Here is a 922,746-nt window from a genome sequence, read left to right as displayed (position 1 = left end):
CGGCGTGCAGCCGGCCAGACGCTCTCCAATCTCGTAATAGAGCCAGTAACACGGCAGTATCGCAGCGACAATGTCGCCGAGATGTCCCGTGTAAGCCGCCCGGATCAAATGCGACGTATAGGCATACGCCGTGGGTGCAGGCTGGAAACGGCTGCGCTCCTCGTCGGTAATGCCGAGCAGCTTGGAAAACTTCTCGTGCAGCGACAGCTCGGCCCCGTAGGTGCCCTGCGCATGCACCGCCATCCGGTTCGTCGTGAACAGGTCGTCAGCCTTTGCAGCTCCAAGCGCCTGGACTCTGGCGAAATGAGACAAATAATAGGCATCATTCAGCACGTAGTGACGAAACGCCGCAAGCGGCAGGCTTCCGTCCCCGATTCCGCGCACGAACGGATGCTCGAAGCTGGCGTTCCAGCTTGCATCCGCCGCGGCTCTTAGTTGGTCCGAGAATTTCATAGGTTTATCCACGCCTCCCGTATTAAGAGTTGATTTCATACCGCACATCCCCCACGCTAAAGAAAGGCAGATTCCAGCCCAGCCAGACGGCGGCCGCCCATAAGACGGCCAGCAGCACCGGCCAAAGCAGATCTACGCGGGACCAGCCGATCGCGTAGTAGAAGGTTCGCTGCTTCACCGCCATGAAACGCTTCGCTTCCATTGCCACGGCGATCCGCTGGGCCCTACGGATGCTCTGAGCCAGCAATGGGATCGCATAGCGGCGCAGCTTCCCGTACCAGCCTGCCGGTCCATGCTTCTCCTTGATCCCCCGGACCTTAAGCGCCATGCGAAGCGTCCAGAATTCGTCAAGGATCATCGGCATCAGCCGGAAGGCCGCCATGAAGCTGTAGGCATACTTCGGAGGAATTTTCAGCTGCTGCATGAGCGAATAGAATAACATTACCGGCCTCGTCGTCAAGGCGAACAGCAAGCCTGCCAGCGCCATATTGACGGTCTTCAACCCGATATGTACCCCTCGATAGAAGCTTTCCTCGGTCACATGAATCAACCCGAAGCGAAACCAGGTCGTCTCTCCCTTGCCGAAAAACACCATCGACGTCATCGAGCACACGAAAAGTATGGTGAAAGGAAGCAGCAGCAGCAGCACACGCGACCTCGGATGCCCCGAACAGGCAAGCAGCAGAAGTACGAACATCCACGTCGTATTCGCCAGCACATTGATGTTATGCGTTAGCAAGATAAGCAAAAACAGAACAACCGATAGCAACAGCTTGTAGCTCGGGTTCACCCGATGAAGCCACGTCTCCTTGATATCCCAGGCCTGCTGCATCTTTTCTTCACTTCCCTTCTGCCCTAATTCACCGGTTCGCAAATTGTTTGCTCCTCGAACCGCCGTACATACTGCTCGGGTGACAGCACCGCTGTCAGCCTTCCGTTCTCCACTTCCCATACCGTTGTTGCAAAATAACGGACGAGCTCCGGATCGTGTGTTACCATAATGATCAGCGTACCTTGTCTGCGCCAGCCCTCCAGCAGCTCGAGCAGGGCGAACGTGTTCTCCGCATCTTGCCCGAAGGTAGGCTCATCTAGAAGAAGAACCCTCTGCTGCTTCACCGTTGCAGCAGCTACGCTTAGCCTTCGCTTTTGCCCGAGAGACAGCTGATAAGGATGCAGCTCCCTGTGTCCCGCCAAGCCGAATTGCTTCAGCAGCTGCTCCGTCTTCTCCTGAACGAGAGACTCCGGGTCTCCGTCCCTGCGGAAATTGAAGGCCAGCTCCTCCTTGACGGAATCGGTCACAAATTGCATCTCGGGATTTTGAAACACATATCCGGTGGAATCTCCAATATCCTCGAAGCCGCGGACGAGATTTCCCCTTACCTTGTATTCGCCCTTGGTCGGAATGAGCTGCATCAGTCCTTGAAGGAGTGTGCTCTTGCCGGCGCCGTTCTCTCCGACAACGGCAATCCAGTCCGCACCTGCCGCTTCTGCGGCATCCACCTGAATCCTCGGTGCCTTGCCGCGATAGCCGCTCCACTGTCTCAGCTTCAGCAATGGCTCAACGGCTCCATCGCTAGGGAGGGCTCCGCCACGTTTTGTCGTATCCCAATACCGTGGGCTTGCCGTATAATCCGACCACACGCCGGGATACCAAATGCCATACTCCTGAAGCTCCCGCTTATGATCGCGAAACACGCTGGCAGGCTCTCCGTCGGCGAGAATCGAGCCCTCGTAATCGAACAAGACGACCCGGTCCACGAAATCCACGATCTCGTCGATCTTATGCTCTACGATGATGACCGTCTGATCCCTTGTCACCTCTTTCACCGTCGTCCAAACCTGCTTGGTCCCCTCTGGGTCCAGCAAAGAGGTCGGTTCATCCAAGAACCAAACCTCCGGCTGCAGGGCGAGCAGTGAAGCAAGAGCCAGCCGCTGCTTCATGCCTTGAGAGAGCGAGGCAATCGGCACATGCGGGTCGGGCAGCTGCAGTCCAACCTGCTCCAGATACCGGCGGATCAAACCCGCCATATCCGGCCTAGGCACCTGCATATTTTCAAGTACAAAGGCGATCTCCTCATCCACAAACGGCATGCAGAACTGCGATTCGGGATCTTGAAACAAGTAGCCTGAAGCCGCCGGCACCACGCTGCTGTCACAAAGCATCGGCACTTCAATCGCTTGCGGGATCAGCCCGCTTAGCACCTGCAGCAAGGTCGACTTTCCGCAGCCGCTCGGACCGAGCAGCAGCACCTTCTCTCCTTGTCTGACGGAGAGGGACAGCTCCTCGAAGAGAAGTCCGTCGCTCCCCGGAAATTTAAGCCGCAGCCCTTCCACGGCAGCCGCCAGTTCCTTCATCACAATCGTACTCATTACATCTTCGTCGTCTTGCGGTTCAGCGCATCATAGTCGGCGCGGCTGGCAGGCCGTACGAGCTGAGCCACACCGGTAGCCTCCAGCGCCTTCACCAAGCCGGCAGCCACGAAGCCGCAGATCACGAACGCCCCCACGAATCGGAGAACGATATACAGCACCAAGCTCCAGGTTTGCAATTCCGTCATGTACCCCTTGAAGAAATCGAACACCAGTGCGCCTGCGCCTGCGGCCATTCCGGCCAGTCCCGCCGTTACGGCCGAGTAACGGTTATACCCTGTTGCAGCGAACATCAGCTCGGCGCAAATCCCTTGCACCAGACCGTACGTTAACGCCTCGACGCCGAACGGGGAACCGAGCAGCAGCTCTCCGCTTGCCGCCGCCGCTTCAGCCAGAAAGGCAACCCCGGGCTTGCGAATGAGCAGGAACGCTACCGTCGATGCAATAAACCACATCCCGTACATCAGCTGCTCGAGCTGAAGTCCGGGTGCTTTAGCCACCTCATACACGGCAGCCCAAAAATGATAAATGGCGGCAAGGACAACGGAAATAACGACTGTGACCAAAATATCGGTCAGCTTCAAACCTTTGGACATAAACCTCACAACTCCTTTTTTTCCTTTTGTTTTGTCAACCGGGTTCCGAGACATGTATGCCAAAAAGGGCCGCCTCCGCAAAACTACGGAAGTGGCCCAGATGAGCTTATCATGATCGCGCGCATACGCTCTCCACTTCCCTACGCTGGCATAATCCAGATCAGGTTCAGAGGGTCTAGGATCTATTGATCCAGTCTCAGCCCTACGGCTCCCCTAGTGACATAACTCATATTAAGCACGTTTGCCTCGATTGTCAACGAATAAATTCCGTAGGAAGATAGAACATTTTAGGTAATTTTTATAAAAATTGTGTCACATTACGCAAGTAAATCGTTGGTAACCATGCTAAGATATAGGTAATTGGTACCTCTATTTCGCTAAGGGAGACATTCTTATTAATGAATCAAATCGATGAATTGAAGCAGCAGCTGCTTTGGGTCACCACGGAGCTCGTTTCGGAATGTCCTTACTGCATATGTATTTCAGATGATCCCCAGCTGCGGGCCCCTATCTCCTGCACCAAATATTCCGGCTCCAAGAACCCGATTCTTGTGAATGTCTCGGCCTGCTTAGCCTGTCAGGAGTACAAAAAGCAATAATTACGTGAAGAGAAAGGCCCCTCCGGGTCTTTTCTTGCTGTTTAGGCGACTTTTTCTTGGTTGCGCTTGCTCCCGGAATGTGTCACTATAGTCGGTAGGACTTTACAATTATGAAGAAATAGGTGAACCTAACCAGCATGAAACGTTCGTTATTCCGGCTTCTAACCGAGCTATCCTCCCGCAAAACCATTTCCCGAATGACAGGAGCCTTTGCCAAATCCAAGCTCAGCCGCGGGTTCATCCCGCAATTCGCTAAGACCTACGGCATTCCCGTCGAGGATGCGGAGAAGAGCCTTCATGAATATGCATCGCTGAACGACTTTTTTACCAGACGGCTGAAAACGGGGCTCCGTCCCATCCATACGGCTCCAGGCGCCATGGTCAGCCCTGTCGACGCCCTGATCACCGGCATGGGACCGATTCAAGAGGGATTGATCCTGAATGTCAAAGGTCAGGATTACACCATTGACGAGCTGCTCAATCATTCGCCGCGGATGGTGAATTATAAGAACGGTTTTTTCTATGTACTGTACTTGAGTCCAACGGACTATCACCGCATTCATACTCCGGTCAGCGGCATCATCGTAGAGAAGGAGCACATCCCCGGTAAGGTTTATCCGGTCAACGACTTCGGACTGCGCTTCATGCGACGGGTGCTCAGCCGCAATGAACGATTGGTCACGTACATGCAGCATGAAGGCGGCGAGGTTGCCGTCGTCAAGGTCGGAGCGTTGAATGTAGCCAGCATCCGGTATGTCGATCCGCTTCCGGATCGGCTGGAGCGCGGCGATGAGCTCGCTTACTTCGAATTTGGTTCCACCATCGTACTACTCACCGAGACCGCCACGTTCGAGAGCCGGGCCGATCTGAAGGTAGGAAGCAAAGTAAAAATGGGCGAGGCTCTCGGTACCTTTATGCAAAAATAAGGAGATGAGCTTTCCCATGCAAGTGCAGCCAAGTGCTGCGGCCGTTTCTTCCATAGGAAGGAAGCAGGCTGCGGCACCGCAGTCAGACATCAAGCCAACCGTGTTTCGTATTTTGTTCGCCATCAGCTTGGTCCATCTGTTAAATGACACGATTCAGTCCGTCATCCCGGCCATTCTTCCGATTCTGAAGGATTCCATGGGGTTAAACTATATGCAGTCCGGCATCATCGTCTTTGCCTTGAACATGACGTCCTCCGTTATGCAGCCGATGATCGGCCTCTACGCCGACAAGAAGCCGACTCCTATGATGCTGCCGCTCGGCATGGGACTTACCTGCATCGGGGTGCTCGGCTTAGCGCTGGCACCGAATTATGCGCTTATCCTGCTGTCCGTGCTGTTCGTCGGGCTAGGCTCCGCCATTTTCCATCCGGAGTCCTCCCGCGTTGCCTACATGGCGGCGGGCTCCCGCCGGGGCTTGGCACAATCGATCTTCCAGGTCGGCGGCAATTCCGGACAAGCGCTCGCGTCCGTCATGACGGCGCTCGTCTTCGCGCCGCTTGGCCAGTTCGGTGCCATCTGGTTCACGCTGGTCGCCGGACTCGGCATCGTCGTCCAGCTGACCGTTGCCCGGTGGTACGGCGGCTACATGGCGGCGAACCCTCCGGTCAAACGGTCGGGAGCTGTCCGTACCATGAGCCCCGCCCGCAAAAAGCAAATTACCTTTGCGGTCAGCATGCTGTTGTTCCTGATCTTTGCCCGTTCGTGGTACAGCATGGGGATCTCTACCTATTATCCGTTCTACTTGATGGAGAAGTTCGGCATCAAGCTGGAGCAAGCACAGATCTATATCTTCCTGTTCTCCGCTGCGGGAGTGTTCGGTACTTTCCTCGGCGGTCCGCTCTCCGACAAATTCGGGCGGCGCAACCTGATTTTCTTCTCGATGCTGGGGACCGCGCCTTTGGCGCTGCTGCTTCCTTATGCAGATCCCTTCTGGACTCATGTGATCCTGCTCGTGAACGGATTTATACTGCTATCCAGCTTCTCGGTTACTGTGGTGTATGCTCAGGAGCTCCTGCCCGGCAAGGTGGGCATGGTATCCGGCCTAACGATCGGCCTTGCCTTCGGTCTCGGTGCATTGGGCGCCGTAGCGCTTGGCGGTATGATCGACCGGCTGCAGCTGACCCCGGTCATGCAGATGATCAGCTTCCTGCCGCTGCTCGGGCTGTTTACCTTCTTCCTGCCTAGCGACAAGACGATCCGGCAGTGGACGGAGGAAGCTTCAAACTAATGAAAAAAGGTCAGCAAGCGGTGCATTTCACACCGCTGTTGACCTTTTTTGCGTCCTACCAAGTCTTAGCCCATGTCTGTCCTTGACTGCTCCTTCGCGCTGCGGCGGCGGGCAACGCCGGACTCATAGGCAGCCGTTATGACAGCCTCCTTGACCTTCTCCACCACGCTCTGATTGAAAACACTCGGGATGATATACTGCTCATTCAGCTCGTCGTCACCGACGACGGAGGCGATGGCCTTGGCCGCTGCGAGCTTCATCTCCTCCGTGATACGGGAAGCCCGGCAATCCAGCACGCCGCGGAATATTCCCGGGAAGCACAGCACGTTGTTGATCTGGTTCGGGTAATCCGACCGTCCCGTCGCCATGACGCGGACATAAGGCTCCGCCTCCTCCGGAGGAATCTCCGGGGTAGGATTGGCCATCGCGAAGACGATCGGATCCTTCGCCATCTTCTTCACGTCGTCGACGCTGAGCACACGCGGGCCCGATAGGCCGATGAACACATCCGCACCCTCGATCACATCCGACAGACGGCCGCTCTCCCCATTCGGGTTGGTATGCTCCGCGTACCAGCTCCACGCGGAATTATCGTAGGAGTTACCCCGTACAATGGCTCCCTGCCTGTCCACTCCGATGACGTTGCGGACGCCGGCGGCAATCAGCATTTTGGTGCAAGCGATACCCGCAGCGCCGATGCCGCATACTACGACCTTGCAATCCTCGAGCGGCTTCCCGACGATTTTCACGGCGTTGTACAATCCAGCCAGAATAACCACAGCCGTGCCGTGCTGGTCGTCATGAAACACCGGAATGTCCAGCTCCTGAATGAGTCTCTCCTCAATTTCGAAGCATCGCGGCGACGAAATATCCTCAAGGTTAATACCTCCGAAGGTAGGGGCTACCGCCTTCACGATCCGAATGATCTCCTCCGTATCCTGCGTATTCAAGCACAGCGGGAAAGCATCCACCCCGGCCATCTGCTTGAACAGCATGGCCTTCCCTTCCATTACCGGCATTGCGGCCTCAGGTCCGATATTACCGAGTCCGAGTACCGCCGAGCCGTCGGAAACGACCGCAATCGTGTTGCGCTTAATCGTCAGCGAATGCGCCTTGAGGGGATCCTCGTGAATCGCCATACAAATGCGCGCTACGCCAGGTGTATAGACACGTGACAGGTCGTCACGGTTTTTGATGGGCAGCTTGGGAACCGTCTCGATCTTCCCCCCAAGATGCACGAGAAAGGTCTGGTCGGAGACATTGATCACCTTGACGCCGTTGAGGGAGCCTACTTTCTCCACCAAGGCATCCGTTTGATTCTGGTCGACGATATTCACCGTAATATCCCGAATCGTCGTGTTCTTACTCACCTGGTTCACGTCGATTGCAACAATATCACCGCTTACTTCATTGATCGCTACAGCGATCTGTCCGAAGGATACCGTATCCTTCTCAATCTCCAGCCGTAAAATCAATCGTGTGCTTCCTACAGGCGAACCCATGTTTGCCATCTAAGTATCGTTCCTTCCCGGTGAAGTTTGACCATAATAATCATAGCATAAGTCGGCCGAAGAAGGAAAAATCACTTGTTCTGTCAGGCGGGAGGAAATATTTGGGCAAAATCATAAGATCATCCCGCTGAAAGCCATTAGCAGGTTAATAACCATATGCCATAATATGGAAGGCAGTATGCTCTTTGACCGGACCGTAACTCCTCCGAAGAACAAACCTCCCAGTGCAAAGGCTATACACACAACCCAGGAAAAGCCCAAGGAATAATGCTGCAAACCAAACCCCAGGCTCGCGATCATCACCGCCCACCGCTCCCCCACCTGCCCGGCTAACCTGCTCAGCAGCGCGCCTCTCCACACAGTTTCCTCCAGCACTGCATTGACGACGGCGAAGAGCAGCGCGAACAGCCATACCTCTTGAATGGAGGTCCAGCCGTTGCGAATCAGGAAAGGGGCAAAGACGACTATATTCGTTGCGATGGCAATGATCAAAAACAGCTTAACGGTAGAATCGTGAAAGCCGGCCCAAATCAGCGGGACGCGGACGGACGCATTCCATTCGGGCCTCCTCGCATATCCCAGGAACGGCGACCCTTCGGCAAGAGACAGCGCCAGCATGGGAATCAGAATCACCGTCAGCGTTAAACGGTTAAGCAGGACACGGGTTTCCTTGGGATGCATGTCGGCTCCCCAATGGGAGGTTACATACAGATAACCCCAAAATCCGATACCAAAGCAAACGGCGGTTCCCAGAAAAGGCCTTAACGGCTTATGAACGCTAAGCAGCAAGGCAGCGGCCCCCCATACGCTCAACCACACATATTGTTCGATTAACAGCAGTACTATCATTGAACCGAATAAAAATAAACATGCTGTGTTACGCAGCAGCGACTGACTCATTCCTTTCTATCCTCACCCTTTCCGTAATACGCAGCCCCTTCATTTGCCGCTCGAACCGCGTCCCGGCTGAAGCTCTCCGGATGCTCTTTTCATCCGTTGGATGCCTTCTGCGATCTCTTCCTCCGAAGCATGAGGGAAATTCAAATACATTCCGTAACGCATCCCTACTGCCAAGTCCAACGTTGTCTCCGACCATCTGACTCCCTGAGCCCTTGCCAGCTCCCGAAACTTGAAGTACTCGGACTCGGTGCCTTTCCACCAGCCAAAGACATGCAAGCCGGCATCGCTCTCGACCCAATCGATCCAGTGCTCCAGCGAACGCAGCTCTTGGGTCAGCAGCGCAAATTTGCGGCTGTATACCCGCTTCATCCGCCTCAGATGCCGCTCATAATGACCCGCAGCCATGAAGGCTGCCAGCGTTCGCTGCTCCGCCAGGTTTACCGGCACCGGCTCATACAACGCCATCGCCCGGCGGAACGGCTCCACCAGCGCCGGCGGCAGCACGGCATAGCCGATGCGCAGCGACGGCAGCAGCGTCTTGGTGAAGCTGCCGACGTACACCACGCGCTCGCCCCGGTCGAGCGCCTTCAGCGGCTCAAGGCTGCGCCCCCGGTGACGGAACTCGCTGTCGTAATCGTCTTCGACGATGACGGATTCCCGCTCGCTCGCCCACCGCAGCAGCGCCTGCCGCCGCTCTAAGGACAGCACCGTCCCCGTCGGGAACTGCCGTGTCGGTGTAACAAACACGGCCTTCGCGTCCCAGTCCGCGGGCACAAGCCCGTCGCCGTCGACCTCGGCGTCGATGCAGCGGCCTCCCGCGGCGCGAATCGCCCGGCGGATGCCGCCGTACGCCGGCGTCTCCGCTGCGGCGGCCTCGCCCGGCCCCACGAGCAGCTGCGCGAGCAGCGCGATGGCCTGCATGGAGCCGCCGACTATCGCGACGTGCTCCCCCTGCACGGCCATACCCCTCGCCCGCCGCAGGTACTGGGCAATGCTCTCCCGCAGCCGCTCATCGCCGAGCGGGTCGCGCCCTTGCGCCGGACCGCCGGCGTGAAGCCCAAGGCTGCCCAGCTCCCGGACCTGGGCATAGTAGCAGCGGTTCCACTCCTCCTGAGGGAACAGCGACAGGTCCGGGGCAAACGTATGGAAGTCGATGCCCTCGAAGCGTCCGGCCCCGCGTTCATCCCCCGCAGCCTGTTCCAGCCGTTCCGCCCAAGCAGACAGCCGGTATGACGGCGCGGACATGCCTCCGCGCCCCCCAGTCATTCCCGCTGTAGCGGAAGCCTCGTATGCCACATACGTACCTCTCCCGGTTTCCGATTGAAGGTATCCCTCCGACACCAACGTCTCGTACACCTGGTTAACGGTCCCGCGGGACAAACCGTAGAGGACCGCCAGCTCACGCGTGGAGGGGAGGCGCGTCCCTTTGGACCACAGCCCCTGCAGCATCCCATCCCGCAGCGCATGATACAGCGCCAGCGATTTCGTCGGATAGTTCGCGCAATAAGTGGCAAACGCAATTTGAAAATGCATAACGTACTCCTCCGAACACTTATATCATCCTGATATTCTCAACCGGTCTACTCATTTCAATCTAAATTGGCCCTTTTCATTTGTCAACCGAGATTGTACACTGCATGTACAAACCATACACCTAGAACCAGGAGGCCAATTCATCACATGACCCAACCGACTCATCCGACCAACCAGGCGCCCGGCACGATTCGAATCCGGACCGCACAGTCGCAAGATGCATCATCCATTGCACCTTTATTCGATCAATACCGCCAATTCTACGGGAAAGCCTCCGATCTGAACGGAGCCATCACCTTCCTGGAACACAATTTGACACAGCAAAGCTCCGCCCTGTTCTACGCCGTCAATGAAACGAATAAGGCACTCGGCTTTACCCAGCTTTACCCCACCCTTTCCTCTCTGTCCATGCGCAAAGCCTGGATTCTGAACGATCTGTTCGTGATCCCGAAGGCACGCAGCCAAGGCGTCGCACGCCTCCTGATGGAGGCCGCCCGGCAGCATGCTGCCGCAACCGGAGCAAAGGGACTTGAGCTTGCCACCGGCGCCGACAACCAAAAAGCCCAGAGACTCTACGAGTCCCTAGGCTATCAGCGTGACGATGAATTTTATCACTATTACTTAAATCTCTAGCCGATCTTCGACTTCGACCCCGCATTCGACTGCTGCTCTTGATCCTCCGGAACGACGGCGTGCTCCAGATGCATTTCGAGCTCCTCGGTGTACGCCTGCTTCTCTTCCTCCGTCCAATCCAAGTAGGTTGCCATGCACTGAATGACCTGCTCCTTGTGATGATGCACCCAAGCGATGTCGAAGAACAAAGCTCCCGTACGGCGAATGAAGAAATCCACCGGCTTCACGGTCATCTCCGCTTCCATAGCGTACATTACCATCGCCATCACCGGCAGCGGCAAGCCGAACTTAGGCGCCGTATCCTTGTATTGAGCCGCCAATCCGTAGAGACGGTCAATATTGGAGCCATAGCGGCGTACCAGCTTCTCCGCCTCCTGAACCGTCAAACCGTACTTCGGACCTAAGGCCGCCTTCTCCTTCACAAAGCCCGCGAAGCCTTCCCCGCCCCCGACGTCCCCGCCGGAAATCGGCATATGCTTCGTGATGCAAGGCGTCAAACCGCCCAAGCCTTCCTTTTGGTACAGCTCTACCAGCATGTCGACAACCATTTGCGCCATTTTCCGGTAACCGGTCAGTTTGCCTCCCGCAATGGTGATGAGTCCGGAATCCGATGTCCAAATCTCATCCTTACGGGAAATTTCCGAGGCGCTCTTGCCTTCCTCGAAAATAAGCGGACGCAGCCCCGTCCAGCTGGACTCGATGTCCTTCGCCGTAATTTTCACGGACGGGAACATATAGTTGATGGAATCGATCACGTATTGGCGGTCAGCCGTCGTCATACGAGGATGCGCGACGTCTCCCTTGTACACTGTATCCGTCGTACCTACATACGTCTTGCCGTCGCGCGGAATCGCGAACACCATGCGGCCGTCCGGGGTATCGAAATAGATCGCCTGCTTCAACGGGAACCGCTTCTGATCAATGACCAAGTGAATTCCTTTGGTTAACTGCAAATGCTTCTTCGTCTTCGACTTATCCAGCTCGCGAAGCGTGTCTACCCATGGGCCCGCCGCATTCACGATCTTCTTCGCATATACCTTATAGGTTTGATTATGGATGCGGTCCAGCACCTGTACCCCGACGACTTTGCCGTTCTCGTACAGGAACTCGACGACCTTCGCATAGTTGACCAGCGTTGCGCCGCGATGAGCCGCTTCCTTCATGACTTCAATCGTCAGGCGGGCGTCGTCCGTACGGTACTCCACATAACGTCCGCTACCCTTCAAGCCGTCCTGCTTCACCAGCGGCTCGCGCTTGATCGTTTCCTCCACGCTCAGCATCTTCCGGCGTTCGCTCGGCTTCACTGCAGCCAGGAAGTCATATACCTTCAGACCGATCGAGGTGCTGAAGCTGCCGAAGGTGCCTCCCTTATGAAAAGGCAGCAGCATCCATTCCGGCGTCGTTACATGAGGCCCGTTCTCATAAACAATGGCGCGCTCCTTGCCAACGTCCGCCACCATTTTGACCTCGAAGTTTTTCAAATAGCGCAGGCCGCCGTGCACCAGCTTGGTAGAACGGCTCGAAGTACCTGCCGCAAAGTCCTGCATCTCCACAAGCGCCGTCTTGATCCCGCGAGTCGTCGCGTCAAGCGCGATCCCCGCACCGGTAATGCCACCGCCGATCACCAGCAGATCGAAATGCTTTCCATTCATTTTCTCTAACAGCTCAGTACGTTGGATGCTCGAAAAAGCTACTGCCATCGTTCTCTCCTCCATCTTTTAGCCGGTTTATGAGAACACAAAAAAGGAGAGCCCACCCCAAACATTGCAGCTCAGGACTGCAATGCAAGTGTGGTCTCTCCGTCTCTCCAACCGTTCTATTAACTTGTTGTTATTATACCACAAACCGCGTACAGTTTACACCATTTGTTTCACGCAAGCCGCCCATTTTTCAAGCTCATTCGTGCAAACGAGCACGTTCGGGAACCGGCTTCGGATCTCCTGCATGGCCTGCTCATCATCGATCGTCCAGGCAATCAGCTGGATGCCCTTCTCCTCACACAAACGTACATACTCCGGCGTTAAGTAAATGGATTTAACCGATAAATACTTGGCCTTCAGCTGCTCCATCAAAGGAAACACCGATGGCGTCGCTCCGTAAATAACAAGCCCTAGCTCCAGCTCCGGATCCAGCTCCCTCATGCGAAGGATTGAATAGTGGTCGAACGAAGCTACGAATACTTCCTTCTCCACTTCGCATTGCCGGATGACGTCAAGCACGGCTTGCTCCATGCCGGGATACAGATCTCCGCTCTGCTTCAGCTCGATATCCACCCGCACCTTACCCTTGGCCAGCATCAGGATTTCCTCGAGCGTCGGGATGGCTTGGCCGCCTCCGGCATCGAACTGCCGCAGCTCGTCCAAGGTGTAATCCTTCACCCAGCCCTTGCCGTTCGTCGTCCGATTGATCGTCGGGTCGTGAATGACCACCGGAATGCCGTCCTTGGTCAGGTTAACATCAAGCTCCAGGATGCTGTAGGATAACTCGATTGCCGCCTGAAACGATGAAACCGTATTTTCCGGGTATTTCTTCGGATAACCGCGATGAGCCAAGCCTTGAATGAGCATCTGCATAACCTCCGTCTTCCGTTTCCTCCATTATACCTTGAAGGCTCGGGACTTGCCACTCGGATCTCCAGCCATAGAGCGTCTTACGGCAGCTTGATCAATTGGATCCGGTCTAACGGATAGGTGCTTGAGCTCATATATTTCTTCGCGCCGGATTCGAACAGGACATGGGTCGTTCCCTTGATGGTGACCACGCCCTCGGACATCGGCGGCGCCTTCTGCTCCTGCTGCTTCGTCTTGCTGTCGAGGAACCATAAGGGCACCTTGACCGAGCCGATCTCTACCGTCTGATGCGGCGGTTCTACGATCGGCAGCTTGTGTACAATCAGAGCGCTCGCATTGTTGCGGCCATAGGATTCGCTGAGGATGATACGGTCGTGACCGACCTCCATGCCTTGAATCATATCCGGAATGGAAAGAATGTAGTCCGGTACGGCCGGATCCTTGCCCGTCGCCGGCTTCGGAAGATCCGTAGCCGGATCCAGCTTATAGCCGACGGTCCAAGCCTTATGCTCCTTGTTGTCCCGGTTATTCATGTAGTGCGTCTTGCTGGTCGGGTAGCTGGAGCCCTGCGCGTACTCCCCTACCCACAGCACACCTTCGCTGTAGGTAGTGAAGGAAGCACGAGTATCGGTCAGCACCGAGCCGCCGAAGGTCAGCTTCGATTCGTTATCCGCCTTGATCAGGTCTTCCTTCTTCAGCCAAAAAGCATTGCCGTCCGAGGATACCCACACGTGCTGTTTGCTGACGGTTACTCCTCCTGCGTGTCCGGTGTATGGGAGATTCGCCCCCTTGTACAGCTCATGCGCCTTTACCAGCTTGCCTGTCTCCGCATCAATCACGCTAAGCAGACTGGACTTGCCGTTCTCACGGTAGGATGTCACCAGCAGCCAATTTTTCTCCTCAAGGTAGGCAAGTCCCTGCGGAATCGCTTCCTGCTTCAGTGCCGGTACGATCGGCCCTTGTTTGGCATTGTCCAGAAACCATTTGATTTCCGGCATATCCACGCGAATTTTGATCCCCGCTTCCTCCTGGGTAACCAATCCGGCCGGAGCTTTCGCTTCCGGAGCCGCGGCTGCCGGCGGAGCTGTCTTCTCGGGCGCTTGGTTCTGCGCCGCCTGACAGCCGATCGCCGTCACTGCCAGCATGCCGGCAACCACCGCTGCAAATGCCTTCCGTTTCATCTGTGCTGCCCCTTCCTTCCGTGGATTCAGTACACCGTTTCACCCGTTAAGCAGTGCTTTGAGTTTGCCCGGATAATCCGTAATGATACCGGAAACACCGTATTCTATTGCCAGAAGCATATGCTCTTCTTCATTAATCGTGTACGGGAATACCTTCAAGCCCTGATTCACCGCATCGGCTACCTCCGCCTTGTCGATCCGCCGCATATGCGGGTGAAGGGAATACACCGGCGTGCTCATCAGACGGGCCAGATCCGAGTGACGCATCGCGTTCACATCGTACAGCAGGCCGATTTTCGCTTCGGGCTCGTGCAGCTTCAGATGCTGCAGGCTTTTGAAATCGAAGGACGAGACGACTACATTATGCACCCGATTCTTCTTCTGCATCAGCTTCACTAAAGCGGGTTCCAGCCTGCGGCCGTAGGAGCCTTTAATCTCTACGTTAATCATGATGTTCGCAGGGACCAAATCGAACACTTCCTCAAGCAGGGGAACACGTTCGCCTTCGTATTTCTCGTGGAACCATCTTCCGGCGTCCGCACGCTGGATTTCGGCCACTGTCATCTCGTTGACAGTGCCCTCCTTGTCCGTCGTGCGGTCCATCGTAGCGTCATGAATGACGATCAGCTCGCCGTCTTTGGACAAGTGGACGTCCAGTTCGATGGCGTCGCAGCCCTGATCAAGTCCAAGCTTGAAAGCGCCTAACGTATTTTCGGGAGCTTCTCCCTTCGCCCCTCGATGGGCAATGACCAAAGGTTTGTTCTGACTCATGATAGTCTCCTTTTATTTGAACGTGGAGTTGGACATGGCAGCGATGATATATTTTTGGGCGAATACGAAAATAATAACAATAGGCAGAATGACGACCACACTGGCTGCCATGATCAGATGGAAGGTCAACGCCTCGTCACCGGCCATGGAGTCCTTCATCATCGCGATCCCAACGGTAAGTACGCGCATGTTGTTCGAGTTGGTCATGACGAGCGGCCAGAAGTAAGAGTTCCAGCTGGAAATGAAGCTGAGAACGGTCAAGGTAGCAATGGTTGGCAGCGCCATAGGCGTCAAAATCCGGTATAGTACCTGGAATCGGCTCGCCCCGTCCACCCTTGCCGCTTCAATTACATCGTTGTTGATGGATTTGAAGGTTTGGCGAAGCAGGAAGATTCCGTAAGCCGAGGCGGCATGAGGTACGATGAGCGCCCAGAAGGTATTGATCCAGCCCAGCTTCGACATCATCACATAGACCGGAACGAAGGTAACCTGATCCGGGACGATCAGCGCCGCAAGCACCAGCAGGAACCATTGCTCGCGGAACGCGAAATTCCCTTTAGCGAAGGCATAAGCAGCCATGATAGCGATATTGATTTGCAGGAACACGATCCCCACAGTTTGAATAAACGTATTCAGCGCAAAGCGCGCAAACGGAAACGACGTAAATACTTCAGCATAGTTGGACCATTTCATCGACTCCGGCCAGAAGGTCGGAACGGCCAGACGAAGCTCGGCCGGTGTTTTCAATGAGGTCACCAGCATCCAATAAACCGGGAAGAACATCACCAACGTTACACAGATAGCCAGCAGCAGTCGTGAGGTTTTCCAAAGCGTGCTCGATTGCGTCATGTCCCCTCACCTACCCTTCGTAATGAACTTTCTTGCGGGATACGAACATTTGAAGCAGTGTCAGCAAAATGATAATGAAGAAGAAGATAATGACGAGTGCAGAAGCACGTCCTGTTCTGAACTCGGCGAAGGCCATATCGTAAATCCAGTACACCATCGCCTTCGTCGCTTCCAGAGGACCGCCGTTGGTCATAATATCTACCGATTGGAATACCTGCATGGAAGAAATAAAGTTCGTTACGACCAGGAACAGCGTAATCGGCGACAGAAGCGGAAGCGTAATTTTCCAGAATTGCCACCACTTGTTGGCACCGTCGATACTCGAAGCCTCGTAGTACTCAAGAGGAATACTGCGAAGTCCGGCGATAAAGATGATCATCGCGAAGCCTACGCCCTTCCAGACGGATACGATAATCAGAACCCACAAGGCCGTGGTCGGATTGGTCAACCATTTGACCGGCTCCAGACCGAGCAATCCGATCACTTCGTTCGCCAACCCGTATTGGGGATTGAAGATCCAAAGGAAAATCATCGAGACAATAACCATCGAGATGTAATAAGGCATAAACAGTACGGCACGCATGAAGTCGAAGAATTTGGAAGCTACGTTGAACAGCAGCGCCAGGAGCAGTCCGATCCCCAGCGTAAGCAGCACGTCCAAGATCGTATAAGTGAATGTGACTTTCAAAACCTTATAGAACGTTTCGCTACTGAGCAAATAAGTATAATTGTCAATACCGACGAACTTCTTGGTCGGCTTGGTCATATTCCAATTCGTGAAGCTAAGATAAAAGGAATTAGCAAGCGGATAGTAAATAAAGATGATCATAAAGGCAAGCGCCGGCAGCGCAAACGAAAAATCCTTAAAGCTTTCGACAAAGCGAGAAGTTCTTTTCACGGGGTTACCCCTTTTCTTTGTGGCATTTAGAAAGGAGATGCAGACGAACGGATCGCCTACATCTCATGGAATGACAGACAGATTTGCTTATTTATAATCAGCAAGCACTTCGTTGATTTTCTTCACGGAATCCTTCAGCAGCGGTGTAGGGTCAGCGTTCTCAAGAATCATTTTACCTACGACTTCCATGTAAATCTTGCTGAACTCAGGGTAGCCCGGATGCTGCAGACGCGGAGCTACGTTGTCAAAGTTATCGAATACCGCTTTGTATTGCGGCAGCTTCGTGAAATACGCCTTGCCTTGCTCGGAGGAAACAACGGATTTGTGCGTCGGCAGGTAGCCTGTGCCTTCCGCCCACTTGATGTTGTGCTCAGCGGAGGTCATGAACTTCACGAACTTCCAAGCCGCTTCCTTCTGGTTCTCCGGAGCCTTATCCATCATAACAATGCCCGCGCCGCCAATGTGAGATTCTCTCTTCTTATCGCCTGGGATGAAGGAGACGCCCACTTCAAACTTTGCGTTTTCCAGATACGTCTTCAATACAGCGGACGTATGCTGTACCATCGCAACCTTCTCTTGAAGGAACATCTGTCTCATGTTGTCGGAAGCGCCCTTGCCGTAGCCCATATGCATGGAGCCTTCGTCCATCCACTTCTTGAAGTTTTGCGCCCAGCGCAGGCTTTCCGGCTTATCGAATGCCGCCGCCTTTTTATCCTCGGTCAGGATGGAGCCGCCGCCGTTGGAAATCCACGGATCATAGTACCAAGTATCCCAGCCCGGAACGGAGAAGGCATAACGGGAAGTTTGTCCGCCTTCCTTCACAGTGACCTTCTTGTTAAATTCATCGATTTCCGCCCACGTTTGCGGAGGTTTCACGCCCAGCTTATCGAGCATGGTCTTGTTATACACGAAAACGCTTGTACTTACGATCAGAGGGAAGCCGTATTGCTTGTTGTTAAATGCATAAGCTGCGAGCATCCCCTTGGAGAAATCGTTCATGTCGATATTGTCGCGCTTGATGAAAGGACCCAAGTCGGCAAACACGCCGCTGTCAGCAAAGTTAGGCAAGGCAGAAACCTCTACATTGGTTACGGCAGGAACATCGTTCGCCGCAACGGCCGCCTGAAGCTTCTTATGGAGATCCGTATAGGCGCCTTGGAAGACAGGCTCCACTTTAATGTAAGGATACTTCTTCGCGAATTCCTCAAGCATGTAGTTCAGACCAGGCATTTGCGCTTCCGCATGGGAGTGCCAGTATTGGATCGTAACCGGAGTCGTGTCCTCTGCAGCCGCTTTCGCGTCCTTCAGCGGGGTTCCGCCGGAGGATTCCTCCGTGCCTGCTCCGCAGCCTGTGATCGATGCTGCCGCTACTGCTGTCAATACGACGGGTGCCAACCATTTTTTCATCTTCATGTTCCTTTTGTCCCCTTTCTGGAATGAAAAGAATGTGATAAGCCGAAAGATGAAGAGACCACCGGCATACCAAAGACAACGAATACGGTACGCACGACATGGCGCACCGGATCGTTGTCCTTGGGTTATCTCAGTGGTCTCCAAACCCGACGACATATTATCCAGTAATTCATATGATTAAAGCGCTTTCTCTGTGACTATTATCACACAAATCTTGTCGATTGTCAATGATCAAATATATTAATATATCATTAATATTGTAAGATTACAACGTAAAATGTGATTTTTTGTCATTCCTTAACATATTATCTTAACATTTGAAATTACATGGCTGCCCCTTGTCCCGAGGTCGCCCTTCCCGCCTGCAACGATCCTGAATCGAGGGAGATGATCTCACCCGATAACGAAATGTTCTCGATCGCCTTCATCATGTTGCCGTTCTTGGTGGATTTGACGCTGAATCGCAGCTCCATGATCGGGTTGACGTCTTTTTCATGAGTCTCATCGAGCTTCATTTTTACATTGACGATTTGAATGCCCTGCTCACCGAACATCGTCGCGATTTTGCCCAGTACACCCGGCCTATCATAGATATGAATGACAATCTCCTGGTTCCTGCGATTGCGCATCAGGTACCTTTCCCATTTGTTAAGCACGAATAAGCTCAACAGTACGAGAACGGTTACAAGCCCGGCTCCGTAGAAGAAGCCTGCGCCTACGCACAATCCGATGGCGGCGACGACCCAGATGGAAGCGGCCGTCGTAAGCCCGGACACCGTTGAGCCTGTTCGCATAATCGCGCCGGCGCCGAGGAAACCGATCCCGCTGATGACCTGCGCCGCGAGACGTGCCGGGTCCATCCGTACATTGTATTCATTCGCAAATTCTCCGAAACCGTATATGGACAGCAGCATAATTGCAGCCGAGCCGATACATACGAGTATGTGAGTTCGGAAGCCCGCCGCATGATTGCTCCATTCCCGCTCAAGTCCGATGAGACCGCCGAGACCTGCAGCCAAAAGCATGCGGATGGTGAGATCGAAGTGGTTAATATGCCACACGCTGTCTTCCAAAACCTCACCTCCTTATTAAGTTACCATAATGTCGAGGTACCTGCGGACACCGCAAGCGCACCCGCTTTAAGTGCTTCATCGATTTCTTCCTGATTCCCTACCAGCCCTCCGGCAATGATCGGAAGCGGCGTCATATGCGTCATCTCCCGAATGATCCGCGGCATGATGCCAGGCATGACCTCAATCGCATCGGGCATGCTCTGCTCCACTGATTTGATCCCGCGCGTTACCGCATTACGGTCAATCAGGAAGATCCGCTGGATCGCCATCAGTCCTTGCTCCTTCGCAACGCGGACCAAATTGCTCTTGGTCGAAATAATTCCGGTCGGCTGCACGTGCTTCGCAACATAAGCTACGCCGCTCCGGTCGGCTGCGATCCCTTCAATAAATTCCATATGAATGAAGACATGCTTGCCTGACGCCTTTACCCGGCTAACCAAATCAGTAATGTTGAAGATTGAGCCGGTCAGAAGAAAAATCACATTCACCGGGCTCTGGAGCGCCAGCTCCATTTCGTCTTCCTTTTGTAAAGCGGCTATCGTTTGGTGATCTACCATGTCAACGATCGGATACATTATGGTCCCCCCTGGTCATTGCAGTTGCAGTTGAGATCCATTATACCACGTCGTCTTCACAAGGCTACAACCTCTTTGATACTGGAAATAATATGCCTCGGTCGATACGGAACCCGCTCCGCCATTTCCTTCGTGCCTACTCCTGTGAGTACCAGCACCGAGGACATTCCCGCGTCATTGCCCATCTTAATATCGGTTTCCAGCCGGTCGCCGATCATGTAACAATGCTCCGCCTGAAGGCCGAGATGCTCAACCGCAGCTTCAGCAGCAATGAGAGACGGCTTGCCTACCACAAGATCGATCGGCTTGCCTGTCGCCGCTTCGAGCGCCGCGATGAAGGTTCCTGTATCGGGCAGCTGACCATCCTCCAGCGGACAAGTCGAGTCCGGGTTGGAAGCGATGATCTTGGCTCCTCGGAGTGCCGCCTGGAACACTAGGTTCAAGGTATCGTAATGGAACTGCCGGTCCCACGAGAGAACAACGTAATCCGGGTTCGTTCCATCGGTTGTTAACGGAATTCCGTGAGCCTGCAGCTCATCGATGATCGGCTGCTCCCCTACCACGTACACCTGCTGCCCCGGCTGGACGTGCTTTTGCAGGTATCTCGCAACGATCAGCGACGAGTTAAGAACATCATCAATGGAAGTGGGGATCCCCATCTTGGTCAGCTTCTCCGCATAAGAGCTTCTCGGAGCAATTGGCTTATTGGACAGAAACACCACCTTGTCGCCTCGGTCTCTTAAGCTGCGGATCGCTTCGGCGGCGCCCTCAATCATGCGCTCACCCAAGTATACGGTGCCATCCAAGTCAAAAATGTAACCCTTCATGCTCTTTGCCTCGTTTCTTCTGTAAAATGCGAAAAACCCTCATCCATAGTAAACACACCTCCCCCGGGGAAGGATATGATTACGGATAAGGGTTTCTCCTGTGTACTCAACCTAATACCGTTTTCGTATTGGTTTGAATTATAGGATGGGGACAAGCCATTTGTCAACGGTTTATTTAGATTGTGTAAATATTCATGAAAACCCTTGCAAAAAATGCTGAAACAAGGTAAAGTGATATAAATCACTATCTACAGGCAGAGACACGGAGAAGCCTACAACTAGCGTCTATTCAAGATGCAGTTGGGGCTTTTTTGCTGTTTACGGCCTGTTTAGGAAAGAAAAGGAGATTCACGCGATGGAAATCATCTTCATGGGGACGGCCAGCGCAGCCGGCAGTATCGAGCGGGACAACACCTATCTGCTCCTTCGGAGCGGTGAAGCCGGCTGGCTCATCGACGTGGGCGGCAATCCGCTGGGCAAATTGAAGCAAAGCCGCACGCCTTTGGATCATATTCAAGGCGTCATCCTTACCCATATGCATACGGATCATATGTACGGGCTGGCATCGCTGCTGTGGGGCATGTGGGTCGGCGGCCGAAGAGCAGCGCTTACGATTCATTGCTCATCGGCAGGCGAGGAGCAGCTGAGAGCGATTTTGAAGGCATATCAGGTAGAATCGTGGCCTATCGGCTTCGAGCTTCGCATAGAGACCTTCGATTGGGAGAAGGAGAACGTGCTCCTGCACGAGAGCGGCTTGGAGCTTTCCACCTTCCCCAGCCTCCATGCCATTCCGACAGTAGGTATAAAGGCGGTCACGGCCGAAGGAAAGGTTATGATATATTCCGCCGACACACGACCGAACGAGCGCATCGTTCAGGAGCCCCGCATCGACCTGCTGATCCACGAGGCCACGAAGGCGCGGGGCGTTATGACCAGTCATACCAGCCTGGAGGATGTCATACGGTACTGTCCGGTGGAGCGTATCGGTCAGGTCTACTGCGTTCACTTGACGGACGATGAGCCTTATCTAGAGGTGCTGGAGCAATACCGGAATCAAGTGCAAGGCGCGGAGAAGGTACGGCTGGCGGAGGATATGCTGTTAATTTCGTTGTAACCTAACGTTACTGATTGGTCTAATCAAAACGGCCCAAAATGGACCTTTTCTCACACCACCCTTCCTCGTAATATGGAAAGAAAAACGAGGAGGTATCCGGTCTATGAGAAGAAAAGAGTTTTCGATCCAGGAACAGCAGGAGATTGACGAATTTCTTAATGAAATGTCCTTCGGCTATCTGGCATCCTCCGGCGCAGACGGCTGGCCGCACGTGACACCGCTTAACTTTGTTTACCACAAGGGAAACATCTATTTTCACGGCTCGAAGCGCGGGGCCAAGATGGACGAGATTGCCGCTTCCGGGAAGGTTAGCTTCGCCGTGGCCAAGGAGTTCGCCATCATTCCCTCCTACTTCACGGACTCTTACAATGCTTGTCCCGCAACCGCCTTTTTCAAGTCGGTGCACATACGGGGCGAAGCGGCGCCGGTTGAGGATCTGCAGGAAAAGGCCGAAGTCCTGACGGCGCTCATGCATAAGCTTCAGCCGGAAGGCGGGCACGCTCCGATCACTCCGGAGGATCCGAAATATACGGGCGAGCTGAAGGCGGTTTCCGTGGTGAAGATCGAGGTTCAGGAGCTGACCGCCAAATTTAAGTTCGGACAAAATCTGAACAAAGCCCGGCGGGATCAAGTGCTGAACGGCTTAGCCGAAAGAGGAGCGCCTCAGGACGAGGAAACGGCGGAGCTGATGCGCAAGTATTGCCCTTTTCACAAGTAAAGGTTGAACTATATCCTTTTCCGTATTTCCACCCAGCTAATCGGTGATAGGATTTAATTCTTTGCAAAGACTTGCTTTTGAAGGACTGACTCCAAATAGCGCTTATTGTGTAACATTCTTTCATCGTCCGGGCGATACTCGCGGGCTAACTCACTATGTCTGTAAGCTCTGTCGTATTCGCCCAACCTATCGTAACAAACACATAATTGTAAATGGGGCAGCCAAGTATGGCACGCAGGGTTCGATAACCCCCAGGTATTTGGCTTTAACTCAGGTTGAAGGGCTATTTCGTACCAAAAGGATGCCCGCGACGGTTGATTCCGCTTCAAAAAATAAAAGCCGATTTGGCAGCAAATCTCCGGGCGCGGTCTGTCATAGTGCATACTATGCAACAGTGCGCCCAATTCCTCTTCTTCCATGTTCAGCCCCCGGTAACACTCGGCCAAGTGACTACAGGCCCAGATCACATCCTCGAGCCACCCCTCCTTGGTTTGAAGGAAGCGTTGGTAGTAGTCAATTGCATCCCCAAATTTACCATGCTCGCGGAGCTCATTCGCATAGTAGTATAAATCTCTCGCTGTAAATGAGGCTCCTCGAAGCTTCTGCTGCTCATAGATCCTCAAATTTCTGGTAGATTTATGGGTTTTAGTGCTCTTATGCATTACAGCAACGTCACTTTGCATGATATTTCCATGTACCTCCAAATACTCGTGAACGGCCCCCCTCCAAATAAAGCCTTTTGCCCGTTTAACAATACGGTTGCGTTTTAATTTTGTAGTCACTTGCCCGTATTCGTCATGAGCTAGTTCGTAGTCCATCAGTATGGAGTCAACATCGGCTGATAGCTGATGTTTAAGATCCAACAACTTCGAATGATTGGGAGCCGCGATTATATCATCAGCATCAAGCCACAAAATATAATCCATAGTGGCAAGACCGAAGGAAAAATTTCGGGCTGCTGAGAAATCATCGATCCAATCGAAATGATACACTTGCTTTGTGTATTTTTGCGCAAGATCGACTGTCCCGTCTGTTGATCCCGTATCTACGATAATGATTTCATCCACGATTCCCTCGACAGAGCTAAGGCATCTGTCGAGGATCGCTTCTTCATTTTTTACAATCATGCATAGGCTGATTGTCGCCATTCCATATACCACCCCAGCTACACTGTTGGAAATGCAATGATATTTAAAGCCCTGCTTTCGACTTCGTTGGCGGTTACACTAGTTCTTGATAATACTATTACGGAGAGCTGGTAAGTGTTCGTGCCCGCCGGTGGCAAATCCGTATAGGTGAAGTTTGGAAAATAGCGCAGCGTAACACCTTGCCCTGATTCCGCTCTGGTCAACGTTAATTCGACTAAAAGTGCTCCATTTCTTCTTAGTCTCACTCTAATATCAAAAGTAGAGGTGCCCGAAGCCGTCGCAGCCGTAACTTGCAGAACATAATCAATTTTTAATCTTTCGTTTAAAGCTGATGTAAATGGAAGAGTCAGTACTGTCGTCTCCAGATTCAACGGTAAGGTAACAGGCGTGAAATCTTGTGTAAAAGCGTATCGCCCAGCGGCACCTGTGGCTCCTGTCGCTCCTGTTGCTCCCGTTGCACCTGTGGCTCCCGTTGCTCCCGTTGCTCCCGTTGCACCTGTCGCTCCTGTCGTTCCCGTGGCTCCCGTGGCTCCCGTTGCTCCCGTTGCTCCCGTTGCTCCCGTTGCACCTGTCGCTCCTGTCGTTCCCGTGGCTCCCGTTGCTCCGGTTATTCCTGTGGCTCCTGTGGCTCCCGTCGCCCCTGTTGCACCTGTCGCTCCTGTCGCTCCTGTTGCACCTGTTGCACCTGTCGCCCCTGTTGCACCTGTTGCACCTGTTGCACCTGTTGCACCTGTTGCACCTGTTGCACCGGTTTCCCCCGTAGCTCCTGTGGCCCCTGTGGCTCCGGTTTCTCCCGTTGCCCCTGTTGCTCCCGTGGCTCCTGTGGCTCCCGTTGCTCCGGTTGCTCCTGTGGCTCCCGTTGCTCCGGTTGCTCCGGTTGCTCCTGTTGCTCCTGTTGCTCCTGTTGCTCCCGTTGCTCCCGTTGCTCCCGTTGCTCCCGTCTCTCCAGTTGCTCCGGTCTCTCCTGTCGCCCCAGTCGCACCGGTCTCTCCTGTCGCCCCTGTTACTCCCGTCGCTCCAGTCGCTCCAGTTGCCCCGTTTGCTCCTGTTGCTCCCGTCGCCCCAGTCGCTCCTGTTGCCCCCGTCTCCCCGGTTGCTCCTGTTGCTCCTGTTGCTCCTGTGGCTCCGGTCTCACCAGTTGCTCCCGTCGCTCCTGTCGCCCCCGTCTCCCCGGTCTCCCCAGTCGCTCCTGTCACTCCCGTTGCTCCTGTGGCTCCCGTTGCCCCCGTCGCCCCCGTCTCCCCGGTCTCCCCAGTCGCTCCTGTCGCTCCCGTTGCCCCTGTTGCCCCGGTTGCCCCCATTTCGCCTGTGGGTCCCGTTGCTCCCGTGGCTCCTGTGGCTCCGGTCTCACCAGTTGCTCCCGTCGCTCCTGTCGCCCCCGTCTCCCCGGTTGCTCCTGTGGCTCCTGTTGCTCCGGTTGCTCCTGTCGCTCCCGTTGCCCCTGTTGCCCCCATTTCGCCTGTGGGTCCCGTTGCTCCGGTCTCCCCAGTCGCTCCTGTCACTCCCGTTGCTCCTGTGGCTCCCGTTGCCCCCGTCGCCCCCGTCTCCCCGGTCTCCCCAGTCGCTCCTGTCGCTCCTGTCGCTCCTGTCGCTCCTGTCGCTCCCGTCTCCCCGGTTGCTCCTGTCGCTCCTGTTGCTCCTGTTGCTCCCGTGGCTCCCGTCGCTCCGGTCTCTCCGGTGGGTCCCGTTGCTCCTGTGGCTCCTGTGGCTCCGGTCTCACCAGTTGCTCCCTTTGCTCCTGTTGCTCCCGTCGCCCCAGTCGCTCCTGTTGCCCCTGTTGCCCCTGTTGCCCCCGTCTCCCCGGTTGCTCCTGTTGCTCCTGTGGCTCCGGTGGCTCCCGTTGCTCCCGTTGCCCCTGTCGCTCCGGTTGCTCCCGTTGCTCCTGTGGCTCCCGTTGCCCCCGTTGCTCCCGTGGCTCCCGTCTCCCCGGTTGCTCCCGTAGCTCCCGTGGCTCCTGTGGCTCCCGTTGCTCCTGTGGCTCCCGTCTCCCCAGTTACTCCGGTTGCTCCTGTCTCCCCGGTTGCCCCTGTCGCTCCCGTTGCTCCTGTGGCTCCCGTTGCTCCTGTGGCTCCCGTTGCCCCCGTTGCCCCCGTTGCTCCTGTTGCTCCCGTCTCCCCAATCGCTCCTGTTGCCCCCGTTGCTCCCGTCTCCCCGGTTGCTCCCGTGGCTCCCGTGGCTCCGGTCTCTCCGGTGGGTCCCGTTGCTCCTATTGCCCCTGTTTCTCCTGTTGCCCCTGTGGCTCCCGTTGCTCCTGTGGCTCCGGTCTCACCAGTTGCTCCCGTCGCCCCCGTCGCTCCCGTGGCTCCAGTTGCACCCGTTGCCCCTGTGGCTCCCGCCGCCCCTGTCGCTCCGGTCTCCCCAGTTGCTCCTGTTGCCCCTGTGGCTCCCATTGCTCCTGTGGCTCCGGTCTCACCAGTTGCTCCCGTCGCTCCTGTAGCTCCTGTTGCTCCTGTGGTTCCCGTCGCCCCAGTCACTCCTGTTGCCCCCGTTGCTCCCGTCTCCCCGGTTGCTCCCGTGGCTCCCGTGGCTCCGGTCTCTCCGGTTGCTCCTGTTGTTCCCGTCGCCCCAGTCGCTCCTGTTGCCCCCGTTGCTCCCGTCTCCCCGGTTGCTCCCGTGGCTCCCGTGGCTCCGGTCTCTCCGGTTGCTCCCGTTGCCCCTGTCGCTCCTGTCGCTCCCGTTGCCCCTGTTGCCCCCGTTTCGCCTGTGGCTCCTGTTGCCCCCGTCTCCCCGGTCTCTCCTGTCGCACCGATCTCTCCTGTCGCCCCTGTTACTCCCGTTGCTCCCGTCGCTCCAGTCGCTCCAGTTGCCCCGTTTTCTCCTGTTGCTCCCGTCGCCCCCGTCGCTCCTGTTGCCCCCGTCTCCCCGGTCTCCCCAGTCGCTCCTGTCGCTCCTGTCGCTCCCGTTGCTCCTGTGGCTCCCGTTGCTCCCGTCTCCCCGGTTGCTCCCGTGGCTCCTATTGCCCCTGTTTCTCCTGTTGCCCCTGTGGCTCCCGTTGCTCCTGTGGCTCCCGTCTCCCCAGTTGCTCCGGTTGCTCCCGTTGCTCCCGTTGCCCCGGTGGCTCCCGTTGCTCCTGTCTCCCCGGTTGCTCCTGTCTCCCCGGTTGCTCCCGTCTCCCCGGTTGCTCCGGTTGCCCCTGTTACTCCCGTTGCCCCCGTCGCCCCGGTTGCTCCCGTGGCTCCGGTTGCTCCTGTCGCTCCTGTGGCTCCCGTCGCCCCTGTTGCTCCCGTCGCTCCCGTCTCTCCAGTTGCTCCGATCTCCCCTGTCGCCCCAGTCGTACCTGTCGTACCTGTCGCACCGGTCTCTCCTGTCGTTCCTGTCGCTCCCGTTGCTCCCGTCTCTCCAGTTGCTCCGGTCTCTCCTGTCGCCCCTGTTATTCCCGTTGCCCCTGTGGCTCCCGTTGCTCCTGTGGCTCCCGTTGCTCCTGTGGCTCCCGTCTCCCCAGTTGCTCCAGTTGCTCCTGTCTCCCCGGTTGCTCCTGTTGTTCCCGTCGCCCCAGTCGCTCCTGTTGCTCCCGTTGCTCCCTTCTCCCCGGTTGCTCCCGTTGCCCCTGTGGCTCCCGTTGCTCCTGTGGCTCCCGTTGCCCCCGTTGCTCCCGTCTCCCCGGTTGCCCCTGTCGCTCCCGTTGCTCCTGTTGCTCCCGTCGCTCCCGTCTCCCCGGTTGCTCCCGTCGCTCCCGTCTCCCCGGTTGCTCCCGTGGCTCCCGTGGCTCCTATGGCTCCCGTCTCCCCAGTTACTCCGGTTGCTCCGGTTGCCCCGTTTGCTCCTGTTGCTCCGGTCTCTCCTGTCGCCCCGGTTACTCCCGTTGCGCCCGTCTCCCCAGTCGCTCCTGTTGCCCCGTTTGCTCCTGTTGCTCCCGTCGCCCCAGTCGCTCCTGTTGCCCCCGTTGCTCCTGTGGCTCCCGTTGCCCCCGTCGCCCCCGTCTCCCCGGTTGCGCCTGTTGCCCCCGTCGCTCCCGTGGCTCCGGTCCCTCCGGTGGGTCCCGTTGCTCCTATTGCCCCTGTTTCTCCTGTTGCCCCTGTGGCTCCCGTTGCCCCTGTGGCTCCCGTCTCCCCAGTTGCTCCGGTTGCTCCTGTCTCCCCGGTTGCTCCGGTTGCCCCTGTTTCTCCTGTTGCCCCTGTGGCTCCCGTTGCTCCTGTGGCTCCTGTGGCTCCGGTCTCACCAGTTGCTCCCGTCTCCCCCGTTGCCCCCGTTGCCCCCGTTGCTCCTGTTGCCCCCGTCGCTCCCGTCTCCCCCGTTGCCCCCGTTGCCCCCGTTGCTCCTGTTGCCCCCGTCGCTCCCGTCTCCCCGGTTGCCCCTGTCGCTCCCGTTGCTCCTGTTGCTCCCGTCGCCCCAGTCGCTCCTGTTGCCCCGGTTGCCCCCGTCTCCCCGGTTGCTCCCGTTGCTCCAGTTGCCCCCGTTGCCCCCGTTGCTCCTGTTGCCCCCGTCGCTCCCGTCTCCCCGGTTGCTCCCGTCGCCCCGGTGGCTCCATCGGCACCCGCGGCCCAAGTCTCTCCCGTTGCACCTGTCGCTCCATCGGCACCCGCGGCTCCGGTCTCTCCCATTGCACCCGCGGCTCCCCGAGGCCCCTCCGGCCCACGCTTTCCTCTGCGTCCTCTCTTACCTCGTGGACCGCGCTTTCCTTTCGGCCCTGCCTTCCCTTTGAGACCCCGCAGACCTCTTTTACCTCTAGGACCCGGCTCCCCTCTCGGTCCCCTCTTACCTCTTGGTCCCCTTTTGACCCTCTTTATGAGTTTCTCACAATTTTTCTTTGCAACCTTTTTTCGTTTTTTTACATTTTTTATAGATACCTTATTCCTGTACCTTTTTCTTAAATTTTTTTTATTCAATGCTTCACCTCCTGTCAGCTTTCAACAGGATATTCAGATTTTTTCTTGGTTGAGATTCCTTTTTACTCATTTGGGTAACTGACTATCGACATGTTCATCCTATATCTTTGAAAAACATTCGCCTAAAACTTCCATCATTGACAGACCATTCCCCGCTTGGTAATGTAGTTCTGATAATGATTCTCATTGAAGGAGATCATCCATGACTCACATCCTTGAAATGAACGACCTGGCAAAGAATCACCCCGATCAAACCGGCTCCCTCTTATTTTCACATGTCACTAGCAGCATAGATAGGCCGGAAATCATTGCCCTATTAGGTGCATCCGGCCAAGGGAAGAGCACCCTTCTTCGCATTCTCAGCTCGCTGGACAGACCTGATCAAGGGACAATGACCTTCCAGGGAAAAACGGTCGAAGCGTGGGAACCCCGCATTTGGCGTACAAGGGTTTGTTATGTAGGACAACAAGCCTTCATGCTGCCGGGGAGCATAGAAGATAATGTAAGGATAGTCAGCAAGCTGCGACAATCGGCTTTCGATCGTTCGCTTGCCGAGGAATTAATAAACCGTGTGGGACTGGGTCAACTCGAATGGTCGAAGAACGCCGAGCATTTATCCGGAGGGGAGAAACAAAGGTTAGCACTCGTTCGCAGCATGCTAGTGCAACCTGAGGTTCTTCTTCTGGATGAAGTCACCTCCGCCTTGGATGCCGCCAGCAAGCAGCTTGTCGAAGATTTGCTGTTGGATTGGCATCGGCGGCTCGGCACCACGATCATCTGGGTTACTCATGAGCTGGAACAGGCTAAGCGCGTTAGCAGCCGGGTTTGGTTTATGGGGGAAGGCACGCTGTTGGAGGATCGGGACAGCTCCGCCTTCTTTACGGCACCCATCACGGAAACGGGAAAGAGGTTTCTGCATATGTCTACAGACCACGGAGGCGCATCATGAGCGCACTAGCCTTACTAAGCACGCTTGCTTTTATCGGCATAGCCATTCTGCTCTCGAAATGGCAGAAGCTAGGACTGGAGAGGGATTTATTCATCGGAACCGTCCGTTCCACCCTTCAGCTTCTCTTTGTCGGTTATGTGCTGCAGTATGTATTTAACACCAACCATCCGGCATTGATTCTCACAATGGTGGTCCTTATGATCGGCATCGCCTCCGTGAATGCCGCCGGACGTGCCAAATCGCATCGAGGGGTATTTTGGCGCATAGCCGTTACCTTGCTTTTTACAGAGACCATTACCATGGCGTTATTGCTTGGGTTCCATATTATCCCTCCCGAGCCGCAGTACATTATTCCTGTAAGCGGGATTACGATAGGCAGCTCCATGGTCGTATGCGGACTGCTGATCAACCAGATGAAGCGTGAAACTATCGCCTCACGCGGGGAAATCGAAGCTTTGCTAGCACTAGGAGCCAATGCAAGGCAAGCGATTCAGGAGGTATTGAAGCGCTCCGTTACGTTTAGTATGATTCCAACCGTAGATACGATGAAAACGATCGGGCTTGTACAGCTCCCCGGTATGATGACAGGCATGATCATCGCCGGTAGCAGCCCCGTCGAGGCCGTTAAGTATCAGCTGCTCATTATGTTCATATTGACTTCTTCCTCTGCCATAAGCAGCATTATGCTAGGCATGATCAGCTACGGTATATGGTTTACCGACGACCTGAGACTTCGCAATATTCCATAAAACGAAAGGCCGAGCACCCTTACGAGAAGGGTTCTTCGGCCTTTTTCATTTTTACAACAACTCTGTTTTTCCCGCTTCACTTCACCCGGTACATCGCCTCATCCTCCCACTTTAAGAGTGTTGTTCCGTCGGATGCATCTTCAGGGAATACGCCGACCCTTACATCCAAACGGCTTTTCCTCGGAGTATTCAGCCCAACCTCCCATTGTTCCAACAAAGTACACTCTGCATTTGATATTGGGTTAACAAGGAAGTTTATATATATCTGGTTTACAGGCAAGAATCTGGATTTATTCTCCATTTTAATCAAATGAACAGTATCGAATTTTGTCGAAATAAGGTATAATAAGTCTCGCGTATGCACAAGATTCAGGAAAGAGGTTTCACCATGGAAAAATACGCCGAGCTGTTTTACCGTGCCAGTGATGCCATCCTTTTAACGGAAATCACAGAATCCGGACAGATGAAACAAATTGTTGAGGCTAACGATGCCGCCTGCCTGCTCTTCGGTTATACACGCTCCGAACTTCTTACGATGACAAGCCTGGATTTCTCCGTTCCCGACCATGCGAGGATCATTCAAGAGATGCACGATTCGTTCTGCCAAACCGGCCGGATGCGATTCGAATCCACCCTTATTTCCAAAGACGGTCGATACATACTTGCTGATATTCATTCCATCCTGGTAGAGCTAGGCGCTAAGCGGTATATCTACTCGATCATCCGCGATATATCCGAACAGAAACGGCTGGCTCAAGAATATGGCTCCTTGTTCGTACATAATCCGGACGCGATTGTTTCCATTTCCTTAGACGGCAGGTTTACGTCGGTGAATGACATGGCTACCCGTTTGTCCGGTTATGCAGCTGAGGAGCTTATTGGTATGCATTTTGAGCGGCTGCTGACGGCCGACACGCGCGATGAAACGCTGCAGCATTTCCATAACCTGCTGCAGGGCTCCAAGCAGTCTTATCACTGCGCCATTTATCATAAGACCGGGCATCGCATCGACCTTCATGTAACAAATGTCCCTATCTTTGTTAATCGCGAGATCGTCGGAATCTATGGGATTATTAAAGATGTTTCCGAAATGAACCGCATAACCCACCGGCTGGAACAATTCAAGCGCAACTACGAATCTTTGTACCAATACAGCCTGGATGCCGTGTTTGCTTTGAACCTGCATGGCGAATTTACGGATATGAACCCGGCAGGAGAACAAATAACCGGGTATTCCAGAGATGAATTGGCTGCGTTAACGTATTGGGACCTTATCAGCATAGAGTATAAGGATTTTGTGAAGGACCGCTTCTCTAAGGTCATTATGGAGCAAACTCCTCATAAGATCGAGGTAGATATCCGGCGTAAAGACGGATCTCTTGTTCACCTTGAAGTGACGGCTGTCCCTAAAATTTCAGGCCGGGAAATCCAGGGTGTGATCGGGATTGCCAAGGATGTCACGGCGGAAAAACGCGCCATTCTGATGATGGACGGGCAGAACCAAGTACTTGAGATGATAGCCAAATCTGCTCCTTTACAGCAGACGCTGGATACTTTGGTTCTTGTGACGGAATCCGTGCAGCTTGAGGCTAAATGCTCCATTTTTCTGCTGAACAAAGAAAAAAACAAGCTGGTTCTCGTGTCTTCCCCAAGCCTGCCCACGGATTACGAGCTTAATCACAAAGGTGTTCCTATCGGACCCGACCAAGGCTCTTGCGGGAGTGCCGTTTATTATAAACAACCGGTCATCCATTCGAATATCATGTCAGACTCCCAAGCGGAACCGCTTCGCGATTTTTACCTGCAATGCGGCTTTCGATCCTGCTGGAGCATGCCTATCTTACAAGGCGATGAGGTGTTAGGCACGTTCACAACGTATTTCGAAGGCGAGCATACGCCCGGCAAGGATGATATGAAGCTCGTCAAACGCGCCTGCCATTTGGCCAAGCTGGCCGTTCAGCGGAATAACCACGAGGAGACGATCCGGCACTTGGCTTACCACGACCCGTTAACCGGACTTGCCAATCGGCGTCTTTTGGAAGAAATTTTGTCGTTCAATCTGAAGCTGCAACAAAGAACATCCCTTATGTTTTTGGACCTTGACCGGTTTAAATATGTGAATGACTCTTTGGGACATCGTATCGGAGACTTGCTCCTTCAGGAGGTGTCCTTACGGTTAAAAGCCTGCTCTTTGGAGGCAGACACGATTGCGAGGCAGGGGGGCGACGAGTTTGTGCTTCTTTTCCAAAACGCTTCGCGGGAGAACGTGATTATGGCTGCAGAGGATATTATTGAATCTCTATCCACCCCTTTTGTTATTGAGAACCATGAAATTTTTATCACGCCAAGTATTGGGATCAGCTATTATCCCGAGCACGGAGAAGATGCTCAAGCCCTTATGCGATGTGCGGATGCCGCCATGTATCAGGCGAAAAAGAGAGGAAAAAACACCTACCGGGTCTACGAGAGCAATACAGACGGCTTAGCGGGAAGCAAGCTCTATTTTGAAAATCAGTTGAGAAAAGCGCTGAAGTATGATGAGTTTGCCCTTCACTATCAGCCGCAAATTGATGTTGTCTCCCGTCAATTCATCGGTGTGGAGGCGCTCATTCGCTGGCAGCACCCGCAGCTCGGTTTGGTGCCGCCCAATGAGTTTATTCCAGTCGCGGAAGAAACGGGACTAATCCTTCCGATGGGGGATTGGGTCCTCCGCAACGCATGCTTACAGGGAAAAAGGTGGATCGACGCAGGATTCCCGCCGATGATCATCAGTGTCAATCTTTCCCCGAAACAGTTCAACAATGCCAATATGATCGAGAATATTTCCGCTATTTTAAAGGAAACCGTGTTTCCGGCAGAGCTCCTGGAACTGGAAATTACGGAGAGCATGACCATGGATATGGAGGTCTCATCGAAAATTATCGAGGGCATGCGCGCACTTGGCGTACGGATCTCGATCGACGATTTCGGCACCGGGTACAGCTCGCTGCATTATCTGAAACGACTGCCCATTCACCGGTTAAAAATTGACCGGTCGTTTGTCCGTGATATTTTTATGGATCAGAACGACAAGGATATTGTCAGGGCTATCATTACCATGGCGCATAGTTTAGGAATCCTGGTCATCGCTGAAGGCGTGGAGAACGAGCAGCAGCTGAAGTTTCTTGAGGAAAACGGCTGCGATCAGGCCCAGGGCTACTATTTTAACAAGCCCTTGCCCGCCGAGGCATTGGAAGCAAACATTTTTGGTAAAGCTTAAAATCCTGCCGGGCCTTAGCCTTACTTTGCCTTCTTTCGTTGCAGAAAAAAACGGTTGAGCGTATATTTCCTTTTATTCGAGGTCGTAATTGGAGCCGGGTCGGCATGCTGCTGCGGATGATTCTCAAAGTACTTAAATAGATTCGTAATCCATTTAGATATGAAGGAAACCCCTACGAATACAAGAAAAATGTAAAAATAATTCATGCTGTTGGATATCTGAAACAGCCCGAAAGCCACCAAGGCGGGCTTAAATAGAAAGGCTAAAAATAAGGAATATGCCAGAGCATAAAGGTAGAAATTTTTATTGTATTTTCGTGTCCATTGATAAATAAGCATAAAGGTTACTGGGATGAATGATGAGTCCAACGATAAGTTTACAGGAATGAGCGGGATTACCTTAAAGGGGAAGCCGGTCATGCCCCGGGTCGTCGTAATCAAGTCGGCATAATGGAACCAGACATGAACATTGAACCCGTAGAAACCGATAAGCAAGGCACGCTTTCTGTCAATCATAAAAAATATGGCGACCAACGGTCCGACTAAAAAAAGGAGCATTACCCAAAACTGCCATGTGCTCATACTGGAGTACCTTAGCCAGTAATTCGGCAGCTCAGCGGTATATTGCTCTAAAAAATTGTTGATCCTGTCCAGCTCCTGCAATTGCTCCATATCCATCCGTTCCACCGACCTTATTATGGTTTCTTGCTCGGACGACGTCGCATTTCATCAACCATATATTTTACATTTTTAGTAAAACTATACCTGTACTGCAGCCTTCGGTGTACAAAAATAACCCGTCTCGCTTATTGAGACGGGCTTGTAATACTGATCTGATAGCTTATGAAGACGACAGCTACTCCTCTTCCACCTCAAAGATCGAATCGACGATGATCGGCAGGTTATCACGGACGGAAGCGGCGCCGAGAACGGAGCGTGCATGAATGCCCTTGTCCCCGAACACATCCAGCATCAAATCGGAGCAGCCGTTCAGCACCTTATGGTGCTCCTCAAATTCCGGATCCGCATTCACGAAGCCTTGAATCTTTACCACACGCTTTACCTTCTCGAGCGAGCCTAGGGCCGCTTGAACGACTGCCAATACCTCGATACCGGCCTGTCTGGCATACTGATAGCCTTCTTCCGTTGTGAAGTCGCTGCCGAGCTTGCCCTTAGGCTTTCCCGCCGGTCCCTTCCCAGAAACAAACATCAGTCCGTTCACGGTAACCGTATTCGCATACCTGGCCGCAGGCTCACTTGCCTCGGGCAGCACAAGGCCAAGCGCTTGCAACCGCCCTGCTATCGATTGATCCTTCATACGATTGCCTCCTTAGATTTCCATTCGTTATAAACCTGTAGAATGGTTAGCTCGCGCAGCAGCATAAACTTCAGGGAATAATCGTCACAGTTCTTCAGCGCTTCGTTCATTAGGGCCAGTGCTTCCTCAAGGGGCATCCACACCGGTGTCATGCCGAGCTTGATTTCGTTATCGCTTAGCTGAACCTGCTCTCTCCCTTCATGTGACTTAGCCACATAGCAATAGGAGTAGTGCAGGAAGCCGTTCTGCCCCTTGTGCTCTTCTATGTATCCCAGCTCATGAACAATCTCCGCTTCATAGCCGGTTTCTTCCCGTATTTCACGTACGAATGCAGCTCTTTTTTCCTCGCCTTCTTCGATCCCTCCGCCTGGCAGCTTGTACAAATCCAGCTTCGATAAGTACATCATTGCCACACGGGAGGATCGGTCAACCAGCACGCCTCTAGCGCCATAGCGGGAGACGGCTTCCAGCAGTGTAGCTGGACCACCTTGAACATCGCTGTCGGTTATCGTTCGAATCCTTCTCAACCTATTCACTCCTGACGTGTACGCTTCTTTAACTGAAGCAATCGCAAATCATCAAGACATTCCCGTCCGGATCCTTAAAGGTAAAATAGGAAAGATCGGGGAAGGTTTCGATCTCCTCTACGATTTCAGCTCCCATGCCCACCACATGCTCATAGGCAGCATGAATGTCCTCCGTAGACAAATTAAACAGAGGCTGATTGGATGGAAGAAGTTCATAGCCGTCATCCATACTGTGATTATCAAGTGTAAGTCCCGGGCGACCTGGGCCCATAGCAAATGTATAGATAGGACCCTTTCGATCCCCTTCCTTTACCTCCACTCCCATCAGCTTTCCATACCACTTGATAGATGCCTCCAAATCCGTTACATGAACAAAGATCGTGTCTATACGATGATGAATCGGACTTTTCAAATGACCCACCCTCTCCGAAACAAGATTTACCAAATAATAGCATATCTCACACAAGCCCGCATGTAAACTGAAATTGACACTTCCATATCCTACCGAGTACAATAGCCGTAACATACATGAACGAAAGAGGTGAAGGAAATGCAGAAGAAGATCCGCTTTTTGATCTGCTTTGTTCGTACGATCAAATTTGCAATGGCGCCTAACGGGATCAGTCCGTCTATTTGCGGTCATACGGATCAGCATTTCCTTGCGCCGGTCGGACGAAGAAGCTAGGAGCCCTTCCTATGCTCTTACTCATCCTGAAGCCATGGAGTGCTGCTCCATGGTTTTTTACTATGTCTTGGAAAAGGATGAGCCGACATGTCATTCAATCGACTTCAAACAAACGTTCCGTTGTTTTATGCATATACGTTCCTCAATTCGTTTATTTTGGACCGCGGGATTTGGATGCTGTTCCTGCTGGCCAAAGGCTTCAGTCTGGCCGAGATCGGCCTGCTGGAAACGCTGTATCACTGTATGAAAGTAGTTTTCGAGGTGCCTACCGGCTATATCGCGGACCGGTACGGCAAACGAGTCAGCTTGCTGGCAGCGGAGGCGGGGGGTATAGCAGCGGCTATCGTGATGCTATGGGGAGAGAAGCCTGAGGCCATTGTAGCCGGGTTTATTCTCGGTGGACTGATGGGGACACTGCAGTCAGGCGCCAATAGCGCCCTTATCTACGACACCCTGAAGTCGCTCGGCAAGGAGGCAGGCTTCAAGCGCTTTAATTCACAGCTGTATGCGGTCATGCTGGTTACGATGGGCATCAGCGGGACCGCGGGCGGTATCCTGTCCGATATCGATTGGGCGTGGGTTTATGCCGGTAAGACGATCCTGCATTCCCTCACCCTCCTCTCCGTCTATTTCATGACGGAACCGGCTGGCAGCGATGCAGAGAACTTGGGATACGGTACATCAAGCTTCACCTTTTACCGGCAAATGAAGATCAGCTGGCAATTCATGCGCAGCAACCTTCCCTTCCTCTCCCTCTGTCTATATGGGGCCGTCCTGTATTCGATGTCATGGTCGATCACGTTCTACAGTCAGGTTGTGTTTCAGACCATCGGTTTGACGAATACCGTCATCGGGACGCTGAACGGACTCGAAACCTGGCTGTCGGCCGGGGTAGCCGCCGCAGCCTTCGTACTTGAGCGGAAGATAAAGAAGTCCGGATCGCTCGTCGCGGCAGGCCTCGGATTTACGGCGAGCTTCATGCTGTTCACGATGAGCTCTAATCCGGTTCAGGTGATCGCAGCCTTCTATCTGATGGCTGTCTTTATCAGCTATCTGGAGCCGCTGCTGGATGCCTATTTGAACGAGCAAGTCCCCTCCCCGATCCGGGCGACGATGTTGTCCATCTTCAGTATGATGGTATCCGGCGGCATGATGCTTACCTTCTCGGCGATCGGCTTTCTTGCCGAGGCGTTCACCCTGTCGTCTGCCCTTCATTACGCCCTATGGGCCTGGATTCCCCTTTGTCTGGGAGCGCTTGTGTGGGCTTTGAAGAAAATTTAAATTATCAATAAAACTGGGCTGGTGGTGTAAAGTAATGGATGAGCAACTAATAAATCATTATGGGAAGCTGTCTCCTAGCTTAAAAGAAGAAGCAATTGTTAAATCAATTACCTGTATTGAACTACCAGTTTCAAATATGCAGCGTGCAGTTGATTTCTATGTGTTTCAATTGGGCTTCTATATGAACACCACTAAAAATCGCCTTCCTATAGAACCCGATAACACAGAGGTATTTATTTATCCTGCTTCAGGTGGAGAAATTATGCTTGTGCAAACGGATGGGGAAGAACGCTTGGCCTTTACCCATAAAGGGAGACCGAATCATGTTCTTATATTGGAAATGAGCGAGGACATTGAAACATGCCATAGAAGATTAAGTAGTGCCGGAATAAAAACCAGCCCAATCAAAGACAGTGGCGGATGCGGTAAATCTTTCGATGTTTTCGATCCTGACGGGAATTTCATTAAATTATGGTTTGGTTTCCCAAGGTAAGCATGATTCGCAAGCAACTTCTTGTATGGAACAACTTTCGGCTTTTAAACAACTGCTCCCGGCTCAATATGTGGCACGGGGGCAGTCCATGTTTACAGGGATTTAGGCAATCCGAATCCTACGGCGCGGGAAGGGCCAGCTTCAGCTCCGAAGCATATTCCCACGTTTTCCACTGGCCGTCGACAGAAACTAGCATAAGCCGGTCCGTTCCGGTATGAAGCTTGCCATCCGAGAAACTGACGACCCTAATCTCCGCCTCCACACGCTCCCCTTCTCGGGTCGATTTCGTACGAAGATCGAGCAGCTCGTAGCTCTGAATTTCGCCGTAGCTGCTGCGGATATGCTGCATGTGATTCGGACTGCCCGAAGCCGAGAGCTCCGCCAGCCTGGCATAATTTTTAGCTATAAAGGCAGTGTACACTTGATCGACGGTTTCCGTGATGCTTTGGCGATGCTCGGCTAAATAACGGTCCCGAGCGGTTATCCATACGGCGGACGCGGCCATGAATAATACGAGCACCATAGCTGCTTTTTTTCGCATGGGAATCTTCCTCTCCATTTCCATTTTCCATATATTGGACGATGGTTATGGAAAAAAGTTGCAATCGCCATGAAAAAAATATGTGTTTCAGAGATAGCATGCCGGCGCCGCCCTACTTCTCCCTGGCGAAAAGAATATAGTCCACGCTGACCGGGCTTTGGTCATGACGCTTTAACAGCGCATTGATTTGTCCGCGGTGATATTGTCCATGCAGCGCTACGTGGGTCAGAATATCCCTGATGGAGGTCGAAAAAGGAACGCCCGATAGATTATGGTAGTGACAAATGGCATCCGGATCGGTGCAAGCGTTCAAAAACTGCAGGTAGCCCTCCCGGTTTCGTTCAGCCAGCTCTTGGCACTCTTCCAGCGTGGAGTCAGCCCAGATGGAAATGGCTGAGCTGTCCCGCTGCTGCAGGCGGGTGAGCCACACCTTCTCCGCGAACAGGCAATGCGCCATCAGACGAATGACCTCCGGGCCTTCATACCCCGTTTCGGCCAATTGCTGCAGCAGACGTGTGTCCGCCCAGTGAAGATGGTCAAACATGTTGCGAATCGTTTGCATGATAAAACCCTCCTACCTATCGAAGATTTGCCGGAAGCGTCGTTTCCGTTTCCAATATTTCCTTATTATACTCCGATACTCCTCGTACGAAAAGAAGCCCCCCGCGTAAAAATACGCAGAAGGCTTCCTTAGAGAGGAACTTATTTCAGATCCTGCATTCTCACAGCATCCATGTCGGTGAACTCTTGGTTCTCGCCGGCCATCGCCCAGATGAAGGTATAGTTGCTTGTACCTACACCGCTGTGGATCGACCAGCTTGGCGAGATAATCGCCTGCTCGTTGCGAACAACCAGATGGCGGGTTTCTTGCGGCTCGCCCATCAGATGGAACACAACGCCGTCTTCCGGCATATCGAAGTAGAAGTATACCTCGGAACGACGGTTATGCGTATGACAAGGCATCGTATTCCACATGTTGCCCGGCTTCAGCAGCGTCATACCCATCACGAGCTGACAGCTTTGTACGCCGTTCAAGTGGATGTATTTATAAATCGTGCGCTCATTGGAGTTCGTGATGGAACCCAGATGAGCCGGCTCCGCTTCGCTGATCGCTACCTTAACTGTCGGGTAGTTTTTGTGCGCCGGAGTGGAGTTGAAGTAGAAGCGGGCAGGGTTCGCCGAATCTACACTCTTGAATACAACCTCTTTATTGCCAAGTCCGACATAGATGCAGTCCTTGTTCTCCAGAACGTACTCAGTGCCGTCAACGGTTACGGTTCCCGTAGGACCTACGTTGATGATCCCGATCTCGCGGCGCTCCAAGAAATACTCGGCGCCCATTTCATGCTTGTCCGCTTCCAGCGTGATTGGTGCGGTTGTTGGAATCACGCCTCCCGTAATGAAACGGTCCACGTGGCTGTATACCATCTTGAGCTCGCCTGGCACGAACAGCGATTCGATCAAATATTCATTTCTTAAACGTTCGGTATCATACGTCTTTGTTTCCGTCGGGTTAGTAGCGTAACGAATTTCCATGATTTCATTCCTCCCGGGTTCATTTGTCCTTATTCATTATAATACGATTGTTCATTTAAGTTCAATTAAAATCTGTTTCGAACCCAAATGAACCTGACTACTCATGCGAAGGCCATACCACATGCAGATCCGGATACTTGCTAAGCACCTCTTCCTGCGGAGGCGAATCGACAATGACCGTGCCCACCTCTTCGAGCTTGGCGAACGTAAACAGTGCGCATGTGTCAAACTTGCTCCGATCGGCAACACAGTATACCTGCTGAGCCGTCTCGATCATGGCCCGCTTCTGCTCCACATGCGTTTGGGTGAAAATCGTCAGTCCGAACTCCGGGTGTATCCCTGTCGTCGACAGGAATGCCTTCTGAACATTCAGCTTCCGCAAAAAGGCTCCCGCGTCTTCATTTACCAGCAGATTCTGATTGCGCACCCCGCCGGGTACCACGAGCCGGATTCGTTCCTTCTTAATGAGTTCCCCAATAATGTAAAGATCATTCGTGATCACGGTAAGCGGAACGTTATCCAGCCGCTTCGCGATCTCCAGTGTCGTGCTTCCGCTGTCGAGCGCGATAATGTCTCCCGGCTCGATGTATTCGGCAGCACAAGCGGCCGTTCTTCGCTTCTCTTCCAACCGCTTGCCGCGCTGCTCCTGCAGCAGGCCGGTGTATCCCTCTTCCGCCAGAATGGCGCCGCCATGGGTTCGAAGCAGCAGCCCCTTCTGCTCCATTCGCTCGAGGTCCTGACGTATGGTTTTCCCCGTCACCTTGAGCTCAGCTGCCAGATCGGATACACTAACCTCGCCGGATACCAGCAGCAGCTCCATAATTTTCTCATAACGCTTTATCGCTGACATGTCTTACCTCCGCTTACATTTGGGCGGTTTTCACCCTATGGTAACACAGCTTTTGCGCCAATTCCACGATTTTTCGAGCCATGGAAAAAGCACCGTGACGCTCCCGCGCTAAAGTGTTATAATATTGGCTAATGTTGTTAGAAGATTAAGGAAGGATGAAATTCATGAATCCTCTTGCGTCCAAATTGAATGAGACGATCGCCAAGGAAAATCAGCACGTGTACGACATGCTCTCCGATCTCGGCAAGCTAATTTACTTCCCGAAGGAAGGTATCCTGAGCCAATCGGCTGAGGCGAAGCAAAAGGCGAACAAATTTAACGCTACGATCGGCATCGCGATCGAAAATGGCGAGCCTATGCACCTTAAGGTCATTCAAGACACGCTGTCTGCCTATAAACCGAAGGACATTTATGAATACGCGCCGCCGGCAGGGAAGCCGGAGCTGCGCTCCGCATGGCGCGCCAAGATGCTTGAAGAGAATCCTTCCCTCGAAGGCAAGGGCCTCGGTAATCCGATCGCGACGAACGCCCTGACCCACGGCCTGAGCATTGTGGCCGACCTCTATGCGGATCAAGGCGACGCCGTCATTATCCCGGACAAAAACTGGGAAAACTACGAGCTGACCTTCGGCATCCGCCGCGGCGCCGAGCTGGTTTATTATCCGCTGTATAATGAACAACGCAAATTTAATGCAGCCGGCTTGCGGGATGCAATTATGGCGCAGAAGGACAAAGGCAAAGCCATTGTCGTGCTGAACTTCCCGAACAACCCTACCGGCTACACCCCGGGCCATGAAGAGGGACTAGAGATCGTAGCGGCGGTGAAGGAAGCGGCGGAAGCCGGCATCAATGTCGTAGCGGTGACGGACGACGCCTACTTCGGCCTGTTCTTCGAAGGCTCGATGCAGGAGTCGTTAGCCGGCCAGCTTGCCGGAATTCATCCCCGCGTGCTGTCCGTGAAGGTAGACGGAGCAACGAAGGAAGAGTACGTGTGGGGCTTCCGCGTCGGCTTCATCACTTACGCAGGACTTAGCGACGCTATGCTGGCCGCATTGGAGCAGAAGACGATGGGCATCATTCGTGCCACCATCTCGAGCGGACCTCATCCGTCGCAGACCTTCGTGCTGCACGCACTGCAGTCTCCGGACTTCAAGGCGCAGAAGCAAGAGAAGTTCGACATTATGAAAGCCCGGGCCAACCGGACCAAGTCGCTGCTTGACGGCGGCAAGTTCGACAGCGCATGGGAATATTACCCGTTCAACTCCGGATACTTCATGTGCTTGAAGCTGAAGACGGTAGGTGCGGAAGCGCTGCGTGTGCACCTGCTCGACAAGTACGGCATCGGTACGATCGCCCTGGGCGAAGCCGATCTGCGCGTTGCTTTCTCTTGTATTGAAGAAGGCAATATCGAAGAGCTGTTCGAAACGATCTATCAAGGCGTCCTTGACCTGGAGAAGGTTGGAGCGGCGAAGTAACACAAATAAGCCGTACCCTTTACGGATTGCTTTCCGTTGAGGGTACGGCTTTTTTATTGATGATTGCGGGATCAACCTAATCTGCCGCAGCGAAGCTATTCCTTCCCGGCGATCGTCCGTTCCAATCTCCGTACCCGGTCAAAGGCGGAGCGCAGCATGCCGATCCCGATCCCCGGGTAGAGCCTTGTGAGCTTGCCGAGTTCCTCTCCCCGAATGGCTAGAATATGCAGCTCGCCGTCAACGGCTGTTCCGCTAGCCGTGGTAAGCGTTCCGTACAAGGAAGAGGATTCCCCGTACACGAACGTCCGCCGCAGCATGGCAACCTCTTTTTCTTCTCCGTCGTCCAGATGCGTCGTAATCCGAAGGTGCCCCTCGACGATAACGCCGAACGTAGGATTCGGTTCACCCTGCCGGAACATCCGGGTTCCTTCGGGATGAAACTGCTCTTCCGCGATAGCGGCAATCCGGCCCAGCTCCTCTAAGCTAAGCCCGGAGAAGTAGGGAACCTCCTTGAGAAACACTACCTTATCCAGCAATCCGAACAAATGCCTGTCTCCGTTTGCCATAGCTACCTCCTTCTGCTGCAGGGACGCTTCGGCGATCTCGCTCAGCCAACGATCCCGAAGCAGACGAATATGCCTCAGCATGATGCCTGCCTCTGCATCCAAGCCGTCACCGGCAAGTGCATCGGCCGCTTCCCGCCCGCTCGGCGTCCCCTCCGCGTCCTCGGCCAGCTGCCGCAGAATGGCCGCACTCAGACGCTTCTCGCCCATCCCTTCAGCCAGCATCTCTAGTCCGCTCTCGCGAATTTCTTCATCCTCATCCTCCGAGGCCAATCGGATGGACTGTACGACGGCGGGCTCGGTCATGACCTCCATAACGGCCCAGGCTCCGTCCATCACGAAGCCTCGCAGTTCGGTAAGCCGAAGCTCGGCAAGTCCGGCCAGCCCTTCGTAACCCGCCCGGCGGATCAGCTTAGGCGCCTGCCGGCAATTCCAGAGCTCCAGCAGCATTTCCAGTACTTCCGGAACGAGCCGCTGTCGGCTCTGCTCCTCTCCGAGCAAGGAGGACAACGCCCGGATGACCGTGCTCCACACCTTCGGCTCTATCCTTGGCAAAGCGGCGAGCAGCGGCTCCACCGCTTCCGAGCCCATTCGTACAAACGCTTCCGCGACTGCCTCCCGAAGAATCGGCTCGGAATCGGCTAATTGCTCCAGCAGCATAGGGATAGCTTCCACATAGCCCAAACGCCCTAAGCTCTCAATCGACGCTTGCCGCACGGCCGGGCTAGGATCACCCAAGAGACCGGCAACATCCGGCGCATACTCCGTCAGCCCGAGACTTGCAATCAGCTCGCAGATGGCAACCACTGGCTCTCCACCCGTCTGCAGGAAATGGCTGATCACCCAGCGGCATGCCTCCTTGCTGTCTTCATCCTGCAAAGCATACAGAACCTTTACCGCCGCCACAACCACCTGCGGATGGGCATCCTCCAGCATAGGATACAAATATTCCTTCAGCCGTTCCCTTGTAGCGGGAGCACGGCCAACAACCCGAATCGCCTCCGACCGGACATCGAAGTCCTTGTCTGCAAGCGCGGCCGCCACCTGACTCGATGCCTCCGTCCCCAAGGAGGCCGGGTCCAGCGCACGCAGCGCTGCGCTGCGGATCCGAGCGCCCGGGTCGCGCAGCAGCTCCACCAGCCTAGGCTGCAGCGAAACATCTCTCGTCTGCGCTGCCAGCTCCAGCGCCACTTCACGCGCATAATCGTTCCGATGGTTCATCAGCTCCCTCAGCACGGAAGTCAACCTCCCGTGACGCAGCAGCTCCTGAAGGGAGTCGGTGGAAACAGCACCCGACGTCGTCATGGTTTGTACCGAGCCGACCAGCTCCTCCATATACAGCCTCCGGCCGATACGTGTAACCCAGATGAGCAGTATCGAGCCGGCGGCTCCAATCACGGCAAGCAAGGTCAGGCCAAGTCCCAGCCCGGCGTGCAGCCACTGCAGCCCGGCCCCGAGCATAATGCCGAGCGAGACCGATACGCCCTGCACCACGTAGCGGTAGCCGTCCCGTTCCGACAGCGGAAGCAGCTTGAAGAACATTTGGTTGGCAGGCTCGGCGAAATAATACAGCAGCACATAGAAGAACATATAGGCCAGCGAGATCGTGAGCAGAATCGCCGTACTGCCCAAGGTCAAAGAAACGGTGAGAAAGCCGCCCAAGAATACGGCCGCAATCACGGCAAGCATATTCGAGGGGCCCAGCCAGGCGGAAAGTCTTCCCGAGACAAGCTGAAGCACAAGCGCGAGCGTAAACAGCAGCGATGTCACTTTGCCTAGAAAGGCAGCGAATTCCGATTCCGTCGTATACACTGTTCGGATGACATTTAGAAACTCATATTCGAGCAAAAAGTATAACGCCGGCATAAGCGTCATAATGGCAGCCGCCGAAATCATGTAGGGCCACGTGAACGCCTTTTTAAAATAATACGTGCTTGAAGCCGCAGCTTCTGCTGAGTGATCACCGGAGGCGTGGATTTCCTTCAAGGTGAGAGGCACTAAGTAACGGGCGATCGATCGCCAATAATTGAAGCCGCCCGCCAGCAGGAACAAAGGCGCCATCATGTATACCGCATCCGCACCTAGGAAGCTGCTGATCCCCTGCGCCAGCAAGCCGGAGGCGATGCCCCCCATAGCAGCGGAAGATACGAAGAGCGGCATGAGGCGCTTCGCCTGCTGCGTAGGACAAAGATCGATCGCAAGACTCCAGAGAAGAATCGTCTGCTGCCGAACGACAAAGCTCGAGGATAGGAATAAGAACGGATAGTACGCCCTTACGTCCGCCCCCGAAACGCGAACCGTAAGAAGAATGACCGTATTCAGGGTAATGATCGCCCCCATGAGCAGGAAGAGAGCCCTCATCAGCTGAGGCTTGCGCAGCTTTCCCGTCAGCCAGGACATGAACCATGCCTCCAGAGGCAGCAGAATCGCCTCCGCCGCATACACGTAAGGCAAATACTCGCTGCCGAACCGTTCATTGAAAAGCGTCATGTAGCCGTTGTAGCCGAGCATTTCCGAAATGCCGCACAGGAAAAAGACAGGCAGCAGCATAAGCAGCTTCCGCTTGTCTTCCGTCTTCACCCCGATCCAGCTCATGATCCGGCTTGTCATGGTAGGCACCTAATCTCTTGCGAAGCAATGCATGGAACAAACAACACCATCATCCACATCCTAACATGAATCGACACCCGTAGTTACTTAATTCATAACACGATCCTTGCCCTTGCACAACCCTTATTTGCGAAAGCCTTATACCAACAAGTTAAACAAACCGACGTTTTTGTTGAGCTCTTCGTAACGAAAGCCCTTCGCTTCCATCCGCTCAATGAGCGGGCCGTAGTCTTCCTTGCTCTTCAGCTCGATCCCTACAAGCGCCGGCCCGTTTTCCTTGCTTGTCTTTTTCGTATATTCGAATCGCGTGATGTCGTCGTTCGGACCGAGCACGCCGTCCAGAAATTCCCGCAATGCCCCTGCCCGCTGCGGAAAGTTGACGATAAAGTAATGCTTCAAGCCTTCGTAGATCAGCGACCGCTCCTTGATTTCCTGCATCCGGTCGATATCGTTATTGCCTCCGCTGATGACGCAGACGACGTTCTTTCCTTTAATATGCTCCCGGTAAAAATCAAGCGCCGCCACCGTCAGCGCGCCTGCCGGCTCCGCCACGATCGCATTCTCGTTGTACAGCTCGAGGATCGTCGTACATACCTTGCCTTCAGGCACGACCAGGAAATCGTCGATCACCTCGCGGCATAGATCATAAGTAAGCTCACCTACTCGTTTCACGGCGGTGCCGTCCACGAACTTATCGATTTCTCCCAGCGTGACAATCTCGCCGAGCTCCATCGATTGCTGCATGGAAGGCGCTCCCGTTGCCTCAACCCCGATTACCTTCGTATCCGGGCTAATGCTCTTGATATACGTCCCAAGCCCTGCGGCCAACCCGCCTCCTCCGATCCCCGTGAAGACGTAGTCGACAGGCTCCTTCATGTCATGCAGCAGCTCCATGCCTACGGTCCCTTGGCCTGCAATGACGTGGGGATCGTCGAACGGATGAATGAACGCCATCCCTTCCCGCTCTCCGTAGGCCAGCGCTTCCCGCAGGGAATCGTCGAACGTATCCCCCGTCAGAATCACCTCGACGAAGGAACCGCCGAACAGCTTCACTTGAGAGATCTTTTGCCTTGGCGTCGTTGCCGGCATGAAGATTTTGCCCGGAATCTGCATCGCCTTGCAGGAATAAGCTACCCCCTGCGCATGATTGCCCGCACTGGCGCAGACAACGCCCTTCGCCAGCTTGTCCTCCGACAGGCTGCGGATGCGGTTATAGGCTCCACGGATTTTGAAAGAGCGCACGACCTGCAGGTCCTCGCGCTTTAAATAGACGTTACAGCCGTATTTTTCCGAAAGAATAAAATTTCTCTGAAGCGGCGTATGGTGCACGACATCCTTCAGCACATGCCCCGCTACAATGATGTCCTCCAGCTTGATACTGCGTTCATGGGTTCCCATGGTTATCCCCTCTCTTATCGGTACAGCTCCGTGAGCCCCCCGTTAAACTGCACGACGGTAAATCCGCCCTTGCTGCCGGCATCTATAATGGTAATGCCCGTGTTATTCAGGTTTAATCGGCGAAAATGATGCAGCGGCATCCCCAAAATCGACGCCACCGTCAAACGAATGGCGGTCGAGTGGCTGACTACAACGATCCGCTCCTCTGCATATTCTACTGCCGCTTCTTGCAGGAACCGAGTCATCCGGTCTGCAATCTCGGCCCTGGTCTCGCCTGTGCCCCCCGCACGTACATCGGACGGATCGGCAACCCACGCCTGCCACTGGTCGGCATACTCCTTATGAATGACATGGGCGTACAAGCCCTCCCATTGTCCGAAATCCGCTTCGACGAGCCGCTCGTCCGTCTGCATTTTCAATCCGTGAATGGCGGCAATGGGCTCAGCGGTCTGCTTGGCTCTTGTCAAGGTAGAGGCAATAACGCGGTTGTAACGCGCCTCCTTCAGCAGCTCCGCCGCCTGAATTGCCTGCTGCCTTCCATGCTCCGAAAGCTCAATGTCGGTCCGCCCGCTGTAACGCTGCTGTCCCGCGTTCCATTCGGTTTCTCCGTGTCTGATCAAATAAAAACGTGTCATCTTCCTGTTCCCCCCGGGCGCTAATTTTTTCATTTTACCACAAAACGTGAAAACAGTCCCCACTTAGCCGGACGGCTAATATGAGGACTGCTCTCTTGGGAAACTCTAACCTTTTTCTCTATGGTTTCTTATCGGATGATAATGGTGTGTACAAGACCGTTCTGACCTTTGATTTCTACAGGCTGGTTCAGCACCAGCAGCTGCGCTGTGTTCCCTTCCACCTTCAGGTTAGGAGACACGTTGTAGGTTTGCGTCGACGTACCGCCGCCGGACAAGTCCTGTGTGACCGTTACCTGTGCAATCTCGCCCTGGGCATTCAGCAGCGGAAGCGCGGAGAATCGTCCTGTTACCGCGAAATCGACACGCGTCTGCTCCGTAGCCAGCTTCGTCACCTCGACGTAGATGGCTTTGCTGTTATAGGTGCGGATCAGCACTTCATCCCCAGGCTGAAGAGCGGAAGCGTCCACTTTGGCACCGCTGCGGAAAATGAAAGCGTTCGGATCCAGCTCAACATTCAGGCTATCCTGCTTCTGTGTGCGGATCGTTAAGAGGTTGTTATTGTATACGGTAGCCGTAACCGTTCCGCGAAGGGAAGCGTTGTCCGGCAATTGCGTTCCTGTACGATCGAGCAAGGCAGCAAGCTCTGCGCGTGTTACCGGCTGGTTCGGGCGGAACGTGTTGTCCTCGTAGCCGTCGATCAGCTTGCGCTCCAGCGCTACGGCGACATAACCTACGGAGCCTGCCGGAATTTTGCCGGCGTCCTTGAAGTTCAGCTTCGTATTCATCTTAGCTTTCGCCTCGGCTTCCAGCTTCATCGCTTTGACGAGCAGCGTAGTTGCCCATAAGCGATCCGCTTCCTTCTCAGGCTGAACAGCCGCATCGGTTTCGTTGAACAAGTCGTTCTGCACCGCAACGGCAACATAACCGACAGCCCATGGATACTTCGATCTCAGCTTATCCTCGTCGGAGAAGTTCAGATCCGTCGCTTTGGCCGCTTCGGATTCCGCTTGCTCGCGCAATCCCATCAGACGAACCGCTGCCGTAATCGCCTCAATACGGGAGATCGTTTTACGCGGCTGGAACGTTCCATCCTCGTAGCCCTCGAACACCTGCTTGGAGGCCAAGCTGGCTATGTATCTTGCAGCCCACTCTACGTCACCGCCGCGGATGTCGTCGAACGAAAGCTTAAAGTTAACGTGAAGATCCTTCCCCTTGCTTTCCCACTTCGCTTCCGATTTGCCGCGGTCTTTGTTGTTGTCCTTCCCTTTGCCGTCAGCGAAAGCGGCTGCGCCTCCACCAAGCACCATGGCGAGTGTCAATCCGGATACGATGGTTTTTTTGAAAATGCTGTTCATTAGTCATTCTCCTTTGTTCCGTGTATTAGGGTTAGTTGTGTAGAGGATGATGTCGAACCTTCGCGAAGGGTTCTTGCTTGCTACAGCATTCGCCTGCTGGAAAATGTTTGTGGGGGTCTGGCAAACATGGTAGACTAGCAGAAGAAAAAAATGTTTACGCTAAAGGAGAACAGGTATGACAGGTAATCGGAAAAAGCTGACGATCGGTCTGGCCGTGCTGGCTTTGGTCGCACTGGCGGCAGTATATTCCTCCATGCAGCTAGGGTCCGGCGGGTCCCCTTCTCAGACCGCTTCTCCCTCCTCAAGCCCGGAGCCGATCAAACCGGCGGATTCGAAGCCCCAGGAGCCGAAGCCTGCAGAGCCGGTAATTCCGGCGGAGAAGGTAGACGTGGTCGTCTTCGGCAGCGAGCTGGAGGGACTGTACCTTGCTCGGGCGGCTGCGGATGAAGGCTTGAAGGTGAAGGTGCTGGACACGCGTGAAGCCTTCGGCGGCCAAGTGCTGCAAGGCGAGATGCTCTTCCTCGACGAAACAAGGGATGCCCAGGGACGTCTGCTCGTCCAAGGACGGGCGAAGGAGCTGTTCGACGGCTTCCGTAACGGCAAGATTCGCAAGCTTCCGGAGTTCGTGTCCTATTTTGACAAGCTGAAAAAAGACATTCCGGTGGAATTGGGCATCAAGATTGACGAAGTGAAGCAGATTGCCGGGAAGTTCGGAACGGATGCGGTGGAAAGCGTAACCTACACCGGCAAGGACGGTCAGAAGAAACGGATTACCGCCTCCTATTGGGTCGAAAATACCGACTATGCCGCCTTCGCGAGCAAGCTCAAGGTGAAACGGCTCCCGGGACTGGAGCAGTTCTACGGGCAGCAGCAGATTGAATACATGAGCGCAGGCATGATGCTGAAGTTCAAGAATGTGGACTGGAGCAAGTTCCTGCAGAGCTGGAACGCCATGACGCCGGAGGAGCGCCGAACCAAATACGGCGGCGGCACCGTCAACGAAAGCTTCATTATCGGGCTGACGGGCGTGACTAACAAGTATAAACCGACCAATGAGCGGGTATTCCTGCGGGGCTTGAATGCCGTTCACCAGCGGGATGGCGAGGTGTTGATCAATGCTTTTCTGATCTATACCGTCGATCCGGCCAATGAGCAGTCGGTGAAGGAAGCGATAGAGCTCAGCAAGAAGGAAATTCCGCTGATTCTCGAACACTTCAAGAAAAATATCGTCGGCTGGGAGCGCGCGGAGATGAACGGCATCCCGAATCATCTGTACATCCGCGAGTACAACCACTATGAGACGGATTACGTGCTGAAGCCGTCGGACATGCTGGGAGCGAAGATGTTCTGGGATAACGTGAGCATCGGCGGTTATCCGCTCGACCTGCAGGGCATCAGCAGCAACAAGTGGGGCATCGAGATGGGCCGGCCGGACAAATACGGCATGCCGCTGCGCAGCTTCCTGCTGAAGAACTACGATAACGTTCTGATGGCCGGCAAGAACGTCGGCTCCTCCGCGATCGCTTTCGGCAGTGCCCGGATTCAGCCGAATACCAGCCTTGCGGCGGAATCGATCGGCATCATTCTCGGGCAAATTCAAGGCAAGAAGCATCTGCGCGAGCTTGCTGAAGGAGATATGCCTGCGCTGCACAGCTATCTGGCGACGAAATACAACATCAAGCTGACCGGCGTTACCGGCCAGAACAAGATCGCCGGCTGGACGGCGGATGAAATCGCCAAGCTGGACACCGGCGAGATCGTTTATCCGCAGTATGTGAACAAGCGAAAATAAGCAGAAAGCCCACCTGACTTGTGTGACGAAGTCAAGGTGGGCTTTTCACTTATCTCAGCCGAAAGCTGATGTTTACCTGCTTCTCTTGGAACTGTACGTTCCGTACGGCAATCAGCTTCGGAAGCTTCTCGTTCACGGCCAGCTTCAAGGGCTTGACCTCATACCAGCTAAGCGGTATGTTCAACGCCTTGATATGCGTATCCGTATGGGTTGCAACCAGGTACGGATCCTGCCACTCCAGGCGGAACTGAAGCTTAGCCCCTACCTTCCACTGCTCCCGCACCAGCACATTTACATCGGCAATAAGCTTATTCCCTTGCAATGAGAAGCTTGCCCCTGTGATCCGGCCCTTAGGCGGAGGACCTGCGGACGAGAGCTGCTTCTGGGCAAGCTGCTCCTTCAGGAGGTCGTTGATCTCCGCTTCGGACAGAACAACCTCCAGCTTGCGAGTACGCAGCATTTCCGCGGCCTGATCCTCCAGCTTTAGCTGTGCGAACGCCAGATCCAGCTCCTGTTCCGGTCTTACATACCATAGTACCACTGCCGTGAGCATGACGCACATGACAACAACTGCAATAAGCCCTTTCCCCAGCGTCTTCAGCGGAATCCCTCCCCCGAGCTTCCGTTCCCTTATTGCTGCTTGTTCTGCTTCTCCTTCAGCCAGCGCGGTGCTCCTTTGTTCTTGCGGTCGCGCTCTCGCTCGTGCTTCCTTGCTGCCGGGGGAGCGGCTTTCGGGGCGACAGGCGATTTGCCTGCGGCCTTAGCTGCCGGCGCTTGTTTACCTCCCGCCGGCTGCGTCCGCCCGTGAACTGCCGCCTTCTCCGCGCCGCTGCGGGCAGCAGCAGGACGCTCCGGCCGGGTGACGCCTGCTTCCCTTGCCTCTCCGGGCACACGCCGTTCCGCCAGCTTTTTCACGCCTCGCCCGTCCGAACGCAGCTGACCAGGCTCCAGTACCTTCCCTTGGTACATCGTCTTCTCTTCGATCTTGATCCCGAGCTTTTTCTCGAACTTCGTTATGATGAAGCGCTCCCGCGGCGTAACGATCGTAACGGCCGTACCCTGCTTCCCCATGCGACCCGTGCGCCCTACGCGGTGAACATAATGATCCTCATCGATCGGCGGATCGAAGTTAATGACGTGCGTTACCTGCGGCAGATCCAGACCGCGCGCAGCGACATCGGTAGCCAGCAGCAGCTGGAACCGGCCCGCCCGGAACGCTTGCATCGCCTTGGCGCGATCCTGCTTGAACGAATCGCCGTACAACGCTTCGATCGATAGTCCCGCATACTGCAGCTTCGCCAGCACCTCGCCCACGTCTTCCGTGTCGTTCACGAATACGATCGCAGCCTTCGGATTATACAGGCGAACCAGACGACGAAGCGTATCGACCTTATTCCGCTCCTCGCTCACGAAGTACAGATGCTCCAGCGTCTCCGAGGTGCGCTGTGCCGGATTCACCTGCACATGGGCCGGCTCTCGCATCCAGCGGTCGATGACCGCCCGGATCGGGTCCGGGAACGTGGCCGAGAAGAACAGCATCTGCTTATCGCGAAGCATGCTGCGGAATACGCTCTCTACCTCCTGCATCGAACCGAGGTCGAACACCTGGTCGACCTCGTCCACCACAACCATCCGTGCCGCGTGCAGCTTCAGCTTCCTCAGCTTGAGCAGCTCCTGCACGCGTCCCGGTGTTCCGACCACGATCTGCGGCTTCAACCGGAGCTTGTCAATCTGGCGATCGATCGAGGCTCCGCCAATCAGCTGCTGCACTCTGATATTCGTCCCCTGCGTCAGCTTATCGAGAGTGTCAACAATCTGCATGCCGAGCTCCCGCGTGGGAACAAGGATGATAGCTTGGACATCGCGCAGCTCCGGATTTATTTTATGCAGCACCGGAAGGGCGTAGGCCAGCGTTTTCCCCGAGCCTGTTTGCGATTGACCTACGACGTCCCGCCCCTCAAGGATGATAGGAATCGCGTCCGCCTGAATCGGCGAAGGCTCTGTAATCCCCATCTCCTGCAGCTTCTTTATATAATGCGTATCAATTTGTAACGCAGCAAATCCTGTATTCATCAAACCTGCTTGCCCCCTTCATATGGCCTTCCCATAGTATACCAAAAGCAAGGCGGAGCCGCCATCGACCCCGCCTATGCCTTCATTTCCTCCAGCTTCCTTGTGATCCATGCGAACACCGCATCGAGCGCACGCTCATCCTCCTCCTTGGGAAAACGGTGCGGCAGCCCGTCATACAGCTCCATCGTGTAATCCTTGCCCGCTTCCTCCAGCTTGAGCGCCAGCCTGCGCGACTGCTCCACGCTTACCTGATCGTCGCTAGTTCCGTGAACGATCATAATCGGCACCTGAATCCGGTCGATCCAGTACACCGGTGATCGCTGCTCGTAAGCCTCGGCCTCCTTCCGAGGATGACCGACGACCCGCTTCAGCATCCGCCTTAAGTCCACCCGTTCCTCGTAGGTATCGAAAAGATTGCTTACCCCTCCCCAGACCACTACCGGTCCGGCTTCCGGGCACTCCTTCGCAGCCAGCATCGCCATCAAGGCGCCTCGGGAAAAACCGATGAGAGGTACCTTCCCCGGTAAGACCTCAGGAAGCTGCTGGACTAAGGAGACGGCATGACATACATCGAAGCGGTCCTCTCCGCCGAAGTCCTCCCGCCCCTCCCCGCCTTCATTCCCGCGGTAAAAGGGTGCAAACACAACAAACCCCCGCTTCGCCATGGACATGATGCGGCGCTTGCGCACCATCCCCACCTTGCGAATTCCGCCGCGGCAGTAGATCAAGCCCGGGGCCGGAACCGCCAGATCGGGGACGGCCAAATACCCCTTCACCCGCAAGCCCTGACTAATATAAGTAAGCAAATATAGCGAAATGTTCTTCGTTAAGCTGCGCAGCGGCTCTCTCTCGACGAGAGCGCCGTTCGGTAAAGTGCAAGTGCTTGCATTTGTATCTACAGCCAAAAGGTATCCCCCCTGATGCGAGATGGTTTTGACACACGATCCGTTTCCACGTTACACTGTTCTGGTATATTATGACCGGAAAGGTGGATTTTCTATGAACGTTCTGTTCGACGACGAGTTTGAGGGGCTGGTAGCCAAGTTCTCCGAGCTGCTGACCGGTGACGACTCCAAAGAAATGGTGGAGAAGATCAAGATATGGGCTATCTACAACCACATTCACAAAACGATGCCGGCTCTTGCCAGCCATTGGAACCAGTCCCATCCTGAAGCGAAGGTGACGATCCGCAAGCTCTACGAAGAGGTGCGCGACCTGAACCTGAAGCTGAAGGAAAAGAACCAGGAGCAGCAGGAAACGTAAGGTGAACCCTTACCGTACTTAAGCTTACTGCACTGCACATGCAATTGCAAAATAAAGCCTGAACGCCGGCCAAAGTATCGCGCCGGTCGTCCAGGCTTTCATTTATTCTTTGCGGACACTGCTTGTGTATTCCGTCCAAGCTCCTTGGATATGAACGATAACCGCGGCGGTCTCGATGTGCCCGTTAGGGAAGCGCGCAGTAAACATAAATGTATACGGACCGTCTGGGAGCAGCTCGAAATCATCCCGGTACAGGGAGCTGCTCCAACCGGTCTTACCTCCATCCCCTGCAAGCGTTGAGAGTAGCTCCAGGTGCGACATCCGTGCTTCCACTCCGGATGCCGGCTGATTTGTCGCCGCCTGCAGCACAAAGGACTCTCCTGCCCAGAACTTGTCTGCTGTCCGCGGCAGCTCCGCATCTCCTGTCTGACGCAAATTGTACTTCCGCCGGTTCTCTTCCCAGCGCTCCGTATGTTTAACGAAGCCCTGCAGCGTCAAATCGCCAATAGAGACAATCTGCGTCACGGTTCCGGTTAAGCCGTGAACATCCGTTACGGTTAATGTTACTACCCAGTCCCCCGGACGTCCATCGGTTCGTACCGCCGGAATAACGGCATTCCATCCGGCACCGGTCTCATCATATGCGGGGCCGACGATTCGCCATACCGCTTGCAACGCATCTCCGTCCGGATCCGTAGACCGGTTCGCGAGCTGCACCTCATCCCCCTCGTAAGCCGGCTTGGGCACCCAGTCGAAGGCCGCAACAGGTGCCCGGTTCACGTACAACCAGGTGGATTCGGACCACCCTGACCCAGCCCCGTACTGATCCCATACTTGAACTCTTACGGCAAGCGGCTTTCCTAACGGAAGGTCACGGGGTACCGTCCAGCTGGCCTCATTCATCGAGGTACTCATCTGCAGCACTTCCGTATCAAGCACAACGGCTCCTCCCTGCTCCGTAATCTGGAGCTGGAACCACTCGAATACCGCCCCCGGATCAGGATCATTCTGCACCCAGCTTAGCGTAGGGCGCTGCTCATTCGTTACATTAGGACTTGCGGCCGAGGTGCTCCACGGCCAGGACATCGCCACTGTCGGCGCTTGGTTCGTACTATAGAAATAGGTAAGGATCCGCCTCGACTTCACGTTAGGGTTTCCTTTTCCCCTTCTTCACACCGTACGTGCGACTTTTCATCGCATACGGCGTTCCATCTAAGCAAGATGAACGCTTAGACTTTGCCCCTTCGCCATGTGAATGGCTTTCCCATTCCCGGACTACTACGGGCTGCTGCCCCACAGCTTCAGCAGGCATTTCCTCCTTGCTTAGGAATATCGGGTACACCCGCCCTTTCCACTTCCCGCTGTGGTTCTGCTGTTCCCTATACGTTAGCTTTCCATGTGACCTTAGCTGCCTTCTATGACCCGGTTACCATTCTTTCGTCCGCAACTGGAGGACTCGGAACTTAACATCCTTAATAGGATGCGTGAAGGTATTCCATGGATGAACAGTTTACCCTCGGTAACACTCCCTTAACGGGAGCGGCATTCTTCTTGATTCGATTGCCTCTTGGTTACGAGCCTTCCCTTCGAAGGTTCGTCAGACTATCTTGGACAGTCATTCTCAGCATAGTCACTTTATAGCCCCCCGACTACTTCCTTAACCGCTTCTCAGGTCACGTTTTCGCCGACTTTACCGAGCTTTATACATAAACGGAGGTGTCCGGTTATGCATATCGGAGATTAGGGAGTGTTAGCCAGTTTTCTAACACATCGGGAGTTTCACCCAATTATTCCGTATAGAGTTAGGTTCAGGAGAACCCCCTGCTTTTGCTGCGTATTTCTACGCAGATTGTACAGGAACAACACGCACCATCCAACCAATATTGGACCATTCCGACCATACGGAGCTTTCATTCATTACCCTGAGCTGAACCTTCAACTTCGAAGCACGCGGGGCATCCACATTCATCGTCCAACTGCCGCTCAACTTCGTTCTATCGGCAACCGGGACGCTGATGTCCGCACTTGCCACCACGGTACCGTCCTCGGTCCAAACCCGAATTTGCTGATATGATATGCGTCCGGTATCTTCATCCTTTTGATTCCATGTGATGGTAGGACGCAAATCCGCTACCGGCGTCGGATTCTCGTAGGTTCCGCTTGGGAAAGTCAGTTGAACGACAGGAGGTCTGCGGCTGCCTAAATATCCGCTATTCGACCAGGAAGACCACATGGTTTCATCCTTGACCCTGACTTTAATGTGATATTTCAAGGTCGCGTTTCCGGTAAAGGTTGCCAGATAACTATAGGTCTCCGCCTTGGTGCTGAAGGTCTTCACACCTGGGCCAATCGGGCTTTCGTACTCCTTTCCCCACCAATCCCTTCCGATTTGGCCGACATACACCTCGTAAGCCGTAAACGTCGTATCCGGGTCAATATCCGTCTGATTCCACGTGATAGTCGGAGAGGTACCAACAGGCAAAAAGTCCGGCGTATCCTTCGATCCTGTAGGGAACATCAGAACGACCCTAGGAGGATGATTCGGCTTGAGACCTACATCGATGGTCGCCGTCTCCGGCCAAGACCAGGCTCCGAATTCATCTCTCACCTGCAGCCCGATCGTGTACGTTCCGGAATCCACGACCCTATCCAGCTTCGTATCGGATATCGTTCCGTCCGGCGCAATGTACCAATATCTTCTTTCTACAATCCCTCGGCTCAGTTCATAACCCGGCTCAATTTGACCCGTGGGAACATGATAACGATCTGGGTCGTAAGAGGTATCGGTCCAGCTTACCGTGCCATCCGTGTTCATAACGGCGCTGAATACAGCTACAGGCCTTCGGTGTACAATAATGCTTTTTTTAAATGTGTTCGAATTTTTCCTGTAAGCGTCGAAGGCCATATTCGGATACTTATACTCCGGAGAAGGATACGGATCATCCTTTGCTTTTAAAGCGACATCCCATTGTCCCACCCTGTCGAAGGTCGGCATCCCTGATGCGTAGCTCCGGCCGCTTAATGGAGATACGCCTCCATTGTTAAGAAACATCGGTGTGTGCACATAGCTCCACGTAAACGAACCGGCCATCGGATCCGACTCGGGATCATCGAATGTAACATTATCGTATTTCAGCTCTGCCAGTCCTGTTTGCTCGTCCAGAATAGCGTAGTCGGCATTCCATAGATCGGTCTCCGCATAAGGCTTCATACTCATAGCACTGAACGTCACGAACGATTTATCCGTGAACGGTCCGAACCTGCCGTTGAAAGGAAATTGTTCATCCACCACATCAGCAAAGTAGTTTACCTTATTAAGCCAAACATTTATCGTGCTGCCTACGGTCCTGATTTTTACATTGTAGCTCTTGCCGTCCTGAATGTTATAAGATGATGAAGCGATCACCGTCCTGGCTTTGTTTATATATTTGGAAAGAAACACGTTGGCCCCGTCAAATTCTATAGCATAACGGTTCATGCCATCCTGGGCACGGAACGAATAGCCGAATAACTCGGTATCGATTTTGTTCTGCTCGGCTTTAAAGGTAAACATCAGTTCCGCATCTGCGGCCGCTTCCCCGGACAAGAATTGCCCGTATTGATATCTAGGCGTAACTGCCGCCGCCTCCGCAACAGGTCCCTTATCAATCCAGTATACCGTCGGGCCATATGGCGGACTTGCATAACCGGTTACCCAGCTATAATGCATCCAGGCGCTCACGAGCAGCCCATCGCCCATATACTCGGCTAACCCTTTGGTATTGACGGTTTCCACCGCACTGGACGCAAACCCGACCGCTCCGGAAAGAATCCTGCCTCCGCCTCTGCTGTGATCGGCACACTGGTTATAGATATTGGATGGACACGTCCCGGAAACATAATTACCGGCACCGTCCACGTGCATGGTAGTAGACATCCCGGAAACTACCGGTCCCCCCCAGCCCCCAACTGCTCCCGTTGTCATATCAATCGTGTTGTTGACGATCGTTCTGCTGTCACCCCAATAGCCGCCGACGGTATAGAGCGTTTTACTGACGATCGTATTGTTTAACGGATTCACAATCATCGTATTGATGTTTTCCTGCCAGTCGTACGTATAAGCAGCGCTGAAAGATAAGGAATTGCCGCCGGTCCTGGCTCTCCACACTAATTTGTAATCCTTATCGTACTTGGCTACGTAAATCCCCAGCGCCAGCTCCGGATAAGCCCTCATGTTGAATTCCGTATAACCCTTCATCGTACTGCCTTCGGGTGTAAGGCACTGCTTCTCCTCGTAAAAGTACGAATTGCCGTCCCGGTCCTTATATCGCGTTGGCGTTTGGTAGAATCTGCACTGCGTGTCCACATACTTCGGAGGGTTGTAGCCTAACGGTCTATCGGTATAAGGCCATTGTACATACTTGGCCTCATAGGTGACGGGCACCCACGGATTATTTCCGGAGATGTCCCCTGTTTTTACCACGTTACCGTACTGATCAATTTCGTAGAAATGATTCCCAAAGTACCCATTGTTCGAATAATACCCATCACTATCGTAAAAGAAGACGACATGGTCTTCTTTGGCTACAATGTCTTTTGCGACGATATTGTAACTCGTTGTACCCGGGGCTTCAAAGCAGCCAATCAAAGACCCATCCAATGCCTTATAAGTGCAAGCCATGAGACTATCTTGGTATGTTCTGTATACTTCACCATCTTCACTTACTTCTTCCGAAATCAACTTCTTTTTCTTAAAAATCAAATACACCGTCTTTTCAGCAAAAACAAATCTCAATGAATTATTGTCGATAGACTCGCCCGTAGTAAAAATCGTCAAAGGAATGTTTTGGTAAGACAAAATGTAATCGTAGGGACTTCCATCCAGCCACTTGTGAACATACTGTCCGTTAGGGAAACATCCGCTGCAGGTTTCGGACCAAACAAGCTCCAGCTTGTAACGGCCTATTTTGTTTTTGTTTAGGGCATAGAACCGTCCTTGTATTTGAAAATAGAGGTGGGTTTTATCCGTTTCTATTTTGGTATCGCCCGAAACAAGCCCTATAGGCTGACCGCTCGAATCCGGGACCAGCAAGGGCTGAGAGTAATCCGGATTCGGGGCCGTCATGGCTTTATACACGGAAACCCCGTTCTTGCCAAAGCCGTTATCGTTAAACGGCGAACTATACGGAGTCGCTCCAGCAAACCCGGCAGGGGTTGAGATCATGTTCCAATAGTGGTATTGAATCTCCTTCCCTTTGCCGGCTCCGGACTGTAATGCCTCGCTCTCATTTTGCCAATTGTAGGTCGGCGTTCTGCTTAACGCTTGATTCGTATTGGATGCAAAGAGCTGCCATGTCCGCATAATATCGGAGGCTCGGTACGCCCGCGGCGGGTTAGGGTCTGGATTCGGACTATTGCCCGACAAATCGAAGGATACCTCAGGAGGCTGGTTAATGACGTCCATGATGCCGGATTCCGCTTCGGCATAGGCACCGTAATCTTCAATGGCGCGAAGCTTAAATTTGTATTTTCCTACTTTTGTCGGCTTGAATACATACCTGGACAGAGTACCCATTACTTCCGTCCATGGCTCCGTCACATCGGAGAAGGTCCCGTCGTTGTTGGCATCGTATCTCATATACCAGATCGTCTGCGTCAAAATATCGCCATCCGGGCTGTAGGACTGATTTAATATGTCATATTCCTCGCCGCGAATACCGAGCGACGGTGCGTTAATACTCGCAATCGGCGGAACGTCCGGGTGAACGATGATGCTGCAGCTGCTCGAGTTTTCCGACGCTAAACCGGCAGAGTCATAGACCTTGTTCAGCGTGACGGTAACTGTAATATCGCTGCCCGTATTGTTCACGTAGGTCGGTTGTTTATTGATCCACTCGTCTATCGAATGATCGATGGCCCGTCCCATCGGGCTTCGGCTCTTGTCTGCGTTGATGGCAGCGGGTGCAAGCGGTCGGTTGGACTTCATTTCCGCCGGTGCATCACAAACGGCAATCGGGTTCGGCTTGACTACATTGATCGTTGCCGATCTCCAGCTGCTTTGTGCCCCGCGCGTATCCGTCAGTTTCATTTTAACTGTATGGGGTCCTAAGACGTCGGCCTTAATGCTGCTAAATCTTTCGTCTCGCTCATCAAAGCCATAGCCGACATGTTTATCCGCCAGATTTCGAATCCATGGATCATCGCTTCCCGCAAAATCCCACGTAGGGAAAAACCCATCTCCTTCCGGGTCATACGGCTCCAGTGGCGTCTTCATTCGATCCTTAATGATGCCAAGATCGATGAAATTTCCAACAACGACTTCTTCAATAGCCGGAAAGTTATTCGTATTCCCTCTGGCAAACCATCCGGGATAACCGAATGGCGGGTTGTTGTTTGGGGCAATGGTGATGGTGAAGCTCTTCGGTCCGACCACTTTGGTTGTTCCGCATGTCGTGATAATTTTCATCGTGACATTGACGGAGCCCTCCCCCATCCCGCCAGGGTAAGGAGGTCCTGCGAAGCCTTGCGTGTTTGCCGAAGACCTCGCTCCTACATAGTCTCGAACCACGCCGTTCTGTTCGAAGATGAACCCAAACTGGCTGATCGCACACGTTGTACTGCCACTGGTTCCTGTGACGGATACGCCGACTGGAAACATTGTATTAGTCTGCCCATAAGGCATCGTTACTTTTTCTATCGTGAAGTCGCCTGTTATTGTTTCCGGAACCGGAGGACCTCCTCCGCCACCGCAGGAGGCCTTCGGTTGAAGTGAGATGCCTTTGCTGTTATCTGAGTTGCTCGATTCACCGGATATGGAATCTACTACTATAGTGATTTGGTAATACGTTGTGCTGCCGAATGTTTTGGAGAAGGTTTCCGTTCTACTATCTCCGGACGTTAACCCCGTGTAGTTGTACGTTCTGTAAGTTGACCCGTCAATGACCACCTTGGCTTGAAACGGTGATGTAATGTCGCTTCCACCGGTGTTGGCGAAGCTGAAGGTGAAATTAGCAGGGGTGTCCACTCCCACGCAGGCAGGTGCAATTAAGTCATTGACTGTAAGGTTGGCTCCGGCTGGAGGGGTTTCAAATTCGACTCGAACCTCGTTGTCGTATTCGTAGGTTTTCCCGGCGAGGTTAATGACAAAGGCTGCGTAGTACACGATGACTTTAGCACCGTTTGGTGGGTTGTTGAGTTCTTTGGATGATTCGTAATTGGGATTAAAGCTATCAAATCTCTGCTGGAAGTAAACTCGGAATTGGCTGGAATTGCTAGGATCAGGTTTGACTTCAATGTCACTAAACAGCTCAGGTCTAGGGTAACCAAAGTGAGATCCATCGGGACCTGTGATGGGCTCTGGCAAAGATGTATTGACACTAGCCGAAGTAGCTTTAACATTCGTTACTGCAGAGTCGGGTATATCAACTCCGTTGAGGCGATAAGGGAACTCTTTCCACCCAGCTAAACTAAGGGCTTTTAGCTCCGGAAAATCCGTGGATGAACATCCTGGAAGGATCGGCATCGTATAACCATTGATGGATTCGGTAGAAGTTGTAGACCCTCTTCTATAAACGGCCGGACCAAATGGATCCGGCCCGCAGCTAATTCTAACAATATTCCCGTCCTTATTTTCCACATCAGCATACCAATTTCGCCCCTGGGATCCCCCCGGAATGTAGCGATACCATGCATAATACAATTGGGTTCCCTTCGTATTATTTGCTGAAATTACGGATCGAATAGTTCCGTTAATATCGTTGACTAGACCGGAATAGTTGTTTCTTCCTATTGCAGCCGGAGGTGTAATATCCAGAGCCCCATGAAATATTTTGCTGATCACTTTGCCTGTAGGTGCTGATACACTAATCGTTCCCCCGGACAAATAGCTGCTGGCAGAGTAATACTTATCCCCGACCATGATGGCTCCTCCATAACTTAAACCTAGTGGAGTGATTATCGAGTCTGGTGTTGCTGCAAATGCTTTTCGTAACGCCTCACCAAATAACTGAGTTAGAGGGGAATTGGAAATAATTATTACAAGCAGTATGATGCTTATATTTCTCCTATGGGATCTACGCGAGTAGATCAATTATATTTCACCTCTTTAATCTCTAAGGGTCTAATTTATTCGAATGTTCTTATCCCTACTTCGAGTTATTACTTGCTGAGGGTACCCATATTGCGGTAATTGTCCGTGTAGATGTGTCCACTGGGGGCCTCGATGGAGCGCTCAATTGAATAGCTATATCTTCCCGTGTATTAAATCCAGTTTTAGGTAAGATGAATGCTTGCATATCTCCACGCCTTGTTTTAAAGACCTGCGCTAACGTATTTAAAGCTCCATTGGAAAAAGCCTCATAATCCGGGCTCTCAAAACCATAAATTGCAAAACCCACGCGACCATTTTCACTATAAGCTTGAGTATCTTTAACATAATCTACATGGCTTTTCACCAGTATTACATAGCTATCTGGAAAATCTTTAACATACGGATGGTTATCAATAATTGCAGGTGCAAACCACCGCAGCTCACTAATATCCCCCAGCATATGCCGATTCGGATCATCAGGATCCGCCATGTCAATGGCCACCACCTGGTCAATCTCACCTCGGAACAACCCATCCTCCGTCTCCAACACCAGTTTGTCCGGAGTCCACGTAGTTGTCTGGCCTTGCTTCCCACCAAACACCGGAATCATCGAGAACAGATTCGTCCGCTTAAAAGCCAGCTCCGCATTAGCGACAGCCTTCTTGTCCGTCTCCAGCTTCTCCCCGCTATTCACGCTCAGGATGCGCTCGATGATCGTTACGGATTGCGCTCGGGTCGTACTGCCATTCGGGGCCAAATCCCCGTTATGCAAGCCCTGAATCAACCCTTTGGTCGCCGCCGTGAACATAGCCCCTTCATCGTTAAGGTTCACCTGCGGCTGCTGAAGGCTAGGATCTGTTGCCCTTACAGCAATCTTCGCCATATCAAGTCTCGAGATGGGCTTATTGATCGTATCCCCATGGATTGAATCCTCTCGCACAATGCCCTTCTCTATCGCCGCTTTTACATACGGAACATACCAATCTCTGCCCTCTACCGTGCCGTTCACGGGAAGCTTGGTCGCTGCAGCCACCATTTTAATGAACTCAGCCGTGCTTACGTAATCCTCCGGCCGAAACGAACCGTCGCTGTATCCGTCGACGTATTTTTTGGAGATGGCCTTCGCCACCGTATCCTTAGCCCAATGGTCCCGCAGGTCGGCAAATCCGGTGGGATTCTCATCCGCCATAGAGGGCACAGCATGAATCAGTGGTACAAGCACCAACGAAGCCGTCAAGGCAAGCATGGTTTTCATAGATGGCTTTCTCATTCTCATTATCATCTCTCCTAGTGAAATAGTCCCGCCGCAGGTCAATACCCGCCTTATTACAGGCACAATCCGCCCGTACGCTGCAGTCCTCCTCCTCCCAAATCTCTCAAAACGCCAGCATTCACTCCGGCAGCCAACCTCCGAAACGCTTTCATCATCATCGCAATCCATTTTTTTCTCTTTTTCTTAACCATCATCACGACTCTCCCCTTTTTCATAACAAAAGCACCGCAACCAAAACAAAGGGGGATCCCCTCGGTTTCATGGCGGTGCTTCCGTCATCAATAATGATTCAGTTTCGACATCAAACGACTTAATTCCATATATTACCTAATGTCCTAGATTATAACTTAGGACCTTTGGTTTGACAATCCTTTTTTGTGAGTTTTTTCTCATATTTTTTATTTTTTATTTAACAGCTTATAGCTGATCCTGTCGAACAACCGTGGAAACAACTGATACAGCTTCACACCGGCAGCCGCAGTCAAAGGCAGATTCACCTCAGGTGTCCGCCGCTCAATGGACTCCAGTACCTTCGCAGCGACCTTCTCCGGCTTCAGCATGAACCATTTTACATTTTTTACATAGTTGCCCGAAGGGTCGGCAATGTCGAAGAACGGCGTGTCGATCGGTCCCGGGTTGATGGCCGTTAGTCCTACCCCCGTTCCCACTAGCTCTTGCCGGAGACAGTTGGTAAATCCGAGCACCGCATGCTTCGTAGCGGAATAACCCGTCGATTTGGCAGATCCGATTTTCCCAGCCATGGATGCAATGTTAACGATATGGCCGGATCGACGCTGCAGCATCCGCCCCAGAACCGCCTTGGTGCAGCGCACCGTACCCATGTAGTTCACATCCATCATTTGTTCGATCTCGTCCAGCGATGCATCGATGAACTTGTCAAAAACCCCGTACCCCGCATTATTGATCAAAATATCGATTCGGCCATAACGCTCCAGCACCTTATCCATCACAGCCATTACTTGGTCCGTATCCGTTACGTCCAGCCGATAAACCGCATGCTCCCCGCGAAGCCCTGCCGATACCTCTTCCAGCTTCGATTCGGAACGTGCCATCAGAACCGGAATCGCGCCGCGTTCGGCTAGCATTTGAGCCATGATCGCCCCGATCCCGCTCGAGGCGCCTGTAATGACGGCGATTTTATTATGAAAATAACTCATGTAAGCTCATCCTCCCTGAGTAAGGCAAACAAAAAAAGTGGAGCCCTTCCTCAGCCGCAACCGCCGAGGAATGACTTCCACTTAGCATAAACGATATTCTCTTAAGCAATCAACACTTGAATATCCAGTTCGCCGATTCCTTCCATAAAGAGCGGAATCGTGAGCGCCTTCTTCGCGTTGACGCCGCCCGAATCGGAGGAGTGCAGCAGCTTTGGAGGCGTAATATCTACATGCACACCCTGGTTGAACAGCATCGTGCTTGCATTGCCGCTAATCATATTCCCAAGCTCCGAAATCGCGCTCTTGGACATATCGTCGATCTCGGTAACCGGATAACCGCCCATCATAGCGGACACCATCTTAATGGCCGCTTCCTCATGAAGGCCGAATACGATATCTCCTTGCATTTGACCGGTCATGCCGATCTGAATCCATATGTATTTTTCAATAAAAATAACATCTTTAACACCCAGTTGACCCGTAGTAGGCCGAACATTAGCGACTTGCTCGATGACGATTCTAGCAGATTCAAGAAACGGATTAATATACTCTGCCTTCATAGCTGATGTATCTCCTTTTCGACAAGATGCCCGCACCCTTAGGACTATATCGTTCCTTCATTATACCCAATAATGTCGAACAAGTATATAACTTTACTCCCGCCGCCTTCATAAAATTGTTGGAAATTGGAGGTAGAGGTGTGATTATCCTTGCGGCAAACAGGGCTCATACATCATGATGGCATGATTTTCCGCTACAAATTCCTCCTCCTGATATCGTCCTTCTGCATCATAACGCCGCCGGGAAAGGGTATTATGACGCACATAACCGCCCCAAAGCTCCTGGGTAATCCAGTGCTTCGTTTCTACAACCTCATAACGGTACCTAGCCGGACGGACAGCTCGCCATTCCCCGATCAGGTCCGTCTCACTCGTATACACCCGAAGCTGGTAGTCCTCTTCGGTATCGTTGCGAATTTGCAGATCCAGATAGTTATAAAAGCACGTCGCCCCCGAGCCGAACGGCTGCGTCCGGCCAGCATCCGGAAACACATCATAGCCGTGCCGGTACCGCTCGGTCACTGTTAGCGGCGTATGCAGCGTCAGCCAGTAGATCAAATTGGACAGCTGGCACAGTCCGCCCCCCACACCCGTACGAACGGTCCCTTTGTGTAAAATCATCCCGTCCACATAACCATCCCTGCGCGTTGGCTTGCCGATCAGCTTCCAATAAGAGAACGTCTCTCCCGGCTTCAAAATCACTCCGTCCACCCGTGCCGAAGCAATCCTCAGGTTCGTTACTTTATTATGCTGCAGCCACATATCCACGTCCTTCAGCTGCCGAAGCAGCGGTGTCCGATGAGATGCAATCCGGTAAGGCAACGGCTCGGCTTGCCGCTTCACGGCGAAACGCTGTCCTCCCGTCATCCACTGCAGACGCCTGCGCAAACGAAAATAAGTCACCCCTAACGCAGTTCTCAGAGGTGACCTATCGATCGGCTTCGGTATGAAATTCGGCTTAATCACTTGGTTCCATCCCACCCATATCCATCGTAAAATATGCCGTTCCTGTAATTATACACCGCCTTGCGCACGTGAGCGATGGTGTCCTCAGGCAGGTCATCGAGCGGATGCCAGGCAAGCTCGGAGCATTTATGCGGCTCCTTGTTGGAGAACTCCCCTTCCCAGCGGTTCGCTTTCAGGAAAAAATCCATCCACTCCCCTGAATCCGACGCCCGGTGCATAACACCGACCACGTCGAGATCCGCGGGATCCACCTTCACACCGCTCTCCTCCCAGGCTTCCCGGGCGGCGGCGGCCTTGACCTCCTCTCCGCCGTCCAGCTTGCCTGCGACAAGGCTCATTTTCCCATCCTCATAATTCGTGTTCGTGCGTCGAAGCATCAGGAGCTTGCCGTCCTGAATGAATAAAATATACACAGCGCCATGCAGTGCAAACCAATGTTTCTGCATCCCGTTTCCTCTTCTCGATTGAAATGTACGCCCTTATGCCGGAGAACGGTTGCCGTTCCTTCCTACGATTAGACGTCATCTGATTCCAGTTTGTTACATCCGCATGCTTATCATGTTGCCGGAGCTGTATCTTTTTAACCCCAAATGAAAAAGCCCGAAACCGAACAAGCTCAATAGCGCCGTGACGCCAAGCGCCTGCCCCAGAAAGAGCGGCTCCACCGACCTCAACAGGCCGATCGGCATGTAGCTGATGAAGCCTGCCGGAATGACCGTGAAGAGCATCAGCTTCCCCCACCCTCTGAAAATGCCTGTCGGATACGTGGAGAACGCCAGAATGGCATTGAACAATTGATGTGCCAGCCCCTCCGCATTGCCGATGAAGAAAGCGAGCGAGTGCACCCCTACCATGAAGAAAATGAAGATCATCATGGCAATCAGCATGGCGAGCACAAACTTAAGTACGCCGAGCCACGAGGTATCGCCGAACATGACGAATAGCGTCACCGCAAACAATATGTCGCCGATCGCGGACACCGACATCCTGCTGATCAGCACATGCAGGAGCACCGGCTTCGGCTGAGCCAAATAAATATCGAGCTGGCCCCCGGCCACCAGCGTCGCTATACGAAAAGTATTGCCGAATAATGTAGCGGCTAGACCGAAGCCTCCGCTGCTGACCGCCCACATCATCATCACATCCTGGAATTCCCAACCGTTCACCACCTTGAACCGCGAGAAATAAATGCCCCAGAAGACGATCCAAACCGTATTATTGACCACCATCATGCCCGCCGTCATCAGAAAGCTCAGCCGGAATTCCATCGCACCGGCCAAATTGAGCTTCCAACAGGTGAAAACAAAGCGGGCAAGCGCAAGCCATCGTTGTACCATTATATGCAACCTCCTGCCATTTTTCTATCCCCCGTTAACGTTGAGTTTTCTAACGCCGAGCCGGTAAACGCTTAGAACGACTATGCCTAGTATCACAATCCAGGCCGCCTGCGTGAGCAGCATGGGAAGAAGATTTACATCCTCGTAGCGAACCGCCGTTTTGGACGGAAAGTACATGATGGTTTGAAAAGGGAGCCATCGGCAGATCGTCTGCAGCGTCTCCGGAAACAGCTCCAAGGGCATCAGCATGCCCCCGATCGTGAAGAGCAGCTTATGATATACGAACTCGAGTCCTCTCGTTTCCTCCACCCAGAAGGCACAGAGCGCAAGCGTCATGCTCAGTGTAAAATGCACCGTAACCGCCCCGAAGCTCATGAGCAGAAAGCCCGCCCAGCCCAACCCGAAGGACGGGAAACCGACAAGAGCCGTACCGATCAGACACCCCATCAGAAGGTTCACGCCCAGCCTGATGTACACTTCCGCTAAATAGGCGGCATAGTGATAGCCAATGTAGTGAAGCGGCCGTGTCAGCTTGTAACCGACGTCACCGCTTTTGACCTCCTCTTCGATTCGGGTGGACAGGCTGGGGAAGGCCATCGTCAACGCCTCGGCGAACAGAATGTACCAGATGATCTGCTGAATGGTGTACCCGGCGATCGTAGGAGTGCCTTCTCCTTGATAGGTCGTGGTCCATAGCTGCATAAAGATGTACATGATGACGGTCAGGAAGATGGATCTAACAAAAAAGTCCGCTACATACGCCAGCTGATTGCTCAGAGAAATCCGGCCGACGGCCTGATATTTGAGCCATTTGGGCAGAAGCGCCCTGCGGATCGAGCTGTATGCGGCTGCCCTCGGATTCGTGTTCATGCTCATGGCTGCCGCGCCTCCTTACCGGCGTATACTTGTGCGATGACTTCCTCCAGCGGAGGGTCTTGAATCGTAATATCCGAGATCCGGTGCCTTTGAACGATATAGCCGAGCACATTCTCAATGGAAATCACCTGCGTGTTGATTCGAAGCTCCGTCTGCGTCCCTTTGGAAAGGACGGCTACTCCCGGCAGATCGAACAGGTCGGCGGAGCTCCCTTTATCCTGAAACGTAAGCCGGATCGTTTTGTGCTGCAAATATCGCTTGAGGCTCGATACCTTCTCGTCGAGAACGATGCTGCCGTGATTGATGATCATCGCCCGGTCGCACAGCTGCTCGATGTCCCCCATATCGTGTGAGGTAAGAAAAACAATCGTGCCCTCCTGCTCGTTCAACTCAAGAATAAGCTCGCGGATCATCTGCTTAGCATTGACGTCGAGTCCGATCGTCGGTTCATCGAGGAAAAGCACCTTCGGGCGGTGAAGCATTGCGGCCGCAATCTCGCAGCGCATGCGTTCCCCGAGCGAGAGCTTTCGGACAGGCGTCTGCAGATACGGCTGCAGCTCGAACCGCTCGATCAGCTGGTCGCGGCGGGTGCGGAAATCGGCCCGGTCGATTTCGTAGATTCGGCTCATGAGCTCGAAGGTATCGATGGCGGGCAGGTGGTACCAGAGCTGCGATTTTTGCCCGAACACCGTACCGATGTGATAGGCCAGCTTGTGCCGATCCTTCCAGGGACAGTAGCCGAGCACATGGCCTTGGCCGTTTGAAGGGTGCAGGATACCGCTAAGGATTTTGATCGTAGTGGATTTGCCGGCCCCGTTCGGTCCGATGAAGGCAACCCGCTCCTTCGGCTTGACCTGGAAGCTGATGGATTCTAGAGCGACCTTCTCGTACTCCTCCGGTCGAACGAGCGAGGTCAGGCTTCCGAGGAAGCCCTGCTTTTTCTTTTTGACGCGATAAGCTTTGGTTAATTGGTCTACTTCAATGACCGCTGCCAAGTCAATCCCCTCCATTTTTGTTTGATTTTACCAAGGTAAAGCAAAAAAGACCTTCGAGCGTCCACCGGTGACGGCGGAACTTGCCCGAGGTCTTTTATACCTACGGTGTAGCACGGTATTGCCCGCGCTTGACTTCGCTTGGTTCGGCCGAGCCCGGATCCCTAGAAGTCCTTCCACATTATTCTTGCTACTATAGCATGAGGCAAACTCACATGACAAGTGAGAATTTTATTGAGCTTGTATTAGGGGTTGCCGCGGCCTTCAGGGCTTATCCCCTTCGTTCAGGAAAGCAAGTTTGCGCATGTACTAGCGGTTGTATGACAGGTACGATCGGGAATATTTGTGTAGTGAATCGTTAGCGCCATGAAAAGTTAAGGTCATGAAGCGGCTGCAGCTGTAATCGCGAATTTGCCATTAGCTCGGTGCATTTCGCCAATTGTTCCGCCTGTAATGTGAAATTTGCCATTACAGGCCTCCAATGCTGATGTATGGGTGGTATTCTCGCGCTGTAATCGCGAATTTGCCATTAACCCGGTACATCCCGCCGATTGTTCCGCCTTTAATGTGAAATTTGCCATTACAGGCCTCCAATGCTGATGTATGGGTGGTATTCTCACGCTGTAATCGCGAATCTGCCGTTGCCCTCAAAAAAAGGAACCGCAGCACGATCAACGTGCCCACGGTTCCCAGCCCTTCTAACGCATCCGATAATACAAATCGTTCCAGCGAAGCTCATTGCGGAACGTGTCCAACGAAGTGTTCTTGTTAATCACCAAACACTCGATGCCCGTCAGCTCAGCCCAGTCGCGAAGCTGCTCCGTCGTGACCTTGTAGGAGAACACGGTGTGGTGCGCCCCGCCTGCATGGATCCACGCCTCAGCCGACTCCTGCAGCGAGGGCTGCGGCTTCCAGAGCACGCGGGCTACCGGAAGCTTCGGCATGTCGCGCTCCGGCTTCACCGCATCCACCTCATTGATCAGCAACCGGAAACGGCTGCCCATGTCAATGAGAGAAGCATTCAGCGCAGCGCCGTCGCGGCCGTTGAAGATCAAGCGGGCCGGATCCGATTTGCCGCCGATGCCCAGCGGATGCACCTCAATGCGCGGCTGATCCGCCGCAATGGTCGGGCAAATCTCCAGCATATGGGCGCCAAGCACGAGCTCATTGCCCGGCTCAAAATGATAAGTATAGTCCTCCATAAAGGACGTACCTTCGTTGCCGGCGATGATTTTCATCAGGCGGGTAAGCGCCGACGTTTTCCAGTCGCCCTCGCCCCCGAAGCCGTAGCCGTCCGCCATCAGGCGCTGAACCGCTAGACCCGGCAGCTGCTTCATGCCGTGCAGGTCCTCGAACGTCGTCGTGAAGGCGCCGAAGCCGCCTTCCTCAAGGAACGATCGCAGTCCGAGCTCAATGCGCGCCTGCTCCAGAATGGCAGCCTTCACCGCGCCTTCCGCACGCGCTTCCGGCGACAGAACATACAGCTCCTCGTATTCCTTGAACAGCTGCGTTACCTCGGCATCGCTCACATCCCGCATCCGCGCAACCAAGTCGCCGATCCCGTAGCCGTTTACAGACCAGCCGAACTTGATTTGCGCTTCGACCTTATCCCCTTCGGTTACCGCTACTTGACGCATATTGTCTCCGAATCGCGCCACCTTCAAGACCCTGCTCTCATTCAGCGCCACGGCCGTCCGAATCCAGCCGCCGATCCGCACACGCACGACCGGATCCTCCCAATAACCGACGACCACCTTGCGGGCAATGCCCATGCGAGCGCCGATGTGACCATACTCGCGATCCCCGTGAGCCGCTTGATTCGTGTTCATGAAATCCATGTCGATGCTGTCCCATGGAATATCGCGATTGCACTGCGTGTGGAGGTGCAGCAGCGGCTTGCGCAGCTCGGACAGGCCGGCGATCCACATTTTGGCGGGAGAAAAGGTGTGCATCCACGTGATGATTCCGGCACATTCGGCATCCGCATTCGCTTCGATGCACAGGCGGCGAATGTCCTCGGGCGTCGTCAGTACTTCCTTGAACACAATAGGATGGGAAATCGCCGAATCACGATCCAGTCCTTCAGTGATGACACGAGAGTTCGCTTCTACTTCCTTCAGCGTTTCCGGTCCGTACAAGTGCTGGCTGCCGGTGACAAACCAGAATACATAAGGCTTGCTAGTCAACATTTCCATAACCTCCCTGGAATATATGATCCTATAATGCCGCTTCTTTAATCGACTTGAGCCGCTTCATCACATCGTTCCCGCCGCGGCCGAAATAATCATGCAGCCGGTTGTATTCTTGGTACAGCTTCTCGTATACTTCCACGTTTTCCGGAATCGGCTTGAACGTTTCGTCCTTTACGCGAGCCATCTTCCTCGCCGCTTCCACGATCGAATCGTAGCCGCCCTTCTCCGCTCCCGCCGCTACAGCACCGAACATCGCCGCGCCAAGCGCAGGCGTCTGCTTGGAAGCGGCTACCTTGATCTCCCGGTTCGTCACGTCGGCGTAGATCTGCATCAGCAGCTTGTTCTTCTGCGGAAGTCCTCCGCAAGCGTACAGCTCGTGCACCTCGACGCCGTTCTCGTGGAAGGCGTCTACGATTTTGCGCGTACCGAAGGCCGTGGCCTCCAGCAAAGCGCGGTAAATCTCCTCCGGCTTCGTAAGCAGCGTACAGCCGATCAAAAGGCCCGTCAGGTCGGCGTCCACTAACACGGAACGGTTCCCGTTCCACCAGTCCAGTGCCAGCAGGCCCGACTGGCCCGGTTTATACGCCGCCGCTCGCTGCTCCAGCCATTCATGGACGTTCAAGCCTTCGCGCTCCGCCGCTTCCTTCACGTAGGCAGGCACCGCTTCATCCACATACCATGCAAAAATATCGCCGACCGCCGACTGCCCCGCCTCATAGCCGAGGTAGCCCGGGATGATGCCGTCCTCAACAACGCCGCACATTCCTTCAACCCGCTTTTCCTCGGGGCCGAGCAGCATATGGCAGATCGACGTGCCCATGGCCATAACCAGCTTCCCCGGCTCGACCACACCAACGGCTGGAACCGCCGCATGGGCATCCACGTTGCCGACCGCCACTGCCGTGCCCGGCTTCAGCCCCATGATTGCAGCCATCTCTTCCGTCAGCTCGCCCGCCTTGGAGCCAAGCGGCAGCACTTCGCCCCGGAGCTTCGTCTCCGTCAAATTCTCCAGCCGGGGATCGAGCGCACGGAAGAAATCCTTGCCCGGGTAGCCGTTCTGCTTATGCCAGATCGCCTTATACCCGGCCGTACAGCTGTTGCGGACAATGTTCCCCGTCATCCGTGAAACGACCCAATCCGTCGCCTCGAGGAACTGATCCGCACGGGCATATACCTCAGGAGCCTCATTCAGAATTTGCCATGCCTTCGCCATCATCCACTCGGACGAAATTTTTCCGCCGTATCGAGGCAGGAACTCTTCCCCGCGAGCCTCGGCAATATCGTTGATCAGGTTCGCTTCATCCTGAGCCGCATGATGCTTCCACAGCTTCACCCAGCTGTGAGGATTGTCCTTCCACTCCGCCTGCAGGCAAAGCGGCTCCCCGTTCTCATCGATCGGAAGCATTGTACACGCCGTAAAATCAATTCCCAACCCGATCACGTCGTCCGGGTTCACGCCTGAAGCTTCCAGCACGGCCGGCACCGATCGTCTCAGCACCTCGATATAATCCGCAGGATGCTGCAGCGCCCAATCATGCTCCAGCTTCATGCCCGATTCCGGCAGCCGCTCGTCGATCACCCCGTGTGGATATGGCGTCACATGATCGGCTACCTCCGTGCCGTCGGTCAAATCCACCAGCACCGCACGCCCCGATTCCGTACCGTAGTCCACACCGATTGCATACTTCTTCCCCATGAGCCTTTAACCTCCCCAATAAGATTACTTCTGGCCGTAATACGCGTTCGCCCCATGCTTCCTCAGAAAATGACGGTCCAGCAGCGTCTGGTCCATCGCTCCGATCGAAGGATTGAGCTGCAGCGTGTGAAGTCCGATCTTCGCCACTTCCTCGAGCACCACGGCGTTATGGACGGCATCGTGAGCGTTCTTACCCCAGCTGAACGGCGCATGGCAGTTCACCAGCACGCCTGGAACCTGCACCGGATTCAGTCCTCGCTTCTCGAACGTCTCAATAATGACATGGCCGGTTTCGAGCTCGTAGGCTCCGCGAATTTCCTCCTCCGTCATCAGGCGGGTACATGGGATTTCTCCGTAAAAATAATCCGCATGCGTCGTCCCTAACGCCGGAATGCCGCGACCTGCCTGTGCCCAGCTCGTCGCCCACGGCGAATGGGTATGAACAATGCCGCCGATCCCGGGGAAGGCCCGGTAAAGTGCTAAATGCGTCGGCGTGTCGGAGGAAGGTCTCAGCTTCCCTTCCACGACCTCGCCTTGAAGATTCAGCACCACCAGGTCCTCTTGCTTCAGCTCTTCATAAGGAACCCCGCTCGGCTTAATCACGACAAGGCCGCTGTCTATGTCGATACCGCTGACATTCCCCCATGTAAACGTAACCAATCCGTACCTTGGCAAATCCAGGTTTGCTTCCAGTACTTCCTGCTTCAGTTGTTCTAACAACTTGACTTCATCCTTTCCGCAAACGTCTCGCTTTCTATCCCTTATTATACATTTGTACGTACAAATTAGCTATACATTTTTTCCCTTCTAGCGAGATTCACAGCTCCCGGGTCGATTCGCGTACAATAAGCTCCGGTTTAAATACCTTATTGTCCGAGCGGCTCACCTGCCGCTTCTCAATCATGGCTATAATCCACTCCGCCGACGCCGTGCCGAGCTCCTCCTTCGGATGCGTCAGCGTCGTCAGCTTCACCTCCGTCGCCGTCGCCAGCGGGGAATCGTCGAAGCCAACCACCGATACGTCCTGCGGGACGCTGAGTCCGGCCTGCCGGATCGCCTCCAGCAGCAGTACGGCAAGCTCATCGTTGTAGCAGACGAAGGCCGTCGGCCGTTCCGAAGCCGCACCCAGCATCCCCAAAGCAGCTTCATACGGCTTGGTGCCCTTTTCCTCCGTCTTGTAATGAACCACAAGCTCCGGAGACAGGGGTACCTGCAGCTCCCGGTGCGCCCGGATGAAGCCCTTCAGCCGCCCTACTCCCTGAAGGTCGTCCGACTTGAAGAACCCGGCGATTCTTCGGTGGCCGAGCCGCAGAAGATGCTCCGCCGCCAAGTATCCGCCCCATTCGTCATCAACCTTTACGCAGGGACAGTCCATCTCTGCATAGCGCTCGTTGATCATCAGATACGGGATGCCGTGATAATCCAGCGACAAATAATGGGCCAGGTTCGGGTTCCCTTCCGCACTGCGCGTCGGCTCGATAATCAGGCCGCTCAGCGGCTGGCTCATCATCATTTGCAGGCTGTCGAGCTCCTTGGCCTTATCGTTATCCGTACTGGAGAGCAGCATTCGGTAACCGCGTGCCCGCAGCGCCGCCTCCGCTCCCCGAACGATATGGGGAAAGATGTAATCCGAAATATAAGTCGTAATGATCCCGACGGTTTGTACCTCCTGCGTCTGGCGGTTCAACGGTACCGACACGAAGGTGCCCTTCCCCTGAACGCGCTGCAGCCAGCCCTCGCGCTCCAATTCGCCGAACGTTTGACGTACGGTTTGCCGGCTTACGCCGAATCGTTCCGCAATCTCGAGCTCGGTAGGCATCTGATCGCCGGTCTTCAGCTGACCCGTATGAAACCAGCTCATAATTTCTTGCTTTAATTGCATGTATTTAGGAAGTTGTCTTTGATCGGACACCCGCTCACCTCATAGCCTCTCTTGAACTTACGCGAATTTGTATTGTCATTATTATACCACCCTTCCAAGTTGTATGTACATATTTCTGCACAGCCTTTCATCTAACGCAAAAAAAGCCCAGAACCCTCATTCCAGGATCATTGGGGTTGACAATATCTTGAAACTGATGTAAAACTGATGATAATTAAATACCCTGTATTTAAATTCATTGACGAGAAAGAGTACGCTGAACCCCTTGTCCCCCAGAGAGTTGGCCATGTGCTGAAAGCCAACGTTCAAGACTTAGCGGAAAATCCTCTCCGAGAAGGAAGGCTGAAGCGTTCGAAGTAAGCCGACCCGGGATCCTGCCGTTACAATGGACGCGTATGTTGGTACGTAGCAGAGTGTCGTAAGCTCATGTTTTCATGATTCCTTACGGAACAAGGGTGGTATCGCGAGAAGTAAATCTCGTCCCTTACGGGGCGGGATTTTTTTGTTTTTCCGCAAATCATGCTTCTAAAAGAGAGGGATGGGACACATGAGGAAGGTGGATTCGAAGGAAAAAGCAAGAACACGCGAGCTGCGCGTTCTCGAGCAGTGGAAGCGGCAGGATACGTTCCGCAGATCGATTGATAACCGGGAGGGGAAGCCGAACTTCGTTTTCTATGAGGGGCCTCCGACGGCCAACGGAAAGCCGCATATCGGGCATGTGCTCGGACGGGTGATTAAAGATTTCATCTGCCGGTATAAAACGATGTCCGGTTACCGCGTCGTTCGCAAGGCGGGATGGGACACCCACGGCCTTCCTGTCGAGCTCGGCGTCGAGAAGCAGCTTGGCATCTCCGGGAAGCAGGAGATCGAGGCGTACGGGATTGCGGAATTCGTTGAGAAATGCAAACACAGCGTGTTCGAATATGAAAAACAATGGCGCGAGCTGACGGAGGCGATCGCCTACTGGACGGACATGGACCACCCTTACATCACGCTGACGAACGAGTACATCGAGAGCGTGTGGCACGTTTTGTCCGTGATCCATAGCAAGGGCTTGCTGTACCGGGGGCATCGGGTCAGTCCGTATTGTCCGGATTGCCAGACCACTCTCAGCTCGCACGAGGTAGCGCAGGGCTATGAAGACGTCAAGGATTTGAGCGCCACCGTTAAGTTTCGCAGCAAGCGCGGCCGCGAAACCTTCCTTGCCTGGACGACAACCCCTTGGACGCTTCCCGCCAATATCGCCTTGGCCGTCCATAAGGACATCGACTACGTGAAGGTTAAACAGCAGGGTGAAGTATACATTGTCGCGGAAAAGCTGGCTGAGAAGGTCATGAAGAATGACTACGAAATTTTGTCCCGGCACAAGGGCTCCGAATTCGTGGGCGCTTCCTACGAGCCGCCCTTCGGTTATATTCAGGCGAACAAGGGGCATATCGTTGTGGATGCCGGCTATGTCAGCGATACGAGCGGCACCGGGATCGTTCATATTGCGCCCGCTCATGGCGAGGATGATTACCGCACCGCCCGGCAGCACGAGCTAGATTTTGTGAATGTCGTTACTCCGGCCGGACGTTACACCGAACAGATTGCCGATTACGCCGGACGGTTCGTTAAGGAGTGCGACCTCGATATCGTCAAACGCTTATCCGAACGCGGTCTGCTGTACTCCAAGGAACGATATGAGCACAGCTATCCGTTCTGCTGGCGCTGCAAATCTCCGCTGCTCTATTATGCAATGGAGAGCTGGTTTATCAAAACCACTGCGGTGAAGGAGCAGCTGCTCGAGAATAACAGAAGCATTGATTGGTATCCGGGCCATCTTCAGGAAGGACGCTTCGGTAAATTTCTGGAGGAGCTGGTTGACTGGAATATCAGTCGAAACCGATATTGGGGTACGCCGCTTAACGTGTGGGTATGCGGCGATTGCGGATCCGAGTATGCGCCGGGCAGCGTGAAGGAGCTGTCGGAAAAGGCAGTGAAGCCACTGCCAGCTGACCTGGAGCTGCATAAGCCTTACGTAGATGAAATTCATCTGCACTGTTCCTGTGGAGGCACCATGCAAAGAACCTCGGAAGTGATCGATGTCTGGTTTGACAGCGGCTCGATGCCATTTGCTCAATACCATTATCCGTTCGGGGATAAGCAGCAGTTTCAAGAGCAGTACCCCGCCGACATGATTTGCGAAGGCATTGACCAGACAAGAGGCTGGTTCTTCAGCCTCCTGGCCGTTTCCACGCTGTACAACGGCAAGCCGCCGTACAAAGCCGTCCTTTCCACCGGACATGTGCTGGATGAGAGCGGACAGAAAATGTCCAAGAGCAAAGGCAACGTCATCGACCCTTGGGAAATCATCGAGGAGTACGGTACGGATGCCTTCCGGTGGGCACTGCTGTCCGACAGCGCACCTTGGAACAGCAAGCGGTTCTCGAAGCAAATCGTCGCTGAAGCCAAGTCGAAGGTGATCGACACCCTGGTGAATGTCCATTCGTTTTATACGCTGTACGCGACCATCGATCAATATGATAAGGATAAGTATCCAAAGCGGGCGGCTTCGAACGAATTGGACCGCTGGATCCTGTCGCGGCTGAACCGCACCCTGCAGTTGGTTACGAAAGGTCTTGAGGGGTACGACTTCCTGAATCCCGCGAAGCAGCTGGAGACACTGATCGATGAGCTGAGCAACTGGTACATCCGCCGATCGCGCGACCGATTCTGGGGCAGTGAAATGACCGAGGATAAACTCTCCGCCTATCAAACTCTGGAGGAGGTGCTGCTGACGATTTCCCGCATGATGGCGCCCTATACCCCGTTCCTAGCAGAGGATCTGTACGGCAACCTGGGTGGAACCGGCAGCGTTCATTTGACGGACTTCCCTCAAGTGGACGAAGCTGCGATAGATCCGCGGCTTGAGGCTGAGATGGAAACCGTGAGGCAAATCGTGGAGCTCGCACGAAGCATCCGTAACGAAGCCGGAATCAAGACGCGTCAGCCGTTATCCGAGCTCATTATGATGCTGCCGCATGAATTCGATGCGGGCGGGTTCGAGGACATCATAAAGGACGAGATCAATGTGAAGGCCATTCGAATCGAATCAAACGACAGCGAATTCGTCGACTTCAAGGTCAAGTTAAATTTGAAGGTGGCCGGCAAAAAGTACGGCAAGCTCGTCGGAGCCATTCAGAACCGGCTAAAGGAGCTGACGTCCCAGGAAACGAAGCAAGCCGTCGAGCGCGGTTCTGTCCAAATCTCTCTTGACGGGGAAAACCTAACGATTCCGCTGGAGGAGCTCCTCGTAGAGAAGCACGCCAAAGCAGGCTTCGCTTCGGCAGCCGGCTACCAAATGACCGTTGCTCTGAACACCGTCATCACGGAGGAGCTGGAGCAAGAGGGGTTGGTCCGCGAAATCATCCGCGCCGTACAAGATTACCGCAAGAAGCTGGACCTGCCGATCGAGAAACGGGTTGACCTTGCGCTTGCCGTCGACCCGCAGTTGCGGAAAGCCATAGATCGGTTTGAACACGTGTTACGTGAGAACGTGCTTCTATCCGGCCTCACCTATACAACGGAGCCGGATATGGAATTCGTTTCGATCGAGGATCAGCGAGTAGGCATTAGCATAAAGTAACGATTTCCGCAAGAAAAGCAGCGAGGCTGCTGTACTTAGGTACGGCAGCCTCATGTTGCGGGTTGTCTCCTGTCGAAGGAATATTTGTTCTTGTGCTTCCGTTCATAACGTTCCCACTGCTCAAGAAAGAGATAGAACATCTCTCCGAAGTTGAGTCCTTCCGGGTACTGCTCAACCAGCTTCATCTCTTCGATTTCAAAGTCGGGCAGTCGTTCCAACCCGAAAATCTCAGCAAAATAAACCATTCCATAGCTGCCATTCCACTTGTAAATGCCAAACGGCTCCAGCTCAAAATGAACGGCACCTGTTTCTTCGTAGAGCTCCCTTGCAGCCGCCGCTAGGCAAGCTTCCCCTTTCTCCTTGTTCCCTCCGGGAATCTCCCAGCCGCCTCGTTTTTTATTCTTGATGATGACCCATTTCCCTTGATATGCCGTCACCAGCACAACAAATTGAATGAATTCATCCTGAATCTCATGAGTCTCGTACCATGGAAGCATACTTCCCCCCCTCCCGACTACATCACCGAAAGCAAGTCACCTAAGGACTTGATGATCATATACGGCTGAGCGGAGGCGTGGGCAGGGATTCCGGCGCCTTTGTGATCAACCCATATCCCTTTGATACCCAAACGCTGAGGTGCTGCAATCTCCCATTCAAAGTTATCCCCGATCATCCAGGCTTCGTCGGCCGTAACGCCTAACCGCTCCAGCGCATGTAAATATATGCGTTCCTCCGGCTTCCCGATGCCGAACTCGCCTTCAACCAAAATACAGTCAAACAGCGGAGCGAGCTCGAAACGACGGATTTTGTTCCACTGCGGCACCGCGTTTCCATTGGTAAGTAACGCCAGCTTGATTCCTTTTCTTCGAAAGTGGGTAATGACTTCAATGGAATCAGGAAATAGGGTAACGGCCCGATCCCTCTCTTCACCATATGCAATCGCAATATGGCCCGCTAAGGAGCTATCTTCGATGTTATATTGCTGTAGAGCTTGAGCAATAATGCTTTGTCTTGCTTTATAAAGGTCAAGCCTTCCTATTCTGTGTCTTTCGGGATCGCTCCAGAACTGACTTGCCGTTTGTTTTATCTTCAAGACCAGCTCGTCCGTATGGAATGCTTCTTTAATTGACAGATGCTTATCGATGGAAGCTCTCCAGCACATGTCGGTATCGACACCTTGATCGTAAGCTATGATGGTATCGTCCATGTCAAGCAGGATTGCTTTGGGCAAAGGCGCCTTCATTGAAACACTCCCTGTTTATAATAATGAATTCAGTATACATCAAGTAAAAAGGGGCGGTTACCGTCATGTTTCTTTCAGGCTCGCTTTTTTGGGACTTACTCTCTATCGGGATCAACGTATCCCTGTTTATGATCGTGTGGGGAAGCAAGCTCATTCGCTTTGGGCGTTGAACTAATTTTGACTCGTTTGTTTGCTATACCCCCAATGCTTGTCTCAATACTGCCGCAGCATTCAGATTGCCTCTCTCCTCTGCCAGAGCTAATGCTGTGACACCGTCTTCTTGCCTAGCATGAACATCCGCTCCATGATCAAGCAGCAGACGGATCATCTCGACGTTATCGTCATGAAATGCAGCAGAATGCAAACAGGTATGCCCGTTGCTATCAAATACCGTGGTCGAAGCGTTGTGTGCCAGAAGCAGCTTCAGCAGCACCATGTTTCTTTCTCCCGCAATGGCTGCGTGTAACGCGGTGTTGGACGGGATATAGCTTAACTTCGACTGGGACAAAGCATTCACATCGGCTCCATATTGCAGCAGCAGTCTGGCGGCATCGGTTTGACCGAAATGGGCGGCAAACCCCAGCGGTGCTAACCCATCCGGATTGACAGTGTTGGCAAGAGCAGGATTCTGGTCCAGATGAGCTTTCATGACTTCCGTTTCACCGTTGCGAACGGCTGTGAAAAACTCGACGATCATTCGGTAACCTCCATCGGTTCATTTTTGTAGCCTTAGATAGGAAGTGCTGAATTGAAGCTATTCCAAGCAAGATAAATGCAAAGTAACGCAGCGCCGAAAAAGATACCGGAAATTTTCAGATTTCTTCGCAGCTTCCACCCGTAGGAGCAAAAAAAGACAGCGGCAGCTAATTTAGCATAGCCCTGATAATGAGGGTCATAGTGAAAGAAGGAACTGCTGAAAATAACGGAAGAGAGCAAAGAGGCCGCGATAACCGTTTGAAACCACCAAGGCTCTTTCAAAAACTGTCTATACATGAGCTTTATCCTTTGCATGACCTCAGCAGCCCTTTCTCCACCGATTTCTTACCCCTTTTCGATTCTCGATATTTTCCACTCGTTCTTTTTCTTCACCAGTGTTAGAATGACGACCTCTTTGGAGACGCGGTTGCCATGATCCAGCGAGCGAAAGCCATCGTTAAATTGAATGTTCACTTCTACTTCAGCATAGTTATGACGAATTTGCAGAAACTCCGTTGACTGTTGAATCAACTTGCCGATATAGAGGGATTCCTTAGCAAGAAGAGCCTCAGCGGTGCTTCCCCGCTCTGTTAAGCCGGTAGCTTCCTCCTTATGGTTCTCTTGCTGCAGCGCGGAAAAAAACAAGTCCACAACGGTTTTGATTCGAGCTTGCTCTTCCTTTTGGGAAGAGCACCCTGCTGTTGCTCCCAGGAGCAAAAGTAAGATGACAGCGAAGCATATAAAGTATTGGCAGGCTGCCGGATGGAACATGCGCTTACGTGCCATTCCCATTCCTCCGTTGCACCCGCTCCATACTCGCAAGCTGCTTCGGCAGCAAGCCATAATACCTTTTGAAGCTTTTAATAAAATGGGATTGATCATAGTAGCCGTAATTCACAGCAGCCTCCGTCAAGCTGGAATAGTTGCCGCTATGTAGCTCCTGCAGCATACATTGAAAACGGACAATCCCGAGCATCTCCTTCGGGCTCACACCCAGCTCCTGCGCAAAAACTCTTCTAACATGCCGTTCGCTATAACCCAGCTTCTCCGCCAGTAGCGAGCCAGTCATGTTCCCTTTACAAAAATACATCGATTTCATGCCCGCTTGAATCAACGAACCGGTTGAAAGGTCGGCAAGGGACAACAACTGCTTCAGTTGGGATTCCATTATCGTAATCATATCGGAAACAGCCTTCGCCGTGACCAATGCTTCCGCCATACGTAGTCCAGCGGCTCCCCAGATCTCTTCCAAATATACATGATGGCTCAAGAACGCCGATACCGGGCATTTCAAAATGCGATCGGCCGTTTCCGTATAAAGCCGGACCCCGAACAAGGACTCCGCGCGGGAAAGACTCATCACCTCGTACCGGGTCATCAGTCCCGTGATAAAGGCTGCCTTGGACGAGGAAAATGAACGGCGGTTAACGATAATATCCACGCAACCATCGGGAATGATTCGGTGCAGCATATGTCCATGGCCTGAATGAACATCCAAACTCCAGTAACAGGCGACAAAGGGAGCCAGCTTCCCGCTTGGCGCATATTCGCGGTAGCTGTAGCCCGGCTGCTGCAGCTCCTTCTGCAACCCGGGGGGCTGTATAGGACGATAACCGTGTAAAAGGTTCACCGAATGACCACCTTGCCAGCAGTGCGCTGTATAGTTATGTATTACACTACCACAGCTCTTCGACAGCCACAATATGGAAAACGAAAAGGAACCGCCTCCCTTAATGGAAGCGGCTCCCGACTTGGTTTCTACGCAAATTCATTCAGCTTCTCGGGAATCCAGTCTCTTACACCGTTATCTTCAATAATGCCTAAGACCACATCGGTAATATCCGGATCCGCCATTAATCTATCTTGAACGCGGAATTTGATATCGTCGGCATCGGCTAAAGACAAGCCTTTGCGTAATTCGATCATCGCATCCACGTGATAGTAACGTCCTTCTTGCGTGATTCGAATGCTGTTAATGTCGGTTACGTCTTTATCCGACAGGATGATCCTTGTCACCTTGTCGGCAATATCACGGGGAGCAGCTACCCCAATGAGGCCGACCATATTGTCGTATCCCACCCGGAAGGCGACACCCACCATCAGAAAGCCGATCAGCATCGTAACGACACCGTCAACAGCGTACACAGCGGTTAGTGATGTAATCAATACCGCAGCCATCGCCAGTAATGCTCCCGTTACGGCTACGAGATCCTCGTAGAAAACCAGTCGGGTCGGAGGCGCAGCTCGTCCCACATGCTTGAAGGAAGCTGCCATATAACCCCATCCCTGAGTCTCTACCCGGGCTTCCTTAACAATTTCCTTCATCGCCTTCAGCAGAATGGCACCGTCAATCAGAAGATTCAGCAGCAGGATGAATACGTTCAGCCAAAAAGCTCCGCCTCCGCCTGCCGGATGCTGCAGTAAATGCCAGCCTTCGCGAATCGTCTCGTATGCCATAATGGTAACAACAATGACGGCAATCATACAGAAGATGTTAATCACACGACCGAAGCCCGTCGGGAATTTGCGGGTCGGCTTTTTCTCGGCAAGCACGCTTCCTACGAATACAAAGCCTTGGTTGATGCTATCCGCCAGCGAATGCATGGCCGACGCAAACATGGCGCCGCTTCCGCTAAAAGCAGCTCCGATGCCTTTCGCAACAGCGATAACGGCATTTCCTACCATGGCCACCGCGGAAGATTTGTTACCTTTCTTGATCAATTGCAGTACATTTTCTCGTTCGGGTTCCGGGTCCATTGTTCCTCCTGAATTTTGTGTAAAATAACTCGCTCAGCATTCATGTATTATGCCTTGCATTTAAACTCAATATGAAAATTATACGTGTGAAGGAGGCAAGAAGTTTCATCGTTATTTTTGATACCTATCCGAGCTCTTGGTATAATCAAGAATCATCTTACATAAGAGGTGGAACATCTTTTGCCAAAAAAAGCAAAGTATATTATTGGTACAGCATTGGTTATTTGGCTGCTATTTTTTATTACGGACTTTTCCCTTGCAAAAGTAAATAAATCCCCTATCTTCTCAGTTCCCGTAGTCATGTACAAAGACGGCGGTTCCGCAGAATACTATGGCCTGGGATATAAAGTTATTAAATACGTTAATCTAGATGCCGAGAAAGGATCGGAGGTAGTAAGAGTCGATATGGGTACTTGGTTTATAAGATTTAAGCCTTCCGAGAAGTAAAAGGAAGCCGCCCGCAATATACATTGGGCGGCGTACACTTTATCTATATATGCTCGATCTTGATCAAATTCGTGCTGCCCGACTCTCCTACCGGCACGCCTGCGGAGATCACCACGAGATCGCCCTCGCTCACCAGCCCGGTGCCCCGTCCCTTGACAAGAGCGGCTTGAATCATCTCATCCGTCGACTTCACACGCTCACCCAGTACCGGCGTCACGCCCCACACCAGACTTAGGCGCCGAACCACCCGCTCATCCGGTGTCACCGCAATAATCGGAGCCGAAGGACGATACTTGGACACCATCCGGGCCGAGAATCCGCTCTCGGTCGGCGTTATAATCGCCTTGGCTTGCAGTCCCAAGGAGGCGCCTACGGCCGCCTGGCTTACTACCTCCGTCACGTTCGTCTTCTGCACGGCGCTCTTCGTGCGAAGAAGCTCCTCGTAGGGCAGCATCGACTCCGCCTTTTCCGCGATGGATGCCATCGTTTGCACCGACTCTACAGGATATTTCCCCGCAGCCGTTTCACCGGACAGCATCAGCACGTCGGTTCCATCCAGCACCGCATTCGCTACGTCGCTCGCCTCCGCACGTGTCGGACGCGGGTTGGACTGCATCGAATCCAGCATGTGCGTAGCCGTAATGACCGGCTTGCCGGCCAGATTGCTCTTGTGAATCATTTGCTTCTGCACAAGCGGGACATCCTCAACCGGAATCTCTACGCCGAGATCGCCCCGTGCCACCATCAAGCCGTCCGATGCCTCCAGGATGCGGTCCAGCTCGTCTACTCCTTCTTCGTTCTCAATCTTGGAAATGATCTGCACATGGCCGGCTCCGAGCTCCTCCAGCATACGCCGAACCTCAAGCACGTCCTCGGCTTTCCGTACGAAGGACATCGCAATAATGTCGACCTGCTGCTCGACTCCGAATCGGATGTGCATCACATCCCGCTCCGTTACCCCCGGAAGCGACGTCTTTACACCCGGCAGATTCACGCCCTTGCGCGCTTTGATCTTGCCTCCGTTCAGGATGCGGCAGTGAATCTCCGTTCCCTCTATCGACTCCACGCGAAGCTCGATCAAGCCGTCATCGATCAAAATCCGCGAGCCCTCACGCACGTCCTTCGTCAGCCCGTCATAAGAAACCGATATCCGCCCCGCATCTCCCGTTATTTGCTCTGTCGTCAGCGTCAGCGATGCGCCGGTCTGCAATTCGTAGGCCGGCTCCTGCAGCAGTCCCGTACGAATCTCCGGGCCTTTAATGTCCAGCAGAATCGCCACGGGAGCACCAAGCTCCGCTGCGGCCTGCCGAACCCGCTCGATTCGGCCCTTATGCTCATCAAGGTCTCCATGTGCCAAATTCAACCGGGCTACGCTCATTCCCGCGCGAATCATATCCTTCAATACAGGCACGGAATCGCAAGCCGGTCCCATCGTACAAATGATTTTCGTTTTACGCATCGTCATCACAGCCTCCACGGAATACTTATTTGCGCTTATTGTACTCCGACATAAATCGACTGACTATGAATAATAGCACACTAATTGTATAATAGTACGATAATTATAAGAACGAAGAAGGGACTCCCTCCGATGCTTCAAATGAATTCGGTTCACTATCACAAGGGAAGCAGCTGGTATGAAGAAGCCGACAGCGGGGCTGAGACCTGGCAGCTCGTGCTGATGTGTTACGGGAAATGCGTCTATTGGTTCGGCCAGCAGAAGCTCGTGCTGGGGAAGGGCGACCTTCTCCTCATTCCGCCCCATACGGTCTTCTACGGCAAAAGCATTCCTACCGTATCGCACGAAAAATATGCCGCAGCCTTCCTTCCGCAGGAATCGGCAATAGCACTGCCGATGCTTCTTGGAACGGACCCGCTGCACTTTCGGACCGGCATGTTCGAGCTGCTGCATGAACGGTTTCGCTCCCTGCATGCGGAAGCGCAGCACGCCAACGTTTACAGCGGGACCATGTGTGTGGCGATCCTGCTGGAGCTTCTTGCACATGCCAACCGGGAAGCGGATCGTTCTCTTGCGCAATCCAATTCGGTTAAACACCGACATGTGGAGCAAATGAAGGGGTACATTCAGAACCATTACCGCGAGAAAATCACCAAGGACAACCTGGGCGCCGTCATCGAGAAGAGCCCGAATCATGCCGCGGCCGTGTTCAGCGAGGTCACCGGGCAAACCATCGGCGAGTTCACTTATGCCCTCCGGGTGAAAACCGCCGTCTACCTGCTGCAGCACTCGCAGATGACCGTTCAAGATATCGCGGATTATTTGGGCTTCTGCGATTCCTCCTATTTTCACCGGGTGTTCAAGCGCCATACCGGCCGGACGCCGTCGTATTATCTGAAGGACCGGGAACCGCCGGTTTACTAAGTTGGCGGGTTTACCCCCTGTGTATCAGCTGCTCCCGCTTCGGTCCGACGGAAATCATCCGGATCGGTACGCCGATCCGTCTTTCGATGTGCAGAACATACTCTTGTGCCTCCGTCGGAAGCTCTTCGAAGCGCCGAGCCCCGGAGATGTCGCAGCCCCAGCCGGGCAGCGTTTCCCAGACAGGCTCAGCCCTTTCCAGCACTGCGGTTACCGGGAATTCGCGAACCGTTACTCCGTCTACCTTGTAGGCCGTACAAATCGGAATCTCCTTCCGGTATCCCAGCACGTCCAGATTCGTCAGCGCAACCTCCGTTGCTCCTTGAAGCCTGCAGCCGTACCTTGTGGCGACCGCATCGAACCATCCCATGCGGCGAGGCCGACCTGTGGTGACGCCATACTCCCCGGCATCGCCGCCTCTTTCTCGCAGCTCTGCAGCTTCCTCCCCGTGCAGCTCCGTTACGAACAGCCCCTCCCCTGCACAGCTGGAGTAAGCCTTGGTCACGGCTATCACCCGATTGATTGCATAAGGAGGCAGACCCGCCCCAACCGACGCATACCCTGCCAAGGTAGAGGAGGAGGTGGAATGCGGATAAATCCCATGATCCGGATCCCGCAGCGCCCCCAGCTGTCCCTCGACGACAAGGTGCTGCCCGCGATCGATAGCGTCATGCAAGAGGACCGTCGTATCGCAGACATGAGGCTTGATTTGCTCCACAGCCTGTTGAAGCGCCGCCACGACTTCATCTGCCGCGATCGGCGGCCTGCCGTAGAGATGCTGCAAAAGCACGTTTTTGGCCGTAAGTGCAGCTTCGACTCGCTGTGCCAGCCGTTTCTCCGCATAAAGATCCGCAACCTGGATACCCAGCTTCAAAAATTTATCCGCATAGAAAGGAGCGATCCCCTTCTTGGTCGAACCGAACCGGCGGTCGCCCAGCCTCTCCTCCTCCAAAGCATCGAAGAGCAGATGGTACGGCATAACCACCTGAGCCCGGTCGGAGATTTTTAAGTTCGGATCCGGCACTCCCCGCAAATGCAGCTCCTCCCGCTCCTGTAAGAAATCGTTCAGATTCAGTGCCGTTCCCGGTCCGATGACATTCGTGACTCCGGAATAGAACACCCCGGATGGGATCATGTGCAGGGCAAACTTGCCATACTCGTTGATAATGGTATGCCCCGCATTGCTTCCCCCTTGGTACCTCACCACATAGTCTGCTTCTGCGGCTAAGACATCCGTGATTTTCCCCTTCCCTTCATCTCCCCAATTCGCCCCTACAACCGCTGTTACTCCCATATGTCGGCGCCCTCCTTAGGCTTGTGATCTGATGCTACACCACTTATTATAATAAGCGATATGATATTATAATAATGAATAATGGTTATATCAGATATAAAGTGAGTTGATATCATAATGATTGAGCATATGGACTGGTATCGTGTCTTCTACCATACCGCCAAGGCGGGAAGCCTGTCGAAAGCGGCGGAGGAGCTGTATATCACACAGCCTGCCGTAACCCATACTATCAAGCAGCTGGAGGCGAAGCTCGGAGGGCAGCTCTTTTTCCGTACGCCCCGAGGGGTCAGGCTGACCGCCGAAGGTGAGGTGCTGCTCACCTACATTGAGCAGGCGTATCATCTGATCGCGAACGGGGAGAAGAAGCTGGCCGAGCTGCACCAGCTGACCAGCGGGGAAATCACCATCGGAGCAGGCGACACCCTCTGCCGTCATGTTTTGCTGCCCCACCTGGAGCGGTTTCACGATTTGTACCCGGATGTGAAAATTCGCGTTACGAACCGTACTTCCTTGGAAACGGTAGAGCTGCTGAAGCAGGGACGGATCGATCTTGGGATCGTCAATCTCCCGCTCCATGACAAGGGCATCAAGCTGAGGGAATGCGGAACCGTTCAAGATTGCTTCGTCGTGGGGGACAAGTACAGGCATCTTGCGGATTCTCCATGGAGCTGGGAAAGCTTCCTGAGCTGTCCCTTGATTTTGCTGGAGGAAGGCAGCAGCAGCCGCGCCTATATCGACCGATATCTCCAGGCTCAAGGCGTCTATATGAAGCCGGAGCTTGAACTCGGCAGCATCGAGCTGCTGATGGAGTATGCCCGGGCAGGGTTCGGCGCCGCCTGTGTGGTGAAGGATTTTATTCGGCAGGAGCTGACGGACGGATCGTTGGTGGAGCTCCCGCTCGAGCCGCCGATTCCCCCGCGAAGCATCGGCATCGCCACGCTAAGCGATGTGCCGCTCTCCGCCGCAGCAAAGAAGTTTATTGAAATGATCGGGTAATATCACAGCCCAAAAAGCCTGCCGCTCCAAGGAGCGACAGGCTCTTCCATTCCTCGCTTACATATACACCGGCTTCACGCAGACCGGCTTCGACACTTCCACGGAACGACCCGTTGCCGTCAATCGGCCCTCGTCCCCGATCCGGAAGATCACCAGATTGTTCGAATCGCGATTCGCCGCAAACAGGTGACGGCCGCCCGGTGTCAGGGCGAAATGCCGAGGATGTCCGCCGCCGCTCGATACATGCTGAAGCAACGTCAGGCGGCCGCTGGCGGCATCGATAGCAAAGACCGCGATGCTGTCATGCCCCCGATTCGAGCCGTAAAGGTACTTGCCGTCCGCCGAAACAGCCACTTCCGCCGTTGTATTCTCGCCCTGGAAATCCGAAGGCAGCGTGGAAACCGCCTCGATCGTCTCCAGTGTGCCGCTCGCGCTGTCGTAACGGAACGCAGTCACGGTCGAATCCACCTCGTTGATCACATAGACGAACTCCCCGCTTGGATGAAACGCCATATGCCGGGGACCGGCGCCAGGGTGCAGCGCAGTGTCCCGCTCGAATACAAGCTCCCCGCGCTCCGGATTCACGGAATACGCGCGAATCCGATCGATCCCCAGATCCGCGATCAGCACATAGCGATTATCCGGCGTGAAGGTGGCGGAATGAGGGTGCGGCTGCTTCTGGCGGCTTGGATTCGCGCCTTGCCCTTCATGCCGCTTCACATCCAGCGGCTCTCCGATACGGCCGTCCTCCGTCAGACTCATCAGTCCTACCTTCGCCCCGTGATAGCTGGACAGCACGATATAACGGTCCGAGGCGTCCCGCTGAATATGACACAGGGGCGTGTCCACTCCGGTGACGCGGTTCAGCTCTTGAAGCTTTCCTTCCTCCGACAGCTCAAGGGCAACCGCCACTCCGGTTTTGCCGCCCTCGGCGCTAACCCCCTCCGCGATGGAGTACACTCTCCGGCGGGGCACATCCACATTCAGGAAGGTCGGGTTCTGCAGACCGGCTGTTCGGTCCAGCAGGGTCAGCTCTTCCCGCTCCTCATCGAATGAATAAACATACACGCCGCTGTCGGAAGCCTCCGCGTATGAGCCTACCAACACAAGCATCCTTTGCTTACTGCCGCTCATGTTCATCCTCCTTGTCGCAACACAGCTTTTCCCCTAACTGTACACTGTTGTTTTTTGGAAATCAACCCGATTATGCTATAATCACGGACAAAACCTAATTCGAATCGGAGGCTTACATTATGCTTAGCTTTGAAGAGAAACTTAACGTCATTTCCGCCTTCCCCGAACTGGAAAGAAGAAACGTATCGCTGGGACGCGTGAACTTCCACTACGAAGACAGCGTCTACGAGAAGAAAACCGTTGTTTATCATCTGCATCCGAACGGCAACGGCTTCGTCTATGTGGGACAGCTGCCGGGTTTTGCGGAGGAAGCGGACGACAAAGGCTTTGTGAACATCCGCGACTACGACGCCGAGCAACTTCGTACCCTTGTCGCGCGGTCGATCCGTTCGCTCTCCCCCGGAATCACGGAGGAAGCGGATGCGGAGGAGGGCCCTACCGAGCATCAGCTCTGGAAAGGGCCGGACGAGCAGACGCTGACCGTATACTACGAGGACGAGCTCTGGTATGTTTTCTCCGGAGAAATTCTTGAATCCGCCTTCGAAACCTATGAGGAAGTGGAGGAGTATATGGCGGAGGAAGGCTTCACCTTAGCCTAAGCAGGAAAAAGGCCGACCCCTTTAATAGGACAGGTCGGCCATCTCCTCCAGCCTCTCGATCTGACGGCATATCTCATGCTGCCATTCCGTATCTCTCGTCATGGAAGCGGCTAAAGACAAATTATAAAGTCCGGCGAGCTTTCTCGCATATACCGCGTTGTAATGCAAACAAGCCGAGAGCTCGGCCTCTTCCGAATCCGTCAAACCCCTTTGACGCTCCAGCGTCCATAGCTCCGCCATTCTCCAGTGAACCGAAAGCATCCGCAGACCCCCCTACCAGCTGTTCTAGTTTCCTAGTATAGGCAACCGGCAGCCGGCTTAGACAGACAACTCCGAAGTTTAGTACTCATACTCCCGGTTCATCATTTCCTCTTCCACAATCGCCTGCAAATCGTGCATCGTAATAAACAGCAGCTGGTAGCCTCCGCCTTGGAGCATCCTTGCTTCGCCGAGCTGCTTCATAAAGCGGGGAGAGCTTTCCGGATGGGCCTCCGCATCGTACAGGAGCAGCAGCGCATCGGAGTTTCGGATGAGGAATTTGTTCGCTTGGGAGAACTGCCAAGGCCCCTTGTACTCCTCCTTCGAAACCGAATCCACGAAGTCGGCGCTTCTCACAATCGTATTGTAGTATTCCTTCTTGTCCTCATTCCATTTCTCCGTCATCGACAGAAACGGAGTGATCACGGCCAGCTTCAGCTGGCCATACTCCCGCTTCAAATCATGCACCACCTCTCCAGCCCACAATTCCGTTCCCCATTGGCCTGTGATAATGACCCATTCCAGGCCGTCTTCGATGTGAGCGAGAAGCGTGTTGCGGATCGCTTTTTTGATATAAGGTATGGCTGCATGCTTATTATTAAAAATACCGAGCTCATTCGCCTTGTAGCCCGAAATGATTAGCCGTTTCATCCTGCATGACCTTCTTCTGAAAGAATGGCGGAAGACGCCGCTCCGCACTCCCCTCAATATACCCAACCTCCGATGAAAAAGCCACCTGCCGTTCGGGCCATTTGCGGCCGGCCTCTCTCCGCTTTCTTGACAGCCGTAAGCTGCCATGCCATATTGAACTCATTACATAGCCTGATCAGGTAAACGGAGGAGCACGGTAGCGATGAGAACGGAAGAACAGATCAAGCGGAAGCTGAACGAGCTAGTTATGCAAAAGAAGGCGCTGGAAGCCGTAATGGATGCAGACGGGCAAAAGGAAGGACTTCAGAGCCAAATCGACCGGCTGGAGCAGTCCATTCTCCTGCTGGAATGGGTGCTGAACGCACCGATGGGCAGCTACCACGTTTAGGTTCAACACCCAGCTTAAGCAACCCGCCCGCCGAACAAGACGAAAGGACCTGTCGAGTGCAGCTTTGCCTCGTACAGGTCCTTTTCGTTTATTGCTCTTTGGTGATGTGATAGGTAGCCCGCTCGGTAGTAATCTGTAAGGCTTCTCCCTGCAAAGACCCTTCCCAATCGCCGAGCAGCGGAATCTCATAGGCCTCGTCGGGAAGCGGAGGCTGCTCCGCACCGTTCAGCACGGTTCCGCTGCCGAGCAGAATCAATTTTTCCTTCGCCAGGTACTCATCGGTTTGGTTCTGAAAATGATCCGTATAAGACACGTCCTTCAGTTCTACCCGTGTCAGATCCGTGTCATCGGTTTCCCGCTTCTCGATCAGCAGTGTCTCCCCTTTGCAGGATAAGAGCCAATCGGTAATTTCATTACGATCCGTCATATTGTTACCTCCTCCAAGTTCGTTCATTGCTCGGGATTGTCATGCGGCAGCTCGAATTCGGGGGGAAGCGCTTGCTCCTCAGCCCTTACGTCTGCAATGACATTCGACCTATGCGCGGTTACGTGCAGCACTTCAGCCGCTGCGTTTGTCCCGTTGCTTTGTTGCGATGACTCGTCCGCCAACTGAATTCACGCCCTTCTCTGATCTCGCGTTAGTTATCCCACAAACTCCGCCGTTTTAGCCGGCTCGTCCTTCCAGTAGCTTCCGTCCCCGAACTGCTCACGGCAAACTTCGTGAAGAGATTGCAGCATCTCCGTGAAGTCTCGCAGGTCACAGGTATGGAACGTATCGGAGATGCTTCGATTTTCTTCTGTCACTTGATAGGAATGAAGCTCAAGGCATCCATCCCAACGGACATTCACATCGAAGCGCCGGTCCATGGTTTCCAGCTCCATAGCAGCGGTTCCTCCGTCGTCCCGTTTATGTATCGTTTTGATATTCCACATCGCAAAGACTCCCTCCGTTAGGTAAACTCTTCCGGTTAGTATGAACCAATCAGCTCCTTCCTATGAATGGCGCCAGGGAACGGGGACAGCCGGCGGGCGCTTGCCGTGGCCACAGCAAGCGCCTTTCCTTCATTAAATGACGAAATCCAAAACCTGTTCGTAGGGCAAATACGCCCGGTTCCCTCTCATCGACGGCGCGTATACATGGACGGACAGCGACCTGACGGCGTGCGGATTTTGCAGCTGATGGATTTGCCACTTGGGTGCATAAAGGAAGTGCTCACGGACTACCGGGTGTTCAGCTTGCAGATGGGGATATCCATAGCTATCCAGCTTGTAAATACAGTTCATGACCGCGCCCTCCACCACCATCGCACAGCCGCTCGATTCGCCATGGTCGTGAATTCTCGTCTCACCGCCGGGCGGCAGATGAATAAGGATAACATCCACCTCTTCGTTCTGGTAAAGCACAGTACGTCCGTAGCTGAGCTCACCGGGGTCGGATACATGTTCCTCCAGCTCTTCTGCGGTCAATTTCAGACTTTGAATCAGCGCCCGAATCTCATGAGGGGTAGGCTTTGTTACACCGGCGAACGTCGCTTCTATTCTTTTGATCAGCTCCACGGCTGCATCCTCTCCAATCATTCATAATATTTGCTTTCGATTTACATAAGAATTACTTATAAATGGATCGCGCTTCTGCCCTCCTGTTGGTTGCTTGCCTCTTGTCATCTTATAAATACTATGTATTCCTGGAAGCCTCCGGTGGTGCTTGTCCTCAGCATCTAAGTTGCAGCAGGGGAATGTGGAAATTGGTAAGGTGTATTGGTCCGCGGGGAAGCAAGAGGATTGAACCTCTTGAGAAGATCCGTGCTGAAGTAATATTCAAACGTCCGGTATCAGCTCCCTGCCTGAGCCTTCGTTCAGGACGAAGAAGGCACGCAGGCAGTACAGATGAACACCGGACGATAGGTAGCATGTCTTTATTTGATTTTGAAAATGGAGACGGAGTCGTTCAATTCTTCAGCCAGTTGGGCTAGCGATTGCGAAGTTGCTGCCGTTTCCTCTGATGCAGCCGCCGCCTCTTGGCTGGCAGACGAGATACTTTCTATAGAATGCATCACTTTGTTCGTTTGTCCGGCTTGCTCCTCGCAAGCGGCGGCGATTTCGCCTACCCTTTGTTCCGACTCGTTAATCATACCGATAATTTTCTTGAATGCCTCCCCTGTTTCCTGGGATTGTCTGACCCCTTCGAACACAGCTTTAGCGCTCTTATGCGTATTCTCTTGCATGACTTTGATGATAGCCGTAATTTGCTTCGTTGCTGCACTGCTGCGTTCGGCCAGCTTTCTAACTTCATCGGCCACGACCGCGAATCCTCTGCCCTGCTCACCCGCACGCGCCGCTTCTATTGCGGCGTTCAAAGCAAGCAAGTTCGTTTGCTCCGCAATTTCGTCGATGACCTCAATAATTTCACCGATTTTGACCGAGTCCTCCTCGAGAATCGACATCTGCGAGCTGACCTGATTCATGCTCTCTACCGAATTTTGAACGATAGTCCCGCCGTCATGCGCGATCGAGGTTGTCTTGGCAGCTAGCGCAGCCGCTTCTTCCGCATTCTCGGCAACGGAATTCATCGCAATCGACAATTCGGTAAACAACTCCTGCATATTCTGGGCAGCATGTGCCTGCGCAGAGCTTCCGCCCGCGATTTCCTCCGTCGTGGCGGAAATTTGCTGCGATGCAGCAGCGACACTTTGCGACGAATGAATCACGCCTCCGATCAACTCACGCAGCCGGTGAACCATCTGATTGACGGATGCAGACAGCTGTCCGAGTTCATCCTTAGAGCGAACCGGAACTTCCTGCATCAGATCGCCGTCTGCAATCCTTTCCGTAGTACTCGTAAGTACTCTCAATGGGCTTGTAATCGAACGAACCATCAGCAGTGCAACCAGGATGCCGATCACAATGGAGAAGACGATCACGATCAAGGTTGTAATTAGAATACCTTGGGTAGCTTGCGAGATTTCCGCCATTTCAATCGTCCCCACGATTTTCCAACCGGTTAACTTATTCGTGGTATACACAGCTCGTTTGCTTTGCCCTTGAAACACATAGTCAACCGTTCCTGAGTCCGCCCCGTAGAACTTTGATGATACGGCTTCATCGACGGCGGCACCTGCTGCTATAGTCGGGTGACTAATATATTTTTTATCTTTGTCCATAATGGTTACGTAACCGCGTTCGCCGATCGTATAGCCGTTGACGGTTTTCGCCAGCTCACTCAGATCCAGTGCGCCCCCAACTACACCAAAGCCATCATCGCTTGTTTTCGATACTTGAATGACGATATGCCCGGTGCTCGCCGAAACGGCGGGGTCGTCCACAATTGCGGTACCTTTGCTATCTCCAGCCTTGATAAACCACGACCGCTTGGTCGGGTCGTATCCGTCGTCATACTTCCGCTCGGGAGAAGTCAGCATGAGTTTCGTGTTCGTCGCGAAATAAACGGTTTCGAATTGGCTGTGTAAAGCTTTATATTGATCAAGCACTGCTTTTACTTTTACGCTTCCTGCTTGATCGACCATGGTTCCGTTGAGGTTCTTCCCGAGATAGTCCATGTCGGCTTTTCCCGTAGCAATCAGATTGTTAATTTGATTGTCCACATATTCAACATTTTCCGAAGCTTGGTGCATGATCTGCTCCGTCACGGCAGAGGCTGCCTTTTGATAGGAAAACCAGCCAATAGCTGCGGAAGGCAAAATCAGAACCACCATAAAAGCCGTAATCAATCGATTCTTTACTGACATTTTGAACATGTTTGTAGGCCTCTTTTCTTAGATGTTGTTATGTAAAATTGAACAGGGGAGCGTATCCCGAATCCTATTTTAGGCATAAAAAAACTGCTACCCCATTCGGAAAGGTGCAGTGGCTGGCTTCCTAAAATGGTAACTCGGCTGTCATGGCTAATAGCTTTAGACCCGTGGCTTTGCGTCGTTATCTTTCGATAAGTTTGCCCTTTTCAATTTTTATTAACTTATCCGTAAAAAAAACGAAAACGATCTTACGATGCTGCTAAATCCTTCATACACGTTACATCATTCGACATGTTTTCGACATTTTTTATCACTAACAGAGGTAATTCTACATGACGCTCTGTCAGTTTACAAGCTTTTTTAGGTAAATTACTATTCACCTTACTTCTTTGGACCTAAGTCCAAAGGATTACAGATGCAAAAAAAAGCCTTGAACCTCTTGGCGGTTCAAGGCTTTCTTCACTTATGCTGCGGCCAGCCTGCCGTAGTAAGGCCGAACACCGTGCCGACAGCAAGGAGAACGGTCCAAACCGCCAGACTGATCGTCATCCAGATCATAACGTATCGCGGCGACGAGCCGAAGCTAAGAGCGAGCAAAGCGGCGAGGTCCGTACCGATGATCGCTGGAGCGAGCAGCGCCAAGCCCGGGACGCCGTAGCGCTCCCAAATGCCCTTGGCCCGCTTCTCCTTTTTTGCCGACCGGGCAGCAATCTCCTCTTCCGTCACCCCCTGCTTCTGTGCCTTGCGCTGCCTTCTTCGTTGAAGCCAAGCCGAGATTTGGGTAAAGAAAAATCCGATCAGCAGCAGCGGAATGAAATTCCCCAGAAAGCCGGTAACGGAAACCGCTACCGGGTTCAGCCCCCACGCAATGCCAAGCGGCACCACCAGAAACACCTCAAGCCACGGCGCAGCCGCCATGAGAAACAAAACGACATACTGCCAGGCGGTTCCCCACCCTTGCATTTCTTCCAGCATCGATTCCTCAGCTCCTCTACTTAAGTTAAGAATGTTTTAAGATTTGACCTGAAGGTTTGTTAAGATTTCTCCCCTACACTAGGCTATACAAGAAACCGGATGGAGGGAAATCCAATGACATCGCAAAGTGCTGCCATCGAAAACCCGCAGCGCCAAAGCTTCCTAAGAGATCTCAGCCTGCTGCTGCTGATTCCGGCCGTAAGCACCTTTTATAATCAATTGAATCACGCGGGCCGGGGCACCCACAGTCTGATGACCGACCTGGACCGGGCGATTCCTGTCATAGAGGCGTTTGTCTTGCCCTATTTGGCATGGTATGGTTTTATTTTAATAGCGTTCGTATATCTATGCCGCAAAGACCGCACCTCCTATTATCAAACGCTGGTCAGTACAATCATCGGCCTCCTGGCCAGCTATACAATCTACTTCTTTTATCAGACGACGGTGCCGAGGCCGGTGCTGACGGGCCATGATTTTTTTACTGTGCTATTGCAATATGTGTATTCTACGGATCAACCGTATAATTGTTTCCCCAGCATTCATGTGCTGACCTCCTATTTAATTCTTAGAGGCTTTAAGGGAAGGCGCCAGCTTCCGCGGTTCGTTCGTGGGGCCGTATGGTTGATGTCCGTTATGATCATTGTTTCTACGCTTTTTGTGAAACAGCATGTGCTCATGGATGTGCTGGGAGCTATCGTGCTTAGCGAGATGATACGATCCGTTGTGAAATTTTTCATACCCGATGTGACAAAGGAGGCCGACCCGACATGGCAGCCCAAACCATACTTTTGGTCGACGACGAGAAGGAAATTATAGATTTGCTGGAAATTTATTTAAAAAATGAAGGCTATCGCCTGCTGCGGGCAAGCAACGGGTGGGAGGCTTTGAGCGTTCTTCAGAAGGAGGAGGTCGATCTCATCGTGCTCGACATCATGATGCCGAAGATGGACGGAATCGAGGCCTGCCTGAAGATTCGCGAGCAAAAGCACATGCCGATCATCATGCTGTCGGCCAAAAGCCAGGATATGGACAAGATTCTCGGCTTAAGCACCGGCGCCGACGATTATGTCACGAAGCCGTTCAATCCGCTGGAGCTGATCGCCCGGATCAAGTCGCAGCTGCGCCGGTATACCCGGCTGAATGTTGCCTCTGTGCGTAAGGAGAACGAAATCGAGGTGGATGAGCTGACGATCAATACCGCCACTCATGAGGTGCGCATCGACGGCCGGGAAGTAAAGCTGACCCCCCGCGAATTCGCCATTCTGGAGCTGCTGGCCCGCAACCGGGGGACGGTGTTCAGTATCGAGAAAATTTACGAGACGGTATGGCAGGAATCGTATTTCGATTCGGACAACACCGTGATGGTGCATATCCGTAAAATCCGCGAGAAGATCGAGGACAATCCGCGCAAGCCGAAGTTTATCAAAACCGTCTGGGGAGTGGGGTATAAAGTTGAATAAGCCGGCCAAAGTCAAAAAGCCTTGGGGGGAACGATTTCCGTTTAACCGGTTTCCGTTTACGCTCATCAAGGGCATGCTTAGTTTTGTCAAGGATATGTATGTGCTGGGAAAAACGCATGTGGAGCGCAGCCTGCGGCTCCAGCTCATGATCACGTTCGGCATCTGCCTGCTCGGGTCCATGCTGTTCTACGGGATTAGCAAGGAAATTTTCGGCATGATGAAGAAGGAGCCGGTGATCGACTATTCCATGAGCATCAGCCGCATCGAGAATGAGGCGCGGAGTCTCGTAAGGCAGCTGGATCCGGTGACCTGGGAGGATATCGAGCCGGAGATGGAGGATGAGGCAGGGTCGAACGGCAGCGTGCCGGCTCAGCCGGTGCAGCCGGGTGTGCCGGTGCCGGGAGCGGAGACAGCTCCGGCGCAGGGCGCGGTGCCGCCTCCTGCACAGGGTACCGCGGCGCCTCAGGCGCAGAGTGCGGCAGCGCCTACAGCGCAAGGCGTGACGACGTCCCAGGCGCAGAGTACGGCGACGACGTCCCGCAGCCGGGCGGCTCAGCAGGTAGCGGCGGGCACGAATCCGCAGCGGACTCTCACCCCTGCTGAGGAGCAGCGCCGCAAGGAAATCCAGGAGTCGCGATTGCGGGACTTTTACAGCCGCGTGAAGCGTCTCGCTGCCAACGAAAAATACAAGGTGGTCATCACCGACCTTGAGGGCAGAACCGTCTACCGCAGCGAGAATGCTACGGAAACGACGGTCGACCTCCACGGCGTCATCCGCAACGCCATGGAATCCAGAACGGACCGGGATCAATGGCGTCAGGAGTTTTCCAGCTTTTACCCGGTCAACTATAACGGCCAAAAATCGTATCTGATCGTCTCCGGCATACCGGAGCCGCATATCAGCTACGAGCGAGGACAGAGTCCGCTGGCTTTTTTGAGCGCGTTGGCGGTGTTTATCTTCATGTTCTATTACTTAACGCAGAGAAAAATGAGGTATGTGGAGGAGCTGGCGGCAGGTCTGCGCATGATTGCAACGGGCAATCTGGAGTATCGCGTGGAAGAACGCACGAAGGATGAGCTTGGCTCCTTGGCCCGGGGCATGAATGTGATGGTTGAGGATTTGCAGAACAAGATTGAGGAGGAACGCCGGGCGGAACGTATCAAAAATGAACTGATCACTAATGTCTCGCATGACCTTCGTACTCCGCTCACCTTAATCATGGGCTACCTTCGGCTGCTTCACGACAAAAATTACGAAACGCCCGAGCAGGCTGCAGGCTATGTCGGTATTGCCTATTCCAAGTCCGAGAAGCTGAAATCGCTGATCGACGATCTGTTCGAATACAGCAAGCTGGCGCACGAAGACGTTCCTCTTTATAAAAAGGGGGTCGTGATCAACGAGCTGCTGGAGCAATTGCTGGAGGAATACGTGTCCTTGAGCGAGGAGCAGCAGTTCACCATTGTGCGAAGCATTCCATCGGAGAAGCTGACCGTTCTGATCGATACGGATAAAATGATCCGCGTCTTCGAGAATCTCATCAGCAACGCGATCAAGTACAGTCCGAAGCCTGGAACGATTTCCATCGGCATGGCCAGAGAGCGCAGTCACGTGATTGTCCGCATTAGCAACAAAGCGGATGAGCTGAGCGCAGAGGAGCTGGAGAGGCTGTTCGACCGCTTCTACCGTGTAGATGCCGCACGCACCTCGGAAACCGGAGGCTCGGGGCTGGGACTTGCGATTGCCAAGAGTATCGTGGAATCGCATGAAGGCAGTATTTGGGCGGAGACGTCGAACGGAGAAATTCATTTCTATGTGAAGCTGAAGCTGGTATCTTAGGATACCGGCTTTTTTTTTGTAAGTACGGCGCAGGAGCGTTCGAAGGGCAATACAGGAGGGTTCACGCTCGCTTATTGCCCTTCTCGTCCGCAGGTCAGGTCAAGCCCCTTCCCCGCCGCTCAACCAATCGAGCAGATGCGGCAAGGCTTCCGCCGCGTCCTTCAGCCCAAGGTCATATAGTGCCTGCAGCGCCCCCACATCGCGCCCCATGCGGCCCACAGGGATGGATCGGCTCGGACGAAGAACGAAGGCTTCTCCTTCGGAAGCCATCCGGTTTACTTGGTCCATTGTCGCATTGTAACGGACGGGCCGCTCCTTGAGCGCACGAACCAATCCGGCGTACCTCGGATAGGCGGCCCGGGCGGCGATTCCTCCGCGAAACGGCTTCTTGCGATGATCCGCATCCTTCGTCAGCACCACCACATGCCGCCGATTGCCGTCGGCGATGGACCGCTCAATCGGAATCGGGTCGGCCACACCGCCGTCAAACAGCACGCGGCCTTCGATGTTCACCGGCGGTGATACGAAAGGCAGGCTGCTCGAAGCACGTATCACCTCGAGAAAGGGAATGCCCTTGGCCAAAGTATCCGCCTTCGCATAGTATACCGCCTCCCCCGTGACGGCATCGGTCGCACCGACGACAAACTGCTGCGGCGAAGCGTTAAACGTCTGGAAGTCAAACGGAACGAGCCGGTTCGGCAGTTGGTTGAAAAGAAAGTCCATGCCGAACAGGCTGCGCTCCCGAAGCCAATTGCCGAAGCTCAAATAGCGGGGGTCCGCGACGTAACCGATGGTTACTTTATGATTCCTGCCCTGCTGGGCGGATATATAGGAGGCGGCATTGCATGCGCCGGCGGATACGCCGACAATATAGGGAAACTGTACTTGCTGCTGCAAGAAGTATTCCAATACCCCCGCCGTATAAACGCCGCGCATCCCTCCACCTTCAAGCACTAATCCTATGGAGTGAAAATTCATGTTGTCATCCCTCATTTTTTCTCGTAAAGCGAGGCGCTGAAATAGGGCTTATCCACTCTACCCAAGTATTCGAAGCCCTGGTGCCTGTAATACGCATTCAATCGAACGTTGTCCGCCATACAATCGAGCCTGACCCGATCCTTGCCCTGACTCCGGATGTACACAGCAGCTTGCTCTAGCAGCAGCCTTCCTACACCCTCGCCGCGATAGGACCGGCTCACGACAAGCCGATGAATGTAGCCGGACTGCTCGTCATCCCTATCACCCCAGATAAAAGGGTCGTTCCACTGCACGGAGTAGGTTCCCATAACCCGCTCCCCGTCTACCGAGACAAACAGCTCCGTCTTTCGGAAATGCTCGGTAACCGATTCGATCGTAAAAGAACTCGGCTTCCACTGGTGAATGCCAAGCTCGCGATAGATCCAATCCGCCGCCTCCAGCCAAAGCTCCAGCACCGCGGGCAAATCCCTGCTCTCGGCTCTCCTAATCGACAGGTTGGATAACACGCCCAATTTCATTCCTCCTCCCGGGAACAGATATGCTACAATGTATAACATCATATATCCGGGGGATGAAATTGACAATGCCAGGCTTCTTATTGGATTTGGACGGTACATTATATAACGGGGATCAACCGATTCCCCATGCGGCGGAATTTATAGCCATGCTGAGAAAACGGGGACTTCCCTTCGTATTCCTCACGAACAATTCCTCCCGTACGCCGGATCAGGTAGCCGCTCATCTCGTGCGAACCGGCATTGAGGCGCATGCGGAAGAGGTCCTGACGCCCTCGCAGGCGGCCGCCCTCTATTTGCAAGATGCGGGCGGCGTTCGGCGGATCATGGCCATCGGGGAAGACGGCCTGTACCAGGCTCTGCGCGAGGCCGGTTTCGAGGTGACGTCGCCCGAGGAGGCAACGGCGGACGGCACGGCGGTCGACGCCGTCGTGCAGGGCATTGACCGCAGCTTCACCTATGCGAAGCTGCACGCTGCCGTGCGCGAGATCCGCCGCGGCGCACGGTCGGTGCTGACGAACCCGGACCATCTGCTGCCGTGGAACGGCGAGCTGACGCCCGGCGCGGGTTCGATTGGGGCGGCCATCGAGCGCTCCAGCGAGGTGGCGCCTGTCGTGATCGGCAAGCCTTCGCCGATCATTATGCGTTATGCGGTCGCCAAGCTCGGGCTGGCGCCGCAGGAGATTTGGGCTGTCGGTGACAACCTCGGCACCGACATTCGCGGCGGCAGGGACGCCGGCTGCCGCACCGCGCTGGTGCTGACCGGCCTCGTGAACGAAGAGAACGCCGAGGCCTGGCTGCAGCGCAGCAGGGTGACGCCGGAGCTGATCTGCCGCGACCTGAAGGAGCTTGCCGCCCGGCTCGAGCTCCCGTTCTAGCCTCAGCGCAGCTAGGCTAGGCTCCTTCTTGCGCCCGCAGGCGCTCGCGTACCGCCTTCGGCAGCTTGGCGACCACCAGACGGTAGGACTCCTCGAGCATGTCCAGCAGCTCTTCCTTCGGCACGGATCCATCCAGCACGACGCTGTTCCAATGCCTTTTGTTCAGATGATAGCCCGGGAAGACGGCGTCCGGATATTTGTCCCGCACGATCCATGCGGTGTCCGGGTCCGTCTTCAGACTGACGCTGGGTTTTCCCTGGTAGCCGCCGAGCAGGGCGAACATTTTGCCCTCAACGAACAGCACCGCAGGCTCCGGTCCGAACGGATACCCGAGCGCCGCCCCTGTTTTGCCAAGACCGGCCTGCTTCACTTGTTCTTGATTCATACGCTCAACTCCCTTTATCCAATACGTACCTAATTAGACAAACCGGCGGCGTATTCCTTTTTTTATGGAACCGCCGATTTTATGAGAGCAGTTCATTAACGAGGAAATTGACGCTGAGCCGCTTTTGAGATGAACTTAGATCCGGTGGTGTAACATCCCCCACTAAAGGAAGTGACGTCAATGGAATGCCGAATCGGCTGTGCCGCTTGCTGTATCGCCGTATCGATTTCATCCCCCATTCCCGGTATGCCGGAAGGCAAACCTGCCGGTGTCCGCTGCACACAGCTGACGCAAGACAATAAATGTAAGCTCTTCGGCAAGCCGGAGCGTCCTGCGGTTTGCAGCGGGCTGCAGGCCTCGGAGGAAATGTGCGGCGTTTCAAACGAAGACGCCTACGCTTACCTCGAGAGGCTTGAGCGCCTCACTTCTCCGGTGCAACCTTAGCAACACCGAGCTTGAAAAAAGGAGAACCTCCCCACATTAAGTTTGCCGAATTGTTTAAGCAGCGAACGGCTATTGAACGTGTCTTTGCTTATCTGAAGTTATACTTTGGCATGGGCACTACACGAAGGCTCAAAAAACGGGCGTTTGTCGATCGCGAACTATGTTACCTAACGTACAACGTGTCTAAATATGCGCTGAATCATTTAAGCATGAACATCCGTTTGACCAAACAAGCCGCGTAACTTTTTTGAAAATGTACACAACGAAATTGGTTACCTGCGGCATATAGATCGCGTTACAGAGCGTCTGGCTTATCACGGCCCGGTAATGCTCCTTGTAACGTTATGAAATCACCTTACTGTACCAAATATATGTTCATCTGCCACTGTAAGATGAAAAAATCGCGTTACAATGCGTCTGATGCTTAACACGGCCCGGTAACGCTCCTTGTAACGTTATAAATTCACCTTACTGTACCAAATATGTGTTCATCTGCGACCGTAAGATGAAAAAATCGCGTTACAGGGTGCCTGGCGCTTATCACGGCCCGGTAACGCTCCTTATATCATTATGAAATCACCTTCTATAGCAGCATTGCGTCCCTTGCCCAACCGTGTCGGACTGCTCACAGACGATACATGACCTATCTTGAGCAAGGGCAGGAGAAGGTATCGCAGAACCATATACTAGCTGGCGATGCTGCTACAAACCATCAAAAAAAGCAGGCAACCCCCAGCTGCCCGCTCCCTTATTCCATTATCCCACCGGCACTCATCCGGCGCGGCATTACTCCTGCTCCTTCACCCGCAGCCTCCCGTCCCGCTCCTCCACCTCGAGGAACAGCGGACGTTCATTCGGCGTCTTGTTCGGCGTGTGGATCGCGAGCATGAGCCGACCGTCGAAGGCGCGGAACAGCATCGCATGGCCGCCGTCGCTCTCGAAGAGCGCCTTCTCGTCCTGCATCCACGGACCGACCACGGCGCCGGACTCGGAGCGTGCCACACCGAGCGCATAGGTGTTGTTAATGAAGCTTGCCCACAGCATCAACAGCTCTCCGTTCTCCGCACGGTACATATAGGTTCCGTCGGTCACATAATTGTTCTGCCCCGGGAAGCGCGGGTGCTGGAACGAGGTCGTCCACGGCGCCTCTGAAGCGGTGAACAGCACGTGGGGTTCTCCGCTCGCCGCCTTCAGATCCTCCGTCAACCGGACAGCGCATACCTGCCCGTCGCCAACCTGCTGCCACTCGCGGCAGAAGACCATCCACGGCTGCCCCTCATCGTCGACGAAAAGCGTTCCGTCCAGCGAGCACCAGTCCTTGGGCGTTACCGGACCGTCGCTATACGACACGAACGGCCCCTTCAGCGAATCGCTTACTAGCACGGCGGTGCCCAGCAAGTCATTATCTTTCCTCCGGAACGTCGCGAACATATAGTAGCGCCCTTCATACAAGTGAACCTCCGGTGCCCAAAAGTTATTTTCCGCATAGAAGCCTTCTTCCGGCCGGAACGCCGTATAAGGCCCATCCCACTCCTGCAAATCCTCGCCCACATAGTAATCGAAACCGATCCCCTTGCCCCAAATATTCGGGTCCGTGCTTCCGAACAGGTAGTATACACCCTCCTCCCGAACCGGAACCACGAACGGATCCCGAATCTGCAAATCTCCATTGCTCACTTTCCCCATAGCTCCTAACCTCCTTTGCTTAGCTATACGTCGGATAAATCACACCGATATCCCGCACACTCACCAATCGTTCTCCTTGCAGGTCCACCTGCTCATTCCCCTTCACCGTCACCGGTAGCTGCTGCCCCTCATACGCGACACTGCCTTCCACTGTCCGCACCGTCATCCCTATCAACGATTGCAAGCGTCCGCTGCGATCGCACACCGCCCGCGTACCGAAGGGAATGCGCAGGTGCTCCGCTCCGTCCCGATAGACGATGCCTCCGGCTTCGCGTGTCACCACGAATTCATAAGTTACCCCATCGAGCGCGCGGCTGTAGCCGATCTCCGGAGCCATATTCTCGCCGTGATCCTGAGGATATGGAAGCAGCGCCGTGAACCACAGCTCGCCGTTCGGCCTAGGTAAAATCCCTGACAGCCGCTCCACGAAATCGAGCAGACATAACACGGCAGGCGAATACGTCTCGGTAAAGCCTTCCTTCCCGGTCCAAGGGCTGAGCGTCTGCGCGAACCGCTCCATTTGGGCCATGGCCGTAATAATGGGGTTCAGCACCCACGTCAGCTCCACATACCGGTGATGATGCTCGAAGGCGTGCGGCGTCCGAATCATCGTCAGGAAGTTCGAGGTTCCTGCCCAGGTATTGTAGCTGGAGAACGGATCGAAGCGAGGATCATCCATCGCGATGGACGTAAACGGATATTTCGCGAAAAACTTCCGCGTATTCAGCAAATAGCGGCGCAGCGCCTGATCGAAAAATTCTCGGTCCCCCACCTCGCAGGCAAGCACCCGGAGCAGCACGTCGGACTGGACCCTCACGAACTCCCCGTTGCGGTCCACATCGTAAAAGAATGCATCCGGCTCGTCGTAGCAGTACTTAAACAAGCTATCCAAGCTTCTCTGCGCTTTCGCCTCCCACTCCGCAGCGGCATCCGGATCCCCCAGCTCCCGCGCCATCCGGGCCAAATACCCGCGCTGGCAGTACACATTCGCCGTCAAATCCGGCGCCAGGAAAGGCAATATCGGCGAGTCCGGATTATACTGCCGGGCATCGTCCTGATGCCCCGTGTCCGGCACATGCCAGAAGCGCGGCGACAGATCATGCCCCGTATCGAACGTACAGAACGCCTCTACGCAGCCGGTTCCCCTTGTATCCCGATAACGGACCAGCCATTCATCATAGCGTGCCATCGACTCATACATGGTTCTAAGGAAGTCCTTGCTTCTTCCGTTCAACTCATAATGATTCCAGACACATCGCGCCAGCGGAGTCACCGTCTGGATCTGCCGGTAGGCCGGCCCTTGCTGCGTCAGCTTGTAGGGCAGCTGGCCGTCGTCCTTCTGATGATCCGCGAACAGCCGGTACGTATCCTCCGACACCGCAGGCAGAAAGCGCGACATCAGCTCGTTGTTGATCGTCCCGGTGCTCTCCATCCAGCAGCCGTAGTAAATGCCGCCCTCATGCAGCGCCGGAGCATCGCCCAGTGTCGGCTTGATGCAGTCCAGAAGCTTGCTGAGCGCAGCATAGTAGGTATCCTCCAACCGGCCGCCTTCCGATACGAATTTCACTCCCGACCGAAGCCATTCCTGCAGTACAGGTGCATCCGAGGCTTTCTTCAATTCGCCCAGACGCTCCTCGACCGATAGTCCCCTTAACCGTTCCAGTACCTTTCCGCTCATCCGCTTCTCCTCCTGTGAACAGAAACGGACTGCCACAGGCAGCCCATTCCTTCTACATAAATTATTTATTGTTGTTAAAGATCTTCACCGTGCCGTTATAGAAATCCTCTACGCCCTTCTTGATGTCCTTCTTGCCGAAGCCGATTTCCTGCACCGTGGTTTCCGCCAGCTTGTTGAACTCATTTTGCCCCGGAGGGTTGTAGCTGATCTTGAACGGCTCCTTTTTCGTCGCTTCGGATACGCGGCTGGTGTAGTCGTAGATGATTTGCTCGACCTCGTTGGCATCCTTCTTTAGCAGCTCCCGCATCTTGGAAGTTACAGGAACACCGCGGTCATTACCCAGAATCTTGGCTGCATCCGGATCGTTGATCCAGAAGTTCATCAGCATCGCCACTTCCTTTGGATGCTTCGTCTTCGCATAGCCCGACATCCCTTGGCTCGACTCGAAGACTACGCCCGTTCCCTTAGGACCGCGCGGTACTTGAACCAGCGTCAGCTTATCCTTCGTCAGGTTCTGGTGAGCGACCAGCTGGTTGGAGGCTGTCAGGCCCATTGCCACCTTCCCGGTTACGATGAGTGACTTGCTCGTATCCGCAGGCGGGTTCGATACCTGCAGCTCCGGCGTCACCAAGCCGCCGGCCTTGGCCGTTTCGCCCCAATAGTTGAACCACGGCTCAACATCCTTCTGCTCGAAGCCGAGCTTTCCATTATCCATATCGTACAGCTGCTTGCCGTTTTGCTTCAGGAAAATATCCATGCCATCGACAGTGTAGTTATACGTGCCAAAAACATCCTTGCCGAGCTTGGCGGATATTTCTTTGGCTGTGCGGGCGTAATCCTCCCAGCTCCATCCGTCCTTCGGCACCTCCATGCCGGCCTTCTTGAAGAGCTCCGTATTGACAATGATCCCCCGTGCGTTCGCTCCTACCGAGACATGCACCAGCTTGCCTTTATAAGTACCGTAATCGATCATCGTCTTATCCATGTCGGCCAAATTCAGATCCTTGCCGACGTAAGGGTCCAGCTCCAGCAGCACACCCTTATTCGCATAGTCCACCATGTTGCCGCCGAGGAAAAATACGTCCGGAGCCGTCCCGGAGGCCAGCTGCGTATTCAGCTTGTCGAAGTAGCCGGAGCTTGGCGCGAATTCGCCGATTACCTTGATGTTCGGGTTCTTCTCTTCGAACTTGCGAAGCGCCTGGTTCGTCATATCCGCCCGCTTCTGGTCTCCCCACCACATGACTCGCAGCTCGACCTTCTCCCCGCCCGCTGCATTCCCCCCGTTATTCGCTTGAGGAGCCGCCTGCTGCGGGCCGCCCCCCGTACCTCCTGCGCAAGCGGTTGTTACCGCTACCATAGCCGCCAAAGTTGAAGCCAGCATTTTTTTCTTCATAAAGCTCATCCCCCTGGTCATTGGATTCAGTACCTTGATACTTGTATCGTAAAACAAACGGATCAACCGGTGAATTGGATTTCTTCGGCACTTCGCTATCAATAATTTCGGGTGCCCCGTTATTTGATACCTGTGGTAGCGATCCCGTCGACGAAGTAGCGCTGGAAGCTTAAGAAGATGGTCATGATCGGCACAAGCGACAGGACGGACATGGCCAGCAGAGCGCCCCAGTCGGATTCGCCCGAAGGATCGAACAAGGAGCGGATGCCGAGCTGTACGGTGAACAGCTTGATGTTGTTTAAATAAATCATCTGGCTGAAGAAATCGTCCCACGTCCAAATAAAAGTGAAGATCGCAGTCGTGATCAGTGCCGGCACCAGCAAAGGAAGAATGATGCGCCAGTAAATTTGACCGTAGCCGCAGCCGTCGATCGTAGCGCTCTCATCCAATTCTCTCGGAAGTCCCCGGATAAATTGCACCATGAGCAGCACGAAGAACGAGTCGTGGGCGAGCCATTTCGGAATAATCAATGGGTAATACGTGTTAATCCATTGAAAATAGTTGTACATCGTATACTGCGGCACCAGCGTGACATGATACGGAATCATGATCGTGACCAGCATCAGGCTGAACCACAGCTTCTTAAACCGGAACTCCAGCCGAGCGAAGGCAAAGGCCGCCAGCGAGCAAGTAACGACGTTGCCGAGCACCGACAGGATAGAGATTTGGGCCGAATTTGCAAAGAACCTCCCGAAGGAAATGCCCTGAAGCCCCTTCCAGCCGTTGATATAATTTTGCAGCGTCCAAACCTTCGGCCATAGGCTCGTATCGGAGAAAATCAGCTGGTTCGGCTTAAACGAGCTGAAGAGCAGCCAGAGTACGGGATACATCATGAGCAGTCCAAGCGCAATAATTACAGCGTGCTTGCTTCCTCGGGCCCATATCGCTTTAGTCAACATTGTATCATCACCCCTTTCCGGCTTTCTCGTCCCCGTAGAACACCCAGTACTTGGAGGTCACGAAGACGATAGCTGTGAACACGCCGATGATCAATACCATAATCCACGCTAATGCGGAGGCATAACCCATATCGAAGAACGAGAAGCCCTTCAGGTACAAATACAGCGTGTAAAATAAGGTCGAATCGATCGGACCGCCTCGCCCGTCTCCGATCACATATCCGGGAGTGAACACCTGGAAGGAATTGATGATGCTCATGATCAGGTTGAAAAAAATAACCGGCGAAAGCAGCGGCAGTGTGATGTTCCAGAAGCGTCTCGCCGGGCCGGCTCCGTCCACCTCGGCCGCCTCATACAAATCGGAAGGAATCTGCTTCAAGCCGGCGAGGAAGATGACCATGGCCGATCCGAACTGCCAAACCGCAAGCGTGACGATCGTCGAGAGCACGTAGTCCGGGTGGGAGATCCACGCAGGTCCTTTGATCCCGAACCATTCGAGGAAATGATTGACCAGCCCTTCGCCGTCGAACAGCTTGCGCCACACGATCGCAATCGCTACGCTGCCGCCCAGCAGAGACGGGATGTAATATACTGTCCGGTATAAGCCGAGAGCGCGGATTCCTTTGTTTAGCGCCATGGCCACCAGCAGGGCAAAGGCCAAGCGAAGCGGTACGGAGTAGAACACGTATTGGAACGTCAGTCCGAGGGAGCTTAAGAACGATTGGTCTTCGAGGAAAATGTGCTTGTAGTTATCCAGCCCCAGCCATGTAGGAGCCGTCAGCAGGTTGAACTTCGTAAACGATAAATATAAGGACCCCAGCATGGGACCGAGCGTCAATGCAAAGAAGCCGATCAGCCATGGGAGCAAAAACAAATAGGCGGTCCGATTTTGCCGTAAATAGTTTGCTTTGCGTGCCTTGGACATTCGCGTCCACCTCCCATTCGGTACTTGGTATACTCTTATCTTACCGATGGGAGGCTTCCGCTTGAATGCTATTTCTTCGGCACTTCGCTTATAATTTTTTCAGGTGGCTTTGGAGCGGAATTCGGAAGGGGTGACGCCGTGCATCTTCTTAAACTTGGAGCTGAAGTAGCTGGCGTTGGAGAAGCCGGTTAACTCGGCGATATCCCATAGGTTCAGAGAGGTGTCCTCCAGCAGCCGAACGGCCTTGGCCATGCGCACCTCGGTCAAATATTGGATGAACGTCTTGCCCACCTTGGCCTTGAACAGCTCGGAGAAGTAGGACGGGTTGTAGCGAAACCTCTCGGCCAGCAGCGTCAAATTCAAATCATACATGTAATTCTCATCGATAAATTGCCGGACGGATTGGATCAAGGAATGCTCCGCGTCCTCCGGATCGGTCAGCTTGATTCCTTGGGCCAGCCGCAACAGGTATTCCACGGCCTTCTCTACGGTATCCAGTCCCCAGACCAGATCGGGGCGAAGCCATAACGGCTCTCCCTTCGGAAGCGCAGCCCTTGCCGCATGGGCAGCGGCCTCCAGCAGCAGATACAGCTGGAAGATCAGCTTCACGAAGCGGACTCTCGATTCGGCGTAGGCTGCCTCCAGCTCTTGCCGCGCGGCTTTGCCGAACGCATCGAGCTCCCCGCGTGACAAATACCGCTCGATGACCTTGACCGTCTCTTCCGATAGCGCATCCCCGGTATCCTGGAGATGCTGCCCTTCCCCGCCTGCAGCCATGCTCCAGGCTAGCAAGGAAGAAGAATAGCCTTCCTTCCACTGCGGGAGACCTGTCACGGTTTGACCCGAGCCTACCGCCGGTTCGAAGCCGAGGAGCTTGGCAACGCAACCCCGAAGCTCGGTGCAGAAGGAATCGTCGGCATCAGCGACAACAAAATGGACGAGCCCCGGGTAGCTTGGGTCGCGGAATGCAACGGGGCGGAGCTCTGACGATGCATACGTCTCTGCGAACTCTTGCGCGAGCATCTCGAAGGGCACCCGCATGCTTTCGGGGGTTCGTTCCTTGCTCCCGCCGGTCCCTGTTCTAACGAGTCCGGCGGTTACGAAACGCACCGCGGTTTGCCCCAAGGCGTCCAGCTCGAACAGCTTAGCGCGCTCCCGCAGGGCACCGTCGCTAACTAACCCTTCTTTGACCAGGTGCACAAGGAAGTTCTCTTTGTTCTCCCGGTAGTATTGGGACAGCTTCCACTGCACCGTCGCCTGCTCATCCCGCTGATTCCGCTCCTTTTCCAGCTCCCGAACCACCTTGCCGAGGGATTCGTTCAATTCCTCTTGAGCGACCGGTTTGAGCAGGTAGTCTCTGGCTTGATGCTTGATCGCCGCTTTCGCATAATGGAAGTCTTCATAGCCCGTGATGACAAGCAAGCGCAAGGAAGGGTAGTGCTTCTGGCAAGCGTCCAGAAACGATACCCCGTCCATCACCGGCATGTTCATATCCGTAATGACGATATCGATCGGTTCGCCGCCAAGTCGCTCCAGCGCCTCCGCCCCGTTCGAAGCCTCTCCGACAACCGTCAGCTGCAGCCGTTCCCAATCCGCCTTCAGCCGCAGCCCCATCCGGATCTCCGGCTCGTCATCCACGATCAGTACCCGGTACATCATGCTTCCCCTCCTGTATAGGCAAGTGTAGTTCAATTCTTGTTCCGTTCCCCTGCTCCGATCGAATCGCATAGGTAAAGCCCCTGCCGTAATACAGCCGGCAGCGTGCCAGCACATTACGCAGGCCGATATGACGGGAGCCGCTGCTTAGTACCTGATCCAGCTGCAGCGCCGACGATTCCGCCGTCAGCTGCTCAATCGCCTCGGGAGTGATCCCCGGACCGTTATCCTCAACGGCCAGACGAACCCAATCTTTGCCGGTGTACACGGTGATGCGTACCTGAGCAACGCTTTCCTTACGGAAGCTGTATTTGACCGCGTTCTCAATAAGCGGCTGCAAAATAAACTTCACAATTTCCCTGGTATCGGTCGCTCCGCCGTCTTCCTCTATCGAGATGGTCAGCCGGTCACCGAAACGGATCTGCAGTATCGCCGCATAATGCCTTACATACTTGATTTCCTCCCGAAGCGGCACCAGATCGCTGGTGATGTGCAGGGAAAAGCGCAGCATTTTGCCTAACGATTCAATGACCTTGACCGTGTCCTCCGTTCGACGCTGCAGCGCCAGACTGCTCAGCAGCTCTAAAGTATTGAACAGAAAATGCGGATTGATCTGCATCAGCAGAGCCTTATATTCCGCCTGCTGCCGCAGCAGCTTCAGCTCGAATTCGGTTTTGATGTGATCCCTGAGCCGCGCCACCATGTTGCGGAAGGTCGCCGTAACATACTCCACCTCGCTGCGTATGGTGCCCGCTGCAGGAATATGACTCTCCGCCTTCTCGAAATCTCCCTTCTGTACATACTTCATTGCTGTGGTCAGCCTTGAAAGCGGTCTTGAAATGCCGTAGGACAGCCAAGTCGATACCATCACAACACAGATCAGCAGCAGACAGCTAAACGCAATAATCGTCGTCCGCAGCTTATATAGCTTCGCGTACAAATCGGTCTCGGGCACGATGCTCACGAGCGTCCAGCGGTTTCGTTTCAGCTTTTTGTAAACGAGAATTTCGGTGTCTCCCTTCTCGTTCTTCACATAAACCACGCCCTGCTCGGTCCGGTCGTTGCGCAGCTCTTCCACTTGCCGTACCGCCTCGGTATGGTCGCTGTAGCCCTCTTGGGGGAGAATCTGACTGCCGTTTTGATCCAGCAGAAAAATGGTACCGCTTTCGCCTAAATGAATCCGGTTGAGCGGCTCCAGGAAAAAGTCCGTGCTCATATTGACCTTGATGACGTTGCGCGATTGCAAAGGCTCGAAGGTACCGATCGGAAGCAGCAGGCTGACTACCTGATACGGTCGCAGCTGCGCGGTTTCTACCTGATCCCAGTGGGAGGATACCCACTGCTCGCCGCGGTTCACGAAATTGCGGTACCACGATTCGTTGATGATCGAGGCATCTGTAACCACCCCGTTATCCTGGCTTACACGAACACCTTCGCGACGGTATAAGGAAATCGAGGATATTCCCGAATAATTATTCGTCGCCGTCGTAAGAAATTTGCTCATGCTGATATTGGCCAGCATTTTCTCACCGGCCGGGAGGTCGGGGTCGGACAGCGCGTTATCCCAATTTTTCGTTTCGGTGCTGTTAAACACCAGCGAGGACGCATCGTACATCTGGAGCAGCGCCATATCGATGAACGAACCGTACTCATCCATTTTCTCGAGTGCCGAGGATTCGATATAGGAGCGGATAATCGAGCGGGACTCGTTGAACAGGAAATAGGACATCGTACCGAAGGAGAACACCAGCAGCACCACGAAAAAAGCGATTAACCGGTTCCTGAGCGAGTAAAACATGATTACAGCCCCCACCCTATGAGAATGGACTGGCCTCCAGTCCGTATGGTTCATTATATAGACTGTTCGCCCGATTCGGCAATCATCACGTGCTGAGAGGTATTACCAGCGACCGGGCCTGCTCCTCTTTGTTTGAAAATCATATTTCTGCAAAAGCGCAGCTTTCTTCCATGATTTGTATCAAAACCAAGAGGATTTCTGCGTAAATACAACTTTTAAAGGCCATATGCCTTGTTTCAGCCATTGTCCGCTCCGAAAGATGCCGATCCTCACAAATCTCGTTCTAAACCTTACTTGGGAACGTGGATTTCTGCCGTTTAGCACCTTTGCTCCCTCGAAGGGAGTTGAAGCTCCAATCATCAAAGGGCCTCCGGCCACGACCGGGATGTAAGCGAAAAACCGCCGGGATACAGCATCCCGACGGTCCTTCAACTCACTACAGCTCCAGCGGCACTCCCCGCTCCTTCAGCCTCCCGGCTTGCACATCCCGCAGCAGCCGCTCCATCCATCGAAGCTCCGTCTCCGCATGCTCGCAGAAGCCGATCATCACATGCATCGAGCCGCGCGGCACGAACGTCTTGCGCTCCTCGTAGACGCTGCGCATATGACGCACGTGCTCCCGCTGCTTCTCCACCTTTGCCTGCAGAATGTCCTGCACCCGCTCCGGGTCCGCATACCTGGCAAAGGCGAGCGCCGCATACATCGGATGGTACACCTTTTCCTCCGTGGCGAACTTCTCCAGCAGCAGCTCTTGAAAAATCGCTTTCCCCTTCTCGGTGATCGTGTAGATCGTCCGGTCCGGCCTGCCCCCGGTGCTGACCGTCTCCACTATGGCTACGCTCCCGTCCTTGTGCAGCTGCTCAATAGCATAATACAGCGAGCCTTCCTGCATTTTCACGTAATGGAGCATCGCCCGCTCCTTCATACGTTGGCGCATCTCATAGGGATGGCTGTTCCCTTCCATCAAAAGCCCCAAGATCACGAGCTTCATGGACATGGATCTTTCACCTCCTACAAGTGTCCCGGTGTCGGTGAAGCATCAGGCTCTTCTCGCGAGCCATCCTTCTGCGGCTTGCCGGCTCCCGCTCCCCTAGCACCTACCTCCAGCTTGGCATTCCCCATCATGAGCACAATGAGGAACGCGAGCACTGCCATGACGATGCTGCATTGAAAGACGAACGCAATTGAATCCGCGAGTCCGGCGATCATTTGATCCAGCACCGGCTTCGGCAAGGCGGCACGGAATTGGGGCTGGAGCAGCACCTGCGGATTCGGCGGCTCCTGCGCCGCGCCACTTGGAAGCAGCTCCGCCAAACTCTTCTTCATCGCATGGGCCTGAAGCGCTCCGAGTACGGTTACGCCAAGGGCCGTCCCGATCGTACGGAAGAACGATACCATCGAAGTGACCACGCCCCTCTGATGCATCGACACACCGTGCAGCGAAGAAATGGAGATCACGGGGAACGAGACTCCGATGCCAAGCCCCATCAAAATCATATAAACGGTAATCAACCAGCGTTCGGTACCCAGGGAAATGGTGCTCAGAAGCACTGTCGCGACGATCAGCAAGCTGCTGGATACGATCAGAATATTACGGTAAGACAGCTTGCCGATGAATCGTCCTCCCAGCACCGAGCTGGCCACAACCCCCAGCATCATCGGCGTCAGTACCTGCCCGGCGCTCGTAGCGGAGCCCTCGAACACCCCCTGGATAAAGAGCGGGATATACGAAGCGGCGGAGATCATCACGGCGCCGAAGAAGAAGCTCGCCCCCATGCTCGCCGAGAAGAGTCGATGCTTGAACAAGCCAAGCGGTACGACCGGGTCCGATACCCTCGTCTCGATGAACAGGAATAAGGCCGAAAGCAGAACAAAGCCGGCGAACAATCCGATAATCGGCAAGGAGCCCCAAGCATACCCTTCTTTGCCCCCCAGCTCCAAACCGAACATCAAACACAGCACCGCAGCGGCAAAAACAATCGTCCCCGCCCAATCGATCTTCTGATTCGGATTCGTCGGCAGCGAAGGGCGGTAGAACACCGAGATCAAAATCAGTGAAACCACGCCTAACGGCAAGTTGATGTAGAATATCCAGGTCCAGTCAATGTTATCGGTAAAATATGCCCCGGCCAGCGGGCCCAGCACACTGGAGATGCCGAATACGGCACCGAACAGGCCCTGCATTTTCCCCCGCTTCTCCGGCGGGAACAGGTCGAATACAATCGTGAAGGTAATCGGCATCAGCGCGCCGCCGCCGATCCCCTGTACCGCTCGGTAAATAATCAGTTCCAGCATCGTGGACGCTGTCCCGCAAAGCGCAGAACCGATCATGAACACGATGAGTCCAAGCAGGAAGAACAGCTTCCGGCCGTACATATCGCTTAATTTGCCGAAAATCGGCATCGACACTACGTTCGCAATCAAATAGGCTGAAAACACCCATACAAACTGTTCAAGTCCTCCCAGCTCTCCGACAATGGTCGGCATCGCCGTGGATACGATCGTTTGGTCAAGAGACGCCAGCAGCAATGCGAGCATCAATCCGACAATCGTCCAGCGGACGTTTGATTTTTTGGTCTCCGTCATGGTACCTCTCCTTCAATCGTACAAATGAAATAGGCTGAAAGCCTATCGTTATTATACTCAAATTTGAGTATGATTCAATGCAATTAGACATCTTTTTACATAAATTTAACAACAGACTGCCTGTAACATGGTAAAATAAGAAAAACTTTTATCGAAGCCCTCTCTTAAAAAACCTCTATAAAGGAGGACTGCCTATGGGAGTCTTACTGTCTCTCCTCTTCTTTGCCATCGTCGTGATTGTTATCATGCTGATTTTGCATTATGTCATCTACTCCGCAATTAACGACTCCAAGCTTACCCGTTCCGTTCAGGAAATGCAGGGGACGATCGAAAAAATGCAGCAGGCGCTCGAACGCCTAAGCCCGCCGCCTCAGGCCTCTCCTCAAACGAGAGACGATCCGCCTCAGCAATGGCCCGACCGGGAGACTTGTCCGGCATGCTTCGCGCCGATATCCGCTGAGGATAAAGAATGCCCGGATTGCGGATTAAGTCTACGGGAAAACACGGATTCTCCTTAGAAAGTTTGCCCAATGGAACCAAGTATCATATAATAGGTTTTGTTTATAACAAATTGTATTTATATTTATTGTACTGCTGATAAATTATTGTTATTTATCCAGCTATGGTAGACGAACGTTTCATCCCAATTCCGGGAGAGGAGGAACGACGTGAATCTTAACCAATTGGAAACCCTCATTACAATCTCCAAGACGATGAGCTTCCGTAAGGCCGGTGAACTTCTGAACCTGACCCAGCCTGCGGTATCCGCGCAAATTAAGAGCCTGGAAGATGAGTTCAAGACCACACTGATCGACCGCAACCAGCCTGTGACGCTGACGGACAGCGGCCGCGTCTTCCTGGAGCATGCCGAGATCATTCTGCAAACCGTCGAGGAGCTGAAGCAACGGTTATCCGACTTGAACCAGACTCCGCAGGGCCATATCCATTTGGGAACGACGACTTCGATCGCCATCCAAATCCTGCCGCGAGTGCTTTCTTATTTTCAAAATCAGTTCCCGTTGATCAAAACGACGATACACTCGATGACATCCTCTCAGATTATGGCCAGTGTCGAGAACGGCTCGATCGATATCGGGATTACTTATTTGTTCGACAAGCAGCCTACCCTAGAGAGCTCGGTGCTATACTACGATACTTTCGAACTGGTCGTCTCCCCTGAGCATCCGCTCAGCAAATACAGCCATGTGCCCATTGAGCGGCTTCATGAGCTTCCCCTCATCATGTTGTCTCCTGAAACCGCAGGACGCCGGTTTGTCGACCAAATATTCAAACAGCTGTACATTACACCGCAGGTCGTCATGGAGCTTCCCAGCAGTGAAGAGGTCAAACGTATGGTGGAGCTGAATCTCGGCGCAGCCATTATTTCGAAGCTGTCGATTGCGAGCGAACTTAAATTGGGTACACTGAAGATGATCCGGGTGAACGAGCTGGAAATCAGCCATCCGGTGGGCGTCGTTTATAAAACGGGCCGCTATTTGAGCTCCGCGCTGAATCAATTCCTTATTGATCTTAAAGGGATGCAGGAGATCCAATTCATCGGCTCAGAGTAAGATACGGAGAGGAGCAGTAGATCCCATGGTAAAATTCGATTTACATACGCACCATGAAAGGTGCGGACACGCTACTGGCACGATTCGCCTTTATATTGAGGCGGCAATCAAGAACGGGCTGCAGGTGATCGGTATCTCCGATCATTCCCCCTATTTTGCCCACGCGAAGGACCATCCGGAGCCCGGCATTGCGATGGCCAAGAGCGAATTTGCCACATATGTAGAAGAAGTGCTTAAGCTGAAGGCCGAATATGAGGGCCGTATCGAAGTTCTCCTGGGTGTGGAATCGGACTTTTACGCGGAGCATGCGGAGATTTACCGCTCCGTCTATGAGAAGTATCCGTTCGATTATATTATCGGCTCGATTCATCAGGTCGGCGGGGTTAGCATCTTTAACCGGAAACGCTGGAACGGATTGAACGAGAAGCAGAAGGTCGCTCAAAAGGAACAGTACTACGAGTTGATCGAGCATTCGGCGCGCAGCGGCATGTTCCAGATTCTCGGACATATCGACGCCATGCGCGGTTATTACCCGGAGTTCGCGAACATTAAGACCGATGCGGTAGACCGATGCTTGAAGGTGATCGCCGAGAGCGATGTCGCTATCGAGATCAACACCTCCGGTAAAACGAAGGATTGCGGCGGCTGGTATCCGACCGACGAAATTCTGGAGCGCGCTCACCATCACGGCGTCCGCGTCACGTTCGGCTCCGATGCCCATGTTCCGGAGCGGGTCGGCGACGAGTGGGATGCAGTTGCGAAGCGGCTGAAGGAAATCGGCTTCCGTGAATGGGTGTACTTCAAACAGAAGCAGCGCCAGGTCGTACCGCTTTAGCACATATAAAAGAAAAGCTGCCTCCCTCACAGGAGTGCAGCTTTTTTCAGTCACGGGATTATCTCGCCATCATCGAACGGATGCCATGATAGATGTAAGCCCCAGCAAAAACGATCATGGTTGCTACTCCAAGTAAATCAAGGACGGGGTCTAAACTGGATAATACGGTTCCGTCTACTGGTACTTTCACCAGCGCGTACCCACCAAGAAGTCCACCTAAGTTTGTCAGGAATTTATCCAACATGTCCACCTCCTATCATTGGATACTACACAATATGCAGCCTGAGCGCAGAGTGTTCCAATAATAGGATGGGTGAACAAGCATTTTTTCTATGTATGGCCAGACCAACATTTGGCGGTAGACCCTAAAGGCAATCTTCGTGTAGAGTAATACTTGCCATGAGATAGGTACCTTTCAGTATGATGATATTCATTCTGAGGAGCCTATCTTTTTTGTGTACAAAAAAATCTGCCCACCATTGGAGTAGGAAGGCAGATTTCTTATCCTCGCTTATACTAATTCGCAGCGCTGGCTTACTTGCTTAACTATCTCAGACTCGGACATCCCCTGAGCGTTAATAACGGATGCACGAGTGACCGTTTCCGTCATGCCCATGACATTCTTGTCTTGTCCGGAGATGACGCAGCAGTCGCAGTTCTGGATGCTGCTGTTATCTAGCGACACCACATCATAACCGTTTTGCTTCAACGCGTCCTTCACGTTATTCAAGCTGTCTTCTACAGCGATTTTGGCCATTTGTTTTCGCCTCCTTTACCCTCATGTAGTTTGAGCATCTCGCACGAAAATATTCTTATTGGTGCTGCATATAAGAACTATTCGGAACGAAGCCCTGTCCGCCTTGCGCCGGCTGGTAGCTATGAAGGAATGTCTTAGCGGTATGGTCGTTCATCGTAGGAACCTGATACTGTCCTTGCTGGTTCATCATCAGGAACACCTCATAGGCTTGCTCTGCGCACGTAATAGAGCCTTGAATAAGCATCTGGCGAACGTTCGGGTCGGCACATTCCAGAGCTGCCTGCATATGTACCTTCGCACTGCTCTTATGACAAATCAGCATGGCGCTGACAATTTGCTGATCGTTCAATGTGCCCTGCATTTGCGGAGCCATCGGCATAGGGTTGTGCAGGCCGTATTGGATTTGCTGAGGCTGAATGTTCATCGTCATCCCCTGATAAGTCGGAGGCTGCTGATTCGCCGCAGCATAATCATGAGTATACGTTACCAGCTGATCATAGGACATCATAGCCGATTGCATATGGCGAGTGAGCATGGAACGGATTTGCTCGTTTTGTGTCATTTGTGCATACAAGCCGAAATGGCTGATCAGATTCAGCTTTTCATTCAAAATTTCATGGACTTCCATTGTTTCGTGAGCGCCGAATGGCATAGCTTTCACATCTCCTTTGTGGTGGTCCTGTTTGGGCAGGATTTTTTTGCCAAGTTTAAGGTAACCATCCCGGAAAAAAATTATTCGTATAGCCGCCCCCGACTTCAGTGATAATAACATCTGTATTCACCACTTATCTTAGGGGGAAAGCCTACTATGTCTTACGAGCCTCTGGACGCCCGTCTTGAATACCGCATTTGGTACGATAACGGTGACGGAGATGCCGGTATAGCTGAATTTGAAAGCCTGGAGGAAGCGGAACAATTCAGCAGCAGCAACAAGACCCATCAGCGCGAGCATTTCGTATGGAATAGGGAATAGGAAGTATGAAAAACGACATGCTTTCCTTCTTAGGAGGCATGTCGTTCCTTTTCAACCTCTACATTGTGAAAAATCAGTCGATACAATACCAGGTGCAAGCTCTGCACAAAGAGATAGATCGGAATCGAATACAAGATGGTAAACCCATGCTTGTAATGAAATAGCCCCATCTTAACCCCAATCCATTCTACAGCGATAGCGAACACGGTCCATCCGATGATGTACAGCAGCACTCCTGTATGCTTTATCCGAAGCCATTGGCAGCCGTATATGAAAAAATAACCGAACGGCGCATACATAAAGTAGGAAAATAGATCGAAAAGCTGGTACTTGGCTTGATCTCCGACATCGTAAAGATCGAAGGGCTCTACAGCGATCGTATGATCGAACATGAGTCCCATAAAAACGCCGAACAGTAAATTGAATAAGGTTTCCATAGGTGTGAACCTTTTGGGGAGCAGTAGAACACCTGCCATTCCAACAACAATCAGACCGATGGCAAACCATTCATTTCCATTGAATCCATAGTCATAGATGAGGTTGCTTTTCTCTCCCATCGTCCGCCCTCCTTATCTGTTCAAGCTTAAGCAGCCATTTGGCGGTCAGTAAGGATAATCCCATAAGAATAAGGATTATAGCCATATTGCAAAAGATGATTCGCATTTCCGTTTCAATAATTCCTAGCGAACGCATCAATATCAAATCGGCAATGCAGAAAACGAATGTGTACAGGGTCATTCCCCACTTTATTTTGGCGGAACGGGCGGTCAATACGACATTGGCGTAGATCAGCAGCGAAAGGGAAAAAATGATATCCCGGTGCAGAATAACAGAGAGAAACTTCGGGAGCTCGTGACTGATTCTTACCAATTGCAACGTATGTGTGCAATAAGTAAACTTATTGATATCGACAATGGAAAGGATCATATAAGTCAGTACATTTACGGCAATCGGGAGCTTACGCGGCAGAGCCATCATTAGCTGTAATGTATACCACGAAAGAATCGTGTAAATGGTCAGCTCCATAGTCTCCCCTACCTTCGACAGCAATGGTTGCGGTTATTTTTCCATAGGGGAGGTCCAGTTATACCGGAATAGGCAAAAAACCTTCCCGACATGTCGGGAAGGTCTCTATAGCTACCGAGAGGCTTACAGCCAATTAGGATTTCAAATGCTTCTCTATCGCTTCCACTACCCGTTCCTTCTGCAGCGGCTTGACCATAAAGTCCAAAGCCCCGTTTCGGATGGCATCCACGACCATTGCCTTTTGTCCCATGGCTGAGCACATGATCACCTTCGCAGCGGAATCAAAGGCGCGAATTTCCTTCAATGCATAAATCCCGTCCGCATCAGGCATCGTGATATCCATCGTCACCAAGTCCGGCTTGCACTGCTTATATACGGCAACCGCCTCGATTCCCGTAGTGCCTTCCCCGGCTATCTCGTGTCCCATTCCTATCAAGATGTCCTTTAGCATGGCCCGCATAAATGCGGCATCGTCGACTACCATGATTCTCGCCATTCTCCCACCTCGTGCTTTCAATTGTATTGAGCTTCCACTTGGATACGCTGAATGCTTCGTCCGCATAGGAAATAGGAAGCTTGCATTCAGAGAATTGCCGGGGGGCGGAAGGTCGTCACGCCCAGGCTTATCGTCACTTGATGTTAAATGTCTATATGTTTATGAGTCCCACATTCGCTAAGAACGGGTTCATCGCATTGAAATTGTCGTACATAGACTCCATCCCCTAAATTATAGCAAAATATGTCGAATAAGAACTTTAAATATTTTTACATCAAATTTTTGAAAGCTTCCTGCGGAGCAGCTTCCTGCTATGCCGAATTCGGGACAAAAAAAAGAGACCCTCCCAACGGGGGAGAGTCTTTCAAGTAGTTTATATTAAAAAGGGGGTCTTGGTTAGTATAATACACGGAAAACATGTTAAACACATAACAGGAATATTTCAGTTGTGTAACAATTTTGAAAACGCATTTATGTAAATTCCCTCCATTTGCCAAAAAATGCTCTCATCGCTTATAATCCAAGGAATATACCGTGTAGTTAGAAAGGAGTTGATCGTCATGTATGATTACCATCACCTCCACCATGTGAAGGAGCAGTCACGCTCCAAACGAACATTGTGGTTCACGCTTATTTTAACGGCTTTCTTCACGGTAGTCGAAATTATCGGCGGCCTGCTGTCCAACTCGCTGGCGCTGCTGTCCGACTCCATGCACATGATATCGGACGTGATCGCGCTCGGTCTCAGCATGGTGGCGATCTATCTTGCGACGAAGCAGCCGAACGCACGCTTCACCTTCGGGTATTTGCGCTTTGAGATCATCGCCTCGTTCTTGAACGGCTTGGCGCTGGCCATCATCGCCGTCGGAATCTTCGTTGAAGGAATTCGCCGCTTCATTACACCGGAGCCCATCGATTTCAAGCTGATGCTGATCATCGCTTCCATTGGCCTTATCGTAAACCTTGTCTTGACGCTCGTTCTGAAGCACAGTATGGAGGAAGAGGAAAACTTGAATGTTCAGAGCGCCCTGTGGCACTTTATCGGGGACCTGCTCAGCTCGGTAGGGGTTATCATTTCGGCGATCATCATTTACTTCACAAGCATTGCTTGGGTAGACCCGCTTATTAGTATGGTGATTGGCGGTATTATCTTCGCAGGCGGGGGACGCATCATTAAGGAATCGTATCTTATCCTCATGGAATCCGTACCCGGCAAATTCAATCTTGATGAGATTCGGGGAGCTATAGCACAGGTGGAGGGCGTCGAGGACGTGCATGAAATGCATCTATGGGCTATCTCGTCGGATCATTACTCGCTGACGGCACATGTTTTCATTGATGAAAAAATCCAGCCGTTCTGCATCATTCTCGCCATCAACGAGACGCTCAAGGATAAATACGGCATCGAGCATTCTACGATTCAGATGGAGCATGCCAATATTCATCCACACGGAGAATACGGCAAGGAATTCCTTCGGACGCGCGAGGAAGAGCGAGAGCACGAATAATACGATGCTTCACTTACTAAAGAAGGCCTGCACCGCTGCTTGCTCGCAGCGGCCGCAGGCCTTTTACCTCAGCTTATCTTTCGTACCAGTAGCCCTTGATGTTCTTCTCCATCCGGACCAAAGCCTCCAGATAGTAATAATCTCCCCAGATCATAAAGTCATCCGGCGCCGCACCGCCGCGGACGCTGTAAGAGCCGTGCTCGATGAAGCCCTCGGCATCCGGCTTACCTATGGTTGCATAGCCCCTTACCAGTCCCTCCATCGAACGCTTCAGACCGTCCTCCAGGAAGGCTCGTTCCGGATGGTTCGCATCAAGGTGCGAGAGCAGCTCGAGAATACCGGCCGAAGTAATGGCCGAAGCGGAGCTATCCCGCTCGGTTGTCGCCGTGATCGGCACATTAAAGTCCCAATACACCACGTTATCCTCAGGCAGTCGCTCCAGGAAGTAGCGAGCCATGCGAAGGGAGGTCTCAAGATACAGCGGGTTTTTCGTATAATGATAAGAAAGCGCGAAGCCGTAAATTCCCCAAGCCTGTCCCCGAGTCCACGTCGAGCCGTCCATAAAGCCTTGATGTGTGCCGCCGCGAATGGATTCGCCCGTCTCCGGGTCGAAATAGAACGTGTGATAAGACGAATCGTCACCGCGAACGAGGAAGCGACGGGATTTGTCGGCATGGATGATGGCCACTTCCTTGTATTTTTCGTTGCCTGTTTGCTCATATGCCCAGTATAACAGCGGAAGGTTCATCATGCAGTCGATAATAATGCGCCCGCCATTGACGGGGTCGCCCTCTGGTCCCCAGGCTTGAATGTATTGGCCCTTCTCTCTCCAGCGCTTCATCAGCACGTCAGCCGCCTGAATCGTAAGCTGCTTCGAAGCTTCATCCTGCTCGATCATCCATTGTGCCTTGGAGGATAGCGAATAAAGGAAGCCGATATCATGATGGTCCAGATGGCTGTGCTGTTCCAGACGCTCCCGGAAGCTGTCCACCGTACGGCGGGCCGCTTGTGCAAATAACTCGTCTTTGGAGTACTCATAGCAGAGCCATAAAATCCCGGACCAGAAACCGTCCGTCCAGTCCGTATTCGGATTCAGCTTGTTCGAGTACTTCCCGCCTTCCCCTACGTGCGGGAACAAGTCGCCGTAACGCTCGATGTTCTTTCTTGTTTTCTCTACCGCATCCTCAATTGCCTGCTGCCAAAGACCCATAACTTCACACTCTCCCATACTATGTATAATGAATGAATAACCGCGGTTTAACTTGCATCAAATCTCCGAAGACAAGCGAGGTATCAGGTGCAGCGGAATTTTTACCTCATGCCCTTCCTCCGATACGTCCCCAGGCAGCTCGGCTAAGCTCCCCTGCTTCAGCCGCTCGGTTTCACCCAAATGATACAGCATTCTCCGGAGCACGATTCCCGCTTGAAGATGATAAGGGATATCAACCGAAGTAAGGGACGGATAGCTGTATCTGGCAATCGGTTCATTATTGATCCCAACCACCTTCCAATCGCGAGGAACATGGTAGCCCTTCTCCAGCAGCAGTGACATGAACCCTACCGATACCAAATCATCGAAGCCGACCACTCCTACCGCCCCATCCTGCCGGGGAACGGATAACGCTTCCTCGAGTAATGGCTCCATGCCACGGGATCCATCGATATTGATGATCGCGCTTGTGGCATCCGACAGTCGACTGAGTGCCCTCTCGAACCCGATGCGCCTCTGCTGATCGATCGCATGCGAGCCCGGTCTGGAGAGATACAGCATCGTTCGGCAGCCCTGCTCATATAAATGCGCAACCGCCTGCTCTGCTCCACCGGCAAAATCCAAGTTCACCGCGGCGAGCGCCAGGTCCTCGGGCCAGTCCCAACCGTTAAACAACACTAGAGGCGTACCGTCCCCGACCAGCGTCCGAGTTGCTTCCTTCGACATCGCCAAGCCGTGACTGACCAGACCGTCCACCCGGCGCTGCAGCAGCAAGTCCAAATGCCGCTTCTCAATATCGGGATTAAACCCTCCGGCTGAGAATACCGACAAATGATAGCCGTACTCATGGGCAACGCGCTGCATCTCCTCCGCAAATCGGCCGTAGTAACCGCCGAAACTAGGCACCAGCAGCCCCAGCTCATAGGAACGGCGCCGGCTGAGATTGGCGGCCATCACATTCCGCCGATACCCCAGCTCCTCGGCTGCCTTCTCTACCTTACGAATCGTCTCCTCCGACATCGGAACATTCCGCCGGTTCAACACGTTGGACACCGTGGCGATAGAAACTCCCGCGGCTTCTGCGATATCTACGATGGTGACCTGGCGGTTCTTGCTCATGCTGCCAACAGCTCCTACTCTTTTTGTTATTTAAACGTTTCAATTATATTGTAAACGCTGTTACCGTCTTCGTCAACTATCAGTTGATCGGCACCTTTCTTTAAAAAAAACCTCCAGCCGCCCATCCATCGGGCAGCCGGAGGCTTCCAAACCTTTATACGCTAAGCCATTTCTTAAACAGATGCTTCGTCGTTTCTTTGTTCATCTCCGCGATCGAGGTCGTCAGCGGAATGCCCTTCGGACAGGAACGCACACAGTTCTGCGAGTTTCCGCAGCCCTCGATGCCGCCATCCGTCATGAGAGCGTCGATCCGCTCGTGAGCGTTCATCTCGCCTGTCGGGTGAGCATTAAACAGACGCGCTTGAGAGATCGCCGCAGGACCGATGAAGTCCGTACGATCGTTCACGTTCGGGCAAGACTCTAGGCATACGCCGCAGGTCATGCACTTGGACAGCTCATAAGCCCATTGACGCTTAGCTTCCGCCATCCGAGGTCCAGGACCGAGATCGTACGTACCGTCGATCGGAATCCATGCCTTTACCTTCTTCAAAGCGGTGAACATCCGCTCACGGTTGATGACAAGGTCACGAACGACTGGGAATGTCGACATCGGAGCAAGTCGAATCGGTTGCTCCAGCTTATCAACCAGCGCCGTACAAGCTTGGCGCGGCTTGCCGTTAATCACCATCGAACAAGCGCCGCACACTTCCTCCAAGCAGTTCGACTCCCAGCACACAGGGGTCGTCTTCTTACCGTCGGCATTCAGCGGGTTCCGTTGAACCTCCATCAGCGCGCTGATGACGTTCATGTTTGGGCGGTACGGAATCTCGAACTCTTCCGTATAAGGCTTCGTTTCCGGAGAGTCCTGACGAGTGACGATAAACTTCACCTTTTTGTTCGAAGCAGTCGCTTCAGCCATGATTAAGCTCCTCCCTTCTTCTTATCTGTCGTATAGTCACGCTTCCGCGGCGCAATCAGCGATACGTCGATATCTTCCCATTCGATGGATGGGCCGTCCGGCGTCCATTTCGCCTTGGTCGTCTTCATGAATTCTTCGTCGTTACGTTCAGGGAATTCCGGCTTGTAATGCGCGCCGCGGCTCTCGTTACGCAGCAGGCCGCCCAGCGTCATGACATGAGCCAGCTCCAGCATGTTCCACAGCTGACGCGTGAACGCTACACCCGGGTTGTTGAAACGCGCCGAATCGTTGATGTTGATGTTGTGCCAACGCTGCTTCAGCTCTTGGATCTTCGCGATCGTCTCTTCCAGACGCTTGTTATAGCGAACGACCGTCATGTTGTCGAGCATCCACTCGCCAAGCTCCTTATGCAGCACGTAGGCGTTCTCCGTACCGTTCATCTTCAGGATGCTCTCGTACTTGTCCGTATGCTGCTTGACAGCGCGGTCGTATACCGTGGACGAGATGTCCTCCGCCGATTTGTCGAGACCCTTGATGTACTCGATGGCCTTCGGACCGGCAACCATACCGCCGAAGATGGCGGACAGCAAGGAATTCGCGCCGAGACGGTTTGCACCGTGGTATTGATACTCGCACTCGCCGGCTGCGAACAGACCGGGAATGTTCGTCATTTGGTTGTAATCGACCCACATACCGCCCATCGAATAGTGAACGGCAGGGAAAATCTTCATCGGAATCTTGCGCGGATCGTCGCCCATGAATTTCTCATAGATTTCGATAATACCGCCGAGCTTGACGTCAAGCTCCTTCGGATCCTTGTGGGACAAATCAAGGTAAACCATGTTCTCGCCGTTAATACCGAGCTTCTGGTCTACGCAGACCGAGAAGATTTCGCGTGTCGCGATATCGCGGGGAACGAGGTTGCCGTACGCAGGGTACTTTTCTTCAAGGAAGTACCAAGGCTTACCGTCCTTGTATGTCCAGATCCGGCCGCCCTCACCGCGTGCGGATTCGGACATGAGGCGAAGCTTGTCATCCCCTGGAATGGCCGTCGGGTGAATCTGAATGAATTCGCCGTTCGCATAGTAAACGCCCTGCTGATACACGGCACTTGCCGCCGTACCCGTATTGATAACCGAGTTCGTCGACTTACCGAAGATAATGCCAGGACCGCCTGTTGCCAAAATAACCGCATCGGCACGGAACGTTACAACGTCCATGCTGCGCAGATCCTGACCGGCAATACCTCGGCATACGCCGTCGTCATCCAGCACGGCGCCAAGGAACTCCCAGTGCTCGTACTTCTTCACAAGGCCGGCGGTTTCCCAGCGGCGTACTTGCTCATCCAGAGCGTACAGCAGCTGCTGTCCCGTTGTAGCGCCCGCGAACGCCGTACGGGAATGCTTCGTGCCGCCGAAGCGGCGGAAGTCAAGCAGACCTTCAGGCGTACGGTTAAACATAACGCCCATCCGGTCCATCAAGTGGATAATGCCAGGCGCCGCATCGCACATGGCCTTAACCGGCGGCTGGTTCGCCAAGAAGTCGCCGCCATAAACCGTGTCGTCGAAGTGCTCCCAAGGGGAGTCCCCTTCACCCTTCGTATTAACCGCTCCGTTGATGCCCCCTTGAGCACAAACGGAGTGAGAACGTTTCACCGGTACCAAAGAAAACAGGTCGACGTGAACGCCGGCTTCAGCAGCTTTGATGGTTGCCATGAGGCCAGCCAGACCGCCGCCGACTACGATGATTTTACTATTCGCCATTGTCGCTCACTCCCCCTTAATGTGTTCCTGTCGCTGCCGGCAGCTTACTGAATTCCGGATCTGTAAATGCCGTCAGAGACATAATAAACATAATGCTCATTACTACGAAAACGCCCATCCAAATATAAGTCGATACTTTCTGTGCGCGAGGACCGACAGTGATGCCCCAGCTGACCAGGAACGACCACATGCCGTTGCTGAAGTGGAATACGGCAGCTACGACACCGATGACATAGAATACAAAGTTGACCGGGTTTGTGGCGATTTCATGCATCCGTACGCCGATATCTCCCTGAGGAAGACCCAGCGTAATCGCAAACCGGGTTTGGAAAAAGTGCCATGCGACAAAAAGAAACGTAATGACGCCCGTCACACGCTGCCACAAGAACATTTGGTTGCGGAAATAGCCGTAGTTCGTTACATTATGGCGTGCCGTATAAGCAACGTACAAACCGTAGATCGCATGGTACGCCAAAGGTATCCAAATACCGAAGATCTCAAGGAACAGTACGAGCGGCAGCTCATGCAGCCAATTGACCTGATCCAAGAATGCCGCGTGTCCGCCGCTGTGCGCTTTGTAGTTGGTCAGCAAATGCTCGATCAAAAAGAAGCCGACCGGAATAACGCCCAGCAGGGAATGCAGCTTGCGAGAATAATACGAATTCTTAAACATTACCCTTCGTTCCCCCCTAGAAATGTGAAACTTGTCACTGCAAACATAAAAACCATTAAACATTGTACTCCTGCTTACCAAGGAGCGTCAACCAAATTCGATACGCCTATTTTCCATGAATCGACAATCTTTTATGCAAGCACCGCTGGAAAATGTGAACACTGCGTGACAACTACCATACTACTCCTTTATCGCTTATAATGGAAGTGCCGATTTTTTATAATCGCTTATTCGGATTATGCATATGCAAGGAGCTGCCCATGGAGAACCTTGATATTTTCGCCGTCGTTGTGGAACAGCAAAGCCTCAATCGTGCCTCTCAGCTGTTAAATATCTCACAGCCTGCACTTTCCCGCAAAATCATGCGTCTGGAAGAGGAGCTCGGCGTCGAGCTGTTTCTCCGAAAAGGCAAACGGCTGGAGCTTACAAGAGCCGGACAGATCTGCTATGAATATGCTCAGGAGCAGCAGCAGCGGGAGCGTAAGCTGCATAAAGAGCTGAAAGCCTTCCGGTCCGGTGAGAAGCCGCAATCCCTGACGATCGGCGCAAGTCTGACTACGCTTCAATCGACGCTGCCGGACCTAATTACTATTTATACCCGAGAATACCCGAATACAGACATTAAGGCCATTACCGGCAAAACCCACGAGATCGTTCCGCTGGTCAAGGAGCGCAAGGTAGACATCGGCCTGGTCGCCTCACGGATCGAGCATGCCGGCCTCACCTGTCTCCCCCTGTTCGACGATCATTTGTGCCTCGTGCTCCCGGAGGATCATCCGAGCAGCGATAAGCACGAATGGGAAGTGGGGGACCTCGATCGGCTGCCGATGATCTTGTTTTCCCGCGGCACCTGGTACCGGATCCTCATGGACGATCTGTTCCAACGATACGGCATCCATCCCGATGTAAAGATGGAGATCGACTCCTTCGAGGCGATCATCCGGCTTGTATCGACCTGCAAGACGGCTACTTTGCTGCCGGAATCGTATTTGCGGCGGAACCTCATTCAAGATAACGAGCTCATCATCCGGCATATTCCTGCGCTCGAGCAAACGAAAAGAACGACCTCCCTGCTGTTTACAGAAGAGGCCGCCTTAGAGCCGTCGATCAAACGCTTCATCGATCAGACTGTGCGTCATTTTCACGTATAAAACCGTCTATCTTTCCTCCAAGCGGAGCCACTTGGCAACCAGACCGGTGGTTCCCGCCTGCACGATAATCGTCAGCAGCACCGCCATGAAGGTGACAGAGGAGATGATGTCCGCGTATTTTACCCCCATGCCTGCCACCATCCCGCAAAGCGCAGCCGGAATGACTCCGGTTTCCCGGACCCAGAACATGAATGCAATTTCATTCGGTTTCCAGTCCGCCCTGGAATCGGGCAAGGTGCACGCGAGCACGGTCAGCGGACGCGCAACCAGCATGAAGATCGCAATAACAAGCAAGCTTGGCCCTAAATAAAGAAGAATGATTTCCAAATTCACCTGGCTTCCGAGCAAAATAAAGATCAACATCCGCATAAGCACGGTCATATTTTCCGTAAAATGCTCCATTTCCTTCAGCTTGTCGTTCAGATCAAGCCCGAAGGACGGGGCATTCCCCCAGATCAAGCCGGCTACGAAGGTAGCCATGAAGCCGCTGACCTGCAGCGATTCGCCCAGCCAATACGTGCCCAGCGCGGTGACCACCAAAGCAATCGTGGCATAATCACGCAGCCAGCCCAGCTTCATGTGCCCTGTAATAAAAGCAAGCGCCAGTCCCACCAAGATGCCTACGCCAATTCCGCCTAGCGCAGTCATGCCGAACCTCTCGACACTGGAGAGCAGCGACACCTCTTGCCCGCTGGTGATCATCGCCAGCACCGTGAACGTCAAGATCGAACCGGTCGCATCGTTGAAGGCGGATTCGCTTTCCACGGTTTCCCGTACCTTGGTTCGGATCTTCACCTGCTTAAAGACCGGGATGAGCGTTGCCGGGTCTGTCGAGGAGATAATCGCTCCTAAGAGCACTGCATAAGAAAAGGGCAAATCCAGCAAATAATGCGCGGCAAACGCTACCACCGCACAGGTGATTAATACGCCCGGAATACTGAGCAGCGTAATCGTTACCCACACCTTGCGCAATCCCTTAAAGCGGATGTTGCGCCCGCCGTCGAACAGAATCAAAGCCGAACCGACTGTCAAAATGAACTGGTTCGTAAACGAGCTGCTTGCTTCATGAATGAGATGCAATCCTTGTCCTACAATCATTCCCGCAATCAGGAATAGAGCTACATCCGGCAATCTCAGCAATGCGGCCAATCGACCGGAAACCATCCCTATACCCAATATGAAAATCAGCAGGAACAGCACATGATGGATCAGCAGTTGATTTTCCATTCCGCTACCCGATCACTTCCTCCTCGAACGTCTCGATTTGCTGATTCGTTCCGATAATGACCATAACGTCGTTTTCTTCTACCGTGTCCGTAGCGGCAGGCGCAATGATAACGCCCTGCTTCTTATTAATGGCAACAACACTGCAGCCGTACTTCGCTCGCGGATCCAAATCCTTCAGCGAGTAGCCGCACAGACGCTTCGGCACGGACAGCTCCACAATGGTGTAATCCTTCGACAGCTCAATGAAATCGAGCAGGTTCGGCGAAGACAGCTGGTGCGCAACGCGAATGCCCATATCCCGCTCGGGGAAAATCACTCTGTCCACACCGAGCTTCTCCAGCACCTTGCCGTGCAGGTCGGACAGCGCCTTGGCCACGACCTTCTTCACGCCGATATCCTTCAATAGAATGGCGGCGAGAATACTTGCCTGAATATCGTCCCCGATGGCCACGACCACACAATCAAAATTGCGGATGCCCAAAGAGCGCAGCACATCCTCATCCGTAGCGTCGGCGACGACGACGTGCGTCAGCACATCGCTCATTTCATCGACGGATTCCTCGTCCTTGTCGATCCCAAGCACCTCGAACCCAAGCTTCACCAATTCCTTGGCGATGCTGGAGCCGAAACGGCCCAGTCCGATGACAGCGTATTGACTTCTCTTCATTTGCGGTTGTTCCCCTATCCGATGGTAATTTTCCCTTCCGGGTATCTATATAGCTCTTTTTCCGTCTTCGGGCCAAGCGCATAAGCGAGCGTCAGCGGGCCGAGACGGCCGATAAACATCATGAGGCAAATCATCACCTTGCCGAAATCGGTCAAATCCGGTGTGAGGCCCATCGTCAAGCCTACGGTAGCGAAGGCGGACGTCACTTCAAATAAAATCATCAGGAAATGGTGATCCTCTGTGGTAGACAACAGCATCGACGCGAAAACGACCAGGAATAAGGCAAACAAGGTCAGCGTGATTGCCTTCAGGATCCGGTCCTTACCCAGACGGTGGCGAAACATCACGATGTCCTCTTTGCCTCGAATCATCGCAATCACGGCCCCAATCAGAATCGTAAAGGTCGTCGTTTTGATCCCGCCCCCCGTTGAGCCCGGGGAAGCACCGATGAACATCAGGATGATGATAAAAAATTGAGTGGCCTGCCGAAGCCCCGCAAGATCGACCGTGTTCGGTCCCGCCGTTCGAGGGGCCACCGACTGGAACAAGGAGCTAAGGATTTTACCGGATAAATCCAGGGACCCTAGCGTTTTCGTATTCGTGAACTCAAACAGGAAGATAACAACCGCTCCTAATCCTATGAGAAAAGCGGACATGCTTAGAACTACCTTTGAATGAAGTGACAGCTTTTTCAGCTTGCGGTAATCCAGCAGGTCCGATAAAACCACGAACCCGAGACCACCAAGCACGATCAGAGCGCAAGAGACAAGGTTGACCAACCAGTCGTCGACGTAGCTTGTAAAGCTCGAGAAAGGACCTGTGATCGGCCCGAAAATATCAAACCCCGCATTATTAAAGAAGGAAATCCCGTGAAAAATTCCAAACCAGATCGCTTGCCCCGGCTCCATATCCATAGAAAACCGGATGGCGAACAATACGGCTCCGATAAACTCAATCGTCAGAGAGTAATACAGCACCTTACGGATTAAACGGACGATTCCTTCCATACTGCCTTGATTCATCGCCTCCTGCAGAATCAACCGCTCCTTCAGCGAAATGCGTTTGCGAAGAGCGAAGGCAAACAAGGTAGACATCGTCATAAAGCCCAAGCCGCCTACTTGAATCAATGCAAGAATAACGATTTTGCCAAAGATGGTAAACGAAGTCCCGGTGTCCACCACCACAAGACCGGTTACACAGGTGGCCGAGGTGGCCGTGAACAACGCGTTCAGGAAAGACAGCGGCTTGCCCGTTGCCGAAGCAATAGGCAGAGTGAGCAGAATCGCCCCCGTCACAATAATCGCAGCAAAGCCCAGCACGAGAATTCGCGGCGGCGTCAGCTCCAATTTTTTCTTCAATCGTTCCAAATGCTGCACCTTCCGTCCGTTTTTTGAACAACAAAAAAGACACTGGAAGTCCAATGCCGTTTGTATTGGTTCCTGTAACACGCAAGCCTACGAGGTTAGCTGTCGGATTCGGATGTACAGGCACCCGTTCAGTATGCGGCCGCAGACTGAATTCACCCCTAATATCATGGTTCCCCCGTTTTCCCTAGGAAATTCGGCTCTATGCAATTGATTTGAATTATAATCCTCTGCCTGTCGGAATACAAACCCCATTTTGCAGCGATTATTCGGCATATTCGGGGAACTTGGCGCTTTGTGTCGACCCAGCAGGGGCATACGCCAGCTTTACACGCTTTTACCGCCCCTTTGCTCCGTCAATCATTGGATTTCCAAGATGAATGTATGCTACCTTAAGAGAATAAGATGTTTAGTAGCGCATGCAGGGGAATTCATTATAAATCATTCGATTTCAAGGAGAAGCCGATGCCCAAACGTTATCAAGATCCTTCGCTTTTGTGGTTAGCTGTGGTTGGTATGGTATTGTATCTAGGAGTCACGTTTCTTACGCCCTTCATGGAACAGGACAAGCAGATGGAGGAGCAGCCGCAGGCTCCCACCCTAAGCAAGCAGCAGGCGACGGAAGCAGCAGCTGCCTTCGCTAAGAAAATGCTGTCCTTGATGGAGCCATACGACACGTCTACTTATTATCAGTCTCACACGGTAAGAAGCGGTTATTTGCAGAGGGAAAAGCTGACGGAAGCGTATGAGAAGCAGTTCGGGGACCGCCTTCCGATTGATTATTACGAGGTGGAAATCGGGGAGCAGGCAACGGGCACTACCTACTTTGTGGATGTGGATTATCACAAGGGGAATGTACTGGCATGGCAAACCGTAAGGACCGCTTCTTCTAAAAGCAAAACGGTCAGCGCCGCTGCAGCCCCCTCCGACCAATTCATCGGTTCGACATTTGCGGAACAGGGGTATGTATTTAGTGATTTCACGCTGAAGGATGGCAAGCCCGCTGCCTCCGGGGAGCTGGTGTACGAGCACAAGCAATGGCGGATCGGAGAAGCACCGTTCCGTATTGCCGTGAAGGCCTCCGGAGAGCTCGTATCGCACTTTAAGCCGGGCTTTGCCGTACCGGATACGTTCATCTCCTGGCAGGAAGCGCAGGACCGGCAATCCGGATGGATGACCTGGATCAGCATGGGAGTATCCAGTCTGATGACGCTGGCTTCCTTGATTGTGATCATAAAATATCGGCGCGAAATCACTTTATCACGCGGACTGATCATGTCGATTGCTTTTGCAGCCATCTACATCATGAACAACTTCAACATGATCCCGGCCGTGCGCTCACAGCACGGAGCCGCCCCTTCGGGCGACGGAATCGGCTTTTATCTGTGGATTATCAATATTTTCGTTGTGCTTGTCGCGCTGTCGGCTTATTTCGCCTTCGTTGCCGGCCACCGCTTATGGGTTCGGAAGGGCTGGAACCCTTGGCCGACCTGGCGGGATGCGGAGTTTGGGGGCCATGTTCACACAGCCATGGTTCGCGGCTATCTGATTTGTCTTTTCATCTTGGGCGTACAGCAGGTGTTGTTCTTCGTGGCTATGGAGGGCTTCGATGTGTGGGCCGTCAGCGACCCTGCCGACTCCGTCTTTAACATGACATATCCGGCTTTGTTTCCGCTGATGGCATGGGCGGCGGCGATATCGGAGGAGGCAGTCTATCGTTTGTTCGGCATCGCTCTGTTCTGGAAGCTCACGCGAAGCAAATTCCTTGCCGTCTTGATCCCCAGCATGATTTGGGCGATGAGCCATACGCAGTATCCGATTTATCCGGTCTATACCCGTTTCGTTGAAGTGACGATTATCGGTCTTATTTTCGGTTATATGTTCCTGAAATACGGCTTCCTTACCGCCATGTTCGCGCATGCTGCGATGGACAGCATCCTGATGGGCTTATCGCTTATGTACATGGGCCAGCCGTCCCAAGTGCTGGCAGGCGCAGCCTACTTGCTTGTTCCTGCACTCGTAGGCTGGCTGCTCTCTTGGCTTCACCGGCGCTTTAAGCGTCGGCCCCCTGCTCCAGGGAACCCGGCTGCTCCTCTTCGGAACCCGGATCCGGATTCTGACCGTTTAGCGCCTGTATAATTTGCACTGCCAGCTTTTCTCCAATGCCTAGAGGCTTGAAGTCGCCGACTTCGGCCTCTTTGATTTTCTTCAGCGAGCCAAAATGCTTCAGCAGCGCCTTGCGCCGCTTCTCCCCGATGCCGGGAATCGCGTCCAGCTGGGACACGATCATCGACTTCGCCCGCGTCTCTCGGTGGAAGGTGATCGCGAAGCGGTGTACCTCCTCCTGGATCCGCTGAAGGAGGTAGAACTCCTGGCTGTCGCGTGGCAGCGGCACGACCTCCGCCGGATCGCCGATGAGCAGCTGCGCCGTCTTATGCTTCACGTCCTTGACCAGGCCGCAGACGGGGATATACAGCCCGAGCTCGTTCTCCAGCACGTCGATGGCGGCTGACATCTGCCCGCGCCCGCCGTCGATGACGATCAGATCGGGCATTTGCAGGTTATCCTTCAGCACGCGCTCGTATCGTCTGCGCACGACCTCCCGCATCGTCTCGTAATCGTCCGGCCCTTGGACCGTACGGATTTTGTACTTGCGGTATTCTTTGCGGTCCGGCTTGCCGTCCGTGAAGACGACCATGGCGGAAACCGGATCCGACCCTTGGATGTTGGAGTTGTCGAACGCCTCGATCCGATGCACCTTGCCGATGCCAAGCCACTCGCCCAAATTCTCAACGGCCTTCGTCGTCCGGGACTCATCCCGCTCCGCTAAGCGGAATTTTTCGTCGAGCGCAACCTTGGCGTTCTCGCAGGCCATGGCGACCATTTTGCGTTTCAGTCCGCGCTGGGGAACGTGCACCTTGACCTTCAGCCAGCTCTCCAGCGCCTCCTTCACATCCGTCTTCGGCTCTTGAGCCGGATCGGATGCTTCCTCTTCCGCCGCTGCAGCCGTATCGGGAGCAGCGCTGGCAGCGTCAGCATCACCTTCCTCCGCCTCTTCCGACGGGAGGAAGATTTCCCTTGGGAGGGCCGGATTCTCGCTGTAATACTGCGTTACGAACGACATGAAATCCTCGTACGCCTCGCCGTAATACGGAAAAAGCGTCGCACGCCGCTCGATCATTTTGCCTTGGCGCATGTACATGATCTGCACGCACATCCAGCCCTTGCTGACCGAGAAGCCGAAAATATCGCGGTCCACCGAATCGGTTGTCGTAATCTTCTGCTTCTCCATCACCGCGTCGATGTGGATAATGTGATCGCGCAGTTCTTTCGCCCGCTCGAAATTCAGCTCCTCCGCGGCCTCGTTCATTTTGCGCGTCAGATCCTGCTTAATCTCGTCATGACCCCCGTTTAAGAAACGCGCAATCTCCCCCACCATCTTGTCGTAGGTAGCTTGGTCGACCTCATACTCGCAAGGGGCGATGCATTGCCCGATATGATAGTAAAGGCACACCTTGTCCGGCAGCGTGTTGCATTTGCGAAGCGGATAGAGCCGGTCCAGCAGCTTTTTCGTTTGCTGGGCGGCGAAGGCATTCGGATACGGTCCGAAGTATTTCGCCTTGTCCTTCAGCACTCTCCGCGTCACCTCCAGTCTCGGGTGCGTTTCATGCGTGATTTTGATATAAGGGAACGACTTGTCGTCCTTCAGCAGGACATTATAACGCGGATGATACTTCTTGATCAGGTTGCACTCCAGAATGAGCGCCTCTATGTTGCTGCCTGTTACGATATATTCAAAGTCGACGATTTCGCCCACCAGCACCTGCGTCTTTGCGCTATGGCTTCCGGTAAAATACGACCGCACCCGGTTGCGCAGCACCTTCGCCTTGCCGACGTAGATGATCGTGCCCTCCCGGTTCTTCATCAGATAGCAGCCCGGCTTTTCCGGAAGCAGCGCCAGCTTGTGCCTAATGGCCTCCATCGTCTTCTGCCGGTCTTCCCCACCGTTCAGAGACATTCCTCCAGCACTCCTCTCCAACATCCCTGTAAAAATAAAAAGCTCTTTTTCCAGAATACCAGAAAAAGAGCTTTTTCTCATCCGTTTCGGCGGCTGCCAAATTATTGGTGACGGCTAATGACGTTCTTCAGTGCGTCCTTGGATTGGAAGCCTACTACCTTGTCAACCGGCTGGCCATCCTTGAACACGATCAGCGTAGGGATACTCATCACGCCGAAACGGGAAGCGGACTCCGGATTGTCATCCACGTTCACCTTGGCGATCTTTACGCTGTCGCCGATTTCTTTATCGAGCTCTTCGAGCACCGGAGCGATCATTTTGCAAGGTCCGCACCAAGGAGCCCAAAAATCAACAAGAACCGTACCGGAGCCTTCCACTTCGCCGGTGAACGATTGATCAGTAACATTTACAATTGCCATTGCATAAAACTCCCTTCAAGCGAAAATGTCAACATGTAAAGTATACCACATTAAGACCTATTTTCAACCGCGCCAGCCGGTGGCGGAATGCTGGTAATGCAGGAACACTCCCCCGTTTCCGCCAAAACGTTTGCATAATTGTCACTTTCGCATCCTTTACCTAATTTAAAAAGTTGGGTATACTAAGCATAAATATGCAGTTTCACGTACGATGCTTGCGCAGCCGTCCGGCAGCGCAATCCTATTGAAGGGGGACTTACCATGAACGATCCAAGACAGCATATCATTGAAGAGCCAAGCAACGACTTTATCGATACAGCCTTGGGCTTCGGCGTATTCTTCGGCGTTCTGCTGCTGATCGCTGTTGCGGCTACTGTGGTTCAGATCATGACCCGCTAATATCCTTCAGCTCTCTAAGAGCCTCTCTTGCGACTGACGCGAGGGGGGCTTTTTTAATGCTTCAAGAGACATCCTATGGTAAAATAAGTAGCAAGGTGGTGATACGATGTCCTTGTATCCGTTAGAATCGGATGACCGATATGAGATTTGGGGTGGAGAAAAATTGATGATGACACCCAGTAATACAGATCGTGGATATGTAAAAATTAATCTAAGTACGATTGTAAGAACTTTTGTAAAAAACAATAAACTTGGTAAAGTGTATGATGCAGAAGTCCCCATCTATCTTCACGGTGACGTTGCCCGTAAAGACTTCCGCCTAGCCGATTTAACTTTTGTCGCCGAAGACCGACTCGATATGGTACAGTTCAAAGGCATCTATGGTGCACCCGATTTGCTTGTCGAAATCCTATCCCCCGGCAAAATCAACGTTCACAGAAACCGTGTCGAGAAGTACCGGTTATACGAGCACTAAAAAGTGAGAGAATACTGGATTGTTTCTCCGTGGGATGAGACCATTGAAATTTATCACCATAATGGCTCACACTACGAAAAGGTAGAACAGTCCCGGCTGCTCCATGGAATCGAGCTGCTTCATGAGGATATATTCGAATAACATCTAAAAATAAGCCCAGACGCTGAGTTCCTGCTCAGTCAGTCTGGGCTTTCCTGTAGTTAGCCGCGGCTCCCCCGCTTGTTATAGCCTTTCACATGCACCGGCTCCACGAACGGCCGAATGCGGTCCATAATCCGGCGCCCCTTATACTCCTCGTCGCCGTCCTTGCTCGTAAAGCTGAAATGCTTCTCCAGCGCATCGAGATCGTGATTCGAGGTGAAGAACGTCGGCTTCCGGTTCATCCGATAATTCAGGATCGAGCCCATGACATGATCGCGCAGCCATGGGTTTAAATTCTCCGCCCCAATATCGTCGAAGACGAGCAGGTCCGTCTCCTTCAGCATCTCGATCGTTTCCTTGAGCCGCTGCGGATCGTCGAACATCGATTTCAGATCCTCGGCGAAATCGGGCATATACACAATCGCTCCCGTAAAGCCATCCTTCGCCAGCTCGTGCAGCATGTAACACATGAGGAACGTCTTGCCGGTACCGAAGTACCCCGCAAGGTACATCCCGTGCTTCTGCAAGCCTTGCTCCTTCGTATTCATAATATAGCGAAGCACCTGATGAACGGCGTCCTCCCGCTCCTCGTCCTTATCGACAATCTCCAGAGGGGAGTAGCCCTGCGAAAGAGCTCGCTCGTCCACATAAAAGCTGCGAATTCGGCTCCGTACCGCATCCTGCGACTGCTTGGCTGTAAACTTCTTGCAGGCTACCTTCTGATCGTAGACACGCGTACGGTCATCAGCCGTTTCTACGGTGATCATCGTGTAATGCCCTTCCATATCATTCGGGCACTGCTCTAGGCCCGGGCAATTCGAGCAGTTCTTGTATTCCACGGTATATTGGTGAAGCTTGTTTAAATTCAGCTTCATCGTGGCCGCATCCAGCTGCGGATACTTCGTGCGAAGCTTCACGATCAGCGGGTCCTCCGCAACGAGGCGAAGCTTCTCCTCCGCCTGCTTCAATAAGGCGCGGCCTTGGCCTCCTTTTAACAATTCCCCAAGCGACTCCATCATCCGTCCCTCGCTTTCCTACTTCCTCTCATCGAGCAGTCGCGCCATTCGGAGCAGCTCTTCCCGTTCCGCCTCCGACAGCTTCTTGCCGGGAGCGTCCTCCACTACCGGAAGCACCGGCTTCTGTCTCGTGCCGCGATTGCGGCTGCCGTATCCTGCTTTTCCTCCGGTGCCGGAGCCGGTACCGCCGCCCGACGCGGCTTTGCTGTTCTTCCGCTCCTGGTACTTCACCTGCTCACGTATATATTCGACCGCTTGCTCGAAGCTTCCTACCTGCTTGGCCAGCATATCCGTAACGCTGTACTCGATCGAGGATCTGGCCCATGACCTTTTGTTCACATAGAAGAAATGAATCAGCACATTCAGAACCGCATCCGGCAAGCCGTATTCCAGGTTCATCACATTCAATGTATCCAGCAGCCCCGACGGAATTGCTCCCTTGGAGAAAATCATCTCTAACAAGGTCCGGTAAGGCTCATTGCGCAAAATAAAATTGTACTGGTGCTGCGTACACTGTCCTTGGAAAATATCCGGCACCTCGAGATAAAATTCCATCTCCACCGGCTGTTCCTTGGCTTTGGCCGGAGCCTCCGCCGTCTCCGACAGCTTGCCGATCAGCTTCGTACGCTCTTCACTGCGCTTGCGGTCCTGACGGAAGATCATGCTCGCCTTATGCTGCAGCAGATCCATATCTACGCCGCCTTCGGGGCTGAACACCCCCTCTTCATCCAACAGCTTGCATACATCGGTCAAATACAAATTGAACTTTTTGGCGACAAAATTAATCTGTGCCATATGCTCAGGCTCATATTTCAGGTTCTCAACAAAATCCCGGTTCATCGAGCTTCTTGGAAAATGGGATATGATCTCCGCATACTGGTAGCCTTTATATGTAACCTCAGGCTTGCTTTCGGTCGGTACGGCGGCAGCGGACTCGAAGAAGGCTTGCTCCAGCTCGAAATCGACCACCTGGCTGTTCAGCGTGAACAGCTCATAGAACGGCACCGACAAATTCTCGCTGTTCGCTTCGGCCAGCTCCTCGGAGGCGCCAAGCACAAGCTCGTCCCGCAGGGCGAACACCATGTATTTGCCGACCTTGTCCCGCAGCAGCAGTGTCAGATGCTGGTTCTTAAAAAATTCTCCCGGCGTTTGCGGCTGCAGCAGCGTATATTCATATACGTAATCTTCCGACGCTTCGGCGAACCGGCGCGATGTTTTGAGCAGGCCGACAGCCTCCAGCTTGGAGGTCTGTTCAATAAAAAACTTCCGACCCCGCTCCCCGGATTCGAGCTCCAAGGCAAGGAACAGCTTGCGCTGCTGTTCGACCGGAGAGTACCCCGACTTATCAGCGGGAAGCTGATGAAATAACGTATGATAGATGCTGACGGCGTACGCGCCGATCATTGGCTGATACACACTGGACAGCATCTTGTAATCCAGGCTGCTCAGGGCAAAATCGCGAACCACATAAAAGCGATGATACTCTGAAAAGTGCAGCAAATTCGTAATTCGCATTCGCTCAAGCTCCATCCGTTGTTTCAAGTCTTACTCTCCATTTTACCACACATATCGACATCAGGGTCTATGAAATTAGAATGAAAAAATCCCCTTTTCCGTAGAAAAGAGGATTCCGCCGCATTGCTATATGGTATTTACTTCCATTCGGTCTGGGTCGTAAGGCTTTAACAGGTGCTGCAGATAATCCGGGTCTCTTCGGCTGTCATCAAGCCATTCGTCCATCTCATCTTGACCCAGAATGACCGGCATGTACTCCTCGTATTCGTGTACGAGACGGTTCGGCCTTGTGGTCATGACCGTGCAAGTCCGATATTCCCCGCCGCGGCTGTCCAGCCAAATCTCATATAGCCCCGCGATGCCGAAGGTACCCTGCTCCTTAAGGGTTACGCGCAGAGGGATTTGCTTCTTCCCTTCCCGCTTCACGACCTCATAACCGTTGCACGGAATGATACATCGCTGCTTGGCGAACATGCGGCGATAGGCGGGCTTCTCGTGGACGAGCCGGCTGTCGGCGTAGACCGCATCTTTAGCCCAGAAAGGCACCAAGCCCCAACGAAATTGTTCCAGACGCTGCTCTTGATGATGACGGACGACCACCGGAAGCTCCTGGGTGGGTTCAACGGTAGCACAGGGAGTGTAGGAAAATCCGACCTCCTGAATATGAAACTGGCTGGATAAGCTCGAAAGCTCCGTGGTGATGCTGATGCGTTTGCACATGGCAGCTTGACCCTCTCATGTTGTGTGTTTTTTACAGTATCTTTCAAAGCTGGACTTTTCATGTGCAGAAATATGTAAAATTATTTTCGCTACGGTAAACAAAGAACCCCCCGGTATCCGGGAGGCTCTTATTGTTGTTGCTAACGTTATTAAAACATCTTATATCCCTTTTCCCGGAGCGACTTGATCGTCTGCCCGCTCAGCGCTGCTCCGATTAAACCCCCAACGGCCGGAATGTAATCCACAATGGAATATTCTGCGAGGTTCGAGCCCAGCGAACCGCTGCCCCATCCCCAATAGATGACCATACCTATCACCAGGGCAATATAACCGTAGATCGGAAACCAGGTCGTTTTCATTAGCATGTTTAGTATAAAGCCGAGTCCGAAGAACAGCACGAACAGCAGCACCGTAACAATGACAAGTTGCAGCATTGCGAGCAGAAGCCTCCCTTTCACTATCTCTATCTTTCTATTTTAGACGAATTCGTGACGCGGGTAAAGCTGTTCACAAAATAGTACCGACTCCCTGCTTGCGGTGAATTTGCCCTTTCGTGTCGATTTCGATACAATTGAACAAGCTATGGACGATTATACTTACATAAGGAGTGTTATAGATGAGTGAAGCGGTACAAACGCTGGAGGGCTGGTATTGTCTCCATGATTTTCGCGCGATCGACTGGAATGCCTGGAAGAGCTTGACGAAGCAGGAGCAGCAGCGTGCGGAAGAGGAGCTTTACAGCTTGCTGAAGCAGTATCAAGCGACGGAGGACGAGAAGAAAGGCAGCACTGCTTTCTACTCCATCGTTGGGCAGAAGGCGGATTTCGTATTCATGCACCTGCGTGAAACACTGGAGGAGCTCAATGAGCTCGAGACCGAATTCAACAAGACGATTTTTGCCGGGGTAACCGTTCCTACCTACTCTTATGTATCCATCGTGGAGCTTAGCAGCTACATGGCCAAGCCTGGCGTTGACCCTATGGAGGACCCGGACATCCTTGCCCGTCTGAAGCCGGCACTGCCGAAAGCGAAGCATCTATGCTTCTACCCGATGAACAAGAAGCGCGAAGGAAACGACAACTGGTACATGCTGACGATGGAGGAGCGCCGCAATTTCATGCGCAGCCACGGCATGATCGGACGCAACTACGCGGGCAAGATCAAGCAGATCATTACCGGCTCCGTCGGTCTGGATGATTGGGAGTGGGGCGTGACGCTGTTCTCCGAGGATCCGCTGCAATTCAAGAAAATCGTATACGAAATGCGCTTCGATGAAGCGAGTGCGCGCTTCGGCGAATTCGGCGATTTCTACGTCGGCAACCTCCTGAATCAGGAGAAAATGGCCGCCATGCTGAAGCTGTAAGCAGGCATCAACGGACTGACATTACCGGCTGTAAAGTGATTTGATCACCTTACAGCCGCTTTTTTTCCTCAACAAGGTTCATTAACGTTATAAAATCACCCTACAACCAACCAAACCGCTCGCTTCGAGCCACAAGGTCACTTGTAACGTGATAAATTCATCTTACTGCTTCAGCTTCCGATAGCATTGTGACTTTAGCGTTAAGAAATCGCCTTAAATGGGCAAAAAACCTTACCCCGTGCTATACGCATCGGAGTAAGGTTTTTTATTTTAATCCTCATCGTCCTCGTCATCCAGACTGAAGCGAGGGTCCTCTTTGCCTTTCAAATACTCCTCGGTATCCCGGTCCCGTTGACGCGACTTCTCCTTCAGCCGCTCGATCGCGGGAAGAATCAGTGTGTCAATCTCCTTCTGGACCGTATACACAAGATCGTACCGGTTCTGCTCTTCCAGAAAGTGTCCTACGTCCATTAAGGCATTGTAGCGATCGAGCTCGTCCCTTGTCAGTAATCCGCGGACTTGAACGCTGCAGTGACGCACGGCTTAGAACTTTCCTTTCTTCAGAACGAGCGGAATCCCGCCGATGATGTAAAGGTAGCGCAGGTCGATGATTTTCTTCATGATCGCTGCCGTACCGCCCTTGATTTTCTTCGAGCCCACGATACCGATCGCTTCGCCGCGGCCAAGGGAAGCCACCGTACCCTTCGGCTTGTATTCGAATGCCTTCAATGTGGAATTGCGGATCTGCGCCACCAGGTTATGCGCACATACGTCGGCTTGCTGCATCGAGATCTGCGCTGTCGGAGGATACGGACGACCCTCAGGATTGAATACGAGCGAGCAATCGCCAAGCACGTAGACATTCTCGTGTCCAGGGATGCGGAGCGTTTCGTCTACCTTAATACGACCGCGCATCGTTTCGAAGCCGGCTTCCTCCAGCATGTGGTTACCGCGGATACCGCCGGTCCAGATCACGGTCGAGGACTTGATTTCTTCGCCTGTAGCGAGAATTACCCCCTCAGGAGTACACTCCTTGATCGCCGTAGCGATTTTGAAGGTAACGCCTTTATTCGCAAGCACGTTCATGGCATACTCAACCAGCTCCGGATCGAAGCCAGGCAGCGCCGTAGGAGCCGCTTCAATGTTGTAGATCTTAACGAGGGACGGATCCACGTCGAATTCCTTGCACAGCTCAGGGATGCGGTCAGCCAGCTCGCCGACAAATTCAATACCGGTGAAGCCCGCACCGCCAACCACGAAGGTCAGGTAATCCGTGCGGTTCGGCTCGCGCTTGAATTTGGCGAATTGATATTCTATATGCTCGCGAATGAAGCGAACGCTGTTAATGCTTCGAATATTCATGGCATATTCCTTCAGACCAGGGATGCCGAATGTTTCCGGCTCGCCACCGAGGCCGATGACGAGATAGTCGTACGACAAGGTCCCCTCTTCGAGAATAACCTTTTTCTCCTGCGGACGAATTTGAACAACCGTCGATTTCACGAAATCAATTTTAAACTCATCGATCAGCTTCAAAATGTTCACGCGTGCATTTTCAGGATTATCCGTTCCGGCTGCAGGCATATGCAAATGAGTCGTGATATAGTGGTAATCGTGCTTGTTCACCAGCGTTACATCAGCCTCATTATAATTTAATTCTTTCTGCAAACGAATAGCCGTAACGATCCCGCCATATCCTGCTCCCAAAATGACTATTCTAGGAATTCGACTCATGATTTAGATCCCTTCCATCCACGTTTTTTCTGTATTGTATGGTTCTCCAAAACCGATTGTGAAATTTTACACAAGCCACGCCGAAAAATAGTTTTTCCCTATTTTTCACGAAAAGCCCCGAAAATATTAGCAGCCTCATGCACAAATTCGACAAAACAGTTTTAACCAATTCAAAAGAATAATATAATGCCCGGGGACAAATAGCAAGCTTTATTTTGATTAAAAATCAAGGAAATCCCGCACAATAAATGTGGCTTTGCAAAATAAATCCGGTGATATCATTTGGGCCGGTTGCGTATACAATAAGGATAATCCTTCCTTTTTAACAAAAAAAAAGCCCGGTCTTAGCTGACCTGGGCTTCGCCATTATAATAATCCAAATTGATCTGTCTGCGTTTGATCTCCTCAAGTAAAAGATCTACAAATTCCTGCTCCAGCTTCAAATCAATCGCCTTAAAATAAGAATCAACCAAAATCTCATTACTGATCAGTTTCATAAGCGAAACCCCTTACTCCTTAATGTAAAATTATATTACCATGCCCGGAAAAATAGAACAATCGTTCTGTTATCCACACAAAAATGTGTATATCCTGTGTGTAGTGTGTTGATAAGTGTAGAAATATGCCTGTTTGTGCGGTGGGTAATGTGGACAAAGTTATACACACTTGTCCACAGGAAAATCCGATAAAAAACTTCGATCAGTCATAGGAGGATATCCCTACATATGAATCATTTTATTTTTCAGAGTTTGGCCTCTTTAGGCACAGGTCTCATCGTCGGCGTCATCTTCGCCATGCTTCGCCTTCCCATCCCCGCCCCGCCGGCGATACCCGCGGTCTGTGGCATTTTCGGCATTACGCTCGGGTATCTGCTCTGGCAATTTTGGACGGGGCGTTAGGCTCAGCTCAGAAGCTTCGATGCATTGAGGTAGCCTCGCCCCTGAACATTAGCTGGCACGCCCAGGTTGTCCGTGCTGTTCAGCAGCTGGGCAACAATGCCCGCGCAGATCGGCGTCGCCATGGAAGTGCCTGATTCCGTAAAGTAGCTGCTGCCGATGCGGTTGCTTTTATACACCATTCGATCCCGGCAATAATCGTCGATAGGGAACCGGAGCTCCCTCGGTCCAGCACCTTTACACCGACCACGTCGGCATCCTGGAAGGAAACTCGGCATTTTATTACGACAATGAAACTACGGAAGGAAAAATAAAAAGGCCAAGCCGGGGAGAGGTTCGGCTTGACCGTCTGAGCGCCACCGTGGGGAAGCGGTGACGACTCGCTACTAAGTAGTATGACCCGATGCGGAACTTCATAAACATGGAAGCGAAAAAATTAATCCTCGCAAGGCTGCGCCGCGATAAACCGGACAAAGGCGTCGTGTTAAAAATAACAAGTTTTTATTTTGGACAGCCGTTAATTTCCAAATCCTTAGTCTTTTGCTCAAACATTTGCTTTACATGACTCGCGTATAAATGGGGATTCGATATTAATAGTCCTCGGACATTCTCTAACGCAGACGCATAAGTACTATTTATTTCCAAGCAAATTTTACTGTTTGCAGGTACAGTGTTTCCAGTTGTTTCCTTATTGTTAGCTGGTTCATTATTCGTCGTACTATTAACCGGCTCAGTACCATTTGTACTATTAGCCGGTAGATTACCGGATTCCGTGGTGGTGTTTGCTGGCACGACAACGGGTGATGTACTCTTATTAGGTTCGCAAGCTAAGCCGTTCTTGTCTGAATCCAATCTATGCCGATCTATCGCAGGACCACCTGCTGCGATAAAAAATGCTTGCGCTTCTTCGTGTGTTGCGAAATCGCTGCAATCACGGTCTGGTCCGTTCGGATCGTATTTTAGCTTGGAGGGTGTTATAGGCGTCTCAAACGTAACACTTGCCCATACACCGCGGCCGTCCTCGCGAGCATCCGTCTGTAAGTGTGTGAACAAGTCGACCCAGCGTACATTCGGTGGGGTTGCCGCTGTCTTGGCGTAGCCCTCCGAAACTACCTTGGCGTTAAACATTGTGCCGTCCGATAAGTAAACGTAACCGAGCAACCGACCATAACTATCACGCTCTTCAACGTCAACCTCAACAAGAACTGTTACACCGGTCAGAGCTTGCTTCGTATACTCGGACGCGATCTTACCGGTCTCTACGTTCTTGGACGCACTTGGATGCATAGATTCCATTGTGTCGACGCCAATCAAACGAATGGTCTCCTCTTTACCGTTCCAATCGATTTGGACTGTGTCACCTTCAACAACCCTATTAACTTTTACCTCTTTTTTTATGGAGGAGCTGATTGTTATCGTACGAGATGGACTATCCCAACCAACTGTCGCACCTAGCGCCTCCCCAACGAAGCGGAGCGGAACCATCGTAGAGCCTTCTATAATTTGACCGGGTACGGGGAGATTGATGTCAACGGTATTTTTCTTTGAAACAGTATCACCGATAGTGTATGTGATACTTACGTCGCCCTTCTTAGCGGAGACAGTGCGAGTGTCGCCGTTCCACGCGATTTCCGCGCCGAGTGATTCAAAGATTTTACGGAGTGGAACGAGTGTGGTTCCGTTCACTACCGTCGGAGGCACGTCGAACGACGTTCTCTTGCCGTCGATGAATACAATAGGTGTTACGTCTGCCGGTGTTGCCGTTACGGTAGGTATGGCGGAGAATAATAACGAAATCGAGAGCGCGATTCTGACGAGTTGCTTATTAAACAAGAGTAACGACGTCCTTCCATATCTGGTATACAAATCCATAAGATAAATATACCTCAAAGCTTCATTGTCGTATAGGTCATAAGAAGGAATCCCCGTAAACTGTGATCGTAGACAAAATAATCGTGTCTCGCGCTTACTTGGCGTGGACAAAATAAAAACCTCCCAACGTTTGTTCCGAAGAACAACGTCAGGAGGCACATAATCCGCAACCCACAAGTCGGCGACCGTATAGGCCTAACGCTAGGTCACCATCAACATTAACAGAAGGTTAAACGCTGAGAAACCGCGTCACTAGGCGATTAATCCTCGCAAGGCTGCGCCAGCGCCGCGTCCTCTTCCTTCGTGCGGAAGCTGGAACCGCAGCCGCATGTAGCTACCGCGTTCGGGTTGTTAATGGTGAACCCGCCACCCATGCCCGTGTCCTTGAAGTCGATCTCGACGCCGTACAAGTATTTGGCGCTCTCCTCGTCTACAACCACCTTCAGACCATTCATTTCGAACGACTTGTCGTCCGCAGCCTGATTGTCGTCGAAGCCCATGCCGTAGGAGAAGCCGCTGCAGCCGCCGGACTTTACGCCTACGCGCAGGAACAGGTTCGGCGTCTCTTCGGCCGCCAGCATTTCTTTGATTTTATCAATAGCCGTATCGCTAATTTTAATCACTCGGATTCCCTCCTTATTGCTTCAGGCAAAATAAAAAAGCATACTGATTAGAGCTTACTCCTTCAGTATACTCCTTCTTGGCATGCTCCTCAAGGGTCGCTGAACCGCTTCGCCTCGAAGCTTACGAATTCTATGTATTTCATAATACCGCAGCAGCAGCTCATCCAATTGTTTACTGCATCTTTGAACATCGGGATGCATCAGCCCGAGCACACTGCCAAGCTCTACCATATGAGCCCGTAACGTCTCGATCTCACAGGACAGCTCCGCATCCTCGTCCATCCAATTCACTACCGGCAACATAAGACACCGCCTTGATTCCATTCTCACAAGAACACAGTATACTAGATTCTGGAATAAAAGAAAATATCATACTTAGACAAAATGTTACAAATTTTAAGCAAAATTCGCGCTTTCCTATTCCCTGCACCATGGAAATGAAGAACATATTGCCGCTCCATCAAAGGAGGTTTATAATAGAGGGTATTGTTCTTAACCTGTTACGCGGCTTAGATCATGATTTTGGGTCATGAAGGCCGATAGGATAACCGTCCGACTAACTGCCGGACAAGTAATGCAGGCTGTACAGCGGGACTCTTTACATAGCTAGGGCTCCCGCACCATTAACGGAGGTGGAGAGTGTGAACATCGCTATAAGCAATCCAGAGAAACGGATGACGGAAATAGCGGAGAAGGTAGAACACGGAGAAAGACTCAGTCTGGAGGACGGGGTCTTTTTGTACGAATCGGACGATTTACTCACGATCGGACAATTAGCGAATAAAGTGAACCTGCGTAAGAACGGGAAAAAGGTATATTTTATTGAAAATATGAGCCTTTATTTCACCAATGTATGCGAGGCGCACTGCGCGTTCTGTCATTTCCGGCGCGACGAGGGCGAGGAAGGCGCTTATACGCTCACACCGGAGCAGATGTTCGAGTATATCGATGAGCATTTCCATCCCGGCATGCGCGAGTTCCATATTACCGGGGGCCACAATCCGAATGTGCCTTTCGATTATTATGTGAATTATGTACGCGCCTTGAAGAAGCGTTACCCGGATGTAACGATAAAAGCACATACTGCGGCGGAGATTGAGTTTTTTTCGAGGATAAGCGGGTTAAGCTATAAAGAGGTACTGCAAACGTTAGTCGATGCGGGACTCAGCACGCTGACCGGCGGCGGAGCCGAGATCTTATCGGAGCGCTACCGCCAGAAGATGGGCGTCGGCAAAGCGACAACCGATCAATGGCTTGAAGTGCAGCGCGTAGCGCACAGCATTGGACTGAAGACGCATGCGACGATGCTGTACGGCTCCATTGAAACTTTGGAGGAGCGCATTCAGCACATGATCTATCTGCGGGAAATTCAGGATGATACGAACGGCTTCCTCGTGTTTATTCCGAATGCCGTGCAGCCGGCCAGCGTGAGTGCAGGCATTAAGCGCCGGGTTGCCGCGTTCGATGATCTGAAGACGATCGCGATCAGCCGTCTGATGCTGGATAACATTCCGCACATCAAGGCCTACTTCATCAACCTTGGAACGCAGCTGGCTCAGCTGGCCTTCACCTTCGGCGCATCCGACGCGCACGGCACGATCATTAAGGAACGTATCTCACATGCTGCGGGCGCATTGTCTCCGGAGGGACTGACCCGCGATGAGCTGGTGTGGCTGATCAAGGGAGCAGGTCGCATTCCTGTGGAACGCGATACCTTCTATAACGAGATTAAGGTTTACTAAAATACAGTCTGCAGGACCATAGAAAGGGTTTGTGTAAGGTATGAAGAAACTAGTGATACTTGGCGGAGGATATGGCGGTCTTACGATCGCCACAACGCTGCTGGGCATGGATCTGCCTTCGGATACGGTCATGATTATGGTGGATCGGATGCCCTTCCAGGGGTTGAAAACGGAATACTACGCACTAGCCGCGGGTACGGTGTCGGATAAGGAAATCCGCACGCCCTTCCCGATAGATCCGCGCCTGATTCTGAAGTACGGTGAGGTTACGGCTGTGGATTTGGAGCAGAAGCTCATTCGCTTCGAGAACGATGATCCGCTTTCGTATGATTGGCTCGTATTGGGGCTAGGCTGCGTGGACCGTTACCACAACATTCAGGGAGCTGAGGAATTTTCTCATAGCATCCAATCCCTCTCCTCTACGCGTAAAACCTACCAGGCCGTCAATGACTGCAAGCCGTTCGGTCAGATAACGATTGTCGGCGGAGGCTTAAGCGGTGTAGAGATGGCGGCGGAGCTTCGGGAAAGCCGGCCGGATCTGAACATCCGAATTCTTGACCGGGGCGCCAGCATCTTGTCTCCATTTCCGGATAGGCTGAAGGCATATGTCCGCGAATGGATGCTGGAGCACGATATCGAGCTAAGATCCCACATATCACTATCTCGCTTAGAAGGCGGGATGCTGTACAATCAGCAGGAGATCATTCATACCGATGTCACGGTTTGGACCGCCGGCATTCAGCCAAGCCCAATCGTGCAGAACTTGAACCTTTCGAAGGATAATCAGGGACGACTGACCATAGACCAATACCACCGTCTTCCGGACTATCCTGAAGTCTTCGTCGTTGGCGACTGCGCGGCGCTGCCGTTCTCTCCGAGCGGTCAGGCGGCCGAAGCCCAGGGTAAACAAATTGCCGAGGTGTTAAGAGCTACTTGGAAAAACGAAAACCCCCGGCTTGGAAGAATCAAGCTCAAAGGGGTTCTCGGATCGCTTGGCAAAAAGGCCGGCTTCGGCCTGATGGGCAAGCGGACGGTGATGCTGGGTATGGTGCCCCGCGCGATCAAGAGCGGCGTTCTTTGGATGTCCAAGCATCACCTGGGTTAATCGCTTAAGAGATCGAGCATGTCCTCGATCTCTTTTATTTTGTCCTCAATCGCTTGTTCCAGTTCTTCCGCCGTGGAGGCGGCAACGATCTCCCCGTTCACCAAGGCAAAGGGCAGGATGTAGCACTCCCCGCAATTGCCCAGACAGCCGTATTCGATCACATCCAGATCAGGCCGCTGCTCCAGCTGCTTCATGAGCTTCTCGGTCCCGTGATGCATATTGTTCGTACAAAATTCAATAATCGGTCTCATGAATGGACTCCCCTTTACCGGACCATTTTATTTTTCTCCACGTTGTAATATAATAAGCATATGAAGGGAGATGAATCAAATGAGCGACAACGTACAACAAAGCACCATGTATGATGAAGTGCTTGAGGTTCTAGATAAGCTTCGTCCTTTCCTGCAGCGTGACGGCGGTGACGTAGAGCTGGTGGACGTCGAGGATGGCATCGTGAAGCTTCGTCTGGTAGGCGCATGCGGAAGCTGCCCAAGCTCGACGATTACACTGAAGGCCGGTATCGAGCGTGCCTTGCTGGAGGAAGTTGAAGGCGTGCAAGAGGTTGTTCAAGTATTCTAATATACCTGCATGCGAAGAGAGACCCTGAAACTTGATTTCAGGGTCTTTTGGTCATTCCGTTCCCGGTGATCGAGCGAATGGGATCAAGGCCGCCCGATACATCCATAATGTTCCCCGTTATGAAATCCGAATGATTCTCGCACAGGAAGGCGATGACCCGAGCTACATCCTCTCCCGTCCCAGGCCGGCCGCGCGGCGCTTCATCATCGGGGACGTCCTCTACGTCACTAATGGCCATTTCCTTGTATGCCCCTCGGATATCCCCGGGGCAGATCATGTTGACCGTGATGCCGTTAGAAGCTTCCTCAACGGCCAGCGTCTTCGTAAAGGAGACGAGCCCGACCTTCGCCGCGGCATACACCGCTCGATGCGGCCACCCTCGGGCCTCCGCCGCATGACCGAAACCGAAGTGGATAATACGCCCCCATCGATTCTGTCTCATGTAAGGCAGAACGAGATGGTCAAGATGAATGACTCCGGTCAGGTTTCCATTCAGAAGGTAATTGATTTCTTCACGATCGTAGTCGCTGAAAAGCCGGCGCTCGCGAATAAAGGGGCCAGCGTTATTTACCAAAATATCAATGGCGCCGAATTCGCGGATGGCTTGCAGTACAAGCTCCTGCATCTCCTCCATCCGGCTTACATCCCCGCGGTAGACGCTGCAGCGAACGCCCTTCTGCCGAATTTGCTCCGCCAGCTCCAGCGCTTCCCGCTCACTGTGTACATAGTTCAAGATGATGTCGCAGCCTTGGTCTGCTAGCTGGAGGGCCGTTCGTTTCCCCAGCCCTTTGGCACTGCCCGTGATCAAGGCTACCTTCCGTTCCCGAGCCATGCTCCTACCTCCCGAAAATTCCCATATGAGTTCCTTCTCAAAGTATAGTGGAACGCCGGGAGCAGTTCAACCCTTCCGGTTGCTGGCATGGGAAGCGGCATACCTGAAAACGATTGCCGCAGCCCGAAAGGTCATATCGATGCCCTGCTCCAGATCACGGAGATTTTCGCGAATATCTTCAATCTGCAGTCTTGCCCTTTGTCCGTACTTAAGCTCCGCCACCTTCATCAGATCATCGTACAGATCCGCGTTAATCGAATGAATCTCCAGATTCCGCCGATTTCGTAAGCGCTCTACAGGAGTCTTGTATTGAACCTTGAGGTCGAAGAGCTTCTGCTCCAGGTCCGTGTATTTCTTGTTTTGATGCATATTGCGCAGCACCGTAAAGTACGAGAAACGCGCCTTGATTCGCTCCGTTTGCAATCCCCAGTGCTCATTGATGAAATTGCCGAGCTTATCGAGCAAGGCGAAGAGACGGATCAGTGCATTTTTATAAAAGTATAAATGGAGATGGTACGCATCCTTTTCCTCCAAAGTCATCTCATCCAAGTAGAGCTTCATAACCCTCTTGCCATATTGCTGCGCAGCATACTCGCTTTGCTCGAGCTCGTCCAGTGCACGAAGGAAGCCCTCCGACAAAATGACGAATCTCCGTTCGGCCATCGTTCGCTTCTCGGGAGGAATCAGCGTAAGCTTATGAATAAATGATCGGATGGCCTCATTGGCCTCCTTAAGGTAGCCTTCGTCCTGACGACGGGGCTCGCCGAAGATGGATCTTAGCATCCGGCCCGTTCCCCCTTTATTTATTGGGATACGTTTCTAGTCGTACCCGTTATACCCGCCGCTCCTGCTGCCGGTGACGGATCCGCCTTCTGCTTCATCAGCTGCATGCGGTCCTTCTGCACGAGATACATGGCTGCAAGCACGCCTGCTCCGCCGAGATATTGATTCAAGGATAAGCTTTCGTTCAAAATCACATACCCTGCCGCAGCGGCCGTTAGCGGGAGCAAATAGCCGTACACCGAGGACTTGAACGGCCCCAGCTTGGACAAGCTCCAATTGTGGACGGAGAAGCCAGCGATGGTTGCTAGCAGGGCCGTGTAGCCCAGAATAAGCCAGCCTTGCGAGCTGCGCTCAAGCAAATACGCCATATCGGCCCGCAGGAGCAGGAACGGCAGCAGGGCAAGCGCCCCTGCGGTCATTTCGAGCGAAACCAGCAGCGTAAGCGGGTATTTGCCTACGAGACGATTCATGCCGATCAGGTAAAATGCCCCCAGGAAGCTCCGCGCCAGCAGCAGCGCGTCCCCCTTCAGCGTCTCCGGTCCAAGATGAAAGCCGTGCGGCCCTCCGGCTACAATCACAATGACGCTGACGAACGCCAGCGGGATACCGACCAGGACACGCCAAGTCAGGCGGATATCCTTCAGGATCACGGCAATAACGGCCGTGATAATCGGCATGAAGCCGCGGCCGAGAACGGCGCCGTTAGCTGAATTGCTGAACTGCAGCGCGTATTGCAGCAGCGCTTCCATGCCAAGTGCGGACACGGAGCCAAGCACGGCGATCAGCGCAAGATCCTTGCGCGGCAAACGCCAGTTCAGCTCCTGCCGATGCTTTCGGTAGTAAACGTAAGTATACGCCCACAAAAAAGGAATAATACTCAAATACCGGAGCCCATTAAATACCAAAGGGTCCCATTCCTGACCGCCAAGCTTCATGGCGGAAATATTGATGCCCCATAGAATATAAACCAGCACGAACCCGGCATGCGGCATAACTTTGCGGCTCCACGATTCATTCATGGTTGGTTTCCCCGTTTCCCTATAGATGAACAGAAGGCTTACGACAGCTAGGGTGCTGCGTAAGCCTGATTGACGGACTCCGACGGCTGCAGAGTCAATATCGCTAGATAGCTTAAAATACCGTATAAGCAGGAAATCAACACCGTATGCATCAGGCTGGCGAGCAAGTACCAGTCATAGCCCATGGAAAGCGTAACGAAAGCTCCGCTGAAAATCTGCAGGATCACGAAAACAACCGCATACCTCGCTGCAGCAACCGCTGTGCTTCCGGCCGGGGCTTGTGCCTTTATCACGAAGTATAAACCGGCGATGAGCAGCCCAAGAACGGCAGCTGCAACCCTGTGAGTGAACATGATGCCGGTCGCCCCGGACAGGTCCGGTATGACTTCCCCATTGCACAGAGGCCAGCCGATACAGCCCCCGGAGGATTCGGTGTGATGAACATAAGCGCCCAAATATACGACGCCGTAGGTATAGATCATGATCACCCAAACCAAAAGCTTCGCTGCTGGGGAAAGCACGGTTCCTTCTCGATGCAGGAGAGCTTCTCCCCATTTCGTATAGACGAGATACAAAAGTAAGGTAAAGGCAAAGGCCAGCAGCGAGAAGCCAAAATGCAGGGCAAGCGCTGGAGCATTTTGCGGCCATACAACCGTCATCGCCCCAAGAATCGCTTGCAGCACGGTGAAGAACATGGCGCCTCCGACAAACCATTTGGCGTCTTTTCTTTGGCTGTAGATAAACACCAGTAGGGTCGTTGCAAGTAAAACCAAGCCTACAATCCCCACGACAAAGCGATGGCTGTACTCGATCAAAGATTCGATCGTATAGGCCGGTACGAATTTCCCGTTACACAGCGGCCAATCGTCACCGCAACCCCGGCCCGATTCCGTTTTGGTTACGAGGGCGCCCATGACCAGAATCAGGAACATGCCGAGCATGCTGGCAAGCGACAACCGACGAAGCCATGTTTCTATTTTCATTTGATTTGACTCACCCGTTCGTTTAAAAATCGTTTGCCGTAGACAAGACTACGATCCAATCTTCATTATATCGGTTCTGCCAAGGTAAATCCATGTCGAAATGTTACAAACCGATGAAACAGGAAAGCCGCCAAGTCCGGGCTTATCTTACGGGACTGGCGGCTTTCTTTCAGCCGGGGGTCAGGTTATTTATTCAGGCTGTCTGCAACCTCTACGGCCCGGTCCAGGAATTGCTCGATTTCTTCGCGGCTCTTGCGCAGCTTGCTGACGAAACGGATCAGTTCTTGACCATCCCGAAATGCAATAAAGCTTGGAATACCGAGAATGTTCAGCTCCGAGCAGAGGTCCGGCAGGTCGTCTCTGTCAATTTCGATGAAATTGAGCTTCTCTTGATACGATTGCTCCACCTCAGGCATGAACGGCTCAATGAAATGGCAATCCTTGCACCAGGTCGTTTTAAACACGGCAATCGTAGGCTTAGTACCTCCTACTGCTTCTCTAAAGCGCGCTTCCGTTGTTACCTTCTCCATGATGGCTGCACCGTCCTAACGAATAGTAAGTTCAAATCTATAACCAACTTATAGCATTTCCCTCATGTAGTGTCAATTCATGCGACGGGATACTGGGCATCGGTACCAGTTTACAATTTTTCCTAAAAGTGATATCATATAAATATCAAATGAATATTGAATTGAATTCAAATAAGGAGCTGATTCCATGAAAGAAAAAAAAGCCTGGGTCATCAACGGATTTTTGGGACTACTTCTCATTTTGCTGGTAGCGGCGTTCGGCTTATTCGCTATCGCGTCTTCCGATAGTAACGGCGGCCGCGCAGCAGGCGTTGTACTCATAGCGGCAGCTGCCCTGCTCTCCTCCTCCATCACGACGCTGCAGCCGAATCAAGCCGTCGTCGTGACCTTCTTCGGGAGCTATGTCGGTACCATTCGCGAGAGCGGCTTATGGCTCACGATTCCCCTCGCGGTTCGCAAGAAGATCTCTCTTCGCGTTCGAAATTTCAACAGCGTGAAGCTGAAGGTTAACGATGTGCTTGGCAACCCGATTGAAATTGCGGCAGTCGTCGTGTTTCGTGTCGTAGACTCGGCTAAGGCCACCTTCGACGTAGACAATTATGAGCAATTCGTGGAGATTCAAAGTGAAACCGCGCTTCGCCATGTAGCGAGCAAATATCCTTATGATGTTTTCGACGAGGACGGCAAGTCTTTGCGGGGCAATGCGGATGAGGTAGCGCTGGAGCTGGCCCGCGAGCTTCAAGATCGACTGTCGGTAGCCGGGGTGGAGGTTATGGAGGCGCGCCTGACGCATCTGGCCTATTCTACCGAGATTGCCAGCGCTATGCTGCAGCGCCAGCAGGCTACGGCGATTCTTGCCGCGCGGCAGAAGATCGTGGAAGGCGCTGTCGGTATGGTTCAGCTTGCCATCGAGCAGCTGCAGCGGGACGGCGTAGTCGAGCTGGATGAGGAACGGAAAGCGGCCATGATCAACAATCTGCTTGTCTCGATCGTCTCGGATCGATCCGCCAGCCCGGTCATCAATACAGGAAGCCTTTACTAGGGCCGAGAGCGAGCACTTGTTATGGCCAGTAAAAAGAGCTTTCCTCTCCGGCTTGATCCGAAGCTGTATGAGATACTCGAGCGGTGGGCTGCAGATGAATTCCGAAGCGTGAACGGGCACATCGAATACCTGCTTCGGGATGCGGCGGCCCGGGCGAATCGTCTTCCCGGGCCTCGCCCCTCCTCTAAGGAGGAGCCCTCTTCCGAATAAAAAAGCCTGACCCTTTTCGATCCGGCGGAATCGAGAAGGGTCAGGCTTTTTTTACCTGTTGCGGCACATACTAAGAGGCAATACTCCTCATCCTTGCATAAGGTAAAGATACAGTATCCATAGTCGATAGCCTAGCGGAAGGGGGTGCCTTGTGTATCGCTGGAACGGATGGGATCTCCTGCACAAGCTTGGAGATATGCCTAAAGAAGCAGTGGAGTGGCTGAAAGGCAAAAAAAATACGATCCTTCTGGAGAATCAACTGCTGAGTGCCGCACATCGGATTCGAATAAAACCGTCCGCGCTGGAAGCAGCCAGACGCCGGCTCGGGTGGAAGCATGGAGTCGGCGGCAATATTACGGGTAAACAATCGGCGGCTTCCCTTTCCTCCTCGGAGAAAGCTCTGGTGGAGCGAATTCGCCGGGATACGCATGCTAATAACCGGAATAACGTGACGCGTACCGCCTCCTATTTGCGTCTCTACAGAGAACAGCCCGAGCTTCATTGGGCGTTTTTGGCCCATATGGTTTCCCGCAACGGCGGCTGGTGCATGACCGATCTAAAGGGCGAGCTGCTGCCTTATTTATTGAATGCCGAGCAGCGTGAGCATGTATTTTTATTCCTGGAGCGTGCCAACGCGTTGATCTTCCAAGACGCTTACCCCCAGCTGCTGCTCTATCAAGCCAGCCGCCGGGCCGGGCGCCCTCTCTTCCATCTCCTCCCGAGCTTTCATGTCTCCGCCTTCATGCGGCCGATATGGGAAGTCTTCTGGGAGTATGGAGATTCCGCACTGGTAACCGTCGGACTGGTCATTAACGAGCAGCACTATATTGAAGAGCGTGTGATGCAGCATCCTTTTTTTCGTGAAAAGGTGCTTGATACCTTCTTCTTCACCACGCAATCGGTGCTGCAGCTAAACCAGGTCGTGTTCCCCTATGAAGAAACCGAGGGGCAAAGGCTTCGCGTTGCCGGACTCGTCCTTGAGGACTTCCATCTGCTGAAAGAGCGAATTGAAGTAGGCAAAAAGCTGTATGCCATCCTCTTTGGCATCCCCGTCGTATTCGAAGGGGCGCGACGATTCGCCTTCGGCAAGCGGCATAGCGGTTCTCGCGCTGATTATTGGCCTCATCTGTATGCGGCGGTGCGCCATCAAGCTCCGGTTCCGAGCGGTCAATTAAAGGAACGATTGGAGGGCGGAGAGCTGAAGCCGGGAGCCGAGCCATTATATAGTCCGTATCTGACCTCTGCCTGGAAGGATCGGGAGGTGGCTCCTATCGAGCGAGGCGACTGGTTCAAGAGCTTAGACGTATTGGACTATGTTACGGATATCGACGCCCCCTTCTCTTTCGAAATGACGCATGAGCACAGCTTCGGACTGAATAAGGTCGAGCTGGCCGTCCTTGCCGGGGATTTACTGACGAAGCCTTAGAACCTTAGGATTGATTCCTTGGCAAGGTTGATGTAAGATGAAGCTATCAGCATAAATACAACCCCTATGTGACTGGCGGAACGTGGATGACCACGAGGAAGCATAGGGGCAGCAGTAACGCCGTACGCCTGGGCAGAGGTAAGGAGACATGTTCTCCTTGCCTCTTTTTGTTTTTCAATAACAAGACGAAGGGTGTGTACCGGAAATGAAAGAACCGCTGATTTTGGATGGAGCCTGCGTGGCTCAGTCCGTTAAGGAGAAGCTGGCTCAGCGTATCCAGAGCTTAGCCTTGCAAGGCATTACCCCTTGTTTAGCCACGATTCTTGTTGGCGATGACCCTGCCTCCGAGACTTATGTCAAGATGAAGGGGAATGCGTGCCGTCGTCTGGGGATCCATTCGAAAAAAATACACCTCGATAGAAGCATCACAACAGATGAATTGATTACGGTAATTAACGAGCTTAATCATGACGATCAGGTGCATGGCATTCTTTTGCAGCATCCTGTGCCGCATCATATGGATGAGCGGGCGGCCTTTGAAGCGATTGCCATTGAAAAAGATGTGGATGGCGTTACGATGGCCGGGTTTGCCCGGAGCGCGTTTGGCTTGGCTGGCTTCCCCTGCTGTACGCCTGCGGCCATGATGGAGATCATGGACTACTATAGGCTGCCTATGGAAGGGAAGCATGCTGTTGTGATAGGCCGCAGTCCCATTCTAGGCAAGCCGGCTTCGTTGATGCTGCTTAACCGGAATGCAACGGTAACCGTCTGCCATTCCAAGACCAAGGACCTCGACCGGATCGTGCAGCTGGCGGATATTGTCGTTGCTGCGGTCGGCAAGCCTCGCTTTGTGCAAGGCTCTTGGATCAAGGAAGGTGCTGTCGTGCTGGATGCAGGCTATAATCAAGGGAATATCGGGGATGTCGATTACGAGGCTTGCTTGCCGAAAGCTAGTGCCATCACTCCCGTCCCGGCCGGTGTCGGTCCGGTAACCATTGCTATGCTGCTTAAGCACACCGTTGAAGCCGCGGAGAAGCGCTTGGAGCTTGCGAAATAATGCTGTTGAACAACAAACCAGGAACCTTGAGGATTTCTGGTTTTTTTCTTATTTAACAAATTTTTCTTCCCTGTTAGGCTGAAGACAAACTATGGCCTCATATACATAATCCTAATTCATCAGGTTGGAGGTGCACGCCCATAATGTCAACTGCGTTTGTTTCCCGATCATTGGACGAAACACGTTTTTGGTCTCGAATTATGAAAGAGCATTCCTTATTCCTTAGACTGGGGTTTAGGTGCGAGGACACGCAGCTCATTCATGAAGCCAATCATTTTTATACCTTATTTGAAAGTATCGAGAATCGCTCCCACTCTTACTCTCCGGCAACCGATCCTGATACCATCCGGCAATTCAATGTTGAAGTGTATAACGCCGCTTCTTATATCTGGGCGTTTAAGCGAAGGGTACTCGGGTTAATTTTGCAATGCAAATTACCCGGACAAAATAATTTCCCATTATTAGTTGATCACGTTAGCAGAGAAGCGAATTATTTCCGCACACGGTTAGCTGAATTAAATGCCGGCAGGCTTGATCCTCTACCTGATGCCATCATTAATGAAAATGTTTTCTTTCTGAGAATTATGGCAGACCACGCAAAATTCATCGGTCATTTGCTTGACCCTTCGGAACGCCGCTTAGTGGAACAAGCTCGAAATTTTAGTGATGAGTTTGACCAGCTATTGTTCCAAGCCAGGGACCTGGATTCCATGCGTCCTCAGTCGCAAACGGTTCCTTTACTGGATCAATTTTTGGATCAAAATCGCGTGTCCGTACAATCACTTCGTGATTTTAAGAAAACCGCACGCGAACTTATCGAAGCTTGTAGGATAAAAAGCATTATTCACCCTTTATTAGCAGACCATGTCTTTCGGGAAGCAGAGAGATTCTTGGTTATCATCGACATGTTTGAATGCTCCCTTAGCGGCGCTCCTATGCCTAGCATGCCAATTAGCGATTGAAGTGTAAATAAGAAAAAACAGCTTATGCACAAACGTACGTAAGCTGTTTTTGTCGTTTAACTCACTTCGTTTCCAGTATTCCCGCGATACATATGGGTGTGCGGATTCATTCCATTTACCGTCGTATATCCTTCAAAGTGATGATAATGCCCTCCGCCCGGGAGCGGGATCGATGGACCTGTCGTTCCGCGAATGATGTGGGTATGCCCTTGATCAATCGATGTCTCCGCATAATATCCATGGACATGCTGCACTCCGCTTGGAGCAGGCGCCGTCATTGCCGAATATTGATGGCTGTGTCCCGCATCGTATGAGGTAATTCCTGAAAAAGGGTGTACGTGAGCGACAGGTCTTCCATCCCAGGATGTGATGAACAGCTGGTGCGAATGATTTGGATCAGACTCTCCGGAATCAAAAATAAACCCCGTAATCGGTATGACCATACATTTCATCCTTTCACTGTAAAATAAACACTGATACAGTGTATGAGTATTGTGGAATCCTTGTATGGGCTTCTTTAAAAATCTAACATTTTCAGGTAACCATTTACAGTTTAGGCGAATATCCTGAAGGTGTAGAGGAGGGATAGGCAAGTGTATAATCCAATATACCTTGATCAAAGCCAGGGAATGCACCCTATGGCTAACGATGTAAAAACCGTTTGTCAAAAATACATGAAATATCATGTTATTGCCCACACCGCAAACGGATCACAGTTTGATGCAATTATCGACGACATCGATGCGGACGGAGTGACCATGTTAGTTCCTGAAGAGCTTAATGCACACCGTGAAGATGAGCAGGAGTACAGACAATTCGGCTTTGGTGGAAATACATTCCGCCGGTATCATCGACGTCGTTTTCCATTCCAAACGTTTGTGTTTCCATTCTTCGTACCTTACCCATATTATTCCCCGTACTATTTTTATCCACCGTACCCAACTTATCCAGCTTATCCTTGGTTTGGCTAGGGCCGTTACAAAGCCAAACAAAAACAAAATCCATCCCTTTCAAAAAAGGATGGATTTTGTCTTTCTATAACAATTACATGAATGTTCTAGACACGATGACCAGCAAAATGAAAAGTACAAGAATAACGCCCACGCCAGTTCCGAGGCCGCCGCCGGCTCCACCTGCATATCCCATATTTAGCACCCTCCTTTTGCTCTAGATACCGTATTATATTGTGTAAGCGGGTTGAATGCTTGGACGTTCATCCGGACGAGATAACGGTGGACAATTATAAATTTTACCCCTCTTGCTTCAGCTTGGTGCCACCGAGCCGGTTGAGGATCGGTCGGGCCAGCCTGCGAATCGGGCCCGGCATTTGCTGGATGTCATCGGCAGTAACGGTTTTGGTCAATAGCAGCAGTACCGGATACGCTGCGCTGGTGATGCCGACGATCAGAATCGCTTGCAGCATATCGTCCCAACGGGGACTTCCCAGAGGATGAACATACGCTCGAGCGAACAGATCGAGCCCAATTCCAAGGAGAATAACGACTGCCGTAGCCATTGTCAGCGTTGCCCAGCGGCGCTTGCCCAGCACACGGAATTTGATCTCTTGTCGAAGCACCAGCAAGTTCAGCACCGTCATCACGACAAAGCAAAGCATGGTCGCCCCGATAATTCCGTAGATGCCGAACCACGGTGCAAGCACATAGCTGAATGCCAGCTTCGCACCTATACCCGCAACAACTCCCAGAACAAGCGATCGCATGCGGCCAAGGCCCATGAGCACGGCACCGGAGGTTTGCATGATGATCTGGAACATCGCGCTGGCTGTCAATGCAATAATAATAGGTGCCGCATACTGTTCCACCCATACGGAGCCGGTCGGGTTGCCGAAGATGAAGCCGTTAATCGGACGTGCAGCCAAACAAATGACTAGCACGGCAGGAAGTCCAGTAAGGATGGATAGGCGGAGCACCTTGCCGGCTTGATCGGCTACCCCCTTCAGATCCTTCTGGGAGTAAGCCGAGGAGATAATCGGAACCACCGACTGGCTAAGCGCAACAGCAAGAATGATTGGAATCCCGGCTAACGATTGCGCACGGCCTCCCAGGATACCAAGGATCTCCCGCGCCCCATCTTCTCCTGCCGAGTCCTTCAACAACAAGGTTACAATCGAGGAGTCGATCGTATAAATGAGCGTTACCGTCATCGAGAAAATGACAATCGGTACCGAAAGCTTAAAAAGCTGCGCATAAATGGTTTTGTACGGAAGCTGAGCGTCCGCCCCAACCGTTGTTTGTGACCTAACCTCCGTCTCGGAGCGATCCTTCTTCCGCAGCCGCATCCCGTAATATAACATCACGGCAAAAGCTGCGATGCTGCCGATGACCCCTCCGAAGGAGGCTCCGGCTACCGCAAAATCCAAACCGACGCCAAGCAGCAGCAGCGCAAGTCCCACCGAAGTAACCACACGGAAAATTTGCTCGATAATCTGCGAGATGCCGTTCGGCATCATCATTTGCCTGCCTTGAAAGTAGCCGCGCATAATGGCAATCAGCGGAAATAGGAGCAGTGCCGGAGCAATGGCCCGAATCGGCAGAACTGCCTGCGGGTTCAGGATCATGTCGGCGTAATACGGCGCGGCTCCATATAGGATGACCGTCATGACAACCCCCGCACCCGCCGCGAACCATAATGCGGCCTTGTATATCCTATCTGCTTCTGCCGTTCGTCCGAGCGCTGTCCGTTCGGAGATCATTTTACTTAACGCGCTCGGAATCCCGGCCGTAGCGACAACGAGCAGCATCGAGTAGAGGTTAAAGGCGATGGCATACGAGGCCATCCCGATCTCGCCAAGCAAGTACACCAGCGGTATCCGCTGGACTACGCCAAGCGCCCTGGCTACAAGAGCAGCCAGGGTGAGGATTAACGTACCTTTTACTAACGAATCCTTGGACATTGTTAATAAACCACCTTAATAATTGATCACCCAAATGATGAACAGAAGGATCATTAGCAGCTGCAGAATCACTTTGACCACGAGGCCCGAGAAGAAACCGACCAGCGCTCCGACCCCCGCCCTCATCGCCTGGCGCAGCTCCGTGCCGACCAGAAGCTCGCCTATCACGGCCCCAAGGAAAGGACCGATCAGAAGCCCGGCCACAGGTATGACAAACGGACCGACCAGAAGACCGATCGTACTGCCGATCACGGAGGCCTTGGTGCCTCCGAATTTTTTGACACCAAGAGCACTGACCAAGTAATCGGCAATCATCAGCACGGCTACAATCGTCGTCTGAATCAGCCAAAACCACAGCCCGAACGGCTCAAAGCCAATCATAAAGCCATAGACGAAGAAAGCGGCATAAATCGCCAGCGCCCCGGGCAATACCGGATAGACGGCCCCGGCCATGCCGACAACAAACAATAAGATAATGATAACCCAAGCGGCAATGATCATTATGCGGAAGCCTCCTCGTCTAGATCAATGCATACTTTCGGATGATGTGGGCGACCCCATGCTCTTCGTTCGTCAATGTAACGACATCGGCGAGCGCCTTCACCTCATCCTGAGCATTGCCCATCGCCACACCAAGTCCCGCTTCGCGGATCATGGCAACATCGTTCAAGCTGTCGCCCATAGCGATGACCTCGGACATTTGCAGTCCAAGCAGCTCACACACCTTGCGGATCCCGCTCGCCTTGTGGATGCCCTTGGGGTTCAGCTCCAAATTGTTCGGATGGGAATTGCTAAGCTCCAGTGTGCCCCACGATAACAGCTCTTCACGAATCGCCGCCAAGCTGCTGTTATTGTCAGTATAATACCCGAACTTCAACCACTGTAATGCGTCGAGCTCCTGCGGCTCCGCCCACCGGTCTTTATTAAAGATGTCTCCGACGGAATAGGCCCAATACCAGGTATCGTGCTGGAGCGCCAGCTCGTGAAGCCGTGTTACTTGATCCGTAGTTAACGTGTGGCGCTCCACCAGCATTCCGGGCTTCCGGTATACCTCGCCCCCGTTGACGACCACCAGGGGAGATTCGGTCATGTGAAGCTCCTCGACATAAGGAAGCACGTTCTGCACTCCTCGTCCGGTCGAGAAAATAACCGTGATGCCTGCATCCCGCGCCGCTCTCAGCGCCGCTTTATTTTCCTCGGATACCTTCTTGTCCTCGGTCAGCAGCGTACCGTCCATATCGAGGGCAATCAGCTTATATCGGCTCATCGTCCGTCCACTCCCCTTCTACAATGCCTGCGCCATTGGGCGGTTCGGCACTTCCTCCAAATACGTTTGGTGCCAAAGCGCGAACATGTAGATCGTCCAGATGCGCCTAGCGTAGTCGCCTTCGCCTTTCTGATGCCTGGCTAGCATCCGCTGTACGGAATCCATCCGAATGTAATCCTCAATGCCGCTTCCTTCGATTTGCTCGAGAATCGACTTGCCCTGAGGCCCCTTGATCCAATCGCGCATCGGCACCGGGAAGCCCAGCTTCGGCCGGTTCAGGATGAAATCAGGAATGATCCCTTCCATCGCCTTACGGAAAATGTACTTCGTCGTCCCCTCCGCCAGCCTGTATTTTGCAGGAATGCGGCGAGTCAGCTCATACAGCTCCACATCCAGGAAAGGAACGCGCAGCTCCAGCGAGTGAGCCATCGTCATTTTGTCCGCCTTCATCAGAATATCTCCCGGGAGCCACAAGTTCATATCGATGTACTGCATCCGGGACACCGGATCGAGATGCTTCGACTTATCGTAGAAGGCTTTGGCCACTTGAACCGGATTCTTGTAGCTGCGAAGCATCTCCGCATCCATCCTCACCACTTCGGCCTTCATATCCTCCGTGAAGATCTTGGCATTGCCGAGGAAGCGTTCCTCGAGCGGCGTAGTGCCGCGAAGGACGTAATTGCGTCCGTACGTTCCTTCCGGGAGCACGCGGGCTAAGGCGTGAAGCAGTCTCTTGACCCCATACGGCAGCCTCTCAACGGATCGAAGCGACAACGGCTCGCGATAAATGCGATAACCGCCGAACAGCTCGTCGGCGCCCTCTCCCGATAATACGACCGTAACGTGCTCGCGTGCCAGCTGCGCCACATGATATAGCGCGATAGCAGACGGATCGGCCACCGGCTCATCCTGATGCCATACCGCCTTCGGCAGCGTATCGAAATAATCCTTTTGCGATATGATTTTGTCGTAATGCTCCGTGTCCAAGGCGGCGGCCGTTTGGCGGGCGATCACCGTCTCGTTATTGGCGCCCTCGAAGCCTACCGAGAACGTTCGGATCGGCTCAATGGAACGCATTTGTGCTGCAATTGCGGTGGAGTCGATCCCGCTGGACAGGAAGCAGCCCCGCTCCACATCGCTCTGCATGTGATGCACGACGGAGTCCTTAAGCGTCTCCCGAATTTGCTCCACATAGTATTCGAACGGACGCTCCTCCGGCTCGAGCATCGGATCCCAATAGCGGCGGATCTGCATGTCACCTTCGTAGCTAACGGTAATGGAATGCCCCGGCGGGAGCTTATGGATCCCCTGGAACATCGTCGTCGGCTCCGGCACGTACTGGAACGTCAAGTAATTGAGCAGGCTCTCCGTGTGAATGCTCCGTTCCACACCCTCTGCCGCCAGAATGCTCTTGATTTCCGATCCGAACAGGAACCGGCTGCGATCCTTAAAGTAATAGAACGGCTTAATGCCAAAATGGTCCCGTGCCCCGAACAAACGCTTCTTATTGCGGTCCCAGATCACAAACCCGAACATGCCGCGCAGCTGCTTTACGCACTCTTCCCCGTACTCCTCGTACAGGTGAACGATAACCTCGGTATCCGAGTGGGTTTTGAACTGATGGCCTTTGGCCTGAAGCTGGTTGCGCAAATATTTGTAATTGTAGATCTCTCCGTTAAAAGCGATCCACACCGTTTCATCCTCGTTGGCGAGCGGCTGATGCCCCTCCTTCAGGTCGATGATGGAGAGCCGGCGAAACCCGAGTCCGATGCGATTCTCGCTCCAAAACCCAAAGTCATCCGGTCCCCGGTGAACGATACAGTCCGTCATTCTCTTCAATAAGGACTGCTCAGGTTCTCTATCTTCAAAATACATGGCGCCGGTGATGCCGCACATAACAACGTCCTCCTTCATCTCTGACCAAAGCCATTCGTCCTTGGAACGCGATTCAATTCAACTAGTATACCATATTCGTGAGCTAGAATCATTTTAGGAAGCGAAAGTATCAGGACATGTCACATTTTCTGAGTAGACAGCCCTTGCGTGATCAGATTATGATTTGAGAAGCTGGATCTATCGGTTGTCACTCAAGAAGGGAGTGTTCCTTAATGAAAAAAGGCTTAACTCGTGCCGGACTCGGTCAGGTCGGCTCACTCGCAAACTTCGTTTCACTTGCTTCAAGCTACGGATTCGAGGCTGTCGATACCAGCGGCAAAGAGCTGGAGGACTGGATCGTTGAAGCAGGCAGGGAAGGCGTCCAATCCTTCCTTGCGGAGCAGAAGGTACAGATCGGGTCCATCGGCCTCTCGGTGGAATGGCGCCAGTCGGAGGAGCGGTTCCGCGAGGGTTTGCCTCGCCTTGCCAAGGATGCGGAAGCTGCGGCTCAGCTCGGAGTCACCCGCTGCTGCACCTACGTCCTACCCTCCACCGACTATCCCGCCGCCCACTTCATGGCGCTGGCTACCCGCCGCCTGCGTACCGTGGCGGAGGTCCTCGGAGCCTACGGCATCCGTTTCGGCCTGGAATTCGTCGGCCCTCATCATCTGCGTACACGCTGGGCCCATCCGTTTCTCTGGGACATTCCGAGTACACTCGATTGGATCGACGCGATCGGGCGGAGCAATGTCGGATTGTTATTCGACGCGTATCATTGGTATACGACGGAGGCCTGCTACGAGGATATCCTGAAGCTGCGCGCGGATCAAATCGTGCACGTTCACATTAACGACGCGAAGGAAGTTCCTGTCGCCGAGGCGCTGGACAATGACCGGGTCTACCCGGGAGAAGGCGTGATCGATCTGGCGGCCTTCCTGAAGGGGCTGCACGCGATCGGTTACCAAGGCGTTGTCTCCCAGGAAATTCTGACACCGCAGCCCCCGGCGGCTCCGGCAGAGGAGCTTCTCGCCCGTTCACAGCAAGGCTTCGCGAAAGTATTCCGCGCGGCGGGACTCGAATAAAGCATGCAGGGCTGGCCCCGTCTCAGCGGGCTCAGCCTTCTTTTTGCTGCAGCATTTCGATCAGCTTACGAGTGGCCAGAGACAACGGGCTCCCCTTAACCACGGCAATCCCAACCTTCCGTGAAGGAATGGTCTCCGCGGTCTTCACCTCGTACAGACTCCCCTCCTCCAACTGCACTTCAATAAACTCGCGCGAAAGAAACGAAACGCCTAGTCCTCTCCTGGCAAATTCGATCAGCAGTTCGACGCTTCCTACCTCAATCTCGGGCTCGAGCTGCAATCCGTGCTCTTTAGCTATCGATTCCACAAAATCCCTTGTACGGCTGTTGCCCGACAGTACGATTAACGGCTGCTCCAGAACCTCCCGAAGCGGAACAACGCCATCAGCAAGTCTCCGATAACGCTCGCCGACAACGAAGCAGTCGTGAATCTCCGCAAGCTCAATCACATCGAACCATTCCTCACTTACCGGAAAATGCACAATACCGCAATCAATTCGCCCCTCTCTCAGCCATCCGACGATGTCCGGCGTCTTCCCATGCGTAAGGTGGATGTTGACCTCCGGGTATGACTGATGAAAGCTTTCCAGGTAAGGCAGCAGAAAATATTTGCACAGCGTATCGCTTGAGCCGATCCGTACTTCTCCGCGGTGCAGCTGCTTGAACTGCTCGATCGCCTTTTCCCCCATCAGAATCGATTCCATACCTTCTGCAACGTATCGGTACAGCACACTTCCTTCGGCGGTCAAAGCTACTCCCTTCGCATTACGCGTAAACAGTGCCATCCCCAGCTGCTCCTCCAGCTGCTTTACGGCATAGCTGACGCTCGGCTGAGTAATGAATAACTGGTCTGCCGCTTTGGAAAGGCTTCCCGTCCGGGCAACGGTATAGAATGTTTTATACAACTCCAGATTCACCGAAAATATATAGATCACCTCTATATGTGATATCGATAATATTGATTTTATTTATAGGATAGTTCCCATTATATTGGAGTTGTCACGAAATGAACAGATGAGAGGAAGGATCAGTTATGCCAACGATAGGAGCTGCGCCCCGCAGCGTACTAACCCGTCTTCCCGTATACACGCCGGGGAAACCGATTTGGGAGGTTCAGCAGGAGCTGGGCTTGGACCGGATCATCAAGCTCGCCTCCAACGAAAATCCTCTCGGCGCTTCTCCCAAAGCTACGGAGGCCATGCAGGCTTGGCTGACAGAGCTGCACCGTTATCCGGATGCCTCCGCCGCCTCGCTAAGGGAAGCCGTTGCTTCTTCGTATGACGTTTCCAAGGAGGGTGTAATCGCCTCCAACGGGGCCGACGAGCTGATCAAGCTTCTTTCCGAGGCCTATCTCGAACCCGGCGATGAGATTGTCATCCCAGTCCCTACCTTCACCGAGTATGAGTTTGCCGCACGGCTGATGGGGGCTGAGGTTGTCCCTGTGCCCCTAGTCGCCCCGGATTACCGTTACGATGTGGAGGCGCTGCTGCGGGCCGTCACCCCTCGGACGAAGCTAATTTATCTTTGCTCCCCGAATAACCCTACCGGCACCTACCTGCGGCAAGCGGAGGCGGAGCGGCTGCTGCGAGCGCTGCCGCAAGGGGTTCTCGTTGTTCTGGATGCGGCCTACTCCCACTATGCCGAGGAGGAGGACTATACGAATGGGGTGGAATGGGTGAAGCAAGGGGCTCCCGTCCTTGTGATGCAAACCTTCTCCAAGGTATACGGGCTGGCGGGCCTCAGAGTAGGATTCGGCATTGCCTCCGAGGAGGTCATCGGGCACATCCAGAGGGTACGCGAGCCGTTCAATGTCAATGCCCTTGCCCAAGCGGCGGCCGCAGCAGCGCTGAAGGACGAAGAGCATGTTGAAATGTCCCGTCAATGCGTGGCTGAAGGTCGGAATCAGTTGTATCGCAAATTCGACGAGCTTGGACTGGCTTATACACGCAGCTCGAGCAATTTCATTCTTGTTCAGGTAGGGGCTTTGGCCGAAGACGTATACAAGAAGCTTCTTCAGAACGGCATCATTGTTCGTCACGGAGCGCAGTGGGGATTGCCTCAGCATGTGCGGATCACAGTGGGAACGGAGGAAGAGAACCTGGCACTAGGGGAAGCGTTGCAAAGGGTGCTGTGAACAAAGCGAAAAACCCGCCTGAGGGTCGAATCGTCAAGATCCGCTCGGCGGGTTTCCTTACTAGTTATACTGCTTCCTTAGCTGCCAATCGGCGCTGCTTCAGCTTACGGAATACAACCCCGTGCTTCGGTGAGAACAGGAACGCCGCTGCAAACAGAACACCCGCTACCGAGATCATACAGCCTGCGATCGAGGCATCCAGCAGTACGGAAGCGTAGTACCCGAGTGTTGAACTGGCAACGCCCACACCCATGCTTAGGAAGATCATGACGCTAAGACGCTCCGTCAGCAGGTAAGCAGTGGCTGCGGGAACTACCAGCATGCCGACGACGAGGATGGCCCCTACGCTCTCGAAGGAGGCAACGGTCGTCACGGACACCAGCCCCATCAGCAAGTAGTGGAAGAACGCTACCGGTATGCCTACGGCCGCCGCCAACGCCGGGTCGAAGGAACAAAGCTTGAACTGCTTATAGAACACCCCAATAACTACTGCACTTAAGGTCAGTACGATCCCGAGACCCCATACCGCCTTGGGACCGATTTCCCTTCCGGCGAATTCAATCACGTCCCAAGGGACACGGATGATCTCGCCGTACAGCACACAGTCGAGATCGAGATCCACCTGGCGCGTGTATAGACTTACCAGAACGACGCCTACGGAGAAAAGCGCGGTAAACACAACCCCGATCGAGGCGTCGGACTGCACGCCGCTCTGCTGAAACATCTGAATCAGGAACACCGTGATCAGTCCCAGTACGGAAGCGCCCAGCATCATGAAGAGCGAATCTCTCGTACCGCTGAGCAAAAAGGCGATGACAATCCCCGGCAGCACGGAATGGCTGATCGCATCCCCGACCATGGCCATGCGCCGAAGAATCAGGAAGCAGCCGAGCAGGCTGCAGGAGCAAGCGACAAGCGCCGCGGTTAACAAAATCCAGAAGTCATTCATGCCCTACACTCCTTCCCGCCGAGGATACGACGGCCTTCGCCTCCTGCAGCTCTTGCTCCTTCATGACGCTTCGCTTGACCGACAACCGCAGCAGCAGCTTGGATACAAGCCCGCGCCGGGGCGCAAACAGTACGGAAATCACGAACAGCAAGGTGGCGGCAAGCACACTCAGCGGTCCCGTCGGCAGGTTGTTGGCTGTGGTGCTGACGAACGTACCGATCAGTCCGCTGATCGCACCGAAAAAGCCCGACAGCACCACCATCACGCCAAGGCGCTCCGTCCAATAACGCGCCGATACGGCAGGCGTAATGAGAAGCGCGGACATCAGCACGACGCCGACAGCCTGGATGCCGACAACAACCGCAACTACGCTCAGAAACATCAGAAATTGGTCCAGGAAAGCCACCGGAAGCCCAATGCCCTTGGCAAAGCCGGCATCGAAGCTGAGCAGCTTAAATTCCTTAAATAACGCAAAGCATACAAGCACTAACGCAGAGGCGACGATCGCCATCGTGATCACATCGGACAGCACCATCGACGCCGCTTGCCCGAACAGGAATTTGTCCAGGCCGCTTTGGTTGCCGCTGTCGCTATGCTGAATTTGCGTCAGCAGCACGATCCCAAAGCCGAAGAACACCGACAGCACGATACCGAGCGCCGTATCCTGCTTGATCCGCGAGTTGCGCGTCACGTACCCGATACCGAAGGTGGCTATCAGCCCTGCGGCCACCGCGCCGATCAAGAAGTAGAAGATCGACTTCGATCCGGTCAGCATAAACGCGATGCAAACCCCAGGCAAGGCGGCGTGCGCCAGCGCATCTCCCATAAGGCTCTGCTTCCGCAAATAGGCGAAGCTGCCCAGCACCCCGCTGCTCAATCCGAGCAGAATGCTGCCAAGTAAAATCCACTGCGTGTTCGGATCGGACAGCAGCTCGATCAGTCCATCCCATATCCCGTTCATGCCGGTCACCTCGCTCCCACCAGAAGCATATCGTCGTTATCGCTGCCCAGCATCGCCAGTCGCCCGCCATAGGTGGTCTGCAGGTTCTCTTTGGTAAACACCTCATTCGTAGGGCCGATCGCCATGACCCCGACATTCAGCAGAATGACCCAGTCGAAATATTCCTTCACCGTAGCGAGATCGTGGTGGACGACAAGCACGGTCTTGCCCTGCTTTCTCAGCTCGCCCAGCAGCGTGATAATCGCCTTCTCCGTGGCCGCATCGACACCGACGAACGGTTCATCCATGAAATACAGCTTGGCGTCCTGTGCAAGTGCCCGTGCCAAGAAAATGCGCTGCTGCTGGCCGCCGGACAGCTGGCTGATTTGGCGGCCGGCATAGTCGGCCATGCCTACCTTCTCGAGGCAATCCATAGCGATCTGCCGCTCCTTGGCTCCCGGTCTGCGGAACCAGCCGAGCCGTCCGTAACGTCCCATCATGACCACATCCAATGCACTCGTGGGAAAATCCCAGTCGACCGACTCCCGCTGCGGAACGTAGCCCACAAGCTGACGCTGCTCCTTATAGGGGCGGCCATAGATGGCGACCTCTCCCGTTACCTTCGGGATCAAGCCGAGCGCCGCTTTAATGAGCGTGGATTTGCCCGCTCCGTTGGGGCCGACAATCCCGATGAGCTTCCCTTCCGGCACCTCAAGCGACACCTCGCGGAGCACCGGCTTCTTCTGATAGGCAACCGTCATGCCTTGAATCGATAATGGAGCTTGACGCTCTTTGTCCATAGTCCCTCTCCCCCTGTCGCTGGCTTTATTATTTCAACGCTTTGACAATCGTGTCGACGTTATGGCGAACCATACCGATGTAAGTCCCCTCCGTTGTTCCTTCCTTGCCCATCGCATCGGAGAAGAGCTCTCCGCCGATTTTCACCTCATGACCCTGCTGCTTCGCTCCCTGGATCACCGCTTCAATGGACTTCTTCGGTACGCTGGACTCTACGAAAACCGCCTTGATCCTGTTCTTCACCAGGTAATCGCGAAGATCGCTGACATCCTTGGAGCCGTACTCAGAGGCAGTGCTGATTCCTTGAAGCCCCATCACCTGGATGCCGTAAGCCTTGCCGAAATAACCGAAGGCATCGTGAGCGGTTACGAGCACCCGCTGCTGCTGAGGGATCGTGCCGATCTGCTCACGGACATAGCTGTCGAGCTGCTGGAGCTGTACGATATAGGCGGCCGCATTTTTCTTGTAATCCTCCGCATGAGCGCTATCCAGCTTGCTCAGCTCATCGCGGATCACCTCTGTGGCGCTGATCCAATGCTTTACATCGAACCAGACGTGCGGATCATGCGCCGATTGTCCGTCGTTTGCACTCAGCAGCTTCGCCTCATCGATGCCCTTAGTAACGGCAACCGTCGGCTTCTCCTTGCGCATCTGCTCGAAGATTTCCTCCATCTTCCCCTCCAGATGAAGCCCGTTGTAGAAAATGATCTGCGCCTGCTCCAGCTTCTTCACATCGCCCTGCGAGGCCTTGTAGAGATGCGGATCAACGCCGGATTTCATCAGTCCTGTAACGGCGACATGCTCTCCCCCGACATTCTTCACGACATCGCTGATCATTCCGATCGTGGTCGTCACCTTCAGCTTCCCGTCTCCTCCGGCTGCTTCATCTCCCCCGCAGGCGGTTAGCATTACCGTTAAGCCAAGGAACAGAATCGTCATAATAAACCGCTTAAAGGACGAGCTGATTGATTGCTTTTTCATTGTTTCTCGCGCTCCATTTCTCTTTGTGTAATAAGCATACTTTACCTATATGAGCCAAAAAAGTTGTCTTAGACCTTAAATGTTTCCCTGGAGTATATTTCTTTCCCCTGCGACTACATTTTTATTATATACAAATATGTTTCCCTAGTGCAACATTTAATTTAAAAAAATGCATCCTTTCAACGCAACAAAAAAAGCTGCTCCAGAAGGAACAGCCTCTTGCTTCGTTCTGCCTGTTATTCCGTCTTGCCCTTTCCGTTCTTCGGCACTCCGTCAAGGCCGTAGTACTGGTCGTAAGCATCGAAGATTTTGCGAGCGATCGGTGCGGCGCCCCAGGAGCCGAAGCCCCCCTCAGGCACGACCACCGCTACGGCAAGCTTCGGCTTATCGGCAGGGGCGAAGGCGATGAATACCGCATTATCGACATGCTGGCCGCCGACATTCTGCGTGGAGGTCCCCGTCTTTCTCGCCAGCTTGTAAGGGAAGTCGTCAAAGCCGGTAACGAAGCTCTCCATCCCGTTCAGCACTGTATCCCAGTGGAGCTTCGAGAACTGTGACTCATCGAGCACGACCGGTTCATCAAATTTCTTGACCAGCTCCCCGTCATAGGTCTCGATCTTGTCTACCAGAAGCGGCTGCAGCCGTTTGCCCCGGTTGGCCAGCGTCGTCGCATACTGGGCCAGCTGCAGCGTCGTATACTTCTCGTTCTGGCCCCACGAAGCAAATACCATCCGGGACTGCTCGGTCTCCTTCGTATTCGTCAGGAACTCGCTCAAGCCTTCATACTCCCGCGGAAGGCCGCTTCCCGTAGATACTCCCAGCCCGAACTTCGCCAGGTAGTCGGACCACAGCTGCGGCGCCTGCTTCCCATATTTCTCGTACAGCTTGTTGCCTATCATGGCCGACATGAACGTGTTCGACGAAACGCGAATCGCCGTAGTTGCAGTGATCGGTCCAAAGGACTTACCATCGGAATTCTGCAGCCTTGCGTTGCCGTTCCGGCCGTAGGTGAATACCCCGGTATCGTTATATACCGTACTCGGCGTAAACAAGCCCTCGTTCAAGCCGATCAATACCGATAACGGCTTGATTGTGGAGCCGACATACACAATGGAGCTAGGATGGTTCTTCCGCTCATTCTCCGGATAGTCCGGATAGGCCGTAGTGATCGTACCGTTGTTAATGTAAGGCTCGATCCGTTTGTACTCGGCCGGCGGAATGCCCCCGTTCCATACGTTCGGATCGTAATCCGGCATACTCGCCATCGCTACAACCTTGCCTGTATCTACTTCCATCGCTACCGCATAGCCCGCCACAGCATTCTTCCCAATGGCAGGAAACTTCAGCGCTCGCGCCTCCGCACTTTTCATATACGCCAGCTGATCCATAATCGCTTGCTCCGCCGTCAGCTGCACGTCCTTGTTGATGGTTAAGAACAGATTGTTTCCCTTCTGGGGAGGGGTAATGGTCATTTTGCCGATAATTTTCTGCGACGCATTGACCGGATACGTCTTCGAGCCGTTCTTGCCGCGCAGCTCCTCCTGGTATTGCCGCTCGATGCCGTCAAATCCGACATCCTCCGTATCCAGGTATTCCTTCGTCTTCTCCGGATCCCGGTAAAACGCATGCCCCTGGGAGCTTCGGGCCGTATTGAACGGGCGCATGTATCCTACCAGCTGCACCGCAATCGTGTTGATGCTGTCGTAGGACCGGATGCTTTCCTCGGTAATTTCAATCCATTTGAGCTCGTCGCGGCGCTCACTGATATAGGCTATCTCATCCTTGGTCAAATCCGACTTGATCCGCCGCGGTGTAAACGAATAGCTCGGATCATGCGTCTTCTTCTTCTCCAGATCGTAGCCCACATCCATCGCCTTAATGATATCCTCGGGCGACAGCTGCTTCTGCGTCGGCGATCCGTAAGTCGCAAATATGGTAGCCAGCTGCTTGGCAAGAGCCACCACATCGTCCTTCGCCTGCCCCGATTCCATTCGGAAATAGAGCGATTGCGTCGAGGTCGTGATGGCGATCGGCGCCCCGTTGCGGTCCAGGATGTTGCCCCGAATCGGAGGAATTTTCGTCTGCGCCTTGGTCTGATCGGCTTCCTGAGCCCGCAGCTCCTGCCCCTCCACGAACTGAAGCATCGCCAGGCGGACGATGAGCACGGAGAACAAAAAGAACGTAACAAAGAAAAAGACATTAATCCGAAGGGTATACTGCCGGCGTTTATTCGCCTCATGCTTTTGCGGATCGTCCAGACCCAGCGATGATTTCATTGTGCTTTCGACTCCTTTTGCTTCAAATGATTCATTAGGTTAATAAATCCCGCAAGGAAACGATGCCTTCCCCGGTTTGGTAGTCATATCGCTTGATGCGAACCGCATCGATGCCGAGCTGATTCGGCGCCCAGATATCGTTGCGTTCATGGTCACCGATGTACAGCACCTCGTGTGCTGCCAAGCCCGATTGTTCCAGTGCGAGCGCGAAGATCGCCGGGTCCGGCTTCTCAAGCCCCACCTCGGTCGATACGAGCACCGGCTCGAAGTAGCTGCGAATGCCCTTATACTCCAGGATCGATACTAGTGTAGGCGCGAAGTTGGAGATGACGCCCAGCTGAAACCCGCGCTGCGTCAGCTCCTCGAGCACTTCCTTAACGTCATCAAATAATGCATAATGCTCCGGCGAAGTGAACAGATCGTACAGCTCATGACAGCACTCGTGGATCTGCTCCTCGGTCCAATTCTCTTCATGGACCCCAAGCTTCTCAAGGATATATCGGTACAGGCTTACCCAGAACGCGCGGTCCGATTCCGGGGTGCAAGCCTCGAACGGCCCCGCCTGCTTATCATAATACATAAGACGAAACGACTCGGTAAAAAGTTCCCCGATTCGCTCCTGTTCCCGGTGCAAGGATCGCCCGGCCAAGTATTCATGCATGATGATCCTTGCCGCAGGGATCGTGAGCAGCGTATCTCCCACGTCAAAAAAAACGGCTTTATATTCATGAAGCGGTTTGCGTAACAGCATATTCGGTTTACTCCAATCCCTATGTAGCTTTTTCTCTCCGCGAAAGTCTCAACCTTAAGTGTACCACAAGTTTTCCGGATGAGAAACGGCATGTAGAAAAAGGAAAAAGCCGGTACGTCTGCTTGCCATAAGCAGTTGCACCGGCTTGAACCTACTACACTTCCTTGATATGCGTTTCGTGAAAATTCGGCGGGTTGAACCAGTTGCCTCCGCTGGCCACCCAGGTGGAATCCAGAGGCACCCATGCCTTCTTTTCCGACAAATACACTTCGTTCCAAGCATGCGGCCCGTAGCTGCCACGGCCGTCGTAACCGAGCCCTGTAACCACTTTGACCTCAAGCCCGATCGAACGGGCCATTACCGCATAAAGACGGGAGAAATCGATGCACACGCCTTGCTTCGTAAGGAAGGTTTCCTCCGGCGTCTGCTCCTTCCAGATCCGCTTCTCCTCATACAGCTTCACCTTGTCCCAGTCATACTTGACCCGGGTGCCGACGTAACGGTAGAGCAGCTTCGCCTTCTCCTCGTCGGTCGAGCCCTTAGCCGTAATCTGCTCCGCCGCTGCCTTAATATCCGCCGGGATCCTGGCATCCACCACTTCATACTTGCGCTGAAGAATATTGGCGAATTCCTCTTCCACCGCGCGGGTAAACACCGGCAGCTGGCTCGTCAGGAAATCCCCGGTCACCGGCTCAATGATCTCCTTGGCGCCTTTCTGGTAGAGGGACGAGGCCTGAATATACCCGGTAGCCTGCGTATACGGGAACAAGGTCGTCACCACAAACAGTATCGCGATAAATATGAGCGACCTAGCTGCGCCGGTAACGATACCGATAGCCCCTCCGGCAAGGCTGCTCAAGATCGTAGGCGTCTCTCCCTTGGCCTTCGCCTGAGCGGAGGCATGCTCCGTTCGCTCCATGACCGACTCTCCGATCAGCGGATCCATGACCCTGTACACCAGCTGTTTAATGATGCCGAAGGATAACACGAACAGCACGCTGAAGCGAAGCAGCGAGAAATCCCTCATGCCCGTCATTGCCGTATAATAAAGCTGCTGCCAGAAGCCCAGCTCCTCCGCAGGAATGGTAATCCCCAGTTCCGCAAGCCAGAGCTGAACCTTGGGAGAGAGCCATGAAGTCAGCTGCCAGCCGATAAAAAGACTGACGACCGTCGCCGCGCTTTCAAGCGCAAGCAGCAGCAGGCGTCTGGCGGACGATGAGGCGCCGCGGTACATCCCTTGAAGCACGGACAGCACGAAGATCATGAACAGCAGAACCGTAACGGCATTCCATTCCCTGATAAGATTCCACACCTCATTCAACGTTTCCTCATTCCTCCTCCCCCGGCTGCTTGCGTCCGGTTCTAGTTTTTCTTCGCCTGCTCAATGAGCGTGTTCAACGCCGCATCCAACGGCAGCGTGAACGTTTGATTCATAAAGGTGACTTTCACCTCGTTCGCGCCGGGCTTGCCCTCAAGCTTCACACTTTTGGTCGCTATCGTGAAGGTTCCGTCGGAATTCAGCTGATACTTGGCGTCCTTCACCTCATCGGTCATCGCTTTCATCGCCTGGGTCTTCGCCTCCGTCGCAACCTTCGCCCCCACCGTGCTTCCGAGCTCCAGCAGCTGATCCTTATAGCTCGCGCCATAGTAGAACAATCCGGCAAGCACAGCGAGCACGATCACCCATTTGATGACGGTTTTCACAATCTTGATCACCAAAAACAGTACAATCAGCGCCGCAGCAATGACATACCAGCGCTCCGCCAAGAAAGAACCGATAAATTCCAAGACCATCTCTCCCTTTTTATCACTGTTCACAAACACATACCAGCTTATACATCATACCTTATGAAGCGGCTCTTCTTCATCCCTTTTTTTCGAAAACCGCCTTAGCCGTAGCCTTTGTCAAAAATTGTGTACTAACGGGTCGTCCCAAGGCGTACAAGTAGTAGGGGAGGCTATGAGACAACCACTCCACTATAAGCGCGAGGTGATTTCAGTGAAAACGGCCATTTGGCTGTATTTATTTATTTTCGTGGCCTTCTTTGATCTACATGCCCAGTACCCGATTTTGTCTCCCTTCGCTATTTCGCTGGGAGCGGCGCCTTCCTTTATCGGACTGATTCTTGGAGTCTACTCGATCACACACCTGCCAGGTAATTTGATCGCAGGCTTCGGGGTTGACCGTTACGGCAGCAAGGGCTTCATTGTATTCAGCCTGATTGTAGCAGGAATCGTCCTCCTGTTTCAATCCCGCGTCGACGATCCTTGGGAGCTTTTAATCATACGCTCGATCAGCGGGTTTGTGCTCGCTTTCCTCTCTCCGGCTTGCTTATCCTTGCTCGCCAAAATTGCCAAGGATCGGGTCCAGCAAGGCAAGCTGATGGCCGGAAACGGCATGGTGCATACGATCGCCTCCGTGCTCAGCCCGGCAGCGGGCGCCTATTTGGTTGCTACCTTCGGCTTTGCCCAGTCGTTCGTAATCCTCGGGTGGATCCTAATCGTAACGGGCGTGCTCGCTTGGTTCGGGGTAAAGGAGAAGCAGTATCAACAATCGGCATCGGAATTGTTCGTCGATTCCCATGGAGCTGTGCTCCCCGATGGAGATTCGTCCAAGGCGGACGGGGCGGCAGGCTCCATCCCTTGGCTGTTCTATGGGGTACCGCTGGCCATTTCCTGCTCGCAGGGCATCCTGTTCTTCGAGCTTCCTCTAATGAAGGAAACTCACGGCTCCATCCTGACTTCAGGCGTTTTCTTCTCCCTGGTCAGCTTAGGAGCGCTGGTCACACTAAGCATGCTGTTCCTCAGCCGGGTGTCTCCTTTTTTACGCACGACGATGGGCGCGCTGGCTCTTGCCTTTATCTTCTTCGGCATGTCCGTCAACTGGCCGCTTCCGATGTATGCTTCGTTATTCCTGATCGGCATGACGAAGGGCATAATTTTTCCGGCGATCGCCTCGCTCTTGGCCAGCGTGACGAGCGCGACCCGTTATGGCCGGGTATTCTCGATTCTCTCCATCGCTTTCTCAATCGGAGCGTTTCTCGGTCCTATTCTCGCCGGACATTTCCGCGGGCATATATCGCCGTACTTCATCGCCTTTCTTTGCCTCATGCTTGCTCTATCCATTTTGCCGTTTCGCGCGTTTCACAAGCCCGTCGAAGCTTAACCACATAAACTAAGGGGTTGAGATGCTTATGTCATCCCAACCCCTCTTCTTATGCAGCAGCAGATTACAATTTAAAATGCCCCACCGATTGATTTAACCTCACAACGACTTCCTTCAATTGCTCCGACGAGCTGGCAATGGATTGCATCAAGGCCAGCTGTTCCTCTGTGGCGGAAGCGACATTCTGCGTTTTGATGAATATCTCGCGGGCGTTAGCCGAAGATTGCTCCATTCCCGCGGATATTTCCTGCGAAGAGGCCGCCAGCTCCTCCGTAATGGCCGAAGTCTCCAAAATTTCCGAGCTGCTTTCCTTGACTGACTCATAAATATGGAGGAAGCTTTGCTGAACCTCATCCATAATCTTCGTGCTTTTGCCCGCTTCCTCAATCGTATCTTTCATCAGCCGGGAGGCTGTGAAAATTTCCTGCTGCGTGCTCTCTATCATTCCGGTGATGCCTTCTGCTGATTGCATCGATTGTGCGGCCAGCTTGCGGATTTCACTCGCAACCACCGCAAACCCTCTGCCGTGCTCACCCGCTCGGGCGGATTCTATGGAAGCGTTCAGGGATAAAAGATTGGTTTGCGCAGCAAATTGAGTGATCTCCTCAGCGACAACTCCGATCTCCTCCGATTTGCGGTTCAACGCATCAATAACAGTAGATAGCGTGGCTGATGTACCGATCAACGATTGAATTTGGTTCTTCAGCGTCACCATGATCATTCGGCCGTCTTCCGTTTCCTGCGTCGTGCTGACAAAGTGCTCGGAAATATCTCCCGTACCTGCGGCAATGCGATTGACGCCGGCCGCCACTTCCCTGACCGCCTTATTGGTTTCTTCGGCAATCGCCGCCAGGCCCTCTACGCCGAGGGTGACCTCCTGAATGTTCTCCGCTACATGCTCTGACGCCCTCGCCGATTCCTGGGCACTGGACGCCAGCTGAAAGGCGGATTCCGCCACTTGCTTGGAGCCCGACATAATGTTCTCAATCAGGCCTTTCACATTGGCGGTCATGGTATCCAGGGATTCGGACAACAGCCCCATCTCATCTTTATTCCGCTTCGACGGTGCCGATATGCTCAAATCGCCCCGGGCCACCTTGCCCATTCGATCCAGCAATTCCTTCATCGTCCGCATCATTCGCCGGATCAGAATATATCCGGCAAAAGCAAGGACCGCTGCGATCACTAGAATCAGGGCGTACATCCATTTCTCATCTCGCTTATTCTCTCGGATAAGCTCCTCTACTTGGGATGCAGCATACGCATCGAGTATTTCACCAAATTCATTAAGACCCCCGCGAGTTTTTTCGAATAGCGGCTCTACTGAAGCGCTTTCAATTTTTTGACCGTTCATCTGGGCTCTTGCCGCTTCTGTTAATGGTTGAAAGCTTGTTCTAAAGTTATCGATAATTTCTTGAATCGATTGTCCCGTTTCCGGATGCTTCAGATGGGTTAACTGATCTTCCTTCAGCACCTGATATGCCTGCTCGATTCGATCCGTCGCCTGCTTAGCGTTCTCTTCGAAGCTCGCTTTGGCAGCCGGCTTATCCTTAGCATTGGCATAGCCTAGATAGGCCGTCAGCATTTGATACAGATCGCGGTCCGCATTAAGCACTAAGGACGTCGGACGGTTCGTAGTCTCCTGCAATAACCGCGTGATCCGGTTTACATCGGAGGACTTGTCCTGAATCAACATCATCGAGATGGCAATGATGCAAATAATGGGAACCACTAAAAGAGCAAATAACCGAAATTTGAAGCTTACCCAAAAATTCAAATGACTTCCCCCTGATCGTTTCATTTGGGTTGGACAACCCTTACTTAGTATATATACAACTATATCGGTCGAATTTCCTCTTTTTTCGACTTTTTTCTTCTGCCGTATTCATTTCTTATCTAGGTGACCGCACATAACGAATCGAGATATCTTACATAGGATATAGTGTCTTCCGACAAAGATTCTTTCTTCCGAAAGGAGGCACATACTATGGGAGCATGCGGTAACGTAGGCGTAGGCGGCCTCTGGACTTCCACTGGCGTCGTATTGGTTCTCTTCATCCTGCTGGTCATTGTCACTCGCACTTTCTATGTGTAATGTTCTGAATTGGCGCTGGGAGGCCGTCCGTCATCGGGCGGCTTTTTCTTTTGTCCGGGCCAGTCCTGCCAAACGGACAAGATGTGTCCAAATGATGTCTTATATTTTAACTTTATTATCAAATTATGGAAGTACGGTCATATTTTTATGGGCACCCATCGAATATTGTTGTGATGGATTGTAGGAAAAGGAGGTGAGATGGCATGAATCAACGAACCCTGCAATCACAATCTCAAGCAAGCGACAAAAAAGATGGGAGTGAAATGTTCGTGAAGCCCTTACTTAAGCAAAAAACGGCTCAAGTGACAGTGCTTATGCTGCTGTTGTCGGTCATGATGCCGGTTCTGGCTTATGCCGCTTCAGGGTTCAAGGACCTGAGCTATCGTAACGGCACGGTTACCGGAACGGTCTACTCCGACGTGTACAGCGTCAGCCGGGACGTGTATCTTTACGATCCTAACGGCACCCAGCTTCAAGTGACAACTGCTACGTACGCTACATACAACGTGACTGAGGGCGTATATCAATATAATTTGAATGTAAGCGGTCTTGGAAATTATTCCTACCTTCGTCTTCACAATGTATCCGACAGCGTGTACGAAACGGTATACCGCAGCGGCCTGAATGATCCCGGCTATGGCTGGGGCGGCGGCGGCGGTGGCGGCTCCAGTACTCCAGCCGGCACGGTCATTGTACCGATGGACGGCAGCGTAAGTGCGACCGAACTGGAGAAAGCTCTGAATGACGCCAATGAGGTCATTCTGAAGCTGTATGGTGAAACCGCTCTGCTGCCGGCGAAGGCACTGAAAGAATTTGTCGGGAACAAAGACAAGGTGCTGCGCATTACGAATGAATATGGAACCTATCTTCTTCCGGTTCATCTACTGAAGCTGGAGGAGCTGGCTAAGGCAACCGGCAGTGAGCTGGACACCCTGTTGATTAAAGTGACCGTTGCCAAAGCAACCCAAGCCACTGCGGATGCTGTGGCTGCCGCAGCTAGATCGCTAGGCGGGGCCAAGCTGTCCGGCGTGGTCGAATTCAACCTTCAAGCAGTCGGCGCCTCCACAATCACGATAGATTTGGGCAATGCCTACATCAGCCGCATTCTTCCTTTGGATAAAGCGGTGGATGCCGATAAGACCACAGGTGTTCTGTACAACCCGGATACCCAAAAGCTCAGCTTCGTTCCGACCCTCTTCACCTCCAAGGACGGAAAACACGAAGCCCTGCTGAAACGCAGCGGAAACAGCATTTATGCCGTGATCGAGCTGAATAAGAGCTTTGATGATATTAGCGGTCACTGGGCACAAGGGAACATCGAGCTTCTGGCAAGCAAGCTGGTCGTAGACGGTGTCACGGATTCGACCTTCGAGCCGGAACGTCATATAACCCGGGCCGAATTCGCCGCACTGGTTGTTCGCGCCCTGGGACTTCAGCCGGGCGGAAGCAGCAGCTTCAAGGACGTCTCCGCATCCGACTGGTATGCAGGCGTCGTAGCGGCGGCCGCGCAAGCCAAGCTGGTTGAAGGCTATGAGGACCAGACCTTCAGGCCGAACGCGCCGATTAATCGCGAAGAGCTTGCTGCCATGGTCGTTCGTGCCTTGGATTATGCAGGTGCGAAGCCGGAAGTAAACAGCTCAAGGCAAGCCGAGCTTCTTGCGAAGTTCGCCGATGCGAAGCAAATCGTCTGGGCGCAAGCCGAGCTCGCCACAGCTATTGAAGCGGGCATTGTCGACGGAATGACCGATACGACGATCGCTCCGCGGGAGCTGGCGACTCGCGCGCAATCGGCAACGATGCTGAAGCGCTTGTTGTCCGGCGCCGATTTCATCAATAACTAATAAGTAAAAGGCGGCTGTCCCCTTCTAAAGAGGACGGCCGCCTTTCTCTATTCACGGAGCAGCCGGATCGGCTGCCCCGACTTCGTATAGATATCCAAGATAAGCTCCGTAGCCTTTCTGGCGGACTCGCCGGTTATGAACGGCTCCCGCTCCTGCTCGATCGCCTCCGCGAAGTCTACGACCAATCGCTCGAATAATCGCGCATTACTCTCGTCGTGCGACGGCTCGGGAGGCTCCACGCCCGGCACTTGGAAGCTGATGATGCCTTCATAGTCCGCCTTAATCGAACCCTTCGTACCGGAGATTTCAATGTATTCCGTCTTCATACCGGTACTGGCCGTTGAAGCTTCGATCATGCCTACCGCGCCATTCTCATACCGGACGATCGCATAGCCGTGGTCCTCTGTCTCTATATCGTGGTAAACCTGGAACCTCCTTGCGTCCAGCACCTCGCGGTAGCCTCCGCAGAGCCACTGTGCAAGGTCAACGATGTGGCTTCCCTGCTGCAGGAACGGTCCTCCCCCGTCCAGCTCCATTGTACCGTGCCAGGAATCGTAATAGTCATGCGGCCGGAAATGCTTCATAACCACGTCCACAACCATGATCCTGCCGAGCTGCCCTGAATCCATCAGCTGCTTAATATCCTGCATATGCCTGATGAGCCTGCGCATGTAGGATACTCCAAGCTTCACGCCGTTCTCCCTGCAGCTTCGGATCATCTCCGTTTGCTTTTCCGCCGAGATATGCAGCGGCTTCTCGCACAAGCAATGCAAACCCAAGCGGGAAGCCTGCAGAACCCCCTCATGATGCAGGGCATTCGGCGTGCAGATGATAGCTGCTGTCGCTTCAGCATTCTCAGCTACTTCCCTCAGATCAGTACCGAAATAGGGAATACCATGTTCTTCTGCGAATGCTTCGACCTTTATGGAAGACCGTCCGATCACCCCGACTATTTCGGCAAAGGGAAGCTTGGAACGAATGGCCGATATATATTTCGTGCTAATATTGCCGTGTCCAATCAAAACAAATCGATGCTGCTTCATAGATGCCGCTCCTTTTTACAACAATCACTGCCTCTTCCTTTATTGTAATTCAACGGACATGCCGAATCTAAACCATCTATGCCTTTGTTAGAGAAAATAAACGATTCTTGCGATTAGACGTCGAGGATGGCAGCGGAACGCTCCCTGTTCGACATTTCCCGGGAAATGCATACAGAAACCTCTTGGATGGGACAGCAAAAGTGGATATACTACAAGGAAGATTATTAATCCGCTAGTATACGGGGGGATTCTATGTCCATCGTCATCATTGTGGAAGGAAAAAACGACAAAGCCCGGCTCCGCCGCCTGCTTACGGAGGATATCACCATTCTCTGCACGTTCGGCTCTTTAAATACGCTGAAGCTGGAGGATCTAAGGCAAAAGGCGGGCTCAAGCGAGGTGTTTCTTTTTACCGATAATGATTCCTCGGGGAAAAAAATTCGCGGCATTCTGCGCGACCTGTTCCCCGATGCCGAGCAAATCTACACGCGGCGGGGTTATGCTGGAGTTGAAGGTACGCCTGACGAGTATCTCATTCAGCAATTAGAAAAAGCCGGGCTCGAGGAATTTATCATTTATCCCCCCGTAGACCCGGCCTTGCAGCCTATGAAATAAATCTCATTAAATAAATGACAAGCGTGACGGTAAAAATACTGAAAATGGTAGACGAGAACACCACCTGCGAGGCAAACTCCGGCTCGTTGTCATATTCGACAGCGATCAGCACACTGCTAAGCGAGGTGGGTACCGAACAGGACAGCACCAGCACTTGAGCCATAATGCCCTCGATTCCCAGCAGCAGCACAATCCCGAACCCAACCGCCGGCCCCATGAGCAAACGAAGCACGTTGGACACCATAACGTCCGAGAAGCGAAACTGCCACTTCATGCTTCCCAGCTGTACGCCAAGCGTCAGCAAAGCCGTAGCAATGAACGCATTCGATACATAATTGATAGGCGCATAGATCGGGTCCGGTACCGGAATATGGAACCCGCGCATAACAAATGCAATCGGAATGACATAAAGCACGGGCAGCGATAGAATCGTCCGCATCGTTTGCTTAAGGTCGCTCTTCTTGGCTGCATTGACGCTGTAAATTCCGTAGGTGTTGGGCAGCAGATTCTGCATCATCATAATGATAATCTGAATCGACATCGTAAAAGCATCCCCGACGAAAACGAGCTGGTTGAGCGGGATTGCATAATTCGCACTGTTGTAGAAAATAACGCTGTTCCTCATGGCGGTAACCATTCCGCCCTTATAGCCCCGGAGACGGATTACGGCCTCGACCAGCAGGAACATCGCTGCAAAATACACGACAAAGAAAAGCAGCGTCTGCATCAAAATATTGAGGGAGATCGCCGATTCGTACAGCATCTTGAATACGATGGCCGGGGAAAACAAGTAAAAATTCAGCTTGGAAAGGGTTTTGATGTCCAATTGAAAGGCGCGGTACAAGACCACGCCTACAGCAATCATTATGGTTAGCGGTATCACATTGTTGAGTAAAATATGCAGGAAATAATTCATGTTGTCCGCCCTACTCTTTGCTGATCTTGATCAGATCGTTCACTACCTTATCCAGGTCGAGGTCTACATCGCTTCCGTTATAGTACGTACGGATATCCCCTTTGCCGTCCACAAGCAGAATATAGTTCGTATGGCTGAACGTATCCGCCCCTGCATCCTTCACGACCATAATCCCGTACTTCTGCGCAAGCTCCATCATAGCTGTCTCATCTTCTCCTCGGAGGAAAAACCAGCCCTTCGGATCATAATGAAACCGGTTCGCGAACTGCTGCAGCTGAGCCTGCGTATCCTTCTTCGGGTCGAAGCTGATGGAGAGGAAAGCCGTTTTGGTGCCGAAGACCCCTTTTTCCACCAGCTTATCTTGAATCTTGGAAATCGTATACGTCGTCGGCGAGCACACGTCAGGGCAGGTCGAGAAGTAAAAATACACTAGTCGCGCTTTGCCCGCCGTATCCGCGAGGCTCATCTTTTTCCCATCCACGTTCGTGAGTTCGAAATCCGGCGCTTTCTTGATGACCCCGATTTTCTCCTCCGGTCCTTTGATCAGCATGTATCCCAGGGAACCGATCAGACCTAATAAAAGTATAATGACTATTGCTTGGAAGCCTTTGTTTTTCATGTTTTCTCCTGTTCCTCTCCTAAAAAAAATAATCCCATGCGCCTGAAAAGGGTCATGGGAAGATCATTCAGCTTACCCCTGCGGCGTCGTATTGATTACCATAATGATAAACAGCAGGGTCAAATAGTTAATGGAGTAAATAAAGTTTTTCTTAGCCCACGCCACTTCATCCTCCGCCTTGAAGCCCTTAACCGTCAAATACGTCCAGTATAGCCCCATAACGACAGCGGCATAAAAATAAATGTTGCCGACATAGCCGTAAACGTACAGCAGCAGCGATACCGGAACCAGCAGAACCACATATCGGATCATGCTGATCTTGGTCACGAAGGTGCCTTTTACGACGGGAAGCAGCGGGAAGCCTGCTGCACGGTATTCCTCCATCCTGCGAATGCCCAGTGCCCAAAAATGCGGCGGCTGCCATAGAAACAGGATGCCGAACAAAATCCATGCCCCTGCGTCCAGCTCCGGCTGAACGGCACAGTACCCGATGACCGGAGGCACGGCCCCGGAGAAGCTGCCGACGAACGTGCTCCAAACGGATGTGCGTTTAAACCAGGCGGTGTAGATCCATACATACACGAAAAGTCCGATCAAACCGAGCAGCGCGGCAATCGGGTTCGCGAGAAACCAGAGCGTCGAAAGCCCCAGAATACCCAGAATAATGCCGTACGCCAAAACGGTCTGAGGCGAGATTCGGCCGGTAGCGAGCGCTCTGCCCTGCGTACGCGCCATCTTGATGTCCATATCCCGGTCCAAATAATTGTTCAGCACGCAGCCGGAGGCCATGACCAGCGCAGTTCCGATCAGAGTGTATACTAACAGAAGCCAATCCACATTCCACTGGGATGCTACCCAGAAGCCCCCGAAGGCTGTGATCGAGTTAGAGAATAGAATGCCCGGCTTGGCCAGCTGAATAAAATCCTTAATAGAAGCTTTCTGCTGCACGGCTTCCGACGCAGCGGCCACGGTATCCTCCGCGCCTAGCTCCAGACTAGCTTGTTCTCTCAATGCCAAATACCCCCTTGTGTCAACCCTTGTAGCCCATTCGAATCCGGCTCATGGATCCACATCCTCTTAATAATATCAACCTGCAGGACGTTTGACAACAAAGCGGGGAAGTGTTCAAAATATTGTCGATATGTGGGAGGGGGTTGTCCGATTTCGATGGTGGGGAAAGCGTAGAGGATTCGGGGGAGAGTTCATTGCGGGGAAGGGAGGGTACTCCACCGCTCCTTGAAATCAATTTGTTCTATTGAAAGTATGTATCGGTGACAACTTGATTTCAAAGGCGGCCGTTACCACTTTGCGTACCCTTCCCTCCCCCTCCATTCACTCCCGTGAATCATGAGCTTGAGACCCTCCATCGGACAGCCCCCTCGGAGGGGATTAAAAAGAGAAAAGCCTCTCACGGAACGCGAGAGGCTACTTGCGGAAAGGAAGCGGCTCGAGGCCGAACACCTCGGAACGGATGCGGGTTCGGATCGATTCCAGCAAGGCTTGAATCTCATACACCCGTTGTCCCAAGATCGAGATGGCCATTCCATGCTTATACGTATGGCTAACGCCGCAGGATAATGAGGGAGAAGCCGGCTGATCCGCGGGATTCAGCCACTCCCGGAAGCGGTCGGCGAGCTCCTGGTTCGCCTGCTCCGAGAAGAAGAGGAACGTACCCAGATGCGTATGGCGGTCCCAGCTTCCCAGCTGACGAGGGGTGTGTAATGCGGGGGCGATTCTCTGTCTGGCGCTATAGATTAGCTCCTCTTGGAGGAAGACGGATAACCTGGATTGATACAGCTCATAATCGAATTGCTCTCCGCGGTGGGTACGCCCGGGACACAGCACCTCGCTCCACAGCAAGTGGGAGCCCTGCTCCAGCTCGATGACCGTTTCGCTGTCGAACACCGCGTCCTTATACAGCATCAACGGTTCGGGCATGTACTCGACATAAGCTCCTGACCGTAAAGCGAACCGCTGGTGCTGCTCGCTGGGCCTTGCCTCCGCCCCGGGAGAAGTCCTGGCAGGATGAACCTTGGTGTAGGATTGGTTGGTCAGCAGCACCTGACTGTTCTCTCCGAACTCCCACTTGAGCTCATAACGGTCCCCTGCCAGGATACCCGGGGAGGCATCCATCAGGTATACGCCTAGCTGGCGCCCGAAGGCAAAGGTCTTCGCCAGCTTGAGCGGGTACGACTGCATGTGCCGATCCAGCTGCGTCGCGCCTCCCGAGCTGGCGAACGAGGCGGCTATCGAGCCGGTCACCCTAGACATGCTTGTATTCGTGCTGCACCCATTCGATAATGCTGTCGAGCCCCTGACCGTCGAACAGGTTGGAGAAAACGAACGGCTTGTCGCCGCGCATGCGCTTCGTGTCCTCCTCCATGACCTGAAGACTGGCGCCTACGTGGGGGGCCAGATCGATCTTGTTAATAATGAGCAGGTCGGAGCGCATGATACCCGGTCCGCCCTTGCGGGGGATCTTCTCCCCCTGCGCTACATCAATGATATAGATGAAGCGATCCACCAGCTCGGGGCTGAAGGCGGCCGCTAAGTTATCTCCGCCGCTCTCGATGAAGATCATATCGAGTCCCTCGAAGCGCTGCTCCAGCTCTTCAATCGCTTCAAAATTCATGGAGGCGTCTTCCCGAATGGCGGTATGAGGACAGCCCCCTGTCTCCACCCCGATAATTCTCTCGGCAGGAAGCGCCTCGGAGCGAATCAGGATATTGGCGTCTTCCTTGGTATAGATGTCATTCGTGATGACGGCGATGCTGTATTGGCCATTCAGCTTCCGGGCGAGACGCTCGACGAGCGCCGTCTTGCCGGAGCCTACCGGACCTCCGATACCGATTCTCATGGGACGCTGCAGAGAGGCTGATGCAGGTGTTTCCCAAACATGATGATGATGCGCTCCTCCTTGACACATGGCGTGTCCTCCTTCTCCATCTAAAAGTATTGTTTTAAGACATAAATAACCGGGAATATAAGCCGGCATGCTGCATCATGGCGATATCGGCGGCAGGTGAATTGCCATAGCCGTCCCTTAGCGGGTCCTGCTCCGCAGTACGGCTCCATGCCTCACTGATCGCCGGCAGCAGTGCCGCAATGAGCCGCTGTCCGTCTGTTTGGCCCAAGGACATCAGACGAAGTCCGCTGTTGATGCAGGTAACGGTACAAGCATACAAATACCCTTCGGCGGCCCTATCCAGCGGCACCTGCAGTTCGCGGCTGACCCAGCCGTGAATCAATGGGTGGGTGCCGATGCAGCGGCCTGCTTGGAGCGCCCCGGCAAGAGGCTCCCACTGCAGGCCCGGATACGTTGCGCGGGCAAGCTGGTACAGGCGGCGGCCCATTTTGGCGACACCGTCCCTCGTCTCTGCGGCGGCTCGCTGCACATGCTGCTGACGATCCACCAGCCAAAGGTCCTCATAACGCTCCTCCGGGCAGTACTCGTAGACCGCCTTAACCGCCAGAGCATCGACGGATGCCCAGCTCCCCGCCAGCATCGACAGCACATAGGCCTGCAGATCCGCAGCCGTCGTGATGCGTTCCTGCTGAACCAGTGTTTCCAAACCGAACGAGTGGGAGAAGCCGCCGATCGGCAGGGCCGAATCGAGGAATTGCACATAAGCGAGCCAGGAAATAGCGGGAACGCTCACGGTCCGGGGTCCTCTCCCTTCCTTAACCTGATTGAACATCAACCAGGCGAATGATTGCTATTGTTTAAAATAAGAAATACCGCTGCGCCATCGGCAGCACCTCGGCCGGTTCGCAAGTGATGGCTTCGCCGTCCACCTTCACTTCATACGTTTCCGGGTTCACCTCAAGCTTAGGGGTTTCTCCGTTATGGATCATATCCTTCTTGGTCACTTGGCGGCAGCCGCGAATCGGCTCGATGCGCTTCTGCAAGCCAAGCTTCTTATGGACGCCCAGGTCATACGCAGCCCGGGAGAGGAACGTTATGCTCGTGGTGCTCACCGCACGGCCGTAAGCGCCGAACATCAGTCGGCCGAACACCGGCTGAGGCGTCGGAATCGAGGCATTCGGGTCGCCCATCTGAGCGAAGGCGATCATTCCGCTTTTCAGCACCAGGTCAGGCTTTACCCCGAAGAACGCCGGCGTCCACACGACGAGATCCGCCAGCTTCCCCACCTCCACGGAGCCTACCAGATGCGAGATCCCGTGGGTAACGGCCGGATTGATCGTATACTTGGCGATGTATCGCTTGATGCGGAAATTATCCTGCTGCGGCGTTGCGCCGTCAGATAAGCTCTCTCCCGGAGCCGGCAGATAACCCCGCTGCTGTTTCATTTTATCTGCAGTTTGCCAAGTACGCAGAATGACCTCGCCTACCCGCCCCATCGCCTGGGAATCGGAACTCAGCATACTGAACACGCCAAGGTCATGGAGAATGTCCTCCGCCGCTATCGTTTCGGGCCGAATCCGGGAATCGGCGAACGCCACGTCCTCCGGGATCCGGCTGTCGAGATGATGGCATACCATCAGCATGTCAAGATGCTCTTCTACGGTATTGATCGTATAGGGGCGCGTCGGATTCGTGGAGGACGGAAGCACATTAAGCTCCGCGGCAATCCGGATAATATCCGGAGCATGCCCCCCTCCTGCCCCTTCCGTATGATACGTATGGATCGTCCGCCCGCCGATGGCGCGGATCGTATCCTCTACGAAGCCGGCCTCATTGAGCGTATCCGTATGAATCGCCACCTGCACGTCATAACGGTCCGCCACACTCAGACAGGCATCGATCGCCGCCGGCGTCGTCCCCCAGTCCTCGTGCAGCTTCAGGCCGATCGCACCGGCCTCCACCTGCTCGGCAAGCGGCTCGGGAAACGACGCATTGCCTTTCCCTGTGAATCCAAGATTCATGGGGAAGGCTTCCGCCGCCTCCAGCATCCGGTACATGTGCCATGCTCCCGGGGTGCAGGTGGTGGCGCTCGTTCCCGCGGCCGGCCCTGTACCTCCGCCGATCATCGTAGTCACGCCGGAGGACAGCGCCGTTTCGATCTGCTGCGGACATATATAATGAATGTGCGTGTCGATGCCGCCGGCCGTGATGATCTTGCCTTCGCCCGCAATGACCTCCGTCGAAGCGCCGACGATCATTCCCTCGGTGACGCCATCCATCAGATCGGGATTGCCGGCCTTGCCGATCCCGACGATCAAGCCGTCCTTCAGTCCAATGTCCGCCTTCACGATCCCCCAATGATCGATGATCAAGGCATTCGTAATGACGGTATCCAGCACCCCTTGGTCCCGGGTATGCCGGCTCGACTGCCCCATCCCGTCACGGATGACCTTACCGCCGCCGAATTTGCATTCTTCTCCATAAACTGTATAATCCCGCTCCACCTCGGCCCACAGATTCGTATCGGCTAGTCTGACGGCGTCTCCGACCGTGGGACCGAACATTTGAGCGTAAGCCTTGCGCTCCATATCGGCCACAGCTACATCCCCTCTTCCCATTCCGTAAGCCGAATCCGAATCGGTTCCGGCAGCTGCCCCCGCTGCACCTTGCCGCGGGACAGCCCGTTCAGGCCAAACGACAGCTTCTCGCCGCCCAGCTCCACAAGCCGGATCGGCTTCTCCTCACCGGGTTCGAACCTTACAGCGGTCCCGGCCGGGATATCGAGCCGCATCCCGTAAGCCTGTGACCTGTCGAAGCGCAGCTGCCGGTTGACCTCAAAAAAATGAAAATGAGACCCGACCTGGATCGGACGATCTCCCATATTAACCACTATGAGCTCAAGCTTCTCTTTGCCCGCGTTGAGTTCAATAGATCCTGCAGAAGTACGAATTTCACCCGGGATCATGCCGCAACCTCCTTTACCTTCGAATCGGCTGATGCACGGTAACCAGCTTCGTTCCGTCTGGGAACGTCGCCTCGACCTGCACCTCGTGAAGCATTTCAGGCACGCCTTCCATGACCTGTTCCGCCCTCAGGATCGTCGTCCCGAAGTGCATTAGCTCCGCAACCGTCCTGCCGTCACGCGCACCCTCCAATATTTCCGAGGTGATCAGCGCCACGCTTTCCGGATAATTCAGCTGAACTCCACGGAGCAAGCGACGCCGGGCCAGATCGGCAGCTACCGTAATCAGCAGCTTCTCCTTCTCTCTCTCCGTCAAGTGCATGATACCCCTCCTACAAAACACGAATGATTCTTTGAAGATAGGTCTATTATATTCGCGGTTACAGCTCCTGTCTATAGTTTATGTCATATTATATAACATGAATCAATTGATTTTTTTCTGAAATCGACTCATAACCAACGCGACATTTGCATAAATCTCTCCATAACTCACACAAAAACACGAACATTCCTAGCAAAACAAATTTTGTGTTATATATATTGACATGCAAATAACATTTGAATATGATAGGGCATGTAAGCCATACTGAAAACCAAATTTTGGGGAGTGGATGAGAATGGTACCGACAAAGAAAAAAGGCTTCACCGCGCTAATGGCCGCGTGCCTCACATTATCCGCCTTGCTAGCAGGGTGTGCAGGAGGAGAGAAGCCTGCAGCGACAAACGCCGCCGACACAAAAACAGAAGCAGCGAGCGGCGACAACACGGTACCGGTGGGGATTCTTCACTCGTTGACCGGTACGATGTCAATCAGCGAGGTATCCGTTCGGGACGCTTCCCTGATGGCGATCGAAGAGATCAACAAGGCCGGCGGGCTGCTCGGCAAGCAGCTGAAGCCTATCGTAGAAGACGGCGCTTCGGACTGGCCGACCTTCGCAGAAAAAACAAAGAAGCTGCTGCAGAAGGACAAAGCCGTAGTCATCTTCGGCGGATGGACCTCCGCCAGCCGCAAGGCCGTACTTCCGGTCGTCGAGCAGAACAAAGGACTTTTCGTTTATCCTGTCCAATATGAAGGCCTCGAGGCGTCTCCGAACATTTTCTACACCGGCGCCACCACCAACCAGCAGATCGTACCGGCCGTATCCTGGCTGCTCCAGAATAAGGGCAAGAAGTTTTTCCTCCTGGGCTCCGACTATGTCTTCCCAAGAACCGCCAACAAAATCATCAAGGAGCAGCTGAAAGCCGAAGGCGGCACGCTTATCGCAGAAGAATATACCCCTCTCGGACATACCGACTACAATACCATCATCAGCAAAATCAAGGCTCAGAAGCCGGATGTCGTGTTCAATACATTGAACGGCGACAGCAACGTGGCCTTCTTCAAGCAGCTGAAAGACGCTGGAATTACCGCGAAAGATCTTACCACTCTCTCGGTTAGTGTCGCGGAGGAAGAAATCCGCGGAATCGGCGCCGGTGTTCTCGAAGGCCACTATGCCGCTTGGAACTATTTCCAAACGACCGATACGCCGGAGAACAAAAAGTTCGTTGAAGCCTACAAAGCGAAATACGGCAAAGACCGCGTAACCGATGACCCGATTGAAGCCGGATATTTTGGCGTCTACGTATGGGCGGAAGCGGTCAAGAAGGCCGGCTCCTTCGATGTCGAGAAGGTCAAGGAAGCTGCCAAGGGCATCGAGATCAATGCGCCGGGAGGCAAGGTGAAGTTCGACGGCGAGAATCAGCACGTGTATAAGACCGTCCGGATCGGGGAAGTGATGGCCGACGGCCAGTTCAAGGAAGTATGGAACTCCGGTCAGCCCGTGAAGCCGGATCCATTCCTGAAGACCTATCCTTGGGGTGCTGAGGTTACGAAGAAGTAATAGGCTTAGCCTCTCCTGAGCAATGAATCCTTCGGCATTCCTTATCCGCTAGCACACACTCCAGAGGCTCGTTCCCTAAGCCGTTTCCGGCTTACGGGACAGCCTCTTGCATTTTCCCAAACGAAGCACATCACACGAAACGGAGGTACCCGCTATGAGCTTGCTCATTCTGCAGCTGTTCAACGGCGTCTCGCTCAGCTCCATCCTGCTGCTGATCGCGCTCGGACTCGCCATCACCTTCGGGCTGATGAACGTGATCAACATGGCGCACGGCGAATTCATTATGATCGGGGCCTATATGGCCTATACCATTCAGCTGCTTTTTCAAAAGCTGCTGCCTTCCGGCGTCTTCGGCCTCTATTTCGTCCTGTCGCTGGGCGTTGCCTTCGCCGTAGCCTTCCTTGTCGGCTGGCTCCTTGAGGTATCGCTGATCCGCTACCTTTACGGCCGTCCGATGGATAGTCTGCTCGCCACCTGGGGGGTCAGCCTCGTGCTTCAGCAGCTGGCGCGCACCATCTTCGGAGCGCCCAATGTAGCGGTCAAGGCGCCGGCCTGGCTCGAAGGGGGGCTGGCGATCACCGCGGATCTGACCTTGCCCTATAAGCGCTTGTTCATCATCGCTCTCGTTGCGGTCTGTATCACCGTGATTTACCTCTACCTGTATCACACGCGCGGCGGCCGTAATATGCGGGCGGTCATGCAAAACCGCTCAATGGCCTCCAGCCTCGGCATTTCCACCCGCCGCGTCGATGCCGTCGGCTTCGCCTTCGGCTCCGGGATGGCGGGCATTGCCGGCTGCGCACTGACGCTGCTCGGTCCGATCGGCCCTTCCATCGGTACCTACTACATCGTCGACGCCTTCATGGTCGTCGTCCTGGGCGGCATCGGCAAGCTGATCGGAACGGCCGCCGGCGCGCTCGGCATCGGTGTCCTCGGCACCGCCTTCGAATATACGACCAGCGCCACGCTGGGTAAGGTCATCGTGTTCACGCTGATCATCGCCTTCCTGCAATGGAAGCCGGCCGGCCTCGTCACGATGAAATCCAGAGCTCTAGACTAACAGGAGGTGATCTCCCCATGCTGACATCATTGCCGCTGCGCAATAACAAAATGAAAATCATAGCCAGCGTGATCCTGCTTGCCCTCATGCTGCTGGCACCGCTGGTGTTATCCGAATTTCGCCTCTCCCTGCTCGGCAAATTTCTGGCCTATGCCATTCTAGCCATGGGCCTTGACCTGATCTGGGGCTACACCGGCATCCTGAGCCTTGGCCATGGCGTATACTTCGGGCTAGGCGCCTACGCGATGGCGATGCACCTGAAGCTGACAGCCTCCGGCGGCGAGCTTCCCGACTTCATGTCATGGAGCGGTGTGGAGAAGCTGCCTTGGTTCTGGCAGCCGTTCCATTCGCCTGCCATGGCGCTGCTCCTCGCCCTGCTGATTCCTGTAGCGGTCGCCTTCCTGCTCGGTTACCTGACGTTCCGCAACCGGATCAAGGGCACCTTTTTCTCCATCCTGTCTCAAGCCCTTGTTATTATCACCGTAACCCTCTTCGTCGGACAGCAGGGCTTCACCGGAGGTACGAACGGACTGACCAACTTCGATACGTTCCTTGGATGGAAGCTGGGGGAGCCGTCCACCAAGCTTGGCTTGTATTACGCCACGGTGGCGATTGTAGGACTGACGCTGCTGCTGTGTCTTTGGCTTACCTCCAGCCGTCTCGGCAAAATTCTGGTCGCCGTGCGCGACGCCGAGAACCGTGTCCGCTTCATCGGCTACAATCCGGTCGCCTATAAGGTGTTCATCTACTGTGTATCGGCTGCACTCGCCGGACTCGCCGGGGTTATGTTCGTCCTTCAGGAGGGCATCATCTCCCCAGCTCAGATGGGGATCGTGCCCTCCATCGAGATGGTGCTCTGGGTAGCCATCGGCGGCCGCGCCACCATCTTCGGCGCTCTCATCGGCGCCGTGATCACGAATGCAGCCAAAACCACCTTCAGCGAGGCTTATCCTGACTGGTGGCCGATTATTTTAGGAGCGATGTTTATCGTCGCCGTTCTCTTTTTGCCTAAGGGTCTCGTCGGTACCTTCCAGGACTTTGCCGGCCGATGGACCCGGCGTTCCGAAGCGTCCGAACCGCAGGTACCTGTAACCGGCGCCGCTACCAAACCCATTCAAGGAGGCTGATTTGCCATGAGTATGACGGAGACATCACCCAGAAAATCAGAACCCGGCACCATCATTCGCGTAGAGCAGCTTGAAGTGGACTTTGACGGCTTTAAGGCGATTCGCGATCTTGCCTTCACCTTGAACTCAGGGGAGCTTCGCTTCCTGATCGGACCGAACGGAGCCGGCAAGACAACCTTACTCGATGTGCTGTGCGGCAAGGTGAAGCCTTCGAAGGGGCGCGTCTTGTATAAGGGACAAACGGATCTGGCCAAATACCAGGAGCATCAGATTGCACAGCTGGGCATCGGGCGCAAATTCCAGGCTCCCTCCATCTTCGTCACCCTTACGGTGCAGGAAAACCTGCTACTCTCCATGAGGCAAAAGCGAGGCCTGCTCAGCTCGCTGATCGCCAAGACGACCCATGAGCAGCGGGAAAAGGTGCAGCAATATCTCGAGCTGATCGGACTGGCGGACCGCTCCGGCGAGAAAGCCGGCTCCCTCTCTCACGGGGAGAAGCAGTGGCTTGAGATCGGCATGCTGCTCATTCAAGAGCCCGAGCTGCTCCTGCTTGACGAACCGGCTGCCGGGATGACGGACAGTGAAACGGAGAAAACGGGCGAGCTTCTCCATCGCATCAGCGACAGACAGACTGTCGTTGTGGTGGAGCACGATATGGAGTTTGTGAGGCAGTTCGCCAAGACGGTAACCGTCATGCATGAGGGCAGCGTACTGCGGGAGGGTACGATGGAGGAGATCCAAAGCGACGAACGAGTGGCAGAGGTGTATCTTGGAAGACGGGAGGAGCGAAGCCATGGCTAATTCCAGCTTGAACGCTCTGGAGCTGACGGACATCGAGGCAGGCTACGGGGAAAGCATGATTTTACGCGGCGTACAGCTGAAGGTAAGGCCCGGTCAGGTCGTCTGCCTGATGGGACGCAACGGCGTCGGCAAATCAACCTTAATGAAGACGATCATGGGACAAATCAAGCCAAGGCGCGGCACCATCCGTTATGCCGCTGAGGATATTACCTCAAGCCCCGCCGACCGGCGGGCCCGCGGAGGGATCGGCTACGTTCCCCAAGGCAGAGACATCTTCTCCCAGCTGACCGTGGAGGAGAATTTGCTGCTCGGCCTCGAGGCCGCCACCCCTGCCGTTCGGAGGCGAGGCATTCCGGAGCACATCTATGAGAAGTTTCCCGTGCTGAAGGAGATGCTGACTCGCAAGGGCGGCGACCTCAGCGGCGGACAGCAGCAGCAGCTCGCGATCGCCCGGGCGCTGGTGGCCGAGCCGAACGTATTGCTGCTTGACGAGCCGATGGAGGGCATTCAGCCGTCGGTCGTTCAGCAGATTGAGGAGGTCATCGCCTCTATTAAGAGTAGCAAGACGATGTCGGTGCTGCTTGTCGAGCAAAGCCTCACCTTCGCCACGACCATCGCAGACTATTATTATGTCATCGACAAGGGAACGGTCGTAGCCGAAGGAAGCTCGGAAGCCTTGAGTGCCGATGAGGTACGCCGGCATCTGGCGGTTTAGGTCACTTGCACGAATTTGGAGGCCCCCTAGCGTTGTGGTATCATGAGGAAGTGTGCCAATTCAATCCAGGAGGGACTGTTCTCATGACCACATTCCAGCATATCGCAGATAAGACTGTTCTGAATAACGGCATCGAAATGCCGTGGCTTGGCCTAGGCGTATGGAAAACGAAGGAAGGCGACGAGGTTGTCAATGCCGTGAAATACGCATTGCAGGCGGGCTACCGCAGCATCGATACGGCAGCGGTGTACGGCAACGAAGCCGGTGTCGGCCAGGCCCTTCGCGAGAGCGGCGTTCCGCGCGACGAGCTGTTTATTACGACGAAGGTGTGGAACGCAGATCAGGGCTACGACAGCACGCTGCGGGCCTTCGAGGAGAGCCGCAAGAAGCTTGGGCTCGATGTGATCGACCTTTATCTCATTCACTGGCCCGTGAAGGGCAAATATACGGAAACCTGGAAGGCGCTCGTGAAGCTCTATCAAGACGGGCTGGTGCGCGCGATCGGCGTCAGCAACTTCCAGGTGCATCATCTGCAGGATATTTTGGATTCCAGCGACATCGTTCCGGCCGTCAATCAAGTCGAGTGCCATCCGCTCCTTCAGCAGGAGGAGCTGCGCGCCTTCTGCAAGGACAAGGGCATCCAGCTTGAGGCCTGGAGTCCTCTTATGCAGGGGAATCTCGACCTTCCGCTGCTTACGGAGCTCGCGCAGAAATACGGCAAATCGCCGGCCCAGATCGTACTGCGCTGGGATCTGCAGAGCGGCATCGTAACAATCCCCAAATCTATCAGCGAGGGCCGTATTCGCGAGAATGCGAACGTCTTTGATTTCAGTCTCAGCCCGGAGGACATGCAGCGCCTGGATGAGCTGAATCAAAACAAGCGCTTCGGACCGGACCCGGACAATTTCGATTTTTAATGCTGCTTACAGCGATCGCAATTTTTGCGGTCGCTGTTTTTTTTTTGTACAGGTTTTCGATAAATTTCTCCCTTGTCCGATGACATGATTCTCCGTTTCGTCTCATATATTTTTCCCGTATTGCGTTTCCAGCTGTAACCAACCGCCGCCCATCCCCATAGAATGATGTGTGCTTCAGCCCATGGGCATCATTCATGGAGATGAGCCGTACTTATGGATCCGGCGGCACTTTTGCTGCCCCTATACTTACAGCGGATGCATCCGCAGTGTCACGCGGTATGCGGTCCGCCCAATTCCAAGGAGGTTTTTATGGAAATGATGAACAATCCTTACAAGGTAGGCAACCAAGGGCAAATGAATCCTTATCCCGGCGGTTATCCGATGGGGGGCATGGCTCCGGGCTTTACCGGCTTTCCCGGCTTTAACGGCGGAGCCCAGCCGTCCATGATGCCCGGTGGTGCACCTATGGCTCCGCCTATTAGCGGCACTAACACCCCGGGCTCGCTCGCGGCATCCCCTGCCGGCACCGCAGGGGTCAACGTTCCCGGCATGCTGCCGATCGAGCAGTCCTTCATCGAGAACATCCTCCGTCTGAATCTCGGCAAAATCGCCACTATCTACATGACTTTCGAGAACAACAGTGAGTGGAACGCCAAAATATTCAAGGGCCGCCTGGAAGCCGCCGGTCGTGACCACATTATCATCAGCGATCCGCAAACCGGTATGCGCTACCTGCTGCTCATGGTGAACCTGGATTACATCACCTTCGATGAGGAATTGAATTACTCCCCTCAATTCGGCGGTACGGCACGGCCGGGAGTCGGAAGGTAAACGAACGAAGGCGGGTCGCCACCTCATGTGACGCCCGCCTGTTTGCTACTTGCCGATGGTTATAGACTCCAATGCTTGCATAAGGCGCCCCCACCCCGACTCGGTGTTTACCGCATCGTTGATTTCAAGGCGCACGGTATAGGTCACCCCGTTCGCTTCCAATGCATACTCCTGCAAGGTATACGGATTGCTCTTCGTCGCATATTTCACTTCGTATTTCTTGGCTGAAACACCGGCCAAAGCGACATCCGATACGTTATATTTGTAGTTCGCATCCTTCTGCGCATTTTCCTTATGCTCCTGCTCCAGTCGGTTGGCCGTCTCGTCAAGGGCCGAACGGTCCTCCGCCTTTATCGTGAAGCTGCCCCCCTCGAAGCTAAACCGCTTCACCTGCGCTTCGCTCTCTTCGCCATAGCCGCTGTTCCATAGCTCGGGCACCCGAAGCGAGTAATGATACTTTTTATTGCTGTAGGCAATCGTTCTGGATTCATCCATCAGGTCTTCCTCATCCTGGATAAAACCTAAGGCTCGGTTCACGGCATCCTTCGGGAAGGAGACGGATTCCGTCATCTCGGCAATCAGCCGGTCGACTTCGCTGCCGCCCTTTGCCCTTGGGTAACTCCAACGCAGCTCGTACTTATATTTGTCCTTCAGTACATACAGTACATGCTCTTCCTTCCATTTATCCCCCATGGTAGTGGCAAAGTGGTTCTCCAATGCAGCGTTCCCGTCAACCGTTACCTCCCGCACCCCGCGGACATCACGAAAGCCCTCCGCATAGCCGGTCAACACCTTCTTTTCCTGCCGATCGGCCCATGCCTTCAAGGTATCGCCTGAGGCCGCGGAGCTTACCTTCACGGAAAGCGTCACTTCTTTATCCTTACTGTAAAATTCAAGCTCTCCGCCGTACTCCTCCCGATCCCATTCGGCCGGCAGCTCCAGTGCAAGTCCGTACTCAGTGCTAACCGTCTTGTTCGTTTGGTAGACCGAAATATCCTTCAGCATCGAATCGTCCGGGTCAAATGCCAGCGTAAACGAATCCAGAAGATCGTAGTAGCTGTTTCTTTTGGCCGGATTCAAGTAATGCTCTTCCTTCTCGATAGCCAAAATGACATAGTACAGCTTCTCCTCCTTCCAGAAGACCCGTACCTCGTAGTACCCTCCATCCTCGTATTTGCCTAACAGCTTCGCATAAGGCTGCGGCGCTTGGTCAACGTATTTACGCTCAAGCACAAGCGCACCCGGCTGCTGTCCCAGCTTACGAAGCAGCGACAGCGGCGAAGGCTCCGTGCTCTGATGCTCCTGGACCATGATATTCACGGCAAAGTCCCCCTTAGCATCGGCAAAGGTAGCCATATTCCCCTCATAGGACTGATCCGCTTGAATCAATCCGGCTGGATATTTCATCGACCAGCCGTAATAGCTGTCCCCGACCCTTGTTTTCCCTTGGTCGGAATCGATGTAAGTACCCTCCGCGTCCTGCACCAGAGCGGTTTCGGCCGTCCGATCCTCCTCCAGCACGAGCTCGACCTCACGGGTCTGCCCCTTGTTCTGAAGCTTGATTTTCACCTTCTGCCCCGGCAGGTAAGCCTTCAGCACCTCATGATATTCGGCCAAATTATTTACTTTAGAAGCATCGATCGACAGCAGCGCATCCCCCTGCTTTACCCCGGCCTTGGCCGCAGGCGTCTCCGGCTCCACATAAGTGACTTCAAGCCCTGCCGCCGTCGGAAGTCCAACCACGGCCTCCCAGCTTTCGCCAAGCTCCAGTCCCAACGACACCCGCTTTACCTTCCCGTATTTGAAAAAGTGATCCAGCACATGCTGAACCGTTCCCACCGGGATTGCAAAGCCCAGATTGTCAACTCCGAAGTCCGTAAACTTCATCGTATTGATGCCTACCACCTGGCCGTTCATGTTCACAAGCGGGCCTCCGCTGTTTCCGGGATTGATGGCGGCGTCCGTCTGAATAAGCTGATGCTGGGATTGCACCGACCGGTCCATTCCGCTAATAATTCCATAAGTAACCGAGTTACGCAGAGCGAAGAACAGCGGCGTGCCAATCGCCATGACCGACTCTCCTACCCTAAGATCCTTCGGCGATGCGAAGACGGCCGGGGTCAAGTTCGAGGCCTCGATCTTCACCAGCGCCAGATCGCTCTCCTCATCGTAATGCGTCGTCTTCCCGCTGTAGGATTTCCCGTCTGCCGTCACAACCGTAATGTTCCGCATATCCTTCACGACATGCGCATTCGTAAGAATGTAGCCTTCGCTGCGGATGATGATCCCTGTACCGTGAGACAGATTGTAGCGGTTCATCTCCCACGTTTTTTTCCCTTCCATCGGCCTGCCTATAATCGCTACCACTGACGAGGTCGTCTTGTCGATGACGGCGGAGAAGGCCTGGGATTCTTGCGCTGTCGCCGCTTGCACTACAGCCCCCGGAGCTGCCGCAAGCAGCATCGCCGCAGCGGTAGTACACAGAATCGTAAATTTCCATGGATGCATTCGCTTCATACATCTGGTGCCCCCTACCCATTGTTTTCCATAATCTATCAAATCTATCATATGTATCCGACACTAGCAATAGAAAGATGGGATAGAAGAGCACGTGATGAATGAAAATAAACAAGGAAAGGCGGAAGCCGCATATAGCGGCACTGCCTTTCCCTTTTACCCCTTATACCGCTGCTCCGCATGAAGCCCCAGCCGCTTCAACAGCTCCGCCGCTTCCTGCAGCTCCTCCTCGCTTAAGCCCTCCATCGCCTGCATCAAGGCCAGCTCGTGCCCGACAAAGGCTTCCGCGATGAGCTTTTCTCCTTGCTCGGTGACCTCCGCATAGATCACGCGGCGGTCCGTCGGGCAAGGCTTGCGCTGAAGCAGCCCCTTCTTCTCCAGCTTATCTACAACATACGTAATATTCCCGCTGGAGATGAGCACCTTCTGTCCGATCTGCTGCAGCGGCTGTCGGCCTTTATGATACAGCAGCTCCATGACCGCGAACTCCGTCTGCGTCAAGCCGGACTTCTGGATATCCTCCTCCGCATGCTTGTTCACCCAGTTAACCGCACGATTCATGACGATGAACAGCCTTAATGACAGCTCTTTTCTTCGCTGCATCCCATCCTCATGCTGCATGAGCCTTCACCTCTATTCCATGTGTTTATTACCGTTTCGGATAGAGCGCGTAATCCGGACTGGAAGGCACCTCAATCAGCAGGATTCGCACCGCTTCTTCTCCCGCTGCAATCGCAACCTCCGTCTCCTGATCGACCGGAATCACGCTGAAATCCTTAGGCTGGAAAACATATTCCTTCCCGCCGGCCTCCCATCTGCCGCCTCCTCGGATCGCCAAAGCCGACAAGGTATGTCCCTTTTGTATTCGATGAGTATAGCGACTTTCCTTCTGTAGGGTAACATCCCACATGTGTGCCGGTACCTGCAGCTTGATCGGCGACGGACCGCCAAGCACCGTTTTGACCGTAACCCCGTCCCTTTCCTCCTGCGGGAATTGTTCATGCTGATATTCATTGTAAGTCGGAGCCAGCTTCGTGCTTTTGCTCAAATCCGGCTCAAACCAAATTTGAAAGCCCTCGGCTTCCGGGCCGATGATCCTTTCACTGTGAGATACGCCGGAGCCGGTCTGCATGACCTGCGCTCCGCCGGGGCCTACAATGCTCTTCGTCCCAAGCGAGTCTTCATGCTCCGCCTTGCCTTGTGTCACGTAAGTCATAATTTCAAAGCCCGAGTGAGGATGCGGCGCTATATAGCCTTCCTTGGCTGATGCGAACCATGCCCAATAAAAGAGCGGGCCTACACGCTTAATCACCGAGCCCTCTCCCGGAAAACCAATCGGCTTCTGCTCCGTAATTTTACCTCCGTCAAAGTTTCCGCTTGCCTGCATCGCAGGAGTATAAATTCTAACCATAGTATGCACCCCTCCCTTATTAATAAGCGCCGTATTGCACAAACTCACCGACAGGACGGCGATACCCGCGAATTCTCGGATGGTTCGTCTTCTCTTTGCCGATGGTGATCATCATGACCGGGGCGAGATGGTCGGGAATGTGAAGCAGCTCCCGAACCGCCTGCTCGTCATACCCGATCATCGGACACGTATCCCAGCCGCGGCTCTTGGCTGCCAGCATCAACATCATCGCGGATAGGCTCGCACTGCGGATCGCCTCATCCCGCTGGAAACGCTCATTGCCTTCATAGGATGACTGAATGGTCTGAAGTGTTTGATCATACTGCTGCTGATCCATGATGCCCAAGTGAAGCTGTCCTTCATAAATTTGCTGCGCCTTCTCATAGCCTTTCACATCGCCTAGGACGATGATAGCCGCGGACGCGGTACCCACCTTATGCTGACCGTAAGCCGCCTTTTTCAGTTTCAGCTTCAGCTCCTCTTCATCAACGACCACATAACGGGTATGCTGAAGGTTATAGGCCGACGGGGCCAGCTTAGCAAGCTGGAAGATCTCATTCAGCTCTTCTCGCGTAATGCGCACCGTCTCATCAAAATTATTAGCTGATCTCCTTTGCTCCACTAAGAGCTTGAAGTCTTCGGCTGGTACGGTATTCGTTGTCATGGTTATATCCTCCCCGGAATCAATTGTCTTAATTTTAAGATAATAATTTTTTCTTAATCTCAGATTTGAATATCTTTATATTGAGATAATATCACGGATTGTACCTTCCGTCAACTCGGATAAAAAAAGAACGTGAGAGGTGCTTCCCACGTTCTCGCCATTACCAATCACGGCTTTACAGCCTGAACCATTCGAAGCTCGCCGACCTCCTCGATCAAACGAACCCCCTTCGGCAAAACCGCCTCTACCCTCGTTCGCACTTCAGGCTTCTTATGGAGTCCTTCGCTAAGCAAAGCAACGATCCCTTGGTCCTCCCGAGAGCGGATTAAGCGGCCGATTCCTTGCCGCAGCCTTAGAAGCATATAGGGCAAATCGACCTCCACGAAAGGCGACCTTGCATCCTTGCGCTTCGCAGTAAATACCGGATCCTCCGGCGGATAAGGCAGCGACCAGATGATGACATTCGACAGCGACGGACCCGGCACATCGAGCCCCTCCCATAAGCGCACCGCGCAAAGCACGCTTTGCTCATCCTCTTGGAAGCTTTCGATCAGATAGCTGATCTCCTGATCGCCCTCGAACAGGAAGCGAAACCTTCTGCCTTCCTCCCGCTGTCCGATCTCTTTTTTAAAATGCTCCAGCTCCTCCCGTGTCGGGAAGAGGATCAGCGCTCTTCCTTCGGTAAGCTGAAGGAGCTCAGTCGCTGCGATCATTTTATCCGCAAAGGCTCCTGTCGCGGCCACCTTCGGGGCAATAACCTGCATATGCCGCTCATAATCGTAAGGCGAATCGACGGTGAAGGAAAGATACGACTCAATACCGAGACTCTCCGCCGCATAGCGGAACGAGCCGTCCACCGACAAGGTCGCTGAGGAAAAAACAATCGGCATGCTTTTATCAAACACCCGCTCGCCCAGCACTTCCTTCACGGTTCTCGGCATGATCGCAAGCGTCAGCCCCGTGTCGGAATCCACCGCCCAGCAGACCAGCTTTTCCGGCTGATCGAACAGCACGAGCGCCTTCTGCATCATCTCCAGATGCTCTTCGACGATGCGCAGCTGGTACTCGTTCAGCGTGAACAGACCGCTTTCGAAGACCAGCTCCTCCTCCAGCTTAGTGAGCAGCCTGCGAAACTCGGTAATCTCCCGCAAAAGCTTATCGTCTACGTCGATTCGGCGGCGGTCCGAGCCGGGTACCGGCTTGCTCTGGCGATCCAGCTCACGGAACATGGCCTCGCTTTGGTCGATCATGTCGTCCACCAGCTGTGCCAGCGACTCCCGAACCTCACCCTGCAGCAGCCTGGTCATCAGCTCCTCGAACACCGCGTGCTTAATCCGGTACGTGAGAGCCTTCTGCGCGGCCGATTCCAGCAAATGCCCCTCATCGAATACAACGGCGCAATGCTCCGGCAGCAAAGGCAGCTGCCCCTCGCGTTTCCTGGCCTCATAAGTCCAGACATGCTCCATGTAAAAATCGTGCGAGCAGATGATCAAATCCGCCGAACGTCGGTAGTGCTCGCGGGATAACGTCTGTCCGCAGCGATGACGCTTATCGCACACGAGGCAATCCTGGAACGCATCCCAATTCATCCGGCTCCACTGCTCGTCGTTCATCTCCGGATACTGCTTCCGATCGCCGTAGGCATGGAATGCCTGCAATGCCTCGCGGGCATGGACGAAGGACGGAAGCTGCTCGTACAGCTCCTGGTACTGCTCCCCCTCGTCGTCTCCAAACCGTGCTTCATCCAGCTTCACCAAGCAAAGGTATTGATCGGGAGATTTGGCGAGACGGGCATCAATGTCGAGATCCAGGTGCTGCATTAGCTTGGCGATGTCCCCGGTAGGCTTCACCAGCTGCTCGATCAGTGTCTCGTCGGCACAGGCAATAATCGCCGGCTTGCGCGTATAACGCGCATAACAGACGGCGTAAAGCAAGTACACCAGCGTTTTTCCGGTGCCTACCCCCGCCTCTGCAAAAATGGTACGCTTCTCGGCAAAAGCCCGCTCCAGCTGATACGCCATGTAAATTTGCTCATCCCGAACCTCAAATCCGGCCTCCGGCAAAATATCGTAGAACACATCCCCTACCCATTCTCCTACCTGAGGAACGAAGGGCTGAGAGGGATCATAATCGAAAGGGTAACGCGGCACGGTCAGTAAGCCTCCAATGTCTTGCTAGTATAAGAATCATTGCTTCAGACATGGTTATTTCTACAAGCAAGGGGCAAGCTCCTTCTTATCATACCTGTCTTTCATCCAGAATTCCCCTTACCTAAGCTTCCCATGCACAATAAAACGGGTAAGAGAGGGCTTTTTCCAAAGAGAGCAGTCTGTGGATAACCAATTCTGTGGATATGTTGACGAAAAAGAACGATCTATACACAGGACTGGGCTTAAAGCCTGTTGATTCTGTGCATAACCCTGTGGATATCCGCTCGAATAGAGAGAGGAAAATATCATATCACATTTTCTAAATACACAGTTGTGAATCTTGTATGGCAAACATAGAGTAGTAGGGAAGCATCCTATTCGGCTCATGGAGAATTTGAGGGAGCAATCTTACGACTTAACACTTGGGGGTAGCGCCATATGGCCAACGTAATGATCATTGAGGATTCCAGCTTTATGAGGCTCATTCTGAAGGATATCATTGCTAAGGCAGGACATAGGCTTGTGGGCGAGGCGGAAAATGGGCTGACCGGTGTCCAAAAGTACCGGGAGTGTCAGCCAGATCTTGTTATCCTGAATATCATCATGCCGGAGATGAACGGCATAGAGGCGCTTCGTCACATACGGCAGATCAACCCGCGGGCCAGAGTGATTATCTGCTCGGCAATGGGTAATCAGTACAGCGTCATTGAAGCGATAAAAGCGGGGGCGATGGATTTTGTCGTAAAGCCGTTTGATGCCCCCCGCATGATTAGCGCCATGGATCGCGTTCTTCATAAGCTGTAGCCTTGCAATCGCTTCATTTCCATTGTCTAGCTCGTTCCACCTCTTCGTCCGTCACATCCTTAGCTGCATAACGAACCTGGTAATAGAGCTTCAACAGGAGGCCCGCCGTTTCTTCCTTCGGTCCGTACGTTCGCTTGCTGCGCTCGGCTGCTTCCTTACGCAGCAGCTCATCTCCCGTTTCCTTAGGTGTCAAATAAGGCTTCTTCTCATACCCGTGGGCTGCTCCCACCCGCAGCCATTCCCGGTACAGGTAACGGATTCGATCGCGATTCGTGGTTTGGTCTTCCCATCTGTCTCTTACGCCGCCTTTCACCCGGTCCAGCCACACTTCCCGCCAGCGGCGACGAGCGCTCTCCCAAGAAAACACACCGCTTTCAATATCCACATAGCCTTGCTGATACTCCTTTGGGACTTCGCGCCGAAGCATGGAGATGATCTTGGCTGCGAAGGCGCGGAGCTTCTCTCCGCTATTCCGGTAGAGCCAATACAGCGCATATCCCAGAAGAGCAGCCAGCACCAAGGCGCACACCGTATAAAAAAGCAGGTTCAGCAGGTAGCTCAGCAGTCCCGGCTCCTCTTGAGGCAAGCCCATCGGCGGACTTGGAGCCGCCGGCTGCTGTTCCACCCGCTGCATTTCCTTAGGAGTGCTTCTAAAGAGCCAGCCCAGAAGCAGCCGAAGGAAGGTCCACAGCTGCTGGCCCATGTAGCTGCCGGCCAAAGCTGCGAGCCCAATGGATACGGCAAGCACGCCTCCCACGTACCATCGGTTATGCGTTCGGATGGCGGCCGGAACTGCAGCGGCGGAGGCTTTGTTTTTGGACAGGCTGGCATACCTTAGGAAGCGGCTGTTCGTGGTAAACACGACAATGATCAGGCAGAACATGCCGGCCCAGGTAAGCAGGGACAGCTTCGTCTCCAGCTCAGGCCAGTAGCGGAAGAAGAACGCTGCAAGCAGGTAGCCTGTTATGCCAACCCAGTGCAGGGCCTCACTCCGGGAGCCGCTTGTCGCGCGTAAGCCTATCAGCACTGCTGCGATTCCCGGCGGCGCCAGAAGCAAGGAACGCCAGTCCGTCCCTGTAACGGCGAATGCGAACAAGCTGCCAAGAGCTACTGCGGTCAATCCTCTTGACCAATGGTATCTCAGCCTATTGCCGGTCATAACTCCTATTAAGGATAAAAACGCCATTCCTATCAGCCAATATAGGCTTTTCTCAGGGAGAATATATACATTGACCAGCAGCCAAAGGGGCAGCAGGAGCAACAGCTCGAACAACGCCCTGCTCCATGATCGGATTACGGGTTGGATGGTCATGCGATCTCTCCCTTCCGCTTATTCAGCTCCGGAATGTGCATCCACTCGACCCCATTACCCCTTCGCTGCAAAAGCTCGGCCGTGTCGCGCAGCTCCTCTCCTTGATGGCAGGAGAGGATAAGAATATCCATATCGGCTGTCCCCGCTTCCATTTCCCGCTCCAGAAGCCAGCTCATTTTGACCACCGCCTCCAGCTCCATTCGCGCCATCGTTTGAAGGATATCGAGCAGCTGCGAGCTCCCGCCTTGCGGTGTCAATCGGATCGGCACCTTGTCCCCGCCCTGCACCCAGCCGTTGCATACAAAGCCTGTCTCGATGCCGTGACGAATTGCATGTTCAGCCACCGTGGCGGCATAGCGCAGCCCCTGCTCGATCCGCTCCGGATCGGTTACGGCCGCCCACATCTTCTCATGCGTCTCCAGATTGAGACAGAGAAGCAGGCGGTGATCGGCCGTGTAATCCTTGCTGTGCACCTGCAGCTCGCCGGTCCGCGCCGTCGCCTTCCAATGGATCGACGAAAGCGGGTCGCCTGCACGGTATTCCCGAATCCCTGCCGTTAGGAACGGATCCTCCACGATCCAGCGGCGCACGGTAATCTCTCCGAGCCAGCTGTGGTTCGGCAGCGGAAGCTCCTGAAGCGGCTGCACCGCCGGATATACGAGCAGCTCCAGCGACAGCGGAAACCGCTTATTGATCTGTGCAATGCCTAGCGGATCTCCGGTTGTCATGGTAGCGGAATCAAGCTTATACCAGCCCCGCTTTGCACACAACACCTGATGCTTGCGGACAATCTGGCGGTACGGGCGCAGGCTGAACATGCTGATGTGATTCTGGAACAGCTCGCCGCTGCGTATGTCCAAATTCGCCTGTCCCCCGAACAGGAGGCCTCGGCCTAGCAGCGACTCCAGCCGCAGCCAAGGCAGCGGAAGCAGCTTACGGTTGACAATGCGCTCGACCATTTCCACCGTCTCGCCTTCAAATACGGCGGACCGGGTGAACTCGCGGTGATAATCCAGATGATGTAGAGCCCGATATCGATACAGCCAGGCAATGAGCGCAAAAATGACAACGACATCGATGATTAGCCAAGTCAGCAGCATCGATCGCTTACCTTCCCCGCGATAAGGCAGGGCCCTCTGAAGGCACTTCCACCTCGTTCAGCAGCCGCTTCAGGACGTCCTCGGAGCGGCCCTCCCTTACCCTCATGGCTCCTTGCAGCAGGATCCGGTGGGTGAGCACCGGCAGTGCCATTGCCTTGATATCATCCGGCTCGACATAATCTCTTCCCCGTACCAGGGCATAGGCCTGTACCGCCTTCAGCAGCGATTGCGTCCCCCGCGGGCTAATGCCGAGCACAACATCGGGGTGCTTCCGTGAAGTCTCCGCTAAGCGCACGATGTAGCCGAGCAGCTCCTCCGCAATATGGACTCGGGATGCTTGCGCTTGGGCAAGCCGTACTTCGTCCAAGGTGACGGCAGCCTGTAAGGTTTGCAGCGGGTTGGCCTCCTGGAAACGGCGCAAAATCCCCACTCCTTCCTCAAAGCTGGGATAGCCCATAGAGACGCGCATGAGGAAACGGTCGAGCTGGGCCTCCGGCAGCGGAAAGGTGCCTTGATTATCCACAGGATTTTGCGTGGCGATCACGAGGAAGGGCTTCTCCAGCTGATGCGTTTCCCCATCAATCGTAATTTGGCGCTCCTCCATGCACTCCAAAAGGCTAGACTGCGTGCGGGGTGTGGCCCGGTTTATTTCATCCGCGAGCAGGATGTTCGTGAACACAGGACCCGGCCGGAACTGAAACTCGCCCAGTTTTTGATTGTAATAGTGGATTCCGCTCACATCGGACGGAAGCAGATCGGGCGTGAACTGAATACGCTTGAAGGTGCCTCCGACAGCTTGGGCCAACGCCTTCGCCAGCAGCGTCTTGCCTGTGCCGGGCACATCCTCCAGCAGAACATGGCCGCCGGCCAGCAGAGCGGTCAGCAGGAGATCGACCGTATGCTCCTTTCCTACGATCACGCTGCCTACGCTTTGCCTTAGCCTCTCAATCATCGCTGTCAGGTTTTGCATTTCCATGGGACACCGCCTCACTTGTTCATTGAACCGTTTTTTTCCATCATACCAGAAAGCGCTCCCAGCGCCTACAGGCCAATTGATCCTAGAGTGCTTTCAGCGATTGGACGCCTTCAAGCGCTCGATTACTCCACCATCCACCCCCATTAATCGCACTTTTGCCACTGCTGACCACCGCACACCCCAGTTTCGCACCTGCAATTGCATTTCTGCGATTGGACGCCATCTGGCGCCCGATTTCTCCACCATCCACCCCCATTAATCGCACTTTTGCCACTGCTGACCACCGCACGCCCCAGTTTCGCTCCTGCAATCGCATTTCTGCAATTGGACGCCATCTAGCGCCCGATTACTCCACCATCCACCCCCATTAATCGCACTTTCGCCACTGCTGACCACCACCCACCCCAGTTTCGCCCCTGCAATCGCATTTCTGCGAATGGACGCTGCCAACGCCCCACAAACAGCGAAAAGACGGCCCCCAAAAGGGACCGCCTTGGCTTCTTACGGATAGAACGTGCTCTTCGGCGTGGTGATCGGGCACCAGCGCGAACGGAGCAGGAACGGCAGCAGCACATCCTTCGCGGCAGGCGTGCCGATGCACTTGAGCGCATCGACGGCATGACCACGCACGTAGCGGTTCTCGTCATTCAGCGCAACGGCAAGCTCCGGCACGGCGCCGTCAGCTGATGCGCCAAGGCGTGCCAGCGACAGCCCGGCGGTAAACCGTACCTGCACATCCTCATCTTGCAGGCAGCGGATGAGACCGCCCACCACACTATCCACAGGCGTACCGATCAGGCCGAGTGCTTCTACAACAATGCGTCTCACCGGCGCATCACCGCTGCTCAGCAGACCGTTCAAGCTTGGAACAGCCTCCGCTGCCATCTCTCTCAGCTCGCCCAGGGCGAAGGCAGCGTGCATAACCGTCTCCGGACGCTCGCTAGCCAGCGCCGCTGTCAAGCCGGATACTGCTCCCGCTCCCGCTGCGGATAGGCCGTAAGCTGCGCTGCGGGACTTCTTAAGATCGTCTCCATGCAGCACCTCCAGCAGCGCGGCAATGCCTGCTTCACCCCTGCGCGCAAGCTCATACGCTGCATTCAGGGCCTCCGGCTCATCCGCAGTCCGAAGCTGCGCCGCCAAAGCCTCCACTTGCCCTTCTTCCGCCGCGCAAGTATCCGCCAAGCTGCCGACCTGCCCGCTTAGCCAGTTCCATGTCTCCTCCCATAATGTGTCACGCTGCACAATCGGAGTGCTGAAAGCAGCCGGCTTTCTCCACTCCTTCTCCACCCGGTTCCAGGAAGGAGCGGTGGGCGCTTCCGTCCGCATGAACTCAAACTTCAGCATATACCGTTCTTTCCCCAGCAAATTCGGGGTGGAGCGGTGCCAAATATCGTAATGGATCAAGGCAAAGGTGCCCGCCTTGCCGGCTGCAACCGCTTCCCCTTCCGGTTCATCGGTCCCGAAGGTCTTGGTCTCATCATACTGCGTCCCCGGCATTACGCCAGTCGGTCCCAGCTCGATCGGCGTATCTTGGGGGAAGTACATGACCATGGCCCACCAAGGATGTAGATTGCGTATTTTGCTATAGCCCCAGTAGCTGTCTTTATGCCAGCCGCCGGCTTTCGGCGACGCATTGTAATGGCCGTGGCGATGGCAGTGCATCATATAGTTCGGTCCCAGCACGCTGGTCAGGGCACCGTTCACCACGGGGTGGTCGAAAACTTCCTGCAGCTCCGGGATCCGGGGGAGCAGGTTATTGCCCGGGTTGCCCTCCTGCTCGTATACATAGCTCAGCTGCTCCACCAAACGCTGATGATACTCCTCCGATAGATCGGTTTGCAGAATGAGGAAGCCTTCCGTAATGAATGTGCGCATTTGTTCGTCTGTCAAAAGCAATGGAGCGGATGTACCCATGATTTCTACCTCCCGGCAATTTGAACTTGTTTCGTATGATGACCTTATTATATAAACCGCTTGCCGGAGAGAACATGCACGAAGATAATCCAAGTTTGCACAAAAATAAGGTTTTATCAGACAAAAAGAAAATGAAACCAATCCTCCCGCCCAACGTATAAATTTCAGGAAAAACAAAATATGCATTGCCTGGAGGAGCCTGTCACTATGGGATAGCTATGTCTAATAGCGCCTATAGTTGTCGGGCTCCTTTTGCATGTTTTTCCCCATTATTCGCATGCTAAGAACGATATGGAAAGGATGAACTTGTGTCATGCTCATTTTTGAACTCGCAATTATTTTATTAGCTTCCAAAATCGCAGGGGATCTCAGCGTCAAGCTGGGCCAGCCTTCGGTACTCGGCAAGCTGCTTATTGGGATTGTGCTGGGTCCGAGCGTCCTTGGCCTCGTCACCAATACGGATATTTTGAAGGAGATTAGCCAAATCGGCGTCATTCTTCTGATGTTCATCGCCGGACTGGAAACGGATGTCGATGAATTCAAGCGCACTGGGAAAGCCTCCACATCCGTTGGGATAGCGGGCATTCTCGTTCCGTTCGCGCTTGGCTATTTATCCGGAACGGTCATCGGGCTCCCTCCGATTCAATCCGTATTCCTCGGCCTTCTGCTGTCCGCCACCAGCGTGAGCATTTCCGTGCAGGCACTTAAGGAAATGGGCAAGCTTCAGTCCCGGGAGGGGACTACCATCCTGGGGGCGGCCGTCATCGACGACGTTCTGGTTATTGTAGCCTTAGCCTTCGTGATGAGCTTTGCCGGTGGCGATGTAAACCTCGGCATGGTCGTGATCAAGAAAGTGATCTTTTTCGCAGCAGCTATCCTGTTCGGATGGAAGGTGGTCCCCTGGATTCTATCCAAGTTCGCTCCTCTCCGTGTGACCGAATCGGTTATCTCCGCTGGACTCATTATCTGTTTTGCTTATGCTTACTTAGCGGAGATGGCCGGCGTAGCCGCCATCATCGGGGCCTATATCGCCGGTGTCGCCATCAGTGTAACGAAATTCAAGCATGAAGTTTTCGAAAAGGTCGAAACCGTCAGTTACTCCATCTTCGTCCCTGTTTTCTTCACATCCATCGGGGTGACGGCAGAGTTTGTCGGCATTACCCAAAATATCGGACTCATTATACTTTTAAGCATCGTGGCCATCGCCAGCAAGCTGGTCGGTTCGGCTGTGGGAGCCAAATTGACCGGCTTCGGCTGGCGAAGCTCCTGGGGCATTGGGGCAGCCATGGTTTCCCGGGGAGAGGTCGCACTGATTATCGCGGCGATGGGCCTGGAGGCCAGCCTCCTCACCCAAGATATGTTCGCCGTCCTCGTGGTGGTCGTATTGATTACAACGCTCGTGACACCGCCGATGATGAAGCTGTTTCTTAAGGATAAAAGTCCAGCGGCAGGGTAAAAGTATAAGGGGTATCCCGAACGAAAGGAGCGATGCGACATGAAGGACGATATTCAAACGTATGCTACCGATCAATGGACGGAGCAGGACCAAAAAACGAACGGTCAGCCAAAGCCCCAGGCGAAGCGCAGCATACCGCAAGCGAATACCGACAAATCCGGCGGTACTAAAGCGTAAAACGCCATGAAGAAAGGCCTATGCGGTGCGCCCGCATAGGCCTCTTTTACATCGACACGGAAGCTCCTGCGCTCCTCCCTGCCCGCTTCAGCATGCTATATGCCAAAAGCGAGGTCACGCATCCCAAAATACCGACCATTAGGAAGCCTGCCTCTAAGGAAAGCCAATCCCCCGCCAGCCCCATAATAAGCGGTCCCCCGAACATCCCGAGACCATAGATCGCTTGATAGAAGCCCATAGCCGTCGCACGCTTGCCGGTATCCATATGCTTAATGCTCAGCGACATCAGCACCGGGGAAGTGAAGCCCCTGCCGAACCCGGCTAACGCCTGCGTTGCCATCAGCAGACCCAGCGAGGAAGTAAAAGGAATCATGACGGTGAAGAGGCCGCTCATAATAAAGCCAAGAACGATCGTACCCGTCTCACCCAGCCGGCCGGCCAAATGTCTTCCGCCGAACCAAGCGGCGAGCGCTGTAGGGAATGTCGAGAAAAACGTCAGCAGCCCCATATCGAGCTTGGTTGCGCCGAGCGACATAGCGTACACCGGCGTAAACCCGAACACGGTTGCGAAGGTAAGTACCTGAAACAAAATCGACAGGAACGACACGGTCAGCAAGGTGCGGTCCTTGGCAACCTCCAGCACGCCCTCGAACGTAATTTTTTGCGCTTGCCGATCGACCTTCTCAATAAGGAACAAAGCCCCTATTAATCCTGCTATCCCTACGGCCGCCCCGATGAGGAAGGAGGACTCCCAGCCGTAACGGTCCGCAAACCAGCCTCCAAGCAGTATCCCGAGCATTTGGCCGAGTGAGTTATAGAAGGACAAGGTGCCCATCGCTTTCGTCGTTTCCTGCTTCTTGAAGTAGCTGGCGAACAAGATCGTGAAATCGACCCACGTCGCTGCTGCAGCGCCTGCGAGTGCACGAAGGATGAGAATCCAGGTCACCTCCTGCGTGACCAAGATGCCCAGGCCGGCCAGCACCGAGAACAGCATACCGAAAATGATAAATATTTTCCGTTTATGAAACCGGTCGGAGATGACACCCACAGGGATACGCAGCAGCATCTGGCTAAGCCCGTACATGCCTACAATGAAGCCGGCCGTCTGGTGCGAGGCGCCAAGGTATTCCACGTAAGCCGCCAGGATCGGTACACAGGTATACATCGAAAACCAGAACAGCAGCGTGACGGTGCAAAATAACGGGATGCGATAATTCGTCTCCAATTTCTCCATGATCAGACCACTCCGTTCGTAAGGACGATATGTGTTCCTTTCATCATAGTGGATGCGGTCTGTTATGAGAAGATAGCTGCTAAAGATTTTGCAGTGCCCGTACGCATGGTATAATGATGAGGAGCATTTTACATAGAAAGGGTGGACTTATCTTGGATTTCATACTGGAAACCATCGAAACGAAAATAGAGTTCTTCGAGGCCTACGACCTAAAGACACTGGAGAGGAAAATCGAGGAGCAGATCAACAACAACAAAGCGCTGCTGCTGGATGTTCATGCCGTACAGCACCAGGTCACCTTCGACCCGAACGCCGGCAAAATGTTATATACGGCGTCGGTTCATTTTCGCGTAAAATAGCTTGCCTCGTTGTATACAAAAGTATACAATATAAATACATCTTATAAATGATGCATGCAGCGATCGCGATGTCATAAGCTTAAACATACAGAGGTGCACAGATGCCCGAAACCTATCGAAAATCCAAGGTGGAGCATTACGTAGCCCGGCTCGCCTTGCGGAAGAACGCTCTGCGGAGGCAGCTCGAGCAAGAGGAATTTTCGGAGATGAAGGATTTTCTGAAGGGCCAGCTCTCCGCAATTGACTTGATTATTGATGAATTGAATGCGGAGTTCGCCCTCTGTGAAGCAACGACTAAGGAAGAGGGGGAAAACTTGTGAGTATCGAACCTGTCTCGTTTCAACATCAAACGCAACCGCAGCATAGTCATTTAAAAACGGGAAAGCTGCTTCGACGGGGTGTCTTCATGACACTAGGCGCAGCGCTCGTATCCGTAGGCTTGGAAATTTTCCTTGTGCCGAACAACATTATTGACGGCGGCGTCGTAGGGATCTCGATTATTACCTCCGCCCTATCCTCAATGCCTCTGGGTCTCTTTCTATTCTTATTCAACCTTCCTTTCCTAATCCTCGGGTACAAGCAAATCGGCAAAACGTTCGCCTTATCTACGCTGTACTCGGTTCTGTTAATGTCCGTCGGAACCACCCTTCTGCACAGTGTGCCGCCTATAACTATAGATCCGCTGCTTGCCGCCGTGTTCGGAGGCATTATTCTCGGCATCGGAGTAGGCCTGGTCATCCGGTCCGGGGGCTCCTTGGACGGAACGGAGATCGTGGCCATCCTGTTCAGCAAGAAGAGCGCCTTCTCAGTGGGTGAGATCGTGATGTTCATTAACCTGTTCATCCTCGGCAGCGCAGGCTTCGTCTTCGGCTGGGACCGTGCAATGTACTCCTTGATCGCGTACTACATCGCCTTTAAGATGATCGATATCACGATCGAAGGCTTCGACGAGTCCAAGTCCGTATGGATTATCAGTGATTACAATAAGGAGATCGGCGACGCCATTCTCTCCCGTCTTGGCCGCGGCGTCACCTATCTGAACGGGGAAGGCGGCTTTACCGGCGGAGCCAAGCGCGTTATCTTCTGCGTCATCACCCGTCTGGAGGAAGCCAAGCTGAAGACCATCGTGGAGGAGCTGGATCCGTCGGCCTTCCTGGCCGTCGGTAATATCCACGATGTGAAGGGCGGCCGTTTCAAGAAGAAGGATATTCACTAGTCTTGGTAAACAAAGGACCCTATCAACCGCAGTTCGAGCGGCCGATAAGGTCCTTTGTTGTTGTCGATTAGATTTCAATATCCACGACGATGCTGTCTTCCCGGCCAACCTCACGGATGAAGGCCGCCACGGCTTGGTGATGAGGGTTCGGGCCGTACGCCTCGAGCGCGGCGCGATCCTCGAAGCGAACGGATAACACCACCTGATAGCCTTGGTTTTTCGTGGAAAAGTTAATTCCCGCCTGCAAATCAACGATACCTGTCAGATGCTGGCGAAGCGCCTTGAAGCGGTCCACAACCTCCTGCAGCTGCTCCTGTGTCGTCTGTTCGCCGAATTTCACTAGTACAATGTGATCAATCATGATTCCTGCTTCCTCTCTTCTGCTCCAAGATAAGTAACACTATACCACGGAAAGCAGTTGAGAGGAAATCCCTGGGGAAGGGACACCCCGGGGTTAGGGATTCCCTTCGCGATGGGTGGAGACGCGTTATTTTTTCCTTCCGCCCAGCGCCTTCTTCTTCACGGATCCCTTGCGCCGGCTGACCTGGGCTAACTCATCTTCTCTCTTGTTCCAGCCCTGATGGTAGTCGTGCTTATCATGATACTGGCCAAAATGTCCATGATGATGACCGTGATGATGTCCATGATAACCGTACCATCCTCCTCCCTGTCCCCAATAGGGAGGATAGTACATCGGCGGGTACGGAAGCGGATAGAGCGGCGGTTTGTTTCCGTATCCGTACATTCCAACATCATACACATTGCCATAAGGGTTAAAAGCCATTGTTTACATCTCTCCTTTGGATCATCCATTGCCATACCAATTTATGCATATAAAGGAAAGCTGGTGGCTTGCCTATGCCGAATTGGGCGCTTAGCTCTCGATTGGGTTTCCTTGCATAAGAGAAAATGATTCAACCCTTCCCTTAGGTCATCGTTTATACTGAACGGTAGAGGTGATTTTGACGTGAAAATCAATGAACTCGCAAACCGGCTCGGCCTTACGCCCCGGGCCATTCGCTTATATGAACAAAAAGGGCTGCTGAAGCCGCAGAGAAACGCTGATAACGGGTATCGCGACTATTCGGACCAGGACGCTTGGCGTCTGCAAACCGTCGCTTCTTTGCGGGAGCTGGGACTCGGCCTGCAGCAAATTATAAGGCTGCTTGAGAAGCTGGACCGGGATGACCGCGCCGAGGTGCATCACTATCTGGAGCTGCAGAGAATGGCGTTCACCGCCAAATGGGTGGAGCTGAAGTATGCCATCTCCTGCTTGGATTAGCTGATTACGCGAACGGAGAACAAAGGCAGCCTGGCTCTGGAGGACCTATTTCAGCTCTCCGGCGAGGTGAAGAGGCTTCAATCGGCTCACGCCTCCTGGAAGGACCGCTGGCATTTTGATCAGCTTGCCGTGCGCTTCGACGAGGCCGCCGCGCAGCTTGCTTCCGGCTCAGCCGCAACTTCGGAGGAATATGAATCGGCACTGGAGCTGATAGCGGAGTGGGTTTCTCCGCAGAGAGAGGAGCAGGGCCTCGATATCGGCACCGGGACGGGGAATTTGGCAGGGAAGCTGCTGCAGCGGGGAGCCGACATGGCAGCCGTCGATCAATCGAAGGAAATGCTCTCGCTTTGCCGCAGGAAGCATCCCCAGGTGGCTTGCAAGCTGGGCAACGCCCTCTCGCTTCCGTTTCTGGATCGGCAATTTCACTTCGCCGTCAGTGCATTCGCTCTACAGCATCTCGAGGAAGAACAGCAGCTGCTCGCTTTGGCCGAAATGGACCGCGTCCTGCGTTCAAACGGGCGAATCTGCCTTGCGGGACCGATGTACCTTACGGAAGCGGAGAAAGCAGCCTCCTCGCTGGACAAATACCCTTCCAGCCGCTCCCGGCTGACCGAGTGGCTTCAGCAGCATCATTATGTGACCATAGCCCACCAGATCAGCGAAGGGCTGCATGCCATCTACGGCGTACGCAAGCATTGATTTCGCTTGACCTTGACGCAGCGTTAAGCCTTATCCTACTGGAGAACGTCACTATGCAGAAGGAGGCTGTTATTGCTTGCCGAACCATGATCTTATTTACCTTACTGAAGCGGAACGCTATGATCGGCTGATTGCCAGAATGGATCCGGGAGGCAACATTCCACGTGTGCTGCATAAGCTTGTACCGCTGCCGGGGGAGCTGCAGATGCTCGATATGGGCGCGGGTACGGGAAGGCTCTCTTGCCTGTTGGCTCCGCTCGTGAAATCCATCCTGGCGACCGATGCTTCTCCACCGATGCTGGAAGTGGCCGCAGCGAGACTCACCGGCATGGGTTGGGCGAATTGGAAAACTCGATGCGGAAGTCATCTCTCCGTACCGGCGGAGGATCAATCCTTCGATCTGATTACGGCGGGATGGACCCTTTGTTACCTGACCTCCGCACGTGTTGAGGGCTGGGAAGCCCATCTGGAGCAAATCATGAGGGAAATTCACCGGCTTCTGCGCCCTGGCGGTACTGTCGTCATTTTTGAAAACTTCGGGACTGGTACCGAACTGCCCGACCCGCCTGACTTCCTGACACCTTACTACCGGCTGCTGGAAACGAAATATGGCTTCTCCCATGAGTGGATCCGAACCGATTATCAATTCGAATCTGAAGAGGAAGCGGAGGAGCTCACCCGTTTTTTCTTCGGTGGAGAGCTTGCGGAGAAGGTGCGGCAGAAGCGATGGCAGACGGTTCCGGAGTGTGCCGGGGTATGGTGGAAACGGCGAACGCTTGACTAACCGCGCAAAAGGACAAGTATGTATGGTATCCTTGATGCATAAACATGCAGTATACGACCAGATCATCCCCTTCCAAGGGAAAGGAGCATGCTGAGATGTCCCATCCGGACCAAGCCCAAGATATCGTACAATACTACATAGTCAACGAGGAGCTGCCGATGTCACCCGGTAAAATCGCCGCCCAAGCCGCACATGCCGCCGTAACGATGACTCTTCATTATCTCCTGGGGGATACGAAGCATCATGCCCTCTTTCAAGCGTGGCTGAATGCCGGGCAGAAGAAGATCGTGCTCAAATCAAACGAGCAGCAGCTCACAAAGCTGACCGAAGCAGGCTTCCTAGCCATACGCGATGCCGGGCATACGGAGATCCCGGCGGGCTCCATGACCGTTGTCGTGCTGCCTCCGATGGAGAAAAGCGACGCCCGCCCGCACGTTCAAGGGCTCAAGCTGCTGTAAGAAAAAAGACCCGGCGTCAAGACGCCGGGTCTTTTGCTTATGGATGCACGTGCGTGAGCGAGAAGAAGGTTGCCTTCACATGATCGGACTGATCGGAGGAGGTATCCGTATTGTTTTGATTGTACACACCTGCTTTGTAGTAGAGGTACTTGTCGTTGTAACCGGAAGGAAGCGTATAATTCAGAGTGGAGGTCGAACCGCCCTCCGGTGTCACCTTAACCGTCAGCTGCAGGCCTACCACCTTGATTTCGTAGCTCCATTTCTGTCCGAGCGCAATGCCGTTCGATGGATTCAGGCTGCTTGGGCCACCGATGATATTAACCCACGTGTTATTGCCGTTCAGATCCTCCGTACCGATATAAATAGCCCCTTTGCTGTCGGACGGGCGCTTATGGTAGTACAAGCGAACCGGCTCCGTACTCGGCCCATGGATTTGACCTACGATCACGCGTCCAACCTTACCGCTATCGCCCGTTGTCGATACGCGGTCCACCCGGAGTGTAGCGTTCATCGTCCCGTCCACCCCACCGGCTTGCGACTTGGTCGTAGACGAAGAAGTGGACGTCACCCAATTGTTGCCGAGCGATTGTGTGCCCGCGGACGGATTCAGCATCTCCCTAAGCTCCGAGCGAGTATAGCTGCTGTTAGTCGTCGTGCTGCCGAGGTTCGGCGAGACGAACACCATACCGCCCGTCGTCGGGTCGGTATAGAACCAGTTTGCGTTCGTGTAGCCATTGCTCAGCGCAGAGGGCTGTATTTCCGAAGCATCGGGGAGCGTAATTTTCCACTTCGTCAAATCAAAGTTGCCTGAAGGCGGCTTCGAGGGGTCCAGCGTGCCGGTCCCGGCGGACCCTCCACCCCAAGCCTCCACCTCCGTGAAGCTGTTCCAGCTGTTCGAGGTGTTGCCATGGCCGACGATTCTCACATACCTCGCACTGACATCGGCAAAGTCAAACGTCTGCAAATTGTTATTCAGCGCGTTGTTCGCTCCGCTCATACGGGTGGTCCAGGTGGAATTATCCGAGGAGGTCTGGACATCGAAGGTGAAGGTTCGGGAGGAGCCGTTGTAGAATGCGATCTTCACAAAAGAGACCGTCTTGCTTGAGCCCAGATCCAGCTTCAGCCATGCGCCGTCCCCGTCACCGGACCATCGGGTCGACAGACTGCCGTCGATGGCTTGCGATGCGTCGCAGGTGCAGCGGGTATCGTAGGTGCTGGCTGACGCCGTAGCCGCGAGCTTCACCTCTCCTGCCGCGAAGCTCACACTTCCGAATAACGAGCCGAATAACAGGAACATGCTTGTCAATGACATACCCAGCTTGCCGGCCAATCGTGCTTTCATCATAAATCCCTCCTAGATTTTGATAAAGCTTCCGTTTTGCTTTGAGAACGGTCCTCCTTCCCGATTAGCGTTCGCACCATAATGATAGCGCTTACTTATTAAGATAACAATTTCTTAGATTATCCGCTTGTGTAAATCGTATGCCTTATTGGGATTTTTTGGGGTTGATCTTCCAAATTATTCTTGAATCCTCCATAGGTAGGCATTACACTACTTGTAGTTCTTTATCATGTGAAGGAGTGACTTTTCATGCCTTTAGTAGATATGCCTTTAGAGAAGCTGTACCAATATGAAGGCAGAAATCCGCGTCCCGCCGATTTCGATGAATATTGGGACCGGGCCATCAGCGAAATGAAGGCAACAGACCCGCAGCTGGAGCTTGTGCCAAGCTCCTTTCAGGTTCCTTATGCGGAATGCTTCGACCTGTATTTTACCGGGGTTCGAGGAGCACGCATTCATGCCAAGTACGTTCGGCCTAAGCATGTTCAGGGACCGCACCCGGCGCTTGTCCGTTTCCACGGCTATACAGGACGCAGCGCCGACTGGACGGATCATTTAAGCTACGCCTCGCTCGGTTACTCGGTGCTGGCTATGGATTGCCGCGGACAAGCCGGACTGTCCGAGGATACCACTGCCGTGAAGGGCACAACGCATCACGGCCATATTATTCGAGGCTTGGACGCAGGACCGGACGATCTGCTGTTTCGCCAGATTTTCTTGGACACGGCCCAGCTCGCCGGCATCGCTATGGAGCTGCCCGAGGTCGACCCGAACCGGGTCGGGGCCATGGGGGGGTCTCAAGGCGGAGGGCTTGCGCTCGCTTGTGCGTCGCTTGAGCCGCGCATTAAGCGCGTTGCTCCGGTTTATCCGTTCCTCAGCGATTATAAGCGGGTATGGGAGATGGACCAGGCGAAGGATGCTTACCAGGAGCTGCGCACCTACTTCCGTAACTTTGACCCGCAGCATGAGCGTGAGGATGCCGTCTTCGAGCGTCTCGGGTACATCGATATCCAATACCTGGTGCCCCGGATTCGCGGAGAGGTAATGATGGCTGTCGGACTGATGGATACGGTCTGTCCGCCTTCCACGCAATTCGCTGCTTACAATAAGATTCAAGCTCCAAAGTCCTTGGAGATTTATCCCGACTTTGCTCACGAAAATCTGCCGAACTTTAACGACAAGACGATTCAGTTCATGTTGAAGCTGTAAGGCGGGCGCCGACTGCATGCTTTACCCAAAGGAAAAGACCTGGCCATCGGCCAGGTCTCTTCCTTTATTCGGGTGCCTGAGCTGAAGCGGCTACACCGCAACCGTCTTCCATGCACCCTTTTTGAACCGCGTATAAATGAAAATCGACCGCATAAACTGATCCGCCGCCGCCGCGAGCCATAATCCTGCTACATCCCAGCCAAACCCGTACACGAAGATCAAGCTGAACAATACCCGGAAGCCCCAGACGCCGATAAGAGTAGAGTACAAAGGGAACCTCGTATCCCCGGCCGCCCGGAGCGCCCCTCCCAGAATAAACTGCGTTGCCTGCGAGATTTGAATAAAGCCCATAATTCTAAGGGCAATGGCCCCTTTCTCGATGATGCCGGGGTCTGTCGTAAACGCCATCATGATATAAGGCGCAAACAGGATGAATCCTACGCCCAGTCCTCCCGCAACGTACATGCCGAACTTCCTCACCTGCCAGCCGTACCGTTCGGCCAGCTCGGGCTTCTCGGCTCCTAATGCCTGACCGACCAGCGTGGAGGCAGCGATGGAGAACGCCATGCCGGGCATGAAGGTCATGCCGAAGATGGTGAAGGAGATCTGCGTCGAAGCCAAAGCGACGGTCCCGAGGCTGGCGGCGATTTTGATAAACGTCAGCATCCCGAGACGCATGATCACCTGCTCCAGCGAGGTCGGCAGCCCGATTCGGACGATGCGGCCGATCACCTCCCGGTTCACCTGGAACACATTGGGCAGCGTGATACGTACCGCAGACTTGCCGCTAAACAGGACGATCATCACCCATACGAAGGAAACCGCCTGCGCGGTCAGCGACGCGACGGCCGCTCCGGTAACGCCCCATTGCGGGAAACCCGCCCAGCCGTAGATCAAAGGAAAGCCGAGCACCAGCACGATTAGATTGCCCGCTACGTTAATGCGCATCGGCGTCCGGGTATCCCCTGCCCCCCGGAGAATCGCCGACATCGTCGTCGTGATCATCGTAAAACCAGCCGAGAGAAACATCAGCCCGGCATAGTGGCGGCCCGCCTCCAACACGTTGGGGGTTGCGCCCATGAGGACCAGGAGCTGCTCGGCAAACATGAAGCTGGTAAAGGACACGACCACGGCGCATATCCCATTCAGCAGCAATGCCTGCCCTGCCGCTTTATTCGCGTCCGCCACCTTACCGGCGCCAACCGAGCGGGCAACGATGACGGTCGTTCCGATATTTAACGCCATAAACAAAGACAAGATGAGCAGAAACGGCTGTGTCGTCAGACCGACCGCAGCAATCGATTCCGCCCCCAATCTGCCGACCATGACCATGTTCAGCATCTGCATAATGTTGATGAGGACCATTTCCACAAGGGCCGGACCGGCTAATTGGAAGATAGCCTGCCGTACTGCTTTACTGTCATTCGGATCAATCAAGGTTAACGTGCCGGGTGCCGCTGACGCGCCTGCTTTCTCCATGCTGAAACCCTTCTTCCCTCGTAATCAACTTAACCGAGCACATTCACTTCATCGAAAATATGGACTATAATGCAGAAGAACGATTCGTCATCTCCGCCATACAGCTATAGTAACTTGAACCGAAATATCAAACCATGGATTTCCTTACTCGGAATCATGGACAATATCGCTATGGAAGAAACCGCAAAAAAAGATACCGCCTCATAAATAAGCGGTACCCAATGTGAATCCTAAAGGCAAGTTATCCTTTTTTCGGCTTGGCTCCAGCCACTTCGGAGTCCTGGTTGTTGCCGGGCTGCGACTTTTTCCCATTATTGTTAGCATTGTCTCGAGACATGGGGATGGTACCTCCTTACTCTATACTTGCGATTCGCCCCTATATTGTTTCTCCTGTTTCCGGCTGATATTCGGGGCCTGCGCTTTCTCAGGAATATACCCTATACGTTTGCCCCGTTTGTATGCCCTCAACACTTTTTCTATACGCCAATGCTACCCTGGAAACAGGGACGGGGTCGACTCCCGGAAAATAAGGAGCGTACTTATCCATGGATTCCAGCACCACGTTGGGGCTGACATTGTTGATTCGGATGCCCCGGGGCATTTCGAAGGCCGCCGATTCAACGAAAGCCCGGATGGCGCCTCCGGCCAGCGCAGAGGAAGCCCCTCCCGCTATCGGATCATCCATAATAACCCCCGTCGTCAGGGTAAAGCTGCCTCTCTCTTTCACATAGGGGAGTCCGAGCAGCACGAGATGGACCTGTCCCTTCAGCTTGCTTTCGATCGAAAGCTCATTTTTCTCCGGGGTAAGCTCAAGCAGCGGACCAAAATGAGTGGCTCCCGCCGTGCTGATCACCGCATCCACTTGACCTACCGCCTGGTACATTTGTCTGATGCTCTCCGGGGAGGTAATGTCAACCTACATATCAGCACTGCTGCGTCCTGCCGTAACGATCTCATGTCGCGAAGCCAGCTCACGTTGAACCGCACTCCCGATGGTTCCACTCGCTCCAATCAATAAAATTTTCACTTCTCAACCACTCCATTCCCTTGTATGTAGGCTTGACTCTTCATAGTAAAGCAATCAGTACTCCAATGATGGCGATGTCCCGAACTAATATACCCCATATGGGTATATTATAAACAAATATAATATACCCCATATGGGTATGTCAAGATTATTAGAACTCTCAGCCGACGCTCAGCCTGCTCTCATTTTCACTTCAGTTGCATCCTTCATAATGATCTTATCAGCTAGTTTCTTTGATAGCCCATAGGAGGAATACAAGATGGCAGATCATAAATGGATAAAATGGGTCGTCGGCGTATCCAGTGTCGCCGTGTTCACGGGCTTGGTGGGGCTGAACGCAGGCCATTCGTCGCCGTCCGGACAGACCGCTGCAGCCGCACCTGCCGGTTCCGCTTCAAGAAGCGGAACCGGCAGTACACTTGGCCCCTCTTCGGAACAGAGCAATCGGAGCAGCGGCAGCAGCAGCACAGCACCGGCAACTTCCGGCAATCGGCAGCTGGAACGCGGGAGCTCCCAGTTTCAACAGGATTCCTCCGCTGCAGCACAGCCAAAGACGCAGAATCGGATGAGAACCCATGCGTCATAAAAAGGAGGTCCAGCTTATGCATCAATTTCATGCAATGAACACATTGATTGTCACCTTAGGACTTCCTGAAAGCGCCGAGCTGGAAACGGAACACTGGTTTTCCCACGTTGAATGCAGCCTGAGCCGATTTCGAGAGGACAGTGAGCTGTCCAAGCTCAACCGCTCCGAAGGACGCCCGTTTCTGGCGACACCACTTCTCTATGAGGTGCTCTCCGCCGCTCATCAGTATTATGTTGAAACGAAAGGACTGTTCAACCCCTATATGGGCAATCAGCTGCTTGCGCTGGGCTACTCCGGTTCCTTTGAGCAAATAGTCGGCATCGCTCCCGCTGCTTGCGCAGTGGTCCCCCCCGCCCCGGATCCCGCCCGATTCGATGCCGGGATGCAAAGCATCGTGCTGGCCAAGCAAGCCTCCGTAGATCTCGGCGGGTTCGCCAAGGGGTGGTGTGCTCATCAGCAGTCCCTTAGACTCCAACGCGATGGGATTCCTTCCGGAGCAATCGGGGCAGGAGGCGATATCGCCTATTGGGGGCATCCGGAGGATGTATGGGAGCTAGGCATTGCCAGCCCCTGGGACAGCCGCGAGGACCTGCTCACTCTGCAGCTTCGGGGGACAATGGGGATTGCTACGAGCAGCACAGCCAAAAGACGCTGGAGCGATGCGGCGGGGCGGGTTCATCATCATATACTCGATCCCCGCAGCGGCGAATCGGTCAAGTCCGACCTGCTTCAGGCTACCGTGTTCGCACCGACCCTTGTCGAAGCGGAGATTTATGCTAAATGCGTGCTCATTCTAGGAGCCGATGCCGGTATCCGCTGGCTAACGGAACGGCATCCTTCTTGTGCAGTGGTTGCCGCGTCCCCGGGAGGCTCTCTCATCAGCGGGGGAAGCTTGTCTCACTATACCATGTAAGGAGAGATCCGACTTGAGCTCATATCTTAGCGCCTTCAGCGTATGGTCGACGACCCGCGCTGCAGGCATTACCTCTTATTTGTTTTTATTTTTGTCAACGGCCGCCGGGATCGTCATGAGTCTTCGGGCGCTTTCCGGTCGTGCCAAAGCAGCCTTGCTGGTTGTACACCAGTCATGCGGCTGGTTCGGCTTTCTCTTCGGGGGTCTTCATGGAGCCGTACTTCTGTTCGACCAATATGTCGGCTATTCGCCTTTGGAATTGCTGATCCCCTTCACCGCCTACTCTCACCCGGTTCTAAACGGACTGGGTACGATCGGCTTCTATATTTCCTTCGTACTGATTCTATCGTCAGACCTCATGAAGCAGCTGGGTCGGAACGTGTGGCGGACGATTCACTTTATGGCGTTTCCCGGGTTTATCGTAAGCCTGCTGCACGGCTTGCTCATCGGCACCGACTCCCATCAATCCTGGGCCCTATTTATGTACATCGCTACCGGGGCTATCATCGTGCTGCTTACCGTACTCCGTATCACCGGACTCAGGCAGGAGATAAGGAAACCGTATTCGGCCCTATAAATAGGAAATCCCCCGCCTGTGTGCTGCAAGAGCACGCAGGCGGGGGATGTTCCTGATCCCGTCCTTCGTCTATTTCCATATGACCTTCTCGCCATAGTCCTTGCCCCAGCTGTACATCAATTGCAGAATTGGCATTAAGCTCTCCCCGTAGGCTGTAAGCGAATATTCGACCTTTGGCGGCACCTCGGCATATACCTTGCGTTCGACCAGCAGGTCCTCCTCCAGCTCTCGCAGCTGATTAGTAAGCATTTTTTGCGTAATGGAGGGAATCAGCCTCTTCAGCTCACTGAACCGCTTGGTACCCTCAAGTCCCAAATGCCAAAGGATGATCAGCTTCCACTTTCCCCCGATCACCGCAAGCGTTAGTTCCTTCTCACAGTTAATTTCCTTAAGATTAATTCGTTCCTTCAGCTCACTTGCCATATATTCCGCCTCCCTAACCTCGCTTTATATCCAATAGTATCCCAGGAGTAACTACACCACTTTGAAGTGCGTACTTCCACAAATATTCGTTACGTTTTAGAATAAACCATGCTAAGCGTTATGACAATCTGAACTTGATAAGGAGCTGGGATCAATGAAGCTGCAATTGGCGTTGGATCTGGTAAATATACCTCAGGCGAAAGAGCTTGTGAAGGAAGTTGAGGCTTATGTGGACATCGTGGAGATCGGCACACCGGTTGTGATCAACGAGGGACTCCGGGCGGTCAAAGAAATCAAAGAAGCGTTCCCGAACCTGCAGGTGCTTGCAGACCTGAAGATTATGGATGCAGGCGGCTACGAGGTCATGAAGGCGTCCGAGGCAGGAGCAGATATCATTACCGTGCTTGGTGTATCGGATGATTCCACGATCCTGGGGGCGGTACAGGAAGCTCGAAAGCAGAACAAGAAAATTATGGTTGACATGATCAATGTGAAAAATATGGAGGAGCGCGCCCAAGAAATCGATGCGCTGGGCGTTGATTACATTTGTGTACACTCCGGCTACGATCATCAGGCAGCAGGCAAAAACTCCTTCGAGGAGCTGTCGGCCATCAAGCGCGTGGTGAAACAGGCGAAAACCGCCATTGCCGGCGGCATTAAGCTGGACACCTTACCGGAAGTCATTCAAGCGAAGCCGGATCTCGTCATCGTCGGCGGCGGCATCACGAGTCAGACAGACAAGCGGGCAGTTGCGGCTGAAATGCAGCGTTTGGTAAAGCAGGCCTAGGGATGGCGCAGCTGATGAAAGATACCTACATGGAGCAGATTGCCAGGGAGCTTCAGCGTACCCTGCAGCTTATTCCCGAGGATCAAGTGAAGCAGCTGTCGGAAAAGCTCCTGCAGGCCGAGCGGATTTTCGTAGCCGGCAGCGGACGGTCCGGTCTCATGATGCGGGCCTTTGCCATGAGGCTGATGCATTTGGGGTTAACCGTTTACGTTGTCGGCGAAACAGTCACTCCTGGGATTGCTGCCGAAGACTTGCTGGTGATCGGCTCCGGCTCGGGAGAGACCAAGAGCCTCGCGTCGATGGCCGGCAAAGCAAAAAATGTGGGAGCGGATATCGCCCTAGTCACCATCGTACCGGAATCAACCATTGGGCAGCTGGCTCATGTCGTCGTTCCGGTACCGGCCGCCACGAAGGATTCCAACGATGAACGGTCTTCCCTCCAACCGATGGGCTCGCTGTTCGAGCAAAGCCTACTGCTCATTCTGGATGCCATCATTCTTAGAATCATGGCTGCAACAAAACTGGATGGGCCTGCCATGTTCGGCAGACATGCCAATCTGGAATAAAAGCAATAAAGGAGCTGATCTCCCGGCCGAAGCATACGGCGGCGTGGAGACAGCTCCTTTTTTTTGCAATCTCATGACATGTTTACTTATTGTCTTATGATGAGGATGTCGCTAGGAGGTCTGCTCGTTCTTTGAATTTGGGAAATTTCAGAGTTGGTCAGGTTCCGTCCTACCAGAATCAACGAAGATGTGACATTGTTGAAGTTAAAGCTGCTTAAGTTCGCCACGCTTTGGCTGCCACGGTACACACGGAACGAGCCTTGAAAGTTAATTCGCGAGAACAATACAAGCGTTACTTCCGAGCGCTGCACAACATTTCTGAGCCGGAAGCTCGAGAGAACGTTGTCGAACCGAAATGCACCCAAATCACGAACAGCAACTCCTCCGCGTCTGAAGAGGATTCGGCGACCGGAAAAATTGTTGCCGGACCAAAGAGCAAGACGTATATCACTGTTTGCCATCTATATCACTCCTTTCTATCAGGATGATATAGAGTATTAAGGGCATCGAAGAACGGTAAATGACAAATAGAGCTGTTAAAAAGCTTGTTTTTCGGATTCCTTAGGTATGCATAAGATAAAATCATGAACTTCTGACCAAAATAGGTGTAAAGATATACGTAAAGGAGGATTTTCATGGAATACAGAATCGAAAAGGATACCTTCGGCGAGATCCAGGTGCCGGCGAACAAGCTGTGGGGCGCTCAGACACAGAGGAGCAGTCAAAATTTCAAGATCGGCACCGAAACGATGCCGCCGGAGCTGATTAAAGCTTTTGCCATGGTTAAAAAGAGTGCTGCGATGACGAATCAAAAGTTAGGCACATTGGAAGACGATAAAGCGGAGGCGATTATAAAAGCAGCGGAGGAAGTGATACAAGGCCGGCTTAACGAGCATTTCCCCCTGATTGTTTGGCAGACCGGCAGCGGTACTCAGACCAATATGAATGTGAATGAGGTCGTTGCGAATCGGGCCAATCAACTATTGGCACAATCCGGCATTCCAAAACGCGTCCATCCCAATGATGATGTCAATCAGTCGCAAAGCTCCAATGATACGTTTCCTACCGCAATGCATATTGCCGGAGTCACCGCCGTTGAGGATCAAGTATTACCCGCGTTGAATAAGTTAAAAGAAACACTTTCCAGGAAGGTACAAGAATATACGGATATTATAAAAATCGGCCGCACGCATCTTCAGGATGCCACCCCTTTAACATTGGGACAAGAAGTGAGCGGTTGGCATCGGATGCTGGAAAAAAGCGAAAGCATGCTGAAGGAAAGCATCGAGTCCATGAAAGAGCTTGCCATCGGCGGTACGGCTGTAGGCACCGGCATTAACGCCCATCCGAAGTTCGGACCGATGGCCGCTGAACAGATTAGTTACATTACCGGGAAGACATTCGTTTCCGCTTCGAATAAATTTCACGCGTTAACAAGTCATGACGAGATGGTTTATGTTCACGGTGCGTTAAAGGCTCTCGCCGCCGACCTGATGAAAATCGCCAACGATGTGCGTTGGCTCGCGAGCGGTCCCCGCTGCGGCATCGGTGAGATTCACATTCCGGAGAATGAACCGGGAAGCTCCATTATGCCGGGAAAGGTGAACCCTACCCAAAGCGAAGCGCTGACAATGGTCGCCTGCCAAGTGATGGGCAACGACGCCGCCATCGGGTTTGCCGCAAGCCAAGGTAACTTTGAGCTGAACGTGTTTAAACCCGTCATCATTTATAATTTTCTGCAATCCTCACGGCTGCTGGCCGACGCGATGCTTTCCTTCAACGATAAATGTGCCGTCGGAATCTCGCCGAACCTCCCTGTGATCAAGCGGAATGTAGAAAGATCCCTCATGTTAGTTACCGCTCTAAATCCTCATATCGGCTATGAGAAAGCGGCGTCGATTGCAAAACTAGCCCATAAGAATGATATGACCTTAAAAGAAGCGGCTTTACATTTAGGCTTGTTAACGGAGGAACAATTCGATGTCATCGTAAGGCCGGAGACCATGGTTCATCCGGAAGCATGACTTCACTTCGAGCTCCGAGGTATTGAAAAAGAAAGACCTTTAAATGGGTCTATTACAAAGATCAAGGTGCGGTATGCTTTCACAGTGAATGTAATGAGTAAGAGCAAATAAGAAAATACTTTCTTTAGTGTAATAACCCACTGGGAAGAAAACTCCTCATTTTCTGTTCGTTCCATCTCGATCAGAGTCTTGACAATGGAAGCTAGGATGTTGGGAGCTGCCCTGAAAAAAAATAAGTACACAAATGCTTGTAAGATTATGTCTTTCAACGGTTTCACCTCCTTTCAAGTAAAAAAAGCACGCTTAGAGCCCCATAAAGGCTTAAGCGTGCTTCGCTTTTTTCGTATTAGATTACATCCAATATATCATAGTACCCAGGCCAAAATCAAACAACTGGAGTTTGTTAGGCCAGCCTTTGCGCTTTGCTCATTTCCACACACATGAGAATAAAGGCACCTGCGCCGTGCAGATCATTCTCGCTGGTGGGACGGGCGATATAGTGGGCGTAGTCACCGATGCCAGTGCCGATGCAGATGTTGCCGATGACCACATGACCGTTCTCATCGAACTTTAATGTGTCAATGACGCCTTGATAGCCCTTCCAGGCATATTCCAGATACTTCGCATCCAGATAGCCGAAGCGCACGGCCTTCGCTATGGCGTGAACGTACAGGGACGTACAGGAATTTTCCAGCCAGTTGTCCGGCTGATCTCCTTTGTCGACCACCTGGTACCATAAGCCGGTATCGGTATCCTGGAATGTAGGCAGGGCGATCAGCAGGTCTTGAAGAATGCTTACCAGTTGAGGCTTATCCTTATGATCCTCAGGCAAGTACTCAAACATTTCCAGCAAGGCGACTGGGAACCAGCCGATCGCACGGCCCCAGAACTCCGGAGCGAGGCCCGTTACGGGGTCGGCCCATTTCGCCTGCTTGGTTTCATCCCAGCCGTGATACAGCAAGCCGGTCTTCGGATCCTTCGTATGCTTCTCCATCAGAATCGCCTGGTAAGCCATCATGTCGAAGTATTCGCTTTGACCGAAGGTCTTGCCATACATGACGGCGATCGGCCCGGCCATATACAACAAGTCCAGCCACATTTGATTCGGATAACGATCCTTATGCCAGAACCCGCCCGATGGGTTCGTTTTCCATGATTTAAACAGGGGAACAAGCGTGTGAAGGGCTTTGGTATACCTCTCGTCTCCCGTTTGCTCATACAAGTTAAACAGGAGCACCCCCGGCTGAATATCATCGAATTCACCGGGGTTATACTTCTTGATGCTGCCATCCTCGAGAACCTGGCTGTCCACCCAGCGCTTGATATAATCGTAATATTTATTGTTCTTGGTCTCACGCCAGGTTTTTTCCATACCGGACAAAAAGACCCCTTGATGATAATGGAACCTGTCCGGCGGAAGATTTTCCGGCTCGAACTTGTACATTAATGCTTCACATGCCTTCTCCGCCCACTGAAGGGGAGTTAGTTCTCCTTGCAATGTCTTCTGGGCATTTGTTTCTGAAGAATTCATCGTACTTATCCTCCTTAACGTTTTCTATACCTAATGCTATCACAACAATATGTACATTATTTGCAAAAAATCATGGTTTCTTCTTATTTCTTGCGCATGATGCCGGGTGTATAATGAGGTAAAACAAACGTGTAAAGGCGGTGTACAGGTTGGAAAATCTTTATTACGGGAACGACGAAGGGACCTTCTTGGTATCCTACCGGAAGGCGCTAAGTCACCATATGCCGACGAATCATTTTCACAGCACATACGAATGTTATTATCTGATGTCCGGCCAACGGGAATTTTTCATCAAAGACCGGACCATGGTGTTAAACGGGGGAGATATCATCATCATCTCTCCCAATATTCTGCATCGGACTACGAATGCGGAAATGCCCAAACATGAGCGGCTTATCGTTAATATTCATGAGAAATATATGATTTCGGTGAATGAATCCTCTAGGGAGATTCTCCAGCCTCTCTTTGAGAGGGATTACATCATCGTGAAAGGCTCCGAGCTTGACCGAACCGCTGTGGAGTCGCTTGCGAACGGCATCATGCAGGAGATGCAGGATCGGAAGCCGGGCTTTGAGATGTATGCGCACACGTTAGTACTGCAGCTTCTTATTACCTGCTGCCGGCATGTGAAACAAAAAAGCCCGGAGCCGTTGGAATTTCCCAGCCCCAAGCATGAAAGAATTTCAGAAATCGTTCGTTATATTAACAGCCATTATATGGAGAAGCTGTCGCTTGACCTGCTGGCGGAGAAATTTTACGTCAGTCCCTATCATGTAAGCCGATTTTTTAAAGAAGCGACAGGCTTTACCTTCGTGGAGTATTTGAACAGCGTTAGAATCAAGGAAGCGAAAAAGCTGCTGGTACGGTCCTCCATGAAGGTCAACCTGATTTCCAAAAAAGTAGGCTTCGGGAGTGTGACGCATTTCGGCAGAGTGTTCAAGCTGGTCACCGGACACCAGCCGTTATATTATCGAAAGGGCAAGTAGGTATGCAACTGCTAGCAGAGCTTTTTTAACAGTTTTAGGAAGTAGCAAAAGGACTGCCCGTCAATGAAATTGACGTCGACAGTCCTCCGGAAGAAAACATAGCTTATACCCGGGTTAGGAACCTATAAGCTCATTGCGCTCAGTAAACGGTACATTAGCATCGCCGTTTCGGCCCTTGTCGTGTGGCCCTTCGGATGGAGCAGCTGTCCGTCTCCCGTGATATAACCTGCTTTCAGGAGAGCCAAGACGGCATCCTTCGCATAAGAAGCCAGCATTGCTTGGTCTTGAAACGAAGCCAGCACATCGGCGGCATCCCTCTCATTCATCATGCTTGGGGTTGTAGCATTGCGCTCTGTGGCGGCCAATGCCCTTGCGGTGATGGTCATCATTTCTTCTCTCGTGATCCGGTCCTTCGGAGCAAATCGGCCATGCTCCCGTCCTTCGATAATCGATAGCGCTTTAGCCGTCCTCACCACTTCGTAATAATAATCATCAGGCTGGACATCCTCAAAGCTCCCTTCAAGCGAAGTCGTAAGACCTAGTGTTTGAACTAGCAGTAGAATAAAATCAGCTCTAGTTATAGACGCTTGCGGTGAGAATGAACGGTCTGAGACGCCATGGATGATTCCTCTAGCTGCTAAAGCCTCAATCGGCTTCCGCGCCCATTCAGCTTCATGCAAATCTTCAAAGGCAGAAGGAACATACACAACGGCATATTTACTGAAATGCGTCGTGGTAAATGTGACGAAGCCTGTTGTCGGATGATATCTGCTGTTTGGGAGCACCTCGGCTTTGTTGGCCTCGTTCAAGTACCACACCACGATCCGGTCCGTATGGTGCACTTCCTCTCCCGTCGGCCGGTAAGGAAGCGAAACCTTAACAGGCGCATTCGGATTATTGTACATAATGGAAACGCCATCCACTCTCATCTCCAAATCCACTGCCGGGCGATCTCCAATGAGGAATTGGATATGCTGCGGCATCGTGTCCTTGGTAACAGGCTTCATGATGAGTTCTACTTCCCCGCCGCTGCTAAGAGGAAGATTCGGTAGCATTTGATTCGATAGCTGCACTGTACCCAGCTCTGTAAGGACTTCGATGCTTCGCTCCTTCTGCCCGGTGAAGAAGGCTGTAGGCAGCCCGATGGCGTACGCTCGAGCTCCTTCGGTCTTCGGCACCTCCAGCTTTAACGGCTTCCCGGCCTGGGCTTCTGCTTCCAGCCTCAGCAGATCGACACGCAGCTTCGCTTGGCCGTTTGAATCAACCGCCGGCTTAGGCGATCCTGTCGGAGCAGCCGGTGGGACTGCAACCAACGGTGAAGATGTGTCAGCGGACGATTCGCCACCGCTTGGATCGTTGGGTACCTCCGGCCTCTCCGGCGTAGGATCAGTTGGCTCCTTGGGCCCTTCTGGAGTCGGATCCACTGGTGGATTAGGCTCCCTTGGAATATCAGGAAGCTTCGGAATATCCAGCTCGCCTCCCCCTACAGGGAAAGCCTGTATGTTTATTACTGCTTCCATCCCGAGACGATCCTGAAGCTGCTGCGTGTACAGGCTTGGAACGGCAACATGGCCCCCTTGCTTTTCCCAGTACCCTTGTTCGCGATAACGAGCAGGGTCATTCCCTGCGGGCTTACCATTGCCATAATACACATTGTCAACCACGGTTCCATCTGCGTTGACTAGCTGTCCTAACGCCTGGCCATAGTCTCCGGCATAGCGTTTCCCAACAAGCCCGATGGCATAGTTCTGCGCTGTCGGCGGCTTCTGTACCCCCAGCTCGCCTTCATGATTCCACACGACATAGCTCGCTCCTGCCCAGCCATGCCCCGTGCCATAGTTGGCTCGATCCATAATATTGGCATTGGCCTGGAGACGGTCGAACAGTCCCCCGACAGACCAACGGTGATGCGGCTCGCTTTCCGCGTATTCAATGCCCGCTGTGCTGTTAGTAAAGACGTTAGGTCCCGAAACCCGGCTGTTCACAATGAAGGCGTGTCTGGCCTTGTCAGCATGAACACGCTGAGTCAATGCCAACTGACCTGAATAGAAGAATGGGTATCGGCGGCTGCCCGTGATGATACTAACCATCTCAAGAGACTGCGAGTCTTGAATCGTAATCCACTTCGCGTTTCTTCCCACATGTACTAACGCATACTCTAGATGTTCAGCCTTTACATTACGCAGCCAGCCGTTCTTTGCGTTCTCGAATCGTGCGAAGCTTTCCGGTTTATTCTCGTCAGCGTAGTAGACTTCCCCGCTGCTGTGCTTCAGGGTCTTGCTGCTGTCGAATACCACATCCACCCGCAGCTTCTCTACGCCTACCCGCTCGATCCGACTGCTATCGTTATATTTGCGGATATCTCCTCCGCCCCAGATCAGCTCTATCGCATTGGCGATCGGCGCATCCACGGTAATCTCGTTTCCGTCGACCTTCGTGATGACGCGGTCAAAGTCAAGCGTGAACGGTGACCATTGAATCGTTGCTTCATCTGTACTCGGAAGGATCTGGTCCATGTGAATTTCATGAATCCAGCTGCTGTTACCGTAACGACGTACCATGATCTTATCCCCTGCCCGATAGCCCGAGCTATCCTGAACATGGAAGGTACGGCTTCCCGAGGGAACATACAGGTCCGTGATCTTCGTTACCGTATCTTCCTGCAAGACAGGAGAAAGGCGTGGGTCTCCTAAGGTAAGAATATAATCCCTCTTCGGTCCTCTTGCGAGCAGAACGGTTTCTTCTTCGTCCTCGCCTCTCAGGACAACGCCGCTATTCCGGATGAACAGCTCACCATCGAGCTCATAGGTTCCTTTCTTAAGAAGAACCGCTCCCCGGAATCCGTCAGGCTGAACAGGCAATTGGGAAACCGTATCGATCGCCGATTGTATTCTTGCCGTATCGTCGCCTTCACCCGGCTCCACCGCCACGCGGGCCTGAACATCCGGAAGCTTCACACCTCCGCCCATATAACCTACGTTAGAGAAGTCGAGGATACGGTTACCACGGTAGTCCGGGATGTACACCATTCGTCCGTCCGTTCCCAAATAAGCGATGCGGCTTTGATCACTTGGAATTTGACTTACATCCATCACGGTAAAATAAAGCTTGTCATAAACGGTTGTACCGTTCTCTACTGCAAATTGCAAGTCAACCTCGTACATGCCGTGCGCTGCGGCTCCGGGAATGGTCAGCTCGGTGCGTGCCCCGGCTGTCAGATTTGCCGGCTCAAAGGAATGAACAACCGTCTGTCCGTCCTTACGCACCTGCCCTGTAAGAAACGCGTTGGTGTAGCCATGAACGATAACGCTCGGATACGGCTCCCCCGGATGAACGAACGATGGCGTTCCGATGACCGACTTCATGGCCGGGTGGCTGAATCCCGTGTCGGCGATACGAGCAGCGTCATCGCGAACAACCAGGAATACCGAGCTGGATTTGGTCACAGCTCCATAAGTAACCGTTGCCGTCAAGGTAATGACTCCACCGGAATGTGCAACATAGCTTCCGTCCTGACCAATCGTTGCCACTACAGGAAAGCCTTCCACCGGCTGACTACCTGCAAAGCTGATCTGCGCCTCGCTTGGGTTCAGCTCCTGGCCCAGCACCATGGTGCCGCCTACCTCAAATCTCCCTGTACTTCCCTTCTCGACATAGATGACAGCATTCTCTTCATACTTGGCAACGCTGCTGTCCTTTAAGAATACGGAAGCCAGTGCATTACTGATGGGTGGAACAGGAGCTTCGTTCGTCCGATACACCTCTAGTTCATAGATGAGCGGCGTAGAGGCCCTGAGTGCCCAAATATTTACCTTCAAATATCTGGCGCGAACCGGTTCGAATATGGCCGTATCGGTATTGGCAAGCAGAAGCCTATTCGTATAAAAGCTGGTCCAGGTTTGCCCGTCATTGGAATAGGAAAGCTCATAATTCTTAATATCTTTATTGTTCAGTCTCATGAAGGCTTTGTTAAATTCCGTATTTCTCCCGAAATCAACAATGAGATGATGCTGTTTGTCATCATTGTAATCCCCGCTAAGCGCCCGCCAGTAGGTATTGGCCTTGCCATCCACCGCATAATAATCGTAGGTTCCCGTTGGGGCATTGCACGAATTTCCGCAAAAAGAGCTTGTCGTCACCGGCTTTTGCTGAGCCAGATTTACCTTCGTCCTATCCGTATCCTGCGGATACACATCTACCCAGATCCGCGCCGTTTTGGTGATGTCTCCTTTGGTAACGATAACCTGGATGTATCGAGTCCCTGTCCCTATAGCCGAAATTTGCGCACTAAGTCCATTCTGCGTTACTTGAATTACCTCGGGAGCACCCTTAGGAGGTCCTGTTGGGTCTGATTGAGGATCTCCGCTGTTGAAGGTGACCACAGCATTACTAAGATCAGCCTCAGCCATGTTCACCTGTATGCCTTTCACCGACAGCTGATGGGTCGCTCCTGGAGCTAATGTCAGGGTTCCGTTCTCCGGATACGAGGCTGCTATCGTATCGTAGAAGGCTACCGCGCTAAGAGCCGTTGGCGAGTTCACCTGCACCTGCAGGGTCACACTTTTCGTTACCCCTTGTAAAGTTGCGCTCCCTGTAATGGTTGCGGTCCCGACTTTGTTCGCGGCCGTAATGATTCCGCTAGCGTTTACTGTAACTACCGTTGAATCGGAGCTGCTATAGGTCATCGCGCCCGTTACATCTGCCGGCTGCCCGTTAAACAGCGTCCCTTTCAGCTGAAGGGACAAGGATTGTCCCATATCAAGAGTAATCTGCTGATTGGCGCTGTAATTGGCAAAATATACACTCGAGAGAACAGTACCGGAAGGCGGGTTTACCTGAACCTGTGCCGTTGCGCTCTTCGTAATATTGTTCATTACAGCCGTTCCCGTAATGGTTGCGTTGCCGGTTTTATTCGCCGCCGTCACTTGCCCGCTTTCATTTACCACAGCCACTGTAGGATCGGAGGTGCTGTACGTAACAACACCTGTAAGGTTAGCGGGTTGTCCGTCTGATAACACACCGAGCAAGGGAAGAGAGGCCGATTGCCCCCAATCCAGTGAAAGCGTCGTTTTGGCGAAATATACGTCGGAGAGAACGGCTGTGCTTGGCGGTGTTCCACTCCTGTTGTATACTTCTACCTCCGTTAAGATGGCCTTTCGGCTGCCGGAAACAAAAAGCACGACTTTGACATAACGCGCCTCAGTAGCCGCAAAGTCGATGGTTTCTTCCGTGTAGTTCAGATTACTTGTTCTACTTAAAACGAAGTCCTCCGTAGTACTGCCGTGCTTCTTGGTGTACACCTCGTATCCGGTAACAAAGCCTGAGCTCATCCCTTTCAAAACAATTCGGTCAAAACCGACATTGCCGGTGCCGCCTACATCAATCTGCAGCCATACGTTGCCATTGTCCGTGATATCAGCGTTGGTTGGCAGCCATGGTGTAGTTGCATTGCCATCTACCGCTTGATTAACAGGGCCGGTAGGGTTGCAGCCCGAGCAGTCCGAGCTTTTGGTCAAGCCCGCGATCTTCCCAAGTGCCAAGTTCACAGAAGCGTCAGCCGCATAAATCGGTGGAATCGACGTTAGCAGAGGCACCAGCATGGAAAATACCAGCAACATGGCTACTACTTGTGCAATCCTTTTTCTATTGGGCTTCATCATACTCTCTCCCTCGAAATCAAAACTAGCCTTTAATCGCTCCGACCAATGCGCCCTTCACAAAATACTTCTGCAGAAACGGATAAACAAACAGGATCGGAAGCGTTGCAATCATGATGGTCGCATATTTAAGCGTTTCAGCCAGCATGACCATATCGCCCGCTTCAGCGCCAGTTACCATCCCAGCGGTTTCGCCGGAAATGAGAATCTCGCGTAAAATTAATTGCAGTGGAAATAGCTCCCGGTCCCGCAAAAATATCATCGCACTAAACCACGAATTCCAGTGGCTGACTCCGTAATAAAGAATCATGACCGCGAGGATAGGCAGCGAAATGGGAATAATGATGCGAAAAAGGATTGTAAAATCATTCGCCCCGTCAATCCTCGCAGATTCCTCCAAGCTGTCGGGAATCGATTGAAAGGACGTTCTCATAATAATGAGATTAAACGTATTGATCGCCTGCGGGATAATCAGTGCCCAAATCGTGTTCGTCAGCCCTAGTCCCTTGACGGTGAGATAAAAAGGGATTAATCCCCCGCTGAAGAACATCGTGAAGACGATAAACAAGGTCAGCTGCTTGCGATAATACAGCCCCTTTCGGGATAAAGCATAAGCGCCGAAGGCGGTAAGTGTCAGGTTAAACACGAGCCCTACAACTACGATAAAGATGGTGTTGGCATAGCCCTTGAGGATCATCGGGTTGTCAAATACCATGGAATATGCTTGAAGCGAAAGCCCCTGCGGCAGCCAAATCATGCCCTTATGGGACATTAATTCCGTCGGATTGCTGATCGATGCGATAGCAACGTAATAGATGGGATAAAGTGTTACTAGAATCATCAGCGAAAGGACGATAAAATTGAACGCATCGAATATTCTTTCGCTGAAGGTCGGATACTCACGCATGCTGTCACTTCCTTACCATAAGCTGGTGTCGTTGACTTTACGGCTAATATAGTTTGATAGGATGACCAGAGCAAAATTAATGACCGAGTTAAAAAGCCCCACGGCCGCACTGAAGCTATAATTGAACTCCTGAAGACCGACACGATACACATAGGACGAGATGACATCCGCCGTTTCATAGGTTGACGGATTATAGAGCAGAATGACCTTCTCGAAGCCTACATTGAGCAATCGTCCCAAATCCAGAATGAGCATAATAATGATCGTAGGTACAATCCCGGGAAGCGTAATGTACTGCATCTGCTTCCATCGGTTGGCGCCGTCGATCTTCGCGGCTTCATATTGCTCGGTATCGATGGTTGTCAGCGCTGCCAAGTAAATAATGGTACCCCACCCGACATGCTGCCAAATCCCTGATGAAATAAAGATTGTTCGAAACCACTCAGGTAAAAGCAGCAAGCTTTCCTGAGGCCCGCCAAGCCAAGCGACGAAGGAGCCGATGAGACCTCCCGAGGAAGTAAAATCCTTGATCATGCCGCAAATGACAATGAGGGAAATAAAATGCGGCATATACGTAACCGTTTGCACGGTACGTTTGAACCAAGAATGCCGTACCTCGTTCAGCAGCAAGGCTAGCACGATTGGCGCCGGGAAGCCGAACAGTAAATCATAAAAGCTGATCAATAGAGTGTTCTTAAGCGTACGGAGGAAATAAGGGCCGTTAAAAAACTGGATAAAATGCTCGAGACCGGCCCAATCACTCCCCATAATCCCCAATCTTGGTGAGTAATCCTTAAACGCGATGATGGCTCCGTACATCGGTGCATATTGAAATAAAAGATAGTATAGCAAGACAGGTGACAGCATCATATATAAGTATTTATTTTTACGGATATCCCAAAGGATATTCATTTTTTTTTCGCTGGAAGCAAGAGCCAGAGGGGTCTCCACCTTTGCTGTTTGCACGATTGTCTCCCCTTTCGCACCGGGGGCATTCCCCGCGGAATACCCCCATGCCATTTCTCATAATTAACGTTTGTTATAACGATCGAGAGCCGCTTGATAAATTTCAATCACTTTAGGCAATCCCAACTGATTTAACTGCGCTACAAACTTATCGTAGTTTTCCATAGGCTCCTTGCCCATGATAAACTTCAGCTGCATTTCCTCTTTATAGCTCTTGATCGCTGTCGTAAGCTTGGCCAGCTCCTTGCTTTCGCTATCCGTTGGCGTAATGAAAGGCGGCAGGGTGTGCTTCTTCGCATCCGTAGCGGACCAGAGCTTCACCGCTTCCTCCTGGGAAGGATACTTCAAGATCAGCTTGCTGTACCGCTCGTCGATCATAAACGGCCCGTTCTGTCTTGTATACTGTGACAGCATTTGCACGGTCGTATATTTCGGGTCCTTATTCACCTTATCCGTGAAGCTGATTGTGCCATTGTTCGAAGCATAGCTTTCATTCGGGATGCCGAAGTTGAACAGCTCGTTCCCTTCTTTGCTATAAGCATAATCCAGCCATTGTGCGGCAATCTCCGGATTCTTCATATTAGCGGAAATGGCTACCCCCCGGCTTGGCTCCACCTTGAAGTCATATTGGCCGATAAAGGGCGTTTCACCTTTGTTCAAGGTCGGGTAAGGCGTACCTACCATGTTAAATTTCGGATCCTTCGGCTTCATAGCGTCCGTGTAAGACTGAATTCCCCCGCTCAAGAGATACACCGTAGAACCGGACTGGGCACTCAATATTTTGTTATTATTTGCTTTTACGTCCGTTACAGCAAAATCCTTATCGAGCAATCCTTCCGTATACCACTTTCTGAATAGCGTTATGGCATCCTTATACTGCTTATCAGCCGGCCCGTATTTTACTTTGCCGTCATCGCCCACATAAAAGCCGCCTGAAGTCTTATACGCTCCGATAAAAGCATCATTGATATCCATGCCGCCTGTATTGGAGTAAACAATGCTAAGCGGCGCGGTCGCCCCCTTTTTCTCCTTAAAGGCCTTCAGCACGGTTTCCCATTCCTGAATGGTCGTCGGGACCTGCAAGCCAAGCTCGTCCAACCAGTCCTTCCGAATCATGGGCCCCCTGTACACCTGACTAAAGCTGTTTCGAATCATAGGAAACACGAAGTATTTGCCGTCATCGGTTTGAAGCATTTTGGCTAAGTCCTTGTCCTCCGTGAGCAATTTGTTTAAATTGGGTGCATGCTTCTTAATGATATCGTTCAGCGGAAGGATGACTTTATCATTTAATGCTTTCTGGGAGCCGCCTGGGTAAACACCGTTATTAAACCAATTCGTTTCGATCAGATCGGGAAGCTCATTAGAGGCCACCATGAGGTTAAATTGCTCCCGGTCCTGTCCTTGCGGCGGATGCGTGAAGTTCACCTGAACTCCGGTTCTTTTCGCCAGCTCTTTACCAAAAGGCGACTCTCCCAAGCTTGCGTAGAAATTAGACATATTGGAGTTGCCCATTAATCCCCAATAAGTAAGCGTTTGTTTCGTATTCAGCGGATAAGTTACGGCAGCGGGCTTTTCATTTGTAGCAGCCTTGCTCTCTGCCGGACCTGCTTGATTGCTGCATGCGATGGTCAATGTAGAGATCAGCGAAACTGCGGTCATACTTTGAAGCAATCTTCTGCTTCGTTTGTTCATGTCGAATCCCCCTTGTATTAGGCTTACACTCCCTCAAGTGCTTGCCTTGATCATAGCCGAATGAAACCGGAGTCCATAGAGGTAAAATCTTAAATCGCATAGTAAAATACTGAAAACAGCATCAGTAAAATCTAAATGGCTTGGCAAAAAAGAAAACTGAGTTCTCTCTACTCAGTTCTTTGATAATTCTCTATATTTTCCTGGAGTAATTCCTTCGAATTTTTTAAAGATCCGATTGAATGTAGAAATTTCATTAAAGCCTACCTGCGTTCCAATCTCCAAAACACTGGAGGAGGTTTCCCGTAATAGGCGTTTGGCATGACGGATCCGTACCTTGTGAAGATACTCCAATAGCGATTCCCCGTGATGATTCTTAAACAGCCGTGCCAGATAAGGAGGCGTCATCTCAAACACATCTCCGATCACCGATACGTTCAAGCTAGGCTCATCGTAGTGCTCGTCAACATATGTTTGGACCTTCGCCATCAATTCCTGATTCACGTTGGTTTGCTTACCCGTACGGCACAGCAGCTTGATGATCTTGGCAAGCTCCACTTCGAGATCCTTGATGCTTCGACATTGCAGCAGCTGGTTGTGCACCTTCTCAAAGGAAAGGCTGTCCTGCTCGCTTCGGCCCGGCAGCTCTATCATGGCTTTCATAAAGGTACTTGCGAATTCGACGACGATACACCGGATGAGAGGTATGGAAACTTGACCTTTGGTTGTATTGCTTGTAATAATATCCTTCGTTACGAACAGTGCCTTCTCCGCATCGCCCGTCTTGATAAAATTAATGAGCTGCTGCTCCGCAACGATCGGATAATAGTATGCCGGTTTGCCGTCCTCGGAGGTCTCCCGAACCACTTCATCGTAAACGATGACCTCCCCGCCGCTCATCAGGAATTTGTATTCCATTGCCTCCATGGCTTCCTCGTACGCTTCCTGCAATTCAAACAAGGTATGATGAACCGAGCTGATCGAGACCGTCACGACGGCATGGACGTGGGTTAACAGGAATTCCTGACACTGCTTGGCAATCGCGCCCCACTCCTCAAGCAAGGACGTACTGTTGCGTCCGTTGAGAATACAGCATAAATAGTCGTCTATCTCGACCATATAAGCAACATGGGTCTTTCTCGCCAACTCCTCCATGACATTGACGATCATAAAATGCAACAGCTTCACCCTGTCATAATGAGACTCATCGTCGGTCGGTGTTTCCAATTTGCCATAGTCATCAATGTATAGCAGGAGAACGCCAAAGCGCTCATGCGGGAAGGACACATCGTAGGCAGCGAGAATATCATTGAGTGGAAGCGTTCGCTTCATCCTCCCTTTGAGCAGCTGAGCCAAGGCGTGGTTGCGTAAAGCAGGATTCTGCTCCTTGAGCTTATGTTGAAAATGATCCTTCTCCTCAATTAAGCTGTCTAACGCCTTCTGGATAAAGTGATATTCATTATAGGAGATATTCTCCGCCGCTGATTTAGAATCATGAAACTTATTCATCAGCAGCTTGACCGGACTGTAATTTCTCCGCAAGAAGAAGTAAGCGGCCACGCCGCCTAACAGAAAACAAAGAGCCACACACACATACATGATTTGCTTGATGTAAATTAACTTCTGATTGAATACCTCCTGGGGAGTAATGAAAATATATTGCCAGCCTGAACGGGGGGAGGTGACATAGGAGACCGCCAGCTCGCGCCCCCCGTCCCAAGCTTGGATGACCCCGCTCGAGCCTGCAAAATGAGGAAGCCACGCAGAATAATTCGGTACAATTGCGCTTGTACCTGCAATGACCTCACGCTTCCCGTTCAGAATCAAAATTTGTCCGTCGTTCATTAGAGGGATATGACTCGCCGTGCTTAGCAGCTTCGAAGCACTAAACATATACATAACGCTAACCCCAGGCCGGTCCGGATAATTTGGCAGCAGTGTTTTGGCATACATGACCGATTTACCGCGATTATCGAGCTTCTGCTCTAAGGCAAAGTGCGTATTCATGTATCTCTCATTTACCAACTCGTTCCAGTCCAAATTGTTGTCCGGCTTCAGCAGGTCAAAATAATGATGGCTCTGCTGGGCATTCGTATCGGATACGATCATACCGCTGCTGTTAAAATGCACGAAGACGTAATCAATAAAATCATTGCCGAATTTCGTTGCCTGCAAATCTCTCATGAGTTCAAACATCGTGTATCTCTCGTTATCCGTAAACGGCTGCTTTGCGCCGGCCAACGCCTCTAGCTTCTTGTTAATCGCCAAATCTACACTGAACTTATCCAGCTCGGCTAAACGACTGTCTATGCCGCTTTGAATTTCGGTCAGTAGAAATTGATTCGAGCGATTGATTTCATTACCCAACACATGGGTTGCTTCTAGATAAATAAGTGCTCCTACAACAATCGGGATCAAAAGAATCGTTACATAGGAGAGCAGCCAGCCCTTCATGATGGTTTTCTTTTTGATTGCCTTAACGAACATGAATAACTCTCCCCCCGGGGTTGCAGCTATGTTCAGCATTGCCTAAAGCGCTTCCACATCCATGCTCCACTTCGTACCATATTTTGTTAAATCCCGCAAGTTCATAATGGTGTTTTCACTATTTTGCTTGCCCATTCATCATAATGCGCATTCTGGGACAAGGAAAAAAAGAAGTACATTAGGAATGCTAGGAAAACGCTCTCAATCCAAAGGAGGAATCGTAATGCATTTGTATCGACGAATGTTGCTGTGCTTGGTCGTCCTGTTGTCCGTTGTCGGCAGCTTGCCTGTTCAAGCAGCCGTTTATGGCAATAGGACCGTCGACTTCAACCAGTGGTCACCATGGATTACCTATGGAAAGACACAAGTGGACACAGATTTCGGGAACGCCAAAACGCTCCAGGGGGGTGATCGAATTAAAATCAACGACGCCGGCCAGCTTCGCTTCTTTCTGCCTAAGGGGCAGGTTGGCAGTGCGAACGCCGGAGGGATTATTAAGTCTGCCATCACTGGGAAAACGGACTACTCCATCGAGTACAAAATCAAATTTGCCAATGCCTTCCCCTGGAGCAAAGGCGGCAAAATCCCCGGAATAAGCGGGGGTGCAGGCTATGCCGGCTGCGACCCGGCATGGGCTGGAGACGGCTTCAGTGTCCGAATGATGTGGAGGGAAAATGGCAGACTGATCCCTTACGTGTATCATATGGATCAACCAAGCGATTGCGGTGATACCTTTGGGGCCACCGTCGACACATTAACAGCAGGACAATGGTACACTGTGAAGTATTACGTCAAGCTGAATACCGGTAATAATAAAGACGGCGTGCTTAAAATTTACATTGACGGCGTGTTGAAATTCGAAAAAAACAACATTCGATTCCGGAATGACAGCTCCGTGATCGACACCCTCCATATTGCGAACTTCCCTGGAGGCAGTGATTCCACCTGGGCTATGACAGCGGACGGATACGTCTATTTTGACGATTTCACGTGGTATTGATCCAAGCCAAGGTCTGAAGCAAGATTAATATAATAGGAGCTGTCTTGAGGTGCACTCAGCAACAGCTCCTATTCACATGACTGTGCCTGCCGGGATTAGTTTATAACACGAGCCCGCTTACCTTTATGACACATCGGGCTATCACACCTTAATGTGTTCCCGATACATCCAGTACAATGTCGCTGGTTTTCTTTGTAAAGACAGAGCTGGAAATCTTCTCCTGCAGCTTCTCATAATATAAGTCTTCATCCAGCGGCAGCTCCACCCAATCGTCCAACCAGGTAGACAGGTGCATTGCATTTGAGATTGTAAGACCTTTAATACCTTCTTCTCCAGGGGCCAATAAACTTTCACCCTTGAGTAAAGCATTTGTAAAGTTCTTGAGAATGCCTTGATGCTGTTCTCCGCCTGCCTGTACGGGAATGTCAAACCTCCAATCCTCCGGCCTGCCGAAGCCTCCCTTCCATTGGCTGTTAAACTGCGGCTCCGGTACCCGCAGACGCCAGAAGGAGAGCTTATTATCCTCAATCACCACTTTACCGTTATCCCCGGTGATCTCGAATCGATTCGTGCCCGGCGCTTCGCCTACAGTGGTAACGAAAAGCCCTGTAGCGCCATTCTCATATTCTACGTAAGCCGTTACATCGTCTTCGACCTCAATATTCCGATACTTGCCAAAATGGCAAAAGGCGCGGACGCGTTTAGGCATTAACCCGGTCGTCCACTGCCACAGGTCCAGCTGATGGGGATCCTGATTCAGCAGCACACCGCCGCCTTCGCCTGCCCAGGTCGCGCGCCAGCCGCCTGAATCGTAATAGCTTTGAGAACGATACCAGCTTGTAATAATCCAGTTCGTACGGCGAATTTCGCCGAGCTCGCCGGAATCCACCAAATCCTTCAGCTTCTGATAGAGTGGATTGGTTCGTTGATTGTACATAATTCCGAACAATTTGCCTGATTGCTTTGCTGCTTCATTCATTTGACGAACGGCCTTGGTGTACACACCTGCCGGCTTTTCGACCAATACATGATAGCCCGCCTCGAATGCCTTGATGGATTGAACGGGATGATCATAATGCGGTGTCGCAATGATCACGGCATCCATCCCCCGGAAAGCAAAGAAGCTTTCTTCATCAGCGAATAGCTGAACCTCGTTCGGGAGATTCGCTTTTGCCCATTCCAAACGTTCGGACCTCACATCGCATACGGCGGTGAGCTCAGCGCCGGGAATCTCCCTGACTAGCCATTTGGCATGCTTGCTTCCCATGTTGCCTAACCCGATGATGCCATAACGTACCTTGTCCATACGTAAGCTCCTTTGTTGGTATTTAGGAAAGACCCAGCTGTCTCAAGTTTCGATAGCTTGTCGCCAAACACTCGAATGGATCCTTATCGTAGCAATTATCTTGTTCAACGGCAGCCCACTCCACGCCGGTGCTTCGGCAAGCCTCTACAATAGCTGCATAATTCATATTGCCTTCGCCCACCTCTGCGAAGCGTTGTTCCCGCTCAGGATAGATCATCATGTCCTTAAAGTGAGCCACCTTCATCCGGCCCTTCACCTTGCGAATCCATTCCGCCGGGTCCGCGCCCCCCGCTTGCACCCAGTACATGTCCAGTTCAAAGCCTACGAACCTCGGATCTGTTTCTTCTAATAAAATATCCATCCCCAATCGACCGTTAAGCTTGGTAAATTCAAAATTGTGATTATGATAAATGAAGCTCAGACCGGCATCGGCAAGTCTTTTCCCTATTTCATTAGCTTGTTGGGCAAACGTGAGGTAGCCTTCCAGGCTATCCCGATATTGCGGAGGAATGGAACCAAGGCCGACATAGGAGCAGTCCCATACTCGATGCTTCTCAATAACCGCCTCCAAGTTTTCGGTTAACTGTGTGTAGGGAATATGCGTCGCGCAAATGGTAAGCCCGTTTTGATCAGCAATCCCCTTCAAAGCTTGATCATCAATCGGCCCGACTGCGGATACCTGAACGGCGTTATAACCGATCTCCTTTACTCGTTTCAGGGATGCGGCAATATCCTCCGGAGTTTGGACGAACTTCTTCAATGTAAATAACTGCACAGCAATATTCATCGGTTTCACTCTCCTATTCATAGTAAGACTAGTTTATCCCTCATAGCGAATGGCAGCTATGGCTTCCCTTGTCGTGACCTGTGTTTTTTTACGATAATGGCTTGTGAAAGTCAAAAAAGGCAAATCCTAAGGGGCTATGGCCCGCTTATGATTTGCCAGCAATCATTTATTTTGTTACGTGGTTCTCGGCATGCGGAGCAGCATTTTCGTCCCAACGGAGGGCTCGCTTTCAATAGATAACCCATAGCTCTCTCCAAACACCAGCTGAATGCGCTTATGGACATTAACGACGCCGATTCCACCCTTGTGGCCTTGTTCAAGAGCAGGGAGCTTGTTGCGCTTAAGTTTCTCTGTCAGCTCAATCCATCTTTGACGGGTCATCCCCACACCGTTATCCTCGACCGTTACAATGAACTCGTCATCCTTCATGTAACCGCCAATCCGGATGTAATGATGACTCTCCAGCCCGTCGGGGAACGCATGCTGGAAAGCATTCTCAACAAGCGGCTGCAGGGTGAGACGCACCATATTTCGCAGCAGATACTCCGGAGGTATGGTGACATCAATTTCAAAATCTCCTCCCGTGCGATAATTTATGATCATCAAGTAATTGAGTACATGCTTCAATTCATTCGCGATCGTGACCTCTTCCAAGTCCGTCTTAACCGCATAGCGGAACATATCCGCCAAATATTTAACGATACCCGTAATTTCTTTTGAGTCCTGAATCATTGCATAGCAGGCTATCGTTTCTAATGTATTATATAGAAAATGAGGATTGACCTGGAGCTGCAGCGCATGCAGTTCCGCCTGCTGTCGCTCCACCTGCGTCCCCCGTTCCTTCAGCTCGGCCTTATACACCTTATCCACCAGCTCGGATAACCTGCCTACCATCTTATTATAGCTCTTGGTAAGGTCATCCATCTCGTCATTGCGGCCGGACAAGGGAAGCTGGATCCAGTTTCCCTTCTCGGTTTGCAGCATCCCTTTCTTTAACCTCTGAATCGGCACCACCAGAGAACGTCCGAATCGAGTGGCAATCCATAAGGCTATGATAAGGGTGACCGCACTCATCACGATCGTGTTGCTGCGAATATTGTTAATGGGCTTTCTTAATTCGTTCACCGACATGGAAACGACCAAGTTCCAATCGGCGTATTGGGAGGGGAGAGCGAACATGACTCTTTCATCACCTGCTTCTTCATAGTGAATCAAATGCCCCTCGCTCCCGTTCTGCAGCTTGGATTTTAGCGCTTCCTCCATTTGGCTGCCGATTTGCTGTGAATCGGGATGGTAAATAATTTTCCCCTGATCGTTCACAACATAGAAATACCCATTTTCCCCCAAATCGATCCCTTTCCACAGCTGCTCCAACTTATTCTTATGGATTTCGATGGCGAGGATTCCATTAAATTCATAGATGTTATCTCGCTTAGGCACCCTTCTCGACAAGGTCAGCAAGCTGCTCTCCTCAGGCGAAACGGCGCTTACGTCCAGTACTTCGAAGCCGCCTCTTTCATCCGAGTGCTGATCCAAAAGACGGAAGGCCGTCTTCGCATCGAATTTTTCATGATACCGCTGTAAGCCTTGAATGTTTCCATTTACATAGAGATAATGTCCATAATTGCTCAACAAATAAATCGAGGCGATCTCCGGGTTCCGGAACGTCGCTTGCTTAAATGTATTATCTCTTAGGCTTGATCCATAGAAATGGTGTTCATAATAGTCGTCTGGGGATAAAGAAACAAATTTTTTGACTTGTTGACTGTTTAATAAGGAGAGAATCGTTCGTTCATATTCCTCTAAATATAGATTGGTATGATGCACCGCGTTATTCGCCGTCTGTGACATCTGGTTGTACATATATCGATCAAATTCCTTAACGGACTGCCAGTAGGTAAATAACGCCGTCGCCACCAAGGAAATCAAGATTACGATAAGGAAATAAAAAAAGATCCTGCGGGATAATGTCAGCTTTATCATTATTCTATCCCCATCAGTCTACGGTACTCTGAAGGAGAATATCCGGTAAATTTCTTAAACGTTTTGGTGAAATGGGGATAATCCGTGTAACCCACGGCCTGACAAATATCAATGATACGGTAATGCGGTATGTCCATCAGCGCCTTCGCATGCTCCATTCGTTTGCGTATACGGTACTGCACAAAGGTCTCATTCGTTTCTTTCTTAAACAAATGGCTGAAATAAGTCGTTGACATCCCGACAAGCTGCGCCATTTCTTCCAGTGTTACTTCTTCCGAAAGGTGAGTATCGATATAAGCCTTGGCTTCTTCGAAGGGATCCCGGTATTTTGACCCTCTCATCCTTGCCAGCTGGTCTGCCATTTCCAACACTTGCTGATTAAAGCTGCTGAGCAAGGCTGCCGAGGACATGGCTTCCCATTCCTTGGGCAGATTGATTGGAGCTTGAAAAGAACGCTTCAGCAACCGTTTCTTAAGTCCTTCCAGGCAATCCTTGAGTAGCTGCGCCAATTGATCGGTACGGATGCTCCAGTTCTTGGTCTGCTCCTCCCCCTCCTCCAGCATCTCCTTGATGCGCGGGATATTCAGCCTCCAAATTACCTCTTCCAGCTCTTCCAACCAATTTTCATACATCGAAAAGGAAACAAGCTTCGTATCAAGATCCCATTCTGATATCAGCTTGTCGAATAAGGAGTATAGGTCCGGAGGATGGACCGGCTTCAATAAGTATTCACGAACGCCATATCGCATCGCTTGCTTCGCATAGCTAAAATCATCATAACCGGAGACGACGATCGTCTGGATATGGGGAAACTGCTTATTGATATGTTCGCATAGGGATATTCCGTCCATTTTGGGCATCCGGATATCCGTTACCACCATGTGTACCGGTTTTCCTGCAAGGATCTCAAGTGCCTCTACTCCGTTGCTGGCGCTATAAACCGCTAATGTTCTCCTGGGGTATTGCTCAACGATTTTCATTATGCCTTTACGTATGATCATCTCATCGTCAACAACTAATACTGCGTTCATCAGTACCTCCCCTTCTGACCAAGAAGAACAATTCAAGCCCCCTTCCATTATATCAAAAGGGAGCTTGAACTTTCAGGTCTTTTTCTTTGTCATTATGCTAGAATCCTATTTTACGTTCGCATCGGGTCCGACGCGGAAAATATTTTTCTTTTTGTTCCAAGATTCGGTAGCTTCTTTAATGACCTTGTCTCCGCCTTTTTTCTTCCATTCCTCCAGGACCTTCGGATAATCAGAAATCGGACGCTTGCCATAGATCATTTGAATCAACGCATCACCGATAACCTTCGGAGCTTTATCAAACCCTGGCGTGATGTCGGGATCGACGGAATACGCTTCAAGAGGTTTAATGAACGAGATGCCTTCACGACCCTCTTTATTCACAATGGCCATAGCATCCAACACCTTTTGACCGTTGGCTTTGGTCTTCAGAAGCGTTTCGTCATACGACATATCTCCTACGAGCTTCACCCAGCCGGAAAGGAACGACTGCTGATTGATTTCTTCCTCTGTTTTCGGCTCCTTGTACTCAATTTTGCCGCTTGCATCCTTCGTATACGTTTGACCCTCAATACCGAAGGTCAGGAACTCTTTTCCTTTTTCGGTAAGCATCCAATCAAAGAATTCAATGATTTTGCCGGCCTTTGCATCATCCAATTTTGCGCTAAGGTAACTTAAACGAAGGGTTTTGCTGTACAGCATATTGCCGCCCTTGCCATCTGGACCTACCGGCGAAGCAATCACGTCAAGCTTCGCTTCAGGGATGATTTTCTTCAGTCTTTCTTCATCACTCAGAACACTATTAGCGTTGATCTCCCAAACGGCTGTTTTTCCGGAGTCTATATTTTTGCCTCTCTCCGCTGCGCCATGGGAAGCCCAGTCGGGAGCAACAAGACCTTCATCCTGCATCGTCTTCCATACGGTCAATGCTTTGGTCATGTTCTCCACATCCATGAATTTCGGAACAATCTGGTCTCCTTGCTTCTCGAACATGTTGTTCCCGAACATAACATCGTAAGCACCGAAGATCGCTTGTGAATAAGCAAAATCCGTTCTAGCTCCAAACGGTACCGAGTGTCCTTTTGCTTTAAGCGTTCTCAGCATTTGCATAAAATCTTCTACTGTCTTTGGCTTGTTGATGTCGTATTTCTCTAACAAATCCGTACGAACGACCATAGCTCGTCTAGAGGGATTCGACAAGTACTGTGGTATTGCGTAAATTTTCCCGTCGATGCTGACTTCATCCCAGGCATCCTTCGGAATAAGCTTCATCAGGTTAGGACCGTGCTTCGCCAACAGATCATTCAGGGGCTTGAACACACCGGCTTCTACCGCGCCGCCCATAGAAGGATCAAGCGGAAGCATACCCTGCTGCACATGGATGACATCCGGAATATCGCCACTGGCAAACATCACGCCCATAGCTTCACGATAGCTTTCGTCTTGCAGCACCTTAAGCGTAAGTTTTGTGTTTGTAAGCTTTCCCAGCTCCAGAATATATTTCTCATTGTTGATGTCCCCGGAGTTCATGGCAACCTTGTTTTTATTCGCACCTAGTGCAATCGTAAAGGAAACCGGACCATCGGGCGCTTTGCTGCCTTCCGTTTTCGCTTTATTGTCGGTTGAGCATGCAGCAAGAAGTGTTGTGGAAGCAATCACCAAGCTTAACGCTGCCTTTATTTTCTTTCCCATTTTCTCATAACCCCCTCGTATTTATAAATCAAAGTAAAGCGTTTGCTTTGCACACAGCTACTTTACCATATCCGGAATCGCCTTCGATATTGGCGAACTTGCGACAGGTTGTGTTTTTTTGTTTGTTTTACCCCTTGACGGAACCGATCATAAGTCCTTTGACGAAGTGGCGCTGCAGGAACGGATACAGCAGAATAATCGGTATGGCCGCCACAACCACGACAGCCATTTTGATCCCCTCCTCCGAGGTATTGGTCAAATACTCATCGTTTGGAAGCAAGGAATCCGCCGAGCTTTTTACATATTGCGTCAGCTTGACTTGAATCGGCATCAGATTTGAATCCTGAATATAATATAATGCGCTAGTGTACGTATTCCAGTGACCCACTGCGTAGAACAGGCACATCGTAGCCATCACCGGCGTTGACAGCGGAAGCACGATGCTCCACAAGGTCCTCAGCTCACCGCTGCCGTCGATTCGAGCGGATTCGATCAGCTCCATCGGAATCGTCATAAAGAAAGATCTCATGACAAATAGATTAAAGGTTGCAATTGCATTGGGCAGCATCAATGCCCATAGGGAATTGATTAAACCAAGCTGCTTAATCAACATATAGTTGGGTATTAGGGGTGCCGAGAAAATCCAAACGAAGAGGATCATCAGCAGGATATATTTGCGCCCCATATACTCGCTTCTCGACAAGGAGTAGGCAAGACTTGCCGTCATGGCCAGGTTAATAAATGTACCGACTACCGTAATGATGACACTCACCTTTAGGGCTTGCCATATCGATGGATTCTTCAAGATTTCATTATAGTTCTCAAAGGTCAGCTCAACAGGCCAAAGAAATACCTTGCCCGAACCAATCGCGCCTGCACTGCTTAAGGATTGGGAAAACACGTGGAGCAGCGGGAATAAGGCCAAGCAACCGTAGAGGAATAAAAAAACGATGATGAATCCGCCGAATAACCTTTCCGCTTTTGTCTGTCGTCTCATGTACTTTGGCTCCTTTTAATAAAGACTCTCGCCTGTTGCTTTTTTGCTTAATGTGTTGGCACTCATGATGAGCACTAAACCTACCAAGGATTTGAATACGCCAATAGCCGTGGTGAAGCTGTATTGTCTTTGAACCAGTCCCGTTCGATAAATATACGTATCCAGTATGTCGGCGTTAGCCGTATTGAGAGAGTTCAAGAAAACATACACTCTTTCAAAACCGAAATCAAGGAAGTTGCCGATTTGAAGCAAAAAGAGGATCGTAATCGTCGGCAGAAGCGCCGGAAGTGTAATGGAAATCGTCTGGCGCCAACGGTTCGCCCCATCCATCTCGGCGGCCTCGTACAAATCCGGATTAATACCGGCGAGGGCGGCCAAATAAATGATCGTGCCGTAGCCCGCATCCCTCCAAATGCCCGAACCCACTAGAATGGTGCGAATGTAGCTGTTCTCCCCAAGAAAATACTGCGGCTCAAAACCGAACATCATGATAATCCGGTTCACTAAGCCGCCTGACGGTGATAGAATTTCAATCATAATCCCGGCAATTACAGCCCAAGACAGAAAATGGGGCATATAAACGACCGTTTGAATGGTTCGTTTAAAAATCACCTTTCTAACTTCATTCAACAGAAGCGCCAAAATGATCGGTGCCGGGAAAGCAAACAAAATATCGTAAAAGGCAATTAAGATGGTGTTCTTAAGAATGGTCAAAAACTCCATGTATTCGAACATGCGTTGAAAATGCTTAAAGCCTACCCAAGGGCTCGCAAACACTCCTTTAAAGATGTTGTAATCTTTAAAAGCTATGACGATTCCGAAGAGAGGTACGTACTTAAACAAAAGAAAGAAAAAAATGCCTGGTAAGGAAATAAAATACAATACTCTAAACTCCCATAGCTTACTCCAAAAGGTTCGCTTATAACGGGTATTGCTATGCGTTGCTGTATTTGCCGGGGCTGAGCTTTGCACCGGCCTCACCTCGTTTCTTAAAATTTATATACTTATCGTACACGGGCCCATCACCCTTAGATATAGAGCGCCTTTCAACAGGTTGTGTTTTTTTTCGATAGAACCAACTCTTGTAAAACAGCAAATTCAACTTTTTGCCATTCGATTCTATATTATTCTCATAGACACATTAATGTAATAATATGTATTATGTACTCGATGCGACCACAACATCCAATTCAAGGGAGGTTACAACTGTGCAGCAATATTATTGTCTGGACTGCCAACAACTTCACGAAAAAGGATCATTCGAAAAGGAAGTCGTTTTTAGTACAGGCTATTTCGTTGTAAAAGAAATCTCCTATCTTGCCGGCTACTGCAGTTGGGACAAAGAATCACCCACGAACTAAGTGCACAACAAAAAGAGCCTGCCGGAATCGACAGGCTCATTGGAATTTTTATTTTGACTTCACTCTGACCGGGGATCTGCTCTCGCCTCAAGCTACCTTGCCTTCGGCATCGCCTTCTGCTCCTTGTATTGGAGCTCATACAGCCTGTAGTAGTAGCCGCGCTGCGCAAGCAGCTGATAATGGTTCCCGATCTCGCGGACCTTGCCCTTGTGCATAACGATAATCTGATCCGCATGCTGGATCGTGGACAAACGGTGAGCGACGATAAGCGTTGTGCGTCCTGCTGAAATGTTGTGCAGCGCGTCCTGTACGACGAGCTCCGTCTCCGTATCGATGTTCGACGTCGCTTCATCCAGAATGAGGATTTGCGGATTGAAGGCGATCGCCCGGGCGAACGACAGCAGCTGCCGCTGACCGAGTGACAAGTTCACACCCCGCTCCCCGAGAGGGGTAGCATAGCCCTTCGGCTGGCTGCGGATGAATTCGTCCATATGCACCATACGTGCCGCCTCCACTACCTTCTCCTCAGGGATCTCGTGATCGTTCAACCGGATGTTCGAGCTGATATCCCCCGTGAACAGGAATACATCCTGCTGCACGATGCTGATGGTCCTTCTCAAATCGGCGACCGGAATGTCCCGTATGTCGATCCCGTCCAGCTTGATGCTGCCCCGCTGAATATCGTAGAACCGGTTCATCAGCTGAATGATTGAGCTCTTCCCTGCGCCGGTTGCGCCTACGAATGCAACGGTCTGCCCCGGCTGAATCGTGAAGCTGACATCCTTCAGCACCCAATCCTCGCCGTTGTAGGCGAACCATACATTCTCGAACGATATTTCCCCGCGCACCTGTTTGGGCAGGACGACCGTCTTCGGCGAGTCCACGATCGCGGGCTTTTCATCCAGCATGTCAAAGATACGCTCCGCCCCTACCATCGCCGTCTGGATCTGGTTGTACTTCTCCGCCAGGCTCATCAAAGGCTGGAAAAATTGTCTGACATAATGCGTAAAGGCATACACGATACCGAAGGTGATTTCGCCGTTAATTACGCTCTTTCCCCCGTACCAGAGCAGCAGTGCAATCGCTACGTTACCGAGGAAGCCGATCGCCGGCTGGAAGATCGAGTTAATGACCGTTCCCTTCATCCCTGCGCGGTAATATTCGGTGTTCTGGTGGTCAAACTGCTCCCGCTGCCGCTCCTCCCTGATAAATAATTGCGTGATGCGAATCCCGGACAGGTTCTCCGCGAGGAAGGAATTCAGACGGGACAGAATGACCCGGCTCATCCGCTGGGCTTCCCGGATCACGCTCCGGTACCAGAAGGTAAGGATCGCGAGAAACGGCAGCACGGCAAAGGACAGCAGCGCCAGCTCCAAATTCATATGCAGCATGACCGCAACGATACCTATGAGGATGATGACATCCTTCACCAGATTCACAACCACTTGGGAATAGAGCTGGTTCAGTGACTCCGTATCCTGTGTTACACGCACCACGAGTCGTCCTACGGGATTACGGTCGAAGTAGGACATCGACATGCGGCTAAGATGCGTAAACAACTGCTGACGTATGTTAAAAATAATCGTTTGTCCTGTGTACTGAAGCAAATTGCTCTGCACGTAGTTTAATATAGCCGCGCCGAGCACGGCTGCAAAGAACAGCGCGCCGAGCCATACGAAGCCCCAATAATCTTGCGTGCGGAAAGCTTCGATGTCCGCAGACGTCAACACAGCCGATTTGGGAAGCTGGTCCGGTGCTTCCAGCTCCTGGGGCGTAGGCCAGTCGGGGACGAGCACCTCCTGCCCTCCGACCTTTACGATCTGCGTCCTCTCTGTGCCCTCCGGGAGCTGCCCCTGGAGTTGAGCGACCTCCTCCTGATCGAGCCGCACGTAAGCCTTGCCGTTCCATTCCGTAACGTCGCCGTAAGGCTTCAGCTTCTCCGCCCGAGATGCTTCCGCAGCCAGCATCGGCTGGTTTAAACCGTTGATATGTCCGTCGATAACCACCTTAATAATGTAAGGCCGTGCCAGGTCGGAGACGACGATCAAAAAGGCCATCGTAATACACAGCAGGATCATCTTCCAATATGGCTTGGCATAAGCCAGCAGTCTCGATAACAGCTGTGTGTCTTTAAACTTCTTGACTTCATTCTCGATATGGATGTTGGTCATATTCCGGCACCTCCCTGCTGCAGGCGGGCAAGAATCGCAGCCCGGTCCGCACCGTCCTGACGCTCCGCTTCCTGATCCAGCAGCTGCTTATGATACATATCCGCATAAAGGCCGTTGCGCTTCAGCAGCTGGTCATGCGTCCCCCGTTCCACGATACGCCCTTCGTCCATCACGACGATCTGATCGGCAGCCTGAACGGATGAAATGCGGTGTCCTATAATAATCGTCGTACGCTGATTCATGACGGATTTCAATCCTTCGAGGATAAGGTCCTCCGTAATCGTATCCACGGCAGACAGGCTGTCGTCGAAGATCAGAATCGACGGCTTCTTGATAATCGCCCTCGCTATGCTGACCCGCTGCCGCTGCCCCCCGGACAAGGAAATCCCCCGTTCCCCCAGCGCCGTATCGAATTGGTTCGGGAATTCAATGATATTCTCGTACACCTGCGCTACCTTCGAAGCTTCGATTACTTGCTCATCCGTGTAGGGATGCGGATCGAAGCCGATGTTGTCCCGAATCGTGGAGGAGAACAGAAACTGATCCTGCGGTACGATGCCGACCTGCCCCCGTAAGGTGCGCAGCGGAATTTCGTGAATGTCGTGCCCGTCGATAAACATCGTCCCTTTCGGAGGATTGTACAGCCGCACCAGAAGATGGACGAGCGTGCTCTTCCCGCTGCCGACCCGCCCTACAATCGCCAGGCTCGAGCCTTTCGGCACCTTCAGGGAAATATCCCGCAGCGTAGGCCTCTTCGCCTCCGGGTACGAGAAGGTAAGGTTCTTAATCTCGATGTCTCCATCGATGAACTCAATCTCCTGATTCGCGATCACATCGTCCACGACGTCCGGCTGCGTATCAAAAATTTGCATCAATCGAACCTCTGACGCCCTGCCGCGCTGCATCAGATTGACTACCTTGCCAAGGTTCTCGATCGGACCCATAAGCAGAGATAGATACGTATTAAACGCAACAAATTCTCCCAGGGTAATCCATCCCTTCAGCACCATCGTTCCGCCAAGAACAACGGACACGAGGAAGCTGAATCCGACGATTCCCGTGCTGAGACTGCCGAAGAGCGAGTTCGAGCGAACGAAACGGCGGTTCATATCGACGGCTTTCTGATTATCCTTCGTGAACAGCTCCCGTTCCGCCTCTTCCTGATTAAAGGCCTTCACTACGCGAATGCCCGCGGTGAATTCCTGCACGCGGCTCGTTAAGTCGGAGATCGCCGCCTGCATGTCCGTCGATTGCTGCTGAATCCGTTTGTTGAATCTATACGCCAGCAAGCTTAGCAGCGGAAGCGGCAGCATGGTCAGGAGGGTAAGCCATGGGTTTACGGAGCTTACCATCGCAATTACAGAGATCGTGATGAGCAGCACGGATTCCATCACGTTGAAGTATCCCTGCATCGTCACCTCCCGGATGACCCCGACGTCGCTGATCGCGTGAGACATCAGATCCCCGATCCGCTGATTGTTAAAATACTGGGCAGACAACCGTTCCCAGTGTGCAAACAGCTCGCCGCGCACCTTCATCTCCAGCTGTCTGGCCAGCCGGAATAAATAAATACGGGAAACCGATCGAAAGAAAGCGATTCCGAACCCCGCCGCTACAAGCCATAATCCGTATTGGACCGCCTGGTCATACGTAAGGCTTCCTACCTGAAGCTGATCCGTAAATCTTCCCAGCAAGAGCGGAATGACCAGCTGAAGCAAAGAAGATATGGACAATAATGCAAATCCCATTACGTAAGGCAAGCGGTGCTGTTTGATGTGACTTAAGAAAATATTTTTCCTCTCCATCCAATATCCTCCCGTACCGGTAGTTTGCTATAGTTAGGGTAACCTGAACGGGAGGAAGAAGCCATGGATATCCTTACTGCGAATCATGGACTATTTTGCTTTATGGAAGTGCCACATATGAATACGCTCCTTGCCTTGGGCTAGCCACTGCTTCATTTCCAGCAGGTCGGCATCTCCTTCGCCGGTTTCCTCTAAGCGGTAGCTTTTGAGCGCTTGAAAGGCGGGATGCTCCATGCCCTCCCACACTTCGACAAACAAGCCCGGTTGATCCGTTCCTTCATAAATTTGGAGCGACGGATACCGCCCTGTCATTTTCTCCGCCCACGACATATACTTAGCACGATGAATCGAATCAATATGGTACTCAGAAAAGGCCAGCCACATTTTTTTCAACTCCTTTGCTTTATTTTGCGTAAGAAAATGATACACTAATACTACCTGCACAAAAAGACATACGAATTTTAACAGGAGGTATGCCCATGGATACCGGTACGCACCTAGTGATAGGACTTGGGCTCGCCGGGCTTGCACACATTGATCCTGTGATTGCCTCCGACCCGGTAGCATCCACCGCCGTTCTGATCGGAACCGTGGCCGGGCAGCAGGCGCCCGACGCCGATACGCTGCTGCGACTGCGAGGCAACGCCACTTACATTAAGCACCACCGCGGCATGTCGCATTCGCTCCCCGCTGTCGTGCTCTGGACAGGACTGATCTCCGGCGCACTCGGTTTGATGTTCAACAATCTTCCCATGTCGCATATCGTTTTCTGGGTTTTCATCGCTGTCGCTTCTCACGTCTTCTCCGACCTGTTCAATACATATGGAACCCAGGCGATGAGACCGATTACTGAGAAGTGGATTTCGTGGAACATCATTCACATTTTTGATCCGATTATTTTTCTGTCTCATATTCTCGCCTTGTTTCTTTGGTCGGTTCACTTGGTCGCTCCACAGGTGATTTTCCCCATACTTTACACGTTTCTAGGACTTTACTATGTGTATCGTACTTGGTACCATTGGAGATTGGAAGCCACCATGTACCGCAATGATACGACCTACGAGCCGGGAGATAAGTATACGTTGATTCCTACGATCCACCAGTATTTGTGGCAGGTTGTGAAGCGCCGGAGGGACGGTGCCTATCAGCTTGGTGAATATAAGAGCGGACAGATCAAATGGGTCGATCAGGTTGCTTGCGATGTGCACCCTGCCGTCGAAGCCTCCAAGAAGCATCCGAATATCGCCTGCTTCCTGTATTTCTCCTCTTTCGCCTGTGCCCACGTGAAGGAGCACCCCTGGGGCTACGAGGTGCAATGGGCTGACGTAAGGTACCGGCACCGCAAGCAGTATCCTTTCGTTGCCGTGCTGCTGATGGACCGTGAGTTTGAAGCGATCGATTCCTATGTCGGGTGGCTCAGCTCTTCCCGATTGGAGAAAAAGCTGCGGGTCGACTTGTACTAGGTACGGTCGCCCGCTTGTTTTTGTTTTTGAATGGTCCGCCAGCCTGCGTCATTTGTGATAAAATGCAACAATAATTACTGCCATTCATTCTTTTGGGCATGATTTGTGCCATTTTGCAGCTTTAATGGGAGAATCGTGCTTAAAGGCCCTTGGTTTGAAAAGATTGCTGTATTATCTCACAAATTTTATCCTTTTTCGGCTTTATGTCCCGAGAATCTTGCAGAAATGCAGAAATTTAAGAAAACCTCTATCGTTAGACATTCTTTAACGTTCAAAAAAGCCCAAGGAGAATTCTCCTTGAGCTTCTATTGATGAATCCCTTGCAATTAGCGAACTTGGCCTGCGAGTGCTTGCTCTGCGATTTGTACCAGACGACGAGTGATGTGACCACCGATTGCACCGGTATCACGAGTTGCCATGTAACCATAGTAGCCGTCTTGAGGGATTTGGATACCCAGTTCTTGAGCTACCTCATACTTCAATTGATCCAATGCTTGAGAAGCTTGTGGAACTACCAACACGTTGCTGCTGCGGGATTGACCTGCACCCATGTTCAGCACTCCTTTCAATTTTGGATGATGTCTTTGATGTATTTGCAAGCTTGCAAGCTTATTATGTGACGTATGCCGAAACTTATACGCAACTTTTTGAAAAAACTTTTTGAGTTTCAAATGTTACGCCACGCGGGCGTACGGAAAGGCGGTGGAACATATGAATAAAGGACTAGCACTCTTCTTTGCCTTCGTCGGAACGGCATTGCTCGCGGCCATCAGCTACTTTATGGCCGCAGGCCGCCCGTGGATGGCTCTCCTGTTCGGCGGCATTTCGCTGCTTTTCATCGGAGCCGGCTTCATTATTAAAGCCAAATCGAGAAAAAAAGAAAGCTAAGCGACCGCTCCCGCCAGGGAGCCCGCTTAGCTTTCTTTTTACTATCCCAGCCTACAGGGCTACGAAACCCATTTTCTCCTTCACTTGCTTCACCATCAGCTCCGCTTGCTCGTTGGCACGCTCTTTGCCGCTGCGCAGCACATCGTACAGTTCGCCTGAGGAACGAATTTGGCGATAACGCTCTTGCAGCGGCTCCAGCAGCCCCACGACAGCCTCGGCAAGATCCTTCTTAAACGGTCCGTAGCCCTGCCCTTCGTATTGCGCCTCAATTTCCGCCACGGACTTGTTCGCGCATTGCGAGTAGATGCTCATCAAATTGCTGACCTCAGGCTTATTCTGAGGATCATATTTCACTTCTCTTCCCGAATCCGTTACAGCCCGGCTCAGCTTCTTTCGAATGACATCCGGCGAATCGAGCAGTGCAATGAAGCTGCCAGGGTTAGGGCTGCTCTTGCTCATCTTCTTCGAAGCGTCGTCCAAGGACATGATCCTTGCTCCCACTTCCGGGGTGTAAGGCTGCGGAATCGTAAACGTCTCGCCGAAGCGAGTGTTGAACCGGTGTGCCAAGTCGCGCGTCAGCTCGAGATGCTGCTTCTGGTCGTCGCCTACAGGTACCAAATCCGCATTGTAGAGCAGAATGTCAGCTGCCATCAAGGATGGATAAGTGAATAACCCTGCGCCGACTGACTCCTTGCCCGCGGACTTATCCTTGAACTGCGTCATTCGTTCCAGCTCTCCCATGTAGGTGAGCGTCGTCAGCAGCCATCCGAGCTCCGCATGGGCCTTCACCGAGGACTGCAGGAAAACGCTGGCCACCTTCGGGTCAATCCCCGCCGCCAAATAAAGGGCTGCTACCGCCTCCGTTTGCTCCTTCAGCGCAGCGGGGTCCTGAGGAACCGTAATGGCGTGAAGATCCACGACCATGAAAAAGCAATCGTGGGTATGCTGCAGCTTTACGAAATTTTTCAAAGCGCCGATATAGTTCCCCAGTGTCAATTGCCCGCTGGGCTGCATACCGGACAAAACTCTCAGCTTCGTCATCGTATATCACTCCTGTGAATGGATTTATTTCCTGGAACGCAAAAAGGCCTCTCCTCCGCAAGGGACGAGAGACCGTGGTGCCACCCTAATTCGCCGCATGCTAAGCCTGATTGCTGCCGCATGAGCCTTCAATACTCCTGTAACGGGGAGTGTCCGGATCGGCATACTGCTGCGCGGCAAGCAATCGCTCTTCATCCGGGCCCGGATATGCGCAGGTTCAACCTTCAGCTCAAGGATCCATTCGATCGGCCGCCACCCGCCGGTTCACACCACCCACCGGCTCTCTGCAGAGCGTCGCTTCCGTCTACTTATTCCTGTCATCGCTTTGTTAGAGAACATCTTAACGATCTCATCGCCGTTTGTCAAGGAGCGCATCTTACTTTTTTTGTAAAGCTCATCCATAAAAACTCGTCCTATTCCTCTGTTTCCCTGCATACGTTATAATAATAATTATTACGAAAAACAAAAGGGAGACATGTCCATTGCAAACGATGATCCTTCGGTGGGGCACCAACCTTCTGACGGTGCTGTGCCTCGTAATGCTGTTTCTCATTTTTACGCAAAAGCAGCCTCCCGACCTGTCGTTCCTAAACGCAGACAACGTGCAGAGCTTCAAAACCTTGTTCCTCAGCATCATTCTTGAAGCCTTCCCGTTCGTCCTGCTCGGGGTGATCGTATCCGCGCTGCTCCAAATGTTCGTCTCCGAGCAAACGATTCGCCGGTTTACTCCGAAGAATCCGATCCTGGGCGTCTTGTTTGCCTGCGTAGTCGGAATTATTTTTCCTTTGTGCGAGTGCGGAATGATTCCGGTCATCCGGCGTCTCATGAAGAAAGGAATGCCCGTCTACGTCGCCGTCGTCTTTATCCTGGTCGGGCCCATCATCAATCCGGTAGTGTACGCCTCCACCTTCATGGCGTTCCGCAGCCGTCCCGAGATCGCTTATTCTCGTATGGCTCTGGCTTTTATCGTCGCCTTCGTCATCGGTCTCATCATTTACCGTTTTGTTAGAAACAACCCGCTCCGCGGATCCGCTGCAGAACCCGGCAACGCCGTACATAACCATGCTCATGACCATCATGAGCATCACCACCGCCATGAACACCACCATCATCATGAGCACCCTCCTGCCAAAACAAACCGTTTCCTGGCTACCTTCGGGCATGCTTCGGACGAATTTTTTGACATGGGCAAGTATTTAATCTTCGGTGCGCTGCTGACGGCATTGATTCAAACCCTGGTTTCCAGAGAGAGCCTTGTGTCGATCGGTCAAGGGGAGGTCGTCTCCCATTTATTCATGATGGGCTTTGCTTATGTGCTTTCTCTCTGCTCCACCTCGGATGCGTTTGTTGCCTCTTCCTTCGCAACCACGTTCTCGACAGGCTCCCTGCTAACCTTCCTGGTGTTCGGGCCTATGATCGATCTGAAAGGGACGCTTATGCTGTTATCGACCTTCAAGGTCCGGTTTGTCATTTTGTTGTCTTTGTTAACGGCAGTGACGGTGCTTGCCGCCTCATTGCTGTTCGAACGCTTCTTTTTCATGTAAAACCATTTCGTAAGGAGTGTGGGCCGTGAGTCCTCGCGTACTAAGCTTTCATCATTTGCTAAAAGCACTGATTCTATTCGGCTTCGCCATTTATATCGCCCAGCTGGTGCGAACTGACAAGATTCTGCTGTACATTGCCCCCCGTATGGTCGACTATGTCAAGTGGTCCGCCGTCGGCCTGTACGCCATCGCCGTGTACCAGCTGTACCAGACCGTCCGTACCCTTTTCGGCAAGCCTTCCGCGGTCTGCGACTGCGGACATGATCACGATCATGACCACATGCCCTCCCGCTCCTTGCTGAAGAATACCGCGGTCTACGGCATTTTCATTTTCCCTCTGCTGCTGGCCTTCCTCCTGCCGGATACGTCTATGGGCAGCAGTTTGGCTGCGAAGAAAGGGATGAATTTGAGCAGCTCTAGCTCGGTCAAAAAAGACACGCCGGCCGCACCGGCTGACCAGTCCGCGGAAGGCAAAGCCGTCGCGGACAGCAGCGGGCTGTTTCCGTCAGATAAATTCACGCAGCATTATGCCAAGCACGCTGCTGCATTGTATCAACAGGATGTGATCAAGGTTCCGGAGGACATTTATATCGAAACCTTGACCACCGTCGATCTTTACTTAGACCGTTTTGTAGGAAAAAAGCTGGAGCTGACCGGTTTCGTCTACCGTACGGAAGAGATGAAAAGCAATCAATTCGTCGTCGGCCGTTTCTCGATCCAATGCTGCTCAGCGGATGCCGCGCCGTTCGGCGTTCTGATCGAGTACGACCGGGCGCAAACCTACGCTGACGACAGCTGGGTCACCGTCACCGGAACCATTGGAAAAACAAAGTTCAACGATGTGGACATCATGGTGTTAAAGGTAGAGAAGGTAGCCAAAGCGGCCGTTCCGACCGTGCAGTATGTATACCCCAACTATGATTTCGGCACATAACAGGTAAAAAGCCCGGTGACACTGACCGGGCTGTTTTGGTACAATAAGACACAAAATGAAAATGTAGAGGAGCCACTTCCGTGATTCGTCAAATCGATTGGCAGGGAACGCCTGCCTATACGCTTGAAACCGATCAATTGATCGTCAGCATCTGTCCTGCGATCGGCAACAATGTTTACAGCATCTGGGACAAGCAGCTGAAGCGAGAAATGCTTCGAACTCCCGCTTCCCCTACAGAGATGAAGGAGCAGCCCGTTCAGTTCGGCACCCCTATTCTCATGCCGCCGAACCGTATCCGGGAGGGGAAATTCCGCTTCGACGGACGGGACTATCAATTTGACCGCAATAACCCGCTCACCGGCAACCATATTCACGGCGTGATCAAAAGCCAGCCGTGGACCGTGCGTTCCAGCGGAGAGCGGGATGGAAAGCTGTTCATCACATCGGTATTCCGTACGCAGGGAGACGAGTTCATTCAGCGGCAATATCCGCATGATTTGGAATTCGAGCTGACTTATGAGCTGCAAGGCAGCACGCTGCTGCACAAGCTGAAGGTAACCAATCTAGGTTCGGAATCGGCTCCGTTCGGGTACGGCTTGCACACTTGGTTTCTGCTGGACGGGGAGCCGGACAAATGGAAGCTGCAGCTTCCCGTCAGCGGCTTATGGGAGCTTGACGAAACGAACATTCCGCTTGGCCCCATCAGTCCTCTAGGTTCGTACGAGGCTCTGGTCAAGGGAGACGTCCTTCAAGGCTATAACATGGATACCGTCTTCCAAATCGGCGATTATCCGTGTCTTGCCGTGCTGTCGCGCAGCGATGTCGATATTCGATACAGCGGATCCGACCTGTTCAAGCAGTGGGTGATTTTCACCAAAGGAGTTGCCGATCAATTTATTTGTCTGGAGCCTTATACTTGGGTCACCAACGCACCGAACATCGACCAGCCGGCTGAAGTCACAGGGCTCCGGGGCGTCGAGCCCGGCAAACCGCTGGAGCTGGAAGTGAAGCTGGAGGTTGTATACAAGTAAGCTTAGGAATAAATCGTTCTCCCCGGATTCGAATATGAGGGAGAACGATTTTTTCGCTTCACAATTTAAACGTTTCAATGCTATAATTTTATCAGGAATGTTTAAACGTTTAAATTGTTTTAAAAAATAGGATAGGGAGGCTTACCAATGATGGATCAGCAGTATGTGGCGAATGTGGTTGAGCGGCTGCAGCCCAAGGTAGACCGCATGATCGCTCAAATCGGGGACAAATGCCCTCACGTGGCGAAGAAGGACGGCAGCTATGACGACACGGGAACGGATTGGTGGACATCCGGCTTTTGGGGCGGCTTGCTGTGGGTCATGTACGATCTGACGGGCAAAGAGCATTATAAAGAAGCTGCCTGGAGCTGGGATGAGAAGATCGCTCCGTGGCTGCTGAAGGAAACGAATGAATTGCACCACGACGTGGGCTTCCAATTCCTTCCTACCGCAGTCATTAAGCATAAGCTGACAGGAGATCGCGACGGATGGGTCCGCGGCCTGAGAGCAGCCAATTTCCTAGCCGGACGCTTCAATCTGGCAGGTCGATTCATCCGTGCCTGGGAGGGCGATCGAATCGGCTGGGCGATTATTGACTGCACGATGAATCTGTCCCTCCTTTTCTGGGCTTCCCAAACGACCGGAGACCCGAGGTTTCAGCATATTGCCATTGCCCATGCCGACACGGCCTTGGAATACTTCATCCGCCCGGACGGTTCCGTGAATCATATCGTCAGCTTCAATCCGGAAACCGGCGCTTTCATCGAAGCCCTGGGAGGCCAAGGCTACAGTCCGACATCGGCTTGGAGCCGCGGGCAGGCTTGGGCCATCTACGGCATGGCCAATACGTATAAGCACACGAAGGAGCAGCGCTTCCTTGAAGCGGCGAAGCGTGTTGCCCACTTCTTCCTGTCCTCCCTGCCGGAAGACCATGTGCCACATTGGGATTTCCGTGTGGAGCATCTGGAGGGCGAACCGCGCGACAGCTCTGCAGCGGCGATCGCAGCCTCCGGCCTGCTTGAGATTGCGAATCACGTATCCGCCGCAGAAGCCCGCTTCTACACCGATGCAGCCAAGCGTATCCTCCAATCGCTGACAGAGAACTACGCTACATGGGATCAGCCCGATCATGAGGCGATTCTTCTGCACGGAACAGGCCACAAACCGGCGAATTCCAACATCGACGTTTCGCTCATCTATGGCGATTACTACTATGTTGAAGCGATTGCGAAGCTGCACGGCTGGAAGAACAGCATCTTCTAAAAAGGCCAAACAGGCTCCTTCCCATGGACGTATAGCGCCACCGGGACGAAGCCTGTTTCTTTTTTACTTTGATTGCCCTGCGGATAATTGCTTTACCAGCCGTTTCACCTGCGCCAAAGTCTCGTGATGATGCGGATGGTAATCCAGCGGCTCGATAAACTGCAGAAACGCCTGACCGATGGACAGAACTCTTCTGCGGTACTCTTCACCGTCAATTGTATGGACAGCCAGCTGTCTGGGCTCTCTGCCCTGCCGCTCCTCCAGCTCCGTTAGCTCTATGTCCCCTTCGGAGGTATGACGAACACGGAACGAAAAAGCCCGGCATTCCGGGTCCCCGCAGCCGCAGCAGAAGAACGGCATCATACGCCATTCGCGGGGATCAGTGAAACGATCCGGCTCCACAGGCTCCAGTGCGCTGAGCAGCAGAGCCGGCAGCCCCACATCGACGCATAACGGCTCCTCGATAAGCGCCTCCCCTTCCACTACAAGCCTGACATCGGCGTGAACAATTTGTAAATCCTTATCCAGCGACCATCCGCTGCATGTAAGCTCAAAAGACATATCAACGGCCTCCCGGCATATAAAATGTGGCGATAATTTCCATTGTTTTGCATGAGTATATTGAACCGTTTGGTACATACTACCTTATGAACGGAGGTGATAACGATGGGCGCAGGACAATCCCGCAGCAGCAATGTACTGGTTGTTCCACAAGCTTCTCAAGCTTTGGATCAGCTGAAGTATGAGGTTGCACAAGAGCTGGGCATCCAAATTCCTCAGGACGGTTACTATGGTTACATGGCAACTCGTGATACCGGGGCAATCGGGGGCCACATCACACGTCGTCTGGTTCAAATCGCCGAGCAGCAATTGGCCGGCAAATTCACACGATAAGCAGTACGAAGCATACTTAGGAAGGTGACTCCTTGAGGGGTCGCCTTTTTCATTATACTACAATCAGCAGGAAAAGCCGCATCAGGACGTCTCGCGACGCTGCTGCGGCAGGAACAGATAAATAATAAGATGAGTGCACATGAATTATTAACGTATTAACGGCTCGACCGAGCCTCTCCAAACAAGCTTGCCATGTTATAATTTGACTCGAAAATAACACTGGTGCAGAGCGTATTCTGCCTCATAGCGAATTCGAATTGAATTTCGCCGTGGGACCAGCGTTTGAGCTTCAGTGACTCCAGTGCCGTTTCTCTAAACGAAACCTGGTGGTCCTCCGTCAATCCTTTCTCGAGCTTCTGAAGCTGCCTTCCTTTGCTTTCCAGAGGAAAATGGCGAATGCCGAACTTTCCAATGACGTTATTGCGAATTTGAACGAACACCGTACCTGATGTCAGATGTGCCAGCTCTTCCTTCAATTCCCGGAATACAAGGTCGATCTGTCTGGCCAATGGGAGTTGTTCAAGAATCATTAGACACCTCCTTTCCTATTCCATAAATGGTGTAATCTGTATATTACTAGGACTGCAGCCCTATTATAGGATAGCTTTCTCCTATGAATCAACATGAATTTTGCAACTTTCTTAAAACTTTAGCAAATCCTACAAAATGATACAAAAAAAGACAGGAGTCATCCCTCCTGTCGAATACCTATTCTTCATCCAGCGCTTCGGCATTGAATTCAATGATGTTATGATCGGGATCCAGTACATAGATCTGGGGGAAGCCCGCTTTGGCCCGAGGTCTCGCTTCATAAGCGACTCCTTGGCGATCAAGCCACGCCCTCGTTTCTTTATAGCTGCTCACCCGGATAGCCATGTGTCCATCTCGCGTATCGATGCCGCTTTGCCGTCTCGTCTCTCCCTCGTGCACGATCAGGTGCAGCTGCTGCCCTGCGGCGCCCACGGCAAACCACGCCCCGGGAAAATCAAACGGCGGCCGCGCAATCTCCTGCAGTCCTATGACCTCGCGGTAAAACGTTTTGGAGCGTTCCAAATCACTTACCGTTATGCTGACATGATGGAGCCCTTCCACAGGAATCATCGTCATCCTCCCTCCGGATCGTTCCGATTATCCTTTAACTATAAGAGACATAGCCGTCCTTTTGCAACCGAAGCACCTTCGAGAGCGGAATGCCGGTTTGCTGATGCACATCGTAGACCGTACTTCTCGGATTGTTTTTCACAAATTCCCGGAAGGTTCTATAGATTTGGTCTTGGTTGACCTTACATTCAGCACAATATTCGGTATATGCAGCTTGGATATGCAGCTTACCGCACTCCTTGCAGTTGGTCAGTGACATGATCGATTCCCTCGCTTTTTCCTGAATACGGTTCGACTCTTGTCCTGTTATTATAAAGGATTTATCCGATATTCGACACGGTTCCAAAGATATAGTTCAAAAGCTATAGACCGCTCTCTCTCAGAGATGTTATAATTCACCATAGAAGTCGAAATTAGGGGAAGAAAGCGTTATCTTTCTGCCCTGCCTATCAAAAGAAGGGATTGGTTGCATGAACTGGTTTCAAAGTTTGTCGATTAAGAAAAAGCTGCAGTTCGGATGTTACACGCTCGTTGCGTTGTACTCCCTTGCTCTGCTGTTTCTCATTTATCAAGCAGAGGGAAGCAAGACGCTTGGTTTCACGTTTCTTATCCTGATGATTGCACTGAGCTTCCCGATTATTCGTTTTCTTGAGAGAGCGCTTACAGATCCTATCTCCGACATTTCCCGGGTCGCTCTCAACATCGCCAAGGGCGATTTCTCCCAGAAGGTACCTGTGAACTCTAACGATGCGCTCGGCGAGCTGGCGGAATCGTTCAACCGGATGATGGACAAGCTTCGCGAGATCTTGAAGGATACCGGAAGCACCTCCAAGCACGTCTTTGAATCCAGCCGCGATATTTATTTCAAGAATGAAAGCTTACGGTCGGTTCTGGAGCAGGTGTCCGTTTCCTCCGGGGAGCTGGCTGCCGGCGCCAACCAGATCTCTGAGGAAATTGTGGGCGTTTCGATGGCCACCAAGGATATTGAACAGAAGGTATCCTCTTATACTAGCGCAACCCGCGAAATGAACTCCCGCTCCGGATATATGATCGAGCTTGTGGAGAAGGGGCTTCAGGCCGTTGAGATTCAAAGCGCCGGCATGAAGAAGAACGTCGAGGCAACCGCCAACGTATCGCATACGATCGACCTGCTGGCGAAGCAGACCAACGGCATCTCCCAGATTACCCGATCGATCTCGGATATCGCGGAGCAGACGAATCTTCTCTCCTTGAACGCTTCGATTGAGGCGGCCCGGGCCGGCGAGCACGGCAAAGGCTTTGCGGTCGTTGCGCAGCAGGTTCGAAAGCTGGCCGAGGAATCGACGACCTCCACCAAGGAGGTATTCAGCCTCGTCCGCAACATCGAGCAGGGCATTCAGCAGGCGCTTCACCATATCGCTCAGAACGAGCAGGTCGTACAAGAGCAAACGAAACTGATTAACGAGACGGAAGCGGTATTTGCCCAGATTGTGGACAGTGTGAAGTTCATCTCCGAGCAAATCTCCACCTTCGCCCAGGAGAGCGAGCATATGCTGGCTAGCGCTCAGCAAATTTCCGGTACCATGGAGAACATCTCCGCCATCACGGAGCAATCGGCTGCGGGCACTGAGGAGGTCTCCTCTTCTATGAAGGAGCAAATCAATGCCGTACAGGAGATCGTCAACCGCTCGGAGGAAATGACGAAGCTCGTCACCCAGCTGCAGCAGATGATGTCCGTCTTTAAATTGTAGGCAAGATGACCTTTAGGGTTCCAACCACACTCGAAGTCGTGTCCAAAACGGTAAGGACACGACTTCATAGGCGGTCGGTATGTTACAGGTTTTGAAGGCCCCCTTGTTCATCTTTGAATTGCACATTTGTGCTATCATGCAACTTTTTTCCATTTTTATATCGATTTCAAAAAGATTTCTGCATTTATACCACTTTCCAAGAGCATTCGCCCCGTTTTCAGCCATTGTGCCCTCTCAAAGATGCTCATTCTCACAAATCTCGTTCAAAATCCCGCTTGGGTCACGAATTCTGCCCATAAAGATGATTTTCATAACGTTACAAGGAGCATTACCTGCCCGATATAAACGTAAGACGCCCGTAACGCGATTTTTTCATCTTAAGGTGGAAGATGAACACATATTTGGTACAGTAAGGTGATTTCATAACGTTACAAGGAGCATTACCGGGCCGTGTTAAGCGCCAGACTCATTGTAACGCGATTTTTGCATCTTAAAGTGGAAGATACCCGCATTTTTGGTGCATTAAGGTGATTTCATAACGTTACAGGGAGCATTACCGGGCCGTGTTAAGCGCCATTTTTGCGCCTTCGTGTTGCCCATGCCATTTGGCAACCTTAACTTCGAGAATGTGGGGAGGTACTCCTGCTTTTGAATGCCGAATAACCTTATTCCACAAGGGCTTTCTAATTATGAAATTGACTTCATTTGCAGCATTGCATCCTTTATCGGATGCTTGACTGCCTTCATAAGCGGAAAACCAAAAGGGCTGTCCCCCAACAAGTAGAAATTCTACTTGTGAGGAGACCGCCCCTTTTTTATGTTCGACTGAATCCTACTCCGTCAGCCGCAAAAATTCCTCTACATCCTTTACCGTCACGTCCATCGCCTGCTGCCAGAAGTCGGGCTTCCGCAGATCGACGCCGAGATGCTTCTCCGCCAGCGCTTCTACGGTCATGCGGCCCGTATCCCGCAGCAGAGCAATATATTGCTCCTCGAATGCCGCGCCTCTCTGCAGCGCCTCCGCGTACAAGCCCGTGCTAAACAGGTAGCCGAAGGTGTACGGGAAATTATAGAAAGGCACCTCCGTGATATAGAAATGCAGCTTGGATGCCCAAAAATGCGGATGGTACTCATCCAGCGCATCCCGAAACGCCTGCCTTTGTGCCTTCACCATCAGCTCATTCAGACGTTCTATGCTGACAAGTCCAGCCCGGCGCTCCTCGTAAAATGCCGTTTCAAACAAAAACCGGGCATGAATATTCATGTAGAACGCAACCGAGCGCTGAATTTTATCCTCCAGCAGCGTAAGCCTCTCTTCTTCGGTGGCTGCCCCCTTCACCGCTGCGTCAGACACCACCATCTCTGCGAAGGTAGACGCCGTCTCCGCTACGTTCATAGCGTACTCCTGCGCCAGCGCAGGAAGGTCGTTCATGACGTGCTGATGGTACCCGTGACCCAGCTCATGCGCAAGCGTGGAAACATTGGACGCAGTACCTGCATAGGTCATGAAAATGCGGGTTTCCTCGGCAATCGGAAACGAAGTGCAGAATCCCCCCGGCCGCTTCCCCGGACGGTCCTCAGCCTCGATCCATTGGTTCTCGAAGGCCTTCACGGCAAAATCAGCCAGCTTCGGGCTAAACCGCCGGAACTGCTCTACGATAAGCTCGGCCCCCTCATCATAGCTGTAATGCTTGCTGCCGCGTCCTACCGGCGCCTCTACGTCAAACCAGCTGAGCTTCTCCACGCCGAGCAGCTTAGCTTTACGCTCCAGATACTGCACGAAAATATCCTTGCTTCGCTCGATGACGCCCCACATGGCGTCAAGCGTTTCCTTCGACATCCGGTTCACCGCAAGCGGCTCCTTATGGATCTCCTGCCAGCCTCGGCGCTCATAAAGCTTAAGACGGAAGCCCGCCAAATGGTTCAAGGCATCGGCGCAATACTCCGCATGCTCTCCCCACTTGCTTTCCCATCGGCGGAATAACGTCTCTCTAACGGTTCGGTCGGGGCTGTGCATCTTGTTCGCCGCTTGACCGGCCGTCAGCTCCATGACCGCTCCCTTCTCTTCGAACGGAACGCGAAACTTGCTCACCGTTGTATTGTAAAGCTCTCCCCAGCCATGGTACCCGTCAACGGCAAGCTCGTTGATTAACGCCTCCTGCTCCGGAGGAAGCTTCTCTGCGGCTAACGCCCTTCGCTCCTCGAGCGGATAGGCAATGGCCTGAATGGCCGGATAGGCAAGAAATGCATTCCAGATTCCATCCTCGATTCTCGTCAAGTAGTCGTCCAGGCGGGTCAGCGCAGAGGCATAACCAGCGCCCATCGATCTTACTTGTCCTGACAAAATGACCGCCTGTTTGTCCGCTTGATTCTCCGCCGACAGGCAAGCTGTGAAGGAATCGGCCTCCCGAAGCTTCTTCCCTGCGGATTGCAGCAGCTCAAGCACAGGCATCAGGCTGGCCTGGACAGCTTCTGCAGAATCCGGCACGGGCAGGTCTCCCAGCAGGTTCACTAGCATGGAAATATCAGAGTGAAGACCTTCCATGAAGCCTGCGAATTCCGCCGATCGGCTTCCTCCCGGGAAAAATCGTTCCAAATTCCAAGTTTGCGGCAATGGATGCTGCATCCGAGCACCGATCCTCTCTCGATTGAAGTATGACAATGCTATCTTTCATTAAAGCATATTTTGGAGAGAAACCCAAAATGCAGCCGCACCTTAAATTACGCTGTATTTTCGTTATCAAATATGGTTAAATGAAGTCTGTAGATCTATTGACAGGAGGGCCTTTCTTATGAAACCGCTGCAAATTTCACCCGAAACCGCACAGAAGCTGGCCAAAGAGCTGAACGTCCCTATAGAGCATCTCATGCACATGCCGCAGCACATTTTACTGCAAAAGCTCGCAGAGCTGGCCAAAAAGCCATGATTCCTTTCAGCCATACTTGGCCGTACGAAACCATCGGGGAAGATATCTACGTGCAGGCCTGCCCGTTTTGCGATAGCAGCAACGTGATGCTCCCCCTGCAAAAAAAGGATTTGGCTGACATCCAAAGCGGTGTAAAGCGTTTACTTGTATTTCCATGCTGCCGGAACCGGCTGCGCATCGTGGATGCCGACCGGGATTACCTGCTCGCCAGTAAGCCCCTTCGCCAAGGACAGTAACCAATTCCCCTTAAGCAAACAAAGGCTCTGTACTGAAAACAAAGCTGGATTGAGGGAACCATGTCCATGTATCAAATTCCGTTAACTAATGCATGTGCGTTAATTGCTTTAAGCTATATCGCCCTTAAGCTTCGCAACGTCGCGCTGTTCGATAAGGTATCGGGGCTGGCGGCTCCCTTTCTCACCGGAATCGCCAGCATTATCATGATGCTGCAGCCGTTCCCGAGCGAGCTGCTGAGCGATCTCAGCTTTGCCCCTATCGTCATGGCCGGGCTGCGATTCGGTTGGAAGACAGCCATTCTTTCATCCTTGCTGCCGGCAGCGTATGTTTACATGTTTCCGCAGGAGGATTGGCTGCATCTGGTGTTTCAGGAGCTGTTCATTCCGGCCATCGTCAGCTCGCTGTTTCACCGTACCGAATATGAGAACGGCTATTCCGTCATTCGGATGACGGACGGGCTCTATATTTGCCTGCTGCTGACCGTGGCGCGCATTCTTTTGCACGCAGGAGACCATCAACTGACAAACGGAGGCTTCTGGTTGACCCAGCTGTTTATGTTCGGTGTCTCGGGAGCAGCTATAGCCGTTCTCGTCTATATGTTCAATGAAGAGAATAGAACGTGGATGCTGCAGCGCAAGCTGGAGCTCGAAGCGAATCAGGACGGCCTGACCCGGCTGCCTAATCTTCGCGGCTTTCTGGATATCGCCGGACGTACCATCCGAAGTCGTAGGGTGGCCATCTTGATGATCGACATCGATAATTTCAAAATGTTCAACGACACGTTCGGTCATTTGCAAGGGGACCAGCTGCTTCGAGAAGTGGGCTCCATCCTCCGCGCAACCATTGATGTACAGGATTACGTGGCCCGTTACGGGGGCGAGGAATTCATCATCCTGAGCCATAGCACGGACCGGAGAGCCCTCGAGGCTTATGCCCAGCGGTTATGCGATGCGGTTGCCGAGAATCCTTTTGTCACACGGGATAAGGTACGTACTACCATTTCCATCGGGATTTCCCTTGCCCGCGCTGCCCAAGCGGATTTGACACAGCTCATTGCCGAGGCCGATGAAGCGTTGTACGAATCCAAATTTATGGGCAAAAATCGGTACACCATGTACCAGAAGCATATTTCCTTTCATGAATTTCCTCCGATTTCCAATGAAACCAAATAACGCTTAACCGATGAGCTGCAAGCCTCATCCGGTTAAGCGTTTATTGTTATCCCTAGGTCGATTCTTCCACTTCTTCTTCGAGCTCCACTTTCTCTGCGGCCATATCCTCGCGAGTCACGACCCACTGCTCGCGACAAGCCCGGATCATGGCGGCATCCACGATCTTTTTATCGTTAATGACGCGGCTAAACCACTTCACGGCTTGGTTGTAATGCTTCAAGCGCCGGCTCAGCTCTCCCATCAAGTACATCAGGCGTGCATTGTTAACCTCGCCTGCCTCCGTTTCGAACGTCCGGGTATACTCATCCAGCGCGTATTGCAAAAACCGGTTCTCTTGCTCGGCATCGCCCTTATACCGATACAGCCAGGCAATATGATGAAGCAGCCCTGCAATGACGCGACCCTTCTCATTCTTCAGCTGAGCCGTAACCAATGCCAGCTTATAGGAAAACATCGCATCGTCCCAGCTTCGCTCTCCGCTGAGATCTCTCATTTCCCAGCGGTCCGCGATCTTTTCCTTGAACGCCATACGCTGAGAAGCCGTCAGCTTGTCCGTGGAATTCTCCGAACTGGTATAGCCGCAATACGGGCAAACCCGGACAACATAATAGTCCGGATTGATTTCCTTGTAATGAATACAGAAATCGGTGTCCGTTTTCACCGACTTCTTGAAGCTCGGACGGACACGAGAGGATTGAAACGTTGCTTCGCAATAAATACAATTCACTTTGACTTGGAACAAAGGCTCAACCACGAAATTCCCCACTCCCATGCATGATATCGATCCCCGTGCTATGCATCAAGGAGTATTGACAAAGTGATATGCCGGCCCCTGGAGCCGCTCAAGTACCGCCTCCTTCAGCGCCTTCTCCATGCCTACCTCATCCAAGGCATTGGCCATACAGCTCAGCCATGCGGCCGCCCGCTCAGGCGTAATCTCAAAGGGCAGATGTCGGGCCCGCATCATGGGATGCCCATACTGCTCGGAGTATAACGGCGGCCCCCCGAAAAATTGGGTTAGAAACAGATATTGCTTCTCCATCACCGGCGTAATATCCTCAGGGAACAACGGACCCAGCTTCGGGTGCTGCTGCACCTTCGGGTAGAAGGCCTCCACAATCCTTCGGATTCCTTCCGGGCCGCCCATCATGTCGAATAGCGTCACATTGTGCTGTTCACGACTCAAGCTGCTCATCTCCTACATCATGCTTCTAAAATTGAAAAAAGATGCTAATGCACAAACCGCAATTAGCATCAGGAATGGTGGGACGATTACGTTGAATTTATGCCGAGAAATAAAGGACTAGCTCTCCAAATCCTCTTCCGCCGAGGTCATTAATGTTTCCCTTATGACATAAACAAATGCACAAACGAGAATACCGGCAATTACGCTCATCATAAGGATCACCCCTATCTCGTTCGTTAGAAGAAGACGAAATGTAAGCGGAATGTCTTCTCTAACGTTAGTACAATTGTACCATAAATCACTTCAAATTTCAGCACTTCGCTGGAAGTTAACAAATATTTATGAGCACGGCTTGTACAAGGAAGGGGCATGAGATGCGGGACTTGTACATATATCTGAATGAAGTCGCAATTGACGCGAAGGGGTAGATGGTTCCTATGCGAAAAAGCAACGCTCCGGCCTTAGCGGTAGCTGCACTTGCCGTTGCTTTGGCCGTTATGATGCTCATGTTCCCGGCCGAATCGTTCCATGCTTCAATCAAAGGTATCGTTATTTGGTGGGACGTGCTCTTTCCGGCATTGTTCCCATTCTTTGTTATATCGGAGATGATGCTCGGGGTCGGACTGGTGCACTTCTTCGGCACCCTCTTCGATCCTTTAATGCGGCCTCTGTTCCGCATCCCCGGCATCGGCGGCTTCGTGATGGCTATGGGCTTCGCCTCCGGCTATCCTGTCGGAGCAAAGCTTACCTCCCGTCTCTGGGAGAATCGCCTGGTCAACCGGGAAGAAGGCGAGCGGCTCGTCTCCTTCACGACATCCTCCGATCCGATCTTCCTGATCGGCGCCGTTTCGGTCGGCTTTTTTCACGATCAAGCCTTAGCGGTTGTACTCGGAGCGGCACATTACGGAGGAGCCCTGCTGGTAGGCTTCCTGATGAGGTTTCACGGAAAGGCATCTCCGGGTAATCATGTTCAGGAGGCGGTGGAGAAGCAGGCTCGCAAGCATTCCCTGCCGAAAAATATTTGGCTTCGCGCCTTCGAAGCGATGCATGAAGCACGGATGCAGGACGGCCGAACTCTCGGCAAAATGCTCCAGCAGGCGGTCGGCTCGGGTTTGCAGCTGATTTTTGTAGTCGGGGGCTTGGTCGTTTTTTTCTCCGTCGTTATGGAAGTCATGACCTCCGGGCATATCATGGGCTACTTATACATACTAATCAATTCGATCCTACATTTCATCGGAACGCCGCTCGGTCTGTCCCAGGCGGTGGCTAACGGCATCTTCGAGGTCACCTTGGGAGCGAAGGCTGCAGGCGGTGCCGAAGGCGTTCCTCTCGTCTATAAAGCTGCGATCGCGGCGTGGGTGCTGTCTTGGGCGGGTCTGTCCGTTCATGCACAGGTAGTCAGTATTTTGCATCATACCAACCTTCGCTATCTGCCTTTCTTCTTGGCACGCATCCTTCACAGTATCTTAGCCGGGCTGCTGGTCCTCTTGCTGTGGGGTCCGCTAACCCCTTATAGCGAGACCATTGCTACTCTTGTGCCGAAGCCGGATGTAACGACCCCTCTCGCCACTTTCTGGACCCATACGGTACCGATTGCCGGACTTGGCTTCCTAGCCGTACTTGGCTGCTTGCTATTGCTCTCCTTGCTTGTTACTCTTGGAAAGAGATGTATGAAGTGGAATTGAGTTTACGATACTATAGCAGGTGCAGCCTAGATGTACGCAACGTTATAAGCTGGTCTAAAATAACGCCGCCATGCCGCCTGCTTTTGCCAAGAGTGCGGTATGCCGGCCGGGTAGAGGTGAAACGGTTTGCCATCCATGTACAGGTACATTCCGAAGACGATGTCGCTTCCCCCCGCTCTGGAACGCCTTCCGGAGCTTGCCTACAATCTGTGGTACAGCTGGAATGAGAGCGCTAAAGCACTGTTCGCCCGAATAGATTCAGAGCGGTGGGATCATGTGCAGCATAATCCCGTCCGGCTGCTTCTAGAGACCGAGCCTGCAGCCTTCGAGGCGCTTGCCCGCGATGCGGCCTTCCTGCAAGATTATCAGGCTGTGCTGCAAGAGTTCGACGCGTATGCCGGTGCCGGCACATGGTTCGAGCAGCAGTACCCCCAGCATGTGCATCAGGCGATCGCTTATTTTTCCGCGGAATTCGGCTTCCACGAATCGCTGCCGATCTATTCCGGGGGGCTCGGCGTGCTTGCCGGGGATCACTGCAAATCGGCAAGCGATCTCGGTCTGCCGCTTGTAGGAATCGGGCTGATGTATAAGAAGGGCTATTTTGTCCAACGAATCGACGGCGAGGGCAATCAGCATGCCGAGTCGGTGACCTATGATTTCGGGAAGCTGCCGATTTTGCCCGCATATGCCAGAACAGGGAGCGGCGAGGCCTCCGAATATTCGGATGAGGAGCTGGTCATCCAGGTGCGGCTCGCTGATCGGATCGTGCATCTCAAGATATGGCAGGTGCAGGTTGGCCGAATCTCCGTTTTTCTTCTGGATGCGGACATCGACGGCAACAGTCCTTGGGATCGCGAGCTGACGGCCCAGCTGTACGGCGGAAATCAGGATGTACGGATCGCCCAGGAGGTGCTGCTTGGGATTGGAGGCGTAAAGGCGCTCCGGGCGCTTGGCATTCCCACAGGCACGTATCACATTAATGAGGGGCATGCGGCATTCCTGACCTTAGAAAGACTCCGGGAAGAGCTTCTTAAGGGGCTCCCCTTTCATGTAGCGGTTGAGGTCATTCGAGCCAGCACGATTTTTACGACTCATACACCGGTACCTGCCGGGCACGATGCGTTCCCCCTGCCGATGTTCGAATATTATTTCAGCTGGCTGTTCACAGAGTACGGCGAATACCGGGAAGCCTTCACCCGGCTCGGTCTGGACGAAGGCAAGCAGCTGTTCAACATGACGCATCTTGCACTCAATATGGCTTCTTTGCGCAACGGTGTGAGCAAGCTGCACGGTCATGTATCGCGGGATATGTTTAGAGCGTTCCATGGCAACATTGATGTACGTGAGGTGCCCATCGGTCACGTTACAAACGGAGTTCATATGAGCACTTGGCTGGCGCGGGAGCTTAAGGAGCTCTACGGGCAGTTCCTTCCTGGGGATTGGGTCGGTATGCAGGCAAGCGAGCACCTCTGGAAGTCGATAGATGTGGTGCCGACGGAAACGCTCTGGAAGGTTCATCTCGGGCTAAAGGAAAAGCTCGTGGATTACGCCCGGGCCAACATGCGGGAGCATCGCCGGCGCATCGGAATGTCACAGGACCGGATCGAGGAAGTCAACGGCTACCTGAATCCTCGGGCATTAACGATTGGGTTCGCCCGCCGGTTTGCGACCTATAAGCGCGCCAATCTGATATTTAACAATCTGGATCGACTGGATCGGCTGGTGAACGATCCGGAGCGTCCGGTTCAGTTTCTGTTTGCAGGCAAGGCGCATCCGGCTGACCATCCGGGTCAGCAGCTGATCCGGGAAATCTATCGCGTATCTCAAATGGACCGCTTCCGAGGGAAGGTCGTCCTGCTGGAAAATTACGATATGAACTTGGCACGTTATTTGGTTCAAGGGGTTGATGTGTGGCTTAACAATCCGCGCAGGCCTTATGAAGCGAGCGGCACAAGCGGCCAGAAGGCGGCTATGAACGGCGTCCTTAACTTCAGTGTGCTTGACGGCTGGTGGGAGGAGGGCTACGACGGAACGAACGGCTGGAGCGTCCACGGTACGAACGACGCCGACTGGGAGACCCAGGAGCGCGAGAATACGGAATCGATCTATACGGTTCTGGAGAATGAAATCATACCGCTTTATTACCGTGACGGCGAGCTGCCGTCCGGCTGGGTGGCGCGAATGAAGCGATCGATTCGAACGTTGACCCCGGCCTACAACACGAACCGGATGGTTATGGATTACACGAACGGCTCCTACGTGCCGTCGCTGCAGCGGACGAAGCACTTTATCTCCAATGCTTATGATGCGGCTACGAAGGTAGCCGATTACAAGCGGTTTATGACGCAGAACTGGAAGCAGGTTCGGATTAAAGAGGTTGCGGATGGCGGCAGCGGTGCTTTTGGGGGGAAGAAGGAAGTGTCGGCAACCGTGGCCTTCGGTCCGGTATGGCATCAGGATACAGCCGTGGAGCTGGTGTATTACGAAGAGCGCCCCGATGGGTGGCATCCCGTTGTGGTCACGATGACGCAAGCCAAGGAGCTTGCGGACAATACGTATTTATACCGCGCTGTGATCCCTGCACATTTGCGCCATGTCGCGCACTTCCATGTCCGTGTTCATCCGATCAGCGCCAACTTTGCAAGATCCTTCGAATTGCCTTTGGTCACACGCTGGTAAGCTGCTCGGGCCAAGTACTAAGTGCCGCTCCTTCGGGGGCGGTTCTTTGCGCTTATTCCGGGCATTGTAATCAGGGCAAATATTGATTATGATGAAATTACACGTTTGGTGTAGGAGGATACCCCCATTGAAATACAATGTTGTGCACCGTGGCGATGAAATATCGATTCAACTGATGCATACGTTTCATCAACTGATTCAAGAGTATGGCTTGGTCTTGGACGAATCGTCGCCGGACATTGTTCTCTCCATCGGAGGAGACGGCACGCTGCTGCATGCGTTTCACCGGTATAAGGACCAGCTCGATCATATTGCCTTTGTGGGCATTCATACGGGACGCCTCGGCTTCTTCGCCGATTGGAAGCCCGATGAAGTGGAGCACCTGGCCCGCTTGATGGGTGAAAGTGCGCAGCAGAACGATCTTCGCGTGGTGAAATATCCGCTGGTCGAAATTCAAATCACGACGATGCAGGGCATCGAAACGGAGCTCGCGTTAAACGAGTTCACGCTCAAGGGCGTCGACGCCACGCTGACCGCCCAATTACATATCAACGATGAGCTGCTCGAGACGTTCCGCGGCGACGGCATCTGCATCTCGACCCCGTCGGGAAGCACGGCATACAACAAGAGCCTTGGCGGCGCCATTGTGCATCCGTCGCTGGATGCAATTCAGATTGCGGAGATCGCCTCCATCAACAACCGCGTCTTCCGGACGCTCGGATCCCCGATCCTGCTGCCGAAGCATCATCACTGCGACATTTATCCGAAGGCGAATCAGAACATTTTGCTTTCGCTGGATCATGTGTATATGCAGCGCAACGACATCGTATCCATACGGAGCATGGTGGCGGCCGGCAAGAAGGTAAAGTTCGCCCGCTTCCGCCCCTTCCCTTTCTGGAGCCGCGTGCGCGAAGCGTTCATCGGGTATGAGATGAACTAGCAAAAAACCCGCCTTCAGCGGCCCGTCCGATCGATGGACAAGCCTGCTAAAGGCGGGTTTTTGCTGTGATGGTTCATCTTATCTGCCGCGCCACTTGCTAATGAGCTGCTCACGCTGCCGGGCAGCCAGATCGAAGCGGTAGGATTCGAGCAAGCGTCCTAGGTATGCAGGGGACAGCATCCGGTTCAAGGGAATATCGGGAAGCACGGGATACGAGAATGCCGTATTCATATAGTAGGTTTGCGCCTCGCTGGAAAGCACAAAATCGACCAGCATCTTGGCAGCCTTCGTATTGCTGCCGTTCTTTAAAATGGAGACGGCGCCGATCTCCCAGCCCGCTTGCGGGGGAACGATGGATAAAGTGGAATATCCCGAATTGGCAAAGCGCAATTGATCTCCAAGAAAGCTGATGACCGCAGCCACCTCCCCCACCGCCAGCCGCTGAGCGGAAGTAATCCCCGAAAATGACGTCGACACACTTTGCTGCTTAAGCTCCTTCATAAGCTCAAGCGCCCGTTCCTCCCCTCTCTCCTGCGTCAGGGAGGCCAGCAGCGTGTATCCGGTTCCTGACGTTTCCGGGTCGGGGATCTCGATTCTGCCCTTCAGTTCAGGCCGCAATAAGTCTTCATACGTCTCAGGTGGCTCCATCCTTGCCAATGCGGGATCCTGCTTCCAAACGTTCTGATTGATACCGATAGAAAGCGGCCCCAAATACATGCCTGTCCAGTGACCTTCGGTATCTTTATATCGATCGGGAATGCGCTCGGTTGCCGGGGAGGTGTGCCGTATCGATTTCTTATTGTTCTTCAGCTGCTCATGCAAATCCGCAGGTCCTCCCAACACAACGTCGATTCCGCTTTTTTTCAAGGTCAGGAGATGATAGGCTGCTTCCCCGCTGGACATACGGATGAGCTCATACGGCTGTCCTGTGGTCTCTTTAAATTTTTCTAATAAAATGCGCCCCTCGTCCTCCTGAAAAATGACGTAAATCTTCAGGGGCTGGCTGCCGGAAGGGTTTTGAAAGAAGCGGTAGCCTAACCATAAGCACACGAGTACAATGCTGATTATGAGCGCCATTTTTTTCACCTGCTTCACAACCTTTCATGATGCCTTATAAATAACGCTCCAAACAGAAAAAAGGAAAACCCGTAGTTTTCCTTTCCCCTAGTTTAGGCTATTACGTCAGCTTAATCAAATGAATTTTATCAGCCATGGCTCGAAGCTCGACTTGGCCTCGGTAGGAAATCTCGCCGATATCATAAGCATCGACAATCCATTCCTTGCCATCCTCCGCTTGGAGGAAATACCGCTCCTTCTCGCCTTGGAACATGGAGGAAACGACTTGGCCGTTCATAATAAATTGTCCGGCATCCGGCTGATTCATCCGCAAGGATTCGGGACGAATACAGAGCTTGACCTGCTCGCCATGCGCCAGCGTTTCCGTAGTCGGCAATGTCAGTGTCTGATCGCTATGGCCGAACGATACACAGGCCGTACCATTACCTGCGCTGAGCACGACAGCATCCAGAAAGTTCGTTGTCCCAATGAAATCGGCAACATAGGCGGTTCGAGGCTTGTAATAAATTTCATGAGGCGTGCCGCACTGATCGATGGCTCCTTTATTGAATACAACGATCTGATCGGACATCGACAGCGCCTCGAGCTGATCGTGAGTCACATAAATGACAGTTAAGCCCAGCTCCTTTTGGATATTTCTCAGCTCCACCCGAACCTCTTCACGGAGCTTGGCGTCCAAGTTACTAAGAGGCTCATCCAGAAGAATGATCGGGGAGTTCATCACGATCGCACGCGCCATCGCTACACGCTGCTGCTGCCCACCGGACATCTGGTGAGGATACCTTTCCTCCAGCCCCGTTAATTTCACCTTGTCGAGCGCCGCCTTCACCCGCTGCTGCACTTCAGCCTCGGGGCGCTTCTGAATATCGAGCCCGTAGGCCACATTATCGAACACGGTCATATGAGGGAACAATGCATACTCTTGAAACACCATAGGCGTCCCGCGTTTATATGGCGGCAAGTCGTTAACTACGCGTCCATCCATCCGTATTTCTCCTTCGTCGATCGTATAGAACCCTGCAATCGATCGGAGAAGCGTTGTTTTCCCGCAGCCGCTGGGCCCGAGAAAGGTAATAAACTTCCCTCTTTCAATGGTAAGATGAATATTTTTCAAGACATGATTCTCACCAAAGACCTTGTTTACATTTTTTAGCTCAAGCAATGTTTGCGTACTCACATCAGCCACTCCTTACCTTAAAAATCAAATATTTTTACCTTGTCGCGGAAAATCAGCTTCATCACGCCGAGCGTAGCCAAAGTGGCCGCCATTAGTCCCACGGCAACCGCCGCCGCCCAGTAATAGGTTCCCGTTTCGGCATAATTGAAGATCGATACGGCCGCAACAACCCATTTGGGTGTAATAAGAAACACAATCGTACTTAAGGTGTTCATATTTTTCATGAAGGCGTATACGAAGTTGGCTACGATCGTTTTCTGAAGCATCGGGAACACGATGGTAGTCAAGGTTTTGCGGCTATCGGCTCCTAGATTCGTAGCCGCTTCTTCAATCGATTTGTCCACCTGCTTGAAGGAGGCGATTAATCCGCGGTAACCGACAGGCATTTGCTTCAGCAGCATAGCGACGATAATTAGGACAGCCGAACCCTGGAGCATAATCGGACCGGAGCTGAAGGCGACGATCAGTGCCAAACCCACGAAGGTACCCGGCAGGGCAATCGGCAGGACCGCGGTGAAATCAAGCAGCCTTTTCCCCGGAAACACTTTACGCACGACAATGTAAGCCAGAACCAGGGCAAAAGCGACAGCCAGAATCGAGCTGATCAGCGACAATACCAAGCTGTTCAGAACGGCTGGACTTGATGCATTGAAAACCACCTTCATCATATGATCCATGGTAAAGGTATTGTCTCTGCCGAAGTTTTTAGTAAAGGCGAACAACAGCGTAATGGCGAACATGGCCATGATAAAAATGGAAATGACAGCATTCAGCGAGAAAAGTAATACGTCTACACCTTTGGAGGTGGTCACCCGCTTCAATCCCGACACAGGCTTTCCCGTAATGGTAGAAAACGAGCCTTTAGATAAAACCCTTTCCTGTATGATGAACACAATGAGTGCCGGAATCACCAAGATAATTCCCATCACGGAAGCCAGTCCCGGCTCATTATTAATGATTTCCCCGTAAATTTCTACCGCCAGCAGGGAGTAATTTCCCCCAATCAGCTTAGGGTTGCCGAAATCGGCAAAGCAGTTAATGGCAACAAGCAAGAAGGCATTGATAATTCCCGGAAGCGCAAGCTTCAGCGTAATGGTACGAAATAGATGAAAACCTCGGGCGCCCAGATTTTGCGCTGCAATCTCCAGGTTCGGCGAGATGGACCGAAGCACACCGGTCGTAGTCATATAAGCCAAAGGAAAATAGGATATCGTCTGCACAATCCATAAACCGGGTAACCCGTACAAGTCCAGCTCAATGGAAAACCAGGACTTCAACCACTGCGAAACAATGCCGCCCCGGCCGAACAACAGCAAAAAAGCAAGTCCGCTCATGACCGAAGGGGCTAGCAGAGGCAGAAACGCGATAAAGCGGAAGAATCGTTTCCCTCTAATGTTGCTGTAATGAATGGCATAGGCGTACAGGAAGCCGAGTACGGTTGCCGTTAACGCGGAAAGCGTGGAGCTCACTATGGTATTTAACAGTGCGGTTCCGTATCTGCCCTTTGTAAAGAAGGTCAGCCAATTTTCGCCGCTGGGAATGGTAATTACGAAGATCAAGGGATACAAGACAAACAATGCCAGCAAAACAAAGCTGATGAGAACCAAAAACATGGAAGACGGGTCTTTTACAAGTCTTACAATGGACTCGGTAAATCCTTTTTTCTCTTTAACCATAGGAGGTTATGGCCACCTTTCAAGCATTTTCAGAAAGGATTGTCTACCCGTTGGGTCGGCGTAGACAATCCGTCTGCCCTTACATCGTTATTTCAAATTTTTCAGCAGATCCTGCAGCATCTTCCTCTGCTCGGCTGCCTCCCATAGGCTGTAATTTTTGTTGTACTTCGTGGTCTTAATATCGATACCGCCGTTTGGAACAGGTACGGAGGGCTTCACGGATACCGCGAAGGCGGATTGTGTATAGAGCAGTCCCGGCTCCTTCGTGAGCATGAAATCCATCAGCTTCTTGGCAGCTTCCGTATTAGGTCCTCCCTTAATAATGGACAGTCCTCCAATTTCATACCCGGCCGCCTCCGGCACGATGCTGACGATCGGATTGCCCTGAGCCTTCATCTTCAGCTGATCTCCGAGGAAAGTAACACCGATTGTGTATTCACCCTTAGCCGCCTTTTGAATCGGTTCAATTCCGGATTTCGGGCGCTCCTTCAGATTCGGAAGCAGCTGCCCCATATACTTGAGCATTTCTTCGCGTCCCCATACTTGGGCAAGCGACGCTACCGCCGTATAAGCCGTTCCTGACGTCGCAGGATCGGACATGCCGATCTCGCCTTTGAATTTGGGGTCCAAAAGATCTTTAAAGGATTGAGGATACGGGGCCGTACCGTATTTCTCTTTCCAACGCTGCTCGTTAATGCCGATAGCAACAGGGTTCATGTAGAAGCCCGTCCAAAAGCCGGCGTTGTCCTTCATATTATCCGGAATATCCGCAGCGTTTGGTGATGTATACGCTTTCAAAGTTCCGGCTTGTTTTAACACCTCATGAGAATCAGCCGGTCCTCCCATCAGAAAGTCCGCTTGAGGCTTGCTCATTTCGTTTTGAACCCGGGCTACGGCTTCCCCGCTAGGCAATCGCAGAATATCGTAATCGATTCCCGTTTCCTTTTTGAATTGATCCAATATTTTTCTAGCCTCTTCCTCCTGGAATATGGAGTAAACGGTCACCTTTCCTGCATCCTTTTTGCCGAAGGTGCCGGATTTATACAGGAAAAACCCGGCAACCAGCACAATTACCAATACGGAAACGATCATCATGGAGCTGTTGTTCTTTCTTCTTGCCATTTGGCATGACCTGCCTTTCAGAATGTCGTCGGAGTCGAAATCAGCTGAAAATAAGCTCTTTGGTTCGTCTCATCGAGCAAGTCGAATACAACCATGTAACCGTTGTTGTAAAAGTCTAAATGAATCCAATGCGGACTTGGCGAGTCGGGGTCGCTTAGCTGAATGACATAGTTCATGTCGGGCTTTTGTGTAAATTCCCGGAAATGGCTGAAGTCGATCATTTTCACAGAAGCTTGGATCTGCAAGGCAAGTGCAGCTCTTTCCGCCTCAGATAGCGCTTCCATCTTTCCGCTGCGCAGCGCCATGATTGCATTTGACTCTCTTCCTACAGCCTCCGAAATCATGGACGGCGTCAGCATCTTATTGATAAATGCGCTTTGCAGCTTGCGGATATCAGCGCTTGCCGATAAGGAATTTACCATGCTTTGATTCACCCGCAAGATGTTGTTCCCCACCTCGAAGGTATTGTCCTCTTGATCCAAATAAACGATCAGCCCCTTCAGCTTGAACCGCTGCGATCTTTCGATGCTCTGCGTCCTTCCTTCCCTTAACAGCTCCGTGAAGGCGGACTTCATGTTAAGCAGCTCCTTCGGATCTTGGATGGAAAGCGTTCCTAAACCAGGGTACGTAACATCTACGCGCATGGGAACCCCAGACAAGGCATCGCTGGCACCGGACATGGGCGAGACCACCCGCACCTCATCCACAGGGACTCGAAACATGTACGCACATATGCCGATAATGACGATTCCTGCAGCGACTTGCATCATGATTAGACGGAGCCATGAGAGCTGTTTCTTCTCCACGGTCATTACATTACGCTCCTTTTATCTCAATAAAATCAACCAAATGTAACAATATTGTAACGCTGCTTATATCGGGAGCCGTTTGCTGAAGATCAGCTCCACTTCTGTTCCCTGCTCCACCTCACTTGTCAAACGAATGGAGCCGCCTTGCATTTCGATAAGCTGCTTGCAGATCGGTAGGCCGAGCCCATGGGACCTGCGGGTAATGGGACGGTTTGACTTTTGGTCAACCGGTAAAAATAGGGTGTTTTGTTCTTCCATCGGGATACCCTTTCCGTTATCACGGATCAACACCCGGCCGCTGCCGTTCCATTCCTCTACCGTCACATGAAGCTGTCGGCAGTCGCTGTGCTGGATAGCGTTGTCTATGATATTGAAGAGCACCTGCTGTGTCCTTACAGGATCCAGACAAACAAGACAGGGGGTCAGCTCCACCTTCATTTGCAATGCCGATTTACGAATGGTCGGTTCAAGGATACGAATGGTATCAGAGACAACCTCTGCGAGGTTTCCGAATTCCAGGTTGATTCTCCATGCTTCTTCCCCCTTCAGGGAAGTTTCCAGCAGCTCCTCTACCATCGTCAACAGCCGGGTTCCTTCCTTGCGGATGTACTGGCTGCAGGTCCTGGCATCCTCAAGCTTATTCATCTTTTCTATTAAGTCCGAGAAGCCGATGATGGAGGTCAACGGTGTTTTTAGCTCATGGGTCATATTGTCATAAAAAACCTTCTGCTTGTTTTGCTCATACTTAAGAAGCCGAATATGTTGATTCAAAGCGTCCGACATTTCATTGAAATCCGAGGCAAGCTCGGCAATTTCATCCTTGCTGTTCACTTTTATTTTTTTACTGAAGACTCCGATCGAAACCAGCTTCAAGGCTTGTTTTAGCTCATATACCGGCTTAAGCAGCAACGAGAAATAAGTAAAGCTTGATAAAAGCGACAGAACCAGGCACACGCCCGCTACTCCGGCAAACCAATACTTCATCTGCTGCTGCATGTGGACGTACTGCTGCATATCCAGAACGTACCGTATCCCTCCTACAATGGTTCCCTGATACCAAAAAGGAGCTGAATAAATAAAATACCGGGACGTTTCCGTTTCGGTAATCACGGTAGCCACCTGCCCCTGCAGTGCGGCTTCAATGTCCCCCCGTTTCAGCAGATCGAAGTTGTCGATGCTGCTGCCGACGATGGTTTGATCGTTCGAAAACAATTGAACCTGAAAATTGTTATTCGATGCCAAATGAGAGGCGATTAGAGGTGCATAGGAGCCGGAGAATAAATCCTTGATATTCATTTTCTTATCATTGACGATTTTCAGAGCTTCGATCTTATGAAGAGCATAGTATTGATTGAGCGTTTGAGTATCCCTTTCAATAATGCTTTTGGTTATCATATAATTCATAATAAAGTACATGGCTGTAAGCAGCATGCAGATGGTAAGCGTGTGCTGCAGGAACAGCTTGTTTCTCAATTTCATTGCTCACGCCTCCAGTTTGTATCCTGTTCCATGAACGGTCGCAATCAGCTCATCATGCGGTTTCAGCTTTTCCCGAAGGCGGTTCACGAGCATGTCCACCGAGCGGGTCTGCCCGAAATATTCATAGCCCCACACCTGATCCAGAAGCTGCTCTCTGGTAAAAACCATTTTCGGATGGCTGCACAGGAGCCACATTAAATCAAACTCCTTGCTCGTCGTTTTAATCGGGTTGCCCGCAACGGACAACGAGCGTGAGGGCTTGTTGATTTCAAGGACGCCAAGCTTAATCGTATGGGGCTCGGCTTCCGTTTTCATCCGGCGCATAACAGCACGTATTCGGAGGATGAGCTCTTGCGTCTCGAAGGGCTTCGTTAAATAGTCGTCAGCGCCCAGCTGAAAACCAAGAATTTTGTCATTCATTTCATTCTTGGCCGTCAAAATAATGACCGGGATGAAAGGATGCATGCTGCGCAGCTGCTGGAGGAATTCGAAGCCCGAACGGTCGGGAAGCGTCAGGTCCAGTATGATCAAATCTACAGGTGAACTGCTAATGAGCTGAATGCCTTCTACGCAGGTACTTGCGGCGATGGGGTGATAGCCCTCGACCTGCATGCTCAGTCTAAGCAGCATCTGAATGCTGGGATCATCCTCGACGATTAGTATGTTCATGCGGTCCTTCTCCCTCCTGATGGGAATCGTCTAGTGCACAAAGGAAAAGCACCGATCGCTCGGTGCTTCTTCTTCTTTATGGCTCGCGGGTTGGCGCGGGCGCCTGATTGCGATGGTTCGGCTTGGAGTGGCTGCGGGAGGAGCTGCGGTTCTGGCCCTGATACCCTCCAGGGCGTCCTCCCTGCGGGCGGTTCCCTTGGCCCTGACCTTGTTGCCCTTGGCGGTGCTCCTGCCCTTGCTCTTGCCGGCCTTGTCCATGGCTGCCTTGTCTGCCTTGATGCTCACTACGTCCTTGCCCCTGATGCTCACCGCGGACATGGCCTTGGTTCTCGCCGCGGCTCTGCTGTTCACCGCGTGCTTGATGCTCGCCTCGCCCTGGGTGTCTGGACTGGCCCTGCTGGTCCTTGTCCCGCCCACGGTCCTTATGATGCCTTGGCCCTTGGTGCTGCGGCCGTCCGCCGCCCTGCCCCTGCTGCTTCTGCCCTTGCTGGCGGGAGCCGTGCTGCTGAGGCTGCGAATGGGTCTTCACCGGCGGAGGCGGAAGCGGCTCATACTCCTCTTCTTCCGGCTCCTCGACGTACAACTCCGGTGTTCCGTCCGGATTCTTGCCGGGGATCCGCTCAATGATGAAGTACGCACAGCCGAAATTGCAATATTCGTTCAAATAATCCTGAAGCGTATCGATCGTGGTTTCACGAGTCGCCTTCGGATGGGTGTCCTTAAAGAATCCGCGAAGCCTTAGCTGGCTGTAGCCCCAGTCGCCGACGATATAGTCATAGCGGTCCAGCACCTCGCTGTACCGGTCACGGAAAGCCTCGGGACGCCAGCCGTTCTTGTGATCCACGATCACTTCATAGGTTCGATTGGCAATATGGAACAAGCTGCTTGCCTCCTTTATCCCCTTGTACGTCTACCCTTTCGCCGATTCCACCTGCTCATGGGCATGGTAGGAGCTTCGTACCAGCGGTCCGGATTCCACGTGGCTGAAGCCTCGTTTCATCCCCTCTTCCTTCAGCTCTGCGAATTGTTCGGGTGTGTAGAATTGTTTTACCGGCAAATGCTGCAGCGTCGGCTGCAAATATTGTCCGATCGTCATAATATTGCAGTCCACCGCGCGCAGATCGTCCATCGTCTGCAAAATTTCCGGCCATTCTTCCCCTACGCCCAGCATAATGCTGGATTTGGTAGGGATCGACGGCGCGATTTCCTTGGAACGCCGGAGCAGCTCCAGCGAGCGGCTGTACTTGGCCTTCGAGCGTACGCGGTCGGACATCCGTTCGACCGTTTCCACGTTGTGGTTCAAAATATCCGGCTTCGCCTCAAGAACCATACGCAAAGAAGCCTCATTCCCCATAAAGTCGGGAATCAATACCTCAACCCCCGAGAAGGGCAATCGCTTGCGAATGGCTCGAATCGTTTCGGCGAAAATGGACGCGCCTCCGTCCTGCAAGTCATCCCGGGCGACCGAGGTCACCACGACATGCCGAAGCCCCATCTGCTCCGCCGCTTCGGCTACGCGCTCCGGCTCCTGCAGATCAAGCTCCGTCGGGAGACCCGACTTTACGGCACAGAAACGGCAGGCCCGCGTGCAAATATCTCCAAGAATCATGAAGGTTGCTGTCCGGTTGGCCCAGCATTCGTGTATGTTAGGGCACTTGGCCTCTTCGCAAACGGTGTGCAGCGTCTTGGTACGCATCATTTGCTTAAGCTCTTTATAATTTTCACCCGTGGTTAATTTGATCTTGAGCCAGTCGGGTTTCCGTTCGATGGATCTCGTCGCCATCCTTATGCCCCCGCTTTCTAAGGTGATCTGATTGAAACAAGAAAAGCCTGCATCGGCATCGCAGCGCCCCTCCATGAAAGGCGCCCCCACAGGTTTTCATATATTTTACTTGCTATTATATCACGAATAGGTAAACAATCCACTTTCCTTTGTAAATGTGGTACACTGAAAAGGATGTTTTGGAAAAAGAAGCCTGCGTTGAAGCATAAAGATTCGGAGGAATCGTGACAATGATGAATATGGAGCGCATATTACAGCTGGTTCAATCCGGAGATATGGATACAGAAGATGCCAAAAAGCTGCTGGAGGAGCTGGCCGGAGCATCGTCCGCCGTGGGGCAGCGCATTGATGATTCTCTAGGCTATGCCCAGCTGGACGTAGACCGGGCAGCGAGAACCGGCTTTCCCGAGGTCATCTTCGGCGAAGGAAAGACCGCGGAGCAGATCGCTGCGATCTTCGCCAGGCTGATGGCGCAGACGGACCGGGTGCTGGCCACGCGGGTCAGCCGGGATAAGGCCGAGCATATCCTGCAGCAAATTCCCGAGGCAGCCTATCATGAGAGTGCACGGGCGTTGACGTGGCAATCCGCAAGCGGGAAGAGCGCTGCGGCCGCGAACGAGGGCTATATCGCCGTCGTATGCGCAGGCACGTCGGACGTGCCGGTCGCTGAGGAAGCCGCTATAACGGCAGAGATCATGGGCTGCCGTGTCGAACGGGTATTCGATGTCGGCGTAGCCGGGATTCACCGTCTGTTCCGGCGGCTGCCCTTAATCCGCGGAGCATCCGTAGTCGTGGTCGCTGCAGGAATGGAAGGCGCCCTTACCAGCGTGCTGGGCGGGCTGGTATCGAAGCCTGTCATCGCCGTGCCGACCAGTATAGGCTATGGAGCCAGCTTTAACGGCATTGCGGCCTTGCTGGCCATGCTGAATTCCTGCGCTCCCGGCGTTTCGGTGGTCAACATCGACAACGGCTTCGGGGCGGGCTATAATGCAGCGCTGATTTATAAAAACCAAAGAAGCGAGAGGTAGGCAAAATTGGTGAAAATTTTATACTTGGATTGCTTCTCCGGTATTAGCGGGGATATGACCCTTGGCGCGTTGGTCGATGCCGGTGCGGATCGCAGTTATATCGAAGAGGAATTGAAGAAAATCAAGATTGAACCATTCGCTCTTGAATGGAAGCGTGTGAACAAACGCGGCATCTCAGCCTTGAAGCTGGATGTATTGCTGGACCCGCACACGCCGCCGAAGCATCACCGGCATTATTCCGAGATCGTGGATATCATTACACGAGCCGGGTTTTCCGAGCGTACGGTAAAGCTGAGTCTTGCGATCTTCGAGAAGATCGCCATTTCCGAGGCAAAAATTCACGATATTCCGGTCGAGCGGGTTCATTTTCACGAAGTGGGGGCAATCGATTCCATCGTGGATGTCATTGGGGCAGCACTGGCTATTGATTCCTTAGGCATCGAGAAAATTTACTCCTCCCCTGTACCGCTCGGCTCGGGAACGGTCCATTGCGATCATGGCATTTATCCGGTGCCTGCCCCGGCAACGCTTGAGATGATGCGCGGACTGCCGATTGTGCCGACTTCTTATTCCCTGGAGATGACGACACCGACAGGCGCCGGAATCATATCCGGCCTGGTGGACGAGTTCGCACGCGGCCTGCCTCCGATGATCGTCGACTCGATCGGCTATGGCGCAGGTACCCGTGACTTGCCGAATCAGCCTAACGTGCTGAGGGTCGTAGTAGGAGAATCGGATCCGTATATGCACAAATGGCAGGTGCACCATGAGGAGCTGGCACACAGCCATAGCCACCATCATCATCACCATGAACACGATCACCATCATCATCACGGAGATCATGGACACAGTCACGGGCACGATCACAGCCATGATCACACTCATGACCACAAGCATCATGAACACGGTCACGACCATGAGCACCACCATGAGCACGATCACGCGGATCATAAGCATGAGCATAAGCACTCCCATAACCACCCCCCTGCCCACTCGAGTGAAGAGCCGCAGGATACCCTCTGCCGTTAGTAAAAGAACCGTTCGAGCCCCTTTATGGCCCGAACGGTTCTTTTGTCTGCTCACTGAGAAATCGCCTCCGCACCTCGTCATACACCAGCTTCAACGGAACACCATACTGCTTGGCTACCTGCTCGCACTCCTTGAACTCCGGCGCAAACTGCACCAGCTTCCCCCGGTGGTAGCCGGCCTTCACACTGACAGGCCCCCACTGCGTGTCCACCCGGTGGAAATCCCTTCCCAAACGATGGCACGAAGCCCGCAAATACCGCAAACCGATTGTGGTGGTCTCGCGAAAAATAATTTCCTCCATCCGTTCCAGCTCCGCCTCCGCTACCAGAACATTGAGCATTACGCCGGGACGCCCTTTTTTCATAATAATCGGAATCCAGAACACATCGTTGGCCCCCTGTTCAAAAAGAAGCTCTCCGATATAGGAGCAAAGCTCCGGATTCATGTCATCGATATTCGCCTGAATCATCAGCATGTGATCGTCAATATGCTCTTCCCTGTGCTGAAAGCTCACAAGCCATCCCTCCCCTCAGCCGCGCCTTGATTTCGTTCGATTATACCAAAAAGGCGGCGGGATAAAAAGGCAGCGCCTAGCGCAACCTATGATTACTATTTCGGCTAACGCAGATGTTTTCCAAAGGAGGAAACTATAGTGAAAGGACGCCGCGCTCAAGCGCTTACAGCTGCCCTGATCATCGCTATTGCGTCTGGTACGTCGGAAATTCAGGCAAGGGCAGAGCAGCCCGCTCCCTCTGTAGAGGTCAGTGCCAATGTCGCCGCACCGAAAGCCGTCAAGAATGACGGCGGCATGAAAACGATATTTACCGAGCGAAAGGATATGTTCGAGAAGGTGAGTGCCTTGACCGGCCTCCCTTGGTATTATTTAGCCGCTGTAGACCAGTACGAACGAACCATCAACATGACCAAGAAGCGATCGGCCGCTCCGGACGGACTTATTGCCATCCGCTTCACCGAGCTGCAATGGGTCGGTATGATGAACCCGGACTACAACGATCAGAATGAAAAGAGCATCGCCATGTTCGGCGGAATCGGTCTTGACGGTTCCGGGGATCATCTGGCTGACCGGAACAACGATCTGGACCGGCTGTACTCGATGGCGATGTTCCTGCTCAAACGCGGCAGCGTAGAGGATGATCTGCGAATCGGGCTGTGGGAGTACTACCAGAATACGAGAAGCGTGGAACGCATCCAGCAGTTTGCCAAAATTTACGCCAAGTTCGAAACCTTGGACCTGCACGAGCACTGCTTCGTCATGCCCCTTGGCGCCGACTATTCCTATCGCAGCACATGGGGAGCGAGCCGCGGCTGGGGCGGCTACCGGATCCATGAGGGCACCGACTTGTTCGCCGGCCATGGCGTTCCGGTACGCAGCGCTGCTTACGGCGTGGTGGAAATCAAAGGCTGGAACCCCTATGGGGGCTGGCGCATCGGAATTCGTGACCTTAACAATGTGTATCACTACTACGCTCATCTCTCCGGCTTTCAAAAGGGGCTTAAGGAAGGTGATATCGTAGCCCCGGGTCAGGTGGTCGGCTGGGTCGGCAGCTCCGGCTACGGCAAGCCAGGTACCTCCGGCAAATTCCCTCCGCATCTGCATTACGGATTGTACAGGGATAACGGTCTCACCGACTGGTCCTTCGACCCGTACCCGCATCTTCGCAAGTGGGAGCGCGAAGAGCGGATGCGCAAGTTGGAGCAAGAGGGGCGAATGCGCAGCAAAAAGCGTTGAAACGAATAACCCGAAGCCCCTCTGTGAAGGGACTCCGGGTTATTTGGCTTCCTTGCCCGTAGGAGCCGTGAGACTCAGATTCGGCAGCGATATGCCCGGGGGCAGCGGATTCGACTGGCCGACCGGATTGCCCTTGCCGTCGAAATAATAAGTCGGGACGTCCCCTACCACAAGCGAGTACGAAATCGGCAATTCGGTTTGTACTACCTCCGGAACGGTATCGAACGGAATGATGATCGTCAGCTCCACGGTAATCCGAATATAAACCTCCACGAGGATCATATTGATGCCGGCATTCTGATACCGTGTATTCAGCTCTACCTTCGCGGCGCCGGCAGGCGTCAGCTTAATCGGAATGTCCGGCCCGAAGGAAGCGAGGATCGGGCTGCTCATCGCTTGCCCTAGCGGGATGTGCTCCGGTACCGATTCTAGCGCCTTCAGCTTTTGCTCTACAGTCCGAACCGTTTCCGAAGTAATCTTCATATGCTCACCGTAATTCAGCGAGAAACCGGTGACCTTCCCATTCTTGTCCGACCGCCAGTCGATCAGCTTTTCGAAATTGGTCGTCTCCGACACCCGTTCGCTGATCGCGCTATTGATGGCCTCCGTCGCCATTTGCTTAATGCGTACCTTCGCCAAGCTCATCAGCGGCCCCTTCAGATGTGTATCCACATATACGTAGCCCTGAATGAGGAACAGCAGCAGGATTACGAGAATGATAAGCAGGTTTCGTTTCAGTCTGGCTTTGCCGGTGGGACGGCTTCTCCATCTTCGCCTGATCATCGACTCCCCCCTCGTCCGCAAGCAGCGGTCCTGATCCATACAAGCATATGCAGCTTGCTTCTAGAAAAGAAGGGCAGGCTCTTCTGCATGAGGTCGGCGGTACCGCGATTTAGGGAGACGGATCCGGCGGGTATTCATCTTTCCAGATCGGCACTTGAAATACAAAGACTAAGTTTCCGATGTCAAAGATGCTATTTTCGAGACCAGTAATTTACAAATGCTCTGGTGAAAGTACCGCTAACGATATAAAAAATAAAGGAATAGCAGTAGGTCCATTCAAAATAAGAAACCGCTCCGGCCCAAACGGAAAACGGCTCACCGATAAAAGCGAATATAGCAGCCTGCAGAACTAAAGCCAGAGAGAAGGATTTCCAGGTTGTGAAGTACTGATAAATCAACATTTGTGCAACCGGAATGATAGAAAAATCAAAAGGAAACGCAATTAATGAATAAGGCACGAGCTTAACAGGGTATGTCCAAATGCCGATTTCCGCGCCAAGGTCGTCCAAAAAGGAGGAGAGGATTAACACCATTAGACCAAAAATCAAATGGAGAGAGCCCTCTTGCGGTCAATGAGCTTGATAAGAATACTTTAGAAGCTCTTCATATGCCATATTTTGCTGCATTTCATGTAATTGCTCCATTGGTTACACCACACTATGGGAAGGTTAATTATGGTTCTAGCGTTTCCATAACTCGTTAAGTTAAACGATACGAACCTTTTACCCCATAAATGATATACCCCTTTAAACACACAAAAAAAGCTCAGCCTTCTCCTGCATACTGCACGAGATGCCAAGCCTTGCGTTTATACTAACGGAACGGTATATTTCGCCGATTCGATCCAGCTGCGGTCGGAGAATTCCCGGCCCCGTACGACCACCTCATTCTCATACACCTGCACGTACATGCCCTGCGCAACATCGGGGTTGTTTGAGCTGCGCGTTTTGCCGACAGAGGCGTTATTAAACCAATGGAACGTATTCTGCGTGTTGTAATGGCTCTCCGTGGCAAAATTGCGGTGCGTATGCCCCGACAGCACGAATACATTGCGGTACGGCTTCAGAATGGCGCGGAATTCCTTCGCCCGGATCATCTGATGCGTTCTGCCGTCCGTATCGGGAGCGGGCAGCGGCTGATGGATGAAGACAAACGCCGGTCGGCCGTCCTCGTGCACCTTCATGACCTCTTCGAACCATTTGAGCTGCTCATCCGAGTACCAGGCGCCCTCGCCAACCTCAGGCTTCTCCTCGGCATACGCTTCCTGCGACAGTAGAATCAGATGGACGTCGCCCACCCAAACATCCTTGTAGGGCTTATCCTTGTATCCGAAAAATTTCATAAAACGCTCTCGCGCCATGGCATCGGTTTTCCCGTTGGGCTTTGTCTCGGTGGACCATTCACCCTTCGTGTTAATCCAGATGTCGTAATAATCGTGATTGCCCATATTGCCGTAGATCGGCGGAAGCTTGTAGCCGTCCAAAATTTTACGCAGCAGCTTGTAGTCGGTTTCCCTGGCCATATCCGTCACATCGCCGCCAAAGATGATCGTATCCACGGGAGATTCGAATTTGGTGATATCCTTCAATGCCGAATGCAGCTTATCCGTCATGGTAGAAATGCCGTCGGATATATGCACGTCACTCAGTAGAAAAAAGGAAAGCAAAAGCCGATTATCCTTCTCGGCTGGCTGTGGTACCGATGCCGCTGCGGGGCCGGCAGGCTGTGTCTGCGTCTCTGCTGCCATCGGACCGCCGGATTCCTTCCCTTTCAGTGCCTGCATCAGAAGTGCGCCGCCGCCGGTAAGCGCTGCCGCAACGCCCAGCAGCCTCTTAATAAATTGTCGCCTGGAGAGCATGGGTGCTTTCCCCCACTTTCGAATAGTTACTAACTATTATCGCATAGAATTGTGAATTAATTGTAAACATCGGTTGAAAGTTTCCTGACAATAACCGAACGTTTGCCCATGGCATGCCGGAGCACGCCGACATACCCTGTAGTTATAGGCCTTTGAAGGAGGGTTATTGTCATGCTGAGATTAATGTGCAAAGGAAAAATACACCGCGCCGTCGTGACGGAGGCCGATCTGGACTACGTGGGGAGTATCACGATCGATCCTTTGCTTATGAAGGAAGCCGGCATCCTGCCATACGAAATGGTGCAGGTCACCAGCCTGCGCAATGCCACCCGCTGGAAAACCTACGCCATACCAGGTCCTGCCCAGTCAGGCAAAATCGGCCTCAACGGTCCCCCGGCCCACCTGTTCTCTCCAGGGGATCTGGTCATTATTCTAAGTCTGGCCCTGATGACTCCCGAGGAAATTGAAGCACTAAGGCCGCGTGTTGTTTTCGTCGACGAAAATAATCAGGTGGTTCGAGTCGAAGAGCACGACCTGATTATCAAGGAACAAGAGGAGAAGCGCCAATGACGAAAAATATCAGCACCTCCAAATGGACCAAATACAAGCTGCTGAATCGGTCTTCTACGCTGTCACGCCACCTGCCCAAAACGATGTGGCTGCGCGAGTCGTCCTTGTACAGCTTTCTCGACCGGTACGGAGAGGTGATCGTGAAGCCAACCGGCAAATGGGGCGGCAGCGGTGTCATGCGTGTGCGCAAGGTTGAAGGCTGGCAATATGAGCTCCAACGGGACACCAAGGTGCAGACATTCTCCAGCAAAGAATCGCTATATGCGTATCTCCGCAGCAAGATAACGAAAAACTACATCGTCCAGCAGCGCATCTCGCTGGCCACTGTACAGCATCGCCCCTTCGATCTTCGCGTCATGGTCCAGCGCAAACGCGGCAGCAGCACCTGGAAGCTGACCGGAAAGCTCGCTAAGGTCGCCGGCAAAGGATACATTATAACCAACGTCGCGCGCAGCGGCGGAAAAATCGTAACCGTGGAGCATGCACTCCAGAAAGCAGGGATCACGGACCGACGCCTGCAGGACATCCTAAGCGATATCGATCGCGTAGCCATGCTTTCAGCAAAGCAGCTGTATCCGAGGTATCGCTGGGTTCGGGCGATGGGTGTTGATATAGGAGTCGATAAGAGCGGCCACGTCTGGATTATTGAGGTCAACTACAAGCCGACGCTTTCCCTGTTCAACCGACTGAAGGACCGGACGATGTACCGAACAATTCTCGCTTATAGTAAATAATACGAAGATCAGCCTGATCGGTAGCGCAGCAGGTCAACTAACAATCACTTCTCGGATGAGGAGTGATTTTTTCTATGAATCACTCTCTTCTACCGTTTACCCTTTGATAGATTCGTCAACACTATTCCTAGAATCTTACACGGAGAGGTTGATAGATTCGCCTATGAACACACAAATGAACCAACAAAGCGAAATGGAAAAGCAGCAATTCGTCTACATGTCGGGAACGCAGCTAACGGAACAGGTACGCGAGGCTTATCAGCCGGTTTGGCTCGTGCTTATGTTTATTGTGTTGATCAGCGGAATGAGTCTATGGGGACTGGCCTTGAAAGGAAGTTAGGGAATACGGGACATTCGAACAATCCTCTGCGGCTGTTGTCTCATACAATAGACCATCAAAGCTAAGGAGATGATGAGAATGGCTTATCAGCACCAATGTCCAACGGCCAGCCCAATCTATACCGCACCTACACAGGTATACAACAACATGTATTACCCTCAGGTCGTACCGGTCGTTCATCCTGTAGAAATTATTAATCAGCATCACTGTGTGCCTGTACCTCAGCATTACGTCACCTACACCGTGAAGGATGAGGTATGCACAACCAGCAGCCGGAAGCCGCGTAAAAAAAGAAAATAAGCTTGCCATCCGGCCCGCCGAAATCGTAAAAGCTATTCCGCAGGTGCGGAATAGCTTTTCGGGCCACCTTACATATCCTGATGTCGTTTCCCGATTAACCACTGGATTCGGCTCTTGAGGCTCATTCGGGTTTGATCGCTTGTTAGGCGCGGAACCTGCTGCAGATCCAGGTAGCGATGCGCCTCCTCGAGGCTGTCGTCTTCATGATGGTTTAGATCGGGATCATAGTTGACGTAATGGGAATGCTCCTCTACTTCCTCGGTATGCTTATCGAAAATATCCGTCATTCTCGTACCTCCGAAAATACACTACACATCACAGCTTTTCCAATCCGTTTTGCCCCCGGTGTCGGGACAAGCTTGGAACAGCTCGCCCTTCTTGTATTGCATCTTGCGTCCGGTCACCGTTTCAAACACGCCGTTCTTCGGAGCTTCTTCACCGGTTTTGTAAGATTTCATCAGCTCATTCCTCCATCTTCAGGGTTGTTCTTCTACATTTAAGGCAGCTTCGAATGCGGAGTCCCCAGGCACGTTGGTGATCTCTTCCTTCTCATGAATCTGCTGCTCCAGCCGTTTGGAATGGCGAAGCATCCTCGGAGCCGCCGTCTGCTCAGGCTTAACGCTCTCTTTAGGGGTGAGACTATATGCTTCCAGCCCTTCCTTGCGCTCGTTCATACGGCCCTATGCCCCTCCACTGGAGCTTGGCGCGTGCGACCCGCTCTCCCGGCTGCCGCCGACTCCACCGCCTCCGTCACCGTTCCCCGGTGTGCTTTGAGGCTGTGCTCCTTGCCCTTGCCCTTGGCCGCCTTGCTGCTGCATTTGGGATTGCCCCTGTCCGCCTTGGCCCGTCCGATTGCCGCCTTTGTTTCCTCCGCATGCTGTCAGGCTCATCCCGACAACCAATGCTATCATAACAACTGCCATACGCTTCATCTCATATGCCCCTTTGCACATTATGGAAATGCCAAACAGACATAACGTTCCCTTCCGAACCGTGAAATATCCTTTAAGCACCCATCGCGGCGGCTGACTCGAACGTAACGAAAAAAGCCCAGCCATCTGCGCCGCGGCGCAACATGACTAGGCTTGAATCCTTTATTGCTTATTGCTTGTTGAAAATGTCTGTAAGAACCGGTACGATCTGCGACTTACGGGAAACGACGCCCTTTAGCACAGCCTTGTTGTTCTCCAGCTTCACATGGTAAGCCTGCTCTACGTTGCCGGCTGCGCGGCCAAGCGCAATACCGATGGAGTCATTGTTCAAAATATCGGTAACAACGAACAGGAACAGATCCAGGTTCTTATCGGCGATGATGCCGTTCAGCGCGTCTTCCAGCTCGGCTTGACGGGACAGCACATCGTTGACATCAACCGCGTTGACTTGGGCGATCTCCACCTTCGCACTGCCCATGGAGAATTCCTTGGAATCAAGGGAAATCAGCTGAGGAATCGTCTTGTCGCTCAGGTCAGCACCAGCCTTCAGCATGGACAAGCCGTACACTTCAAGCTCCACGCCGGCAATCGCTGCAAGCTCGCGGGCTGCGGCCACGTCCTGCTCCGTGCAGGTAGGCGATTTCAGCAGCAGCGTATCGGATATAATCGCAGACAGCATCAGACCGGCGATTTCCTTGGTCACCGCCACGCCGTTTTCCTTGTACAGCTTGTTCAGGATGGTAGTTGTGCAGCCAACCGGTTCCGCACGGTAATAGAGCGGACCGCTTGTTTCGAAGTTGGCAATCCGATGATGGTCGATGACTTCACGTACGGTTACTTGGTCGATATCGTTAGCGCTTTGCTGACGCTCGTTATGGTCAACGAGGATGACCTCCTTCACTTCGTTCGCAACCGTCTCCACTTGACGGGGAGCGCTTACCTTGAAGTAATCCAGAACGAATTGCGTTTCGCTGCTGACGGAACCGAGTCGAACCGCCTCCACCTCGAAGCCCAGTTTGGTTTTCAAATCAGCATATACGAGTGCAGAGCAAATGGAATCCGTATCGGGATTTTTGTGTCCGAAAATCAATGCTTTAGCCATGATCTTACTCCTTTATGATGAGATTGGATGTTAAACATTACCTCTTAGAAATGCCTAAGTTAGATTATATCGCTATACTCGCTGAAATCCAATTCCTTTACTTATCTTAATTACAATATATTCATGACAAAATAAAATCCGCCCTCACCCGAGGGGGTGATGAGCGGATTTACTTGTGCCGTTACTGCTTCAGCTCCGCGAGCAGGCGCTTCACCGTTCCGGTAGGCGTTGCGATCGCTTCGTACACGCGAACCCGCAGAGGGAAATTGTACTGCTCCGTCTTGAGGTTCGTGAAGCTGATCGTCTGCAAGCCGCTGATGAGCTTGTTCGTTCCCTGCAGCGTTTGAACGGAGCTGCCGAGCGTACGTCCGTTACGGTCAATGATCTCGAATTCCAAGGTCGAGAAGGCCGAATCGGTAATCACCTGTTCTTCCTTCTGAATATCAAGGCTTAGTCCGAGCTTGTAGCTGAAGTTCCCGCCGCTGTACAGAGCCGAGATGTCATAGCTCTCCACTCTGATCTTGTACGGATACATGGCCAGCGTCGGCGAAATGTCGTACGGAAGCTCTTCTCCGAGCTTATTCACTTGAACCGCATAGTCCGAAATCGAAACCTTGTATTTTGAAGTGGTCGACTGATCCAGGATCGACAGCTTATACGGGCCTTCGGACGCAGGCGGCAGCAGGTAAGAATAGCTGTATACATACGCCGAGTTCGGAATCAGCTGCTGCAGCTCCGTCGTCTGGCGCGTTCCCGGATAAGAAGTGCCGAAGGCATCCGTCAGCTCCGTTGCGAAGGTCGGAAGCGTCATGGTCTGACCGCTTTTGTTCAGAAACTTAAACTTGGCGACTACGGTTTGATAGCCGTTCTCGGCATTCGTATGGCCGCTGAGCTCTACGACGGATACCTCCAGCTTCGAATCGATCAGCTTACTGGTCGTATCGAAGACAAGCGGCTTGCCCAGCTCGTAAGAGGTCAGCTGCTCCAGTCCTGAGTCGACGGAGATCAGTCCTCCCTCCAGGCTAACCGTAGCAACCGGCACGGTCGATGCAGTGGAAGAACCGGAAGAGGCTTGATTCGCATTCGAGTTCGCTGATGTATTCGTTGTGCCCGTATTCGAGCTTGTATTTGCCGCAGCCGACGACGCGGAAACCTCCTCCCCGATGAGGAACTGAAGGGTAGTTTCGTCAACGCCCTCCGGGATTTCCGCTGCGAACTTATACGTTGCGTCCGCGCCGGTAGCTACATACGATTCCGGCTTCAAGACGGCATCCGTCTTCCATGTAAGCTCGCTGGAGGCGGATACCAGGCTTCCTGCAAGGCTCGGAGCCTTCAAGGTTTTGCCGCTGTTATTATGCAGCACGGCGGTAATCAGCGCTTGGCGCTTCCCGCCCTGCTGCAGTGCCTCCGCCTTGGCAACGGCCACGGTAACTCCCTGTTGTCCGGAGAGCTCGTAAGCTACTTCTTCTCCGGTTTTAGCCAGCGTGAATAACGCGGACAGCGACATTTTGCCTAGCGGCTTCGTAGACGAGACATCCTTGTTCAGCTCAAGTGAAAGACCTTCGAGCGAAGGCTTACGGTCCATGGAAGCCGTAAGCAGCACATGCGACGTTTGTCCGGCGCTTAGCGCAGCCCCTCCGTTCAGTAACTTGGCCGTCATCGGATGCGCGTAGCCGTTTGCATCGCGCAGGTAATATTTTAACGCGGCGGGTAAGGTTACGGTATCCGTTCCCTGAGGTGTTACGATAAGATCAAGCGTAATCAGCCATTTCCCGTCCTCCTGCGGATTAGCGAAGCCCTTCATGGCGCGGAACGACAGGATTTCACTGTTCGATGCGGCCGAATCCAGCTCGGAGAGGGCCAGCAGCACCTCCTGATGGCTTTGACGGAAATTTTCCAGCTTGGCCACAGTAAGCGAGCCCAAATCTTGGATACCGCTTCCGTTTCGTTCGAAAATGGTGACGAACATTTGGTCAGGTGTCACACCGGCCGGCAAGGTCGAGGTGAAGTAGTAGGAAGCCGCCGAATACGCGGCAACGATCCCCTCTCCTTTTTGCAAGAGACCGGCATAATAGCTGCCCCCGGCAGAGGTAGTCACCTTCACCCCGAACCGGTTATAGTCGACCGGGGTCCAGCCGTCATTATTCAGCTTCACTTGAAACCGAAGCGTCTGGTTATCGCTGCCTTGCGAGAGCGCCGCTTCCTCCAGCGTAAAATACACGGAGCTATCGATGAACACTCCCTCCTTGCCGGCATGGGAAATCCCCGGAGCCAGCAGTGCAAGAGCCAAGCAGACCGTGAGCAGTACCGCCGTCCACTTCGTAAGCCGGCGGCTGTTGTTATGTAGCAGCATTCCATTGTCCTCCTTCATCTTGTTAGTCGGTGCGAAGTGCGTCGATCGGGCGCAGCTTGGATGCCTTGTTCGCGGGATACAGTCCGAAGATGACCCCTACGGCCACGGAGAAGGCAAAAGCGTACAGGCTGATATCCATCGAGATGACCGTCAGCTGCTTCGGGTTGACATACGGCCAGAGGAGCGACAGCCCGATGCCGAGGCCAAGTCCGAGGATGCCGCCGAGACCGCTGATAACGACTGCTTCGACCAGAAACTGCATCAGAATGTCGCGGCGCTTCGCTCCGATGGATTTGCGGATGCCGATCTCCCGGGTCCGCTCGCTGACCGTCACCAGCATGATGTTCATGATCCCGATCCCGCCGACCAGCAGCGAGATGCAGGCCACGCTGACGAGCTGCCCCGTCAGGGTGCTGGTCGCCTCCGTCCTGGCCGACAGAAGCTGGTCCTGGTTCAGCAGGCGGAAGTTGTTCGAGCTTTTGAACGTATAAGTTAAATATTGCGTCATGGTCGTCTGGGCATTGTAAATATCATCCTTGGAAGCAGCCTCGATATAGGTCGTGCGGATCGTCCCCAAATTCAGCTGCCGCATGGCCGTAGGCAGCGGCACGATGACATTGTCGTCTACCGACGTTCCTCCGATGTTCGAGCCTTTGGGCTTCAGCGTACCGACGACGGTAAACTGGAGCCCGTTAATATTGATCTGCTTGCCCAGCGGATCGGCGCTACCGAACAGCGTCTTGGCTACATTGCTGCCGAGCACGGCTACATTCGTCCGAAAATCCAAATCGGATTCGGTAACGAACCGTCCTGTAGCGACATCCCCTTTCACAATCGAAAGGTAGCGGTCGTTGGTGCCGAGCAGGGAGAAGGTCTCCTGCGTGCGGTCATATTTCACATTGATGTTGTTGCCGGATACCGTCGGCGCAATCGCGCTGAACTCCGGAAATGCCTCGAACTTCATCAGCTCGTCGTAATTCAGCTGTGTCGCCCGGCCGTTCCCGTTGACCGTCACGACCAGCAGGTTCGAGCCCATGCTTTCGTACTGCTTCTCGATTTGCGCCGTCGTTCCCCGGCCGATCGAGACCAGCGTCACCACGGAGCCGACCCCGATGATGACCCCGAGCATCGTCAGCAAAGTGCGCATCCAGTTGCCGCCGACGGTCTTCATCGCCATGAGAACGAGCTCTTTGATATTCATGCGCCCACCTCCGCTTCCGCCTTCAAGGCAGGCGCTTCCCCGCTGCTGCGATCCCCGACGATCAGCCCGTCGCGGATCGTAATGACCCGCTTGGCATGCTCGGCGATGTGCAGATCGTGCGTGATCAGGACGATCGTATTGCCCTCCTCGTGCAGCTTCAGGATAAGCTCCAGCACCTCTTGCCCGGTCTTGGAGTCCAAGGCGCCGGTCGGCTCGTCAGCAAGCAGCAGGGACGGCCCTACGGCGAGCGCGCGGGCTATCGCCACCCGCTGCTGCTGCCCTCCTGACAGCTCGTTCGGGCGGTGGTTCGCTCTTGCATCCATCCCGAGCATCCCGAGCATATGCATCGCCTTCTCCCGGCGTACCTTCTTCGAGAGGCCGGAGTAGATCATCGGCAGCTCGACGTTCTCCAGCGCCGTCAATCTCGGCAGCAGATTGAACTGCTGGAAGATGAAGCCGATCTTCTGATTGCGCAGCTCGGCGAGCTGATTGTCCTTCAGCTTCTCGGTAGCTACCCCGTCTAGACGGTAGGAGCCCGAGGTCGGCACGTCGAGCAGGCCGATCGTATTCATCAGCGTCGATTTGCCCGAGCCGCTGGGACCGACGATCGCCACGAATTCCCCCTGCTCGACCGTCAAAGAAACATCCTTCAGGATCGGAAGCTCCTCGCCTCCGCGCTTGTAGGTCTTGCGGATCTGTTGAAGCTCTATCATGTTCATCGCCCGTCACCTTCCCTCTTCACGGCCGTCATTAGCGGTTGCCCCCCGCATTGCCCCCGCCGCCACCGCCGGCAGGGAAGCCTCCCGGAGCACCTCCGGCCGGGGCTCCGCCGCCGCCTTGGTTCCGCGCACCCTGCTGGAACTGCTGGCGCATCGCTTCGATCTCCTGCTGCGAGAGGTTCGTCCGGTTCCGGGTGTTCGAGCGGCTTACTACGACGTCGCCTTCCTTCAGCCCTTCGGTGATCTCCACCATCGTGCTGTTGTTGGAACCGATTTTCACCTCGTGGTTCGCGTCCACCGTACCGTCCGCTTTTTTGAGCGAAACGAACCGTTTGCCCTGACGCTGGGTCACTGCTTCCACCGGCAGCAGCAGCACATCCCGCTTATCCTCTATAATGATGTCCGCCGTTGCAGTCATGCCATATTTCAGCTCGAAGGCGTTCTTCAAGCTAAGCACCACGGTGTAGAACGAGACGCCGTTGGTCACAGTCCCTACCGTAGATACCTGCGTGACTTCCGCCGGGAAGGTTTTGCCGCTGACCGCGTCCACCCGGACCTCCGCCTTCTGGCCCACCTTGATCTTCGGCAGGTCCAGCTCGTCGACCTTAATCGGCAGCTGCAGCGTGTCCAAATTGGCCACAGCCCCTAGCTGCACGTTGCTCCCTATGGTCGTTCCGACCGGATAAGAGGTAAGTACGTTTTTCTTCTGATCGGCAAAATCCGTCGAGAACACGCCATCGAACGGCGCCAGAACCTTCAGCTTCTCCAGCTGATCCTCCAGGCTCTTGATATTGTTCAGCGACTGATCCACCTGAAGCTGCTTGTTCGTGATGTCTTTGTCCAGCGTATCGCTCTGGATGACACCGATCAGCTCTCCTGCACGCACATCCCGGTTCTCCTTGATCTCCAAACGGCTGATCGTTCCGGATACGCCGGCCATTACCGAAGTGGTCGTCTGATACTGAAGCGCCGCCTGCGCAGCGGATTCAATCTTTACGCCGCCGACATTCGCCTCGCCTTTCACATTTAACCCTGCATCCAAAGAGCCGTCGTTCACTACCGTGATCTTCACGTCAAGAAGCCGATTGCCCTTGGCGTCCCCCTTGACCGAATTGGCGACGGATTCGACCGTCCCCGTCTTGGTCAGCAGGAAGCCGTCTACCGTCAGCTCCACCAGATCCCCGGCGCGAAGCTGCGAGGCTTGCTCCTGCAGGAACGGCAGCGTCACCGTTAAGTGCTTGGCATCTGCAATCGTCGCTACCTTGGTCGTCTTATTGACAGAAGCACCCTCACTGATATTCGCGGACAAAATCAGCTTGCCGCCGGCCGGCGCCGCCATTCTAAGCGAAGCCGCTTGCGTCTTCAGATCGTTCAAGTCCGCTTGCTGCTGGCTAAGCGTCAGCTTCGCCGTCTCCAGACGCTCCTCCAGCGAGCTATCCGTAAGCTCGAGGAGCAGGTCCCCTTTTTTCACCGTCTGGTTGCGTGAAAGATTGATGACCTTGATCATTCCTTCTTTGGGAGGAACGATCATTTGCAGATCCTGCGCTTCAAGCTGCGCCGTCCCGGAAATGACCGACCTCAGGTTTCCCTTGCGCACCGGCGTTGTCGATTCTTGCACTGCGGACTGCTGCTGCTTCGGCGCTCCCCCATACTGGATATACGCGTAAGTGCCTCCCCCGCACAGAACCACAGCCACGGCGGCGAGTATCGCTGCTTTTTTCTTATTCAACTTGCCCGTACCTCCTTCAGCTTCCGTGATCTCTATGTATCGCTCTGCTTCTGTACCCTGCCTAGACCCATTATGAAGGACAATACTGAGGCAAAATTGAAGGGAAGCTGAAAATTTGCTGAATGTTCTTAAATTTCATCGGTTTTCCGCTATTTTCAGCTTCCTTTCAGCTTTCGCTCAGAATGGGTTCAGCATGACGGCGGATAATGAGGAAATAGTGTACAATGGACAAAAAAAGAGAGGGGCTGGTCCTTATGAATAAATTGAAAGGCGTCAAAATCCTGCTCGTCGACGACGAGCCCAACATACTGCAATTTCTCGAGCTCGGCCTGCTGAATGAAGGCTTCGAAGTGGCGACCGCCCCTGACGGCTTTACCGCCATTACCACGGCCCAGCAATTCCAGCCGCACATCGCCATTCTCGACGTCATGATGCCGGGCATGGACGGCTTCGAGGTATGCCGCATGCTGAAAAAAACGGAGAACATTGCCGTGATCATGCTCACGGCCAAGGACGAGGTCGAGGACCGGGTCAAAGGGCTTACGCTTGGCGCAGACGATTACATGATGAAGCCGTTCAGCTTCGAGGAGCTGCTTGCCCGCATTCATGCGCGGATCCGAAACCAATTTCCGAATCTGCTGGGAGAGGTATCCTACGGTCCCTTCCGCATCGATGACCGCCGCAAGGAAATCTGCTTGGATAACCGCGTGCTGGAGCTCTCCCCGACGGAGTACGAGCTGCTGAAGTTTCTTGTCATTAACCATGGCATCGTGATGAGCAAAAGCATGATTTTGGACAAGGTATGGGGCTACGATTTCGGGGGCGAGGAAAATATCGTCGAGGTGTACATCCGCTCCTTGAGGGAGAAGCTGCAGGACAAGGAGCATAAGCTCATTCGCACGCTGCGCGGAGCCGGATACCGGGTGGACCTGCCATGAGCCGCGGGGGATGGTTTGCCCCCGGTTCGCTCAGGTATCAGATCCTGTCCAGGTCGCTGCTGATTCTGGCTGTCATTCTCTTGCTGATCGGCGTTTTTCAATACGTAGTGATGCAGAATTTTCTGTATCGCAACCGCGCGGAAACGATTCAAAGCCAAACCCGCACGATTCCCTGGGAGGCGTGGGCGCGAAATGGGACCATGCCTCGAAGAGAAGGACCCGGTGGACCTCCGGTGCTTTCCGATTCCACCATCGCTTTTATTAACCTGGATGGGGAAATGACTGTGCTTCAGGGGGACGTGGAGAACCGGCCGGCGCCGGTGCTGGCGAAAGAGGAATACCTGAAGGAGCTGCAGATGAACGAGCATCGCAAGCAAGGCGGCTACCGGATCGGCAAGGACGAGCAGGGCACGGAGGTCATGATCGTCCTCCACCCCGTCGAATCGCGGGGACGCGGTGTGCAAGGGCTCATCCAGGTCAGTACCGCAACAGGTCCTATCAAGAACGTGCTGCTACGCCAGCTGCTGACCTTCATTGCCTTATCTGCGCTCGCGCTGATCATAGGCTTGCTTACGTTCCTTCCGGTACTGCGCCGCGTGCTTGTTCCGCTATCCCGATTTATCGATACCGTGGAACGCATGGGAGCCAGCCATTTGAAGGATCGTCTTCCGGTCGATCAGGGTCAGGTTGAAATCGATCGGTTGTCCAAAGCCTTCAACGGCATGCTCGAGAGGCTGGAGCATTCGTTCGAGGCGGAGAAGGAGGCCAAGGAGCATATGCGCCGCTTCGTCGCCGATGCCTCCCACGAGCTGAGGACGCCGCTGACGTCGATTCACGGCTTCCTTGAGGTGCTGCTGCGCGGTGCCGTGAACCATCCGGAGCAGCTGAACCGGGCGCTGAAGAGCATGTATGGCGAGTCGGAGCGCATCAACAAGCTCGTGCAGGACCTGCTTCAGCTGGCGAAGCTGGACCAGACGCCGCAATTTGAGATGACGGACGGCACTCTCGACACGGTTGTGCGCGAGATGGAGGCACAGCTGCATCTCCTGGGGGGAGAGCGGAAGATCGTTCTGCAGCTGGAGTCAGGGGTAAAGGCCCGCTTCGATAAGGATCGGATCAAGCAGGTGCTGCTCAACCTGTTCCATAACGCAGTGCAGCATACCAGCCCGGAGTCGGGCTCTATCGTAATTTCCGTGAAGGATCACGAGAATCTAGTGGAGCTGTCCGTGCAGGATAATGGGCCGGGTATTGCGGAGGATCATTTGCCGCATCTGTTCGACCGGTTCTACCGGATCGACACTTCCCGTGCCCGCCGGTCCGGCGGAGCCGGCTTGGGGCTCGCGATTACGAAGTCCATTGCCGAGCTTCACGGGGGGGAGATACAAGTCGAAAGCATCCCGGGAACGGGTACCGCGTTTCGTCTGTTGCTTCCCAAAACCGGTCTTGCCGCGGCTCACGCGGCTCAGAACCCTCCGCTCTGATAAGGGCGGCCGGGTTCTTTTTTTTCATCTAGTATCATGGCTCCAAATCCGGTATGATGGTAGGAAAGTCTTGGTTCTGGGGTGCTGCGCGTTACATGAAATTGGAACGATTAATATCAATGATTTATATGCTTCTCAATAACGAAGTCATCTCCGCTTCAGCCTTAGCCGATAAGTATCAAGTCTCGCAGCGGACGATCTATCGGGATATCGACGCGATCAGCGCAGCGGGAATTCCTGTCGTCTCTTACCAGGGCGTGCATGGCGGGTACGGGATTATGGAGTCGTACAAAATGGATCGCAGCCTGCTCGGCTCCCACGATGTCGAGTCGTTAATCACGCTGCTGAACGGCTTGTCCACCGTTTTCTCCGATGAACAGGCCTCCGAGACGGTCCGGAAGCTGCGCACAATTCAAAAGGAGGGCTCCTCCCCCAGCTTAACGCTGGATATCGGAAGCCGCCGCGGCCCGAACGAATCTCTACGGCTGCTTCGAGCCGCCATCAAAGCGCGGAAGGTCGTACGGTTCGAATATGTCAGCGCCAAAAACGAACGGCTGACACGCATCGTCGAGCCGGTCTGTCTGATGTATAAGAATCAAGTCTGGTATTTGCACGCGTTTTGCCGGGGGCGCAGCGATTATCGGGAGTTCAAGCTCACCCGGATGTCGGAGCTTGCCATGCTCCCGGAGCAATATCATAAAGTGCATCCTGTTCCCGCGGAAAGGCAGACCGGCTATCGCCGCTTCGAAAGTGCGAATCCGGTCACGCTAGTGCTGCATTTTTCCCCGCAGGCTCTTGCAAGGTCGCTCGACTTCTTCCATGAAGCGGAACGATGCTTCCAGGAGGACGGTTCTCTGCTGATTAAGCTCCGGCTCAGCGCTCCTGCGGAAATGAACTGGCTGCTCCCGCTTATTCTGAGCTTCGGCGACGATGTGGAGATCGTGGAGCCTATCGAATTTAGAGAGCAAATCAGGAGCAAGCTCGAGAGCATGCTCCTTCGGTACCGTTAATGGGTTGCCGCAGCGTGAGCGGCATGAGCTTCGAGCTCCGCTTGGGGATCATGCTTCTCCTTGCCCATCCAGCCCGCCGCCAACACTGCGAGAAGAGCGGGGACGAGACCCCACGCGAATATGCCGGCGATGGATGAGGATAGCCCCGATGTGATGATCTCCAGCGCTTTTTCGGGCACTAATGCACGGGTCGAGGCGCCCATCAGCACATACGGATCTTGAAAGTCGATGCCTGCCGGGATCGGCGTTCCTTTTGCCGCGAAGGTTTCGCTTATGGTTCGTGCCATAGAGCGGCTCTGCACAAGTCCGTAAATCGTAATGCCGATCGTCATCCCGAGCGACCGCAGGAAGTTGAGCGTTGCGTTAGCCGTGCCTCTTTCACTTGCGGGGAGCGAATGAATCGCCGCATTCGACAGAATGGAGAAGGAAGCTCCTACGCCGAGTCCCACCAAAATCATATACAGCGTGATGACAAGTCGTGAGGTTTCCACTGTAATTGTAGTGAGCAGAGAAAGTCCCGCCAGGAGGAGGATCAGCGTCGAAATGAGAATGGACCGGTACGACATTCGGTTCATGAGCAATCCTCCCCCTGTGGCCGTAACGACCGTGCCCAGCATCATCGGCAGCAGCACGAGCCCCGAGCTTGTGGCCGTCCCGCCGAGCACTCCTTGGATATAGATCGGGATGTAAACCGAGGCGACGATGAACGCGGCTCCGCTGAACATCGCTACCAGATTGCTTGTCGCATATAAGCGGACTCTAAACATGCTAAAACGGATGATCGGCTCCGCCGCGCGCAGCTCCGCCATCACGAAAATACCCGCGAGCACGATAAAGCTTAGGACTAGGCCAATGATGGCAGGAGAGCTCCATGCGTACATCTTGCCGCCAAGCTCCAGTACGAACATTAGGCAGGTTACGGCTCCGAGCAGCGTAACGGCCCCAAGCCAATCGACCCGCTGCTTCGCATATTCCTTAGATTCCTTATAGAAGCCGATAATCAAGCCTAGCGCAATAAGCCCCAGCGGCAAATTGATATAAAATATCCACTGCCACGCCACGTAATCCGTCAAATAAGCTCCAAGCAGCGGTCCGAAAATACTGGACATGCCGAAGACTGCCCCGAACAAGCCCATCAGCTTCCCTCTGTTTTCCGGAGAAACGGCGTCGAACATAATCGTAAAGCAAATGGGAATTAATGCCCCGCCTCCGATTCCTTGGATGGCACGGTACAGGCTTAATTCCACAATCGAGGACGCCGTACCGCACAGAATAGAGCCTAGCATGAAGACTACCATGCCGAAGAGAAAGAACCGCTTGCGACCGTACATATCCGAAAGCTTGCCGAAGATCGGCATGCCCGCCATCTCGGCTATCATGTAAGCCGAGGTGACCCAGACGAACTTGTCGAGTCCTCCCAGCTGTCCGACAATGCTGCCCATGGCTGTGGCCACAATCGTGTTGTCCATCGAGGACATAAGGATGGACAGCAGAAGCCCCGCAACAATCCACCCTGCTTTGTTTTGTTTCAAAGTCATATTTGTTCACTGCTTCCTTTCGCTTGAATTACCTTGAGTATAAGCAGTGAACCCTGTCATCCCTATGTCAGTGTTTGAAAAAAAAAAATTCCCGACGCGCAGCCGATTCGGTTTATGGCATTTTTGCCATTACCGGCGCAAGTGCAAGCGGATAGGGCGATTGTAATCGCATATGTGCGATTATTGCCTCGCATTCCCACTTCGCACGGCCCATCCGGCGCGGTTTATGGCACTTTTGCCACTGCCGGTGCTAGCTCACGCGGGTGGGGCGATTGTAATCGCAAATGTGCGATTATTGCCTCGCCTTCCCGCTTCGCACGGCTCATCCGGCGCGGTTTATGGCACTTTTGCCATTACCGGTGCAAGTGCCAGCGGGTGGGGCGATTGTAATCGCATATGTGCGATTATTGCCTCACTTTCCCGCTCCGCACGGCCCATCCGGCACGGTTTATGGCATTTTTGCCACTGCCGGTGCTAGCTCACGCGGGTGGGGCGATTGTTATCGCTTATGTGCGATTATTGCCTCGCATTCCCGCTTCGTACGGCCCTTCCGGCGCGGTTTATGGCATTTTTGCCACTGCCAACGCAAGTGCAAGCGGGTGGCGCGATTGTAATCGCATATGTGCGATTATTGCCTCGCATTCCCGCTTCGCACGGCCCATCCGGCGCGGTTTATGGCACTTTTGCCACTGCCGGCGCAAGTGCAAGCGGGTGGGGCGATTGTTATCGCATATGTGCGATTATTGCCTCGCTTTCCCGCTTCGCACGGCCCATCCGGCGCGGTTTATGGCACTTTTGCCACTGCCGGTGCTAGCTCACGCGGGTGGGGCGATTGTTATCGCTTATGTGCGATTATTGCCTCGCATTCCCGCTTCGTACGGCCCTTCCGGCGCGGTTTATGGCATCTTTGCCACTGCCAACGCAAGTGCAAGCGGGTGGCGCGATTGTAATCGCATATGTGCGATTATTGCCTCGCTTTCCCGCTTCGCACAACCCCTCCGGCGCGGTTTATGGCATTTTTGCCATTACCGGTGCAAGTGCAAGCGGGTGGAGTGATTGTAATCGCAAATGTGCGATTATTGCCTCGCCTTCCCGCTTCGCACGGCCCATCCGGCGCGGTTTATGGCATTTTTGCCACTGCCGGCGTGAGTGCCAGCATTTGCCTGGTCCGCACTGCGTCCCCGACACACAAAAAACCTCTTAAGCTGCGAGGGCTTAAGAGGTTGCCGTATCTTTACTGTGCAGGGGCTGTCTCAGGGGCAGGTGCTGTTTTGGCCGTACGCTTGCTATCCACGAACTCGTTGATGCGTTGCTCCGCCTTTTCCTTCAGCTTGCCGACCAGCGTATCACGGCTGATGCCTTTCTCCTGAGCAATCTCAGCCGGGGATTTCCCTGCGGTGAGTCCGTCACGGATTTCCTGCTGGGTCAAGCCCGTAACTTCGCTTAGGTCTTGGGAATGCCCCATCGGGCCGCCGCCGCGTCCGTTCATGCCGTGACCTTTCCCGCCAGGTCCTCTGCCGCCGTCACCCGCCGGCTTCGTCGAATCAACGGATTGCGTGATGCGTGTCGTCAGGTCCGTCTTCATCTTATCCGCTTGTTCGGCCGTCAGCTTGCCTGCGGCTACAGCATCATCGATGTTCTTCGTTTCCGCTTCGACCATCTTCTGAATCAGCGCTTCCTTGTTGAGTCCCGCTTTCTCCTGAGCTACCTGAGCGATCGTCTTGCCGCTCTGCAGTTCCTGCTTCAATACCTGCTGATCGATTCCGAGCAAAGTCGCCAGATCCGTGTGCTTCACGCTTCGGAAGCCTTCCATTCCTGCACCTTTGCCGAAGCGGCCGCCCTTCATAGCCCCGTCTGTTCCTTGCTGAGCGGACGCTGCAGGTGCAGCGGGTGTCGCTGCGTTTGCGAATACCTCTGTTGTCTGAAGCGCCCCTGTAAGTACGCCCCCTAACACCAAGCTGCCTGCGATCCCTGCGATAATCTTTTTATTCAATGCTTTCATCGAAATTCCACCTTTCCGGTTGTTGGATTTATTTCCTTACAAGACCAAGTATAGACGTGCTAGCTGAATTCCCTCTGAGCCCAGGCTGAACATTTGCTGAAAAGTAGAATCATTTCCCAGTTCTCAGGCAACCCTATGGGAAACACATCCCAAAAAGGAGGCCCCCTCATGACTGAGAAGCCACTGCAGGAAAAGAATAAACAGGAGCCCTCGGAAGCCCCTGTTCCCGGTGTATCAATGGAAGCCCAAGCCAGGACGGTAGAGCAGCTGCTCACTCAACCTATCCCGGAAGCGCATTATGAGGATATGAACAATAACTGACCGGTTGTCCGGCGAGCAAACGTAAAAAAAGCACCCCTCGCTAAAGCCGATCCATCCGGCTAAACCAAGGGGTTCTTCATTCCGTTGCTAAAATATGCTCCACGTCAAAGCGTCGGACAGCTTCTCAAGCAGCTTCACTCCGGCGATGCTATTGCCTTTCCGGTTCAGCGCCGGGCCGACCAGCCCGATCCCGTACCGGCCGGGGACGATGGTCAGGATGCCGCCGGACACGCCGCTCTTTGCCGGCAGTCCGACCTCGATGGCGAATTCGCCCGAGGCATTGTACATCCCGCAGGTGATCATGAATGTTTTGGCGATTTGCACATAACGTCTCGGAATCAGCTCCCGCCCGGTTTGCGGCTCCACGCCATCATGCGCGAGTACTAGCGCCATTCGGGCAAGATCGGCGCACGTTACCTCAATCGCACAATGCCGAAAGTAGACGTCCAGCACCTCTTCCACATCATCCGTGATGACCCCGTTATCCTTCAGGAAAAACGCCAAGGAACGGTTCCGGTGGCCCGTCGCCGACTCGGAGCGGTAGACCTCCTGGTTCATTCCCAAGGAAGGATTGCCTGCCAACTGACGGAAAAAATGCAGCACCCGGTCGGTCTTATCCTGGACCGAGCTGCCCGGCAGCAGCGATGAAACCGTAATCGCTCCGGCGTTGATCAAAGGATTGAAAGGAATACCCGGCTCGACGAGCTCCAGCTTCAGCATAGAATTAAAGTCATCCCCTGACGGCTCCTTCCCCACCTTGGCAAAAACCGCATCTTCGCCCCGGTCCATTAAGGCCAGAATCAGCGTAAATACCTTCGAGATGCTCTGCATCGTAAACCTGAGACCGGTATCTCCCGCGGCGATTTCCTGTCCGTCAGCAGTAACGATATAAATTCCTAATGCGTCCTTCGGCGCTTTCGACAGCTCCGGAATATAGGCAGCCACCTTTCCTTGCTCTGTATGTTTACGGCTTCCCTCCACCCATTCCGGCAATTTCGTTTGAATCAGCTCTAATTCTTCAGCAGGCGTCATACTCCATCCCTCCGTTTTCCTTATCCTACCCTATTTGCCCGGCCTTCCTCAAGAAGGTTTTCTTACACCTGCCCCGAATGAAAAGGAAACACGTAGCCAACAATAACGGAGGATTTGGATATCCAAAGCTTCTCCATATCTAAATTGAAGAAAGAAGGGACGAACCTCCATGGCAACAGTTCTTTATATTACGGCTCATCCGCATGACGACCAAGTATCCTATAGTATGGCGGTCGGTAAAGCCTTCATCGAGGCGTACCGCGAAGCTCATCCGCAAGACGAAGTCATCACACTGGATTTGTACAAAATGGACGTTCCTCACATCGACGTCGACGTTTTCAGCGGCTGGGGCAAGCTGCGCAGCGGCTCCTCGTTCGATCAGCTGTCCGGCGAAGAGCAGCGAAAGGTTTCCCGTTTAAACGAGCTGGTCGAGCAATATGTCGCGGCGGACAAATACGTATATGTGACGCCGATGTGGAACTTCTCGTTCCCTCCAGTGATGAAGGCCTACATTGACGCGATCTGTATTGCCGGCAAAACGTTTAAGTATACCGAGAACGGACCGGTCGGCCTCCTCGGCGATAAGAAAGCAATTCACATTCAAGCGAGCGGCGGTATTTATTCCGAAGGGCCTGCGGCGGCGTTCGAATCCGGACACAGCTACTTAGGCAAAATCATGCAGTTCCATGGCGTTCCATCGTTCGAAGGCATCTTCGTGGAGGGGATGGCGGCCATGCCGGACCAAGCCCAGTCCATCAAGGAAAAAGCGATTGAAAAAGCTCGCCAAGCAGCCAAGAGCTTCTAAAATGTGACACAAACAAAGACACCCTGCTCCGCAATCGAAGCAGGGTGTCTTTGTCATGTTTAAAATGGACTCGCAACCCCGTATTTTTTGCCTACCTCCTGCAGCTCCTTCACGAGTGCGGAACCGAGCGGAATGCCGTTTCGTTCCCGCTTCGCCGCCAGCTCCTGCTCGATCTCCCCCGGCAGATAGATCCGCTCGAAGCCTTCCGCCAGGGGAACCAGACGAACCTCGCGAATCATCCGGTCGACACGCCCCTTAAACACCGCCAAGTCCTCGAACAAATCTGCCCGCATCAACCAGAAAAATTGCCCTACCTCCTGATTCCTGTCCAGATCATCGTATAAGTGTCCGATGTACGGACCGAAGGCTGCACCCGTGAAGAGTCCCGACAAAATATCAACCAGCACGGCAAGTCCGTATCCTTTGGCTCCCCCAAGCGGCAGGACAAGCCCTCCGCTCAGTGCGGCCGCCGGATCCGTAGTAGGCTTGCCGTCCTTCGCTATGGCCCATCCCAGCGGGATCGATTGACCGTTCTGCTGAGCTACCACCAGCTTCCCGCGCGCAACCATGCTGGTCGCCATATCGAATACGATCGCGGGCTCCTCTCCTGCAGGTACGGCATAGCATAGGGGATTTGTCCCAAAATACGCCCGCTTACCACCCCAAGGCGCCATGTAGGCCGGCGCATTCGTTGTGGCGAAGGCGATGCAATCGTGCTCTGCGGCGTACCCCGCATAGTCGGCCAGCATCCCGCAATGGGCCGAATGCTTGATCCCTACAACTGCAATCCCTGTAGCCTTGGCTTTCGCTACCGCAAGCTCCATTCCCTTCGTCGCAAGCAGGATCCCCAGGCTATGGCCGCCATGAATCAGCAGGCTGGAGTCGGTCTCCTTCTCGATGCTCATCCGCAGCTTCTTCGACTCCAGCCCGGCCTCCAGTCTTCTCGTATAGATATCCACCCTGCTGACGCCGTGAGACTCGACTCCCCGCATATTCGCAAGGGTCAGATGCCTCGCGATAATTGCCGCGTCGGCATCCTCGAGGCCAGCGCCTGCAAATACCGCGCGTACATAAGCCTCAAGCACCGCACGCGGAACCAAAATCTGTGCGTTCCCCATGATGTTGTCCTTCATCCCTTCGCATCAGAATAACGGTAACGTTTGGTCACTCGTTATTTTATGCAAGGGACGTCCAAGGGGAGCGCCTTTTTTTATAGCCGATTACCGTGCTAACCAGCCGCCGTCCACCGCTACCGTATATCCATTCACATAATTGGACGCGGGGGAAGCCAAGAACACAACGGGGCCCGCCAAATCCTCAGGAGTTCCCCAGCGTCCGGCCGGGATCCGATCCAGTATCGATTTGCTGCGCTCTTCATCGGCACGAATCAGAGCTGTGTTATTCGTCGCCATGTAACCCGGCGCAATGGCATTAATCTGGATATCGAATTTGGCCCATTCGTTAGCCATGGCCCGGGTGATACCCATCACGCCGCTTTTGCTCGCTGTATAGGAAGGTACGCGAATGCCTCCTTGGAAAGAAAGCATGGACGCAACATTGATGATTTTGCCGCCGGTGCCTTGCTGCAGAAACTGCTTTACAGCCGCTTGGCTGAAGAAGAAGACGGTCTTCAGGTTGATGTTCAGCACGTCGTCCCAATCCTTCTCGGTAAAATCAATCGCATCCGCTCTGCGTATAATCCCTGCGTTATTCACTAAAATATCGATGTGACCGAAGGTTTCCAGCGCCTTTTCTATAATCCCTTCAATCGGCTCAAGGCTCATCAGATTGGCCTGGATCTCTAAGAAAGCCCTCCCTGTCGCTGTGATCTTCTCTCTTGTATCCGGCATCTCCACATAGTCCACACCGACGATGTCGGCTCCGGCTTCCGCCAACGCCAGAGCCATGCCTTGGCCAAGTCCCGTGCTGGCTCCCGTAACGATGGCAACCTTACCTGATACATCAAAGCCGCTTCGTCCCATAAAAAAACCTCCCAAGATATAATCACTTTCTACTGCGATTATACCTTCGGAGACGAAGGGAACATGTGAATCTTGTCACTTAGTGCAGGGTCAGGATGTGACAAAATGATATCCTCTTTATTTAATGACAAGCACAGGAATCTTAGATTGCTGTACGACGGAATGGCTCACGCTGCCCAGTACCAGCTCTTGCAGTCCTCCGAGGCCGCGGCTTCCCATAACGATCAAATCGCATTGCTTGTCATAAGCATAATCCAGCAGTGCCTTGGCCGGATGTCCGCTAAGCAAAGCTACGCTGGCTTTCGGAATCTTCTCCGCCTGCTCCTGAAGCTCTTGTTTTACCGACTTGAAGGCTCCCTCCGCATCGTCAAGATACGTAGACGGAAAAGTAGCCAGAGGATGGCTCACTAGGATGGCAGGAGGCTGATATACATGGACGATGTACAGATTCGCTCCGTTCTCCCCCGCCAGCTTTACCGCTTTATCGAGCGCTTTGTGGGAAAGCTCCGATTGATCATACGCTACCAATATGTTCTGAAATGCCATAGGAAATCACTCCTTATCAGCTTGATAGCTTCATCGTAGCAGAACCGTCCGAAAATGCTGTGACAAAAATCATACGCCGGTACTCCTACTGCAGCCGGCTTCGTTTGGCATGTCCTTCTCCGGATTGCACTTCCTCAAATAAATTGTTTCCCCTGCTTTTGTTTCAATCGTTGCCGTTTTGACGTCTTGAACGTCAGTAATCCCGGCGAGTCTCAGCTTCATTTCGAGCTGGTCGGTCGTAAACCTCAGCTTCCCTAGCTCTTCAGGAAAGAGTTTCCCGTCACGAATCACAGTAAACGTGGGTCCGCTTAGTAACCGCTCGAACCAATCATACCGCAGACAGAACTGCCTTCCAAAGCTGTGACCAATCCATTATGCATCCTCCAAGTTTCGGGATTTATGGACTTGCTCGTTCTCTTCTGTTATCATTATCCACTTTCCCTTGGAATATCAGGCGAAACTTCTACACGCATTCCGTTTGAGGTTCCATGCCATCCACATTCAATTCCTGCTTCAACGCCTCCCATAAAGCATCGCATAATTCGGAGGCCGTCCATTCATACCGTGAGGTTGCTGCCCTCCACTCCCCGTTGACGGCTTGGACCCGTATCGAAGGCTGACGTTCATGCAATAGCTCCAACAGCTGCCCAATGGAAAAAAGGGGAAGCGATTTCGTCTTCACGAAACCGTTCAGATAATAAACCATCTCCTCCTGTCCGCTGGTGTAAATATAATCCCCCTCCTGAGGAGTCCAAAGACTTCGCAGCTGTTCAACCTGTCCCTCGGAGAGCTGCTGAAGCTGGCTTGCCGTTAATCGCTGCTTCATGAACCGTCCCCCTTATAGGATAAAATAAGAAAACCTCTATCGAGGCCTTTCAAAGATGAACGACCGCGTTTCAGTGGTAGGTTTTCTTGGTAAAGAATGTTGCAGTGCTTTAAAGCTTTAGCCAACTTAAACATTCTTTAACGTTAAAAAAGACCCGTATCCGTGAAAGGTCCGCGATATGCAGCGGAAGACCTTACAAGATCATGGGTCTAGGGTGAATATAGACGCAAATAGACCCATTCGCGGGTCAACAAAGTGCACAAATATGCGCAATTTCCAAGGATTGTGACCCATCTACTGCTGACGAGGTTAGCTGCCGGGCTCGGGAAAGATGGTTCCCTACACGAGTGACGATGTGATTCGCCCCAAAAGATCTGGTTCCCCCGCTTTCCGAGCAGGCTCGGAAATTAAGCGTAACTCTATCATACACAACGTCTGAAAGCGTCGTCAACTTTTTTCAAGTAACTTATGATCTGAAATGGTTTGACAGCATGGCGATAATATGATAATGCTATATTTAAACACTATTCAATTAAAGGAGCGACAGGCATGACCCCTAGAAAGGCCGTCGATAAGGAGCTTAGTCGCGAACGGATCGTGGATGCGGCACGAGCCTTGTTTGCCCGCAAAGGCTATCATGCGATCTCCATGCGGGCGATTGCCGAAGAGCTTGGCTACACGCCGGGGGCTTTTTACTATCACTTCAAGGAAAAGGCCGAGCTGTTCAGTCTCATCGTAGCTGAAGACTTTGCGCGGCTTGACGCCCTGCTGGCCGGCACCCTCACCGGACCGCCCCACCCTTCACTTTCTCTGCTGGAGACCATTCTGATTGAATTTATTCGATTTGGCTTGGACAATCGTCACGCCTTCGAGATTATGTTTCTGATTGCCGATCCCGAGCTGATGAAGTATTCTCAGCACTACTCCGGACGCAGCTATGACCAATTCGTCGCCGCTGTGCTGAAGACGTCCGAGCTGCCCGGAACAGATCCCCAGCTTATGCAGAAAATTTGGGCGCTGTTCATCTCGATCCGCGGCTTCGTGCAGTTCTTTCTGCACTCGCAGCAATCGTTTGAGGATGTCCGTTCACTTGCCGAGGTTCAGGTACGTATGCTCTCCAGGGGGCTTGCGTAATTTTTTCGCCGCATTATTGAACAGTATTTAATTAAAGGAAAGAGGTGTACTCAGATGAAAAACCAACCCTTTGATTTGATCCTAGGAACCGGTCCTTTAGGCCGCTCTGTGATGGTAGAGCTGCTGAGCTACGGCCGTAAGGTGAGAATGGCAAATACCAGCAGTAAAGCGTCCGGCCTTCCCGGAGATGTGGAGGTTGTACGCTGCAATGCTTACGCCGTGGAGGAGGTGGAAGCCTGCTGCCGCGGAGCCCGTGTCGTATATGTTTGCGTGCAGCCTCCATACCATGAGTGGCCGCAGAAGTTTCCTTCGCTGATCCGCAGTATTGCTGAGGGTGTGAGGCGTGCTGGGGCGAGGCTGGTGTTCGGGGACAATCTTTACATGTACGGCCAAACCGCAGGCTCTATCCACGAGGAGCTCCCCTACGCTGCGACGACCCGGAAGGGAAAAGTACGAAGCGAGGTGGCCCGATACGTGCTAGGTCTGCACCAAAAAGGCGATCAGCAGACCGTTATCGGCCGGGGCTCCGATTTTTTCGGCCCTTATGTGCTTGACTCAACTCTCGGTTCCCGGGTGTTCCCCGCCCTATTGCAGGGAAAAGCGTGCTCCCTGATCGGCCATATTGAGCTTCCGCATACCTACACCTATATCGGCGACTTTGGGAAGGCGCTTGTGCTGCTGGGGGAAACCGAATCCGCCTATGGTCAGGCTTGGCATGTGCCGAATGCTCCTACGATGACCCCGCGGCAGGTGGCGGAGCTGGCGTTCCGTTTAGCCGGGAAGCAGCCTAAGATCCGCTCGATGGGTCGAGTCATGATGGCGATCGGGGGCCTGTTCATCAAGGAAGCCCGCGAATCGATGGAAATGATGTATGCCTTCGAGCAGCCTTATGTCGTCGACAGCTCCAAGTTTATCCAGGCGTTCGGCGACATCTCGACTCCTTGGGAGACTTCCCTGCAAGCGACGCTGGACTGGTATGCTCATGCATAAAGAAAGCCGGCCTATTCAACAGAGCTATCTGTTGAATAGGCCGGCCTCGTCTTCGCTTATTTCTTCTGCAAATCTTCAATCGAATCGATATTCATATAGGAAGGAACGACCAGGCCGATCTTGGTGCCGTTCAGATTCGGGCCGAGATCCTCGAATTTGCCCTTGTACTTATCATAGTAGTCCTGATGGGTTGTCGGCAGCCATGCGGCTACAATGGCATCTGCGTCTCCGCCGGCAATCCCGGCCCACATCGGTCCTGCCTCTACCTGCATCATATCAACCTTGTAGCCCAAACGCTCTTCCAGTACCAGCTTCACGACATTCGTGCTGGCGATTTCGGAGTCCCAAGCGACATAAGCCAGCTTCAGCTTCTTGCCGTCCGCCTTCTCGATTCCCTTGGCCCATTCATCCACCTTCGCCTTGTTGGCTTCGATCCATTCGGCAGCGGCCGCCTCCGGCTTCTTGCCCTCTTGGATCGCTACCATCACCTTCGCCATATCGTCCGGTGTCCATTCGAATTTATCGAGCAGCGCATAGGCAGACGGATGATCGGTTTTCAACCCGTTGCGGACGATCGTGTGGATCTGCTCATCGCCGCCGAACACGCCCTTCGGATCCTTCAAGTACTTCAGCTCGTACTTCGCGAATTTCCAGTGCGGCGTCCAGCCGGTGACAATAATCGGCTTCTTGTCCTTATACGCTTTATCCAACGCGGCGGCCATTGCCGCACCCGAGCCCTCAACCAGCTTCCAGTCGGTCAGTCCGTAGTCCTTGATCGCTTTTTCCGTGGACTTCATAATCCCTGCGCCAGGGTCAATTCCGATGATTTCATACTTCACTTGATCTCCTGTAAAACCCGCAGCTGCCGGAGCTGGTTCCGCCGACGGCGAATTGGCCGCTTCCTTGGCGCAGCCTGCCAACAGGATCGAGCTCGTAATGCCTAACACCGTAATTGCTTTCATCCATCTTTTCATCTTATGCACTCCTCTTTTGTTTGTTTTTCACAATATGCTGTGACAAGCGATCCAAAATAATTGCCAGAATCACGATAGCCAAGCCGGCCTCGAAGCCCTGCCCCGTCTTAATCTGGGTGACGGCCCGGTATACATCGGCGCCAATGCCCTGTGCACCGATCATAGAAGCTATCACCACCATGGATAACGCCAGCATAATCGTCTGGTTTATCCCCGCCATGATCGACGGAATCGCCAGCGGCAGCTGAATCTTGAGCAGCTTCTGCATCGGCGTGCTGCCGAAGGCGTCGCCTGCCTCCACCAAATCGTGAGGCACCTGCCGTATACCTAAATTCGTCATACGAATCGTCGGCGGCACCGCAAAGATGACGGAAGCGATTACACCCGGTACTACACCCAGACCGAAGAAGGTAACCGCAGGAATCAAATAAACGAAGGCAGGCATCGTCTGCATAAAGTCGAGCACGGGCGTTATCAAGTTCCTGGCTCGGTTGCTGCCTGCACAAGCAATGCCTAACGGAACCCCAATAAGGATGGACACGATCGAGGACGTCATAACGAGAGCCAGCGTATCCATCGTATGGTCCCAGTACCCCAAATTATCGATCAGTATAAGGCCCAGAAATGTGAAAACAGCGAGCGGTGCACGCGCAATCCAATAAGTTAAAGCGCTTAAAATAACGATCATCAGCAGGGAAGGCAGAAATTGAAACGCCGCGGAGAAGCCTTCGACCGTCCCCTCAATTGCATCGGAGATCACTGTAAAGATGGGCGACAGGTTCCCCTCTAGGCTGTCAACGAGAAGCTCGACCCATTCATCAAGCGGTAGCTTCGGTATCATCTTCGTTCACCTTCCTTGGCAAAGGGTGTCCCGCCAGTGCGCCAAGCACGGCACCTCGAACCACGACCCCGATAATTCTTCCTTGCTCATTCACTACCCCTACCGGATACTTTGAGGTACCGCAAATTTCGAACAATTCATGCAGCAGCACATCAGGAGCAACGGTCGGCGTATCCCGGATGACAATTTCCTCCAAGCTTTTGCCTTGGGAAGCGGCTTCCGAGGCATCGTCCGCGGTAATGACACCTAGCAGCCGTTTGGACCGATCCACAACGAACAGGTTCGAAATTCCGCCCTCCCGCATTAATTGGAGAGCTACACGCGGTCCCCTATCGAAGCTGATGGTCTCCGGTCTGCGCATGACATGCGATGCGGTCAGCACCTTGGATAAATCCACATCCTCCACGAACCGTTCTACATATTCGTTCGCCGGGTTCATCATGATTTCTTCCGGCGTGCCCACCTGGACCACCGAGCCATCCTTCATTAAGGCGATGCGATCGCCTATGCGTAATGCCTCATCAAGATCGTGGGTAATAAATACGATCGTCTTTTTCATCTTCTCTTGCAGATCAAGCAGCTCATCCTGCATATCCTTGCGGATCAGCGGATCAAGTGCGCTAAAGGCCTCATCCATAAGCAAAATATCGGGATCATTCGCAAGCGCTCTGGCAAGACCAACCCGCTGCTGCATGCCTCCGCTCAGCTGATCCGGGTAGCTTCCGGCCCAAGCCTCAAGCCCGACCAGCTGCAGTGCCTGCTCCGCTTTCCGCAGACGCTCCTTCTTCTCCATCCCCTGGATCTCCAGACCGAAGGCGGCATTCTCCAGAATCGTTCGGTGAGGAAGCAAGGCGAACTTCTGAAATACCATGCTGATCTTCTTGCGCCGGACCTCGCGCAGCTGCTCCTGACTCATCTGCATCAGATCCTGTCCGTGTACATAAATGCTGCCTCTTGTCGGTTCAATGAGCCTGTTGAACAGCCGGACCAGCGTCGATTTTCCGCTTCCCGACAAGCCCATAATGACGAAGATCTCACCAGGCTCGATCGACAGCTGAACCCGGTTCACCCCGACGGTTTGCTTTGTTTCCTTCAATATCTTCTCTTTGCTCCAGCCTTTCTCAAGATACGGAAACACCTTATCCGGCTCGTTCCCGAACACCTTGGAAAGCTCTTTAACCTCAATGACGGCCAAGGTAACACCCCATTCCAGTTCATTTCCAGTTCTGACCCTTAGTCTATCGCATAAGAAAACAAAGTGTCAACCGTTCATTTCGTTTGTATTGTTTGTACAGAAAATACTGTACAGTGTTATTCTTTGTTTTCTTCCCGTTTCCTCCGTAATGCTTACCTAGTTCTTTCTTTACTTTGTGTTTTCTGTTCCTTACAATAAGGCTAATATGTCAATACTCAGATTTAGATAAACACCGACAGGAGTGGATCAAGGTGTTCACCGAATTGACTGGTTTATCCGTAGAACATGAACAGTCGATTCAAAAGGCGCGCAAACGCATTATTGAATCAGTGGGCAAGAACATGGATCTATACGGCATCACGTTATCTACCGGCCTATTATATGGATTGATGTTTTTTCAAGATAAACCGATGACCCTCGATGCCATGGGCGAAGCCATGGAGATGAGCAAAACGAGCATGAGCACGGGGATCCGAACCCTTGTTGATTTGAAAATGGTCAATAAGGTTTGGGAGAAGGGGTCGCGGAAGGATCAGTACGAGGTGGAACGGGATTGGCATCAGACATTTGCCGATTTCTTCGTCATTAAGTGGCGCAAGTCGGTAGAAATGAACCTGGCCGCTCTGCGCAAATCGCTAAACGAGCTGACGGCGCTTGCCGGCAAGCACCCGGAGGACGAGACGCTGCAGTCTTATCTTCGCGGAGATATCGAGAAGATCAATCAAGCCATCGCCTACTATTTGTGGCTCGACCGGTTAATCGATACCTTGGAGTCGGGTGAAATTTACAAGCTTGTCCCTAAGGAGACCGAGTAAACTAACAAGAAGCAGGCTGTCCGCCTAACGTTAAGACGGTACAGCCTGCCTTGGTATGCTTAAATATTGCTTATTTTTCCCTATGCGCTTCTACAAGCTCGTTCAGCGCCTCTCGGAATCTCCTTTCCTTCCTCCTCTTGAGCCGCTCCTCCTCATGAAGAGAAGTGTACAGCGATACGCACATAAAGCCCATGATGACGGCAAAGGGCAGCGCCGTGACGATGGAGGCCGTCTGGAGCGCTTGAAGCCCCTGGCTCAGCAGCAATACAAGTGCAATCAGGGATTGGGCTACCCCCCAAGCCACTTTAATCTTGATAGCAGGGGTTAAGCTCCCTCCGGAGGTAAACATTCCAAGTACATAGGTAGCTGAATCTGCCGACGTAATGAAAAACGTAATAATCAGCAATGTGGCCAAAGCTCCCAGGATCTTGCCTAACGGCAAATGCCCCAAGGTTATGAACAAAGCGGAGGTCATATCCTTACTAACCGCTTGGGCAATAGGCAAGCCCTCCAGTACTTGCTGATGCAGCCCGACGCCCCCGAAGACGGAGAACCAGAGGAAGCTGAACAGACTGGGAATGAACAGCACACCCAGTACAAACTCCTTCACTGTCCGGCCGCGGGATACGCGGGCAATGAACATGCCGACAAACGGCGCCCACGCGATCCACCAAGCCCAATAGAACAGCGTCCAATTGCTGACCCAGGTTGCTTGGGTAAAGGGTGTTAACCGCAAACTCATCTGGATCAGGTTCTGCAGATAGCCCCCTAGCGTCACCGTGAAGGTATCGAGCAGAAACGAGGTGGGTCCGAGCACGAAGGTTGCGAGCAGCAAGCCTAAAGCCACCAGCAGGTTGGCATTGCTCAGCATTTTGATCCCTTTGTCCAGCCCCGTTGTTGCCGAGATCATATACAGCACTGTGAGCACTACAAGGATGCCGATTTGGACACCTACTCCGTTCGGTACACCCCATAGAAACTGAAGCCCTCCGTTAATCTGGAGCGTGCCAAGGCCAAGCGAGGTGGCTACCCCGAAGCACGTAGCGATGACGGCAAGGATGTCGATAAGCTTCCCCAGCACCCCGTCAACCCGGTCACCAAGCAGCGGATAAAAGGTATGGCTGATCAGACCCTTGCGTTTTTTACGGAATTGAAAATAAGCAAGCGCTACTCCGACGACGGAATAGATGGCCCATGGATGAAGTCCCCAATGAAAGAAAGCATATCGCATGGCAAGTCTGGCCGCCTCGGCGGACTGGCTTTCCGCTGCCTGAGGGGGGGATAGGTAGTGGGACAGCGGCTCGGCCACTCCCCAGAAGACAAGCCCGATTCCCATCCCCGCGCTGAACAGCATGGCAAACCAGCTTACGTTGGAATACTCCGGCTCATCCTCGTCCTCGCCAAGACGAATGCCTCCGTACTTGCTGAACGCTAAATAAACGACAAAGATAAGAAATCCGAAGGCGGCGAACAAGTAAAACCAGCCGAAATTCGTCGTCGTGTAAGCAAGAAATTCACTAGCCTGCTTCGCGAGACCGCTTGGATTCAAGCTGCCCCAGAGCACAAACAGGAGAATAATAACTGCCGCTATTGTAAAAACCATGAAAGCCTCCGTTGACCTTTTTACCATTTAAGGTATCCGCGGGCAATAGATGCTATTCGGTATGCCTCATTTCCCTATCGGAACATCGGGGAGTTCATTAACAGATACAATCCCGCTTGCTTTCTTGCCGGGCTTAGCCCAATGCTTCTCGCTTCCGGGAAGATCGTCGAACCAGGCCGCATCCTGAGGACAATCCAGCATCATGAATTTCCCATATTCCCCGTCGCGCGATTGATGGTACTTTAAATAGGCTTTGCCTGCTTCGATAGCTAATATTTCGATTTTACCGGAGGTATGGCTCATCGATAAGCGAACCCGCTTCCCGAGCCCCGATGTCCTGGCCTTCGCTTCCTCCACGATCCGGTACACCCGCTCCAAAGGCAGTACAAATTCCCGATTTCCCGCTACGGGACGATTGATAAAAAAGTAATATGGCGTTACACCGGCCCAGGACAGCTTGTCGAGCAGCTCTCCAAGGATCGCAGGGTCATCATTAATTCCTCTTAGTACCGGCGTCTGGTTTACAACGATGGCTCCGGCCTCTTGCAGAGCTTTAAAGCCTTTTACAGCCTCCTTCGTTATTTCGCGGGGATGATTGATGTGAGCCATAACGTAAATTCGCTTCTCCGGAGTGGAATACATGTGGATTGTATCTAATAATTCCTGGTCCTCATAAATGCGCATCGGATTAAATACAGGAATTTTGGAGCCTAGCCGTATAATCTTTACATGCTCAATCTGTCTGAGTCGTTCCAGGATCTTAGCCAACTTGGCCGTTGCAAGAATCAAGCTGTCTCCGCCGGTGAGAAGCACGTTGTTAATCTCAGGATGCTTTGCAATATAGTCGATGCCCGGGCTGACATCCGACATTGCCTCCTTCACATCATTGCGAAACAGCCGCTTCCTGAAGCAATACCTGCAATAGGAGCCGCACACCTCGGAGACGATGAGCAGTGCCGTCGTGCTGTACTTATGCTGACATCCGGGAACCACATAATTGGTATCCTCGTCCGAAGCATCCCAACGTCCATACTCCGACAACTCCCCTTGATTGGGGATAACAAGCTTTTTAATGGGATCCTGAGGGTCGTTCCAATCGATCAGCTTTAAATAATAATCGTTCACTCGAAACACAAATTTATCCGTGATGGGCTTCAGCATGCTTCTTTCCTGCTCCGGTATTTCTGCAATTTTATCAATGTCCGTGATATACTTCGGTTGTGCCATACTCGCTCCTCCTCATATAAACAGATGGATAAAAAAACAGCCCATGGTCTCACCTAATTGCAAATCTGCCATTACACGTTCGAAAGCATGGCCTCCGAGCGCCGATAATTGCACATCTGCGATTACACAGGTCATGAAACACGAAAAACCAACCTTCCTTCCCGCCCAATTGCAAATCTGCCGCTACACTCGCGAAATCATGCCCATCGAGCAACAGTAATCACACATCTGCGATTAAACAGGCTCTGAAACAAGAAAAACTCACAATGCTTGGTGGCCTATTGTCCTTCTTTTCCGCTTTTCAAAAGAGCAAAACAAAAAAAGACCCTCTGCTCATGAAAAAGGCTTCGCCTTACAGGACGAAAGTTCCCCTATTCTCATGGGCACGGGTCTCCCGGAAAACACAAAAAGACCCGATGCGCCGGGTCAATTCACACATTGAGTATGCATAGGCATGCAAACAATTCTTGACCCATCTACTGCTGACGAGGTTAGCTGCCGGGCTCGGGAAAGATGGTTCCCTACATCGATGACTTCATGATTCGCCCCAAAAACATTGGTTCCCCCGCTTTCCGACGATGTCGGAAATTAAGCGTACACTTATGTTACAAGATAAGGAAAACATTGTCAACCCTTAGACGTCTCCCTTCTCACAACAAGACTGCGACATCAATGCCGCAGTCTTGTTCCCTTTACACGCGTGTAATTCTCGTCCAAAAGCCGCCCTTAAAGTTCTTGGGCTCATGGGAAATGATGAACGCCTTAGGCGCAAGCTCCTCTATCGTGTGCATGAGCTTGCGGGCGTTGCGGCGCCGCACCAGGACCTGCATCACAAGGCGCTTGCCGTCCCGTCCGTCCGCCGGCCATGTCGTTACTCCGTAGCCATGATCCCTCAGCTCGTTAGGAAGCTTGGATTCTAGGGAGTCCACGATCACCTGCACCACCAGATAGCCTAATGCCAGCGCTTCTTCGATGCGGCTTCCGAGATACACACCAAGGCCAAAGCCGATGCAGTAAGCAGCCATATTCCATGGATTGTTCATGTTCTGAAGCACCAGATTCAAGCCCAGCAGGTAGATGAATACTTCAGCCATAGAAAGGAAGGAAGCCAGGAGGGTTCTGCCTTTGATGACCAAAATTAGCCGTAATGTGAAAGTAGAAACATATGCGATGTTAATGGCAATGATCGATCCGATTAAAGGCAGTGAGATCATAGGCGCTACCTTTCTGCGATATATCCGGGTCTTGGCGCTTGCCCGGAGTACGGGGCAACGAGACGATTCGCTTCGCTGTTGTACACTAGAAATACATTGCTCCGGGGCATCGGAGAGATGTTGCTGTTCGACCCGTGCATAATGTTGCAATCAAACAGTACGATCGACCCGGCCTTCCCGACAGGGGTATGGATGCCGTGCTCTCGCACCAGCTTCGTAAGGCTGTCCTGATCGGGAACGCCGTACTCCTGACGGCGGAGCGACTCCTTATAATGCTGATCCGGCGTTTGCCCCACGCACGAGATGAAGGTCCGGTGAGAACCCGGAACCACCATCAAGGGGCCGTTGTAGTCATAGTTATCCTCTAAGGCGATGGAGCAGCTGAGCGCCCTCATTCGGGGCATGCCATCCTCCACATGCCAGGTCTCGAAATCCGAATGCCAGTAGAACTCCTTGCCCGTAAACCCAGGCTTGAAGTTAATCCTGGACTGATGGACGTACGTGGGCCCGCCCAGCAAATAATCGACGATCCCCTTGACCCGCGGATGCTCGGCCAGCTGCCTGAAGAGCTCATTATGCTGATGCACGGCGAAGATCGATCGGACCTCTTCGCTGCCCGGCTCGCGAATCACTTCCTTCGCTTCGGAACGCCGGCCCTCCTTCCAAAGGCGCTTCAGCTCGTTTTTAAATTCGGCAATTTCCACTTCCGCAAAAAAGCTGTCGAGAAACAAATAGCCGTTCTGCTCATAAAATTCGGATTGGATACGGCTGATCGGCGCATCCGGCGACCAGGCAGAATATACAACGGGATCCTTACGTTCGATCCATTCGGGGTACTCCCGAACTCGGGATGGATATACATCGGCAATAGCGTCCGCTTGCGTCAAATGATTGGCTGAAGTCATGCTCGTATCCTCCTTAAAATTGGGTTCGAATGCAGTTAGCTGGTAAGCAGCGGATAGGTCCCCTGCTCGTCGTGCACCTCTCGTCCTACAAGAGGCGGATTGAACACACAGATCATGCGCAGCTGAGATTGTGCGCGCAAGTAGTGCTTCTCGTTTCCGTTCAGCGCATAGAACATTCCTGCCCGAATCGGGTACGTCTCCCCCCCGATCACCTCGATTTCGCCCTCTCCCTCGATGCAGTAGACGGCCTCCAGGTGATTCTGATACCAGATCAAGGTTTCCGTTCCCGCCTTAATCAGCGTGTCGTTCATGGAAAACCCCATGCCGTCCTTCTGCAGAAGCAATCTTCTTGAGTTCCACGTCTCGGTATCCACATCGTCCTTCGTTCCCAGCACCTGCTCCAAATGCTTTACGATCATGTCTTTTCCTCTCCCTTGTCCTCAGTTATCGTTCTTCTTTGCCTGCCGCCTCGCCAGCTCCTGGAACCCTTCCGCCAGAAGGCGAAGTCCTTGTTCCAGCACGTCAGCTTCAATCGTGAGCGGAGGCATCAGCTTCGCCACCTCGCCGCGGGGGCCGGAGGTTTCCATGATTAAGCCTTGTTCAAAAACGATTCCGCACAGCTCCTCCGCCAGCTCCGGCCTGCTGAAGGCGATGCCTTGAATGAATCCCTTGCCCCGGAGCTCCCCCTGCAATTCAGGATGCAGGCTGAGCATACGCTCTAACATCTTGCGGATCATCCTGCTTTTCACATCAATTTCCCGCTCCAGCTCGTTCGTCCGCCAATATTCGAGCGCCTTTGCCGCCGCGACGAAGCCCAGATTGTTGCCTCGGAACGTTCCGTTATGCTCACCCGGGTTCCATTGGTCAATTTCGGGCTTAAGCAGCGTTATCGCCATCGGCAGCCCGAAGCCCCCAATCGACTTGGACATGCACACGATGTCCGGTTCTATCTCCGTCCCATCGAAGCTGAAGAAGCTGCCGGTCCGCCCGCACCCCATCTGGACGTCATCGATGATCAACAGAATCCCCCGCTCCTTGCACAGTGCTGCGATCCCCTGCAGCCAATTCTTGCTGGCGGCGTTCAGACCGCCCTCCCCTTGCAGGGTTTCCAGAATGATCGCCGCCGGCAGCGGCACTCCGCTTCCCGGGTCATCCAGAAGCTTCTCAATATACCCTGTTGTATCCAAATCCTTCCCAAAGTATCCGTCGTACGGCATAAAGATCGAATTTCCCAGCTCCACTCCCGCGCCCTTGCGCTTGAAGCTGTTGCCGGTAACCGCCAGCGAGCCGAGCGTCATGCCGTGGAAGGCGTTGGTGAAGCACATCACCGCCGTTCTGCCGGTTACCTTGCGGGCAATCTTCAGGGCGCTTTCCACGGAGTTGGTCCCTGTAGGTCCGGGGAACATCACTTTGTAGTGAAGTCCACGCGGCTTCAGGATCGTTTGCTCGAATGTCGTAAGGAAGTGCTCCTTGGCCGAGGTGGCCATATCGAGGCTATGCGTGACCCCGTCTTGGACCAAATAGTCGATTAACGCTTCCTTGATCCGCTCATTGTTATGTCCATAATTCAAGGCTCCCGCCCCTGCGAAAAAATCAATGAATTCGTTCCCGTTCTTATCCCACAACTTGGCGTTCTTCGCTTTGGCAAACACGGTCGTAAAGCTTCGGCAGTAGCTACGCACCTCGGATTCCATTTGGTCAAATACGTGCATGGACGGCTTTTCCAGTAGGGTCGTGTTCATTCTGATCTTCCTCCCTTAATCGGATTCGGGTCTGACTTACATCACGGCTTTCCTAGGCAAAGGGCCTAGCTTGTACAAAATCTCTTCTTCGTGGGCTCGTTCGGAAGGAAACATGGATGCGGCATACCCTTCAAACAGATGGCACTCCAGGTTATGGGATTTGGCCAAATGCAGGAACAAGCCCCTTGAAGCCAGATTGGACGGACTTACCGTCGCCTTCAGGTAACGAATATCCGTGCTGCTCTCTCGGAGCAGCAGCTCATGCAGCATTTGCTTCCCAATGCCCCTGCGCTGGCGGCTCGGCTTCACAGCAATCTGCCAGATAAACAAGCAATCCTGCTGTTCCGGAGAACGAAATGCCGAAAGAAATCCGACAATGCCATCCTCATCCTCCGCTATAACGCATGTGCTGCGAAAATAATCGCACAGCATGATGTAGCAGTATACGGCATTCAAATCGAGCGTCTCCGTCTCCTTCACCAGTCTCCAAACGGCTGCGCCGTCCTCTTTGTCCGGATAACGAAATCGAATCGTTTTCTCGTTCAACATCCTTCACTCCCTTCCGCTTGAGGTACGGAACCGCCGTAAGAAGGACCGAAGCCGTTCGCTCTGCGGATGGTCGAAGATCGCGGAAGGCGGTCCCTCCTCCACAATGCGGCCGTCCGCCCCGAAGATGACACGGTCGGCAATCTCCCTGGCGAATTCCATTTCATGTGTAATAAGCATCATGGCCATGCTGCCCTCATCGGCCAGCTCGCGGATGACCTCCAGCACCTCCCCGACAAGCTCGGGGTCCAGTGCTGAGGTCACCTCATCGAATACCATCACCTTCGGCCTCATGACAAGGGCGCGGGCAATGGCGACACGCTGCTTCTGTCCGCCGGAGAGCTGTGAGGGATAAGCCTCCAGCTTATGCTCCAGCCCTACCTTGCGGAGCATCGATACGGCTTGCTCCTCGGCCTCTTCCTTGGGGAGGCCGAGAACCTTGCGAGGAGCCTCCGTCACATTGCGCAGTACGCTCATGTGCGGAAACAGGTTGAAATGCTGAAACACCATGCCGATCTTGCTTCGCATCCGATGCAGATGCTTCTCATTCGCCCGCATCAGACCGTTTGGCACCTTCCTGTGCCAGAGCAGCTCGCCGTCCACCTCGATCGTGCCCGAGGTCGGCTCCTCCAGGGTCATCAGCATGCGGCCGAGCGTCGTTTTGCCCGAGCCGCTGGGACCGATGATCGCGAGCTTCTCCCCCGGAGTCAGCTCAAGATCGATTTCCTTCAGCACCTCGGTATCACCGTAGCGCTTGCTAACTTTGTTGTACTTGACGACAGGAATCAAGCTCCCACCCCTCTTTCTGAAGTTGGTCTTTTGTCCTGTACGGCGGATGAGGCGGCTCCCTGTTTCACTTGCAGGCTCAGCCTCTTCTCCAGACGCTGCACGAGCAAGGATGCGGGGTAGCTGATCAAGAGAAACAATATACCCACCAGCGTATAGGGCTCGAACACCCGGTACGATTGCGAAACGATGTTTTTGGCGGTCAGCAGCATTTCAACGAGCGTAATGGCTGATAGAATGGGGGTTTCTTTAAACATGACAATCAGGTAGTTCCCCATAATGGGAATGACGGGCGGAATGGCTTGGGGCAGGATAATCGTCGTCCATGTTTTTACTTTCGGATAGTTCAAGGCCACTGCCGCTTCCCATTGTCCGCGAGGGACCGCTTGAATTCCCGAGCGGTATACCTCCGACAAATAAGTGCTGTAATGCAGTCCCAGTCCTATGATCCCTACGGCAAAAGCAGATAGAGAGATATTCATGAGTTTAGGAAGGGTATAATACAGAAAAAAGATTTGGACCAGCAACGGAGTGTTGCGGATAAACTCCAAGCAAAATCTCGAGCAGACGGAGATCACTTTCCACCGGGAGCTTACGGCCAAGGCCATGACCAGCCCCCCGATACAGGCGAAGGCGAAGCCCCCGAATGTCGCCAGCACGGTGATCTGTAAGCCCTGCAGCAGCTCCGGCAGGATTTCGACGGCGTAGCTCCAATCCCACATACGCTACACCCTCCCCACGGAAAGCGTGCGCTCCGCTCTTCGGATACCGAAGGAGATCAGCGAAGCGATCCCGAAATACATCACAAGCAGCAGCCCCAGAATTTCCGGCGTCCAGGAGATGTAATTGTTCCGAAGGACCATCGCCTGATAGGTCAAATCCGACAAGGTGATGAAATATACGAGCGAGGTGCTTTTGATCAGCTCGATCAGCAGATTGCCGAAGGGCGGCAGCATACGGATGACCGCCTGGGGCAGGATTACGTACCGCAGGTTCTGCCATGGCTTCATGTTCAGCGCGACGGTCGCCTCCCACTGTCCCTTGGGGATCGCGAGCACGGTGCTTCGAACGACCTCCGAGCCGTACGCCCCGAAATTCAAGCCGATGGCCAGCACCGCAGCACACAGCTTCGGAAGCTCGATTCCTACAAAGGGAAGTGCAAAGTACAGCCAGAACAGCTGGATCAGCAGCGAGCTTCCTCTGAAAAATTCCACGTACACTGTTGTTCCCGCTCTCAGCAGCCGGTACCGGGACATCCGGGCCAGCCCGGCGGCGAAGGAGACGAGAATCGCCACCACCGCCGAGAGCAGTCCGATGACTACCGTGAGCTTAGCGCCCTCCAACAGTAAAGGAACGAATTCCATCCATGAGGAGACCATGCAGCTCTACCCTTTGCACAGAGCTTCCGAGGTTACATCACCCGGCAGCTCCTGCTCCGTAAACCCGAATTTCTGAAGAATCTTCAGCAGCTCTCCCGATTCCTTCAGCTTCTTCAGTTCCGCATTGAACGCTTGCTGGAATTCCTTATCCTCCGGCCGGAATGCGGTAGCCCCGTATCCTCTCACGCTCTTCCCATCGATTTCGGGTTGGTTGAAATCGCTTACTCTTTCCAATCCGTCGTCCTTGGCCGAATCCAGCATCGCTTGAAGCGCAGGTCCGGTCATCGTAACGGTATGTGCCCGTCCGGCCTGCAAGGCATTGAGTGCAGAGGCTTGGTCCGGTACGAGCAGCATCTGATCCTTAGAGACGCCGGACTTCTCTAAATAACCGATTTCCACCGCACCGGTCATAACAGCCACCTTCACATCCTTGGATGCGATATCCTTATAGCTGTGTAATCCGTTCGGATTACCCTTTTTTACGGCAATAGCTTCCCCAATACTGTACTCCGGATCTGCGAACAGCACCGCTTTACAGCGGTCGGGGTTAATAAACATTCCTGCGGTAATCATGTCAAAGCGTTTGGCCTGAAGGCCGCCGATCAAGGAGCCGAATTCCGTAAGCTCCCCCTGCATGTCTTCAATGCCCATGTTCTTCAGTACGGCACGAGCAATTTCTACGGCTTCTCCCGTCAGCTGACCGTCGGACGTCTTATAGGCGTACGGCTTTTCGTTGGCAAAGCCGATGGTCACAACCCCTTTCTCCTTGACCTTGGCTAACGTGCCACTCTCCGATGACTTGGCCGGGGGCGGATTGTCCCCTCCCGCGCCGGCCTCCCGGACCTCTCCGCAACCGACGACTGATGTGAATAGCGATAGAAACAGCAGTAACGACAAACCCCTTCTCAAGCAGCACCACTTCCTCTCTTAAGAATTCGTTCGCGAACACTATTCATGCTAACACAGTTTTCCATAAGGTGTCATATGGACTCAGCCATGATATTTCCAGAGAATCCCTTCTCTCCTAGTCTGAGGGAGGATTACCCTGTACATCCTCCGAATTCCTCCCGTATGTTGCCATATCGTATCCGAAATGGCCCTTTCCCCCCCTCTGAATGTATGGTATTGCAATAGGAACAAATATTCCCATTTTGCAGCACTTTCTTTCAACATATAGATTTCCACTGAAACAAAAAACTATATCTAGATTTCCGTCCCGCAGTTCATGAGCTTAATCGTCTTCTGAACTCCTCCACCGCCTCCGGGTCACCGCTCACGAGCAGCCTGTCGCCACGGCGAATTTCCGTGTTTCCGTGCGGAATCAGAAACGATTCCCCACGATAAATGCGAAGAATCAGAAGCTGATCGAGAAGCGGCAGCTGGCGGAGCAGTACCATGTGCAGACGCAGGCTGGCCACCGTGACCTCGTGGATTGTTCCCTCCGATTCGGCGATAAGCTGCAATCCGCCTGGATTCTCGATCAATGCTCTCAGAACGGTGCGCGCCGCGAATAATGTCGAGAACACCTCGAAGCCCTCTCTGCTGAATTCCAGCTGAAGCTCCGGCTGCTCAATGCGGACCAGCACTCTTCCGTCCGTCAGCTCCTGAGCTCTGCGGGCAAGACGGGCATTGACCTCATCATCCATGTCCGCCAGCACTATAACATCCGCTTCGAAGGCCCCCAAGCTCTCCATCACCGTCTCGTCGAACGATGTCAGCTGATGAAGCGCTGCTTCCCCCTTGAAGGAATGACCACCTACGCCCATATTGGCGGATTGTGTCGTATAGACTCTAAGATCATAGATACTCTCATTCAGCAGCTCCATCACCACGGGAGCGGAAATATGGTTCATTCCCACGATCGAAATCATTTTCCGGGGAACCTCTCTCTTCGGGGCCAACTGATTGGATAACACCGGAAACAACACGCAGCTGATGATCGCTACGAGAATGAGTGCCCCATGAAGAGAGCTGTCAATGATCTTCAGCTCCAGAGCAAGCGTGGAGGCCGCAATCACCAGGCTAAGCGTGGACGACAGCAAAATGCCGGAGCTGATGACTTCGCGCCAGGAGAACCATTTCTTCAAAATCAGAGCCGGAATCATCTTAGACAAGAACAGCAATACGAGCAAGACGGGGATTAATACGAGCACGCGGAGATCCGTCAGCAACGGCTGCAGCTCCAGATTCACACCCACCATTACGAAAAAAATCGGAATGAGAAACCCGTAGCCGAACGATTCCAGCTGATGAATCCGGTGCTTCTCCGGCTGCATGAGGGACACGATGACACCAGCCAGAAACGCACCCAAAATGTTCTCAACCCCCAGGCTTTCCGACAAAAATACAATGACGAGCAGAAGAGCGAATACGGCCCTTGTGCTGAATTGTGCCGTACCCTCGCTCAGCGCGCGAAATACCTTGCCGGAAGCAAACATTTTGATGAGCCCGTACATCGAAATAATAATCACAAAGAATAACCCCAGCAGCAGCATCTGCACGATATTATTCGACAGCAGGCTGACATAAACCGCCAGCAGAATCATACTGACGAAATCGGCAAGCACCGTCACCAGAAGGATGGTTTGCCCTAGCGGGGTGACCATCAGCTGCCTTTCCTTCAGCACCGGCACCACCACACCAAGCGAAATGGTAGAGATAATCAGCGTCATGAGGAATACGCGATCCGCCAGCCCCGCCTTTAGCAATCCGAAGGAAAACAAGCCCGATATGACAAAAATCGACGCAAACAATATAACGGAAAGCAGCAGAGGCTGAAAGGGGCTTTTCTTGCCTCCCTGTCCCTTACTCCGCAGAATCGTAAAGTCAATCTCCAGTCCGCTGAGGAACATGAGATAAATAAATCCAAGCAGCGACAGCAGGTTGACCCAAGGATCATTCTGCACAAGATGAAAGCCGCTTTTTCCCAAGATCAGCCCTGCGATAATTTCTGCTACAACGACCGGCAGCAGCGTTAACCGGAGCTTGTACAGTACGATAGGAATAAGAAAAGCAACCGATACTACCCATATCAAGCTTTGCAGCGAACCGCTTCCATGATCCATACGCTTTCCCCCTTATTCCCCTTACTTTTTCCAACCCTTCCCATATGATATACAAAAAAGAGCAGAGGCATCGACCCCCGCTCTTCTGGCTGTTTATGATTAAGATACGGCAGGATGCTCTACCTTATCTTCCTTATCCTCATTATTATGGTTGTTTTTCTTCGACAAAATTTTCCCTGCACCGACAACTACAACAGCTAGTCCGATCGGAAGGATGTAATGTCCGCCCGGCACGTGCGTTTCGATGAAATGACCCACCGCCTTGTCCGCCAGCATCATCTCCCCTGCCGTATAACCGAGCAGCGCCGCGCCACCCCATACGATGATCGGGAACCGGGTCATCAGCTTCATCAGCAGCTGGCTTCCCCATATGATCAGCGGAATGCTGATGGCCAAACCGATTCCGATCAGCAGGTAATTGCCTCCCGCCGCACCGGCCACAGCCAGCACGTTATCAAGACTCATGACGAAGTCCGCAATAATGATGGTTTTGACCGCTTCGGCGATGCTTCCGCCCGCCTTGAGATGCTCCTCATCTCCGTCGCCCTTCAGCAGCTTCACCGCAATGAAGAGAAGGAGAAGGCCGCCCGCCAGCTGAACGAAAGGAACGGCAAGAAGCCACACAGCTACGAAGGTCAGCACCACACGCAGCGCTATCGCACCGAAGCTTCCCCAGATGACCGCACGCTTCTGCTGCTCTGCCGGAAGGTTGCGGCAGGCGAGGGCGATAACCACTGCATTATCGCCGCTAAGCACGATATTGATCAATATAATTTTTAACAGTCCTAGTAAAAACTCGCTTTCCACCGGGTACACTCCCTTATGCCTCAACGTAATAGTATGATTTTAATAGATTCAGGAGGAAAGAACAATTGTTTCTTGTGTATCATGTCCATTTATTCGGCAGAACATACCGTCTTTATCGAATCCTCTCACTTTCCTCAACAAAAGGCTCAATATGAATATGGACGTAAGAAATGCTGTGCTGCTCGGACATCCGTTTCTCGATATCCTCCGTAATTTCATGGCTTTCGATAACATTCAGCTGATGATCTACCGCGATCGTTACGTCGACCAGCCTGTTATTCCCGTGAATTCTTGCTTTAATGTCGATGATCTTCTCTACGCCCGGCGTTTCCGTAATCGTTTGTCTAATGGACTTCAACTCTTCGTAATCGAAGCCGTCCGTCAAGGCGTGGGAGGCGTCACGGAATATATCCCATGCCGTTTTGCAAATGATCCCCCCGACAATGACCGCCGTGAGCGGGTCAAGCCAAGGCAGGCCGAATTGCGACCCCATGATCCCGACAAACGCGCCGACGCTGACCAGAGCATCCGAGCGATTGTCCTGAGCTGCGGCGATCAACGCCTGACTATTGATTCTGCGGGCTAACCGAATGTTGTATAAGTAAACCAAATAAATGGCCCCTGCGCAAAGAAGGGCGGTCCAAGCAGCAGTAATATCCGGCGTTTCGATGGACGGACTGCGGAACGTAAGAATGGCCTGATACAGAACCTGCAGACCTACGGCGAACATGATGAACGATGCGACGAGGGCCGCCACCGTCTCCGCCCGAAAATGTCCGTACCGGTGGTTTTTATCGGGCGGTTTCCTTGATATTCGTAACCCGATTAAAACCGCCAGTGATGCGATAATATCCGTCGAGTTATTCAAGCCGTCCGCCGAAAGCGCTTCGGAGCCGGTTGCATAGCCTATGATCAGCTTGATTGCCGAAAGCGCAATGTAAGCAATGATGCTCAGCATGGCGCCCTTCTCACCCAGCTTAATATTGTCGTACGTTTCCTCCAACACCATTCACTCCTATTCCTTCCTCTTCCATGTTTATGTTACTTGATAGGAACCGTGTGGGTCTAGAGAAACAGTTTTGTCTTCGGCACGAAAAGTAAGGTAAGACTAACACTGTTGCGCAAGTCCAACTTTCCAAGTAGGATTTGAAAGACCAAAAAACCGGAGATTTCTCTCCGGCTCTGCAGTGCGATTTACATCGTTCCCCCGCCTTGGCGCACTTCGGGCGGAATTTTCTCGGGACCTTGATTGATATACTGGTAAATAAAGGTGCCCGCTTTGGATTCGTCATAGGCGGGAAGCTCCATGGTTTTCGTCCAAGCCGTCATGACGATTTGGTCCTGCTGGCTCAAGTCGCCGTTGGGCACGCCCAGGATGCCGGCGCCGGCTTTGCGGTACTTCGTAAGCTCCTCAATTCGTTTCACAATGTCAGGGTTAGCCTGGGGATGAAAATAAATAATAATATCTCCATGCTCCAGATTGTGAACCAGATTCTCGTAGGGCGGCCTTTCCTTGTACAATCCGAACTTCAGATCATGCGGACTATGAGTGCCCGAGGTCGGAATTTTCATTTCGTACCGAATCGGCGCCTCCGAATGGCCTCCGCCGTAATCTTTATCGTTCACTACTTGAATCTCCGCCTGGTAGTTCAGCTTTTCAATGCTGTATTTGCCGCTGGTGTACTGAATAAGGTTAATTCCAATGAGAACAACCGCAAGGCCAAGCATCGCATGCGAAGCCCTGAGCGCCAGTTTTCTTTTTTTCGTCAGCTCCGCCTTCTGTGCCTTCTTCAGCTGGCTTGTATTCCGGTGATGCAGCTTATTCGAGAACCAATAACCGGCTATGGCGGCTGCGAAGAAAACGAGCCCGATATACAGCAGTAAGAACGTTGTATCGAATCCTTGGTGCATACCCGCATGTGGGTCCATTCGTATCATCCCTTCGATTCGCAATTCGCGGTGTAACAACTCAAGTTACATGTAACTATAATAGTTACAACTAGTTCGGCTGTCAACCCTCAACACCCAAATGGTAAAAAACACCACACACTTATTACCGAAGATTTCGTGGGTATGTTAGGGGCCGCACAGGACTTCAAAGACGACCTGTCGGCTCCCCAAGATAACTACTCTTACTGCGTAGGAACTCGTTCCTTTTCTTTTGCTTTTCCCTCACCCAGCAGCTTGGCCGCGGCCGCACCTGCGACTAAAGACCATACCGCTGCCGAGACGCCAAGGAAGGAAACGTTGGATATCGCGACGATAAAAGAGAACAAGACGGAATACCGATAAGACGCGTCCGAGAAGGAGCTCTGCAAGCTCCCCAGCAGCACGCCTACGAGCGAGAAGCCTGTGATGATGCGAATAAACGACATCGGAAGCGCCTGAATGACGACGCCGAGCTTCCAAGCGAATAACCCGAACAATGCCACCAGCAGTCCGGATACCATCGCCGCCTTATACCGCTTCTCCTTAGGGCCAGCCTCCTCACTGCTGCACAAAGCGCTCATCATCCCCCCGATATTGGTGGCGTGTCCTCCAAAGAAGCCGGCGAACGCCGACGTCAGCCCAGTGATGAGAAGCGTCCGATTCACGGGAGCATCGAATCCGTTCTTCTTCAGCGCCGTTAGGGCAACGGCCACATCATTACTTAGGACAAGCACGGCACAAGGAATCGTGACCGATAAGAAGCCTCTCACCGTGAAGCTGGGCATAACAGGCTGCGGCATCACAAACTCCGCGGGGGGCAGCTGAGGCAGCTCGTTACTTACCACAAGCCCCAGCACAGCGAATACAACCACTCCGAAGATAGGCGGAATCGCTCTGGACACTCTGGGCGCCAGGAAAAAACCAAGAACAGCCATCCCCCCTACGATCGGCGCCTCCTTCATCGACGGAATAAGCGCTACCGCATAACTCAGGATGAGGCCCGCCAGCATCGCATCCATAAGCGGCTTAGGGATATATTCCAGCACTTTGCCGAACAGTCCCGTTACGCCAAGCAAGGCCAGAAGCACCCCTGCCATGATGAAGCTTCCTGCGAGCTCCGGCCACGGGAACTGAACGGCAGCCGTACTCAAGAAGGCCGCTACCGTAATGGAATGAGCGCCGCCGAACGGGATTCGGTACCGCAGGCTCAGCAGGAAATTCAGCAGGCCCCCTATCACATACACTGCGAACATCCAAGAGACCAGCTCCGTCCGGTCAAGCCCCAAATGATGCGAGCTTTGAACGATTAGGATGGCCCCGCCCGTACAGGCTAATAAGGCGGACATCATTCCGGTTACAACATTCTCTGTCTTCATGGCTTACATCCTCTTTCCTTCGAGCAAACTTCATCATCCCGACTTACTTGGGTCCTTACCTATGAATTGAATTGTAGGCTAACCTTCCTCAGGTGTAAACGTCCACTTCGCTTTCGGTTTTCCCGTCCACTTCTGGTATGATAAGAAAAGCTTTTACTTTCCGCTATGATAATCATAGATATCATGTCAAAACAGACAAACGATGGTGATAAACATGCGAAATCCCGATCGGACCAGTCCCAAGCCCCTGTATCAGCAAATATCGGACGACATTGAAAGAAGCATCATCTACGGCGAATATCCGCCCGGCAGCTTCCTCCCCTCCGAAAGAAAGCTTGCGGAGCAGCTCGGAGTAAACCGAAGCACCGTGGTGCGGGCTTACGAGGAGCTGCGGGCCAAGGGCATCGTGGAAAGCATCACCGGCAGCGGCACAATGGTCAGCAAGATGACGTGGGGCGCCGCACCGAGTCTGGCACCGAATTGGCGCCAATTTGTCGAGGGGGGAACCTTTGCGCCGAACCTCCCCTTTATCCGCAGGGTCCGCGAGGTATTGTACGAACGCAAATCCATCATTAACCTTGCCAGCGGCGAGCTGTCGTCCGATTTATTTCCGAATGAAACGATCCGCGAGCTGCTGAAGACTGTGCCGTTTCAGGCCCATCTCGGCTATGACGATCCTTATGGGTATATGCCTCTGCGCGAAACCCTGGTTTCCTTTTTGGAAAAGCATCTGCATATACGTACCACCGAATCTTCGATTCTCATTACGTCGGGCTCCCAGCAATCGCTTTACCTGATTACGCAGTGCTTGCTGTCTCCGGGGGATGCGGTAGCCGTCGAGGATCCTTCCTACTGTTATTCCTTGCCTATGTTCCAGTCGGCCGGTCTGCGATTATTCCGGCTTCCCGTAACGGAGGACGGTATAGAACCGGAAGACATCCGAAGCTTGTTCCGTCAGCACCGGATTCGTATGCTTTTCCTGAATCCGAATTATCAGAATCCGACGGGCAGCATTCTGCACCCATCCAAGAGACAAGCACTGCTGCAAATCGCCGCGGAGCTGGGCATCCCGATTGTAGAGGACGATCCGTTCAGCCTGACGTCCTTCGATCACGAGCCGCCCCCTGCGCTCAAGTCGGTGGACATTCACGGATCGGTGCTGTATGTCGGCTCCTTGTCCAAGGTTGCGGCCTCCGGCCTTCGCATCGGATGGCTGGTTGCTCCCCAGTCGGTGGTGAAACGGCTTGCCGATTCCAAACAGCAAATCGACTTCGGATTAAGTGTGGTTCCGCAATGGCTCGCCAATGAGTTTCTCCGCGCAGGTCATTTTAATGAGCATATCAGAAGCTTGCGCAGCGCTCTATCGCGGAAGCAGTCCGTGATGCTTGACGCTCTGCAGCAGGAGCTGTCCGGTCTTATTCGCTATCATCCCGTCCGGGGCGGTCTCAACCTGTGGTGTCAAATCCTGAGGGACATTGATGATTACAAGCTGCTGGAAGAATCGATAAAAAGAGGGGTCGTCTTTATGCCCGGGACGGTGTATGGCTCGGAGCCGGGACATGTCCGATTCAGCTTCGCACGTCCCTTCGAAGAGGAAATCGTTCCCGGCATTCGGAAATTCGCCGAGGCTCTGCATTCGATTTAAGTTTAAGCGAATTGGATGGGTCAAAAACAGCCAAAGTGGATGGCCATAGACAGGCCAACGTTTGATATAGTAAAGATGTGATTGAAGTTCAGCGGGTAAGGGGGCGACAAAGAGATGCCTTTGTTTGTTTACTACATTTTATTTGCAACTGTGATGCTGATTGCCGTGTTAGGCACCTTTTATGTAGGCTTTTCCAAAAAGAACAAAGAGGGCAATCCCACATACGATATGAAAACCAAAAGCAACTGGTCCAGACTCTCTTGGATCTACCTGATCATTATTGTTCTGAGCTATGTTGCGTTGGTCGTTTATATCGTCAAAATCAATACATGAAAAGCAAAAGGCAATCATCCCCTGCATCGCAAGGAGATGACTGCCTTTCCTTATTGACCGGACCAGACGTCCTTCGCATACGTTCCGTTCGACTGAAGCCGCTCCAGCCATTGCTCCGCTGCTTGCCTATCCGCTCCATGGACAAGCTGATAAGCCTTCAGCAGCTCCTCCTCTACCGACGGAGCCATCGTACTTCCGTCTCCGCAAACGTAAAGCCGCCCGCCGCCGTCAAGCATGCGGATAATCGCCTCAGCATGTTTCGCCATCAGATGCTGCACGTACGTTTTCGACTCGCCTTCCTTTCGGGAAAAGGCCGTATGAAGCGTAACGATGCCGTCTTTTTCATATTGCTCGAGCTCGTCACGGTACAAATAATCCGCATCGTTCCTGCATCCAAAATACAGATGAGCTTCGCCCAAGGAGGCTCCTTCCCGCTTCATGACGGCGCGAGCCTGCAGGAAGCCCCGGAAAGGCGCTACCCCCGTCCCCGGTCCTACCATAATGATTGGGGTCTGCGGGTCTTCCGGGAGCTGGAAGCCGGATTCCGGCGTACGGACGAAGACAACGAGATCGTCTCCGGCCTTACGCTCGGCCAAGTAATTGGAGGCTACTCCGTGGTATTCCCCTTGTCCGCTCCAAGCCTGACCGCGGACCACGCCAACCGTGACGCTGGCACGCGGTGCGTCGATCCGAGGAGAGCTGGAAATCGAATAGTATCTTGGCTTGAGCGGAGGCAGCATTTCCAGAAACTTCTCGAACGGCATCTCGCACGCTTCGTATTTCTCCACCAGGTCCAGCATCGTCACCCGTTTCTTCAGGATCTGTTCCTCGTATACCCCCTCGCCTAACAAAGCTTCCAATTCCCGCTTATGCGGAGGACACACCGTGAAAGCGGCCGCCTCGCGGATTTGGGCGCGTGTTGCTGGCTCTTGGAGCTCTATGCTATGGCTCAGCAGATCACGAAGCGAGACGGGGCGGTCTAGAGGCAGATGAGATGCGCTTACTCCGCTTGCCGTCAGGATCACTTGATCCTTTCCGTCCAAGCCGAAGCGCCGTAGGATACGATCGACGTTCTCCTGGCGATTGCTTGGAAAGACTCCAAGATGGTCACCTTCCTGGTACATTACGCCTTTCGGCAATTGGACCTCCAGATGCCGCGTACTCCGTTCGCTGCCGGGCTGCTGAAGCTCCTGGTTGTCCAATACCGCCGCGTGAACGGCTTCATAGGATTGAGCGAGCGGCGTCTCGGCCATGCCGCTGACAAACTGAAGGTTCAGCGTGCTCCGTTCCTTTTCCGCATTTTCGTTGAGCTTAAGATCAAACGTCTTCATCGCATCGGCCCACATTTGCGCTTTCCAGGCTTCAAACTGCTTTTCGAAGTCTCCGCTCGCATCGGCCTCGCCGCGAAGGGAGAACCGGGTCGCTCCCAGCTCAGCCAGCTTCTCGTCGATGTATCGGGGGACCTCTTGATACGTTGCGGCCCAATTGCGGTCCCCGCAGCCGAATACCGAATAGTGAACGCCTTGGAGATCCTTCGGCTCGGCCTGCTCCAGCCATTGCACGAACTGGCGCGCGTTGCTCGGCGGCTTCCCGTTATAGGATGAGGTAATGATCAGCAAAGCCCCTTCTTTAGGCAAATGTCCGAGCCGCTCATTCAATGCGGCCGCTTCGCTTCGGATCCCGTGCAGACGTGCTACATCCGCCAGCTCTTTGGCGATGCGCTCGGCTGTTCCCATATTGGAGCCGTAAAGAACAAGCAGCGGCCGGTTATCCACTCCAAGGAGGGATGCTCTCTGAGACGGCTGCTCGGTCTTGGACGATGGAGCCTCCGCCGTCGCTTCCGCTTCCGGCTTGACAGGATATGCCGGTGCTGCCTTCTTGTCCCGCAATTGCACGCGAATGCTAAAGTCATCCGGCTTCAGCGTCAGCGTTTGTTTGACCTTCAGCTGATAGTTCCTATGGTCAATCAACTGAAATTGCTGGAGGATCATTCCGAGCACAAGCGTAGCTTCGTGAAGCGCGAACTGCATGCCGATACATGCCCGCTGTCCGTTCCCGAAGGGCTTATACGCATGGTTCGGTATGCCTGCCGGGTCTTCGAACCTCTCCGGACGGAATTGCTCTGCATCCTCCCCCCATGCTCCCTTATCCCGATGAAGCTGGGGCAGAAGCACGGAGACGGCTTCTCCCTTGGCGACCGGGTACTTTCCCCCAATCACCGTGTCTTCCTGGGCAACCAGATTAAATTGAGGGGCCGTCGGCCATAGGCGTAACGATTCATTCAGAATCATGCGAATATACTTAAGCTGTAACACTTGCTCGTACGTAGGCAGCCCGTCGCCCAGCACTTCATCCACTTCGGCATAAGCCTTTTTCAATACTTCAGGGTGCTTGAGCAAGAAGTACGTCGTGAAGGACAACAGACCGCTCGTCGTTTCATGCCCGGCGATCAAGAAGGTGATCATTTGATAACGAATATTCTCGTCATCCAGCCGCTCTCCGGTTTCGGGGTCCTTCGCACTCAGCATCCGGGAGAGCAGGTCCGTTTCCCCTTGATCTCCGCTTGCTTTGCGGTCGGAGATAATTTTATCTACCAGCGCGAACATGGATTGAATATCGTTCTCGTATTGTCGCTTCGTCTTCACCATCAGCTTATTTTGAATCGGCAGCCGGTTATTATAATGCATCGCTTCGTCCAAAGCCCGAACCATGCTGACGATAAAAGGATTCGGCGTTTCCCGGTAATAGCTGTTGAACCGATAGTTAAATCCGCAAAGCCCGATCGTATCCAGCGTAAGGCGTGTCATATCCTCGGGCACATCGATGCTTTCGTCCGCGTTCAACCGGGCCCATTTTTGTACGAGCTGCACAGCGATATCAACCATCATGCCATGATACCCTTTCATAGCCTGCTGACTGAAGGCCGGCATCAAAATCTGATGCGCTTTTTTCCAATTGGGCTCTGTGGTCAGACTGGTAAACAATCCGTCCCCCGCAAAGTCGCGTACCTTTAGGAGGTGACCGATCCCTTTGTCAAACCGGGATTCATCGCACGCATCGGCCACCAAATCAGGACCGGAAATAATAATGACCGATCTTCCAAAAACCTCGAATCGAAAAATCGGACCGTACTCATCCGCAAGCTTACAGAAGGATAACGTGGGCGAGTCCTTATCAATTAACGGCAAATTTCCGAGTACACCGTACGTTTTGGGCTGGGGGATCGACGTAACATTTTCCATTAAGCTGGCTCCTCTTCCGCATGTAAATCAGCAATTGCTGTATAAATCCTCTATAGGATTTACTTTCCACCCAGGAAGAATACAAGCAACAGTGAATTCCATGGTAAAAGGATGCCTGCCCTGGAGCTTTTGCGATGGCGCTACAATAATGGCGACAACAGACGGGAGACGGCTTCTCTCAGCTTGATCTTGCGGCCGCGAGCCTCATACCGTTCCGTTGTGAGCTCCGAGCATACTTGCATATCTTGGACGAACAGATCATAAAGCCGCTTGGCAACGTTCGTGTCATAAACGATGGCGTTGATTTCGAAGTTTAATTTGAAGCTGCGATTATCGACATTGGTTGTCCCCACGGAAGCAACGGTTTGGTCGACAATGATGGTCTTGGCGTGCAGGAAGCCCTTCTCGTACAAAAAGATTTTGGCCCCGTAAGGCAGCAATTCGCCGACATTCGACCAGGTAGCCCAGTAGACGAACAGCTGATCGGGCTTATTAGGGATCATAATTTGAACATCGACACCCGATAACAACGCAATTTTGCATGCGTCCATAAAGCTTGAATCCGGTATGAAATAGGGAGTCTGGATATGTACGCTGCGCTTGGCCGTCGCGATCAGCTTGATATACAGATTCTTGAGATGCTCCGTTTGCGAGTTGGGGCCGCTTGCGATAATTTGTACCGGAGAATAACCGTGACAGCGCTCCGTACGATTCGCGAACAGCCGCGTTTCTTCCCCGGAGGCCTTCGAAGCCAACCGCCAATCCAACATAAAGCGCCCTTGAATATGATTCACGGCCTCTCCCTGCACGCGAAAGTGGGTATCCCGCCAATAGCCCATGCTTTGGTCCAATCCCAAATACTCTTCTCCGACATTAAAGCCCCCGATGTACCCGATCTCTCCGTCAATCACACACAATTTGCGATGGTTTCGGTTATTGATCCGAAAGTTAAACAGCCTCAGGAAGGAGGGAAAAAATATCTCCACTTGCCCCCCATGCGAAGTGAGCTCTTGGAAAAAGGAGCGCGGAAGTCGTTTGGAGCCGACCTCATCATACAGCAGCCGAACTTTGACGCCCTCTTTCGCCTTTTGTATCAATTCATCCCGCAGCTGCCTGCCGAGGGAATCGGGCTGAATGATGTAATATTGCACATGAATCTCCTTTTTCGCCTGCCTTATATCGCGAAACAAGGATTCAAATTTGTCTTTTCCATCGTGAAAAACTTGAATCTCATTGTCCGTCGTCAGCAATGCGCTCGAGGATCTCAAATTCATTTTGATTACATCGGAATATTGGCCGATCAAGCTTTGCTTATCGTATTTCAGCTCGTCAATGGCGGCCAGCTCTTCAGCAACCTTCGTTTCGAAATATATTTTCTCTTCTCTGGTCAAATCGTAAAAATGCTTATGCTTCAGCTGCCTTCCGATAAATATGTAAAATATAAAGCCAAGCAGCGGGATAAAAAATAAAACCATCAGCCATGCCCAAGTGGAGCCGACATCTCTTCTCTCCATGAACACGACGACTCCCGCCAAGACAATGTTGCTCACCATAATCATCGATATAATGACGGACATCACAGTGATTTCCACGGAACACAGCCCCTTCGATTGTTCACTTTCAGGAATCGCACGGCTGAGCCCGTGATTCGCGCTGCCTCAGCCTGAGCTGAATTGTATCATGGAACAGGCATGTCCTGCCATTCATACTATTGTTACCACCCGATTCGATTTCCATCTCTGAAAAATTCCCCGTTCGGTCCTTCCGGTCCAACTCCTCCTCCGCCAAATAAAGAGGCACACCGGTGTAGGTGCGCCCTAATTTTGTACTAAGATAAATGTTATTCATTCCCCATCGTACTGATGTCGATTACAAATCGATACCGGACATCGGAAGCCAGTACGCGCTCCCAAGCTTCATCAATCCGGTTGGCGGAAATAACCTCGATCTCCGGAGTAATGTGGTGCTCGGCGCAAAAGTCAAGCATTTCCTGCGTTTCGCGAATTCCACCGATCATCGACCCGGCAAAAGACCGGCGATGGCCGATAAGAGAAAATACGTTAAGTGACAGCGGCTCCGCCGGCGCACCGACATTGACTAACGTACCGTCCAGCGCCAGCAGTGAAAGGTAGGCACTAATATCGATCTTGGCGCTTACGGTATTCACGATAAGGTCAAACGAACCGGCAAGTTTTTTAAACGTCTCCGGATCGCTCGTGGCATAATAATGGTCCGCGCCCAGCCGCAAGCCGTCTTCTTTCTTCTTCATTGTTTGTGATAAAACAGTAACCTCCGCCCCCATGGCATGGGCGATCTTCACAGCCATATGTCCAAGCCCGCCAAATCCAACAACAGCCACCCTCTTGCCCGGTGCAGCTCCCCAATGACGTAGTGGGGAATACGTCGTGATGCCGGCACACAGCAATGGAGCGGCGGCGTCAAGCTCAATACCGTCAGGAATCCTTACCACGAAGTCTTCGGTTACTACAATGTGGGTGGAATAGCCACCCTGCGTATATCATTAAAGAATTAGAGGAGATGGGCGATTGGGCATGCAAGCTGAATTGGAGCAATGCTCTTTTGCCTTTTTTTGAATACTTTGAGAAAAATTATTTATTTTTTTCGACCATGTTAGCGAGTAGAGGAGCGCCATCGTTTAGAACTCGGCTTCTTGATTATATTATGGAAGGATTCAAAGGTGAAATTGACAATGAAGGCCAAAGAAATGCTGATTTAAGCGAAGATGTTACGCTGCAATATGCCGGGACTGCTTATGTAGGGGTAATTGAGTGGTGGATCAGGAATGGAATGCCCTATCCGCCTCAAGTAATGGCCAAACAAGTTGGAAGTTTGTTAGAGAGAACTTTATAATCCTGTGAATCGAACCAGAGCGTTTTGCTTACTTGTCAGGATGCTTTGGTCCATATTTACGGATTTCGCATGGGGTTCATTTGGGCCATTGGTTGTTTCAGCAGCATAGTCATCATTTAGATCTGTTTGATAACCTAATGTGCGACGTTATAGTCCAAGGCAGCTCCCTGACGGATGGAATGAAATGCAGTAACCAACTCGCGCATATCAGACGTACACGAAGTGATAGTCAAGGACGGCACTTGGCATGAAGACCACCCAATCGTAATCAACCAGTTCTTTCTGGTTGATCCTTCTATAGTTAGGATCGACGAGGTAGCCGGGTGGAATAGGCTTGTCCGCTTCATAAAGACGACAAATTTCGCTTAAAACCATAAATAAAACCTCCTATGAGAGCAATTAGTTCTAGTTTGCTTCTAGTAAGAGGTTTTTGGACTATGGATTCATCTCGTGTTCTTCGTTAGAGGTTAATACCCCATTTAAAAAACGTAGCTTCCTTCAGTGAACGCATGCTTTACCCCCGCCCCTTGGATAGATGTGACGAATTTCCTATCTGTTTTCTGCTAACGTTTTTCGACTTGTAGCTTGAGGAGGCTGCTCCATCCACCCGTTTTTTATCATAATGTTAGTAGCATCTTCCAAAAAATGGGCTGTTTCTGCCAATAAACGTGTAAAATGTAGCCCGACATCTCGTCTGCTACATAAACCTATTGCAGAGCCGTACTTGCTTATGAGCACAGAACCTAGTACCATAATGAAAAACATCATCATTTTATCGCTGAATGGGGGTATGGTTGAATTCGTTACTTCATCTTCGTAAGTGGTTGGGGAAGGCAAATCATCTTCTCTTAGCAAGGATGTAAATACGTCAATGTGTTTATCACAAATTTCCTTTCCTCTAACAAAAAATTCACGGATGTCTTTTGATTTTGCTATTTGACTGTACGACATGAGCTTTGCTCCTCCGAAAGCTACCCCTCTTATATTAAAAACTAATTGATTAATTTCAATCGCACTTAAAGGTCTTCTATCGCCAAACCAGCCTGTTAAAAATCCTTGTTGATGTACATAATCTGCTTTTTCGGGTAAAGGAATAGTTGGTGCGGAATTTTCTAATCCTTTTTTTACCAATAAATCTTTACTTTGATTATAAAGTTTTGTAGTTAAAGAAATACAATGAGTAAAAAAGTCGCGGACATCCAATCGAGTTGAATTCACTAACGAAAGAGCGTAAAACTCTAATCCATTCTGAGCTAAGGCATTATATTGAATAAGAGCAAATCGGTCGGAATATAACCGAGGGGCTTTTAAATCTACATCTTCTTCAGTAAATCCAAACGGCAATGGAAAGTTTTCTTGTTTCAAGATTTTCTCTGTAATATAAATAATCTCCTGAGAAATTTCTAATGTTAATTGTATAATGGAGCGAATTTCTCCATCCTCACATTTTTTCATGTAATAAGGTATTGAAAAAATATACACTGAATTATTCATATACGTTGTCCAGAGATTTGCAATTTCAGAAGCATTTAATTGTATTTTCACCATGAACCCTCCATCTGCATCATTGACTTAAGTTAATTTACCCATTTTTTTAAATAAAAAACGAAATTTAGAAATTGTGCATGGGGAAATCTGCAGTTAGCTTAACGGCACTTTCAAGACCGTGTTTGTATGACTATCCTTCTTAAGGAAACTGAAAATATACCCTACCTGTTACTGAATGCGCGTTAAAAAATAGCCCGATGAATCAAGGTTTTTTGATTCACCGGGCTATTTTCTTTTAGCAAATTAACGTTCCAATCCTACCGTGATTGCCGCTGCCGCATGGCCTCGAACAAAATCACCGTAGCCGCCATAGCCGCATTCAACGACTCCGCCCGGCCTTGCATCGGTATAAGCACATGCTGCCCGGTCAGCGCGCGCACTTCCTCAGATACGCCCTGCCCTTCGTTACCGATTACAATCCAAGTGGGACCGCGGAAGTCATAATCATAACAGCTCACAGCACCTTGCAGGCTGGTTGTTACGATGCCTACGCCCGTATCCGCCGCCTGGGGCAGCCATTCCGTCAACACTCCCTGGGCAATCGGAAGGTGAAACAAGGATCCCATCGTCGAGCGCACGGTCTTCGGATTGTACAGGTCCACTGTACCCTTTCCAAGCAGCACTCCAGAAGCGCCCACCGCATCGGCACTGCGAATGATCGTGCCCAGATTGCCCGGGTCCTGTACGCCGTCGATCACTACAACCAGCCCGCCGCTGGCAGAAGCCTTCAGCACGTGCTCCGGCTTCCATGGCAGCTTCGGCATGACGGCAAATACCGGCTGCGGAGTTTGGGTGTCCGTGCACTTGGCAAGCACTGCTTCACTGACGCCGACACACTCGATGCGCTGCTCGGCAGCCAGCATCAGCAATGCTCTCAGCTCTTCCGAAGGCCGCTCCCGTTCGGCTGAATACACGACGGTGTACGGCTGAATGTCCGACCGAAGCGCTTCCTGTACAAGATGAAGGCCTTCAATAAGAAAATGTCCTTCCTTATCGCGGCCCTTTTTATCTAACAAGCCCGTCCATTGCTTCACCCGCGGATTCTGCAGGGAGCTGATTTCCATAGTATAAGGTACCTTTATCGAATTCATTCGTCTACTCCGTAAATGCTTTTTCGAAACGCTGCAGATCCGTATTTTTCCCGACAACTACCAAAACGTCGCCTTGCTTAATCAGATCATCCGCATGAGGCGCAATATTCATCTTGCCGCTTGATTTGATCGCCATGACGTTACACCCGAACCGGGCACGAATGTGCAGATCGCGCAAGCTCTTGCCGTACAATCCTTCCGACGCTTGAATCTCCACGATGCTGTGATCGTCGGAAAGCTCAATATAATCAATGATATTGGGGGAAATGAGGTGATGCGCCACACGCTGGCCCATATCCCGTTCAGGGTAAACGACCTTGTCCGCACCGACTTTTGTCAGCACCTTGCCGTGCAGCTCATTCTGAGCCTTAACGATGACGGTAGGCACTCCGATTTCCTTCAGTATAATGGTGGTTAATATGCTTGCTTGAATATCTTGTCCGATCGCCACAACAACCACGTCAAAATTCCGAATGCCGAGCGCACGCATCGCATCTTCGTCGGTGGAATCCGCTTGCACGACATGCGTTACCAAATGGGCTGCCTCCTGCGTCCGCTGGTCCGAGCTGTCAATCGCCAGTACTTCGTATCCCATATCGGCGAGCGATTTGGCAACGCTATGCCCGAATCGTCCCATACCGATCACAGCAAACTGCTTCTTCATAAGCTTCGCCTCCCGATTTCATTATACCAAAGTGCTGGTCATCACGCCAAAATGACAATCATGTGGCAAGCATGAAGCTTGCGTAAGTTGCGCATATTACAAAGTAGAACGGTACAGAATGACGAAATCGGAGGAATCTTTCATGAACCTAAACCTAAGGCAAGCCATTGTTCAACGAGTGCAGGGAAAGAACGACGAAGAGCTGCGCGGCGTCATCGAGGACTCAATCGACGCGCAGGAGCAAGTACTGCCCGGTCTTGGTGTCCTTTTTGAAATTATATGGAAGAACTGCGGTGCAGATGTTCAGAATCAGCTGATTTCCACACTGAAGGACCATGTCAGTACAGCCAAAGTATAATCCATCCATATAAAAAGCCACGCCGCGCGTATGTAGTCTCTACGCGAAGCGTGGCTGTTTTATTCTCTTATTTAATCCAAAATACCCTTCACTAAGCCGGATGGCATGGCCTTCGGACGATCGCAGGTGCTTTGCATTTGATAATGCTTGCCTTGGTCGGAAGAATCGTGGAAGCCATGCATGGCCTCCAGAACATGATAAGCAAGTTCTCCATTAGCCCGATTCAGACGACCGCCGCGAATCGCATACGCCATATCGAGCACGCCTAGACCGCGTCCGTTCTCCGCATAACCGTGTGACAGAGGGATCTCCATCCATTCCTTTGCGTCATGACGCTTCAGCCGCACCGGACCGCCGAACGTATTCGGATCCGGCACACTGATCGTACCCAGGCTGCCGTATACCTCGATGCGTGGAAGCTGCGCGCCGCCGAACACATCGAAGGAAGTAATGATCGTTCCGATCGCACCGCTGTGAAAATCAAGCAAACCCGCCACATGAGTCGGCGTTTCGACCTGAATCGTCTGACCGTACTTCTTCTCGCTTGTAATCGTCCGCTCAGGGAAGCTCACCTTCGTCATCCCGCTCACTTGCCGGATCGGCCCGAGCATGGCGACCAGCGCCGTTAAATAATACGGTCCCATGTCAAACATCGGTCCGCCGCCCTTGGCGTAATAAAACTCCGGATCCGGATGCCAGTGCTCATGGCCGCGGCCCATCATGAACGCTGTGGCCGCCACCGGCGTACCGATCCAGCCGTCCTCTATCAGCTTGATCGAGGTTTGAATGCCGCCGCCCAGGAACGTATCCGGCGCACTGCCAACGAGCAGCTTCTTCTCAGCTGCCTTAGCCAAAATTTGCTGCCCTTCCTCACGGGTAACGGCCAGCGGCTTTTCTACATACACGTGCTTGCCCGCTTCCAGCGCTTTCAAGCATACCTCTGCGTGCGCCGCCGGAATCGTCAGGTTGATCACGATATCAATCTCCGGATCGGCGAGCAGCTCCTCTACGGAGCATGCCTTCGCTACGCCGTGCTCCTCTGCTGCGGCCTGAGCGCGCTCCAGACTCAAGTCCGCACAGGCGGCAACCTCCATATCGGGGTACGTGCTGCAGTTTTTGAAGTAGATGCCGCTTATTTTGCCGCAGCCGACAATTCCAACTCTGATCTTCTCCATGGTTCGCGTCTCCTCCTAGTTGCTGTCGCCCATACCGGTATATTGGGCCCCTGCGGCAACATTTGCTTCTTGAGCCAATCGCTTTCCTTCGGCTGCCCAGAGGAAGCCGCGGCGCATCATTTCCTTGACCTCTGGCATATCGACGATATTCGCCTGATGACCGAGCGAATTATAGTAAACGCGGCCTACACCCCATCGCTTCGTCCATACTACCGGCATATCTACGCTCTTGTTGAGCGAGTGCGGTCCCGGAACGACGGGGAACCGTGTCGTAGCCAATACCTCTACCGCCGGGTCGACGTGAAGGTAGTACTGCTCGGTTTTGACCGTAAAATCCTGCATTCCGTCTACAAGCGGACTGGAGCTGTGCTTGATGTTCACCACATACTCCACGCCGTCGTTACCGGGATGCGCCACCCATTGACCGCCGGTCATGAACTGCCAGTCAACATTATTGCGGAACGAATCGCACATGCCTCCGTGGCAGCCTGCGATACCAACACCGCTCTGTACCGCCTCCGATACATTGGCAACCAGCTGCTTGGTGATTTCACCCATAGTCCATGCCGGAACAATCAGATCGAGCCCCTTCAGCTTCTCCCGATCCGCGAAGGCCTCCAGCGTGTCGGATACCTCGACCTCGAAGCCTTCCTCCGTCAGCACGCTTCTGAAAATTTCCGCAACCTCCTGCGGCTGGTGGCCGAGCCATCCTCCCCATACGATCAAAGCTTTCTTAGCAGTCATGGTTTATTTCGCTCCTTCTCTCGGAATGTGATAGCCTTACAATTCTTCGACCTTAACCCAGCGGCGTTCGGCAATGGAAAGGTCTACCGCCTCCAGCACCTGCTGGCACTTCACGCCGTCGACGAAATTAGGCACCGGCTGGCGGTCTTCCGCCATCGCCTGCATCAGCTCAACCACCTCGTGAATGAACGTATGCTCATACCCGATCGTATGTCCTGCCGGCCACCAGGCATCTGCATAAGCATGGGGCGCATCCGTTGCCAGCACGCGCCGGAAGCCCTGAACATCCTCGGCATCGTCGGTGAAGTACACCTGGAGCTCGTTCATTCTTTCGAAGTCGAACTTCACGCTGCCCTTGGAGCCGTTAATTTCGAAGGAATTCGTGCAGCGGTGGCCCGGTGCAAAACGCGTCGCCTCAAAGCTGCCGAGCGCCCCGTTCGCAAACCGGGTCAGGAACAGCGTAGCATCATCAACGGTTACCGGCCCTTTCGGCGCATCGGCGCTTCCTTTGGCGCTGAGTCCCGTCATGGAGGTCGGCAGCGGACGCTCCTTGATGAAGGTCTCGCTCATGCCGATCACCTCATTCATATCGCCTACCAGGAAGTGCGCCAAGTCGATCAAATGAGCGCCCAAATCACCGTGGGAGCCGGAGCCCGCCACTTCCTTCTGAAGACGCCAGACAAGAGGAAAACTCGGATCTACGATCCAGTCCTGGAGAAACCACGCGCGGAAGTGATAGATTTGACCCAATCTTCCTTCCTCGATCAGCTTCTTCGCAAGCAGTACAGCCGGAGCGAAACGATAGTTGAATCCGACCATATGCTTCACACCGGCTTCCTCGGCAGCCTTCAGCATTTCCCGCGAATCGGCTAGAGTGAGTGCCAGCGGCTTCTCGCAGAACAAATGCTTCCCGGCCTTGGCGGCAGCCAGGGCAATTTCCTTATGGGCATCGCTCGGGGCGTTAATGTCGATCAGATCGATGTCCTCGCGCTGAACCAGCTCCCGCCAATCCGTCGTATAGCTTTCCCAGCCGAACTGCTCGGCCGCTTGGGCAACGCCCTTCTCATCCCGGCCGCAGATCGCCTTCATGACCGGCTTCGTCACCTTAGGAAAAAACATCGGCAAATCCCGGTAAGCATGGCTGTGCGCCTTGCCCATAAACTTGTAACCGACCATTCCCACGCGTACTTGCTTCATCCTTACTTCTCCTCCTTAAGGTTGGTTATGAGACCGGCAGGACGCGCGCACGACCAGCCGTGTATCCAGCTTGATTTGGATGGTGCCCTGCTCTTCCGCCCCGCTGGGATGGACACGCGAGAGCACCTCTTCCGCAGCGGCGCGACCCATCTCGTAGAAAGGCACGGCTACCGAGGTTAACGGAGGATCCGTTATGCGTGCCGTATCGGAATCGTCGTAGCCGACGATCGCAAGCTCCTTGCCCCCGGCTACACCGAATTCCCTTAAGCCCTGCATGAGCCCCACAGCCATGCGATCGTTCGAAACGAACACCGCATCGATCCGATCCAGCTGTTTGTAGATCTCTGAAGCTATTTTATAACCGCTGGTCCGGCTGTAATTTCCTTCGTAGTATAAGTGTTCCGGAATATCCGGTTCACCTTGACTGTTGTTTGAGAACCGGCCGGCCTCCTGCATTGCCTTCAGATAGCCTTTTCTCCGATCCCGGCTGTTGGAAAACTCGGGCGGACCGCTAATGAAAGCAATCTCCCGATGACCTTGGTCCAGCAAATGCCGAACGGCGTCGTAGCTGCCCTTCACATGATCGGCGTCCACCTCATGAAACCGTTCTCCTTCAAAGTGCTGGTTCACCAGGCAGAACGGATGTCCCGCTTCCTCCAGCTTGCGGAGCTCCTCTCTTTCGCCGGGCGTGTCGGTAGCGCCGAGAATGATGCAGGCGTCGACCTTCTGCGAACGGAAGAGCTGGATGTAATCGCTTTCCTCTCCCGGGGCACGGAACATCAGCAGCATATCGTAGCCCTTCTCTTTCACTTTCTCGCCAATACCGCTTAACACCTCGGAAAAATAATACGTAGAGAAAATATGTACCTTCGGCACGTATGGAAGCACAATGCCCAAATTTCCGCTTCTTCCCCGGGCGAAGTTCTGAGCGATCGCGTTCGGATGATAATTCAATCTCTTCGCTGCCTCGAGGACGCGCTGTTTCGTCTCCTCCTTCATCGGACCGACATTGTTAAAGACGCGCGACACAGTCGCCTCGGATACTCCCGCGGCATCAGCTACTTCTCTTCGGGTAACGATAGGTTCCACCTCCTCGGGTTAAATCTATGTGGTATTTCATGATGACCATCACCAATGTACGCGCGTTCATTATCTCATGAGGCACATGGTCTGTCAATCCGTTTCTTGGAAAATATATGCTTGCTGTCTTCGGCTGCTCCGCCAATTAGCGTCCCTCTGTGCCGCTATTCGCTCCCTCCCGCCAGCCGCTCCGCCGAATAACGTCCCCCAGGGACGTTATCGACCCGCATCCCCGGCACCGCCCCAAACTCGCTCCAAAAAAAAGAACGGCTCTACAGCCGTCCATACGCCTTTGCATACCGTACAATGCGCCGAAAGATGCTTTTATCCTTCAGCTTTTTGAAGATAAACGGGTCAGGGCAAGTGTTGACCTCAAGAATCCACGGGTGCAGCGTCTTATCCAGCGCCACATCCAGACCGATCTCGCGAATCCCGGGGTGCTTACGGTGCAGGCGCTTCGCTACGACCAGTCCCAGCTCTCCCAGCCTGCCCGCAAGCAGTCTTCGTCCGTCCAAGGACACATGCCCGCGCAGCAGCCGTCCGACCGCCGTCACCTTGCCCCCGTTATGAATGTTCGTCACGACCTTCTTCGGGGCGGCCAGACGTCCGACGATGCCCGTCGTCTCCCATTGACGCCTCGGATTTTGCTGCACCATGACCCGAATATCGAAACGTCTGCCGCGATATTTCAGCAGATGAATCCCCTTTTGCACCAAATACTGTCTTCTTCTTGTCAGTCGCCGTATCACAGAATACATCTTGTTATAGCTGCGGAAGCTGCGCACCTCCGTCCCGGTTTGAAAACGATATAGGAAGCCTTCCTCCGCCTCCTCACGTTCCACGCGCATGACACCGATGCCGAAGGTGCCTTTGTTTGGCTTAATATATACCATTTGATAGCTTTCCAGCATGGATAATAGGCTCCGACGCGTCATCCTCCGGGTATCCGGCACGAAGATCCGCGTCCGCGGCGAGGCCAGCAGCAGTTTGGTCTTGATCCACTTGCTGGTCACATGCCTCTTGCTCTTATGCTTTCTCAACTCATCCACCATCCTTCTGCCTTTAGCCACATTACCGGTTTCCCGTTATTTTATGTGGGCGGTAGGTGAATGGTTATAGGATATCCGCCCATTTCACGAGCTCATCCCATCCTGCATCCGATTAAACAAAAAAGCCAAGCCCACCGCCATGCCTAAGCATGCTGTGATGAGCTTGACCTCTTACTTCCGCCTTACGGGGCTGTTTCCAAAAACTTAGCGTCAGGACATTTTTCCATCGCCGTCCGCAGCGCATATTCGTTCTCGAAGAGCGCAACGAAGTTCCCCTTCTTATCCGTAACCAGCTGCGAATTGATGCGGAATTTCGAAGTATCCAGCTTTTCGTCGACAATCCAACGGGCGAACTGGTAGGTCATGCGCGACAGCTGCACCTCGACTCCATACTCCGCCTTCATCCGGTACTCGAATACCTCGAACTGGAGCTGACCGACGACACCGAGAATCAGATCCTCGAAGCCGATCGTCTTGAACACCTGAATCGTGCCCTCCTCCGTCAGCTGGTCCACACCCTTCTGGAACTGCTTATGCTTCAGCGCGTTCTTCACCGTGACCTTCGAGAACAGCTCCGGCGAGAACGTCGGCAACTCGTCAAATTCCATCGAAGCGCCTTGACAGAGCGTATCGCCAATGTTGAAAATTCCCGGATCGAACAATCCGATGATATCCCCCGGATACGCCTCGGCCACAATATCCCGATCCTGAGCCAAAAATTGCTGCGGCTGAGCAAGCTTAATATCCTTGCCCACTCGAACGTGCTTCACGGACATGCCGCGCTCGAACTTGCCCGAGCAGATGCGCAGGAAGGCGATGCGGTCGCGGTGAGCCGGGTTCATATTCGCTTGAATTTTGAAAATATACCCTGAGAACTTCTCATCTAACGGCTCTACCACGCCTGAGTTGGTCTTACGCGGCGTCGGTGCGGGCGCCAGCTGCAGGAAGTTCTCCAAGAACGTCTGCACGCCGAAGTTGTTGATGGCCGAGCCGAAGAATACCGGTGTCAGCTCTCCCCGAGCCACCTTCTCGTAGTCGAACTCATCGCCTGCTACATCGAGCAGCTCCAGATCCTGCTTCAGCTGGTCATAGAAAAATTCACCGGCTACCTCTTGCACAACCGGATCGTCATAACCGCTGACCTTCCTCACCTTGATCTCCCGGTGGTCTTCGCCCTGGAACAGCTCCAGCTGTGTTTTCTTGCGGTCATAGACTCCGCACAACTGCTTGCCCATGCCGATCGGCCAATTCATCGGGTACGAGCGAATGCCCAGCACGTTCTCCAGCTCCTCGAGCAGGTCGAACGGATTTTGCCCTTCCCGGTCGAGCTTGTTAATGAACGTAAAAATCGGAATGCCCCGCTTGCGGCACACCTGGAACAGCTTCTTCGTCTGGGCCTCGACCCCTTTGGCCGAGTCGATCAGCATTACGGCGCTGTCTGCCGCAGTGAGCGTCCGGTACGTATCCTCGGAGAAGTCCTGGTGACCGGGAGTATCCAGAATGTTGACCTTATGTCCTTCATAATCGAACTGCATAACGGAAGAAGTAACCGAGATCCCTCTTTGCTTCTCGATCTCCATCCAGTCGCTCGTCGCATGCTTATTGGCCTTGCGGCCCTTGACCGTACCCGCTTCGCGAATCGCGCCTCCGAACAGGAGCAGCTTCTCCGTCAGCGTCGTTTTCCCGGCGTCCGGGTGAGAAATGATCGCGAACGTGCGGCGTTTTAACACTTCATCCTTCAGTTGATCTGATAAGCCTGTACTCATGATTGTGGTTGATCCTTCCTTAAGTTAATTTCACGGTCCAATCCGCTTCCTTAAGCCATGTCCGGGTTGGGAAATCCCGCCCGCGAAGCGTCACTCGATCCTTATATACCTGTACGTAAAGCCCTTGTGATTTTTCCTTGGAGGCATTCTGGTAGCTGCGGTTCAGCACGCGCCCTACCGACGAATTATGGAAATAATGGAACGTTTCCTTCTCGTAATGCTCGACCCCGTTCTGGAAATCCTGATGGCGATGGCCGCAGAACACGAACACATTCGGGTACGGCTTCAAAATTTCGCGCAGCTTGATCGCAGGGAGGACCGAATGGCTCCCCCCGTCTTTGCCTTTTGGCGGCAGCGGCTGATGGGTCATGATAAACACCGGCTTGCGGTCCTTCTGCTGGGCCAGGCGACCCTTCAACCACTCCAGCTGGTCGTTCGAGTACCACGCGCCCTCGCCGACCTCCGGTTTTTCCTGAACGTACGCCTCCTGGGACAGCAGGATCAGCTGATAACCATTGACCGTTGCGTCATGGTACACATTCTTCAGCCCGAAAAATTTCATGAACCGCTCGCGCGACTGCCAGTCGGTCTTGCTGTTCGGCATCGTATCCTTGTTGAACCCGCCGTTCTTATCGATCCAGATATCGTAATAATCGTGGTTCCCCATATTGGCATAGAGCGGCGGCAGCTTATAGCCCTCGAGCAGCTTTTGCAGCTCCTTGTAGTCGGACTCCCGGCCGTATTCCGTCAGATCCCCCGTCATGACAACCGCTTCTACCGGTCCGTCGAACTTTGTAATGTCCTCCAGCGTTTCTTTCATATGCGTAATCGTATTCGGGTCATCTCTCGAAATATGAAGATCGCTTAAGATAAAATAAGAGAACAGCGGCGCATTCGGATCCGCAGCAGCGGGTGCGGCGGGGGCAGGCGTCGGCTCCGTCTTCGGGGCCACAGGGGCAGTCCCTCCGGCCTGCTGCGTCTCGATAGACTTCTGCAGCAGCCGATACAATCCGGTACCCGAGGCACCGATCAATACCAGCAAACCTAGTAACCAACCTATAAAAGCTCGTCTTGTCACCTAATCCCACTCCTAGTCTGACTTCCTTGACGACGTGCTACCCTCTATTATATAACGTTCCCCCCAAGAGTGCACTTTTTCCGGCAATAAAAAGAGGGCTTATGCAGCCCTCAGATTTTTCCACCCAAATCAAGCGGCTTAGCGCTGAACCAAGCCCCATACAACCTCGCCCTCATCCTGTCCGTTGACCGGCCACCAGCGGAAGCCGTCCTCCGCCACCAGCTGCTGAGCACGCTCAGGTCCCCATGTACCCGCGGAGTACTGCTGAAGATCCTCCGTGCGCTCGCCCCACGCGGCGGCGATCTTGTCCACGTATTTCCAGGCCAGCGCCACCTCATCCCAACGGGTGAAGTACGTCGAATCCCCGCGGGCGGCGTCATACAGCAGGCGCTCGTAAGCCTCAGGGGTGTTCAAGCCCACCTGGCAGCTTTGGCAGAAATCCATGGCGATCGGAAGGATGCTTCCGTCGGAGCCCGGCTCCTTGGCATTCATCTTGAAGTAAATGCCTTCCATCGGGTTGACCCGGAAGACGAGCAGGTTCGGCTCCAGCTTGTGCTTTTTGGACAGATAAACGTTGTTCGGCACATTCTTAAACTCCACAACGACCTCGGTCGTCTTCACCGGGAGCCTCTTGCCCGTACGGATGTAGAACGGCACCCCGGCCCAGCGGAAATTATCCACGAATACTCTGGCGGCGAAATACGTTTCCGTCGTCGACTCCGGATTGACCTTGTCCTCTTCCCGGTAGCCCGCTACCTGCTTGCCCTTGCTTGTCCCGCTTACATATTGGCCGCGAACCGTATTCGCGCGAACCTCCGCCGCGGAATTGAAGCCGCGCAGCGAGCGGAACACCTTCACCTTCTCGTCGCGGATGTCTTCGGGGTGCAAGCGGCTCGGCGGCTCCATGGCCATGATCGCCAGCATCTGCAGCATATGGTTCTGGCCCATATCCCTAAGGGCTCCCGAATGGTCATAATAACCGCCGCGCTCCTCTACACCTACCGTTTCGCTAAGCGTAATCTGAATATTGGAGATATACCGGTTGTTCCAGAGCGGCTCGAAGAAAGCGTTGGCGAAGCGGACCACGCTGATATTTTGAACCATTTCCTTACCCAAATAATGGTCGATCCGATAAATCTCATCTTCGTTGAATACTTGTCGAATCTCGGAATTCAGCTTCTCAGCCGACGGCAGATCGTAGCCGAACGGCTTCTCAATCACCAGACGGTGCCAGCCCTCGGATTCGAGCAGCCCGCCGGCCTGCAGATTGTGCGACACATTGCCGAACAGCTCCGGCGCCAGCGCCAAGTAGAACAGGCGATTGCCGCCTACCGTAAACTTGGTGTCCAAACGGTTCGTCAGCTCGTTCAATTGGCGGAAGCCGTCAATGTTATTGATGTCGAGCGACATGTATTCAAAATGATCCGCGAAGGAGTCCCAATGCTCGTCCTGCGTCACATTATAGCGGGCAAATTCTTGGATGGATTCCAGCAGGTCTTGGCGGAATTGCTCGTTCGTACGGGGACGTCTTGCAACGCCGACCACGGCAAAGCGGTCTCCAAGCTTCCTCTCGCGGTATAGCGCATAGAAAGCCGGGAACAGCTTACGTCGGGCCAGATCCCCCGTAGCTCCAAATATCAAAAATACGGCAGTCGTCATAGTCTCCTCATTCTTTCTATCATAAATTTTGTTTTGTATACGCAAGTGGCAAAACATTCCTGTTCGTGTCGACATTATTAGCATAACGAAAACCTGCCGGAGATTCAACTCATAAGACTTATCATTTTGATAAATCTAATGAATTACGGCAGGATGATTGCTATAACATCGGATTAATATTCTGTTGTAATCATCGGTGTGCCTAGAGTAAGTCTCTTGGAGCCGTCTTTGGAATCGGTATGGAGGCCGACCTGCAGGTGGATCTCCTTCTTTCCGCTCTTCACCGAGTGCTTCAGCTTGGAGGAGGTATAGCTGACGCTAACCGTTCCGCGATCTTCATAACGTTCCGCTTCTACCGCGGCGAGCGGGGCTGCGATCCGGCCCAATACATCCTCCGCTTCCGCCCGCTGCAGCTGCCTGCTCAGCTCGCCCTGAACCATCACATTCCATACGGGCTGCCATTGTGCTTTCGTCTGCAGCTCGTGCTCAAGCTCTTGCTGCCAGACCGGCAGCTTGCTCAGCTCGGCTGCGGTGATCGTACATTCCTTTTTCACAATGACGAAGGTTTGAGCATCCTCCCACCAAGTAAGCAACAGCGTTTTTGTACAGCCGTCCGCCGTCTCCAGCTCCTGACGGTATACCGTTTCCCCCTGCTGCTCGCGCAGCTCATACTCCTCCTTCGGCATGCCGAGCAAACCGCCCAGCTCCTGACCGTAGCCAAGCAGCTTCGCCTTCTCCGTATAGCTGCGGTAAGGGCCCGATGCCTTGAGCACAACACGAACCGGAGTTTCTTTGTCGTAGGCTTGGACCGCTTGCTCAGTCAGCATTTCCGCATCCTGATAGGCGCCGCTAGTAAGCATTCCCTGGGCCTGCACCGTCCATGCGCTTGCCAGTAAGATCGCTGCAGCCAACAAACCAAGCATCCAACTTGTCCGTGTTCTCATCGTCATCGTTCCCTCCGCTTTCCGAATCTAGTAACTATCATCTATCAAAAGCATATCCTGATTCGATAGAAAATATACCAAACCCTGAGAAATGGGCGGATTCACCCGGGCATCCGTCTATGACGACAGAGACATTCGCGCATACATTGCCTATGTATAGATGCCATGGAGGTGTGTTGGACGTGAAGCCGATTCATCCGATTTGCGAAGCCAGCTGCAAGGAGCATTACGGGAAGCCGGTACTCATTTATTTGAAGGACGGCGGGGAAGTGTTCGGGGTTCTAAGTCGACTTGAGAACGATCAGCTGATTCTGAACGAAGACCCGAGTGTCGCCGTTACGACGAAGAACAAGAAGAAAGGCAAGGCCGTCATCAAGGGGAAAAAAGGCAAAAAAACGGCTCCCGTAGATGCCGCGACCTCGGCCTATCCATTCGCTCCCTATCCGTATCCACCTTTTTACCCGGGAGGAAGAATCGTCCTCGATATTGCCTTGATCGCGCTGCTCTTTGTCTTAATTTAAGGGAAATATCAAAAAACCAAGGCTGAAGCGGAGACTCTTTCTGAGCTCTCGCATGCCTTGGTTTTTCATTACCTTATATCTTTAATGAGAAAATAACAGCGAATCCGCGGCTCATACTGAACCGCCGAAAATCCTTTGGCTTGGTAAAAGCTCTGGGCCTTCCGGTTGCTTTCATCGACCCATAACCCGACGCTGCGGCTGCCGGAGCGCAGTGCCACCCGCTCGGCTTGCTTCAACAGTGTGCCGCCGATGCCTCTGCCTTGATATCTCGGATCGACGGCCAGCATATCTACGAGCAAGATGTCCCGTCCCGATCTCAAAGAGATGAAGCCGATCACGGCTCTGCTCGGTGCTGTTTGTACATACGTGCTGCAGTGCTTCAGCCGATTTCTCAGCGTGCTTAGCGTGAAGCTCAAGTTCGGCCTGGCCTCTCTGGCAAAAGGCACGAGCAGCCGATTGACCAAATGAAAGATCGTTCCGTCGTCCTGTCTTGGGATGCGTTTGCGCAGCATCGGTACCGCCTCCGTCCGCCCCACATAATGGAATAATCCATTTTATGTTGAGCTCGCGGCAACGGTTATAGGCTATTTCAGATATTTCTTTCCGACGAACGCCATAAATAATACGCAAGCTATAATCACGGCTGCAATGACGATGATTTGAATCCAGTTCATGCCTACACGTTCCTTATGATAGGTTGATAAATCATCATATCTCAGCCTTGTGTGAAGTGTCAAGAACGTTTCACAAACCAATTTACGGTAAATCGGGGCTCGGTTATAATGAAATTAAGATGATGAGAACGGAATGAGGTGATTCGTATGGATACATCGGTTCCCAAGGTTACCCGAACGTATCAGACAACGTCTCTTTGGTATTTGATGGATCTCGAACGGGACAAGAGGCAGGAAAAATACGCCTTTTTAAACCCTAATCTTCCCCCGGCGAACGCTCCTTTTTATCGTTATGCATATGAGAGGTATGCCGAGACGTCGGCCCAAAGCCTAGCCTCCCTGCTGAAATCGGCGCACAGCCTGAAGCTGGCGTCGGACGATGTGCGTTCAACTACAGGAGCCTCCGCCCTCGACCGGCGCAAGGTGACCGGCAATTCCCATGCGGTGGCCGCGCAGGCGAAGGATCATGCGGAGCTGCAATCGTTCACTCTGCAGGTTGATCAAGCGGCCGTTTCGCAGAAGAATACAGGGGCCGCGCTGTCACGGCTGGCTCCGTCCTCTGTAGAGGCGGGAAGCCATCGCTTTTCCCTGACGGCCGGGGCTACGACTAAGACGTTTCGAGTGGACTTCTGGAGCGGAGAAACGAATGAGCAGGCCCTTGGGAAAATTCGCCGGGTCATTAACGCGGCCGACATGGGCGTGACCGCTATCCTCGCGCGGGATACGACGAACAGCACGGTAAGACTGGAACTCACGGCGGATGATACGGGCAAGGGGCATGCGTTCTCCTTGAAGGACGAGACGGGCAATGCGGTTGATGCGACCGGCCTTGCTAACGTGGAACGAGAAGCGGAGAATGCACGCTTCCGGGTCAACGGCGGCCCGGCGGTTTCGTCGGATTCGAACAGCGTCAGGCTCGGCGGCGAACAAGTTACGGCTTTCTGGACCAAGGCGACGGAGGGCCCCGTAACTCTGCAGGTGACGCCGGACAACGATGCCGTAGTGAAGCAGATCGCAAAGCTTGTCGAGGCCTATAACGGGCTTGCAGCCGCTGCTGAGGAAGCAGGTGCCTTACTAAGCCCTGCCGTCACTCGCGCCATGGAACGGGCTTTGCCCGAGCGGAGCCTAGAGCTCCTCGGGATCGACAAGCGCAGTGACGGATCGCTTAGGCTGGACCTGGGCGCATCTGGGCTGCAGCGGCGTTTGGAGGAAGACTACGACGCCATTCGGCAGGAACTCATCGGCGCAAGCGGTCTTCCCTCACAGCTAAGCAAGCTCGCCGATAAGCTGACGGGCGCCCCCTCCTTCGCGTTACTCAACGTGCATACGTCACCATACACATCCTTGACGAACTACCAGTATAACCCGATGTATGCCCCGCCGCTCCAGCGGTATTTGCCGGTGCCGTGGACGGGGACACTGATGAATCATCATTTTTAGAGAACATCCCGGATCCATCCTTTTTTGCCCGAAAGGAAGGATGGACCCGGGATGTTTATTTTACTTGTCGGATAGGCACTCGCAGCCAAGCAGAGGCTTCCCCCAGAGGACTCCGACTTGAATTTGTGCTTTTATGCAACTTTTCGACGGCTAGATCCGTTTCCATTAAGGAATTGTGCTAAAACGCAGCTTTCAACGTGCCTATTGGCTACGATTCGATGGTTTACGGATTCCAAAGCTGCGCTTTTGCAGAAATCCCTGCTCAAGTCCCTTACAGCTCTCTCCAATTGTGCTGAATTGCAGAATTCGGTCCTCTCAACAAATTAGCGTGAGGTGCCAGCCAGCCGTTCCTTCCGTATCTGAAGCGAGCAACGGATTGCCGCAGATTTAACTTCTTTCTGCTGCCCGGATTCGTTCAGCAGGAAGAAGCATTCCCGACGGAACAGCTCGATAAGCGCGAACTTGGCGGCCTGCTGGGCTCCCGATGCATCCTGCAGCACATAATAGGCAACCTGATAGCAGTATGCTTCATGCACTCTAAGGACATCCGCTTTCTGATCCGGCAAGAGTTCCTCTCCGAATTCGGCACGTTCTCTTTTCACTTGCAGTGCGGACATACGGACGTCAGCCCCTTCCTCGTCGTGTCAAACATACATCCTTTATCTATATAGACGGTAGTACCCCTGCAAAACTTTCACTTTGTTAATAAAAAAAACCGCCAAAGTTGAAACTCCGGCGATTTGTTCATCAATTGGTCACATCTTACTCGACAAGACCATGTTTAAAAGCATAGATGGCAGCCTGCGTCCGATCCTCCACGCCCAGCTTAGCCAGTATATTCGTTACATGGAATTTGACCGTCTTCACTCCGATGAAGAGCTCGTCAGCCACATCCTGGTTGGACTTCCCTGAGGCGATCAGACGAAGCACCTCCATCTCGCGCTCGGTCAGCTCCTCATGCGGCTGTACCGCCGCCTTCGGCTGGCGGAATCGATTCATGAGCTTGGAAGCCACCTGCGATTCCAGTACCGACTGGCCCTTCACGGCGGAACGTATCGCCTGCGCGATTTCCGCGGCACGCGACGTCTTCAGCAGGTAGCTGAATGCTCCCGCTTCAATGACCGGATAAATCTTCTCATCGTCGATGAAGCTGGTCAGCACGATGACCTTGCAGTCCGGATGCTGCTGGAGCAGCCGGCGTGTCGTCTCGATGCCGTCCATGCCCTCCATGACCAGATCCATCAGCACGACATCCGGCTTGTATTCCAGCGCCAGCCGGATCCCCTCTTGTCCGCTGCTGGCCTCGCCGACCACCTCAATTTCGTCCTCTGTACTCAGAACGGCCGCGAGCCCGATCCGCACCATCTCATGATCATCCACCAGCAGCACCTTAATCGTCGTCTCTTCCACTCTCATGCCCTCCTTCCGCCATAATCGGAACTCGTATATCAATCCGGGTGCCTTTGCCAGGGGCTGTAATCAAATTCAAGGAGCCCCCGATTTCGTTCACCCGCTCCTTCATCGTCACGATGCCATACGACGAATGCTTCTTGTCGTCCAGATTGAAGCCGACCCCGTTGTCCCGTATAAGCAGGCGCAGCGCGTCGGCCGACGGCTGGTTCAGACGAACCTCCAGCTTCGTCGCCTTCGAATGGCGAAGCGCATTCGACATCGCCTCCTGCACGATCCGGAACAGGTGATCCTCGATCCCCTTCGGCAGCCGAATGTCCTCCTCGATCTCCGAGGAGATCTCCATCGGCACCTTCGCCGACAGCTCCTGGAGCAGCTCAAGCAATCCCTCTGACAGCCGCTTCCCTTCTAGATGCACAGGGCGCAGGTGCAGCAGCAGCGCGCGCATCTCAGACTGAGCGACGGAGGCCATCTCCTCTATCAGATGAATTTGCCGCTGCGCCTTGTCCAGATCCTTCTCGAACGTACGGCCCACCGCCGTTGCCGTCATCGAGATCGCGAACAGCTGCTGGCTCACCGCATCATGCAGCTCTCTGGCCAGCCTCTGCCGCTCCTCCACGATCGCGGAGTACTTCGCCTTCTGGGCGAGCTGCGCATTATTGCTCGACAGACGCTGGAGCGAACTGACCTGCTCCTCCCATTTTTTCGTAATGGAGTTGAGCTGCTCTCCGAGGCGTCCGATTTCGTCCTCTCCGAGAGGCGGGACGGAGCGGCTGAGGTTCCCTTTTTCCAGAGACAGCATTACTTCCCTCAGCAGCTCCAGCCGCCGCTTCGTCCGGCTGCTCGTCCAAAGCCCGTAAATTCCGCCGATGATCACGACCATGGTAATCAGGGTCAAGCTAAGCCGAACCCCCTCCTGCCACGACGCGAAGGGAACCATATACCCGTTCGAGCTGAGAAAGTACACCACGACGGCAAACAAAACAAGGCTGAGCCCAATCGACTCCGCCATACTTCGCCATATCATGTTGGTCAGACGTTTCTCCTGCCCGTGGCCGCCCATCGACTTACGCCTCCACTTGAGATTTACACGATTTTGATATCTATATCTGCTACGACGTACGAAATCATAAGTTTCACTTGACGGTCCGCGGAATAATAATTCGGCGACTGCCATACGACCTTGTTGAGTATGCCCGCTTCCTTATGGGTGCCGATATGCGCCTGCCCAAACAACACCGAAGCTGTGACCGATATGCCAATGTCCTCAGGCACGATCAGATCAATATCTGCGATAACGCCCTGCAGGACGATCGTCGTTTCCTTCTGCTCAGGGATCGCATAGGTCAAATCCATCTGCAGCTCACCGAGCACGTTCCAGATGGACATGTTACGCAGAATCCAGGGATCGCGGCCCCAACGGATGCTTTCAATGAGGCTTTGCTTCTGCACATGCTGCTCATCTCTCTGGATCTGCCTTGATCTCACATAGAAAAAGCCGAGGGAGATCAGCACCACCGCGATGATAAGCGGCAGGTTGCCGCCTACCAGAAGCAGCAGCGCGATCGCCATCATGATGTAGCCCTTGCGTGTAGCTCCCGAGCGTATTTTGTGAACGCCTATCAATAAAAGAAAGAGGGCAACGACGGTAAAGAAGCTGAAGTGATTGTCGAGCAGCAGGAACAAGCCGGCCCCGATCAAGATCAGCGCAATGTTGCGGTTGCTGTGTTTCATCCGTGTCGCCCCCCTTTTGTCGGTTCTCAGGTAGTGGTACAAAAAGCCATAGCGGCTGGAAATCATGCCCTCTATGGCCTTTCATAGCATATCATACTTGATTGACAGGCTCAAAGTGTATTTTTCATGAAAGCCGCTTACGCTTGTTCAGCCGACAGCTTCTCTTTCAGCTGCGCCAGCTGATCGTCGATCCGCTGCTGTTTAGCTGTATCAACCGTGGATGCGCCGCCGTAGCCTGCATAAGCACTGCCGGTGTATGGAGTACGAGCGATTTCCGCTTCCACCTCAAGCGCCATGATCTTCTCTTCCATGCGGCGGAAGCCTTTCACCGCTTGGCCGCCTTCGATCACATTGTTCGCCGTCACTTCCGCCATTTGCTTCTTCGCCTTCGCCAGCTGGGCACGGGACACGAGCTCGCTGCGCTTGTTGCGCATTTGGTAGTAGGCATCCTTCATCTCATGCAGCTGCTGAACAAGCTCCGCCGCTTGCACTTTGGACTGCTCGTGCATGTCGGTATACTCGCTGATTTTGCCCTCGTAATACAGCTTCTGCTCCAGCAGCTGGCGCGTTGCGGCCTCGTCGCCGTTCTTGAGCGCTTCCTTCGCCTGCTCTTCCCGCTGAGCGATCAGGCGGATCGTTTCTTCCAGGCGCTGCTTCAGCTTGCGCTCATTGGCGATCTGGCGTGCTACCGTAACCTCCGCTTGCGCAATTTCCTCTTCCATATCGCGAAGGTATTGGTTCAGCATCACAATCGGATCTTCCACCTTATCCAGCAGCTCGTGCAGCGAAGCCTTCGTCATATCCTTAATTCTTGAAAAAACACCCATGTTTACACATCTCCTTTAGTTTGGTTGGATTGGTTTTGTTTTTCATATTGCGCTACTTTAGCGCGCAGCTCTTCGATCTCTTTCCACATGGCCTTCTTCTCAATATCCTTCATCATTTCATCCAGATGGCTCTGTTCCACGGTATCTTGCTGCGGAGCTTGCGAAGCCGCCCCGGCGTAGCTTGCTTCATGAGGAGGCGTCCAGCCGCAGCGCTGTGCTTTGCGGTAGTATCTTTCCGCCTTCCTCCACTCTTTCCAGCTGCCGAAATGCTGGCCCCACTGATGCCCGAAGCCGGGACCGCCGGGTCCGGCAGGTCCGCCGCCATAGGCCGAGCCATAAGGACCGGCGCCGATGCCGTTCCAAGGCTCCTTGGGCACTACCAGCGCCGTCAGCAGGTAGAACGGGATGACCGCTCCGCTGGATAAAATCGTAGCACCCACCACAATGACACGAAGCAAAGTAGAATCGATGTTCATGACTTCCGCTAATCCGCCGCACAAGCCGGTCAGCTTGCGGTCGACGCGGGATCGGTACAATTTGGTCATGGCCGCATCCAGCCCTCCTTCTCCAGCTTTTGCCGCAGCTTCGACATTTCCTGCTCGAGCGCGCTGGACGCTGCCGTACTGGCTGTTGTCCAGGCGTCGCGCACTTGCCCCCGCACTTCGCGGAGCGTGCGTGCCGTAATTTCCATGTCGCTTACGCGCTCCTCCAGCCGATCGAACAATCTTGGCGACGGCACTCCGCCCACTTGACGAAGCCGCTCGTTCATGCGCTGCTGCAGTCTTACGGACTCCAATCTTGCAATATAATAAGTACGCTTCGAGGCAATCTCATCGAAATCGGCCTTCAGCTGCTGGATTTGCTCCTCCAGCTCCACGATGCCGAGCTTGCTTTGCTCGTACAGCGCCTTATACTGTCCAGCCTTCTCTTCCTGTTGTAGCTTTTCTTGCAAAGCAAGGCGTGCCACTTCATCCTCGCCGGCCTTCAAGGCCAGCAGGGCTTGCTGCTCGCGGCGCGCTTTGAGCTGCTCCGCCGACGTGTACTGCTGGCGAAGCGATGCCGCATGGGACAAACACTGCTGCAAGAGCCGCTCCGACTCGCGAATTTGCTCGGACTGGGAGGCGAGGTACTTGTCGATCAGCCGTACCGGGTCCTCCGAGTTTTCCAGCATCTCATTGAAAGAAGCTACCGTCAGATCACGGAATCGTTTCCCTAAGCTCATTCCTTCTACCACCTTTTCCAAATTAGTGATCTATCTGTTTGCAACCTTGGGGCTACGTTATACCCACGACTTGCCGCGAAGCATCGAAATCCCGTAAACGATCAACCCGATCGCGATCAGGATGGCGAAGAACCCGGATAGCTTGCCCAGCAGGATGATCCCGCCGAGGCCCATCAGAATCCAACCGATCGCCGTGCGTCCGTTCTTGATTCCGAGATAGCCGAGGCCGACCATCGCAGCCGGGAACAGCCAGCCCATCAGGTGCCCCGTATGCACGCCGATTTTGTTTAGAATGATCAACGAGCCGAAGAAGATAAGCAGAAGTGCCAATCCGCTGTTTCGAGTTAGTTTCATTTGTGTACTCACCGCCTTTCGTTGTGATGTCGTTTGCTTATGTCTTTATTCTAGGGTTTTGGGCGGCTTTCCAAAACGGACCTGCGGCGGTTTTTGATACTGGACCAAAGTCCAGTACCCCCTCCGACTGAAGGCAAGACTACTCCTGGACCCTCCTTGGATAAAATCTCCGCACGAAGACAGACTACGCTATAACTACGTAGACTCGAAAAGGAGACATGACGGAGTGAGACGTTCCTTATGTACTCTGCTTATGGGGTTAAGCCTATTCTGCTTCGCTGCCGGGACCGGCCGAGCGTTCCCTGCCCTGCCTGTAATGACCTCCGAGCCTGACCTCGTGCAAGTGTTTGATGTACAGGAGGAGCGCGTCGTGTCGCGGCTCGGCATGACGCCTGAGATTCGCGAAGCGGCGGCACGCTGGCTCCAAGACGTGAGGGGCGTATCCCCTTGCTTTGAGATCGGGACGAAGAGCGGCATCGTGATCCGCATCCCGCTTCAGCCGAGTCTGACCGTAACGCCGGTCCCCGGGGTCAGCCTTCGCTGCCGTGAGCTCTATGCGCTCATTCCGGCTAAGTCCGTACAAGAAGAAAGCCCCCTTCTGCTGGCTTTCAGCGAAGAGGGCCGTACGTATGCATTTGAATGTAACCGCTCCGTGCTGGAGCCGTTTCTTATTCGATATGGGCTGGAAAAGGAGTTTACTCGGTAGTCCATGGCTGGGGTACTGACCTTACGGTTTCTCCCGTTTGGATCGCCTGTTCGATCAGCAACCCCAAGTACTGGTCGTGCGAAGCCTCGGAGAGACTATAAAATTCGGGGCCGCCTGCCGCATAATCAGCCATTTTTTCCAAGCAATGGGCAATCGCGAGCTCATCGTCATACAGTCTTGCAGGCGCGAACGGATTTTCATAAGCCCATTGCTCCCCGGCCATATAGCCTTGAAGGAAATAGCCTTCTTGATTTTCCAATTCGCCCTTGTTGATCCGCTTCATATCCAGATGCAGCGGCGTCCGGTAATCCTTCATCACAGTAAGGCGGTTATCGAAAATTTCTCCCCGCTCCCCTCTTACGGACAAGTGGTTGGAGCGAATCCAGGACCGGTGCTGATCCTTGGTAAAATCGTAAATCCCCAGCTTATCGCCAAAATCGAGCCAAGCCAGGTCTCTCTGCGCCGGAATCCGCTTCTCCTCCTTCGGGGGACCGCTGCGGTTAGGTCCGGCCATCCATTCGGTATGAAATCTCATCCCCCGAATAGCCGCCTCCTCGAATCCGATCCCCAGCATTCTTCGAATCAAGCTGACGCCATGGTAGAAATGCGATACGGATACGGTGGCTTCCGTAATGCTTCCGAGCCGCCCTTGCTTGATGACGGCAGCCCGGGCCTGATTGACCGGGTGCAGATGATACTGCTCGGCAACCTGGACACGGGCCCGCATGCTTATCAGCTTTTCGTAAAGTGTCGTTAAGCCTTGCAAATCGGCAGCAGGCGGCGTTTCCGCGAGCACGGGGATACCGAGGTTCGACAGCTGAAGCAAATACTCCCCGCGGGCAGAGAGACTTACGGATTCCACCACAAAATCGGGCCGCTCCTTGCTTAATAATTCCTCCAGCGTTCGGTAAGTGTTCACCTTCCACTGCTGCTCCAGTGCCTTGCCCTTGGCTTCGTCCCGAACGACCATACCTCTGACCTGAAACCTGTCCGGAAGTGCCTGCGCGATTCGAAGATAGTATTGCGCCCGAAAGCCAGCACCGCCAAGGATACTGAATGCTGCAGGTTTTCCCATAGTTATCGCTCTTTTCGTTGTGTATTGGATGTTACTTCCGCACTACAAAGCTTAAGCAATCGGAGGACAGGATCACCTTTCGCTCTCCCCGTTCAATATCGAACCGAAGCGGCTTGACCGTAGAATACAGCAGGCTCCAGCCTGTAAACACCGCCTCCAGGTTCTTTACGGCCTGTTCCGTCCTCAGGTTGAGCTCCATCAACGTCTCCAGCGTTTCCCCCGTACCGGCGTCTGTTTCTCTGATGTTCGTGCTCATGATGATGCAGACGATTCCACTCTCCCGGACTCCGCTTCGCATACGCTCCAGCACCTGCCGCCATATCCGCTCCGATTCTACATGCTCTAATGCGGAAACCGCTACAATATAGTCGTAGCTCTGCTCCGGGATCTCGAAGCTTCCTATATCGGACTCGCACGTCTCGATATAATCTCGTACACCATAGTATGTGCCGTATTCCTCCAGCTTCGCCAGAGCCGTATCCATGATGTCCACCCCAACCACCCGGCCGCCCCGTCCCTTCAATGCCTGCGCCAGAGGAATGCTGTTACGCCCTACCCCACAGCCCAGATCGAGTACCGTTACTTCCTCGTAGGCATCGAACGCCCGAAACGTCTCCAACACGGTGCGTACAGGCTTTTGCAGCCACGAGCCCGCTTCAAATAAAGCATGCCTCGCATAACAAGCCTCATGGTACTTCCGTTCCTCTTCACGAATACGTGCGATTCTAGCGTCCATTATCTTCCCCAGAGGGAACACCTCGCTCCTTTTGATCCCTGCAGAAAAAGACCCCGCCGTCACAAGCCTTGTAACAGCAGGATCCCTTATTATTAGAAAAAGTCAGGTAAATACGTTTGGCGTACCGGAATCAGCTGCTCCCAAGCCTCAATGGCCTCATCTTCAGCCTGGACCCTGCCGATTTCCTGCAAAAATCTCGGACGCTGGTACCCCATCAGCATAGCCGATAGAGTGGGGATGTCCGTCATGAGGAGCGGCACGCCCTTCGGCGCCTCCTCCAGCTTCACGATGGTCGCCGTACCCGATTCGTCCACCTCCAGCTTGAAGTAGCCGTCATTCCAATCCGCCTGATGATCGGTCACCCGAAGCGCCAGCACATATTCCACGCCGGATTGGAACGGGTACCGTTCAACGAAGCCTTGCACATCCACGATTCGCGCCATAAAATACGGCACCACCTCCTGCTTCACCCTCGGATTATCCAGAAGGAAAGCCAGTTGGTCGCCCGCCGGCGCCTGCACAACAAGCTTCGTAATCATCGAATCGTGATTGCCGAGGAATCTCCACAACGCCAGCCGAGCTCCATGATGAAGGCTGACAAGCTCGTGGACGGTGCATACCTTATCCTTCACATGGTAGTACACATAGCCCGTCGGCTGACCCGACGGATCATAGTAGACGGCGGTTGTTCCTTTTTTCGCCAGGACCCGATCCCTCCACCACTCTTCATCACGTACCAGCGTGCCGTTATAACGGGAGGCGTATGCATCATAAATACGATTCAGCAGCTCGATCTGACCGTCTACCCGCTCAATCCGGCCCGGTTGGGGAGCCAGCTTGGGCAGCAGCTCCGTTTCGATTTCGTATTTCTTGTACTCGCAGTAGGTTTCCCATCCGAACTTGCGGTAGAAGGCAAACTGAAACGGGTGCAGGAACGAAACCGTCTGGCCCTTCTCCTTCATTACCTTGAGTGCATTGTCCAGCAGCCCCGAGACGAGTCCCCCTCTTCGATGCTCCGGCCAGCTCGCGACGCCGGCTACTCCGCCCATCGCATAGACCTTTCCTTGGATCCAGGTCTGCAGCTCCAGCAGGTGCAGCTTTGCCGCCAACTGGTCACCCAGGAAGCTCCCCCAGATCTGCTCGGGCTTTGCCGTAGCCAGTCTCCGTTCACGCTGCTCCGGTGTAAACTCCATTTGAAAAGCAAATTCCGACAGCGCTAAGCTATCCGGCAATTCCTCTGACGTTAACTGGCGTATGTTCATCTCCATCGCGTTTCTCCGCTCCCTTTAGATTAACTCTTCAAGCCGCCGCGAGCACCGCCTTGCTCCAGGGCTGCTACTCTTGTGCATCCGGCCCCAGTGTGCTCGCCATCCCGCTATACTCTTTGGGCTCGAAGGTGAAATAAATCGATCCCCACCCAAACCGGCGATAGCGCTTACTCCGACGCAAGCAGCAGCAGCTCGCACGTGTTTATGACCAGCGTTGTCTTGTCTGCTGCCATTGTAACCCAATTCCATGAGAAATTCCATGATTCGGAGATGGAGGAGGCGATCGGTCCCAAAGCCCCCCTGCGGCGTTACCTGCATTTCCTGCATGTAATTTTCGCCGTTCCACCCCGTTTCGCTTGATTTACTCTTGGAACTGCCGCTACTGCACCTTCGTTGCACGGAATGGCAGAAGTGCTATTATTTTGCCTCTTCCCACTTTCCAACCAGGAAGCTGAGGCGATTAATCGCATTTTTGCAACTACCGGCGGAATTTCGGGCCTTTCGTAGCGCTGCAATGGCAAATGTGCCATTATTGGGCCCCTTCCCGCCTTACAACCAGGAAGCTGGGGCGATTAATCGCATTTTTGCCACTACTAGCGGAATTTCGGACCTTTCGTAGTCCGCAATGGCAGAAGTGCCATTATTTCAACTCTTTCCGCTTTGCTGACAACGATCATAAACGGTTTATAGCTAGGAGTTATTGCAGTTATCTCCCCACCATAGGCCACCACACATGTCGCAAGAACATCACCTCTCCATGCCGATGCCCTCGCTCCAATCTGCTGCGACGTTCCCCCTGTCTTTTCTCCAAATCAACCTCCCTTTGTAAAATGAAAAGAACGCCCTGCCGCCGCTCCTCCAAAACCAGAAGCAGAACAGGACGTTCCTCGTCTCTATTTACCAGTATAACCCAATTGGTAGCGTGTATCTACTCAAACCTTCCATAAAACGCCTTGCGATACACCTCAGCCAGCTCCGTGACAAGAGGCATCCTTGGGTTTGCGGTCGTGCATTGATCCTCGAACGCACGATCCGCCAGCTCCTCCACCCGCTTCTCGAACACAGCAGGATCAATGCCGAGATCGGCGAACTTCTCCGGAATGCCGAGCTTACGGTTCAGCTCCCGAATCGCTTCAATCAAGCTATTTACGCCCTCCTCGGTCGTCTTCGCAGGCAGACCCAGGAAGCGCGCAATCTCTGCATACCGCTCATCCGCCACGAAATGGTCGTATTTCGGGAACGAGGCGAACTTCGTCGGCTTCCGGGCATTATACCGAATGACGTGCGGCATCAGAATCGCATTCGTGCGGCCATGCGCGGTGTGGAATTCCCCGCCCCACTTATGCGCAAGACTGTGGTTAATGCCGAGGAACGCATTGGCGAAAGCCATCCCCGCTATCGTGGAAGCGTTATGCATCTTCTCTCGAGCAAGCGGGTCGCCTGTGGCAAAAGAAGCCTCCAAATACTTGAACACCAGCTGGACTGCCTTCAGAGCAAGCCCATCCGTGTAATCGTTCGCCATGACGGATACATAAGCCTCAATTGCGTGAGTCAGCACGTCCATCCCCGTATCCGCTACAGCCGTCTTCGGCAAGCTGTACACGTACTCGGGATCGATAATCGCCACATCCGGCGTCAGCTCGTAATCGGCCAAAGGATACTTGGTGTGTCCGACCTTCTTATCCGTGATGACCGCGAACGAGGTTACCTCCGAGCCCGTACCGGATGTCGTCGGAATCGCCACGAACTTGGCCCGGCGCCCCAAACGAGGATACTTATAGACACGCTTGCGGATGTCCATGAACTTCTGCTTCAATGAATGAAAGCTGGTGTCCGGGTATTCGTAGAACAGCCACATAGCCTTCGCTGCGTCCATTGGAGACCCTCCGCCTAAGGCGATGATACAGTCCGGCTGGAAGGCCGCCATCATCGCGGTGCCCCGCTCCACCGTTTCTACCGACGGATCGGGTTCTACCTCAGAGAATACCTCTATCAACACCGGTTTACTCCGCTTCCGCAAATAGTGCTCCACCCGCTCCACGTACCCGAGCTTTACCATGGCGGCATCCGTAACGATCATCACCCGAGTGATGTCAGGCATCTTCTCCAGGTACTGGGTCGAGCCCTTCTCGAAATACACCTTCGGCGGTACCTTAAACCACTGCATATTCACCGTCCGGTAAGCGACCCGCTTCAGATTGAGCAGATGCACGGCCGTTACGTTCGCCGTAGTGGAGTTATGACCGTAGGAGCCGCAGCCAAGCGTTAGCGAAGGAAGGTTCGTATTATAAATATCCCCGATCGCCCCGTGCGTAGAAGGTGAATTGACAATGACACGCCCGGTCTTGAGCACGGAGGCAAACTGCTCGATGACCGTCTTATTGTTCGAATGAATGACCGAGGAGTGTCCCATCCCGCCGTACGCCACCACCTCGGCAGCCCGCTGGATGCCTTGCTCCGCATGCTTCACCTTATAACACGCCAATACGGGACTCAGCTTCTCGGCGGACAGCGGATGCGCAGCGCCGACCCCCGTAAGCTCGGCAACAAGGATCTTCGTGTCCGAAGGCACCGTTACACCCGCCATCTCAGCTATCTTGACCGCCGGCTGCCCTACGATAACGGCGTTGACGGCACATTTTTCCGGATGAATGACAAGCCTGGATACGAGCTCCGTCTCTTCCTTGGACAAGAAGTAACAGCCCATTTCCTTCATCAGGCGCTTCGCCGCTTCGTAAATCGGCTCCTCGAGAATGACCGCTTGCTCCGATGCGCAAATCATACCGTTATCAAACGTCTTCGACAGAATCAAATCCGTTACCACCTGCTTCAGATCGGCCGACTTTTCGATGAAGCAAGGCACATTGCCCGGACCGACTCCCAGTGCCGGCTTGCCGGTGCTGTAGGCGGATTTCACCATCGAGGATCCCCCCGTGGCCAGAACCAACGCAACATCCTTATGGTTCATCAGCAGCTGTGTCGCCTCGACGGAGGGCGTCTCGATCCATTGGATGCAATCCTCCGGCGCGCCGGCTTTTACAGCCGCATCCCTAACAACGGCGGCAGCCGCCACGGAGCACTTTTGCGCCGACGGATGAAACGCGAATACGATCGGGTTTCTCGTTTTGACAGCAATCAGTGACTTGAACATCGTAGTTGAAGTCGGGTTCGTCACCGGCGTCACCCCTGCAATGACACCAACCGGCTCCGCTACGACACTAAAGTTCTCATACGGGTTTTCCTCGATAACGCCGACCGTTTTGGCATACTTGATACTGTGATAAATATACTCCGTCGCAAAAATATTTTTCGTAATCTTATCCTCGTATACCCCGCGTCCCGTCTCCTCTATCGCCAGCTTCGCAAGCGCCATGTGCCGGTCCAGCCCGGCGAGCGCCATCTGCTGCACAATGCGGTCGATCGCGTCTTGATCCAGGCTCATATACTCCTGCTGTGCCGCCTTGGCCCGTTCCACAAGCCGGTCTACCTGCTGCTGGACGGACACGTTCTCCGCCCTTTCCGTCTCCTGCCGCGCTTTGTTTACTGCCATCTCCATCCACTCCTCTATAGAAATGATCCTTCCTGATCACTATGTTACTTTTTTCACAAGGAAAGAACTATGAAGTTGCTCACACCGTAACTATTTTTTTCCTGCACAAAAAAGAAAAGGACCACCCTCAGGTGATCCTTCTCACATCCTATGTACCTTTCTCGAATCAATACGCCGAACCGCCGTACAAAAACCGGTTGTTCCACTGGGTTCCGCTAATCGAATCGATGCGTACGCCGCCCGAAGCGACCGAATACGTGTGCAGCATTTGACCGTCCCCGAGATAAATGCCTACGTGCGTAACCGGCTCCGTTGACTTGTTAATCCCTTGGTAATCCGAAGCACTGGAACCTTTGTAGGACATGAAGAACATCAGGTCGCCGCGCTTCAGCTGGCTCCAATCGTTTACCTGGTTGCCCTTGCCCCTCACATAGTCCGCCTGTGCCTGAGAATCACTCGGGAGCACCGTTCTTGCGCCGAGCCAGAAGATCGTCTGCATGAAATCAGAGCAATCGAAGGTGGAATCCTCCCACCGGGTAGAGCCGAATTCATAAGGAGTACCCAAGTAAGCCGTACCGGAATTGATAATGCTATCCACCCGCTCCGCCATAGGCAGGATCACACCGGTTACGGAGAAATCCGTTGCCAGATATTGCGAACCTGTGCTTACGTAGCCGCTCACTCCAGAGGCATCCTCCGCCCGGTACCAGGAAGCATTCACCTTCTCGATGACATACAGACCCTCCCCCACCGGCAAGGAGCGGATAATCGAAGACGAAGTCGAAGGCTGCGTACGGAAATTCACTTTGGCGATCACTTCCGCATTCGATAAAACATCAATGTAAGTGCCGCTGGAGCTGACGTACCCTGTCAATCCTTGAGCATCCTGAATTTGATACCAATTGGGATTGACCATCTGCAAGGCCGTTACCACTTCGCCGGCTTTGAGGTAGCGCATGACATTGCTTGAGGTGGACGGCTTGTCCCGGAAGCTGACGCTTTTCGTCGCCTTAAGCTTGGTAACGGTCTCAGCGGCCTTCGCCGCCTGCATCGGAACCAGAAGCATACACATCATAAGCATGGCTAAGCCGGCGATCCACATTTTTTTCATCGTTAATTCCCCCGAGTTGTTAGAATGTCCTACCCGATCCGGAGTTGCCTAGGGAACGATGTAAAAAAAAGAATCTTCCGCTGAACGCCGCGCGCAGACGTCTTGCGGAGGTCCTCTTTCCTTCGATCGTTCGACAGCTGGCTGGCAAGAAGAACACCGAAACCGGCGTTCTTCGTAGCCCCTATAGCTTTGCGCCGCTGATTTTCATCAGGTTTGCCTTTTCGGGACGGAAAGTGGAAATGCTTTGCATACTCTGAGTATAATTCGACATTATTTTTCCGGCATGTGTCCAAATGCGTATTTTTTTCCATGGAATATTTAAGTTTTATTGCCTATTGTGCGCATGTTAATTTTTGTAAGGAGCTTATAAGGACTCAAAGTGCTTGAGAAGTTCATTGATTTCACGGCGCTTGTCGTTCCTGGAGATTTACAGCATTGGGCAGCAGGGATCCGTAGGGGAGGTTAGAGAAATATAGCCTATTGGTCCTATACATTCGGACATTTCGTATCCCGTTTCTTTTTTGAGGGGAGGTCATTCGTATCAATAAAATCGGAATAACCGTGTTTTCATCTGCCGGTTACCATAAAGTACCTTTAGAGTCGGGAGTTTGTGTCCTTGAAGTTGTATCTATTGAATGGTTTATTGGAATAAATTCCTCCTTAAGATCTGAAGTGCATAGTTCCAAATGCCTATCGTCCAACCTCTACTCTTCCTCCCAGCATCCTTCGCTGTATCCCTCGGTAAGCAGTCCGCCGTACGGACGCAGCACTTCATGAAGCAGCTGTATGACCGGCTCATGCTCATCATTGCAGTATAACTGTTCCAGCGCAGCGACCAACGAATTACTCAGCTCTTCGTCGAACCGCCGCAGCATACGCAAGGCCCACTTCCCGTCTCCTATCCATTGCCGGTTTGCTCTTAATACAAATTCATGCACAGAGCCGATCAGTTTCCCCGCAATAAACAATCTCTCGGCTCGATCCCTGCTGCTTTGCAGATCAAGCAAGCCATTGGTGATGTCATACCTGGCATCGCTCAGCTGCTGCGCGGTCCACTCGTAGGGTCCGGCCTGCAGCGCATCCCGTGCCAGTCCGATAAGCTCCTCCGCAGAGCCGTCGTCCCGCAGAACCGCACCTTCGATGCACATACGCAATATGGACGGAAGTCCCGACTCGGCTGCCGCCTCAATAAACATAGGAAAGCTGTCGCGGGTAACCACGAATGCCTCAATCACCCAGCCGTGAGCGGTGTACGTTTTGCGGAACGGATACGACCGCGAATCATCCAGGATAACCAGATCCAGATCGGAATCCGAGGTTTCTATTCCCTTCGCGGCACTACCGGCAAGTATGGCTGCATTGCATTCGGGAAACTGCTTCTCAAGAAACCATTCCGCCGCTTTCAGGGAAGACACTCGGCCCGCCATCTTATCCCTTCGACCCCACAAGAACGGCTGAACCCAGGAAGTCTCTGCTTTGATCCATCATGTCCGTATACGTAAGCGAGGTGTGCCATACGGAAGCGTCAATATAGGCACCTTCACTTACGATTTGATGCTCATCCGGATGATTCATGTCATCCTGTGCCGACAGCTCTTCCATAGGGGAGACGGAGAGACGAATGTCGGAGTAGCCCTGCGCTTCCAGAATCGCTCTCCATTCTTCTGCAGATAGCAGTTGGGCAATGCCTAGAAACTCCACCAGTTCGTCTTTAATGCCTCCCGTCACGTCGTGAAGACGGATCACTTCACTGTCATATAACATCCCTCCGGGCTTCAGCACCCGGTAATATTCCGCAACCGCTGCCGATGCATCCGCGAAATTGGTAACGGATTCGGCAAGGACAAGATCAAATTGATTGTCCTCAAAAGGAAGCCGGCAGATGTCGCCTACAGCAAAATCTACTTTCACCTGCTGCAATTCACTGCGCTTTTTCGCTTTCTCAATCATCCCCGGTCGCAAGTCGACGGCAGATACTTGAAAGCCCTTTTGTGCAAGCAGACATGCTGTACGGCCTGTTCCGCACCCGACCTCCAGAATGGAGCTGCCCGGCTGCAGAGGAATGGTATCCAGCATTTTTAAGGTAAAAGCGAATCCTCCGGGATGGGCGCTGCCTATTCCCAGATGCGTTAACATATCTAAATAATTCAAGGTTAATCCTCCCCTTCGCACACTACTAATAAGTAAATGCGCGGAGCGAGGAGATGGTTTGGGCGATTGCCTCAGGGCATCCGTCCAAACAATTCATAAGCGGCTCCATATGCTGTTGTAGAAAACGTCAGGGAGGTGATAGACATGAGTGCAGTTGCAGGCTACCGCTCTTCCACAGCAGCAATCCTTGTGCTTTACATCCTGTTGGTCATCATTTTGTCCGCAGGTTTCTTTGTCTAAATGACACAGGGACGAATAAGAGCGTCGACCACTCGGGCCGACGCTCTTTCCTGCCTTCTTTTAAGCTTCCGCCAGCTGAAGCACGCGAACCAAGGCTCCGCGGGGAGGGGCTTGCCCGCCTGCAGGAATGCACAGCAAACACTCCGCATCCTTGATTGATACCATGATGCTGGACTTGTCCCTACCGGCAGGCGCTACCTTTAGTGTTGCTTGCTCGGTGTAAGTACGGGCTCTTACATAGCGCGGGTAAGCGGAGCCTTTGCCGTAATCCGCATCCAGCAATGCGGTACATTCTCTGGGCAAAGGACGGGCGCAGCCTTGAATCGCTTTGAGGTACGGCCTCACGAACAGCTCAAAGCCGACGAAGCTTGCGCCCGGATTCCCTGACAAAGCAAACAGCGGCTTCCCCCGCCACCAGCCGAACGAGCTTGGACTCCCCGGGCGCATCGCCACCTTGTTGAAGATGAGCTCCCCGTCCCAGCGCTGAAACAGCTCGACCAGCACATCCTTATCACCGACGGAAACTCCCCCGGTCGTTACGAGGATATCCGCCCAGTCCAGCGCCTGCAGCAATGCCGCCTCTACCGTTTCCGGACAGTCGGGTAAAATCGGCATCAGCCTTGGCTCTCCTCCTGCTTCACGGATCTGGCAGGCAAGCATATGGCTATTGCTGCCTCGTATACGGCCAGGCTCCAGCGCAGCATCTATTGGGAGCAGCTCGGAGCCAGTGGAGAAGACCGCCACTCGAGGTGCACGGTGCACCCTCACCTCGGCACAGCCGAACGTGGCCAAAATGGCCGCTTCCCCGGGTCCGATACGGCGTCCTGTTTCCAGCAGCAGCTCCCCCACCCCGATTTCCTGACCGATTGGAGTGATGTTGTCACCCACGCGCATCGACTTGCGGATCAGGACCTTGTCGCCCTCCGGCCCGTCACCGGCCAGCAGCTTGTCCGTCATCTCCAGCATAATGACCGCATCCGCACCTTCCGGTACGACTGCGCCAGTCATAATGCGGGCCGCCTCTCCCGGCTGGACGGACCTTTCCGGCACCGATCCGCAAGGAATCATCTCCGTCACGCGAAGCGCAACGGGCCGAAGCGCTTCCGCGTCCAGGCTGTCACTGGCCCGGATGGCATAGCCATCCATTCCCGAGCGGCGAAAATGCGGCACCGGATGGTCTGCTATGACGCTCTGCGCAAGCCTTCGGCCATGAGCCAGCTCCAGCGGAACGGCCTCCTCAGGCAGCAGCTCCGCCCGCTTTAGGATAAGCTGCTGCGCCTCCTCCACCGTGATCGCTTTCCTGCCGAAGCGCAGCGAATTCGTCTGATCTGCGGCCATGCTTACCCTCCAATCTGCGACATGCGGCGCACCGTCGGCGTGTGGCTCTGCCGTTCGTTCAGCAGCGCCTTCGCCATTTCGTGGCTTTCGGGCTTCACGTCAAGCGCACGGAAGAACAGCTCGGCCAGCGCCTTGTCGTCGCCGATGGCTTTGCGAACATTAAATTCGTCCGACCAATACAAGCAGGGCTTGATGTTCCCGTCCGCCGTCAGCCGGAGCCGGTTGCAGGTTTCGCAGAAATGATCGCTCACAGGATGGATCAGACCGAATGAACCCGCGGCACCGGTAATTTTGTAGTTTTGCGACGGTCCGTTTCCGTACACCTCACCCGAAGGCTCGGCAATCCATCCCTTGGCTGCACAAACATCCAGTACCGTGCTAAGGGGGACATACTTATCCTTCCAATTCTGGTCGTCATGACCGATCGGCATATATTCTATAAATCGCACCTGCAGCGTCCGCTCGATCGTCAGCCGCAGGAAATCCTCAATTTCGTCATCATTCAAGCCCTTCATGAGCACGACATTCAGCTTGATCGGGTCAAGTCCCACGCGGTAGGCTGCCTCGATACTGCCCAGCACCCTTTGAATGTCGCCGCCACGGGTAATCAGCTTGAAGCGGTCTGCTTTCAGCGAGTCCAGACTCATGTTGATCCGAGTCAGCCCGGCTGCCTTAAACTTCTCCGCCCGCGATGCAAAATATATCCCGTTCGTCGTAAGCGCGATATCCTCAATACCGGGGATGGCGCTCAGACTAGCGATCAGCTCTTCCAAATTTTTGCGTACCAGCGGCTCTCCGCCGGTAATCCGCAGCTTGCGAACCCCATATCCGGCCAGTACGCGAACGACCTCGGTAATTTCATGAAAGGTGAGCAGCTTCTCCTCAGGCTCAAACTCCATGCCTTCCTCCGGCATGCAGTAAACACATCGAAGATTACAGCGATCCGTTACCGAAATGCGAAGATAATCATGAACTCTTCCAAACCGGTCCACTAGCACCATAGACATCCATACCCCTCCCCGCTCTCAGCCTCTTGTAGCTATTATGGCATATCCGTTTGGAAAAATATAGCCTATCTCCCCTGCAGTAATTGCTCATAAGCGGCAGGATCGTTCACATTTCGAGCAAAGTCCAACCCGATCTGTCTTGTTTCGAAAAAAGCCTCATCGGCATAGGCCGTACAGAGCTTGTCGAGCAGCCGCATAAGCCGAAGGTCTTCCGCCTGCAGCTGCCGCTCCACAGATGGCAGGCAACGCCGGCGGTAGAGACCGTGCAGCGGCTGTACGCGTCCATGAAGCCGCGGCACCGCGGCATCCCAGCTGTCCTCCTCCAGCAGCCCGGCAAGAGCCAGTGCAGCCGCGGCGGAAATAAAAGGCATATCGCACGCGGCCACCCAAAGCGTATCGTTCTTGGCGGCATGCAGCGCTGCCTGCATACCCCCTAGCGGCCCGAGACCCGGCTGTCGATCCGGAATCAAGGTTACGTTGAAATGTTTCGGAAGGACCGACTTGTGACGATCGGGCTCATTGGTTATTAACAGCAGCTCCTGACAGCAGGAACGCATCACGACCAGCTGATGCTCAAGAAAGGTCCTTCCTTGATAGGATAGCAGCGCCTTGCTTCTCCCCCCCATCCGGCTGTTTAGTCCTCCGGCCAGAATGACGCCGCTGAGCTTCGAGTCGCGTGTCGTCATTGCTCCTCTGAGCCCTCCAGCTCACTCAGCTTCTTCTCGAACGACTCCCGCCAGCTTGCCGCAAGCGCCGCTACCTCCAGAATACGCCGGAGGGCGGGGACATCCTCCTTGTCATGGAATTTCACGCGGTTCACTTCGGCGACGGATATCCCCGACTCCTCCCGCTTCACAAGCTCGAACGCCTGCCCTGATGCTACAATGCCCTCTTGCAGCACGCGGAAGTAGTACCCCGTATAGCCTGTCTCCTGCACCTGCACGGGCAAATCGGGCGTCTCATGCAGCTTCCCCAGCTTAAAGCACGGCCGCCGCGGCTGGCTGACTTGAACGATTGCGCTCCCGATCGCATATATATCGCCGATATGCACTGTACCTTCCGTCATCCCCTGAACTGTAAAATTCTCGCCGAAGGCGGCAGCCGGCAGCTGCTTCTTCAGCTGCTCCTCCCAATAGGCGTAGTGCTCCGCCGGGTACACGCACACCGCTTTATCGGGCCCTCCATGGTTCACCAGATCCGCTTGTCCGTCCCCCTGCAGATTGACTGCACTGAGACGAATCTCTCCTTCCACAGGCTGCTTGAAAATCCCCGTTTGCAGCGGCTTGCCCTGGTATTGTATCGTCATCGGTTTACCGACATTAAGCGAGATCAGTCGCATGACATGCACTTCCCTTTTCATCTTGGTAATCCTAGGATAAACCTCAAGGAAGCAGGGCGCAAGAGCTGCGGGATGCAAAAAAAGGCCAACCCGCCTGTCCCCGGCTTCCCAGAAGCCGAAGGTCTGATGGTCAGCCTTTTCCTCAAGTAAGTGAAACTGCGTGTCACCCCAACCTTTAGCGCGGGATTACCCGCATCAGGTCTTCACCCAGGCATCGTTCTCGTACCCCCGCAGCTCCCAATAGCCGATGTGCTCCTTCTCGATCAGCTCGATCGCCTGCAGCCACTTGACCGACTTATAGGCGTACATCTGCGGTACGATCAGCCGGACGGGACCTCCGAGCTTCTGTGGGATCGGCTCGCCGTCCATAAGGACAGCCACCAGGACATCGTCCATGCGCGCCTGTTCCAGCGAGAGTGCATCCGTATAAACTTTATCGCCCGAGTAAAACTTCACATACTTCGCCCGATCCTTAACCTGGGCCAAGTCCAGAAGGTCCCGAAGCAGAATGCCCTCCCACGTCACCTTATACACCGACCAGCCGGTGATGCAGTGAAAGTCGCTTACCTGCACCGTCCGCTTCAGCTGCAGAAACTGCTCCCAGCTCCAGACCTGCTCCTTCTCCACCAGACCGGAGAGCGCGAACTGCCAGCTCTCGCTGGAGAACGCGGGAATCGGGGTGACCGTGTACACCCGGAAGCGCCCTTGGGCGCCGCCCCCTGCGGGGGGCAGCGAGGCGGGCAGCGGGTCCGGCGGCGGCACCATCCGGTTGCCGTCCTCCAGCCTCAGCTGCCCGGTGGCATCGCCGCCCGCATCGGTCGCGTTCTTCAGCCATCGATACATCGATGGCCCGACGGCCGCGACCAGCACTGCCCCGGCGGCCAGGCGCAGGAACGTCGCCCGCGACACGGGCGACCGCTTCAGGGCCGCGACCACCGCTCCAGCGGCGGTCAGCGCGGCCCCCGGCACGGCAACTTCGCCCGATGCCGCGCTGCTGCTGCGCGCCGCCTTCACCCAGCGGCTGCGCGAAAAAGCATGGTAGGCGGCATAAGGCACGCCTACCCAAGTGAACGCATCGTGCAGCCAGAGCGCACGATTCGCCCAAACCGGTGGCAGCGCGTTGTACTGCCACAGCACGAGGCCGGTGACGCCCCAACCGGCCAGCAAACCCAGGACAACGCCAAGGTTCCAGCGTTGTCCCGCGCGCGCCCGCAGCTGCCGCCAGTGCCTCGGCAGCAGCGGCGCGTAGGCGGCCAGCACTAGCAGGCTGGCCGCCCCTAAACCGATGTGCGCGTATTTGAGCCATACGCGCCCGGCCCCCATCGTCCCGCGCAAGGCCGGGACGAGCAGCAGCACGCCGGTCACGGCGAGCAGCACAAGCAGCCACGCGTTCCAGGCGTGCAGCTTCGTCAGCCGTTTCCCGTAGCTGACGCCGCCGAGCCACGGTATGCGTTTGCCTTTGATCCGTTCCGTCATGAGGATCCCTCCTGCGGAAAGCAGGGTGACTCCCCCGCTCTCCCACCGTTTACCTAAATATACGCAAAAGCCCTCAAGTTAAGCTTGCCGATTGCCCGAGAGCCGGAGGTGCAGCAGTACCCGATATATTTCATTCCCTAAACGCTTTACAGCCTAAATGTTTCATGTCGTTAACCGGCAGCGCCTATTCCACATGCCCCATAATGACGCCGGCCGTTTCCTCGATCGCCTTATCCGTTACATTAATCACCCGGCAGCCTACCTGCTTCATAATGGAATGGGCATACTCCAGCTCCTCATGAATACGCTCCATCGTGGCATACTTCGCACCCGACGGCAGCCCCACCGCTTTCAGCCGCTCCGTGCGGATTTTATACAGCTTCTCCGCATCCATCGTTAAGCCGACAATCCGGTCCCCGGGAACGAGAAACAGCTCCTTCGGAGGCTTCACCTCCGGCACCAGCGGGAGATTCGTCACCTTGATTCCCTTATGCGCCATGTAAATGCTAAGCGGCGTCTTGGACGTACGGGAGATCCCGATTAAGACCAGCTGCGCCTTTAGCAGCGCACTCGTATCTCGACCATCGTCGCATTTCACGGCAAATTCCACGGCTTCCACTCTGCGAAAATAATCCTCATCCATCTGATGCAGCAGTCCCGGCTTTCGCTTCGGAGCATCGCCCCACGTATCGATGAAGGCCTCCATCATCGGGCCCATAATGTCAACCGCCCGAACGCCGAGCCGGGCCGCTTCCTCCCGCATCGTTTCCCGCAGCTCCGGCTGCACTAACGTATACGCAACGAAGCCGCCGCGCTGCGCCGCCTTTTCCAGAATGGAACGGATCTCATCCTCCGTCCGTATGTGCCCGATCCGCTTGGTCGTTACATGATGCCCGTCAAACTGACGGATCGTTGCCCTTACGACAGCGTCCGCCGTCTCCCCTACCGAATCGGAACAAATGGTAATTTCATATTGGTTGTCGTCTTTCATCTTACTTTTTCCCCCATTTACGCTGTACCGCCGATACCCAGCTCCAGCAAAATCTGCGTCATGATCGTCTTCGTCACCCGGCCGACAATTTCCAAGCGCGGACGCGTTCCCGGTGCTCCCTGGATCGGCACCACCACAGGCAAACTGTCCACCTGGTGACGAATCATTTTTCTAGCTGCATCGATTACCGATTCATCGGGTCCGACATGGACAACGTTCGGCTCACGCGTCATAACCATACTGACGGGCATCGAACCCCCATTCCCGTTACCCAGTGTGAATTTGAGCAAGTCCTTTCGGGAGATCACCCCGGTCAGGCAGCCTTCATCGTCCGCTACGATCAAATTTCCCACGTTCTCCATAAAAAGCGTAACCACCGCGTCATGAACCGACGTATGCTCTTTCACGATAACAGGGACCGCCTGCACTTCCTTCACCTTCATCTCCTGCAGCTTCCGGGATACGATCGTACCTGGCTGCACGGCCGTTCCAGCCGTATAACCTACCTTTGGCTTCGCATCGATTAATCCCAGCATAACCAGCAGAGCTAAATCCGAGCGTAAAGTCGGTCGGCTGAGCCCCAGCATCTCGGCAATCTGTTCCCCGGTGATCGGAGCATGGGCTTTAACCAATTCCACAATTTGCAATTGGCGTGCTGATAATTCGATGACAGGTCCCCCCCAACACTTAACTACCTACTACCTGCCATTGTATCAAAAAAATAGAACTGCTAATAGCTCCAAAAAGCGGAGCATATTTCTCAATTTTCTTATTTAGTACACACAGTTACGCAATTTAATGTGTACTATTTTCGATGTAGTGTGCTATATTTATTCCATAAATCATTATTAGTATATAAATGGGAGTGGGATTCGTATGGAAAGAGAGCTTGCACTTGAGGTCGTAAGAGTCACCGAGCTGGCTGCCTTATCGGCAGCGCGCTGGATGGGACGCGGGGATAAAAATGAGGCGGATGGAGCGGCAACAAGCGCCATGCGAGCCATGTTCGATTCGGTGTCTATACAAGGAACGGTCGTTATCGGGGAAGGAGAAATGGATGAGGCACCGATGCTATATATCGGAGAATCCGTCGGTAACGGACAAGGTCCTGAGGTGGATGTTGCCGTGGATCCCCTGGAAGGTACGGAGCTGGTAGCGAAAGGACTGCATAATGCGCTTGCCGTCGTAGCGATTGCCGGTAAAGGCAACCTGCTTCACGCTCCGGATATGTATATGGAGAAGCTTGCCGTAGGACCTGCCTTGGCCGGCAAACTCAGCTTAAACGATCCTCTGGAGATGACGCTAACGAAAGCCGCGGCTATTTTGGGTAAGCCACTCAGCAATCTTACCGTGTCCATATTGGACCGCGAGAGGCATCGGACTCACATCCAAACCCTTCGTGACACCGGTGTACGAATCAAGCTCTTGAGCGATGGGGATGTAGCCGGTGCCATGGCTCCTGCGATGGCCGAATCGGGAATTGATCTCTATGTAGGCTCAGGGGGAGCACCGGAGGGAGTACTTGCCGCTGCGGCGCTTCGCTGCTTGGGAGGGGAGCTTCAAGGCCGGCTGATGGCATCGGAGCCATCGGAATGGAACCGTTGCCTCGACATGGGCATCCAAGATCCGTGCAAGCTCCTGACTATGGAGGATATGATCGGAACGGAGGATGTCATTTTTGCTGCGACCGGCATCACTCCAGGTGAAATCCTTGGCGGCGTGCGCTACCTTGCCGATCAGCAAGCGGAAACCCATTCCATCGTCATGCGTGCCAAAACCCGGACGATCCGTTTTATCCGGTCCCTTCATTATTTGCCGAACAAAACACAGCTTCATTGATAAAATCTTCTCCTGTGTTATATAGTATATAAATACTGACCTATAACACAGGAAGAAGGTTTGATTTTGAGCTTTTTATTTTATACCGTTGTCGGTTTGCTTGCAGCCACTTTGGGAAGCTTGGTTGGGCTGGGCGGCGGCATCATCACTGTTCCTGCACTCGTTTATCTCGGTCCGCTCATTCTGGGCCATCCTGTCGATGTAACGACGGCCGTCGGCACTTCACTGGCTGTTCTTGTTTTCACGGCCATGTCCTCTACCTTCACCTTTGTGAAGCAGAAACGCGTCGATTTTCGCAGCGGCTGGATTTACTTTATCACTTGCGGTCCGGGTGCCATGCTTGGTTCTTATACTACACAATTCGTGAACGCGAAATCCTTTCAGCTTAGCTTCGGGTTCTTCATGCTGGCGATGGCGATCCTAATGATCCTTCGCGATAAGCTAAAGCCATTGAATGTGAAATGGGGCATCCAACATACCTATACCGACGCAAGCGGCCAGAGCTTTGAATATGGCTACAGCATTTTCCCCGCCCTGCTCATCGGCTTAGGTGTCGGGTTTATATCCGGATTGTTTGGCATTGGCGGTGGCTCGCTTTTTGTGCCGGCTATGGTTCTGCTGTTTCGTTACCCGCCCCACGTTGCTACTGCTACCTCCATGTTCGTTATTTTCCTCTCCTCCCTCACAGGGACCTTCACCAAGCTAAGCTTAGGAGAGGTAGATCTATGGATGGTATTGGGGTTAGCTCCAAGTGCAATTGTCGGTGGCTGGCTAGGAGCCAAGATCGCAGGGAAGCTCAGCAGTAAAAAGCTGCTCTGGGTTCTGCGCATTACATTCCTTATTGTGGCTCTCAAAATGATTTATGAAGGCATTTTCTTAACCTGATACAGAAAGTCGCACAACACATGTTGTTTCAGGATAATCTCCCCGGTTTCGTCAAAAACTAAACCGACAATGCCAAAGGAGGAGAAGATCTTGGAGCGTTCTAACATGCGGTGTGCGACTTTTGCTTTCTTACTCCTTGCTATGACCTTATGCTCTTGTTCCCCAACAACGCGTCCTGCTCCACAGACATCACCTCAGCAGTCGAATGAGTATATCCCGGACGCGCTGCAGCAGCCTGACAACATGGTTTCTCCTCAATCAGAGGAGCCTTTAGGTGCCTCTCCCGTTCCGGAAGCCCCTAAGGTACTGCCGGAACAGCCCGCACCGGTTCCGCAACCCGAAGCGGCACCCGTTCCTGCCCCAATCAAGGAACCCAAACCGACTGCTCCGCAAAAGCGTGAGAAAAAGCAAGAAAAGCCTGTCTCTCAACAGAAACAGGTCTCGTCAACAAGAAAGCTATCTTTATCTCAGCTTGTTAGGAAGTACCCAGACCTCTTACTTCTAAAGGGCTCCTCAAGCTCCAAAAAAGTTGCCCTTACCTTTGACGACGCACCGGATACAACCTTTACTCCCCAAGTTCTGGATACATTGAAAAAACACAAGGTAAAGGCCACTTTCTTTCTTGTCGGAACTCAAGCGGCCAAGCATCCGGATATGGTAAAGCGGATTGTCAGCGAAGGTCATGTGATCGGAAACCATACATATGACCATAAGCTGCTTACGAAATTGTCGGATGATGCCTTCCAGCAGGAAATTATGAGGACCCAATCGATACTAGAGAAGCTCTGCGGCTATACACCACGTCTTATCCGACCACCTTATGGGGAAATCAGCGAATCCCAGCTGTTATGGGCCTCTGATCATAATTACCGTATAGTCAATTGGAATGTGGATTCCAACGACTGGCGTCAGCTGTCGGAATCGCAAGTATCAGATAATATTCTAAAACATACCAAAGCGGGTTCTATTGTGCTCCAGCATTCCGGCGGCGGTCCGGGACAAGATCTTTCCGGCACGGTGAACGCCCTGCCTCATGTCATCCAAACACTACAGGCACGCGGTTATAAGCTTGTCACGTTACCGGATCTGCTTGGTGAGTCTAAGAAAAAGTAAGTACTTCGTTACATGGAAAAAAGCCCGAGAATCTTATTAGATAAGATTCTCGGGCTTTTGATGCCGGTGAAGGGACTCGAACCCCCACGGTTTCCCTCACGATTTTGAGTCGCGCGCGTCTGCCAATTCCGCCACACCGGCTAATGGCGTGCCCTAAGAGATTCGAACTCCTGACCTTTTGATTCGTAGTCAAACGCTCTATCCGGCTGAGCTAAGGGCACACAATATGAAGTTGCTAAAGTGCCGAAGACCGGACTTGAACCGGTACGGTGGTCACCCACCGCAGGATTTTAAGTCCTGTGCGTCTGCCGATTCCGCCACTCCGGCTTAAAAAAATGGAGGCGCCACCCAGATTCGAACTGGGGGTAAAGCTTTTGCAGAGCTCTGCCTTACCACTTGGCTATGGCGCCATGAAAAAAATTATGGAGCGGAAGACGGGACTCGAACCCGCGACCCTCGCCTTGGCAAGGCGATGCTCTACCACTGAGCCACTTCCGCATAATATAAAACTGGGGATCTAGGATTCGAACCTAGGCATGACGGAGTCAAAGTCCGTTGCCTTACCGCTTGGCTAATCCCCATCAAAGGTTTAATTAAAATGGGGCGATCGAAGGGAATTGAACCCTCGAATGTCGGAGCCACAATCCGATGCGTTAGCCACTTCGCCACGACCGCCACAGCTGAGACAGAAAAAAATTGGCAGGGGCAGCAGGAATCGAACCCACACCAAAGGTTTTGGAGACCTTTGTTCTACCTTTAAACTATGCCCCTAAATGAACTGGTGGAGGCTGATGGATTCGAACCACCGAACTCGTACGAGAACAGATTTACAGTCTGCTGCGTTTGGCCACTTCGCTAAGCCTCCAGGTAAAGCAATGGTGCCGCCGAGAGGACTTGAACCCCCAACCTACTGATTACAAGTCAGTTGCTCTACCAATTGAGCTACAGCGGCATAAAAGTGGCTCGGGACGGAATCGAACCGCCGACACGAGGATTTTCAGTCCTCTGCTCTACCGACTGAGCTACCGAGCCTAGTTAAAATAAAAAATGGCGGAGCCGACGGGATTCGAACCCGCGGTCTCCTGCGTGACAGGCAGGCATGTTAGGCCTCTACACCACGGCTCCGCGATGATTGGTTGCGGGGGCAGGATTTGAACCTGCGGCCTTCGGGTTATGAGCCCGACGAGCTACCGGGCTGCTCCACCCCGCGTCGTGTAAATCTTATATGGTGGAGGCTGACGGGATCGAACCGCCGACCCTCTGCTTGTAAGGCAGATGCTCTCCCAGCTGAGCTAAGCCTCCAGGTATTGCTATGACCCGTAGGGGATTCGAACCCCTGTTACCTCCGTGAAAGGGAGGTGTCTTAACCCCTTGACCAACGGGCCTTATATCTCTTTCTTAATAAGGTATTGCTACGGAGAGAGAGGGATTCGAACCCTCGAGACGCTTGTGACGCCTACACGATTTCCAATCGTGCTCCTTCGGCCAGCTCGGACACCTCTCCATATGGCTCCCCGAACAGGACTCGAACCTGTGACAACTCGATTAACAGTCGAGTGCTCTACCAACTGAGCTATCAGGGAATAACGTTTCAAAGCGACTTGCGCCTTGAAAACTGGATTCGAAACAACGCTCCGACAATCTCATTTTATCACTCCGTTGTGCTTCGCACAAAGTCGCTCCCAAACGAGATGTCTTCGCTAGCAATTTGTCTAATGTAGGATAAGCCCTCGACCGATTAGTATTCGTCAGCTCCACACGTTGCCGCGCTTCCACCCCGAACCTATCTACCTCGTCGTCTACAAGGGGTCTTACATACTGGGAAATCTCATCTTGAGGGGGGCTTCACGCTTAGATGCTTTCAGCGCTTATCCCTTCCGTACTTGGCTATCCAGCCGTGCCTCTGGCGAGACAACTGGTACACCAGCGGTACGTCCATCCCGGTCCTCTCGTACTAAGGACAGCTCCTCTCAAATTTCCTACGCCCGCGACAGATAGGGACCGAACTGTCTCACGACGTTCTGAACCCAGCTCGCGTACCGCTTTAATGGGCGAACAGCCCAACCCTTGGGACCTACTTCAGCCCCAGGATGCGATGAGCCGACATCGAGGTGCCAAACCTCCCCGTCGATGTGGACTCTTGGGGGAGATAAGCCTGTTATCCCCAGGGTAGCTTTTATCCGTTGAGCGATGGCCCTTCCATTCGGTACCACCGGATCACTAAGCCCGACTTTCGTCCCTGCTCGACCTGTTTGTCTCGCAGTCAAGCTCCCTTATGCCTTTGCACTCTTCGAATGATTTCCAACCATTCTGAGGGAACCTTGGGGCGCCTCCGTTACTCTTTAGGAGGCGACCGCCCCAGTCAAACTGCCTACCTGACACTGTCCCCGCACCCGATCAGGGTGCCAGGTTAGAACTCCGATACGATCAGGGTGGTATCCCAACGGCGCCTCCACCGAAGCTGGCGCTCCGGCTTCCTAGGCTCCCACCTATCCTGTACAGATCGTACCAAAGTCCAATATCAAGCTGCAGTAAAGCTCCATGGGGTCTTTCCGTCTTGTCGCGGGTAACCTGCATCTTCACAGGTATTAAAATTTCACCGGATCTCTCGTCGAGACAGCGCCCAAGTCGTTACGCCATTCGTGCGGGTCAGAATTTACCTGACAAGGAATTTCGCTACCTTAGGACCGTTATAGTTACGGCCGCCGTTTACTGGGGCTTCGGTTCACAGCTTCGGGTTACCCCTAACCGCTCCCCTTAACCTTCCAGCACCGGGCAGGCGTCAGCCCGTATACTTCGCCTTGCGGCTTCGCACAGACCTGTGTTTTTGCTAAACAGTCGCTTGGGCCTTTTCACTGCGGCCCCCTCGGGCTATTCACCCTACCGAGGCACCCCTTCTCCCGAAGTTACGGGGTCATTTTGCCGAGTTCCTTAACGAGAGTTCTTCCGAGCGCCTTAGCATGCTCTGCTCGCCTACCTGTGTCGGTTTGCGGTACGGGCACCTTCTCCCTGGCTAGAGGCTTTTCTTGGCAGCTTGAACTCATGACCTTCGCTACTATAATTTCGCTCCCCATCACAGCCCAGCCTTACGATTAGCGGATTTGCCTACTAACCAGCCTCGCTGCTTGGACGGACATCCATCAGTCCGCGTCACTATCCTTCTGCGTCACCCCATTGCTCATAACGGTTCACGGTGGTACAGGAATTTCAACCTGTTGTCCTTCGACTACGCCTTTCGGCCTCGCCTTAGGTCCCGACTTACCCTGAGCGGACGAACCTTCCTCAGGAACCCTTAGGCTTACGGCGGACAAGATTCTCACTTGTCTTTTCGTTACTCATACCGGCATTCTCACTTGTAACCGCTCCAGCTGTCCTCACGATCAACCTTCACCGCTGTTACAACGCTCCCCTACTGCCCTCGGTGCAAACTTGTTTGCACCTGGACTCATAGCTTCGGTGGTGTGTTTAGCCCCGTTACATTTTCGGCGCAGAGTCACTCGACCAGTGAGCTATTACGCACTCTTTCAATGGTGGCTGCTTCTAAGCCAACATCCTGGTTGTCTTTGCAACTCCACATCCTTTCCCACTTAACACACACTTGGGGACCTTAGCTGATGATCTGGGCTGTTTCCCTCTTGACAATGGATCTTAGCACTCACTGTCTGACTCCCGGGTTAAAGTCTGCGGCATTCAGAGTTTGACTGGACTTGGTAACCCTTGGCGGGCCCCGCACCCAATCAGTGCTTTACCTCCGCGACTCATCACCCGAGGCTAGCCCTAAAGCTATTTCGGGGAGAACCAGCTATCTCCGAGTTCGATTGGAATTTCTCCGCTACCCCCACCTCATCCCCGAATTTTTCAACATTCGTGGGTTCGGGCCTCCAGTGCGTGTTACCGCACCTTCACCCTGGACAGGGGTAGATCACACGGTTTCGGGTCTACGTCTACGTACTTATTCGCCCTATTCAGACTCGCTTTCGCTGCGGCTCCGGCTTCTCACCTTAACCTTGCGCGTAAACGTAACTCGCCGGTTCATTCTACAAAAGGCACGCCATCACCCATTAACGGGCTCTGACTTCTTGTAAGCACACGGTTTCAGGTTCTTTTTCACTCCGCTCCCGCGGTTCTTTTCACCTTTCCCTCACGGTACTGCTTCACTATCGGTCACCAGGGAGTATTTAGCCTTGGCAGATGGTCCTGCCGGATTCCGACGGGGTTTCACGTGTCCCGCCGTACTCAGGATCCGTCTAGAGTCTCAGTTGATTTTGGTTACGGGGCTGTTACCCACTTTGGCCGGCCTTTCCAGACCTGTTCGCCTACCAACCTGCACTCACATTGACGTCCTACAACCCCAAGGGGCAAGCCCCTTGGTTTGGGCTGTTCCGCTTTCGCTCGCCGCTACTGACGGAATCACTTTTGTTTTCTTTTCCTGAGGGTACTTAGATGTTTCAGTTCCCCTCGTCTGCCTCCTACACAGCTATGTATTCACTGTGTGGTACGTGAGTATTACCTCACGCGGGTTTCCCCATTCGGACATCCCCGGATCAAAGCCTGCTTACGGCTCCCCGAGGCATTTCGTCGTTCGCCACGTCCTTCTTCGGCTCCTGGTGCCTAGGCATCCTCCGTGTGCTCTTATTAGCTTAACCAATCGTTCGAATGATCTTGGTTCTCCGTTCCGTTGTGCTACGCACAACGTCACTCCGAACTCAAGACATTCTCACTAGCAGCTAAAAGATTGTTCATCTCGCATTCGCTCGATAAACCATCGTATAGATGTTTCGACATTTTGCTTCGTTTCGATATCCAGTTTTCAAGGAACAAGTGGAAAATCATCTTACCACGCTGTTACCGAAGTATCAAGTGGTAGGTTATGGTGGAGCCAAGCGGGATCGAACCGCTGACCTCCTGCTTGCAAGGCAGGCGCTCTCCCAGCTGAGCTATGGCCCCAAGAAAGTATTAAGTTTATGGTGGGCCCTAGTGGACTCGAACCACCGACCTCACCCTTATCAGGGGTGCGCTCTAACCAGCTGAGCTAAGGGCCCTTATTACTATATGATCCACCAAAGTGGAATCGCTTGGCGACGTTCTACTCTCCCAGGACCCTTCGGTCCAAGTACCATCGACGCTGGAAGGCTTAACGGTCGTGTTCGGTATGGGTACGCGTGGTTCCCTTCCGCCATCATCACCAAACGATTTACTTGAAAGGCATTGCACCTTTCAAAACTGAACAACGAGGAGAGTGAGTTCGCTGCAACTGTTACATCGTTGAACGATGTCAGTTGTCAGCTATTATGTCCGATGGCCTGCAGCCATCATGGACTCCATAGAAAGGAGGTGATCCAGCCGCACCTTCCGATACGGCTACCTTGTTACGACTTCACCCCAATCATCTACCCCACCTTCGGCGGCTGGCTCCTTGCGGTTACCCCACCGACTTCGGGTGTTGTAAACTCTCGTGGTGTGACGGGCGGTGTGTACAAGACCCGGGAACGTATTCACCGCGGCATGCTGATCCGCGATTACTAGCAATTCCGACTTCATGCAGGCGAGTTGCAGCCTGCAATCCGAACTGAGACCGGCTTCTAAGGATTCGCTCCGGATCGCTCCTTCGCTGCCCGTTGTACCGGCCATTGTAGTACGTGTGTAGCCCAGGTCATAAGGGGCATGATGATTTGACGTCATCCCCACCTTCCTCCGGTTTGTCACCGGCAGTCACTTCAGAGTGCCCAACTCAATGCTGGCAACTGAAATCAAGGGTTGCGCTCGTTGCGGGACTTAACCCAACATCTCACGACACGAGCTGACGACAACCATGCACCACCTGTCTCCTCTGTCCCGAAGGCCTACGATATCTCTACCGTATTTCAGAGGGATGTCAAGACCTGGTAAGGTTCTTCGCGTTGCTTCGAATTAAACCACATACTCCACTGCTTGTGCGGGTCCCCGTCAATTCCTTTGAGTTTCACTCTTGCGAGCGTACTCCCCAGGCGGAGTGCTTACTGTGTTTACTTCGGCACCAAGGGTATCGAAACCCCTAACACCTAGCACTCATCGTTTACGGCGTGGACTACCAGGGTATCTAATCCTGTTTGCTCCCCACGCTTTCGCGCCTCAGCGTCAGTTACAGTCCAGAAAGTCGCCTTCGCCACTGGTGTTCCTCCACATCTCTACGCATTTCACCGCTACACGTGGAATTCCACTTTCCTCTCCTGCACTCAAGTCTCCCAGTTTTCAGTGCGAACCAGGGTTGAGCCCTGGGCTTAAACACCAAACTTAAAAGACCGCCTGCGCGCGCTTTACGCCCAATAATTCCGGACAACGCTTGCCCCCTACGTATTACCGCGGCTGCTGGCACGTAGTTAGCCGGGGCTTTCTTCTCAGGTACCGTCATTTCCAGGGCAGTTACTCCCCGGAACGTTCTTCCCTGGCAACAGAGCTTTACGATCCGAAAACCTTCATCACTCACGCGGCGTTGCTCCGTCAGACTTTCGTCCATTGCGGAAGATTCCCTACTGCTGCCTCCCGTAGGAGTCTGGGCCGTGTCTCAGTCCCAGTGTGGCCGATCACCCTCTCAGGTCGGCTACGCATCGTCGCCTTGGTGAGCCGTTACCTCACCAACTAGCTAATGCGCCGCAGGCCCATCTGTAAGCCACAGCTTGCGCCGTGTTTCCAAGCTCCTCCATGCAGAGAAGCCATCTATCCGGTCTTAGCTACCGTTTCCGGTAGTTATCCCAGTCTTACAGGCAGGTTGCCTACGTGTTACTCACCCGTCCGCCGCTAGGGTCCGAAGACCCTCGCTCGACTTGCATGTATTAGGCACGCCGCCAGCGTTCGTCCTGAGCCAGGATCAAACTCTCCAATAAAGTAGTTTGACTTGCTCATGTTCAAAGCTAGCACGAATCCGAAGATTCGTTTTATTTTCACTCTCTCGTTGTTCAGTTTTCAAAGGGCAATGTCGGACAAAGTCAAACTTGCTAACCTTGTCATTTGTTGTCGTCGTTTTCAGCGGCGACTTTTTTAATATACCACATTCACCTATCTGATTGCAAGTGTTTTTTTTAATTCTTTTTAACACTCGGGATTTCGTTTCATTAAAACCTACCTCAATCGGACAAGTCGCCTTAACGACGAAGAATAATTTATCACATAGGCAAAGCTTAAGTCAAGCCTAATATTTCGAACCATATTTAGAAGAAGAGCAAGAGCTTACAAGCTCGCCCCTGCTCTTCTTTTCGTCCTTTATTCGATCATACCTTCCTCAGGGCTGCTCGCAGAGGCATAGCGCTTCTTAGGTATACGTCCCGCCAGGAAACCCTTCCTTCCTGCTTCCACGGCCAGCTTAAAAGCCTCTGCCATCAAAACGGGATCCTTCGCACCGGCAACTGCCGTATTCAACAGCACACCGTCCGCTCCGAGCTCCATGGCCAAGGCTGCATCCGCGGGACCACCGATACCGGCATCAACAATAATAGGAACCTTCGCTTCTTCGATAATGAATCGCAGGTTCCCTTGGTTCACAATCCCTTGACCGGAACCAATCGGAGACGCACCAGGCATCACAGCAGCCGCTCCCGCCTCCTGCAGCTTACGTGCAAGGATCGGATCGTCCGAAGTATAAGGAAGTACGATGAAGCCTTCATCTACCAGGATTTTTGTCGCCTCGAGCGTTCCCACAGGATCGGGAAGAAGGGTTCTTGGATCGCCAATGACCTCTACCTTGATCATGTCGCAAAGTCCTGTTGCCTTGGCAAGCCGAGCTATGCGGACCGCTTCCTCTACCGTATAAGCCCCAGCCGTATTCGGAAGCAGTGTGAACTTCTTAAGATCCAAGGTTTCTAGAAAATTCGGCGCATCCGGATTATCAATCGGCAAACGTCGAATAGCAAACGTAAGTACATCCGCTTCCGAAGCCTTAACAGCCTCCGATTGAATTCCAAGGTCGGTAAACTTCCCCGTACCTAACAAAAGTCTTGACTTAAACTCATAAGGACCAATTTTCAACACGCCGCTCATAAAAAGCCGCACCTCCTGGAATAGTAAGTATAGATGGACGGGTTTATCAACCACCGCCTACAAAGTGAACAATTTCGATCCGATCCCCGTCCGTCAAAGCGGTCTCCTCGTACTGCTCCCGGTCAATAATCGTCCGGTTGAGTTCTACCACAAGGATCTTCTGATCCAATTTAAAAGCCTTTAACAAATCCAAAACGTTGGTTACGTCCGCTACTTCACGAACATCCCCATTCACTGTCAGATGCATCATGCCACCTCCCTAAAGGTCTCTACAAGCATAAAAAAAGCCAGCCGGCTAGGGCTGACTTCTTGGGTTCTACGCTGCAGAGCATCTCGTATCCGCAAAATAAGTCCACTTCCCTACGCTGGCATCACCCAGTGCCCCGCCTTACAGGCAGGCCGTATCAGGTTCCAAGGGTCAAAGAATGTCGCTTCTTACTCTCAGCCCCGCATGCAAGGGCTCCCCTAGTGGTATTCGATTACTAATATCATATCATAAGCTGGTAATGAATTATAGAGTATATCTTAATTCCAAGACGCTTAAATCATCTTCAATCACATAAGCGACTTCCCGAGCAAGCGCCTTCGTCACCAGCTTATTCAAGAGCAACGGCAGCTCTGTGCGCACATCCGACAACTTAGGCAGATGCTGCAGTTCTTCAAGACTCCAAGCAACCTCCCTGCTGCCCAGCACCTCAATCAGCAGCTTGCAGCAGCGTTCCATCTTGGACATTACGGAAAATTCACAAGCGAGAAGAACTAGTTGGACCCTCTGCTCAACGGTTTCGCTGCTTTGCATCAGTTCTTCATACAGCTTGTAGACACCGGGATTGATGCTTTTAATTTGACGCCATACGGTAACTTCAGGATGATAGCCCGCCTCAATGATGACAATTCGCGCCCAATGGTGCAGCGCTTCGAAAATATTATGATAAGCATCAAGATCATGCTTTTCCGATATATATTCCTTCGTTTGCAGGTAGCTTCGCAAAAACTTGGAAAACTCGATAAGCAGCTTGTGTTCCCTAAGCTCTACAGGAAACTCAAGCACGCGATGTCTCAAGCCCTCCAAATACATATCCCGATCCAAAAGTATCTCTCCTTTTAAGATCCAATAAATGATATTGCGATGCTCTCCATGTAAAATGAATTCATCCAGCGCTTCCGGGCTCATCCAACGTTCTTGTATACGGCGCCCCTCTTTACTATAATGGTACTGTTGATGTGTACGAGCCGGGTCTTGGGATATAACCAGCAGCAGCAAATCAAACCCGTCGGTGACTGCCGAGTAAGAAGAAGGGTTTTCTACCGCGATAACCCCGATAACTGATTCACTCTCCCGAAACCTTGCTATCCATTGCTGCTTCATTATAATCATCCTACTGGCCCCCCATGACCGTTACACATCTCTTTTTAGGTTATTTATTTCTACATTCGGACACCGGTTTCCTGCATCATTCTGTGACAAATCATACAATTCTTTTACACGAAAGAAGGCCCGACATGATACTCAGATCCAGTAAAGTCAATGAATTCCGGTTATGGGGATTACTGCTGACAATGGGCGGCATGCTGCTCATGATTCTCGGCCTTGCCGGAATCGTTTTTGATTGGGGAACCGCAGGCAGAATTATTGCCGTCATCTGTATGCTGATCGGAGCCATAGCCATGCTGGCTAGTATGGCGGTGTATTTCGCAGCAGGGATGATGTCGACCAGTGCAACTGTAGTGGATTGCCCGGAATGCGGCAAGCCCACGAAAATGCTGGGCAAAACCGATCGCTGCATGTATTGCAAAACGATTCTTTCCTTGGACCCGAAGCACGCTCCTCCGTCAGGAGAACAAACCCCAGCCGGGAAGTAAGGCTGCACAAAAAAACTGGCCCTTTGTCAGCAAAGGAGCCAGTTTTTTTATTTAAGGTATAAGATGAGTGCGGATAAATTCCCAAAGTTCAGGACTTTCATAGCCGCGCCGCCAAGAGGCGATGCCGGCAAGGTCATATTTGTTCACTAGCTCCAGACGGGACTTCACAGACGCTTCATCCTCCAGCCAAATCCGCTGCAGCTTTCCGTCTTCGGTGTATTCCACGTAGTTTTGACCGGTTTCCTTCGAAAATTCCGGGGTTAGGCCTTTTTCCTTCATAATTCGTTTGGACGTATCCATAAAAATCGCCCGGGAGGAGACTTTCGTCTTGCCATCCTTCATCTCTTCGGTCCATAAACGGGTGTAGAACGGGATGCCGAGCACCAGTTTGGAAGCAGGAACCTTCTCCTCCTGCAGCAGCACCTGCACCGTTTTCTCCACCCAAGGGAGAGACGCGACCGAGCCTGCCTTCGGGCTGCTCGCCCAATGCTCGTCGTAGGCCATCACCATCATGTAGTCTACCGTTTGAGCGAGAGCCGGGCGGTCATAGAACAGCGACCACATTTCCGTGCCGGATTTCGGCGTAACATCGATCGAAACGACTAAGCCCTGCTCATGCAGAAGCGGCGTCATTTCCCGCACGAATTGCGTCAGGTTCTGCTTGTCTGCGGTATACACATTCTCGAAGTCAATGTTAATGCCGTCGAGCTTATACATCTGAGCAAAGCTGAGCAGCTGTTTGATCATGTTCATCCGCTTATCGTAGGTGGACAGAGCCTCCGTCGTTTGTTTCGGCTCGAAACCGTTGCTGAACAGCCCCCACACCTGGTAGCCGCGTTCATGCGCCCATTTGACATAAGCGGCGCTGGCCAGGTTCTTCAAATTGCCTTGACCGTCCGCCAAGTGAAACCAGGTCGGGCTGACGACGTTCAGACCGGGCATTGTGGAAATCTTAGCGGTGTCCGGGTTTTTCTCGACGACCTGCTCCCAGGTTAAGTTGATTTTGCCGCCCGGGGGCTTCCACTGAATCGGGCTTGCCGCCGGCTCTTGCTTCGGAATGACCTCTTCTCTAAGCTCCGTCAGATCCGATTGCTTCATATAACCAGTATATCCGTTCTTCAGGAGAATCTTCGCCCATTCCCCCTCCTCACCCCAGACCATGACCTCTTCGCCTTGAACCAGATCTGCCAGGATCGGCGCCTTGATCGTCGAATCCTTACGCATGGCCAGCTTCTTCTCCGGCTTATCAGGCACCGTCTTGATCTTAGCCCAGCGAATGGTATCGCCTTCCTTGACCAGAATGACAGCCCCTGTCTCCTGCGACTCCCTAAGCTCAATGCGGTATAGCATTTTTAGCGGCTCCATGGGCAAATAAAAACGGTCACCGGTTTTCTCCAGCGGGAACTTTAACTGAAATGGTTTCTCATTGATCAGCGCGGTTAGTTGGCTTGTCTGCAGCCTGATGACCTTATCCGTGGTTGTAATGATAACCGAGTTCGTTTTGTCCTCACGCGCCATCGTCGGGTCGAGCTGCTCCTTTACCATCTCAAAGGGAAGCTTGAGGCTGTCCTTCTCGCCGATCGCCGGAAGGTCCAGCATTTCTCCTTCATAGAATACCGGCTTCGGATTCCCGTTGAAATCAGGGGCTTCATGTCTCCAATTAGGAACGTATTCGTGCCATAAATAAGTGCCAAGCGCCAAACCGCATACGACGGCCAGGAGAAGCATCAAGACGGCTCCGGCTCGTGGCTTGCGCTTTCTTGGCGTGTTGATGATCTCCATGTAGTCACTCCTGTAGCTTAGTTAAAAATAAAAAGGACGGGCTGCATCCCCTCGTCAGGCAAATGCAACACGTCCATTATACAATAAATCCGGGGGGCTGGCATATTAACGGATGCTGGAACCGACCGGCACGCTCGCACAGTCGGAGCAAACGCCGTAAACTTCGACCCGATGACTCTTAATCTTGAAGCCCGTCTGCTTGCTTGCCGCCTTCTCCATATCATCCAGCGGGTCATAAGCGAAATCGACCAGCTTGCCGCATTGCTCGCACAATGCATGATAATGATCGGAAAGATCGGCATCGAACCGGCTGGAATGATCTCCGTAGGTCATCTCCCGAACCAACCCTGCCTCAAGGAATACCTTAAGGTTATTATACACGGTGGCTACACTCATGCTGGGGAACCGCGGCGAAAGCGCCTTATAAATTTCATCAGCCGTCGGGTGGGTCATCGTGTCCAGCAAAAAGGCCAAAATGGCATGCCGCTGCGGCGTCATTCGTACACCGTTCGACTTGAGCTTGTCGAGCGCTTCATCCAATCGATTCATCCAGAGTTCACCGCCTTGTCTGCGTCACGTTGAGCTTCACTTTATTGTACGCAGAGGCCGGCGGCTTTGTCAATCAACGGACTTGATGGCAATGGAGCCGTTCGTCTCTACCCGGATCTTGTATTGGCCGCTTCCGATAGAGCCGCTCACGGTTTTTTCATGAACGGAAAGCGGCAGCTCGCTCTTGACATTTCCTCCTCCGCCTTCTCCCTTAAGTTGATAATCACCCTTAGATGGAAGCTCCAATTCAACCTTGCCGTGGGATGTCTCTACGTCCCAATCTCCCCCAACCGTACGGCTTGAGATTTCAACCGATCCGTTTGTTGACTTGGCCTTTAAAGCCTTCGGCGCACCGTCCACCTCAACGCTTCCATTATTCGTAGACGCTTCAATCGAGCCGGTTACGTCCTTCACGACGACCCTACCGTTAGTCGTTTTCACCTTGGCATCGCCTTTATGACCTTGTACCTCCACCTTTCCGTTCGTCGATTGAAGAACGGAAGAAGCTCCGGCAGTGTTTTTCGTCATAATAGAGCCGTTCGTCGTCTTCAGCGAGAGATTGCCTTCCAGATCGGTTACGAGCAGCTCTCCATTGGTAGACTGGGCTGTAAATTGCTGCTTGATAGGCAAACGCCCGGCGATGATTTTGCCGTTGGTCAGCTGGAGATCGACATCCACCTTCTGCTTCTCAGGCAGCGTGACGACCATATCCATACGCGGCTTCTGTCTGCCTACGAAGCTCCCGCTGTATTCCTTGCCGGCCGCCGTCAAGGTAAGCTTATTTCCCGAGCTGGTATGCTCGATGCGGGATTCCTCCGCAACACGGGCCGCTTCGACCTCATCATTCAAGTTCACGTAGACGATCAGCTCGACCTGCACCTGATCTACATTGCCTGACTGCATGGTGACGGTACCGTTGGTATTGTCTATCCGTACCTGGTCCACACCTGCTGCAAGCGGGATGGCAGTCATCCCCTTCTCGAACCTTTGGCCTTCACCGAAGGCACCGAACGGGTTATCCAGCGTGAAGTTTTTAAAAACGGATTCCGATTGGGTCGCAACGAGCACCGCGGCCGAGATGACCACGGCAAAAATAACGCCGCCGAGATCCAGCTTCAGCGCCTTCTCGCTTTCCTTGTATTTCATATTATAGAAGAGATACTCTAGGCCCAAGGAGATAAACAACAGCGGCCACCATTCGATCAGCAGCGCGGTCAGCTTCGTTCCCGACAGCTTATCCGCGATAACGGCTCCCCCGACTGCGATCAACAGGAGGGCCGCGGTATACCGGCCTGCTCTGTGCATGTTTTGACACTTCCTTTTTAAAAAAACTAATGTTATCGGCTATTTCTTAGTAGACTCGCGGAAAAACATATACACCCCGATCAAAATAAGAACGATGGCGCCGATAGAGGAGCCCAGCAAATCAAAGATGCGGAACATCCAGTCGGGCTTGCTGCTGGTTAAAAACAGAACGATACCTACAAGAATCAGCATGTAGCCGAAGCTTGCCTTGCCATGAATGCGGCGATGACGCTTATGGGACCAGTGATCATCTTCCGTCAGAAGAGAGTCCGTAGACCCGGTACCGTAGCCAAGCCCGTTGACCTTGTCTGTCTGCTGCAGGGCATCGAAGATGTTAAAGAAATAAATGACCGGTATAAACAGGGAAAACAGGACGATAAGCGGTATGTTGGTCGCTCCGTTCGTAGCAAAGGCCACAATGGCGAAGATGTTCAGAATGAGCAGCACCATAATGGTCATGCCGCGGTGCATAAGTCCCAAATATAATTGACCCGTGCCGGGGACGAGGAAGGACAGCAATCCTGCAATCCATTTGTTCTTGACCGAGCTGCGGTAGAACGGGTCGAACGATTCTTGCCTCGGGCCGCCCCCCCAGCGCTCCATCCGCTCTTTAAGAAACAGGTCCTCCTGATCCTCCGTTCGCTTCGGGTCTTGCTGCGGTTGGTCATTCATAGCTGGCAACCTCCATTTCTTGTACGATGATGATTATGTGAGCATTCCGCGGGAGAATATTTCGACGAATTGCGTCAGCTGGGCAACGGTAGCCTCTACACTGCTTTCCAGCTGGCTCGGACTCAGCTGCATCAGCTTGCCGGGAATGCCCGTAAGGATAAGGAAGAAGGTTGCCGCCGTAGCGATCAGTCCGTTCATTAATTCAGGCCGCCACCGTCCCGTCGGTCTGGGCGGTAATTCCATAGTGGAGTCCTCCCGTTCCCAGGCCTTGGCATGAATTTGATGCATGATTCTCTCGGTCAGACGATCCGGTGCCGTAATCAGAGGAAGCTCACTCAGCTCCGCTTCGAGGTCGGCATAGTCGGTGAGGCGCTTGCGGCAGCGCGGACATTGCTTCAAATGGCGCGAGGTCCGCTTGGCCTCGAGCTCGGTGCAGCTTCTATTTAGATATCGTTGCAGCTCTTGATCGTCCGGGTGCATGATGCTCATGCCCGCTCACCTCCAGCCATTTGTCTTTGAGCAAGGTTTTGCCGCGATACAGCCTGGTTTCGATGGTTTTGATCGGCAGGTCGGTCACCTCCGATATTTCCTGATACGAAAGCTGCTTATAATGATACAGATACATGATCAGCTTATATTTCTCAGGCAGCTCGGAGAGCAACTGCTGCATGGTCCGCTGCTCTTCCCTCCGAAGCGTAGCGGCCTCCGGCTCCTCCTTGCGATCTCCGAACCAGTTCTTCACCTTATCGAGTATCGCTTCATAGGGCTTGCGCCGCTGCGCGCGGAGATGATCCGTTACCAGATTGGTCGTCAGCCGGTACAGCCACGTAGTGAATTTGGCTTCACCCCGGTACAGCTCCAAGGAGCGATACAGCTTAAGAAATACATCCTGCGTTAAATCCTCGGCGGTTTGCGGATGGGGAACCATGCGGAAGATGAGGGTGTAGATATAGTTTTTGTGCCGCTCTACAATGATGCGATAGGCTTCATCCTCGCCTTGACGGATCCGGTTGATGAGCTGCTCATCCGTCATTTGTTCCATCCTGCTTACACCGCCCTTCCTTCTTGATTCGCTGTTACAATCCATTAGACGCAGCTTTGGCGATAACCCCTTCAAATTCTGCAAAATAATTTATTCGCAGGATACAGAGAAAACACCCTCTTGCTGCTTCAGCGCATCAATGGCCGGCGTCAGCCTATTGTTCTTAGCCAGCCGAACGGTCAGATGAATCGTCATCCGGCTGGGACCGTCCGTTACCGGCATTTCTTCTACAGACACTCTGCGAATATCATGGCCTTGCATGGTCAGCAAGGAGGATACCGCGGTCAGGATGCCGGGCCGGTCCAACGTCTCAAGCGTCAGCTGCCTGGCTTGCTTGGCGCGGAAATATTTTTTCTCGACGTGGTTGAGTCCCCAAAGGCACATGAAAGCGAGCAGACAAGTAACCGCTGCCGCATAATAGAAGCCGGCGCCGATGGCGAGCCCCATAGCGGCAACTACCCATAACGAGGCGGCTGTCGTCAAGCCGGTGATGCTTTTGCCGGTGAACATGATGGTTCCCGCTCCAAGAAAGCCGATCCCGCTGATGACTTGAGCCGCTAGTCTCGCAGGGTCCAGGCGAACGTTCTCCAGGTGGGCGAAGGCGGAAAAACCGTACATCGATAAGAGCATGATTAAAGTAGAGCCGAGACATACAAGAATATGTGTGCGGAAGCCGGCCGCATGGCTGCTCGTCTCCCGTTCGAAGCCGATCAGGCCGCCTAACGCTACCGCCATAATAAGGCGCATTGTGATGTGAAGTGTATCGATTGTCCATGGATCCATGATCCTCGCCTCCTTGTAGTGAGTAGGTGTAAACATTGTAACATGATTCCCTTAAGATTCTATGGTTATTTTCAGTAAGATCTCCGCATCCGATGCCGGAAAGGGATTGACATTCCGGCCGGTCAAGGTAGACTGGATTTATAATGAAACGTTTCAATTATGTTGATGGGGATGTGTTGGTATTGAATAAGGAAGTGCTTGCGAGAAGACAGACGGTGCTGCAGCGTGTGGCCGAGCATGCCCTGGAGCTGCCTTTACAGGCCAGCGGCTTTTGGTTCCATGCGGATCTGCGGGATAACTTTTATTTTGCCATTCATTTGTTTGGCTACTGTGCGGCGGGAGCCCCCGCGTGGGAGGAAGAACGGCGCCAGCGGGGCGAGGCGCTGGCCGTGGCGATGCTGGAGAGGGTGATCGCGCTTCAGGATCAGGATACGACCAGCAGCCTGTACGGCCATTGGCCGCTGGGCCTTGGAACGGATCCCGCCGCGGCGAAGCCACATCTCCTGCCTGTAGAGCTGATGGGCTGTCTGCTGATCTTCTTCTACGAGAAGTACGGTGCGGCGCTGCCCGTAAGCTTAAAGAGCGAGATGAGTATGGCGATCTTACATATGTATCAAAGCAGCGTGTACCGCCACCCGCTGGCGGCGGTGAACCATCATGAAGCGAAGCACACGGCGCTGAAGCTGCTGCTCGGCCATCAGTTTGCCGACGAGGCCCTGATGGAGGAAGGTCTGCGCTGCGCGAAAGGGCTCCTTGAACACGTGCGGAAGCACGGGTTTAAGGAGTACGGAGCGCTGCCGTGGCACTGGCACTGGATCCAGGCGTTCACGTGCGTCTGGGAGGTTGTGGAGCAGGCAGCGGCCAGGAATTTGGCGGAGGAGCTGCTCGGCCTGTTGTGGGGGATCCGCGCCGACTACTACCTGAAGGGCTCCTGGGTCGGGGCGCTGTCCCGCAACTGGCCGCACGACGTGCCGAAGGACACGAATACGCTGCACGATTGGATCCAGTTCGGCGACTTCGGGGAGCCGAACGTCTTCCCGCGCGTCGAGGGCGCGGCGCTGTACGGCTACGAAGTGCCGGAGGCGGTGCGTGAGCGCGCGGCTGCGCCAGCCGAGCCCCGCGAGGTGAAGCGCCGTATCGGCTTCGCCGGCTATGGCGGCGAAGCTGATGCTGTAGCGCACACGTACGCGTATGTGGCGCCGGGGTTTGCCGCAGGCGGCGTGTGGGAGCGCCGCGAGGAATTCGACAACGAGCAGCTGCGCTGGGAGGTGTCGCTGCCCTTGACGTCGGGCGCAGCCGCGCAGGGCGTCAACCGTCTATACTTCTTCCACCCGGGGAAGAAGTATAAGGCGGGGGACGACCGGCATGCCAGTCCGTACGGGGAGGTGCTGCTGCATAAGGACACGGCGATGCAGCTTTGGGTGCTGCCGGAGGAGGCTGCCGATGCGGCAAATGAGCTCGTCGGCGTACTACCTAAGGGCGAATGGATCTTCGACGGAAGCAGCGCTTATGGAAAGCTAGGCTCCGAAGTGTATGTAGCCGTTCATTTGCTCGGTACTCTTCTGGCGGAAGAACTGGAGGACCGCATCCGGTTGACCTCCTCCCTGTTGGAGGGCCGTAACGCGGTTGTCGTAGAGGTATGGAGCGCTGAGAATGCAGCGGCTCTCGGCGTAGTGGATGCAGCAAGCTTTCGGGAAGTAGCTGGGCGTAAGACGCCGACGTGGGAGATCAGCGGGCATGGCGCGAAGGTCCTCTACGAATCCAAACGCGGCGATAGGCTGGAGCTTGCGATGAATGGACGTCCCCAAGCGGGAGAGCCCGCTGAACCAGGCGGCGGTGCAGAACTGCTCCGAAGCATCAATGGGGTTCCCATTACTTGGGACGATTATCGAGTGTCATAAGAAGGCGAGGAGCCGCTGTACTTCGCCAACACGGTTAACGTTACGCCGGGAGCCAGCAGAAGCTGCTGCTCCGGCTCGAAGCCGTGCTTCGCATAAAGCTGCATCGCCGGTAGATTTCTCGTGCCTGTAGTGACTTTAAGCTTCATGCCGGGAACGGCCAGACGTTCCATATGCGTTAACAGTGCGTCGGCAATGCCTTGACGAAAGCATTCGGGATGCACCATCATCCGGCAGATCAGAAGCTCCTTGGCGGTTTGCATGCAGGAGGCCGCGCCGGCGATTCTCTCACCGGACCGGTATACAAAGAAGGTCTCCCCGGAATCCTTCAACGTTTGCGGTGAATCCAAGAGCGGAGGGACCTCCTCCAAGCCGATGAGCTCCGCCTCTATCCGATAAGCGGTTTGCTGCAGCAGGAGCACTTCCAGTACTAGCTTCATATCGTTCAGGTCAAGCTCTTCAATCACCGAAACCACCTCCCGTTTTGCAAAAAAGTGGTATATCGTGCAATCGGCCTTCTGCAGCTGATTGAGATATACCACTTTCTTCATTCCATTAACTGTTAAGAACCTCAACAATTAATTTGTTTACTAATCCGGGGTTCGCTTTCCCCTTCGTTTCCTTCATGACTTGTCCGACCAGGAAGCCGATCGCCTTGTCCTTCCCTGCCTTAAAGTCTGCTACGGACTGAGGATTGTTCGCTACCACCTGCTCTACCACTGCCTTGATGGCACCTTCATCACTGATCTGCACAAGTCCTTGCTCCTCGACGATCTGCTGCGGAGCCTTGCCTGTCTCCAGCATCGACTTGAACACGGTCTTTGCGATTTTGCTGCTGATGGTGCCTTTCTCCATGAGACCGATCATTTCCCCAAGCCCTTGGCCAGTGATCTTCACGTCGGAAAGCTCAAGATTGTTCGCATTCAGGTACCCGAGCAGATCGCCCATGATCCAGTTCGCGACAGCCTTCGCGTCCTTCGTATAATTCAAGCTTTCCTCGAAGAAATCGGCTACCTTCATGGAGGACGTAATAACCTCCGCATCATAGCTAGGCAGACCGTATTCACTGACATACCGGCTCTTTCGCGCATCCGGAAGCTCAGGAATCGAAGCACGCACACGCGCCTTCCAATCCTCGTCAATGTGCAGCTTCACAAGATCCGGGTCCGGGAAGTAGCGGTAGTCATGAGCCTGCTCCTTGCTCCGCATCGACAGCGTCTTGCCTTGAGCCTCATCCCAGCGGCGTGTCTCCTGCACGACCTTGCCGCCGCTGTCCAGCACATCGGCTTGACGCCATTCCTCATATTCCAAGCCGCGTTGAACGCCGCGGAACGAGTTCATGTTCTTCAGCTCCGCCTTCGTGCCGAACTCCTGCTGGCCGTAAGGGCGCAGGCTGATGTTGGCGTCGCAGCGAAGCGAGCCCTCCTCCATCTTCACATCGGAAACATCGCAATACAGCATAATGGCTCGCAGCTTCTCCAGATAAGCGCGTGCCTCCTCCGGGGAACGAAGATCCGGCTCGGATACGATCTCAATAAGCGGAGTGCCGCAGCGGTTCAAGTCGACCAAGGAAGCGTAGCCGCCATCCACGTGAGTCAGCTTACCCGCATCCTCCTCAAGATGCACACGGGTAATTCCGATGCGCTTCGTTTCGCCGTTCACTTCAATATCAATCCAGCCGTGCTCTCCGACCGGCTTATCGTATTGAGAGATCTGATAGGCCTTCGGGGAATCCGGATAAAAGTAGTTTTTCCGGTCGAACTTGGTTTCCGTAGCGACCTGACAATTCAAGGCCATAGCCGCCTTCATGGCGTATTCCACCGCTTGCTTGTTCAATACCGGCAGCACGCCGGGATGGCCCAAACAAACCGGGCACGTATGGGTGTTCGGCGATGCGCCGAAGGAAGCCTTACATCCGCAGAAAATTTTCGAGTTCGTGTGCAGCTCCACGTGCACTTCCAATCCGATGACCGTTTCGTATTTTTTATCGGTTGCTTGCATGTCTTTGCTCCTCCTTCCTTCTAAAGCTGCGGCCGCTGCTTATGATGTTCCGTGCTTTGTTCGAAAGCATGCGCTACGCGAAGCACGGTCATTTCATCAAGCGGCTTGCCGATGATCTGCAGCCCGACCGGCAAGCCGTCTGCAAAGCCGCAAGGCACGCTGATGGCCGGTACGCCCGCCAAATTCACGGGAATCGTTACGATATCGTTCAAATACATCGTCAGTGGATCGTTCACCTGGGCACCGATCCGGAAGGCCGGCGTCGGAGTTGTCGGACCGATGACGACGTCATAGTTTTCAAACACTTTGTCAAAATCCTGCTTAATGAGCGTCCGCACCTTCTGCGCCTTCAAATAATAAGCGTCGTAGTACCCGGAGGAAAGCGCATAGGTTCCCAGCATGATACGGCGTTTCACTTCCGATCCGAAGCCTTCGCTGCGGGACTTCAGGTACAAATCGAGCAGGTTTTTCGGATTTTCCGCACGCACGCCGTAGCGTACGCCATCAAAGCGCGCCAGGTTGGACGATGCTTCCGAGGAAGCGAGCAAATAGTAAGTAGCCACGGCATATTCGGAATGCGGAAGCGATACTTCCTCCACGATCGCGCCTTGTCCCTCCAGCACCTTCAATGCTGTCAGCACGGCATCCTTCACCTTCGGATCGATGCCTTCGCCAAGGTATTCCTTCGGCAGCGCTATGCGCAATCCTTGGACATTGCCTGTCAATGCGCTCAGGTAGTCGGGAATATCCACGTTAAGCGACGTAGAATCCTGAGGGTCATGTCCGGCAATCGCCTGAAGCAAATACGCCGAGTCCTCTACGTTCTTCGTGATCGGACCGATTTGGTCCAAGGAGGACGCAAAGGCAACCAAGCCGAACCGGGACACCAGGCCGTAGGTCGGCTTCAAGCCCACCACGCCGCAATAGGCCGCAGGCTGGCGAATCGAACCGCCCGTGTCGGAGCCCAGAGTGAAGAAAACCTCCCCTGCCGCAACCGCCGCTGCCGAACCGCCGCTAGAGCCGCCCGGCACATGCTCAAGATTCCATGGATTGTAGGTCGGATGGAAGCTTGAGTTCTCATTGGAGCCGCCCATCGCGAACTCATCCATATTCAGCTTGCCTACAGACACTGCTTGGGCGTCCTTCAGCTTCTTGACCACCGTCGCATCGTAAATCGGATTGTGGTTGCGCAGAAATTGGCTCGCACAGGTCGTCGTAACGCCTTCCGTTACGATGTTGTCCTTAATGCCGATCGGCAGGCCGAACAGCAGACCGCGCGATTGGTCCGTTCCGAGCTGCTTGTCCAGCGCAGCCGCCGCATTTCTCGCATTTTCTTCATCCAGCGCCAAGAATGCCTTCACCTTGCCGTCAACCGCGGCAATTCTCTTATAAGCCTCGTCTACCAGATCGGTAACGGTAATTTCCTTGCTATGAAGCTTGTTATGTACTTCCTGCAGTCGTAAATCAAACAGAGACACGAGCCGCGTCCTCCCTTCAGTATACAAACGGTGCCGCAGCACCCTTCTCTTTCACTCTAGCGAATCTCCTACTCCAATACGGCCGGTACCTTGAACTGCCCGTCCTCTTCATCCGGGGCATTCTTCAAAACCTTCTCAATCGGATAAGACGGACGGGATTCGTCCTCCCGCATGACATTGACAAGCGGCATCGCGTGACTGGTCGGCTCAACACCCTCCGTATCCAGCTTTTCCAGCTGCTCCGCGTACTTGAGAATAGCATTGAGCTGTTCCGTGAACTGCTCCTTCTCCTGCTCGCTCAGCTCCAAACGGGCCAATGCGGCAACATGCTCAACATCCTTGATCGTAATACTCATGCTCTGCACCCCACTGTCTTCAAAAAATCATTCTTTTCATTATAGCTTAGTTGCAAATTGAACTCAATCGCTGGGATGAAAAGTTGTCATCTGGTATAATTGGCCTAGATCCTGGAGCCTAAAAAGGAGGTTTGCCACATGAGCTGTCCGAATTGCAGCAGCATGGCCCCGATTCAGGATGAGGGATGGCTGTTGTTTCAAGCAAGTCAACCTGCTGCGCTCGAGAAGCTGCATACGCTTCGCGTGCAGGAACAACTGGAACTCGAACATAAGGACAGCCGTTTTTCTTTGGGCTATCGCACCAAGGACCAGCTTCTGCAGGTGCTTAACGTATTACAGTCAAGGCTCAGCGCGGAGGAACAGGAGTCGCTGCTCCTCGATATCCAGGAGCCAGGCAGACCGGAATGGATTCACGGCCACGCACTCACCTTCCGGCAGTTTAACGCCCGGATGCAGCAAAGCAACATCGTGAGCTTAATCCTCGAAGGCCAATTCACCAGCCATATGCAGCCGATCGTCGATATGGCCACACAGCAGGTGGTCGCGTATGAGTTTCTTCTCCGGGCGGCCGAGGGCGGACCCTCGTTTCGCCCCTTCGAGCTATTCGCCGTAGCTCAGCAAACGGGACTTCATTCCTTTCTCGACCGGTCTGCGCGCATCTCCGCCATACAGGTCAGCGCCTTACATTTGCCGAAGGGTTATAAGCGATTCGTTAACTTTTTGCCATCCTCCATCTATAATCCGAATTATTGCTTGAGCCACACCTTTCAAGCGATCAACCGCTTCTCTTTGGATCCGGGCGATTTCGTCTTTGAAGTTGTGGAAACGGAGAAAATAGAAGATATCGACCATTTGAAAAACATTTTTGCCGTGTATCGTCAGCATGGGGTTAAGGTGGCGCTGGACGACGTCGGCTCCGGCTTCTCCACCGTCGATGTGCTGTCCGAGCTCAAGCCGGATTTCGTAAAAATCGACCGCGGCCTGGTGGACCGCTGTGACGAGGATGAGGCGAAGCAGCGGAAAATTGCGGAAATTTTGCGTACAGCCGATTCTTTCGGTGCCGTGGTCTTGGCCGAGGGCATGGAGCGTAAAGAAGAGTGGCAGTTCTGCAAGGATCTTGGCATCGATCTGGCTCAGGGTTATTTGTTAGGCAAGCCTGCACCGAAGCGGATGGACCCGGAACAAATAGCGATCTAAGAGAAGCGTCCGTACCCTATCAGGTTCGGGCTTTTCTTTCGTTTGGGCGGCGTATAAAGAAAAAAGACCTGAATCCGCGATCAGATCCAAGCCTTCAGGTTGATGGTTTTGATAAAATCCTCTTGCGTTTGAACTTCCTTGTTCGAATCCGCATCGGATGCCTGCTCCTCCTGATCACCCTTCATGATCCGATTGAACAGCTCTTCATTTCTCGTGGCCAGCGCAAAATCGATCAAAGCCTCCCGCTCCAAGCGGTCGACCTCCTGCTGAACCAGCACTTCCTCAATCTCTACATCCTCCGCAGGCATATAAAAATGCTTATTCACCTTCGGCACCCGCACGACATAGTCGAACACGTTATCCGCATTTCTGTCATACGCGATGATATATCCATATTCGCCGACCGGCAAATTTTGCTCAAACGTATCGGATATGATGTAAACCTTTTGCCCTAAGCGCAGCATGCAAGTTCCCCCTCTATGCAAACCAAAAGGTAGCTACCGTATAAGGATGAATTCTATTAATTTTATCATTTCTTCACAGGGTAAGCAATGCTAGACTACTTGTCTCTACAAGGTTCGCCCCTTCGGCTTATCCCTCAAAAGCTCTATGAAATCGTTCAGCAAGGATGACATCCATTTCTTCTTATGGGTGATCAGCTGAGTGTAAAAAGGAGGACCCGGCAGCTGAATCGGAAGCGCAATAAGCTTCCCCTGTTCGATCTCGCTGTTCACGGCGATTCTGGGCAGCAGTCCTACACCGAGTCCATAGATCAAGCATTGCTTGATAGCTTCAATACTTCCCAGCTCGTAGGCGAGCTGATAGGCCACCTGCTGCTCCTTCAGCCCCCGCTCCAGCATGGCCCGGTAAGTGCATCCAAGCTCCGTCACGATGAGAGAATGCCCATCCAGTGCCTGAATTCCTCTGCTCTTACAGCCTTGATGGAGGGGGTGCTCAGGTGAAGCGATGAAGACCAGAGGCTCTTCCCTGATCGCCAGCGTATCCAGCTCCGGATCCGAGAAGGGCAGATCCAGGACCAGGCCGAAGTCGTATTCCCCCTCTCGAACCGCCTCGATAATATGAGCCTCTCTCCCCTGCTGCAGAATCACATTGACATGAGGATGCGACAAGCGAAATTGCTGCAGCAGCGGCGGGAGAAAGAAGGCGGCCATCGTCTCGATGGTTCCGATCACGATGTTACCTGACATTTGGCTTGAGACGACCTCTTTCGATTCGTCATATAATCGAAGCATTTGGTGAGTATACCGGAGCAGCTCTTCCCCTGCGTGGGTGAGCCGCATTTTGCGGCCGAAGCGTTCAAATAAAGCGGCACCGTATACCTTCTCTATCTTCTGAATTTGCGCCGTTACACTGGATTGGGCATAACCCAGCTCTTCAGCGGCTTTCGTAAAGCTTCCCCACTTGGCTACCTCCCGGAACGTTTGCAAATAAGTCAAATCCATCGTCTCACCTGATTTCCTTGCATCGTTTTTTTCGATCGATTGCATCGAAATGTATAGCTAACTCCGATGCTTAACCTCATGATACAGTAAAGCTAACAACAGCGGCAACCATATATTTCTATACGGGGGGATATCGGATGTTACCGAATCATTTTGACTTAGAGCAGCGAATGGCGGAGCAGAGGCGAGAGGTGGAGATCGGGCTGGAGATCAGCTATGAGAACGAAGAGGCAGGGGGAGGGGCTCTACCCAACGAGTCGTTGCAATACCCGATAGGTCGGTTTGTGAAGCCTAAGAGCTGGGACCCGTTGAGGACGGAAGAGGCGGTTCGTTCGTTGGAGGCATTCCCTTCGCTGCTTCGGGGCTTGGTGGATCAAATGGACGACGAGACTCTTGGCCGGCGGTACCGTCCCGGCGGCTGGACAGCGAGGCAGGTAGTGCATCACTTGGCGGACAGCCACATGAACAGCTTCATCCGAATGAAGCTGGCGCTGACCGAGGAGCGTCCCGTCATTAAGCCGTATGCCGAGGACCGCTGGGCGCTCCTGAGCGATACGAGCACGCTCCCTGTGGCGGGATCGCTGCTGCTGATCGAGCAGCTGCATGCGCGCTGGGCCGTATTGCTTCGTTCGCTGAGTACGGAACAATGGCAGCGGTCGTTCGTGCATCCCGAAAGCGGCGAGATCCGCTTGTACGAAAATGCGGCGATGTATGCTTGGCACGGGCAGCATCATCTGGAGCATATCCGGTTGGCGGCTGGGGCGGGAGGATAATAACGTGGCGCCTATGATGGTGGTTAGGAAGCAAGCACCGGTTGGCCATCTTTGAGATTACGGGTGCTCGTTATTCCTTTGGGCCTTATCCCCTTCACTCAGTTGCAGCTGCCGCCTGGTATAAGTTGCTGTCGGCAGCATCCGTACCTGAGCAGAAGGGATAAGTGCCAAAAAGTGCATTCTCCCCTCTTCACGCCGGACCTTAAATTTACAGACGGATGACTCCCTCACGGGAAACCGTCAGCTTCTCAAAGCCTTCGTCCGTAATGGCGTAGCTGTTTTCTATCCCAACGACACCGAGGCCGGGAAAGGTAAATTTCGGCTCAATGGCAATTACCATTCCGGTCTGAAGAGGGTAGCTGAAGCCCTTGGCGAGGACGGGAAGCTCGTCCACCTCCAAGCCGATGCCATGACCGAGGAACTTGACCTGGTCTGCTCCGAAGCCCATGTAATGATCGCTGAGCCCAGAAGCATGTGCTTGCTGCAGCGAGCTCATATAGAGCTGCTCGCATACTGCTCCGGGCCGCAGCTGCTCCTCCGTGCGGCGGAGGATGGCTTCCGCCGTTTCGTACGCACGCTGTAGGTCATCAGGCAGCGTGCCGATGACAACGGTTCGGGTCTGGTCGATGACATAACCGTCGATACAGCAGCCGATATCGATCAGAATCGGCTCATGCTCGCGGATCGGGCGGCGGCTGACGCTCTGAGGTGCAGCCGGACTTAGACCTAAGCCGCCCGCCGGACCGTCAAAATACGTAGGGACGGCTGCCGCCTCCCCCGCTCCGACCATCCCGGTAATGACCTCCTGGTTATATCCGCGCATACGCATCACTCCGGCATGGCCTTGGCGCCGCATATCGTACTCGATGCGGGCGATGAGCTCAAGCTCCGTCATACCGGGGTGCAGCTGGGCAAGAGCCGCCTCGAAGGCCTCATCGGTAATCCGCGCAGCCTCGCGGATCCGGGAAAGCTCATAGGCCGACTTGATCATGCGCGTTTCGCGAATCCAGGAGGAGCCGTCCTTCCATTCTACATGAGGAAGAATTCCCTGAAGTCGGTTATAGAACTGCACCGGCATCACGTCGAACTCCAGCGCTACGGACAGCGGCTGCAAGGGCAGCAGCTCCGCAATACGCTTCCCCAAATCACGGAAGGAGCCCATCGGTTCTACAGGAACCGCCGCCTCCTCGCGGGCACGGATAAAGCTGCGGCGTACAAACATTCGAGGCAATCCCTCAGACGGGATGACCAAATATCCCGTTTGCATGGTGCCTGTGAAATAAAACAAATCGACGTTCTGCGTGACGATACAGCCGGAAACTCCTTCCTGCAGCAATCGCTTCTGCAGACGGCCAATACGGCCGAGCAATTCATCTTGTGAAAGCTGGTTGTTAGTCAACATGAACGGGCACCCTCCGAAGACAAGTAGGTAATGTTATTACAATACTTGCTGTCGGACGATTTTGCAAAGGGGCATACTTGCTTACGCTCCTATGCCGTAAAGACTTCTGACCCGCTCCAGAAATGCGACGGCCTCTGCCCGGCTGGATACGGCTCCCAGATGAAGCTCTCCCTTCTCGTCTCCACTCAAAAGTCCTTCCGCAGCAGCCCAGCCGGACCATTCCTCCAGGGTAGTGCCCGCTTCCTTCCCGAGCACTGCGCGTGCCGTCATACGCAGTATCTCGGCCCGTCGAATGCCCCGATTCCAGCCCTCTTCCGCAAAATCGTCCGGCTGTATGATGCCAAGATCAACAGACGTTTGAACGAAAGGGGTGTACCAGCTGCGGTTAGACGTTTCTTCGGCGACCGGCAGCTTCAAGGCTTTCACCAGCATCACCGTAAAATGGGCCCTGCTGACCCGGGATTCCGGACGAAAGGTACCGTCCTCGTAACCGTCTACATATCCCGCCGCAACGGCGGAATGAATTACGGAAACGGCCCAGTGTCCCTTGATATCCGAAAACAGGGTTACGGCTTCAGCTGCTCGGACCGGTTTGGTATACGTCAGGAACAGCAGTACGGCCAATAAACTCATTCTCATGGTTAGTGAACGGCGAATAACGATTCCTCCTTATTCCGCTTCATATATCTTGGATACTCTCCGGCTTTCTTGTTTACCGGTTGAGGTTACAGTTACGTATACCGTACTCCCTTCCGCTTGCAGCTGCAGCTTCCCGATCCGTACGGAGGTTTCCCCTTCAGCCACAATTGCCTCTGCAGGCTGCCCGTCCATGGTCAACAGCAGTGTTCCCACCGCTGAATCGCGATAAAGACGTACCTTGTCGCTCGGAAGGAGTCCGCTGACCGTTACCTCGTCCGCAGCCCCCGAATGATTCAGCACCTGAATCCGACTTAAGGCGGGAGGAAGACTTTGCGGCTCCGCTGCGTAGATCTTCGGCATGCGGGGGCTTTCCTGCTCCTGTCCCCGCGTAAGTGTGACATAGACGACGCCGTAGCTCGTACCTAGCTGAGGGATGCTCAGAGTAATGGAGACTGCTCCCGCCGGAACCACTCCTTGGGCAATCGGAGATAACGACGTATCGTCACGATACACCTTGACCCGATCCCCGGACGAGATCCCGCTTATCGTAACGGTGTCCTGGCCCGGCTCCGCTCGATTGACGATCTCGATCAGCGAACGCTCCGGCGGGGCCGATGCAGGCTCTGCGGCAAAGCTTTTGGCTGTAGCGGCGCTCTCTACACGACCGTTTGAAGTCAGCGTTGCGTACACCTTGCCCGCTCCACTGCCCACTTGGCTGACTTGGATTTTCACACCGCTGCCGCCGGGACTTACGGTGCCGCTACCGAGCAGCGTATTCATTGATTCGTCTGCATAAATTTTGATAAGGTCGCCCTCCGACAATTCGACTACTTCGATCAAATCATCGGTGCCGACGGTGCGGTTCTGTATGCTGATTTGTCCCGGCGACAGCTTCACCGACGGAGGCTCGGATTTATACCCCTTGGCGATTCGGCGGCTTTCCTGGTATGGAGGCCTCGTTAGCGTTACATAAATATACCCGTTTGCGGTGCCGAGCTGCGGCACTGAAAGCAAAGCATGCGTTGCTCCCGCTGCAGCAGTGGCCGAGGCCAGCGGAGTGCTGACGGTATCGCTCGAATACGCTCGCAACACATCACCGGGCTGAAGTCCGGAAACCTTGACCGTATCGGCCATTCCGGCAATCGCATTGGTTACTTCGATCGAACTAAGGGAAGGCGCCTCGGTTAACGGTTCTCCTTTGAAGCCCTTTTCCGTTCTTCGGCTTTCGCGCTTACCCGTTTCTGTGATAGAGACATACGCCACTCCGTCTCCTGAGCCCAGCTGGGAGACGCTGATAACGACGGTATCGCTGCCGATCATAGCCGTGGCCGTTCCCAGGGGGGCTCCCCCCTCTTTGACACTGTACACCTTGGCGATATCTCCCGGTGCTAACCCGCGCACGGTTACGTTATCGTTCGAACCGGCGGGCTGATTGTCAATTCGAATCGAGGAGGCCGACGGAGCTGCGGTTTCAGGCTCCGAACGGACGGATTTGACGACCCTTCTGCTTTCCGAGTAGCCCGTCCGTGTTACGGTGACATACACGTGCCCTCCGTCCGCCCCCAGCTCTGCAACCGAGAGGGCCGCGCTAGTCGCTCCGGACGGAACGACTGCGGTGCTCAGAACAGCAGCGGTTGTTGCGTCTGCGTACAGCTTCACTACATCGTCCGGCAGCAAGCCCGTCACCGTGACAACATCCGCTGTACCGCTTAAACGATTATCGATGCGAATGCTGCTTGGCGCAGGGGGAGGGGTGACGGCCGCCATAGCCGGCATTGGAAAAGCTCCGAGAAGAATAAGAAGGCTCAGGGCCGTGAGACTGCTTTTGATTTGGATAAGGATCACCTCTTTTTTACTCATAGGGGTATTCATAAATCACCGTTTTATAAACAACCCCTTCATAGGACAACCCGTTCGTACGGGGCAGCTTTACCTTCACTTGATAAATGACAGCGGGACCCTTAAGCACCTGCACGATACGCCTGTCCGTATGAACGTAGCTGATCGGGAAGGAGCCGCCCGCAGTAGAATCATCGACATAATCCTCGAAAACGAGGTCCGGGGATGATGAGAGAAGACTGCCCTCATACGGCGTTCCGTCCGCTTTAAGCTGAAGGTTATGCTGCAGTCCGGCCAAAAAAGCGCTGCGGGCCTCTCCCCTGTTGAAGACGATAAAGCCTTCAGCAAGAGCGCCCCGGTCAACCTGCAAAGCAGCATCATGAGCCCCCCGGTTCAAAGCAAGCTTGAGACGATTATGCGTCGTCTTGGTAACGTACCGATCCGCTTCGAAGCCGGTCGTGTACAAAAACATCAGCACCACAAAGAACAACAGCAAGACGCGATTCACCGGGCCAATGTCCCTCCTCTATCTCACCGGGGCTTCGCTCATTTGCTTCGCATACCGCACAATCTCGGGCCGCTCCCGGTCAGGAGCGCCGAACAGCTCCCGGAACAGCCAGCGCGGGGTGCTACGCACAGCGAGAGTACCTTCAATATATTCCCCACGGGGAGTGAGGGTCGTCGTACCGACAAAGCGAATATCCCCGGGATCCAGCAAAAAGGTATGCTCGAGCGTCAGACGCATCTCCTCGATAATCTCGGGTGTGAAGCGACCGTTGTCGGAGGAGGCCGCCTTCTGAATCGCGCTGTCCAGCACCAGCTCCACCGCATTCGCCCGGGTGGAGTAAATGTCATGGAGCACGGGCTGAAAAAGCAGCAGCATCAAAATGTAGACGGTCAGCATCTCAACTAATGCGGCCTTCATAAATTACACGGTTACTTCGGCTCGCGCGGAAAGCCTCGGTGGCTGCTCCGTCAGCTGAATGCTTTTATGCAAATAGGACGAAGGCACATTCGTATTATTAAAAAGATCGTCCATTTGCGTCTTCTTCTCTTTGATCGAGCTCCACATCGCTACAAAAATGAACAGCCCGATCGCCGCCAGTGTGGCTGCTATAATAAGAAATTTTTCCAAAGCCGGTTTCATGGTTGGCACCTGCTCTTTCCTTAAGGGTTCTTACCCGAAATGGTTCGTATTCTTTGCTAGATCGGTAACATAACGCTGGGCAATGCTCAGCGCGTTCCATAAATAGATGAGCAGTGGACTAAAGGCTATGGCGTAAGCAAAATGACCGAAAAGCCGGCGACGGCGACGTTGGTTCTCGCGAAGCATGTGGGTGTAGCTCTCCTCCCTCGCATCGACCAGCACCGCAATTTCCTCCGCCGGGGTTGTGTCCAGATCGGCAAGCAGCTTGCAAAGCTCCTTGGCTTCCTTGGTATCGATCTCCTCGGCAATGAGCTCCATCGCGGCATGAGGACCTTCGTCAAAGCGCCGCAGCCCTTTCATCAACGCCGGCTTAATGCGCACCGTATAATCCTTCAGCTTGGATAGCAGAGAGAACAAATTCAGCCTATGGCTGTGGTTGCTTCGAAGCTCATCCGTTATCATGTTATATACCATGAAGAGCTCCCGATTTTTCTCTCCGTCGTAGACATCCCTCCACTTCGCAAGCAGGAAGGTAACCAGCGATGCCTTCGTATTGGTCACAAGGAGCCATACGGCGGGTCCCCACAGCTTGAGCAGCAGAAAAGGCAAGCTAACCGCACCCGAGTGCCGCACAATATCATAGCCGCTGTTGAGGATCCACAGGAGGCAGATTCCGTATCGAAAGCATTGCAGCTTCCACGCCGTTACGCCGAAGGGATAACCGGACCCGGCAAGCATTTGCTCAAGGGCTGAAGCGCCTGCCCGCTGCTTCAAGCGCATATATTGCAGCCGGGTAAGACTGCGCAAGGAAAACGTATCTCGAAACAAGCCATGCGTCAGCCAGGCGGCCAAAATGTAGTTGAAACACACCACACACGCAAGAAAAGCAAAGCCGTATGTGCCGATGTCAACCGAAAACGTTGCTGCCAACGCCGTTTTCCCCCTTTCAATAATCATTGGGCGGTTTGCGGAACCAGGCAGCCATGAGAAGGGAGGAAGCAATGCAGAAGCTTGCGGTCATCAGCCAAAAGCGCCCGGTCTCCGTTCCCAGCTGGTAATGCACCGTACTGCTCCAGCCCATGAATACGACCATGAGGCCCATAAGGAGGGGAAATAATACGACATGCAGCCAGCTGAGCTGCAGCACCTCGCTGCTGGAATCCGATTCATCCCGCAGCAGATCGATTTGCTTATGAATGTTTTTGTCGATGGTAAGCATGGTATGCTCTACGTTTTCCCCCTGGAGCAGGCCCTTTAGAATGGTCAAGCCCAGCTGTTTGGCAAAGGACGTGGGAATACCGTACACAAGCTCTCCTACTACCCTCTCCAGCTCCGCAGGCTCGGTATAGGTGAGCTCCTGCCGAACCATATGCAAAAACATTCTGCGGATCGTAGGCGAAGAAACTTCCCCGGCGGCAAGACGAAGGGCTGTGCGCATGTTGCCTCGCGACATTTTGTATTTGGCGGACAAAATTCCAACGGCTTCGGCCAGGTCGTAGCCATTCTGAATCCGGATGCTGCGAAGCTTAAGCCGGTAGCGAAGGAGGATTAGAGCCATAACCAGACCGCCGGTAAAAAGACTAAAGCGAACATCCTCTGAGAGGACATAGGCTATTACGCCTGCAGTCGCTCCGGCTGCGATGAAGCTTAGAGTAAAACGCTCGACGGCTCCGGACTGATAGCGCTCCCCTTGAACCGTCTTCAGCATGAGCTCCGTTTCGCTCGTCCAGCGATCCTTCAAGGCGTATATTCGCGAACGGCTATCCTTACGCATCGGCTCCCGTAGCGCCCTCATACTGGCCTGATGGCGGCGCTCTGCCGAGTACTGGCGGGATAGGCGCTGGAGCAGCGGAGACATCAGGTGATAAAGTCCCCAGACGAAGCAGCAGGCAGCAAGGCCAAGGCAAATCAGTTTCACGATGGAAAACATCCAGATCATGCGGCATCAGCCCTTCATTCTCTAAGGATACTGCCGGTTCGGTATGCAAGTGCTCGATGAAGCTGCTCCAGCTGCGCCTGGATACGGAATAACGGATTCGCCGCTGCCGGGTTGTAAACCACTACCCCTTCCTCCGGAGGTATCGGATGCGTCGCCTGCAGGGACTGCAGAGTAGTAACGACGATATGCGCCCAATAGGGCTCTATCTCCCGCATTTCCGTGATCAGCCGTTCGCTTAAATCCAAGCGATACTGCCAGGTATCCGTGCTGCGGTCCCAGCGCATGAGCTCTCTCGTGCTGATCTCCCCTGTATAACGGTCAAACCTAAGCTCCATGATGCTTTGAATCCTTTTTTTCTTGCGAGAGGTGTCCTGTGATTGCACAATGACAATATCAATGTTATCGGCTACCCGCTTCTCCTCCTCCTCGAACCGTGCACCAGGGTTTAAACTGCAAAGCAAGCGGGCGAATTGAGAGGGGATCGTCTCGGGCTTCCAGGTGTGAAAGGTGCTTCCGAAGCCCTTCATGAGCCTTTCGCAGGCTAACATGGCTCCCTCCGCTTCCACCCTTCGAACCTCGCCTATGATGGCATAGTCCACATCAAATCGAAGAATCTGGTCCATGGCATGGTGAAAGGTGTGCTCGTGCGTAACCCGTTCTATCAGCTTTTTTTCCGGAAAATCCCGGCTGGCCGCCAGCTCGTAGTGCTTCTCGATAATCGCGCCGGTGTAATGTTCAGCCCTTTCGGCAAGCAGGGCCTTGAGGGTAGTTGATTTACCCGTTCCGGGCGGACCGACTATCAGCTTGTTACAGTGAGTCTTAGATAAGCCCTGCAGGATGGGAACCGCCTCCGGCGGAATGGTGCCGCGATCCGGGTCTGCCAGGTCGGCAACGGTCACTCGATGTATCAGAAAACGCCGGAGGGTAATGACATCATGCTTCACATCGGGCTTGACGGTAAGCGTCACCCGCTCCCCCGTATAAAGATCCACCTCTAGGGTCGTATGATAAAGGTTGACGATGGCGTTGTCCTTTTGCCGGGTGAGGGTGCGGATAATCTTGTCCACCTCGCGCGTCGATTGGAACCGGAATGGCATTCGTCTATGGGCCCCCCCATGATGAATCCAGATGGAAGTGCCGATAATTTGCGCCGCATAGCTGTCCGGATACTTCATCCAGCAGGCCAGTGCTTTAAACCCGTATACCTCATGGAAAATGGCATGGGTAGCATTGTCGTAGCGGCGCTGCTCCTTCCGGGCGAACAAGTGTAAATCCACGTAATACTCGGGCAGCGGTATATGATGATAGCGATGGCGATCCACAAACGTCTGGATTTGCTCCATAATCGCAGTTACGGTCTCGGGAACACCGAGCATCGCTCGATTTTCCAATTCAACAAATTCATCTGCTTCCGTCTTGGGGCTGCCGGTTGATGCCGTACGCTGTGTCAGATCATCGGCAAGCACCCGTTTCGCAAACTCTGAGCTGATCTCGTCTTGATACTGCTTGCATACATCGGCAAACGATAGTCTCTGATCGTGCATTGGAATGGTCTGAGGCCGGGGGTGTGCGACTGGATCGAACCGGCCGATGGCAAAGCGCTCCTCCCCTTTCATCTCCCTATCCCTCCGGCGTTTGCCGTACGCCACCGCCGAAGCCATGACCAGCGTACTGTGTTATTCTGAATTGCCGAGGGGAGTAAAGGTCGCGCCGGCAGCTTGTAGAGGTCGATCAACCATCGGCATACTTTATCCAGCTCGACTTGATAGTCTGTCGATAAGGACATTCGTAATAAACGCCGGTCAGCCTCCATACGAAGAAAGCTCGGATCATAGGGCAGTGCACCTATGTAAGGCAAGCGCAGCTGCTCCGACAGCTGTCTCTCATTCTCAAGATCCTCAGCCGTCCGGTGCATCCGGTTGAACCACAGCAGCAGTTTGGATTCCGGAAACGCAAATACCGGGTTCATCAGCTGCTCTCTTGTTCGGAGCCACTGGGCTTTGGCTTGTACCGATTGCCCGAGCTGAACCAGCAATCGGTCGCAGGCGTGAATGCTTTGAGCGGCCAAGGCATGATCCGGGTAGCTGCCGGCATCCAGCAGCAAAAGATCGAAGCTCTTACAAGCACATTCGATAAGCCAAGCTGCGCCTTCAGGCTGATAGTAATACAGGCGCTTCAGGTCCCGGCTGCCCGCCAAGTAATGTACCTTCGGGGCGACCTGCTGCATTTTGGACGGCAGCTCGGCGGCTGTCAGCTGTTTGCTATGTACGGCTCCCCACAGCTCATCCAAATACTTTGCCGTATAGGGAATACCGGCATCGCCCGGGTTCCACCCGTTCATACCGAGAATGCCGATTCGGATGTCAGCCAGCTCCGCCAGCCGCGCAGCCAAGTGAAGCACACTTGTCGTCACACCGCTTTGGGGGAGCGCTCCCAGAATAGCCACGACCTGACTTCTTGCAGGGGGAGGCGGCGGATCGGATGAGTAACGAACGATGTCATCTATGATTTGTGACGCTGTTCGATACGGAAGAATGCAGTGAATTCCATGCTCTGAGCAAACACGCTGCATTTGCTGAAAATGTGCCGCCTCCCCTTGGTTCGAAAGCAGGTAAAAGCAATGGGAGCCCGCGTACTTAGAACGCAGTGACAGCACAAATGAAAGGTCCCAATGCCGATCGCTTACGGCGATGATCCCCGGTACCGTCTGCGGTCCGCTGGTTGAGAAATCCTCCTCGTCAGAACAACGGCGCACGGTATGAAAATACTTCTCCTTCTTACACAGTTCAACGAAATGATCGTCTTTGGAGTAAATCCACAGATTCAGAGTTGTTCCTCCTTTCTTCGACTACCGGTAAACAATAAGAAAACGGTACCCCTTCATGCCGTAACGACGAATGAGCTCCTTCTGCTCCTCCGATACGATGAGCTCTACGGTGGCTACGGCGCCCGTAGGCTTCTTGCGATCCTCGCTGCCGGCGATTTCTTGATTGTTGGTGCCCTTAGCGTAGCTCACCACGATATGCTGAAGCTTGCGCTCCTCCTCATACGGAATTTGCAGCGCATCAAGCTGTTCCCGCGAGATCGACTCGCTTGCCCGCTCGTCGAGGCGTTTGGCCTCCTCTTTGCTTATGAGGAGAAGGGAAATTCGATCCCCGCGCAGCAGGCTGCCCGGCGGCTTCCCGAAAATCCACTCCGTGGGCAGAGACATATTCCACTCGTCCTTGCCCGGCAGCAGATGCTTCGTATTCAGCATATCCGGGGTCAGCTGCTCTCCTATGCGAATTGACCGCGTCACTTCCTGATCAACGGCATCCGTCAGCTTGGTCACAGCCCCTTGGACCAGCGCACCCTTACGTACCTTATCGAGACGGAGCTGCTGCCCGGTCAGCCTCTCCCCGCGCTCAACATTTTTTACCGCCCTCACCACCTCCACGGTGCCCCAGTTCGGTTCAACCCACCAAGTCCAAGCGATTAATAGCGCCGGTCCGCTTAAACAAAGTCCGGCGATCAGCAAATAATAACCGATGATACGAAACCGATTCATCGCGTACGTTCTCCTGTTCTTGCGTAGTCGGCGAGCCATCGGCGAAGCCACGGCCGCAAGGCGGTCTGCAGCTGCCTGCGGACGGAAGGCTCATCGTGGATGAGCGTTCCCTTCCACGCAGAGGCGGCCATGGCGGCCATATCGATGGCCGGCAGCTCTACCGCGGGCGGATGCGGCAGCAGGCGCAGCCAATCATCCCGTCCGGCCATGCGGACGGATTTGACGGCGGCGCCGTGGACGCGCTTGCCCGCGCGCTCGTGCTGCTGGAGCAGCCGGACGTTCCGCCGGGCGGACGGCTGCTCCAGCTTATAGATCAACGGATCGGCGGTGTACACCAGATCCGTTGCGACCTCCAGCAGCCGCTGCGCCGCAGGCTGCTCCCAATCGGCGCCGATGTCGACGACGAGCATCGGCCGCTGGAGCGCCGTGGCCAGCTCGCGCCACGGCAAAATCTCGGCTGCCCGCCCAGGCAGCCAGCGGGTATGGCCGTCCTCCCAGGGGACGGCCAAGGGGTCGCCGGCGTCTGCGAAGCCGGCGGGGGCCTTGCGTTCGCCCTCCAGCAGGGCGAACAGCTCGCTGCGCGGCGAGGGCAGCTCGATCACGGTGTGATTCACACCGTGATCGTGCAGCAGCCGCGCGAGCGCCAACGCCGTGAAGGTGGCCCCGGCGCCCGGGTACAGGGCGCCTACCGCCACGATCAGCGGCGCAGGGCCCTTTGCGGCGGCGGCATGCCCAGCCGCCGTACTCCCCCGCGGCGCTGACGAAGCGCCGCGCAGCGCTGCGCCGACCGCGCGTGCGCTCGGCCAGCGCTCGGCCGGGTTCGCGCGCAGCAGCCGCGCCACCACAGGCCCCAGCTCGCCGGGCAGCCGGCGCAGCGACTCCCGCTGAGCGGGGGAATACAACTGTCCCCCGCTCAGCAGGTAAAACATCAGCGCACCGAGTCCATACAAATCGGTGCGAGGATCGCTCTGCCGCCCTTCGAGCTGCTCCGGCGCCGCAAAGCCCGGCGTTCCTATCGCTACCGTATCGGCTCCCTGCCCTGCCTTGTGACGGCGGGCAATGCCGAAATCAACCAGCCTGACCCGATCCCCAACATCCAGCATCAAATTATCCGGCTTCAAATCGCGGTAAATAATCGGCTCCGGCTGAAGCGAGTGCAAGTAATCCAGCAAATCACACAGCTGCAATGCGATTCCGAACACCTGATCAACCGTCATTCGGTATCCCTGGCGCTCGAACCGCCGCTGCAGCGTCTCTCCTTCGATGTAATCCATCACGACATAAAAATAGCCATGGCTATCGGGAGGATAATAATCCACAATATCCGGCAAATTCGGATGATGTAACGTGCTCATCAGCTCTGCTTCGGCGAGCAAGACCCTCCGCCAGCTAACCGCCTCCGACGCACCCCCTTTTCCAACATACGTCTCTTTCACTGCCCAACGCTTGCCGTGGAGCTTGTCATCCTCAGCCAGCAGAACCCGGCTCATACCGCCATGACCAAGCTCCTTGATAATTCGATATCTTCCTGCCAGCGTACATCCGGGCGTCAATTGACCCTGTGCAGTATCCAAGCATCAGCTCCCCCTTGAACTCATTTGCATATGGCTTACCTATTTAAAATGCTTCCGGCCCCCTCTTTTTTCCCAAGATCAAAGCGGTTATCCTTGCAACTTTTACCCCCCTGTGACCTTAACCGAGCATAAAAAAACGCCCCAACGGCATAGCTCTCGCTATGAGTTAGGGCGGTTCTTCCGCACGTGTCATGGAATTTGATATAAAAATATCATATTATTACCAATTGAGTCAACAGGTATTTTATTGGTTTACCCAGTTCGGAATATGATGGCCAAAATATTTCCCTATTTTCTCAACCTCGGTCATAACTCGTCGAATCCCCTCCTCCGTCCGAAACCAATTATCCTTGGTAATCCCTGTTTTATCCGTTACAGGAGCGACGAAAAATTCGGTTTCCTTGGGAAAAACGGTTTGATACGTAAGCAACGCCCTTCTGGAATGCCCCGCTTTACAGGCGAGGATTATCTTTCTTGGACGGATCCCGGCCTCCTGCAATACCTGCCACGAAAGGCGCGCGTTCTCAAACGTATTTCGGGCTTGGTCTTCCTTCAAAATGGCTTTCTCCGGTACGTCTAACGATAGTGCGATATCCCGAAGAAATTCCCACTCCGTCGAAGCGACGTGTTTGGTAGAACCGCCGGAGGGCAAAATTAACGGAGCCAATCCCTTATGGTAGAGGGCGGCTGCATTCTCCATCAGCTGCGGATGACTTCCGCCCGGCACCAAAATCACATCCGCTTCCTCCAGATCGGTCTCTACAAAAATCAATTGGGTAATGCAGTCAAAAGGATACAGCATCAGGTGCCTCCTTTACCGATAATGGGTATCTTCAGTAACTATATTCCTCTGAACCCGGGTTAACCATGATGGAAGGCTGATGCTCTTATGATACTTTACGGGAAGTGGAAAGGGTCCACCCTCTACATCGTTTGCCCTAATGCGCGCCCATCCTTCCGCCTGTTCTGAGCAAAAGGGATAAGCGTCCAACGTACTGCGAGCCCCCTGCCGGTCTATCCTATGAAAAAAGACATACCATCAGGCGTTAAATACCTGCCCAGGTATGTCTTTTGTTCAAACCGTCAAATCCTCCGGCCAGTGCAGCTCAATTCCTTCGGATACCAACAGTGCCTGAAACGACTGAAGATGAGCCTCGTTCTCATGAACCTCGCGAGGGATAATTCCGTGCTTTAACGCATATGCAGCGAGGTATCCCGCCGATTCGCCGATATTCCATTCGGTCGGGTGAAGACGGTAGCAGCCGTTGGATATTTGCGTCGTGCCAATGTTTTTGCATGCCGGCAGAACGTTGGTGACACGGACAGGCAGCAAGGCGCCAAGCGGGATCTCGTAAGGGTAGCTAGGGACGTAGAAGTGGCGCTGTGTGATGGTGGTCGGATGCAGATCGAGATGATAGCTGCCGACACCGACGCTGTCACAGTACACCTTAATTCCTGCTTCGCCGCGCACCTCCTTGCTTACCTCGTTTTCCGTTACGGTGTATACCGCCTTGATCCTACGCGATTCGCGTATGTAGGGAGCCTTGGCGAGCCCGTCCTCGGTGCCCAGAACGTCCCCGCGAAGGCGGATGCCCGGATAGCCCTGACCGCCGTCCAATCGGGGTGCCTCCGTCTGAAGCCAATAGACGAGGGAGAGGCTGAGCTGGCGGGCACCGTACAGCTGCCGCTGCCTTTCCTCTTCCGATACCCCGAGGATAGGTCCCAGGTAGTAATCGTTTTGCGGCCAGTTGATCAAAGTAATTTCGCCGCTGTAAAGCTTCGGCTCCTTTAAGAGGGACGGATCGAAAATGCGCCGGTAATCCCATAGGGATACGATCCCTCGGTCATTCGGAAACAACGTGTATTCCTTCGTCCGGTTTGGATGATGCGGGTCCATCGCCTGCCAGCTTAAGATCGGAAAGCGTGAGAAGCTCGGGACATACTGCTTCCAGTAATCGTACATCTCCGGCTTCTCTATCGTATAATCGCTTCCCTCTACGTAGTCCAATGCAAACACGTGGGTGATGGACTGCATATCCAACGGGTCAGCCGCATCCAGCGCATGGGGCTCTCCGGTTTCATTCCGGGACTCGGCCCCTGTAACGTGTTCTATTCCCGCCAGCGGTAGCAGATCTCCGCATTCGGTGGCATCCAGAAACATCGGCCCGCTTAATTCATACCGCTGCCCCGTACGCCTATGCTCCAGGGTAACGGAACGCACTTGATCCGACTCGGTAACCGCAGCAACAGGACAAACCTCGTAAAGCACAGTGATCCGGCCTCCGTTCACATACGGAGCGAGCATATCCTCGAGGACGCGCAGGGCCACCTTGGGCTCATGCGAAATCCGGCTTACCCAGCCGTTCCCCGGATTGAGCTGCTCATTTCGTGCCGCCTGTTCGTTCAACGGGTAGTTGTTCCGGTAATACTGCCTTACACGGCTGCGAAATTCACGGTATGTCTTTGTACAGCCGAACGATTCAATCCATGGATGCTCGTCGGGAGGTACGGCCTGGCTGGTCAGCTGTCCTCCGAGCCAATCGGTTTCTTCGGTCAAAAGAACTTGATAGCCGCATTTCGCCGCAGCGAGGGCTGCAAGGCAGCCCCCGATTCCCCCGCCGATCACAATGATATCCGCATGCCGTTGTAGGCTCATCGCTATCCCCTCCTTGTTCGCCCCATCTGTGAAAGCTTTCCTATTTCCAAGTGATTTCGCCTAACGCAGCACAAGCGTATCCAAGGCCAGCTTGGCCGCGCCGATCGAACCGGCCAGATTACCAAGCTCCGCAGGCCGGACTACCGCACAGGAGCCTGCACCTTGCAGCGATTCCTGCAGCGCCGGCCACCACAGCTCCTTAGCATCCGCCACGCCTCCCCCAAGTATGATCACCTGAGGATCTATGCTTACCATCATATTATCGATCACCACGGTAAGCAGGCTGATATAATCCCTTAACGCCCTGGAGCCTCCCGGGTCCCCATTGGCGGCTGCCTTGAATACTTCCTCTCCATGAAGGTAACGCCCCCCGCCATGCTCAGATGCGTGACGAACGAGAGCCGTGCCGGATAAGTACTGCTCTATGCACCCGCGTCGCCCGCAGTTGCAAGCGATCCCGTCAGGGACCAGGACTACATGGCCCCACTCGCCTCCGTTCCAGTGGGCCCCGCGAACCAGCTTGCCTCCCGTCATGAGCGCGCCTCCGACGCCGGTCCCCAGCGTCAGCATGACCGCATCACTCACTCCGCGTGCCGCCCCCACCCAAGCTTCGCCCAGCAAGGCCGCATTGGCATCATTGTCTGCTTGTACAGGGAGGCCGAATTCCGCCATGCCCCAGTCCGACAGATTCGTTCCCTGCCAGCCCGGCAAATTCGAGGTGGCATACACCACTTCGCCCGTGTCGGTATTCACTCGCCCTGCCGTCCCGATGCCGATCGATACCGCGTCAGGATAAGCTGACAGCAGCTCCGATACGGTTTTATGCACACTTCCAAGAATGGCATCGCGACCGGCGGATATATCGGTAGGGTTCCTTGCCTCTAGGCAGATCGCTCCCGATTCATTACATACGATGCCCTTAACGGAGGTGCCTCCGATATCAATTCCGAGAAGATGCATAGCTTTACGGCCTCCTAATAAATTCGGTCGACGACGGAATGAGCCGTCTTTTCCCTCATTAGCTTGGCTTGTGCCTCGTCTCTGCCGGCCAGTCCCAAGCAGATCAAATCCAGCACGAATAGCTGCGATATTTTCGCTGTAATCGAGCCGCCCTCCAAAGGGGATTCCTTCCCCGCGGTCAGCAGGACAATGTCTGCAATGCCCGTAATCGGCGATTTGGCGTAATGGGTGATGGCAATGACTTTGGCGCCTGCTTGCTTCGCCTTGGCCAGCATATGGTTCGTGTCCAGCGTGCTTCCGGATACGCTAAAGCCGATAGCTACATCGCCTTCGCCCATGGAAACGGCAATCATCGCCTGCGTATGGCTATCGAAGACAGCCTCCGAGCGTCTGCCGATCCGGAGCAGCCTGTTCTTGGCGTCCTGACAAGTGATGGCTGAAGCGCCGACACCAAAAAAGTGAACATGCCTTGCCTTATCTATCATGTCTACCGCTTGCTCCAGCTTATCCCGTTCCACCATCCGCAGGGAGGTTTCCAGCACTTGTACGGCACTTTTATACAGCGTCTGTACATAATCCTCAGGCCCCCCGCTCATAGAGCTGTCCAGCCTCTTCAGTCCCCCGTCCTGCGCCAACGCCAGCTTAAAGTCCTGATAGCCTTTAAACCCAATTTTGCGGCAAAAGCGCATGATCGTCGTTTCCCCGACATTCGCCTGCTCAGCCAGCTCCGTAACGGAGTGGTAAATGATCTCGCTGTACTGTTCCAATACGGTGTCGGCAACCTTCTGCTCCGATTTTGATAATGACGGATAGTAGCTATGAATTCGCGCTTTCATGTCCATAATGAGTCCCCGACTTTCTACTCCTCTAAGCTTCACGGTCAGAAATGCATGCTGCCGACCTGACCGATCTGGTTAGGTGTATTGTACCATAGGACGGAATTATTCTCCACATTTTTATTTTTTGGCGGTAATTACTTTCTTGCCAACAAAAAAAATAAGCCGCTGCCTGCTATACAACCCGCAGACAACGACTTCCTTCCTATTAGCTAAGATATCGCTCTTGGATCACCTTCAAATGATGCTTCTCGTGCCCGAGAATAATACACGCCAAAGCAAGCGCCGAGGCAGCGTGACCGTTCACCGGCGAAGTGCGGCTCCATGCCTCTTCAGGCAAACCCGACAGCAAGCTTAACGTTGCCGTGCGCACGGCCGACAGCTCCTGCTGCAGCTGCTTCACGGACAGCCGGTCGAAGGACGCACCTTGCACAAACAGCTCCTCGCTGAAGCCGGCCAGCGGGGTTTCATCCCCCCGGGACGCGCGCAGCAGCCGATAGCTCATCACTCGCTCCGTATCGGCGAGGTGGCCCAGCACCTCCTTTAAGCTCCATTTGCCCGGCGCATAGCGATAGGCGCCCTGTTCTTCGGTTACAAGCTCCAATGCAGCTTGTGTCGCCGCAGCCTGCTCTCTCAGCAGCTGAAGCAAATCCCCCTCCGGCACCGATGCGACGTAACCCTCAAAATGTGCCGCATATTGTCCCGCTTCCGGTCTCATCCTCAAACTAATCGCCCCCTAATTCTGCTCGAACAGCCAAGCAAGAACGCGCTGAATTTTGACATCCCAATAGCCCCACTCATGCGTGCCCGGTTCCTCTTCATATTCCAGCTGCAGTCCCAGACCAAGGCAGTGATCGCGAAACCGGATATTATCCTCATACAGAAAGTCCTCCGTACCGCAGCATTGAAACAAGCGCGGCTGTGTCGTACCGGAGGTCTTCAGACGATCCGCCAGCGTGAAAAGGTCATTATTCGAACCTGGAATCCGCTCCAAATCACCGAAGATGCGGCTGAATTCCACAGGATCCCTATTATTCGCAAGGGCCTGTACGTCCATTGCCCCGGAAAGGCTGGCCGCCGCCCCGTACTGCTCGGGATGGGTCAAGCCCAGCTTGAAGGCTCCATAGCCCCCCATGGACAAACCGGCTACGAAGGTCCGCTCTCTCTCATGAGCCAAAGGGAAAAAGGATCTTGCCACCTGAGGCAGCTCCCGGCTGACAAAATCCCAATACCGGTAGCCCTGCTCCATGTTCGTGTAAAAGCTCCGATGCACGTTCGGCATCACTACGGCCAGCCCGTAGGCGGAAGCGTAGCGCTCGATCGAGGTGCGGCGCATCCATATCGTATGATCGTCCGAAAGGCCGTGCAGCAGGAACAGCACCGGATGTGTGGAGCCGGAGCTTTTTCCTTCCAGCCCGATCTGTCCCTTGGTGGTTTGGGGCAGGATCACATTCATCGAGGTGGACATCCCTAAGGTTTCCGAGAAATAGTGACATTCAATAAAAGCCATGGCTATTCATTCCTCCCGTTATGTACCCGCTTGAGGCTTCTCGTGACCCTCGCCCAAAATTGCCGCAGCCGTGTCCTCATCGGTAATCAGCACATGGATAAGACGCCCGGTCAACGCCCCTTGGATCGCCTTGATCTTACCGCTTCCATAAGCAACTCCGATTCTTAGCTCAATCCGCAAATAATCCTCCGGCGAAGCTCCGACCACCCGATCGCTCAGCTGCTGGTTGGAGAACTGTCCTTCCTCATTATAAAAATGAAAAATCACATCGCCAACCCCGGATTCGCTAAGTATCTTGCTGTCCAGACCGGGAACCAGAGCCGAGCGGATGATGGTGGAGTCCTCTCCCACATGCCCGATACCTACCACGGCGGCACTGACCTCCCGAATCTCCTTCATCATTTCTTGGATGCTCGGGTCAGCTAAGAAGCCGTTCTTGCTCTCCTGGGTAATCGCCACAGCAGGGGCCGGAAACAGCAGCGGCTTTCCCCGAAGCGACTGCGCCCATACCTGGATGACGGAGGCTGCGGGCACAAGGTCCTCCTTGGCACCGGAGCCTCCGGAAAGCTGTACGATGCGAAGCCCCGGTCTTGCATCGCACTGCTGCATCTGCGTGCCGATGGAATATAGCGTTCTGCCCCATCCGAGTCCAATCGCTCCCTGCGTCGGCAAAACGGAGTTTAAATACCTGCTCGTTAAAGCCTCGAACGACCCTGCCGCCTCCTCATTGCGAAACACGACGCAGTCCTTGAGGCCGTACATCTTGTCCAGCTGCCTCTCGAGAGCGGAAGCTCTGGCGCTTTCGATATCCGAACGGATATGGAACTGAACGATGCCGCGCTCCCGAGCTTCATTCAAAAAGCGGGCGACCGAAGAGCGTCCGATGCCAAGCTGCTCCGAGATTTCCTGCTGGTTCATATTGAGCACGTAGTACATGCGGGCAATACGCTCGAGAAAGCTGTCCTTAGACAGCTGCTCGTTGTTGGCCAATTTGCTCATAGTAACCCCACTTAGCGAGAATATCACTTATCTTATGCCCATTTTACCAATTGGGGACGGTTTCAAGCAATCATTCCTTTGACACACCGTTACCCGGTATCATGGACCGTTAGAGCATCCCTGCAATCCGTTCAATGACCCAATACAATCCTACGAGAAAAATACATGCCGATGCGCCGCGAAAGAACCAGGAATATCCTGTGGACTGCCTGCGGAATTTAACCAGCATGGGAAGAAGGATTGCGACAATCGCCAGCTGCCCGAGCTCAATTCCTACGTTAAAAGAAATGAGCGAGGTCACCATGTAGCTCTGATGAAAGCCGATTTCGCGAATGGAATTGGCAAAGCCGAGTCCATGGATCAATCCGAAGAGAAAGGTCAGCAGCCAGCGCCATTTAAATGAAGTAAGGAAGAAGTTCTCCACGGCTACGTAACAAATGGTTAGGGCAATCCCCGCTTCGACCCACTGCGGATATACCGGCAGCAGACCTAACACAGCCAGGCAAAGCGTAAGGCTGTGGGCAATCGTAAACGCAGTAATAATCTTGAGCATGGTCCCGAACCGCTCGGCGATAAGGATTAGGGCGAATAAAAATAACAGATGATCGTATCCGGTGACGATGTGCTCCAGCCCAAGATTGATATACATAAAAATTACCGTTAGTAAATCCAATGAATTCAACCCTTCCTCATGGTTGTGACAACGACATGGACGACATACATCAACCCCAGCCACGCGAGAAGGACGCCGCTATAGTAAAGGAACAGTGAAATCAGCTGGAATTGGCTGTTCAGCTGCAAATCGGCGACCCGTTGGAGCGAGCCCGCTCCCCAAGCGAGTCCGAAAAAAGCGGCGCACACTGATGGGGATATAAGCCTCTTTCGAAGCAGGCTGTACAACAGCAAGCACACAAACAGGGCGAGCAGCAGCGGAAAGAGCCATGTGAGCTTCAGCCGGTCTGCGGCCAGCCAGCCGATCAAGCTGTACAGGGATGCGTAGGCCAAGGCTGCGGCCATTTGCTTCTGGCGCTTGACGGTCCATGCCAGGTACAACAGAAGCAGCCAGCAGAAGGGCTGAAACAGCATTCCCTGGACACCGGACAGCACGTACTTCCCCATAAGCTTCGCGTCGAAACGAAACCGGCTATCGGGCGCATACCTTACGGTGCTTGCCCCCTTTTGCACGACCCAATGCTCAAGAAGCTCATCCTGCGCGTTGTACAGCTGAATATAGTTTTGATGAGCCTCGTCCCGGTCAAAAATCAGTTCATACCGAATCGTCACGCTTCCAAGCTGCATATCCGACGTGTATCTTAGCCTGATCTGTACCATCCGGTCTTCCGTCTGCTCTTGAACGATCGTTCGGAGGGAAAGAAGCTGCGGTTCCATTCTCTGCTCATTGTTATACAGCGTCAGCCGGTTTTGAGCATACTCGGTGATCGGGTCATGCTGCCGCTGCAGCTCCTCCTCGGAAATGACGTTATCCGCGTTGCTGTCATACACGTTCATGACGGGAAACGGCAGCTGCACCTCGTAGTCCACCGTTTTTCCCCCTGACAACCGCACATAAGAGTATCCGTTGTTCAGATTATGTGCCTGTACCCTCTCCGTGCCCAGAGATGTCCATAAGGCAACGACAGCCAGAAAAAGGAGAACTGCCCGTATCACTTCAGGCTCCAATCCTTCTCCGTAACCACATCCAGCTTGGAACCGTCCGAAGCGATCAGAATGTTCCCGTGAAGACCGGTAGAATATACCTTGGCGTTATTCCGTTCATAGCGCTGAAGAATCTGTAAATTGTTAAAAATATTGGAGCTCAGTACGGCCACCTGCGGCGAAACGGTTTCGACGAAGGACGGAGAGGAGGAGGTGGCATTTCCATGATGCGGTGCGTGCACCATATCGGAGTCCAAGGATTTCCCTTTTAGCTCTACCAGTTCCAGCTCCTTATCCTTATAAATATCCGCCGGGAACAGGAAGCTGCTGTTTTTATAGGTCATCTTGATGACCAGAGAATTCGCGTTCAACACGCTCGTATCGAATGTTTTCACCGCGTCAGGCAGGGTGCCTTTGGCAGGGCTGAAAACCTCAAACTTCACGTGCTCTCCAAGCTCGAACGTATCCCCTTCCTCCAGCGTGCGATGCGGAATCTGCTTCTTCTCTACTTGAGCCATTGCGTTTCGATACGCGCTTGAGCTTGTGTAAGGCAGATTCTCGGAATAGAAGGCTTTGGCCTCCTTCTTCGCCAGAATGGAAGCATACCCGCCGATATGATCCGAATGCGGATGCGTATTGAAGGCGATATCCAGCGTTTGGATACCGAGCTGATCCAGGTACTGAACAATCTGGGAGCCCGCCTCCGGGATGCCCGCATCGATCAGCATCGTTTTGCCGTCCGGTGTGATGATGAGGATGGAGTCCCCCGTGGCCACTTCCTTATTGGGCATGTGAAAATAACGAATGGTCAGCCGGTCCTTATATTTCGCCTGATCGAACACCTCTTTCGTCCGCAAAGGCGCTTGCTCCTTGCCGGACTCTCCGGCCGGAGCCACCGGCGCCGCAGCCTGCTGAGGCTCAGGGTTCACCTGTGTGCAGGCCGCGGTAATCAGCAGCCCAGAGATGACCAGGGCACCGCTTATTTTCATACCGTGCTGCAAGAATCGGTTAGTCATTGCGTATGCCTCCTCTGAGAAGAGGCACGGTCTGTTGGGCCCAGTCAGCGAAGCGGCCCGCCATGATGCGGTAGCCTTCCGCATTCGGATGAAGCAGATCAGGGAAATAGTCTGCATACTCTTCTCCAAACAACGTTAGCCCGTTAAGGTAGTAGAGGTGGCGGTCGCCTCTCGTTTGGAGCATGGAGACGGCGGCTTCGATGATCTCTCTTATTTTGACAAGCTGCAGGCCCACCTTATTGTCCGTCGTCTCCCGTTCCTTGGCATAGATTGGGGAAATAACCGCCAGCGGCGTGTGCGGATGCTTCTCGCGAATCGTTTGCAGAAAGCCGATTAAAGCCGGAGCAAAGGTTCGTTCCGATAAGGAGGAGCCGCCCATAATGTTGACGCCCACGCAAACAGACACAAAGTCGGCGGGCAGGTCCCGAATCATGCGGGACACCATCGGCTCCATATGGCAGTTTGCCGCAAAACCTAAGCAGGTCAGCTGCAGTCCCAGCTTTGCCGATGCTAAGGCCGGCCAGGTCTGCGAGGGACTCTCCGCCTCGACACATTGGGTAATGGAGCTGCCGTAAGCCACCCATCTCGGTCTATAATCCTCCGGGATTGTGTATTCGGCATCCTCATCAATCCACACGCCCCGAATGCGAACGGGCTGCTTCTGGGATAAATAAAGCTCCACCAGCTTGTCCCCCGGCTGATTCAGCTCAAACACAAGGAACGGAGTATACGTATCCGCTTCCAATTTGCCGGTTTGCACGAGTTTCCCGTCGATCAGACAATCCACCTCTAGCTCGTAAGCCTCCCGTTCGAATTCAACCCGCAATTGGCTTGTATTCGTTTGTAAGCGAATTCGGACTCCTGCCGGGATTTCCGCTTTTCCGTTGATTGCCTTCGGGTGAAACAATTCGGCATCCTCGTAGGGAATACGCCATGGCTTGACCCATTGCTCCGTAATTTGCAGGGAAACGGCCCCCTGAAAAAGCTCATTGCTTATTGGAATCGCCTTCATGATGTCTTATGCCCCTCTGCTTTTGAGTTTGATTTCATCAATGTTCCTTAGGTAAATAAGTAAGAAGCGCCATTCTACTAGAATGGCGCCAATATCGCTTGATTGTCAAGCCATAAAAGAAATAAGACCGGACTATTCTTTGTTGCACGCCAGCACGTAATGCAGCACTTCCGCCACACCGTGCTCCACATTGCTTGAGGTGACGCGGCTTGCTATCCGCTTCAGCTCCTCCTGGGCATTTCCCATGGCGACGCCAAGACCGGCCGCTCGGATCATAGCATAATCGTTCATGCTGTCCCCCACGGCTACGACTTCCGACATCTGTATGCCCAGCAAAGCACACACCTCCGACAAGCCGCTTGCCTTACTGACGCCTTTCGGATTCAGCTCAAGGTTGGTCGGGTGGGAATTCGTCACCTCGAGCTCTCCCATGGCCTCGATCCAAGACTGAATGCCGCGGAGCTTCTGCTCCTCCTTGGAGTAGAAGCCGAACTTGAGCCATTGCTGCTCTTCCCACGGCAGCTCCCGCCATGTATCCTTTGTCATTAGTCCGTCCGGCGTATAAGCCCAATACCAGGCATCCTCCTGAACGGCCTTCTCGTACAAGGATTTGACGACATCCGGCTGCAGTGCTTTGCGCGAATGCAGCATGCCCGGCGCCTTCCATACCTCTCCGCCGTTCACAGCTACAATCGGAGCCTGCAGTTCAAGCTGCTCCACATAGGCGGTAATGTTCTGAATGCCTCTGCCGGTGGAGAACATGACAACGACGCCATTATCCACCGCTTGACGAATCGCGTCCGCATTCTGCTCGGAAATTTGCTTATGTTCATTTAATACCGTTCCATCCATATCCAATGCTACCAGCTTGTAACGCATATGCCCTCCCCTATCCGGCATGCAACCGAAGTCATCTTATGTGCGTCGGTTTGCCGCCTTTCGAATTTCACTTACATAACGGCTTGTGATCAGCTGCGGCCGGGTAATGGCGGAACCGACAACGACGGCGAATGCCCCTGCTTGCAGAGCCCGAACGGCATGGGAAGGCTCCCATATGCGGCCTTCTCCGATCACCGGTACGGATAAGATCCGGGAAGCCTCCAGAATCAGCGGAAAATCGGGCTCCTCCTCTTGTCTTGAATAGCTCGTATATCCGGAAAGAGTCGTGGAAACACAATCGACACCCAGCGCTGCGGCATAGACCGCTTCCTCCAGGGTAGAGATGTCCGCCATCATGCGGATTCCCCTGGAACGGATATACGCGACCAGCCCTTCCAGCGTCTCCCCTTCGGGTCTGGGACGCCGGGTAGCGTCAAAGGCAATCATGGAGGCTCCTGCCTCGATCAGCTCATCCGCTTCTTTGGTTGTCGGCGTAATGTAGATATCGCTATCCGCATAATCCCGCTTTACCAATCCTATGACGGGCAGCGGCGTCGCTTCCTTAATGGCCCGCACATCGTCGGCCCCATTCGCCCGGATGGCAACGGCGCCTCCCTCCTCGGCAGCCTTCGCCATCCTGCCCATAATGAAGGGACTGTGCAGGGGTTCATCTGCAAGCGCCTGACAGGAAACGATGAGTCCGCCCCGAATGGATGCAAAAAAGGAATCGATCATACAAGCTCCACTCCTTCGAAACGTGTCCGCAGTCCGACCTCAAACATACGGCTCCATGGCATCCAGCAGTCCTCTATGACTACTTTGCCTTGATCGTCGTTCATGTGATCAACTGCAAAACGCTTCAGCTCCCCCCGGACTATCGCAGCCACCTTCCCGCGAGGGCCATCAACGGCAAAATAGTTCATGCCTAGCGCCGGAAGCTCCTGATCCGTAACTTTCCTTCTCACATAAGAGCAATACCCAGCATCCTCCGTGTAGCGCAGGGCAAGAAAATCACGGTGGGCTTGCGTATCCCCGAAGATCGAGAAAATCATGCCCTGAGCCAGCACGGTACCGAGCGTATTGGAGCTGGTGTTCCAGCCGGCGTAGCCGGCCATCTGAAAGAGCAAGCCCTTGCTGCGGAGCAGCTTGACCAGCTGCAGGTCGGCACCGTTGGCATAAGCAATGTCCGCTACGGCGACCGGCTTGCCCAGCATGCGCAGTGCATAATCGCCGTATTCGACAAGTTCAATGATATTGCGCATAACCTGATAGCCGACGTCGGGCGCAGCCTGAGTTACCGCTTCCTTCATCGTATCACCCGGCGTATTCACCAGCAATACGATGTCAGCCTCCCGGGCCGACTCCACGAGCATGCCCCCTGCTGCAAGGATATGATATTTTAAGCTCTCATAGAAGAGCCTATCTTCGTAGGACGGAATGATCAACGGTCCCCTGGTGCCGGAAAACCGCGGATACACTGCAGGTATTCTCCCGTGGAGCCGGTTCAGCATCCGGGCCAGCAGCGTACAACCTGCCTCGTCCGCACCGGGATACATATAGGCTTGCAGCTCTACGCCGAGCTCTTCGATTCTGCCTCGCACGCGCTGTTGATCCAAGGCGGTCCAGCCGTATGGAGCGGAATCGTCCTGCGGAATGATCATGAAGTCGATGGTCCCGTCGGCTACATAATCCAATGCCTTCCGGTTCAGCTCTCCGTTCACGGCACGGCGAGTCAGGTAATTATTCAGATACTCCTCCGGCAGCCGAAGCTCAATCTCCGCCAGCTCGGCCAGCTCCTCCTCCGCTGCCAGACCCAGCTCTTGACGATGCCCGATGTACCCTTTACGGAAAATTTCTCTGCCCCAATCCTCATAATAATCCGGCTCCTCGTCACTGGAGGAATAACGCGGGCAGCGCATGATGAGCTGAGAGACGTACAGCGTCAACCGCGGATTGATCTGCTTCAGGCGGCCAAGTCCCTGCAGCAGCTCCAGCCCCCGCTCTACGGAATCCATGTGCAGCCTTGAGGGAATGATGCCCCCATACAGCAGCATATCCAACGACAGAATCGCTCCATCCGCATCGGCGGCTTCCTGGAGAAGCCAGCTCCAAAGCCCATCCACATCCCCCGGCTGCTTCTTCCTGCCGAGAAGCTCCAGACCGGGTCTGACCAAGGTGACATCGGTCCCCAGCGCCATGAGCGCCGGAAATTCATAATTGCAAGGACGTTCGTCGAGCGGTACGTAAATCATTTTCTTATGCATGACGGACTCCTCCCTCTCTCTATCCTAATCATCCGTTCTATTCTTACCCCTTCACCGCACCGGACACGCCTTCCATATAGTAACGCTGCGTGAATAAAAATACCACAACAATCGGCGTCACAGAGATGACCGTGCCTGCGGCAATCCAACCGAAGTTATAGGAGAACTGTCCGTTCAAAAAGGTCAGAGCCGAGGCGAGCGGATACATCTTCGGATCCTCCAGAATAATCATCGGCCATAGGAAGGAGTTCCACGCCCCCATAAATTCAAGCAGGCCGATGACGGCAATCGCGGGCTTCACAAGCGGGACATAGAGCTGAAGCCAAATACGGAATTCGCTCGCTCCGTCCATTTTCCCCGAGTCGCGAAGCTCTGCAGGAACACCCATGAACGCCTGCCTCATCAAGAAAATGTTAAATACCGCAACCGCACTAGGTATCACCACGCCGAGATACGTTCCAACCAGCCCCAGCCACATGACGGTTAAATAATGTACCACCATTCCTGCGGCAGCCGGAATGATCATGGTTGCGACGAGCAGCGTAAAAACCAGATTTTTGCCCCGAAAATTCATGGTTGCCAGCGGATAGGCCATTAACAAGGCAAATAGGATGTTCGCCGTTACGTTTAGGACGGTTATGACGATTGTATTCCATATATACACAGGAAAGTCCATCGATTTCCACACTTCAATATAGTTGTCGAGCTTGACAAACGTCGGGAAAATCGCGGGCGGAAAGGAAAACGCATTTTTCCCCGGCATCAGCGAGGTGCTCAGCAGCCAAAGGAAGGGAAACGTCATAAACACGGCAAACAGCGCCAGGAACAAATAAATCAAAACATAGTTCACGCTTTTCTGAATTTTCGCTTGCGTCCGGACGGTGTTCATCAGTAAGAGTTCACCCCGCCTTTGCTGTTAAATCGGAATACGATGACACTCATAATGCCAAGAATCAAGCTGACGATCAAGCCGACCGCCGAAGCATAGCCGAAGTCAAATTCCTTAAATCCTTTATTATAAATGTACAGACTGGAGGTGAGCGTAGCTGTGCCGGGGCCCCCGCTTCCATTGCTCATAACGAACACCTCGTCAAATACACGCATAGCCGCCATCAGAGAAATCAGAGTACAGAAGAGCACGTAAGGACGTAGCATGGGAATGGTAATCTTGCGAATAACCTGGCTTCGGCTCGCGCCGTCGATCATGGCGGCTTCGGTCAGCTCCTTAGGAACCGATTGCAAACCGGCCAAATAAATCATCATGTAATATCCCAGCCCCTTCCACATGGTAACGAACATCATCGTATACAGAGCTGTGCTTGCGGAAGAAAGCCAGCTGATTTTTTCCGTTATCAGTCCTGCGGATAGGAGCAAATAGTTCACGACGCCGTTTGGACTGAGCAGCCAGCCCCAAATTAAGGATACGGCTACCATCGAAGTAACGACGGGGATGTAATACGCAGTCCGAAACCATTTCACACCGGGTACGGAGCTGTTAACCAGAATGGCCATAAGTATCGAAAAAACTTGGATAAACGGCACAATGAGAACGTAAATAAATGAATTCAGCAGGGACACGCGAAAATCGGGATCATTGAAAGCCCTCTCGAAATTTTTGAAGCCGACATAGCTGGTTTCTCCGATGACGGAGTAGTCCGTCAGAGCTAACGGGATGCTGTAAATGATCGGCCAAAAGATAAAGAGCGCAACCAGCAGCAGTCCTGGTGCCATGAACAGCCACGCCGTCAAGGCATCTCCGCGGAACCATTTTTTACTCACGGCGGATGTCATATGCCAACTCCTCCTCTCTATAAGAGATGGAGCTGCCTCGGACAGCTCCATCCAGCTTGATAATCGTTATTTCAGAACATTGTCAACATCCTTGGCTGCTGCATCCAGCTCCGTCTTGATGTCCGCTCCGTTCAAGAAAATGTTTTGCAGACGTTTATTAACCGCCGTGTTTACATCGCCTGCCTTCTCCACGCCAAGCAGGAAGTCCGATGCCTTCTCAAGACCCTTGGCCGAAGCAAGCTTCGCTTCCGCTTCCAGCGACCCGTCCGTTTGCGTATAGAACGGATCCTTAATCGAATCCTTAGTGGAAGGCAGCGTATTGGCAACCTTGGAGAACTCCAGCTGATTCTTCGCATTGGTCAAAAAGACGCCGAATTCCACAGCGGCCTTCACATTCTTGGATTTCGCCGGCACGGCCATATTCATCGTGTTGGAAGTACGCGTACCGCTCTTACCAAGTGGAAGCGATGCCACAACGGTGTTCTGATATACTTCCGGTGCCGCCGTCTTAATCCGGTTGATGAAGGTCGTTCCGGACATTTGGAACGCTGTCTGCTCGCCCGCAAAGTAGGCTACCTGCTTATCGAAGTTTGCATCCTCCTTAGGAATGACGCCTTCCTTGTACAGCTTCGCATACTCATCGATAAACTTAACGCCTTCCGGTGTATTGAAGGCAGCCGTCTTCTTATCCGCAGATAGAAGCGGAATCCCTTCGCCGCCGAAGATGGAGCTGTTGATCGCTCGGGCAAAGCCTGCTGCACCGGTCTTCTCCTTAATGGTGCGGGCCCATTGGAACAGCTCCTCGCGGGTTTTCGGAGGATTCTTCGGATCCAGTCCGGCCTTCTCCACCAGCTTCTTATTCATGAACAGAACACTGGCGCTAGTGTACCATGGCAATCCGTAGGCTTTGCCGTTCAGTACGGTGGAGTTATAAATGCCATCGAAGTAAGCCGCCTTCTGTTCGGGAGTGAGATGCTGATTCAGGTCCGCCAGCGCTCCCTTGCTGCCCACCTGGTTCGCCAGCTCGGTATTCAAGTTGACGACGTCAGGCACGTTGCCGCTGGCAACGCTCGTCAACAGCCGGCTTTGAATGGCATCAATGGGGAAGTCCTTCCAATCAATCTTCACATTCGGATGCGTCGCCTGATACTCGGCAAACAGCTTATTGAAGTAATCATTGAACTTAGGCTGCAGCGAAATGGTCCAGAATTCAAGCGTAACCGGCTCATCTTTAGCCGGAGCGGCGGTGTTCTCTGCCGGCTTGCCCGCTTGCGGCTTGGATTCTCCTTGGGAACACCCGGCAATCAGACCGGTCGCCATTAAGGCAGCCATACTTACGGATAAGGCTCGTTTCATGCTTGACTTCATCTACATCTACTCCCTTTTCCAATAAAATATTTGTAATCTTCAACAAACCGAGGCAGCTGAGTCTAGTAAGAAAGCGCTGTCGAAGATGAATTACACCAGCTCCATAAACTTCCTGAAGCAAGTATATCATCCGGTGGATATTTACGCCATAAATATTTCTATTGGTGGTAATTTTCTTCATCCAGCTGTATAAAAAGGAAGCCCCCGCTTTTGCCGGCAGCTTCCCTCCAAGCACAACTTCCGTCTTTTCCCCTAATACGTATCGCTTCAGGATCTCCCAATGCACTCCAGGAAGCGAGCCGGCTCATCGGTCGCATACCAGCGAATCCCCAGCCGCAGCAGCTCCTGCATCGTTTCTTGATTGAACTGGAACGGCAGCACCTCCAAATCGATCCCTGCCTTCTTCGTCGCATCCAAGGCATAGCTAAGAAACTGCGGGTCCAGCTCGTAGGGCCATGGCGCGGAACCGACCGATCCCTTAAGGTGGAGCTGGATCTGATCCAAGCCTTCGAATCCGCTTTGCAGCGCCGAACTGAAGGTTTGCTTGATGGCCTCCCCGCTGCCGCCAACCCACAGCATCGTGCGCACGCCTTCCGTGATCTGCTTCATCCGCTTACAGTTTTCTTGCCTGTTATGGGTAAAAATCACCTGCCGGTTCACTTCATACCGGTCAATGAGCTCCCCTAGCCGCCTTAAATCTACTTCCTTCAAGTCGAGGTACATTACCCGTTCCGGATAGCCCTGCATCTCCTGGAAGGCTTCCTCTAAGGAAGGAATCCGTTCGCCCGCAAATTTCGGATCGAATTTGCTCCCGGCATCCCACTTGCGGACTTCGTCAAATGTCAGCTCCGAAACCGGCAGCCTACCGATCGAATCAGGGGCAGTCGTGGTACGGGCGATCGTCTCATCATGAAGACAAATGATTACCCCATCCTTGGTCGTGCGAATGTCCGCCTCCGGGATCCCGCCAAGCCCCCAGGCATAACGATTGGCGGCCATCGTATTATCGGGCGCTTCGTAGGCTCCTCCGCCTCTATGCGCCTGCCAATACACGGCATCGGTCCGACTGCCGGGCTCCTGCAGCAGCTCTTCGGCGAAGGACTCAAGGAGCCCCAGCTGGTCCGCGAGCTGAAGGATCGTATATCGCCCGCGCACTTCTTTGGCATAGAGCAGAGCATCCCGCGTAGTATCGCGATCGATCCCGATCTGCTGAGTAGATACGGGCGCACCCAGCAGCTCCAGCAGCTGCTTCGCTTCCGGGGCCAGCTGCAGCAGCAGCGAGAACTCTGCCTTCAGCTCTTCCCACCTTGCTGTAAGCCTCTGCCGCCTTCCCTCCAGCTCCTCCTGCTTCAGGAAAAGCTTTCGATTGCTAAGGACGATCTCTTGAGCAAGCGGCCCGTAGCATCTCCCAACTTCACTTTCCCAGCGGGCCTGCTGCTCTTCCGTTTTCTCTATCATATTCAGGGATTCCACGGGCAGCTCAAGCAGCTTGTTATACATGGAAATAATGAATAAGGTCGCTATGCTCACCTTGACCCCATGCAGCTCCGGATCATGCCCCTGCATGACGTGCAGCATCTCCCAGTAATGAGACATGTGGTGCTCCGACCCGGACGCAGGACGGGAGTTGCCCAGCATCTGCATGGCGATTCCCGAAAGCACCAAGCCTTCCATTACATAACCTACGGCTTCCTTCTTGCCTTCGGCTAAGCCTTGGACATGATTGATACATAAGGACAGTGCTTTCACCATCATTTGTGAAATAAGAGGACAGTAATGCTCCTCCTCCACCGCAGCCGCCAGCTTCCAATCGCAAAGCGCCGTGATTTTGGCCAGCATATCCCCGAAACCGGCCGCCATCATCTCCCGCGGAGCCGCAGTTAAAATATCCAGATCCCCGATAATGGCCGCCGGAGAAACGGCAAGGAACGTTTTCTTGAAGCCGTCCACAAGCAGCGGCGATCCGGTAGAGGCATACCCGTCCATGGATGGTGCGGTGGCTACGACAAGATAAGGAAGGTTCAGCTTATAGCTTATATATCGGGCTGTATCGTTCAGTGTGCCTGCGCCCACAACAATGATGAATTCCGTGTCCGGTTCGATGTCGATCAGCACTTTGCCCAGTGCCTTTTCATCCGCGTACAGGTTCTTCTCATGATTCACGCTAAGCGTAATATCGAGTCCTTGCTCGCTTAGCATCCGGTACAGCCGCTCCCCTGCGGCCTCATAGGTACGATCGTCTGCGATCAACAAGGCCTTAGTGCCCAATTGAAGCTCGGCGATCACCTCGTGTACGCGGCAAAGCGCCCCTTCCTCGATGACGACCTTTTGCAGGTCTACCCTGTGCTCCTGACCGCATTCACAGCGATAGACGAAATGGACCAGCTCCTCGAGCCGTTTATCCAGCATCTCTCCACGATAGGCTTCCACTAACTCCTTCATTCTCCTGCTCCTCTCCCGTTACCGATCCCCACTAGACCTTCTACAGGCCCATCTCTATATTGAACATTTGTCTCGTTATAAAGCATTTGTTCAAAATTAGGTTCATTTTATCACACTGTAATTTTGCGTGTAAACATCATTTTACAACGTGCGGCGGCCGGGGCAAGATCGGTTTCCATCGAAAAAAAGACGCCTTCCCCGCAAAGAGTTCTTTCCTTACGTTGAGGCGTCTTTCTTCACTTCAGCTTCACTGGCCAATCCTGCACATGATACGCCATGTCCCAGAACATATATTCCATTTGAGCGCTTAGCTCAAAATGCTCGCGCATCCGCTCACGTTCGGCCGTTGTCGCCCGCTCCTCCGCCCATACGTCAATTCTCCGGCATAGCTCCTGCGTTGCCGAAGCTATTCGTTCCGAAGCATAAAACTGGATCCAATCATAGTACGGATGATCCGGCTGAGGGTTGAACTCCTTGACCAGCCTTTCCCCAATATCCCAGTAGATCCAAGGACAGGGCAGCAGTACACACATGATTTCTCCCAGCGTTCCTTCGTGAGCAACCGTGAGCATATGCCGAATATAATGATGAGCGGCAGGCGCCGGCCGGAAGCCCTGCAGGTCCTCGTAGCTCACCCCGGCGGCTTCGCAGAAGTTTCGATGCGGATGGGTTTCATCGTTAAGAATAAAGCCTATTTTCTCTTGAAAATAGGCCATCTCCTCCCGTGTGGAGCATTTGGATACAGCCAGACCGTAAGCGCGGACATATGCATTCAAATATTCGTAGTCCTGCTTCACATAATGGATAAGCTGATCGGCCATCAGCTCCCCACGGCCCACCCCCCGAATGAAGGGATGATGATAATTGGCTTCAAAAATAGCGTCAAAGTCCTGCCTAAGCTGCCCGGTAAAGCTAGTCATATTGCGCTTCCTCCCCATACCGCCTAAGTGCTGAGACAAGGAAACCAAAAAACCTCTCCGACGAAGGGACTGGTTCGCTGACACAGATCAAGTGGCAGGATCTACGGCTCTCCACTTCCCTACGCTGGCATCACCCAGATCAGGTTCGAAGGGTCCGGGATGGCATCCCGTCTCAGCCTGTCGGCTCCCCTAGTGGTATTTGTAACAGGAAAATGGTACCATATCGGTCTCGGTTAAGCAATGCTTAGATGGCTCCAAAACAAAACCGGCAGCCCCTCGGTGAAGAGCTGCAGTTTCCGTTATTCCGCCGGCGGCACAAAGGTCCGCTTCGCAAGCTCGGCATCCAGCATGAAGAAGGCATTGCTGTCTTTATCAATGCGCTTCAGCTTCTGAATCAGTCCGTCGAACATCGCTTCCTCTTCCACCTGTTCGTCGATAAACCATTTAAGGAAGTGAATGGTCGCGTGTTCACGATCATTCAGAGCCAGATCGGAGAGATGATAAATACGCCGGGTTACCTCCTGCTCATGCGCGTACCCTTGCTCAAATGCATCCAATACCGAGCTGTATTCGTTGTTCGGATCCGACATTCCTTTAAACGTTACGCGTTTGCCGCGTGCGTTTAGGAACTTATAGATTTTCATCGCGTGAAACCGCTCTTCCTCCGCCTGCACAATAAAAAAGTTCGCGAAGCCGTCCAAGCTCTCCGCCGAACAATAAGCCGCCTTAGCCAGATACACCTGGGAGGATAGAAATTCGAAGTTCATTTGGTCATTCAATGCTTGATATAAGGGCTCGTTCAATGCAGGGTGCTCCTCTCAGTACGATCATGTAATGGTCGTCAGACCTTCCGTTATTCCAATATATTGTAACCGAAATTGCCGTCAATATGAATCTATATTATGAACTCTTCAGCAGAGCGCTCAGCTTCTCGTACAGCTCCTCCGGCGACATGGCGCAGATCGTATCCTTCTTGCCGATCTTCACGAAGCATTGCTTGGAGCACATTCGGCAGTTTCCGAGACAATCCTTCTTCTTCTGCTTCAGGTCTGGGTACTGTTCCTTCATCGTTCGGTAGACGGATTTGGTGCCTTGCTTCCAATTCTTGCAGCAGTACTTGATCTTCTTCATGGATGGCAGCCCTTCTTTCGAAAATGTATCCGTTACCCCAAATGATAATGTTTCTCATTCTCACTGTCAACACGAAAAAACGCCTTACCCGAAGAATCATTCCTTCCAGGGCAGGCGTTATAGGATTATTCCTGTAAAAATCCCTTGCTCTTCAAAAACGGCTTCATCTGCAGCCGCAGCGGCTTGGAGGCCCGCTCCGACATCTCGCGCGACCAGACGGTATCCCGCTTCCCGCCGGAACGCTCAAGTATGTAGCTTCGGTACTCCCGATCGTAGGAAGCGACTTCCTCGTTATGCTTCCCTTCATCGTATACATCCGTATGCACCACGGCTGTCTGCGGAAGGCGCGGCCGCTGATCCGGCGCTTGATCCGGGTAACCGACACACATCCCGAACACGGGGTACACCAGCTCCGGAAGCTTCAACAGCTCGGATACTTGCTCAATCTGGTTGCGGATCCCGCCGATGTAGACGATGCCGAGTCCCATCGCTTCGGCCGCTACTGCTGCATTCTGTGCGGCCAGCGACGCATCCACGGTGGCGATGACGAAATTCTCGGTCGTCCGTGCCAGCTCATTCCCGTACAATTCGCAGGTATGCTGCAGCCGATGCAGGTCGGCGCACCATACGAGAAATTCCGCACACTCGGCGATGTAAGCCTGATTGCCTGCCAGCCCGGCAAGCGCCTTACGCAGCTCGGGGCTTTGAACCCGGATGACGCTGTACGCCTGCATGTTGCTGGAGGTCGAGGCTCGCTGTGCCGCGGCTATAATAGCTTCGAATTGGTTCTCGGGTACAGGCTGGTTCGTAAATTTGCGAATGGACCGGTGCTTCAGCAGCAGCTCCAGCGTTTCCTTCACAGGGTGCTTCCTCCTTCTTTCGGTGCCGGAATCACCGGAAGCTTCTTCGGCATGTCCGAACCTAATGCTCTGAGTACGAAGAGAGCCGCCTGGTTAGCCGTCTCCTCTCCATTCTCCACCTTGGTATCCAGAATCGGCGCGAAGTACTCTCGTTTCTTGTGAGCCAGGACGATCCCGACAACCATCATCATGGCATAATCGAGGGAATCATACTGAAACTGCCCAAGAGCCTTCCCCTTTTCCAGCAGCTCTCTTACCTTCTGCCACACCGGATGGGTAAAAGCGGTGACTGAGCAAATTCGCGTTGAATTGATCGTCATCTCCTGCTGCAGGATCGAGCTCAGCTCCGGGTCGGTGAAGCTGAACAAGATCACCTCGCGGACGATGAGCGCAAGGCCCTCGACCGGCTCCTTCAGCAGCTCTTCATATTGTGGTATGCGCTGTCCGGGAAAAAAGCTTTCGAACAGGGCACGGAATACGTTCTCTTTCCCTCCGAAATAGTAGGAAACTAGCGCCACATTGGCACCGGCCTCTTCGCAAATTTGGCGTACGCTGGTGCCGTCATACCCCTGCTGGGCAAACAGCTTCTTGGCGGCGAGCAAAATGCGGATTTTCATATCGGAATCGTTGTGTGCCATAGCTGCACTCCTCATGTCAACGCGTTAGCATTCATTATAATCGTTTCCTCTTGCTGTATGCAAACGTCTCCATGACGCAGAACCCGCTGCAGAACTAGGATAAAGCCGGCTTGCCGGCCGGTACCGGCGCCTTCGCGGCAGCCTCCTTGCGCAGACCGGTGGCTAGGGCACCCAAAGCTGCGCAAACGACCGCGATAGCCGCTAGAGCCCATGCTGCGGAAGCTGCACTCGGTCCGCCGAACAGCAGGTTCATGCTCCCTTCGACGGCATAGGTAGCCGGTAAATATTGGCTAATGCTATGGTAAAAGCTGCCCAGCAGCTCACGCGGTACCATCGCTCCCGAGGAAACTAGCTGTATCGAAAGGCTAGCGATGTTAAGCAGCATGCCTGCCATACCGAACACGATTAAGAACATTTGGGAGAAGAACATAAAGGTAAGCAGGAACAGTGACTGGAACAGCCACATGGCCGCGAAGCCGGCTACGGTTTTTCCTCCGAGCAGCAGTACCAGCGCAGAGCCGATGAGGGCGATGACTACTGATGATACTATATTAATGAGAACGCGGGCACCGTATTTATGCCACTTGGACATTCCGCCACCAATCATCATAGTGGACTGCTGGAGATTCATTCCCATGATCATCGCTCCGACGAAGGAGGCCAGGACAAGCATCATCGGAATCATCTGATTGTTCATCCCGCTGACCGGGTTCGTAAATTCATAATCGGCAGCAACCTTCTCAGCGAGCCCCTGCGCAATCCCATGTGCCTGGGAAGGCGGCAGACTTGCTTGCGTCAGCACGGCCTCCGCTCCTGCGATCGTCGCTTCCTTGTTGATCGATGCGGTGACGCCGGCCGCGACGCTTTGCATCATGGATTTGATCAAGGCCGGGTTGGACTCGTTAATGGAATAGTGAACTTGCGCTTTCTGACCCGCTGCCTGCAGCAGCGGCGTAAAGTCCGCCGGAACGTGCAGCACCATCTGCACCTCGCGGCGATCGAGTCTGGCCTTCGCCTCTTCAGGCGTAGCGCTCATCTCGAGGACGAACGGTAACGCGGATTTCAGATTGTCGACAACCTTGGGGCCCATCCCCTTGTCCTCATTCACAACGGCGATCTTGAGATTCTTCGCGTTATCGGTGACCCCGTCATAACCGGTCATCCACACCAGACTAAAGATCACTTGAAACATCATCGCCGTCACGATTCCGATTACCGTGGTCGGCTTCTTGAAATAAGCTTGTAAAGCTGAAAGCATGCAGATTTCTCTCCTTTGTATGTATCCTTTGTTAAACGTTTGATTTAATTAAACGTTTGTTTAAATAATAAAGGATAGTAGCTGGTCCTGTCAACCCACCAACCACCACCGCAAGGCTCCCTGCCCGAGCGTTACTACAGGGAGCCTTGGCGTTATCATGGCGGTTCAGCCGACTGGACCTGTCGGCTTCCCGTTCATGGCCGCCTGCTTACGCTATCTTCTTAGCATCTAACTCCGCGAAGAATGATAACGAGCAAAATGTAGAGCACGAGAATCGCTCCGGCCGACATCCAGCCCCCATGTGCATGCACATGGTGATGCTGCTGCTTCTTCGGCGCATATACATTGATTTCCTCATAACTAGCGTGAATGTTGATCGGCGCTGAATAGGTAGGCTGCGGCATAGGAGTCGGCATTGGCATCGGCATCGGGGCCGCCGGGGCTTGCGCTACTGGAGCCGGCATCGGCATTGGCATTGGCATCGGTTTGTACTTTTCCATATGAAAGGACACCTCCGTGTAATGGAGCCTTGGGCTTCGTGCCGTAGGCTTTGTGACATGATGCAAGTGTTCCTATCCTGAACACATCAACAGTCTATGGAAAAACACCCAAGCCGCACACGGTATTCACCCAGATGAGAAAAAATAGACGGCTGCCCGGTAAAGACAGGCTTGTGCGGAGGCAGCAGCGGCGAGTGAAGAGCATAGCGAAATGGGAGGGGATTCCGGCTGGAAGGGCGGAGAACCCGAGAGGAAGCCGGAATGGTAGAGAGTGTGCGGGAAAGCCGTGCAGCGGTGTACTTGGGGGAGATGCTTGCCGGAGGCAGGCTTCAGTCGGTATCGAGGGGTGTCTGGGGAAGCGTGCTGTGATGTATTTAGGGGAGATGCTTGCTGGAGGCAGCTTTGGCCAATTTCTAGGAAGTGTATCTTTTAACTGCGTTGAGAGGTCGGGGTAATAACAATGGGTTGTTAGGGAGCCGTGCATTAACGGATTATGAGGGAGTTATCTCGAGCCAATTAGGGAATTTCCGAGGATTAACGGACTTTGAGGGAGCTATATCCGAAAAAGCTAACCCGTCTAAGCGAAAACAACCGATTTCATCCAAAATAACACCCTAACAATCCGCTATTCACCTCAAACGAGCAAAATTCTACTCATTAACACCCTAAAAGTCCGTTATTTGTCAGTTAACTTAATCCCCGCATAGCCGAAAAGGCAAAAAGCCGTACCCCCTTCATCATGAAGGAGGTACGGCTTACCGATTACACATATGGATTGTTCTCGCGCTCAAAGCCGATCGATGTCCTGGGCCCATGGCCAGGGTAGACGATCGTCTCGTCCGGCAGCTTGAACAGCTTGCCGTGGATCGAATCCAGCAGCTCGTTATTGCTGCCTCCCGGCAAGTCCGTGCGGCCGACCGACATTTTGAAGAGCACATCGCCGCCAAACAGATGCTTGCCGTAATGGATGCTCACACTGCCTGGGGAATGGCCCGGCGTGTGGTACATCCGGAACGTCAAGCCGCCGAGCAGCTTCAGCTGCATGCCCTCATCCAAGGCAAATTCAGCGGGATCCGTCGTAATGGGCGGCGTGACGTCCGACCAGCGGGCGGAGCCGTTACGGTTGGCGTTGGTTAGCCAATCGGCCTCGGCATCGTGCAGATACACCGGGCAGCCCTTCAGCTTGCGCAGCCGGTCAACACCGCCGATATGGTCGAAGTGAGCGTGCGTCAGCAGGATCGCTTCGATCGGCATGTCGGCGATGCGCTTCAGGAGCGGCTCAGGGTTCATGCCCGGGTCGATGACGACCCCTTGCTCCACTCCGGGCACCGTCAGCAGATAGGCGTTCGTCTGCAAAGGGCCGAGGGAGAACGTTTCTATTTTCAGCTCATGATTGTCCATGTCCGTCATATCCGCCTTAGAACGAGGACAGCAGCTCGCGCAGCTCTTGAACGATAACCGTCTGGTAGCCGTTGCCCTCGCCGTATTGGCGGCCCATTTCCTCACGAGCGACCTTGATCTTCTCATCATAGTCCGGTGCGTTGCGATCCGGGTTCTCCTGCTTGAACTTGGTCATAACCGCCTGCACATGCTTCGGACGAGGACCCCACTGACCCAGCACATGACCGCTGAAATCCGCGAAAATGACGATCGGAATCGCACGGCCGCCCATGGTCAGGAATTGATCCATCGTATCGGTATGTTCTTCCATGATCAGTACTTCCGTAGGAATACCGGAAATTTCAAGCGCGCGGAACACCACCGGTACGTTGCGAACGACATCGCCGCACCATTCGGCCGCCAAAATCAAGCAGCGCAGATCGTCACGGTTGTTCAGCGACTCGAAGAATTCCTTATCGTCCTCGTTTTCCCACTGAAAGCCGTTGTACAGCTCCTGGAAGCGCTCTTGATTTTTCGCCATGCCCTCCATAAATTGCTTGGGGGAAATCCCTTTCTTGAGCTTATCGGCTACACTTTTGGCCATGATCGGTTCATCCTCTCTTAGGGTACGTCTCTTTTCTATGGCTTATTGTACCAAAAAAATAACCCCCGTCCAACCGGACCGGAGGCATATATCCCGTGCGCGCTATCCGCGAGCTTTATTTCGCTTCAGGAATTGATACAAGATGTAAGCGGCGGTAAGCACAATGGAGGCAAAAATAAACGGCTTGACGTAAGGCGCCGCCAATTCATCGATCTGCTCCCAGTTATCGCCGAGCGCCTGTCCCAAGTAGACGAACAGGATCGACCACGGAATGACCGCCAAAGTCGTGAGCACTGTGAATCGGGTCAGCGACATACGGGCCATGCCTGCCGGAACCGAGATCGCGTGACGGACGACGGGAATGAATCTCGCAGTAAAAATAACGCCCGTGCCGTAGCGGTTAAACCACTGCTCCGCTACATCGATGTGGTGCTTGTTGATGAGGATGTACTTTCCGTATCTTTCCAGAAACGGCCTGCCTCCGTAACGCCCGATCCAGTAGACGAAGATTTGGGCAATGACCCCGCCGACCGTGCCGAAGATGACCGCTCCGACGAAGGAGATTTTGCCTTGGGCTACGAGATAGCCTCCGAAGGCCAATACGATTTCACTCGGGATGACCTCAATCATTAGTCCGAACATAATGCCCCACACGCCGAGCCCCTCAACAAAATGAAGCGCCGACATAACCAGCTCATGCAACATCTCTCTCATGATTCCAGCCTCTTCCTCTCTCCCCTGTCAAAATGGAGGGCTTGCCCCTCCCTCTCTAATTATCCTATTCTATCATACTGCTTCTGATGCCGCATCCTTTGCGGGCGGGGCCACAGCTTCGCCGTCAGGCGACACGGTCGATCGAAAGTGCTGCAGGATGCTCTGACGCAGCAGCTCCGCCGGGCGGCCGAGCTCGCGGTGCTTCAAGCGAATGAGGCCGAAGGCGATGTCGCGGCGGCCGAGCGCCGCGCATTCCGCGAGCGTGCCGGCGCCCAGCTCGGCCGCGACATGAACCCGCGGCACGAGGGCTACGCCGAGGCCGCTCTTTACCGCCTGCTTGATCATCTCCATCGAGTCGTACTCGATGGTGCCCTTGCAGGCGGCGTGGCTCTCGCGCAGCAGCTCCTCGGCTGCGCCGGTGTACTGGCATCGGCTGCCATAGCCGATGAGGCGCATTCGCGCGAGGGCGGCCCAGCCCTCGCTTGCAATGGCGGCGGCCTCCGGCGGGGCCGCCACCCACACCAGCGAGCCGCCGACCAGCGGCTCGAAGGCGAGCTCCGGCCGCTGCGGGTCGGCCGGGACGATGCCGAGGTCGGCGCGCTGCGCGAGGACGGCTTCCACCGTATCCCGGTGGAAGCCGCCTCCGAGCTCGAGCTCGACCAAGGGGTAGCGCCGCAGGTAGCGCTGGAGCACGCCGCCAAGGTAGGCGACGCAGAACGACTCCAGCGCCCGCAGGCGCACCTGGCCCTGCGGCTCGCCGTCCTCGCGCAGGGACGCCTCCAGCTCCTCGCCGAGCGCGAGGAGCCTTGACGCGTAGGCGGCCAGTTTGCGGCCCGCCTCGGTCAGCTCGACGCCGCGCGGCAGGCGGTCGAGCAGCCGCCGCCCGCTGGCCTCCTCCAGCAGGCGAATATGCGTCGTCACCGTCGACTGCACATAGCCGAGCTGCTGAGCCGCGCGGCTCAGGCTCCCGGTTTCCGACACGACGACAAACGTGCGAAGCAGCTTGCCATCCAATCGCTCCAGCATAAGAGCATCACTCATTTCATTTTTCGATATATATCATCAAATGTATTCATTATTCAAATAGGTATATTCATGATAGCATATCGCTTAGCAAGAAAACAGTCTAAAGAAACAGGTGATCCGTTCATGAACACAGAAACCCAAAAAATGAGCCCGCTTCCGAGACCATGGCTAACCGCCCTACCCGGCCTTGGGGGATTCCTTGCCATCTACCTCGTCTCTTGGCTCGGCGAGCTGTCCGAGCTTTCCTTGCTCATGGCTCCCTTCGGCGCTTCGTGCGTGCTGGCGTTCGCTCTGCCGGAAAGCCCGCTTGCCCAGCCCCGCAACCTTGTCGGGGGCCACGTACTGAGCACGGCGGTGGGCCTGACGCTGCTGTCGGCGTTCGGGTCCCACAGCTGGGCCGCAGCTCTCGGCGTCGGGCTCGCGATCGCTCTCATGCAGCTTACCAAGACAGTGCACCCGCCCGCAGGGGCCGATCCACTCGTCGTTCTGCTCGGCGGGGGCGCAGCCCATACGATCGGCTGGAGCTTTCTGCTGACTCCCGTGCTGCTGGGCTCCATCGTCATTGTCCTTGTTGCCTGGGGCTTCCATCGCCTGAATAGGCGATATGCCTACCCGAAGCAGTGGTGGTAATCGTCCCATTATTTATTAATTTACTTCCTCTCCTCTATCGTGTGACAATTGGGCTGATGCGTCGATGCAACATTATACAAACGACAAACGTTCTTGATGTAACAGAAGTAGGAGAGGAGCCTTTCTTTGAAAAAAGCGATAAACACACTTGCCGTTTTGACGCTCTCAGCCGGACTTCTGGGACTGACGGGCACTCCCGTGAAGGCTGGTCCGTTGTCATTTTCCGATGTGCCGCCTCAGTTTTGGGGCTATGCCCCTATTCAGTGGGCGGTGGACCGCAAGGTGGTCGACGGCTATCCGGACGGCACGTTCCACCCGAACCAGGCGGTTACGCAAAACGACTTTTTGGCGATGCTGATCCGCGCCTACCAGCCGGATGACTTTCGGCCAAACCCACAGGAAAAGGATTGGGCTCTCCCCTATTTGCAATACGGCACTCAATTGGGCTGGAGCTTGGCTTGGACACCTTCTCAAGGCAACCCTCCCATTACCAGAGGGACCGTAGCGAGAATCATCGCGAATGCCGCCGGAAACAACTATACTTTGGATGATTCCGTACAGTACTTGCTGGATACGGGGCTGTCCGACGGAAAAACGGCCAAAACACCGGAAGGCTACCAAAAAAACGATACTCTGACCCGTACGGAAGCCTTGACGTTCGTCCAACGCATGAAGGAAAAGGTGCTCGAGCTGCAATCCAAGCCCCACGAGGAACAAAAATATGCACCTGCCCCAGCCGAGGCTCCCGCCATTCATGCAATCCCCATCGATGAGTATATTAACTTAACGCAAAATACGGAGGTCTATTCGCTACCCTCCAAGGAGGCCCCGTCTCTGGCAGTGATTGCGCCGCAAAGCGTGCACGCCTTTGAAAAGGCGGACAACTGGTATCATATCCACAGTACATGGCTCGGCGATTCGTGGATCTATGCAGAAAGCCAAGCTGCCCGATCGGATACAGACGGATATCAGGCGCCCGCCTTCGTACCGTTGACCGAAATCAAGGGACAATGGGCGTTTGAGCACCAATATGAACAGGTGAGCTTTAATATCGTATATAGTATCGGGGATCATATTTCTCCGAATCTCACTTATCCGCGTGTTGACGGAGCCCCGGCGGGCGAGCCTGTGCCGTTCTCGCTTTCCCTGATCAACCGGGATCCGAATACCATCGCCACGGTCACCGGTCATGATTTTGAAATTCAAATTTTCCGGCATCAGGAGCTGGTATGGAGAGGCAAGGTGCCTGAAGCCACCCGCATTCCGCTAAATACGCTGGCTGCCATGGGGATCGACTTTTCGTGGGATCAGAAGGATGCGAACGGCAAACCGGTTCCTCCTGGAACGTATTCGGTCTACCTCCAGACGCCTGCTTCCATTCAATACCAGGTGGAAGGCAAGGAAGGCGCTTTGACCCAGCCGATAGACCACGTAGCGGATAAAACGCTCGGAGGTACGTTTACCATCCGGTAATGTTTGCGAAGCACCGACCTTCTTTAGGGTTGGTGCTTTCTTTTCTTATCATGAACGAACAAGCCCCGGCATACATTGGTACAAACCTTCACCGGAAAGGAAGGGTGCCCAATGGCCTCATTTTTCGTAATCCGCCCCAAGCATCTCCGATACATGAAGCTCGGCGTCGCCGCTCTGCTCATCTCCGGCGCTGCGTGGCTCTGGTATGAGCAGGAAGAGGACAGCTTGCCCGCGATGGGAGCGGCAGCCGCATCCGGGCAAGAGCGCACGATCCATCTCGTAACCGGCGAATTCAAAGCCACCGGGCCGGATGGGAAAACAATTGAAGCGTATCGCTGGGATCCCGGCACCATCTACGCTAAGAAAGGCGAAACCATTCGCTTGAGCATCTTCGGGGTCAACGGTGCCAGCCATCCGTTCATCATCGACGGCCTGAACGTGAAAGGCGAGGTGAAAAAGGGGCAGGAAACGGTCGTGACCTTCAAGGCTGACAAGCCGGGGGTGTACCGGATCATCTGTATGACCCATCCGGATATCGCCCACAACGGGCCGATGATCGGTTACTTGATCATAGACGAATAACTTGAAAAAGCCGCCTTTCCCAGCGCTTGAAGCAAGGGAAAGACGGCTTTGTTTTTTGCTTAGGAGATCGCCTTTTGCAGCATACATTCCTTACAGCGGCCGCTGATCTCCATGTACAGCTGCACCGGCACGAACCCGGCACCGAGCGATGCCGCCACCGCTCCGGCTACCGGACCGGCGTAACAATCCTCCACGCTGCCGCAGTCCATGCAGACCAGATGATGGTGGACCGTCACATCCGTGTCGTACCGCGCTACCGAGCTGCCGTGAAGGTAAAATTCCTGCACCAGGCCGAGCCGCTTCAGAACCTTTAGATTTTTGTACACGGTCGGCATGCTAACCTCCCTGGGAAAGTCTTGATAGATCGCCCTATGCAGCTGCTCCGCTGAAGGATGGGACAGCTTCTCATACAGATATTCCAGCAGCAGCTGCCGCTGCGTTGTCCTCCGCACACCGGCACGGTCGAGCGCCGCCTCCGCCTCGCTCCTTCGAATCCTCATATTCGAAACCGCCCCTTTCCGCTTACTTCGCAGGAATGAACCTGCTGATATCCACGCCTAAGCCCTTCGCTACACGCAAGCCGTAATCGCTATCCGCCCGGAAGAAATTACATATCGCTCTCAACTGAATGTCAGGATGTACCTGCTTCAGATCTCCGACCAGATTAGCAATCAGATGGGCACGCTCACTATCCGTATAGCTGCGGTACTGCTCCCCCGCTTGGGTGAAATCGTCGGTCTTCTCGATCCGCTGACGTCCAGCATGACCATGCAGCCCCATGCTGCTGTCACGGTACTCCGGGCTTTCCTTCGGACTGTCCGCGTAGCTGTTCGGCTCATAATTGACCGGCGACGGATCCTGCTTCACATTCATCGCCCCGTCACGTTGGTGGTTGCGTACCGCCGCATAAGGGCAATTCACCGGAATTTGCAAATAATTCGCTCCCAGCCGGTAGCGCTGCGTATCCGGGTACGAGAACAAGCGGCCCTGCAGCAGCTTATCCTCCGACGGTTCGATGCCGGGCACAAGTGCACTTGGCGAGAATGCCGACTGCTCCACCTCGGCGAAGAAGTTCTGAGGGTTCCGATTCAGCGTCATCGTGCCGACCTTGTGCAGCGGATACAGCTCCTCCGGCCACACCTTCGTCGGATCGAGCGGGTCGAACGCATATGCATCCAGATCCTCAAGCGGCAGCAGCTGCACATGCAGCTCCCATTCCGGAAACGCCCCTCGCTCAATATGATCGTACAAATCGCGGGTCGCATGGCTGAAATCCCGACCCTGCACTTGGCCGGCATCCGCGGCGCTTAGGTTCACCACGCCTTGCTTCGATTTCCAGTGGTACTTCACATAGGTGATCTTGCCCTGTGCGCTCACCCACTTGAAGGCATGGACGCCGAAGCCGTCCATCTGGCGGTAGTTCGCCGGGGTTCCGTGATCGGAAAATACCCAAGTCAGCATGTGCGTCGATTCCGGAGACAGCGACATGAAGTCCCAGTAGCGGTTCGGCGTTTGTACGTTCGTGTCCGGAGCCGGCTTGAGGGAATGGACCATGTCCGGGAACTTCATCGCATCCCGAATGAAGAATACCGGCAGGTGGTTGCCGACCAGATCGTAGTTCCCCTCCTGCGTATAGAACTTTACTGCAAAGCCTCTCGGGTCACGCGCCGTTTCGGGGGAGCCCGCACCATGAATCACCGTCGAGAACCTCACGAATACCGGTGTTTCCGTACCGGCCTCTTGCAGGAAATGAGCTCTCGTATGCGCAGCCATACTATGCTCCAGCCTGAACACGCCATGTGCCCCGGCGCCGCGTGCATGCACCACCCGCTCCGGAATACGCTCCCGGTCGAAGTGGGCCAGCTTCTCAAGCAAATGATAATCCTCCAGCAAGGCCGGGCCTCGTTGGCCTGCGGTTCTGGAATTTTGGTTATCGCCTACCGGCGTTCCTTGGTTGGTGGTTAATCCGTTCTGATATGGGTTCATGGTTCAGCTCTCCCTTTTAACTATTATATTTAGACTTAATCTAAATCTGTGTTCAAATCATACCATGCCGCTATCATTAGATCATGAAGATCACATGAGAATTGCATGAAGATCCCATGAAGACCCTTCCGCCCTGCATGTATGAAAACTTGGCTGGCCGCAGTTTCCCTTTAAACCGTTCCCGCATACGTTATGGGTAGAAAGGAGCGTGTCATTCGCCGATGAAACCGAATACGCCAATGAAGCACAACCATCAGGAGCTGCCCTCCGCGCGTAAGATCCGCCGTTCCTGTGAGCGCGAGCTGTATCGCGCCCGCAAGAAGCTGGGCCAGTGGATCCCTCAAAATCTGGTGGAGCAGGCTGAGGAAATTTACTATAAGAAGGTTGTTTTGAGTCTTCTATATATTCACGAGAACGGTAGCAACCGCCGGTTGCTGTGCGACTGGTGGGATGAGCATGTATGCCCGGAGATTGCGGAGCTTTGGGGAGTGCCGGCGGAGAAGCTGGCCAAGGCCTTTCGCGATTCCTTCGGGGGATAATAGCGCAACGCCAAAAAGCCAGCGGCTTCGAATCCTCGAAATCGCTGGCTTATCGTTTGATTAGGGATTGGTATTAGTCCAATTTCACATTGCTGCCTGTCGCTTGGGATTCAAACGCAGCCAAAATGACCTGCAGCGACTTCAAGCCTTCTTCGCCGGATACGAGCGGTGTTGTTCCGGCAAGAATATGGCCGACGAACGCGTCTACGACACCGCTGTGCGTTTGCTTCTCGTTCGTTGCCATGGCACCGACCTGATAGCGCTCCACGTTCCCGTTACGCAGCTCGACAATCACATTGTCCTTTGGATCGGAATCGATCTTGATGACTCCGTTCTCGCACCAAATGATCGTGCTGTTATCGCCGCCTTTGTAGTAGGTCCAGCTGGCCGTCAGCGTACCGATCGCTCCGCTTCTCATACGAAGGATACAGGTTGCGTTATCGTCCACGTCTGTACCCTCCTTGTGGATCGTACCGACAAAAGCGCCTACTTCCGACACCTCATCACTCAACAGATGACGAATCAGATCCGCCTTGTGCACGCCCAGATCGCCCATGGCGCCCATCGCCGCTTCCGGCTTACGGAAGAACCAGCTGCCGCGGCCGTCGACACTCCAGCCCTCCGGCCCAGGATGGCCGAAGGCGGTACGGAATGTCAGCACCTTACCGAGCCGGCCGGAATCCAAGATCTCCTTCGCCTTCACATGAGGAGGCATATAACGCTGGTTGTGGCCTACCATAAGCAGCACGCCATTCTCCCGTGCCGCCTCGATCATAGCTTGGCCTTCCTCCGCTGTGGCAGCCATAGGCTTCTCTACGAGTACATGGGCGCCAACCTTCGCAGCGGCAATCGCTACCGGGGCATGCAGCGCGTTCGGTGTACATACGCTTACTGCATCCACTTGCACTTCCTTCAGCAGCTGCTTGTAGTCAGCGTAAGCTTTGGCGCCATGCTTCTCGGCATATTTCTCAGCCCGTTCGATCACCGGATCTGCGAAGGCAACCAATTCTACATGCTCGTTCTGTTCATACTCCACAATATGACGGCGCTGAGCAATCGCTCCGCAGCCGATAACGGCAACGCGTAATTTTTTGGACATGTTCGACTGACACTCCTTTTAGAAATAAATAAAAATTAAACCTGCACCAGGTAGTTGTTCTTAAGCCAATTCATGCTGGTCGCTACGCTCTCAAGCGGCGGATTCTGACAGCGGTCCTGCTCCACAATGATCCACTCCGCTCCGGCTTTGTCGGAGGCGGCAATAATGTCGACCAGCGGCAGCTCGCCGTGCCCCAGCTCTACGGTAACCATCTCGCCCTGTTCACCCTTTCGGTAATCCTTCAGGTGAACCAGCGGCAGACGTCCTGCATACTTGGCGATGTAAGCCAGCGTATCCTGACCTGCGAACTGTACCCAGCCCGTATCCATCTCCACCTGCACCGACTCCGGCGAAGTGGCTGAATAGAGCGCGTCAAATACAAACTCGCCGTCTACCTTCTGCTCGAATTCAAAGGCATGATTGTGGTATCCGAAAATCAAGCCCTCCTTCTGGCAAGCCGCTCCCGCTTCCTTGAACAGCTCGAACAGCGCCTTCCAGGCCTCCGTGGTTTGGTACTCCGCAATCGGCAGCCATGGACAGATGAAGTACTTTGCACCGATGGTTTTTAGGTAAGCGATTTCACCCTGCAGATTATCCCGGATCGCCGCTATGCCGATATGGCTTCCGATCGCCTTCAGGTTCAGCTCCTGCAGCAAATCGCGGACCTCTTCAGCCGTCATGCCGCCGTAGCCTGCGAATTCCACTCCCTCGTAGCCGAGCTCCGCTACCTTGCGAAGGGTTCCTGCAAAGTCCTTGGCTGTTTCTTCACGTAAAGTATACATTTGCAGCCCGATACCCATTTTTCTCATGCCGCTCACGCTCCATTGATTTGATTGTCTCTACCCAGCCGCAAGTGACCTCGCGGGATTAATTCCATTATAAAAAGACATGCCGTATAATGGGTATCAACGATGTGCCTAAGACATGAACTATTTGGCTATTATTATCGTGAAACGGAGGGACCGCTCATGCTGGCCGAAGTATTGACGTGCGGGTATTCTTATCACGCGCAGCCCTTTTTCATCGATCAGCGCGACGGCTTAGTCAATTATCTGTTCCGATTGCAGACTGAGGGCTCCTGCCAAGCCTATGTCGACGGGAAGATGACCACGCTGAAGCCGGGAGATCTTCTTCTGTACAAACCCGGGGATGCCTACGCGTTGTCCATAAAAGAGCATGTTAATGAACTAGGCCAGAATGTCATTGCCAGCGCCGATTATTATGTGGTTGCAGCCGGTTTGTGGCTCGATGAATGGTGGGGAAGAAACCGCAAGCAGCAGTGCGTGCGGATCAATCCGGATGAGAAGCTGATCTCCCTCTGGAGACATATCATTCTGGAGAAGCGAAGATTTAAAGAGGACAATAGGGAGCTGCTGCAGCTGTTATTTCAAGCCTTGTGCCTAAGCATCGATCAGGCCATTAAGGATACCGCCTTGCCGCAGGGACGTTCCTTCACCGCACTTCGAATGAAGGCATTTATTGAAGAAAACGCCGTTTCCCCATTCAAGGTGCAGGATGTGGCGCGGCACGCGGGACTCAGCGTGTCGCGCGCCGTTCACCTGTTCAAGGAATGCTACGGTAAGACCATGATTGAATATACGATGGAGCTGCGGCTTCTGACCGCTATAGAGCGGATGAAGTACAGCTTCATGACCCTCGAGCAGATCGCCGAAACCTCCGGCTTCGGAAGCTACACATATTTTCATCGCGTATTTCGAGAGCGCTACGGGATGTCGCCCTCCGATTACCGGAGGCAGGCGGCGATGAGCGGCAGCGGCCTTATGCCGGGTACGCCTTCTCCGTAAAACCTGAGCCGCTGCCGGATGGGAAAAGGCGGCTTCTTACCGATGGCTATGTTGAACGGTTCTTTGAAGAAAGGAATTCATCAGCAGCGGCAGTGATATCAAGATGGGGGGATCTTCCGGATGCGGAGGGTGCAGCATTGCCTCCAAATGCGGCGGATAGGGCTGCGAGCCGATGACGATAGGCTTCTTCGAGCGCGTCCGCAAGGTAGCTTGAGGAAGAAGCACGTCCTTGGCCTGCATTTCCCAGGCTATAGAAGTCGCCATTAAATAGTACGTGCCCGGCTTCACACCGGTGATGCTGAAGTCTCCCAGGGACGAGATCAGCGTCCCGTACAAAGGCATCCCTTCCGGGATCGGTCTGGCAAATAATCCGATCAGTATTACCCCTTCGAAGGGCACCTCCGCCTGAATCGTTCCCCGAACGGTAGCATACTGCGGAACTGCCGTACTTACGGTTCGCCAATCCGCCAGTCTCTTCAAGGCTTGCAGGTGGTGATCCGCGTGCAGCGGCTGAGTCCGAAATTCCGCCGGCGTCACTCCTACCCGCTCGGTAAACCTTGTCGTAAAGGTGCCGAGACTTTGCTGTCCAATCTCAAGCCCGATGTCGCGAATGCTGTAATTGGTATTCAGCAGCAGCTCCTTAGCACGCTGAAGCCGGAGCGAGGATACATAGTAGAGGGGCGGGAGCCCCATTCTTTCCTTAAAGATCCGGGCAAAATGGTACGGGCTGTACGCCACATGAGCGGCCAACCGATTCAACGGAAGCGGCTCATCCAAATGCTTCCCTATGTAGGTGATGATCTCATCTATTTCTGCATACCGGGCTGTACCCATTCCTGTACCTTCCCTTCCTAGCGCCAAGAAAATAGAACAGATGTTCCCGCATATCATACCACATATTCCCTATTGCCCGAAACCGAAAATTTATTAAGAATTCGTCAAGCCATAGCAGCGATATCGCGAGACTCGTAAATTCTTGTTCCCTCTATGTTATCGTTTGCAGCCGCAGCCATAGCAGCCGCGACCTGCTCCGCCCGAATCGGCTTGTACCTTTCCAATGGTCCTGAGAACAGAAACGGAAGCTTGTCCGCTGCTTTCATCGCCGCCTGCTCCCCCGCCCGCTTCTCCTGCCGGTCCCCGAGCAGCAGCGACGGACGGAAGATGCATAGCTTAGGCAGACCCAGCTTGCCCAACTCCTCCTCCACCTTCCCTTTTACCCGGTTGTAGTAAAACAGCGAACCCCTCTTCGCTCCCATCGCCGTCACGATCAGCATCTGCTCGGCTCCATAGCGTTTGGCCATTCGCCCGAGCGTCATGGGGTACTCGTAGTCCACAAGCTCGAAAAGCTCCTTCGAGCCTGCTTGCTTCATCGTCGTCCCAAGGGTACAGTACAAGGCAGCGCCTTCCACTAGCTCCCCTGCCAAGCCCTCCAGCCGATCGTAATCCACCACCAATTGTTCCAGCTTCGGATGGTCGAGGTTCATCCTTCTTCTGACGAGCACCGTAACCTTGGCATATTCCTTCTGATTCAATAGAATGCGAACCAGCTCTCGTCCTACTAAACCGGTAGCTCCTGCAACCAGCGCTTTTTTCATAAACCTCGCGTCCCTTCTTGATGGGTTTGGGAAAACTAGCCTGCTCGGAATTCCGTTCCTATCCATAGCTCGATCAAACTATATTCTGAATTTCATAACTAGAAAGCCCTTGTGGAATAAGGTTATTCGGCATACAAAAGCAGGAGTACCTCCCCACATTCTCAAAGTTAAGGTTACCAAACCATTACACGAGAAAGGGGTACTCCCATGTATGGTATTCAACAAGAAGTTTGCCGAATTGTTTAAGCTACGAAAGGCCTATTGACGTGTCTTTTCTATCTGAAATTATACTTTGGCATGGGCAAAAAACGGGCTTTTGTCGATCTTGAACTAAATGTACAAAGCGAAATTGGTTACTTGTGGCAGATAGATGGCGTTACCAGGGCGTCTGGTGCTTAACACGGCCCGGTAATGCTCCCTGTAACGTTATGAAATCATATGAAATCACCTTACTGTACCCAATATGTGTTTCATCTGCCACTGTAAGATGAATCGCGTTACAATGCGTCTGGTACTTAACACGGCCCGGTAACGCTCCTTGTAACGTTATGAAATCACCTTACTGTAGCCAATATGTGTTCATTTGCCACCGTAAGATGAAAAAATCACGTTACAGGGCATCAGGAGCTTATATCGGTGCCGGTAATGCTCCTTTAACGTTATGAAATCATCTTAATGGGCAGATTTTGTGCGATTGAATTCAAGTCATTATAAAATTGACTTCAATAGCATCATCACATCCCTTGCCCAACACCTGACGGTCTTCTCACAGCTACAAAAAACCTTGAAGCCGCCGGCGCAAGGCCGAAACTTCAAGGTTGTATCGGATTACATCAAACGGCCCGCTGGCCCGTTCGGATCCAAGATGTCCTTCACCTGCCCGAACGGAATCTCGAAGGTGGGGAAGCCGTACACATACGGCGTGTATTCGTACAGCTGGAAATAAATGCCGATGGCCCGATCGGTTAAGAAATAAGGCTGATCGGGACGGATGGATTTGAACTCCGTCAGCATCGGAATGTCCCTTTCCTTAAACTCCCGCCGGATGATCTCATTTATGCGCTTCACCCAGTCGCTGCCGGGCAGGAACATATCGCCCAGCTTGTATTCCCTGCCGTCGTCCAGACCGAAGGTCTGAGAGCTCTTGTAGGTCAACCCGTGAGCCGCACCCTTGCTGTAGCCGTAATTCTCATAAACGAAGCTGGCCAGTCCGTTCTTGTGCAGCTTCGTCTCGTAGGTTCCCGTAATCGTCATCTCGGGATTGTTCACATACCCCTGTACCCGAATCAGATCATACACCGCATCCAGAATGGAATGATTGATCATCTGCTCTGCAAACCGGCTTCTCAGCCCTAGCACCTGGGGATATTTGACTTCCAGCCTGGGCTTCACCAGCTTCCGCGTGACGATCCGTTCCATTCGTACCCTCGTATCCGGCACCATAACCATTCCCACTCCCTAGGCTCTTACCTAATCGCTAAAGCATTGTATGCAGGAGGGGAATGGGGTGTTCCTGTCATTGCAGCAAAAAGCTCCTATTTGGCAGCAGGTTGAAACAGCTCCAGACGTTCTCCGTCCGGTCCGAAGAAAAAGGCGAGCTTGGCGCCGTCCAGAATGGTTTGAGGCGTTTCGTGAATCATCTGCACCCCGTGGCTCTTCAATCGTGCAATCTCGTCTTCAATGTCGCTTACCGTGAAGGCGATATGATGCACCTTGCCGCTGTCCGACAGCCCGTCCGAGCCACGGCCGATCAGCTCGATCTCCACATTATCCGATCCCGGAAACGACAGGAAGCCGAGCTCCGCTCCGTCCTCCAGCGCTGCCCGCTTCACCAGCCGAAGTCCCAGCACCTCCGTATAAAAACGGATCGATGCGTCCATATCATTCACACGCACACCCACATGCTCCAGCTTATGAATCATGCTTTAGCCACACCCTTTTTCGTCAGCTTAGTATTTTCCACTTATTCCCGAAGAATAGCACGGAAGCACCCGGATTGCAATGAAAACGCATACTCCCTAGTCTTTACAAGACATACCATTGTCCGATTCGACATTATTTGCTATACTGATCTACTGGTTTTCATGTCCGGGCCTTAACAATATAGAAGCTTACTTTACTGCCGAGGAGACTTACACATTATGGAACTGCCCTCATTCGATATGCTCCTGTTTCTGATCGCCGCAGGCTTCGTTGCCGCATTCATCGACTCCGTCGTGGGCGGTGGCGGCCTCATTTCGCTTCCTGCCCTGCTGCTCACGGGCCTGCCTCCGGGGATGGTGCTAGGTACCAACAAGCTGGGCGGCACCTTGTCGTCGCTGACCAGCACGGCGTCCTTCCTTTTCTCAGGTAAAATCAAAGGCAAGCTGGTGCTTGCGCTCTTCCCTTTGTCCTTTGCCGGATCGGCACTCGGAACGTACTCCGTTCACTTGGTCCCATCGACCTTTCTTAGGCCGCTGGTCGTTACGATGCTGATTGTTGTGCTGATCTACACACTGCTTAAGAAAAGCTGGAGCGGCTCCGCCGTACAAGCTCCGCTAACAGCAGGGCGTACGATCGGAGCCGCGGTCTGTGCTCTCGTATTAGGCTTCTATGACGGATTCTTCGGACCTGGAACCGGCTCTTTCCTGCTGTTCCTGTTCCTGCTGCTCGGCTTTGATTTCGTCGGTGCCTCCGCCAATGCGAAGGTGCTGAATTTCGCCAGCAATATCGCCAGCCTGGTTTCCTTTTTCCTGTTGAAATCCGTTCATATCGGGTACGGGCTTCCCATGGGCGTCGCGATGATCTTCGGCGCGCTTGTCGGGTCCCAGTTCGCCATCCGCCAAGGCTCCCGCTATGTGAAGCCGCTCTTCCTCTTCGTCACTACGCTCTTGATCGGCAAGCAGCTCTGGGATTTGATGCATTAACGGGCGGATTGCAGGAACATTTGCTCGAACTCCTGCATAGGTACCGGCCGGCTGATAAAATAGCCCTGGTAGCCGTCACAGCCCATGGCGTTCAAACGCTCCAGCTGCTGCCTTGTCTCCACTCCCTCTGCAATCACCTTTCGCTTCATCCCATGCGACATGGCGATAATCGCCTGCACTACGGCGGCGTCCTCCTCGACATTCGTCATGTTGCGGACGAAGGATTGGTCGATTTTGATGGCGTACAGCGGGAACAGCTTCAGCAGGGACAAAGAGGAGTAGCCTGTCCCGAAATCATCGATGGAAAACCGGATGCCGTGCTCAATCAGCTCCTCCAGCACCGCCTTGGTGGCGCCGGCATCATGGATGGCCGTGCTTTCCGTAATCTCCAGACAGAGATAAGAAGGGTCAAGACCCGTATCCTCTAGGACCTTCTTCACCGTTGCGGCAAAATCCCGCTGCTGGAACTGCTTGCCCGATATATTGACGGATACGCTGAGCGGCTCAAAGCCGCGGTCCATCCACTGCTTCGTCTGGCGGCACGACTCCTCCAGAATCCACTGGCCGATGGGAACGATCAGACCGCTCTCCTCGGCAATCGGGATGAATTCCGCCGGGGATATCGGACCATGCTCCTTCGATTCCCAACGGATCAGAGCCTCCATACCGAACAGCCGTCCCGTAGCAATATCCTGCTGCGGCTGGAAGAATACTCGAAACTCCTGCCGCTCCAGCGCCCTTCGCATACTGCTCTCCAGCTGAAGCTTCCGGCTGACCTTCAAGGTCATCTCCTGATGAAATACCTCTGCGGTGTTTCGGCCCTTTTCCTTCGCATAGTACATCGCCATGTCCGCATTTTTGATCAACAGATCGGTGTTGTCGGCATCCTGCGGATAAAAGCTGATTCCCATGCTTGCGGATATGTAAAATTCCTGCTTTTCCAAAACAAAAGGCTTTCTTAGCTCGGTTAACAGCTTGTCCGTCAGCGGAAAGACATCCTCCGCCCGGCTCACATCCGGAAGCAGGAGGGCAAATTCATCGCTGCTCAATCTCGCCACGGTATCCGTGGGACGAATATGCTTCTGCAAGATATGGGCTGCATGAAGAAGCACTTGATCGCCTGCCTGATGCCCCAGGCTGTCATTAATCATTTTGAACCGATCCAGGTCAATGAGGACGACGGCAAGCCCTGTCTCGTACAAGTTCGCTTGAATCAGCGCAAAGGACAACCGCTCGTGGAACATCATCCGATTAGGCAGCCCGGTCAGTATGTCGTGATAGATAAGATTGTCCGCCTTCGCTTCCGCCTTTTTATGCTCCGTAATGTCCCGAATCACAGTGAAGCCGTGAATCATTCTCCCTTGGTCATCACGTACGACACGGGTGTATACCAAACTGTCCATAACCTCGCCGGACTTGGTAGTCCATTGGATCTCTACATTATCGAGGACATCCGTCTCTCTAAGCTTCGGAATGTGAACCTCCAGCAAGTAGGCCCTTGAGGCCGGCTCCATGAACTCATAAGAACGCTTGCCTACAACCTCCTCGCGGGTATAGCCCGTGCGGGAAAGCCAGAAGGGATTCACATCGTGAATGAGACCGCCTGCGTCAAGCATGTGGGCCATGACCGGCATATTGTGAAAAATGAGCCGATACTTCTCATCCGACTCCAGCAGTGCCAGCTCCCGCCGCTTCCGTTCCTCGATGTTCCATGCGATGCCGTGAAGGAAATGAACCGACCTTGTCCGGTCCCCCTGGGCTTGTCCCAGCAGCTCCATCCATTGCCACCCGTCTTCGGCATGATGGCGAATGCGCACCTCAAGCCGCATAGGACTCCCGTTGTCCATATGCTGTTCAATGGTGCTGTTCAGCAGCACCAGATCGTTGGGGTGAACATAACGGGAGACTACGTCCGAAGACTCGCCTCCCGCATCAAGCCCTTGTGAATGGTATTGCAGGGTGAACCGTTTTGACGGCAGCTCTAATTGCCAGGATGCATCGCTGCCGGGCAAAGCTCTCTGGTTACCGCCGGACAGAAACAGGTCCTTTGGCTGTGTTCGACCCTTTCGATGCCGCTGCACAAAGTAGAAAAGCACAATCCCGACAAGGAAAAGGGCTATGAAGACATAGGTTGAAAGTCCCGGATACATAATTCACCTTCTTGAACACCTGTAGTTGTACCTACATATTTCGACAATAATTTGCAAATTCCTCCTCTAGTCCCAATCTATTATGAAAGAAGCCCCAAGGCTGTCATTCGGTATTTGTTTTACCTGATTACTGCGCCACTCCTCTTGCGGATCCGTTACGGTATGAGGGTCCTCCACGGCCCTCGCATCCTCCCACTCACATTCCACACCGAGCCCCTGCGCATCCCCTGCGTACATGATACAGCTGCTGCAAAATCGTTCTTTCTGCGCATCATCGAGATCAACTACCCGGTTGCGCAAACAGCAGTACACGCGGCCCTGCTGATCGGCTAGGTTCACATGTCGTATGTTTCGCATGCTCATCGCCCCTTTCTTAGCGTGTCGAGGACAAATGTAATATTCATTATATATGCGTGTCTTCGTCGGTATGTGAGGAAATTGTCTCGGCTTGGACGAATGCGATCATACTCACGGGGTTCAGGTTCATGGGGCGAATTCGCGGGTAGTTTTATTGCAGTGGGATCAACCGGAGAAAGGCGGTGGGTGGGATGACATGGGTATAAAATGAAACGGCCGCCTCAGGGCGGAAGCCGGCCGGGGCCAGCTCCGGCGAGGCGGATTCCCGCCTTGCTCGGCTCACGGGCCGCGGCCCTGGCTTGTGGTGCTACGCTCCGCCCTCCGCCTTGGCGAACTGGGTCCGATACAGCCTCGCATAGAGGCCGTCCGCGGCCAGCAGCTCCTCATGGCGGCCGGACTCGGCGATCCGGCCTTCCTCCAGCACGACGATCCGGTCGGCCGACAGGATCGTCGACAGGCGGTGCGCGATAACGAGCGTCGTCCGTCCGCGCATGAGGCCGTCAAGTGCAGCCTGCACGTACGCCTCCGACTCCGAATCGAGATGGCTTGTCGCTTCATCCAGAATGAGGATGCGCGGATTCTTCAGGATCGCCCGGGCGATGGCAAGCCGCTGGCGCTCTCCCCCGGACATCCGGTGACCCCGCTCCCCTACCATGGTGTCATACCCCTGGGGAAGGGCAGAAATCGTGTCGTGGATATAGGCAAGCTTACATGCTTCTTCCAGCTCCGCATCGGAGGCATCCGGACGGGCAAACCGTAAATTGTCCCCGACGCTGGCATGAAACAGGAACGATTCCTGCGTGACAAAGGCGATCTGTGCACGAAGCGATGCCAGCATTACCTCCTTCACGTTGTAACCGTCGACCAATACGGCCCCGGACGTCGGATCATACAGCCGCGCCAGCAGGCCGATGAGCGTTGATTTGCCGGCTCCGCTCGGACCGACCAGAGCGACGACCTCGCCCGGCCTGGCCTCGAAGCTGACATCCTTCAGCGCGTCGTATCCTGAAGCATAAGCAAACCCGACGCCGCGGTATTCCACATGCCCTTTCACCAGCGGCAGTACCGCGGCATGCGGCGCGTCCGACACCTCCGGCTCCAAGTCCTCGTACTCGAACAAGCGCTGGAACACACCAAGGGCAGTGGCCACCTCCACATGAAGGTTAAGCAGCGTCCCGATCGGTCCATAGAGCCGCCCAAGGTAAGCGGAGAAGGCAACAATGCCGCCGATCGTCAACGCTCCGTCCATCACCTTCCAGCCGCCGTACAAATAGATCAAGGCCGTTCCCAGAGGACCAAGCACGTTCACAAACATCCCGAACCAGCGCCCGACCAGGTTAAGACGCAGCTCCAGATCCATCACCTGCTGGTTCAGTCTTGTGAATTCCTTCTGCTGCTCCGGCTCCCGCTGAAAAATTCGCGTCAGCAGCGCGCCCGACACCCCGAAGATTTCGCCCAGCTGGGCGGACATGGTGCCCCGGATCCGCTGCGTTTCCCCGCGCAGTCTCTTGCGCACCTCGCCCACCTTGTGAACCGGCAAAATAAATAGCGGCAGGATGAGCGTAGACAATACCGCCAGCTGCCAATCAAGGGCGAACAGGATGACCACGGTCGTAACCACGATCACCGCCTGCGTCACGGCGGATACGACCAGCGTGGTGACGACATTTTGCACCGCCTGTACATCGCCTGTCAGGCGCTGAATGATCTCGCCCGACTTCGCCTCCGTGAAGAAGCTCATGGACTGCCGCTGCAGATTGGCAAACAGCGACTGCCGCAGGTCTCTCATGACTCCCTGTCCGACCTTCGTATTCTCGTGATTTTGCCATACGCCGAGCAGTCCGCTCGCGAGCGGCAGCACGACCATCAGCCCAACCAGCCACAGCAGCTCCTGCATATTCCCCTCGGGAAGCGAGCTGTCGATAATTTCCCGCATCACAAGCGGGGGCAGCAGTCCGATGACCGCCCCGCTGAGCGCTAGCAGCAGAATACCTGCCAGTGGCAGGCGGTAGCCCTGAAACAGCCGGTAAATCCGGCGTAGCGATACATCCTTCAGCGTAGCCTTCCCACGGCCTTGCAGCCGATGAGAGCCCCCGCTCCAGCCTTCTCTCATAGGTCTTGTCCCCCTACCGGAAATACCTTCTGTACAGCCGAGACGATCTCGCGGGACATCCTCATCACCCGGTACAAGGAGGTGCTTTGCAGGATGGCATACTTTTGCCCTGTATCCACATTCACAATCGCTGCAATGGAGTAATCCCCCAAAGGCGGGAGCAGCTTCCCGAGTGACTTGCCCGGCTCAATCGGCTGGTTCGAAACCTGATAGCTCTCAAGCGATGCCTGCTGCCCCAAGCAAGCGTCAATTGCAATTACCGTGTAATCCTGCAAGGGCACCTGCTTGATCCGCTCCACCATGTTGCTCGCATCCAGCGGCGAAGCCAGAGTGCCAACTACATGACGGTACCCCGCTTCTTCCAGCAGCGTGCCGACGATCGGCCCGAGCGCATCGCCCGTGGACCGATCCGTTCCGATGCAAAGAAACAGCAGCCCGTCGGCCCCTGTACCTTGGGCAGCAACCGATTCCAAAAAGTGATGCAGCTCCTCCCCCCGCAGTCTTCTCCGAAACAAAGGCTGTGCCGAAGACTCCTTCATTCTCGCTGCCCCTTCCGTAATCTAACCCTATGTATCCATCTATTGTAACATGATCGTACCCGGCATCAAGACGGGCGTTTGGTAACGTCAAGAGCCTCATGATATAATGCGGTCAATCAAGCCTTGAGAAAGGAGCCTGCAACCGTCATGAGCACCTTCCTGTCGATTCTTGCCATTGTATCGCTTCTCTACTGGCTGGCCATGGCATGGGACACCCTCCGGGCCCGCCGTTACATTATTACTATGCCGAAGCAAGCGTCGGCGTCCGGGCTTCCCACACCGCTCGTCTCCGTCATTATCGCCGCCAAGGAGGAGGAAACCTCCATCACCGATACGGTCAAGCATTTGCTAGGCCAAACGTACCCGAGACTTGAAATCATCGCCGTCAACGACCGCTCGCAGGATGCGACGGGCACCAAGCTGGACGAGCTCCGGCGCTGGTCCGAAGGCAAGAGCGGACTCGGCATCCCGCTGCGGGTCATTCACATTACGAAGCTGCCGGACGGCTGGCTCGGCAAAAACCATGCTCTATACCAGGGCTATTTGGAATCGCGGGGCAATCTTCTGCTGTTTACCGATGCGGATATTCTCTTCGAGCCGCATGCCGTTGAGGATGCCGTGCGCTTCCTGCAGCAGGAGCATGCCGACCATCTGGCGCTGCTCCCCAGGATGATAGCCAAAAGCCTGCAGCTAAGGGCGTTCGTGCAATACTTTTTCTTCTCGTTCCATATGGGCATTCGGCCCTGGCAGGCAAACAACGATTTTACCGATCGAGGCGGCATGGGCATCGGCGCCTTCAATATGATTACGCGGGAGGCCTATGAGAAGATCGGCACGCACCGCGCCATCGCCCTTCGGCCGGACGACGATCTGCAGCTGGGCCGGCTGGTGAAGCGGTACCGGCTGCGCCAGCGGCTCGCCGCGGCGACGGAGCATCTGGCCGTCGAGTGGTATCCGCATCTGCATGCGGCGGTCCGGGGCCTCGAGAAGAATTTGTTCTCCGGCTTCGGCTACCGCACCTGGCTGGCTGTGGCTGCCCTGCTCGGCCAGCTTGCCTTCTTCACGGCACCATGGCTTGGCTTGCTGCTGCTCCCTCAGCCCGCCGGATGGTTGTATTTGGTCAGCATCGCCCTAATGGCCGTCTGCTATCTCACGCTTATGCCTTCGACCTCCGACTTCCGGGTATGGGAGTTAATCGCCATTCCGGCAACGTCGCTCTTCTTCTGCTACGTCTTGGCCCGTTCGGTCTATCTAACACTGCGCCAGGGCGGCATTTATTGGCGCGGCACCTTCTACTCTCTCAAGGAATTAAAGCGCATGCGGGGATCATCTTCATAAAACATTAACACTGTTGGAAAGCGCCTTGTTGTACAATGGACTTAGCAATACCAAAGTTCCATTGCAAGTCCCATAAATCCCCTGTCAAGGACACGTTCAGCGTGTCCTCTTTTTTATCCGCGGGCTTCGTCCAAGCCCTCCTTTCCAATCGTCCGGTTGCGGCCTTGCTTCTTGGCTTCGTAGAGCGCTTCATCCGCCTGCTGGTACAGCTCTTTGAAGGTGCTGCTGGCTCTTTTCGTTCCGGCGATTCCGATGCTCACGGTAATATGGATCGGCTCCTGCAGCCCTTCGGGCCGGATCGCCTGTCCTTCAACCGCCTTTCTGATAGTCTCCGCAACCGGATAGGCGCTCTCCGGCTCATAACCCGGCAGCACCACCGCGAACTCTTCTCCCCCCATACGCCCTACCAGCCCCTTGTCCTGCGCCTCCCGTTTAAGCACAAGGGCAAACTGCTCCAGCACCTGATCTCCAACGTGATGCCCATAGGTATCGTTGATGCTTTTAAAGTAATCGATATCCAGAAGCATTAGTGCCAAGGCCGCTGTTTCCGGCTCCATGTCCGACAGAGCTTCCTCCGTCATTTCCATAACGTGCTGCCGATTGTACACCTGCGTAAGTCCGTCCATTGTCGCCCGCTTCAGCAGATCCGACTCATAGTGATGACGATCCGTAATGTCCGCAAAAAGCAGGAGGGTGCCCGCGCTGATTCCCTCCTCCATTATGGGCAGCAGGCTTACCGAATAATGGCGCTGCCTGATCTGAAGCCGAATCGCCGCCTGCTCCCCTAGTTTATATAAGCTCAGCAATTCAGGGTAGTTCGACAAGCTCTCTTCCAGCTTCTCTCCGTGGACCCGGTTCAGCTCCCCCTCTGCCAGCTCCCACCATATGCGAAGTCCCGCAGGGTTGACATCCGCGATCAATCCATGCGGATCGACCACCAAGATGCCGTCCTGGATCACCTCGAACACCTTCTCTTTGGCAAGAGGGCGAACCCGCAGCAATTTATATTGAAACAAGGCGTAGAAGAGCAGAATGCCCATTGGAATCGTAGAAAGAGATACACTTATCTGCACATCGCTGATATAAGATAGCAGTGTGAACACATATGGGAATAAGAGGGCGACCATCACCAGCAAGTGCTGGTTCCGGTAAAATCGCGATACCTTACGCAAATGAAGAAGCATTACCGCTAGGGTCAATAAGCCGATGATCCGCGCGGTCACCAGAAAGAAAATACTCAAGCTCGTAGATTGGACCCGAATCCGCTCGGTTTGGCCGAAAGGCTCCAGCGTAACGTTCACCCGCATCAGATGGTGATAGGAATCCGTAAAAATAAGAATCAAATAGACGACGGCCGGGATCGTAATCAGCTTGAGAATCGTGTCCCTTTTGGTTCGTTTCATTCCTGTCAGGTCGAGAACTAAACCGAGACAAGCAATCGGAGAGAGAAGGAGCGGAATCTGCTGCAAATTGCGCCAAAACAGCTTCGTCTCGAAGGAGGCTGACGTCAGCTCCATGATGCCGGCGAAGGCGTTGAAGGCAAGCAGAAGCGTCATCCCAACGAAATACGCTCCTCCGGGACGCTTCCGGTACCGCAAAGCATAGAGCCCCAGCAGGGCGAACACAATGAAGTTAATCAGCGTTGAATAAGGAAAGGAATACTGCAGCATGCATCTCACCGCCCCAGGTAATATTTGACATAAAAAAAGCACAGGCTCCGACATCCGTCATGGCTGTCGGCTACTGTGCTTATGCGTAGCTTACCGTATTTGCTTCGGCTGCTCGGTACCGAGCGACACCATTTCGATGCTCTGCATCGAATTTTCCATTTGCTGCTTGATTTGCACCAGCTCCTGCAAGCCTTCGTTATCCTGCGCCTCGATCTGGCTGTGCGCCTGCTCCAGGTTGCGCTTCGCCGTCTCCAGCTGGGCAATCGCGGATTGCAGCTGCTGCGGGTTCGAGTCCAGCTGTGCGTGGCGTACTGCCATTTCTGCATCCGTAGCGACCTGAATCGCTTTTTCCGCATTATCGATTACGTGCCGTAAAGGCATTTGATGCTGTTTCACGTCTGTCATCTTCGGCATCTCCCTTATCTTCTCATGGAATGGATTTCAAAGGTTAAGATGTGCGAAACGGGGGAATTTCATTCCCCGTTATGCCTTGACGCGTACATAATCAACGAATTCGTAATCGTAAGGATTGTCTTCGTTCTTCACGCCCTTCTCGCGCAGGACGGCCTTCCATTCGGCCGGGTCGACCTCCGGAAACCAGGTGTCTGCGGGGAAGCGGTGCGCTATCTCCGTAACGTACATTTTATCCGCATGCGGCATTAACAAAGCGAATACCTCCGTACCGCCAATGACGAACAGCTCCTCTTCTTCCGCGCCGCCATAACGCGCTACTACCTCGTCGATGGAGTGAATGACCTCGCAGCCTTCGGCCTGGAACGACTTGTCGCGGGTCAATACCACATTGCGCCGCTTCGGTAGAGGCTTGCGGCCGATGGAGTCAAAGGTTTTGCGGCCCATCAGGATCGTGTGCTGCAGCGTCAGCTTCTTGAACCGGGCCAAATCGGCAGGCAGGCGCCAAGGCAGCTTATTGTCCACCCCAATCCCGCGGTTCTCGTCCATAGCGAATATATAGGAAATCATTGTCCGAATCCGTCCTCTCAGCTCTGCCGCTGCCTAAATCGCAATCGGCGCCTTAATCCCTTTATGATACTGATATCCGATAAACTCAAAGTCCTCGAATTGGTAGTCGAAAATGGACTCCGGCTTCCGCTTGATCTCGAGCCTCGGAAGCGGATACGGCTCACGGGTCAGCTGCCGGTTCACCTGCTCCAGGTGGTTGGAGTAAATATGAACGTCTCCCCCCGTCCAGATCAGGTCGCCGACCTCCAGATCGCACTGGTGCGCCACCATATGCGTCAGCAGCGCATAAGAGGCCAAGTTGAACGGCAGCCCTAAGAACGTATCTACCGACCGCATCTGGAACATGCAGCTCAGCTTGCCGTTCGCCACATAGAATTGAAAAGCGTAATGACACGGCGGCAGCGCCATACCGTCCACCTCTGCAGGGTTCCAGGCACTCACCAGATGTCGGCGGGAATCCGGATTGCTTCTGATCTGGCGAATCACGCTGTCGATCTGATCGACGGTCTGGCCGTTCGGCCCAAGCCAGGTGCGCCACTGCGCTCCGTACACTCTTCCGAGGTTCCCCTCTTCGTCGGCCCACTCATCCCAGATCGTAACATCGTTGTCCTGTAAATATTTAATATTCGTACTTCCGCTCAAAAACCATAACAGCTCATGAACGATCGATTTAATATGCAGTCTCTTGGTGGTCAGCAGCGGAAACCCTTCGGAAAGGTCGATTCGCAGCTGCCTGCCGAATACCGAAACCGTACCGGTGCCGGTGCGGTCCCCTTTTTGCACGCCGTGCTCTAAAATGTCCTTCAATAAATCCAAATATGCTTTCATGGGTCACCTCATGGTCGAAATTCTATCTCTACTCTTTCGACACCCGGCGCCAAAACTCCTGCCCGGATAGACTAGCTTACCTTCAGATAGGCCACAAGCCGCTGAATCGTCGTACCCTGCACCAGCAGCGAGAAGATGACATTGGCGAAGGTCATCGCCAGCAGCAGCTCCCTGCCTTCAAAATCCGGCGTGACACTTAGCATGAGCGCAATCGACAGCGAGCCCTTGAGCCCGCCCCAAGCAATGATCGGCTTCCATGTCTTCGGAACCTCCCGATCAAACACCAGGCTGGCATACACGGCGATGATTCTTGCCGCCAGAACGATGGCGATGCTCATCAAGATCGTTCCCCATTTGTCGCCGAATTCGATATTCGCTACCTCTAATCCAACCATTAGGAAGATTAAGGCATTGGCGATAAAAGCAATCGTTTCCCAAAAGGAATCCATTTTCTCGTGCGTCAAATCCGACATCCCGATATTTCTGCCGTAGGTTCCCAGCAGCAGCCCGGCAAACACAACGGAGATGACTCCCGACAGATGGAATGCTTCCGATAATTCGAAAGCGCCGTAGAACAAAATAATGGACAGGCCGATCTCTACCAGATAGTTGTCGATACGGGAAGTGATTCTCGAAACGAGCCAGCCGGCAGCGGCACCGATTGCAATTCCGCCGCAGATGACCTTCACGAACTCGAAGGAGCCCTGCAGCGCGCTCGTCAAACTTAATACGGTCGTCACGATAGCGATTTTGAACAGTACTACGGCCACACCGTCGTTCGCAAGGCTTTCTCCTTCCACGATAATCGACAGCTTCTTATTCAGACCCATCGATTTAAAAATACTCAACACCGACACCGGGTCGGTTGCCGCCATCAGCGCACCGAAAATCAGCGATTGCTGCAACGTCAACCCAAGCACGCTATAGGATAGCCCTGAGATAAGGACGAAGGTCAGCAGCGTGCCCAGCAGGGCGAGCAGCAGGATGGGACTTTTGTTTTCCTTCACCTCATGAAACGGCAGCTTTAACGCGGCATCCCCGATCAAAGCCGATAAAAATATAAGAATGACAGCGGTTCGAAACACTTCATCGGAAACGACATATTGCTTCAATTCGTCCAAGGCAGGGATGGGTATCAGCCCCAGCAGCAACCCTCCTACGACCAGCAGGGTCGGGTACGGCTGCTTGATTTTATCGGCCAAATACGCAATCCCCACCGCAATCGCAAGCAAAATAAGCCAGTGAGTAAACAAAACAATCTCCTCCTTAAACTAAGTAAAAAAAAAAGAGAAGCCCCTTGGTGACAGGCTCCTCCGATAAATTCTTGTTTCCTTATATTGTCATTTAAATAACCGAAGGTTATTGTACCACATGGTTTCATCAGCGTCCATATCGTTTCTATGTGCCGCACATGCTCTGAAGCTTATTCATTTCCCTGTCAATCAATTGTTTATCGAACTCATGCATTACCTTCTTGTCAATATGATGGGTTATGTACTCGCCAAACTTTACTACCGTTTGCTTCCCCTCGCTTGGCAGCTTTTCGGCAACCCGAATGAGCGCCTCGATCAGGGCATGCGAAACGGATACATCATGGGCGCCGTAATGCCGAAGCTGATAGTAAGTTTTATACAGAAGTTCTTCAAAAGAATAAAATGGGATTTCCATGCGCGGCTCACCTGTCCGGTCTTTTATTATCCAGTGACTCCCCTTCCAGTCTCCAAGCCTCTTAATAATGAGACTCAGCTCGCGTATGCAGTAGATGGCTGTATTAGGGTCGTTAATACCCGGAGAAATGGCACGGAGTCCGGTTTCAATGATCTTTTCCATAACATAAACCAAGTCCTGCTGATTCGTTCGATCCGGTCCCAATGTAACGTTCTTGAGCAGCGTCGGCTCAATTCCGGCGGAATCTTGGCTCCCCCAAACCTCAAATAACAACGAGCCCTTCTCGACGTATTGCCCTACTTTCGGCGCCAATTTCAAGTAAAGGCCCTTCTGCACGGCCAAATCAACCATTGGGCGGATTTGAACATTACGGACATAGCCTTCCTGCTTGGCATATATGTAAAGTGGACTCTCGGCTCCGGCCTCGCGAGATTTCTCCAAGCTGCCAAGCTGCCGGATTTCTTGAATGATTTGGTCCGCATGGTCGGTAATGATGTGTATCAAATAATTGACTTGAATAAATTTGGATACAAAGTGAAAGAAGATCACAAAGAAAATCAAACAAACCACAGCAAAAAAGACACCGATCGCAGCATCAGGCACCATGTCTTCTTTGGAGACTCGTTTCAAATTGAGCAGCGACGCTACAGAGTAGGTAAATCCGGCAAAGAAGATTCCTTGCGCATGAGCCATAATTTTGCTCTTAATGAAATTCGGAAGCGTTCTCGGGGAGTACTGTGAAGCATAGGTGGAGAGCACAACCATCATTACGGAAAAGGTGATCGTTGTCATTGTCAGCAGCGACGTAGCAATCGCCGTCAATACCGAGTCCGCCAGCTCCGCGCGGGTCAAGAAGACGGATGGGATCATCCGCTCCAGGCTTCCTTGCCCTGGTCGATCGAGATTATCAATAAGAAAAGCCAATAGTAAGGCGAACAAGATATACAATAAAGGGATGAGCCAAAACGAAACGTTTTTTTTGGGAAAAGGTAGGTTCATCGCGCTGCCTCCATGCGAATGTTTTCTACTGCCGATTGGGCATCGCCCCTGTCCGTTCGTCACCGCCGGGTATATCCAGCTTGGCATAACCATGAGGGACGAAATCCTTAATCAGCTCCTTCAGCATCCGCTCCTCCGAAGGGTCACAGCGCAGCAGGATGAGAATCTCGCTCCCTCCCCGGCTCTTCTTCCCGTGCTTCTTGGACTTTCGTTGAGCGATGGATACCACCCCCAAAGTCCCCAGCGTCCCCCCGACCAGCCCGAATAATCCCCAAAGCACGGGTCCCAAATACAACACATATCCATAAATAACCCCGAGCAGCATCGTTGCCGTACCGATAGCCAAGGGGATATCCAGAATGTTACTGCCCCCTGTCGACGTAGCGGAAATTCGATTAACACGCCATTCATCCTGGTTCAGAGGGAGTACCATTATATTTTGTCGAGTAACTCCTGCCTCCTCCATCCGATTCAACAAAAGCTCCACCTCAAAGGAATGGTGAAAGGTAGACACCAGATACATGACTTAAAACCCGCTCCTTACCTATGTTATATAGGCATTCGAAATTCCCGGTGCTGGTAGTTCTTGCGTAGAAACTCGGCCTGATTCATTCGATACAAATGGTTAAAATGCTTCGCACTATCATAGGATTCGTACATACCGTATACGTACAAGGAAGGCATGAACAGAAGCCATTCCGGGTTCAGCACCGCCTTTGCTCCGGTGAAATCACCGATCATGGTCATATGAACCGCCTCTGGGAAATGGGAATAATAACAGGTTAATACCCAAAAAACGATGATGAAGACACCCGAAATTAACCGCTGCAAGTAAATGTGGCCCAATCCCGGCATGAAGCTGGAATACAGCAGGGCAAGCCAAGGCTTGTAAACCCGGAGATAGTTGATGCCATGAGCTTTTATGACCATCGGAGGCTGCAAATCAAACTGATGACCGCACAGCTGGGCCAGCTTATTCATATCCAAGGTTTTCATGTAGCTGTCCCACAGGGTAAAAACATAAACAGCCACGTAGAGAATAATCCAGCTTTGGTGAAGCACCTGCTTGGCCAAGGTAAAATCGCCGATCATGGAATAATAAATCGCATAATTCAATTTGCCGTTGTAGTTGTTGAAAAATTCCCATACCACCAGCACGAAGCCCTGTCCGTATTTTCCCAGAATCATGTGGCCATAGCCCGGAATAGCTGCCGACCACCACATCACGATGAAAGGATTGCGTACACTGAGATGATTCAGCGTAAATACGGAAAGATGCATTTTGGGGTAGCGGATCGGTTTCCCTTGCTGCTGCTCCACTTTTCTTCTCCTCCTTTGAGAAATGCGAAGACCCCTCGATGGTATTGTTTCTGCCGCCCCTTTTTTCTATACAAAGGTTTCCAGTTATTTTTTTGTGAAGGCGATTCCACGATTTTGCTGGCCGGAAAGTAAAGTAACCCCAGACGGTCCCTACACTTACTGAAGTGTCGGACATCTGGGGTTTATGTCATTTAAAAGGGCTCCGTCTGATCCGGGAGGTACCTGATCAGGTCCTCTTTCATAGGCGCCTTGTGCTCCCCTTCATGAGCAATCAGGGAGAGCTCTTCTACCCAGCCAAAGGACCAGTGCCGCTTCGGCACATCCGGCCAGTGCTGCACGACCTCTGCAGCGCCATCCTGCAGAGCGCCGCGGTAATAAATGAGGCTGAGCCACTTGGCGGCAACGTCCCGGGTTACCGGCAGCTCCAGAGCGGCAGCGTCGTCGCCAGAGCCCTCCATCAATCGCAGCGCTTTGGCCGTAGCTGCCGCTTCGCTCGCCCAATGCCCTTCCGCATCAAGGAAGCCTGGCAGCGGGAAGGCTTGCACACCGCGTACTTTTAAGATCAGCGCGACGAATTCCGCTCGGGAAATCGGCTGCTCGGGCCGAAAACGGCCTTGATTGCCGGTCATGTAGCCTGCTGCCGTAACCTTGCGGATATACTCCGCAGACCAGTGATCAGCGGTAACGTCGCTGTAAGTCACGGTGGTCGATTCGCCCGTCAGATTCGAGAGGCGTGCGATGACGGCAGCCGTTTCGGCGCGGGTCAAGGAGGCGGCCGGGTGGAATCCGCCGTCGGGATACCCGTTAAATACCGGCTGGTGCAGCTCCGTGCCCAGGACCACGCGGACCGGGGGCAGCTCCATCCCAAGGTCGGCATCTACCCCGCCGGCACAGGCCATATCGAAGGAGCTGCCCTCCTTCGCATCGGCCTTCACTTTTAAGTTAAAGTGAAGGACATCCGCTCCTTTCGCCTTGATGTCCTTCAGATTCCACTGGAGGGTCCGACTTGCGACATCCCAGTTTGCACCCGATGCCGCTTCCACCTCGAGACCCTCCGGCACCTTCACCTTAAGCCACGCCTTGGACATGCTTTGATTATCCACGTTGTGATATAAAATGTGATACCCGATCGTTCCACCCTTGCCGACGGACTTCTGGTCAGCCGTGCATTGCACATTCAGCTTGGCCCCCTGACCGGGTGCTGCGCTTGCTCCCCCCGGCATGAGAACTAGCAGCATAGCTGCACCTGCTATGAACTTGCTCAGCCTGTTCCCTCTCATCGGATCAACCTCCTCTGGTTCGTTAGCCGCACGAAGCGTTTCCATGCATATCGTCCTTTGGCACTAGTGATTACCCGGTATGGGAATATATTGAAACAACCGAGACAAGCCTCTTGAAAAATAAAGAAGGTCCGTTATAATGAGGGCTATTATGCTAAGGAAGGCAGGCGTGAAAGATATGAAGTATAAAATGCTCGCAATTGATATTGACGATACCCTCATTAATGATGAAAAGCAGATTTTGCCCGGCACGAAGCAAGCGCTCGCGGAGGCAATCGCGAAGGGCGTCACCGTTACTTTGGCCACAGGGCGCATGTATGCATCGGCTAAACAGCTGGCCGCGCAGCTAGGGCTGAATGTGCCGCTGATCACCTATCAGGGCTCGCTGGTCAAAAATCTCTTCGACGAGAAGGTGCTTTACGAAAGGACTGTGCCTTTGGAAGCGGCTAGGTATATTTATGATTATTGCGAGCGGAACGGACTGCATCTGCAGGCTTATCATGACGATATATTGTATGTAAAGGAAGATAACCACAAGGCCCGGGACTATGCGGCATTATCTAAAATTCCTTATACCGTATACCCTAACTTCGAAGAATTGATCGGAAAGCCCTCTACCAAGCTGCTGATGATTGATGACCCGGCCAGATTGGATGAGGTCGCAGCCGAGCTTCGCGCCGCGCTGAACGGTCAAGTGCATATCACGAAGTCGAAGCCGCATTTTCTCGAGGTGGTTCATAGCGAGGGGACCAAAGGGCATGCGCTGGACTACTTGGCCGGCATGTTCGGCTACGATCTGTCCGAGGTTATCGCCATCGGCGACAGCTGGAACGACCGGGAAATGCTGGAGGTCGCCGGACTTGGCGTCGCCATGGGCAACGCCGTGGATTCCCTCAAGGAGATCGCCGATTACGTTACATTCAGCAATAACGACGACGGCGTGAAGCATGTGGTGGAGAAGTTCGTACTCCAGACCGTATAAACGCTGCTGGACATCGTAACTTTTACCCGCCGCCTGCGTCAGATACCATTAGAAATTACTGGGGAAAGAAGGACACCTCGTGGCTGAGTACATCGATAATATCCTGCTTATTATTAAAGAGCGCTATTTAACGCAAATCATCATCTTCCTTCTCGTATGTGCCGTTTCGCTGTTCCTGGTCAAGCGGAAATATCCGGCGTATATGTTTCTTGCGGAGTTCCTTCTCATGGCCATCGCCTTTGCCGGCGGCATGTATGCTCTCTGGGATATCGTGACGTCGGATACGCGAATCAAGACACCTGGAGCCGCTGGGTAATTCCGGAAAATTCTCCTCTGCGGACAATCACGAATGGGCAAACGCCGCATATAGTGATGGTGTAATGGGCTCTTGCCAATATGGCCCGTAAGAGGAGAGATTAACGATGAATCCATATGTGTATCCAGCTGATAGCTATCGTTCTTTATTCCCGGGTTTTCCTGGCACAGGAGGTTTCCCCGGCGGTGGTCCCGGTGGCTTCCCGGGCGGTGGCCCCGGCGGCTTCCCGGGCGGCGGTCCCGGCGGCTTCCCGGGCGGTGGCCCCGGCTTCCCACCACCGGCTCCAGGCGGTCCTGGAGGTCCTCCGCCGGCGCCCCAAGGAGGAGCGCCGCAATCCCCGCCTCCGGCTTTCACCCCGCAGCTGGCGCCGTCGGTTATGGCTGTCGATCCTGGGAGTATCCGCCGCTGCTTATACCGGTATGTTTACATCTTGCAGGATAACGGCGAGCAGTATTGGGTGTACTTAACCTTCGTAGGCCGCCGTTCGCTTGCCGGTTACCGCTGGTACGGCTTTGGCCCCTACGGGTACTGGGTGTACTTCGGCCTGGATCTGCACCGCGTCAATCAATTTTATTGTTACGGCTAATATAAAAATCCCCCGGTCCATGTTACTTTGGTCCGGGGGATTTTTATATTAAAATTCGAAGCATAAGTAGCTCAGCGTACCAAAATCATAGCTGCGGTGCAGCACCTTCGGCTTACGGGACGGATCCCCGCTCCCGAGAGCTATGAACAGCGGGACGAAATGCTCCTCGCGGGGCACGGCCAAGCGGGCATGCGGCGCCAGCTCCTCCCAGCGGTACAGCTCCTCCAGCTTGCGTTCTTCGACATGCCGGATGATCCAATCATCGAACTCTACGGCCCAAGCTTCCGGGTTGGAGTCACGCGGGCGGTCCCAGCGAAGCGCCCTTAGATTGTGAACGGTCACACCGCTGCCGATGACCAGCACATCCTCTTCCCCGATGCCCTGCAGCGCCTCTCCGATGCGATACTGCTCGCTTGGAGGCAGGAACGGATGTACGGAAATTTGCACTACCGGTATGTCCGCCTTCGGAAACAGTCGGCGAAGCAGCGTCCACGAGCCGTGATCCAGGCCGCGGGAGGTATCGGTTCGCACCTCGATGCCTTTTTGCTCGAACCGCTTCTTCACCTGTGACGCCAGCACCACCGAACCTCGCGCCTCATACTTGACAGCATATAGCTCCGGCGGAAACCCGCCGAAATCATAGATCGTCTCATAGACGCTATCCATAGAGGAAACCGTGAGTACAGGACTCTCCCAGTGGGCGGTAAAAATAACAATCGCCTTTGGTTTCAAACCGGCGCCCAGCTTCTCCAAATACCGGGTGTATGCCGTATCCTCCAATGCAATCATAGGCGAACCATGAGCTAAAAACAGGGATGGCATCATCTTGTACATCTCCTTATTTTTAAGTTGCTTACTTTTTGTAAGTCAAATATAACACGCAGCATTACTTCCGTCAATCTCATGCAGCGCTATTCCCCTTAGTGTAACCGGCACCCTTCCTACCCAAACAGAAAAAACCGGCCAGTGGCCGGTTAACTTAAAAGCTTTGAGCGGCAGCTTTCTGCAAAAATGCAACTTTTTCCGTAATTTTCCCTCAAAATGGAATGGATTTCTGCAAATATACAACATTTCGAGACAACTTGCCCATTTCCAGCCATTGTGGGCTCTGAAAGATGCGTATTATCACAAATCAAGTACTGAACTTGATTTGTGGTCAAAATTTCTGCACTTTCGCAGCTTTCTCAAACCCTGACTTTACAAAAAACGGGCATTTCCATGTCTCTTCCCTCTGATCAGATCAGATCAGTCCGTCAGCTGTCCTCTTCCATTCAGCAGGGCTCTCCTCTTCGCAAAGCGCCAGGTTGGCTCCGAGCAGACGGAAGCCCTCCATCACATCCTCGTAGCCACGCTCGATATGCTCGACTCCCGTGATGCGGGTTACGCCTTCGGCAGCAAGCCCCGCAAGGATGAGCGATGTCCCGGCCCGAACGTCGGTGGCATGCACCCATGCTCCCTGCAGCGGACGGCCGCCGCGAATATAGGCGCTTTCCTTGCGCAGCTCAATGTCCGCTCCCATCCGGTTCAACTGCTGCACATGGTTGAAGCGGTGCGGGTACACCGTCTCCGTTATGATGCTCTTACCGGGCGCCATAGTGAGCAGCGAGGTCATCGGCTGCTGCAGGTCGGTCGCGAAGCCCGGATACATCGCCGTACGAATGCGGGTCGCCTTCAGCTTGCCCGTGCCGTGCGCGGTCATGCTCGATTCGTCACTCTCGATCTCGAGACCGACCTCCCGCAGCTTCGCCGTACACGATTCGAGATGCTCCCGAATGACATCCTTCAGCGTAATCGTGCCTCCCGTTAGGCCTGCGGCCATCAAGAAGGCGCCGGCGACAAGCCGATCCGGAATCACGGCATAGGATGTGCCCCCGAGATAAGGCACGCCCTCAATGCGAATCCGGTCCGTGCCCGCCCCATAGATCTGGGCTCCCAGTTGGTTCAGGAAGTTGGCCGTATCGACTACCTCGGGATCCGTAGCCGCATTGTACAGCATCGTTCGGCCCTTCGCCCGGGCGGCGGCCAGCAAGCTGTTGATCGTCGCCCCTGAAGTAATCGTATCAAAGTAAATATCGGCCCCGCGGAGCTCCTTCGCCTCTACGACGTAATAATCCTCATACATGCGGAAGTCCGCGCCGAGCGCACGGAACGCCTTCATATGCTGATCGATCGGCCGCGAATTGAAATTATCCCCTCCGGGGAAGCCGATGGTCACCTTGCCGAATTTGGCCAGCAGCGCCCCGGCAAAATAATAAGACGCCCGGTAGGAGGAGGCTTTGCCCGGGTCGATCGTCGTACTGTAAATATAACGCGGGTCTATGACAATATCTCCAGTATCCGTCCTTGTCATCTTAAGTCCGATATCCTTGCCGATCTGCCGAATGACCTTCACATCATAAATATACGGTATGCCCTCCAGCGTAACCACCGTATCCGCCAAACAGGAGGCGGCCAGCAGCGCCAGAGAGCTGTTCTTCGAGCCGGGAATGCGAATCGTCCCCTGCAGCGGTCCCGAGGGCTCGACTTGTATGTATCTCATCGAAAAGTTCCCACTTTCGTTATGGACATGGTTACCTATTGGCCGGACCTTGACCCTCGTTCCATTCCAGCACGTAGCCGTTACCCCGGACCGCGCTGATCATGAAGGTATCCTTGCCGTATTTTTTGCGGATACGGTACACCAGTGCGTTGAGCTCATCCACACTGACATCGGGCGCGCCGTCCACACCTGTCGTTCGTTCGGGCCATACCCGCTGCTTGATCTCATCGAGCGTGACCAGCTTGTTCGCGTGGTCGTACAAGGTCTTAATGAGCAAATATTCCTTCTCGGACATCGAAATCCGCTTACCCTCTACAATGACATCCCGCTTCTCCCAGTCCAGCTCCAGCGGAGGCACGAGGGCGTCCATCTGCATCGTGTGGGTCAAAGGCTCCAGCTCGAGAGTCTGGTCGGCGAATAAATAAGAAAAATGAAGAACGGCCATCCCCTTGGCCAGCTTGATGATGTCGAACGACTTAAGCGGGTAGGGCTTATTGGGCTCAATGCGTACGCCGTTCAGCTCCGTACCGTGTCTGCTGTTCAGGTCATACAGCACGGCTTGCTCACCTTCCCTGCGCACAATCATATGCTTTCGGGAGACAAAGGCGTTGGAGAAGCCGACATCGGGTGCATATTGCTTCGAGGAACGGCCCACGACCGCGTCCTCCGTCGATAGTTGTATACAAGTGCCGGGCTTATAAGGCTCTCCCCGGATCACATAAAGACAAGCGTAAGTATCCAGTTGATTTCCCTCCGGCTTTCGTGTCATAGGTACAGTCTTATTTTACATGAATCCGTGGCGGGAGAGAATACCGGCAAAATGATAACTTCCTCACAAACCGGTAATGAGCCGAGAGCGTGCGAAACCGTTACTACAAGCAAGAACCGCTCTTCCCCGTTACCCGGGTGAGCGGTTCTTTATATTTTACAGCTGGATCGGCTCGTTCCCCGGCCCTCTTACCTCAGCCTGCAGATCGCCGGGCAAAACAACCGTTACATTCATGTCAGGATAGTAGGCTCTTATCCCTCGTTCCCTCGGGAGCGACTTGATAAGAACGTACAGCGTCTCCCCGACCTGCTTCACCTCGTAGACGGCATCCCGGGAAAGAGGACTCCCGTTGTCTCCTGCCTTAAGCATCTGCCCATAGGTGCCGAACACATGGACAGTGCGTTCCGGCGAGCGGTCTACCTTCGGCGGACGGCCTGTCGTTTGGACGATGACCTTCTTCACTTCGGACGGGAGTGCCTCCTGAAGCACCGGAAGCGAGGAGGTCGTCTCTACCTGCTGCAGCATCCCTCTTACTTCCCCGACTACGCCCAAGCTGGTGAGGAAGGTGAAGGCCAGGCAGCCGCTGAACAGCACCCCAACGAAGAGCATGCTTAGAAAATCATAATGGACCCGCTGCTCTTCCTTCCTCTGGAAGAACAAGTACAGCAGCACCTCCAGCCCAAGCAGAATCAAAAGGACCGGCCACCAGGCCACGAAAGTATCGAACGCCGCCAGCCCTTGAAATTGCGAGCCCAGCAGCGCTGCGCCAAGACCTACCAGCGTAACTCCCATAGACAGCGTACCTACACGCCAAGTTCTCATTTGGGCCCCTCCTTCTTCCCCTTGCTCCCTGCAAGAAGGCGAATGCCTCCGCCAATAAAGAGCAGGGATACGACCACCGTCTGAAAATACCGCTCGATCCGATAAGTGATGCGCGCGTCCGGAAACATTTGCTCCAGAATGCCAAGGATCACCTGGTCAAACAAGTAATAAGCGCCGAGCGCGAGCAGACCGAAGCCTACCCAGCGCTGATGATGAATGAGCCAGTCTACGATCGGCACGTCCTGCACGTCTCCCTTGCCATGCTTCGAAATATGCTGGAGGCCGTCAAAGAAGCTGTAGAACCATAGGATCGGAATAAGAAACAAGAAAATCGACAGACGAAGCACATCCATGATGTAAATGCTGAACAAAAAAGCCGCCATCAGCTGCAAGCCGCGCTTTTGAAAGCCCAGGTACATATGGCCCGCGCCCGGGAACATGCAGAGCAGGGTCGCAAGAAGCTTGTTCCTTTTCCCTGCCTCGCGGTTATCCTGAAAATCCTCGAAAACCGAGCGATCCGCAAGCTCCTCTCCCCGTTCCTTACGATTGAGCTGCTGAATGACATCGAACATGGAATAAATCCAGAAAACAGGTAAAATGCCGAGGAAGGCGAGAAACTCATCCTGTTTCGTCCACGCGGTGATGAAGATGATCATCATCCCGAATCCGATAAACGAGATCAATAGAGATAGTCCTCGCTGCATCAATCCAAGCTGAAGATGGCCCAGCCCCGGGATAAAGGAAAGCGCAATCGTAAAGCCGCGATCCTGATCGCGCCTCTGATGCTCCCCCGCCCCGGGAGCCGCCTGGGCACTCCGGCTTACCGTCCGCGCCATGTCGATCAAATTGATCAGCGCAATTACGACGGAGAACAGCGGCAGGATAAGCAGCTCATCGGCGCCTCGCCCATTCCGCAGCAGGAGAGCAAGGAACAGCAAGCCTAAAGGCCCGAAAAAGCCGCAGCCGTAGAGCAGCCCCCTCCCGAGCTTCCCCAAATACAGGAAGCCAAGCCCGGGAATAAAAGAAAGCAGAAAAGCAACCATCGGATGTTTGGGTGTGACTGTCGGGTTCATCGCTTACCCCCTCTTTCTGTTTTTGATTGAATGGAATCCAGGACGAGCACCGTCTTATCCAGCAGCCGGCTGGAGAAGGACTGCTGGGCGGCATACTCGTTATCGTACAATGAAGCCCTGGCAACCGCATGCTGTCCGGTACTGCCCAGCAGAGCTTGAAAAATGCCCGTGCTCACAAGCAGCAGCGTGATGGCAGCAGCAACCGCGTAGTGAAAGATCGGGTGACTCCACAGCCTTGAACGGTGCGGCTCGGACGGTATAAGGACCGGCGGCAGCTGCTGCAGCACCCGCTCGGTCAGTTCGGCCGGATCCGCCAGCTGAGGCATCGCCTCCGACACTGCACCAAGACAATCCATATACAGAATCAAGCATTCGTCACACTGGGCAAGATGCAAGTCACAGTGCTCCCGCTGCTCTTCGGTCATTCGGCCGCCTGCATAGTCGAGCCATTGTTCTCTTGTCGGGTGTGGCATTCTAGTGGTCCTCCTCCTTCCATGTTCTGCGCATGTACTGCTTGGCCCGGTACAGCTTGGATTCTACGGTTTTGAGCGCCAGCTTCTGCTCCAATGCAATTTGCTGATAGCTTTTTTCCTCAATATAAAATGCGACCACAACATCCCGGTAAGCCTCGGGCAGCTGCCGGATCGAGCTTCGCACCTGCTCACGCTGCTCCCTGCTTAATACGTGCTTCTCGACCGCGCTCGTCGGCACAGTCGCCGGCGCGTCCAGCAGCATTTCAACGTCGTCCGTCAGCTCCTCGCGTTTGCGCTGCCTTGAACGCTTAAAGTCGATCGCTTTGTTTACCGCTATACGAGTAATCCAAGTCTTGAACCCTTGCTGCTGATACTGAGGGAGGGCAGAGTGCATTTTGAGCAGCACCTCCTGCGTCACATCCTCGGCATCCTTCGGCGATTGAAGCACGCCATATACAACTTGATACAGGTAAGGTCCGTATTGCAGGGCCAGATGCCTGAACGCCTCCCGGTCCCCGGACGCTGCCTGCGCGATCCTTTGCTCCTCTGTGATGACTCTCCCCCTCCTCTCCAGGTATATAGACGACATGTACGAAGGGAATCACTGCAGCTTAGCAAAAAAAATGTGCCTTAAGCATCATCATCTTACACAGAAAACGTAATCTTTGCTGCTTTGTCACCAAAATAAATGCTAGATTTCGACAAAAGTCGTGGTATACTCAAGGTATAACTCGAATTATGTCGAATGACTGACTTCTAACTGAATGAAAAAGGCAAACCCGACGAAAGGCGGGGACGCAAAGCTACGGGCCTAAAGCGAGTGACGCCAAGGCAGCCGGGCTGCCATTGGGGAGAGCTTTGTACGAGGAACTGCCCCTGCGTTAAGGGCAGTTTTTCTTTTTATCAAGCTTAGGAGGGGAAATGATGCAAGCCATGGAACACGAGCAGTATGTCGAATTCAGCCTTGGGAGCGAGCCCTATGCTCTCCCGATTCAAGACATTCATGAAATCATCAAAATGCAGAGCATTACCAGACTCCCGCAAGCGCAGAGCTACATGAAAGGCGTCATTAACATACGGGGGTACATCATCCCCATCGTGAGTCTTTGCCTGCTTTTCGGCCTTCCCGAAGAGGCTGTTACCAAAGCCACCCGCATTATCATCGTTCGTCTCGGAGAGGAAACGGTCGGCATGATCGTCGATCGCGTCAACAAGGTGACCCGGTTTACGGATATTCAGCCTCCGCCGGAGCAGCTGGGCTCCGTAAGCTCGAACTGCTTGTCCGGCATCGGTTTTTCACCTACCGGCCTCGTCGGCATCCTCAGCTTGAACGGCATGTTTCAAGAATATCACTAAAACGTGCGTTTGCGCTTCCAACAGGAAGTAGCCCCATCTTCCCTGCGAGGGATGACGGGGCTGCTTTTTTGTTTCCTTACCGCTTCCTTCCTTGCTCCGGCGGCTTGACGGCATGCCTGCGGTCCTTCTGCCTGCCCGAATTGCCGACGGGGCTCGGTCTCCAGCGGTCGTCCTCCTCTACGAACTCCTCGTAATCCTCTATGTACGTGTCCACAACGGCTTCCTTCTGTTGTTCCGGGTTCACACAGCACTGCTCCTTCAGCTTCATCTTCAGCTTCCTTACGACAACACATATACCTTGACATTCTTCTTCACGCCGAAATGCCTTGCTTGCTTTACGTCCTCCATGTAGACGTCGATTCTGGCGCCGCGGATCGCCGAGCCGGTATCCTCCGCCTGACGGACGCCTACACCGTCAATATAAACCAGTGAACCGAGCGGAATGATGTTCGGATCTACCGCTACCGTACGCCCTTCCGTCGCCCTGCTGCCGCTGTAGGTGATGCCGTAGGCGGGGCTGGAAGGCGTTTTGCCCGTCGATTCCACCCCAGCCGTATAAGCTGTCAGAGTGGAGCTAAGCACCTTCTTGATCACCTTGGCCTCACCGGCCGGCAGCTCCAGCTCTCCACCAATAGCCGGGATTTCCAGCTCCTGCCCTATACGAAGAGCATTGGCGTTCTGAATCCCGTTCGCCGCAGCCAGCAATTGAACGTTGATGCCGAAATCGCGGGCAATCTTGTACAATGTATCTCCCCGGTTCACCTGGTATTTGACGGCTTCCGGCACGACAGGCTTCTGCTCCTCCTCAGGAGCCGGAGGCTCTTCCTCCAGAGTGGCCAGACCATATGGCAAATACCCCGATTCCAGAATCTCGTTGCGCATAACATCTTCCATTTCAATATATGCATCCGCTCTTGAATTCACACTTAATAATACCACAATAGCCACCATGATCGTCCACTTTCGCATTGTCGTTCTCATCTTCAAACTCCTCCTCGAAAAAAAGTAGGTTCCTATGACTAGTAACTAGAGTTGCCCGAATTACTAGATTCTAAACCTGCTTTATCCCAAGGAGGGTGTATCTCCCTTGCGAAGCCAAAGAAGCCGCATCGAAAGAAAGCGAGGCTTTCCTCAATGCGGCTTCACTATTTTCATAGGCGGCCCGGCCCTTTAGTCCATTTCGTAGATCGAGCCGGAACGGCTGGCGAACAGCTCAGCGTACACTTTGTCCGCATACGCATCCGTCATGCCGGAGATGTAATCCGCCACCAGCCGCGGCCAAGACCACTTCTCCTTATGCTGCTCGTAGCTCTCGCTCCAATCCGGAGGCAGAATCAGCCGGCCGGTCTCATAATGCTTGAAGCTGTCCCACAGCTGCTGGAGCATAATCTCGCTGCGCTTCTGCAGCCGCTGGACGCGAAAATCCTTAATCAGCGTCACCCAGGCAAGCTTCTTAAGAATCTCCATCGTCCGAAGCAGCTCCAGATCCTGCTGACCGTCGCGCACGAAGGTGACGCGCTTCCAGCCGCGCTTCGGATCGTCGATAATGCCGACTCTGCCGGCGAACAAGCTTACCCACCGGGCTTTCATCTCCCGCCTCGTACGGGAGGACTCGCGGTTACACTCGGCATAGATCTGTTCCCACTGCTCCAGATACGCATCCAGTACCTGACGCACCATGACCTTCATATCCACCTGATCCCAGCCTACATCGGCGTTCCCATGATCCTGAACGATCTCTTGGATCAGATTCTCCACCAGCCGGTCATCCTCGAAGAAGGTCCGGTTCATCTGGATCTTGCCGGCACGGATGCCGTCTTCTATATCATGGGTCGAATAGGCGATATCGTCGCATAAATCCATGAGCTGAGCCTCCAGCGTCGGGCAGCCGACCGGCATCCCCCACAGGTCGCGAAGGTAGGAGATGCCCTCCCATTCCATGCCGTACACCCCCTTGAGCCGACCGGGCTCCTCCATCGAATACGGGTACTTATTGATGGCCAGCAGGGTAGCCGCCGTCAGGTCCAACCCGCTGCCGCTGCCGGCCCGCTTCTCCAGAAACATCAAAATCCGGAAGTTTTGCGCATTCCCTTCATAAGCGAGCCCATGCTCAGCCGAAAGCAGCTTATTGAGCACCTCTTCCCCCTTATGGCCAAACGGCGGGTGTCCGAAATCATGCGCAAGGGACGCGCATTCCACCACCTCCGGAACCATCATAAGCCCCGGGTGTTCGTTCTTCTGCAAAAACTCATACTGCTTTCCCATACGCCTGGCGGTTTCCCTGGCAATCTGGGATACCTCGAGCGAATGCGTCAACCTCGTTCTATAGTAATCGCCGGAGCCTGCTCCGAATACCTGTGACTTCCCCTGCAGACGCCGGAAGGCCGGCGATTGGATGAGTCGCGCATAGTCCTTTTCGTACTCGTCTCTTTCTTCACTGGACCTGCTGTTTGATATATCGAATAAGCGCTGCTTTCGAATCTCCATGCTGTCTCCTCCTATCTCTCTATTCATGATACCTTATCTAACAGCATTCTGTCATGGGGAGATCGGTTAAATCGTGAAAGGAATTCGTTACCAGACTGTCGAATACAGCATGGATAGACAAATCATGGAGGTCAGAGCAGCATGCATACGATTCCAAGCGTATTACCGCATCGATACCCTTTTCTCATGGTGGATCGGGTAACGGAAGTAGAGCCGGGTGTCTCGGCCGCAGGTTGGAAGAACGTGACATGGAACGAGTGGTTTATTACCGAGGAGCAACCCTATATGCCGGGAACGATGATTCTGGAGGCACTGGCGCAGCTCGGCGCTTTCGCCATGAGCGGAAGCTCGGGCGGGCTCGGTTTTTTGTCGGCCTTCGGCGGTGTGGAGTTTCTCGGCCAAGCCCGCCCGGGTGACCGGATTGAGCTTCAATACGAAATTGTGCGCAATCGCCGAGGCTTCGTGCTAGGCAAAGGGACGGCCGCTGTAGACGGCAGCGTTATTGTGAAGGCCGACGAGCTCATGGTGTATTATCAATCCGAATCCCCAGGGAGTCCGTAAGCTTATATCCGGTTATCGTCTCCCAGAACAAAAAGAGGAGCAGAAGCCCCGTCATGATGAAGTACAGGTGGTTGTAAAAGAGTTATATTTTACCCGAAAAGAGGAATGGTATGTCTTATCAATTGGTGGTACATAACAATCGATTTAACGAGGTCGAACTGATCGATGCAGCGACAGATTCCGCGGTTACCGTAGCCCCTGGCAGAGGAGGAATGGCCATCCGCTTCCGCTCGCACGGCAAGGAGTTGCTTTACCTCGACGAAGCTACCTATCAGGATGAGCAAGCCAATGTGCGCGGAGGCAATCCTGTGCTGTTTCCTATCTCCGGACAGCTTCAAGACGGGGTCTACTCATGGAACGGGCACACGTACAAGATGAGCAGCCATGGGCTTGCGCGCACACGTTCGTGGAAGATCATCGGTACAAGCACCGACGGCCAGGCTTCCGTTACCCTGTCGCTCTCCAGCGACGAAGAGACGCTGAAGTCCTACCCCTTCCCCTTCGAGCTGCGCTTCACTTATTCCTTGAAGGAGGGGGCTTTGACGCTCCAGCAGGAGTACCGCAATCTGTCGGATGCTCCCATGCCGATGTACCCGGGCTTTCATCCTTATTTTGCAACGGATCGCAAAAAGCTGAACTACGAATTGACGGGCGCCACCAAGCTGTACGACTACAACGACGGTCAGGTGAAGCCGTTTCACGGCACCGTAGATTTGGAAGGCAAGCCGGAATCGGTCGCTCTGCTTGATTCCACCCGCCCGGAAATCCGTTTTGCTCCCTCGGAGGATTATGCCGTACGGATGAGCTATGATCCCCAGTTTCGGTATGTGGTTCTATGGGCCGTCGAAGGCAAGCCGTTTGTTTGTGTCGAGCCTTGGATGGCCAAAACGAATGAGCTGAACGTACAAAAGGAGCTTGTCTACGTATCCCCCGGAGAGACGCTGGCGGCAAGCCTGCAGATTCGTGCGGAATTGTAGCTGTGGGAAAAAGCAAGAAGCACTCCGGCCCCTTAAGGGCCTGCGAGTGCTTCTTACTTTTGCTTTGGAAAGCGTATCGTAAAGACGGAACCTTTTCCTTCGATGGAATTTACCGTAATTTTACCGTGGTGACGCTCTACGATGCTAAGGCATACCGCGAGTCCAAGGCCTGTGCCTCCCGGCTTGGTCGTGAAGAATGGCTCGAACAGCTTCCGCTGCACCTCTTCCGGAATTCCTTTCCCGGTGTCGGAAATTCGCAGCTCAACCTCATTGTCTAGCTCACGGGTTGCAATGGTGAGCACCCCCTTCTCCTCCATTGCCTCCATCGCGTTGCGCAGCAAGTTCAGAAGCAGCTGCTTGATCTCCTTGGCATTAAGAAGCAATCGGCTGGTCTCCGAGCCGAAATCCAGCACTAGCGTATGTCCCCGCAAATTGGCCTCCGCAAGCACCAACGGCTCCAGCTGCCTGATGATCGCGTGCAGGTCCGCATATTCCATAGGTACAACACGATTCTGAGCCAAAGAAAGGAAATCGTCGATGATTCCGTTTGCCCGATCCAGCTCTTCCAGCATTACTTGGAGGTAATGTTCATTGGAAACCATCTTCTTCTCCTGCATCAGCTGCACGAAGCCGCGGATAACCGCCATCGGATTACGAATTTCGTGCGTGATGCTTGCCGCCATCTGCCCAACCAGGCTGAGCTGCTCCATGTTGGTGATTTCCTTGCGCAGCCGCAGGAGCTCCGTCGTCTCGAGCGATACCATCACGGCGCCGGCAATTCGCCCATCCTCCAGCTTAATGGGAAAGGCGCTGGTGACAAAGGTACGCTCTTGGTAAGTTTGGATCTGGGAGCGGATATATTCTCCTTGCAGCGCTTGAATCATAAGGCTTTGTTCGTGATTTCTCCCGAAGACCTCGGATATATACGAGTATGGAGTTCCGAGCAGGTGCTTTTTGTTTAAGTGAGGAAAAAAGCTCATCATCGTGTCATTGATCAGGGTCACGCTTTGCTGCTCATCAATGGCGATGATGTTGACTGGGGTTGCGTCAATCAGCTGCTGCAGCTTGAATGCCTCACTTCGATGTTTAACGGACATTTCCCTAAGTTCGTGCTGCAGGCGCTGCCTTTCCCTCAGATTCTCTACCAAATGGACGACAACGGCCACAGAAACCAGCTGGAGCACGCAAAAGCAGATAAGAAATAAATAAAACTCCGCGGAAAGCTCTGTAGGAGCCTGCCACTTTCGATACGCAAGCCCTGCAGAGGTCATCAGCCAACCAAGACCTTGTAAGCCTACAGCGATTCTCATCTTGCCCCGGACATCGGCCGCCTGAAACTTTTTCTTGTACAGGAAAAAAGCAGGAATCAAAATGCTGTGAAGCGCGATAAACACTACAAACGCCAAGCCGCCTCCAAACATGACCGCGCGCAAACCGAAGTAAAGGAGCGTCAGCAGCAGCCCACTCACGTATCCGCCGTACAATACCCCCACCGCATAGGGAACGATTCGCATATCGAACATATAGAAGCTTTCCATCGGAAAGGAAAACAAAATGCAAAGAATGCAAGAGATGCCGCAAAGCAGCACCAGTCTTTGATTCATCGAGAATCCCAGGCCGCTCTCCGGCTTGCGTTCTCCATCCCTCTGACTATAACCGATTCCAAGCAGCAGCGCAGGAAACAGAGCGAGCAGCACTTGCAGCATTGTATCCTTTAATCCCAACATCGTTACCATCCCCCAGCCGTCAGCCACGGTGCATTAGATCAACTATAGGGGAATCATCCAGCCTTTTCAACCTTTTTCCGACGTATTTCGAGCTTTATGCATCCTGCTCTTTCGATGGGCCTTCAGGTCCGATCTTTGTTAAACAACGGCTGCCTGATTTCGGCCTGCTTCCGATCCCTCCGCTCTGCTTCCTCCGCAGATTCGGGAGGCAGCAAATCATCCGCATCCAATGTAGTTGCTAACAAATCAGTTATTTTATCCGGTCCCAGGTCCTCCATTGCCAGCCTCCCTATAGGTTTTTGCCTTAAGCCTTCCCTGACTGCGAAATTTTATGTATCTGCTTTTCCTGGATTTACAACCTTGTATTACTTTCGTATAATGTTTGTATAATGTTTATACACATCGGTGGGAGATGACGGATAATGAGATGGAATTCCATACTTGTGAAGCTAATGGGTGCTTTTGCTTTCATTTTACTATTGTATTCCGCTATGTCTTATGCTTATTTGGGCACTACGATGAAATCGGAAATCCGGGAATCCGCTTCTCTTAAACTGCGATCCGATATGGCTATGGCCAAGGCATACGTGCAGCTGAAGTACCCGGGGGAGTGGTCCCTTAAGGACGGCAAGCTGTACAAGGGAACGACTCTGCTTCAGGATCAGCACCAACTGGTAGATGAAATCGGACAATTCACCGGCGGCTCCATCACTATTTTTAACGGGAATTTGCGTGTTTCCACGAATGTAATGAGCGAGGGAAAGCGGGCAATCGGTACGGCAGCCTCCAAGGAAGTGGAGCAGAGGGTATTGGCGGAGAAGCAGGAGTTCGTCGGAGAGACGCTTGTCCTGGGCAAGATGCACAAGGCCATTTATGAACCGATCCAGGATGCCGGAGGTAACGTCGTGGGTATGTTCTTTGTCGGGATGCCAAGTGCGCCTTTCGATCGGCTGGTAACAGACTTTCAAGCCAAGATGCTGTGGCTTAGCGCCGTGGCGCTGATCGTCTGTCTTGGCTTGTCTTACCTGATCAGCAGACCGACCCTGCAGGCAGTACGCCATTTGGCCGAAGGGGCTGCCGCGATCTCTCAGGGAGACCTGACAAGGAGGATGGCTGTCCAATCCAAAGACGAGCTGGGGGAGCTGGCGGGAACCTTTGAGCTAATGCGAACAAGGCTGTCGCAGATGATGTCAACTCTCCGCGACATGTCGGTAAACCTGAAGCAAAACAGCGATTACTTATCCGAAGCCGCTCAGCAAGGCGAGCATGCCTCTACCGAGGTAGCCAGTGCCGTACAGAGCATCGCTGAAGGGGTAACGGAGCAAAATGACCGCCTCACGGTCATTCGCGGGCAGATGCAGTCTACGGTTCTGCAGATGAAGCTTGGCAGCGATACCGTTCACGCTGCCTTGGACGATGCGGAGCAATCCTTCGCCGCTGCCGTGAGGGGAAGCGAGTCGATCTCCGAAGCGAGCCGGCACCTGTACTCCATACGGGATACGCTCCAAAGCTCCTCCGAATCGATGCATCGCCTGAATGAACGGTCCAAGGAGATCGAAGGCATCATCGTTTTGATCAAACAGATTTCGGATCAAACCAATCTGCTGGCTCTGAATGCTTCGATCGAAGCGGCCCGCGCGGGAGAGCAAGGCCGAAGCTTTGCCGTCGTTGCGGCGGAGGTGCGCAAGCTGGCCGAGCAGACAAAAGCGGCGGCATTAGAAATCAACACCTTGATTCAAGGTGTTGTCGAAGGCACCGGACATACGACCCGTGAAATGGATGCGAGCGTGCTGGGCATTCAGGAGCAGCTCCGGTATATGACCTCGGGACAAACCGCGCTAGGGACCATCGTAGCCTGTACCGAAGACACTCGCAGCAAAGCGGTGGAGCTGCAAAAGGTGTTCCTTCAGATGCTGGAGCGCGCACAAGAATCGATGGAAGCGGTGGAGGGCATCGGACGGGTCGTGGAGAGCACCGCTGCCGCTGCGGAGCAAGTAGCCGCATCGGCGGAGGAGCAGACCGCTACCGTGCACGAGATCTCCTCCTCCTCCCGCGGGGTCAGGTTCATCGCCGGCAATCTGGACCGCAAGGTACAGGAATTCAAGCTGAGTGCCGCTACAGAATTCGTCTCGCCAGAGGCAACCGGAGGAGGATGAAATGGCTGATAAGGAAGCTTCCGAGAATCCCTAGAAGAGTTACCCAAACAAACCGCTGGAACGGGCTTATCGGCCATTCCTCCGCAAGAAACTGTAGTGCGACTACGATGGGAACATGGATGATGTACCCCGCATAGGTGCCGGCAGCCATCGCTTTCAGAACCGGGAAGGGCCGGTGACCATAGTGCCGGAACAGCGTGATCAAGCCGATGCAAAGTCCTGTGCACATGAAGGTTTCATGCAGTGAGTAGTAGAAGCTCCCCCATGCCAGCCCGCCGAAGCTGTGTATACGAAGGAGACCCGCATACTGTATACCCGCAAGTGTTACCCCTACGGCAAGCCAGAGGATGCCTTGCTTCGCCGGGAGCTTGTCCAGCCATTGCCTGCGGGCTGCGAGAGCTCCTGCGATGAAGAACGATACGTACTGAGGCACATGGGCGAACTCCGTCTGGATGATGCCGAGAAATCCGACCCAGCGATCGATGGGGTACTCTATTCGCACGAGGAAGGTAACTGTTCCGATGCCTAACGCGTATGCAATAATCGTGCTTGATTTAGGAAACGCGGCTTTGCTGCCGGTGATCGGCCGGACCGGGACGAGGCGGCGAAGAAGCGCGTACACGAGTGAATAGAACAGCAGATGCTCGATAAACCACAGATGGCCGAAGTTGAAATCGGGCCAAGAGGGACCTGTCCAGTCGGCCGGCTTGCTTCCAAGACCGAGGTACACATGAATATAGTAGTCAGGAAAGCTAATAGGGGGATAGCCCCGAAAGGAAGTATAGTAAGTGTACATCAACAGCGGAATCATCCCGAGGAAGCCCAGCAGCAGCGGAATTCCGAAGCGCCCCAGCCGATCTCTCAGGAAATGACCCGCTCCTTTGCGGTCGAAGGAAGCGGGCAAGAAGTATGCCGACAGCAGGAAAAACAGACTCATGAAAAAGCCCGCGTTTACGGCAAAGAAGCTGCCGAGCTCGGTCGTCTCCTGCGTCTTGAAAAACCAAAAGCCGTTCGAGGAACCGTACGGCTGGCCGGCATGATGAGCTACGACCAGCATCATCAACGCAATTTTCAGGTGGTCCAGATAAACAAGTCTCTGTTTTATTATAGGTTGTTGCATCCTATCGTTCATCCTCCCTTGGTGTCTGTCCTTACTTTACCATGGAAGAAAGGGCAGTTCACCGAAGAAACGAGGGCCGGGAACGCAAGCTTTGGCTTCGGAAGGCGTTTCGGTGACGCTTCGGTGACGCTTTGATGGAAACGGGAGGAAAAAATTGTAATCCAATTGAAATCTGTTTTTCATTTTCCTTTAATGTTCATGTCCTATAATAATCCTCGACCCCCTTTTTTAATATATATTACTGGATGGCCTGCAGCCTGTTGCTGCGGGTCTTTTTTTTCATTTGGTCAAAAAGAGGCGGCAGCCGTGAGGCCGCAGCTCCTAAGCTTATGGTATAGTAAAAGCAACTACTCTTACATAAGGCAGGCGCACGCTCCATGACAACCTTATTGCTGGTGGACGACCACCCGATGTTTCTGGCCGGCACACAAATGATTCTCGAGAAGCACGGCTTCATTGTAGCTGCAGCGGCCACCGCGGCCGAAGCCCGGCAGAAGCTGGAGCAATCCCGCTTCGACGCGTATTTATACGACCTCAACCTGCCGGAGGTCAATGGCTTTGAGCTAACCGGAATGACGCTGGACCGCCACCCGGATGCGTGTATCGTCATTCTGACGGGTGAAGTGCTGGCGGAGCATTTCGATCGGCTCATGGAGCTCGGAGTCAGCGGCCTGCTTGACAAATCGAGCACCGGGGACCAGCTCGTTACCGGGCTTACCCTAGCCATGGAGGGCCGTGTCGTTCTACCTCTGGAGCTCGCCAGACAGCTACGGACGAAGCCGCACAGCCGCACGGACCCGGACGAGGCGATTCGGCAGCGTAGGCTCACGGAGAACGAACGCAAGGTGCTTGAGCTCATAGCCCGAGGAGGCAAAAATAAAGACATTGCCGCCGCTCTCTTCATGAGCCAGCGCAATGTCGAATATTTGATCTCCAGTATCTTTGAGAAGCTTGCCGTTTCCTCCCGGCAGGAGGCCGTGGCGAGGGCAGCTGCGCTGGGCTACTTATCCTAGCGCTAAGTTCAGGGAATGTGACAAACGACGCGCAGCCCTAGTCCGGGCTCGGACTCCAGCTCCAGAGAGCCGTCCAGCATACGGACACGCTCCCGCATGCCCTGCAGACCGAGTCCTCCGCCTGCAGCGGAGGACAGCTCCAGCCCGCGGCCGTTATCCTCGTACTCGATGAGCATCCCCGCTCCACTGCCGGAAGGCCCGAGCCGCAGACGCACCTGCTCCGCACCGGAATGCTTCATCGCGTTATGAATCAGCTCCTGCACGATGCGGTATGCCGCAATCGTTTGCTCCTCGCCAGGCTCCACTCCAAGCGGCTGCTGCTCGAACTCAAGCGCAAAGTCCGCACGGAGCCGCGTCTTCTCCACCAGCCTCGCCACGGCGGAAGCAATGCCGTTCTCAGCCAGGAAAGCAGGCATCAGCTCGCTGCACGTTTCGCGAAGCTGAAATTCGATATTCTCCAAACCGACGGCCAGCTCCTCTTCACGGGTAGCTCCCATAGTGCGTCGTAGATGCAGCAGCTCCTGCAGCACACCATCGTGCAGATCGGAGGCCAGCCTTCTGCGCTCCTTCTCTCCCAGCTGCAAAAGCAGCCTCGATGCCCATGACTCGCCCCCTCCCCGCTCCGCTTCCAGCTCTGCCAATCGGGCATCCGCCAACGCCAAGTTCTCATAGAATACGGCGATCGTTTTGGCCATTAGCCGCAGTGTCAGCCGCTCCCGCTCATCCGGCTCAACCATCGGCCCCCCCGGCTCGGGCCCAATGCCGACGGCGATCCGTTCGCCTTTCCATTTTCCAATCACAGCTATTTGCTCCGTCTCAAGGAAATCTTCCTCCACAGGCTGCTTCCGCAGCTCGAAGGTTCTTCGCGGAAACAGCTTGCTTCCTTCCTTTACGATCTCCTCTTCCAGGGCCTCAACCCGGTGGATCCGGGCAAGCCTTGTCAGGAGCTCGTCCATTCGAATCCGCGTTTCGGACTCCAGCTCCAGGGAATGACGGGACGCAGCGAACCGCCGAAGGAAGAGTCCGCCGAAGGTTACGACCAGCACGAGCAGCGACCAAGGAAACGTATCCTCCCATCCCTGGCGCAGCCAGTGGCTCTCCTTCGCCTCCAGATTCCAGCCGAACACGTCCTGCAGCAGGTCTTTCCCGAGATCCGGGGCAACGAGCAGGATAAACACGAACATACCGCCCGCCGTCCACCGCTCCTCCGCAGCCCTCGCTCCTCCCGCTAGCAGCATTCCCATCTGGACGAGCTGGATCGAAGCGAAGGCAATGACCTCCAGCAGAAACAACTGATTCAGAAGGAAGAAATATCCCGGTGGAGCCTCGACCGCGTAAGCCATAAGGGTGATGGCAAAAAGCAGCAGGCTCAGCTCCCGAAGCCTTCGGTGAATTCCCGCCCTTCCCCCGCCGTACAAATAATCCATAAGACAGAAGGCGAGGAACAGCAGTACCGTTTTGACCAAAAGGGAATAGTAGGTCGTATCTGCAGGACCCCCGAACAATAAGCTCTTCTCATCCCACTCCAGTAGGAGCAGAGTCGATGCGGCGAAAGAGAACATGGACACATAGAGAAACCCGCGCTCCCCCCGAACCGCCAAGAACATACCGAGCAGGATCAAGCCGACAAAAGCAAACAGCAGGGCAAACGCCGCATCATCCAGATGATGCCTGAGCGCCTGGACAAGGTAGGATGACGCCGGTACAGGCTGCAGCAAAAATTCATTCGTAAGCCCGTTCAATGCAAAAATGACAAAAGCCGTCAAAAAGAGCAACGGCAGCTGCAGTTGACGCAATTTAGATATCATCCCCCTTCCGCCTATCGCTAATGAATTTGACTCTCGAACAGCTGATTCCTGCTGGTGCGCCGAATAAGAAAGATGAGCAGAAGCACATCAAGGACGGCTAACACCCCGCCCGCCGCAAAAAGGATCAGGGGACTCAAGAATACCAGCCCAGTGGATTGACTGACGAGCAGCCCGATCACCGGCAGCACCAGCAAGCCGCCGAATTGCTGCGCCTCCTGGAACGTCTTCACCCTAGCGGATATCAGGACGTTCAATAAAATGCTGAAGAGCACCAGCGCCGGGACCAGCCAGCCCATGAGCAGCAGCCACGAGGCATCCAGGAAGAAAGGGGAGGCGAAGACCCCGCCCGCCAGTCCATTCACCGCCAGCGCAGCGAGAACAAAGGTTGCCAGTGCAATGCCATAGGAAGGAAGGAACGCTGCCAGCACCTTGCCGGTAAACAGCTCTGCCATGGAGATCGGAGCGAACAATAAGCTCTCCAGTGTCCGGCGCTCCTTCTCCCCAACGAAGCTGTTTGCGGCAGAGACGCTGGAGTTAATGATCGCCGTCAGCAGGTAGAAGGGAACCAGCAGGAAATTCAACACAAAGTACACAAACCTTAGGCTTAAGGACGGAAGCGAAAGCAGCTCCTCCTTGACCCGATTGTCAGGCAGGTGCGCCACCAGCTCCGTGATGGCTTTCTCGGCATCTCCCCCCGCTCCCTCCATCCAGTCGGTATGAATTCCAATCCAAGTGGCCGCTACCGGCATCACGCCGCAGAGAAGCAAGGAAAGCACGACCATCGGCACCCATACCTTACGAGAGGCGAAGGCCGACCCGATATCCTTGCGTAGGATCGCACCCCAAACGTTACGATTCATGCCGCTCTCCTCCGATCTGAAAGTACAGTGTTTCGAGGCTTCGATTCACGATTTCGCAGGAGTGAACCCAGCCTTCAGCGAGCAGCTTCCGCAGCAGCGGGGAGATCTCATCCTTCCCGCGCAGGGTAAACATAAGCCGGTCCTCTCCCACGTAACGATAGGGATATTGTCCCTGATATAGCTCCGGATGGTCAGGCTTCACATTCGTCTCTACCAGCAGCTCAACGGACTGAAGGTATTTGCGCTCAAGCGCCTCGGGGGTGCCTTGCTCCACAATGCGCCCTTGATGAATAAACAAGTAATCCGTGCACACCGTTTCGAGCTGCTGCAGCACATGCGAACAGATAAGAATGGTTACGTTCTCCTCTTGCGCTACCGACTTCAAGTACCCCATGACGAGCCGGATGCCTTCCGGATCCAGACCGTTCGTCGGTTCATCGAGGAACAGCAGCTTCGGACGGTGGAGCAGCGCCTTGGCCAGCGCCACCCGCTTCTTCATGCCTGTCGAGAAGGAGCCCACCTTCTGATCGCGATGCTCCCACATGTCAAACTGCTTCAGCAGTCTTTCGGCGCGTGCATCATCCTCCTTCTCCGTCCCGTAAATACGGCCGAAAAACCGAAGATTGTCCAGTGCACTCCTGTCGTGATATAACGATGCGCTTTCGGTGACAATCCCGACCTTACGCCGGATGTCGTCACCCTGCCGCCGCGGATCCAAACCCGCTACCCGGACGTTGCCTCCATCCGAGTCGATGACGCCGCAGAGCAAGCGAATGATGGTGGTTTTGCCGGAGCCGTTCGGCCCGAGAAGACCGGTAATCGCCCCCTCCTGCACCTCAAAGCTGACATCGCGAAGAATCGGCTTGCCGCCGAAAGCTTTATTCAGCCCTTCCACTTGAATCAGCGGGGCTGCAGCCGAATGTTTGAGCATGAAATATGCCCCCTCTTATATTATTACCAATAATGATAATGGTTCCCCAGTAAAAAAACAAGGAGAACGGATGGGCCCGTCTCCTATGAATCAAAGGTCACGCGAATATCCAGAATCTCCGAGCGGCTGCCGATTCGAACCGGCGGCCCCCAGAAGCCGAAGCCGGAGGAGACGATCACATGCATCGCACCCTTACGCAGGTAGCCCCAGTCCAGCTCAAATATGCGGCGGGTAATGAGATGGTTCGGCATCATTTGGCCGCGGTGGGTGTGGCCGGACAGCATCAGATCCACGCCGGCTTGCGCCGCTTCAGCGAACTGTGTCGGCTGGTGGTCGAGCAGGATGATTGGCTTCGCCGAATCGATGTCCTTCAGCAGTTCCTCGTGGACGAGTCTTCCCTCCCCTGCGAAGCGGTTCACAGATTTATCCTTCCTTCCGGCTACATAGAAGCTTCCGTCAATCTCCAGCACCCGGTCGATCAGCACCTCGATTCCGATCTCCTTCATCCGCTTGACGTAATCCTCAATGTGGCCGCCGATATATTCATGATTGCCGAGACAGGCGTAAACGCCCAGCGGGGCTTGCAGCTTTCTCATGACGTCGGCCATATTCTCCCGAATGAACGGTTCGATGCTGTCATCCAATACGTCTCCGGGCAGCAGGATCATATCCGGCTTTAGGGCTTCCATCTGCTGAATCAAACGGGACAGGTGGCCTTTGCCTACCGTTGTGCCGAGGTGCAGATCGGAAGCGGCCGCGATCCGCAGCTCCTTGCGATGACCGGCCTGCTTGGCTATCGTGATATCATACCGTCTTACCGTCGGCTGCCAAGCGTTCCGCGTGCCTTGCAGCAGCAGTACCAGAAGAATAGCCATGACGATATACCCCACAACGAGAACGGCGGATGACCCCGGATATCCGGCGATCTGCAGCAGCCAAACCGCCAAATCAGCGAACGGCAGCAGGAGCACGCAATAGAAGAAGCAGGCTATGCCGTAGGCACCGATCAGCTTGATCCACTTGTACAGCGCATAGGGCAGCACCCGTCGCAGGAGCATCGCCAGCAGATAACCGAACGCAAGCAGCACAAAAACGCCCCAGAACAAACCTCCCGTACCGTTAGAAGGAAACGCCGTTTCCCAGAACGAAACGGCGTTCCAGAGCACATACAGATTCAAGCCGACATAAATCACCATAATGGCGGTAAACACGAGAAGAAATCGAAAATTCATGCGTTTAATAAGCTCCTTAGCTTGAAATAATTCGGACGATCCTCCATCCCCACTTATTCTCGCACAAACCTCGTCAAAAGCAAAATAACGCTGCAGGTCTGCGTCCGAATTCTAAAAAAAAGATACCTTATCGGCGATATGCCACAAGGTATCTTAAGTTCAAAAGCTATGGTTTCGGATTCACTTCGATTTCCTTCAAATTGCGGAGAATGTTGACTTCTACCCGGCGGTTCTTGGACCGCCCCTCCGGCGTATCGTTGGTCTCAATCGGACGGTATTCGCCGTATCCGATCGATCGGAAGCGCTCCGGACCCGCCTTGCCGGACGCAAGCAAATATTTCATGAAGTTCAACGAACGCCTGGCGCTCAGATCCCAGTTCGTCTCGAATTCTCCACCGCGGTTGATCGGCACATTGTCCGTATGACCCGCAACCTCGATGTTGTAATTCGGGTATCCGGCCAGCATGTCCGAGATCGCCCCCGCCAGCTTCTGGGCCTCGGGCTTCACAGCCGCCGAGCCTGAGGTAAAGAGCGCATGGTCGCGGATCGTAATCATCAGCATATCGGGCGTCAGCTTCGTCTCGAGCTGAGAATCCAATCCGTTCTCCTTAATGTATCCGTCGAGCTTCTGTTTCAGCTCCTCGAGATCCTTCTTCTCTTTCTCCAGCTGCTGTTGCTGCTGCGTTACGGTGCTGTTCTGAGGACTATCCTCATCCTTGTCCTTGTCCTTCTTCTTCGATTCAGAGACAGGCTCCTGCATCACGGGCACTGCGCTCGTTACCTCGAACATCCCCGTACCGCCGGAAAAGGCGGAATTCAACGCCCGCATAATCTGATCGTATTTCTTGGAGTCAATTTGGCTGGAGGCGAACAAAATGATAAACAGCGCAAGCAGCAGGGTAAGCAAATCGGCATAAGGAATGAGCCAGGTTTCGTCAATGTGCTCCTCGTGGTGTTCCTTCCGATGCTTCTTGCTCATTGCTCGCCCTCCGCCTTATTCGAGGCCGCCCGCTCTGTAGGAGACAAGAATACCGAAAGCTTCTGCGTTACGGCGAACACGGATACACCCGCTTGGATGGACAGCAAGCCTTCTACGATCATCAGCTTGATTTCCACTTCCTTCTTGGACTTCTGCTTCAGCTTATTCGCCATCGGATGCCACAGCACGTAACCGGAGAAAATACCGAGCAAGGTCGCAACGAACGCCGCCGAAATCAAGTGACCCAGCTTCTCGACCTCGCTCAAGTTACTGAGGGCCGCAATCAGACCTACGACCGCCCCGAGAACCCCCAGCGTCGGAGCGTAAGTGCCCGCTTGGGTAAAGATCAGGGCATTGTTTCTATGTCGCTCTTCCATGGCGCTGACTTCTTCGAGCAGAACGTCGCGGACGAATTCCTGATCGTTCCCGTCAATGATCATACGAAGACCGTTCTTCATAAATTCGCTTTGAATTTCATCTACCTTCGCTTCTAAAGCGAGCAAGCCTTCACGGCGCGTCGTGGCTGTCATTTCAGTGAACAGCTCCATCAAATCCTTCTTGGATTCCAGCTTCTGCTCACTAAAGAGAACCTTAAACAGCTTAGGAATCTTCTTCAGATCTTCCATTTCGAACCCGATGAAAAGGGCGGCCGCCGTTCCGACAAAAATAATCATGAAGGCTGCACCATTCAACAATGACGCCGGGCTTGCCCCTTTTAAATACATACCGACAACTACGGCAATTATCCCTAGCGCCAAGCCTATGTAGGTAGACTTATTCATTCCATACTCTCCCCAATTTTACATATTTCGACATTTAGACACACGGATCGACCCTACTACTATCATAATCCGACTCTACGAGATTGTAAACGATAAAAATGAGCAGATGCGGGAAAAACAAGGGGAGCAAGCCAAGCGCCTGCGTGTACTCCCCTGTCTCCCGACGCGCCGGTTACTAGGACTTTAGGCGGAATTACGCAGGCCCGTAATGAAACGGATCATCTCCTCAGCCGGCAGCGGCTTGCTGAAGAAATAGCCTTGTCCGGTATCGCAGTGGAGCCCCCTAAGAATGTTCAGTTGCTCTGCGTTCTCCACTCCCTCCGCTACGACCTCCTTCCCCAGCATATGCGACATCGAAATAATCGCCGGGACAATCGAGCGCTCCAGCTGCTCTTCGGTCATGTTCATAATAAAGGAGCGGTCGATCTTGATCGAGGAGACCGGAAGCTGCTGGATCACGCTTAAGGAGGAATATCCGGTGCCAAAATCGTCCATGGAGATATGTATGCCCAGCGCCACCAGCTCGTCCAGTGTCTTCATGACCATCGTCAGCTTGTCCATGACCATGCTTTCGGTAATCTCCAGACACAGCTGTCCGGCCGGAAGTCCGGTTGCGCGAAGCGCTCTCGTCACGATATAGACGAAATCCGGCTGCATCAATTGAATGGCGGATACATTGACGGACACGGTCATGGGGTAATCGGACAGCCCGGCCCAACCGACCGCCTCCCGGCAAGCCTCCTCGAGCACCCACTGGCCGATCATGACGATCAAACCGCTTTGCTCCGCAAGAGGAATAAATTCGACAGGGGAAACGGCGCCCAGCTCCTTCGAATGCCAACGCAGCAGCGCCTCTGCACCGGTCAGCCGGTCCGCAGCCAAGTCATACTGCGGCTGGTAATAGAGCTCCAGTTCCCCGTTCTCCAAACTTTTGCGCAGCGCGGTCTCCATATCCACATGACGACGAAGGGCCGCATTCAGCTCCTGAGTATAGAACCGGTATTGATTGCCCCCGCTGGACTTCGCATGATACATGGCGATATCCGCATTCTTCATAAGATGGGAGGTAGAATCTCCGTCGTTCGGATACAGGCTGATTCCGATGCTGGCCGCCAGGTAGAACTCGCGCTCCTGCAGCTCCACCGGCCGTAAGAACAGCTGAAGAATCGATTCCGCCGTCAGAATCACCTCATCGATCTCGTTGATGCCCGGCAGCAGCAATGCGAACTCATCTCCGCCCAGGCGAGTCACAACCCCTTGTTCCCCTATGGCCTCCGTCAGACGATTCGACAGCTCGATCAGCGCTTCATCCCCGAACTGATGCCCGAGCGTATCATTAATGAACTTAAACCGGTCCAAATCAATCAGCAGAACCGCCAGCTTTCTTGCTTTCCGTTCGGCTTCCGCCAGCTTCTCCTCCAGCATCTGATTGAACTTCAGCCGGTTGGCCAATCCGGTCAGAGGATCGTGGTGAGCGATATACTGCGTATACAATTCCTCCTGCTTCCTAGCTGTAATATCGCGAATGACCGCAAGCACATACCGCTCGCCGCCCGCCACCATGGTGTCCGTGTCAACCAGAACCGTCTTTCTTTGTCCGGTTAAGGTTACCAGCGTGCATTCCCGGTTGACCCATGGGCTCATGAGCAAAGCTTCGGAAGTGATCTTTCCCTCCAGAGCCTCCTCCCCCTCGTTTAAGTAGCGGTACAGCGGGGTATAGAGCAGCTCGCCGCCGAACATTTTCACCGAGCTCGGGTTCGCCTCCTGCACAACCAGCTGCCGGTCCATCAGAAGAATGGCCGTCGGATTAATTTTGTACAGCACCTCGAATTTACTCGAAGCCGAAGGAAGCAGGTCGCTTCGGTTCATCAGCAGCCGGATGGCAAATCCCCATACGAATATCGGTAAAATGCTAAGCGTGGACGGAATCGGGACATGCCCCTCCAGTCGCTGGGAAAGCCACCAGCATAACATACCGGAAGCGCCGACCAAAAGATGAGCCTGGATCAGCGTAAGGAAGCGGCGCTTCTCCTGCCGATTACGAGTCTGTAGCCAAGCCTTCAGGGAAATCCCGAAATTAATAAACGAAAACAAGGCCATACAGCCTAATAATAGAACGAGCGGCAGCTCCGGCTGTTCCAGCTTCCACATGGCTTCCGTCCGGGCCCCTCCGACCAGCACTTGATGCCCCTGGGTGAACAGGATGGCAAAGTACACAAGCACCGGCATGAGAGCAGCCGTCCGAAGCCAGCCCCATGGAACGGAATGATAACGGCGGGCAATAAGAAAGTGAAACATCAGTGCGAAGGTGCCGCACAGCAGCGTTGCGGGATATTTGACATATATGGCGATCCCGAGGGTGAAGCTCCCGGGTAGAACGATTTGCGCATAGTCCGACAGGAAGATGAAGAACAGGGTGAACATGACGCCGGCTGCCGCCTGATTTTCCTTATTCTTCGGATCTCTCTTGAAGATTTCGATGGAGCAGTAAAGCAGGAAAAACATAGGCATCAAAAGGATTAGTAACACGACGCTCCCCATTGTTGTCACCTCTTGATCAGCTTTTCGATTTGCACCCTTCCTGAGAAAAAGACGGCTCCGCCTCCCATATCGGCAATTCGGTCAGGCGTCAGGGCATTCACCAAGGCGCTTCCCGGATGCTCCGTATCATCCGACCACAAGCCTTGACTCACCGCGACGCCCGGAAGCACATCGTCTCCTACGGAAGCCGTCAGGATGCATTCCCCCCGCGAGTTCCACACTCGAACCTTATCGCCCGATTGTATTTGAAGTCGTGCCGCGTCCGCCCGGTTCATATGCAGCTTAGGCGACTTCTCCATCCGCACGTGCTTCTCATTATTGGAGAAGGTGGAATTCAGAAAGTTATGATTCGGAGCCGGGATAAACAGAAACGGCAGGTCCCCCTCCTCCGCCAGCGGCATATAGGTCGGCAGCGGAGGATAGCCCCTGCGTTCCATAACCTTCGAGTACAGTTCAATCCGGCCGCTTGGCGTTCGCAGCTTGCCTGCAAGCAGCGGCGTCGTTTGCCCCTTCACATATTGCTTCTCCCTCAAGGCTTCAAAGGTCATTCCCTTGATAACCGGATTGGCCGGATGATCCAGCGTCTGCCGGATCATGTCCTCTTCCGAATCCTGCAACGCCTCTTCCTCGAAGCCCATGGCCCGAGCAAGCAAACGGAATACCTCTACGTTCGATTTGCTCTCCCCGTAGGGCGCAATGACAGGCTGCTGCAGCTGCACATAATGATGCCAATAGGACCGGTACAGGTCCGTATTCTCGAAGGACGAGGTAGCCGGTAAAATAATATCGGCATAGGCCGCCGTTTCCGTGAGGAACAAATCATGGACGACGGTGAACAGGTCTTCCCTGGCAAGCCCCTGCCTTACCTTGTTTGCCTCCGGCGCCACCACGGCAGGATTCGTATTATAAACATAAAGCGAATAGATCGGAGGCTCCTGGCCCAGCAGGGCGCTGCCGAGCAGGTTCATATTGATGCTGCGGGTGCTCTGCCGGAGCAGATCCGGCCTTTGCAGCGCGGCGTTGTTCATCTCCAGCCAGCCGCTGTTGCTCTTGATCGCGCCGCCGCCCTTATGCAGCCAGGCTCCCGTAAGTGCAGGCAAGCAGGCAATCGTCCGGATGCACATGCCTCCGTTGTCATGATGCTGCGGACCGTTGCCGATGCGGATAAAGGAGGCCTCCGTCCCGCCGTACAGCCGCGCCAGACGGACGATGTCCTCCGCCGGAACGCCGGTGATGGAGGCAACCAGCTCCGGCGTGTACTGCTTGACGTGCTCGCGCAGCTCTTCATGGCCTACCGTGTATTCAGCAAGGAAATCTTCATTCGCCAGCTGCTCTTTAAAGAGAACGTGCATGATGCCAAGGGCCAGCGCGGCATCGGTACCGGGCTGTACCGGAATGAACCAGTCCGCCCATTTGCCCGTCTGATTGCGGTGCACATCAATCACAACGATCTTCGCCCCGTTCTTGCGGGCCTTCTCCGCCAGCACCACTTGATGCATGTTCGTGCTGACCGCATTGATGCCCCACATGATAATGAGCTTGGAATGCACCGTATCCTCAGGGTCGATACCGAACCCTCCGCCCATCGTATACGTGTAGCCCTCTTGCCCCGCCGCTTGGCAGATCGTGTATTGCAGTCGGCTCGAGCCCAGACGGTAGAAGAAGCGCCGATCCATGCCCTCCGTCCCGATGCGGCCCATGTTGCCGTAGAAGCTATACGGCAGAATGGCTTCGGCGCCATGTTCGGACGTGATCTGCTTAAAGCTGTCGGTAATGGTCCGAATCGCTTCTTCCCAGGTAATACGCTCGAACTGCGCCTCCCCTTTCCTGCCGACTCGCCGAAGCGGATATGTCAATCTTTTTGCATCGTAAATCCGTTCCGTCATGTTCCGTACTTTGTTGCAAATCGCCCCTTGGGTAACGGGATGCTCGGGATCGCCTTCGATTTTCGTTATGACGCCGTCCTGCTTATGTATGAGCAAACCGCACTGGTCGGGACAGTCGAGTGAACAGACGGAGGGAAACACTCCATTCGGTTGATCTATATAGGAATGCATACATTGCTCCTTTCTTCCGGACATGCTAGAAGTATTATTGTATATTCGACAAAATGTGCCAGAACTCCTGCTTCGCTCCGCATGGCCGCCAAACCGCTTCATAGCCAACGCTTCGGATGTATGATATAGTACTTTATGGTCTTTGACGACCCGACCCGGCCCGCCGCGGGCCGGTTTGCCAAGAGGTTCGCAAACTCCCTCTATAAAAAACTAAGGAGCTGCTTAAGATGAGCGCAGGAAGAAAAGAAGAAGAATTGAAGGATATTACGCTGCTCGGCGATCAAGGGACGCGTTATGTATTCACCTATGACCCGTCCGTCCTGGAGACGTTCGATAATAAACACCCGGGGCGCGCTTATTTCGTCAAGTTTAATTGCCCTGAATTTACCAGCCTATGCCCTGTTACAGGACAGCCGGATTTCGCCACACTGTATATCTCTTACATCCCGGATGTGCGGATGGTGGAAAGCAAATCGCTGAAGCTGTATTTGTTCAGCTTCCGCAATCATGGGGATTTTCACGAGGACTGCGTGAACATCATCATGAATGACTTGATCAAGCTGATGGACCCGCTGTATATAGAGGTTTGGGGGAAATTCACCCCGCGCGGCGGCATTTCCATCGACCCGTACTGCAATTGGGGACGTCCCGGCACGAAATTTGAGGCTATGGCGGAGCATCGTCTGCTGAACCATGACCTATACCCGGAGAAGGTGGACAACCGGTAGTTTTTTGAGCCGTTACAATGAAAAGAGCCGGAGTTTGGCACGAGAATCCTTGTGTGCAGCTCCGGCTCTTTCTTATTTAGGATGGCGACGGAATGCTTAGCGCCGTCTTGATATTTTGCAGATCCACGTTGATCTGCTCCTGTGCGCTGTAAGGATGATAAACGCCGCGGGACATCAGATAGCTGATGATCGACTCATGCGCCGCGATCGTTTCGTGCAGCTGCCTGTGAAGGGCTTCCCTGACCTCGGGCGTCGCCGATTCCGTAATGGCCATTGCGTAGTTGATCGTCGCATTTTTCACCGATATCAAGTAATCCATCGCAATCACCTGATCGGTCAGCTTATTGACGCCAAGGACCGCCTCTACAATCGTATTCATCCGAACGCTCCTTCCTATGCCTTAGTCAGCAAGCTCTGCAGCTCTTGGAGCTGTCTAGTCGAAGTCTGTACATCCTGCTGGAGAATACTTTTCAGATCCGGATCGGATACCAGCACCTGCATGGTTTTCGCTTTGGTGAGACTTACCGTCTTGAATACGGCGATTTCGTGCAAATCCATCGTTTCGTGTCTCGTATACATTGGGCTCCCTCCTATGGCTTGAGGACCACCTTAATGCAATGATCCGTCTTCGTATCAAAAATTTCATACCCATGCTTCGCTTGCTCCAGCGGCAGCACGTGGGTAACGATATCTCCGGGGTCTACCTTGCCCGTGGCGATCAGCTCATACATATGCGGCATGTAGTGTACGACAGGCGCTTGTCCCGTCCGCAGATTTACGTTTCTTTGGAAAATATCCCCAAGGGGGAAGGCATTGTAACGGCCGCCATATACGCCGGTGATCTGAATCGTGCCGCCCTTACGCACCGCTTGCGAAGCGATGACGACGCTGCTCATGGCCCCGCCCTGCAGCTTCAAGCCGCTGGCCAGAAACTCCATCGGCGTCATTTTGCCGCTCATGCCGACGCAGTCCAGCACCACATCCGCTCCGCCGCCGGTGATCTCCTTCAAATGGTTGCCGATGTTCTCTTCGGATTCGAAATTGACGATTTCCACATGGTTCGTCCGTTTCGCATGCTCCAGCCGGTAGCCTACATAATCGACGGCAATAACCCTCTTCGCGCCCTTAAGCCAAGCGAACTTTTGCGCCAGCAATCCGACCGGTCCGCAGCCCAGCACGATGACCGTATCTCCCGGCTTCACACCGGCGTTGTCGATGGACCAGAAGGCGGTCGACATGGCATCGGAGATCAGCACAAGCTTCTCATCCTCAATCTCGGAGTCCTCCGGAATGCGGAAGGAGCTGAAGTTGGCGAACGGAACGCGCAAGTATTGCGCTTGGCCTCCGTCATACCCGCCTGTCGTTTCCGAATAGCCGAAGAAACCGCCCATCTCTCCGTTCGGGTTCGAATTGTCACATTGGCTCTCCAGCTCGTGAGTACAGTAATAGCAATGACCGCAAGCGATGTTGAACGGGATAATGACGCGGTCGCCCTTCTTCAGCTTCGTCACCTCGGGCCCTACCTCTTCGACGATCCCCATCGGTTCATGCCCGATCACATAGCCGGTAGGCAGATTCGGGATCATCCCGTGAAGGAGATGCAGATCCGAGCCGCAGATGGCCGTCGTCGTCAGCCGGACGATCATATCCTCCGGATGCTCGATCCTGGGGTCCTCTACCTCGCGCACTTCAATGTTTTTGATCCCCTGAAATGTTACTGCCTTCATATAAGATGATGTCCCCCCTATTTGTTCGGTGTGGCGAACATGCCGATGCGCGCCGTATCCTCCGGAAACAACTTCAGCATAGCGATCTCCACCGTCGTTTGAGCGGCCTTCAGATCAATGGCAAATTGCTCATCAACCTGATAAGGATGGAACCAACGCTTCTCAATCATGAGCCGGCTGATCTCCTCATGCAGCGCGATCGCTTGATCCAGCTGCTGCTTGAGAATCGCTCTGGCGTCCGGCGTGGCCGTCTCGGCTAAGACCATGGCCGTATTCCGTACCGCACTCTTGGCCGAAATCAAAAAATCCAAGGCAAATAACGAGTCCGCCTGCTTCGGAAGCCCTTCCGAGTTGCGGGGATCCAAGTAATCTTCCATGTAGCAGCACCTCTGATTATTGTAATGGAAAACGCTGATACAGCTCTTGCAGCTGCTTGATCGATTCGACGGATTGCTCCACGTCCTTCTGCATCAATGCTTTCAGGTCGCGATCGAACACAATCCCCTGCAGCAGCTTCGATTTGGTCAGACAAATCATTTTGAAATTGAGCAGCTCGTGAATTTCGATCGATTCATGCGGTCCAAGGGTTGTTTGGCTCATCCCTGGTATCACCTCCACATAGGTACAAGTATTGATAGGCTTTCCAAAAGCTGCCGAGGCTTATAGATTCCAATTTGTGTCACCCGGGAGGAATAATTCAGGAACAGGAAGACAGGCTAAGGAATGTCTGTCCAGTTGACGGGAAAGGCGGAAGCTTCTATGAGAAAACCTGTGCTTATCCTCTTGTGTATTTTTGGGGCTGTATTTTTGATCAATGGCCTGATTCATTACTTCACCTTCGAATACGGCTACTTTCCCAGTCAGACCGAAGCGGCTGAACCGATCCAGGTGTTGACCGCTCAGGAAACGTCGGAGGAAGAGTTCCCTGTTACCGATGAGCTGATTGCTTTTGGGCGCAAAGCCTTTTATACCGAAACGTTCGGCAACGAGGTTTTCTTTACCGATATTCTCGGGGCGTACGACGGGGCTTTGACCTTGCCGAACGTGGTTAAGGCTTGCTTGAAGCTGAGGGGAAAAGGCACCAACAACCTGCAGGTCGAGGCGGCAAAAACAGTTGTGATCGGCGATCGGACGATTCATAAAGGAGAGCTGATCGACACCGGACTCGATGTGGCCAAGGGAGCTTATACCCCGCTCGGTATCACCCTCAAGGTGAAGGAAGGACGGCTTCAGGCTGGTCTCGGCTGCGTAACTTGTCATGCCATTGCCGATTTGCCCTCAGGTAAGATCCTCGAGGGAGTGCCGAACACGGATTTCAATGCAGGTCTGCTGCTTGCGCTCGGGACGAATTCTGCAGCCTTTTTTACTCATACCGATGTGGATAATCTAACCAAGTTTATTAAAGATGCGGGGAGAACGGTACCGGGCGAGGACGGCTCGAAGCTCGCGCTGCCCGATCCTGATGCCTTGGAGAAGGCGGTGGATCGAGATTTTCTTACATGGCCTCCCGGTTATGTCGATACCATGATCGATCTGAAAAATTCGCCGGTGCAAATTCCGGATTCCTTCACCAAAGGGGATCATCCTTACACCTGGAGCGGTTCGATAGGGATCGGCCCTTTTCACGGGCTCGCCTTTTTTAACGGGATTCCGAACGCTCAGAACATGGACCCGCTGTCTCAAATGAATCTCAGCAAGACCCTCTTTGGGCTGGATAAGGAGGTGTATGTGGGTACCGTGCTGCAGCGGGCGGCGAACGAGAAGTACCGGTATCGGCCGGAAAGCGGCGAGAAGCCTTCGGCTTTCTTCGATCGAGTGGATCCGACTCCGGGAGCCCCCGGCGTGAACGAGCTGATCCCGACACCGAATTATCCTCGCCCGTCTCCGGTCTCTATCACCGGTTTGCTTGCATCGAAGCCGGGCTATCCCGTCGCTTACCATTTGCTGGCTATGGCAGCTTACCAGAACGCATTGCATCCGCCCCCATCGAAGCATCAAGCTTCGGATGCGCAGAGGGTATCCGCGGGGAGAGACGTCTTTCGGAGAGCAAATTGCATTTCGTGTCATGCCGGCACTTACTTGACGAACAATTCCATTGTACCGAGCTCGGTGATCGGAACAGAGCCGACCCGGTCGATTGCACTCCGGTCCTTGGAGCCCGCTTGGGACAAGCCGCTGATGTATCCCTGGAATACGCCGGTGCCGCTTCCGGCCCGCCCCAACACCTTTGAATTTGATCTATCGCGGTATGACCCGGAGCAGCTTCGGCTCTCGCTGGGACAAGGCGGGAGAGAGGGGGGCTATAAGGTCCCGAGCTTGTTCGGTCTCTATTGGTCCGCACCTTATTTGCACGACGGCGGCGTTGCCGTCGGTGCGGAGGGTGCATCCCAGGCGGGGATTCCCGGCACACTGCACCGAGGGGTTGCCGCGGACCCGGCGAACAGTCTGCGTGCCCTTGTAGACCGGCGGCTTCGGCGGCAAGTCATCGCGGCGAACGAAGCCGACCCCGATGCGGTACGCGCACGTATCACAGGCGCCGGACATGAGTACTGGGTCGACGAGGAAGCCGGGTTCACCCAAGAGCAGCAGGACGCGCTCATTGACTATTTGCTTAAAGTAAACGATCGGCCTTGATCCACATAATTGAACGGGGGCTCCCGGTATGAAAGCAGTTACCTTTCAAGGAATTAATGAGGTCCAAGTTCAAAATACCCCCGACCCGCGCATCCTAAAGCCAGATGACATCATCATTCAAGTCACTTCGACCGGTATTTGCGGTTCGGATCTTCATTTCTACCATGGAATGATCCCCAGTATGGGTAAGGGTTACATTCTGGGCCATGAAACGATGGGCGTTGTGCTGGAGACGGGGCCTGATGTGCATAAGGTGAAGCGAGGCGATCGGGTCGCTATACCGTTCAATGTAGCCTGCGGCCATTGTCGGTTCTGTGAAGCCGAACTGGAAAGCCAATGCGATCTGGCGAATCCCGAAGGCGAGATGGGAGCTGTTTACGGCTGCTCCCGCCTCTTTGGAGATTATGCCGGAGGGCAAGCCGAGCTGCTCAGGGTGCCTTACGCCAACTACCTCCCTATGGTGATCCCGCCTGGCTGTGAGGTGGAGGAAGATACGCTGCTGCTTATGACGGATGCTCTCCCCACCTCCTTGTGGGGAGTAATCCAGTCCGGCATGAAGCAAGGGGATACCGTTGTGGTTCTAGGCTGCGGCCCCATCGGACTGTTGACGCAAAAGTGGGCGTGGCGGCTCGGTGCCTCCCGGGTCATTGCCGTCGATTACGTGCCCTATCGCTTGGAGCATGCCCGTAAAGCGAATCGGGTGGAAACGGTCAACTTCCTGGAGCAACCGCGGACCGGCGAGTATCTCAGGGAAATCACCAACGGGGGGGCCGATGTTGTGATCGATTGTGTGGGGGGCGACGGAAAAATGAGCTTTATCGAAAAAGTCGAAACCGCCCTGCGACTGCAAGGCGGCGGCATGAGCGCCATCAATATCGCATCCCAAGCCGTTCGCAAGGGAGGAACCGTAGAGCTGGTCGGGTTCTACGGCCTAAGGTACAATGCTTTCCCGCTCGGCGACTTCTTTGGCCGCAGCGTATCGCTTCGCATGGGCACGGCCTCGGTCGTTCATTTGATGGGACGCATCTATGAGGAGCTAAGCAGCGGCTTCGATCCGTCCGATATCATCACCCATCGACTGCCCCTTTCCTCCGCAGCCCATGCTTATGAGATTTTTGATAAAAAGAAGGAAGATGCGGTAAAGATCATCCTAAAGCCGTAGGCGAATGCTACACCGTCCCGGATAGCGTGCACTGCCCGGTTCGGTGGTGACTACACTCCCTGCAGCGCTCCCTGTCCGCGCACCTCAGCGCGGACGCCACCGCCTGCTCCGCGCTGTCATACACGTGCTCACGCCCGATGCGGGCAAGGACGCCGGACTTTTCCAGCATCGAGTAGGGCTGTGCGGCAACATCCGATAGCAGCACGACTCCATTGGAGCGGCTGACCTGATGAACCAGTCCTTCCAGCTGAGCGGCGCCCGTAATATCGATATAAGGCACTTTGCCCATCTGCAGAAGCAGCATCTTGGATTTTTGATCCAGGTCCGCACCCGTGACCCCCTTCTCCAGCAGCAAGGCCGAACCGAAGAACAGCGGCCCTTCTATCGTATACATGCTGAGCTGGGGGCAGCTGCGGCCGGACACCATTTTCGCGAAGCCGTTCGTATCGCCCATTCGCTTTACGAAGAGCAGCAGTGCCAGAGCCAGACCTGCGCCTACCGCCGTAGTCAAGGTGGTGAGTACGGTTAACACGAACGTCACCAGCAGAAGCATCGACTCGCCGGTACGCATGTTTACAATGCGCAGGAACACTTTGCGCTCGCTCATATTCCATGCCACCATCATAAGAATCGGCGCCATGCTGGCGAGCGGGATACGGGAGGCCCAAGGCGCAAAAACAAGCAGCACCAGCAGCACCGTTAGGCCATGAATCACTCCCGATAACGGGGATGCCGCGCCGCTCTTGATATTCGTCGCCGTACGCGCTATCGCCCCTGTAGCGGGAATGCCCCCGAACAGCGGCGTAATCATGTTGGCGATGCCTTGCCCGATCAGCTCCCGGTTGCTGTTATGCTTGGTTCCTGCCATTTCGTCGGCCACCACAGCCGAGAGTAGGGATTCGATGCCGCCCAGCATTGCAATGATCAGGGCCGGTTGAAGCAGGCTGTGCACTTTCTCCCATGAGATCTCGGGAAGATGAAAGGCCGGCAGCCGGCTTGGAATCTCACCGAAGGAGGAGCCGATCGTCGCCACCTGCCCGTCGAAGAAAAGTGCCGCAACGATGCTGGATACGACCAGCCCGACCAGCGAACCCGGAACCTTCCATCGATATTTGGCACCCCTAATGAGGATGACGAGGCAAATGCTTGCCGTGGCTAAGCTGTATAAGTTCCATGTTGAAAGGTGCAGCACGATTTCTTTCATATTCATAAGGAAGCTCTCATGCTTCTCAATCTCGCGCAAGCCCAAGAAATTCGCGATCTGACCGCTGAAAATAATAACGGCAATGCCCGCGGTGAAGCCGACCGTGACGGGCTTGGGAATAAAGCGGATCAAGGATCCCATCCTGCACAGACCCATAAGGATAAGCAGAGCTCCGCCCATCAGCCCGGCGATCAGGAGATTTTCGTAGCCGTACTGTAACGTGATAGCGAAAAGTACAGGGATAAAGGCGCCCGTCGGCCCGCCGATCTGGAACTTGGACCCGCCAAGCAGTGAAATCAGGATGCCGGCTACAATCGTCGTATAAATCCCGTATTCCGGTTTGACCCCCGAGGCAATAGCAAAAGCCATTCCCAGTGGAATGGCTATTATCCCTACAATCAGCCCGGCAATCAGATCTTTGCGAAAAGCACCCCAAGAGTATCCTTCGAATCTGTCCATGGGACTAACCTTCTTTTCTTTATATATTTGAATATTTGAATATATATAACATGATAATCCCGCAGATACGCTCTGTCAACGGGAAATCATCGTTACTTGGCCTGCTCCTTCCGGATATCCTCGAGCAGATTGATGGCATCCACCAGGTGATTATCGAAGATTTGCTTGGCTACCTGCAATAAATCCTTGATGAGCGGATCGCGAAGGGAGTAGATGACCGTGGTCCCTTCCTTTTTGCCGTAGACGACGTTCTTGTTTCTTAGAACCGCCAGCTGCTGAGAAACGGCCGAGCCCTCCGAGCCCAGGATCGTTTGCAGCTCATTGACATTGCGATCCCCTTCGCTTAGCACCTCCAGAATCCGAATCCGCATGGGGTGCGCCAACGCCTTGAAGAAATCCGACTTGAACTGTTGTATCGATTGCATCGTTATATCCCCTCCCGGCATTCATGGTAACCAGTATACCATATTGCCTAGGGCGCATAAATCCGGCGGCATCTCATCGTAAGCCCTGCCATCACAGACTCCGCCATGCCCCACGCTGTAACTCGTAACCAACAATGTACTTTGCCGTCGGCCCCTCCTTGGGAACAAGCCAACCCTTGCCGCAAAGCGCCTGCAGCACCCGAACCGCCGTGCGATGGTTGAGCAGCAGATGCTCCCTTACGTCAACCGTACGCAGGGGGCGTGACAGACGGCATGCAAGGCGAATGACCTCTTTTTCCAATACAGCCAAACGCCCTGTAGGACCAGGCTCCGCTTGATAGCGGCTAAGCACCATGCGCAGCAAGGTCGTGCAAACCTCGGGACGCTGGGACACGTCGTCATATGCGAAGGATATGACCTGGTACCCCATCGCGGTTAAGAACGTTTCACGGTTGAGCTCGCTGCAATATTTTTGTCTGTCCATATCCCGAACATGGGGACCGAAGCCCTTGATTTCAATAACCAGCTTTACCGGCTGCGTCAGCCAGACAAAATCGCAAAAGTAAGACATGCCTCGCCAATCCCGTACTTCGTACTCCGGATGCAGATCGTCGAAGCTTCCTCTAACGGGCCACCAGACATTGCGGCAGAAAAGCCTCTCCGCCTCGTTATGTCCGCGAACAAGCCGCCCTTTGCGTTCCCCCGTTCTTCGCTCGACATGGTGTAGTATAAACGCGGCATGCGCTTCCTCAAAAGTCATATCCCATCCTCCCTTGGAATGAAAAAACGCCCCGAGCCATCCTTTTGCTCGAAAAGGACAGTCATCGGGACGTTCTTCGTCTCTAGTTCCATATTATAGTATAAAATGTTATTTTATGCCAGTTGCAAATACCGTCAGTAGCTCCAGCCAATGAGGATTTGTGCAAATGCGCACAAATTCCCAGACAGATGGTACTACATGTGCTTCACCCCATGAGAATTTGTGCAAATGGGCACAAATCTCCGGCCATATGGTACTATATGTGCTTCATTTGTGCGATAATGCAACATTCCGGGGGGCAAAGCGGCTGTTTCTCCTAATTCGGCTATCAAAGTTGCACTTTAGCACAATTCCAGCACCACAGGCACGAAACCGCCCGGATTTGCTGCCGATTCGCACAAATCCTAGACGCACTTGCGCCACGCAGGACCACGACGAGCAGCTCACCAACCGTTCACCCACTCCCCGGCTTCGGGCATACCAAGCAACCACCTCACGGCGCTTAACATACGAAGCAGCTTGCCTCAGTGACACCAGCTCGTGAGGATTTATGCGAATGCGCACAAATCACCGGTCAGATCGGCGTGCGAGCGATTTACGAAGCGGCTAATATGAAGAGTGCGCGCGGGCTGCTGGAAGAGACCATGACCACGTTTGAGAAAAGAGCACCAAAGGCGCTCAGTGTGTTAGAGGAAGGCTTTGGCGATGCCACAGCCGTTATTGAACTTCCTGAGATATGCCGAATTCGAACCGACAAATGTAGTAGAACGTCTTAACGCTGAACTGCGGCGAAGAGAACGTGTAATTCGAATCTTTCCAAATCGACAATCTGTAATTCGTCTATTTGGTACGCTGCTGATGGAAATGGATGAAAAGTGGTCCGTTGGTAAGAAGTATATTGAAATGACCGCTTACCATGAATGGCGCAAAGAAAAGGCAAAGACAGCCGAAAAACCTACTCTAAACGAGTAGGCTTTCCATTCGAGGATTTTACACACAAATATGGACTTGACCGTCAGATCGTACTATATGCGCTTCATTTGTGCGATAATGCAACATTCCCAGGGGGCAAAGCGACTTTTTCTCCTAATCCAGCTATCAAAGTTGCACTTTAGCACAATTCCAGCACCACGGGCACGAAACCGGCCGGATTTGCTGCCGATTGGCACAAATCCTAGACGCACTTGCGCCCATGCAGGCCCGCTAAGGAACAAACCGCTCCCCAGCTGCCAGCACATTACACGCCTACAGCCGCACCGGCCCGCATATAATCGGTCGATTCCAGAAAGATTGCATTGCCGTTGATAATGAGCAGCACCGTGCCGTCCCCAAGGATCGACGCTCCGGCCAAATACGACAAATGCTTAAATCCGTCCTGCGGCGGCTTCACGACGACCTCCTGCTGCCCCAGCAAGGAATCCACCTTCAGCGCCAGACCGCTCTTCAGGATCACAAGATATTGGCCGCTCTTTTCCTCCTCCTGCCCTGCCAAGCCGAAGTAGCTCCGCAGATCGATCACCTTGTACACCTGCTCCCGAAGGATCACGATCGGCTGTCCTTGCATCGTCTGCAGATCGGCATCCGATACACGGCCCGTTTCCTCAATTTGGTCCAGCGGAATCCCGTACGGGTCTCCGCCGACTTTCACCTGCAGCACTTGCGTCATGGATAGCGTTAACGGCAGCTCGATGCGAACCCTCGTGCCTTCCCCCGGCTCACTAACGACCTGGACATCCCCTTGAAGTCTCACAATCGTGGTTCTTACCGCATCCATCCCGATGCCACGACCCGAAAGAGACGTAACCTCCTCCGCCGTCGAGAAGCCGGTATGGAATATATAGGGGATCAGCTCCTGCGGCTGAAGCTTCTCCAGCTTATCCCCTTCCACGAGCTGGTGCTCCCTCAGCTTCGCTCGAATCCGCTCCACATCGATGCCGGCTCCATCATCGCCGACCTCCAGCACAACCCGGTTGCCCTCCCGGAACGCCCCAATGCTCAGCAGCCCTTCGGGCGGTTTGCCGGCACGGACCCGGTCCTCAGGCGCCTCGATGCCGTGGTCGATCGCATTGCGAATGAGATGGATCAGCGGATCGGACAAGGCTTCGACCAGGGTTTTGTCGAGCGTGGTCTCCTCCCCGCTGAACTCAAGCCGAATATGCTTGCCGGATTGGCGTGCCATGTCCCTGACGAACCGGTTAAACTTGGTGAACACGTGGGATACGGGCAGCATGCGGATATCGACGATGGCGTCCTGCAGCTCCTTCGTGATGCGGTCCAGCATCGCATACCGCTCCTTCAGGTCTCTCGCCAGCGCTACCGTGTAAGGATCCTCTAGCATACCGCGAATCATGAAAGGAAAGGCATTCTTCGCAATCGCCAGCTCCCCGATCAGCTCCATCACCCGTTCTACCTTACCGGTCTCCACGCGAATGATTTTCTCCGATTCGGAGGACAGCTCGCCTCTTCCGCTTCGCAGCGGAGCCGGTGTCCGTTCTGGCTTCTCCACAATCGCGACGGCCTCCGCTACAGCCTCCTCCTCAGGAAGCTCCTGCTCCTTCGGCAGCACAGCCTCCTCCGCTCCAGGCTTCACCGCGTCACTCACGGAAGCGGCCTCGATGCTTACCTCCGTGTAGCGCGCCGCCAGCTCCTTTAAGGAATATATGTCCGGAGCGGCCGGCTGCGAGAGCTTGTGCAGCTCCTCATCCCCGAGCACCGCAGCGCAGCGATGCAGAATGCCTCTCGCCAGGTCCCACCTTTCAATAAGAGGACGACCCTTCGGAGCAAGAAAGTGAATCTGCTCCACGATGAGCTTCTTGGCTAAACCCGCGGTGACCTCCGGGGCTATGCCGGAAGAGACAGACTCCTTGCGAGCCTGCTTAGGAGGCTCCTCCAGCTGAAGAGCAGCTGCCGTCTCCTGCAGCTCTTCCCAGCCCTCCTCCACTTCAGGCGCCAGCAGCGTGCCGAATTCCTGCTTGGTCTCTTGGCGCGGCTTGCACAAATCCCACAGATCGAGCACCATATCGGAAATGGCCACAGGACTGCGTCCCGCCGCCCATTCCGACAAAGTTCCGGCAATCGCCTGCCATACATCGTACCACCAGGGAGGAACGGACGGTCCGCCCTTCTCCCGTAACGTATATTGCTCCAGCAAGGTCAACGTAACGATCATCTGCATAAAAAGGATCTGGAGGCTCTCGTTCTCCCGCTTTTTATCGGCCAAACGGGTGAGCTTCTGCACCATCCCGCCGATCTGCTCCGTCAGCGCCTCATCGAAGAAACGAATCGCAGCCAGCTGAGCCGCTTCCTGCGCCAAGGCTTTCCCGTGCTTGGCCTGGGTGCGATCCGGCTGGATATCCGCATGATCGAGTACGGCGTAGAGCGGAAACAAATGAGCCAATGCGTCCCCGGCTTTCTCCCCCTGCATGAATCCCTTCGTCATTCGGATCCATTCCTCCGGATCCGCCGAGAAAAGTCTCGGACGCGGCTCCAGCTTCTCCATGGGCTCCTCGCTCTTAGCCCGGTATTGGCTTAAGCGGTGCAGCAGCTCCGGCTCCGACTGAGGATCTTCCGCCCCGATGGCAATCGAGCCGACCATCAGCCGGATTTGATCGAAGCTCTCCAGCAGCACATCGGTTAAGGTCGGCTCGAGACTGCGCGTGCGGCTCCGAAGCTCATCCAGGATCCCCTCCAGCAGGTGCGTCAGCACGGCAATGCCGCTATAGCCGTAAAGGTTGGCTGACCCCTTCAGCGTATGCGCCGCCCGGAAAATATGATTCACATTCTCCTCATCATCCGGGTGCTCCTCCAGCATGAGAATGTGATCGTTAATCGAATTGAGCAGCTCATCTGCTTCGTTCAGGAATGATTGCTTCAGGTTCATCGGCTTTCTCCCTCCGGTATAACCCCAAAGAGTCGGATCAAGCTCTCCAGCTGATCCGGTCGCACTGGCTTCACCAAGTACGCGTTCGCTCCCGCCTGATAGGCCAGATGCTGATCCGAGGGCTTGTTCTCGCTGGATATGACCGCGATCGGCGTATTGTACTTCTGCTCCCCGCCCCGCAGCTCGCGAATGAATTGGTACCCGTCCATCTTAGGCATGTTGATATCGACGATGGCCGCATCGAAGCTTTCGACCGCCATTTTCTCCAGGGCTTCCAAACCGTTGAATGCCTCGGAAACGACAAAGCCTCGCTCCGTCAGGTAGGTTCTGTAATAATCTCTTGTCGCCGACGAATCCTCTACAATGAGTACCTTGGACCTTATCACTTCCGAATCACCTCGCCACCGGTTTTTGGTAAATAATCGAATGCTGGAATTTGCGCAGTTGAAAAATGGAGGTAATCCGGCTCATCGACTCGGAGTGGCCCAGAAATACATATCCGCCGGGTTTAATCGATAGGTAGAAATCCAGCGCCACCTGTCTGCGGGATTGATCGTCGAAGTAAATCAGCACATTGCGGCAAAAGATGACATCCACCTCTTGAAGCTGCCGCATCATCGTCGATTCCATCAGGTTCAGCTGCTGAAATTCCACCAGGTTGCGCAGCTGCTGGTTCACCTTGAGCTCCGTACCGGATTGCTCAAAATATTTTCTGACATAAGGAGTTGGGATGTGCCTTGTCGACCTTTCGGCATAGCAGCCCTTACGGGCGAAGGCCAGCACCTTGTTATCAATATCCGTAGCAATGATACGGCAGCGGGCCAGGTTCTCGGGACCGAGCATCTCATGTAAAATAATCGCCAGGGTATAGGCCTCTTCGCCTGTGGAGCAGCCGGCCGACCAGAAGACCAAATTCCCCTTTTCTCTGCGTACAAGCTCGGGCAGCACTTCCTCGGCGAAGCATTTCAACTGACTGAACTCGCGGAAAAAATACGTTTCATTAACCGTCAGCACCTCGATAAATGCCTGCAGCTCCGTCCCGTTGTTTTCAAACCTGAGCATGGAATAGTAATAATTAATATCACTGAGACCCAGCGCCTCCATGCGCTGTATCAAGCGGCGTTCCACAAAGTACAGCTTGCTGTCCGGAAAGTAAATGCCCGTCTTCTGATAGATGTAATCACGCAATCGGTGAAATTGTTCCATGCTAAGCGTAACATTCATAATGACTCCTTAGACTGCGACGGCCCGTGGCCGAGTCTGCGCAGCGCCCTCTGTCCGACGTAATCAATGTACGGATGCTCGAACTGCCCCATCGCGTAACGAATGGCCTCGGCTTCGGCTTCTCCGCCGCCCAAATCACCGAGAGCCTCAATCATGGCTACAACGACGTTCGCTTCTTTATCAATGTGCAATTGCTTGATCAGCAGCCGGTTCACTTCATCCTTGTAGGGGAGCTGAACCATCGCCTGCACCACAAACAAACGCACGTCGGCGTCCATATCGTTCAGATGATCCTGCAGCACCTCCAGCCCCTGCTTGCCGAAGGCGGCAAACAGCTCGACGGCCAAATTTCGCGCTGCCGCCTCCTCAGAGTAGAACAGCTCGATAAGAATGGTTGTTCCTCTCTCATGGGGCAGGCGCACGACTTCCGAGCCCAAATACTCAAGCACATCCGGTCGGAGCGGCGTCTGGAGTACGTTTCGCAGATACTCTTCCTTTTCCTCGAGAGAGATGTCCGCCAAATAGTCCCGGATCATGCCCAGATTCCCGGTCTGACAATAAAACCGAAACTGCTTATATTCCATACCCCAGCACCTCGTTCACGATGACTTTACCAATCTGATGAGAAGGTAGAACAAGCTTCGCCCCGCCCAGCTCCACAGCTGCTCTCGGCATGCCGTATACGATGGCCGTCTCCTCGGATTCGGCGATCGTAAGGCCTCCGTTTTGACGGATCGTTGCCATCCCCTGCGCACCGTCCGTGCCGATCCCTGTCAATAAGACCGAAATAATCATGGAGGTCGGCAGCTGCTCCGCAAGTGAATTCATGCTGACGTCAACGGACGGCTTGAATACGGTTTCGATAGGACCTGACCGGATCGCGATGCGTAGCTGCTGCTTGCCGAGAACCTTCTCGACGAACATGTGTTTCCCGCCGGGAGCGACATACAGCGTCCCCGGCTCCACCGGCATGCGATGTGCCGCTTCGACCACACGAATCTTGAACTTGTCGTTCAGCCGCTCCGCGAAGGAGCTGGTGAACATGGCAGGCATATGCTGGACCAGAAACATCGGGGCAGGGAAATTCGCAGGAATATGCTGCAAAATATCGATCACCGTCCGCGGCCCCCCCGTGGAGGCTCCGATAATTACGGCATGATCGTAATCATAACCTCCGCGTTCCATGACATAAGGCCGGCTGCGTCCATCCTCCTGTCCCCGGACCTGCTTCTGCCCTGCAGCCAAAATACGCTCGGTAAGCTGCTGGATCATCGCTTCCATCTCCGCAACGCCCAGCACCTCCGGCTTCGTTACATAGTCGAATGCGCCCAGCTCCAGGGCCTCAAACGTAACTAAAGCTCCCTTACGGGAATAGGCGGAAAGAATAATGACGGGACAAGGAGCCAGCTCCATTAAATATTGCAGGGCCGTGATCCCGTCCATTGTCGGCATGTGGATATCCATAGTCACCACATCGGGGCGCAGCTTAATCGCCTTCTCTACCCCTTCTCTTCCGTCCCGCGCTACCCCGATCACTTCGATTCTAGGATTGCGCGATAAAGCGGCCATCAGCTGCTGACGCATTAACGCGGAATCGTCCACAATAAGTATCTTGATTGTGTTGTCCATTCCTATCATCCTGACCTTCTCCGAAATTCAAGTGTGTCCTTATTCCCATGTCGATGGGTTGATCAATGGAATCAATCGTGTGTCCGATTCCTTATAAAATCCCCGAAGCCAGCCAAATTGCGCGCTCTGCTCATACATGCCCGCCCTTTGTATTTTGTCTGCCGCTACCGGCAGTACGCGAGTGACCTCATGTACGCCTATGCACTTGGCGGATCGATGTCCTTGCATGACGATCAGGTGCTCGAACGGGTCCCGTGCAGATTCCTGCATCAGCCAGTCCTGCGCATCCAAGACCGTCACCAGCTGCCCGCGAATATTGGCAAGTCCCGCCACGCCAACAGATGCAAACGGAACCTTTCGCACCGGAGACATTCTTGTAATTTCCTTAACGCTTGCGGACGATATCCCGAATTCCTCTCCGTTCAGCCGGAAGAAAAGGATCAGCTCTTCTCTATGGCTTGGGGCGTCCCCCTCCGTGAGATCGGCGCCCGCGCCTTCTCCTCCGGCGGATTCGGAGAGCAAATAAGGCAGCACGGCAAGCTTCTCCAGCACCTGCTGCACATCCAGCAGAAACAAAGGCTTCGTCAATCCGCCGATGGAATACACCTTCTCTATTCCGTCGGACATGCGCTTAAGCGAGGCCGGTATTTCCAGCGGGGAGGCCTGCTTCATCATCCGAACCTCATGGACATGCTCCACAGCCAACCCCAACTGAATGGTCCCGTTGCCCGCCGGCAGCTCGACTACGATCACCCGGCTCAGCCTCCCGCGATGATGAACGTGCGTGAGATGGGAAGCCTCGACAATCGGCAGCATCCGTCCGCCGCGAAAGACGCCTAAACCGAGGATGCAGTCCGGCAGTCCTTGAATCGGCTCCAGCTGCTCCGGGAACGGGGCGATTTCGCGAACCTTCTCCATCGGCAGCCCGTAGCATTCTCCGGAAATCTCGAAGCGAAGAATCGCTGCGGAGGGAGGCTCCGACCATTCCGGCTCGAAGAGAGAACTGACGGCCGTTGACAGAGCCGACGGCATCACCGGTCTCGATTCGTTCTGGAGCGGCTTCAGGACTGCTTCCACATTCAGAATCCGGATCACCGTACCGTCCCGCATGACGAAGCCTTCATATTGCTCCAGCGAGCCTTCCTCTGGGCTCAGCACATCCTCAGGAGCAACCGTAATGACGCCGTCTACTTGATCTACGGCAAAGCCTATAATCGACTTTTTCTTTTGTATTACCAAAATTTTCTCAGCAGGCGCATGGCTCCCGCGGCCCAGCCACCGGCTTCCGTTGATCACCGTCAGCAAGGACCCTCGCAGATTGACCATTCCCTCGAGGCACGGCTCGGAGAACGGCACCCGCGTCACCCGATCCATGCGAATGATTCCCTTCACGGCATGGATCGGCACGGCATAAAGATGATCATGCAAATAAAACGTAACCAGCTGCCTGCTCGTGGATGACTCCTTCATTGTTCCCTGCTCCTCCGGCTTCGGCTTATACGAGCATATCGTCCGCAAGACCGGCGATTTCCTCGATCGCGCGAGACAGTTCTTGAATGCCTACGGTTTGCTCCTGACCGGCATGTGAAGCCTGCTTGCTGGCGGCAGCCGCTTCGATCGCCGTAGCGGCGATCTGATCAACGGCCCGCTTGGAGTCGTTCACGGCATTTTCCGCTTCCGTAAGGCTGCGGCTGCTGTGCTCCGCCCCTTCCCTCAGCTTCAGCAGATGTTCTTCGATCTGACCGGAGTTCACCAGAATGCGCCTAGCCTTCTCCACTTCCATCTTGGTCGTTTCCTTCGTAATCTGCAGCTCCCGGATAACCAGAGACACCTGGGAAGCAACATCGCGAATCAAATCCTTGATGTTCTCCGCATTGGTGGACGTCTCCTGCGCAAGCATGCGGATATCGGAAGCGACAACAGCGAAGCCGCGTCCGTACTTGCCTGCCCCTGCCGCCTCGATCGCTCCGTTCACAGCCAGCATATTGGTCTGAATTCCGACTTTATCTATCGTGCCTACAATCTTGTCGATGCTGCGAATTTGACGCTCCAGCTGGAGCAGGCTGGTTAGATGCTCGTCCAGTCTGGAGAGACCGAGACCGATGTTCTCTATCATAACCTCCGTCTGTTCTCTGCCCTTCTCGAACAGCCCCGTCACCTCGTTGATCCGATCCTGTGAGGACATTGCCAGCGTGCTTACTTTGTTTGTAAGCTGCTCCAGCTGAATTAACGCCGAAGCCGATTGCTCCGTGGCGACGGACTGCATCTCCGCGCTACGGTCCATCGTATTGATAGCCGCCATAATCTGCTGCGCCGATTGAGCGGCCTCCGTGATCGAAGCCGCCAGCTCCTCCGAGGCGGAAGCCATTGATTCGACGGATCGGCTCATGTTTTTCCCCGAGCGAAGCTCCTCCGTTAAATCACCCAGCTCCAGCGCGCTGTGACTGATATCCTCGAGCGCGCGAGTTTGCTCAGCAATAGCTTGAACCGCTTGCCCTGCACCGGTAGCCTGCTCCTCCGCCGCCTGCGCAATGATCCGCGAGCCTGTCTCAAATTCCTTGACTCCGGTTTTCAACAGCAGCATCTCGCCGTTGATTTCCTTCGTGCTCTCGACAAAATCATTCATCCTCTGATTGATTTGGCGCAGCATGTCCGTCACGTGGCGGCCGCTTTCAACCTCCTCCAGGGACGATTGCTCCGCTGTGATAATCGAGGAAGCGATGGAACCTACCTCGGTCTGTATTGCCTCCACAACCGACTTAATATCCCTTGCCGACTTCTCCGAAATTTCCGCCAGCGCACGCACCTCATCGGCCACGACAGCGAAGCCGCTGCCGTGCTCGCCCGCGCGTGCCGCTTCAATCGCCGCGTTCAAGGCAAGCAGATTCGTCTTATCCGCCAAGTGTACGACGGTAGCAATGATATCCCCGATCTCCCTCGCTTGATGCTCCAGCTCCGCAATCAACCGCGCGGATTCCGAATTTTTCACGGCGGACATCGAGATTCCTTCGATCAAGCGGCTGATGTCCTCCGAGGAGCCGTTCACCATATGCTGCATGGACAAGCTTCGGTTCATGGAGAGCGTCGCATTTTGCGAAATGATATTCATATTCTCCATAATCTTGGTTATGGATGCGGAGCTTTCCTCACAGGCCGATGCGGATTGCTCCGCTCCGGTAGCCAGCTGCTCGATGGCGGTCCGAAGCTCATGAATGGCAGATTGGGATTCCTCCACGCCTGCGGAGAGCTCCTGTGTAGCCGTGGCCAGCCGTTCCGAAAGCTGCTGCTGCTTTGCATAGGTGCGGGCACGCTGCCGCTGCTCCTGCAATCGCTTGGCCGACAAGGTATCTGCCTGTGCCTGTGTCTCGGAACGGAAGGCTTCGCTTGAGAAAGCTTCCTTCGTCATCGTCCTTTGCAAGGTTGGCGGGGAAAGCAAGGTCTTCTTCTCATTCATCGGTCGGTTCCTCCATCAGGTTCGGATTTTGCTTGAGGGGCAGTGTAATGTCGAAGGTGGTTCCTTCAAGAACACGGCTGCTGACCCCGATCTTGCCGCGATGCTTTTCAATGATTTTGTAGCTGATCATAAGTCCCAGGCCGGTGCCCTTCTCCTTACTGGAGTAAAACGGCTCTCCCAGCTTCTCCAGCCGGTCCTCCGGGATCCCGCAGCCTTCATCTCTGATGCGCAGAGATAACGAATGCTTGTCCGCCTGGCTTAGGCTAATATGGATGTTCCCTCCAGCCGGCATGGCCTCGATCGCATTTTGCAAAATATTGATTAATACCTGCTTAATCTGGTTTGCGTCACATTGTATCGTGGCGTTGCTGATCAAAATGACCTTGTTCAGCTGCACTCCGTTCATGATCGCCTTCGTTTCCATCAGATGAATGACATCCTCCAGCAGCAAGCGAAGATCGTGGTCATAAAATTTCGCTTCCTGCGGCTTGGCGAGCATGAGAAATTCGCTGATGATAGCCTCAATCCGCTCGATCTCGGAAAGCATCAGCGCGTAATACTTGCTTTCTTTATCACTGGCTTGCAGAATCTGGGCAAAGCCCTTCAGCACGGTAAGCGGGTTCCTCACCTCGTGGGCTACCCCTGCGGCTAATTGTCCGACCGCCGACAGCTTGTCCGACTTGCGCAGGAGCTCCTCGGCTTCCTTCTTCTGCGTAATATCCTGCATTTGAATGATGTAATACAGCGGCCTGCCCTCGACATCCCGTACCAGCGTTAAGCATAAATACCCCCAAACGAACCGCCCGGAGGAGTGCAGGAATCTCCGCTCCATTTCACAGGACTGCACCTCCCCGATCAGCAGCCGGGTGCAGCCTTCCAAATAACCGTCCCGGTCTTCCATATGAAGATAATCGAGAATCTGCAGACCGTAAGTGTCCTGTGTATGAATATCCAGCGTCTCGGCAAAAGCATAATTCATCTCTTGGATCGATCCGTTCACCAAAACAAGCGCCATCCCCACCGCAGCATAATGAAAGGCAGCGTGAAACCGCTCCTCCATTTCGCGTGAACGAGTGTCGTCCAGACGTTTGTTCGTCACTTCTTCGATCGACTTAATCAGCAAATACCGGTCTTCGCCGGACTGCTTCATGACCCCATGAACCTCAACATAAACAGGAGTCCTGTCCTTTCTGACTCCCTTCACCTGAGTGTGTACCCTCTCGGAAAACGAAAACGAATGCTTGCCGGCTTGGAGCAAACTTAAAAAATTCGGACAGAGCAGCTTTTCGTAGCTCTCTCCTACCAGTTCGAAATCAAGATAGTCGAAGATCTCAAGCAGGTCTTGACCCACCTTTACGAACCGGCCATTTTTCAGGATGCTCATCTCCTGCAACCATTCGTCCCAAAGGAGTTGGATATCACTCGTATTCCTATTCAATTGTCTCATTGCTTCGTTTGATAATTTCATGGCTGTCTCCCAATTGCCGGATTGAAACGTCGCTTTTCATAAGTATAGGGATTGAAAAACAGCGTGTAAATGAGTAATAACGTCGTATTGTGAGTACTTATGACGAATCATGTCGATAATCGAGAAATTCACGAGAATGTCAAATAATTTGGGGATTTTTGAATAAAAAAAGCTGCCGTAACGAGGTTCGGAACATTCCCAAACCGCGTTACGGCAGCCAACATTTGACAATATTTTACCAGGAACAACATTCCCTAGATCAGGGGGATCCGCAAAAGTGATCCCAAACGCTTGTGCCCCGTGCAGCTCCAGGATGACGATCTTTCAGCGCTGCCTGCTATGTCTGCTTGCTTCGGTACTCCCTCGGGGTGACGCCGACATAGCGTTTGAAGACCTTCGAGAAGTAGGTACGGTCCGAGTACCCCAGCTGAGCGGCAACGGCTTCCACAGTCGCTTCCGTATTCTCAAGCAGCTTGGACGCGATTTTCATCTTATAAACATTCAAGTAGTCGATGAAATTGTAGCCGGTCATCCGCTTGAAGGACCTTGAGAAATAGCTGGGGCTCATATACAGATGCGCCGCCAGGTCGACGGTGCTGATGTTCTCGGACAATCGCGAATGAATATAAGCGTCGATGGCCTGAAGCTTCGGCTCCTTCGGGGCCGCTTCCTCAGCGGGTCGGTTCGCCGCCATCAAGGTAAGCAGTCTCCAAGCGAGCAAATCTTTCGTATCCTCCCAGAGCAGCGATTGTTCGAAGCTGTCATAGAAGGCCTCCTCTTCAAGCTCGGGCATAAGCTGCAGCTCCAGCAGCCGCACCCGCTTCATACACGCGTGGATGACATCAGCGGGAGCAAGTCTCTTACCCGAGGCTGTCGCGGCAAGTGCTTGGAGCGCTTCCTCGACCTTCTCCTCGCTTCCCTGCTCCACCGCCTCGGTCAGCTCCAGCAGCTCATGCTCCAGCACTCCCGTAGGCATATACGCATAGGGCTCCGCCTTCTCCGCCCCAAACACCCCGGCCGAGCCCCCGTAATATAGAAAGTGCTTTTGCTGCTGGAGGTCCCGGTAGGCGTTACCGATTTGCTCCAGGCGCAGCCTGCCGGGCCCGCTGACACAGAAGAGCTCCACCTTCAGATAGTCACGGCAGTGCTCCGTCAGCTTCTGCAGATAATCCTTGAGGTACTGATGCTCGTTGAAGGAGAGGCTGGGGCGATAGTTGTACAGCACCGTCAGCAAGCCATCCTTCTGGAAGACGGTCAGGCCCTCGTAGGTATCGGCCAGCTCGCCCGCTATATTATACACGCCGTAACGGATCAGCGAAGCGTGGTGTAACGGATAGCGGGGCAGCAGCGTCGAATCGAGCAGCTTTACATAGCCGAGTAAAAATGCCGGATACTCCCATTCAATACCGAGACGCTTGGCATAGCCGAGAATCCGCTCCGGCTCCTCGCCCTTCAGCACCTGCTGGAGCAAGGAATCCTTCAGCAGATCCCGGTTCCGGCTTAGATCCTCCCTATAAGCGTGCTGCTCCGCCTTCCACCCGGCCTTCTGCAGCGCGGCCGCACATCCCTGCAAGCTTCGCTCCAGCTGCTCCTTGGTGAGCTCATCCTTTACCAGGTAATCATCCGCCTGCAGCTGGAGCGCTTTTTTCACATAACCGAAGTCCTCATGACATGTCAAAAATAAAATGCGCACCTCCGGCTTTTTCCGGCGAAACTCGGCCGCCAGCTCCAAACCGTCGATTTGAGGAAGGCCGATATCCGTAATCACAATATCCGGCAGCACATCGGCGAACAGCCTGAGTGCCTTAGCGCTCGAATCCGTTTGTGCAACAATATGAAATCCGAGCGCCTCCCAATCCGTCAGCTGACTCAAGTATCTCAGCATGGGCACATCGTCATCGATCAGCATTACCTTCACCATGTTCCTACAGCTCCCCTTCCCCTGTCTTAGTTAAGGTTGTCCGGCCAACGCAGCATTGCGGTCGCCCCTCCATCAGGTCTATTCTCCAGTCGAAGTACTGCCTGTGTCCCATGGCTCAGCCGAAGCCGCTGAAGCACATTCACTAGTCCTACCCGTTCGTAACCGCTGTCGCCCGCCGAGGCCGCTTCTACAAACAGATGATTGAGCGCCTCCAGCTTCTCTTCGGGAATTCCTGTTCCATTATCCGAAACCTGAAGATGAATCCAGCCATGCTCCCGGAATGCGCGAACCGTAATGGAGCCGGGCTCATCCGTATCCGCCAGCCCATGGACAATGGCGTTCTCTACGAGCGGCTGAAGCGTCAGCATCGGCACGGGAAGCTGCCGGAGCTCGTCCTCAAGCCGGACCTGAAGCCGGATTTCCCGGCTGCTGCGCATCTGCATGATCTCAATGTAATGCTGCAGCAGAATGCATTCCCTCTCTAAAGTCGAGGGCTGGTCCACCTTCATATAGGCCTTGAGCAGGCTCATCAGCGCATCGATCTGGCCTCCATGCTTGCGGTCCCGCTCAATCAGAAGACTGCACTTAATGGAGTTCAGCGTATTGAGCAGAAAATGCGGCCGAATCTGCGCGAACAAAGCCCTCAGCTCCAGAAGGCGCTTTTGCTCCTGCTCCCGCTCAATCCCTTGGATCAGCTCGTCGATTTCACCCAGCAGCAGGTTCACCGCTTGGCCCAGCTCCTCAAATTCGTCACTGCCTTCACTGACATAACGCACCTTCCGGTTCCCGCCGCCGAACTGCTTCGCAAGACCCTGAAGCTGCCGTATCGGGTGGTGCAATCTTCTCGCCAGAACGACGGCGAAGAGAAGAAACCCGACGGATAGCCCCAGCACAAGCAATCCGCTGACATAGAACGTTTGAGAGATTTGGCCGGTAACGGCCTGTTTCGGGGTATGGTAAACCAGCTTCCAGCCGGTCTTCGGAATGACGGCCTCGCTGCGGATATCTCCGTCGGCGGCGTCCCCGTCGTTATGAAAGGGAGACGCCTCGCTGCCGGCAATACGTCCTCCGTCGGCATCGTACAGGGCGAACTGCCCTTCCGCCACTGCTGCAAACAAGCTGTCAAAGTAGCGGCTGGAGATCCCGACCATGAAGGTCGCCAGCACCCTCCCCTGAGGACTGCCGTCATGAATGACACGGCCGAGATAATAATAGGTTTCCCCTGGTCGGCCCTCGGAAGGAACCGTACCTATCCACTGCAGCTTATCCGAAATCCCTTGGTCTACACGGGGCTGAATGAGCTTCCAGTGACGCTGCATTTGCTCGATGCCTCCGCCCATTCCTTCATTGACCGTCATGTAAGGAATAACAAAGGACTGCTCGTTCACGAGAAAAAGCCATATATCCTTGTTCACCGACTTCACGGCCGCCTGCTCGAAGAAGCTCTGAATCCTCGTATAGCTGTTATAATCGTCGATGGTTACGATTTCCTTCATGTCCGCGAAGGTATGCAGATGCTGCCGGATCGAAGGGTCCCGGGCATAATAATGAGAAGCGGAAGCCAGCTCGTCGACCAGCTTGCTGATATCCTTCACCATGAGCTCCAGCACGGATTGATTCGCCTGACGTATCTTGTCCATCATCGTCTGCTTGATGATGGAATACGACAAGAGGGATAACGCGAGAATCGGAATCAGAATGAGGATAAGAAAGGATGCTTGAATCCGACGGTAAAATGATTTGCGCAGCATCGGCCGTCCCCCCTGAAGTAGTCAAATCGTGACGATTCTTGTCGAACCTATACCTCTATTATACCCTGAACGGCACGCTGCCGATAGCTTCTCCGTTCCCGCCTACGAGCGAAAGGACACCCCCCGGGGTGCCCTCTCAGCGTCCAGCTTACTTCGTATTTTGCTTGATGATCTTGTTCGCTTCTTCAACCATCCATGCCTGCACTTCATCGGATGATTTGTTCTCCAGAATAAACTTGGAGAAGCCGTCCGTCAGCAGCTTGTCCAGATCCTTCTCGTAGGAAACGGCGTTTTTGGAAGGCGGCAGCGCCTGAACCCGCTTGTCGAAGAGCGTATTCATGAGCGATTCCACATCATACAGCTCCTTGTTCGTGCCGATCAGCCGATCCACCAGCGGCTTCATATCGCCCTTCTTCCAGCCCGGCAGCTCGGTTCTCGCATCGGTCATATTCGTAGACACGAAGCGAATGAACTGGTATGCCGCGTCCTTGTTCTTCGAGTCCTTGCCGATGGACAGGAACTGCCCGCCCATGTACAAATCCGGCTTGGCATCCTTGGAAGGCAGAGGCACCGGGGCGAAGGCGGTTTTAAACTTATGCGGGAACTTCGACGTATCCCCAACCTCGCTGATCATCCAGTTGCCTGCGATGATCATGGCCGCCTTCTCATTGAAGAACTCGGAGCGGTAATTCAGCTTCGCTCCAATCACGTCCGCATAAGGCTTGGCCGATTTGTCTTCCTTCTCCATCGCACGGCGCAAATCGAAGAACCTTTTGTACGTCGGGTCACTGAAATTCGTCTTTCCGTCCTCGTACAGGAACGGATGCTGCATATGCACCTGAGCCGTCGGATTCGCATACAGAGACCAGTTGTGGAAGTACGTTCCGTAGCGTTTGCTCGGTCCGTCGCCTTTGTTCAGCTTCTTTGCATATTCACGGTAATCGTCGTAGGTCCACCCAAGCGTCGGAACCGGAAGCCCCGCTTCATCCAGCGCATCCTTGTTGAGGAGCACGAAATTCAGCGTAGTATTGTTTTGAATGCCATAGTATTTGTCCTTATAGCGCGGATTCACATAGTATTCGTCCTCCGGCTTTACCTTCTCCTTGGCATACTGCTCATCAAGCGGCGCAAGCACTCCCTGCTCCGCCCGTGCGAACAGATGGCGCGTATTCGGGAACAGCATGACATCTACTTGCTCTCCTGACGATAGCAGCACGTCTAGCTTCTTCATCGTCTCTTCGGAATTGCCCGGCACGAGCGGGATCGATTCCACCTTAATATTCGGATATTTTGCCTGGAATTGCTCGATGAACTTCTTGGTAACCCCTTCGGTCGTTTCGTTATCCCAATTGTAATACTTGATCGTTACCGGCTTGGATGCATCTCCCGCCCCGTCGCCGCCGGACGCTTGCTGATCCCCCGATTGGGCGCAGCCGCTCAGCAGTGCCAGTGTGAGGATCGATCCGGTAATCAGCTTCCCTGCTTTGAATGTCATAAGATTACTCCCCCTAGAGTGATTCTTCCTTGTGACTTGCTTGGCTTTATTATAGAATGGCGCGATTTCAAATGACGTGCACGATTGCATCCAGAACGTGCACTATTCTGCCCTGATGTCTACCCCTTCACGCCGCCTAGGGAAATGCCTTTGATGACCTGCTTTTGCAGTACCACGAAAATAAGGACCAGCGGAATAATCGCCGATAGGGAAGCCATCATCAAGACGGCGAAGTTGTCCGCGTAATCATCCTTGAACAGCTGCATGCCCAGTGTAATCGGGAACAGCTTCTTATTTAGGAGGAAGATCAGGGGATGCTGATAGTCGTTCCACGTCCAGATGAATTTAATAATGCCCACCGTTGCGAGAATCGGCTTGCAGAGCGGCAGCACAATCCGGGCGAAAATGCGGAAATAGCCGGCGCCGTCGATTTTGGCCGCTTCAATGTATTCGGGATGAATCCCCATCATAAACTGCCGCATCAGGAACGTAAAGTAGATGGAGAACATCATGGTAACGATCAACGCTGCATGCGTATTATAAAGTCCGAGCCACTTGATCAGCAAAAAACGGGGAACCAGTGTAGCCTGCTCCGGAATAATCATGAAGGTAAGCAGCACGCCGAACGCCCAATCTCTGCCCCGAAATTGAATCTTGGTAAACGCGAAGGCCGCCATGGAGGAGAACAGGATGGTGATCACCGTAACGATCAATGACAGCTTCAGCGAGTTCAAGTAAAACAAGTAGAACGGTACCTTGCCGAGCCATACCTCTTTAAAGTTATTCACCGTATTCCAAGCGGTAGGAATCCACTGGATCGGAAACACAAGCACATCCTTCTCATATTTCATAGCGGATGATGTCATCCATACGAGCGGCACTAGAAAAAATAATGAAAATCCCCCAAGCAGCACCGTCGTGGCCAGCTTCATATAATTGTCCAGCTTTCTTGTCATGGAGCCCGCTCCTTTCCTATATTTTCAAGGGAATGTCCTTCCTATCCCGCACTTTTCGCTTAGTAATGTACATACCGCTTCTGAATTTGCCAGCTGAGGAAGGTAATCACGGCAACGATGGCGAATAGCAGCCACGAAATCGCGGAGGCATACCCCATCTGAAAATTACGGAAGCCCTCCTCATAAATCCGATACACGATAACCGTAGAGGAATCGTTCGGTCCCCCGCCTGTCAGGAAAGCCACCAGATCGAATACCTTGAACGAACCCATAAGCAGCGTGATGAAAAGGAAGGAATTCGTCGGTCCCAGCAGCGGCAGTGTAATCGCAAAAAACTGGCGAAGCTTGGAGGCCCCGTCAATATCCGCCGCTTCATACAGCTCGTCCGGAATTCCGCTGAGCCCTGCCAAGTAGATGACGATCTGGTAGCCGATCCCCGCCCATATGGAGATGATGGCAATCGAGACCAAGGACATCTTCGGGTCCGCCAGCCACAAGGGCGGATTCTCCACGCCGATACTCCGCAGAAATTGATTAATGGGACCGAGTGAAGGATGGTACAAGGCACTCCATACCGCCCCGACCGCAATGATCGAGGAAATGTAAGGGATAAAGAAAGCTACTTTAAAATAGCTTTGGGCATACACCCGCGTATGAATGATCACCGACAGCACCAAGGCCAGCGCCATGCCGACAGGCACCGTCAGTAGGGTATAGATGAAGTTATTTTTCAGCGCGGACAGCACCTTGACGTCCTGAAACATTCGTGTGAAGTTATCCAGGCCGACGAATTTGATGGCCGATATGCCGCCGACCAGGTTCCATTCGCTTACACTCAGATACAAGGAAAACAATACCGGGAAAACATATAATACCAGAATGCCGACCATCTCCGGAGCCAGAAAAAACCACCCCGTTAGTGCGTCCTTCCGGCTATTGGTCCAGAACCTCCCTTGCTGCGCCATGCCCCGCGCCGCGCTTTTCCGCGCTTCTGCTTCCATGCAGCTCACCTCGTCTTTGTTATGATGTGTATCTACAATATAATCCGGCGAAGGGACGAAGACAGAAGATGATTTTGACGGAAACGTGCACTATTGTGTCCTTTGCTTAAACGTTTTGACAAAAATAAACCCTCCATGGAATGGGATCCATCGAGGGTCTACCATTTATTGCATGCCTTTCTTCACCCAGCCGGCAACGGTAACAACGCGCCCCGCTTGGTGCTTCACCGCCTTACGGTAAGCCTCCTTATCTCCGACCATCTGATTGTTCTGGTCCACCGAGACGCTGGTGCCGTACGGATTGCCTCCAGCCGCAAATAGGGCGGGATCCGTATAGCCCGGAGCTGCCACGATAGCACCCCAATGGTACATCGAGGTGTACAGGCTGAGAATCGTTGCTTCTTGGCCGCCATGCGCATTCTGTGCGGAGGTCATCGCGCTGACCACTTTGTTGACCGTTTTCCCATGGAACCATATCCCGCCTGTGGTGTCCAGGAATTGCTTCATCTGCGCCGCGACATTACCGAATCGGGTAGGCGTACTGAAAATAATGGCATCCGCTTCTACGATATCATCCTGCGTGACCACCGGGATGTCCTTGGCGGCCTCTACATGGGCTTTCCATGCCGGGTTGCCGTCAATCTGAGCCTGCGGAGCCGTTTCTTGCACCTTGAAAATCTTTACCTCCGCTCCCGCTTCCTTCGCCCCTTCGGCGGCCCATTGAGCCAGCTGGTAGTTGGTTCCGGTGGAGCTGTAATACACAATCGCAAGCTTAACTGTCACGGATATGCACTCCTTGGATTGGATTCATACATCTATGGATAGATTTTCCCAATTCCCGGAAGCATATCCTGAACCGGCTCAGTTGCTTGCAAAAAACGTCAAATAGTGCTCACCGAGCTTCCTCAAGACGTGAAGTGTCGCCAGCACATCCCCTGTCTCCAGGGAATGATCGCCCCCCTCGACGGGAACTACGACCATCCTCGGCAGGCTGCCGGTAAGCTTCACCTCGTCCGGACCGAACAGCGGATCCGCGGTTCCGTAGATCATCATCCCCTGCGACTGCTGCAGGTAAGGAATCGTCGCTTGGATCGGGGTCAGGAAGAGATGCTTGATTACTGCATCGCCCAGCTGCTCGGCGCAGCCGCCGGCCACCACGGTACCGAGGCTTTTGCTTACAAAGAGGATCCGTTCATACGTGTGCTCGCTCAAGACCTTGCGGATGGAGGCTATGCACTCGTCCACCAGGATGGAAAGCTGCTCGTTCTTCAGCTCCACTCTAGCCGCCTGGTAGCCGTACTCCAACAGCAGGACGTCGTGCCCCGATTGGAGAGCGGACTGAGCGGCATAGTACAGCAGGGGCAGCTCGTTAGGGTATTGTTTGCCGGGAAACTGCACGACGAGCGTAGTTGAGTTTACCGTAATGTGCCTTTGCACGACTTCTCTCCCCCAATAAGAGGGCTGTTGAATTTTGTTTAGCTTCATGGTCTTGGTCCGCTCCTTCGTTTGTATGTCATTGCCCGGTACCGGATAACGTTATATTTTCATCTTACAGTCGAGAGAAAGCAAGTCAAGGCTGCTTTAAGGTGATTTTGTAACGTTACAGCTTGCACATCGGTCCTGAGCAGGGTGCATACTCGCCTGTAACGTGACTTCATCATCTTATCGCATGACCACTGCCTGAGTTTGATCGCTGTAAGACGAAATATTAACGCTATCATCCCCCCATGCAAATAACGCCGCTGCCTCCTTGTCAGAAGCGAGCGGCGACCCATGTCCCGTTCAGCGGTTCTTATACCTGCACCGAGGCCCGATATTCCGATGGGGTCACCCCCATCATTTTCTTGAACACCTGTGTAAAATATTTTGGGTCCTGATACCCGACCATCGGCGACACCTGATACACCTTCACGTCGGTGTTGCCGAGAAGCGAGCACGCCCTTTCCATACGAAGCTTCGTTACGTACTCGAGGAACGTCATGCCCGTCTCCTTCTTGAACAGCACGCAGAAGTGGCTGCAGCTCAGCCCGATGAACTCCGACACCTCATCGATGCTCAGGTCGTGGTGAAACCGACCCTCGATGTACTCGGTCGCTTTGCGAATCGAGCGGAGCTCCTCCTCGCGGGAGGCTTCGGCACCGCAGATGAGCTTGGTGTATTCCAGCAGCTTCGCCAGCAAAAGCTCGTGCGCCTCCTGCAGCGTCCCGCAGCGCGGGAGGCTGGTGATCAGCTCCTTCAGCCCGGGCAGCGGCATCCCGCTTACATCCGACATGCGGCGGGAAATCCCCACCGAAAGCTCCACTAGCAGCGCAGCAGCTTCCTGCGAACGCATCCCGATCGCCCGCAGCTGCTCCACACACTCCTCAAGGCCCGCCGCCAGCCGCTCCCCGTCGCACCCGGCAAGGGCCTGGGTCAGCCGCTGCTCCCAGGGCTCAAGGGCCGGCAGCCGGGTCTTATGCAAGGCAGGCTCCTGCTCCGCAGCCGGAAGGTCGGCATACACCTGCTCCCTGCCTCCGGCGAACCGGCCGAGCAAACCGCGCTGAGCACTGCTATAACACGCGAACAGCGCCTCCAGTCCCTGGTGCTCCCGGCTGATTCCGACAGAGCAGCTTAGCTTGGTGCACGACTTGACGACCGCGATCATCTCCCGAGCCACCTGCTGCGCCTGCTCCGCACCGGCATTCGGAAGAAGCATCACCCACTCGCCGCTGCGGAAGGGAAATACCGTGTAAGCACCGCACGCCTCGCCGAACTCCGTCAGCACATTGCCTACGGCGAAAAACCACAGCCGTCTGTCCTCCCTGCTCCAGCTCTCCACTTCCAGCGTATCGTCGATGGTAATGACCAGCATGACATAGGAGTGCTCCAAATCCCAGCCCCGCAGCCAATAGGAGGGATGGAACAAGGCTTGGCTGCCTTCGATCATGCTGCTGATCATACGCTCTCTTACCAGACTGGAGAGCGCTTGGGAGGAACGCGTCAGGAACTCCCATTCCGACTGCTGCTCCTCCTCATGCTCAAGCTTCGCCTTCGCTTCGCGCATGACCGATTCCAGCTCCTCGTGATCCACCGGCTTGAGTAAATAATCGAAGGCCCCATAGCGAAGCGCCTCCCTGGCGTATTCGAATTCCCCATAACCGCTGAGCAGCACAAAGATCAGCGAAGGATGCCGCTGCATCGCTTCCCTCATCATGGAGATGCCGTCCATGACGGGCATGCGGATGTCACTGATCACCACCTGCGGCTGCAGCTCCTCAATTCGCTGCAGCGCGTCCTGTCCGTTGGAGGCTTCTCCCACAACGGACATTTGCAGCTCCTCCCAAGGAAGCGCCACCTTCAAGCTGCGCAGAATAATCGGCTCGTCATCGACGAGCAGCACTCGATATGCTCCGGACATTGATTCATTCCTCCTAAGCCCGTTACTTGCCGACAAGCTCGTAATACTGCCGCAGCTGCTCCTCCATCCGCTCCAGAGCAGCCCTTGACGTAAGCCTGCCCGCGATCAGCTGCTCGGTGACTTGGAAGAACGTCTCCTGCAAAGCCGGGGGCAGCGCGTTGTCATACGGCACGAAAGAGGGTGCCGACGCTTGCATCAGCTCGGCGATTTGCCGGTATACAGGTCCGGTTCGCTCATAATCCACCGAAATTTTCATGGACGGAAGCCGGTAGGACTCGTATACGATCCGGCGCTGCACCTCCGGCGAATAGATCGCCTTGAGCAGCGAAAGCGCCGCCTTGCGGCGTTCTCCCTCCAGCGCGGAGGACAGCCCCAGACCGAACGTGTAGCCGCTGGCAAGGCCTTCCGAGGTCGGCTTGGCCGCCGTCAGCTGGGGAAAGTTGAACACTCCGACGCCGCTGACAAAATCCGGCTTCGCCTGCTCGCTCTGGAACAGCTGCAGCTCCCAGCTCCCGTTCAGGAACATGGCAGCCTCACCTTCAAGAAACATCCGCTCGGAATCGGCAATACTGCGAGTGTCCGACTGCGGCGCGAAGGGCTGCAGCCTTGCAAACTCGAGGAACCGCTCCGTTGCTTTCTCGTAATCGGCTTGCAGGAAGGTGCCCTTGCCCTGAACAATCTGGTTAATTACGTCGGAGCCGGCATAACGCTGCAGGAAGTAGTGATAGTGCATCGCCCCCGGCCATCGCTCCTGATTCCCAAGCGCGAACGGAACCTTCCCAGCAGCCTTCAGCTTGGTGACCACCTGCACCAGCTGCTCCCAATTCGTCGGTACGCTTAGTCCCAGCTGAGCGAACAGATGTTTGTTATAATAAACCGGCTCGGCGAAGCCCTCGATCGGCAGTCCGTAGACGCCCGCCCCGAACGTCCATAAGCTGAGGTCATGAAAGCTGTTTAACAACCCGTTCTCCCGCAGGAACCCGGACAGGTCGAGCAAGCGCTCCGCCCGCACATACGGCTCGATCTCGGCGCCGCCGAAGAGAACGAATAGATCCGGGGGATTGCCCGTTACCATCTCGCTCTTCAGCCTCTGCTCGCGGTGTACGGTCTGATGCACCCCTTCGAAGTCAACGCGGATGCTAGGGTTCGCCTTCTCGAAGTTCTTGATCACTTCGGTCATGATCTTCAGCATCTGCTGATTATGCTGCTGCACCCATACATGGCGGAAGGTAAGCCGAATCTTCTCCTCCGGGGGAGCGCCCCGCTCGGGTCCGCAGCCGGCTGTGCCAAGCAGCAGAGCTGCGGCAATAAGCAGGGACCATCCCCGTTTCCAACGTGCTCGCTTGAATCCGATCATCCTGCCGCACCTCCTCCTCCGCCGCCCGATGTGATGCGGGGCATCCGAATGCGGACAACCGTCCCTTCGCCCGCCGAGCTGCAGACGATGATGCCGTACCTGCTGCCGAAGCGAATGCGCAGCCGGTCATGCACATTTTTCATCCCAACGCCCCGATGCTTCGCTTTGCTTACCTCCGGCTTCTTGTCCGCGAACAGCTCCTCCAGCCGCTCCGGTTCGATGCCGAGCCCGTTATCCGTAACCTCCACCACCAAATCGCCGGACGATTCCAGCAGCCGGATTCGAATAACCCCTTGGCCCTGGAGCCGCTCAATCCCATGATACAGCGCATTCTCAACGATCGGCTGCACGATCAGCTTCAGGGACAAATGATATTTCCACTGCTCCGGCACCTCCAGCTCGTACAGCAGCTTCTCTCCGAACCTGCACGTTTGAATAAACAAATAATGCCGAACATGCTCGAGCTCCGTACCGATGGGGATGAGCTCCTGCGTTTCGCTGATGCTGATGCGAAGCAGCTTGCCGAGAGAGATGACCAGCCGGCTGATCTCCCTATTGCCTTGAAGCACCGCCATCGAATTAATCGTTTCCAAGGAATTATAAATAAAGTGCGGATTGATCTGAGCGACCAGCGCTTGCAGCTCCGCTTCCTTCTTGCGGCGCTGCTCCTCCTCCACACGGGTAATCAGCTCTTGAATTTGGCGGCTCATCCTGTTAAAGCCTCTGACCAGCAGGCCCGATTCGTCCTGGTATGCTCTGCGTCCCATGCTCACCTCGGTAAAGCTTCCGGCTTCCGCCAGCTTAAGCGCCTTCGTAACGGCAATAATCGTATGAACCAGCTTTCGCAGGAACAGTAAGTCGAACACAATCACGCTGAACAGCGTTAACAGAATGAGCCCTACGGCCAAATTACGGATGCGGATCATCTCCGCGTACATATTATCGATCGGTGTAAGCGCGATCAAATACCAGCCTTCCACTTGCGAGGGATGGTATGTAATGAACGTTTCCTTCCCTTCATAGGCTTCTACGAAGGTTTCCCTTTCACCTGCAGATGTCAAGAAGGGAAACGGCAGCCCTTCCCCTAGATGCTTGCCCGATTTGCTGAAAATGACCGTCCCGTCCCGGTTCACCACGAGCATCTCGCCCTCCTGGATGGTGCCGGCCTCCCATAGAATATGGTCGATCGCATCCGTACGGACCGTCAGCACCAGGGTTCCGATGTCCTCCAAGGAGTAATAATCCTTCACCATGCGCACCTGCGTCAGCTGCTGTCCGACGAGCAGATCATTCTCATACGGTCCTAGCCACATCGGTCTCCCCTTCAGCGCCTTTACCTTGGCATACCAAGGCTGCGCCCGCAGCGAATCGAGCGGCAGCGCTGTGCCGGAGCCCGTCGTATGCACAAGCTCGTTCTGGTTATAGAGCGTCAGCGAGGTGATTTTGGGATGAGACAGCAGCAGATTGTTCAGCTCCGTCAGCAAGGCCCGCTCGGCCATGCCGTCTCCCCAGAGCAGTCCGCCCATGCGGGTCTGCTTCAGGAACTGCTGCACGACCGGCTGCGTAATGCTTAGATCCGATATTCCGTTCAGCTCGCCAAGCGCATATTGGATCTTCCGGTCGGTTTCCAGCAGGCTGCTGCGATAGTAGGCCTCCGTCTGCTCCTCGATTGCCCCGGAGAAAAGATAGTAGGTTACACCGCCCATCACGATGACGGGAATAAATACAAGGAGCAGCACGCCCAGCATAATCTTGTGGCGCAGCGACATTCAGCCTTCCTCCAGGGAAATCAAATTTAATAGTTAAATCTTAGCTCTTCACCGCCCCTGAGGTCAATCCGGAAATAAACCAGCGGCTGAACATGGCAAACACAATCAGCAAAGGCATGGTAGCAAAGAAGGTCGCCGACATGATCATCCCGTAATCGATCGAATCGTTTCTCGCGAACAAGCCCTGAAGCGCAATTTGGATTGTGAAATTATCGCTATTCTTCAGCACGACGAGCGGCCAGAAGAAATCGTTCCAGGTGTTGAGGAACGTAAAGATTCCGAGCGTCGCCGTAGCGGGCAAAATGACTGGCATTACGATCCGGTAATACGTCTGGAAATAGCTGCTGCCGTCAATCCGGCTCGCTTCAATCAGCTCGGAATGAATGCTTGCCTGAATGTATTGTCTCATCCAAAATATCCCAAATGCCGACACCATGCCCGGCACGATAATGGCTTTGTAGGAATCGATCCAGCTCAGCTTGCTCATGAGAATGTAGTTCGGCAGTACGCTGAGCTGCTGCGGCACGAGCAAGGTGCCTAACACAACGGCAAACAGCACCTTCTTGCCCGGAAATTCAAACTTGGCGAAGGCAAACCCTGCCAGGGAGCAGAAAAACAGCACGAACAGTGTCGTCAGACTGGACACCACGAACGAATTCCACAGCGCGCGGAAAAAAATGATCCGTTCGATTGCATTCATAAAATTCGTGATCAGCTCCGCACCGGGCACGATCGCCGGAGGGATCGAGTAGACGGCATCCCGCGTCCGTGTGGCGATGACCAGCATCCAGTAGAACGGATACGCGGACGCCGCCGCCCCTGCTATGAGTATGATATAGGTGAGCCACCGGGAGATGACTCCCTGCCTTTCCCCTACCGGCATTACGCTTCGCCTCCCATTCGCTTGGATATCCATGTATTGAGCAATGAGAATATCATCGTAAAGAAGAACAGAATCACGGCCGTCGCCGCGGCGCTTCCGAAGAAGGAGTTGCGGAACGCCTCCTGGTACAAATAAATGACCATCGTAATCCCCTCGGCACGGGTGGAGCCGGTACCGCCTTGGCTGAGGAACACGTAAGGCTCGGTAAACAGCTGCATGCTGCCGATCGTCGAGATTAGCACCGCAAAGATGATGAAGGGCTTAAGCAGCGGCACCGTAATATACGTAAACAGCTGCGTACGATTCGCTCCATCGATTCGGGCCGCCTCATACAGGTCTGCCGGAATGCTCTGCATCCCCGACAGGAAAATAATCGCGTTATACCCTGTCCAGCGCCAAAGAACCATGGTGGCAATTGCGATCTTCAGCGGCCAATTCTGAATGTTCCACGAATACGGGCCCAGGTCGATCAGCGACACGAGATAGTTGGCTAAGCCTTTGTTGGCGAACGCTGCGCTGAAAATTAAGGTAACCGCAACGATGGACGTAATGTTAGGAAGAAAATAGATCGCACGAAGCAGCTTGGCCCCGCGTAAAAATGCCGAATTCAAGGCAACGGCCAGGATCAGCGCCAGAATGAGCTGGGGAACCGTACCCATCGCCCCCATGATCAGCGTATTGCTGACCGAGGTCCAGAACGTGGGGTCGCCCATTACAAACTCGAAGTTTTGCAGCCCGACAAACTTCTTCGGACCGAGTCCGTTCCACTTGTACAGCGAAAGATAAAAGGTGAAGAAAATCGGATAAACCCCGAAGATCGCAAATAGGATAAAAAACGGCGAGATGAACAAGTAAGCGGCCAGCCGGCCTCTGCGGCGTTCCGTCAGCCAGGGCCGGGCCGTTGCGGCTGCAGCGGTTGCAGCGGTCTGAGTACTCATGGTTGTTTCCCTCCTCGTAGTGAGCTCCCGGAAGAAGACAGGTCCACGGAGCTGTGCCGTGAACCTGTCTTTGCCGGACGAAGCGGTTAGCTGCGCTTGTTCAGCTCTTTGATTTTCTTGATGGCATTATCCCACTCGGCCGCCGGGTCTCCGCCCTTCTGCAGTACGTTCCTGAGGCCTTCCTTCACGATGCTGTCCGTACCGTCATGCAGCTTGCCGTAACGAAGCGGTTTAACCGATTTGGCCGCCTGGGCAAACTGAACCGAGATCGCCTGGTCTCCGAAGAACGGATCCTTCAGATCCTTGAACTTCGCATCGTCATAAACCGCAGGAATGGACGGGAAAAGACCGTTGTTGATATAGGACTTCAGCTGACCGTCCTTGCTTACCAGCCACGAGATGAACTCATAAGCTTCCTTGGCGTTCTTGGATTCCTTCGGAATCGTCAGGAAGGAGCCGCCCCAGTTGCCCGCGCCCTCCGGCATTTGAGTAATTCTCCACTTGCCCGCCGCATCCTTGGCATTGCCCTTAATGACTCCACTCATCCAAGCCGGGGCCAGCATCACTGCGAATCCGCCCGTATTCGTCTCCTTCGCCCATTCCGGCGTCCATAGCGTATTCTGGCCTACCCAGCCTTCCTTAATGGCCTTGGCGGTGTAGTCGTACGCTTTCTTCACTTGCGGGTTCTTATCCCCGATAAACTCGTCATTGCTGTTATAGTAAAGCTCTGTGCCTTGGTCACGCACGGCATTGAAGACCAGATCCGGCATGTCGACGAACGTCTTGCCCGTCTTCTCCTTGAACTTCCTTGCCGTCTCCGCGAACTTATCCCAAGTGGCAATCTCCTTGGCGAAATCCTCCGGCTTGCTAGGGATCCCCGCTTGCTCCAGCAGGTCGGTCCGGTAATAAACGACCGTTGGCCCTACATCTGTCGGAAGGCCCAGCTGGAATTTACCGTCCACCGAGGAAGCCTGCTTCCATTTCCAATCCAGATAGTTGCCTTTGATGCTGCCTGCACCCAGATCATTAAGGTTATTGAATTTGTCCTTCGCTTCCATGAACTTTTCCAGGAAGGCGATCTCCAGCATGAAAATATCCGGTGCTCCCTTGCCTGCCGACAAGGCTGTAAGCGCATTGTTATGATGCACCGTCTGGTCCGACGTGTTCTGAATCTTGATCGTCACGTTCGGCTTCACAGCCTTATACTCCTCCGCCAGCTTCTCATACCCGTTCGTACCGAGCGACCAGAAGATCAGCTCCACCGGCTTATCCGTCTTCGTCTCGTTTCCTGTCGCTTTTCCCGGGTCTGCCGCCGGTGTGCTGCTGCATGCCGTAACAGCCGCTGCCAGCAGAAGGGCCGTGCCCGTTTTCCCCCAAGTTTTCAACCATTTCATCTTTTCGTATCCCCTCTCCCATAGTGCTTCACGTAATTCCTTGCTCCTTTATGATAGGAAAAAAGCGAGCGCTTGCAGAGGAGGCAATCCTTCGATTTAGGGTTGAAATTCTTATGCAGGGGCGGTCCTTAGTTCGAGTGGGCTAAGATGATTTTTAAACCTTACAGCGGAAGGGAAGGCCGCCCGCGGGTACATTAAGGTGATAAAACGGCTTTACATTGTGCAAACGTCCCTCTGACTCGGGGGAAGCTTCGTTGTAGCGTTATTTTTTCACCTTACGAAGGTGATAGAGCCTATGCTTATCTCCGTAAGGTGAAAAAGTAACGCTACGAAAAAAGACCCGACACCATCAGGAAGTGTCGGGCCGTTCTATTCGCATATTAATACGTCAACAGGCTTCTTAAATAACGAGAATCAGCGACAGCCGCATGGTACAGCTCTTCCTTATTCTCATGGCTGCTTACGCCTTCTGTAAATTCAATCGTAAAGGTGCCCCGGTAATTATATTTCGCAAGAATCTCGATTCCTTGATCGACCCGCTCCGGATTGCTCTCCAGCTTGACGCATGCATTCTGCGTATTGCGAAGCTGCACATGAATATGTGAGATGGTCCCTCCCAACCGGCCGAACCATTCGTCCAATTGCTCCGGCGTGCTCGGGAAATGAACGATCGCCTGAAAACGGGTATCCCTGAACTGCCGGAACACTTGCTCTGCAAATGCAGGGTCCTCCATCACCGTTCCGGGATGACATTCGCATAGAAGACGGAAATCCTCAGGCAGTTGCTCGGCCCAGCGGTACAGGTTACAGAGGTAGGTCTCCATGTCCGAGGCCTGTTTGCCCAGATTGTACTTGACGCCGCGGGCGCTCAAGGCGCGGATCAGTTTCGCTGCGGCTTGCCGATGAGCAGCCCCTTCCTCGTCGAAGCTGGCGTAGGAATTAAAAACCTCAATGGGGGCCCCGTACTTCCTCAAAAGCTCCAATTCCTCTTCTTCGCAAAGCATCGCGTGATTTTCCCAAAGCTCTATCCCGTCAAAGCGGTCTGCATGAAATCGGTCGATCCACTCACTGACACGGAAGCTGGGCAGTCTTGAGCCCCACCGGTTTTTCTCCAGCAGCACAGTTCCAATATTAATTTGATACATTTCATCGAAGTCTCCTTCCAGATACTTGCCAAATAATGACACCCTTCCATTATGCGTTTCCATTGTGTAGAGTGTAGGAAAGGAGCTGAGAAACGATGCTGCAATCCATTGTCCATATCGCATTAGTCGTTAAAGATTATGATGAGGCTATCGAGTTCTATACAAAAAAGCTGCATTTCACCTTGCTTGAGGATACCTATCAACCGGAGCAAAATAAACGTTGGGTCGTCGTGGCTCCTCCCGGCTCCATGGGCACAAACATATTACTAGCAAGAGCCTCAACGCCCGAGCAAGAGTCGTATATTGGGAATCAGACGGGAGGAAGAGTTTTCTTGTTTTTGAATACGGATGATTTTTGGAGAGACTATCATGACATGGTGTCCAAAGGGGTCGAATTCGTTCGAGAGCCCAAAGAACAGCCCTACGGCATGGTTGCCGTATTTAAGGATTTATATGGAAACCTGTGGGATCTTCTGGAGCTGAAAAAGGATCATCCCTTATCCGAACGCACGAAGTAGCTAAAAGGGCCGTGAGGAAGATTCCAGTATAAGCTTGATTTTTTTCAAGTCTTTGTTGTTGGCTCTCTTCATCATCATAGACATAAAGGGAGAAACTATTGCAGAAAATCCCTTGGGATTCCCTCTGTTGCGTAAAGTCATCCTTGTGGAGCGTTGACCCGCAGATTCCCACGTATATGTCGTTTCCATGGGAAAAGGACCGTCAACCGTGCTCATCACTAGTCTTCTTTGCGGGATGTATTCCTTGATTTGATACACATAAGATAGCTCCTTCCCCAAGAAAGCAGCTCGAAATGCAACTTTAGATCCAACCTGAAGCAGCTTTGGTGTCCGCCACTCCACGGACGTAATATTGACATACCATTCAGGCGCGTTGTCCGGGTTAACCGCATATTCCGAAACCATATCAAGTGGACAATGAATGATTATTTCCGTTTTTACATCCACCATGCAGGATACCTCCAAAGCGCTGAGATTCGTTCCCCCGTCCAGGTTCCGTTGTACAGCGGGTTCATTTGTTATATTCTTACCTGAAGTCAAGTTATACATAATAAAGGAGCAATGTGATGCCGACAGATGCAGGTACAAAAGAAAATCCGTGGAAGCTGAAGACTCCTCCTCAAACATCCGAATACGAAATGTATAAGGACGAAAAAGACGGAAAAGCCATTCTCGTTTGCACGGTAGGTAAAACAGTTTTGCATTATGACTATCGCTGCATCGACGACTTACACGCTATGCTCAGGCAGCATGGAGATTGGATCGAGCTTGGCAGCGCCGATGAACAAAAACCGGCTAAAGAAGGGACTGTTGAAGCTTGGGGCCGTTCCCCTGAAAACCCAATTGGCGGATGGTATGGCCTAAAGAAAGGCTTTCGCGGCAGATTCGGCATGTATATCCCCCCGCTGCTCGAAGCATTAGGCTTTGCTGAAGTCGAGCACAACCCAAGGAACAATCGTATGAGGGCTCTCCCTGATAAGTAATTGCCTATGCAAACAACCGCCCTTAAGCAGGGCGGTGTTCTATTAATCGAAATCGTATCTCTGTTCCTTCCAAGGATTACCATACATGTGATAGCCATTACGCTCCCAGAAGCCCGGCTTATCCTTCTCCATGAATTCAATGCCTCGCAGCCACTTCGCGCTTTTCCAGAAGTACAGGTGCGGTACGACCGTGCGAACCGGGTATCCGTGCTCCGGGGTCAACGGTTCTCCGTTATGCTTGATGCCCAGGAACGTCGTATCCAGCAGAAAGTCCTCAATCGGCAGATTCGTGGTCCAGCCGTGCTCTGCGTGAAACATCACATACTTCGCCTCCGGCTTCAGCTTCACCTTCTCCATCAGAGTGGACACCGATACGCCCTCCCACACATTATCCAGCTTCGACCAGGTCGTTACGCAGTGGATATCGTTCTTGAATTCCCGCCGCGGCAGCGCCATAAACTCATCGAAGGTGAAGGTCAGCTCTTCCTCGACCAAGCCGAAGATTTTCAAATCCCACTTGCTTATGTCATGATAATAAGGCACGCTGCCGTAGTGCAGCACGGGAAAGCCTTCGGTCAGCGTTTGGCCCGGCGGCACACGGTCATTCGTTTCTTTGTTTCCGCCATTAAGCATAATAATCCCTCCCTGCATTGCTTATGTATTTAATATAACCCGACAGAGGCTGTTTCTTCCAATTCATAAGCTATACCAGCTTCTCCACCAGCCGGTGAACCGCTAAGACTTGATCCGCTCGAATGGTACAAGCCTCCGGCTTCTCCAGCGATTCAAGGAAATGCTCCACGACGCCAACGAAGCCGCGCCGATACAGCACCGTCTCCCAGCTGCCGAAGGTATGCATGCGGGGCTGAGCTCCTTTTTCATACCAAGTCGCCGTCTCCATGCTCGTTACTTCAACTGAGCGGCCGCCTCCATGCAGTTCGAGCTTCTCGGAATCAACGCCGGCCGTTCTTACCATACTAAATTGGCCAACGGTAGGAACGCGCTTTGAACGCAGGGCATGTCCGCTCCGGTCTTGGGTAAAGGCTAAGCTTCCTGTTCCGAAGCATAGACGACCTTGATCATCCGTATGTTCCCGGTAGTCGGTTACCGAGTAATCCTCTCCCCCGATCCACAGCAGCAAATCCAGCATATGAATCAGATCATCATAGAGCGTGAATTTGGAGGTCATCTGCTGCAAGCCCGTACGATGCTTCTGCGCCACACAAAGATCAAACCCTCCCGCCTCTTCCAGCCACGCTTTGCTCTTTACATACAGAGGCGCAAAGCGGCGATTGAAGCCTACAGCCAGCAATCGGCTTTGTTCCTTGGCATAGGCGGCCATTTGCTCCGACTTGCCGATCACATAGGAAAGCGGTTTGTCCACATAGACGTGAACGCCTTCACGCAAGCATGTCATCACCAATTCATGGTGCGTCTCCGTCGGACTGTGAATAAACACGGCCTCCGGCTCCGCCCGAAGCAGCTCTTCTACGGAAGTGAAACGGCCCGCAATACGGTATTGCTCACCCACTCGCGACACGGTCTCTTCCGAACGACTGGCAATGCCAACAATATCAACCTTCGGGTGGGAAGCCAGAATAGGCAGGTATGCCTTCTGCGCGATGTCTCCAAGACCGATCATCCCGATTCTCGTTCTCATCCTCATATCCCCCTTTGTTCATGTAGATGAAGCGTTAAGGAGGAAGACTTTCTGCGATTGTGTGAGCAAGCTCTTGGAAGAAGGCATAGTTCTTTCTCCTTACAAAAATTTGATATGGAATCCCCGAGGGAAAGCCTTCAAAGACCGTGCCCGATATGATAAAATAGGAATGTTGCAGCAATGCAAACTACTGCCTTCCATCTGGGGGACTACTCATCATGACCAAGAAAAATCAGCTTTTGTTGGCCGGTTCGATTGTATTATTTATCGGATTGCTGCTGCTCGCCGTTTATTTCGAATCACAGCATTTCATATATGCAGCCAGCGCGCTGCCCATTCTCATCGTGCTGCTTCTGCCTGACTGGCGCCGGGATCAATATGTTACCGCCGCCAAATCCAGCCGATTTGAGCTTCATCGCCAATCCGCCGGCGAAGATTCCCTGCTGACGATCACCTTCAAACCCGGTGCCGTTCGCTGGAGCAGCCGCCGCTTGTTCATTCGCTTCGAGGAAGCGGTGAATGCGGAGATGAGCCATCAGGCCGTGCCGGCTACCTCGATTGCCGTGCTCCCGTACGATCTGCTGCCGCATCCCAGCAAGGCCGGCTGGATCGGGATCGAGCTCGGACAGCTGGTCGAGCGTACGCGGGGGCTTTCCTACACGACAGACGAAGTCACCAGGCTTACGATCCGAATGAACGAGCTGGAGATCGCGGCTTTGGATATGGTTTCTTCTTCATCCGCTGCGGCAAAGACCGGCAGCAAAAGTGTGCAAGCGTAAGCGGCAGGAGCTCCTGCCGCTTTTTTTGGCTGTGCCTTGTGCCATTCTCAGTGGATTAACGGATCGCAGAGCCAATGAGCCAACGTTCGGGTCATGGTGCCTGTCCCGCCCCGCGGCTCGGTTCCCCGCTCATCCCACAGCCAGGCGGTGCCTCCCGTGTCCAGATGAAGCCAAGGGGTGTCTCCGGCAAAATAACCGATGAACAGACCACCCGTGATGCTGCCCGCCCAGCGGTCTCGCGAGGTGGAATTTTTGATGTCGGCGACTTGACTCTTCAGCATGTCGTGGTATTCCGGATAGTTCGGGAACGCCCACAGCCTCTCCCCAGCCCGCTTGGCCGAATCGAGCAGCTCCTGCAGCAAGCCCTCGTCATTAGCCACAGCGCCGGTCGCCACATCCGCCAAGCTGACCAGTACCGCGCCGGTGAGCGTAGCCACATCTACAATGCGCGTTGCACCGAGCTCCTTTGCATACAGCACCCCATCCGCCAGCACGACACGGCCCTCCGCATCCGTGTTAAGGATCTCGATCGTCTGCCCGCTCATCACGGTTACGATGTCGCCCGGTTTGAATGCCGTCCCCGACGGCATGTTCTCCGCCGCAGGAATGACGATCACCACATTGACCCTCGGCTTGAGCTTAGCCAGGACATGGATCAATCCAAGCAGCACGGCCGCCCCGCCCATGTCGCTGATCATCTCCTCCATGCCCTCCGGCTTCTTCAGCGAGATGCCGCCGGTATCGAAGGTGATGCCCTTGCCGACGAGTCCTACGGTGTCGGCCGAGCCCGGATCGCCCTGGTACCTCAGGGCGATCATCCGCGGAGGGTGGGCGCTGCCCATGCCCACCGCGTACAAGCCGCCCATGCCGCGCTCTCGAATCCGGTGCTCATCCAGCACCGTGCATTCGAGGCCGTACCGGGCGGCCAGGTCTTGCGCAGCCCGCGCGAGCGAATCCGGCACCAGCAGGTTGCCGGGCAGATTCGTGAGATCGCGGGCCGTGTACGTGGCCAGCGCGAGCGCCCGCGCGGCCTCCACGGCGCGCAGCAGCTCCGGCTGCGCGTCCGACGCGACCCTGCCGCACAGCAGGGTCACGTCCAGCGCGGGCGCCTCCGGCCCGCGCAAGGCAAAGCTCGGCATGCGGTAGCTGCCGAGCCAGAGCCCCTCCGCGAGCGCGTACGCGAGCTCGCGGCTCACCGCGGCGCCCGGCGCAGCCGCCGCGTGAAGCGGCACCGCAAGGCGCTCCAGCCCGTGCTGGAGCGCGGCGCGTGCCGCATGGACGCCGGCTGCGCGCCAGGCATCCGTCCCGAGGCGGGCGGCTTCGCCAAGCCCGCACAGCAGCACGGCCCGGTAGCCCGGCACCAGGCCGAGCGTGGGCAGCGCCTCGGTCTCGGCGAGGCGGCCCCGGAAGCGTCCGCGCGCCTGAAGGCTGCGGACCTCCTGCACGAGCGCCGGGGGCAGCAGCTCGCCGGACGCAGCCAGCAAGGCGCCGTCCGACGCCAGCGCCTCCTCGCTGACGGGCACGACCAAAGCCCCGGATGCCGCCCCCTCAGCCTCGGTCTCCTCCCAAACCAAGCGAATTTCCGTCTTCAACTGTTCGGTAACATAGGTTCTCAGCAGGTCCAAGGAATTGCCGCCCTCCTCTATCTTTTGACTATCTCCAAACCGGAATTAAGCCCGAAGCTTATCGTAATACCCTGCGGCCGCCTGCACTACCGATTGCATCGGCAGATGATAAGGACACTTCTCCTCACAAAGCGGCTTTTCCTTACATGGCTCATAATCCGCGCAAGAGGTTATTTTTTCCCTTTGTCGATCATAAAATCCGTTCCCCTTCGGCAGCAGGCCCAGCACCTCGCGAACCTGGCTGGATATCATGATGTCCGGAATCGTGACGCCGATCGGGCACGAGCAGTAGTTGCAGCGGCGGCAGTTGTGTCCGCTCAGCTCCGAAGCCAGCTGCTCCAGCTCCTCACGCTCCGCCTGGCTCACTTCCTCTGCCTGAGCCGCCAAATTCTCCTTCACCTCATCGACGTTGATCATGCCGGAGATCGTCACATGCACATCCTGGCTGTAAGGGTACCGAATCGCCTTCGATACCGGCTGAATGAACCCGCCGGACAGCGGCTTCATCGCCACCTTCCCCATGTTCATCCGCGTCAGCTCCGGAATAAGCTCCTTCAAGGCGAAGGGCTGCGCCAAATTCAAGTGAAACAGCACCTGATCGTACTGCCCCTTGGCAATCCACTTCGCCAGCAGCTCCGGCCGATGCCCCGTAATGCCGATATGACGAACGTAGCCCTTCTCCTTCATTTCGAGCGCCGCATAGTAAGCGCCGTCTTCCTCCATAAGCGTCTTGTACTCGTGTACATAGTTCACATAGTGCATCTGAAGCAAGTCGATCACATCGGTCTTCATGCGGTCCAGACTGCGCTCAATCTCTTCCTTCGCTTCCTTGTAGCTGCGCTTGTTCGTCTTCGTAGCCAAAAAATATTCCGAACGGCGATGCGAAATGCACTCCCCGATGATCTCTTCGCTATTGCGGTAGCCCGCCGCGGTGTCGATATAATTGATGCCATGATCCAGCGCATAGTTCAGCGCCTCCCGAGCCTGCTCAAGCGGCACCCCCGGCAAATTCATCGCACCAAAGCCAAGAGACGATACCCGAAATCCCGTCTTCCCAAATTCCGTATAACGCATATCCCTCATCCTCTCCCATGAAAAAAAGCGTTGTATTTTGCTGCTCTTCGACTCATCAACTCTTTAACGCCTTACACCAGAAGGGCGGCAAGTCAGTCCTGTACCCTTCTTTTGCAGCTCAGCCCTGGCGCAGCACGTCGATGCCCCCTTGCCCAGCATCCGCCCGTAGGCTTCCGCAAGTCCCTCCGGCAGCGCCTTCCCCTGCAGGGCGTGATAAATGCGCTCAAAATTATCGATCAGATGCTCCGGTCCCATCCCGTGCCGAACGAGAATCCCGTTTAGCCAGATGGCCACGAATACCTGATCGCTCCCCACCTGATAAGCGGTTTCCAAGTGGCGCCAATGATGCCGGTTATCCTCGCGGCATTTCTGCTTTCCCTGCTCGCCGTATTTGCTCAGCAGCTCCGGATAAGCCTCATAAATGCCCTGCGTAATCTCGTCAATCATGGGCTCTTCGTCCGGAATCATTCCGCCACCACCTCATACCGATTCACCTTAGGCTTGATAGAGGCAAGCTCCTGATCCGGATATTTCTTCTCCAGCTCGTGAATGCGCTTAAAATCATCGCTCGTTACCCAAGCTACGTAATGCTCCTTCGTTTCCCATTGCATATGTACCGTTAACTCACCCGGCTTCTGTTCATTCTGCCACAGCTGAAATCCCTGGAAGCCCTTAGCCCGATCCACCAAACGGGAACGATTACGGTACAGACCGATCACTTCCTCCGTCTTCTCGAGCGGCACTTCAACAATCGATTGTACGATATAAACTGTCTGCATTCCTCGTTTCTAGAAGGGTCCCTCCCTATTTTATCACACCTCACAGCATGAACATATCCCCTACATGGAGGAGTCACAATGAGCATACAAAAAGGACACCTGCATTTTAACGTGCAAAATGCCGTGTCCTCTGCTTTTATCGTTTGTCGTCCTTGCCGTCCTTCTTCTCATCCCGGTCGGAGGAATCCGCTTTCTTCGGCTCGTCCTTCTTTTTAGACTCGTCCTTTTTGCGGTCTTCCTCTTCCTTCTTGCGTTCTTGCTCTTTTTTTGCAGCTTCATCCTTCTTCTTCTGCTCGTCTAAGCGCCGGGCTTCCTCGCGCCGGCGCTCCTCTTCCGTTTTCTTGGCTTCCTCCTGCTTCCGGTTATCATCCTCATCCTTCTTCTCACTCGGCGGTCGAGTCGTTCCCGGATTGGCAGGTTTACCGGAAGGCGGCGTTACCGCCGGCTTGGGAGGGGTTTTCTTGTCGTCCTTATCGTCATCCTTCTTATCGTCTTTCTTGTCATCCTTCTTATCGTCCTTCTTATCCGAGCTATTCCCGGAACCGGAGGAAGTACCCGGCTTCCCGTTGTTGGAAGGAGGGGTACTTGGCTTTTTCGAATCATTTTTGCTGTTGCTGTTATTATTGTTGTTGTTATTATTGTTGCCGCTGCTATTGCCTTTGTTACCGTTATTGCTCTTGGACTCCTTCTGCTTCTCCTCCACCTTCTTATCGAGCTTCCCGGATTTCTCCTCCTCGACCAGTGCGCGGATGGCCGCTTTGTCCGGCAGCTTGCCCGGCTCCAGCGCTTTGCTTACCTCCGGCTTCTCTTTGGACAGCTTCAATACGGAATCCTTCTTGAGCTCCTCGATCGTTACCGGCGTACCGTTGTTTTTAGCATTTAAATAGACCGTATATTTCCCCATGGAAACGCCGTTCTTGTCCGCTTCCGCCCGAACCTCCTGCGGCGCGGTGATGGCAGCGACCTGATACGAGCCGGTTTGATTCGGATGCGTCAGCTGAATATGCTTGGTTACCTGCTGGCGCACCTTCTCGGCAATCACCGTATCGCTTACGGCGGCGCTGTCAGACACCGTGGTGCTGGCGATAATAATTTCCGCTTCCCCTTTGGCTAATGCGGTTTGCTCTGCTTTGTCGAGCAGCGTGGCCGTGACAGCCTCCAGCTTTTTCCCTTTATATTCCACGGCTTCGATCAGCACCTGCCCGTCACCGTTCAAGCCTCGAAGCTCCAGAACGTTCTCATCCTTGTCGATACCCATTTCAATACTCGGGTTAATATCCATCGACACATACGCTACGATCTCCGGACTGCCGAGCTTGCCATTGAAGCTGGCAAACAAGACAAGGCAGAAGACAACGGCGGCCACGATCGCCGAACGTCCTGCTATGGAAGGGCTGCGCCAGTCCATTCCTTTCACCGCTGCGTAATCGATTTCTTCGCCGATTTCACAGCTGCGGTTTTTTCTCGGAACCCGGTCAAACTTGCCGTCCGGGCGCATCACGATGATGCTTTTCTCTGAAATTTCCATGACAACGCCTTTATTCACTCGCGTCCCCCCCTTCGGTGTCATCTTTGATTTGCAAGTAATCCTTGAGATACGGATAAGGCCCGTGATATATAATCGCAACGGCGATAATAAACTTACGGTTACGCTCCAGCGTTTTGCGGGAGACGTCGACCTGATCCAGAAGCTCCTTAATCGGGAGCATGCGCTTGGTCAGCATGAGCCGCATCAGATCCGGATGGCGCGACAGCTTGCGTCCGATCCCGAACAGCGTCTGCCTCGAATCGTCATGCTTCGGAGAAGCGTCGACAAGCTCGGAGAAGCTGATGCCGAATTCCTTCAGACAGCGGTTTAAATCCATAATTTCACTGCGACGCTCTTCCACTCCCCGCTGCTTCTCGTACTGCTCTACAGCCTGATGAATCTCGATCGGATTCACCACATTGTCTTCCTCATCCTCGACATCGAACGTGCTGTACGGAATTTGCCCTGTAAACCGCTGCTCCTTGCGCACATAATCGATCAGCCGTCGACGAATGACCTGCTCCGCAAAGCCCAAAAACGACCGGCCTGCCTGTGCGGAGAATTGATTGATCGCTTCGTTAAAAGCACCCAAGGCAATGCTGAACTCGTCATCTCTTGCCGGGTCGATATATCTTCTGCAGAATCGGCTCGTCACCTTGGCAACATACGGCTGGTAATCCGTGATGAACTGGTTGCGTAGGCGTAAATCACCTTCTTGTATTTGAAGTACAATCTGCTCCGGCGAGGATCCTTCACCGGAAGCACCGCTATCGTGAGACTGACGCTTTCCCAAAAATCTTTTAAATAAAACGAGCAGCAATCCGCTCCACCTCACACTAAATTTTTCGCTGTTCCTGATCTGATTACGGGGGTTCCTCTAATGCATTAAACGAAAGAATTGCAGGAATGTTTTGGCGTCCGTGGAAAATGTTCCGGCCAGCCTGTCCAGCACGTCTTTTCTATCGACCTTCCCTTTGGAAGGCCACGAGTCGATTGCCCCGAAATCCTTCATGCCCCCTTGTTCTAACGATTCTTTATCTATGTATAACGGACACGGAGCAGCGTTCTCCGTATCCACTTCTCAAACCAAAAAAAATCCCTGCCGAACGCCTGTGAACTCAAGCAGCAGCCAGCCTGTTCTTATCGCACCGCAAAGCAGCGATTTCCTTAAACGTCAGGGAAACCGGCGGCGATGGTCCATATGGCAGCCTCCATGCTGTTGTTCCAGGGACCCGGCAGGGACCCGTATCATAACCTTAGCCTACGACATGCCGCGTGTCGACTTCTTCTTCAGCTTCAGCTTGCGCTCGCTGAGAATGTGCAGCCGCTTCTTCAGCTGCGCTTCCCATTCCGCGTCACCGATCTGCTTCGCCACCATCATCAGATCAAGCGACATATCGATTTGGCTGCGGACCACCTCAAGCGGGTCCTCCTCCTCGGTATTGACGCAGTTCTCATACAGCTCCGATTGCTCCCGGGCCTCTACATATTCCCCAAAATCGACCTCAAGCGCCCCATCGCCATGGGCATATTCGGCCAAAATTTCGTATTCGTTCTCGACAGCATGATGCACCTCCACCCGATGACAAACCGGGCAGAACAAAATCGGTACATTATGAATCCGGGTCCGGATGTGCTTGAGCGTTCCTTTGGTACCCAGCATGCTCGCGCCGCAGCAAAAGCTCATATTTCGCAGCCTCCTCTTTCCTTCTTCCAGCACAAATCATTCTCCAACCGAGAAATCGCCAGCTGCTGTACCCTACGTATTCGACCAGAAGAGACAAAAATCCTCTTTTTTCAGCTGAATTGGCCTTTGTAAAATGTTCCCTCCCCTATGGTTTGCCGCCTTCCATTTAGCGCAGCGCAGTTCGTAAACCCCGGCTTCATGCATAATCTTGGTACTCCCTGTACATTCTGTAAAGGACATTCACCAAGAAGGAAGCAAGGGGGACATCATAAGTGGATACGGCCCGGATAACCGGGTATGAGCTGCCGGACAGATATCACAAGGATATGCTCCGCCTGATGGTCCGAGATGCCCATACGCTGCATGTCTATTGGGAGATCAGCAATCGCAGGAGATGGCTCTGCTCCCAGCATTTTGAATGCGACTGGAGCGAGCTGCCCAAGGTACTGCGTGTGTACGACGTTACGGCCATTTACTTCCATGGCCACAATGCCAACCGCTTCTTTGACATACAGGCTACTCCGGAAGCGACCTCCTGGTACATCGGACCTGTGCAACCCAACTCAACCTATATGGTTGATTATGGCGTCCGCACCCCTGAGGGCCAGTTTGTACCTCTACTGCGATCGAATGCCGTCATGACGCCGAGAGACGGCGAAGCGCCGTGGGGAGAGCCGCTGCAGCCGACGGTGCCCGAGGTTCGCCGCCCTGAGCCGGTGACCGGCCGGATCATGCCGCATTTCTTCGAGAACTTTGGCGCTTACTCCAACTGTATGAAGTGAGGTTGCTTGTTTATGATCAATCGCATAAGACAAAAACCCGAGCCGAAGGGATATTTGGCTTTGGTATTGCATGCTCACCTGCCCTATATCCGGCATGACGACCGGGACGATTATATGGAAGAACGCTGGTTTTATGAAGCGATGACGGAAACGTACTTGCCGCTGCTTGAGGTGTTCGGCCGGCTTCATAGGGAACAGGTCGATTTTCGCCTGACTTGCTCCATGACACCGACGCTGCTGTCGCTTTGCTCCGATCCTCTGATGCAAGAGCGTTATTCCCGGCATTTACGGAAGCTTATTCAGCTGGCGGACAAAGAGATTGTGCGGCTTCAGGATGATTCGGGGCTTCAGCCGCTGGCACGGATGTATGCCGACCGCTTCCGTAAGCTCCGCGACCTCTATGAAGACTGCGGACGCAATATCGTCAGGCGCTTCCGTTACTATCAAGACATCGGAAAGCTGGAGATTCTGACTAGCGGGGCAACTCATGGATTTCTGCCGCTGATGATGACGGAGGAGGCGATTCGTGCCCAGATCGTTACCGCCGTACGGGATTACGAACGCCATTTCGGGAGAAAGCCCCGCGGCATCTGGCTTCCCGAATGCGGCTTTACGACCGGCATCGACCGGGTACTCAAACCACTCGGAATCGATTATTTTGTATGCGACAACACAGCGGTTGCCAACGCCTCCCCATCACCGAACCGGGAGCTGTATGCACCGCTGTTGACACCTTACGGGGTATCCGCCTTCCCCCGTGACCCGGAATCCGCCAAACAGGTATGGAGTTCTTCCGAAGGGTATCCGGGCGACTATTACTATAGGGAATATTACCGCGATATCGGTTGGGATCTGGGTTGGCATAACCCGGAGGAATGGGAGCATATCCGTCCTTATGTTCTACCGACGCATGAGCGTGTCAATACGGGATTGAAATATTACCGGATTACCGGACCGGGCACACACCGCGAGCCTTATGATCCCCAAAGGGCCCGGCAGCGGGCGGCTGACCATGCCGCACACTTCATGCATAACCGGATCCGGCAAGCCGAGCATTGGCACAAGCATCTGGACCGGCGGCCGGTGATCGTCTCCCCTTACGATGCCGAGCTTTTCGGGCACTGGTGGTATGAGGGACCGATGTTCATCGAAATATTGTGCCGTCAAATTTTCCATGACCAAGACGCCATTCAGCTTATCACCCCGTCGGAATACCTGAAGGAATATCCTGTTGCCGATACGGGAAAAATTAACGAGTCCAGCTGGGGTCGCAATAGCTCCTCGGAGGTTTGGCTGCAAGGCCATAACGATTGGATTTACCGGCATCTTCACGAAGCGGAGCGGCGGATGATCCGGCTGGCTACGGAGTACGTGCATGCGTCCGGCCCTCTGCCGAAACGGGCCCTGAACCAGGCGGCACGCGAGCTGCTGCTGGCCCAAAGCAGCGATTGGGCGTTCATCATGGACTCCCAAACGGTCGTGGAGTATGCCTGCCGCCGGACCAAGGATCATCTCGGCTGTTTTCACCGCCTTTGCGATCAGCTCGAAGCGGACCGCATCGACGAAGACTACCTTGCCCGGCTGGAAGCAAAGGACAACTGTTTCCCGGACATCGATTACCGCGATTATGTCTCGATATATCCGGCATCGCAGGTTACCCTTCTGCCCGACCCGTTGCTCTTGGGGACTATGCTGGATGAGACGAAGCATCAACCGAACATCTTCATGCTGGCTTGGGAATACCCTCCTAAGTATGTCGGCGGTTTATCACGCGCCGTATGCGATTTGGCGGAATCGCTTGCCGAGCTGGGAATCATAGTGCACGTGGTTACAAGCTCCCATTATGGAGCACCGCCCTTCGAGAAGCGAAATGGCGTCTATGTACACCGCGTTCCGGTGTTGTATTCCTATGATACCGATTTCTATCATTGGACCTTCGAGATGAACCTCGCCATGACAGACCATCTTGTACAGTGGAAGGAGAGCGGCGGGAGGATCGATCTGCTCCATGCGCATGACTGGATGGTGTATCATGCCGCACGGGAAATCAAAATGAGCTACGGAATTCCTTTACTATCGACCATACATGCTACGGAATGGGGCCGCAACCAAGGCAAGCTGCATTCCGCGCTTTCTCATAAAATTCATCATCTGGAATGGAGATTGACCTACGATTCGGATCGCGTAGTTGTGTGCAGCCAATATATGAAGCAGGAAGTTCTTCGCCTGTTTCAGCTGCCCGAAGAGAAGCTCCGCATCTTCCCGAACGGCGTTCGCTTGAACAGCGGGCCCGCCGATGCCGGAGCCGGCGAGCGGCAGAAGGAGGCCAAGCACCGCTTCGGGGTTCAAGGGAGGCCCGTCCTCTTCTACATCGGCCGCCTGGTTTACGAGAAAGGCCTCACCACATTGATTCAGTCGATGCCTAGGCTGCTTTCCCATGTACCCGGCACCGTACTGCTGATCGCCGGTTCCGGGCCGATGGAGGACGAGCTTAAGCAGCTGGCGGCTCATTTAGGCGATCACGTCCGCTTCCTAGGCTTCATCGACGACGAAACGAAGTCGTTACTCTACCAGGCAGCGGATGTCTGCGTCATTCCAAGCTATTATGAGCCGTTCGGCATCGTGGCCCTGGAGGCCATGAAGAGCTTGAGACCTGTCGTCGTCTCGGATACGGGAGGACTGGCCGAAACGGTGGAGCACGGTATCGACGGGTATAAGGCGCTGCCCGGACATGTCGACTCCTTGGCCTGGCATGTCAGCGAGCTGCTGCTGCAGCCGGAGCTGGGTCGCCGGATGGCTGAAGCCGCTTACCGCAAGCTTGTGCAGCACTATCAATGGAGTACGATCGCCGAGCAAACCGCACAGGTGTACCGGCAATTGCTGCCCGGCGGGCAGCCGGCCCCTTCACATACTGTACCGCAGTAGATTTTCGTATCGAAGGGAGCATTATCGAAACCCAAGCTTTGAGGAGGAAACACCGATATGAAAGCCGTCATTATGGCGGGAGGCAAGGGGACGCGGCTTCGTCCCTTGACTTGTCATCTCCCCAAACCCATGGTTCCGTTACTTGGCAGACCCTGCATGGAATATATCATTGATTTGCTGAAGAAGCACGGCATCACCGAGATTGCCGTCACCATTCAATATTTGCCCGATGTAATCCGCGATTACTTCGGTGACGGAACCGACTACGGCGTGAAGCTGCATTACTTTGAGGAATCGGCTCCTTTGGGAACAGCCGGCAGCGTGAAGAACGCCCAGTCGTTCCTTGACGAACGCTTCCTCGTAATTAGCGGCGATGCGTTAACTGATTTCGATCTTACCGAGGCGGTTCGCTTCCATGAAGAGAGCGGTTCTCATGCGACCCTGGTGCTGACGCAGGTTCCGGAGCCTCTCCAGTATGGCGTCGTTATGACGGATGAAGGCGGCCGCGTCACCCGGTTCCTGGAGAAGCCCGGCTGGGGCGAGGTATTCAGCGATACGGTGAATACCGGCATCTACATCCTGGAGCCGCACGTATTGAACCGATTCGACGCGGACATCGAGTATGATTTCAGCAATCAGCTGTTCCCCGAGCTGCTGGCAGAGGAGCAGCCGTTGTATGGTTATGTTGCGGAAGGGTACTGGTCCGATATCGGGAATCTGCAGCAATACCGTCAGACGCAATTCGATATGCTGGACGGGCTCGCAAAGGTTCAGATCCGCGGGGAGGAGTTGGCTCCCCGCGTTTTCGTCGGCGAGAATGTGTCGGCTGCCCCTGGGATCAAGTGGACCGGGCCTGCTTATATCGGGGAGGATTCCCAGCTGGAAGACGGCGTTGAGATCGGCGAATATTGCATCATCGGCAGGGGGAATAGGGTGGCCCGGGGCAGCTCGCTGGAGCGGACCATTCTATGGGACCACAACCACATCGCCGAGCAAAACGAGCTGCGCGGCGCCACCTTGGCCAGCCGAATCAACTGCCTTGAGCATTCCCGGCTCTCCGACGGGTCGGTGATCGGGAGCCATTGCGAAATCGGGCCGAAAGCGACCGTCGAGCCGAATGTGAAGATCTGGCCGAAAAAGCATATTCGCGAAAGCTCACGGCTTACCTCCTCCTTTATCTGGGGAGACCTCTCCAGCAAATCGCTGTTTAAAGCCAATGGCGTCTCCGGCAAGCCCAACATTGAGATCACGCCGGAATTCGCTTCCCGCTTCGGGACGGCTTACGGGGCTACTCTCGCCAAGGGCAAAGCAGTTACGGTCAGCTGCTCGCATCACGAATTTGCCAAGGTACTGAAGCGCTCCCTTACGGCGGCTCTGCAGTCGGTCGGCGTCCAGGTCATCGATCTGGGCGTTGTCCTTCCCCCCGTCGCCCGTTTCGCCGTTCGACAGCTGCAAGCCGGCGGAGGGCTCCATGTGCAGCTGCATTCCGAAGCCGGCATCTGCACATTCGAATGCTACGACCACCAGGGCTTGCCGATCGGCAAGGCAGCGGAACGCAAGGTGGAGAACAGCTATTGGCAGGAGGACTATGGACGCGCCTCGCTTAGTGCGTTGGGAGCCTACTACGAAGATGATTCCTTGACGGAGCTTTATTTAAGCTCCATTCTGGCCTGTACCTCCTTCGAGTCTTCTTCCGCGCGGCCTTACCGCGTCGTCGTCAGCGCTCACCCTGAGGTTTTTTCCTTGGTGAAGCTTCTTCTGGATCGGCTGCATTGCGAGCTGATTCATCTGCCCGGGGAAGCGCAGCAGGATCAGCTTCCCGGCTGCGTTACCGCTCTGCAGGCGGACATGGGCCTCCGGCTTGATGACGACGGACGCAGGATGTCGCTGGTCTCCGAACGGGGCGTGCGAATCGACGGAGATCAGCTCATGGTGCTGCAGTATTTGTCCTTCTTTCACAGCTTCAAGCATACGGTTATCGGCGCTCCCGTCAGCGCCCCCCATTTGCTTGAAAGCTTGGCGGACGGACTCGGCTGCCGCGTACAGCGCACGAAGGAAAGCGCCCGCAGCATCATGGAGGTATCGGCCGAGCTGCTTATGCATCCGTTGTTTGACGGGCTGTTTGCCACCGGGCTCATACTGCAGAATATGCATCGGAGCGGACTTACTCTTCACTTGCTGCTGGAGCTGGTACCGAGCTTTTATTTGCACCGCGACCGGATCGAATGTCCCTGGGACGCTAAAGGGAAGGTCATGCGCCGCATGATGCGGCAGACGCAAGGACGCGAGGTCGAGCTGGTGGACGGCATCAAATTCCACCATGACGGCGGCTGGGTGCTGCTGCTTCCCGATTCGGACGAGCCTACCTTCAATGTGATCGCCCAAGGCGACCGTCCGGAGCTGGCCGAAGCGTTGGTAAGCGAATATCGCCATCACATTCTAAACTCGATGCAGTAAACATAAGCATAACCATAAGAAGAAAAATCCGTTGCCGGACTTTTTTCCGCGCCTAACGGATTTTTCGCTGTCACTTCGCCTTCGAAAGGAGAGGATCGCTAATGAGGAAGTTTCTCCCGATCAGCTCAAAGCAGATTGCTTTCGTCGAATACGACGATCAGTCCTCCCAGATGCACATTCAGTACCATACGGGACAATCGCATATCTGCACGAATGTAAGACCCGATCAGTACCAATCCCTGCTGCAGTCGTCAAACCCCTACGACATCATTGTAAAAATGGCCGCAGAGCCCTCCGCTTATCTACCCAAAGGATGAACGTTAGGAAAATCTCCTACTTTACGCTGGGAGGAGCAGCGAGGGTCGGAGATTTTTTCACCCGTATAGAAAGCTTGGATTGGGCAATAGTAGGTTACTAGAGCGATTTCCCCAAAAAATATGAAAAAAAACCGCGCCGGTATACGTTTTCATTCATTTTCACGGATTGACCGGCTTGGTAGAAAAAGGTACTCTACAAATAGAGAAGTTGTTACCCCGCTTAAAGAAGGATGTGGATGAGTTGCCAAGACCATTAGCAATCGGAAACGGGAAGTTCCTAATCAACTTAGATCGACATACGTTCATGCGAGATTTGTATTATCCCTATGTGGGGCAGCTGAACCACGTCGGCGGTTACCAATGCAGAGTCGGCATCTGGGTCGACGGTACCTTCACTTGGCTTTCCGACCCCGAGTGGAATTTCCACCTTTCTTATGTAGAGGACTCCTTGGTCACGCAGGTGACGGCTTCGCACTACCATCTTGGCATCACGCTCTACATCAATGACGGCGTCCATCAACGGGAGACGATATATCTCAAGCGGATCCGCGTACATAACCACTGGGACAAAGTGCGCGAGGTTCGGATGTTCTTCAATCAGGATCTGGTGATTAACGAGACGGAGGTCGGTGATACCGCGGCCTATTACCCTCAGAACAATACGGTGTTTCATTATAAAAAAAGCAGCTATTTCATGTTCAACGGCTTGGCCGGGAACGAAGGCATGTTCCAATATACCTCCGGTGTAAAGCGGTTCTACAATGCGGAAGGAACCTGGCGGGACGCCGAGGACGGACATCTGTCCGGCAATCCGATCTCGCAGGGCTCCGTCGACAGCACGATCAGCTTCCGCACCCATGTGCCGCCGAACGGTGATGAGCATATCTACTACTGGATGTCGGCCGGCAAAAGCCTGGAGGAAGTGAAGAAGCTGGATGCTTATGTTCGGGAAAGCCATCCGGGCAATCTCCTCGACCGCGCCCAAATTTACTGGCAGCGCTGGGTCAACAAAGCGGAGCTCAACTTCGGCGACCTGACGGAAGCCTGTGTCCGGCTGTATAAGCAAAGCTTGCTGATCGTGCGGACCCAAACGGATGCGAACGGCGCCATCATTGCCGCGAACGATTCGGATATTATGCAGAGCAACCGAGACCATTACAGCTACATGTGGCCTCGTGACGGCGCCCTGATCGCTTATGCCATGTCGATGGCCGGCTATCAAGGGATGATCGTACCGTTCTTTGAGTTTTGCGCCAAGGCGCTGTCACCGGATGGCTACTTACACCATAAGTACAATCCGGACGGCACCGTCGGCTCCAGCTGGCATCCTTATTTAAACAACGGCAATGCCCAGCTGCCCATTCAGGAAGACGAAACGGCGCTCGTACTGTTTGCCCTGTGGCAGGACTACGTGCGCCACGGCGATATCGAGCTCCCGCAGTCACTCTACCGCGACTTGATCCGCCGCTCGGCCCGCTTCATGTCGAGCTATATTGAAGCCGACCTGAACCTGCCGAAGCCGAGCTACGACCTGTGGGAGGAGCGCTACGGCATCTATACGTTCACTGCTTCCGCGGTGTACGGCGGCTTGATTGCAGCAGCCAACTTCAGCAATCTGTTCGGCGACGAGGAGCGCAGCAGCCGTTACCGCCACACAGCGGAGCGTATCAAGTCCGGCATACTCAAGCATCTGTGGGACGAAGAGGAAGGCCGCTTTGTTCGGGGGCTCTATCTCGATAACGGCCAATGGGTGAAGGATCGTACGCTGGAGAGCAGCGTGTACGGGATTTTCGAATTCGGCGTACTGCCGGCGGATGACCCGCGCGTCGTCAGCACGATGCAGGCCAACAAGGCCGGATTGACCATTAAGACGGAGGTAGGCGGTGTAGCGCGGTACCATCACGACTACTACTTCCAGCGCTCCTCGGACATTGAGAACATCCCCGGTAATCCATGGATTATCTGTACGCTCTGGATCGCGGAGTGGGAGATCGAATGCGCCAAGTCGCTGGAGGAGCTGGAGTCGCCGCGGCGTACGCTGGAATGGGTTGTGGCTCACGCCATCGAAAGCGGCGTCCTTCCGGAGCAGCTGGATCCGTTCGACGGGAGCCCGGTATCGGTAGCTCCTCTGACCTGGTCACATGCCACATACGTGTTAACTGTGGTAAAATATATAGAAAAGTATCAAAAGCTTACAAGTCAATCCAAATGCTAAAGGTATAACCGGGATACGCCCCGATGGGGCGTGTTCCTTTTTTCAACTTGTTGTTTAAGGAGTTTTCCGTCATGACCTACTCGGCCGCGCCTCCACCCATCGGTACTTCCATCCGTCACAAGCTTCCGCTGCTGCGCCGGGCACGAATGCTTGTTCTCGTATACGCTCTCGTATACTTCGGATTATTGCTCGTGCTCCAGCCGCCATACGGCAGAATCGCTTCGGATGTGCTAAGCCCGGTTGGGGTGATGCTAAGCCTGCTTCTGATGGGGTACGGCCTTAGGCATCAGCAAGGGAAGCTGAGAAGAGCATGGCAGTTGTTTTTCAGCGGTGCGCTGCTTTACGGGATCGGCGAAACCCTATGGCGCATTCAGGACCTTTATGTATGGCAGGGCTCCGTTCCTACGGCCTACACCACTGCGGATCTGTTCTTTGCCGTATTGCCCGTTGTGTTTATCGGGGCGATTTTGTCCTTACTGCATTCCTATCGACCGATGCTTACGATTCATGCGGCCTTTGACATTCTAATTACCATGGTGACGATAGGGACGCTCAACTGGCATTTTATTTTTTTACCGATCTTGAATCCGTCCGGCATCGACAGTGGTCGGGCTGTGCTCCTGCTGATGTATCCGATTGGAGCGCTCGGCTGCTTTCTCGGTTCCCTATTTATGTATTACAGCTACCACCCCCATGGAAGCCGCAGTTTAAGTCTGCTTCACATTGTATTTGCTTCCGGCCTATGGTGTATTGCCATTCAGATCTATGTAATGAAAACGATTGCGGGAAGTTATGCCTCGGGTGATTGGATTGATCCGTTATGGGCCTGCGGACTACTGATGCTCGGCTTGTCCAGCTTGACCGGCACAGACCGCCCTTTGGCGGATCCGCAAGCTCCCGATACCCGGCGTAAGCTCGGGGCACATCCCTTGCTTCCTTATATCGCTTTCGTCCTGCTGCTGGCGGTAATGATATTCGTCACCCCCCCGCTGGACGAGCTGATGATCGGCATCCTCGTATCGCTTGTTCTCATTATCATCCGGCAGTTTCTGACGCTTGCCGATAACCGAAGGCTGTTCGGCTTGCTGGAGCAGTCCAACGAGAAGCTGGAACGGCAGGGCCGGCGCCTGCTGCAGCAGCAGAAGGAGCTTGAGGCTGCATTCGAGGAGCTGCAGCGGCTGAACTTGTTGAAGGAAATGGAAGCGCGTACGGACTACTTGACGGGGCTGATGAATCGCCGAAGCATTCAGGAGAGAATGAACAAGGTGTGGGAGAGAGCGGAACGTACGGGGGAGCTGTTCTGTATCTTGCTTTTGGATTTGGATCACTTCAAGCAGATCAACGATCAGTACGGCCACGACTCGGGGGACAGGCTGCTTGAGTCCTTTAGCCGACTGCTGCAGAAGGAAGCCCGGCCGGGCGATGCCATCGCCCGCTTCGGCGGCGAAGAATTCCTGATTCTCCTGCCGGATACCGGCTTGGATGCCGCACTGGCGCTAGCGGAAAGGCTGCTCAAGCAGCTGGCGGCGATGGAGCACCGCTCAGGTGAAGGCGCTGTCTTCCGCGTAACGACCAGCATCGGGGCGGCGCAGTGGCAGGGCCCCGGCGAGCCGCTGCACTCCCTGCTCGTACGCGCCGACCAGGCGCTCTATGAAGCCAAACGGACAGGCCGCAACCGCGTTTGCGTTGTATAATTTTCTTCATGAAAAAGGCTTCTTCCCGCCTGTCAGATTCGACCCTGACTTGCGAGTGAAGCCTTTTTGTATGGTATGGCGGTGATGGTGGTGGAGTCATCCCGGTCCTGCCTCCGCTACCCATCACCTCTTACTCATGTATGTAGGTTTCCTTGTACTTCTCGGCATCCCAGAGCTGATCAAGCTCCGACGGATCGGCCATCTCCACGACGATCAGCCATCCGCTCTCATACGGCGACAGGTTGATGATCCCCGGATTCTCCAGCAGCTTCACGTTGATGTCGATTACCTTGCCGCTAATCGGCGCATACAGCTCCGACACTGTCTTCACCGACTCCAGACTGCCCAGCGGCTCCCCTGCCTTCAGCTCATCGCCTATTTCCGGCAGCTCGGCGAAGACGACCATGCCAAGCTCATCCTGAGCAAAATCGGTCACGCCGATCACCGCTCGCTTGCCCTCCACGCGAACCCATTCGTGGTTCTCGCTGTATTTTAAATGGCTAATGACGTCCATCCTTAACGCCCCTCTCTATAGCAATAAACCCCTCGCCTGCCGTCAGCAGCCCGAGGGATTCTTGTATGCATGATGATTACTTCGCTGCCAGGTGCTTGTCGCCCTTCTTCCAGCCGATCGGACACAGACCGCCGGATTGCAGAGCCTCCAGGACGCGGTAGGTCTCCTCGACACTGCGACCCACGTTGTTATGGTGAACTACTTGGTACATCAGCTCGCCTTCCGGATTGATGATGAACAGACCGCGAAGCGCGATGCCTTCTTCTTCGATCAATACGCCGTAATCGCGGGAAACCTGCTTCGTCATATCGGATGCCAGCGGGAAATTCAGCTGCCCGAGGCCATTCTGGTCAACCGGTGTGTTGATCCATGCACGGTGGGAATGCTTGCTGTCCACGGACACGCCAAGGATCTCTGCGTCAACTGCTTTAAATTGGGCCGCAGCTTCGCTGATCGCCGTAATTTCCGTCGGGCACACGAAAGTGAAATCCAGCGGATAAAAGAACAATACGAGCCATTTGCCTTTGTAATCGTCCAGACTGACGCGCCCGAATTCTTGTCCGTTGCCCAGAGCCGTATCCATTGTGAAGCTTGGTGCCGGTTTGCCTACTAAACGTTCTGCCATGCTGAAAGCCTCCTAAGGATCTATATGGAAATGATGGAATAGCTCATCTTTACGCAATTCATGGTATCATTCGAAAAAATGAAAGTCAAGATTAGAACGATTTTATTTTTAGAATAATTATAATTAACAACAAACCCTTACATTCCACGAAAAAAGACTCTCAAGAATCGCTTCTCAAGAGTCTTCTCAGGTTGATTTTATTTACGAATTGCGTTCACAATCAGCTCGCCCATTGCAGTTGTGCCGATGGCTTTGCTCTTATCGACGGCGATATCGCCTGTACGATGACCGGCATCCAGCACTTCCTTCACGGCGCGCTCGATCGCTTCCGCCGCTTCATGGTAACCGAAGGTCAGACGGTACATCAGCGCTACTGACAGGATCGTTGCAATAGGGTTCGCAATGCCTTGACCCGCGATGTCAGGAGCGGAGCCGTGTACCGGCTCGTACAAGCCGAACGCGCCCTCGCCCAAGGAAGCGGAGGACAGCATTCCGATGGAGCCTGTCAGCATTGCTGCTTCGTCGCTCAAGATATCGCCGAACATGTTCTCCGTTACGATAACGTCGAAGCTGGCAGGACGGCGCAGCAGCTGCATAGCACAGTTGTCAACGAGCACGTGCTCGAGTTCTACATCCGGATACTCAGGGGCAATCCGGTTAACGACTTCTCTCCACAAGCGGGAGGTTTCCAGAACGTTGGCTTTATCTACGGAAGCCAGCTTCTTACGGCGAGTTTGCGCGATTTCGAACGCTTGTCGAACGATGCGCTCCACCTCAGCTACGTTATATACGCAAGTATCTACCGCTTCTTGACCGTTCGCACCTTCACGGCGGAACTTCTCACCGAAGTAGATACCGCCTGTCAGCTCGCGCACCACGATCAGGTCTGTGCCCTCAAGCACTTCCGGCTTCAGCGTGGAAGCTTCCTTCAAGCAATCGAAAACGTTCGCCGGACGAATGTTGGAGAACAGACCCAGCGCTTTGCGAATACCGAGCAAGCCAGTTTCCGGGCGAAGCTCCTTCGAGTTGTTATCCCATTTCGGTCCGCCGACGGCGCCGAGCAGTACCGCATCCGCTTTTTTACAAATATCGAGCGTTTCCTGCGGAAGCGGTGTGCCTTTCTCATCAATAGCGATACCGCCGAACAAACCATGCTCGAATTCAAAGCGAAGTCCGAAAACGTCCTCGGTCTTCTTCATCACCTTAATCGCTTCGTTCACAACTTCAGGACCGATTCCGTCACCCGCGATGACGGCAATCTTTTTCACGTCTGTCATTTTATTCACTCCTCGAGTCTTCATTATCTCTGTTGTATCATATATGTTCTTTGCTTGACCAAGATATAAAATCTATCATCGCGATAGGTTTTAACTATAGCGCTCGATTCGTCCAAAAGCTTTGAGCACCCGCAGCTTCTCTAGGGTCAGGACGCCGCACCATTCCGTTTGGGCCTCGGGCCACTCCTTTTCGTCTTGTCCCCAGCTCCACTCCGGCATCCAGCAGCCTTCCGGGGTTTGCTTCGATACGGCAAAATCAAGATTGGCCTGCACAGCCTCCGAGAGCATATCGGCATACGGGGAATCCAGCGATGTAACCACCTTGATCGGCTGTAGGCCGTAGCCGGTCCACTTTGCCGGATCGGTTATCACATTCGATTGCACCGATGCTTGCAGCCATGGCTCCATCCGGCTGTACTGCTCAGGGGTCACATACCGTGCCAGCCGCAAATAGCAAAGCAGTTCATGGAACTCAAGCTGCTTGACCTCCTCCAACTTCTGTATTGCCGTCTCCGTTAGGGCTTCTGCCAAATTCCGATCCGACTCACTTCCGTAACGCAAGAAGTACCCAGCAATCTCCGCATTCGCGTTTCCCCAATGCGGCCGGGTACGGACGCTTTCGTAGCTCCACCAGGGAGCTCTCGGAGCTTCCTCTGCTGCTTCGGGGATAAGGTCCCATCCTTGTCCGGTGGCATCATAGGTCGATCGAAAATAAGCGAGCGCCTTCTCTGCAGGCTCTTTAGCGGCTTCATCCGGCAGCAGTACAAGGTACTGCAGCGCAATCGTGGTAGCGTAAGCCGATGATGCAGCCGTCCGCAGATCCGGCTCCAGGCCGAAGCCGAAGCCTCCGTCCTCGTTCCGGTACTGGATGAGCTCCTCCACTACCGTCTCCGCCGAGCCCTGACCGAATTCATAGGCCAGCATGGCACGCTCCAGCGGTCTTGCCTTCACATTCATGAAGTCCACCGCTTGTCCAAAAGCATAATCCGAAAGCTTCTTCGTCACACCGATTCCTCCTCCAATTGTGTAACACCATTCTACCATAGAAACAAAGAAAACCGCCTTCTGCCGAAGGCGGTTCGGTTTACACTTTATTTCTCGTTCTTGCTCATTTGGTTGACGGCACTGAACAGCGCTTTGACAGATGAGGTCATGATATCCACATCGATGCCGCAGCCCCAATGTACGCTGCCGTTCGAAGCCTTGATGCCGATATAAGAAACCGCCTGGGATTTGGACCCTGTTTCCAGAGCATGCTCCTTATAGGATAAATCGGAGTAATCCAAACCAAGATGTGTCTGAAGCGCATTGCTGATCGCATCCAGTCTTCCGTTACCCGTTCCCGTAATTTCTTTGACTTCATTGCCCGTCCGGATGGTAACTACGGTTTGGAAATCATCATCGTCGGTAAAACGGTATTTGACGAACTCAACCGGCGTTTTGATATTTACATATTCCTTTTGGAAAATGTCGTAAATTTCATCCGGCAGCAGTTCTTTCTGCTGTTGGTCCGATACGTTTTTCACACAGTATCCGAAATGCTCGCGCATTTTCGGGGGAAGATCCAGTCCATACTTCAGCTGCAGCACGTATCCAATTCCGCCCTTACCGGACTGACTGTTAATTCGGATAATATCCCCTTCATACTCTCTGCCGATATCCTTCGGATCGATAGGCAGGTAAGGCACTGACCAATACTCGCGCTCCTGCTCCTCGCGCCACTTCATTCCCTTGGCAATCGCATCCTGATGCGAGCCGGAGAAAGCGGTGAATACGAGCTCGCCGCCGTAAGGGTGTCGTTCGCTTACTCTCATTTTGGTCAACCGTTCGTATACGGCGAGGATGCCCGGGATGTTCTCGAAATTCAGCTTCGGATCCACTCCGTGCGAGTACATGTTCAACGCCAGCGTAATGATGTCGACATTCCCTGTTCTTTCCCCGTTACCAAACAAGGTTCCTTCCACCCGCTGTCCTCCCGCGAGCATGCCCAGCTCCGCATCGGCAACCCCTGTACCTCTGTCGTTGTGCGGATGGAGCGAAACGATGACGTTCTCGCGATAATTCAGATGCTCGCTCATATATTCAATTTGGCTTGCATAGACGTGCGGCATGGACATGGATACGGTAGCCGGAAGGTTGATAATCACCTTGTTGTCAGCAGTCGGCTGCCAAACATCCAGTACCCGATTGCAAATTTCGAGTGAAAATTCCACTTCCGTACCGGTGAAGCTCTCCGGTGAATATTGGAATTGGAAGTTCCCTTCGGTCTCTTCCGCACAGGCCTTCAGCAACTTCGCTCCGGTAACGGCTATATCGATAATTTCTTCCTTCGATTTGCGGAAAACCTGCTCCCGCTGCGCCACGGAGGTCGAATTGTACAAGTGCACTACGGCCTTTTTGGCTCCTCTCAGCGATTCGAAGGTTTTGCGGATAATGTGCTCCCGCGATTGGGTAAGCACCTGGATCGTGACGTCATCCGGGATCAAATTCTGCTCGATCAATGTGCGCAGGAAGGTGAACTCCGTTTCCGACGCTGCCGGAAATCCTACTTCAATCTCCTTGAATCCGATGTCTACGAGCAGCTGGAAGTACTCCAGCTTTTCCTCCAGATTCATCGGAACGATTAACGCCTGATTTCCGTCACGAAGGTCGACGCTGCACCAAGTAGGCGCCTCGGTAATATATTCCTTTTGGGTCCACTTCAAGCTTTGCTTCGGCGGCATAAAATACCCTCTAGCATATTTCTCTGCGTTTTTCATGGGTTTCCCTTCCTCTCTTCCATATCCTGTAGCGTCCTGCTGGAACGCAAAAAAAGCCTTTCATCTCCCTAAACAGAGACGAAAGACTGTGACATCTTACGCGGTACCACTCCAATTCATGCCTTTGACAGCATGCACTTAGCGGATAAGGGCTGGCCTAACGGACAAGCCTACTATCCTCCTGATGATAACGGTCAGGCTCCGGCTCCACCTACTTGTTCGTTCAGCGGGCAACTCTAAGGCGAGTTCAGATCTCCTCCACGACTGTTTCGCACCAACCAACAGCTCTCTTAACGCTTGGGAAACCTTACTATTCCTCTTCAACGTATTTTCATATTATTACGTATTGTATAACACGCGAGCCATAATATCAAGCATCTCCTTAGAAAAACAAAAAAGGCACGGCCCGAAAGAGACCGTACCTTATGTAAACACCTATTACTTCTTGATCCAGTGCATCAGTTCACGCAGCTGGGAACCGACTTGCTCGATCGGATGCTCGGATTCCAGACGGCGAGTCGCAGTAAGGAACGCACGGCCGGATTGGTTCTCCAAGATGAAGTCGCGAGCGAATTTACCTTGTTGGATGTCGGAAAGAACTTCCTTCATAGCCTTCTTCGTTTCTTCTGTAATGATGCGAGGACCTGTTACATAGTCACCGTACTCAGCTGTGTTGGAGATGGAGTGTCTCATTGTTGCGAGACCGCCCTCATACATCAGGTCAACGATCAGCTTCAGCTCGTGCAAGCACTCGAAGTAAGCCATCTCAGGAGCATAGCCTGCTTCAACCAATGTTTCGAAGCCTGCTTTAACCAGTGCGGAAGCACCGCCGCAAAGAACCGCTTGCTCACCGAACAGATCGGTTTCTGTCTCTTCACGGAACGTTGTTTCGATAACGCCCGCACGAGTACAGCCGATACCCTTCGCATAAGCCAAACCGATAGCTTTAGCTTGTCCGTCAGCATCTTGGTGGATCGCAATCAGACCAGGTACGCCGAAGCCTTCAACATATACACGGCGAACCATGTGGCCTGGGGACTTAGGAGCTACCAGCAATACGTTCTTGTCCGAAGACGGGTTGATTTGACCGAAGTGAACGTTGAAGCCGTGGGAGAACAGGATCGTTGCGCCTTGCTTCAGGTTCGGTTCGATTTCGTTCTTATATACCGACGCTTGGGTTTCGTCCGGCATCAGGATTTGCACCACATCAGCCAGCTTCGTAGCTTCCGCTACGCTGAATACTTCGAAACCGTCGTTTTTCGCTTGCTCAAAGGAACGGCCTTGACGAAGACCGATAACTACTTTCAGACCGCTGTCACGCAGGTTTTGCGCTTGTGCGTGGCCTTGGCTTCCGTAGCCGATAATTGCGATGGTTTTGCCCTTCAGTACGTTTAAGTCAGCATCCTTCTCATAAAACAATGTTACAGCCATGGTATTATAGCTCCTCCTTTAATTTAGAACCCTGTATGCGGGTGTTCAGCCGGACAACACGGACTAGAGTCGCCGCGTCGCGTTAAAGCGTTATCCGCTTGAACCCCCGCACACAGGAACCATTTTACTACACTTTGCCTTCAGTTGAAATGTTTATTTCGCAGACATGCCGCGAACCATTGCCGTTACGCCTGTACGGGACAGCTCCCGAATGCCGTAAGGCTTCAGCAGCTCGACCATCGCATCGATTTTCTCGGAGTCCCCTACGACCTGAACGATCAGCGAGGACGGTCCGATATCGACAACAGCCGCGCGGAAGGTTTCGACGACGCCCAGGATCTCCGGACGTGCCGCCGGCTCTGCAGTAACCTTGATCAAGGCAAGCTCGCGGGCCACCATCGGATTGGCGCTAAGGTCAACGACCTTGATTACGTCGATCAGCTTATACAGCTGCTTCGAGATTTGCTCCAGCGTCTGGTCATCGCCCGTAGTGACGATAACCATCCGGGAGAGTCCTTGCTCTTCGGATTCTCCCACCGTAATGCTCTCGATATTGAAGCCGCGGCGTCCGAACAAGCCGGATACGCGCTGCAGAACGCCGGGCTGGTTGTTCACTAATACGGAAATGGTATGTTTGCGAATCATTCCGAGTCCCCCAATATCATTTGGTCTATCGTCGAGCCTTGTGTAACCATCGGATACACGTTCTCTCCCTTGCGGACGACGAATTCCACGAGTACCGGTCCATCGGTGTTCATTGCTTCCTGCCAAGCGGCTCTAGCTTCGTCCTTGTTGGTTGCGCGAAGTCCTTTCACGCCGTAAGCCTCTGCGAGCTTCACGAAGTCCGGGCTGCCGGCCAGGTCAATGTGGCTGTAGCGGTTGTCATAAATGATCTCCTGCCACTGGCGAACCATACCGAGCACCTGGTTGTTGATTACCACGATCTTCACCGGAATCTTGTTGATGGCGCAGATAGCCAGCTCCTGCGAACACATCTGCATCCCGCCGTCACCGTTGACCGATACGACCATACGGTCCGGATTTGCAACCTGTGCGCCGATCGCGGACGGGAAGCCGAAGCCCATGGTGCCCAAGCCGCCGGAGGTGATCCAGGAGCGAGGGTTGTTGAACTTGTAGTACTGCGCCGTCCACATCTGATGCTGGCCTACGTCCGTCGTAACGATCGCATCGCCGTTCGTTGTCTCATGAATCATCTCGATCACGTATTGCGGCTTCAGCTCCGTATCGGAATCCACATACGTCAGCGGGTTGTTCTTCTTCGTCTCGAGCACCCACTCAATCCATTTCTCGGATTTCGCCGGCTTCGCCCTCTGGTTCGCCTGCTGCAGCACTTCCTTGATATCGCCGACAACCGGGATCGAGGTTTCGACAATCTTGCCTACCTCAGCCGGGTCAATATCGATATGAACGATCTTCGCATGAGGCGCAAAGCCGTTCACCTTCATCGTCACGCGATCGTCGAAGCGCGCGCCGATCCCGATGAGCAGGTCGCACTTCTGCAGCGCATGGTTCGCCGTGTACGTTCCGTGCATTCCCGGCATCCCCATCCACAGCTCATTCGCGCTAGGGAAGCCGCCCAAGCCGAGCAATGTCGTCGTTACCGGAATGCGTGTCTTCTCCACGAACTCGATAAGCTCCTTCGCCGCATCTGCATACACCACGCCGCCGCCGGCCAGAATGACCGGACGCTCCGCTGCGGCAATGGCCTCCAGCATCTTGTCGACCTGCAGCTTGTTCGGCTGCACCGTCGGCTTATAACCGCGAATGTCTACCTTCTCCGGGTAGTAGAATTCCATTTGCGCATTGGATACATCCTTCGGAATATCGACCAATACCGGACCTTTACGTCCTGTCGACGCAATGTGGAACGCCTCTTTCATGATACGTGGCAGGTCCTTCACGTCGCGCACCAGGTAGCTGTGCTTCGTAATCGGCATCGTGATGCCGGTAATGTCCGCCTCCTGGAAGGCATCCGTTCCGATCACCGTCGTAGCTACGTTTCCTGTGATAACAACCAACGGCACCGAATCCATGTAAGCCGTAGCGATCCCCGTAACGAGGTTGGTCGCTCCCGGACCGGATGTGGCGATACATACGCCGACCTTTCCTGTGGAACGGGCATAGCCGTCCGCCGCGTGAATCGCGCCCTGCTCGTGACGAGTCAGCAAGTGGTTAAAATCCGGATTGCCGTGCATTGCATCATAAATATATAAAACCGCCCCGCCCGGATATCCGAAGACGCAATCAACATCCTCCAGCAATAAGCTACGCAGCAACGCTTCCGACCCTGTTACGACATCCGGCTTCAGCAGCTCCTGACGCAGCTGCTCCTTCGACTTCTGTGTGGTTTGAACGATCATCTTCTTTCTCCTCCTCTTCAAAAAATAAAAACCAAAAAACCCCTCTCATCCCGACGCGCATAAACGCATCTGCCGGGACGAAAGGGGTTCGAATCCTCCGTGGTACCACCCATGGTTTGCCATCTGTCTCACAACAAATAGCCTTAGCAGGTAAAGTGCCGCAATGTAGTGGCGCTTCTCTTTACCTTAGGCACGGTAACGTGTGCCAGTCCGATTCTCCCTAGTCGCTTTTGCTGCGAGAGCAGCAACACTTTCAGGAAAACAGCTCGGAGGCGACTTCGCAAATAAGGGATTAAGGCGACGGTTTCAGCAGGTCCGCTGCTCTCTGAACATAAGAGCCCTTATTACTTTTTCCTCTTCACAGCTATTGTCAGCAGTTGTACTTTTTTAGCTATTATATGCTTATTCGGAGGTTTAGTCAATACCGACGTTGCAAGTCCCCGGGTCCTGGAGCCAAAGTCCTTCCAGCGTCGAACAAAAAAAGATCGCAATCCGCCGAAGCCGGCGTACTGCGATCTTTTCTATACAAACGCGTCTTACGCGTTTACTTTTTCCTTCGCTGCAGTAGCCAGTTGGTTGAACGAGTTGATGTCGTTAACCGCCAGGTCAGCCAGCATCTTACGGTTTACTTCGATGCCAGCCAGCTTCAGGCCGTGCATCAGCTTGCTGTAGGACAGACCGTTTTGGCGAGCAGCCGCGTTGATACGAACGATCCACAATTTGCGGAAGTCACGCTTCTTCTGACGGCGGTCACGGTATGCGTACATCAAGGACTTCATTACTTGTTCTTTAGCTGTTTTAAATAATCTATGTTTGGAACCGAAATAACCTTTTGCAAGCTTCAGGATTTTCTTACGACGACGTGTGCGGATAAAGCCGCCTTTCACTCTTGCCATGTGAAATCTACCTCCAGATAGTTAATGTTTAAGTATATATACGGGTCAATCAGAACGTGCGAAAATTACTTAAGCAGGGAAATTTGCTGCTTCAGACGCTTTACATCGCCTTCAGCCATTACCGGGTTTGTGCCGAGCACGCGCTTTTGACGAGCGGATTTACCGGACAGCAGGTGGTTTTTGTATGCTTTGTAGCGTTTTACTTTACCGGTACCTGTGATTTTCAGACGGTCTTTCAAGCTGCTGTGAGTTTTCATTTTTGGCATTTGGGTTTTCCTCCTTAAGAGATGTGATTTATTGCGGTTTCGGCGACAAAATCATGATCATGCTACGGCCCTCGAGCTTCGGCTTCCGTTCAATCACGGACAGCTCCTCTACCTCCGTTGCCATGCGCTCCAGCTGGCGTTGTCCGATCTCGGCGTGGGCAATTTCCCGGCCGCGGAAACGAACCGACAGCTTCACTTTGTCTCCATCGTTCAAAAATTTCACGACGTTGCGCAGCTTCGTTTGAAAATCGTGTTCATCGATCGTTGCGCTCAGGCGAACTTCTTTCATTTCGACGACCTTCTGGTTCTTACGGGCTTCCTTATCTTTCTTCTGCATCTCGTAGCGGTACTTCCCGTAATCCATGATTCGGCAGACTGGCGGCTTCGCCGTTGGAGCTACGTTAACCAAATCCATATTCGCATCCAGCGCCAATTGCATCGCTTCACGAATCGGCTTGATACCTAACTGCTCGCCGTCCGAACCGATCAAACGAACTTCCTTCGCCCGAATTTCATCGTTAATCATGTGCTCTGTACTAATAACCTGCCACCTCCAAAGGATTGTACAAAAAAGGACGTAGGCGTAAATCGCCCACGTCCGTTTGGTTTCAAGTGAATGATAGAGCTGCACATACAGCTTATCTCCAATAAGGTCACTCAAGATCATGAACCAGCCAACCTAGGTCGGTCAGGTGAGAAGCGGGCGCTTCTACTTTTTCGCACTAAAACAGTATATCACTTACAATTGCCCAAGTCAACTAGTACTAGCTTGCCTGCTTGCTCTGCATATCCTCGAGGCGAATGACCCGGGTATGCTGCGTATGGCTCCACTGCTTGTTGTTTTGTGTGAAGAACGCATAAAACGTAATAGGCCACCAAGACAACAGGAAGATCGGATACGTGATGATGTACAGGTAAGACTTCAGCGGAGCCTTCTCAATCATCATCGCAAGCGGGAACTGCGCATACGTTGCGACTGTAAACAGCGCGAATGCGGCCGGCATGAACGCATAAAGCGATGTGAAGGTCGGTACGCCGGGAAGCAGCTGGTCAATCCAAAGGACGATGGTCAGGATCGAGCCGATGAACAGGTTATATACGTTCGCCGCATAGACGGCGGAGTCGATCTTCGCCCAGTTGCCTTCCTTGATTCCCTGCCACAGCAGCGGGAAGAAGTAGCGGCGGGCTACGTCGAAGTGGCCCTGCATCCAGCGCAGACGCTGGCGGGCGGAAGCCTTGAAGGTCAGCGGCTTCTCGTCGTACACTCTCGCATCGTAGTTAAAAATCGGATTCACACCGCGCTGCACGCAGCGCATGGTAAACTCCAGGTCTTCGACGAGGCTCGTTGCGCCCCAGCCCATTTCCTTCAGCAGGTTGGTATCGAAGCACATCCCTGTGCCTCCAAGGAAGTTCGCAAGGCCCAGGTTCGTCCGAGGCAGCTGCCACAAGCGGTTGCAGTACCAGTAAGTGGTTGCATATGCGGCCGTAATCCAAGAGTCGTGCGGGTTCTTCGTATCCAGGTAGGCTTGAATGACCTTGGAGCCGTTGCACAGATCGTCGTTCATGTGCGTCAGATAATCCGGGCTCACGAGGTTATCGGCATCGAACATGACGATCGCATCATACTGGCGCTCCATCTTCCAGAGCTCCTTGAGCATCCATTCGATAGCGTAGCCTTTGCCGCGCAGCTTCGGATTGCTGCGTTCCATGGCGTATACGCCGTGGTCCCTTGCAATTTGCGCCGTTCCGTCCGTGCAGTTGTCACAAATGACGAATATATCGTAAAGCTCCTTCGGGTAATCCAGTGTTTTCAGGTTCTCAATCAGGGCTCCAACCACTTGCTCCTCATTGTGAGCGGCTACCAGCACGGCAAATGACTTTTGCGGCGCATGGCGCTGTTTATTCTTGCGGCGGTACCAACCGAAAAACGTCAGCAACAGCTGATAGGCTCCAATGACAGCTAAGACGATCTGGATGCCTAACAGAATACTGTCCAGCATTACAAACATCCCCCTTTTTTGTACGTACCCTTTTTACTCGCTTGTATTTGCGTCTCTCTCTAAATGCCTCGAATCCATCATCGTGTAAGACTATTCGTTGGATTGAATTGGTTTTTCGCGGGTCGCCGAATATGATTTTCCTCTCTTTACGCTCTTTTGTCAAACACCCTTGAACCGCTAATGAGGGTCGATTCTGTAGTTCTGGCGAAAAAGCATGAGGTTTCCGGTCAGACGCTTCGCCAACCAACCTTTTACCTCTTATTTTCATCGTTTTTCAATCATTTTATAAGCGGGTGTTCGAAAAAAATCCATAATTGCCCCTCGCCTCCGAGACTACATCCATGTAGCTCTCGTACAAGCGGCTGAAGATGTGCTCCCAGGATTGGCCAAGGCTGTAGCTTCGGCCCTCTCTTGCCAGCTCCAAGCGATAGAGCGGATCGGAATACAACACCTGCATCGCCCGTGTAAATGCTTCCGGCTCTCCCGGCGGACATAACAGTCCCGTGCGGCCGTGCTCGATGTTGTCCTTCACTCCGCCTGCCGCGGCCCCGATCACTGCCGTTCCCGAAGCCATTGCCTCCAGCACCACATTGCCGAAGGTCTCGGTTGCCGACGGAAAGACGAAGGCATCCGCCGCCGCGTACAGCTCACTTAACTCCTTGCCCATCTTAAATCCGGTAAACGTAACGTCCTTGCGGTCCGCATACTGCTCCTGGAGCGGCTTGAGCAGAGGGCCGTCACCTGCAATGATCAAATGCGAGCGGGTACGTATGTCATCGCATAAACCGTCGAAAGCAGCTAGCAAAACGTCGATGCTTTTCTCCGGGGCCAACCTTCCAACATATAACAAGACGAAATGACTCGGATCAATGTTGCATTCGGCGAGAACCTTTCGGCGATCCACGAACGGATGGAATAGGTTCACCTCCACACCGCGCGACCATATTTCCAGATTATGCAGACCCTTGTCCAAAAGATGCTCCTGGGTTGATCTGGAAGGCACATAAATTTTTCGACATTCTTGATGAAACCACAGCATATATCGCCAAAGCATGGGCTCCATCCACTGCAGCTTATAATAGGATAAATATTGATCGAAATGAGTATGGTAGGAGGCTACGAGGGGAATGTGATTTCTCTTGGCATAGAACAAGCCCAAGAGTCCTAGGTTAAAGGGAGTGGCTACATGAATGAGATCGGGTGCAAAAGCCTTCAATGTCCTTCTTAGATTGATCGGGCTTAGAATGGCCATTCTGCACTCCGGATACAATAGAAAGGGAATACTGTAAAACCTTTCCACTGTTTGTCGGTCCGTATTCTCGGGAGACTGGCTTTGCGGTGCGAATACCTTGCACTCCACTCCGCGCGATTCCAAATAGTCCACCCATCGCCCAAGCGTTTTCGCCACACCGTTAATATCCGGCAGGAACGTGTCTGTGAAGATGGCTACTCTCATAATAACCTCCTCAAGGGAATTTGAAACGGGACAGCCCCAAATACGTATCGTATCAGGATCATCTTACCAAGTGAGTGTTAACCGAGAGTTATGGCTATGTGAAAAATGCCGGAGCTTCAGATTTGATATCCGGATGATACTGCGTTAACAATCGGCTGATATGATGAAATAAGCAACGAAGATATCCATTACAAGGAGGGCTTAAGCCTTGAGCAGAATGGTTACTTGGCTGCAGGCTCGCGAGCGCCGTATGTTCTGCTGGGTGAACCAGCGGATGCAGCACGGCATCCTAGACCGCTTGTTCGGCACGCTGACCCATTTGGGCGGTGCTACGGCCTCCATCATGATCGCGCTCTGCTTCGCCATATTCGCCCAGGGCAGCTGGAGGCTGGCGGGAATTCAGAGCTGCATCGCCCTGGCGGCAAGCCATATCCCCGTCGCCATCATGAAGAGGAAATATCCGCGGCTTCGTCCTTATCTTGTTCTACCCGATACGAATACCTGCAAGAACCCGCTAACCGACCACTCCTTCCCTTCGGGGCATACCACGGCCGTATTTTCGGTCGCGCTTCCCTTCATGTTCTTAAGTCCTTGGGCCGCAACCGCCCTGCTTCCCTTGGCTTCCCTGGTTGGGCTATCGCGCATTTATCTGGGACTGCACTATCCTTCGGACTGTATGGCGGGGGCATTCATCGGCACCGTAACCGCGCTGGGAACCGTTGCATTTTTCGGGTAAAAGCAGTAATGTTAAAATGGTGTAAATTCCACTCGGTACAAGGTATGGTGAGACGCACATGCGGAAAAAGAGGGTTCTGTTATTATCCGAAGGCTTCGGTGCCGGCCACACTCAGGCCGCACACGCGCTTTCCGTTCGCCTGCGCCAGCAATCACCCGAGGTTCAGACCCGCGTACTGGAGCTAGGCTCATTCCTTCATCCTACGATCGCTCCATGGATCTTCACCGCCTACAGGAAAACCGTCACAACCCAGCCCAAGCTTTACGGTATGGTGTATCGTTCCCAATATAAAAAATCGCTCAACCGCTTCACGCAGCTGGCATTGCACCGAATTTTCTACGCACAAACAGCGGAGATCATTCATCAGCTGCAGCCGGATACGATCGTCTGTACGCATCCGTTTCCGAATGTGGTGATCTCACGGCTTAAGCGCTTCGGTTTGAATATTCCGTTATGTACCGTCATTACGGACTATGATGCCCACGGTACCTGGGTGAGCCCTGAAGTGAATAAATACCTCGTGTCGACCCCCGCTGTAAAGGAAAAGCTGCTCAGCCGAGGCGTACCGGAGGAATCCATCGAGGTCACGGGCATTCCCGTTCACCCGAATTTTCTCGAGCAGAACAACCGGGAGGAGCTTCGGGTTCGTTTCCGGCTGAAGCCGATGCCTACGGTGCTTGTCATGGGCGGCGGCTGGGGTCTGGTGAAGGACGAGGATTTCCTGCCTTACTTGACCAGGTGGAGAAACCGGATCCAGCTGATCATCTGCCTAGGCAGTAATGAGAAGGCTCTTGATACGATGTCGGAGGACCCACGTTTTCAGCACGACAATATTCGACTCCTCGGCTTTACGAATGAAATCGATAAATGGATGGATGTATCCGATCTGCTCATTACGAAGCCTGGCGGAATGACCTGCACGGAAGGACTGGCCAAAGGAATTCCGATGCTTTTCTACAAACCGATTCCCGGTCAGGAAGAAGAAAACCTGCAGTACTTCACTCAGCACGGATTCGGACAGCAGATCACCTCTGCCGAAACGATCGATCATTGGTTCGAGTTGCTGCTCATGCGGTATCCCGAGCTGCTTCAGCGCAGAGCTATGCTGACCGAGCGCCAAAGCAAGCCTCAAGTCAAGGACTGCTCTCAGGCCATTATGGAAATGCTGACCATGCAAAAAACCTTCGTGTAGGACTCTGTTACCAGGTCCTGCTCGAAGGTTTTTACTATTACTCGGTGTCGGTGTCGGTCTCTTCCGGCTTCGGTTCATTCATCATGGATTGTTTTACCGCCTGCAGATGCTCGGCAAGCGCCTGCTCACCGATCACTACCTCGACACGATGAATCGGCATGCCTCTCTCGTGAAACTTTGTCTCATATTCCGTCATTATGAGATCCGTACGCGCTCCTTCGGCATGAAGGTCAAGAGAAATGTTCCGCATCCGAAGTCCCATATCGGCGAAGGAATTCAAAGAGAATTCGAATAAAGACCTTGAATCTGTTTTAAAATGAATCTCGCCGCGCGCATTCAGCATCGTCATGTATTTCGTCACGAAAGCATGATGGGTCAGCCTCCGGCGGGCATGCCGCTTCTTCGGCCAAGGATCACTAAAGTTCAGATACACTCGTTCCAGTTCACCCGGGGCAAACATATTCTCAATGGTCTCGATGTTAAACCGAGCCAGCTTCAGATTGGACAAATCCCCGCCATGCTCCTCACGGGACTGAGCCGCCTTCTCCGAAGCCCGGCGGACAAGCTCATCGTACATGTCTACGCCTATGTAATTAATTTGCGGATTGAGCGCGCTCAGCTGGCTGATGAAACGTCCCTTGCCCATGCCGAGCTCCACATGAATCGGACGTTCATTGCCGAACACCTCGGCCCATCGCCCTTTATATTGTGCCGCATCGAGTACGACCAGCTCCGGCTGTGCCTCGAGCGCTTCTATAATTCCTTTTCTCCCGCGTAACCGCATGTCTTGCAGCCTCCTTCTGTACAAAGGGATTATACCCTTAATTCAGGAGAAATAAAAGACCGGTTAACCGCCATGGAGCGGCAGTTAACCGGACTTTCCCATTACGCTTCGATCAGCTGGTAGTGCAGCTTATCCGATTCCGGCAGCAGAAGCTGCTCCATCTGGGAGCGAAGCTTACGCTTCGCTTCAGCAAGCAGACCCGGCTGCTCATGAAATCGTACGCCGCTGGCTAACGCCATCGCTTCCTTGAGAGAAAGCTCGATGGTCAGCTTTTCGTTCCCTTGGGGGATCCTCATGCCATTCATCCCCTTCCGAAAGGTTAGCGGTTGTTAGTATTGAAGTCGCGGTCCCGGTTACGGCTGCGCATACCAGCCAAGCCCAGCAGACCCAGAAGACCCAACCAACCCCAACCCGTTCTGTTGTTGGTGGTTGTTGCCGCTGTTGTGCGGTAGGTACCCGTATTGTAGTTGCCGGTATGCCCATAGCCTGTGCTAGTAGTATCATTGGCGGCTCTATGAGTGCTCATGCGATCCATCATATTATCGCTGTAATTGCGCACAGTGTGGCCCATGTTAGCGATCCCTGCGCCAATGCCTGTGCCTGTTGTACCGGCACCTGTTGTACCGGTCGTACCGGTAGTTCCCGTAGTTGTACCGGTAGTACCAGTAGTTCCTGTAGCTGTACCGGTAGTACCAGTTGTTCCGGTAGTAGTACCGGTGGTTCCGGTAGTACCATAGGTACCGGTGGTAGTACCTACATTACCGTAGTCGCCCGTAGTCATTCCTGCACCGTAGGTACCGGAAGAAGTGCTGGTCGTATGCGTTCCATTCGTGGAAGTACCAGCGGCTCCTGTTCCGGAAGTTTCAGCAAACGCCTGTCCGCCAAAGCCCAAAGAAGCAGTCAAAGCCAACGCCAGAACGGTCTTGTTAAACTTGTTCATCGATTGTCTTCTCCCTTCAAAAGTGCTTGATTTGTTGTTGCAAACATAGCATGGACTCGGAAGCAGGTTCTTATCCTGTGGAAGATACAGGGGCATGTGAAGCTCTGGGAATGGTTCGCAATTCGGGCGCGGATTCGGTACAATAGAGGCGGATACATTAATGAAGGAAACTTTGTTCGAGGAGAGGAACGCATCATGAAGCCGGAAGCAACGACGTCTCCCCGGTTATGGGGGGACAAGCGTTTTCATACATGGAATTATGAAATGAGGCAGCAGTTCGGCACGAAGGTATTCAAAGTCATGCTCGATGCCGGATTTACTTGTCCGAACCGGGACGGTAATATCGCCATCGGAGGCTGCACGTTCTGCAGCGCACGAGGGTCGGGGGATTTTGCCGGCAGCCGCAGGGATGACCTGGTAACACAGTTCAACAACATCCGGGACCTTCAGCACAAAAAATGGCCGGAAGCCAAATATATAGGATATTTTCAAGCCTATACCAACACGTATGCTCCGGTGGAGGAGCTGCGGGAGTACTATGAAGTGATTTTGCAGCAGCCGGGTGTGGTGGGACTTTCCATTGCGACTCGCCCGGATTGCTTGCCGGATGACGTGGTGGAATATTTAGCCGAGCTGAACCAGCGCACCTATTTATGGGTAGAGCTGGGACTTCAGACGATTCACGAAAGCACCTCAGAGCTGATCAATCGCGCACATGACACCGACTGTTACCTGGATGCGGTAAGAAGATTACGCAAGCATGGCATTCGGGTATGTTCCCATATTATTTACGGACTTCCGCAAGAAAGCCATGAAATGATGCTGGAGACTGGGCGAGCTGTAGCCAAAATGGATGTGCAAGGAATCAAAATCCATCTTCTCCACCTGATGCGCAAAACGCCTATGGTCAAGCAATATGAAGCCGGACTGCTGCGGTTTCTGGAAAAGGATGAGTATGTAAAGCTGGTTGTCGACACTTTGGAGATTCTGCCTCCGGACATGATCGTACACCGGCTTACCGGGGATGCTCCCAGAGATTTATTGATCGGACCGATGTGGAGTCTGAAAAAATGGGAAGTGCTGAACGCGTTCGATCACGAGCTGCGAAGCCGCGATACTTGGCAGGGAAAGCTTTACCGGCCTTAGAGGGTTCATTTCTGCGGTAAGGGAGCCGATATATTGGGTAGCTTCATTTCCCAGGATACAGACATCTACTGATTGAGGAATAGAGGGGATAGCCCATGAGAAAAAATGTAACTTGGTATGCGGGGATTGTGCTCGGCACAGCGGTGCTGGCCTTGGCCGCATGCGGCGAGAAGGCGCCGGAGCCGGCCAAGCCGGCGGTGACTGCGCCCGCGGTAGGCGAGCTGGCGACGCCCCCGAAGGCGGAGTCCGGCGCTAGCACGCCGGGCGGCGCGGTGAGCCCGGGGGCGGCGGCGAGCGCCAATGCGGGCGTGGATGCAGGCGCTGGCGGAGCCGGCGGCAGCGCGGCAAGCGGCGGGCCGGCGGCAGCACCCACGGCGCCGGCTCAATCGCCGGTGGCCGCGGTGCCGCCGCCGACGCAGCCGACGCCAAAGCCGGCCGCGCAGCCGGTGCAAGAGCCGGCGAAGGCGGCGTCGGAGCCCGCCAAGGCGAGCGAGCCGGCCACGACAGCGCCGAGCGAGCCGCTGACGCCGCCGAAGGCGACGGCGGAGCCGGCGGGAGTACCCGGCGAGACGGTAAGCGCAGGCACAGGTCAAGGAGAGCTGCATGACGTCCCGCGGGCGGGCGCTGGGAAGTAACGTAAGCGCTCGGAACCTATGGCAGAAGTAATTAGCGGACTTTCAGCATCTTATTCCTTACACTTGCTCCTATTTCGCACGAATAACGGATTTTCACGGACTTATTTTGCTTATATTATCTGATTTCCCTTTACCTTCAAAGTTCGTTATTTCCTCTGAATCTTATATACGGAAGGACTAGAGACATCGTGGGCTTCGTATCCATTCTTAGCTTTGCCCATCAACTGATCGAGGTGCGTGTGCAGCCGGGCGAAATCGTCATCGACGCTACCGCAGGGAACGGAGTCGACACCGTCTTCCTGTCCCGCCTGGCCGGTTCCGCAGGCGTCGTGCACGCCTTCGACATTCAATCCCAGGCGCTGGAGCAAACCGCTCGGCGCCTCGCAGCAGAACAGCCGGACAGCGATGTCCGGCTGCACTTATGCAGCCACGCGGAGCTGCTTGAGCGCGTGCCGCAAGAGCAGCACGGCAAGGTAGCCGCGGTCATGTACAACCTCGGCTACCTGCCGGGACAGGACCATGCCGTCATAACTACGGCCTCCTCCACCCTTCCTGCGCTTGATGCCTCCGCTCAGCTGCTTCGCCGCGGCGGGGTCATCACGATCGTGCTGTACACGGGTCATCCGGGCGGCATGGAGGAGGCAGAGGCGGTCGAGGCTTGGGCTGCGGCGCTTCCTCAGAAGGAATTTCAAGTGCTGCAATACCGTTTTCTTAACCAAAAAAATCACCCTCCCTATGTCATCGCTATAGAAAAGAGATAGCTAGATAAGCTATAATCCAGATAGCATCAAGGGTTCTTTTACCAAATAGAGAAAGCAGGGAGCAGAGAGTTGAAACCATATCCTTTACAATTCAAGCCGGAATTTAAAGAACGTGTCTGGGGCGGCCGGGCTTTGGAGCAATTCGGATTCGACCTGCCGGAAGGCCATATCGGCGAAGGCTGGATGATCGGAGACCATCCGAACGGAACCACCTCTGTCATGAACGGCGAGCTTGCCGGCCTCGGTCTGGACCAAATCCGCGAGCAATATGGCGAGGCTTTCTTCGGAAGCAAGGGCTTCTCCAAGAAGAACGGACGCTTTCCGCTGCTGATTAAGCTGCTGGATTGCAATGACGATTTGTCGGTGCAGGTGCACCCGAATGACGATTATGAGCGACTCCAGACGGGCGAGCTGGGCAAAACCGAAATGTGGTATATTCTGGATGCCAAGCCGGGCGCAAAGATCATTTACGGCCTGAAGGACGGCGTGACCCGCGAATCGCTTGCGCAGGCGATCGAGGAGAATCGCATCATGGACTGCCTGAATGAAATTTCAGTCGCTGCCGGAGACTCCTTCTATATTCCGGCGGGTACGGTTCATGCTCTGGGTGCAGGTGTTTTGGTCGCCGAGATCCAGCAGAACTCCGACACAACCTATCGTGTGTACGACTATAACCGTCTAGGCCTGGACGGCAAGCCCCGTGAGCTGCACGTGGAGGACTCGCTTAATGTAACGGCCTATGAGGGCTCCGGAGCTACTTATATGAAGACGGACTTGTCCCAGGACAACAGCTGGCTGACCTTGGCGGACACGCCATTCTTCGTTACGGAGAAAGGGCATGTGGAGGGCTCCTGGAGCCTGCAGACGACACCCGAGAGCTTCCTGATTCATATCATTTGCGACGGTACGGGAGCGATCCGTTGGGACGGCGGCGAAGTGTCCGTCAATCCGGGCGACTGTTATCTGATCCCCGCCAACCTGGGTGATTACACGCTGCAGGGAAGCATGACCGTACTCCGCAGCTACTTACCGTAAACCACAACGCAAAAACACCGTACCTGGCGCTGAGCTGCAGCGTTTTCCAGGTACGGTGTTTTTATTATACTACTGCTGCATCTGCATCCATCGCGTAGGCTTGGGCTTTTGCCGCCCCGTCCGGCGGGAAATAAGCAATGAGCAGCTGCGGCTTGCCCGGCTCTAGCTCACCCGAGGATAAATAGCGCGCAAGATCGAATGGCACAACCTCCACCATGACATGCTTGTGAAGGTCCTTCTCGCTGATCCGCAGCTCAGCGAAACCGCCTGCCGCCTGTTCCGGATGCTCCGCCAGCAGCCGCATGTAAGCTAACTGCTGTGCCTTGTCGAGAGTGAAATCCCACCAGATTTTCCGCGGCTTGTACTTGTGATTCTGGAAGTAATCGAGCTTCATGAGCCCTTCAACCACATCCATTCGCTCCGTTCCCCGATCCTGCAGGAACGCGAGCAATCGCGTGAAAAGATCCTCCAGCTGATGCCCGATCTTCTGCCAGCCCTGCGCTTCCCAATAATCCCCGAACTCTTGAAAGAAATCGAAGGGCGAAGCAAATTCCCGCGTGATCAAATACTCCACCGTATGATCCATCCGGTGCGCATTCCAATACTTCTCCAGCACATCCTCCACCCGCTTGATTCTTACCAGATCCGAGAAAGGAAGGATGTCGTTACCCAAAATTTCGTAGGGCGCATGGTCCATATAAATGTAGCCGTATTTCTCCGCATCATGCCTCATGCCGGTACCGCGAAGCATCTTCAGAAAGCCGAGCTGCAGCTCCTCCGGCCGCAAAGCGAATACGTCGTTGAACGTTTTGCGGAAGCTGTAGTAATCCTCCTCCGGCAGTCCGGCAATAAGGTCCAAATGCTGATCGATCTTGCCGCTTTCCTTCACCTTCATGACCGTCCGTGTCAATTTGGAGAAGTTTTGTCTTCGCTTCACCAGGCTGTTGGTGAGATCATTCGTCGACTGCACGCCGATTTCGAAGCGGAACACTCCTGGAGGCGCATTTTCAGCCAAGTAGTCCAGCACCTCGGGGCGCATAATATCCGCCGTAATCTCGAACTGGAACACGCAGCCGCGATGGTTCCGGATCAGGAATTCGAAAATTTCCATCGCATAGTCACGCTTGATATTGAAGGTGCGATCAACGAACTTAATCAGCTTCGCTCCGGAGTCGATCAAATACAGAAGATCGCTCTTCGTCCGTTCCATGTCGAAATACCGCACACCCACTTCTATAGAAGAAAGGCAAAATTGACAGCTGAACGGACAGCCTCGGCTCGTCTCGAAGTACACGACACGGCTTGCCAGGCTAGGCACGTCCTCGGCAAATCGATGAGGCGACGGAATGTCATCCAGCTGAAGCTTCGGCCGCGGTGCGTTCAGCACGACACTGCCATCCTTCTTGCTCCGGTAAGCAAGCCCGAAGACGCTGTAGTACGCCTTGTCTCCTTGGAGCTCCGTGAGCAGGTGGTGGAAGGTTTCCTCCCCCTCCCCCATTACAATGAAATCCACCTCGGGCAGACGGTTCATCCAATAGTCCGTATCGTACGAAACCTCCGGCCCGCCGAGTACGATCGTTACGTTCGGCATAATTTTGCGAAGCATTCCGATCACGACGATGGTCTCTTCAATGTTCCAGATATAACAGGAGAAGCCGATCACATCCGGCTTTCGTTGGTAAAGGTCCGATACGATGTTCATGGCCGGGTCCTTGATCGTATACTCGGCGATAGCAATGCTCGGGAAGTCCTTCTCGGCAAACGATTTCAAATAGCGAAGCGCGAGCGACATATGAATATATTTGGCGTTTAACGTGGATAGAACGATGTTCATAAGGGTATGCAATTCCTTTATATCAAGTGGATTTATCCCTCAATTCTACACGGAAACCTGCACGATTACAAAAAAAGAAAATGGAATCCGAAGTTCGATCCCATTTTCCCATCTACCATGTATAAGTGGTTTGCGTTCCGTCGATCTCGGGAGTTAGTGCGGATAGCGTAAAAGCGTCCTGCCCTTCTTCCGTCCATACATTCGCTTGCGACTGCAGCTGTTCCTCGACCTGCTCTTTCTGTGTCAGAAGCTCCTCGACGTTCCCTTCGGTCCGGCCGATCGTCTCCTTCAGCTGATTGCGCTGCTCCAATCGTTTCGCCATTTGGTACAGTATCATTATCGTACATCCTTTCGTTTGTTTTATCCTGTCCCCTATCTTACACGCTAAATATGAAGACAAGATTAGAGGAATATAAACGTACCGTTAAAAATTCCCCGATACATACTGTATTCAGATTTGGATATAGTTTTACCGATATTTGTGAAAAATATGTGTTTGTTCGAATGATCTACTTTGGAAAGTCGGCATGTGTTAGCCCGTTTCGGCTTGAAGGGGTCGCTGTGGTATAGTAATAGGTAGGCTTGCTATCCACGGGCAGAAGTGTAATGGATGATGCTTGACGCCGATGACGCGCCGTGAACGTCCTTTCGGATGGGGCCGGCGGGCTCGAGCCACGATTCCTTATTACACGCTAACCGGCCTGTTGAAGCAGCTTTTATCCAAATGAACGACTATCGGGTAAGAAACGGAGCGTATCCTTGATGAATAAAGTAATGCCACATGGTAGGAATAATGGAGCCTCACGACCGCTCCCCTCGCTTGGGACGGCAGAGGACGTGAAGGCGGGCGACCGGAATGTCGTCACCATTAAGCGGATCGGCATTAACGGAGAAGGCGTCGGCTATTACAAGCGCAGGCCGCGTTCATTGACGGCGCTTTGCCTGAAGAAGTGGTGAAGGCTACCGTCACCAAGGTGGAGCCCAGCTTCCTCACAGCCAAGCTGGTCGACATTGAGAAAAAGTCGCCGGATCGGGTCAAGCCGCCCTGCCCTGTCTATGAGAGCTGCGGCGGCTGCCAGCTGCAGCATATGTCCTATCCCGCCCAGCTGCGGGCCCGAAGTCGTCGTCGTGGACCCGCCGCGCACCGGGTGCGAGCGTCCGCTGCTCGACGCCGTGATCACGGTTAGGCCTGAGCGGCTCGTGTACGTATCGTGTAACCCGTCTACGCTGGCGAAGGACTGCAAGGTGCTGCTGGACGGCGGCTTCCGCCTTGAGTGGATTCAGCCGGTGGATATGTTTCCGCAGACGAGCCATGTGGTTTGTTGTTCATTAATCAGTTGAAGCAGGAGGTCCTTCATAATGTATAAAAATACAAGAAGCCATACGAAAGCCAGCCGTTCCAATACAAGTCACTATACTGTTAAAGAACCGTCGGAGCTGCTGGCTTTTTTATTGCATAAACTATCCAAGCTAGGCCGCAATTCTGTTAAGTCCATATTAGCCCGCGGACAAGTATCGGTTAACGACAAGGTCGTGACGGAATACAATTATCAACTTGAACCCGGTCAAACGATTACTATTCGAAAGGATAAGGTTATTGAAGAGCCGCTGCTCACCGGGTTAACCATCTTGCATGAGGACGAGGACATCATTGTCATTCACAAGAATGCCGGTTTGCTATCGATTGCTTCTCCCCAAGAAAATGAAATGACAGCCTTTCGGCAGCTGATGACTCATGTTCGAAGTAAAGAACCTGGCGGCAGGATTTTTGTTGTTCACCGCCTGGACCGAGATACTTCCGGCGTGATGATGTTCGCCAAAAGCGAGAGGGTTCAGCAATTAATGCAGAACTCCTGGCAGGATTCCGTGAAAGAGCGTACATATGTGGCATTGGTTGAAGGTGCGGTAAAGAAACCGGAAGGCACAATTTCTTCTTGGTTAAAAGAAAGCAGCACGCTGAAAATGTACTCCAGTCCTCACCCGAATGACGGTCAACACGCTGTGACTCATTACAAAATCATTCAGTCCAATAGAAACTTCACCTTACTGGAGGTCCATCTCGAAACCGGACGAAAAAATCAAATACGAGTCCACATGCAAGACATAGGACATCCCATTGTAGGCGATAAAAAATACGGTTCGAAGTCAAATGCAATTAACCGACTTGGACTCCACGCTCGAGTGTTAGCTTTTATACATCCTATTAAAGGTGACCTTTTGCGTTTTGAAACGGACATTCCCAAATCATTTCTGAACCCTTTTCGACCGTCATCCGGCTAAATCAATGTCCAACTATGGTTTGGGCGTACATGTTTCCTCCACATGCGTCACATGTGGAGTGCTGTTCCTTGCTCACTAGAAAGTAGCATATTTTGAAAGGAGAAATTAACATGACAAAGAGTGATATTAGCAATAGTAAGGAGTTATTGCCGGAACAACGTGAAGAACTACTCCAAACGCTAAAAGCCCGTTATGAGAAACACATGAATCGCCATCAAGGTCTTGAATGGGCAAACCTACAAGCAAAGCTCGAAGCGCATCCTGAAAAACTGTGGTCACTCTATGAAATGGAGAGAACCGGCGGTGAACCGGATGTTATTGGTCATGACGCGAAGACGGACGAATATATTTTTTACGATTGTTCCGCGGAAAGCCCTAAAGGGCGCAGAAGTATTTGTTACGACCGTGAAGCGCTGGAGTCAAGGAAGGAACATAAACCGCAAAATAATGCGATCGATATGGCAGCTGCTATGGGCATCGAGCTTTTAACAGAAGAACAATACCGTGAGTTGCAGAAACTTGGAAATTTCGATTTGAAAACTTCAAGCTGGGTGACAACACCCGCTAATATTAGAAAACTCGGCGGGGCCATCTTTTGTGATCGTCGCTACGACACGGTCTTCGTATACCACAACGGAGCTGAATCCTACTATGCTGCTAGAGGGTTCCGCGGCTCGCTAAGGGTCTAAAATTGGGGCGAGGAGCCTACCCCGCAGGTTTCGGATGAAACAGGCAGTGGGATGGTTCTGCATTTGCCTAATACGGTTGAGCTCAAGCATGGATATGCTTGGGTTCTTTCGATTTGTCAAGCCAAATTAAAAAAGAGCAGCCTAATGGCTGCTCCGATCCGTTATTTTTCCATTTCCGGATCCATGACATAGATCATCGCTTCATTGTTGCCGGTCTCTTGCAGCTTTTCCGGATAACGGGCTTTGCCTTGGACATGAAAGCTCTTCACGCCCGTCACATCCAGGGCGATCTTATCAGTGCCGTTCAGCAATTGCTCATAGGTGTACTTGGTGGTCTGTCCATTCATGGTCACAAAGACGTCCATGATTTGCTCCGATTCCACCTGAATGGCTACCTTCGTCAGGACCTTCCCCGGTTCCCGATACCAGGAGGGCGCTTCTCTCAAAATGATCGTTTGATCGGGTTCCGTGTAAAACAAGTTCGCTCCGACGCCTGTCCCCCCTCCAGGGGAAAGATACGCACCGGATAGAGGCTGCTCCTGTTTCACATAAGCATAATCCTCCCCTGCCGCCGCTACCATCCGATTCAGAATTGTGGCGGCCTCCGCCCGCGTGACAAGCCTGTCCGGATAAAAGAAACCTTGTGCATCCGGTGTGATGACTCCGAGCTTCATATAACGGTAGAGGGCTTCAGCCTTGACGTAATCCAGATCTCCAGCCCATTCAAACCCGGTCCCCTCCTGAATCAATGCAAGTTTCGGCTTCATAAGGGACAGGTTCTGGGTGGTTTTCTCAACTTCCTCGTACGAAGTGAAACGGTTCCACGAAACGTCCTTTATCCTTTCCAGTTGCTTCAATGTATCCGATGTAGTCAAATCTGCGATTGAAGGTCCCCTCATGACGCTGAACAGAGCGTCCAATGTCATTAGTACCTCCCAGCGGGACAGCTGCTTCTCCGGTATGTAGGTATAGCTTTCGTTATAAAAATTTTGCTCATCCGCCGCATAAATAGGCCAGATGGTGCTGTACAGCTCGGCAAATTCTCGACTCGCCCAATGGTTCTCCGGCACGCCTGAAATAGCAGCGGGCTCAGGGCTGCGGAGCAAAGGAAAGAGGCGATATACCATGACCGTAAACTCGGCTTTGGTTACGGGTTCGCCGGGCCGAAAGGTGCCGTCGGGAAATCCAGTCAGAATGCCTCTCCGTTGCATCTCGTCAACGGACGGCTTGGCCCAGGAATATTCAGGGGCACTGTCCACATCTTTGAATCCAGCATGGGCAGGCGAGACCCAGGCGGCGAACCAAATAATGAAGCTCATGCAAGTTAATATCAGCTTTTTCAAAGATGACAAACTCCTTTTTCTGTGGTGTCAGGATGTGAAGCACTCAGTTCAAAATTCGACAAAATCCCAGTAGGACTATTGTATCAGATAAAGGCTGCAGCTGCATTAATAATATGGAAGAACGAGTCTTTGCCACCATACACCCGCTTCCCATGAATGCATATTTAAGGTACCATAAAATGGATGACTTTCTACTTGGAATGGAGGCCAAAAATCCATCATGTTCATCGTAAACGTGGAAGGCGCCGTCTGCCGGAACGATCAATGGCTCGTGATTACACGAAGCATGAAAGAAGAACACGCAGGGGGGACTCTGTCACTGGCAGGAGGAAAGGTAGATGCCGAAGGAAATTCGGCTGACATCCTGGAGCGAACGATAAAACGAGAGCTGTCTGAAGAGGTCGGCATTGAAATCAAGGATACAGTTACTTTCGTGTATAGCTCCTCATTCGTGACGGACGATGGATCTAGCGTAATCAATGTGGTCTTCCTCTGCGAGTACAACCAAGGTACAGCCCACTGCAAGAGTCCCGATGAGGTGGAAGCCGTCCACTGGATGACCAGCGAGGAGATCATGAACCATCCCACGGCTCCTCCGTGGACCAAAGAAAGCATCAGAAGAGCCGCGTTAGCCAGAAGGCAGCTAAGCTGACAAAGTGATCCCCTGACGCATCCGGTGGATCCAAGTTTCCCTCTCGGGTTCCCTCTTCCCGGCTTCTTCGGATAGGTCCGTGCAGGTCCGAGCAATATTCCAGTGAAAGATCCAAATACATATACTTTCGTACACCCATAAACCGATGGTTTGTAGGTAGTTTTATTTGGGAATCGGAATTCGACCGCATTCGAAACAAGGAAGAGTAAGAAGCATTTCAGACAGCCCATGGAGGTGTAAGCGTATGGAACGATTATGGACGAAATCCTTTGTTCAGATGACGTTAGGCATGCTTGTCTTATTCACCGGCTTTTATTTGCTGCTGCCCACGATGCCGCTCTTTATTAAAGAGCTGGGCGGCAACGAATCTCAGGTCGGTCTGGCTGCAGGAGCCTTCACTCTGACTGCGGTCATCTTTCGCCCTGTTGTCGGGGGCTTGCTGGACCGGTATGGCAGACGGCCGTTCATGGTCTGGGGACTGGTCTTCTTTGTCCTCTCGATGTATTTATATAACTGGATCGGCGGCATTGCCCTCCTTCTTGCCTTGCGGGTGCTTCACGGCGCAAGCTGGGCTTTCTCTACCACAGCCGTCAGCACTTCGGTTACCGATATTATTCCTATAGCCCGTCGCGGGGAAGGTATGGGATGGTTCGGCATGGCGATGACCATCGCGATGGCCATCGGCCCGATGCTTGGCATATGGGTTGTACAGAAGGGATCGTTCCACAGCCTTTTTATTTTGGCGGCCGGTCTATCTGTAGTAGCCCTATTGCTTGTATTTACAACGAAACTCCCTGCTCAACCGCAAACCGAGATCCGGCGTATTGTACTATTCGAAAAATCCGTATTGCCTGTCACAACGTCGCTTTTTTTCCTGACGATCGCTTACGGCGGGATCACGACCTTCCTTCCGCTGTTCGCAGATTCGATTCAGGTCAATCCCGGTACCTTCTTTCTGGTCTACGCCGTGGCGCTTACGCTCACAAGACCCTTCGCGGGCAAGCTGTCCGATCGGCTCGGTGAAGCCTATATCATTGTCCCAGCCCTTGCGGTTACCGTCTCTTCCTTGCTTGTATTGAGCTTCTCTAGCGGGCTGGGTGGGCTTCTGGTCTCCGCCGTACTGTTCGGTATCGGTATGGGCTCCGCACAGCCGGCTCTTCAAGCGGCGAATCTCCGTTTGGCTCCCCAGGATAAGAAGGGCGTGGCCAACGCATCGTTCCTGACAGCATTCGATCTTGGGATCGGACTCGGTGCCATCTTGCTGGGCTGGGTTTCCCAATACACCGGATACGCCGCCTTGTTCATCGTTTGTGCAGCGTCAGTTGCGGTTTCGGCAGTCGTGTTTACAGCCCTTGCCAGACAAAAATTATCGGAGAAGCGCTCTGTACTCGGGCCCTAACGCTGAACCCCATGAACCCTTATTATGAGAGGAGCCTACCAATGACTACTCATCATCTTATACAGCAGCTCTATGACTTCATCCCTTGGGCGAAAAGGCTCAAGGAAACCGCCGCCGGCCAATGGCGCGACCCCATAGCAGCAGGCAAATGGTCCCCTCGTGAGATTCTGACCCACATCATGAACTGGGACAGGAATCTGCTCGAGGAGATGCTTCCCCATGTAGCGAGCGACGCCAAGTTATCCTTCATAGATATCGAACAGCATAACCAAAGAGCCGCTGTCTTAGCGCAGGATTACTCTACACTTGACAAGCTGATCGATGACGTGACTCACGCGCGTAAGCAGCTTACGGACGCCCTGGCCGTCCAATACGATGAGATCACACACTTTACCGTAGATGGGCAGCCTTATACTTATGAGAGCTTTATCCTCATCTTTACAGAGCACGATGAGCATCATCGTAATCAAATCAATACATTCCTTGGGAAGCGGCGCCCATGAACTATATTTATCTCATACGACACGGCCAAGCCGAAGGGCAAGCGCCCGAAGCGGTACTCACTGAGAAGGGGCAGCTCCAAGCACTGCAGCTGGCCGATTTATTATTGAATACACCAGTCGATCACATCCTCTCCAGCCCGTACTTAAGAGCTCGTCAAACCATTCAACCGTTAGCCGCACGGCTCCGTCTCCCCGTGTATACGGACAAACGATTGATGGAACGTGTCTTGGCCGGCAGCAGTCACCCGCAGTGGCGTGAAATGCTTCGCTTGACCTACGATGATTTGGAACGCGTCTACGAAGGCGGCGAATCCAGCCGTGATGCGATGAACAGAGCGGTATCAGTCGTCAAAGATGTTCTTCAGGGCGGCTTCACCCACTGCGTGCTTGTCTCTCACGGCAATCTGATTTCCCTTCTCTTGAGGTATTATGACGACCGGTTTGGCTTCAAGGAATGGGAAGCTCTCACGAACCCCGATGTATACCGGCTTACCTTTTCGAGCCGAACCGGCTTGCCTTTCATCGAACGCATCTGGAAGACATAAAGCCCACCCCCATTTGGTTTTATTTTCCACCCGGGCACCCGGATAACCTTAAAGTGGTTGTGTATCCTGTAAAGAGTAGCTAGCCACGATATATCCAAAGGAAGGGTGCTCATGATGAACAAATGGACTACGATCCTGTGCACGGTGCTGGTGCTTACCCAGCTGACGGCATGCGGCGGCAACAAAACGAACAACCCAGCCGGCAATACAGCAGGCGGAGGCACAGCCGGAGGAGGTACAGCGGCCGGTGGTACAGCAACAGCTGCGGATGCGCAGGCTATTTTCAAGGCCAACTGTGTGGGCTGTCACGGGGATAACCTGGAAGGACGCATGGGCGGTAATTCGAATCTTCAGCAGGTAGGCGCTCGGAGGTCCAGAGAAGAAATCTCGGGACGCATTACGAATGGCGGCAATGGGATGCCCGCTTTTAAGGGGAAGCTAAAGGATCAGGAAATCAACGCGTTAACGGATTGGCTGCTGACGAAGAAATAATTCGCTTTACAGACGGATATTTCCGGGGAATCCTGTGGAATACTTTAAGAGTCATGAGGAGGTGATACTGATGGCGGAAAACCAACAAAACACTGTGCAGCACGGATTGAACGCGGCGCAAGCCAATGCAGAGAGCGAGCAGGATCAGCAGCAGGTACAAGCCCTCGCCTCCCAGCTTCAGCAAGGTGCGAATCAAACGAATGAGGCTCAAGAGGAAAACAACACATTGAGCTAATTGCCTGAACAGAGGCGGAACGGTGGGTTCCGTCTTTTTTTTCGCGCGAAAAAGGCCTCCACCTTCCGCAGAAGGCAGAGACCCTTGCATGACCCTGCTACATCCAATTACCAGAAAAATCCTCCATATGGAGCCCCAAAACCATAACCGGCCCCATACGGATACCCATAACCGCCATAACCATAGCCTCCGTAAGCGTACGGCGCTGTGCCGATGGCCAACAGGTCAAACAACACTAAAGGGGCAATGGCCGAGGTCTTAGCTTGTTTCCCCTTGCGCTGGGCTACAAACAGCTTCCCGCCGCTGACGCGAACCAGCTTTCCTTCTACAACGGAGCCGTCCTTACGTACAGCATAGATGTGCTTGCCAACAAGTTTCTTTACGTCCTTCTTGCGAACCGCTTTCTGCATATGCGTGCACCTCCCTATTCGCACCGGGCATCGCCCTTGGAATGGTTGTGTAACGCTATATCATACGGAAACGGCAGCTATGTTGCTTGTATAGTAGTCCATAGGCCCCGACAATGGATGTGTGTACCTATTTGCGCAGTCTACCGAGCTCGCTGGTGATCGCCTCAATCTCACTGATGCTGAACTGATTCTTGCTGCACACCATGTCATAGATGTCCCTCAGGTCCTCGTATTGCTCATCCCCAAGCGCAGCAGCCTTCAGGGCAGCCCCTGTCGCCATGCGAAGTCTCTTTTTGATTTCCTCGATCATAAACTCTGTATTTTCCATTGTGTTCTGCGTTAAATCCATGGGGAATTCCACCTTCCTCGTCTCATCCATCAAGATTCTATTGTACCACGTTTGGAGTACGGGCGCTTCCTGTAATATAATGTTCCCAATCGCTACATAAGCTTCCTAAGGAGGGAATCCAGCCATGATCCATACGCTTCACATCAAGACGACTAGGCGGGACGAAATGATCGAGATCACCCGCCAGATTCACGACTTGCTTAAGCAAGAGAACATTGAGGAGGGCATCGCCGTTATCTATTGTCCGCATACGACCGCAGGCATCACGATTCAAGAAAATGCCGATCCGGATGTGAAGCATGATGTCCTGATGCGGCTCGATGAGGTATACCCCTGGGAGCACCCGAAATACCGGCATGCCGAAGGCAATACCGCTTCCCATCTCAAGGCGATGACCGTGGGCAGCTCACAAACCGTGCTGATCGCCGGCTCCCGGCTGCTGCTCGGCCGCTGGCAAGGAATTTACTTCTGCGAATTTGACGGGCCGCGGGAGCGCACCTGCCTGGTTCGGCTATTGAAGTCCGAATAGACCATTAGCCAAAAGCAGTGAAGCCTAACAGCGGTCATGCGTCAATGCAATAAAGCGAGAGGAGCAAAAAAAACGGCTCTCACCCAAGCGGTTGTTATCCGGCTTGCTCCTTTAGCCCTTCACATAAATACTTCACATGCGATTCCGCGAGCTTCTTCACGTCATCGAAGGTTTGGTTATAATGAATATTATAAGAGATGAATCCGTGCATTGACATAAACAGGCTCCATGGCATGCTGTACATCTTCTGCTCGTTCTTCGGCTGTCGAGCGATCACCGACCGGACGACCGTAGCGAACAGCTCCAGGCATTGTGCCTGTTCCGTCCTCGAGTACCGCTGCAATTCCGGGTCCTTGATCATGAACATGATTTCGTAATGGTTCGGATTTTCCAGCCCGAAGCGGATAAACTCAAGCATCAGCTTCTCCAGCTGCCCCAGGTCGCCAAGGCGCGTACGGCTCAGCATTTCCCTTTGCCGCTCCAGCAGCAGCTTAAAGTCGTCCGTTACCAGCGCGTAGAACAGCTCCGCTTTTTCCCGAAAATGATAATACAACGCTCCATGGCTGTAGCCCATAGACTTGGCGATGCTGCGCATCGTTAAAGCGTGATACCCGTGCTCTACGAATAAAAGCCTCGCCTCATCCAAAATCCGCTCCCTGCTCAGCTCCTGTGCAACCGCTTTTCTTGCCACCTCTCCAGCTCCCCCTTACATTCCCCATGTAGTGACATCCTGATATTTACAAAGCTGCCGGCCCCATTCCGGGTGTATGACGGTGAATGCAGTGAACTGCTCTCTTCCGTCACGTGAGCTGCATCGGGGGCTCGGCATGTTCTATATAGCGTGCATCTCCTGAAATAATCGTTCCTTGCCCTTGCGTTACATCCGTCATCCAGGCCGTGAATCGTTCGGCATCCGCTGCCAGCGGCAAGCAGTGAATCGTGACTTTATCGGTAAAAGCAGTCTCTGCGATCAGCATGCCGCGATTGCGCAGCTCATTCTCCACCTTACCGTGCCAGGTGTAGTCGATTTCGACCTGCACCTCCTGGTGCAGCACCCGGTACACAGGCTCGGCCGCGGCAATCCCTATAACGGCCCCATCCGTATAGGCGCGTATCAAGCCTCCCGCTCCCAGCATAATGCCTCCGAAGTATCGGGTAACCACGACAACGACATTCTTCAGTCCCTGATTCTTAATAACCTCCAGAATCGGCTTTCCTGCGGTACCGCTTGGTTCACCGTCATCCGAGGCCTTCTGGATCTGATCCCGTTCACCGATCATATAAGCGGAGCAATTGTGCGTTGCGTTCCAATGCTCCTTCTTGATCCCCTCGATGAACGCTACGGCCTCCTCCTCCGATTCCACGGGCTTGGCATAGCCGATGAACCGTGATTTCTTGATCACGATTTCCGCTTGTCCGAACTGCTTCAGCGTCTTATATTGGTTCAGCATGATGTTTGCCAAGCAGCCTCCTTCCTTTGAAAAAAAGCAGCCATCCCGCCCCTTAAGGCCGGGATGAACCGCTTTATCGAAGGGCGCGGGATTAGTCGTTCAATCTGGCCTCCAGCGCAGCCTTTTCCTTCTCGAAGCCCGGCTTGCCGAGCAGCGCGAACATATTTTTCTTATAAGCCTCGACACCCGGCTGATCGAACGGATTCACACCCAATAGGTAGCCGCTGATGCCGCATGCCTTTTCAAAGAAGTATACCATATATCCGAACGTGTAGGGAGACATATCCGGCAGCGTAACGATGAGGTTAGGAACGCCTCCGTCCGTATGCGCCAGCATGGTGCCCTCGAACGCCTTCTTGTTCACAAAATCCATGGTCTTGCCGCTGAGGAAGTTCAGCCCGTCCAGATCCTGCGGATCCGTACCGATCGTAATATGCTCCGGCACTTCAGCCACCTGAATAACCGTTTCGAACAGAATGCGGTTGCCTTCCTGTACGAACTGGCCCATCGAGTGCAGATCCGTCGAGAAGTCCACGGAAGCAGGGTAAATCCCCTTGTTGTCCTTCCCTTCGCTCTCGCCGTAAAGCTGCTTCCACCATTCGGAAACGTAGTGCAAGGACGGCTCGTAGTTCACGAGGATTTCAACCGTCTTGCCCTTGCGGTACAAGGCGTTGCGCACAGCAGCATATTGATAAGCCTCGTTCTCGGCCAGATTCGGGTTGGAGTATGCTTCGCGGGCATCCGCCGCACCCTTCATCATCGCTTCGATATCGATTCCTGCGGTAGCGATCGGCAGTAAGCCTACCGCTGTCAGCACGGAATAACGTCCGCCTACATCGTCCGGGATCACGAAAGACTCATAGCCCTCTTCGGTCGCCAGCTTCTTAAGTGCGCCCTTCGCTTGGTCCGTCGTTGCATAAATGCGCTTGCGCGCGCCTTCCTTGCCGTACTTCTTCTCCAGATACTCGCGGAAAATACGGAAGGCAATCGCCGGCTCCGTCGTCGTCCCCGACTTGGAGATGACGTTTACCGAAATGTCCTTGCCTTCAAGCAATTGAAGCAGGTGTGTTACGTAAGTGGAGCTGATATTTTGTCCGACAAAATATACCGCCGGCGTCTTGCGCTGCTCCTTCGGCAGCAAATTGTAGAAGCTGTGCGACAGCATCTCGATCGCCGCTCTAGCGCCCAGGTAAGAGCCGCCGATCCCGATCACGACAAGCGCATCGGAGTCGGATTGAATCTGCTTCGCTGCCTGCTGAATGCGGGCGAACTCTTCTTTATCATAATTCACAGGCAGATCGATCCAGCCGAGATAGTCGTTCCCGGCACCGGTTTGATTATGAAGCTGCTCGTGCGCCGTCTTTACCTGCTCTGACAGGTAGTCCACCTCATGCTGCCCGATAAAGCCGATGGCCTTGCTGTAGTCGAAACGCAATGTATTACTCATAAGCGCGGTTTCCTCCTAAAAAGGTATGTATTTATATAGAAATAGAATACTTTAACTCTCTGTGGGAAGCAAGTGAACATTCACATGTTTATCCCGAAATGCTACAATATTCCCAAGAGGTGATTGTCCGATGAAAACTGTTGCATTTATCGGGTTGGGCACTATGGGTAAACCTATGGCCGCCAATCTGTTGAAAAAACATTACCCCGTGATTGTTTATAACCGTACCGCTGACAAGGCGGTCGATTTGCTGGACCTTGGGGCCAAGGTGGCGGTAACTCCTTCCGATGCGGTCAAGCAGGCTGATATCGTCATTACCATGCTGTCTACGGATGCTGTCGTGCTGGATACATTTTACGGGGAAAAAGGAATTCTCCAAGGTCTGCGGTCCGGCCAAATCGTAATCGATTGCAGCACCGTCTCTCCGGAGACGAGCCGGAAGCTCTACAAGGAGCTGCTATCGCATGATGTCGATTTCATTGACGCCCCTGTGACCGGAAGCAAGCCGGCCGCGGAGGACGGAACACTGGTATTCATGCTCGGCGGAAACGAGGAAGTGATTGAAGAGGTCCGCGGCGTCTTCGAAGCCATGGGCCGGAAGCTGGTGTACATGGGACCGTCCGGTTCAGGGTCGCACGCGAAGCTTGCCCATAATACGATGGTGGGTATTAATGCGCTTGGTCTGGTAGAAGGGCTGTCGATGGTCACCAAGGCGGGCTTGAATGCGGCCGATTTCCTGGATATCGTGCTGGCCGGGGGAGCGAACAGCCGACAGGCGGAGCTTAAGGGCAGCAAGATCATCAACCGGGATTTCAGCAATCAATTCTCCCTCCAGCTTATGCTGAAGGACCTGCTGCTTGCGGGCAACGTAGCGAACGGCTATCAGCTGCCTTCCCCGATGCTGCGCGCGGCGACAAGCATCTTCCAGATGGGCCTTGCCAAGGGACTCGGGGATGAGGACCTCTGCTCCGTCGTTCAGTGCTATGAGGACTGGATGAGCGAGCAGGTAGGCGGCAAGCCGGAACAACCGGCTGGGAAGGGCTCCGTTCAAGATCGGCGCCGCAGCACAAGGATTCAACTGAATATCAAGCTTCATCTGTCGGTCTATCAGTGGGAGCAAGAGGGCTCCTTCTCGGGCCAGACACTGGATGCCACCCTCGTGGACTTGTCCGAAAGCGGCATTCAGATCGTGTCCTCGTTCCCGCTTGCGCAGGACATGTTTGTTGTCATTCACTTCCAGCCGGAAGCCGGATTGCCTCCGATCACCGCCAGAATCATCCGCATTGAGCATGATGACAAAGGCCAGTTCCGATACGGCTGTATGCTTTCCGGGCTTCCGCCTTATGTGCGGCTGAAGCTGGAGGAATACATTCGAATGAAATCGGAGTAGGCTGATGCATGCTTGCTAGTGGTAAGGTGATTTTGTAGCGTTACAGCCCTTAAACTGAACCTCAGCCATAGCCTTAAAGTGATTGCTTCACCTTATAGGACCACATGGAGGAGCATCTCCTCCCATGGGGGTTCCTATAAGGTGATTTTTTACCACTACTGCTATCAAGTGCGCTGCTCCACCTGTTGTAGAGTGATTTATTCACGCTATTTCCTTACAAACAAAAATACCCCGTCCGACCTCATATGAGGCTAGGCGGGGTATTTCGCGTCTTAAGCTACTCTTGAATGTAAGAGCAGATATAATCCGTTACGGTTGTTACTTCCAGCTTGAATTTCTTGCCGGCCGGAACGGTGAACTCACCCGAGCCGCTGATTTGCAGCCATTCCGTTTGGTCCGGTAGCAGCACCTTCAGCTCGCCTTGTTGAATTTCCATAATTTCTTTGACGTCCGTGCCGAATTCATACTCCCCCGGCATCATAATGCCGAGGGTTTTCTTCGTGCCGTCTGCGAACAATACTGTGCGGCTCGTTACTTTGCCGTCAAAATATACGTTCGCCTTCGTGGCTACCGTTACGTTCTCAAACTGAGACATATTCTCGTTCTCCCTTGTCTTTCTTATTTATTCAGCAGCTGCTTCACTTTAGCAACCACGTTTTCTACCGTAAAGCCGTACTCTTTAATAAGCACAGGGCCTGGAGCGGATGCACCGAAGGTGTCGATGCCGAGCACCGCGCCTTGATCGCCAACATATCGATGCCAGCCGGTGGATACGCCCATCTCGATGGCCAGGCGCGCCTTCACATCCGGAAGCAATACGGAGTCCTTGTACTCCTGCGATTGCTTCTCGAACAGCTCCCAGCTTGGGATGCTGATGACGCGGGCAGCGATTCCTTCTTCAGCCAGCTGCTTCTGAGCCGCTACCGCGAGCTGCACTTCCGTACCGGTTGCCAGGATTTGCGCCTGCGGTTTGCCGCCGGCTGCGTCGGACAATACATACGCACCGCGATCCAATGCGCCCGAAGCCGTACCCTCCAGTGTCGGAGCCGCTTGACGGGAGAAGATCAGCGCCACAGGGCCATTCTTGTTCGCTACCGCATAGCGCCATGCCGCCGCCGTCTCGTTGCCGTCTGCAGGACGAATCACCGTTACGTTAGGCATCACGCGAAGCGCAGCCAGCTGCTCGATCGGCTCATGCGTAGGACCGTCCTCGCCGACACCGATACTGTCATGCGTAAATACGTAGATGGCAGGAACATCCATGATGGCCGCGAGACGAATAGCCGGACGCAGGTAGTCGGAGAACACGAAGAACGTGCCGCAGAATACCTTCACGCCGCCATGCAGCAGCATCCCGTTCACAGCCGCGCCCATACCGAATTCGCGCACGCCGAAGTAGATGTTCTGGCCGCTGTAATCCTTGGCTGTTGCCACGCCCAGATCCTTCAGGTGCGTCATCGTGGAGGACTCCAGGTCCGCCGAGCCGCCTACGAGGGATTTCACGTTCTTCGCAATCGCGTTCAACACGACGCCGGAAGCGGTACGAGTACCCTTCTCAGCCGAAGCGCCTGCAGGAATATCCTTATCCCAGCCCTCAGGCAGATCGCCGTTTGCTGCGATTTCAAATTGCTTTGCAAGCTCAGGGTAAGCCTTGGCATACTCGGCGAATTGGTTCTTCCAAGCTTTGTAAGCCTCAATGCCCTGCTGCTTCTTCTCGGCGAAATGCGCGCGCACCTCATCCGGCACATGGAAATGCTGACTTTCATCCCAGCCGTAGGCTTTCTTCGTCAGCGCCACTTCGTCTACGCCAAGCGGTGAGCCGTGAGGACCTACGTGACCGCCCTTGCCTGCTTTGTTCGGGCTGCCGTAGCCGATGACGGTTTTCACTTCGATCAGCGTCGGACGAGGGTCAGCTTGTCCTTCCAGCACAGCCTTGTTGATCGCGTCAAGATCGTTGCCGTCCTCTACGCGAAGCACCTGCCAGCCGTAGCCTTCGAAACGGGTGGCCACATTTTCTGAGAAGCTCAGGTTCAGCTCGCCGTCCAGCGAGATATCGTTCGAATCGTACAACACAATCAGCTTGCCCAGCTTCAAATGTCCTGCAAGGGATGCGGACTCGGAGGAAATTCCCTCCATCAGGTCGCCGTCGCCGCAGATCGCATAGGTATAATGGTCGATGATTTTGAATTGGTCGCGGTTGTACACCGACGCCAGATGCGCCTCAGCCAGCGCCATACCGACCGCCATACCGAAGCCTTGTCCCAATGGACCTGTCGTGGCATCCACACCCGGCGTATGTCCGACTTCCGGGTGACCCGGAGTTAGGCTGCCCCACTGGCGGAAATTTTTCAGTTCCTCCAGCGGCAGGTCGTATCCTGCAAGGTGAAGAAGGCTGTATAGTAACATGGAGCCGTGGCCGGCGGACAATACGAAGCGATCGCGGTTGATCCACTCCGGCTGCTCCGGATTGTGCGTCATCAGCTTCGCATACAATTGATACCCCATCGGCGCCGCGCCCATCGGCATGCCCGGGTGACCGGAATTTGCCTTCTGTACAGCATCGATAGACAGGGTACGGATCGTATCCACGGATAATTGCTCGATCGATTTGTTCGTTACCGTCATAGTAGTTATCCTCCTACAATGTAAATTGGAATTTGCCGCGACAATGCAATACAGCATCAGCTTATTGCAATGCCGAAGCATAAGGGGAGCTTCTGGCCTTTTATCCTTCAGCAGTGCACACGTGTGCACAAACGTCTAGGCAAAATTTTGTACTTGACCTATTGTACCATTCTCTTCAGAAGTTTGCCACAGGAAACCGGAACGGCCCTTTTTATAAATTTTATGGAAAAAAGTTCAAGATTCCCGAAGGAGTTTTACCTTTGGGAGCGAATAGTTACATAGTACTTAATACCTGTATTTTTAGAACTTAAGGTAGGGGTCGATGTATGAACCAACTGCTGCTGGAACTTGCGAATACCAGACGAACGTATCGTAGCATGCTCAACCTCTACTGGCTGACCATCGTGCTCACCGTCATTCTGGAATACACGCTGTACTATATAGAAGCTAAGCCGGATTCAGCCGATATCAAGGAGATGCTTCTGCTGCAAGCCCTCGGATTGGCCGCCGTAACGGGACTTGCCGAGCTGCTCTACCGCTACCGCAAAATGCAAAGCGACTGGCTGCTCATTCTAACCGGGATCATCTACGCGACATCGATTATTCTCATCAATCCATCCATCGGTATCGTCCCGGCCATCTACATTTTCCCCATTCTGACATCGGTTCTTTCCTTTAACAAAAATCGAATCTTATTCGCCTTCGCTCTTATTCTCGTTTGTTTTTCTCTGTTATATGCCGTAAATCCGGAGCTTCGCCAAACGCTGGAGCCGGTCCATACCATCGGGATTTTGTTTCTATATACCGGCGTTACCGTCATTGCCCTGGCCATTGCCGGCAGCGGGATCGAGCTTCTTAATAATCTGAAGCATGCGACGGAAGCCAAGCAGGATCTGCTTGTACAGAATATTATTATGGACAAGCTGTCTAAGATGGACGCCCTGACGGATATGTACAACCATAAGACCTTTCACGAATACCTGGAGAAGCTGATCGAGCACAACCAAAGCAATCCTCTTTCCCTGCAATTGGCCGTACTGGACATCGACAATTTCAAAACCATCAACGACACCTACGGCCACTGGGTAGGAGATATCATCCTAATGCGCGTTTCGCACATAATTAAGGAAACGATTACACCCAACGATTTTGTCGCCCGCTACGGCGGCGAGGAGTTTGCCGTTATTTTCACAGAAAAGACGCTGGAGGAATCGTACCGGATCGTGGAGCAAATCCGCCAAAAGCTGGCGGCCACCATCCATACCGAGCTGGATTCGAAAGCAGCCACTCTGAGCATCGGACTCGCCGAGTATAAGAAGGGGGAAGGCAAGGAGGCTCTGTTTAAGGGAGCGGACGCTGCGCTGTATGCAGCCAAGCGCACCGGCAAGAACAAGACCGTTGTGCAATCCTTCGCCGGCAGCATGGAATCGTTACCGGGCGTGAGGTATTGGGTATGAGCCGGCGCGTGCTTGTGCAAGGGCTTACTCTCGGCCTCGCTGCGGGGGTGGTGCTGGGCTTGTTTCTGCGAACCGTTCAACAGCTTACAGGCAGCCAAGTGTATACTCTGCTCTTGAACGTTGATTTTCTCCCCGTCGCTGACGCCTTAGGTGTATTGGCGCTTCCGGAATGGTTCGAATTTGCCCTTCATCTCCTCGTTTCCCTGCTGCTCGGAATCGTCTACGTCGGTCTTGTGCTCGGCAGCCGCTCTCCCTGGACTTGGGGCTGGCTGCTCGGGCTGCTTCCGTCCCTGCTGTACATCCCTTTGGCCCAGCTCTCGGACCGGGTCCCCGATCTGTATGACGTCCAAGCGATCGGCTGGTGGCTGGCGGGACATTTCCTTTACAGCCTGGTGCTGATCGGCGCAGGTATTACCCTCAAGCGCAAAAACTGAGGCTTCCCTCCTCCAAGCATGGGAAGCCTCGCTCTGTTTGTATCGGATTAGGCCGACTTCGTCTCCGGCTTCAGCAGCAGGTGCATGTATCCCTGCTCATCTACCTCTACCGCATAGGTTGTCACACAGCCTTCGTCCGGCGCTTGGACCAAGCCGTTCTTCAGGTTGATCTTCCAATCATGCAGCGGGCAAAAGACATGCGTATCGCATACGATGCCTTCGGACAGCTTGCCGCCCTTGTGCGGACAGCGGTTCTCCACAGCGCGAATCCTTCCGTCCGACAGCTTGAACACCGCCACTTCCACGCCATCCAGCGTCACCGTTCTCGACCTAAGCTCCGGAATGTCAGAAACATGACCGACCATGATTCGTTCCATCTCCATCCACCTATCCTCTCCATGACTTTTCTTTATCTATAACCTGCAAAAAACTTACTGCTCCCTCGCCGCGGCAGCCTCCTGCCCGGGTAACGCCTCGAACATCGAGCGCAGCGCTTGATTCTGTGTGATTTCCTTCCAAGGATCCTTCGTCAGGCTAAGTGTTTTATTGATGCGCTCAATCAGAGCTTGACGCTTCTCTTCGGTATCCAGCGCCTCCTTGATGGAATCCAGTCCAACCCGCTCCACCCATTCGCTGGTCCGCTCGTTCCACTTCGCATGCTCCCGATAATATTGCAGGAAAGCTGCGCTGTACTCTTCCACCTCTTCTTCGGTCTTTACCTTCCAAGTCAGGTCTCCCGCTCTAACCTTCACGCCGCCGTTTCCTCCTACATAGAGCTCCCAGCCGCCGTCAATCGCTACCACACCGAAATCTTTAATAACGGACTCGGCACAATTCCGCGGACAGCCGGACACCGCCATCTTCACCTTGGCCGGAGTATTCAGCCGCTCGAAGCGTTTCTCCAGCTTGATCCCCATCGCAATGGAATCCTGGGTACCGAAGCGGCAGAAGGTGGAACCGACGCAAGTCTTCACCGTGCGGAGCGCTTTGCCGTAAGCGTAGCCGGAAGGCATATCGAGATCCTCCCACATAGACGGCAGATCCTCCTTCTTTACACCAAGAAGGTCGATCCGCTGGCCTCCTGTGATTTTCACCATAGGCACCTCATACTTCTCGGCTACTTCGGCTATCCGTTTCAACTCCTGCGGGGAGGTCACGCCACCGTAAATTCTCGGTACGACCGAGTAGGTCCCATCATGCTGGATGTTCGCGTGGTTCCGCTCATTGACGAACCGCGATTCCCGCTCATCCGCGTGCTCTTCCGGCCATACCATCCCCAAATAGTAGTTCAGGGCAGGACGACACTTCGAACAGCCCTCGGGATGGCTCCAACCCAGCACGTTGCGCACTTCCTTGCCGGTCGTGAGCTCCATGGACCGGATGGCTTCCACTACCTCGTCACGGCTAAGCGTCGTGCAGCCGCAGATGCTTTCCTTGCCTACGGTGATTTCCGCATCATCGCCCAGCGTGCACTTCAGCACCTCGCCTACCAGCGGCTTACAGCCTCCGCAGGACCTTGAAGCATTGGTGCAAGCCTTGATCTCCTCTATGGAGGTCAGGCCCTTCTCCCTAATGGCCTGCACGATCGTTCCCTTGGAGACGCCGTTACAGCCGCAGATAATCTCCTCATCGCTCATAGCCGCGACGGATGAGCCGCCGCCGCTGGCGCTTTGGCCAAAGCCCTCCCCAAGCACAGCCTCCTTCTCCCGGCCCGTAATATCCTCACCGGTACGAATCAGCTTGAAGATGCGAGAGCTGTCGCTCGTATCGCCGAACATGACGGCGCCTACGATTTTCCCGTTTTGAATGACGATTTTCTTATAGATACCGGAGAATTCGTCCTGAAACTTAATCGATTTGGATCCAGGCACATCGTTATATTGACCTCCGGAGAATACATCGACACCGGACACCTTCAGCTTCGTCGAGGTTACGGAGCCCTGATACCCTTCGCAGTCCAGGCCGCACAGCTTCTTCGCCAGCACATCGCCTTGCTCGTAAAGGGGGGCCACGAGACCGTATGCGATGCCTCGATGCTCCGCACATTCCCCCACCGCATAAACGTTCGGAATATTGGTTTGCAGAAAATCATCAACGACAATCCCGCGGTTGACTTCGATGCCGCTGTCCTTGGCCAGCTGCACATTCGGCCGGATCCCTACCGCCATGACGACCAGATCGGCCTCCGCCAGGGTACCGTCCTTGAACTTCACTCCCGTTACCCGCCTCTTACCCACCAGCTGCTCCGTCTGCTTCTCCAGCAAGAATTTCATCCCTTGGCTTTCGAGCTCCGATTGCAGCATGCGCGCTGCAGTCTCATCAAGCTGACGCTCCATCAGATGCCGGTAAATGTGGACCACCGATACATCCATGTTCAAGTTCAGGAGCCCCCTGGCCGCTTCCAGCCCGAGCAGTCCTCCACCGATGACAACCGCCTTCTTATACTTCTTGGCGGTATCGATCATCGTCTCGCAGTCTTTAATATCCCGGAAGGCGATAACCCCTTCCTTATCCGCTCCCGGCAGCGGCAGCATGAACGGGAGGGAGCCGGTTGCCAGGATGAGCTCATCGTATTCCACCTGAACGCCCTTGTCGGAGGTAACGGTCTTTCGTTCCGTATCGATCTTCGTGACCGTATGCCCTGCATGGAAATGAATATGATTGTCCTTGTACCAATCCCAGTCGTTGAGGACGATGTCCTTCATACTGGAGTCGCCCGCCAGAACGGAGGATAACAAGATCCGGTTATAATTCGGATGCGGCTCACTGCCGAAAATGGTGACTTCAAACTGCTGCGGAGCCAGCTTGAGGATATGCTCCACACACCAAACACCCGCCATCCCGTTACCTATCAGCACTAGTCTTCTCTTCATCCTTCTCCACTCCCTCACCGAACTTTACGTCATATTCCATAACAAAATTTTTGAGCCCACGCCAACATTCGAGTATTTTATGTTATATTATATGACACGTTTTCTCTTTAACCCAAATATACCGAATAAAAACGTAAATTTCAATAGTTTTATGTTAGTTTTATTAACATATTTACTTTGTGGTTGGACAGACTCGAACAATCCAATGTAATATTCTTGTTACCGTTCGTCTTTGGGCAACAACAAAAAAAATCCCTTTCTCAGCAAAATGCCGGAAAGGGATCCCGTTACACTTATGATTACTTACTAAACACTACCGTCTTATTCCCATGCACAATCACACGGTCCTCCACATGCCACTGCACAGCTCTAGCCAGCACCGTACGCTCGATGTGCCGGCCGATTCGCTTCAGGTCCTCCACATTGTCACGATGGCTGACCCGCTGTACGTCCTGCTCAATGATCGGACCGCCGTCCAGCTCCTCCGTCACATAATGCGCGGTTGCCCCGATGATTTTTACCCCACGGTTATAAGCCTGCGCATACGGCTTCCCGCCAACGAAGGCAGGAAGGAAGGAGTGGTGGATGTTAATAATCCGGTTAGGAAAATGGGTAATGAAATTCGGCGAAATGATCTGCATATATCGGGCCAGCACCACTGCATCCACTTGACCCGACACCAGCTCCAGCTGACGTTTTTCCGCTTCTGCCTTCGTGTCCGCCGTAACCGGAATATGATGATAAGGGATGCCAAGGGGCTCTACCAAGCCGCGCATGTCATTGTGGTTGCTGATGACCATCGCAATGTCCGCATCGAGATCTCCCGATTGCCAGTGCCACAGCAGCTCCAGCAGCGCATGATCCTCCTTCGATACGAAGATGGCTAACCGCTTCTTGCGGCTGGCCCGGGTAATGCTCCATTTCATCTGAAACTTCTCGGCCACCCGGGCGAAATCCGCCTTCAGCTGCTCGCGCTGTTCATTCAGGTTCTCCAAATCGAATTCGATCCGGATGAAGAACAATCCGCCCTCCGCCGGTTCCATGGTATATTGGTCGGACTGTATGATATTAGCGCCATGCTCGAACAGGAACCGCGATACCGCGGCAACGATGCCCGGCTGATCGGGACAGGATACGAGCATGCGCGCTCGATTAGTCATATTGATTTGCTTAGCTTTAGAAGCACCTACATTTGGAATCATTTCGTCTCTAGTCTTCTCCTTTAATTACACAGTGGCAAAAAGATGCTCGGAAGCGAACCAGGCCGTCAGGCGTTGGTTGGTCTGCTCCTCGCTCAGCTCCGGGAACAGGCTCTCCGCAGCTATCAGGTCGTACAAGCGCTCCATCGGCTCGCGGCCGTCCGCTTTTTTGGCTTTGGCGTCGTTCTTCAGCAGCTCCCAGGTTTGCAGCACGAAATCCCGCGGCGCCAGTTCCTGCTTCTTGAAGAAGGCGTTCAGCTTCTCTACATCGGCCAGGAACTCTTCCCCGAAGCGGCCCTTCACATTGTCGCTCAGCAGAGCAATCTCCGCCTCGTACATAGGACGCTGGGTGTTGTCTTGCTTCCCGATCCATGGCGTTTCGAGGATGAAAGGCAAATGCTTCAGCTGGTCATGGTGAACCAGGCTATGCATTGCCTTAAACCCGATCCAGCCCGCACCTACAGGAGCATGGCGGTCCTTGCCCGCGCCCTTCGGATTTTTGCTGTCGTTCAGGTGCACTACCCCGATACGCTCCAGCCCGATCGTCTTATCGAAGCGCTCAAGCACACCGTCGAGATCATTCACAATGTCGTAGCCGGCGTCGTGAATGTGGCACGTATCCATACATACGGACAGCCTGTCGTTAAATTCCACACGCTCCATAATCTCCGCGATTTCCTCGAACGAGCGGCCAATCTCCGTTCCTTTGCCGGCCATCGTTTCCAGCGCGATCTTCACGTTCGTGTCCTTCACGCCGGCCAGCACTTCATTCAGCCCTTCTGCGATCCGGTTAACGCCGTACTCCACATCCATTTCGGTGTAAGCACCCGGGTGCAACACGATCTGGCGTACGCCCAAATAATCCGTACGGCGAATCTCCTCCTGCAGGAAGCGTACCGCCAGCTCGAACGTATCCTCTTTGTGGGATCCAAGGTTAATGATGTACGGAGCATGAACGATAATTTCTCCGATGCCGTGCTTGTCCATCACGGCCTTGCCCTCTTCGACGAATTGATTTTCGATCGGCTTGCGGCGCGTATTCTGAGGGGCTCCGGTATAAATCATAAAGGTGCTGGAGCCGTAAGTTACGGCTTCTTCCGCTGCATTCAACAACCCTTTATCTGAAAATGATACGTGAGATCCGATTTTCAACATGTCGAGACAATCACTCCTTTCATTGTTTCTATTTTACTAGGAAAGAGGCAATAAATCTAGGAATTCGGCAGTACTTTTTCTAGGAAGAAAAAATGCGGTATAATAGATTCGAGGTGAATACGTGCATGGAAGCAACGAATAACGGGTTTATGTGGTTTATTTTCTTTTGGGTGTTTGTTCTGATTACTTTCATGTCCATCGGCGGCTACTTCATGTTCCGGAAATTTATGAAGGTCCTTCCTAAGGAGGACGGCAAATCCACGCTCGATTGGCAAAATCATTACGTAGATTCCTCCCGCCACCTATGGACGGAGGATTCGAAGGCTTTCTTAGACATGCTTGTGGAGCCGGTGCCGACGCCGTTCCGCGATATTGCGAAGCACTCCATTGCAGCGAAGATCGGACAGGTCGCGCTGGAGGACAAAGCAGATCAGATCACCCAAGACCACTGCATCCGAGGCTATATTCTGGCAACGCCCAAACGGGATTACAAGAGCTTGACCTCTTATCTGGATAAAAAACAGATCGACTACACTGCATACAAGCATCTATTGCAGTAAAAAAGAAGCTGCCCGATTTCTCCTGCTGAGCAGGTGATCGGGCAGCTTTTTTATTTTTTGGGCTTGGTCACCTTCGGCTCTTCTTGAGACAGTTGAACCGAAAGTGTGGCAACCGTCCCCCCCACAGTTTGGGTACCTTTGCGCACCTGCGTCCGCAACCCTACCGTAGTAATTCCTCTCACATCCAGCGTAAGCGGCAGCTCCTCCTGCTTCACGAAAGCAATCTTGCCGTCGAGGATGATATACAGGTCAATCTTGTCGATAGATTTGAGACCGATGGTCAGGTAGTTCTGGTCCTTCGGGATAACGGCCGTTTCAATTTCCCCATTGGCTTGGATATCCTTGGTAATTATGCCCTTATCGTCAAAATAATCCCTCACGTTAATGACCGAAAGACTCGAGCTCGTTCCGCCAGTGGCCGATGTGGGGTTGTTGATGACATTGGAGGTCGGATTATAGCTGAAAGGCGCTTGAGACGACGGTTGTCCCGTGTTCGTTCCCGGCGCCGCTTGCCCCGGATTCGGAGCAGGCTGTGCAGCCGTTCCTCCTTGTGCATCCAGATCGAGGGAGGAGAACCGCTTTAGCGCATCCGTTTTCTTAAGGTATCGATAAATCCTGTCTAGAATGGTTACCGCTTCCGCCCGGGTCACCGGATCATTCGGCCGGAAGTAGCCGTCCTCATCCGCCGTCAAAATCCCATTGTACTGCAAATGGGCTAAAGCTTTGGCTTGGATTTTGGTTAGAGGATCCACGGAGAAATCGCATTCGCCGTTGTAGAATTCAAAGAGCAGCACCGGATACACCCGATTCGAGTCCGCATGCTGCAGGCCGCTGGCCTCGTAACGCCGCTCTGAGTCCGCATACTGCTTGATCGCTCCCGACTCGGTGAATTTCTCCACCCGAATATCGCGGTAGGCTTCAAGCATTGTGCACACCTGCTTATCCCCGAGCTTTTCATTCAGCAGCTTATTATCGAAGAAAGAGTACAGCATATTCGCCAGCTGCAGCCGCGTCAGCTTCTTATCCGGCCGAAACGCCAGCTGTCCGCTGTCATCCACCCCGTATCCGCCATATTCGAAGCTGCGGTCGTAGATTTCCGCAATAGGCTTAGCCGCCCAATGCAGCTCCGGGACATCCTGGAATGGCGGCAGCCTTTTGGAGGAATACGAAAGCTGATTCGGACGGTAGAAGTCAAACAGCCGATACACCATCATCGTCCATTCCGCTTTCGTCACCGGCTGATCCGGCCGGAAGGTGCCGTCAGGATACCCGACCAGGATTTGCTTCGCCGACATCGTATTGATCGACGGCTCAGCCCAGGCGTACCTTTGCGAGTCTACATCTATAAATGGAGTGGCAGCCTTCGCCTGAGGCACAGGGGCCGCCGAGAACATCAGTGCGAGAGACAATCCAATCGTTACTGCGCGTATCCTTTTAAAGCTATACCATTTCATTGATTCTAAAACCTCCCATCTCCCTTACTTTATCGGATGCCGAGGCTCAATTTGTTAACCATTATTCATATTCTTCCAAGAGCTCCTTCAATCTAGCCGGGTAATCCGTGATAATCCCCGATACTCCGGCATCAATCAGTCTGCGCATATGCGTCTCCTGGTTCACCGTATACGGATAGGTTTGAATGCCATGGGCGTTCAAATCAGCAATATCCTCCGGCTGAATCAACATATGGAACGGATGAAGCGAATACACAGGCATGCCGGACGCTTCCGCTGCAAGGCGGTGCTGGACGAAATCACTGCAATATAAAAGGCCTACGGAAAACCGCGGCTCATCCTGCTTCAGCTGATAAAGCAGCTTATGACTGAAGCCGGAGAGGACCACACTGTCCCATCGATCATACTGCTGCACAAGCTCCCGAAGCCGTTCCGAAAGAGCCGTGCTGTACAAGCACTTCACCTCTACGTTGATCTTGATGCGGGAAGGAACCTGCTCGAACACCTGCTGCAGCGTCGGCAGCCGCTCACCGGCGAAGCGCTCATGGAACCAGCTTCCGGCATCCAGCATCTGCAGTTCATCCACCCTGAGCTCAGTAATGGCTCCGCTGCCGTTCGTCGTGCGGTTGACCGTTTCGTCATGGCATACGATGATTTCGCCGTCCTTGGTCAAATGCACATCAAGCTCCAGCATGTCCGCCCCTTGCTCCATCGCCAGCTGGAAAGAGGTCAGCGTGTTCTCCGGGGCCTCTCCCGCGGCGCCGCGGTGACCGATAATGAGGGGGCGTTGATAAGGCATAGTACTCATAACAAAGTTCCTCCTGTTACGTGAAATGGTTGGATAAACACAGAAAAGCCCCACGCTATAGGCATGGAGCTTGCTCTTACTACACTTTAATATCCAATTGCTTTCCAAGGTAAGGATGCTGTGCTGCTGCGAAATCCTGAAGCAGCGTCGCCGCCTGAGCAGCCTGCGTATCCTTTACGCGATTCAATAACGTAATGCCGATCGCTTGCTTCAATGCGTCTCCGCTGGAGGCTGCATTCAATGCGCCGTTGATATTCAACCGGATCACCCGATTCGTAAGTTATGTAATATGCGGTTGAGAGGACTCGAACCTCCACGGGCGTAAGCCCACTACCCCCTCAAGATAGCGTGTCTGCCATTCCACCACAACCGCGTGACGTACTTCTTTATTATATCCGTTTTGTTGATAGGAGTAAAGACCGCGCAAAAGGAAAAACCCGCCCACAAAAGTGAACGGGTCTTTATGCGGTTGAGAGGACTCGAACCTCCACGAGCGTACGCCCACTACCCCCTCAAGATAGCGTGTCTGCCATTCCACCACAACCGCAAGGATTAGGTTATAAACATGAGCCATGTAGGACTCGAACCTACGACACCCTGATTAAAAGTCAGGTGCTCTACCGACTGAGCTAATGGCTCTTATACAAAGGACATCGCATGCCCTGCATGGATGAAAATGGTGACCCGTAGGGGATGCTCTCCGCTACGCTTCGAGACTGCGAAGTATCGCTAACGAAGTGTCGCTTCGACGAACCCGCCGGTTCTCATTAAAAACAGGGTAATGCTATGACCCGTAGGGGATTCGAACCCCTGTTACCTCCGTGAAAGGGAGGTGTCTTAACCCCTTGACCAACGGGCCGTGCGTCATGTCGAACTGTCGCTCTTTTTGGCGACAAGTGTTATTATAGCGAATAGGCTATAGCTTGGCAAGTCTTTTTTTGATGTAAAAAAATGACTGTTGTCGATGAGGCTCGGATGTCCTAATGTCGGGCAGAGCTGTAATTTGTACAGTTATTTCTTGATGCTTGAAGGCTTATTGATTGCTTACCTGGATTGTGTGCAGCTAAAATAGCCTACTGTAGAGTATTGAGGTAAAAAAAGTGAATTTAACGTTAGCTTCTGCATCTATTTACATCGGAACAGGCGTTTCCATTGATCATAACTGTATGATTTACAGTTAGTCCCTTCTCAGCCTCGGGCTACCCTCAATTTATACGGCTCCCATACCTCTTCTCCTCTCTAGTCTCCGTACATAACGAAAAAAGCTGCCATATAGGCAGCTTTTCGTTATGTACGGAGAGAGAGGGATACTCGCGGTTTCACCTCACGAGACTCCGTGGTCGCATCTGCTCCCACTCCGACGCCCCCTCTTCTCGGGTAGTCGAATCCCTCTCTATCCTCCGTAACATAACGAAAAAAGCTGCCATAGGCAGCTTTTCGTTATGTACGGAGAGAGAGGGATTCGAACCCTCGCACCACTTACGCAGTCTAACCCCTTAGCAGAGGGTCCCCTTGAGCCACTTGGGTATCTCTCCAAGATAATGGCTCCCCGAACAGGACTCGAACCTGTGACAACTCGATTAACAGTCGAGTGCTCTACCAACTGAGCTATCAGGGAACGGTTTAATTAATTTATCATGAATTTTTCTGTAAGTCAAGTGCATATAGCTTCAGTTTCCCGCGGCATTTGCCGCAAGCATACTTGGTCGGGTCGAGCTTGCGTTTACGCATATATTCCACCTTGCAGCTCATGCAGACCAGCTTGTACCGGTAAGGCTCCTTGCGCTTCATCGACGCAGGCAGTGATTGGCAATACCGCGTACCGCCTACCTGGGCAAGCAGATTTTGAAAATCCGAATCCCGATGCTGGTATCCCCGCTTCATCAGATGCAAATGATAATGGCAAAGCTCATGTTTAATGATTTTCTCTACATCCTCGGCTCCGAATTGCTCATACTGCGCCCAACTGATCTCAATATCATGAGTCCGGGTAAAGTAGCGTCCGCCCGTTGCCGTCAGCCTGCGATTGAACCGTGCTTGATGCTGAAAAGGCCGACCGAACGACGATAGCGATATTTTCTCTACCCACAGCTGCAGCTGCCGGTCATCCATCATGTCTTCCCACCTGTTTCCGCCGCCGCGCTTTTCCGGTTGCACGCAGCAGCTATTTGTAATGATCCATGGATTTCTCACTTGAATTGTAACCGCACCTTGGGCTACACTGTCAAGTAGAAATCTCTGACACACGGCATCCGCCCTGCGAAGAGAAAGAGAGGAGTCCCATCCAACGCCATGTCCAAAATGAGATACGCACTACTCCAGCTTCAAGACAGCATCGAGTTCGTCGAGCTTCCGGCATCCCATATGTATCAGCTGACAGCCCTGAATAAGAGGCTGCATAAGGAAGTGGAAAAGCTTACCGCATCGAACGTCCCGCCCCTTCCTACTGTGATAGCGGAATTCGATAATTTGGATATCGTTCATCCCAGCTATCGGCTGCACCACGGTTTAGAGTATATCAATCAGCTGGAGACGACCTTTGCTTCGATTCAGGAAAAAGAATACCCTCTTGTCTCGCTGCTCACCGAAATTCGCGCTTTGCAGGCGCAGCTGGAGCAATGGTACGAGGAAGAAGAGGATTTTGCTTAATTCTAGCATAGATTAATCCCTTGGGACCTGCACCTGACCTCCTATCCGCCCATATGCTATTGTTATCAACGGGTATAGAGCTGGGAAGGGAAAGGGGCTGGTCCGCGTGCCGCAATGGCTTTGCAATCAACTGATGCGTGCCTTCTACAATAAAAATCGCCGCCAGATTCGCCTATTGAACGATTGCTGGTATTTCTATCGGACACGAAAGAACGACACCAAAGCCGAGACGGAATCCACTACGTCACAAACGCCACTCTAACAACGACAATAGAGCATAAGCCAGACGAAAGGGAGCTCCTGCACCCTTGCTTCCGGCCTATGCTCTATTTTACTTATCTGGGCATGGATTCATTCATTTCCCAGCTCATTTCCCGTTTAGGGGACTTTACTGCGGCTTCTTCATCGTCAAACTGACGCGTCCCTTCTTGGCATCGACGCTCAGCACCCATACGGTCACGACATCCCCGACGGATACGACATCCATCGGGTGCTTGACGAAGGAATTGCTCAGCTGTGAAATGTGGACAAGCCCGTCATTTTTGATACCAATGTCGACGAAGGCGCCAAAATCGATCACATTCCGCACGGTCCCCTTCAGCTCCATGCCTGGAGCCAAATCCTCAAGCTGCAGCACATCTGTCCGGAAAATCGGCGCCGGCAGCTCCTCCCGCGGATCGCGTCCGGGACGCTGCAGGCTGTCGATAATGTCGCGCAGTGTAGGCACGCCTACGCCCAGCTTCGGCGCCAGCTCCTCCACGCGCACCTCGGACAGCATTTGCTTCAGCTCTGTGCTGCCGAGCTGCGACAGCTCCAGCTTGAGCTCGCGGAACAGCTTGTCCACCACGTCATAGGATTCCGGGTGAATCGGCGTATTATCAAGCGGGTTGCCCGCTTCCGAAATTCGCATAAAGCCTACGCACTGCTCGAACGCTTTGGCACCGAGTCGAGGTACTTTTTGCAGCTGCATCCGGCTTGTGAACTTCCCGTTCTCTTCACGATACTTGACGATATTCTTGGCCAGCGTGCTGTTTACTCCCGACACATACGATAACAGCGAGGGAGATGCGGTGTTTACGTCTACGCCGACATGGTTTACCGCAGACTCAACGACGAACGTCAAGCTCTCATCGAGACGCTTCTGCGTCACATCATGCTGGTACTGCCCGACACCAATAGCCTTCGGCTCGATCTTCACCAGCTCTGCCAGCGGATCCTGCAGACGCCGTGCAATCGAGATCGCACTGCGTTCCGCTACGTCCAGCTCCGGGAACTCTGCTGCCGCCAGCTTCGAAGCCGAGTACACCGATGCCCCCGCTTCGCTTACAATCAAGTACTGCAGCTGACGTCCCTTCAGCTCGCCGATCAAATCCGCCACGAACTGCTCCGTCTCCCGCGATGCCGTTCCGTTTCCGATGACAATGAGCTCTACTCCGTATTTTTCGATGAGTTGCCTAAACTTCGCCTTCGCTTCCGCTACCTTATTGTTCGGAGGCGTAGGATACGTTACCGCGATCTCCAGCATCTTGCCCGTGTCATCGACTACGGCAAGCTTACAGCCTGTCCGATAGGCCGGATCGACGCCAAGAACCACCTTGCCCTTCACAGGAGGCTGCAGCAGCAAATTGCGAAGATTTTCCGCAAAAATCTGGATCGCCTTCTCCTCGGCCTTCTCCGTCATCTCTCCGCGCACTTCCCGCTCGACGGACGGAGCAATCAATCGCTTATAAGAGTCCTCAATGACGGCAAAAAGCGTATCCCTAACGATTGAAGGGCCTTTGATATACTGCTTCGCCATATAATCGTGTATCCGTTCTGCTGGGACGTCCAGCGCCACCTTCAGCACATCCTCCCGCTCCCCGCGATTAATCGCAAGAATACGATGGGGAGGCAGCTTTTTTACCGGCTCCTGATAGCTGTAGTACATCTCATAAACCGTTTCGGCGGAAGCATCCTTCGCCTCCGTACGTACAATACCATTGTCATATGTATATTTACGCACCCACGCCCGTACCTTGGCATCATCCGCCATTTGTTCGGCGAGGATATCCATAGCGCCTTGCACGGCGTCCTCCGCAGCAGCTACGCCCTTATCCTCGTTCACATACTTGCGCGCCTCAGCAAGCAGGTCGCCTTGCCGAGGCTGAGACAGGATCCATACCGAGAGAGGCTCCAAGCCTTTCTCCTTGGCTACGCTGGCTCTTGTTTTGCGCTTCTGGCGATACGGACGGTACAGGTCTTCCACTTCCTGCAGCTTCACCGCCTGCTCAATCGATCCGCGCAGCTCGTCCGACAGCTTGCCCTGCTCATCGATCAGCCGGAGCACCTCCAGCTTGCGATCCTCCAGGTTCCGCAGGTACGCCAGCCGCTCTTCAATATCGCGAAGCTGATTTTCGTCCAGCTCACCTGTCATTTCCTTCCGATACCGCGCGATAAAAGGAATCGTATTCCCTTCGTCCAGCAGACCGATCGTCGTCTTCACCCGGCCTACAGCAATCTGCAGCTCCTGCGCGATTTGTTTTAGAATGCGCTCGGCGATCGCCGCTTTTTTCTCCTCCGTCAGCTCCAGGCTGCCTTGTCCCTCTACCACTTGCTCCTTCGCCATCCCCACGACTCCTCCTCAACAAATAAACGCCCCAGCAAATAAAAAACGAGGGCTTCAGACCCCCGCTTCGCATGAAATGCTCAAAATTCAATCAGTCCAACACTGATTTGCAAAGCTTCATCCACCTTACGCATGGTTTCTTCATCCAAGTGCGTGATTTTATCCGTGAGACGCTGCTTGTCAATCGTACGTATCTGCTCAAGAAGAATTACAGAGTCTCTGTCAAAACCGTGCGCTTCCGCTTCAATCTCCACATGCGTAGGCAGCTTGGCCTTTTGGATCTGTGCTGTAATCGCCGCCACAATCACCGTGGGACTAAAACGATTACCGATATCATTCTGAATAATCAGAACGGGACGGATTCCGCCCTGCTCCGATCCAACGACCGGTGAAAGATCCGCGAAAAAGACATCGCCACGTTTGACAATCACTCGCTACACCCCGCTTACCAAACGGTCAAGAGTGTGGTCCGCTTCTTCCTCCGCCTGAAATGCCTCCGAGGCCATGTGCAGGTTGATCTTCGCCATTTCCATATACCCGCGCTGCATCGATTCACGCAGATGACGCTTCTTCCGCTCCACCAGATAGAGCTTCATCGCTTGACGAATGAATTCGCTGCGATTGGAATTCTCCTTCTCCACCAAATAATCCACTTCCTGAAGCAGATTATCCGGCAGGCTGATCATGATCCGTTTCGTGTTATGCGCATTGGCCACCTTATCATGCACCCCCAACAACATTCAAAGCCTATTACCTATCATTATGGCAAAATTCCAGCAAAATTATACAAATTGAGTATATGCGTGCGGTATATCAATTATGTTATACCTTTCGTCGCTCCACAAAGTATGTATAGAACATATTCGCGGAATAAGTGAAAAATCCTTTCAAACCCATGGAAAAACTTCATTGCCAAATGCATCCAACCCTTTCAGTGTAACGGGTCAGCGAATTAGCGGATTCACAATGGATACTACTTGGCCGCCCCTGACATACACTCTAGGCACCCGGTGCGAGATCATACAGGTGATCTCATAATTGATCGTCCCAAGCCATTCGGCATGTTCTTCTGCTGTGATCCGCTCCTTCCCTTGTCTGCCTAGAATGACGACTTCTTCCTCTATAGGAATATCGGCAAGACCGGTCACATTCATCATACATTGATCCATGCAAATTCTCCCAACGATCGGGACCCGCTGCCCTCGTACCAGCACCTGCGCCTTGCCCGTAAGCATCCGCGAAAAGCCATCGGCATACCCGATCGGTAGCGTCGCAATGGTCTCCTCCTGCTTCGTCCGGTAAATCGCTCCGTAGCTGACCCCTTCGTCAGGCGGCACCTGTTTGACCATCACGACGCCGGTTTTAATGCTGAGCACAGGCTCGAGCTGGATTTGCTGATGATTGACCTCTTCCGAAGGGTATAAGCCATACATGCTAATCCCGAGACGCACCATATTGAAGGTTTTGTCCGGCATATCAATGGCCGTTGCACTGTTGCCCGCGTGGATATATCGGAAGGTAATATTTTGTTGCTGAAAATGCTCCACTACACGTGAAAATCGCTCATGCTGAGCCTCGGTATAGCTTTTGTCCTCTTCGTCGGCACAAGCGTAGTGAGTAAACAGTCCCTCCAGCTCTATGGAAGGGATGCTTAATGCCTTGGTGATGAGGCGGATCGCCTCTTCCTCCGAAGGGACCCCGATACGGTTCATGCCGGAGTCGATTTTCATATGTACTTTTAACGGACGGTTCTGCGTGTTCAAGGTCTGCGCCGCGTTCAGCAGCTCCTCCGTATAGATGTTCACTGTAATGTCGTTCTCCCAGGCCGGTTGAAGCCCTTCGGGAGGCGTATATCCAAGCACCAGAATCGGCGCTGTAATTCCCAGTCTACGGAGCTCAAGCCCTTCATCGAGAAAAGCCACCGCGATATACGAAACGCCGCAGCGCAGCGCCTCCTTGCTTACCTCCAGCGCGCCGTGACCATAGGCATCCGCCTTCACTACCGCCATCATATTTACATGCTCTGGAAGCGCCTTACGAAACGCCTCAAGATTATGTCGCAGAGCATCGAGCGATATCTCCACTCTCGTCGGCCGGTAAAATGAATCCACTCTAGTCCACCTTCTTTGTTCTTATGAGGTATCTAAGGAAGCCCACAATACCCATTATATGTGCATAGGAATAGAACCATGTTAATCCCATACCAAATGGCTGTCAACGACAAAAACGGTACTATTTACGGGGATGTGGACGTGCTCTATAATGTAGAAGTAAGGCAAAACCGCGGTGGAAGGGAGGTTATGCGCGATGAGCGAGCAGATTCTTGGGAAGATATTGGAAGAGCTGCGGGGAATGAATGGACAATTGACTTCACTTAATGAACGAGTAACATCACTTGAGCATCAATTTCAAGAATTCCGGGTTGAGGTTCGTACGGATTTGCAGGTTTTGAATGCAGGACAGCAAGGGCTGCGCAAAGAGATAACGGATCGTTTCAAGGAAGTCGATGAACGCTTCCATCGTCATGAGTACACGGATGATGTTCTGAATCGCAATATTTTGAGGCTGGAAACCGAACTTCAGATGCTTAAAGAGAAAAAGTAGCAGACACTAAAGCTGCAACACATCTAGCGCCCTTACCAATGTATTCGCTAAGCACCATGCGCAGGAAGCGAATCGCAAGGGTTCCTTTTCTCAAAAAAGAAGTGCCCCGAACACTAGGTCCAAGACACTCCTCTTATTTCTATTATTTGCCCATTTCGCCTTGTACAGCTTGAGCCACCTTAATCATTTCTGTCTCCGGCAGATCGCCAGTAGAGAGTCGGAACTCTACCCCATCGTACGTCCATGTCAGCGTCTTCTTGGAGTCACCTGTTACTACCCCTAATGTAAACCCGAGGTCAATCACGTTGCCTTGAAGCGACGTTACCGTTTGCGTCGTTGGACGGGATTCCACCAACGTATAGTTGAACTTCCCGGAATAGCGGAGCATAACCCCTTGATCCTCGCCCAGCTTGATCATCGTTTTATCCTGCAGCTTTACACCGCTTGGCATATAGTTCGGTTCGATAATTCCGAATTCCTGCTGCTTCGCTACATCCGTCTTGCCTGCCGCGGTGCCATTGTTAGCGCTATTTTTGCCAGTCGCCGTTGCGCTATGGTTGTGTTTATCACTACCTGCGTTCGCCATAGTCGGAAGCGACTGAATGCTCATGCTTGTCATGTTGCGCTGCATGTCAAACTGATCCTTATCGAACTTAGCGCCAAATTCGAACTCATTGAACTTCATCATAACCATCACATTGCCGTTAGCGTCCGCTACTTCTACATGCTGCGGCGCGTAGGTCTTCTTGTCCAGCCACACCTTCTGACGGGCCAGAGAGCCGTTCTGGTAGTTCGCAACCACATCGAATACATAAGCCTTCTCATCAGCTGTCATTTGGCGCTCATTGTCCATCAGGATGCTCTGAGCGAGGGATTGGTACAGGTACACTTGACCTTGGTTCTCCGGCCAGTCACTTTGGAAGCGGAAGCTCTTATTCAAATGAGGCGTCAGTACAAACACGCCATCGTCATTGCGCAACACAATCTGGGTGATATCCTTCTTCTCATTCGTCAGCGAGATTCTATAGAAGTGCGGAGCCTCATAACATACCTCCACCGCATATTCCTGCGGGTCTTGTCCCGTATGAAGTACCATTGTACCGGTTCCATGATAGCTTTGGAGCTTATTCATCACTCCATCGAGATCCTTGACTACCCCCGCTGCATCCTTCTTGCCCACACCACAGCCTGCAAGTACCAAGCTGAAGCACATTACCAGGGCCACCACCCACGTGTAACGCCGCATTTGTACATCCCTCCACCACATATTAAGATCAACTGTTAACATGTCTATGTGGGGACTTGGACAATTATGCAGACGAGTTGTATAAAACTGATGACTCTAGCGCTTAAAACCAATTGCTACAATATTGCCTGCAGGCAATGGAAAGGTTACTTTTCCTATTCTCGACTTTTTTAGCCCTAAATACATTTTTTCCTTGAAATCTTGAGGGATCGGAGCGAGTTTGAACCAATAATGAAATGGATAATAATTGGTAATGCCACTCACTATAATTTCACAAAATCCTGCTTTTTTTAACAAACACTTTAAACTTATTGGAGAAAATAATTGCAGATGCTCAATATCAAAGATCGGTGAACGCTCACCCAGTACCCTTGTTGATAGAGCTTTGTGAGAGTGAGTTACAAGCATTATAGCACCGTCTTTTTTTAATAGAGAATGCGAGTCTAAACAAAAGGAATACGGATCATCCAAATGCTCTAATGTTTGAAAACAAGTAACGAGGCTCAAGCTTTCGGGCGTAAACATTTCTTTGAGAAATATGCTGGGTTTAATTAATGGCTTGATATGTTCTTTAGCAGAAGCAATGGGGGCCGATGAAGGTTCCACACCCATAACATTAGAAAACCCTGCTTCCAAAAGCTCCTCCAAAAAAGAGCCGTTCCCTGTACCTATATCCAGAGCCCCTTCGAAATCAGGTAACTTTTTCATCACCTTTGGAAGCAATCTTGCATATGCTTTGCTTGCATAATAAGCTTCTTCCATACTGTCATATGCAGCTTCTTCGTACAATGTTGTCAGGTTCAGAATTTCATGGATGATTTCATTGGCATAAACAGTGTCACACTCGTTACATTTCACTAAATTGTAATGCATATATTCGGGCATCTTACGTGAAGCAAAAGCAAACTCATCTAATTTACTTAAATCATAGTTCGCTTTGGCGTATAATTCGTAATTCTCGCCGTTGTCACATACAGGACAGGACCTTGAAATAACCATTAGTTCAAAGACTCCTCTACTTGGGCTCCGTATGTTCCACAGGAATAACTTCGCCATGAGAAATGATATTTTTTCGGATGAAAGCTGGCCGCCCTTTTACTTCATCAAAAATTTTGGCAATGTATTCCCCTACAATTCCTATGGCAAATAAATTAACAGATCCGAAAAATAACACTGATAATAGTATCGTAGTAACGCCTTGGGGTACCAAGCTAGGCAAAAGGATTCGTCCGATAATCTGTATAATGCAAAGAATCGTAGTTATCAATAAAAGTACAGATCCAGTATAACTTAATATGGTTAATGGGGTATGACTAAAGGACAATATGCCTTTTTTTGCCCAGTTAATATTACTTCTGAGGTTATTTGTAGATCTTCCGAACATTCTTTCCGGACGAAGATAATCTACACCTGTTTGTTTAAAACCAATAAACGCTCTTATCCCCCTCCAGAACAAATCTCTTTCCTGGAAGGATAGCATATGTTTCACAACTTTTTTATCCATCAAACAGAAATCTCCCGCATCATGCGGAATCGCTAAATATGAAAAATAATCAAATACTCGATAAAAGAATTTATAAGCCACTTGCATGTAAAAAGGCGCTTCGCGCTTGACCCTGCGTCCAAAAACGACATCATAACCTTCGCGCCACTTCGCAATGAACGATTCCAGTAGTTCAGGCGGGTCCTGTAAATCGCCATCCATCAATACACAGGAATCCTTGCTTGCCATTTCCATACCACTTCTAAATGCAGCCTGTGAACCGAAATTACGTGAGTGGGATATGCCTATAACCCTTGGGTCGGCGTTACTTATACCTGCGATAACGTCTTCCGAATTGTCCGGACTATTGTCATTCACAAAAATAATTTCGTAATCAACTTGCAGCTTTTCAAAGATAGTTTTTAATCTCTGGTACATGATGGGGATAGCTTCTTGATCTTTGTAACATGCAACTATCACACTTACAGAGTTTTTGGTTTTTGGTTCTACAAATTTCGTATTGAAACGATAGTTCGATTGATAATAGTTCTTATACCATTCAATAAATTTATCCAATCCTTCGTTAAACGTGACGGTGGCTTTCCAAGATAGCAACTTATTTGCTTTATCAGGATTGGCATACCAATTTGATCGATCCCATTTCCGATCGGGCATATTAAAATTCGGTTCCATGGGAATGCCAAATTTACTTTTTGCAAATTCCGCAACTGTTCCAATGGTTGTCTCACGGCCGGTACCGATATTAAAACTCTCTCCGTAATTTTCTTTTGATAAGTTCACAGCGGCTAATATAAATGCTTTAATAACATCGTCTATATAAATAAAATCCCTTGATATAAGAGGATTCACGAAATTCGGATATTTACCGTTCATTCCTTCGATGACAACTTGGGGAATCAATCTCGAGGAATCTTCAAAAGGTCCATATACTGAATATAGTCTTAAATTGGCACAAGGAAACCCTTTCTTTTTTCCATAGTACATTAATAAATGGGCAGCCGATAATTTCGAAACCGAATATGAACTGTTCGGGTAACAAGGCTCTTCTTCGCTCGGTCCGGCACTATTATCACCGTACTCTGAGGAACTTCCCGCATGCAAGAATACGGATATTGGCTCCTTCTCAAGTACCCTCACCAACTTTTCCACCATTAAAAAATTAGTTTTATATATTTTCTCATCGTCATTTTCAAAAGAGTAAGCCCCGTAGGCAATTAAATTGATTACTGTTTTCGGCTTTAATTGGGAAATTATTTGTTCGATATTGGCTTCAATATTCAAATCGACTTCAACAATGTGGCTAGGATCAATTTGCTGTAATCTCCAAGTGTCCTTCTTTCTTGTAGTTCCGTAAACGTCCTCCCTGTACTTCAACAGATGCATTAGCATGTTAGAACCAACAAAGCCGCTTGCGCCTAGTATTAAAATAGGTCCCTTTATTTTAAGAACGTGCTCCTCTATGGTCATAGAGCGTCCTCCTGTAAGATCGAAAGAACTTGCTCAGGAAGCAATCCGCTTTCACCTCTATGAAATTGCTGTGACCCCGCTAATTTAGACGGATAGCCCTTCGCATACAAATGGGTGAATTTCCTGGGTGCAATTCCTTGTTTGGACAGGAAATATCCCAAAACTTGGCCTACACTTCCTTGCAATGTATGCTCTTCAATCACGAGTAGATGCTGAGATGACAACAAATCGCTCATAAATAATTGCGGAATTTTTTCAGCTGTTATTGGCAATTCAGAAACTACCCAAACATTCGGTATTGTAACATGGCTTTTTAATATGGCATTAATAATACCGCCTGCAAGAGGACCCACCAGCAAAACCGTCGTTTCGGTCCCGTCAAGAAATTTTCTCCAAGAAGCATACGGAGGTAATGCATATTCTTTGGGAAGCTCACAGCGTCCTAATCGAAAATATACTGGCCCCGGTTTATAGAAACAGTTTTCCACCATCGGCTGAATATCTGCATTAAAAGCGGGAACAAAGATTTTCATGTTAGGGAGAGTGGATAGAATACCATAATCCTCAAGCGAATGATGCGTGCTTCCCATTGCACCGTATCCATACCCACCGCCATTGCCGACTATTTTAACAGATAAGTTGTGAAAAGCAACATCGTTTCGAATTTGCTCAAAGGGCCTTGCGTATACAAAAGGACCGATACTATAGACCCATGGTTTTAGTCCCATTTTCGCCATTCCGGCGGATACCGAAATCATATTTTGTTCTGCTACACCTGCATTAATAAATCTGGAACCAAGCTTTTCTTTGAGCGACTCAAATGTCATAAACCCTAAATCACCGGTTATAAATAGGAAATCCTCGTCGGAATAAGTGCACAATACCTTACTTAACTCGTTTCTCATAGTCGCTCAACCTCTTCTTTGGCTTGCCTGTACAACTCTTCGTTCAAAGGTAAGTAATGCCATTCCATTTGATTTTCCATGAATGAAACCCCTTTACCTTTAACGGTATGGGCGATAATACATACAGGCCTTTCCGCCTTAGTCGAGATGGCGGGTAGGAGCTGCGTCACATCGTGACCGTCTGCTTCCACTATTTTCAAACCGAAACTGCTCAATTTTTCTTGTAAATTCATTAATCCGGATACTTCAGACACCGTGCCAAATCCCTGTAAACCGTTAGCATCGATAATAATGGTTAGGTTGTCCAGTCTTTGCTGCACTGCAAATAAGATAGCTTCCCAGGTAGAGCCTTCGTTCAAGTCACCTTCGGATAACAAACAATACACAGTACCTTCTTCCTTTTTTATCACTTTTCCGATTGCAAGCCCCGCGGCCAATGATAAGCCATGCCCTAGACTTCCTGTAGAGAACAAAATGTCTGGAAAATGTGATGACGTGGGATGGCCCCCTAGCCTAGTCTCGTCTTTATGGAAGGTATCCAATTCATACTCAGGAATTCTTCCAGCCGTCCATAAAGTGATATATAGCGCTCCAGCCGCGTGTCCTTTGGATAATACGAATAAATCTTTCTCCCTCAATACCGAATGATACAAACTCATTAATATATCCAAACACGACAGGTTTCCACCGATATGGCCTACTCGGCAAGAATAATGCATCTGAAGTAATCGTAATTTCGCTTCTTTTATTTTCCTTCTTAGTCGATCATACGAATAGGCAGTACCCATTTCACACCACCTGCAACCAATTGTTATTTTTCTAAGTTTCGGTACCACGCAACATTCTCTAAGTACCAGCGAATCGTAAGATCCAAATAATAATTAAAATCGTACTTTGGAGTCCATGACAATTCATTCTTAATCTTAAGGTTACTAATCGCATAACGACGATCATGGCCCGGTCTATCTTTCACATGTTCGATTAATTTGCTGCTGGTCCCCTTAGGCAATTGAGTTAACTCATCCACCTTGTCGCAAATCCGTTGTACTACATCGATATTAGTCATTTCGTTGTCGCCGCCAATGTTATAGGTCTCACCCGCCTGACCTTTGGCAATTACTGATAATAAGGCGTCGCAATGATCTATAACATATATCCAGTCTCTAATTTGTAGTCCGTCTCCATAAACAGGAAGTTTCTGACCATTTATACATTTAATGATCATGCTTGGAATCAATTTTTCAGGGTGCTGCCATGGACCATAATTATTCGAACAGTGCGTTATTATAGCTGGCAATTGATACGTTTTGAACCAAGCCCTAACCAAGTGATCCGAGGCTGCCTTCGAGGCGGAATAAGGGCTATTGGGTTGATAGGTAGATTGTTCGGTAAAAGGAGGCATATCTCCTTCTAAACTTCCATAGACTTCGTCTGTAGAAACATGGATAAACTTTTTCCCATCCATGTTTACCCAATATTTTCTTGCTGCCTCCAGCAAATGATAAGTACCTTCAACATTCGTTTCAATAAACTGGGAAGGAGTTACTATAGACCGGTCTACATGACTTTCAGCGGCAAAATGTACTATCGTGCTTACGTCGTAGTTCTCTAGTAATTGCTCAATGAATTTGGTATCGCGTATATCTCCATGTTGGAACGTAACTCGTTTGGAATTCAATAAGTCGCGAATTCTGTACGTATCCCCAGCATATGTTAACGAATCCAAAATGACAAAGTGAAGCTCAGGATAACAGTGATAAGCACGTTCAACGAAGTTAGCTCCTATAAAACCAGCTCCCCCGGTTATAAGCCATATGTTGCCCATATTTTCACTCCATGATTTTGTTATTGGCTTGAAGCATCATTTGATTAGCGTTTTTCATTGATTCGAATGTTCCCGCATCCATCCATTTTCCAGACACAATACCATACATTAATTCATTTTTCTTTATATATATATTATTTACTGAGGTGATTTCCAACTCGCCACGTGCTGAAAGAGGTATTTGCTTGATGTAATCAAAGACTTTGCTATCATACATATAACATCCTACGACAGCAAAATTGCTAGATGGTTCAGTTGGCTTCTCTTCTATGGAAATTACTTGCTGCTCATCAAGCGCCGCGATTCCAAATCGTTCAGGGTCACCTACTTTTTTCAATAGAACTCTCGCACCTTTATCTTGTTGACGAAAGGCATCCACGTGCTGTTTAATACTCTTTTCAAAGATATTATCCCCTAGCAAAACAACGATTTTTTGTTGATTTGCAAAATCCTCCGCTAACGAAAGTGCATGTGCAATCCCTAGCGGTTCGTCTTGAACCTTATAAGTTAATTTGCAACCGAACCGCTTCCCTGAGCCCAACGAATTTACAATGTGCCCCATGTGAATGGTCGACGTAACAACTAAAGTTTCCTCAATACCCGCCAACACAAGTTGTTTAACTCCATGCCAGATCATCGGTTCTTTACCTATTGGTAACAGGTGCTTATTTGTTATTTCTGTTAAAGGGCTAAGTCTTGTCCCTTGCCCTCCCGCTAGAATGATACCTTTCATTCCAATCCTCCGCCGACTGCATATTTTCAAAATGACTTTGTTATCCCCTAATTTTAATATGTTGAACATAAACTGCGCAGCTTAACTTATTTATTATTGGAGTTCGTTCGATTATCGGTTCTACCGTTTTAAGTGTTTTGGCTATGATATCGGGACAAAACATAGGAACTAACCCACAATATCTGGAGCTTTGGACCACTCCACCCACCTGATTAAACCATTGGTCCAGTCGATGGGGGAAATAAGATTTTTCTTCATGCTCAATATGATATTTTGACGTTTTTTCAATGACTTTGAGGACAGGGTTGTAACCATTAGGTTCAACCACGATCACCTCATCGGTTACCTTAGCAATACTTTTTATAGCCGAGGGAGCGTCCAGTAAATGATGCAACACTCCCCTAATAACTGCAATATCAAATTGTTCGCCTAATTCTTCAAGCTTATATATATCAATTGTTTTGAACGTTACATTGGTTAATCCTTTTTTCTTCGCTACTTGCTCGCACTGTTCAATCGCGGTCTTGGCAGCATCTACTCCAAGAATGGAAACAGGGTTTCCCTTTAGCAATTCAAATGTATATTTTCCATCGCCACAGCCAATATCGAGCACTTTCTTACCTTGGAAATCCGAAATACTCATAACCGCTTGACTTAATCTGCTGTTTGCAAGCTGACAAGATAATTTATCCGTTTGTGAATAGAGGTATCCTCCATTTGAATAGACATCAGTATTAAATTGTTCTACATTTTTTTCCCGAACCACTTTCATCTTTTCCCCTTCCATACAAGCCTTTTCATGAAAATCCTTATTTTATTAGAATCTCATATGAATCGTTTCCGGCAACCTTGGTAAACTCTTTGTTTATTTTATTATTTATTGGGTCTACTGGAACATAATCTAAATCCAAAGCTTCTACTGAAGTGAAGGGAATTTTTTTCATCCTAACCACAATGGCCGGATTGGTAGCCATATCATTGTAATAACTTACGTTGAATGATTTTTTTATCTTAGGATATGATTTCATAGAGATAAGCCAGGTCGTGTTTGCAGCTGGTATTCTTGTAGAAAATAAATAACCAGCAGGAAAATAATCATAAAACAAAATTTTCATATCTGTCGGATATCGACTTATATCTTTTGTTAGATTTTTCATAAAGTCATATTTTTTATCTGTTGAATAGATCCCCTTATACGGTCCAAAATCTACCTTGCGGGTTAACAATGGGATCTTATCATCTCGATAAACAGAAGAGAACTGTTGCATAATCAATAACATCAATAAAAAAAGCGGATATAATAATTGAACGCCTTTCAAAAGTCCCTTCAATGCAGCATTACTCGATTTATTATTTTGCATTAATTTTGTTAAAATAAGTATTACATAAATTGAAGTAATGATTGCGCCAGGGAATATACCAATCGCTGCAGACTTATATCCATTACTACTCGACCAAAGCGTTGTTATCCCAGCGATGAATGAAGGCACCCATCCATATAAAAAAAGTCTTTTACTAAGGACATCCTTACGTAAATATATTAATAAAAACGGCGCGAGCAATGCATAATATATAATGAAAACCATGGAAGCAACAATATGTTGATAATTATCATAATCAAATGCTAAAAACGGGAATATTAATAATAACATTGAGAAAAGATTTTTTACATATTTATAAGAGATACATAAAGCAAACATAGTGAACACTAATACCCATTTATTATTGAACATGGTGTATACCGTCTCTATATTTTCAATAACCTTTGAAAAAGAACCACCTTGAACACCGACCGATGTTGAATACTGATACGACAGCAAAATATTTTTTATGCCTACGATATTGGCAATTAGGAGTAGTGGGAGCACAGCTAAGCACCCACCAACGGTAAAAAATAAAAAAGGAGTTGCTACTTTCTTCCTAATGCTATGCAATAAAAGGAGTAACGCATAAAATATAATGGGCATTATAAGAGTCGGATAGGCTACAACGGCAAAACCCAAGGACAAACCTGTAAGGACCATCCACTTTTTATTACTAACGTACTGCAGTGTGTAAACACCTAAAAATAAACCTATACTCAAAAAGCCCATGCCCAATGTGTTGTAACTAAGGCTCGGGATATTAAAGGGAGTAAAAGTAACAGAAGGTAAAGAAACTAGAATTGCCACATCTTTATTAATACTTTTTACTACTAGGTTATAGATAAAATAAGACAGCAATAACATAAAGAAAAAATATAAATGCCTTGTGAATAATACCAATCCATCAGAACTTCCCATAAAAATAATATAAAGCTTTATGAATGGATAAGTGAAAAACGAAGCTGTTTGTAGCAAATTAATTTCGTCAACAAAAGGCACTTGACCTAATGAAAAAATAAATGGTATAGAATTATAAAAAGCCTCATCCGTAAAGTCAACGCCAAAATATAAGCGAGTATATGAAAACATCACAACTAACAAAGCGATAATATAAGCTGTGATTGTGTATGCTTTCGTTTTTAGAATTCGCACGTATAAGTAACCCGCCTTTAGCAGTAATTAAACTTACACCCATGGATACAACCCTCGATAAGAAGCGTTTTCGTAATTTAATGAATCGCTTCCCCATGGGGGTGTTCACGGCGCAACCACGGGTGTAATAAAGTTAGAAATGGAAAGTCACAGGGGCTGACATTTTGAATATTCTTTCATGACAAGAAGTTCTCAGGAGAATATATATTCAATACACGAAATCTATAATTTATGTCGTTAACAATTAGGAGGGATAGCACATCTACAAGTTACCCATTTTTATATTATATCCTGTAAATGTTGCAATTCGACCTGTATCTCGTAAGCCGTTTTAAAATAAATTGAAACAGTTTTATTTTTGCTTTCCATTTCACCGTTCCTTTATAAATGGAAACTGGCCCTCATACACTAATGTTGTCCTTGTAATTATAGATCATTCTGTATACAAAAAGAAGTGTAAAATGATTACTTGAGCTTGAGAAATGCGTTTCATAGCTTCTAACAAGGTTTTACGAAAGTTAACTAAATCAATGATCTTCTTACAAAAAACTTCTACTAATTGTTTTCCCGCCTCTAAAAAACATCGAGTACAGGGATGCTTACTCGGATATGCGAATCTAGCAGGGGCGACCTCTTGTCTATGCTGGGTACATCTTCGTCATAAGTTTGTCGTGCATTACCACCGGAAGTGAAACATCCGGAAGAGTCCCTTGCCAACAAAGGCGTTGCCTATTGCAACAAACTTTTTGAGCTGGAGGCACAGCTTGCATCACATACCGCTGAAGAGCTAAAAAAGACTCCATAGTAGCATTGTCCCAACAATTTCTCTTTTCGACTGCTTAAGACCTGCTCGTTTTACACGTTTTTGAAAGCTAGGGTGTGTGTAGTGCATCCCTTGGTCCGAATGTATCATTGCCTCCGAGTGGATGTACCGTGCAAACACACTCCATGACATTTAAAATCCTTCCTCCAAAAGCTCCTCCAAAAAAGAACCATTTCTCTGTACCAATATCCAGTGCCCCTTCGAAATCAGGTAGTTTTTTCATCGCCTTAGGGAGCAATCTCGCATATGCTTTGCTTGCATAAGATGCTTCTTCCATACTATCGTACGTAGCTTTTTCGTACAATGTAGTTTGGGTCGGTATTTCTTGGATGATTTTCTTTGGCATATAAATCATAGTTTGCTTTGGCGTAGAATTCGTAATTCCCGCAAATTTTTTACATACAGGACAATACGAAAGAGCCTTTTAGCCCAGTTAATATTACTTCTAATTTCAAATGTTATTATCTCCCAAACATTCTCACCGGATGAATATAATCTACATGTTTTAAAACCAATAAACACTCTTATCCCCTCCAGAACAAGTTTCTTTCCTGGACGGATAGCATATGTTTCACAACTTTTTTATCCATCAAACAGAAATCTCCCGTGTCATGCGGAATCGCTAATAGTGTAGATGATATTTTTCCTCCACGCTGTGTGACTCCGTTTTAATTTCGAACCACTATGGTTGTATGCGTGAAAAAGCTCGACATTAAGGCGTTCTCATGATTGATAAATGCCTTACCTGGCAAGCGCGGGTATCCGATGTCAATACGTGATGCCAGCGTATAACCCTTAGGCCAATGGCTTGTTTCTTCCCAACTCGTTAGGAAGCGAGGTACCTCGGGACGATTCAAAGTACTTCTTAAGCCGTAGAATCGGTTTCTCAAAAAAGTGGTAACTAAGAGGCGCCAAAAGAAACGTCAAAGCTATACCTTCTCCTAGCGGCAATGGATAATCTGGATACTCACGGTACGAACCGTTCCCTGCGAGAATCCCCTGCCACACATATAGACCAAAGCTGATTTGACCGATGTACGCCAATGGTTGAAACTCTAACACTTTAATAACATGGGAATCCTGACTGAAATAGACGTACAGCACCAAGCAAGTAATCCCAAGGTAAAAAATAAAGCGAGGTTCCCCGAAAACGTTTGCGATGAACGTAGCCACTGAAAATACTAACAATATAATTCGGAATAGCCTAGTGGACACCCAATGACAAAATCGCTCGCTAGTGACTAAGTACGCCGCGATGCAGCCAAATGCGATCGGCGCAGCTGCTGGATAAGTCCATCGTCCGCTATTATAGGCTGACAAGAGATCGGGCCATAAGCTAAGCCCAAATATGCTTGCAACTATAGCGAAAAGTGTTACTAAAAAGAAAGCGACACGCTTGTTAAAAAGAAAGATTAATGGCCAAATTAAATAAAAATGTTCCTCTACTGCAAGAGACCAAAAGTGGCTATAGGCATTGAGTTCGCAGCCTTGCGGTGTAAAATTGTAAAGAAAAAAATAGGCGTGTTCATACACGCAACCTTTAACAGCAATCTTACCTTGGCTCTCCATAATTGGAACCACAGAGAGTGCTAGGAAATAGAGCGGGAAGATCCTTAATATCCTTCGAATAAAGAAATTGCGAATGTTTATGTTTCCGTACTCTTTGTGTTCTTTCAATAACAACCTGGTGATGAGGAATCCCGATAATACGAAGAATATCTGGACGCCAACGTCAGCGCTCAAGATCCCTCTAATTACGGGGTTGGTAATTGATAAAGCTTGGAACCATCCGCCATGAGACGCGATTACTAACAATACAGAAATGGCTCGTAAACCGTTGAATCCTTTAATTGTTTTCATCGAAGCATCATATTTTGATCTTTCAAAAAAATAAGCCAAATTATATTCTCTCCAATCATACACATAATTTAATATTTATTCGACAAAAAACTCATTTGTCCTGCTTCTAAAGTATCATTTATGCGGATAAATTCCGACTACAAAGGCGTATTATCAGGTTTGGTATACCAATCTGCTGTGTCCCACTTCCGATCGGGTATATTAAGCAGCAACTGGGCTTCCGATATTTTCGAAATAGAATACGAACCATTCGGGTATCAGGCTCTTCTTCACTGGTGTCGACCATTAGAAAATTGGTTTCATAAATTTGTTTATCGTTTTATTCAAAAGAGTAAGCGCCGTAGGCAATAAAATTGGGTTTTATTTGAGCTATTACTTGGTCTCTACTGGTTTCAATATTCAGATCGACTTCAACAATATGCTTAAAATTAATTTGCTGTAATCTCCAAGCATCCTTCTTTCTGGTGGTTCCGTAAACGTCGTAACCATTCTAACGAATGAATTTGTCTACCTACTGCCATGATGTCCGCTAGCTCCAGATCTCGGTACCCCCTCTCCTACGAAGAGGGTGTACCGGATTTACATCACAAGTTCAATAATCTTTTTATAAAATAACTCTACTATGTTTAATGGTTTTCGTGCCTCTAAATAACCCCATCCAGAACTAATTGCTTTATCAGTTCCTGGATCTGAATTATGTGAATAAAATATGCTTTCTTGCTTGAGTTCATGGGTTTCATCAATGTACACGGGATTAAAAATCTTTGCTTGAGAATTCCTATTTTGCCATGGTTCTGTTGGTTCAACTAACACCAAGGCCGGTTCTAAAGCTTTCATCGTAGTAGGGTTAAGTTCCACAAGCCCTACCCTTTGTTTGTGACCATCCCAACCCGCAAAAGAAACAAATGCTTTAGATTCTTTAAAAAAAATAGCAGCATCTGCTTCCTCCATCGAGTGCCATAATTCTGGTCCAATCTCACTAAAAATCGGTCCGAGATCAACCCAAGGGCCAGTAGGTGATTCGGCCGTAGCTACTCCGGCTTTTAATGTCTGTATATTCTTGTAACTCGCATAAAACTTTTGGTCCTCTGGATTCTTTCGTACATGCCAATCAGCTAAATAAGTAGGACAGTCACCTTTAAATGTGAATGTATTTAGGTTATCAACCGATAAAAGGTGCTCAGTTCTTTTCTTTTGTGGATTGTAAACCCAAATATGCCAATCACCATTGTCATCTCTATATGCCGTAGGATATCTCCCAGAAATAGTTACTTCGTTTTCTGAATATCGAAGTTCATAAATTGTATTTGCACTGCGATGCTTTGAACTTGTTTTATTATCATAGAATAGATGATAAACACCTTGAGAATATAATAAATCAAACTCATTTATTCCAGTAGGTAATGTAAATAGTTCACTGCTTAAAGTTCCTGATTTGAGTCGAATCTTTATGTTATTAATTTCGGTATGATTAGTTTTCCATTCTACAAATAGGCAGACAAATAACAATATTGCAATTAAAACCAATATGCTTGAAACCTGAAATCGCTTCACAGTATATTCCCTCTCACTCGACTAATATTTATTAACACAAAAGTTCACAACTATAAACAGGAACCCCTGCACGGCGAACAGGGGTTCCATATATTTACTTATTGGTTCTCTAATAATTGTTCAATAGGAACATCTCTTAATTTTTTAGCTGGGGATCCTACAACTAGTTCATGTTGCATAACGTCCTTAGTAACAATACTTCCAGCGGCTACTGTCCCGTCTTCAGCAATAACCCTTCCAGGTAGGATCGTTGCATTAGCTCCAATCCTTCCACCTTTTTTAATAGTTACTCCTTTAAATTTATCAAATCTTTCTTTCGTACGAGCCATATAATTGTCATTTGTGGTTACAACACAGGGTGCTATAAATACATAGTCTTCCAATTCAGAGTAAGCAGTAATATAACAGTTAGTTTCAAGCTTGCACTTAATACCAATCTTACAATCGTTTTCAATAGCAACTCCTCTGCCTACGATTGTTCTATTACCAATAAATACACGTTCTCTAATTGAAGCCAAATCTGCGACAAATACATCTTCATCCAGAATTGCGCCTGCATAAACTATTGAAGAAGTTCCGATTGTACATCCCCTACCAATAACAGTAGGCTTTGCTTTCTCTATTGGAGTTCTTAGAGCTGAATTTTTAGCTCTCATTGGCTGCTTTCCAATTACCGCATTATCATGAATAATTACATCATTTCCGATGATAGACCCTTCATAAATAATAACGTTATTCCCGATCGTAATATTTTCTCCTAAACTAACATTTTCACCAACAATTATATTTTTCCCAAAGACGTTATTATTCATTAATCTACCGTCCTTTTAATAAAATAATAAAATATTAACCTCTAATATTTTCGGTTTTTACTACCTTGATGAAGGTTAAAATACATATTTTAAAATCAAACTTTATAGACATATTATCCAAATAATATTTGTCATAAGCTACTTTTTGATCATCAGTAATGAAATCCCGTCCCATGATTTGTGCATACCCTGTTAAGCCTGGTCGTATTTTGTTAATACCATATTTTTCCCTTGTGGCTATTAGTTCATATTGGTTATATAAAGCGGGCCTAGGTCCAACAATAGACATATCACCTTTTAATATGTTTATTAGTTGAGGTAATTCATCCAAACTTGTTTTTCTTAGTAATTTCCCAACCTTAGTAATATAGGTTTCGGGATTATTTAATTTATCGGTTGCAAGATTTGGGGTATCCACCTTCATACTTCTAAACTTATAGATGTTGAATTGCTTACCTTCCTTCCCTATTCTTCTTTGCTTAAATAGTATAGGTCCAGTAGATTCAAATTTAATTACTAAACATATTATTAATAAAATAGGAGCTGAAATAATAATTGCAATGGATGCTAAGGTAACATCCAAGCATCTCTTGTAGAAAAAGTACATTGGGTTTTACCTACCTTCTGCTTTCAAACCATTGATTAATATGATCAACAATCTTATAGGCGGATTTACCATCGCCATACAGTAATTTATGCTGATCAGGCTTTTTATAGTTCAGAATGACTTCATGTAAATTTTCTTCTAAAGGATCTACTAAAACGTTCCAACCTGACTTCACTGTCTCAGTCCATTCAGTTTCAGTTCGTAAAGTAAAACATGGAACTTTAGAAAAATACGCTTCCTTTTGAACTCCTCCTGAATCAGTAACTATTGCACGAGCATTTTTCTCCAGAAGCAACATTTCAAGATAAGATACAGGGTCAATGATTTTTACTTTGTGCTGTTTATTTAACTTCTCAATTAATAGAGAAGAATCATTTATTTTCTTTTGTGTCCTAGGATGTAGCGGTAGGATAACAGTATCATTAATTTGTACTAAAGAGTTAATAATTGCTTCTAGACGCAAAATATCATCAGTATTTTCGGCACGATGAATTGTTGCTAATAAGAATTCATCTTTTTTGACATTAAATATTTCAATGTTATATTTCTCTTGTGCCGTACTTCCATAAAAAGAAACAGCATCATACATAACGTCCCCTACTTGAAACACATTGTCTATTATTCCTTCTTTCGCCAGATTTTCTACTGCCGTATTTGTAGGAGCAAAGAGAAGTGAAGAAATATGATCAGTCAGCAGACGATTGATCTCCTCAGGCATTTTTCTATTATAACTTCTGAGTCCAGCCTCTACATGAAAAATAGGTATATGAAGCTTACTTGCTACAAGAGCCCCAGCCAGGGTAGAGTTCGTATCACCATATACTAGCACAGCATCTGGATTTTCTTTTATCAAAACTTCTTCTATGCGTGACATCATGTTTCCAGTTTGTTGCCCGTGGGAACCCGAGCCGATATTTAATGAATAGTCAGGTTTTGGAATTCCAAGTTCATCAAAAAAAATGCCCGCCATTTTATAATCGTAATGTTGGCCTGTATCGACAATTATTTCTTTAAAAGAGTCTCTCAAAACCCGAGATACAGCGGCAACCTTGATAAATTGAGGACGCGCTCCCACGATTGTAATTATCTTTTTGTTCATATTATTACTCCAATATAATTTATTTAGATCTTTTTTATAGTTTGATAAAATTCTTTAGCTAATTTACTCCATGTATGATGTTTTACAACATAATTTCTTGCCTTTTCCCCCGTTATCCTAGTCTGCGATTTATCTGCGGCATATTCGATCAATTGATTAGCTAAATTACTAACAAAATTCTCCTTAATTACAGTACCACCACCCGATTTCTCTAACGGTGTTCCATCCAAATTACACAACAATATCGTCGGTAATGACGCAGCCATATAATCAAACATTTTATTTGGACTAATCCCCCACTTAAATATTGGGGAATCCTCTAATGGCAGTAGTCCTACATTGACACGATCTAAAATGATTGGTATAAATTCCTTACTAACAGGATTAAGAAAAGTGACATTATTCAAAGATTCTTTTTCTTTTCTTTTTTGGAGTCTTTCTTTTTCTGCACCATTTCCAATTAGTAGGAAATGTATATTTTCTCTATTTTCTTCTTTCAAAACAGAGGCAGCATCTAAAACAGCATCTAGATTATTTGCTACTCCTAAAGTTCCTGTATATATCGCGAGAAATTTATCTTTATGCGTTGTTAAAGCTGATTCAACTTCAGAAGGTAGTTCCTTTTTCTCATCACTATCATACCTTTGTAAATCAGCACCATTAGGTAAATAAATTATTTTTTCGGAGTCAATCCCTTTACTTTCTATATAACCTCGGGCTTTATCAAATAAAATTATTATTTTATCAGACTTATTGTAAAGAAACATTTCTAATTTCCCTAGTAACCATACTAGTGGGCTTTTAGCAGAGACTTTGCCTAAATCAATGAGAGACTGAGGCCATAGATCTCTCTCCTCGAAAAAAAATAAACATTTTTTTTTATCCGCAACATAATAACCTAATAAAGCTGCCAACGGATGCATTAGTGATCCTATACATATATCAGGTTTCTCTTTGATTTTCATAGCCTCACGATATGCACCTAACGTATATACAATCATGTTATTTACTCTCTTTATATCATTTTTGATATATGATGGCGTTTTTATCCACACAAAACGTACACCAGAATAGTTCTCAAATAACGCCTTAGTATTATCATCTTGGATATGAATCTCTTTCCGGGTTTGATGATCAAATGAAGAAGCAAAAATCGTTACTTCGCAACCTAGCTTCACCAATTCCTTGGCCAGATCATAATGTCTAGTAATCCCACTAGTGCCTGGAGCTATTGCATAATGATTAAATATCCAAATTTTCATTTTCAAGCTCCTTGTATAAATTAAGTAATTTATTACTTTCAATTTCCCAGTTATATTTATTTTCTACCGCCAAACGACCGTTTTTCCCCATGATAGCTGCTCCTTCCGGATTGTTTACAATCCAGTTAATAGCAGCAGCAATAGCATCCTCGTCGGAGGGATCAACACAAATACCACAATTATTTTCCTCAACTATTGTTTTCCACAAGGGAAAATTGGAACAGATGACTGGAATACCTGCTGCCATATATTCAAACAACTTAATAGGTAAAGAATCAACAAACGTAACAATAGGTTGTAGAACCACTAATCCTGCGATACTTTGTTTATAAAGCTCTTTTATACCTTCTCTATCTATTTGACCAAGTTCTTTAACGTTTTGCCACTCCACTTGCTCTTGTAAAATATTCTTATATTCAATATTTGTGAATGTTCCAGCAAGTACTAATTGAGTGTTCGTTTTATACGAAGCACGAATCATTTGGTCAATACCTCTAACTTTGTTAATACCTCCTACATAGCATACCTGCTTACTCTTATTGTTCCATTCATTGGTAGTAGAAAATAGCTCAGACATTATAGGATAATTATTAATATTTACACTCTTACAACCAATTTCATCAAAACGTTTAGTAATCGTAGGCGTAGCGCCCACAATAATGCATTTTTTAGCTATTGCATTTTCTAATTTCTCTACCAAAAAAGAAATTATTTTTCTTAAGAAACGCGGTATCCAATGTTTAGATAAAATATCTCTTGGTAGATCCTCATGAACATCATAAATAACAATCTTTCCACTTAATCTTAATAATAAGGCATACGGTAATAACTCCGGGTCATGAAAGTGATAAATATCAGCATCTAAATTTTTAGCAACTTTATATACCTCTCGAGCTGTTGCTAACATTCGTTTCAATCTACCAGGTGATTTTTCTACAGAATAAATTTTAACTCCCTGAGTTATAGTATTTTTATAGCCGGTTACTACTAAATTTGTTTCGTATCCAGCCTCTGCTAAAGTAACACATTCCTTTAGGAATATTCTCACGTCTAAAGGGGAATGAACGGAAGTAAAGTGGCAAACTTTCATTAAATTTCAACCTCAAACCTTTTTTCCCAGAGTGCAATGCTATACAATCGCCATTTAGTCCTTTTATCAAGTGAATTAAATAGCCTCTGTAGTTTGTTCTTGTTAGATATGCTATCAAGAATTCTAGATTGCATTATTTCTTCAATCATAATTCCCTCATGCTTCTTTAACCATTGCTCTTCTGGAGCCTCGAAACCAAATTTATTTTTACGCCAAATGATTTCTCCAGGCATTTGTTTATCCATTACTTTTCTTAAAATCCATTTAGTCCAACCCTCATGGATTTTAACATTTCCCGGCAAAGATAAGGCGATGCCCAGGGTTTTATAGTCTAAAAATGGTAACCTAGCTTCAATTGAGTGGGCCATTGAGTTTTTATCTTCATATCTTAGCAATATAGGCAAATTCGAACTTCTGATTTCCAACTCTTGAAGTTCAAATTCATCCAGGCAAGCTTTTGAAAAGTCTTTGATATGCTGTGGTATTTGTGTTGGGAATTCCTTTAAATATCGATGTCTCCAAGAGTAAAATTTATATCTTAATGATGATGAAAGTCCACCAACTAAATACATTATAATATATTTAATATTCATTTTAGAATTATTCCGAGAGGAATCATTAATAGCTTTAAGAGCAGCTAGTAAACCTTTTTTTCTAAAAATTGTAGCGTAGTATGCGGCATAATATTTTTCATAACCAAGTAATGTTTCATCCCCGCCTTGACCATCTAAAAGTACGGTGATACCATTATCTTTTGCCGCTTTCATAACAAAATACTGCATAGTTAATGATGGACTACCGAAAGGTTCTTCTTGGGAATAGACTATATGATCTAAACTATTGACGAAATCTTCATACGTAGGTTCAGCCTTAATCCAATTCATTTGGCTATGATCTGCAACTATTTTGGCAAAACCAGACTCATCATTGTTACTTTGTGTGCTAACCGCTGTTATTGCAGAAAATGGTATGTCTGTTTTTTCATTATTGATCACGGCAGCAACCGTAGCGACACTAGAACTATCTAAACCTCCACTTAAACAAGTACCCACTTTAACGTCGGAACGAAGTCGTAATGCAATACCTTTCTTAAAAGCCTCACCATATAGCTTTTCACTTGATTCATAAGAAAGATTTTCTACTTCTGTTATTTTTTCTATTGAATAGTAACGATAAATCTTAAAACTATTTGCTTTTATATCATAAATTAGATTATGAGCCGCTGCTAACTTCCTTATATTTTGAAAAAATGTTTCTTCAGTATGATCGGAGTAATTTGAGATCAAAAAATCTAACAATATTCTTTTATTAACTTTTTTAGATGGGAGAAAAGTCAATAGTTGTTTGATTTCTGATCCAAAAATAAATTGATTATCATTATTGTAATAATAAAATGGTTTTACACCATATCGGTCTCTTGAACAAAAAATTTGCTGTTTTTTCTTATCAAAAATAGCAAAAGCCCACATACCATTAAACTTATTAACACAATCTGTTCCCCAATGGCAATAAGAAGCTAGGATCACTTCGGTGTCAGAGTTAGATTTAAATTTATAGCCGAATTCTTTTAATTCTTTTTTTAATTCTAAATAATTATAAACTTCACCATTAAATGTAATGGTATATTCATTATCCTGATAATGCATTGGTTGATGACCATCTGCTGATAAATCTAATATCGCCAGTCTCCGGTGCCCAAAAGCAAAATTTTGAAAACAGTAATATCCAGCTCCATCAGGTCCGCGATGTATAACAATATCCGTTATTTCTCTAATTAATTCTTCATTTACTGGGTTTCCCTTTTTATCAATAATTCCCGCAATCCCGCACATATAGTTCTCCTTATATACATTTATAATGATTTAACGTCTTTAATCTCTTTCATAAATTTAAAGATTATATTAATCATATTTGTAATGCTATAGTTTTTATGTTTATTTGAATACTTTGTGCTGGGTAACAAGTATATTATAATAAAACATAATAAAATTCCATGTGTGAGCATAGATGTAAGCAAGGAAGAATTGGCCAAAGTAAAGGAAGGTACGGCCAACATCATTGAAGCGAATCTATAATCTAAATCTTTTGAAATACTATCATATATCCATAGTACTAAAGCAAATAATATAGTATAAATAATAATTCCCCAATTACCAAAATTAGCAAATGCATCAGCCCAAATATTTGCATTAGCTTCCGTTGAAGGACTATTATAGTAAAAATCCCCGATTAGAAAAGGAGGCTGAACTGAATAAGGATACTGAACTATATTTCTAAATATAGAATGGCCAAGTAACGCCTTTGCATTTTCAGAAAAAAATTGATAATACTGGCCAGATAATAATCCAGGCATGACAATAGTTCTTTGTAACAATAAAGATGAGAGGATGTTAGAATTATTAAAATGGGTTACAATAGCTAATAAAACACTAAAAGCAGATCCCCATAAAAATATATTTGCTATTTTATCTCTTTTAAAGAAGGAAGTGATTATATAAATTAGAAAAATAAGAACGACAGAAAAGAATACACTTTTAAATCCAGTTATCGAATAAATAATTAATTGACCAACTAACCCCATCATTAGATAATAATAATTTCTTCTCATTAACCCTTCTATAATTATAACAGGATTTAGAATATTTGCTTGCCATCCTATTATATATGGCAATAATCCTCCCACCCTTGATAGTGTACTAATATAATTTGCTCTTATTGAATAAACCTCATTAAATGAAAAGTAATTTAATGATACTCCAAATGTAGAAACTATATATGCGCTGAATAATAAATTTAAAAAAAGAATAATTCCCCATATTAAAGGATAAGATATTTTAAGTTTTCTAACTTGTATTAATGGCAGCTTATAAATGAAAGCAATTAATATATACAGTATAGATAAACTAAACTGAAAAATTAATATGTTATCATATGACATTTGAATAGCATATAATGGTATTAAAATTGATGGAATCACCACTATAACATATAAAAGCCAAAATATGATCAAAGAGGGTCTTTTAAGATTAAAAGGCATACTTATTGAGGGCATCATCATAAGTACATAACTTATAAACCATGATATAACAGTTGGTTTAAAATAATGAAAACCCATGTACTTATATGAAGGTGAAATAATATGAATATACGACCAATCAAGTAAAATAATATATACTAAGACTCCCATTACTAATGATAGTCTATTAAAAAGATTAGTCATAGTTATCTCCTGTAACTTTTCTTTTCACTTGAATACTTTTAACTACTCTTAATAATAAAAATAAATAAAAACTATAAAGTACCACGTCATTTGCAACTAGAAATATAATACTAATGTATATGGATTCAAACTTCAAACTATAAACCAATAAACCAACCGTGGTTATTAAATAAGAAATTTGCCAAATAGCCATAATTTCTTGTTTTTCACAAATTATAAAAACCGAACTTAAGGGTGATACAATAAATCTTATAGCTATCGCAAAAGACATCAATTGTGCTATTTCTCCAGCAAATCTCCAATTACTTCCAAAAACTATTCCAAAAATCCATGGTGAAAACTGCATAAGTATAAGTAAAATTAGAGAAAAGAAGCTCAATTTTTTTATAACTTGTATTATAATGTGGTGAATATTTGCTTCCTCACGATAGGCCTCAGAAATTTTTTGTAAGAATACTTGAGACAATGAGTTTCCTATTAACGAAATAGGGATGTTTACCATTCTATAGGCTAATCCAAAAGAACCAGTAACACCTAATCCAAACATTTTAGTAAAAAAAAACGTTGGAAACGCAGCAGCGAAATTATCAATAATGGAAGTACCAGCGTTTATAAGTGGTAGTTTCCTATGTTTAACTATTTGATTTATTACCGTCTTAAATGAGAACTTAAAATCTTTAAATTCATTTGCTAGTACAACAGATACTAAGTATATTGTAAGAGATAAATTAGCGAGTAGATATCCAAGGATTAATCCATAGTTAGTATTTATAAGATAGTATAAAATAATTTGCAAAAAAGACATCAAAATTATTTGTAGAAATTTAGATCTTGCAAGCAAATTATACTTTTGTGTTCTTATCATCAAATAACTAACAGCTTGAAAAAAGCCTAACACTATAATACCTAAAGAAAAAAATATATTTAGCCCTTCTAACTTCATCATTGAGAGTAAATAATCATCAAAAATTAAGAATATTATAAAAGTAATTACACCGACTACAATTGATATTATGGAACAAAGAAAAAACAAATGTTTTGCTTCATCTTGTTTTTCAGGCAAGACAATGGCTTGTTCGTAGCGTAAACATGCTATTACCATCAGTATAGACATAATCATACTAAAATTTTGATAAATACCAAATTGTTCAGCGGAGTATAGTCTTGTAATAATTGGTAACGTAATAAAACCGATGAATTGTGCCAGTATTGTCCCAGTCATTAAAGTAAGGATATTTTTTAAAAATCTATTTTGTAAGTAATTTTTTAATTTGAACAATACTGACACATCATCACCTCTTTACAACAAATAATAATTACCTTTGAAATCAATCTTGGCCATTGCATTTCGTGTATCAAGAATGAAATTAGAAAGTTTTGCAACAACTTCATAATCAAACGCAGAATGATCGGTTGTAATAATAGTTAAATCACAATCAGAAATAGTTGCTAGATCTAATGATTCGTAACTTTTCCCATTTCTTTTAAACGAAGGTATATGGTGGTCGGTATAAGAGATACTTGCACCTTTTACCTCTAATATGTCAATAATGTTCAGAACAGGAGATTCTCTTATATCATCTATGTCTTTTTTATACGCTACCCCAAGCAAGTGAATTTTTGAACCTTTTAGTGCTTTAGACTTTTCATTTAAAATATCTGCTGCTTTATTAACAACGAATTCCGGCATACTATTATTGATCTCGCCAGCAAGTTCAATTAACCTTGTGTGATAATTGTATTCACGAGCTTTCCATGTTAAATAAAAAGGATCTATCGGAATACAGTGACCACCTAGTCCAGGCCCTGGATAAAAAGCCATAAAACCATATGGCTTTGTTTTGGCTGCATCGATTACTTCCCAAACATTAATACCCATCTTATCACATAAAATTGCCATTTCATTAGCTAATGCAATGTTAATATGTCTAAATGTATTCTCATAAATCTTTTCCATTTCAGCTATTGCTGGACTGGATACTTCATGTACATCTCCTTCTAATACGGATGAATACATTGTAGAAGCTACTTTAGTACATTGTGGAGTGATGCCACCTACAACTTTTGGAGTATTCTTTGTATTATAATGTTTATTGCCTGGGTCAACTCTTTCGGGTGAATAGGCTAAAAAGAAATCAGTACCACAAACTAAACCACTTGCTTCTAGTATAGGTTTTACTAATTCCTCAGTAGTACCCGGATAAGTTGTACTTTCTAGAACCACAAGCATGCCTGGATGAATAAACTTGGCTATTTCCTTAGCTGAATTTTCTACATAGCTAGTATCTGGTTGTTGATAAATATCAAGAGGGGTTGGTACACATATTGCAACAGCATCTACATCTTGTATAAAAGAATAATCAAGCGTTGCTCTCAATTTTTTTTGTTCAACAATATGTTTTAAATCCTCTTCGACAACATCACCAATGTAATTTATTCCTTTGTTAACCATATCAACTTTTTGAGCCTGTACGTCAAATCCTATAACTTCAAATCCTGCCTTTGCTTTTTCAACAGCTAATGGAAGACCGACATACCCTAATCCAACAACACCGATTACGGCTTCTTTTTTTTCAAGCTTTTCAATTAATCTTACAGAGTATTCATTATTCATATGTTAGTTTCCTTTCTTAACATTTGAAAAAAAATCTTTTATTGTCGATATAATATATCGCTGATCCTCGATAGTTAACTCAGGATATAGCGGCAAAGCCATCGTTCCACTAGACGAATTTTCAGCGTTAATCAGAGTACCTAATTCGTATCCTAAGTTTAAGTATACATTCTGACGATGTAGTGGTACAGGATAGTACACTCCAGAGGATATACCCTTCTCAGACAAATACTTCATCAATTCATCCCTATAGTCTGTATGAATAATATAAAGATGATAAATAGTTTCTCGATCTTCTTTAATGTATGGAGTTCTTAACGGAAGTCCGACTAAAGCTTCATCATAAATTTTGGCTTTTTCTCTACGAGCCTGGTTCCAATGATCTAAATACGGTAACTTTATACTTAGCATTGCTGCCTGAAGTGTATCCAGTCTACTATTATATCCAATCATGGAATGATAATATTTGGGATTACTTCCATGTACTCTTAATATTCTAAGCTTTCTTGCTAACTCATCATCATTTGTGATTACCATCCCACCGTCCCCGTATCCACCGAGGTTTTTAGTTGGAAAGAAAGAAAAAGTCCCAGCTGTTCCTATCGAACCAATTTTTTTTCCCTTATAAACTGAACCCATTGCTTGGGCGGAATCTTCAATAACATAAAGACTATGCTTATTTGCAATTTCCATTATTTCATCCATATCAACAGGCTGGCCGAAAATATGAACGGGTAATATTGCTTTTGTTTTTGGTGTTATTGCCTTTTCAATGTTTTTAACATTAATGTTATAAGTATCTGGGTCAATGTCCACAAAAATAGGAGTCGCTCCAACTTGAGAAATTACCTCTGCCGTTGCGAAAAATGTAAATGGAGTTGTGATAACCTCATCACCATGACTAATACCTAAAGCATCTAGTGTGAGAAGAAGTGCATCAGTTCCATTAGCCAAACCGATTGCATGCTTTACATTACAATATTTTGCCACTTCATCTTCAAAATTTTTTACCTCAGGTCCCATGATATAGTTTCCACTTTTTAGAACATTTTTTGTTACAGAAAGAATCTGCTCTTCAATTTGTTCATACTGAGCTGTCAAGTCTAACAGAGGAATATTTTTCTTTTCCATTTTAACACCACATTTCTTATAATTATGAAGGAATTAAGTTACTGGATTCGGCTGATTTGTAGATCGCCAAAACTAATTTTAATGCTTCTTTTCCATCTTCACCACTAACTAAAGGGATTCTATCTTTTTGCAAAACACATTGAGCCATATCTTCAATAATCAAATAATGCCCTGACTCTCCGTATGGATTGTTATCAATTTCAAGTACTTTTTCTTTTAATGATTCTTCCGAATACCCTTCTATTTGAATATGTTTTACCCAATTCGCAGTCGTTCCTCCAATAATAACTGTCCCCTGTTCCCCAAAAACACTAATGGATTCCTCTAGGTTCTTGGGATAAATCGTTGCAGCTGCTTCAATGATTCCTAAGAACCCTTTCTTAAACTTAAGTATTGAAACTGCAACATCTTCAGCCTCAATTTTACGTAATCTAGTTGCTGTAAAACTTTTGACTTCATCAATTTCTCCAAACAACCATATTAATAAATCTAAATTATGAATAGCTTGATTCATCAGAACTCCACCATCAAACTCTTTAGTACCTCTCCATGCTGCTTGATCATAATATGCTTGATTTCGATTCCATCTAACCGTTGCATTTACATGACTTATTTTACCAAGTGATTCTTTTTCCATTTCTTCTTTTAATAATTGTACAGCAGGTCTAAATCGATTCGGATGAACTACTGATAATTTCACTTTATTTGCTTCACACGCCTCGATTATTGCATTAGCATCTTCTAATGTTAACGCGATTGGTTTTTCTACAACGACATGTTTTTTATAACTAGCTACCATAACTGCTAGCTTTTTATGCAGTCCACTTGGGGTACAAATATTAACAACATCAATATCGACTTGCTTTTGAAGCATTTCTTCTAAATCCAAATAGCCTTCCACATTGTATATTTCTTTAAATTCGTTTAGTCTATCTACATTCGTGTCGCATACAGCTACTAATTCTGTAATGCTAGACTTTTCAATAGATTCTATGTGCTTTTTGGCAATGTGTCCGCATCCAACAATTGCAAATTTTATTTTCCTCATCGATTCATAATTCCCTCCTTCTAAATTATATACTTTTCTTTAAGGCTTCATAGACTGTAAATGGTGGATTCCAATTTATCTTTTCCTTGATTTTCGTATTACTTACAGTAAGATCATTGGTGAGTTTTTTAATCATTTCTTCTTTACGTAATAATCTTCCTATAAATTTCAAGATATTTACGGGAATGGGTAACGAAACTATAGATTTGTTTAAGTTTTTAGAAATTTCATTTACTAACTCCGTAGTTGATATAGCTTCATTATCAGAAACATGAAAAATATTTCCATTTGAAGCAGGGTCATTGATTACTGAAATGATGGCATCAACTAAATTTTCAATAAAAATAAAGCTTCTTTTATTTTCTATTGCTCCTAAGGGATTTGGAAACCCACTCTGAACTAAATTACTTATTTTCTTAAAATTCCCGGGTGCTTCTTTTCCATATACCATTGGAGGTCGTAAGATCACCCAGTTTATCGATTTTTCTGTACAAAAGGATTTAATTAAATTTTCTGCTTCCCATTTTGATACCCCATAAGGAGTACTGGGTCTAGCTTCGGTTTCTTCCGTTAGATGAGCAACTTCATCTTCTCCTAACGCAGCAATGGAACTTAAATAAATGATTTGTTTTACATTCTTATTTGAAGCGGCAAGCAGTAATTTTCTTGTTCCATCTACATTGACACGTCTAAATTCCTCAAGTGGTGTTTTTGCATTATCCTTCATAACGTGCACTCTTGCGGCAAGATGAATGACGATATCCACATCATCCATAATAGAATCCCAAAAGAAAGTTTCTATCGAACCATCAATTTTAGCATGCTGCACATTTATCAACGTTTCACCTGAAAATACATTGCTTCTTGATGCCGCGATGACATTGTAATGCTTAGATAATGCTCTTACTGTTGCCTGGCCAATATATCCTGAAGCCCCAGTTACTAAAACTGTTTTTATTTCATTCACCCCGATCGTTAAAAGTTCATGTTAACAAGTTTTTCAATTTCTGCTTTCTCTTCAGGATACTTAGCTAGTAATTTATCGTATAAAATTTGATTAGTTTGTTGAAGCTTAATCAAAGTAGCTAAATACCATCTTGTAGTATATCGATGAATTGGCAAATCCATTTTTTCCGATACACCTTGATAAAATATATTTACAGCCTGTGCAAACTCACCACGCGCATAATATACTTTTCCCACTTCAAAAGCTATGTTAGGTGAAATATAGAATGCTTTGTCTAGTTCTACACCTTTTGGCAAATTGGTTAACTGTTTCTGTTTTAAACCAATTTGATTATAAAGCTCAGTTATTTTGTTAAAATGATCATCCATTGATCTGTTATCATTCTTTAATCTTGCTGTATCCCATAATAAACCATGTATAGATATCATTTTTTCATAAAATGCCAAATTCCATGAAGAGTTATTTAGGCCTTTATATGCTACTTCCAAAGCCCTTTCTAAATCACCCTGATTATATAAATTAAAGTATTCCCTTTCAATCAATAAAGGGTTGTATTTTTCTTTTGGCATAATAACATTTAAAGTATCAGATATTTGATTATTCCAATCCACAGATTTAGTTTGATTATATAGTTGATTTAATAAGTCAATTTTTAGCAAATTATAATGAGTATGGTATGGCATAATCTCCAATGCTTTATTCAAATTTGTAGATACAATATTATAATCTTTTGTTGTTTCTAAATTTATCACAGCTTTACTATAATAGTTATGTGCTTTAAGAAACCCTACTGAGTACACCATCATGATAAAAAACACAATGAGCGAAAAGCCAACATAACTGTATCGATAGAAGTTATTTTGATCCCATTTAAATTGGATAGCAAATCCGCTGGAAACGGATGCTAGACAACCTAAACACAGAAAAAGGATAATTCCAATAAATATAAAGCTCATATTGAAATCCAGTGTACTGTGTGCAAGTAAAGAAATTGCTATGATAAAAAATATAAAAGAGCTTTTTACATTCTTATCTTCATTTTTTAAACTAAATCTAACAAAGCCCACTAGAATCATAACTGTTATTGTAATAAAAAATAATAAACCAAACAATCCTACTTCATTTAAGTATTGCATATAGAAGCTATGAGCTTGTCTGCTTACATATGGGTAACTCTGAAACTTTTCATAAAGTGCGGACCAAGCCCCTCCACCTGATCCAAATAACGGATGTTCCTTAAATATTGACCATGAATCTACATAGAAAGTGTTTCTGGAATAAGCACTACTTTGTTCCAAGCTAATATTACCGATACGTTCCTGCAACTTTCCTGGTAGAAGTCCTTTGATATAATCAAAGCTTGCTAACGTTATGATTAATATTAGTATTAAAAAACCCGGAATTAAAAATCTAAACGATTTTTTTTCAAATTTTTCAGTATTTATTTTTATTAATTGCTTATCAATAAAAATAATGATAAATGCCGAAACAAGAGACAGCAGTGATAATGTTATTAAAGTAATCAATAACTGATTATTAGTAGTACCTTGTACCAGTTCAGCCTGATAGCGCGTCATCATATTAAGAATGGATAGTGAACAAATACCTGATATCAATAAATTAAAAATAAATTGCAGTTGATTTCGAACAGATATAAAGAATAAGAAGAATATCAATAGAAGTGGAATAAAAATCATAGCCCCACGAGAAAATGTAAGAAAAAAGGAAATAAATATGGGTACAAGCATTAATGCATTTACAAATTTGCTTAAGATATTATTGTTAATTGTTATTAAAAATGATGCTGCGAAAAGTACTCCCATTAGCAATGCCGCATAAGTATTAGGATATTGAAATACACTCGTAAGACGTTGGTTTAATACAGCATCTCTATAATTAATGTATCCGAACCAATTGATCAGCCCAAACAACACTATCATGTAAAAAACGGCCATTAAAATCAAAACCAAAACATTCGAATAACGCAATTTATTTGTAAGGAATAGTCCGATTAAAAAGAAGGAGGTATAGAGTAAACTAATAAAAATAGCCACTTGAGCTGAATGATATGATGCAGGAGAACCCAAAAATGAGACCAAGTAACTTAGCGGTATAACGAAAATAACTACGCCATAGAATGCTTTGTTACTGAAAGCTTCTTTGTTAATGAGGATATGAAACGAAAGTATCCCTAAAATAATTGCCCCAAAAACAAAAGAACCAAACAACGGCCCATCAAACACGGGAGAATTACCATTAAAAAGCCCCCGATAAAAAGGCGTAATCATTAAGAAGCAAAAAACCATTATAATAAGTGTCCAATATATTATTCCATTACTCTCTAATTTACTATTTTTATTGACTTTATATTTGTTAGCCATATAACAGTTCCTTTTTTATTTACTTTTTCGATTAATTCCTGCTACAACCTCTAAAGAAGCTTGTAACGCTTCTTCTCTTGCCCTGTTTATTGTTTCAGCGGATACGTATGCGGGTAGAATTTTTTGTAATGTTGCTTTAACTTCTGCTGGGCCAACATTGCCATCCTTTAGAACTAGAGCCTCAATAGTCTCAATAATCAATTTCATTGTTTCATCTGATAAGTTCGTTGGCATTCCTACGTATATACGATCATGTTTTGTAGCACTTGTTCCTTCTTCATTAGTTAGCAGCTCTTCAAACAACTTTTCACCAGGTCTAATTCCTGAATAAACGATTTCGATATCCTTGTGAGGTTCTAACCCAGATAATTTAACCAAATCGATTGCTAAATCAGATATTTTCACAGGTTTCCCCATATCTAAGATGAAAACCTCTCCACCCATTGCTAAAGCACCTGTCTGAATGACTAGTTGAACAGCTTCAGGAATTGTCATGAAATATCTAACCATTTCTGGATGAGTGATGGTAACTGGACCACCCTCTTGAATCTGCTTTTTAAATATAGGGATAACACTCCCCCTACTTCCCAACACGTTTCCAAACCGGACAGCGGAAAACTGAGTATCACTTACCTTGTCAAGAGATTGGATTATTAATTCTGCAATTCTTTTGGTTGCCCCCATTACATTTGTGGGATTTACAGCTTTATCTGTAGAAATCATAACAAATTTTAATGCGTTGAATTCATGTGCACATTCGGCTACATTTTTAGTTCCAACTATATTATTCTTAACAGCTTCCATAGGGTTTTTTTCCATTAGAGGAACATGTTTATGCGCTGCCGCGTGAAACACCACTTCAGGCTGAAAATAACTGAAGACTCTTTTTAATCTTCCCTTATCCTGAATATCTGCAATGATGGGCTCAATAATTAATTCAGGGTGTTTTTTCTTAAGCTCAAGTTCAATCTCATAAATGCTGTTCTCACCATGACCCAATAACAAGAGCTGTTTCGGACCAAAATTGGCTATTTGCCTACATAACTCGGAACCTATCGATCCGCCTGCCCCTGTTACTAGCACAACTTTGTCATAAAGATACGACGCTATTTCATCTAAATTAATTTTCACTGGTTCTCTGCCTAGCAAATCTTCTACGCTAACGTCCCTAATATGGCTTATACTTAATTTCCCCGTGATTAAATCATTTATTCGTGGGACAATATTGATTTTGGCTCCCGTTGTTCTACAAATATCTATGATTTCAATTAACTCAGCTCTAGTTGCAGACGGCATTGCAATAATGATGTCTTCGATCATTAGTTTTTCTACAACAGCCGGAATGTTATGCCTATTACCAAGAACAGAGACACCTTGTATTTCTAACTTATATTTTTTAGGATCGTCATCAATAAAAGCGACAGGAAAATAAATGGAATTAGTGGTATGCTTCATTTCTTTTAAAACCATGCTTCCAGTATTGCCGGCTCCAATTATTAAAGCTCTACGGTGATGTGGTTGTTGCTTATAATGGGCTGACCTAAAAGATCTCCAAAGAAACCTAGAACCGCCAACGCCGAAAATAGTTATTAAAGCCGAGATAATATATATGCTTCTAGGCACTATAATTTCTGGTATATAAAATTTAACAATATAATGATGAAAGATAAAAAAAACAGAAGTTGAATATAAAACAGATTTCAAAATTGTTACAATGTCCCCTACACTAGCATATTGCCATAGGCGTTTGTAAATATTGTGATAAAAGAAGAATAATATAGTAATGAAAGTTTGCATGAAAATTACATACGGCAAATAATCAATAAAAGGCGATTTAATGTCAAAATCGAACCTTAGTAAAAAAGCTATATAAACCGAAAGAGAAACAGTCATTACATCTATTAATACCAATAGAACCTTCCTTTGATATCTGTTCATGCTTACCCCCCGTGCCATTTATACATTGAGGCTAGTTCCGTTCGAAGCAGACTTCAACGAAATTCCTGCTCTTACCCATAAAAACCTTACTATAACGATGAATATTGAAAGCAGTCCGCCGAGGAATATCGATATAATATATATTAAAGTCTTATTGGGACCGGTTGGTTCAGTTGGCTCAATTGCTGATGTAATAACTACCACTTGGTCTGTTGTTATATACTGTTGTTGTGTAGAATTTTTACTGTGTTCAGTATCTTGTAATTTATTAATATTATCTTGATTCTCTTTAATCCTTAGCTCATAATTTTCTTTCTCGGCACTAAGCTTGCTTATTTTTAACATTTGTTCATTTATCTTATTCTTCATATCGATATATACAGGATTAACTTGCTCAGAATCAAACGAGATGGCACCTGTATTTTTACTTGATTGTTTCATTTCTTCATTCACGATTGAATGAAGAAATGGATCTTCCGCCAATGAACGTTTAACTGTGACCTTCTCAGGAGTACTTACCAACTCATTCTTAGCCTGCTCATATTCTTTGTTTAAAGCGGCTAGGTCATTCTCAATAGTGGTAATAAGCTTTTTGTTCTCGAGGATAAAGTCCAGTCTGTTAGAAATATCAATGGTAGCCGCTAGTTCATGTGCAATATAGTTAGCTATTTCTACTGCGATTTCCGGTTTATTATTTTGAGCTTTGATTGTAACTAAATTCTCTCTTGTAAGCTCCACTTTAACAGCCTTTTTTAAGCTTCTTACCGCAGAAGTGTACTTAAGTTGATTTTTCATTTTTTGAATTGTTCTTTCACTTTCCATTTGTGCAACTAATGCGTTAAGGTCCTTTAGTTGACTATTCTCTGTTGTTTTTATCTGGTTAACTGTAACTAAAGTGTTGGCTTCGTAGACGGGACTTACGATAAAAAATGAGTAAATACTTGATATTAGTAATGAAGTAATAAGTATAGCTATGATTAAATTTTTACCCTTCCATAAGGCTACTACAAGTTCAGATAACTTAATCTCTTCCTGCGGCATTGATTTCTCTCTCCTTAGACAAAATCAAACAAAATACTACTAGATTCTCTTATACTTTAACAAGTATACTTCTTACATTGAGCATTAACAAGTTGAAATACTTGCATTCATTACCTAAAAAGAAGTTAATTCCCCGACAAGATATGAAGAACTACCAATGTTTTTTTATTAAACTTGTTCGTTTATCAGGCTTCTTTCCGATCCCGCAGTTTGCTATGCTCTACTTGGAAAGCAGCGTAGGGGCGAGTATACCTTCATCAGGCGCACCAAATATCGCTTCAGCGGTCCGGGATACTTATAACAAATCGACTTTTAGCTTCGGAAATAACTTATTCATTTCATGAGGAAGCGATTTAGCTCCTTATTGCGTTCTTCTATTAAAAGCGGATTTCAACACACCTATGCATTATAGCTCCACATAGACTTAGCTCGTAAACGGACATGTACCGGTTAGAATATGCTCGTTTACCAGACACACTGCACACAAAAAACTGACCTTAAGAACATATGCCTCCTTAAGCCCTAACCTTTACCCACAGCAGCGACACTCGCATAAACCCTCTGCCAGCTCGCACTCATCTGCTCCAGATGAGGACTCGCCTCCACATCCATGTACTGCAAAACATCTTCCCTCTGCTTCCCAGCAGCCTTCCCCCTGCTACTCCGCCGAGGAGCATCCTTCTCGCTATCATTTTTTTTCCCTCTCGCCATCTACTTCCACTCCCCCTTACTTCCCAATCCACTCACGTCTTAGAGAAAACAACTCCCGCAGCTCGCCCGTAGACATCTCAGTAACCCAGTTCTCGCCCGCACCTACGATCTGTCTACTGAGGCCGGATTTCTTCTCGATCATCTCGTCGATCCGCTCTTCCAGTGTGCCCAGGGTGACAAACTTATGCACCTGCACGTTGCGCGTCTGTCCGATCCGGAACGCACGGTCTGTGGCCTGGTTCTCCACAGCCGGATTCCACCACCGGTCGAAGTGGAACACGTGGTTGGCCTCCGTCAGGTTAAGCCCTGTTCCCCCGGCCTTAAGGGAAAGAATGAACACCCCACTGGCCTCATCTCTTGAACGGCCCGAACCAGGCTCCTGGAACTGTGCGATCATCTCATCCCGCTTCTTCTTCGGTACGCCACCATGCAGGAACGGCACCGCCTGTCCGAGCTCCCGCTCCAGAATTCCCTGAAGCAGCATACCCATCTCCACGAATTGCGTGAAGATCAAGCATTTATCGCCTTCCGAACGAAGCTCGTCAATCATTTCCAGCAGCCGTGTGACCTTCGGTGATCGGCCTTCCTCTTCTCCTAGCGTCGCGGCGCCTTGCTCCTTCAAATACAGTGCAGGATGATCGCAGATTTGCTTCAGCTTGGTTAGGGTGGCGAGAATCAATCCCTTTTTCTCCATGCCGGTAAGCTCATCGATTCGATTCATTAACGATTCTACAACGTTCTCGTACAAAGAGGCCTGTTCCACGCTCAGGGATACGTACGCCTTGCTCTCCGTCTTATCCGGCAGATCGAGCTGAATGGCCGGATCCTTCTTAACACGCCGCAGGAGGAAAGGCCGGATCAAACGCTGCACTTGCGCCACAAGCTCCGTATCCCCACTCTTCTCAATAGGATTGACGAATTTATGCGCAAATTCATTCAAAGTGCCCAAGTACCCCGGATTCATAAAGTCAAAAATGGACCATAGCTCGGTCAGCCGATTCTCGATCGGTGTTCCTGTCAACGCGATCCGATGCCCTGCCTCAAGCTTTCTGATCGCCGAGGATTGCTTGGTGTAGGCGTTCTTGATATTTTGTGCTTCATCTAGTCCGATCGACTGCCAGCGCACCGAGGAGAGCTCCTGCTCGTCCAACTGGGCAAGGGTATACGAGGTCATCACAAGATCATACCCCGCTATCGAAGCTGCAAAATCTTCCCCCTTCGCCCGCTGCGGCCCGTAATGAAGGTGTACACGCATCGACGGAGCGAAGCGCTCCAGCTCCTTCTGCCAGTTCCCGAGGACAGAGGTCGGGCAGATTAATAGGGCAGGGGCCGTCTGAGGACGCCCAGCCGCCTGATCCTGCTCCTTTGCCCCTAGGAGATACGCTATGAACTGTACGGTTTTACCAAGGCCCATATCGTCAGCTAGACATGCCCCAAGTCCGAACCTACGCATGAACAACAGCCAAGACATCCCTTCCTTCTGATACCTGCGTAGATCCGCTTGAAGCATCGCAGAAGGCTCCGCAATCGGAATGCGCTCCGTCTGCTCCAACTGATGCATGATTTCGGCTACGTGCTTGTTCAGCTCGACTTCGATCCGAAGCAGCTCCTCCTGCTCACCACCATCCTGTGCCCCCTCAGGGGTTCCGAGCAAATGAAGCTCCATGACCTCCCGGAAGGTGAGTCCGTCCTTCTCCACCCGCTTCATGGCCTGCTGAAGCTGCTTCAGGAAGGCAGGGTCGAGCTGAACCCATCGGCCGCGGATGAATAGAAGCCGTTTTTTCTCCGCCGTAATCTGCAGAAACTCTTCTTCGCTGAGCTCGACGCCCCCCATGGCAATTTTCCAATCGAATTGAATGATTTGATCGAGCCCAAACATGGAGCTGCGAGCCGAGCCAACAGACGATTTCAGCTTCGCCTTGAGCCGCGGCTTCTGTCTCTTCAGCTCTTCCCACCACGCAGGAAGCATAACGGAATACCCCGCCTGCAGCAGCTTCAGACTGCCCTCGTTCAAGAAATCCCACGCCATTTCATCGCTAAGGTCGCTCACGACTTCACCCGATGCACTCTCAAGCTCCGGCAGGATGCCTAGCAGCCGCTCTAGATGCCCAGGAATCCGCTTTTCAACCTGTTCCTTCCATTCCTCCGGAAGCTGCGTTACCGCCAGGACATCTGCCACTCCCGGCTCCGACTCCACCAGAAATCCGGCTCTCTGCTTATCCTGCAGTACGAGACGAAGGCGCCAATCCTCCAAATCCGACCCGTCAGGTTCAACCAACTGGAAACAGGTGCGAAACGGAACCTCATCCTTTTTCCACTCGACTGCGGTTAACCATTCATCTTCACTCAACATAAATCCGCTGACACGCGTCTCGCGTTCTTCCTCGTCCAATTCTTGCAGCTGCGGCACTTCCGCAACAAGCTCCTCCCAAGCTTCGGTTACACTAGCCTCCTCGCGAATCAGCTGCACAAGAGCCGAGCTAAACCATGCGTCCACATCTATCAACATCCCGGACGCCTGCTCCCGCAGCTCCGCGAACGCCCTCTCCTTCTCTTCCGGCAGCATCAGCCTCCAACCGGGGGTACCCTTCTGCCAAGACTCGCTGTCCGGGACATACCAGCCCTTCTCAAGGGCTTCTAAGAAAACCCGTGCTGCATGACCTGCTAATTCCAACCCACCGCTCCATTCGACAGGCAGATGCAGCATCGCAGCTGGAGCCGCCAAATACTCAGCCGCCGCCCAAGGTGAGAGAAGAAGCGCATGCTCGAGCTCTTGAACTCCCTGCTTCAGTGTAGCTCCATAGAAGCTGCGATGATGCCATGCAAACAAACCAACCCGCAGCTCATGAACAGGCAAACGTGCCCCGTTCTCGCCTTCAGCCCACATTGCCCATTCTCCGCTCTCCAGCTGCCGGCCTTGCACCTGAATCGTCCTGATTCCTTGCATCAGCTCTCCCCTCCCTTCTTCAGCTTGCCTAGCTCCTCCTGAAAAGCACGCAGTCTTGCATACTTCTGCGTCAAATGCTCCAAATACTTCTCCCAACGATCAGTTTGCTTAAGAGAACGATAATGCTGCCTCAGCTTCCGCAACAAGCGGATCGCCGTTTTGTAGGCTTGTCTATTTTTCAAAGCGATGTTCTGCTCCGCACTAAGATGATACCAAGGCAGCAGCAGCTCCCTTTGCTTCGTTTCGATTTCCTTGAAATCAGCCACCCGGTAATCGAGTGGCGAATAGCCGGCGGCCATGTTCATGTCGATCCATTCCCGGTACTGCCCCCGTTCCATCAGGTACGTGGTGTAATAATCGTGGCTGCCCGGCAATGCTGCAAACACTGCTTGCCTCCACTGGCTCTCTACAGGACGATGCTCCATCAGCTTCTCCCAGAACGAAAAATAAACGGGAATCACCCCGGCCCCCGTATGACGAGTTTTGGGCAGCAGCCATTCCAACCACATCTGCAATCGGTCCCAAGTACCTGAGTGCACCATCCCGTGAAGGTATGGAAAAAGAAAACCGAACGACTTGCTGTACATGCTTCCGATCAGCCTCATAGCACGCTGGTCCTCCTGTACCCGCATCTCGAAGAACAGCAGCGCCAGCTTTAATCGGTCGGTATAGTGAGGAGAATCCGTTCCCGTTGTTTCCTCCAGGGCTTGATGCAGTCTCTCGATTTCCTTGTCGACCAGTGCCTGTACCTGTGGCGTAAGCAGCAAGCCCCATATCATCGCATACACGTCCGACCAGTACATATAGCTTGATTCTCTGGGAAAAGCATAGGCGGCCAAGGATTTCGCCGTCCCCTCTGCAAAGGACAATACGAGCACATGGCCAGACCCTCCATTGAGCTCATGAAGTCGGCTGGAAATCTCATCGTAGCATTGATTGGCGATCCTTTTATATTGATCCACCAACTGATAGTAATGACCGTAATGGTAACGATAATGATGCTGCTGAACCGAATCCGTCAGCCTCATAACAAACAGATACACCTGGATCTCATATATAAGTCGATAAGCTGGCTCCCACATCTCCGCGATAGGATGAAGCTCCTCGGTAATCTGCGGAAGCAGCTTAGGCAGGTCATGGGGCTTGGCAAAGCGTTCCACTCGATAACGGCTCTCAAAGTAACGCTGCCACTCAATCGGCATGCCTTGCTCACTAGGAGGAGGGATCATCTCTTCCTTGGAAACCGTCGCCGTTCTCCCCTTCGCAGAAGCCGCAGATAGCAATGGTAACCCCCGGCTTGCCATCAGCTCGTTCAGTGCGTTCATCGCATCGGTCGTACCTCGGACAGACCTTTGTCCCCACGCATTACCTCCCGGCTTCAGCAGCTTATAAGGATCCATCCCCAATTTCTCGCATAATTCAAAGATCAGGGCAGCCATATGCTTGCAGTAACCGTCATAAGGACAATCGCACTCGCTTTGCGGCAGCTTATTCAGGTTGACCTCCACATTATACACATCCGTACCGGCCACGCTACCATAAATAACTCCGCTTTCTTCATAATCCGCCGATAAGACGGCACCTCTCTGGAAATAAGCCCAGCCCCGCTCCAGAATGGAATAGGAAAAATAACGATAAACCAATTGGGTCAGCTCCGCCATGGTCAGCTGCACGATCTGTCACCTCCGTTCGGCATTTTGTTCGCATAACCTATATTATAGCATGCAGAGCCGTGACAGCATACAAAAAGGCAGCACCCCCGTTACCGGGAATGCTGCCCTTGAGCAGGGTCGGATATTAGAATCCGCCCATGCCACCCATACCACCCATGCCGCCCATATCAGGCATAGCAGGCTTATCTTTTTCTGGCTTGTCAGCGATAACCGCTTCAGTTGTCAGGAACATAGCCGCAACGGAAGCTGCGTTCTGCAATGCGGAACGAGTTACCTTCGCAGGGTCAACGATACCCGCTTCGAACATGTTCACCCACTCGCCGGATGCTGCGTTGTAGCCGATGCCTACAGCTTCCTTCTTCATGCGCTCAACGATGACGGAGCCTTCTTGACCTGCGTTAGCAGCGATCGTACGTACAGGCTCTTCCAGAGCGCGCAGAACGATGTTTACGCCGGTTTGCTCGTCGCCGCCTACTTGTACTGCCGCTACAGCATTGTATACGTTCACGAGGGCTGTACCGCCACCGGATACGATACCTTCTTCAACCGCTGCGCGAGTTGCGTTCAGAGCGTCTTCGATGCGAAGCTTGCGCTCTTTCAGCTCAGTCTCTGTTGCAGCACCTACTTTGATTACTGCTACGCCGCCAGCAAGCTTAGCAAGACGCTCTTGCAGCTTCTCACGGTCGAAGTCGGAAGTAGTTTCTTCCAGCTGGGAACGGATTTGGGATACGCGTGCGCCGATATCCTTCTTGTCGCCAGCGCCATCAACGATGATGGTGTTTTCTTTCGTTATGCGAACTTGACGAGCGGAACCGAGCTGGTCAGGACGAGTAGATTTCAGCTCGAGGCCGAGCTCCTCTGTGATTACTTGGCCGCCGGTCAGAGCAGCAATATCCTGCAGCATAGCTTTGCGGCGGTCGCCGAAGCCAGGTGCTTTTACCGCTACGCATGTGAAGGTACCGCGCAGTCTGTTCACTACGAGTGTAGCCAGCGCTTCGCCTTCTACGTCTTCAGCGATGATCAAGAGCTGCTTACCGGATTGAACAACCTTCTCCAGAACAGGCAGGATCTCTTGGATGTTGCCGATTTTCTTATCTGTGATCAAGATGAACGGGTTCTCAAGAACAGCTTCCATCTTGTCAGTGTCAGTAATCATGTATGGGGAGATGTAGCCGCGATCGAACTGCATACCTTCTACAACTTCCAGCTCCGTAGCGAAGCCCTTGGACTCTTCTACGGTGATAACGCCGTCCTTGCCTACTTTTTCCATAGCTTCGGCGATCAGTTGACCAACTTCATCGTCAGCAGCGGAGATCGCAGCAACTTGAGCGATGGATTGCTTGCCTTCGATTGGCTTCGCGATGTTCTTCAGCTCTTCTACAGCTGCTTTAACCGCACGATCGATCCCTTTGCGAACGACCATTGGGTTTGCACCTGCAGTAACGTTCTTCAGACCCTCGCGGATCATCGCTTGAGCAAGAACAGTAGCTGTTGTTGTACCGTCACCGGCAACATCGTTTGTCTTCGTAGCTACTTCTTTAACCAGCTGCGCACCCATGTTCTCGAATGCGTCTTCCAGCTCGATTTCCTTCGCGATGGTTACACCGTCGTTGGTGATGAGCGGGCTGCCGAACTTTTTCTCCAAAACTACGTTACGGCCTTTAGGACCAAGTGTTACTTTTACGGCATTCGCAAGCGCGTCGACACCACGAAGCATCGAGCGGCGAGCTTCTTCACTGAAACGGATTTCTTTAGCCATTGTGTAGAACCCTCCCGATTAATTGGATTGTGTATTTGGTCGTTCGCATAATTCGTTAAGTATGTGGAAAACTGGATTTACGGAATCTTTTCCCCTGTCAGTTATGCCAAGATCGCGAGGATGTCGCTCTCACGCATAATCAGCAGCTCGCGGCCGTCGAACTTTACTTCGGTACCGGCGTACTTGGAGTAAATGACGCGGTCGCCTTCCTTCACTTCAAGCGGAATGCGCTGTCCGTCTTTGAGTGTACCGCTGCCCACAGCTACGATTTTGCCTTCTTGCGGCTTTTCTTTCGCCGTGTCTGGCAGGACGATACCGCTTGCTGTCGTTTCCTCCTTAGCGATAGCTTCGATTACTACGCGATCACCCAACGGTTTGATCATGAGAAAATAGCCTCCTTTAAATTGGTGGTTCAGTGTTTGCAATTTTATTAGCACTCTTAACTGTTTAGTGCTAACAACACTTTTTATAATAATGATTTTGGAGATATTTTGCAAGTGGTTTTCTCTACTTTTTCACACCTCCTACATTGTCCCCATGGATTGGTAATTTATTCACTCGGTAGCTGCTCTTACATAACGTACTTTCATGCCGTTATTCATACCACGAAAGCTCATGCAAGCCTCCATCCGCCTCATTAGCGCACCTGCGTGCCGTTATCTTCTCCTCAAGTCCTGTAAAATCCAGCAGTAACGGCACGCCATGCCGCTATTTAACTCTCCCTTACTGAGCCAACGGGATAAGCACCGAAGGCCCCACGTCCACCCCAATACATAAGAAAAGCTTCTATCGAAGCCCTCTCGGAGATGTACATTCATCAAAACTTATAAATTCTAATGTTATAACAAAAAAGCCCTAGAATCATCATTCTAGGACTCTTCCCTATTCCGGTTAGCCGGATCCAACTGTTCCCGCTCCCACTCTATATCCTGCTTCAGCTGCTTGCGGTAAATGATCCCCGACATGATCACACTGAACTCATACAGCAAAATCATCGGCAGCGAAACGAGAATAGCCGAGGTGGCATCTGGAGGCGTAATCATCGTCGCTACCACAACGAGCAAGAGATACGCATAACGACGAAGCTTCTTCAGCAGCACCGGATTCAGAATCCGAAGCTTCGTCAGAAACATCACCACTAGAGGCAGCTCAAACAAGAGCGACAGAGGAATCAAAATATTGAACATGAAAGAAAAATACTCCGAAATCCCGTACGTTTCCTGCAGGTGAAGCTTTTGCGTAATTGTTGAAGTAAACAAAAACGCCATTCGGAAAACGACGAAATACCCGAACGCCAATCCGATCAGAATCAAAACGAACGCGAACGGAATATACAGCAGCGTCGCCTTTTGCTCCGCCGGCTTCAATCCGGGCTTCAGGAAAGCCCATACCTGATACAAAGTAAAGGGCAGCGTAATAATGAGCCCCGTAACCAGTGCAACGTTCATGTAGATTTTAATCGCATCCCACGGATTAAAGACATTCAAGCCGATTTGATCGGCCGGCGGGATGCTCTGAAGATAAGTGATCAGCGGCTGGGCATACACAAGCCCTACAACCATGCCGACGACCAGAACAAGAAGCACCCAGATGATGCGCTTGCGCAGCTCGCCCAGGTGCTCTACAAGAGACATGCCGTCTTCCTGATGTTCCATGCGAAGTTTCACCAACCCGTTATGTTAAAATGGTGCCTCCCAAAAGCGTCAATCCGGCAAACGGCGGTTATCGGGCGCAGGCTTCTCCGGCTGTCCCGCAGCAGCTTGCGGCAGCTCTGCAGACGGTTGAGCCGGGGCCTCCGCTGCCGGCGGCGTCACATCCTTGCGCGGCTGCGGCTGGGACGGCTGCTCCGTCTCATCCGTGGACATCAAATCCCGGGCTCCCTGTTTAAACTCCCTTAGCGTACGACCCAGAGCACGCCCGAGCTCCGGCAGCTTCGCCGGGCCGAATAGCAGCAGCGCGATCAAGGCAATCAGCAAAATTTCTCCAAACCCTAAATTTCCGAACATGACTTTCCTTCCTCCTTCCCGTGAAGCAGAGGCGTTAGCATCCGAGCAGTCCGCCATAGCCCATTTCCGTTATATCCGATCGAACAATGGTTTCCCCTGCACATATTCTCGGCAATAAAACATCAAACGACGTATAAGGATCATGCATAACACAGCCGGGCAGCCCCATGATCGGGACCTCCCCTTCGAGGTATCCCATCAGCAGCATCGACCCGGGAAGCATCGGCGTGCCGTAGCTTACAATTCGGGCGCCGGCCTGCTTAATCGCTCCAGGCGTCCGATCATCGGGATCCACCGACATCCCGCCCGTCACGAGAATCAGATCCACGCGATCCTCATGAAGAAAGCGATGGATCTCCTGCACGATAACATCGCTCTCGTCCGGCGCAAGCCGCTGGTCCACCACCTCGGAGCCGAGCGCCGCAACCTTTTGCTTCACGACGGGACCGAATTTATCCGTGATCCGTCCCTTAAACACTTCGCTGCCGGTGGTGATGATTCCGACTCGCAGCTTCCGGAACGACTTGACCTCCACAAGAGGCTCCCCTTCGCCCGCAGCGGCAATCCGTTCCGCTTCCGCGATCCAGGCCTCCTCCATCACAAGGGGAATGACCCGAGTCCCCATGAGTGCTTGCCCCGGTTGAACCACCGTATTGGTCCTAATCGTCGACATAATGATCTGATCCAGCGAATTGACTTGATCAATAAGCTGCTTGTTGATTTTCGCCAAGCCGTGGATCGTCGATCTCAGCGTGATTTTGCCCTCATGGGGCTGAGTCAATTCGACATGCTTGCCCTGCGCGGCCGCCGCCAAACGCAAGGCCGCCTCATCCTCGTGCAGATACCCTTCCGCCAGCTTCAATGTGTAGATATGCTCCTTGCCAATGCTTAGCAATGCCGGTATATCCTCTTCCGTGATCACATGCCCTTTACGAAACAGGCGCCCCTTGAAGGTACCGGGAAGGATCTGCGTCAGATCATGAGCAAGGACCATGCCGATCGCGTCCTCCACCTTGACCTCCTGCAGCATGGCGTCAGGCTTCATTGCCGTGGTCCCCTTCCCGTCCGGTCAGGATGCCCAGCGCATGCGGAAGCTGATCCATGATGGCCAGCAGATTCTCCGAAACTCCCTTCGGACTTCCGGGGAGATTGATAATCAGCGTACGGCCGCGAATCCCGGAAACGGCCCGGGACAGCATGGCTCGAGGCGTCTTTTGCATCGAGATCATACGCATGGCCTCAGCGAAGCCCGGCGCCTGTCGGTCGATAACCGCCAGCGTAGCCTCCGGCGTCACATCGCGAATCGCAAGACCCGTGCCGCCGGTCGTCAGAATCAGATCCGCCCTGAAATAATCGGTCATCTCGATCAACGCGGCCATGATCTCATCCTTCTCGTCGGGCACAACGCGGTACTCGATGATTTCCCCATGAATCTCTTCTTCAATCAGCTCCCGGATCACCTGTGCACTAGTGTCTTCTCTTTCTCCACGGAATCCCCGGTCGCTTGCGGTTAAGATAGCCACTTTCCAGCGCATAAGCCTGCTCCTCTCCAGAATGTACTTCCTTTATCTAGTCTCCTAAATGGTAATCCCCGCTCTTCCCGCCGGTTTTCGTCACCAGCAGCGTCGGTCCGATCTGCATCCCCTTTTCCGCCGCTTTGCACATGTCATATACAGTGAGAGCAGCAGCCGAAACGGCTGTGAGTGCCTCCATCTCCACACCGGTTAATCCCTTTGTTTTTACCGTTGCTTCAATATATAGCTCATTCGTCCCGTTATCGGCAAAACTGACATCCACTCCGGTCAAAGAGAGCGGATGGCACATTGGAATCCAGTCGGAGGTTTTCTTAGCAGCCATAATGGCTGCAACCTGAGAGACCGCCAGCACATCCCCTTTGCCGATGCGGCCCTCCTTAATCAAGGCCAACGTATCCGGCCTCATCGTTACCGTAGTCTTCGCTGTAGCCGTACGGCTTGTTTCCTGCTTCTCCGAGATATCCACCATCCGTGCGCGGCCTTGCTCGTTAAAATGCGTTAAATCCGACATCCTAGCGCACTCCTCAGTCTAAAATTTCGAAGGCAGCTGCCGGTTCGGGGTTATCACCCTAGATTCCGTAATCAGCTCGTCGATGCGAAAATCAAACAGTCCCATCGGCACCTCGCGAATGATTTGCTGCTCGAAGGCCGCTGCAATAATATAAGGCTTCGGCAGCCTTGATCGAACATACTGCTGCATGAAGCGGTCGTAGAAGCCTCCGCCGTAGCCAAGCCGTCCCATCCGCAAATCAAAGGACAAGCCCGGCACCAGCGTGACGTCAACCTGCCTTAGCTCCGTCACCTGCGGCAGCGACATTCGCGGCTCCCGGATGCCCCAGCTGCCCTGCTCCAGATCCTCATAGGAACGTATCTCGTACAGCTTCATTTGCTTGTTAGCCGGAAATACCCTGGGAACCACGACACGAATCCCGCGCTTCCAGCACGTTTCCATCACCGGCGTGACATCCACCTCGGTTTTGACCGGCATATACGTAAACAGCGTCGGACGGTGCCCCAGCTCCCGCTCCGCCTCCGGCCGAAGCAGCTCCCCCAGCCGCTCCATCACCTTCCTGCTGATCAGAGCGGATTTGCTGCGGTGCTCCTCAGCCGTCAAAGCCGCCCGCCGTGCTTCCGCTTCCTTTCTCAGCTCGATTTTGCGTTCTTTGATATTCATGTAAGGTCTTCCTTTGTCTAAGTCGGTCTATGGTTTCTTATTAGTGTAACATACATTGCTTCGTTCGGAAAATGCACCTTGGGCCCCTCCAAGAAAAAAGCCGTGATTTATGGTACACTCTTAATAGATTTGTCAGAATTGGGGGATTAGGTACATGCTTTTGCAGGTGTCTGGAATTACGAAGAGCTACGGAGTCAATACCGTGCTTTCTAATATATCGCTCCAAATCGAGCCGAGGGAACGGATCGGTCTTGTCGGCGTCAACGGGGCGGGGAAATCTACGCTGCTGCAGATCATAGCAGGAGAAATGTCATATGATAGCGGCGATATTTTTAAAGCGAAGGAAACGAAGATCGGCTATCTAAAGCAGAACAGCGGCTTGCACTCGGATCGCTCGATCGAAGCGGAAATGCGCAGCGTATTCGCTCACCTGCTGGATACGGAGGCGGAGCTTCGCAAGCTGGAGGAGCAGATGGCGGACCCGGCTGTGCTGGCTGATGAGAAGAAGTACGAGGAGACGATGGGGCGTTATGCGGCGCGCTCGGAATGGTTCCGGGAGCAAGGCGGCTACGAGATGGAAGCCAAAATCCGCGGCGTACTGCACGGAATGGGCTTCGGCGACTTCGATCCGGGTACTCCGGTCAACACGCTGAGCGGCGGGCAGAAGACACGGCTGGCACTGGCCAAAATGCTGCTGCAGGCACCCGACCTGCTTATGCTTGACGAGCCGACGAACCATCTGGATATCGCTACGCTCACCTGGCTGGAAGGGTATCTGCGATCCTACAGCGGCGCCATTCTTGTCGTATCACATGACCGCTACTTCCTGGACGCTCTGGTCGGTGCAATTTATGAAATCGAGCGTACCACCTCTCGCCGATATACAGGGAACTATTCCCGCTATGTTGAGATTAAAGAGGCCAACTACGAGGTTGAGCTGAAGCATTATGAAAAGCAGCAGGAGGAGATCGCGAAGCTGGAGGACTTCATCCAGCGCAATATTGTACGTGCCTCCACCACAAAGCGGGCGCAAAGCCGCCGGAAGATGCTTGAAAAGATGGACCGGATCGATAAGCCGCTGGGAGATTTGAAGCGCGCCAGCTTTGCCTTCGAGGTCGAGCAGATGACCGGGCGGGATGTGCTGCAGCTGGAGCATGTCGCTGTCGGCTATGAGGAGCATAAACCGCTTTCCCGAAACATTTCCTTTGAGCTGAAACGAGGCGAAACCGCGGCACTGATCGGTCCGAACGGGATAGGCAAATCGACGCTCCTTAAGGCGCTTATTGGACGGCTGAAGCCGCAAGCCGGTTCGATTCATTGGGGAGCTAACGTGAAGATCGGCTACTACGACCAGGAGCAGACGGGACTCAATCCCCAGAATACGATTTTAGATGAAGTGTGGAGTGCTTTTCCTCATGTGGAAGAAGCGCGGATCCGATCGGTACTGGGAAACTTCCTGTTCAGCGGCGAGGATGTATTTAAGAAGATCAGCTCTCTCAGCGGCGGTGAGAAAGCGCGGGTGTCTCTGGCCAAGCTCATGCTGGAAAAAGCGAACGTGCTGATCCTGGACGAGCCGACCAACCACCTCGATCTCTATAGTAAAGAAGTGCTGGAATCGGCTTTGATCGATTATGAAGGCACCCTGCTCTTCATCTCTCATGACCGTTACTTCTTGAACAAAATGGCCGAGCGAATGCTGGAGCTGTCGCCGCAAGGGGTATCTGCGTATTTCGGCAACTATGACGACTATGTGGAGAAAAAACAGGAACTCGCCGAAATGGAGCTGCTTCGCCAGGAGCAGGAAGCGGCCAGACGCAGTGCTGCTGCCGGGGTAGCAATGACCTCGGCACCGGCTGCGGGCAACGATTACGAGGCGGGCAAGCAAGCCAAACGCGAGGAGCGAAATCGTCAAAGGCGTTTGGAGCAGCTGGAGCAGCAGATTGCGCAGCTGGAGTCCGACATCGGCGAGCTGGAGTCGGAGCTGACGAAGCCGGATGTGTATAACAACTATGTCCTTGTACAAGAGAAGAATGAGTTGATCGAGAAGAAAAAAGTGGAGCTCGCGGATTGCTACGAGCAGTGGGAACAGCTCGCAGAATAGATGAAACGGAGGATCACGATCCGCTGCACTTCGCAGCGTGAATCGCGATCCTCCGCTATTTTTTCAACAGAAACAACCACGGTTCGCCTCAATCCCGTTTTATCGACACCCCGCGACAACGGGCTGCTCGGCACTATCCACAGGTGTACAACTTTCTCTACATTCCTCCAGCGGTTCCCTTCCTCTTGTTGATAAGCGTCGAACGGCAAGGGGAAGCAGCTATTCAACCGGTTGATATGACAAGCTTTCTCCTGCCTTGACCGCAAATGACAGCATCCCTCGGACGTTTCTTGGACTCGTACCCACACATGATCCAATAGTGGCAATCACAGACAATATCCACAAGATTATCCCCAGAAAAAGATGTCATTTTCCCTAGAAAAAACAGGCTTTTTCTTTGAATCCACAGCCTTATCCACATTATCCACAATTGAGCTGTGAAAAACTATTCCCATCCCATCGGGATAAGTTTATCCTCCAATTCCGCTTTGCAGCGGGCTTTTTCAGACTTACCCACATTATACACAGGGGCTGTGGATAAGTCGTATCCACAGCCCCTGCAGCTTCCTTTTAGGATACGCTTGCCTTTACAGCCTTTTCCATGCTTCCCTCCGCTGCCGACCGTTGTCGATTGTAGTCTCTCGCAGCCTGATTGCAGGCAGCCATAAAGGCATGCGCCGCAGCGAGCAAAATATCCCGATGCTCCGCGACCCCGCGATAGCTCTTTTCTTCGACCATTATCGTAATGATCGCCTCTCCGTTCGCCTCTTCCCCGGAGGACAAGGAGTACAGCTCCAAATCAGAGAACTTGACATCAAACGGAAGCGCCTGCTTGATTCCTGCAACCACCGCCTCCACCGGCCCGGCGCCTGTCCCTGTGTACACTGTTTCCTGCCCGGTGGCGTGGTCTGCGATTGTGCAGGAAGCCATACGATGACCGGTATTGCCAGTCACCAGCTGAACGGACACCAGACTATACGGCTCCAAGGATACATTGACCGCATGACCGACCAGTCCCAGCAGCTGATGATCGTGAACCACCTTCTGGCGATCCGCCAGCTCCTTGAAGGCTTCGTACACTTCCTCGACCTGTGTTTCAGTCATTTCTACACCGAATTGGCCGATCCTGTGCTTAATGGCATGACGGCCGGAATGCTTGCCCAAAATAATCATGCTGCGGGGGATGCCCAGCTTCTCGGGATCCATAATCTCATAGGTGCTGCGGTTCTTCAGCAAGCCGTCCTGATGAATGCCCGCTTCGTGCTGGAAGGCATTCCGCCCAACGATCGGTTTATTGAAGGCGATCGGGAAGCTCATCGACCGGCTTACCATTTGCGACGTTTCGTAAATATGCTCGGCGCGAATGCCTGTCTCCACGCCCATCGCCTCACCGCGAGTCTCAATGGCCATCACCAGCTCCTCCATAGAGCAGTTTCCGGCACGTTCTCCTACCCCGTTCACCGTTACTTCGACGTGAGTAACGCCGTTCTGAATGGCTGCCAGACTGTTGGCTACGGCAAGACCCAAGTCGTTGTGGCAATGGGCGCTGTATTCCACCTTATCACCGCCGCGGACATTTTTCCTCACCCGGGAGAACATGGCGCCGTACTCTTCCGGAAGTGCGTATCCGACCGTATCGGGGATGTTAATGATCGTAGCGCCTTCTTCGATAACCGCCTCGATCATCTCGAACAGGAACTCATCCCCGGTTCTCGTCGCATCCATCGGCGAAAATTCTACGCGGTCCACGAACTGCTTGGCGTGAGCTACCATCTCGCGGGCCATTTGAATCACCTGCTCACGCGATTTGCGAAGCTGGAAGTCCAAGTGGATGCTTGAGGAGGACAGGAACATATGCAGCCTGCGCCGCTCCGCATCCTGGGTCGCCTTGACCGCCGCATCGATATCGCCTTTCACTGCTCGAGCGAAGCCGCAAATTTCTACGCTGCGGATTTCACGTGAAATTTGCTGCACCGCGGCAAAGTCCCCCGGGCTAGAGATCGGAAAGCCCGGCTCGATTACGTCTACGCCCAGCTTTGCCAGCTGCCTTGCGATCACAATTTTTTGCTCCGGCCTTAACATGGCGCCCGGCGCTTGTTCCCCGTCTCTCAAAGTGGTATCGAAAATGGTAATTTTACGTTTATGGTTTGTAGATGTTGTGCTTGTCATAGGATATTCCTCCTTGGAATTTTGGGTCATCTATGCAAAAAAGCCCGCCGTCTCCTGAATAACTCAAGAGACGACAGGCTCTAACCTACCGCGGTACCACTCTGATTGACTCCTACGTGCAGTAAGAGTCCGCTCAATCCCCGTATCGTGGGGCGAATCCGTCATAACCTACTTAAGACTTCGGCCGATGCGCGCTATCCGCCGAGTCTCCTGTTCCGTTATGCCGCTCCCGGGCGAGCTTCAAGCTTCCTGCCTACTGCGTCGCACCACCCCGCAGCTCTCTGATAAGCCGATCCGCTTTACTACTCCCGTTCCTCGCGTTAAAATTTTTAGTTAGCTTACGTGGAGATGATTGTTTTTAGCAGCGACTTTTGACGAAGTCAACGGAGCGCTAAAAATAATCATCGAAACATCAAAAAAACCTGCCGCCTCTTATAAACATAAGAGACGACAGGCTGATCAACCTATCGCGGTACCACTCTTGTTGCCCCGCATTCTCATGCGAAGCCCCTCAGCGTGCCATCGGCTGACTGCTCCGATCCGCACCGCCCGATCACGGGGGCGACCCGTTGAGGCTTACAAAGCACTCCCGCTAGCAGAGAGTCCCTTCAGCTTCACCGCTCCCGGGCGAGGTTCACCGATTCCTTGACTGCGTTGCACCAACCCGCAGCTCTCTGGCAAGGAAGATCAAGTTACTGGCTCCCGTTCGTTGCGTTTACAGATATTGTTTGTGATTATAGTATGCACATGAACGAAAGTCAATACATCATTCCGCCCTTTTCATAAAATTTAGAAAAAATGTAAAAAGCCCCGATGCTCGAATCCATTCGAACACCGGAGCTAGTAAACCAACCTGGATTAGTGACCGGTCAAGAAGAAATAACGGGCCACGATCAATACCGCCAAAACCCACATCAGCCAATGTACACGGTACTTGCCTTTGCCGCCCAATTGAGCAGCGGTTGCAAGAACCACATACGTCACGATACCGAAGGAGATCCCGTTGGCGATGTTATATGTGAAAGGCATCAGGGCAATCGTCAGGAACGAAGGAATCGCATAGACGAAATCCTGGAAATCGATTTCCTTTACAGCTTGCATCATCAGCACGCCGACTACGATCAGAGCAGCCGCAGTAGCCGAGCCCGGAACCAGAGCGGCAATCGGAGCCAAGAACAGGGCAAGCAGGAAGCATACGCCTGTCGTTACCGCCGTCAAACCTGTGCGTCCGCCTTCAGCAACACCGGCAGAGCTCTCTACGAAAGCCGTCACCGTACTGGTACCGACCAGCGCACCGGCGCTGACGCCGACGGCATCCACCATCATCGCCTTGCCGACCTTCTTGTTGCCTTCTTCCTTGTTCTTCATGAAGCCGGCGCGGTTGGCCGTACCGACCAGCGTACCGAACGTATCAAACAGCTCTACGAAAGTGAAGGTCAAAATAACGGAAATAATCCCCGCATTCATAATACCGGCAAAATCAAAATGACCGAAGTTCAACATTCCAAAATCCGGAACCCAAGTCGTCTTAGGATCCGATAACATGCCAAGGTTCACTTGGCCCATGAAGTAACCGATCACTGTCGTAAGCAGGATCCCGATCAGAATCGCGCCGCGCACCTGCAGCACCATCAGAATCGCTATCGCCAAGATACCAATGATGGTCAGAATGACAGCCGGATTGTGCAGACTGCCCATATGAATGACCGTTTCGAAGCCCAGTACGTCCGTATATTGATGCGCAGGAATCGGATTTTGCGACTCCACGGCAACCGTCATGATGCCGCTGTTCTTCAAACCGATAATCGTAATAAACAAACCGATACCGACTGTAATCGAATGCTTGATGCTGTCAGGAACCGCAACGAGCAAAATTTGGCGAACCTTCGTCACCGTCAGCACGATAAAAATCAAACCGGACAAAAATACAGCCGTAAGAGCCATTTGCGCTGTAAATTGACCTTGGGAAGATAACACAACCGTAGCAAAATAAGCATTAAGTCCCATCCCCGGAGCAAGCGCCACCGGAAAGTTCACGAACAAGCCCATCGCAATCGTCATCACGCCTGCCGCGATTGCTGTGGCCAAGAACACCGACGTCCAGTCGAGTCCTGTCGCCCCGCTCTTAAATGCACTTAAGATGTCCGGGTTGACGGCCAGAATATAAGCCATCGTCATGAACGTGGTGAGACCGGCCATAATCTCGGTGCGTACCGTCGTGCCGTTCTCCTTTAGCTTAAAAAACCGATCCATTCCTCAAATCCCCCTCAGCGGTTTGTGGAACAACGACAAAAACCCAGGTTTCGTATGCCCCTGGGCTCCCCAAGCAAAAAGAAAGCTGCACACGCCCCATGGCGGTCCACCATTCTTCTTCTTGTTCGTAGCCAGATCATTTACGGTGACCTCGTAGAAACTCCCAGGCCGATTCCCGGGATTATACGAAACTGTTATTCCCTTATTTTTCAACACTTATTCTAAGAGTCATGACGAAATTTGTCAACGAGTTTTTCCGAACATTCGTGTATTCCCATGCTCTTCCTGTTCGGAAAAAGAAAGACCCAGCCGCTCCTTACGGAGAGACTGGGTCCGTTACGCTATTCCCACTCGATCGTTGCCGGCGGCTTCGAGGTAATATCGTACACTACGCGGTTGACGTTGTCGACTTCATTCACAATACGCACGGAGATTTTCTCCAGCACATCCCATGGAATGCGTGCCCAGTCGGCTGTCATCCCGTCGATGGAAGTCACCGCGCGAATGCCGACGGTGTAGGAATAGGTCCGGGCATCGCCCATAACACCTACACTCTTCATGTTCGGCAGCGCCGTGAAGTACTGCCAGATCTCGCGGTCGAGGCCGGCTTTGGCGATTTCGTCGCGCAGGATGGCATCCGAATCGCGAACGATTTTCAGCTTGTCCTCGGTTACCTCGCCCAGTACGCGAATCGCCAGACCAGGACCTGGGAACGGCTGACGCCATACGATCTCAGGAGGCAAGCCGCACTCTTCCCCTACCTTGCGGACCTCATCCTTGAACAGCGTCTTCAAAGGCTCTACCAGCTTAAATTTCATGTCCTCCGGCAAGCCGCCGACATTATGGTGCGACTTGATGGTTTGGGCGGTTGCCGTGCCGCTCTCAACAATATCCGTATACAGCGTACCTTGTGCAAGGAATGCAAAGTCGTCGAACTTCGCCGATTCTTCCTCAAACACGCGGATAAATTCGTTACCGATAATTTTGCGCTTTTGCTCCGGATCATCGACACCCGCGAGCTTGCTCATGAAACGTTCGCGAGCATCGATCTTCACAACCGTCAGACCGAACTTGCCGACGAAGGTTTCCATGACGCTTTCGGCTTCGCCCTTGCGCAGCAAGCCGTGATCGATAAACATACAGGTCAGCTGGGACCCGATCGCCTTGTGAATCAGCATGGCAACAACGGAGGAATCTACGCCGCCGCTTAGCGCACACAGCACCTTCTCTTGGCCAACCTCGGCACGAATGTCCTTCACCGTGTCCTCAATCCACGTCTCCATGCTCCAGTTGCCCTCGCAGCCGCAGATGCGATAGAGGAAGTTGTGAATCATTTCGTTCCCGTAGACCGAATGGCGAACCTCCGGGTGGAACTGTACCGCAAACATCCGCTTCTCCGGATGGCTCATCGCCGCTACCGGAGCATGCTCCGTGCTGGCATCCACCACGAATCCCTCCGGCAGGTTTACGACGAGGTCGCTGTGACTCATCCAGACCGTTTGCTTCTTGTCAAGACCGTGCACCAGATGGCAGGCATCGTTGAAATCCACTTCAGCCTTGCCGTACTCCCGCTTGCCTGCACGTTCCACCTTGCCTTGCAGCTGGTGCGCCATCATCTGCATGCCGTAGCAAATGCCGAGGATCGGCAAACCCAGGTTGTAGATTTCAGGATCTACAAGAGGGGAGTTCTCCCCGTACACACTGGCCGGACCACCAGAGAAGACGATCCCTTTCGGCTGCAGCGCTTTGATTTTCTCCACAGGCGTGTTGTAAGGTACGAGCTCACTATACACACCCATATCCCGGATCCGGCGCGCGATCAACTGGTTGTACTGTCCGCCAAAGTCGAGCACCACAATAATTTCATTCGGCTTGTCCATGATTTCCTCCACTTGTTTATATTTGTTCTTCCCATGAGTAACGCCTAGCGTTCTGAGACGCTGCGTTACCCTTCGGTCATGCGAAGCGGTATAGAGCCAAAAGCGATATACGTTCAATATGACTAAATTCAATAGACAATATTATAAGCTTCCGCTTCTTAAACAGCAATGCCCACCCGGGAAAAAGTATACGAAGGTATGTTCTTCCTGTTGATATCTGGATAACTCCGACTTGCGTGCAGGACAATGGGAGATGGGGATAAGCTTGATTGAAGCGGTCGCTGCCTCGTGTGGATATGTGGAGAGGATGGCGATTCCAGTGAGCAAATATGGATGTGGGAATATGGAGATTAGGCGGCGTGCACAGGTGGATAATCCGGGGGGTGGTTGATGAGGGTGGAGGAGATTTTGGGCGTGGTGGTGGGGAGATAGGTAAGATTGGCGGAGGAAGGCTGGGGCTGCTGGATTGGTGTGATAGCGCCGGAGGAGGCTGGATGGCTGGATTGGACCCTTTCTTCTAACTGTAAAATGTACATTTATTATTGCCTATTTCCCTGCTCCCACGGTGAATAGATGCATAACTGCAGCTAGAATAAAAAGTGGACACATCGTTAAGTGAAGTTAGATAATTAACTTAGCAAAGAACAATGAGGTGTCCACCATGGGAGATCAACGGCAGCGTTACAATGAAGAATTTAAAAAGCAGACAGTCAAATACGTACAAGAACAGACCAAGACGGTGCCGGAAATCGCGGCGGAGCTGAACATTCCGGCAGGAACAATCCACAACTGGATGTCTCAGTACCGTTCATTTGAAAATGAGCCGCTAGCCAACCCGGAAAAGCTTCGTCAAATGAAAGAAGAATTGGCAGCAAAAGAACGCGAAGCCAAGAAAAAAGATCAGGAGATAGCCGATCTCCAGGAGGAGCTGGCCATTTTAAAAAAGGCTCTGCACATCTTCAGCAAAGAAAAGAACTAAGGTTCCAGTTCATTGAAGATCACCGCTCCGAATTTCGAATGGAGAAGATGTGCAAAGTGCTGCAGGTATCCAGGAGCGGGTTTTACAAGTGGCAAACGGCTACAGCAAGTGAGCGAGAGAAACGGAAGACGAAGGTGATGGAGCGGATTTCCTACCATTTTCACGACTCTCATGGAAGATATGGCAGCCCCAAGATCACCCGTTTACTATGGGCTGAACAGTTTAAGATTTCAGAGCGCACAGTCAGTCTCTACATGAAAGAGCTAGGGCTGCGTTCGTGCGTTTCTCGAAAATTTAAGGTACAGACAACCGACTCTAACCATGATCTGCCTATCGCTCCAAACATCCTGAATCAGGAATTTGATGTGAAGAAGCCAGAGAAGGTCTGGGTAGCAGACATTACCTACATCCCTTGCCGAGAGGGCCGATTGTACCTTGCCAGCATCTTAGACTTATGCACGCGTGAGATCGTCGGCTGGCGCCTTTACGATCGAATGACCACAGACTTAGTTGTAGACACGTTACAAGCCGCCTATGAGGCCAAGAAACCTCGGAAAGGGCTCATCCATCATTCAGACCGCGGTTCACAGTATGCCTCAGATGAATACCGTAAGAAGTTGAAGGCTTACTCAATGAAAGCCAGCATGAGCCGAAAAGGGAACTGCTATGACAACGCTTGTATCGAGTCATTTCACAGCATATTAAAGAAGGAGCTTATTTACCGCACCAAGTTTAAAACGAAGCAGCAGGCTTATGAAGCCATTTTTCAATATATTGAGTTCTTCTACAACCGTAAGCGAATCCACAGTGCAATCGGTTATGTATCGCCGGTTAAATTTGCTGCGCGTTTTAAGAAGGCTGCTTAAGGGTTCACTTAACGGAGTGTCTACTTTCTTGACAGAGGTCCAAACATACATGTATTCAGCCCAATTGGCCGTTCCTTATCCAAAACACGTGAAATTAGAAGTGCATAATGCATCAAATTCCATAGAAAGCTACAGTAGGCTAGAATTTACCTGCAGGAAATACATCTACATCCCATTCCCAAAAACCAAAAAAAGAGGAGCCCTAGGCTCCCCCAATCCGGCAGGATCAATTTTTAGATGCTTTGTACCGTTTCAGCTGCCGCCATGCCTCGTATAAGCTGCGCCGATTCACCTGAGAGCATCGAATTCCCTCCCGCTCGTATCGCAAGACCTCCAGCTGCCGAATAAAATGCAGCCAAGCTTGTCGAGAGGACTCCTCCTGCCCGGCATGCATTGCAGCGTATTCCCGCAAGGTTTGCGTATTCGAACTGCGCCCATAGGTACGTTCAATCCGCTTCCAAAGACGTTCGCCGTAAAGGAGAAGCGCCCGGTGCCGTAAGCTGACGAAAAAGAGCTGAGGCCCCATGTCACCCTGCAGTTGAACCGCTCCGGCAGCAACAGTCTTCCGCCAATGCCGCCAAGAAAAGGCCAAAAGCAGAAGCATTCCCATCACCGGCAGCAGCACCGTCCCTGCCATAACGTAGACAAGATCGCGTTTGCCAAGCGAAGCGATGTAGAACATTGCTCTGTCGGCAGCTTCTGCAGCAAGCACGGCTGCCTGCCTGACAAGCGGGGCTAGTCGTTGGACCATAGTTCCCTCTGAGCCGTTAGCTGCAACTGTGGCACTAGCGTTTGCCGAAGCCGTAGAGCTTACTTTGGTGGTGGCTGCCGCCACGGCTGTCAAAGCCTGCGTTCCGTCACCGGTTAACGCTCCCCCGGAGAAACCGGGCGTCGGCTCGAACGGAACCCATCCGTAGGACGGAAAATACACCTCCACCCAAGAATGAGCATCCTTATTACGCACTTCAACCGTGTATTGCGGATTGCCGTCCCTCTGCTCGATGTTGCTGACATCCCCTGGAGCGAACCCCTTGACCCAGCGGGCCGGCACACCCGATGCACGCAAGAGCACGACCATAGCGGAGGAAAAATGATCGCAATAGCCGGCCTTCTGCTCAAAGAGAAACCGGTCGACCAGATCTTCGTCTCTCTTTGGAATCCGGGAAGCGTCCAGAGCGTACTTGTAATTTTCCTGCAAGTACCGCACGACAGCCTGCGTCTTCTCCAGCTGCGTCCCGCCGGACGACGTAATGGTCCCGGCCAAGCTCCTAACGCGTTCCGGCAAGCCGTCCGGAAGCTGCAGATACTTCGACTTCATTTCGGGGGACAGCGGTTCGGAAGAAGGAAGGACCCCCGCGGCATCCGGTGGCGTCAACACCGTAACCCGATAAGACATCATCGGGTCTACCATAGACGGAACCGTATACTTCCCGGACTCCCCTCCAAGCCAAACCCAGTCCTCCGCAATGAGACGTCCCTCCGCTGTACTCATCGCATCCACACTTATTATTTCTCCGCCGGTAAATAACTGCCGGCCCAACCGAGGATCATGGAAACGGATCTCCTGTGTAAGCAGCTCTTTACTGCGATGGATCGGGTCCTCGGGATTGGCCATGGCGGCTCCATTGAGATTTTGAACGCGGGCGCCTTCCGGCTCCGTCCAGCCGTGCCCGGTATAGTAGCTCTTGGATTCGCCTCGCCAGTAGGTCAGCCTAGGTGTTACCGCGGTAAACGCCTGCTTATCATCCAAGGTAAGCGGCTGTCCCAAGAGCGTATCATCCGTACCGTACCCCGTCCTGGCTTGAGAAGCTCCTCCCTCCGGGCTGCCGTATTTTCCCGTAACCCACTGCTCCCAAGCCCGATATGACTTCGACATATCCATAGGGCGCATCTCGGCCGGATGCAGCATGCCGCCCAAGCTCCCCAGGATGACACAAACCAGGGCAAGCAAAAGGGGAGCACGCACCCCGGTGACCTTGCGACCTTCCGAATTCTCCCGCTGATAGGTCGGTTCATCGGACCATCGCCGCCAGATCCCCGATTGAATCCAGCCCTGCAGCAGCAGCCCGATTCCCACCGTCCGGATCACCGCATACCACAGATCCAGCTCAAACATCCACTGCAGGAAGCCGAGATACCCCAGCGTGAGCAATACGAACCAGAACAAATAATGCCGCTCCAGCACAAAGGTTTGAACAATGGATATAAAGAAGGCCCAACCGGCCAAAAACAGCATCGTCCTCGTGGACGCCTCCCAAGCGCCCCAGCGGCCCTGCACGGCTTCAATGCCGTCCTGTGCCAGATCCGCCGCCCACATCTCCCACCAGACGGGCTGCAGCGCCTGCGCCCCTCCGTGCAGGTAAGCGGTGACGCTGACAAGGAGCAGTACCTTGACCGGCCAGCCGACCCAGCCCGGCGGACGCATCGAATCGACCAGCAGGAGCAGCGCGAAGGCGACAATAAAGGGACCGATCATATATACCTCGGTCACCCGCGACAGCTGACGCAGCGGATACAGCCATTCGAGCAGCAGCGAGAAAAGCAGGAAGCTCAGCGTCGCATTGCCGGCCCAGGTGGCCCGATAGCGGCGGGGCGAGCTATGCTCCGGCGATAGCATGGACACCCGCTCCTTTCGGCGGCGACGGCTCGGGAGCCGTCAGCAGCGTAACGCGGCAGCCGCAAGCTTCCAGCTGCCGCCTCCAGGCGTGCACGGCCCCGGATACCGCGCCCGGGCCGTGCACGTACACCACCTGCGCGGCGCCCCGGGGCAGCCGGCGCAGCAGCTCCGGCAGCTGCGCATCCGCGCGTGCCGTCACCAGCGTGACCGTCCCTCCGGCAGCCTGCTGTGCCTCGCGCAGCAGCAGCCCGCCCACGGGACGGTCATCGCTGCCCGGCACCGCGGCCAGCAGCTGCAGCAGCTCCGGGAGGCGCTCCCGGCGCTGCGCCTCCCACACCCGGCCTTGCCCGTCCGCGACGGCAAGGCGAACCCCTCGGCCAAGCTCAAGCGCTTGCTTGGCCAATCCCGCCGCGGCCTCGACCGCCGCCTCCAGCTTCAGCTCCGCCTCCGCGGAGCCCATGCTTGAGGCGCCTCCGGCCGCGTCCAGCACCAGGAGCAGCCGCCCGGCGGCAGGCTGCTCCAGCTCCTTCGCGCGCAGCTCGCCCGTGCGCGCACTGCTGCGCCAATGGATCCGGCGTAGCGGATCGCCTGGCGCATAAGGCCGGGTGCCGCTCACCTGCGGCACCTCCACCGGCCGCGCGTCGCCGCGGCCGCCGATCTCGCCCGCCGCCGCAGCGGCGGCAGCCCAAGGGCGGGGCAGCACGTACAGTGCCGCCGCCCCCTCCTCCAGCCTGCGCTCGAGGCGCAGCAGGCCGAAGGCATCGCCCGCGCGGACGACTACCGCGTCCGGCGCATACACGCCGCGCGACGGAGCCGTCATCCGTCCGCGGAACACCACCTCGCGGCGGCGGCCGGCCGGCACCGCGTCGCGCATGACGAGGCACGCCTCCGTCACGGCGTGCAGCCAAATGATCTCCAGCCCGATCCACGTGCCCAAGACAGGACGCCGGGCAAACCGCACCGCATAGCCGGCCTCCAGCCGTTCGCCGCGCACACAGGAGCCTGTACCGGAAAGAGCCTCCACCTGCACCTGACCGAGCCATTGCCAGACGACAAGCCCCAAGTAAGCCCATAGGAAGCCAAGGGAATATACGACAAACCAAGCCGTTTGTCCGCCACGATCCATGGCGAGCCACAGAGCGCCCGCCGTCACGATCAGCAGGCTGCCTATACGAAGAAAGTTACCCATCGGCCCGTCCCCCTAACGTCCGGCCGCTATACGCCGAATGGGAACGACGGTGCTCGCGGCTACCGAGGCCATCACTTCTTCAGCCGTACGACCTGCCAGGATGGCTGACGGCGCCAGGACCAGACGATGAGCGAGTACGGCAACGGCCAAGCTTTTTACATCATCAGGAATGACGTAGGTGCGCCCCAGAAGGAAGGCCTTCGCCTGGGCCGCCCGCATAAGCGCGATGGATGCCCGGGGACTTGCGCCTAAGGCCACTTCGGCATGCTGGCGGGTGGCAGAGGTTAAAGCGACGATATACAGCTTAATGGCCTCGTCGACATGGGCTTGCTGGGCTTCCCTTTGCAGCGCCAGAAACTCCTCCCGCAGCACGACCGCTCTTACGGCGCTTAACGGCTCCCGCTCCGACATCCGTCCGAGCATGTCCGCCTCTTCCGAAGCCGTAGGATAGCCTAGGCGGAGCTTCAGCAGGAAGCGGTCGAGCTGCGCCTCGGGCAGCGAATACGTCCCTTCAAAATCGGCAGGATTCTGCGTAGCCATAAGGAAAAAGGGCTCCGGCAGCGGGTAGGTCGTTCCGTCGACCGTGACCCGCTTCTCCTCCATCGCCTCCAGCAGCGCCGATTGCGTACGGGGGGAGGTGCGGTTCAGCTCGTCCGCCAGCACCATATGGGCCATCAACGGACCCGGCCGAAATTCAAATTCTGCGGATCGTTGATTATAGACAGAGACACCGGTCACATCCGACGGAAGCAGGTCGGGCGTGCACTGCACCCGTTTGAAATCACAATCGATCGTCCGGGCAAGAGCGCGCACAATCATCGTTTTGCCTACGCCCGGCACATCCTCCAATAACACATGTCCGCCGCACAGCAAAGCGATGAGCAGCTGATCAAGAACCTCTCTTTTTCCTACGATAACCTTCTCTACTTGATATCGGATTCTATCGAGCACCTGCTGCGGCGCTACCGATGGTGATGATGACGGCAGGGATGATGGCTTTTGCATACCGAAAATCCTCCTAAACGAGTTACGAACGACAAGACCTGCTAGTCTTGCATTCTATTATTTTTCAGTATGGACAAAATCCCCGCCGCTTAGACTTACTAGAGCTAGAAACCTGCCGCCGTGACAGACTCCGCCGCCCGGTTCATGACATAACCGCTATCCTTCGGCACCACCGGCGCCTCCGCCCCCCGGTTCCAATTCACACCGAAGCTGCTGTGCAGGGCCATGCGAACATGCGCCTCTTCGCCGGCGATCCCTTTCTCAAAGGACTTCACCTGATGGCCTAACAGCTCAAGCGTCTTCTGGAGCGGAACGTACAAGGTACCTTCGCGCACATCCATTTCGGGAAGCGTCAGTCTCTTGGTTTCCCCGCCGAAATGCAGCCCCAAGCCAAAGCTCAAAATTCCTGCTGCTGGTCTTGTAACGCGGAGCTCCCTTCGCCCAAGATCATACTCCGCCTGATACAAGCCGAAACGTACAGCCGCTGTGCGCGCCTCGTCCCTCCACTCTACCTTGCCGCCAAGCATCTCCGTTAATTGCCGCAAAGGCACCTGAACGCTTTGTTCCCCCAGCTGGAAGCGGTCCTGCTCCAGCAGCAGCGATTTGTCGCCGAACTGCAGCTTCAGCTGCGCCACGGCCGGCTTTCTCTCTTCTACTTTGGCCTTCTCCCCTTCACTTGGCTGGATCGCTTCCCCTGTTGGAGTCTCCTCGTTTCCTTTCGCCCATTCCTTCCTCTTCTCCGTTTGCTCCTGAACCATGGCGAGCTGCCGTTGATACGATTCCACAGCCACCTGCCGCGGCCACTTCGGTTTACCGGAGGAGAACTGAATCGGCCTCACTTCCGTGGTGAGAGAAGCAAACTCATAGCCTTTCTCCTTAAACAGCTTGATGATTCTCGGAAGCGCCTTCACGGTTTCCCCATGACCTCCGCTATCATGCATAAGCACCACCATTTCCTTACGGAAAGGGCCCTTGGCTACGGTCCCATAGATGTCCTCCGCCGTCATCCCCGCCCGCCGAGCATCCTCGCTGTCAATGTTCCAGTCATGTACCTCATACCCTGCCTGCTCCAAATAATAGAAATAGAAGGCGTCGAAATTCCCGTAGGTTCCCCCCGGTGCCCTTACGAGCTGCGGTCTTATTCCGGCTGCTTTCACAATCGCCTCCTCCGCCTTTTGCAGCTGCAGCCAGAAGTTGCCGAAGCCGGCATACAGCTCCGAATACACATGGTTGTAGCTGTGATTCCCGACGGCATGCCCCTCTTTGACCATCCGCTTCACCAGCTCCGGTCTTGCCTCCACTTGCTCTCCCAGCACGAAGAAAGTGGCCTTAACCTGCTCTCTATGTAAAATATCCAGGACCTCCGGCGTCAGCTTGCTCGGTCCGTCATCAAAGGTCAAATAAACGGTAGGCTTCTCGGCCGTTTGATAGGTTCGTCCCGCATCGACCCGCTTCCCCTGCTGAAGCTGCTCGAAGAGCTGCCGATCTTCTGCTTCCGATGACACTGCAGCCAGCGCAGGCCATGGCGGGCATATCAACAGCAGCAGCACTGCAGACAGCATGGCGGAAATCGCCTTGTGGATTCCATTTTTCACAAACAGCTTCAGCTTCGATGTCATGGAACAATCCCTCCGTATACTCTAGCAATTTGGGTTTACTAGAATATATGGGAGACGATGCGAATGTATGCCGATCTTTGGAAAAAGAAAAGGAGACCCGTCCCGGGTCCCCTGCATCTTCACTTACGGCAGCGCCTTGATAGCCTCCAACACATCGGCTACATGGTTTTTGATCCGAATCTTGCGCCATTCCTTCACCAGCACCCCTTGCTCATCCATGAGAAAGGTGGAGCGTTCCACACCCATGTATTCTCTCCCGTAAAGCTTCTTCAGCTTCCATACCCCGAACAGCTCGCACACCGTAAGCTCCGTATCGGATAGCAGAAGGAACGGCAGCTCATACTTTGCAATAAATTTATCGTGCGAGCTCAGCTTGTCCGGACTGATGCCGAGAACCGCCGTATTCAGCTTGCGGTAGTCCCCATGGTAATCGCGAAAATCACACGACTCCTGCGTGCAGGTCGGCGTGTTATCCTGAGGGTAGAAGTAGATCACGACCTTCTGACCCCGATATTGCTCCAGCGATACCTCTTCCCCATTCGATGCGGGGAGCGTAAAGTTCGGTACCTGCTTGCCCACTTCCACTTGTGCCATTCTTGCTGCAGCTCCTTTCAAGATTCCCTGGACCCAAACGAACATTCGTGCTACTATTTCCATATGGTAACAATAGGTGGAGTGACCCGCGGTGCAGCCCTCTTGCGAGGAGGTGATGCTCCTCTGGTCACCCTTGGTGCGCTTTATCTGATGCTGAAGGTACTTCCCACAATCCTGAGCCTTTGGTTCAGCGGTCGTAAGCTGTACAAGCTCATCCGTAGAAAGCGAAACAAGCGAAAAACCACCGTATAGGATTGGCCCCCTTCGGTGGTTTTCGCCAGTAAACATTCGTTTTGCTTGCGCGCCGCGGGTGTCCACAGCTTGTTGCCTAGAGGATTATGTGATGTTCCCGCATCACATGATCCTTTTTATCATACGTCATTCAATACCCACATCATACCACACTCCAACAAACACTGTCCATTCTCTCCCAGCCCGTGCCTGCTCCTTACGCCGCCTAGGATCCTGCTCCACGATACCTTTTCACACCATAATTCCATACCGTTAAACCGAACGTCAGGAATGCGAGTCCCACCAAGGGCGTCAGCAGAGCGAACATTCCCCAATTCGCCCGATCCAGGAAATACGCCGCCGGGTAGAACCCGACGAAACCGAACGGCAAAACCCATGTCAGCATAAAGCCGAGCAAACGGTTGTAGATCGTCATCGGATACCGCCCGTAGTTCTGAAGGTTCCAGAGCAGCGCCAAAATCCCCGTAGGCGAGTCCGAGAAGAAGGAAAGCGACGTAAAGAAAATATAGACGCCTCCGTAGATCATGATCGAGCCGAGCACAAGCGCCACGAATACGAAAGGATCGTACCACATCAGGTCAAGACCGAGCTGCGATCCGGAATACACCATAATCAGGAAACCGACGAGTGCGCTGAAGAGAGACGACGGATCCATATTTTCCAATATCAGCTGAATCAAATTGTATGCCGGTCTGGTCAGGATCCGATCCAATTCCCCTTTGACGATATATTTTTCGCTGAAGCCCCACAAATTAAAAAAAGTAATGAACAAGCCATACGGCACCATAAAATAACCATAGATAAACAATACCTGCTGCTCCGTCCACTCATCGATCCTGGCGGTATGCTGGAATACAATTAAGATGAAGAACAGGTTCAGCACGTTAAAAAGCAAGTCGGACATCACTTCGATCCAGAAATCGGATCGGTACGTAAGCCGCGTTTTCATGTAATTTTTCAAATAGTCTACCAGCAATCCTGCATAGAACATACCCTTACCCTCCCTGCACGAACAAACGGGTTCTCGCGCCGCGCCACAAGAGCCATAGCGGAATAATCAGAATCGCAAACCAAAGCAGCTGAATGCCAAGCACATGGTAGGCTGCGTCGCCTGCGACCTTCCCGGTAAAAACGGAGCCCGGCAAATAGGTGATGGCTTGGAACGGCAGCAGCTTCATCACACTCTCCGCCCAGCCCGGGAAGAACGACATCGGTACGACGAGACCCGAGAACAAGTCTACCGCTACACGCTTCATGCGCATCATACCTTCGTTGTTTTCCAGGAAGAAGGCGAACAGCCCGGTGATAATGTTGATCTGCGAATTGATCAGGAAGCTGAAAAACAGCATAACGAGAAAGATTGCCCACACACCGGGATCCGTCGGAAGGCGAACCGGGAAAAGCAGAGTCACAATGACCATCCCCGGCGTGGTAAAAAGCAGCAGCCGGAACAAGCCCTCGCCGAGGCCTTGCATCATTTTTACAATAATATAGTTATAAGGACGAATGAATTGGATCGCCACGCTGCCGTCCTTTATCTCATTCGCAATCTCTCTGTCCAAGTTATTGAAATAAAACGCACGTGCCATCCACGAGACGGCCACGTAGGTCGTCATCTGCGTAAGGGTCATGCCGCCCAGCAATTCCTTGGCTCCGTAAATGGCCTTCCATAGAAAATAGTATGCGCCGATGTTGAGCGCATAAATAATGATGCCGCTGTAATAATTGACACGATAGGCAAGCATCATAAGAAACCGCATCCGAATGATATCCAGGTACGCTTTATGCATGAACAGCCACTCCCTGCTCCCGCTTGGGCCGTTCCACATTCGCCGTGCCGGACTTATAAATTTCGCGTACGATATCATCGGTGTTGGTCTCGACGATCTTGATATCTTCAATGTTCATTACACCGACGATGCGGCTGAGCACCTCGGATACATTCACCTGCTGTGGGATCCATACTTTCCCGGTTAACGAATTCTCAAGGCTCCAAGCGACTTCCAGCCCACGGGTCAGCTCCTGCAGTCTCTCCAGCAGCACGGGCTCAGGGAATTGCAGCACGACTTCCTTTCCTTTGCCCCACTTGGCCTTCAGCTCCTCCAATCCGCCGTCATAGATAATACGGCCGTCGTCGAGCATAATGACTCTGGAGCAGAGCGCTTCAATATCCTGAAGGTCATGCGTTGTCAGCAGAATTGTCGTTCCGAAGCGTTGGTTCATCGATTTGAGAAACTCGCGAATTTCCGTTTTCACCACAATGTCCAGTCCGATCGTCGGCTCGTCCAGGAACAAAATCTGCGGATTGTGAAGCAGAGAAGCCGCCAGCTCACAGCGCATGCGCTGACCGAGACTAAGCTTACGCACCGGGCGGTTAAGCAGTTCCCCAAGCTGTAGACGCTCGACGAGCTCGTCCAATCGGCTCTTATAGTCGCTCTCCGAAACACGGTACACCTTGCGCAGCAGCTGGAACGACTCGATCACGCCGATGTCCCACCAGAGCTGGCTTCGCTGACCGAAGACTACGCCGATCTCTCGGACGAATTTCTCCCGCTCCTTAAAGGGGATATAACCGTTTACCTTGATATGTCCTGAGGTAGGGACGAGAATGCCTGTCAGCATTTTGATCGTCGTGGACTTTCCGGCCCCGTTCTCACCGATATATCCGCATATTTCCCCTTGGGGAATTTGAAAGCTAATGTCTTTTACCGCCGTAACTTGGTTATACTCTCGGTTAAACAGATCGCGGATTGCGCCCCCGAGGCCCTCGCGGTTTTTCTGCACCTTAAACTCCTTGCGCAAATCCTTTACATCTATAGCCAGCATAATGCTTTTGCTCCTCCTGTCATATTTTGACGATGCTTGCAGTGTCGAATGCATAGCATTTATAATAGAATGAAATTGTTTCCTGCCGAAAAACAGCATGTTTTTGCAACAAAATCGAATCCTAAATACGTTTACTTTGTAATGATACACGAACTCCCTGAGAAGGAAAAGCGACCGTCGACTCACACACAATCCACGGAGGAAAGGAATGGATCCGTATGGTACGTAAGCTCAAATGGGTATTGCTGTCGCTGTCACTCATTGTACTGGTTGCAATCGGCTATTATACATATGCCTTTTTAAACTTTGCAAAGAACATTCAAGAGGACCCCGCGACGAAGATAGGCAGTATCCGGCCCAGTCAACTAAGCAGTAAAAATGGAGAGTCTTTGCTCCCGCCCAAGTGGGAGGGCAAGGACCGTGTGAATGTTCTGATTCTCGGAGGGGACTCCCGCGGCTTGAAGAAGAATGAGGTGCCGCGTTCGGACTCTATTATGGTGGCCTCCATTGATCCTGCTACGAAGAAGGCGTATTTGTTCTCGATTTTGCGGGACACGTATGTAAAAATTCCCGATCACGGCGAGGACCGGATCAATGTCGCTTATGCCTTGGGCGGCGCGAACCTGGCGATGAAGACGGTAAGCGATCTGCTCGGCATTCCGATTCAATATTACGTGTACACCGACTTCAAGGGCTTCGTTGCTCTGGTTGATGCTATCGGCGGTATCGAGATCGATGTGGAGAAGGACATGAAATATAAGGACGCTTATGACGGTCCGGAATATGATATCGATTTGAAGAAAGGACTGCAGACGCTGGATGGCAAAAAGGCGCTGCAATACGTCCGCTTCCGTCATGATGCCCTAAGTGATTTCTCCCGCACGGAACGGCAGCGCAAATTCCTTCAGGCTGTCGCCGCGAAAATGCAAAGCACCGGCTCGCTGATCCGGCTTCCCAAAATTTTAAACAGTATCGATCCTTATATTGAGACGAACCTCTCGACGATGGATATGCTTAAGCTGGGAACGCTTGGCTATGAAGCGAAAACCGAGGGGATGGTCAGTCAGCAAGTGCCGCCGCAGGAGCTGCTTGTGGAGAAACGCGTCGGCGGCGCCGAAGTTCTCGGGGTCGATCAGAATCGGTTAAAGATCTACGTGAAGGCTTTGTTTGAAGGCAAAGATCCGATTATGGCGATTCACGAGAAGCCGGCGACGACCACTAACGTGAAGAGCACCCCGTCTCTGGGTACGGTCAGCGGGACTGGCAGTACGAAAGCAGGCTCAAGCACGGGCACAGGCTCGACATCCGTCAAGGGGACGACTGCGAACCCGACGGCAGGGAACGGCAGCACAAGTACGGCTAACGCAGCGCCCAAGCCCGGCACAAGCACAACGGGCACGGGTACATCCGTAACCGGAACGGCCGGGGGCGGAATAAGCACCGGTACAAAGCCAACCGCTTCGACCGGTACAAAAACAGGAACGGATTCGAATACCGGCGGCACTGCGGCAACATCGCCGGATGGTACCAAGGCCGCTCCGACGCCAACACCGACCCGTACGGAAACGGCGAACACCGGTTCGGCCAGCCCGTCTACGGCAACCGGTACGGGAGGAGTCACGGATGCATCGGGCTCGAATACCGATGAACCCGCAACCCCAGGCGCACCTGTGCCAAGAAAAACAGTACAATAAGTTGATAAGGAATGACCGGAGCCCCCGCTTCTGTCATTCCTCTTTTTTATCCCGTAAAATTACTACTTGCTATCCATTTTACGCAGCATCCTCAATATTCCCCATAAATTGGGCTGCAGCCGCTGTAACCTTTGCCAGCCGCCAACGTCTATGAGAGCAGAATAGGATAAAGGGGTTTGGTAACCATGGAGAACAAGATCACCCATCGGAAACGAGGCATCGGACGAATCCTTCTGCTCTGCGGCTTGCTCCTTGCTGCCTGTGAGAATGACACGCCCCCTGCGCCCTCCGGCGTTACGAAACCAGAACCGGGGGCAACGGCTCCCAATGCCAATGTGGAGCCCTTGAAGCCTCCCCAAGCGGATGGCATCCCCTCCGGTGAGGTTCGCATGCATCTAAGCTCGGACCCCCGGCTGCAATCGCCCATTACGACCTTGGTTTCCCCGGGGAAACAAGAGCTCGTGGTTCGCTTCGGCGATGCGATGAATACCGCTTCCGTGGAGCAAGCGATTCAGAAGCAGCTTTTTATTCCCGAAGCTTCCTCTTCCCCCGCAGCTGTCAAAATCGACGTAAAGCTCCAGTATCGGTGGGAAGGCGATCGGACGCTCCATGTTACAGCCGAGCCCGTGATCAATAAGCTTCCTGATTACCCTTTATTCCGTTATCAAATCGATGTAAGCGGATCGCTTACCGCCGGCGGCAGCGTCTTGGGGAAGGTGCCCGCCTTTCAGGCCGTTGTCGATCCTCCGTCACAGCTATGGCGAGTATCTGCCGACGGGGCGAGACGTGAGAAGGTCAGCGGCTTTACAGAGCCTTATTGGTTTCAAAGGCTGGACGGCGATCCGAATTACGTAATCGCTACTCGTACAACCGGGTACTGCGAATGTGATGCTCCTTCCCTTAAGCATTACTCCGTCTATGATGTCGCAAATAAAGAACTGGTGCATTATCCGGTTATTTTACACACTACGTATCAAGGTCCAGGGCAATTCGTGGCCGATACGCGCGGCTTTTTCTATGAAGAGACCAACCAAACGGTTCCATCCAGTACGACAACCCATAAAATTAAAGTGGATGGCTACGTTCATGGTGCCTCTCTCAGCAAGGACCGAAACTATGTTCTCATGGCCGTAGGTGAGACTAAGGAAACGACGGCTAACTTGGATTTCATCTTATATAAGCTGTCCGACGGAACCGCGAAACGGATGCCTCAAGCGCTGCTCGGATCCGTTCCGGAAAATATGGTGAGCAGCGGGCTGATGCCGGTTCCTTTTACGGACAATGGCAAGGAAGTGCGTGCGCTATTAATGAAGAATACCAACTTCGACTGGACCGTGAACGTATACGCCTGGGACAAAGGAAGCTGGCAGCAGCAGGAACAGCCTGAGATGAACCGTTCAGGGGACGGAGTCTATGCTGTGGACACGTCCGACAGACTTTATCATAACGACAAGCTTGTTCAGGGGGTGAAGGCCCCTTCCGGGTTTCAAGGCATATGGCTGGGCAAGACGCACCGGTATGTCTACTTGGACTACAATTTTGAAGAGGCAAACGCCAAGAAGGTCCCGCCGAAAGGAAGTCTCTTTGTCTATGATGCGGACCTCCACAAAGCTCAGCAGCTCGTATCCGGACTGGACCAAGGCGATATGCTGTTCAGCACCAGCAGTGACGGCACGTGGATCTACATCCTGTCCAAGCATGAGCTTCCAGGCAAGCAGTAACCGCCGTCAGTTTACCTCCCTCCGCAAAATGGCTATAATGTTCTCTTAAGAAGTTTCTATCAGGAGAACAGAAAGCCGATGCCGGCAGGGAGGTTTTTTGCATTGAAAAGAACACAATCGGAGGCGCTGTATCAAGAAGCGCTTGACCATATTGTCGGAGGGGTCAACAGCCCCTCCCGATCGTTTAAAGCTGTGGGCGGCGGCGCCCCTGTCTTTATGAAGCGCGGACAGGGCGCGTATTTTTGGGATGTAGACGACAATCGCTACATCGATTACTTGGCCGCGTACGGACCGATCATTGTCGGACATGCCCATCCTCATGTGACGGAGGCCATCGTCCGGGCGGCCCAGAACGGCACCTTGTACGGGACGCCTACCGAGCTTGAGATCGAATTTGCCCGCATGCTGAAGGACGCTATTCCGTCTTTGGATAAGGTTCGCTTCGTCAATTCGGGTACGGAAGCGGTCATGACCACCATCCGTGTTGCCCGTGCTTATACGAACCGGACGAAAATCATCAAGTTCGCCGGCTGCTATCACGGCCACTCCGACTTAGTGCTCGTGGCCGCCGGCTCCGGCCCGTCAACCCTCGGGATTCCGGATAGTGCCGGCATCCCTACCAGCATCGCGCACGAGGTGATTACCGTGCCGTATAACGACCCCGCCGCGCTCGAGGCTGCCCTGGAGCGCTGGGGCGACGACGTCGCCGCCGTGATGGTCGAGCCCATCGTGGGCAATTTCGGCATGGTGATGCCGAAGCCGGGCTTCCTCGAGGGGCTCTGCACCTTGGCGCGCAGCAACGGTTCCCTCGTCATCTACGACGAGGTGATCACCGCCTTCCGGTTCCACTACGGCGCGGCGTCCACCTTCGATGGCCTCGGCGATCCCGCAGCCATCGAGCCCGACCTGACGGCCCTCGGCAAAATCATCGGCGGCGGCCTGCCGATCGGAGCTTATGGGGGCCGCAAGGACATCATGGCGCAGGTCGCGCCCTTAGGCCCGGCTTATCAAGCCGGCACGATGGCGGGCAATCCCGCGTCGATCTCCGCAGGCATCGCATGCCTGCAAGTGCTGCAGCAGCCGGGCGTCTACGACCGGCTGGACGAGCTGGGCCGCCTGCTGGAGGACGGCCTTACCGCCTCCGCTCAGCGTCACGGCGTTCCGCTGACGGTCAATCGGATCCGCGGCGCGCTCTCCACTCATTTTTGCGACCATCCGGTCATCAATTACGAGGAGGCCCAGGATACCGACGGCGAGCAGTTCGCGAGATTTTTCCGCCTTATGCTTTCCGAGGGCGTCTGCCTCGCGCCTTCCAAGTACGAAGCTTGGTTTTTGACCACCGCCCACACGGAAGATGATGTTATACAAACGATCGAGGCGGCTGATCGGTCCTTTGCCGCGTTGAAGCGCCAATAAACTTCATTTATCATCCAAATCACGAACTATTATCGGTTAACGGTAATAGTTCGTTCGTTTTTATAAACCTAACATGATATGTTAAGTTTTTACCTTTATTCACCTGATATACAGAATATATAGCGCTTACATTTGTCGATTCTCCTGATTGTTCTATTGTCTAGCCATCATTTTCGTGTTATTCTAATAATACTTTTACCTTTTTAATGTCGGCTATTATTGGAAGGTTGTTGTCATGGAAGCTATTGGGACATGAGCTCATTTTGTCGATATAGGGCACTTTATTTTTTATAAGCCCTATGCCAAGTCTGTTTCCGTCCTGCCCAAAGAATCGCAGAGTTGGTCATTTATGCATCGAACTGAATTTTTATTCATGCCTTTCATGCTGATGACTTTGTCCGCTTTCTTACAAGCGATCATGTTGTAACCTTTGTTTCAGGGTTCGCCCTATTATTTTTTTGGGAGGTGACGGTCAGCCTGCTGACCAATAGAATGAACGAAGTAATGCGCAATGAAGGCCGCTTTCAGAACTTGCTGGCAACCGAACATGACAGTTGCGGTATTATCTGTATCGTAGAGAAGGATGGATTTCCATCCCGCGACAATATTCAAAAAACGATCGACGCTTTGGTTAAGATGGAGCATCGTTCGGGCTTTATTAACGGAGAAGGCGACGGCTGCGGTATTTTAACGGATATTCCTCGGGCCCTCTGGGAAAGCAAGCTTAGCAGCGCCGGCCTGGACGGCAAGCTTGCTTATGACGAGCGCTTCTCCGTCGGACATATTTTTGTTCCGCGCAAGCTGGACCAGTCCGTAGAAGAGATTCAGAAGGGCATCCGCGAGCTGTTCGCACAGTTCGGTGTGAATATTATTCTTGAGCAGGAAAATCAGGTGGACAGCAGCGTGCTCGGCCCGAACGGCCGTGCGGATGAGCCTACGTTCTGGCAGATCGCCGCGCTTTGCGACAAGCAAGGTGTGAAGGTTGCCGATCACTTGTTCGAGCTGCATATTGCCATCGAGTCCAAATACTACGTTCACGTCGCTACACTCAGCAATGTGACTGCAGCCTATAAGGTCATGGGCGCGGCCAGCATCCTGCCAAAATATTTCAACGATACGCGTGATCCTCTTTTCGCGGCACAAGTAACGATCGGCCATAACCGTTATTCCACTAATACACAATCCAGCTTCTTCCGAGTTCAGCCGTTCTCCCTTCTGGGTCATAACGGAGAGATCAACACGGTGAAGAAGCTCCGCATCGAGGCGGATATGGTCGGCGTGCCGCTCGTAGACGGCGGTTCCGACTCCCAGGATATGAACCGTACGATCGAAACGTTCATCCACCGCTTCAACCTCAGCTTGTTCGAGGCTATGGAGATCGTCTTCCCTCCGATCCTGAACGAGATGAAGCTGTATAGAGAAGAACTGCAAAATCTGTATGTTTATTATCGTCAAATGTGGGGTCATTATGCGCAGGGTCCTGCGGGTATCGTATCCCGATACGGCAATGAATGTATTTTCAGCGTGGATGCTCTCGGTCTTCGTCCGGTATGGATGGTAGAAAGCGAAACTTCGCTTTACTTCTCCTCCGAGCAAGGCGTCATTACCGTTGACGAAATGGTAGCAGATCCGAAGCCGATCGCTCCGGGCGAGAAGGTTGGCGTTCTGCTGACTCCGGGCGAGCATGTACAAGTGATTCCATATCACCAAGTACAGAACACCGTCTTGAAGCGTGCTCAGGCCCGCATTTCTTTGGATGGTCTGAACAAGTATCTGAAGGCGGAAGCTCCTGCTGTCGAAGCAGCTCCTAATGCCGACATCGTGCCTACCGATTCCATCTATAGTGCATTCGGCTGGGATCGCGACGGCATCAGCATGATCGAGACAACAGCGGAAACCGGCGCAGAGCCGATTCGATCCCTTGGCCATGACAGCCCGCATGCCGCTCTGGCTTGGGAACGTGTGAACATTCCTGATTTCATTAAAGAAAGTGTTGCCGTCGTTACCAACCCGGCGATTGACCGCGACCGTGAAATGGAGCATTTCTCCACTCGCGTGATCGTCGGACCTCGCCCTACCGTGTACGGCGCTCATGATGCCCGTCCTCGTTTCGAGGTATTGTATCCGCTCGTACTGGAGGGCAGCAACGGGGTTGACTCCCTTGAGCAGCTGCACCAGCCAAGCTTCGAGCAGATCGCTGCTTTCTTCCGCAGCCATGGGGACAATGCGGTAGCTACGCTTTCCACTACCTTCGCGCGCGGTACTTCGCTGAAAGATGCTTTGGAGCAGCTTGCTGCCGATGCCGTTACTGCCGTTCGCGGTGGAGCCATGCTTGTTGTTCTTGACGACAGCGACGCTCACCAAAACGATCGTTTGTGGCTGGATCCGCATCTTGCGGTTTCCAAGGTGGACATTGCGCTTCGCGCAGAGAAGCTTGGCTCCGGCGATAACCTGCGCCGTCATGCTTCCATCGTGCTTCGCAGCGGGGCCGTTCGCAACCTGCACGACATTGCTGTGGCATGCGGCTTGGGCGCCGATCTGATCTCTCCTTACGTGATGTTTGCAACAGCAGCCGTAAAGGACGGGGCTGTCGCAGCCCGCAAAGTGCATACCGCTCTGTCCAAGGGCTTGGAGAAGGTTATCTCCACTATCGGTACGCATGAGCTCAGAGGTTATACTCGCTTCTTCTCTTCCATCGGCTTGAAGCCGGAGGTGGCGGAGGTTCTTGATATCGTGAACTATCTCGGTAGTGACAATGTCGGTACCGGCTTTGCAGAGCTTGAAGCGGATGCGGAAGCTCGTTATAACGATTTCTCCAACGCTAAGGCCAAAGCTGCGAAAAACTTCCGTTTCTTCCAGCGCATGTGGAAGGCTCTCGGCGACGCTGCTTCCGGTACGGCACCTTACACCGATTACCGTGATAAGCTTCGTGAAGAAGAGAAAAAGAACGGCATTTCCATCCGTCACGTGGCTGACTTTAACTTCGAGAAGGCTTTGGCGGAAGGTCGCAAGCCGCTTGATAAGTCCCAGGTGGATATCAGCATCGGCGGCCACGATCTGCCTACGTTGATCTCCTCCATGTCCTTCGGTTCGCAGAACGAAACGGCTTTCCGTGCCTATGCGGAAGCAGGCGAGCGTCTGAACATGGTTACCATGAACGGTGAAGGCGGAGAGATCAAGGATATGCTCGGACGTTATAAGCGTACTCGCGGTGCTCAGGTAGCATCCGGACGTTTCGGTGTGAACGTAGAGCTGGCAACGGCGGTTGCGTTCCTCGAGATCAAAATCGGTCAAGGCGCGAAGCCGGGCGAAGGCGGTCACCTGCCGGGCTCCAAGGTTACAGCGAAGATCGCTGCTGCTCGTAACGCAACGATCGGCTCCGACCTGATCTCGCCGTCCAACAACCATGATATTTATTCCATCGAGGATCTGGCGCAAATCATCAGCGAGCTGAAGGAAGCAAGCGGACGTAAAGCGAAGATCATCGTTAAGGTTCCAGTAGTACCGGGTATCGGTACGATTGCTGTCGGCGTTGCCAAAGCGGGTGCGGATGTCATCACGCTGTCCGGCTTTGACGGCGGTACCGGTGCAGCACGGATTCACTCCATCACCCACGTTGGCTTGCCAACCGAGATCGGTACGAAGCTGGCTCACATTGCTCTGATCGAAGCAGGTCTTCGTCATCGCGTCGAGCTGTGGTCTGACGGCGGTATGAAGTCCGGTGCGGACGTTGTCAAAATGATTATGCTCGGCGCAAACCGCGTAGGCTTCGGATCCATCGCCATGCAGGCTGTCGGCTGTACGACTTGCCGCGGCTGTCACTTGGATACTTGTCACGTTGGTATCGCTACTCAGATCGACTCCATGGAAGAGGCTGAGGAAAAAGGTCTTCGCCGCTTCGTACCTCGCGTGTACGACACGGCTGTAGATTCCCTCGTCCGCCTGTTCAGCGGCATCGGTGAAGAAATTCGTGAAATCACAGCTCAGCTGGGCTTCAACAGCCTGCAGGATCTTGTCGGTCGTTCCGACCTGCTCCAGCAAGTAAGCCATAACGATCGCATCGACCTGAGCGATCTGCTGCGTCCGGCTCCACTGTCCTTCGCGGCAGCGCAAGAAGCTCAAGCTGAGGTGGCAGCAGCGGTATCCTCCGATATTCGTATCGCAGCCGGTGCTGAAGGCCAAGAATTTTTCCCGGATGCTGTGGATTACAGCGCACCGGTTGAGCGTCGCTGGTCCAAGGTGGATGCCGAGACTCGGATTCTCGGAAGCCGTTACTCCAGCCATCGCGTTAGAGACCGCTATGACGGCAGCTATGATCAGCTTCCGGCTGCGAACATCACCATCACCGATGGTTCCGTTCCAGGTAACGGTCTTGCAGCCTTCAACGCTCGCGGCATTAACATCACCGTACATGGTGGCGCGGAAGACGGCGTAGCGAAGATGTCTCTCGGCGGTAAGGTTGCCGTTCTGAAGTCGCTTGGCAAGCACAAGCAATTCATTAACGGCTCCGTCGGTAAATCGTTCGGTTACGGCGCGCAGAAGGGTCTGTTCCTGATCCAAGGTAATGCTGATACTCGCGCATGTATCCGTTTCTCGGGCGCGGACGTTGTCTTCGGCGGCGAAATCACCAGCCCGCTGCAGGATGAGCTTGGCGGATTGGCGGCACGCGCCAACCTGAAAGGATTCGCGTTCGAGTACATGACCAACGGCCGTGCCGTTGTGATGGGCGACCCAGGTCCATGGATTTGTGCCGGTATGACAGGCGGCGTGATCTACCAGCGTCTGGTGCCTGAGATGGGTCTGGACCAGGCTGCTATCGAGCGTCGTATCGCCAAAGGCGCGAAGGTCAAAATCGAACCGGTCGGCTTACAAAGCACTAAGGACCTGAACGAGCTGCTCGGCGCTTACCGCGAAGAGCTGGCGAACTCCGGTCAAGCAGAAGCCGCTGCGAAGGTCGAGGCTCTTCTCGCTAACCTGCAAGATCACTTCGTACGGATTGCTCCTGTAGGTCTGCAAGCAGATCAATCGGTAGCTACAGAATAGTAATGCGTTAAGCCCTCTGGAAAGATATCCAGAGGGCTTTCTTTTTCCCTTAAAGGCATAAAAAAGGCGCACCCCCCATTTGTTGAAGGATGCGCTTTTTTTATTATTAAGCTTTTGCCGTGCGATAGGCTTCGATATATTGTGCAGCTTTTTTCGCTACAAGACTGTAGTCCCCTGTTTTCACAGCTTCGGCGGTGAGGTCGGAGCCGATACCCACGGCCACCGCTCCGGCTTGAATCCACTCACCCAGATTACTAAGCGATACCCCGCCGGTCGGCATAATATTGGCTTGCGGCAGAGGTCCTTTGATCGCTTTGATCATTGATGGGGAGTACAGGTTGCCAGGGAACAGCTTAACGATATCCACGCCAAGCTCTAAAGCCCGCTGGATCTCTTGGATTGTCATCACACCCGGCATGACAGGCACTCTGTAACGGTTACAGAGCGTGATCGTTTCAGGATTGAGCGACGGACCTACCACGAACTCGGAACCACTTAGAATGGCAGCACGAGCCGTCTCAGGGTCAAGCACCGTGCCAACACCAATGATGGCGTACTTCGAAGGATCGGACGAGCTGCTGGAATATTTCTTCGCGAGCTTCTCGATCGCCTGCAGGGCAAACGGAACGGTCATCGTGACCTCAATAACCTTGATTCCACCCTCGATCGATTGCTCCGCCATCTCTACAACTTCATCCGGCGTTTCCCCGCGAAGAACGGCAACCACGCCTTCTTGCGAAATCTGCTGGAGTAATTTTAGCTTTTTCATCTAGTACACCATCCCTTAGCGTTCTACGTGCTTCACATTATTCAGGAATGCCTCGACTTGCTCCCAAGTCGGAATGCCCTCCCAATCGCCTTCCATTTGTACGACCATACAGCCAATCAGATTGCCAAGCTTCACGGCCTCGTCTAAGCTATAGTTCTTTAACAGGCCAACGAAGAAGCCCGCACAGAAGCCGTCACCGGCCCCTACCGTATCTACTACTTGCTCCGCCTTGAAGTAAGGTACGGAACGAACTTCTCCCTTCTCAACGATCAGGGTAACGTCGTCTCCGCCCTTTACAATCGATACAGCATTCAATTGATTCAGATGTCCTACGATCTCGTCGAAATTTTCCGTTTGATACAGCAGCTTCAGCTCGTCCAGCCCGGGTAGGAAATAATCCGCTTCCTTGGCCAAATCCAGCAGGACATCTCTCGCTTCATCAATAGACCACAGCTTCAATCTCAGGTTCGGGTCAAAGCATACCTTTACGCCGTGTTTTTTGGCTAAACGAATCGCTTCCTTCGCCGTCTCGCGGCAGGATTCGCTGAGAGCCGGTGTAATGCCCGTAACATGCAGATATTGGGCCTGCTTGATATATTCCTCATCCAGGTGCTCAGGACGCAGCGTACTGGCCGCAGAGCCCTTACGATAGTAGTATACCGATGTTTTGCCTGATACGACCTCACGAAGCATTAGGCCCGTCGGTGCTTCCGTAGTCAGCTCGACACGGGAAACATCCACACCTTCGCCCCGAATTTTCTTCAGAATTAAACGGCCGAAAGGATCCTTGCCTAACCGGCTGAACCATCCCACGCGATGACCAAGACGAGATACCCCGATCGCTACATTACTCTCGGCACCGCCAAATAAACCTTGAAACCCCGTTGCGTATTCGATTCCTTTGACACCATTAGGCATCATTAATGCCATTGTTTCCCCAAAAGTGATAATCTCCGGTTGAAACATCTGCTGTCCTTGGTTTGTCATGGGTTACCTCGACATCCATCCGCCATCCACGCAAAGGACGTGTCCGGACATGTAATCAGAAGCCTTCGATGCTAAGAATATAACTGGACCTTGCATGTCTTCCGGTGTTCCCCAACGTGCTGCAGGAATTCTTACAAGGATTTGGGCGTTTCTTTCCTCATCGGCACGCAGAGCCGCTGTGTTGTCCGTTTCCATATAACCTGGTGCAATGGCGTTGACTTGAATGCCCTTGCTGGCCCATTCGTTTGCTAATGCCTTCGTTACCCCCGCAATTGCATGCTTAGACGCGGTATAGCCCGGTACGTTAATGCCGCCCTGGTAGCTCAGCATGGATGCAATATTGATGATTTTACCTGATCCTTGTTTAATCATCTCACGGCCAACCAATTGGGAAAGGAAGAAAGCGGAGTTCAGATTTAGCTGCAATACATCATGCCAATCCTGTGCCGCATGATCCGCTGCAGGCGTACGACGAATAATCCCTGCATTGTTAACCAAAATATCAATCTTGCCGAAAACCTTCAGTGCCTCATCCACAACCCCTTGCAGAGCATTCTCATCCATCAGGTTGGCCACTACTGTGTGTACCTTACGTCCCATGGCTTCGATTTGCTCCTGCGTCTCACGGGATCGGTCATTACTTGTTACAATCACAATATCAGCACCGGCCTTTGCCAGGCCGATCGAAATGCCGCCACCAAGACCCACTGCTCCACCTGTAACAATCGCTACTTTACCGCTCAAATCAAAAAAACTCACGTTCCATTCACCCCTATATCATCTTATGAAATTGAACCAATTCGAACCGATATGAACCATACCGGACATGTCTGCCCCTTATATTATAAGTCAAAGCCTAGGAAATGACCAGCAATATACCGATTCGTCAACTTTATCACACCAAAAAAAGACCCTTATCAAAGGGTCTTGGCATGTACATTCTTATGATAAAGAAAAAGCCTTCACGAGAAGGGCTTCATCTTACGTCCCAGGAGGGATTCGAACCCCCGACCGACGGCTTAGAAGGCCGTTGCTCTATCCAGCTGAGCTACTGGAACAAAGGACGATATGGAGCGGGTGATGGGAATCGAACCCACGCTACCAGCTTGGAAGGCTGGAGTTCTACCATTGAACTACACCCGCACTATAAATATGAAAAATCGGGACGACACGATTTGAACATGCGACCCCCTGGTCCCAAACCAGGTGCTCTACCAAGCTGAGCTACGTCCCGAAGTTATAATGCTGGTAGAGGGACTTGAACCCCCACGGTTTCCCTCACGATTTTGAGTCGCGCGCGTCTGCCAATTCCGCCATACCAGCTTATTATGGAGCGGAAGACGGGACTCGAACCCGCGACCCTCGCCTTGGCAAGGCGATGCTCTACCACTGAGCCACTTCCGCATACTCACTAAGTGAGACACATTTGATACTTTACAATAAAATCACTTAACTTTCAATAGAAAGTTTTGGAGCGGAAGACGGGACTCGAACCCGCGACCCTCGCCTTGGCAAGGCGATGCTCTACCACTGAGCCACTTCCGCAAACATGGTGCGCGTAGAGGGACTTGAACCCCCACGGTCTCCCGCCAGATCCTAAGTCTGGTGCGTCTGCCAATTCCGCCATACGCGCACAAGGAGTAAAACATGGTGAGCCATGTAGGACTCGAACCTACGACACCCTGATTAAAAGTCAGGTGCTCTACCGACTGAGCTAATGGCTCTTAAAGCATGGCTGGGGATCTAGGATTCGAACCTAGGCATGACGGAGTCAAAGTCCGTTGCCTTACCGCTTGGCTAATCCCCAATAAGGTAATAATGGGGCGATCGAAGGGAATTGAACCCTCGAATGCCGGAGCCACAATCCGGTGCGTTAGCCACTTCGCCACGACCGCCAAGTTTATTAAAATAATGGCGGAGCCGACGGGATTCGAACCCGCGGTCTCCTGCGTGACAGGCAGGCATGTTAGGCCTCTACACCACGGCTCCGCGATAAAGATTGGTTGCGGGGGCAGGATTTGAACCTGCGGCCTTCGGGTTATGAGCCCGACGAGCTACCGGGCTGCTCCACCCCGCGTCGTGTAAATCTTATATGGTGGAGGCTGACGGGATCGAACCGCCGACCCTCTGCTTGTAAGGCAGATGCTCTCCCAGCTGAGCTAAGCCTCCATATTGCTATGACCCGTAGGGGATACTCATCACTGCGTGATGAGACTGCGAAGTATCGCTATCGAAGCTTATGCTCCGACGAACCCAAGGGTTCTCATTAAAGGGTATTGCTATGACCCGTAGGGGATTCGAACCCCTGTTACCTCCGTGAAAGGGAGGTGTCTTAACCCCTTGACCAACGGGCCTTATTAGAATGGCTCCCCGAACAGGACTCGAACCTGTGACAACTCGATTAACAGTCGAGTGCTCTACCAACTGAGCTATCGGGGAATGTTAATAACGAGTGTAAAGCGGTATTTCGCTTGGCGACGTTCTACTCTCCCAGGACCCTTCGGTCCAAGTACCATCGACGCTGGAAGGCTTAACGGTCGTGTTCGGTATGGGTACGCGTGGTTCCCTTCCGCCATCATCACCAAACGTGATGCTTCTGCTAAGAAACATCTAGGTTGTTGTTCAAAGCGACTTGCGCCTTGAAAACTGGATTCGAAACTTCAGCAAATGTCATATGCTTGTTGGATAAGCCCTCGACCGATTAGTATTCGTCAGCTCCACACGTTGCCGCGCTTCCACCCCGAACCTATCTACCTCGTCGTCTACAAGGGGTCTTACTAAATTGGGAAATCTCATCTTGAGGGGGGCTTCACGCTTAGATGCTTTCAGCGCTTATCCCTTCCGTACTTGGCTATCCAGCCGTGCCTCTGGCGAGACAACTGGTACACCAGCGGTACGTCCATCCCGGTCCTCTCGTACTAAGGACAGCTCCTCTCAAATTTCCTACGCCCGCGACAGATAGGGACCGAACTGTCTCACGACGTTCTGAACCCAGCTCGCGTACCGCTTTAATGGGCGAACAGCCCAACCCTTGGGACCTACTTCAGCCCCAGGATGCGATGAGCCGACATCGAGGTGCCAAACCTCCCCGTCGATGTGGACTCTTGGGGGAGATAAGCCTGTTATCCCCAGGGTAGCTTTTATCCGTTGAGCGATGGCCCTTCCATTCGGTACCACCGGATCACTAAGCCCGACTTTCGTCCCTGCTCGACCTGTATGTCTCGCAGTCAAGCTCCCTTATGCCTTTGCACTCTTCGAATGATTTCCAACCATTCTGAGGGAACCTTGGGGCGCCTCCGTTACTCTTTAGGAGGCGACCGCCCCAGTCAAACTGCCTACCTGACACTGTCCCTACACCAGCTAATGGTGCCAGGTTAGAACTCCGATACGATCAGGGTGGTATCCCAACGGCGCCTCCACGAAGCTGGCGCTCCGGCTTCCTAGGCTCCCACCTATCCTGTACAGATCGTACCAAAGTCCAATATCAAGCTGCAGTAAAGCTCCATGGGGTCTTTCCGTCTTGTCGCGGGTAACCTGCATCTTCACAGGTATTAAAATTTCACCGGATCTCTCGTCGAGACAGCGCCCAAGTCGTTACGCCATTCGTGCGGGTCAGAATTTACCTGACAAGGAATTTCGCTACCTTAGGACCGTTATAGTTACGGCCGCCGTTTACTGGGGCTTCGGTTCACAGCTTCGGGTTTAACCCCTAACCGCTCCCCTTAACCTTCCAGCACCGGGCAGGCGTCAGCCCGTATACTTCGCCTTGCGGCTTCGCACAGACCTGTGTTTTTGCTAAACAGTCGCTTGGGCCTTTCACTGCGGCCCCTCGGGCTATTCACCCTACCGAGGCACCCCTTCTCCCGAAGTTACGGGTCATTTTGCCGAGTTCCTTAACGAGAGTTCTTCCGAGCGCCTTAGCATGCTCTGCTCGCCTACCTGTGTCGGTTTGCGGTACGGGCACCTTCTCCCTGGCTAGAGCTTTTCTTGGCAGCTTGAACTCATGACCTTCGCTACTATAATTTCGCTCCCCCATCACAGCCAGCCTTACGATTAGCGATTTGCCTACTAACCAGCCTCGCTGCTTGGACGGACATCCATCAGTCCGCGTCACTATCCTTCTGCGTCACCCATTGCTCATAACGGTTCACGGTGGTACAGGAATTTCAACCTGTTGTCCTTCGACTACGCCTTTCGGCCTCGCCTTAGGTCCCGACTTACCCTGAGCGGACGAACCTTCCTCAGGAACCCTTAGGCTTACGGCGGACAAGATTCTCACTTGTCTTTTCGTTACTCATACCGGCATTCTCACTTGTAACCGCTCCAGCTGTCCTCACGATCAACCTTCACTGCTGTTACAACGCTCCCCTACTGCCCATAAATGGACTCATAGCTTCGGTGGTGTGTTTAGCCCCGTTACATTTTCGGCGCAGAGTCACTCGACACAGTGAGCTATTACGCACTCTTTCAATGGTGGCTGCTTCTAAGCCAACATCCTGGTTGTCTTTGCAACTCCACATCCTTTCCCACTTAACACACACTTGGGGACCCTTAGCTGATGATCTGGGCTGTTTCCCTCTTGACAATGGATCTTAGCACTCAGTCTGACTCCCGGTTAAAGTCTGCGGCATTCAGAGTTTGACTGGACTTGGTAACCCTTGGCGGGCCCCGCACCCAATCAGTGCTTTACCTCCGCGACTCATCACCCGAGGCTAGCCCTAAAGCTATTTCGGGGAGAACCAGCTATCTCCGAGTTCGATTGGAATTTCTCCGCTACCCCCACCTCATCCCCGAATTTTTCAACATTCGTGGGTTCGGGCCTCCAGTGCGTGTTACCGCACCTTCACCCTGGACAGGGGTAGATCACACGGTTTCGGGTCTACGTCTACGTACTTATTCGCCCTATTCAGACTCGCTTTCGCTGCGGCTCCGGCTTCTCACCTTAACCTTGCGCGTAAACGTAACTCGCCGGTTCATTCTACAAAAGGCACGCCATCACTCATTAACGAGCTCTGACTTCTTGTAAGCACACGGTTTCAGGTTCTTTTTCACTCCGCTCCCGCGGTTCTTTTCACCTTTCCCTCACGGTACTGCTTCACTATCGGTCACCAGGGAGTATTTAGCCTTGGCAGATGGTCCTGCCGGATTCCGACGGGGTTTCACGTGTCCCGCCGTACTCAGGATCCGTCTAGAGTCTCGGTTGCTTTCGGTTACGGGGCTGTTACCCACTTTGGCCGGCCTTTCCAGACCTGTTCGCCTACCAACCTGCACTCACATTGACGTCCTACAACCCCAAGGGGCAAGCCCCTTGGTTTGGGCTGTTCCGCTTTCGCTCGCCGCTACTGACGGAATCACTTTTGTTTTCTTTTCCTGAGGGTACTTAGATGTTTCAGTTCCCCTCGTCTGCCTCCTACACAGCTATGTATTCACTGTGTGGTACGTGAGTATTACCTCACGCGGGTTTCCCCATTCGGACATCCCCGGATCAAAGCCTGCTTACGGCTCCCCGAGGCATTTCGTCGTTCGCCACGTCCTTCTTCGGCTCCTGGTGCCTAGGCATCCTCCGTGTGCTCTTATTAGCTTAACCTGTCGCTCCATATGCTATTTCTTCGTTCCGTTGTGCTACGCACAAAGTCACTCCTAAACAGCATATTTCGCTACTAGCTATTGTAAGATCGGATGATCTTCGACATTTTGCTTTGTTTCGATATCCAGTTTTCAAGGAACAAGAGTTCTGAAAGGTTATTGCACCTTTCAAAACTGAACAACGAGGAGAGTGAGTTCGCTGCAACTGTTACATCGTAGAACGATGTCAGTTGTCAGCTATTATGTCCGATGGCCTGCAGCCATCATGGACTCCATAGAAAGGAGGTGATCCAGCCGCACCTTCCGATACGGCTACCTTGTTACGACTTCACCCCAATCATCTACCCCACCTTCGGCGGCTGGCTCCTTGCGGTTACCCCACCGACTTCGGGTGTTGTAAACTCTCGTGGTGTGACGGGCGGTGTGTACAAGACCCGGGAACGTATTCACCGCGGCATGCTGATCCGCGATTACTAGCAATTCCGACTTCATGCAGGCGAGTTGCAGCCTGCAATCCGAACTGAGACCGGCTTCTAAGGATTCGCTCCGGATCGCTCCTTCGCTGCCCGTTGTACCGGCCATTGTAGTACGTGTGTAGCCCAGGTCATAAGGGGCATGATGATTTGACGTCATCCCCACCTTCCTCCGGTTTGTCACCGGCAGTCACTTCAGAGTGCCCAACTCAATGCTGGCAACTGAAATCAAGGGTTGCGCTCGTTGCGGGACTTAACCCAACATCTCACGACACGAGCTGACGACAACCATGCACCACCTGTCTCCTCTGTCCCGAAGGCCTACGATATCTCTACCGTATTCAGAGGGATGTCAAGACCTGGTAAGGTTCTTCGCGTTGCTTCGAATTAAACCACATACTCCACTGCTTGTGCGGGTCCCCGTCAATTCCTTTGAGTTTCACTCTTGCGAGCGTACTCCCCAGGCGGAGTGCTTACTGTGTTTACTTCGGCACCAAGGGTATCGAAACCCCTAACACCTAGCACTCATCGTTTACGGCGTGGACTACCAGGGTATCTAATCCTGTTTGCTCCCCACGCTTTCGCGCCTCAGCGTCAGTTACAGTCCAGAAAGTCGCCTTCGCCACTGGTGTTCCTCCACATCTCTACGCATTTCACCGCTACACGTGGAATTCCACTTTCCTCTCCTGCACTCAAGTCTCCCAGTTTTCAGTGCGAACCAGGGTTGAGCCCTGGGCTTAAACACCAAACTTAAAAGACCGCCTGCGCGCGCTTTACGCCCAATAATTCCGGACAACGCTTGCCCCCTACGTATTACCGCGGCTGCTGGCACGTAGTTAGCCGGGGCTTTCTTCTCAGGTACCGTCATTTCCAGGGCAGTTACTCCCCGGAACGTTCTTCCCTGGCAACAGAGCTTTACGATCCGAAAACCTTCATCACTCACGCGGCGTTGCTCCGTCAGACTTTCGTCCATTGCGGAAGATTCCCTACTGCTGCCTCCCGTAGGAGTCTGGGCCGTGTCTCAGTCCCAGTGTGGCCGATCACCCTCTCAGGTCGGCTACGCATCGTCGCCTTGGTGAGCCGTTACCCCACCAACTAGCTAATGCGCCGCAGGCCCATCTGTAAGCCACAGCTTGCGCCGTGTTTCCAAGCCCCTCCATGCGAAGAAGCCATCTATCCGGTCTTAGCTACCGTTTCCGGTAGTTATCCCAGTCTTACAGGCAGGTTGCCTACGTGTTACTCACCCGTCCGCCGCTAGGGTCCGAAGACCCTCGCTCGACTTGCATGTATTAGGCACGCCGCCAGCGTTCGTCCTGAGCCAGGATCAAACTCTCCAATAAAGTAGTTTGACTTGCTCATGTTCAAAGCTAGCACGAATCCGAAGATTCGTTATATTTCACTCTCTCGTTGTTCAGTTTTCAAAGGGCAATAAATTCGTCGTTTCGAGCATTTTCGAGCACCGCTCCAAAAGCGACTTTTATAATATATCACATTCACCCAGTTCATTGCAAGTGTTTTTTGAAATTCTTTTTTTTTCGAATTCCTCAGCACTTGAAGAACTTGTCCGGCTCAAACGGCCGGAAGAACAATATAGCATGTTTCAAAATAGAATGCAAGTATAAAATCAAATTAAAAACAGGAAGCCGAAGAGGCTTCCTGTGACATTTTAAAGAGGAACCGACGTTACTTCGTTTAACTGCTCAAGCAGCTCGGAATGAATCCGAGTATTGCTGGCCGCCACATCTCTGACCTCGAGCGAATATGGCTTCCCATGTATATCGGTTACCTGTCCGCCCGCCTCTTGAATGATCAAGGCTCCGGCCGCGATATCCCATGAATTCAGTCCGATTTCCCAAAACCCGCTTAATCTCCCTGCAGCTACATAGGAGAGGTGTAATGCAGCAGATCCGGCCACACGCAAATTACGTACCTTCGAGCTCAAGGCTTGGATCCCGGCAAGATTCATGGGGAGCGCACGTTCGCGGTCAGCGGGCAGGCCTGTAGCGATCAAGCTGTCTTTCAGCTTTTCCTCCGAGGAAACCTGAATACGTCTTCCCTTCAAATAAGCACCCTTCCCCTTCTCAGCAACAAACAGCTCATTGTGAATCGGGTTATACACGACCCCCGTAACTACTTCACCTCGATGCGCCAATGCAATGGATACGGAGAAAAAAGGAAAGCCGTGAACAAAGTTAGTCGTACCGTCAAGCGGATCGACAATCCAGAGATACTCGGCATCCTTCATCTGGCGCAGCGCTTGCTCGGAAGCAGCCGGGCCCGGCTCAACGCCTTCCTCGCCTAATATGGTATGGTGCGGGAAGTGAGTATGAATTAAATTACGAATCATTATTTCAGCACCCTTGTCCACTTCCGTAACCAGATCGTGCGATGAATATTTGGTAGAAAGGCTCTGATAATCGCCAAGCTTGCTTTGGATCCATTCTCCCGCCTTGGACGCGGTATTAATGGCTACGGCAGTGAAGCTCTTGCCTCCCACCGAAAATGATTGCGATTCTTCACTAGCCAATCCAATCAACTCTCTTCCTAAAAATCAGTCATCTTATGTAACACAAGTATAATCAATTATACGCCGGAAAAGCCATGGGGTTTCGCTACAAAAATAATTAGAATTCAGCCTCATTTTTGATGCACATTGTCTATATTAGCCCAACGAAATTTGTGATATAGTTAAATTTAGTTCGTTTTATCTGTAAATATTGCAAAAGACGCCGGGCCTTACAAGGACCCGGCGTCTTTTGATATAAGCTGGAAAGCTAAACTACACACCGACGATGTGATAGCCGTTATCTACATAGATGACCTCGCCCGTAATCCCCCGGGACAGGTTGCTCATCAGGAAGAGAGCCGTATCCCCAACCTCGGCGACCTCGGTCGTGCGACGCATCGGTGCTTTCTCTTCAACGGTTTTCAAGATGGAGTTAAAGTCCTTGATCCCCTTAGCGGCCAGCGTACGAATAGGCCCTGCAGAAATGGCATTCACACGAATATTAAATTGTCCCAAATCCGAAGCCAAATACCGCACGCTTGCTTCGAGCGCCGCCTTAGCAACACCCATGACATTGTAATTCTTCATCGCGCGTTCCGCTCCGAGATAGGTCATAGTCATGATGCTGCCGCCTTCCGTCATAAGCGGATACAGCTTCTGAGCTACGGCTACAAGTGAATAAGCGCTGATATCGTGAGCCAGAGCAAAGCCTTCACGGGATGTGCCGACGAACAGGCCTTCGAGCTCTTCCGTTTTGGCAAAGGCGATGCTGTGTACAATGCCGTGAAGCACACCGCACTGCTCACGAAGCGTTTCCGCTAATCGGTCAATGTCCTCGTCAACCGTCACATTGCAAGGAAGGATCGAGGAATTCGGAATCGTCTCCGCCAGCTTGCGAACACGCTCTTCCACACGCTCGCTTTCATATGTAAATACTAAACGGGCACCCTGGCTAGCCAAGGATTGAGCGATGGCCCAAGCGATGCTGCGGTCATTGGCAACACCCATAACCAATATATTTTTACCTTGTACCAAATTCATCTTCAACCGTTCCCCTCTCCATGAAAAAATGCTGTGCTGCTTGTCCGATCGTTCCTTCCTCAAAGTACCCCATTTTACCGAATATTTCAAGTAAAAGGAAAGGATTATTTATCGTCAAAAACCGCGCGGTTTCTCGACAAAAATTAAATCCTCTACAGCTCGAATGAAGCTTGCGTGAGCACCGTTACTCCCTGTTCTCCTTGCAGGTCCTCCATCAGCTTGAATAATGCTTCATCCTTCTTCTTTGCCTCCAGCATCATATCGAGCTTCGGAGTCACCGGAGCGATCTCACGCAAAAACCTCATTAGAGGCTCTATCTCAATAAAGTCTGCATGAGCTCTGACGTCTTTATCGCTTTTGGGACTGGAGATATGGATCTTCGGCGGCAGCCCTGTTTCCTGCCAGGTTGCTTGGATTCGAGGCCACAGTTCAGTCGGGGACTCCTCGGTATTGTTTACTTGGTGGTGATGTATATCTAACACCATTGGGACGCCGACCGTCTCGCAAACCTCCAGCGTTTCTGACGCCGTGAATGTTTTGTCGTCATTTTCCAGTGTCACTCTTTCTTTAATCCGTTCCGGCAGCTCGGTAAAGTTGGCGATAAAGCGTGCACGAGCCGTTTCCTTGTTACCATACGTGCCACCGATATGAATATTACATTTTGCCGTAATATTGAGCCCCATCGCTTCCAGCATACTTACATGCCGGTCAAGGTCTTCGCGGGAATGGTGCAAAACGTCAGCCCGCGGCGTACTCAGCACAGTAAAGTGATCGGGATGAAAGCTAAGCCTCATCCGATGCTCTTTGGCGTATGCGCCCAGCTCGGCGAAAGCCTCAGCCAAGACGGGAAACGGATCCCAACCGGCAAGCAGCTCATGCCCCATGAGCGGAATCAGCTTCGAAGACATGCGATACATCTCAACATCGTGGGCGCGGTTATGCCGAAGCAGCCGAAGCGTATTATGTATGTTCTCCGCAGCAATACGTTCGAGTTTGCGGACAGCCGCTTCGCGGTCATCCAGCTTGGCGAAGTTGGTTGCGGTCATAGTCTTGGACGGAGACGCGTTAGCAACGATGGTGGACATGGCAACATAACCAAGACGAACGATCATGAACGTCACGCTCCCATATTGTGTCGGATTGGCTCATCCTGCTTAGGCTTCCCTCGAAAGAAAAAAGCATCCCCTTTCCCGCCAATGGGAAAGGGAATGCTTCGTACTTAGACATTTAAGCTTGCTGTTCTCCGAAAAACATTTCATGTGCCAGAGCCGTTTGAATCCTGGCTTCCTCGTCGGTCAGCTTACGGACCAGCTCCATCTCCACTTGAGTTACCTCTTCACCCTGAAAGTTAATCTCGGCGATCGAAGCGAGAATCTTCACAATAGCAATCGCTTGATTGTCGGGGGTATAAGCGAAGACCTTTTGTCCCGTCGGAAAGACGCGAAAGCCGCTTTTGACCATTTTGCCACGGCCGTATTCCAGCAGCTCATAAAGCTCCTGTTCGGATTTGAATTTGCATACGGAATTGAATTCAGTTTGAAAACCCATCGTTCTTTGCTCCTCCAGACTTACGTTCTAGGGCAAATCGAAAGAATAAACCAAGCCTTGCTTATCGGCATGGCGCTGAAGCGCCAGTCGGATCAGATCATCAAGCAGCTCCCGGTAAGGCTTGCCGCTCTCCTGCCATAACAGCGGGTACATACTGAACGGGGTAAATCCGGGCATCGTATTGATTTCATTAATGAATATCTTGTTATCATCCTTGCGAAGGAAGAAATCCAAACGGGACAGCCCTGTTCCATCTACCGCTAGATAGGCGCGAATGGCCAAATCGCGGATTTGGTCGCTCAGCTCCGGAGAAATCTCAGCCGGAATGATCATCGCGGATTTGCCGTCGATGTATTTTGCTTTGTAATCATAGAATTCATTCGAAGAAACGATCTCGCCGACAACGGAGGCTTGCGGCTCCTCATTACCGAGCACGGCAACCTCCACTTCCCTGGCATTGATAAACTCCTCCACAATGACCTTGCGGTCATATTGGAACGCCAGTCGAATGGCCTCGATCAGCTCGTCGCGGTTTCTCGCCTTGCTGATCCCAACGCTGGAGCCCAGATTTGCCGGCTTGACAAAGCAAGGGTACCCGATGGAGATCTCGATTTCCATTAGGAAGTAGGCATTGTCCTTCTCCCATTGGCTGCGTGTAAAATGGCGGAATACGCACTGCGGAAGCCCCTCCTGGGCAAAAACCTTCTTCATCATCACCTTATCCATGCCAACGGCCGATGCCAGCACACCTGCGCCCACATAAGGGATGTTAGCCATTTCCAGAAGCCCCTGGATCGTGCCGTCTTCTCCGAAGGTTCCATGAAGCAATGGAAACACAACATCTACCGCCGCTTTGTTACCTTTAGCCGCAGCCTCTTGAACCGTTCCAAAGAACGGCTGAAGAGCGAACGAGCCTTCCTGCTGGGCCTGATCGGCGAAGGTCAACGCCGCTGCGGATGGTGCCGGGCCGGTCAGGGCAGGGCCCGTACGCCATTCGCCATGTTTCGTTATGTAAAAAGGCTGTACCTCATATTTGTTTAAATCAAATGCTTTGGTTACAGCAAGCGCCGTTTGCAAGGAAACCTCATGCTCTCCGGACTTGCCGCCGTAGATCAAGCCTACGCGTATTTTATCGCTCATAGCAACCTCCGATGATGATCTGTAGTAAGGGATAGCTCCTTATGCATGCCGGACATGCAAATAGTAAAGCTTAAAGATGGATGAAAAGCGAAGTGGCTACATGGATTCTACAATATGAAGGAAACGATATTGTGTGCGCTCCGACCAGGAAGGTGAGTCTCGGTAGCTCCAGAATCGGTGCTTGCTGTTCGTCGTATGAGCGTTCACCAGCGGCATGCCGTTCGCATCCTTGGCGGTTATGATGGTGTTGTGCTGAAAGGTTCCGTCACCGTTCCAGTCGTAACAGATGACGTCGCCCAGCTCAAGCTGCTCCGGCGAATTGACTTCTTCCGCCCGGAGCCCTGTGCGGCTTCGCAGCAAATAATATAGCAGACTGTTGGCTACAGCCCAGCTGTAGCTCCAATGCTCTTGCCCGCCGAAGCGGCCTTTGTACCACCAGCCCGAATCCCTTCTACCAGTATAGTTCATCGCCGCCCCCCCTGCATAGAGGCACTGGGACACAAAATTCGTGCAGTCCACCTCGAAGGTGATGTAGTCCGGGTTACCTTTGTCCCACCAAGCATCGGCGTAAGCAACGGCTGCTGCGCGGTTATAACGAGCGCGAGGAGCCCACGGCTGAACCTGGGGATTCAGCAAGGGACTTGAAGGAAGACGCATCGGCGCAGTCGCATGAAAGGCTTCATCAGCCTGCAGCAGACCTCCGTCTGACGGCAGTGTTATGAGGGATCGCTCGGTTTGGAGAGGCTCGATTCGAACAATATCCCAGCCATCTTCTTCCGGCCGCAGCGTAATCCGCTCCCATTCGACTCGCTGCTCCGACAGCTCTTGCTGCGCTTGAACGCCTACGGTGCTGCAGACCAGCTTAATATCGGCAGTAACCTGATCTTCCCTTTCTGCAAACCTTTGAACGGATAGTCGGGTTTCCTTTTTCGTTGGAGTGATCCCCCGGGCTTGATCCATAGCGCACTTGCGCCGAAGTCTGTCAGCCTCTTTATTCAAATAATTGTGATCACTCACGAACGGCAGCACGGATTCGACGGAATATTCCATGTCCAACTGATTTCGATGGTGAACGTAATTATACAAGGCGGTTTTCCATGACATGAATAAGCCCCCCTATAAGCATAGAGACAGATGAACCACCGGCGAAAAGGAAAAGGCATACGGACGGAGGTTTCCATTCTTATCCTTATGACAGCCCGATGATAAAAATGAACGAAATCCACCTTTACGAATGGACGTCGCAGCAGTATACTATGTATAGAGTTACTTAATGAAATCGTGTTTCACAGAATGAAACAAGACGAGTTCGAACCGAATCCGTTTGCGGCATTTACATTAGAGTAAATGACTAACCGCACTATTAAAAGGAGGAACAGCGACCCATGTCCAGACAAGACCAGTTTTCGGTCCGCAAAGAGCTGTCGGTTGGCAACAAATCGTTCAACTACTACAGCTTGCCTGCATTTGAAGAGCAGGGCAACGGTAAGATCAGCAACCTGCCTTTCTCCATCAAGGTATTGCTCGAGGCAGCGCTTCGTCAATTCGACGGCCGTGCCATCACTCAAGAGCATGTGAAGCAAATTGCCAACTGGGCTTCCGACCGCGATGCCAACAAAGAAATTCCTTTTATCCCTGCACGTATCGTTCTTCAAGACTTTACCGGTGTACCGGTTGTCGTTGACCTTGCAGCGATGAGAGATACCATGAAGCGCGCCGGCGGAGATCCGAAGCGAATCAACCCGCTTGTTCCGGTTGACCTTGTTATCGACCACTCCGTTATGGTTGATGCTTTCGGTACCTCCTCCGCTCTGGAAGAAAACATCGAGCTGGAGTTCCAACGCAACGAAGAGCGCTACCGTTTCCTTCGCTGGGCTCAAACGGCGTTCGATAACTTCCGTGCGGTTCCGCCGTCAACAGGTATCGTTCACCAGGTAAACCTGGAGTATCTCGCTTCCGTAGCAGCTACCAAGCTGGTAGACGGCGCGACAGAAGTATATCCTGACTCTCTGGTAGGTACAGACTCCCATACGACGATGATCAACGGTCTCGGTATCGTCGGCTGGGGCGTAGGCGGTATCGAGGCGGAAGCAGGTATGCTTGGCCAGCCTCTGTACTTTGTAACTCCTGAAGTTATCGGCTTCAAGCTGACAGGTACGCTTGCTGAAGGCGCAACCGCTACCGACCTTGCTTTGACGGTTACCCAAATGCTTCGTAAGAAGGGCGTTGTAGGTAAATTCGTTGAGTTCTACGGTCCTGGTTTGAGCAACATCAGCCTGGCTGACCGTGCGACAGTTGCCAACATGGCTCCTGAGTACGGCGCAACCATCGGCTTCTTCCCGGTTGACAGCGAGTCCCTGAACTATCTCAGAGGCACAGGCCGCGACGAAGAGCAAATCGCTCTGGTTGAGGCTTACTATAAAGCACAAGGCATGTTCCGTACCGACGAAACTCCGGATCCTGTGTTCACTGATGTGATCGAGCTGGATCTGGCAACGGTAGTACCGAGCTTGGCCGGTCCTAAGCGTCCTCAAGACCGCGTAGAGCTGACAAACATGAAGGAATCCTTCAATTCCATCATCCGTACCCCGATCGACAAAGGCGGTTACGGTCTGACAGAAGAGAAGATCGCCGAATTCGTAGATGTGAAGCATCCGAACGGCGAAACCAGCAAGATGGGGACCGGTGCGGTAGTTATCGCGGCGATCACTTCTTGTACGAACACTTCCAACCCGAGCGTTATGATCGGTGCCGGTTTGGTGGCCAAGAAAGCCGTTGAGCGCGGTTTGATGAAGCCGGGTTATGTGAAGAGCAGCTTGACGCCAGGTTCCCTGGTGGTTACAGAGTACCTGCAAAAAGCGGGCTTAATTGAGCCGTTAGAAGCTCTCGGCTTCCACGTAGCAGGCTACGGCTGTGCAACTTGTATCGGTAACTCCGGTCCGCTTCCCGAAGAAGTCGGTGCAGCTATCGCTGACAACGACATGACGGTTGCGGCAGTATTGTCGGGTAACCGGAACTTCGAAGGCCGCGTACATGCTCAAGTAAAAGCCAACTACCTGGCTTCGCCGCCGCTTGTCGTTGCTTATGCTCTGGCCGGCACAGTGAATATTGACCTGGCAAACGATCCGATCGGCCAAGACCAGCAAGGTCAGCCGGTGTACCTGAAGGACATCTGGCCGACATCCAAGGAAGTTCAAGATGCTATGGCTTCCGCTATGAGCGCTGACATCTACCGTGCGAAGTACTCTAACGTATTCCGTGCGAATGAGCGCTGGAACGCTATCGACGTACCGGAAGGCGATCTGTACGAGTGGGATAACAGCTCCACTTACATTCAGAACCCGCCGTTCTTCACGAACCTTGGCTCCGATCTGAACGATATCGCCGATATCCGTGCAGCTAAGACACTTGCTCTGTTGGGTGACTCCGTAACTACGGACCATATCTCCCCTGCAGGTAACATCAAGGTTGACAGCCCTGCCGGTAAGTATCTGATCGAGCATGGCGTGAAGAAGGAAGACTTTAACTCTTACGGTTCCCGTCGCGGTAACCATGAAGTGATGATGCGCGGTACTTTCGCGAACATCCGGATCCGTAACCAAGTAGCACCTGGCACGGAGGGCGGCGTAACTACTTACCTGCCTACCGGTGAAGTTGAGTCGATCTACGATGCTTCCATGAAGTATCAAGAAAACGGCACGAACCTTGTCGTTATCGCAGGAAAAGAGTACGGTACAGGCTCTTCCCGCGACTGGGCAGCGAAAGGTACTTTCCTTCTCGGCGTGAAAGCCGTCATTGCTGAAAGCTTCGAGCGTATTCACCGCTCCAACCTTGTAGGCATGGGCGTGCTTCCGCTGCAGTTCCTGGAAGGCCAAAGCTGGAAGACTCTTGGTCTGACCGGCCGCGAAGCGTTCGACATCACCGGTCTGAGCAACGATGTACAGCCTGGTCAGAAGGTGACTGTAACGGCTACGCGCGAAGACGGCACCAGCTTCAGCTTCGAAGCGCTCGTTCGTCTGGACAGCTTCGTTGATGTGGACTACTACCGTAACGGCGGTATTCTGCAAACGGTATTGCGTCAAATCATGGCTTAATTTTATCGATTCAAATAGAGCTGCTTTACGAGCCCCTAGTCTCTTGTTCATACAAGAGGCCAGGGGCTTTTTGCCTAAGCTGCGGGTAAACGTCGACACGGATCTCTATAAAAATATAAAACTTCCATAAAATGTAGCTGATCCTACTAGAAATGACAATTTTTGAGTGATATGATAGGAAATGATTGGTAAATAGGATAGATATGACAGGAGGGCGTGTCTTGATTAATTTTTGGGACCAGGTAAATCCGGGGGATTTTCTGCAAGGGGAAATCGAAGGCTACGATAAGCCGGTTCGGCAGCTGTATCGATCGATTTTGTCCCGTCTATCGGTAGACGATATGCTGGAGGTTGGCTGCGGACCGGGGGTAGATTACATCGGGGCAGCGGTTACTTGCCCGGGGATCCGCTACACAGGCGTTGATTATACGGAGCAAATGATAGAGCATTGCCGTGCCAGCTTTCCGAAGGGCACGTTCCTCCAAGGCAATATTTTCGACCTTCCTTTCCAAGACAGTGAATTCAGCTTGGTTTACTGCAAGGATGTACTGAATCATCTGGACAATTGGGCAGCGGCCTTTCAAGAGCTGGTTCGCGTAAGCAACCGATATGTATTGGTCAACTTCTTCGACGGACTCGGGGCTACAACCAAGAGTATCCGTACCGAATGCGAAGGCGGCTATATCGATCATTTCTATGACTGGAACGAAGTGATGACCACCCTGACTGCACTCCGGCCGGCGTCCATGACCATCCATACGGTGGTTTGCCCTCCGAACGGAGAGGAGACGATGATCCTGTTCGAAAAGAACAGCACAGCCCTGGAAGCCGTGACGGAAAGTCGTGCGGCGGTAGGTGCCAGGTAAATAGAAGCATGTCAAATCTCCTCCCCGCGGCTGAAGCCGCGGGGAGTTTCGCTGTACGCAAAAAAGCCCGTATGTGCCGAGAGTACCGTACCGTTCACAGCATTCTCAGACCTACGGGCCTTTTGGAGTTTACTTCACCATTTTCCCCATTCGACGAGCTGCTTCCATTAGCAGCGGGGCATGCTCGCGCATCATCTCCGGAGTCAGCCGGTTCGACGGCCCCGATACCGCGAGAGCCGCCACCAGGCGATGCGCCCGGTTAAAGATCGGCGCAGCCACGGCGGCCGCGCCCGGCTCGCGCTCTTCCACGCTGGTCGCGAAGCCGAGCGAGCGAACCTCCTCCAGCTGCTGGCGGTAAGCCGCAGCAGCATCCCCCTCCGCCTTCGGCCAAGCCGGATCCTGCAGCAGTGCCTGCTGCACCTCCGGCTCCGCGAAGGCGACGAGCACTTTGCTCGACGCGCCGACATACAACGGCAGTCTCGCCCCAATCGGAGCAACGCGGCGAATTGCCTGGTTGCTCTGCACGGCCTGTACGCGGACACGCTCCATCCCGTCGCGCACGTACAGGCTGACGGTCTCACCGAGCTGATCGCGCAGCCGCTCCATCTCCGGGAGAAGCAGCAGCTCGGGGTCATCGCTGTGTGACAAGTTGGCGGACAGCTCCCAAATGCGGAAGCCCAGCCGATACCGCTCGGATGCCGGGTCCCGGATGATGAAGCCCTTCCCTTCCAAAGAGGCCAGCAGCCGATGAACCGTACTTTTGTGCAATCCTACGCGGGAGGCGATTTCCGTTAAGCTGAGGTCCTCCGACTCCGCAAAGCAAAGCAAGATATCCAGCGCCCGCTCCACAGCGCGCACTGTTAGTTTGCCGTCCTCCATGTATTCCATCTCCCGAAAAACAGTTTCACTAGTTGAAATCTATTATACCGGATTTCATGCAAATTGCCTACCGTCCCCCGCATAATTGGATACAATCCCCTGAAGTATTACAGAATGATTACAAGCAGTTTACATTTTTCGCGGCCGATTGACGGTATCCCCCGCCGCATTTTACTATAGAAATAGAAGGAACTCACTTGAACGGCACGCACTTAAGCAACAGAGGCAGGACCTTCGACTCATCATGATAAGGGGGGACCTCTATGGATTCGAACTCGTACACTCCCGTCACTCTTCAAAACCCAACCGTTGAAACCGCTGTCAAACGGTTATCACTTGCCCGGCGTTATCGAGCTTGGCTGCTGGCCCTGTTCTCCCTATTACTCGCTCTTTCCAGCTTAGTACTGGGCTTCCATGCTTACATTGCGTGGACGCTGGCGAGACCCCATATCGATCCGCTGACCTCCAATCCGGCCTTAGCCTTCGGCGCGGCTTATGAGGATATTCAGTTCCCGAGCAGGGATGAGGCTTCCCGATTGGACGGGTGGTACATTCCGGCAGCAGCTGCAGGAGGGGCGGCAGCCTCCAAGATCACCGTCATCTTCTCGCATGGCTACGGCGGAAACCGAGAGGAAATCTGGGTGCCGATCTACGATCTGGCCAAGGCCGCCAAAAACCAAGGCTACAATGTGCTCATGTTCGATTACGGCTTCGTTCAATCGGAGCTCGGCGTGACCGGAGGACTGCGCGAATCCCAGGAGCTGCTCGGAGCGATCGACTATGCCAAGGAACGCGGTGCAGAGAAGATCTTCATCTGGGGCTTTTCCATGGGAGCCGGAACGGCACTACAAGCAGCGCTGCAAACCAGAGAGATCGACGGCATGATCCTCGACAGCACCTTCATTCTGGAGCCGGCTACGCTATACCACAACATGAAGCAGGTAGCCAATCTTCCTAAGCTTTCTCAACCGCTTGTTCATTTCTTTTTCCCGTTGATCAACGGGGTGAGCCTGAACCAGATTCCGTACGATAAAGTGAAGGAAACACAGTATTCGATGCCGATCTTCTTCATTCATGGAAAGAAGGATCTGAAAGCTCCTTACGAAATAGCGGAAGAAATTTTCCACAATCAGAAGGCCGATTCGGGCTCGCAGCTATGGCTGTCCGACAAAGACTATCATGAGCTGATCTATCGCGGTCAGAAACGGAGCTACCTCCAAATGACGACAGGCTTCCTCCGTACTCTGGCGACAAGCCCGCCGAAAAATATTTCCAATTCCGGCAGCCGCTAACCCCGGAAGGAACATAGGACCCAAGCCTCCCTGAATACAATGTCTCGTAGCCGTTCGTTCTTCACGAAACCGCGTACAAGTACAAGTATTCATAGGGAGGTTTTTTCATTTATGCTATATGTCTATGGAGCACTAATGCCGCTTCGGGTGCTGGAAGAAATCCGCTTCTGGAAGATGCAGGAACGAGAGCACACCGTTGTCATCCGTACGCTTGTCCCTAATCTGGAGCCCGCATATGCGGCTTTGCTGGAAAAATGGGAGCAGGTCTTCGCTCAGACCGAAACCGCAGCTCAACAATGGATCGAGGCCGTGCTTAGGGCCTCGGCTCCGATCAGTCCGGCCGTACATAACCAAATTCAAGAGCTTCTGAGGGTATCTATGGCTCAATCCCAGCAGTTTATCCACCAGCTGTATGCCCTTCTTGCTCAGAGCGCTCCCATCCAGGCCAATCCGGTCATCGAGACCGTCATGCTGCATATCATTAGGGAATCCGAATATTTCTTGGGGGTGCTGCAAGCGGTGCAAAGCGACCAGACCCCTTGTTAGCTCCCACCCTGTAACAACAAAGCCCATCGAAGTCTACCGTCAAGGTAGATTTCCATGGGCTTTTCCGTTTAATTTTCACGAATTAAGGATAAAAATTCCGAACGAGCCGGCGCATCCGTACGGAATACACCACGTACCGCTGACGTCACGGTCTTGCTGCCGTACTTCTTTACTCCCCGTGCGCACATGCAAAGGTGTTCGCCTGTGACGACAACCATACACCCGTGCGGTGTCAGCTCTTCTTCAATAATGTCGGCCAGCTCCGATGTAATTCTCTCTTGTACCTGCAAACGACGTGTAACCGCTTCGACCAGCCGGGCGAACTTGCTAAGACCTGCGATCTTGCCGCTCGGTATATAGCCGATATGCACCTTGCCGAAGAACGGCGCCATGTGGTGCTCGCACTGGCTGTAGTATACGATATCCTTGACGATAACGAGCTCCTCATGCTTCTCGTCGAATGCTACGCCTAGAATATCCTTCACATTCGCGTCATACCCTGCGAAAATTTCCTCATACATCCGTGTTACCCGAGCGGGCGTTTCCAGCAAACCCTCCCGATCCACATCCTCGCCGATCAAGCGCAAAATCTCGCGAACGTGGTGCTCAATCTGCTCCCTGTTCTCCTGTACGCGGCTATTCTTGTAATCTTTGGCCGGCATGCTTTCCCCTCCTCCTTAAGCTCCTCTCCGGCCGACTTAACGCCAGCCGAAAGAGCGATCCGCACCGCGATGCCAAATTACGGGCGGAATTTCTGCTTCTTCATCGCTTGCTGCATCTTGTTCATCTGCTGTTTATTCAAGTTGTAACCCATCTGCTTCGCCATCTGCTGCAGCATCTCCGGGTTATTCTGCATGTTCTCGATTTGTTTACGCAAGTAGTAGACGCCGATAAAAAAGCCGCCAACGCCACCTGCAATGAGTGCCAGCAAGCCTGTAATGATGTAACCCCACATATGTTCTTCACTCCTGATGCCAAGATTTTCCTAATTCATCATACCATGTCCATAGATTGGATACAAACCATTAAAGCATAACGCTATCGATAAATATAGTATTATGTTTTGCCAAATCGACTTCCTTCACTTCCAGTTGTCCTTCTGCGTCCTGCTTCACGATCCGCACGACAGGGCGTCCCGGCAAGCCGCGATGCTGCCCGACGACAACACCGGTTTCCTTGGTCGACAGGCGAACGGACGCACCGGTCGGATAAACCGACACGATGCGTAGGAACTGAATGACAATCTCGCGGTCCAGCTTCTTGCCGGCCAGCGCCATCAGATGCTCGCACGCTTCATGAGGCATCATACGGTTGCCGCTTTGTCCATCGTACAGCAAATTGTCGTAGGTATTGGCTACAGCAACGATTCTTGCATATAGATGAATATCGTCGCCGCGGAGACGCCTTGGAAGCCCCTCTCCGTCCATCGTCTCATGATGTTGAAAAGCCACATGAGCGATGAGCAGATTCAGCTCGCGTTTATTTTTGATCACCTCAAAGCCGCGCCATGTATGGTGCTTCTTCAAATCCCCCGCTTCATCATCAGTGATGTTCTCGAGCTTCCCTACATCATGCATCAGGGCGCCGATCGCCAGCTCACGAATCTGCGGAACGGGCAGCCCCATATTGATGCCGATGAGGGTAGACATCATACACACATTCATGGCGTGGACGTACATAAGGTTATCCTTCGTGCGGATATCGGACAGCTGAACGAGCACGTCTTTGTTTTTCATAATCTCATCCAGCAGGTTATCTACGCTGAGCGCAATATGCTTCGTGTTAAAATCCTTGCCTGAACGGATGGACTCGAAGCTTTGGCACATCTGCTGAATGACCGCTCGCTTGGTTTCCTCCGAAACAAGATCGACAATCTCGACATCGTCAAAGCTTGGATCCTTAATATACACCATGGTTACGCCAATGCGCTTCAACGTGGTGATCATGAATACCGTCAGCTGAACGCCCTCAGAGAGCAGCACGGAGCCGTTGGCGGAGAAGATCGTTTTCCCCAGGAGCTGACCCGGTTCCACTGTCTCGATGTGTACATACTTCATACCGGAAATCCCTCCAGCTGTAATAAAAAGGTTTTGATCTGCAGCCCGCCGCCGTATCCAACCATGGCACCGCTTGCCCCGATCACCCGGTGGCAGGGCACGATGATGGGCACCGGATTGTTATGGTTCGCCCCTCCTACCGCACGTACCGCTTTGGGCGCATCGATTCGATAGCCGATATCCCGGTAGGAGCAGGCCTGTCCATAAGGAATGTCCATCAGTGCCTGCCATACCTTCTGCTGGAATGTCGTCCCTCGCAGCTCCAAAGGCAGGTCAAAGGAGGTTCGGATACCGGCAAAATACTCCCTCAGCTGCTCGGCGGCCGGCGCCAGGTGCCCGGGGTCATGCCGCCATTCGGTCTCCCCGTACCAGCGCTTCGACCATGCTCTAAGCTTGTCCTCCGCCTCATGGAAGGCACCGAACTCGATCTGGCACAGCTTCGCAGAAGCTCCCTCCCCAACCATACCTAGCGTCAACGGACCGATGGGCGAATCCATTTCATCATACTTCAGCAGAGCCAACGTGATCATCCTTCCGTTCCCTTAACTTCATCCGCGCCTTCTCCACCTCGCGGCGAGCGGCGTCATCGCGCTCGTGCTCCCAGGCGGCGTTCAGCGCTTCCCACGCCGCTGCGCCTCCTATACGGCCCAATGCCCATGCGGCCGTGCCGCGAATCTCGGGACGCTCGTCCCGCCGCAGCAGCTCTGCCAGCTGCGGTACCGCTTTGGCGTCCCGGAAGTTGCCCAGCGCGAGGATCGCGTTGCGCTGGATCGGCTTCTTGCCGCGCCAAGACGCGGCACTTGAGCCGAACCGCTCCTTGAACTCGCGGTTCGACATTTCCAGCAGCGGCTTCAGGAGCGGCTTGACCTGCTCCGGATCCGGCTGCAGCTCCGGATGATGGTCAAAGTGAATGCCCTTGTTCTTCGGGCAGACGATCTGGCATGTATCGCAGCCGTACAAGCGATTGCCGATCTTCTCCTTCAGCTTATCGTCCTCGATGATGCCCTTTGTCTGCGTCAGGTACGATACGCACCGCTGGGCATTCAACTGACCGGGACCGACGAGCGCATCGGTCGGACAAGCGTCGATGCAAATCGTGCAATCGCCGCAGCTTTCCAGCACTGGCTGATCCGGAGGAAAGGGCAGGTTCGTGATCATCTCGCCGAGATAGACCCATGAGCCGAACTCCGGCGTAATCACGGAGCAGTTCTTGCCTACCCAGCCGATGCCCGCCCTTTCGGCTACAGCCCGGTCCACTAGAGCCCCGGTGTCGACCATGCTGGCCAGCCGGGCATCCGGCACCCGCGCATGAATCCAATCGGCCAGCCGCTCCAGTCGATTGCGCAGCACATGATGGTAATCCGTTCCCCAGGCTGAGCGGGACAACATCCCGCGGTAGGCCCCCGGCTCGGAACGCGGGGGATCCTTCAGCTTCGAGGGGTAGGCGACAGCAATCGACACAATCGAGCGAGGCTCCGCCAAGGTTAACGACGGATCCACCCGCTTCTCAATATCCCGCTCCTCGAAGCCGGATTCAAAGCCCTTAGCCCGATGCTTCAGCAGGATGCCCTTCAGTTCCGTGAACGGGTCTGCGGCGGCAAACCCGATCTTATCGATACCCAGCTGAGGCGCCGCCTCTTTAAGCTCGTTTTTTAACTTCCCCCAATCAATGTCATGCTCTGTTCTGCTCATTGTTCACCTCGCCGCGCCGGTAAGCGGGCCCTCCTCCTGTTCCTGCCTTGTCCGACCTCCCCATTCGTAACTCCGCGTTTGTTTACTGCCTATAATCGGCTCCATTTGGCCAAAGGCCATACAATCCATTCCGCCCTGCCCTCGATCTGGCCCACGGGCACAGGACCGAAGCTGCGGCTGTCATGACTTGCACTGCGATGGCGGTTATCCCCCATGACGAACACCGTACCTTCCATCACCGTCAACGGCTCAAACCGTCCGTCTTCAATCGGTGAATCGATGTAGCTTTCCTTCACCTCTGCTCCGTTGACAAGAAGCTTGCCGCGGATAATTTGCACCTCATCCCCGCCTACCGCCACAACTCGCTTCACTAGATATGGATGCGGCGAGTCCATCCCCGAAGGATCCCGGACTACGACAATATCACCGCGCTCCGGCGTACCTAGGTATTGGATCGTCTTGTTAATGAACAGCCATTCGCCCTCCGTGAGCGTCGGCTCCATCGAGGCTCCCTTCACCGTAGACAGATGAAACCCGTATTGGTGAAGCAGGATAATGACCGTCATGGCGACGACCACTGCTTTAATCCAATCCCAAACCTCCAGCAGCAATCCCGGCTCGGCCTGATCCTCCGTCTTAGGAGTCTTCGGCTTCGCTCCGTCGGACAGCGGTGCGCTCACGGCGATTCACCGTCCTTGCGATCTTTCCATCGCTCCCATTCCGCGTAATAACGCAGCACCTCTTGATCCTGAAAAGGCGCTGCGCCGCGCTGTAGCCGCTCAAGCAGCGTCTCCATCCCCTGCTTGACGAGCGTATCGACAGCTTGGGAATAATGGTAGCTTATTTTGTGACGCTCGTATTCCTCTTGGTCGACCACATGCACATCCCCGCTGGGCATGCGGATGACGTCCAGATCATAATCGATATAGGTGATGACCTTGCCGTTGACATATGGAGGGGAGGCGATATTACAGTAATACCTTACGCCGTTCTCTTCAATCAGCGCCACCACATTGAACCACAGCTTTGGGATAAAAAAAGACACGCCGGGAATGCGGCTTACCCATTCCTTCCCGTCGGCCTCCACGATTTTCGTCTGGCTGTTGATGAAGACAAGCATCGACTGCTCCCGGTGATCCTTGTGCAGAAGGGATTCCGGGACTAGCCAATTTTCCAGCCACATTCGATGCAAATGGCCGTCGTGCTTGAAGCTTTTGATGATATGTGCGGAAAAAGTAGCCATCACTCGCCCTGACCCTTCTACAGTCTCTTTGTTCTAGAATAAACGTATGTTGCTTCGCTTTCAAGCAAAAACAAAAAAAGCATAACAACGAAAGCGATCTGGGAAGGTCGATGTTCGTGTCTATGCTTAGGATTACCATTCAATATGTAGAATTATAGATCAGCCGCCCACAATGCTCAGCCGATGCGCTGCTCTGGAGAAATCGTTCGGTTGATAGCCGGCCTTCTCATAAACAGGCAGGATCATCTCGTTATGCACATCCACGGTTACCATAATGCGTCTTACCTTACGTTGCTCGAAGCGTCCCCGTAAGCTCTCGATAAGCGACTTCCCGATTCCCCGGCGCTGATAATCCTTATCTACGGCAATACGGTAAAAATAACCGTTCTGATTGTCGATGGTGCCTACGATGACGCCGGTAATCCGGTCACCTTCTTGAGCAACCATGACGAGCTCGCTATCCCAAGATAATTGCCGAGCGAATGCAGCCATCGTCTCTTCGTAGCATTCCTCCGACAATGTCTTGCTGAATAGCTCCGTAACGGAAACATAATCGGAAAGTTGAAAGGACCGAACCTGATATGTGCTCACCTGCATGATGGTCTCTCCCCGCAGCATAAAGTTTGGTATTAGTTAAAAATACGACAAATTTCACAAAATTCCTGCTGAAATTTTAAGATTTCTTTAAATTTCTGCAAAAAACCTCAGAAATTTGTTGAAAGCGCTTTTTATGAAGCGTTTTCATGCTGTTTGCGTTCATTTGCTACGTTTTTATGCGGTTTTCCTTATTACATTTTTATATGCAGTGATTGCGAGGGCGATGCCTTTTTTTGCATGGTGTTATCCGCCTACTTTTCTACACTTGAAACATTGCAGGGTGGATATGCGTATTAAGAGTATCCTTAGCAATCATGGATTGGAGCGAAACGTATGGAAAAGGAGACTTCCTCAGGGACGGGCAGATCGGCTGCGATCGTAAGCTTATTTCTGGCAACGGCCTTAACGGCGGGCTGCGCACCGGCTCCGAAGCCGGCTGTTCCCTCCCCTGCACCCTTGCCCCCGGCAGCGGTTAAAGCGGATCCGAAACCGGGCGGTATGCCCCCCGCAGACGCTTGCCGGGATGACGATCAGGATAATCGCTGTGATGATGACGGCATCGATATCGACCGCAGCGGCGGGACTTATATTTATAATGGAATGACCTATTATCGTCGGGGCAGCGGCTTTTCGTCAGGAGGGGCAGCTGTTCGGCAGCCTGCGACTACGACGTTACCGCCAAGCAGCGGCAGCGGTGCGGGCGTAAGCAGTGGTACCGCGCCGGGCGGGACGGCTTCGAAGCCGGATGCGACCCCTGCCACGAGCGCGCGGACGGGAACGTTCACGCAGAACGGAGGATCGAGCAGCACTGCAGAGGGAAGCAGCACGTCTTCGTCCTCTGTGTCATCCTCTAGTACCTCACGGTCGTCAAGCTCCAGCAGCGGGATTTCCTCCGGCACCTCGTCTTCGCACGGGGGGATCGGCAGCTCCGGCACGAGCAGCAGCAGCTAGCGGTGTTAAGCTGGAGGTATGGTCGTAAGCGCGCTTGCATGGGCGGTTGTAAGGTGGATTTTACGCGGCGCGGCAATACGTAAGCACACCAAAGAACGGAAGAATGGACACCCTGCGGAGGGCCGGATAATGGCAGTTCTGCCACTGCGCGGGCGAAATCGCACTCCCCGGGCATCAGTAATCGCACATTTGCGATAATCGGGTTCAGGTACACCTTCTTTCCTGCCGGCTGGCCCGGACTAAAGCCCGTACGAGTCACTGCATAGTGTGTTAACAGCTACTGTGACCCGAACGGGCTTTTTCCCGTATAAAATCATACCTCTAGAGGGAATATAATCCGGGTGTGAGATTAAGCAGGCCCGGGAAAGGAGGTAGTTACATGCCGAACAATAAGGAGCAGGTCCGTTCCATTGATGAGCTTCATACGCACCAGTATTCCGAATGGACCTCGGAGGAGCTTCACTACCATCAGCGTGTGATGAGCGATATGTCTCCTTGGCTGAATGCGCAAGGGACGGCCATGCTGAATCAGATCATCACCGAGATTGAGGACCGTGGACCCGGAGTCCATAACCAATAACCTGCCGCTTTGCTACACTCGGTTACTTTTTATACATACATGTTGATTTTATATAAAAAATCAGCGATAATGTAGAGGAAATTACATATTTCTAGGAGGTTTTTCAAGCCATGGCACATCAATTACCGCCACTGCCTTACGCGAACAATGCACTGGAACCGCACATCGACGAAATGACTATGATGATCCACCACGATCGTCACCACAATGCATATGTAACGAACCTGAATGCAGCGCTGGAATCCGCTCCTGAACTGCAAAACAAGAGCGTTGAAGAGCTGATCGCCGACCTGAACAGCGTGCCTGAGGGCATCCGTACTGCCGTTCGCAACAACGGCGGCGGCCACGCGAACCACTCCCTCTTCTGGGAAACAATCGGTCCTAACGGCGGCGGCGCTCCTACAGGCAAGCTGGCTGATGCGATCAACAACGAGCTCGGCGGCTTCGATAAATTCAAAGAGGATTTCGCTAAAGCAGGCGCAACTCGTTTTGGCTCCGGCTGGGCATTCCTCGCTGTTACCAAAGACGGCAAGCTGAAGGTTTACAGCCTGCCTAACCAAGACAGCCCAATCATGGAAGGCGAAACGCCAATCCTTGGTTTGGATGTATGGGAGCATGCATACTACCTGAAATACCAAAACAAGCGTCCTGACTACATCGCTGCGTTCTGGAACGTTGTGAACTGGGCTGAAGTAGGCAAGCGTTACGAAGCAGCACTGTAAGACAAGACTCTAGGCTTATGTAAATATAAGCCCCTCGTCCAAGCTGGCGCCGGAATTCCACCGGTGCCAGCTTGTTTTTGTTTCCTTTGAATCAATCTCCTCATTTGATGATGCTTATTAAAAATTGAAGATTTACATGTTATCGGTTGTATCGCTACAGTAAGTACGTGCGATGTTCGGTGAATCGCAGCAAAATCCAAGATAAGAAGGAGGAATCGGATAATGAATCGAAAAGCAAACATGATTGTAAGCGTTTTACTTGCATTCACGCTGCTGGTTGGCTTGTTCCCGTTCACTGAATCCGCTAAGGTCTCTGCTTCCGAGAATGATGTGGCTGCGTATGATCTATTGCGTTCGAATTGGAGCGATTTACTGACCGGCGGCAATCAGATTGATCAGAAAGATCCGGACATTGCTGCTGCTATTGCTTCCCTTGCTTCTCAAGTGTCCAATCCGGAGGAAACCGGCCTATGGGATACAATGAATCTTACGTCTGAGCGGACCGGTATATGGAATGATTTGTCCAGCACGAGTATATCCTCTCACATCACCGGCACATATTCTCGTCTGCGTGTAATGGCAAAGGCATATACGACCCCCGGGTCGTCATTGTATCGTAACGCAGCGCTGCAGAGCGATATTATCGGAGCTTTGGAATGGATGTATGCGAACCGCTACAACGAGAACAGCCGCAAGTACGATAACTGGTTCGATTGGGAGCTCGGGAGCCCGATGAATTTGAACGATATCATGGTCATGATGTACGGTACGCTGACAGCCGAACAGATCGAACGGTTCAGCCGCCCGATCCCTGTATTCTCACCCGGGATCCTAAGTTCGGATACGGGCGCCAACCGTGTCTGGAGGGCCACGGTGCTCGCTTTGTACGGAACTCTGACAAAACGTGCGGAAAGTCTCGAGACAGCACGCGACGGACTGAGTCAGGTATTTATGTATGTAACCGAGGGCGACGGGTTTTATGAGGACGGGTCGTTTATTCAACACAACAAGCATCCTTATAACGGAGGCTATGGCCGAGCATTGCTCGATTCCATAGCAAACATTTTTATTTTGTTGAAGGGCACTCCATGGGAAGTGACGGACCCGAACAAACAAAACGTATATCGCTGGGTTACAGATTCCTTCGAGCCGCTGATCTACGACGGCGCTTTTATGGACATGGTGCGCGGAAGGGAAGTAGCCCGGTCCCAGCTTCAGGATAATGCCGCCGGCAATTCGGCGATTCTTGCCATCATAAAGCTGTCGAATGCGGCTTCTTCCGCAGAGCAGCTGACCCTGCAGCGGATGGTGAAGCGATGGATCTCCATCGATCCGGATTACTATTACTCCAGCAGCAACGTGAATTTTCTTATACATGTAAAAGCACTGATGGCCGATACGGCAATTACTGCCGCCGACGATTTGATCACGCATAAGGTTTTTCCGTCCATGGACCGCATCGTGCATCATCGCCCGGATTTTGGTGTGGGCTTAAGCCTTTCCTCTAATCGCACCTATAAATACGAGTCTATTAATAACGAGAACCTGAAGGGCTGGTATACTTCCGACGGTATGCTGTATTTGTACAATAGAGATCAGAACCATTACAGCGAGGGATACTGGGCGACGGTCAATCCGTATCGGCTTCCGGGAACCACTGTGGACACAAGACCCCGTTCCGCCCAATCGATTCCTTGGGGCTCAGACTACGTTCCCGTTAACAGATGGGCCGGCGGAGCTTCATTGGATAACAAATACGGTGTATCCGGCTTGGACCTGGATGCTTACGGAAGCGATCTGGCGGCGAAGAAATCATGGTTTATGTTTGATGATGAAATCGTAGCTCTAGGGGCGGGAATCACAAGCCAGGAAAATGTAACCGTCGAAACCATCGTCGAAAATCGGCGGCTGAATTCCTCCGGCAGCAACGTCTTAACGATCGACGGCACGGAGAAGCCGAGTGAAATGGACTGGTCGGAGACCATGCCCTCCGTGCAGTGGGCTCATTTGGCCGGAAGCTCGCCGGAAGCCGGGATCGGGTATTATTTTCCGAAAAGGGCGGACCTCAATGGGCTGCGCGAGCAGCGAACAGGTGCTTGGAGCGATATTAACCAGAACTCCGGAAGCCCGCAGCCGATAACAAACCATTATGTGAATCTATGGCTGAATCACGGCATCAATCCAAATCAGTCAGACTATTCCTATGTCCTGCTGCCGAACAAGGATGCCGCTCAAACGGCGGCATACAGCGCGAACCCTGCGGTGGAGATTTTGAGCAACTCCGCTAACGTTCAGGCGGTTAAACACCGTTCGCTAGGCATCATCGGGGCTAACTTCTGGCAGCCGGGACGGGCGGGGTACATCAAGAGCTATCAGCCTGCCTCTGTGCTGGTGAAGGAAAGCGGCAGCGAGCTTACCGTATCCATCTCCGATCCAACCCAAACGAGCGAATATATCGTACTGGAGCTGAGCAAGGTCGGCGTCAGCATCATCAGCAAGGATCCAACCGTTACTGTTCTGAATACGTCGCCGAATATCAAGATTATGGTAGCCGCCGGCAGCTCGCGAGGACGCACTCATACGATCAGGCTCTCCATCGACCCGAATGCACTGAATCCCTATCTGAAGCTGTTACCCGCGGCCGATGCTTACGTTGAGAGCGGGAATCCAACGATCAATTACGGCCAGTCCCCAAGCTTAGCTGTAAATTACGGTAACGCCCGCCAGAGCTACCTAAGGTTCGATCTCTCCGCCTTGCCTCGCGAGATCGATCATGCTACGTTGAAGCTTTATGCGGCCGTAACCGACAGCAAGGGGGGAACAAAGGTGAACCATGTTCACCAGGTTATGCAGAACGGCTGGATCGAATCGGGAACCGGCGGGATCACTTGGAACAGCAAGCCGCCGATCGGCATCAAGCTCGGCTCCTTCGAGGCCACTCCAAGCTATCAATGGGCAAGTCTCGATGTGACCGATTATGTATATTCTCAATTCGACAAGAAGGAGCAAGCCGGCTTCGTTGTGCTTCAAAGCGAATCGGGCTTGTACACAAACATACGAAGCAAAGAGTATGCCGACGCAGCTCTCCGCCCCCGCTTAGAGGTAGAAGCGTACTCCTTCATAGGTCCGCAGCTTCATCAGATCGAGCTGTCACTGGATCCGAACGTGCTAAAGGTTGGAGCATACGCCCAAGTGGAGCTAAGCGGTAAGCTGGAGGACGGATCGGCAGCCGATCTGTCGAAAGCGTCCGTCACCTACAGCAGTGAAGATCCGTCCGTTCTATCGGTTGACCAAGAGGGCAATATTCAAGCCCTATCCGCCGGCATTAGCCGTATTACGGCGACCGTGACGCTTAACGGCGTAACTCGCACAGCTTCGATCGAAGTTATTTCTGCAATTCATGGTCTCGAAACGAGCGCAGTGCCTATCTTGGCAGATGCGTATGTGGCGAGCGGCAGCCCGAATACGAATTATGGCAGTGCAACCACATTAGCCGTGACAAGCTCAAGCAGCAATACTCGCGAGTCGTATTTCAAGTTTGATTTGAGCTCTCTGACAGGAAAGCTGCATTCAGCCAAGCTAATGCTGTATGCCTCGAATACGGACAGCAGGGGCGGCGAGAAGGAAAATAAATTGTATTCGCATGCCCCCGGCGGCTGGGAGGAACCGAGCATCACTTGGAATAATAAGCCTGCTGCAGACCGTTTTCTTGAATCGAAATTGATAGCGCCAGGGTTTACATGGCATGCGCTCGATGTCACCTCTTATGTTCAAGAGCAGATGAACGGTGAACGGAAGGCGGGCTTTACTATGCGGCAGGAGGGCGCAGGCTTGTACATTTCCATCTACAGTAAAGAACGTCCGTCCGAAAGACCTTACTTGCTGGTGCAATCCTACCGGTTGGAGAATGAATGGTCGTCCTTTACCGTAACTGCCGATTCCGTATTTATGAGCGCCGGGCAATCGCAAACGCTCCGGTCGGAAGGAAGCATGGATGACGGGAGCCCTGTGCAATTCCCCGAATCGTCCGTCTCCTATACAAGCAGCAGACCCGACGTGCTTACAGTGAATGGTTCGGGTACGGTTACTGCCTTGAAGCCGGGAAAATCGACAGTTGCCGCAACGGCTGTACTGAACGGAGAGAGCAAATCAGCATCCATCGAGATCATTGTCCCGCAGGCGGGACCTTTTGTAACGAAGCTGATTCCCGAAGCGGATACTTATGTGCGCAAGGACGCATATGCCGATACCAATTTCGGTACGAAACCGCAGCTTGACGTCAACAATACGGCTTCCGGCTATCCTACGCAGCAGGCTTATCTGCGCTTCCAGCTTGCCGGCGTAAGCGGAAACGAAATTCATTCCTCCTCTCTCTACGTATCCGCCGCAACCAACAGCGGAGTCAAAGAAGTCGGAGTGTATGAGGTGCAGGACGACTCCTGGATCGAACAGGGCGAGGCCGGAATGACCTGGAACAATAAGCCTGCCGTCGGTACAAAGGCGCTGGCTTCTAGCCTGATCGACAATGCCTGGCTGCCACGCAGCTTTGACGTTACGGGCTTCACCCGAGCCGAATTTGCGGGCGATCAACGGATTAGCATAGCTCTAAGCCAGCTGGGGGCAGGGAATTATGTCGGTGTAAAAAGCCGGGAGAATACTCCTGCGGATACAATCCCTTATTTACAAGTGGTCAGCTACCAGTTAAGCGAGCCGGAACCGCAGGTGCAGTGGCCTGAACACGCTGTCTTGCAAGCAGAAGCAATCAGCTGCAGCAAGGTGCTGTTAACTTGGACGCCGGCAGACGCCGATAAAGCACCGGTTGGCTATTCAATCTATAAAAAATCGGTTGGCGAAAGCGTTTATTCTGGGGTCTATTCCGCGACTACAGCAGGTTTCGGTGTTTTTGGATCGGCTTATGGCTACGAGGTTGACGGATTACGGCCTGGCACCTATCTATTTAAGGTGGAGGCCATGAAGGATGACGCTCTCGAAACCTTAACGGGTCCATCCGTCGAGATCACGATACCGGAGCATTCTTTTCCTCCACAGCTTCCAAGCGCAGCTTTGAACGTTCTAAGCTCCCATCCGGTTCGACCGGGAGATCGTTTACCCCCGTCCCCTCCTGCAGCTTGCAATCAAGCGCCGGGAAAGATCAAACAGCAGCAGGAATGGGCCAAAGAAGAATGAGCTACACAGAAAAAAGACACTTGCCGGGCGGCAAGTGTCTTTTCTGCTTCAGGCGTCCGTAGCTTTGCACGATTTATAGCATCGATTTGAATTGACCTGGAGTGATGCCTTCATACTTCTTAAAAACGCGGATAAAGGCATTGCTGTTATAGAAGCCAACCTTAACGGCCGCATCCCCGATACTGCTGCCTTCGCTCAGAAGCGTCTTCGCTTTCTGAAGTCTTGTTCTATTGATCGCGTCCAGCATGGACTCTCCCGTTTGTTCCTTATAAAACTTGGATAAATACGACGAATGGAGGCCGAAATGCTCCGCAACGGACGAGATGCTTATATTCACATCCTGGTAGCGCTCTGCAATATACTCCTGCACGAGATCCCTTAAATCGGTATTATGACTCTTTTTATTCGCATCGATATAACTGCAAACCTGACCTAATATATCGAGCATCACGGACTTCATCTCCGGCACGCTTTCGCAGCCGAAGAGTCTGCTCATCGGCTGCAGCTTATCCATAAACGTTTGTTCGGAGATGGCGATGTCGTCCAATGTTTTCAGCATCGTGCCGATCATCGTGAACATCAGGCATTTGGCCAGATCCGTGGAAACCGGTCCCCTCGAAAAATTTTTATCAAAGATGTCTTGTACGGCCTGTTCGGCATTATCGAATTGCCCGGCTTTAATAAAGTTGATTAGCTGCTGCTCCAGTCCTATGGGATAAAAAAACTTCTGCTCCTGCGGCGGAACCGCTATATCCTCATAATAAATGATTTGGCTGGAGCCCCTCACCAGCTTGTATTCTATCGCTTCAACCGCTTCCTGATAGGCGGCGGCTATTCCAACGATGCCTTGGTGGGTCCCGCTCACGGCAACCGTGAATCGGATATGAAACCGGTCTTGGATGTACTTTTTGGCTTCCTCCAGTATGTCGCTCGTCAAAGCCTTCGTGTCGCCGGCATCCCCGTGAAAGCTGATCAGACAAGCCATCATGCCGTCCACTTCTTCGACAAATCCATTGCTGTGCCGCTGTCCGGCCAGCTCCTCCACAATATTCTTAATGATGAGATGCACAAACTTCAGCTTCTGCTCCAAATCCTGCTCGGAGGAGTCCTTGAATAAACCGCTGTAATCCTCAATATAAAAAAGAAGGACGGCAAAGCGATCGGAAGCGAAGCTCATGTGATAGGAAGTCAGCGCGTCGTCGAGCGGGAAATTTCTCTCCAATCTTCCCTTAAGCAGCCTTTCCACAAAATTGGCTCTCATGGCCGAATTTTGCTGCTCCAGCCTGCGGTTGATTTCTTCCTTCTCGTCAAAGGTGTGGTATACGATTCCCTTGATAAACTCATATTCATGCTTCGTTGTCTCAAAGGAAATCTTGGCTTTCTCGGACAATAGCTCCACTAGCTCATTAACAGGATTATAGTTTTTTCTCGCGAAATAATAGGCCAGTACACCGCCGCCAATCAAACAAATCGCCAGACTAATCAACGTCAGATTACGGATGTACTGCGCTTTTTCCAAAAAGATAGAGGAAGGCAGCACCGACACGTATTTCCATTTGTTCACTTCCGATGAAACATACGATATTGTAACGGATTCCCCGTTTGCTTCGGTGCTTAGGATATTCTCGGAATCGTTCAGCCGGCTGTACGTCACGAGATCCTGATAGGAACGCCCGCTGGAGCTCGATGCCAGGACTTGATCATTCTCGTCGATCATAAAGACGATGCCCTGGTTAACCCACTGCACCCGCTCCACTTCCTGGCGAAACAGCCTTTCATCCAGCATGATCACGACTTTGGCATAGGAACGGTTAGGCTCCTCCAAGGGAAGCGAGCGGGCGAACGCTATGATTTTACGGGACTCCTCTCCAAGGCTCTGCCGATCCAATACCATATAGTCACCACGCTGCTTTTGGTTCATCAGTTTCAGCCATTCCGCATAATTCATCCCCTGAAAGCCTTCATACGATTCGAAAAATAGCTTAGCATCATCATACTTCGAGAAGCTATTAAGAATAATGCCGGAATTCGGCAAAAATAAATAAAAGTCATAGATAAACGGGTTAACCGTTTTATAAAGTTTAAAGTCATTTAGTAGCTGCATCATCGAATACCGGTGAAAATCAGACATTTCCCCGTTCACATACATAAGCCCATTGATTTGCGGATTAAAAGCAAGCTGCATGCTGAATCGCTCGACTTCCTTGATCCGGCTGTCCATCACCTGCTGAACCTGCTTCAACAATGCCGTATTGGCGCGATTAATCTCATTTTCTATGATACGTCCGGATTGAAAATAGACAAGGATGCTGATGATCATAGGAATAGCCAGGATGAAGGCGTACGAGCTCATCCATGAAATGAAAAGACGCTGTTTGGGGAACCGGCGTAACGATTGCTTCAAGTCCATCACACTCTCCATTAGCTGAATTTCAAGCTACATCATCATACTATCACTAGTCATCCAGGCGTCCAAGCTATTCTTTGATGGCGCCGATCATCACACCTTTGGCAAAATATTTTTGCAGGAAAGGGTACACGATCAGGATCGGTAATGTCGCTACCATAATCGTCGCATATTTGATGCTTTCGCCAATGGTATGCTTATCGGCATCCCCCATGTTGGTCATCATGCTCTCCGTGCTGTTGGTAACGAGAATTTCCCGCAAAATCAGCTGCAAGGGGAACAATTCTCGTTCTCTCAGGTAAATCATTGCGGGAAACCATGAATTCCAATGTCCTACTCCGTAGAACAGGATCATCACGGAGATCACCGGCATCGATAACGGAAGCACAATCCGGAACAGGACGCCGAAATCGGAGGCCCCGTCCATCTTCGCGGATTCAATGAGCCCCTCCGGGATCGCAGCGAAGGAAGTCCGCATTACAATCAAGTTCCAGGTAGATATCAATCCCGGAATGATGAGCGCCAGCAAGGTATTGCCCAGGTTTAAGGTTTTGTAAACAAGCAGATAGGTCGGAATCAAACCGCCGCTGAAAAACATGGTGAATACGATTATAAACATGATCGGCGTGCTCCACAGAACCTGCTTCCTGGATAAGGCATAAGCTCCGAGCGATGTCATAAAGATGTTTAAGCACGTACCGACCGTAACAATGAGTAATGTATTGGCGTATCCGGTCAAGATATTCGGATTTTGCAGCACGAGCTGATAGGCATCCAAGGAAAATCCCACGGGAAGCAGTAACATTCCCGTATGGCTCAATAGCATATTCGAGTCGCTTAAGGAAGCGGCAAAAACGTACAGGAACGGATATAGGGTGACGACAATTAACAAACACATGAGCAGCGTGTTTAGGATATCAAAGAGATATTCCCCATAGCTTTTTTTTGCAAACATAGGTCGCCCTCCTCTCTACCATAAGCCGGAACCGTTCATTCTTTTGGTCAACCAGTTGGCCGTGATCAGCAAGCTGAAATTAATGAGGGATTGAAACAGTCCGATGGCCGAGCTGGAGCTGTATTCATAGCTGCCGCTTAAGCCCTTGCGGTACACGTAAGACGAAATGACATCCGCCGTTTCAAACGTAGTGGGATTGTAAAGCAAAATGATTTTCTCGAATCCTACGTCCATCATGTGTCCGATTTTCAATATGAGCAAAATAAGAATAATCGGCGTGATGCCCGGTATCGTGATGTGAAACAATTGCCGCCACCGGCCCGCACCGTCCACTTTGGAGGCCTCATACAATTCAGGGTTGATGCCGCTGAGCGCAGCCAAATAGATGATGGAGCCCCAGCCGATCTCCTGCCAAACTCCAGAAGCAATATAAATCGTTCGAAAGTTGCCTGCTTCGGACAGCAGCGAAGACCTCTCGCCGCCAAGCCATACGATGATATCGTTGATTAGACCTTCTCTGCCTACGAAATCGATAATCATTCCGCAAATGACGATGAGCGAAATAAAGTGAGGCAAATAGGTTGCCGTTTGAATCACTCTTTTGAATAACGCGGCGCGGATTTCGTTCAATAGCAATGCCAGAATAATCGGAGCCGGAAATCCAAAAATCAGGCCGTAAAAGTTAATCAGCAGCGTGTTCCTTACAACTCTCCAGAAATAATAGCTTTCAAAAAACTCCTGGAAATGCTTGAAGCCAACCCAGGGCGAATTCCAAATCCCCTTAGCGATGTTAAATTGCTTAAAAGCGATTACCGCCCCGTACATCGGCATGTAATGCATAATGATGTAATAGATCACGACGGGCACGACCATCATGTAAATGTATTTGTTGCGAACAAAATCTTTAGCTACCGTCCTTCGGAAGCCGCCGGTAATACTCGATTTCGCGGAAACGTTCGCAGAGCCCGACGCCGGTTCGATATGCTGCATGTCAGATTCTCCTCCTTCTTTTTCGGATGGAAAAAGGGAGGAATCCACCTCCCTTTTAGGTTTCTGCTCTATCTCTTGTTATAGCGGTCCAGCGCGGCCTGTTTCATGCTGATCGCCTTTTCAATATTCATCTTCTTCAGCTGCTCCCTGTATTTATCGAAGTTCTCGACCGGCTCTACGCCCATAATAAACTTAAACAGCATTTCGCTCTGATAGGTCTTGACCTCCGCCATAATTTTGGAAAGCTGCTCTGCCTCCTCCGGCGTGTTTGTCGCGGGAGGCATCAGAACCTTTACCGCATTGTCCGCGTACTTGGACAAGGTGGTCAGTGCCTCCTTCTGCTGAGGGAAATCGTAATATTGCTCAAGGTACCGATCGTCGGCCAATCCAGGGCTCGGATAGTTCGCCCTAAAGTATTTGCCCATCGCTTCCCCAATCGACAGCTTATCGGGATTTTTCATAATGAGATCCGTATATTTCGGATACCCGTTTTCCATTTTATAAGTTAGACCCTCAACGCCGAAATTTTTGAGCATATGCCCTTCGCTGCCGTAGAGATAGTCCAGCCACTTCACCGTTTCCTCCGGATGCTTATTGGAAGTGGAAATGGCGGCGGCTCCAAAGGCGTTATACTCCCAATCTCGTGGAATAAACTTGGGTGTACTGCCTTTGACGGCTACCGGGTACTGGACCATCACCAGGCTGACGTTCGGACTTTTCCCCTTCAATGCCGGAATAAACTTGCCCATACTGCTTCCGATATAACCTGGGAAGGCTCCCGCTTTCTCCGTTGTCACCTTGGAATCGAACGCTTTAGTGTCATTGGTAGCGAAATCCTTGTCGATCAATCCCTCTTTGTACCATTTGCTGAACAGCGTCAGAAACTGCTGATAGGCCGGCTCATACGGACCATACTTGACGACGCCGTTATCGACATAAAAGTCGTTGTTCACTCCGAAGGCTTCCAAGAAGCCCGGGATCCCGCCTATATGTCCTTTGGTCAAGGTGAATGGAGTGGTGGCACCCTTCTTCTCCTTGAATGCCTTTAATACCTTCTCCCAGTCGTCGATCGTTTCCGGCTGGGCAAGTCCAAGCTCATCCAACCAGTCCTTCCGCACCATGATGCCGCCGAAAACCCGGTTCTTCTGAATGTTAAGTGAAGGAAAAGCATAAATATTTCCGTTATCCGTGCTGATTTGCTTCTTCACCTCAGGATGGCTGTCCAGAATCCTTTTGAGATTAGGAGCATGCTTGTCGATCAGATCATTAAGCTTGATGATGATTCCATCCTCGATCGCTTTGTTCGGGCCACCGGGATAATTAACCCACCCGTACTCGATTACGTCCGTCAAATCATTGGAGGCTACCAGCAATCCGAATTGCTCAGCGACCTGACCCGCAGCCGGGTGCTTGAAATTCACCTTCACTCCCGTGCGCTTCTCAAGCTCTTTGTACATTTCAACCTGTCCTAGGCTGGTGACGCTTGCCGCCGCATTGCTCGTTAAATCTGTCCAGTACGTCAAAGTGATTGGTTTTGTCGGAGTTTTGCTTCCTTCTGCAGACTGGGCGGGTGCCGCATCCTTGCCTGTACATCCGGCCACCAAGCTTCCTGTCATTACTACAGCCAGGGAGAGAGCTAATGATTTCTTTGTGGTTGTTCTCATTTTGAAATATCCCCTTTCTGGATTTCCTGTTGCCAAGTCCGTCGCTTTCGACAAACTAACAGTAGCCCAGGCAAACCATGTAAGTAAATCACCAATTCACTTCTTCATCCTAAAAAGCGGATATTGCCCATCACCAAAAATTAATTTCATATTCAACATTCAATAAAAGCCCGCTATCAGGGTACAAATGGATAACTATAGGTTCCTTAGCACACCATTCAGGTCTTTTTATCCATACCGAATACCAATAAAGACTCTTGTAACAGTTTGGTTTCAAGGAATTCAAGGACTTTTTACATGGTAGAATAAGGGGAATCCGGTAAAAACCCATGTCTTTTTTCTTATTTTTGTTGCAAACGCCACAGATTATTTTGACCGCCTGTGAAATAATGGATGCTACGACGACCTGCCGTAGTGCAGCCTGATTCTAAGCTACAGAATAAGGGTGATCCATTCATGAGACTACTTCCCATATCCTTCATACAACCTGGCATGCGCCTCGGGAAGCCTATCGTCACCGAGGAAGGAAAGACGCTTCTCGGGTACCATGTCGAGCTAACCCAAGGAGTTCTTACCCGGCTGAGACAAATGGGCTTTCATCAGCTATACATTGAAGACCCCAGAACGGACGACATCCGGATCGAGGACCCGCTGCGGGAGGAAACCCGTACCTTGGTTCGCGGGAACCTGCTCCGCATTTTTCAAACGATGATGAGCAGCGGAGGCGAGTTAAGCAACACAGAGAAGCTGATGTTTGCTAAAGCGGCAACCCAATCGGTCCAGGGGATACTGGATGACGTGCAAGCAAGCTCCAGACCGAACGACGATACGATCGTGCTGATGGACCTCAACCGAAGAAGCCATTCGCCGATGGAACATTTTACGCAAAATGCCGTAAACGTTTGTGTCTATGCAACCCGGCTCGGCCTGACGGAGCGGTTCACCAAAGATGATCTCTACGCCATCGCATTAGGCGGTATGTTTCACGATATCGGCAATTCGCTAATATCCCCTAAGCTGCTGCAGAAGGACTCCTCTCTCTCACCGCAAGAGTACAGCGAAATTCAGAAGCACACCGAGTACGGCTACAAAATTCTCAAGGAACTCCCCGGCATGCCCTTGCTGGCCGCACACTGTGCGTTACAGCATCATGAGAAGTTTAGCGGAGGAGGATACCCCTCCGGTCTATCCGGAAGCAGCATTCATTCATTCGCCCAATGGGTCGGCTTGCTCGACGCCTATGACGCCATGATCAACCCGCGTCCTTATCGGTCTGCAATTCCTCCCGATTATGCATTAGAAATGCTTTTCGCCGGAGCCGGAACGTTGTATGATAAGTGTAAGGTGGAAGGCTTCCGCAACAAGGTCGCGATATACCCCGTCGGGTTAAGCGTACGGCTAAGCACGGGCGAAAGCGGCTTGGTCTCTCGCATTAACCATTCTTATAAGCAGCGTCCCGTGGTTCGAGTGCTGACCTCCCCAAGCGGTGAGGATCTGAAGCATCCTTACGAAATAGACTTGTCCCGCCATCTGCACATCATGATTTTCCGAGTCGGAGAAGATGCGCTGGTCCATTGACACGCTTGCGAAATACATGATCGGAAAAGAGTGATGTGTTCCATGAGCAAGTTAATCCCCTTATTGAAAAATGTTCCTTTGTTCCAAGATTTAACCGTCCCGGAGCTCGAGACCATCGCCCCCTTATTTGTCGAGCGGAAATATAAGAAGGGGACGATTCTGTTCTTCGAGGGCGATACAGGAGAAGAGTTTTTCCTGATTCAGAGCGGTGTCGTCAAAATTTATCGGATCGATAACGCCAAGGAGATCATCCTCTCCCTGTTCCGAGACGGCGATTTCTTCGGGGAAATGTCGCTGATGCAGAAGGGACTGACCCGTTCCGCCACAGCCGAGACGCTTGAGCTCAGCTCGATCTACACGCTGGTCCGGTCCGAGTTCTACCAGTTCATGGAACGGAACCCGACCATCAGCCTTAAGCTGCTCGAGGTTACGATGGAACGGCTGCGGAAGGCCAATGAGCAAATTTATGATTTAACGTTTCTGGATGTACGGACACGGACCATCAAAACGATTTATCGCCTGTCGGAGGAGTACGGTATCGTGAAGCCGAACGGCATCTTGATCAACATGAAGCTGACCCATCAGCAGTTGGCCAACATGGTCGGTACGGTGCGGGAATCGGTGACGAAGGTGCTGCAGGAGCTGCAGGAGGACGATACGATTACGATCGAAAAGAAGTTTATTTTTGTAAAAAATGTGGACGGGCTGAAGAAGATGATTTACTAATTCATAGGTCGATGTAATCCCCCAGCGAATGGGGGATGGCTTTTTTGTAATATTAACTATACATGCAGCGAGAGAAGGAGCTTTCCGGATGAAATCAAAGAGCATTTTCCTATTATCTTTGCTGAGCTTTAGCTTGCTTCCGACCTCGGGCACGGTCTTCTCTGCGGGGAAAGAGAGCGACATTGTACTAACCCTGGATGAGGTTCAGGCCAATGTGGGAAGCAGAGCCGTAGTGCTCCCAACGCCTCCCGTACTTGAGGGTTCAACGACACTCGTTCCGTTGCGGTTTATTAGCGAAGCAGTAGGAGTGAGCGTTCAATGGGACGAGCCTTCGAGGAAAATTACCATGCAAGGCCCGAACCAAACACTTGAGGTGACCGTTGGGAGCATGGAAGCCATTGTTAACGGCAAGCCCGTTGCCTTGGAACAAGCTGCTTCTATCCAGAACGATGTGACCATGGTGCCATTACGCTTCGTCTCTGAGTACTTCGGGCAGCAGGTAAGCTATGACGCAGCTTCCCGCAAAATTACGCTTTCTCCTAAGGAGGACACCGGCAAAGAGCCTAAGCCGGCAGCGGCTGTTGACAGCAAAAAGCGGCTCGAAAAGGTGACGGTTGATAATTTAATGCAGATTTCGGCGTCCGTGCCTATTTACGAACCATACCAGTCATACGGCCCCTTCAGAACACCGAGTGATTACAGAATAACGACCCTATTAGGTATGGTCATAACAAAGGGAGGGGACATTTACTATCTAGAAAATAAGCGGGAAAGCTCTTCTCAAGACATCGGTACATTCGCCGTAAAAATATACCGGCCTCAAAAAGATTTGTTGTCAGCCACCTCCATCATTACTATAGACAAGCGTTTCAACCTGACCTACAAAAATCAAAGACAAAGCGAAAAGGAACTGATATTTAACAAGCTGCAACCAGTCAAGCTCTTTTATGATGAAGCTTCGGATAAGGTATTTCTTCTTGCGGAATCCTTTGATCCGGACTTCAAACGGATGATTTTTTATGAATTGCGGCCTGAGGTAAAGGCTGCCTTCTATTCGGCGGATATGGACACTATACTCCATTCCGATCGGAATGTGCTCCTAGGCCCAAACGGGCAAGGCTTTACTTTCAGTGACGTGTTCCACCGGCATTTGCATACAACGAATCAAGCAGGCCAACCGAGCACTGCCCGTTTCGAGTCGGGGCTGCAAGCCACGATGAGGCTTACCTCCTTGGTATTAGGGGACCAAACGTTTTTGCTGGATCAGACTTCCTCCACTTTATATGAATTGGCCCCAGAAGGAGTGAAGGAGCGGGTAAAGCTCAAAATGCCGGACTTGCTCGCGGTGACTGCGGCCAATGGATACTTTTATGCTGCTGACAAAGACAAGGTGGTTCAAATCAGCACGAAGGGCGAGATCACTCCCTATGTTACCTTCAAGGAGCTCAATTACACACAGGGACAATATAATCCTGAAACGAAGGCCTATGAGGATTTCCGTTATAGCCGTCCGTTGCAGCCATTTGAAATGACGCAGGAATCCTTGCTTGTCGTGGATTCCAATGGCGATGTGTATGTATTCGATAGGCCTCAACATACGTTTCGAAGATTCAACGTATTTAGCCCCGCCTGATTCGGCGGGGCTTTTTAATGCAGCTAGCTATTGTTTTGCCGCTGCCGGAAATATTCCCGCAGGATCCGCAGGAAGACGTTAGGGAACGGGTACTGTTCCATCTCCTCCTCCGCGATCCATCGGTACGCCGCCGGCAAGGGCGGCTCCAGGCCCGGCACGGGCGATGGCTCCGCATGGCACACATACACCTCCATATCCCAATGGATATGGCTGAAGGTGTGCTCCGCGTGCAGGAGCCACGCCGCCGGGCGGACGCCGATGCCGTCCGCGGCCAGGTGGCCGCCCAGCACCGCATGGGCGGCCGGAAGGCTCGCTGCCGCAGGCGCGGTGCCCGCTGACGAGTCAGCGGGGGCCGCGGTGTGCGGCAGCTCCCACATGCGCGCCAGCAGGCCTTCGGCCGGGCGCTGGCGGATGAGCACGCGCCCGGCGTGCTCGCGCGTGCCTTCGACGAGCGCAGCGAGGCGCTGCTCGGGGCGCGGGGGCTTCGCCTTCTTCTTGACCGGCAGCGCCTCCTCCATTCCGGCCTCCCGGCCGGAACAGTGGGCGAGCACCGGGCAGGTGAGGCAGTGCGGCGAGCGCGGAGTGCAGACCATGGCGCCCAGCTCCATGAGCGCTTGGTTGAAATCGCCGGCAGCCCCCTCGGGGATGAGCTCCTGCGCCAGCTTTTCCATAAGAACACGCGTGCTGCCTTTCATAATATCCTCTTCGATCAGGAAGTAACGGGAAAGCACCCGCATGACGTTCCCGTCTACCGCCGGCTCAGGCTTGTTATACGCGATGCTCAGAATGGCTCCGGCCGTGTACGGACCGACGCCTCTGAGCGAGGAGACTCCCTCCTTCGTGTCCGGCACGACGCCGCCATACCGCTCCTGAACCTCCCGAACGGCCGTCTGAAGATTCCTGGCCCGCGAGTAATAACCGAGTCCCTCCCAGCACTTCAACACCTCCTCTTCCGGCGCCTCGGCCAGCGCTTCAATGGTAGGGAACTTTTCTATGAATCTATGAAAATACGGCTTGACCGTTTCGACTCTCGTTTGCTGCAGCATAATTTCCGATACCCAGATGTGATAAGGGTTTCGGCTGCGACGCCACGGCAGGTCCCGCTTGCTTTGACGGTACCAGGCTAACAGCTCGCGGCTGAAGTAAGATTTTTGCTCTGCTGGATACATGTTGTCTCCTTCTCTTAGGTATAGGATCGGGGTATAATGTAGTGAATAAACGCCATGAAAGGACGATGAACATGCTGACTCCCGGAGAACTCGCTTCCCGTCTGAATAAGCTGGTAATCTCCATCCTGATGGTCGGACACCAGAAATGCGAGCCTCACTGGTACCATAAGCCCCGAGAGATTCGGCATCACTCCATCTGGCTTGTCGTCAAAGGCAAGGGCACCTTCACCATCGGCGGCACACATTATCCGGCGGAGCCGGGCAAGCTGTTCTGCTTCGCTCCGGGTATGAAGGTCGAACGGAAGACGGACCCGGAACAGCCGCTGGAATATTACTTTCTACGATTTCATTATACGGAATGTTACGAGGAGAAGGAACAGTGGATTTATCGCAGTGCGGCTGAGACGGGATTTCCGCTGGAAGGCATGTACACGGTAACGAATGCGCCTCAACTGATCTATTTGTTCGAGCAGATGGATACGCTGTGGAAGCGGCGCGGGCATATGACGGCGATGCGGCGCAATATTTTGCTGCATGAATTTCTGCTGGCCTTGATCCAGGACTTCCGGACGCAGAAAATCGCCGGCGATACGACAGCAGCCATCGAGCTGACCCAGGATTATATGGCTCAGCATTATCAAGAGTCTCTGACCCTGGAGAGTCTCGCCCAAATGGCCGGGCTCAGCGTGAGCCACTACTCCCGCCTGTTCAAAAAATATATCGGCTACAGCCCGATCGACTATTTGACTCACCTGCGCGTGGACCGTGCGAAGGAGCTATTGGTGCTGTCCGACTATCGTTTGAAATCGATTGCAGGCAGTGTAGGCTATACGGATGAGTTTTATTTCAGCCGCATTTTCAAGAAGGTGACCGGACAATCGCCTCGGGAATATGCGAAAAAGCATCGGTTTGCCCCGTTTCGCTGACGGTTTGACTTCATTTTGGGAAAAGTGTACGCTGGGGAAAACAGGTGGATGGTGTGGTGAAAAAGCATTATGACGGAAACCGCGGCTTCCCGGCGTAAAGGCGCTTCCGGAGGCACAAGTAGGGTACCGCAGCTTAAGGGGTCCCGCGAGGCTGCGCGGCCTTATGCTGCATTTTTGTATGTGTGGGGGCTTCAGTGGATTGTGGCGGCCATCGTGGAATTTATGGGCCAGTGGCGGGATGTCAGCTTGTATCAAGCTGTGGTGTTGTGGACGGCCGTGGCGGTAACGGTCGTTCTGGGAGCCCGTCGCTCCGTGGCGGCTGCCGCGGCCCGGGATGGGCTCGCTTGGCTGGTGCCGCTCGCGATAGGGATCGGCGGACTCATAGTACTGCAACGGGTCGGAGCCGTTACATGGTTCTTCTGGCCCGTGCTTCAAGGCTTCGCGCTCTCCTTTGGGTTCGCGCTGGCCTCTCCCCGGCTCGGGCTTCCGCTGTTCTGGCTCAGCTTATGGATGTTTGCTGTGACGGCCTGTGCCGCATTTTATTATCTGGGTTATAGCTCGCTGCTGGTCGGAGGCTTCGGAGGACTCAGCCTGCTGGCCGTCGGCTGGATGATTTCGGTATGGAACAGGAGGCGTAGAATGCGATGAAACGGATTACAGGGTTGGTATCACTGGCTTTGGTGGCGGTGCTCATGTCCGGCTGTGGAACGCAAAACAGCCCCGAGCCTTTCGGCGGCGGAGGGAAGGGCGGTGGCAGCGGCATGACCAAGGAGCAGGCGATGGCCGGGGCCTCCGATGAGATTCAAACGGTCTATGCCAAAAACTGTCTCTCCTGCCACGGTGGGAGTCTGGAAGGGAAGATCGGACCGAACACGAACCTGCAGAAGGTTGGATCTCGAATGAACAAAGAGCAGATTGCAAAGCAGATCAATCAAGGCGGCAATGGAATGCCGGGATTCGGCGGGAAGCTGAAGCCGGAGGAAGCAGAGGCGCTTGCCGCTTGGCTGGCGGAGAAGAAGTAACGCTTGCCGGTGGCAGCAGATCTGCTGAGGGCGACGGCATTTCTGCAAAAATACAATTTTTTTCCTGATTGCCTATCAAAACTGAATAGATTTCTGCGAATATGCAGAATTTCCAGGCTGCTAGCCCATTTTCAGCCACGGTGGCTTCTGAAAGATGCGTTTTATCACAAATCTCATGCTGAACTTGGATTAGGGTCGTAAATTTCTGCACGTTTGCAGCTTTCGCCTTCGCACTACAAAAAACAACCGTCCCTGCAACCAAACATGGCAGGGACGGTTTTCGCGTTTATTCCGAGTAAAAAAAGCCGAAGGGCTTGCGCTGCCGGCATCGGGGGCAATCCAAAGGCTCCATCTCTTTCGTCTCGAAGCTGTCATACGTTTCCTTCCTTTGCAGCAGACGATAGCCACATTGCGGACATACGCTCTCATCATGGGGATCGTACATGGCGGGCACCTCCTGTTACGGACTGGAACTTTCGACAAAGGTAACCATAGTATGGACTGCCTTCCCTTTAATTATGCGGCTGCTCGGCAATGGCGTAGGCCATGGCCATGCTCTCGCTGTGCGTAATGCTGACGTGCAGTGTCACCGCATCCGGCGCCAGGCCGATTCTCAGCCAGGCGGCCTCAGCGAGCTGCGCCGTGGGCTTTCCCTTGGCATCCGGCAGCACGGAGAGGTCCTGGAAGCCGACCTCTTTGCCGATACCGCAGCCCAGCGCCTTCACCAGCGCTTCCTTAGCGGCGAACCGGCCTGCCAGAAACTCCGCCAGCCGGCCCCGCCGCTTCGCTGCCAGCTCCCGCTCCGGCGGTGTCAGCACCCGCTCGAGGAAACGGTCTCCGGCCGAGCTGTTCAATATTCGCCGAATGCGCTCAATCTCCAGCAAATCGGTCCCAACACCGATGATCATATGCCGCCTCCTTCCTCCGAGGTCTATAAGGCAACCCCAGAGAGTTCTCCCAGCCTCATGAGCTCACCCTACCTGAGCAGTGGGGATAAGCCCCCAACACAGCTGCAGACCCCCTGAGCCATAGGGATAAACCCCTTAATAGATCTTGTCCACCACGGCTTTAGCCGTTTTCTCCTTATACAGCTGCGCTTTCTCCTTAATCCGGGTCGCAATGACGGAGAACAGGATATCGATGACGAGCAGCTGCGCCATTTTACCGGCAACCGAGCCCCCGTCAAAAGGAAGCTCCTTTCCCGCAGTCAGCAGAATATGATCCGCTGTTTTCGTAATCGGCGACTTAGCGAACTGGGTAATTGCTACTGTGCCGGCTCCATTCTCCTTGGCGATCCGAAGCGCATCAATGGTATCCTTAGTGCTGCCGGAGACGGTGAGTCCAATCGCCACATCCTTTTCCCCCAGCGTAGCTGCTGACATTGCCTGCAGATGGGAGTCTGTGACCGCTTCCGTTGCGATCCCGATACGGAGAAATTTGCTCTTGGCATCCACCGCCGTAATTCCCGACACTCCCACGCCATAGAAATGAATTCGTCTTGCGCTCAGCAAAAGGATCGCCACTTCCTCTACCTTCTTGGAATCGAGCAGTGTCATCGTCTCCTGCAGCGCCTTTATATTCGCCGAGGCTGCCTTCTGCATAATAGCTTGAATTTCGTCATTCTCGTCGAAGCCGCCAACTATTGAGGAAGAAGCTACCGCATGATTTTGCGCGAGCGCCAATTTAAATTCCTGATATCCTTTATACCCGAGCTTCCGGCAAAAGCGGAGCACCGTCGTCTCACCTACATCCGCTTGCTCCGCCAGGTCGGTTACCGATAAATAAATGACCTGCTCGAACCGGTCCCGGATAAACTCCGCTACCTTGCTCTCAGAGGCTGTTAAGGCATTCTTCAAGCTGTTGATCTTCACTTGAATCGCGCTAACCTCAGACTTAGACATCGTATGTCTCCCCCGCTCGTTGAACTGTTATCCTTGGTTATATCATATCACAGTCACCGACGGACAGGCAGTCTCCCCTTTTTCCTGAGTGTAAACGATAGTGCAATGAAAAAACCATCAACGCGCTTTATGAGGCAGCCCTCGGCATTGATGGTTTTGCTGCATATCGTTAAATTCCAGGAATCGGAGCGCGCTTATGCTCTGTTCGCAAGTACTGCTTCTCCAGCTTCGCTTGCGCATCCGCCGAAATCTGCTTGCCCTCGAGATAATCGCTGTTGTCGCCGTACGTAATGCCGAGTTCCTGCTCGTCCGTCTGGCCTTCCCAGAGGCCTGCCGTCGGGGCCTTATCGAGCACGCTCTGCGGAACACCAAGCTTCGACGCCAGCTGCCTAACCTGACGCTTGTTCAGCGAGCTTAGCGGCGTGATGTCTACGGCACCGTCACCGTACTTCGTGAAGAAGCCGGTAATCGCCTCGGAGGCATGGTCCGTACCCACAACGAGCAGGTTCAACTCGAAGGCTAAGGCATACTGCATGACCATCCGGGTTCTGGCTTTCACGTTTCCTTTGCCGCCGCGGCTCAGGTGCTTGTGAACTCCAATCGACTTCAGCCCATGCTCCGCTTCAAGCGCGATTTCGTTCACCGCTTCCTCGATGTTCGTCTCGATGCGGTACTTCAGCTGGAACGCTTCCGCTGTAGCATAGCTGTCCGCAATGTCCGCCTGCTCGCCATAAGGCTGAAATACACCGACCGTCTTATATTCACGGCCCTTCTCCGCCGTCAGTTCATCGGTCGCCATTTTGCAAAGGCCTGTCGCCACCGCACTGTCAATCCCGCCGCTAATGGCAATCAGCAGACCCTCTACGCCCGCCTTCACAACATATTCCTTCAAAAAATCAACCCGCTTGCGAATTTCCGCATCGACGTCAATCTCGGGCTTCACACCGAGCTTTGCGATGATCTCCTGCTGTAATGTCATGGGGAGCACCTCTTCCTCATTTTTCTATTTAGTATAACCGTCCGGCCCCGTTCGTTACAATACAAAAACTCCCGCCGCGCTAAGTCGGCAGGAGTCCGGGGACTGCGATTATTTGCAGTATTCGTTAAAAGCGCCGATCAAATCGGCGGCGATCATCTCTGCAGAGCGATCCTCCACCTGATGACGCTGGATGAAATGCACCAGCTGACCGTCCTTCATCAAAGCGATGGAAGGCGACGACGGCGGATACGGAGCGAAATATTCGCGTGCCTTCGCTGTAGCTTCTTTATCTTGGCCTGCGAACACGGTGAACAGGCGGTCGGGCTTCACATCGTTCTGCAGCGCCTTGGCTACGCCCGGACGGCATTGACCCGCAGCACAACCGCAAACCGAGTTGACAACGATGAGCGCCGTCCCCTCTTGATTGCTGAGCGCTTCCTCCACTTGCTCCGGTGTAGTCAGCTCTTCGATACCAAGACGAGTAAGCTCATCGCGCATCGGTTGAACACTATTTCTCATGAATGCCTCAAAGGACATAGACATGCTTCCATTCACTCCTTTTTCAACATATCGGTATAGTAAGTATCCTTATGACCTTATTATACATCGGGGAGGAATGAAAGCAAGCGCCTCTTTTCTGCAGAAGAAGGGGCGGAGGCCCTAAGGACGTCCGCGCTTCGTGTCTTTCTTCTTGACATCGGGATCCCCTTCTTGACTCTCGAATAGATACGGCTTGTAAGCAACATCCTTATCCGGATGCATAAAAGGATAACCCTGCGGAGGAATCCCTTGTTCGAACAATTCCTTGTTCTCGGCTGTCTGGAAGCCTACATCTTTATAGGGATGCACCCAGTCGTCTCCCGACATGACGGAAGGATCCGTATCCTTGCTCCAATTCTCCAACGGGGAATTGTCCGATTCATATTCATGGTCACCGATCAGAACGCCGTGCTCGTTGACGAACGGCTCCCGAGGCCCGCGGTCTTGCTGGTACTCCGCACGAAAGTTAATTTCGAACGGATCGAGGGTCGGATCGTTCTTTTCGTTATACTCAATGTTTGTTTCTACGTTCTCATAGGTTTGCGTATTCTTGTCTTTCATGAGAACCTCCTCGGATGATGGCGATCGTTACACCGAAGGACGATTAGGGCCGTCCAGCTTCTTATCGAACGCCGCGCTTGTCGGATCCGGGCTGCTCGTTTGCCCGTTCCCGCGAGCTTGCTTGGCTTGCTCAACAGAGCTGTTGGACTGTTTCTTGACCATCGCTGCTCACTCCCTTCTGCTCCTTAGTATGTGAAATATGGCAGGAAATTACCGAACGGTCATGGTTTCAAAAATTGGTAAGTAAAGCTGTCCCGCTTCAAGGTCCGGAATTCATAGCCCTGCTCCTTTAAATAACGGATAACAGAGGGTAACGCCTCAACGGTAGTCCGCTTCGCATCCATATCATGCATGAGAACGATGATGTCCTTCTTGCCGTCACTATTGGCCTTTACCGAGTGAATAATGAGCTCCTTTTCTTGAACGGGAGCTGCCGCATCCGTAGAGCTGACATTCCAATCAAAGTATTGGTATCCAGCATTCGACATTTCCCGGGCAATATTCGGCATGATCTGACGACCGCCGCTTTTTCTCGATAAATGATTGTTGGAGCCGCCTGGAAACCTCAAGATGTCCGGACGAACGCCGACCGTTTCTTCCAGCAGATCGTTCAGGCGCCCAACGTCCTGCTTGAATGCAGCTACCGATGCGTACACCTTGCGGTAATCATGACTGTAAGTATGATTCCCGATCGCGTGTCCCTCTTTTGCGATTTGCCTATAAAGCGATTTGCTTTCCTCAGAGGTCTTTCCCACGACGAAGAAGGTGGCTTTCACGTTATGTTCCTTGAGCACCTCGAGAATTTGGGGCGTGCTTCGGGACGGACCGTCATCGAAGGTCAAATAAGCCCTTTTGTCGGTGGCAGGCGGGCTACTAGGGCTCTCGACAAAGTTCTCTACTGTCTGCTGCCGATTTGCCTCCATTCGGGCATCAGGGGCTGATGAATGCGTTGGGGTGGAAACGATAGGGACCGGCTCAGATGGTTTCTCGGCATGAGGAAGCAGGTTCAACGGACTGCTTTGCGAGATCCTCCGAAGCGGCTCCTTGCTGTCATCTGAAGCGAGTATTCCTATTCCAATCAGTACCGCCGTAAGGGCACCCGCCCCGATCCAAACATAGCTTTTCCGTTTCATGCTCCGCCCTCCTTTATCCTAACTAGGGTAGGATTTAGTATGGCTTGGAGCGGATAGCCCGCCGCTGTAGGATTGCTGGAAGGGCTGGTATATAAGGGTAAGGGCTCTGCCGTGCTGCCTGCCTACTAAAGGAAATGGAAATATCAACACCCCTAAACCTGGTGCAATGATAGGCTTCGAAAAAAAAAGATGACCTCCAATTAATTGGAAGTCATCTTTTTTTACTTCTTTAAGAGGCGACTTTTGGATGCCATTTAGGATAATGTGCTTTTCTCTATGGCAAGTGTCCAGTCGCTGACGCCTCCGGTATTTTTCGATCTTACACGGAAGGTATGTACTGTGTTCGGGGCTAAGCTATTCTTCGTATAACTAGTTTTCGAAGAAGATACAACTATTCCATCCACTTCCACGTCATACCCTGTGGCTCCAATAGCCGCCGTCCAAGTAAAAGTGATACTGGTGCTTGTACTGCTGGCACTTACATTCGTCGGCTCGGCCGGAGAGGTTGAACGTGTAATAGCGTTTGTCCATACACTTACATTGTCTGCACTTTTTGCCCGTACTTTGTAAGTGTGCGAAGTGTTCGCAGCTAAACCACTATGGGTATAGCTTGGATTATTTCCAATATCGATAATGCTTCCATCAACATCGACTTCGTAGCTTACAGCATCTTGGGTTGCAGGCCAAGCTAGTGTGATGGTGCTGCTCGTCGATGCTCCGGTTACGGTTGGTGTGGCCAGTAGCGTCGTTTTCTCCAGAACCGGTGTCCAGTCGCTCACGCCTCCGGCATTCTTCGATCTTACACGAAAGGTATGTGTTGTGTTCGGGGTTAAGCTATTCTTCGTATAACTAGTATTCGAAGAAGATACAACTATTCCATCCACTTCCACGTCATACCCTGTGGCTCCAGGGGCAGCAGTCCAAGTAAGAGTGATGCTGGTGCTCGTACTGCTGGCACTTACATTCGTTGGCAGGGTCGGAGAAGTCGAACGACTAATTGCACTAGTCCATGCACTTGCATTGTCTGCACTTTTCGCCCTCACTTTGTAAGTGTGCGAAGTGTTCGCGGCTAAGCTACTATGGGTATAGCTTGGATTGTTTCCAATATCGTTAATGCTTCCATCGACATCGACTTCATAGCTTGCAGCGTCTTGTATTGCAGGCCAAGTTAGCGTGATGGTGCTGCTCGTCGATGCTACGGTTACGGTTGGTGTGGTCAGCAGCGTCGTTTTCTCCAGAACCGGTGTCCAGTCGCTCACGCCTCCGGCATTCTTCGATCTTACACGGAAGGTATGCATTGTGTTTGGGGCTAAGCTATTCTTCGTATAACTTACTGCCGTACCCGATGTGGACACCATCGTTCCATCCACTTCTACGTCATACCCTGTGGCTCCGGTAGAAGCTGTCCAAGTAAGAGTAACACTGGTGCTCGTGCTGCTGGCACTTACATTCGTTGGCTCAGCCGGAGAGGTCGAACGCGTAATAGCGTTTGTCCATGCACTTACATTGTCTGCACTCTTCGCCCGTACTTTGTAAGTGTGCGAAGTGTTCGCGGTTAAGCCACTTTGGATATAGCTAAGAATGTTACCAATATCGATAATGCTTCCATAAACATCGACTTCATAGCTTACAGCATCTTGAATTGAAGGCCAGGTAAGTGTGATGGTGCTGCTCGTCGAAGCTCCCGTTACTACGGGTGTGGTCAGCAGCGTTGTCTTCTCTAGAACCGGTGTCCAGTCACTAACTCCTCCGGCATTCTTCGATCTTACACGGAAGGTATGAGCTGTGTTCGGAGTTAAGCTGTTCTTCGTATAACTAGTATTCGAAGAAGATACCGTCACTCCATCGACTTCCACGTCATACCCTGTGGCTCCAGGCGCAGCAGTCCAAGTAAGGATAACGCTACTGCTCGTACTGCTGGCACTTACATTTGTTGGCGTGGCCGGAGAAGTCGAACGACTAATTTCGCTAGTCCATGCACTTGCATTGTCTGCACTTTTCGCCCGTACTTTAAAAGTGTGCGAAGTGTTCGCAGCTAAACCACTATGGGTATAGCTAAGAATGTTTCCAATATCGATAATACTTCCATCGACATCGACTTCATAGCTTACAGCATCTTGGATTGCAAACCAAGCTAGTGTGATGGTGCTACTCGACGAAGCTCCGGTTACGGTGGGTGTGGTCAGCAGCGTCGTCTTCTCCAGAACCGGTGTCCAGTCGCTGACGCCTCCGGCATTCTTCGATCTTACACGAAAGGTATGTGTTGTGTTCGGGGTTAAGCTGCCCTTTGTGTAACTTACTGCTATACCCGATGGGGACACCACCGCTCCATCCACTTCCACATCATACCCTGTGGCCCCAGGGGCAGCAATCCAAGTGAGAGTGATGCTGGTGCTCGTATTGCTGGCACTTACATTCGTTGGCAGGGTCGGAGAAGTCGAACGACTAATTATGCTAGTCCATGCACTTGCATTGTCTGCACTTTTCGCCCTCACTTTGTAAGTGTGCGAAGTGTTCGCGGCTAAGCCACTATGGGTATAGCTTGGATTGTTTCCAATATCGTTAATGCTTCCATCGACATCGACTTCATAGCTTGCAGCGTCTTGTATTGCTGGCCAAGTTAGTGTGATGGTGCTGCTCGTCGATGCTCCGGTTACGGTTGGTGTGGCCAGTAGCGTCGTTTTCTCCAGAACCGGTGTCCAGTCGCTCACGCCTCCGGCATTCTTCGATCTTACACGAAAGGTATGTGTTGTGTTCGGGGTTAAGCTGCCCTTTGTGTAACTTACTGCTATACCCGATGGGGACACCACCACTCCATCCACTTCCACATCATACCCTGTGGCCCCAGGGGCAGCAATCCAAGTGAGAGTGATGCTGGTGCTCGTATTGCTGGCACTTACATTCGTTGGCAGGGTCGGAGAAGTCGAACGACTAATTGCGCTAGTCCATGCACTTGCATTGTCTGCACTTTTCGCCCTCACTTTGTAAGTGTGCGAAGTGTTCGCGGCTAAGCCACTATGGGTATAGCTTGGATTGTTTCCAATATCGTTAATGCTTCCATCGACATCGACTTCATAGCTTGCAGCGTCTTGTATTGCAGGCCAAGTTAGCGTGATGGTGCTGCTCGTCGATGCTACGGTTACGGTTGGTGTGGTCAGCAGCGTCGTTTTCTCCAGAACCGGTGTCCAGTCGCTCACGCCTCCGGCATTCTTCGATCTTACACGGAAGGTATGCATTGTGTTTGGGGCTAAGCTATTCTTCGTATAACTTACTGCCGTACCCGATGTGGACACCATCGTTCCATCCACTTCTACGTCATACCCTGTGGCTCCGGTAGAAGCTGTCCAAGTAAGAGTAACACTGGTGCTCGTGCTGCTGGCACTTACATTCGTTGGCTCAGCCGGAGAGGTCGAACGCGTAATAGCGTTTGTCCATGCACTTACATTGTCTGCACTCTTCGCCCGTACTTTGTAAGTGTGCGAAGTGTTCGCGGTTAAGCCACTTTGGATATAGCTAAGAATGTTACCAATATCGATAATGCTTCCATAAACATCGACTTCATAGCTTACAGCATCTTGAATTGAAGGCCAGGTAAGTGTGATGGTGCTGCTCGTCGAAGCTCCCGTTACTACGGGTGTGGTCAGCAGCGTTGTCTTCTCTAGAACCGGTGTCCAGTCACTAACTCCTCCGGCATTCTTCGATCTTACACGGAAGGTATGAGCTGTGTTCGGAGTTAAGCTGCTCTTCGTATAACTAGTATTCGAAGAAGATACCGTCACTCCATCGACTTCCACGTCATACCCTGTGGCTCCAGGCGCAGCTATCCAAGTAAGGATAACGCTACTGCTCGTACTGCTGGCACTTACATTCGTTGGTTCGGCCGGAGAGGTCGAACGCGTAATGGCGCTAGTCCATGCGCTTGCATTATCCGCACTTTTCGCCCGCACTTTGTATGTGTGCGAAGTGTTCGAAGCTAAACCACTATGGGTATAGCTAAGAATGTTTCCAATATCGATAATGCTTCCATCGACATCGACTTCATAGCTTACAGCATCTTGGATTACTGACCAAGTTAGCGTGATGGTGCTGCTCGTCGATGCTCCGGTTACGGTTGGTGTGGTCAACAGCGTCGTCTTCTCCAGAACTGGTGTCCAGTTGCTGACGCCTCCGGCATTCTTCGATCTTACACGGAAGGTATGAGATGTGTTTGGGGTTAAGCTATTCTTCGTATAACTGATATTCGAAGAAGACACTACTGTTCCATCGACTTCCACGTCATACCCTGTAGCTCCAGTGATGGCCGTCCAAGTAAGGGTAACGCTAGTGCTCGTACTGTTGGCATTTACATTCGTTGGCTCGGCCGGAGAGGTCGAACGCGTAATGGCGTTAGTCCATGCACTTGAATTGTCTGCACTTTTCGCTCGTACTTTATATGTGTGTGAAGTGTTCGCGGCTAAATCACTATGGGTATAACTTGGATTGTTTCCAACATCGATAATACTTCCATCGACATCGACTTCATAGTTTGCAGCACCTTGAATTGAAGGCCAAGTTAGCGTGATGGTGCTGCTCGTCGATGCTCCGGTTATTGAGGGTGTTGCAAGTAAAGTGGTCTTTATAATTTCAGAAGTCCATTCACTAGTACTGCCGACATTTTTTGCCCTAATTCGAAAAATATGAGATGTATTGGGGCTTAAATTGTTTTTTGTAAATGAGTTGGTAGATGTAGCGGTAGTTGTACCATTTACTTCGACATCATATCCTGTGGCCCCAGCAACTGAAGTCCAATTTAGAGTTATTGCAGAACTTGTACTGTTCGCAACAATATTAGTTGGTATTATAGGAGTTGTCCATAGAGTGACAAGATTTGTCCATTCACTAAATAAATCCCCATTTTGGGCCCTAACTCTATATTTGTGCGATGTACTTGGTAACAAATTACTATGGGTATAGTTAGTATTTACCCCATTTTCAATGATAGCGCCGTCCACTTCGATTTGATAAGTCGTAGCGTCTTGTACATCATTCCAAAAAAGTCGAACTGAATCACTGTACACTGCTGCTTCTACGGTCGGTTTTTCCAACAGAGTTCTTACTGTAATAGAATTACTCCAATCGGACTCACCTGCTGGATTTATTGCTCTTACCCTGTAAACATAAGGTTGATTGGTAGTAAGTTTATTTTGCGAAAAGCTTAGATTATTTGTATCTCCTAGTATGACTCCATTTAATTCAATCTCGTAACGTGTCGCCCTCTCAACAAGATTCCATCTGATCGATGCACTTGTCGCCCCTACCGACGTGACCGAAACTGTAGGAGCTGTCGCAGGAGCAGCTAATCCAGATTTAGTTCCTTGGTTGGTAAAACTCCTTGTTTCATAACCCGAGGAATAGTAAACATTGTAAACGTCTGAATCCAAATCTGTTACTTCTGCCATATCTGCATCTAAAATTAAATGGGTTACTCCTGTCGTAAGAAAAGATAAACCATCATAAGTGTGGTAATAATAGTATTTTGCTCCATTAATCGGAACTCTAAATACATGCGATCGAGTTCCTTTGTAATCAGAGGTATAGCTTCCATACTGTATTGGCAATACAATGTTATCCATGCCTGCATTAATTTCTTGAGATTCTATAAATTTGTCTGTAGTACGCGATCTCTCCCAATTTAAATTGGTTCCTACCAACTTGTTGTTTATAAAAATTCTATTATCTGACGTTATATAGAGTATGTACTTTGAGTCCCAGCTTACTGCAAGAACAGTATCGGAACTACTGGCGTTTACATTTTTGTGCCCATTAAGTAATAAGAATATCGATAAAACCAATGCTGATAAACAATATTTTATTAATTTACTCCTTAACATTATAGCTGCACCCTCCAAAAAAATGATAAAAATAATTATCAATAAGTAGGAGTTTTAGGGGACTCCTTCATGTACACCGGTAGCAATTAAAGTTGAAATAACATCACCAAAGCTAGTATCACTTGCTATAGATGTCACTGGTATGTTACCTCCTTTCACACGAGAAAGATTTTTAGATTAATAGGCTTTTAGTAGCAATATTCCTAATTATTCCTTTTTAAATTAAGGAAATCCTCCTATTATTTCGACTTTATATGAGAAAATAATAAAATATTCAACATTTTCATTATTTCTTAATTGTTTCCAAGAACAGAGTACATATTTTTAGGATCCAGTGAGGGACTCTTCCCCTCATGTTGAGATTGCTTTTACAAGTCTGACAAAGGTTTTCTGATGACCGGAGGAACAAACAAAAAACGCAGGAGCAAGGGAAGCCTATTAGACTTCCCTTCTCCTGCGTTTCCAATTTGTGCTTCTACACCAGCCAGCGAATCCCCTCGAGCAGCAGCCCGATCAGGAAGCCGCAGATGGCCCCGTTCACCCGGATCCACTGCAGATCCTTTCCTACCTTGTCCTCCATCAGATGGATTAAGGTTTCGTTATCGAAACGCTCGACGTTCTCTTGGATGAGCACGCCGATTTTGTGATGGTTAGCCTCCACCCATCGAGCAAGCTGCGCACGTACGTATGCCTCCATCCGCTCTAAGAGCGACTCATCTTCCTGGAGCTTCTGCAGCATCCGCTCCAGCAGCGGCAGAACGAAGGCCGCAAACCGCTCGCTGCGAATCCATTCCAGAGCCTTTTCCTTCAAATGCATGGCAAGACTGTGCAATTGCTCGTTCAAATTCCATTCGCCGAGCAGTTTTTCCTTCCACTCGCCAATCGTCTCCAGCAGCTCCGGATCCTCCGAGATCTGCTGCAGCTTCCCTCGTACCGCATGCAGGATGGCCCTGCGGTTGTTGTCCCCTTGTCTTCGCAGATCCATCAGCGCCTTAAGGATGAACTGCTGAATCATGGAGCCCAGCTTGTCCTCGTTGAGGAAGCCGGCGAAGGCATTCAGCGCGAAGCCCATAAACCCGCCCGTTTGCATTTGGCCGATCGCCTGGGAGGCCATCGCGCCAAGACGATCCCTCGTCTCGTCCCGGAAGACGAATTGCTCCGCTACATCCAAGACGAAATCAAAAGCCTTCTCGTCATATTCCTTCGCAAGGACCTGCTCCATGACGAACTCGATTGCCTTGCGGGTATCCAGCGTTTCCAGCTTGGTGCGAATTTCACTTTCCGCGAAGGCCACCGCCTGCTCCACCGGAATTTGCTCGACTAACCGCTCGCTAATCATCTGGAGGGCGTTCTTCACTTCATCCGAATGTAACTGCTTCTCAGCAGCAGCCAATACCCGTGAGACGATGCGCCACTCGGTCAGCTTATTCATGATGCTTTCCTTGCTGAGCAGATCGTTCTCAATCGTCGATACGAAGGCTTTGGTTACCCGGTCCCTGTTCTTCGGCAGCAGCGCAGTATGCGGGATAGGAAGCCCCAGCGGATGGCGGAATAAAGCCGTTACGGCGAACCAGTCCGCCAGTCCGCCGACAAGTCCGGCTTCGAAGCCGCTATGAAGGAAGGCTGCCCAAGGATTCCCGGTAAAAGGCAGCGTTGCGGCAAACCCTGCCCCCATCACGCCTAGGGATACTGCAGCCGTGTATTTTGCTCTTCCGCTCATCGGATCACCTCTTGATTTCAAATAGCCATTCCTGCCTATATTTGTCGAAACCATTCATATAAGACATATTACTTCATCTTCAGTAACATTTCCAATGGGGGCCAAAAGGAAAAAACAGCCGACCCCGGCTGCCTCCCCTTACCCTTTGGACGTTCGCTTGGCTCTCAGCTGTCCCCATAGCGAACGCATTTGTTTGCGGTTCATCTGAACCGTATCGCACGTCTGTTTTAATGTCGCGGCGTTCTGTGTCAGTGAAGTAACCAGGTGCAAATGCCGCTCGCCAAGTCGTGCATGCGCTGCTCCAGTTGATCCAAACTGCCGTAGGACTCCCCTATGTTCCGATCGCTTAGCATAGATGTTGTCACCCCTCATCCGGAAGTAATACCCAAAGGAAAAATCCATTATACAACAAAGAATACTACGATGTTTGTCAAATTCAGTCGCACAGCCTGCCAAATTCGGACGCTTAAGATATGTCTTTTGTTTTATTTTCATTTTGGTTACACTGGCAATATAATCTATTTGACTCAAGCGGGAAAAGGTGAATTTATGCTATATGATGTGATCGTCATCGGAGGAGGGCCTTCAGGGCTCATGGCCGGTATTGCGGCCAGCGCTCATGGCGCGAAGGTGCTTCTTATCGATAAGGGAGATAAACTCGGACGCAAGCTCGGCATCTCGGGCGGCGGGCGGTGCAATGTGACCAATAATAAAGAATTTGAGGAAATCATCAAGAACATTCCGGGCAACGGCCGGTTTCTGTACAGCGCTTTTGCCAATTTCAGCAATCGGGATATTATCGCTTTTTTTGAACAGATGGGGATTGCTCTGAAGGAGGAGGATCGGGGACGTATGTTCCCGGCCTCGGACAAGGCCAAGACGGTTGTCGAGGCTCTGATCAACAAAGCGCGAAGCCAAGGCGTTACGATGCGTGTGAATGCCGCCGTGAAGCGCGTTCTCTATCAGGACGGACAAACGTCCGGAGTGGAGTTGAAGAATGGCGAACGCTTGAAAAGCCGAGCCGTCATCATTGCCTCCGGGGGCAAATCGGTGCCTCACACCGGTTCCACCGGGGACGGCTATGCTTGGGCGGAGGACGCCGGCCACACGATCACGGAGTTATATCCGACGGAGGTGCCTCTGGTCTCAAGGGAGGCCTTCATCCAATCCAAGGAGCTTCAAGGTCTCTCGCTGCGGGACATCGTCGTCTCCGTGTGGAATCCCAAAGGGAAAAAGGTCGTAGAGCATGAAGGCGATTTGCTCTTTACCCATTTTGGCGTCTCCGGTCCGACGGCGCTTCGCTGCAGCCAATTCATCCATAAGATCAAGAAGCAATTCGAGGTGCCTACCGTCAAAATCACGATCGATCTGTTCCCTGACCGGACGGCGGATGAAGTATTCGAGGACTCCATGTCCCTTGCAAGACAAGAGCCGAAAAAGGCGATCAAGAATGTGCTCAAGGGACTGGTCCCGGAGCGCATGATCCCTATTCTGCTTAAGAAGTCGGGGCTGTCCGAGCACATCACCTTCGATAACATTCCGAAGCAGCCATGGCTCCAGCTGGCTCAGCTGCTGAAGGCATTTCCTCTTCAGATCGCAGGAACACTGTCCATCGAAGAGGCGTTCGTGACAGGCGGAGGCGTTCATCTGAAGGAAATCGAGCCGAAGACCATGCAGTCGAGGCTGATGCAGGGGTTGTATTTTTGCGGCGAAATTTTGGACATTCATGGGTATACCGGGGGGTATAATATTACGGCAGCTTTCACAACGGGTTATACCGCCGGCAAAAGCGCCGCGGAGTGGGTACGTTCCGAATCGGCCGTTCTTACCTAAGGGAATGCCAGGCCCTATGCAGGGCATGAAGCTGCACGAATCAGAGCGGAGAGCCGCTACTTGAAAGTAGGTCCCAGTCATGAGCAATCGGTATGTTTATTTTATGTTGTTCCTCCTGATCAGTCAGGGGATGCTTCTCCTGTGGCCCGAAACGTCTTCTGCCTTTCGCTGGACGGTTCTTCTTCTCTCTTGCTGTGCAGGCGCCCTGCTCGTCTATGCCGTATGGCGGCCGGCCCGAAGGCGGACCCTGTCCCGAGCCGGGCTTGATTGGATGGTGCAGCGGATTCCTTGCGCTTTTTTTGCTATGAACCGCTCCCATCAGCTGATCTACATGAATGACAGCGGACGGCAGCTACTGCACGAGTTGACGGGGCTGGAGGTGCGTATTGGGCAAGATGTTCACGAAATACTCCGGACCGCAGGTTATACTTCCGAGGAAATTCCGATTACCATAGCTCTGCAGCAAGCGACTGCCATAAATAAAAGAAAACTGCAAACGGCTGCCGGCCGCGTATTTCTAGTGAGCGCAGCGCCTATTATGGATCCGGACTCAGGGGATACTGTCGGAGCGGCCGCCTACCTCGAGGATGTTACGGAGGACGAGAGGCTGTATCGCCAAGCCCAAGAATGGTCGCAAAAATATCAGGCGCAATCGGTTATGCAGAAAACCTTGCTGAATTCGCTCCCCCTTTCCGTCATGGCTGTAGACAGCCAAGGGAGAATCACCGTTATCAATGATGAAGCGGCAACGTATTTTTCCAAATGGCAGAAGGACGAGCTGATCGGCATGGATGTGAATGAGCTCTATCGCAAGAACGGGAATCCTCCGGAGGAAGTAAAGCTCTCCCGGTCTTTGCGCGGGGAAACGTATCGCGAGGTTCAGACGACCTACAAGGGCATGACCTTTATGGTCCACACGTATCCCTTATACAGCCTGGACGGCTCCACCATTACCGGCGCTGTCGGCATCTATCAGGACATTACGGAGTGGGAGCGGCTCAAGAAGGAATGGAGCGAGCGGGAGCGGCTGAATTTGGTCGGTCAGCTTGCTGCCGGCATCACCCACGAGATCCGTAATCCGCTTGCCGTCATGCGCGGCTTTCTACAGGTGCTTCAAGAAAAAAGCGAGAGGCAGCAGCACCATTACTTCGACATTATCCTATCCGAACTGGACCGCGCCAACAACATTATTACCGACTATCTGTCGCTCGCCAGGCAGGATGATAAGGAGATTGTTGAAAAGCAGCAGCTGAACGAATTGATTGAATCCCTTGCGCCTCTTCTATCGGCGGATGCCAACCTGAAGGGGATGACGCTTAGGCTATCTCTGGAGGAAGGGCTTCCGGAGATTCCGTTAGATGTGAAGGAGATTAAGCAGCTGATTCTGAATTTGGCCTCCAACGGCATGCACGCGATGGAAGAGGGAGGTATCCTTACCATTGCTACAAGCCGCCGCGAGGATAGTGTCGAAATGCGTATAGCGGACACCGGGGTCGGCATGGACGAGCAGCAGCTAAGCCGCATCTTCGAGCCTTTCTATACGACCAAGCCGACCGGTACCGGACTCGGATTGCCTACTAGTTTGGCGATAGCGGAGCGCCACCGGTTCCAAATCCGCGTCGATTCCGAGCCGGGCGGCGGAACCACCTTCACCTGCCGGTTTCCCCTGGAAGCTTCTCCCCCTGCCTAGAAAGGCCTGTTCCCCTCAGCTAACCGCTTGGGTAACAGGCCTTTCTTCACCGGCGGCGCTACGTGTCACGGGAGCAGGGCTCCACATGCACATGCACATTTTCTACCGCATGCTGCTCCATCATTCTCTTCTCAATATCGTCGCTGATATCATGACTTTGCTCTACACTAAGCTCCCTGCTTACCTCAACTACCACATCCAGAAGGACGTTATTGCCGTGGGCGCGGGCGCGAATATCCTTGATTCGCTTTACGCCCGGCGTTTCCTTCACGGTTTTGCTGAACACCCGGAGCTTCTGCTCGTCGAAGCCGTCGGACAGCATATGCGTCGCCTCCGTGAAAATACTCCAGGCCGTCTTGCAAATAATCAAGCCGACGGCAAACGCTGCAGCCGGATCCAGCCAACCGATCCCGAAGCTTGCTCCGACGATCCCGACGGCCGCACCGATGCTGACGAACGCATCGGAGCGATTGTCTTGCGCCGCTGCTGCCAGCGCTTGGTTATTGATGCGCTTCGCCAACCGGCTGTTATACAAGTAAACGCCCCACATGACGGCGGCACAGGCTATGGCGACCCAAGCGGCAAGCATATCGGGAACGGGGCGATTCGCCTCGAAGAAGCTGCGCCCGGCTTCAATGACGACCTGAATGCCCGCCGTAGCCATCACGAAGGAGGCCACCAACGTAGCGATGGTCTGAGCCCGCATGTGCCCGTAGGGATGATCAAGATCCGGCGGCTTGCGCGAGATTCGAAGCCCGATCAGCACCGCTACGGATACAAGAATATCCGTAGTATTGTTCACCCCGTCGGCGGTAAGCGCCTCCGAGCCGGTGTAGAAGCCTGTACCGATCTTGACAGCGGCTAAGAGAAGATAGGCGGCGATGCTAGTCCATGCTCCCTTCTCGCCCTCTTTTAACTCGTCATAGGTTTCCAAACTTATCTTCCCTCCAAGCTATTACTCACATGACGTACAGACCTGCCTGATGACCCCCGCGAAAAAGAAGCAGTGCTCCGTTACTTCTAACAGAGCACCGCCGCTGATGAGAAAACCATCCGTTGATCACACGTGAATTCCCGGATCGAAGTGATCGTACTTGTCGCGAGACGGGTCGAACGGATCTTCATGATCCGTATCATTATAGGAGCCTCGGTCTTTCATAACGTAATCGGGAGCTTGGATCTGATCGTCCTGCCAATCCTCATTCACCAAATGCGCCGGGATCGGGATCATCTCCTGCTCTTCGTAAGCCATCGCAAAGGTTGCAGGCTCGGACAGGGTGCCGGGATGCTCGACAAGTCGTCCCCCGTGGGCTTGTGCGATTTCAAGCGCCGAGGTTAGATCCGATCCGTCGACGATTACGTGGAGAGTCGACTTCTCGGCGTCGTCATGAAGACCGACCCCGTAGCCGAGCTCTTCCAGGGTACCTGCCGCCATATTCGCCTCATCCCGTGTTTCAAATTCAAAAAAAATCGGTGTGCTGCTCATCGGCGATTCGTCCTCTCTGTTAAGCATTTCACGTCTAAGGTTTAGATTGCCCCTTAGCAGGAAGTTTATCCCTCCGAAGGGACGGCATCTTTGCATAACCTGGCTTAGCCCCGCATAGGATGTACCGTCATCCTTGCTCGTGTCCCAACCCATTCTGTATGAAATGAGGTGTCTGTATGACGGTAGATCCCGAGTCCAAAGCCGACGCTGAGAAAAACAAGCTGGTCGCCGCCGTAGCTTACCTTCTCTTCTTCATCCCGCTACTCGCCGCCAAAGATTCCCGGTTCGCCATGTATCACGCCAACCAGGGCCTTGTGCTGCTGCTTACCGCTATTGCCTCCAATGTCGTGCTCGGCTTGATTCCGTTCTTAGGCCTGTTCCTGGTTCCTCTGGCTAACCTGGGGCTCCTGGTGCTGACGATCATCGGTATCCTGAACGCACTGAACGGCTATACCAAACCGCTGCCGCTGATCGGCGGGTTTACACTGTTGAAATAATGCGAAAAAGCCTGAGGCTTGGTCTCAGGCTTTTTCGCTGGTTTGGAGGTGGAGCGGCCTTGGCTCAACCCCTAGAAGCCGCTCTCCCCGGAAGGCGCATCGATATTCCATCGGCTCTCCTCCCTCGAGCATCGAAGGCAGAAAAAACTTCACATGAACGGCCACGCCCCGATTCTCCGCATCGCACACCCAATCGATCGGTTTCCAGGCGAGAATGCCCTCCTCCGTATCCAGCGGTGTTTGCCTAAGCGTATTCTCGGGGACCTCAGCCACATACACATACATGCCCCCTGTGTAGCTTCCGTCCACATCCCACGTTACAGTGCCCGTGAAACGCAATGTCTCCGGCGCTTCCAGCCCCGTCTCTTCCCTGATTTCCCGACGCATGGATTCCTCCGGTGTCTCTCCCGGCTCCAGCTTCCCTCCGACTCCATTCCATATGCCTAGCAACGGTGCCTTAGCCCGGTTCAGCATCAGCACTTGATTTCCTTTTTTCAGAAAGCATAGATTATATTTCAGCATGCCGTTGTCTCCTCATCTTCGGGTACAAGGTACTTCCACAAAGAATCCCGGAATCCTTTTTTTCATAGTATGGGCATGGTCGGGCGGGTTTGTCAGGCGGTCTTGAATTTGTTATCATTGACAGAAAGTCAATATTATGCAATAGTAATGGATATATTATGAATCCTTTACTGCTTAAAAGCTAAAAAGCACGAAAGCAGTTTACACTTGGAGAGGAGCAATTCAAGATGACTAGAGACGTTCAACACAAAATTCTAGACTGCACCATCCGCGACGGAGGTTTGGTTAACAACTGGGATTTCAGCGTGCAATTCGTAAAGGATATGTATTACGGACTTAGCGCCGCCGGCGTTGAATATATGGAGATCGGCTATAAAAACTCCGCCAAGCTGCTCAAGGGTGCCGATGCGGGCCCATGGCGCTTCCTGAATGAGGACTTCTTGAAAGAGGTTATCTCACAGAAGACCGAAACGAAGCTCTCGGCACTGGTCGATATCGGACGCGTGGATGAGAAGGATATTCTCCCTCGCGAGCAGAGCCAGCTGGACCTGATTCGCGTGGCGACCTACATTAAGGATGTGGACAAGGCCCTTGATCTGGTACAGAAGTTCCATGACTACGGCTACGAAACCACAATCAACATTATGGCGCTTTCCCATGTCATGGAGAACGACCTGAACGAAGCCTTCGAGGAAATCAACAAAAGCCCGGTGGATGTAGTATACATCGTTGACTCCTACGGCAGCATGGATTACAAGGATATCGATTATCTTGCGGCGAAGTTCCAGCGCTTACTGCCTGAGAAGCAGCTCGGCCTGCACATGCACAACAACATGCAGCTCGCCTTCTCCAATACGATCATGGGTGCCAATAAGGGCGTACAGTTCCTGGACACTTCCGTATACGGCATGGGCCGTGCGGCAGGTAACTGTCCTACGGAGCTGCTCGTAAGCTACCTGAAAAATCCGAAGTACGATCTGCGTCCGGTGCTTGAAATTATCGAGAAGCATATGATCGCTATGCGTGAGAAGTGGGAGTGGGGCTACATTATTCCTTACATGGTCGCGGGCGTACTGAACGACCATCCGCGTGCTGCCATGGCGCTTCGCGCCGGCGAGGACCGTGACAAATTCGTAGAGTTCTACGATAGACTGACCTCCCCTGAAGCGATGCCTGCTAATCATTCCGAATAATTATGAAGACCGGTGGTTTCCCTTGGAGGGAAATGCACCGGTCTTTTGGTTTGGCACGAAACCCTAGTTGAGCAAAGGAGGAATTATTTATGAAGCCCTTCATAGCCTTCACTACCCCATCAAGGCTCCTCAACCCGGCTTCCGGGTACCTCGCAGGGTATACGCATACCTTAAACCCCTATACCGGCTGCGCCTTCGCTTGCTCCTATTGTTATGTCAGAGAAATGCCGGTGGCAAAATTCCGCCCGGCCCCCTGGGGAACGTGGGTTGATGTGAAGGAGGGGGCTGCCGCCAAGCTGCATAAAGAGCTGGTTCGAGAGCGGAAGAAAGGCGGACCGATCACGATCTTCCTGTCGTCCGCTACCGATCCGTATCAACCGATCGAGTATCGCACGAAGCTCACACGCTCCTTGCTGGAAACGATGCTGGAGGTTCGCCCTGATTTCGTGCTTGTGCAGACCCGCTCCCCGCTGGCCGTGCGTGATATAGACGTGCTGCGGCAGCTAGGAAGCGGTGTCCGGGTCAGCATGACCATTGAGACGGACCTTGAGGGAGTGCGTAAGGCCTTCTCTCCGGCTGCGCCGCCGATCCCGGCCCGGCTGCGTGCCCTGCGTCAGCTATGTGATGCCGGCATTCCGGCACAGGCTGCCGTCTCTCCGCTGCTGCCGAGCAGTGATGCCTTCGCGGACCGGTTAGCGGATACGGGAGTGCAGCGCATCTGCCTTGACGATTACTTCATGGGTGACGGAAGCCTCGGCAAGCGGACTGCGCGACTCGGCCTTCAACCAATATACCAGTCGCTTAACGCAGCGGACTGGTATGACCCTTCCGCCTATTTGCGCGTCATGGAGCAGCTCAAGCACCGATTTGCCAAAGATCAGGTTCGGATTAGCCAGGCCGGCTTCATGCCGTTCTGATACGATTACACCCAGAAGAAAGGAACCAAAAAGAGCAATGAAATCAGCGCTAAACTAAGAGCATAAGCTCCGCCAAATGGATACCCGAACGCTTTCGTTTTCGCCTTCGCCTTGTTCCGATGGATGATTTGGGACTTGGCCTTTTTTTCGTTCGTAGAGAGTGTATAGGCTCCTTGCGTAGCTCCTCCCAGCAGCAAATGTCCGCCGTCAACACCGGTGATGGTTCCATAAATGCAGCTTCCATCATGGAGCACGGCGCAGACCTGTCTCCCGATATATGGGGATATGGCTTCTGCATGAATCGGGCTGATTGCTTGCACGGCTTCACCTCCCGTCTGAATCAATGATCAGCAGGTCGCTTATGAATATCAACCCTCTTCCATATTATTTCCAAATACCGAATTGGCTTGGGTGTTATTGTTCGATTCTAAGAAAATAGACGGGATCGACCTTCTTCCCCATACGGTATTCAAGCGGCGTTACTCCCACAAACGAGCGAAATACCTTGCTAAAATAATTCGCATACCCGAACCCCGCCTCCGCCGCGATCGACTCCACCGTTTGCTCTGTGTGCCGCAGCAGCCAGGCTGCCCGCTCCACCCTTACCTTGCGCAAGTATTGATTGGGCTTTAAGCCCGTTTTCTTCAGAAACTGCCGGCAAAAGTGGAATTTGGTTAGCCCGGCTGCCAAGGCCAGCTGATCAATGGACAGGTCCTCCCGGTAAGAAGACTTCATCAGCTTCACAGCCGCCCGAATCGACGCAGGCAGCTCCTCCGGAGCGCGTACGATATCCCTGCCCTCCGCCAATCTATGCAAACCCATCATCCACTCATACAGCCGCGTTGAAATCGTATATTTGTCCAGCTGCGGGTTGCCGGCGATTTCGGAATACAGCCTGCTAAGCGCGAGAATCGGTTCTTCATGCTCTTTAAAGGCAATTACCGGACCCATCTTCCGCATCAGCTCGCTGCAGTGGTTGAGCGCATCCTTGCCCGTTACCACCACGTAAAGAAACTCCCACTCCTCCCCGCCCTCCGGAAAATAATACTCCTGATCCCCCGGTATGACGGTCAAGAAGCCGGTTCCCTTAGGCAAGGCGTAAAGCGACGATCCGTCCCTCAGCATCCCTCTGCCGGACAAGGTATATTGAAAGACGGCATACCCGCCGCCGCGCTTTTGCCCGTGCCAACGGTAATCGCTTCGGTTCACGCGATCCCAGCCGATATTGATCAGTCGCATGGGTAATCCGGCTTCGCTTAAGTACTTAAAGCCAAAGCTGGTTCGCTCACAGCTCTCATGTGGATACAGCAATATTGTCGCACCCTTTCGCAAATATGTTATCATTGTCCGCCCTCGTGCTCTTGCTTTATTATGAAGGTATCCGGAATGACATGTCAATTCAGAGAACTTCATTTCTTTGTTTGGAGGGCTTATACACATGATAAAAATCGCTATGATCGGTGCAGGCAGCATCGGCTTCACTCGGCGCTTATTAATGGACATTCTCGCGGTGGAGGAATTTCGCGATGCGCAATTCCGTTTCATGGATATCCATGAAGAAAATCTGAGCATGGTGACGAACCTCTGTCGAAAAATGATCGCCGACAATGGTTTACCGGCCACGATCACAGCAACCTTAAACCAACGGGAAGCGATCGCCGGGGCAGATTATGTCTTCTGTACGGCGCGGGTCGGCGGGCTGGAGGCTTTCCGGCATGACATTGAGATTCCGCTTCGCTACGGGGTCGATCAGTGTGTCGGCGACACGCTTGGCCCCGGCGGCGTGTTCTTCGCCCTGCGCACCATTCCTGTGCTGCTGGACATCGCACGGGACATGCGCGAGCTGGCGCCGAATGCGCTGCTGCTGAATTACTCGAACCCGATGGCGATGAATACATGGGCCGTTCGCCGTGCGGGCGGCGTGAAGATCATCGGTTTATGTCACGGCGTACAGCATAGCCATTCCCTGATTGCGAAGGCACTGGGTATTCCTAAGCAGGAGCTGGATTTCACTGCCGCTGGCATTAACCATCAAACCTGGTTCGTGCAGGTATCCCATCATGGCCGCAGCGTGCTGGAGGAGATTTTGCCGGCCATGGAGCAGCATCCGGATATCTCGCGCTGGGAGCCGTGCAGAATTGATGTGCTGAGACGGTTCGGGTACTTCTCTACCGAGTCGAACGGACATTTAAGCGAATACCTGCCGTGGTATCGAAAGCGTAAAGAAGAAATCGGCAAGTGGATCTATCCTGACGTATGGATCGGAGGAAAAACCGGGGGGTACCTTGAGCATTGTCTCGCGCGCGGCGACGAGTACAAGGAGGATTATCCGAAGTGGCTCAGCGGCGAGAAGGAATTCATCAAGCTCGGCCAGCGCTCGGAGGAGCATGGCTCTTACATTTTGGAGGCACTGGAGACAGGTCGAGTGTACCGGGGACATTTTAACATAGAAAATCAGGGACTTATTACGAATCTTCCGAACGATTGCACGATCGAGATTCCTTGTTACGTGGACCGGAACGGGATTCAGCCGACCTTCATCGGCAAGCTGCCGCTGGCTGCAGCCGCTACGTGCCGCGTCAGCATCAGCGTGCAGGAGATGGCTGTGGAAGCGGCACTGACGGGCAACCGCGAGCTGGTGAAGCAAGCCGTGCTGCATGACCCTCTCACAGCGGCGGTTTGCACCACGGAGGAAGTATGGCGTATGTGCGATGAGATGTTCGATGCGCTGGCCCCATGGCTCCCCCAGTTTAATGGCGAAGGGCGGACGTGGGACGACATTCCCCAACCCGATGAGGGCCGGCTGCGATTCATTCGGTAGAATGGATAGCAGCGAACGATAAGCAAAAGGAACCCGCTGACCTTGGCCGTCAGAACGGGTTCCTTTTCCTTCTTACGCTTCGCCTTCCTCCGCTGTACGGGAATAAGCGATCAGAGTGACGTCATGCCCTGACAGCTTGGCAATTTTCTCCTCCGCCTCCTGAATGGCTGCAACGGCTTGCGGATCATCCATAAGCCGCGCGATGCGGTAGTCCTGCGTCTCGATCTTCATTCGGATCTTCACCTCATTTGGGCAATATCTCCTATTGTGGCCGATTCCGCATCACGGCATTCACCAACCGGAGGTTACCGCATAAACCAGCGAATCACATACATCACCAGAGATAGCACTACGCTAAGAACGATGCAAGTCACGATCGGAAAATAAAACTTGAAGCCTTCCTTCTCGACGGCAATGTCGCCCGGCAGCCTGCCCAGGTTCAGGAACCGTCCCCCGACCATCCAAAGCAGCCCGATCACGATCATCACGATTCCACCGATAATCAACAGCTTGGGCACCGAGTTCAAGCCGGTTTCCCTCCTCCTTCAACTCGCAATAAGAACGTCAGCTCCGCATCGCTTCCAAGCTCAGAAACAACAATCCGAGTGCGATACACGTTTACGGGCTCTCCCAGATGCTTAGTCGTTTCGATGCGTTCCACAGAAGCAGCCCCCTGAATGGCACCAAGCTCTAAGCTGGCTTCGCCGCCTGATCCGCGCCATACGATCCGCTTCCCGTTTGCTTCGATCGAAGGCTCGTAGAAGCTAATGAACAGCTCCTCCACTGTATTATTCGCCCCGACGAACCGAAATGCGTCTGTAAGCTCCAATCTGGCTTCCCCTGCCGACGCGTCGGTGCTCCAGACAAAGCTTCTTTGAAATGCTTGAAGCCCTGCCTCCTCCGGATAAGCTCCGCCCAGCTCTAGCCCGAACCTTCGGCGTCCCGCCGCTTCCTCGTTCTCAACCACCTTGGCACGCGAGGCGCTGCCCGCCGACTGAGGGATCCCGTTTACCAGCGGAATGGAATGTCCCTCTGCGCTATTATGGATCAGCGTATAACGTAAGGGACCGAAATAATCCTTCGTGTACAAGCCTGCCCCCAGATCGGACAACAGATTGTCTCCGCCTGCATGAACGATAAAATGCCCCAGATCGTTGTGGTTATGCGGTTCATCGTTGTGTCCCCCTTTTGCGGCGAAGGCGATGAAATGCCCTCGAATGTTCCGTTTATCAATGAGCCACTCCGTATCCTTATAGTAATAACTGCCTTCCTTAACGGTGTCACTTATGTGAGCAGGGTCCGTCCAGACGATCATTCTAACCAGCTGCGGCCAACGGTAGCAATGATCCTGATGGAACGACCTTACACCCTTAAGTGGTGGCGACGTTACGCCAAGGCGCTTCGTAAGCCGGCTGCACATGCCGGGATTGACGATATAACTTTCCGAGGCGTCGGAAAAATTAACGAACTGAGGCGAGGTCAAGGCAATGCCTGTAGGGAATTCGGCGATACGCCGGATTTTCTCCCCTTGCAGCAGGTCGATCTCCCCCCCGGTGTATGTATGCAGCATTTCTGCAAAGAAGACGTAATAGCCGAACCCGTAGCTCCAATACCCGATGCCCTCGGGACAACAGCCATCCTCTCCATAACCGGCAAGAAAGCTCTCCATGGCTCGAACCACTCGATCCAGCATTCCGGCCAAGCGTTCCCGGTTATCCACAGTCAAAAGAGCGGCCATCCCTACCGCACCCGCGCATACGGCCGACCAATTGTTCGTTACCGCTTCCCAATGGAAATGATGCGGTGTGTTAAAGAGCGGCTGATAAACCCGGCGCTCCAGCTCCTCCCGGATCCGGTCGGCAACCCAAGGGTTCAACCGGTCCTCCAGCAGGTACAGCGTTTCCGCCAGTGCGTGGGCCGTCTCTGCCGCAAACAAGTCGACAACCTGCCACATCGGCAGCCTGGACGTTCTGGCCTGCTCCAGCTGCGACGGCAAGTGAGCGGGCACGGCCCATGCATACTCGCCGCAGATCGCCCAGATGACATTCTCTAGTGTTTCCATATAAGCGTCCGTATCTTCAAGCAAGCTCGCCAGCACAAGAGCCAGCAATCGTCCTCTTCGTTCGAAATATGGCTTCTCGTAGTCCCTGCGGGTTCCCACGGAAGCAAATTTGTGAAACTCAGCAAATGTCAGCTCCGGCAGCGGCTCCCGACCAGCCTTAACCGCTTCCTCATGAATTTCGCCTACAAGCCCCTGCAGATGCGGCGCCTCCCGCAAGGCTTGAAGCCTCGCCTCATCGAGCACGTCTCCAGCCAAGCCCTCCGGACGTTCCTTTACCGATTGTACTGCCAAGATAAGCTCCCTGTAGCTGACCATAAGTTATCTCTCCTAACATTGAAACGTTTTATTTTCTCGTCGCTTCCTTCAGCATATCAAAATTCATCGGTCCCTGATAGCGATAAATCACTTTTCCTTCCGCATCCATCACATAGGTAGTCGGATAAGAGTTAATCCGATACGCCTCGATCACCTTACCCTGCGAATCCAGCACAATCGGGAATTGAAGTCCCCACTCCTTGACCCAAGCCTCAACCACATTCGGACTGGCCTCCGTTGTCGTCGCATTCATCCCCAAGACCACTACATCGTCATGATACTGCTCGTGGAATCGCTCCATATGGGGCATTTCCGCACGACATGGCGGGCACCAGGTGGCCCAGAAATTTAGCACAACGGTTTTCCCACGGTAATCGGAAAGCTTAACGGTTTTCCCTTCCAAATTCTGTACCTCAAAATCCGGGGCCTGCTGTCCGATATTGAGACCATAGCCCGCTTCCGATGACTGTGAAGCATCCGGCTTTTCCCACAGGTTCGCAGCAAACGAAACAATCAAGGCACTGCCGACCAAAAACATAACAGCCAGCTGAGCGGCGCCTTTGAGCTGACCCGGAGCGACCTGACGCAGCCAAAGGCTGCCGACAAGAACGGCTAACAAAACGATCAATCCGTCACGAAGCATGTGTTCGCCGCCCGAGAGAACATCCAACAGCAATTTTATCGAGTACCCACACAAAATGAAGAATAATGTCGAATCAATGTATTGAGGTCTGCTCGTCCGCTCTTCCTTTCGCGCTTGCAGCCATACATAGGCAAGAGCAGCGGCCATTCCAAGCCAAGCTCCACGTGCTCCTCCGGTAAAATAGAGCAGTGACATCGGCTGCCGGATTACCTCCATGGGGCTAAAGAGCAGCAAGCTGCCTTTCCAAACCACAATGCCGCATAACAGCGCGTTAAGCAGCTGAGAGCCGATTCTCGCTCCTGTTGCCGTTCCTTTCATTCTTAGCCGCATCAAGCTATAGCCAGCCGCTGCCGCAAGGATCCATTCCAGCATGTCTCTTTTTAAAAGTAAGGGTCCTACATTTATCGTATCCATTGTTCGTCCGTTCTCCATTCCGCAGATGTCCTTACACACATTGTGGAGTGAGTCTTCGTCCTTGTCAAATCATAACTTACTACTGGAGGCCAATACATCATGAAGATGAAAAAACAATTGACGATCGCCTTGTTAGCCACTACGATTGCATTCGGTTCCCAAGCTATGCTGGCTCATCCTGTAAGCGCTGCCGCAGATGCCGTTATTGTTAGCAGTGTCAGCTTCCGGACGGCTCCGGATACAGGTTCTTCCCGAATTCGCTATATCCAAGACGGCGAGTACATCGACATCCTTGAGAAGGTAAACTCCTGGTGGTACAAAATCAAAGACTCCCGCGGTCAAGTGGGTTATATCTCGACTAGCAGCCAGTATGTGAAAGTGTTATCAGGCAGCGTGACACCTACGCAGCCGGCGGACACGTCGGCACTTCGCACGAAAATCATTAACGCGGGCAGAGCCTACCTCGGCACGCCCTACGAATACGGATCGGACCGTTCGACTACAAAGACGTTTGACTGCTCCGATTTTATTAAACAAGCCTTCAAGGATGGTGCCGGCATTACGCTGCCAAGCGATTCGCGTGCTCAAGGGGATTATGTGAAATCAATCGGACGTACGACGAAGACTTGGTCTAATCTGAAGCCAGGCGACCTGATGTTCTTCATGGAGTACCGCAGCTCCGGCAGCTATCCATCGGATAAGTCCGGACAACGCATTACGCATGCCGGCATTTACATAGGGGATGGAAAGATCCTCCACACTTATTCCAAGGCCTCAGGAGGCGTTCGAATCGATACGATTGACGGAAAGCATTGGGAGAAGCGATTCATCTTCGGAGGAAGCGCATTAAAGTAGCCTTTATGAAAAAAGCAGTGAGGTCCCCGTTTGGAGACTTCACTGCTTTTCTTATGCTGGTTTACGTGCCGAGAATCGCATCGATCACCGGCTTGGTTGCCCCTCCCGGGTACAGCACATACAGCAGCGTATATACCACTACTCCTGTTGGCGCCGTCAGCAGCCATACGACCGTTGTGATTTTACCGATACGTCTATGCTTTGCAAACTTCTTGTTGAAAGCGAAGATCAGGGTTGTAATTCCGAAAACCGCTGCAACCGTCGCTAGAGTAATATGGAAAAACAAGAAGAGATGATAGGCCAGCTTCAGGCTCTCCGGTCCTCCGAACGATGTATTTCCTACGAATACCGTTCGGCTCGCATAAATGAGAAAGAAGGCAATGGCAAAGAAGGCTCCCCATAGCATTAGCTTCTGATGCGTCTCCCGGTTTCCCTTCACAATCTGATACCAGCCGAAAGCTACGAATACGGCGCTGATGACAATGAAGCTTGTACTGATCGTAGGCAGTATAGGTAAATTCATTACAATCCCACCTAATAGACAAATTATAAAGTTTATGCCCGGTTCCAATTCTCGGGAGCGTCCAGCAGCAGTTCATCTTTCCGTTCGCGGCGATACCAGCGGTAGAAAATATACCCGAGAGCCCAGCCGTAAACGATTTCCTGTACGATTTTCATAATTACGCCGCCAAACGACTGATCGTTCACCGTAGAGAGCAGAAGCTGCTGATCCGGAATCGCAGCATACATCGCATACAACGGAACCTTAGCGAAAATAATCAAGGCACAAGCCGGTGTAAGCAGCAGTCCGTTGATGAAAATATAAGCAAGCTTCTTCATGTCGCTCAATCGGTCGTATTGTGGCAGCGGCGTATATACCGGGAACCACATCATGAAGGCGGCAAGAAGGAATACCACTTTATATAACATATGAACCGTTCCGTTCACCATCAGATAGTCCATCACAATCGGGACATGATATACGGAAAATACAAAGTTAAAAACAAACAGGGCCAGGATCGGGTTGGTAATGAAGCGAAACACCTTCTCGACAGCAGCATTGCGCAGTCCTGCCTGCAGCAGCCATCCTGGAGTGGCCAGAAGGAAAAGCGGCGGCATAACCAAATACAGCATCGATTGCTGAAGCATGTGAATGCTGAAATAATAGTGATGGCCGTAGTACGCTAGCGGACTTCCGTCTGCTGCATACCAGAAGGCCAAGCCAATCCAGAAATACAGGCGATGCTTCTGCGCCACCGGCTCCGAACCTTCAATACGATGCCTCCAAGAGCCTGTAAACAGCGTGTACAAAATACCGAGAACAACCAACACCAGCAAAAAACCGGGACTCCACAGCTGAGCGAACGAAGGCGCCACAGCTTGCACATGCTCTTCATGAGCGATGTGGATCGGATGGGTAAGCATGATGAGTGGCCGCTCCTTTCTATACCTTTTTTTCATCCAAGGGAGCATCTTCTCCGCTTGTGTCTAACTTGTGAATTCTGTTACATACTTATCCAAAAAGAGAGGCGCCTTCTCTAATCAAAGCCGCCTCTCCCACATATCCTACCAGAATGTCCAGTAAACACCGGCTGCTAGAGCCGTCAATGCAACAAACGATCCGAACAGAAGACCAACGATCGGCCACAAATGTCCTTTTTCCTTCATATGCATCCAGTAGGCCAGCTGGAAAATAATTTGCACTACTGCCAGACCTACCAAGAAGAGGATGATGAAGGAACGATCCAAGCCGCCGTAAAGAACGACTGCGAAGGCCAACATCGTAAGCACGATCGAGATAATGTACGACAAATAGTGATTCTTAGGGCCTTCTAACCGGTGACGCTCATTCCCAGCGGAAGATGAATGTTGTCCTGCCATCTTACGGCCCCACCTTTCCGAGCAAGTAAACGACGGTGAAGATGAATACCCACACGACGTCGATAAAGTGCCAGTAAAGCGCTGCAACATAATACTTCGGAGCCGTAACGACCGTCAGCCCCTTCTTGAAGCCCTGAATGATCAGAAGACCGATCCAAAGCACCCCGAAAGCAACGTGGCCTCCATGGAAGCCGACCAATGCATAGAAGGAAGTCGAGAAGGCACTGGTCGTAAAGCCGTGACCTTCATGTACATAGTGATAGAACTCATAAATCTCAAGACCCAAGAACGCAAGTCCGAGGGCAATCGTTACCGCCATCCAGCCTTGAAGCGCCTTGAAGTTATTGCGGTGCATCGCCATGATGGCGAATACGCTCGTCAAGGAGCTTGTAAGCAGGATAAACGTTGACAAAGCAACAATGTCAAGCTGGAACAAATGCTGAGCCGTCGGACCGTCCGGCACTTGGTTACGAAGTGCCACGAACGATGCAAACAGCGTACCGAACAATACGCATTCTCCGCCGAGGAACAGCCAGAAGCCGAGAACTTTATTCTTACCTTCCAGGGTTGCCGTTTCCGGATGAGGTGGCAGGGCACCGCCTACTTCGTGATGTGCTGCACTCATGCCTTAACCCCCTTATCATCGTTTAACTCTTCCGGTTCGATATGCCAGCCGTGATCGTCGTAAACGGAACGAAGGAACATACAGATCAAGGTGATGCCGATACCGATAATACTTACAGCATAGTGGTGATACATGAAGCCATAACCCGAAATGAACAAGCCAACCGACATAAAGAACGGCAGGATCGAAGGCGATGGCATGTGGATCGAGCCGATTGGCTCTGCCGGAGTCATTTCTTTGTTGCCGGCCATCTTTTCTTTCCAGAAAGCATCCAAGCCGCGAACCAGCGGAGTCTGCTTGAAGTTATATTCAGGAGCTGGAGAAGAAATCGTCCACTCCAATGTACGTGCATCCCATGGATCGTTCGGTGCATTCATCGGCTTGCGGGACGTAGCGATGATGTTGATGATAAATGCAATCGTACCGATACCCATCAGAATCGCACCAATGGTACTAATAAAGTTACCTTGCTCCAAACCGACGCCCGGCTCGTAAGTGAATACGCGGCGAGGCATACCCATCAGTCCGAGGAAGTGCTGCGGGAAGAAGGTCAAGTGGAAGCCGATGAAGAAGGTCCAGAAATGAATTCTTCCGAGTGTTTCGCTCAGCAGACGGCCGAACATCTTAGGCCACCAGTAGTAAGCAGCTGCGAACAAACCGAGCACCAAGCCGCCGACGATAACATAGTGGAAGTGAGCTACAACGAAATACGTATCGTGGTATTGGAAGTCAGCCGCAGGAACTGCAAGCATAACCCCTGTTACCCCACCCATAACGAATGTCGGGATGAATGCTGTCGCAAAAATACTTGCTGTTGTAAACTTGATTTGACCGCCCCACAGAGTAAACAGCCAGTTAAATACTTTCACCCCAGTAGGTACTGCGATCGCCATCGTCGCTACCCCGAATATGGCGTCCCCGATCGGACCGATACCCGTTGTAAACATATGGTGAGCCCAAACCATGAAGCCAAGGAAACCGATAAGCGCTGTAGCGAATACCATGGAGCTGTAACCGAACAGACGCTTGCGGGAGAACGTAGATACGATATCAGAGATCATACCGAATGCAGGGAGAATCAGAATGTATACCTCCGGATGACCGAAGATCCAGAAGATATGCTCCCACAGTACAGGGTTACCGCCCTTCGATACATCGAAAAACGCCCCGTCAAAAATGCGGTCGAACATCAATTCAACCAGACCTACCGTAATGGCAGGGAACGCGAACAAGATCAGGATGGACGTAATAAAAGCAGTCCAGGTAAACAGCGGCATCCGCATGTAAGTCATACCAGGCGCGCGCATGTTGATAATCGTTACGATAAAGTTAATACCACCGATTAAGGTACCGAGACCGGCGATCTGTAAGCCCAGCACGTAAAAGTCTACGCCCTTAAAGGCCCCTGTAGGATCGACAAGTCCGGAGAGCGGCGGGTAAGCCGTCCAGCCCGCATCCGGCGCACCGCCTAAAAACCAGGAGGTGTTGAGGAGCAAGCCCCCGAAGAAGAACAACCAAAAACCAAGGGCGTTCACGAATGGATACGCTACGTCGCGCGCTCCGATTTGGAGTGGTACGATCGCATTCATGAAGCCGAAGATGGCGGGCATGGCCGCCAAGAAGATCATCGTTGTTCCGTGCATCGTCGTTAACTGATTAAAAGTGTCCCCGATAAAAATCTTCTGGTCCGGGTAGGCCAGCTGAATCCGGATCAGGATCGCTTCCAGTCCACCGATCAGGAAGAAGAATCCGCCTGCAAGCAAGTACAGGATCCCGATCTTCTTGTGATCGACGGTCGTCAGCCAATCCATGATGCCGGTATGACGTTTAACTGTGTGTGCGTGAGCCACGAATGTAACCTCCTTTTTCCATTGATGCCGTTATTGCAGCGCGTTCAGATATTTAATCAAATCATTCACGTCTTGTTCACCAAGCGGTTTTGGTCCGTTAGGTCCGAACGCAGGCATCTTGTTGCCCGGCTTCTGCGCTTGCGGATCGAGAATCCACTTTCTCAGGCTCTCATCGTTATGCGGCAGAATTCCGGCAACCATCTCACGCTTCGCAAATCCGTTGAGGTTCGGTCCGGCGCCAAGTCCTTGTGCATTGACTGCGTGACAGGACAAGCAGTTATCTTTAAACACTTGCTCGCCGCGCTTCGCGTCTGCAGGGATAGTAGCCGGAGCTTTCATATCGGCAACCCACTTATCGAAGTTCGCAGGATCCAAGCTGTTTACTTTAAATAACATCAATGCGTGGGAAGCTCCGCAAAGCTCCGCACAAATCCCTTTGAACGTATCCACTTCATCCGCTTGCAGATAGAAGATGTTGTTCAATCCAGGGTTGGTATCCATTTTCCCGCCGAGCGATGGAATCCAGAAGGAGTGCTTTACATCGGATGCCGTAATTTCAAAAGCGATTTTCTTCCCTGTAGGGATGACCAGGTCTTGTGCAGTCGCAATCCCCAGGCTCGGGTATTCAAACTGCCACCAGAAAGCATGGGCCGTTACCTTGACGTGCAACGCATCCTGGTTACCGCGGTGGTCCTCAAGCGCCTTGAACGTATACTGAACTGTCGGTACCGCCAGAATGAGCAGCAAAATGATCGGAATAACCGTCCAAATCAGCTCGAGCGTATGGCTTCCTTCCACTTGCTTAGGTACGATATCTTTTTCGCCCTTTTTCTGTCTGAAGCGAACGAGCACGTACAGGTAAATAACAAAAACGACCACTACGACCAGAATCATAATCCCAAAGCTGAGCTTCATCAGGAATAGCTGGTCTCTGGCCACGGGTCCTCTTGGTCTCAAGGCGGAAGTCGTCGGATCTCCACACCCTGCTAGCAGTAACACCATCCATAGAGGGATGAGCCGCCACAGATTTTGCCATCGAATCATCTTATCAATCCCACCTTAGAACGTAAATGTTTCGGAACAACGAGCACTTGCCGTCTTACAAAATTGCCATAAAACCCTTGCAAAAAAAATCATTTCCTGTCAAGGAACCTAATCACCATTATAACTATAAATTCGTGCCTACTTTTTGTCAATCAATCTAGACGAGTTCACAAAACGTTCGGAAGTCCGCCATTTTTCCTTTGTTGACGTCATTTTTCCTCTTCATGGTTATTTCCAAAAAGAGGTGAAATTATGCATATTGCGAACCAATGTTTATGACGCATAAAACCTCCTATTTAATGAATCCTAAGAGTAGTTCATTCATTATGAGGAGGCCTGGTCATGAAATTATCCCGCTTGCTGAAGACCGTCTCTCTGGGCGTGCTGACCGTCGGTATTTCCGGCTGCTTCGCTTACTATGACTACAACAGCGCTAATAACTACGGCTCCAGACGCGATGCTCCGCCGGAAAACAACTCCCGTGCTTATCAGACTCAACAGCAGTATGCCACCGTTTCCCATAAAGTAACCAACCTGCAGCTAAATCAAACACTGTCCGACATGGTGCAGGGCATGAGCGGCGTAAACAGCGCCATCGTCATGATGGGCGATAATATTGCCTATGTGGCGATCACCATCGACAATACGGCCTTCGGTACCCGCAGCGGCCGTGCAGATGCTGTGCCTGGTCACGGTTCAGAGACAAACAACTACGGACTTGTTAGAGGCTTATACAACACCTACGACCAGGGGAACGATTATGCCGATCCTAATCAGCTGATTCCGGGAGTGCAAGGTGCCGATACGGTGATGCATCATGAGTATTTATCCCATATGTTTAAGCAAAAAATTGCCGAAAAGATTCGCATGGCCCAGCCATCGGTTCAGGATGTGTACATTTCGGCCAACCGTGATTACGTCAATGAGTTTAATGCCATTGCACAGGAAGCATGGCAAGGGCGACCGCTAGAGCCATATCGCGAACGGTTTGTTTCATTAAACGAACGTATATTCGGCACTGGCGTCACGATCCCTACGCAAACGGAGAATAATGGACGGTAACCGAATGAAAGCATCGATGTAAAACTACAATATATATAGGTAGAAATAGGCAACAATTAGCGCTGCATGGGGCCTAAGGCCTCATGCAGTTTCTTTTTTCCCGCGGTTCCTGTAGAATGCTTACATATAATAACCGGAATGTTTTTCCACCTAAGGAGAATGATCATGAAGAAGAATGGTTTTGCGGAGCTAGGCATAGATTCGGATTTGGCGGAGGCGCTGGCAAAGGAAGGATATACGGATCCCACGCCCATTCAAAAGCAAGCGATCCCTCTTGCTTTAACGGGGGATGATTTGATTGCACAGGCGCAGACCGGAACGGGGAAAACGCTGGCCTTCCTGCTGCCGATGCTGGAGTCGCTGGATGCAAATAAGTCCCACGTGCAAGGATTGGTAATAACCCCAACCCGCGAGCTGGCCATTCAAATCACCGATGAGGTGAAGAAATGGGCGCCTCTGCGCGGTTTACGAGTTTTGTCTGCTTATGGGGGACAGGATGTCGAAAGGCAGATCAGGAAGCTTGAAGGTGCGGTGCATATGATCATTGCAACGCCTGGGCGTCTGCTTGATCACCTTCGCAGGGAAACCGTGGATCTCGGAAGGCTGTCGGTGCTCGTATTGGATGAAGCGGATCAAATGCTGCATATGGGCTTTCTAACCGAGGTGCAAGAGATTATTATGCAAACGCCGACACGACGGCAGACTATGCTGTTCTCCGCGACGATGCCGGATAAAATCAAGCAGCTGGCGCGGAACTATATGCGCACGCCTAAGGAAGTCGCCGTTCAGGCAAAGAAAATTACTCTGGAGGAAATTGATCAGGTTGTCGTTCGCACGACAGACCGAGGCAAGCTGGATGCACTTTGTAAAACGATCGATGAGGATCCTCCTTATTTGGGAATGATCTTCTGCCGGACGAAGCTGCGGGCCACGAAGCTGAATGCGGAGTTGAACGAACGGGGCTACAGCTCGGATGAGCTGCACGGTGATTTGACCCAAGCTAAGCGGGAGCAAGTCATGAAACGGTTTCGCGATGCAAAAATTCAATTGCTGGTAGCGACGGATATCGCCGCAAGGGGACTGGATGTAGAAGGAATTACCCATGTATATAACTACGACATCCCGCATGACGCAGAGAGCTATATTCACCGCATTGGACGGACGGGACGTGCGGGCGAGCGCGGTAAGGCGATTACCTTCGCAGCACCGCGGGATGCCGATCATCTCGAGAAAATCGAGAGAGGGATCAAGCAAACTCTCGCGAAGCGGCAGGGCCGGGCGCCGGAGGGCGAGCAAGCTGCGCGCGGGCGCGGCGGCGACCAAGCTACGCGCGGACGCGGCGGCGAGCAAGCTCGCGCGGGGCGCGGCGGCGAGCAAGCTACGCGCGGACGCGGCGGCGAGCAAGCTCGCGCGGGGCGCGGCGGCGAGCAAGCCCGCGCAGGGCGCGGCGGCGAGCAAGCCACGCGCGGACGCGGCGGCGAGCAAGCTGCGCGCGGACGCGGCGGCGAGCAAGCTCGCGCGGGGCGCGGCGGCGAGCAAGCTCGTGCGGGGCGCGGCGGCGAGCAAGCTCGCGCGGGGCGCGGCGGCGAGCAAGCTGCGCGTGGACGCGGCGGCGAGCAAGCCCGCGCGGGGCGCGGCGGCGAGCAAGCTGCGCGCGGGCGCGGCGGTGAGCAAGCTCGCGGCGCGGGCACAGCGGCACGCGGGCGCGGGACGGACAAAGCGGCCACCTGGGCAACGGGCAATCCGGCGCGGACGGGTGTTGCGGCACGAGGACGTGGAGCGGATACGAAGCGTGGTGGTGCGAATCGAAGCGGTGGCGGAAGGCGCGGAAGATAGGCGATCCCAGTTCGGGTGGAGAAAAACGCTTGGGAGGGCACAAGCTCTCCCCCTCCGCCCTTTACCTCTTCCTGGAAAGCATGTAAAATAAGGAAGTGGGCTGCCGTCAACGATCTGATCTTTCACTACCATGAAGGAGGGATTCTATGTACGAGTTAAAGGATACAGATACAATCTTTATCTTCACAGGCCCGAACGGAGCCGGGCGCAGGACCGTTGCACAAATGTCAGGCGATACGCTTGGAGTCAAACAGGTGCTTTCCTACACGACACGTACACCACGCTCTTCTGAAGTAGATGGACAGGATTATTTTTTTATTACCCGAGATCAGTTCGCCGAGGCGGAAGCGGCCAAGCAATTTATTGAGGTACTTGAAATCGACGGAAACCTTTACGGGATCAAGGAACAGGATGTCGCTTCGATGCTTCAGAAGCACGGCGCGATTTATCTCATCTTGAACCGGTACGGTGCCGACGTACTGAAGCAGGTCTACGGCAATCACGCGGTACGGATCTTCATCTATGCAGATCGGCAAACCGTGCTCCGGCGCGAGCAGGAACGCGGCGACTCGCCTGAGCTGATTGACCGGTACATGTCGCATTACGACGAAGAGATGGCTTACAAGGATGCTTGTGAACACGTTTTCGAGAATGTGGATTTAGCTCATACCGTTTTTGATTTAACGAAGACGCTCGACCAGAAGTATTTGCACCGCAACCTGCTGGATCTCGATTAGAAGCAGCCGGTTACATACAACCTAACAGAAGAGACCGTTAAGACCCTTCACGAGTCTGCGGTCTCTTTTGCCTATCCGAAAGGAGCAGCCATGCGATGACCATCATCTCTATTGAACCTACCCCTAGCCCGAATACGATGAAAATTACATTAACCGAACGTGTCCCGGAGCATGTCAGGGAAACCTATACCCGGCAGGAGGCCGGCCGCGCTCCCGAGCCGCTGAACCGTTTGCTGGCGATCGAGGGAGTCCGGAGCTTGTACCGCTCGGCGGATTTTATCGCCCTGGATCGAACGGCTCACGGTGATTGGCAGCGAATCCTGGCAGAGGTTCGCGAAGTATTAGGAGGATCCGCCTCTCACCCTGCCGGCACGGCTCCCGATCACCCGCAGCAAGAAACCTCCTTCGGTGAGGTCCATGTCAAGCTTCAGCACTTTCGGGGAATCCCCCTTCAGCTGCGGGCATCCAACGGCACTGAAGAGAAACGGGCGGCGCTTCCCGAAAGATTCAATGAATCGGCCATACGCGCTGCTGCCGCAGCCCCTAACTTAATTAGGGAACGAAGCCTGGAGGATTGGGGTGTCCGTTACGGCGATTTACAGGAAGTACTTGACGAGCTGGTGCAGGAAATCGACGCCTCCTTTCCCCAAGAACGGTTGGAGCAGCTGATTCAACAAGCTATGGATGCGCCGGTAGCTAGCATAGCCGAAGCACTTGAAGCAGTGGATCGGCAAACCGGTCTATCGTACGAAGAGCTGGAACGCCAGCTAAAGGATCCCGACTGGAAAAAGCGCTATGCGGCGCTGGAGCAGATCAAGCCGGAGCCGCAAACCGTGCCCCTTCTTTTGCTCGCCCTGCGGGATGAGAAATCCACAGTACGGCGCCTGGCAACCGTTTATCTCGGCGATTTGAAGGATTCTTCCGTGCTTCCCTATCTTTATGAAGCATTGAAGGACGATTCCGTTTCGGTTCGCCGAACGGCCGGCGATACGCTCTCCGACCTTGGGTTTCCCGAAGCGCAGGATGCTATGGTCGAGGCGCTCGGCGACCCGAATAAGTTGGTTCGCTGGAGAGCGGCACGCTTTCTGTATGAAGCCGGTGATGCCGAGGCTCTCCCTGCCCTGCAGGCTGCGCAGGAGGATCCCGAATTCGAGGTTCGCATGCAAATTCGCATGGCCATCGAACGGATCGAGAGCGGTGAAGCTGCCGCGGGCTCCGTATGGCAGCAGATGGCCAACCGGGAAAAATAGAGCGTAAACCAATAAACACCGGATGGTCGCTTCCAAGAAGCCTCCATCCGGTGTTTACGATGCTTACAGTTCAATACGAAGCTTCAACAAGCCGGCCTTCTTGACCGCCTGATAGAAAATGACGACCAGCGGACCTAGGAACAACCCCGCCAGTCCGGCCAATTGGAGCCCGATATATAAGCTGACAAGGGCCGCCAAGGCACTGATACCCACGGCATCCGCCACGATCTTCGGCTCGGCGATGCGGCGGAAGATCGTAATGACAACAAAGAGAATGATCAGCCCGATCCCAAGTCGCTGATCTCCAGCTACAAAGCTGTAGATGGCCCATGGAACGAGGACGGAGCCCGTACCCAGAATCGGCAGCAGGTCCACAATGATGATCAGCAGCGCAATCGCCAGCGGATAGCTGACACCGAGGAACAGCAATCCTACAAGGGAAACGATGTAAGTAAGAAAGCTTAGCAAAATTTGCGCTTTTAAGAACCCGACCACTGCGACTCTAAGGTGTTCCAGAACAGCCTCCATCTTATGCCGCGTATTCTCCGCGAAGATCGATAGGAAAGCCTGCCTAATATTCGGGAGACCGAAGCTGATCAAGTATAATGCAATCACAAATACGATCAGGAAGATGAGCAGATTCGGCACCGTTTTCGCAATGCCCAGCATCATGCCGGACAAAGACGTAACAAGGAAGTTAATTCCCTGAGTAATATATTCGAGCCCCATCTCAACCCCGCTCTGGATATAACCCGCCCAATCCTCAGGGAAGGAGCGGTACAGGATCCCCTCACCCACTACAGCCTCTCTTACAAACCGGTCCGCTTCGCTAATGATCCCGGGGACCTTCCCCATATACTCTACAAATTCATTAAAAATCGTCAGCCCGATAAAAATAACGAGGGCCAATGCGCCGATCAAAAACAAAGAGCATACGGTCAAAGCACTCATAACGCGGTTCAGCTTCAGGCCCCTCTGCAGCCACCCGACGAAAGGCTCCAGCAAAATCGCTACGATGAGAGCCAGCAAAAACGGAAAGCCCACCGTAAACATCAGGTACAGCAGCAGAATGGCGGCAGCCATGAAGCCAATCGTTCTTAGCGGCACATGCTTTCCTTCCCTTCTATGTACGATAAGCCGGGAGTCCTGCTCCCGGCTGCAATTAAATCAGCAATTCATCCGCGGCATCAGGCAGTGCAGCAGGCACTTCACGGCTTACCTCGACCCTTCGAATTCGATGCTCTTCTTTATCCACCACGACGAATCGCAGGCCATCATACTCGATAGGCATATTCAGCTGGATATCCGGGTTCTGCGTATACAGCCAACCGCCTATGGTATCTACATCCTCGTGCTCCAGTGCCGTGCCGAAGATAGCATTCAATTGGGTCAGCAGCACCTTGCCGTCCAGAATGTATTTGTCTTGATCGATTTGCTCGATCTCTTTGGCCTCGTCGGCGTCGAATTCGTCTCGAATCTCTCCGACGATCTCCTCTAATATATCCTCCATCGTAATCAGCCCGGAGGTACCGCCGTACTCATCGACCAGAATGGCGATGTGAACACGCTCCTTCTGCATCCGCTTCAGCAATTGATTCAGCGGCATGTACTCTGGGACGCTAAGCACCGGCTGCAGCAGCTCGGAGATATCGAACGATTCGGAAAGATGATCATATTTTAAGAAAAATTGCTTTGTATTAATAATCCCGATGATGTTGTCCTTGCTTTCCTGAGCAATCGGAAATCGTGTGTATTGCTCCCGGCGGATCACTTCCAAATTCTCTTCCAGTGAGTTATTCGTATATAAGCATACCATATCCGTACGCGGCACCATAATCTCACGCGCCAGCATCTCGTCAAAGGCGAAGATTCGATTCACGTAGCCGTATTCCGCCTTGTTGATTTTGCCGCTCTGGTAGCTTTCGTTGACAATAATTTGGATTTCTTCCTCCGAGTGGGCTTCCTCATGCTCCTTTGCCGGCTTCAAGCCAAACATCCGCACAAGCCCATTCGCAGAACCGTTAAGCAGCCAAATGAAAGGATACATCACCTTATAAAATAACATGATCGGCTTCGCCGTAAACAGACTCACGGCCTCCGCTTTCTGAATTGCCCATGTTTTCGGGGCAAGCTCACCTAACACGACGTGCAAAAAGGTGACCGAAGCGAAAGCGATAACGAAGGATAACAAGCTGGCGATATCCTCTCGAACACCGAACATTTCAAATAACGGATGCAGCAGCTTCTCCACCGTCGGCTCCCCGAGCCAGCCTAAGCCAAGCGCTGTAATCGTAATACCAAGCTGGCACGCAGACAAATACCCGTCCAAATTGGCTTGAACCCTTCTCACTGCCACCGCATTGCTCTTTCCTTCCGCAATCAGCTGATCTACGCGACTGGAGCGCAAGCGAATGATAGCAAACTCCGTAGCAACAAAGAAAGCAGTCAGCAGAATCAACAGCGCGACGAGAAACAGATTTAAGGCCATATCAACCTTCCTCATAAGTAGATTTTAAAACCATGAACAGATAAAGTTCTTATGAACTTATTATAGTAAAGATCAGGTAAATAGGAAATGCTCTAAAAAGGGCGCCTTCGACCATTTAAGGCGTCTACGGGTTTATTTTCCCGCAAAAGAAGTTCGGCATCTTCATTATCTACCTTTGACAAGCGCTTACGACTGGATTTATGATGAGTTCATATGAACCCGAAAATTTAAGCATGAACGGAGGTGGCAGGAGTTTGGAGACCTTCACGCTTACCCGCAAGGAAATGGCGCAAATGCTCCTGGCCATGAAAGGCGCCGCGGATCGAAGTCCGTTAATGATTTTGCAGGAGGCCTGGAAAAAGAATCACCTGACCCAAATGAAGCACGGCAGCTCGCTCACGGCCTTTCTCTCCACTCATCTTCCTCCGGTCATGGAGAAAATGATCAAGCACGAGAGCATGGAAGGCTTTTCTCTGCAAGAGATAGTATCCCTCGGAAACCAAATTGAATATACCAATATCTCCATCACCTCGATGCAAAACTGGGTGAAACGGGATTTCAAGGATTATTTGGGGTCGCCCAAGCTCGGCAAAAAATACTCGGTCGATCAAGCGGCGCTGCTCTTCATTATTGATGATATGAAGCATTGCCTCGATTTTGAAGCGATTCGCAAGCTGCTTCACGTCGTCCTTCGCAAGCCGGAGGAGGACAGCGATGATTTGCTTGGCCCAGCGGAGCTATATGCCGCGTATTCACGGCTGTTCGAAGAGCTGGATGCCAATAACGACCAAGTCATGGACGTTCAAGGACACGGCTTCGGCAAAAGAAATTACGATGCGCTGACCGAAACGACGATCCGGCATAAGGCCGACCAGTACGCCTGCAGTCTGGAGGGGCTGAATGCGGAGCAGAAGGAAGCGGTGCGCAATGTGCTGTTCATCGCGATGGTATCCGTGCAGACGGCCTACTTCCACTCGCTGGCCCGCAGGTATATGAATGCAACGCTGTTTCTCCATGGGCTAAGCTAGGCGGCCGCCGCGAAACAAAAGCAATCGCAAAACGTATTACTAAGTAATACTCAAGTGGAGGTGGATCTACGATGTATCTTCTGGCGATATTGCTTCCTCCTGTGGCCGTTTTGTTCTGCGGCAAGCCGTTTCAGGCATTTCTTAACCTGATTCTGACCCTATGCTTCTGGCTTCCTGGCGCCATCCATGCCTGCATGGTCGTTCATGAGCGCAAGCAGGACAAACGGATGGAGAAGCTTGCACGACATATGCACCATTAATGGATTAAAAAAGGCAGCTTCCGTACCCGGGAATCTAGTATCCCGTGCCGGCAGCTGCCTTTTCTCGGTGGCCGCATTTTTGTTACTGATCCAAGCCTCTGCCTTGGACGGGAAGAAGGCCTCGTACTCGCCCATCCCGAAGCCACAGTCCTCCCCAAGCAAGAACGGCGAAATAAACAGGAAACAGCGTATGGGTAAACAGCGGGGCATCCATCCGCAGCTGGGTTGCGATCACTCCGCCAAAGTAGCCGGTCAGCAGCAGCGCTCCCAGGAACGATGTGCGCGGGACGGCATACAGGATCGTGGAAAGCAGCCCGAGAATCCCAATGATCGCGATGTGATGCTCCCCAAAGCCTAGCGTAACGGTTCCTTCGATAACCGGTGCGGGCTTCACCAGCTTCATTATGCTGTCCATAAACATGAATAAAATGGTAATCCCGCTCATGATACGTGCCGTCCATAGCCGGCCTTTGGACAATTTTCCAGTCATGTACATAACCTCCATTGTTTCATTTCATCGTTCCTTCTAAGATAACATGACCAAGCGGCAAGCGTTTCTCTTCGATTGCTATTTATTCATTGGTCTTAAATCTCTTTCCTAACTATGATAAAATAAAGCTATCATGAGCATACACAGGTGATAAGATGAAACGTTCCGGCAAACGAGCCGTCATTTTCTCAGGCGGGCAGCTCGGAAAATGGGCATTGTCTGAGATAAGGGACAACGATATGCTGATCGGTGCGGATCGGGGAGCACTCTTTCTGGTACAGCAGGGGTACCGGCCGGACGTAGCGTTAGGTGATTTCGACTCGGTTAGCAAAGACGAGCTGCGGCAGATTGAAGCTTGCAGCAAGCACTTTACCGCGTGCGACCCTGTCATGAAGGACTGGACGGATACGGAAATGGCGGTTCGATTCGCCCTGCAGCAAGAGGTGAGCGAAATCCTGCTGTGCGGCGTGCTCGGCACCCGCTGGGATCATTCTCTGGCGAATGTACACCTGCTTCGGCAAGCCTTGGATGCCGGCGTTGACTGCCGGATCGTCGATGCTCATAATGAGCTGACCTTGCTGAGCGGACCGTCGAAGCATAGCGTGGTCAAGGGGCGCTTCTCCCATGTATCGCTGCTGCCGCTAAGCCTGGAAGTGAGGGGCATTACCCTGCTGGGCTTCCAATATCCGCTCTACGAAGCGACCCTGACTCTCGGACAATCGCTCGGGATCAGCAACGTGCTGCTCGGCTCCGAAGGGAGGATCACCCTGCGTGAGGGGCTGCTGCTGGTGATCCAAAGCACGGACACAGCCGCCAAGGAATGAGCGCCAACACAAACAGACAGGGAACATTTCGTCTGCCTTGGGCAGGAGAAGCGTTCCCTGTCTGTTGATTTATGCGGTAACGGCACTCGTAGGATCCGCGTTGCCGGATTGCAGCTGGTACATCCGGTAATACCGTCCTTGCAGCTGCATCAGCTGCTCGTGATTGCCCCGTTCTACGATCTCTCCGCGGTGCAGCACGAGGATCTGATCCGCTTCGCGGATAGTCGAAAGCCGATGGGCGATCACGAACGTAGTCCGCCCCTCGCTCACCACCTGCAGCGCCTGCTGGATCAGGCCCTCCGTCTCGCTGTCGATGCTGGCCGTCGCCTCATCGAGGATGAGGATCGCCGGGTCGAAGGCGAGCGCCCGCGCGAACGAAATAAGCTGCCGCTGCCCGGCGGACAGCGTGCTGCCCCGCTCGACGACCGGCTCGTCGTAGCCTCCCGGCAGCTGCTCGATGAAGGAGGCGGCTCCGACGTCAGCCAGCGCTTTTTTCACCTGATCCATGCCGATCTTGTCGTTATATAAGCTCACGTTGAACTTGATATCTCCGGCGAACAGGAACGGGTCCTGCAGCACGATGCCCATATGCTTTCGAAGGGCTTGCTTGGACATGCCCTTGATGTCCTGGCCGTCGATGCGGATCGAACCGCCCGTAGGCTCGTAGAAGCCGAGCAGCAGGTTCATGATGGAGCTTTTGCCTGAACCGGTGTGTCCCACAAGAGCGACTGTCTCCCCGCGCCGCGCCTCGATGTTGATTCCGCGCAGCACAGGCTCTCCTTCCTTATAGGCAAAGGTCACGTTATCGAACACCACATGCCCTTCTGGACGCTGTACCTCCTCGGTTGCCTCCACCTCGGAGCCCTCCAGATCGAGTAAATAAAACACCTTCTCGGCCGAAACCAACGCGCGCTGCGCATTCAGCAGCTGATCGAAAATCCCGATGATCGGCTGGAAGAACCGGCCCATGTAATCAATGAAGGCGTAGAAGACACCGAAGGAGATCGCCGTCTGCAGCGATTGCCCGCCGAAGTACCAGATCGTGCCCGCCGTAAAGAGGGAACCGACCAATCCCGTAAAGTTCCGGGAGGACAACGAGAACACCCGTATTTGCTTGATGTTGTTCACATACCTGTCGTGGTTGAGCACCTCGAACTCATCCCGGCGCGCCTTCTCCTGCCGGAACGCCTGCAGGATCGGCATGACGGCGATCGATTCGCTGATCATCGCGTTCATATCGCTCAGACGGGCACGCATGACCTCGATGTATTTTCTCGAATACTTGAGATGCACCGCCATCACTACCGTAAAGAGCGGCACGAAGAGCAGCGCCACCATAGCAAGGCGAACATCAAGCAGAAAGAGCGCGATATAAATACCTGCAATATTGATCGTACTGACCACGAAGGTGGCCATGAAGCTCATGAACAGATCGCGGATCGCTTCGGTATCGTTAGCGATACGAGAGACGACCTGGCCGATCGGCGTGCTGTCGAAATAGCGGATCGGAATGCGCTGAATATGATTCATAAGGTCCATCCGCATCCGTTGGATAATACGAAGCGCCGTCGTCTGAAGGGTATACCCTTGGATATAGTGCATGGTGCTGCCGGCGATCAGCAGCCCGACGAACAGCCCGAGCCAGCCCAGCACCGGCTTGAAATCATGCTGGTAGAAGAGTCCGATCTCCGCCGACGTCAGCTTCGTCCCGGAATAGGTTTCCACAACGCCGCCGGCTCGGGTGACCTGTACCTTCGCTTGACCGCCCGAAGCAGTCGCTTCCTCCGCGAGCTTCCAGTCGCCGCTGTAGTCGGACGGCTCCCGCACGAGATACATCCCCCGCTCCAGCTGCATGATGCGCACGGGCTTGCCGAAGTCCGTCCCACCCGCCGGCGCCCAGTCCTGACGAATGTAAGCCCGGCCGCTCCAGTCCACCCGCTTGATTCCGGAAGGCACCCGGCCGGGCTCCGCCGCTTCGTACCACGGCTGCTGTATACCCGCGATGTGCTTGTCGATGATGGTTTTAGCGATGAACGGGCCCGCCAGCTCCACGCCTACCGCACAGCAGAGAACAAGCAATGCCGCCAAAATTCTATATTTAAAAATAAGTGCGTAGTTCAGTAATCTTCTTGCCTTCGAAGGCTTATCGGATTTCATTGTATTCCCATCCCTCCTTACCCCCCGCTTATTCCTGCAGGTTCGCCTCCAGCTGCTGTCGTTCGAACTGCTCTTTGTACCATCCTCCGAACAGCATGAGCTGCTCATGCGTCCCCTCTTCTACGATCCTTCCGTCCTCCAGCACTACGATCCAGTCCGCATGCATGACGGCAGAGAGACGATGGGTGGCGATCAGCGTTGTTTTTCCTGCCCGTTCGGTTCGGATATGCTGCAGGATGGCGCTCTCGGTCCGCGCATCGACCGCCGACAGCGAGTCGTCGAGAATCAAAATTTCCGGATTCACCAGCAGCGCTCTCGCAATGCTGACCCGCTGCTTCTGGCCGCCGGACAGCATCACGCCGTTCTCGCCGACGACCGTTTCCAGCCCTTGCGGCAGCTGAGCGATGTCCTGCGTGAAGGAAGCCATCTCGATAGCGTGCCGCACCTGCTCATCCGTGGCTCCCGGCACGCCTAGGGCAATATTTTGCCGCACCGTCTTCGAGAGCAGAAGATGCTCCTGAGGCACATAGCCGATCCAGCTGCGAATCCTCTCCACCGTCAGCTGCTCAATAGGGATTCCGGAGATGCGAACCTTGCCGGGCTCCACCGTATAGTAGCGAAGAAGCTGCTTCAGGAGCGTACTCTTGCCGCTGCCGGTCCGGCCCACAAGGCCTAACGTTTGCCCGCGCTCCAGGGTCAGGGACACATCCCTCAGACTATCGCTCGAAGCACCGGGGTAACGGAACGTCAAGTGGTCCAGCTCAATCCGGCTAGGCATCTCCACCTGCGCAGGCTGCGAAGGATCCTGAACGTCCGATTGCTGGGCGAAGCTCGCGGACAGCCGGTCCACCGAAGCCGTCCCCCTCTGCAGTACATTAATAAATTCGCCGAAAGCGATCATCGGCCAAATCAGCATCCCGAGGTAAATGTTAAAGGAAATCAGCTGCCCCAGCGTGATCTCCTGCTGAAATACCAAATACGAGCCGTAGCCGATGCCGATCACATAGCTCATCCCGACAATCAGGGAAATAATCGGATGAAACAGCGCATTGATCGCCGCTACCTTCATGTTCTTCGTCATGACGTCCTGCGTCACCCGATCGAAGGACTCCAGGTCATGCTTCTCCTGCACATACGAACGGATTACCCGCATGCCGGAAATCGACTCCAGCGCCTGGTCGTTCATTTTGCCGAAGGCGGCCTGCGCGGCAATGAACCGCTTCCGGGTTTCCTTCCCGAGCCGGCTGATGGCCATTACGACGAAAGGCATCGGAATGAGCGCCGCCAACATCAGCTTCCAGCTGATCAGGGAGACCATCGTCGTAATGACAACCGCTGTGCCGACGACGGTATTGACCAAGGTCATGACGCCGTAGCCTGCCGTCTGGCTGATAGCCAGCACGTCGTTCGTAGCAAGTGCCATCAATTCTCCCGTGCTGTTGCGTTGAAAAAAAGAAGGCGCCATCCGCGTCAAATGCGCTAGCAGCCGGGTGCGCAGCAGCTTTTCCAATAAGATGGAATTGCCGAACAAGGTTGTGATCCAGATGTAAACCATTCCGTAGACAAGCAGCGCCAGCCCGACGAGGAGGAGCACGGATTGCTGAAGCTCTGCTGCCGTCAGCGACCCGGTGCGAATGCTGTCAATGACCGACCCGATCATTCGCGGCGGAATAATGCCCAGTATGTTCACCAAGGCCATCAATCCGATCGCGACGGCATAATGGATCCAGCGGTCCCGGAAAAACCATGAAAGTCTCATAATAAACGACATTGTGAGTAAGCCTCCTTTTCACACACCTTTTAACATACCATAATCTGGGTAGTTTGCCATCGGAAAGTTTAAGTTAAACGATTCCGTACACGACAAAGAAGCCCTTCGGCTGTGAAGGGCCCTCCTAAGTACAGCTTCTATCCGCTTATCCAATTCAGCAGAGGAACGGCCGCAGCCGCAATGAGAATCGACGGCAGCAGATTCGCCACGTGAATCCGGCGAATGTCCAGCACATTCAGACCCAGCCCCATAATGAGCACGCCGCCGACAGCGGTGATCTGTGTCAGCATTTCGGTCAGCATCGCTTGATCAATCAACGCGGCGATGAGCGAAGCGGCCAAGGCGATGGCTCCCTGATACAGAAATACCGGCACGGACGAGAACAGCACCCCGATTCCGAGTGTCGAAGCAAAAATAATGGCCGTAAAGCCGTCCAGCATGGCCTTCGTATACAATATATCGTGGTTGCCGCGCAGCCCTCCGTCCATGGCACCCAGTACAGCCATCGCTCCCACGCAATACAGCAGCGTTGTGCTGACGAAGCCCGCAGCAATGCCGCCCTGCTTCATGCCGGGTACGACGGCATTCACCCCGCGCTCCAGCAGCTTGCCGAGCCGCTCCAATCCCTGCTCCACCTTCAGCAGCTCCCCGATCAAGCCGCCCAGGACCAGGCTCGACACAATAAGCAGGAAATCGCTTGACTTCAATGTCATGGAAATTCCCAGCGCAAGCAAGGCAAGTCCGATCCCCTGCATCACCGTTTGTCTAATCCTATCGCGCATTCCCTGCAGAAATAAACCTAGAAGCCCTCCGGCAATAATCGCCAGCGCGTTGACAATCGTTCCCCACAATGCCATTCTTTTGTTCCTTTCCTTGTTGTCTTGCATGTCATGCAGACCCGAAAATACTTGTACCATCATAACGCCGACGAGGATTTTTGACAACGGGTTGATTCGCACCCGCCTTCATACTTCGCACCAATCAGGGTATACTAACGCTCGAATTCGATGAAGGAGGGTTATGGAAGCCATGGCAAACAACAAAGACATGAACCCGATGTCCGGGGAAGAAGTCGAAACCACCGGCGTGTATGCGAATGAAGACGGACGAGAAGAGACATTAAAGCGCGGTGATGTGTTTCCGTCCGATCTGACGCTCGGGAAGACGGAGTGGGAGCTGGTCAGTCTCCCTCTCGAGAGCCAGGAAGCGGAGCTCTTTAAGAACACCAAAGCCAACACGGAGAAGCGCCAGCACATCAACCAAGGCCACGCAGAGCCGAACCGGGCGGAATAGCAAGCCATCAGTAGGCAAAAGAGAAGAGCGTCCTTCACGGTCCGCCGCGGAAGACGCTCTTTGTTATGGAAGCCGGTCAGCCTACTGACAAAAAAGGCACCCCCCGGAAATTTCTCCCGGAATGCCTGAATGATTACTTCCGCCCGTAGTCGGCTTTGATCTCGCCCCAGGCTTTGGTATCCCACTTGATGATCTTGTTCGGATACTTATTGTTCTGCAGCCAAGCCTCCGCCCGGTCTACCAAATCCCAGATCTCCTTCGTAGACGCATCGCGCACCAGAGTGGAGGCTACCTTCTTCTTCTTGACCCAGCTGATCGCCGTCATGGAGTCACTATACACCGTCATGCTGCTGCCCTTCTTCTTCAGATAGGCCAGCGCGTGCACGATCGCGAGAAATTCGCCCATATTGTTCGTTCCCTTAGAGATCGGAGGATGCTGGAAAATGACCTCGCCCGTCCGCGTGGACACGCCCTTGTACTCGACGATGCCGGGATTGCCGCTGCAGCCCACATCCACGGACAAGCTGTCGAGGTCCACCTCGGGTGCGAGCTCCCCGCTTGGGGAGCCTGCCGACTTCGTCTTGGCTCCCGTTCCCGCAGTGCTCTTCGCCGCCGCGCCGAACGTCGCCTTCCACCCGCGGGCCAGCGCCGCCTTCGCCTCCGCCTCGCTCTCGAACGCTTTAAATTTCGCTTGCGGGAAACCGTTCGTCTGCGCCTGACACTCTGCCCAAGAGGTGTAGATGCCCGGCTGACGGCCCTCCCATACTACATAATACTTCGACTTTGCCAACGCCAGTCCCCGTCCTTATCCGTTTTGCCTTGCTTCCTGCTGCTGCAGCTGCTTGAAAAAGTCGATAAAGTACGCCCCGTATTTGAAAAACTTCGCTTCCCCGACGCCCTTGATCTTCAGCATCGCCGCCGGATTGGTCGGCTTCACGCCGCACATCTCGCGCAGCGTACTGTCCGGGAACACGATGTAAGGCGGGATGCCCTCGCGCTTCGCGATCTCGGAGCGCACGCGACGCAGCTCGTCGAACAGCTCGCTCTCCACATCCTGCATGGTCGCCGCAGCCGGCTTCACGCGGACCTTCTGCACGACGCGTTCCTCGCCCGTCAGCACGGGAGCCGCCTTAGGCCCGAGCTTTAGCAACGGGTACTTGCCCTCCGTCAGCTGCAAATATCCTTCCGCCGTGAGCAGCTGAATCAGATCGACGATCTCCTTCTCCGTGCGCTTCGCCATGAGCCCGTACGTGCTTAGGCTGTCGAAGCCGAACTCCAGCACCTTCTTGTTGCGGGAGCCCTTCAATACCGACGCCACAAGCGTCGTACCGAACCGTTCGCGCATGCGGCGGACGCAGGAGAAGATCTGCTGTGCTTCCAGCGTAATATCCGTCAGCTGCCGATCGGGACTTGCGCAGCTGCTGCACTTGCCGCAATCGCCTGCCGGCTCCCCGCCGAAGTACCGCACGATATAGCTCTGCAGACATTGCGCCGTGTGGCAGTAGTCGGCCATCTGCTGCAGGCGGCGATACTCCTGAGCCCGCCGCTCCGGGTCGCCCACCGACTGCTCGATGAGGAACTTCTGAATGTGAATGTCCTGCGGGCTGAACAGCAGCATGCATTCGCTCGGTTCGCCGTCACGGCCCGCACGACCGGCTTCCTGATAATAGGCCTCCATGTTTTTCGGCATATTGTAATGAATGACGTAACGCACGTTCGATTTATCAATCCCCATCCCGAACGCGTTCGTCGCAACCATCAGCTGCACCTCGTCGTACAGGAACTGCTCCTGCATGGCCGCCCGCTCCTTATCCGTCATCCCGGCATGGTATTTGCCGACGGACAGCCCTTTGCGCTCAAGCAGGTCGTGCAGCTGGTCGACGTCCTTGCGCGTAGCCGCATAGATGATCCCCGCGTCGCCCTTATGATCCCGGATATATTCCAGCATCACATCGCGCTTGTTCTCGCCCTTGATCACCGTAAAGCTCAGGTTCTCCCGGGCGAACCCGGTGACGAACACTTGCGGCTCCCGCAGCCGCAAATTGGCGACCACATCCTCTCGCACCTGATCCGTCGCGGTTGCTGTAAAGGCAGCAAGCAGCGGTCTCCCGGACAAATGCTTCACAAGCTCATGAATGCGCATATAGCTCGGGCGGAAATCGTGTCCCCACTGGGATACACAGTGCGCCTCGTCCACCGCAATCATCGGCACCTGCAGCTCGCCGAGCAGCTCGATGAACCGCTCCGACTCCAGACGCTCCGGCGCTACGTACAGCAGCTTGTATTCGCCGCGTGCCGCCTTGCGGATCCGATTCTCCACCTGCGGGTACGTCAGCGCACTATTGAGATACGCCGCCGGCACACCGATGCTGTCCAAGCTGTCGACCTGGTCCTTCATCAACGAAATCAGCGGAGAAATGACGATCGTCGTCCCCGACATCATCATCGCCGGAATCTGATAGCAGATCGATTTGCCGCCCCCGGTCGGCATAATGCCCAGCGTATCCGAGCCGGACAGGATACTGTCGATCACCTTCTTCTGTCCGTCGCGAAATGCAGGATAGCCGTAATATTTGCGCAGCAGCTCTTGTGCCTGCTCCATCGTGCCAATCATCACTGCTGCCTCCTTTGTCCAAAATCTATGTGTAGAGCCTTCATGCTTGCCTCACCCTTCGGGAGATGACAGGCTCCCCGTCCCATAACACTTGTGTCTGCGCCCGGCGGCTCATCACTTCCGGCTCTTCCAGCAGAACGAAGAAGTTTTTCGTCGGCAAGTGGCCGAGCCTATGCTTGGCCGACAGCTTATCGAGGTAAGGGCGCATGTCCTCGTGGTTCCCCGACATGTTGTCTCCTGCCTCAGAGAAAGCGTACAAAGCACTGGCGACCGGCACCCGTTTAACCCGAAACCGTTCTACCGCCCGCAGGAAAAAATCCCAATCCCAATAATGATACATCTCCGTATCGAACGGTCCCAGCGCCTCATAAACGGAGCGACGGAACAAACAGCCCGACGACACGAAGGTGGAAAACTTGCGCATCGCCTCCACGTCGTGCTCGTAGGCAAAGACGAATCGTTTCGTTGCACGGCGGGCCCGATTCTCGACGGCATAATCGAAGATCTCCACATCCGAGTACACCAGATCGGCATCGGCCAGTTCCGCCACCATCCGCTCTACATGCGTAGGGAGGAGCAAATCGTCATCGTCGCAAAGCAGGATCAGCTCGCCCCGGACCAGCTCCAGTCCCCGGTTACGGGCAAAGACGTGCTTTTGATTCGAAGGCATAGTCACGATAGTGATGTCAAGCTCAGGATAAAGCTCCTTGACTTCCTCCACCGGCTCTCCGGCGTCGTTCACCACGATGATCTGCAAATGCTTGTACGTCTGACGAGCCAGTGATTCAAGGAGCTCGCACAGGAAATCCGGCCGGTTATAAGTAGGAATGATAACAGAAATTAACGGTTGGTATTCACTCATGGATCAGCTCAAGCTCCTTCATGGTTACTCCGTGCGCACCCATAGCTGCTACCCACCACTATACCGAAAAAATGCGAAAAGGGAAACCTTGCGCCGTCTCCTTTTCACTGGTAAGTGCTAGGCCTCCCCGGCTTCCGGCAGGCGGTAGCCGCCCTGCGAAAAGACGATTCTCCGCTTTAGGCGGCTGTGCTACAATAAAGTTATCAACCGAATCGAACACAAGAGCATACCAAGTGATCTCGAAGGAGGTATTCGCCATGCCACAGCAAAAAAAGGGTCAAATCGATACGGGTGCCGGCACGAATCCGGTAACGGAAGCCTCGGCTCCGTCCGTGATCGAGGAGAAGCAGGCCCCAAAGCGCAGACGACCGGCTAAAGCCGCCCCGCCGGTTTCCGCTGCAGAGCTCGTTGCCGATGATTCCGTTGTCGTTGCAGAGCCCGTCGCTGCTGAGCCCCAAGAAGAGCCGCTGATTTCCCTGCTTGAGGTCGGCCTCAAGAAGAAGGAGCGCAGCGAGACGCATGACAAGGACCGCGTTTACATCCGCAAGGACCTCAAGGCTCGGCTGGACGCCGTTGCGGAAGGGCGCGGGAAAGGCTTCAAAACGCTGCTGCTCAACTACGGGCTCGAGAAAGCGCTGGAAGAGCTGGAAAGCGCAGAAGCGAAAACAAAAGAGGAGGCGTAATCACGCCTCCCCCTCCTCTTAGATCGCCAGCAAAGGAACCGATTCTCTTTGCTTCAGCCCTTCTACCATCTCATGCCACAGCTTCGGCTTATCCGGCAGCACGGCATAATACGTTTCCAGGAACTTGACGACCAGCGCCGCCGGCACCGCCGACATTTCCGCCCCGATCGGCATGAAGCATAGGTCCAAGCCCTGAACCGCCTCCCCATCCTGCTGCCAGGACGGATGCACGTAGTCCACATCCAGCTTTAAGTAGCCAAGGTGTGCCAGAACCTCACGCCGTACATAAGGGTTCATCGATTTCACCCCGCCGAACTCCAGCGCATCCACCAGATAGGGATTGTAGATTTCGGCGAACATCCCTTGAAGCCGGCCTCCTGCAGCAGCCACAACCGCCTGCAGATCCTTCATCCGCTCCTTCGCCAGGAAAGGTCCGATACCGAGGCCATCACGTCCGATGATGGTAAAATCAGTCATGGCCACCTGCATGTCCTCATAGTAGCGGTACTCCGTTGCCCCCGCCACTTGTCCGTCCCGGACGGCCACGAATACGCGGATGCCCGGATCCTGAAGCGGTCCCGCCCAATCCTCGAAGGCCAGCACCTCTTCCGGAGGAAACACCGTTTGCATCAGCTCATGCATTTGTTTAAAGTAAGGATCGCTAATATCCGTAATCCGATGATAGATCATGAATTCGTTCAACCTCCAGCCCGTTTCGAATAATAAGATCTTGTCCCGCAGAACATCCCTCTTATTATAACGGACTTCGCCAGCTTTATCCAAATCGTACGTTCTCTTATCGTACCTTATGATGCGGCTGCAGCCATCCCGGCCTCATGGAGCTGTCCAAGAAATTGCGTCAATTCTTTCACTCCGGTTATCGTCACATCCCAGACCTCCGGGTCGCTGGACGGGTAAGGCGCGATCCATGCCGTTCGTCCTCCTAGCTTACGGATCGGATGCAGGTCATTCCAGGCATGATCCCCGATGGACAGGATTTGGTAAGGGGCCGCCACTCCTTGCTTCACCAGCTCACGTACGAACAGTTCGATTCCCTTGGGCTTGTCGGCTGCATAATGAATCTGATCGAATAATTCCTCGCAGCCCAGCGCACGGATAAATTCCTCCCCAGTATCCCTCGGAGAATTGGTCAGCAGTACTTTGGTCCTCAGCTTCGTTAAACCGTGAATCGTTTCGATCAGCTCGGGATGCTTGACCCGTCCGCAGGCGCCGGCCAGCATCTCTTCTCTGACCCTGTAAAACGCGTCCCGCCGCCGTTCCTCACGGATCTGAAGGCGGCTCGCCATAACGTCCGTTACGCTCCAGGCATCTCCCGCATAGATCAGATCCTTTCTCGAGCCCTCCAGGGCATGGAGATCCAGCTCGACCGGCGTACCCGACCAATCGAAGGCGACAGCCCGCTGTTCCTGGAACAAGCGCATCCACACCTTCCGGCCCGGATGATACCAGTCGCCGATTCGGCACCTATGCTGTCCCGACAGGATCCGGCTTACTTCCTCCGTAACGTCAGCCAATGCTCCCTCGTACTCGGTCTCCCGCAGCAGATGGCCCAAGTACCGCTTGTAGAAGGTATCATCCTGATATAATGTGCCATCCAGGTCGAACAAAACTACCTTGATATCCTGAAGCCAATCCATACCCGATGCCTCCTGCTTAAGTGATGGTACTCCTTTGGGGACCATGGTACCATGCCATTGTCAGCAGGATATTAACAGAAGGTTAAGATTTTATGGAGGCAAGCTCTAAAAAGGACCCGCACCTCCGTGCGGATCCCGATAGTTCCCTATCCTTTATTTCAGCGGCTGCTTGCGGCTCTGCTCCGCCATTACGTTCTCCTTGTAGTCATACACCTTCTGCTTCACCGGACGGTAGCTCTGGTCTTCTCCAAGCCAGTACACGTTCTCCAGCAGCGCAAGCGTATCCGGATGCCCGATGCCGATCACCCGCTGCTGCGTTACGATCTCCTTACGGCCATCCTTGTCGTCATCGGTAATCTTATAGAAGCTGACCGGATCCACCCACAGATGAAGCTTCTCCAGCATCGGCTCCAGCTCTTTCTTCGGGATGCCCTTGTATTTCTCAAGGCTCTGAGGAATGACCGCCTTAAGACCGGTTTCCTTATCCGTGAACTCTACCTCCAAATTCCCCAAATAACGAACCCCGTACCTTGCCTCCATGCGTTCGAGACCGTCGAAGCGGAACGGATCGGATACGGCGAAGATCGCCCTCCAGAGCACGCTCGGCTCGTAAACGGTCAATCCGATCGCCCCGGCCGTCCCCGTATTATACCGGTACACCAGCAGCTCCGGCTTGCCGTCGCCCGTCAGGTCATTCGTCTCCATATGGGCAACCGGTCCGTACATGCCGTCCTCCGGCTGGGTCAAGAACGCCCGCAGCCCGCCGTCCACCAGAATGCGCCAAGCGAAGGGCGCTCCTTCCTCGCTGACGTCTGCTACCAGCTCCACGATTTCCTTCGTACCGTCGAGATCCAGGTCGACCTCCAGTGTTTCCAGCGGCTGCACCTTCAATGCCTTCGCGGAAGTGCTGGCGGGGGTCTCCGCCCGCACCATCACCGTCTTGGTCTCCTCTTCATAGCTTACCTTGGAGCCCAAGGCTTCTGCCACAAAGCGAAGTGGCACATAGACGGAGCCGTTGTAGTTCAAGACCGGATTCCCATCGGCCGGCTGTTTCTCCACCCCGTTGATTTGCAGCTTCGCCGGAAACAAAAACGCCTGAATCGTATCGCTTGCCGCGGCTACGGTCGTCAGCGACAGCAGCGTTCCGCACAGGAAGCTGATTACTGTTTTTCTCATCGTCCCGATCACCTCTGTTGTCATAATGGACTCTAGCTGCTTAGACGCGAAATCCAAGACAAGGTTGCATCCTTTGGAAAAATTTTATAACCCGTGAAGCGTCTCCGCCAGCAGCCTCCAGTCCTCTAGGAAGAGCCGCAGCAGATTCGGCCTCCGCCTCACCGCAAGCGGATGGTAGGAGACGACGACAGCCCAGCCTTCCACTTGATGCACCCGGCCTCTTAAGTTCTTCACTTCAGCCTCCGGGTTCCCGAAGAACGATTGCACCACCACATTGCCGAGGCAGAACAGGAGCTTAGGTCTTTGCAGCGCCAGCTGGGCGGTCAAATGCCCGGAGCAAGCGGATCGGGCCAGCTCCTTATCGTATGCCCGCTTCGGTCGGCACTTCAGCAAGTACGTAACGTACAGGTCCTCTTCGCTGAGCCCCGTCTCATAGGCCGCCTGCTGCAGCGCTTGCCTGGTGCCGCAGACGAAAGCATTCCCCTCCCGATCCTCCCGGTCGCCGGGATTGTCGAGCAGCACGAGAATCGGTGCCTTCGGATTGCCTTCGCCCCAGATGACGCGGCTTCGCTGGCCGGCCAGCTCACACGCCATGCAGTTTACCGCATGCTCCGGCGCCGGCTCCTCCCGCCACACCCTCGGGGCAAAATCCTCACGATCTCGCAGCATGAGAAAACGAGCGCCCTCCCGGAGAGCACATTCTCCAGCCGATGAAGGCAAGCAGCAGCCCGGATGCCAGGTAGGCCAAATCGTACCATAGCTCATAAGGATCTCCCGGCTTCACGTGATGAAGCTGCAGCAAATGATGGTTGATAAGCCCCTCCACTAGATTAAAGACGCCGCCCCCTACCCATATACTGCCCCAAAATACAGCAGAGCGTCCGGATAATTGATCTTCCCGCGCATGGCGAAACAGTCTGATCGCCCCCCACAGCATCAAAGCGCTAACAACGGCGTGAAACACTCCATCGGAGATCAGCTCCACCCGCGAATCAGGATGATGCACAACATGATGCCACTGCAGCAGCTGGTGAAACATGATCCCGTCAAAGGCTCCTAATAATCCTAATCCCAAGACAAAACCTGCGCTAAACAAGTTTTTCTCGGCTAGCGTCATACGCAAATTCATCGCCCCTGCTTTCCAATGATATCCATGTCGGATTATTACTCATTATCCACCGATTCCGCGCATACTAAACTCATTCCAAGTTACCTTTAAAGGAGTCTGCAGTCCTTATGAACACGAAGCAAATTATCGAAGAGATTCAAGATCATGCGACGGCGCTCCGTTCTTCGGAGGACCTTGACCGGATTGTGGACGCCATCGGCGACGCCCATTATGTGCTGCTCGGCGAGGCATCCCACGGCACATCCGAATTTTATCAGTACCGGGCTGAGCTGACCCGGCGTCTCATCGAGCGCAAAGGGTTCCGCGTCATCGCCGTAGAGGGCGATTGGCCGTCTTGCTTCAGCGTCAACCGCTACGTGAAGGGGCTGTCCGGCGCTACGGCTTCCGCAGAGGAGGCGCTGCGTGACTTCAACCGTTGGCCGACCTGGATGTGGGCCAACCGTGAAATACAAGACCTCACCGAATGGCTCCACACCTACAATAACGGACAGGAGCTTCCGAACCGTGTCGGCTTCTATGGCATTGATGTTTACAGCTTGTGGGAATCGATGGATGATATCCTGAACTATCTGCGGCAAACGGGCTCTCCCCATCTGGATACCGCCCGCGAGGCGTTCGCTTGCTTCGAGCCGTTCGGCCGCGACGGGCAGTCGTACGGCCTGTCCGCCTCCCTGTTCAATGAAGGCTGTGTGGACGAAGTGATTCAGCTGCTTACCAAGCTTCGCACGGACGCCCACCGTTCCGATGATCCGGAGGAAGCAGCCCTTGCGGCAGAGATCAACGGCCTCGTGACGGTTCATGCGGAGGAATATTACCGGAGCATGATTACCGGGGACGCCGAGTCCTGGAACATCCGCGACCGCCACATGGTCGAAGCGCTGAACCGGATCGTCCGGTTCCACGGACCGGGAACGAAAGCGATTGTGTGGGAGCACAACACCCATATCGGAGATGCGAGGGCGACGGACATGGCACGGGACGGCATGGTTAACGTCGGCCAGCTGCTTCGCGAGCAGCAGCCTCCGGGCGATGTATACGCAGTGGGATTCGGGACGTACCGCGGTACGGTTATCGCCGCCACCTCCTGGGGCGCCCCGCTGGAGGTCATGGAGGTTCCGCAAGGGCGCAGGAACAGCTGGGAGGACCTTATGCATCAGGCAGGCGCTCATGATCAGATCCTGATCTTCGGAAAGGAAGGGCAGGATTCGTTCAACCAGGTGATCGGTCACCGGGCGATCGGGGTCGTTTACCATCCGCAATACGAGCGCGGCAACTATGTGCCGACCGTGCTGCCGGAGCGGTATGATGCTTTTATCCATGTGGATGAGACCACAGCCTTAGCTCCGCTCTCAGTTGAACCCGTATACGTATAATAAATCAGCCGGTCGGGGCCATGCAGGGGAAATCACGCCTTGCCGCCCTTGACCGGCTTCTTGCTTTCCATTACGCTGGGGATACTTATGTGAAATTCGTTTCGGAGAGGAGACGATTCTTGTGAGTCATGAGGAAGAACCCCGGCAGCGGCCGCTGATCCCGCTTCCGAAGGAAACCTTCGAGGATACGGATGTGATGCTGGCGGCGGAGCGGCAGCAGCGGCAGTGGGTGGACGAAGCCTACGAGGACTTTGTGAAAAAAGGCGGGCTTGAATCCTTGGCAGGCTACGGCAAGCCTTTGGAGGTGCCTACGGGAGATATCTTAACGACGCTGCTCAAACAAGCCAACGTTCCGCCCCCCTTCATTATGCTGCGCAGGGAGATTCAAGCAAACACAGTTGAAGCACTGAAGCTGCTGGAACGGGAACCGGAAAGCCCTAAGCTGGGGGAGCTGATGGAGGACATCAACCGCCAGATTGCCGAGCTGAATCATCAGGCGCCCAGTCTGTCCCTCCACCGTAAGAAGGTGAACCGCGCCAACCTCCGGGAGCAGTATGAGAAATGGAAATAGAGCAATCCGTAAGAAACCGGATGGCCTACCGAAAGCTATAATAAATCTATAGCAACTATACACCTTCTAAGGAGCTGAGACTTATGGCCAAATTAACACCGTATTTCTTTTCAGAGGATGCCCGTTCGCAATCGGAATTTTATGTGTCGGCGCTCGGAGGGGAGATCAACAGCATCATGACCTTCGGAGAAACTCCGAACTGCCCCGACGCGATGAAGGATAAGGTCATGCACCTGTGCATGACGGTGGCGGGAGTGACCTTCTTCATGTCCGATTCGGTCCAAGGTCCCCTGCAGCAAGGAAATAGCCTGGATTTGAACCTGGAGTATGCCACGGTAGAAGAAGCTCGTGCCGCCTTCGATAGGCTGTCGGCCGGAGGCAAGGTGGTTGCGCCGCTGAAGAAGGAATTTTGGGGCTCCTGGTTCAGCAAGCTGGAGGACAAATACGGGGTCGGCTGGATGATCACGACAGCGGGAGAATAAGCCCGGGACATGACAAAGCCCTGCTTCACGGCACATTGCCGAAGCAGGGCTTATGGTCTTTATTTAGAAGCGCTCGCGGATGACGATCTTATCCAGAGGGAATCGTTCCGTTGCACGGCCAGGCGTCTGCGCCTTACCGATCGGAAGCAGCATCACCGGAATATAACGCTCGGGAATGCCGAATTCCTTCACTACGCCAGCCGGGTCGAAGCCGCCCATCGGTACGGTATCATAACCTTTCGCCTTGGCGGCAAGCATCAGCTGCATAGCGCCGAGAGAAGCGTTGCGGATGGCTTCGTCACGGGCAACTTGCGGATTGCTTGCGTAAGCGCCGTTGATCTGCTGAACCATGCGCTCTTTAATTTCCGCAGGGGCGCCGGCGAATACCTCTTCAGCTACCAGGTTCGCCTGCAGGTCGCCAAGCACGATGACAACAACGGAAGCATCTACTACCTGCTGCTGGCCAAAGCTTAACGGTAGCAGCTTCTCCTTGTTAGCTTGATCCTGAACGACAAGATAACGCCAATGCTGCAAATTCCATGAGGAAGGCGCAAGGCCTGCCAGTTCAAAAAGCTCGTTCAGTTCGGCTTTCGGAATGGTAACACCCTTCTGATATTGGCGCACCGAATGACGCTCGCGAATTACTTGAACTCCAGACAATTGTTCCGTTGTATGTTCCATCGTATGGTTTTCACTCCTAATTAACTATTTATTTTACATTAAATACTATATCATAACTTACTTACTTTTGTTAAGTAAAAAAATCGTTAAGTTTGACACTCTTATAGCATACCTTACGCGTCGGGACGTTACACCTTCATAAATATATCCTGTTCTCCCTCACGTTCCAGGGCTGCGTCATCTATCGGCAGCAGCAGCGTGAAGCGGCTACCTTCCCCCAGCTTGCTGTCAACGGTTAGAGCCCCCCCTAGGAGCACGGCTAGCTGCCTGCTGATGGACAATCCTAAACCTGTTCCTCCATACTGCTTATGGATAGACCCATCCCCTTGCTGAAACGCATGGAAAATAAGCATCTGCTTATCTTCTGCGATGCCGATTCCCGTGTCTATGACACTGATGGCCAGCCATTCCTTCTTACCGTTTTCCAGCTCTTCAGGGGCAGTCTTCATCCGCTTCAGCTCTAGAGTCACTTTCCCCTCATGGGTAAACTTAAACGCATTCGACAGAAGGTTTTTTAAAATTTGGTGCACCCTCATCCCATCGGTTCGAAGCAGCTCCGGAAGACCCGGCTCCATGTGGATCTCAAACGCAACGCCCTTCTGCTGCGCAATCATCAGAAATTGATGATACAAAATTTGCGGAATTTCCTGAACGCTTACAATCTCGTCAAGGATGTCCATTTTGCCCGCCTCGACCTTGGACAGGTCCAAAATATCGTTAATCAGCTGAAGCAGCTCTTTTCCCGAGGAATGCATAATTTGAACGTATTGCCGATCCTCTTCGGACAGGTGACCCGGGACCTCAGCGCGATCAAGCATCAGCTGGGACAATAAAATAATGCTGTTCAGCGGTGTTTTCAGCTCATGGGACATGTTTGCCAGAAACTCCGACTTATATTGGGAAGCCTGCTCCAGCTGCTTCGCCTTTTCCTCAAGCGCCGACTTGGTATGAAGCAGCGCCGCCGTTTGCTGCTCCAGCAGATCGTTCGTTCTGCGAAGCTCCAGCATACGCTGCATTTCCACATAAAAGTCACGCAGAATAAACATAAACAGGCAGCTAAGAGCCAAGCTGAGCGGCAGCGTCTTCGGTACAATCGTCAGCAGGTAGGTCGGCAAATCCAGAACACCGAAGATGCTGATATTCACTACGTTAACCACGTTCATGACGATGATGGCAGCTCCGACCTTTCGCCAGAATGGGTCGGGCTTACGTTGGTACCAGGCATTCAAGGCCGCCGCGAGGAACCCAAGCAGCGTCAGGTTAATAAAACCCGCCATCGCGGCTTCATTCATGCCAAAGGTAAATCGCGCCAAGCCGATGCCGATCCCGATCAGCATCGGGAAAAGAGGATTCGTATACACGAAGATGGCGGTAATCAACGGGACAATCCGCAGATCGAAAAGCACGTTCTCTCCGATCTGCAATCCGAACACCATCGTCAGCCAGCCGGCAAATATAAACAGGACCACCGACGCAACGAATTTCACCTTACGGGGAGCGCGGCTGAGTATGTATTTATAGCCTACGTTCATTATATAAGCCAGTGAGATCAGCAGGCTGATATTCATAAAAAACACTTTGGAAAAAGGCATAAGGATCCCCCGGTGGAATCATAAAGTGTGTATCATTATGTAATATACGGAATGCGGCCTACTTATGCCTAGCGCACAATTTGTTTCACCCTTCCGACCTGTCCGTCCGTCAGTCTCACTTTGATTCCATGAGGATGCGTCGGCGATTTGGTGAGGATATCCTTCACAATTCCTTTGGTCAGCTTGCCGGTCCGCTGATCCTGTTTGAGCACAATCTGGACTTCCCGTCCCGGCGCAATTTCTTTGCGATTGTTTCCTTGTAATTCCGTCATGATCGTTCCATCGCTTTCTTTTGATTTTTTATTCCAGAAGGAAGTGGGACACCCGTATGTTTATTTTAACAGAAAATGAAGAAGTTCGCCTTTTCCTGCCATTTGCCGATAAGGTACTATAGACTATGAGAAGAAACGGAGGGATCCATGTGAATGACAGTCCGATTACGATTGTGATCGCGGACGACCAGACCCTCATGCGGGACGGACTTCAGACGATCCTGAGCCTGGAGGAAGACATGAACGTAGTAGGCACGGCGGAGAACGGGCTGCAGGCATATGAGGCCGTAGGAAGGCTTCGTCCCCGGGTCGTGCTGATGGATATCCAAATGCCGGTCATGAACGGCATCGAAAGTGCGAAGCTGATTAAAAAGGACTATCCCGATACAACCGTACTCATCCTTACTACATTCATAGAGGACGATTATATCATCGACGGGCTGATGAGCGGCGCCTCCGGCTTCCTGCTTAAGGATATGCCGGGGGATAAGCTGACTCACTCGATACGGGACGGTTTACGGGGACAGCTCATGATGCCGGCTGCGGTCGCATCCCGGCTGGCTGCCCGGCTGGCGCAATCCGCGAACGGCGGCATGGCCGATTGGGGTGCTCAGCGCCTGAAAGCAGAGGGCATTGCTTTCACGGAACGGGAGAAGAGCATTATTGCACTGATGCTGGAAGGCAAGACGAACCGGCAAATTGCAGGCACGCTTTACATGAGCGAAGGGACCGTGAAAAATTACGTCAGCACGATTTACAGCAAGATTGGCACCAACGATCGTACCAAGGCGATTCTAATGCTTCAGGAGCTGCTGAAGGATGGGTAAAAAAGCGCTTACAATTCTCTCGCTTTCCGTGTATAATTAGACTATTCAGACAACTTAACGCCAAAGGCGGCTGGAGAGCCGCCGGAGCAGGAGGAATGATGGTATGCTAAAGAAAACAAGCGACTTCTATGCATCCTTGCCCGCCAAATGCTGTGACCGCTGTGGTGATGTGTTGGAGGAGATGGCCGATTGCTACCGCTGCACTTGTACGAAATGCACCGGGGAAACCTTCTATCCTCTCAGTCCGTTGTCAGCCGCTCCTGTATCGCCCGTACCTCCTGTCTCCAAGCTAAACGGCTCTTGAACAAAAAGCACGCTTACTGCTGATCCTGTTCCCAGGCGGCTGTAAGCGTGTTTTGATTTTACGGCTCATACGAAGGCAGGTATTCGGCCCGTTCGGGCGGTAACGGAAGCGCGTTGAACCTTGCCGATCTGTTCGATCGCCCGTCTTGCCGATTGCCGGCTTCCACAGGCATCTGCACAGCGGCGCATAGCCGCAAGCCTATGCGGGTCCCGAAGCAGCTCCAGCAGCTGCTCGTCCAGCCCGCGGTCCGCAGCAGCCCGAACGGCCGCCCCTGTCTGCTCCAGGAAACGAGCATTATCCTCCTCCTGCCCGGGAATCGGCTTCGTCAGCAGCATCGGCAGCTTCATGGCCAGCGCCTCCGCTGTCGTCAAGCCGCCGGGCTTCGTGACGAGCACATCCGACACCGCCATCCACTGGTGGATATCCGCCACGAAGCCGAGCACACGGACGCGATCCCCGATCCGCAGCAGCTGAACCTCTTCCTCCAGCTGCTTACGATACGACTCGTTTCGTCCGCACACCATCACGAGCCTTAGAGCCGCCTCTCGTTTCGCCGCAAGCAGCAGCTGTTCCCGCACCAGGTCGCCCAGCAAGCCGCACCCGCCTCCCATCACCAGGGCAACACGGGCATCGGAGGGGAGGCCGAAGGCTGCCCGCAGCCCTTCCCGGTCCGGTACCGCGCAAAAGCGCTGGCGCAGCGGAATGCCGGTTACCGTTACATGGGAAGGCTCGATCCCCAGCCGGACCAGGGCGGACTTCACTTGAGGAGAGCCCACCAGATAGGCATCTGTATGCGGGTGAATCCACAGGCTGTGATCCGTATGATCCGTTATTACGGTAATGAGCGGAAGCCCGCAAAGTCCCTTGTCCTTCAGAAGAGAAACCGCTGCCGCCGCCAAAGGGAAGGTACATACAATTTCATCGGTCTGCAGCGCTCCAAGCTTCGCTGCCATTTTCTGAAGCCCAAGCCACAGGAAAGACCGAAGCGGCAAAGAAACGGCTTCCGCCCTCCGCGTTTTTTGATACAAATATCCATAAACAGCCGGCGCCTTCTCTACTCCCTTCACGAAGCAGTATTTCACCAGCGTATGTACATAGGGGTACATCCATTCCATCGAGTCGACAATTTGCACGTTTACCTCAGGGCGATACTTTCGAAACCCTTCGGCAAGTGCTTCCGCAGCCTGACGATGTCCGTCGCCCAGGCTGCCCGACAGGATCAGCACATTCCGTTTTCCTCTGCCCCCAGCAAACCCGTTTTCCATCCGATCCGCTCCTCGTCCCTTGGTTCCGTTACACCCATTGTATAGGACAAAACTGAACTTTTTTCAGTCGAAGGCCTTAACATTTTCTTAAATTTGCCGCAAGTCCCTTATTAAAGCACTTACCCGTTATGCCGCCCTTATAAACAGACGGCCTGTCTATAACTGCTACACAGTATACTATGCTTTGTCTCTTGAGTATAGGCATATAAATACAAATGCACGCCCTCTCCCCCGGAGCCGAGCGTGCATTTGTCTGCCGCAGGAGTTACTTTTCCTCGTCCTGCTTTTCGATATGCCCTTTGATAGCCGCTATCGCATCTTCCTCCGGGCTGTGAATCGCATTCGTTCCATCCTCCACAATACGCGACCGGTCATACTTCTCATTGCTATTGGTAACAAAGGCGTCGTTATCGTTACGCTGCTGGGCCATGAGCTTGTCTCCTTCCTTTCGGGGTTCCTGAAGGTACCCGATATATAGACTTACATAAACGGGTACCGATTATTCCTTCAGCCCAAAATGTCGATCAGCTGGTCCAGCACCTTACTTGCATAGGCGACGCGTTCCAGAATAAGCTTGTGCTCCTCCTTCTCCAGGCCGCCGTAGTCGGACAGCTCCCGTTTCAGTAAAACGAAGGCCCTTTGCAAAGCGTACCCCCTCTGTGCGCTGCGGAACCGGCTGATAAACAGCTCCCCTTCTCCCGATACCGCTATCTCCAGCTCGCGCAGCTGCCTTATCGACGCATCGGCTGACATACCAAGCTCTTCGGCAGGAATGTCCTTCGTCAGCTTCTTCACCTCAAGCAGCGCTCGGCCGATTTCCGTGTAGGCCGCCGGAGCGAGCTCATCATACAGCTGCAGGCGGTTGACAAGATCCAGATGATCCATCGAAAAAGCCGCAGTGGACTCTGCTCCCATTTCCTTCAACTGCTCGCTTAAAGAGGATATGCGATTACGGTTCATGATGTATTTCCTCCTCCTGTTGAATATAAAAATGAAAAAAACCGAAATAAAAAGCGAACCGCATTCGCTTTCTATTTCGGTTTATGACTGGCTCATGTCGACCATGTCCAGCACATTGCCACCGGGCGGATGTTTGGGATTCAGAACGAAAACCATCATGCTTTTGTCCAGCTGATAGTTCCAATCGACGAAGGAGTCGATGACACTCTTTTGCAAGAGCGATTCAAACGCACTGTTATTGTGCATGTAGCTCTTTTCAAGCTGCCGCTTTACGGTTCGCAGCATATCGCCGTGCCCCAGCCGAATGAACTCTTTCTCAATTCGTACCAGAATCCCGTTGCGCAGCACGATAAGCGTTCTGGGATTGATCTCGCAGGAGTAGACTTCCTCCGGGGCCTTCTGGGCTTGCTGGCTGATCTTCACAATCTCAACCTCTAGGCCTTCGCGGCCTTCATAATGCTCGCATAGCGCAGACGTATCAGGAAAAGGCTCCGAGGTCATCCCCATGATCATACCCGACCGGTTGTTTAAATTCCAATCGTAGTAAAACTCCCTCGGCTTCACTCCCGTCACAATACTCATATAAGTGCTGATCTCAGGAATGATATTATCCATCAGCCGATCCCGCATCTGATGAATGATCCGATCATGATCCTGATCCAGCAGAACCCGTTCGGAAGGAGAGAGGAAATTTCGCAAATAAATCGTGAAGTACGTTTGTCCTAAGGAAACATACACCGACTCCGGACCTTTGCCGAAGGTCTCCCGCAGCAGCTTGCCGGTATAGCTTGCAATCAATTGCTGAGCCTGCTGGGCCGATGCGCCCGCCGTCCCTTGACTTGTCAACTCCTGCATGGTCGCTCCCCCGCCTAAAGGTTTCCAAGAAAAGGCATCTTATCCTCTTCTCTATAATGAATGCGGGCAAACGAAATATAGCTCATATTATATAAAGGAGCCGCCATTCCTGTAAACCGTTGAGCCCGCCTTAACGGCCAGTAAATTGCAGGCAACCCCTATCCTACTTCAGGACGATGCACATCCGCAACGAGGAATCGATTATCCGGCATAAGCGAAGATTGGGTCCGGCCCGCGCCCGAATTTCTGCCGCAGCAGCTTCCCGGCATAGCCGCTGATATGCTGTAACCGCTCTTTGCCGATCCTACCGATTCGCTTCCCCCCTACCAGCTTTCCCAAGGTTCTCCTCTGCTATGCGAAGCAGCTTTCTTGAAACCGCAGGAGCATCGAACCGTACATATATGGTAAATCCAGTTCGCAACGGAGGAGGCCATGTTATGATCAAGCATCTGCTCAGAAAGTTACTATCCTCTCTGCTTCACTCCAAGCAAGGGCATTATCCGCGCAAGCCGATGTACAAAAAGTACTCGTCTTCCGACGTGCATAAGAGCAACGGCTACCGGCAAGGGCACCGTCATTACAAAAACAAGTACGGCCGCTATTCCAGCTCCTGAATCGATTGCTTCAGGTCCAGAAGAAGCGTCTCGTCACAATCATAGGGAGCATCTCTTTGGAGGAGCTTGCGCAGCAAGGACGTCGTTCCTGCTGAGAGCGCAAGCTCCTTTTCCCAATCGTCTCCCTCCGAAGCGCTCTCCTGTGTATCCGAATCCGCGCTGGGATAAGAGGAGTACAGCAGGTACAGCAAAAAATGACCGAGCGCATAGTAGTCGCTCGAAAGCGTCGGAGTCCGGCGCCGCACCAGCTCCTCGTCCATCCCGCGCTCCGGCACGAAATGCGCACCGATCCGCTTCGCCAGTCCGAAATCGATCAGATGCAGATCGTTTCCCTTCCAAATTACATTGGGAATGCGGATATCCAAATGGACGAACCCTTGGTCGTGTACGTAGGCTACAATCTCCATCAGCTCCCGAAGGACTTGCAGAGACGCCCGTTCCGTATAAGTGATGCCCCGCTCGAAAATCAGATCCTCTACTGTTTCCCCTTCTACGTACTCCATGATGAGATAGGCATGCTTTCCTGCAGCGACCGTCCCGACAAGCTTAGGGATACGCGGATGCCTGAGAAGCGCCATGACCTCCGCTTCCCGCTGAAGCAGCTCCGCTCCGAGCTTTCCCTTGCTCGGCTTCGCCTGCTTTACGACGGCCTGCTCCCCAGTGATTCTATGCTCGCACAGATACGTCAGCCCGTAGCTGCCCACACCCAGAAACCGTACGATCCGGTACTCTCCTCCGGCGAGCCTGCTTCCATCCCGAAGCGGATAATCGATCCAGCTCTCATACGCTTTGCGCAAGTAGTTTCGCATACCTGTCTCACCTCTCTTCCTCCCATCGTAGCACAAAAAAGCACCGACCCTCTACCAAGGTCAGTGCCCGTTCCTGTAGCATTCACTTACGATTCGATGATCTCGTCCAGCTCCGAATCCTGTTCGTTCGCCGCAGCCAGAATCTCCTGATCCGTTTCGTTCTGCCCCTGAATCTCCGCGGCCGCTTGCGCCTGCTGATTCAGCTGCTCTTCGGCCTGCCCGATGCCGTGGGCTCCCTGATGATTTCTGCTCGATGCCATGGATATCGTTCCTCCTGTGCCGGTGAAGTAGATGCATAACCGTTACTACTATGCTCTCACGGCAGAGGTCCTATGCACGAGTTGGCCTAAGGCCAGATCGGCACGAACCCCCCGCGCTCGATCAGCCGCGCCCCATCGCTGCTCTGCAGCCATGCCAGCAATCGGCCGACCGCCCCGTCCTCCGGCTCTCCTTCTCTGGTTACGGCATACAGCGGAGCCGTCAGAGGATACTTCTCCGAGCGGATGTTGTCTTTATTCGGCTCAATTCCATCCAGTGCGAGGAATTTCACTTCCTCCCGCCGATGCATCTCATTGGCAAAATAATAGAACGTATAGCCGATCGCATGCTTCGAATTTTTATAATCCGCTACTGCATCCATCAGTCCGCCCATTCCGGTGACCTTGCGGTCCATCGGAGGATTGGCCATCGTGAGTCCCTTCATGACCTTATTCTCCATGAAGGTTTGGCTGCCGGAATTCGCTTCCCGCTGGAAGGCTGTGATGGCGCTGTCCTCTCCGCCCAGCTGCTTCCAGTTATCCGCATCGCCTGTATAGATATCCTGGATCTGCTTCAAGGAAAGATTGCTCACCGGATTTTCCTTATGCACGAGAAAAATGAAGGCGTCCTTCCCGATCGGGGTAAGCTTCAGCTTCACCCCGTTCTGCTCAGCCAGGGCCAGCTCCTCCTTTGACGGACCGGAGACTAGGATGAGGTCGGCACGCTTTTCGATGAGGTTCACATAAGCCTCATGCGAGGTATAGAAGCGCAGCTCCCGGTCGGCGTGCGCCCGATTCGTGCCGGTCAGCTCGCTCAGCATAAGCTTGCCGAAAGGAATGGCTGCGGTGGCACCGTCTACGGTAGGGTACGTTTTCCAAGTGAACAACGTCCCCTTAGGCAGTAGGCCGGTCAGCACAATGATGAGAACGAGGGCAACCGCCGCACCTGCCCCCAGCCTGTAAGCCTGCCGCTTCCGGGCCGGCCTCCATGGCTTGCGGTGAAGCCGGATCCCTGCCAGTAAAGCCGCAGTAGGGAGCAGCGATACCAGCGCGCCGATATATTTCATCCGTGTTGCATCCGTAACGTAGTACTGAAGCGTATCCACCAAGGGCAGCATCCAGATGTTATACAAAGTAAACAACAGCCATTCCATACTGGCGATTCCCGTCTGGGATCCCCGGAGGCTGAAGAAGGTTACGTTCCAGATGACCAGCCCAAGCGCCGGAACGAGCAAGGACCCTGCCGCAGGAAGCCATGCCGGGTGCTGCGATGCGATCTGAGAGACCCGGGTACCGAGCCATACAAATATCATTCCTATGACCGAGCTATAAAGCAGCAGTAGCAGCAGGACACCCGTATCGGACAGCGAAGGCCAGCGATAAAGAAAGTCCGGCTCGTTAGGAACGATGGCAAACCCGCTAAGGAATGTGAACGCACCGTAGATCAAAAAGTACAAAAGCCCGTAGATGAGAATCCAGCCCGCCCGGATCCCCAGCGCCTTAACCCTGCCCGCCATTTACCGGCTTTCGCCTTCCAGCCGTTTCATGAAATCCTCTACGGCACTGTAGCCCTGCTGACGGAGGTACCAGTTGTTCGCCGCCGCCTCAACAAGTCCTGCTACGTCTCTCCCCGGCTGCAGCTGAATTTGCATGTGCGGGATTTGGACATCCATATATTCGGTGAACTTCGGTTCGAGCTCCAAATCGTTATTCAGCGCGTTCTCTTCCCACTTGGTGAGCTCAATGTCCAGCACGATGCGGGTTTCATCCTGGAACGCCTTGCGTCCGTACAACCGGGACACATTGATGAGCCCGATACTGCGAAGAGCCAGAAATTCCTTGCTTGTACCGTTGTGGGTACCGAGAATGGTTTCCGGGCTGATCTTCTTCAGCACGACCAGATCATCGGCAACGAGGCGATGCCCGCGCCGGATCAGCGTGTGAGCGGTTTCGCTCTTGCCGACGCCGGATTTGCCCCGCAGAAGAATCCCGATACCGGAGACGTTGACGCATACGCCGTGAACGGCAATTTCCGGCGCCATCGCCTTGGCCATGAACGTATCCAGCAGATCCAGAAACTTATAAGTCGCTTCCCCGGTACGAAGCAGCGGAATACGTTCCTCCTCGCAATATTTCATTAAATATTTCAAGCCTTCCTGATTGCGGGTCACCACAAAGCAGGGCGGATGGTATTTCACGATGTTGCCGATGCGCTCGTTGCGCTCTTCTTCACTTAGCTTATGGAGGTAGTTGATTTCTTTTCTGCCCAGCACCTGAACATGCGCATGAGAGAAGAAATCGAAGTAGCCGACAAATTCCAGCCCCGGCCGGTAAGCTCGCGGCTTCTCAATCGTGCGGTGGAGCTCCTCCGCCCCTGTCAGCACCTCTAATGAAAAACGGGTAACCAAATCCTGTACTGTGATCGCTTTCACGAATCCATTCTCCCCCTCACACTTCATTCCTGCTACAGTTATTCTACAGCGGCCGGCGTTTCCCTGCTTACACGCCAAAGCGACATCTGCCGGACCTCCATCCTATGTATATGGAGCCCGGACGTCCTCTAATCCACTGCAGCGTAACAAAAAAAGCAGGGAGTCAGAAGGCCGTCCGCCTTTCCTCATCCCTGCCGCAACTCCTGATCTACTTCTTCACCTTATCCTTATGCCGGAAGCGAAGCGCCGACCATTTCTCGTCCACTGCCACGTTGCTGACCGGGCGGTAGTCGGAGATTTCATCCGCCAGCTTCCACAGCGAGTCGCGGTTAATGTCCGTCTTCACCTTCGAGGATTGCTTCGGATAGGTTACCCAGAATACCGCATCCTCCTTCAACAATGCGAGCGCCTGAGGGAATTGCTCCCGCACCTCCGAGCTGCTGCCGACAAACAGCATGACGAATTCATACTTCCCGTCCGCCGTGCGATCCGCTTCGACCCCGAGATCGAAGCCCTCCGGAACAGAGCCGATGACCAGGGCTCGTCCTGTTTTATACTTCAGCTTTTTCAATAATTCTTCGGACACCTTTGCCCACATCCTTCAAGATGATTGATTAGCCCAAAGTATACCCGAAACCGCAGCAGCACATCAATACCGGGCAGGCGATTCGCGGCCGAGGGTTTGGGTTAAGTTTACCTTACGAGATTTGTCACAGTTTTAACCGATCTGTAACAACTTCCAAAGAGACGTCATGCTATTATGGATCCATAAGTGAAATAAATCACAACAACCTTGAACAGATTGTGAATATTTTCTCAATGTGTGTCTTTTTTGTGAAGGGAGTGCTTACCTCATGAGTAAAATTAGGCTAATTGCATTGCCGCTGTCGCTGATCCTGGTTCTGCTGCTTGGCGGCTGCGTACCGAACATGGTGGTTTTCAACCCGCAGGGTCCGGTGGCGCGAAGCATCCTCGACCTGATTAACTGGTCGCTCGTCTGGATGCTGCTGGTTGTTGTCGTAGTGTTCGGATTGTTCGGTTACATTGTGTGGAAGTACCGGGAGAAGCCGGAGAACAAGGACTATGAGCCTCCTAACGAAGAAGGCAGCCTGCTTCTGGAGATTGTCTGGACGGCGATTCCGATTCTCATCATCATTGCCTTGACGATCCCGACGGTCAAGAGCTTATACGACCTCGAAGGTGTTCCGAAGGGCTATGAGGAGAAGAAGCCGATCACGATTCACGTCACCTCGGCCGACTGGAAATGGATCTTCAGCTATCCGGAGCAGGGCATCGAGACCGTCAACTATGTCAACATTCCTGAGGATACGCCGGTGCTGTTCAAGCTGACTTCGGCCAGCACGATGCAGTCCTTCTGGGTTCCTGCACTCGGCGGACAGAAGTATACGATGGGCAAGATGGAGACGCAGATGTACCTCGTCGCCGACCATCCGGGCTCTTACATGGGACGCAACACGAACTTTAACGGCCGCGGCTATGCGGATATGGAGTTTGAAGTGCTGTCGCAGACGCAGAAGGATTGGGACGAATGGGTAGCCGAGGTAGGCCGTACCGCACCGAAGCTGACCGAAGAGAAGTACGAGGAGCTTCTGAAGCCGACGCATCTCGGACGGATGACATTCTCCAACACGCATCTGGCTTGGGTGAACCACGCGGATCCGGACTCGAAGTCATACACCAACCCGGAGCTGTACCAAAGCGGGCATGGGTATAAAGGAAAGATATTCGAAGAAGAAGACAACTACAAAAATAAAGGCACGGAATCGTCTAACCAGCCTGCGCAGACAACGCCAGCTGCACCGGCGACGAAGCCTGCCGTAACTGAGAAATCTGCTGGGGGTGAGCACCATGGGCATTAAATGGAATGAATTCTTCATCACGGGAGATCCGCTGATCTTAGGCTCCCAAATCGCCATTGCATTAACCATGCTCGGCATCGTTGGAGGCGTCACTTATCTTCGGAAGTGGAAGTGGCTCTGGAGAGAGTGGCTGACTACCGTTGACCATAAGAAAATCGGCATCATGTATATTTTGTCCGCCGTGCTTATGTTTTTCCGCGGCGGCGTCGACGGCCTCCTCATGAAGGCCCAAACCTCGCGCCCGGATATGACGTTCCTGGATGCGCAGCACTATAACGAGATTTTCACTACGCATGGTGTCATCATGATTCTGTTCATGGCGATGCCGTTCCTGATCGGTCTTATGAACGTAGTGATTCCACTGCAGATCGGCGCTCGGGACGTAGCCTTCCCGCAGCTGAACGCGCTGAGCTTCTGGCTGTTCTTCAGCGGAGCGATGCTGTTTAATCTCAGCTTCGTCATCGGCGGCTCGCCGGATGCAGGCTGGACTTCCTATTTCCCGCTGGCGGGCAAGGAATTCAGTCCGGGTATAGGAAACAACTATTATGCCGTCGCCCTGCAAATCGCGGGGATCGGTACGCTGATGACCGGGATTAACTTTATCGTCACGATTCTGAAAATGAGAACCAAAGGCATGACGCTGATGAAAATGCCGATGTTTACATGGACGACGTTCATCACATCCGTCATTATCGTCGCTGCGTTCCCTATCTTCACCGTTGCGCTTGCTTTAATGACATTTGACCGCCTGTACGGAACGCACTTCTTCACGCTGTCCGGCGGCGGGATGGATATGCTGTGGGCAAACCTGTTCTGGCTGTGGGGCCATCCCGAGGTGTATATCGTAGCGCTTCCTGCGTTCGGTATTTTCTCGGAGGTTATCTCCACCTTCTCACGCAAAACGCTGTACGGCTACAAGTCGATGGTCGTCTCCATCGTCGGGATCGCCCTGCTTAGTATGCTTGTGTGGGTGCATCACTTCTACACCATGGGTGCCGGACCTGCCGTCAACTCGTTTTTCTCGATTACGACGATGATGATTGCCGTGCCTACGGGCGTGAAGATGTTCAACTGGCTCTTCACGATGCGCAAAGGCCGCATCAAAATGACAACCGCCATGCTGTGGGCGCTCGCCTTCGTCCCATGTTTCGTCATCGGCGGGGTTACGGGCGTCATGCTTGCAATGGCTTCGGCGGATTACCAGTACCACAATACCTTGTTCCTGGTGGCGCACTTCCATTACGTGCTCATTCCGGGCGTTGTGTTCGCGGTGTTCGCAGGCCTGTACTACTGGTGGCCCAAAATGTTCGGTCACATGCTGAACGAGCGCATCGGACGCTGGCATTTCTGGCTGTTCGTGATCGGCTTCAACCTGACGTTCTTCCCGATGTTCTTCCTCGGTCTGAACGGTGCCGTAAGACGCGCTTACACGTTCTCCGCGGAATCCGGCAATGCGCCGCTGTTCCTGCTGTCGGCTATCGGCGCGCTGATTCTTGCCGTCGGCTTCGCGGCCTTCTGCTACAACATCTACTGGAGCCTGCGCTTTGCCAGCCGTCAGGTGCCGTCGGATCCGTGGGATGCAAGAACACTGGAGTGGGCGACCGCTTCTCCGGTGCCGCATTACAACTTCGCCAAGCTGCCTGAGGTGAAGGGCTTGGACGCCTTCTGGCATATGAAGAAAAATAACGAGGGCTTGACCCTGGACCATAAAGAAATTGAAGAGATCCACATGCCTAGCAACTCGGGTCTTCCTATCATCATGAGCGCCGTCTTCGGCGTCGCGGGCTTCTTCCTTGTCTTTGAATGGCATATTGCCGCCGCAGTAGCCGCAATCGGCATCTTCGCCGGACTGATCGTTCGCTCGTTCGATTACAACGAGGGGTACCATGTGCACAAGGAAGAAATCGAACAAACGGAACGCAAGTGGAGAAATCGCAAAGGTGAGGTGAATCGTTATGTCGGCTAACACGGCTCACGGACACGAGAACTCGTCGCTCCCTATGGAATACCGGGATGCGCAGGGACGGATGAATATCCTGGGCTTCTGGATTTTCCTCGGCGCGGAGATTATTCTTTTCGCAACACTGTTCAGCGTATATGGCGTGCTGTTCGACCGGTATGCCGGCGGACCGACGCACAAGGATTTATTTATCATGAAGGATGTCATGATCCAGACGGTGCTGCTGCTTACGAGCAGCTTCACCTGCGGGCTGGCCATTCTTGAAATGCGCCGGAACTCCCTGAAGGGGCTGCTCACTTGGCTGATCATCACGCTCCTCCTGGGCGCAGGGTTCGTCTATATGGAAGTGAACGAGTTCATGCACTACGTTCACGAGGGCGCCACGATGCAAACCAGCGCTTTCCTCTCGAGCTTTTTCGTTCTGCTTGGGACCCACGGACTTCACGTTTCCATGGGGATCGGCTGGGCGATTCTGATCATCATACAGCTGCTTCGCCGCGGCATTACGCCGGTGACGGCACGCAAGACGTTCATTATCGGGCTGTACTGGCACTTCCTTGATGTGGTATGGATTTTCATCTTCACGTTCGTCTATCTGAAAGGGCTGGTGATATAAGATGGAGCGGAAGCAAACGGGGAAATTCCCACTCGGCCATGTGCTCGGATTCCTGCTCTCGCTGCTGATGACCTTCTTGGCAGCCATCGTTGCCCTGAAGACCAATCTCAGCTTCCAGGTCATTATGTGGATTATCGGCACTTTGGCTGTCGTGCAGGCGGGGCTGCAGCTGTTCATGTTCATGCACGTGACCGAGGGAGAGGATAAAAAGTCCCAGGTCATCAACATCGTGTATGGAGTGCTGATGGCCGTTGTGATCGTACTCGGCTCGATCTGGGTCATGTCGTTCGGAGGCGGCGGACACTATCATTAATTGGTTGTCTACGCATAACAACAAGAAAAAAGGGCGCGCCCTTCAGTCTTCGATGACTGGGGTGTGCCCTTTTTCCTCTACCAGTGCAAGCACAAGGCCGAACATATACAGGAAGACGGACGAGATAACAACGCCAATGCCGCTGTATAAGATATAGTCCGCTGTCATATCGGTTGTAAAGAAGCTGGTCAGCACGACGAGCATGCCCGCGATGCAGATGGCCGGTGCGACCCGATTCGTGAACTTCAGCGATCTCGCTTGGTTGTCGGTCATAATCCTCACTCCTTCAAAGGATAGGTGGATACGCTTACCTTCTATTGTATGCACGTTCACAGTTTTGTCAAACCTTATTTTTCACAAAACGTACAAAAATAGTTGGTAACCCGATCCAGAAATCCTGCTTGCGGCCCCTTATTACTTATGTCATAATTGACATGCTATGTAACCATTATCCCTGCCGCAATGGAGAAGTGATCTAGTGTTCCGTCGTGTTCACCAATTGTACGCTGCCCACCGAAACCGCGAATGGTTCTACTTGGTCCCGCTGATGCTGTTCGCGCTGTTCATGCGATTTCGCCACTTGTATCGAGTGTACTATTCCCCTGCGGGCCTGCCCCACTCCGACGACAGCAAGTGGTATCTGGATTACGCCTACCGTCTGCTGAATGACTTTCAAATCGGCTTGACCATTAATGATATTTTATATTTTGGATATAATATACTCCTCACCGTACTTCTAGGGCTTCTCAAAAGCCAAACGGCCATTATTTTCCTGCAATGCCTGGTTTCCGGCTTGTCGGTATTTTTTGTATATCACATCGCGCTGAAGCTGTTCAACCGTACGACAGCGGTTGTTGCTTCCCTGTTCTATGCTAATTCCTGGGGCGTCTCAATCTGGTCCATGTACATCCTGTCCGACAGCTTCTTCATCAGTCTGCTGCTCGCATGCGTGTACTTGCTCTTGGTTGCCTTCGAAACCCGAAGACGCAAGGACATCCTCCTCTTCGCTCTAAGCGCATTGTATATGCTCATCTTCCGGCCGACCGGGGTCGTTTCTTTGGCGTTTATTTTCCTGTACATCCTGATTCGCCTGCCCCAGCCTGCTGTACGCGCCTTTCTTGCGAGGTACAAATGGCTGCTCGGGGGCGGTACGGCGACTGCATTGCTCGCTGTCCTCGTGCTCTTGTTCACCGGCAAGCTGGACCCCTTCGTCGGCTCCCTGCAGTTCAACGCCAAAATGGTGCTGTACAACGTCTACGCCCACGGCTGGATTTATGATAAGGCCACGCCTTATGATTATTTTTACAAGCCGGATTATGCAATTAATATATTGAACAGCTTGGTTTTAAGTTTTATAATCAATAATTGGGACCATGTGTCTATCTTATACGGGAAACGAATGATCGGCTTTCTCGGCTGGTGGGTGTGGAATGTCCGTTTGACGAGCCTTTCCGGCATCCTCAGCTTTGCCTGGCACCTGCTTCCGACCGTGCTGTTTCTTACCGGAACGGTAGCCGCGATCAAGAACGGGCTGTTTCGTAAGGCATCCATTGTCTGGTTATCCGTCTTGGCCGTCTTCCTATTTTGTATTTTCTTATTCATCGATGGAATGTACAGGTATAAGGCACCCGCATTGCCGTTCCTAGCCATTGCGGCTGCTTATGGGACCGACAGAATCATTCAAGGCATTATTGTGTTTTCCAAAAAATTTGCGGGGATGCTGACATTATGGAACAAGAAAAAATTTTGATCGTCATTCCGGCCTACAATGAGCAGAACAACATCTTGAAGGTCATCACGGATATCCGCACAAGTCTTCCTCATGCCGGCATTCTGGTGATCAACGACTGCTCCAAGGACAGCACGTCTTCCGTAGCACGGACGGCTCCCGGCGTTCATGTCGTGGACCTTCCGTATAATCTGGGGATCGGCGGCGCGGTGCAGACCGGCTTCAAGTTCGCCAATAACCGCGGCTATGATTATATGGTTCAAATCGACGGGGACGGCCAGCACATGGCCAAAGAGGTAGAGAAGCTGTATCACGCCATGCAGCGCACAGGCAGCGACATGGTGATCGGTTCGCGCTTTCTTGATATTCGCTCGTTCCGAACCTCCTGGTCCCGCCGCATGGGCATCAAGGTGTTCTACTACCTGTTCCGCATGCTGATTCAGACCAAGGTGACGGACAGTACGTCGGGCTTTCGCATGTATAACCGCAAGAGCATTGAATTGCTTAGCCGGATTTACCCGGACGACTACCCGGAGCCGGATGCCATCATCGTTCTGAACAAGCACAACCTGCAAATCTGCGAAGTCGGCGTGGAGATGAGAGAGCGCGAGCACGGCGAATCCTCCATTACCCCGCTGAAGAGCCCTTACTATATGGCGAAGGTGATCCTGTCGATCTTCTTTTCCTATACCAGAACTAGGTGGTGAAAGCGCTATACAAGCCGAACATCTATACAGTGTACAGCTGATGGGCGTAGCGTTTAGTCTGACCATGATCATTTCCGTTTTCTTCATGGTTAGAGCGCGCATGATTCGAGAGAAGTATGCCCTCGTCTGGTTCCTGATCGGACTCTTCACGCTGGTGATGTCCGTATTCCGGGACCTGATCGACTGGTTTTCCGACCTGATCGGCGTCGATTATGCTCCTTCGGCTTTCTTTGCGATCTTGATCGTTTGCGCTTATCTGCTGCTTCTGAATATGAGCGTCAGTATCTCCGGCATCAAGATGCATAATAAAGCCCTGACCCAAGAACTCGGATTAACAAAGCTTAAGCTCGAGGAGCTTGAGAAGAAAATAAATGAGGCGGGATTATAATTAATTATTTGATTCTTCTGGCCAGCGTCAGCATGACGGTGCTTGCCAGCACCCTGCTGAAGATCGGCAGCAAATCGATTCACTTCGAAGGCGCGTTATGGGGCATTCTTATGGGCTACATCACCTCGCCGCTCATTATCGCGGGCTTCGCCTCGTATGCGGTAGGAGCCGTGCTCTGGGTCTATTGCCTTGCTAAGTTTGACCTCAGCTATGTCACCTTCGTTTCCAGCTTTCAATACGTACTGCTGATTGCAGTATCCCTGCTTGTGTTCCATGAACACATCAGTCTGATGAAATGGTCCGGCACGGCATTCATCATGATCGGTGTCATCCTGTGGATGAAAGGATAGTGCACCGATGTTCCAATGTGTAGCTTATACCGAAGCCATGAAGGAAGCGTGGGATCGCTATGCGCTTTCGCAAGGCACGATATATCATACGACCGCCTTCCGGCAGCTGCTGATCGATTCCTTCGGTTATCAGTGCAGGTATCATGCGGTTATAGATGAGCGCGGAAGCATCCAGGCGCTGATTCCTCTGGTTGCAGGCCGCAACCTCGGTCTGAGACGCATCGGTGTCTCATTGCCCTTTATCAACTACATGGACCTCTGTGCGGCGTCGGACGAAGCGCTGCAGGCTGCTGCCGATTCGCTCAAGCGGCTTCGGGAGCAGGACAAGCTCGCCTACGTAGAGCTTCGCCTGAAGGAGGACCGTCTGCCCGATGCCTCGGGATGGAAGTCTCATCTGCACAATCACACCTTTGTGCTTCCTCTCTATGAGGATGAAGAGCAGGTGCTTGCCCTTTCGACCGGCAGCAACCGCAACCACGTGCGCAAAACCTATAAGAACGGATGGTTTACCTCATCCTTCGATCCGGGGCATCTCCCGGAATTTTACAAGGTATATGTCCGGCGAATGAAGCAGCTGGGCTCCCCGGCGCCGAAGCTGCGCTTCTTCGAAAGATTCTTTGAGCTCCTGCCGGACAACGCCTTCCTGTTGACGATTCACGATTCGTCGGCTGGACAAGTCGTCGGCGGCATGCTTCTAATTTCAAGTCCCGGCAACGCCACCCTGTATTACCCTTACGGGGCCAATCTTGTAGAGTACAACAATAAGTATTTGAACAACTACATGTACTGGGAAGCCATAAGGTTCGGCATCCGCAGCGGACTGAAGTCGCTTGACCTCGGACGCTCGCAGACCGGCTCGGGCACTTACAAGTACAAGGAGCAATGGGGTGCGAAGCCCGAGCAGCTGACGTATCTCATCTATGACGGAGACGGCAGCTCAAGCCACCCCGGTCCGCCCGACAAGGAAAGTCTCCGCTTCTTTATCGAGCTGTGGAAGAAAGCGCCAAGCTTTATTACCGATTCCGCAGGGAATTATCTGATCAAGTACCTTATGCCTTAGGCAGCACGGAAGGATGCACAGTAACCATGAGTTCGAACCATAACAGTTGGAAGCAATATTTTGATAACAAAGCGGAAACGCACGGCGCCTCGGTTAAGTCCTCCGATTACTTCGACGACGAAAGCTTCTTCATGCAGCGGGACAACACCCTTCGTTGGCTGGGTGAGCTGAAGGACGCCGAGGTACTGGATGCCGGCTGCGGCGTCGGTGCATTCAGCGAGCCGCTTGTGAAGCACAATACCGTCTACGGCGTAGACTTCTCCGTGAAAAGCCTCGAGTTCGCAGCCAAGCGAGGGCTGGTGACGATGTCTGAGGATCTGACGGCGCTCCCCTTCGAGCAAGGCAAATTCGACGTGGTGATGTGCATCGGCGTCATTCAGCTCATTGAAGAGTATCGTAAGGTGCTGGATGAGCTGAGCCGGGTGACGAAGCCGGGCGGTACGCTGCTGATCCAAACCCTGCATAAGGGCTCGGTTCAAAGGAAGCTGCTTCGCCTGTTCGAGAAAACGAAAAAATTCGATCGTATGTATGCGATGAACGAGCTGAAGCAAGTATTCGAGCAGAACGGCTTTGAGAATATCGAGTTTCTCAAAATGTACCATCCGTTCAAATTTACGACCAAGGGCAGCTCTACCGGGTCGCTATCCGACCTGTTCTGCACCTCGTTCGCCATTAAGGGGCGTAAACGAAAGTGACTAAGACCGGCATCGATAATATGCTTACGTTCGATATAGAGGAATGGTTTCACGCGAACTATGACCACATCAACCCTGATGATTATCGGGGCAAAGGCTCCAAGTTCCGCGCGCATATGGATTCGCTGCTGCAGCTCTGCAGCGATACCGGCTGCAAGGCCACCTTCTTCACGCTCGGCTGCATCGGCGAGGACTATCCCGATGTTGTGAAGGCCATTGCACGTGAGGGGCATGACGTGGCTTCCCACGGCTACGGCCACCAGCTTGCCTATAAGCAGACGATCGGGGAGTTCAAGGCAGACGTTGCCAAATCCGTCGCCATCCTCGAGGATCTCACCGGAACGAAGGTGCTGGGGTACCGCGCTCCCTCCTGGTCGATCGTGGAGAGTAATCTGCACTACCTCACCGCTCTGGAGGAGCTTGGGATGGTGTATGATGCGAGCATCTTCCCCGTAAAAACGTTCCTGTACGGGATTCCGGATGCCCCTCAGGACATTCACAAGCCCAAGGTCAACGGCAAGGAGCTTGGCATTTATGAAGTACCGATGTCCGTCATGCAGGTGCTTGGGCGGAATATCGGCTACTCCGGCGGCTTCTACTTCCGCTTCTTCCCGAGACTGCTGATCAAACAAGCGATCCGCTCTGCGAACCGCAATGGCAAGAGCTCTATCGTCTATCTGCACCCTCGTGAGATCGATGCCACAGAGCAGAAGCTCAGCTTGCCGGCTAAGGAAGCATTCATCCATTATTACAACGTCGGCGGCACCGAGGCGAAGCTCGACAACATCCTGCGCAGCTTCCGCTTCACGTCGATCTCCGAGCATTTGCGCAAGCAGCATGGGGTCATGCTGTGATTCTAACCTTTTTCTATTTGTATGTGCCTAGATTATCGCACGGGAATATGAATCGTAGTTGAAGGAAACCTGAAAATTTGCTGAAAGCTCGCAGTTCGGCTCTGGCGATCCTGGCTATAATAGAAAAGCACCGATGTCTCCTTTGGCGGAGGAATCGGTGCTTTCTTATTACTGCAGGCCCTTGTAAAGTGCCGTCAGCAGGTCGCGGTTCGCGTTATCCTGCGGCAGCGTCCAGATCATCGCTCCGGCAATACCGGTATTCTTGATATAAGCTGCCTTGTAGCCCATGGATTCCGGATCATCGTAGCTGATAAAGCTGGTTCCGTTGAACAGATACGGTACCTTCGAGGCCGTATGGAAATATCTTGTATACCCCTGATTCAAATATTTCGCCACGATCTCGTCATAGGACAAGGAGGTCCCGCCGGAGTACGTTTGGTATAAACCGTTATTGCTATTCTTGACGTTATCATATTTGTAGCCGTAGAACGGAACCCCCATGACCAGCTTGCCTGCCGGTACGCCTGCATTCAGATACAGCTGCACGGCATCCTGCACGCCCATGTCGTATGCGAAGCCGCTGGCCGGATCCTTGTACAGAGGCGCGTTAAGGCCTGTCTTCGACTCCCAGGTGCCATGAATGTCATAGCTCATGATGTTGACGAAATCTACGGAAGCCTGCAGCTTGCCGGCCTCAACATTATTGAGATAGTAGGACCCTGCTGCTCCTGCAAAGCTGAGTAGATATGTCTTGCCGTCCTTCGCCTTCTGGGCATCCAGCTTCTCGCGAAGCTTCTGCATCAGTAACGTGAAATTCTGTTTGTCCTCCGGACGGCGCACATTATCCGGCATACCGCCAGATACCGGGTATTCCCAGTCAATGTCCACGCCATCGAAGCCGTATTTCAGGAGAAAAGCGACTACGCTATCAGCGAAGGCCGTGCGGGAAGCATCCGATAGAGCCACGTCGGAAAATTTGCCGGACCACGACCAACCCCCAACGGAGATCAGCGTCTTCAGATGAGGATACTTTTGCTTCAGCTTAAGCAGCTGATTGAAATTCCCGAAGAAGGGCTCGGTACCGGTATCGTCAGGAAAGCGCTTCTCTATGTCGGCATACGAATCACCCACGGCGATCTTCAGATCGGGGCCGATGTTCGCAAAAGCATAATTGATGTGGGTCAGTTGCGACCCGTCCAAATCGGCAACTTGCTTGCCGCTGTATGTAGACCAGCCGGAATAGTAGCCAATCACCGCCTTCGCCGCCGATGGCGTCGGAGTTGGGGTCGGAGTTGGACTCGGTTCCGGCGCAGGAGCGGTAGGGGTGACTAAGGTGGTCACTGTAACAGCATTGCTGGATGGTGATACGTTCCACGCCGCATCCGCTGCCTTTACACTGAATGAATATGTCTTACCTGGGCTTAACCCCGTCACGGAATAGGAAAGGGATGTAGTTTTCCCCTTCAGTGTCGTCCCCTGATATACCCAATAATCGGCGACCTTCACATTATCGGTTGCGGCGTTCCAAGCCAAGGCTGCCGTTGTCTCGGTAACGCCGGTTACCTTGAGTCCTGTAGGAGCGGTGGGGGCTTGCTTATCCTTTGCGGCATAAGCATGAGGAGTGACGATGGAGAAGACGAGTGCAACAATCATAGACACGACAAAAACATAACGAAAAGCTAGGTTTGTTCTCAAGCTGCTTCCTCCCTAATCTAGTTGTTGACCTACACTAGCTTTATCGGAAGAAAGGAACGCAGCGGAGATAGAGCGGAGGTACTGTAATTTATGGAAGCAGGGTATAGGTATTTGGATGCTTTCACAGAAGCCTTTTAGGCAGAGAGCCGCATCTGCAAGAAAGAAAGGGAGCCACGGCATGATGCCGGGCTCCCAATTTTCTATATGCTGTTACACCTGGAACGCACTCACCTTATCCTGCAGCTCTTCCGCCGTGGCGGCCAGCATAGCGGCGGAAGCCGCCATCTCCTGTATGGAGGCCGTCTGCTGTTGTGAAGAAGCGGCAACATCGTGAGTATTGGCCGCGATGGCAAGGGTCATTGCTTTCATCTGCTCAATCGCCGAAACGACTTGTGCCGCATCATCGGCTAATTGAACAATTCGGGCGGAAACCTCTTGAGACTGCGAAGAGACATGCTGAATGGATTGATGGATATCGGCAAAGGCCGTACCTGCGTCATTAACAAGGGAGATGCCCTCTTTGACCGCAGTATTGCCCTCCTCGACCGAGTTTGAAGGACACTTCTCGTAATCATTCCCTTACCCGCTTGCGACTTCTCCGAGGAGTCACCCGCACTCATAGTAACGCTTTGTACGCTCTCCGAAATCTCCGCCATTTGGCTGGTCATCTCCCGAACAATGCCGAAGCTCTGTGCTGCTCGTTCGGATTCCACCTCGGAGGCTGCAGCTACCTCCGAGATGGATTCGGAGATCGACATTGAAGTTTGCATCGTCTGCTCAGAGCTAGCGGTCAGCTGCTCGGAGGCTGCTGCGACGGTTTGCGAAACAAGCGCAACGTCGGTGATGATAGATTTGAGGTTGCCCACCATGACCTGGAAGTCCGCTGCAAGTGCTCCTACCTCGTCCCGATTCTTGACCGGCAGCCCGACCGCCTGGAGATCACCTGCGGCAATCCGCGAAGCCTCTTGCGCGACCCTTTCGATCGGCTTGCTGATATGTCTCGATAGAATCCAGCTAACGGCCAAGCCGACGAGCAATGCAATCGACACAGTCACGGCGAGATACGTAAGAACGACGTTAGCGCCGCTGTTGTAGTCCATGTAGTACGAACCCGCGCAGATAACCCATTTCCAGGTCGACTACATTTTACTACAAACTTTTCTAGTTTTTTTGTGTCACCAAATGTTTCCATGAACCTATTTTTCGTATAAGAAACGCCCCTGTCGAAGCCCTTTAAAGTAACTTTTTAGGAAGCTTTCTGTATTGGTGCCTTCCCGCATTTGCGCAGCTTTTTCCCACGAAAAAACCACCGTCTGCCCTCAGACGGTGGTATCGTTCGAATTCGCTGTATCTACATCAATGACATCCAATAAGAACACGAAGATCGGTATGCCCAGGATCAAGCCCCAGATCCCCATGTAATGCTCAGAGAAAATTAACACGATGAAGGTATAGAACATCGGGAGGTTCATTTTGTGTGACATCAGCTTGGGGTTGAGGAAGTACCCTTCCAGAAAGTGCAGCACCGCGATCACCACCAAAACATAGATCACCAACGTCACGCCGCCCAGGTTATAGCCGATGATACATAAAGGAATTAAGGAAATCAGAAAGCCGGCAACCGGGATTAAGCTGAGCAGAAAAATCATGATCGACAAGGCGAATAAGTATGGAAAGCCCAGAATCCATAAGCCGATCACGGTAAATACCGTATTGAACAGCGCGATAAGCACCTGCGCCTCGATCACTTTGCCAAAGGAGAGAATAAACTTCTTCCCGAAGTACTCCAGCTCCTCGTACAGCCAAGAAAGCTTACTTGCCCTAAGTCTGGTGGTGAACGAGACGACCCGATTCTTCTCGAGGATAAATACAAGGCTCAAGATGGTAGCCATTACGAAGGTCGTTCCCCAATTGCTGATTCTCAGGATATAGTCGAAGCTGTGCTTGACGTAGGATTGCAGGTCCAAATCCTTCACATAGCGGTAAACGAACCGAGCCACTTCATCCTGAGGCATCGGCATGTTATTCAAGCCTACCAGCAAGTCCTTAAGCTGCTTCGCCTGAATGAATACCTTGGGCCAATAATTAATAATGGCGGTAACCAGCATGGTCACCATAGCCGCGTACAGAAAGATGATGATCACTTTGCTGTTGATGACGACGAATTTGCTTAAGCGCTTCGATAACGCCTTCTGGAAGCTGTTCATGATGTAGGCGATCAGGAAGGTTAATAGAACCAAATTCAGCATATCTCTGATACTGAAAAGCAGCAGGCATATCACCGCCAGGATGATAAATCTTCGCACCGTTAAATCCGCTAGAAACCGCTTTACTATTTCCATCCGTTCAACCCCATCTATGGTAGCGTTCCTCCTTAGTCTACCGCATTCAAAATGGTCAATGCAATAAAGTTGTGAAGATTGTTGAATCCTGGGACGAAAATATCACGCTAGGGCAAAAAGATGGTATATAATGAGAAGAAAGTCCTATTTATACGTAAGAGATTGGGTGAACCTATCATGCCGCATACAAAGAGAAACCGGAGAACGCTGCGTAAGCGTGTGCGCCGGCTGATGTATTTTTCGACATTGATCAACATCTTGGTGTTCGGGGTGATTCTTCTGGTGATCGTCACCCAGATGTTCCGGCCGCTGTCGGAGACCGCCGCTAAATTTATTGGCAGCAGCATCGCGCGGGATATGAACTCCCCTGCCTTCCTGAATCAATTCGGCATTGCTGGCCTAGAGCAGTTCGATCCTGCTGCGGATAGTGCTAAGCAGTGGATGAAGACCCATCTGGAGGATGTGGCCACCCAAGAAAAGTTCATCTATGCCATGCATAGGGACGAACACGGGGTTTGGGGCGAGAAGCGGCACGACATCATACTCCTCGAGGTACGGATTCAGGACCGGGTCCTGTTTTCCAACGTGCAGGACGTTACGTCTACGCTTGAGGAGACAGGCCCTTGGGTAAGCAAGATCGTCGAGCTCTACAATATTGAATCGAAGCACCCGTTAGTGGATGCTCAAGGAGAGACGATCGGCAGCGTAACCGTGGGCATTAATCCGCTTGTGGGCTTCGGGCTGCTCATGGCGGCCGTCGCCTCACTGCTGCTGCTGATCATTGTCGTTCTGTTCCTGTCCAAGCTGGTCAGCTCTCTATTTACCCTGCCGATTATTGCCCCGATCGACCAGCTGGAATGCACGATGAAATCGCTCGCCTCCGGAGAAGACGTCGAAACGACGATCAGCTCCACGGTCAAGCTGAAGCGCCCCCTGCGCGAAATCGAATCGCTCATTGATTCCACAAATACCATCATGGGGAAAATGAAGAGCTACACCGAGCTTATGAGAGATCAGAATGAAGAGCTCGAAGCCCAGAAGCTGGAGCTGGAATCACAGCGGGATGAGATGGAGGCGCAGCGGGATGAGCTCGAGGCGCAGAAGGAGGAGCTCCTCCGATCGCAGGAGCATATCCAGGAGGCGAAGCGCAAGCTCGCCCTTCAGGAGAAGTCGCTGCGCAGCCTGCTGAACAACGCAGGGCAGGGCTTCCTCTCCTTCGGCGCGGATCTGCGCGTTCGCGAGGAATACAGCCTGGAATGCGTGAAGCTCTTCGGGGCAGGATTAGCCTCCCGCCCGTTCCCCGAGCTGATTGCTCCCGCTGACACGGAACAAATGACCTTCCTTAGGAACCTCCTCAGCAAGCTGTTCCAGGAAACGGAACCGGCCAAACGCGGATTATATGTGCCGCTGCTCATCGATGAGATTCAGATCGATAACCGTCATATCCAGCTGGAATACAAAATGATCCCGGAGACGGAGCCCGGGGACGGGGAATCCTGCATGGTCATCCTGACCGACGTGACGGAGAAGCGGCTCTTGCAAAGCCAGATGGAGCAAGAACGCAATACGCTCAAGATGGTAGTGAAGGTGGTGGTCGGCTATAACGACTACTCCGAATTGGTCCGTGAGTATAAGGAATTTACCGGCGAGCGCGTAAATGCCTTATTCAGCGAGGAGGTACCGCTGGATGCGGCTCTGTTCGAGCTGTTCCGGCAGCTGCATACGTTCAAGGGCAATTTCGCCCAATACGGCCTGACCTACGCTGTGGATCAGCTTCATGAGGCGGAAACCATCGTAGCAGAGCTATGCAAAGCCTCCGATACGCAGTCGCTGGAGGAGGTGCGGTCCGTGCTGGCCGGCTTCCGGATGGGCGAATGGCTGGAACCGGAGCTGGAGGTTCTTCAGAGCTTCCTCGGCGATACGTTCTTCGGGCAGGATAATGTCCTGTTTATCGATAAAACGAAGATTGTGGAGATTGAGAAGAAAATGGTCGCCACCCTCTCGACCGCGGATTGCCAGGTGCTGCTGCCCGAGCTTCGGAAGCTGCGCTTCAAGCCGTTTAAAGAGCTGCTGCGCAGCTATCCTGAATATACGGCAGGGCTGGCGGAGCGTCTTGATAAGATGATCGAGCCGTTCGAGATCGAAGGCGATGAGGTGCTGTGCGATTCCGAAAAGTATGCCGACTTTGCCCGCTCGCTGGTCCACGTGTTCCGCAATATGGCGGATCACGGCATTGAGTGCTGCAACGAGCGGGAGGCCCAAGGCAAGCCGGAGCTGGGCCGCATCCGCTGTGAGGTTCGACAGGAGGAGAATACGATTCGGGTTACCGTCAGCGATGACGGACGAGGCATTTCGGCGGAGCTGGTGAAGGCTAAGGCGATCGCCAAGGGATTGATCATAGACGAGGCCGCCGCCGCGATGTCGGAGGAGACGCTGCGGGAATTCATCTTCCATGAGCAGCTTAGCACGAAAGAGGACATTACCGAGCTATCCGGCCGTGGGATCGGTCTCTCGGCGGTGAAGCTGGAAACCGAACGTCTCGGCGGCACCGTAGAGGTGGCTACAGAAGTCGGGCAAGGTACCTCCTTCACATTCCGCCTGCCGTTCGAGGCTGTGTCCGAGGTTCCGCAGCTGGAGGCTGTTTCCATGATGACTCCGCTGGCCGAGACGGCAAAGCAGTTCTTCCGGGAGCAGGTCGGTCATTCGCTTGATGCGCAGACCCCGTTCCAGCTCAGTGCGGAAGATAAGGTATCCCTTCGGAACATCACAACCTTCATTGGCGTGAAGGGGGCGCTTGAGGGCAGATTCGTCCTCACGATGGACGAGTCTTTGGCCTCCGCAACCGTTCGGTCCCTTGTTTACGGCAGCCTTAGTGATGAAGAGGAGCTGCAGCTTGCCGAGGACACGCTCGCCGAGGCATCCAACATCATCCTTGGCAATTCGATAAGCCGTTTCCCCGAGCTGGAGCCTTACATCGTCATTGAGCCTCCGATTACGCTCCAAACCCCGGGCGCTTCGGTCAAGTATGCCGACGCCGCGATATGGACCTGCCGAATGGCGGGCGTGGCCGGTTCTTTGCAGCTCAGCCTGATTTTAACCAAGAAACCTGATCTTTCGTAGGAGGAGTCCTTATCCCATGGCTACAATATTAATCGTTGATGATTCGATCTTAATGCGCCGCAATCTCAAAATGATGCTCACTGAAGCAGGACATCAAGTGGTGGCTGAAGCTTCCAACGGCATCGAAGCTTATAAGGAATACGCCAAGCATATGCCGGACCTGGTCACCATGGATATCACAATGCCTGTCATGAGCGGCATCGATGCGGTGAAGAAAATTATCGCTACTTACCCGGCGGCCAATATCATTATGATTTCGGCGCTGGATCAGAAGAGCATGGTGTTCGAGGCGATTCAGAACGGCGCCAAGCACTATATCCTTAAACCGATTACGATGGACAAAATATTGGAGACGATCGACGACGTGCTCAAAATTCATCGCGAGGAGCAGCAGGCCGCCAAAGCGGAGACTGCGGCCGGCGCGACCGCTCTACCGGAGGCCGGAGCGCCGGCCTTTGCCATCGAGAACAAGAATGGCATTTTCATTGTCACTGCGTTCGGCGGAATTAGCGCTGAAGAACTCGATTCCATCGGAATGGCAGTGCAGGGCTTCCTGTTTCTGAAGCCGCTCAAAGTGGTGTTCCACTTCCATGACAGCATCGATTCGATGGACGGCGATTTGTTAGCGCGATTCGAGCAGTTTAGCTCCAGCATTACCGGAGCCGGCGGTACTGCTAAGGTGGTCTGCAGGGGCAAGGCATTGACGCAGCAGCTGAAGGAGCTCAATCCCGAGCTGTTCGGCAAGGTGTACACCGATATTTCGCAAATTATTTTGTAACCATAGACTTGATTGAAAAGAGGATCAGCCTTGACGCAGAACAAGAAGACAACCGTAGATCCTACAGCGCTTGCTGCCGCTTATGAACGCTTCGTGCCCAGCACGCTGCTCCGCTTTCTAGAGCAGTCCTCGATGGACTCCGTGCGGCTCGGAGATCATCGGCAGATGGGGATGACGGTGCTGTTCTCCGACATCCGCTCCTTCACGGATCTGTCGGAGCGGCTGACTCCGGAGCAAAACTTTCGCTTCCTCAACTCCTATTTGTACCAAATGGAGCCAACCGTTACCGAGCATGGCGGGGTCATCGATAAGTTCATCGGCGATTCCGTCATGGCGCTGTTCGACGGTGGAGCGGACGGCGCCGTAAGATCGGCGCTCGACATGCTGCGTAGACTGTATGAATATAACCTAGGGAGACTGCGGGCGGGCTATGTGCCGATCCGCATCGGCATCGGTCTGAATTCGGGACCGGTGATGGTGGGGATTGTCGGAGGGCGAGAGCGTATGCAGGCTACGGTGATCGGCGATGCCGTGAACCTGGCTTCGCGGATCGAGGGGCTGAACAAGCGGTACGGCACATCGCTGCTCATCACGGAGCCAACCCGCCGCTCGCTGCAGCAGCCGGAGGACTTCTGCTTACGACTTATCGACCATGCCGCGGTGAAGGGCAAGCTGGAGACCGTCCCGATCTACGAAGTATTCGACGGCGATCCGACGGACATCCGTCAAGGGAAGCTGGAGACGCTGCCTCAGTTCAATGAAGCGCTAAGGCTCTATATGCACAATCAGCCGGGTGAGGCCCGCGAGCGGTTCAGCCAGGTAGTGGAGCGAAACCCGTATGATTGGGTGGCGAGACACTTTGTCCGGCTGTGTGCGCCGGAGGGCCGGATTTGGACGGAGGCCGCCTATGACGACAGCTCCCTTGAGCTGACGGTGCGGCAGCTGATCGTATATGGCGAAGTGGAAACGGAGCCGGGTGCCAGCGGGAGCTCTGCGCGGTTCACCCCCGCTATGCTGGCTCCGCTGCTGGACGCCGTCCGCATGTACTTGCCTTATCGGACCGGCTTCGGCGCCATGGAGGAAACAGCGTATAGGGGCGGTCCCGCCGGGCTGGAGGAGCAGTCGGTGTTCCTGGAGCTGCGGGGCTGCTGGAACGGACTCTTTGTGCTGTCCGCCGATCCGATTGCCCAAGAAACCTTGCTCCAGTCCATGATAGGAGAAAGCATTCATGCTCTACCGATCGATGCCGAAGAACGTCCGGCCTACCTGACCGATGCCGTCAAGGAAACCGCCAATCAGCTAATCGGGAACGCACTGAAGCTGTTCGAGCCCCATGAATCTTTCGTACAGCTCAGCCCGCCGGTGGCTCAGCTTACGCCCGACGCCCGGCTTCGTTACGATACGAGCCGCATCTGGGGCTCACGCTTCGTCTCGCCGGGACAAGGCTGTGTCGCTGTTTATTTTCTGGAGTATCGGCAGTAGGAGAGCTCACCATTTGATTTGTTTCACCAGCCGGATCATCCGCTCCCGATCCTCCTTGGAGACGGGCCACGTACGGAGCTCCTCACACACTCTCGCGAGATTCGTATATCCCTTTGCCAAGCCGTTCAGGCGCGCCGCCAAGGTAGCCCGGGTCAGCTCCTCCGCGGACGGGTATAACGAGGCAAGCTTCGTGATCGCATCGGGATACCGTTTCAAATAATATTTCTGATGGCGCTCCTCCGCCGTATAAAACGCGGTGAGAGGAGCCACCTCCGTGTCCGGTCTGCCCTCTCCCTGTGCCTCTATGTCGTTCAGCACCCGTTCAATCGCCCCCAGCTGATCGGCATCGTGATACAATACCAGCGACTGATACTGCCTTCCTTTATACTCATTGATGTTGATCGGCTTGTGGCTGCTCCAGAACAGCTCTAGAAGCGCCTCCAACGACAGCCTCACCGGATCGTACTCGATCTGGACCGCCTCCGAATGGTCCCCCATCTCCCGATAGGTCGGATGCTCCGTAGTTCCTCCCGCATACCCTACCCGAGTCCTTATGACCCCTGCCAACTGCCCGAACAAGGCATCCGGACTCCAGAAGCATCCCATCCCGAGCGTAATCGAATGGCTCTCGGTACCGTTCATTGTCGGCTACCTCCCTTTGACTCCGTTAGACTTGGTATTACTTAGTATGACCGCCGATCTCGGATAGAATCAGCCGGTGATACATCCGATTGTTCTTGTGCGCGGTTTACTGCGAGTGACGATCTGACTGCTGCAATTCGACTTGCTCGACTTCAAAAGCATACACGGGGCATGACAAATATGCTACTATTTGGCTTGAGATCATTTTCTAAAGTGAGAGGAGCCATGGAGCCCATGATAGTTACAGTCGTAAAGGTATATGTGAAAGAGGAGCATGTGGAGGAATTTATTGCTGCCACATGCAAAAACCATAAAGGCTCCGTACAAGAGCCCGGGAACCTCCGGTTCGACGTTCTGCAGCATCGGGATGAGCCAACCTGCTTCACTCTGTACGAAGCTTATGAATCCGAGGAAGCGGCGGCCAAACATAAAGGAACCGCACATTACTTGGAGTGGAGAGATACCGTTGCCCCTTGGATGGCGAAGCCGCGGGAAGGAACGGCCCACCGGGTGATCGCGCCTGCGGAGAAGTCCCAATGGTGATGAACTCCTTTTTGTTTGCAGGCACCCCCGGGATCACTTTTGGCTGTGGGGCGGCAGGGAAGCTGCCTGAGGTGCTGCCGCAGGGAACACGTCGCATTCTGTTCGTGACGGGCAGCTTCCCAAGGACGAACGCGGCGGTATGGGAGCAGATCACCGCGCTGCTTGCCGAGAAGCAAATGACATACGAGGTAGCCCATATCCATTATGAACCGACGGTAGAATGGGTGGATGACGTCGTGGATCACTACCGGTCCTCTGGGATCGATGCCGTTGTTGCCGTCGGCGGAGGAAGCGCCATGGACGCGGGCAAAGCCGTATCCGCCATGCTGCGTACCGAACCGGGAGATACGGTCCTCCATTACTTGGAGGGGCAGCCGACTTATCGGCCGCACAGCGGTAATAAAGTGTTCTTCGTGGCGGTCCCTACCACTTCAGGCACAGGCAGCGAGATGACGAAGAACGCGGTCATTTCCATCAGCGGGGGCTTCAAACGTTCCATCCGACATGATCGCTTCATCCCGGATGCGGCGATTGTGGATGGACGGCTCACCATCAGCTGTCCGAGGTCGGTGAAGGCCTCCAGCGGGCTGGATGCGCTGACCCAGCTGATCGAATCCTACGTGTCGACGAAGGCTTCCCCATTGACAGATGCTCTTGCGCTATCCGGTATCGAAGCGGCTGCGGGGAGCCTGCTGCCGATCTGCACGGATGCGGCAGCTCAGGATGAGGTCCTGCACGGGCAAATGGCCTATGCCTCCATGCTGTCGGGGATTACGCTCGCCCATGCGGGGCTCGGCCTTGTGCATGGCTTTGCCTCCCCGCTCGGAGGCAGCTTCCCGATTCCGCACGGCGTCATCTGCGGGACCCTGCTCGCCGAGGTTACGAAGCGTAACGTGGAGCAGCTGCTGCAGTCCGGGACGGAGCAGGCTGCAGAGGCGTTGGCCAAGTACGCCAAGGTCAGCAGGCTGCTGACGGGCCATGCGGACGGCGATCTCGCCGGAGCTTGCAGACGCTTGGTCGAAACGCTGGAGGATTGGACGGATCGGCTGGAAATTCCAAGGCTTGGCGCCTATGGAGTGACCGAGCATAACATCGATGCTGTCCTGGGCGCGACCGACAATAAGCAGAGCCCCGTTCAGCTGGACCGGAACGTAATGCGCGAGATTTTGCTGGCCAGGATGTAGCGGTTGGCCTCTAGTAAGACATCTATCCGCCTTGAAGATGCGAGACTCACGGTTCCCGTGATTGCGGCTTCTTTAGGCGGATATTTCATTTTATTTGCAGATACAGGGAAATGTTGTATAATTAAAGTTAGTTATACAACTAACTTACTATTGAGGTGTTCCTAATGGCTAAACCGAATGTCATTACGAAGCTTGACCTGCTGAGCGCCGCGCAGCAATGCATGTCCGACAAAGGGCTGGAGCAAATCACACTGAAGGCGGTCGCCGAGCAGGCAGGCGTCAGCCAAGGGACGGTGTATTACCATTTTCGCACCAAGGAACAGCTTCTGATAGAGCTTGTCGAGCATCTATGCGACAGTTCTTGGGAGGCCATGCAAGCAGGAGGCATTACGCTTGAGGAGGTCCTCCAATCCGCCCAATCGCGATGCAGCTATGATTCCGTGTACCATCGGCTGTTTTTTACAGCGCTAGCTTCCGGGCTTCACATGGAGTCCAGTCGTAGAAGCCTTAGCGATCTGTTAGCCAAAGAAAACCGGCATTTGACCGGGATCTTAAGCTCCGCTTGGAAGCAATCCCCGGTCGAAGGAATGTCTCTTGAGCAATGGGGGATGCTGATGAACGCTATGATCGACGGGTTGGCCGTGCAAGCACTTCTGGATAAGGAATTTCCGCAACAGGAGCTGTTTGAGGCTCTTCGCCATCTACTTCATGATCTGGGAGGAAGGGTAAAGTGAGAAAAAGGGATATTCTCTTCATCGGATGGGGCGTGCTTTTGTGGCTCGCAGCGACCATGGTGTTTCACTTTTTCGGCGATCGGCTTCTCCCTCCCGCTTCCCTCGTCCCTATAATACTTAGCTTCCTTCTCATCGTCCCCATCATCTATGGCGCTATGTCTCTCATATACGCCGGATGCCGTGTCCCCGCCGGGGACAGAGCGCGGTCTGCCATCTGCACGGCGGTCCCGGGCATGCTGCTGGATATGGCCGGCATGCATTGGAGCGGCTTCTTTTTCCCGGTCATGTCTGCAAAGGGATTATCGCTGCTCTCGATCTGGCTGCTGTGGGCTTACAGCCTGATTTTGCTCATGGGTTTACGGGCGCCGGCTGTTTCTCCTCCGTTTCAAGGTTCCGTCAAAGAATGACTTCATGTATCACAGAAAAAAGAAGGCCACCCTAAGGTGGCCTCATTGAATCCTTCTACAAATGCAATAACGAATTGCCTATCATATAGTACAAGATATCATTCACATAGAAGATGTGGCTTGCTCCGGAAAGCGATAACGGCTGAAGCTTCTGATACGTTACGGCATCGTAGATGCCGGTTTTGCCCACCAACTTGGTCCTGTCAGGGCTAACCCCGTAGATGGCTTCCGGAAGCAGTGTCACCGTCTCATTCAAATTCGTTTTCCGGAGTACCCGGTTTTTCGCGATGACGACTCCTTGCTCCTCCAGCACCAGCATGGGAGTATCCAAGGGATCTCTCAAGAAGTTCGGGTAGCCGATTTGGGAGCGAGCCGACTGCGTTAAGGTCGATCCGGAGACGGATATTTCGTACACATCGGTTCCGGCATTGCCTGCCCCCCAGCCCGATTGATACCAGTAATACAGTTTGCTTCGATCGCTTGTCCACGCTAGGTCACCAATGGCACCAATGGCAGCCCCGTAGTTGACAGGTGCAAACGTAGCAGCGTTAAACATAAGAAGCTTGGGTTCGAACTCCCCTGTTAAGATGAAGAGATAGTTCCCTTTTTGATAAATGTGCCCATGAGCCTGGTCGCTGCTATCCCCAGCCGCTTGGTAATTCATGTCACGGGTAACCTGCATCGTCGCCAAGCTGATCTCGGTAACCAGTACATTGGCATCGTTATTACGAATGTACAGCTTCGTTCCATCCTCGGAGAGAGCCAACTCAGAAGGCTTATAATCAAGCGATTTCGTCTGCTCCACTTGCCCGCTGGCCAGATCCACAACATAAAGCTTATGGAACGCTTCATCGACCGCATAGGCTTTCCCTGTCGCCTGGGAATACACAACATCCGAGACGGAGCCATGAAGGTAAATGCCTTGGCGTTCTGTCGCAGGGAGCGTCTCCATGGAAGACTTCTCAACTAGCTCAATCACTTGACGGGAACCAAGAGATGATATCGCAAGGATACGATCCGCGCTATTATATAGAGCCTTTGTTGTTCCATCGGCATGGAATGTACCGAATTGATCAAAATCGGAATAACGGTAAGCGCCGATCTGTTTGTCTTTCGTAGTGTAGAAACGTGTGTTGTCCAAATCAAATGCAATGTCGGTAAAGCCACGATTCAAGCTGTACATGTATCTCATATCGCTGTACTTCGTCGTGCTGGTCCGGAATACCGTTCCCGCTCCATTAAAGATGTATTCTCCGTCAGGGGAAAACTTCATCTGGGTATCCATCGTGTAATCTCCATGGTAAGGAGAATCGTAACCTGCCGGTGCAAATGCACCGTTCGCTACATGATACATTCTCATGTCCCGTGGGGAAGAGTCCGTAGTAATCGAGTAAACCCGGTTCAGAGTTGGGTGCATGTGAATATAGCTTGCCTGCCGAATGTCGGTTGTAGCGGCTTCGCCCGCTCCATTCGGGTTGTAGGATTTCATCCAAGTCCATTGACCCGAGCCGGAGGAAATATAAATATATCCGGATGAATCCACAGCAATATCATAAGGATCAATACTGATATCGAAGGTGGTGCTCACTGTAAACGATGCGGCATCCACAATGGCAACCGCCCCTTCTTGCGATTCCTTCCACCAGTAGGAGGAGTGCTCGCCCTTCAGCAGAGACACATAGATCCTCCCGCCTGCAAAGGTCAGGCTCTCAGGCGGCAGAGCCAAGGAAAGCTCACTTTTTGCGCCGGTTGCATAATTGATCGCATGGAGCTTTTTATTCTGCTTATCCGTCAAATAGAGGATCGGCTCAGCGGGATGCTGTACCGAATCAGTCACCTGAAAATCCAGTGCGATGTGCTCGTTATAATAGGTTGTTGCCGTTACTGTGCTGCTCGGCTTCGATTCAATTGCCCAGCCCGTACCTCCAAGCACTGCCTTCACCAAATAAAATCTTGTCGTATTCGGTGAAAGCGTATCATCAATGTAAGTGGTGCCCGTAGCTTTCACATCATTACCCTGGAGGTCCTTCAGCAGCGTAAACTCGCCGCCTTCTGCCGGACGTGAATAAATATGATAATAGCTCGCATTTCCTACAGGGCTCCAGCTCACTTGGATTTTGCGGTTCGTCATTGCAGCGGCACTAACACTGACAGGAGCTGTGACAGGCTCTTTCACCAACTCAGTGTACACCCATGCCGTCCCATCCCAAACCGCACTGACCATAAATTGATTTCCGTAATACAACTGAATCACATCATCAACGACTAACGCCGGCGCCAGTTCCGCATAGGTTGCGTTGATAACTGTCGTCACTTGAGCCTGTCCGTTATAGAACAGCTTCCCATAGACGGAACCGTTCACTGTTGACGTACCCGCTAGAACGACGGGATAATCCGTTGCCTTACCTGCCTGAACCGCCGTATAGCTGCCAGCCGATACGCTGCCCCCTTGAATAGTAAACACAGCCACATCCTGGTCTTGGCGGGAATACAACGCTTGGTACACCGCTTGCGACACAATATCTTTGACTACCCAGCTGGAGGTGGAAAAATCACCTGCCGCGGGGTATTTGGCAATAAGCTTATCTCCTACGACAAACACCGCTTCCGCATCGACAGCGGTCTGTGGATTCGGATGCACGGTTACCTGAAGCTCAGCCGTATACTTTGACAGCTTGTCCACTAAGAAAATACTAGCTATACCCGGATAGGGAGCACTGCCTCTTGTCAACGTGAGTGTCGACCATTGCTCCCCGTTCACGGTCACGCTGCCGAAAGCAGGACCCTGATTGTTTTGCTTGATAGTCAAGACCTCCGGCTTGCCCGCAACGATACCAAAGTTTTCAGACCGAAGCTCGGTGCTACCCTGCCAACGGAATAAAATCATAAACTCTGAAAAATTCGAGTCAACCGTCAGCAACTGATTGGAAGAGTGATAGAGCCCTTTGACTACAATGGATGGAGGCTGGCTACCCGGCTCCGTCTGCTGCCCTCCCCCGCCACCGCTTCCATCGCCTTCGCTTTCGCTGGAGGCGGGTGGTGCCGTTGCCGGGCTTCCCAAGGAAGAAGGCTGCTTCTCAAACGTGGTGGCCTGCGCCCCCTCGCCAAGGGTTGCCTTCTCAATGGTTCCTTGCCCTTCTACCTTAATGACCTCGCTTGCAATCAGTTCCTTGATGATCACAGTGGTCCCTAAGTTGATCAGGTTGTTTGACGCTCCATCAGCCACATCCAGCGTCACGACCGAACCTTGAATCAGCTCGATTATTGCCCCGGAGGATGCAATCTGAACCTCCTGGAAATCCCCCGCCAGCTTCACCACGGTTCCTGCCGGTAAGCTTGGCTGCAGAGTTACCTTTATAAATCCGCCTCCTGTGCTGCCTTCCTCTTCAATGTTGACAGCTGAGAATACCTCCACCAGCTGCACCACCGTAGTGCCGGCAGCTACAATACGAACCTCTCCGCCTGCTTTCTCAATAATTACGGTGGCAAACGAACTGTTGACCAAGTGAATACTATGGGCTCCGCCGCCCTTCACTGTCGTTTTGCCGCGCACCGTTACATTCTCGAGGGTCACATCACCTTCCCCAATGCCTTCCCCCAGCAAGAGGTCTCCGGAGATGTTCATATTGCGAAGCGTGACCCCGGAGCCATTGACAATGACGTCCTGCTGTAGAGTCTCTGTACCGTGCTCCGGTCCGTAGATTCCAGCCATTGCATACGTGAGAGGCTCCTGCTCCAGCTTCGCCTGAGCCGAGCGCTCGATCGTTACGACGGCTTCCGCACGAGTCACCTTGCGGGCCGGAGCGAAGCTTCCGTCACCGTACCCGTTCATAAATCCTTTTGCCGAAACGGCAGCGACTTCTTTCCTGCTCCATGCAGGGATCACTGCTTGGTCTTGGTACTTGAGGCTCTCGTCCCCCGGGTCCAGCTTTAGTAACCCTGCGAGCATCACCGCCAATTCCTGACGAGTGACGGCATCGCCCGGACGAATCGTCCCGTCTTCGTAGCCCTTCATATATCCAGCTGCCGTCGCCGCTGAGATAGGTTTGTACTGCCACTCGTCCTTCGATACGTCCGGGAAAGAAGCCGTGCCGTTCGTCGGAGTAAGATGGAACTTACGGTTAATTAGCGCGGCCATTTCTGCCCTAGAAATCGAATGGTCAGGCCGGAAGGTCCCGTCCTCATACCCTTCGATCATTCCCTCCTTCACCCACTGCGCGATGGTTTCTTCCGCCCAATGGTTACTGATGTCCGTAGCTGCACTCGTCTTCAAGGCAAAGCTGAAGAAAAGCACCCAGGCCAAGGCCAACATAAGTGCTTTGGGTTGAAACATCACTTTCATCGATCTGACTCCCTCCTGCTTCCTCTTGTCCGCTTACATCGAACGGCTATGCTTCCAGGACCCCTGAATACGGAAAAATCCCCTGAAAGGCTCCGAAGGCTGCACGATAACATCATGCAGCGCTCGATCACCCTTAGAGGACCTATCACATGCATCGTTTCGGTAGCCTGGCAATCCTGGCCCGCAATTCGCCCTTGAGCGTTGATTGCGTTCGTTAGACCCATAGCTTTGCGTCACCGTCTTTCGGCGGTTTTGCCTTTGTCGTTCAATGGAACTATTCGTCTAATTTTGTTGAATGGTGGGACGTAGTCATTTTATCACAGGAATTTGAGCCCTGACAATACAAAATATTCCTCCCGAATAGGCCTATAACACTATTCATCTCATCCTACCTCACACCATACCCCGCTTCGATTTCGTACACTTCAAGCGATACTTACGCCCATACCCGATGCCATAGCGAATAATCCGGTGCAGCATGCTCCGATCCCTCAGCTTGGTGAAGGGGCACGGATCGGGGCTGGTGTTCACCTCCAGAATCCAGGGCTTCAGCTGACGGTCCAGTGCGATATCCGCGCCAATCTCCCGGATCCCGGGAAAGACGGCGGCGAGCTGCCGTGCGGACTTCACCCCAATGCGCTGCATGGACGCGATTAGTGCTTTTCTTCTCCCCTGGCTTGCATAGGGCTGTAAAATCACATCCACCGGATAGATCGTACCCCCCTGGCTTCCGTTGGTAACCACCTTGCGAGGATGGGCCACCCGGCCGACAATGCCCGTAGCATCCCATGACCCCCGGCGGCTGCGCTGCACCATGACCCGGATATCAAAGGGACGGCCGCGGTAGGTTAACAGCTCGATGCCCTTTTGTACCAAATACGGCGTCCCCTTGGTCAATCGATAAAGCTCCTGATACGCCTTGCCAAAATGCGCAAAGGAGCGTACCCGCGTGCCTTCCTGATAGCGGTACACGGTACGTGCCCTCCGCCCCCCTCTGCCGATCTTGTCCACCCTTATGACGCCGTTTCCTTGGGCGCCTTGGCACGGCTTGATGTAGACCATACCGTACTTGTGCAGCATGTCATAGAGAACGCGTCCATTCATGCTCTGCGTTACGGGAATCTGGCTCCTTACCTCTGCGCATCGACACAGTACCTTCGTCTTGATCAGCTTATCCGGCACATGGCGGATATGCCTCTTCATAGGATCCCTCCGTTCTATGGACTCTCTAGGTTACTATACGGGGAGAACGGGGTATTGGACTGGGCAAAGACCTATTGCGGGCACCGAAATTCCATTTTTTACATAAGCTTTACTGTGCACATTTATCTCAAAGTAAGGGAGTCGGACATGTACCATGGATCAATGGAAGACTAAGCTGATGGAGGTAGGAGAAACGTACCCATGGTATAAGGGCCTGCTTGGGGGCAGAAAGGTCGAGGAGTTCAGCAGTCTACAGGAGCTACCGCTGATCACTTCGGCCGTCCTTGAGGCTCACTACTATCACCAGACGCCGGATCCCGCTCTTGCGGTATACCGCACGTCTGGCACCAACTCCGGCCGCCGGAAGGCGATCTTCTACTCCGAGGAGGACGACAGACGCTATGTCGAGATCAAGACCCGGCTGTTCGGCAAGCTGCTCGAGGGCAGCGGCTGCAGAAGGGCGCTGGCCGATATGGGAACCGGCCATGCGGCGAGTACCGCTACGGCGATTTTCGATCGTCTGGGCCTCGACAATCGTTCGATCTCCTTCGAGCTGCCGATAGAGCGGCATATCGAAGCGCTGACGGCGTTCCGTCCGGACCTGCTCTATACGATGCCGTCCATCCTCGATCATATCGTCCATGCTGCCGGGGACCCCCGTGCCTTCGGCATCCGCCAAATCATCCTGGTCGGGGAAATCGCCCCGCCCCAATGGCAGCGTAATATGGCTCATTTGTTCGGACTGGACTCCCGTGATGTAATTGATACCTATGGCTCGATCGAGATCGGCACGATTGCCTACTACTCCCATGATATAGGCAGATACCTTCTTGTCGACGATATGATCGCCGAAGGAATCGGGACGGAGGAGCTTGGGGAAGCGCTGGAGCCGCTTGGGGCCGATGAAAGTGTCCTCGTACTGACCTCCCTTGTGCGCAGCATGCTTCCGGCTCTTCGGTTTGTGACGTATGATGTGGTGCGTGATCTCAGGCCTGTCATGGTGGATGGCGTGGAGAAAATGAGCTTTCAGTCGATCGTCAAGCGGGTTGGCCGCGAGCTGAAGCACGGGGAAAAAATCAGCGTTTACGATATTGAGCAGGTCGTCTACCGGCATCTAGAGGATGCGATGGTTCGCGTGAAGATGCAGAACAATGCCCTGGTGGTGGCGATTCGGAGCAAATCGGCAACCGAGGAGGCAGCTCGCATCATTCAAAAAGAGCTCGGGGAATGCATCCCGGAAATCGGTCTGATGATTCAAAACCGGCTGCTGGGAAATATTCGGGTGACCGTTGTACCGGAAGGCGAGCCGCTGGAGAACGGCCGGGTAAAGAATAAGAAGCTTTATTATTAGAAGACAAAGGTTGGATAAGGATGAACACCGAAGGTAGTATGATTTCCGCAATCGGAAATACGCCGCTCCTCCGACTCCGCCGCCTATTCCCTGACGGCGGGCCGGAGGTACATGCCAAGCTGGAGCTGCTGAACCCCGGAGGAAGCGCCAAGGATCGCCCGGCCCTGCGAATGATTCAAGAGGCCTGGCACGCCGGGATGATTGGGCCCGGTTCCGTCCTTATCGAATCGAGCTCCGGCAATATGGCGATCAGCCTGGCCATGATCAGCAGATATCTCGGCATACGCTTCGTCTGTGTGATCGATCCGAGAACGACGGAAACCAATATCCGCATTCTGAAGGCCATGGGCGCGGAGATCGACTATGTCGCCGACCCGGACCCGGTGACCGGCGAATTTTTGCCCGCCAGGCTGAACCGAGTTCGGCAGCTGCTTAAGGAGCTCCCGGGGAGCTACTGGCCGAATCAATATACGAATGCCGACAATTACCGGTCCCATTACCACACTACCATGAGAGAGATGGTGGAGCGGCTCGGCCGAATCGATTATTTGTTCTGCGCTGTCAGCACGTGCGGAACGATTCGGGGCTGTGCCGAATATGCCCGGGACCACGGGCTCACAACCAAGATCGTGGCCGTCGATGCGGAGGGAAGCGCCATCTTCGGGAGACCGAACGGCAAGCGCAGGTTCCCGGGGCTTGGCGCCGGAATGGTGACCCCTTTGTACCGGGAGGAGCTGATTGATCGCGTCGTACACGTATCCGACTGGGACATGGTGAAGGGCTGTCGTGCCTTGGCACAGAAGGAATCGATTCTGGCCGGGGCCTCGTCCGGAGCTGTTGTGGCTGCGGTGATGCAGCTGCGGAAGGAGCTAAAGCCCGGTTCGGTATGCGCCGTCATTGTTCATGATAGAGGGGACCGCTATCTGGATACGGTGTACTCGGATGCTTGGATCCGCCGGGAATTCGGCCCGGAGCTTACGGAGGATGCCCTGGCCGGCTTGGACGAGGGACTGTAGGCTGCATGTATGCGATAAGGAGGAATCGACATGCTGTACCTGAACGATAAGGATATCCAAGCGCTCGGTATGGATTGGCCTGCCCTGTTGGAGGTGATCGAATCCACCGTCCGGCTGCTGGATGCAGGTGATTATGCTCAGCCCATGAAGCCGTATTTGCGGTACGGCGACCCGAACAATCGCATCATTGCCATGCCCGCCTATGTGGGGGGAGAGGTCCATACGGCGGGGATCAAATGGATCGCCAGCTTTCCAGGCAATCATGCTTACGGTCTGCCGCGCGCGCACAGCGTCGTCGTCCTGAACGAGTCCAGGACAGGACAACCGTCCGCCCTGCTCTGCTCCCCGCTTCCCAGTATCGTCAGAACGGCCTCGGTCAGCGGACTGCTGCTCCGCCGTGTCATGGAGGCACGCAGCTATGAACAGCTTCAGCTTGGGATTATTGGCTGGGGCCCCATCGGTCGCTGCCATGCCCGGATGGCGTTATCACTGTACGGGGATCGTATCGGACGAATACGGGTTTACGATAAGAAGGGGGTGGGACTGGAGGAGTTTCCTCCCGGCTGGCAGGAGCGAATTCAGCCTGTGAAGGCCTGGGAGGAAGCGTATCTTCACTCCGAGGTATGTATCACGTGCACGGTATCGGATGACCGGTACATCACGCTTCCACCCCGCCCGGGGAGCCTGCTGCTGCATGTGTCCCTTCGCGATTATGCGCCGGAAGCGCTGGCCCCGGTTGAAGCCATTATTGTGGACGACTGGGACGAGGTATGCCGTGAGAACACCGACATCGAGCTGCTCCACAAGATGCAGGGGCTGACCCGAGCCGATACTCTCACGCTGGCTGATGTCATCTGCCGCGATGCTCTCGCCGGGATCGATGAGGATCAGCCGATCCTGTTCTGCCCTATGGGCATGGCGGTGTTCGATATAGCCGTTGCCTCCTACTATGTGAAAGCGGCGAAAGAGCGGGGCGCGGGGATTGTGCTGGATTGAAGACAACTTACTGTTGGCAAGTCCCTACCTCCCATGTGCCCCCAACTTCCCAGACTGCCATATCGCCGCCCAGCTTAGCCGTTGAATGGAGTCCTTATTTGGGGGCAGCTACAAAGTACATGCCGAACGTATAGATCTGGAATACGCCATTTTTTAGTCTTCCTTGCCAGTCGGAGCCGTATTGAAAATTGCTAAGCAGGATTTCATTGCTGTCCTTTACCTGGCTCCACTTGCCCTTGTACTGCTTCGTTCCCAGCATATATTGCCATGTATTATCCGCCTTAATGACAAGAATGCCGCCCTGCTTCCCTGTGGTGTACTGCCCGCCGCCTCCCGGAGTATCCGACGGGACACCCGGTACCCATAATTCCCATGTTCCCAGGTAGTAAGGATCCGGCTGTTCCGGAACGGCGGGGGGCGTAGTTTTGGGTGGCGTATTCTCCTTCGGAGGATCCACTTTTGGCGGGTCCTGCGGAAGCGGTTGTTCTTTCTCCGGTTCGTTCTTGCCAGCGCCACCGGCAATGATGATGCTTAGCGTATCATTGTCGAAACGAACCTCCTGCTTGAGGCTCTCGCTAACGAAACGCACAGGAACCATGGTAGTCTCCCCAATAATCATGGCAGGGACATCCATCATGACCTTCTGACCGTTAAGGGTTGCTTCGGATTGGTCAATCTTCAGTCCAACGGCCTGATCCCCGAGCCGCATGGAAATGCTCCTGTCCTCCCCGTTCCATTCCACCTTCGCCCCGAGCGCCTCCCCGATAAAACGAAGCGGCACCATCGTGCGGCCATTGATTAATGTCGGAGCCGCATCCAGTGTGCGCTCCTTACCGTTAACCTTAGCACTAAGGCTATCCAATTTCAGTTCAATGACCTGCTTTGGCTTTTCCGTGCTTTTCTTCGTGACCGTCACCTTGATTGGAGCTGAATACGTAAGCTTACCGCTTGGGCCATGCGATGCCAGCCTGTAAACGTAGGTATGCTCCGCAAAGGCGTAATGATCGGTATATTCCGGCTTCTCCAAAGAAAAATCGTTCATCTTTACATACGCTCCGCCGTTGTCGGAACGATATACGTCATACCTGCTGCCAGAAACGACTGCCTTCCAGGGGACGGTTACCGGCCCTTCTTCCACTTGATAGCTGTATTCCGCAAGGGCGGCGTCTAAGCTCGGATCCTGAAGGCCGACGGATTCTCTACCACCCGCTACCGGAGCCGTTGGAGAAGGTTCCGGCTGCGGCAGAGGACGCGCGGGCTCCGGTACCGGTGCAGGCTGGGCAATGTCCTCCTTCTTTTGTTCCAGTACATAAGAGAAGAACACCTTGGTAATTGTCCCGCCGCGATCCGCATTGTATCGGTCCACCCGCAGCTTCGCATAAGAGCCGTCGCTCCGCTCGATCCAATAGATTCCGCCGCTTACAAGCTTCTGCGTGTTGGAGAAGGCTTTGCCGGCCGGCGCAGACGGCGCCCCCAGCTCCTCTCCCTCCAGCACGGCAATCGAGGCAGCCCCGATGCTGCCCTTGCCGTCGATGACAAAATCCGCTTCCGCTGCAGAAGAGGTCAGCTTGCGCTGCTTTAAGCTGTACCCGCCCTTATCCAGCACATTGCCCGACCAATTCAAGGTGTAAATGCTGGGGGAGTCATACGTCCCTGTTTGGACTTCTCCCCACGTAACCGCATTCGCTGCACCGGTCGCGCCTGACGGAAGAAACCATAGACCGATACAGAGAGCTAGAACAAATAAGGGATACCTTGCATATTTCATACCATCCGCTCCCTTCTCTTTACTTGGCCGCAGGGCTTGCTATATAGTAAGGCAGCCACATGACGCTTCCGTCCGCCCATTTGCCCGCCTCGTAGGACACCATCGTTTTGCCAGAGCCATTGACGAGCAGGGTCCAGTCGATAGAGTCCGGTCCATCCTCCAGAATAATCGAGTACTCGTACCCGAATACCTCGTTCAGCTTCGATTCTCTCCACTTGCCCGAGACCGCTTCCTTTGTCTTCATCGTGTAGGTGCCGTCCGCATGGATGGTCAAGGTACCTGCCGCAGCGCCTGCTTGGTATTCATGCGTCGCATAATTCCCTGTATCCCTATAATACAAGTTGGTCGCACCGCCCTCGATCCAAAGATCGTAGCTGCCCACGAAGCCGCTGAAATCAAATTCCTTCAGTTTAAAATCCTCAATAGCCCCCGGATTGTCCGAAGCCTTTACTCCACCGTAGCCGGGGAGCCATGTTGTCGTGATTACGGTGTTGTATAACGCATTGTTGGAATACACATATTTTTGCAGCAGCTGCACGGATCCCCTCTGCCCGGGAACCACAGCCCAATCGGATTTATCCATCGCATGGCTCAATATAATGGCTTCAGGATGCCCCTCCACTTCGGATTCTTTAGCTATAGTCCAATTTCCGGTAAATTCCCCGCGATGTTTCAGCTTAACGAGGTAGGTGCCGTCTTGATATATACTGAGGGATCCAATCGCCTCATTCGCAGCATCGGCTACCGAATAAGAGAGTGACCAATTGCCCATCATCCCGACCAGAAACCCTTGATTCGAAGCCGAGTTGGACGGCTCGGCAGTCTGTGCAGCGGGTGCCTCCCCTGTAATCGTAATCGTACTGGTGCTTGCATCATAGCCCACCTGCTGATTGAAGCTCTCGCTGATAAAGCGAATCGGAACCATTGTCGTATCCGACATAATCGTCGGCGCTACCTCCAACCAAACGAGCTTGCCGTTAACAGAGGCTGCAGTTTGGTCGACCCGCAGCACGATCATCGTACCCTGCTGCTTCAAGGTGATCTTCCTCTCGCCGCCGTCCCAAGTCAACTCGCTCCCCAACGCCTCGGCAACAAAACGAAGCGGCACTAGCGTTGTTCCGTCTACAATGGTCGGCGCCACCTGCAGCGCTACCGCCTTTCCTTGCACGGTCGCCTCCTTCTTGCCCACGGCAAGCCGGATCGTCGATTTCTGCTTCGAGACAGCTGGAGCTGCGGGCGGATCAAATGTCAGCGGGGCGGGAGCAGGCTCCTTAGCCGGGCCTTCCATAACGTAGCTGAAAGCTACTTGCTGGAAAGACTGGCCCCCTTCCGGCATGAGGCGGTCGATTCGAAGCTTGGCATACTTGCCGTCGCTGAGAACGATCAAATACAGATCCCCTTTAGCCATGGTGTAAGAGTTGCCAAAGTTGGACAAATCCCTGCGTGTCGGGTCTTCCAGCTGCTCCCCGGTCAGTTTGCGCAGGGAAGCAGCCCCGATGGAACCATACTGGTTCATGACCAGGTCTGCCTTCTTGGTGTCCGTCGTTATTTCCATCGTTTCCAAGTCCAATCCGCCTTTAACCAGCACATCCCCCGACCAATTCAATGTGTTCGGATGAAGGGGCTGATACGTCCCTGTTTTCACTTCCCCCCAGTACAGTTTCCCGTCGCTGCCGGCGGCGGCTGCAGTGCCGAAAGGCACCAGCGCAGCCATGAGGAGCAAAGCAAGCATCCAAGTAATCGTTTTCAATAGTCCCACTCCTTCTTTCCTTCGTTAGGATGAAGTATACCGGGAGTCGCTTACAAATCTCTTACACGATGTGACACTTTGCTGTAGATAATCAGCACTGCCCGTTATAAAATAAGTGGGAGTACTGACATCCCCCCTACAGATAGGAATAGTGCTGATGACCTACACCCTTTCGCAGCTAATGCGCAGGTTTTTTTACATGTACGGTGCAGCCGGCGTGCTCTGCTTCTTTATCTTCTATAGCTATAACCTGATGGAGGAGAGCTCCGGCATGCCGTATATGAATACCGGCGTGGTAGGGCTGATCCTGTTCTGCCTGGCCGGAGCGATGGTCCTTTCCACGTTCACCTATTATCAGCTTGGTTCTGCGACACTTGAAAAGCCTATCGGCAGGACTGCCGTTAACGGTGTGCGGCTTCAGCGGCTGGTCCGCTTTCCCATGCGACTTTTCTGGGTTGTTATCGCCTGCGGAGTCTGCTCGGCTGCTTACTATGCCACCCGGGGGTTCGCCGTTTCCGAGCAACGCATGGACGGCTATGCTGCAGCGCAGCACCTCCTTCTGGAGCTATCCATAAGCCTGGCTCTCGGCCTGCTCATGTACGCTTGCGCCGAAAGATGGCTGCGGCCTCTTGTAATAAAGGAAATGGAGCTCCATTCTCTGTGGCCATCCGCTGCCAGCCATATACGTCCGCTCCTTCTTGCCTCCGGCAGCTTCACGCTGATCACTATCTTTGCCCTCTTCTGGCTGATCTTGAATGACTTGGGACTGAATAAAGCGCCTACGGAGGAAAGACTCCTGTTCGCCACCTGCTTCGGTTTTCTGCTCAGTACGTTGCTTATTGCATGGCTGCTGTACCGACTCCGCCGGAATTTACTGGAGCTGGCAAGCCGTATTCTCTTGCTGCCAGGCTATAACCGTTCCGATTACTACGCGCAGGTTCCTGTAGCTTCTCCCTATGAAACAGGGGAGCTGGCGGCGGCCTTTCAAGAGATGCAGCAGCGTTCTCGCAAGGAGCATGAACAGCTCGAAAAGCAGCTTGAGCTTGCCAAGCAGACACAGCTAAGGCTGCTCCCCCCGGAGGAACACCAATTCGGCCCCTGCCTTATCCAATGCATTCCTCGGCAAAGCTCCGACGTGCATGGCGAGATGCTCGATGTGTCCCCTCTCCCGGATGGCCGCTTCCTCATCATGACCGGATGCGTCACGGGGGTGCAGGGCTTGCCTGCCGCAGTGATCATGTCTGCTGTTCTTATGCTGTTCCGGCTGGAGGTGAAGCAGGCTGCGTCCGCCTCGGGATTAGTGACCTCCCTTAACCGTGCGCTGTGGGATACGCTCCAGGAAGGGATGCGGGTATCCATGACTGTCGGGTGGTTCGACCCCCACCGCGGTCAAGTCATGATAGCCAGTGCCGGCCGTCTCACTTGCTCTGATAGCGGAGGACATCTGCGCCTCCACACAGAAAAGACGCCGCCGCTATTGGGCACGACAGCTGATGTCTTATACACGGAACATGCGCTTCCCCTGTTCCCTGGGGAGAAGCTTCTTTTCACCGCGGGAGTGAACCATGATGACGAAATACAGCCCTCCGCCATCACGGTCATCTGGAAGGGGGATACGGCATGAACCGTACAGGTGTACAGCTGCTGCTGCGCTTAACCCTTTGTTATCCGGCTGCACTGGCGATCGGAACGATCACCCTTACTTGGATTTATAATATGCTGATTAATGGCAGCTCTCTGGACAAATTGTTGAAGTTCAACCTGAAGGCCATTCTGATCGGGGATGCACTAATGCTACTTCTGCTGACCTTCCTTACCTGGATTCGCCTTCGCAAGGCAGTTTCCTACTGGGAAGCGCCTCATAAGGAGGAACGAGCAGCGACCGCTCTCCGGCGCATGTATCGATTTCCCGCGGAGCTCTTGTGGGGGATGCTCGGCTTGTCACTCGTTTTCTCCCTTCTGTATGATTTGGCCAGCTTGCTCTATGAGGGACAATCCCCGTTCTCCATATCTTCTAAGAAACTCTTGCAATTGCTGGAGTCCTTGCTGAAGGAAATGACACTGGCCGCTACACTGGCCATGCTGCTATATACTTTTTCACGCAGCAGCCTGCAGCCTTATATTATTATGCTTCAGCAGGCCTCTCCCGCTTCGGCTGAGTTGATACGGCATCGGAGGTCACGAAGCTTCCTGCATCCCTTCTTGATAACCTTCGGGATCTGCTTCTTCATCATGCTGTTCAGCATGCTTAATTACGTACATACCAAGAACCTTCGCGGGAAGGAGCTGTTACTGCAGGACATCGGGACTATTGCTGCCTATTATTGCGTTATGGGGGGCACCCTCTTCTGTATGCATGCATTGTCGTTCCGCAGGGAGCTTCGCACTATTATCGGTTCCTTTAAAGCAGCTCTAACAAGCTCCGAAAGCAGGGGGGCCGCGCAAAGGCTGCCCGTCTTGGCCGAGGATGAGCTGGGGCTGCTCGCCACTGCTGTCAATGGGTTCCGTACCCGCATGAGGGCGGATTACAACAAATTGCAGCAGGAGCTTCAGCTCGCTTCGGTTGTACAACGAAAGCTGATGCCTCCTGCCTGTTACACTGCAGGCGATATAGAGATCAGTGCCTGCTGCCGCCAAAGCCAGGAGGTAGGCGGTGACCTCTACGATATCGTCCCCATCGATGAACATCGGGTCGCCGTAATCAATGGGGACGTTTCGGGAAAGGGGCTGTCGGCAGCCTTGGTCATGTCAGCCGTTATGGTGCTGTTTCGGGCAGAGGTTCGAAATGGAGGCTCGGCAGGGGAAATGATGACGAGATTAAACCGTATCATGACGGAAACACTCCAAGGCGAAATGTTCGTCACGCTCGGCATCGCTGTTATTGATTGCAGTACAGGCCGACTGGAGTATGCCAGTGCAGGTCATATGGCACCGTATCTTCTGCATAACGGCAGCTTTCAGCAAATAGACTGTTCTTCCCTTCCCATCGGCATTGATGAGGAGATGGTATATGGCCACCGGACCATTGACCTTCTACCCGGCAGTCGGCTGGTGCTTTATACAGATGGGGTCATTGAGGCAATGAATGACCAAGGCGAGATGCTTGGCTTTGAGGGCTTTGAGTCCATTCTCAGCCGGCTTGCCCATGGCAAGCCGCAGGAACAGCTGAATACTCTGACCAACTCGCTGATGCATCCAAGGTCCGGGGCCCATGAGGACGACTGGACTGTGGTCCTGATCGTACGGAAGATGCCCGACACGGGATAAGGGACCGGTTTGTAAGAAATATGTAAGGCGCAGAAAGCTATACTTTGCATAACCGATTTGATTACAACGTGAAGGGGGGAGCATCATCGAATCGGTACTTGAGCTGATCCATTCGGGGTTATTTCGTGAGGCTGCATGGCGCATGGAAGCTGCTGCCCTGGGCCACTTCACGACGGCAAGCGAATACGTAGACCTCCTTCCCCTTTGCGAATTGAAGATGTCCCCCCTTCTGCTTCAAGTGTACGGGGAGAAGCGCTGGCTGGAGGGCAAGCTTTCCTTGGCTGCAGATGCTCTTCAGTCTTCCGTGAAGGGCTATGTCAGGCAAGGCTTATCTGACCGCTTTCTGTCCGCCTTCGCTACGCTGGCCATCGTCCGTACCCAGCTGGGGCAATGGCATGAAGCAGAAACGATGCTTGCGTTCTTGGATCGGGAGTGGGAACTCAAGGAAATGGAAATCAAGGATGGCCGTATTCCTTTAGCCTTGGCTGTGCTGGCCCGCTCCCGAAAGGATCTTGGGCTGGAGGCGGATCGTTACGAATGCGCGGCTTCGTTATTCCGAGAAGCGGACCTGTGCAGCCTTGCCATATATACCCTAGCGGAAGCTTCACTCCGTCCCAAGCTGCTGCTGAAGCATCCGATGGTTAAGGAAGCTCTGCTTCTCCACGCCCGGCAAGCCGGAGCTGCGGAGTGCATCCGGATGCTTATCGACAGCTCTGCCGGCATCACAGTGCTCCCTGCTGAACTCAGCAAGCGCCATTGGGACTTGCTTACCCTTCAGGCATCGGGTACCAGTGCAAACCCCGTGTCCGAGGATGTAGAGGTACAGTACTACCACGCGTTGATTCAGTACAAACAGCTGATGACCCAAGGAAAGGAATCGGAGGCAGTCTCACCGGCTTCTAGAGTCCTGCTGTTAAGACAGCAGCTGCCTTATGAGGATCTGCATCCTCTTGACGAGAGGAGCTCAGCAGCCCCACTCTCGCAGGAGGCTTCTTCCCCGATGCTTCCCGGCGGCTGGAGCATCCGCTGTTTTGGCGGGCTTGCCTGCACTAGCCAAGGTGCCGAAATCACCCATATCCATTGGAAGCGAAGGAAAGCGCTGGAGCTATTCGCGTATTTGCTGCTGCAGCCCGGCTACAGTGCGGTAAGGGAGGTTGTGGCCGACGTGCTTTTCCCTGATGCGGAGCCCGGCAAAGCAATCAATCAGCTGCACGTGGCCGCTCATCGGCTGCGTCAGGTGCTTCAGGAATCGCTTCATGCGGACAGGGGTCTCTATATGATCGATGGTACCCTCTATCTCGATCCGCAGTTGATCGGGGAGGTCGATGTGGAAACGTACCGGATTCAGGTGAGGGTGGCCCATCAGCTTGGATCCGATGATCCGGATCTAGCCCTGGAGCTGCTCGGTAAAGCCAGTCTGTTGTACGGCCCCCTCCTCCCCGAGCTTCCCTATTCCGATTGGCTCGAACGGTGCCGTACTCAGCTGCAGGAGCTCCAATGCGGCGTTCTAAGCAAGCTGGCCGCTGCGTCTATTGCCGCCGGAGACGAAGAGAAGGCCAAGCATTATTGGACCGAATGGATCTCACTGGCTCCCGCTCAGGAGGAAGCATACCAGCAAATCATCAGACTGCACCTAAAACAGGGGCGACCCGCTGAGGCGGAGGCTTGCTACCGCAGGCTGGAGGCGGTTCTCTCGGATGAGCTGGGGATGACCCCTTCAGTAGAGACCAGACGTCTGCTGCAACGGACGACGGACAAAGGAAAGGAGCGCCACTATGAATGACGGAATCGGCCGCCTGGAGAGAAGCTGGACCATTCCCAGCCGATATGGCTGGGAAAAAAACATTATGAGCCAAATCCAAGCTGAGCTTTCCTGTATTCCGGGTGCGGCAGCCCGGCTTCATGATATGCTGACGGCCGTATCCGAGGCTTGTCTGAATGCCATGGAGCATGGCAACGCTATGAACCCTTTACTCACGGTAAGCACGGAAATGCTGGTACGGGAGCAATCGGTTGTATTCCGTATTTGCGACCAAGGTACCGGCTTCACTCCCGATAAGCTGACCCGACGCGATCCATACGGGGAGGCAAATCCCCGTGGATGGGGCATGCTGCTTATGACTCAGCTCGCCGACGAAGTACGAGTGGGGATGGGCCAGGCCCCCTTTTGCATCGAGCTGCATTTCGCAACCTAATGAAGAAAGGAGGAGCATCCCCAATGGAATCTTCATTTCAGGTCCTTTATCGCAAGCTGGAGAAGGCAATCGCTTTAGACCTGCACGGCGATCTCACCAAGCAGGCGGAGGAGCTGCTGCTGCAGCCGCGCTGGGAGGAAGGACTCGAGTCCGGGCGTCGTTTTCTCGTCATCAATTTTACAGAGACCGTTTATATCAACAGCTCCGGAATAGCCCTGCTCATTCGGATTGTACGGGCTGGGCGTAAAGCAGGCTTCGAGACGTTCGCATTCGGGGTAACCCCTCACTATCAGAAGCTCTTTCGTATGGTTGGACTTACCGAGTATATGATGATCTATCCAGACGAGTATTCGATACTAGCTAGAATCGAGGAGGAATGAGAGCAGCCGCAATCCTCAGGAACGTAGATACCACAGCGATCCGCGTTCCTTTCTCCCCTTTGTCCTTGTGTTTTCTGCAGGTCCCCGAAGGCCACCTAAAAATAACCCGCCTACAACAATTTTCAGCCTGATGTTATATTATGGAATGTAAGCGATTTCTAACAACTCTTCGAAAGGTGGTTTGTTAATGAACAAAGCAAGGGCTTCATTGCTTATCGGCATGTCGCTCGTGATCGCGGGAAGCTTCCTCCCCGCGCCGAAGGAGGCTTCGGCAGCAAGGACCATTAACTGCAGCACCGCTTCCTGCCTCTCCAGCGCTCTGAGCACCGCGCTAGCTGGGGACACGATCATACTGGCGGCAGGAACCTACTCGGGGAACTTCGTCCTGAACAAGGACGGCAGCTCCGGCGCACCCATCGTCATCACAAGCGCTGATAGCAGCAATCGGGCCATTCTGAACGGAGGGACGACAAGCTCAGGGTATGTTTTTCACAACACGGGCAACTATGTCCAGCTTAAAGATCTGAAACTTACAAACGGAAAGAAGGGAATTATGTGGGATAACGCCAACAACGGTCTCATCGACAACGTTGAGGTGTACAATATTGGAGAGGAAGGCGTGCATTTCCGCGACGGCAGCTCCTATAATACGATCCAAGGCTCTACCATACGCGACTGCGGCGTGCTGACCCCGGATTACGGCGAGGGCGTCTATGTCGGCTCCGATTATGGCAAATGGTCCACTTATGTGAAGGAAACCGACTATAACGTCATTCGGAACAATACGATCGGACCGAACGTGGCCGCGGAATCGATCGATATCAAGGAAGGGTCTACGGGCACGCTGGTGGAGGGCAATACTTTCAACGGAACGGGCATCTCCGGCGCGAATTCGGCCGACAGCTTCATGGACGTGAAGGGCAACGACAACATCATCCGCAATAATATCGGCTACCGCAACAACAACGCCAATATTAACGATGCCTTCCAAACCAACGAACGGCAGCCCGGCTGGGGCTTTAACAACGATTTTTATAAAAATACGGTCTACATGGATTCCGGCACCGGTTATGTAGTCAATGTCAAAGCGGGCTCCGCCAAAGCTTGCAGCAATACTCGCAGCCCGTCCGGCAACATGTACCTCGGGGCGGTAACAACCTACACCGGCTGCAGCTCGACCTCGCTTCTCAGCGATTCCTTCGAATCGTACAGCTCGTTCCCGGCCGGAGGCTGGACGAACGCCACGGGCAACGGCACATGGAGCATTGTGACAGACGGCACCAAGGCAGCCAAACAGAGCAGCAGTACGGCTTCGACTTACTTGGCGACGAATGGCAGCACGTCCTGGACGAATTACGATTACAGCTTGAAGCTGAAGGCTGCCTCCAGTACAACCCGGGCCGGGCTTGCTTTCCGGGTGACGGACAATAACAACTACTATTGGACGTACCTGTATGACGGGAAGCTGTATTTGCAGAAAAAGGTTGCCGGAACGAACACTGTCTTGGCGTCCACCGCGGTAACCTACAATGCGAATACTTGGTATACGTTGAGGGTCGTTGCCAGCGGAACCAGCCTTAAGGTGTATCTTGGCGGCACGGAGCTTCTCTCGGTGACGGACAGTGCCCACAGCGCAGGTAAAATCGGCTTATGGAACCAAGGCGTCGTCGTGTTCGACGATGTGTCGGTAGTGCAATAATGGGAATGAAGGGATGCAGCCGGCTGAGCCTGCAATGCGTCCCTTCTTTTTCCATTTGTCCGCTCGGGATCATCCTGTGCTACAATAAGTAGTCGCGCAGCTTCGTCTGCCACTATTTCATACATTCAGGTGATTCGCACTATGACTCTTTGTCCCATCGACCGTCATCCCTGCGGGGCTGAGCCCCGTGTCCTCCCTAAGGCTTCCCTTGCCGAGCTGCGTACCAGCAAGGAATTGGTAGCCGATCGAGAGGGGGATGCTTCCTTTTTTCGCACGCTGGAGCAGCATGGCATTCTCTTGAACGCTCCCCAAATTCAGGCCGTCCGCCATGGACAGGGACCTTTGCTGACCTTGGCCGGCGCCGGTACCGGGAAGACGACCGCTCTGGTATGCCGTGCAGCTTATCTGATAACCGTGCACCGTGTGCCCCCTCGTCAGCTCCTGCTGGTCACCTTCTCCAAGAAAGCCGCCGAGGAAATGAGGGAACGGCTTGCCCGCATGCCCGGTTTGTCCGCTTCCGTCGCAGCTCAGGTGGAAATCAAAACCTTTCACGCATTTTGCCTGCGGATTCTGCGTTCCCGCGGTTACACTCAAGACATTTGGCACGATACGCGTCATCAGCACATTCAGCTGAAACGCTTCATGCTGGAGATGGGACTCCAGGACGCCTATCAGCCCGAGGCGCTGCTCTCCCTGCTGTCCTCATACAAAATGCAGATGCTCGAACTCACGGAGCTGCCGGAGAAGACCGCCGAGGAGAAGGACGTGAAGGCTCTGCTGCTCCGGTACGAACAGTGGAAGGCCGAGCATCACAAAATCGACTTCGACGACGTACTCTTGCTGGCCTATCGCGAGCTGAAGGAGCAGCCTTCTTTGCTCCGCACGCTGCAGCGGCGGTTTCACTACGTATGCGTCGACGAATTCCAGGATACGACCAAGGTGCAGTATGAGCTGGTCCAGCTGCTGGCGGCGGAACATACCAACTTAATGGTTGTAGGGGATGACGACCAGACGATCTACTCCTTTGCCGGCGCCCGGCACGAGTTCATCCTGGAGTTCGATCGGCTGTACCCCCAGGCGGCTTCTGTCGTGCTGGATATCAATTACCGCTCTACCGCCTCCATTGTCGGGCTCGGCAATGAGGTGATCCGCCATAACTTCCACCGGAGACCGAAGACATTACAGGCTACAAGGGAAAGCAGGCTCGAACCGCGTTATGTCCGCCCGGTGAACAGCGATGTGGAAGCCGAGTGGCTGGTGAATGACCTCATGGACAAAGCGGGTGCGGGTGCTCCAGGAAAAAGCTATAACGATATCGCCATCCTGTACCGCACCGAGAGCAGCAACCGGGCGATCCTCGAGCAGCTGATTTCCCGTGGCGTCCCTTTCGTCGATTACGGGGACCGGCAGTCGTTCTATGACCAGTGGATGGTAAGACCCCTTGTCGATCACCTTCGGCTCGTTTTGGATCACCGGAGCTTCGAAGCCATGGAGAGCGTGCTGCCTACGCTGTATATCGGACGTGAGCAGGGGATGAAGCTGATCTACGATCGGGAGGCCGCCGGCAAGCCGAAAAAGTGGCCCATGATCCACCTGCTGGAGCTGCCGAACCGGAAGGACTTCCAGCAGGATAAGCTGAAGGAGCGCCTGAAGCTGATTCGTACGCTTCAAGACATGCAGCCCGTAGAAGCCATCCGCTTGATGCGAAGGGACTTCTATGATCAGTTCCTGGAAACGAACAAGCGAAGCTCCCTTACGCAGCATAAGGAAATGCTCAGGGAAGCGTTGGATGAGCTGGAGGCTTCAGCGCAGCGCTTCCGGACGATAGAGCAGTTTCTCGCCTTCGTAAAGGAGATGGCGGAGAAGCGAGAGGAGATGCGTGTCGGGAATGCCAGCCAAGAAGACGCGAAGGTATCGCTCATGACCATTCATAAGTCGAAGGGACTTGAGTTTCCGATCGTTTATTTGATCGGAGCCGTGGAGGGCAATCTGCCTCACAGCTCTGCTATGGAGCCGGCGTCGGCGCTGGAGGAGGAACGGCGTCTCGCTTACGTCGCGATCACCCGGGCGAAGGAGGAGCTGACGATCAGCTCTCCGGATTACTTCCGCGGCAAGAAAGCGCAGACGTCCCGCTTCCTGCTGGCCGCCTACCCTAAGCCGGAGCCGAAGGCTGCTGCAGTCCCTGCGGCTGCAACTCCTGCCGGACGGCGGGAGCCAGTCTTTGCCTGGGTATGCTCAAGCGGCTCGTGTCACGCGTGGCAGAGAATCATCCCCCTTGAGGAAGAGAAGCTGGCTTCGAAGACCTGCCCTCTCTGTAAGGGTACGATGGTCAAGGGAAGCAAGCATATGTAGAACGAGGCACCGCCCGCTACGATTCGGGCTGTGCCTCGTTCAGCTTTTCCGGGTTAAACACGGCGTAGATGGTGTCAATCTTCTCTCCCCAAGCAAAACAAAAGACCGACTTGAGCCGACCCTCCTTGTAGAAGAGGAGCTCCTCCCTGCCGTTAACCTGCCTAATCTGCGCCTCAGCCCCGGCAAGATTCCCTCGAGCTATGACCTCCAGCAGGGTGGTGACGCGGCCGCGGCTATAGATCGGCTTCATGGCAGAACGTACCTTGCCGCCTCCGTCCGAGACGAGCACGGCGTCTTCGTTCAGCATGCGCATCAGGCCCTCCACATCCCTTCGCTGAAAGGCTGCGACGAATCTCTCCAGCCTCTGTCTTCGGGAGGCGGGTACGTGCTCTTCTCCCCGCACCGCCGCTTCCGGCTGCAGCTTTTTCCTGGCGTTGCTAAATAGCTTGCGGGTATACACCTCTGTCCGCCCGACCATCTCCCCGATGTCCGCATAATCATATTCGTATGCCGTCCGCAGTACGAAGACCGCCCGCTCCAAAGGAGACAGACGGTCCAGCATAACCAGAAACGCATACGATAAGGCTTCGTTATTCTCCGCCGCTGCGGCGGGCAGGTCCTGCTCCGCGATCAGCGGCTCGGGGAGCCACGGTCCGGCATATTCCTCTCTGCGCCGGCGGGCTGATTTGCATTCGTTCAGGCAGCGGTTCATGACCATTTTGCAAAGGTAGGACTTGATGTTGCTAATTCGCTCAAGCTGGGCAGCCTGCATCGCTGCGAATGTCTCCTGTACAATATCCTCGGCATCGGCGACCGTTCCGAGCATCCGATAAGCGATGGAGAACAGCAAAGGCCGATATTCGGTAAACAGCTGCCCCACACTAGCCGCAGACACCTCCTTGGCTCCTCCGACATTCATCATTCCCTACCTCCCGATTCATTCTATAAAAAGCACCCCGGATACATACCGGTAGCCACACCAAGCCGGTTCCAGCCGTTGATCACGTTCACCGCCATGATAAGCGCCGCGATCTCCGCCTCGCTGAATTGCGCTCTTACGCGTTCGTACACTTCTTCCGGGAAGCCCGATTCGGACAGCCGGGTCAAATACTCCGTCAGCTCGAGCGCCGCCCTTTCCTTATCACTATAGATCGGTACCTCGCGCCATGCGGTTAACAGCAAAATCCGCTCCAGCTGCTCCCCCGCCGAATGCAGCTCCTTGGCGTGCATATCAATGCAGAACGCGCAGCCGTTCAACTGGGACGCCCGAATTTTGATAAGCTTGTAAAGCGTCTTGTCGATCCCCAGGCTCTGCACGGTCGTTTCCAGCTGCAGCATCATGTCGAATACGGCAGGATTGGCCTCACGGTAATTCATTCTTGTTTTCATATGGATCTCCTCCTACGTGTTTTGGTCTTTACACTACTTAAGACAACGCAGGGTGCGAATTTGTGAAAAAAAGATTAGGCCTCCAGATCATACTGCTCCTGAAGACTTCTTAGCTTGCTGCGGATCTCGTCCCGAACGGCCTGCGGACGTCGGACATTCGCCTCCATCCCGAAGCCGAGAAAATAATGGACGGCCCATGGGATATACGATGCGCTCATTCTCGTACGAATGGTTCCCGAGCCGTCCTCCCTCCGCTCGATCGTTCCATACAGCCATAGATCCGACTGGCAGCGCCTGACCCCTTCGGCCGTTAGCTCCACCTCCAGCTCTACCGCATCGCTTTCCTCCATCCTCATGATCCATGACTCCAGCCGTTCCTCGCTTGTATCAAGGCGCAGGCTCTGGTCCGCTTCCTCCGAAAAGTGCTTGACCCGGTCCACGCGAAACACCCGATAATCCCCGGCCAGAAAGCAGTAAGCCTGACAATACCACAGCCCGTTCATAGTATACAGCCCCAGCGGCTGAATCATCCGTTCCCGGCGCGAGGCCGCTTCATAGACAATCGTGACGACACGCTGATCCAGCGCAGCCTCCAGCAGCTCCTCCAGAAACCGTACCTCCAGCTCATGCGGGGGCACCCAGAAAACAAGCCGCTGCTGCATGCGTTCGATCTTTCGCTTCAAGTCGCTCGACAGGTAATGAAAAAATTTCTGCAGCGCCGTACCTACTTCATTCTCAAAGGGAAGAACCTTGTAGTTCTTAAGCGATTGGCAGGCAAAAAACAAAGCCGTCGCCTCATGCTCAGTAAAGCTGATGGGAGGAAGCACCTTCTCGCGCAGCACACGATAGCCGCCTCCGACACCTACCTCGGAATAGAGCGGGACCCCCAGCTCGCTTAGCTCCATCAAATCCCGGAGCATCGTCCGACGCGAAACGCCGCACTCATCGGCCAGCTCTTGGACCGTAAACCTCTTGCGTTCGTTCACGAGCATAATGAGCTGAATGAGCCTCTGGGCTTTGTGCATGGATACTTGTCCTCCCGCCGTGCAAATGTGCCATTAGTTGTCACTATTATTTCGTATGCTGACAAGGAAGTCAATTCCAAAGGAGGATCAATCCACATGAAGCAACACCTTATTATTGAGCTTGTATCCGCCCATTTGAAGTCAGGCGTTAGTCGAGAAGCGTTCCTTTCAGGCATCCGACAATCCCAAAGGGCACTGGAGCGTTATCCCGGGTTCAGAAGCAGAGTGCTCGCCCATGATACCGATCATCAGCTTTGGTTCGACTTGGTACAGTGGGCCGACTTGCTGTCAGCGGAAGCGGCGGCTGCAGATTTTATGAAGGATCCGGCGGCGAAGGCACTGATCGATAGCTTGGAAGAAACCACTGTTACGATGCGTCACTATGTGCGGCAGGAGGCGCTGAGTGTACCGACCTCACGGAATGCCGCCGGCACCTCTGCGGGCTGCGTGGAGCTGTTGATGTATCGTCTTAAGCCAGGGGCTAACGGGGAGCGATACGGGCGAGCAGTTAGGGACATGTCGGAAAAGATGCAGGTTATGCCCGCGTTCATCCGAAGAGAGGTCTATATCGAGCAGGAGACTGGAGAATGGCTGGAGGCGATCTTTTATCAAAACCGGGAAGCAGCGGATGCGATGTTCTTAGAAATCAAGGATGCCCCCTGCATGCAGCAATGTATGGAGCTGCTGGATGAAGCCTCCCTGAGGATGCATTGGGCCAGCCCTGTGGAGTGGGAGTAACTGCGACGATGGCCGAGTTGATAAAAGACGTATACAATGACCGATTCTTCGAGGAAGTGGCCTTTCGATTCCGGGAGGCTTATCCCGCTTTCAACCCAGCGGAATTTTTGGCAATCGTCCGTGACAGCCGCTGGGAGCGGCTCGCATTCAAAGAGCGCATGCGCCACATTAGCCTAACGCTGCTGAACGATATGCCGGAAGCCTGGGACGAGACGGTGGACATTGTTTGCCGTGTGGCCGCTCATTTTGGCGGTCTAGCTTATATGGTATTCCCCGACATCGTCGAGATAGGCGGCCTAGACGAGCCTGAGCTTTCCATCCCGGCGCTTGCCCGTCTGACCCCATTCTCCAGTTCGGAGTTTGCCATCCGCCCCTTCCTTATGAGTTATCCGGAGCTGACGCTCCGTTATTTGCACGAATGGGCTGAGGATGACAATCACCACGTAAGAAGGCTGGCCAGCGAGGGCAGTCGCCCCCGCCTGCCTTGGGCCATGGCGCTGCCTGCTTTCAAGCGGGATCCCCGTCCGGTTCTGGAGGTGCTTGAGAAGCTCAAGGCAGATGGTTCCGAATACGTCCGTCGCAGCGTCGGCAACTGTCTGAACGATATCTCGAAGGATCATCCCGACCTTATTCTGGAGACCGCGCGGCGGTGGTTCGGGACGAATGCCGATACGGACTGGGTTGTCCGTCATGGCTGCAGAACCTTGCTGAAGCAATGTCATCCCGTGGCGTTATCCTTCTTCGGATTTACTGCCCCGGAGGCCGTGTCTGTGGAGGGGTTTGCGCTGGCTCCCGGACAGGTGAAGCTCGGCGAAGCCGTGAAGCTGACGTTCAGCGTGCTGAACACGAGCGGGGAGCCCGTCAAGCTGCGCATCGAGTATGGCATCGACTTTGTCAAAGCGAGCGGACGAACCTCTCGCAAGCTGTTCAAGCTGTCCGAGCGCACGTATCCTCCGGGACTTACAGCTGTGGAAACGAAGCACGCGTTCGTCCCTATCACTACGCGCGTTCATTATTCGGGCGCGCATCGGTTTTCGATTATTGTGAACGGCCGGAAACTGGCAGAGAGCACGGTGCATTTGGAGCTGTAACCAAGCACCTGCCGGCCCGTTACCTCTCACCTCGGGTGGCTGTTATCGCATTTGTGTCACTATTTCAGCAAGATGCGCTCTCGGGCCTGCCAGTTGGCGAATGCAATTGCATTTTTGCCACTGCCGGCCCGTTACCGCTCACTTCCGGTGGTTGTAATGGCATTTGTGCCATTATTTCAGCCGGATGCGATCTCGATCCTGCCAGTTGGCGAATGCAATCGCATTTCTGCCACTGCCGGCCCGTTACCTCTCACCTCGGGTGGCTGCAATGGCATTTGTGCCATTATTTCAGCCGGATTCGCTCTTCGGCCAGACAGTTGGCGAATGCAATTGCATTTCTGCCACTGCCGGCCCATTACCGCTCACCTCGGGTGGTTGTAATCGCACATGTGCGATTATTTCGTTTCACCAACGGCAGGCGACTTCCCTAAGTCGATCCAAAACCGCTTCACCACATTCCCATCGTCTTCCCGAAATACAGATTCGAAGACGCCGCCGTGCTTCACGATCGTCTTCTCCGACCCGATATTGTCGTCATCGCAGACGAGCAGCGCCTTGTCGCCTCCCATCGACTTCAGGAGCTTCAGGCTTTCCCCCAGCAGGAAATCGGCATAGCCCCTCCGTCGATAGGACGGTCGGATCCCGTAACCGATATGTCCGCCGGAGTTCAGCAGCTTCGGATTGAGCCGATGACGGATATTCACCGCACCGACAAGAACATCCTCCTCATTCCATAGCCAGTACGTCGAGTGAGGCACCCAGCCGGGGGTGCTCAGCTTCTCCTCGCTATCTTCGGCATACAGGAAGTCTATGTACGCGCCAAAATCATACGGTTCCTTCTCCACCACCCAAGGTACAATGTCCTCGCCGCTCCGAATCCAATCCTCATAGAAATCCAGATACTGCGTTCGGTAATCCACTGACGGTTTCATAAGTCGAAGCATCGGTCATCGCCTCCTCCACTACAATATTGATGGCTATTATATTTCCAATTCCACCCATTGGCAAGCAAAAAAAGACACAGAGTCCCTAACACTGGGACCCCGTGTCTCTTCACTTCTTCCTATGGCAGTCTCATCTCCCGCGGACCTCGATTCCCGCCGGGACCGGCGCTGCCAGGGCCACCGGGACCTGCGCTTCTGGCAGCGGTCACTCCGGACTCATTCAACCAAGTGGTCGCACTTGCCGCGGTGAATTCCACTGTCTTAGCTCCCGCGGTATAGAGCGCATAAGCAGCATCCTTCTTCAGCTCCGGCGAACCGATCACAACCGTTTGGAAGTCCTTATCGGGGGCGAAGGTGGCCAGCGTCTTCCCGCTCCGATCCTTCAGCTCAACGAGCGTCCCCGCTTTTTGCGTCTGGGAATACGTCATCAACAGCGAGTTCTGGGACGAGGAATCCGACGGCGCCTGCGCCATGCCTGCGCTTCCCGCAGCCACCAGCTGACCGCCTGTGAATTCGAACGTTCCGTCGTAGTCGAGCGCACCGTTATTGTTCGCCGTCGGCCCGCTTACGAAGACCGTGCCGCCTGACATCGCAATGGAGCCGTTGGAATCGAGTCCGTCGCCGGTGGAGTTAACATGTAACGTTCCGCCTGTGATCGTGAGCTTGCCGCCGCCGGACGAGCTGAAGCTGTTCTGACCGGGACGTCCGTTGACCGCAGAGCCATCGGCCCCTCCGGAGACATTGACGCCGTCATCACTGGAGGTCACCTTCACTTCCCCGCCGGATATCGTAATATTCGAGCCCTCGATGCCTTCATAGCTCTTGGCAATCTGAACAATTCCTCCATTAATCTGGAGAGACGAATCCGCATGAATACCGTCATCGCCGGAGGTAATGGACAGCTCTCCCCCCGCAATCGTTACACTGTTATTGCTGTGGACGGCATCATCGGCGGAGTCGATACGTATGCTGCCCTTGGCAATCATCACACCTGTGCCCGCCTTGATCCCCTTGGCGCTTTCCTTCACAGCAGCACTAGCAGCTGTTGCTGCCGGAGCTGCCGGGGCCGCCCCTTGACCCGGGCCGCCTCTCATGCCGCCGGGCGGCTGCTCCACCTTCACCGGCGCTTTCGCGCTGCCGCCGCCGGAAGTAATCGTCAACGTTCCGCCGTTTACCTGCACCGTCGTCACCGCTTGGATGCCGTCGTTCCCTGCAGTAACCGTTACGGTTCCGGCATCGACTTGCACGAGACCCTTGGAGGCATCCGCATCATTGGTTGCCTTGATGCCGTCTCCCCCGGCTTCGATCGTCAGTCGTCCCTCCTTGACCGCCACCATATCCTTGCCCATCACACCGTCGTCCTTGGCATAAACCGTGATAGTCCCCCCGAGCACCTTCAGATCGTCTTTACCGGTGATGCCGTTGTTATAATTGCCTCGAACGGTCAGAGCACCCGCACCATTGAACGTAAGATCGCCTTTGCTGAAAATGGCCGCATTCGGCTCATCCGTCGAAGCATCCGTCAGCGTATACTCCGCGGCATCGGTCACCACGTTGTTCGTTCCTTCTTCAAGCGTGAGGATCGCTTTGTCCGCCTGCTTCACGTAAATCGCCGAGCTTTCCTTACTGTGAATCTCCATCCCGTTCAAAACCAGACGCACCTTCGCGTCCTTCGGAGCATCTACGACGATCTGCCCCTGCTCCCACTGACCGCTCAGTACATACGTACCTGCGGCAGTAATCGTAACCGTGCGGTCCTTTATCTCAGCCCCGCTTCCCTTAATCGCGGCACCGCCAGCACTCAGTTCCAGGTAGGTCGGATTCTCCGTCTTCCAGTCGCTGTACTCATCATCTTCACTGTAAGCTACCGGGATCGCAACCGCCGGTGCTTGCGCAGCTGCATCCGTACCGGCAGCTGTTTGAGCGGCGGCTACAGGTGCCGAAGCCGCGGAGCTACCCGCTTCCGTAGACGTCAGGCTCTGGCAGGCCGGCAGTACCGATGCGCAGAGCAGCGCTAGCATAATCACTTTTTTCACATTCATATGCTTCTTATTCATTGAGATTTCCTCCGTTGCGGTTTAGTAGTCCGATGCTTCCGGACTCATGGATAAGGTAATGTTCAGATTTCCGTTCCTGCATCGCAGGGCGTCAATGAAATCCTTCTGGCTCACGGCCGGGTTCATCGTAATCGTATAAACCAGCTCAAACAAGCTGCCCAGCTCGGTCGTTTTGACCTTTTTCAGCTCATGGCTGACCTGATATTTCTCGAATACCTCATGAAAAGCTTCCTCGTAGCCCAAATCCTCCGGCACCGTAATTTTCAGCAGCTTCTGTGTGCTTCGCTTCGCCCCGAATTGAAGCTTGTGAAGCACGAGCATCAGTCCGCACAGAATGAAGGTGAAGAGAACCGCATAACCGAACATCCCGACGCCGCAGGCAAGACCGGTAGCCATCGTGAACAGGACATAGGCAATATCCTTAGGGTCGCCAGGCGCGCTTCGGAACCGAATGATCGAGAACGCCCCGGCGAGGCTGAAGGCCCGCGCCACGTTGTTTCCAATCAGCAGTATGATAATGGCGATAATCGAAGGAATCAGAATCATCGTCAATGCGAAGTTTTGAGAGTAGGCCTGCCTGCTCGTTTTCATATATGTCATGCTGATGACCCCTCCCAGAAGGAAGGAAACGATAATCGTAAGCAGGGCATGGGTCAATGTCATGGTCGTATCTGTCGTTGCTGCGGTAAACAAAGCGTCAAGCATAGGCGCGTGCTCCTTTCATTTGCTCTTGTCTCATCTTGATAAATTCGTTGCCGTACTTGGAAAAGCTCGTCCGAAACATACTGTGCTCGGACAGCAGCCGCGCGAGCCACACCGGGATCGTCTTCTCCGCCTTGACCTCCATAAGCCAGCGGTTGTCCTCCAGCAGCGGTTCCCCGTGATCGCCGCTCTCCAGCAGCAGGTCGTACCGTCTCGATCGGATGTTCCGGTCGAACGTGATGCGCAGATCCCGGCTTTCCTTGCAAAACATCGCAATGCGGTCATAAGCCAGATACACCTTCGGCTCCAAGGTATAACGCTGCAGGAAGTACTCAATCTCGCTTACTACCTGCTTATTCATGTAGCTGGCCGGCTCCGGCTTGACTCCCGACCTGACGAACTCGTAGGCCTCGTGGGTCCGAAGAGCCGTTCTTCTTTTGTTCACCAGCCCATGCACCTTCTTCTTCAGCTCCAGATATACCTTGGCGCCCGGCGCCGGAACACCGTAAGCCCGCAGCCGCAGCTTCTCCTTGTATTTGGGCTTCGCCAGCGAATTCCGGATCAAGGCATGGTCCTGCGTATCAAAGTAAATATTACTGATGGAGTAAAACGTATGCTTCCGGTTGTATTCATCGAGCTCCATATATTCAAGCAGGCGATCATGAATCGTCCGAAAGCCGGCATCGTCAAGCAGATACTTATTCTCGTATCGATTGAACACCTCAATGGCCATTCTCGCTCATCCTTTCTGTCTCATCGCTTTCGATGACCCTATCTTAGGACGCGAACCTTTAGTGAACCTTAAATACGAATTTCAGGTTTCTTTAAGGTTCAGGATGGTATACTGTTGCTACTACTTACAAAGGGCATCGCCCGAAAGCCGAAAGAGAGGAAAAACGATGCGAATACTAATCGTCGAGGATGAGGAGCATCTGGCGGAGGCGCTGGCTCAGATTCTTAGGAAGCATCATTACTCCGTCGATGTCGTGCATGACGGCACCACCGGCTTGGATTATGCGCAAAGCGGCATTTACGATTTGCTGCTGCTCGATATCATGCTTCCAGGCATGAGCGGACTTACGATCCTGCAGACCATCCGTAAGGAAAACATAGCTACACCGGTAATCCTGCTTACAGCTAGGGGAGAGACCTCGGACAAGGTGTCGGGGCTGGATTACGGAGCGGACGATTATATTGCCAAGCCGTTTGTTACGGAAGAATTGCTCGCACGTATCCGTGCGGCGCTTAGGCGTAAGGGAGAGGTCATCGCCGACAATTCCTTGCGTTACGGCGATATCGAGCTGAATCCATCGACGCTGAAGCTTACCTGCGGAGGGAAGGAAATCAAGCTGATCCTGAAGGAAAGCGAGCTGCTGCAGCTGCTGATGCTGAGGAAGCAGGCGGTAACGCCGAAGGAGCTCATTATCGAGAAGCTGTGGGGCTTTGATTCCGAGGCGGAGCATAATAATGTAGAGGTTTACATCTCCTTCTTGAGGAAAAAGCTGACCCACCTGCAATCGGAGGTAGCCATCAGCACGATTCGGGGAGTGGGTTATGTGCTGGAGGTGAAGGCCTGATGTTTCGCAAGCTCCGCAATAAATTTCTGCTGCTGAATATGGCTACCATCTCCGTGATGCTGCTCATTGCGTTCGCTTGTATCTATGTCATTATGTATCAAAATGTAAGCCGGGATATCGGGATGGATCTGCATCGGGAGGCAGAATTCGCGCGCAAGCCTGCGGGAAATTCGGGACCGTTCAAGCCGGGGCATGGCCCCAAATCGGAGCCGGGCGGGAATGATCAGCAGCCTATGGCACGTTCCGTTTCCTTCTCCGTGGTTACGGATTCGGAAGGAACGGTTCAGAGCGTCGCTTCCCGCTTTGACTTAGCGGAGCAGATCTATCGAGCTGTGGCGGCGAAAGCCCTTGCCAGCGGCAAGCAGGAGGGCAAATTTAAGCTGGAGGACACCCATTGGGCGTTTGAAGTACAGAAGCTGTCCGACCGCTATGTCCTGTCGTTTCTCGATATTACGTCGCAGCAAGACTTTCTGGCGAATTTAATATATGCGTTTCTCCTGGTTGCATCCATTATGCTGATCCTGATCTACTTCATTAGCCGTTATTTCGCCAATCGTTCGATTGAACCGGTTCAGGAGGCCTTTGATAAGCAAAAGCAGTTCATTGCCGATGCCTCCCACGAGCTGAAGACTCCTCTGGCCGTGATCCAAACGAATGTCGACGTCCTGCTGGCCCATGCCGACGATACGATTGCCAATCAGTCCAAATGGCTGACGTTCATTCAATCAGAGTCCGAGCGGATGTCCAAGCTGACTAACGACTTGCTTTACTTAGCCCAAATCGATCAGGCGGAAGCCGCGGTCCTATTCTCACCGTTCGATGTGAGCGAGGCAGTGGAGCAGGTGGTGCTTACGATGGAGGCAATCATTTTCGAAAGCCGGATCCAGCTTTCCTACGAGATTGAGCCTGGACTCATCGCGCGCGGCAGCCAAGAGCCGTTTAAGCAGGTGGTCATGATTTTGCTGGATAATGCGGTGAAGTATACGAATGCGAACGGATCCGTGGATATTGCGCTGAAAAAGCGTCACCACAGTATTCAGCTCACCGTCACGAATACGGGAGAAGGGATCTCGGAATCGAATTTGGAGAGAATCTTCGACCGCTTCTACCGCACGGACGCCTCCCGCTCCCGCAGCCAAGGCGGCTACGGTCTGGGCTTGGCCATTGCAAAGGCCATTGTGGAGCAGCATAAGGGAAATATCTATGCGAAGAGCATCGCAGGGAAGCAAACCACTTTTATCGTCGAGCTTCCGCTCAGTGCATGATAGCTCAAAAGACCGCATCCCTCGGGGGTAATGCGGTCTTTTTCATGCAAGTCACCGCTTCGGGTGACCCGCATCAGCGGCCCTTTCATTGCCTTCCGATGAGGCGGTGCTTTTTCATATACATATAGCTTACTGCCATTACGGTTTGGACAGCCAGGAACACCGCGACATTGTATTCCAGCCTATATCCGTGCTGATATGTGGTCATTCCCATCTGCTCCGATACCCATTCCACCGCAACCCCGAGCACCGTCCAGCCCAAAATATAAGGTATAACCGTTTTCCTCGTAATCTTCATCACCTCGAAAAAATAGACGAAGAAATAGCCGAACGGCGCGAACATAAAGTACACCAAAAGATCCGTCAGCTCATACCTGTTCGTATCGTTGACTCGGTAGAAATCCATCAGTCCCCCGCCGATCGTAAAGTCGAAGAGCGTCGAGCTGGCGAATCCCCATACAAAGCCTGCAATCAGTAGACTTCGGGGCAATCTCTTGGGCAGCAGCCAGATGGCACCATAGGTAATAACAAGCATACTCAGGATATACCATTCGTTTTTGTCAAAATGCTCCCACAAGATCATGCCGGTTCCTCCTCTGCATACATCCACTTGGAAGCAAGTCTGTAAACCAAAAGCAGCGACCCTTGCAGAAGCACCACGGACAGAAAGTCGTATAATACATTCCACTGGACATATCTATAGATCTGGTAGTATTCGGCAAGGCTGTTGAAGCCGAGCAGTAGACCCGTACACGCCAAGGTAGCGAAAAAATAAGCCTCGGTCGTTTTTTTCAATACCATGTAATTTATCCATAAGACAAGAATCAACGGCTGAAGCAACGTCCGGTTCAGAAGATAGCCCGTATACAGCAGCGGATCCTTCGTCAGCTGAACCCACTGAAACTCCTCGACAATAAGCCAAGACAGGTTAACCCCTAAGATCAACGCCATGAGAAGCACTACGGTATTATCCATGAAGGACAAGCTTTTGTTCATCATGTAAAAGGCAAGGACGGCAAGCCAAGTTGCTGAGAAAATCACAACGAACCCCATATATATCCTCCCCGGTAAAGGCTTTTTCTAATTATTGTTATAATGGGCTAGGAATATACGGGGAATTGGACAAAATCTTAGCATGCCTCAACCCAGCATGATGCTGATGAGGCAAAGCCCTAAAAATAAGCAAAGCGGAGAGTAGAGAAGGGTGTCCCAACGGGCAAATACCGAGCCCCTCCGTTGCTTCATGAAGCCTACCCAGCGAAAATCGCCGACGGCCCGGATCAAGAACACCAGAGCTAACGTCCAGCCGCCGTAGGTCATGAACCAGCCGGGAAACACCAATAGTCCCGGCACCGCCCCGCCGAGCTGCAGCACGAACAACCCGGCCACGGCCAGCGCTCCTGCCACGATCCCCGTAGCGATCTTCGTCGGACGGAATACCGGCTCAGAACCGGTACTGGGAATGGCGGCTAGAGCGCCTTTCCTCCCTCCCGCCATCCAGTACAGATGAATACCGCTTACTGCGAACAGGATCATGCCAACCACCCAAGCAAAAACAACCGTCATGTTCTCCCTCCTCAAATCCCTAGCAGGTGCTTCCGAAGCGTATCGATATGCTCCTGTAATGCCTCTTCGCTTATCAGTTCATGCTTATGCCGCTCATACCATCCCAAGTAATAATGATATAGGATGTGTGACTTGTGATAAGCTGCCTCGGACGGCAATCCCCCATCCATGAATAGTCCGCGAGCGTAGTTCATTCTCTCCTGCTCCACCCGATCTATGACGTTCCGGTAATCGGACTGCTGCTCACATAGCTTTCGCAAATAAAATAGGAAGTCCCCTTTGCGTGTAGCGGAGAACATCTGCCGCAACAGCCCGGTGATCTTATCCTCAGCCGACTCCTGCTCGGACGAACGCCGGATTACTTGGCTCGTCGTGATCTCCGTCCATTTGTCGATGATCCGTTTAAGAAACTCATCGCGATGGCTAAAGTACCAATAAAAGCTGCTTTTGCTGCAGCCGAGTTCCGACGACATCTTTTCAATAACCAAGCCCTCCGCCCCATGTAGGGCGAATCGTTCCATTCCCTTTTGAATCCATTGCTCTTCCGTTACCACAATTCTAGGCAAGCGACCACTCCCTTCTGTACGATACCGTACATATAATTCCATCATAATGGAAACCTTTGTATAAAACAATATCTGTACGGAAACGTCTAGAAAATGCCACAAAATACGCCTCTCGGCGTCATTCAAAGATCTTTGCGTACCGAACCGAACTTGTGGTCTCCACTCCATAGCGTGGCGGCTTACCCGCTGGAAACACCAACCACTTTTGAGAAAAAAGAAGAAGGACACCTATTACGGTGTCCTTCCAGCATCGCTATTTTTTCATCCGAATCACGTTCCAGGAAAGCTTCGGCAGCGGCGCCGTCAGCCGGCCGTCCTGCAGCTTCGCTTCTCCGCCGCTGTGCGGCTTCACGGCATCCGGACGCTCGGCCGTATTCGCGGCCTTGATGTCATCATTCTCCAGCACCAGATGTTCTACCACACGGTATCCCTCGAATTGACGCGCATCACACTCCAGCAGCAGTCCTTCCGTTGTATCCCGATTCACGGCAAAGACCGTCAGCTCCTCATTCTCTTCATTATGTACGGCGATCGATTCCAGATACGGCACATCGGTAAATTCCTTGCTGTCGTAGACCGGCGACTTCACGATCGTTTGCAGCGCAGTGCCGCGGCCGTAATTGGAGGCGTGCATGAACGGATAGAAGATCGTTTGGCGCCAAGTCTCTCCTCCGTTGTTCGTCATGATTGGAGCAATCACGTTCACCAGCTGAGCAAGGCAGGCAATCTTCACCCGGTCGGAGTGACGGAGAAGAGTAATCAGCATACAGCCTACCAACAAAGCGTCTTCGAAATTATACACGTCTTCCAGCTGAGGAGGAGCTACAGTCCAAGGTTCCAAGCGCTTGTCGGACTCGTGGGAGTGATACCATACGTTCCACTCGTCGAAGGAAAGATTGATCTGCTTCTTGCTGCGCTTTTTCGCCTTCACATAATCGCATATCGAAATCACCGATTTAATGAAAGAATCCATGTCGAGCGATTTGGCCAAGAAATTCGAGATATCATTCTGCGGGTTTCCGTAATAGGTATGCAGCGAAATATACTCAACATGATCATAGGTGTGATCCAGAACCGTTGCTTCCCATTCCGCGAAGGTACGCATCCCTCTGGAGGAGCTGCCGCATGCTACAAGCTCAATGGTCGGGTCGACCCATTTCATGACCTTGGCTGCCTCCGTAGCGATCCGACCGTATTCCGCCGCCGTTTTGTGTCCGATCTGCCACGGGCCGTCCATTTCGTTGCCGAGACACCAGGTTTTGAATTTGTGCGGCTCCTTATAGCCATGGGATCTGCGTAAATCACTATAATAGGAACCAGACGGATGATTGCAGTATTCGACCAAATTTCTTGCGGCATCAATGCCGCGGGTGCCCAGATTGACGGCCATATTCACTTCCGCGTTGACTCGCTTCGCCCAATCGGCAAATTCGTTCGTGCCGACCTCGTTCGTCTCCACCGTCCTCCACGCCAGGTCCAACCGGCGAGGGCGGGATTCTACCGGACCTACGCCGTCCTCCCAGTTATAGCCGGAGACAAAGTTACCGCCGGGGTAACGGATGAGAGGCACGTTCAGCTCCTTCACCATGTCTATGACGTCCTTGCGGAAGCCTTGCTCGTCCGCTGACGAATGTCCAGGCTCATAGATGCCTCCATAGACGCAACGCCCCAGATGCTCGACGAATGAGCCGTAAATGCGCGGATCGATCTTGGAGATTTGGTAATCCTTGTCGATAATCATACTTGCCTTTTTCATATCTTATCAGGGCTCCCCTCGGGTTCCGTGTGCGCACACGAAAATGGACGAACGGCGTCGGACCGTGCGAATTTCACATCGATTCCCATGTTTCGTGTGCGCACACGATTTAATTTTACTATAGCAGAGCACCCCAACACCGTCAATCCGAAATCTTCCATCCAGCCATTAGATCGATTCTCCCCGGATAATCCGGTAAGCCAGCAGCGGCTCAGGACGTAGGTCCCCTGTTTCCAACTGATGAATCAACGCATCCACCGCCCTGACCCCAAACTCCTCTACCGCATATTCCACCGTGGATAAGGCAGGCGTTACATATTTGAGGACGTCGATATTGTCAAAGCCCATGACTCCAACCTCTTCCGGCAGCTTCAGCCCTTTGGACTTGATATGGTTCAATACTTCCAGCGCATAAATGTCACAAGAGCAGATGATAGCCGTCCGGCCGGATGCCCGTAAATCGATGCTATCCAGTACGGATACATAGTCCTTCTCCGTAATGATCAGCGGCTCCCGCCGTACGCCATTTGCCTTTAAGCTCTCCAGACAGCCGGCCAGACGCTCTTCCTGCGTGTAGATGTTGGATTCGTTCTTCTTGGCCAGCGGCGGGCAAACATAGATGAACTCCTCGTAGCCCAGGGAGCATATATAATCCACGGCATCCCTCATCGCCTGACGATCATTGATCCCTACATAGCTCCACCGGTCGGAAATGCGATTGCAGATCGTGACGATCGGAACCTGCTGCTCCTGCAAAAACCGGTCGTACTCCTCCCCTTCATTCACCGTGAAGAGGATAATCCCGTCCACCTTGCGGCTCACTAAATGTTCAATGCATTTACTCTCGTTTTCCTTATCCTTGCCCGTGAGCAGCAAATTGACAAAATAGCCCTTTTCCCGGCAGCGGCTTTCGATTGCATTCATGAGCTGGGCAAACGAACGGTTATGCAAGTCGAACAGCACAACCCCAATGGTCATCGTCCGTCCGCGCGCGAGACTGGAGGCCATATAGTCCGGTTTGTAATTCAGCTCCTCGGCGACCCGAAGGATTTTGCTCTTGGTCTTGCTGCTGATCCCCGGCCGGTTGTTTAGCGCCCGATCCACGGTTCCGGTAGAAACGCCGCACAGATCGGCTATATCTTTAATGGTTACTGCCATACCGACTCCTCTTTCCTATGCTGACCCCGGCTTCGTATGCTCAGGGCATTTCTATTGCGATTGCTCGCGGGTTTACAAGTATTATATACCTTCCCCCGCGGGACTGAAAAGAAAAATGCACTGCACTGCCATTGTATTTCACATGATGACAATTAAAAAAAACACCATCCTCTTCGGGTGGTGTTCCCCTGTACGGCTATGTTGTCAGCCCTTTACCGCCTACGGGCCTGAAGCGGACGGCTTCGACCCCCGCTATCAGCGGCATGGCCTTTTGAATCGAGGCCTTGGTTGCCTCCTCGTCGAGGGAAGCCTTATGAGCCTCCTGACTGCCCCACACTTCAGTTACGTAGATGGTATCCGCCTCTGTATCCGAAACATGGACAAGGTATAATTCGCATTCCTTATCGTTCTCCATGGCAGCCCCAGCCTCCAAAAGGATTTCCAGCAGACGATCCCTCTGGCCTGGTTGGGTTGTAAATGTAACGTGGGTTCCGAACCTACTCATTGCTCCTCCACCTTTACCCTGTTTGAACTTGAGTCCTTCGTTCCATCTTATTATACGGCGAATCATCGAGGGAGTATTGTAAAAAAGCGACATGAAGCTTACCGCCGCCCAACAAGGGAAAAGCTGTGAATTGGAAGATTCGACACCAATGGACATGACTGGAATGGAACTTTATCGAAATACAAAGTAAAATGGAAGTAAATCTATGAAAAAGCAGGTGATAGACTCGTGAAGCAAAAACTGCTCTTTTCTATTATTTTCATTGTACTACTAGGAATAGTAACGGACGCCGCCTCCGCCCATGCAGGAGTACTGGATCGAATCAAGGGTATTTACCAAGCGCCCGAGAAAGTGGAGGAGCTTCAAGCCCATGTGACGGAAGCGACACAGCAAATAGAGGAGTCCAGAAAGCAAGCGGAGCAGCTCCTGCAGCAGAATGCCGAGCTGCAGAAGCAGAACGAGGCTTTGGCCGCACAAAATCAGCAGTTGCAGAGCCGCATAGAAGAAATGAATGCGGACCGCCGCACCTTATATCGCCAGCTCACCTCAACGGGTATCACGGCAATCCTGCTTGTCCTTGGCTACGCGGCGGCCGTACGCATCTGGCGCTACACCGTCTGGCGCAAGCAGCGTAAAGAAGAGCATGAGGTGACGATGCTATGAAGGTCAGCGCACCGCAGCCTACGGGGCACGCCCGAATCGAACTGTCCGGCGGGGAAGCGCTGCATGTTCTGCATCCCGGCTCCATTCTGGCTTACCGGGGCCAGCCCGGCCATCGGGAGGACCGATGGATGGATCTGGGCGGAGCCTATCGCAAGCGAAGATGGGTTCGGTCCGTCCTGACCGGGCCCTCCGAGTTCCTGCTGGGGCTGCCTACGGGACACTCCCTCATTTCTTACGAGCTTCCCGCCGACAGCAGCCTGCTGTTCGACTTTCGCCATGTCATCTACTTCACGGACGGGATGTCCATGAAGAGCAAGATACTGAAGCTGAAGACAGCCTGGATCTCTCGGGAGCTGGTCCGTATGAAATTTTCCGGTCCCGGCACCCTCGGTATTCTAGCCGCGGGAGACGCCGCCGTAATGGAGCTTGATCCGTCCCAGCCGCTCTTCGTCGATAAGAACGCGCTTATCGCTTACCCCGAGGACGCGTTCATTCATCTCTCCGTTTATGGCAACTCCCTCGCCAGCCAGCATATGAATGTGCAGTGGGAAATTCGCGGGACGGGGAGCGTGCTCGTTCAATCGGGCTCCCGCGACCGCCAGCTGGAGGACCGTCTGTCGGGCGACGGCTGGTTTAAACGGCTGCTCCGGGAGGTGCTGCCCTTCGGCAGCGTATATATTAAATAAGGCACCAGCCTGCCTGACAGGTTGGTGCCTTATTCCGTTCACGCTCGCCATTCCAGCAGCTCATCGATGATTTGATGCTGTCCGCCCGGCGACCAGCTCATCCGGACCCAGTTAGGAACCGAGCGGACCGGATAGCCCTCCAACGCACTCATCGCCTGCTCGGCTTCCTCCGCCTGCAGCGAATGCTTGTAGACGAACAAATAGCCCGAATCTAGCGGCGGCAGGCTTTCGAGACAATATTCCCGGTTTCTTTCATGGAGAGGAACACAGCTTCCCGGCTGTAATCCCAGCTCAGTATAAAGCAGGTGACTAACAGGGTGATCCACCATCCCCTGCACGCGAATCCTTCCGTTATAAAGCCGCATCAGAGACACCGGGACCTCTCTCATCGTGTGGGCCAGTATTTTGCGGGCATAGCTAGCCTTCAGCTCCAGCTGGCCGATCGTTCGCCGGGCTTCTTCTTCCCTGCCGACCAGCTCAGCCAGCCTCATATAGTGCGAGCGCCAGTCGTAGGTCAGATCAACGATCACCGTTGGAGCGATTTGCTTTAAGCGCTCATAGAAGGGCGAATGCCTGGAGTCCGCAATAATGAGCTCCGGACGGTATCCTCGCAGTGCTTCCAGCTGCGCTTGGAGCATCCGGCTCCGCTCTTCTTCGTCCGCGCCCATCAGCTGATAGGCATTCCATTCAAACGGCACTGAGACCCCCAGGGACCGCAAGCAATCCTGATACCGGAAACAGGAGGCTGCGGCAACTCTCAGCTGCCTTCGTTTCATAAACAAGGCGGGAGAGATGCCTACCGTATTTTTAAACAATCGGCTGAAATAAAACTCATTACTGAAGCCCAATGCGGCGGACACATCCTTAATCGTTACCTCCTGCTGCTGCAGCAGCTGCTTGGAGGAGTGAATCCGAAGCCGGTTCACATATTCGAGCGGAGAGATTCCCTTCGCCTTCTTAAAGCTCCGCGAATATGAGGTGGGGGTCAGGCCGGCAATGCCCGACAGCGTCTCCAGCTTTATTTTCGAATGGAAATGCTTGTGCATGAAAACGATGCTTTGATCGATCCCGCTACCCCCTTCCTCCTTCCCGTCCGACTCCTGCCGAGCCTGCCGCATCGCTTCAAGGAGGGCTTGAAATTTCAGCTGCCGTTCGGAAGAGCTGCCCCTTTGAGTCCGGCATTGCTCATGGAGCTGCTCCATCTCCTCTAGCAGGGGGTTCACATATCGCTTACCGATTTTGCCGGTTGGCCAAAGGTCAGGATTCGCTCCGTTCGTACAGCTCCATTGCCCCTTTCGCTTCGCAATCGCTACTTGGACCACCGTCATAAGATATACATCAACTTGGTTAGACTCAAGTATGACCTCTATTGCCGTTCCTCGGGGGAAAAATAAAGACCGCCCCGGATGGATGGGAAGCACTTCCTGCCCCGTGCAGAGCATGCCTTTGCCCCCGATAACAAGAATAAGCATATCGCTTGGAATATGCTTGGTAAGTAAGGATGTCCCCTTCAAGTACCGCCTTCTTCTTATGGAGGAGAGCAGCGGCAGGCAGTACGCTTGGTTGGGAACGGTTGGCATAGCAACTCCTCCTTCTTCTTTGGGACCGTTCATCAGCCGATGATCGTCAGCAGCTCCTCCGCATTCCTGCGCGGCTGGACGTCCGGAACGGACCTCGGGTACCCGATGTGCAGAACGCCGATGATTTTCTCATCCAGCTGCAAGCCCACCGCTTCCTGGAACTGGGGGTCATAATTATAATGGTTCGTTTTCCATACGACGCCAAGCTGCTGCTCCCATGCCGCCAGCTGGAAATTTTGGATGAGCGCACTGACGGCGCAGTAGTCCTCCTCCCACTGCTTCCGGCGAGGATCCTCCTTCATAATCACCACGAGATGGGCGGGGACGTTCATGAAATAGTTCCACTTGGGCTCCCCGTGCTTCTTCTTTTCCTCGTCGGAATAGGTCCGGAGCATGGCATCCGCCAGGATCGACCGCCCCTCTCCCTTATACAGCAGGAAGCGCCAAGGCTGCCTGTTGCCGTGGTTGGGCGCCCACACCGCGACATTCAGCAATTCCACAATCAACTCCGTCGGTACAGGGTCACTCTTGAAATCGCGGATCGTTCTTCTGTCCTTGATCAGCTCCGCCATCGTCCCGGCATGTTTATACGCTAATAAGCTCACTTTTTTGCGCCTCCTTAGGCTCCTTGATGGTTTCGATCGAACCGTACTTCCGCTCGGCCCGTCGGCCTTTCCCCTGCGGAATACAGAGCGGCGTACCGAAGTAGGGATCCTCCACGATGCTGCACTCCATCCCAAATACATGCCGGACCAGCTGCGGATGGATCACCTCCTCCGGCTTTCCTTGCGCATAGACGGTTTTATCCTTGATAGCGACAAGATGATGCGCGTATCGGCAAGCAAGATTCAAATCATGGAGAACCATGACAATCGTCCGCCGGTCCCGTTCATTCAATTCGAACAGCAAATCCAAAATATCCACTTGGTGGGCCATATCCAGATAGGTTGTCGGTTCGTCCAGCAGGATCGTGTCCGTCCCTTGAGCCAGGGTCATCGCAATCCACGCACGCTGCCGTTGTCCGCCGGACAAGGAATCAACGGGCATTTCGGCCAGCGCCTCTGTTTTGGTGACGCGCAGCGCCTCCCGGACAAGACGCTCATCCTCCTCCGTCCACTGCTTTAGCCAATGCTGATACGGATACCTCCCCTGCTTCACCAGCTGGAATACGGTCAACCCTTCCGGAGCGACAGGTCCCTGCGGCAAAATGGACAAGCGCCTTGCGATCTCTTTGGTGGGGATCTTCGCAATCTGCTTGCCGTCCAGCACGACCTCTCCCTTGGACGGCTTCAATAAGCGGGCCATCGAGCGGAGAAGCGTCGATTTGCCGCAGCCGTTGGAGCCGATCAAGACGGTAATCTTGCCCTTGGGTATGGACAGATCGAGCTGTTCGATAATGCTTTCGTTACCATAGGTCAAATGCAGATTTCTAGCCACTAAGGAATGCATGGTCATCTCTCCTATTTGGAATTGCGCTCGGTGTACAGCAAATAGATAAAGAAGGGAGCGCCCACAGCCGAGGTAAATACGCCAACCGGAATATCGAGCGGAAGGAAGAAGGTTCTCCCGGCCAGATCAGCCAGCATAACAATCGCGCCGCCCAGCAGGGCGGAGACGGGAAGCACACTCTCGAAGCTGGAGCCCACCAGCTTGCGGGCCATATGCGGGGCTATCAAGCCGACAAACCCGATCCCTCCGGCTACGGACACGGCCGAGCCCGCCAAGGCTACACTGATGAACAGCAATACCAAGCGGTTTCGTTCAACCCGGCTTCCTGCGCTTGCCGCTACGTCATCCCCGAGCTGGCCGATGTTCACATGGCGGGCCATCAGGAAGGAGAGAGGAATCAGAATCACCGTCCAAGGCAGCACCGTCAGGACGTTCTCCCAATTGGAGGCGTACACCGAGCCTGTCAGCCATAGGTACGCTTGGCTCACATCCTTGTTCTCGCTAAAGACGATCATCATCGTGGTGGCAGCCGACGTCAGGGACGACATCCCGATTCCGACCAGAATGAGCCGGATGGGGGTAACCCCCTTTTTCCAGGCAAGCAAATACAAGACGACCGATACAAGACCCGCACCTAGCATCGCGCTGACCGGCAGCCAGCGAATGCTGAACGCGCCTGCGGATAACGTCAGGAAGGACACCGCTGCGACGGAGGCGCCTCCTGTAACGCCCATGATATCGGGTGACGAGAGCGGATTCCGGATGATCCCTTGCAGGATGGCGCCCGCCGCTGCCAAGGAGCTCCCTACCAGCAGGGAAATGACAATCCGGGGAAGGCGCAGCTTCTGGATAACCATGGAATGCTCTTCGGCCCCCATGCCGAATACGCTTCGAATGACATCGGCGGGAGAAATGTACATTTCCCCCATACCTGTGCTAGCCACGGCAATGAGGATGCAAGCAGCCAGCAAAACGAAGGATGTCACAACCGTTCTTTTATGAAGCAAAAAGGAAATTCCCCGGCGCCGGAACCGAATAGGAACATGCTGCATCATGCTTTGGCCAGCCCCCTTCGCGCGATATAAATGAAGAACGGGGCGCCGATCACGGCCGTCATCACGCCTACCGGCATTTCCGAGGGAATCATAATAAATCTTGCGACCACATCCGCCAGAAGAAGCAGGGTTGCACCGAGCACGGCACAATACGGAATGACCCACCGATGATCCGTTCCGCCGATATAACGCGCAATATGCGGAATTACAATCCCGATAAAACCTATCGGTCCCGCTACCGAAACGGAGCCGCCCGCAAGAACGACGATAATGATCCCGGCCGTCAGCTTGATCCACATCGTCCTTTGTCCTAAGCCTTTCGCCGTATCCTCGCCCATCAGGAGCAGATTCATATCTCTTGCAATGAACCATGCCACCGCCCAGCTCACCGCCATATAAGGAAATACAGCCATAATCATATCGGGAGAGCGGCCCGCAATCGTTCCCGTCAGCCAATACAGCACCGTGCCGAGGCCTTGCTTGTTCAGCACCAGAATCGCTTGGGTAAACGAAGCGAATAAGGCGGACATGGCTGCGCCGGCGAGGACGATTTTGAGAGGAGTCAAACCGTCTCTGCCCATCGAACCCAGCACATAGACGAATACGGCTGCCAAGGCAGCTCCTGCAAAGGAGATCCACATCAGCCATTGCATGGATGAAATCGAGAAGGCGATGGCCGCTAGGACGACGAAGAAGGTAGCCCCGGCATTCACTCCTAGTACACTGGGCGAAGCAAGCGGATTGCGTGTCAGCGTCTGCATCAGCGTACCTGCGATGGCAAGGCTGGCCCCTATGGCTGCGGCAATGCATGCTCTCGGCACTCGAGTAGTGCGGATAATGATTTGGTCGGCGACATTCTCATCGTAATAAAAGACAGACGCCCAGGCGGTATGCCAATCGTACTGGGTCGCACCGAATAGGACGCTGGAGACAAAGCTCAGCAGCAGGACCAGCAGGAGAGCCAGCAGTCCGCCGGCCTTTCCTACAGTCGAATGCATTAGATTCATGGCGAAACGCTCCCTAGGAACTACTTGATTTCAAAATAATGGTAGAGGTCATCCAGCATCGCCTTTGCCGCCATGGATCCGCCGGCCAAGTTCCAGGTGATCGTGTCGACCTTATAGTACTTCCCGTTCTTGACGCCCTTCAGGCTCTTCCAGAGGGGATGAGAGGTCCAATCGTTTTGTGATTGGGCTACCGTCGGCTCATTCTCATTGAGACGGGTAATATCGAATATGTAGTCCCCATCCAACTGCGACATCTGCTCCTTCGAGGTGAGGTTCACCACGGCCTTGCCTTCCACCATTTGAGCTTTCGGACGAGGTAAGCCGAGCTCCTTGAAGATCGTGCCGGCAAACCCTGTCGCATAGAAGCGCGCGCTGCCGTCCCGTTCAAACCGGACAATCGATACCTCCGATTTGGCCAGCTTATCTCCCGCCTTCTGCTTAAACTCCGCCACACGGCGATCCCATTCGCTTAGAATCTTAGCGCCTTCCTCCTGCTTGTAGAGCGCATCGGCTGCAATCTTCAGGTTCGCCTTCCAATCGAAAATCTCTTCCGTCATGATCGTCGGGGCAATGCTCTCCAGCTGAGGATAAATCTTCTCATGGCGATTTTTCGTTCCGATAATCAAATCCGGCTTGAGCGCGATAATGGCCTCTACATTGGGCTGGGTTTCCTCGCCGAGGTTTTTTACCCCGTCCATCTGCGCCCGCAAATAGTTGTACCACGGCTTCTCTTCCCACGACTCTACCGAGCCGACAGGCTTTACGCCCAGATGAAGCGAAATATCCGTCATCCCGTTGAAAAGAACGACCACCCGCTCCGGCTTTTTCTTTAAGGTTGCCGTTCCCATGGCATGCTTAATGATTTTTTCCCCTGTTGCCGCTGTACTCGCCCCGCCCTGGTCCTTCGATTTCCCCGCTTCCGGAGAAGCTGCCTGATTAACAGTACTTCCCGCCGTTCCTCCCGGTGCCGCTGTACTTCCGCAGGCAGAAACCGCCAGCGCCAGTACCAATAGGACCATCCATCGTAAAGCCTTCATATTGTTGCTTCCTCCTTACCCATAGCTAATGCAGACAATGCAGCTCGGACTGCGTTTGCTTCGGTGTATTGTATTGATAATAATTATCATTATCATTATAGGATGCGTTTTTTCCAAAGTACATATCTTTTTTTATCCGTTTGCTTTACTGAATTTATCTCAACCAACGGGAAATTTGTCGATTTTTGTTGATAATTTCTAAAGTACACTTTATACTATGGGGGATTAGGTCCTTTCTACTAAATCGAATATTCTTCGTCAACGGCAAACCCCTCGAAAGGCGGGGACGCAAAGCTACGGGTCTAAGGTTTCATAAACTACGATCGCCGGGCTGCCGAAGCTGTACGAAAACCGGCTTCCTGGCGGTTTTTTTATTTACATTGATATCCAGTCATACAAAAATCGGGAGGCCAACATCCATGAGACTGAAGACGAAGCTTCTACTTGTTCTCGCAACATTGCTTAGCATGATTGTTTTCATTGGGGTTTATTTTTACATTAACACCGAACACAATCAGAAGATGTACAATGCCCTCTTGCAAAAGCAGGAGTACCGGTTTCACATGAAATCCATTCAATTTCGGTTAACGGGTTTATCCAATGACGAGAGAGGCTTCCTCCTTCAAGGTGATGCAAGCTACCTGCCGGAAATGAAAGCGAAGACCGCCGAGATCGACGGTTATTTGCAAACGCTTCGCAGAATGAAGGAGCTCGGTCCTGAGGAGCAGCAGACGATCGACAAAATCAGCCGAAACTTCATTAACTTCTCCGCCGCCAGCAAAAAAGTTCTCGACGCGTACAATCAAGGCAATCCTGCCGAAGCGCTGAAGCTTCATTTTGGCGAAGAGCGCGAGGCCCGTAAGGAGCTGGATCCGATCATAGCGGATTCACTTACCAGTCTGGATGACCAGATCGCCGTCTCTCTTCAGGAAATGGAAGCCAACCAAAGCTTGAATCAAACCATTATTATTACTATTATCATCGTTTGCTTGGCCATTAGTGCAGCCTTCGGATGGATCATGCTGAACAATTTGCGGTCCGTGATCCGAACCGTAATGGCCTCCGCGCAGAATGTTTCCGCTTCGGCACAGCAGATTTCGGCCAGCACCGAGGAGATTGCCAGCGGCGCCAACGATCAATCCCAATCCGCACAGCACATGACGGAGCTGATTACGGAGCTCTCCATTGCGATCAATTCGGTGGCGGAGAACGCGGAGCAGGCCGCCGAATTTTCCAGCCAAACCGTCTCCATTGCCAAGGAGGGCGGGGAAGCGGTACGCAACTCGATTACCGGCATGGATCAGGTGAGCCGGCAGATGTCCAAGCTGGAGCAGGATTCCGCTACCATCGGTGACATTATTGAGGTCATTGACGAAATTGCGGATCAAACGAATCTGCTGGCGTTGAATGCCGCCATTGAGGCCGCCCGCGCGGGAGAACACGGCCGGGGCTTCGCCGTCGTCGCCGATGAGGTGCGTAAGCTGGCCGAGCGCAGCCGGGAGGCCACGAAGCAAATTTCCGGAATCATCAAGGGGATGCAGCACAACACCGAGCTGAGTGTTCTTGCCGTCAAGGAGGGGGTGGCCTTGTCGCAGATGACAGGAGAGTCCTTCGAGCGCATTATTGCGAAGCTGAACGAAACCGCAAGCAAGGTGGTGGAAATTGCCGCTGCCTGTGAGGAGCAAGCCGCTCAATCGGGCGATGTGCTGCGTTCGGTAGAGAGCATCTCCGCCGTAACGGAAGAGACCGCCGCCAGCGTCGAGGAGAATTCGGCGACCTCGCAATCGCTTGCCCAGATGGCGGAAGCCTTGTCCGAATCGATTGCGAAAATTTAAACGTACAAAGGCACGGACCCGAGGAAAACGGTCCGTGCCTTTTGCTTGTGCCTCACTTTAATCCGGCATTACAGATGGCAAATCTCCTTTTGGTCTTACATGTCCGGGTCTATAACTTCCCTTAGCCAAGACAGCATTTTTTATACTTTTTCCCGCTTCCGCATGGACAAGGGTCATTACGGCCCACTTTCTTCTTGGTTTGAAAGCTGTACACGGTTCCTTCTGTACCGGTGCCAACTTGCCTCGAACCAGCTTGTGTCAAAGGAGAGGGCGCTTGCGGGATCGACTGCTTCCGTCCATTCCGGGAAAGCTCTTGGGGTGTATAGCCTTTCAGCTCCCATAGCCGAGTATTGTTCATAAGCACCATTAATCCATCTAGTAGCTGCTGCACCAGCTGCATGTCCTTAAAGTCCAACTCGTCCTGTAAAGCCGATACCAGCTCGGAGGGCGATTCTCCCCGTTGGATACGGTCCACAAGCTCTGCGGTCATCAGATCCGCTTCCTCCGCTTCCATAGTCCAATGCTTTTTTATAAAGGAAACAAACGATACATAACCCGCATGGCGGTCGACAAACCCGTCAGCCGAAGCACTCAGCACCTGGGCCTTCGTGAATGGATAATAATCAAGCTCCGGTCTATTGCTCTGTTCCCCTAGGATCCGCTTCGGGTCATCGACCGTGTAGTGGGAGAATCCGTGCGGACCGTGACTCACACTTCCGTCGTACTGTTCCAGCTCCGATATCATGTGCTCGTACTCGTTACCATCGATGCTTTGACCCGTGTAATGCTCTATCTTTTCCTTGAGCTCTTGCCCCCCCATGCATCCGTAATAATAGAGAAGTCCTTGAGTCAGCTTAACCCAGTCCGTATTTCGATCCAGGATCATTTTCAAACGTTTCGGGTCGTAACGACGCATGCCTTCCCCAATTTCTTCGGACAGGTGGACGGTATCGTTCTTAATTAACAACAAGCCATAGGCTTGGAAATACGCGGGGTCATAATTCTCGTCTTTCACCATCTCGCTAAGCGGCACTTTGCAGCCCGGCGCTTTCGAGACTTTATCCAATACGTTGTATCGGTTGTGGTCCAGCTTTTCCAAATGCTGATTCAGATGCTCCATCATATAAGAATACAAGCGTTGAACCAGGTCCGCTTTGTTCAACTGGCTTGCCTGTTGAATATTCAACGTTCGGCGAATGTTATGAAGCTCGTCCTTGGTGAGCGAGGTCAACAACTCGGTTAACGACATCATGCTTTCTTCTACAATTAGCATTTAAACCAATACTCCTTCTTTCTCTCACAGCCTTCTTAAAAATATTATTATACAAGGCTTCCTGTAACTTTTACAAGTTTTTATGCAGAGAAACCTGTTACCAGCCCGCTTATTTCCCTTCGCAACCGCTCATGTGAAGCATGTCGAAATTGAAGTATTTTTGCCGAAATTCAAGAATTATTTACTGTTACTTTACTATTCTCACTGCTATTATACTTCTTAAGGCCTAAACTACATAACGATTTTCACAGGATATCTAGTACGAGGGGAGGACATATCGGAGACAGAGCAAGACTTGAAATGCTGTGAGGTTATCGAACTTACGAGGAGAGAAGAGAATGTCAACAAAACTACGCAATTCGGTGAAAACTAGAGCGGTTGCTATGCTGATGAGCTTTCTTATGATCATGGCTTCGCTGATGCCATTTGCCGCAGGCAGCCGCAGCGCTTATGCGGAACCGACTCCCTATACCCCGCTTCCGGAGGTATCCCCGGCTTATACGGGTCCGTTGACCTGGATGAACCATACGGCTCCGTTAATGGCACCAGGCCAACCACCGGTCATGGGTAATTATACCATCCCCTTTTTTATGGACATGGATGACAACAATACGATCTATGTGACCAAGTTTGGCGGCACGTTAGGCTCGAGCGGTAAAGTGGAGAAAATATCAAGCGACGGCCAAACGGTCACCGATATTACCTACAATGCTGCCGTGATCTTCCCCATAGGCATCGCGGTGGACCAACACGGAAATGTTTACGTAGCCGATAACAGCAAGTCCACAAGCAATTCTGCAGGCCCCAATACCGCCAGGATTTTAAAGCTGCCTTACGGTACCAATTTCTGGGAAAACATTACTTACGGTCAATCTATGAATTACGCCTACGGCGTGGCGGTCGATAAGTATGGCAACGTGTATGCGGTTGACGGCAAACTTAACACCGATTCCATGGCAACGCCGCATATAATTAAGCTGCCTGCGGGAGGCACATCGTGGGTCAACATTTCGGGTAATCCGTCGCCGTTCGTTTACCCTGTCGATATTGCGGTTGACGGCGAAGGCAATGTTTTCGTCAGTGACTTAACGAATACGAATGTCAATAACAACACGAAAATATTTAAGCTTCCTTTCGGGGAAACCACTTGGACGAACATTGCCCCGACATCTCCCGCAGGAGCCATGCCGTTCATTGCTTACGGCATCCATGTCGATAAATTCGATAACTTATATACGATGAGTATCGGCATCAGTAAAGCCATGAAGCTGAAATATAATGGGGGCACCAACGATTGGAAAGAGGTTCCTGCCATGACTCTAACCTCCAGCATGAGTTACGATGTCGCCGCAGACAGCTCCGGTTATTTGTACGCCACGAATTTAGGTCTCGGCAACATCACCAAGCTGATGGCGTCTGTCATTTATAACGGCAGCGGCAATACGGGCGGAACGGTTCCGAACGACACGGCCGGGTACGGGCCGAACGTTGTCGCTACTGTATATGGCAATACAGGCAATCTGGTGAAAACAGGTCATGTATTTGGGGGCTGGAGCACCTCGCCTAACGTGACGGAGGCCACTTATGCAGCAGGCGATACCATCAACATGACGCAAAGCGTAACGCTGTATGCCGTTTGGAAGCCTCTGATGACGGTCACCTATAACGGTAACGGCAATACAGGCGGAAGTATGCCGGTTGACGCGAATGAGTACACTCAGGGCCAAACAGCAACGGTGCTTGGCAATACAGGCAATCTCGTGAAAGCGGGTTATGTGTTTGAAGGCTGGAGCACCTCGCCTAACGTGACGGAGGCCACTTATGCAGCAGGCGATACAATCAACATGACGCAAAGCGTAACGCTGTATGCCGTTTGGAAGCCTCTGATGACGGTCACCTATAACGGCAACGGCAATACAGGCGGAAGTATGCCGGTTGACGCGAATGAGTACACTCAGGGCCAAACAGCAACGGTGCTTGGCAATACAGGCAATCTCGTGAAAGCGGGTTATGTGTTTGATGGCTGGGGCACGGCGCCTAACGCAACGGAAGCCTCTCATACAGCAGGTGGCACCATCAACATGACGCAAAGCGTAACGCTGTATGCCGTTTGGAAGGCAATTCCTTCGTACACGGTCTCCTACCAGGCAGCAACAGGCGGCAGTATCAACGGTTCGGGCAGCGAAAATGTTTACAGTGGTCACTCCCCGGCTTCCGTGCCGACAGCAACTCCAGATCCGGGCTATACCTTCCTTGGCTGGAGCAACGATGGAGGAACGACACTGCTTACTGACGCTCAATTGGCATCTATTATTGTAACGAGCAATAGTACGTATACAGCTTACTTTAAGCCGCCTGTAACATTGTCAAGTCTTGCTCTGGACAGCGTTAACTATTCGCTTAGTACAGGCACTACGCATCAAACGGTAGTGACTGCAATATACTCCGACCAGACCACTTCTGCGGTTTCCTCAGGAGTTTCGTATTCTTCGAGCAATGCGGCTGTCGCTACGGTAAACAATACGGGTCTAGTGACCGCTGTTTCAAGCGGGCAAACGATCATTACTGCTGAATTCGGAGGCAAACAAGCTAAAGTGACCGTAACGGTTGAAGAATCCTCTTCGGATTCATCTCCAGGTAGCCCGGGCGTCATCTCAGGCAGCCCCTCGGGCACGAACAATAACTCGAAACCGGGTGTTGAAGTCATTGTCGATGGAGTGAAGCAGGACCAACTGGCAACCGTTCAGCAAGATACGATGAACGGACGAACAGTCGCAACCGTTGTGCTGGATAGCCAGAAAGTAATCGACAAGCTCAAGCAGGAAAACAACAAGCTTCTGACCATTCCATTAAGCGGAGATAGCCAGATTGTTGTCGGCCAACTGAACGGTAGCTTGGTTAAGGCGATGGAATCGAATCAAGCACAGATTCAGATCGTAACCGAAAAGGCTACTTACACGCTGCCGGCGTCACAAATCAATATCGATAGCATTTCCGCGCAGGTTGGCGCCGGCGTGAAGCTTGAGGACATTACCGTTCGTATTCAAATCTCCGAAACGTCCGGTGACAAAGCGGCACAGGTACAAACGGCTGCGCAGCGCAATCAATTCGAGGTTGTCGTGCAACCGGTCGACTTTGAAATTTCCGCTTCCTACGGTTCGCAAACAGTACAAGCGAATCAATTCAACAGCTACGTCGGACGGATGATCGCCCTTCCTGATGGGGTCAATTCGCAAAACATAACGACAGGTGTTGTCCTGTCGGCTAACGGTGAACTGTTCCACGTACCGACCATCGTCGTGCAGCAAAACGGTAAACCGTATGCGCTCATTAACAGCTTGACCAACAGCACGTATTCCGTCATTTATAACCCTCGTGAAATGAACGATGTGAAGGGTCACTGGGCGAATGCCGATGTGAATGACATGACCTCCCGTCTGATCATCCAGGGCGTATCGTCAACGGAGTTCCGTCCAAACGCGCCGATTACGAGAGCGGAATTCGCGGCAATCGTCACTCGCGGTCTTGGCATTCAAGGCGCGCCGTATGCAGGCACCTTTACCGATGTCTCGGCAAACAGCTGGTACGCAGGAGCAGTGCAGGCCGCAGTCAATTACAAGCTGATCGACGGTTATGAAAATGGGACGTTCCGTCCGGATCAAAACATTAGCCGGCAAGAAGCAACGGCTGTATTGTCCCGCGCGGCGGCTATTGCGAAATTGAAATCGGAATTGTCTTCCGATGAGGTCGACCGCCTGTTGTCCGCTTTTGCGGACGGCAGCGATGTAGCAAGCTGGGCGCAGACGAACGTCGCCGCTGCCATCAGTCTTAACCTTATGAACGGTCGAGGCGACAAGCTTGATCTTGAAGCTACTCTGACTCGTGCGGAAACAGCAGCTCTTGTACGCCGCTTCCTGCAGGCTGCGAAGTTGATTAATCAATAAAGCTTTTCCGGAAGGGCTGTCCCGAGCAAGCAAATCTGCTTTGGGGCGGCTCTTTTTTGGTAATGAAAAAGAGCACCTCATTAGTGCTCTACATAAACCCTATGGAGACGCGGAGAATCGAACCCCTGTCCGAAGATAACCCCTTTAGCTGCGCTTCGCGGTGGGTGAAGCCACAGTTTTGATGTCACCTTAGGATCGCCCTTAACACTTATTTTTTCGAATTGAAGTACTCCTTGTCAACTCGAAGCTGTTGTTTTAGAATTCTGCTGAATAATCCTTTACTGATTTCTCCCGTTCCTTTCGACACAGCAGTCCTTAGTACTTCTCCATTAGGTAGAGTCTTTTCATAAATTTTGTCCCTACCATTCTGCCTCACCAATATCCATCCGTCTCGTTTCAAAAAATTGTCCAAGTCACTCCAACTAGGCATGGAACATACGTATAACTGACTCAATATCATCTTCTAATAACACACGTAATACATACGGAGCATGTTTATGTCGATTAGGGGTGTTATAGTACCGCGCATAATTGTTCTCATAATCAATTGCATACTCAATTAGCTGTCTTGCCAACTCAAGTTTGAGTTCTTCAAGGGTCCTACCCTCTGCAACGATATCCTCAATTTGCTCAATGGATCCCGCATAAATACCATCTTCATCTTGGTCGTATTCAAACGTTAGTTCATATACGGAAAGCAATTCTTTCATCTGCTGTTTAGAAAATGCCATAATAGTATCTCTATTTCGTTTTACTGCTAGGGGCTTCTCTCTAACAATTGTATCTATAAATCCTCCAAAATTTGCTCTAACCTCAGTAGCATTGATTATTGTTTGCATAAACACCCCTCCTCACCTCCATTATATAGAAATAACTTTATTGTGTACATAGTGTACGTTATGTATATATCTTTATTCTGTTCCTGTTCGTTTCATGCTTTTATCGCCTTACTGCTTCGAATTCATCCTCGACCTTCAGCCAACGTTAAAAAATCTCCAGAACTTTTACAACTTATTTCAATGGCATGATCCACTTGATCACTGCCTTCCCTTGGATTTTTGCAATGTCTTATATGATAAGATTGTTTACAATTAGAACAGGAAATGACCTCGTTACATGCCGAAATAATAATTTTAACAAAGTAAGTTATCATTTCGTCACCTTCATCTTCGCTTTCCCAATCCTGCTTACGCAATATTTCCATTTGCACTTTAAACAACTTCTATGTATTTCTATTCTATTATTCACAAGAAAGATAGATTTAATGCTGCATTATGTAAATCTTCTCCTCAAGGAACTCCAGTTATTCGTAGAGGTAATTGCTGCCGTTAGGCAGGCTGAATCGAGGGTCCGTCCCATCGAATACACGGTATTCATCAATCAGCCATAGAGCCCAAATATCAATTAGGCACTCCAGAAACGTTCTGTTAAAGAAGGCATGAAGAAAACACCATCTCATCGGATGGTGTTTTTTCATGTCTTTATGGAGCCGAGGCGTGGCTGTGCAAATCCACATTTCGCCCACGTGTGATGCTGAGGTTGTTTGGGGAGGTGGCCTGAAGTTTATTGGTCACCCCTTACTCTCTAGTCAACTCTTTCAATAACGATTGATGATGTTCATTATTATTATCTAACGACAAGCCAGCCCTAGCATATTCGAGTCCTCAAGTCGCGCAAATGAAATATGGTAAAGTCCATTTGATAATTTTACATCAGAACTGGCTTAATTAGAAACACCTACCCCTGTCGGGTGGTGAAGAGGACAAGAAGAAGGTGTTCCAAGTTACAACTAAAGATCAGATAATTGATATGTGTTTTTCGTTAGGATTGCCCCGTAACCACCCGATGGTTAAACCTTCGAGGGTCGTATATAATGGTTAGTATAGGGCTCTAAGGAGGGATCGCATGCGGAAGCTATCACTTCAAGATATTCAAAATAAACTCATAAATAGCAACCCAGATGTAAACTTGGCAGTAGCTAAATTCCGAGAAAAGACAAAGGAACAGGGATGGTCCTTATCCCGTAATCGCCCTAGGTCGGAAGATGAGACCAAAGCTTTAAACTATCTCGCTCGGACTACTCTCCGAGAAGGCCTCCGTTCAGGCACCATTGTTTATGATAAAGCAAAGAGGGTGCTACGGATTGACCAATATGCAAGAAGCTAGAGAAGCCCTTGAACAGCTTCAAGATAAAACGAAATTTGAGAAGATGCTTCACACTGCCGCAATCATTACAGAGCTACTTCTCCCTCAAGGCATTCGACCTATTATTGTTGGAGGTCTCTCAGTAGAAATCTATACTTTAAATGGTTATGCCACCCAAGACATTGATTTTGTTATGGATGGGTATGACCTGGCTGGAGAGGTACTTGGTTCTTTAGGTTTTACAAAATTAGGGAAAAACTGGACCCATGCAAAGCTAGGAGTCTCTGTAGAGATACCGTCTAATTATTTGGCTGGGGACTATAATAAAGTAACGGAGCTTACTGTTGCTGATAAAGCAGTCTATGTAATCGGGATCGAAGATATTATCTTAGACCGACTGCGAGCCGCTGTTCATTGGAAATCAGGCGAGTCCCGTGAGTGGGGATACCGCATGCTGCTTATGTATTTCGAAGATTTAGACATGGAATACATTCAATCGCGTTTCGAACACCCTATGGAAAAGAATGAATTCGATCTGTGGATAAATGCAGCTATTCAAGAGAAGGCGCAAATCAATAATGGTAATGAAAGAGGCACCGACCATTAAGGTCAGTGCCTCTTTGCTTTATGGAGACGAGGGGAGTCGAACCCCTGTCCGAAGATAACGCCACATAAGCTTCTACGGGTGTAGCCACAGTTTTGATGTCACCCTAGAATCGCCCCGTAACCGGCTATCCTTTGGGTCAGCCTGATTGTCTTCTTCAGCTCACCGCAGGCGGAGATGAGACAGCGTATCCCACTAAGGTTGAGCCCCTATCCGGCCACATGGGCGATGGACGGTAGAAGCTTAGCACACAGGTTATTAAGCTGCTGCTAAAGTTGTACGTTGGTTGCCAGTTAATTGGCTGTAGCGTTGATAAAGCGGACGCGTCCCCACTACCCGCTACTCATGCTCGAACTATCCCCGTCGAATCCAAGAACGTCCCCGCATTAAGTAGTCGGCCATCCGTCTCCTGCCAAGGAGTCCGGACAGCCGATCATCATATACAAAAAAAGTTATCAACAGAAGTTTATCCCAAACATAAATCTTGATGCAAGAAGCATAACTACTAGCAACTACAAGACTTATTATAGCACAGCTCCGGCAAAAAGAAATCCTCAGATGCTGGGCAATCCTCCAACCGGATGACAATACTGGGAGTCCGATCCCGAAATGGGTTATCTTGCGATCTTCTGCTTCTCCCGCAGGGCCCGCTGAATATCGCGCTGCGCGTCCTTCTTCGCCGCGGATTCACGCTTGTCGTACTGCTTCTTACCCTTACCTAGCCCTACCAACAGCTTAGCGTAGCCATTGCGCACATATACCTTCAGCGGCACTATGGTGTAGCCCTCTTGCTTCGATTGACCCAGCAGCTTATTAATCTCGCCCTTCTTCATCAGCAGCTTCCGCGTACGCGTCGGGTCCGTAGGGTTGTGGCGATTGCCTTGCTCAAAGGGACTGATATGCATGTTGTGAATGAACGCTTCGCCATTGCGAATGGTTGCGAACGCATCGCCGATGTTGGCCTTGCCCGCCCGCAAAGACTTGATCTCGGTACCTGTCAGCACCAAGCCGCATTCATACGTATCTTCGATAAAATAATCATGCGACGCCTTCTTGTTCTGCGCCAGCACCTTGCCGTCTGCCTTCTTGCTCATCCGCGCGTTCACTCCTTCCCCAAGCGCTAACCCTACTAGGGATGGAGATAATTGTACCAGAATCCGCCCGGCAAAAGCAAGCGGCAACCCCGCCGACCCAGCCCCACGGGGGCTGTACCGGATAGAGCTGCCGCCCTAGCGTCAGCGCTTCGCTACGCGCTTGCGCTTCCGCGGCTTCCCGCCGCCGCCACCGCCGCCGGCGGCGCCAACCCCCTCGCGCGACGCGTCCAGCGCACGCGCCTTCGCTGCGCCCGGGCCCTTGCCGCGGGCGCCTGCCGCTACCGGCTCACCAGCCGTGCCAGCTGCTGAGCCGCCTGCACCACGCGCGCCACGCCCCGCAGGGGCTCCGGCGCGACCACCCCGGCTGCCCCCGCCGGCAGCCGAACCGCCACCGCGACCGCCGCGACCGCCGCGTGCAGCACCTCCAGCGCCACGGCCCGCCGCAGCGGCCCCGCGCTCGCCTTCACGTCCGCCCCGCTTATCCTTGCGGACGGCCTTCAGCGCGTCGACCAGGCTCACCTTGGTCTTCCGCGGCTTCATATCGACCATCTCAAAATCGATGGTCTTCTCCTCCATGCTCACCCGGGCTACACGCACCTTCACTTCATCGCCGAGGCGATAAATCTTCGAGCTGCGTTCCCCGATCAGAGCATGCTGGGCGTCGTGGAAGTGGTAATAGTCGTCCGTCAGATCGCTCAGACGAATGAGTCCTTCCACGGTATTATCCAGCTCCACGAACATCCCGAAACCCGTCACGCTGCTGATGATGCCGTCAAACTCCTGTCCGACCTTATCCATCATGAACTCGGCCTTCTTCAGCGCCTCAACCTCACGCTCCGCATCGACGGCGACACGCTCCCGCTCCGAAGATTGCTTGGCGATATCGTCCATCCTCGACGCCAAATATTCATGCCTTGCCTCACTCAGCGTCCCCGATTCAATCACCTCACGCATAACGCGGTGAATGACCAAGTCCGGATAACGACGGATCGGCGAGGTGAAATGAGAGTAATACTCCGCAGCCAAGCCGTAGTGACCCAGACTCTGCGAATCGTATTTCGCCTGCTTCATGGAACGCAGCATCACGGTGCTAATGACCGTTTCTTCCTTCGTCCCTTTGATTTCTTCCAATAAGGACTGCAGCGCACGAGGATGCACCGTGTTACCCTTGCCGCGCACCACGTACCCGAAGTTCGTAATGAACTCCATAAAGTGCTGCAGCTTCTCCGCATCCGGATCGTCATGGACACGGTACAGGAACGGAACCTTCATCCAGTGGAAATGCTCCGCCACCGTTTCATTGGCCGCCAGCATGAATTCCTCAATAATCTGCTCCGCCACCGTCCGATCCCGCTTTACGATATCCGTCGGCTTGCCGTTCTCATCCACCAGAATCTTCGACTCCTGGAAGTCAAAATCAATCGCGCCCCGTTTCATCCGCTTCCGGCGCAGACGCATCGCAAGCTCTTCCATCAGCTTGAAGTCGTCCATCAGGTAAGCGTAACGCTCCACGAGCTCCGGATGCTCATCCGGCTCGTTCAGCAGCAAGCGTACATTTTTATAGGTCATCCGTTCACTCGTCTTGATCACACTGGCAAACACATCATGCCGAACCACATTCGCATCCGCGTCGAATTCCATTTCGCAGGACATTGTTAGACGGTCCACACGTGGATTCAAAGAACAAATCCCGTTCGACAACCGGTGCGGCAGCATCGGAATGACCCGGTCCACCAGGTACACCGAACAGCCGCGGGCATACGCCTCTTGATCGAGTGCCGAGTCTTCCTTGACATAATAACCTACATCCGCAATGTGAACGCCCAGCAGAAGGTTTCCGTTCGGCAGAAGCTCTACATTAACCGCGTCATCCAAGTCCTTCGCATCTTCACCGTCGATGGTGACAATTCGCTTATGACGCAGGTCCCGTCGTCCTACGAGATCTTCTTCGGTGATCGTATCCGGCACCGCCGTCGCTTCCTCCATCACTTCGTCCGGGAAGCCTTCCGGCAGCTGATGCCTGCGAATGACAGAAAGAATGTCGACGCCGGGGTCGTTCTTGTGACCCAGAATTTCGATAACCTCTCCTTCTGCCGCCGCGCGTCCTTCCGGATAGTTAACGATCTTCACAACGACCTTATGGCCGTCCATGGCGCCGTGGAACGAATCCTTCGGGACGAAAATATCCCGAACCACCCGCTTGTCATCCGGAATCACGAAAGCATATTCACCTTGCGAGGAGAAAAGCCCTACGATCTGCGTATTTCCCCGGCTGACCACACGAACCACTTCACCCTCCAGCCGGCCTCCTGCCGGGCTCTTGGACGTCACACGAACGAGAATGGTATCTCCATTCATGGCCGTATTCATGTCGTTCGCATGAATGTACACATCCGGGTGGTCGCGGTCCTCCGGAATCAGAAACCCAAAACCCTTGGCATGCGCTTGCAGTCTTCCGCGAATCAAATTCATCCGCTCCGGCACACCGTAACGGTCATTGCGCGTGCGCATGATAAGTCCTTCCGATTCCAGCTCGTTCAGAAGCTTCAAGAAGGCTTTAAACTCCTCGGCGCTCTCAATACCGAACTGCTTCTCCAGTTCGCTGTACGTCATCGGCTTATAAGCCGTCTCCTTCATAAAATCCACTAATTCTTGTTTTGTTACGTTCATCAGCTTCACCTGCCCTGTTCTCTTTATCTTATGTCAATACACCCGTCAGCGCTTGTTCCATTTGTCCCGTTATTCTCCACATGGGCAAGGAATCGATACACATCCTCATACACCTGCTCCCGCTCCTCATCCAACAGAATAGCATGGGAGGTAAGCGGATAGTACGCAACCTGTCTGACGGGTGAGGATACGTGCTGATAAATATAGCCCGCGCTTTTGGGATGCACGAGCCCGTCCAACTCTCCTTGTCCTACGAAGATAGGCGCCTTTACTTTATTTAACCCAGATTTCACCATCTTAAGCAGCTTGCGCAAATCCACCACGCACGGCACTGGGGTTTTGCTGTATGTACAAGCCTCTTCTATAATATGTGCAGCTACGGTAGGTTTTTTTTCAATGTATTTAATAACATACTGCAGCAGCACCGCGAAGATGGTCTTCTTGCTCATGAGGAAAATCGGCGCAGCCAAGGAAACCACCGCATCCAGCTGCCGTTCCATCGAAAGCCTTAGAGCCAGCAGGCCGCCCATGGAATGTCCTAGCGCCACGATCTGTTTCGCCCCTTGCTCCTTCATAGCGTCGTAGACCTTCGTTACATGCCCGGACCAATCCTTCCACCCGGTGCGGATCATTTCCTCTGGTGTTGTCCCATGCCCGGGAAGAAGTACTCCATGTACAGTATAGCCCAAATCATTCAAGTAATAGCCGAGCCGGCGAAATTCCGAAGGAGATCCCGTAAAGCCGTGAATCATAAGAAGATGCGTATCCGCCCTCTTGCCCGATCCCTCCAGCATAAAAGGCTCCGTTGTCTTGTATATCCGTTCCATAGCCTGTCCACCTGCCAGCATAAAAAAAAACAGCAGGTATAGCTTTCCCCTGCTGCTTGCGTTTATGTTTATGCAGATCTAACAAAGAATGCCACAACAATCGTCAAAAGAAAGAACACGATCGCCAGACCCATCGTTAAGCGAGACAAAAACAGCTCCAAGCCGCGCGCCTTCTGCTTCCCGAACAAATGCTCCGCACCTCCGGAGATGGCACCGGAAAGACCCGCGCTTTTCCCCTGCTGCAGCAGTACCGCCGCGATCAGACCGAGAGAAACCACAACCAGTATGATTTTCAACGCTAATTCCATTATTCCACCTCCTGCGAGAACCAAGGATAAATGCTGCATTCCTACCGGAATGTCTGCCATTTACCAAGGTTGATACGAAGTAAGTTACATTTGTAACGTTTAGCATCAACATGCCGGGTCAAGCCCAGAAAAGACAGCATGTCTATTATAACATAGGAAGAGAGTCATGACAAATCCTTACTATTCCCCATAGCCCGGACCGGAGAGCATCTTGGCACGACGGGGCTTTTTGCCCCCCAGGAAGATTCGTATTGCCTTCCCCGCACACATGAGAGCGAACACAGTAAAGATCGTTCCCCACACCACGGGCGGCAACGGAGTCACCATACTAAGATTCGTTGCGTCCCCCGCCTTAGACGGGTCCTCCAGCGCATACAAGATCAGCGAGAACGGCCCGAACACCGATTCCTCCAGTGTTAAGAACGCCAGCAGAAGGTAATAGATATCCCTCAGCCAACGGGGTACGAAAGCCAGCATGACCGTATTTAACGCTATAAAGCCAACGGTCCATATGATGCCGAATTCATTGCGGATGAACAGCACCAAAGCCAAGACAGCAATCAGTGTCATGAGCTGCAGACCCAGCTTTTCTTTTCCTTTTGCTCGGACATGGAATAAGAACAACGCAAACAGCGAAGCCATCATATAGCCCGACAAGGAGATGGGAATCATGCTCCAATTCGCCATCACGCGAGAATACGTCACGCCGCTATGGTTCGCATACAGCTCTATGTACATAACCTCTCCCTGCAGTGCCAGGGTAGTCACGGCATGGCCAAACTCATGGATCATCGTATCCAAGTTGCGGAACACATCGGAGAAGGGGATCAGGTGCGTCAGAAAGGCAGATAGGATTAGAAACAATACGGTTTTGATCAGATTGCTCATCCGCAATACGTCCACCCTTCTACATGGCATGAGGGGAAAAAAGCTCCAGAACCCCATAAGGGGCCCTGAAGCTTATATCTATGCGAAGAAATTACTTGAAATTCTTCAGGTTGTAGAATGCTTTCTTTCCTGGGTATTTCGCAACGGAAGCCAATTGATCTTCAATGCGGAGCAATTGGTTGTACTTCGCTACGCGGTCCGTACGGGAAGGAGCACCTGTTTTGATTTGGCCTGCGTTGGTAGCCACAGCGATGTCAGCGATTGTGCTGTCTTCGCTCTCACCGGAACGGTGGGAGATAACAGCTGTGTAACCTGCGCGCTGTGCCATTTCGATCGCATCAAAGGTTTCTGTCAGCGTACCGATTTGGTTGACTTTAACAAGGATGGAGTTACCGATGCCTTGCTCGATACCAGTGGACAGACGCTCTGTGTTAGTAACGAACAGGTCGTCGCCAACGAGCTGAACCTTGCTGCCCAGACGGTCGGTCAGAAGCTTCCAGCCATCCCAATCGTCTTCGGAGCAGCCGTCTTCGATAGTGATGATCGGGTACTTATCTACCCAAGCCGCCAGGAAGTCTACCCACTCAGCGGACGTGTAGGACTTGCCTTCGCCTTCGAGGTGGTACTTGCCGTCCTTGAAGAACTCAGTGGAAGCAACGTCCATACCCAGGAATACGTCTACGCCCGGCTTGTAGCCTGCGCGCTCGATTGCTGTGATGATCGTTTGAATCGCTTCTTCGTTGGAGCCCAGGTTAGGAGCGAAGCCGCCCTCGTCGCCTACGGCCGTGTTCAGGCCTTTTTCTTTCAATACGTTCTTCAGGCTGTGGAAAATTTCCGTACCTGTACGAAGAGCTTCCTTAAAGGAAGGAGCGCCCACAGGCAGAACCATGAATTCTTGAACGTCAACGTTGTTGTCGGCATGCGCGCCGCCGTTGATGATGTTCATCATTGGAACCGGAAGCTGCTTGGAGTTGAATCCGCCGAGGTATACGTACAAAGGCACATCCAGAGCTTCTGCCGCTGCGCGAGCAACTGCCATGGATACAGCCAGAATCGCGTTAGCACCCAGCTTGCCTTTGTTAGGTGTGCCGTCCAGCTCGATCATGCGCTTGTCAATCCCGACTTGATCCAAAGCGTCCATGCCGAGGATCTCAGGAGCGATGATTTCATTCACGTTCTCAACAGCCTTGAGAACTCCTTTGCCGAGGTAACGGCCTTTGTCGCCGTCGCGAAGCTCTACCGCTTCGTATGCGCCTGTGGAGGCACCGGAAGGAACGATCGCACGGCCGCGTGCGCCGGACTCCAGGTATACTTCTACTTCTACAGTCGGGTTACCGCGGGAATCCAATACTTCGCGTGCATAAACGTTAGAAATAGTGGTCATGACTACAATACACACTCCCATTTTTTTGATATGAATTTAACCGAATAGCGGCTTTCCTGTCATTTCTTCCGGCTGGCTTACGCCAAGCAGAGAAAGGACCGTAGGGGCAATATCCGCCAGAATGCCATCGTTTCTTAGTGTAACATTTTTGCTGGTCAAAATAAAAGGCACCGGGTTTGTCGTATGCGCCGTGTTACGGGTCCCGTCCGGATTCGTAACCAAATCCGCGTTACCGTGGTCCGCTGTGATCAATGCCACGCCGCCCTTGGCCAGAATCGCATCGACCACCTTGCCGAGACAATCGTCGGTAGCTTCAACCGCCTTAATGGTTGGCTCAAGCAAACCCGAGTGACCTACCATGTCCGGATTCGCAAAGTTCAGGATGATCACATCTTGACGCTCCGCTTCAATCTCCGCTACTGCTGCAGCAGCCACTTCATAAGCGCTCATCTCCGGCTGCAGATCATAAGTCGCAACCTTCGGCGAATTGATCAGAATGCGTGTTTCGCCCGGAAGCTCGACATCACGACCGCCGCTGAAGAAGAACGTTACGTGCGGGTACTTTTCCGTCTCGGCAATACGCAGCTGCTTCATATTGTTCTGAACCAGTACCTCGCCCAGCGTGTTATCCAGGTTCTTAGGCTTATACGCAACAAACCCGTCAACGGATTCGCTGAACAGCGTTAAGCACACATAATACAGCTCAGAAGGCACTTTATCGCCGCGATCGAAGCCGCGGAAATCGCTGTTCGTGAATACTTGGGACAGCTGAATCGCACGGTCCGGGCGGAAGTTGAAGAAAACTACTGCGTCTTGGGATTCCACCAAGCCCACAGGGCTGCCGTCTTCCTTCACGATGACCGTAGGCATAACGAATTCGTCAAATACGGATTTCTCATAGGATTCTACAATCGCCTTCATCGGATCCGTGTATTTCGGTCCGTCTCCGTACACCATGGCACGATAGGACTTCTCCGTACGCTCCCAGCGCTTATCGCGGTCCATCGCATAGTAACGGCCTTGCACCGTGGCAATGTGTCCTACGCCCAGCTCTGCGATTTTCGCTTGAAGCTGCTCCATATAGCCCTTCGCGCTGTCAGGTGCTACGTCACGGCCGTCCAAGAAAGCATGGATGTAAACATCATCCAGCTGCTCCTTCTTGCAGGCCTCCAGCAAGGCAAACAGGTGCCCGATGTGGCTGTGAACGCCGCCGTCCGACAGTAAGCCGTACAGGTGAAGCTTCTTGCCGTTATTCTTCGCGTGGCGAATGGCTCCGAGAATCGTTTCATTCTCGAAGAACTCACCTTCACGAATGGATTTGGAGATACGAGTCAGGTCTTGATACACGATTCGGCCTGCGCCGATGTTCAAGTGACCTACCTCAGAGTTCCCCATCTGACCTTCGGGCAGCCCTACCGCCTCACCGCACGCCGTCAGCGTCGTATGAGGGAATTCCGCCCAGTACCGGTCGTAGTTCGGCTTCTTCGCTTGGGCAACCGCGTTGCCCTGTACGTCGCCGCGAAGCCCGAAGCCGTCGAGAATGATTATCGCTACCGGTTTCGGTCTGCTCATCTTACTTCGCCCCCTCGACAAGTGCGATGTAGGAGGCCGGTTCCAAGCTGGCGCCGCCTACGAGTGCCCCGTCGATATCGGAAGCTTGCATGTATTCCGCAATATTGTTCGGCTTCACGCTGCCGCCGTATTGAATGCGCACTTGGTCCGCCACTTGCTGGCCGAATAGGCCTGTTACTAGTTGACGGATGTAGCTGATCACTTCGTTTGCATCGTCAGCCGTAGAGGACTTGCCCGTACCGATCGCCCAGATCGGCTCGTAAGCAATGACCACTTGAGCCGCTTGTTCAGCGGACAAGCCTTGGAGAGCCGCTTCCGTTTGCACCTTGCAAACTTCCTTCGTTTGGCCGGCTTCACGCTCTTCGAGCTTCTCGCCTACGCAAACGATAGGAATTAAACCGTGCTTGAAGGAAGCAATTACTTTTTTGTTAACGGTCTCGTCTGTCTCTGCAAAGTATGCACGACGCTCCGAGTGTCCGATGATAACATAATCAACGCCGAGATCTTTCAGCTGGACGCCGCTGATCTCGCCCGTGTAAGCGCCGTTGTCTTCCCAATGAAGGTTTTGTGCGCCGACCTTCAGGTTCGTGCCTTTTACCGCCTCAACCAAGGCAGGGAGGTTTGTGTAAGGTGCGCAAATGACGCTGTCTACGCCATCTACTTCCGCTTTGCCCTTAACCTCGTTCACGAAAGCAATGGATTCTTGAACGGTCTTGAACATTTTCCAGTTACCCGCAATAATCGGTTTCCGCATGGATCCTGTCACTCCTTATTTATCGTTCAGGGCTACTACGCCTGGAAGCTGCTTGCCTTCCATGAATTCCAAGGACGCGCCGCCGCCTGTCGAGATGTGGTCCATCTTGTCCGCCAGGTGGAACTTCTCCGCTGCCGCTGCAGAGTCGCCGCCGCCGATTACAGTATAACCGGCTGTCTCCGCGCAAGCTTCCGCTACGGCTTTTGTTCCTTCCATGTACGGAGTCAATTCGAATACGCCCATCGGTCCGTTCCAAACTACAAGCTTGGAGTTTTTGATAACGTCAGCATAAATTTTACGAGTTTCCGGTCCGATATCGAAGCCTTCCCAGTCTGCAGGGATGCTGTCTACAGGGACAACCTTCGTATTCGCATTGTTGCTGAAGTCATCGCCAACAACGATGTCCACCGGCAGAAGGAAGTTCACGCCTTTTTCCTTAGCACGACGCTCGAACTCTTGAACCAGCTCAAGACGGTCCTTATCGAGCAAGGATTTACCGATCTCGTAGCCCTTCGCTTTGAAGAAGGTGTAGGACAACCCGCCCCCGATGATGATGTTATCAGCAATCTCGATCAGCTTCTCGATAACGCCGATTTTATCTTTTACCTTGGAGCCGCCTACGATCGCCGTGAACGGACGCTCCGGGTTGTTCAGCGCTTTGCCGAGTACCTCCAGCTCCTTCTCCATCAGCAAGCCGGATACGGCTGGCAAGTAATGAGCGATGCCTTCTGTAGAAGCGTGTGCACGGTGAGCTGCGCCGAACGCATCGTTTACATAAACATCAGCCAGCTCGGCGAATGCCTTCGCAAGCTCCGCATCATTCTTCTCTTCACCGGCATAGAAACGCACGTTCTCAAGCAGTAATACATCGCCATCGTTCAATGCAGCAACTTTTGCTTTTACCGCTTCGCCGATCGCTTCGTCTGCTTTCACAACCGGCTTGCCCAGCAATTCGGACAAACGGGCGGCTACCGGAGTCAAACGAAGCTCTTCCACCACTTCGCCCTTCGGACGGCCCAAATGGCTTGCCAGAATCACCTTCGCGCCGCGTTCTACCAAGTATTTTACTGTAGGCAATGTTTCACGAATCCGTGTATCGTCCGTAATTTGGCCGTTTTCGAGCGGTACGTTGAAATCTACCCGTACAAACACTCTTTTGCCGCTAACTTCGATATCCCGTACGCTTTTCTTGTTCATCCCGCACGCCTCCCGAGGTCGTAATTTCCGTATCTATATGACCTTTCCTACTTACACACAAAAATTGTGGAAGAAACGTTTTTGTCCTAGGGGATTTCGCGCGAAGCGAACGGGGGTGTGCTGAAGAGCGTCAGCGAGTTGCCTTTGAGTTCGGATTGTTTCCATACCATCTCATTCATACAATCCGAACTCAAGGAGCAACCGTAAGCACACCCCCTTCGCGTCAGACAGCGGACACCCTAGGACAACCTACGTTTTTCCACAATTTTTAACTTCTTACAAACCTTTTTTCGCGATGAAGTTAGCCAGATCCACTACGCGGTTGGAGTAGCCCCACTCGTTGTCGTACCAGGAAACCACTTTAACCATGTTGTCGCCTACAACCATAGTGGACAGAGCATCGATTGTGGAGGAAGCTGGGTCACCGTTGTAGTCGCTGGATACGAGCGGCTCTTCGGAGTAGTTCAAGATACCTTTCAAAGGACCGTTAGCAGCTTCTTTCAAAGCAGCGTTAATTTGATCTACAGTTACGTTCTGGGACAGTTCAACAACCAGGTCGGTAACGGAAACGTTTGGTGTAGGAACACGCATAGCCATACCGTTCAGCTTGCCTTTCAGCTCAGGCAGTACCAAGGAAACGGCCTTAGCAGCACCTGTAGTGGAAGGAATGATGTTCTCGGCAGCTGCGCGGGCACGGCGAAGATCCTTGTGCGGCAGGTCAAGAACGGATTGGTCGTTCGTGTAGGAGTGAACAGTAGTCATCATCCCTTTAACGATACCGAACTTGTCGTTCAATACTTTCGCGAACGGCGCCAAACAGTTTGTCGTACAGGAAGCGTTGGAGATTACTGTGTGAGAAGCTGCATCGTACTTGTCTTCGTTAACACCCATAACGATGGTGATGTCTTCGTTCGTAGCAGGAGCGGAGATGATAACCTTCTTCGCGCCGCCCTTCAGGTGAAGCTCAGCTTTTTCTTTCGCAGTGAAAATACCAGTGGATTCAACTACGATTTCAACGCCGTTAGCGCCCCAAGGCAGGTTCTCAGGGTTGCGCTCAGCAAATACTTTAACCGCTTTGCCGTTAACGATCAGTGCGCCTTCTGTAGCTTCTACAGTAGCGTCCAACTTGCCGTGAGTTGTGTCATATTTGAGCAGGTGTGCCAGTGTATTTACATCCGTCAGGTCGTTGATAGCAACGATTTCAACCTCAGGGTTGTTCAAAGCTGCGCGGAATACGTTACGTCCGATACGTCCAAATCCGTTAATACCTACTTTTACCATGTGTATGGCCTCCTAAAAAATTGTTTTTTTATGGTCAAGACAGAGCTAGGCTCCGTCATGATATCAAACCGTCGATTCGCTTCACGATTTCCATGGCGGCCGCTTCATCAATGATGAGGATGTCTTCATGGCCGTGCAGCAGCACCGAAGCAATCGCCTCGCCTTTACTCTTCCCACCTGCAACGCCGATCACCGTATCCATCTGCTGGATATCCTCGATCCGTAATCCGACGGTTGGCATCTTATGTAGGATGTTCCCGTCACGATCAAAATAATACCCGAATGCCTCAGCCAATGCCCCATCCCGCTGCAAGCTTTCCTTCGTAGCTTCATCGACCTTCCTGCGCCTTGCCATGACCAGAGCATCCCCGATCCCATGGATCACGATGCGGGCCTTCCGAATGAACTGGATAATCTCGAGAATCGTATTATCCTGCATCAGCGTCTGGTAAGCTTCCTCGCCCAGATGATCGGGTACGTGAAGCAGCCGATATCGAGCGCCGGTCTTCTTAGCCATCGTAGAAGCAATAGTATTCGCCTGAAGCTCCACACTCTCGCCAAGTCCGCCGCGCGCCGGAACGAACCAGCAGCCCTTCAGCGGCGTCGTCGCAGTCAGATGATAAGCTACCTCCGCCAGCGTCGAGCCTCCCGTGACAGCGATGACCTCATCGCTTGCCATTTGCTTACGCAGCACGGCCGCGCCTGCGCGCCCCAGTTCCTTCTTCGTGTGCGGTGACACATCCGAATCGCCGGGTACGATTACAACCTGTTTCAGTCCGTAGTGGGAACGAATACGCTCTTCCATCTCCGTTAACCCGAACAGGTCCTTCACAAGCGGCTCGATGCTCTCCAGCAGCTGTCTGCCGCTGTAGCTGATGCGCATCCCGGAAGCTTCGATCTCGATCAGCCCTTGCTCCTTCAGGAAATCGACTTCCCCGCGAAGAATCCGCTCCGTCGTATTCAAGGATACGGCAAGTGTTCTTCGGCCTACGGTACCGGAAATCATGATGTGCTGCAGTATGGTATACCGCTTCTTCATGGTGTCGAGCAAATCCGGCAGAAGCTGCTTCTGAATATCAAGGATTTCTCTCATGGTACACTCCCGCCGCTTCTGTTGGACACTTTTCGTCCCAGTACTACATTTTTAGTCCCACTTGCTGATTTCATTATATATAATCTTGGTTTAAATTTCAAGGAGGTGCTTGAAAATTCCACTTGATACCTTTCATCATTTGGGGCTTGCAATTTATCGCCGGGTATCATATAATAAGTTTCGCTGTCACTTAAATAAATATTGTGCGCTCGTGGTCCAATGGATATGACGTAGGCCTCCGGAGCCTGAGATCAAGGTTCGATTCCTTGCGAGCGCGCCACTTTTACCTAACTAGTTTCTTTTTTGACTGGTTTTTTTATTTTATAAAGTTTGACCTTTCTTGACCTTTAACCGATAATTCGGTAAAATAAATACAGCCTGAGAATGTTATCCCATTATTTGCGTATACATACTCAGGCATGTGATAATCCTTGTAATGATAAAAAGGAGGCTGCAGCTTATGAGTTTCATTCCAATGGTTGTTGAACCGGATGCAAGAGGAGAACGCGCATATGATATTTACTCCCGTCTGCTGAAGGACCGCATTATTTTTCTCGGAACCCCGATTAACGACGTTGTAGCCAATGCAATTATTGCGCAATTGCTGTTCTTGGCTGCCTCCGACCCGGAAAAGGACATTCACCTCTACATTAACAGCCCAGGCGGATCCATCACTTCCGGTATGGCGATTTATGATACGATGCAATTCATCAAGCCTGATGTGTCCACTATCTGCGTAGGTATGGCCGCTTCCATGGGAGCGTTCCTGCTGGCTGCAGGAGCGAAGGGCAAGCGCTTTGCTCTGCCGAACAGCGAAGTGATGATTCATCAGCCGCTTGGCGGTGCCGAAGGCCAGGCCAGCGACATCGAGATTCGCGCGAAGCGCATCCTGAAGATGCGCGATAAGCTGAATACGATTCTTGCCGAGCGCACAGGCCAAACCTTCGAGCGCATTGAGAAGGACACCGATCGCGACAACTTCATGAGTGCTGAAGAAGCACGTGAATACGGTCTGATCGATAAAGTTATCGAGCGCGTGTAAACAGAAAACCGACTCCGTCACATAACTAATGTGATGAAGTCGGTTTTTTTATTCTCCCGTATAAAAATAAAACACATGACTGCGCATCCCTGCCTCAACTGTGATCTTCAATTTCCTACCCGGCTCAAAGGGCTGATCCGGCTTGAAGGAGACCCCGGTCATGGAAGCGCCCGATACTCCTGGAATGTACTTCTCCGGCTCATCTGCATACCTCACTCGAATTCCTATGTTATCCCGGCTCCCCCGCCACCCGGCGCTTACCGTAACGTCCTTGGACACGTCTCTCGCTTCGGCCACAGGATGAGTAAAGGTAACCCAGGTTTTTTCCTCGTAGAAGTTCCATACGACCCACAGAACGCCGCAGACGAGAAGCACACCCACTGAGCGAAAGCCCTGTTTAGCCGTAAGCTGTAGCGTAGAGGTGCGGGTAAGGAGCGCCCTCACCGAAGTAAACAACGTGATCGCCCCTGTGACCGCTAGCCAAGTGTGTAATGACATGCCCGCCAGCCAGCCTGCCGTATCGTTCGGAGCCCATCCGCGAGTGAAGCTCCCATCGTACAATTGCCACATCACGAAGGCCGGCAGCTGAGAGAGGAGCAGTGCAGCCATTCCTAGACAAGCTATGACCAG

Annotated in this window: 864 protein-coding genes, 41 tRNA genes, 6 rRNA genes, 1 other RNA gene, 8 pseudogenes, 14 riboswitches and 6 other annotated features (2 of these 940 running past the window's edge); of the genes and pseudogenes, 257 read left to right on the top strand and 663 right to left on the bottom strand. The window is 52.8% G+C overall.

Translation table 11 applies throughout. From position 1 onward, the window contains the following. The 4 genes in view from tenA (QMO62_RS23965) to QMO62_RS23950 are tightly spaced (at most 23 nt apart) and all read right to left on the bottom strand, a layout consistent with a single transcriptional unit that may run on beyond the window. Window positions 1-453: the 5' portion of a thiaminase II gene (gene tenA / locus QMO62_RS23965; RefSeq protein ID WP_284645024.1), read on the bottom strand. Its footprint begins 213 nt before the window's first position; the window shows 453 of its 666 coding nt (coding positions 1-453); its start codon is at window positions 451-453; its stop codon lies beyond the left edge, outside the window. Between the two features lie 22 nt (window positions 454-475). Continuing rightward, a complete protein-coding gene (locus QMO62_RS23960) occupies window positions 476-1,285 on the bottom strand; it encodes an energy-coupling factor transporter transmembrane component T family protein (RefSeq protein WP_284645023.1) in 810 nt (269 codons plus the stop codon). Between the two features lie 23 nt (window positions 1,286-1,308). Then, window positions 1,309-2,823, bottom strand: coding sequence for an ABC transporter ATP-binding protein (locus QMO62_RS23955; RefSeq protein WP_284644798.1), 1,515 nt, complete (start codon window positions 2,821-2,823; stop codon window positions 1,309-1,311). Then, the gene (locus tag QMO62_RS23950; RefSeq protein ID WP_284644797.1) at window positions 2,823-3,419 is read right to left on the bottom strand and encodes an ECF transporter S component; all 597 of its coding nucleotides are present in this window, start codon (window positions 3,417-3,419) and stop codon (window positions 2,823-2,825) included. Before QMO62_RS23950 ends, QMO62_RS23955 begins: the two co-directional genes overlap by 1 nt. Window positions 3,420-3,539: 120 nt before the next feature. Next, a riboswitch (TPP riboswitch) is annotated at window positions 3,540-3,644 on the bottom strand. 173 nt (window positions 3,645-3,817) lie between these two features. On the opposite strand from QMO62_RS23950, the gene QMO62_RS23945 reads away from it, so the two are divergent. The 3 genes from QMO62_RS23945 (at window position 3,818) to QMO62_RS23935 (ending at window position 6,232) form a co-directional block, all read left to right on the top strand. Next, a complete protein-coding gene (locus QMO62_RS23945) occupies window positions 3,818-4,018 on the top strand; it encodes a hypothetical protein (RefSeq protein WP_284644796.1) in 201 nt (66 codons plus the stop codon). A gap of 137 nt (window positions 4,019-4,155) precedes the next feature. Continuing rightward, a complete protein-coding gene (gene asd, locus QMO62_RS23940; protein ID WP_284644795.1) occupies window positions 4,156-4,944 on the top strand; it encodes an archaetidylserine decarboxylase in 789 nt (262 codons plus the stop codon). A gap of 16 nt (window positions 4,945-4,960) precedes the next feature. Beyond that, the gene (locus QMO62_RS23935) at window positions 4,961-6,232 is read left to right on the top strand and encodes an MFS transporter (protein WP_284645022.1); all 1,272 of its coding nucleotides are present in this window, start codon (window positions 4,961-4,963) and stop codon (window positions 6,230-6,232) included. Between the two features lie 65 nt (window positions 6,233-6,297). Here the strand turns inward: QMO62_RS23935 and QMO62_RS23930 are convergent, their stop codons facing one another. The 3 genes from QMO62_RS23930 to pdxR (QMO62_RS23920) all read right to left on the bottom strand — a co-directional run bounded on the left by QMO62_RS23930 (window position 6,298) and on the right by pdxR (QMO62_RS23920) (window position 10,176). Then, on the bottom strand, window positions 6,298-7,734 hold the full coding sequence (locus tag QMO62_RS23930; protein ID WP_284645021.1) for an NAD-dependent malic enzyme: 1,437 nt from the start codon (window positions 7,732-7,734) through the stop codon (window positions 6,298-6,300). A 120-nt stretch (window positions 7,735-7,854) separates the two neighbouring features. Beyond that, complete coding sequence (locus QMO62_RS23925; RefSeq protein WP_284644794.1) at window positions 7,855-8,643, bottom strand: CPBP family intramembrane glutamic endopeptidase; 789 nt, start codon at window positions 8,641-8,643, stop codon at window positions 7,855-7,857. A 39-nt stretch (window positions 8,644-8,682) separates the two neighbouring features. Continuing rightward, window positions 8,683-10,176 (bottom strand): MocR-like pyridoxine biosynthesis transcription factor PdxR, encoded by a 1,494-nt coding sequence (gene pdxR, locus QMO62_RS23920; RefSeq protein WP_284644793.1) that lies wholly within the window; start codon window positions 10,174-10,176, stop codon window positions 8,683-8,685. A gap of 147 nt (window positions 10,177-10,323) precedes the next feature. Here pdxR (QMO62_RS23920) and QMO62_RS23915 point away from each other — a divergent pair, with 147 nt between their 5' ends. Continuing rightward, on the top strand, window positions 10,324-10,809 hold the full coding sequence (locus QMO62_RS23915) for a GNAT family N-acetyltransferase (protein ID WP_284644792.1): 486 nt from the start codon (window positions 10,324-10,326) through the stop codon (window positions 10,807-10,809). Here QMO62_RS23915 and QMO62_RS23910 read toward each other — a convergent pair. The 10 genes from QMO62_RS23910 to QMO62_RS23865 all read right to left on the bottom strand — a co-directional run bounded on the left by QMO62_RS23910 (window position 10,806) and on the right by QMO62_RS23865 (window position 20,966). Further along, a complete protein-coding gene (locus tag QMO62_RS23910) occupies window positions 10,806-12,509 on the bottom strand; it encodes a glycerol-3-phosphate dehydrogenase/oxidase (protein ID WP_284644791.1) in 1,704 nt (567 codons plus the stop codon). The genes QMO62_RS23915 and QMO62_RS23910 overlap by 4 nt on opposite strands. A 156-nt stretch (window positions 12,510-12,665) precedes the next feature. Beyond that, window positions 12,666-13,382 (bottom strand): glycerophosphodiester phosphodiesterase, encoded by a 717-nt coding sequence (locus QMO62_RS23905; protein WP_284644790.1) that lies wholly within the window; start codon window positions 13,380-13,382, stop codon window positions 12,666-12,668. 77 nt (window positions 13,383-13,459) lie between these two features. Beyond that, window positions 13,460-14,560, bottom strand: a complete 1,101-nt coding sequence (locus QMO62_RS23900; protein ID WP_284644789.1) for a YncE family protein — start codon at window positions 14,558-14,560, stop codon at window positions 13,460-13,462. Window positions 14,561-14,599: 39 nt separating this feature from the next. Next, complete coding sequence (locus tag QMO62_RS23895) at window positions 14,600-15,331, bottom strand: glycerophosphodiester phosphodiesterase (RefSeq protein ID WP_284644788.1); 732 nt, start codon at window positions 15,329-15,331, stop codon at window positions 14,600-14,602. Between the two features lie 12 nt (window positions 15,332-15,343). Further along, window positions 15,344-16,180 carry a carbohydrate ABC transporter permease gene (locus QMO62_RS23890; RefSeq protein ID WP_284644787.1) on the bottom strand — a complete coding sequence of 279 codons (837 nt, stop codon included), beginning with the start codon at window positions 16,178-16,180 and terminating at the stop codon, window positions 15,344-15,346. Between the two features lie 10 nt (window positions 16,181-16,190). Next, window positions 16,191-17,078, bottom strand: a complete 888-nt coding sequence (locus QMO62_RS23885) for a carbohydrate ABC transporter permease (RefSeq protein WP_284644786.1) — start codon at window positions 17,076-17,078, stop codon at window positions 16,191-16,193. A gap of 87 nt (window positions 17,079-17,165) precedes the next feature. Further along, a complete protein-coding gene (locus QMO62_RS23880; RefSeq protein WP_284644785.1) occupies window positions 17,166-18,491 on the bottom strand; it encodes an ABC transporter substrate-binding protein in 1,326 nt (441 codons plus the stop codon). 323 nt (window positions 18,492-18,814) lie between these two features. After that, window positions 18,815-19,516, bottom strand: a complete 702-nt coding sequence (locus QMO62_RS23875; RefSeq protein ID WP_284645020.1) for an MgtC/SapB family protein — start codon at window positions 19,514-19,516, stop codon at window positions 18,815-18,817. 68 nt (window positions 19,517-19,584) lie between these two features. Then, on the bottom strand, window positions 19,585-20,139 hold the full coding sequence (locus tag QMO62_RS23870; protein ID WP_284644784.1) for a glycerol-3-phosphate responsive antiterminator: 555 nt from the start codon (window positions 20,137-20,139) through the stop codon (window positions 19,585-19,587). Window positions 20,140-20,195: 56 nt separating this feature from the next. After that, the gene (locus QMO62_RS23865) at window positions 20,196-20,966 is read right to left on the bottom strand and encodes an HAD-IIA family hydrolase (RefSeq protein WP_284644783.1); all 771 of its coding nucleotides are present in this window, start codon (window positions 20,964-20,966) and stop codon (window positions 20,196-20,198) included. 355 nt (window positions 20,967-21,321) lie between these two features. Between QMO62_RS23865 and QMO62_RS23860 the strand changes: the two genes are divergently transcribed. Both QMO62_RS23860 and QMO62_RS23855 read left to right on the top strand, forming a co-directional pair. Then, the gene (locus QMO62_RS23860) at window positions 21,322-22,080 is read left to right on the top strand and encodes an MBL fold metallo-hydrolase (RefSeq protein ID WP_284644782.1); all 759 of its coding nucleotides are present in this window, start codon (window positions 21,322-21,324) and stop codon (window positions 22,078-22,080) included. Between the two features lie 103 nt (window positions 22,081-22,183). Further along, window positions 22,184-22,798 (top strand): pyridoxamine 5'-phosphate oxidase family protein, encoded by a 615-nt coding sequence (locus tag QMO62_RS23855; RefSeq protein ID WP_284644781.1) that lies wholly within the window; start codon window positions 22,184-22,186, stop codon window positions 22,796-22,798. Between the two features lie 53 nt (window positions 22,799-22,851). Here the strand turns inward: QMO62_RS23855 and QMO62_RS23850 are convergent, their stop codons facing one another. Together QMO62_RS23850 and QMO62_RS23845 are read right to left on the bottom strand one after the other, a co-directional pair. Then, window positions 22,852-23,946, bottom strand: a complete 1,095-nt coding sequence (locus QMO62_RS23850; RefSeq protein WP_284644780.1) for a glycosyltransferase family 2 protein — start codon at window positions 23,944-23,946, stop codon at window positions 22,852-22,854. A 17-nt stretch (window positions 23,947-23,963) separates the two neighbouring features. Continuing rightward, entirely contained in the window at window positions 23,964-28,487 is a 4,524-nt protein-coding gene (locus QMO62_RS23845; RefSeq protein ID WP_284644779.1) for a hypothetical protein, read from the bottom strand. A 487-nt stretch (window positions 28,488-28,974) separates the two neighbouring features. On the opposite strand from QMO62_RS23845, the gene QMO62_RS23840 reads away from it, so the two are divergent. From QMO62_RS23840 to QMO62_RS23830, 3 genes are all read left to right on the top strand, one after another. After that, window positions 28,975-29,721 (top strand): ABC transporter ATP-binding protein, encoded by a 747-nt coding sequence (locus tag QMO62_RS23840; RefSeq protein WP_284644778.1) that lies wholly within the window; start codon window positions 28,975-28,977, stop codon window positions 29,719-29,721. Then, complete coding sequence (locus QMO62_RS23835; protein ID WP_284644777.1) at window positions 29,718-30,470, top strand: ABC transporter permease; 753 nt, start codon at window positions 29,718-29,720, stop codon at window positions 30,468-30,470. The genes QMO62_RS23840 and QMO62_RS23835 overlap by 4 nt, the downstream gene beginning before the upstream one ends. A 388-nt stretch (window positions 30,471-30,858) precedes the next feature. Beyond that, window positions 30,859-33,729, top strand: coding sequence for an EAL domain-containing protein (locus QMO62_RS23830; RefSeq protein WP_284644776.1), 2,871 nt, complete (start codon window positions 30,859-30,861; stop codon window positions 33,727-33,729). An 855-nt stretch (window positions 33,730-34,584) separates the two neighbouring features. On the opposite strand, the gene QMO62_RS23825 is transcribed toward QMO62_RS23830, so the two are convergent. Genes QMO62_RS23825 through QMO62_RS23815 form a run of 3 tightly spaced genes read right to left on the bottom strand, consistent with a single transcriptional unit; the run spans window position 34,585 to window position 35,994 of the window. Next, window positions 34,585-35,046, bottom strand: a complete 462-nt coding sequence (locus QMO62_RS23825) for a RidA family protein (RefSeq protein WP_284644775.1) — start codon at window positions 35,044-35,046, stop codon at window positions 34,585-34,587. Beyond that, window positions 35,043-35,573, bottom strand: coding sequence for an NUDIX hydrolase (locus QMO62_RS23820; RefSeq protein WP_284644774.1), 531 nt, complete (start codon window positions 35,571-35,573; stop codon window positions 35,043-35,045). The genes QMO62_RS23825 and QMO62_RS23820 overlap by 4 nt, the downstream gene beginning before the upstream one ends. Window positions 35,574-35,601: 28 nt before the next feature. Then, a complete protein-coding gene (locus QMO62_RS23815; protein ID WP_284644773.1) occupies window positions 35,602-35,994 on the bottom strand; it encodes a VOC family protein in 393 nt (130 codons plus the stop codon). Between the two features lie 129 nt (window positions 35,995-36,123). On the opposite strand from QMO62_RS23815, the gene QMO62_RS23810 reads away from it, so the two are divergent. The 3 genes from QMO62_RS23810 to QMO62_RS23800 all read left to right on the top strand — a co-directional run bounded on the left by QMO62_RS23810 (window position 36,124) and on the right by QMO62_RS23800 (window position 38,032). Beyond that, window positions 36,124-36,258 carry a hypothetical protein gene (locus QMO62_RS23810; RefSeq protein ID WP_284644772.1) on the top strand — a complete coding sequence of 45 codons (135 nt, stop codon included), beginning with the start codon at window positions 36,124-36,126 and terminating at the stop codon, window positions 36,256-36,258. Window positions 36,259-36,345: 87 nt separating this feature from the next. Further along, window positions 36,346-37,539, top strand: coding sequence for an MFS transporter (locus QMO62_RS23805; RefSeq protein WP_284644771.1), 1,194 nt, complete (start codon window positions 36,346-36,348; stop codon window positions 37,537-37,539). Window positions 37,540-37,573: 34 nt separating this feature from the next. Continuing rightward, on the top strand, window positions 37,574-38,032 hold the full coding sequence (locus QMO62_RS23800; protein ID WP_284644770.1) for a VOC family protein: 459 nt from the start codon (window positions 37,574-37,576) through the stop codon (window positions 38,030-38,032). A gap of 118 nt (window positions 38,033-38,150) precedes the next feature. Here QMO62_RS23800 and QMO62_RS23795 read toward each other — a convergent pair whose 3' ends face one another. From QMO62_RS23795 to QMO62_RS23780, 4 genes are all read right to left on the bottom strand, one after another. Continuing rightward, on the bottom strand, window positions 38,151-38,573 hold the full coding sequence (locus tag QMO62_RS23795) for a hypothetical protein (protein WP_284644768.1): 423 nt from the start codon (window positions 38,571-38,573) through the stop codon (window positions 38,151-38,153). Between the two features lie 112 nt (window positions 38,574-38,685). Further along, on the bottom strand, window positions 38,686-39,135 hold the full coding sequence (locus QMO62_RS23790) for a DinB family protein (RefSeq protein ID WP_284644767.1): 450 nt from the start codon (window positions 39,133-39,135) through the stop codon (window positions 38,686-38,688). Between the two features lie 140 nt (window positions 39,136-39,275). Further along, entirely contained in the window at window positions 39,276-40,109 is an 834-nt protein-coding gene (kduI, locus tag QMO62_RS23785) for a 5-dehydro-4-deoxy-D-glucuronate isomerase (RefSeq protein WP_284644766.1), read from the bottom strand. Window positions 40,110-40,206: 97 nt separating this feature from the next. Further along, on the bottom strand, window positions 40,207-40,959 hold the full coding sequence (locus tag QMO62_RS23780; protein ID WP_284644765.1) for a DeoR/GlpR family DNA-binding transcription regulator: 753 nt from the start codon (window positions 40,957-40,959) through the stop codon (window positions 40,207-40,209). Window positions 40,960-41,123: 164 nt separating this feature from the next. Between QMO62_RS23780 and QMO62_RS23775 the strand changes: the two genes are divergently transcribed. After that, window positions 41,124-42,434 carry an aminotransferase class I/II-fold pyridoxal phosphate-dependent enzyme gene (locus tag QMO62_RS23775; protein WP_284645019.1) on the top strand — a complete coding sequence of 437 codons (1,311 nt, stop codon included), beginning with the start codon at window positions 41,124-41,126 and terminating at the stop codon, window positions 42,432-42,434. A 95-nt stretch (window positions 42,435-42,529) separates the two neighbouring features. Here the strand turns inward: QMO62_RS23775 and QMO62_RS23770 are convergent, their stop codons facing one another. The 4 genes from QMO62_RS23770 to QMO62_RS23755 all read right to left on the bottom strand — a co-directional run bounded on the left by QMO62_RS23770 (window position 42,530) and on the right by QMO62_RS23755 (window position 48,995). Next, window positions 42,530-45,607 (bottom strand): HEAT repeat domain-containing protein, encoded by a 3,078-nt coding sequence (locus QMO62_RS23770; RefSeq protein WP_284644764.1) that lies wholly within the window; start codon window positions 45,605-45,607, stop codon window positions 42,530-42,532. Between the two features lie 138 nt (window positions 45,608-45,745). Then, window positions 45,746-47,005, bottom strand: coding sequence for a threonine ammonia-lyase IlvA (gene ilvA / locus QMO62_RS23765; RefSeq protein WP_284644763.1), 1,260 nt, complete (start codon window positions 47,003-47,005; stop codon window positions 45,746-45,748). Between the two features lie 14 nt (window positions 47,006-47,019). After that, complete coding sequence (locus QMO62_RS23760) at window positions 47,020-47,640, bottom strand: histidine phosphatase family protein (RefSeq protein ID WP_284644762.1); 621 nt, start codon at window positions 47,638-47,640, stop codon at window positions 47,020-47,022. Window positions 47,641-47,768: 128 nt separating this feature from the next. Further along, complete coding sequence (locus QMO62_RS23755) at window positions 47,769-48,995, bottom strand: S-layer homology domain-containing protein (RefSeq protein ID WP_284644761.1); 1,227 nt, start codon at window positions 48,993-48,995, stop codon at window positions 47,769-47,771. Between the two features lie 175 nt (window positions 48,996-49,170). Here QMO62_RS23755 and QMO62_RS23750 point away from each other — a divergent pair, with 175 nt between their 5' ends. Next, window positions 49,171-50,787, top strand: a complete 1,617-nt coding sequence (locus tag QMO62_RS23750) for an FAD-dependent oxidoreductase (protein WP_284644760.1) — start codon at window positions 49,171-49,173, stop codon at window positions 50,785-50,787. A gap of 49 nt (window positions 50,788-50,836) precedes the next feature. Here QMO62_RS23750 and QMO62_RS23745 read toward each other — a convergent pair whose 3' ends face one another. From QMO62_RS23745 to QMO62_RS23735, 3 genes are all read right to left on the bottom strand, one after another. Next, window positions 50,837-51,349: a hypothetical protein gene (locus tag QMO62_RS23745; RefSeq protein WP_284644759.1), complete on the bottom strand. Its 513-nt coding sequence runs from the start codon at window positions 51,347-51,349 to the stop codon at window positions 50,837-50,839. A gap of 68 nt (window positions 51,350-51,417) precedes the next feature. Further along, the gene (locus QMO62_RS23740) at window positions 51,418-52,860 is read right to left on the bottom strand and encodes a DEAD/DEAH box helicase (RefSeq protein WP_284644758.1); all 1,443 of its coding nucleotides are present in this window, start codon (window positions 52,858-52,860) and stop codon (window positions 51,418-51,420) included. A gap of 74 nt (window positions 52,861-52,934) precedes the next feature. Continuing rightward, window positions 52,935-53,765, bottom strand: a complete 831-nt coding sequence (locus tag QMO62_RS23735; protein ID WP_284644757.1) for an alpha/beta hydrolase family protein — start codon at window positions 53,763-53,765, stop codon at window positions 52,935-52,937. Window positions 53,766-53,859: 94 nt separating this feature from the next. On the opposite strand from QMO62_RS23735, the gene QMO62_RS23730 reads away from it, so the two are divergent. Then, a complete protein-coding gene (locus QMO62_RS23730; RefSeq protein ID WP_284644756.1) occupies window positions 53,860-54,123 on the top strand; it encodes a DUF2573 family protein in 264 nt (87 codons plus the stop codon). Window positions 54,124-54,225: 102 nt separating this feature from the next. On the opposite strand, the gene QMO62_RS23725 is transcribed toward QMO62_RS23730, so the two are convergent. From QMO62_RS23725 to QMO62_RS23655, 15 genes are all read right to left on the bottom strand, one after another. Beyond that, on the bottom strand, window positions 54,226-55,269 hold the full coding sequence (locus QMO62_RS23725; RefSeq protein ID WP_284644755.1) for a glycoside hydrolase family 78 protein: 1,044 nt from the start codon (window positions 55,267-55,269) through the stop codon (window positions 54,226-54,228). Between the two features lie 694 nt (window positions 55,270-55,963). Beyond that, window positions 55,964-61,264: a CARDB domain-containing protein gene (locus QMO62_RS23720; RefSeq protein WP_284644754.1), complete on the bottom strand. Its 5,301-nt coding sequence runs from the start codon at window positions 61,262-61,264 to the stop codon at window positions 55,964-55,966. A 982-nt stretch (window positions 61,265-62,246) separates the two neighbouring features. Continuing rightward, window positions 62,247-63,467: an S-layer homology domain-containing protein gene (locus tag QMO62_RS23715; protein ID WP_284644753.1), complete on the bottom strand. Its 1,221-nt coding sequence runs from the start codon at window positions 63,465-63,467 to the stop codon at window positions 62,247-62,249. Window positions 63,468-63,517: 50 nt separating this feature from the next. Beyond that, window positions 63,518-63,679 carry a hypothetical protein gene (locus QMO62_RS23710; RefSeq protein ID WP_284644752.1) on the bottom strand — a complete coding sequence of 54 codons (162 nt, stop codon included), beginning with the start codon at window positions 63,677-63,679 and terminating at the stop codon, window positions 63,518-63,520. 183 nt (window positions 63,680-63,862) lie between these two features. Beyond that, window positions 63,863-64,642 (bottom strand): SDR family NAD(P)-dependent oxidoreductase, encoded by a 780-nt coding sequence (locus tag QMO62_RS23705; RefSeq protein WP_284644751.1) that lies wholly within the window; start codon window positions 64,640-64,642, stop codon window positions 63,863-63,865. 101 nt (window positions 64,643-64,743) lie between these two features. Next, a complete protein-coding gene (locus tag QMO62_RS23700) occupies window positions 64,744-65,202 on the bottom strand; it encodes a chemotaxis protein CheX (protein WP_284644750.1) in 459 nt (152 codons plus the stop codon). Window positions 65,203-65,346: 144 nt separating this feature from the next. Further along, a complete protein-coding gene (locus QMO62_RS23695) occupies window positions 65,347-66,168 on the bottom strand; it encodes a VanW family protein (protein WP_284644749.1) in 822 nt (273 codons plus the stop codon). Continuing rightward, window positions 66,165-66,614: an NUDIX hydrolase gene (locus tag QMO62_RS23690; RefSeq protein WP_284644748.1), complete on the bottom strand. Its 450-nt coding sequence runs from the start codon at window positions 66,612-66,614 to the stop codon at window positions 66,165-66,167. Before QMO62_RS23690 ends, QMO62_RS23695 begins: the two co-directional genes overlap by 4 nt. Before the next feature lie 93 nt (window positions 66,615-66,707). Next, the gene (locus tag QMO62_RS23685; protein WP_284644747.1) at window positions 66,708-67,505 is read right to left on the bottom strand and encodes an ABC transporter permease; all 798 of its coding nucleotides are present in this window, start codon (window positions 67,503-67,505) and stop codon (window positions 66,708-66,710) included. Between the two features lie 24 nt (window positions 67,506-67,529). Next, window positions 67,530-68,381: an ABC transporter permease gene (locus QMO62_RS23680; RefSeq protein WP_284644746.1), complete on the bottom strand. Its 852-nt coding sequence runs from the start codon at window positions 68,379-68,381 to the stop codon at window positions 67,530-67,532. Next, window positions 68,378-69,376, bottom strand: a complete 999-nt coding sequence (locus QMO62_RS23675; RefSeq protein WP_284644745.1) for an ABC transporter ATP-binding protein — start codon at window positions 69,374-69,376, stop codon at window positions 68,378-68,380. Before QMO62_RS23675 ends, QMO62_RS23680 begins: the two co-directional genes overlap by 4 nt. A 695-nt stretch (window positions 69,377-70,071) precedes the next feature. Continuing rightward, complete coding sequence (gene araA / locus QMO62_RS23670; RefSeq protein ID WP_284644744.1) at window positions 70,072-71,562, bottom strand: L-arabinose isomerase; 1,491 nt, start codon at window positions 71,560-71,562, stop codon at window positions 70,072-70,074. Between the two features lie 28 nt (window positions 71,563-71,590). Then, on the bottom strand, window positions 71,591-73,261 hold the full coding sequence (locus QMO62_RS23665) for a ribulokinase (RefSeq protein WP_284644743.1): 1,671 nt from the start codon (window positions 73,259-73,261) through the stop codon (window positions 71,591-71,593). A 24-nt stretch (window positions 73,262-73,285) separates the two neighbouring features. Further along, window positions 73,286-73,981, bottom strand: a complete 696-nt coding sequence (araD, locus tag QMO62_RS23660; protein ID WP_284644742.1) for an L-ribulose-5-phosphate 4-epimerase — start codon at window positions 73,979-73,981, stop codon at window positions 73,286-73,288. A gap of 97 nt (window positions 73,982-74,078) precedes the next feature. Further along, complete coding sequence (locus QMO62_RS23655) at window positions 74,079-75,143, bottom strand: GntR family transcriptional regulator (RefSeq protein ID WP_284644741.1); 1,065 nt, start codon at window positions 75,141-75,143, stop codon at window positions 74,079-74,081. A 229-nt stretch (window positions 75,144-75,372) separates the two neighbouring features. Next, window positions 75,373-75,631 (top strand) — a binding site (T-box leader). Window positions 75,632-75,690: 59 nt separating this feature from the next. Here QMO62_RS23655 and ileS point away from each other — a divergent pair. Beyond that, complete coding sequence (gene ileS, locus QMO62_RS23650; protein ID WP_284644740.1) at window positions 75,691-78,771, top strand: isoleucine--tRNA ligase; 3,081 nt, start codon at window positions 75,691-75,693, stop codon at window positions 78,769-78,771. A 50-nt stretch (window positions 78,772-78,821) separates the two neighbouring features. Here ileS and QMO62_RS23645 read toward each other — a convergent pair whose 3' ends face one another. The 6 genes from QMO62_RS23645 to QMO62_RS23620 form a co-directional block, all read right to left on the bottom strand. Beyond that, window positions 78,822-79,268, bottom strand: coding sequence for an NUDIX domain-containing protein (locus tag QMO62_RS23645; protein WP_284644739.1), 447 nt, complete (start codon window positions 79,266-79,268; stop codon window positions 78,822-78,824). Between the two features lie 17 nt (window positions 79,269-79,285). After that, on the bottom strand, window positions 79,286-80,014 hold the full coding sequence (locus tag QMO62_RS23640; RefSeq protein ID WP_284644738.1) for an HAD family hydrolase: 729 nt from the start codon (window positions 80,012-80,014) through the stop codon (window positions 79,286-79,288). 193 nt (window positions 80,015-80,207) lie between these two features. Further along, entirely contained in the window at window positions 80,208-80,711 is a 504-nt protein-coding gene (locus QMO62_RS23635; RefSeq protein WP_284644737.1) for an ankyrin repeat domain-containing protein, read from the bottom strand. 344 nt (window positions 80,712-81,055) lie between these two features. Beyond that, entirely contained in the window at window positions 81,056-81,496 is a 441-nt protein-coding gene (locus tag QMO62_RS23630; RefSeq protein ID WP_284644736.1) for a hypothetical protein, read from the bottom strand. After that, on the bottom strand, window positions 81,486-82,340 hold the full coding sequence (locus tag QMO62_RS23625) for a helix-turn-helix transcriptional regulator (protein WP_284644735.1): 855 nt from the start codon (window positions 82,338-82,340) through the stop codon (window positions 81,486-81,488). Before QMO62_RS23625 ends, QMO62_RS23630 begins: the two co-directional genes overlap by 11 nt. A gap of 128 nt (window positions 82,341-82,468) precedes the next feature. Further along, window positions 82,469-83,467, bottom strand: a complete 999-nt coding sequence (locus QMO62_RS23620; protein ID WP_284644734.1) for a cation diffusion facilitator family transporter — start codon at window positions 83,465-83,467, stop codon at window positions 82,469-82,471. A 180-nt stretch (window positions 83,468-83,647) separates the two neighbouring features. On the opposite strand from QMO62_RS23620, the gene QMO62_RS23615 reads away from it, so the two are divergent. Next, entirely contained in the window at window positions 83,648-83,914 is a 267-nt protein-coding gene (locus QMO62_RS23615; RefSeq protein WP_284644733.1) for a hypothetical protein, read from the top strand. A 43-nt stretch (window positions 83,915-83,957) separates the two neighbouring features. Here QMO62_RS23615 and pyk read toward each other — a convergent pair whose 3' ends face one another. Beyond that, window positions 83,958-85,373, bottom strand: a complete 1,416-nt coding sequence (pyk, locus tag QMO62_RS23610) for a pyruvate kinase (protein WP_284644732.1) — start codon at window positions 85,371-85,373, stop codon at window positions 83,958-83,960. 132 nt (window positions 85,374-85,505) lie between these two features. Between pyk and QMO62_RS23605 the strand changes: the two genes are divergently transcribed. Beyond that, window positions 85,506-86,297, top strand: coding sequence for a helix-turn-helix transcriptional regulator (locus tag QMO62_RS23605; RefSeq protein WP_284644731.1), 792 nt, complete (start codon window positions 85,506-85,508; stop codon window positions 86,295-86,297). 10 nt (window positions 86,298-86,307) lie between these two features. Here QMO62_RS23605 and QMO62_RS23600 read toward each other — a convergent pair whose 3' ends face one another. After that, window positions 86,308-87,588: an adenylosuccinate synthase gene (locus tag QMO62_RS23600; RefSeq protein ID WP_284644730.1), complete on the bottom strand. Its 1,281-nt coding sequence runs from the start codon at window positions 87,586-87,588 to the stop codon at window positions 86,308-86,310. Between the two features lie 117 nt (window positions 87,589-87,705). Here QMO62_RS23600 and QMO62_RS23595 point away from each other — a divergent pair, with 117 nt between their 5' ends. Further along, complete coding sequence (locus tag QMO62_RS23595) at window positions 87,706-88,584, top strand: LysR family transcriptional regulator (RefSeq protein ID WP_284644729.1); 879 nt, start codon at window positions 87,706-87,708, stop codon at window positions 88,582-88,584. 57 nt (window positions 88,585-88,641) lie between these two features. Here QMO62_RS23595 and QMO62_RS23590 read toward each other — a convergent pair whose 3' ends face one another. Next, complete coding sequence (locus QMO62_RS23590) at window positions 88,642-89,718, bottom strand: lactonase family protein (protein ID WP_284644728.1); 1,077 nt, start codon at window positions 89,716-89,718, stop codon at window positions 88,642-88,644. Window positions 89,719-89,837: 119 nt separating this feature from the next. Between QMO62_RS23590 and QMO62_RS23585 the strand changes: the two genes are divergently transcribed. Then, complete coding sequence (locus QMO62_RS23585; protein ID WP_284644727.1) at window positions 89,838-90,317, top strand: hypothetical protein; 480 nt, start codon at window positions 89,838-89,840, stop codon at window positions 90,315-90,317. Between the two features lie 21 nt (window positions 90,318-90,338). On the opposite strand, the gene QMO62_RS23580 is transcribed toward QMO62_RS23585, so the two are convergent. Both QMO62_RS23580 and QMO62_RS23575 read right to left on the bottom strand, forming a co-directional pair. Continuing rightward, window positions 90,339-90,578, bottom strand: coding sequence for a DUF7667 family protein (locus QMO62_RS23580; RefSeq protein WP_284644726.1), 240 nt, complete (start codon window positions 90,576-90,578; stop codon window positions 90,339-90,341). A 78-nt stretch (window positions 90,579-90,656) separates the two neighbouring features. Continuing rightward, window positions 90,657-91,226, bottom strand: a complete 570-nt coding sequence (locus QMO62_RS23575) for an SLOG family protein (RefSeq protein ID WP_284644724.1) — start codon at window positions 91,224-91,226, stop codon at window positions 90,657-90,659. Window positions 91,227-91,428: 202 nt separating this feature from the next. Between QMO62_RS23575 and QMO62_RS23570 the strand changes: the two genes are divergently transcribed. Further along, a complete protein-coding gene (locus tag QMO62_RS23570) occupies window positions 91,429-91,614 on the top strand; it encodes a hypothetical protein (RefSeq protein ID WP_284644723.1) in 186 nt (61 codons plus the stop codon). An 88-nt stretch (window positions 91,615-91,702) separates the two neighbouring features. Here the strand turns inward: QMO62_RS23570 and ymzB are convergent, their stop codons facing one another. The 6 genes from ymzB to QMO62_RS23540 all read right to left on the bottom strand — a co-directional run bounded on the left by ymzB (window position 91,703) and on the right by QMO62_RS23540 (window position 96,341). Continuing rightward, window positions 91,703-92,041 carry a protein YmzB gene (gene ymzB / locus QMO62_RS23565; protein ID WP_284644722.1) on the bottom strand — a complete coding sequence of 113 codons (339 nt, stop codon included), beginning with the start codon at window positions 92,039-92,041 and terminating at the stop codon, window positions 91,703-91,705. A gap of 23 nt (window positions 92,042-92,064) precedes the next feature. Beyond that, window positions 92,065-92,223 carry a hypothetical protein gene (locus QMO62_RS23560; RefSeq protein ID WP_284644721.1) on the bottom strand — a complete coding sequence of 53 codons (159 nt, stop codon included), beginning with the start codon at window positions 92,221-92,223 and terminating at the stop codon, window positions 92,065-92,067. A gap of 33 nt (window positions 92,224-92,256) precedes the next feature. Then, window positions 92,257-92,547: a hypothetical protein gene (locus tag QMO62_RS23555; RefSeq protein WP_284644720.1), complete on the bottom strand. Its 291-nt coding sequence runs from the start codon at window positions 92,545-92,547 to the stop codon at window positions 92,257-92,259. A gap of 132 nt (window positions 92,548-92,679) precedes the next feature. Then, window positions 92,680-93,192: a cysteine dioxygenase gene (locus QMO62_RS23550; RefSeq protein WP_284644719.1), complete on the bottom strand. Its 513-nt coding sequence runs from the start codon at window positions 93,190-93,192 to the stop codon at window positions 92,680-92,682. Between the two features lie 338 nt (window positions 93,193-93,530). Then, entirely contained in the window at window positions 93,531-95,369 is a 1,839-nt protein-coding gene (locus QMO62_RS23545) for a methyl-accepting chemotaxis protein (RefSeq protein WP_284644718.1), read from the bottom strand. 125 nt (window positions 95,370-95,494) lie between these two features. Beyond that, window positions 95,495-95,578: riboswitch (cyclic di-GMP riboswitch) on the bottom strand. 247 nt (window positions 95,579-95,825) lie between these two features. After that, entirely contained in the window at window positions 95,826-96,341 is a 516-nt protein-coding gene (locus QMO62_RS23540; protein ID WP_284644717.1) for a small multi-drug export protein, read from the bottom strand. A gap of 114 nt (window positions 96,342-96,455) precedes the next feature. Between QMO62_RS23540 and QMO62_RS23535 the strand changes: the two genes are divergently transcribed. Genes QMO62_RS23535 through QMO62_RS23525 form a run of 3 tightly spaced genes read left to right on the top strand, consistent with a single transcriptional unit; the run spans window position 96,456 to window position 99,638 of the window. Next, on the top strand, window positions 96,456-97,157 hold the full coding sequence (locus QMO62_RS23535; protein ID WP_284644716.1) for a phosphatase PAP2 family protein: 702 nt from the start codon (window positions 96,456-96,458) through the stop codon (window positions 97,155-97,157). Next, on the top strand, window positions 97,109-97,801 hold the full coding sequence (locus QMO62_RS23530; protein WP_284644715.1) for a response regulator transcription factor: 693 nt from the start codon (window positions 97,109-97,111) through the stop codon (window positions 97,799-97,801). The genes QMO62_RS23535 and QMO62_RS23530 overlap by 49 nt, the downstream gene beginning before the upstream one ends. Beyond that, window positions 97,794-99,638, top strand: a complete 1,845-nt coding sequence (locus QMO62_RS23525) for a sensor histidine kinase (protein WP_284644714.1) — start codon at window positions 97,794-97,796, stop codon at window positions 99,636-99,638. The genes QMO62_RS23530 and QMO62_RS23525 overlap by 8 nt, the downstream gene beginning before the upstream one ends. Window positions 99,639-99,737: 99 nt before the next feature. Here the strand turns inward: QMO62_RS23525 and QMO62_RS23520 are convergent, their stop codons facing one another. Together QMO62_RS23520 and QMO62_RS23515 are read right to left on the bottom strand one after the other, a co-directional pair. Further along, a complete protein-coding gene (locus tag QMO62_RS23520) occupies window positions 99,738-100,616 on the bottom strand; it encodes a patatin-like phospholipase family protein (protein ID WP_284644713.1) in 879 nt (292 codons plus the stop codon). 11 nt (window positions 100,617-100,627) lie between these two features. Beyond that, window positions 100,628-101,134 (bottom strand): GNAT family N-acetyltransferase, encoded by a 507-nt coding sequence (locus QMO62_RS23515; protein ID WP_284644712.1) that lies wholly within the window; start codon window positions 101,132-101,134, stop codon window positions 100,628-100,630. 65 nt (window positions 101,135-101,199) lie between these two features. On the opposite strand from QMO62_RS23515, the gene QMO62_RS23510 reads away from it, so the two are divergent. After that, on the top strand, window positions 101,200-102,009 hold the full coding sequence (locus QMO62_RS23510; RefSeq protein ID WP_284645018.1) for an HAD-IIA family hydrolase: 810 nt from the start codon (window positions 101,200-101,202) through the stop codon (window positions 102,007-102,009). A 16-nt stretch (window positions 102,010-102,025) separates the two neighbouring features. Here QMO62_RS23510 and QMO62_RS23505 read toward each other — a convergent pair whose 3' ends face one another. Next, window positions 102,026-102,394 carry an MmcQ/YjbR family DNA-binding protein gene (locus QMO62_RS23505; RefSeq protein WP_284644711.1) on the bottom strand — a complete coding sequence of 123 codons (369 nt, stop codon included), beginning with the start codon at window positions 102,392-102,394 and terminating at the stop codon, window positions 102,026-102,028. Between the two features lie 180 nt (window positions 102,395-102,574). On the opposite strand from QMO62_RS23505, the gene QMO62_RS23500 reads away from it, so the two are divergent. Further along, complete coding sequence (locus QMO62_RS23500; RefSeq protein ID WP_284644710.1) at window positions 102,575-102,838, top strand: YkgJ family cysteine cluster protein; 264 nt, start codon at window positions 102,575-102,577, stop codon at window positions 102,836-102,838. Between the two features lie 38 nt (window positions 102,839-102,876). Continuing rightward, a pseudogene (locus tag QMO62_RS33645) lies at window positions 102,877-103,080 on the top strand (transposase); the annotation flags it as partial. A 544-nt stretch (window positions 103,081-103,624) separates the two neighbouring features. Here QMO62_RS33645 and QMO62_RS23495 read toward each other — a convergent pair. The 9 genes from QMO62_RS23495 to QMO62_RS23455 form a co-directional block, all read right to left on the bottom strand. Continuing rightward, window positions 103,625-104,524 (bottom strand): glycoside hydrolase family 43 protein, encoded by a 900-nt coding sequence (locus QMO62_RS23495; protein WP_284644709.1) that lies wholly within the window; start codon window positions 104,522-104,524, stop codon window positions 103,625-103,627. Window positions 104,525-104,543: 19 nt separating this feature from the next. Then, a complete protein-coding gene (locus QMO62_RS23490) occupies window positions 104,544-106,202 on the bottom strand; it encodes an MGH1-like glycoside hydrolase domain-containing protein (protein WP_284644708.1) in 1,659 nt (552 codons plus the stop codon). Window positions 106,203-106,263: 61 nt separating this feature from the next. Further along, window positions 106,264-107,595: an ABC transporter substrate-binding protein gene (locus QMO62_RS23485; protein WP_284644707.1), complete on the bottom strand. Its 1,332-nt coding sequence runs from the start codon at window positions 107,593-107,595 to the stop codon at window positions 106,264-106,266. 119 nt (window positions 107,596-107,714) lie between these two features. Then, window positions 107,715-108,554 carry a carbohydrate ABC transporter permease gene (locus QMO62_RS23480; RefSeq protein ID WP_284644706.1) on the bottom strand — a complete coding sequence of 280 codons (840 nt, stop codon included), beginning with the start codon at window positions 108,552-108,554 and terminating at the stop codon, window positions 107,715-107,717. A gap of 7 nt (window positions 108,555-108,561) precedes the next feature. Continuing rightward, complete coding sequence (locus QMO62_RS23475) at window positions 108,562-109,479, bottom strand: carbohydrate ABC transporter permease (protein WP_284644705.1); 918 nt, start codon at window positions 109,477-109,479, stop codon at window positions 108,562-108,564. A 99-nt stretch (window positions 109,480-109,578) separates the two neighbouring features. Beyond that, complete coding sequence (locus QMO62_RS23470; RefSeq protein ID WP_284644704.1) at window positions 109,579-111,138, bottom strand: response regulator transcription factor; 1,560 nt, start codon at window positions 111,136-111,138, stop codon at window positions 109,579-109,581. Beyond that, window positions 111,110-112,933: a cache domain-containing sensor histidine kinase gene (locus QMO62_RS23465; protein ID WP_284644703.1), complete on the bottom strand. Its 1,824-nt coding sequence runs from the start codon at window positions 112,931-112,933 to the stop codon at window positions 111,110-111,112. The genes QMO62_RS23470 and QMO62_RS23465 overlap by 29 nt, the downstream gene beginning before the upstream one ends. 436 nt (window positions 112,934-113,369) lie before the next feature. Beyond that, window positions 113,370-113,930, bottom strand: a complete 561-nt coding sequence (locus QMO62_RS23460) for a PadR family transcriptional regulator (protein WP_284644702.1) — start codon at window positions 113,928-113,930, stop codon at window positions 113,370-113,372. Between the two features lie 14 nt (window positions 113,931-113,944). Then, on the bottom strand, window positions 113,945-115,519 hold the full coding sequence (locus QMO62_RS23455; RefSeq protein ID WP_284644701.1) for an MDR family MFS transporter: 1,575 nt from the start codon (window positions 115,517-115,519) through the stop codon (window positions 113,945-113,947). A 194-nt stretch (window positions 115,520-115,713) separates the two neighbouring features. Between QMO62_RS23455 and QMO62_RS23450 the strand changes: the two genes are divergently transcribed. From QMO62_RS23450 to QMO62_RS23440, 3 genes are all read left to right on the top strand, one after another. Next, on the top strand, window positions 115,714-116,037 hold the full coding sequence (locus QMO62_RS23450) for a zinc ribbon domain-containing protein (protein WP_284644700.1): 324 nt from the start codon (window positions 115,714-115,716) through the stop codon (window positions 116,035-116,037). Window positions 116,038-116,187: 150 nt separating this feature from the next. After that, window positions 116,188-117,090 carry a LysR family transcriptional regulator gene (locus QMO62_RS23445; RefSeq protein WP_284644699.1) on the top strand — a complete coding sequence of 301 codons (903 nt, stop codon included), beginning with the start codon at window positions 116,188-116,190 and terminating at the stop codon, window positions 117,088-117,090. A 25-nt stretch (window positions 117,091-117,115) separates the two neighbouring features. Further along, window positions 117,116-117,925: a histidinol-phosphatase gene (locus QMO62_RS23440; protein WP_284644698.1), complete on the top strand. Its 810-nt coding sequence runs from the start codon at window positions 117,116-117,118 to the stop codon at window positions 117,923-117,925. A gap of 58 nt (window positions 117,926-117,983) precedes the next feature. Here QMO62_RS23440 and QMO62_RS23435 read toward each other — a convergent pair whose 3' ends face one another. The 3 genes from QMO62_RS23435 to QMO62_RS23425 all read right to left on the bottom strand — a co-directional run bounded on the left by QMO62_RS23435 (window position 117,984) and on the right by QMO62_RS23425 (window position 119,334). After that, window positions 117,984-118,169 (bottom strand): hypothetical protein, encoded by a 186-nt coding sequence (locus QMO62_RS23435; RefSeq protein WP_284644697.1) that lies wholly within the window; start codon window positions 118,167-118,169, stop codon window positions 117,984-117,986. A 267-nt stretch (window positions 118,170-118,436) separates the two neighbouring features. After that, window positions 118,437-118,682, bottom strand: coding sequence for a YkuS family protein (locus QMO62_RS23430; RefSeq protein WP_284644696.1), 246 nt, complete (start codon window positions 118,680-118,682; stop codon window positions 118,437-118,439). A gap of 55 nt (window positions 118,683-118,737) precedes the next feature. Then, a complete protein-coding gene (locus tag QMO62_RS23425; RefSeq protein ID WP_284644695.1) occupies window positions 118,738-119,334 on the bottom strand; it encodes a spore coat protein in 597 nt (198 codons plus the stop codon). Between the two features lie 156 nt (window positions 119,335-119,490). Between QMO62_RS23425 and QMO62_RS23420 the strand changes: the two genes are divergently transcribed. Further along, complete coding sequence (locus QMO62_RS23420; protein WP_284644694.1) at window positions 119,491-119,655, top strand: hypothetical protein; 165 nt, start codon at window positions 119,491-119,493, stop codon at window positions 119,653-119,655. 29 nt (window positions 119,656-119,684) lie between these two features. On the opposite strand, the gene QMO62_RS23415 is transcribed toward QMO62_RS23420, so the two are convergent. The 3 genes from QMO62_RS23415 to QMO62_RS23405 all read right to left on the bottom strand — a co-directional run bounded on the left by QMO62_RS23415 (window position 119,685) and on the right by QMO62_RS23405 (window position 121,177). Next, the gene (locus QMO62_RS23415) at window positions 119,685-120,212 is read right to left on the bottom strand and encodes a hypothetical protein (protein ID WP_284644693.1); all 528 of its coding nucleotides are present in this window, start codon (window positions 120,210-120,212) and stop codon (window positions 119,685-119,687) included. Further along, a complete protein-coding gene (locus QMO62_RS23410) occupies window positions 120,184-120,681 on the bottom strand; it encodes a hypothetical protein (protein ID WP_284644692.1) in 498 nt (165 codons plus the stop codon). The genes QMO62_RS23415 and QMO62_RS23410 overlap by 29 nt, the downstream gene beginning before the upstream one ends. A 133-nt stretch (window positions 120,682-120,814) precedes the next feature. Continuing rightward, window positions 120,815-121,177 carry a response regulator gene (locus tag QMO62_RS23405; protein WP_284644691.1) on the bottom strand — a complete coding sequence of 121 codons (363 nt, stop codon included), beginning with the start codon at window positions 121,175-121,177 and terminating at the stop codon, window positions 120,815-120,817. 560 nt (window positions 121,178-121,737) lie between these two features. Here QMO62_RS23405 and QMO62_RS23400 point away from each other — a divergent pair. Next, window positions 121,738-122,685, top strand: coding sequence for a cation diffusion facilitator family transporter (locus QMO62_RS23400; protein WP_284644690.1), 948 nt, complete (start codon window positions 121,738-121,740; stop codon window positions 122,683-122,685). Between the two features lie 73 nt (window positions 122,686-122,758). Here the strand turns inward: QMO62_RS23400 and QMO62_RS23395 are convergent, their stop codons facing one another. From QMO62_RS23395 to QMO62_RS23375, 5 genes are all read right to left on the bottom strand, one after another. Then, window positions 122,759-123,895, bottom strand: coding sequence for a glycoside hydrolase family 88 protein (locus QMO62_RS23395; RefSeq protein ID WP_284644689.1), 1,137 nt, complete (start codon window positions 123,893-123,895; stop codon window positions 122,759-122,761). A gap of 57 nt (window positions 123,896-123,952) precedes the next feature. After that, the gene (locus tag QMO62_RS23390; protein WP_284644688.1) at window positions 123,953-125,014 is read right to left on the bottom strand and encodes a LacI family DNA-binding transcriptional regulator; all 1,062 of its coding nucleotides are present in this window, start codon (window positions 125,012-125,014) and stop codon (window positions 123,953-123,955) included. A gap of 154 nt (window positions 125,015-125,168) precedes the next feature. Then, window positions 125,169-125,933, bottom strand: coding sequence for a succinate dehydrogenase iron-sulfur subunit (gene sdhB / locus QMO62_RS23385; RefSeq protein WP_284644687.1), 765 nt, complete (start codon window positions 125,931-125,933; stop codon window positions 125,169-125,171). A gap of 2 nt (window positions 125,934-125,935) precedes the next feature. Continuing rightward, a complete protein-coding gene (gene sdhA, locus QMO62_RS23380; RefSeq protein WP_284644686.1) occupies window positions 125,936-127,696 on the bottom strand; it encodes a succinate dehydrogenase flavoprotein subunit in 1,761 nt (586 codons plus the stop codon). Between the two features lie 16 nt (window positions 127,697-127,712). Next, complete coding sequence (locus QMO62_RS23375; protein ID WP_284644685.1) at window positions 127,713-128,369, bottom strand: succinate dehydrogenase cytochrome b558 subunit; 657 nt, start codon at window positions 128,367-128,369, stop codon at window positions 127,713-127,715. Between the two features lie 260 nt (window positions 128,370-128,629). Between QMO62_RS23375 and QMO62_RS23370 the strand changes: the two genes are divergently transcribed. Then, window positions 128,630-129,520 carry a LysR family transcriptional regulator gene (locus tag QMO62_RS23370; RefSeq protein ID WP_284644684.1) on the top strand — a complete coding sequence of 297 codons (891 nt, stop codon included), beginning with the start codon at window positions 128,630-128,632 and terminating at the stop codon, window positions 129,518-129,520. A gap of 6 nt (window positions 129,521-129,526) precedes the next feature. On the opposite strand, the gene QMO62_RS23365 is transcribed toward QMO62_RS23370, so the two are convergent. From QMO62_RS23365 to QMO62_RS23355, 3 genes are read right to left on the bottom strand one after another with little or no spacing between them, the layout of a single operon-like run. Then, window positions 129,527-130,747: a cation:proton antiporter gene (locus tag QMO62_RS23365; RefSeq protein ID WP_284644683.1), complete on the bottom strand. Its 1,221-nt coding sequence runs from the start codon at window positions 130,745-130,747 to the stop codon at window positions 129,527-129,529. A 4-nt stretch (window positions 130,748-130,751) separates the two neighbouring features. Then, on the bottom strand, window positions 130,752-131,414 hold the full coding sequence (locus QMO62_RS23360; protein ID WP_284644682.1) for a potassium channel family protein: 663 nt from the start codon (window positions 131,412-131,414) through the stop codon (window positions 130,752-130,754). Window positions 131,415-131,428: 14 nt separating this feature from the next. Continuing rightward, window positions 131,429-132,781 carry a TrkH family potassium uptake protein gene (locus QMO62_RS23355; protein ID WP_284644681.1) on the bottom strand — a complete coding sequence of 451 codons (1,353 nt, stop codon included), beginning with the start codon at window positions 132,779-132,781 and terminating at the stop codon, window positions 131,429-131,431. A gap of 69 nt (window positions 132,782-132,850) precedes the next feature. After that, window positions 132,851-132,990: riboswitch (cyclic di-AMP (ydaO/yuaA leader) on the bottom strand. A gap of 283 nt (window positions 132,991-133,273) precedes the next feature. Between QMO62_RS23355 and QMO62_RS23350 the strand changes: the two genes are divergently transcribed. Beyond that, window positions 133,274-134,917 (top strand): CPBP family intramembrane glutamic endopeptidase, encoded by a 1,644-nt coding sequence (locus QMO62_RS23350; protein WP_284644680.1) that lies wholly within the window; start codon window positions 133,274-133,276, stop codon window positions 134,915-134,917. On the opposite strand, the gene uvrC is transcribed toward QMO62_RS23350, so the two are convergent. Together uvrC and trxA are read right to left on the bottom strand one after the other, a co-directional pair. Further along, window positions 134,832-136,796, bottom strand: coding sequence for an excinuclease ABC subunit UvrC (uvrC, locus tag QMO62_RS23345; RefSeq protein ID WP_284644679.1), 1,965 nt, complete (start codon window positions 136,794-136,796; stop codon window positions 134,832-134,834). The two genes, QMO62_RS23350 and uvrC, sit on opposite strands and share 86 nt — an antisense overlap. Window positions 136,797-136,897: 101 nt before the next feature. Further along, on the bottom strand, window positions 136,898-137,215 hold the full coding sequence (gene trxA / locus QMO62_RS23340; protein ID WP_284644678.1) for a thioredoxin: 318 nt from the start codon (window positions 137,213-137,215) through the stop codon (window positions 136,898-136,900). A 261-nt stretch (window positions 137,216-137,476) separates the two neighbouring features. Between trxA and QMO62_RS23335 the strand changes: the two genes are divergently transcribed. Beyond that, a complete protein-coding gene (locus tag QMO62_RS23335; protein WP_284644677.1) occupies window positions 137,477-137,614 on the top strand; it encodes a YqzM family protein in 138 nt (45 codons plus the stop codon). A gap of 106 nt (window positions 137,615-137,720) precedes the next feature. After that, window positions 137,721-138,230, top strand: a pseudogene (locus QMO62_RS23330) (Uma2 family endonuclease). Window positions 138,231-138,289: 59 nt separating this feature from the next. Here QMO62_RS23330 and dnaI read toward each other — a convergent pair. The 4 genes from dnaI to QMO62_RS23310 form a co-directional block, all read right to left on the bottom strand. After that, on the bottom strand, window positions 138,290-139,246 hold the full coding sequence (gene dnaI, locus QMO62_RS23325; RefSeq protein ID WP_284645017.1) for a primosomal protein DnaI: 957 nt from the start codon (window positions 139,244-139,246) through the stop codon (window positions 138,290-138,292). Window positions 139,247-139,264: 18 nt separating this feature from the next. Next, window positions 139,265-140,761, bottom strand: a complete 1,497-nt coding sequence (locus QMO62_RS23320; protein ID WP_284645016.1) for a replication initiation and membrane attachment family protein — start codon at window positions 140,759-140,761, stop codon at window positions 139,265-139,267. 126 nt (window positions 140,762-140,887) lie between these two features. Further along, window positions 140,888-141,481: an SOS response-associated peptidase gene (locus QMO62_RS23315; RefSeq protein WP_284644676.1), complete on the bottom strand. Its 594-nt coding sequence runs from the start codon at window positions 141,479-141,481 to the stop codon at window positions 140,888-140,890. 149 nt (window positions 141,482-141,630) lie between these two features. Beyond that, window positions 141,631-141,915 (bottom strand): YuiB family protein, encoded by a 285-nt coding sequence (locus tag QMO62_RS23310; protein WP_284644675.1) that lies wholly within the window; start codon window positions 141,913-141,915, stop codon window positions 141,631-141,633. 182 nt (window positions 141,916-142,097) lie between these two features. Between QMO62_RS23310 and hemQ the strand changes: the two genes are divergently transcribed. Further along, complete coding sequence (gene hemQ, locus QMO62_RS23305; RefSeq protein ID WP_284644674.1) at window positions 142,098-142,844, top strand: hydrogen peroxide-dependent heme synthase; 747 nt, start codon at window positions 142,098-142,100, stop codon at window positions 142,842-142,844. A 270-nt stretch (window positions 142,845-143,114) separates the two neighbouring features. On the opposite strand, the gene QMO62_RS23300 is transcribed toward hemQ, so the two are convergent. The 3 genes from QMO62_RS23300 to sda all read right to left on the bottom strand — a co-directional run bounded on the left by QMO62_RS23300 (window position 143,115) and on the right by sda (window position 145,075). After that, complete coding sequence (locus QMO62_RS23300; RefSeq protein WP_284644673.1) at window positions 143,115-143,384, bottom strand: hypothetical protein; 270 nt, start codon at window positions 143,382-143,384, stop codon at window positions 143,115-143,117. 3 nt (window positions 143,385-143,387) lie between these two features. Further along, window positions 143,388-144,578: an NAD(P)/FAD-dependent oxidoreductase gene (locus tag QMO62_RS23295; RefSeq protein ID WP_284644672.1), complete on the bottom strand. Its 1,191-nt coding sequence runs from the start codon at window positions 144,576-144,578 to the stop codon at window positions 143,388-143,390. A gap of 344 nt (window positions 144,579-144,922) precedes the next feature. After that, window positions 144,923-145,075 carry a sporulation histidine kinase inhibitor Sda gene (gene sda / locus QMO62_RS23290; RefSeq protein ID WP_284644671.1) on the bottom strand — a complete coding sequence of 51 codons (153 nt, stop codon included), beginning with the start codon at window positions 145,073-145,075 and terminating at the stop codon, window positions 144,923-144,925. A 228-nt stretch (window positions 145,076-145,303) separates the two neighbouring features. On the opposite strand from sda, the gene QMO62_RS23285 reads away from it, so the two are divergent. Beyond that, complete coding sequence (locus QMO62_RS23285; protein WP_348651716.1) at window positions 145,304-145,477, top strand: DUF1427 family protein; 174 nt, start codon at window positions 145,304-145,306, stop codon at window positions 145,475-145,477. Window positions 145,478-145,479: 2 nt separating this feature from the next. On the opposite strand, the gene QMO62_RS23280 is transcribed toward QMO62_RS23285, so the two are convergent. The 4 genes from QMO62_RS23280 to QMO62_RS23265 form a co-directional block, all read right to left on the bottom strand. Beyond that, window positions 145,480-145,656 (bottom strand): S8 family serine peptidase, encoded by a 177-nt coding sequence (locus tag QMO62_RS23280; RefSeq protein WP_372516696.1) that lies wholly within the window; start codon window positions 145,654-145,656, stop codon window positions 145,480-145,482. 319 nt (window positions 145,657-145,975) lie between these two features. Beyond that, the gene (locus QMO62_RS23275) at window positions 145,976-147,307 is read right to left on the bottom strand and encodes a stalk domain-containing protein (protein WP_284644670.1); all 1,332 of its coding nucleotides are present in this window, start codon (window positions 147,305-147,307) and stop codon (window positions 145,976-145,978) included. 299 nt (window positions 147,308-147,606) lie between these two features. Further along, window positions 147,607-147,969, bottom strand: coding sequence for an iron-sulfur cluster insertion protein ErpA (erpA, locus tag QMO62_RS23270; protein WP_284644669.1), 363 nt, complete (start codon window positions 147,967-147,969; stop codon window positions 147,607-147,609). 54 nt (window positions 147,970-148,023) lie between these two features. Further along, window positions 148,024-148,272 carry an aspartyl-phosphate phosphatase Spo0E family protein gene (locus QMO62_RS23265; RefSeq protein WP_284644668.1) on the bottom strand — a complete coding sequence of 83 codons (249 nt, stop codon included), beginning with the start codon at window positions 148,270-148,272 and terminating at the stop codon, window positions 148,024-148,026. Between the two features lie 371 nt (window positions 148,273-148,643). On the opposite strand from QMO62_RS23265, the gene mqnE reads away from it, so the two are divergent. Further along, a complete protein-coding gene (gene mqnE, locus QMO62_RS23260) occupies window positions 148,644-149,711 on the top strand; it encodes an aminofutalosine synthase MqnE (RefSeq protein WP_372516732.1) in 1,068 nt (355 codons plus the stop codon). A gap of 40 nt (window positions 149,712-149,751) precedes the next feature. After that, complete coding sequence (locus QMO62_RS23255; RefSeq protein ID WP_284644666.1) at window positions 149,752-150,816, top strand: NAD(P)/FAD-dependent oxidoreductase; 1,065 nt, start codon at window positions 149,752-149,754, stop codon at window positions 150,814-150,816. Here QMO62_RS23255 and QMO62_RS23250 read toward each other — a convergent pair. Continuing rightward, a complete protein-coding gene (locus QMO62_RS23250) occupies window positions 150,813-151,067 on the bottom strand; it encodes a YuzB family protein (protein ID WP_284644665.1) in 255 nt (84 codons plus the stop codon). The two genes, QMO62_RS23255 and QMO62_RS23250, sit on opposite strands and share 4 nt — an antisense overlap. Window positions 151,068-151,146: 79 nt before the next feature. Here QMO62_RS23250 and QMO62_RS23245 point away from each other — a divergent pair, with 79 nt between their 5' ends. After that, entirely contained in the window at window positions 151,147-151,395 is a 249-nt protein-coding gene (locus tag QMO62_RS23245) for a NifU family protein (protein WP_284644664.1), read from the top strand. Window positions 151,396-151,432: 37 nt separating this feature from the next. Here QMO62_RS23245 and QMO62_RS23240 read toward each other — a convergent pair whose 3' ends face one another. The 5 genes from QMO62_RS23240 to QMO62_RS23220 form a co-directional block, all read right to left on the bottom strand. Further along, window positions 151,433-152,227, bottom strand: coding sequence for an SDR family oxidoreductase (locus QMO62_RS23240; protein WP_284644663.1), 795 nt, complete (start codon window positions 152,225-152,227; stop codon window positions 151,433-151,435). Window positions 152,228-152,293: 66 nt separating this feature from the next. Then, window positions 152,294-153,010 (bottom strand): Cthe_2314 family HEPN domain-containing protein, encoded by a 717-nt coding sequence (locus tag QMO62_RS23235; RefSeq protein WP_284644662.1) that lies wholly within the window; start codon window positions 153,008-153,010, stop codon window positions 152,294-152,296. A 20-nt stretch (window positions 153,011-153,030) separates the two neighbouring features. Continuing rightward, window positions 153,031-154,029 (bottom strand): DMT family transporter, encoded by a 999-nt coding sequence (locus tag QMO62_RS23230; protein WP_284644661.1) that lies wholly within the window; start codon window positions 154,027-154,029, stop codon window positions 153,031-153,033. A 47-nt stretch (window positions 154,030-154,076) separates the two neighbouring features. Next, window positions 154,077-155,012 carry a COX15/CtaA family protein gene (locus QMO62_RS23225; protein WP_284644660.1) on the bottom strand — a complete coding sequence of 312 codons (936 nt, stop codon included), beginning with the start codon at window positions 155,010-155,012 and terminating at the stop codon, window positions 154,077-154,079. Window positions 155,013-155,197: 185 nt separating this feature from the next. Continuing rightward, the gene (locus QMO62_RS23220; protein ID WP_284644659.1) at window positions 155,198-155,542 is read right to left on the bottom strand and encodes a thioredoxin family protein; all 345 of its coding nucleotides are present in this window, start codon (window positions 155,540-155,542) and stop codon (window positions 155,198-155,200) included. A 187-nt stretch (window positions 155,543-155,729) separates the two neighbouring features. Here QMO62_RS23220 and QMO62_RS23215 point away from each other — a divergent pair, with 187 nt between their 5' ends. The 5 genes from QMO62_RS23215 to QMO62_RS23195 all read left to right on the top strand — a co-directional run bounded on the left by QMO62_RS23215 (window position 155,730) and on the right by QMO62_RS23195 (window position 160,239). Next, entirely contained in the window at window positions 155,730-156,584 is an 855-nt protein-coding gene (locus tag QMO62_RS23215) for an SPFH domain-containing protein (RefSeq protein WP_284644658.1), read from the top strand. Window positions 156,585-156,605: 21 nt separating this feature from the next. Further along, window positions 156,606-156,794, top strand: a complete 189-nt coding sequence (locus QMO62_RS23210; protein ID WP_284644657.1) for a type II toxin-antitoxin system antitoxin — start codon at window positions 156,606-156,608, stop codon at window positions 156,792-156,794. A gap of 151 nt (window positions 156,795-156,945) precedes the next feature. Continuing rightward, window positions 156,946-158,220 carry a DUF2515 domain-containing protein gene (locus QMO62_RS23205; RefSeq protein WP_284644656.1) on the top strand — a complete coding sequence of 425 codons (1,275 nt, stop codon included), beginning with the start codon at window positions 156,946-156,948 and terminating at the stop codon, window positions 158,218-158,220. 58 nt (window positions 158,221-158,278) lie between these two features. Beyond that, window positions 158,279-158,361: riboswitch (ZMP/ZTP riboswitch) on the top strand. Between the two features lie 64 nt (window positions 158,362-158,425). Then, window positions 158,426-159,277 (top strand): bifunctional 5,10-methylenetetrahydrofolate dehydrogenase/5,10-methenyltetrahydrofolate cyclohydrolase, encoded by an 852-nt coding sequence (locus QMO62_RS23200; RefSeq protein WP_284644655.1) that lies wholly within the window; start codon window positions 158,426-158,428, stop codon window positions 159,275-159,277. Between the two features lie 143 nt (window positions 159,278-159,420). Next, entirely contained in the window at window positions 159,421-160,239 is an 819-nt protein-coding gene (locus QMO62_RS23195; RefSeq protein ID WP_284644654.1) for a DUF2935 domain-containing protein, read from the top strand. 56 nt (window positions 160,240-160,295) lie between these two features. Here the strand turns inward: QMO62_RS23195 and QMO62_RS23190 are convergent, their stop codons facing one another. Then, window positions 160,296-160,682, bottom strand: a complete 387-nt coding sequence (locus QMO62_RS23190; protein WP_284644653.1) for a YmaF family protein — start codon at window positions 160,680-160,682, stop codon at window positions 160,296-160,298. Window positions 160,683-160,832: 150 nt separating this feature from the next. Between QMO62_RS23190 and QMO62_RS23185 the strand changes: the two genes are divergently transcribed. Continuing rightward, window positions 160,833-161,210 (top strand): hypothetical protein, encoded by a 378-nt coding sequence (locus tag QMO62_RS23185; protein ID WP_284644652.1) that lies wholly within the window; start codon window positions 160,833-160,835, stop codon window positions 161,208-161,210. Between the two features lie 73 nt (window positions 161,211-161,283). Here the strand turns inward: QMO62_RS23185 and QMO62_RS23180 are convergent, their stop codons facing one another. From QMO62_RS23180 to asnB (QMO62_RS23160), 5 genes are all read right to left on the bottom strand, one after another. Further along, entirely contained in the window at window positions 161,284-161,385 is a 102-nt protein-coding gene (locus QMO62_RS23180; protein WP_284644651.1) for a YjcZ family sporulation protein, read from the bottom strand. A 103-nt stretch (window positions 161,386-161,488) separates the two neighbouring features. Continuing rightward, complete coding sequence (locus QMO62_RS23175) at window positions 161,489-163,153, bottom strand: putative polysaccharide biosynthesis protein (RefSeq protein WP_284644650.1); 1,665 nt, start codon at window positions 163,151-163,153, stop codon at window positions 161,489-161,491. 15 nt (window positions 163,154-163,168) lie between these two features. Further along, a complete protein-coding gene (locus QMO62_RS23170; protein WP_284644649.1) occupies window positions 163,169-163,654 on the bottom strand; it encodes a DUF456 domain-containing protein in 486 nt (161 codons plus the stop codon). Window positions 163,655-163,673: 19 nt separating this feature from the next. Next, on the bottom strand, window positions 163,674-164,420 hold the full coding sequence (locus tag QMO62_RS23165) for a Cof-type HAD-IIB family hydrolase (protein WP_284644648.1): 747 nt from the start codon (window positions 164,418-164,420) through the stop codon (window positions 163,674-163,676). Between the two features lie 18 nt (window positions 164,421-164,438). Then, window positions 164,439-166,316, bottom strand: coding sequence for an asparagine synthase (glutamine-hydrolyzing) (gene asnB, locus QMO62_RS23160; protein ID WP_284644647.1), 1,878 nt, complete (start codon window positions 166,314-166,316; stop codon window positions 164,439-164,441). 212 nt (window positions 166,317-166,528) lie between these two features. Between asnB (QMO62_RS23160) and QMO62_RS23155 the strand changes: the two genes are divergently transcribed. Further along, window positions 166,529-167,377: a sugar phosphate isomerase/epimerase family protein gene (locus QMO62_RS23155; RefSeq protein WP_284644646.1), complete on the top strand. Its 849-nt coding sequence runs from the start codon at window positions 166,529-166,531 to the stop codon at window positions 167,375-167,377. A 31-nt stretch (window positions 167,378-167,408) separates the two neighbouring features. Here QMO62_RS23155 and QMO62_RS23150 read toward each other — a convergent pair whose 3' ends face one another. Beyond that, entirely contained in the window at window positions 167,409-168,311 is a 903-nt protein-coding gene (locus tag QMO62_RS23150) for a LysR family transcriptional regulator (RefSeq protein ID WP_284644645.1), read from the bottom strand. 98 nt (window positions 168,312-168,409) lie between these two features. Here QMO62_RS23150 and hisC point away from each other — a divergent pair, with 98 nt between their 5' ends. After that, window positions 168,410-169,510, top strand: a complete 1,101-nt coding sequence (gene hisC / locus QMO62_RS23145) for a histidinol-phosphate transaminase (protein WP_284644644.1) — start codon at window positions 168,410-168,412, stop codon at window positions 169,508-169,510. A 64-nt stretch (window positions 169,511-169,574) separates the two neighbouring features. Here the strand turns inward: hisC and QMO62_RS23140 are convergent, their stop codons facing one another. The 8 genes from QMO62_RS23140 to QMO62_RS23105 all read right to left on the bottom strand — a co-directional run bounded on the left by QMO62_RS23140 (window position 169,575) and on the right by QMO62_RS23105 (window position 178,023). Continuing rightward, window positions 169,575-170,459, bottom strand: a complete 885-nt coding sequence (locus QMO62_RS23140; RefSeq protein WP_284644643.1) for a metal ABC transporter permease — start codon at window positions 170,457-170,459, stop codon at window positions 169,575-169,577. Then, a complete protein-coding gene (locus tag QMO62_RS23135) occupies window positions 170,452-171,420 on the bottom strand; it encodes a metal ABC transporter permease (protein WP_284644642.1) in 969 nt (322 codons plus the stop codon). The genes QMO62_RS23140 and QMO62_RS23135 overlap by 8 nt, the downstream gene beginning before the upstream one ends. A gap of 5 nt (window positions 171,421-171,425) precedes the next feature. Beyond that, window positions 171,426-172,199: a metal ABC transporter ATP-binding protein gene (locus QMO62_RS23130; protein ID WP_284644641.1), complete on the bottom strand. Its 774-nt coding sequence runs from the start codon at window positions 172,197-172,199 to the stop codon at window positions 171,426-171,428. A 28-nt stretch (window positions 172,200-172,227) separates the two neighbouring features. After that, window positions 172,228-173,178: a metal ABC transporter solute-binding protein, Zn/Mn family gene (locus QMO62_RS23125; protein ID WP_284644640.1), complete on the bottom strand. Its 951-nt coding sequence runs from the start codon at window positions 173,176-173,178 to the stop codon at window positions 172,228-172,230. Window positions 173,179-173,414: 236 nt separating this feature from the next. Next, window positions 173,415-175,454, bottom strand: a complete 2,040-nt coding sequence (locus QMO62_RS23120; protein WP_284644639.1) for a peptidoglycan D,D-transpeptidase FtsI family protein — start codon at window positions 175,452-175,454, stop codon at window positions 173,415-173,417. A 34-nt stretch (window positions 175,455-175,488) separates the two neighbouring features. Beyond that, on the bottom strand, window positions 175,489-176,205 hold the full coding sequence (locus QMO62_RS23115; protein ID WP_284644638.1) for an HAD-IA family hydrolase: 717 nt from the start codon (window positions 176,203-176,205) through the stop codon (window positions 175,489-175,491). 154 nt (window positions 176,206-176,359) lie between these two features. After that, the gene (locus QMO62_RS23110) at window positions 176,360-177,526 is read right to left on the bottom strand and encodes a transglutaminase domain-containing protein (protein ID WP_372516695.1); all 1,167 of its coding nucleotides are present in this window, start codon (window positions 177,524-177,526) and stop codon (window positions 176,360-176,362) included. Between the two features lie 41 nt (window positions 177,527-177,567). Then, window positions 177,568-178,023 (bottom strand): hypothetical protein, encoded by a 456-nt coding sequence (locus QMO62_RS23105; protein ID WP_284644637.1) that lies wholly within the window; start codon window positions 178,021-178,023, stop codon window positions 177,568-177,570. 181 nt (window positions 178,024-178,204) lie between these two features. Here QMO62_RS23105 and QMO62_RS23100 point away from each other — a divergent pair, with 181 nt between their 5' ends. Continuing rightward, on the top strand, window positions 178,205-179,371 hold the full coding sequence (locus QMO62_RS23100; RefSeq protein ID WP_284645013.1) for an MFS transporter: 1,167 nt from the start codon (window positions 178,205-178,207) through the stop codon (window positions 179,369-179,371). A gap of 64 nt (window positions 179,372-179,435) precedes the next feature. Here QMO62_RS23100 and QMO62_RS23095 read toward each other — a convergent pair whose 3' ends face one another. Beyond that, window positions 179,436-181,070 (bottom strand): methyl-accepting chemotaxis protein, encoded by a 1,635-nt coding sequence (locus QMO62_RS23095; protein ID WP_284644636.1) that lies wholly within the window; start codon window positions 181,068-181,070, stop codon window positions 179,436-179,438. 288 nt (window positions 181,071-181,358) lie between these two features. On the opposite strand from QMO62_RS23095, the gene QMO62_RS23090 reads away from it, so the two are divergent. Continuing rightward, the gene (locus QMO62_RS23090) at window positions 181,359-181,466 is read left to right on the top strand and encodes a YjcZ family sporulation protein (protein ID WP_284644635.1); all 108 of its coding nucleotides are present in this window, start codon (window positions 181,359-181,361) and stop codon (window positions 181,464-181,466) included. 203 nt (window positions 181,467-181,669) lie between these two features. Further along, a complete protein-coding gene (locus QMO62_RS23085) occupies window positions 181,670-183,307 on the top strand; it encodes an S-layer homology domain-containing protein (protein ID WP_284644634.1) in 1,638 nt (545 codons plus the stop codon). A 47-nt stretch (window positions 183,308-183,354) separates the two neighbouring features. Here QMO62_RS23085 and QMO62_RS23080 read toward each other — a convergent pair whose 3' ends face one another. Next, window positions 183,355-184,350: a Gfo/Idh/MocA family protein gene (locus tag QMO62_RS23080; RefSeq protein ID WP_284644633.1), complete on the bottom strand. Its 996-nt coding sequence runs from the start codon at window positions 184,348-184,350 to the stop codon at window positions 183,355-183,357. Window positions 184,351-184,602: 252 nt separating this feature from the next. Between QMO62_RS23080 and QMO62_RS23075 the strand changes: the two genes are divergently transcribed. Next, on the top strand, window positions 184,603-184,965 hold the full coding sequence (locus tag QMO62_RS23075; RefSeq protein WP_284644632.1) for a ribonuclease M5: 363 nt from the start codon (window positions 184,603-184,605) through the stop codon (window positions 184,963-184,965). Here QMO62_RS23075 and QMO62_RS23070 read toward each other — a convergent pair. From QMO62_RS23070 to QMO62_RS23030, 9 genes are all read right to left on the bottom strand, one after another. Then, window positions 184,955-185,881 (bottom strand): AEC family transporter, encoded by a 927-nt coding sequence (locus tag QMO62_RS23070; protein ID WP_284644631.1) that lies wholly within the window; start codon window positions 185,879-185,881, stop codon window positions 184,955-184,957. The genes QMO62_RS23075 and QMO62_RS23070 overlap by 11 nt on opposite strands. Before the next feature lie 10 nt (window positions 185,882-185,891). After that, a complete protein-coding gene (locus QMO62_RS23065) occupies window positions 185,892-186,500 on the bottom strand; it encodes an SCO family protein (protein ID WP_284644630.1) in 609 nt (202 codons plus the stop codon). 72 nt (window positions 186,501-186,572) lie between these two features. After that, window positions 186,573-187,511, bottom strand: coding sequence for a heme o synthase (gene cyoE / locus QMO62_RS23060; RefSeq protein WP_284644629.1), 939 nt, complete (start codon window positions 187,509-187,511; stop codon window positions 186,573-186,575). A gap of 414 nt (window positions 187,512-187,925) precedes the next feature. After that, the gene (locus QMO62_RS23055; protein ID WP_284644628.1) at window positions 187,926-188,771 is read right to left on the bottom strand and encodes an urease accessory protein UreD; all 846 of its coding nucleotides are present in this window, start codon (window positions 188,769-188,771) and stop codon (window positions 187,926-187,928) included. Continuing rightward, on the bottom strand, window positions 188,764-189,426 hold the full coding sequence (ureG, locus tag QMO62_RS23050; RefSeq protein ID WP_284644627.1) for an urease accessory protein UreG: 663 nt from the start codon (window positions 189,424-189,426) through the stop codon (window positions 188,764-188,766). Before ureG ends, QMO62_RS23055 begins: the two co-directional genes overlap by 8 nt. 34 nt (window positions 189,427-189,460) lie before the next feature. Further along, on the bottom strand, window positions 189,461-190,159 hold the full coding sequence (locus QMO62_RS23045) for an urease accessory protein UreF (RefSeq protein WP_284644626.1): 699 nt from the start codon (window positions 190,157-190,159) through the stop codon (window positions 189,461-189,463). 64 nt (window positions 190,160-190,223) lie between these two features. Continuing rightward, the gene (gene ureC / locus QMO62_RS23040) at window positions 190,224-191,984 is read right to left on the bottom strand and encodes an urease subunit alpha (protein WP_372516694.1); all 1,761 of its coding nucleotides are present in this window, start codon (window positions 191,982-191,984) and stop codon (window positions 190,224-190,226) included. Continuing rightward, a complete protein-coding gene (locus QMO62_RS23035; RefSeq protein ID WP_284644625.1) occupies window positions 191,966-192,331 on the bottom strand; it encodes an urease subunit beta in 366 nt (121 codons plus the stop codon). The genes ureC and QMO62_RS23035 overlap by 19 nt, the downstream gene beginning before the upstream one ends. A gap of 13 nt (window positions 192,332-192,344) precedes the next feature. Next, window positions 192,345-192,650, bottom strand: coding sequence for an urease subunit gamma (locus tag QMO62_RS23030; RefSeq protein ID WP_284644624.1), 306 nt, complete (start codon window positions 192,648-192,650; stop codon window positions 192,345-192,347). Between the two features lie 331 nt (window positions 192,651-192,981). Here QMO62_RS23030 and urtA point away from each other — a divergent pair, with 331 nt between their 5' ends. The 7 genes from urtA to gerQ all read left to right on the top strand — a co-directional run bounded on the left by urtA (window position 192,982) and on the right by gerQ (window position 199,659). Beyond that, complete coding sequence (gene urtA, locus QMO62_RS23025; protein ID WP_372516731.1) at window positions 192,982-194,208, top strand: urea ABC transporter substrate-binding protein; 1,227 nt, start codon at window positions 192,982-192,984, stop codon at window positions 194,206-194,208. 154 nt (window positions 194,209-194,362) lie between these two features. Next, window positions 194,363-195,268, top strand: a complete 906-nt coding sequence (urtB, locus tag QMO62_RS23020; RefSeq protein ID WP_284644621.1) for an urea ABC transporter permease subunit UrtB — start codon at window positions 194,363-194,365, stop codon at window positions 195,266-195,268. Between the two features lie 17 nt (window positions 195,269-195,285). After that, window positions 195,286-196,395: an urea ABC transporter permease subunit UrtC gene (urtC, locus tag QMO62_RS23015; RefSeq protein WP_372516693.1), complete on the top strand. Its 1,110-nt coding sequence runs from the start codon at window positions 195,286-195,288 to the stop codon at window positions 196,393-196,395. A gap of 6 nt (window positions 196,396-196,401) precedes the next feature. Further along, window positions 196,402-197,196 (top strand): urea ABC transporter ATP-binding protein UrtD, encoded by a 795-nt coding sequence (urtD, locus tag QMO62_RS23010; protein ID WP_284644619.1) that lies wholly within the window; start codon window positions 196,402-196,404, stop codon window positions 197,194-197,196. Continuing rightward, window positions 197,189-197,911, top strand: coding sequence for an urea ABC transporter ATP-binding subunit UrtE (urtE, locus tag QMO62_RS23005; protein ID WP_284644617.1), 723 nt, complete (start codon window positions 197,189-197,191; stop codon window positions 197,909-197,911). Before urtD ends, urtE begins: the two co-directional genes overlap by 8 nt. Window positions 197,912-197,994: 83 nt before the next feature. After that, entirely contained in the window at window positions 197,995-198,828 is an 834-nt protein-coding gene (locus QMO62_RS23000) for an aldo/keto reductase (protein ID WP_284644615.1), read from the top strand. A 315-nt stretch (window positions 198,829-199,143) separates the two neighbouring features. After that, entirely contained in the window at window positions 199,144-199,659 is a 516-nt protein-coding gene (gene gerQ, locus QMO62_RS22995) for a spore coat protein GerQ (protein WP_284644613.1), read from the top strand. Between the two features lie 45 nt (window positions 199,660-199,704). Here the strand turns inward: gerQ and QMO62_RS22990 are convergent, their stop codons facing one another. The 5 genes from QMO62_RS22990 to QMO62_RS22970 form a co-directional block, all read right to left on the bottom strand. Next, on the bottom strand, window positions 199,705-202,176 hold the full coding sequence (locus tag QMO62_RS22990) for a S1C family serine protease (protein WP_284644611.1): 2,472 nt from the start codon (window positions 202,174-202,176) through the stop codon (window positions 199,705-199,707). 156 nt (window positions 202,177-202,332) lie between these two features. After that, the gene (locus QMO62_RS22985; RefSeq protein ID WP_284644609.1) at window positions 202,333-202,797 is read right to left on the bottom strand and encodes a MarR family winged helix-turn-helix transcriptional regulator; all 465 of its coding nucleotides are present in this window, start codon (window positions 202,795-202,797) and stop codon (window positions 202,333-202,335) included. Between the two features lie 28 nt (window positions 202,798-202,825). Further along, entirely contained in the window at window positions 202,826-203,587 is a 762-nt protein-coding gene (locus tag QMO62_RS22980; protein ID WP_284644607.1) for a pirin family protein, read from the bottom strand. A 19-nt stretch (window positions 203,588-203,606) separates the two neighbouring features. Beyond that, the gene (locus tag QMO62_RS22975) at window positions 203,607-204,251 is read right to left on the bottom strand and encodes a nitroreductase family protein (protein ID WP_284644605.1); all 645 of its coding nucleotides are present in this window, start codon (window positions 204,249-204,251) and stop codon (window positions 203,607-203,609) included. Between the two features lie 167 nt (window positions 204,252-204,418). Beyond that, window positions 204,419-206,401, bottom strand: a complete 1,983-nt coding sequence (locus QMO62_RS22970) for an ATP-dependent DNA helicase (RefSeq protein WP_284644604.1) — start codon at window positions 206,399-206,401, stop codon at window positions 204,419-204,421. A gap of 438 nt (window positions 206,402-206,839) precedes the next feature. Between QMO62_RS22970 and QMO62_RS22965 the strand changes: the two genes are divergently transcribed. Next, on the top strand, window positions 206,840-207,205 hold the full coding sequence (locus tag QMO62_RS22965) for a response regulator (RefSeq protein WP_284644602.1): 366 nt from the start codon (window positions 206,840-206,842) through the stop codon (window positions 207,203-207,205). A 13-nt stretch (window positions 207,206-207,218) separates the two neighbouring features. On the opposite strand, the gene QMO62_RS22960 is transcribed toward QMO62_RS22965, so the two are convergent. The 4 genes from QMO62_RS22960 to QMO62_RS22945 all read right to left on the bottom strand — a co-directional run bounded on the left by QMO62_RS22960 (window position 207,219) and on the right by QMO62_RS22945 (window position 212,507). After that, on the bottom strand, window positions 207,219-208,517 hold the full coding sequence (locus QMO62_RS22960) for a DUF4129 domain-containing protein (RefSeq protein WP_284644600.1): 1,299 nt from the start codon (window positions 208,515-208,517) through the stop codon (window positions 207,219-207,221). Continuing rightward, window positions 208,514-209,617: a DUF58 domain-containing protein gene (locus tag QMO62_RS22955; RefSeq protein ID WP_284644598.1), complete on the bottom strand. Its 1,104-nt coding sequence runs from the start codon at window positions 209,615-209,617 to the stop codon at window positions 208,514-208,516. Before QMO62_RS22955 ends, QMO62_RS22960 begins: the two co-directional genes overlap by 4 nt. 7 nt (window positions 209,618-209,624) lie before the next feature. Beyond that, the gene (locus QMO62_RS22950) at window positions 209,625-210,593 is read right to left on the bottom strand and encodes an AAA family ATPase (RefSeq protein WP_284644596.1); all 969 of its coding nucleotides are present in this window, start codon (window positions 210,591-210,593) and stop codon (window positions 209,625-209,627) included. A gap of 501 nt (window positions 210,594-211,094) precedes the next feature. Continuing rightward, a complete protein-coding gene (locus tag QMO62_RS22945) occupies window positions 211,095-212,507 on the bottom strand; it encodes a HEAT repeat domain-containing protein (protein ID WP_284644594.1) in 1,413 nt (470 codons plus the stop codon). 313 nt (window positions 212,508-212,820) lie between these two features. Here QMO62_RS22945 and QMO62_RS22940 point away from each other — a divergent pair, with 313 nt between their 5' ends. Then, a complete protein-coding gene (locus QMO62_RS22940) occupies window positions 212,821-213,963 on the top strand; it encodes a cation:proton antiporter (RefSeq protein ID WP_284644592.1) in 1,143 nt (380 codons plus the stop codon). A gap of 39 nt (window positions 213,964-214,002) precedes the next feature. Continuing rightward, complete coding sequence (locus QMO62_RS22935; RefSeq protein ID WP_284644590.1) at window positions 214,003-214,140, top strand: hypothetical protein; 138 nt, start codon at window positions 214,003-214,005, stop codon at window positions 214,138-214,140. 46 nt (window positions 214,141-214,186) lie between these two features. Here QMO62_RS22935 and QMO62_RS22930 read toward each other — a convergent pair whose 3' ends face one another. Beyond that, the gene (locus QMO62_RS22930) at window positions 214,187-215,374 is read right to left on the bottom strand and encodes an MFS transporter (protein ID WP_284644588.1); all 1,188 of its coding nucleotides are present in this window, start codon (window positions 215,372-215,374) and stop codon (window positions 214,187-214,189) included. A gap of 152 nt (window positions 215,375-215,526) precedes the next feature. Here QMO62_RS22930 and QMO62_RS22925 point away from each other — a divergent pair, with 152 nt between their 5' ends. The 3 genes from QMO62_RS22925 (at window position 215,527) to QMO62_RS22915 (ending at window position 216,949) form a co-directional block, all read left to right on the top strand. Next, window positions 215,527-215,733, top strand: a complete 207-nt coding sequence (locus QMO62_RS22925) for a YrzA family protein (RefSeq protein ID WP_284644586.1) — start codon at window positions 215,527-215,529, stop codon at window positions 215,731-215,733. A 101-nt stretch (window positions 215,734-215,834) separates the two neighbouring features. Continuing rightward, window positions 215,835-216,053 carry a hypothetical protein gene (locus QMO62_RS22920; protein ID WP_284644584.1) on the top strand — a complete coding sequence of 73 codons (219 nt, stop codon included), beginning with the start codon at window positions 215,835-215,837 and terminating at the stop codon, window positions 216,051-216,053. A gap of 86 nt (window positions 216,054-216,139) precedes the next feature. Then, entirely contained in the window at window positions 216,140-216,949 is an 810-nt protein-coding gene (locus QMO62_RS22915; RefSeq protein ID WP_284644582.1) for a YitT family protein, read from the top strand. 67 nt (window positions 216,950-217,016) lie between these two features. Here the strand turns inward: QMO62_RS22915 and QMO62_RS22910 are convergent, their stop codons facing one another. Beyond that, the gene (locus tag QMO62_RS22910; protein WP_284644580.1) at window positions 217,017-217,310 is read right to left on the bottom strand and encodes a Dabb family protein; all 294 of its coding nucleotides are present in this window, start codon (window positions 217,308-217,310) and stop codon (window positions 217,017-217,019) included. Window positions 217,311-217,436: 126 nt separating this feature from the next. Further along, entirely contained in the window at window positions 217,437-217,733 is a 297-nt protein-coding gene (locus QMO62_RS22905) for a hypothetical protein (RefSeq protein ID WP_284644578.1), read from the bottom strand. A 183-nt stretch (window positions 217,734-217,916) separates the two neighbouring features. Between QMO62_RS22905 and QMO62_RS22900 the strand changes: the two genes are divergently transcribed. The 4 genes from QMO62_RS22900 (at window position 217,917) to QMO62_RS22885 (ending at window position 220,172) form a co-directional block, all read left to right on the top strand. Beyond that, window positions 217,917-218,231: a MerR family transcriptional regulator gene (locus QMO62_RS22900; protein WP_284644576.1), complete on the top strand. Its 315-nt coding sequence runs from the start codon at window positions 217,917-217,919 to the stop codon at window positions 218,229-218,231. A gap of 66 nt (window positions 218,232-218,297) precedes the next feature. Further along, a complete protein-coding gene (locus tag QMO62_RS22895; RefSeq protein ID WP_284644575.1) occupies window positions 218,298-218,930 on the top strand; it encodes a class I SAM-dependent methyltransferase in 633 nt (210 codons plus the stop codon). A gap of 76 nt (window positions 218,931-219,006) precedes the next feature. Then, window positions 219,007-219,714: a class I SAM-dependent methyltransferase gene (locus QMO62_RS22890; RefSeq protein WP_284644573.1), complete on the top strand. Its 708-nt coding sequence runs from the start codon at window positions 219,007-219,009 to the stop codon at window positions 219,712-219,714. A gap of 95 nt (window positions 219,715-219,809) precedes the next feature. Beyond that, window positions 219,810-220,172: an aminoacyl-tRNA hydrolase gene (locus QMO62_RS22885; RefSeq protein ID WP_284644571.1), complete on the top strand. Its 363-nt coding sequence runs from the start codon at window positions 219,810-219,812 to the stop codon at window positions 220,170-220,172. Between the two features lie 37 nt (window positions 220,173-220,209). Here QMO62_RS22885 and QMO62_RS22880 read toward each other — a convergent pair whose 3' ends face one another. Then, entirely contained in the window at window positions 220,210-221,514 is a 1,305-nt protein-coding gene (locus tag QMO62_RS22880; protein WP_284644569.1) for a polysaccharide lyase family 7 protein, read from the bottom strand. 249 nt (window positions 221,515-221,763) lie between these two features. On the opposite strand from QMO62_RS22880, the gene QMO62_RS22875 reads away from it, so the two are divergent. Beyond that, window positions 221,764-222,723, top strand: coding sequence for an acetylxylan esterase (locus QMO62_RS22875; protein ID WP_284644567.1), 960 nt, complete (start codon window positions 221,764-221,766; stop codon window positions 222,721-222,723). 90 nt (window positions 222,724-222,813) lie between these two features. Here the strand turns inward: QMO62_RS22875 and QMO62_RS22870 are convergent, their stop codons facing one another. Next, window positions 222,814-224,202, bottom strand: a complete 1,389-nt coding sequence (locus QMO62_RS22870; protein ID WP_284644565.1) for an MATE family efflux transporter — start codon at window positions 224,200-224,202, stop codon at window positions 222,814-222,816. A gap of 424 nt (window positions 224,203-224,626) precedes the next feature. After that, window positions 224,627-225,229: pseudogene (locus QMO62_RS22865) on the bottom strand (short chain dehydrogenase). Window positions 225,230-225,488: 259 nt separating this feature from the next. On the opposite strand from QMO62_RS22865, the gene QMO62_RS22860 reads away from it, so the two are divergent. From QMO62_RS22860 to QMO62_RS22850, 3 genes are read left to right on the top strand one after another with little or no spacing between them, the layout of a single operon-like run. Further along, complete coding sequence (locus tag QMO62_RS22860) at window positions 225,489-225,815, top strand: hypothetical protein (RefSeq protein WP_284644563.1); 327 nt, start codon at window positions 225,489-225,491, stop codon at window positions 225,813-225,815. A 16-nt stretch (window positions 225,816-225,831) separates the two neighbouring features. Then, window positions 225,832-226,728, top strand: a complete 897-nt coding sequence (locus QMO62_RS22855) for an FAD:protein FMN transferase (RefSeq protein ID WP_284644561.1) — start codon at window positions 225,832-225,834, stop codon at window positions 226,726-226,728. A gap of 13 nt (window positions 226,729-226,741) precedes the next feature. Continuing rightward, entirely contained in the window at window positions 226,742-227,305 is a 564-nt protein-coding gene (locus tag QMO62_RS22850; RefSeq protein WP_284644559.1) for a ferric reductase-like transmembrane domain-containing protein, read from the top strand. A gap of 69 nt (window positions 227,306-227,374) precedes the next feature. On the opposite strand, the gene QMO62_RS22845 is transcribed toward QMO62_RS22850, so the two are convergent. Then, the gene (locus QMO62_RS22845) at window positions 227,375-227,728 is read right to left on the bottom strand and encodes a winged helix-turn-helix transcriptional regulator (protein ID WP_284644557.1); all 354 of its coding nucleotides are present in this window, start codon (window positions 227,726-227,728) and stop codon (window positions 227,375-227,377) included. A gap of 154 nt (window positions 227,729-227,882) precedes the next feature. On the opposite strand from QMO62_RS22845, the gene hxlA reads away from it, so the two are divergent. Then, window positions 227,883-228,515, top strand: a complete 633-nt coding sequence (gene hxlA, locus QMO62_RS22840; protein WP_284644555.1) for a 3-hexulose-6-phosphate synthase — start codon at window positions 227,883-227,885, stop codon at window positions 228,513-228,515. A gap of 2 nt (window positions 228,516-228,517) precedes the next feature. Beyond that, window positions 228,518-229,081, top strand: coding sequence for a 6-phospho-3-hexuloisomerase (hxlB, locus tag QMO62_RS22835; protein WP_284644553.1), 564 nt, complete (start codon window positions 228,518-228,520; stop codon window positions 229,079-229,081). 86 nt (window positions 229,082-229,167) lie between these two features. Here hxlB and QMO62_RS22830 read toward each other — a convergent pair whose 3' ends face one another. Continuing rightward, window positions 229,168-229,542 (bottom strand): hypothetical protein, encoded by a 375-nt coding sequence (locus QMO62_RS22830; RefSeq protein WP_284644551.1) that lies wholly within the window; start codon window positions 229,540-229,542, stop codon window positions 229,168-229,170. Window positions 229,543-229,716: 174 nt separating this feature from the next. Between QMO62_RS22830 and fumC the strand changes: the two genes are divergently transcribed. After that, a complete protein-coding gene (fumC, locus tag QMO62_RS22825) occupies window positions 229,717-231,105 on the top strand; it encodes a class II fumarate hydratase (protein WP_284644549.1) in 1,389 nt (462 codons plus the stop codon). Window positions 231,106-231,508: 403 nt separating this feature from the next. Here fumC and QMO62_RS22820 read toward each other — a convergent pair whose 3' ends face one another. Further along, window positions 231,509-232,636, bottom strand: a complete 1,128-nt coding sequence (locus tag QMO62_RS22820; RefSeq protein WP_284644547.1) for a glycoside hydrolase family 88/105 protein — start codon at window positions 232,634-232,636, stop codon at window positions 231,509-231,511. A gap of 149 nt (window positions 232,637-232,785) precedes the next feature. Between QMO62_RS22820 and QMO62_RS22815 the strand changes: the two genes are divergently transcribed. Then, window positions 232,786-233,622 carry an AraC family transcriptional regulator gene (locus tag QMO62_RS22815; RefSeq protein ID WP_284644545.1) on the top strand — a complete coding sequence of 279 codons (837 nt, stop codon included), beginning with the start codon at window positions 232,786-232,788 and terminating at the stop codon, window positions 233,620-233,622. A 122-nt stretch (window positions 233,623-233,744) separates the two neighbouring features. Here the strand turns inward: QMO62_RS22815 and QMO62_RS22810 are convergent, their stop codons facing one another. The 5 genes from QMO62_RS22810 to QMO62_RS22790 form a co-directional block, all read right to left on the bottom strand. After that, window positions 233,745-239,240 carry a discoidin domain-containing protein gene (locus QMO62_RS22810; protein ID WP_284644544.1) on the bottom strand — a complete coding sequence of 1,832 codons (5,496 nt, stop codon included), beginning with the start codon at window positions 239,238-239,240 and terminating at the stop codon, window positions 233,745-233,747. A 64-nt stretch (window positions 239,241-239,304) separates the two neighbouring features. Next, the gene (locus tag QMO62_RS22805; RefSeq protein ID WP_284644541.1) at window positions 239,305-240,186 is read right to left on the bottom strand and encodes a carbohydrate ABC transporter permease; all 882 of its coding nucleotides are present in this window, start codon (window positions 240,184-240,186) and stop codon (window positions 239,305-239,307) included. Window positions 240,187-240,198: 12 nt separating this feature from the next. Beyond that, the gene (locus QMO62_RS22800; protein ID WP_284645010.1) at window positions 240,199-241,098 is read right to left on the bottom strand and encodes an ABC transporter permease; all 900 of its coding nucleotides are present in this window, start codon (window positions 241,096-241,098) and stop codon (window positions 240,199-240,201) included. Between the two features lie 117 nt (window positions 241,099-241,215). After that, a complete protein-coding gene (locus QMO62_RS22795) occupies window positions 241,216-242,844 on the bottom strand; it encodes an extracellular solute-binding protein (RefSeq protein WP_284644539.1) in 1,629 nt (542 codons plus the stop codon). 171 nt (window positions 242,845-243,015) lie between these two features. Beyond that, entirely contained in the window at window positions 243,016-245,328 is a 2,313-nt protein-coding gene (locus tag QMO62_RS22790; RefSeq protein ID WP_284644537.1) for a helix-turn-helix domain-containing protein, read from the bottom strand. Between the two features lie 223 nt (window positions 245,329-245,551). Between QMO62_RS22790 and QMO62_RS22785 the strand changes: the two genes are divergently transcribed. After that, a complete protein-coding gene (locus QMO62_RS22785; protein WP_284644535.1) occupies window positions 245,552-246,328 on the top strand; it encodes a polysaccharide lyase in 777 nt (258 codons plus the stop codon). A 148-nt stretch (window positions 246,329-246,476) separates the two neighbouring features. Here the strand turns inward: QMO62_RS22785 and QMO62_RS22780 are convergent, their stop codons facing one another. The 10 genes from QMO62_RS22780 to QMO62_RS22735 form a co-directional block, all read right to left on the bottom strand. Beyond that, window positions 246,477-247,634 carry a Gfo/Idh/MocA family protein gene (locus QMO62_RS22780; protein WP_284644533.1) on the bottom strand — a complete coding sequence of 386 codons (1,158 nt, stop codon included), beginning with the start codon at window positions 247,632-247,634 and terminating at the stop codon, window positions 246,477-246,479. 22 nt (window positions 247,635-247,656) lie between these two features. After that, entirely contained in the window at window positions 247,657-248,421 is a 765-nt protein-coding gene (locus tag QMO62_RS22775; protein ID WP_284644531.1) for a sugar phosphate isomerase/epimerase family protein, read from the bottom strand. 174 nt (window positions 248,422-248,595) lie between these two features. Beyond that, entirely contained in the window at window positions 248,596-250,404 is a 1,809-nt protein-coding gene (locus QMO62_RS22770; RefSeq protein ID WP_284644529.1) for a sensor histidine kinase, read from the bottom strand. After that, complete coding sequence (locus QMO62_RS22765) at window positions 250,404-251,435, bottom strand: response regulator transcription factor (RefSeq protein ID WP_284644527.1); 1,032 nt, start codon at window positions 251,433-251,435, stop codon at window positions 250,404-250,406. Before QMO62_RS22765 ends, QMO62_RS22770 begins: the two co-directional genes overlap by 1 nt. Window positions 251,436-251,540: 105 nt before the next feature. Next, window positions 251,541-253,124: an extracellular solute-binding protein gene (locus QMO62_RS22760; protein ID WP_284644525.1), complete on the bottom strand. Its 1,584-nt coding sequence runs from the start codon at window positions 253,122-253,124 to the stop codon at window positions 251,541-251,543. A 127-nt stretch (window positions 253,125-253,251) separates the two neighbouring features. Continuing rightward, complete coding sequence (locus QMO62_RS22755) at window positions 253,252-254,121, bottom strand: carbohydrate ABC transporter permease (protein WP_284644523.1); 870 nt, start codon at window positions 254,119-254,121, stop codon at window positions 253,252-253,254. 15 nt (window positions 254,122-254,136) lie between these two features. Next, the gene (locus QMO62_RS22750; protein WP_372516692.1) at window positions 254,137-255,093 is read right to left on the bottom strand and encodes an ABC transporter permease; all 957 of its coding nucleotides are present in this window, start codon (window positions 255,091-255,093) and stop codon (window positions 254,137-254,139) included. A gap of 481 nt (window positions 255,094-255,574) precedes the next feature. Next, entirely contained in the window at window positions 255,575-257,653 is a 2,079-nt protein-coding gene (locus QMO62_RS22745; RefSeq protein WP_284644521.1) for an ABC transporter ATP-binding protein, read from the bottom strand. Further along, on the bottom strand, window positions 257,650-259,458 hold the full coding sequence (locus QMO62_RS22740) for an ABC transporter ATP-binding protein (protein ID WP_284644518.1): 1,809 nt from the start codon (window positions 259,456-259,458) through the stop codon (window positions 257,650-257,652). Before QMO62_RS22740 ends, QMO62_RS22745 begins: the two co-directional genes overlap by 4 nt. A 90-nt stretch (window positions 259,459-259,548) precedes the next feature. After that, complete coding sequence (locus QMO62_RS22735) at window positions 259,549-259,842, bottom strand: hypothetical protein (RefSeq protein WP_284644516.1); 294 nt, start codon at window positions 259,840-259,842, stop codon at window positions 259,549-259,551. 95 nt (window positions 259,843-259,937) lie between these two features. On the opposite strand from QMO62_RS22735, the gene QMO62_RS22730 reads away from it, so the two are divergent. Then, on the top strand, window positions 259,938-260,921 hold the full coding sequence (locus QMO62_RS22730; protein ID WP_284644514.1) for a metal-dependent hydrolase: 984 nt from the start codon (window positions 259,938-259,940) through the stop codon (window positions 260,919-260,921). 326 nt (window positions 260,922-261,247) lie between these two features. On the opposite strand, the gene QMO62_RS22725 is transcribed toward QMO62_RS22730, so the two are convergent. Then, window positions 261,248-261,472 carry an alpha/beta-type small acid-soluble spore protein gene (locus tag QMO62_RS22725; RefSeq protein ID WP_284645009.1) on the bottom strand — a complete coding sequence of 75 codons (225 nt, stop codon included), beginning with the start codon at window positions 261,470-261,472 and terminating at the stop codon, window positions 261,248-261,250. Between the two features lie 160 nt (window positions 261,473-261,632). On the opposite strand from QMO62_RS22725, the gene QMO62_RS22720 reads away from it, so the two are divergent. After that, window positions 261,633-261,809, top strand: a complete 177-nt coding sequence (locus QMO62_RS22720; RefSeq protein WP_284644513.1) for a hypothetical protein — start codon at window positions 261,633-261,635, stop codon at window positions 261,807-261,809. A gap of 51 nt (window positions 261,810-261,860) precedes the next feature. Here the strand turns inward: QMO62_RS22720 and trpS are convergent, their stop codons facing one another. Beyond that, window positions 261,861-262,850 (bottom strand): tryptophan--tRNA ligase, encoded by a 990-nt coding sequence (gene trpS, locus QMO62_RS22715; RefSeq protein ID WP_284644511.1) that lies wholly within the window; start codon window positions 262,848-262,850, stop codon window positions 261,861-261,863. Between the two features lie 57 nt (window positions 262,851-262,907). Further along, window positions 262,908-263,180 (bottom strand) — a binding site (T-box leader). Between the two features lie 161 nt (window positions 263,181-263,341). Here trpS and QMO62_RS22710 point away from each other — a divergent pair. The 4 genes from QMO62_RS22710 (at window position 263,342) to QMO62_RS22695 (ending at window position 267,622) form a co-directional block, all read left to right on the top strand. Further along, window positions 263,342-264,394 (top strand): permease, encoded by a 1,053-nt coding sequence (locus tag QMO62_RS22710; RefSeq protein WP_372516730.1) that lies wholly within the window; start codon window positions 263,342-263,344, stop codon window positions 264,392-264,394. 25 nt (window positions 264,395-264,419) lie between these two features. Then, the gene (locus QMO62_RS22705) at window positions 264,420-265,328 is read left to right on the top strand and encodes a TIGR03943 family putative permease subunit (protein WP_284644508.1); all 909 of its coding nucleotides are present in this window, start codon (window positions 264,420-264,422) and stop codon (window positions 265,326-265,328) included. An 80-nt stretch (window positions 265,329-265,408) separates the two neighbouring features. After that, window positions 265,409-266,359 carry an aldose 1-epimerase gene (locus tag QMO62_RS22700; RefSeq protein WP_284644506.1) on the top strand — a complete coding sequence of 317 codons (951 nt, stop codon included), beginning with the start codon at window positions 265,409-265,411 and terminating at the stop codon, window positions 266,357-266,359. Window positions 266,360-266,509: 150 nt separating this feature from the next. Then, window positions 266,510-267,622 (top strand): glycoside hydrolase family 88 protein, encoded by a 1,113-nt coding sequence (locus QMO62_RS22695; RefSeq protein WP_284645008.1) that lies wholly within the window; start codon window positions 266,510-266,512, stop codon window positions 267,620-267,622. A gap of 63 nt (window positions 267,623-267,685) precedes the next feature. Here QMO62_RS22695 and QMO62_RS22690 read toward each other — a convergent pair whose 3' ends face one another. Further along, window positions 267,686-268,183: a hypothetical protein gene (locus QMO62_RS22690; RefSeq protein ID WP_284644505.1), complete on the bottom strand. Its 498-nt coding sequence runs from the start codon at window positions 268,181-268,183 to the stop codon at window positions 267,686-267,688. 105 nt (window positions 268,184-268,288) lie between these two features. Between QMO62_RS22690 and QMO62_RS22685 the strand changes: the two genes are divergently transcribed. Next, window positions 268,289-268,516, top strand: a complete 228-nt coding sequence (locus tag QMO62_RS22685) for an alpha/beta-type small acid-soluble spore protein (RefSeq protein ID WP_284644504.1) — start codon at window positions 268,289-268,291, stop codon at window positions 268,514-268,516. 155 nt (window positions 268,517-268,671) lie between these two features. On the opposite strand, the gene QMO62_RS22680 is transcribed toward QMO62_RS22685, so the two are convergent. The 3 genes from QMO62_RS22680 to QMO62_RS22670 form a co-directional block, all read right to left on the bottom strand. Continuing rightward, complete coding sequence (locus tag QMO62_RS22680) at window positions 268,672-269,046, bottom strand: O-methyltransferase (RefSeq protein WP_284644503.1); 375 nt, start codon at window positions 269,044-269,046, stop codon at window positions 268,672-268,674. A 178-nt stretch (window positions 269,047-269,224) separates the two neighbouring features. Next, window positions 269,225-269,617, bottom strand: coding sequence for a VOC family protein (locus QMO62_RS22675; RefSeq protein WP_284644502.1), 393 nt, complete (start codon window positions 269,615-269,617; stop codon window positions 269,225-269,227). 34 nt (window positions 269,618-269,651) lie between these two features. Continuing rightward, entirely contained in the window at window positions 269,652-269,876 is a 225-nt protein-coding gene (locus QMO62_RS22670; RefSeq protein WP_284644501.1) for a hypothetical protein, read from the bottom strand. Window positions 269,877-270,087: 211 nt separating this feature from the next. Between QMO62_RS22670 and QMO62_RS22665 the strand changes: the two genes are divergently transcribed. Next, on the top strand, window positions 270,088-271,347 hold the full coding sequence (locus QMO62_RS22665) for a methyl-accepting chemotaxis protein (RefSeq protein ID WP_284644500.1): 1,260 nt from the start codon (window positions 270,088-270,090) through the stop codon (window positions 271,345-271,347). An 832-nt stretch (window positions 271,348-272,179) separates the two neighbouring features. Here QMO62_RS22665 and QMO62_RS22660 read toward each other — a convergent pair. Continuing rightward, on the bottom strand, window positions 272,180-273,973 hold the full coding sequence (locus QMO62_RS22660) for a M3 family oligoendopeptidase (RefSeq protein ID WP_284644499.1): 1,794 nt from the start codon (window positions 273,971-273,973) through the stop codon (window positions 272,180-272,182). Window positions 273,974-274,139: 166 nt separating this feature from the next. Here QMO62_RS22660 and QMO62_RS22655 point away from each other — a divergent pair, with 166 nt between their 5' ends. Genes QMO62_RS22655 through QMO62_RS22645 form a run of 3 tightly spaced genes read left to right on the top strand, consistent with a single transcriptional unit; the run spans window position 274,140 to window position 275,683 of the window. Next, on the top strand, window positions 274,140-274,274 hold the full coding sequence (locus QMO62_RS22655) for a YycC family protein (protein ID WP_284644498.1): 135 nt from the start codon (window positions 274,140-274,142) through the stop codon (window positions 274,272-274,274). After that, window positions 274,271-274,510 (top strand): hypothetical protein, encoded by a 240-nt coding sequence (locus tag QMO62_RS22650; protein WP_284644497.1) that lies wholly within the window; start codon window positions 274,271-274,273, stop codon window positions 274,508-274,510. Before QMO62_RS22655 ends, QMO62_RS22650 begins: the two co-directional genes overlap by 4 nt. A gap of 60 nt (window positions 274,511-274,570) precedes the next feature. After that, window positions 274,571-275,683 (top strand): GGDEF domain-containing protein, encoded by a 1,113-nt coding sequence (locus QMO62_RS22645; protein WP_284644496.1) that lies wholly within the window; start codon window positions 274,571-274,573, stop codon window positions 275,681-275,683. 52 nt (window positions 275,684-275,735) lie between these two features. Here the strand turns inward: QMO62_RS22645 and QMO62_RS22640 are convergent, their stop codons facing one another. Continuing rightward, window positions 275,736-276,437 (bottom strand): DUF2225 domain-containing protein, encoded by a 702-nt coding sequence (locus QMO62_RS22640; RefSeq protein WP_284644495.1) that lies wholly within the window; start codon window positions 276,435-276,437, stop codon window positions 275,736-275,738. A 45-nt stretch (window positions 276,438-276,482) separates the two neighbouring features. Beyond that, window positions 276,483-276,833: a globin domain-containing protein gene (locus tag QMO62_RS22635; protein ID WP_284645007.1), complete on the bottom strand. Its 351-nt coding sequence runs from the start codon at window positions 276,831-276,833 to the stop codon at window positions 276,483-276,485. Window positions 276,834-277,306: 473 nt separating this feature from the next. Here QMO62_RS22635 and spoVV point away from each other — a divergent pair, with 473 nt between their 5' ends. From spoVV to QMO62_RS22620, 3 genes are all read left to right on the top strand, one after another. Continuing rightward, window positions 277,307-278,554: a dipicolinic acid transporter SpoVV gene (gene spoVV / locus QMO62_RS22630; RefSeq protein WP_284644494.1), complete on the top strand. Its 1,248-nt coding sequence runs from the start codon at window positions 277,307-277,309 to the stop codon at window positions 278,552-278,554. Window positions 278,555-278,689: 135 nt separating this feature from the next. Further along, entirely contained in the window at window positions 278,690-281,233 is a 2,544-nt protein-coding gene (glgP, locus tag QMO62_RS22625; protein ID WP_284644493.1) for an alpha-glucan family phosphorylase, read from the top strand. 127 nt (window positions 281,234-281,360) lie between these two features. Then, entirely contained in the window at window positions 281,361-282,173 is an 813-nt protein-coding gene (locus tag QMO62_RS22620) for an NAD kinase (protein WP_284644492.1), read from the top strand. A 78-nt stretch (window positions 282,174-282,251) separates the two neighbouring features. Here QMO62_RS22620 and QMO62_RS22615 read toward each other — a convergent pair whose 3' ends face one another. The 9 genes from QMO62_RS22615 to lipA form a co-directional block, all read right to left on the bottom strand. Further along, entirely contained in the window at window positions 282,252-283,250 is a 999-nt protein-coding gene (locus QMO62_RS22615; protein ID WP_284644491.1) for an extracellular solute-binding protein, read from the bottom strand. A 100-nt stretch (window positions 283,251-283,350) separates the two neighbouring features. After that, window positions 283,351-284,427, bottom strand: a complete 1,077-nt coding sequence (locus QMO62_RS22610) for an ABC transporter ATP-binding protein (protein WP_284644489.1) — start codon at window positions 284,425-284,427, stop codon at window positions 283,351-283,353. Between the two features lie 17 nt (window positions 284,428-284,444). Beyond that, window positions 284,445-286,103 carry an ABC transporter permease gene (locus tag QMO62_RS22605; RefSeq protein ID WP_284644487.1) on the bottom strand — a complete coding sequence of 553 codons (1,659 nt, stop codon included), beginning with the start codon at window positions 286,101-286,103 and terminating at the stop codon, window positions 284,445-284,447. An 87-nt stretch (window positions 286,104-286,190) separates the two neighbouring features. Next, a complete protein-coding gene (locus tag QMO62_RS22600) occupies window positions 286,191-287,225 on the bottom strand; it encodes an ABC transporter substrate-binding protein (protein WP_284644485.1) in 1,035 nt (344 codons plus the stop codon). Between the two features lie 17 nt (window positions 287,226-287,242). Beyond that, complete coding sequence (locus QMO62_RS22595; protein WP_284644483.1) at window positions 287,243-288,037, bottom strand: DUF3919 family protein; 795 nt, start codon at window positions 288,035-288,037, stop codon at window positions 287,243-287,245. A gap of 60 nt (window positions 288,038-288,097) precedes the next feature. Beyond that, window positions 288,098-289,513 (bottom strand): sensor histidine kinase, encoded by a 1,416-nt coding sequence (locus QMO62_RS22590; protein ID WP_284644481.1) that lies wholly within the window; start codon window positions 289,511-289,513, stop codon window positions 288,098-288,100. 3 nt (window positions 289,514-289,516) lie between these two features. Further along, a complete protein-coding gene (locus tag QMO62_RS22585) occupies window positions 289,517-290,182 on the bottom strand; it encodes a response regulator transcription factor (protein WP_284644479.1) in 666 nt (221 codons plus the stop codon). A gap of 76 nt (window positions 290,183-290,258) precedes the next feature. Further along, complete coding sequence (locus tag QMO62_RS22580; RefSeq protein ID WP_284644477.1) at window positions 290,259-291,062, bottom strand: YutD family protein; 804 nt, start codon at window positions 291,060-291,062, stop codon at window positions 290,259-290,261. A gap of 30 nt (window positions 291,063-291,092) precedes the next feature. Further along, complete coding sequence (lipA, locus tag QMO62_RS22575) at window positions 291,093-291,965, bottom strand: lipoyl synthase (RefSeq protein ID WP_284644475.1); 873 nt, start codon at window positions 291,963-291,965, stop codon at window positions 291,093-291,095. Window positions 291,966-292,195: 230 nt separating this feature from the next. Between lipA and larB the strand changes: the two genes are divergently transcribed. Together larB and larC are read left to right on the top strand one after the other, a co-directional pair. After that, complete coding sequence (larB, locus tag QMO62_RS22570; protein WP_284644473.1) at window positions 292,196-292,993, top strand: nickel pincer cofactor biosynthesis protein LarB; 798 nt, start codon at window positions 292,196-292,198, stop codon at window positions 292,991-292,993. 9 nt (window positions 292,994-293,002) lie between these two features. Further along, on the top strand, window positions 293,003-294,022 hold the full coding sequence (gene larC / locus QMO62_RS22565; RefSeq protein ID WP_284645006.1) for a nickel pincer cofactor biosynthesis protein LarC: 1,020 nt from the start codon (window positions 293,003-293,005) through the stop codon (window positions 294,020-294,022). 22 nt (window positions 294,023-294,044) lie between these two features. Here larC and larC2 read toward each other — a convergent pair whose 3' ends face one another. Beyond that, window positions 294,045-294,536: a nickel pincer cofactor biosynthesis protein LarC2 gene (larC2, locus tag QMO62_RS22560; protein ID WP_284644472.1), complete on the bottom strand. Its 492-nt coding sequence runs from the start codon at window positions 294,534-294,536 to the stop codon at window positions 294,045-294,047. Between the two features lie 138 nt (window positions 294,537-294,674). On the opposite strand from larC2, the gene QMO62_RS22555 reads away from it, so the two are divergent. Further along, window positions 294,675-295,772: a M23 family metallopeptidase gene (locus tag QMO62_RS22555; protein ID WP_284644470.1), complete on the top strand. Its 1,098-nt coding sequence runs from the start codon at window positions 294,675-294,677 to the stop codon at window positions 295,770-295,772. 39 nt (window positions 295,773-295,811) lie between these two features. Here QMO62_RS22555 and yunB read toward each other — a convergent pair whose 3' ends face one another. The 3 genes from yunB to QMO62_RS22540 all read right to left on the bottom strand — a co-directional run bounded on the left by yunB (window position 295,812) and on the right by QMO62_RS22540 (window position 298,413). Then, on the bottom strand, window positions 295,812-296,555 hold the full coding sequence (yunB, locus tag QMO62_RS22550; RefSeq protein WP_284644468.1) for a sporulation protein YunB: 744 nt from the start codon (window positions 296,553-296,555) through the stop codon (window positions 295,812-295,814). Window positions 296,556-296,746: 191 nt separating this feature from the next. After that, window positions 296,747-297,103, bottom strand: a complete 357-nt coding sequence (locus QMO62_RS22545) for a CBO0543 family protein (protein WP_284644466.1) — start codon at window positions 297,101-297,103, stop codon at window positions 296,747-296,749. Window positions 297,104-297,363: 260 nt separating this feature from the next. Then, on the bottom strand, window positions 297,364-298,413 hold the full coding sequence (locus QMO62_RS22540; RefSeq protein WP_284644464.1) for a metallophosphoesterase family protein: 1,050 nt from the start codon (window positions 298,411-298,413) through the stop codon (window positions 297,364-297,366). A 171-nt stretch (window positions 298,414-298,584) separates the two neighbouring features. Between QMO62_RS22540 and panD the strand changes: the two genes are divergently transcribed. From panD to QMO62_RS22520, 4 genes are all read left to right on the top strand, one after another. Next, window positions 298,585-298,983 (top strand): aspartate 1-decarboxylase, encoded by a 399-nt coding sequence (gene panD / locus QMO62_RS22535; RefSeq protein ID WP_284644462.1) that lies wholly within the window; start codon window positions 298,585-298,587, stop codon window positions 298,981-298,983. Beyond that, complete coding sequence (locus QMO62_RS22530) at window positions 298,980-299,717, top strand: YheC/YheD family protein (RefSeq protein ID WP_284644460.1); 738 nt, start codon at window positions 298,980-298,982, stop codon at window positions 299,715-299,717. The genes panD and QMO62_RS22530 overlap by 4 nt, the downstream gene beginning before the upstream one ends. A gap of 175 nt (window positions 299,718-299,892) precedes the next feature. Next, a complete protein-coding gene (locus QMO62_RS22525) occupies window positions 299,893-300,057 on the top strand; it encodes a hypothetical protein (protein ID WP_284644458.1) in 165 nt (54 codons plus the stop codon). A gap of 78 nt (window positions 300,058-300,135) precedes the next feature. After that, complete coding sequence (locus QMO62_RS22520; protein ID WP_284644456.1) at window positions 300,136-300,357, top strand: hypothetical protein; 222 nt, start codon at window positions 300,136-300,138, stop codon at window positions 300,355-300,357. A 68-nt stretch (window positions 300,358-300,425) separates the two neighbouring features. Here the strand turns inward: QMO62_RS22520 and QMO62_RS22515 are convergent, their stop codons facing one another. From QMO62_RS22515 to QMO62_RS22475, 9 genes are all read right to left on the bottom strand, one after another. After that, entirely contained in the window at window positions 300,426-300,644 is a 219-nt protein-coding gene (locus QMO62_RS22515) for a hypothetical protein (RefSeq protein WP_284644454.1), read from the bottom strand. A 21-nt stretch (window positions 300,645-300,665) separates the two neighbouring features. Further along, window positions 300,666-300,815, bottom strand: coding sequence for a hypothetical protein (locus tag QMO62_RS22510; protein ID WP_284644452.1), 150 nt, complete (start codon window positions 300,813-300,815; stop codon window positions 300,666-300,668). An 18-nt stretch (window positions 300,816-300,833) separates the two neighbouring features. After that, on the bottom strand, window positions 300,834-301,031 hold the full coding sequence (locus QMO62_RS22505; protein ID WP_284644450.1) for a hypothetical protein: 198 nt from the start codon (window positions 301,029-301,031) through the stop codon (window positions 300,834-300,836). Between the two features lie 6 nt (window positions 301,032-301,037). Then, a complete protein-coding gene (locus tag QMO62_RS22500; protein WP_284644448.1) occupies window positions 301,038-301,289 on the bottom strand; it encodes a hypothetical protein in 252 nt (83 codons plus the stop codon). A 169-nt stretch (window positions 301,290-301,458) separates the two neighbouring features. Beyond that, a complete protein-coding gene (locus QMO62_RS22495) occupies window positions 301,459-302,391 on the bottom strand; it encodes a manganese-dependent inorganic pyrophosphatase (RefSeq protein WP_284644446.1) in 933 nt (310 codons plus the stop codon). 181 nt (window positions 302,392-302,572) lie between these two features. Next, the gene (locus tag QMO62_RS22490) at window positions 302,573-304,744 is read right to left on the bottom strand and encodes a hypothetical protein (protein ID WP_284644444.1); all 2,172 of its coding nucleotides are present in this window, start codon (window positions 304,742-304,744) and stop codon (window positions 302,573-302,575) included. Window positions 304,745-304,766: 22 nt separating this feature from the next. Continuing rightward, window positions 304,767-305,945, bottom strand: coding sequence for an ABC transporter permease (locus QMO62_RS22485; RefSeq protein WP_284644442.1), 1,179 nt, complete (start codon window positions 305,943-305,945; stop codon window positions 304,767-304,769). After that, on the bottom strand, window positions 305,942-306,664 hold the full coding sequence (locus QMO62_RS22480; protein WP_372516691.1) for an ABC transporter ATP-binding protein: 723 nt from the start codon (window positions 306,662-306,664) through the stop codon (window positions 305,942-305,944). Before QMO62_RS22480 ends, QMO62_RS22485 begins: the two co-directional genes overlap by 4 nt. Window positions 306,665-306,695: 31 nt before the next feature. Beyond that, window positions 306,696-308,393, bottom strand: a complete 1,698-nt coding sequence (locus QMO62_RS22475) for an efflux RND transporter periplasmic adaptor subunit (RefSeq protein ID WP_284644440.1) — start codon at window positions 308,391-308,393, stop codon at window positions 306,696-306,698. Window positions 308,394-308,647: 254 nt separating this feature from the next. Between QMO62_RS22475 and QMO62_RS22470 the strand changes: the two genes are divergently transcribed. The 3 genes from QMO62_RS22470 to QMO62_RS22460 all read left to right on the top strand — a co-directional run bounded on the left by QMO62_RS22470 (window position 308,648) and on the right by QMO62_RS22460 (window position 311,822). Beyond that, window positions 308,648-309,331: a response regulator transcription factor gene (locus QMO62_RS22470; RefSeq protein WP_284644438.1), complete on the top strand. Its 684-nt coding sequence runs from the start codon at window positions 308,648-308,650 to the stop codon at window positions 309,329-309,331. Further along, on the top strand, window positions 309,328-310,812 hold the full coding sequence (locus QMO62_RS22465; RefSeq protein ID WP_284644436.1) for a sensor histidine kinase: 1,485 nt from the start codon (window positions 309,328-309,330) through the stop codon (window positions 310,810-310,812). The genes QMO62_RS22470 and QMO62_RS22465 overlap by 4 nt, the downstream gene beginning before the upstream one ends. A 119-nt stretch (window positions 310,813-310,931) precedes the next feature. Next, a complete protein-coding gene (locus tag QMO62_RS22460) occupies window positions 310,932-311,822 on the top strand; it encodes a helix-turn-helix transcriptional regulator (protein WP_284644434.1) in 891 nt (296 codons plus the stop codon). Here the strand turns inward: QMO62_RS22460 and QMO62_RS22455 are convergent. Further along, on the bottom strand, window positions 311,819-313,360 hold the full coding sequence (locus QMO62_RS22455; protein ID WP_284644432.1) for an MDR family MFS transporter: 1,542 nt from the start codon (window positions 313,358-313,360) through the stop codon (window positions 311,819-311,821). The two genes, QMO62_RS22460 and QMO62_RS22455, sit on opposite strands and share 4 nt — an antisense overlap. A 1,234-nt stretch (window positions 313,361-314,594) precedes the next feature. After that, window positions 314,595-315,362, bottom strand: a complete 768-nt coding sequence (locus QMO62_RS22450) for a hypothetical protein (protein ID WP_284644430.1) — start codon at window positions 315,360-315,362, stop codon at window positions 314,595-314,597. Between the two features lie 168 nt (window positions 315,363-315,530). On the opposite strand from QMO62_RS22450, the gene QMO62_RS22445 reads away from it, so the two are divergent. Then, entirely contained in the window at window positions 315,531-315,683 is a 153-nt protein-coding gene (locus QMO62_RS22445) for a hypothetical protein (protein ID WP_284644428.1), read from the top strand. 87 nt (window positions 315,684-315,770) lie between these two features. On the opposite strand, the gene glsA is transcribed toward QMO62_RS22445, so the two are convergent. After that, on the bottom strand, window positions 315,771-316,715 hold the full coding sequence (gene glsA, locus QMO62_RS22440; protein ID WP_284644426.1) for a glutaminase A: 945 nt from the start codon (window positions 316,713-316,715) through the stop codon (window positions 315,771-315,773). 169 nt (window positions 316,716-316,884) lie between these two features. Between glsA and QMO62_RS22435 the strand changes: the two genes are divergently transcribed. Further along, complete coding sequence (locus QMO62_RS22435; protein ID WP_284644424.1) at window positions 316,885-317,520, top strand: FMN-dependent NADH-azoreductase; 636 nt, start codon at window positions 316,885-316,887, stop codon at window positions 317,518-317,520. A 59-nt stretch (window positions 317,521-317,579) separates the two neighbouring features. Here QMO62_RS22435 and QMO62_RS22430 read toward each other — a convergent pair whose 3' ends face one another. The 5 genes from QMO62_RS22430 to QMO62_RS22410 form a co-directional block, all read right to left on the bottom strand. Then, window positions 317,580-318,638: an Ldh family oxidoreductase gene (locus QMO62_RS22430; protein WP_284644423.1), complete on the bottom strand. Its 1,059-nt coding sequence runs from the start codon at window positions 318,636-318,638 to the stop codon at window positions 317,580-317,582. A gap of 102 nt (window positions 318,639-318,740) precedes the next feature. Further along, window positions 318,741-319,502 carry a 2-dehydro-3-deoxy-D-gluconate 5-dehydrogenase KduD gene (gene kduD / locus QMO62_RS22425; RefSeq protein WP_284644422.1) on the bottom strand — a complete coding sequence of 254 codons (762 nt, stop codon included), beginning with the start codon at window positions 319,500-319,502 and terminating at the stop codon, window positions 318,741-318,743. A 117-nt stretch (window positions 319,503-319,619) separates the two neighbouring features. Then, window positions 319,620-320,048, bottom strand: coding sequence for a universal stress protein (locus tag QMO62_RS22420; RefSeq protein WP_284644420.1), 429 nt, complete (start codon window positions 320,046-320,048; stop codon window positions 319,620-319,622). Between the two features lie 69 nt (window positions 320,049-320,117). Next, a complete protein-coding gene (locus QMO62_RS22415; RefSeq protein WP_284645004.1) occupies window positions 320,118-320,387 on the bottom strand; it encodes a YetF domain-containing protein in 270 nt (89 codons plus the stop codon). A 124-nt stretch (window positions 320,388-320,511) separates the two neighbouring features. Then, window positions 320,512-320,874 (bottom strand): hypothetical protein, encoded by a 363-nt coding sequence (locus QMO62_RS22410; RefSeq protein ID WP_284644419.1) that lies wholly within the window; start codon window positions 320,872-320,874, stop codon window positions 320,512-320,514. Window positions 320,875-321,157: 283 nt separating this feature from the next. Then, window positions 321,158-321,298: riboswitch (cyclic di-AMP (ydaO/yuaA leader) on the bottom strand. Window positions 321,299-321,423: 125 nt separating this feature from the next. Between QMO62_RS22410 and QMO62_RS22405 the strand changes: the two genes are divergently transcribed. Beyond that, entirely contained in the window at window positions 321,424-322,008 is a 585-nt protein-coding gene (locus tag QMO62_RS22405) for a TetR/AcrR family transcriptional regulator (protein ID WP_284644416.1), read from the top strand. Window positions 322,009-322,062: 54 nt separating this feature from the next. Beyond that, window positions 322,063-322,998 carry an NAD-dependent epimerase/dehydratase family protein gene (locus QMO62_RS22400; protein ID WP_284644415.1) on the top strand — a complete coding sequence of 312 codons (936 nt, stop codon included), beginning with the start codon at window positions 322,063-322,065 and terminating at the stop codon, window positions 322,996-322,998. A 56-nt stretch (window positions 322,999-323,054) separates the two neighbouring features. On the opposite strand, the gene QMO62_RS22395 is transcribed toward QMO62_RS22400, so the two are convergent. From QMO62_RS22395 to proV, 3 genes are read right to left on the bottom strand one after another with little or no spacing between them, the layout of a single operon-like run. After that, window positions 323,055-323,972: a glycine betaine ABC transporter substrate-binding protein gene (locus tag QMO62_RS22395; RefSeq protein ID WP_284644413.1), complete on the bottom strand. Its 918-nt coding sequence runs from the start codon at window positions 323,970-323,972 to the stop codon at window positions 323,055-323,057. A gap of 1 nt (window position 323,973) precedes the next feature. Further along, a complete protein-coding gene (locus QMO62_RS22390) occupies window positions 323,974-324,813 on the bottom strand; it encodes an ABC transporter permease (RefSeq protein WP_284644411.1) in 840 nt (279 codons plus the stop codon). Further along, entirely contained in the window at window positions 324,791-326,008 is a 1,218-nt protein-coding gene (gene proV, locus QMO62_RS22385) for a glycine betaine/L-proline ABC transporter ATP-binding protein ProV (protein WP_284644410.1), read from the bottom strand. Before proV ends, QMO62_RS22390 begins: the two co-directional genes overlap by 23 nt. A 251-nt stretch (window positions 326,009-326,259) precedes the next feature. On the opposite strand from proV, the gene QMO62_RS22380 reads away from it, so the two are divergent. Further along, window positions 326,260-326,823, top strand: coding sequence for a GbsR/MarR family transcriptional regulator (locus QMO62_RS22380; protein WP_284644408.1), 564 nt, complete (start codon window positions 326,260-326,262; stop codon window positions 326,821-326,823). A gap of 70 nt (window positions 326,824-326,893) precedes the next feature. On the opposite strand, the gene QMO62_RS22375 is transcribed toward QMO62_RS22380, so the two are convergent. From QMO62_RS22375 to QMO62_RS22300, 16 genes are all read right to left on the bottom strand, one after another. Beyond that, window positions 326,894-328,426 carry a glycine betaine uptake BCCT transporter gene (locus QMO62_RS22375; protein WP_284644406.1) on the bottom strand — a complete coding sequence of 511 codons (1,533 nt, stop codon included), beginning with the start codon at window positions 328,424-328,426 and terminating at the stop codon, window positions 326,894-326,896. A gap of 66 nt (window positions 328,427-328,492) precedes the next feature. Continuing rightward, entirely contained in the window at window positions 328,493-329,653 is a 1,161-nt protein-coding gene (locus tag QMO62_RS22370) for a KamA family radical SAM protein (RefSeq protein ID WP_284644404.1), read from the bottom strand. 465 nt (window positions 329,654-330,118) lie between these two features. Then, window positions 330,119-330,258: riboswitch (cyclic di-AMP (ydaO/yuaA leader) on the bottom strand. Between the two features lie 87 nt (window positions 330,259-330,345). Then, the gene (locus tag QMO62_RS22365) at window positions 330,346-330,867 is read right to left on the bottom strand and encodes a DUF2179 domain-containing protein (RefSeq protein ID WP_284644402.1); all 522 of its coding nucleotides are present in this window, start codon (window positions 330,865-330,867) and stop codon (window positions 330,346-330,348) included. A 5-nt stretch (window positions 330,868-330,872) separates the two neighbouring features. Then, complete coding sequence (gene thpD, locus QMO62_RS22360; RefSeq protein ID WP_284644400.1) at window positions 330,873-331,772, bottom strand: ectoine hydroxylase; 900 nt, start codon at window positions 331,770-331,772, stop codon at window positions 330,873-330,875. Between the two features lie 35 nt (window positions 331,773-331,807). Then, window positions 331,808-332,191: an ectoine synthase gene (locus tag QMO62_RS22355; RefSeq protein WP_284644398.1), complete on the bottom strand. Its 384-nt coding sequence runs from the start codon at window positions 332,189-332,191 to the stop codon at window positions 331,808-331,810. Between the two features lie 21 nt (window positions 332,192-332,212). Then, complete coding sequence (ectB, locus tag QMO62_RS22350) at window positions 332,213-333,514, bottom strand: diaminobutyrate--2-oxoglutarate transaminase (RefSeq protein ID WP_284644397.1); 1,302 nt, start codon at window positions 333,512-333,514, stop codon at window positions 332,213-332,215. Between the two features lie 36 nt (window positions 333,515-333,550). After that, window positions 333,551-334,063, bottom strand: a complete 513-nt coding sequence (gene ectA / locus QMO62_RS22345; RefSeq protein WP_284644395.1) for a diaminobutyrate acetyltransferase — start codon at window positions 334,061-334,063, stop codon at window positions 333,551-333,553. A 3-nt stretch (window positions 334,064-334,066) separates the two neighbouring features. Continuing rightward, window positions 334,067-334,849, bottom strand: coding sequence for an ectoine/hydroxyectoine ABC transporter ATP-binding protein EhuA (gene ehuA, locus QMO62_RS22340; RefSeq protein WP_348651715.1), 783 nt, complete (start codon window positions 334,847-334,849; stop codon window positions 334,067-334,069). Continuing rightward, window positions 334,846-335,568: an ectoine/hydroxyectoine ABC transporter permease subunit EhuD gene (ehuD, locus tag QMO62_RS22335; RefSeq protein WP_284644393.1), complete on the bottom strand. Its 723-nt coding sequence runs from the start codon at window positions 335,566-335,568 to the stop codon at window positions 334,846-334,848. The genes ehuA and ehuD overlap by 4 nt, the downstream gene beginning before the upstream one ends. A gap of 3 nt (window positions 335,569-335,571) precedes the next feature. Next, window positions 335,572-336,225 (bottom strand): ectoine/hydroxyectoine ABC transporter permease subunit EhuC, encoded by a 654-nt coding sequence (gene ehuC, locus QMO62_RS22330; RefSeq protein WP_284644391.1) that lies wholly within the window; start codon window positions 336,223-336,225, stop codon window positions 335,572-335,574. Between the two features lie 6 nt (window positions 336,226-336,231). Then, complete coding sequence (ehuB, locus tag QMO62_RS22325; protein ID WP_284644389.1) at window positions 336,232-337,134, bottom strand: ectoine/hydroxyectoine ABC transporter substrate-binding protein EhuB; 903 nt, start codon at window positions 337,132-337,134, stop codon at window positions 336,232-336,234. Between the two features lie 314 nt (window positions 337,135-337,448). Next, on the bottom strand, window positions 337,449-339,290 hold the full coding sequence (locus QMO62_RS22320) for a cation:proton antiporter family protein (RefSeq protein ID WP_284644387.1): 1,842 nt from the start codon (window positions 339,288-339,290) through the stop codon (window positions 337,449-337,451). Window positions 339,291-339,389: 99 nt separating this feature from the next. Further along, a complete protein-coding gene (locus QMO62_RS22315; protein WP_284644385.1) occupies window positions 339,390-340,097 on the bottom strand; it encodes a TerC family protein in 708 nt (235 codons plus the stop codon). Between the two features lie 112 nt (window positions 340,098-340,209). Further along, window positions 340,210-341,100, bottom strand: coding sequence for a cation diffusion facilitator family transporter (locus QMO62_RS22310; RefSeq protein WP_284644384.1), 891 nt, complete (start codon window positions 341,098-341,100; stop codon window positions 340,210-340,212). Between the two features lie 191 nt (window positions 341,101-341,291). Next, window positions 341,292-342,008, bottom strand: a complete 717-nt coding sequence (locus tag QMO62_RS22305; protein ID WP_284644382.1) for a DUF3105 domain-containing protein — start codon at window positions 342,006-342,008, stop codon at window positions 341,292-341,294. Between the two features lie 221 nt (window positions 342,009-342,229). Beyond that, window positions 342,230-343,402, bottom strand: a complete 1,173-nt coding sequence (locus tag QMO62_RS22300; protein ID WP_284644381.1) for a benzoate/H(+) symporter BenE family transporter — start codon at window positions 343,400-343,402, stop codon at window positions 342,230-342,232. Between the two features lie 214 nt (window positions 343,403-343,616). On the opposite strand from QMO62_RS22300, the gene pdxR (QMO62_RS22295) reads away from it, so the two are divergent. Continuing rightward, window positions 343,617-345,047: a MocR-like pyridoxine biosynthesis transcription factor PdxR gene (gene pdxR / locus QMO62_RS22295; protein WP_284645002.1), complete on the top strand. Its 1,431-nt coding sequence runs from the start codon at window positions 343,617-343,619 to the stop codon at window positions 345,045-345,047. 114 nt (window positions 345,048-345,161) lie between these two features. Continuing rightward, window positions 345,162-345,380, top strand: a complete 219-nt coding sequence (locus tag QMO62_RS22290; RefSeq protein WP_284644379.1) for a hypothetical protein — start codon at window positions 345,162-345,164, stop codon at window positions 345,378-345,380. 50 nt (window positions 345,381-345,430) lie between these two features. Here QMO62_RS22290 and QMO62_RS22285 read toward each other — a convergent pair whose 3' ends face one another. The 3 genes and pseudogenes from QMO62_RS22285 to QMO62_RS22275 form a co-directional block, all read right to left on the bottom strand. After that, on the bottom strand, window positions 345,431-348,622 hold the full coding sequence (locus QMO62_RS22285) for a bifunctional cytochrome P450/NADPH--P450 reductase (protein ID WP_284644377.1): 3,192 nt from the start codon (window positions 348,620-348,622) through the stop codon (window positions 345,431-345,433). Window positions 348,623-348,762: 140 nt separating this feature from the next. After that, window positions 348,763-350,199, bottom strand: coding sequence for a cardiolipin synthase (cls, locus tag QMO62_RS22280; RefSeq protein ID WP_284645001.1), 1,437 nt, complete (start codon window positions 350,197-350,199; stop codon window positions 348,763-348,765). A 263-nt stretch (window positions 350,200-350,462) separates the two neighbouring features. Next, window positions 350,463-351,137: pseudogene (locus QMO62_RS22275) on the bottom strand (NAD(P)-dependent alcohol dehydrogenase); the annotation flags it as partial. A 5-nt stretch (window positions 351,138-351,142) separates the two neighbouring features. Here QMO62_RS22275 and QMO62_RS22270 point away from each other — a divergent pair. Then, window positions 351,143-351,493: pseudogene (locus QMO62_RS22270) on the top strand (TetR-like C-terminal domain-containing protein); the annotation flags it as partial. Between the two features lie 207 nt (window positions 351,494-351,700). Here QMO62_RS22270 and QMO62_RS22265 read toward each other — a convergent pair. From QMO62_RS22265 to QMO62_RS22250, 4 genes are all read right to left on the bottom strand, one after another. Beyond that, a complete protein-coding gene (locus QMO62_RS22265; RefSeq protein WP_284644375.1) occupies window positions 351,701-351,868 on the bottom strand; it encodes a hypothetical protein in 168 nt (55 codons plus the stop codon). 174 nt (window positions 351,869-352,042) lie between these two features. Then, window positions 352,043-353,041 (bottom strand): DUF3231 family protein, encoded by a 999-nt coding sequence (locus QMO62_RS22260; protein ID WP_284644373.1) that lies wholly within the window; start codon window positions 353,039-353,041, stop codon window positions 352,043-352,045. Window positions 353,042-353,298: 257 nt separating this feature from the next. Further along, window positions 353,299-354,105 carry a TrmH family RNA methyltransferase gene (locus QMO62_RS22255; protein WP_284644372.1) on the bottom strand — a complete coding sequence of 269 codons (807 nt, stop codon included), beginning with the start codon at window positions 354,103-354,105 and terminating at the stop codon, window positions 353,299-353,301. A gap of 31 nt (window positions 354,106-354,136) precedes the next feature. Further along, the gene (locus QMO62_RS22250) at window positions 354,137-354,796 is read right to left on the bottom strand and encodes a potassium channel family protein (protein ID WP_284644371.1); all 660 of its coding nucleotides are present in this window, start codon (window positions 354,794-354,796) and stop codon (window positions 354,137-354,139) included. Window positions 354,797-354,938: 142 nt separating this feature from the next. On the opposite strand from QMO62_RS22250, the gene sspI reads away from it, so the two are divergent. Beyond that, entirely contained in the window at window positions 354,939-355,154 is a 216-nt protein-coding gene (sspI, locus tag QMO62_RS22245) for a small acid-soluble spore protein SspI (protein WP_284644369.1), read from the top strand. 71 nt (window positions 355,155-355,225) lie between these two features. On the opposite strand, the gene QMO62_RS22240 is transcribed toward sspI, so the two are convergent. The 9 genes from QMO62_RS22240 to QMO62_RS22200 form a co-directional block, all read right to left on the bottom strand. After that, the gene (locus QMO62_RS22240) at window positions 355,226-356,329 is read right to left on the bottom strand and encodes a Gfo/Idh/MocA family protein (RefSeq protein ID WP_284644367.1); all 1,104 of its coding nucleotides are present in this window, start codon (window positions 356,327-356,329) and stop codon (window positions 355,226-355,228) included. A gap of 15 nt (window positions 356,330-356,344) precedes the next feature. Then, the gene (locus QMO62_RS22235) at window positions 356,345-357,073 is read right to left on the bottom strand and encodes a ThuA domain-containing protein (RefSeq protein ID WP_284644365.1); all 729 of its coding nucleotides are present in this window, start codon (window positions 357,071-357,073) and stop codon (window positions 356,345-356,347) included. 36 nt (window positions 357,074-357,109) lie between these two features. Beyond that, window positions 357,110-358,270, bottom strand: coding sequence for a Gfo/Idh/MocA family protein (locus QMO62_RS22230; protein ID WP_284644363.1), 1,161 nt, complete (start codon window positions 358,268-358,270; stop codon window positions 357,110-357,112). A 15-nt stretch (window positions 358,271-358,285) separates the two neighbouring features. Further along, window positions 358,286-359,359 carry a LacI family DNA-binding transcriptional regulator gene (locus tag QMO62_RS22225; protein ID WP_284644361.1) on the bottom strand — a complete coding sequence of 358 codons (1,074 nt, stop codon included), beginning with the start codon at window positions 359,357-359,359 and terminating at the stop codon, window positions 358,286-358,288. A gap of 263 nt (window positions 359,360-359,622) precedes the next feature. Further along, window positions 359,623-360,390: a YheC/YheD family protein gene (locus QMO62_RS22220; RefSeq protein ID WP_284644359.1), complete on the bottom strand. Its 768-nt coding sequence runs from the start codon at window positions 360,388-360,390 to the stop codon at window positions 359,623-359,625. A 191-nt stretch (window positions 360,391-360,581) separates the two neighbouring features. Further along, window positions 360,582-362,165, bottom strand: a complete 1,584-nt coding sequence (locus tag QMO62_RS22215) for a peptide chain release factor 3 (protein WP_284644357.1) — start codon at window positions 362,163-362,165, stop codon at window positions 360,582-360,584. 19 nt (window positions 362,166-362,184) lie between these two features. Beyond that, entirely contained in the window at window positions 362,185-363,243 is a 1,059-nt protein-coding gene (locus QMO62_RS22210) for a metallophosphoesterase family protein (protein WP_284644355.1), read from the bottom strand. Between the two features lie 138 nt (window positions 363,244-363,381). Then, complete coding sequence (zwf, locus tag QMO62_RS22205; protein WP_284644353.1) at window positions 363,382-364,902, bottom strand: glucose-6-phosphate dehydrogenase; 1,521 nt, start codon at window positions 364,900-364,902, stop codon at window positions 363,382-363,384. Between the two features lie 173 nt (window positions 364,903-365,075). Continuing rightward, window positions 365,076-365,846: a YwmB family TATA-box binding protein gene (locus tag QMO62_RS22200; RefSeq protein ID WP_284644351.1), complete on the bottom strand. Its 771-nt coding sequence runs from the start codon at window positions 365,844-365,846 to the stop codon at window positions 365,076-365,078. A 182-nt stretch (window positions 365,847-366,028) separates the two neighbouring features. Here QMO62_RS22200 and QMO62_RS22195 point away from each other — a divergent pair, with 182 nt between their 5' ends. After that, the gene (locus tag QMO62_RS22195; protein WP_284644350.1) at window positions 366,029-366,367 is read left to right on the top strand and encodes a hypothetical protein; all 339 of its coding nucleotides are present in this window, start codon (window positions 366,029-366,031) and stop codon (window positions 366,365-366,367) included. Window positions 366,368-366,435: 68 nt separating this feature from the next. On the opposite strand, the gene QMO62_RS22190 is transcribed toward QMO62_RS22195, so the two are convergent. After that, on the bottom strand, window positions 366,436-366,879 hold the full coding sequence (locus QMO62_RS22190; RefSeq protein ID WP_284644348.1) for a GNAT family N-acetyltransferase: 444 nt from the start codon (window positions 366,877-366,879) through the stop codon (window positions 366,436-366,438). Window positions 366,880-367,188: 309 nt separating this feature from the next. Between QMO62_RS22190 and fliD the strand changes: the two genes are divergently transcribed. After that, the gene (gene fliD, locus QMO62_RS22185) at window positions 367,189-368,481 is read left to right on the top strand and encodes a flagellar filament capping protein FliD (protein WP_284644346.1); all 1,293 of its coding nucleotides are present in this window, start codon (window positions 367,189-367,191) and stop codon (window positions 368,479-368,481) included. Window positions 368,482-368,804: 323 nt separating this feature from the next. Here the strand turns inward: fliD and QMO62_RS22180 are convergent, their stop codons facing one another. The 8 genes from QMO62_RS22180 to QMO62_RS22145 form a co-directional block, all read right to left on the bottom strand. Continuing rightward, a complete protein-coding gene (locus tag QMO62_RS22180; RefSeq protein WP_284644343.1) occupies window positions 368,805-369,083 on the bottom strand; it encodes a hypothetical protein in 279 nt (92 codons plus the stop codon). 160 nt (window positions 369,084-369,243) lie between these two features. Continuing rightward, window positions 369,244-369,897: a response regulator gene (locus QMO62_RS22175; protein ID WP_284644341.1), complete on the bottom strand. Its 654-nt coding sequence runs from the start codon at window positions 369,895-369,897 to the stop codon at window positions 369,244-369,246. After that, complete coding sequence (locus QMO62_RS22170) at window positions 369,872-370,954, bottom strand: sensor histidine kinase (RefSeq protein ID WP_284644340.1); 1,083 nt, start codon at window positions 370,952-370,954, stop codon at window positions 369,872-369,874. The genes QMO62_RS22175 and QMO62_RS22170 overlap by 26 nt, the downstream gene beginning before the upstream one ends. 23 nt (window positions 370,955-370,977) lie before the next feature. Continuing rightward, window positions 370,978-371,625, bottom strand: a complete 648-nt coding sequence (gene liaF, locus QMO62_RS22165) for a cell wall-active antibiotics response protein LiaF (protein WP_284644339.1) — start codon at window positions 371,623-371,625, stop codon at window positions 370,978-370,980. Window positions 371,626-371,762: 137 nt separating this feature from the next. After that, on the bottom strand, window positions 371,763-372,452 hold the full coding sequence (locus tag QMO62_RS22160) for a PspA/IM30 family protein (RefSeq protein WP_284644338.1): 690 nt from the start codon (window positions 372,450-372,452) through the stop codon (window positions 371,763-371,765). Between the two features lie 2 nt (window positions 372,453-372,454). Beyond that, window positions 372,455-372,997 carry a PspC domain-containing protein gene (locus tag QMO62_RS22155; protein ID WP_284644336.1) on the bottom strand — a complete coding sequence of 181 codons (543 nt, stop codon included), beginning with the start codon at window positions 372,995-372,997 and terminating at the stop codon, window positions 372,455-372,457. Next, window positions 372,994-373,674 (bottom strand): PspA/IM30 family protein, encoded by a 681-nt coding sequence (locus QMO62_RS22150; RefSeq protein ID WP_284644335.1) that lies wholly within the window; start codon window positions 373,672-373,674, stop codon window positions 372,994-372,996. Before QMO62_RS22150 ends, QMO62_RS22155 begins: the two co-directional genes overlap by 4 nt. Before the next feature lie 57 nt (window positions 373,675-373,731). Beyond that, window positions 373,732-374,028, bottom strand: coding sequence for a LiaF transmembrane domain-containing protein (locus QMO62_RS22145; protein WP_284644333.1), 297 nt, complete (start codon window positions 374,026-374,028; stop codon window positions 373,732-373,734). A 226-nt stretch (window positions 374,029-374,254) separates the two neighbouring features. Between QMO62_RS22145 and QMO62_RS22140 the strand changes: the two genes are divergently transcribed. Continuing rightward, window positions 374,255-374,734: a hypothetical protein gene (locus tag QMO62_RS22140; RefSeq protein WP_284644331.1), complete on the top strand. Its 480-nt coding sequence runs from the start codon at window positions 374,255-374,257 to the stop codon at window positions 374,732-374,734. Here the strand turns inward: QMO62_RS22140 and QMO62_RS22135 are convergent. From QMO62_RS22135 to QMO62_RS22100, 8 genes are all read right to left on the bottom strand, one after another. Beyond that, on the bottom strand, window positions 374,724-375,809 hold the full coding sequence (locus tag QMO62_RS22135; protein WP_284644329.1) for a Gfo/Idh/MocA family protein: 1,086 nt from the start codon (window positions 375,807-375,809) through the stop codon (window positions 374,724-374,726). The two genes, QMO62_RS22140 and QMO62_RS22135, sit on opposite strands and share 11 nt — an antisense overlap. A gap of 31 nt (window positions 375,810-375,840) precedes the next feature. After that, on the bottom strand, window positions 375,841-376,545 hold the full coding sequence (locus QMO62_RS22130) for a class I SAM-dependent methyltransferase (protein ID WP_284644327.1): 705 nt from the start codon (window positions 376,543-376,545) through the stop codon (window positions 375,841-375,843). A gap of 92 nt (window positions 376,546-376,637) precedes the next feature. Then, window positions 376,638-377,813: a GNAT family N-acetyltransferase gene (locus tag QMO62_RS22125; protein WP_284644325.1), complete on the bottom strand. Its 1,176-nt coding sequence runs from the start codon at window positions 377,811-377,813 to the stop codon at window positions 376,638-376,640. Window positions 377,814-377,980: 167 nt separating this feature from the next. Then, window positions 377,981-378,106 carry a hypothetical protein gene (locus QMO62_RS22120; protein WP_284644323.1) on the bottom strand — a complete coding sequence of 42 codons (126 nt, stop codon included), beginning with the start codon at window positions 378,104-378,106 and terminating at the stop codon, window positions 377,981-377,983. A 635-nt stretch (window positions 378,107-378,741) separates the two neighbouring features. Further along, entirely contained in the window at window positions 378,742-381,363 is a 2,622-nt protein-coding gene (adhE, locus tag QMO62_RS22115) for a bifunctional acetaldehyde-CoA/alcohol dehydrogenase (protein ID WP_284644321.1), read from the bottom strand. Between the two features lie 166 nt (window positions 381,364-381,529). Next, window positions 381,530-382,474 carry a C40 family peptidase gene (locus tag QMO62_RS22110; protein WP_284644319.1) on the bottom strand — a complete coding sequence of 315 codons (945 nt, stop codon included), beginning with the start codon at window positions 382,472-382,474 and terminating at the stop codon, window positions 381,530-381,532. A 129-nt stretch (window positions 382,475-382,603) separates the two neighbouring features. Next, a riboswitch (cyclic di-GMP riboswitch) is annotated at window positions 382,604-382,702 on the bottom strand. A 476-nt stretch (window positions 382,703-383,178) separates the two neighbouring features. Continuing rightward, window positions 383,179-383,889, bottom strand: coding sequence for a nucleotidyltransferase domain-containing protein (locus QMO62_RS22105; RefSeq protein WP_284644317.1), 711 nt, complete (start codon window positions 383,887-383,889; stop codon window positions 383,179-383,181). A 13-nt stretch (window positions 383,890-383,902) separates the two neighbouring features. Further along, complete coding sequence (locus tag QMO62_RS22100; RefSeq protein WP_284644315.1) at window positions 383,903-384,625, bottom strand: class I SAM-dependent methyltransferase; 723 nt, start codon at window positions 384,623-384,625, stop codon at window positions 383,903-383,905. A 144-nt stretch (window positions 384,626-384,769) separates the two neighbouring features. Here QMO62_RS22100 and QMO62_RS22095 point away from each other — a divergent pair, with 144 nt between their 5' ends. Next, complete coding sequence (locus QMO62_RS22095; RefSeq protein WP_284644314.1) at window positions 384,770-384,865, top strand: YjcZ family sporulation protein; 96 nt, start codon at window positions 384,770-384,772, stop codon at window positions 384,863-384,865. A 60-nt stretch (window positions 384,866-384,925) separates the two neighbouring features. On the opposite strand, the gene QMO62_RS22090 is transcribed toward QMO62_RS22095, so the two are convergent. From QMO62_RS22090 to QMO62_RS22060, 7 genes are all read right to left on the bottom strand, one after another. Then, complete coding sequence (locus QMO62_RS22090; RefSeq protein WP_284644313.1) at window positions 384,926-386,203, bottom strand: molybdopterin molybdotransferase MoeA; 1,278 nt, start codon at window positions 386,201-386,203, stop codon at window positions 384,926-384,928. Window positions 386,204-386,205: 2 nt separating this feature from the next. Continuing rightward, the gene (gene moaA, locus QMO62_RS22085) at window positions 386,206-387,210 is read right to left on the bottom strand and encodes a GTP 3',8-cyclase MoaA (RefSeq protein ID WP_284644312.1); all 1,005 of its coding nucleotides are present in this window, start codon (window positions 387,208-387,210) and stop codon (window positions 386,206-386,208) included. A 65-nt stretch (window positions 387,211-387,275) separates the two neighbouring features. Beyond that, window positions 387,276-387,896, bottom strand: a complete 621-nt coding sequence (mobA, locus tag QMO62_RS22080) for a molybdenum cofactor guanylyltransferase (RefSeq protein ID WP_284644311.1) — start codon at window positions 387,894-387,896, stop codon at window positions 387,276-387,278. Continuing rightward, on the bottom strand, window positions 387,893-388,570 hold the full coding sequence (locus tag QMO62_RS22075) for an MOSC domain-containing protein (RefSeq protein WP_284644309.1): 678 nt from the start codon (window positions 388,568-388,570) through the stop codon (window positions 387,893-387,895). Before QMO62_RS22075 ends, mobA begins: the two co-directional genes overlap by 4 nt. A gap of 174 nt (window positions 388,571-388,744) precedes the next feature. Next, window positions 388,745-390,025: a molybdopterin-dependent oxidoreductase gene (locus QMO62_RS22070; RefSeq protein WP_284644307.1), complete on the bottom strand. Its 1,281-nt coding sequence runs from the start codon at window positions 390,023-390,025 to the stop codon at window positions 388,745-388,747. A gap of 184 nt (window positions 390,026-390,209) precedes the next feature. Next, entirely contained in the window at window positions 390,210-391,016 is an 807-nt protein-coding gene (locus QMO62_RS22065) for a pyruvate, water dikinase regulatory protein (RefSeq protein ID WP_284644305.1), read from the bottom strand. 17 nt (window positions 391,017-391,033) lie between these two features. Further along, a complete protein-coding gene (locus QMO62_RS22060) occupies window positions 391,034-391,663 on the bottom strand; it encodes a helix-turn-helix transcriptional regulator (RefSeq protein ID WP_284644304.1) in 630 nt (209 codons plus the stop codon). A 229-nt stretch (window positions 391,664-391,892) separates the two neighbouring features. Here QMO62_RS22060 and glpX point away from each other — a divergent pair, with 229 nt between their 5' ends. The 3 genes from glpX (at window position 391,893) to QMO62_RS22045 (ending at window position 394,853) form a co-directional block, all read left to right on the top strand. Further along, window positions 391,893-392,855, top strand: a complete 963-nt coding sequence (gene glpX / locus QMO62_RS22055) for a class II fructose-bisphosphatase (protein WP_284644302.1) — start codon at window positions 391,893-391,895, stop codon at window positions 392,853-392,855. 66 nt (window positions 392,856-392,921) lie between these two features. Continuing rightward, window positions 392,922-393,740, top strand: coding sequence for a sulfite exporter TauE/SafE family protein (locus QMO62_RS22050; RefSeq protein WP_284644299.1), 819 nt, complete (start codon window positions 392,922-392,924; stop codon window positions 393,738-393,740). 90 nt (window positions 393,741-393,830) lie between these two features. Beyond that, the gene (locus QMO62_RS22045) at window positions 393,831-394,853 is read left to right on the top strand and encodes a polysaccharide deacetylase family protein (protein WP_284644297.1); all 1,023 of its coding nucleotides are present in this window, start codon (window positions 393,831-393,833) and stop codon (window positions 394,851-394,853) included. Between the two features lie 61 nt (window positions 394,854-394,914). Here QMO62_RS22045 and QMO62_RS22040 read toward each other — a convergent pair. From QMO62_RS22040 to QMO62_RS21920, 25 genes are all read right to left on the bottom strand, one after another. Continuing rightward, window positions 394,915-394,994: transfer RNA gene (locus QMO62_RS22040), tRNA-Leu, on the bottom strand. 3 nt (window positions 394,995-394,997) lie between these two features. Then, window positions 394,998-395,074 (bottom strand) — tRNA-Arg (locus QMO62_RS22035). Window positions 395,075-395,094: 20 nt separating this feature from the next. Beyond that, a tRNA-Leu gene (locus tag QMO62_RS22030) sits at window positions 395,095-395,180 on the bottom strand. Window positions 395,181-395,189: 9 nt separating this feature from the next. Further along, window positions 395,190-395,263: transfer RNA gene (locus QMO62_RS22025), tRNA-Cys, on the bottom strand. Window positions 395,264-395,276: 13 nt separating this feature from the next. Then, window positions 395,277-395,351 (bottom strand) — tRNA-Gly (locus QMO62_RS22020). 11 nt (window positions 395,352-395,362) lie between these two features. Further along, window positions 395,363-395,434, bottom strand: a tRNA-Gln gene (locus QMO62_RS22015). Window positions 395,435-395,452: 18 nt separating this feature from the next. Then, window positions 395,453-395,528: transfer RNA gene (locus tag QMO62_RS22010), tRNA-His, on the bottom strand. Window positions 395,529-395,550: 22 nt separating this feature from the next. Next, window positions 395,551-395,624 (bottom strand) — tRNA-Trp (locus tag QMO62_RS22005). 8 nt (window positions 395,625-395,632) lie between these two features. After that, window positions 395,633-395,718 (bottom strand) — tRNA-Tyr (locus tag QMO62_RS22000). A gap of 11 nt (window positions 395,719-395,729) precedes the next feature. Next, window positions 395,730-395,805 (bottom strand) — tRNA-Thr (locus QMO62_RS21995). A gap of 7 nt (window positions 395,806-395,812) precedes the next feature. Further along, a tRNA-Phe gene (locus QMO62_RS21990) sits at window positions 395,813-395,885 on the bottom strand. A gap of 16 nt (window positions 395,886-395,901) precedes the next feature. Beyond that, window positions 395,902-395,978: transfer RNA gene (locus QMO62_RS21985), tRNA-Asp, on the bottom strand. 8 nt (window positions 395,979-395,986) lie between these two features. Then, window positions 395,987-396,063, bottom strand: a tRNA-Met gene (locus tag QMO62_RS21980). A gap of 16 nt (window positions 396,064-396,079) precedes the next feature. Next, window positions 396,080-396,155: transfer RNA gene (locus QMO62_RS21975), tRNA-Val, on the bottom strand. A gap of 11 nt (window positions 396,156-396,166) precedes the next feature. Continuing rightward, a tRNA-Glu gene (locus QMO62_RS21970) sits at window positions 396,167-396,238 on the bottom strand. Between the two features lie 30 nt (window positions 396,239-396,268). Beyond that, window positions 396,269-396,357, bottom strand: a tRNA-Ser gene (locus tag QMO62_RS21965). Between the two features lie 3 nt (window positions 396,358-396,360). Beyond that, window positions 396,361-396,436 (bottom strand) — tRNA-Asn (locus tag QMO62_RS21960). A 135-nt stretch (window positions 396,437-396,571) separates the two neighbouring features. After that, window positions 396,572-399,499 (bottom strand): 23S ribosomal RNA (locus QMO62_RS21955). A gap of 225 nt (window positions 399,500-399,724) precedes the next feature. After that, window positions 399,725-399,800, bottom strand: a tRNA-Ala gene (locus tag QMO62_RS21950). Between the two features lie 18 nt (window positions 399,801-399,818). After that, window positions 399,819-399,895 (bottom strand) — tRNA-Ile (locus QMO62_RS21945). A gap of 31 nt (window positions 399,896-399,926) precedes the next feature. Beyond that, window positions 399,927-400,043: ribosomal RNA gene (gene rrf / locus QMO62_RS21940) — 5S ribosomal RNA — on the bottom strand. Window positions 400,044-400,180: 137 nt separating this feature from the next. Continuing rightward, window positions 400,181-401,716 (bottom strand): 16S ribosomal RNA (locus QMO62_RS21935). The 16S, 23S and 5S rRNA genes sit together here with 19 tRNA genes alongside, the layout of an rRNA operon. Before the next feature lie 376 nt (window positions 401,717-402,092). After that, a complete protein-coding gene (locus tag QMO62_RS21930) occupies window positions 402,093-402,866 on the bottom strand; it encodes a thiazole synthase (RefSeq protein ID WP_284644295.1) in 774 nt (257 codons plus the stop codon). 46 nt (window positions 402,867-402,912) lie between these two features. Beyond that, on the bottom strand, window positions 402,913-403,113 hold the full coding sequence (gene thiS / locus QMO62_RS21925; protein WP_284644293.1) for a sulfur carrier protein ThiS: 201 nt from the start codon (window positions 403,111-403,113) through the stop codon (window positions 402,913-402,915). A 93-nt stretch (window positions 403,114-403,206) separates the two neighbouring features. Beyond that, a riboswitch (TPP riboswitch) is annotated at window positions 403,207-403,343 on the bottom strand. A gap of 34 nt (window positions 403,344-403,377) precedes the next feature. Further along, window positions 403,378-404,244 carry a nucleotidyltransferase-like protein gene (locus QMO62_RS21920; RefSeq protein WP_284644291.1) on the bottom strand — a complete coding sequence of 289 codons (867 nt, stop codon included), beginning with the start codon at window positions 404,242-404,244 and terminating at the stop codon, window positions 403,378-403,380. A 125-nt stretch (window positions 404,245-404,369) separates the two neighbouring features. On the opposite strand from QMO62_RS21920, the gene QMO62_RS21915 reads away from it, so the two are divergent. Further along, complete coding sequence (locus tag QMO62_RS21915; RefSeq protein ID WP_284644288.1) at window positions 404,370-404,729, top strand: DUF2614 family zinc ribbon-containing protein; 360 nt, start codon at window positions 404,370-404,372, stop codon at window positions 404,727-404,729. A gap of 51 nt (window positions 404,730-404,780) precedes the next feature. On the opposite strand, the gene QMO62_RS21910 is transcribed toward QMO62_RS21915, so the two are convergent. The 7 genes from QMO62_RS21910 to QMO62_RS21880 form a co-directional block, all read right to left on the bottom strand. Further along, window positions 404,781-406,511 carry a glycosyl hydrolase family 18 protein gene (locus QMO62_RS21910; protein ID WP_284644286.1) on the bottom strand — a complete coding sequence of 577 codons (1,731 nt, stop codon included), beginning with the start codon at window positions 406,509-406,511 and terminating at the stop codon, window positions 404,781-404,783. Window positions 406,512-406,616: 105 nt separating this feature from the next. Beyond that, entirely contained in the window at window positions 406,617-407,060 is a 444-nt protein-coding gene (locus QMO62_RS21905) for a Fur family transcriptional regulator (RefSeq protein WP_284644284.1), read from the bottom strand. A gap of 69 nt (window positions 407,061-407,129) precedes the next feature. Beyond that, the gene (locus tag QMO62_RS21900; protein WP_284644282.1) at window positions 407,130-408,365 is read right to left on the bottom strand and encodes a DUF4097 family beta strand repeat-containing protein; all 1,236 of its coding nucleotides are present in this window, start codon (window positions 408,363-408,365) and stop codon (window positions 407,130-407,132) included. A 39-nt stretch (window positions 408,366-408,404) separates the two neighbouring features. Next, window positions 408,405-409,037, bottom strand: a complete 633-nt coding sequence (locus QMO62_RS21895) for a hypothetical protein (RefSeq protein ID WP_284644280.1) — start codon at window positions 409,035-409,037, stop codon at window positions 408,405-408,407. A gap of 33 nt (window positions 409,038-409,070) precedes the next feature. Beyond that, entirely contained in the window at window positions 409,071-409,526 is a 456-nt protein-coding gene (locus QMO62_RS21890; RefSeq protein ID WP_284644278.1) for an anti-sigma factor, read from the bottom strand. Next, on the bottom strand, window positions 409,477-410,079 hold the full coding sequence (locus QMO62_RS21885; protein ID WP_284644276.1) for an RNA polymerase sigma factor: 603 nt from the start codon (window positions 410,077-410,079) through the stop codon (window positions 409,477-409,479). Before QMO62_RS21885 ends, QMO62_RS21890 begins: the two co-directional genes overlap by 50 nt. 90 nt (window positions 410,080-410,169) lie before the next feature. Next, a complete protein-coding gene (locus QMO62_RS21880; protein ID WP_284645000.1) occupies window positions 410,170-410,865 on the bottom strand; it encodes an MgtC/SapB family protein in 696 nt (231 codons plus the stop codon). A gap of 173 nt (window positions 410,866-411,038) precedes the next feature. Here QMO62_RS21880 and QMO62_RS21875 point away from each other — a divergent pair, with 173 nt between their 5' ends. Then, complete coding sequence (locus tag QMO62_RS21875) at window positions 411,039-412,763, top strand: hypothetical protein (protein ID WP_284644275.1); 1,725 nt, start codon at window positions 411,039-411,041, stop codon at window positions 412,761-412,763. On the opposite strand, the gene QMO62_RS21870 is transcribed toward QMO62_RS21875, so the two are convergent. From QMO62_RS21870 to gatC, 4 genes are all read right to left on the bottom strand, one after another. Further along, window positions 412,748-413,311 carry a GNAT family N-acetyltransferase gene (locus QMO62_RS21870; protein WP_284644273.1) on the bottom strand — a complete coding sequence of 188 codons (564 nt, stop codon included), beginning with the start codon at window positions 413,309-413,311 and terminating at the stop codon, window positions 412,748-412,750. The genes QMO62_RS21875 and QMO62_RS21870 overlap by 16 nt on opposite strands. 4 nt (window positions 413,312-413,315) lie before the next feature. Continuing rightward, the gene (gene gatB / locus QMO62_RS21865) at window positions 413,316-414,761 is read right to left on the bottom strand and encodes an Asp-tRNA(Asn)/Glu-tRNA(Gln) amidotransferase subunit GatB (RefSeq protein ID WP_284644270.1); all 1,446 of its coding nucleotides are present in this window, start codon (window positions 414,759-414,761) and stop codon (window positions 413,316-413,318) included. A 20-nt stretch (window positions 414,762-414,781) separates the two neighbouring features. Then, entirely contained in the window at window positions 414,782-416,239 is a 1,458-nt protein-coding gene (gatA, locus tag QMO62_RS21860; RefSeq protein WP_284644268.1) for an Asp-tRNA(Asn)/Glu-tRNA(Gln) amidotransferase subunit GatA, read from the bottom strand. Window positions 416,240-416,307: 68 nt separating this feature from the next. Continuing rightward, complete coding sequence (gene gatC / locus QMO62_RS21855; protein WP_284644266.1) at window positions 416,308-416,595, bottom strand: Asp-tRNA(Asn)/Glu-tRNA(Gln) amidotransferase subunit GatC; 288 nt, start codon at window positions 416,593-416,595, stop codon at window positions 416,308-416,310. Between the two features lie 138 nt (window positions 416,596-416,733). Between gatC and QMO62_RS21850 the strand changes: the two genes are divergently transcribed. Continuing rightward, the gene (locus QMO62_RS21850; RefSeq protein ID WP_284644264.1) at window positions 416,734-417,792 is read left to right on the top strand and encodes an EAL domain-containing protein; all 1,059 of its coding nucleotides are present in this window, start codon (window positions 416,734-416,736) and stop codon (window positions 417,790-417,792) included. Window positions 417,793-417,872: 80 nt separating this feature from the next. Here QMO62_RS21850 and QMO62_RS21845 read toward each other — a convergent pair whose 3' ends face one another. Together QMO62_RS21845 and QMO62_RS21840 are read right to left on the bottom strand one after the other, a co-directional pair. Next, complete coding sequence (locus QMO62_RS21845; protein WP_284644262.1) at window positions 417,873-418,256, bottom strand: ATPase; 384 nt, start codon at window positions 418,254-418,256, stop codon at window positions 417,873-417,875. A gap of 105 nt (window positions 418,257-418,361) precedes the next feature. After that, window positions 418,362-419,255, bottom strand: coding sequence for a LysR family transcriptional regulator (locus QMO62_RS21840; protein ID WP_284644999.1), 894 nt, complete (start codon window positions 419,253-419,255; stop codon window positions 418,362-418,364). Window positions 419,256-419,392: 137 nt separating this feature from the next. On the opposite strand from QMO62_RS21840, the gene QMO62_RS21835 reads away from it, so the two are divergent. Continuing rightward, window positions 419,393-420,028: a YfiT family bacillithiol transferase gene (locus QMO62_RS21835; protein ID WP_284644260.1), complete on the top strand. Its 636-nt coding sequence runs from the start codon at window positions 419,393-419,395 to the stop codon at window positions 420,026-420,028. A 208-nt stretch (window positions 420,029-420,236) separates the two neighbouring features. On the opposite strand, the gene QMO62_RS21830 is transcribed toward QMO62_RS21835, so the two are convergent. The 41 genes from QMO62_RS21830 to QMO62_RS21630 all read right to left on the bottom strand — a co-directional run bounded on the left by QMO62_RS21830 (window position 420,237) and on the right by QMO62_RS21630 (window position 460,535). After that, window positions 420,237-421,430, bottom strand: coding sequence for a M24 family metallopeptidase (locus tag QMO62_RS21830; protein WP_284644258.1), 1,194 nt, complete (start codon window positions 421,428-421,430; stop codon window positions 420,237-420,239). 81 nt (window positions 421,431-421,511) lie between these two features. After that, entirely contained in the window at window positions 421,512-422,069 is a 558-nt protein-coding gene (locus QMO62_RS21825; protein ID WP_284644256.1) for an S-layer homology domain-containing protein, read from the bottom strand. A gap of 30 nt (window positions 422,070-422,099) precedes the next feature. Further along, window positions 422,100-423,929 (bottom strand): hypothetical protein, encoded by a 1,830-nt coding sequence (locus tag QMO62_RS21820; RefSeq protein WP_284644254.1) that lies wholly within the window; start codon window positions 423,927-423,929, stop codon window positions 422,100-422,102. Then, complete coding sequence (locus QMO62_RS21815; protein ID WP_284644252.1) at window positions 423,922-424,416, bottom strand: hypothetical protein; 495 nt, start codon at window positions 424,414-424,416, stop codon at window positions 423,922-423,924. The genes QMO62_RS21820 and QMO62_RS21815 overlap by 8 nt, the downstream gene beginning before the upstream one ends. 18 nt (window positions 424,417-424,434) lie before the next feature. Continuing rightward, window positions 424,435-424,833, bottom strand: coding sequence for a protein kinase family protein (locus QMO62_RS21810; protein ID WP_284644251.1), 399 nt, complete (start codon window positions 424,831-424,833; stop codon window positions 424,435-424,437). Window positions 424,834-424,836: 3 nt separating this feature from the next. Next, entirely contained in the window at window positions 424,837-425,055 is a 219-nt protein-coding gene (locus QMO62_RS21805; protein WP_284644249.1) for a hypothetical protein, read from the bottom strand. Window positions 425,056-425,085: 30 nt separating this feature from the next. Further along, window positions 425,086-425,985 (bottom strand): hypothetical protein, encoded by a 900-nt coding sequence (locus QMO62_RS21800; RefSeq protein ID WP_284644246.1) that lies wholly within the window; start codon window positions 425,983-425,985, stop codon window positions 425,086-425,088. Window positions 425,986-426,001: 16 nt separating this feature from the next. Continuing rightward, window positions 426,002-426,973, bottom strand: a complete 972-nt coding sequence (locus QMO62_RS21795) for a hypothetical protein (protein WP_284644244.1) — start codon at window positions 426,971-426,973, stop codon at window positions 426,002-426,004. A 35-nt stretch (window positions 426,974-427,008) separates the two neighbouring features. Further along, window positions 427,009-428,610, bottom strand: a complete 1,602-nt coding sequence (locus QMO62_RS21790; RefSeq protein ID WP_284644242.1) for an ATPase, T2SS/T4P/T4SS family — start codon at window positions 428,608-428,610, stop codon at window positions 427,009-427,011. Continuing rightward, entirely contained in the window at window positions 428,607-429,749 is a 1,143-nt protein-coding gene (locus QMO62_RS21785) for a P-loop NTPase family protein (protein WP_284644240.1), read from the bottom strand. Before QMO62_RS21785 ends, QMO62_RS21790 begins: the two co-directional genes overlap by 4 nt. 93 nt (window positions 429,750-429,842) lie before the next feature. Further along, window positions 429,843-430,541, bottom strand: a complete 699-nt coding sequence (locus QMO62_RS21780) for an SAF domain-containing protein (RefSeq protein ID WP_284644238.1) — start codon at window positions 430,539-430,541, stop codon at window positions 429,843-429,845. Further along, window positions 430,538-432,115: a serine/threonine-protein kinase gene (locus QMO62_RS21775; protein ID WP_284644236.1), complete on the bottom strand. Its 1,578-nt coding sequence runs from the start codon at window positions 432,113-432,115 to the stop codon at window positions 430,538-430,540. The genes QMO62_RS21780 and QMO62_RS21775 overlap by 4 nt, the downstream gene beginning before the upstream one ends. A gap of 244 nt (window positions 432,116-432,359) precedes the next feature. Next, window positions 432,360-432,917, bottom strand: coding sequence for a YdcF family protein (locus QMO62_RS21770; protein WP_284644234.1), 558 nt, complete (start codon window positions 432,915-432,917; stop codon window positions 432,360-432,362). Window positions 432,918-433,190: 273 nt separating this feature from the next. Beyond that, window positions 433,191-434,771 carry an FAD-dependent oxidoreductase gene (locus QMO62_RS21765; RefSeq protein WP_284644232.1) on the bottom strand — a complete coding sequence of 527 codons (1,581 nt, stop codon included), beginning with the start codon at window positions 434,769-434,771 and terminating at the stop codon, window positions 433,191-433,193. Window positions 434,772-434,831: 60 nt separating this feature from the next. Beyond that, the gene (locus QMO62_RS21760) at window positions 434,832-435,731 is read right to left on the bottom strand and encodes an ROK family protein (protein WP_284644230.1); all 900 of its coding nucleotides are present in this window, start codon (window positions 435,729-435,731) and stop codon (window positions 434,832-434,834) included. 14 nt (window positions 435,732-435,745) lie between these two features. Further along, a complete protein-coding gene (locus QMO62_RS21755; RefSeq protein WP_284644227.1) occupies window positions 435,746-436,573 on the bottom strand; it encodes a MurR/RpiR family transcriptional regulator in 828 nt (275 codons plus the stop codon). Between the two features lie 202 nt (window positions 436,574-436,775). Next, a complete protein-coding gene (locus QMO62_RS21750; RefSeq protein ID WP_284644998.1) occupies window positions 436,776-437,285 on the bottom strand; it encodes a DinB family protein in 510 nt (169 codons plus the stop codon). A gap of 18 nt (window positions 437,286-437,303) precedes the next feature. Next, a complete protein-coding gene (locus tag QMO62_RS21745; RefSeq protein ID WP_284644225.1) occupies window positions 437,304-438,077 on the bottom strand; it encodes an alpha/beta hydrolase in 774 nt (257 codons plus the stop codon). Between the two features lie 18 nt (window positions 438,078-438,095). Continuing rightward, window positions 438,096-439,076 (bottom strand): sugar-binding transcriptional regulator, encoded by a 981-nt coding sequence (locus QMO62_RS21740; protein WP_284644223.1) that lies wholly within the window; start codon window positions 439,074-439,076, stop codon window positions 438,096-438,098. 109 nt (window positions 439,077-439,185) lie between these two features. Beyond that, the gene (locus QMO62_RS21735) at window positions 439,186-439,725 is read right to left on the bottom strand and encodes a HupE/UreJ family protein (RefSeq protein ID WP_284644222.1); all 540 of its coding nucleotides are present in this window, start codon (window positions 439,723-439,725) and stop codon (window positions 439,186-439,188) included. 29 nt (window positions 439,726-439,754) lie between these two features. Continuing rightward, entirely contained in the window at window positions 439,755-440,618 is an 864-nt protein-coding gene (locus QMO62_RS21730) for a hypothetical protein (RefSeq protein WP_284644220.1), read from the bottom strand. A 122-nt stretch (window positions 440,619-440,740) separates the two neighbouring features. Beyond that, window positions 440,741-441,748, bottom strand: coding sequence for a ComEC/Rec2 family competence protein (locus tag QMO62_RS21725; RefSeq protein ID WP_284644218.1), 1,008 nt, complete (start codon window positions 441,746-441,748; stop codon window positions 440,741-440,743). Further along, window positions 441,741-442,760 (bottom strand): SGNH/GDSL hydrolase family protein, encoded by a 1,020-nt coding sequence (locus QMO62_RS21720; RefSeq protein ID WP_284644216.1) that lies wholly within the window; start codon window positions 442,758-442,760, stop codon window positions 441,741-441,743. Before QMO62_RS21720 ends, QMO62_RS21725 begins: the two co-directional genes overlap by 8 nt. A 132-nt stretch (window positions 442,761-442,892) precedes the next feature. After that, window positions 442,893-443,639, bottom strand: a complete 747-nt coding sequence (locus QMO62_RS21715) for a Cof-type HAD-IIB family hydrolase (protein WP_284644214.1) — start codon at window positions 443,637-443,639, stop codon at window positions 442,893-442,895. Between the two features lie 36 nt (window positions 443,640-443,675). After that, window positions 443,676-444,374, bottom strand: coding sequence for an N-acetylmannosamine-6-phosphate 2-epimerase (locus tag QMO62_RS21710; protein ID WP_284644212.1), 699 nt, complete (start codon window positions 444,372-444,374; stop codon window positions 443,676-443,678). Further along, complete coding sequence (locus tag QMO62_RS21705; protein ID WP_284644210.1) at window positions 444,371-445,903, bottom strand: DUF4127 family protein; 1,533 nt, start codon at window positions 445,901-445,903, stop codon at window positions 444,371-444,373. Before QMO62_RS21705 ends, QMO62_RS21710 begins: the two co-directional genes overlap by 4 nt. A 43-nt stretch (window positions 445,904-445,946) precedes the next feature. Next, window positions 445,947-446,705: a carbohydrate ABC transporter permease gene (locus QMO62_RS21700; RefSeq protein ID WP_372516729.1), complete on the bottom strand. Its 759-nt coding sequence runs from the start codon at window positions 446,703-446,705 to the stop codon at window positions 445,947-445,949. Window positions 446,706-446,791: 86 nt separating this feature from the next. Further along, window positions 446,792-447,694: a carbohydrate ABC transporter permease gene (locus QMO62_RS21695; RefSeq protein ID WP_284644206.1), complete on the bottom strand. Its 903-nt coding sequence runs from the start codon at window positions 447,692-447,694 to the stop codon at window positions 446,792-446,794. 66 nt (window positions 447,695-447,760) lie between these two features. Then, window positions 447,761-449,062 carry an ABC transporter substrate-binding protein gene (locus tag QMO62_RS21690; protein WP_284644204.1) on the bottom strand — a complete coding sequence of 434 codons (1,302 nt, stop codon included), beginning with the start codon at window positions 449,060-449,062 and terminating at the stop codon, window positions 447,761-447,763. Between the two features lie 267 nt (window positions 449,063-449,329). Continuing rightward, complete coding sequence (locus QMO62_RS21685; RefSeq protein WP_284644202.1) at window positions 449,330-451,504, bottom strand: iron-containing alcohol dehydrogenase; 2,175 nt, start codon at window positions 451,502-451,504, stop codon at window positions 449,330-449,332. A 236-nt stretch (window positions 451,505-451,740) separates the two neighbouring features. Then, window positions 451,741-452,424, bottom strand: coding sequence for a thiaminase II (gene tenA / locus QMO62_RS21680; RefSeq protein ID WP_284644200.1), 684 nt, complete (start codon window positions 452,422-452,424; stop codon window positions 451,741-451,743). Window positions 452,425-452,523: 99 nt separating this feature from the next. Continuing rightward, a riboswitch (TPP riboswitch) is annotated at window positions 452,524-452,625 on the bottom strand. Window positions 452,626-452,723: 98 nt separating this feature from the next. Further along, window positions 452,724-453,227, bottom strand: a complete 504-nt coding sequence (locus QMO62_RS21675) for a ferritin (RefSeq protein WP_284644198.1) — start codon at window positions 453,225-453,227, stop codon at window positions 452,724-452,726. Between the two features lie 97 nt (window positions 453,228-453,324). After that, window positions 453,325-453,555, bottom strand: a complete 231-nt coding sequence (locus QMO62_RS21670; protein ID WP_284644197.1) for a DUF1450 domain-containing protein — start codon at window positions 453,553-453,555, stop codon at window positions 453,325-453,327. A 125-nt stretch (window positions 453,556-453,680) separates the two neighbouring features. Beyond that, window positions 453,681-454,415: an oxygen-insensitive NADPH nitroreductase gene (nfsA, locus tag QMO62_RS21665; protein ID WP_284644196.1), complete on the bottom strand. Its 735-nt coding sequence runs from the start codon at window positions 454,413-454,415 to the stop codon at window positions 453,681-453,683. Further along, window positions 454,412-455,053 (bottom strand): TetR family transcriptional regulator, encoded by a 642-nt coding sequence (locus tag QMO62_RS21660; RefSeq protein WP_284644194.1) that lies wholly within the window; start codon window positions 455,051-455,053, stop codon window positions 454,412-454,414. The genes nfsA and QMO62_RS21660 overlap by 4 nt, the downstream gene beginning before the upstream one ends. Window positions 455,054-455,147: 94 nt before the next feature. Next, window positions 455,148-456,311, bottom strand: a complete 1,164-nt coding sequence (locus tag QMO62_RS21655; protein WP_284644192.1) for a YhgE/Pip domain-containing protein — start codon at window positions 456,309-456,311, stop codon at window positions 455,148-455,150. 221 nt (window positions 456,312-456,532) lie between these two features. Then, window positions 456,533-456,811: a hypothetical protein gene (locus tag QMO62_RS21650; protein ID WP_284644191.1), complete on the bottom strand. Its 279-nt coding sequence runs from the start codon at window positions 456,809-456,811 to the stop codon at window positions 456,533-456,535. Window positions 456,812-457,573: 762 nt separating this feature from the next. Beyond that, window positions 457,574-458,221: an MBL fold metallo-hydrolase gene (locus tag QMO62_RS21645; RefSeq protein WP_372516690.1), complete on the bottom strand. Its 648-nt coding sequence runs from the start codon at window positions 458,219-458,221 to the stop codon at window positions 457,574-457,576. Window positions 458,222-458,228: 7 nt separating this feature from the next. After that, window positions 458,229-458,795 (bottom strand): thioredoxin family protein, encoded by a 567-nt coding sequence (locus tag QMO62_RS21640; protein ID WP_284644189.1) that lies wholly within the window; start codon window positions 458,793-458,795, stop codon window positions 458,229-458,231. 102 nt (window positions 458,796-458,897) lie between these two features. Then, a complete protein-coding gene (gene uptA, locus QMO62_RS21635) occupies window positions 458,898-459,500 on the bottom strand; it encodes an undecaprenyl phosphate transporter UptA (protein ID WP_284644996.1) in 603 nt (200 codons plus the stop codon). Window positions 459,501-459,581: 81 nt separating this feature from the next. Further along, on the bottom strand, window positions 459,582-460,535 hold the full coding sequence (locus QMO62_RS21630; protein ID WP_284644187.1) for a LysR family transcriptional regulator: 954 nt from the start codon (window positions 460,533-460,535) through the stop codon (window positions 459,582-459,584). Between the two features lie 123 nt (window positions 460,536-460,658). Here QMO62_RS21630 and QMO62_RS21625 point away from each other — a divergent pair, with 123 nt between their 5' ends. The 3 genes from QMO62_RS21625 (at window position 460,659) to QMO62_RS21615 (ending at window position 463,220) form a co-directional block, all read left to right on the top strand. Beyond that, window positions 460,659-461,165: an HPP family protein gene (locus QMO62_RS21625; protein ID WP_284644185.1), complete on the top strand. Its 507-nt coding sequence runs from the start codon at window positions 460,659-460,661 to the stop codon at window positions 461,163-461,165. Between the two features lie 126 nt (window positions 461,166-461,291). Beyond that, the gene (locus QMO62_RS21620) at window positions 461,292-462,638 is read left to right on the top strand and encodes an S-layer homology domain-containing protein (RefSeq protein WP_284644183.1); all 1,347 of its coding nucleotides are present in this window, start codon (window positions 461,292-461,294) and stop codon (window positions 462,636-462,638) included. 111 nt (window positions 462,639-462,749) lie between these two features. Continuing rightward, window positions 462,750-463,220 (top strand): cupredoxin domain-containing protein, encoded by a 471-nt coding sequence (locus QMO62_RS21615; protein ID WP_284644181.1) that lies wholly within the window; start codon window positions 462,750-462,752, stop codon window positions 463,218-463,220. A gap of 59 nt (window positions 463,221-463,279) precedes the next feature. Here QMO62_RS21615 and QMO62_RS21610 read toward each other — a convergent pair whose 3' ends face one another. Beyond that, complete coding sequence (locus QMO62_RS21610; RefSeq protein ID WP_284644179.1) at window positions 463,280-463,720, bottom strand: Fur family transcriptional regulator; 441 nt, start codon at window positions 463,718-463,720, stop codon at window positions 463,280-463,282. A gap of 22 nt (window positions 463,721-463,742) precedes the next feature. After that, on the bottom strand, window positions 463,743-465,206 hold the full coding sequence (locus QMO62_RS21605; RefSeq protein ID WP_284644178.1) for a catalase: 1,464 nt from the start codon (window positions 465,204-465,206) through the stop codon (window positions 463,743-463,745). A gap of 221 nt (window positions 465,207-465,427) precedes the next feature. Here QMO62_RS21605 and QMO62_RS21600 point away from each other — a divergent pair, with 221 nt between their 5' ends. Continuing rightward, entirely contained in the window at window positions 465,428-465,745 is a 318-nt protein-coding gene (locus QMO62_RS21600) for a dehydrogenase (protein WP_284644176.1), read from the top strand. 73 nt (window positions 465,746-465,818) lie between these two features. Here the strand turns inward: QMO62_RS21600 and QMO62_RS21595 are convergent, their stop codons facing one another. Next, window positions 465,819-466,844 (bottom strand): Gfo/Idh/MocA family protein, encoded by a 1,026-nt coding sequence (locus QMO62_RS21595; protein WP_284644174.1) that lies wholly within the window; start codon window positions 466,842-466,844, stop codon window positions 465,819-465,821. A gap of 35 nt (window positions 466,845-466,879) precedes the next feature. Continuing rightward, window positions 466,880-467,653: a sugar phosphate isomerase/epimerase family protein gene (locus QMO62_RS21590; protein WP_284644172.1), complete on the bottom strand. Its 774-nt coding sequence runs from the start codon at window positions 467,651-467,653 to the stop codon at window positions 466,880-466,882. Between the two features lie 159 nt (window positions 467,654-467,812). On the opposite strand from QMO62_RS21590, the gene QMO62_RS21585 reads away from it, so the two are divergent. Then, window positions 467,813-468,649, top strand: coding sequence for an AraC family transcriptional regulator (locus QMO62_RS21585; RefSeq protein ID WP_284644170.1), 837 nt, complete (start codon window positions 467,813-467,815; stop codon window positions 468,647-468,649). A gap of 36 nt (window positions 468,650-468,685) precedes the next feature. Here the strand turns inward: QMO62_RS21585 and QMO62_RS21580 are convergent, their stop codons facing one another. The 4 genes from QMO62_RS21580 to QMO62_RS21565 form a co-directional block, all read right to left on the bottom strand. Further along, window positions 468,686-469,483: a helix-turn-helix transcriptional regulator gene (locus QMO62_RS21580; RefSeq protein ID WP_284644168.1), complete on the bottom strand. Its 798-nt coding sequence runs from the start codon at window positions 469,481-469,483 to the stop codon at window positions 468,686-468,688. Between the two features lie 104 nt (window positions 469,484-469,587). After that, window positions 469,588-470,244: an NAD(P)H-binding protein gene (locus QMO62_RS21575; RefSeq protein ID WP_284644166.1), complete on the bottom strand. Its 657-nt coding sequence runs from the start codon at window positions 470,242-470,244 to the stop codon at window positions 469,588-469,590. Window positions 470,245-471,072: 828 nt separating this feature from the next. Next, on the bottom strand, window positions 471,073-471,687 hold the full coding sequence (locus QMO62_RS21570) for a DUF3298 and DUF4163 domain-containing protein (RefSeq protein WP_284644164.1): 615 nt from the start codon (window positions 471,685-471,687) through the stop codon (window positions 471,073-471,075). Window positions 471,688-471,779: 92 nt separating this feature from the next. Beyond that, window positions 471,780-472,166: a VOC family protein gene (locus QMO62_RS21565; protein ID WP_284644162.1), complete on the bottom strand. Its 387-nt coding sequence runs from the start codon at window positions 472,164-472,166 to the stop codon at window positions 471,780-471,782. 219 nt (window positions 472,167-472,385) lie between these two features. Here QMO62_RS21565 and QMO62_RS21560 point away from each other — a divergent pair, with 219 nt between their 5' ends. Continuing rightward, the gene (locus QMO62_RS21560) at window positions 472,386-473,150 is read left to right on the top strand and encodes a sulfite exporter TauE/SafE family protein (RefSeq protein ID WP_284644160.1); all 765 of its coding nucleotides are present in this window, start codon (window positions 472,386-472,388) and stop codon (window positions 473,148-473,150) included. Here QMO62_RS21560 and QMO62_RS21555 read toward each other — a convergent pair. From QMO62_RS21555 to yyaC, 5 genes are all read right to left on the bottom strand, one after another. Then, a complete protein-coding gene (locus QMO62_RS21555; RefSeq protein WP_284644158.1) occupies window positions 473,147-475,300 on the bottom strand; it encodes a bifunctional diguanylate cyclase/phosphodiesterase in 2,154 nt (717 codons plus the stop codon). The two genes, QMO62_RS21560 and QMO62_RS21555, sit on opposite strands and share 4 nt — an antisense overlap. 66 nt (window positions 475,301-475,366) lie before the next feature. After that, entirely contained in the window at window positions 475,367-475,657 is a 291-nt protein-coding gene (locus QMO62_RS21550) for a hypothetical protein (protein ID WP_284644157.1), read from the bottom strand. Between the two features lie 151 nt (window positions 475,658-475,808). Further along, the gene (locus QMO62_RS21545; protein ID WP_284644155.1) at window positions 475,809-475,940 is read right to left on the bottom strand and encodes a hypothetical protein; all 132 of its coding nucleotides are present in this window, start codon (window positions 475,938-475,940) and stop codon (window positions 475,809-475,811) included. 24 nt (window positions 475,941-475,964) lie between these two features. Next, window positions 475,965-477,770, bottom strand: a complete 1,806-nt coding sequence (locus QMO62_RS21540) for an ABC transporter ATP-binding protein (protein ID WP_284644153.1) — start codon at window positions 477,768-477,770, stop codon at window positions 475,965-475,967. Then, window positions 477,767-478,309: a spore protease YyaC gene (gene yyaC, locus QMO62_RS21535; RefSeq protein WP_284644151.1), complete on the bottom strand. Its 543-nt coding sequence runs from the start codon at window positions 478,307-478,309 to the stop codon at window positions 477,767-477,769. The genes QMO62_RS21540 and yyaC overlap by 4 nt, the downstream gene beginning before the upstream one ends. Window positions 478,310-478,456: 147 nt before the next feature. Here yyaC and QMO62_RS21530 point away from each other — a divergent pair, with 147 nt between their 5' ends. Continuing rightward, a complete protein-coding gene (locus QMO62_RS21530; RefSeq protein ID WP_284644149.1) occupies window positions 478,457-479,647 on the top strand; it encodes a glycosyltransferase family 2 protein in 1,191 nt (396 codons plus the stop codon). A gap of 113 nt (window positions 479,648-479,760) precedes the next feature. Here the strand turns inward: QMO62_RS21530 and QMO62_RS21525 are convergent, their stop codons facing one another. The 9 genes from QMO62_RS21525 to QMO62_RS21485 form a co-directional block, all read right to left on the bottom strand. Further along, window positions 479,761-481,317 carry a histidine kinase N-terminal 7TM domain-containing diguanylate cyclase gene (locus QMO62_RS21525; protein ID WP_284644146.1) on the bottom strand — a complete coding sequence of 519 codons (1,557 nt, stop codon included), beginning with the start codon at window positions 481,315-481,317 and terminating at the stop codon, window positions 479,761-479,763. Between the two features lie 90 nt (window positions 481,318-481,407). Further along, on the bottom strand, window positions 481,408-481,722 hold the full coding sequence (locus QMO62_RS21520) for a hypothetical protein (protein ID WP_284644144.1): 315 nt from the start codon (window positions 481,720-481,722) through the stop codon (window positions 481,408-481,410). Between the two features lie 78 nt (window positions 481,723-481,800). Next, window positions 481,801-482,298 (bottom strand): dihydrofolate reductase, encoded by a 498-nt coding sequence (locus tag QMO62_RS21515; RefSeq protein ID WP_284644142.1) that lies wholly within the window; start codon window positions 482,296-482,298, stop codon window positions 481,801-481,803. 33 nt (window positions 482,299-482,331) lie between these two features. Further along, window positions 482,332-483,126, bottom strand: coding sequence for a thymidylate synthase (thyA, locus tag QMO62_RS21510; protein ID WP_284644140.1), 795 nt, complete (start codon window positions 483,124-483,126; stop codon window positions 482,332-482,334). Between the two features lie 71 nt (window positions 483,127-483,197). Further along, window positions 483,198-484,379: a cation:proton antiporter gene (locus QMO62_RS21505; protein WP_284644138.1), complete on the bottom strand. Its 1,182-nt coding sequence runs from the start codon at window positions 484,377-484,379 to the stop codon at window positions 483,198-483,200. 145 nt (window positions 484,380-484,524) lie between these two features. Next, window positions 484,525-485,793 (bottom strand): DUF2254 domain-containing protein, encoded by a 1,269-nt coding sequence (locus QMO62_RS21500; RefSeq protein ID WP_284644136.1) that lies wholly within the window; start codon window positions 485,791-485,793, stop codon window positions 484,525-484,527. Window positions 485,794-485,818: 25 nt separating this feature from the next. Continuing rightward, window positions 485,819-486,316, bottom strand: a complete 498-nt coding sequence (locus QMO62_RS21495) for a hypothetical protein (protein ID WP_284644134.1) — start codon at window positions 486,314-486,316, stop codon at window positions 485,819-485,821. A 26-nt stretch (window positions 486,317-486,342) separates the two neighbouring features. Next, window positions 486,343-487,113: a hypothetical protein gene (locus QMO62_RS21490; protein WP_284644132.1), complete on the bottom strand. Its 771-nt coding sequence runs from the start codon at window positions 487,111-487,113 to the stop codon at window positions 486,343-486,345. Between the two features lie 191 nt (window positions 487,114-487,304). Beyond that, entirely contained in the window at window positions 487,305-488,393 is a 1,089-nt protein-coding gene (locus tag QMO62_RS21485; protein ID WP_284644130.1) for an S-layer homology domain-containing protein, read from the bottom strand. A 139-nt stretch (window positions 488,394-488,532) separates the two neighbouring features. Between QMO62_RS21485 and QMO62_RS21480 the strand changes: the two genes are divergently transcribed. The 3 genes from QMO62_RS21480 (at window position 488,533) to QMO62_RS21470 (ending at window position 490,277) form a co-directional block, all read left to right on the top strand. Beyond that, entirely contained in the window at window positions 488,533-489,375 is an 843-nt protein-coding gene (locus QMO62_RS21480; protein WP_284644128.1) for a Cof-type HAD-IIB family hydrolase, read from the top strand. Window positions 489,376-489,454: 79 nt separating this feature from the next. Continuing rightward, on the top strand, window positions 489,455-489,691 hold the full coding sequence (locus tag QMO62_RS21475) for a hypothetical protein (protein WP_284644126.1): 237 nt from the start codon (window positions 489,455-489,457) through the stop codon (window positions 489,689-489,691). Between the two features lie 106 nt (window positions 489,692-489,797). Continuing rightward, a complete protein-coding gene (locus tag QMO62_RS21470) occupies window positions 489,798-490,277 on the top strand; it encodes a hypothetical protein (RefSeq protein WP_284644124.1) in 480 nt (159 codons plus the stop codon). A gap of 48 nt (window positions 490,278-490,325) precedes the next feature. On the opposite strand, the gene QMO62_RS21465 is transcribed toward QMO62_RS21470, so the two are convergent. The 7 genes from QMO62_RS21465 to QMO62_RS21435 all read right to left on the bottom strand — a co-directional run bounded on the left by QMO62_RS21465 (window position 490,326) and on the right by QMO62_RS21435 (window position 496,542). Further along, window positions 490,326-491,102: a dioxygenase family protein gene (locus tag QMO62_RS21465; protein ID WP_284644122.1), complete on the bottom strand. Its 777-nt coding sequence runs from the start codon at window positions 491,100-491,102 to the stop codon at window positions 490,326-490,328. A 415-nt stretch (window positions 491,103-491,517) separates the two neighbouring features. Then, on the bottom strand, window positions 491,518-492,816 hold the full coding sequence (gene murA, locus QMO62_RS21460; RefSeq protein WP_284644121.1) for a UDP-N-acetylglucosamine 1-carboxyvinyltransferase: 1,299 nt from the start codon (window positions 492,814-492,816) through the stop codon (window positions 491,518-491,520). Between the two features lie 31 nt (window positions 492,817-492,847). Further along, window positions 492,848-493,585 carry an FHA domain-containing protein gene (locus QMO62_RS21455; RefSeq protein WP_284644118.1) on the bottom strand — a complete coding sequence of 246 codons (738 nt, stop codon included), beginning with the start codon at window positions 493,583-493,585 and terminating at the stop codon, window positions 492,848-492,850. Window positions 493,586-493,741: 156 nt separating this feature from the next. Next, on the bottom strand, window positions 493,742-494,407 hold the full coding sequence (locus tag QMO62_RS21450) for a LiaF transmembrane domain-containing protein (RefSeq protein ID WP_284644117.1): 666 nt from the start codon (window positions 494,405-494,407) through the stop codon (window positions 493,742-493,744). Beyond that, window positions 494,404-495,480, bottom strand: a complete 1,077-nt coding sequence (locus tag QMO62_RS21445; RefSeq protein WP_284644115.1) for a hypothetical protein — start codon at window positions 495,478-495,480, stop codon at window positions 494,404-494,406. Before QMO62_RS21445 ends, QMO62_RS21450 begins: the two co-directional genes overlap by 4 nt. Next, window positions 495,477-495,953, bottom strand: coding sequence for an anti-sigma factor family protein (locus QMO62_RS21440; RefSeq protein WP_284644112.1), 477 nt, complete (start codon window positions 495,951-495,953; stop codon window positions 495,477-495,479). Before QMO62_RS21440 ends, QMO62_RS21445 begins: the two co-directional genes overlap by 4 nt. A 1-nt stretch (window position 495,954) precedes the next feature. Then, window positions 495,955-496,542: an RNA polymerase sigma factor gene (locus QMO62_RS21435; protein ID WP_284644110.1), complete on the bottom strand. Its 588-nt coding sequence runs from the start codon at window positions 496,540-496,542 to the stop codon at window positions 495,955-495,957. A gap of 173 nt (window positions 496,543-496,715) precedes the next feature. After that, window positions 496,716-496,801: riboswitch (cyclic di-GMP riboswitch) on the top strand. Window positions 496,802-496,877: 76 nt separating this feature from the next. On the opposite strand from QMO62_RS21435, the gene QMO62_RS21430 reads away from it, so the two are divergent. Continuing rightward, window positions 496,878-497,309, top strand: coding sequence for a chemotaxis protein CheW (locus QMO62_RS21430; RefSeq protein WP_284644108.1), 432 nt, complete (start codon window positions 496,878-496,880; stop codon window positions 497,307-497,309). Window positions 497,310-497,385: 76 nt separating this feature from the next. On the opposite strand, the gene QMO62_RS21425 is transcribed toward QMO62_RS21430, so the two are convergent. The 3 genes from QMO62_RS21425 to QMO62_RS21415 form a co-directional block, all read right to left on the bottom strand. After that, the gene (locus QMO62_RS21425; protein WP_284644106.1) at window positions 497,386-497,577 is read right to left on the bottom strand and encodes a hypothetical protein; all 192 of its coding nucleotides are present in this window, start codon (window positions 497,575-497,577) and stop codon (window positions 497,386-497,388) included. 11 nt (window positions 497,578-497,588) lie between these two features. Further along, complete coding sequence (locus tag QMO62_RS21420) at window positions 497,589-498,290, bottom strand: 3D domain-containing protein (RefSeq protein ID WP_284644104.1); 702 nt, start codon at window positions 498,288-498,290, stop codon at window positions 497,589-497,591. A 189-nt stretch (window positions 498,291-498,479) separates the two neighbouring features. Further along, window positions 498,480-499,796: a deoxyguanosinetriphosphate triphosphohydrolase family protein gene (locus QMO62_RS21415; protein ID WP_284644103.1), complete on the bottom strand. Its 1,317-nt coding sequence runs from the start codon at window positions 499,794-499,796 to the stop codon at window positions 498,480-498,482. Between the two features lie 141 nt (window positions 499,797-499,937). On the opposite strand from QMO62_RS21415, the gene QMO62_RS21410 reads away from it, so the two are divergent. Both QMO62_RS21410 and QMO62_RS21405 read left to right on the top strand, forming a co-directional pair. After that, entirely contained in the window at window positions 499,938-500,357 is a 420-nt protein-coding gene (locus tag QMO62_RS21410; protein WP_284644102.1) for a 3-hydroxyacyl-ACP dehydratase FabZ family protein, read from the top strand. A gap of 110 nt (window positions 500,358-500,467) precedes the next feature. Next, the gene (locus QMO62_RS21405; RefSeq protein WP_284644101.1) at window positions 500,468-501,334 is read left to right on the top strand and encodes an aldose epimerase family protein; all 867 of its coding nucleotides are present in this window, start codon (window positions 500,468-500,470) and stop codon (window positions 501,332-501,334) included. A gap of 53 nt (window positions 501,335-501,387) precedes the next feature. On the opposite strand, the gene QMO62_RS21400 is transcribed toward QMO62_RS21405, so the two are convergent. Both QMO62_RS21400 and QMO62_RS21395 read right to left on the bottom strand, forming a co-directional pair. Beyond that, window positions 501,388-503,088, bottom strand: a complete 1,701-nt coding sequence (locus QMO62_RS21400; RefSeq protein WP_284644099.1) for a two-component system sensor histidine kinase NtrB — start codon at window positions 503,086-503,088, stop codon at window positions 501,388-501,390. Between the two features lie 95 nt (window positions 503,089-503,183). Then, window positions 503,184-503,339: a hypothetical protein gene (locus tag QMO62_RS21395; protein WP_284644097.1), complete on the bottom strand. Its 156-nt coding sequence runs from the start codon at window positions 503,337-503,339 to the stop codon at window positions 503,184-503,186. A gap of 144 nt (window positions 503,340-503,483) precedes the next feature. Between QMO62_RS21395 and QMO62_RS21390 the strand changes: the two genes are divergently transcribed. Beyond that, window positions 503,484-505,217, top strand: a complete 1,734-nt coding sequence (locus QMO62_RS21390) for a methyl-accepting chemotaxis protein (protein WP_284644095.1) — start codon at window positions 503,484-503,486, stop codon at window positions 505,215-505,217. Here QMO62_RS21390 and QMO62_RS21385 read toward each other — a convergent pair. Beyond that, window positions 505,177-506,337: an acyltransferase family protein gene (locus QMO62_RS21385; protein WP_284644093.1), complete on the bottom strand. Its 1,161-nt coding sequence runs from the start codon at window positions 506,335-506,337 to the stop codon at window positions 505,177-505,179. The two genes, QMO62_RS21390 and QMO62_RS21385, sit on opposite strands and share 41 nt — an antisense overlap. A gap of 377 nt (window positions 506,338-506,714) precedes the next feature. On the opposite strand from QMO62_RS21385, the gene QMO62_RS21380 reads away from it, so the two are divergent. Then, window positions 506,715-507,350 (top strand): response regulator transcription factor, encoded by a 636-nt coding sequence (locus tag QMO62_RS21380; RefSeq protein WP_284644091.1) that lies wholly within the window; start codon window positions 506,715-506,717, stop codon window positions 507,348-507,350. Between the two features lie 8 nt (window positions 507,351-507,358). Here QMO62_RS21380 and QMO62_RS21375 read toward each other — a convergent pair whose 3' ends face one another. The 8 genes from QMO62_RS21375 to QMO62_RS21340 form a co-directional block, all read right to left on the bottom strand. Continuing rightward, window positions 507,359-509,158: a sensor histidine kinase gene (locus QMO62_RS21375; RefSeq protein WP_284644089.1), complete on the bottom strand. Its 1,800-nt coding sequence runs from the start codon at window positions 509,156-509,158 to the stop codon at window positions 507,359-507,361. Between the two features lie 17 nt (window positions 509,159-509,175). Beyond that, a complete protein-coding gene (locus tag QMO62_RS21370; protein ID WP_284644087.1) occupies window positions 509,176-510,018 on the bottom strand; it encodes an ABC transporter permease subunit in 843 nt (280 codons plus the stop codon). After that, window positions 510,008-510,949, bottom strand: coding sequence for an ABC transporter ATP-binding protein (locus QMO62_RS21365; protein WP_284644085.1), 942 nt, complete (start codon window positions 510,947-510,949; stop codon window positions 510,008-510,010). The genes QMO62_RS21370 and QMO62_RS21365 overlap by 11 nt, the downstream gene beginning before the upstream one ends. 83 nt (window positions 510,950-511,032) lie before the next feature. Then, entirely contained in the window at window positions 511,033-512,181 is a 1,149-nt protein-coding gene (locus tag QMO62_RS21360) for a metallophosphoesterase (RefSeq protein ID WP_284644083.1), read from the bottom strand. Between the two features lie 166 nt (window positions 512,182-512,347). Next, window positions 512,348-513,160, bottom strand: coding sequence for a flagellar motor protein MotB (gene motB, locus QMO62_RS21355; RefSeq protein WP_284644081.1), 813 nt, complete (start codon window positions 513,158-513,160; stop codon window positions 512,348-512,350). Beyond that, entirely contained in the window at window positions 513,157-513,942 is a 786-nt protein-coding gene (gene motA, locus QMO62_RS21350) for a flagellar motor stator protein MotA (protein ID WP_284644079.1), read from the bottom strand. The genes motB and motA overlap by 4 nt, the downstream gene beginning before the upstream one ends. 183 nt (window positions 513,943-514,125) lie before the next feature. After that, on the bottom strand, window positions 514,126-516,483 hold the full coding sequence (locus tag QMO62_RS21345; protein ID WP_284644077.1) for a putative bifunctional diguanylate cyclase/phosphodiesterase: 2,358 nt from the start codon (window positions 516,481-516,483) through the stop codon (window positions 514,126-514,128). 5 nt (window positions 516,484-516,488) lie between these two features. Further along, window positions 516,489-518,540 carry a molybdopterin-containing oxidoreductase family protein gene (locus QMO62_RS21340; protein WP_284644076.1) on the bottom strand — a complete coding sequence of 684 codons (2,052 nt, stop codon included), beginning with the start codon at window positions 518,538-518,540 and terminating at the stop codon, window positions 516,489-516,491. Between the two features lie 176 nt (window positions 518,541-518,716). After that, window positions 518,717-518,760, top strand: a riboswitch (PreQ1 riboswitch). Between the two features lie 7 nt (window positions 518,761-518,767). On the opposite strand from QMO62_RS21340, the gene queF reads away from it, so the two are divergent. After that, on the top strand, window positions 518,768-519,268 hold the full coding sequence (queF, locus tag QMO62_RS21335; RefSeq protein ID WP_284644073.1) for a preQ(1) synthase: 501 nt from the start codon (window positions 518,768-518,770) through the stop codon (window positions 519,266-519,268). 76 nt (window positions 519,269-519,344) lie between these two features. On the opposite strand, the gene QMO62_RS21330 is transcribed toward queF, so the two are convergent. Genes QMO62_RS21330 through QMO62_RS21310 form a run of 5 tightly spaced genes read right to left on the bottom strand, consistent with a single transcriptional unit; the run spans window position 519,345 to window position 521,595 of the window. Then, window positions 519,345-519,647: a spore coat protein gene (locus QMO62_RS21330; RefSeq protein ID WP_284644071.1), complete on the bottom strand. Its 303-nt coding sequence runs from the start codon at window positions 519,645-519,647 to the stop codon at window positions 519,345-519,347. A gap of 14 nt (window positions 519,648-519,661) precedes the next feature. Then, window positions 519,662-519,847 carry a hypothetical protein gene (locus tag QMO62_RS21325; RefSeq protein ID WP_284644070.1) on the bottom strand — a complete coding sequence of 62 codons (186 nt, stop codon included), beginning with the start codon at window positions 519,845-519,847 and terminating at the stop codon, window positions 519,662-519,664. A gap of 11 nt (window positions 519,848-519,858) precedes the next feature. Beyond that, window positions 519,859-520,995: a zinc-dependent alcohol dehydrogenase gene (locus QMO62_RS21320; protein ID WP_284644068.1), complete on the bottom strand. Its 1,137-nt coding sequence runs from the start codon at window positions 520,993-520,995 to the stop codon at window positions 519,859-519,861. Between the two features lie 17 nt (window positions 520,996-521,012). Further along, window positions 521,013-521,372: a spore coat protein gene (locus QMO62_RS21315; protein ID WP_284644067.1), complete on the bottom strand. Its 360-nt coding sequence runs from the start codon at window positions 521,370-521,372 to the stop codon at window positions 521,013-521,015. Window positions 521,373-521,388: 16 nt separating this feature from the next. Next, window positions 521,389-521,595, bottom strand: a complete 207-nt coding sequence (locus QMO62_RS21310; RefSeq protein WP_284644065.1) for a spore coat protein — start codon at window positions 521,593-521,595, stop codon at window positions 521,389-521,391. 159 nt (window positions 521,596-521,754) lie between these two features. Between QMO62_RS21310 and QMO62_RS21305 the strand changes: the two genes are divergently transcribed. Continuing rightward, window positions 521,755-523,629 carry an electron transport protein gene (locus tag QMO62_RS21305; protein WP_284644063.1) on the top strand — a complete coding sequence of 625 codons (1,875 nt, stop codon included), beginning with the start codon at window positions 521,755-521,757 and terminating at the stop codon, window positions 523,627-523,629. A 28-nt stretch (window positions 523,630-523,657) separates the two neighbouring features. Then, entirely contained in the window at window positions 523,658-524,791 is a 1,134-nt protein-coding gene (locus QMO62_RS21300) for an alcohol dehydrogenase catalytic domain-containing protein (protein ID WP_284644060.1), read from the top strand. A 7-nt stretch (window positions 524,792-524,798) separates the two neighbouring features. On the opposite strand, the gene QMO62_RS21295 is transcribed toward QMO62_RS21300, so the two are convergent. From QMO62_RS21295 to QMO62_RS21285, 3 genes are all read right to left on the bottom strand, one after another. Then, complete coding sequence (locus QMO62_RS21295; RefSeq protein WP_284644058.1) at window positions 524,799-526,454, bottom strand: SulP family inorganic anion transporter; 1,656 nt, start codon at window positions 526,452-526,454, stop codon at window positions 524,799-524,801. Window positions 526,455-526,546: 92 nt separating this feature from the next. Then, entirely contained in the window at window positions 526,547-526,879 is a 333-nt protein-coding gene (locus QMO62_RS21290) for an ArsR/SmtB family transcription factor (RefSeq protein WP_284644056.1), read from the bottom strand. A gap of 91 nt (window positions 526,880-526,970) precedes the next feature. Further along, window positions 526,971-527,639: a DUF559 domain-containing protein gene (locus tag QMO62_RS21285; protein WP_284644054.1), complete on the bottom strand. Its 669-nt coding sequence runs from the start codon at window positions 527,637-527,639 to the stop codon at window positions 526,971-526,973. A gap of 584 nt (window positions 527,640-528,223) precedes the next feature. Here QMO62_RS21285 and QMO62_RS21280 point away from each other — a divergent pair. Continuing rightward, window positions 528,224-528,611 (top strand): annotated as a pseudogene (locus tag QMO62_RS21280) (transposase); the annotation flags it as partial. A 265-nt stretch (window positions 528,612-528,876) separates the two neighbouring features. Here QMO62_RS21280 and QMO62_RS21275 read toward each other — a convergent pair. The 22 genes from QMO62_RS21275 to QMO62_RS21170 form a co-directional block, all read right to left on the bottom strand. Then, entirely contained in the window at window positions 528,877-531,519 is a 2,643-nt protein-coding gene (locus QMO62_RS21275) for a chemotaxis protein CheA (protein WP_284644052.1), read from the bottom strand. Further along, on the bottom strand, window positions 531,516-531,905 hold the full coding sequence (locus QMO62_RS21270) for a response regulator (protein ID WP_284644051.1): 390 nt from the start codon (window positions 531,903-531,905) through the stop codon (window positions 531,516-531,518). Before QMO62_RS21270 ends, QMO62_RS21275 begins: the two co-directional genes overlap by 4 nt. 7 nt (window positions 531,906-531,912) lie before the next feature. Continuing rightward, window positions 531,913-532,743 carry a CheR family methyltransferase gene (locus tag QMO62_RS21265; RefSeq protein ID WP_284644048.1) on the bottom strand — a complete coding sequence of 277 codons (831 nt, stop codon included), beginning with the start codon at window positions 532,741-532,743 and terminating at the stop codon, window positions 531,913-531,915. Continuing rightward, window positions 532,740-533,327, bottom strand: coding sequence for a HEAT repeat domain-containing protein (locus QMO62_RS21260; RefSeq protein WP_284644046.1), 588 nt, complete (start codon window positions 533,325-533,327; stop codon window positions 532,740-532,742). Before QMO62_RS21260 ends, QMO62_RS21265 begins: the two co-directional genes overlap by 4 nt. Beyond that, on the bottom strand, window positions 533,317-534,372 hold the full coding sequence (locus tag QMO62_RS21255) for a protein-glutamate methylesterase/protein-glutamine glutaminase (RefSeq protein ID WP_284644044.1): 1,056 nt from the start codon (window positions 534,370-534,372) through the stop codon (window positions 533,317-533,319). The genes QMO62_RS21260 and QMO62_RS21255 overlap by 11 nt, the downstream gene beginning before the upstream one ends. 39 nt (window positions 534,373-534,411) lie before the next feature. Then, the gene (locus QMO62_RS21250; protein ID WP_284644042.1) at window positions 534,412-535,842 is read right to left on the bottom strand and encodes a chemotaxis protein CheW; all 1,431 of its coding nucleotides are present in this window, start codon (window positions 535,840-535,842) and stop codon (window positions 534,412-534,414) included. A gap of 25 nt (window positions 535,843-535,867) precedes the next feature. Further along, a complete protein-coding gene (locus tag QMO62_RS21245) occupies window positions 535,868-537,826 on the bottom strand; it encodes a methyl-accepting chemotaxis protein (RefSeq protein WP_284644040.1) in 1,959 nt (652 codons plus the stop codon). After that, window positions 537,819-539,294, bottom strand: a complete 1,476-nt coding sequence (locus QMO62_RS21240; RefSeq protein WP_284644038.1) for an ATP-binding protein — start codon at window positions 539,292-539,294, stop codon at window positions 537,819-537,821. The genes QMO62_RS21245 and QMO62_RS21240 overlap by 8 nt, the downstream gene beginning before the upstream one ends. 337 nt (window positions 539,295-539,631) lie before the next feature. After that, window positions 539,632-541,215 carry a helix-turn-helix domain-containing protein gene (locus QMO62_RS21235; protein WP_284644036.1) on the bottom strand — a complete coding sequence of 528 codons (1,584 nt, stop codon included), beginning with the start codon at window positions 541,213-541,215 and terminating at the stop codon, window positions 539,632-539,634. A gap of 26 nt (window positions 541,216-541,241) precedes the next feature. After that, window positions 541,242-542,966 (bottom strand): sensor histidine kinase, encoded by a 1,725-nt coding sequence (locus QMO62_RS21230; protein ID WP_284644035.1) that lies wholly within the window; start codon window positions 542,964-542,966, stop codon window positions 541,242-541,244. A 148-nt stretch (window positions 542,967-543,114) separates the two neighbouring features. After that, the gene (locus QMO62_RS21225) at window positions 543,115-544,461 is read right to left on the bottom strand and encodes an ABC transporter substrate-binding protein (protein WP_284644033.1); all 1,347 of its coding nucleotides are present in this window, start codon (window positions 544,459-544,461) and stop codon (window positions 543,115-543,117) included. A 119-nt stretch (window positions 544,462-544,580) separates the two neighbouring features. Beyond that, window positions 544,581-545,417, bottom strand: coding sequence for a carbohydrate ABC transporter permease (locus QMO62_RS21220; protein WP_284644031.1), 837 nt, complete (start codon window positions 545,415-545,417; stop codon window positions 544,581-544,583). Between the two features lie 59 nt (window positions 545,418-545,476). Further along, on the bottom strand, window positions 545,477-546,418 hold the full coding sequence (locus tag QMO62_RS21215) for a carbohydrate ABC transporter permease (RefSeq protein WP_284644030.1): 942 nt from the start codon (window positions 546,416-546,418) through the stop codon (window positions 545,477-545,479). A gap of 165 nt (window positions 546,419-546,583) precedes the next feature. Next, window positions 546,584-547,201, bottom strand: a complete 618-nt coding sequence (gene wrbA, locus QMO62_RS21210; RefSeq protein WP_284644028.1) for an NAD(P)H:quinone oxidoreductase — start codon at window positions 547,199-547,201, stop codon at window positions 546,584-546,586. A 78-nt stretch (window positions 547,202-547,279) separates the two neighbouring features. Further along, complete coding sequence (locus tag QMO62_RS21205; protein ID WP_284644026.1) at window positions 547,280-547,903, bottom strand: alpha/beta hydrolase; 624 nt, start codon at window positions 547,901-547,903, stop codon at window positions 547,280-547,282. Between the two features lie 307 nt (window positions 547,904-548,210). After that, the gene (locus QMO62_RS21200; RefSeq protein ID WP_284644024.1) at window positions 548,211-549,815 is read right to left on the bottom strand and encodes a response regulator; all 1,605 of its coding nucleotides are present in this window, start codon (window positions 549,813-549,815) and stop codon (window positions 548,211-548,213) included. A 22-nt stretch (window positions 549,816-549,837) separates the two neighbouring features. Next, on the bottom strand, window positions 549,838-551,172 hold the full coding sequence (locus tag QMO62_RS21195) for an ABC transporter substrate-binding protein (RefSeq protein WP_284644023.1): 1,335 nt from the start codon (window positions 551,170-551,172) through the stop codon (window positions 549,838-549,840). Then, window positions 551,169-552,941 carry a cache domain-containing sensor histidine kinase gene (locus tag QMO62_RS21190; protein WP_284644021.1) on the bottom strand — a complete coding sequence of 591 codons (1,773 nt, stop codon included), beginning with the start codon at window positions 552,939-552,941 and terminating at the stop codon, window positions 551,169-551,171. The genes QMO62_RS21195 and QMO62_RS21190 overlap by 4 nt, the downstream gene beginning before the upstream one ends. A 40-nt stretch (window positions 552,942-552,981) precedes the next feature. After that, a complete protein-coding gene (locus tag QMO62_RS21185; RefSeq protein ID WP_284644020.1) occupies window positions 552,982-553,824 on the bottom strand; it encodes a carbohydrate ABC transporter permease in 843 nt (280 codons plus the stop codon). Then, window positions 553,824-554,762, bottom strand: a complete 939-nt coding sequence (locus QMO62_RS21180) for a carbohydrate ABC transporter permease (protein WP_284644018.1) — start codon at window positions 554,760-554,762, stop codon at window positions 553,824-553,826. The genes QMO62_RS21185 and QMO62_RS21180 overlap by 1 nt, the downstream gene beginning before the upstream one ends. Before the next feature lie 86 nt (window positions 554,763-554,848). Next, window positions 554,849-556,156, bottom strand: a complete 1,308-nt coding sequence (locus QMO62_RS21175; protein WP_284644016.1) for an extracellular solute-binding protein — start codon at window positions 556,154-556,156, stop codon at window positions 554,849-554,851. Window positions 556,157-556,536: 380 nt separating this feature from the next. Next, window positions 556,537-557,301 (bottom strand): IolE/MocC family protein, encoded by a 765-nt coding sequence (locus QMO62_RS21170; protein WP_284644014.1) that lies wholly within the window; start codon window positions 557,299-557,301, stop codon window positions 556,537-556,539. A 95-nt stretch (window positions 557,302-557,396) separates the two neighbouring features. On the opposite strand from QMO62_RS21170, the gene QMO62_RS21165 reads away from it, so the two are divergent. After that, window positions 557,397-557,819 carry a VOC family protein gene (locus QMO62_RS21165; protein ID WP_284644012.1) on the top strand — a complete coding sequence of 141 codons (423 nt, stop codon included), beginning with the start codon at window positions 557,397-557,399 and terminating at the stop codon, window positions 557,817-557,819. On the opposite strand, the gene QMO62_RS21160 is transcribed toward QMO62_RS21165, so the two are convergent. Then, window positions 557,820-558,269, bottom strand: coding sequence for an SRPBCC family protein (locus tag QMO62_RS21160; protein WP_284644011.1), 450 nt, complete (start codon window positions 558,267-558,269; stop codon window positions 557,820-557,822). Between the two features lie 116 nt (window positions 558,270-558,385). Here QMO62_RS21160 and QMO62_RS21155 point away from each other — a divergent pair, with 116 nt between their 5' ends. Further along, a complete protein-coding gene (locus QMO62_RS21155) occupies window positions 558,386-558,802 on the top strand; it encodes a DUF6855 family protein (RefSeq protein WP_284644009.1) in 417 nt (138 codons plus the stop codon). 42 nt (window positions 558,803-558,844) lie between these two features. Here the strand turns inward: QMO62_RS21155 and QMO62_RS21150 are convergent, their stop codons facing one another. Continuing rightward, window positions 558,845-559,435 carry a sulfite oxidase-like oxidoreductase gene (locus QMO62_RS21150; RefSeq protein ID WP_284644007.1) on the bottom strand — a complete coding sequence of 197 codons (591 nt, stop codon included), beginning with the start codon at window positions 559,433-559,435 and terminating at the stop codon, window positions 558,845-558,847. A gap of 70 nt (window positions 559,436-559,505) precedes the next feature. Beyond that, window positions 559,506-560,462 carry a Gfo/Idh/MocA family protein gene (locus QMO62_RS21145; protein WP_284644005.1) on the bottom strand — a complete coding sequence of 319 codons (957 nt, stop codon included), beginning with the start codon at window positions 560,460-560,462 and terminating at the stop codon, window positions 559,506-559,508. A 218-nt stretch (window positions 560,463-560,680) separates the two neighbouring features. Here QMO62_RS21145 and QMO62_RS21140 point away from each other — a divergent pair, with 218 nt between their 5' ends. Then, window positions 560,681-561,241, top strand: a complete 561-nt coding sequence (locus tag QMO62_RS21140) for a hypothetical protein (RefSeq protein WP_284644003.1) — start codon at window positions 560,681-560,683, stop codon at window positions 561,239-561,241. Window positions 561,242-561,288: 47 nt separating this feature from the next. Here the strand turns inward: QMO62_RS21140 and QMO62_RS21135 are convergent, their stop codons facing one another. From QMO62_RS21135 to QMO62_RS21105, 7 genes are all read right to left on the bottom strand, one after another. Next, the gene (locus QMO62_RS21135) at window positions 561,289-562,866 is read right to left on the bottom strand and encodes a leucyl aminopeptidase (protein WP_284644001.1); all 1,578 of its coding nucleotides are present in this window, start codon (window positions 562,864-562,866) and stop codon (window positions 561,289-561,291) included. Between the two features lie 45 nt (window positions 562,867-562,911). Next, on the bottom strand, window positions 562,912-563,940 hold the full coding sequence (locus tag QMO62_RS21130) for an aldo/keto reductase (RefSeq protein WP_284643999.1): 1,029 nt from the start codon (window positions 563,938-563,940) through the stop codon (window positions 562,912-562,914). 63 nt (window positions 563,941-564,003) lie between these two features. Continuing rightward, window positions 564,004-564,408, bottom strand: coding sequence for a hypothetical protein (locus QMO62_RS21125; protein ID WP_284643997.1), 405 nt, complete (start codon window positions 564,406-564,408; stop codon window positions 564,004-564,006). After that, entirely contained in the window at window positions 564,405-564,719 is a 315-nt protein-coding gene (locus QMO62_RS21120) for an antibiotic biosynthesis monooxygenase family protein (protein ID WP_284643995.1), read from the bottom strand. The genes QMO62_RS21125 and QMO62_RS21120 overlap by 4 nt, the downstream gene beginning before the upstream one ends. 136 nt (window positions 564,720-564,855) lie before the next feature. After that, window positions 564,856-566,265 (bottom strand): anti-sigma factor domain-containing protein, encoded by a 1,410-nt coding sequence (locus QMO62_RS21115; RefSeq protein ID WP_284643993.1) that lies wholly within the window; start codon window positions 566,263-566,265, stop codon window positions 564,856-564,858. Next, the gene (gene sigI / locus QMO62_RS21110; protein ID WP_284643990.1) at window positions 566,258-567,067 is read right to left on the bottom strand and encodes an RNA polymerase sigma factor SigI; all 810 of its coding nucleotides are present in this window, start codon (window positions 567,065-567,067) and stop codon (window positions 566,258-566,260) included. Before sigI ends, QMO62_RS21115 begins: the two co-directional genes overlap by 8 nt. Before the next feature lie 441 nt (window positions 567,068-567,508). After that, on the bottom strand, window positions 567,509-567,934 hold the full coding sequence (locus QMO62_RS21105) for a hypothetical protein (RefSeq protein WP_284643987.1): 426 nt from the start codon (window positions 567,932-567,934) through the stop codon (window positions 567,509-567,511). A 272-nt stretch (window positions 567,935-568,206) separates the two neighbouring features. Between QMO62_RS21105 and QMO62_RS21100 the strand changes: the two genes are divergently transcribed. The 6 genes from QMO62_RS21100 (at window position 568,207) to QMO62_RS21075 (ending at window position 578,324) form a co-directional block, all read left to right on the top strand. After that, window positions 568,207-568,716: a DUF4912 domain-containing protein gene (locus tag QMO62_RS21100; RefSeq protein ID WP_284643985.1), complete on the top strand. Its 510-nt coding sequence runs from the start codon at window positions 568,207-568,209 to the stop codon at window positions 568,714-568,716. A gap of 12 nt (window positions 568,717-568,728) precedes the next feature. Continuing rightward, window positions 568,729-571,641, top strand: a complete 2,913-nt coding sequence (locus QMO62_RS21095; protein WP_284643983.1) for a 1,4-alpha-glucan branching protein domain-containing protein — start codon at window positions 568,729-568,731, stop codon at window positions 571,639-571,641. 57 nt (window positions 571,642-571,698) lie between these two features. Continuing rightward, window positions 571,699-574,098 carry a sugar phosphate nucleotidyltransferase gene (locus tag QMO62_RS21090; RefSeq protein WP_284643981.1) on the top strand — a complete coding sequence of 800 codons (2,400 nt, stop codon included), beginning with the start codon at window positions 571,699-571,701 and terminating at the stop codon, window positions 574,096-574,098. A 101-nt stretch (window positions 574,099-574,199) separates the two neighbouring features. Continuing rightward, the gene (locus QMO62_RS21085) at window positions 574,200-574,415 is read left to right on the top strand and encodes a KTSC domain-containing protein (protein WP_284643979.1); all 216 of its coding nucleotides are present in this window, start codon (window positions 574,200-574,202) and stop codon (window positions 574,413-574,415) included. Between the two features lie 241 nt (window positions 574,416-574,656). Then, the gene (locus tag QMO62_RS21080) at window positions 574,657-576,630 is read left to right on the top strand and encodes a glycoside hydrolase family 15 protein (RefSeq protein ID WP_284643977.1); all 1,974 of its coding nucleotides are present in this window, start codon (window positions 574,657-574,659) and stop codon (window positions 576,628-576,630) included. Between the two features lie 71 nt (window positions 576,631-576,701). Then, on the top strand, window positions 576,702-578,324 hold the full coding sequence (locus tag QMO62_RS21075; protein WP_284643975.1) for a GGDEF domain-containing protein: 1,623 nt from the start codon (window positions 576,702-576,704) through the stop codon (window positions 578,322-578,324). Window positions 578,325-578,454: 130 nt separating this feature from the next. On the opposite strand, the gene gcvH is transcribed toward QMO62_RS21075, so the two are convergent. From gcvH to QMO62_RS21010, 13 genes are all read right to left on the bottom strand, one after another. Continuing rightward, window positions 578,455-578,838 carry a glycine cleavage system protein GcvH gene (gene gcvH / locus QMO62_RS21070; protein ID WP_284643973.1) on the bottom strand — a complete coding sequence of 128 codons (384 nt, stop codon included), beginning with the start codon at window positions 578,836-578,838 and terminating at the stop codon, window positions 578,455-578,457. Between the two features lie 76 nt (window positions 578,839-578,914). After that, a complete protein-coding gene (locus tag QMO62_RS21065; protein WP_284643971.1) occupies window positions 578,915-579,463 on the bottom strand; it encodes a peroxiredoxin in 549 nt (182 codons plus the stop codon). A 197-nt stretch (window positions 579,464-579,660) separates the two neighbouring features. Further along, the gene (gene leuB / locus QMO62_RS21060) at window positions 579,661-580,740 is read right to left on the bottom strand and encodes a 3-isopropylmalate dehydrogenase (protein ID WP_284643970.1); all 1,080 of its coding nucleotides are present in this window, start codon (window positions 580,738-580,740) and stop codon (window positions 579,661-579,663) included. Between the two features lie 90 nt (window positions 580,741-580,830). Then, window positions 580,831-581,745: a hypothetical protein gene (locus tag QMO62_RS21055; protein WP_284643968.1), complete on the bottom strand. Its 915-nt coding sequence runs from the start codon at window positions 581,743-581,745 to the stop codon at window positions 580,831-580,833. An 86-nt stretch (window positions 581,746-581,831) separates the two neighbouring features. Continuing rightward, window positions 581,832-583,499 carry a 2-isopropylmalate synthase gene (gene leuA, locus QMO62_RS21050; RefSeq protein WP_284643966.1) on the bottom strand — a complete coding sequence of 556 codons (1,668 nt, stop codon included), beginning with the start codon at window positions 583,497-583,499 and terminating at the stop codon, window positions 581,832-581,834. Between the two features lie 71 nt (window positions 583,500-583,570). After that, window positions 583,571-583,832: a binding site (T-box leader), on the bottom strand. A gap of 105 nt (window positions 583,833-583,937) precedes the next feature. Beyond that, window positions 583,938-584,930 carry a ketol-acid reductoisomerase gene (ilvC, locus tag QMO62_RS21045; RefSeq protein WP_284643964.1) on the bottom strand — a complete coding sequence of 331 codons (993 nt, stop codon included), beginning with the start codon at window positions 584,928-584,930 and terminating at the stop codon, window positions 583,938-583,940. A 153-nt stretch (window positions 584,931-585,083) separates the two neighbouring features. Then, a complete protein-coding gene (gene ilvN, locus QMO62_RS21040; RefSeq protein WP_284643963.1) occupies window positions 585,084-585,575 on the bottom strand; it encodes an acetolactate synthase small subunit in 492 nt (163 codons plus the stop codon). Next, window positions 585,572-587,311 carry a biosynthetic-type acetolactate synthase large subunit gene (gene ilvB, locus QMO62_RS21035; RefSeq protein ID WP_284643961.1) on the bottom strand — a complete coding sequence of 580 codons (1,740 nt, stop codon included), beginning with the start codon at window positions 587,309-587,311 and terminating at the stop codon, window positions 585,572-585,574. Before ilvB ends, ilvN begins: the two co-directional genes overlap by 4 nt. A gap of 536 nt (window positions 587,312-587,847) precedes the next feature. Beyond that, window positions 587,848-588,207 (bottom strand): 50S ribosomal protein L20, encoded by a 360-nt coding sequence (rplT, locus tag QMO62_RS21030; protein WP_284643959.1) that lies wholly within the window; start codon window positions 588,205-588,207, stop codon window positions 587,848-587,850. A gap of 65 nt (window positions 588,208-588,272) precedes the next feature. Continuing rightward, a complete protein-coding gene (gene rpmI, locus QMO62_RS21025; RefSeq protein ID WP_284643956.1) occupies window positions 588,273-588,473 on the bottom strand; it encodes a 50S ribosomal protein L35 in 201 nt (66 codons plus the stop codon). Window positions 588,474-588,501: 28 nt separating this feature from the next. Beyond that, on the bottom strand, window positions 588,502-588,999 hold the full coding sequence (gene infC / locus QMO62_RS21020; protein ID WP_284643954.1) for a translation initiation factor IF-3: 498 nt from the start codon (window positions 588,997-588,999) through the stop codon (window positions 588,502-588,504). Window positions 589,000-589,034: 35 nt separating this feature from the next. Further along, window positions 589,035-589,194 (bottom strand) — a sequence feature (ribosomal protein L20 leader region). 43 nt (window positions 589,195-589,237) lie between these two features. After that, complete coding sequence (locus QMO62_RS21015) at window positions 589,238-590,473, bottom strand: glycosyltransferase family 2 protein (protein ID WP_284643953.1); 1,236 nt, start codon at window positions 590,471-590,473, stop codon at window positions 589,238-589,240. 283 nt (window positions 590,474-590,756) lie between these two features. Further along, window positions 590,757-591,929 carry a glycosyltransferase family 4 protein gene (locus QMO62_RS21010; RefSeq protein WP_284643950.1) on the bottom strand — a complete coding sequence of 391 codons (1,173 nt, stop codon included), beginning with the start codon at window positions 591,927-591,929 and terminating at the stop codon, window positions 590,757-590,759. Window positions 591,930-592,137: 208 nt separating this feature from the next. Between QMO62_RS21010 and QMO62_RS21005 the strand changes: the two genes are divergently transcribed. Together QMO62_RS21005 and QMO62_RS21000 are read left to right on the top strand one after the other, a co-directional pair. Then, a complete protein-coding gene (locus tag QMO62_RS21005; RefSeq protein WP_284643949.1) occupies window positions 592,138-592,665 on the top strand; it encodes a phosphatase PAP2 family protein in 528 nt (175 codons plus the stop codon). Between the two features lie 58 nt (window positions 592,666-592,723). Continuing rightward, window positions 592,724-593,857, top strand: coding sequence for an MGDG synthase family glycosyltransferase (locus QMO62_RS21000; protein ID WP_284643948.1), 1,134 nt, complete (start codon window positions 592,724-592,726; stop codon window positions 593,855-593,857). A gap of 37 nt (window positions 593,858-593,894) precedes the next feature. Here QMO62_RS21000 and trmB read toward each other — a convergent pair whose 3' ends face one another. From trmB to QMO62_RS20985, 3 genes are all read right to left on the bottom strand, one after another. Continuing rightward, window positions 593,895-594,641, bottom strand: coding sequence for a tRNA (guanosine(46)-N7)-methyltransferase TrmB (gene trmB, locus QMO62_RS20995; RefSeq protein WP_284643947.1), 747 nt, complete (start codon window positions 594,639-594,641; stop codon window positions 593,895-593,897). 101 nt (window positions 594,642-594,742) lie between these two features. Further along, window positions 594,743-594,937 (bottom strand): hypothetical protein, encoded by a 195-nt coding sequence (locus QMO62_RS20990; RefSeq protein WP_284643945.1) that lies wholly within the window; start codon window positions 594,935-594,937, stop codon window positions 594,743-594,745. Between the two features lie 23 nt (window positions 594,938-594,960). After that, window positions 594,961-595,581 carry a WGxxGxxG-CTERM domain-containing protein gene (locus tag QMO62_RS20985; protein ID WP_284643943.1) on the bottom strand — a complete coding sequence of 207 codons (621 nt, stop codon included), beginning with the start codon at window positions 595,579-595,581 and terminating at the stop codon, window positions 594,961-594,963. Between the two features lie 195 nt (window positions 595,582-595,776). Between QMO62_RS20985 and mnmL the strand changes: the two genes are divergently transcribed. From mnmL to QMO62_RS20965, 4 genes are all read left to right on the top strand, one after another. Next, window positions 595,777-596,727 carry a tRNA modification radical SAM protein MnmL/YtqA gene (gene mnmL, locus QMO62_RS20980; protein WP_284643941.1) on the top strand — a complete coding sequence of 317 codons (951 nt, stop codon included), beginning with the start codon at window positions 595,777-595,779 and terminating at the stop codon, window positions 596,725-596,727. 446 nt (window positions 596,728-597,173) lie between these two features. Next, window positions 597,174-597,362 carry a hypothetical protein gene (locus QMO62_RS20975; RefSeq protein ID WP_284643939.1) on the top strand — a complete coding sequence of 63 codons (189 nt, stop codon included), beginning with the start codon at window positions 597,174-597,176 and terminating at the stop codon, window positions 597,360-597,362. A 188-nt stretch (window positions 597,363-597,550) separates the two neighbouring features. Next, window positions 597,551-598,123 (top strand): tRNA 5-(aminomethyl)-2-thiouridylate-methyltransferase MnmM, encoded by a 573-nt coding sequence (gene mnmM, locus QMO62_RS20970; protein ID WP_284643937.1) that lies wholly within the window; start codon window positions 597,551-597,553, stop codon window positions 598,121-598,123. A 69-nt stretch (window positions 598,124-598,192) separates the two neighbouring features. Further along, window positions 598,193-599,158: a type I phosphomannose isomerase catalytic subunit gene (locus QMO62_RS20965; RefSeq protein ID WP_284643935.1), complete on the top strand. Its 966-nt coding sequence runs from the start codon at window positions 598,193-598,195 to the stop codon at window positions 599,156-599,158. Window positions 599,159-599,222: 64 nt separating this feature from the next. On the opposite strand, the gene QMO62_RS20960 is transcribed toward QMO62_RS20965, so the two are convergent. Together QMO62_RS20960 and QMO62_RS20955 are read right to left on the bottom strand one after the other, a co-directional pair. Continuing rightward, window positions 599,223-600,992, bottom strand: coding sequence for a B12-binding domain-containing radical SAM protein (locus QMO62_RS20960; RefSeq protein ID WP_284643933.1), 1,770 nt, complete (start codon window positions 600,990-600,992; stop codon window positions 599,223-599,225). Window positions 600,993-601,104: 112 nt separating this feature from the next. After that, window positions 601,105-601,329: a hypothetical protein gene (locus tag QMO62_RS20955; protein WP_284643931.1), complete on the bottom strand. Its 225-nt coding sequence runs from the start codon at window positions 601,327-601,329 to the stop codon at window positions 601,105-601,107. Window positions 601,330-601,754: 425 nt separating this feature from the next. Here QMO62_RS20955 and QMO62_RS33270 point away from each other — a divergent pair, with 425 nt between their 5' ends. The 4 genes from QMO62_RS33270 to QMO62_RS20940 all read left to right on the top strand — a co-directional run bounded on the left by QMO62_RS33270 (window position 601,755) and on the right by QMO62_RS20940 (window position 603,961). Continuing rightward, on the top strand, window positions 601,755-601,949 hold the full coding sequence (locus QMO62_RS33270; protein ID WP_348651713.1) for a hypothetical protein: 195 nt from the start codon (window positions 601,755-601,757) through the stop codon (window positions 601,947-601,949). A gap of 54 nt (window positions 601,950-602,003) precedes the next feature. Next, window positions 602,004-602,333, top strand: a complete 330-nt coding sequence (locus QMO62_RS33265; RefSeq protein ID WP_348651712.1) for a hypothetical protein — start codon at window positions 602,004-602,006, stop codon at window positions 602,331-602,333. An 18-nt stretch (window positions 602,334-602,351) separates the two neighbouring features. Beyond that, the gene (locus tag QMO62_RS20945; RefSeq protein WP_284643929.1) at window positions 602,352-603,272 is read left to right on the top strand and encodes an RluA family pseudouridine synthase; all 921 of its coding nucleotides are present in this window, start codon (window positions 602,352-602,354) and stop codon (window positions 603,270-603,272) included. Window positions 603,273-603,382: 110 nt separating this feature from the next. After that, complete coding sequence (locus tag QMO62_RS20940; RefSeq protein WP_284643927.1) at window positions 603,383-603,961, top strand: DUF4256 domain-containing protein; 579 nt, start codon at window positions 603,383-603,385, stop codon at window positions 603,959-603,961. Between the two features lie 161 nt (window positions 603,962-604,122). Here QMO62_RS20940 and QMO62_RS20935 read toward each other — a convergent pair whose 3' ends face one another. Continuing rightward, complete coding sequence (locus tag QMO62_RS20935; RefSeq protein WP_284643925.1) at window positions 604,123-605,280, bottom strand: S-layer homology domain-containing protein; 1,158 nt, start codon at window positions 605,278-605,280, stop codon at window positions 604,123-604,125. 244 nt (window positions 605,281-605,524) lie between these two features. On the opposite strand from QMO62_RS20935, the gene QMO62_RS20930 reads away from it, so the two are divergent. The 6 genes from QMO62_RS20930 (at window position 605,525) to QMO62_RS20905 (ending at window position 609,130) form a co-directional block, all read left to right on the top strand. Next, window positions 605,525-605,956 (top strand): NUDIX domain-containing protein, encoded by a 432-nt coding sequence (locus QMO62_RS20930; RefSeq protein ID WP_284643923.1) that lies wholly within the window; start codon window positions 605,525-605,527, stop codon window positions 605,954-605,956. A 244-nt stretch (window positions 605,957-606,200) separates the two neighbouring features. Continuing rightward, a complete protein-coding gene (locus tag QMO62_RS20925; RefSeq protein ID WP_284643920.1) occupies window positions 606,201-607,355 on the top strand; it encodes an MFS transporter in 1,155 nt (384 codons plus the stop codon). Window positions 607,356-607,396: 41 nt separating this feature from the next. Next, window positions 607,397-607,858 carry a DinB family protein gene (locus QMO62_RS20920; RefSeq protein ID WP_284643918.1) on the top strand — a complete coding sequence of 154 codons (462 nt, stop codon included), beginning with the start codon at window positions 607,397-607,399 and terminating at the stop codon, window positions 607,856-607,858. After that, window positions 607,855-608,403 (top strand): histidine phosphatase family protein, encoded by a 549-nt coding sequence (locus QMO62_RS20915; protein ID WP_284643916.1) that lies wholly within the window; start codon window positions 607,855-607,857, stop codon window positions 608,401-608,403. Before QMO62_RS20920 ends, QMO62_RS20915 begins: the two co-directional genes overlap by 4 nt. 111 nt (window positions 608,404-608,514) lie before the next feature. Continuing rightward, entirely contained in the window at window positions 608,515-608,895 is a 381-nt protein-coding gene (locus QMO62_RS20910) for a c-type cytochrome (RefSeq protein WP_284643915.1), read from the top strand. Between the two features lie 70 nt (window positions 608,896-608,965). Further along, a complete protein-coding gene (locus tag QMO62_RS20905) occupies window positions 608,966-609,130 on the top strand; it encodes a hypothetical protein (RefSeq protein WP_284643912.1) in 165 nt (54 codons plus the stop codon). Window positions 609,131-609,237: 107 nt separating this feature from the next. Here the strand turns inward: QMO62_RS20905 and QMO62_RS20900 are convergent, their stop codons facing one another. Then, window positions 609,238-609,540: a hypothetical protein gene (locus QMO62_RS20900; RefSeq protein ID WP_284643911.1), complete on the bottom strand. Its 303-nt coding sequence runs from the start codon at window positions 609,538-609,540 to the stop codon at window positions 609,238-609,240. Window positions 609,541-609,667: 127 nt separating this feature from the next. Next, window positions 609,668-609,889, bottom strand: a complete 222-nt coding sequence (locus QMO62_RS20895) for a DUF1128 domain-containing protein (RefSeq protein ID WP_284643909.1) — start codon at window positions 609,887-609,889, stop codon at window positions 609,668-609,670. Window positions 609,890-610,013: 124 nt separating this feature from the next. On the opposite strand from QMO62_RS20895, the gene QMO62_RS20890 reads away from it, so the two are divergent. Continuing rightward, a complete protein-coding gene (locus QMO62_RS20890) occupies window positions 610,014-610,418 on the top strand; it encodes a secondary thiamine-phosphate synthase enzyme YjbQ (RefSeq protein WP_284643908.1) in 405 nt (134 codons plus the stop codon). 94 nt (window positions 610,419-610,512) lie between these two features. On the opposite strand, the gene QMO62_RS20885 is transcribed toward QMO62_RS20890, so the two are convergent. The 3 genes from QMO62_RS20885 to QMO62_RS20875 all read right to left on the bottom strand — a co-directional run bounded on the left by QMO62_RS20885 (window position 610,513) and on the right by QMO62_RS20875 (window position 613,316). Next, window positions 610,513-611,109 (bottom strand): TetR/AcrR family transcriptional regulator, encoded by a 597-nt coding sequence (locus QMO62_RS20885; protein ID WP_284643906.1) that lies wholly within the window; start codon window positions 611,107-611,109, stop codon window positions 610,513-610,515. A 109-nt stretch (window positions 611,110-611,218) separates the two neighbouring features. Beyond that, window positions 611,219-611,869 (bottom strand): YigZ family protein, encoded by a 651-nt coding sequence (locus QMO62_RS20880; RefSeq protein ID WP_284644995.1) that lies wholly within the window; start codon window positions 611,867-611,869, stop codon window positions 611,219-611,221. A 91-nt stretch (window positions 611,870-611,960) separates the two neighbouring features. Beyond that, window positions 611,961-613,316, bottom strand: coding sequence for a glucose-6-phosphate isomerase (locus tag QMO62_RS20875; RefSeq protein ID WP_284643905.1), 1,356 nt, complete (start codon window positions 613,314-613,316; stop codon window positions 611,961-611,963). 130 nt (window positions 613,317-613,446) lie between these two features. On the opposite strand from QMO62_RS20875, the gene QMO62_RS20870 reads away from it, so the two are divergent. Further along, complete coding sequence (locus tag QMO62_RS20870; protein ID WP_348651711.1) at window positions 613,447-614,706, top strand: NAD(P)-binding domain-containing protein; 1,260 nt, start codon at window positions 613,447-613,449, stop codon at window positions 614,704-614,706. 277 nt (window positions 614,707-614,983) lie between these two features. Here the strand turns inward: QMO62_RS20870 and ppnP are convergent, their stop codons facing one another. Then, a complete protein-coding gene (gene ppnP, locus QMO62_RS20860; RefSeq protein WP_284643903.1) occupies window positions 614,984-615,301 on the bottom strand; it encodes a pyrimidine/purine nucleoside phosphorylase in 318 nt (105 codons plus the stop codon). A 23-nt stretch (window positions 615,302-615,324) separates the two neighbouring features. Beyond that, entirely contained in the window at window positions 615,325-617,331 is a 2,007-nt protein-coding gene (gene tkt / locus QMO62_RS20855) for a transketolase (RefSeq protein WP_284643902.1), read from the bottom strand. A gap of 326 nt (window positions 617,332-617,657) precedes the next feature. Between tkt and QMO62_RS20850 the strand changes: the two genes are divergently transcribed. Together QMO62_RS20850 and QMO62_RS20845 are read left to right on the top strand one after the other, a co-directional pair. Continuing rightward, the gene (locus QMO62_RS20850) at window positions 617,658-618,788 is read left to right on the top strand and encodes a GGDEF domain-containing protein (RefSeq protein WP_284643900.1); all 1,131 of its coding nucleotides are present in this window, start codon (window positions 617,658-617,660) and stop codon (window positions 618,786-618,788) included. After that, window positions 618,785-619,222: a hypothetical protein gene (locus QMO62_RS20845; protein ID WP_284643898.1), complete on the top strand. Its 438-nt coding sequence runs from the start codon at window positions 618,785-618,787 to the stop codon at window positions 619,220-619,222. The genes QMO62_RS20850 and QMO62_RS20845 overlap by 4 nt, the downstream gene beginning before the upstream one ends. A 47-nt stretch (window positions 619,223-619,269) precedes the next feature. Here QMO62_RS20845 and nirD read toward each other — a convergent pair whose 3' ends face one another. From nirD to QMO62_RS20825, 4 genes are all read right to left on the bottom strand, one after another. Continuing rightward, the gene (gene nirD, locus QMO62_RS20840; RefSeq protein ID WP_284644994.1) at window positions 619,270-619,599 is read right to left on the bottom strand and encodes a nitrite reductase small subunit NirD; all 330 of its coding nucleotides are present in this window, start codon (window positions 619,597-619,599) and stop codon (window positions 619,270-619,272) included. Between the two features lie 54 nt (window positions 619,600-619,653). Then, window positions 619,654-622,095 (bottom strand): nitrite reductase large subunit NirB, encoded by a 2,442-nt coding sequence (gene nirB / locus QMO62_RS20835; RefSeq protein WP_284643896.1) that lies wholly within the window; start codon window positions 622,093-622,095, stop codon window positions 619,654-619,656. A 299-nt stretch (window positions 622,096-622,394) separates the two neighbouring features. After that, the gene (purU, locus tag QMO62_RS20830; protein ID WP_372516689.1) at window positions 622,395-623,255 is read right to left on the bottom strand and encodes a formyltetrahydrofolate deformylase; all 861 of its coding nucleotides are present in this window, start codon (window positions 623,253-623,255) and stop codon (window positions 622,395-622,397) included. A 66-nt stretch (window positions 623,256-623,321) separates the two neighbouring features. Next, entirely contained in the window at window positions 623,322-624,449 is a 1,128-nt protein-coding gene (locus tag QMO62_RS20825; RefSeq protein WP_284643892.1) for a deoxyribonuclease IV, read from the bottom strand. 125 nt (window positions 624,450-624,574) lie between these two features. Between QMO62_RS20825 and QMO62_RS20820 the strand changes: the two genes are divergently transcribed. After that, window positions 624,575-625,009, top strand: a complete 435-nt coding sequence (locus tag QMO62_RS20820; RefSeq protein WP_284643890.1) for a DUF2621 domain-containing protein — start codon at window positions 624,575-624,577, stop codon at window positions 625,007-625,009. Between the two features lie 50 nt (window positions 625,010-625,059). Here the strand turns inward: QMO62_RS20820 and QMO62_RS20815 are convergent, their stop codons facing one another. From QMO62_RS20815 to QMO62_RS20770, 10 genes are all read right to left on the bottom strand, one after another. Further along, entirely contained in the window at window positions 625,060-626,463 is a 1,404-nt protein-coding gene (locus QMO62_RS20815) for an S-layer homology domain-containing protein (RefSeq protein WP_284643889.1), read from the bottom strand. A 61-nt stretch (window positions 626,464-626,524) separates the two neighbouring features. Beyond that, entirely contained in the window at window positions 626,525-627,271 is a 747-nt protein-coding gene (locus QMO62_RS20810; protein ID WP_284643886.1) for a glycerophosphodiester phosphodiesterase, read from the bottom strand. 79 nt (window positions 627,272-627,350) lie between these two features. Then, complete coding sequence (locus QMO62_RS20805) at window positions 627,351-627,530, bottom strand: putative motility protein (protein ID WP_284643884.1); 180 nt, start codon at window positions 627,528-627,530, stop codon at window positions 627,351-627,353. Window positions 627,531-627,561: 31 nt separating this feature from the next. Further along, window positions 627,562-627,644, bottom strand: a tRNA-Leu gene (locus QMO62_RS20800). A 91-nt stretch (window positions 627,645-627,735) separates the two neighbouring features. Then, a tRNA-Leu gene (locus QMO62_RS20795) sits at window positions 627,736-627,818 on the bottom strand. Window positions 627,819-627,837: 19 nt separating this feature from the next. Beyond that, a tRNA-Lys gene (locus QMO62_RS20790) sits at window positions 627,838-627,910 on the bottom strand. Between the two features lie 148 nt (window positions 627,911-628,058). After that, window positions 628,059-628,130 (bottom strand) — tRNA-Glu (locus QMO62_RS20785). A 588-nt stretch (window positions 628,131-628,718) separates the two neighbouring features. Then, window positions 628,719-628,806 (bottom strand) — tRNA-Ser (locus QMO62_RS20780). 7 nt (window positions 628,807-628,813) lie between these two features. Next, window positions 628,814-628,889: transfer RNA gene (locus tag QMO62_RS20775), tRNA-Asn, on the bottom strand. Between the two features lie 17 nt (window positions 628,890-628,906). Then, on the bottom strand, window positions 628,907-629,383 hold the full coding sequence (locus QMO62_RS20770) for a SprT family protein (protein WP_284644993.1): 477 nt from the start codon (window positions 629,381-629,383) through the stop codon (window positions 628,907-628,909). A 180-nt stretch (window positions 629,384-629,563) separates the two neighbouring features. On the opposite strand from QMO62_RS20770, the gene QMO62_RS20765 reads away from it, so the two are divergent. Both QMO62_RS20765 and cmpA read left to right on the top strand, forming a co-directional pair. Then, entirely contained in the window at window positions 629,564-629,920 is a 357-nt protein-coding gene (locus QMO62_RS20765) for a hydrolase/acyltransferase (protein ID WP_284643882.1), read from the top strand. A 106-nt stretch (window positions 629,921-630,026) separates the two neighbouring features. Next, window positions 630,027-630,182 (top strand): cortex morphogenetic protein CmpA, encoded by a 156-nt coding sequence (gene cmpA, locus QMO62_RS20760; RefSeq protein WP_284643881.1) that lies wholly within the window; start codon window positions 630,027-630,029, stop codon window positions 630,180-630,182. A 126-nt stretch (window positions 630,183-630,308) separates the two neighbouring features. Here cmpA and QMO62_RS20755 read toward each other — a convergent pair whose 3' ends face one another. The 4 genes from QMO62_RS20755 to alr form a co-directional block, all read right to left on the bottom strand. After that, complete coding sequence (locus QMO62_RS20755; protein WP_284643879.1) at window positions 630,309-632,525, bottom strand: Tex family protein; 2,217 nt, start codon at window positions 632,523-632,525, stop codon at window positions 630,309-630,311. 80 nt (window positions 632,526-632,605) lie between these two features. Beyond that, window positions 632,606-632,956, bottom strand: coding sequence for a type II toxin-antitoxin system PemK/MazF family toxin (locus QMO62_RS20750; protein ID WP_269881020.1), 351 nt, complete (start codon window positions 632,954-632,956; stop codon window positions 632,606-632,608). A gap of 3 nt (window positions 632,957-632,959) precedes the next feature. Beyond that, window positions 632,960-633,241 carry a CopG family ribbon-helix-helix protein gene (locus QMO62_RS20745; protein WP_284644992.1) on the bottom strand — a complete coding sequence of 94 codons (282 nt, stop codon included), beginning with the start codon at window positions 633,239-633,241 and terminating at the stop codon, window positions 632,960-632,962. A 228-nt stretch (window positions 633,242-633,469) separates the two neighbouring features. After that, entirely contained in the window at window positions 633,470-634,636 is a 1,167-nt protein-coding gene (gene alr / locus QMO62_RS20740) for an alanine racemase (RefSeq protein ID WP_284643874.1), read from the bottom strand. A 196-nt stretch (window positions 634,637-634,832) separates the two neighbouring features. Between alr and QMO62_RS20735 the strand changes: the two genes are divergently transcribed. Then, the gene (locus tag QMO62_RS20735; RefSeq protein ID WP_284643873.1) at window positions 634,833-635,129 is read left to right on the top strand and encodes a hypothetical protein; all 297 of its coding nucleotides are present in this window, start codon (window positions 634,833-634,835) and stop codon (window positions 635,127-635,129) included. Between the two features lie 142 nt (window positions 635,130-635,271). Here the strand turns inward: QMO62_RS20735 and QMO62_RS20730 are convergent, their stop codons facing one another. From QMO62_RS20730 to QMO62_RS20540, 38 genes are all read right to left on the bottom strand, one after another. Beyond that, complete coding sequence (locus tag QMO62_RS20730; protein WP_284643871.1) at window positions 635,272-636,375, bottom strand: outer membrane lipoprotein-sorting protein; 1,104 nt, start codon at window positions 636,373-636,375, stop codon at window positions 635,272-635,274. 96 nt (window positions 636,376-636,471) lie between these two features. Beyond that, complete coding sequence (locus QMO62_RS20725) at window positions 636,472-637,374, bottom strand: class I SAM-dependent methyltransferase (RefSeq protein WP_284643869.1); 903 nt, start codon at window positions 637,372-637,374, stop codon at window positions 636,472-636,474. A gap of 16 nt (window positions 637,375-637,390) precedes the next feature. After that, a complete protein-coding gene (locus QMO62_RS20720; RefSeq protein WP_284643867.1) occupies window positions 637,391-639,346 on the bottom strand; it encodes an NAD-dependent epimerase/dehydratase family protein in 1,956 nt (651 codons plus the stop codon). Beyond that, the gene (locus QMO62_RS20715) at window positions 639,343-640,251 is read right to left on the bottom strand and encodes a transketolase family protein (RefSeq protein WP_284643865.1); all 909 of its coding nucleotides are present in this window, start codon (window positions 640,249-640,251) and stop codon (window positions 639,343-639,345) included. Before QMO62_RS20715 ends, QMO62_RS20720 begins: the two co-directional genes overlap by 4 nt. Further along, window positions 640,248-641,039: a transketolase gene (locus QMO62_RS20710; protein ID WP_284643863.1), complete on the bottom strand. Its 792-nt coding sequence runs from the start codon at window positions 641,037-641,039 to the stop codon at window positions 640,248-640,250. Before QMO62_RS20710 ends, QMO62_RS20715 begins: the two co-directional genes overlap by 4 nt. A 23-nt stretch (window positions 641,040-641,062) precedes the next feature. After that, window positions 641,063-642,076, bottom strand: a complete 1,014-nt coding sequence (gene rfbB, locus QMO62_RS20705; protein WP_284643861.1) for a dTDP-glucose 4,6-dehydratase — start codon at window positions 642,074-642,076, stop codon at window positions 641,063-641,065. 4 nt (window positions 642,077-642,080) lie between these two features. Next, window positions 642,081-642,809: a sugar phosphate nucleotidyltransferase gene (locus QMO62_RS20700; protein ID WP_284643859.1), complete on the bottom strand. Its 729-nt coding sequence runs from the start codon at window positions 642,807-642,809 to the stop codon at window positions 642,081-642,083. Between the two features lie 40 nt (window positions 642,810-642,849). Further along, window positions 642,850-643,596 carry a class I SAM-dependent methyltransferase gene (locus QMO62_RS20695; protein WP_284643856.1) on the bottom strand — a complete coding sequence of 249 codons (747 nt, stop codon included), beginning with the start codon at window positions 643,594-643,596 and terminating at the stop codon, window positions 642,850-642,852. Between the two features lie 22 nt (window positions 643,597-643,618). Then, window positions 643,619-645,325: a hypothetical protein gene (locus QMO62_RS20690; protein ID WP_284643854.1), complete on the bottom strand. Its 1,707-nt coding sequence runs from the start codon at window positions 645,323-645,325 to the stop codon at window positions 643,619-643,621. A gap of 872 nt (window positions 645,326-646,197) precedes the next feature. Next, window positions 646,198-646,494, bottom strand: a complete 297-nt coding sequence (locus QMO62_RS20680) for a hypothetical protein (RefSeq protein WP_284645028.1) — start codon at window positions 646,492-646,494, stop codon at window positions 646,198-646,200. Between the two features lie 449 nt (window positions 646,495-646,943). Then, window positions 646,944-648,047 (bottom strand): acyltransferase family protein, encoded by a 1,104-nt coding sequence (locus QMO62_RS20675; protein WP_284643853.1) that lies wholly within the window; start codon window positions 648,045-648,047, stop codon window positions 646,944-646,946. A 540-nt stretch (window positions 648,048-648,587) separates the two neighbouring features. Continuing rightward, complete coding sequence (locus QMO62_RS20670) at window positions 648,588-649,562, bottom strand: family 43 glycosylhydrolase (RefSeq protein WP_284643851.1); 975 nt, start codon at window positions 649,560-649,562, stop codon at window positions 648,588-648,590. A 98-nt stretch (window positions 649,563-649,660) separates the two neighbouring features. Beyond that, window positions 649,661-650,374: an N-acetyltransferase gene (locus QMO62_RS20665; protein ID WP_284643849.1), complete on the bottom strand. Its 714-nt coding sequence runs from the start codon at window positions 650,372-650,374 to the stop codon at window positions 649,661-649,663. Between the two features lie 34 nt (window positions 650,375-650,408). After that, a complete protein-coding gene (locus QMO62_RS20660) occupies window positions 650,409-650,981 on the bottom strand; it encodes a sugar transferase (protein ID WP_284643847.1) in 573 nt (190 codons plus the stop codon). Window positions 650,982-650,991: 10 nt separating this feature from the next. Continuing rightward, a complete protein-coding gene (gene wecB / locus QMO62_RS20655; RefSeq protein ID WP_284643845.1) occupies window positions 650,992-652,080 on the bottom strand; it encodes a non-hydrolyzing UDP-N-acetylglucosamine 2-epimerase in 1,089 nt (362 codons plus the stop codon). A 23-nt stretch (window positions 652,081-652,103) separates the two neighbouring features. Further along, window positions 652,104-653,342 carry a glycosyltransferase family 4 protein gene (locus QMO62_RS20650; protein ID WP_284643843.1) on the bottom strand — a complete coding sequence of 413 codons (1,239 nt, stop codon included), beginning with the start codon at window positions 653,340-653,342 and terminating at the stop codon, window positions 652,104-652,106. Next, a complete protein-coding gene (locus QMO62_RS20645; protein ID WP_284643841.1) occupies window positions 653,323-654,432 on the bottom strand; it encodes a glycosyltransferase family 4 protein in 1,110 nt (369 codons plus the stop codon). The genes QMO62_RS20650 and QMO62_RS20645 overlap by 20 nt, the downstream gene beginning before the upstream one ends. Further along, a complete protein-coding gene (asnB, locus tag QMO62_RS20640) occupies window positions 654,432-656,264 on the bottom strand; it encodes an asparagine synthase (glutamine-hydrolyzing) (RefSeq protein WP_284643839.1) in 1,833 nt (610 codons plus the stop codon). Before asnB (QMO62_RS20640) ends, QMO62_RS20645 begins: the two co-directional genes overlap by 1 nt. A 20-nt stretch (window positions 656,265-656,284) precedes the next feature. Next, on the bottom strand, window positions 656,285-657,370 hold the full coding sequence (locus QMO62_RS20635; protein ID WP_284643837.1) for a hypothetical protein: 1,086 nt from the start codon (window positions 657,368-657,370) through the stop codon (window positions 656,285-656,287). A gap of 274 nt (window positions 657,371-657,644) precedes the next feature. Further along, entirely contained in the window at window positions 657,645-658,940 is a 1,296-nt protein-coding gene (locus tag QMO62_RS20630) for a lipopolysaccharide biosynthesis protein (protein WP_284643835.1), read from the bottom strand. Window positions 658,941-658,952: 12 nt separating this feature from the next. Continuing rightward, window positions 658,953-660,266, bottom strand: coding sequence for a nucleotide sugar dehydrogenase (locus QMO62_RS20625; RefSeq protein ID WP_284643833.1), 1,314 nt, complete (start codon window positions 660,264-660,266; stop codon window positions 658,953-658,955). A gap of 3 nt (window positions 660,267-660,269) precedes the next feature. Next, the gene (locus QMO62_RS20620; RefSeq protein ID WP_284643831.1) at window positions 660,270-661,397 is read right to left on the bottom strand and encodes a DegT/DnrJ/EryC1/StrS family aminotransferase; all 1,128 of its coding nucleotides are present in this window, start codon (window positions 661,395-661,397) and stop codon (window positions 660,270-660,272) included. 22 nt (window positions 661,398-661,419) lie between these two features. Continuing rightward, window positions 661,420-662,445, bottom strand: coding sequence for a Gfo/Idh/MocA family protein (locus QMO62_RS20615; RefSeq protein ID WP_284643829.1), 1,026 nt, complete (start codon window positions 662,443-662,445; stop codon window positions 661,420-661,422). Between the two features lie 25 nt (window positions 662,446-662,470). Then, the gene (locus tag QMO62_RS20610; RefSeq protein WP_284643826.1) at window positions 662,471-663,412 is read right to left on the bottom strand and encodes an NAD-dependent epimerase/dehydratase family protein; all 942 of its coding nucleotides are present in this window, start codon (window positions 663,410-663,412) and stop codon (window positions 662,471-662,473) included. A gap of 8 nt (window positions 663,413-663,420) precedes the next feature. Further along, on the bottom strand, window positions 663,421-665,793 hold the full coding sequence (locus tag QMO62_RS20605) for an O-antigen ligase family protein (protein WP_284643824.1): 2,373 nt from the start codon (window positions 665,791-665,793) through the stop codon (window positions 663,421-663,423). Window positions 665,794-665,808: 15 nt separating this feature from the next. Next, the gene (locus tag QMO62_RS20600; RefSeq protein ID WP_284643822.1) at window positions 665,809-667,731 is read right to left on the bottom strand and encodes a polysaccharide biosynthesis protein; all 1,923 of its coding nucleotides are present in this window, start codon (window positions 667,729-667,731) and stop codon (window positions 665,809-665,811) included. An 18-nt stretch (window positions 667,732-667,749) separates the two neighbouring features. Then, window positions 667,750-668,772: a Wzz/FepE/Etk N-terminal domain-containing protein gene (locus QMO62_RS20595; protein WP_284643820.1), complete on the bottom strand. Its 1,023-nt coding sequence runs from the start codon at window positions 668,770-668,772 to the stop codon at window positions 667,750-667,752. A 522-nt stretch (window positions 668,773-669,294) separates the two neighbouring features. Next, window positions 669,295-669,483 carry a hypothetical protein gene (locus QMO62_RS20590; protein WP_284643818.1) on the bottom strand — a complete coding sequence of 63 codons (189 nt, stop codon included), beginning with the start codon at window positions 669,481-669,483 and terminating at the stop codon, window positions 669,295-669,297. A gap of 16 nt (window positions 669,484-669,499) precedes the next feature. Next, window positions 669,500-672,430, bottom strand: coding sequence for a DEAD/DEAH box helicase (locus tag QMO62_RS20585; protein ID WP_284643816.1), 2,931 nt, complete (start codon window positions 672,428-672,430; stop codon window positions 669,500-669,502). Beyond that, the gene (locus QMO62_RS20580; protein WP_284643814.1) at window positions 672,430-674,103 is read right to left on the bottom strand and encodes an SWIM zinc finger family protein; all 1,674 of its coding nucleotides are present in this window, start codon (window positions 674,101-674,103) and stop codon (window positions 672,430-672,432) included. The genes QMO62_RS20585 and QMO62_RS20580 overlap by 1 nt, the downstream gene beginning before the upstream one ends. 124 nt (window positions 674,104-674,227) lie before the next feature. Then, the gene (groL, locus tag QMO62_RS20575; RefSeq protein WP_284643812.1) at window positions 674,228-675,862 is read right to left on the bottom strand and encodes a chaperonin GroEL; all 1,635 of its coding nucleotides are present in this window, start codon (window positions 675,860-675,862) and stop codon (window positions 674,228-674,230) included. A gap of 101 nt (window positions 675,863-675,963) precedes the next feature. Beyond that, window positions 675,964-676,245, bottom strand: coding sequence for a co-chaperone GroES (gene groES / locus QMO62_RS20570; protein WP_284643811.1), 282 nt, complete (start codon window positions 676,243-676,245; stop codon window positions 675,964-675,966). 486 nt (window positions 676,246-676,731) lie between these two features. Next, complete coding sequence (tatC, locus tag QMO62_RS20565; protein WP_284643809.1) at window positions 676,732-677,517, bottom strand: twin-arginine translocase subunit TatC; 786 nt, start codon at window positions 677,515-677,517, stop codon at window positions 676,732-676,734. A gap of 48 nt (window positions 677,518-677,565) precedes the next feature. Next, complete coding sequence (gene tatA / locus QMO62_RS20560) at window positions 677,566-677,868, bottom strand: twin-arginine translocase TatA/TatE family subunit (RefSeq protein WP_284643808.1); 303 nt, start codon at window positions 677,866-677,868, stop codon at window positions 677,566-677,568. 34 nt (window positions 677,869-677,902) lie between these two features. Next, on the bottom strand, window positions 677,903-678,913 hold the full coding sequence (locus tag QMO62_RS20555) for a molybdopterin-binding protein (protein WP_284643806.1): 1,011 nt from the start codon (window positions 678,911-678,913) through the stop codon (window positions 677,903-677,905). Further along, window positions 678,903-679,403: a molybdopterin adenylyltransferase gene (gene mog / locus QMO62_RS20550; RefSeq protein WP_284643805.1), complete on the bottom strand. Its 501-nt coding sequence runs from the start codon at window positions 679,401-679,403 to the stop codon at window positions 678,903-678,905. The genes QMO62_RS20555 and mog overlap by 11 nt, the downstream gene beginning before the upstream one ends. Before the next feature lie 34 nt (window positions 679,404-679,437). Continuing rightward, a complete protein-coding gene (gene moaC, locus QMO62_RS20545; RefSeq protein ID WP_284643803.1) occupies window positions 679,438-679,914 on the bottom strand; it encodes a cyclic pyranopterin monophosphate synthase MoaC in 477 nt (158 codons plus the stop codon). 18 nt (window positions 679,915-679,932) lie between these two features. Further along, entirely contained in the window at window positions 679,933-680,577 is a 645-nt protein-coding gene (locus tag QMO62_RS20540; protein ID WP_284643801.1) for a 5-formyltetrahydrofolate cyclo-ligase, read from the bottom strand. Between the two features lie 154 nt (window positions 680,578-680,731). Here QMO62_RS20540 and QMO62_RS20535 point away from each other — a divergent pair, with 154 nt between their 5' ends. Beyond that, window positions 680,732-682,678 carry an ABC transporter ATP-binding protein gene (locus QMO62_RS20535; RefSeq protein ID WP_284643799.1) on the top strand — a complete coding sequence of 649 codons (1,947 nt, stop codon included), beginning with the start codon at window positions 680,732-680,734 and terminating at the stop codon, window positions 682,676-682,678. 570 nt (window positions 682,679-683,248) lie between these two features. On the opposite strand, the gene QMO62_RS20530 is transcribed toward QMO62_RS20535, so the two are convergent. From QMO62_RS20530 to guaA, 3 genes are all read right to left on the bottom strand, one after another. Continuing rightward, window positions 683,249-684,847, bottom strand: coding sequence for a 2-isopropylmalate synthase (locus tag QMO62_RS20530; protein ID WP_284643797.1), 1,599 nt, complete (start codon window positions 684,845-684,847; stop codon window positions 683,249-683,251). A gap of 63 nt (window positions 684,848-684,910) precedes the next feature. Then, window positions 684,911-685,172: a binding site (T-box leader), on the bottom strand. Between the two features lie 115 nt (window positions 685,173-685,287). Then, window positions 685,288-685,566 (bottom strand) — a binding site (T-box leader). 139 nt (window positions 685,567-685,705) lie between these two features. After that, window positions 685,706-687,100 (bottom strand): NCS2 family permease, encoded by a 1,395-nt coding sequence (locus tag QMO62_RS20525; RefSeq protein WP_284643796.1) that lies wholly within the window; start codon window positions 687,098-687,100, stop codon window positions 685,706-685,708. A gap of 108 nt (window positions 687,101-687,208) precedes the next feature. Further along, a riboswitch (purine riboswitch) is annotated at window positions 687,209-687,309 on the bottom strand. Window positions 687,310-687,441: 132 nt separating this feature from the next. Next, complete coding sequence (gene guaA, locus QMO62_RS20520) at window positions 687,442-688,980, bottom strand: glutamine-hydrolyzing GMP synthase (RefSeq protein ID WP_284644991.1); 1,539 nt, start codon at window positions 688,978-688,980, stop codon at window positions 687,442-687,444. Window positions 688,981-689,641: 661 nt separating this feature from the next. On the opposite strand from guaA, the gene QMO62_RS20515 reads away from it, so the two are divergent. Continuing rightward, complete coding sequence (locus QMO62_RS20515; protein ID WP_284641113.1) at window positions 689,642-689,959, top strand: transposase; 318 nt, start codon at window positions 689,642-689,644, stop codon at window positions 689,957-689,959. After that, entirely contained in the window at window positions 689,845-690,825 is a 981-nt protein-coding gene (locus tag QMO62_RS20510) for an IS3 family transposase (RefSeq protein ID WP_348651718.1), read from the top strand. Before QMO62_RS20515 ends, QMO62_RS20510 begins: the two co-directional genes overlap by 115 nt. Window positions 690,826-691,051: 226 nt before the next feature. On the opposite strand, the gene QMO62_RS20505 is transcribed toward QMO62_RS20510, so the two are convergent. The 8 genes from QMO62_RS20505 to QMO62_RS20470 all read right to left on the bottom strand — a co-directional run bounded on the left by QMO62_RS20505 (window position 691,052) and on the right by QMO62_RS20470 (window position 700,927). Continuing rightward, window positions 691,052-693,442 (bottom strand): transglutaminase-like domain-containing protein, encoded by a 2,391-nt coding sequence (locus QMO62_RS20505; RefSeq protein ID WP_284643794.1) that lies wholly within the window; start codon window positions 693,440-693,442, stop codon window positions 691,052-691,054. After that, the gene (locus tag QMO62_RS20500; protein ID WP_284643792.1) at window positions 693,423-694,631 is read right to left on the bottom strand and encodes a DUF58 domain-containing protein; all 1,209 of its coding nucleotides are present in this window, start codon (window positions 694,629-694,631) and stop codon (window positions 693,423-693,425) included. The genes QMO62_RS20505 and QMO62_RS20500 overlap by 20 nt, the downstream gene beginning before the upstream one ends. 12 nt (window positions 694,632-694,643) lie before the next feature. Then, window positions 694,644-695,636 (bottom strand): AAA family ATPase, encoded by a 993-nt coding sequence (locus tag QMO62_RS20495; RefSeq protein WP_284643790.1) that lies wholly within the window; start codon window positions 695,634-695,636, stop codon window positions 694,644-694,646. A 104-nt stretch (window positions 695,637-695,740) separates the two neighbouring features. Continuing rightward, window positions 695,741-697,255 carry a polysaccharide deacetylase family protein gene (locus tag QMO62_RS20490; protein WP_284643788.1) on the bottom strand — a complete coding sequence of 505 codons (1,515 nt, stop codon included), beginning with the start codon at window positions 697,253-697,255 and terminating at the stop codon, window positions 695,741-695,743. Between the two features lie 123 nt (window positions 697,256-697,378). Continuing rightward, a complete protein-coding gene (gene bcp, locus QMO62_RS20485) occupies window positions 697,379-697,849 on the bottom strand; it encodes a thioredoxin-dependent thiol peroxidase (protein ID WP_284643786.1) in 471 nt (156 codons plus the stop codon). Window positions 697,850-698,306: 457 nt separating this feature from the next. Beyond that, window positions 698,307-699,092, bottom strand: coding sequence for an ABC transporter permease (locus tag QMO62_RS20480; protein WP_284643784.1), 786 nt, complete (start codon window positions 699,090-699,092; stop codon window positions 698,307-698,309). Window positions 699,093-699,096: 4 nt separating this feature from the next. Continuing rightward, complete coding sequence (locus tag QMO62_RS20475) at window positions 699,097-699,891, bottom strand: ABC transporter permease (RefSeq protein WP_284643782.1); 795 nt, start codon at window positions 699,889-699,891, stop codon at window positions 699,097-699,099. Further along, window positions 699,884-700,927, bottom strand: a complete 1,044-nt coding sequence (locus QMO62_RS20470; protein ID WP_284643780.1) for an ABC transporter ATP-binding protein — start codon at window positions 700,925-700,927, stop codon at window positions 699,884-699,886. The genes QMO62_RS20475 and QMO62_RS20470 overlap by 8 nt, the downstream gene beginning before the upstream one ends. Window positions 700,928-701,145: 218 nt before the next feature. Between QMO62_RS20470 and QMO62_RS20465 the strand changes: the two are divergent. The 4 genes and pseudogenes from QMO62_RS20465 to QMO62_RS20450 form a co-directional block, all read left to right on the top strand. Next, window positions 701,146-702,237 (top strand): annotated as a pseudogene (locus tag QMO62_RS20465) (LCP family protein); the annotation flags it as partial. Between the two features lie 569 nt (window positions 702,238-702,806). Further along, complete coding sequence (locus QMO62_RS20460) at window positions 702,807-704,342, top strand: hypothetical protein (protein ID WP_284643778.1); 1,536 nt, start codon at window positions 702,807-702,809, stop codon at window positions 704,340-704,342. A 78-nt stretch (window positions 704,343-704,420) separates the two neighbouring features. Next, complete coding sequence (locus tag QMO62_RS20455) at window positions 704,421-705,758, top strand: glutamate-1-semialdehyde 2,1-aminomutase (RefSeq protein WP_284643776.1); 1,338 nt, start codon at window positions 704,421-704,423, stop codon at window positions 705,756-705,758. 492 nt (window positions 705,759-706,250) lie between these two features. Continuing rightward, window positions 706,251-710,801 carry a glutamate synthase-related protein gene (locus tag QMO62_RS20450; RefSeq protein WP_284643774.1) on the top strand — a complete coding sequence of 1,517 codons (4,551 nt, stop codon included), beginning with the start codon at window positions 706,251-706,253 and terminating at the stop codon, window positions 710,799-710,801. A 106-nt stretch (window positions 710,802-710,907) separates the two neighbouring features. Here the strand turns inward: QMO62_RS20450 and QMO62_RS20445 are convergent, their stop codons facing one another. The 27 genes from QMO62_RS20445 to QMO62_RS20315 all read right to left on the bottom strand — a co-directional run bounded on the left by QMO62_RS20445 (window position 710,908) and on the right by QMO62_RS20315 (window position 725,955). Beyond that, complete coding sequence (locus tag QMO62_RS20445; protein WP_284643772.1) at window positions 710,908-711,570, bottom strand: bifunctional 2-keto-4-hydroxyglutarate aldolase/2-keto-3-deoxy-6-phosphogluconate aldolase; 663 nt, start codon at window positions 711,568-711,570, stop codon at window positions 710,908-710,910. 15 nt (window positions 711,571-711,585) lie between these two features. Continuing rightward, window positions 711,586-712,557 (bottom strand): sugar kinase, encoded by a 972-nt coding sequence (locus QMO62_RS20440; RefSeq protein WP_284643770.1) that lies wholly within the window; start codon window positions 712,555-712,557, stop codon window positions 711,586-711,588. 3 nt (window positions 712,558-712,560) lie between these two features. Continuing rightward, on the bottom strand, window positions 712,561-713,316 hold the full coding sequence (gene kduD, locus QMO62_RS20435; RefSeq protein WP_284643768.1) for a 2-dehydro-3-deoxy-D-gluconate 5-dehydrogenase KduD: 756 nt from the start codon (window positions 713,314-713,316) through the stop codon (window positions 712,561-712,563). A 225-nt stretch (window positions 713,317-713,541) separates the two neighbouring features. Next, window positions 713,542-713,615, bottom strand: a tRNA-Arg gene (locus QMO62_RS20430). A gap of 11 nt (window positions 713,616-713,626) precedes the next feature. Further along, window positions 713,627-713,700: transfer RNA gene (locus QMO62_RS20425), tRNA-Gly, on the bottom strand. A gap of 17 nt (window positions 713,701-713,717) precedes the next feature. Next, window positions 713,718-713,791, bottom strand: a tRNA-Pro gene (locus QMO62_RS20420). 9 nt (window positions 713,792-713,800) lie between these two features. After that, a tRNA-Leu gene (locus QMO62_RS20415) sits at window positions 713,801-713,880 on the bottom strand. A gap of 6 nt (window positions 713,881-713,886) precedes the next feature. After that, a tRNA-Gly gene (locus tag QMO62_RS20410) sits at window positions 713,887-713,961 on the bottom strand. A gap of 66 nt (window positions 713,962-714,027) precedes the next feature. Beyond that, window positions 714,028-714,102 (bottom strand) — tRNA-Gly (locus QMO62_RS20405). Between the two features lie 5 nt (window positions 714,103-714,107). Next, a tRNA-Leu gene (locus tag QMO62_RS20400) sits at window positions 714,108-714,190 on the bottom strand. Window positions 714,191-714,205: 15 nt separating this feature from the next. Further along, a tRNA-Lys gene (locus QMO62_RS20395) sits at window positions 714,206-714,281 on the bottom strand. 8 nt (window positions 714,282-714,289) lie between these two features. Beyond that, window positions 714,290-714,364 (bottom strand) — tRNA-Gln (locus tag QMO62_RS20390). A 12-nt stretch (window positions 714,365-714,376) separates the two neighbouring features. Continuing rightward, window positions 714,377-714,452: transfer RNA gene (locus tag QMO62_RS20385), tRNA-His, on the bottom strand. 17 nt (window positions 714,453-714,469) lie between these two features. Next, window positions 714,470-714,546 (bottom strand) — tRNA-Asp (locus QMO62_RS20380). An 11-nt stretch (window positions 714,547-714,557) separates the two neighbouring features. After that, window positions 714,558-714,634, bottom strand: a tRNA-Met gene (locus tag QMO62_RS20375). A gap of 16 nt (window positions 714,635-714,650) precedes the next feature. Continuing rightward, window positions 714,651-714,726: transfer RNA gene (locus QMO62_RS20370), tRNA-Val, on the bottom strand. Window positions 714,727-714,839: 113 nt separating this feature from the next. After that, window positions 714,840-714,911: transfer RNA gene (locus QMO62_RS20365), tRNA-Glu, on the bottom strand. A gap of 9 nt (window positions 714,912-714,920) precedes the next feature. Further along, window positions 714,921-714,996 (bottom strand) — tRNA-Asn (locus QMO62_RS20360). 30 nt (window positions 714,997-715,026) lie between these two features. After that, window positions 715,027-715,143: ribosomal RNA gene (gene rrf / locus QMO62_RS20355) — 5S ribosomal RNA — on the bottom strand. A gap of 95 nt (window positions 715,144-715,238) precedes the next feature. Continuing rightward, a 23S ribosomal RNA gene (locus QMO62_RS20350) occupies window positions 715,239-718,144 on the bottom strand. A 277-nt stretch (window positions 718,145-718,421) separates the two neighbouring features. Beyond that, window positions 718,422-719,956 (bottom strand): 16S ribosomal RNA (locus QMO62_RS20345). A 326-nt stretch (window positions 719,957-720,282) separates the two neighbouring features. Then, on the bottom strand, window positions 720,283-721,113 hold the full coding sequence (locus QMO62_RS20340) for an inositol monophosphatase family protein (RefSeq protein WP_284643767.1): 831 nt from the start codon (window positions 721,111-721,113) through the stop codon (window positions 720,283-720,285). Between the two features lie 282 nt (window positions 721,114-721,395). Then, the gene (gene fabI / locus QMO62_RS20335; protein ID WP_284643765.1) at window positions 721,396-722,163 is read right to left on the bottom strand and encodes an enoyl-ACP reductase FabI; all 768 of its coding nucleotides are present in this window, start codon (window positions 722,161-722,163) and stop codon (window positions 721,396-721,398) included. A gap of 152 nt (window positions 722,164-722,315) precedes the next feature. Then, entirely contained in the window at window positions 722,316-723,275 is a 960-nt protein-coding gene (gene uvsE, locus QMO62_RS20330; RefSeq protein ID WP_284643763.1) for a UV DNA damage repair endonuclease UvsE, read from the bottom strand. A gap of 115 nt (window positions 723,276-723,390) precedes the next feature. After that, window positions 723,391-723,711 carry a hypothetical protein gene (locus QMO62_RS20325; RefSeq protein ID WP_284643761.1) on the bottom strand — a complete coding sequence of 107 codons (321 nt, stop codon included), beginning with the start codon at window positions 723,709-723,711 and terminating at the stop codon, window positions 723,391-723,393. A gap of 27 nt (window positions 723,712-723,738) precedes the next feature. Beyond that, a complete protein-coding gene (locus QMO62_RS20320; RefSeq protein WP_284643759.1) occupies window positions 723,739-724,851 on the bottom strand; it encodes a D-alanine--D-alanine ligase in 1,113 nt (370 codons plus the stop codon). Window positions 724,852-724,947: 96 nt separating this feature from the next. After that, on the bottom strand, window positions 724,948-725,955 hold the full coding sequence (locus tag QMO62_RS20315) for an amidase domain-containing protein (protein WP_284643757.1): 1,008 nt from the start codon (window positions 725,953-725,955) through the stop codon (window positions 724,948-724,950). Window positions 725,956-726,236: 281 nt separating this feature from the next. Between QMO62_RS20315 and acnA the strand changes: the two genes are divergently transcribed. Both acnA and QMO62_RS20305 read left to right on the top strand, forming a co-directional pair. Beyond that, entirely contained in the window at window positions 726,237-728,945 is a 2,709-nt protein-coding gene (gene acnA, locus QMO62_RS20310) for an aconitate hydratase AcnA (protein WP_284643755.1), read from the top strand. A 221-nt stretch (window positions 728,946-729,166) separates the two neighbouring features. Then, a complete protein-coding gene (locus tag QMO62_RS20305) occupies window positions 729,167-729,811 on the top strand; it encodes a class I SAM-dependent methyltransferase (RefSeq protein ID WP_284643753.1) in 645 nt (214 codons plus the stop codon). A 129-nt stretch (window positions 729,812-729,940) separates the two neighbouring features. Here QMO62_RS20305 and QMO62_RS20300 read toward each other — a convergent pair whose 3' ends face one another. Continuing rightward, window positions 729,941-730,690 carry an IclR family transcriptional regulator gene (locus QMO62_RS20300; RefSeq protein ID WP_284643751.1) on the bottom strand — a complete coding sequence of 250 codons (750 nt, stop codon included), beginning with the start codon at window positions 730,688-730,690 and terminating at the stop codon, window positions 729,941-729,943. Window positions 730,691-730,953: 263 nt separating this feature from the next. On the opposite strand from QMO62_RS20300, the gene QMO62_RS20295 reads away from it, so the two are divergent. Together QMO62_RS20295 and QMO62_RS20290 are read left to right on the top strand one after the other, a co-directional pair. Beyond that, on the top strand, window positions 730,954-731,982 hold the full coding sequence (locus tag QMO62_RS20295; protein ID WP_284643749.1) for an alpha/beta hydrolase: 1,029 nt from the start codon (window positions 730,954-730,956) through the stop codon (window positions 731,980-731,982). Between the two features lie 111 nt (window positions 731,983-732,093). After that, a complete protein-coding gene (locus tag QMO62_RS20290; RefSeq protein ID WP_284643747.1) occupies window positions 732,094-732,528 on the top strand; it encodes a DUF2935 domain-containing protein in 435 nt (144 codons plus the stop codon). Between the two features lie 68 nt (window positions 732,529-732,596). On the opposite strand, the gene folE is transcribed toward QMO62_RS20290, so the two are convergent. From folE to QMO62_RS20250, 8 genes are all read right to left on the bottom strand, one after another. Continuing rightward, on the bottom strand, window positions 732,597-733,190 hold the full coding sequence (gene folE / locus QMO62_RS20285; protein WP_284643745.1) for a GTP cyclohydrolase I FolE: 594 nt from the start codon (window positions 733,188-733,190) through the stop codon (window positions 732,597-732,599). Between the two features lie 77 nt (window positions 733,191-733,267). Then, entirely contained in the window at window positions 733,268-733,483 is a 216-nt protein-coding gene (locus QMO62_RS20280; protein ID WP_284643744.1) for a YneF family protein, read from the bottom strand. 70 nt (window positions 733,484-733,553) lie between these two features. Next, window positions 733,554-734,585 carry an HD-GYP domain-containing protein gene (locus QMO62_RS20275; protein ID WP_284643742.1) on the bottom strand — a complete coding sequence of 344 codons (1,032 nt, stop codon included), beginning with the start codon at window positions 734,583-734,585 and terminating at the stop codon, window positions 733,554-733,556. Beyond that, entirely contained in the window at window positions 734,582-735,115 is a 534-nt protein-coding gene (locus QMO62_RS20270) for a methylated-DNA--[protein]-cysteine S-methyltransferase (RefSeq protein ID WP_284643740.1), read from the bottom strand. The genes QMO62_RS20275 and QMO62_RS20270 overlap by 4 nt, the downstream gene beginning before the upstream one ends. Continuing rightward, window positions 735,087-736,277, bottom strand: coding sequence for a tRNA epoxyqueuosine(34) reductase QueG (gene queG, locus QMO62_RS20265; RefSeq protein ID WP_284643738.1), 1,191 nt, complete (start codon window positions 736,275-736,277; stop codon window positions 735,087-735,089). Before queG ends, QMO62_RS20270 begins: the two co-directional genes overlap by 29 nt. Before the next feature lie 89 nt (window positions 736,278-736,366). Beyond that, a complete protein-coding gene (lepB, locus tag QMO62_RS20260) occupies window positions 736,367-736,957 on the bottom strand; it encodes a signal peptidase I (protein ID WP_284643736.1) in 591 nt (196 codons plus the stop codon). After that, the gene (locus QMO62_RS20255) at window positions 736,954-737,520 is read right to left on the bottom strand and encodes a DUF402 domain-containing protein (RefSeq protein WP_284644990.1); all 567 of its coding nucleotides are present in this window, start codon (window positions 737,518-737,520) and stop codon (window positions 736,954-736,956) included. The genes lepB and QMO62_RS20255 overlap by 4 nt, the downstream gene beginning before the upstream one ends. A 159-nt stretch (window positions 737,521-737,679) precedes the next feature. Beyond that, window positions 737,680-738,117: a GNAT family N-acetyltransferase gene (locus tag QMO62_RS20250; protein WP_284643734.1), complete on the bottom strand. Its 438-nt coding sequence runs from the start codon at window positions 738,115-738,117 to the stop codon at window positions 737,680-737,682. Window positions 738,118-738,450: 333 nt separating this feature from the next. Here QMO62_RS20250 and QMO62_RS20245 point away from each other — a divergent pair, with 333 nt between their 5' ends. From QMO62_RS20245 to QMO62_RS20230, 4 genes are all read left to right on the top strand, one after another. Continuing rightward, window positions 738,451-739,068, top strand: coding sequence for a hypothetical protein (locus tag QMO62_RS20245; RefSeq protein ID WP_284643732.1), 618 nt, complete (start codon window positions 738,451-738,453; stop codon window positions 739,066-739,068). Between the two features lie 379 nt (window positions 739,069-739,447). Beyond that, window positions 739,448-739,648 (top strand): mother cell protein YfhS, encoded by a 201-nt coding sequence (yfhS, locus tag QMO62_RS20240; RefSeq protein ID WP_284643731.1) that lies wholly within the window; start codon window positions 739,448-739,450, stop codon window positions 739,646-739,648. A 110-nt stretch (window positions 739,649-739,758) separates the two neighbouring features. Beyond that, on the top strand, window positions 739,759-740,370 hold the full coding sequence (locus tag QMO62_RS20235) for a superoxide dismutase (RefSeq protein ID WP_284643729.1): 612 nt from the start codon (window positions 739,759-739,761) through the stop codon (window positions 740,368-740,370). A 222-nt stretch (window positions 740,371-740,592) separates the two neighbouring features. Next, window positions 740,593-745,557: a CBM96 family carbohydrate-binding protein gene (locus QMO62_RS20230; RefSeq protein WP_284643727.1), complete on the top strand. Its 4,965-nt coding sequence runs from the start codon at window positions 740,593-740,595 to the stop codon at window positions 745,555-745,557. 73 nt (window positions 745,558-745,630) lie between these two features. Here the strand turns inward: QMO62_RS20230 and QMO62_RS20225 are convergent, their stop codons facing one another. From QMO62_RS20225 to QMO62_RS20210, 4 genes are all read right to left on the bottom strand, one after another. After that, entirely contained in the window at window positions 745,631-747,979 is a 2,349-nt protein-coding gene (locus QMO62_RS20225; RefSeq protein WP_284643726.1) for a helix-turn-helix domain-containing protein, read from the bottom strand. A 55-nt stretch (window positions 747,980-748,034) separates the two neighbouring features. After that, window positions 748,035-748,919 (bottom strand): carbohydrate ABC transporter permease, encoded by an 885-nt coding sequence (locus QMO62_RS20220; protein WP_284643725.1) that lies wholly within the window; start codon window positions 748,917-748,919, stop codon window positions 748,035-748,037. Between the two features lie 15 nt (window positions 748,920-748,934). Next, window positions 748,935-749,909: an ABC transporter permease gene (locus QMO62_RS20215; protein ID WP_284643723.1), complete on the bottom strand. Its 975-nt coding sequence runs from the start codon at window positions 749,907-749,909 to the stop codon at window positions 748,935-748,937. Between the two features lie 68 nt (window positions 749,910-749,977). Beyond that, window positions 749,978-751,573 (bottom strand): extracellular solute-binding protein, encoded by a 1,596-nt coding sequence (locus QMO62_RS20210; RefSeq protein WP_284643721.1) that lies wholly within the window; start codon window positions 751,571-751,573, stop codon window positions 749,978-749,980. A gap of 456 nt (window positions 751,574-752,029) precedes the next feature. Here QMO62_RS20210 and QMO62_RS20205 point away from each other — a divergent pair, with 456 nt between their 5' ends. From QMO62_RS20205 to QMO62_RS20195, 3 genes are all read left to right on the top strand, one after another. After that, on the top strand, window positions 752,030-753,151 hold the full coding sequence (locus QMO62_RS20205) for an HD-GYP domain-containing protein (protein WP_284643719.1): 1,122 nt from the start codon (window positions 752,030-752,032) through the stop codon (window positions 753,149-753,151). A 42-nt stretch (window positions 753,152-753,193) separates the two neighbouring features. After that, the gene (locus QMO62_RS20200) at window positions 753,194-753,877 is read left to right on the top strand and encodes a Crp/Fnr family transcriptional regulator (protein WP_284643717.1); all 684 of its coding nucleotides are present in this window, start codon (window positions 753,194-753,196) and stop codon (window positions 753,875-753,877) included. Between the two features lie 88 nt (window positions 753,878-753,965). Beyond that, a complete protein-coding gene (locus tag QMO62_RS20195; protein ID WP_284643715.1) occupies window positions 753,966-755,510 on the top strand; it encodes a copper amine oxidase N-terminal domain-containing protein in 1,545 nt (514 codons plus the stop codon). A 23-nt stretch (window positions 755,511-755,533) separates the two neighbouring features. Here QMO62_RS20195 and mutY read toward each other — a convergent pair whose 3' ends face one another. Further along, complete coding sequence (mutY, locus tag QMO62_RS20190) at window positions 755,534-756,679, bottom strand: A/G-specific adenine glycosylase (RefSeq protein WP_284643713.1); 1,146 nt, start codon at window positions 756,677-756,679, stop codon at window positions 755,534-755,536. 41 nt (window positions 756,680-756,720) lie between these two features. On the opposite strand from mutY, the gene QMO62_RS20185 reads away from it, so the two are divergent. From QMO62_RS20185 to QMO62_RS20175, 3 genes are all read left to right on the top strand, one after another. Further along, the gene (locus QMO62_RS20185) at window positions 756,721-757,605 is read left to right on the top strand and encodes an AraC family transcriptional regulator (protein ID WP_284643711.1); all 885 of its coding nucleotides are present in this window, start codon (window positions 756,721-756,723) and stop codon (window positions 757,603-757,605) included. Between the two features lie 69 nt (window positions 757,606-757,674). Further along, complete coding sequence (locus tag QMO62_RS20180; protein ID WP_284643709.1) at window positions 757,675-758,253, top strand: hypothetical protein; 579 nt, start codon at window positions 757,675-757,677, stop codon at window positions 758,251-758,253. Then, complete coding sequence (locus tag QMO62_RS20175) at window positions 758,250-758,627, top strand: c-type cytochrome (RefSeq protein WP_284643708.1); 378 nt, start codon at window positions 758,250-758,252, stop codon at window positions 758,625-758,627. Before QMO62_RS20180 ends, QMO62_RS20175 begins: the two co-directional genes overlap by 4 nt. A 286-nt stretch (window positions 758,628-758,913) precedes the next feature. Here the strand turns inward: QMO62_RS20175 and QMO62_RS20170 are convergent, their stop codons facing one another. The 10 genes from QMO62_RS20170 to QMO62_RS20125 all read right to left on the bottom strand — a co-directional run bounded on the left by QMO62_RS20170 (window position 758,914) and on the right by QMO62_RS20125 (window position 771,331). Further along, window positions 758,914-759,072 carry a hypothetical protein gene (locus QMO62_RS20170; protein ID WP_284643706.1) on the bottom strand — a complete coding sequence of 53 codons (159 nt, stop codon included), beginning with the start codon at window positions 759,070-759,072 and terminating at the stop codon, window positions 758,914-758,916. A gap of 67 nt (window positions 759,073-759,139) precedes the next feature. Continuing rightward, entirely contained in the window at window positions 759,140-759,535 is a 396-nt protein-coding gene (gene acpS / locus QMO62_RS20165) for a holo-ACP synthase (protein WP_284643704.1), read from the bottom strand. Window positions 759,536-759,670: 135 nt separating this feature from the next. After that, window positions 759,671-760,528, bottom strand: a complete 858-nt coding sequence (locus QMO62_RS20160; RefSeq protein ID WP_284643702.1) for a MurR/RpiR family transcriptional regulator — start codon at window positions 760,526-760,528, stop codon at window positions 759,671-759,673. A 169-nt stretch (window positions 760,529-760,697) separates the two neighbouring features. Continuing rightward, a complete protein-coding gene (gene nadE, locus QMO62_RS20155; protein ID WP_284643700.1) occupies window positions 760,698-761,507 on the bottom strand; it encodes an NAD(+) synthase in 810 nt (269 codons plus the stop codon). A gap of 108 nt (window positions 761,508-761,615) precedes the next feature. Then, a complete protein-coding gene (locus QMO62_RS20150) occupies window positions 761,616-762,050 on the bottom strand; it encodes a BrxA/BrxB family bacilliredoxin (protein WP_284643699.1) in 435 nt (144 codons plus the stop codon). A gap of 117 nt (window positions 762,051-762,167) precedes the next feature. Further along, on the bottom strand, window positions 762,168-762,608 hold the full coding sequence (locus QMO62_RS20145; RefSeq protein ID WP_284643698.1) for a DUF3905 domain-containing protein: 441 nt from the start codon (window positions 762,606-762,608) through the stop codon (window positions 762,168-762,170). A gap of 27 nt (window positions 762,609-762,635) precedes the next feature. Next, complete coding sequence (locus QMO62_RS20140; RefSeq protein ID WP_284643696.1) at window positions 762,636-762,770, bottom strand: hypothetical protein; 135 nt, start codon at window positions 762,768-762,770, stop codon at window positions 762,636-762,638. Between the two features lie 59 nt (window positions 762,771-762,829). Continuing rightward, window positions 762,830-763,741, bottom strand: coding sequence for a polysaccharide deacetylase family protein (locus QMO62_RS20135; RefSeq protein WP_284643695.1), 912 nt, complete (start codon window positions 763,739-763,741; stop codon window positions 762,830-762,832). Window positions 763,742-763,995: 254 nt separating this feature from the next. Continuing rightward, window positions 763,996-769,179 (bottom strand): fibronectin type III domain-containing protein, encoded by a 5,184-nt coding sequence (locus tag QMO62_RS20130; protein ID WP_372516728.1) that lies wholly within the window; start codon window positions 769,177-769,179, stop codon window positions 763,996-763,998. Between the two features lie 907 nt (window positions 769,180-770,086). Next, on the bottom strand, window positions 770,087-771,331 hold the full coding sequence (locus QMO62_RS20125; RefSeq protein ID WP_284643691.1) for a DUF445 domain-containing protein: 1,245 nt from the start codon (window positions 771,329-771,331) through the stop codon (window positions 770,087-770,089). Window positions 771,332-771,880: 549 nt separating this feature from the next. On the opposite strand from QMO62_RS20125, the gene QMO62_RS20120 reads away from it, so the two are divergent. Both QMO62_RS20120 and QMO62_RS20115 read left to right on the top strand, forming a co-directional pair. Beyond that, window positions 771,881-773,164 carry a BaiN/RdsA family NAD(P)/FAD-dependent oxidoreductase gene (locus tag QMO62_RS20120; RefSeq protein ID WP_284643689.1) on the top strand — a complete coding sequence of 428 codons (1,284 nt, stop codon included), beginning with the start codon at window positions 771,881-771,883 and terminating at the stop codon, window positions 773,162-773,164. A 79-nt stretch (window positions 773,165-773,243) separates the two neighbouring features. Continuing rightward, the gene (locus tag QMO62_RS20115) at window positions 773,244-774,854 is read left to right on the top strand and encodes a PAS domain-containing sensor histidine kinase (RefSeq protein WP_284643687.1); all 1,611 of its coding nucleotides are present in this window, start codon (window positions 773,244-773,246) and stop codon (window positions 774,852-774,854) included. Between the two features lie 58 nt (window positions 774,855-774,912). Here QMO62_RS20115 and QMO62_RS20110 read toward each other — a convergent pair whose 3' ends face one another. Beyond that, the gene (locus QMO62_RS20110) at window positions 774,913-775,788 is read right to left on the bottom strand and encodes a cation diffusion facilitator family transporter (protein WP_284643685.1); all 876 of its coding nucleotides are present in this window, start codon (window positions 775,786-775,788) and stop codon (window positions 774,913-774,915) included. Window positions 775,789-775,914: 126 nt separating this feature from the next. Further along, window positions 775,915-776,367 (bottom strand): hypothetical protein, encoded by a 453-nt coding sequence (locus tag QMO62_RS20105; protein ID WP_284643682.1) that lies wholly within the window; start codon window positions 776,365-776,367, stop codon window positions 775,915-775,917. Between the two features lie 149 nt (window positions 776,368-776,516). On the opposite strand from QMO62_RS20105, the gene QMO62_RS20100 reads away from it, so the two are divergent. Beyond that, the gene (locus QMO62_RS20100) at window positions 776,517-776,837 is read left to right on the top strand and encodes a DUF4870 domain-containing protein (protein ID WP_284643680.1); all 321 of its coding nucleotides are present in this window, start codon (window positions 776,517-776,519) and stop codon (window positions 776,835-776,837) included. Between the two features lie 24 nt (window positions 776,838-776,861). Here QMO62_RS20100 and QMO62_RS20095 read toward each other — a convergent pair whose 3' ends face one another. Further along, on the bottom strand, window positions 776,862-777,359 hold the full coding sequence (locus QMO62_RS20095; protein WP_284643677.1) for an NUDIX hydrolase: 498 nt from the start codon (window positions 777,357-777,359) through the stop codon (window positions 776,862-776,864). A 227-nt stretch (window positions 777,360-777,586) separates the two neighbouring features. Between QMO62_RS20095 and QMO62_RS20090 the strand changes: the two genes are divergently transcribed. Beyond that, the gene (locus QMO62_RS20090) at window positions 777,587-778,552 is read left to right on the top strand and encodes an aldolase catalytic domain-containing protein (protein ID WP_284643675.1); all 966 of its coding nucleotides are present in this window, start codon (window positions 777,587-777,589) and stop codon (window positions 778,550-778,552) included. Between the two features lie 89 nt (window positions 778,553-778,641). Beyond that, window positions 778,642-779,469: an SPL family radical SAM protein gene (locus tag QMO62_RS20085; RefSeq protein WP_284643673.1), complete on the top strand. Its 828-nt coding sequence runs from the start codon at window positions 778,642-778,644 to the stop codon at window positions 779,467-779,469. Between the two features lie 5 nt (window positions 779,470-779,474). On the opposite strand, the gene QMO62_RS20080 is transcribed toward QMO62_RS20085, so the two are convergent. Together QMO62_RS20080 and QMO62_RS20075 are read right to left on the bottom strand one after the other, a co-directional pair. Next, window positions 779,475-779,789 (bottom strand): hypothetical protein, encoded by a 315-nt coding sequence (locus QMO62_RS20080; protein ID WP_284643671.1) that lies wholly within the window; start codon window positions 779,787-779,789, stop codon window positions 779,475-779,477. Between the two features lie 94 nt (window positions 779,790-779,883). Beyond that, window positions 779,884-780,708, bottom strand: a complete 825-nt coding sequence (locus QMO62_RS20075; RefSeq protein WP_284643669.1) for a helix-turn-helix domain-containing protein — start codon at window positions 780,706-780,708, stop codon at window positions 779,884-779,886. A 199-nt stretch (window positions 780,709-780,907) separates the two neighbouring features. Between QMO62_RS20075 and QMO62_RS20070 the strand changes: the two genes are divergently transcribed. Beyond that, the gene (locus QMO62_RS20070) at window positions 780,908-782,290 is read left to right on the top strand and encodes an alpha-glucosidase/alpha-galactosidase (protein WP_284643667.1); all 1,383 of its coding nucleotides are present in this window, start codon (window positions 780,908-780,910) and stop codon (window positions 782,288-782,290) included. Between the two features lie 72 nt (window positions 782,291-782,362). On the opposite strand, the gene QMO62_RS20065 is transcribed toward QMO62_RS20070, so the two are convergent. The 4 genes from QMO62_RS20065 to QMO62_RS20050 all read right to left on the bottom strand — a co-directional run bounded on the left by QMO62_RS20065 (window position 782,363) and on the right by QMO62_RS20050 (window position 785,682). After that, window positions 782,363-782,521, bottom strand: a complete 159-nt coding sequence (locus tag QMO62_RS20065) for a hypothetical protein (RefSeq protein WP_284643665.1) — start codon at window positions 782,519-782,521, stop codon at window positions 782,363-782,365. 74 nt (window positions 782,522-782,595) lie between these two features. Then, on the bottom strand, window positions 782,596-782,817 hold the full coding sequence (locus QMO62_RS20060) for a DUF2905 domain-containing protein (protein WP_284643663.1): 222 nt from the start codon (window positions 782,815-782,817) through the stop codon (window positions 782,596-782,598). Next, window positions 782,814-784,667: a heparinase II/III family protein gene (locus QMO62_RS20055; protein ID WP_284643661.1), complete on the bottom strand. Its 1,854-nt coding sequence runs from the start codon at window positions 784,665-784,667 to the stop codon at window positions 782,814-782,816. Before QMO62_RS20055 ends, QMO62_RS20060 begins: the two co-directional genes overlap by 4 nt. Before the next feature lie 28 nt (window positions 784,668-784,695). Next, window positions 784,696-785,682: a TlpA family protein disulfide reductase gene (locus tag QMO62_RS20050; protein WP_284643659.1), complete on the bottom strand. Its 987-nt coding sequence runs from the start codon at window positions 785,680-785,682 to the stop codon at window positions 784,696-784,698. A gap of 147 nt (window positions 785,683-785,829) precedes the next feature. On the opposite strand from QMO62_RS20050, the gene QMO62_RS20045 reads away from it, so the two are divergent. Beyond that, window positions 785,830-786,579, top strand: a complete 750-nt coding sequence (locus QMO62_RS20045; protein WP_284644989.1) for a C40 family peptidase — start codon at window positions 785,830-785,832, stop codon at window positions 786,577-786,579. A 61-nt stretch (window positions 786,580-786,640) separates the two neighbouring features. Here QMO62_RS20045 and QMO62_RS20040 read toward each other — a convergent pair whose 3' ends face one another. The 6 genes from QMO62_RS20040 to coxB all read right to left on the bottom strand — a co-directional run bounded on the left by QMO62_RS20040 (window position 786,641) and on the right by coxB (window position 791,979). Beyond that, on the bottom strand, window positions 786,641-787,102 hold the full coding sequence (locus QMO62_RS20040) for a DUF420 domain-containing protein (protein WP_284643657.1): 462 nt from the start codon (window positions 787,100-787,102) through the stop codon (window positions 786,641-786,643). A gap of 32 nt (window positions 787,103-787,134) precedes the next feature. Further along, complete coding sequence (locus QMO62_RS20035) at window positions 787,135-788,040, bottom strand: cytochrome c oxidase assembly protein (RefSeq protein WP_284643655.1); 906 nt, start codon at window positions 788,038-788,040, stop codon at window positions 787,135-787,137. A 105-nt stretch (window positions 788,041-788,145) separates the two neighbouring features. Next, window positions 788,146-788,460 carry a cytochrome C oxidase subunit IV family protein gene (locus QMO62_RS20030; protein ID WP_284643653.1) on the bottom strand — a complete coding sequence of 105 codons (315 nt, stop codon included), beginning with the start codon at window positions 788,458-788,460 and terminating at the stop codon, window positions 788,146-788,148. Window position 788,461: 1 nt separating this feature from the next. Beyond that, the gene (locus tag QMO62_RS20025; RefSeq protein WP_284643651.1) at window positions 788,462-789,085 is read right to left on the bottom strand and encodes a cytochrome (ubi)quinol oxidase subunit III; all 624 of its coding nucleotides are present in this window, start codon (window positions 789,083-789,085) and stop codon (window positions 788,462-788,464) included. After that, entirely contained in the window at window positions 789,082-790,935 is a 1,854-nt protein-coding gene (gene ctaD, locus QMO62_RS20020) for a cytochrome c oxidase subunit I (protein ID WP_284643650.1), read from the bottom strand. The genes QMO62_RS20025 and ctaD overlap by 4 nt, the downstream gene beginning before the upstream one ends. Before the next feature lie 30 nt (window positions 790,936-790,965). Beyond that, window positions 790,966-791,979 (bottom strand): cytochrome c oxidase subunit II, encoded by a 1,014-nt coding sequence (gene coxB, locus QMO62_RS20015; protein ID WP_284643648.1) that lies wholly within the window; start codon window positions 791,977-791,979, stop codon window positions 790,966-790,968. Window positions 791,980-792,321: 342 nt separating this feature from the next. Here coxB and QMO62_RS20010 point away from each other — a divergent pair, with 342 nt between their 5' ends. The 4 genes from QMO62_RS20010 to QMO62_RS19995 all read left to right on the top strand — a co-directional run bounded on the left by QMO62_RS20010 (window position 792,322) and on the right by QMO62_RS19995 (window position 796,864). After that, entirely contained in the window at window positions 792,322-793,041 is a 720-nt protein-coding gene (locus QMO62_RS20010) for a YhcN/YlaJ family sporulation lipoprotein (protein ID WP_284643647.1), read from the top strand. A gap of 165 nt (window positions 793,042-793,206) precedes the next feature. Continuing rightward, complete coding sequence (locus QMO62_RS20005) at window positions 793,207-794,877, top strand: DEAD/DEAH box helicase (protein ID WP_284643645.1); 1,671 nt, start codon at window positions 793,207-793,209, stop codon at window positions 794,875-794,877. Between the two features lie 146 nt (window positions 794,878-795,023). After that, the gene (locus QMO62_RS20000; RefSeq protein ID WP_284643644.1) at window positions 795,024-795,614 is read left to right on the top strand and encodes a guanylate kinase; all 591 of its coding nucleotides are present in this window, start codon (window positions 795,024-795,026) and stop codon (window positions 795,612-795,614) included. A 95-nt stretch (window positions 795,615-795,709) separates the two neighbouring features. After that, window positions 795,710-796,864: a virulence factor gene (locus QMO62_RS19995; protein WP_284643642.1), complete on the top strand. Its 1,155-nt coding sequence runs from the start codon at window positions 795,710-795,712 to the stop codon at window positions 796,862-796,864. Between the two features lie 63 nt (window positions 796,865-796,927). On the opposite strand, the gene ytvI is transcribed toward QMO62_RS19995, so the two are convergent. Beyond that, on the bottom strand, window positions 796,928-797,971 hold the full coding sequence (gene ytvI / locus QMO62_RS19990; protein WP_284643640.1) for a sporulation integral membrane protein YtvI: 1,044 nt from the start codon (window positions 797,969-797,971) through the stop codon (window positions 796,928-796,930). A 55-nt stretch (window positions 797,972-798,026) separates the two neighbouring features. Beyond that, a complete protein-coding gene (locus QMO62_RS19985) occupies window positions 798,027-799,352 on the bottom strand; it encodes a hemolysin family protein (protein ID WP_284643638.1) in 1,326 nt (441 codons plus the stop codon). Window positions 799,353-799,606: 254 nt separating this feature from the next. On the opposite strand from QMO62_RS19985, the gene QMO62_RS19980 reads away from it, so the two are divergent. Together QMO62_RS19980 and QMO62_RS19975 are read left to right on the top strand one after the other, a co-directional pair. Further along, window positions 799,607-800,380, top strand: a complete 774-nt coding sequence (locus QMO62_RS19980) for a DUF1836 domain-containing protein (RefSeq protein ID WP_284643636.1) — start codon at window positions 799,607-799,609, stop codon at window positions 800,378-800,380. Between the two features lie 71 nt (window positions 800,381-800,451). Then, window positions 800,452-800,640, top strand: coding sequence for a YqaE/Pmp3 family membrane protein (locus QMO62_RS19975; protein ID WP_284643634.1), 189 nt, complete (start codon window positions 800,452-800,454; stop codon window positions 800,638-800,640). Between the two features lie 82 nt (window positions 800,641-800,722). Here QMO62_RS19975 and QMO62_RS19970 read toward each other — a convergent pair whose 3' ends face one another. Next, complete coding sequence (locus tag QMO62_RS19970; RefSeq protein ID WP_284643632.1) at window positions 800,723-801,130, bottom strand: DoxX family protein; 408 nt, start codon at window positions 801,128-801,130, stop codon at window positions 800,723-800,725. A gap of 155 nt (window positions 801,131-801,285) precedes the next feature. Between QMO62_RS19970 and QMO62_RS19965 the strand changes: the two genes are divergently transcribed. Next, on the top strand, window positions 801,286-801,954 hold the full coding sequence (locus tag QMO62_RS19965) for a thiamine diphosphokinase (RefSeq protein WP_284643630.1): 669 nt from the start codon (window positions 801,286-801,288) through the stop codon (window positions 801,952-801,954). A 69-nt stretch (window positions 801,955-802,023) separates the two neighbouring features. Here QMO62_RS19965 and QMO62_RS19960 read toward each other — a convergent pair whose 3' ends face one another. The 3 genes from QMO62_RS19960 to QMO62_RS19950 all read right to left on the bottom strand — a co-directional run bounded on the left by QMO62_RS19960 (window position 802,024) and on the right by QMO62_RS19950 (window position 806,739). Then, entirely contained in the window at window positions 802,024-804,111 is a 2,088-nt protein-coding gene (locus QMO62_RS19960) for an ABC transporter ATP-binding protein (protein ID WP_284643628.1), read from the bottom strand. Window positions 804,112-804,139: 28 nt separating this feature from the next. Beyond that, on the bottom strand, window positions 804,140-805,882 hold the full coding sequence (locus QMO62_RS19955; RefSeq protein ID WP_284643627.1) for an ABC transporter ATP-binding protein: 1,743 nt from the start codon (window positions 805,880-805,882) through the stop codon (window positions 804,140-804,142). Window positions 805,883-806,019: 137 nt separating this feature from the next. Further along, window positions 806,020-806,739, bottom strand: a complete 720-nt coding sequence (locus tag QMO62_RS19950; protein WP_284644988.1) for a DUF554 domain-containing protein — start codon at window positions 806,737-806,739, stop codon at window positions 806,020-806,022. 172 nt (window positions 806,740-806,911) lie between these two features. Between QMO62_RS19950 and QMO62_RS19945 the strand changes: the two genes are divergently transcribed. Further along, window positions 806,912-807,175: a hypothetical protein gene (locus tag QMO62_RS19945; RefSeq protein ID WP_284643625.1), complete on the top strand. Its 264-nt coding sequence runs from the start codon at window positions 806,912-806,914 to the stop codon at window positions 807,173-807,175. 133 nt (window positions 807,176-807,308) lie between these two features. On the opposite strand, the gene rnhA is transcribed toward QMO62_RS19945, so the two are convergent. The 3 genes from rnhA to QMO62_RS19930 are packed head-to-tail and all read right to left on the bottom strand — an operon-like array spanning window position 807,309 to window position 810,651. Then, a complete protein-coding gene (rnhA, locus tag QMO62_RS19940; RefSeq protein ID WP_284643623.1) occupies window positions 807,309-807,965 on the bottom strand; it encodes a ribonuclease H in 657 nt (218 codons plus the stop codon). Between the two features lie 15 nt (window positions 807,966-807,980). Continuing rightward, on the bottom strand, window positions 807,981-809,789 hold the full coding sequence (recQ, locus tag QMO62_RS19935; RefSeq protein WP_284643621.1) for a DNA helicase RecQ: 1,809 nt from the start codon (window positions 809,787-809,789) through the stop codon (window positions 807,981-807,983). A 40-nt stretch (window positions 809,790-809,829) separates the two neighbouring features. After that, complete coding sequence (locus QMO62_RS19930) at window positions 809,830-810,651, bottom strand: glycosyltransferase family 2 protein (protein ID WP_284643619.1); 822 nt, start codon at window positions 810,649-810,651, stop codon at window positions 809,830-809,832. A 257-nt stretch (window positions 810,652-810,908) separates the two neighbouring features. Between QMO62_RS19930 and QMO62_RS19925 the strand changes: the two genes are divergently transcribed. Continuing rightward, on the top strand, window positions 810,909-811,334 hold the full coding sequence (locus tag QMO62_RS19925) for a hypothetical protein (protein ID WP_284643618.1): 426 nt from the start codon (window positions 810,909-810,911) through the stop codon (window positions 811,332-811,334). Window positions 811,335-811,352: 18 nt separating this feature from the next. Here the strand turns inward: QMO62_RS19925 and QMO62_RS19920 are convergent, their stop codons facing one another. From QMO62_RS19920 to QMO62_RS19900, 5 genes are all read right to left on the bottom strand, one after another. Then, window positions 811,353-812,024, bottom strand: coding sequence for a GNAT family N-acetyltransferase (locus tag QMO62_RS19920; protein WP_284643616.1), 672 nt, complete (start codon window positions 812,022-812,024; stop codon window positions 811,353-811,355). A 116-nt stretch (window positions 812,025-812,140) separates the two neighbouring features. Then, complete coding sequence (locus tag QMO62_RS19915) at window positions 812,141-812,992, bottom strand: HAD family hydrolase (RefSeq protein ID WP_284643614.1); 852 nt, start codon at window positions 812,990-812,992, stop codon at window positions 812,141-812,143. A 153-nt stretch (window positions 812,993-813,145) separates the two neighbouring features. Continuing rightward, the gene (locus QMO62_RS19910; RefSeq protein ID WP_284643612.1) at window positions 813,146-814,168 is read right to left on the bottom strand and encodes a YybI family spore inner coat protein; all 1,023 of its coding nucleotides are present in this window, start codon (window positions 814,166-814,168) and stop codon (window positions 813,146-813,148) included. 84 nt (window positions 814,169-814,252) lie between these two features. Continuing rightward, the gene (locus QMO62_RS19905; protein ID WP_284643610.1) at window positions 814,253-814,837 is read right to left on the bottom strand and encodes a uracil-DNA glycosylase; all 585 of its coding nucleotides are present in this window, start codon (window positions 814,835-814,837) and stop codon (window positions 814,253-814,255) included. Next, window positions 814,821-815,285 carry a DUF2243 domain-containing protein gene (locus QMO62_RS19900; RefSeq protein WP_284644987.1) on the bottom strand — a complete coding sequence of 155 codons (465 nt, stop codon included), beginning with the start codon at window positions 815,283-815,285 and terminating at the stop codon, window positions 814,821-814,823. Before QMO62_RS19900 ends, QMO62_RS19905 begins: the two co-directional genes overlap by 17 nt. 119 nt (window positions 815,286-815,404) lie before the next feature. Between QMO62_RS19900 and QMO62_RS19895 the strand changes: the two genes are divergently transcribed. The 3 genes from QMO62_RS19895 to QMO62_RS19885 all read left to right on the top strand — a co-directional run bounded on the left by QMO62_RS19895 (window position 815,405) and on the right by QMO62_RS19885 (window position 817,723). Beyond that, on the top strand, window positions 815,405-816,670 hold the full coding sequence (locus QMO62_RS19895; RefSeq protein WP_284643608.1) for an erythromycin esterase family protein: 1,266 nt from the start codon (window positions 815,405-815,407) through the stop codon (window positions 816,668-816,670). A 121-nt stretch (window positions 816,671-816,791) separates the two neighbouring features. After that, window positions 816,792-817,241 (top strand): DnaJ family domain-containing protein, encoded by a 450-nt coding sequence (locus tag QMO62_RS19890; protein WP_284643607.1) that lies wholly within the window; start codon window positions 816,792-816,794, stop codon window positions 817,239-817,241. Between the two features lie 83 nt (window positions 817,242-817,324). After that, window positions 817,325-817,723, top strand: a complete 399-nt coding sequence (locus QMO62_RS19885) for a VOC family protein (protein ID WP_284643605.1) — start codon at window positions 817,325-817,327, stop codon at window positions 817,721-817,723. 63 nt (window positions 817,724-817,786) lie between these two features. Here QMO62_RS19885 and QMO62_RS19880 read toward each other — a convergent pair whose 3' ends face one another. The 3 genes from QMO62_RS19880 to QMO62_RS19870 all read right to left on the bottom strand — a co-directional run bounded on the left by QMO62_RS19880 (window position 817,787) and on the right by QMO62_RS19870 (window position 820,268). Continuing rightward, on the bottom strand, window positions 817,787-818,404 hold the full coding sequence (locus QMO62_RS19880; RefSeq protein ID WP_284643604.1) for a nitroreductase family protein: 618 nt from the start codon (window positions 818,402-818,404) through the stop codon (window positions 817,787-817,789). Between the two features lie 128 nt (window positions 818,405-818,532). Beyond that, window positions 818,533-819,972 (bottom strand): ATP-binding protein, encoded by a 1,440-nt coding sequence (locus QMO62_RS19875; protein ID WP_284643602.1) that lies wholly within the window; start codon window positions 819,970-819,972, stop codon window positions 818,533-818,535. Window positions 819,973-820,064: 92 nt separating this feature from the next. Further along, the gene (locus tag QMO62_RS19870; RefSeq protein ID WP_284643600.1) at window positions 820,065-820,268 is read right to left on the bottom strand and encodes a YwbE family protein; all 204 of its coding nucleotides are present in this window, start codon (window positions 820,266-820,268) and stop codon (window positions 820,065-820,067) included. Between the two features lie 125 nt (window positions 820,269-820,393). On the opposite strand from QMO62_RS19870, the gene QMO62_RS19865 reads away from it, so the two are divergent. Both QMO62_RS19865 and yhfH read left to right on the top strand, forming a co-directional pair. Further along, window positions 820,394-821,095 (top strand): response regulator transcription factor, encoded by a 702-nt coding sequence (locus QMO62_RS19865; protein WP_284643598.1) that lies wholly within the window; start codon window positions 820,394-820,396, stop codon window positions 821,093-821,095. Between the two features lie 103 nt (window positions 821,096-821,198). Next, window positions 821,199-821,399: a protein YhfH gene (yhfH, locus tag QMO62_RS19860; RefSeq protein ID WP_284643597.1), complete on the top strand. Its 201-nt coding sequence runs from the start codon at window positions 821,199-821,201 to the stop codon at window positions 821,397-821,399. 65 nt (window positions 821,400-821,464) lie between these two features. Here the strand turns inward: yhfH and QMO62_RS19855 are convergent, their stop codons facing one another. The 5 genes from QMO62_RS19855 to QMO62_RS19835 all read right to left on the bottom strand — a co-directional run bounded on the left by QMO62_RS19855 (window position 821,465) and on the right by QMO62_RS19835 (window position 824,818). Continuing rightward, entirely contained in the window at window positions 821,465-822,664 is a 1,200-nt protein-coding gene (locus QMO62_RS19855; protein WP_284643595.1) for an MGDG synthase family glycosyltransferase, read from the bottom strand. Window positions 822,665-822,929: 265 nt separating this feature from the next. Then, the gene (locus QMO62_RS19850) at window positions 822,930-823,094 is read right to left on the bottom strand and encodes a hypothetical protein (RefSeq protein ID WP_284643594.1); all 165 of its coding nucleotides are present in this window, start codon (window positions 823,092-823,094) and stop codon (window positions 822,930-822,932) included. Between the two features lie 77 nt (window positions 823,095-823,171). After that, entirely contained in the window at window positions 823,172-823,624 is a 453-nt protein-coding gene (locus QMO62_RS19845; protein WP_284643592.1) for a hypothetical protein, read from the bottom strand. Window positions 823,625-823,705: 81 nt separating this feature from the next. Then, window positions 823,706-824,479, bottom strand: coding sequence for a Na-translocating system protein MpsC family protein (locus QMO62_RS19840; protein ID WP_284643590.1), 774 nt, complete (start codon window positions 824,477-824,479; stop codon window positions 823,706-823,708). A 201-nt stretch (window positions 824,480-824,680) separates the two neighbouring features. Beyond that, window positions 824,681-824,818, bottom strand: coding sequence for a hypothetical protein (locus tag QMO62_RS19835; protein ID WP_284643588.1), 138 nt, complete (start codon window positions 824,816-824,818; stop codon window positions 824,681-824,683). A gap of 98 nt (window positions 824,819-824,916) precedes the next feature. On the opposite strand from QMO62_RS19835, the gene QMO62_RS19830 reads away from it, so the two are divergent. After that, window positions 824,917-825,093, top strand: coding sequence for a hypothetical protein (locus QMO62_RS19830; RefSeq protein WP_284643585.1), 177 nt, complete (start codon window positions 824,917-824,919; stop codon window positions 825,091-825,093). On the opposite strand, the gene QMO62_RS19825 is transcribed toward QMO62_RS19830, so the two are convergent. The 5 genes from QMO62_RS19825 to QMO62_RS19805 form a co-directional block, all read right to left on the bottom strand. After that, window positions 825,078-825,902 carry a serine/threonine protein kinase gene (locus QMO62_RS19825; RefSeq protein ID WP_284643583.1) on the bottom strand — a complete coding sequence of 275 codons (825 nt, stop codon included), beginning with the start codon at window positions 825,900-825,902 and terminating at the stop codon, window positions 825,078-825,080. The genes QMO62_RS19830 and QMO62_RS19825 overlap by 16 nt on opposite strands. An 86-nt stretch (window positions 825,903-825,988) precedes the next feature. Continuing rightward, window positions 825,989-826,162: a hypothetical protein gene (locus QMO62_RS19820; protein ID WP_284643582.1), complete on the bottom strand. Its 174-nt coding sequence runs from the start codon at window positions 826,160-826,162 to the stop codon at window positions 825,989-825,991. Window positions 826,163-826,248: 86 nt separating this feature from the next. Then, entirely contained in the window at window positions 826,249-827,676 is a 1,428-nt protein-coding gene (locus QMO62_RS19815; protein WP_284643580.1) for a PstS family phosphate ABC transporter substrate-binding protein, read from the bottom strand. Next, on the bottom strand, window positions 827,677-828,591 hold the full coding sequence (gene hprK / locus QMO62_RS19810) for an HPr(Ser) kinase/phosphatase (protein ID WP_284643577.1): 915 nt from the start codon (window positions 828,589-828,591) through the stop codon (window positions 827,677-827,679). Window positions 828,592-828,799: 208 nt separating this feature from the next. Further along, window positions 828,800-829,177 (bottom strand): hypothetical protein, encoded by a 378-nt coding sequence (locus tag QMO62_RS19805; RefSeq protein WP_284643575.1) that lies wholly within the window; start codon window positions 829,175-829,177, stop codon window positions 828,800-828,802. Between the two features lie 268 nt (window positions 829,178-829,445). Between QMO62_RS19805 and qoxA the strand changes: the two genes are divergently transcribed. The 4 genes from qoxA to qoxD are packed head-to-tail and all read left to right on the top strand — an operon-like array spanning window position 829,446 to window position 833,360. Next, complete coding sequence (gene qoxA, locus QMO62_RS19800) at window positions 829,446-830,471, top strand: cytochrome aa3 quinol oxidase subunit II (protein ID WP_284643573.1); 1,026 nt, start codon at window positions 829,446-829,448, stop codon at window positions 830,469-830,471. Then, entirely contained in the window at window positions 830,461-832,437 is a 1,977-nt protein-coding gene (qoxB, locus tag QMO62_RS19795) for a cytochrome aa3 quinol oxidase subunit I (RefSeq protein ID WP_284643571.1), read from the top strand. The genes qoxA and qoxB overlap by 11 nt, the downstream gene beginning before the upstream one ends. Continuing rightward, entirely contained in the window at window positions 832,427-833,047 is a 621-nt protein-coding gene (gene qoxC / locus QMO62_RS19790) for a cytochrome aa3 quinol oxidase subunit III (protein ID WP_284643569.1), read from the top strand. The genes qoxB and qoxC overlap by 11 nt, the downstream gene beginning before the upstream one ends. Window position 833,048: 1 nt before the next feature. After that, a complete protein-coding gene (gene qoxD / locus QMO62_RS19785; RefSeq protein WP_284643567.1) occupies window positions 833,049-833,360 on the top strand; it encodes a cytochrome aa3 quinol oxidase subunit IV in 312 nt (103 codons plus the stop codon). A 42-nt stretch (window positions 833,361-833,402) separates the two neighbouring features. On the opposite strand, the gene QMO62_RS19780 is transcribed toward qoxD, so the two are convergent. Next, the gene (locus QMO62_RS19780) at window positions 833,403-833,633 is read right to left on the bottom strand and encodes a hypothetical protein (protein WP_284643566.1); all 231 of its coding nucleotides are present in this window, start codon (window positions 833,631-833,633) and stop codon (window positions 833,403-833,405) included. 205 nt (window positions 833,634-833,838) lie between these two features. Between QMO62_RS19780 and QMO62_RS19775 the strand changes: the two genes are divergently transcribed. Genes QMO62_RS19775 through QMO62_RS19745 form a run of 7 tightly spaced genes read left to right on the top strand, consistent with a single transcriptional unit; the run spans window position 833,839 to window position 839,143 of the window. Continuing rightward, the gene (locus tag QMO62_RS19775; RefSeq protein WP_284643565.1) at window positions 833,839-835,110 is read left to right on the top strand and encodes a glycosyltransferase family 39 protein; all 1,272 of its coding nucleotides are present in this window, start codon (window positions 833,839-833,841) and stop codon (window positions 835,108-835,110) included. Continuing rightward, window positions 835,089-835,796 carry a glycosyltransferase family 2 protein gene (locus QMO62_RS19770; protein ID WP_284643563.1) on the top strand — a complete coding sequence of 236 codons (708 nt, stop codon included), beginning with the start codon at window positions 835,089-835,091 and terminating at the stop codon, window positions 835,794-835,796. Before QMO62_RS19775 ends, QMO62_RS19770 begins: the two co-directional genes overlap by 22 nt. A gap of 40 nt (window positions 835,797-835,836) precedes the next feature. Continuing rightward, window positions 835,837-836,184 carry a DUF2304 domain-containing protein gene (locus tag QMO62_RS19765; RefSeq protein WP_284643561.1) on the top strand — a complete coding sequence of 116 codons (348 nt, stop codon included), beginning with the start codon at window positions 835,837-835,839 and terminating at the stop codon, window positions 836,182-836,184. Window positions 836,185-836,192: 8 nt separating this feature from the next. Next, window positions 836,193-836,534 (top strand): DMT family transporter, encoded by a 342-nt coding sequence (locus QMO62_RS19760; protein WP_284643560.1) that lies wholly within the window; start codon window positions 836,193-836,195, stop codon window positions 836,532-836,534. 7 nt (window positions 836,535-836,541) lie between these two features. Then, a complete protein-coding gene (locus QMO62_RS19755; protein ID WP_284643558.1) occupies window positions 836,542-837,594 on the top strand; it encodes a GNAT family N-acetyltransferase in 1,053 nt (350 codons plus the stop codon). Between the two features lie 26 nt (window positions 837,595-837,620). Then, entirely contained in the window at window positions 837,621-838,289 is a 669-nt protein-coding gene (locus tag QMO62_RS19750) for a class I SAM-dependent methyltransferase (protein ID WP_284643556.1), read from the top strand. Beyond that, on the top strand, window positions 838,286-839,143 hold the full coding sequence (locus QMO62_RS19745) for a DUF3473 domain-containing protein (protein WP_284643554.1): 858 nt from the start codon (window positions 838,286-838,288) through the stop codon (window positions 839,141-839,143). The genes QMO62_RS19750 and QMO62_RS19745 overlap by 4 nt, the downstream gene beginning before the upstream one ends. A gap of 168 nt (window positions 839,144-839,311) precedes the next feature. On the opposite strand, the gene QMO62_RS19740 is transcribed toward QMO62_RS19745, so the two are convergent. The 4 genes from QMO62_RS19740 to QMO62_RS19725 form a co-directional block, all read right to left on the bottom strand. Next, window positions 839,312-840,838: a glycosyl hydrolase family 18 protein gene (locus QMO62_RS19740; protein WP_284643552.1), complete on the bottom strand. Its 1,527-nt coding sequence runs from the start codon at window positions 840,836-840,838 to the stop codon at window positions 839,312-839,314. A gap of 210 nt (window positions 840,839-841,048) precedes the next feature. Then, complete coding sequence (locus tag QMO62_RS19735; RefSeq protein WP_284643550.1) at window positions 841,049-841,207, bottom strand: hypothetical protein; 159 nt, start codon at window positions 841,205-841,207, stop codon at window positions 841,049-841,051. Between the two features lie 38 nt (window positions 841,208-841,245). Beyond that, complete coding sequence (locus QMO62_RS19730; RefSeq protein WP_284643548.1) at window positions 841,246-841,938, bottom strand: HAMP domain-containing protein; 693 nt, start codon at window positions 841,936-841,938, stop codon at window positions 841,246-841,248. Between the two features lie 219 nt (window positions 841,939-842,157). Then, window positions 842,158-843,180: an AI-2E family transporter gene (locus QMO62_RS19725; protein ID WP_284643546.1), complete on the bottom strand. Its 1,023-nt coding sequence runs from the start codon at window positions 843,178-843,180 to the stop codon at window positions 842,158-842,160. Window positions 843,181-843,357: 177 nt separating this feature from the next. Here QMO62_RS19725 and QMO62_RS19720 point away from each other — a divergent pair, with 177 nt between their 5' ends. The 3 genes and pseudogenes from QMO62_RS19720 (at window position 843,358) to QMO62_RS19710 (ending at window position 848,560) form a co-directional block, all read left to right on the top strand. Then, window positions 843,358-846,300: an ATP-binding protein gene (locus QMO62_RS19720; protein ID WP_284643545.1), complete on the top strand. Its 2,943-nt coding sequence runs from the start codon at window positions 843,358-843,360 to the stop codon at window positions 846,298-846,300. A 16-nt stretch (window positions 846,301-846,316) separates the two neighbouring features. Then, a pseudogene (locus tag QMO62_RS33665) lies at window positions 846,317-846,670 on the top strand (response regulator); the annotation flags it as partial. Between the two features lie 438 nt (window positions 846,671-847,108). Then, entirely contained in the window at window positions 847,109-848,560 is a 1,452-nt protein-coding gene (locus QMO62_RS19710) for an adenylate/guanylate cyclase domain-containing protein (protein ID WP_284643543.1), read from the top strand. 6 nt (window positions 848,561-848,566) lie between these two features. Here QMO62_RS19710 and msrA read toward each other — a convergent pair whose 3' ends face one another. Further along, the gene (gene msrA / locus QMO62_RS19705; RefSeq protein ID WP_284643541.1) at window positions 848,567-849,202 is read right to left on the bottom strand and encodes a peptide-methionine (S)-S-oxide reductase MsrA; all 636 of its coding nucleotides are present in this window, start codon (window positions 849,200-849,202) and stop codon (window positions 848,567-848,569) included. A 234-nt stretch (window positions 849,203-849,436) separates the two neighbouring features. On the opposite strand from msrA, the gene QMO62_RS19700 reads away from it, so the two are divergent. The 4 genes from QMO62_RS19700 (at window position 849,437) to QMO62_RS19685 (ending at window position 852,070) form a co-directional block, all read left to right on the top strand. Further along, window positions 849,437-849,745: an antibiotic biosynthesis monooxygenase gene (locus QMO62_RS19700; RefSeq protein ID WP_284643539.1), complete on the top strand. Its 309-nt coding sequence runs from the start codon at window positions 849,437-849,439 to the stop codon at window positions 849,743-849,745. Beyond that, the gene (locus tag QMO62_RS19695) at window positions 849,739-850,929 is read left to right on the top strand and encodes an iron-containing alcohol dehydrogenase (protein ID WP_284643537.1); all 1,191 of its coding nucleotides are present in this window, start codon (window positions 849,739-849,741) and stop codon (window positions 850,927-850,929) included. The genes QMO62_RS19700 and QMO62_RS19695 overlap by 7 nt, the downstream gene beginning before the upstream one ends. 164 nt (window positions 850,930-851,093) lie before the next feature. Further along, window positions 851,094-851,663: a TetR/AcrR family transcriptional regulator gene (locus QMO62_RS19690; protein WP_284643535.1), complete on the top strand. Its 570-nt coding sequence runs from the start codon at window positions 851,094-851,096 to the stop codon at window positions 851,661-851,663. Continuing rightward, window positions 851,660-852,070: a DUF5367 family protein gene (locus QMO62_RS19685; protein ID WP_284643533.1), complete on the top strand. Its 411-nt coding sequence runs from the start codon at window positions 851,660-851,662 to the stop codon at window positions 852,068-852,070. Before QMO62_RS19690 ends, QMO62_RS19685 begins: the two co-directional genes overlap by 4 nt. A gap of 55 nt (window positions 852,071-852,125) precedes the next feature. Here QMO62_RS19685 and QMO62_RS19680 read toward each other — a convergent pair whose 3' ends face one another. Together QMO62_RS19680 and QMO62_RS19675 are read right to left on the bottom strand one after the other, a co-directional pair. Further along, entirely contained in the window at window positions 852,126-856,412 is a 4,287-nt protein-coding gene (locus tag QMO62_RS19680; protein WP_284643531.1) for an S-layer homology domain-containing protein, read from the bottom strand. Window positions 856,413-856,570: 158 nt separating this feature from the next. Next, a riboswitch (cyclic di-GMP riboswitch) is annotated at window positions 856,571-856,679 on the bottom strand. A gap of 126 nt (window positions 856,680-856,805) precedes the next feature. After that, a complete protein-coding gene (locus QMO62_RS19675; protein ID WP_284643529.1) occupies window positions 856,806-857,615 on the bottom strand; it encodes a YheC/YheD family protein in 810 nt (269 codons plus the stop codon). Between the two features lie 154 nt (window positions 857,616-857,769). On the opposite strand from QMO62_RS19675, the gene QMO62_RS19670 reads away from it, so the two are divergent. The 3 genes from QMO62_RS19670 to QMO62_RS19660 are packed head-to-tail and all read left to right on the top strand — an operon-like array spanning window position 857,770 to window position 860,978. Continuing rightward, entirely contained in the window at window positions 857,770-858,966 is a 1,197-nt protein-coding gene (locus QMO62_RS19670) for a phenylacetate--CoA ligase family protein (RefSeq protein WP_284643527.1), read from the top strand. 20 nt (window positions 858,967-858,986) lie between these two features. After that, window positions 858,987-859,982 carry a 2,3-diaminopropionate biosynthesis protein SbnA gene (gene sbnA / locus QMO62_RS19665; protein ID WP_284643525.1) on the top strand — a complete coding sequence of 332 codons (996 nt, stop codon included), beginning with the start codon at window positions 858,987-858,989 and terminating at the stop codon, window positions 859,980-859,982. A gap of 30 nt (window positions 859,983-860,012) precedes the next feature. Beyond that, window positions 860,013-860,978, top strand: coding sequence for a 2,3-diaminopropionate biosynthesis protein SbnB (locus QMO62_RS19660; protein WP_284643523.1), 966 nt, complete (start codon window positions 860,013-860,015; stop codon window positions 860,976-860,978). 94 nt (window positions 860,979-861,072) lie between these two features. On the opposite strand, the gene QMO62_RS19655 is transcribed toward QMO62_RS19660, so the two are convergent. Next, window positions 861,073-862,746 (bottom strand): copper amine oxidase N-terminal domain-containing protein, encoded by a 1,674-nt coding sequence (locus tag QMO62_RS19655; RefSeq protein WP_284643521.1) that lies wholly within the window; start codon window positions 862,744-862,746, stop codon window positions 861,073-861,075. A gap of 19 nt (window positions 862,747-862,765) precedes the next feature. Beyond that, window positions 862,766-864,496, bottom strand: coding sequence for a copper amine oxidase N-terminal domain-containing protein (locus QMO62_RS19650; RefSeq protein ID WP_284643519.1), 1,731 nt, complete (start codon window positions 864,494-864,496; stop codon window positions 862,766-862,768). 181 nt (window positions 864,497-864,677) lie between these two features. On the opposite strand from QMO62_RS19650, the gene QMO62_RS19645 reads away from it, so the two are divergent. The 7 genes from QMO62_RS19645 (at window position 864,678) to QMO62_RS19615 (ending at window position 874,389) form a co-directional block, all read left to right on the top strand. Next, window positions 864,678-866,120 (top strand): PP2C family protein-serine/threonine phosphatase, encoded by a 1,443-nt coding sequence (locus tag QMO62_RS19645; protein WP_284643517.1) that lies wholly within the window; start codon window positions 864,678-864,680, stop codon window positions 866,118-866,120. Continuing rightward, window positions 866,117-867,763, top strand: coding sequence for a PP2C family protein-serine/threonine phosphatase (locus tag QMO62_RS19640; protein ID WP_284643515.1), 1,647 nt, complete (start codon window positions 866,117-866,119; stop codon window positions 867,761-867,763). Before QMO62_RS19645 ends, QMO62_RS19640 begins: the two co-directional genes overlap by 4 nt. Before the next feature lie 142 nt (window positions 867,764-867,905). Continuing rightward, the gene (locus tag QMO62_RS19635; protein WP_284643513.1) at window positions 867,906-869,546 is read left to right on the top strand and encodes an AfsR/SARP family transcriptional regulator; all 1,641 of its coding nucleotides are present in this window, start codon (window positions 867,906-867,908) and stop codon (window positions 869,544-869,546) included. Further along, complete coding sequence (locus tag QMO62_RS19630; RefSeq protein ID WP_284643511.1) at window positions 869,539-869,958, top strand: ATP-binding protein; 420 nt, start codon at window positions 869,539-869,541, stop codon at window positions 869,956-869,958. The genes QMO62_RS19635 and QMO62_RS19630 overlap by 8 nt, the downstream gene beginning before the upstream one ends. Window positions 869,959-869,981: 23 nt before the next feature. Further along, window positions 869,982-870,338 carry an STAS domain-containing protein gene (locus QMO62_RS19625; protein ID WP_284643509.1) on the top strand — a complete coding sequence of 119 codons (357 nt, stop codon included), beginning with the start codon at window positions 869,982-869,984 and terminating at the stop codon, window positions 870,336-870,338. 187 nt (window positions 870,339-870,525) lie between these two features. After that, window positions 870,526-872,037, top strand: coding sequence for a right-handed parallel beta-helix repeat-containing protein (locus tag QMO62_RS19620; RefSeq protein WP_284643507.1), 1,512 nt, complete (start codon window positions 870,526-870,528; stop codon window positions 872,035-872,037). Window positions 872,038-872,178: 141 nt separating this feature from the next. After that, a complete protein-coding gene (locus tag QMO62_RS19615) occupies window positions 872,179-874,389 on the top strand; it encodes a UvrD-helicase domain-containing protein (RefSeq protein ID WP_284643505.1) in 2,211 nt (736 codons plus the stop codon). 16 nt (window positions 874,390-874,405) lie between these two features. Here the strand turns inward: QMO62_RS19615 and sigJ are convergent, their stop codons facing one another. The 3 genes from sigJ to QMO62_RS19600 form a co-directional block, all read right to left on the bottom strand. Further along, window positions 874,406-875,311: an RNA polymerase sigma factor SigJ gene (sigJ, locus tag QMO62_RS19610; protein WP_284643503.1), complete on the bottom strand. Its 906-nt coding sequence runs from the start codon at window positions 875,309-875,311 to the stop codon at window positions 874,406-874,408. 20 nt (window positions 875,312-875,331) lie between these two features. After that, window positions 875,332-875,778, bottom strand: a complete 447-nt coding sequence (locus QMO62_RS19605) for a carboxymuconolactone decarboxylase family protein (protein WP_284643501.1) — start codon at window positions 875,776-875,778, stop codon at window positions 875,332-875,334. Window positions 875,779-875,852: 74 nt separating this feature from the next. Further along, window positions 875,853-876,803 (bottom strand): helix-turn-helix transcriptional regulator, encoded by a 951-nt coding sequence (locus QMO62_RS19600; RefSeq protein WP_284643499.1) that lies wholly within the window; start codon window positions 876,801-876,803, stop codon window positions 875,853-875,855. Window positions 876,804-876,899: 96 nt separating this feature from the next. On the opposite strand from QMO62_RS19600, the gene QMO62_RS19595 reads away from it, so the two are divergent. Beyond that, window positions 876,900-877,541, top strand: a complete 642-nt coding sequence (locus QMO62_RS19595; protein ID WP_284643497.1) for a hypothetical protein — start codon at window positions 876,900-876,902, stop codon at window positions 877,539-877,541. 8 nt (window positions 877,542-877,549) lie between these two features. Next, window positions 877,550-878,632, top strand: coding sequence for a DNA alkylation repair protein (locus tag QMO62_RS19590; RefSeq protein ID WP_284643495.1), 1,083 nt, complete (start codon window positions 877,550-877,552; stop codon window positions 878,630-878,632). Window positions 878,633-879,027: 395 nt separating this feature from the next. On the opposite strand, the gene QMO62_RS19585 is transcribed toward QMO62_RS19590, so the two are convergent. From QMO62_RS19585 to QMO62_RS19570, 4 genes are all read right to left on the bottom strand, one after another. Continuing rightward, window positions 879,028-879,576, bottom strand: coding sequence for a GNAT family N-acetyltransferase (locus tag QMO62_RS19585; protein ID WP_284643493.1), 549 nt, complete (start codon window positions 879,574-879,576; stop codon window positions 879,028-879,030). Between the two features lie 119 nt (window positions 879,577-879,695). Then, on the bottom strand, window positions 879,696-881,633 hold the full coding sequence (locus tag QMO62_RS19580; protein ID WP_284643491.1) for a carbohydrate-binding domain-containing protein: 1,938 nt from the start codon (window positions 881,631-881,633) through the stop codon (window positions 879,696-879,698). Between the two features lie 21 nt (window positions 881,634-881,654). Next, complete coding sequence (locus tag QMO62_RS19575; protein ID WP_284643490.1) at window positions 881,655-882,338, bottom strand: DUF4956 domain-containing protein; 684 nt, start codon at window positions 882,336-882,338, stop codon at window positions 881,655-881,657. After that, window positions 882,331-883,068: a polyphosphate polymerase domain-containing protein gene (locus tag QMO62_RS19570; protein ID WP_284643488.1), complete on the bottom strand. Its 738-nt coding sequence runs from the start codon at window positions 883,066-883,068 to the stop codon at window positions 882,331-882,333. The genes QMO62_RS19575 and QMO62_RS19570 overlap by 8 nt, the downstream gene beginning before the upstream one ends. 166 nt (window positions 883,069-883,234) lie before the next feature. Here QMO62_RS19570 and QMO62_RS19565 point away from each other — a divergent pair, with 166 nt between their 5' ends. Together QMO62_RS19565 and QMO62_RS19560 are read left to right on the top strand one after the other, a co-directional pair. Further along, window positions 883,235-883,912 carry a response regulator transcription factor gene (locus tag QMO62_RS19565; protein WP_284643486.1) on the top strand — a complete coding sequence of 226 codons (678 nt, stop codon included), beginning with the start codon at window positions 883,235-883,237 and terminating at the stop codon, window positions 883,910-883,912. Next, entirely contained in the window at window positions 883,912-885,177 is a 1,266-nt protein-coding gene (locus QMO62_RS19560; RefSeq protein ID WP_284643484.1) for a sensor histidine kinase, read from the top strand. The genes QMO62_RS19565 and QMO62_RS19560 overlap by 1 nt, the downstream gene beginning before the upstream one ends. An 85-nt stretch (window positions 885,178-885,262) precedes the next feature. On the opposite strand, the gene QMO62_RS19555 is transcribed toward QMO62_RS19560, so the two are convergent. From QMO62_RS19555 to QMO62_RS19525, 7 genes are all read right to left on the bottom strand, one after another. Next, window positions 885,263-885,760, bottom strand: coding sequence for a hypothetical protein (locus QMO62_RS19555; protein ID WP_284643482.1), 498 nt, complete (start codon window positions 885,758-885,760; stop codon window positions 885,263-885,265). Then, a complete protein-coding gene (locus tag QMO62_RS19550) occupies window positions 885,757-886,230 on the bottom strand; it encodes a hypothetical protein (protein ID WP_284643480.1) in 474 nt (157 codons plus the stop codon). Before QMO62_RS19550 ends, QMO62_RS19555 begins: the two co-directional genes overlap by 4 nt. An 87-nt stretch (window positions 886,231-886,317) precedes the next feature. Further along, on the bottom strand, window positions 886,318-886,743 hold the full coding sequence (locus QMO62_RS19545; protein WP_284643477.1) for a DUF3995 domain-containing protein: 426 nt from the start codon (window positions 886,741-886,743) through the stop codon (window positions 886,318-886,320). 11 nt (window positions 886,744-886,754) lie between these two features. Next, entirely contained in the window at window positions 886,755-887,309 is a 555-nt protein-coding gene (locus QMO62_RS19540; protein ID WP_284643475.1) for a TetR/AcrR family transcriptional regulator, read from the bottom strand. A 253-nt stretch (window positions 887,310-887,562) separates the two neighbouring features. Then, entirely contained in the window at window positions 887,563-889,065 is a 1,503-nt protein-coding gene (gene arfA, locus QMO62_RS19535; RefSeq protein ID WP_284643473.1) for an arabinosylfuranosidase ArfA, read from the bottom strand. A gap of 168 nt (window positions 889,066-889,233) precedes the next feature. Next, window positions 889,234-890,223, bottom strand: a complete 990-nt coding sequence (locus QMO62_RS19530; RefSeq protein ID WP_284643470.1) for a LacI family DNA-binding transcriptional regulator — start codon at window positions 890,221-890,223, stop codon at window positions 889,234-889,236. Between the two features lie 196 nt (window positions 890,224-890,419). After that, a complete protein-coding gene (locus QMO62_RS19525; RefSeq protein ID WP_284643468.1) occupies window positions 890,420-890,728 on the bottom strand; it encodes a putative quinol monooxygenase in 309 nt (102 codons plus the stop codon). 228 nt (window positions 890,729-890,956) lie between these two features. On the opposite strand from QMO62_RS19525, the gene QMO62_RS19520 reads away from it, so the two are divergent. Continuing rightward, complete coding sequence (locus tag QMO62_RS19520; RefSeq protein ID WP_284643466.1) at window positions 890,957-891,391, top strand: hypothetical protein; 435 nt, start codon at window positions 890,957-890,959, stop codon at window positions 891,389-891,391. Continuing rightward, window positions 891,388-892,077, top strand: coding sequence for an AIM24 family protein (locus QMO62_RS19515; RefSeq protein ID WP_284643464.1), 690 nt, complete (start codon window positions 891,388-891,390; stop codon window positions 892,075-892,077). The genes QMO62_RS19520 and QMO62_RS19515 overlap by 4 nt, the downstream gene beginning before the upstream one ends. 38 nt (window positions 892,078-892,115) lie before the next feature. Here QMO62_RS19515 and QMO62_RS19510 read toward each other — a convergent pair whose 3' ends face one another. From QMO62_RS19510 to QMO62_RS19485, 6 genes are read right to left on the bottom strand one after another with little or no spacing between them, the layout of a single operon-like run. Then, complete coding sequence (locus QMO62_RS19510; protein WP_284643462.1) at window positions 892,116-893,657, bottom strand: AraC family transcriptional regulator; 1,542 nt, start codon at window positions 893,655-893,657, stop codon at window positions 892,116-892,118. A gap of 32 nt (window positions 893,658-893,689) precedes the next feature. Next, entirely contained in the window at window positions 893,690-894,262 is a 573-nt protein-coding gene (locus QMO62_RS19505; protein ID WP_284643460.1) for a nitroreductase family protein, read from the bottom strand. Further along, window positions 894,243-895,106 carry an ABC transporter ATP-binding protein gene (locus QMO62_RS19500; RefSeq protein ID WP_284643458.1) on the bottom strand — a complete coding sequence of 288 codons (864 nt, stop codon included), beginning with the start codon at window positions 895,104-895,106 and terminating at the stop codon, window positions 894,243-894,245. The genes QMO62_RS19505 and QMO62_RS19500 overlap by 20 nt, the downstream gene beginning before the upstream one ends. An 11-nt stretch (window positions 895,107-895,117) precedes the next feature. After that, on the bottom strand, window positions 895,118-896,161 hold the full coding sequence (locus QMO62_RS19495; RefSeq protein ID WP_284643456.1) for a FecCD family ABC transporter permease: 1,044 nt from the start codon (window positions 896,159-896,161) through the stop codon (window positions 895,118-895,120). Next, entirely contained in the window at window positions 896,158-897,159 is a 1,002-nt protein-coding gene (locus QMO62_RS19490) for a FecCD family ABC transporter permease (protein ID WP_284644986.1), read from the bottom strand. Before QMO62_RS19490 ends, QMO62_RS19495 begins: the two co-directional genes overlap by 4 nt. 29 nt (window positions 897,160-897,188) lie before the next feature. Then, window positions 897,189-898,205: an ABC transporter substrate-binding protein gene (locus QMO62_RS19485; RefSeq protein ID WP_284643454.1), complete on the bottom strand. Its 1,017-nt coding sequence runs from the start codon at window positions 898,203-898,205 to the stop codon at window positions 897,189-897,191. A gap of 253 nt (window positions 898,206-898,458) precedes the next feature. Further along, a riboswitch (cyclic di-GMP riboswitch) is annotated at window positions 898,459-898,544 on the top strand. An 80-nt stretch (window positions 898,545-898,624) separates the two neighbouring features. Here QMO62_RS19485 and QMO62_RS19480 point away from each other — a divergent pair. Beyond that, window positions 898,625-900,040 (top strand): methyl-accepting chemotaxis protein, encoded by a 1,416-nt coding sequence (locus QMO62_RS19480; RefSeq protein ID WP_284643452.1) that lies wholly within the window; start codon window positions 898,625-898,627, stop codon window positions 900,038-900,040. Between the two features lie 121 nt (window positions 900,041-900,161). On the opposite strand, the gene QMO62_RS19475 is transcribed toward QMO62_RS19480, so the two are convergent. Continuing rightward, window positions 900,162-901,313, bottom strand: coding sequence for a YecA family protein (locus QMO62_RS19475; protein WP_284643450.1), 1,152 nt, complete (start codon window positions 901,311-901,313; stop codon window positions 900,162-900,164). Window positions 901,314-901,651: 338 nt separating this feature from the next. Here QMO62_RS19475 and QMO62_RS19470 point away from each other — a divergent pair, with 338 nt between their 5' ends. Beyond that, window positions 901,652-905,257, top strand: a complete 3,606-nt coding sequence (locus QMO62_RS19470; RefSeq protein ID WP_284643449.1) for an S-layer homology domain-containing protein — start codon at window positions 901,652-901,654, stop codon at window positions 905,255-905,257. Window positions 905,258-905,465: 208 nt separating this feature from the next. Here QMO62_RS19470 and QMO62_RS19465 read toward each other — a convergent pair whose 3' ends face one another. The 4 genes from QMO62_RS19465 to QMO62_RS19450 form a co-directional block, all read right to left on the bottom strand. Beyond that, the gene (locus tag QMO62_RS19465; RefSeq protein ID WP_284643447.1) at window positions 905,466-905,687 is read right to left on the bottom strand and encodes a type II toxin-antitoxin system HicA family toxin; all 222 of its coding nucleotides are present in this window, start codon (window positions 905,685-905,687) and stop codon (window positions 905,466-905,468) included. Beyond that, window positions 905,680-906,096: a RelB antitoxin-like protein gene (locus QMO62_RS19460; protein WP_284643445.1), complete on the bottom strand. Its 417-nt coding sequence runs from the start codon at window positions 906,094-906,096 to the stop codon at window positions 905,680-905,682. The genes QMO62_RS19465 and QMO62_RS19460 overlap by 8 nt, the downstream gene beginning before the upstream one ends. 122 nt (window positions 906,097-906,218) lie before the next feature. Then, window positions 906,219-906,461: a hypothetical protein gene (locus QMO62_RS19455; RefSeq protein ID WP_284643443.1), complete on the bottom strand. Its 243-nt coding sequence runs from the start codon at window positions 906,459-906,461 to the stop codon at window positions 906,219-906,221. Window positions 906,462-906,560: 99 nt separating this feature from the next. Beyond that, window positions 906,561-906,734 carry a hypothetical protein gene (locus tag QMO62_RS19450; RefSeq protein ID WP_284643442.1) on the bottom strand — a complete coding sequence of 58 codons (174 nt, stop codon included), beginning with the start codon at window positions 906,732-906,734 and terminating at the stop codon, window positions 906,561-906,563. Between the two features lie 675 nt (window positions 906,735-907,409). Here QMO62_RS19450 and QMO62_RS19445 point away from each other — a divergent pair. Further along, a complete protein-coding gene (locus tag QMO62_RS19445) occupies window positions 907,410-908,009 on the top strand; it encodes a hypothetical protein (RefSeq protein ID WP_284644985.1) in 600 nt (199 codons plus the stop codon). A gap of 18 nt (window positions 908,010-908,027) precedes the next feature. On the opposite strand, the gene ssrA is transcribed toward QMO62_RS19445, so the two are convergent. The 12 genes from ssrA to QMO62_RS19385 all read right to left on the bottom strand — a co-directional run bounded on the left by ssrA (window position 908,028) and on the right by QMO62_RS19385 (window position 921,074). After that, window positions 908,028-908,389, bottom strand: a transfer-messenger RNA (tmRNA) gene (ssrA, locus tag QMO62_RS19440). A gap of 231 nt (window positions 908,390-908,620) precedes the next feature. Next, window positions 908,621-909,100: an SsrA-binding protein SmpB gene (gene smpB, locus QMO62_RS19435; RefSeq protein ID WP_284643439.1), complete on the bottom strand. Its 480-nt coding sequence runs from the start codon at window positions 909,098-909,100 to the stop codon at window positions 908,621-908,623. 141 nt (window positions 909,101-909,241) lie between these two features. Beyond that, a complete protein-coding gene (rnr, locus tag QMO62_RS19430) occupies window positions 909,242-911,737 on the bottom strand; it encodes a ribonuclease R (protein WP_372516727.1) in 2,496 nt (831 codons plus the stop codon). Between the two features lie 56 nt (window positions 911,738-911,793). Beyond that, window positions 911,794-912,597: an alpha/beta hydrolase gene (locus QMO62_RS19425; RefSeq protein ID WP_284643437.1), complete on the bottom strand. Its 804-nt coding sequence runs from the start codon at window positions 912,595-912,597 to the stop codon at window positions 911,794-911,796. A 68-nt stretch (window positions 912,598-912,665) separates the two neighbouring features. Continuing rightward, window positions 912,666-912,905 (bottom strand): preprotein translocase subunit SecG, encoded by a 240-nt coding sequence (gene secG / locus QMO62_RS19420; RefSeq protein WP_284643436.1) that lies wholly within the window; start codon window positions 912,903-912,905, stop codon window positions 912,666-912,668. A gap of 180 nt (window positions 912,906-913,085) precedes the next feature. After that, window positions 913,086-913,793: a M50 family metallopeptidase gene (locus QMO62_RS19415; protein WP_284643435.1), complete on the bottom strand. Its 708-nt coding sequence runs from the start codon at window positions 913,791-913,793 to the stop codon at window positions 913,086-913,088. Between the two features lie 91 nt (window positions 913,794-913,884). Beyond that, on the bottom strand, window positions 913,885-915,177 hold the full coding sequence (gene eno / locus QMO62_RS19410) for a phosphopyruvate hydratase (RefSeq protein WP_284643434.1): 1,293 nt from the start codon (window positions 915,175-915,177) through the stop codon (window positions 913,885-913,887). Between the two features lie 36 nt (window positions 915,178-915,213). Next, entirely contained in the window at window positions 915,214-916,749 is a 1,536-nt protein-coding gene (gene gpmI, locus QMO62_RS19405; protein ID WP_284643433.1) for a 2,3-bisphosphoglycerate-independent phosphoglycerate mutase, read from the bottom strand. Between the two features lies 1 nt (window position 916,750). Then, window positions 916,751-917,503 (bottom strand): triose-phosphate isomerase, encoded by a 753-nt coding sequence (gene tpiA / locus QMO62_RS19400; RefSeq protein ID WP_284643432.1) that lies wholly within the window; start codon window positions 917,501-917,503, stop codon window positions 916,751-916,753. A 15-nt stretch (window positions 917,504-917,518) separates the two neighbouring features. Beyond that, complete coding sequence (locus tag QMO62_RS19395) at window positions 917,519-918,700, bottom strand: phosphoglycerate kinase (RefSeq protein WP_284643431.1); 1,182 nt, start codon at window positions 918,698-918,700, stop codon at window positions 917,519-917,521. Window positions 918,701-918,976: 276 nt separating this feature from the next. Next, window positions 918,977-919,981 (bottom strand): type I glyceraldehyde-3-phosphate dehydrogenase, encoded by a 1,005-nt coding sequence (gene gap / locus QMO62_RS19390; protein ID WP_284643430.1) that lies wholly within the window; start codon window positions 919,979-919,981, stop codon window positions 918,977-918,979. 55 nt (window positions 919,982-920,036) lie between these two features. After that, window positions 920,037-921,074, bottom strand: coding sequence for a sugar-binding transcriptional regulator (locus QMO62_RS19385; protein ID WP_284643429.1), 1,038 nt, complete (start codon window positions 921,072-921,074; stop codon window positions 920,037-920,039). A gap of 205 nt (window positions 921,075-921,279) precedes the next feature. On the opposite strand from QMO62_RS19385, the gene QMO62_RS19380 reads away from it, so the two are divergent. Both QMO62_RS19380 and clpP read left to right on the top strand, forming a co-directional pair. Next, a tRNA-Arg gene (locus QMO62_RS19380) sits at window positions 921,280-921,354 on the top strand. A gap of 180 nt (window positions 921,355-921,534) precedes the next feature. Then, window positions 921,535-922,116 (top strand): ATP-dependent Clp endopeptidase proteolytic subunit ClpP, encoded by a 582-nt coding sequence (gene clpP / locus QMO62_RS19375; protein ID WP_284643428.1) that lies wholly within the window; start codon window positions 921,535-921,537, stop codon window positions 922,114-922,116. 48 nt (window positions 922,117-922,164) lie between these two features. On the opposite strand, the gene QMO62_RS19370 is transcribed toward clpP, so the two are convergent. Next, window positions 922,165-922,746 carry the 3' portion of a hypothetical protein gene (locus tag QMO62_RS19370; protein ID WP_284643427.1) on the bottom strand. The gene runs 234 nt beyond the window's last position, so only the last 582 of its 816 coding nucleotides appear in the window; the start codon falls outside the window, past its right edge; the stop codon is at window positions 922,165-922,167.

This window comes from Paenibacillus silviterrae, from assembly GCF_030167925.1.
Lineage (GTDB): Bacteria > Bacillota > Bacilli > Paenibacillales > NBRC-103111 > Paenibacillus_G > Paenibacillus_G silviterrae.
This window is presented reverse-complemented; position numbering and strand designations above follow the sequence as displayed.

What these genes read in the sequence shown, in the direction of transcription:
- QMO62_RS23960 (WP_284645023.1), bottom strand. Translation starts at nt 1,285, where the DNA reads ATGCAGCAGGCCTGGGATATCAAGGAGACGTGGCTTCATCGGGTGAAC.
- QMO62_RS23955 (WP_284644798.1), bottom strand. Translation starts at nt 2,823, where the DNA reads ATGAGTACGATTGTGATGAAGGAACTGGCGGCTGCCGTGGAAGGGCTG.
- QMO62_RS23950 (WP_284644797.1), bottom strand. Translation starts at nt 3,419, where the DNA reads ATGTCCAAAGGTTTGAAGCTGACCGATATTTTGGTCACAGTCGTTATT.
- QMO62_RS23945 (WP_284644796.1), top strand. Translation starts at nt 3,818, where the DNA reads ATGAATCAAATCGATGAATTGAAGCAGCAGCTGCTTTGGGTCACCACG.
- asd (WP_284644795.1), top strand. Translation starts at nt 4,156, where the DNA reads ATGAAACGTTCGTTATTCCGGCTTCTAACCGAGCTATCCTCCCGCAAA.
- QMO62_RS23935 (WP_284645022.1), top strand. Translation starts at nt 4,961, where the DNA reads ATGCAAGTGCAGCCAAGTGCTGCGGCCGTTTCTTCCATAGGAAGGAAG.
- QMO62_RS23930 (WP_284645021.1), bottom strand. Translation starts at nt 7,734, where the DNA reads ATGGGTTCGCCTGTAGGAAGCACACGATTGATTTTACGGCTGGAGATT.
- QMO62_RS23925 (WP_284644794.1), bottom strand. Translation starts at nt 8,643, where the DNA reads ATGAGTCAGTCGCTGCTGCGTAACACAGCATGTTTATTTTTATTCGGT.
- pdxR (WP_284644793.1), bottom strand. Translation starts at nt 10,176, where the DNA reads ATGCATTTTCAAATTGCGTTTGCCACTTATTGCGCGAACTATCCGACG.
- QMO62_RS23915 (WP_284644792.1), top strand. Translation starts at nt 10,324, where the DNA reads ATGACCCAACCGACTCATCCGACCAACCAGGCGCCCGGCACGATTCGA.
- QMO62_RS23910 (WP_284644791.1), bottom strand. Translation starts at nt 12,509, where the DNA reads ATGGCAGTAGCTTTTTCGAGCATCCAACGTACTGAGCTGTTAGAGAAA.
- QMO62_RS23905 (WP_284644790.1), bottom strand. Translation starts at nt 13,382, where the DNA reads ATGCAGATGCTCATTCAAGGCTTGGCTCATCGCGGTTATCCGAAGAAA.
- QMO62_RS23900 (WP_284644789.1), bottom strand. Translation starts at nt 14,560, where the DNA reads ATGAAACGGAAGGCATTTGCAGCGGTGGTTGCCGGCATGCTGGCAGTG.
- QMO62_RS23895 (WP_284644788.1), bottom strand. Translation starts at nt 15,331, where the DNA reads ATGAGTCAGAACAAACCTTTGGTCATTGCCCATCGAGGGGCGAAGGGA.
- QMO62_RS23890 (WP_284644787.1), bottom strand. Translation starts at nt 16,180, where the DNA reads ATGACGCAATCGAGCACGCTTTGGAAAACCTCACGACTGCTGCTGGCT.
- QMO62_RS23880 (WP_284644785.1), bottom strand. Translation starts at nt 18,491, where the DNA reads ATGAAGATGAAAAAATGGTTGGCACCCGTCGTATTGACAGCAGTAGCG.
- QMO62_RS23875 (WP_284645020.1), bottom strand. Translation starts at nt 19,516, where the DNA reads ATGCTTTTGGCTGCAGGTCTCGGCGGTCTCATCGGACTTGAGCGGGAA.
- QMO62_RS23870 (WP_284644784.1), bottom strand. Translation starts at nt 20,139, where the DNA reads ATGTATCCGATCGTTGACATGGTAGATCACCAAACGATAGCCGCTTTA.
- QMO62_RS23865 (WP_284644783.1), bottom strand. Translation starts at nt 20,966, where the DNA reads ATGAAGGGTTACATTTTTGACTTGGATGGCACCGTATACTTGGGTGAG.
- QMO62_RS23860 (WP_284644782.1), top strand. Translation starts at nt 21,322, where the DNA reads ATGGAAATCATCTTCATGGGGACGGCCAGCGCAGCCGGCAGTATCGAG.
- QMO62_RS23855 (WP_284644781.1), top strand. Translation starts at nt 22,184, where the DNA reads ATGAGAAGAAAAGAGTTTTCGATCCAGGAACAGCAGGAGATTGACGAA.
- QMO62_RS23850 (WP_284644780.1), bottom strand. Translation starts at nt 23,946, where the DNA reads ATGGCGACAATCAGCCTATGCATGATTGTAAAAAATGAAGAAGCGATC.
- QMO62_RS23845 (WP_284644779.1), bottom strand. Translation starts at nt 28,487, where the DNA reads ATGGGAGAGACCGGAGCCGCGGGTGCCGATGGAGCGACAGGTGCAACG.
- QMO62_RS23840 (WP_284644778.1), top strand. Translation starts at nt 28,975, where the DNA reads ATGACTCACATCCTTGAAATGAACGACCTGGCAAAGAATCACCCCGAT.
- QMO62_RS23835 (WP_284644777.1), top strand. Translation starts at nt 29,718, where the DNA reads ATGAGCGCACTAGCCTTACTAAGCACGCTTGCTTTTATCGGCATAGCC.
- QMO62_RS23830 (WP_284644776.1), top strand. Translation starts at nt 30,859, where the DNA reads ATGGAAAAATACGCCGAGCTGTTTTACCGTGCCAGTGATGCCATCCTT.
- QMO62_RS23825 (WP_284644775.1), bottom strand. Translation starts at nt 35,046, where the DNA reads ATGAAGGATCAATCGATAGCAGGGCGGTTGCAAGCGCTTGGCCTTGTG.
- QMO62_RS23810 (WP_284644772.1), top strand. Translation starts at nt 36,124, where the DNA reads ATGCAGAAGAAGATCCGCTTTTTGATCTGCTTTGTTCGTACGATCAAA.
- QMO62_RS23805 (WP_284644771.1), top strand. Translation starts at nt 36,346, where the DNA reads ATGTCATTCAATCGACTTCAAACAAACGTTCCGTTGTTTTATGCATAT.
- QMO62_RS23800 (WP_284644770.1), top strand. Translation starts at nt 37,574, where the DNA reads ATGGATGAGCAACTAATAAATCATTATGGGAAGCTGTCTCCTAGCTTA.
- QMO62_RS23795 (WP_284644768.1), bottom strand. Translation starts at nt 38,573, where the DNA reads ATGCGAAAAAAAGCAGCTATGGTGCTCGTATTATTCATGGCCGCGTCC.
- QMO62_RS23790 (WP_284644767.1), bottom strand. Translation starts at nt 39,135, where the DNA reads ATGCAAACGATTCGCAACATGTTTGACCATCTTCACTGGGCGGACACA.
- kduI (WP_284644766.1), bottom strand. Translation starts at nt 40,109, where the DNA reads ATGGAAATTCGTTACGCTACTAACCCGACGGAAACAAAGACGTATGAT.
- QMO62_RS23780 (WP_284644765.1), bottom strand. Translation starts at nt 40,959, where the DNA reads ATGTCAGCGATAAAGCGTTATGAGAAAATTATGGAGCTGCTGCTGGTA.
- QMO62_RS23775 (WP_284645019.1), top strand. Translation starts at nt 41,124, where the DNA reads ATGAATCCTCTTGCGTCCAAATTGAATGAGACGATCGCCAAGGAAAAT.
- QMO62_RS23770 (WP_284644764.1), bottom strand. Translation starts at nt 45,607, where the DNA reads ATGACAAGCCGGATCATGAGCTGGATCGGGGTGAAGACGGAAGACAAG.
- ilvA (WP_284644763.1), bottom strand. Translation starts at nt 47,005, where the DNA reads ATGGGAACCCATGAACGCAGTATCAAGCTGGAGGACATCATTGTAGCG.
- QMO62_RS23760 (WP_284644762.1), bottom strand. Translation starts at nt 47,640, where the DNA reads ATGACACGTTTTTATTTGATCAGACACGGAGAAACCGAATGGAACGCG.
- QMO62_RS23755 (WP_284644761.1), bottom strand. Translation starts at nt 48,995, where the DNA reads ATGAACAGCATTTTCAAAAAAACCATCGTATCCGGATTGACACTCGCC.
- QMO62_RS23750 (WP_284644760.1), top strand. Translation starts at nt 49,171, where the DNA reads ATGACAGGTAATCGGAAAAAGCTGACGATCGGTCTGGCCGTGCTGGCT.
- QMO62_RS23745 (WP_284644759.1), bottom strand. Translation starts at nt 51,349, where the DNA reads ATGTGCGTCATGCTCACGGCAGTGGTACTATGGTATGTAAGACCGGAA.
- QMO62_RS23740 (WP_284644758.1), bottom strand. Translation starts at nt 52,860, where the DNA reads ATGAATACAGGATTTGCTGCGTTACAAATTGATACGCATTATATAAAG.
- QMO62_RS23730 (WP_284644756.1), top strand. Translation starts at nt 53,860, where the DNA reads ATGAACGTTCTGTTCGACGACGAGTTTGAGGGGCTGGTAGCCAAGTTC.
- QMO62_RS23715 (WP_284644753.1), bottom strand. Translation starts at nt 63,467, where the DNA reads ATGAGAATGAGAAAGCCATCTATGAAAACCATGCTTGCCTTGACGGCT.
- QMO62_RS23710 (WP_284644752.1), bottom strand. Translation starts at nt 63,679, where the DNA reads ATGAAAAAGGGGAGAGTCGTGATGATGGTTAAGAAAAAGAGAAAAAAA.
- QMO62_RS23705 (WP_284644751.1), bottom strand. Translation starts at nt 64,642, where the DNA reads ATGAGTTATTTTCATAATAAAATCGCCGTCATTACAGGCGCCTCGAGC.
- QMO62_RS23700 (WP_284644750.1), bottom strand. Translation starts at nt 65,202, where the DNA reads ATGAAGGCAGAGTATATTAATCCGTTTCTTGAATCTGCTAGAATCGTC.
- QMO62_RS23690 (WP_284644748.1), bottom strand. Translation starts at nt 66,614, where the DNA reads ATGCAGAAACATTGGTTTGCACTGCATGGCGCTGTGTATATTTTATTC.
- QMO62_RS23685 (WP_284644747.1), bottom strand. Translation starts at nt 67,505, where the DNA reads ATGGTACAACGATGGCTTGCGCTTGCCCGCTTTGTTTTCACCTGTTGG.
- QMO62_RS23680 (WP_284644746.1), bottom strand. Translation starts at nt 68,381, where the DNA reads ATGAGCATGAACACGAATCCGAGGGCAGCCGCATACAGCTCGATCCGC.
- araA (WP_284644744.1), bottom strand. Translation starts at nt 71,562, where the DNA reads ATGTTGACTAGCAAGCCTTATGTATTCTGGTTTGTCACCGGCAGCCAG.
- QMO62_RS23665 (WP_284644743.1), bottom strand. Translation starts at nt 73,261, where the DNA reads ATGGGGAAGAAGTATGCAATCGGTGTGGACTACGGTACGGAATCGGGG.
- QMO62_RS23655 (WP_284644741.1), bottom strand. Translation starts at nt 75,143, where the DNA reads ATGCAATTAAAGCAAGAAATTATGAGCTGGTTTCATACGGGTCAGCTG.
- ileS (WP_284644740.1), top strand. Translation starts at nt 75,691, where the DNA reads ATGAGGAAGGTGGATTCGAAGGAAAAAGCAAGAACACGCGAGCTGCGC.
- QMO62_RS23645 (WP_284644739.1), bottom strand. Translation starts at nt 79,268, where the DNA reads ATGCTTCCATGGTACGAGACTCATGAGATTCAGGATGAATTCATTCAA.
- QMO62_RS23640 (WP_284644738.1), bottom strand. Translation starts at nt 80,014, where the DNA reads ATGAAGGCGCCTTTGCCCAAAGCAATCCTGCTTGACATGGACGATACC.
- QMO62_RS23635 (WP_284644737.1), bottom strand. Translation starts at nt 80,711, where the DNA reads ATGATCGTCGAGTTTTTCACAGCCGTTCGCAACGGTGAAACGGAAGTC.
- QMO62_RS23630 (WP_284644736.1), bottom strand. Translation starts at nt 81,496, where the DNA reads ATGGCACGTAAGCGCATGTTCCATCCGGCAGCCTGCCAATACTTTATA.
- QMO62_RS23620 (WP_284644734.1), bottom strand. Translation starts at nt 83,467, where the DNA reads ATGGACCCGGAACCCGAACGAGAAAATGTACTGCAATTGATCAAGAAA.
- pyk (WP_284644732.1), bottom strand. Translation starts at nt 85,373, where the DNA reads ATGCGTAAAACGAAAATCATTTGTACGATGGGACCGGCTTGCGATTCC.
- QMO62_RS23605 (WP_284644731.1), top strand. Translation starts at nt 85,506, where the DNA reads ATGCTTCAAATGAATTCGGTTCACTATCACAAGGGAAGCAGCTGGTAT.
- QMO62_RS23600 (WP_284644730.1), bottom strand. Translation starts at nt 87,588, where the DNA reads ATGGGAGTAACAGCGGTTGTAGGGGCGAATTGGGGAGATGAAGGGAAG.
- QMO62_RS23595 (WP_284644729.1), top strand. Translation starts at nt 87,706, where the DNA reads ATGATTGAGCATATGGACTGGTATCGTGTCTTCTACCATACCGCCAAG.
- QMO62_RS23590 (WP_284644728.1), bottom strand. Translation starts at nt 89,718, where the DNA reads ATGAGCGGCAGTAAGCAAAGGATGCTTGTGTTGGTAGGCTCATACGCG.
- QMO62_RS23585 (WP_284644727.1), top strand. Translation starts at nt 89,838, where the DNA reads ATGCTTAGCTTTGAAGAGAAACTTAACGTCATTTCCGCCTTCCCCGAA.
- QMO62_RS23580 (WP_284644726.1), bottom strand. Translation starts at nt 90,578, where the DNA reads ATGCTTTCGGTTCACTGGAGAATGGCGGAGCTATGGACGCTGGAGCGT.
- QMO62_RS23575 (WP_284644724.1), bottom strand. Translation starts at nt 91,226, where the DNA reads ATGAAACGGCTAATCATTTCGGGCTACAAGGCGAATGAGCTCGGTATT.
- QMO62_RS23570 (WP_284644723.1), top strand. Translation starts at nt 91,429, where the DNA reads ATGAGAACGGAAGAACAGATCAAGCGGAAGCTGAACGAGCTAGTTATG.
- ymzB (WP_284644722.1), bottom strand. Translation starts at nt 92,041, where the DNA reads ATGACGGATCGTAATGAAATTACCGATTGGCTCTTATCCTGCAAAGGG.
- QMO62_RS23555 (WP_284644720.1), bottom strand. Translation starts at nt 92,547, where the DNA reads ATGTGGAATATCAAAACGATACATAAACGGGACGACGGAGGAACCGCT.
- QMO62_RS23550 (WP_284644719.1), bottom strand. Translation starts at nt 93,192, where the DNA reads ATGATTGGAGAGGATGCAGCCGTGGAGCTGATCAAAAGAATAGAAGCG.
- QMO62_RS23545 (WP_284644718.1), bottom strand. Translation starts at nt 95,369, where the DNA reads ATGTTCAAAATGTCAGTAAAGAATCGATTGATTACGGCTTTTATGGTG.
- QMO62_RS23540 (WP_284644717.1), bottom strand. Translation starts at nt 96,341, where the DNA reads ATGCTGGAAGAAATGCAAGGGTGGGGAACCGCCTGGCAGTATGTCGTT.
- QMO62_RS23535 (WP_284644716.1), top strand. Translation starts at nt 96,456, where the DNA reads ATGACATCGCAAAGTGCTGCCATCGAAAACCCGCAGCGCCAAAGCTTC.
- QMO62_RS23530 (WP_284644715.1), top strand. Translation starts at nt 97,109, where the DNA reads ATGGCAGCCCAAACCATACTTTTGGTCGACGACGAGAAGGAAATTATA.
- QMO62_RS23520 (WP_284644713.1), bottom strand. Translation starts at nt 100,616, where the DNA reads ATGAATTTTCACTCCATAGGATTAGTGCTTGAAGGTGGAGGGATGCGC.
- QMO62_RS23515 (WP_284644712.1), bottom strand. Translation starts at nt 101,134, where the DNA reads ATGAAATTGGGCGTGTTATCCAACCTGTCGATTAGGAGAGCCGAGAGC.
- QMO62_RS23510 (WP_284645018.1), top strand. Translation starts at nt 101,200, where the DNA reads ATGCCAGGCTTCTTATTGGATTTGGACGGTACATTATATAACGGGGAT.
- QMO62_RS23505 (WP_284644711.1), bottom strand. Translation starts at nt 102,394, where the DNA reads ATGAATCAAGAACAAGTGAAGCAGGCCGGTCTTGGCAAAACAGGGGCG.
- QMO62_RS23500 (WP_284644710.1), top strand. Translation starts at nt 102,575, where the DNA reads ATGGAATGCCGAATCGGCTGTGCCGCTTGCTGTATCGCCGTATCGATT.
- QMO62_RS23495 (WP_284644709.1), bottom strand. Translation starts at nt 104,524, where the DNA reads ATGGGGAAAGTGAGCAATGGAGATTTGCAGATTCGGGATCCGTTCGTG.
- QMO62_RS23490 (WP_284644708.1), bottom strand. Translation starts at nt 106,202, where the DNA reads ATGAGCGGAAAGGTACTGGAACGGTTAAGGGGACTATCGGTCGAGGAG.
- QMO62_RS23485 (WP_284644707.1), bottom strand. Translation starts at nt 107,595, where the DNA reads ATGAAGAAAAAAATGCTGGCTTCAACTTTGGCGGCTATGGTAGCGGTA.
- QMO62_RS23480 (WP_284644706.1), bottom strand. Translation starts at nt 108,554, where the DNA reads ATGTTGACTAAAGCGATATGGGCCCGAGGAAGCAAGCACGCTGTAATT.
- QMO62_RS23475 (WP_284644705.1), bottom strand. Translation starts at nt 109,479, where the DNA reads ATGTCCAAGGCACGCAAAGCAAACTATTTACGGCAAAATCGGACCGCC.
- QMO62_RS23470 (WP_284644704.1), bottom strand. Translation starts at nt 111,138, where the DNA reads ATGATGTACCGGGTACTGATCGTGGATGACGAGCCGGAGATCCGGATG.
- QMO62_RS23465 (WP_284644703.1), bottom strand. Translation starts at nt 112,933, where the DNA reads ATGTTTTACTCGCTCAGGAACCGGTTAATCGCTTTTTTCGTGGTGCTG.
- QMO62_RS23460 (WP_284644702.1), bottom strand. Translation starts at nt 113,930, where the DNA reads ATGTCCATGAAGCTCGTGATCTTGGGGCTTTTGATGGAAGGGAACAGC.
- QMO62_RS23455 (WP_284644701.1), bottom strand. Translation starts at nt 115,519, where the DNA reads ATGACGGAGACCAAAAAATCAAACGTCCGCTGGACGATTGTCGGATTG.
- QMO62_RS23450 (WP_284644700.1), top strand. Translation starts at nt 115,714, where the DNA reads ATGGGAGTCTTACTGTCTCTCCTCTTCTTTGCCATCGTCGTGATTGTT.
- QMO62_RS23440 (WP_284644698.1), top strand. Translation starts at nt 117,116, where the DNA reads ATGGTAAAATTCGATTTACATACGCACCATGAAAGGTGCGGACACGCT.
- QMO62_RS23435 (WP_284644697.1), bottom strand. Translation starts at nt 118,169, where the DNA reads ATGTTGGATAAATTCCTGACAAACTTAGGTGGACTTCTTGGTGGGTAC.
- QMO62_RS23430 (WP_284644696.1), bottom strand. Translation starts at nt 118,682, where the DNA reads ATGGCCAAAATCGCTGTAGAAGACAGCTTGAATAACGTGAAGGACGCG.
- QMO62_RS23425 (WP_284644695.1), bottom strand. Translation starts at nt 119,334, where the DNA reads ATGCCATTCGGCGCTCACGAAACAATGGAAGTCCATGAAATTTTGAAT.
- QMO62_RS23420 (WP_284644694.1), top strand. Translation starts at nt 119,491, where the DNA reads ATGTCTTACGAGCCTCTGGACGCCCGTCTTGAATACCGCATTTGGTAC.
- QMO62_RS23415 (WP_284644693.1), bottom strand. Translation starts at nt 120,212, where the DNA reads ATGGGAGAGAAAAGCAACCTCATCTATGACTATGGATTCAATGGAAAT.
- QMO62_RS23410 (WP_284644692.1), bottom strand. Translation starts at nt 120,681, where the DNA reads ATGGAGCTGACCATTTACACGATTCTTTCGTGGTATACATTACAGCTA.
- QMO62_RS23405 (WP_284644691.1), bottom strand. Translation starts at nt 121,177, where the DNA reads ATGGCGAGAATCATGGTAGTCGACGATGCCGCATTTATGCGGGCCATG.
- QMO62_RS23400 (WP_284644690.1), top strand. Translation starts at nt 121,738, where the DNA reads ATGTATGATTACCATCACCTCCACCATGTGAAGGAGCAGTCACGCTCC.
- QMO62_RS23395 (WP_284644689.1), bottom strand. Translation starts at nt 123,895, where the DNA reads ATGGGTCTTTGGCAGCAGGCAATTGAGGATGCGGTAGAGAAAACAAGA.
- QMO62_RS23390 (WP_284644688.1), bottom strand. Translation starts at nt 125,014, where the DNA reads ATGAGCAAGAACCGCCAGGTCACCATCGTAGATATCGCAGAAGCCGCG.
- sdhB (WP_284644687.1), bottom strand. Translation starts at nt 125,933, where the DNA reads ATGGCTGAAGCGACTGCTTCGAACAAAAAGGTGAAGTTTATCGTCACT.
- sdhA (WP_284644686.1), bottom strand. Translation starts at nt 127,696, where the DNA reads ATGGCGAATAGTAAAATCATCGTAGTCGGCGGCGGTCTGGCTGGCCTC.
- QMO62_RS23375 (WP_284644685.1), bottom strand. Translation starts at nt 128,369, where the DNA reads ATGTTTAAGAATTCGTATTATTCTCGCAAGCTGCATTCCCTGCTGGGC.
- QMO62_RS23370 (WP_284644684.1), top strand. Translation starts at nt 128,630, where the DNA reads ATGGAGAACCTTGATATTTTCGCCGTCGTTGTGGAACAGCAAAGCCTC.
- QMO62_RS23365 (WP_284644683.1), bottom strand. Translation starts at nt 130,747, where the DNA reads ATGGAAAATCAACTGCTGATCCATCATGTGCTGTTCCTGCTGATTTTC.
- QMO62_RS23360 (WP_284644682.1), bottom strand. Translation starts at nt 131,414, where the DNA reads ATGAAGAGAAGTCAATACGCTGTCATCGGACTGGGCCGTTTCGGCTCC.
- uvrC (WP_284644679.1), bottom strand. Translation starts at nt 136,796, where the DNA reads ATGTCTCTGAACGGTGGGGAAGACCGGCAGAAGACGATGGAGGCCATT.
- trxA (WP_284644678.1), bottom strand. Translation starts at nt 137,215, where the DNA reads ATGGCAATTGTAAATGTTACTGATCAATCGTTCACCGGCGAAGTGGAA.
- QMO62_RS23335 (WP_284644677.1), top strand. Translation starts at nt 137,477, where the DNA reads ATGAACGATCCAAGACAGCATATCATTGAAGAGCCAAGCAACGACTTT.
- dnaI (WP_284645017.1), bottom strand. Translation starts at nt 139,246, where the DNA reads ATGGAGTCGCTTGGGGAATTGTTAAAAGGAGGCCAAGGCCGCGCCTTA.
- QMO62_RS23320 (WP_284645016.1), bottom strand. Translation starts at nt 140,761, where the DNA reads ATGCGAATTACGAATTTGCTGCACTTTTCAGAGTATCATCGCTTTTAT.
- QMO62_RS23315 (WP_284644676.1), bottom strand. Translation starts at nt 141,481, where the DNA reads ATGTGCAAACGCATCAGCATCACCACGGAGCTTTCGAGCTTATCCAGC.
- QMO62_RS23310 (WP_284644675.1), bottom strand. Translation starts at nt 141,915, where the DNA reads ATGCTGCAACTTGTCATTGTTACGGTGCTGCTGTTCGTGCTGTTCTTC.
- hemQ (WP_284644674.1), top strand. Translation starts at nt 142,098, where the DNA reads ATGAGTGAAGCGGTACAAACGCTGGAGGGCTGGTATTGTCTCCATGAT.
- QMO62_RS23295 (WP_284644672.1), bottom strand. Translation starts at nt 144,578, where the DNA reads ATGAGTCGAATTCCTAGAATAGTCATTTTGGGAGCAGGATATGGCGGG.
- sda (WP_284644671.1), bottom strand. Translation starts at nt 145,075, where the DNA reads ATGAAACTGATCAGTAATGAGATTTTGGTTGATTCTTATTTTAAGGCG.
- QMO62_RS23285 (WP_348651716.1), top strand. Translation starts at nt 145,304, where the DNA reads ATGAATCATTTTATTTTTCAGAGTTTGGCCTCTTTAGGCACAGGTCTC.
- QMO62_RS23280 (WP_372516696.1), bottom strand. Translation starts at nt 145,656, where the DNA reads ATGGTGTATAAAAGCAACCGCATCGGCAGCAGCTACTTTACGGAATCA.
- QMO62_RS23265 (WP_284644668.1), bottom strand. Translation starts at nt 148,272, where the DNA reads ATGTTGCCGGTAGTGAATTGGATGGACGAGGATGCGGAGCTGTCCTGT.
- mqnE (WP_372516732.1), top strand. Translation starts at nt 148,644, where the DNA reads ATGACGGAAATAGCGGAGAAGGTAGAACACGGAGAAAGACTCAGTCTG.
- QMO62_RS23255 (WP_284644666.1), top strand. Translation starts at nt 149,752, where the DNA reads ATGAAGAAACTAGTGATACTTGGCGGAGGATATGGCGGTCTTACGATC.
- QMO62_RS23250 (WP_284644665.1), bottom strand. Translation starts at nt 151,067, where the DNA reads ATGAGACCGATTATTGAATTTTGTACGAACAATATGCATCACGGGACC.
- QMO62_RS23245 (WP_284644664.1), top strand. Translation starts at nt 151,147, where the DNA reads ATGAGCGACAACGTACAACAAAGCACCATGTATGATGAAGTGCTTGAG.
- QMO62_RS23240 (WP_284644663.1), bottom strand. Translation starts at nt 152,227, where the DNA reads ATGGCTCGGGAACGGAAGGTAGCCTTGATCACGGGCAGTGCCAAAGGG.
- QMO62_RS23235 (WP_284644662.1), bottom strand. Translation starts at nt 153,010, where the DNA reads ATGCTAAGATCCATCTTCGGCGAGCCCCGTCGTCAGGACGAAGGCTAC.
- QMO62_RS23230 (WP_284644661.1), bottom strand. Translation starts at nt 154,029, where the DNA reads ATGAATGAATCGTGGAGCCGCAAAGTTATGCCGCATGCCGGGTTCGTG.
- QMO62_RS23225 (WP_284644660.1), bottom strand. Translation starts at nt 155,012, where the DNA reads ATGAAAATAGAAACATGGCTTCGTCGGTTGTCGCTTGCCAGCATGCTC.
- QMO62_RS23220 (WP_284644659.1), bottom strand. Translation starts at nt 155,542, where the DNA reads ATGGAGAAGGTAACAACGGAAGCGCGCTTTAGAGAAGCAGTAGGAGGT.
- QMO62_RS23215 (WP_284644658.1), top strand. Translation starts at nt 155,730, where the DNA reads ATGAAAGAAAAAAAAGCCTGGGTCATCAACGGATTTTTGGGACTACTT.
- QMO62_RS23210 (WP_284644657.1), top strand. Translation starts at nt 156,606, where the DNA reads ATGGCCAGTAAAAAGAGCTTTCCTCTCCGGCTTGATCCGAAGCTGTAT.
- QMO62_RS23200 (WP_284644655.1), top strand. Translation starts at nt 158,426, where the DNA reads ATGAAAGAACCGCTGATTTTGGATGGAGCCTGCGTGGCTCAGTCCGTT.
- QMO62_RS23195 (WP_284644654.1), top strand. Translation starts at nt 159,421, where the DNA reads ATGTCAACTGCGTTTGTTTCCCGATCATTGGACGAAACACGTTTTTGG.
- QMO62_RS23190 (WP_284644653.1), bottom strand. Translation starts at nt 160,682, where the DNA reads ATGGTCATACCGATTACGGGGTTTATTTTTGATTCCGGAGAGTCTGAT.
- QMO62_RS23180 (WP_284644651.1), bottom strand. Translation starts at nt 161,385, where the DNA reads ATGGGATATGCAGGTGGAGCCGGCGGCGGCCTCGGAACTGGCGTGGGC.
- QMO62_RS23175 (WP_284644650.1), bottom strand. Translation starts at nt 163,153, where the DNA reads ATGTCCAAGGATTCGTTAGTAAAAGGTACGTTAATCCTCACCCTGGCT.
- QMO62_RS23170 (WP_284644649.1), bottom strand. Translation starts at nt 163,654, where the DNA reads ATGATCATTGCCGCTTGGGTTATCATTATCTTATTGTTTGTTGTCGGC.
- QMO62_RS23165 (WP_284644648.1), bottom strand. Translation starts at nt 164,420, where the DNA reads ATGAGCCGATATAAGCTGATTGCCCTCGATATGGACGGTACGCTGCTG.
- asnB (WP_284644647.1), bottom strand. Translation starts at nt 166,316, where the DNA reads ATGTGCGGCATCACCGGCGCCATGTATTTTGAAGATAGAGAACCTGAG.
- QMO62_RS23155 (WP_284644646.1), top strand. Translation starts at nt 166,529, where the DNA reads ATGAAAAAAGGCTTAACTCGTGCCGGACTCGGTCAGGTCGGCTCACTC.
- hisC (WP_284644644.1), top strand. Translation starts at nt 168,410, where the DNA reads ATGCCAACGATAGGAGCTGCGCCCCGCAGCGTACTAACCCGTCTTCCC.
- QMO62_RS23140 (WP_284644643.1), bottom strand. Translation starts at nt 170,459, where the DNA reads ATGAATGACTTCTGGATTTTGTTAACCGCGGCGCTTGTCGCTTGCTCC.
- QMO62_RS23135 (WP_284644642.1), bottom strand. Translation starts at nt 171,420, where the DNA reads ATGAACGGGATATGGGATGGACTGATCGAGCTGCTGTCCGATCCGAAC.
- QMO62_RS23130 (WP_284644641.1), bottom strand. Translation starts at nt 172,199, where the DNA reads ATGGACAAAGAGCGTCAAGCTCCATTATCGATTCAAGGCATGACGGTT.
- QMO62_RS23125 (WP_284644640.1), bottom strand. Translation starts at nt 173,178, where the DNA reads ATGAAAAAGCAATCAATCAGCTCGTCCTTTAAGCGGTTTATTATGACG.
- QMO62_RS23120 (WP_284644639.1), bottom strand. Translation starts at nt 175,454, where the DNA reads ATGAAATCATCGCTGGGTCTGGACGATCCGCAAAAGCATGAGGCGAAT.
- QMO62_RS23115 (WP_284644638.1), bottom strand. Translation starts at nt 176,205, where the DNA reads ATGCTGTTACGCAAACCGCTTCATGAATATAAAGCCGTTTTTTTTGAC.
- QMO62_RS23095 (WP_284644636.1), bottom strand. Translation starts at nt 181,070, where the DNA reads ATGATGTTGATTCAGGACAAGTCCTCCGATGTAAACCGGATCACGCGG.
- QMO62_RS23090 (WP_284644635.1), top strand. Translation starts at nt 181,359, where the DNA reads ATGGGAGCATGCGGTAACGTAGGCGTAGGCGGCCTCTGGACTTCCACT.
- QMO62_RS23085 (WP_284644634.1), top strand. Translation starts at nt 181,670, where the DNA reads ATGAATCAACGAACCCTGCAATCACAATCTCAAGCAAGCGACAAAAAA.
- QMO62_RS23080 (WP_284644633.1), bottom strand. Translation starts at nt 184,350, where the DNA reads ATGAAGCAGCATCGATTTGTTTTGATTGGACACGGCAATATTAGCACG.
- QMO62_RS23075 (WP_284644632.1), top strand. Translation starts at nt 184,603, where the DNA reads ATGTCCATCGTCATCATTGTGGAAGGAAAAAACGACAAAGCCCGGCTC.
- QMO62_RS23070 (WP_284644631.1), bottom strand. Translation starts at nt 185,881, where the DNA reads ATGAATTATTTCCTGCATATTTTACTCAACAATGTGATACCGCTAACC.
- QMO62_RS23065 (WP_284644630.1), bottom strand. Translation starts at nt 186,500, where the DNA reads ATGAAAAACAAAGGCTTCCAAGCAATAGTCATTATACTTTTATTAGGT.
- QMO62_RS23055 (WP_284644628.1), bottom strand. Translation starts at nt 188,771, where the DNA reads ATGTCTAGGGTGACCGGCTCGATAGCCGCCTCGTTCGCCAGCTCGGGA.
- ureG (WP_284644627.1), bottom strand. Translation starts at nt 189,426, where the DNA reads ATGTGTCAAGGAGGAGCGCATCATCATCATGTTTGGGAAACACCTGCA.
- ureC (WP_372516694.1), bottom strand. Translation starts at nt 191,984, where the DNA reads ATGGGAAGAGGGGATGTAGCTGTGGCCGATATGGAGCGCAAGGCTTAC.
- QMO62_RS23035 (WP_284644625.1), bottom strand. Translation starts at nt 192,331, where the DNA reads ATGATCCCGGGTGAAATTCGTACTTCTGCAGGATCTATTGAACTCAAC.
- QMO62_RS23030 (WP_284644624.1), bottom strand. Translation starts at nt 192,650, where the DNA reads ATGCACTTGACGGAGAGAGAGAAGGAGAAGCTGCTGATTACGGTAGCT.
- urtA (WP_372516731.1), top strand. Translation starts at nt 192,982, where the DNA reads ATGGCCGCGTGCCTCACATTATCCGCCTTGCTAGCAGGGTGTGCAGGA.
- urtB (WP_284644621.1), top strand. Translation starts at nt 194,363, where the DNA reads ATGAGCTTGCTCATTCTGCAGCTGTTCAACGGCGTCTCGCTCAGCTCC.
- urtC (WP_372516693.1), top strand. Translation starts at nt 195,286, where the DNA reads ATGCTGACATCATTGCCGCTGCGCAATAACAAAATGAAAATCATAGCC.
- urtD (WP_284644619.1), top strand. Translation starts at nt 196,402, where the DNA reads ATGAGTATGACGGAGACATCACCCAGAAAATCAGAACCCGGCACCATC.
- urtE (WP_284644617.1), top strand. Translation starts at nt 197,189, where the DNA reads ATGGCTAATTCCAGCTTGAACGCTCTGGAGCTGACGGACATCGAGGCA.
- QMO62_RS23000 (WP_284644615.1), top strand. Translation starts at nt 197,995, where the DNA reads ATGACCACATTCCAGCATATCGCAGATAAGACTGTTCTGAATAACGGC.
- gerQ (WP_284644613.1), top strand. Translation starts at nt 199,144, where the DNA reads ATGATGAACAATCCTTACAAGGTAGGCAACCAAGGGCAAATGAATCCT.
- QMO62_RS22990 (WP_284644611.1), bottom strand. Translation starts at nt 202,176, where the DNA reads ATGAAGCGAATGCATCCATGGAAATTTACGATTCTGTGTACTACCGCT.
- QMO62_RS22985 (WP_284644609.1), bottom strand. Translation starts at nt 202,797, where the DNA reads ATGCAGCATGAGGATGGGATGCAGCGAAGAAAAGAGCTGTCATTAAGG.
- QMO62_RS22980 (WP_284644607.1), bottom strand. Translation starts at nt 203,587, where the DNA reads ATGGTTAGAATTTATACTCCTGCGATGCAGGCAAGCGGAAACTTTGAC.
- QMO62_RS22975 (WP_284644605.1), bottom strand. Translation starts at nt 204,251, where the DNA reads ATGACAACGAATACCGTACCAGCCGAAGACTTCAAGCTCTTAGTGGAG.
- QMO62_RS22965 (WP_284644602.1), top strand. Translation starts at nt 206,840, where the DNA reads ATGGCCAACGTAATGATCATTGAGGATTCCAGCTTTATGAGGCTCATT.
- QMO62_RS22960 (WP_284644600.1), bottom strand. Translation starts at nt 208,517, where the DNA reads ATGACCATCCAACCCGTAATCCGATCATGGAGCAGGGCGTTGTTCGAG.
- QMO62_RS22955 (WP_284644598.1), bottom strand. Translation starts at nt 209,617, where the DNA reads ATGCTGCTGACTTGGCTAATCATCGATGTCGTTGTCATTTTTGCGCTC.
- QMO62_RS22950 (WP_284644596.1), bottom strand. Translation starts at nt 210,593, where the DNA reads ATGGAAATGCAAAACCTGACAGCGATGATTGAGAGGCTAAGGCAAAGC.
- QMO62_RS22945 (WP_284644594.1), bottom strand. Translation starts at nt 212,507, where the DNA reads ATGGGTACATCCGCTCCATTGCTTTTGACAGACGAACAAATGCGCACA.
- QMO62_RS22940 (WP_284644592.1), top strand. Translation starts at nt 212,821, where the DNA reads ATGCTCATTTTTGAACTCGCAATTATTTTATTAGCTTCCAAAATCGCA.
- QMO62_RS22935 (WP_284644590.1), top strand. Translation starts at nt 214,003, where the DNA reads ATGAAGGACGATATTCAAACGTATGCTACCGATCAATGGACGGAGCAG.
- QMO62_RS22930 (WP_284644588.1), bottom strand. Translation starts at nt 215,374, where the DNA reads ATGGAGAAATTGGAGACGAATTATCGCATCCCGTTATTTTGCACCGTC.
- QMO62_RS22920 (WP_284644584.1), top strand. Translation starts at nt 215,835, where the DNA reads ATGCCCGAAACCTATCGAAAATCCAAGGTGGAGCATTACGTAGCCCGG.
- QMO62_RS22915 (WP_284644582.1), top strand. Translation starts at nt 216,140, where the DNA reads ATGACACTAGGCGCAGCGCTCGTATCCGTAGGCTTGGAAATTTTCCTT.
- QMO62_RS22910 (WP_284644580.1), bottom strand. Translation starts at nt 217,310, where the DNA reads ATGATTGATCACATTGTACTAGTGAAATTCGGCGAACAGACGACACAG.
- QMO62_RS22905 (WP_284644578.1), bottom strand. Translation starts at nt 217,733, where the DNA reads ATGGCTTTTAACCCTTATGGCAATGTGTATGATGTTGGAATGTACGGA.
- QMO62_RS22885 (WP_284644571.1), top strand. Translation starts at nt 219,810, where the DNA reads ATGTCCCATCCGGACCAAGCCCAAGATATCGTACAATACTACATAGTC.
- QMO62_RS22880 (WP_284644569.1), bottom strand. Translation starts at nt 221,514, where the DNA reads ATGAAAGCACGATTGGCCGGCAAGCTGGGTATGTCATTGACAAGCATG.
- QMO62_RS22875 (WP_284644567.1), top strand. Translation starts at nt 221,764, where the DNA reads ATGCCTTTAGTAGATATGCCTTTAGAGAAGCTGTACCAATATGAAGGC.
- QMO62_RS22870 (WP_284644565.1), bottom strand. Translation starts at nt 224,202, where the DNA reads ATGGAGAAAGCAGGCGCGTCAGCGGCACCCGGCACGTTAACCTTGATT.
- QMO62_RS22860 (WP_284644563.1), top strand. Translation starts at nt 225,489, where the DNA reads ATGGCAGATCATAAATGGATAAAATGGGTCGTCGGCGTATCCAGTGTC.
- QMO62_RS22855 (WP_284644561.1), top strand. Translation starts at nt 225,832, where the DNA reads ATGCATCAATTTCATGCAATGAACACATTGATTGTCACCTTAGGACTT.
- QMO62_RS22845 (WP_284644557.1), bottom strand. Translation starts at nt 227,728, where the DNA reads ATGGCAAGTGAGCTGAAGGAACGAATTAATCTTAAGGAAATTAACTGT.
- hxlA (WP_284644555.1), top strand. Translation starts at nt 227,883, where the DNA reads ATGAAGCTGCAATTGGCGTTGGATCTGGTAAATATACCTCAGGCGAAA.
- hxlB (WP_284644553.1), top strand. Translation starts at nt 228,518, where the DNA reads ATGGCGCAGCTGATGAAAGATACCTACATGGAGCAGATTGCCAGGGAG.
- QMO62_RS22830 (WP_284644551.1), bottom strand. Translation starts at nt 229,542, where the DNA reads ATGGCAAACAGTGATATACGTCTTGCTCTTTGGTCCGGCAACAATTTT.
- fumC (WP_284644549.1), top strand. Translation starts at nt 229,717, where the DNA reads ATGGAATACAGAATCGAAAAGGATACCTTCGGCGAGATCCAGGTGCCG.
- QMO62_RS22820 (WP_284644547.1), bottom strand. Translation starts at nt 232,636, where the DNA reads ATGAATTCTTCAGAAACAAATGCCCAGAAGACATTGCAAGGAGAACTA.
- QMO62_RS22810 (WP_284644544.1), bottom strand. Translation starts at nt 239,240, where the DNA reads ATGTTGCTGGTATTTTCCATGCTGGTGCCTCTGCTAACGTCGATTCCA.
- QMO62_RS22805 (WP_284644541.1), bottom strand. Translation starts at nt 240,186, where the DNA reads ATGCGTGAGTATCCGACCTTCAGCGAAAGAATATTCGATGCGTTCAAT.
- QMO62_RS22800 (WP_284645010.1), bottom strand. Translation starts at nt 241,098, where the DNA reads ATGAATATCCTTTGGGATATCCGTAAAAATAAATACTTATATATGATG.
- QMO62_RS22795 (WP_284644539.1), bottom strand. Translation starts at nt 242,844, where the DNA reads ATGAACAAACGAAGCAGAAGATTGCTTCAAAGTATGACCGCAGTTTCG.
- QMO62_RS22790 (WP_284644537.1), bottom strand. Translation starts at nt 245,328, where the DNA reads ATGTTCGTTAAGGCAATCAAAAAGAAAACCATCATGAAGGGCTGGCTG.
- QMO62_RS22785 (WP_284644535.1), top strand. Translation starts at nt 245,552, where the DNA reads ATGCATTTGTATCGACGAATGTTGCTGTGCTTGGTCGTCCTGTTGTCC.
- QMO62_RS22780 (WP_284644533.1), bottom strand. Translation starts at nt 247,634, where the DNA reads ATGGACAAGGTACGTTATGGCATCATCGGGTTAGGCAACATGGGAAGC.
- QMO62_RS22775 (WP_284644531.1), bottom strand. Translation starts at nt 248,421, where the DNA reads ATGAATATTGCTGTGCAGTTATTTACATTGAAGAAGTTCGTCCAAACT.
- QMO62_RS22770 (WP_284644529.1), bottom strand. Translation starts at nt 250,404, where the DNA reads ATGATAAAGCTGACATTATCCCGCAGGATCTTTTTTTATTTCCTTATC.
- QMO62_RS22765 (WP_284644527.1), bottom strand. Translation starts at nt 251,435, where the DNA reads ATGAACGCAGTATTAGTTGTTGACGATGAGATGATCATACGTAAAGGC.
- QMO62_RS22760 (WP_284644525.1), bottom strand. Translation starts at nt 253,124, where the DNA reads ATGGGAAAGAAAATAAAGGCAGCGTTAAGCTTGGTGATTGCTTCCACA.
- QMO62_RS22755 (WP_284644523.1), bottom strand. Translation starts at nt 254,121, where the DNA reads ATGAGACGACAGACAAAAGCGGAAAGGTTATTCGGCGGATTCATCATC.
- QMO62_RS22745 (WP_284644521.1), bottom strand. Translation starts at nt 257,653, where the DNA reads ATGACCAACATCCATATCGAGAATGAAGTCAAGAAGTTTAAAGACACA.
- QMO62_RS22740 (WP_284644518.1), bottom strand. Translation starts at nt 259,458, where the DNA reads ATGGAGAGGAAAAATATTTTCTTAAGTCACATCAAACAGCACCGCTTG.
- QMO62_RS22735 (WP_284644516.1), bottom strand. Translation starts at nt 259,842, where the DNA reads ATGTGGCTGGCCTTTTCTGAGTACCATATTGATTCGATTCATCGTGCT.
- QMO62_RS22730 (WP_284644514.1), top strand. Translation starts at nt 259,938, where the DNA reads ATGGATACCGGTACGCACCTAGTGATAGGACTTGGGCTCGCCGGGCTT.
- QMO62_RS22725 (WP_284645009.1), bottom strand. Translation starts at nt 261,472, where the DNA reads ATGGGTGCAGGTCAATCCCGCAGCAGCAACGTGTTGGTAGTTCCACAA.
- QMO62_RS22720 (WP_284644513.1), top strand. Translation starts at nt 261,633, where the DNA reads ATGAATAAAGGACTAGCACTCTTCTTTGCCTTCGTCGGAACGGCATTG.
- trpS (WP_284644511.1), bottom strand. Translation starts at nt 262,850, where the DNA reads ATGACGAAGCTGAGAGTTTTGTCCGGTATGCAGCCCAGCGGGCAATTG.
- QMO62_RS22710 (WP_372516730.1), top strand. Translation starts at nt 263,342, where the DNA reads ATGATCCTTCGGTGGGGCACCAACCTTCTGACGGTGCTGTGCCTCGTA.
- QMO62_RS22695 (WP_284645008.1), top strand. Translation starts at nt 266,510, where the DNA reads ATGGATCAGCAGTATGTGGCGAATGTGGTTGAGCGGCTGCAGCCCAAG.
- QMO62_RS22690 (WP_284644505.1), bottom strand. Translation starts at nt 268,183, where the DNA reads ATGTCTTTTGAGCTTACATGCAGCGGATGGTCGCTGGATAAGGATTTA.
- QMO62_RS22685 (WP_284644504.1), top strand. Translation starts at nt 268,289, where the DNA reads ATGGGCGCAGGACAATCCCGCAGCAGCAATGTACTGGTTGTTCCACAA.
- QMO62_RS22680 (WP_284644503.1), bottom strand. Translation starts at nt 269,046, where the DNA reads ATGATTCTTGAACAACTCCCATTGGCCAGACAGATCGACCTTGTATTC.
- QMO62_RS22675 (WP_284644502.1), bottom strand. Translation starts at nt 269,617, where the DNA reads ATGATTCCTGTGGAAGGGCTCCATCATGTCAGCATAACGGTAAGTGAT.
- QMO62_RS22670 (WP_284644501.1), bottom strand. Translation starts at nt 269,876, where the DNA reads ATGTCACTGACCAACTGCAAGGAGTGCGGTAAGCTGCATATCCAAGCT.
- QMO62_RS22665 (WP_284644500.1), top strand. Translation starts at nt 270,088, where the DNA reads ATGAACTGGTTTCAAAGTTTGTCGATTAAGAAAAAGCTGCAGTTCGGA.
- QMO62_RS22660 (WP_284644499.1), bottom strand. Translation starts at nt 273,973, where the DNA reads ATGCAGCATCCATTGCCGCAAACTTGGAATTTGGAACGATTTTTCCCG.
- QMO62_RS22655 (WP_284644498.1), top strand. Translation starts at nt 274,140, where the DNA reads ATGAAACCGCTGCAAATTTCACCCGAAACCGCACAGAAGCTGGCCAAA.
- QMO62_RS22650 (WP_284644497.1), top strand. Translation starts at nt 274,271, where the DNA reads ATGATTCCTTTCAGCCATACTTGGCCGTACGAAACCATCGGGGAAGAT.
- QMO62_RS22645 (WP_284644496.1), top strand. Translation starts at nt 274,571, where the DNA reads ATGTCCATGTATCAAATTCCGTTAACTAATGCATGTGCGTTAATTGCT.
- QMO62_RS22635 (WP_284645007.1), bottom strand. Translation starts at nt 276,833, where the DNA reads ATGATGGGCGGCCCGGAAGGAATCCGAAGGATTGTGGAGGCCTTCTAC.
- spoVV (WP_284644494.1), top strand. Translation starts at nt 277,307, where the DNA reads ATGCGAAAAAGCAACGCTCCGGCCTTAGCGGTAGCTGCACTTGCCGTT.
- glgP (WP_284644493.1), top strand. Translation starts at nt 278,690, where the DNA reads ATGTACAGGTACATTCCGAAGACGATGTCGCTTCCCCCCGCTCTGGAA.
- QMO62_RS22615 (WP_284644491.1), bottom strand. Translation starts at nt 283,250, where the DNA reads ATGGCGCTCATAATCAGCATTGTACTCGTGTGCTTATGGTTAGGCTAC.
- QMO62_RS22605 (WP_284644487.1), bottom strand. Translation starts at nt 286,103, where the DNA reads ATGGTTAAAGAGAAAAAAGGATTTACCGAGTCCATTGTAAGACTTGTA.
- QMO62_RS22600 (WP_284644485.1), bottom strand. Translation starts at nt 287,225, where the DNA reads ATGGCAAGAAGAAAGAACAACAGCTCCATGATGATCGTTTCCGTATTG.
- QMO62_RS22595 (WP_284644483.1), bottom strand. Translation starts at nt 288,037, where the DNA reads ATGACCGTGGAGAAGAAACAGCTCTCATGGCTCCGTCTAATCATGATG.
- QMO62_RS22590 (WP_284644481.1), bottom strand. Translation starts at nt 289,513, where the DNA reads ATGAAATTGAGAAACAAGCTGTTCCTGCAGCACACGCTTACCATCTGC.
- QMO62_RS22585 (WP_284644479.1), bottom strand. Translation starts at nt 290,182, where the DNA reads ATGAACATACTAATCGTCGAGGATGATCCCAGCATTCAGATGCTGCTT.
- lipA (WP_284644475.1), bottom strand. Translation starts at nt 291,965, where the DNA reads ATGGCGACGAGATCCATCGAACGGAAACCCGACTGGCTCAAGATCAAA.
- larB (WP_284644473.1), top strand. Translation starts at nt 292,196, where the DNA reads ATGATGAATATGGAGCGCATATTACAGCTGGTTCAATCCGGAGATATG.
- yunB (WP_284644468.1), bottom strand. Translation starts at nt 296,555, where the DNA reads ATGATCAGGCGAAGATGGAGAAGCCGTCCCACCGGCAAAGCCAGACTG.
- QMO62_RS22540 (WP_284644464.1), bottom strand. Translation starts at nt 298,413, where the DNA reads ATGCTCTCCAGGCGACAATTTATTAAGAGGCTGCTGGGCGTTGCGGCA.
- panD (WP_284644462.1), top strand. Translation starts at nt 298,585, where the DNA reads ATGCTGAGATTAATGTGCAAAGGAAAAATACACCGCGCCGTCGTGACG.
- QMO62_RS22530 (WP_284644460.1), top strand. Translation starts at nt 298,980, where the DNA reads ATGACGAAAAATATCAGCACCTCCAAATGGACCAAATACAAGCTGCTG.
- QMO62_RS22525 (WP_284644458.1), top strand. Translation starts at nt 299,893, where the DNA reads ATGAACCAACAAAGCGAAATGGAAAAGCAGCAATTCGTCTACATGTCG.
- QMO62_RS22520 (WP_284644456.1), top strand. Translation starts at nt 300,136, where the DNA reads ATGGCTTATCAGCACCAATGTCCAACGGCCAGCCCAATCTATACCGCA.
- QMO62_RS22515 (WP_284644454.1), bottom strand. Translation starts at nt 300,644, where the DNA reads ATGACGGATATTTTCGATAAGCATACCGAGGAAGTAGAGGAGCATTCC.
- QMO62_RS22510 (WP_284644452.1), bottom strand. Translation starts at nt 300,815, where the DNA reads ATGAAATCTTACAAAACCGGTGAAGAAGCTCCGAAGAACGGCGTGTTT.
- QMO62_RS22505 (WP_284644450.1), bottom strand. Translation starts at nt 301,031, where the DNA reads ATGAACGAGCGCAAGGAAGGGCTGGAAGCATATAGTCTCACCCCTAAA.
- QMO62_RS22500 (WP_284644448.1), bottom strand. Translation starts at nt 301,289, where the DNA reads ATGAAGCGTATGGCAGTTGTTATGATAGCATTGGTTGTCGGGATGAGC.
- QMO62_RS22495 (WP_284644446.1), bottom strand. Translation starts at nt 302,391, where the DNA reads ATGGCTAAAGCATTGATTTTCGGACACAAAAATCCCGATACGGATTCC.
- QMO62_RS22490 (WP_284644444.1), bottom strand. Translation starts at nt 304,744, where the DNA reads ATGCTGCTACATAACAACAGCCGCCGGCTTACGAAGTGGACGGCGGTA.
- QMO62_RS22485 (WP_284644442.1), bottom strand. Translation starts at nt 305,945, where the DNA reads ATGAATATCAAAGAGCTCGTTCTCATGGCGATGAAGACCGTCGGCGGC.
- QMO62_RS22480 (WP_372516691.1), bottom strand. Translation starts at nt 306,664, where the DNA reads ATGAACATGATAGAGCTTCAACAGATCCGCAAGACCTACAAGCGCGGA.
- QMO62_RS22470 (WP_284644438.1), top strand. Translation starts at nt 308,648, where the DNA reads ATGAATAAATTGAAAGGCGTCAAAATCCTGCTCGTCGACGACGAGCCC.
- QMO62_RS22465 (WP_284644436.1), top strand. Translation starts at nt 309,328, where the DNA reads ATGAGCCGCGGGGGATGGTTTGCCCCCGGTTCGCTCAGGTATCAGATC.
- QMO62_RS22460 (WP_284644434.1), top strand. Translation starts at nt 310,932, where the DNA reads ATGATTTATATGCTTCTCAATAACGAAGTCATCTCCGCTTCAGCCTTA.
- QMO62_RS22455 (WP_284644432.1), bottom strand. Translation starts at nt 313,360, where the DNA reads ATGACTTTGAAACAAAACAAAGCAGGGTGGATTGTTGCGGGGCTTCTG.
- QMO62_RS22450 (WP_284644430.1), bottom strand. Translation starts at nt 315,362, where the DNA reads ATGAAAGCATTGAATAAAAAGATTATCGCAGGGATCGCAGGCAGCTTG.
- QMO62_RS22445 (WP_284644428.1), top strand. Translation starts at nt 315,531, where the DNA reads ATGACTGAGAAGCCACTGCAGGAAAAGAATAAACAGGAGCCCTCGGAA.
- glsA (WP_284644426.1), bottom strand. Translation starts at nt 316,715, where the DNA reads ATGACGCCTGCTGAAGAATTAGAGCTGATTCAAACGAAATTGCCGGAA.
- QMO62_RS22435 (WP_284644424.1), top strand. Translation starts at nt 316,885, where the DNA reads ATGGCAACAGTTCTTTATATTACGGCTCATCCGCATGACGACCAAGTA.
- QMO62_RS22430 (WP_284644423.1), bottom strand. Translation starts at nt 318,638, where the DNA reads ATGGGGAACGCACAGATTTTGGTTCCGCGTGCGGTGCTTGAGGCTTAT.
- kduD (WP_284644422.1), bottom strand. Translation starts at nt 319,502, where the DNA reads ATGGGACGAAGCGGCTTTGATGTATCAGGTAAGGTTGCCATCGTTACG.
- QMO62_RS22420 (WP_284644420.1), bottom strand. Translation starts at nt 320,048, where the DNA reads ATGGCATTTCAGAACATATTGGTAGCGTATGATCAATCGGAGCTTTCC.
- QMO62_RS22410 (WP_284644419.1), bottom strand. Translation starts at nt 320,874, where the DNA reads ATGAAGCAGCGATTAACGGCAAGCCAGCTTCAGCAGCTCTCCGAGGGA.
- QMO62_RS22405 (WP_284644416.1), top strand. Translation starts at nt 321,424, where the DNA reads ATGACCCCTAGAAAGGCCGTCGATAAGGAGCTTAGTCGCGAACGGATC.
- QMO62_RS22400 (WP_284644415.1), top strand. Translation starts at nt 322,063, where the DNA reads ATGAAAAACCAACCCTTTGATTTGATCCTAGGAACCGGTCCTTTAGGC.
- QMO62_RS22395 (WP_284644413.1), bottom strand. Translation starts at nt 323,972, where the DNA reads ATGAAAAGATGGATGAAAGCAATTACGGTGTTAGGCATTACGAGCTCG.
- QMO62_RS22390 (WP_284644411.1), bottom strand. Translation starts at nt 324,813, where the DNA reads ATGATACCGAAGCTACCGCTTGATGAATGGGTCGAGCTTCTCGTTGAC.
- QMO62_RS22375 (WP_284644406.1), bottom strand. Translation starts at nt 328,426, where the DNA reads ATGGTTTTTACAATAGCGGCAGTTATTATTCTCCTGTTTGTGCTCTGG.
- QMO62_RS22370 (WP_284644404.1), bottom strand. Translation starts at nt 329,653, where the DNA reads ATGGCACAACCGAAGTATATCACGGACATTGATAAAATTGCAGAAATA.
- QMO62_RS22365 (WP_284644402.1), bottom strand. Translation starts at nt 330,867, where the DNA reads ATGATCTCACTGCCTTTAATCGGATCGATCATTGCCATTAACATCGCA.
- thpD (WP_284644400.1), bottom strand. Translation starts at nt 331,772, where the DNA reads ATGACTTCAGCCAATCATTTGACGCAAGCGGACGCTATTGCCGATGTA.
- QMO62_RS22355 (WP_284644398.1), bottom strand. Translation starts at nt 332,191, where the DNA reads ATGATCGTAAAGCATTTGGAGCAGGTGCTGGGAACGAAGGACGATGTG.
- ectB (WP_284644397.1), bottom strand. Translation starts at nt 333,514, where the DNA reads ATGAACACGACCCTACTGGAAAAGCCGTCCATGCACGTATTTGACCAA.
- ectA (WP_284644395.1), bottom strand. Translation starts at nt 334,063, where the DNA reads ATGTTGAACGAGAAAACGATTCGATTTCGTTATCCGGACAAAGAGGAC.
- ehuD (WP_284644393.1), bottom strand. Translation starts at nt 335,568, where the DNA reads ATGTGGGATTGGAGCTACGCCGTCGAAATCCTGCCGGAGCTGCTGCAG.
- ehuC (WP_284644391.1), bottom strand. Translation starts at nt 336,225, where the DNA reads ATGGTCTCCTCATGGATGGAATTCGTTCCTTTACTGTTGGAGGGCGCT.
- QMO62_RS22320 (WP_284644387.1), bottom strand. Translation starts at nt 339,290, where the DNA reads ATGGATCATGGAAGCGGTTCGCTGCAAAGCTTGATATGGGTAGTATCG.
- QMO62_RS22305 (WP_284644382.1), bottom strand. Translation starts at nt 342,008, where the DNA reads ATGCACCAAGGATTCGATACAACGTTCTTACTGCTGTATATCGGGCTC.
- QMO62_RS22300 (WP_284644381.1), bottom strand. Translation starts at nt 343,402, where the DNA reads ATGAAGACAGAGAATGTTGTAACCGGAATGATGTCCGCCTTATTAGCC.
- pdxR (WP_284645002.1), top strand. Translation starts at nt 343,617, where the DNA reads ATGCGAAATCCCGATCGGACCAGTCCCAAGCCCCTGTATCAGCAAATA.
- QMO62_RS22290 (WP_284644379.1), top strand. Translation starts at nt 345,162, where the DNA reads ATGCCTTTGTTTGTTTACTACATTTTATTTGCAACTGTGATGCTGATT.
- QMO62_RS22285 (WP_284644377.1), bottom strand. Translation starts at nt 348,622, where the DNA reads ATGGAAAATGTTACGTCGATCCCCCAGCCCAAAACGTACGGTGTACTC.
- cls (WP_284645001.1), bottom strand. Translation starts at nt 350,199, where the DNA reads ATGTCCGTCATTATATCGATGATTATGGTGAGCAACATTGTCTTGGCG.
- QMO62_RS22265 (WP_284644375.1), bottom strand. Translation starts at nt 351,868, where the DNA reads ATGGTTTTAAGCGAAATTTGTCGTCTTTATGAAGCGGACAAGCCTATT.
- QMO62_RS22260 (WP_284644373.1), bottom strand. Translation starts at nt 353,041, where the DNA reads ATGGTGAAAATACAATTAAATGCTTCTGAAATTGCAAATCTCTGGACA.
- QMO62_RS22255 (WP_284644372.1), bottom strand. Translation starts at nt 354,105, where the DNA reads ATGGAAATCAGCTCCCTGCAGAATCCGCGGGTGAAGCAATGGACGGGC.
- QMO62_RS22250 (WP_284644371.1), bottom strand. Translation starts at nt 354,796, where the DNA reads ATGAAGAAGCAGTTTGCTGTGATCGGTATGGGACGATTCGGGCATAGC.
- sspI (WP_284644369.1), top strand. Translation starts at nt 354,939, where the DNA reads ATGAACCTAAACCTAAGGCAAGCCATTGTTCAACGAGTGCAGGGAAAG.
- QMO62_RS22240 (WP_284644367.1), bottom strand. Translation starts at nt 356,329, where the DNA reads ATGGAGAAGATCAGAGTTGGAATTGTCGGCTGCGGCAAAATAAGCGGC.
- QMO62_RS22235 (WP_284644365.1), bottom strand. Translation starts at nt 357,073, where the DNA reads ATGACTGCTAAGAAAGCTTTGATCGTATGGGGAGGATGGCTCGGCCAC.
- QMO62_RS22230 (WP_284644363.1), bottom strand. Translation starts at nt 358,270, where the DNA reads ATGAAGCAAGTACGCGTGGGAATGGTCGGTTACAAGTTTATGGGCAAG.
- QMO62_RS22215 (WP_284644357.1), bottom strand. Translation starts at nt 362,165, where the DNA reads ATGAGTACAGGCTTATCAGATCAACTGAAGGATGAAGTGTTAAAACGC.
- zwf (WP_284644353.1), bottom strand. Translation starts at nt 364,902, where the DNA reads ATGACGACTGCCGTATTTTTGATATTTGGAGCTACGGGGGATCTGGCC.
- QMO62_RS22200 (WP_284644351.1), bottom strand. Translation starts at nt 365,846, where the DNA reads ATGAGAACACGGACAAGTTGGATGCTTGGTTTGTTGGCTGCAGCGATC.
- QMO62_RS22190 (WP_284644348.1), bottom strand. Translation starts at nt 366,879, where the DNA reads ATGCTGCGCAAACGCATCCCAAGACAGGACGACGGAACGATCTTTCAT.
- fliD (WP_284644346.1), top strand. Translation starts at nt 367,189, where the DNA reads ATGGATACATCGGTTCCCAAGGTTACCCGAACGTATCAGACAACGTCT.
- QMO62_RS22175 (WP_284644341.1), bottom strand. Translation starts at nt 369,897, where the DNA reads ATGAGAGTGGAAGAGACGACGATTAAGGTGCTGCTGGTGGATGATCAT.
- QMO62_RS22170 (WP_284644340.1), bottom strand. Translation starts at nt 370,954, where the DNA reads ATGGGCGGCCACGGGCAGGAGAAACGTCTGACCAACATGATATGGCGA.
- liaF (WP_284644339.1), bottom strand. Translation starts at nt 371,625, where the DNA reads ATGAAACACAGCAACCGCAACATTGCGCTGATCTTGATCGGGGCCGGC.
- QMO62_RS22160 (WP_284644338.1), bottom strand. Translation starts at nt 372,452, where the DNA reads ATGGGTGTTTTTTCAAGAATTAAGGATATGACGAAGGCTTCGCTGCAC.
- QMO62_RS22155 (WP_284644336.1), bottom strand. Translation starts at nt 372,997, where the DNA reads ATGACCAAATTGTACCGATCCCGCGTCGACCGCAAGCTGACCGGCTTG.
- QMO62_RS22150 (WP_284644335.1), bottom strand. Translation starts at nt 373,674, where the DNA reads ATGAGCTTAGGGAAACGATTCCGTGATCTGACGGTAGCTTCTTTCAAT.
- QMO62_RS22145 (WP_284644333.1), bottom strand. Translation starts at nt 374,028, where the DNA reads ATGAAACTAACTCGAAACAGCGGATTGGCACTTCTGCTTATCTTCTTC.
- QMO62_RS22135 (WP_284644329.1), bottom strand. Translation starts at nt 375,809, where the DNA reads ATGGGAAAACCTGCAGCATTCAGTATCCTTGGCGGTGCTGGCTTTCGG.
- QMO62_RS22130 (WP_284644327.1), bottom strand. Translation starts at nt 376,545, where the DNA reads ATGGACGCTAGAATCGCACGTATTCGTGAAGAGGAACGGAAGTACCAT.
- QMO62_RS22125 (WP_284644325.1), bottom strand. Translation starts at nt 377,813, where the DNA reads ATGGAGATGAACATACGCCAGTTAACGTCAGAGGAATTGCCGGATAGC.
- adhE (WP_284644321.1), bottom strand. Translation starts at nt 381,363, where the DNA reads ATGGCAGTAAACAAAGCGCGGCAGGAGACGGAAAGGGCGGAGAACGTG.
- QMO62_RS22110 (WP_284644319.1), bottom strand. Translation starts at nt 382,474, where the DNA reads ATGAAAAAAATGTGGATCGCCGGCTTAGCCATGCTTATGATGTGTATG.
- QMO62_RS22095 (WP_284644314.1), top strand. Translation starts at nt 384,770, where the DNA reads ATGAGTGCAGTTGCAGGCTACCGCTCTTCCACAGCAGCAATCCTTGTG.
- QMO62_RS22090 (WP_284644313.1), bottom strand. Translation starts at nt 386,203, where the DNA reads ATGGCCGCAGATCAGACGAATTCGCTGCGCTTCGGCAGGAAAGCGATC.
- moaA (WP_284644312.1), bottom strand. Translation starts at nt 387,210, where the DNA reads ATGTCTATGGTGCTAGTGGACCGGTTTGGAAGAGTTCATGATTATCTT.
- mobA (WP_284644311.1), bottom strand. Translation starts at nt 387,896, where the DNA reads ATGACGACACGCGACTCGAAGCTCAGCGGCGTCATTCTGGCCGGAGGA.
- QMO62_RS22075 (WP_284644309.1), bottom strand. Translation starts at nt 388,570, where the DNA reads ATGAAAAGGGAAGTGCATGTCATGCGACTGATCTCGCTTAATGTCGGT.
- QMO62_RS22070 (WP_284644307.1), bottom strand. Translation starts at nt 390,025, where the DNA reads ATGACGGAACGGATCAAAGGCAAACGCATACCGTGGCTCGGCGGCGTC.
- QMO62_RS22065 (WP_284644305.1), bottom strand. Translation starts at nt 391,016, where the DNA reads ATGAAAGACGACAACCAATATGAAATTACCATTTGTTCCGATTCGGTA.
- glpX (WP_284644302.1), top strand. Translation starts at nt 391,893, where the DNA reads ATGGAAAGAGAGCTTGCACTTGAGGTCGTAAGAGTCACCGAGCTGGCT.
- QMO62_RS21930 (WP_284644295.1), bottom strand. Translation starts at nt 402,866, where the DNA reads ATGAGCGGCGTGTTGAAAATTGGTCCTTATGAGTTTAAGTCAAGACTT.
- thiS (WP_284644293.1), bottom strand. Translation starts at nt 403,113, where the DNA reads ATGCATCTGACAGTGAATGGGGATGTTCGTGAAGTAGCGGACGTAACC.
- QMO62_RS21920 (WP_284644291.1), bottom strand. Translation starts at nt 404,244, where the DNA reads ATGATTATAATGAAGCAGCAATGGATAGCAAGGTTTCGGGAGAGTGAA.
- QMO62_RS21915 (WP_284644288.1), top strand. Translation starts at nt 404,370, where the DNA reads ATGATACTCAGATCCAGTAAAGTCAATGAATTCCGGTTATGGGGATTA.
- QMO62_RS21910 (WP_284644286.1), bottom strand. Translation starts at nt 406,511, where the DNA reads ATGGAGATCATCAACACGCCAAGAAAGCGCAAGCCACGAGCCGGAGCC.
- QMO62_RS21905 (WP_284644284.1), bottom strand. Translation starts at nt 407,060, where the DNA reads ATGAATCGATTGGATGAAGCGCTCGACAAGCTCAAGTCGAACGGTGTA.
- QMO62_RS21900 (WP_284644282.1), bottom strand. Translation starts at nt 408,365, where the DNA reads ATGCACAGAGCAGGCCGGTATACCGCGGCCCTCCTGTTGATCGCAGTC.
- QMO62_RS21895 (WP_284644280.1), bottom strand. Translation starts at nt 409,037, where the DNA reads ATGAATGACCAACCGCAGCAAGACCCGAAGCGAACGGAGGATCAGGAG.
- QMO62_RS21890 (WP_284644278.1), bottom strand. Translation starts at nt 409,526, where the DNA reads ATGAGCATCATGCACCCGGACGATCAAGAGCTGCAACGATATCTAAAT.
- QMO62_RS21885 (WP_284644276.1), bottom strand. Translation starts at nt 410,079, where the DNA reads ATGGAACAAATGACGGATGAGCAGCTCATCAACCGGATCCGTCAAGGC.
- QMO62_RS21870 (WP_284644273.1), bottom strand. Translation starts at nt 413,311, where the DNA reads ATGAAGAAAGTGGTATATCTCAATCAGCTGCAGAAGGCCGATTGCACG.
- gatB (WP_284644270.1), bottom strand. Translation starts at nt 414,761, where the DNA reads ATGCAAGCAACCGATAAAAAATACGAAACGGTCATCGGATTGGAAGTG.
- gatC (WP_284644266.1), bottom strand. Translation starts at nt 416,595, where the DNA reads ATGAGTATTACGATCAAGGATGTTGAGCATGTTGCCGCATTGGCCCGT.
- QMO62_RS21850 (WP_284644264.1), top strand. Translation starts at nt 416,734, where the DNA reads ATGAGCTGTCCGAATTGCAGCAGCATGGCCCCGATTCAGGATGAGGGA.
- QMO62_RS21845 (WP_284644262.1), bottom strand. Translation starts at nt 418,256, where the DNA reads ATGCTGCGCTTAGGGCAAAAGGTTTACATCATATCCGATACGTTTGAG.
- QMO62_RS21840 (WP_284644999.1), bottom strand. Translation starts at nt 419,255, where the DNA reads ATGGATTTGACTTATTTGCAAACGTTCCGGGAGGTAGCCAAGTGGGGA.
- QMO62_RS21835 (WP_284644260.1), top strand. Translation starts at nt 419,393, where the DNA reads ATGTTACCGAATCATTTTGACTTAGAGCAGCGAATGGCGGAGCAGAGG.
- QMO62_RS21830 (WP_284644258.1), bottom strand. Translation starts at nt 421,430, where the DNA reads ATGTTGACTAACAACCAGCTTTCACAAGATGAATTGCTCGGCCGTATT.
- QMO62_RS21825 (WP_284644256.1), bottom strand. Translation starts at nt 422,069, where the DNA reads ATGAGAATGAGTTTATTGGCCGTACTGCTGTTCCTGACGTATACCAAA.
- QMO62_RS21820 (WP_284644254.1), bottom strand. Translation starts at nt 423,929, where the DNA reads ATGAGTAAAAAAGAGGTGATCCTTATCCAAATCAAAAGCAGTCTCACG.
- QMO62_RS21810 (WP_284644251.1), bottom strand. Translation starts at nt 424,833, where the DNA reads ATGAAGGCCGCATTAGTTGAGATGCTGACCGTCTACATTTTGATGCTG.
- QMO62_RS21805 (WP_284644249.1), bottom strand. Translation starts at nt 425,055, where the DNA reads ATGAAACCGGCTTTGGAAAAATTTCTTATTATAGCAGCCACACTGGCG.
- QMO62_RS21790 (WP_284644242.1), bottom strand. Translation starts at nt 428,610, where the DNA reads ATGAAAGGGGAGGAGCGCTTTGCCATCGGCCGGTTCGATCCAGTCGCA.
- QMO62_RS21780 (WP_284644238.1), bottom strand. Translation starts at nt 430,541, where the DNA reads ATGAATCGGTTTCGTATCATCGGTTATTATTTGCTGATCGCCGGACTT.
- QMO62_RS21770 (WP_284644234.1), bottom strand. Translation starts at nt 432,917, where the DNA reads ATGCTGTATCCTTTTGACTGCATTACCCAATTGATTTTTGTAGAGACC.
- QMO62_RS21765 (WP_284644232.1), bottom strand. Translation starts at nt 434,771, where the DNA reads ATGAGCCTACAACGGCATGCGGATATCATTGTGATCGGCGGGGGAATC.
- QMO62_RS21760 (WP_284644230.1), bottom strand. Translation starts at nt 435,731, where the DNA reads ATGCATCTTCTCGGAATTGATATCGGAGGCACCTCCGTTAAGGGCATC.
- QMO62_RS21755 (WP_284644227.1), bottom strand. Translation starts at nt 436,573, where the DNA reads ATGGACATGAAAGCGCGAATTCATAGCTACTATCCGTCATTATCAAAA.
- QMO62_RS21750 (WP_284644998.1), bottom strand. Translation starts at nt 437,285, where the DNA reads ATGAGACCGGAAGCGGGACAATATGCGGCACATTTTGAGGGTTACGTC.
- QMO62_RS21745 (WP_284644225.1), bottom strand. Translation starts at nt 438,077, where the DNA reads ATGGCTTTTATTGAATGTCACTATTTCTCGGAAACCTTAGGGATGTCC.
- QMO62_RS21740 (WP_284644223.1), bottom strand. Translation starts at nt 439,076, where the DNA reads ATGAGCAAATTGGCCAACAACGAGCAGCTGTCTAAGGACAGCTTTCTC.
- QMO62_RS21735 (WP_284644222.1), bottom strand. Translation starts at nt 439,725, where the DNA reads ATGTATATCAATCTTGGGCTGGAGCACATCGTCACCGGATACGATCAT.
- QMO62_RS21725 (WP_284644218.1), bottom strand. Translation starts at nt 441,748, where the DNA reads ATGACTAACCGATTCTTGCAGCACGGTATGAAAATAAGCGGTGCCCTG.
- QMO62_RS21720 (WP_284644216.1), bottom strand. Translation starts at nt 442,760, where the DNA reads ATGAAGGCGATTCCAATAAGCAATGAGCTTTTTCAGGGGGCCGTTTCC.
- QMO62_RS21715 (WP_284644214.1), bottom strand. Translation starts at nt 443,639, where the DNA reads ATGCGTTACAAGCTGGTAGCATTGGATATGGATGGAACGGTATTAAAT.
- QMO62_RS21710 (WP_284644212.1), bottom strand. Translation starts at nt 444,374, where the DNA reads ATGATCGATTCCTTTTTTGCATCCATTCGGGGCGGACTCATCGTTTCC.
- QMO62_RS21705 (WP_284644210.1), bottom strand. Translation starts at nt 445,903, where the DNA reads ATGCATAAGAAAATGATTTACGTACCGCTCGACGAACGTCCTTGCAAT.
- QMO62_RS21700 (WP_372516729.1), bottom strand. Translation starts at nt 446,705, where the DNA reads ATGACGTTTCCCTTCCTTTGGCTGCTGAGCACCTCGCTGATGCCGGGG.
- QMO62_RS21695 (WP_284644206.1), bottom strand. Translation starts at nt 447,694, where the DNA reads ATGACATCCGCCGTGAGTAAAAAATGGTTCCGCGGAGATGCCTTGACG.
- QMO62_RS21690 (WP_284644204.1), bottom strand. Translation starts at nt 449,062, where the DNA reads ATGAAGTCAAGCATGAAACGAGCCTTATCCGTAAGTATGGCTGCCTTA.
- QMO62_RS21685 (WP_284644202.1), bottom strand. Translation starts at nt 451,504, where the DNA reads ATGAAGGAGTTAGTGGAAGCCTATCGTGGAGAGATGCTGGATAAACGG.
- tenA (WP_284644200.1), bottom strand. Translation starts at nt 452,424, where the DNA reads ATGACTAGCTTTACCGGGCAGCTTAGGCAGGACTTTGACGCTATTTTT.
- QMO62_RS21670 (WP_284644197.1), bottom strand. Translation starts at nt 453,555, where the DNA reads ATGAAGAAGATCAAGTACTGCTGCAAGAATTGGAAGCAAGGCACCAAA.
- QMO62_RS21660 (WP_284644194.1), bottom strand. Translation starts at nt 455,053, where the DNA reads ATGGCACACAACGATTCCGATATGAAAATCCGCATTTTGCTCGCCGCC.
- QMO62_RS21655 (WP_284644192.1), bottom strand. Translation starts at nt 456,311, where the DNA reads ATGCTTTCAGCTTTACAAGCTTATTTCAAGAAGCCGACCACGGTAATC.
- QMO62_RS21650 (WP_284644191.1), bottom strand. Translation starts at nt 456,811, where the DNA reads ATGGAAAAGTACAAACCGATGCCAATGCCAATGCCGATGCCGGCTCCA.
- QMO62_RS21645 (WP_372516690.1), bottom strand. Translation starts at nt 458,221, where the DNA reads ATGACGGACATGGACAATCATGAGCTGAAAATAGAAACGTTCTCCCTC.
- QMO62_RS21640 (WP_284644189.1), bottom strand. Translation starts at nt 458,795, where the DNA reads ATGGCCAAAAGTGTAGCCGATAAGCTCAAGAAAGGGATTTCCCCCAAG.
- uptA (WP_284644996.1), bottom strand. Translation starts at nt 459,500, where the DNA reads ATGTTGCATGAGCTGGTTATGTCGGCGCTTCATTTTGTTGAGGGGCTC.
- QMO62_RS21630 (WP_284644187.1), bottom strand. Translation starts at nt 460,535, where the DNA reads ATGCTGGAGCGATTGGATGGCAAGCTGCTTCGCACGTTTGTCGTCGTG.
- QMO62_RS21625 (WP_284644185.1), top strand. Translation starts at nt 460,659, where the DNA reads ATGAACACAGAAACCCAAAAAATGAGCCCGCTTCCGAGACCATGGCTA.
- QMO62_RS21615 (WP_284644181.1), top strand. Translation starts at nt 462,750, where the DNA reads ATGGCCTCATTTTTCGTAATCCGCCCCAAGCATCTCCGATACATGAAG.
- QMO62_RS21610 (WP_284644179.1), bottom strand. Translation starts at nt 463,720, where the DNA reads ATGAGGATTCGAAGGAGCGAGGCGGAGGCGGCGCTCGACCGTGCCGGT.
- QMO62_RS21605 (WP_284644178.1), bottom strand. Translation starts at nt 465,206, where the DNA reads ATGAACCCATATCAGAACGGATTAACCACCAACCAAGGAACGCCGGTA.
- QMO62_RS21600 (WP_284644176.1), top strand. Translation starts at nt 465,428, where the DNA reads ATGAAACCGAATACGCCAATGAAGCACAACCATCAGGAGCTGCCCTCC.
- QMO62_RS21595 (WP_284644174.1), bottom strand. Translation starts at nt 466,844, where the DNA reads ATGTCCAAAAAATTACGCGTTGCCGTTATCGGCTGCGGAGCGATTGCT.
- QMO62_RS21590 (WP_284644172.1), bottom strand. Translation starts at nt 467,653, where the DNA reads ATGAGAAAAATGGGTATCGGGCTGCAAATGTATACTTTACGTGAAGAA.
- QMO62_RS21585 (WP_284644170.1), top strand. Translation starts at nt 467,813, where the DNA reads ATGCTGGCCGAAGTATTGACGTGCGGGTATTCTTATCACGCGCAGCCC.
- QMO62_RS21580 (WP_284644168.1), bottom strand. Translation starts at nt 469,483, where the DNA reads ATGGGTACAGCCCGGTATGCAGAAATAGATGAGATCATCACCTACATA.
- QMO62_RS21575 (WP_284644166.1), bottom strand. Translation starts at nt 470,244, where the DNA reads ATGAAAAAAGCGCTGGTTGCAGGAGCTACCGGTTTAGTAGGACGAGAG.
- QMO62_RS21570 (WP_284644164.1), bottom strand. Translation starts at nt 471,687, where the DNA reads ATGGTGCCGGATACGAGGGTACGAATGGAACGGATCGTCACGCGGAAG.
- QMO62_RS21565 (WP_284644162.1), bottom strand. Translation starts at nt 472,166, where the DNA reads ATGATTCATAAGCTGGAGCATGTGGGTGTGCGTGTGAATGATATGGAC.
- QMO62_RS21560 (WP_284644160.1), top strand. Translation starts at nt 472,386, where the DNA reads ATGGAACTGCCCTCATTCGATATGCTCCTGTTTCTGATCGCCGCAGGC.
- QMO62_RS21555 (WP_284644158.1), bottom strand. Translation starts at nt 475,300, where the DNA reads ATGTATCCGGGACTTTCAACCTATGTCTTCATAGCCCTTTTCCTTGTC.
- QMO62_RS21550 (WP_284644157.1), bottom strand. Translation starts at nt 475,657, where the DNA reads ATGCGAAACATACGACATGTGAACCTAGCCGATCAGCAGGGCCGCGTG.
- QMO62_RS21540 (WP_284644153.1), bottom strand. Translation starts at nt 477,770, where the DNA reads ATGAGAGAAGGCTGGAGCGGGGGCTCTCATCGGCTGCAAGGCCGTGGG.
- yyaC (WP_284644151.1), bottom strand. Translation starts at nt 478,309, where the DNA reads ATGAAGGAGTCTTCGGCACAGCCTTTGTTTCGGAGAAGACTGCGGGGG.
- QMO62_RS21530 (WP_284644149.1), top strand. Translation starts at nt 478,457, where the DNA reads ATGAGCACCTTCCTGTCGATTCTTGCCATTGTATCGCTTCTCTACTGG.
- QMO62_RS21525 (WP_284644146.1), bottom strand. Translation starts at nt 481,317, where the DNA reads ATGCTGCAGTATTCCTTTCCTTATTCAACGCTGATTAACTTCATTGTG.
- QMO62_RS21520 (WP_284644144.1), bottom strand. Translation starts at nt 481,722, where the DNA reads ATGACAGACGTGAAACAGCATCAAATGCCTTTACGGCACGTAATCGAT.
- QMO62_RS21515 (WP_284644142.1), bottom strand. Translation starts at nt 482,298, where the DNA reads ATGATTTCCTATATATTCGCTATGGACGAGAACCGCGGGATTGGGGTG.
- thyA (WP_284644140.1), bottom strand. Translation starts at nt 483,126, where the DNA reads ATGAAAGCATATTTGGATTTATTGAAGGACATTTTAGAGCACGGCGTG.
- QMO62_RS21500 (WP_284644136.1), bottom strand. Translation starts at nt 485,793, where the DNA reads ATGAACCTACCTTTTCCCAAAAAAAACGTTTCGTTTTGGCTCATCCCT.
- QMO62_RS21495 (WP_284644134.1), bottom strand. Translation starts at nt 486,316, where the DNA reads ATGTATCTGGTGTCTACCTTTCACCATTCCTTTGAGGTGGAGCTTTTG.
- QMO62_RS21485 (WP_284644130.1), bottom strand. Translation starts at nt 488,393, where the DNA reads ATGAGAGGGAACAGGCTGAGCAAGTTCATAGCAGGTGCAGCTATGCTG.
- QMO62_RS21480 (WP_284644128.1), top strand. Translation starts at nt 488,533, where the DNA reads ATGAGGGCTATTATGCTAAGGAAGGCAGGCGTGAAAGATATGAAGTAT.
- QMO62_RS21470 (WP_284644124.1), top strand. Translation starts at nt 489,798, where the DNA reads ATGAATCCATATGTGTATCCAGCTGATAGCTATCGTTCTTTATTCCCG.
- QMO62_RS21465 (WP_284644122.1), bottom strand. Translation starts at nt 491,102, where the DNA reads ATGATGCCATCCCTGTTTTTAGCTCATGGTTCGCCTATGATTGCATTG.
- murA (WP_284644121.1), bottom strand. Translation starts at nt 492,816, where the DNA reads ATGAGATACATACAAGTCGAGCCCTCGGGACCGCTGCAGGGGACGATT.
- QMO62_RS21455 (WP_284644118.1), bottom strand. Translation starts at nt 493,585, where the DNA reads ATGACACGAAAGCCGGAGGGAAATCAACTGGATACTTACGCTTGTCTT.
- QMO62_RS21450 (WP_284644117.1), bottom strand. Translation starts at nt 494,407, where the DNA reads ATGAGAACTTGGCGTGTAGGTACGCTGTCTATGGGAGTTACGCTGGTA.
- QMO62_RS21445 (WP_284644115.1), bottom strand. Translation starts at nt 495,480, where the DNA reads ATGAACCCGACAGTCACACCCAAACATCCGATGGTTGCTTTTCTGCTT.
- QMO62_RS21440 (WP_284644112.1), bottom strand. Translation starts at nt 495,953, where the DNA reads ATGCCACACCCGACAAGAGAACAATGGCTCGACTATGCAGGCGGCCGA.
- QMO62_RS21435 (WP_284644110.1), bottom strand. Translation starts at nt 496,542, where the DNA reads ATGTCGTCTATATACCTGGAGAGGAGGGGGAGAGTCATCACAGAGGAG.
- QMO62_RS21430 (WP_284644108.1), top strand. Translation starts at nt 496,878, where the DNA reads ATGCAAGCCATGGAACACGAGCAGTATGTCGAATTCAGCCTTGGGAGC.
- QMO62_RS21425 (WP_284644106.1), bottom strand. Translation starts at nt 497,577, where the DNA reads ATGAAGCTGAAGGAGCAGTGCTGTGTGAACCCGGAACAACAGAAGGAA.
- QMO62_RS21420 (WP_284644104.1), bottom strand. Translation starts at nt 498,290, where the DNA reads ATGAGAACGACAATGCGAAAGTGGACGATCATGGTGGCTATTGTGGTA.
- QMO62_RS21415 (WP_284644103.1), bottom strand. Translation starts at nt 499,796, where the DNA reads ATGGAGATTCGAAAGCAGCGCTTATTCGATATATCAAACAGCAGGTCC.
- QMO62_RS21410 (WP_284644102.1), top strand. Translation starts at nt 499,938, where the DNA reads ATGCATACGATTCCAAGCGTATTACCGCATCGATACCCTTTTCTCATG.
- QMO62_RS21405 (WP_284644101.1), top strand. Translation starts at nt 500,468, where the DNA reads ATGTCTTATCAATTGGTGGTACATAACAATCGATTTAACGAGGTCGAA.
- QMO62_RS21395 (WP_284644097.1), bottom strand. Translation starts at nt 503,339, where the DNA reads ATGGAGGACCTGGGACCGGATAAAATAACTGATTTGTTAGCAACTACA.
- QMO62_RS21390 (WP_284644095.1), top strand. Translation starts at nt 503,484, where the DNA reads ATGAGATGGAATTCCATACTTGTGAAGCTAATGGGTGCTTTTGCTTTC.
- QMO62_RS21385 (WP_284644093.1), bottom strand. Translation starts at nt 506,337, where the DNA reads ATGCAACAACCTATAATAAAACAGAGACTTGTTTATCTGGACCACCTG.
- QMO62_RS21380 (WP_284644091.1), top strand. Translation starts at nt 506,715, where the DNA reads ATGACAACCTTATTGCTGGTGGACGACCACCCGATGTTTCTGGCCGGC.
- QMO62_RS21375 (WP_284644089.1), bottom strand. Translation starts at nt 509,158, where the DNA reads ATGATATCTAAATTGCGTCAACTGCAGCTGCCGTTGCTCTTTTTGACG.
- QMO62_RS21370 (WP_284644087.1), bottom strand. Translation starts at nt 510,018, where the DNA reads ATGAATCGTAACGTTTGGGGTGCGATCCTACGCAAGGATATCGGGTCG.
- QMO62_RS21365 (WP_284644085.1), bottom strand. Translation starts at nt 510,949, where the DNA reads ATGCTCAAACATTCGGCTGCAGCCCCGCTGATTCAAGTGGAAGGGCTG.
- QMO62_RS21360 (WP_284644083.1), bottom strand. Translation starts at nt 512,181, where the DNA reads ATGAATTTTCGATTTCTTCTCGTGTTTACCGCCATTATGGTGATTTAT.
- motB (WP_284644081.1), bottom strand. Translation starts at nt 513,160, where the DNA reads ATGAGCAAGAAGCATCGGAAGGAACACCACGAGGAGCACATTGACGAA.
- motA (WP_284644079.1), bottom strand. Translation starts at nt 513,942, where the DNA reads ATGAATAAGTCTACCTACATAGGCTTGGCGCTAGGGATAATTGCCGTA.
- QMO62_RS21345 (WP_284644077.1), bottom strand. Translation starts at nt 516,483, where the DNA reads ATGGGGAGCGTCGTGTTACTAATCCTTTTGATGCCTATGTTTTTCCTG.
- QMO62_RS21340 (WP_284644076.1), bottom strand. Translation starts at nt 518,540, where the DNA reads ATGCATTCCTATATAGATCAACCGAATGGAGTGTTTCCCTCCGTCTGT.
- queF (WP_284644073.1), top strand. Translation starts at nt 518,768, where the DNA reads ATGAGCGCAGGAAGAAAAGAAGAAGAATTGAAGGATATTACGCTGCTC.
- QMO62_RS21330 (WP_284644071.1), bottom strand. Translation starts at nt 519,647, where the DNA reads ATGAATACGATTGTAGAGGCGGTCCTTGGCGTCAATAAGCTGACCGAT.
- QMO62_RS21325 (WP_284644070.1), bottom strand. Translation starts at nt 519,847, where the DNA reads ATGTATACGAGACACGAAACGATGGATTTGCACGAAATCGCCGTATTC.
- QMO62_RS21320 (WP_284644068.1), bottom strand. Translation starts at nt 520,995, where the DNA reads ATGAAGGCAGTAACATTTCAGGGGATCAAAAACATTGAAGTGCGCGAG.
- QMO62_RS21315 (WP_284644067.1), bottom strand. Translation starts at nt 521,372, where the DNA reads ATGGAAGATTACTTGGATCCCCGCAACTCGGAAGGGCTTCCGAAGCAG.
- QMO62_RS21310 (WP_284644065.1), bottom strand. Translation starts at nt 521,595, where the DNA reads ATGAGCCAAACAACCCTTGGACCGCATGAATCGATCGAAATTCACGAG.
- QMO62_RS21305 (WP_284644063.1), top strand. Translation starts at nt 521,755, where the DNA reads ATGAGAAAACCTGTGCTTATCCTCTTGTGTATTTTTGGGGCTGTATTT.
- QMO62_RS21300 (WP_284644060.1), top strand. Translation starts at nt 523,658, where the DNA reads ATGAAAGCAGTTACCTTTCAAGGAATTAATGAGGTCCAAGTTCAAAAT.
- QMO62_RS21295 (WP_284644058.1), bottom strand. Translation starts at nt 526,454, where the DNA reads ATGGACAGATTCGAAGGATACTCTTGGGGTGCTTTTCGCAAAGATCTG.
- QMO62_RS21290 (WP_284644056.1), bottom strand. Translation starts at nt 526,879, where the DNA reads ATGCAATCGATACAACAGTTCAAGTCGGATTTCTTCAAGGCGTTGGCG.
- QMO62_RS21285 (WP_284644054.1), bottom strand. Translation starts at nt 527,639, where the DNA reads ATGACTTTTGAGGAAGCGCATGCCGCGTTTATACTACACCATGTCGAG.
- QMO62_RS21275 (WP_284644052.1), bottom strand. Translation starts at nt 531,519, where the DNA reads ATGAACCTGAAGCAATCATTCCTGAACGAAGCAGATGAGCTGCTCAAT.
- QMO62_RS21265 (WP_284644048.1), bottom strand. Translation starts at nt 532,743, where the DNA reads ATGAATGTTACGCTTAGCATGGAACAATTTCACCGATTGCGTGATTAC.
- QMO62_RS21260 (WP_284644046.1), bottom strand. Translation starts at nt 533,327, where the DNA reads ATGGAATATAAGCAGTTTCGGTTTTATTGTCAGACCGGGAATCTGGGC.
- QMO62_RS21255 (WP_284644044.1), bottom strand. Translation starts at nt 534,372, where the DNA reads ATGGACAACACAATCAAGATACTTATTGTGGACGATTCCGCGTTAATG.
- QMO62_RS21250 (WP_284644042.1), bottom strand. Translation starts at nt 535,842, where the DNA reads ATGAAGGAGTCATCCACGAGCAGGCAGCTGGTTACGTTTTATTTGCAT.
- QMO62_RS21245 (WP_284644040.1), bottom strand. Translation starts at nt 537,826, where the DNA reads ATGAATGAGAAGAAGACCTTGCTTTCCCCGCCAACCTTGCAAAGGACG.
- QMO62_RS21240 (WP_284644038.1), bottom strand. Translation starts at nt 539,294, where the DNA reads ATGAAATTATCAAACGAAGCAATGAGACAATTGAATAGGAATACGAGT.
- QMO62_RS21235 (WP_284644036.1), bottom strand. Translation starts at nt 541,215, where the DNA reads ATGGTGAAGGTAATGCTGATCGATGACGATGTGCCCATGCTGAGATAC.
- QMO62_RS21230 (WP_284644035.1), bottom strand. Translation starts at nt 542,966, where the DNA reads ATGCTGCGCAAATCATTTTACCGTCGGATTCAAGCATCCTTTCTTATC.
- QMO62_RS21225 (WP_284644033.1), bottom strand. Translation starts at nt 544,461, where the DNA reads ATGACATTCAAAGCAGGGAAGCTGATTACCGGATCGATCCTCACACTG.
- QMO62_RS21220 (WP_284644031.1), bottom strand. Translation starts at nt 545,417, where the DNA reads ATGACAAGAAAGCTGGACAATTATATGAAGCTGGCCACGACGGTGCTG.
- QMO62_RS21215 (WP_284644030.1), bottom strand. Translation starts at nt 546,418, where the DNA reads ATGGAAGCAGAAGCGCGGAAAAGCGCGGCGCGGGGCATGGCGCAGCAA.
- QMO62_RS21205 (WP_284644026.1), bottom strand. Translation starts at nt 547,903, where the DNA reads ATGAAGCTAAACAAAATTCAACAGCCCTCTTATTGGGGGAGAGAAGTC.
- QMO62_RS21200 (WP_284644024.1), bottom strand. Translation starts at nt 549,815, where the DNA reads ATGTCCGGAGCATATCGAGTGCTGCTCGTCGATGACGAGCCGATTATT.
- QMO62_RS21195 (WP_284644023.1), bottom strand. Translation starts at nt 551,172, where the DNA reads ATGATCGGATTCAAGCGAGCACGTTGGAAACGGGGATGGTCCCTGCTT.
- QMO62_RS21190 (WP_284644021.1), bottom strand. Translation starts at nt 552,941, where the DNA reads ATGTCGCTGCGCCACAAGATTATGCTGGGCGTGCTGCTCCTTGTATTT.
- QMO62_RS21185 (WP_284644020.1), bottom strand. Translation starts at nt 553,824, where the DNA reads ATGCCGGTAGGGGAAAGGCAGGGAGTCATCTCCCGGTGGCTCACCTAT.
- QMO62_RS21180 (WP_284644018.1), bottom strand. Translation starts at nt 554,762, where the DNA reads ATGAGTACTCAGACCGCTGCAACCGCTGCAGCCGCAACGGCCCGGCCC.
- QMO62_RS21175 (WP_284644016.1), bottom strand. Translation starts at nt 556,156, where the DNA reads ATGAAATGGTTGAAAACTTGGGGGAAAACGGGCACGGCCCTTCTGCTG.
- QMO62_RS21170 (WP_284644014.1), bottom strand. Translation starts at nt 557,301, where the DNA reads ATGTATCAAATTAATATTGGAACTGTGCTGCTGGAGAAAAACCGGTGG.
- QMO62_RS21165 (WP_284644012.1), top strand. Translation starts at nt 557,397, where the DNA reads ATGCTGCAATCCATTGTCCATATCGCATTAGTCGTTAAAGATTATGAT.
- QMO62_RS21160 (WP_284644011.1), bottom strand. Translation starts at nt 558,269, where the DNA reads ATGGTGGATGTAAAAACGGAAATAATCATTCATTGTCCACTTGATATG.
- QMO62_RS21155 (WP_284644009.1), top strand. Translation starts at nt 558,386, where the DNA reads ATGCCGACAGATGCAGGTACAAAAGAAAATCCGTGGAAGCTGAAGACT.
- QMO62_RS21150 (WP_284644007.1), bottom strand. Translation starts at nt 559,435, where the DNA reads ATGCTTAATGGCGGAAACAAAGAAACGAATGACCGTGTGCCGCCGGGC.
- QMO62_RS21145 (WP_284644005.1), bottom strand. Translation starts at nt 560,462, where the DNA reads ATGAGAACGAGAATCGGGATGATCGGTCTTGGAGACATCGCGCAGAAG.
- QMO62_RS21140 (WP_284644003.1), top strand. Translation starts at nt 560,681, where the DNA reads ATGACCAAGAAAAATCAGCTTTTGTTGGCCGGTTCGATTGTATTATTT.
- QMO62_RS21130 (WP_284643999.1), bottom strand. Translation starts at nt 563,940, where the DNA reads ATGCGTTATACGGAATTTGGGAAGACGGGATTTCGGGTATCGTCTCTT.
- QMO62_RS21125 (WP_284643997.1), bottom strand. Translation starts at nt 564,408, where the DNA reads ATGATTCCGGACGAAGAGCCCATGATTGACGAGATTACGCAGGGCATT.
- QMO62_RS21120 (WP_284643995.1), bottom strand. Translation starts at nt 564,719, where the DNA reads ATGCAGACAGTTTATATCGTACAATCGATTGTTGAAGTGCCGCTCGAG.
- QMO62_RS21105 (WP_284643987.1), bottom strand. Translation starts at nt 567,934, where the DNA reads ATGAGCTTTTGCTGCGGCGCGAGCATGCTGGGTACCAAAGGAACGCTC.
- QMO62_RS21095 (WP_284643983.1), top strand. Translation starts at nt 568,729, where the DNA reads ATGATCAATCGCATAAGACAAAAACCCGAGCCGAAGGGATATTTGGCT.
- QMO62_RS21090 (WP_284643981.1), top strand. Translation starts at nt 571,699, where the DNA reads ATGAAAGCCGTCATTATGGCGGGAGGCAAGGGGACGCGGCTTCGTCCC.
- QMO62_RS21085 (WP_284643979.1), top strand. Translation starts at nt 574,200, where the DNA reads ATGAGGAAGTTTCTCCCGATCAGCTCAAAGCAGATTGCTTTCGTCGAA.
- QMO62_RS21075 (WP_284643975.1), top strand. Translation starts at nt 576,702, where the DNA reads ATGACCTACTCGGCCGCGCCTCCACCCATCGGTACTTCCATCCGTCAC.
- gcvH (WP_284643973.1), bottom strand. Translation starts at nt 578,838, where the DNA reads ATGGACGTCATTAGCCATTTAAAATACAGCGAGAACCACGAATGGGTT.
- QMO62_RS21065 (WP_284643971.1), bottom strand. Translation starts at nt 579,463, where the DNA reads ATGGCAGAACGTTTAGTAGGCAAACCGGCACCAAGCTTCACAATGGAT.
- leuB (WP_284643970.1), bottom strand. Translation starts at nt 580,740, where the DNA reads ATGACAGACGTGAAAAAGATTGCCGTCATCGCGGGTGACGGAATCGGT.
- leuA (WP_284643966.1), bottom strand. Translation starts at nt 583,499, where the DNA reads ATGAAAAACGCAGAGAAATATGCTAGAGGGTATTTTATGCCGCCGAAG.
- ilvC (WP_284643964.1), bottom strand. Translation starts at nt 584,930, where the DNA reads ATGGCTGTAACATTGTTTTATGAGAAGGATGCTGACTTAAACGTACTG.
- ilvN (WP_284643963.1), bottom strand. Translation starts at nt 585,575, where the DNA reads ATGATTCGCAAACATACCATTTCCGTATTAGTGAACAACCAGCCCGGC.
- ilvB (WP_284643961.1), bottom strand. Translation starts at nt 587,311, where the DNA reads ATGATCGTTCAAACCACACAGAAGTCGAAGGAGCAGCTGCGTCAGGAG.
- rplT (WP_284643959.1), bottom strand. Translation starts at nt 588,207, where the DNA reads ATGGCAAGAGTGAAAGGCGGCTTTATCCGCACACGTCGTCGTAAGAAA.
- rpmI (WP_284643956.1), bottom strand. Translation starts at nt 588,473, where the DNA reads ATGCCAAAAATGAAAACTCACAGCAGCTTGAAAGACCGTCTGAAAATC.
- infC (WP_284643954.1), bottom strand. Translation starts at nt 588,999, where the DNA reads ATGATTAACGATGAAATTCGGGCGAAGGAAGTTCGTTTGATCGGTTCG.
- QMO62_RS21015 (WP_284643953.1), bottom strand. Translation starts at nt 590,473, where the DNA reads ATGCTGGACAGTATTCTGTTAGGCATCCAGATCGTCTTAGCTGTCATT.
- QMO62_RS21010 (WP_284643950.1), bottom strand. Translation starts at nt 591,929, where the DNA reads ATGAGAGTAGCCATCTTCACAGACACGTTCCTGCCGGATATTAACGGT.
- QMO62_RS21000 (WP_284643948.1), top strand. Translation starts at nt 592,724, where the DNA reads ATGCGGAAAAAGAGGGTTCTGTTATTATCCGAAGGCTTCGGTGCCGGC.
- trmB (WP_284643947.1), bottom strand. Translation starts at nt 594,641, where the DNA reads ATGCGGTTACGCGGGAGAAAAGGAATTATAGAAGCGCTCGAGGCACAG.
- QMO62_RS20990 (WP_284643945.1), bottom strand. Translation starts at nt 594,937, where the DNA reads ATGAGGATCCCCCAAGGGAACGAAAAGCTGACCATCGAGCTTTCTCTC.
- QMO62_RS20985 (WP_284643943.1), bottom strand. Translation starts at nt 595,581, where the DNA reads ATGAACAAGTTTAACAAGACCGTTCTGGCGTTGGCTTTGACTGCTTCT.
- mnmL (WP_284643941.1), top strand. Translation starts at nt 595,777, where the DNA reads ATGAAGCCGGAAGCAACGACGTCTCCCCGGTTATGGGGGGACAAGCGT.
- QMO62_RS20960 (WP_284643933.1), bottom strand. Translation starts at nt 600,992, where the DNA reads ATGAACATCGTTCTATCCACGTTAAACGCCAAATATATTCATATGTCG.
- QMO62_RS20955 (WP_284643931.1), bottom strand. Translation starts at nt 601,329, where the DNA reads ATGATACTGTACCAAATGGCGAAACGATTGGAGCAGCGCAATCAGCTG.
- QMO62_RS33270 (WP_348651713.1), top strand. Translation starts at nt 601,755, where the DNA reads ATGAATAAAGTAATGCCACATGGTAGGAATAATGGAGCCTCACGACCG.
- QMO62_RS20945 (WP_284643929.1), top strand. Translation starts at nt 602,352, where the DNA reads ATGTATAAAAATACAAGAAGCCATACGAAAGCCAGCCGTTCCAATACA.
- QMO62_RS20940 (WP_284643927.1), top strand. Translation starts at nt 603,383, where the DNA reads ATGACAAAGAGTGATATTAGCAATAGTAAGGAGTTATTGCCGGAACAA.
- QMO62_RS20935 (WP_284643925.1), bottom strand. Translation starts at nt 605,280, where the DNA reads ATGAGCTTCATTATTTGGTTCGCCGCCTGGGTCTCGCCTGCCCATGCT.
- QMO62_RS20930 (WP_284643923.1), top strand. Translation starts at nt 605,525, where the DNA reads ATGTTCATCGTAAACGTGGAAGGCGCCGTCTGCCGGAACGATCAATGG.
- QMO62_RS20925 (WP_284643920.1), top strand. Translation starts at nt 606,201, where the DNA reads ATGGAACGATTATGGACGAAATCCTTTGTTCAGATGACGTTAGGCATG.
- QMO62_RS20920 (WP_284643918.1), top strand. Translation starts at nt 607,397, where the DNA reads ATGACTACTCATCATCTTATACAGCAGCTCTATGACTTCATCCCTTGG.
- QMO62_RS20915 (WP_284643916.1), top strand. Translation starts at nt 607,855, where the DNA reads ATGAACTATATTTATCTCATACGACACGGCCAAGCCGAAGGGCAAGCG.
- QMO62_RS20910 (WP_284643915.1), top strand. Translation starts at nt 608,515, where the DNA reads ATGATGAACAAATGGACTACGATCCTGTGCACGGTGCTGGTGCTTACC.
- QMO62_RS20905 (WP_284643912.1), top strand. Translation starts at nt 608,966, where the DNA reads ATGGCGGAAAACCAACAAAACACTGTGCAGCACGGATTGAACGCGGCG.
- QMO62_RS20900 (WP_284643911.1), bottom strand. Translation starts at nt 609,540, where the DNA reads ATGCAGAAAGCGGTTCGCAAGAAGGACGTAAAGAAACTTGTTGGCAAG.
- QMO62_RS20895 (WP_284643909.1), bottom strand. Translation starts at nt 609,889, where the DNA reads ATGGATTTAACGCAGAACACAATGGAAAATACAGAGTTTATGATCGAG.
- QMO62_RS20890 (WP_284643908.1), top strand. Translation starts at nt 610,014, where the DNA reads ATGATCCATACGCTTCACATCAAGACGACTAGGCGGGACGAAATGATC.
- QMO62_RS20880 (WP_284644995.1), bottom strand. Translation starts at nt 611,869, where the DNA reads ATGCTGAACCAATATAAGACGCTGAAGCAGTTCGGACAAGCGGAAATC.
- QMO62_RS20875 (WP_284643905.1), bottom strand. Translation starts at nt 613,316, where the DNA reads ATGAGTAATACATTGCGTTTCGACTACAGCAAGGCCATCGGCTTTATC.
- QMO62_RS20870 (WP_348651711.1), top strand. Translation starts at nt 613,447, where the DNA reads ATGAAAACTGTTGCATTTATCGGGTTGGGCACTATGGGTAAACCTATG.
- ppnP (WP_284643903.1), bottom strand. Translation starts at nt 615,301, where the DNA reads ATGTCTCAGTTTGAGAACGTAACGGTAGCCACGAAGGCGAACGTATAT.
- tkt (WP_284643902.1), bottom strand. Translation starts at nt 617,331, where the DNA reads ATGACGGTAACGAACAAATCGATCGAGCAATTATCCGTGGATACGATC.
- QMO62_RS20850 (WP_284643900.1), top strand. Translation starts at nt 617,658, where the DNA reads ATGAACCAACTGCTGCTGGAACTTGCGAATACCAGACGAACGTATCGT.
- QMO62_RS20845 (WP_284643898.1), top strand. Translation starts at nt 618,785, where the DNA reads ATGAGCCGGCGCGTGCTTGTGCAAGGGCTTACTCTCGGCCTCGCTGCG.
- nirD (WP_284644994.1), bottom strand. Translation starts at nt 619,599, where the DNA reads ATGGAACGAATCATGGTCGGTCATGTTTCTGACATTCCGGAGCTTAGG.
- nirB (WP_284643896.1), bottom strand. Translation starts at nt 622,095, where the DNA reads ATGAAGAGAAGACTAGTGCTGATAGGTAACGGGATGGCGGGTGTTTGG.
- purU (WP_372516689.1), bottom strand. Translation starts at nt 623,255, where the DNA reads ATGACTAATCGAGCGCGCATGCTCGTATCCTGTCCCGATCAGCCGGGC.
- QMO62_RS20825 (WP_284643892.1), bottom strand. Translation starts at nt 624,449, where the DNA reads ATGTTGAAAATCGGATCTCACGTATCATTTTCAGATAAAGGGTTGTTG.
- QMO62_RS20820 (WP_284643890.1), top strand. Translation starts at nt 624,575, where the DNA reads ATGGAAGCAACGAATAACGGGTTTATGTGGTTTATTTTCTTTTGGGTG.
- QMO62_RS20815 (WP_284643889.1), bottom strand. Translation starts at nt 626,463, where the DNA reads ATGAAATGGTATAGCTTTAAAAGGATACGCGCAGTAACGATTGGATTG.
- QMO62_RS20810 (WP_284643886.1), bottom strand. Translation starts at nt 627,271, where the DNA reads ATGAGTACTATGCCTTATCAACGCCCCCTCATTATCGGTCACCGCGGC.
- QMO62_RS20770 (WP_284644993.1), bottom strand. Translation starts at nt 629,383, where the DNA reads ATGGATGACCGGCAGCTGCAGCTGTGGGTAGAGAAAATATCGCTATCG.
- QMO62_RS20765 (WP_284643882.1), top strand. Translation starts at nt 629,564, where the DNA reads ATGTCCAAAATGAGATACGCACTACTCCAGCTTCAAGACAGCATCGAG.
- QMO62_RS20755 (WP_284643879.1), bottom strand. Translation starts at nt 632,525, where the DNA reads ATGGCGAAGGAGCAAGTGGTAGAGGGACAAGGCAGCCTGGAGCTGACG.
- QMO62_RS20735 (WP_284643873.1), top strand. Translation starts at nt 634,833, where the DNA reads ATGAGCGAGCAGATTCTTGGGAAGATATTGGAAGAGCTGCGGGGAATG.
- QMO62_RS20730 (WP_284643871.1), bottom strand. Translation starts at nt 636,375, where the DNA reads ATGCGGCGTTACACGTGGGTGGTGGCCCTGGTAATGTGCTTCAGCTTG.
- QMO62_RS20725 (WP_284643869.1), bottom strand. Translation starts at nt 637,374, where the DNA reads ATGGTTATTTCAAGGTCCTGTCCTGTATGTGACAACGGCGAGAATTAC.
- QMO62_RS20720 (WP_284643867.1), bottom strand. Translation starts at nt 639,346, where the DNA reads ATGACCATAGAGGAGCACGTTCTTAAAATAAAGGGACCTATTTTAATA.
- QMO62_RS20715 (WP_284643865.1), bottom strand. Translation starts at nt 640,251, where the DNA reads ATGAGAAACGAGTTAAGTAAGGTATTGTGCACTTATTCCGACGAGGAT.
- QMO62_RS20710 (WP_284643863.1), bottom strand. Translation starts at nt 641,039, where the DNA reads ATGGGTACTGCCTATTCGTATGATCGACTAAGAAGGAAAATAAAAGAA.
- rfbB (WP_284643861.1), bottom strand. Translation starts at nt 642,076, where the DNA reads ATGGGCAACATATGGCTTATAACCGGGGGAGCTGGTTTTATAGGAGCT.
- QMO62_RS20700 (WP_284643859.1), bottom strand. Translation starts at nt 642,809, where the DNA reads ATGAAAGGTATCATTCTAGCGGGAGGGCAAGGGACAAGACTTAGCCCT.
- QMO62_RS20695 (WP_284643856.1), bottom strand. Translation starts at nt 643,596, where the DNA reads ATGGAAGGGGAAAAGATGAAAGTGGTTCGGGAAAAAAATGTAGAACAA.
- QMO62_RS20680 (WP_284645028.1), bottom strand. Translation starts at nt 646,494, where the DNA reads ATGCCAAAGAAAATCATCCAAGAAATACCGACCCAAACTACATTGTAC.
- QMO62_RS20665 (WP_284643849.1), bottom strand. Translation starts at nt 650,374, where the DNA reads ATGAATAATAACGTCTTTGGGAAAAATATAATTGTTGGTGAAAATGTT.
- QMO62_RS20660 (WP_284643847.1), bottom strand. Translation starts at nt 650,981, where the DNA reads ATGTACTTTTTCTACAAGAGATGCTTGGATGTTACCTTAGCATCCATT.
- wecB (WP_284643845.1), bottom strand. Translation starts at nt 652,080, where the DNA reads ATGAACAAAAAGATAATTACAATCGTGGGAGCGCGTCCTCAATTTATC.
- QMO62_RS20650 (WP_284643843.1), bottom strand. Translation starts at nt 653,342, where the DNA reads ATGAAAATTTGGATATTTAATCATTATGCAATAGCTCCAGGCACTAGT.
- QMO62_RS20645 (WP_284643841.1), bottom strand. Translation starts at nt 654,432, where the DNA reads ATGAAAGTTTGCCACTTTACTTCCGTTCATTCCCCTTTAGACGTGAGA.
- asnB (WP_284643839.1), bottom strand. Translation starts at nt 656,264, where the DNA reads ATGTGCGGGATTGCGGGAATTATTGATAAAAAGGGAAACCCAGTAAAT.
- QMO62_RS20635 (WP_284643837.1), bottom strand. Translation starts at nt 657,370, where the DNA reads ATGTCATATGATAACATATTAATTTTTCAGTTTAGTTTATCTATACTG.
- QMO62_RS20625 (WP_284643833.1), bottom strand. Translation starts at nt 660,266, where the DNA reads ATGAATAATGAATACTCTGTAAGATTAATTGAAAAGCTTGAAAAAAAA.
- QMO62_RS20620 (WP_284643831.1), bottom strand. Translation starts at nt 661,397, where the DNA reads ATGGAAAAGAAAAATATTCCTCTGTTAGACTTGACAGCTCAGTATGAA.
- QMO62_RS20615 (WP_284643829.1), bottom strand. Translation starts at nt 662,445, where the DNA reads ATGAGGAAAATAAAATTTGCAATTGTTGGATGCGGACACATTGCCAAA.
- QMO62_RS20605 (WP_284643824.1), bottom strand. Translation starts at nt 665,793, where the DNA reads ATGGCTAACAAATATAAAGTCAATAAAAATAGTAAATTAGAGAGTAAT.
- QMO62_RS20600 (WP_284643822.1), bottom strand. Translation starts at nt 667,731, where the DNA reads ATGAACAGATATCAAAGGAAGGTTCTATTGGTATTAATAGATGTAATG.
- QMO62_RS20595 (WP_284643820.1), bottom strand. Translation starts at nt 668,772, where the DNA reads ATGCCGCAGGAAGAGATTAAGTTATCTGAACTTGTAGTAGCCTTATGG.
- QMO62_RS20590 (WP_284643818.1), bottom strand. Translation starts at nt 669,483, where the DNA reads ATGGCGAGAGGGAAAAAAAATGATAGCGAGAAGGATGCTCCTCGGCGG.
- QMO62_RS20585 (WP_284643816.1), bottom strand. Translation starts at nt 672,430, where the DNA reads ATGCAAGGAATCAGGACGATTCAGGTGCAAGGCCGGCAGCTGGAGAGC.
- groL (WP_284643812.1), bottom strand. Translation starts at nt 675,862, where the DNA reads ATGGCTAAAGAAATCCGTTTCAGTGAAGAAGCTCGCCGCTCGATGCTT.
- groES (WP_284643811.1), bottom strand. Translation starts at nt 676,245, where the DNA reads ATGATCAAACCGTTGGGTGATCGCGTAGTAATCGAAGCTATCGCTAAG.
- tatC (WP_284643809.1), bottom strand. Translation starts at nt 677,517, where the DNA reads ATGGAACATCAGGAAGACGGCATGTCTCTTGTAGAGCACCTGGGCGAG.
- tatA (WP_284643808.1), bottom strand. Translation starts at nt 677,868, where the DNA reads ATGTTCGGAAATTTAGGGTTTGGAGAAATTTTGCTGATTGCCTTGATC.
- QMO62_RS20555 (WP_284643806.1), bottom strand. Translation starts at nt 678,913, where the DNA reads ATGAAGCCTGACGCCATGCTGCAGGAGGTCAAGGTGGAGGACGCGATC.
- mog (WP_284643805.1), bottom strand. Translation starts at nt 679,403, where the DNA reads ATGCGCTGGAAAGTGGCTATCTTAACCGCAAGCGACCGGGGATTCCGT.
- moaC (WP_284643803.1), bottom strand. Translation starts at nt 679,914, where the DNA reads ATGTCGGATTTAACGCATTTTAACGAGCAAGGCCGCGCACGGATGGTG.
- QMO62_RS20540 (WP_284643801.1), bottom strand. Translation starts at nt 680,577, where the DNA reads ATGAATATCAAAGAACGCAAAATCGAGCTGAGAAAGGAAGCGGAAGCA.
- QMO62_RS20535 (WP_284643799.1), top strand. Translation starts at nt 680,732, where the DNA reads ATGCTTTTGCAGGTGTCTGGAATTACGAAGAGCTACGGAGTCAATACC.
- QMO62_RS20530 (WP_284643797.1), bottom strand. Translation starts at nt 684,847, where the DNA reads ATGACAAGCACAACATCTACAAACCATAAACGTAAAATTACCATTTTC.
- QMO62_RS20525 (WP_284643796.1), bottom strand. Translation starts at nt 687,100, where the DNA reads ATGGATCGGTTTTTTAAGCTAAAGGAGAACGGCACGACGGTACGCACC.
- guaA (WP_284644991.1), bottom strand. Translation starts at nt 688,980, where the DNA reads ATGGACAAGCCGAATGAAATTATTGTGGTGCTCGACTTTGGCGGACAG.
- QMO62_RS20515 (WP_284641113.1), top strand. Translation starts at nt 689,642, where the DNA reads ATGGGAGATCAACGGCAGCGTTACAATGAAGAATTTAAAAAGCAGACA.
- QMO62_RS20505 (WP_284643794.1), bottom strand. Translation starts at nt 693,442, where the DNA reads ATGCTATCGCCGGAGCATAGCTCGCCCCGCCGCTATCGGGCCACCTGG.
- QMO62_RS20500 (WP_284643792.1), bottom strand. Translation starts at nt 694,631, where the DNA reads ATGGGTAACTTTCTTCGTATAGGCAGCCTGCTGATCGTGACGGCGGGC.
- QMO62_RS20495 (WP_284643790.1), bottom strand. Translation starts at nt 695,636, where the DNA reads ATGCAAAAGCCATCATCCCTGCCGTCATCATCACCATCGGTAGCGCCG.
- QMO62_RS20490 (WP_284643788.1), bottom strand. Translation starts at nt 697,255, where the DNA reads ATGACATCGAAGCTGAAGCTGTTTGTGAAAAATGGAATCCACAAGGCG.
- bcp (WP_284643786.1), bottom strand. Translation starts at nt 697,849, where the DNA reads ATGGCACAAGTGGAAGTGGGCAAGCAGGTACCGAACTTTACGCTCCCC.
- QMO62_RS20480 (WP_284643784.1), bottom strand. Translation starts at nt 699,092, where the DNA reads ATGTTCTATGCAGGATTGCTGGTAGACTATTTGAAAAATTACATGAAA.
- QMO62_RS20475 (WP_284643782.1), bottom strand. Translation starts at nt 699,891, where the DNA reads ATGCATAAAGCGTACCTGGATATCATTCGGATGCGGTTTCTTATGATG.
- QMO62_RS20470 (WP_284643780.1), bottom strand. Translation starts at nt 700,927, where the DNA reads ATGCTGGCTATAGATGTAAAGGATTTGCGCAAGGAGTTTAAGGTGCAG.
- QMO62_RS20460 (WP_284643778.1), top strand. Translation starts at nt 702,807, where the DNA reads ATGGAGAACAAGATCACCCATCGGAAACGAGGCATCGGACGAATCCTT.
- QMO62_RS20455 (WP_284643776.1), top strand. Translation starts at nt 704,421, where the DNA reads ATGCCGGCAGGGAGGTTTTTTGCATTGAAAAGAACACAATCGGAGGCG.
- QMO62_RS20450 (WP_284643774.1), top strand. Translation starts at nt 706,251, where the DNA reads ATGAACGAAGTAATGCGCAATGAAGGCCGCTTTCAGAACTTGCTGGCA.
- QMO62_RS20445 (WP_284643772.1), bottom strand. Translation starts at nt 711,570, where the DNA reads ATGAAAAAGCTAAAATTACTCCAGCAGATTTCGCAAGAAGGCGTGGTT.
- QMO62_RS20440 (WP_284643770.1), bottom strand. Translation starts at nt 712,557, where the DNA reads ATGACAAACCAAGGACAGCAGATGTTTCAACCGGAGATTATCACTTTT.
- fabI (WP_284643765.1), bottom strand. Translation starts at nt 722,163, where the DNA reads ATGAATTTGGTACAAGGTAAAAATATATTGGTTATGGGTGTTGCCAAT.
- uvsE (WP_284643763.1), bottom strand. Translation starts at nt 723,275, where the DNA reads ATGATCGTTCGTCTTGGTTATGTTGCCATGTCCACCATCGTTGCTAAC.
- QMO62_RS20325 (WP_284643761.1), bottom strand. Translation starts at nt 723,711, where the DNA reads ATGGGTTTTCAAACTGAATTCAATTCCGTATGCAAATTCAAATCCGAA.
- QMO62_RS20320 (WP_284643759.1), bottom strand. Translation starts at nt 724,851, where the DNA reads ATGAGCGATAAAATACGCGTAGGCTTGATCTACGGCGGCAAGTCCGGA.
- QMO62_RS20315 (WP_284643757.1), bottom strand. Translation starts at nt 725,955, where the DNA reads ATGTCATGGAAAACCGCCTTGTATAATTACGTTCACCATCGAAATCAG.
- acnA (WP_284643755.1), top strand. Translation starts at nt 726,237, where the DNA reads ATGTCCAGACAAGACCAGTTTTCGGTCCGCAAAGAGCTGTCGGTTGGC.
- QMO62_RS20300 (WP_284643751.1), bottom strand. Translation starts at nt 730,690, where the DNA reads ATGGAGGACGGCAAACTAACAGTGCGCGCTGTGGAGCGGGCGCTGGAT.
- QMO62_RS20295 (WP_284643749.1), top strand. Translation starts at nt 730,954, where the DNA reads ATGGATTCGAACTCGTACACTCCCGTCACTCTTCAAAACCCAACCGTT.
- QMO62_RS20290 (WP_284643747.1), top strand. Translation starts at nt 732,094, where the DNA reads ATGCTATATGTCTATGGAGCACTAATGCCGCTTCGGGTGCTGGAAGAA.
- folE (WP_284643745.1), bottom strand. Translation starts at nt 733,190, where the DNA reads ATGCCGGCCAAAGATTACAAGAATAGCCGCGTACAGGAGAACAGGGAG.
- QMO62_RS20280 (WP_284643744.1), bottom strand. Translation starts at nt 733,483, where the DNA reads ATGTGGGGTTACATCATTACAGGCTTGCTGGCACTCATTGCAGGTGGC.
- QMO62_RS20275 (WP_284643742.1), bottom strand. Translation starts at nt 734,585, where the DNA reads ATGAAGTATGTACACATCGAGACAGTGGAACCGGGTCAGCTCCTGGGG.
- QMO62_RS20270 (WP_284643740.1), bottom strand. Translation starts at nt 735,115, where the DNA reads ATGATCACGTTGGCTCTGCTGAAGTATGATGAAATGGATTCGCCCATC.
- queG (WP_284643738.1), bottom strand. Translation starts at nt 736,277, where the DNA reads ATGAGCAGAACAGAGCATGACATTGATTGGGGGAAGTTAAAAAACGAG.
- QMO62_RS20255 (WP_284644990.1), bottom strand. Translation starts at nt 737,520, where the DNA reads ATGGCTACTTTTTCCGCACATATCATCAAAAGCTTCAAGCACGACGGC.
- QMO62_RS20250 (WP_284643734.1), bottom strand. Translation starts at nt 738,117, where the DNA reads ATGCAGGTGAGCACATATCAGGTTCGGTCCTTTCAACTTTCCGATTAT.
- QMO62_RS20245 (WP_284643732.1), top strand. Translation starts at nt 738,451, where the DNA reads ATGGAAAAGGAGACTTCCTCAGGGACGGGCAGATCGGCTGCGATCGTA.
- yfhS (WP_284643731.1), top strand. Translation starts at nt 739,448, where the DNA reads ATGCCGAACAATAAGGAGCAGGTCCGTTCCATTGATGAGCTTCATACG.
- QMO62_RS20235 (WP_284643729.1), top strand. Translation starts at nt 739,759, where the DNA reads ATGGCACATCAATTACCGCCACTGCCTTACGCGAACAATGCACTGGAA.
- QMO62_RS20230 (WP_284643727.1), top strand. Translation starts at nt 740,593, where the DNA reads ATGAATCGAAAAGCAAACATGATTGTAAGCGTTTTACTTGCATTCACG.
- QMO62_RS20225 (WP_284643726.1), bottom strand. Translation starts at nt 747,979, where the DNA reads ATGGAGAGTGTGATGGACTTGAAGCAATCGTTACGCCGGTTCCCCAAA.
- QMO62_RS20220 (WP_284643725.1), bottom strand. Translation starts at nt 748,919, where the DNA reads ATGTTTGCAAAAAAAAGCTATGGGGAATATCTCTTTGATATCCTAAAC.
- QMO62_RS20215 (WP_284643723.1), bottom strand. Translation starts at nt 749,909, where the DNA reads ATGCAGCATATCGAACCGGCGTCGGGCTCTGCGAACGTTTCCGCGAAA.
- QMO62_RS20210 (WP_284643721.1), bottom strand. Translation starts at nt 751,573, where the DNA reads ATGAGAACAACCACAAAGAAATCATTAGCTCTCTCCCTGGCTGTAGTA.
- QMO62_RS20205 (WP_284643719.1), top strand. Translation starts at nt 752,030, where the DNA reads ATGAGACTACTTCCCATATCCTTCATACAACCTGGCATGCGCCTCGGG.
- QMO62_RS20200 (WP_284643717.1), top strand. Translation starts at nt 753,194, where the DNA reads ATGAGCAAGTTAATCCCCTTATTGAAAAATGTTCCTTTGTTCCAAGAT.
- QMO62_RS20195 (WP_284643715.1), top strand. Translation starts at nt 753,966, where the DNA reads ATGAAATCAAAGAGCATTTTCCTATTATCTTTGCTGAGCTTTAGCTTG.
- mutY (WP_284643713.1), bottom strand. Translation starts at nt 756,679, where the DNA reads ATGTATCCAGCAGAGCAAAAATCTTACTTCAGCCGCGAGCTGTTAGCC.
- QMO62_RS20180 (WP_284643709.1), top strand. Translation starts at nt 757,675, where the DNA reads ATGACGGAAACCGCGGCTTCCCGGCGTAAAGGCGCTTCCGGAGGCACA.
- QMO62_RS20175 (WP_284643708.1), top strand. Translation starts at nt 758,250, where the DNA reads ATGAAACGGATTACAGGGTTGGTATCACTGGCTTTGGTGGCGGTGCTC.
- QMO62_RS20170 (WP_284643706.1), bottom strand. Translation starts at nt 759,072, where the DNA reads ATGTACGATCCCCATGATGAGAGCGTATGTCCGCAATGTGGCTATCGT.
- acpS (WP_284643704.1), bottom strand. Translation starts at nt 759,535, where the DNA reads ATGATCATCGGTGTTGGGACCGATTTGCTGGAGATTGAGCGCATTCGG.
- QMO62_RS20160 (WP_284643702.1), bottom strand. Translation starts at nt 760,528, where the DNA reads ATGTCTAAGTCTGAGGTTAGCGCGATTCAAGTGAAGATCAACAGCTTG.
- nadE (WP_284643700.1), bottom strand. Translation starts at nt 761,507, where the DNA reads ATGACATTACAGCAGGAGATCATCGCAAAGCTCGGTGTGAAGCCCGAG.
- QMO62_RS20150 (WP_284643699.1), bottom strand. Translation starts at nt 762,050, where the DNA reads ATGTCTATGTCCTTTGAGGCATTCATGAGAAATAGTGTTCAACCGATG.
- QMO62_RS20145 (WP_284643698.1), bottom strand. Translation starts at nt 762,608, where the DNA reads ATGAAAGACAAGAATACGCAAACCTATGAGAACGTAGAAACAAACATT.
- QMO62_RS20140 (WP_284643696.1), bottom strand. Translation starts at nt 762,770, where the DNA reads ATGGTCAAGAAACAGTCCAACAGCTCTGTTGAGCAAGCCAAGCAAGCT.
- QMO62_RS20135 (WP_284643695.1), bottom strand. Translation starts at nt 763,741, where the DNA reads ATGAAACGGAAAAGCTATGTTTGGATCGGGGCGGGTGCCCTTACGGCG.
- QMO62_RS20130 (WP_372516728.1), bottom strand. Translation starts at nt 769,179, where the DNA reads ATGGCAGAAGTAACAGATTTGGATTCAGACGTTTACAATGTTTACTAT.
- QMO62_RS20125 (WP_284643691.1), bottom strand. Translation starts at nt 771,331, where the DNA reads ATGAGCGGAAGAGCAAAATACACGGCTGCAGTATCCCTAGGCGTGATG.
- QMO62_RS20120 (WP_284643689.1), top strand. Translation starts at nt 771,881, where the DNA reads ATGCTATATGATGTGATCGTCATCGGAGGAGGGCCTTCAGGGCTCATG.
- QMO62_RS20115 (WP_284643687.1), top strand. Translation starts at nt 773,244, where the DNA reads ATGAGCAATCGGTATGTTTATTTTATGTTGTTCCTCCTGATCAGTCAG.
- QMO62_RS20105 (WP_284643682.1), bottom strand. Translation starts at nt 776,367, where the DNA reads ATGCTTAACAGAGAGGACGAATCGCCGATGAGCAGCACACCGATTTTT.
- QMO62_RS20100 (WP_284643680.1), top strand. Translation starts at nt 776,517, where the DNA reads ATGACGGTAGATCCCGAGTCCAAAGCCGACGCTGAGAAAAACAAGCTG.
- QMO62_RS20095 (WP_284643677.1), bottom strand. Translation starts at nt 777,359, where the DNA reads ATGCTGAAATATAATCTATGCTTTCTGAAAAAAGGAAATCAAGTGCTG.
- QMO62_RS20090 (WP_284643675.1), top strand. Translation starts at nt 777,587, where the DNA reads ATGACTAGAGACGTTCAACACAAAATTCTAGACTGCACCATCCGCGAC.
- QMO62_RS20085 (WP_284643673.1), top strand. Translation starts at nt 778,642, where the DNA reads ATGAAGCCCTTCATAGCCTTCACTACCCCATCAAGGCTCCTCAACCCG.
- QMO62_RS20075 (WP_284643669.1), bottom strand. Translation starts at nt 780,708, where the DNA reads ATGCGACTGATCAATATCGGCTGGGATCGCGTGAACCGAAGCGATTAC.
- QMO62_RS20070 (WP_284643667.1), top strand. Translation starts at nt 780,908, where the DNA reads ATGATAAAAATCGCTATGATCGGTGCAGGCAGCATCGGCTTCACTCGG.
- QMO62_RS20065 (WP_284643665.1), bottom strand. Translation starts at nt 782,521, where the DNA reads ATGAAGATCGAGACGCAGGACTACCGCATCGCGCGGCTTATGGATGAT.
- QMO62_RS20055 (WP_284643661.1), bottom strand. Translation starts at nt 784,667, where the DNA reads ATGGTCAGCTACAGGGAGCTTATCTTGGCAGTACAATCGGTAAAGGAA.
- QMO62_RS20050 (WP_284643659.1), bottom strand. Translation starts at nt 785,682, where the DNA reads ATGCTGGAATGGATCCTTGCGGCAGCGGCTGGCTATAGCTTGATGCGG.
- QMO62_RS20045 (WP_284644989.1), top strand. Translation starts at nt 785,830, where the DNA reads ATGAAAAAACAATTGACGATCGCCTTGTTAGCCACTACGATTGCATTC.
- QMO62_RS20040 (WP_284643657.1), bottom strand. Translation starts at nt 787,102, where the DNA reads ATGAATTTACCTATACTGCCTACGATCAGTACAAGCTTCATTGTCATC.
- QMO62_RS20035 (WP_284643655.1), bottom strand. Translation starts at nt 788,040, where the DNA reads ATGAAAAAAAGGTATAGAAAGGAGCGGCCACTCATCATGCTTACCCAT.
- QMO62_RS20030 (WP_284643653.1), bottom strand. Translation starts at nt 788,460, where the DNA reads ATGGCAGGACAACATTCATCTTCCGCTGGGAATGAGCGTCACCGGTTA.
- QMO62_RS20025 (WP_284643651.1), bottom strand. Translation starts at nt 789,085, where the DNA reads ATGAGTGCAGCACATCACGAAGTAGGCGGTGCCCTGCCACCTCATCCG.
- coxB (WP_284643648.1), bottom strand. Translation starts at nt 791,979, where the DNA reads ATGATTCGATGGCAAAATCTGTGGCGGCTCATCCCTCTATGGATGGTG.
- QMO62_RS20010 (WP_284643647.1), top strand. Translation starts at nt 792,322, where the DNA reads ATGAAATTATCCCGCTTGCTGAAGACCGTCTCTCTGGGCGTGCTGACC.
- QMO62_RS20005 (WP_284643645.1), top strand. Translation starts at nt 793,207, where the DNA reads ATGAAGAAGAATGGTTTTGCGGAGCTAGGCATAGATTCGGATTTGGCG.
- QMO62_RS20000 (WP_284643644.1), top strand. Translation starts at nt 795,024, where the DNA reads ATGTACGAGTTAAAGGATACAGATACAATCTTTATCTTCACAGGCCCG.
- QMO62_RS19995 (WP_284643642.1), top strand. Translation starts at nt 795,710, where the DNA reads ATGACCATCATCTCTATTGAACCTACCCCTAGCCCGAATACGATGAAA.
- QMO62_RS19985 (WP_284643638.1), bottom strand. Translation starts at nt 799,352, where the DNA reads ATGGCCTTAAATCTGTTTCTCGTCGCGCTGTTGATTCTGCTGACTGCT.
- QMO62_RS19975 (WP_284643634.1), top strand. Translation starts at nt 800,452, where the DNA reads ATGTATCTTCTGGCGATATTGCTTCCTCCTGTGGCCGTTTTGTTCTGC.
- QMO62_RS19970 (WP_284643632.1), bottom strand. Translation starts at nt 801,130, where the DNA reads ATGACTGGAAAATTGTCCAAAGGCCGGCTATGGACGGCACGTATCATG.
- QMO62_RS19965 (WP_284643630.1), top strand. Translation starts at nt 801,286, where the DNA reads ATGAAACGTTCCGGCAAACGAGCCGTCATTTTCTCAGGCGGGCAGCTC.
- QMO62_RS19960 (WP_284643628.1), bottom strand. Translation starts at nt 804,111, where the DNA reads ATGAAATCCGATAAGCCTTCGAAGGCAAGAAGATTACTGAACTACGCA.
- QMO62_RS19955 (WP_284643627.1), bottom strand. Translation starts at nt 805,882, where the DNA reads ATGTCGTTTATTATGAGACTTTCATGGTTTTTCCGGGACCGCTGGATC.
- QMO62_RS19950 (WP_284644988.1), bottom strand. Translation starts at nt 806,739, where the DNA reads ATGGCATTGTGGGGAACGATTGTCAACGCGCTGGCGATTATTGCCGGA.
- QMO62_RS19945 (WP_284643625.1), top strand. Translation starts at nt 806,912, where the DNA reads ATGGCAAACAACAAAGACATGAACCCGATGTCCGGGGAAGAAGTCGAA.
- recQ (WP_284643621.1), bottom strand. Translation starts at nt 809,789, where the DNA reads ATGATTGGCACGATGGAGCAGGCACAAGAGCTGCTGCGCAAATATTAC.
- QMO62_RS19930 (WP_284643619.1), bottom strand. Translation starts at nt 810,651, where the DNA reads ATGAGTGAATACCAACCGTTAATTTCTGTTATCATTCCTACTTATAAC.
- QMO62_RS19925 (WP_284643618.1), top strand. Translation starts at nt 810,909, where the DNA reads ATGCCACAGCAAAAAAAGGGTCAAATCGATACGGGTGCCGGCACGAAT.
- QMO62_RS19920 (WP_284643616.1), bottom strand. Translation starts at nt 812,024, where the DNA reads ATGATCTATCATCGGATTACGGATATTAGCGATCCTTACTTTAAACAA.
- QMO62_RS19915 (WP_284643614.1), bottom strand. Translation starts at nt 812,992, where the DNA reads ATGGATTGGCTTCAGGATATCAAGGTAGTTTTGTTCGACCTGGATGGC.
- QMO62_RS19910 (WP_284643612.1), bottom strand. Translation starts at nt 814,168, where the DNA reads ATGAGAAAAACAGTAATCAGCTTCCTGTGCGGAACGCTGCTGTCGCTG.
- QMO62_RS19905 (WP_284643610.1), bottom strand. Translation starts at nt 814,837, where the DNA reads ATGCTGCGAGATCGTGAGGATTTTGCCCCGAGGGTGTGGCGGGAGGAG.
- QMO62_RS19900 (WP_284644987.1), bottom strand. Translation starts at nt 815,285, where the DNA reads ATGACGCTAGCCGAGAAAAACTTGTTTAGCGCAGGTTTTGTCTTGGGA.
- QMO62_RS19895 (WP_284643608.1), top strand. Translation starts at nt 815,405, where the DNA reads ATGAACACGAAGCAAATTATCGAAGAGATTCAAGATCATGCGACGGCG.
- QMO62_RS19885 (WP_284643605.1), top strand. Translation starts at nt 817,325, where the DNA reads ATGGCCAAATTAACACCGTATTTCTTTTCAGAGGATGCCCGTTCGCAA.
- QMO62_RS19880 (WP_284643604.1), bottom strand. Translation starts at nt 818,404, where the DNA reads ATGGAACATACAACGGAACAATTGTCTGGAGTTCAAGTAATTCGCGAG.
- QMO62_RS19875 (WP_284643602.1), bottom strand. Translation starts at nt 819,972, where the DNA reads ATGAATATCAGCCTGCTGATCTCACTGGCTTATATAATGAACGTAGGC.
- QMO62_RS19870 (WP_284643600.1), bottom strand. Translation starts at nt 820,268, where the DNA reads ATGACGGAATTACAAGGAAACAATCGCAAAGAAATTGCGCCGGGACGG.
- QMO62_RS19865 (WP_284643598.1), top strand. Translation starts at nt 820,394, where the DNA reads ATGAGAAGAAACGGAGGGATCCATGTGAATGACAGTCCGATTACGATT.
- yhfH (WP_284643597.1), top strand. Translation starts at nt 821,199, where the DNA reads ATGCTAAAGAAAACAAGCGACTTCTATGCATCCTTGCCCGCCAAATGC.
- QMO62_RS19855 (WP_284643595.1), bottom strand. Translation starts at nt 822,664, where the DNA reads ATGGAAAACGGGTTTGCTGGGGGCAGAGGAAAACGGAATGTGCTGATC.
- QMO62_RS19850 (WP_284643594.1), bottom strand. Translation starts at nt 823,094, where the DNA reads ATGGCCCAGCAGCGTAACGATAACGACGCCTTTGTTACCAATAGCAAT.
- QMO62_RS19845 (WP_284643592.1), bottom strand. Translation starts at nt 823,624, where the DNA reads ATGAACCGTAATCGCATATCCTCTTTAAGCGAGCAGTTGAAGGAAATG.
- QMO62_RS19840 (WP_284643590.1), bottom strand. Translation starts at nt 824,479, where the DNA reads ATGCAGGAGTTGACAAGTCAAGGGACGGCGGGCGCATCGGCCCAGCAG.
- QMO62_RS19830 (WP_284643585.1), top strand. Translation starts at nt 824,917, where the DNA reads ATGATCAAGCATCTGCTCAGAAAGTTACTATCCTCTCTGCTTCACTCC.
- QMO62_RS19825 (WP_284643583.1), bottom strand. Translation starts at nt 825,902, where the DNA reads ATGCGAAACTACTTGCGCAAAGCGTATGAGAGCTGGATCGATTATCCG.
- QMO62_RS19820 (WP_284643582.1), bottom strand. Translation starts at nt 826,162, where the DNA reads ATGGCATCGAGCAGAAATCATCAGGGAGCCCACGGCATCGGGCAGGCC.
- QMO62_RS19815 (WP_284643580.1), bottom strand. Translation starts at nt 827,676, where the DNA reads ATGGCGGGCAGGGTTAAGGCGCTGGGGATCCGGGCGGGCTGGATTCTC.
- qoxA (WP_284643573.1), top strand. Translation starts at nt 829,446, where the DNA reads ATGAGTAAAATTAGGCTAATTGCATTGCCGCTGTCGCTGATCCTGGTT.
- qoxB (WP_284643571.1), top strand. Translation starts at nt 830,461, where the DNA reads ATGGGCATTAAATGGAATGAATTCTTCATCACGGGAGATCCGCTGATC.
- qoxC (WP_284643569.1), top strand. Translation starts at nt 832,427, where the DNA reads ATGTCGGCTAACACGGCTCACGGACACGAGAACTCGTCGCTCCCTATG.
- qoxD (WP_284643567.1), top strand. Translation starts at nt 833,049, where the DNA reads ATGGAGCGGAAGCAAACGGGGAAATTCCCACTCGGCCATGTGCTCGGA.
- QMO62_RS19780 (WP_284643566.1), bottom strand. Translation starts at nt 833,633, where the DNA reads ATGACCGACAACCAAGCGAGATCGCTGAAGTTCACGAATCGGGTCGCA.
- QMO62_RS19770 (WP_284643563.1), top strand. Translation starts at nt 835,089, where the DNA reads ATGGAACAAGAAAAAATTTTGATCGTCATTCCGGCCTACAATGAGCAG.
- QMO62_RS19765 (WP_284643561.1), top strand. Translation starts at nt 835,837, where the DNA reads ATGGGCGTAGCGTTTAGTCTGACCATGATCATTTCCGTTTTCTTCATG.
- QMO62_RS19755 (WP_284643558.1), top strand. Translation starts at nt 836,542, where the DNA reads ATGTTCCAATGTGTAGCTTATACCGAAGCCATGAAGGAAGCGTGGGAT.
- QMO62_RS19750 (WP_284643556.1), top strand. Translation starts at nt 837,621, where the DNA reads ATGAGTTCGAACCATAACAGTTGGAAGCAATATTTTGATAACAAAGCG.
- QMO62_RS19735 (WP_284643550.1), bottom strand. Translation starts at nt 841,207, where the DNA reads ATGAAAGCAATGACCCTTGCCATCGCGGCCAATACTCACGATGTTGCC.
- QMO62_RS19730 (WP_284643548.1), bottom strand. Translation starts at nt 841,938, where the DNA reads ATGGACTACAACAGCGGCGCTAACGTCGTTCTTACGTATCTCGCCGTG.
- QMO62_RS19725 (WP_284643546.1), bottom strand. Translation starts at nt 843,180, where the DNA reads ATGGAAATAGTAAAGCGGTTTCTAGCGGATTTAACGGTGCGAAGATTT.
- QMO62_RS19720 (WP_284643545.1), top strand. Translation starts at nt 843,358, where the DNA reads ATGCCGCATACAAAGAGAAACCGGAGAACGCTGCGTAAGCGTGTGCGC.
- msrA (WP_284643541.1), bottom strand. Translation starts at nt 849,202, where the DNA reads ATGAACGGTACCGAGAGCCATTCGATTACGCTCGGGATGGGATGCTTC.
- QMO62_RS19700 (WP_284643539.1), top strand. Translation starts at nt 849,437, where the DNA reads ATGATAGTTACAGTCGTAAAGGTATATGTGAAAGAGGAGCATGTGGAG.
- QMO62_RS19695 (WP_284643537.1), top strand. Translation starts at nt 849,739, where the DNA reads ATGGTGATGAACTCCTTTTTGTTTGCAGGCACCCCCGGGATCACTTTT.
- QMO62_RS19690 (WP_284643535.1), top strand. Translation starts at nt 851,094, where the DNA reads ATGGCTAAACCGAATGTCATTACGAAGCTTGACCTGCTGAGCGCCGCG.
- QMO62_RS19680 (WP_284643531.1), bottom strand. Translation starts at nt 856,412, where the DNA reads ATGAAAGTGATGTTTCAACCCAAAGCACTTATGTTGGCCTTGGCCTGG.
- QMO62_RS19675 (WP_284643529.1), bottom strand. Translation starts at nt 857,615, where the DNA reads ATGAAGAGGCATATCCGCCATGTGCCGGATAAGCTGATCAAGACGAAG.
- QMO62_RS19670 (WP_284643527.1), top strand. Translation starts at nt 857,770, where the DNA reads ATGGATCAATGGAAGACTAAGCTGATGGAGGTAGGAGAAACGTACCCA.
- sbnA (WP_284643525.1), top strand. Translation starts at nt 858,987, where the DNA reads ATGAACACCGAAGGTAGTATGATTTCCGCAATCGGAAATACGCCGCTC.
- QMO62_RS19660 (WP_284643523.1), top strand. Translation starts at nt 860,013, where the DNA reads ATGCTGTACCTGAACGATAAGGATATCCAAGCGCTCGGTATGGATTGG.
- QMO62_RS19655 (WP_284643521.1), bottom strand. Translation starts at nt 862,746, where the DNA reads ATGAAATATGCAAGGTATCCCTTATTTGTTCTAGCTCTCTGTATCGGT.
- QMO62_RS19645 (WP_284643517.1), top strand. Translation starts at nt 864,678, where the DNA reads ATGCGCAGGTTTTTTTACATGTACGGTGCAGCCGGCGTGCTCTGCTTC.
- QMO62_RS19640 (WP_284643515.1), top strand. Translation starts at nt 866,117, where the DNA reads ATGAACCGTACAGGTGTACAGCTGCTGCTGCGCTTAACCCTTTGTTAT.
- QMO62_RS19635 (WP_284643513.1), top strand. Translation starts at nt 867,906, where the DNA reads ATGGAAGCTGCTGCCCTGGGCCACTTCACGACGGCAAGCGAATACGTA.
- QMO62_RS19630 (WP_284643511.1), top strand. Translation starts at nt 869,539, where the DNA reads ATGAATGACGGAATCGGCCGCCTGGAGAGAAGCTGGACCATTCCCAGC.
- QMO62_RS19625 (WP_284643509.1), top strand. Translation starts at nt 869,982, where the DNA reads ATGGAATCTTCATTTCAGGTCCTTTATCGCAAGCTGGAGAAGGCAATC.
- QMO62_RS19620 (WP_284643507.1), top strand. Translation starts at nt 870,526, where the DNA reads ATGAACAAAGCAAGGGCTTCATTGCTTATCGGCATGTCGCTCGTGATC.
- QMO62_RS19615 (WP_284643505.1), top strand. Translation starts at nt 872,179, where the DNA reads ATGACTCTTTGTCCCATCGACCGTCATCCCTGCGGGGCTGAGCCCCGT.
- sigJ (WP_284643503.1), bottom strand. Translation starts at nt 875,311, where the DNA reads ATGATGAATGTCGGAGGAGCCAAGGAGGTGTCTGCGGCTAGTGTGGGG.
- QMO62_RS19605 (WP_284643501.1), bottom strand. Translation starts at nt 875,778, where the DNA reads ATGAAAACAAGAATGAATTACCGTGAGGCCAATCCTGCCGTATTCGAC.
- QMO62_RS19600 (WP_284643499.1), bottom strand. Translation starts at nt 876,803, where the DNA reads ATGCACAAAGCCCAGAGGCTCATTCAGCTCATTATGCTCGTGAACGAA.
- QMO62_RS19595 (WP_284643497.1), top strand. Translation starts at nt 876,900, where the DNA reads ATGAAGCAACACCTTATTATTGAGCTTGTATCCGCCCATTTGAAGTCA.
- QMO62_RS19590 (WP_284643495.1), top strand. Translation starts at nt 877,550, where the DNA reads ATGGCCGAGTTGATAAAAGACGTATACAATGACCGATTCTTCGAGGAA.
- QMO62_RS19585 (WP_284643493.1), bottom strand. Translation starts at nt 879,576, where the DNA reads ATGCTTCGACTTATGAAACCGTCAGTGGATTACCGAACGCAGTATCTG.
- QMO62_RS19580 (WP_284643491.1), bottom strand. Translation starts at nt 881,633, where the DNA reads ATGAATAAGAAGCATATGAATGTGAAAAAAGTGATTATGCTAGCGCTG.
- QMO62_RS19575 (WP_284643490.1), bottom strand. Translation starts at nt 882,338, where the DNA reads ATGCTTGACGCTTTGTTTACCGCAGCAACGACAGATACGACCATGACA.
- QMO62_RS19570 (WP_284643488.1), bottom strand. Translation starts at nt 883,068, where the DNA reads ATGGCCATTGAGGTGTTCAATCGATACGAGAATAAGTATCTGCTTGAC.
- QMO62_RS19565 (WP_284643486.1), top strand. Translation starts at nt 883,235, where the DNA reads ATGCGAATACTAATCGTCGAGGATGAGGAGCATCTGGCGGAGGCGCTG.
- QMO62_RS19560 (WP_284643484.1), top strand. Translation starts at nt 883,912, where the DNA reads ATGTTTCGCAAGCTCCGCAATAAATTTCTGCTGCTGAATATGGCTACC.
- QMO62_RS19555 (WP_284643482.1), bottom strand. Translation starts at nt 885,760, where the DNA reads ATGATCTTGTGGGAGCATTTTGACAAAAACGAATGGTATATCCTGAGT.
- QMO62_RS19550 (WP_284643480.1), bottom strand. Translation starts at nt 886,230, where the DNA reads ATGGGGTTCGTTGTGATTTTCTCAGCAACTTGGCTTGCCGTCCTTGCC.
- QMO62_RS19545 (WP_284643477.1), bottom strand. Translation starts at nt 886,743, where the DNA reads ATGACGGTTGTTTTTGCTTGGGTGGTTGGCATGATCCTGTTCGCAGTA.
- arfA (WP_284643473.1), bottom strand. Translation starts at nt 889,065, where the DNA reads ATGAAAAAGGCAAGTATGATTATCGACAAGGATTACCAAATCTCCAAG.
- QMO62_RS19530 (WP_284643470.1), bottom strand. Translation starts at nt 890,223, where the DNA reads ATGGCAGTAACCATTAAAGATATAGCCGATCTGTGCGGCGTTTCTACC.
- QMO62_RS19525 (WP_284643468.1), bottom strand. Translation starts at nt 890,728, where the DNA reads ATGAGTAGGTTCGGAACCCACGTTACATTTACAACCCAACCAGGCCAG.
- QMO62_RS19515 (WP_284643464.1), top strand. Translation starts at nt 891,388, where the DNA reads ATGAAGGTCAGCGCACCGCAGCCTACGGGGCACGCCCGAATCGAACTG.
- QMO62_RS19510 (WP_284643462.1), bottom strand. Translation starts at nt 893,657, where the DNA reads ATGCCAACCGTTCCCAACCAAGCGTACTGCCTGCCGCTGCTCTCCTCC.
- QMO62_RS19500 (WP_284643458.1), bottom strand. Translation starts at nt 895,106, where the DNA reads ATGCATTCCTTAGTGGCTAGAAATCTGCATTTGACCTATGGTAACGAA.
- QMO62_RS19495 (WP_284643456.1), bottom strand. Translation starts at nt 896,161, where the DNA reads ATGATGCAGCATGTTCCTATTCGGTTCCGGCGCCGGGGAATTTCCTTT.
- QMO62_RS19490 (WP_284644986.1), bottom strand. Translation starts at nt 897,159, where the DNA reads ATGCATTCGACTGTAGGAAAGGCCGGCGGACTGCTGGCTCTCCTGCTG.
- QMO62_RS19485 (WP_284643454.1), bottom strand. Translation starts at nt 898,205, where the DNA reads ATGAAGGCTTTACGATGGATGGTCCTATTGGTACTGGCGCTGGCGGTT.
- QMO62_RS19480 (WP_284643452.1), top strand. Translation starts at nt 898,625, where the DNA reads ATGAGACTGAAGACGAAGCTTCTACTTGTTCTCGCAACATTGCTTAGC.
- QMO62_RS19475 (WP_284643450.1), bottom strand. Translation starts at nt 901,313, where the DNA reads ATGCTAATTGTAGAAGAAAGCATGATGTCGTTAACCGAGTTGTTGACC.
- QMO62_RS19470 (WP_284643449.1), top strand. Translation starts at nt 901,652, where the DNA reads ATGTCAACAAAACTACGCAATTCGGTGAAAACTAGAGCGGTTGCTATG.
- QMO62_RS19465 (WP_284643447.1), bottom strand. Translation starts at nt 905,687, where the DNA reads ATGCCTAGTTGGAGTGACTTGGACAATTTTTTGAAACGAGACGGATGG.
- QMO62_RS19460 (WP_284643445.1), bottom strand. Translation starts at nt 906,096, where the DNA reads ATGCAAACAATAATCAATGCTACTGAGGTTAGAGCAAATTTTGGAGGA.
- QMO62_RS19455 (WP_284643443.1), bottom strand. Translation starts at nt 906,461, where the DNA reads ATGGAAATATTGCGTAAGCAGGATTGGGAAAGCGAAGATGAAGGTGAC.
- QMO62_RS19450 (WP_284643442.1), bottom strand. Translation starts at nt 906,734, where the DNA reads ATGAAAAAACACCATCCGATGAGATGGTGTTTTCTTCATGCCTTCTTT.
- QMO62_RS19445 (WP_284644985.1), top strand. Translation starts at nt 907,410, where the DNA reads ATGCAAGAAGCTAGAGAAGCCCTTGAACAGCTTCAAGATAAAACGAAA.
- smpB (WP_284643439.1), bottom strand. Translation starts at nt 909,100, where the DNA reads ATGAGCAAGAAGGCAGACGGCAAGGTGCTGGCGCAGAACAAGAAGGCG.
- rnr (WP_372516727.1), bottom strand. Translation starts at nt 911,737, where the DNA reads ATGAAGGAGACGGCTTATAAGCCGATGACGTACAGCGAACTGGAGAAG.
- QMO62_RS19425 (WP_284643437.1), bottom strand. Translation starts at nt 912,597, where the DNA reads ATGGAACGGATATACAAGACAACGGAGCCTTTTATGCTGGAGGGATCG.
- secG (WP_284643436.1), bottom strand. Translation starts at nt 912,905, where the DNA reads ATGGAATTAGCGTTGAAAATCATACTGGTTGTGGTTTCTCTCGGTCTG.
- QMO62_RS19415 (WP_284643435.1), bottom strand. Translation starts at nt 913,793, where the DNA reads ATGAGCAATCTGATCAAAACCGTATTGTTTCTAATCCTATCTGCCTTT.
- eno (WP_284643434.1), bottom strand. Translation starts at nt 915,177, where the DNA reads ATGACCACTATTTCTAACGTTTATGCACGCGAAGTATTGGATTCCCGC.
- gpmI (WP_284643433.1), bottom strand. Translation starts at nt 916,749, where the DNA reads ATGAGCAGACCGAAACCGGTAGCGATAATCATTCTCGACGGCTTCGGG.
- tpiA (WP_284643432.1), bottom strand. Translation starts at nt 917,503, where the DNA reads ATGCGGAAACCGATTATTGCGGGTAACTGGAAAATGTTCAAGACCGTT.
- QMO62_RS19395 (WP_284643431.1), bottom strand. Translation starts at nt 918,700, where the DNA reads ATGAACAAGAAAAGCGTACGGGATATCGAAGTTAGCGGCAAAAGAGTG.
- gap (WP_284643430.1), bottom strand. Translation starts at nt 919,981, where the DNA reads ATGGTAAAAGTAGGTATTAACGGATTTGGACGTATCGGACGTAACGTA.
- QMO62_RS19385 (WP_284643429.1), bottom strand. Translation starts at nt 921,074, where the DNA reads ATGAGAGAAATCCTTGATATTCAGAAGCAGCTTCTGCCGGATTTGCTC.
- clpP (WP_284643428.1), top strand. Translation starts at nt 921,535, where the DNA reads ATGAGTTTCATTCCAATGGTTGTTGAACCGGATGCAAGAGGAGAACGC.